At 37.1% G+C, this 922746-nt stretch carries 820 protein-coding genes, 8 tRNA genes and 1 pseudogene (2 of these 829 running past the window's edge); 379 read left to right on the top strand and 450 right to left on the bottom strand.

Annotated features, from left to right (window positions below; translation table 11 throughout):
* On the top strand, positions 1 to 41 hold the 3' end of the coding sequence (locus P176_RS0113315) for a M15 family metallopeptidase (RefSeq protein WP_026755165.1). Its footprint begins 694 nt before the window's first position; 41 of the gene's 735 nt are visible here — the last part of the coding sequence; its start codon lies off the left edge, out of view; the stop codon is at positions 39 to 41.
* An 82-nt stretch (positions 42 to 123) separates the two neighbouring features.
* Here P176_RS0113315 and P176_RS0113310 read toward each other — a convergent pair whose 3' ends face one another.
* Positions 124 to 507, bottom strand: a complete 384-nt coding sequence (locus P176_RS0113310) for an ankyrin repeat domain-containing protein (protein ID WP_026755164.1) — start codon at positions 505 to 507, stop codon at positions 124 to 126.
* Between the two features lie 260 nt (positions 508 to 767).
* Between P176_RS0113310 and gpmI the strand changes: the two genes are divergently transcribed.
* The gene (gpmI, locus tag P176_RS0113305) at positions 768 to 2285 is read left to right on the top strand and encodes a 2,3-bisphosphoglycerate-independent phosphoglycerate mutase (protein ID WP_026755163.1); all 1518 of its coding nucleotides are present in this window, start codon (positions 768 to 770) and stop codon (positions 2283 to 2285) included.
* Positions 2286 to 2335: 50 nt separating this feature from the next.
* Entirely contained in the window at positions 2336 to 2749 is a 414-nt protein-coding gene (locus P176_RS19490) for a BT0820 family HAD-type phosphatase (protein WP_026755162.1), read from the top strand.
* A 2-nt stretch (positions 2750 to 2751) separates the two neighbouring features.
* Here P176_RS19490 and P176_RS0113295 read toward each other — a convergent pair whose 3' ends face one another.
* Positions 2752 to 4023, bottom strand: a complete 1272-nt coding sequence (locus P176_RS0113295; RefSeq protein WP_156033239.1) for an acetyl-CoA hydrolase/transferase family protein — start codon at positions 4021 to 4023, stop codon at positions 2752 to 2754.
* A gap of 117 nt (positions 4024 to 4140) precedes the next feature.
* On the opposite strand from P176_RS0113295, the gene map reads away from it, so the two are divergent.
* The 3 genes from map to P176_RS0113280 all read left to right on the top strand — a co-directional run bounded on the left by map (position 4141) and on the right by P176_RS0113280 (position 6258).
* Positions 4141 to 4959, top strand: coding sequence for a type I methionyl aminopeptidase (gene map / locus P176_RS0113290; protein ID WP_026755160.1), 819 nt, complete (start codon positions 4141 to 4143; stop codon positions 4957 to 4959).
* A gap of 137 nt (positions 4960 to 5096) precedes the next feature.
* Complete coding sequence (locus P176_RS0113285; RefSeq protein ID WP_026755159.1) at positions 5097 to 5879, top strand: class I SAM-dependent methyltransferase; 783 nt, start codon at positions 5097 to 5099, stop codon at positions 5877 to 5879.
* Between the two features lie 7 nt (positions 5880 to 5886).
* Complete coding sequence (locus tag P176_RS0113280) at positions 5887 to 6258, top strand: DUF423 domain-containing protein (RefSeq protein WP_026755158.1); 372 nt, start codon at positions 5887 to 5889, stop codon at positions 6256 to 6258.
* A gap of 161 nt (positions 6259 to 6419) precedes the next feature.
* Here the strand turns inward: P176_RS0113280 and P176_RS0113275 are convergent, their stop codons facing one another.
* The 3 genes from P176_RS0113275 to P176_RS0113265 all read right to left on the bottom strand — a co-directional run bounded on the left by P176_RS0113275 (position 6420) and on the right by P176_RS0113265 (position 8790).
* A complete protein-coding gene (locus P176_RS0113275; RefSeq protein ID WP_081820765.1) occupies positions 6420 to 7439 on the bottom strand; it encodes an FAD:protein FMN transferase in 1020 nt (339 codons plus the stop codon).
* 7 nt (positions 7440 to 7446) lie between these two features.
* Positions 7447 to 7824, bottom strand: a complete 378-nt coding sequence (locus P176_RS0113270; RefSeq protein WP_026755156.1) for a hypothetical protein — start codon at positions 7822 to 7824, stop codon at positions 7447 to 7449.
* Positions 7825 to 7920: 96 nt separating this feature from the next.
* A complete protein-coding gene (locus P176_RS0113265; RefSeq protein WP_026755155.1) occupies positions 7921 to 8790 on the bottom strand; it encodes a DUF4846 domain-containing protein in 870 nt (289 codons plus the stop codon).
* Between the two features lie 281 nt (positions 8791 to 9071).
* On the opposite strand from P176_RS0113265, the gene P176_RS0113260 reads away from it, so the two are divergent.
* Positions 9072 to 9515, top strand: a complete 444-nt coding sequence (locus P176_RS0113260) for a hypothetical protein (RefSeq protein ID WP_026755154.1) — start codon at positions 9072 to 9074, stop codon at positions 9513 to 9515.
* A gap of 106 nt (positions 9516 to 9621) precedes the next feature.
* On the opposite strand, the gene nqrF is transcribed toward P176_RS0113260, so the two are convergent.
* The 6 genes from nqrF to P176_RS0113225 all read right to left on the bottom strand — a co-directional run bounded on the left by nqrF (position 9622) and on the right by P176_RS0113225 (position 15849).
* Positions 9622 to 10932 carry an NADH:ubiquinone reductase (Na(+)-transporting) subunit F gene (gene nqrF, locus P176_RS0113250; protein ID WP_026755153.1) on the bottom strand — a complete coding sequence of 437 codons (1311 nt, stop codon included), beginning with the start codon at positions 10930 to 10932 and terminating at the stop codon, positions 9622 to 9624.
* A 2-nt stretch (positions 10933 to 10934) separates the two neighbouring features.
* Entirely contained in the window at positions 10935 to 11669 is a 735-nt protein-coding gene (nqrE, locus tag P176_RS0113245) for an NADH:ubiquinone reductase (Na(+)-transporting) subunit E (protein WP_026755152.1), read from the bottom strand.
* A 66-nt stretch (positions 11670 to 11735) separates the two neighbouring features.
* Complete coding sequence (locus P176_RS0113240; protein ID WP_026755151.1) at positions 11736 to 12380, bottom strand: NADH:ubiquinone reductase (Na(+)-transporting) subunit D; 645 nt, start codon at positions 12378 to 12380, stop codon at positions 11736 to 11738.
* Between the two features lies 1 nt (position 12381).
* Positions 12382 to 13179: a Na(+)-translocating NADH-quinone reductase subunit C gene (locus P176_RS0113235; protein ID WP_026755150.1), complete on the bottom strand. Its 798-nt coding sequence runs from the start codon at positions 13177 to 13179 to the stop codon at positions 12382 to 12384.
* 39 nt (positions 13180 to 13218) lie between these two features.
* A complete protein-coding gene (locus tag P176_RS0113230) occupies positions 13219 to 14442 on the bottom strand; it encodes an NADH:ubiquinone reductase (Na(+)-transporting) subunit B (RefSeq protein WP_026755149.1) in 1224 nt (407 codons plus the stop codon).
* 57 nt (positions 14443 to 14499) lie between these two features.
* On the bottom strand, positions 14500 to 15849 hold the full coding sequence (locus P176_RS0113225; RefSeq protein ID WP_026755148.1) for a Na(+)-translocating NADH-quinone reductase subunit A: 1350 nt from the start codon (positions 15847 to 15849) through the stop codon (positions 14500 to 14502).
* A gap of 283 nt (positions 15850 to 16132) precedes the next feature.
* On the opposite strand from P176_RS0113225, the gene P176_RS0113220 reads away from it, so the two are divergent.
* From P176_RS0113220 to P176_RS0113195, 5 genes are all read left to right on the top strand, one after another.
* Positions 16133 to 17386, top strand: a complete 1254-nt coding sequence (locus P176_RS0113220) for a DUF5103 domain-containing protein (protein WP_026755147.1) — start codon at positions 16133 to 16135, stop codon at positions 17384 to 17386.
* Between the two features lie 231 nt (positions 17387 to 17617).
* Positions 17618 to 18979 (top strand): aminotransferase class V-fold PLP-dependent enzyme, encoded by a 1362-nt coding sequence (locus tag P176_RS0113210; protein ID WP_026755145.1) that lies wholly within the window; start codon positions 17618 to 17620, stop codon positions 18977 to 18979.
* 123 nt (positions 18980 to 19102) lie between these two features.
* Positions 19103 to 19489, top strand: a complete 387-nt coding sequence (apaG, locus tag P176_RS0113205; protein WP_026755144.1) for a Co2+/Mg2+ efflux protein ApaG — start codon at positions 19103 to 19105, stop codon at positions 19487 to 19489.
* Positions 19490 to 19748: 259 nt separating this feature from the next.
* Positions 19749 to 21377, top strand: coding sequence for an L-glutamate gamma-semialdehyde dehydrogenase (pruA, locus tag P176_RS0113200; protein WP_026755143.1), 1629 nt, complete (start codon positions 19749 to 19751; stop codon positions 21375 to 21377).
* A gap of 117 nt (positions 21378 to 21494) precedes the next feature.
* Complete coding sequence (locus tag P176_RS0113195) at positions 21495 to 23282, top strand: T9SS type A sorting domain-containing protein (protein ID WP_026755142.1); 1788 nt, start codon at positions 21495 to 21497, stop codon at positions 23280 to 23282.
* Positions 23283 to 23341: 59 nt separating this feature from the next.
* Here the strand turns inward: P176_RS0113195 and rsmG are convergent, their stop codons facing one another.
* Positions 23342 to 23971 carry a 16S rRNA (guanine(527)-N(7))-methyltransferase RsmG gene (gene rsmG / locus P176_RS0113190; protein WP_026755141.1) on the bottom strand — a complete coding sequence of 210 codons (630 nt, stop codon included), beginning with the start codon at positions 23969 to 23971 and terminating at the stop codon, positions 23342 to 23344.
* Positions 23972 to 24113: 142 nt separating this feature from the next.
* On the opposite strand from rsmG, the gene P176_RS0113185 reads away from it, so the two are divergent.
* Positions 24114 to 25217, top strand: coding sequence for an acyl-CoA desaturase (locus tag P176_RS0113185; RefSeq protein ID WP_026755140.1), 1104 nt, complete (start codon positions 24114 to 24116; stop codon positions 25215 to 25217).
* Between the two features lie 22 nt (positions 25218 to 25239).
* Positions 25240 to 26424: a pyridoxal phosphate-dependent aminotransferase gene (locus P176_RS0113180; protein ID WP_026755139.1), complete on the top strand. Its 1185-nt coding sequence runs from the start codon at positions 25240 to 25242 to the stop codon at positions 26422 to 26424.
* A gap of 496 nt (positions 26425 to 26920) precedes the next feature.
* Here the strand turns inward: P176_RS0113180 and P176_RS0113175 are convergent, their stop codons facing one another.
* Complete coding sequence (locus P176_RS0113175) at positions 26921 to 27187, bottom strand: hypothetical protein (protein ID WP_156033082.1); 267 nt, start codon at positions 27185 to 27187, stop codon at positions 26921 to 26923.
* 480 nt (positions 27188 to 27667) lie between these two features.
* Between P176_RS0113175 and P176_RS0113170 the strand changes: the two genes are divergently transcribed.
* The 10 genes from P176_RS0113170 (at position 27668) to P176_RS0113120 (ending at position 35853) form a co-directional block, all read left to right on the top strand.
* On the top strand, positions 27668 to 30385 hold the full coding sequence (locus P176_RS0113170) for a T9SS type B sorting domain-containing protein (RefSeq protein ID WP_026755137.1): 2718 nt from the start codon (positions 27668 to 27670) through the stop codon (positions 30383 to 30385).
* A gap of 260 nt (positions 30386 to 30645) precedes the next feature.
* Positions 30646 to 31005 carry a hypothetical protein gene (locus P176_RS20435; RefSeq protein WP_156033080.1) on the top strand — a complete coding sequence of 120 codons (360 nt, stop codon included), beginning with the start codon at positions 30646 to 30648 and terminating at the stop codon, positions 31003 to 31005.
* A gap of 423 nt (positions 31006 to 31428) precedes the next feature.
* A complete protein-coding gene (locus tag P176_RS0113155) occupies positions 31429 to 32280 on the top strand; it encodes a hypothetical protein (RefSeq protein ID WP_156033078.1) in 852 nt (283 codons plus the stop codon).
* Between the two features lie 6 nt (positions 32281 to 32286).
* The gene (locus tag P176_RS0113150) at positions 32287 to 32889 is read left to right on the top strand and encodes a DUF6705 family protein (RefSeq protein ID WP_156033076.1); all 603 of its coding nucleotides are present in this window, start codon (positions 32287 to 32289) and stop codon (positions 32887 to 32889) included.
* 162 nt (positions 32890 to 33051) lie between these two features.
* On the top strand, positions 33052 to 33630 hold the full coding sequence (locus P176_RS0113140; RefSeq protein ID WP_156033075.1) for a hypothetical protein: 579 nt from the start codon (positions 33052 to 33054) through the stop codon (positions 33628 to 33630).
* 33 nt (positions 33631 to 33663) lie between these two features.
* Entirely contained in the window at positions 33664 to 33789 is a 126-nt protein-coding gene (locus P176_RS20775; RefSeq protein ID WP_255327192.1) for a hypothetical protein, read from the top strand.
* A gap of 10 nt (positions 33790 to 33799) precedes the next feature.
* Positions 33800 to 34369, top strand: coding sequence for a DUF6705 family protein (locus tag P176_RS0113135; RefSeq protein ID WP_156033073.1), 570 nt, complete (start codon positions 33800 to 33802; stop codon positions 34367 to 34369).
* Between the two features lie 146 nt (positions 34370 to 34515).
* The gene (locus P176_RS0113130) at positions 34516 to 34854 is read left to right on the top strand and encodes a hypothetical protein (protein WP_156033071.1); all 339 of its coding nucleotides are present in this window, start codon (positions 34516 to 34518) and stop codon (positions 34852 to 34854) included.
* Between the two features lie 57 nt (positions 34855 to 34911).
* Entirely contained in the window at positions 34912 to 35250 is a 339-nt protein-coding gene (locus P176_RS0113125; RefSeq protein WP_156033069.1) for a hypothetical protein, read from the top strand.
* Between the two features lie 6 nt (positions 35251 to 35256).
* Positions 35257 to 35853, top strand: a complete 597-nt coding sequence (locus P176_RS0113120; RefSeq protein WP_369793772.1) for a DUF6705 family protein — start codon at positions 35257 to 35259, stop codon at positions 35851 to 35853.
* A 572-nt stretch (positions 35854 to 36425) separates the two neighbouring features.
* Here P176_RS0113120 and P176_RS0113115 read toward each other — a convergent pair.
* Together P176_RS0113115 and trkA are read right to left on the bottom strand one after the other, a co-directional pair.
* Positions 36426 to 37919: a TrkH family potassium uptake protein gene (locus P176_RS0113115; protein WP_026755128.1), complete on the bottom strand. Its 1494-nt coding sequence runs from the start codon at positions 37917 to 37919 to the stop codon at positions 36426 to 36428.
* Positions 37920 to 37927: 8 nt separating this feature from the next.
* Positions 37928 to 39277: a Trk system potassium transporter TrkA gene (gene trkA / locus P176_RS0113110; protein ID WP_026755127.1), complete on the bottom strand. Its 1350-nt coding sequence runs from the start codon at positions 39275 to 39277 to the stop codon at positions 37928 to 37930.
* Positions 39278 to 39400: 123 nt separating this feature from the next.
* Here trkA and ubiE point away from each other — a divergent pair, with 123 nt between their 5' ends.
* Together ubiE and P176_RS0113100 are read left to right on the top strand one after the other, a co-directional pair.
* On the top strand, positions 39401 to 40129 hold the full coding sequence (gene ubiE / locus P176_RS0113105; protein WP_026755126.1) for a bifunctional demethylmenaquinone methyltransferase/2-methoxy-6-polyprenyl-1,4-benzoquinol methylase UbiE: 729 nt from the start codon (positions 39401 to 39403) through the stop codon (positions 40127 to 40129).
* A gap of 33 nt (positions 40130 to 40162) precedes the next feature.
* Positions 40163 to 40876, top strand: a complete 714-nt coding sequence (locus P176_RS0113100; RefSeq protein WP_026755125.1) for a porin family protein — start codon at positions 40163 to 40165, stop codon at positions 40874 to 40876.
* A 20-nt stretch (positions 40877 to 40896) separates the two neighbouring features.
* On the opposite strand, the gene P176_RS0113095 is transcribed toward P176_RS0113100, so the two are convergent.
* On the bottom strand, positions 40897 to 41616 hold the full coding sequence (locus P176_RS0113095) for an RNA methyltransferase (RefSeq protein ID WP_026755124.1): 720 nt from the start codon (positions 41614 to 41616) through the stop codon (positions 40897 to 40899).
* 99 nt (positions 41617 to 41715) lie between these two features.
* On the opposite strand from P176_RS0113095, the gene P176_RS0113090 reads away from it, so the two are divergent.
* From P176_RS0113090 to P176_RS0113075, 4 genes are all read left to right on the top strand, one after another.
* The gene (locus P176_RS0113090; protein WP_081820719.1) at positions 41716 to 44283 is read left to right on the top strand and encodes a BamA/TamA family outer membrane protein; all 2568 of its coding nucleotides are present in this window, start codon (positions 41716 to 41718) and stop codon (positions 44281 to 44283) included.
* A gap of 124 nt (positions 44284 to 44407) precedes the next feature.
* On the top strand, positions 44408 to 45475 hold the full coding sequence (gene fbaA / locus P176_RS0113085) for a class II fructose-bisphosphate aldolase (protein WP_026755122.1): 1068 nt from the start codon (positions 44408 to 44410) through the stop codon (positions 45473 to 45475).
* Between the two features lie 74 nt (positions 45476 to 45549).
* Positions 45550 to 46407, top strand: coding sequence for an acetyl-CoA carboxylase, carboxyltransferase subunit beta (gene accD / locus P176_RS0113080; protein ID WP_026755121.1), 858 nt, complete (start codon positions 45550 to 45552; stop codon positions 46405 to 46407).
* Between the two features lie 89 nt (positions 46408 to 46496).
* Entirely contained in the window at positions 46497 to 47036 is a 540-nt protein-coding gene (locus P176_RS0113075) for a hypothetical protein (RefSeq protein ID WP_156033065.1), read from the top strand.
* A gap of 70 nt (positions 47037 to 47106) precedes the next feature.
* Here P176_RS0113075 and P176_RS0113070 read toward each other — a convergent pair whose 3' ends face one another.
* The gene (locus P176_RS0113070) at positions 47107 to 48204 is read right to left on the bottom strand and encodes a PAS domain S-box protein (RefSeq protein WP_026755119.1); all 1098 of its coding nucleotides are present in this window, start codon (positions 48202 to 48204) and stop codon (positions 47107 to 47109) included.
* Between the two features lie 176 nt (positions 48205 to 48380).
* Here P176_RS0113070 and rpsO point away from each other — a divergent pair, with 176 nt between their 5' ends.
* The 9 genes from rpsO to rpe all read left to right on the top strand — a co-directional run bounded on the left by rpsO (position 48381) and on the right by rpe (position 58791).
* Positions 48381 to 48650: a 30S ribosomal protein S15 gene (gene rpsO / locus P176_RS0113065; protein ID WP_026755118.1), complete on the top strand. Its 270-nt coding sequence runs from the start codon at positions 48381 to 48383 to the stop codon at positions 48648 to 48650.
* A 251-nt stretch (positions 48651 to 48901) separates the two neighbouring features.
* Positions 48902 to 51166 (top strand): polyribonucleotide nucleotidyltransferase, encoded by a 2265-nt coding sequence (locus P176_RS0113060; RefSeq protein WP_026755117.1) that lies wholly within the window; start codon positions 48902 to 48904, stop codon positions 51164 to 51166.
* Between the two features lie 235 nt (positions 51167 to 51401).
* On the top strand, positions 51402 to 52853 hold the full coding sequence (locus tag P176_RS0113055) for a glycosyltransferase family 2 protein (RefSeq protein ID WP_037348939.1): 1452 nt from the start codon (positions 51402 to 51404) through the stop codon (positions 52851 to 52853).
* Positions 52854 to 53157: 304 nt separating this feature from the next.
* Positions 53158 to 53961, top strand: coding sequence for a pyrroline-5-carboxylate reductase (gene proC, locus P176_RS0113050; protein ID WP_026755115.1), 804 nt, complete (start codon positions 53158 to 53160; stop codon positions 53959 to 53961).
* A 2-nt stretch (positions 53962 to 53963) separates the two neighbouring features.
* Positions 53964 to 54734 carry a glutamate 5-kinase gene (proB, locus tag P176_RS0113045; protein WP_026755114.1) on the top strand — a complete coding sequence of 257 codons (771 nt, stop codon included), beginning with the start codon at positions 53964 to 53966 and terminating at the stop codon, positions 54732 to 54734.
* Between the two features lie 11 nt (positions 54735 to 54745).
* On the top strand, positions 54746 to 55945 hold the full coding sequence (locus tag P176_RS0113040) for a glutamate-5-semialdehyde dehydrogenase (RefSeq protein ID WP_026755113.1): 1200 nt from the start codon (positions 54746 to 54748) through the stop codon (positions 55943 to 55945).
* 99 nt (positions 55946 to 56044) lie between these two features.
* Positions 56045 to 56419, top strand: a complete 375-nt coding sequence (locus P176_RS0113035; protein ID WP_026755112.1) for a hypothetical protein — start codon at positions 56045 to 56047, stop codon at positions 56417 to 56419.
* Positions 56420 to 56503: 84 nt separating this feature from the next.
* Complete coding sequence (locus tag P176_RS0113030; RefSeq protein WP_026755111.1) at positions 56504 to 57367, top strand: RNA polymerase sigma factor RpoD/SigA; 864 nt, start codon at positions 56504 to 56506, stop codon at positions 57365 to 57367.
* Positions 57368 to 58128: 761 nt separating this feature from the next.
* Positions 58129 to 58791 (top strand): ribulose-phosphate 3-epimerase, encoded by a 663-nt coding sequence (rpe, locus tag P176_RS0113025; RefSeq protein ID WP_026755110.1) that lies wholly within the window; start codon positions 58129 to 58131, stop codon positions 58789 to 58791.
* Positions 58792 to 58836: 45 nt separating this feature from the next.
* On the opposite strand, the gene P176_RS19485 is transcribed toward rpe, so the two are convergent.
* The 30 genes from P176_RS19485 to P176_RS20055 all read right to left on the bottom strand — a co-directional run bounded on the left by P176_RS19485 (position 58837) and on the right by P176_RS20055 (position 90314).
* Entirely contained in the window at positions 58837 to 61173 is a 2337-nt protein-coding gene (locus P176_RS19485) for a tyrosine-protein kinase family protein (RefSeq protein WP_051605495.1), read from the bottom strand.
* Positions 61174 to 61187: 14 nt separating this feature from the next.
* Complete coding sequence (locus P176_RS0113015; protein WP_026755109.1) at positions 61188 to 61952, bottom strand: polysaccharide biosynthesis/export family protein; 765 nt, start codon at positions 61950 to 61952, stop codon at positions 61188 to 61190.
* Positions 61953 to 62021: 69 nt separating this feature from the next.
* Positions 62022 to 63158 carry an MraY family glycosyltransferase gene (locus P176_RS19480; protein WP_051605494.1) on the bottom strand — a complete coding sequence of 379 codons (1137 nt, stop codon included), beginning with the start codon at positions 63156 to 63158 and terminating at the stop codon, positions 62022 to 62024.
* A gap of 194 nt (positions 63159 to 63352) precedes the next feature.
* Complete coding sequence (locus P176_RS0113005; protein ID WP_026755108.1) at positions 63353 to 64108, bottom strand: glycosyltransferase family 2 protein; 756 nt, start codon at positions 64106 to 64108, stop codon at positions 63353 to 63355.
* Positions 64109 to 64111: 3 nt separating this feature from the next.
* On the bottom strand, positions 64112 to 64660 hold the full coding sequence (locus P176_RS0113000; RefSeq protein WP_026755107.1) for a WcaF family extracellular polysaccharide biosynthesis acetyltransferase: 549 nt from the start codon (positions 64658 to 64660) through the stop codon (positions 64112 to 64114).
* A gap of 126 nt (positions 64661 to 64786) precedes the next feature.
* Complete coding sequence (locus P176_RS0112995; RefSeq protein WP_026755106.1) at positions 64787 to 65734, bottom strand: UDP-glucuronic acid decarboxylase family protein; 948 nt, start codon at positions 65732 to 65734, stop codon at positions 64787 to 64789.
* Positions 65735 to 65744: 10 nt separating this feature from the next.
* Positions 65745 to 66896 (bottom strand): glycosyltransferase family 4 protein, encoded by a 1152-nt coding sequence (locus P176_RS0112990; protein ID WP_026755105.1) that lies wholly within the window; start codon positions 66894 to 66896, stop codon positions 65745 to 65747.
* A 35-nt stretch (positions 66897 to 66931) separates the two neighbouring features.
* On the bottom strand, positions 66932 to 67939 hold the full coding sequence (locus P176_RS0112985) for a glycosyltransferase family 1 protein (protein WP_051605493.1): 1008 nt from the start codon (positions 67937 to 67939) through the stop codon (positions 66932 to 66934).
* Positions 67936 to 69114 (bottom strand): hypothetical protein, encoded by a 1179-nt coding sequence (locus P176_RS0112980; RefSeq protein ID WP_156033063.1) that lies wholly within the window; start codon positions 69112 to 69114, stop codon positions 67936 to 67938. The genes P176_RS0112985 and P176_RS0112980 overlap by 4 nt, the downstream gene beginning before the upstream one ends.
* Positions 69115 to 69213: 99 nt before the next feature.
* Positions 69214 to 70416 (bottom strand): glycosyltransferase family 4 protein, encoded by a 1203-nt coding sequence (locus P176_RS0112975; protein ID WP_026755102.1) that lies wholly within the window; start codon positions 70414 to 70416, stop codon positions 69214 to 69216.
* A complete protein-coding gene (locus P176_RS0112970; RefSeq protein WP_026755101.1) occupies positions 70397 to 71461 on the bottom strand; it encodes a DUF6625 family protein in 1065 nt (354 codons plus the stop codon). Before P176_RS0112970 ends, P176_RS0112975 begins: the two co-directional genes overlap by 20 nt.
* Positions 71462 to 71491: 30 nt before the next feature.
* The gene (locus P176_RS0112965) at positions 71492 to 72784 is read right to left on the bottom strand and encodes a hypothetical protein (protein WP_026755100.1); all 1293 of its coding nucleotides are present in this window, start codon (positions 72782 to 72784) and stop codon (positions 71492 to 71494) included.
* Positions 72781 to 73920, bottom strand: coding sequence for a hypothetical protein (locus P176_RS0112960; RefSeq protein ID WP_156033061.1), 1140 nt, complete (start codon positions 73918 to 73920; stop codon positions 72781 to 72783). The genes P176_RS0112965 and P176_RS0112960 overlap by 4 nt, the downstream gene beginning before the upstream one ends.
* Before the next feature lie 47 nt (positions 73921 to 73967).
* Positions 73968 to 74936 carry a glycosyltransferase family A protein gene (locus tag P176_RS0112955; RefSeq protein ID WP_026755098.1) on the bottom strand — a complete coding sequence of 323 codons (969 nt, stop codon included), beginning with the start codon at positions 74934 to 74936 and terminating at the stop codon, positions 73968 to 73970.
* On the bottom strand, positions 74927 to 76159 hold the full coding sequence (locus tag P176_RS0112950; protein WP_026755097.1) for a glycosyltransferase: 1233 nt from the start codon (positions 76157 to 76159) through the stop codon (positions 74927 to 74929). Before P176_RS0112950 ends, P176_RS0112955 begins: the two co-directional genes overlap by 10 nt.
* Positions 76160 to 77059, bottom strand: coding sequence for a polysaccharide deacetylase family protein (locus P176_RS0112945; RefSeq protein ID WP_026755096.1), 900 nt, complete (start codon positions 77057 to 77059; stop codon positions 76160 to 76162).
* Positions 77059 to 77964 carry a hypothetical protein gene (locus P176_RS0112940; RefSeq protein ID WP_026755095.1) on the bottom strand — a complete coding sequence of 302 codons (906 nt, stop codon included), beginning with the start codon at positions 77962 to 77964 and terminating at the stop codon, positions 77059 to 77061. Before P176_RS0112940 ends, P176_RS0112945 begins: the two co-directional genes overlap by 1 nt.
* Positions 77964 to 78203, bottom strand: coding sequence for an acyl carrier protein (locus tag P176_RS0112935; protein ID WP_037348938.1), 240 nt, complete (start codon positions 78201 to 78203; stop codon positions 77964 to 77966). The genes P176_RS0112940 and P176_RS0112935 overlap by 1 nt, the downstream gene beginning before the upstream one ends.
* On the bottom strand, positions 78196 to 79926 hold the full coding sequence (locus P176_RS20060) for an HAD family hydrolase (RefSeq protein ID WP_051605492.1): 1731 nt from the start codon (positions 79924 to 79926) through the stop codon (positions 78196 to 78198). Before P176_RS20060 ends, P176_RS0112935 begins: the two co-directional genes overlap by 8 nt.
* Positions 79927 to 79962: 36 nt before the next feature.
* Positions 79963 to 81150 carry an SDR family oxidoreductase gene (locus P176_RS0112925; protein WP_026755093.1) on the bottom strand — a complete coding sequence of 396 codons (1188 nt, stop codon included), beginning with the start codon at positions 81148 to 81150 and terminating at the stop codon, positions 79963 to 79965.
* On the bottom strand, positions 81147 to 82040 hold the full coding sequence (locus P176_RS19470; protein ID WP_051605491.1) for a glycosyltransferase: 894 nt from the start codon (positions 82038 to 82040) through the stop codon (positions 81147 to 81149). The genes P176_RS0112925 and P176_RS19470 overlap by 4 nt, the downstream gene beginning before the upstream one ends.
* Positions 82040 to 82711 (bottom strand): hypothetical protein, encoded by a 672-nt coding sequence (locus tag P176_RS19465; protein ID WP_051605490.1) that lies wholly within the window; start codon positions 82709 to 82711, stop codon positions 82040 to 82042. Before P176_RS19465 ends, P176_RS19470 begins: the two co-directional genes overlap by 1 nt.
* Positions 82708 to 83778 (bottom strand): DegT/DnrJ/EryC1/StrS aminotransferase family protein, encoded by a 1071-nt coding sequence (locus P176_RS0112910; RefSeq protein ID WP_026755092.1) that lies wholly within the window; start codon positions 83776 to 83778, stop codon positions 82708 to 82710. The genes P176_RS19465 and P176_RS0112910 overlap by 4 nt, the downstream gene beginning before the upstream one ends.
* Positions 83775 to 84578 (bottom strand): hypothetical protein, encoded by an 804-nt coding sequence (locus P176_RS0112905; protein WP_037348937.1) that lies wholly within the window; start codon positions 84576 to 84578, stop codon positions 83775 to 83777. Before P176_RS0112905 ends, P176_RS0112910 begins: the two co-directional genes overlap by 4 nt.
* Positions 84579 to 84617: 39 nt before the next feature.
* The gene (locus P176_RS0112900; RefSeq protein WP_026755090.1) at positions 84618 to 86087 is read right to left on the bottom strand and encodes a lipopolysaccharide biosynthesis protein; all 1470 of its coding nucleotides are present in this window, start codon (positions 86085 to 86087) and stop codon (positions 84618 to 84620) included.
* Positions 86088 to 86149: 62 nt separating this feature from the next.
* Positions 86150 to 86860, bottom strand: coding sequence for a sulfotransferase (locus P176_RS0112895; RefSeq protein WP_026755089.1), 711 nt, complete (start codon positions 86858 to 86860; stop codon positions 86150 to 86152).
* 63 nt (positions 86861 to 86923) lie between these two features.
* Positions 86924 to 88327, bottom strand: coding sequence for a UDP-glucose 6-dehydrogenase (locus P176_RS0112890; protein WP_026755088.1), 1404 nt, complete (start codon positions 88325 to 88327; stop codon positions 86924 to 86926).
* Between the two features lie 112 nt (positions 88328 to 88439).
* The gene (locus P176_RS0112885; RefSeq protein ID WP_026755087.1) at positions 88440 to 88910 is read right to left on the bottom strand and encodes a UpxY family transcription antiterminator; all 471 of its coding nucleotides are present in this window, start codon (positions 88908 to 88910) and stop codon (positions 88440 to 88442) included.
* A gap of 306 nt (positions 88911 to 89216) precedes the next feature.
* Positions 89217 to 90095 (bottom strand): non-hydrolyzing UDP-N-acetylglucosamine 2-epimerase, encoded by an 879-nt coding sequence (wecB, locus tag P176_RS19460; protein WP_051605489.1) that lies wholly within the window; start codon positions 90093 to 90095, stop codon positions 89217 to 89219.
* An 18-nt stretch (positions 90096 to 90113) separates the two neighbouring features.
* Complete coding sequence (locus P176_RS20055; RefSeq protein ID WP_051605488.1) at positions 90114 to 90314, bottom strand: hypothetical protein; 201 nt, start codon at positions 90312 to 90314, stop codon at positions 90114 to 90116.
* Positions 90315 to 90946: 632 nt separating this feature from the next.
* Between P176_RS20055 and P176_RS0112870 the strand changes: the two genes are divergently transcribed.
* From P176_RS0112870 to P176_RS0112845, 6 genes are all read left to right on the top strand, one after another.
* On the top strand, positions 90947 to 94738 hold the full coding sequence (locus P176_RS0112870; RefSeq protein ID WP_026755086.1) for a T9SS type A sorting domain-containing protein: 3792 nt from the start codon (positions 90947 to 90949) through the stop codon (positions 94736 to 94738).
* 371 nt (positions 94739 to 95109) lie between these two features.
* Positions 95110 to 99363: a GEVED domain-containing protein gene (locus P176_RS0112865; RefSeq protein WP_026755085.1), complete on the top strand. Its 4254-nt coding sequence runs from the start codon at positions 95110 to 95112 to the stop codon at positions 99361 to 99363.
* Between the two features lie 239 nt (positions 99364 to 99602).
* Positions 99603 to 99779 carry a hypothetical protein gene (locus P176_RS20590; protein ID WP_197022169.1) on the top strand — a complete coding sequence of 59 codons (177 nt, stop codon included), beginning with the start codon at positions 99603 to 99605 and terminating at the stop codon, positions 99777 to 99779.
* Positions 99780 to 99795: 16 nt separating this feature from the next.
* A complete protein-coding gene (locus P176_RS0112855; RefSeq protein WP_026755084.1) occupies positions 99796 to 100944 on the top strand; it encodes a hypothetical protein in 1149 nt (382 codons plus the stop codon).
* Positions 100945 to 100978: 34 nt separating this feature from the next.
* On the top strand, positions 100979 to 102043 hold the full coding sequence (locus tag P176_RS0112850; RefSeq protein ID WP_026755083.1) for a nucleotidyltransferase family protein: 1065 nt from the start codon (positions 100979 to 100981) through the stop codon (positions 102041 to 102043).
* Between the two features lie 37 nt (positions 102044 to 102080).
* Positions 102081 to 102665, top strand: coding sequence for a hypothetical protein (locus tag P176_RS0112845; RefSeq protein WP_026755082.1), 585 nt, complete (start codon positions 102081 to 102083; stop codon positions 102663 to 102665).
* A 380-nt stretch (positions 102666 to 103045) separates the two neighbouring features.
* Here the strand turns inward: P176_RS0112845 and P176_RS0112840 are convergent, their stop codons facing one another.
* The 5 genes from P176_RS0112840 to P176_RS0112820 form a co-directional block, all read right to left on the bottom strand.
* Entirely contained in the window at positions 103046 to 104251 is a 1206-nt protein-coding gene (locus P176_RS0112840) for a glycoside hydrolase family 27 protein (protein WP_026755081.1), read from the bottom strand.
* 77 nt (positions 104252 to 104328) lie between these two features.
* Positions 104329 to 105360 (bottom strand): IPT/TIG domain-containing protein, encoded by a 1032-nt coding sequence (locus tag P176_RS0112835; RefSeq protein WP_197022168.1) that lies wholly within the window; start codon positions 105358 to 105360, stop codon positions 104329 to 104331.
* Between the two features lie 16 nt (positions 105361 to 105376).
* A complete protein-coding gene (locus P176_RS0112830; protein ID WP_081820764.1) occupies positions 105377 to 106927 on the bottom strand; it encodes a RagB/SusD family nutrient uptake outer membrane protein in 1551 nt (516 codons plus the stop codon).
* An 11-nt stretch (positions 106928 to 106938) separates the two neighbouring features.
* Positions 106939 to 110124, bottom strand: coding sequence for a TonB-dependent receptor (locus P176_RS0112825; protein ID WP_231481254.1), 3186 nt, complete (start codon positions 110122 to 110124; stop codon positions 106939 to 106941).
* A 297-nt stretch (positions 110125 to 110421) separates the two neighbouring features.
* Positions 110422 to 111300, bottom strand: a complete 879-nt coding sequence (locus P176_RS0112820; RefSeq protein ID WP_026755077.1) for an AraC family transcriptional regulator — start codon at positions 111298 to 111300, stop codon at positions 110422 to 110424.
* A 187-nt stretch (positions 111301 to 111487) separates the two neighbouring features.
* On the opposite strand from P176_RS0112820, the gene P176_RS19455 reads away from it, so the two are divergent.
* From P176_RS19455 to P176_RS19445, 6 genes are read left to right on the top strand one after another with little or no spacing between them, the layout of a single operon-like run.
* Positions 111488 to 112603, top strand: coding sequence for a glycoside hydrolase family 26 protein (locus P176_RS19455; RefSeq protein ID WP_037348934.1), 1116 nt, complete (start codon positions 111488 to 111490; stop codon positions 112601 to 112603).
* A gap of 6 nt (positions 112604 to 112609) precedes the next feature.
* Positions 112610 to 114442, top strand: a complete 1833-nt coding sequence (locus tag P176_RS0112810) for a sodium:solute symporter family protein (RefSeq protein WP_081820717.1) — start codon at positions 112610 to 112612, stop codon at positions 114440 to 114442.
* A gap of 18 nt (positions 114443 to 114460) precedes the next feature.
* Positions 114461 to 115627: a glycosidase gene (locus tag P176_RS0112805; protein ID WP_026755075.1), complete on the top strand. Its 1167-nt coding sequence runs from the start codon at positions 114461 to 114463 to the stop codon at positions 115625 to 115627.
* Positions 115627 to 116808: an AGE family epimerase/isomerase gene (locus P176_RS0112800; protein WP_026755074.1), complete on the top strand. Its 1182-nt coding sequence runs from the start codon at positions 115627 to 115629 to the stop codon at positions 116806 to 116808. Before P176_RS0112805 ends, P176_RS0112800 begins: the two co-directional genes overlap by 1 nt.
* Positions 116809 to 116810: 2 nt before the next feature.
* Positions 116811 to 118352, top strand: coding sequence for a glycosyl hydrolase (locus tag P176_RS19450; RefSeq protein ID WP_051605486.1), 1542 nt, complete (start codon positions 116811 to 116813; stop codon positions 118350 to 118352).
* 14 nt (positions 118353 to 118366) lie between these two features.
* Entirely contained in the window at positions 118367 to 119689 is a 1323-nt protein-coding gene (locus P176_RS19445) for a cellulase family glycosylhydrolase (RefSeq protein WP_037348932.1), read from the top strand.
* A gap of 301 nt (positions 119690 to 119990) precedes the next feature.
* On the opposite strand, the gene bglX is transcribed toward P176_RS19445, so the two are convergent.
* The 5 genes from bglX to P176_RS0112765 form a co-directional block, all read right to left on the bottom strand.
* Entirely contained in the window at positions 119991 to 122240 is a 2250-nt protein-coding gene (gene bglX / locus P176_RS0112785) for a beta-glucosidase BglX (RefSeq protein ID WP_255327195.1), read from the bottom strand.
* Between the two features lie 46 nt (positions 122241 to 122286).
* The gene (locus tag P176_RS0112780) at positions 122287 to 123672 is read right to left on the bottom strand and encodes a sialate O-acetylesterase (RefSeq protein ID WP_026755072.1); all 1386 of its coding nucleotides are present in this window, start codon (positions 123670 to 123672) and stop codon (positions 122287 to 122289) included.
* 47 nt (positions 123673 to 123719) lie between these two features.
* Positions 123720 to 124811 carry an SGNH/GDSL hydrolase family protein gene (locus tag P176_RS0112775; protein ID WP_051605485.1) on the bottom strand — a complete coding sequence of 364 codons (1092 nt, stop codon included), beginning with the start codon at positions 124809 to 124811 and terminating at the stop codon, positions 123720 to 123722.
* Between the two features lie 33 nt (positions 124812 to 124844).
* Positions 124845 to 125861: a glycoside hydrolase family 5 protein gene (locus tag P176_RS0112770; RefSeq protein WP_037349303.1), complete on the bottom strand. Its 1017-nt coding sequence runs from the start codon at positions 125859 to 125861 to the stop codon at positions 124845 to 124847.
* Between the two features lie 522 nt (positions 125862 to 126383).
* On the bottom strand, positions 126384 to 126698 hold the full coding sequence (locus P176_RS0112765) for a helix-turn-helix domain-containing protein (RefSeq protein WP_026755069.1): 315 nt from the start codon (positions 126696 to 126698) through the stop codon (positions 126384 to 126386).
* A 127-nt stretch (positions 126699 to 126825) separates the two neighbouring features.
* Here P176_RS0112765 and P176_RS0112760 point away from each other — a divergent pair, with 127 nt between their 5' ends.
* The 29 genes from P176_RS0112760 (at position 126826) to P176_RS0112625 (ending at position 144829) form a co-directional block, all read left to right on the top strand.
* Complete coding sequence (locus P176_RS0112760) at positions 126826 to 127065, top strand: hypothetical protein (RefSeq protein WP_156033059.1); 240 nt, start codon at positions 126826 to 126828, stop codon at positions 127063 to 127065.
* Between the two features lie 10 nt (positions 127066 to 127075).
* On the top strand, positions 127076 to 127648 hold the full coding sequence (locus P176_RS0112755; protein ID WP_026755067.1) for a hypothetical protein: 573 nt from the start codon (positions 127076 to 127078) through the stop codon (positions 127646 to 127648).
* A 109-nt stretch (positions 127649 to 127757) separates the two neighbouring features.
* On the top strand, positions 127758 to 127991 hold the full coding sequence (locus P176_RS0112750) for a hypothetical protein (RefSeq protein WP_026755066.1): 234 nt from the start codon (positions 127758 to 127760) through the stop codon (positions 127989 to 127991).
* 29 nt (positions 127992 to 128020) lie between these two features.
* A complete protein-coding gene (locus tag P176_RS20050) occupies positions 128021 to 128815 on the top strand; it encodes an HNH endonuclease signature motif containing protein (protein WP_051605484.1) in 795 nt (264 codons plus the stop codon).
* A complete protein-coding gene (locus P176_RS0112740) occupies positions 128805 to 129158 on the top strand; it encodes a hypothetical protein (RefSeq protein WP_026755065.1) in 354 nt (117 codons plus the stop codon). The genes P176_RS20050 and P176_RS0112740 overlap by 11 nt, the downstream gene beginning before the upstream one ends.
* Before the next feature lie 32 nt (positions 129159 to 129190).
* Entirely contained in the window at positions 129191 to 132478 is a 3288-nt protein-coding gene (gene dnaG, locus P176_RS0112735; RefSeq protein WP_026755064.1) for a DNA primase, read from the top strand.
* Positions 132479 to 132490: 12 nt separating this feature from the next.
* Positions 132491 to 132805 carry a hypothetical protein gene (locus P176_RS0112730; protein ID WP_026755063.1) on the top strand — a complete coding sequence of 105 codons (315 nt, stop codon included), beginning with the start codon at positions 132491 to 132493 and terminating at the stop codon, positions 132803 to 132805.
* 528 nt (positions 132806 to 133333) lie between these two features.
* Entirely contained in the window at positions 133334 to 133558 is a 225-nt protein-coding gene (locus P176_RS0112725) for a hypothetical protein (protein ID WP_026755062.1), read from the top strand.
* Positions 133555 to 133770 carry a hypothetical protein gene (locus tag P176_RS0112720; protein WP_026755061.1) on the top strand — a complete coding sequence of 72 codons (216 nt, stop codon included), beginning with the start codon at positions 133555 to 133557 and terminating at the stop codon, positions 133768 to 133770. Before P176_RS0112725 ends, P176_RS0112720 begins: the two co-directional genes overlap by 4 nt.
* 170 nt (positions 133771 to 133940) lie before the next feature.
* Positions 133941 to 134183: a hypothetical protein gene (locus tag P176_RS0112715; protein ID WP_026755060.1), complete on the top strand. Its 243-nt coding sequence runs from the start codon at positions 133941 to 133943 to the stop codon at positions 134181 to 134183.
* On the top strand, positions 134180 to 134506 hold the full coding sequence (locus tag P176_RS0112710) for a hypothetical protein (RefSeq protein ID WP_156033057.1): 327 nt from the start codon (positions 134180 to 134182) through the stop codon (positions 134504 to 134506). The genes P176_RS0112715 and P176_RS0112710 overlap by 4 nt, the downstream gene beginning before the upstream one ends.
* 162 nt (positions 134507 to 134668) lie before the next feature.
* On the top strand, positions 134669 to 135292 hold the full coding sequence (locus P176_RS0112705) for a hypothetical protein (protein ID WP_026755058.1): 624 nt from the start codon (positions 134669 to 134671) through the stop codon (positions 135290 to 135292).
* 2 nt (positions 135293 to 135294) lie between these two features.
* A complete protein-coding gene (locus tag P176_RS0112700) occupies positions 135295 to 135576 on the top strand; it encodes a hypothetical protein (protein ID WP_156033055.1) in 282 nt (93 codons plus the stop codon).
* Positions 135566 to 136051, top strand: a complete 486-nt coding sequence (locus P176_RS0112695; protein WP_026755056.1) for a dATP/dGTP pyrophosphohydrolase domain-containing protein — start codon at positions 135566 to 135568, stop codon at positions 136049 to 136051. Before P176_RS0112700 ends, P176_RS0112695 begins: the two co-directional genes overlap by 11 nt.
* Positions 136052 to 136053: 2 nt before the next feature.
* Positions 136054 to 136551, top strand: coding sequence for a hypothetical protein (locus tag P176_RS0112690; protein WP_156033053.1), 498 nt, complete (start codon positions 136054 to 136056; stop codon positions 136549 to 136551).
* A gap of 52 nt (positions 136552 to 136603) precedes the next feature.
* Positions 136604 to 136822 carry a hypothetical protein gene (locus P176_RS0112685; RefSeq protein ID WP_037348930.1) on the top strand — a complete coding sequence of 73 codons (219 nt, stop codon included), beginning with the start codon at positions 136604 to 136606 and terminating at the stop codon, positions 136820 to 136822.
* Between the two features lie 127 nt (positions 136823 to 136949).
* Positions 136950 to 137156, top strand: coding sequence for a hypothetical protein (locus tag P176_RS0112680; RefSeq protein WP_156033051.1), 207 nt, complete (start codon positions 136950 to 136952; stop codon positions 137154 to 137156).
* Positions 137157 to 137322: 166 nt separating this feature from the next.
* Entirely contained in the window at positions 137323 to 137493 is a 171-nt protein-coding gene (locus P176_RS20430) for a hypothetical protein (protein ID WP_156033049.1), read from the top strand.
* Positions 137494 to 137505: 12 nt separating this feature from the next.
* Positions 137506 to 137793 (top strand): hypothetical protein, encoded by a 288-nt coding sequence (locus P176_RS0112675; RefSeq protein ID WP_026755052.1) that lies wholly within the window; start codon positions 137506 to 137508, stop codon positions 137791 to 137793.
* Positions 137794 to 137797: 4 nt separating this feature from the next.
* Positions 137798 to 137947 (top strand): hypothetical protein, encoded by a 150-nt coding sequence (locus tag P176_RS20425; RefSeq protein ID WP_156033047.1) that lies wholly within the window; start codon positions 137798 to 137800, stop codon positions 137945 to 137947.
* A gap of 686 nt (positions 137948 to 138633) precedes the next feature.
* Entirely contained in the window at positions 138634 to 139134 is a 501-nt protein-coding gene (locus P176_RS0112665; RefSeq protein ID WP_026755051.1) for a hypothetical protein, read from the top strand.
* A gap of 2 nt (positions 139135 to 139136) precedes the next feature.
* Positions 139137 to 140222: a hypothetical protein gene (locus tag P176_RS0112660; RefSeq protein ID WP_026755050.1), complete on the top strand. Its 1086-nt coding sequence runs from the start codon at positions 139137 to 139139 to the stop codon at positions 140220 to 140222.
* Positions 140219 to 141727: a LamG-like jellyroll fold domain-containing protein gene (locus P176_RS0112655; protein ID WP_026755049.1), complete on the top strand. Its 1509-nt coding sequence runs from the start codon at positions 140219 to 140221 to the stop codon at positions 141725 to 141727. The genes P176_RS0112660 and P176_RS0112655 overlap by 4 nt, the downstream gene beginning before the upstream one ends.
* A 29-nt stretch (positions 141728 to 141756) precedes the next feature.
* Positions 141757 to 142326, top strand: a complete 570-nt coding sequence (locus tag P176_RS0112650; protein ID WP_026755048.1) for a hypothetical protein — start codon at positions 141757 to 141759, stop codon at positions 142324 to 142326.
* Between the two features lie 67 nt (positions 142327 to 142393).
* Positions 142394 to 142636, top strand: a complete 243-nt coding sequence (locus tag P176_RS0112645) for a hypothetical protein (protein ID WP_026755047.1) — start codon at positions 142394 to 142396, stop codon at positions 142634 to 142636.
* A gap of 147 nt (positions 142637 to 142783) precedes the next feature.
* Positions 142784 to 143521, top strand: coding sequence for a hypothetical protein (locus P176_RS0112640; RefSeq protein ID WP_026755046.1), 738 nt, complete (start codon positions 142784 to 142786; stop codon positions 143519 to 143521).
* 15 nt (positions 143522 to 143536) lie between these two features.
* A complete protein-coding gene (locus P176_RS0112635) occupies positions 143537 to 143824 on the top strand; it encodes a hypothetical protein (RefSeq protein WP_026755045.1) in 288 nt (95 codons plus the stop codon).
* Complete coding sequence (locus tag P176_RS0112630; protein ID WP_037348929.1) at positions 143821 to 144285, top strand: M15 family metallopeptidase; 465 nt, start codon at positions 143821 to 143823, stop codon at positions 144283 to 144285. Before P176_RS0112635 ends, P176_RS0112630 begins: the two co-directional genes overlap by 4 nt.
* Before the next feature lie 10 nt (positions 144286 to 144295).
* On the top strand, positions 144296 to 144829 hold the full coding sequence (locus P176_RS0112625; protein WP_037348928.1) for a hypothetical protein: 534 nt from the start codon (positions 144296 to 144298) through the stop codon (positions 144827 to 144829).
* Here P176_RS0112625 and P176_RS0112620 read toward each other — a convergent pair.
* Together P176_RS0112620 and P176_RS0112615 are read right to left on the bottom strand one after the other, a co-directional pair.
* Entirely contained in the window at positions 144826 to 145140 is a 315-nt protein-coding gene (locus tag P176_RS0112620; RefSeq protein ID WP_026755042.1) for a helix-turn-helix transcriptional regulator, read from the bottom strand. The two genes, P176_RS0112625 and P176_RS0112620, sit on opposite strands and share 4 nt — an antisense overlap.
* Positions 145140 to 145502: a hypothetical protein gene (locus tag P176_RS0112615; protein WP_026755041.1), complete on the bottom strand. Its 363-nt coding sequence runs from the start codon at positions 145500 to 145502 to the stop codon at positions 145140 to 145142. Before P176_RS0112615 ends, P176_RS0112620 begins: the two co-directional genes overlap by 1 nt.
* A gap of 200 nt (positions 145503 to 145702) precedes the next feature.
* Here P176_RS0112615 and P176_RS0112610 point away from each other — a divergent pair, with 200 nt between their 5' ends.
* The 11 genes from P176_RS0112610 to P176_RS20420 all read left to right on the top strand — a co-directional run bounded on the left by P176_RS0112610 (position 145703) and on the right by P176_RS20420 (position 155202).
* Positions 145703 to 146617, top strand: a complete 915-nt coding sequence (locus P176_RS0112610) for a S49 family peptidase (RefSeq protein WP_026755040.1) — start codon at positions 145703 to 145705, stop codon at positions 146615 to 146617.
* An 11-nt stretch (positions 146618 to 146628) separates the two neighbouring features.
* Positions 146629 to 148791, top strand: a complete 2163-nt coding sequence (locus P176_RS0112605) for a hypothetical protein (protein ID WP_026755039.1) — start codon at positions 146629 to 146631, stop codon at positions 148789 to 148791.
* A 55-nt stretch (positions 148792 to 148846) separates the two neighbouring features.
* On the top strand, positions 148847 to 149665 hold the full coding sequence (locus tag P176_RS0112600; RefSeq protein ID WP_026755038.1) for a hypothetical protein: 819 nt from the start codon (positions 148847 to 148849) through the stop codon (positions 149663 to 149665).
* Positions 149666 to 149801: 136 nt separating this feature from the next.
* Positions 149802 to 150770 carry a hypothetical protein gene (locus P176_RS0112595; RefSeq protein ID WP_026755037.1) on the top strand — a complete coding sequence of 323 codons (969 nt, stop codon included), beginning with the start codon at positions 149802 to 149804 and terminating at the stop codon, positions 150768 to 150770.
* Positions 150771 to 150773: 3 nt separating this feature from the next.
* Entirely contained in the window at positions 150774 to 151400 is a 627-nt protein-coding gene (locus P176_RS19435; protein WP_051605483.1) for a hypothetical protein, read from the top strand.
* A 1-nt stretch (position 151401) separates the two neighbouring features.
* The gene (locus P176_RS0112585; protein ID WP_026755036.1) at positions 151402 to 151737 is read left to right on the top strand and encodes a hypothetical protein; all 336 of its coding nucleotides are present in this window, start codon (positions 151402 to 151404) and stop codon (positions 151735 to 151737) included.
* A complete protein-coding gene (locus tag P176_RS0112580; RefSeq protein ID WP_051605482.1) occupies positions 151721 to 152374 on the top strand; it encodes a hypothetical protein in 654 nt (217 codons plus the stop codon). The genes P176_RS0112585 and P176_RS0112580 overlap by 17 nt, the downstream gene beginning before the upstream one ends.
* The gene (locus P176_RS0112575; RefSeq protein WP_051605481.1) at positions 152364 to 154052 is read left to right on the top strand and encodes a hypothetical protein; all 1689 of its coding nucleotides are present in this window, start codon (positions 152364 to 152366) and stop codon (positions 154050 to 154052) included. Before P176_RS0112580 ends, P176_RS0112575 begins: the two co-directional genes overlap by 11 nt.
* Positions 154053 to 154068: 16 nt before the next feature.
* On the top strand, positions 154069 to 154653 hold the full coding sequence (locus tag P176_RS0112570) for a hypothetical protein (protein WP_026755033.1): 585 nt from the start codon (positions 154069 to 154071) through the stop codon (positions 154651 to 154653).
* Positions 154640 to 155041, top strand: coding sequence for a hypothetical protein (locus P176_RS0112565; RefSeq protein WP_026755032.1), 402 nt, complete (start codon positions 154640 to 154642; stop codon positions 155039 to 155041). The genes P176_RS0112570 and P176_RS0112565 overlap by 14 nt, the downstream gene beginning before the upstream one ends.
* On the top strand, positions 155038 to 155202 hold the full coding sequence (locus P176_RS20420) for a hypothetical protein (RefSeq protein ID WP_156033046.1): 165 nt from the start codon (positions 155038 to 155040) through the stop codon (positions 155200 to 155202). Before P176_RS0112565 ends, P176_RS20420 begins: the two co-directional genes overlap by 4 nt.
* A gap of 181 nt (positions 155203 to 155383) precedes the next feature.
* Here P176_RS20420 and P176_RS0112555 read toward each other — a convergent pair whose 3' ends face one another.
* The gene (locus P176_RS0112555) at positions 155384 to 155608 is read right to left on the bottom strand and encodes a hypothetical protein (RefSeq protein WP_197022167.1); all 225 of its coding nucleotides are present in this window, start codon (positions 155606 to 155608) and stop codon (positions 155384 to 155386) included.
* 59 nt (positions 155609 to 155667) lie between these two features.
* Entirely contained in the window at positions 155668 to 156123 is a 456-nt protein-coding gene (locus P176_RS0112550) for a hypothetical protein (protein ID WP_026755030.1), read from the bottom strand.
* Between the two features lie 692 nt (positions 156124 to 156815).
* Between P176_RS0112550 and P176_RS0112540 the strand changes: the two genes are divergently transcribed.
* From P176_RS0112540 to P176_RS0112460, 17 genes are all read left to right on the top strand, one after another.
* Positions 156816 to 158177, top strand: coding sequence for a hypothetical protein (locus P176_RS0112540; RefSeq protein WP_026755028.1), 1362 nt, complete (start codon positions 156816 to 156818; stop codon positions 158175 to 158177).
* A complete protein-coding gene (locus P176_RS0112535) occupies positions 158178 to 159182 on the top strand; it encodes a DUF6712 family protein (protein WP_026755027.1) in 1005 nt (334 codons plus the stop codon).
* 81 nt (positions 159183 to 159263) lie between these two features.
* The gene (locus P176_RS0112530) at positions 159264 to 159476 is read left to right on the top strand and encodes a hypothetical protein (RefSeq protein WP_197022166.1); all 213 of its coding nucleotides are present in this window, start codon (positions 159264 to 159266) and stop codon (positions 159474 to 159476) included.
* The gene (locus P176_RS0112525; RefSeq protein WP_026755025.1) at positions 159476 to 160369 is read left to right on the top strand and encodes a hypothetical protein; all 894 of its coding nucleotides are present in this window, start codon (positions 159476 to 159478) and stop codon (positions 160367 to 160369) included. The genes P176_RS0112530 and P176_RS0112525 overlap by 1 nt, the downstream gene beginning before the upstream one ends.
* Positions 160366 to 160818, top strand: coding sequence for a hypothetical protein (locus P176_RS0112520; RefSeq protein WP_026755024.1), 453 nt, complete (start codon positions 160366 to 160368; stop codon positions 160816 to 160818). Before P176_RS0112525 ends, P176_RS0112520 begins: the two co-directional genes overlap by 4 nt.
* A gap of 32 nt (positions 160819 to 160850) precedes the next feature.
* Positions 160851 to 161033, top strand: a complete 183-nt coding sequence (locus P176_RS0112515; RefSeq protein WP_026755023.1) for a hypothetical protein — start codon at positions 160851 to 160853, stop codon at positions 161031 to 161033.
* Entirely contained in the window at positions 161020 to 161400 is a 381-nt protein-coding gene (locus tag P176_RS0112510; RefSeq protein ID WP_026755022.1) for a hypothetical protein, read from the top strand. The genes P176_RS0112515 and P176_RS0112510 overlap by 14 nt, the downstream gene beginning before the upstream one ends.
* 34 nt (positions 161401 to 161434) lie before the next feature.
* Positions 161435 to 161596 (top strand): hypothetical protein, encoded by a 162-nt coding sequence (locus tag P176_RS20585; protein ID WP_197022165.1) that lies wholly within the window; start codon positions 161435 to 161437, stop codon positions 161594 to 161596.
* A gap of 61 nt (positions 161597 to 161657) precedes the next feature.
* Positions 161658 to 162122 (top strand): HIRAN domain-containing protein, encoded by a 465-nt coding sequence (locus P176_RS0112500; RefSeq protein ID WP_026755021.1) that lies wholly within the window; start codon positions 161658 to 161660, stop codon positions 162120 to 162122.
* A 297-nt stretch (positions 162123 to 162419) separates the two neighbouring features.
* Positions 162420 to 162719 carry a hypothetical protein gene (locus P176_RS0112495; protein ID WP_026755020.1) on the top strand — a complete coding sequence of 100 codons (300 nt, stop codon included), beginning with the start codon at positions 162420 to 162422 and terminating at the stop codon, positions 162717 to 162719.
* A complete protein-coding gene (locus tag P176_RS20415) occupies positions 162701 to 162853 on the top strand; it encodes a hypothetical protein (RefSeq protein WP_156033044.1) in 153 nt (50 codons plus the stop codon). Before P176_RS0112495 ends, P176_RS20415 begins: the two co-directional genes overlap by 19 nt.
* Positions 162854 to 163048: 195 nt before the next feature.
* Complete coding sequence (locus tag P176_RS0112485; protein ID WP_026755019.1) at positions 163049 to 163252, top strand: hypothetical protein; 204 nt, start codon at positions 163049 to 163051, stop codon at positions 163250 to 163252.
* A gap of 65 nt (positions 163253 to 163317) precedes the next feature.
* Positions 163318 to 164244 (top strand): hypothetical protein, encoded by a 927-nt coding sequence (locus P176_RS0112480; protein WP_156033042.1) that lies wholly within the window; start codon positions 163318 to 163320, stop codon positions 164242 to 164244.
* Between the two features lie 254 nt (positions 164245 to 164498).
* A complete protein-coding gene (locus tag P176_RS0112475; protein ID WP_026755017.1) occupies positions 164499 to 168695 on the top strand; it encodes a phage tail tape measure protein in 4197 nt (1398 codons plus the stop codon).
* Positions 168696 to 168698: 3 nt separating this feature from the next.
* On the top strand, positions 168699 to 169100 hold the full coding sequence (locus tag P176_RS0112470) for a hypothetical protein (protein WP_026755016.1): 402 nt from the start codon (positions 168699 to 168701) through the stop codon (positions 169098 to 169100).
* A 2-nt stretch (positions 169101 to 169102) separates the two neighbouring features.
* Positions 169103 to 171331 carry a hypothetical protein gene (locus P176_RS0112465; RefSeq protein ID WP_026755015.1) on the top strand — a complete coding sequence of 743 codons (2229 nt, stop codon included), beginning with the start codon at positions 169103 to 169105 and terminating at the stop codon, positions 171329 to 171331.
* Complete coding sequence (locus P176_RS0112460; RefSeq protein ID WP_026755014.1) at positions 171309 to 173156, top strand: hypothetical protein; 1848 nt, start codon at positions 171309 to 171311, stop codon at positions 173154 to 173156. Before P176_RS0112465 ends, P176_RS0112460 begins: the two co-directional genes overlap by 23 nt.
* Here the strand turns inward: P176_RS0112460 and P176_RS0112455 are convergent.
* The 16 genes from P176_RS0112455 to mraZ all read right to left on the bottom strand — a co-directional run bounded on the left by P176_RS0112455 (position 173153) and on the right by mraZ (position 191035).
* Positions 173153 to 174343 (bottom strand): tyrosine-type recombinase/integrase, encoded by a 1191-nt coding sequence (locus P176_RS0112455; protein WP_026755013.1) that lies wholly within the window; start codon positions 174341 to 174343, stop codon positions 173153 to 173155. The two genes, P176_RS0112460 and P176_RS0112455, sit on opposite strands and share 4 nt — an antisense overlap.
* Positions 174344 to 174448: 105 nt before the next feature.
* Positions 174449 to 174522 (bottom strand) — tRNA-Arg (locus P176_RS0112450).
* A 163-nt stretch (positions 174523 to 174685) separates the two neighbouring features.
* A complete protein-coding gene (locus P176_RS0112445; protein WP_026755012.1) occupies positions 174686 to 175138 on the bottom strand; it encodes a GatB/YqeY domain-containing protein in 453 nt (150 codons plus the stop codon).
* Between the two features lie 147 nt (positions 175139 to 175285).
* The gene (gene ftsZ, locus P176_RS0112440; protein WP_037348926.1) at positions 175286 to 177232 is read right to left on the bottom strand and encodes a cell division protein FtsZ; all 1947 of its coding nucleotides are present in this window, start codon (positions 177230 to 177232) and stop codon (positions 175286 to 175288) included.
* A 77-nt stretch (positions 177233 to 177309) separates the two neighbouring features.
* Positions 177310 to 178650, bottom strand: a complete 1341-nt coding sequence (ftsA, locus tag P176_RS0112435) for a cell division protein FtsA (RefSeq protein ID WP_026755010.1) — start codon at positions 178648 to 178650, stop codon at positions 177310 to 177312.
* Between the two features lie 3 nt (positions 178651 to 178653).
* Positions 178654 to 179373: a cell division protein FtsQ/DivIB gene (locus tag P176_RS0112430; protein WP_026755009.1), complete on the bottom strand. Its 720-nt coding sequence runs from the start codon at positions 179371 to 179373 to the stop codon at positions 178654 to 178656.
* Positions 179363 to 180760 (bottom strand): UDP-N-acetylmuramate--L-alanine ligase, encoded by a 1398-nt coding sequence (murC, locus tag P176_RS0112425; protein ID WP_051605480.1) that lies wholly within the window; start codon positions 180758 to 180760, stop codon positions 179363 to 179365. Before murC ends, P176_RS0112430 begins: the two co-directional genes overlap by 11 nt.
* A gap of 9 nt (positions 180761 to 180769) precedes the next feature.
* A complete protein-coding gene (gene murG / locus P176_RS0112420; RefSeq protein WP_051605479.1) occupies positions 180770 to 181900 on the bottom strand; it encodes an undecaprenyldiphospho-muramoylpentapeptide beta-N-acetylglucosaminyltransferase in 1131 nt (376 codons plus the stop codon).
* Between the two features lie 46 nt (positions 181901 to 181946).
* Positions 181947 to 183137 (bottom strand): FtsW/RodA/SpoVE family cell cycle protein, encoded by a 1191-nt coding sequence (locus P176_RS0112415; protein ID WP_026755006.1) that lies wholly within the window; start codon positions 183135 to 183137, stop codon positions 181947 to 181949.
* 31 nt (positions 183138 to 183168) lie between these two features.
* Positions 183169 to 184500, bottom strand: coding sequence for a UDP-N-acetylmuramoyl-L-alanine--D-glutamate ligase (gene murD, locus P176_RS0112410; protein ID WP_026755005.1), 1332 nt, complete (start codon positions 184498 to 184500; stop codon positions 183169 to 183171).
* A complete protein-coding gene (gene mraY, locus P176_RS0112405; RefSeq protein ID WP_026755004.1) occupies positions 184501 to 185736 on the bottom strand; it encodes a phospho-N-acetylmuramoyl-pentapeptide-transferase in 1236 nt (411 codons plus the stop codon).
* Between the two features lie 60 nt (positions 185737 to 185796).
* The gene (locus tag P176_RS0112400; RefSeq protein ID WP_026755003.1) at positions 185797 to 187260 is read right to left on the bottom strand and encodes a UDP-N-acetylmuramoyl-L-alanyl-D-glutamate--2,6-diaminopimelate ligase; all 1464 of its coding nucleotides are present in this window, start codon (positions 187258 to 187260) and stop codon (positions 185797 to 185799) included.
* Positions 187260 to 189209: a penicillin-binding protein gene (locus tag P176_RS0112395; protein WP_051605478.1), complete on the bottom strand. Its 1950-nt coding sequence runs from the start codon at positions 189207 to 189209 to the stop codon at positions 187260 to 187262. The genes P176_RS0112400 and P176_RS0112395 overlap by 1 nt, the downstream gene beginning before the upstream one ends.
* A 58-nt stretch (positions 189210 to 189267) precedes the next feature.
* Complete coding sequence (locus P176_RS0112390) at positions 189268 to 189585, bottom strand: FtsL-like putative cell division protein (RefSeq protein ID WP_026755001.1); 318 nt, start codon at positions 189583 to 189585, stop codon at positions 189268 to 189270.
* A gap of 99 nt (positions 189586 to 189684) precedes the next feature.
* Complete coding sequence (gene rsmH, locus P176_RS0112385) at positions 189685 to 190581, bottom strand: 16S rRNA (cytosine(1402)-N(4))-methyltransferase RsmH (RefSeq protein WP_026755000.1); 897 nt, start codon at positions 190579 to 190581, stop codon at positions 189685 to 189687.
* A complete protein-coding gene (gene mraZ, locus P176_RS0112380) occupies positions 190568 to 191035 on the bottom strand; it encodes a division/cell wall cluster transcriptional repressor MraZ (RefSeq protein WP_026754999.1) in 468 nt (155 codons plus the stop codon). Before mraZ ends, rsmH begins: the two co-directional genes overlap by 14 nt.
* A 295-nt stretch (positions 191036 to 191330) precedes the next feature.
* Here mraZ and P176_RS0112375 point away from each other — a divergent pair, with 295 nt between their 5' ends.
* Both P176_RS0112375 and yihA read left to right on the top strand, forming a co-directional pair.
* A complete protein-coding gene (locus tag P176_RS0112375) occupies positions 191331 to 192095 on the top strand; it encodes an alpha/beta fold hydrolase (protein WP_026754998.1) in 765 nt (254 codons plus the stop codon).
* A 142-nt stretch (positions 192096 to 192237) separates the two neighbouring features.
* Complete coding sequence (gene yihA, locus P176_RS0112370) at positions 192238 to 192846, top strand: ribosome biogenesis GTP-binding protein YihA/YsxC (RefSeq protein ID WP_026754997.1); 609 nt, start codon at positions 192238 to 192240, stop codon at positions 192844 to 192846.
* A 68-nt stretch (positions 192847 to 192914) separates the two neighbouring features.
* Here the strand turns inward: yihA and P176_RS0112365 are convergent, their stop codons facing one another.
* Positions 192915 to 194012 (bottom strand): ABC transporter permease, encoded by a 1098-nt coding sequence (locus tag P176_RS0112365; RefSeq protein WP_026754996.1) that lies wholly within the window; start codon positions 194010 to 194012, stop codon positions 192915 to 192917.
* Position 194013: 1 nt separating this feature from the next.
* Positions 194014 to 196215 carry a carboxy terminal-processing peptidase gene (locus P176_RS0112360; protein WP_026754995.1) on the bottom strand — a complete coding sequence of 734 codons (2202 nt, stop codon included), beginning with the start codon at positions 196213 to 196215 and terminating at the stop codon, positions 194014 to 194016.
* A gap of 211 nt (positions 196216 to 196426) precedes the next feature.
* Here P176_RS0112360 and surE point away from each other — a divergent pair, with 211 nt between their 5' ends.
* The 4 genes from surE to P176_RS0112340 all read left to right on the top strand — a co-directional run bounded on the left by surE (position 196427) and on the right by P176_RS0112340 (position 201117).
* Positions 196427 to 197203: a 5'/3'-nucleotidase SurE gene (gene surE, locus P176_RS0112355; protein WP_026754994.1), complete on the top strand. Its 777-nt coding sequence runs from the start codon at positions 196427 to 196429 to the stop codon at positions 197201 to 197203.
* A 107-nt stretch (positions 197204 to 197310) separates the two neighbouring features.
* Positions 197311 to 198432 (top strand): lipid-A-disaccharide synthase, encoded by a 1122-nt coding sequence (gene lpxB, locus P176_RS0112350; protein ID WP_026754993.1) that lies wholly within the window; start codon positions 197311 to 197313, stop codon positions 198430 to 198432.
* Between the two features lie 86 nt (positions 198433 to 198518).
* Positions 198519 to 199037, top strand: a complete 519-nt coding sequence (locus P176_RS0112345) for a C40 family peptidase (RefSeq protein ID WP_026754992.1) — start codon at positions 198519 to 198521, stop codon at positions 199035 to 199037.
* Between the two features lie 43 nt (positions 199038 to 199080).
* Entirely contained in the window at positions 199081 to 201117 is a 2037-nt protein-coding gene (locus tag P176_RS0112340; protein ID WP_026754991.1) for a ComEC/Rec2 family competence protein, read from the top strand.
* An 80-nt stretch (positions 201118 to 201197) separates the two neighbouring features.
* Here P176_RS0112340 and P176_RS0112335 read toward each other — a convergent pair whose 3' ends face one another.
* From P176_RS0112335 to P176_RS0112325, 3 genes are all read right to left on the bottom strand, one after another.
* Positions 201198 to 201746: a thioredoxin fold domain-containing protein gene (locus tag P176_RS0112335; protein WP_026754990.1), complete on the bottom strand. Its 549-nt coding sequence runs from the start codon at positions 201744 to 201746 to the stop codon at positions 201198 to 201200.
* 83 nt (positions 201747 to 201829) lie between these two features.
* On the bottom strand, positions 201830 to 203419 hold the full coding sequence (locus P176_RS0112330; protein ID WP_026754989.1) for a peptide MFS transporter: 1590 nt from the start codon (positions 203417 to 203419) through the stop codon (positions 201830 to 201832).
* A gap of 40 nt (positions 203420 to 203459) precedes the next feature.
* Positions 203460 to 205661 carry a S9 family peptidase gene (locus tag P176_RS0112325; RefSeq protein WP_026754988.1) on the bottom strand — a complete coding sequence of 734 codons (2202 nt, stop codon included), beginning with the start codon at positions 205659 to 205661 and terminating at the stop codon, positions 203460 to 203462.
* Positions 205662 to 205810: 149 nt separating this feature from the next.
* Between P176_RS0112325 and P176_RS0112320 the strand changes: the two genes are divergently transcribed.
* On the top strand, positions 205811 to 207115 hold the full coding sequence (locus P176_RS0112320; RefSeq protein ID WP_026754987.1) for a hydroxymethylglutaryl-CoA reductase, degradative: 1305 nt from the start codon (positions 205811 to 205813) through the stop codon (positions 207113 to 207115).
* Between the two features lie 39 nt (positions 207116 to 207154).
* Positions 207155 to 208096, top strand: coding sequence for a GYDIA family GHMP kinase (locus P176_RS0112315; RefSeq protein WP_369793771.1), 942 nt, complete (start codon positions 207155 to 207157; stop codon positions 208094 to 208096).
* A gap of 54 nt (positions 208097 to 208150) precedes the next feature.
* On the opposite strand, the gene P176_RS0112310 is transcribed toward P176_RS0112315, so the two are convergent.
* The 6 genes from P176_RS0112310 to P176_RS0112280 all read right to left on the bottom strand — a co-directional run bounded on the left by P176_RS0112310 (position 208151) and on the right by P176_RS0112280 (position 216136).
* Positions 208151 to 210310, bottom strand: coding sequence for a peptidylprolyl isomerase (locus P176_RS0112310; protein ID WP_026754985.1), 2160 nt, complete (start codon positions 210308 to 210310; stop codon positions 208151 to 208153).
* Positions 210311 to 210561: 251 nt separating this feature from the next.
* Positions 210562 to 211851: a hemolysin family protein gene (locus tag P176_RS0112305; RefSeq protein WP_026754984.1), complete on the bottom strand. Its 1290-nt coding sequence runs from the start codon at positions 211849 to 211851 to the stop codon at positions 210562 to 210564.
* 250 nt (positions 211852 to 212101) lie between these two features.
* Positions 212102 to 212671, bottom strand: a complete 570-nt coding sequence (lptC, locus tag P176_RS0112295) for an LPS export ABC transporter periplasmic protein LptC (protein WP_026754982.1) — start codon at positions 212669 to 212671, stop codon at positions 212102 to 212104.
* Positions 212672 to 212689: 18 nt separating this feature from the next.
* Positions 212690 to 214072, bottom strand: a complete 1383-nt coding sequence (locus P176_RS0112290) for a M48 family metallopeptidase (protein ID WP_231481250.1) — start codon at positions 214070 to 214072, stop codon at positions 212690 to 212692.
* Positions 214073 to 214094: 22 nt separating this feature from the next.
* Complete coding sequence (locus tag P176_RS0112285; protein ID WP_026754980.1) at positions 214095 to 215408, bottom strand: membrane protein; 1314 nt, start codon at positions 215406 to 215408, stop codon at positions 214095 to 214097.
* Positions 215409 to 215410: 2 nt separating this feature from the next.
* Entirely contained in the window at positions 215411 to 216136 is a 726-nt protein-coding gene (locus tag P176_RS0112280) for a type III pantothenate kinase (RefSeq protein ID WP_026754979.1), read from the bottom strand.
* Positions 216137 to 216320: 184 nt separating this feature from the next.
* Here P176_RS0112280 and P176_RS0112275 point away from each other — a divergent pair.
* A tRNA-Phe gene (locus P176_RS0112275) sits at positions 216321 to 216396 on the top strand.
* 186 nt (positions 216397 to 216582) lie between these two features.
* Here the strand turns inward: P176_RS0112275 and P176_RS0112270 are convergent.
* Genes P176_RS0112270 through P176_RS0112260 form a run of 3 tightly spaced genes read right to left on the bottom strand, consistent with a single transcriptional unit; the run spans position 216583 to position 220538 of the window.
* Positions 216583 to 219087, bottom strand: a complete 2505-nt coding sequence (locus tag P176_RS0112270; RefSeq protein WP_037348925.1) for a TonB-dependent receptor — start codon at positions 219085 to 219087, stop codon at positions 216583 to 216585.
* Positions 219074 to 219976, bottom strand: coding sequence for a FecR family protein (locus P176_RS0112265; protein WP_026754977.1), 903 nt, complete (start codon positions 219974 to 219976; stop codon positions 219074 to 219076). The genes P176_RS0112270 and P176_RS0112265 overlap by 14 nt, the downstream gene beginning before the upstream one ends.
* A gap of 55 nt (positions 219977 to 220031) precedes the next feature.
* Positions 220032 to 220538, bottom strand: a complete 507-nt coding sequence (locus P176_RS0112260) for an RNA polymerase sigma factor (RefSeq protein ID WP_369793783.1) — start codon at positions 220536 to 220538, stop codon at positions 220032 to 220034.
* Positions 220539 to 220706: 168 nt separating this feature from the next.
* Between P176_RS0112260 and P176_RS20580 the strand changes: the two genes are divergently transcribed.
* Both P176_RS20580 and P176_RS0112250 read left to right on the top strand, forming a co-directional pair.
* The gene (locus tag P176_RS20580) at positions 220707 to 222509 is read left to right on the top strand and encodes a hypothetical protein (protein ID WP_197022164.1); all 1803 of its coding nucleotides are present in this window, start codon (positions 220707 to 220709) and stop codon (positions 222507 to 222509) included.
* A gap of 29 nt (positions 222510 to 222538) precedes the next feature.
* A complete protein-coding gene (locus P176_RS0112250; RefSeq protein WP_026754975.1) occupies positions 222539 to 223024 on the top strand; it encodes a hypothetical protein in 486 nt (161 codons plus the stop codon).
* A gap of 302 nt (positions 223025 to 223326) precedes the next feature.
* Here P176_RS0112250 and P176_RS0112240 read toward each other — a convergent pair whose 3' ends face one another.
* Positions 223327 to 223968, bottom strand: coding sequence for a fasciclin domain-containing protein (locus P176_RS0112240; RefSeq protein ID WP_051605477.1), 642 nt, complete (start codon positions 223966 to 223968; stop codon positions 223327 to 223329).
* Between the two features lie 243 nt (positions 223969 to 224211).
* Between P176_RS0112240 and P176_RS0112235 the strand changes: the two genes are divergently transcribed.
* The 12 genes from P176_RS0112235 to P176_RS0112180 all read left to right on the top strand — a co-directional run bounded on the left by P176_RS0112235 (position 224212) and on the right by P176_RS0112180 (position 239394).
* Positions 224212 to 229320: a translocation/assembly module TamB domain-containing protein gene (locus tag P176_RS0112235; protein ID WP_026754973.1), complete on the top strand. Its 5109-nt coding sequence runs from the start codon at positions 224212 to 224214 to the stop codon at positions 229318 to 229320.
* A 51-nt stretch (positions 229321 to 229371) separates the two neighbouring features.
* Positions 229372 to 231612, top strand: coding sequence for a BamA/TamA family outer membrane protein (locus tag P176_RS0112230; RefSeq protein ID WP_051605476.1), 2241 nt, complete (start codon positions 229372 to 229374; stop codon positions 231610 to 231612).
* A 10-nt stretch (positions 231613 to 231622) separates the two neighbouring features.
* The gene (locus P176_RS0112225) at positions 231623 to 232093 is read left to right on the top strand and encodes a nucleoside deaminase (protein ID WP_026754971.1); all 471 of its coding nucleotides are present in this window, start codon (positions 231623 to 231625) and stop codon (positions 232091 to 232093) included.
* A gap of 130 nt (positions 232094 to 232223) precedes the next feature.
* Complete coding sequence (locus P176_RS0112220; protein ID WP_026754970.1) at positions 232224 to 232559, top strand: arsenosugar biosynthesis-associated peroxidase-like protein; 336 nt, start codon at positions 232224 to 232226, stop codon at positions 232557 to 232559.
* 80 nt (positions 232560 to 232639) lie between these two features.
* A complete protein-coding gene (arsS, locus tag P176_RS0112215) occupies positions 232640 to 233704 on the top strand; it encodes an arsenosugar biosynthesis radical SAM (seleno)protein ArsS (RefSeq protein WP_026754969.1) in 1065 nt (354 codons plus the stop codon).
* A 50-nt stretch (positions 233705 to 233754) separates the two neighbouring features.
* The gene (arsM, locus tag P176_RS0112210) at positions 233755 to 234723 is read left to right on the top strand and encodes an arsenosugar biosynthesis arsenite methyltransferase ArsM (protein WP_026754968.1); all 969 of its coding nucleotides are present in this window, start codon (positions 233755 to 233757) and stop codon (positions 234721 to 234723) included.
* 57 nt (positions 234724 to 234780) lie between these two features.
* Positions 234781 to 235257: a rhodanese-like domain-containing protein gene (locus P176_RS0112205; RefSeq protein WP_231481248.1), complete on the top strand. Its 477-nt coding sequence runs from the start codon at positions 234781 to 234783 to the stop codon at positions 235255 to 235257.
* 37 nt (positions 235258 to 235294) lie between these two features.
* Positions 235295 to 235969, top strand: coding sequence for a TIGR04282 family arsenosugar biosynthesis glycosyltransferase (locus tag P176_RS0112200; protein ID WP_026754966.1), 675 nt, complete (start codon positions 235295 to 235297; stop codon positions 235967 to 235969).
* On the top strand, positions 235966 to 236778 hold the full coding sequence (locus P176_RS0112195; protein ID WP_026754965.1) for a purine-nucleoside phosphorylase: 813 nt from the start codon (positions 235966 to 235968) through the stop codon (positions 236776 to 236778). The genes P176_RS0112200 and P176_RS0112195 overlap by 4 nt, the downstream gene beginning before the upstream one ends.
* A gap of 112 nt (positions 236779 to 236890) precedes the next feature.
* A complete protein-coding gene (locus P176_RS0112190; RefSeq protein WP_026754964.1) occupies positions 236891 to 237790 on the top strand; it encodes a sterol desaturase family protein in 900 nt (299 codons plus the stop codon).
* 21 nt (positions 237791 to 237811) lie between these two features.
* A complete protein-coding gene (locus P176_RS0112185) occupies positions 237812 to 238615 on the top strand; it encodes a DUF547 domain-containing protein (protein WP_026754963.1) in 804 nt (267 codons plus the stop codon).
* Positions 238616 to 238689: 74 nt separating this feature from the next.
* Positions 238690 to 239394 carry a TIGR04283 family arsenosugar biosynthesis glycosyltransferase gene (locus P176_RS0112180; RefSeq protein ID WP_231481246.1) on the top strand — a complete coding sequence of 235 codons (705 nt, stop codon included), beginning with the start codon at positions 238690 to 238692 and terminating at the stop codon, positions 239392 to 239394.
* Here the strand turns inward: P176_RS0112180 and P176_RS0112175 are convergent, their stop codons facing one another.
* The 3 genes from P176_RS0112175 to P176_RS20045 all read right to left on the bottom strand — a co-directional run bounded on the left by P176_RS0112175 (position 239395) and on the right by P176_RS20045 (position 241808).
* Positions 239395 to 240126 carry a metallophosphoesterase family protein gene (locus P176_RS0112175; protein WP_026754961.1) on the bottom strand — a complete coding sequence of 244 codons (732 nt, stop codon included), beginning with the start codon at positions 240124 to 240126 and terminating at the stop codon, positions 239395 to 239397.
* Between the two features lie 148 nt (positions 240127 to 240274).
* Entirely contained in the window at positions 240275 to 241282 is a 1008-nt protein-coding gene (locus P176_RS0112170; RefSeq protein ID WP_026754960.1) for a glycoside hydrolase TIM-barrel-like domain-containing protein, read from the bottom strand.
* Between the two features lie 316 nt (positions 241283 to 241598).
* Positions 241599 to 241808, bottom strand: a complete 210-nt coding sequence (locus tag P176_RS20045) for a DUF547 domain-containing protein (protein WP_026754959.1) — start codon at positions 241806 to 241808, stop codon at positions 241599 to 241601.
* Between the two features lie 202 nt (positions 241809 to 242010).
* Between P176_RS20045 and P176_RS0112150 the strand changes: the two genes are divergently transcribed.
* From P176_RS0112150 to P176_RS0112125, 5 genes are all read left to right on the top strand, one after another.
* Positions 242011 to 243315, top strand: a complete 1305-nt coding sequence (locus P176_RS0112150; protein ID WP_026754958.1) for an NAD(P)/FAD-dependent oxidoreductase — start codon at positions 242011 to 242013, stop codon at positions 243313 to 243315.
* 79 nt (positions 243316 to 243394) lie between these two features.
* The gene (locus P176_RS0112145; RefSeq protein ID WP_026754957.1) at positions 243395 to 244987 is read left to right on the top strand and encodes a 4Fe-4S dicluster domain-containing protein; all 1593 of its coding nucleotides are present in this window, start codon (positions 243395 to 243397) and stop codon (positions 244985 to 244987) included.
* A gap of 146 nt (positions 244988 to 245133) precedes the next feature.
* Positions 245134 to 245832 (top strand): glycosyltransferase family 2 protein, encoded by a 699-nt coding sequence (locus P176_RS0112135; protein ID WP_026754956.1) that lies wholly within the window; start codon positions 245134 to 245136, stop codon positions 245830 to 245832.
* Positions 245829 to 247319 carry a cellulose synthase family protein gene (locus P176_RS0112130; RefSeq protein ID WP_026754955.1) on the top strand — a complete coding sequence of 497 codons (1491 nt, stop codon included), beginning with the start codon at positions 245829 to 245831 and terminating at the stop codon, positions 247317 to 247319. Before P176_RS0112135 ends, P176_RS0112130 begins: the two co-directional genes overlap by 4 nt.
* Positions 247319 to 248716 carry a glycosyltransferase 87 family protein gene (locus tag P176_RS0112125; protein WP_026754954.1) on the top strand — a complete coding sequence of 466 codons (1398 nt, stop codon included), beginning with the start codon at positions 247319 to 247321 and terminating at the stop codon, positions 248714 to 248716. The genes P176_RS0112130 and P176_RS0112125 overlap by 1 nt, the downstream gene beginning before the upstream one ends.
* A 135-nt stretch (positions 248717 to 248851) precedes the next feature.
* On the opposite strand, the gene P176_RS0112120 is transcribed toward P176_RS0112125, so the two are convergent.
* The 7 genes from P176_RS0112120 to P176_RS0112090 form a co-directional block, all read right to left on the bottom strand.
* Entirely contained in the window at positions 248852 to 249190 is a 339-nt protein-coding gene (locus P176_RS0112120; protein ID WP_026754953.1) for a hypothetical protein, read from the bottom strand.
* Between the two features lie 186 nt (positions 249191 to 249376).
* The gene (locus tag P176_RS0112115; protein ID WP_026754952.1) at positions 249377 to 249709 is read right to left on the bottom strand and encodes a hypothetical protein; all 333 of its coding nucleotides are present in this window, start codon (positions 249707 to 249709) and stop codon (positions 249377 to 249379) included.
* A gap of 32 nt (positions 249710 to 249741) precedes the next feature.
* Positions 249742 to 251274 (bottom strand): bifunctional GNAT family N-acetyltransferase/carbon-nitrogen hydrolase family protein, encoded by a 1533-nt coding sequence (locus tag P176_RS0112110; RefSeq protein ID WP_026754951.1) that lies wholly within the window; start codon positions 251272 to 251274, stop codon positions 249742 to 249744.
* A gap of 249 nt (positions 251275 to 251523) precedes the next feature.
* Positions 251524 to 252495 carry a deoxyhypusine synthase family protein gene (locus tag P176_RS0112105; protein WP_026754950.1) on the bottom strand — a complete coding sequence of 324 codons (972 nt, stop codon included), beginning with the start codon at positions 252493 to 252495 and terminating at the stop codon, positions 251524 to 251526.
* On the bottom strand, positions 252488 to 253432 hold the full coding sequence (speB, locus tag P176_RS0112100) for an agmatinase (protein WP_026754949.1): 945 nt from the start codon (positions 253430 to 253432) through the stop codon (positions 252488 to 252490). The genes P176_RS0112105 and speB overlap by 8 nt, the downstream gene beginning before the upstream one ends.
* On the bottom strand, positions 253425 to 254822 hold the full coding sequence (locus tag P176_RS0112095) for a decarboxylase (protein WP_026754948.1): 1398 nt from the start codon (positions 254820 to 254822) through the stop codon (positions 253425 to 253427). Before P176_RS0112095 ends, speB begins: the two co-directional genes overlap by 8 nt.
* A 353-nt stretch (positions 254823 to 255175) precedes the next feature.
* Complete coding sequence (locus P176_RS0112090) at positions 255176 to 255865, bottom strand: S24 family peptidase (RefSeq protein ID WP_026754947.1); 690 nt, start codon at positions 255863 to 255865, stop codon at positions 255176 to 255178.
* A 117-nt stretch (positions 255866 to 255982) separates the two neighbouring features.
* On the opposite strand from P176_RS0112090, the gene xerA reads away from it, so the two are divergent.
* Positions 255983 to 257164 (top strand): site-specific tyrosine recombinase/integron integrase, encoded by a 1182-nt coding sequence (xerA, locus tag P176_RS0112085; protein ID WP_026754946.1) that lies wholly within the window; start codon positions 255983 to 255985, stop codon positions 257162 to 257164.
* A 40-nt stretch (positions 257165 to 257204) separates the two neighbouring features.
* Positions 257205 to 257603, top strand: coding sequence for a hypothetical protein (locus P176_RS0112080; protein ID WP_026754945.1), 399 nt, complete (start codon positions 257205 to 257207; stop codon positions 257601 to 257603).
* A gap of 45 nt (positions 257604 to 257648) precedes the next feature.
* On the opposite strand, the gene P176_RS0112075 is transcribed toward P176_RS0112080, so the two are convergent.
* A complete protein-coding gene (locus P176_RS0112075) occupies positions 257649 to 258620 on the bottom strand; it encodes an IS110 family transposase (protein WP_026752976.1) in 972 nt (323 codons plus the stop codon).
* Positions 258621 to 259002: 382 nt separating this feature from the next.
* Here P176_RS0112075 and P176_RS19420 point away from each other — a divergent pair, with 382 nt between their 5' ends.
* From P176_RS19420 to P176_RS0112005, 13 genes are all read left to right on the top strand, one after another.
* Positions 259003 to 259188: a hypothetical protein gene (locus P176_RS19420; protein ID WP_037348923.1), complete on the top strand. Its 186-nt coding sequence runs from the start codon at positions 259003 to 259005 to the stop codon at positions 259186 to 259188.
* A gap of 58 nt (positions 259189 to 259246) precedes the next feature.
* Positions 259247 to 259459 (top strand): hypothetical protein, encoded by a 213-nt coding sequence (locus P176_RS0112065; protein WP_037348922.1) that lies wholly within the window; start codon positions 259247 to 259249, stop codon positions 259457 to 259459.
* Positions 259460 to 259633: 174 nt separating this feature from the next.
* The gene (locus P176_RS0112060) at positions 259634 to 261067 is read left to right on the top strand and encodes a hypothetical protein (RefSeq protein ID WP_156033038.1); all 1434 of its coding nucleotides are present in this window, start codon (positions 259634 to 259636) and stop codon (positions 261065 to 261067) included.
* A 205-nt stretch (positions 261068 to 261272) separates the two neighbouring features.
* Positions 261273 to 261656, top strand: coding sequence for a helix-turn-helix domain-containing protein (locus P176_RS0112055; RefSeq protein ID WP_026754942.1), 384 nt, complete (start codon positions 261273 to 261275; stop codon positions 261654 to 261656).
* The gene (locus P176_RS0112050; protein WP_156033036.1) at positions 261611 to 262507 is read left to right on the top strand and encodes an IS3 family transposase; all 897 of its coding nucleotides are present in this window, start codon (positions 261611 to 261613) and stop codon (positions 262505 to 262507) included. Before P176_RS0112055 ends, P176_RS0112050 begins: the two co-directional genes overlap by 46 nt.
* 103 nt (positions 262508 to 262610) lie before the next feature.
* Positions 262611 to 263258 (top strand): hypothetical protein, encoded by a 648-nt coding sequence (locus P176_RS0112045; protein ID WP_051605475.1) that lies wholly within the window; start codon positions 262611 to 262613, stop codon positions 263256 to 263258.
* A gap of 358 nt (positions 263259 to 263616) precedes the next feature.
* Complete coding sequence (locus P176_RS0112035) at positions 263617 to 264117, top strand: helix-turn-helix domain-containing protein (protein WP_231481244.1); 501 nt, start codon at positions 263617 to 263619, stop codon at positions 264115 to 264117.
* A gap of 573 nt (positions 264118 to 264690) precedes the next feature.
* Positions 264691 to 266703 (top strand): helix-turn-helix domain-containing protein, encoded by a 2013-nt coding sequence (locus P176_RS0112025; protein WP_026754938.1) that lies wholly within the window; start codon positions 264691 to 264693, stop codon positions 266701 to 266703.
* Positions 266704 to 266862: 159 nt separating this feature from the next.
* Positions 266863 to 267384 (top strand): nuclear transport factor 2 family protein, encoded by a 522-nt coding sequence (locus tag P176_RS0112020; protein ID WP_026754937.1) that lies wholly within the window; start codon positions 266863 to 266865, stop codon positions 267382 to 267384.
* A 45-nt stretch (positions 267385 to 267429) separates the two neighbouring features.
* Positions 267430 to 267588 carry a hypothetical protein gene (locus P176_RS20710; RefSeq protein WP_231481243.1) on the top strand — a complete coding sequence of 53 codons (159 nt, stop codon included), beginning with the start codon at positions 267430 to 267432 and terminating at the stop codon, positions 267586 to 267588.
* Between the two features lie 35 nt (positions 267589 to 267623).
* The gene (locus P176_RS19415; protein WP_231481241.1) at positions 267624 to 268166 is read left to right on the top strand and encodes an isoprenylcysteine carboxylmethyltransferase family protein; all 543 of its coding nucleotides are present in this window, start codon (positions 267624 to 267626) and stop codon (positions 268164 to 268166) included.
* A 212-nt stretch (positions 268167 to 268378) separates the two neighbouring features.
* Complete coding sequence (locus tag P176_RS0112010; RefSeq protein ID WP_026754936.1) at positions 268379 to 268627, top strand: hypothetical protein; 249 nt, start codon at positions 268379 to 268381, stop codon at positions 268625 to 268627.
* A 203-nt stretch (positions 268628 to 268830) separates the two neighbouring features.
* Positions 268831 to 269796 carry a tRNA-dihydrouridine synthase gene (locus P176_RS0112005; protein WP_026754935.1) on the top strand — a complete coding sequence of 322 codons (966 nt, stop codon included), beginning with the start codon at positions 268831 to 268833 and terminating at the stop codon, positions 269794 to 269796.
* A 73-nt stretch (positions 269797 to 269869) separates the two neighbouring features.
* Here the strand turns inward: P176_RS0112005 and P176_RS19410 are convergent, their stop codons facing one another.
* From P176_RS19410 to P176_RS0111970, 7 genes are all read right to left on the bottom strand, one after another.
* Positions 269870 to 271762, bottom strand: a complete 1893-nt coding sequence (locus tag P176_RS19410; RefSeq protein WP_037349290.1) for a radical SAM protein — start codon at positions 271760 to 271762, stop codon at positions 269870 to 269872.
* Between the two features lie 263 nt (positions 271763 to 272025).
* A complete protein-coding gene (locus P176_RS0111995; protein WP_051605474.1) occupies positions 272026 to 275613 on the bottom strand; it encodes a ShlB/FhaC/HecB family hemolysin secretion/activation protein in 3588 nt (1195 codons plus the stop codon).
* Between the two features lie 228 nt (positions 275614 to 275841).
* The gene (locus P176_RS0111990) at positions 275842 to 276720 is read right to left on the bottom strand and encodes a pseudouridine synthase (RefSeq protein ID WP_026754933.1); all 879 of its coding nucleotides are present in this window, start codon (positions 276718 to 276720) and stop codon (positions 275842 to 275844) included.
* Positions 276721 to 276963: 243 nt separating this feature from the next.
* Positions 276964 to 277866, bottom strand: a complete 903-nt coding sequence (locus tag P176_RS0111985) for a geranylgeranylglycerol-phosphate geranylgeranyltransferase (protein ID WP_026754932.1) — start codon at positions 277864 to 277866, stop codon at positions 276964 to 276966.
* 78 nt (positions 277867 to 277944) lie between these two features.
* The gene (locus tag P176_RS0111980; RefSeq protein ID WP_026754931.1) at positions 277945 to 278874 is read right to left on the bottom strand and encodes a mevalonate kinase; all 930 of its coding nucleotides are present in this window, start codon (positions 278872 to 278874) and stop codon (positions 277945 to 277947) included.
* A gap of 132 nt (positions 278875 to 279006) precedes the next feature.
* Positions 279007 to 280095 carry a diphosphomevalonate decarboxylase gene (gene mvaD / locus P176_RS0111975; RefSeq protein ID WP_026754930.1) on the bottom strand — a complete coding sequence of 363 codons (1089 nt, stop codon included), beginning with the start codon at positions 280093 to 280095 and terminating at the stop codon, positions 279007 to 279009.
* Positions 280088 to 280651: a DUF1697 domain-containing protein gene (locus P176_RS0111970; protein WP_026754929.1), complete on the bottom strand. Its 564-nt coding sequence runs from the start codon at positions 280649 to 280651 to the stop codon at positions 280088 to 280090. Before P176_RS0111970 ends, mvaD begins: the two co-directional genes overlap by 8 nt.
* 128 nt (positions 280652 to 280779) lie before the next feature.
* Here P176_RS0111970 and P176_RS0111965 point away from each other — a divergent pair, with 128 nt between their 5' ends.
* Entirely contained in the window at positions 280780 to 283038 is a 2259-nt protein-coding gene (locus P176_RS0111965) for a response regulator (RefSeq protein ID WP_081820714.1), read from the top strand.
* Here the strand turns inward: P176_RS0111965 and P176_RS0111960 are convergent.
* Both P176_RS0111960 and P176_RS20770 read right to left on the bottom strand, forming a co-directional pair.
* Positions 282995 to 284239 carry an NAD(P)/FAD-dependent oxidoreductase gene (locus P176_RS0111960; protein ID WP_026754927.1) on the bottom strand — a complete coding sequence of 415 codons (1245 nt, stop codon included), beginning with the start codon at positions 284237 to 284239 and terminating at the stop codon, positions 282995 to 282997. The two genes, P176_RS0111965 and P176_RS0111960, sit on opposite strands and share 44 nt — an antisense overlap.
* Entirely contained in the window at positions 284236 to 284358 is a 123-nt protein-coding gene (locus tag P176_RS20770) for a hypothetical protein (protein ID WP_255327191.1), read from the bottom strand. The genes P176_RS0111960 and P176_RS20770 overlap by 4 nt, the downstream gene beginning before the upstream one ends.
* A gap of 272 nt (positions 284359 to 284630) precedes the next feature.
* On the opposite strand from P176_RS20770, the gene P176_RS0111950 reads away from it, so the two are divergent.
* Positions 284631 to 285437: a hypothetical protein gene (locus P176_RS0111950; protein ID WP_037348920.1), complete on the top strand. Its 807-nt coding sequence runs from the start codon at positions 284631 to 284633 to the stop codon at positions 285435 to 285437.
* Here P176_RS0111950 and P176_RS0111945 read toward each other — a convergent pair.
* The 4 genes from P176_RS0111945 to egtB form a co-directional block, all read right to left on the bottom strand.
* Positions 285432 to 286754, bottom strand: a complete 1323-nt coding sequence (locus P176_RS0111945) for a DUF2254 domain-containing protein (protein WP_026754925.1) — start codon at positions 286752 to 286754, stop codon at positions 285432 to 285434. The genes P176_RS0111950 and P176_RS0111945 overlap by 6 nt on opposite strands.
* Positions 286755 to 286765: 11 nt before the next feature.
* Positions 286766 to 290473 (bottom strand): metallophosphoesterase, encoded by a 3708-nt coding sequence (locus P176_RS0111940; protein ID WP_026754924.1) that lies wholly within the window; start codon positions 290471 to 290473, stop codon positions 286766 to 286768.
* A 73-nt stretch (positions 290474 to 290546) separates the two neighbouring features.
* Positions 290547 to 291488 carry an L-histidine N(alpha)-methyltransferase gene (locus P176_RS0111935; RefSeq protein ID WP_026754923.1) on the bottom strand — a complete coding sequence of 314 codons (942 nt, stop codon included), beginning with the start codon at positions 291486 to 291488 and terminating at the stop codon, positions 290547 to 290549.
* A gap of 3 nt (positions 291489 to 291491) precedes the next feature.
* The gene (gene egtB / locus P176_RS0111930; protein WP_369793770.1) at positions 291492 to 292679 is read right to left on the bottom strand and encodes an ergothioneine biosynthesis protein EgtB; all 1188 of its coding nucleotides are present in this window, start codon (positions 292677 to 292679) and stop codon (positions 291492 to 291494) included.
* A gap of 158 nt (positions 292680 to 292837) precedes the next feature.
* Between egtB and P176_RS19405 the strand changes: the two genes are divergently transcribed.
* Positions 292838 to 294112: a Pycsar system effector family protein gene (locus tag P176_RS19405; protein WP_081820713.1), complete on the top strand. Its 1275-nt coding sequence runs from the start codon at positions 292838 to 292840 to the stop codon at positions 294110 to 294112.
* Here P176_RS19405 and P176_RS0111915 read toward each other — a convergent pair.
* From P176_RS0111915 to P176_RS0111865, 11 genes are all read right to left on the bottom strand, one after another.
* On the bottom strand, positions 294109 to 296502 hold the full coding sequence (locus P176_RS0111915; protein WP_026754921.1) for a cell surface protein: 2394 nt from the start codon (positions 296500 to 296502) through the stop codon (positions 294109 to 294111). The two genes, P176_RS19405 and P176_RS0111915, sit on opposite strands and share 4 nt — an antisense overlap.
* Positions 296503 to 296656: 154 nt before the next feature.
* Positions 296657 to 298783 (bottom strand): glycoside hydrolase family 97 catalytic domain-containing protein, encoded by a 2127-nt coding sequence (locus P176_RS0111910; protein ID WP_026754920.1) that lies wholly within the window; start codon positions 298781 to 298783, stop codon positions 296657 to 296659.
* 55 nt (positions 298784 to 298838) lie between these two features.
* The gene (locus P176_RS0111905; RefSeq protein WP_026754919.1) at positions 298839 to 300497 is read right to left on the bottom strand and encodes an alpha-amylase family glycosyl hydrolase; all 1659 of its coding nucleotides are present in this window, start codon (positions 300495 to 300497) and stop codon (positions 298839 to 298841) included.
* A gap of 20 nt (positions 300498 to 300517) precedes the next feature.
* Positions 300518 to 301921, bottom strand: coding sequence for an alpha-amylase family glycosyl hydrolase (locus tag P176_RS0111900; protein WP_026754918.1), 1404 nt, complete (start codon positions 301919 to 301921; stop codon positions 300518 to 300520).
* On the bottom strand, positions 301921 to 303738 hold the full coding sequence (locus P176_RS0111895; protein ID WP_231481240.1) for an alpha-amylase family protein: 1818 nt from the start codon (positions 303736 to 303738) through the stop codon (positions 301921 to 301923). The genes P176_RS0111900 and P176_RS0111895 overlap by 1 nt, the downstream gene beginning before the upstream one ends.
* Positions 303739 to 303826: 88 nt before the next feature.
* Positions 303827 to 306217 (bottom strand): TIM-barrel domain-containing protein, encoded by a 2391-nt coding sequence (locus P176_RS0111890; protein WP_026754916.1) that lies wholly within the window; start codon positions 306215 to 306217, stop codon positions 303827 to 303829.
* 88 nt (positions 306218 to 306305) lie between these two features.
* Positions 306306 to 308294, bottom strand: coding sequence for a glycoside hydrolase family 13 protein (locus P176_RS0111885; RefSeq protein WP_026754915.1), 1989 nt, complete (start codon positions 308292 to 308294; stop codon positions 306306 to 306308).
* Positions 308295 to 308355: 61 nt separating this feature from the next.
* Positions 308356 to 310662: a glycoside hydrolase family 65 protein gene (locus P176_RS0111880; protein WP_026754914.1), complete on the bottom strand. Its 2307-nt coding sequence runs from the start codon at positions 310660 to 310662 to the stop codon at positions 308356 to 308358.
* Between the two features lie 30 nt (positions 310663 to 310692).
* The gene (gene pgmB, locus P176_RS0111875; RefSeq protein ID WP_037348917.1) at positions 310693 to 311364 is read right to left on the bottom strand and encodes a beta-phosphoglucomutase; all 672 of its coding nucleotides are present in this window, start codon (positions 311362 to 311364) and stop codon (positions 310693 to 310695) included.
* 5 nt (positions 311365 to 311369) lie between these two features.
* On the bottom strand, positions 311370 to 312740 hold the full coding sequence (locus P176_RS0111870) for an MFS transporter (RefSeq protein ID WP_026754912.1): 1371 nt from the start codon (positions 312738 to 312740) through the stop codon (positions 311370 to 311372).
* A gap of 138 nt (positions 312741 to 312878) precedes the next feature.
* A complete protein-coding gene (locus P176_RS0111865; protein WP_026754911.1) occupies positions 312879 to 313937 on the bottom strand; it encodes a LacI family DNA-binding transcriptional regulator in 1059 nt (352 codons plus the stop codon).
* A 368-nt stretch (positions 313938 to 314305) separates the two neighbouring features.
* Between P176_RS0111865 and P176_RS0111860 the strand changes: the two genes are divergently transcribed.
* The 8 genes from P176_RS0111860 (at position 314306) to P176_RS0111825 (ending at position 329461) form a co-directional block, all read left to right on the top strand.
* Positions 314306 to 317212 carry a TonB-dependent receptor gene (locus P176_RS0111860; protein ID WP_026754910.1) on the top strand — a complete coding sequence of 969 codons (2907 nt, stop codon included), beginning with the start codon at positions 314306 to 314308 and terminating at the stop codon, positions 317210 to 317212.
* A 22-nt stretch (positions 317213 to 317234) separates the two neighbouring features.
* Positions 317235 to 318824: a RagB/SusD family nutrient uptake outer membrane protein gene (locus tag P176_RS0111855; protein ID WP_026754909.1), complete on the top strand. Its 1590-nt coding sequence runs from the start codon at positions 317235 to 317237 to the stop codon at positions 318822 to 318824.
* A gap of 26 nt (positions 318825 to 318850) precedes the next feature.
* Entirely contained in the window at positions 318851 to 319975 is a 1125-nt protein-coding gene (locus P176_RS0111850; RefSeq protein WP_156033034.1) for a SusE domain-containing protein, read from the top strand.
* Between the two features lie 11 nt (positions 319976 to 319986).
* Positions 319987 to 321786: a SusE domain-containing protein gene (locus P176_RS0111845; RefSeq protein WP_081820712.1), complete on the top strand. Its 1800-nt coding sequence runs from the start codon at positions 319987 to 319989 to the stop codon at positions 321784 to 321786.
* A 70-nt stretch (positions 321787 to 321856) separates the two neighbouring features.
* Positions 321857 to 324733 (top strand): alpha-amylase family glycosyl hydrolase, encoded by a 2877-nt coding sequence (locus P176_RS0111840; protein ID WP_026754906.1) that lies wholly within the window; start codon positions 321857 to 321859, stop codon positions 324731 to 324733.
* 190 nt (positions 324734 to 324923) lie between these two features.
* Positions 324924 to 326117: a glycosyl hydrolase 53 family protein gene (locus tag P176_RS19400; RefSeq protein ID WP_037348916.1), complete on the top strand. Its 1194-nt coding sequence runs from the start codon at positions 324924 to 324926 to the stop codon at positions 326115 to 326117.
* A 9-nt stretch (positions 326118 to 326126) separates the two neighbouring features.
* Entirely contained in the window at positions 326127 to 328574 is a 2448-nt protein-coding gene (locus tag P176_RS0111830; RefSeq protein WP_026754905.1) for a DUF4982 domain-containing protein, read from the top strand.
* A gap of 104 nt (positions 328575 to 328678) precedes the next feature.
* The gene (locus tag P176_RS0111825) at positions 328679 to 329461 is read left to right on the top strand and encodes an Fpg/Nei family DNA glycosylase (RefSeq protein ID WP_026754904.1); all 783 of its coding nucleotides are present in this window, start codon (positions 328679 to 328681) and stop codon (positions 329459 to 329461) included.
* 142 nt (positions 329462 to 329603) lie between these two features.
* On the opposite strand, the gene P176_RS19395 is transcribed toward P176_RS0111825, so the two are convergent.
* The 4 genes from P176_RS19395 to P176_RS0111805 are packed head-to-tail and all read right to left on the bottom strand — an operon-like array spanning position 329604 to position 334027.
* Positions 329604 to 331973, bottom strand: a complete 2370-nt coding sequence (locus tag P176_RS19395) for a DUF2309 domain-containing protein (protein ID WP_037348915.1) — start codon at positions 331971 to 331973, stop codon at positions 329604 to 329606.
* A 2-nt stretch (positions 331974 to 331975) separates the two neighbouring features.
* The gene (locus P176_RS0111815; protein ID WP_026754903.1) at positions 331976 to 333448 is read right to left on the bottom strand and encodes a proton-conducting transporter membrane subunit; all 1473 of its coding nucleotides are present in this window, start codon (positions 333446 to 333448) and stop codon (positions 331976 to 331978) included.
* 36 nt (positions 333449 to 333484) lie between these two features.
* The gene (locus P176_RS0111810; protein WP_156033032.1) at positions 333485 to 333691 is read right to left on the bottom strand and encodes a hypothetical protein; all 207 of its coding nucleotides are present in this window, start codon (positions 333689 to 333691) and stop codon (positions 333485 to 333487) included.
* 27 nt (positions 333692 to 333718) lie between these two features.
* On the bottom strand, positions 333719 to 334027 hold the full coding sequence (locus P176_RS0111805; RefSeq protein ID WP_026754901.1) for a hypothetical protein: 309 nt from the start codon (positions 334025 to 334027) through the stop codon (positions 333719 to 333721).
* A 112-nt stretch (positions 334028 to 334139) separates the two neighbouring features.
* Here P176_RS0111805 and P176_RS0111800 point away from each other — a divergent pair, with 112 nt between their 5' ends.
* Both P176_RS0111800 and P176_RS0111790 read left to right on the top strand, forming a co-directional pair.
* Positions 334140 to 335069 carry a LysR family transcriptional regulator gene (locus tag P176_RS0111800; protein WP_026754900.1) on the top strand — a complete coding sequence of 310 codons (930 nt, stop codon included), beginning with the start codon at positions 334140 to 334142 and terminating at the stop codon, positions 335067 to 335069.
* Positions 335070 to 335463: 394 nt separating this feature from the next.
* A complete protein-coding gene (locus tag P176_RS0111790) occupies positions 335464 to 336678 on the top strand; it encodes a site-specific integrase (RefSeq protein WP_026754899.1) in 1215 nt (404 codons plus the stop codon).
* Between the two features lie 112 nt (positions 336679 to 336790).
* Here P176_RS0111790 and P176_RS0111785 read toward each other — a convergent pair whose 3' ends face one another.
* The 20 genes from P176_RS0111785 to P176_RS0111690 form a co-directional block, all read right to left on the bottom strand.
* Complete coding sequence (locus P176_RS0111785) at positions 336791 to 337576, bottom strand: zinc-dependent peptidase (protein ID WP_026754898.1); 786 nt, start codon at positions 337574 to 337576, stop codon at positions 336791 to 336793.
* A 15-nt stretch (positions 337577 to 337591) separates the two neighbouring features.
* Positions 337592 to 337804, bottom strand: coding sequence for a heavy-metal-associated domain-containing protein (locus P176_RS0111780; RefSeq protein ID WP_026754897.1), 213 nt, complete (start codon positions 337802 to 337804; stop codon positions 337592 to 337594).
* 23 nt (positions 337805 to 337827) lie between these two features.
* Positions 337828 to 340086, bottom strand: a complete 2259-nt coding sequence (locus tag P176_RS0111775; protein ID WP_026754896.1) for a cation-translocating P-type ATPase — start codon at positions 340084 to 340086, stop codon at positions 337828 to 337830.
* A gap of 245 nt (positions 340087 to 340331) precedes the next feature.
* On the bottom strand, positions 340332 to 340652 hold the full coding sequence (locus P176_RS0111770; RefSeq protein WP_026754895.1) for a four-helix bundle copper-binding protein: 321 nt from the start codon (positions 340650 to 340652) through the stop codon (positions 340332 to 340334).
* Positions 340653 to 340795: 143 nt separating this feature from the next.
* Positions 340796 to 341362, bottom strand: a complete 567-nt coding sequence (locus P176_RS0111765; protein WP_026754894.1) for an AraC family transcriptional regulator — start codon at positions 341360 to 341362, stop codon at positions 340796 to 340798.
* A 12-nt stretch (positions 341363 to 341374) separates the two neighbouring features.
* Positions 341375 to 341551: a hypothetical protein gene (locus P176_RS20575; protein ID WP_169833977.1), complete on the bottom strand. Its 177-nt coding sequence runs from the start codon at positions 341549 to 341551 to the stop codon at positions 341375 to 341377.
* A gap of 73 nt (positions 341552 to 341624) precedes the next feature.
* Positions 341625 to 343427 (bottom strand): efflux RND transporter periplasmic adaptor subunit, encoded by a 1803-nt coding sequence (locus tag P176_RS0111755; RefSeq protein ID WP_026754893.1) that lies wholly within the window; start codon positions 343425 to 343427, stop codon positions 341625 to 341627.
* A gap of 11 nt (positions 343428 to 343438) precedes the next feature.
* A complete protein-coding gene (locus tag P176_RS0111750; protein WP_026754892.1) occupies positions 343439 to 343921 on the bottom strand; it encodes a DUF305 domain-containing protein in 483 nt (160 codons plus the stop codon).
* A gap of 22 nt (positions 343922 to 343943) precedes the next feature.
* Positions 343944 to 344654, bottom strand: a complete 711-nt coding sequence (locus tag P176_RS0111745; RefSeq protein ID WP_026754891.1) for a PepSY domain-containing protein — start codon at positions 344652 to 344654, stop codon at positions 343944 to 343946.
* 31 nt (positions 344655 to 344685) lie between these two features.
* Positions 344686 to 345912, bottom strand: coding sequence for a permease (locus P176_RS0111740; protein WP_026754890.1), 1227 nt, complete (start codon positions 345910 to 345912; stop codon positions 344686 to 344688).
* A gap of 10 nt (positions 345913 to 345922) precedes the next feature.
* The gene (locus P176_RS0111735; protein WP_026754889.1) at positions 345923 to 346405 is read right to left on the bottom strand and encodes a nuclear transport factor 2 family protein; all 483 of its coding nucleotides are present in this window, start codon (positions 346403 to 346405) and stop codon (positions 345923 to 345925) included.
* Positions 346406 to 346424: 19 nt separating this feature from the next.
* Positions 346425 to 346982, bottom strand: coding sequence for a potassium channel family protein (locus P176_RS0111730; RefSeq protein ID WP_070237427.1), 558 nt, complete (start codon positions 346980 to 346982; stop codon positions 346425 to 346427).
* A gap of 556 nt (positions 346983 to 347538) precedes the next feature.
* Positions 347539 to 348099 carry a DUF3347 domain-containing protein gene (locus P176_RS0111725; RefSeq protein WP_026754887.1) on the bottom strand — a complete coding sequence of 187 codons (561 nt, stop codon included), beginning with the start codon at positions 348097 to 348099 and terminating at the stop codon, positions 347539 to 347541.
* 23 nt (positions 348100 to 348122) lie between these two features.
* Positions 348123 to 348575 carry a heme-binding domain-containing protein gene (locus tag P176_RS0111720; protein ID WP_026754886.1) on the bottom strand — a complete coding sequence of 151 codons (453 nt, stop codon included), beginning with the start codon at positions 348573 to 348575 and terminating at the stop codon, positions 348123 to 348125.
* Positions 348576 to 349178, bottom strand: a complete 603-nt coding sequence (locus tag P176_RS0111715) for a DUF3347 domain-containing protein (protein ID WP_026754885.1) — start codon at positions 349176 to 349178, stop codon at positions 348576 to 348578.
* Positions 349179 to 349235: 57 nt separating this feature from the next.
* Positions 349236 to 349622 carry a DUF302 domain-containing protein gene (locus tag P176_RS0111710; protein ID WP_026754884.1) on the bottom strand — a complete coding sequence of 129 codons (387 nt, stop codon included), beginning with the start codon at positions 349620 to 349622 and terminating at the stop codon, positions 349236 to 349238.
* A gap of 19 nt (positions 349623 to 349641) precedes the next feature.
* Positions 349642 to 352014, bottom strand: coding sequence for a multicopper oxidase domain-containing protein (locus P176_RS0111705; protein WP_026754883.1), 2373 nt, complete (start codon positions 352012 to 352014; stop codon positions 349642 to 349644).
* A 70-nt stretch (positions 352015 to 352084) separates the two neighbouring features.
* Positions 352085 to 353302: a TolC family protein gene (locus tag P176_RS0111700; protein ID WP_026754882.1), complete on the bottom strand. Its 1218-nt coding sequence runs from the start codon at positions 353300 to 353302 to the stop codon at positions 352085 to 352087.
* Complete coding sequence (locus P176_RS0111695) at positions 353299 to 357051, bottom strand: efflux RND transporter permease subunit (protein ID WP_026754881.1); 3753 nt, start codon at positions 357049 to 357051, stop codon at positions 353299 to 353301. Before P176_RS0111695 ends, P176_RS0111700 begins: the two co-directional genes overlap by 4 nt.
* 104 nt (positions 357052 to 357155) lie before the next feature.
* Positions 357156 to 357572, bottom strand: a complete 417-nt coding sequence (locus tag P176_RS0111690; RefSeq protein ID WP_026754880.1) for a hypothetical protein — start codon at positions 357570 to 357572, stop codon at positions 357156 to 357158.
* Positions 357573 to 357864: 292 nt separating this feature from the next.
* Here P176_RS0111690 and P176_RS0111685 point away from each other — a divergent pair, with 292 nt between their 5' ends.
* From P176_RS0111685 to P176_RS0111500, 36 genes are all read left to right on the top strand, one after another.
* A complete protein-coding gene (locus P176_RS0111685) occupies positions 357865 to 358287 on the top strand; it encodes a hypothetical protein (protein WP_026754879.1) in 423 nt (140 codons plus the stop codon).
* Between the two features lie 172 nt (positions 358288 to 358459).
* Positions 358460 to 359041, top strand: a complete 582-nt coding sequence (locus P176_RS0111680; protein WP_026754878.1) for an AraC family transcriptional regulator — start codon at positions 358460 to 358462, stop codon at positions 359039 to 359041.
* 72 nt (positions 359042 to 359113) lie between these two features.
* Positions 359114 to 359716 carry a WG repeat-containing protein gene (locus P176_RS0111675; RefSeq protein WP_026754877.1) on the top strand — a complete coding sequence of 201 codons (603 nt, stop codon included), beginning with the start codon at positions 359114 to 359116 and terminating at the stop codon, positions 359714 to 359716.
* 29 nt (positions 359717 to 359745) lie between these two features.
* Entirely contained in the window at positions 359746 to 360210 is a 465-nt protein-coding gene (locus P176_RS0111670) for a hypothetical protein (protein WP_026754876.1), read from the top strand.
* A 307-nt stretch (positions 360211 to 360517) separates the two neighbouring features.
* The gene (locus P176_RS0111660) at positions 360518 to 360733 is read left to right on the top strand and encodes a heavy-metal-associated domain-containing protein (RefSeq protein ID WP_026754874.1); all 216 of its coding nucleotides are present in this window, start codon (positions 360518 to 360520) and stop codon (positions 360731 to 360733) included.
* A 21-nt stretch (positions 360734 to 360754) separates the two neighbouring features.
* Entirely contained in the window at positions 360755 to 360991 is a 237-nt protein-coding gene (locus tag P176_RS0111655; protein ID WP_026754873.1) for an SHOCT domain-containing protein, read from the top strand.
* A gap of 10 nt (positions 360992 to 361001) precedes the next feature.
* Entirely contained in the window at positions 361002 to 361208 is a 207-nt protein-coding gene (locus tag P176_RS0111650; RefSeq protein ID WP_037348912.1) for an SHOCT domain-containing protein, read from the top strand.
* A 17-nt stretch (positions 361209 to 361225) separates the two neighbouring features.
* A complete protein-coding gene (locus P176_RS0111645) occupies positions 361226 to 361504 on the top strand; it encodes a DUF5676 family membrane protein (protein ID WP_026754871.1) in 279 nt (92 codons plus the stop codon).
* A 112-nt stretch (positions 361505 to 361616) separates the two neighbouring features.
* The gene (locus tag P176_RS0111640; protein WP_231481239.1) at positions 361617 to 362243 is read left to right on the top strand and encodes a lycopene cyclase domain-containing protein; all 627 of its coding nucleotides are present in this window, start codon (positions 361617 to 361619) and stop codon (positions 362241 to 362243) included.
* Positions 362244 to 362288: 45 nt separating this feature from the next.
* Positions 362289 to 362750: a universal stress protein gene (locus P176_RS0111635; RefSeq protein ID WP_026754869.1), complete on the top strand. Its 462-nt coding sequence runs from the start codon at positions 362289 to 362291 to the stop codon at positions 362748 to 362750.
* A 50-nt stretch (positions 362751 to 362800) separates the two neighbouring features.
* The gene (locus P176_RS0111630; RefSeq protein ID WP_026754868.1) at positions 362801 to 363262 is read left to right on the top strand and encodes a universal stress protein; all 462 of its coding nucleotides are present in this window, start codon (positions 362801 to 362803) and stop codon (positions 363260 to 363262) included.
* Between the two features lie 33 nt (positions 363263 to 363295).
* A complete protein-coding gene (locus tag P176_RS0111625) occupies positions 363296 to 364651 on the top strand; it encodes an NAD(P)/FAD-dependent oxidoreductase (RefSeq protein ID WP_026754867.1) in 1356 nt (451 codons plus the stop codon).
* Positions 364652 to 364658: 7 nt separating this feature from the next.
* Positions 364659 to 366023 carry an APC family permease gene (locus P176_RS0111620; RefSeq protein ID WP_026754866.1) on the top strand — a complete coding sequence of 455 codons (1365 nt, stop codon included), beginning with the start codon at positions 364659 to 364661 and terminating at the stop codon, positions 366021 to 366023.
* A 15-nt stretch (positions 366024 to 366038) separates the two neighbouring features.
* Positions 366039 to 366293, top strand: coding sequence for a heavy-metal-associated domain-containing protein (locus P176_RS19390; protein WP_051605472.1), 255 nt, complete (start codon positions 366039 to 366041; stop codon positions 366291 to 366293).
* A 70-nt stretch (positions 366294 to 366363) separates the two neighbouring features.
* Positions 366364 to 367377, top strand: a complete 1014-nt coding sequence (locus tag P176_RS0111610) for a type II glyceraldehyde-3-phosphate dehydrogenase (protein ID WP_026754865.1) — start codon at positions 366364 to 366366, stop codon at positions 367375 to 367377.
* Positions 367378 to 367388: 11 nt separating this feature from the next.
* The gene (locus P176_RS0111605) at positions 367389 to 368450 is read left to right on the top strand and encodes a class I fructose-bisphosphate aldolase (protein WP_026754864.1); all 1062 of its coding nucleotides are present in this window, start codon (positions 367389 to 367391) and stop codon (positions 368448 to 368450) included.
* Positions 368451 to 368461: 11 nt separating this feature from the next.
* Positions 368462 to 369820 (top strand): dicarboxylate/amino acid:cation symporter, encoded by a 1359-nt coding sequence (locus P176_RS0111600; RefSeq protein ID WP_026754863.1) that lies wholly within the window; start codon positions 368462 to 368464, stop codon positions 369818 to 369820.
* The gene (locus P176_RS0111595) at positions 369817 to 370734 is read left to right on the top strand and encodes an alpha/beta fold hydrolase (RefSeq protein WP_026754862.1); all 918 of its coding nucleotides are present in this window, start codon (positions 369817 to 369819) and stop codon (positions 370732 to 370734) included. Before P176_RS0111600 ends, P176_RS0111595 begins: the two co-directional genes overlap by 4 nt.
* Positions 370724 to 371698, top strand: a complete 975-nt coding sequence (locus P176_RS0111590) for an ATP-dependent 6-phosphofructokinase (RefSeq protein ID WP_026754861.1) — start codon at positions 370724 to 370726, stop codon at positions 371696 to 371698. The genes P176_RS0111595 and P176_RS0111590 overlap by 11 nt, the downstream gene beginning before the upstream one ends.
* Positions 371699 to 371700: 2 nt before the next feature.
* A complete protein-coding gene (locus P176_RS0111585) occupies positions 371701 to 372969 on the top strand; it encodes an MgtC/SapB family protein (RefSeq protein WP_026754860.1) in 1269 nt (422 codons plus the stop codon).
* 10 nt (positions 372970 to 372979) lie between these two features.
* Positions 372980 to 373969 (top strand): 2-hydroxyacid dehydrogenase, encoded by a 990-nt coding sequence (locus P176_RS0111580; RefSeq protein ID WP_026754859.1) that lies wholly within the window; start codon positions 372980 to 372982, stop codon positions 373967 to 373969.
* Between the two features lie 42 nt (positions 373970 to 374011).
* Positions 374012 to 374785, top strand: a complete 774-nt coding sequence (locus tag P176_RS0111575) for an SDR family oxidoreductase (protein ID WP_026754858.1) — start codon at positions 374012 to 374014, stop codon at positions 374783 to 374785.
* Positions 374786 to 374810: 25 nt separating this feature from the next.
* The gene (locus tag P176_RS0111570; RefSeq protein ID WP_026754857.1) at positions 374811 to 375647 is read left to right on the top strand and encodes a universal stress protein; all 837 of its coding nucleotides are present in this window, start codon (positions 374811 to 374813) and stop codon (positions 375645 to 375647) included.
* On the top strand, positions 375644 to 376486 hold the full coding sequence (locus tag P176_RS0111565) for an ATP cone domain-containing protein (RefSeq protein ID WP_026754856.1): 843 nt from the start codon (positions 375644 to 375646) through the stop codon (positions 376484 to 376486). The genes P176_RS0111570 and P176_RS0111565 overlap by 4 nt, the downstream gene beginning before the upstream one ends.
* A gap of 43 nt (positions 376487 to 376529) precedes the next feature.
* The gene (locus P176_RS0111560) at positions 376530 to 376784 is read left to right on the top strand and encodes a hypothetical protein (protein ID WP_026754855.1); all 255 of its coding nucleotides are present in this window, start codon (positions 376530 to 376532) and stop codon (positions 376782 to 376784) included.
* Positions 376785 to 376799: 15 nt separating this feature from the next.
* Complete coding sequence (locus tag P176_RS0111555) at positions 376800 to 378176, top strand: MBL fold metallo-hydrolase RNA specificity domain-containing protein (protein ID WP_026754854.1); 1377 nt, start codon at positions 376800 to 376802, stop codon at positions 378174 to 378176.
* Positions 378177 to 378205: 29 nt separating this feature from the next.
* Positions 378206 to 379708 carry a thymidine phosphorylase family protein gene (locus tag P176_RS0111550; RefSeq protein WP_026754853.1) on the top strand — a complete coding sequence of 501 codons (1503 nt, stop codon included), beginning with the start codon at positions 378206 to 378208 and terminating at the stop codon, positions 379706 to 379708.
* Between the two features lie 6 nt (positions 379709 to 379714).
* Entirely contained in the window at positions 379715 to 380608 is an 894-nt protein-coding gene (locus P176_RS0111545) for a ribose-phosphate pyrophosphokinase (RefSeq protein ID WP_026754852.1), read from the top strand.
* The gene (locus P176_RS0111540; protein WP_026754851.1) at positions 380605 to 381249 is read left to right on the top strand and encodes a hypothetical protein; all 645 of its coding nucleotides are present in this window, start codon (positions 380605 to 380607) and stop codon (positions 381247 to 381249) included. The genes P176_RS0111545 and P176_RS0111540 overlap by 4 nt, the downstream gene beginning before the upstream one ends.
* Before the next feature lie 6 nt (positions 381250 to 381255).
* Positions 381256 to 381549, top strand: coding sequence for a hypothetical protein (locus tag P176_RS0111535; protein WP_008616393.1), 294 nt, complete (start codon positions 381256 to 381258; stop codon positions 381547 to 381549).
* 18 nt (positions 381550 to 381567) lie between these two features.
* Entirely contained in the window at positions 381568 to 383670 is a 2103-nt protein-coding gene (locus tag P176_RS0111530) for a copper-translocating P-type ATPase (protein ID WP_026754850.1), read from the top strand.
* The gene (locus P176_RS0111525) at positions 383671 to 384885 is read left to right on the top strand and encodes an MFS transporter (protein WP_026754849.1); all 1215 of its coding nucleotides are present in this window, start codon (positions 383671 to 383673) and stop codon (positions 384883 to 384885) included.
* Between the two features lie 64 nt (positions 384886 to 384949).
* A complete protein-coding gene (locus P176_RS0111520; protein ID WP_026754848.1) occupies positions 384950 to 385801 on the top strand; it encodes an RteC domain-containing protein in 852 nt (283 codons plus the stop codon).
* 293 nt (positions 385802 to 386094) lie between these two features.
* A complete protein-coding gene (locus tag P176_RS0111510) occupies positions 386095 to 386379 on the top strand; it encodes a helix-turn-helix domain-containing protein (protein WP_026754847.1) in 285 nt (94 codons plus the stop codon).
* A gap of 3 nt (positions 386380 to 386382) precedes the next feature.
* A complete protein-coding gene (locus tag P176_RS0111505) occupies positions 386383 to 387135 on the top strand; it encodes a hypothetical protein (RefSeq protein WP_026754846.1) in 753 nt (250 codons plus the stop codon).
* Positions 387119 to 387781 (top strand): ATPase, encoded by a 663-nt coding sequence (locus tag P176_RS0111500; protein ID WP_026754845.1) that lies wholly within the window; start codon positions 387119 to 387121, stop codon positions 387779 to 387781. Before P176_RS0111505 ends, P176_RS0111500 begins: the two co-directional genes overlap by 17 nt.
* Before the next feature lie 17 nt (positions 387782 to 387798).
* Here P176_RS0111500 and P176_RS20705 read toward each other — a convergent pair whose 3' ends face one another.
* From P176_RS20705 to P176_RS0111485, 4 genes are all read right to left on the bottom strand, one after another.
* A complete protein-coding gene (locus tag P176_RS20705; RefSeq protein WP_008610941.1) occupies positions 387799 to 388005 on the bottom strand; it encodes a GDCCVxC domain-containing (seleno)protein in 207 nt (68 codons plus the stop codon).
* A complete protein-coding gene (gene merTP, locus P176_RS0111495; RefSeq protein ID WP_026754844.1) occupies positions 388005 to 388607 on the bottom strand; it encodes a mercuric transport protein MerTP in 603 nt (200 codons plus the stop codon). Before merTP ends, P176_RS20705 begins: the two co-directional genes overlap by 1 nt.
* A gap of 12 nt (positions 388608 to 388619) precedes the next feature.
* Positions 388620 to 388991 (bottom strand): metalloregulator ArsR/SmtB family transcription factor, encoded by a 372-nt coding sequence (locus P176_RS0111490; RefSeq protein WP_008610939.1) that lies wholly within the window; start codon positions 388989 to 388991, stop codon positions 388620 to 388622.
* A gap of 211 nt (positions 388992 to 389202) precedes the next feature.
* Positions 389203 to 389844 (bottom strand): N-acetylmuramoyl-L-alanine amidase, encoded by a 642-nt coding sequence (locus tag P176_RS0111485; protein ID WP_026754843.1) that lies wholly within the window; start codon positions 389842 to 389844, stop codon positions 389203 to 389205.
* Positions 389845 to 390033: 189 nt separating this feature from the next.
* On the opposite strand from P176_RS0111485, the gene P176_RS0111480 reads away from it, so the two are divergent.
* The 9 genes from P176_RS0111480 to P176_RS0111440 are packed head-to-tail and all read left to right on the top strand — an operon-like array spanning position 390034 to position 397241.
* On the top strand, positions 390034 to 390321 hold the full coding sequence (locus P176_RS0111480; RefSeq protein WP_008610937.1) for a hypothetical protein: 288 nt from the start codon (positions 390034 to 390036) through the stop codon (positions 390319 to 390321).
* Positions 390322 to 390606 carry a hypothetical protein gene (locus tag P176_RS20280; protein WP_026754842.1) on the top strand — a complete coding sequence of 95 codons (285 nt, stop codon included), beginning with the start codon at positions 390322 to 390324 and terminating at the stop codon, positions 390604 to 390606.
* A complete protein-coding gene (locus P176_RS0111470) occupies positions 390593 to 392995 on the top strand; it encodes a TraG family conjugative transposon ATPase (RefSeq protein ID WP_026754841.1) in 2403 nt (800 codons plus the stop codon). Before P176_RS20280 ends, P176_RS0111470 begins: the two co-directional genes overlap by 14 nt.
* Positions 392996 to 392999: 4 nt before the next feature.
* Positions 393000 to 393581, top strand: a complete 582-nt coding sequence (locus P176_RS0111465; protein ID WP_026754840.1) for a conjugal transfer protein — start codon at positions 393000 to 393002, stop codon at positions 393579 to 393581.
* 2 nt (positions 393582 to 393583) lie between these two features.
* Positions 393584 to 394426 carry a hypothetical protein gene (locus P176_RS0111460; RefSeq protein WP_026754839.1) on the top strand — a complete coding sequence of 281 codons (843 nt, stop codon included), beginning with the start codon at positions 393584 to 393586 and terminating at the stop codon, positions 394424 to 394426.
* Between the two features lie 11 nt (positions 394427 to 394437).
* Positions 394438 to 395052 carry a conjugal transfer protein TraK gene (locus P176_RS0111455; RefSeq protein ID WP_026754838.1) on the top strand — a complete coding sequence of 205 codons (615 nt, stop codon included), beginning with the start codon at positions 394438 to 394440 and terminating at the stop codon, positions 395050 to 395052.
* A 59-nt stretch (positions 395053 to 395111) separates the two neighbouring features.
* The gene (traM, locus tag P176_RS0111450; RefSeq protein ID WP_026754837.1) at positions 395112 to 396041 is read left to right on the top strand and encodes a conjugative transposon protein TraM; all 930 of its coding nucleotides are present in this window, start codon (positions 395112 to 395114) and stop codon (positions 396039 to 396041) included.
* Positions 396038 to 396868 carry a DUF4138 domain-containing protein gene (locus tag P176_RS0111445; RefSeq protein ID WP_037348910.1) on the top strand — a complete coding sequence of 277 codons (831 nt, stop codon included), beginning with the start codon at positions 396038 to 396040 and terminating at the stop codon, positions 396866 to 396868. Before traM ends, P176_RS0111445 begins: the two co-directional genes overlap by 4 nt.
* Positions 396869 to 396875: 7 nt before the next feature.
* A complete protein-coding gene (locus P176_RS0111440) occupies positions 396876 to 397241 on the top strand; it encodes a DUF4878 domain-containing protein (RefSeq protein ID WP_026754835.1) in 366 nt (121 codons plus the stop codon).
* Positions 397242 to 397267: 26 nt separating this feature from the next.
* On the opposite strand, the gene P176_RS20700 is transcribed toward P176_RS0111440, so the two are convergent.
* Together P176_RS20700 and P176_RS20835 are read right to left on the bottom strand one after the other, a co-directional pair.
* Positions 397268 to 397570 carry a winged helix-turn-helix transcriptional regulator gene (locus tag P176_RS20700; protein ID WP_225626176.1) on the bottom strand — a complete coding sequence of 101 codons (303 nt, stop codon included), beginning with the start codon at positions 397568 to 397570 and terminating at the stop codon, positions 397268 to 397270.
* On the bottom strand, positions 397567 to 397746 hold the full coding sequence (locus P176_RS20835) for an ATP-binding protein (RefSeq protein WP_317193702.1): 180 nt from the start codon (positions 397744 to 397746) through the stop codon (positions 397567 to 397569). The genes P176_RS20700 and P176_RS20835 overlap by 4 nt, the downstream gene beginning before the upstream one ends.
* Before the next feature lie 167 nt (positions 397747 to 397913).
* Here P176_RS20835 and P176_RS0111420 point away from each other — a divergent pair, with 167 nt between their 5' ends.
* On the top strand, positions 397914 to 400370 hold the full coding sequence (locus tag P176_RS0111420) for a S8 family serine peptidase (protein ID WP_026754834.1): 2457 nt from the start codon (positions 397914 to 397916) through the stop codon (positions 400368 to 400370).
* On the opposite strand, the gene P176_RS0111415 is transcribed toward P176_RS0111420, so the two are convergent.
* The 22 genes from P176_RS0111415 to P176_RS0111295 all read right to left on the bottom strand — a co-directional run bounded on the left by P176_RS0111415 (position 400367) and on the right by P176_RS0111295 (position 423737).
* Positions 400367 to 401398, bottom strand: a complete 1032-nt coding sequence (locus P176_RS0111415) for an AAA family ATPase (protein WP_026754833.1) — start codon at positions 401396 to 401398, stop codon at positions 400367 to 400369. The two genes, P176_RS0111420 and P176_RS0111415, sit on opposite strands and share 4 nt — an antisense overlap.
* Before the next feature lie 177 nt (positions 401399 to 401575).
* A complete protein-coding gene (locus tag P176_RS0111410) occupies positions 401576 to 403156 on the bottom strand; it encodes a type IV secretory system conjugative DNA transfer family protein (RefSeq protein WP_026754832.1) in 1581 nt (526 codons plus the stop codon).
* Positions 403157 to 403170: 14 nt separating this feature from the next.
* Complete coding sequence (gene mobB, locus P176_RS0111405; protein WP_026754831.1) at positions 403171 to 404202, bottom strand: MobB family relaxase; 1032 nt, start codon at positions 404200 to 404202, stop codon at positions 403171 to 403173.
* Between the two features lie 11 nt (positions 404203 to 404213).
* A complete protein-coding gene (locus tag P176_RS0111400) occupies positions 404214 to 404594 on the bottom strand; it encodes a BfmA/BtgA family mobilization protein (protein WP_008610923.1) in 381 nt (126 codons plus the stop codon).
* A 440-nt stretch (positions 404595 to 405034) separates the two neighbouring features.
* Positions 405035 to 405232, bottom strand: coding sequence for a hypothetical protein (locus P176_RS0111395; RefSeq protein ID WP_026754830.1), 198 nt, complete (start codon positions 405230 to 405232; stop codon positions 405035 to 405037).
* A gap of 11 nt (positions 405233 to 405243) precedes the next feature.
* Entirely contained in the window at positions 405244 to 405624 is a 381-nt protein-coding gene (locus P176_RS0111390) for a DUF6876 family protein (RefSeq protein ID WP_026754829.1), read from the bottom strand.
* 83 nt (positions 405625 to 405707) lie between these two features.
* Positions 405708 to 406052 carry a single-stranded DNA-binding protein gene (locus P176_RS19375; RefSeq protein WP_037348909.1) on the bottom strand — a complete coding sequence of 115 codons (345 nt, stop codon included), beginning with the start codon at positions 406050 to 406052 and terminating at the stop codon, positions 405708 to 405710.
* Between the two features lie 75 nt (positions 406053 to 406127).
* A complete protein-coding gene (locus tag P176_RS0111380) occupies positions 406128 to 406472 on the bottom strand; it encodes a single-stranded DNA-binding protein (protein WP_026754828.1) in 345 nt (114 codons plus the stop codon).
* A 637-nt stretch (positions 406473 to 407109) separates the two neighbouring features.
* Complete coding sequence (locus tag P176_RS0111370) at positions 407110 to 407394, bottom strand: hypothetical protein (RefSeq protein WP_026754827.1); 285 nt, start codon at positions 407392 to 407394, stop codon at positions 407110 to 407112.
* A gap of 278 nt (positions 407395 to 407672) precedes the next feature.
* Positions 407673 to 407840, bottom strand: a complete 168-nt coding sequence (locus tag P176_RS20410; protein WP_154192220.1) for a hypothetical protein — start codon at positions 407838 to 407840, stop codon at positions 407673 to 407675.
* Between the two features lie 595 nt (positions 407841 to 408435).
* Entirely contained in the window at positions 408436 to 409227 is a 792-nt protein-coding gene (locus P176_RS0111350; protein ID WP_026754824.1) for a UPF0489 family protein, read from the bottom strand.
* Positions 409220 to 411499, bottom strand: coding sequence for a hypothetical protein (locus P176_RS0111345; RefSeq protein WP_026754823.1), 2280 nt, complete (start codon positions 411497 to 411499; stop codon positions 409220 to 409222). The genes P176_RS0111350 and P176_RS0111345 overlap by 8 nt, the downstream gene beginning before the upstream one ends.
* A gap of 10 nt (positions 411500 to 411509) precedes the next feature.
* Complete coding sequence (locus P176_RS0111340) at positions 411510 to 412613, bottom strand: nucleotidyl transferase AbiEii/AbiGii toxin family protein (RefSeq protein WP_026754822.1); 1104 nt, start codon at positions 412611 to 412613, stop codon at positions 411510 to 411512.
* Entirely contained in the window at positions 412606 to 413373 is a 768-nt protein-coding gene (locus P176_RS0111335; RefSeq protein ID WP_026754821.1) for a DUF6577 family protein, read from the bottom strand. The genes P176_RS0111340 and P176_RS0111335 overlap by 8 nt, the downstream gene beginning before the upstream one ends.
* Before the next feature lie 274 nt (positions 413374 to 413647).
* A complete protein-coding gene (locus P176_RS0111330; RefSeq protein WP_026754820.1) occupies positions 413648 to 416731 on the bottom strand; it encodes an efflux RND transporter permease subunit in 3084 nt (1027 codons plus the stop codon).
* 12 nt (positions 416732 to 416743) lie between these two features.
* On the bottom strand, positions 416744 to 418243 hold the full coding sequence (locus P176_RS0111325) for an efflux RND transporter periplasmic adaptor subunit (RefSeq protein WP_026754819.1): 1500 nt from the start codon (positions 418241 to 418243) through the stop codon (positions 416744 to 416746).
* Positions 418244 to 418263: 20 nt separating this feature from the next.
* Entirely contained in the window at positions 418264 to 418551 is a 288-nt protein-coding gene (locus P176_RS20570; protein ID WP_026754818.1) for a hypothetical protein, read from the bottom strand.
* Positions 418552 to 418569: 18 nt separating this feature from the next.
* A complete protein-coding gene (locus P176_RS0111315; RefSeq protein ID WP_026754817.1) occupies positions 418570 to 419754 on the bottom strand; it encodes a TolC family protein in 1185 nt (394 codons plus the stop codon).
* A gap of 73 nt (positions 419755 to 419827) precedes the next feature.
* Positions 419828 to 420184 carry a hypothetical protein gene (locus P176_RS0111310; protein WP_231481238.1) on the bottom strand — a complete coding sequence of 119 codons (357 nt, stop codon included), beginning with the start codon at positions 420182 to 420184 and terminating at the stop codon, positions 419828 to 419830.
* A 203-nt stretch (positions 420185 to 420387) separates the two neighbouring features.
* Complete coding sequence (locus P176_RS0111305) at positions 420388 to 421224, bottom strand: DUF932 domain-containing protein (protein WP_026754815.1); 837 nt, start codon at positions 421222 to 421224, stop codon at positions 420388 to 420390.
* Between the two features lie 262 nt (positions 421225 to 421486).
* Complete coding sequence (locus P176_RS0111300) at positions 421487 to 423274, bottom strand: ParB/RepB/Spo0J family partition protein (RefSeq protein ID WP_026754814.1); 1788 nt, start codon at positions 423272 to 423274, stop codon at positions 421487 to 421489.
* A gap of 381 nt (positions 423275 to 423655) precedes the next feature.
* Positions 423656 to 423737: transfer RNA gene (locus P176_RS0111295), tRNA-Leu, on the bottom strand.
* A 193-nt stretch (positions 423738 to 423930) separates the two neighbouring features.
* Here P176_RS0111295 and P176_RS0111290 point away from each other — a divergent pair.
* Positions 423931 to 425319 carry a dipeptidase gene (locus tag P176_RS0111290; RefSeq protein ID WP_026754813.1) on the top strand — a complete coding sequence of 463 codons (1389 nt, stop codon included), beginning with the start codon at positions 423931 to 423933 and terminating at the stop codon, positions 425317 to 425319.
* A gap of 38 nt (positions 425320 to 425357) precedes the next feature.
* Here P176_RS0111290 and P176_RS20040 read toward each other — a convergent pair whose 3' ends face one another.
* Positions 425358 to 426731: a M28 family peptidase gene (locus P176_RS20040; protein ID WP_026754812.1), complete on the bottom strand. Its 1374-nt coding sequence runs from the start codon at positions 426729 to 426731 to the stop codon at positions 425358 to 425360.
* Between the two features lie 122 nt (positions 426732 to 426853).
* On the opposite strand from P176_RS20040, the gene P176_RS0111280 reads away from it, so the two are divergent.
* From P176_RS0111280 to P176_RS0111265, 4 genes are all read left to right on the top strand, one after another.
* A complete protein-coding gene (locus P176_RS0111280) occupies positions 426854 to 427219 on the top strand; it encodes a BlaI/MecI/CopY family transcriptional regulator (RefSeq protein WP_026754811.1) in 366 nt (121 codons plus the stop codon).
* Between the two features lie 2 nt (positions 427220 to 427221).
* Positions 427222 to 429552, top strand: a complete 2331-nt coding sequence (locus P176_RS20035; protein ID WP_197022163.1) for a M56 family metallopeptidase — start codon at positions 427222 to 427224, stop codon at positions 429550 to 429552.
* A 191-nt stretch (positions 429553 to 429743) separates the two neighbouring features.
* Positions 429744 to 430844: a DUF4407 domain-containing protein gene (locus P176_RS0111270; RefSeq protein ID WP_026754810.1), complete on the top strand. Its 1101-nt coding sequence runs from the start codon at positions 429744 to 429746 to the stop codon at positions 430842 to 430844.
* Between the two features lie 126 nt (positions 430845 to 430970).
* A complete protein-coding gene (locus P176_RS0111265) occupies positions 430971 to 431444 on the top strand; it encodes a DUF4440 domain-containing protein (protein WP_026754809.1) in 474 nt (157 codons plus the stop codon).
* A 94-nt stretch (positions 431445 to 431538) separates the two neighbouring features.
* Here P176_RS0111265 and P176_RS0111260 read toward each other — a convergent pair whose 3' ends face one another.
* Positions 431539 to 431820, bottom strand: a complete 282-nt coding sequence (locus P176_RS0111260) for a hypothetical protein (protein ID WP_026754808.1) — start codon at positions 431818 to 431820, stop codon at positions 431539 to 431541.
* Between the two features lie 263 nt (positions 431821 to 432083).
* Between P176_RS0111260 and P176_RS20565 the strand changes: the two genes are divergently transcribed.
* A complete protein-coding gene (locus P176_RS20565) occupies positions 432084 to 432227 on the top strand; it encodes a hypothetical protein (RefSeq protein WP_026754807.1) in 144 nt (47 codons plus the stop codon).
* Here the strand turns inward: P176_RS20565 and P176_RS0111250 are convergent.
* The 4 genes from P176_RS0111250 to P176_RS0111235 all read right to left on the bottom strand — a co-directional run bounded on the left by P176_RS0111250 (position 432224) and on the right by P176_RS0111235 (position 435596).
* Entirely contained in the window at positions 432224 to 432802 is a 579-nt protein-coding gene (locus P176_RS0111250) for an alkylphosphonate utilization protein (protein ID WP_026754806.1), read from the bottom strand. The two genes, P176_RS20565 and P176_RS0111250, sit on opposite strands and share 4 nt — an antisense overlap.
* Before the next feature lie 79 nt (positions 432803 to 432881).
* Positions 432882 to 433886: a type I phosphomannose isomerase catalytic subunit gene (locus tag P176_RS0111245; RefSeq protein ID WP_369793768.1), complete on the bottom strand. Its 1005-nt coding sequence runs from the start codon at positions 433884 to 433886 to the stop codon at positions 432882 to 432884.
* Positions 433887 to 433888: 2 nt separating this feature from the next.
* Entirely contained in the window at positions 433889 to 434383 is a 495-nt protein-coding gene (locus P176_RS19350; protein ID WP_051605470.1) for a glycosyltransferase, read from the bottom strand.
* A gap of 19 nt (positions 434384 to 434402) precedes the next feature.
* Positions 434403 to 435596 carry a response regulator gene (locus P176_RS0111235; protein WP_026754804.1) on the bottom strand — a complete coding sequence of 398 codons (1194 nt, stop codon included), beginning with the start codon at positions 435594 to 435596 and terminating at the stop codon, positions 434403 to 434405.
* A 179-nt stretch (positions 435597 to 435775) separates the two neighbouring features.
* Between P176_RS0111235 and P176_RS0111230 the strand changes: the two genes are divergently transcribed.
* From P176_RS0111230 to P176_RS0111220, 3 genes are read left to right on the top strand one after another with little or no spacing between them, the layout of a single operon-like run.
* On the top strand, positions 435776 to 438865 hold the full coding sequence (locus P176_RS0111230; RefSeq protein ID WP_026754803.1) for a membrane protein: 3090 nt from the start codon (positions 435776 to 435778) through the stop codon (positions 438863 to 438865).
* Positions 438862 to 440082: a hypothetical protein gene (locus P176_RS0111225; RefSeq protein WP_037348906.1), complete on the top strand. Its 1221-nt coding sequence runs from the start codon at positions 438862 to 438864 to the stop codon at positions 440080 to 440082. Before P176_RS0111230 ends, P176_RS0111225 begins: the two co-directional genes overlap by 4 nt.
* Positions 440076 to 441593: a glycoside hydrolase family 2 TIM barrel-domain containing protein gene (locus P176_RS0111220; RefSeq protein WP_026754801.1), complete on the top strand. Its 1518-nt coding sequence runs from the start codon at positions 440076 to 440078 to the stop codon at positions 441591 to 441593. Before P176_RS0111225 ends, P176_RS0111220 begins: the two co-directional genes overlap by 7 nt.
* Here P176_RS0111220 and P176_RS0111215 read toward each other — a convergent pair.
* The 3 genes from P176_RS0111215 to P176_RS0111205 form a co-directional block, all read right to left on the bottom strand.
* Positions 441571 to 442803 (bottom strand): glycosyltransferase, encoded by a 1233-nt coding sequence (locus P176_RS0111215; protein WP_026754800.1) that lies wholly within the window; start codon positions 442801 to 442803, stop codon positions 441571 to 441573. The two genes, P176_RS0111220 and P176_RS0111215, sit on opposite strands and share 23 nt — an antisense overlap.
* 119 nt (positions 442804 to 442922) lie before the next feature.
* On the bottom strand, positions 442923 to 444170 hold the full coding sequence (locus P176_RS0111210) for an oligosaccharide flippase family protein (RefSeq protein WP_026754799.1): 1248 nt from the start codon (positions 444168 to 444170) through the stop codon (positions 442923 to 442925).
* A gap of 26 nt (positions 444171 to 444196) precedes the next feature.
* The gene (locus P176_RS0111205) at positions 444197 to 444475 is read right to left on the bottom strand and encodes an STAS domain-containing protein (protein ID WP_026754798.1); all 279 of its coding nucleotides are present in this window, start codon (positions 444473 to 444475) and stop codon (positions 444197 to 444199) included.
* A gap of 153 nt (positions 444476 to 444628) precedes the next feature.
* On the opposite strand from P176_RS0111205, the gene P176_RS0111200 reads away from it, so the two are divergent.
* On the top strand, positions 444629 to 446692 hold the full coding sequence (locus P176_RS0111200) for a tetratricopeptide repeat protein (RefSeq protein WP_026754797.1): 2064 nt from the start codon (positions 444629 to 444631) through the stop codon (positions 446690 to 446692).
* Positions 446693 to 446842: 150 nt separating this feature from the next.
* Here P176_RS0111200 and P176_RS0111195 read toward each other — a convergent pair whose 3' ends face one another.
* The 15 genes from P176_RS0111195 to P176_RS0111125 all read right to left on the bottom strand — a co-directional run bounded on the left by P176_RS0111195 (position 446843) and on the right by P176_RS0111125 (position 461190).
* Positions 446843 to 447592, bottom strand: coding sequence for an SDR family NAD(P)-dependent oxidoreductase (locus tag P176_RS0111195; protein WP_026754796.1), 750 nt, complete (start codon positions 447590 to 447592; stop codon positions 446843 to 446845).
* A 413-nt stretch (positions 447593 to 448005) separates the two neighbouring features.
* Positions 448006 to 450468 carry a DUF4114 domain-containing protein gene (locus P176_RS0111190; RefSeq protein ID WP_026754795.1) on the bottom strand — a complete coding sequence of 821 codons (2463 nt, stop codon included), beginning with the start codon at positions 450466 to 450468 and terminating at the stop codon, positions 448006 to 448008.
* Positions 450469 to 450559: 91 nt separating this feature from the next.
* The gene (locus tag P176_RS0111185) at positions 450560 to 451270 is read right to left on the bottom strand and encodes a LytTR family DNA-binding domain-containing protein (RefSeq protein ID WP_026754794.1); all 711 of its coding nucleotides are present in this window, start codon (positions 451268 to 451270) and stop codon (positions 450560 to 450562) included.
* A gap of 5 nt (positions 451271 to 451275) precedes the next feature.
* Positions 451276 to 451596: a histidine kinase gene (locus P176_RS0111180; RefSeq protein WP_026754793.1), complete on the bottom strand. Its 321-nt coding sequence runs from the start codon at positions 451594 to 451596 to the stop codon at positions 451276 to 451278.
* On the bottom strand, positions 451583 to 452647 hold the full coding sequence (locus P176_RS0111175) for an ATP-binding protein (protein WP_026754792.1): 1065 nt from the start codon (positions 452645 to 452647) through the stop codon (positions 451583 to 451585). The genes P176_RS0111180 and P176_RS0111175 overlap by 14 nt, the downstream gene beginning before the upstream one ends.
* Positions 452647 to 453780, bottom strand: coding sequence for an FIST signal transduction protein (locus P176_RS0111170; protein ID WP_026754791.1), 1134 nt, complete (start codon positions 453778 to 453780; stop codon positions 452647 to 452649). Before P176_RS0111170 ends, P176_RS0111175 begins: the two co-directional genes overlap by 1 nt.
* Before the next feature lie 2 nt (positions 453781 to 453782).
* Positions 453783 to 455759, bottom strand: a complete 1977-nt coding sequence (locus tag P176_RS0111165; protein ID WP_026754790.1) for a PAS domain-containing sensor histidine kinase — start codon at positions 455757 to 455759, stop codon at positions 453783 to 453785.
* Complete coding sequence (locus P176_RS0111160) at positions 455740 to 456297, bottom strand: heme NO-binding domain-containing protein (protein ID WP_026754789.1); 558 nt, start codon at positions 456295 to 456297, stop codon at positions 455740 to 455742. Before P176_RS0111160 ends, P176_RS0111165 begins: the two co-directional genes overlap by 20 nt.
* Positions 456297 to 456710, bottom strand: a complete 414-nt coding sequence (locus tag P176_RS0111155; protein ID WP_026754788.1) for a response regulator — start codon at positions 456708 to 456710, stop codon at positions 456297 to 456299. The genes P176_RS0111160 and P176_RS0111155 overlap by 1 nt, the downstream gene beginning before the upstream one ends.
* Before the next feature lie 323 nt (positions 456711 to 457033).
* Positions 457034 to 457399, bottom strand: coding sequence for an MmcQ/YjbR family DNA-binding protein (locus P176_RS0111150; RefSeq protein ID WP_026754787.1), 366 nt, complete (start codon positions 457397 to 457399; stop codon positions 457034 to 457036).
* Positions 457400 to 457425: 26 nt separating this feature from the next.
* On the bottom strand, positions 457426 to 458034 hold the full coding sequence (locus P176_RS0111145) for a DUF4230 domain-containing protein (RefSeq protein ID WP_026754786.1): 609 nt from the start codon (positions 458032 to 458034) through the stop codon (positions 457426 to 457428).
* Positions 458035 to 458079: 45 nt separating this feature from the next.
* Positions 458080 to 458829 carry a cyclase family protein gene (locus P176_RS0111140; RefSeq protein ID WP_026754785.1) on the bottom strand — a complete coding sequence of 250 codons (750 nt, stop codon included), beginning with the start codon at positions 458827 to 458829 and terminating at the stop codon, positions 458080 to 458082.
* Positions 458826 to 460004, bottom strand: a complete 1179-nt coding sequence (gene hemW, locus P176_RS0111135) for a radical SAM family heme chaperone HemW (RefSeq protein ID WP_026754784.1) — start codon at positions 460002 to 460004, stop codon at positions 458826 to 458828. Before hemW ends, P176_RS0111140 begins: the two co-directional genes overlap by 4 nt.
* Positions 460001 to 460555, bottom strand: coding sequence for a crossover junction endodeoxyribonuclease RuvC (ruvC, locus tag P176_RS0111130; RefSeq protein ID WP_026754783.1), 555 nt, complete (start codon positions 460553 to 460555; stop codon positions 460001 to 460003). Before ruvC ends, hemW begins: the two co-directional genes overlap by 4 nt.
* On the bottom strand, positions 460555 to 461190 hold the full coding sequence (locus P176_RS0111125; protein ID WP_026754782.1) for an outer membrane beta-barrel protein: 636 nt from the start codon (positions 461188 to 461190) through the stop codon (positions 460555 to 460557). The genes ruvC and P176_RS0111125 overlap by 1 nt, the downstream gene beginning before the upstream one ends.
* A gap of 26 nt (positions 461191 to 461216) precedes the next feature.
* Between P176_RS0111125 and P176_RS0111120 the strand changes: the two genes are divergently transcribed.
* The 3 genes from P176_RS0111120 to P176_RS0111110 are packed head-to-tail and all read left to right on the top strand — an operon-like array spanning position 461217 to position 464232.
* The gene (locus P176_RS0111120) at positions 461217 to 462188 is read left to right on the top strand and encodes a lysylphosphatidylglycerol synthase domain-containing protein (RefSeq protein ID WP_369793767.1); all 972 of its coding nucleotides are present in this window, start codon (positions 461217 to 461219) and stop codon (positions 462186 to 462188) included.
* 2 nt (positions 462189 to 462190) lie between these two features.
* Entirely contained in the window at positions 462191 to 463327 is a 1137-nt protein-coding gene (locus P176_RS0111115) for a glycosyltransferase (protein ID WP_026754780.1), read from the top strand.
* Positions 463328 to 463380: 53 nt separating this feature from the next.
* Positions 463381 to 464232, top strand: a complete 852-nt coding sequence (locus P176_RS0111110) for a hypothetical protein (protein WP_026754779.1) — start codon at positions 463381 to 463383, stop codon at positions 464230 to 464232.
* Between the two features lie 39 nt (positions 464233 to 464271).
* On the opposite strand, the gene P176_RS0111105 is transcribed toward P176_RS0111110, so the two are convergent.
* The 9 genes from P176_RS0111105 to P176_RS0111065 all read right to left on the bottom strand — a co-directional run bounded on the left by P176_RS0111105 (position 464272) and on the right by P176_RS0111065 (position 475249).
* Entirely contained in the window at positions 464272 to 464748 is a 477-nt protein-coding gene (locus P176_RS0111105; RefSeq protein WP_026754778.1) for a hypothetical protein, read from the bottom strand.
* 118 nt (positions 464749 to 464866) lie between these two features.
* Positions 464867 to 466027, bottom strand: coding sequence for a tetratricopeptide repeat protein (locus tag P176_RS0111100; protein WP_231481237.1), 1161 nt, complete (start codon positions 466025 to 466027; stop codon positions 464867 to 464869).
* A gap of 11 nt (positions 466028 to 466038) precedes the next feature.
* Entirely contained in the window at positions 466039 to 468042 is a 2004-nt protein-coding gene (locus tag P176_RS19345; protein ID WP_051605467.1) for a M56 family metallopeptidase, read from the bottom strand.
* Between the two features lie 5 nt (positions 468043 to 468047).
* Positions 468048 to 468407, bottom strand: coding sequence for a BlaI/MecI/CopY family transcriptional regulator (locus tag P176_RS0111090; protein ID WP_026754776.1), 360 nt, complete (start codon positions 468405 to 468407; stop codon positions 468048 to 468050).
* Between the two features lie 484 nt (positions 468408 to 468891).
* On the bottom strand, positions 468892 to 469560 hold the full coding sequence (locus tag P176_RS0111085) for a response regulator (protein WP_026754775.1): 669 nt from the start codon (positions 469558 to 469560) through the stop codon (positions 468892 to 468894).
* A 7-nt stretch (positions 469561 to 469567) separates the two neighbouring features.
* Positions 469568 to 471565 (bottom strand): tetratricopeptide repeat-containing sensor histidine kinase, encoded by a 1998-nt coding sequence (locus P176_RS0111080; RefSeq protein ID WP_051605466.1) that lies wholly within the window; start codon positions 471563 to 471565, stop codon positions 469568 to 469570.
* A 138-nt stretch (positions 471566 to 471703) separates the two neighbouring features.
* The gene (locus tag P176_RS20405; protein ID WP_156033029.1) at positions 471704 to 471874 is read right to left on the bottom strand and encodes a hypothetical protein; all 171 of its coding nucleotides are present in this window, start codon (positions 471872 to 471874) and stop codon (positions 471704 to 471706) included.
* 640 nt (positions 471875 to 472514) lie between these two features.
* Entirely contained in the window at positions 472515 to 473153 is a 639-nt protein-coding gene (locus tag P176_RS0111070) for an HmuY family protein (protein ID WP_026754773.1), read from the bottom strand.
* 11 nt (positions 473154 to 473164) lie between these two features.
* Positions 473165 to 475249: a TonB-dependent siderophore receptor gene (locus tag P176_RS0111065; protein WP_026754772.1), complete on the bottom strand. Its 2085-nt coding sequence runs from the start codon at positions 475247 to 475249 to the stop codon at positions 473165 to 473167.
* Positions 475250 to 475350: 101 nt separating this feature from the next.
* Here P176_RS0111065 and P176_RS0111060 point away from each other — a divergent pair, with 101 nt between their 5' ends.
* From P176_RS0111060 to P176_RS0111025, 8 genes are all read left to right on the top strand, one after another.
* Complete coding sequence (locus tag P176_RS0111060) at positions 475351 to 476259, top strand: DUF6607 family protein (protein ID WP_026754771.1); 909 nt, start codon at positions 475351 to 475353, stop codon at positions 476257 to 476259.
* A gap of 715 nt (positions 476260 to 476974) precedes the next feature.
* Positions 476975 to 477520, top strand: coding sequence for a hypothetical protein (locus P176_RS0111055; RefSeq protein ID WP_026754770.1), 546 nt, complete (start codon positions 476975 to 476977; stop codon positions 477518 to 477520).
* A gap of 6 nt (positions 477521 to 477526) precedes the next feature.
* Positions 477527 to 478729, top strand: a complete 1203-nt coding sequence (locus tag P176_RS20030; RefSeq protein WP_051605465.1) for an ImmA/IrrE family metallo-endopeptidase — start codon at positions 477527 to 477529, stop codon at positions 478727 to 478729.
* Positions 478726 to 479322: a DUF4186 family protein gene (locus tag P176_RS20400; protein WP_051605464.1), complete on the top strand. Its 597-nt coding sequence runs from the start codon at positions 478726 to 478728 to the stop codon at positions 479320 to 479322. The genes P176_RS20030 and P176_RS20400 overlap by 4 nt, the downstream gene beginning before the upstream one ends.
* A gap of 7 nt (positions 479323 to 479329) precedes the next feature.
* Positions 479330 to 480319, top strand: a complete 990-nt coding sequence (locus P176_RS0111040; RefSeq protein WP_197022162.1) for a radical SAM protein — start codon at positions 479330 to 479332, stop codon at positions 480317 to 480319.
* Complete coding sequence (locus P176_RS0111035; RefSeq protein WP_026754767.1) at positions 480316 to 481557, top strand: class I SAM-dependent methyltransferase; 1242 nt, start codon at positions 480316 to 480318, stop codon at positions 481555 to 481557. Before P176_RS0111040 ends, P176_RS0111035 begins: the two co-directional genes overlap by 4 nt.
* The gene (locus tag P176_RS0111030) at positions 481532 to 482056 is read left to right on the top strand and encodes a hypothetical protein (protein ID WP_026754766.1); all 525 of its coding nucleotides are present in this window, start codon (positions 481532 to 481534) and stop codon (positions 482054 to 482056) included. The genes P176_RS0111035 and P176_RS0111030 overlap by 26 nt, the downstream gene beginning before the upstream one ends.
* Positions 482056 to 482607 (top strand): AAA family ATPase, encoded by a 552-nt coding sequence (locus P176_RS0111025; protein WP_026754765.1) that lies wholly within the window; start codon positions 482056 to 482058, stop codon positions 482605 to 482607. The genes P176_RS0111030 and P176_RS0111025 overlap by 1 nt, the downstream gene beginning before the upstream one ends.
* Positions 482608 to 482794: 187 nt before the next feature.
* Here P176_RS0111025 and P176_RS19330 read toward each other — a convergent pair whose 3' ends face one another.
* The 7 genes from P176_RS19330 to P176_RS0110985 all read right to left on the bottom strand — a co-directional run bounded on the left by P176_RS19330 (position 482795) and on the right by P176_RS0110985 (position 489663).
* The gene (locus tag P176_RS19330) at positions 482795 to 483451 is read right to left on the bottom strand and encodes a GIY-YIG nuclease family protein (protein WP_197022161.1); all 657 of its coding nucleotides are present in this window, start codon (positions 483449 to 483451) and stop codon (positions 482795 to 482797) included.
* A gap of 141 nt (positions 483452 to 483592) precedes the next feature.
* Entirely contained in the window at positions 483593 to 485053 is a 1461-nt protein-coding gene (locus tag P176_RS0111015) for a hypothetical protein (protein WP_156033027.1), read from the bottom strand.
* A gap of 771 nt (positions 485054 to 485824) precedes the next feature.
* Entirely contained in the window at positions 485825 to 486808 is a 984-nt protein-coding gene (locus P176_RS0111005; RefSeq protein WP_026754762.1) for a DUF3871 family protein, read from the bottom strand.
* Positions 486789 to 487682, bottom strand: a complete 894-nt coding sequence (locus tag P176_RS0111000) for an AAA family ATPase (RefSeq protein ID WP_026754761.1) — start codon at positions 487680 to 487682, stop codon at positions 486789 to 486791. Before P176_RS0111000 ends, P176_RS0111005 begins: the two co-directional genes overlap by 20 nt.
* A gap of 121 nt (positions 487683 to 487803) precedes the next feature.
* Positions 487804 to 488148, bottom strand: a complete 345-nt coding sequence (locus P176_RS0110995) for a hypothetical protein (protein ID WP_026754760.1) — start codon at positions 488146 to 488148, stop codon at positions 487804 to 487806.
* Positions 488149 to 488511: 363 nt separating this feature from the next.
* The gene (locus P176_RS20395; protein WP_156033026.1) at positions 488512 to 488685 is read right to left on the bottom strand and encodes a hypothetical protein; all 174 of its coding nucleotides are present in this window, start codon (positions 488683 to 488685) and stop codon (positions 488512 to 488514) included.
* Between the two features lie 12 nt (positions 488686 to 488697).
* The gene (locus P176_RS0110985) at positions 488698 to 489663 is read right to left on the bottom strand and encodes a hypothetical protein (RefSeq protein ID WP_026754759.1); all 966 of its coding nucleotides are present in this window, start codon (positions 489661 to 489663) and stop codon (positions 488698 to 488700) included.
* A 73-nt stretch (positions 489664 to 489736) separates the two neighbouring features.
* Between P176_RS0110985 and P176_RS19320 the strand changes: the two genes are divergently transcribed.
* The gene (locus P176_RS19320) at positions 489737 to 489970 is read left to right on the top strand and encodes a helix-turn-helix domain-containing protein (RefSeq protein WP_051605462.1); all 234 of its coding nucleotides are present in this window, start codon (positions 489737 to 489739) and stop codon (positions 489968 to 489970) included.
* Positions 489971 to 490000: 30 nt separating this feature from the next.
* Entirely contained in the window at positions 490001 to 490249 is a 249-nt protein-coding gene (locus P176_RS0110975) for a hypothetical protein (protein WP_026754758.1), read from the top strand.
* A gap of 249 nt (positions 490250 to 490498) precedes the next feature.
* On the opposite strand, the gene P176_RS0110970 is transcribed toward P176_RS0110975, so the two are convergent.
* From P176_RS0110970 to P176_RS0110955, 4 genes are all read right to left on the bottom strand, one after another.
* A complete protein-coding gene (locus P176_RS0110970; protein ID WP_026754757.1) occupies positions 490499 to 491053 on the bottom strand; it encodes a hypothetical protein in 555 nt (184 codons plus the stop codon).
* A gap of 145 nt (positions 491054 to 491198) precedes the next feature.
* Complete coding sequence (locus P176_RS0110965; RefSeq protein WP_026754756.1) at positions 491199 to 493010, bottom strand: AAA family ATPase; 1812 nt, start codon at positions 493008 to 493010, stop codon at positions 491199 to 491201.
* A complete protein-coding gene (locus tag P176_RS0110960; RefSeq protein ID WP_026754755.1) occupies positions 493010 to 493492 on the bottom strand; it encodes an ABC-three component system middle component 2 in 483 nt (160 codons plus the stop codon). Before P176_RS0110960 ends, P176_RS0110965 begins: the two co-directional genes overlap by 1 nt.
* Positions 493492 to 494541, bottom strand: a complete 1050-nt coding sequence (locus P176_RS0110955; protein ID WP_026754754.1) for an ABC-three component system protein — start codon at positions 494539 to 494541, stop codon at positions 493492 to 493494. Before P176_RS0110955 ends, P176_RS0110960 begins: the two co-directional genes overlap by 1 nt.
* 153 nt (positions 494542 to 494694) lie before the next feature.
* Here P176_RS0110955 and P176_RS0110950 point away from each other — a divergent pair, with 153 nt between their 5' ends.
* Together P176_RS0110950 and P176_RS0110945 are read left to right on the top strand one after the other, a co-directional pair.
* Complete coding sequence (locus P176_RS0110950) at positions 494695 to 494970, top strand: hypothetical protein (protein ID WP_026754753.1); 276 nt, start codon at positions 494695 to 494697, stop codon at positions 494968 to 494970.
* Between the two features lie 62 nt (positions 494971 to 495032).
* Positions 495033 to 495764, top strand: a complete 732-nt coding sequence (locus tag P176_RS0110945; RefSeq protein WP_026754752.1) for an SOS response-associated peptidase — start codon at positions 495033 to 495035, stop codon at positions 495762 to 495764.
* A gap of 515 nt (positions 495765 to 496279) precedes the next feature.
* On the opposite strand, the gene P176_RS0110935 is transcribed toward P176_RS0110945, so the two are convergent.
* On the bottom strand, positions 496280 to 497473 hold the full coding sequence (locus tag P176_RS0110935) for a site-specific integrase (RefSeq protein ID WP_026754751.1): 1194 nt from the start codon (positions 497471 to 497473) through the stop codon (positions 496280 to 496282).
* A gap of 47 nt (positions 497474 to 497520) precedes the next feature.
* Here P176_RS0110935 and P176_RS0110930 point away from each other — a divergent pair, with 47 nt between their 5' ends.
* A complete protein-coding gene (locus P176_RS0110930; protein ID WP_231481236.1) occupies positions 497521 to 498546 on the top strand; it encodes an HNH endonuclease domain-containing protein in 1026 nt (341 codons plus the stop codon).
* 2 nt (positions 498547 to 498548) lie between these two features.
* The gene (locus P176_RS0110925; RefSeq protein ID WP_037348902.1) at positions 498549 to 498914 is read left to right on the top strand and encodes an HIT family protein; all 366 of its coding nucleotides are present in this window, start codon (positions 498549 to 498551) and stop codon (positions 498912 to 498914) included.
* Between the two features lie 273 nt (positions 498915 to 499187).
* Here the strand turns inward: P176_RS0110925 and P176_RS0110920 are convergent.
* From P176_RS0110920 to P176_RS20025, 7 genes are all read right to left on the bottom strand, one after another.
* Positions 499188 to 499261, bottom strand: a tRNA-Asp gene (locus tag P176_RS0110920).
* A gap of 77 nt (positions 499262 to 499338) precedes the next feature.
* Positions 499339 to 500268, bottom strand: coding sequence for a DUF58 domain-containing protein (locus P176_RS0110915; RefSeq protein WP_026754748.1), 930 nt, complete (start codon positions 500266 to 500268; stop codon positions 499339 to 499341).
* A 153-nt stretch (positions 500269 to 500421) separates the two neighbouring features.
* Positions 500422 to 500964: a ClpP family protease gene (locus P176_RS0110910; RefSeq protein WP_197022160.1), complete on the bottom strand. Its 543-nt coding sequence runs from the start codon at positions 500962 to 500964 to the stop codon at positions 500422 to 500424.
* Between the two features lie 76 nt (positions 500965 to 501040).
* The gene (gene trxA / locus P176_RS0110905) at positions 501041 to 501358 is read right to left on the bottom strand and encodes a thioredoxin (protein ID WP_026754746.1); all 318 of its coding nucleotides are present in this window, start codon (positions 501356 to 501358) and stop codon (positions 501041 to 501043) included.
* Between the two features lie 284 nt (positions 501359 to 501642).
* On the bottom strand, positions 501643 to 506031 hold the full coding sequence (gene dnaE, locus P176_RS0110900; protein ID WP_026754745.1) for a DNA polymerase III subunit alpha: 4389 nt from the start codon (positions 506029 to 506031) through the stop codon (positions 501643 to 501645).
* Between the two features lie 205 nt (positions 506032 to 506236).
* Entirely contained in the window at positions 506237 to 506686 is a 450-nt protein-coding gene (locus P176_RS0110890) for a PA2169 family four-helix-bundle protein (protein ID WP_026754744.1), read from the bottom strand.
* A 186-nt stretch (positions 506687 to 506872) separates the two neighbouring features.
* A complete protein-coding gene (locus P176_RS20025) occupies positions 506873 to 508081 on the bottom strand; it encodes a DUF6252 family protein (protein ID WP_026754743.1) in 1209 nt (402 codons plus the stop codon).
* 192 nt (positions 508082 to 508273) lie between these two features.
* Between P176_RS20025 and P176_RS0110875 the strand changes: the two genes are divergently transcribed.
* The 5 genes from P176_RS0110875 to P176_RS0110855 all read left to right on the top strand — a co-directional run bounded on the left by P176_RS0110875 (position 508274) and on the right by P176_RS0110855 (position 512320).
* Positions 508274 to 508804 (top strand): 30S ribosomal protein S16, encoded by a 531-nt coding sequence (locus P176_RS0110875; protein WP_026754742.1) that lies wholly within the window; start codon positions 508274 to 508276, stop codon positions 508802 to 508804.
* Between the two features lie 118 nt (positions 508805 to 508922).
* Positions 508923 to 509447, top strand: coding sequence for a ribosome maturation factor RimM (gene rimM, locus P176_RS0110870; RefSeq protein ID WP_026754741.1), 525 nt, complete (start codon positions 508923 to 508925; stop codon positions 509445 to 509447).
* 31 nt (positions 509448 to 509478) lie between these two features.
* Positions 509479 to 510192, top strand: coding sequence for a tRNA1(Val) (adenine(37)-N6)-methyltransferase (locus P176_RS0110865; RefSeq protein ID WP_026754740.1), 714 nt, complete (start codon positions 509479 to 509481; stop codon positions 510190 to 510192).
* 63 nt (positions 510193 to 510255) lie between these two features.
* Complete coding sequence (locus tag P176_RS0110860; protein ID WP_026754739.1) at positions 510256 to 511434, top strand: acyl-CoA dehydrogenase family protein; 1179 nt, start codon at positions 510256 to 510258, stop codon at positions 511432 to 511434.
* 100 nt (positions 511435 to 511534) lie between these two features.
* Positions 511535 to 512320, top strand: coding sequence for a DUF3050 domain-containing protein (locus P176_RS0110855; protein ID WP_026754738.1), 786 nt, complete (start codon positions 511535 to 511537; stop codon positions 512318 to 512320).
* Between the two features lie 142 nt (positions 512321 to 512462).
* Here the strand turns inward: P176_RS0110855 and P176_RS0110850 are convergent, their stop codons facing one another.
* The 7 genes from P176_RS0110850 to trmB form a co-directional block, all read right to left on the bottom strand.
* Entirely contained in the window at positions 512463 to 512795 is a 333-nt protein-coding gene (locus tag P176_RS0110850; protein WP_026754737.1) for a 2Fe-2S iron-sulfur cluster-binding protein, read from the bottom strand.
* A gap of 29 nt (positions 512796 to 512824) precedes the next feature.
* Entirely contained in the window at positions 512825 to 513886 is a 1062-nt protein-coding gene (locus tag P176_RS0110845; protein ID WP_026754736.1) for an NAD(P)/FAD-dependent oxidoreductase, read from the bottom strand.
* A gap of 100 nt (positions 513887 to 513986) precedes the next feature.
* Entirely contained in the window at positions 513987 to 514229 is a 243-nt protein-coding gene (locus tag P176_RS0110840) for a NifU family protein (protein WP_026754735.1), read from the bottom strand.
* Between the two features lie 3 nt (positions 514230 to 514232).
* The gene (locus P176_RS0110835; RefSeq protein ID WP_026754734.1) at positions 514233 to 515369 is read right to left on the bottom strand and encodes an Mrp/NBP35 family ATP-binding protein; all 1137 of its coding nucleotides are present in this window, start codon (positions 515367 to 515369) and stop codon (positions 514233 to 514235) included.
* 249 nt (positions 515370 to 515618) lie between these two features.
* A complete protein-coding gene (locus P176_RS0110830) occupies positions 515619 to 515945 on the bottom strand; it encodes an MGMT family protein (RefSeq protein WP_026754733.1) in 327 nt (108 codons plus the stop codon).
* 1 nt (position 515946) lies between these two features.
* Positions 515947 to 516576 carry a LysE family transporter gene (locus tag P176_RS0110825; protein WP_026754732.1) on the bottom strand — a complete coding sequence of 210 codons (630 nt, stop codon included), beginning with the start codon at positions 516574 to 516576 and terminating at the stop codon, positions 515947 to 515949.
* Positions 516577 to 516579: 3 nt separating this feature from the next.
* A complete protein-coding gene (gene trmB, locus P176_RS0110820) occupies positions 516580 to 517254 on the bottom strand; it encodes a tRNA (guanosine(46)-N7)-methyltransferase TrmB (RefSeq protein ID WP_026754731.1) in 675 nt (224 codons plus the stop codon).
* 108 nt (positions 517255 to 517362) lie between these two features.
* Here trmB and P176_RS0110815 point away from each other — a divergent pair, with 108 nt between their 5' ends.
* Complete coding sequence (locus P176_RS0110815; protein WP_231481235.1) at positions 517363 to 518433, top strand: glycosyltransferase; 1071 nt, start codon at positions 517363 to 517365, stop codon at positions 518431 to 518433.
* Here the strand turns inward: P176_RS0110815 and P176_RS0110810 are convergent.
* Positions 518407 to 519450: a cell wall metabolism sensor histidine kinase WalK gene (locus tag P176_RS0110810; RefSeq protein WP_026754729.1), complete on the bottom strand. Its 1044-nt coding sequence runs from the start codon at positions 519448 to 519450 to the stop codon at positions 518407 to 518409. The genes P176_RS0110815 and P176_RS0110810 overlap by 27 nt on opposite strands.
* Positions 519450 to 520133, bottom strand: coding sequence for a response regulator transcription factor (locus P176_RS0110805; RefSeq protein WP_026754728.1), 684 nt, complete (start codon positions 520131 to 520133; stop codon positions 519450 to 519452). The genes P176_RS0110810 and P176_RS0110805 overlap by 1 nt, the downstream gene beginning before the upstream one ends.
* 519 nt (positions 520134 to 520652) lie before the next feature.
* Here P176_RS0110805 and P176_RS20020 point away from each other — a divergent pair.
* The gene (locus P176_RS20020) at positions 520653 to 522317 is read left to right on the top strand and encodes a T9SS type A sorting domain-containing protein (protein WP_026754727.1); all 1665 of its coding nucleotides are present in this window, start codon (positions 520653 to 520655) and stop codon (positions 522315 to 522317) included.
* A 73-nt stretch (positions 522318 to 522390) separates the two neighbouring features.
* Positions 522391 to 523371, top strand: a complete 981-nt coding sequence (locus tag P176_RS0110795) for an acyltransferase (protein WP_026754726.1) — start codon at positions 522391 to 522393, stop codon at positions 523369 to 523371.
* Positions 523372 to 523787: 416 nt separating this feature from the next.
* Here the strand turns inward: P176_RS0110795 and tyrS are convergent, their stop codons facing one another.
* A complete protein-coding gene (tyrS, locus tag P176_RS0110785) occupies positions 523788 to 525083 on the bottom strand; it encodes a tyrosine--tRNA ligase (RefSeq protein ID WP_026754724.1) in 1296 nt (431 codons plus the stop codon).
* Between the two features lie 84 nt (positions 525084 to 525167).
* Between tyrS and P176_RS0110780 the strand changes: the two genes are divergently transcribed.
* On the top strand, positions 525168 to 526196 hold the full coding sequence (locus tag P176_RS0110780) for an NAD-dependent epimerase/dehydratase family protein (protein ID WP_026754723.1): 1029 nt from the start codon (positions 525168 to 525170) through the stop codon (positions 526194 to 526196).
* Here the strand turns inward: P176_RS0110780 and P176_RS0110775 are convergent.
* The 3 genes from P176_RS0110775 to P176_RS0110765 are packed head-to-tail and all read right to left on the bottom strand — an operon-like array spanning position 526189 to position 528699.
* Entirely contained in the window at positions 526189 to 526632 is a 444-nt protein-coding gene (locus tag P176_RS0110775) for a DUF4296 domain-containing protein (protein ID WP_026754722.1), read from the bottom strand. The two genes, P176_RS0110780 and P176_RS0110775, sit on opposite strands and share 8 nt — an antisense overlap.
* A complete protein-coding gene (locus tag P176_RS0110770; RefSeq protein WP_026754721.1) occupies positions 526629 to 527975 on the bottom strand; it encodes a dihydroorotase in 1347 nt (448 codons plus the stop codon). Before P176_RS0110770 ends, P176_RS0110775 begins: the two co-directional genes overlap by 4 nt.
* 1 nt (position 527976) lies before the next feature.
* Complete coding sequence (locus P176_RS0110765) at positions 527977 to 528699, bottom strand: polyprenol monophosphomannose synthase (RefSeq protein WP_026754720.1); 723 nt, start codon at positions 528697 to 528699, stop codon at positions 527977 to 527979.
* Positions 528700 to 528822: 123 nt separating this feature from the next.
* On the opposite strand from P176_RS0110765, the gene P176_RS0110760 reads away from it, so the two are divergent.
* Positions 528823 to 529476, top strand: a complete 654-nt coding sequence (locus P176_RS0110760) for a DUF4271 domain-containing protein (RefSeq protein ID WP_026754719.1) — start codon at positions 528823 to 528825, stop codon at positions 529474 to 529476.
* A gap of 16 nt (positions 529477 to 529492) precedes the next feature.
* On the top strand, positions 529493 to 530245 hold the full coding sequence (locus P176_RS0110755) for a uroporphyrinogen-III synthase (protein WP_026754718.1): 753 nt from the start codon (positions 529493 to 529495) through the stop codon (positions 530243 to 530245).
* 93 nt (positions 530246 to 530338) lie between these two features.
* Here P176_RS0110755 and pckA read toward each other — a convergent pair whose 3' ends face one another.
* Together pckA and P176_RS0110745 are read right to left on the bottom strand one after the other, a co-directional pair.
* Positions 530339 to 531955, bottom strand: a complete 1617-nt coding sequence (gene pckA, locus P176_RS0110750) for a phosphoenolpyruvate carboxykinase (ATP) (RefSeq protein ID WP_026754717.1) — start codon at positions 531953 to 531955, stop codon at positions 530339 to 530341.
* A gap of 81 nt (positions 531956 to 532036) precedes the next feature.
* Positions 532037 to 532432, bottom strand: a complete 396-nt coding sequence (locus P176_RS0110745; protein WP_026754716.1) for a DUF423 domain-containing protein — start codon at positions 532430 to 532432, stop codon at positions 532037 to 532039.
* 79 nt (positions 532433 to 532511) lie between these two features.
* Here P176_RS0110745 and P176_RS0110740 point away from each other — a divergent pair, with 79 nt between their 5' ends.
* The 3 genes from P176_RS0110740 (at position 532512) to P176_RS0110730 (ending at position 534965) form a co-directional block, all read left to right on the top strand.
* Positions 532512 to 533876: a saccharopine dehydrogenase family protein gene (locus P176_RS0110740; protein ID WP_026754715.1), complete on the top strand. Its 1365-nt coding sequence runs from the start codon at positions 532512 to 532514 to the stop codon at positions 533874 to 533876.
* 53 nt (positions 533877 to 533929) lie between these two features.
* Positions 533930 to 534400: an Lrp/AsnC ligand binding domain-containing protein gene (locus P176_RS0110735; RefSeq protein WP_026754714.1), complete on the top strand. Its 471-nt coding sequence runs from the start codon at positions 533930 to 533932 to the stop codon at positions 534398 to 534400.
* Between the two features lie 205 nt (positions 534401 to 534605).
* Entirely contained in the window at positions 534606 to 534965 is a 360-nt protein-coding gene (locus P176_RS0110730; RefSeq protein ID WP_026754713.1) for a nuclear transport factor 2 family protein, read from the top strand.
* Positions 534966 to 535041: 76 nt separating this feature from the next.
* Here the strand turns inward: P176_RS0110730 and P176_RS0110725 are convergent, their stop codons facing one another.
* Positions 535042 to 535767 (bottom strand): Bax inhibitor-1 family protein, encoded by a 726-nt coding sequence (locus P176_RS0110725; protein WP_026754712.1) that lies wholly within the window; start codon positions 535765 to 535767, stop codon positions 535042 to 535044.
* Between the two features lie 287 nt (positions 535768 to 536054).
* On the opposite strand from P176_RS0110725, the gene P176_RS0110720 reads away from it, so the two are divergent.
* Complete coding sequence (locus P176_RS0110720) at positions 536055 to 536585, top strand: hypothetical protein (RefSeq protein WP_156033024.1); 531 nt, start codon at positions 536055 to 536057, stop codon at positions 536583 to 536585.
* 107 nt (positions 536586 to 536692) lie between these two features.
* On the opposite strand, the gene P176_RS0110715 is transcribed toward P176_RS0110720, so the two are convergent.
* The 4 genes from P176_RS0110715 to P176_RS0110700 all read right to left on the bottom strand — a co-directional run bounded on the left by P176_RS0110715 (position 536693) and on the right by P176_RS0110700 (position 542502).
* A complete protein-coding gene (locus P176_RS0110715) occupies positions 536693 to 537391 on the bottom strand; it encodes a zinc metallopeptidase (RefSeq protein ID WP_037348901.1) in 699 nt (232 codons plus the stop codon).
* 101 nt (positions 537392 to 537492) lie between these two features.
* The gene (ald, locus tag P176_RS0110710; RefSeq protein WP_026754709.1) at positions 537493 to 538575 is read right to left on the bottom strand and encodes an alanine dehydrogenase; all 1083 of its coding nucleotides are present in this window, start codon (positions 538573 to 538575) and stop codon (positions 537493 to 537495) included.
* Positions 538576 to 538715: 140 nt separating this feature from the next.
* On the bottom strand, positions 538716 to 539093 hold the full coding sequence (locus P176_RS0110705) for a hypothetical protein (RefSeq protein ID WP_026754708.1): 378 nt from the start codon (positions 539091 to 539093) through the stop codon (positions 538716 to 538718).
* Positions 539083 to 542502 (bottom strand): DUF559 domain-containing protein, encoded by a 3420-nt coding sequence (locus tag P176_RS0110700; RefSeq protein ID WP_026754707.1) that lies wholly within the window; start codon positions 542500 to 542502, stop codon positions 539083 to 539085. The genes P176_RS0110705 and P176_RS0110700 overlap by 11 nt, the downstream gene beginning before the upstream one ends.
* Positions 542503 to 542667: 165 nt before the next feature.
* Here P176_RS0110700 and P176_RS0110695 point away from each other — a divergent pair, with 165 nt between their 5' ends.
* The 6 genes from P176_RS0110695 to P176_RS0110670 all read left to right on the top strand — a co-directional run bounded on the left by P176_RS0110695 (position 542668) and on the right by P176_RS0110670 (position 547079).
* The gene (locus tag P176_RS0110695) at positions 542668 to 543546 is read left to right on the top strand and encodes an ABC transporter permease (RefSeq protein WP_026754706.1); all 879 of its coding nucleotides are present in this window, start codon (positions 542668 to 542670) and stop codon (positions 543544 to 543546) included.
* A 12-nt stretch (positions 543547 to 543558) separates the two neighbouring features.
* Entirely contained in the window at positions 543559 to 544215 is a 657-nt protein-coding gene (locus tag P176_RS0110690) for a hypothetical protein (RefSeq protein WP_026754705.1), read from the top strand.
* An 88-nt stretch (positions 544216 to 544303) separates the two neighbouring features.
* Entirely contained in the window at positions 544304 to 544588 is a 285-nt protein-coding gene (locus P176_RS0110685; RefSeq protein WP_026754704.1) for a DUF3098 domain-containing protein, read from the top strand.
* A gap of 72 nt (positions 544589 to 544660) precedes the next feature.
* Positions 544661 to 545464 carry an undecaprenyl-diphosphate phosphatase gene (locus tag P176_RS0110680; RefSeq protein WP_026754703.1) on the top strand — a complete coding sequence of 268 codons (804 nt, stop codon included), beginning with the start codon at positions 544661 to 544663 and terminating at the stop codon, positions 545462 to 545464.
* Complete coding sequence (truB, locus tag P176_RS0110675; protein WP_026754702.1) at positions 545464 to 546153, top strand: tRNA pseudouridine(55) synthase TruB; 690 nt, start codon at positions 545464 to 545466, stop codon at positions 546151 to 546153. The genes P176_RS0110680 and truB overlap by 1 nt, the downstream gene beginning before the upstream one ends.
* Before the next feature lie 170 nt (positions 546154 to 546323).
* Positions 546324 to 547079, top strand: a complete 756-nt coding sequence (locus P176_RS0110670) for an energy transducer TonB (protein WP_026754701.1) — start codon at positions 546324 to 546326, stop codon at positions 547077 to 547079.
* Here P176_RS0110670 and P176_RS0110665 read toward each other — a convergent pair.
* Entirely contained in the window at positions 547076 to 547696 is a 621-nt protein-coding gene (locus P176_RS0110665; RefSeq protein WP_026754700.1) for a thioredoxin family protein, read from the bottom strand. The two genes, P176_RS0110670 and P176_RS0110665, sit on opposite strands and share 4 nt — an antisense overlap.
* Positions 547697 to 547827: 131 nt before the next feature.
* Here P176_RS0110665 and P176_RS0110660 point away from each other — a divergent pair, with 131 nt between their 5' ends.
* Genes P176_RS0110660 through P176_RS0110650 form a run of 3 tightly spaced genes read left to right on the top strand, consistent with a single transcriptional unit; the run spans position 547828 to position 549629 of the window.
* Positions 547828 to 548391, top strand: coding sequence for a DNA-3-methyladenine glycosylase I (locus P176_RS0110660; protein ID WP_026754699.1), 564 nt, complete (start codon positions 547828 to 547830; stop codon positions 548389 to 548391).
* Positions 548378 to 548965: a hypothetical protein gene (locus tag P176_RS0110655; protein ID WP_026754698.1), complete on the top strand. Its 588-nt coding sequence runs from the start codon at positions 548378 to 548380 to the stop codon at positions 548963 to 548965. The genes P176_RS0110660 and P176_RS0110655 overlap by 14 nt, the downstream gene beginning before the upstream one ends.
* Positions 548946 to 549629 (top strand): DUF2490 domain-containing protein, encoded by a 684-nt coding sequence (locus P176_RS0110650; protein ID WP_037348900.1) that lies wholly within the window; start codon positions 548946 to 548948, stop codon positions 549627 to 549629. Before P176_RS0110655 ends, P176_RS0110650 begins: the two co-directional genes overlap by 20 nt.
* On the opposite strand, the gene aat is transcribed toward P176_RS0110650, so the two are convergent.
* Positions 549626 to 550252, bottom strand: a complete 627-nt coding sequence (gene aat / locus P176_RS0110645) for a leucyl/phenylalanyl-tRNA--protein transferase (protein ID WP_026754696.1) — start codon at positions 550250 to 550252, stop codon at positions 549626 to 549628. The genes P176_RS0110650 and aat overlap by 4 nt on opposite strands.
* Before the next feature lie 101 nt (positions 550253 to 550353).
* Between aat and rsmA the strand changes: the two genes are divergently transcribed.
* The 6 genes from rsmA (at position 550354) to P176_RS0110615 (ending at position 555084) form a co-directional block, all read left to right on the top strand.
* On the top strand, positions 550354 to 551145 hold the full coding sequence (rsmA, locus tag P176_RS0110640) for a 16S rRNA (adenine(1518)-N(6)/adenine(1519)-N(6))-dimethyltransferase RsmA (RefSeq protein WP_026754695.1): 792 nt from the start codon (positions 550354 to 550356) through the stop codon (positions 551143 to 551145).
* Between the two features lie 13 nt (positions 551146 to 551158).
* The gene (gene mgtE / locus P176_RS0110635; RefSeq protein WP_369793766.1) at positions 551159 to 552529 is read left to right on the top strand and encodes a magnesium transporter; all 1371 of its coding nucleotides are present in this window, start codon (positions 551159 to 551161) and stop codon (positions 552527 to 552529) included.
* 49 nt (positions 552530 to 552578) lie between these two features.
* Positions 552579 to 553136, top strand: coding sequence for a DUF1572 family protein (locus tag P176_RS0110630; protein WP_026754693.1), 558 nt, complete (start codon positions 552579 to 552581; stop codon positions 553134 to 553136).
* A gap of 30 nt (positions 553137 to 553166) precedes the next feature.
* Positions 553167 to 554102 carry a 2-hydroxyacid dehydrogenase gene (locus P176_RS0110625; RefSeq protein WP_026754692.1) on the top strand — a complete coding sequence of 312 codons (936 nt, stop codon included), beginning with the start codon at positions 553167 to 553169 and terminating at the stop codon, positions 554100 to 554102.
* Positions 554103 to 554137: 35 nt separating this feature from the next.
* Positions 554138 to 554512 carry a VOC family protein gene (locus tag P176_RS0110620; protein ID WP_026754691.1) on the top strand — a complete coding sequence of 125 codons (375 nt, stop codon included), beginning with the start codon at positions 554138 to 554140 and terminating at the stop codon, positions 554510 to 554512.
* Positions 554513 to 554574: 62 nt separating this feature from the next.
* A complete protein-coding gene (locus tag P176_RS0110615; RefSeq protein ID WP_026754690.1) occupies positions 554575 to 555084 on the top strand; it encodes a hypothetical protein in 510 nt (169 codons plus the stop codon).
* 35 nt (positions 555085 to 555119) lie between these two features.
* On the opposite strand, the gene P176_RS0110610 is transcribed toward P176_RS0110615, so the two are convergent.
* The 4 genes from P176_RS0110610 to P176_RS0110595 are packed head-to-tail and all read right to left on the bottom strand — an operon-like array spanning position 555120 to position 559751.
* Positions 555120 to 556163, bottom strand: coding sequence for a carboxypeptidase-like regulatory domain-containing protein (locus P176_RS0110610; protein WP_026754689.1), 1044 nt, complete (start codon positions 556161 to 556163; stop codon positions 555120 to 555122).
* Positions 556147 to 557991: a lysophospholipid acyltransferase family protein gene (locus P176_RS0110605; RefSeq protein WP_026754688.1), complete on the bottom strand. Its 1845-nt coding sequence runs from the start codon at positions 557989 to 557991 to the stop codon at positions 556147 to 556149. Before P176_RS0110605 ends, P176_RS0110610 begins: the two co-directional genes overlap by 17 nt.
* Positions 557992 to 558021: 30 nt before the next feature.
* Positions 558022 to 559272 carry an aspartate kinase gene (locus P176_RS0110600; RefSeq protein ID WP_026754687.1) on the bottom strand — a complete coding sequence of 417 codons (1251 nt, stop codon included), beginning with the start codon at positions 559270 to 559272 and terminating at the stop codon, positions 558022 to 558024.
* Positions 559272 to 559751: a GNAT family N-acetyltransferase gene (locus P176_RS0110595; RefSeq protein WP_026754686.1), complete on the bottom strand. Its 480-nt coding sequence runs from the start codon at positions 559749 to 559751 to the stop codon at positions 559272 to 559274. The genes P176_RS0110600 and P176_RS0110595 overlap by 1 nt, the downstream gene beginning before the upstream one ends.
* Before the next feature lie 114 nt (positions 559752 to 559865).
* Between P176_RS0110595 and fbp the strand changes: the two genes are divergently transcribed.
* Positions 559866 to 560885, top strand: a complete 1020-nt coding sequence (fbp, locus tag P176_RS0110590) for a class 1 fructose-bisphosphatase (protein WP_026754685.1) — start codon at positions 559866 to 559868, stop codon at positions 560883 to 560885.
* A 95-nt stretch (positions 560886 to 560980) separates the two neighbouring features.
* Here fbp and P176_RS0110585 read toward each other — a convergent pair whose 3' ends face one another.
* Complete coding sequence (locus tag P176_RS0110585) at positions 560981 to 561412, bottom strand: TerB family tellurite resistance protein (protein ID WP_026754684.1); 432 nt, start codon at positions 561410 to 561412, stop codon at positions 560981 to 560983.
* A gap of 133 nt (positions 561413 to 561545) precedes the next feature.
* On the opposite strand from P176_RS0110585, the gene mfd reads away from it, so the two are divergent.
* From mfd to P176_RS0110565, 4 genes are read left to right on the top strand one after another with little or no spacing between them, the layout of a single operon-like run.
* Entirely contained in the window at positions 561546 to 564920 is a 3375-nt protein-coding gene (gene mfd / locus P176_RS0110580) for a transcription-repair coupling factor (protein ID WP_026754683.1), read from the top strand.
* A complete protein-coding gene (locus P176_RS0110575) occupies positions 564917 to 565786 on the top strand; it encodes a DMT family transporter (RefSeq protein ID WP_026754682.1) in 870 nt (289 codons plus the stop codon). The genes mfd and P176_RS0110575 overlap by 4 nt, the downstream gene beginning before the upstream one ends.
* 49 nt (positions 565787 to 565835) lie before the next feature.
* Positions 565836 to 567146, top strand: coding sequence for a TlpA disulfide reductase family protein (locus P176_RS0110570; RefSeq protein WP_026754681.1), 1311 nt, complete (start codon positions 565836 to 565838; stop codon positions 567144 to 567146).
* Positions 567147 to 567164: 18 nt separating this feature from the next.
* Positions 567165 to 567770: a GNAT family N-acetyltransferase gene (locus P176_RS0110565; protein WP_026754680.1), complete on the top strand. Its 606-nt coding sequence runs from the start codon at positions 567165 to 567167 to the stop codon at positions 567768 to 567770.
* A gap of 141 nt (positions 567771 to 567911) precedes the next feature.
* Here the strand turns inward: P176_RS0110565 and P176_RS0110560 are convergent, their stop codons facing one another.
* The 12 genes from P176_RS0110560 to P176_RS0110505 all read right to left on the bottom strand — a co-directional run bounded on the left by P176_RS0110560 (position 567912) and on the right by P176_RS0110505 (position 582079).
* Entirely contained in the window at positions 567912 to 568874 is a 963-nt protein-coding gene (locus P176_RS0110560; protein ID WP_026754679.1) for a hypothetical protein, read from the bottom strand.
* 153 nt (positions 568875 to 569027) lie between these two features.
* Positions 569028 to 569957 carry an alpha/beta hydrolase gene (locus P176_RS0110555; protein WP_081820708.1) on the bottom strand — a complete coding sequence of 310 codons (930 nt, stop codon included), beginning with the start codon at positions 569955 to 569957 and terminating at the stop codon, positions 569028 to 569030.
* Between the two features lie 198 nt (positions 569958 to 570155).
* Positions 570156 to 570935: a rhamnogalacturonan acetylesterase gene (locus P176_RS0110550; RefSeq protein ID WP_026754677.1), complete on the bottom strand. Its 780-nt coding sequence runs from the start codon at positions 570933 to 570935 to the stop codon at positions 570156 to 570158.
* Positions 570922 to 572940 carry a pectate lyase gene (gene pelA, locus P176_RS0110545; protein ID WP_037348899.1) on the bottom strand — a complete coding sequence of 673 codons (2019 nt, stop codon included), beginning with the start codon at positions 572938 to 572940 and terminating at the stop codon, positions 570922 to 570924. The genes P176_RS0110550 and pelA overlap by 14 nt, the downstream gene beginning before the upstream one ends.
* A gap of 34 nt (positions 572941 to 572974) precedes the next feature.
* Positions 572975 to 574150: a sialidase family protein gene (locus P176_RS0110540; protein WP_026754675.1), complete on the bottom strand. Its 1176-nt coding sequence runs from the start codon at positions 574148 to 574150 to the stop codon at positions 572975 to 572977.
* Positions 574147 to 575757: a glycoside hydrolase 43 family protein gene (locus P176_RS0110535; protein ID WP_026754674.1), complete on the bottom strand. Its 1611-nt coding sequence runs from the start codon at positions 575755 to 575757 to the stop codon at positions 574147 to 574149. The genes P176_RS0110540 and P176_RS0110535 overlap by 4 nt, the downstream gene beginning before the upstream one ends.
* Complete coding sequence (locus tag P176_RS0110530; RefSeq protein WP_026754673.1) at positions 575754 to 576803, bottom strand: Gfo/Idh/MocA family oxidoreductase; 1050 nt, start codon at positions 576801 to 576803, stop codon at positions 575754 to 575756. Before P176_RS0110530 ends, P176_RS0110535 begins: the two co-directional genes overlap by 4 nt.
* Position 576804: 1 nt before the next feature.
* Complete coding sequence (locus P176_RS0110525; RefSeq protein ID WP_026754672.1) at positions 576805 to 578034, bottom strand: glycoside hydrolase family 105 protein; 1230 nt, start codon at positions 578032 to 578034, stop codon at positions 576805 to 576807.
* 9 nt (positions 578035 to 578043) lie between these two features.
* Positions 578044 to 578478, bottom strand: a complete 435-nt coding sequence (locus tag P176_RS0110520; protein WP_026754671.1) for a cupin domain-containing protein — start codon at positions 578476 to 578478, stop codon at positions 578044 to 578046.
* A gap of 3 nt (positions 578479 to 578481) precedes the next feature.
* Positions 578482 to 579498 carry a DUF4861 family protein gene (locus P176_RS0110515; RefSeq protein ID WP_026754670.1) on the bottom strand — a complete coding sequence of 339 codons (1017 nt, stop codon included), beginning with the start codon at positions 579496 to 579498 and terminating at the stop codon, positions 578482 to 578484.
* A gap of 2 nt (positions 579499 to 579500) precedes the next feature.
* Complete coding sequence (locus P176_RS0110510; RefSeq protein ID WP_026754669.1) at positions 579501 to 580448, bottom strand: alpha/beta hydrolase; 948 nt, start codon at positions 580446 to 580448, stop codon at positions 579501 to 579503.
* Between the two features lie 122 nt (positions 580449 to 580570).
* On the bottom strand, positions 580571 to 582079 hold the full coding sequence (locus tag P176_RS0110505) for a glycoside hydrolase family 28 protein (RefSeq protein ID WP_051605459.1): 1509 nt from the start codon (positions 582077 to 582079) through the stop codon (positions 580571 to 580573).
* A 144-nt stretch (positions 582080 to 582223) separates the two neighbouring features.
* Here P176_RS0110505 and P176_RS0110500 point away from each other — a divergent pair, with 144 nt between their 5' ends.
* Positions 582224 to 584713, top strand: a complete 2490-nt coding sequence (locus tag P176_RS0110500; protein WP_026754667.1) for a T9SS type A sorting domain-containing protein — start codon at positions 582224 to 582226, stop codon at positions 584711 to 584713.
* 132 nt (positions 584714 to 584845) lie between these two features.
* On the opposite strand, the gene P176_RS0110495 is transcribed toward P176_RS0110500, so the two are convergent.
* The 3 genes from P176_RS0110495 to P176_RS0110485 form a co-directional block, all read right to left on the bottom strand.
* Positions 584846 to 585673 (bottom strand): T9SS type A sorting domain-containing protein, encoded by an 828-nt coding sequence (locus P176_RS0110495; protein WP_026754666.1) that lies wholly within the window; start codon positions 585671 to 585673, stop codon positions 584846 to 584848.
* A gap of 68 nt (positions 585674 to 585741) precedes the next feature.
* The gene (locus tag P176_RS19300; RefSeq protein WP_051605458.1) at positions 585742 to 589794 is read right to left on the bottom strand and encodes a pectinesterase family protein; all 4053 of its coding nucleotides are present in this window, start codon (positions 589792 to 589794) and stop codon (positions 585742 to 585744) included.
* Positions 589795 to 589968: 174 nt separating this feature from the next.
* Positions 589969 to 591276, bottom strand: coding sequence for a T9SS type A sorting domain-containing protein (locus P176_RS0110485; protein ID WP_037348898.1), 1308 nt, complete (start codon positions 591274 to 591276; stop codon positions 589969 to 589971).
* Between the two features lie 453 nt (positions 591277 to 591729).
* Between P176_RS0110485 and P176_RS0110480 the strand changes: the two genes are divergently transcribed.
* From P176_RS0110480 to P176_RS19295, 4 genes are all read left to right on the top strand, one after another.
* Positions 591730 to 594903: a TonB-dependent receptor gene (locus P176_RS0110480; RefSeq protein ID WP_051605457.1), complete on the top strand. Its 3174-nt coding sequence runs from the start codon at positions 591730 to 591732 to the stop codon at positions 594901 to 594903.
* 11 nt (positions 594904 to 594914) lie between these two features.
* The gene (locus P176_RS0110475; RefSeq protein WP_026754663.1) at positions 594915 to 596723 is read left to right on the top strand and encodes a RagB/SusD family nutrient uptake outer membrane protein; all 1809 of its coding nucleotides are present in this window, start codon (positions 594915 to 594917) and stop codon (positions 596721 to 596723) included.
* A gap of 24 nt (positions 596724 to 596747) precedes the next feature.
* Positions 596748 to 598295 (top strand): DUF5123 domain-containing protein, encoded by a 1548-nt coding sequence (locus tag P176_RS0110470; protein ID WP_037348897.1) that lies wholly within the window; start codon positions 596748 to 596750, stop codon positions 598293 to 598295.
* A gap of 93 nt (positions 598296 to 598388) precedes the next feature.
* Positions 598389 to 599708: a polysaccharide lyase family 1 protein gene (locus P176_RS19295; protein ID WP_197022159.1), complete on the top strand. Its 1320-nt coding sequence runs from the start codon at positions 598389 to 598391 to the stop codon at positions 599706 to 599708.
* Positions 599709 to 599728: 20 nt separating this feature from the next.
* Here P176_RS19295 and P176_RS19290 read toward each other — a convergent pair whose 3' ends face one another.
* Positions 599729 to 601222 carry an Ig-like domain-containing protein gene (locus P176_RS19290; RefSeq protein WP_051605456.1) on the bottom strand — a complete coding sequence of 498 codons (1494 nt, stop codon included), beginning with the start codon at positions 601220 to 601222 and terminating at the stop codon, positions 599729 to 599731.
* Positions 601223 to 601333: 111 nt separating this feature from the next.
* Between P176_RS19290 and P176_RS0110455 the strand changes: the two genes are divergently transcribed.
* Positions 601334 to 602350 carry a LacI family DNA-binding transcriptional regulator gene (locus tag P176_RS0110455; RefSeq protein ID WP_026754661.1) on the top strand — a complete coding sequence of 339 codons (1017 nt, stop codon included), beginning with the start codon at positions 601334 to 601336 and terminating at the stop codon, positions 602348 to 602350.
* Between the two features lie 18 nt (positions 602351 to 602368).
* Here P176_RS0110455 and P176_RS0110450 read toward each other — a convergent pair whose 3' ends face one another.
* The 17 genes from P176_RS0110450 to mutS form a co-directional block, all read right to left on the bottom strand.
* Positions 602369 to 603982 carry a UxaA family hydrolase gene (locus P176_RS0110450; RefSeq protein WP_026754660.1) on the bottom strand — a complete coding sequence of 538 codons (1614 nt, stop codon included), beginning with the start codon at positions 603980 to 603982 and terminating at the stop codon, positions 602369 to 602371.
* A gap of 22 nt (positions 603983 to 604004) precedes the next feature.
* A complete protein-coding gene (locus tag P176_RS0110445) occupies positions 604005 to 605465 on the bottom strand; it encodes a tagaturonate reductase (RefSeq protein ID WP_026754659.1) in 1461 nt (486 codons plus the stop codon).
* Between the two features lie 15 nt (positions 605466 to 605480).
* Positions 605481 to 606776 carry a TRAP transporter large permease gene (locus P176_RS0110440; RefSeq protein WP_026754658.1) on the bottom strand — a complete coding sequence of 432 codons (1296 nt, stop codon included), beginning with the start codon at positions 606774 to 606776 and terminating at the stop codon, positions 605481 to 605483.
* Between the two features lie 2 nt (positions 606777 to 606778).
* The gene (locus P176_RS0110435) at positions 606779 to 607240 is read right to left on the bottom strand and encodes a TRAP transporter small permease (RefSeq protein ID WP_026754657.1); all 462 of its coding nucleotides are present in this window, start codon (positions 607238 to 607240) and stop codon (positions 606779 to 606781) included.
* Position 607241: 1 nt separating this feature from the next.
* A complete protein-coding gene (locus tag P176_RS0110430; protein WP_037348896.1) occupies positions 607242 to 608225 on the bottom strand; it encodes a TRAP transporter substrate-binding protein in 984 nt (327 codons plus the stop codon).
* An 84-nt stretch (positions 608226 to 608309) separates the two neighbouring features.
* On the bottom strand, positions 608310 to 608654 hold the full coding sequence (locus P176_RS0110425; protein ID WP_026754655.1) for a cupin domain-containing protein: 345 nt from the start codon (positions 608652 to 608654) through the stop codon (positions 608310 to 608312).
* A gap of 11 nt (positions 608655 to 608665) precedes the next feature.
* Positions 608666 to 610069 carry a glucuronate isomerase gene (gene uxaC, locus P176_RS0110420; RefSeq protein WP_026754654.1) on the bottom strand — a complete coding sequence of 468 codons (1404 nt, stop codon included), beginning with the start codon at positions 610067 to 610069 and terminating at the stop codon, positions 608666 to 608668.
* 16 nt (positions 610070 to 610085) lie between these two features.
* Positions 610086 to 610871, bottom strand: coding sequence for a gluconate 5-dehydrogenase (locus tag P176_RS0110415; protein WP_026754653.1), 786 nt, complete (start codon positions 610869 to 610871; stop codon positions 610086 to 610088).
* 7 nt (positions 610872 to 610878) lie between these two features.
* On the bottom strand, positions 610879 to 611718 hold the full coding sequence (kduI, locus tag P176_RS0110410) for a 5-dehydro-4-deoxy-D-glucuronate isomerase (protein ID WP_026754652.1): 840 nt from the start codon (positions 611716 to 611718) through the stop codon (positions 610879 to 610881).
* Positions 611719 to 612101: 383 nt separating this feature from the next.
* Entirely contained in the window at positions 612102 to 613556 is a 1455-nt protein-coding gene (locus P176_RS0110405; protein ID WP_026754651.1) for a hypothetical protein, read from the bottom strand.
* A gap of 107 nt (positions 613557 to 613663) precedes the next feature.
* Positions 613664 to 614104 (bottom strand): response regulator, encoded by a 441-nt coding sequence (locus P176_RS19285; protein ID WP_037348895.1) that lies wholly within the window; start codon positions 614102 to 614104, stop codon positions 613664 to 613666.
* On the bottom strand, positions 614101 to 615966 hold the full coding sequence (locus P176_RS0110395) for a PAS domain S-box protein (protein ID WP_197022158.1): 1866 nt from the start codon (positions 615964 to 615966) through the stop codon (positions 614101 to 614103). The genes P176_RS19285 and P176_RS0110395 overlap by 4 nt, the downstream gene beginning before the upstream one ends.
* Positions 615932 to 616393, bottom strand: a complete 462-nt coding sequence (locus tag P176_RS0110390; protein WP_037348894.1) for a hypothetical protein — start codon at positions 616391 to 616393, stop codon at positions 615932 to 615934. Before P176_RS0110390 ends, P176_RS0110395 begins: the two co-directional genes overlap by 35 nt.
* Before the next feature lie 164 nt (positions 616394 to 616557).
* Complete coding sequence (locus P176_RS20015) at positions 616558 to 619839, bottom strand: sigma 54-interacting transcriptional regulator (RefSeq protein WP_051605453.1); 3282 nt, start codon at positions 619837 to 619839, stop codon at positions 616558 to 616560.
* Between the two features lie 309 nt (positions 619840 to 620148).
* A tRNA-Leu gene (locus P176_RS0110380) sits at positions 620149 to 620233 on the bottom strand.
* Between the two features lie 43 nt (positions 620234 to 620276).
* Positions 620277 to 620348 (bottom strand) — tRNA-Gly (locus tag P176_RS0110375).
* A 94-nt stretch (positions 620349 to 620442) separates the two neighbouring features.
* Positions 620443 to 623055, bottom strand: coding sequence for a DNA mismatch repair protein MutS (gene mutS, locus P176_RS0110370; protein WP_026754648.1), 2613 nt, complete (start codon positions 623053 to 623055; stop codon positions 620443 to 620445).
* A 167-nt stretch (positions 623056 to 623222) separates the two neighbouring features.
* Between mutS and P176_RS0110365 the strand changes: the two genes are divergently transcribed.
* From P176_RS0110365 to P176_RS0110355, 3 genes are all read left to right on the top strand, one after another.
* Positions 623223 to 623789 carry an RNA methyltransferase gene (locus P176_RS0110365; protein ID WP_231481233.1) on the top strand — a complete coding sequence of 189 codons (567 nt, stop codon included), beginning with the start codon at positions 623223 to 623225 and terminating at the stop codon, positions 623787 to 623789.
* 67 nt (positions 623790 to 623856) lie between these two features.
* Positions 623857 to 624591 carry a LytTR family DNA-binding domain-containing protein gene (locus P176_RS0110360; protein ID WP_026754646.1) on the top strand — a complete coding sequence of 245 codons (735 nt, stop codon included), beginning with the start codon at positions 623857 to 623859 and terminating at the stop codon, positions 624589 to 624591.
* 109 nt (positions 624592 to 624700) lie between these two features.
* Positions 624701 to 625213 (top strand): gamma carbonic anhydrase family protein, encoded by a 513-nt coding sequence (locus P176_RS0110355; protein ID WP_026754645.1) that lies wholly within the window; start codon positions 624701 to 624703, stop codon positions 625211 to 625213.
* Positions 625214 to 625645: 432 nt separating this feature from the next.
* Here P176_RS0110355 and murI read toward each other — a convergent pair whose 3' ends face one another.
* The 8 genes from murI to P176_RS0110315 all read right to left on the bottom strand — a co-directional run bounded on the left by murI (position 625646) and on the right by P176_RS0110315 (position 633882).
* A complete protein-coding gene (gene murI, locus P176_RS0110350) occupies positions 625646 to 626425 on the bottom strand; it encodes a glutamate racemase (RefSeq protein ID WP_026754644.1) in 780 nt (259 codons plus the stop codon).
* A gap of 82 nt (positions 626426 to 626507) precedes the next feature.
* Positions 626508 to 627017, bottom strand: coding sequence for an OmpH family outer membrane protein (locus P176_RS0110345; protein ID WP_026754643.1), 510 nt, complete (start codon positions 627015 to 627017; stop codon positions 626508 to 626510).
* 33 nt (positions 627018 to 627050) lie between these two features.
* Entirely contained in the window at positions 627051 to 628082 is a 1032-nt protein-coding gene (locus P176_RS0110340; protein ID WP_026754642.1) for an OmpH family outer membrane protein, read from the bottom strand.
* Positions 628083 to 628258: 176 nt separating this feature from the next.
* On the bottom strand, positions 628259 to 630805 hold the full coding sequence (gene bamA, locus P176_RS0110335; RefSeq protein WP_037348893.1) for an outer membrane protein assembly factor BamA: 2547 nt from the start codon (positions 630803 to 630805) through the stop codon (positions 628259 to 628261).
* A 10-nt stretch (positions 630806 to 630815) separates the two neighbouring features.
* Positions 630816 to 631556 carry an isoprenyl transferase gene (locus P176_RS0110330; protein ID WP_026754640.1) on the bottom strand — a complete coding sequence of 247 codons (741 nt, stop codon included), beginning with the start codon at positions 631554 to 631556 and terminating at the stop codon, positions 630816 to 630818.
* Positions 631556 to 632245 (bottom strand): DUF6089 family protein, encoded by a 690-nt coding sequence (locus tag P176_RS0110325; RefSeq protein ID WP_026754639.1) that lies wholly within the window; start codon positions 632243 to 632245, stop codon positions 631556 to 631558. The genes P176_RS0110330 and P176_RS0110325 overlap by 1 nt, the downstream gene beginning before the upstream one ends.
* 99 nt (positions 632246 to 632344) lie before the next feature.
* Entirely contained in the window at positions 632345 to 633220 is an 876-nt protein-coding gene (locus tag P176_RS0110320) for an NAD kinase (RefSeq protein ID WP_026754638.1), read from the bottom strand.
* A 5-nt stretch (positions 633221 to 633225) separates the two neighbouring features.
* The gene (locus P176_RS0110315) at positions 633226 to 633882 is read right to left on the bottom strand and encodes a CBS domain-containing protein (RefSeq protein WP_026754637.1); all 657 of its coding nucleotides are present in this window, start codon (positions 633880 to 633882) and stop codon (positions 633226 to 633228) included.
* 90 nt (positions 633883 to 633972) lie between these two features.
* Here P176_RS0110315 and P176_RS0110310 point away from each other — a divergent pair, with 90 nt between their 5' ends.
* The 6 genes from P176_RS0110310 (at position 633973) to clpX (ending at position 639531) form a co-directional block, all read left to right on the top strand.
* Positions 633973 to 634686: a pyridoxine 5'-phosphate synthase gene (locus tag P176_RS0110310; protein ID WP_026754636.1), complete on the top strand. Its 714-nt coding sequence runs from the start codon at positions 633973 to 633975 to the stop codon at positions 634684 to 634686.
* Positions 634687 to 634772: 86 nt separating this feature from the next.
* Positions 634773 to 635540 (top strand): alpha/beta fold hydrolase, encoded by a 768-nt coding sequence (locus P176_RS0110305; protein WP_026754635.1) that lies wholly within the window; start codon positions 634773 to 634775, stop codon positions 635538 to 635540.
* 91 nt (positions 635541 to 635631) lie between these two features.
* Positions 635632 to 635979: a phage holin family protein gene (locus tag P176_RS0110300; RefSeq protein WP_026754634.1), complete on the top strand. Its 348-nt coding sequence runs from the start codon at positions 635632 to 635634 to the stop codon at positions 635977 to 635979.
* 80 nt (positions 635980 to 636059) lie between these two features.
* On the top strand, positions 636060 to 637382 hold the full coding sequence (tig, locus tag P176_RS0110295) for a trigger factor (RefSeq protein WP_026754633.1): 1323 nt from the start codon (positions 636060 to 636062) through the stop codon (positions 637380 to 637382).
* An 88-nt stretch (positions 637383 to 637470) separates the two neighbouring features.
* Entirely contained in the window at positions 637471 to 638148 is a 678-nt protein-coding gene (clpP, locus tag P176_RS0110290; protein WP_026754632.1) for an ATP-dependent Clp endopeptidase proteolytic subunit ClpP, read from the top strand.
* Positions 638149 to 638298: 150 nt separating this feature from the next.
* Positions 638299 to 639531, top strand: coding sequence for an ATP-dependent Clp protease ATP-binding subunit ClpX (clpX, locus tag P176_RS0110285; protein ID WP_026754631.1), 1233 nt, complete (start codon positions 638299 to 638301; stop codon positions 639529 to 639531).
* A 279-nt stretch (positions 639532 to 639810) separates the two neighbouring features.
* On the opposite strand, the gene P176_RS0110280 is transcribed toward clpX, so the two are convergent.
* Positions 639811 to 641337: a GH3 auxin-responsive promoter family protein gene (locus P176_RS0110280; protein WP_026754630.1), complete on the bottom strand. Its 1527-nt coding sequence runs from the start codon at positions 641335 to 641337 to the stop codon at positions 639811 to 639813.
* 52 nt (positions 641338 to 641389) lie between these two features.
* On the opposite strand from P176_RS0110280, the gene P176_RS0110275 reads away from it, so the two are divergent.
* Positions 641390 to 642184 (top strand): DUF2797 domain-containing protein, encoded by a 795-nt coding sequence (locus P176_RS0110275; RefSeq protein ID WP_026754629.1) that lies wholly within the window; start codon positions 641390 to 641392, stop codon positions 642182 to 642184.
* 72 nt (positions 642185 to 642256) lie between these two features.
* On the opposite strand, the gene rpsU is transcribed toward P176_RS0110275, so the two are convergent.
* The 5 genes and pseudogenes from rpsU to P176_RS0110250 form a co-directional block, all read right to left on the bottom strand.
* Entirely contained in the window at positions 642257 to 642451 is a 195-nt protein-coding gene (gene rpsU / locus P176_RS0110270) for a 30S ribosomal protein S21 (RefSeq protein ID WP_026754628.1), read from the bottom strand.
* A 28-nt stretch (positions 642452 to 642479) separates the two neighbouring features.
* A complete protein-coding gene (locus P176_RS0110265; RefSeq protein WP_026754627.1) occupies positions 642480 to 643343 on the bottom strand; it encodes an RNA polymerase sigma factor RpoD/SigA in 864 nt (287 codons plus the stop codon).
* Between the two features lie 140 nt (positions 643344 to 643483).
* Positions 643484 to 645391 (bottom strand): AsmA-like C-terminal region-containing protein, encoded by a 1908-nt coding sequence (locus P176_RS0110260; RefSeq protein WP_369793782.1) that lies wholly within the window; start codon positions 645389 to 645391, stop codon positions 643484 to 643486.
* 291 nt (positions 645392 to 645682) lie between these two features.
* Positions 645683 to 646177 (bottom strand): annotated as a pseudogene (locus P176_RS20830) (AsmA family protein); the annotation flags it as partial.
* A gap of 166 nt (positions 646178 to 646343) precedes the next feature.
* Entirely contained in the window at positions 646344 to 647048 is a 705-nt protein-coding gene (locus P176_RS0110250; RefSeq protein WP_026754625.1) for a queuosine precursor transporter, read from the bottom strand.
* A gap of 69 nt (positions 647049 to 647117) precedes the next feature.
* Between P176_RS0110250 and folK the strand changes: the two genes are divergently transcribed.
* Positions 647118 to 648266 carry a 2-amino-4-hydroxy-6-hydroxymethyldihydropteridine diphosphokinase gene (gene folK, locus P176_RS0110245; protein WP_026754624.1) on the top strand — a complete coding sequence of 383 codons (1149 nt, stop codon included), beginning with the start codon at positions 647118 to 647120 and terminating at the stop codon, positions 648264 to 648266.
* Between the two features lie 2 nt (positions 648267 to 648268).
* Here the strand turns inward: folK and P176_RS0110240 are convergent, their stop codons facing one another.
* The gene (locus P176_RS0110240) at positions 648269 to 650428 is read right to left on the bottom strand and encodes a histidine kinase (protein ID WP_026754623.1); all 2160 of its coding nucleotides are present in this window, start codon (positions 650426 to 650428) and stop codon (positions 648269 to 648271) included.
* 209 nt (positions 650429 to 650637) lie between these two features.
* Between P176_RS0110240 and P176_RS0110235 the strand changes: the two genes are divergently transcribed.
* On the top strand, positions 650638 to 651657 hold the full coding sequence (locus tag P176_RS0110235) for an SIMPL domain-containing protein (RefSeq protein WP_026754622.1): 1020 nt from the start codon (positions 650638 to 650640) through the stop codon (positions 651655 to 651657).
* Positions 651658 to 651779: 122 nt separating this feature from the next.
* On the opposite strand, the gene P176_RS0110230 is transcribed toward P176_RS0110235, so the two are convergent.
* Together P176_RS0110230 and P176_RS0110225 are read right to left on the bottom strand one after the other, a co-directional pair.
* Complete coding sequence (locus tag P176_RS0110230) at positions 651780 to 652787, bottom strand: type IX secretion system membrane protein PorP/SprF (protein WP_026754621.1); 1008 nt, start codon at positions 652785 to 652787, stop codon at positions 651780 to 651782.
* 9 nt (positions 652788 to 652796) lie between these two features.
* Positions 652797 to 659372: a T9SS C-terminal target domain-containing protein gene (locus P176_RS0110225; RefSeq protein ID WP_026754620.1), complete on the bottom strand. Its 6576-nt coding sequence runs from the start codon at positions 659370 to 659372 to the stop codon at positions 652797 to 652799.
* Between the two features lie 322 nt (positions 659373 to 659694).
* On the opposite strand from P176_RS0110225, the gene P176_RS0110220 reads away from it, so the two are divergent.
* Together P176_RS0110220 and P176_RS0110215 are read left to right on the top strand one after the other, a co-directional pair.
* Entirely contained in the window at positions 659695 to 660606 is a 912-nt protein-coding gene (locus tag P176_RS0110220) for a NifU family protein (protein WP_026754619.1), read from the top strand.
* A gap of 308 nt (positions 660607 to 660914) precedes the next feature.
* Positions 660915 to 661742, top strand: a complete 828-nt coding sequence (locus P176_RS0110215) for a mechanosensitive ion channel family protein (RefSeq protein ID WP_026754618.1) — start codon at positions 660915 to 660917, stop codon at positions 661740 to 661742.
* 1 nt (position 661743) lies between these two features.
* Here P176_RS0110215 and tsaB read toward each other — a convergent pair whose 3' ends face one another.
* The 17 genes from tsaB to P176_RS0110130 form a co-directional block, all read right to left on the bottom strand.
* Entirely contained in the window at positions 661744 to 662406 is a 663-nt protein-coding gene (tsaB, locus tag P176_RS0110210; RefSeq protein ID WP_026754617.1) for a tRNA (adenosine(37)-N6)-threonylcarbamoyltransferase complex dimerization subunit type 1 TsaB, read from the bottom strand.
* Positions 662407 to 662408: 2 nt separating this feature from the next.
* Positions 662409 to 662879, bottom strand: a complete 471-nt coding sequence (locus P176_RS0110205; protein WP_037348892.1) for a TlpA disulfide reductase family protein — start codon at positions 662877 to 662879, stop codon at positions 662409 to 662411.
* A 41-nt stretch (positions 662880 to 662920) separates the two neighbouring features.
* Complete coding sequence (locus P176_RS0110200; RefSeq protein WP_026754615.1) at positions 662921 to 664204, bottom strand: efflux RND transporter periplasmic adaptor subunit; 1284 nt, start codon at positions 664202 to 664204, stop codon at positions 662921 to 662923.
* 3 nt (positions 664205 to 664207) lie between these two features.
* Entirely contained in the window at positions 664208 to 665650 is a 1443-nt protein-coding gene (locus P176_RS0110195; protein WP_026754614.1) for a TolC family protein, read from the bottom strand.
* A gap of 55 nt (positions 665651 to 665705) precedes the next feature.
* The gene (locus tag P176_RS0110190; protein WP_026754613.1) at positions 665706 to 666866 is read right to left on the bottom strand and encodes an efflux RND transporter periplasmic adaptor subunit; all 1161 of its coding nucleotides are present in this window, start codon (positions 666864 to 666866) and stop codon (positions 665706 to 665708) included.
* 23 nt (positions 666867 to 666889) lie between these two features.
* Positions 666890 to 668149, bottom strand: coding sequence for an ABC transporter permease (locus P176_RS0110185; RefSeq protein ID WP_026754612.1), 1260 nt, complete (start codon positions 668147 to 668149; stop codon positions 666890 to 666892).
* Between the two features lies 1 nt (position 668150).
* Positions 668151 to 669395, bottom strand: a complete 1245-nt coding sequence (locus P176_RS0110180) for an ABC transporter permease (protein ID WP_026754611.1) — start codon at positions 669393 to 669395, stop codon at positions 668151 to 668153.
* Complete coding sequence (locus P176_RS0110175) at positions 669388 to 670089, bottom strand: ABC transporter ATP-binding protein (RefSeq protein WP_026754610.1); 702 nt, start codon at positions 670087 to 670089, stop codon at positions 669388 to 669390. The genes P176_RS0110180 and P176_RS0110175 overlap by 8 nt, the downstream gene beginning before the upstream one ends.
* Positions 670090 to 670204: 115 nt before the next feature.
* Entirely contained in the window at positions 670205 to 670447 is a 243-nt protein-coding gene (locus P176_RS0110170; RefSeq protein WP_026754609.1) for a hypothetical protein, read from the bottom strand.
* A 112-nt stretch (positions 670448 to 670559) separates the two neighbouring features.
* Positions 670560 to 671099, bottom strand: coding sequence for a DUF420 domain-containing protein (locus P176_RS0110165; protein ID WP_026754608.1), 540 nt, complete (start codon positions 671097 to 671099; stop codon positions 670560 to 670562).
* Positions 671099 to 671851: an SCO family protein gene (locus P176_RS0110160; protein WP_037348891.1), complete on the bottom strand. Its 753-nt coding sequence runs from the start codon at positions 671849 to 671851 to the stop codon at positions 671099 to 671101. Before P176_RS0110160 ends, P176_RS0110165 begins: the two co-directional genes overlap by 1 nt.
* Positions 671852 to 671859: 8 nt before the next feature.
* A complete protein-coding gene (locus tag P176_RS0110155) occupies positions 671860 to 672567 on the bottom strand; it encodes a hypothetical protein (protein WP_231481231.1) in 708 nt (235 codons plus the stop codon).
* A 107-nt stretch (positions 672568 to 672674) separates the two neighbouring features.
* Positions 672675 to 673055 (bottom strand): cytochrome C oxidase subunit IV family protein, encoded by a 381-nt coding sequence (locus tag P176_RS0110150; protein ID WP_026754605.1) that lies wholly within the window; start codon positions 673053 to 673055, stop codon positions 672675 to 672677.
* Between the two features lie 22 nt (positions 673056 to 673077).
* The gene (locus P176_RS0110145; protein WP_026754604.1) at positions 673078 to 674076 is read right to left on the bottom strand and encodes a cytochrome c oxidase subunit 3; all 999 of its coding nucleotides are present in this window, start codon (positions 674074 to 674076) and stop codon (positions 673078 to 673080) included.
* Positions 674077 to 674213: 137 nt separating this feature from the next.
* Positions 674214 to 674795, bottom strand: coding sequence for a cytochrome c oxidase subunit 3 (locus tag P176_RS0110140; protein ID WP_026754603.1), 582 nt, complete (start codon positions 674793 to 674795; stop codon positions 674214 to 674216).
* A 1-nt stretch (position 674796) separates the two neighbouring features.
* Positions 674797 to 675795: a heme o synthase gene (gene cyoE, locus P176_RS0110135; protein WP_081820704.1), complete on the bottom strand. Its 999-nt coding sequence runs from the start codon at positions 675793 to 675795 to the stop codon at positions 674797 to 674799.
* A gap of 72 nt (positions 675796 to 675867) precedes the next feature.
* Positions 675868 to 677982 carry a hypothetical protein gene (locus P176_RS0110130; RefSeq protein WP_026754601.1) on the bottom strand — a complete coding sequence of 705 codons (2115 nt, stop codon included), beginning with the start codon at positions 677980 to 677982 and terminating at the stop codon, positions 675868 to 675870.
* A 146-nt stretch (positions 677983 to 678128) separates the two neighbouring features.
* On the opposite strand from P176_RS0110130, the gene P176_RS0110125 reads away from it, so the two are divergent.
* Positions 678129 to 679130 (top strand): NAD(P)H-dependent glycerol-3-phosphate dehydrogenase, encoded by a 1002-nt coding sequence (locus tag P176_RS0110125; protein WP_026754600.1) that lies wholly within the window; start codon positions 678129 to 678131, stop codon positions 679128 to 679130.
* Positions 679131 to 679150: 20 nt separating this feature from the next.
* Here the strand turns inward: P176_RS0110125 and P176_RS0110120 are convergent, their stop codons facing one another.
* From P176_RS0110120 to P176_RS0110090, 7 genes are all read right to left on the bottom strand, one after another.
* Positions 679151 to 679546 (bottom strand): hypothetical protein, encoded by a 396-nt coding sequence (locus P176_RS0110120; RefSeq protein WP_026754599.1) that lies wholly within the window; start codon positions 679544 to 679546, stop codon positions 679151 to 679153.
* 129 nt (positions 679547 to 679675) lie between these two features.
* Positions 679676 to 681082 carry an efflux transporter outer membrane subunit gene (locus tag P176_RS0110115; RefSeq protein ID WP_026754598.1) on the bottom strand — a complete coding sequence of 469 codons (1407 nt, stop codon included), beginning with the start codon at positions 681080 to 681082 and terminating at the stop codon, positions 679676 to 679678.
* Positions 681083 to 681092: 10 nt separating this feature from the next.
* Positions 681093 to 684239, bottom strand: a complete 3147-nt coding sequence (locus P176_RS0110110; RefSeq protein WP_026754597.1) for an efflux RND transporter permease subunit — start codon at positions 684237 to 684239, stop codon at positions 681093 to 681095.
* Between the two features lie 21 nt (positions 684240 to 684260).
* Positions 684261 to 685388: an efflux RND transporter periplasmic adaptor subunit gene (locus tag P176_RS0110105; RefSeq protein ID WP_026754596.1), complete on the bottom strand. Its 1128-nt coding sequence runs from the start codon at positions 685386 to 685388 to the stop codon at positions 684261 to 684263.
* A 12-nt stretch (positions 685389 to 685400) separates the two neighbouring features.
* Positions 685401 to 685838: a GbsR/MarR family transcriptional regulator gene (locus P176_RS0110100; protein ID WP_051605593.1), complete on the bottom strand. Its 438-nt coding sequence runs from the start codon at positions 685836 to 685838 to the stop codon at positions 685401 to 685403.
* A gap of 177 nt (positions 685839 to 686015) precedes the next feature.
* Positions 686016 to 687035 carry a phenylalanine--tRNA ligase subunit alpha gene (gene pheS, locus P176_RS0110095; protein WP_026754594.1) on the bottom strand — a complete coding sequence of 340 codons (1020 nt, stop codon included), beginning with the start codon at positions 687033 to 687035 and terminating at the stop codon, positions 686016 to 686018.
* A 169-nt stretch (positions 687036 to 687204) separates the two neighbouring features.
* Positions 687205 to 687561 (bottom strand): hypothetical protein, encoded by a 357-nt coding sequence (locus P176_RS0110090; RefSeq protein ID WP_026754593.1) that lies wholly within the window; start codon positions 687559 to 687561, stop codon positions 687205 to 687207.
* A 165-nt stretch (positions 687562 to 687726) separates the two neighbouring features.
* On the opposite strand from P176_RS0110090, the gene P176_RS0110085 reads away from it, so the two are divergent.
* The gene (locus P176_RS0110085; protein WP_026754592.1) at positions 687727 to 688263 is read left to right on the top strand and encodes a CvpA family protein; all 537 of its coding nucleotides are present in this window, start codon (positions 687727 to 687729) and stop codon (positions 688261 to 688263) included.
* Positions 688264 to 688303: 40 nt separating this feature from the next.
* Here P176_RS0110085 and P176_RS0110080 read toward each other — a convergent pair whose 3' ends face one another.
* From P176_RS0110080 to P176_RS0110025, 12 genes are all read right to left on the bottom strand, one after another.
* On the bottom strand, positions 688304 to 688930 hold the full coding sequence (locus tag P176_RS0110080) for a carbonic anhydrase (RefSeq protein WP_026754591.1): 627 nt from the start codon (positions 688928 to 688930) through the stop codon (positions 688304 to 688306).
* Between the two features lie 89 nt (positions 688931 to 689019).
* Positions 689020 to 690582: a SulP family inorganic anion transporter gene (locus P176_RS0110075; protein ID WP_026754590.1), complete on the bottom strand. Its 1563-nt coding sequence runs from the start codon at positions 690580 to 690582 to the stop codon at positions 689020 to 689022.
* Positions 690583 to 690665: 83 nt separating this feature from the next.
* Positions 690666 to 690968 carry a hypothetical protein gene (locus P176_RS0110070; RefSeq protein ID WP_026754589.1) on the bottom strand — a complete coding sequence of 101 codons (303 nt, stop codon included), beginning with the start codon at positions 690966 to 690968 and terminating at the stop codon, positions 690666 to 690668.
* Between the two features lie 76 nt (positions 690969 to 691044).
* On the bottom strand, positions 691045 to 691803 hold the full coding sequence (locus P176_RS0110065) for an SH3 domain-containing protein (RefSeq protein ID WP_026754588.1): 759 nt from the start codon (positions 691801 to 691803) through the stop codon (positions 691045 to 691047).
* Positions 691804 to 691805: 2 nt separating this feature from the next.
* A complete protein-coding gene (locus tag P176_RS0110060) occupies positions 691806 to 693581 on the bottom strand; it encodes a BatD family protein (protein WP_026754587.1) in 1776 nt (591 codons plus the stop codon).
* Positions 693582 to 693638: 57 nt separating this feature from the next.
* A complete protein-coding gene (locus tag P176_RS0110055; protein ID WP_026754586.1) occupies positions 693639 to 694472 on the bottom strand; it encodes a tetratricopeptide repeat protein in 834 nt (277 codons plus the stop codon).
* A gap of 197 nt (positions 694473 to 694669) precedes the next feature.
* Entirely contained in the window at positions 694670 to 695713 is a 1044-nt protein-coding gene (locus P176_RS0110050; RefSeq protein ID WP_026754585.1) for a VWA domain-containing protein, read from the bottom strand.
* Between the two features lie 86 nt (positions 695714 to 695799).
* Positions 695800 to 696804 carry a VWA domain-containing protein gene (locus P176_RS0110045; protein WP_026754584.1) on the bottom strand — a complete coding sequence of 335 codons (1005 nt, stop codon included), beginning with the start codon at positions 696802 to 696804 and terminating at the stop codon, positions 695800 to 695802.
* Positions 696804 to 698471 carry a hypothetical protein gene (locus P176_RS0110040; protein WP_026754583.1) on the bottom strand — a complete coding sequence of 556 codons (1668 nt, stop codon included), beginning with the start codon at positions 698469 to 698471 and terminating at the stop codon, positions 696804 to 696806. The genes P176_RS0110045 and P176_RS0110040 overlap by 1 nt, the downstream gene beginning before the upstream one ends.
* 65 nt (positions 698472 to 698536) lie before the next feature.
* Positions 698537 to 699403: a DUF58 domain-containing protein gene (locus P176_RS0110035; protein ID WP_026754582.1), complete on the bottom strand. Its 867-nt coding sequence runs from the start codon at positions 699401 to 699403 to the stop codon at positions 698537 to 698539.
* Positions 699404 to 699513: 110 nt separating this feature from the next.
* A complete protein-coding gene (locus tag P176_RS0110030; RefSeq protein ID WP_026754581.1) occupies positions 699514 to 700515 on the bottom strand; it encodes a MoxR family ATPase in 1002 nt (333 codons plus the stop codon).
* A 252-nt stretch (positions 700516 to 700767) separates the two neighbouring features.
* Positions 700768 to 701328 (bottom strand): DUF4382 domain-containing protein, encoded by a 561-nt coding sequence (locus tag P176_RS0110025; RefSeq protein ID WP_156033020.1) that lies wholly within the window; start codon positions 701326 to 701328, stop codon positions 700768 to 700770.
* 96 nt (positions 701329 to 701424) lie between these two features.
* On the opposite strand from P176_RS0110025, the gene P176_RS0110020 reads away from it, so the two are divergent.
* The 3 genes from P176_RS0110020 to P176_RS0110010 all read left to right on the top strand — a co-directional run bounded on the left by P176_RS0110020 (position 701425) and on the right by P176_RS0110010 (position 704361).
* Complete coding sequence (locus P176_RS0110020; protein WP_026754579.1) at positions 701425 to 702297, top strand: aldo/keto reductase family oxidoreductase; 873 nt, start codon at positions 701425 to 701427, stop codon at positions 702295 to 702297.
* 49 nt (positions 702298 to 702346) lie between these two features.
* On the top strand, positions 702347 to 703129 hold the full coding sequence (locus tag P176_RS0110015; RefSeq protein ID WP_051605451.1) for an SDR family NAD(P)-dependent oxidoreductase: 783 nt from the start codon (positions 702347 to 702349) through the stop codon (positions 703127 to 703129).
* Positions 703130 to 703227: 98 nt separating this feature from the next.
* Positions 703228 to 704361 carry an ATP-binding protein gene (locus P176_RS0110010; protein WP_026754577.1) on the top strand — a complete coding sequence of 378 codons (1134 nt, stop codon included), beginning with the start codon at positions 703228 to 703230 and terminating at the stop codon, positions 704359 to 704361.
* A 315-nt stretch (positions 704362 to 704676) separates the two neighbouring features.
* Here P176_RS0110010 and P176_RS0110005 read toward each other — a convergent pair whose 3' ends face one another.
* The 3 genes from P176_RS0110005 to P176_RS0109995 form a co-directional block, all read right to left on the bottom strand.
* On the bottom strand, positions 704677 to 705345 hold the full coding sequence (locus P176_RS0110005; RefSeq protein WP_156033018.1) for a hypothetical protein: 669 nt from the start codon (positions 705343 to 705345) through the stop codon (positions 704677 to 704679).
* Positions 705335 to 706036 (bottom strand): hypothetical protein, encoded by a 702-nt coding sequence (locus P176_RS0110000; RefSeq protein WP_156033016.1) that lies wholly within the window; start codon positions 706034 to 706036, stop codon positions 705335 to 705337. The genes P176_RS0110005 and P176_RS0110000 overlap by 11 nt, the downstream gene beginning before the upstream one ends.
* Before the next feature lie 110 nt (positions 706037 to 706146).
* Positions 706147 to 707700 carry an aldehyde dehydrogenase family protein gene (locus P176_RS0109995; protein WP_026754574.1) on the bottom strand — a complete coding sequence of 518 codons (1554 nt, stop codon included), beginning with the start codon at positions 707698 to 707700 and terminating at the stop codon, positions 706147 to 706149.
* Between the two features lie 294 nt (positions 707701 to 707994).
* On the opposite strand from P176_RS0109995, the gene P176_RS19275 reads away from it, so the two are divergent.
* Positions 707995 to 710079: an MG2 domain-containing protein gene (locus P176_RS19275; protein WP_081820703.1), complete on the top strand. Its 2085-nt coding sequence runs from the start codon at positions 707995 to 707997 to the stop codon at positions 710077 to 710079.
* Between the two features lie 18 nt (positions 710080 to 710097).
* Here the strand turns inward: P176_RS19275 and P176_RS19270 are convergent, their stop codons facing one another.
* Positions 710098 to 711069 (bottom strand): IS110 family transposase, encoded by a 972-nt coding sequence (locus P176_RS19270; protein ID WP_026752976.1) that lies wholly within the window; start codon positions 711067 to 711069, stop codon positions 710098 to 710100.
* A 213-nt stretch (positions 711070 to 711282) separates the two neighbouring features.
* Between P176_RS19270 and P176_RS19265 the strand changes: the two genes are divergently transcribed.
* The 3 genes from P176_RS19265 (at position 711283) to P176_RS0109980 (ending at position 717767) form a co-directional block, all read left to right on the top strand.
* Complete coding sequence (locus tag P176_RS19265; protein ID WP_081820702.1) at positions 711283 to 714795, top strand: alpha-2-macroglobulin; 3513 nt, start codon at positions 711283 to 711285, stop codon at positions 714793 to 714795.
* Positions 714796 to 714831: 36 nt separating this feature from the next.
* Positions 714832 to 717180 carry a penicillin-binding protein 1C gene (pbpC, locus tag P176_RS0109985; protein ID WP_026754573.1) on the top strand — a complete coding sequence of 783 codons (2349 nt, stop codon included), beginning with the start codon at positions 714832 to 714834 and terminating at the stop codon, positions 717178 to 717180.
* 149 nt (positions 717181 to 717329) lie between these two features.
* Positions 717330 to 717767, top strand: a complete 438-nt coding sequence (locus tag P176_RS0109980) for a hypothetical protein (RefSeq protein WP_026754572.1) — start codon at positions 717330 to 717332, stop codon at positions 717765 to 717767.
* Positions 717768 to 717830: 63 nt separating this feature from the next.
* Here the strand turns inward: P176_RS0109980 and P176_RS0109975 are convergent, their stop codons facing one another.
* On the bottom strand, positions 717831 to 718904 hold the full coding sequence (locus P176_RS0109975) for an endonuclease (RefSeq protein WP_026754571.1): 1074 nt from the start codon (positions 718902 to 718904) through the stop codon (positions 717831 to 717833).
* A 180-nt stretch (positions 718905 to 719084) separates the two neighbouring features.
* Between P176_RS0109975 and P176_RS0109970 the strand changes: the two genes are divergently transcribed.
* The 3 genes from P176_RS0109970 to P176_RS0109960 all read left to right on the top strand — a co-directional run bounded on the left by P176_RS0109970 (position 719085) and on the right by P176_RS0109960 (position 723865).
* Positions 719085 to 721922 (top strand): carboxypeptidase regulatory-like domain-containing protein, encoded by a 2838-nt coding sequence (locus P176_RS0109970; protein WP_369793765.1) that lies wholly within the window; start codon positions 719085 to 719087, stop codon positions 721920 to 721922.
* A 54-nt stretch (positions 721923 to 721976) separates the two neighbouring features.
* Entirely contained in the window at positions 721977 to 723404 is a 1428-nt protein-coding gene (locus P176_RS0109965; RefSeq protein ID WP_026754569.1) for a DUF5689 domain-containing protein, read from the top strand.
* A gap of 83 nt (positions 723405 to 723487) precedes the next feature.
* Positions 723488 to 723865, top strand: a complete 378-nt coding sequence (locus P176_RS0109960; protein WP_026754568.1) for a hypothetical protein — start codon at positions 723488 to 723490, stop codon at positions 723863 to 723865.
* Between the two features lie 319 nt (positions 723866 to 724184).
* Here P176_RS0109960 and P176_RS20010 read toward each other — a convergent pair whose 3' ends face one another.
* From P176_RS20010 to P176_RS0109935, 5 genes are all read right to left on the bottom strand, one after another.
* On the bottom strand, positions 724185 to 729692 hold the full coding sequence (locus P176_RS20010) for a choice-of-anchor L domain-containing protein (protein WP_051605449.1): 5508 nt from the start codon (positions 729690 to 729692) through the stop codon (positions 724185 to 724187).
* 129 nt (positions 729693 to 729821) lie between these two features.
* Positions 729822 to 731726, bottom strand: coding sequence for an OmpA family protein (locus tag P176_RS0109950; RefSeq protein WP_026754567.1), 1905 nt, complete (start codon positions 731724 to 731726; stop codon positions 729822 to 729824).
* Positions 731727 to 731744: 18 nt separating this feature from the next.
* Positions 731745 to 732644 carry a type IX secretion system membrane protein PorP/SprF gene (locus P176_RS0109945; RefSeq protein WP_026754566.1) on the bottom strand — a complete coding sequence of 300 codons (900 nt, stop codon included), beginning with the start codon at positions 732642 to 732644 and terminating at the stop codon, positions 731745 to 731747.
* An 81-nt stretch (positions 732645 to 732725) separates the two neighbouring features.
* A complete protein-coding gene (locus P176_RS0109940) occupies positions 732726 to 737489 on the bottom strand; it encodes a gliding motility-associated C-terminal domain-containing protein (protein WP_197022157.1) in 4764 nt (1587 codons plus the stop codon).
* 201 nt (positions 737490 to 737690) lie between these two features.
* Complete coding sequence (locus P176_RS0109935) at positions 737691 to 738644, bottom strand: endonuclease/exonuclease/phosphatase family protein (RefSeq protein ID WP_026754564.1); 954 nt, start codon at positions 738642 to 738644, stop codon at positions 737691 to 737693.
* A gap of 95 nt (positions 738645 to 738739) precedes the next feature.
* Between P176_RS0109935 and hflX the strand changes: the two genes are divergently transcribed.
* A complete protein-coding gene (hflX, locus tag P176_RS0109930) occupies positions 738740 to 739954 on the top strand; it encodes a GTPase HflX (protein ID WP_026754563.1) in 1215 nt (404 codons plus the stop codon).
* Positions 739955 to 740006: 52 nt separating this feature from the next.
* On the opposite strand, the gene P176_RS0109925 is transcribed toward hflX, so the two are convergent.
* The 7 genes from P176_RS0109925 to P176_RS0109890 all read right to left on the bottom strand — a co-directional run bounded on the left by P176_RS0109925 (position 740007) and on the right by P176_RS0109890 (position 746436).
* Positions 740007 to 740948 carry a DUF3078 domain-containing protein gene (locus P176_RS0109925; protein ID WP_026754562.1) on the bottom strand — a complete coding sequence of 314 codons (942 nt, stop codon included), beginning with the start codon at positions 740946 to 740948 and terminating at the stop codon, positions 740007 to 740009.
* Between the two features lie 82 nt (positions 740949 to 741030).
* Entirely contained in the window at positions 741031 to 741537 is a 507-nt protein-coding gene (locus P176_RS0109920; protein ID WP_026754561.1) for a DUF2480 family protein, read from the bottom strand.
* Positions 741538 to 741556: 19 nt separating this feature from the next.
* Entirely contained in the window at positions 741557 to 743392 is a 1836-nt protein-coding gene (locus P176_RS0109915; protein WP_026754560.1) for an ABC transporter ATP-binding protein, read from the bottom strand.
* Between the two features lie 37 nt (positions 743393 to 743429).
* Positions 743430 to 743756 (bottom strand): DUF59 domain-containing protein, encoded by a 327-nt coding sequence (locus P176_RS0109910; protein ID WP_026754559.1) that lies wholly within the window; start codon positions 743754 to 743756, stop codon positions 743430 to 743432.
* Between the two features lie 99 nt (positions 743757 to 743855).
* Positions 743856 to 744278, bottom strand: a complete 423-nt coding sequence (locus P176_RS0109905) for a SufE family protein (protein WP_026754558.1) — start codon at positions 744276 to 744278, stop codon at positions 743856 to 743858.
* 61 nt (positions 744279 to 744339) lie between these two features.
* On the bottom strand, positions 744340 to 745137 hold the full coding sequence (locus P176_RS20005) for an META domain-containing protein (RefSeq protein WP_051605448.1): 798 nt from the start codon (positions 745135 to 745137) through the stop codon (positions 744340 to 744342).
* A 54-nt stretch (positions 745138 to 745191) separates the two neighbouring features.
* Positions 745192 to 746436, bottom strand: a complete 1245-nt coding sequence (locus P176_RS0109890; protein WP_026754557.1) for an aminotransferase class V-fold PLP-dependent enzyme — start codon at positions 746434 to 746436, stop codon at positions 745192 to 745194.
* Positions 746437 to 746543: 107 nt separating this feature from the next.
* On the opposite strand from P176_RS0109890, the gene P176_RS0109885 reads away from it, so the two are divergent.
* From P176_RS0109885 to P176_RS0109870, 3 genes are all read left to right on the top strand, one after another.
* Positions 746544 to 746882 (top strand): PadR family transcriptional regulator, encoded by a 339-nt coding sequence (locus P176_RS0109885; protein ID WP_026754556.1) that lies wholly within the window; start codon positions 746544 to 746546, stop codon positions 746880 to 746882.
* On the top strand, positions 746879 to 747307 hold the full coding sequence (locus P176_RS0109880) for a hypothetical protein (RefSeq protein WP_026754555.1): 429 nt from the start codon (positions 746879 to 746881) through the stop codon (positions 747305 to 747307). Before P176_RS0109885 ends, P176_RS0109880 begins: the two co-directional genes overlap by 4 nt.
* A gap of 179 nt (positions 747308 to 747486) precedes the next feature.
* Entirely contained in the window at positions 747487 to 749133 is a 1647-nt protein-coding gene (locus P176_RS0109870; protein WP_026754553.1) for a serine hydrolase, read from the top strand.
* Here the strand turns inward: P176_RS0109870 and sufD are convergent.
* The 6 genes from sufD to P176_RS0109835 form a co-directional block, all read right to left on the bottom strand.
* Complete coding sequence (gene sufD, locus P176_RS0109865; RefSeq protein ID WP_026754552.1) at positions 749111 to 750424, bottom strand: Fe-S cluster assembly protein SufD; 1314 nt, start codon at positions 750422 to 750424, stop codon at positions 749111 to 749113. The two genes, P176_RS0109870 and sufD, sit on opposite strands and share 23 nt — an antisense overlap.
* Before the next feature lie 124 nt (positions 750425 to 750548).
* The gene (sufC, locus tag P176_RS0109860) at positions 750549 to 751301 is read right to left on the bottom strand and encodes a Fe-S cluster assembly ATPase SufC (RefSeq protein ID WP_026754551.1); all 753 of its coding nucleotides are present in this window, start codon (positions 751299 to 751301) and stop codon (positions 750549 to 750551) included.
* A 60-nt stretch (positions 751302 to 751361) separates the two neighbouring features.
* Complete coding sequence (locus P176_RS20000) at positions 751362 to 751796, bottom strand: hypothetical protein (RefSeq protein WP_026754550.1); 435 nt, start codon at positions 751794 to 751796, stop codon at positions 751362 to 751364.
* A 17-nt stretch (positions 751797 to 751813) separates the two neighbouring features.
* Positions 751814 to 753262, bottom strand: a complete 1449-nt coding sequence (gene sufB, locus P176_RS0109850; RefSeq protein ID WP_026754549.1) for a Fe-S cluster assembly protein SufB — start codon at positions 753260 to 753262, stop codon at positions 751814 to 751816.
* 56 nt (positions 753263 to 753318) lie between these two features.
* Positions 753319 to 753648 carry an iron-sulfur cluster assembly accessory protein gene (locus P176_RS0109845; RefSeq protein WP_026754548.1) on the bottom strand — a complete coding sequence of 110 codons (330 nt, stop codon included), beginning with the start codon at positions 753646 to 753648 and terminating at the stop codon, positions 753319 to 753321.
* 308 nt (positions 753649 to 753956) lie between these two features.
* Positions 753957 to 754205 (bottom strand): hypothetical protein, encoded by a 249-nt coding sequence (locus P176_RS0109835; protein WP_026754547.1) that lies wholly within the window; start codon positions 754203 to 754205, stop codon positions 753957 to 753959.
* 161 nt (positions 754206 to 754366) lie between these two features.
* On the opposite strand from P176_RS0109835, the gene thiL reads away from it, so the two are divergent.
* Positions 754367 to 755422 carry a thiamine-phosphate kinase gene (gene thiL, locus P176_RS0109830; RefSeq protein WP_026754546.1) on the top strand — a complete coding sequence of 352 codons (1056 nt, stop codon included), beginning with the start codon at positions 754367 to 754369 and terminating at the stop codon, positions 755420 to 755422.
* Between the two features lie 544 nt (positions 755423 to 755966).
* Here thiL and P176_RS0109825 read toward each other — a convergent pair.
* Together P176_RS0109825 and P176_RS0109820 are read right to left on the bottom strand one after the other, a co-directional pair.
* Positions 755967 to 756236 (bottom strand): DUF1660 family phage protein, encoded by a 270-nt coding sequence (locus tag P176_RS0109825; RefSeq protein WP_026754545.1) that lies wholly within the window; start codon positions 756234 to 756236, stop codon positions 755967 to 755969.
* 61 nt (positions 756237 to 756297) lie between these two features.
* Positions 756298 to 757074, bottom strand: a complete 777-nt coding sequence (locus tag P176_RS0109820; RefSeq protein ID WP_026754544.1) for an alpha/beta fold hydrolase — start codon at positions 757072 to 757074, stop codon at positions 756298 to 756300.
* A 110-nt stretch (positions 757075 to 757184) separates the two neighbouring features.
* Between P176_RS0109820 and brnQ the strand changes: the two genes are divergently transcribed.
* Entirely contained in the window at positions 757185 to 758492 is a 1308-nt protein-coding gene (gene brnQ / locus P176_RS0109815) for a branched-chain amino acid transport system II carrier protein (protein ID WP_026754543.1), read from the top strand.
* 90 nt (positions 758493 to 758582) lie between these two features.
* Here the strand turns inward: brnQ and P176_RS0109810 are convergent, their stop codons facing one another.
* Positions 758583 to 759875, bottom strand: a complete 1293-nt coding sequence (locus P176_RS0109810) for an aminopeptidase P family protein (RefSeq protein ID WP_026754542.1) — start codon at positions 759873 to 759875, stop codon at positions 758583 to 758585.
* Positions 759876 to 760091: 216 nt separating this feature from the next.
* Between P176_RS0109810 and P176_RS0109805 the strand changes: the two genes are divergently transcribed.
* The 7 genes from P176_RS0109805 to P176_RS0109775 all read left to right on the top strand — a co-directional run bounded on the left by P176_RS0109805 (position 760092) and on the right by P176_RS0109775 (position 770703).
* A complete protein-coding gene (locus tag P176_RS0109805; RefSeq protein ID WP_026754541.1) occupies positions 760092 to 762932 on the top strand; it encodes an exo-alpha-sialidase in 2841 nt (946 codons plus the stop codon).
* 98 nt (positions 762933 to 763030) lie between these two features.
* Positions 763031 to 763873, top strand: a complete 843-nt coding sequence (locus tag P176_RS19995) for an AraC family transcriptional regulator (RefSeq protein ID WP_026754540.1) — start codon at positions 763031 to 763033, stop codon at positions 763871 to 763873.
* Positions 763874 to 764007: 134 nt separating this feature from the next.
* Positions 764008 to 765240, top strand: coding sequence for an alpha/beta hydrolase-fold protein (locus P176_RS0109795; RefSeq protein ID WP_026754539.1), 1233 nt, complete (start codon positions 764008 to 764010; stop codon positions 765238 to 765240).
* Between the two features lie 134 nt (positions 765241 to 765374).
* Complete coding sequence (locus P176_RS0109790) at positions 765375 to 766061, top strand: succinate dehydrogenase cytochrome b subunit (protein WP_026754538.1); 687 nt, start codon at positions 765375 to 765377, stop codon at positions 766059 to 766061.
* Positions 766062 to 766073: 12 nt separating this feature from the next.
* Positions 766074 to 768071, top strand: coding sequence for a fumarate reductase/succinate dehydrogenase flavoprotein subunit (locus P176_RS0109785; RefSeq protein ID WP_026754537.1), 1998 nt, complete (start codon positions 766074 to 766076; stop codon positions 768069 to 768071).
* 9 nt (positions 768072 to 768080) lie between these two features.
* On the top strand, positions 768081 to 768827 hold the full coding sequence (locus tag P176_RS0109780; protein WP_026754536.1) for a succinate dehydrogenase/fumarate reductase iron-sulfur subunit: 747 nt from the start codon (positions 768081 to 768083) through the stop codon (positions 768825 to 768827).
* Positions 768828 to 768933: 106 nt separating this feature from the next.
* Positions 768934 to 770703, top strand: coding sequence for a DNA mismatch repair protein MutS (locus P176_RS0109775; protein ID WP_026754535.1), 1770 nt, complete (start codon positions 768934 to 768936; stop codon positions 770701 to 770703).
* An 80-nt stretch (positions 770704 to 770783) separates the two neighbouring features.
* On the opposite strand, the gene rpmA is transcribed toward P176_RS0109775, so the two are convergent.
* The 3 genes from rpmA to P176_RS0109760 form a co-directional block, all read right to left on the bottom strand.
* Entirely contained in the window at positions 770784 to 771044 is a 261-nt protein-coding gene (gene rpmA / locus P176_RS0109770; RefSeq protein ID WP_026754534.1) for a 50S ribosomal protein L27, read from the bottom strand.
* Positions 771045 to 771086: 42 nt separating this feature from the next.
* Positions 771087 to 771752, bottom strand: a complete 666-nt coding sequence (gene rplU / locus P176_RS0109765; RefSeq protein ID WP_026754533.1) for a 50S ribosomal protein L21 — start codon at positions 771750 to 771752, stop codon at positions 771087 to 771089.
* A gap of 98 nt (positions 771753 to 771850) precedes the next feature.
* Entirely contained in the window at positions 771851 to 772306 is a 456-nt protein-coding gene (locus P176_RS0109760; protein ID WP_026754532.1) for a membrane protein, read from the bottom strand.
* A gap of 214 nt (positions 772307 to 772520) precedes the next feature.
* Between P176_RS0109760 and P176_RS0109755 the strand changes: the two genes are divergently transcribed.
* On the top strand, positions 772521 to 773858 hold the full coding sequence (locus P176_RS0109755; RefSeq protein WP_026754531.1) for a pitrilysin family protein: 1338 nt from the start codon (positions 772521 to 772523) through the stop codon (positions 773856 to 773858).
* A 13-nt stretch (positions 773859 to 773871) separates the two neighbouring features.
* Positions 773872 to 775920 (top strand): pitrilysin family protein, encoded by a 2049-nt coding sequence (locus P176_RS0109750; RefSeq protein ID WP_026754530.1) that lies wholly within the window; start codon positions 773872 to 773874, stop codon positions 775918 to 775920.
* Between the two features lie 56 nt (positions 775921 to 775976).
* Here P176_RS0109750 and P176_RS0109745 read toward each other — a convergent pair whose 3' ends face one another.
* Complete coding sequence (locus P176_RS0109745; RefSeq protein ID WP_026754529.1) at positions 775977 to 776855, bottom strand: DMT family transporter; 879 nt, start codon at positions 776853 to 776855, stop codon at positions 775977 to 775979.
* Between the two features lie 91 nt (positions 776856 to 776946).
* Here P176_RS0109745 and P176_RS19235 point away from each other — a divergent pair, with 91 nt between their 5' ends.
* Entirely contained in the window at positions 776947 to 777357 is a 411-nt protein-coding gene (locus P176_RS19235; protein WP_037348889.1) for a heavy-metal-associated domain-containing protein, read from the top strand.
* Between the two features lie 48 nt (positions 777358 to 777405).
* Here the strand turns inward: P176_RS19235 and P176_RS0109735 are convergent, their stop codons facing one another.
* Positions 777406 to 777879: a CYTH domain-containing protein gene (locus P176_RS0109735; RefSeq protein ID WP_026754528.1), complete on the bottom strand. Its 474-nt coding sequence runs from the start codon at positions 777877 to 777879 to the stop codon at positions 777406 to 777408.
* Positions 777880 to 777997: 118 nt separating this feature from the next.
* Between P176_RS0109735 and dinB the strand changes: the two genes are divergently transcribed.
* A complete protein-coding gene (gene dinB / locus P176_RS0109730) occupies positions 777998 to 779104 on the top strand; it encodes a DNA polymerase IV (protein ID WP_026754527.1) in 1107 nt (368 codons plus the stop codon).
* Between the two features lie 18 nt (positions 779105 to 779122).
* On the opposite strand, the gene P176_RS0109725 is transcribed toward dinB, so the two are convergent.
* Positions 779123 to 779542 carry an OsmC family protein gene (locus tag P176_RS0109725; RefSeq protein ID WP_026754526.1) on the bottom strand — a complete coding sequence of 140 codons (420 nt, stop codon included), beginning with the start codon at positions 779540 to 779542 and terminating at the stop codon, positions 779123 to 779125.
* 56 nt (positions 779543 to 779598) lie between these two features.
* Here P176_RS0109725 and P176_RS0109720 point away from each other — a divergent pair, with 56 nt between their 5' ends.
* Both P176_RS0109720 and P176_RS0109705 read left to right on the top strand, forming a co-directional pair.
* Positions 779599 to 780201, top strand: coding sequence for a carboxymuconolactone decarboxylase family protein (locus tag P176_RS0109720; protein ID WP_026754525.1), 603 nt, complete (start codon positions 779599 to 779601; stop codon positions 780199 to 780201).
* Between the two features lie 562 nt (positions 780202 to 780763).
* A complete protein-coding gene (locus tag P176_RS0109705; RefSeq protein ID WP_081820700.1) occupies positions 780764 to 781531 on the top strand; it encodes a toxin-antitoxin system YwqK family antitoxin in 768 nt (255 codons plus the stop codon).
* Between the two features lie 22 nt (positions 781532 to 781553).
* Here P176_RS0109705 and P176_RS0109700 read toward each other — a convergent pair whose 3' ends face one another.
* From P176_RS0109700 to P176_RS0109685, 4 genes are all read right to left on the bottom strand, one after another.
* Positions 781554 to 782132 carry a uracil-DNA glycosylase family protein gene (locus P176_RS0109700; protein WP_026754522.1) on the bottom strand — a complete coding sequence of 193 codons (579 nt, stop codon included), beginning with the start codon at positions 782130 to 782132 and terminating at the stop codon, positions 781554 to 781556.
* Positions 782132 to 783493 carry an NAD(P)/FAD-dependent oxidoreductase gene (locus P176_RS0109695; protein WP_026754521.1) on the bottom strand — a complete coding sequence of 454 codons (1362 nt, stop codon included), beginning with the start codon at positions 783491 to 783493 and terminating at the stop codon, positions 782132 to 782134. The genes P176_RS0109700 and P176_RS0109695 overlap by 1 nt, the downstream gene beginning before the upstream one ends.
* 72 nt (positions 783494 to 783565) lie before the next feature.
* Positions 783566 to 784240: a 16S rRNA (cytidine(1402)-2'-O)-methyltransferase gene (gene rsmI, locus P176_RS0109690; protein ID WP_026754520.1), complete on the bottom strand. Its 675-nt coding sequence runs from the start codon at positions 784238 to 784240 to the stop codon at positions 783566 to 783568.
* Positions 784240 to 784980 (bottom strand): hypothetical protein, encoded by a 741-nt coding sequence (locus P176_RS0109685; RefSeq protein WP_026754519.1) that lies wholly within the window; start codon positions 784978 to 784980, stop codon positions 784240 to 784242. Before P176_RS0109685 ends, rsmI begins: the two co-directional genes overlap by 1 nt.
* Positions 784981 to 785085: 105 nt before the next feature.
* Between P176_RS0109685 and P176_RS0109680 the strand changes: the two genes are divergently transcribed.
* The 8 genes from P176_RS0109680 (at position 785086) to P176_RS0109640 (ending at position 795810) form a co-directional block, all read left to right on the top strand.
* Entirely contained in the window at positions 785086 to 785733 is a 648-nt protein-coding gene (locus P176_RS0109680; RefSeq protein ID WP_026754518.1) for a thymidine kinase, read from the top strand.
* On the top strand, positions 785726 to 786832 hold the full coding sequence (gene alr / locus P176_RS0109675) for an alanine racemase (RefSeq protein WP_026754517.1): 1107 nt from the start codon (positions 785726 to 785728) through the stop codon (positions 786830 to 786832). Before P176_RS0109680 ends, alr begins: the two co-directional genes overlap by 8 nt.
* Before the next feature lie 82 nt (positions 786833 to 786914).
* The gene (gene mscL, locus P176_RS0109670; protein WP_026754516.1) at positions 786915 to 787322 is read left to right on the top strand and encodes a large-conductance mechanosensitive channel protein MscL; all 408 of its coding nucleotides are present in this window, start codon (positions 786915 to 786917) and stop codon (positions 787320 to 787322) included.
* A 117-nt stretch (positions 787323 to 787439) separates the two neighbouring features.
* The gene (locus tag P176_RS0109665; protein ID WP_026754515.1) at positions 787440 to 788429 is read left to right on the top strand and encodes an aspartate-semialdehyde dehydrogenase; all 990 of its coding nucleotides are present in this window, start codon (positions 787440 to 787442) and stop codon (positions 788427 to 788429) included.
* Positions 788430 to 788538: 109 nt separating this feature from the next.
* Complete coding sequence (locus P176_RS0109660; protein WP_026754514.1) at positions 788539 to 790707, top strand: prolyl oligopeptidase family protein; 2169 nt, start codon at positions 788539 to 788541, stop codon at positions 790705 to 790707.
* A 271-nt stretch (positions 790708 to 790978) separates the two neighbouring features.
* Positions 790979 to 792340: a hypothetical protein gene (locus P176_RS19230; RefSeq protein WP_037348884.1), complete on the top strand. Its 1362-nt coding sequence runs from the start codon at positions 790979 to 790981 to the stop codon at positions 792338 to 792340.
* A 10-nt stretch (positions 792341 to 792350) separates the two neighbouring features.
* A complete protein-coding gene (locus P176_RS0109645) occupies positions 792351 to 794828 on the top strand; it encodes an FG-GAP-like repeat-containing protein (RefSeq protein ID WP_026754512.1) in 2478 nt (825 codons plus the stop codon).
* Between the two features lie 67 nt (positions 794829 to 794895).
* Positions 794896 to 795810, top strand: a complete 915-nt coding sequence (locus tag P176_RS0109640; protein ID WP_026754511.1) for an ABC transporter ATP-binding protein — start codon at positions 794896 to 794898, stop codon at positions 795808 to 795810.
* Here P176_RS0109640 and P176_RS0109635 read toward each other — a convergent pair.
* From P176_RS0109635 to P176_RS20825, 9 genes are all read right to left on the bottom strand, one after another.
* Complete coding sequence (locus P176_RS0109635; RefSeq protein ID WP_026754510.1) at positions 795800 to 796375, bottom strand: 4'-phosphopantetheinyl transferase superfamily protein; 576 nt, start codon at positions 796373 to 796375, stop codon at positions 795800 to 795802. The two genes, P176_RS0109640 and P176_RS0109635, sit on opposite strands and share 11 nt — an antisense overlap.
* Entirely contained in the window at positions 796372 to 796626 is a 255-nt protein-coding gene (locus tag P176_RS0109630; protein ID WP_026754509.1) for an acyl carrier protein, read from the bottom strand. The genes P176_RS0109635 and P176_RS0109630 overlap by 4 nt, the downstream gene beginning before the upstream one ends.
* 57 nt (positions 796627 to 796683) lie before the next feature.
* Positions 796684 to 797955, bottom strand: a complete 1272-nt coding sequence (locus P176_RS0109625; protein ID WP_037349226.1) for a beta-ketoacyl synthase — start codon at positions 797953 to 797955, stop codon at positions 796684 to 796686.
* 8 nt (positions 797956 to 797963) lie between these two features.
* On the bottom strand, positions 797964 to 798425 hold the full coding sequence (locus tag P176_RS0109620; protein WP_026754507.1) for a 3-hydroxyacyl-ACP dehydratase FabZ family protein: 462 nt from the start codon (positions 798423 to 798425) through the stop codon (positions 797964 to 797966).
* Between the two features lie 20 nt (positions 798426 to 798445).
* Entirely contained in the window at positions 798446 to 799243 is a 798-nt protein-coding gene (locus P176_RS0109615) for an enoyl-ACP reductase (RefSeq protein ID WP_026754506.1), read from the bottom strand.
* Between the two features lie 4 nt (positions 799244 to 799247).
* Positions 799248 to 800300, bottom strand: coding sequence for a type III polyketide synthase (locus P176_RS0109610; protein ID WP_026754505.1), 1053 nt, complete (start codon positions 800298 to 800300; stop codon positions 799248 to 799250).
* Positions 800301 to 800393: 93 nt separating this feature from the next.
* A complete protein-coding gene (locus P176_RS0109605) occupies positions 800394 to 801107 on the bottom strand; it encodes a methyltransferase domain-containing protein (protein ID WP_026754504.1) in 714 nt (237 codons plus the stop codon).
* On the bottom strand, positions 801104 to 802237 hold the full coding sequence (locus P176_RS0109600; RefSeq protein ID WP_026754503.1) for an NAD(P)/FAD-dependent oxidoreductase: 1134 nt from the start codon (positions 802235 to 802237) through the stop codon (positions 801104 to 801106). Before P176_RS0109600 ends, P176_RS0109605 begins: the two co-directional genes overlap by 4 nt.
* Before the next feature lie 58 nt (positions 802238 to 802295).
* Positions 802296 to 804020, bottom strand: coding sequence for a WYL domain-containing protein (locus tag P176_RS20825; RefSeq protein ID WP_026754502.1), 1725 nt, complete (start codon positions 804018 to 804020; stop codon positions 802296 to 802298).
* Between the two features lie 527 nt (positions 804021 to 804547).
* Between P176_RS20825 and P176_RS0109590 the strand changes: the two genes are divergently transcribed.
* From P176_RS0109590 to P176_RS0109575, 3 genes are all read left to right on the top strand, one after another.
* The gene (locus P176_RS0109590; RefSeq protein WP_026754501.1) at positions 804548 to 805078 is read left to right on the top strand and encodes a tetratricopeptide repeat protein; all 531 of its coding nucleotides are present in this window, start codon (positions 804548 to 804550) and stop codon (positions 805076 to 805078) included.
* 992 nt (positions 805079 to 806070) lie between these two features.
* Positions 806071 to 807171, top strand: coding sequence for a slipin family protein (locus tag P176_RS0109580; protein WP_026754500.1), 1101 nt, complete (start codon positions 806071 to 806073; stop codon positions 807169 to 807171).
* Positions 807172 to 807388: 217 nt separating this feature from the next.
* Positions 807389 to 808786, top strand: coding sequence for an RtcB family protein (locus tag P176_RS0109575; protein WP_026754499.1), 1398 nt, complete (start codon positions 807389 to 807391; stop codon positions 808784 to 808786).
* A gap of 55 nt (positions 808787 to 808841) precedes the next feature.
* Here P176_RS0109575 and P176_RS0109570 read toward each other — a convergent pair whose 3' ends face one another.
* From P176_RS0109570 to P176_RS20680, 4 genes are all read right to left on the bottom strand, one after another.
* Positions 808842 to 809303: a 3-oxoacyl-ACP synthase gene (locus P176_RS0109570; RefSeq protein WP_369793764.1), complete on the bottom strand. Its 462-nt coding sequence runs from the start codon at positions 809301 to 809303 to the stop codon at positions 808842 to 808844.
* Positions 809287 to 809997, bottom strand: coding sequence for a monofunctional biosynthetic peptidoglycan transglycosylase (gene mtgA / locus P176_RS0109565; RefSeq protein ID WP_037348881.1), 711 nt, complete (start codon positions 809995 to 809997; stop codon positions 809287 to 809289). Before mtgA ends, P176_RS0109570 begins: the two co-directional genes overlap by 17 nt.
* Positions 809998 to 810051: 54 nt before the next feature.
* On the bottom strand, positions 810052 to 811167 hold the full coding sequence (locus P176_RS0109560) for an FAD-binding oxidoreductase (protein ID WP_026754496.1): 1116 nt from the start codon (positions 811165 to 811167) through the stop codon (positions 810052 to 810054).
* A gap of 156 nt (positions 811168 to 811323) precedes the next feature.
* On the bottom strand, positions 811324 to 814065 hold the full coding sequence (locus P176_RS20680) for a reprolysin-like metallopeptidase (protein WP_051605447.1): 2742 nt from the start codon (positions 814063 to 814065) through the stop codon (positions 811324 to 811326).
* A gap of 95 nt (positions 814066 to 814160) precedes the next feature.
* Here P176_RS20680 and P176_RS0109550 point away from each other — a divergent pair, with 95 nt between their 5' ends.
* Positions 814161 to 814586, top strand: coding sequence for a hypothetical protein (locus P176_RS0109550; RefSeq protein WP_026754495.1), 426 nt, complete (start codon positions 814161 to 814163; stop codon positions 814584 to 814586).
* A 117-nt stretch (positions 814587 to 814703) separates the two neighbouring features.
* On the opposite strand, the gene accC is transcribed toward P176_RS0109550, so the two are convergent.
* The 6 genes from accC to pdxA all read right to left on the bottom strand — a co-directional run bounded on the left by accC (position 814704) and on the right by pdxA (position 819722).
* Complete coding sequence (accC, locus tag P176_RS0109545; RefSeq protein WP_026754494.1) at positions 814704 to 816053, bottom strand: acetyl-CoA carboxylase biotin carboxylase subunit; 1350 nt, start codon at positions 816051 to 816053, stop codon at positions 814704 to 814706.
* An 85-nt stretch (positions 816054 to 816138) separates the two neighbouring features.
* Complete coding sequence (gene accB / locus P176_RS0109540) at positions 816139 to 816624, bottom strand: acetyl-CoA carboxylase biotin carboxyl carrier protein (protein ID WP_026754493.1); 486 nt, start codon at positions 816622 to 816624, stop codon at positions 816139 to 816141.
* Positions 816625 to 816674: 50 nt separating this feature from the next.
* A complete protein-coding gene (locus P176_RS0109535; RefSeq protein WP_026754492.1) occupies positions 816675 to 817670 on the bottom strand; it encodes a beta-ketoacyl-ACP synthase III in 996 nt (331 codons plus the stop codon).
* Positions 817671 to 817849: 179 nt separating this feature from the next.
* Entirely contained in the window at positions 817850 to 818053 is a 204-nt protein-coding gene (gene rpmF, locus P176_RS0109530; protein WP_026754491.1) for a 50S ribosomal protein L32, read from the bottom strand.
* 8 nt (positions 818054 to 818061) lie between these two features.
* A complete protein-coding gene (locus tag P176_RS0109525) occupies positions 818062 to 818604 on the bottom strand; it encodes a DUF177 domain-containing protein (protein ID WP_026754490.1) in 543 nt (180 codons plus the stop codon).
* Between the two features lie 71 nt (positions 818605 to 818675).
* The gene (pdxA, locus tag P176_RS0109520) at positions 818676 to 819722 is read right to left on the bottom strand and encodes a 4-hydroxythreonine-4-phosphate dehydrogenase PdxA (RefSeq protein WP_026754489.1); all 1047 of its coding nucleotides are present in this window, start codon (positions 819720 to 819722) and stop codon (positions 818676 to 818678) included.
* Between the two features lie 53 nt (positions 819723 to 819775).
* Between pdxA and P176_RS0109515 the strand changes: the two genes are divergently transcribed.
* Positions 819776 to 820366, top strand: a complete 591-nt coding sequence (locus P176_RS0109515; RefSeq protein WP_026754488.1) for a riboflavin synthase — start codon at positions 819776 to 819778, stop codon at positions 820364 to 820366.
* A 1-nt stretch (position 820367) separates the two neighbouring features.
* Here P176_RS0109515 and P176_RS20555 read toward each other — a convergent pair whose 3' ends face one another.
* From P176_RS20555 to P176_RS0109490, 4 genes are all read right to left on the bottom strand, one after another.
* A complete protein-coding gene (locus P176_RS20555) occupies positions 820368 to 820550 on the bottom strand; it encodes a PID-CTERM protein-sorting domain-containing protein (protein WP_231481229.1) in 183 nt (60 codons plus the stop codon).
* Positions 820551 to 820832: 282 nt separating this feature from the next.
* Positions 820833 to 821588, bottom strand: a complete 756-nt coding sequence (locus P176_RS0109505; RefSeq protein WP_026754486.1) for a LytTR family DNA-binding domain-containing protein — start codon at positions 821586 to 821588, stop codon at positions 820833 to 820835.
* Between the two features lie 95 nt (positions 821589 to 821683).
* Entirely contained in the window at positions 821684 to 824707 is a 3024-nt protein-coding gene (locus P176_RS0109500) for a two-component regulator propeller domain-containing protein (protein ID WP_156033012.1), read from the bottom strand.
* Between the two features lie 197 nt (positions 824708 to 824904).
* Positions 824905 to 825645: a hypothetical protein gene (locus tag P176_RS0109490; RefSeq protein ID WP_026754484.1), complete on the bottom strand. Its 741-nt coding sequence runs from the start codon at positions 825643 to 825645 to the stop codon at positions 824905 to 824907.
* Between the two features lie 407 nt (positions 825646 to 826052).
* Here P176_RS0109490 and hemF point away from each other — a divergent pair, with 407 nt between their 5' ends.
* From hemF to P176_RS0109445, 9 genes are all read left to right on the top strand, one after another.
* Positions 826053 to 827024 (top strand): oxygen-dependent coproporphyrinogen oxidase, encoded by a 972-nt coding sequence (gene hemF / locus P176_RS0109485; protein WP_081820758.1) that lies wholly within the window; start codon positions 826053 to 826055, stop codon positions 827022 to 827024.
* Positions 827015 to 827965 (top strand): DUF4421 family protein, encoded by a 951-nt coding sequence (locus P176_RS0109480; RefSeq protein ID WP_081820699.1) that lies wholly within the window; start codon positions 827015 to 827017, stop codon positions 827963 to 827965. The genes hemF and P176_RS0109480 overlap by 10 nt, the downstream gene beginning before the upstream one ends.
* Before the next feature lie 123 nt (positions 827966 to 828088).
* Entirely contained in the window at positions 828089 to 829081 is a 993-nt protein-coding gene (gene hemB / locus P176_RS0109475; RefSeq protein ID WP_026754481.1) for a porphobilinogen synthase, read from the top strand.
* A gap of 115 nt (positions 829082 to 829196) precedes the next feature.
* Entirely contained in the window at positions 829197 to 829604 is a 408-nt protein-coding gene (locus P176_RS19220) for an Lrp/AsnC family transcriptional regulator (protein ID WP_037348878.1), read from the top strand.
* 77 nt (positions 829605 to 829681) lie between these two features.
* Positions 829682 to 830848, top strand: coding sequence for a CNNM domain-containing protein (locus tag P176_RS19215; RefSeq protein ID WP_051605446.1), 1167 nt, complete (start codon positions 829682 to 829684; stop codon positions 830846 to 830848).
* Complete coding sequence (locus P176_RS0109460; protein ID WP_026754480.1) at positions 830848 to 831342, top strand: methylated-DNA--[protein]-cysteine S-methyltransferase; 495 nt, start codon at positions 830848 to 830850, stop codon at positions 831340 to 831342. The genes P176_RS19215 and P176_RS0109460 overlap by 1 nt, the downstream gene beginning before the upstream one ends.
* Before the next feature lie 178 nt (positions 831343 to 831520).
* Positions 831521 to 834388, top strand: coding sequence for a T9SS type B sorting domain-containing protein (locus P176_RS0109455; RefSeq protein WP_026754479.1), 2868 nt, complete (start codon positions 831521 to 831523; stop codon positions 834386 to 834388).
* A 372-nt stretch (positions 834389 to 834760) separates the two neighbouring features.
* Entirely contained in the window at positions 834761 to 835915 is a 1155-nt protein-coding gene (locus P176_RS0109450) for a serine hydrolase (protein WP_026754478.1), read from the top strand.
* Positions 835916 to 836036: 121 nt separating this feature from the next.
* Entirely contained in the window at positions 836037 to 836750 is a 714-nt protein-coding gene (locus tag P176_RS0109445; protein ID WP_026754477.1) for a 3'-5' exonuclease, read from the top strand.
* Between the two features lie 132 nt (positions 836751 to 836882).
* Here the strand turns inward: P176_RS0109445 and P176_RS19210 are convergent, their stop codons facing one another.
* Positions 836883 to 839285 carry a GEVED domain-containing protein gene (locus P176_RS19210; protein WP_037348875.1) on the bottom strand — a complete coding sequence of 801 codons (2403 nt, stop codon included), beginning with the start codon at positions 839283 to 839285 and terminating at the stop codon, positions 836883 to 836885.
* Positions 839286 to 839441: 156 nt separating this feature from the next.
* Here P176_RS19210 and P176_RS0109435 point away from each other — a divergent pair, with 156 nt between their 5' ends.
* The gene (locus P176_RS0109435) at positions 839442 to 841133 is read left to right on the top strand and encodes an ABC transporter ATP-binding protein (protein WP_026754476.1); all 1692 of its coding nucleotides are present in this window, start codon (positions 839442 to 839444) and stop codon (positions 841131 to 841133) included.
* Between the two features lie 546 nt (positions 841134 to 841679).
* Here P176_RS0109435 and P176_RS0109425 read toward each other — a convergent pair.
* Positions 841680 to 842210, bottom strand: a complete 531-nt coding sequence (locus tag P176_RS0109425; RefSeq protein WP_156033010.1) for a hypothetical protein — start codon at positions 842208 to 842210, stop codon at positions 841680 to 841682.
* Positions 842211 to 842342: 132 nt separating this feature from the next.
* Between P176_RS0109425 and P176_RS0109420 the strand changes: the two genes are divergently transcribed.
* From P176_RS0109420 to P176_RS19205, 5 genes are all read left to right on the top strand, one after another.
* Positions 842343 to 843305, top strand: coding sequence for an NAD-dependent epimerase/dehydratase family protein (locus P176_RS0109420; RefSeq protein ID WP_026754474.1), 963 nt, complete (start codon positions 842343 to 842345; stop codon positions 843303 to 843305).
* Positions 843306 to 843369: 64 nt separating this feature from the next.
* Positions 843370 to 844542 (top strand): hypothetical protein, encoded by a 1173-nt coding sequence (locus tag P176_RS0109415; protein ID WP_026754473.1) that lies wholly within the window; start codon positions 843370 to 843372, stop codon positions 844540 to 844542.
* A 111-nt stretch (positions 844543 to 844653) separates the two neighbouring features.
* Positions 844654 to 845238, top strand: a complete 585-nt coding sequence (locus P176_RS0109410) for an RNA polymerase sigma factor (RefSeq protein ID WP_026754472.1) — start codon at positions 844654 to 844656, stop codon at positions 845236 to 845238.
* The gene (locus P176_RS0109405) at positions 845235 to 845975 is read left to right on the top strand and encodes a tol-pal system YbgF family protein (RefSeq protein WP_026754471.1); all 741 of its coding nucleotides are present in this window, start codon (positions 845235 to 845237) and stop codon (positions 845973 to 845975) included. Before P176_RS0109410 ends, P176_RS0109405 begins: the two co-directional genes overlap by 4 nt.
* A gap of 20 nt (positions 845976 to 845995) precedes the next feature.
* Positions 845996 to 849265, top strand: a complete 3270-nt coding sequence (locus P176_RS19205; protein WP_081820698.1) for a CHAT domain-containing protein — start codon at positions 845996 to 845998, stop codon at positions 849263 to 849265.
* 173 nt (positions 849266 to 849438) lie between these two features.
* Here the strand turns inward: P176_RS19205 and P176_RS0109395 are convergent, their stop codons facing one another.
* The gene (locus P176_RS0109395; protein ID WP_051605444.1) at positions 849439 to 850014 is read right to left on the bottom strand and encodes a hypothetical protein; all 576 of its coding nucleotides are present in this window, start codon (positions 850012 to 850014) and stop codon (positions 849439 to 849441) included.
* A 200-nt stretch (positions 850015 to 850214) separates the two neighbouring features.
* Here P176_RS0109395 and P176_RS0109390 point away from each other — a divergent pair, with 200 nt between their 5' ends.
* From P176_RS0109390 to P176_RS0109375, 4 genes are all read left to right on the top strand, one after another.
* A complete protein-coding gene (locus P176_RS0109390; RefSeq protein ID WP_026754469.1) occupies positions 850215 to 851090 on the top strand; it encodes an AraC family transcriptional regulator in 876 nt (291 codons plus the stop codon).
* Positions 851091 to 851195: 105 nt separating this feature from the next.
* Entirely contained in the window at positions 851196 to 852923 is a 1728-nt protein-coding gene (locus tag P176_RS0109385) for a helix-turn-helix domain-containing protein (protein WP_026754468.1), read from the top strand.
* A gap of 217 nt (positions 852924 to 853140) precedes the next feature.
* A complete protein-coding gene (locus tag P176_RS0109380; protein WP_156033008.1) occupies positions 853141 to 853548 on the top strand; it encodes a hypothetical protein in 408 nt (135 codons plus the stop codon).
* Between the two features lie 125 nt (positions 853549 to 853673).
* Entirely contained in the window at positions 853674 to 854540 is an 867-nt protein-coding gene (locus P176_RS0109375) for a TraB/GumN family protein (RefSeq protein WP_037348872.1), read from the top strand.
* A 40-nt stretch (positions 854541 to 854580) separates the two neighbouring features.
* Here the strand turns inward: P176_RS0109375 and P176_RS0109370 are convergent, their stop codons facing one another.
* From P176_RS0109370 to P176_RS0109355, 4 genes are all read right to left on the bottom strand, one after another.
* The gene (locus P176_RS0109370; RefSeq protein ID WP_026754465.1) at positions 854581 to 855243 is read right to left on the bottom strand and encodes an HD domain-containing protein; all 663 of its coding nucleotides are present in this window, start codon (positions 855241 to 855243) and stop codon (positions 854581 to 854583) included.
* Between the two features lie 44 nt (positions 855244 to 855287).
* The gene (locus tag P176_RS0109365; RefSeq protein WP_026754464.1) at positions 855288 to 856277 is read right to left on the bottom strand and encodes an acyl-ACP desaturase; all 990 of its coding nucleotides are present in this window, start codon (positions 856275 to 856277) and stop codon (positions 855288 to 855290) included.
* Positions 856278 to 856307: 30 nt separating this feature from the next.
* On the bottom strand, positions 856308 to 857045 hold the full coding sequence (locus P176_RS0109360; protein ID WP_026754463.1) for a 1-acyl-sn-glycerol-3-phosphate acyltransferase: 738 nt from the start codon (positions 857043 to 857045) through the stop codon (positions 856308 to 856310).
* Positions 857046 to 857152: 107 nt separating this feature from the next.
* Complete coding sequence (locus P176_RS0109355; RefSeq protein ID WP_026754462.1) at positions 857153 to 857563, bottom strand: BrxA/BrxB family bacilliredoxin; 411 nt, start codon at positions 857561 to 857563, stop codon at positions 857153 to 857155.
* Between the two features lie 241 nt (positions 857564 to 857804).
* On the opposite strand from P176_RS0109355, the gene P176_RS0109350 reads away from it, so the two are divergent.
* Positions 857805 to 858584 carry a TerB family tellurite resistance protein gene (locus tag P176_RS0109350; RefSeq protein ID WP_026754461.1) on the top strand — a complete coding sequence of 260 codons (780 nt, stop codon included), beginning with the start codon at positions 857805 to 857807 and terminating at the stop codon, positions 858582 to 858584.
* A gap of 243 nt (positions 858585 to 858827) precedes the next feature.
* Here P176_RS0109350 and P176_RS0109345 read toward each other — a convergent pair whose 3' ends face one another.
* From P176_RS0109345 to P176_RS0109305, 8 genes are all read right to left on the bottom strand, one after another.
* Positions 858828 to 859040, bottom strand: coding sequence for a hypothetical protein (locus tag P176_RS0109345; protein WP_026754460.1), 213 nt, complete (start codon positions 859038 to 859040; stop codon positions 858828 to 858830).
* Between the two features lie 43 nt (positions 859041 to 859083).
* Positions 859084 to 859605: a YgcG family protein gene (locus P176_RS0109340; protein ID WP_026754459.1), complete on the bottom strand. Its 522-nt coding sequence runs from the start codon at positions 859603 to 859605 to the stop codon at positions 859084 to 859086.
* Positions 859606 to 859716: 111 nt separating this feature from the next.
* Entirely contained in the window at positions 859717 to 860592 is an 876-nt protein-coding gene (locus P176_RS19200; protein ID WP_051605443.1) for an aldose 1-epimerase family protein, read from the bottom strand.
* 47 nt (positions 860593 to 860639) lie between these two features.
* Positions 860640 to 861107, bottom strand: a complete 468-nt coding sequence (locus P176_RS0109325; protein WP_026754458.1) for a type II secretion system protein GspG — start codon at positions 861105 to 861107, stop codon at positions 860640 to 860642.
* 21 nt (positions 861108 to 861128) lie between these two features.
* Positions 861129 to 861821: a hypothetical protein gene (locus tag P176_RS0109320; RefSeq protein WP_026754457.1), complete on the bottom strand. Its 693-nt coding sequence runs from the start codon at positions 861819 to 861821 to the stop codon at positions 861129 to 861131.
* 69 nt (positions 861822 to 861890) lie between these two features.
* Positions 861891 to 862151 (bottom strand): hypothetical protein, encoded by a 261-nt coding sequence (locus P176_RS0109315; protein ID WP_026754456.1) that lies wholly within the window; start codon positions 862149 to 862151, stop codon positions 861891 to 861893.
* Between the two features lie 152 nt (positions 862152 to 862303).
* On the bottom strand, positions 862304 to 863869 hold the full coding sequence (locus P176_RS0109310) for a TlpA disulfide reductase family protein (RefSeq protein ID WP_026754455.1): 1566 nt from the start codon (positions 863867 to 863869) through the stop codon (positions 862304 to 862306).
* 153 nt (positions 863870 to 864022) lie between these two features.
* Positions 864023 to 864604 (bottom strand): hypothetical protein, encoded by a 582-nt coding sequence (locus tag P176_RS0109305; protein ID WP_026754454.1) that lies wholly within the window; start codon positions 864602 to 864604, stop codon positions 864023 to 864025.
* A gap of 343 nt (positions 864605 to 864947) precedes the next feature.
* Here P176_RS0109305 and P176_RS0109300 point away from each other — a divergent pair, with 343 nt between their 5' ends.
* Positions 864948 to 865919, top strand: coding sequence for an IS110 family transposase (locus tag P176_RS0109300; RefSeq protein ID WP_026754453.1), 972 nt, complete (start codon positions 864948 to 864950; stop codon positions 865917 to 865919).
* 38 nt (positions 865920 to 865957) lie between these two features.
* Here the strand turns inward: P176_RS0109300 and P176_RS0109295 are convergent, their stop codons facing one another.
* The 8 genes from P176_RS0109295 to P176_RS0109260 all read right to left on the bottom strand — a co-directional run bounded on the left by P176_RS0109295 (position 865958) and on the right by P176_RS0109260 (position 874434).
* Positions 865958 to 866881 carry a restriction endonuclease gene (locus P176_RS0109295; protein WP_026754452.1) on the bottom strand — a complete coding sequence of 308 codons (924 nt, stop codon included), beginning with the start codon at positions 866879 to 866881 and terminating at the stop codon, positions 865958 to 865960.
* Between the two features lie 201 nt (positions 866882 to 867082).
* Positions 867083 to 868243 carry a metal ABC transporter permease gene (locus P176_RS0109290; protein ID WP_026754451.1) on the bottom strand — a complete coding sequence of 387 codons (1161 nt, stop codon included), beginning with the start codon at positions 868241 to 868243 and terminating at the stop codon, positions 867083 to 867085.
* Complete coding sequence (locus tag P176_RS0109285) at positions 868236 to 869363, bottom strand: metal ABC transporter permease (protein WP_026754450.1); 1128 nt, start codon at positions 869361 to 869363, stop codon at positions 868236 to 868238. Before P176_RS0109285 ends, P176_RS0109290 begins: the two co-directional genes overlap by 8 nt.
* A gap of 101 nt (positions 869364 to 869464) precedes the next feature.
* Positions 869465 to 871078, bottom strand: coding sequence for a DUF3843 family protein (locus P176_RS0109280; RefSeq protein WP_026754449.1), 1614 nt, complete (start codon positions 871076 to 871078; stop codon positions 869465 to 869467).
* A gap of 81 nt (positions 871079 to 871159) precedes the next feature.
* Positions 871160 to 871894 (bottom strand): metal ABC transporter ATP-binding protein, encoded by a 735-nt coding sequence (locus P176_RS0109275; RefSeq protein ID WP_026754448.1) that lies wholly within the window; start codon positions 871892 to 871894, stop codon positions 871160 to 871162.
* Positions 871895 to 871929: 35 nt separating this feature from the next.
* Positions 871930 to 872838 carry a metal ABC transporter solute-binding protein, Zn/Mn family gene (locus P176_RS0109270; protein ID WP_026754447.1) on the bottom strand — a complete coding sequence of 303 codons (909 nt, stop codon included), beginning with the start codon at positions 872836 to 872838 and terminating at the stop codon, positions 871930 to 871932.
* A 71-nt stretch (positions 872839 to 872909) separates the two neighbouring features.
* Positions 872910 to 873788 (bottom strand): transporter, encoded by an 879-nt coding sequence (locus P176_RS0109265; RefSeq protein ID WP_081820697.1) that lies wholly within the window; start codon positions 873786 to 873788, stop codon positions 872910 to 872912.
* Positions 873778 to 874434 (bottom strand): metal-dependent transcriptional regulator, encoded by a 657-nt coding sequence (locus tag P176_RS0109260; protein ID WP_026754445.1) that lies wholly within the window; start codon positions 874432 to 874434, stop codon positions 873778 to 873780. Before P176_RS0109260 ends, P176_RS0109265 begins: the two co-directional genes overlap by 11 nt.
* A gap of 176 nt (positions 874435 to 874610) precedes the next feature.
* Between P176_RS0109260 and P176_RS19195 the strand changes: the two genes are divergently transcribed.
* Complete coding sequence (locus P176_RS19195) at positions 874611 to 875435, top strand: DUF6503 family protein (RefSeq protein WP_051605442.1); 825 nt, start codon at positions 874611 to 874613, stop codon at positions 875433 to 875435.
* Between the two features lie 11 nt (positions 875436 to 875446).
* Here the strand turns inward: P176_RS19195 and P176_RS20385 are convergent, their stop codons facing one another.
* The 4 genes from P176_RS20385 to P176_RS0109240 form a co-directional block, all read right to left on the bottom strand.
* Positions 875447 to 875587, bottom strand: coding sequence for a FeoB-associated Cys-rich membrane protein (locus P176_RS20385; protein WP_156033006.1), 141 nt, complete (start codon positions 875585 to 875587; stop codon positions 875447 to 875449).
* A 22-nt stretch (positions 875588 to 875609) separates the two neighbouring features.
* Positions 875610 to 877709: a ferrous iron transport protein B gene (gene feoB / locus P176_RS0109250; protein WP_026754444.1), complete on the bottom strand. Its 2100-nt coding sequence runs from the start codon at positions 877707 to 877709 to the stop codon at positions 875610 to 875612.
* Positions 877702 to 877935, bottom strand: a complete 234-nt coding sequence (locus P176_RS0109245) for a FeoA family protein (RefSeq protein WP_026754443.1) — start codon at positions 877933 to 877935, stop codon at positions 877702 to 877704. The genes feoB and P176_RS0109245 overlap by 8 nt, the downstream gene beginning before the upstream one ends.
* A 73-nt stretch (positions 877936 to 878008) precedes the next feature.
* Entirely contained in the window at positions 878009 to 878677 is a 669-nt protein-coding gene (locus P176_RS0109240) for an SCO family protein (RefSeq protein WP_026754442.1), read from the bottom strand.
* A 102-nt stretch (positions 878678 to 878779) separates the two neighbouring features.
* Here P176_RS0109240 and P176_RS0109235 point away from each other — a divergent pair, with 102 nt between their 5' ends.
* The 5 genes from P176_RS0109235 to P176_RS0109215 all read left to right on the top strand — a co-directional run bounded on the left by P176_RS0109235 (position 878780) and on the right by P176_RS0109215 (position 885029).
* Positions 878780 to 880717 carry a M1 family aminopeptidase gene (locus tag P176_RS0109235; RefSeq protein WP_026754441.1) on the top strand — a complete coding sequence of 646 codons (1938 nt, stop codon included), beginning with the start codon at positions 878780 to 878782 and terminating at the stop codon, positions 880715 to 880717.
* Between the two features lie 78 nt (positions 880718 to 880795).
* Positions 880796 to 882121 carry an RIP metalloprotease RseP gene (gene rseP / locus P176_RS0109230; protein ID WP_026754440.1) on the top strand — a complete coding sequence of 442 codons (1326 nt, stop codon included), beginning with the start codon at positions 880796 to 880798 and terminating at the stop codon, positions 882119 to 882121.
* 96 nt (positions 882122 to 882217) lie between these two features.
* Positions 882218 to 882291: transfer RNA gene (locus P176_RS0109225), tRNA-Asn, on the top strand.
* 571 nt (positions 882292 to 882862) lie between these two features.
* On the top strand, positions 882863 to 884635 hold the full coding sequence (locus tag P176_RS0109220) for a sensor histidine kinase (protein WP_026754439.1): 1773 nt from the start codon (positions 882863 to 882865) through the stop codon (positions 884633 to 884635).
* Positions 884619 to 885029: a response regulator gene (locus tag P176_RS0109215; RefSeq protein ID WP_026754438.1), complete on the top strand. Its 411-nt coding sequence runs from the start codon at positions 884619 to 884621 to the stop codon at positions 885027 to 885029. Before P176_RS0109220 ends, P176_RS0109215 begins: the two co-directional genes overlap by 17 nt.
* 30 nt (positions 885030 to 885059) lie before the next feature.
* On the opposite strand, the gene P176_RS0109210 is transcribed toward P176_RS0109215, so the two are convergent.
* A complete protein-coding gene (locus tag P176_RS0109210) occupies positions 885060 to 886151 on the bottom strand; it encodes a PA0069 family radical SAM protein (protein ID WP_026754437.1) in 1092 nt (363 codons plus the stop codon).
* Positions 886152 to 886373: 222 nt separating this feature from the next.
* Here P176_RS0109210 and P176_RS20765 point away from each other — a divergent pair, with 222 nt between their 5' ends.
* Complete coding sequence (locus tag P176_RS20765; protein WP_255327188.1) at positions 886374 to 886505, top strand: hypothetical protein; 132 nt, start codon at positions 886374 to 886376, stop codon at positions 886503 to 886505.
* Between the two features lie 60 nt (positions 886506 to 886565).
* On the opposite strand, the gene P176_RS0109205 is transcribed toward P176_RS20765, so the two are convergent.
* The 7 genes from P176_RS0109205 to P176_RS0109175 form a co-directional block, all read right to left on the bottom strand.
* On the bottom strand, positions 886566 to 887348 hold the full coding sequence (locus tag P176_RS0109205; protein ID WP_026754436.1) for an enoyl-CoA hydratase/isomerase family protein: 783 nt from the start codon (positions 887346 to 887348) through the stop codon (positions 886566 to 886568).
* A gap of 13 nt (positions 887349 to 887361) precedes the next feature.
* On the bottom strand, positions 887362 to 888816 hold the full coding sequence (locus tag P176_RS0109200) for an ATP-binding protein (RefSeq protein WP_026754435.1): 1455 nt from the start codon (positions 888814 to 888816) through the stop codon (positions 887362 to 887364).
* A gap of 118 nt (positions 888817 to 888934) precedes the next feature.
* On the bottom strand, positions 888935 to 889483 hold the full coding sequence (locus P176_RS0109195; RefSeq protein ID WP_026754434.1) for a CopD family protein: 549 nt from the start codon (positions 889481 to 889483) through the stop codon (positions 888935 to 888937).
* A gap of 9 nt (positions 889484 to 889492) precedes the next feature.
* A complete protein-coding gene (locus P176_RS0109190) occupies positions 889493 to 890842 on the bottom strand; it encodes an MATE family efflux transporter (protein ID WP_026754433.1) in 1350 nt (449 codons plus the stop codon).
* Positions 890842 to 891891: a ferrochelatase gene (gene hemH, locus P176_RS0109185; protein WP_037348865.1), complete on the bottom strand. Its 1050-nt coding sequence runs from the start codon at positions 891889 to 891891 to the stop codon at positions 890842 to 890844. Before hemH ends, P176_RS0109190 begins: the two co-directional genes overlap by 1 nt.
* A gap of 4 nt (positions 891892 to 891895) precedes the next feature.
* Complete coding sequence (locus P176_RS0109180; protein WP_026754431.1) at positions 891896 to 892498, bottom strand: hypothetical protein; 603 nt, start codon at positions 892496 to 892498, stop codon at positions 891896 to 891898.
* A gap of 87 nt (positions 892499 to 892585) precedes the next feature.
* Entirely contained in the window at positions 892586 to 893506 is a 921-nt protein-coding gene (locus tag P176_RS0109175) for a helix-turn-helix transcriptional regulator (protein ID WP_037348863.1), read from the bottom strand.
* A 169-nt stretch (positions 893507 to 893675) separates the two neighbouring features.
* Between P176_RS0109175 and hemA the strand changes: the two genes are divergently transcribed.
* The 7 genes from hemA to P176_RS0109135 all read left to right on the top strand — a co-directional run bounded on the left by hemA (position 893676) and on the right by P176_RS0109135 (position 901841).
* A complete protein-coding gene (gene hemA / locus P176_RS0109170) occupies positions 893676 to 894938 on the top strand; it encodes a glutamyl-tRNA reductase (protein ID WP_026754429.1) in 1263 nt (420 codons plus the stop codon).
* Positions 894931 to 896514, top strand: a complete 1584-nt coding sequence (gene hemC, locus P176_RS0109165; protein WP_026754428.1) for a hydroxymethylbilane synthase — start codon at positions 894931 to 894933, stop codon at positions 896512 to 896514. The genes hemA and hemC overlap by 8 nt, the downstream gene beginning before the upstream one ends.
* 100 nt (positions 896515 to 896614) lie before the next feature.
* Positions 896615 to 897640 carry a uroporphyrinogen decarboxylase gene (hemE, locus tag P176_RS0109160; protein WP_026754427.1) on the top strand — a complete coding sequence of 342 codons (1026 nt, stop codon included), beginning with the start codon at positions 896615 to 896617 and terminating at the stop codon, positions 897638 to 897640.
* Positions 897641 to 897721: 81 nt separating this feature from the next.
* Complete coding sequence (locus P176_RS0109155; RefSeq protein WP_037348860.1) at positions 897722 to 899077, top strand: TrkH family potassium uptake protein; 1356 nt, start codon at positions 897722 to 897724, stop codon at positions 899075 to 899077.
* A gap of 231 nt (positions 899078 to 899308) precedes the next feature.
* The gene (locus P176_RS0109145; RefSeq protein ID WP_026754425.1) at positions 899309 to 900088 is read left to right on the top strand and encodes an EI24 domain-containing protein; all 780 of its coding nucleotides are present in this window, start codon (positions 899309 to 899311) and stop codon (positions 900086 to 900088) included.
* Complete coding sequence (locus P176_RS0109140; protein ID WP_026754424.1) at positions 900085 to 900633, top strand: GNAT family N-acetyltransferase; 549 nt, start codon at positions 900085 to 900087, stop codon at positions 900631 to 900633. Before P176_RS0109145 ends, P176_RS0109140 begins: the two co-directional genes overlap by 4 nt.
* 83 nt (positions 900634 to 900716) lie before the next feature.
* The gene (locus P176_RS0109135) at positions 900717 to 901841 is read left to right on the top strand and encodes a formylglycine-generating enzyme family protein (protein WP_026754423.1); all 1125 of its coding nucleotides are present in this window, start codon (positions 900717 to 900719) and stop codon (positions 901839 to 901841) included.
* A 31-nt stretch (positions 901842 to 901872) separates the two neighbouring features.
* On the opposite strand, the gene P176_RS0109130 is transcribed toward P176_RS0109135, so the two are convergent.
* The 3 genes from P176_RS0109130 to mce form a co-directional block, all read right to left on the bottom strand.
* The gene (locus P176_RS0109130; protein WP_026754422.1) at positions 901873 to 903276 is read right to left on the bottom strand and encodes a DASH family cryptochrome; all 1404 of its coding nucleotides are present in this window, start codon (positions 903274 to 903276) and stop codon (positions 901873 to 901875) included.
* A gap of 437 nt (positions 903277 to 903713) precedes the next feature.
* Positions 903714 to 903787: transfer RNA gene (locus P176_RS0109120), tRNA-Ile, on the bottom strand.
* A gap of 98 nt (positions 903788 to 903885) precedes the next feature.
* Entirely contained in the window at positions 903886 to 904290 is a 405-nt protein-coding gene (gene mce, locus P176_RS0109115) for a methylmalonyl-CoA epimerase (RefSeq protein ID WP_026754421.1), read from the bottom strand.
* Between the two features lie 202 nt (positions 904291 to 904492).
* On the opposite strand from mce, the gene rbfA reads away from it, so the two are divergent.
* Both rbfA and P176_RS0109105 read left to right on the top strand, forming a co-directional pair.
* Positions 904493 to 904888 carry a 30S ribosome-binding factor RbfA gene (gene rbfA / locus P176_RS0109110; RefSeq protein ID WP_026754420.1) on the top strand — a complete coding sequence of 132 codons (396 nt, stop codon included), beginning with the start codon at positions 904493 to 904495 and terminating at the stop codon, positions 904886 to 904888.
* A 66-nt stretch (positions 904889 to 904954) separates the two neighbouring features.
* On the top strand, positions 904955 to 906157 hold the full coding sequence (locus P176_RS0109105; protein ID WP_026754419.1) for an FtsX-like permease family protein: 1203 nt from the start codon (positions 904955 to 904957) through the stop codon (positions 906155 to 906157).
* Between the two features lie 42 nt (positions 906158 to 906199).
* Here the strand turns inward: P176_RS0109105 and dusB are convergent, their stop codons facing one another.
* From dusB to P176_RS0109090, 3 genes are all read right to left on the bottom strand, one after another.
* The gene (gene dusB, locus P176_RS0109100; RefSeq protein WP_026754418.1) at positions 906200 to 907192 is read right to left on the bottom strand and encodes a tRNA dihydrouridine synthase DusB; all 993 of its coding nucleotides are present in this window, start codon (positions 907190 to 907192) and stop codon (positions 906200 to 906202) included.
* Between the two features lie 79 nt (positions 907193 to 907271).
* Positions 907272 to 907658 (bottom strand): DUF4345 domain-containing protein, encoded by a 387-nt coding sequence (locus P176_RS0109095; RefSeq protein WP_026754417.1) that lies wholly within the window; start codon positions 907656 to 907658, stop codon positions 907272 to 907274.
* Positions 907659 to 907667: 9 nt separating this feature from the next.
* A complete protein-coding gene (locus tag P176_RS0109090; RefSeq protein WP_026754416.1) occupies positions 907668 to 908903 on the bottom strand; it encodes a M28 family peptidase in 1236 nt (411 codons plus the stop codon).
* 39 nt (positions 908904 to 908942) lie between these two features.
* Here P176_RS0109090 and P176_RS0109085 point away from each other — a divergent pair, with 39 nt between their 5' ends.
* Positions 908943 to 910064, top strand: coding sequence for a PD40 domain-containing protein (locus P176_RS0109085; RefSeq protein WP_026754415.1), 1122 nt, complete (start codon positions 908943 to 908945; stop codon positions 910062 to 910064).
* A 303-nt stretch (positions 910065 to 910367) separates the two neighbouring features.
* On the opposite strand, the gene pyk is transcribed toward P176_RS0109085, so the two are convergent.
* From pyk to P176_RS0109060, 5 genes are all read right to left on the bottom strand, one after another.
* A complete protein-coding gene (gene pyk / locus P176_RS0109080) occupies positions 910368 to 911810 on the bottom strand; it encodes a pyruvate kinase (RefSeq protein WP_026754414.1) in 1443 nt (480 codons plus the stop codon).
* Positions 911810 to 912292, bottom strand: a complete 483-nt coding sequence (locus P176_RS0109075) for an IPExxxVDY family protein (RefSeq protein ID WP_026754413.1) — start codon at positions 912290 to 912292, stop codon at positions 911810 to 911812. Before P176_RS0109075 ends, pyk begins: the two co-directional genes overlap by 1 nt.
* 132 nt (positions 912293 to 912424) lie before the next feature.
* Positions 912425 to 913168 (bottom strand): ribonuclease III, encoded by a 744-nt coding sequence (gene rnc / locus P176_RS0109070; RefSeq protein ID WP_026754412.1) that lies wholly within the window; start codon positions 913166 to 913168, stop codon positions 912425 to 912427.
* A gap of 6 nt (positions 913169 to 913174) precedes the next feature.
* Positions 913175 to 914425: a beta-ketoacyl-ACP synthase II gene (gene fabF / locus P176_RS0109065; RefSeq protein ID WP_026754411.1), complete on the bottom strand. Its 1251-nt coding sequence runs from the start codon at positions 914423 to 914425 to the stop codon at positions 913175 to 913177.
* Between the two features lie 15 nt (positions 914426 to 914440).
* Entirely contained in the window at positions 914441 to 914674 is a 234-nt protein-coding gene (locus P176_RS0109060; protein ID WP_008269813.1) for an acyl carrier protein, read from the bottom strand.
* A gap of 187 nt (positions 914675 to 914861) precedes the next feature.
* Between P176_RS0109060 and purN the strand changes: the two genes are divergently transcribed.
* From purN to P176_RS0109040, 4 genes are all read left to right on the top strand, one after another.
* A complete protein-coding gene (gene purN / locus P176_RS0109055) occupies positions 914862 to 915434 on the top strand; it encodes a phosphoribosylglycinamide formyltransferase (RefSeq protein ID WP_026754410.1) in 573 nt (190 codons plus the stop codon).
* 45 nt (positions 915435 to 915479) lie between these two features.
* Positions 915480 to 916121, top strand: coding sequence for a viroplasmin family protein (locus tag P176_RS0109050; RefSeq protein WP_026754409.1), 642 nt, complete (start codon positions 915480 to 915482; stop codon positions 916119 to 916121).
* A gap of 92 nt (positions 916122 to 916213) precedes the next feature.
* Positions 916214 to 917140, top strand: coding sequence for a PfkB family carbohydrate kinase (locus tag P176_RS0109045; RefSeq protein WP_026754408.1), 927 nt, complete (start codon positions 916214 to 916216; stop codon positions 917138 to 917140).
* 124 nt (positions 917141 to 917264) lie between these two features.
* The gene (locus P176_RS0109040; RefSeq protein WP_026754407.1) at positions 917265 to 919163 is read left to right on the top strand and encodes an amidophosphoribosyltransferase; all 1899 of its coding nucleotides are present in this window, start codon (positions 917265 to 917267) and stop codon (positions 919161 to 919163) included.
* A gap of 620 nt (positions 919164 to 919783) precedes the next feature.
* Here P176_RS0109040 and P176_RS0109035 read toward each other — a convergent pair.
* Complete coding sequence (locus tag P176_RS0109035) at positions 919784 to 920392, bottom strand: superoxide dismutase (RefSeq protein WP_026754406.1); 609 nt, start codon at positions 920390 to 920392, stop codon at positions 919784 to 919786.
* 214 nt (positions 920393 to 920606) lie between these two features.
* Here P176_RS0109035 and P176_RS0109030 point away from each other — a divergent pair, with 214 nt between their 5' ends.
* Positions 920607 to 922746 carry the 5' portion of an exodeoxyribonuclease V subunit beta gene (locus P176_RS0109030; RefSeq protein WP_026754405.1) on the top strand. It continues 1016 nt past the right edge of the window, so the window shows 2140 of its 3156 coding nt (coding positions 1–2140); its start codon is at positions 920607 to 920609; its stop codon lies beyond the right edge, outside the window.

The following is a 922746-nucleotide window of genomic DNA, read 5'->3' as shown; positions in this document are numbered from 1 at the left end:
TTCAAGAACATATCTTAGATATTAACCCTGCGTTATTATAGCCTCCACAATAAAAAACACCTTAATTAATTAAGGTGTTTCTGGACTAATTCAAATAATTGCCTTCTCCAAGGCATTTATAACTTATGATTCTAAGCCTTCCATATAGGTTAGAACATCTGTGGCGTTAGAAAGTTTCGCGTATTTCTCAGCGGTCATCCCTTTGTCGCTTTTTTTATTCAACTTGGCGCCTTGTTCTACCAGTACTTTCAATACGTCTAAACGGTTAAATTTAGCAGCATACATGGCTGGGGTGAGTCCGTTTGATTTTTCATTGACATCTTGGCCAAGTTCAATTAATTTTTTAACGGTCTCAAAGTCACCTTTTACGATGGCCATGCAAAATGGATTGACGCTTTTCTTGTTTACAACTTCAATTTTAGAGGTTGTAGAAATGTCATTTGAAGCATTTAAGGAGTTGATTGAGAATCCTAATGCGATTGCGATAATGATTGCTGTTTTTTTCATGATGAAAGATTTTAAAATGATTATTGTTTTTTGATTACACTAAATAGACGACTCGTTTATAAAATTGTTACAGAAATAAATTTTGATAACATTTTTTTAACTATTTGTAAGCAAAAAAGTTACGTAAGCTTCAATTTCAGAAATTCTTATGATGTGTTTTAATCGATATGGGCCTACAGTAATAATTTGTAGTATTTGTTTTATGAAAAATTTAGATATACCCTTGTAATCTTTTACCTTTGAGTTAAAACCAAGATAGCATGAACAAAAAAGTAATTTTGATGATATTAGATGGCTGGGGCTTATCTCCAGACCCTAAAGTTTCGGCTATAGACAATGCCAAAACCCCGTTTATAGATTCACTTTACCACAACTACTCTCACGCCACTTTGAGAACCGACGGTCTAAATGTTGGTTTACCAGAAGGACAAATGGGCAATAGTGAAGTTGGTCATACCAACCTGGGAGCAGGACGTATTGTTTATCAAGATTTGGTTAAAATTAATTTAGCCATAAAAGACAATACCCTAAAGGATGAAAAAACGTTGGCAGATGCCTTTGCATATGCTAAAAACAATCAGAAATCTGTTCACTTTTTAGGTTTATTAAGTGATGGTGGCGTTCACTCTCACATAGATCACTTATTTGGTTTGATTGATGCCGCAAATAATGCTGGGGTACAACAGTCATACGTTCATGCATTTACAGATGGCCGTGATGTAGATCCTAAATCTGGTTTTGGCTATGTGACCTCTCTTGAAGACCACATGAAAAACACCAATACCAAATTGGCTACCGTCACTGGTCGTTATTACGCCATGGATAGAGACAATCGTTGGGAACGCATAAAATTAGCTTACGATGCCATGGTGAATGGCGAAGGGCTACACAGCAAAAATGCTACTGAATCTATCGAGGATTATTATGATAAGGATGTTACTGATGAGTTTATCAAGCCTATTGTTATGGTTGACGATGCAGATAAGCCTGTAACAAAAATAGCCGATGGTGACGTCATTATCTTTTTCAATTTTAGAACAGATCGTGGAAGAGAATTGACAGAAGCACTTTCTCAGAGCGATTTTCATGAGCAAAACATGCACAAACTAGATCTTTACTACGTTACAATGACCAATTACGACGAGTCATTTAAAGACGTGAAAGTCATTTACAGTAAAGATAACCTCACCGAAACATTAGGTGAAGTTTTAGAAAAACACAATAAAAAGCAAATTCGTATTGCCGAAACGGAAAAATATCCACACGTCACCTTTTTCTTTTCTGGCGGTCAAGAAACACCTTTTAAAGGAGAAACTAGAATTATGAAAAATTCTCCAAAGGTGGCTACTTATGATTTACAGCCAGAAATGAGCGCTTTTGAACTCACTGATGCATTGGTCCCTGAACTTAAAAAAGGAGATGTTGACTTTGTTTGTCTCAACTTTGCTAACGGTGATATGGTTGGTCATACAGGAGTCATGGAAGCAGCCATAAAAGCCTGTGAAGCGGTTGACACCTGTGTAAAGAAAGTTGTTGAGACTGGATTAGACAATGATTATACGACCATCTTAATTGCAGATCATGGCAATTGTGAAACCATGATTAATCCTGATGGCAGCCCCAATACCGCCCACACCACCAATCCCGTACCTATCATACTTATAGATAATGACAAAACCTCTATAAGCGATGGAATTTTAGGAGACATTGCACCTACCATTTTAAAACTTATGGGAATTGAGCAGCCAGAAATCATGACACAAAAATCCTTAGTATAGCGAAATGGAATTGGATGTTATTGTAGTTTTACAACCCATAAAATGAGATTATGAACTTTTTAGAAAAACTGGTCATTGCAATCGATTTTGACGGCACTATTGTAGAGGACGCTTATCCTAAAATAGGAAAGCCGCGCATCTTTGCCTTTGAAACTATGAAACGCCTCCAAAAAGATGGGCATCGCCTTATTCTTTGGACCTATCGTTGTGGCTCTAAATTAGATGAAGCTGTAGCGTTCTGTAAAGAGAATGGCATTACGTTTTATGCGGTAAACCATAGTTTTCCAGAAGAACAGTTTGAAAACAGCATAAGTCGTAAGATCCATGCCGATTTATTTATTGACGATCGCAACATTGGCGGCGTTTTAGGCTGGGGAGAAATCTACCAGATGATCACCAAGGAAACGCCAGAAATGCCCGCAAAGAAACCTAAAAAAGGATTGTTTTCATTTTTCAAAAAGTAGTGTTAGTATTGCGTTAAGGTATGATAGGCTTTGTCGATAGCTTCACGGTGATCTGGATGTGCAATTTCGACTAGAGATTTCACACGCTGAGTAATGGTTTTTCCATAGAGATTAGCAACCCCATATTCTGTAACAACATAATGTACGTGAGCCCTGGTCGTTACAACTCCCGCACCAGAATTTAAAGAAGGTACAATTCTACTTATGCCATTTTTTGTAGTTGATGGTAACGCAATAATTGCTTTACCTCCTTCGCTTAATGCAGCCCCGCGTATAAAATCCATTTGACCACCAACACCAGAATACATATTTGCTCCAATAGAATCTGCGCAAACCTGACCAGTGACGTCTACTTCAATCGCTGAGTTAATAGCCACCATCCTGGGATTTTGTTTAATCACCGATACATCATTGGTGTAGTTGGAGGCACGCATTTCTACAAAAGGATTATCGTCAACATAATCATACAAACGCTGAGAACCAATTAAAAATGTAGACAGCGCGCGACCGCGATTCACAGCTTTAAAATTTCCGTTGATCACGTTATTGAGGATCAAATCAATCACCCCATCAGAAAACATCTCTGTGTGCAAACCCAAATCCTTATGATTCGTCAATCGGGTCAACACGGCATTGGGAATGCTTCCTATGCCCATTTGTAAGGTGCTTCGATCCTCAATTAAATGAGCTACATAATCACCAATCTTGTTTTCTATAGCAGAAGGCTCGGCCATAACATGGGTTGGTAAGGGTTCATTACTTTCTACAAAGGCATCAATCTCTGATACGTGGATGATTCCCGCACCATGCGTTCTTGGCATAAAGGTATTGACTTGGGCAATTACATAAGCCGCATTATCAATAGCCGCCAATGTTGCCTCTACAGAAACACCTAGTGAGCAATAGCCATGGCGATCTGGCACTGAGACATGAATAAGTACAACATCTAATTTTAGAATATTTCTTTTGAAAATTGTAGGTAGCTCGCTTAAAAAAACAGGCGTGTAAGAACCGTTTCCTGATTTTAGGGTATGTCTAACATTTTTACCAATAAAAAATGAATTGACATGAAAACTTCTTTTAAAATCAGGATTGGCATAAGGCGCCTCTCCTTCGGTATGCAATTGGCATATTTCTACATTTCGTAATTCCTCATGTCTTGCAGACATTGCTTTTATAAGCGCTTGAGGTGCTGCCGCCGCGGCTTGAATATAGACACGTTGGTTAGAACTGATCTTTTTTACAGCTTCTTCAGCAGATATTGGTGAGTACATCATCTTTTTTTTACAAAAATAAGGGCTTTGTTTTTTATTGAAAATGACTTAAATCAGCATTTATAAAAGTTTAATGCCCCTCTTAAAATTCCTATCTTTGCCAATATTTTACTCAAGATGATTATAGCAAAAACACCAGAAGAAATAGAATTGATGCGTCAAAGTGCGCTCATCGTCTCTAAAACATTAGGGATGTTAGCTAAAGAAGTTAAAGAGGGTGTCACTACAAAAACACTGGACACTATAGCAGAGACTTTTATTAGAGATCATGGCGCTTTGCCCGGTTTTAAAGGGCTTTATGACTGTCCATCAACGCTTCTTTGTAGTGTTAATGATGCCGTAGTTCATGGATTACCAACCGACATCCCCTTAAAAGATGGAGATATTGTATCTATAGATTGTGGCGCTTTAATGAATGATTTTTACGGTGACCATGCCTACACGTTCGAAATAGGTAATGTCAACGCCGAGACAAAAAAACTCATAGAAGTCACCAAAGCCTCTTTATATATGGGAATTAGCGAGTTTAAAATCAATAATCGCGTAGGCGACGTTGGTTTTGCTATACAAGACTATTGCGAAAATCATGGTTATGGTGTTGTAAGAGAATTGGTAGGTCACGGCTTAGGACGCAAAATGCATGAAGATCCTGAGATGCCAAACTACGGAAGACGCGGCCGTGGCAAAAAGTTTATTGAAGGCATGGTTGTAGCCATAGAACCTATGATTAACGGTGGCACTCATAAAGTAAAACAACTTAAGGACGGTTGGACTATTGTGACTCAAGATGGTCAGCCTAGTGTACATTTTGAACACGATGTGGCTATTGTAGATGGTAAACCTGAGATTTTGTCTACGTTTGCCTACGTTCATGAAGCCTTAGGCATTACATCTAATGAAGAGGATGCGTTTAGACGTGAAGCCATTATTTTATAATTACGCTTAAGATTGCATTATTAAAAGCGTTTAAAGTGTTTACTCTGAAAAGCTAGATCCTGTCATGCTGTTCTATAAAACTTTCTTAATCACGTAACACTTTTACGTCTATATACTGTTTTTTATCATCTAAGAATTTGAAAAAGCTTTTCAAAATAATTCTAAACACCATCCCTAGGCCTATTCTTATTAGGCTCAGTTATGTGGCAAGACCTGTGTTAGCTTTGGCGCTTAGAGGAGACAACTATACAGACCCTATAGATGGTAAGCATTTTAAAAGCTTTTTGCCTTATGGCTACGGAAATCAGCGTAACAACGTACTCTCGCCTTCCACATTAAGTTTAGAACGCCATCGGTTATTATGGCTGTATCTTAAAAACGACACCAATTTTTTTTCTTCGGAAATCAACAATGGAAAGAAACAAAACGTCTTACATTTTGCGCCTGAGCAATGTTTTTTGAACCGTTTCAAGAAACTGGAGCATATAAATTATACAACGACCGATTTAGAATCGCCCATTGCAGATGTTAAGGCTGATATTTGCGATCTTCCCTTTGAAAATAACAGCTATGACGTAATCTTTTGCAACCACGTCTTAGAGCACATCCCTGATGACGCCAAGGCGATGAAAGAATTGTATCGGGTGATGAAGCCTGGAGGATACGGGATTCTTCAAATTCCGCAGGATCTATCGCGAGCCAAGACTTTTGAGGACAACAGCATTACAGACAGGGCAGAACGGGCTAAAATCTTTGGGCAGTATGACCACGTGCGTGTTTACGGTCTTGATTACTTTGATAAACTACGCCAAGTGGGGTTTAAAGTAGACGAGGTAGACTATACGGCTCAACTTTCCGAAGAAGAGATTAGAAAATACTGTCTAGCTCCTGGTGAGATTATTCCAGTAGTTTATAAATAAATATATCATGTTACAATCTATAATCATTGCCACAGCCACTTTATTTGGGATGCTCTCTGTTATTTTTGGAGCTTTTGGAGCCCATGCTTTGAAAAACACCTTATCAAGTGATCAATTGAGCAGTTTTGAAGTTGGTGTAAAATACCAGATGTACCATGCGCTACTGTTATTGGTCTTAGGATGTAATCCCAACTACGTAACAGCTTCTATTTACTGGTGCCTAACCTTAGGAATCGTCCTGTTTTCGTTTAGTATTTATGGTTTGGTTTTATCTGATGCGAAAGGCAAAAAACTTCGGTTTCTAGGACCAATTACTCCCGTCGGGGGCTTACTATTAATTGCAGGATGGCTGCAATTACTCTTAAATGCCATTATATAGTAGCATTGATAAGTAAGCCTTTGAAATTTATGGTTTAGTGCAAAAACTGCAAACTCTAAATTGGCTTTGATTTGCTGAATCATTATGAGCTATACGTTTTCACGGGCAGATATAGACAGTGATTTCGAACCACAAGAGATTATTCCAGTGGTTTATAAGTCTTAGTTCTCAGGAAAATTATTCAAATTCAAGGTTTGCAATTCTTGCGCTTCATTCTCATAGATGATATAAATTTTTAATTCCGGGTGAATTTCCGAGAATTGCTCAACCGCTCCATTTCCCATGGCTTGAAAAGCGGTGGCGTATCCATCTGCAGTCATACAATCTTTTGCAATAACAGATACACTTAAAATATTGGTTTTTGTAGGATAACCTGTTTTGGTATTAATAATATGGGCATAACGATTACCACTGCTATCTACTTTAAATTTACGATACGTACCTGATGTTGCCATGGCTTCATTTTTTAATGAAATGGCCTTAAAAATAGATTGCTCTCCATCAAATCTCGGTTCATCTAGACCAACACGCCAAGCTTCTTGTTTTTCTACATTAAAGCCCTTGACACGAATTTCGCCGCCTATTTCTACCAAATAGTTTTGGATGGCATGCGCTTCTAGAAACTCAGAGATGACATCAACCCCATAGCCTTTAGCAATAGCATTAAACTCAAGATAGGTTTCCGTAGGCTTAACAATTTCTCCATTTTTTAAGCTGACCTTATCAAAGCCAACAAAACGCATTAAACTATCTATAGTGGTACTATCGGTTAAAAACTTTCCATTCTCGGCTCCAAACTTCCAAGCATTTACAACATCTCCTATAGTGGGATCAAATATGGCGTTGGTTTCTTTGTAAATCTCCTTAGATTTTAAGAAGACCTTTTCAAAATGCGTATCAATGGAGACCGGCTCATTTCGGTTTATTTTGGAAATGTCAGAATTTGGAATATAGGTGGACATTGATTGATTAATGACTGTAAACAGACTATCAAATTGCTTTGTAAAATCTGCCTCTGCATCATAAATAATGGAATAAGAAGTGCCAAACACAGGCCCAGCCAGCTGCGTATTCTTAGGTTCTTTACTGCATGAGCTGAAGAACACTAATAGTAAAAGCAAAACCGAAATCTTACTGATGGTATTGCAAAATGGTATGCATTGAAATTTAGAGGTCGCCATAATCATCTTAGTTTAAATTGGGCTCAATAACTTGAATGCCGTTATATTCGATAAGGTATTCTTCATTTAAAAAAACAGGAAGACTTTCGCCATTGGGATTTCCTAGGCCAACGCCGGCATAGAGTACTTTAGCATCTTTTTCAAAGGCGTGCTTTTTAAAAGTTTCCATCCACACCATATCATAGTTATTTGGGTTTTCTGGAAGAATCACTGCCCGCACAATCACAAAGAAATATTGATTGTTCTTATCGGTACACACAAATTGAGGATGTCTTTTAAGTTTACTGTTAATGGCAATAAATTCAAAACCTCGAGATTCTAGGTCCTTACCAACATGGTTCATGGCAAGGTTATGAAGTTCTTGTTTGGAAAGGGCTTTACTCATTTCATTTCCGCAGGAGCGGTAGACTTTTAATTTCAACAAAAGTACAAAATGTTTTATTCAGACCTTCTTGTCTACAGCATTCTGAATCCTCAAATCTTACTTAAATCTTACGAACTTAGAATCATAAAAGGTATAGTTGGAAACGGGAATCACGATATCTTGCTTAAGATGATACCAAGGTGATATAGATTGGTCTTCTAAATTTTTAACCAAATGTACACTCTGCGCCGGTGTATTGCCTTGAAACAACAGGTAGATAGCATCGCCTTTAGAATTAACAGCTTTATCTCCAATCATCACAATATGACCAGGTGAGCCGCCTTTAATGAGCATGTCTCCAATTTTTAAATCACTATCAGCAATAGGCTGTAATTCATTGTAGAGGGAGAGCGTCCCAGAGTACATGTATATTAAATTCAAATATTTATAAAAATTAGCTTCAGAATGATTTGCTTGAGCTACTTTATGAAAAGAGACCTGGTTTCCTTCTATTTTTGGTCGATATCCTTCCGCATAATGTTGCCAAGAACAGTAATGTCCCGAAGTAAAATTAAAACCAATCTCCGCCTTTCTGTTTTGCTTCCAAAGATATTCACTTCGGATTCTTATCAGCGCATCGGCACATTGTTGTAATCCGTTTTTGGGCACAGCGACTTCAAGAATGCCGATATGACCATCTTGCCAAAAATATTCAGACGTATCATAATTGATAATTTTACTGCCGAAAGGCTTCAATTTATAGTCGCGAAGATAGGCCTGAAAACTTCCCTGTTTAACGGCTACTCTATGATATCCTATAGGAAGATTGACCCTTGATCCAATTGTTAAACTATCCTCATCTATCAATCCAGGAGTCTCTACACTAACCGCACTGATCATGGAAATGGATTGCTGCATCGGTTTATAGATATAAGCAAGAATACCCATGGCGATAACAAAAACCATAAAAAACCAAAACTTCTTCATAATACACTAACGTGGTTTTTCTTTCTTTTGGTATCTCTTATTGAAATTTCAACCTTTTTTAAAAACTACTTTTACCTGATTTCTTCTGAAACATTACAGCATAAAACCGCATCATAACCCTTAAAAATATCCTATAAATAAAACCCCATCAAAAGAATCCATTTATAATCTAAGATAAACTTTGGTTTACAATGACATTATGATTGGATTGATCCTTTTGCTTTTTAAGAATAATTTAATAGAAAAAATCAGGCTTTTTATTATCTTAGAAAGAAAAAAGCATGACAACGCGCCTGAACAACGCCTTAACTAAACTGTATAAGGCCTTTCACAATAACGAATTACACCCTGAATGCTGTAAAAAATGTGCTGTTGGTAATATTTGTGATAATACCGATACATGGAAGCACCTTACAGATGTTCATGGCTCTGTTAAGCTCAATTACGTGGGTTTAGTTAATCAAAATTTTGGAAAACGCATTCACGGTTATACGCCACTTGAGTTGCTGCAGATTGAAGCTGAATTCTTGAAAGGTTGCGGCTATTCTGGACCTATTGATCGCTACTGTAAAAAGCCTAAAGATCCAACTCAAACAGACAATCTATTTAATGGGTTATGTGCCGTAGTAGCTTACTTATGTAAGTTAGATCACATCCCGAACGTTATGGATTACACCAAACTCTTTGAGGTAGAAAATAACCAGCCTAAATATGAGTTAGTCTAAACTTTAAGCCAGTACAAATGAAAAAACCAACTCTTTCGAGTTGGTTTTTTTTATTCTGTGATTTTAGAACTTCATCCATATAGCCTTGTAAAGCCATAGTAGAATCTTATCCACCAAAATCATCAAATCTGATATTCTCATCTGGGATTCCATAATCTTCACCCATTTTTTGAACCGCCTGGTTCATCAATGGTGGTCCACAGAAATACAATTCAATATCCTCAGGAGCGTCGTGTTTGCTCAAGTAATTATCAATAACACAGTTGTGAATAAACCCAACAAAACCGTCTCCAGGTGCATCGATGTCCTCTTTAACTTTCCAGTTATCTTCTTCCATAGGTTCAGATAGTGCTAAATAGAATTTAAAGTTTGGAAAATCTTTTTCCAAAGCTCTAAAATGCTCTAAATAGAACAACTCACGTTTAGAACGTCCACCATACCAATACGATACTTTACGACCCGTTTTAAGAGTTCTGAACAACTCATACAAGTGTGAGCGCATTGGCGCCATTCCTGCTCCACCACCAACATATAACATTTCAGCTTCAGACTCATTGATAAAAAATTCACCATAAGGACCTGAAATAGTCACTTTATCTCCTTTTTTCTGATTGAAAATATAAGAAGAGGCAATACCAGGATTAACAGACATCCAATCGCCTTTAGCTCTATCAAATGGAGGAGTTGCAATACGAACGTTCAACATAATCTCACGTCCTTCTGCTGGGTAAGAAGCCATAGAATAAGCTCTTTCTACAGTCTCTGAGTTTTTCATTACCAAAGGCCATAATTTAAATTTATCCCACTCTGCTTGAAATTTATCAGGTGTTTCATGCTCCTCTGGGTGCGCAGTGATATCCATATCTTCAAACTTCACTTCACATGGTGGAATTTCGATTTGAATATATCCACCAGCTCTGTAACCCATATCTTCAGGGATCTCAACAACAAACTCTTTAATGAAAGAAGCCACATTATAATTTCTTACAACGGTTGCTTCCCATTTTTTAATTCCGAATACTTCTTCAGGAATGGTGATTTCCATATCCTGCTTCACTTTTACCTGACAAGAAAGTCTAGCACCGTCTTTCAATTCTTTTCTGCTGAAATGCGGGGTTTCTGTTGGAAGTGCTTCACCTCCGCCAGAAAGAACGTGACATTCACATTGAATACAAGTACCACCACCACCACAAGCAGATGGTAAAAATATTTTGTTTCCTCCTAAAGTAGATAACAAGGTACCACCAGAGGCTACTTCAATTTCTTTCTCACCATTAATTTTGATGGTCACAGGACCAGATGGTGATAATTTTTGCTTTACGAACAATAGCAAACTAATCAATATCAACGTAATCAATAAAAACGCTGCTACGGTTGCTAATACGGTTCCTAATGTTCCTTCTATTGCTAACATCATGATCACTGGATTGTTTTAGTATTATCGGCTAATTCTTTATGCTCATCAGTTGATTGCTCCATTGGTTCTTGAATTTCAACTTGTTCTTGAGTTTCTTCTGCAGCTTCTTCATCTCCACCGGTTAACATACCACCAAAACTTAAGAAACCAATTCCCATTAAACCTGTAATGATAAACGTAATCCCTAGGCCTCTTAATGGTCCCGGAACATTACTATATCTAATTTTTTCACGAATGGCAGCAATGGCTAAAATTGCTAAAAACCAACCAATTCCTGAAGAGATACCATAATTTAAGGCTAAGCCAAATGTAGGAATCTCACGAGATTGCATAAATAATGATCCACCAAGAATTGCACAGTTTACAGCAATAAGGGGTAAAAAGATACCCAGAGAGTTGTAAAGTGATGGTGAAAATTTCTCAACTACAATTTCTACCAATTGTACCATGGTTGCAATAGTCGCAATAAACATGATGAAAGATAAAAAGCTTAAATCTAGTTCGGCCGTACCTTCAACACCTGTCCACTTTAAGGCTCCAGGTTGAAGAATATAAACATCTAATAACCAGTTTAACGGTACTGTAATCGCCAATACAAAAATAACGGCTGCTCCAAGTCCTACTGCTGTAGATACTTTTTTAGAAACAGCTAAGTACGAGCACATCCCCAAGAACACGGCGAAAACCATGTTATCGATAAAAATGGACTTGAAAAAAAGTTCAATGTGTTCTATCATTGTTTTATTATTTAAAGTTTCCGAAGTTATATGTTACCATCACCCCGAAAGTTTATTTTATTTTAATTAATCTTCAATTAAATCCTTATTTCTACTACGTTGTGCCCAAATAATAAGTCCAACAATAATCAATGCCATTGGTGGCATCAACATAAATCCATTATTCTCATAACCGATAGAATACACTCCCGTTTTTTCAATGGCATCTCCCAAAACAGGATACCCGAACAATGTTCCAGATCCTAAAAGTTCTCTAAAGAAGCCAACCGCAACCAAGATAAGTGCATAACCTGCAGCATTACCAATACCATCCAAAAACGATCTCCAAGGTCCGTTACCTAATGCAAAGGCTTCAAAACGCCCCATGATGATACAGTTGGTAATAATCAAACCTACAAATACTGAAAGTGTTTTACTCAATTCATAAGCATAAGCCTTCAACACCTGATCTACAATAATTACGAGCGCCGCCACAACAATAAGTTGTACGATAATTCTAATTTTTGAAGGTATGATGTTTCGCATAAGAGAGATCACTACGTTACCTACACCTAATACAAACATTACGGCAATACCCATTACTAAAGATGCTTTTAGCTCTGCTGTAATGGCCAATGCGGAACAAATTCCCAATACCTGGATGGTAATTGGATTATTATCTGCTAATGGATCTGTAATTAACTTACTATCCTTTTTTGAAAGTATTCCCATCTTAGTTAGTTTCGTTTTTTAAGTTCTTAAAATAAGGCACATATAATCCCATATCTGCTTTGATCATTGCCGATACACCATCACCAGTAATAGTAGCACCTGCAAGGGCATCAACTTTATAATCTGTTTTTCTTTCGTTTTTAGGATCATTATTACCCTTCGCAACATTAATACCTTTAAATACGCCATTTGAGGTCAATAAATGCTCTCCGTAGAAATCGTCCATAAAATAACGTTGCTTAATATTTGCACCAAGTCCTGGAGTTTCACCGGCATGATCAAAGAATGTACCTCTAACAATCATGTCTTCATCAACGGCTATAAATCCCCAAATAGCGTCCCACAGTCCTTTACCGTAAATAGGTGCCACATAATAAGTTTTTCCTTCGTTTTCACCTATAAACAAGGGCAGCTTTCTAGGATTTCCTTTTTTGGCCTCTGCTTGTTGTTTTTTAACATCAATCAAATATGGCTCTTGCCCGTCATTGGCATCCATATATTCTTGTCTGGTTTGCTTGCTTATGATCTTACCGTCTTGATATTCTAAAACCAGTTGATCTTTCACTTTAGTCTTGAACATTTCTGCTACTTTATCGGTAGAGATAAATTCAATTGTGGTCTCTTCATTTTGATTATAGCCCATTGCATAAAGAATGTTTTGCTGCTTCTCAATACGCTCATTCTCGCTAATTGCAGGCTTTAAAGAGGACGCTGTAAATGCTAATAGCGAACCAACCACCAATACCATAACAACGGCAAATATGACGGTATATAAATTTTTATCTGTTTTCTTTTCCATGATTTGAGTTTTATATAACTACTAATTCAAGCTAATAGATTAGGCGTTTACCATTTTTAAACGTTTTCTACGTTTCTTAACATTGGCTTGAACAACATAATGATCAATTGTTGGTGCAAAGACATTCATTAACAAAATGGCTAAGAATACACCTTCTGGATATGCAGGATTAAATACACGGATCATAATAGATAGGAAACCAATTAAGAACCCGTAGATGTATTTACCTTTATTGGTTTGAGAAGATGTTACAGGATCTGTTGCCATGTAAACTGCTCCAAATAGAATACTTCCTATAATTAGGTGTTGCCAAAATGGAACGCTCATTAATCCAAAGAATTTACTGCTTTCACCAATCCATCCGGCATCTACAACGCCATTAAAGATAAGTCCCATAACTAAAGCTCCCGCTAAAGCACTTACAATAATTCTCCAACTCGCAATTTTTGTAAAGATCAAGAATAACGCCCCAATAATGATCAATAATTTAGAGGTCTCACCCACCGATCCTGGTATCAAACCAAAAAACATATCGGCATAGCTGTAGGCTACTTCCTGACTTTGCGCATAGGTCCCTAAGATGGTTTCTCCTGAAATAGCATCTAAGTTTTGACCCGCTGCAATCATATTATCTCGTTCTACGGCACCGTGTACCCAAACTTTATCACCAGACATCCAAGTTGGATATGCAAAGAATAAGAAGGCACGAATAGTTAATGCTGGATTTAGAATATTCATTCCTGTACCACCAAAAACCTCTTTACCAATAACAACACCAAAAATAACAGCAACAGCTAACATCCAAAGTGGAATGTCAACAGGAACAATTAAAGGCACTAACATACCTGTAACCAAATATCCTTCTTCAACTTCATGGCCTTTGATAACTGCAAATACAAATTCTACAGCTAAACCTACACCATAAGATACAATGACCAATGGTAGAACCGTCCAAAGACCAACAACCAAGTTATCTAAGGTCCAGAAGCTAGATCCTAAAAAACCATTTGCCGACTCAATCTCACCAAGTGCTAAATAATGTTGGTAACCCGCATTGAACATACCAAAAATCAAACATGGCACCAAAGCAATGATCACCGTGTTCATGGTACGCTTTAAATCATCTACAGCCTTAATATGAGTCCCGTTATGGGTAGTCTCATTAGGCGTGTACAAAAAAGTATGCAAGGCATTAAACGCAGGTGCCATTTTCTTACCTTCGTACTTCTTCTTTATTTCGTGTAATTTACTTTTTAAGCTCATTTTTTATAACTGTTTGCAGTTAGGGATTGTTGAAAAACCGAGTATATGGGTTGTATGTTATCCTATTTCCTTTAACATGAGATCTAAGCCTTTTCTAATAATCTCTTGATGAGGCTGCTTAGATACACAGATAAATTCTGTTAAGGCAAAATCTTCTGGAGCTACCTCGTACATTCCCAAGGCTTCCATTTCATCTAAATCCTCATACATGCACGCTTTAAGAATCTGCATAGGAAAGATATCCAAAGGAAATACTTCCTCATAACTTCCCGTCACCACAAATGCGCGATGTTCTCCGTTTGTATTGGTATCTAGATCATATTTTTTATTAGGATTCATCCAAGAAAAGGTCAGAGCCCTTGTTGATGAAATCTTATCAAATACTGGTTTATTCCAACCAAAGAACTCATAATCGTCACCTTCTGGGATCACAGAGATCAATGTTGCATAGTAACCCAAACTTCCATCTGGCTTCACTTGTTTACCAGAAAGCACGTTTCCAGAAATGATACGGTCATTACCACCTTTTTCAACCCCATTATCATAAACCATGGTAGACACTTCACTTCCTATTCTGGTTTTGAAATATCTTGGCTTTTTAACTGAAGATCCTGCCAAGGCCACAACACGTTCTGCATTAAATTTCCCTGTTAACAGCAATTCACCAATAATCACTAAGTCAGCAGCACTTATGGTCCAAACTGTTTCTCCTTTGTTGATTGGGCTTATTTTGTTAATGTGCGTCCCCACATTTCCTGAAGGGTGTGGTCCTGAGACCTTATGCACAGTAACATCATTTAAACCAGACAATGGAGACGTATTGGCGTTGACACCAACATGCACCTTCCCTTTTGTTAATTTTGACAATGCAGAAACAGCCGCTTGTAATTGTGCTTCTTTCCCTTTAAGTACAAAGTCTAAATCTGCTGCTAATGGCGCAGAATCATAACCCGAAATAAAGATAGCTTTTGGTGTTCTTGCAGGATCTGCAATAACATCATAAGGTCTTTGGATGATGAATGGCCAGCAACCAGACGCTAAAAGATGTGCTTTTAAAGTATCGGCATCTGAGTTCATATCGAACTTACCAAAATCCTTAAATGTTTGCTCTTTGTCTGCTTGTATTTTTATAGCGTCAATACGACGTTTTGGTCCTCTTACAATTTCCACTACTGTACCCGAAACTGGTGAAACAAATTTCACCTCCTCATGGTTTTTATCGTAAAAAACTACATCACCTGCTTTAAGGCTTGTATTTTCTTTTGCAACGAGTTTAGGGGTAACGCTATGGAAATCTTCAGGTCTTATGGTGCAGAAGTTACTGACAATGGCTTCTTCAAGCGACTTTTCAGCTTCACCAACAAGATTTATATTCAGACCTTTTTTAATTTTAATGTCGTTTGACATACGCTTTAGATTGAAATTAGTTGTCTAAAAATCCGTGCAAATTTACGAATAAATTGAGTAAAATAATAAGATGGGTTTTTAAGTTTATTATTTTTATTGGTTCTAAATAAGATGAAGCTACTTATTCTCTTCTTTCGGATCCCTCTTTAATTTTTCAGGCAGAAACTCTAAATACCGGAATGAGAATCACAACCCATTGACCAGGCTTTTGTTAAAAAGCAGCAAATGTTCAAAATGTTTTAGGCATAGATTTTGACTATATTTACAATTCAAAAAAAAGAACATGACTAAATTCCTTTTCACCCTACTGCTTTTCTCAGGTTTTATAGGGCATAGCTACGCTCAGTTAGAAGAAATCAATCCGCCCGATTATATCAAATCGATCACCTTTAAAAGTCAAAGCACTGCTCAAGGTCAACTCCCCATCTTAAGATTAGGTGAAACTTTTTATTTAGAATTTGATGCTTTGGTTACTGATGAGCCCGACTTTTATTACACTATTGAGCATTATAATTTTGACTGGACCAAATCGTCACTAGCCAAATTAGAATATCTTGACGGTTTTGATAATTACCGGATTACAGATTATAAAAATTCCTTAAACGCGTTTCAACTCTACTCGCATTACAAACTATCTATTCCCAATAGACAGACTCGTGGATTAAAAAAATCTGGTAATTACCTCATGAAAATTTATAATGAAGATGATGAGCTCGTCTTTACTAGAAAGTTTATGATTTATACACAGGAATTGGGCGTTGGCGTAAATATCAAACGCAGTAGAGAAGTAAAATATGTAGACTCTAAACAAACCGTCGACATTGTTGTGAATTCTGGTAGCATCAACCTCAACAATCCAAACGAAACCGTAAAAACAGTCATTATTCAAAATAACAATCTCAACACCGCAATTAAAGACGTAAAACCGCAGTACACCTTAGGCGGAGAATTGATCTACCGTTACGTTGATAAAACCGCGTTTTGGGGAAGTAATGAATTTCGATTTTTTGAAACCAAAGAAGTTAGAGCGGCCAATGTGGCCATACAGTTTATAGATTTACAGGATATTTACCAAACCTATTTGTTTACAGAACTACCTAGATACAATCAGCCTTACACGTACAACCCCGACATTAATGGTAATTTCTTGATAACCGCCATTGATGCAGATAACGTTGCTATAGAAGCCGATTACACCATGGTTCATTTTTCATTAAAATACCCCGAATTTAAAGATGGCAGCAAAATCTACGTGTATGGAAATTACAATAATTACGCTTTAGCACCAGAAAACCAACTTAAATATAATAGCGAAAAAGGACTTTTTGAAACCGCTTTTAAATTGAAACAAGGATTTTATAATTACAAGTATGTTGTTGTAGATGCTAATGGTTATTTGGATGAGGGCAGAATAAGTGGTGATTTTTGGCAAACCGAGAACAATTACAAAGTCTTAGTGTATTACCGCGACCTTGGTGCACGTTACGATCGATTACTTGGTTTTGGAGAAGCCAATTCAGTCAACATTTCCAATTAAATGATGCATCAGGAAAAGGATTTCCGTTTCATCTAAAACCCGACATCCGTTACGTTTAATTTCGTTGGAAGAGATCGATCTTCATTTTTTTTAACTGAAATAAGACCCGTAAATAGAACCGCTATCAAGGTTAAATTTTTATGCATTGAAACCATCTCATTCCTAAATTCAGATTTCCAATTATTCGGGATAAATTTGCAATCATCAACAGGACTAGAATTACTTACTGTCATGAACGAAGATTTAAAATTATTTCAAGAGCTCGCAGAGCTTCTCATTTCCGAAGAAAAAAGAGCTCCGGTTGCCAAACCAATAGACACCACCGCTCTTTATAATACCATAGACCTCAGTCTTCCTGAAGCACCAACTCTGGATGAAGACTTTATTTCTGTTCTCAAATCACTTATAAAGCACACCCCAAAAACGGCTTCTACCTCTTTTTTTAATCAATTATACGGTGGAAGAATGACTAGAGCCACCTTAGGCGATCTGCTATCGGTCATGCTCAATAACAGCATGTACACCTATAAAGTTGCAGGTCCACAAGTAGGCGTTGAGAAAATAATTCTTAAAACCATTTGCAAAATGATTGGCTATCCCGAAACCGGCGATGGTACTTTTGCTCCTGGCGGCTCCATGAGTAATTATATGGCCGTGCTCATGGCAAGAGACAAATACAATCCCGCTTCCAAAACCGAGGGATTATCTCATAAAATGACACTCTATTCTTCTGACTGTGCACACTATTCCATTACAAAAAACGCCTCATTTATTGGTGTAGGTAGAAATCAAGTGCGGCCAATTAAAACCAACGACAAAGGTCAAATGTTGGTAGATGATTTAGAACTTCAAATTAAGAATGATCTCGCTAACGGGTTTCAACCGTTTTTTGTAAATGCTACCGCAGGCACAACGGTTTTAGGTGCTTTTGATGATGTTGAGGCCATTAGCAAAGTGTGTAAAACGTATGACCTCTGGCTACATCTAGATGGCGCCTATTGCGGGGCAGTGATTTTTAGCGACACCTACAAGCACTTGGTGAAAGGGATTGAACATACAGACTCCTTTAGCGTAAATGCCCATAAAATGCTGGGTACACCCTTAAGTTGCTCTATCATTGTTACAAAAGATAAGGAGCAACTCTACCAATCGTTTTCCAATGATGCCGATTATTTATACCAAACCCATGATGACGAATTTAATCTCGGCAAAACCTCTCTACAATGCGGAAGACGTAATGATGCCCTAAAACTTTGGACCTTATGGAAATCGATAGGCAGTAACGGACTCAAAAAAATCGTAAATCATCAATTTGATTTGGCAGATTTGGCAAGAACTTATATCGAAGATCATCCAGATTATACGCTTTACAGCTTCGAAGATTCAATTTCAGTATGTTTTAATTATAAAAATATCTCTGCAGAGAAACTATGCACCCAGCTTTATGAGCATTCTGAGCTTATGGTTGGCTTCGGAAATTTTAGAGACCAGAAATTTGTGCGCTTGGTAACTATCAATACGTTGATTTCTAAAAGCGCCCTCATTGCTTTTTTTAAGACGCTTGAAACATTTGCCTCGAAAATGGAAAATTAAAAACCAAATCTCAAAAAAAAGCGTATAAATTATATTGAAACGATAAAAATTAGTCTTACATCGGAAAAAATATAGAGTTTACATTTAATTCTTTATTTTTACATACTCAGTCTCAACTCTATTATGGTACAACAAGTTACAAGTGGCATTAAGATTTCTGTAGAAACTTCCTTTGAAGGGACCTTCTACAAAAATTACAAGGTGCATTTTGCTTTTGGTTACCAAATCACTATTGAGAACCAAAGCAAAGATTCTGTTCAATTACAATCGCGATACTGGTCTATCCTTGATGCACTAAATAATGTTGAAATTGTTGAAGGCGAAGGGGTCATCGGTAAAAAACCAGTTATTAAACCTGGCGAATCACATACGTACTCTTCAGGTTGTTTGCTTACATCTCCTTTTGGAGCGATGCAAGGCCATTACAATATGGTCAACTTTTCAACCACCAATAAATTTAAGGTCATCATCCCATCTTTCAAATTAAGCGCACCTTTTGCTTTAAACTAAGCAGTATTAAATTTACAAAGAAGAATTATTTAGAACTAGAAGAGAACGTGTGTCCTTGTTGTACTAATATTTTTTAATCCACTCCTCCAAACCAATTCCAAAAACGCAGATCAACATTTTCTTTTTTAAAAGTCACATCTTACAAAAACCTTATCAGTCTTTTAACGAGCTTTTAATACTGTTCATCCTAGGTACTCTCTAAAAAATTGTACCTTTAGCGCTAAGACAATTTATGAATTACAAAAACCGATAATTTAAAATGGGAAAAGGATTTTTCAACACACCAATAGCTGTCAATGAACCAGTTAAGACTTACGCACCAGGTAGTCCTGAGCGCGAATCTGTTTTAGCTGCTTATAAAGAAATGTTTAACAGTAAAATTGATGTACCACTTTATATAAATGGTAAAGATGTTACTACGGGTAACACTAAAACCTTATCTGCACCACACGATCATCAACATGTTGTTGGCACCTATCATTTAGCTGAAAAAACACATGTAGAAGAAGCAATCTCTACAGCTTTGGCAGCAAGAACCGAATGGGCCAATTTAGCATGGGAACAACGTGCAGGTATTTTCTTGAAAGCTGCAGAATTAATTGCCGGACCTTACCGTGCAAAAATTAATGCAGCAACAATGATTGCGCAATCTAAAACAGTACATCAGGCAGAGATTGACTCCGCTTGCGAGCTTATTGATTTTTTACGTTTCAACGTGCAGTACATGACCGATATCTATCATGATCAACCTGAAAGTACTTCAGATGCTTGGAACCGACTAGAATATCGCCCACTTGAAGGGTTTACTTATGCTGTGACACCTTTTAACTTTACGGCCATTGCTGGAAATTTACCATCTTGTATGGCACTTATGGGTAACGTTGTGGTTTGGAAACCTAGTGATAGTCAAATTTATTCTGCTAAAGTCATTATGGACGTTTTTGAAGAAGCAGGTGTACCACCAGGAGTCATCAACGTTGTTTTTGGCGATCCTGAAATGATTACCGAAACTGTTTTGGCCAGTCCAGATTTCTCTGGATTACACTTTACCGGCTCAACAACAGTGTTTAAAAACATATGGAAAGAAATTGGCAATAACATACATAATTACAAGAGTTATCCAAGAATCGTAGGAGAAACTGGTGGTAAAGACTTTATTGTTGCGCACAAAACAGCAGACGCTAAGCAAGTTGCAACAGCCATTGCGAGAGGTGCTTTTGAATTTCAAGGTCAGAAATGTAGTGCAGCATCTAGAGCATACGTTTCCTCTAATATTTGGGAAGAAGTCAAAAAACACGTTGTAAAAGATGTAAAATCTTTTAAAATGGGATCTCCTGAAGATTTAAGTAATTTCGTTACTGCAGTAATACACGAAGGATCTTTTGACAAATTGGCCAAGTATATTGACGCTGCCAAAAAAGACGCTGATGCAGAAATCATCGTTGGTGGTAATTATGATAAGAGTAAAGGCTATTTTATTGAGCCGACTATTATTGTAACTACAAATTCTAAGTACACCACAATGCATACTGAGCTCTTTGGACCAGTAATTACTATTTATGTTTACGACGAAAACAAATTTTCTGAAACTCTTAAGCTTGTTGATGAAACTAGCGATTATGCATTAACAGGTGCTATCTTAGCAAAAGACAGATATGCCATTCAAGAAGCTACAAAAGCACTTCAAAATTGTGCAGGAAACTTTTATATCAACGATAAGCCAACTGGTGCTGTTGTAGGTCAACAACCTTTTGGAGGTGCAAGAGCATCGGGCACCAATGACAAAGCTGGTAGTGTGTTGAACTTGCTACGTTGGATTTCTCCTCGTATGATCAAGGAAACATTTGTAACCCCTACAGATTATCGATACCCTTACATGGGCGAGTAATCGACAACTATTATCATAAAAAAATCCTTAAGAATCTTCTTAAGGATTTTTTTATGCATTCTTTTAAATAACAAGGTGTTATACTATCTTGTACTTTCAACCACTAAAGTTTCCCTCATGAGAAAAAATTACGTCTTACTTCTACTTTTGTGCCCTCTTATTCATTTTGGACAAACCATAACGTTCGAATCTTCAATTACAGCCGATCTATCCGCTTATACAGATGCAGAAAATTTTTCTGGTCTGGGAGAATATAAAATTTTCCTCGATACTAACGACGGCGTTTTAGACAAACCTATCATTCTACTAGATGGTTTTGACCCAGGCGATCTTCGAACTATTGACGGGCTTTATGATATCTTGAATTTTTCTGGTTCTGAAGGTGATCAAAATTTGGCAGACTTAGTAAGAGCGGAAGGCTACGACGTTGTTTTACTTAATTTCCCAAGGTATTTAAGACTTAGTGATGCATCCTTAATGCATATTGACGCTATAGAAGATACAAATGAAGACATGATTATTGATGAAGCAGACTTTCCTGAAGGCAGCACACTTATTGATGGTGGTGTTGATTTCATGGAACGTAATGCCATGCTGCTGGTAGATCTTATCAATCAATTAAACACTGATAAAGTGGGAAATGAAGAATTGGTTATTATAGGTCCAAGTATGGGCGGTATCGTTTCTAAATACGCTCTTAATTATATGGAAAGTGAAGATTTAGCGCATGAGACCCGTCTCTATATTTCGTTTGATGCTCCACATTTAGGAGCGAACATCCCTTTGGGATTTCAGCATCAATTTAATTATTTGGCTTACGGATTGAGTAACGGCTTAGAGGTACAAATGTTGCAACCCATAATAGACAACCTATTTAAATCACCTGCTGCAAGACAATTATTGACCGATCATTTTGAGTCTCATTTATTAGCCGGTAGCAGTGCCAATTTTGACCCGACCAAGCTACTTCCCGAAGCGCATCCTTTTAAAGCTATTTTTGATGCTGATATTAATAATTTAACCTCTACCGGTTTTCCTGAAAACACAAGAAACATAGCCATTATCAATGGTAGCGGAATAGGTAATCCTTATCTAGCTATAGATGACACTGCCGTTACGCCTGGATTCGCCGCCTTAACTATTGAAGATTTGAGCTTGCCAGATGTGCAGCCTGTAACCAATGTCACGGCGAACGTTAGCATCAATCTCACTCCAGCAACGTCAGAGGGAATATCTGTAATTAGCAGTATTAATGTTGATGGTTTTTTTATTTTACCCTTGTCTCTTATTGATGTTGAAGTAATGGCACAAGCACCAGCATACACAGACGGCATAGACGCAGCTCCAGGAGGTCTTTTTAGTATTTCGGCATTCACAGATGCAGCAGGTGCAGAAGGGGTTTTCGGTGCTTTTACCAATAACCTTAGTATAGATAAATTTAGCTATGTTCCTTCGGTAAGCGCCATGGCTATCGATTTTCCTAATGATGAAGTCAATTGGTACACCTCCATTGATTTTGAGGACACAAATACGTCAACCACATTTGTAAATTGGTATCTGCCCATTGAAAACGAAAACCATCTGCAACTTACTCAAGACAATGTGTTCTTTGCTTTAGAGGAAATATTTGAGGGCGCCTTGTCTTCCCCAAATTATGAAAATGCTTATGCTATTAAAATAGCACCTAATCCTATCGGGGACGATCTTATAATTTATAGCAAAAATGTGTTCAATTCGGTCTCTGTCATTATTACAGACATGACGGGCAAGATCATTTTTAAAACTAAATATGACACCCTTTTAAAGCAACAATCAATTCCTTTAAATTTACAATCAGGCGTCTATATTTTCAACATGAGGGACGGGAAATCCTTAAATTATCATCAAAAAATCTTGAAACGCTAATACTTTCCGAAAAAATAGGCGGGCAAATAAAATAGCTATTTCAATCTAAAACCCTGATATTATCCTCTATATTTTATAGGAAGATGTACTACCTTTTTGGTTTCGAAAAAGGGCTCTTCAAAAACAGTAGTGAGATCATAAATTGTGGCCGTTTGGTAGGTTGCCAACTCCTCTTTTAAGTCACCACCCTTTAAATAAAGAATGCCGTTTTTTAAATCATTATTCTGAGCTTTCGAGATCTTCCCTTTAACCCAATGCACAAAAGTAGGCATGGTCGCCACTGCTCTGCTCACTATGAAATCGAATTGCTCATTAATATCCTCAACTCTACTGTGGGTGGTTTTTACGTTTGTTAACCCTAGACCTGCCACAACCTCATCTACTACTTTTAGCTTTTTTGCAATACTATCTACAAGGTGAAATTGACATTCGGGAAATAAAATAGCCAATGGCACTCCCGGAAATCCTCCTCCAGTACCAACATCTAAAATTCGTGTACCAGGTCTAAAAGAAATAAACTTGGCTATACCCAAAGAATGCAACACATGACGTAGATACAACTCATCAATATCCTTTCTAGAAACCACATTAATTTTTAAATTCCAATCTTGATAAAGCGTTTCTAATTGTTCAAATTGGGTAACTTGAGTATCGGTCAATTCTGGAAAATAATGGAGAATACGTTGCATTGGCTCTAAATTTTGAGCAAAAATAGGCATTTCCCTTTGTTTATTTTTGCATTATAATTAACGCAGACCGAGTAATTATTAATTATCTTTGTTATTCGATATGATTTCTCGCGCTACAGCGTTAGTCTTAAAACATATTTTTATGTCAAAGCAAACCTTATCCTTTTCAAGAACAGATTCCGCAAAGTTTTTTAGAACGCTTAATAAACGCGTCAACGATTATTTTAAAGAAAATAACATTAAAAGAACGGGGAACTGGAAGCTATGGGTGAAGACCTTGATCATGTTCTCTATATTTCTCGCACCGTACTTTCTAATCATGACGCTTGAAATCCCAGGATGGGCACAATTGTTACTTACTATTGTTATGGGGATTGGTATGGCTGGTGTTGGCATGAACGTGATGCATGATGGCAACCACGGCTCATTCTCTAATAAAGAATGGGTAAATAGATTAATGGGAAGCAGCATCTATATTTTAGCAGGAAATGTTTACAACTGGAAGGTACAACACAATGTCTTGCACCATACCTACACCAATATTCATGGCCACGATGAAGATTTAGAAGCTGGTCGGGTTTTACGTTTTTCTAAGCACGCCGAATGGCATAAACATCATAAATTTCAACATTACTACTCTGTATTGCTTTACGGTTTATTAACCATTAATTGGGCAATTACGACTGATTGGAAGCAGATGACGAGGTATATGAAACGTAAATTATCTTACGGAAAAATGCCAAATCCAGTTGCAAATTGGAGCAAGTTGGTGATTTCTAAAGTGATTTATGTATCTCTTTGGATTGTATTACCGATGATTGTTTTAGATATTGCTTGGTGGAAAATACTCTTAGGCTTTTTTATTATGCATTATGTTGCTGGTTTAATTTTAAGTGTTGTATTCCAACTCGCTCACGTTATGGATGATGCTGAAATGCCATTACCTGAAAAAGACGGTACCATGAAAAATACTTGGGCCATTCACCAATTGAAAACAACGATTAATTTTGGAGCTAACAACAAAATTGTAAATTGGTATACTGGTGGTCTTAATCATCAAGTAGAACATCATATTTTCCCACACATTAGTCATATTCATTACGGTAAGATCTCTAAGATTGTGAGAGAAACAGCTAATGAGTTTAACTTACCTTACAAAGAATACGAAACGACTAGGAAAGCAATTGCAGCTCATTTCAGGTTTTTAAAAGAAATGGGAATGAAGCCTGCAGCTCTGCCAGCATAAACCATCAATCAATAGTTATTAAATGACACAACTTTCAGAACGCGTTTTAAATATGGCGACCTCTGCTACCCTAGCTATGGCCGCTAAAGCAAGAGAATTAAGAGAGGAAGGAAAAGACATCATAGGCTTAAGTTTAGGTGAGCCAGATTTCAACACACCCGATTTCATTAAAGATGCTGCAAAGCAGGCCATCGATGACAATTACAGTGCTTACACCCCAGTAGATGGGTATACCGAGTTGAAAGATGCCATCATCACAAAGTTTAAACGTGACAACAATCTTACCTATACAAGACCACAGATAGTGGTATCCACAGGCGCAAAACAATCTTTAGCAAATATTGCAGCAGTGCTCATTAATAAAGGGGATGAAGTCATTTTACCTTGTCCTTATTGGGTAAGTTACAGTGACATCGTAAAACTAAATGAAGGCGTACCCGTAGAAGTTCAAACGTCAATAGATAGTGATTTTAAATTGACACCTGCGCAATTAGAGGCCGCTATTACGCCAAAGACCAAAATGATTTGGTACAGTTCTCCATGCAATCCAAGTGGCTCCGTTTACAGTAAATCGGAATTAAGAGCCTTAGCAGATGTACTTAAAAAATATCCTGACGTAATTGTGGTTTCAGATGAAATCTATGAGCACATTAACTTTGTGGGTGGGCATGAAAGCATGGCTCAGTTTGATGACATGTATGATCGAACAGTAACTGTGAATGGTGTATCTAAAGCTTTCGCAATGACCGGCTGGCGTATTGGTTACATTGGTGCTCCTGAAAAAATTGCTAGAGCCTGTAATAAAATGCAAGGTCAAATTACTAGTGGCGCCAACTGTATCGCCCAACGCGCAGTCATTACCGCTTTAAATGAGCCACCATCTCGAGTACAGTATATGGTAGACCAATTTAAAGAACGTCGCCAATTGATTTTAGGATTGCTCAATGATATTGAAGGATTTAAAACCAACGAGCCAGAAGGTGCTTTTTACGTATTTCCAGATATTTCTTTTTACTTCGGAAAAACATTGAAAGGAGAAACTATTAATAACGCAACAGACTTTTCGTTATTCTTATTAGAACATGCTCTTGTTGCTACCGTTACAGGAGAAGCCTTTGGAAACCCTAATTGTATAAGACTGTCTTATGCTGCATCTAAGGAGCAAATCATTGAAGCCATGAAGCGCATTACAGAAGCATTACGATAAAAAACACTTCACTTTATTATATTAAAAAAAGACCTGTCTTGGCCTATAACCGACAGGTCTTTTTGTTTTTAGAAATGTAACTGATAAAGCAGATAAAAAGCAATTCCCAAAACGAAGGACGCTACACATAATTTTAATCTAAAGAGCCTTCTGTTTTGCCGTTTCATCTTTAACCGAATGCGTCTTAACACATGGGGAAAGATTTCTGGATGCACATATCTTCTATAAGTATATTCTCTAGAATAACCACCAAGAGCGCTACTGAAAGGTTTACGCTTACGAGAGTTTAGCAATAAAGCCCTATTATTTTTTAATGTGGTATTCATACTTCCTAAGGAGCTCATGACGAAGAAATTTATATCTGATCATTCAGAAATTATAAAGTCTAAGAACAGCAGTTATAGACAGAAGCATTATCTGTCAATAGACCAGAATACTAAAAGATAAACATTATGTTATCAGTTAAGGATCAAGGATAACCTATGGGATGACCTGTTTAAAGTGCGAACGCTAAAACAATAACAAACACAGATAGTTTAATTATAGTATCCATGCGTGTTGCAATTTGATATTGGCTACTTTTAATTTTTTGTCTAATCCCAAAGATGGATTTAGAAGACATCTTATCGTAATTGTCCTTTACGATAGCTTTGTAGTTAGAATTCAACAAGCCCTCAGGACGATTTATTTTAGGCGCAGCACTAAGGTTTGAAAAACTAGCTTTTGAAATAGTTTGAGACGGAGATGTTAGAACGATATTCATGATTAATTGATTTAGTTGATTACATCTATACGACGGATATCTCATTAATTTGTTACAAACGATTTTTTAAAACCGCTAACAACCAAGTTTAAAAGCAATGAAGCTATTGTAGATACTGGTGTCTTTTTCTTATTTAATTCTAAGCCCACTAGAATGACACTAATTTAATTAGGCGATTATGATAGTTAAATAGTTAGCTGAAAATAATAATGTATTAAAACAGCTTTATTTTATTACCTTTATAAATAAAATATCAAATTGAAATAATTATTGTTTCAAAGAATCAGGTCAAAATTATATTATTTTACAATTTTTCGTTAAGAACAGCAAGAGTTTAAAAACTTTGAAAATATCTGCAATTGTTCACAATTAAATATTTGATGGATTAGATTCTGTGAATAATTAAATGACAGAAAAACATATGTTATTTATGATTCTTAATTTACATATTCAATTTGGGATAATCACATCTGTTTATAAATGCTTAGAAACTTCTTAATTTTAATTCTATTATCAGTAAACAGCCTTTTTTCGCAAAACGAGACAGCTAACTGGTATTTTGGAAATGCCGCTGGTATCAGTTTTGACGAGGGCAATGTCAATGTGCGCTATGATGGCTCTTTGATTTCCGAGGCCGGCTGCGCGAGCATGTCAGATACTAACGGAAATCTTTTGTTTTACACCAATGGCGAAACCGTCTGGAACAGTGAGCATCAAATTATGATCAATGGCAACGATCTTCACGGTAAAACGGAAAGCATCCAGTCCTCGATCATAGTTCCAAACCCAGAAGACACGACTATTTATTACATATTTACCACAAGAGATGAAGTAGGCAATTTTTTCTCACCAGGAGTAAGTTATTCAGTTGTTGAGTTCACTACTGAAAATCCACTGGGCGAGATAACCGAAAAGAATGTTTCGCTAATCAATACCTCTACCGAGAAGATTACGGGCATTTACTTACCAGAAGAAGATATCTATAAAATCATAGCCTTCGGACAGGAACCTTATGAGAACGTATTTGGTCAGCCAGTAGATGTAAATGCACCTATAGACACACTTACATTCTTTAACGTTACTGGATCAGGAGTATCAGTTTCATCTTCTGTTGAAATTGATGAAGCTTATGTTAATCTTGCTAATTCTGGTGCAATGAAAGTATCGCCTGACGGTGAATTATTGGCAATAGCAGATGGAGGTCAAAGAAGAATTTATATTTTTTCTCTAAATGCAAGTACCGATAGTGTAAGCTATTTCAAACAGATTAACACTAGCCAATTTGGTGGAGGAGATATGTTTCCATACGCTCTTGAATTTTCTCCAAATTCTGAAATATTATATTTTACATCCTCTAACAACTCGATAAATTATAAACTATTTCAATTCGACCTCTACAATCCGGCCACCAATAATGATAAGATTACAATTGCCAACTCTGTCTTTTATTCCTATGGAGCGCTTCAACTCGGTTTAGATGGCAGGATATATCTAGCAAATTATTCAACCGACCCTGCTGCAGAAACGGCGAATTACTTAAGCGTTATCAATAAGCCCAATCAGGTAGGAGCAACAAATTGCGAATTTGAGGAATGGGTCTTCGATTTGAGCCCCGAGGCATCCTATAGAGGACTTCCCAATTTTGTGCAATCCTATTTTGAAAATCGAATTATAACAGAAAACAGATGTGTATCTCAAGCGGTTGATTTTGAAATCAATGCCTATGCTGAGGTAGAATCGGTCTTTTGGGAGTTTGGGGATAACAACACCTCCAATATTACGGCGCCTAGTCACCAATTTAGTAGCGCTGGTGAATATATTGTAAAAGCATCCGCAGAAATAAATGGCAAATTGACCACACTTTATAAAAAAATCAATGTTTATCCACTCCCAGAAGTTCCTAGTGATATCACAATAACCCAATGCGATTTGGATAATGATGGCATTTCCTTTTTTAATCTTTTCAGTTTTGAAAGCTATATTGAAGATAATGAGAGTACAGAATTTGAACTAAGTTTTTTTCAATCTTTGGAAGATGCTACGAATCAAGAAAATCAAATATCCAACGCCCAAGCATATCAAAACTCAACCAATTATGAAGAAATATTTGTCGTGGTTAAAGATCCAAAGGGATGTGAATCCATAAGTAGTTTTATTCTTGAATCTTCCTATCTACAGTTAGAGAACATACCTCGATTAGTGGTCTGTGAGGGTAGCGATGGTGTTCATGAAAACGCTATAGGCCGTTTTGATTTAAGACCCAAGCGCAATCAAATTAAAAATATTTTTAACATACCCGAAGACTCGATCGTTACATTTTTTGCCTCCTTACAGGATGCGCAAACTGAAACAAACCCAATAGAAGATGAGTACAATGCTCCTTCATCAACGATCTGGGTAAGGGTTGAGGCAAGTGATGGTTCCTGCGGTGGCATAGGAAGCTTTAACCTACAAGTGGGCTCAAATCTATACCTGGACATTGAAGATAATTATACCATTTGCGATTCTAATTTGCAAGAGGAAATCATACTCAATGGTGGCATTATCTATGATTCATGGGAATGGAAAAATAACCTCAATGAAGTTATTTCAACACAACAATATTTCACCGTTGACGAGATAGGTAACTTTTCAATTACTGGCTATAAATTAGAGAATGGCATTGAATGCTCAAGAACAAAGGAGTTTACTGTCGAGCAAAGCGGGCAACCTAACTTTGTGGAACTTATGGCAAATAACGCTCTTATCTCAGTCACCGTAACAGGTGAAAGCTCTTATGAGTTTTCACTGGATAATGTCACTTTTTTTGGTCAAGGTTTAAGCCATACTTTTTTTAATGTAGAGCCTGGCGTGTATGATGTGTATGTGAGGGATGTTGAAAATTGTGAGACACCCATAAAAAAATCAATATCCTTTATCGGGCTACCAAAATACATTACTCCCAACAACGATGGCATCAATGATGTTTGGCAAGTTGAAGGTATTTCCAGAGAATTATACAAGAGCGCCAATACTCAAATATTCAATAGATACGGCAAACTCCTTTACTCAATGGACATCAACACCAATCAAATCGGTTGGGATGGCACCTACAACAACCAAATGCTTCCAGCCTATGATTATTGGTACGTCGTAACATTGGTTGATGCCGACGGCAACCCTTTCAAACACACTGGGCATTTTAGCATAATTCGGTAAACTAACAGTAGATAGCTCTATAGCTACAATTTCAAATCACAAAATAATTACCGTCACAGCCCTTAACCATATTGGAAACTACGGAAAAACCGTAATTTTACGATGAAAATACACCTATTTTTAACAATCTTTTTAACATTGTTTTGGCAAATTTAAACTAATTTGAGAGTCATCACTGCGAAGCCGTTGCATGTTGAACAACATAGACCCTTCCAATGTCCAGATACAGTCAAACCAAAACATTCCTAAAACGATATCTCATGCCAATGCTCGTTATGTTGGTGCTTACCAGCTGCCAAAAGGACGAGACCGTACCCTTAGAAGATAGCACTGAGACGGCCAATAGTGAAATTAGCGTAAAGACACTTACACTGGAGCAGGCTGGTGCCGACTTCCAAGATTTGATGGAACAACTGGGGCTTTCCTCCAATTTGAGCCCCGACAATCCCAATGGGTTGCAGCAGGCCAGAGGCACTATGGACACCTTGGGGCTTACCGTATCCACCGATATCATTAAGCAATATACCGGGGGCAGTTACACCTCCTATACCATGGATCTGCCGGGCGGCCGCGACCCTGCGGTATTCTATAATCTTACTATCGAGTCCAACGGGCGCTGAAACGGGATGTTCGCCACAAAGTATAGCCCCACCACCCGTTGGATGGACACCAAGGCCGGCCTTTACGAGGGCGAGGTACAGTCCGCCCGTGTCAATACCCTCACCCAATATACCGTACACGATGATGCCTTTGAAGAGGGCGTCATCTATAGCGGCGTACCCGATTTCAGCCCCGGCAGCGGTGGCGGCACACCCTCCAACGCCTCGCCCTACTACCCCAGCGATTGCGGCGGTATCGTGGGCATATTCTACGAGACTATAACTGTTATGTGTGGATGTGCAGAACCTCCTCATTATCCAGGAGGTTGCAGAGATTGTTCCAGCCCTGGATATTATGCCGATATCCCCTATTACTACTGCCAGGAGTACAACCCCAACGAGGTAGACTGGCCCGGGGACAGCGGTGGAACGGGTGGGGTATCTATGCCCGACCCGGCCGACCTGCCCTCGGTAGCCGTGGCCATACGCCCAGAGGAGTGCGTGCAGCGCATCCCTGGCGACCTTGACGGCGACTGCCAGCTCGACGCCTATGAGGTTTGTATGCTCGGTGGGCATGGGCATGATGTTTGTGAGTGTGTCGAAAATGGTGGTAACATGGATGTATGCGTCACAGAACAGAACTGCGAAAAACTCAAGGATATGCTTGACCCCAACAAGGCCGATATCGTACCAGAGTTAGAGAACCTCAAAAATGCCGTAAACCCAAACGGCGAGGTAGGTGTGTTGTTCAAAAAGAATAACGGCACTTACACCAATGCAGATATCCCGCCCACCAACACGCCCAACGTGCCTATAACCTCCGGTGGCGACACCTACGGTGCAGCGCACACACACCCTACTTTTGGGGGCTTCCCAATGTTTACTTGGGCGGATGTCTATGTACTGGCCAACCTCTATAACAACGCCGCAACAGACGTTAAGAATGAGGTCACTTTTATGATGGTGGGCAAGGAGACCAACCTTAGTGCCGAGGCCAGCGTATATGCCCTGGTGATTGAAGATATAGAGGCACTCAATGCTGCCTTAAGCAGTGATTTGTTTAATATTGTTACCTTAGGTAAGACCCTAAACCAATCATCTTCATTAGAAAAGATAATTGAGGTCTTAGTAGATGCACAAAATCTAAGTTATGGTGGAGACAACGAAGCAGAATTTTTATCCGAATTTTCCGGCCATGGCATTAAGCTTTTTAAGGCAGAGAATGATTTGAGCAATTGGAAAGAACTGGAATATAACCCAGCATTGAACTCAGTATTTGAGAACCCCTGTAATTAGAAAAACATGATGAAATTTATATTTATTAACGCAGCTCTTTTAGTATTTATGCCTTTTATAAATGCACAATCTCCTATAATCGACCTTGAGGACAAGGATTTTAGGAATATCGTACAGGGTGCATACTACAAAGATATCAACAACTACTTGGATCCCTTTGTCGGGACATGGATTCATACCGATGGCAACACCTCCCTTAAGATCGTTATTACCAAACATGAAATGGGCGATGCGGGTATAATCTACGAGGATTACCTCAAGGGCGAGTACCAATACATTGAAAACGGCACTGAGTTAGTAAATACGCTTGCCAATACCGAGGTCACGACCTCAGGTTTCGGGGGCTCACATATTATAAGAAACAACAAAAAGCCCAATTGTAATGATTGTACAGAAAATGAAAGGCGGGTAAGCCTTATAATTTCAGATTATGAAAGGGAACTGGCCGCCACTTTTACTTTAAAGCAGATAACGGTCAACGGGGAAGAAGGGCTAAGAGGTTTTATTTTTGGTGGTAATCCAACAGTTTATCACGAAGATAATCCACCACCCTATTTTAGCATGAACGTCCCTGATGGCACCTATATTTTTATGAAACAGGAGGATTAAATCTTAAAAAATGCAACGCAATACCACCAGTGCCAGCGGGGACTCAATGCCCAACCCAGCCGACCTGCCCTCGGTGGCGGTGGCCATACGCCCAGAGGATTCGTACAACGCATCCCGGGCGACCTCAATGGCGATTGCCAGCTAGACCCCTACGAGACCTGTATGCTCACTGGGCATGGGCATGAGGTTTGTGAGTGTGTGGAGAGCGGGAGTAACCTGGAAGTCTGCATCGAAGATGATGAGCGCAATAGAAGATGTAACCAGTTAAACCAAATAGCTAATAATGGGAATTGGACAATCCGCATGCAGGAACTTAGAACCGCAACAACAGGAAACACTGAAATATTATACTACGGCAATATAGGTAATACTGGCAATATGAATTATTCCAGTGGAGATAGAATAGAAGGAGAACCAAATGAACACGGCATACCAAACCATACCATCCAAAATCCAGCCGATTCAGCAATACACAATCATTTTGCAGGTGCCTTGCCTGTTCTTTCTCCTGGAGATCTATACTCCCTTTGGACATGGTACCACAACAATCTCATCAACGACACTGGTACATTTATCATGTACGTTACCACAACGGGCAACAGCAATGCCACCACGAATGATGACACACTCTATGCTTTGACCATTTCCGATGTGCAAAAATTTCAAGAAAAAGGCGCACTCTTTCTATCCAATGAAGACGCATTATCTGGCTTATTCCTGCAGAAATACAACATAAATTAAAATATTTCAGTCATTTTAAATGAGCAAAGATTTTTGAACTTAATAGATAATCTCGATTTAGGTCTGGCATTATATAAAGGAAACACGAATGATTTTGATGATTGGGCGCAATTAAAATTGAGAAACGATGGTTCAGTTAATGAAAAGAATTGTAATTAAAATAATTTATATGAAGTCACAACGAATGTTCTTGAAAATTTTGATGATGATGGTATTTTTTGGTTGCAAAGCTCAAACCATTTATTCGCTTGAAACAGAACCAGAAAACAGAACGGCAGACAGTTACTATGTAAAAGACACTAATAACATTCACGACCAGATCGTGGGTGTTTGGCGTTGGGAAAGTGGAAACTCCTCTTTCGAGATAACCTTGCAGGAGTTCGAACAAAATCCATTATATTCTGGCTCTATTATTTACTGGGATGACATTTTCGGTAAGTATAAATTTATAGAAGATGGGTCAATAATGGCCGAGGTCACTACAATAGCAAATTCAATTCAGGATCAGCCCAAAATCTATGTTGGCTATAAATCAGCGAATACTTTCCATATCCAAATCACGGATGTGATAAGCGAAAAATACAAGGTGGGAGAATTTATACTCAACAGCAACGGTACCGCAACGATGACCTTACAAGATCCTATCGGGTCAAGCGGAGTAAGAACTCCCAACGACCCTCCAACGAACAATCTGGGATTTCAACTACCGACAAACATAACTTTAACTAAAATAAATTAGATTTAACATTATTTCGCTATTTGTTCTACCTGCCAGACCCGGCCGACCTGCCTTCAGTGGCCGTGGCCATACGCCCAGAGGAGTGCCTACAACGCATCCGCGGCGACCTTAATGGCGACTGCCAGTTAGACCCCTATGAGATTTGTATGCTCGGTGGGCATGGGCATGAGGTTTGTGAGTGTGTTGAAAACGGTGGTAACATGGATGTATGCGTCACAGAACAGAACTGCGAAAATCTCAAGGATATGCTTGACCCCAACAAGGCCGATATCGTACCAGAGTTAGAGAACCTCAAAAATGCCGTAAATCCAAACGGCGAGGTAGGTGTGTTGTTCAAAAAGAATAACGGCACTTACACCAATGCAGATATCCCGCCCACCAACACGCCCAACGTGCCTATAACCTCCGGTGGCGACACCTACGGTGCAGCGCACACCCACCCTACCTTTGGGGGCTTCCCAATGTTTACTTGGGCTGATGTCTAGGTACTGGCCAACCTCTATAACAACGCCGTACCAGACGTTAAGAATGAGGTCACTTTTATGATGGTGGGCAAGGAAAACAACATTAGTGCCGAGGCCAGCGTATATGCCCTGGTGATTGAAGATATAGAGGCACTCAATGCTGCCTTAAGCAGTGATTTGTTTAATATTGTTACCTTAGTTAAGACCCTAAACCAATCATCTTCATTAGAAAAGATAATTGAGGTCTTAGTAGATGCACAAAATCTAAGTTATGGTGGAGACAACGAAGCAGAATTTTTATCCGAATTTTCCGGCCATGGCATTAAGCTTTTTAAGGCAGAGAATGATTTGAGCAATTGGAAAGAACTGGAATATAACCCAGCATTGAACTCAGTATTTGAGAACCCCTGTAATTAGAAAAACATGATGAAATTTATATTTATTAACGCAGCTCTTTTAGTATTTATGCCTTTTATAAATGCACAATCTCCTATAATCGACCTTGAGGACAAGGATTTTAGGAATATCGTACAGGGTGCATACTACAAAGATATCAACAACTACTTGGATCCCTTTGTCGGGACATGGATTCATACCGATGGCAACACCTCCCTTAAGATCGTTATTACCAAACATGAAATGGGCGATGCGGGTATAATCTACGAGGATTACCTCAAGGGCGAGTACCAATACATTGAAAACGGCACTGAGTTAGTAAATACGCTTGCCAATACTGAGGTAACCACTTCTGGTATTGGAGGCTCACTTATTATAAAAAACAATAAAAAGCCAAACTGTGACGACTGCATGCCTAATGAGAGAAGGGTCAGTTTTACAATTTCAGATGATGAACGGGAATTAGCTGGTAGCTTGACACTGAAAAAAATCACGGTAAACGGCCAAGAGGCCCTTAGGGGATATATCATGGGAGGTGGACCTTACGTTTACCACGAAGATGACCCTCCCGCTTATTTTAGCATGAGGGTACCCGCTGGGACGTATATCTTTATCAAGCAGTAGGATTGTATTTTAAACGTATATTGTCGATACCTGAAATACTGGCGGGGTATATATGCCAGACACAGTCAAAGTTCAAGTATGGTAATACTTGGGTCGCTAGAACTATACTCATCCCAACGGGACCTATAAGATATTCTCATGTTAGACCTAAAGGCCATAGGTCAAATTTATAAGGCCTGCGCCCTGAGGTTATACGACTTGGCAAGTGAGCAGACCATACGCACATTCAAAATAATACTTACAAAAGAAAAGATTTTCTCAGGGATTTACTTAGTATACATAAAGAGAACGCTGATTCATTCACCCTTAATTAGGACACTAATATATTTTTTCAACAAAGGCTTTTAGTTAGGTTATGGTACTATTCATATAACTAAAACTAACCCAAAAAAGATATTATTAGCTCAAGCAGGATAGCGAATTTTACGAGGATCAAAAGCATTAAAAAGTAATTAGCCTTAAAGAATTTAAATAAAACCTAGCAATACTGTGATAAATGAATTTGCCGCGAAAATACGTTATAACTCTTCTCTAGACAAAACAAGAAAAAGAGGCTAAAAAAGAAATTTAATTTAACGATTTCTCCAAAAGAACGGCGATAACAATATTAAAACCGTAAACAATTCCAAACGGCCGATTAACATTAAAAAAGCAGCCCACCATTTACCCAAAGCGGGCAATGCGGCATAATTATTAACCGGACTAAAATTACCCAATGCTGGTCCTACATTACCTAAGCTAGAAGCAGAAAGACCTACAGCCGATTCAAAATCTATTTGAAACATCGAAAACACTAAGGCTCCAATGATAAAAGAGAGCATGTATAAAATAAAAAAGCCAAGAATATTAAACACAATATCTCCACTAATAGCACGGTCATTATAACGAACGGGCAAAATAGCGTTAGGATGCAAGGCGCGTCTAAACTCTAAAAACCCATTTTTGATCAAAATCATATGCCTTACGACCTTCACCCCTCCCGAAGTACTTCCTGCAGATCCACCCAAAAACATGAGCCCAAAGAAAAAGACCAATAAAAAAGGCGTCCATAGCGTAAAGTCGGCAGTTACAAAACCTGTCGTTGTGATTACAGAAATGACTTGAAACAGTGCATGTCTAAAAGCAGCTTCTGCCTTGCCGTAGATTTGGGGATGATCTATAGATGATATCGCAAAATCTGCGTTAAAGTAAATGATCGCAGCCGTAATAATGGTAAACATCACGATAAAGCGCAAGTACCATCTAAACTCTTCATCATTAATGGCTTTTTGAATTCGGCCTTTAAAGGCAAAGTAACTGAGGATGAAATTGGTTCCTGCCAAGAACATAAAAACAATAATGATATATTGAATAAGTGGTTGCCCGTTCCAATAAGCAACACTAGCATTTTTTGTAGAAAATCCACCAGTACTTAAGGTACATAGCGAATGGTTGATGGCATCAAAAAAGGACATTCCTGCAAACTGTAGTAAAATGGTCTCTGCTGCGGTATATGCAAAATAGATCAACCATAAGCGTTTTGCGGTGTCGGTAATTCTAGGATGTAACTTATCGGCATTAGGCCCAGGAGCTTCTGCAGCAAATAACTGCATCCCACCAATACCAAGCAATGGTAAAATGGCAATGGCCAAAACGATAATCCCCATCCCCCCAATCCAATGGGTTAAACTTCGCCAAAATAACACCCCTTCAGGCACAATTTCAATATCGTTCAAAATGGTAGCACCTGTAGTGGTATAACCAGACATGGTCTCAAAAAAGGCATCTGTAAAACTAGGAATGGCCTGAGTTATGATATAAGGTAGCGTTCCCGATAACGACATGACGATCCAGCCAAAGGCCACCACGATATAACCTTCACGTTTATTAAGTTCCTTTCTGTGATTTTTAGTCAAATACATGATCAACCCGCCCAATCCAGAGACTATAGATCCTGCCAATAAGAGCCTCATGGTGACACCATCTTGATAGATGAAGCTGATCAAGGTGGACAATAACATGAACCCTCCGTTAAAAAGAAACAGGAGTCCGAACAAATGAAAGACGATCTTGAAATTAATTTTCATCTGAATTTTTAAAAGAAATATTTCTCTACCTGAGAGATGGATCTTGGTAGACAACAAACAACTACTTTATCACCGACCTCTATCTGAAAGTCGCCTAAAGGAATAAGCCCCACATCATCCCTAATAACACCGCCAATAATGGCCGATCTCGGAAAATCAAGATCCTTTACTTTTTTCTGGGTAATTTTTGAACTGCTATTGACTCTAAACTCCAAGAGCTCGGCATTCATATTATTAAGTTTGGTCATGGCTACAACTTCTCCCCTTCTGATATATCGGAAAATGTTGTTTGCCGCCAATAATTTTTTATTGATTAAGGTATCGATACCTATCGATTGTGATAATTGATAATAATCCATGTTCTCAACCAATGCTATGGTTTTCTTTACCCCTTTAGATTTTGCCATGAGACAAGACATGATGTTGGTTTCAGAATTTCCTGTAACCGCAATAAATGCATCCATATCTCCAATGTTCTCTTCCTCTAAGAGCTCAACATTTCTTCCATCTCCATTGATGACTAAAGCTGAGGGCAACTCATCGGCACATTCAAAGGCAATCTCCTTATTATTTTCAATAAGCTTGACTTTAAATTTACTTGCGCAAAGCGATTTAGCCGTCTGTACTCCAATTTTACTACCACCAAGAATCATGACGTTCTTAACTTCGGTCTTGACTTTTCCTGAAAGTTCAAACAGTTCTTCGTCACCTCCTTTTGAAGTGATAAATACAGCTTTATCCCCTTCCTTAAATTCGGTATCTCCCCTAGGGATAATGGTATATTGCGTCCCAAAACGTTGTATAGCTATAGGTACAAAGTGCAATTCGGGAAACACCTGAGCCGCTTCTTTTACATTTTTACCTACAAAATTGGCAGTTCTAGACAAACGCAAACTCAACATGTTTAAAGCACCTTCCTCAAATTCGTAAGTGTCATTAAAACCATATTGATTTAGTAAGAGCTCTATTTCGGCAGCTGCTAAGTTTTCCGGAGAAATGAGCTCATCTATCCCAAATTTGGTAAAACCGACCTCATCCTTCTGCTCTATAAATTCATCGTTCGAAATTCGGGCTACGGTTCGTTTTGCCCCTAATTGCTTGGCAAGAACACATGCTGTAATATTTGTGGTTTCCGAAGAAGTTACTGCTATAAATAGCTCTGAAGTATCAATTCGTGCTTCCTTTAAAATACGTATTGATGTAACGTCACCTTTGATGGTGCGTATGTCTAAGTGATCACCGGCGTAAGCCAAACTATCCTTATTTGTATCAATAAGCGTAATTTCCTGCGATTCATAAGACAAAAGTTTTGCCAAATGAAACCCAACCTCTCCAGCACCTGCTATGATTATTTTCATTATTGAATATATTCAAAAAAACACGCAAATATACCATAATATAATGGGACGACCACATGATCGAAATCGAATGTTACATAGCAGGGAAGCTATTAGTTTTGAGTATATTTGCAAAAAAAATTGATGTCGTCAAAAGTTACACCATACAAAGATAGTGGCTTAAACAAAAAGCAGCAGGTCACTCAAATGTTTGATAACATATCCAAAGAATACGATGGACTTAATCGGGTTATCTCTTTTGGAGTTGATATTAAATGGCGAAATAAAGTGGTGGCTTTGGTCGCAGAGGAACATCCTGAATCTATCTTAGATATCGCTACAGGAACTGGAGATTTAGCCATTTCACTAGCAAAAACTGATGCCAAAACCATTGTTGGTTTAGACATTAGTGATGGGATGCTTGAAGTTGGGCGTCAAAAAATCAAGAAAAAAGAGTTGAACAATCGCATCGAAATGGTTATTGGTGACTCTGAAAATCTTCCTTTTGAAGACGATAGCTTTGATGCCATTACCGTAGCTTTTGGGGTAAGAAATTTTGAGACTTTGGAAATAGGCTTGGCTGAGATTATGAGAGTTCTAAAACCTAAAGGGCGTTTTGTAATCCTTGAAACCTCTGTCCCTGTAAAAACACCCTTTAAACAAGGCTATAAATTTTATACACGTTATATACTTCCAACTATTGGTAAAGTCTTTTCTAAAGACCGTTCTGCCTACTCTTATCTTTGTGAATCTGCTTCAATTTTTCCTTACGGAGAGGAATTAAACAATATTTTACGTAAAATTGGGTTTACTAACGTGGAAGACCACCCACAAACTTTTGGTGTTGCTACCATTTATACGGCGTCAAAATAAACAAGAAGACCGAAGTCCATTTTTGTGAAATTTATGAAGAAATTACTCTTAATCTTAACACTAGTTATTACCTCGCAGACTGCATTTGCTCAAATGTTTACCAAGGAGAAAATCAAAAACCTGGAGACTTTTGATAAGCAAAGACTCACTTGGGGTTTCTATTTAGGGCTCAACCAATATGATTACCAATTTAATTACGAAGAAGACCTAAAAGATATTTTAGTTGAAACCACAGCTGGCTTTAGTGTAGGCTTGGTGTCTGATTTACGCCTTACGGAACACCTCAACTTACGTTTTGAGCCTGGATTATTTATTACCCAACGTAACCTGCAATATGATGAAAGTTACTTTAATGGTATTGAGTTTAACGATTCTGATTTGCTTCGCGAAGTTAAATCCACTTATGTACACTTTCCTTTATTACTAAAAGTATCGACCAAACGCATCAACAATTTTAAGCCATTTATTGTTGGTGGTTTTTCTACTTCTCTCAATTTATCAAGTAATGAGAATAATCCTGATGATAATAGTGCAGGAGAGTTTAGAACTAAAAAAAACGTACTGTTTTACGAGCTTGGTTTTGGGATCGATTTCTACAACCAGTGGTTTAAATTTACGCCATCTATAAGGGGCATTTTTGCCATTAATGATGAAATTGTAAGAGATGAAGACCCTAATAGTCCTTGGACAGGAAACGTAGCCAGCATGAAAACGCGCGGTGTCTTCATTAACTTCACGTTTCAGTAAAAAAGATTTTTTTATAATATTTAAAGATCGGCTCTTTTAAATTCACTCAACACAATCGCGGTTGCGGTGGCAACATTTAAACTCTCTGTAGCTTGAAGACTTCCAAATCTTGGGATACTCAATTTTTTAGTAACTAAGGCTTCAATATCTTTTGAAATCCCGTTCGCCTCATTTCCCATTATTACAATCCCATTTTGCGGAAGTGTTTGGGTATAAATAGTATCACCATCCATAAAAGTGCCAAACACGGGCTCATTTGAGCCTTCTAAGTACGCTTTTAAATCTACGTAACTTACTCGCACTCTCGTCAAAGACCCCATAGTGGCTTGCACCACTTTTGGATTATAACAATCTACTGTGGTGGCACTACAAACAAGATCTTTGATACCGTACCAATCACAGAGCCTAATAATAGTCCCTAGATTGCCAGGATCTCTAATATCATCAAGCATTAGGATCAAACCTTCAGATGCAGATTGTTGATTTTTAGGAATTTTAAAAACCGCCAATGCCTTATTTGGTGACTTAAGACTGCTTATTTTCTGTAACTCTGTAGCTGTTATAATTTCATATTCCGAAGAAAATGCAGCATCTGTTGCATACAGTTGATGAAGCTCTAAATGAGAATTTAAAAACTCCTGAATGCTTTTTATACCCTCAACACAAAAGAGCCCGTGCTGTTGTCTAAACTTTTTTTGATTGAGACTTTTTATGAGTTTGATGTCTTGTTTTGATAGCATTGTTAAAACTTATATGGAATGCGCAGTAAAAAAGACAAAGTAATACTTTTTTGGTCTATCTTTTGTTATGTAGTGCGCAGAATAAAACTGTATTTTTGAATGATTTTATCCAAAAGCAGCATTTTTACATTGAACTTCAGAAGCATACATTCCCTCCTTATTTTTGGCATATTTGCCATGCTGTCGTCTTGTGATGTGATGAAACGCGTTAAAAAAGATGAGCATCTTTTGGTTGAAAACACGGTGCTGGTTGATGAGAAGAAAACCAATACCGAAACTATTAACAACCTCATTTATCAAAAACCCAACGGAAGTTTACCGCTATTTGGAGTCCCACTACGGCTTCATATTTACAATTTGGCCAGACCTAATATAGACTCCATTTTAAAGGCAAAAGTACTTGACGACGCAGAGAAAGTGGCCTGGAAGACCAAAGTGCTTTCTAAAAAACAGTTTATTCAAGATTTAAAATCAAGAAAAGCCTTTAATAATTGGCTTAAAACCACTGGCGAGGCTCCTGTAATCTATAACGAGAATCGTGCAGAAAAAACAGTCGCAGGAATGCGCAAGTATTTTTTTAGCAAAGGTTGGTTTAATGCCGAAACCTCCTTTGAGGTTGACAAAGATAGCAGCCAAAAAGCAGCGGTTACCTATAAGATCAAAAGAGGAAAAGCTTACTTTTTAGACTCTATTACTGCAATAATAGCAACACCAATTATTGATTCTATTTACCGATCCCGTTTAAAATCTGGATCTTTATTAGAACGAGGACAGCAATATGATGAAGTCAATTATAGTGCCGAACGCGATCGATTGACCGAGCGTCTTAGAAATTCAGGATTCTATCATTTTGCTCAAGATTATATCACATTTGATCTTGATACAATTGGCACCAAAAGAAAGGTAAATACCGAACTTATTATAGCCGATAGAGCCATCAGGCTTGAAGATACAATCAACCGTGTGCCTTTTAAAATATATAAAATTAAAGACGTCAATATCTTTACCGATTATAAGTATGAAAATAGAGCGCTTCCATTAAAAGATTCGGTGCAGTACAAAAACTACAACCTCTTTAGTTATGAGAAATTGAAGTTTAGACCTAAGGCCATCACCGATGCTGTTTTTATAAACAAGGGCGAAGTCTTTAGAGACCTAGACCGTTCAAGAACCTATCGTTATCTCAGTGAGTTAAGAGCTTTTAGATATCCCAATATTGCCTATGTTGAAAATGAAGAAGATTCTACGTTAACCGCGAATATTTATTTAGTGCCGAGGAAAAAATTTGAGCTCAACGCGAGTTTTGAAGTTTCTCAAAGCAACATACAGACCATCGGCTTCGGATTTAATGGAGGATTGACCATACGAAATATTTTTCGTGGTGCAGAAAATTTACAGATCTCGGCATTGGGCGCCGTGGGATCTTCAAAAGATGCCTCTAGCGGTAAGGATCAATTTTTTGATATCAATGAGCTCGGCGGAAATATTAGGTTAAACATCCCTCGTTTCTTCTTGCCATTTAACACGGAAAAAATCATTCCTAAATTCATGTCTCCCAGCACCAGCATTGGCTTAAGTGCTACTAGCCAAACCAACATTGGTTTGGATAAGCAAACCCTAACGGGAACGCTAAACTACAATTGGTATCCTTCCCCAAAAGTGACCAATAATCTTGATTTATTTAACGTTCAGTTTGTAAAAAACCTGAATACTGCCAATTATTTTGGTGTCTATCAAAATTCATTCGATCTTTTAAATTCTGTAGCTTCAGATATTGGTTACATCGGTCAAGATCAAACGCTCGAAATCCCAGCACAAGCAGACACATTTATTAATGATGTGATTAATCAAAACACAGCCTTATCTCCAACAGACGATCAATACGTTACCGTTAATAATATTAAACAGCGAAAGGACCGATTAACAGAAAACAACTTGATTTTCTCAACCAGTTTTAATTACACTAAAGACCGTAGAGATAATCTGTTTGATAAAGATTTTTCAATCATTCGTGCCAGATTAGAATTAGCAGGCAACCTGTTGTCTAACGTTTCAAATTTGATCAACTCTGGCAAAAATGAAGACGGCAGATATGAAGTATTTGGCGTACCCTTCTCGCAATACGTCAAAACTGAACTCGATTATGTGAAGCACTGGGATTTGGGCAATAAAAATGAACTGGCCGTTAGAAGTTTCTTCGGAATTGCAATTCCCTATGGCAACTCTAATAGTATCCCTTTTGCAAAAAGTTTCTTCGGCGGCGGACCAAATGACATCAGAGCTTGGACCGCTTATAATTTAGGCCCAGGTAGCTCCAATTCAACCGATGAATTTAATGAAGCGAACATGAAAATCACCTTAAGCGCCGAGCAACGATTCAACATTTTAGGAAGATTCAACGGTGCCTTTTTTGTGGATGCTGGAAACATTTGGAACGTTTTTGACAATGTAGAAAACGAAGCTAACACGTTTAATGGGTTCAAGTCTTTAAGGGATTTAGCCATAGGTTCTGGCTTTGGGGTACGCTACGACTTTAGTTTTTTTGTACTTCGTTTTGATGTTGGATTTAAAACCTATGACCCCTCTTATGACTTAGGAAACCGATGGTTTAAAGATTACAATTTTGGAAATGCTGTTTACAATATTGGTATCAACTACCCTTTTTAACCTAAGTAAAACGCAAATCACGACATCGATTGCGGTAAGACCCTCACTTTGAATCCGAGTAAATCCTTAAAATATTACTCAAATTTTACGTATTTTTGGAGTCTTAATTAATCTTAATCAAATTATGAGTCACAATATAAAAGCAGGTGTAGCCACAGGAAAAGAAGTTCAAGCTATTTTCAATTTAGCGAAAGAAAAAGGGTTTGCCTTACCAGCGGTAAATGTAATTGGATCTAATACCATCAACGGTGTTTTAGAAACGGCAAAGACGTTAAACGCTCCTGTTATCATACAGTTCTCAAATGGAGGCGCACAGTTTAATGCAGGAAAGAGCTTAAGTAATGACGACCAAAAGGCAGCTATTGTTGGTGCCATTGCAGGTGCTAAGCACGTTCATTTATTGGCCGAAGCTTACGGCGTACCTGTAATTTTACATACAGACCACTGCGCAAAAAAATTATTGCCTTGGATAGATGGATTGTTGGATGCTAGTGAAGCACATTTCAAAGAAACCGGCAAGCCGCTTTACAGTTCTCACATGATTGATCTTTCCGAAGAACCAATAGAAGAGAACATTGAAATTTGCAAGACGTATTTAGAGCGTATGAGCAAAATGGGAATGACTTTAGAGATTGAATTAGGAATCACTGGCGGTGAAGAAGATGGCGTTGACAATAGTGATGTTGATGATTCTAAATTATATACACAACCAGAAGAAGTTGCTTATGCTTATGAAGAATTAAGCAAAGTAAGTAATCAATTTACAATAGCTGCTGCCTTTGGAAATGTGCATGGAGTGTATAAGCCAGGAAATGTAAAATTGACTCCGAAAATTTTAAAGAACTCTCAAGAATATCTTTCTAAAAAACATAATCTTCCACACAATCATATTGATTTTGTATTTCACGGTGGATCTGGTTCAACTGTAGAAGAAATAAGAGAAGCTATAGGCTACGGTGTGATCAAAATGAACATTGATACCGATATGCAATATGCTTTTTTATCAGGTGTTAGAGATTATATTCAAGATAAAAAGGATTATTTGCAAGAGCAAATTGGTAATCCTGATGGATCTGATGTCCCTAACAAAAAGTATTATGACCCTAGAGTTTGGTTACGTAAAGGAGAAGATGCCTTTGTAGCGCGTTTGAAAAAAGCGTTTGAAGATCTTAATAATGTTGATACACTATAATCTCTAAAGACTTAAGTTCATTTTTATACCGATTTCACTCACCTGAAAATCGTAAATCTAAATCGTAAATCGATATGTCTTGGTTTAAAAGAAAAGAAAAAGGAATTACCACAACCACCGAAGAAAAAAAGGACACCCCTAAAGGTCTTTGGTATAAGAGTCCGACTGGAAAAGTAATAGATACAGAAGAACTCGAAAAAAACTTCTACGTGAGTCCAGAAGATGGTTATCACGTTAGAATTGGAAGTAATGAGTATTTTGAAATGTTGTTTGACGACAATAAATATAAAGAATTTGATAAAGGTCTTACTTCAAAGGATCCATTGAAGTTTGAGGACACCAAAAAATATCCAGACCGCTTAAAAGCGGCTCAGGATAAAACAAATTTAAAAGACGCTGTACGCACTGGTGTAGGCAAATCTAAAGGTAAAGATCTCGTGATTGCTTGTATGGACTTTAGTTTTATTGGAGGGTCTATGGGTAGTGTTGTTGGAGAGAAAATTGCTAGAGCAGCAGATTATTCTTTGAAGAACAACATTCCTTTTATGATCATTTCTAAGTCTGGAGGAGCCCGTATGATGGAGGCTGCGCTTTCGCTTATGCAATTAGCTAAAACTTCGGTAAAGCTTGCACAATTAGCAAATGCAGGAATCCCTTACATCTCCCTATGTACAGACCCAACAACAGGTGGTACTACCGCATCATTTGCCATGTTAGGAGATATCAATATTAGTGAGCCGGGTGCATTGATTGGTTTTGCTGGTCCACGTGTAGTAAAAGACACCACAGGTCAAGAACTTCCTGAAGGATTTCAAACTTCAGAATTTCTATTAGAACATGGTTTTTTAGATTTTATTACGCATAGAAAACATTTGAAAGACAAGATTAACTTATATATCGATTTGATAAGCAATCATCCTGTTAGAGCTTAACGTATTTGATATTATTTTAAAAATAATTGATATTTACGGTTAACCTTTTTGATTTTTTGACACTAACTATTAAAATAAACCAATTTATTGTGAAAATCCAAAAATCAATTGCCTTAGCCTTAACGTTAATTTTAGTTAGTTTTTATTCTTGTGATGAGCTCGATGAGCTTACAGATTTTGATATTAATGAAGATTTCAATACGACTATTAATGTATCTGTTTCAGAAGATTCAGAAGGAAATCCAGCAACATTAAACGAAACCGCAACACTTAGCATTACAACCAATCAAGATATTCAAGATAATTTAGACTTGATTCAGGATGTAACGATAAACAGTCTTACTTTTGAAATTGACAACTACGTTGGTGCCGAAGAGGTTACAGTAACTAGTGCCACTTTAAACTTTGGAGATACAATCATTGCAGTTGCTGATATTGAATTAAAAACATCTGATGACAACAATACCGTTTACAATATTGCTGAGGCCTCACAGCTTAATGCTATTGGAAATTATTTGGAGAGCAACCCTACATTAACTATTACCTTAATGGGAACAATAAGCAGTACTCCTGCTGAGTTTGATGTTATCGTTGATTTAGATACCACAGTTACGATAGACGCTATCTAACTAGATTTTTTTAGACTATAAAAAAAAGCGAACCAAGATTTGGTTCGCTTTTTATTGTTTTATTTTTAAACTATGCGCTATATTTCTTTAAATATACGGAGAAGCAGCTGCCCTTACCTAGTTTACTTTCTACTTCAATTTTCCCTCCAATACTTTCAATATGTTTTTTTGTAATAAAAAGACCAATCCCGCGAGAGTCTTCGTGATCACCAAAGTTACCATTCAACGTAAATAATTTATTTGAGTTCACGTTCAAATCAATTCCTTGACCATTATCTGAAATATCAAGAATCACAAAATCATCCTCCATTCTAGAATTTACTTCTATATAAGACATTCGGTCATCAGATCTATATTTAATAGCATTGGTCAAAAAATTAAGAATAATACTATCTAAATAAGCATCAATCGCAAGTACGTACAACCCACTTTCTACATTGCTAATAATGTTCACATCGTTTTTTCTCGCAATAGCGGTGACATTATAGATGGTTTGATTTACACATTCGTAAAGCGAAATGGCGCTTAAATTAATTTTATTAAAAGGGTGATTATATCGAATGGCATCTAAATGATTTAAGGTGTCTTTTAAGTTTTTGAGAGATTCGGTCCACATCTTAAAATTTTCACTGTCATTAATCCCATCAAATTCATCAGCCATAAATTCTGTAATGGAACCAAGGTTTCCAACGTGGGTTCTCAAATCATGAGTAGCGATATCAGCAAAATTATTAAGCTTATCATTTTTATCCCTTACGATATCCATGAGAAGCTGGTTTTTTAAAGCAGTCTCCTTCTCAGCAGTAATATCTATAATTTGTGCAATGAAGTAAAGAGGTTTGTTTAGATCATCCTTTACCATAGAAACCGACAAATGGCTCCATACTATAGAACCATTTTTATGAAAATAGCGCTTTTCAATTTTATAAGATTCAATCTCACCTCTTAGCATTTGATCAAAATGATTTAGATCTGTATCTAAATCATCACGGTGGGTAATATCTTGAAATGCCATTCCATAAAGCTCTTCCTTAGTGTAACCCAACAAATCAACAATGCTTTGATTCACCCTCAACCACTTACCAGATGGATTAACTATAGAAATACCGCCATTGGCATTGTCAAATATGTTTTCAAATAATTTATCCTTTAAAAGATGTTCAGACATATTTGTTTTAGTTTTAAAGATAAGATCTTCAACGAGTGAAGTCGTACCGTATAAGCAAAATTATTACCCCAAAAGAAACTGATTACGAGCAATTAAATTTACAAATAATTTAATATATTTGCAGCCTGAAAGAAAATCTTTCAACGTACATAACAATCATTTACAACAATATTAGCATGTATTTAGATCAAAAAGAAAAAGAGGCCATCTTTAAAAAACATGGTAAAGACGCAAAAGATACTGGCACTGCCGAAGGACAAATTGCTCTTTTCACTTACAGAATCAACCATTTAACAGGACACTTAAAAAACAATCGTAAAGATTACAATACAGAGCGTTCGTTAGTAAAATTAGTTGGTAAGCGTAGGTCTTTATTAGACTACCTCATCAAAAAAGATATCTTAAGATATCGTGCCATCGTTAAAGAATTAGGATTAAGAAAATAATCCAAATATAAAGACCACGCCTTTAAGCGTGGTTTTTATTTTATATAACTCAGGCGAAAGAGTTTAAAAGTCGTTTTAAAAATAAAGCAGATTATAATCCTACAGTTCTCAAAAACTTGGGATAGGATTAGCAGTTTTTCATTGGTCACACAACAACAACTACAACACAACATCATCCGACCTGTGCAAAGGCGGAGACCATTGTTTAACATTGTTCTTGCAAAATGTTGCAGAACTAGAATTACAAATTTATGATTCCAAAAACATTCAAAGAGGTTATTGACCTTGGTGACGGTAGGGAAATTTCTATCGAAACCGGAAAATTAGCAAAACAGGCACACGGTTCTGTTGTTGTTCAATCGGGAAAATGTATGTTATTATGTACAGTAGTTTCCAATTACAAACAAAGTGATGTGGACTTTCTTCCACTTACGGTAGATTACCGTGAAAAATTTGCGGCTGCTGGTCGTTACCCAGGAGGTTTCTTCAAAAGAGAAGCTAGACCTAGTGATGGTGAAGTATTGACCATGCGTTTAGTGGACAGAGTTTTACGTCCGCTTTTCCCAAAAGATTATCATGCTGAAACGCAGGTAATGATTCAGTTAATGTCTCATGATCCAGAGGTAATGCCAGATGCAATGGCAGGATTAGCTGCTTCTGCTGCTATTCAATTATCAGATTTCCCATTTGAATGTGCAATCTCTGAAGCAAGAGTTGGTCGTGTTAATGGAGAATTCATTATTAATCCAACGTTTGCTCAATTAGAAGAGTCAGATATTGATATGATGATTGGTGCTTCTGCAGATTCAGTAATGATGGTAGAGGGTGAAATGCATGAAATTTCTGAAGAAGAAATGGCAGAAGCCATCAAATTCGCTCACGAGCATATTAAAACGCAATGTGCTGCTCAAGTAAGATTAGCAGAAGCCTTCGGAAAGAAAGCTGTACGTGAATACGAAGGAGAAAGAGAAGACAAAGATTTAGAGCAGAAGGTACATGACATGGCTTACGATAAAGTGTATGCTATTGCAAAAGCTGGATCTGCTAAGCATGAAAGAAGTGATGCATTTCAAAAAATAAAAGAAGATATTAAAGCTACATTTTCTGAAGAGGAATTAGAGGATTATGGCGGATTAGTATCTGATTATTATAGAAAAGCCGAAAAAGCTGCTATTAGAGATTTAACATTAGAGGAAGGTTTACGTTTAGATGGTCGTAAGACTGATGAAATTAGACCAATTTGGTGTGAGGTTGATTACTTACCATCAACGCACGGTTCTGCCATATTTACACGTGGAGAAACGCAAGCGTTAGCAACTGTAACTTTAGGTACTTCAAGAGATGCCAATCAAATAGATATGCCATCTCAAGAAGGCGAAGAGCGTTTCTATTTACACTACAACTTCCCTCCTTTCTGTACAGGTGAAGCAAGACCAATTCGTGGCACATCACGTCGTGAAGTTGGGCATGGTAACTTAGCACAACGTGCTTTAAAAAATATGATTCCTGCAGATTGTCCTTACACAGTAAGAGTGGTTTCTGAAGTTTTAGAATCTAATGGTTCGTCTTCTATGGCAACGGTTTGTTCTGGTACAATGGCCCTTATGGATGCAGGTGTTCAAATGATAAAGCCAGTTTCTGGTATTGCTATGGGATTAATCTCTGACGCAGTATCTGGGAAATATGCTGTATTATCTGATATTTTAGGTGATGAAGATCATTTAGGAGATATGGATTTTAAAGTGACTGGTACTGCAGATGGTATCACGGCTTGCCAAATGGATATCAAAGTAAAAGGATTATCATACGAGATACTAGTAAATGCTTTACAACAGGCGAGAGCTGGTCGTTTACATATCTTAGAAAAATTGACAGATACAATTGCTACTCCTAATGCTGATGTTAAAGAACATGCGCCTACAATGGTAACAAGACGTGTTCCTAACGAATTTATCGGAGCCTTAATTGGGCCTGGTGGAAAAGTGATTCAGGAAATGCAAAAGGAAACTGAGACGACTATCGTTATTAACGAAGATCCAGTAACCGAAGAAGGTATTGTTGAAATTTTAGGTGTTGGCAAAAAAGGTATCGAAGCTGTAATGGCAAGAATTGATGCTATTTTGTTTAAGCCTGAAGTGGGTAGCGTTTACGAAGTAAAAGTGATCAAAATGTTAGATTTTGGTGCTGTAGTTGAATATTTGGATGCTCCTGGCAACGAAGTATTGCTTCACGTATCTGAATTGGCATGGGAACGCACTGAGAATGTATCGGACGTTGTAAATATGGGCGATGTATTTGATGTGAAATACTTTGGTGTGGATTCTAGAACCCGCAAAGAAAAGGTATCTCGTAAGGCTATCTTACCAAAACCAGAAGGTTTTAAAGAAAGACCTCCAAGAGATAACAGTAGAGATAGTCGCAGCGGTGGACGTGACAACAACAGAGGTAGAGATAATCGCGGGCGTGACAACCGTCGTGATGATCGCAAACCTAGAGAAGACAGAAACGACGACTAATTAGTTAAGTCTTAGTAATTAATACTAACCTCACAGATTTTTAAAATCTGTGAGGTTTTTTTATGCCTAATAATGATTTTCAATCCTCAATTTTTGATTACCTCAAAACCATAATTACTATTAAAAACACATAAAAAAGAAAGGTGTTTTCTTAAAAAAAATACAAAAAGCATCTAAACGCAAACTAAGCACGTACATCTAATATCAGATCAAGAAAAACTCAAAAAACAGATGTATGATTTCAAATGAAACTCCCTCAACCAAACCGAATCCAGATTCGGAAACCGCATTAAACACTAGATCTAACCAAGATCGTTCTTCATATTATCAAAACAAACATAATCTTTCAGATAAAATAACGACCCCATGGGGCATCACTGTTATATTAAGCTCTTTTGCACTCATGATTGGTGCCATCTATCTCGCGTTTACATTTCAAAATGACTTTGAGCAATTAAATTTAGAACGTATGAATTCTGTATGGGGATTAACGTTTATGGCCATTGCTGCAGGGTTATTTGCTTTTAAAGCCAGTTTTTTTGTCTATATGCTTTATCGCTATTTTAAATATAAAGCCATTCCATCTGTAACAGATAACGAGCTACCCACCTGTACTGTAATTGTACCAGCTTATAACGAGAGCAAACAAGTGTATGATACATTGATGAGTTTAGCAGATAGCGACTTCCCCGAACAAAAATTACAGTTGATCTCTATAGATGACGGCAGTAAAGATGATACATGGAAATGGATGCAGGCTGCTAAAAAGCGTTTAGGTGATCGTTTAGAGATTTATCAACAGCCTTCCAACCAAGGAAAAAGACATGCTTTATACCGTGGATTCAACTTGGGAACCGGAGATGTCTATGTAACTGTAGATAGTGACTCCATTGTAAAGACCGATACGCTTAGAAAATTGGTTAGCCCGTTTGTTATTGATGCACAATGTGGAGCAGTTGCCGGTAACATTAGAGTTTTAAACAATAAAAAGGCCATGTTGCCACGAATGCTGGATGTGAGTTTTGTTTTAAGTTTTGAGTTTGTTCGTTCTGCAGAAAGCACATTAAAATCGGTATTATGTACGCCAGGCGCATTAGCTGCTTATAGGAGCACTGCGGTACACAACTGTTTGCAAGATTGGATCAATCAAACGTTTATGGGGCAACCTTCTGACATTGGTGAAGATCGAGCAATGACCAACATGATCTTAAAACAAGGAAAACACGTATTGTTTCAAAGGAACGCCGTTGCCTATACTAATGTGCCAGAGCAATACCGAGGTTTATACAAAATGTTCATTAGATGGGGTCGTAGTAATGTTCGTGAAAATATTGAAATGTCAAAGTATGTCTTCACTAATTTTAGAGAAGGCGCAAAATCAGGAACGCGTTTATTGTTTTTAAGCCAGTCGTTTAAAATCATCATGAGTTACCCATTTGTATTGTTCATGCTGTTCTTTGTGATCACCCATCCTGTGCTATTTTTCAGTTCAACACTAGTAAGTATTTTAATTCTATCTTCGTTTTCAGTGGTATTTTATTCTAATCGCTATGAAATCAAAGAAGCTATTTGGGCATACTCATACAGCATACTTTACACTTTTGGATTATTTTGGATTACACCTTATGCTATTGCTACGGCCAGCAGAAGAGGCTGGTTGACTCGCGGATTAGCTGAAAAAAGGTAATTAGACAAACCGAAATACAAATTCCATAACTTCTTCCTTTTACTGAAACCCCACAAATCTTAATTTGTGGGGTTTTTATTTTTTAATACCGACAAACTTGCAAAAACACGACAAGCTGTCACTTCATCAAAAATGAGCAAAACACAAATACTTCAATTATTAAGCGGATTATTTGTATATTTTATACCTCTAAGATAAATTTTTGCACATAATTCAATTTTTCAAATTAATTTGAAAATTCAGCAGTTCCGTACAGTCCTTGCACAAGTAGAGTGAACTATTATAATAAAAACAACCAAAACATATGAAAGTATTAGTAATTGGAGCCGGAAACATGGGATTAACCTATTCTGAAGGCATGGCAAGCTCACCACTATTGAGCAAACAAAAGCTTAAAATTTTTGATACAGATCCTAAAAAAATCGAAACCCTCCGAAAAGATGGACGATTTGATGTGTATGAAAGTCTTGAGGATTGCCTTCCTAAAGCTGACATCGTATTTGTAGCCGTAAAACCTTATCATAGTGAAGACCTGTTTTCTAAAATGAAGCCGATGATCAACAATGGTCAAATTATAGTTTCTCTTATGGCAGGAGTAACATTAGGTACAATCCAAGATAAGTTAAGTATTGACAAGGTCATTAGAACAATGCCTAATTTACCAGCACAAGTTGGTAAAGGCGTCACATCATATACAGAGTCAGAAAGCGTCTCTAAAATAGAGCTTATTATGGTTCGTAACCTTTTGGATACAACTGGTACTTCCATTCATGTGATGACTGAAAAATTTATTGATGCCTCTACAGGAATCTCTGGTAGTGGTCCAGCATATGTGTTCTATTTCATGCAATCTATGCTTGAAGCTGCATTAAAAATGGGCTTTTCAGACTATGATTCTAAAGTGCTTGTGAGTAGTACTTTTGAGGGTGCTATAGAGTTGTTCAATCAGAACGATATTTCACCAAAATCATGGATTGATAAAGTAGCATCTAAAGGAGGCACAACCCAAGCAGCCATTGATTCGATGGATGATAATAACGTAAAAGAACTCATTAAAGATGCAGCATATGCCGCATTTGATAGAGCTGTAGAATTAGGAAAAAAATAAGGATGGAACCAAAAAGAGTAGTAGTAAAAGTAGGCACAAATGTTTTAACCAATAAAGACAACAGAATTTTAGGTCCAATACTAAGAGAATTAGTTCGGCAGATATCTGTATTGTATGAGCGTGACATCATGGTTATCTTGGTATCATCTGGTTCTGCAATAGCAGGAAAAGAAGTACTGGGAGATACAAGAATTAAAGATCCATCTGTAAGACGTCAAGTATATTCTTCCGTAGGTCAACCTCGTATGATGCGTCATTATTACAGTATTTTTCATGATTATGGGATGCGTTGCGGTCAAGTACTTGCCACAAAAAGAGATTTCGATCCAGGACCTCACCGAGAAAATATGATCAATTGTTATGAGGGTTTATTGGCTGAAGGCGTAATTCCCATAGCTAATGAAGATGATGCAACCTCCCTAACCATGTCCATGTTTTCAGATAATGATGAGTTGGCCAGTTTGGTTGCCGAATTATTAGATGCAGATAGTTTGATCATTCTTTCTGACACAGACGGATTATATACTGGTCATCCAGATGATGATGATTCAGTAAAATTATCTGAGGTAAAAGGAGATCAAGATGTTGAAAAATACGTTCAAGCTTCTGAGAAAAAAGAAGGCGAAGGTAGAGGCGGAATGGAGTCTAAATTGAAGATTGCAAAAGGCACAGCAAAGAAAAATATTCCAACCTACATTGCAGATGGTAAAAGACATAATGTAATTGTTGATATTCTTGATGGTAAGGATATTGGAACAAAATTTATTCACTAAAAAAAATAAAAATGAAGCTATTAAGTTCAGATATAAAAGATAAAGTCCTAAAATCAATGATTTCTATTATTGATAAAAGACGCGATGCTATTTTAGAAGCAAATAAAAAAGATTTAGATGCTTTTGACAAAGATGATCAAGCACTATATGATCGACTTGTCGTGAATGATGCCAAAATTGATGGTATGATTAGGGCTATAGAAGAAGTCAAGGCCCAAGAAGATCCTGTAGGCAATGAGATTTCAAACCTTACATTAGACAGCGGTTTAAAAATCACTAATAAAACCGCACCATTTGGGACCATAATGATTATTTATGAATCTCGCCCAGATGTGACTATAGAAGCTGCTGTTTTAGCTTTTAAAGCGAACAATAAGATTTTATTAAAAGGCGGTAAAGAAGCTCTAAATAGTAATATTGTGCTTGAAAAATGCTGGCATGATGCTTTAGAGAAAAATGGATTATCCAAAGACTGGATTAAGTTGTTACACCTCAAGCGTGAAGAAACCCAGGCATTTCTGAAGAATCCTACTGAGAAATTAGATTTAATTGTTCCTAGAGGAGGCGAAAGATTGATAAAATTTGTAAAAGATAATGCTACTTGCGCTGTATTAATTAGTGGTCGTGGTAATAACTTCCTATATGTTGCCAAAGATGCAGATTGGCTAAAAACAGTCAAGGTCATTATCAATGCCAAGACCGATAAAATTTCGGGTTGTAATGCTTTAGATAAAGTATTAATTGATAAAAACATTCCTGGATACCAAAGTAAAGTAAGGGAATTGGAATCTATCTTGAAAAAACTCAAAGTTGAGTTGGTTGTAGATAAGCATATAGGCGACATTCTTCCAGATGAAAATCAGATTTCTAATGAAGACATTTGGTACGAGGAATTTTTAGCAATGAAATTGCTAATTGCCGAAATTGATGGTGAAGATGCTGCTATTGAAGCCATCAACAAATTCTCAGGCGGACATTCAGCCTCCATCCTTACAGAAGATAAAGTATTGGCTCAAAAATTCATGGAGCAAGTTGACAGTGCTGCTGTATACCATAATGCCTCCACACGTTTCACAGATGGCGGACAAATGGGTGTTGGTGCCGAATTAGCAATAAGTACCGACAAACTGCACCATAGAGGGCCGTTAGGCTTAAAACAACTCGTTACTAATAAATACTATATATATGGTGACGGACATGTGAGAGTTTAACACGACATCACAACTATATTTAAGCAAATTTTTGAGAGTTATAAAGTTAAAAACTCACAAAAATTTGCTTTTTTCATTATTTTCATTAAATTAATAGCTATGATACATTCAGATAAGCAGAAATATTCCGACATTTTAAACGACTCCGTAACCTATTTAGAACAGCGTGGTTACGAAAACATTAAAGCCGATGTTGAAGGCTATGAAACACCAAAATCGTATAACAAGAAAGGTAGTGACGTTAGTATTACTCCAGATATTGTTGCTACGAAAGAAGGGAGAAAACATTATTTTGACATCAGTCTTAAAAGCGACAAGCCAAAATTACTGAAATCAAAATGGCTCTTTTTAAATGCATTGAGTTCTTTAAAATCCCATCGCTTTAGACTAATTACTACTCGTGGGCATTATAAATTTACCAATGAAATGCTCAATGACATTAATCTTAACGATAAGAAATTAATTAAAATTTAATTTTTTTCAGAATCCTTGTAACTTTTTTCTTGGTTGTTGCGTATAACTATATGCAACATATTTTGCCCTAATCCATTCAATGAAATGAGACAGTTAAAAATTACCAAGCAGGTCACTAACCGTGAAACAGCTTCATTAGACAAATACTTACAAGAAATCGGTAAGGTTGATTTAATTACGGCTGACGAAGAAGTGGAATTGGCACAGCGTATTAAAGCTGGAGACCAATTAGCATTAGAGAAATTGACAAAAGCGAATTTACGTTTTGTCGTATCTGTAGCTAAACAATACCAAAATCAAGGATTAACTTTACCTGATTTAATTAATGAAGGTAATTTAGGATTAATAAAAGCGGCACAACGTTTTGACGAAACGCGTGGATTTAAATTTATATCTTATGCTGTTTGGTGGATTCGACAATCCATATTACAAGCATTAGCTGAGCAATCCCGTATTGTACGCTTGCCGCTGAATAAGATTGGCTCTATAAATAAAATCAATAAAACATTTGCTTTTTTAGAACAAAGCCACGAGCGACCACCAAGTGCTGAAGAAATAGCTAAAGAATTAGACATGACCATTAATGATGTTAAGGAGTCGATGAAAAATTCTGGCCGTCACGTATCAATGGATGCGCCTTTAGTTGAGGGTGAAGATTCTAACTTATACGATGTATTACGTAGTGGTGAATCCCCAAACCCCGATCGCGACTTATTACATGAATCTTTAAGAACCGAAATAGAGCGCGCTCTTGAGACTTTGACGCCACGTGAGGCAGATGTTATTCGTTTGTATTTTGGTCTTGGAAATCAACACCCAATGACCTTGGAAGAGATTGGTGAAACGTTTGATTTAACCCGCGAGCGTGTAAGACAAATTAAAGAAAAAGCGATTAGAAGATTAAAACATACTTCACGAAGTAAAATACTAAAAACATATTTAGGATAAGTAATACTCTTTAAATGCTATTCATTTACATGAATGTAATTTTTAAAAGATAATTACGACTACTTTAAGGTAACAACAGTTTAAGTTCCATGAAAATGGAAAACTCATAACTGTTCGTTTTTTGATTGATGAAAGAACCCACGGCTGATTACCGTGGGTTCATTTTTTTCAGGCCCCTGCCCTCCTCTAGTATTCCTTAAATCTTTAATACATATTAAAATTTTAGCTTACATTAATCTTGAGAAACATCGGTGCATTTCTTCATGCATCTTGATCTGCTTAGTATGTTCTTGGTTGAGAACCTCTATTAAGCCCTACACTAGCATCTATTCATTATATATAGAAGTGCACTAGCTTTAATTAATCTAGAATTTTTATTGGTCTTAGTATTTCAGTAATTATCCCCAACTTATCATACAGGATACCCCTTTATCTCAGAGAAAATATTTCAGAAGCTTCTAGGAGTTATCTAGGGAGTATCCATGGCTTATCTACGGGTGAAACCTGAACTTATCCCTAACGATTCTATAAAATAAGGAGTGATTCTATGAGACCTATAAGGCGTTACTTATACAATTTTAACTGCAGTATAGCATTACCAAGGTCTCGCATTTCTATGAAATTAAAACAATAAGGCTTATTGCATGAACTTGCCACAAGCTTCAGATTTATACACAACATGTGACTGTTGATATCTAGAAACCATCTCTGCTTTTTAAGAAACTTCGTTATCTTTGGCCAGAACTAAAAACACTTGACAAATGTCTTCAAATTTAATTGCGCCTTCAATGCTTGCCTCAGATTTTGGCAATTTACAACGTGATGTAGAAATGGTTAATCAAAGTGATGCCGATTGGTTTCATATTGATGTTATGGATGGTCATTTTGTACCTAACATCTCTTATGGCATGCCTGTAATAGCAGCTATTAAAAAACACGCCACAAAGCCATTGGATGTTCATCTTATGATAGAACAGCCAGAACGTTATATAGAAGAATTCGCAAAAGTAGGGGCGGATATTATTACCGTGCATTACGAGTCTACCGTTCATTTGCACAGAACACTTACTCAAATAGAAGCTGTAGGATGTAAAGCAGGAGTCGTCCTTAATTTAACCACACCGGTCTCTGTTTTAGAAGATATTTTACCAAAGTGCTATATGGTATTAATCATGTCTATTAACCCTGGGTTTGGAGGTCAAAAATTTGAAGAAATGACCTATAAAAAGATTAAGGCCTTACGCCAAATGATTACAGATCAAAAGTTGGATACTCTGATAGAAATTGATGGTGGCGTTACAGACAAAAATGCCAAACAATTAATTGACGCGGGTGCCAATGTTTTGGTAGCCGGTAGTTACATTTTCAAAAGCGCTCACCAATTAGAAACTATCGCTGCACTTAAGGGTTTAGTTAATTCCTAATTCAATTAAAAAACAGTACTTACGGCAGCAGAGATAACACTAATATTATTCTTGACTGCCGTATCCATAGCCATAACCATAGTTATATGAGTAACCGTAAGCTCTACTTGCTCCTACACCGTTAAGAACGTAAGCCATGTTTTTAAGTTTTCCAGAATTATTAAGATTTTTAGAAAACTCTAATAGATTCTTCTCTGTATAATCTGCTCTTACCAAATAAATAGTGGCATCTGCAAGTTTAGAGATCAATAAGGTATCTGTGACTAGAATTGTAGGTGCTGTATCTACAATAACATAATCGTATAAATTCTTCGCTTCGTTGATCAATTGCTCAAAACGACCGTTGGTGAGCAGTTGAGTTGGATTTGGAGGAATACTTCCAGACAACAAGATATCGTGGTTAGGATGCTTATCAAACCCCTTAATCAAGGTTTTTTTCCAGTCTACAGTCTCGTCATGCAGAAAGTTTGAAAGTCCTGCTTGGTTTTTATCCTTGTCAACATAAGTATGTACTTGGGGATTTCTTAAATCTGCACCAATCAACAACACTTTCTTATTGATACTTGATAAGGCTAAGGACAAATTCATCCCAACATAGGTTTTACCTTCACCTTTTATGGTAGAAGTACAAAAGACCACTTTACCCTTACCATCATCACTAGGGGGCAAAATATAATTGACGTTTGCCGAAAGAATCCTAAAAGCTTCAGACTGTACGGATCGATCAGTGGGATTGTCAAAGACTAATTTTCCGCTCTTTATTTTTGGAAGTTCTGCAAGAATAGGAATGTTACCAACACTATTTACTACGTCATTCTTACCTCTTATCTTCGTATTTAGTAAATTTATTCCGTAAATAGCTCCGAAAGGTACTGCTAATCCCAAAATCAATGCCAACAAATATATATTTCTGGAATTTGGAGAAATTGGAGCGCCCCCTGAAAGCGCATATTCCACAACTTTTATTGATGGTTCAGTAATCGCCAAGTTGATTGCTGCTTCCTCTCTTTTTTGAAGTAAAAATAAATAAAGTGTCTGCTTTATTTCTTGCTGTCTTATTCGTGGTCTAAGTAACTTTTCCTTTAATGGAAGGCTCGAGACTTGATTAATATATTTCTGATTACGTTTTACAAGCTGTGTCTTAGTAGCTTCCAATTGAGCTTTATAAGAATTAATAGATTCTTCGATATTTCTTTCAACATTAAGGAGTTTATCATTTAGAATTTGAACGTTGGGATTATTTTCCAATCCACTTACAAGAAGTCTATTCCGCTCCAATACTAACTCATTATACTGATTGATCAGCGTATTAATATTTGAATCCGCTATTCCAATATTTGATGGAAGTAAGTCTGATTCAGAATTCTCTGCTAATAATGATTCTTTTAATAATTCGGAAATTACCAATTGATTTTCAACATCAAATACTTGACCTTCAGAAACTGTTCTTTGTGATAAACCCAATTCAGCATCAGATTCGACAGTGATAAAATTATTCGATTTCTTAAAATCCTTGATATCTACTTCTATAGAGTCGAGCTCAAACGCCAACGACTTAAAACGATCATCTATAAAATCAATAGTACGTTTTGAAATCTCTTGTCTATCATTAATACCATCATTATTAAAAACATCAATTACAACATTTAATGTTCTTTGAGACCGGTATTTACTTTGGCTGGAATGCGTTAATTTCAATAAATCACTACCTTTGCCAAGCATAGTTACATCAAGAGCCCCTTTAAGTTGCATTGTAGCTGATGACATTGGCACAAATTGAACCAAATAAGTTCTTCCTATATACGGTAAGGCATCATTCTTTCCTAAAAATTGTATTTCGAAAGGAAAAGGATGTTTAACCTGATAAGAATTAAAATCTGGAATTTCAATTACCGCTTCTGAATTCTTAGCGGAAACATAGAAAGCATCCTTTTTTACTTCGATTCTGTAAGTTGCAAAGTTTAAGATGCTATCGTTACTAATAGTCTTTGATAATTTGAAAGGAAAATCATCTATTTCAGTGGTTAGGACATTTCCTTCCTCGTAAAATCGCATGGTCAAGTTCAATTTATTGACTGCTTCTTCAATAATACGATATGACTTTAAAATTTCAATTTCATTTTCTAAATTGATATTAGATCGATTAAATACAAACGCAGATGATGGTAATTCTAGTCCTTTGGATTTATTTAATATTTTAATTTTTGCTGTAGAAGAATAAACCTTAGGAGTATATCTTAAATAGAAATAGGATGACAAAAGAGCAATAATAACACTTAAAACAAACCAATACCAGAATCTTAAATATTTGGTGATTTCATTTTTAATATTCTCTCCTTGGTCATTAGGCTTAGCAACTGACATACCTTGATTTTCAGACATAATTAAAAACTATCTTATCTTGTAATTAGAACAACTGTTGTGAAAAGTATGGAAACCACGGAGAGCAAAGTGCCTACATTTCCTATAAAACCAGCACTTTTTACCTTTGGATTATTTTGACCAACATAAATGACGTCATTAGGTTTTACTTGGTAAAACTCACTATTGATAAACTCGCTTGAGGTTAAATCTAGAGTAGCAATTTTACGATTCCCATCCACCTCTCTTATCACTTTCACATCCTCCCTTTTACCGCTAATTGTCAAATCCTTGGCGTAACCCAAAGCTTGTAATAAAGTGATATTTTGTTCAGTAAAATTATATGTTCCAGGGCTGTTAACTTCACCCAAAATAGTAACCTTTGCGTTAAGAATCCTAACATTAACCGAAGGATTTTTAAGATGGCCTCCTTCTCTTAGTTCTCTTTCAATATTAGCTTGTAACTCTAGTACTGTATTGTTTTTCGTTGAAATGGTTCCCAATACAGGAAAATCTATCGTGTTATCAGTTGAGACTAGATATCCTTCTAATTGTAGAAGCTCTAAACTAACTCCCCCTGATTGATTTGTGCTTCTGTTATATGGTATTGCAGATTCTTGAACGAGGGCACCAACAGAAATCTTTAAAATGTCATTAGGTTGTATTTTAGTGTTACCATAAACGATTTCATTACCATTTAGATTCTCAACATCTTGCAAATACAAAATTTCTTTCTTGGTCGCACAAGAATTTAGAATCAAAAAAATAATTGAAAGGTAGACTATAAGCTGGATTCTCATTAAAGAGGTTTTATAAAATTGTCTGTAAAGATAACCGCAAAATGCAGATTGACAAAAGTTAAGCTGAATTTAGAGTTTATAGTTCTTGATTGTCTTTAAAAATTGAGGAAACCATCCTTTCAACATGATCCAATTATATATGAATAATGTCGAATATAAAGATATCCCAACTACCATTAATAAAATAAACTGAAGAAAAATATCCAATTCTCTGGTACTGTAAGCAAAAGCAATTAGCATTAAGTTAAGAAGAACAATATAGGTAGTGGTTTGAATATGTGTGAAACCAAGGTCTAAGAATTTATGATGTAAATGATTTTTATCAGCTGAGAACGGACTTTTCTTCAAAATGACCAGTCTGATAAAAAAGATGCGTAAGGTGTCTAATAGAGGAAAAAACAGTATAGACAATATCATTATCGGTGCAGAATTAAAAAATATGGCACCTTGATTCAGTTGAGATTGATTTATAAATCGAACGGCAAAAAAAGCGAGCAAGAACCCAATGATCATTGATCCCGTATCACCCATGAATATTTTTTGATTTTTCGAAAAATTAAGTCTCAAAAACGGAATTAGAGAGCCTACCGTTGCTACAGCAATTGTTGCCATGGTGATATCTCCTGTTTTGATAGACATAAAAGCAAAAGCACCTGCCCCCAAAAGCGCTAAAGACCCGGCTAAACCATCAACCCCATCAATTAGGTTATAGGCATTTATGACTAAAAGGTATACAAATAAAGTAAATGCTACTGAAAGCCAATAAGGCATGATAGTGATACCCAATAGGCCTGAAAACCCTAATATTCTAGTATCAGTAAAAGCTATCAGTACCATGGCTGCTAAAAACTGACCAAACAGTTTTTTCGTTGGTGATAGAATCAGTAGATCATCTTTCAATCCCAAAAAAAACAGGATTGTTAGACTGCCTAAAATAAGTAAAAGCGTTTTTGTCTCTAATAGCCCGCCAATAGTCGTTATTACCACCACAAGACTAATAAAAATACCTACACCACCAAGCGTTGGTGTTTTAACGGAATGTATGCTACGCTCTCCAGGTTCATCCATTAAATGCTTAGCTTCAGAAACGTGGAAAATGGCCGGAAACGTACTAAATGAAACCACAAAGGCAATCACAAAAGAAACTAGCAACCAAATTCCTAAATGATCTGATGGATTAAAAAAATGCAATAACTCTTTTATCATTATGAGAATCTTAAACGCCAGCTTATAGAAATAAGTCTCTTATTTTGGGGCAAATATAGTAGTAAAGTCTGAGTATTATAAAAAAAAGATACTCTAAATAGATGTTTCTTTAATCATAAAACTATTAAAATTAACGATAAAAAACTATCAGATTAATAAACACAACCTTAATATAAGGTTAAATCCTTGCTGTTTTATTTTGTAATCCATTGAGGAATCTTAGATAGGTTCTTAATTAAAACTACTTTATAAGGTAGTTTGAGTCCATTTCTCCTACAAGCTTGGTAATCCTCTTTAGTCTTTTGTATAAGGTTTTTTAGACTTTTATTACTGGCACCACCAACTCGCATTTTAGTGATAGTCTCTGCCAAATAATAAAACGAATACTTTGTTTCTCTAAATACTCTTAAAACAAAATCATAATCTGCAGCTATCTTAAACTTCGTATCAAACTTTCCCTTTTCCAAATAAACCTCTCTTTTTAAAAATAATGTGGGATGCGCTGGCATCCAACCTTGCTTTAAAAGTTTCGGTATAAATGATTGGCTTTTCCAGTTTCTTATGACAGCGTCAGGTTTATCAAAGGACACATAATGAAGATCTCCATATACTCCATCAACATTGTACTTTGAAAAAGCGCTCATAATAGTCTCAACAATAGTGCTACTCGCCAAATAATCATCGGAGTGTACAAATCCTATAACATCTCCTGTTGCTAATTCTACACCCTTGTTTAGAGCATCATAGATGCCTTTGTCTTTCTCTGAAATGAAATGAATATTAGTGTTCTCTTTAGCTTCTTTCTTTATGACATCTAGCGTGCCATCATTTGAATCTCCATCTACAATGATGTACTCTACATTTGGGTATGTCTGATTTAGAACAGACTCCATACATGTATGAAGCGTTCTTTTGCTATTGTAAGTGGCGGTAATTATGGAAACTTTCATATTCTAGCTGGTAAAAACCCTGTCTTTTATTTTTTGAGCAGGATTGCCGCGATAAATGCCATAGGCTTCAAGTTTAGTGCTTGTTACTGACCCTAAAGCTAAAATTGCGTAATCGTTAACTACAACCCCTGGCCCAACAATACTCTTTGCCCCTATCCAACAGCCCTCTCTTAAAGTAATCGGCTTCGTAATTAAATCGAATGAGGGCAATTTATAATTATGATTTCCACAAAGCAAAAAGGCACCTTGGGAAATACATACATTATTTTCGATAATAACGCTGTCCAAATTATCTATCCAAACCTCTTCTCCTATCCAACAATAATCACCAATAATTAATTTCCAAGGATATTTTATATTGACAGACGGCTTTATGATGACGCCCTTCCCAATCTTGGCTCCAAAACGTCTCAACCAAAAAACCTTTATTGCTGAAGATGGATTAAAACTCGACTTTAAAAAAATCTCATTAATCAGATACCAAGCAAGACGCTTTGTTCTTGAACCAGGATTAAACCAACTGTTGTTATAAGATGAAAGATCTGTTCTCAAATTTCGGTTTTTTAATTAATTAACATCTAAGGTTTTAAGCAAAATCATAACTCTACTTTACTCCCCAACCATAATAATCTTTAATTACACTGAAATTCTATGTGGAACAATAAGTTAATACAAAAATCAATCCTTTATTTCCAAAAGTTTGTCAAAATACGTAATTGTTTTTATCAAACCCTCTTCTAGCTCTATTTTAGGCTCCCATCCATTTAGCTCCTTTTTTGCCAAATCAATAACTGGCTTCCTTTGTAAAGGATCATCTTGTGGTAGTGGTAAAAACACCAATTTTGAACTCGAGTTGGTAAGATCTATAACTTTTTCAGCTAATTCTAACATCGTGAATTCGGTAGGATTTCCGATATTAACAGGACCAACAAAACCATCTCTACTATTCATCATTCTAATAGTTCCCTCCACCAAATCATCCACATACTGGAAACTTCGGGTCTGCGTGCCATCTCCAAAAATAGTAATGTCCTTTCCTTCCAAAGCTTGAACTATAAAATTAGATACCACACGACCATCATTTGGATTCATATTTGGGCCATAGGTATTGAAAATTCTAATGATTTTTATTTTGACATCATTTTGAATATGATAATCCATAAATAAAGTTTCAGCACAGCGCTTTCCTTCATCATAACAAGAGCGTAACCCGATTGGATTTACATTACCCCAATAAGTTTCTGGCTGCGGGTGTACTGCAGGGTCTCCATAAACCTCACTAGTTGACGCCTGCAATATCTTAGCCTTTACACGTTTCGCCAGCCCCAACATATTGATAGCACCCATCACAGATGTTTTTATGGTCTTTATTGGGTTGTATTGATAATGAACAGGAGAAGCGGGACATGCCATATTATATATTTCATCAACCTCGACCATATAAGGATTTGTGACATCATGCCTAACCAACTCAAAATAGTGGTTATCCATCAAATGCTCTATGTTTTTTTTATTTCCTGTAAAGTAATTATCAAGGCAGATCACCTCATTACCTTCTTTTAAGAGGCGCTCACATAGGTGAGAACCTACAAAACCGGCACCACCCGTAATTAATATACGTTTCATTTATAATCTATTAAGAATTCAAAAATAAGGCTTTATTTTTTTCCAATACCTTGGGGTTTTCTATAAATCTTTTAGCAAAATTAAATGCCGAGTTTGACCATTGATCATACTCATCCTGTGACATGCTGATCATGTGTTCTAAAGCCTCAATAAATTCACTTTCGCTCTTAATCGCAATATCATACCCCAATTTATCCTTTTTCAGAGCGCGCCAAGGCGTTTGATCTGAAATGATTACTGGGCATCCATTTTGCCAAGACTCCATGATGACATGTCCAAAATTCTCTCCATATGTTGGCAAAAACAAAAGATGTTGTTTTTCTAAATGATCTGATAATTCATTATTAGGAATTGCGCCCAAATAATCCACTTTCACATGTATCGGCAAAGATGTGATTTTTGATTGGCATTTTTCCCAATAGGTCTTGTCATCTATAGGTCCAATGATAGTAAACTTGATTTGACTTGTCATTTGAGTTTTAGATAAAAGGTTCAAAGCTCCAATTAAATTCTTCTTAATTGCAATTCGAGATAAAAAAAAGATGTTTATTTGATGCTTTAGTTTTTCCTTTTTAAAATTTTCATTGCGACTGAGTGCAGACAAATTAGGCGCCAACGCTATTGTTGTATCCTTACCAAAATGCGTTTCAATTTCATCGGCTTCACTTTCGGCTGTTGCATGCCAAATTACTTTTTTATGAAGCTTCATCAATTTAAACCATTTGAGAAATACTCTTTTCTTTATTGGCTTTATGGCAAGTGCGCCCTTTCCGAGCATCCCCCTTGACGCTAATACTCTCCTCATCGGCCTATTTTTCAATATCAATAAAGGCATTATGGTGAATTTAGCCGAGAATAATGAATTAAAATAAACCACATCAATGGTGTTTTCTAAAAAAAGTTTTTTATAAAAGCCTTTATTTTGATGCTGTTGATTCAAATACATGACGCGATAGTCTTCCTTTTCTACCCAAACATTTAGCTCTTTAGCATTTAGATTGAGTGGTTCTCCTAAATCTAGATTTGATGTTATCACAGATATTTCAAATTCTGATTTCAATCTTCCAACCAAATTCGAAACTGATTGTATGGGACCACCGGCCTTATAAGCTGGTAAATACCAATCAATAAATATCCATAATTTTGTTTTTACCTTAGTCATTTATGCCGTTTGTAGTATTTCATTAAGTTGAGTTATCATAGCATTTTAACTTTACTTGTCTCTAGTTCTGTATAGATTTTCAAATAGTCGTTGACCACAGTCTCTGTACAAAAGCGCTGAACATTTATGGAGCCTTTTTTAATTAAACGTTCTCTCAAAGTTTCGTCATTGATCAATTGATTAATCCCTGCTCTAATTGATGTTATTTCGAAAGGATTCACTAATAATGCTGAATCTGCAGCTACCTCTTTCATGGCCCCCAAATTAGAAGTCAAAACAGGTCGTCCTGTGGCCTGAGCCTCAATAATCGGCATACCAAATCCTTCGTAAGTAGAAGCAAAACACAACATGTCACAATTTTGATAAGCTACAACCACCTGCTCTAAGGAGAGGTCAAACTTAGAAGTCAAATTTAAATTTAACTTTTTTGATAAAAGATCTTGATGTTTAGTAAGCTTCCCAATCAGCATGACTTCGCAGTTAATACCTTCTAGGGCTTTAAAAATTCGTTCTAAATTTTTATTGCTTTTTGTACCTAATAATAAAATTATTGGTTTATTCTTATTAAAAACAGACGGCTTAAATTGGAACACATCATTTACTGGGTTAGGAACAACTCTTATTTTGTGCTTTGCAAATGGAATTACATGCTCCAATTCTTTTTTGGTAAACTCTGAAATTACCGTAATGCGCTTCACAAATAATGCCGGTAGCCAAAACCAAAATAACTTCATATAAGTTCTTTTCAAAAATCTGCCTTTAACAATTGATTTTACATCATGAACGGTCAATACAGATTTTCTTCTAGTGACAATTCCCATATACTGCACGTCTCCAGTAATGTGATAAATGTGATTTATTTTTCTTTGGAAATTACTCATGTTTGACCACAGCGTACCCAAATTTCCACCAGAACATTGCAGTTCTAACTTTGAGGTCTCTCGCTCTAATCCGATTTTTTCTGAAATAGTATAAAAGATCCCTTCTATACTCTTATAATTAGGTTCTGGTTTTCTGTATATATAAGTAATCGTCTCTCTCATTTATTAAAATCCCATTTCAGATATTTTTTAGCAAACCAAATAAAAAGAAAAACGACTATCAGTGATTTGACCAAATGATTTAGAACTACCACAAGTTCTGTTTCCGCTTTTATCACCTGCAAAAATATGAGTGGAATAAAAGCAATAATGAGAATATTTTTTCGAATTTGATTGTATAAAAACAACCAAACCTTTCCTAAAAAAAACCCCCAAATCCCCATGAATAAGATACCTCCTACATGTGCAAAATTACCATAAGCCTCACCTACAATGCTTATACCCATCGATGTGCCTTGACTTAGTTCTAAACCTGTGAACTTTCTAAAGTTCTCTTGTCCTCCAGCTTTCGTTTTGTTAGGGTTTAAAAATCTAGGTAAAATAGAAGCGAAAATCGCATCCTTGATGGTAGCTCCATTAAAATAGTTTTGATTACTTGGAATATGATCCAAAGTCGCGCTAATAATCCAGCCTTGATTGAGTCTAACGTTGGAATCGACACCATCACCATCAATTTGGGACACATCTGTATCACTTGCCAAAACAGAATCTATCATTAAACCGATAAATAATTCTATTTTATTTCCTGAGTAGTCGTTCCATACTTCAGCTCTAAATGCTGATTTTACAGTCTGTAATGTCAAGGCTAGAAGGGCTCCAGCTATTATTGTGGTCAAAATTACAGGAATAGAGGGCTTGTTTTTTAAAGACCAAAACATATAAAAAAAGACCGACCACAATATAAAGTCGTGAAAAAGTGCTTTTGAAATAGAGGTTATTAATAGATAAAGAATAGCGACGTAAAATATTTTTTTTAATTTTTTACTTTGGGAATAGTAGAGAATAATCGCACCTACAAACTTAAAATTGGATAGAATAAATCCTACAAAACCTAGTGCTCCTGGTAAAAACCCGCCGAAAACATCGAAAAACACACCTATTATAAAGATAACCAATCCATAGTTCGAATAATTTTCTAAACGCCCGAGCTGAAAATTGAAAAGGGCAGTTTTCTTTATTAGCACTAATACAAACAAAACAAATATTCCGAACGCAGGTACCACGAAACCCATATATTGAGTTTGCTCTACATACATATAATATTTATAGTGCAATGAAGGGGAGGCATATTCAATCAAAGGACCAACAATCCATTGAAGACCAGCTATAAGTAGCATAAGTTCCAATACGGGTAACGCTTTACCTAATCGTATTAAGAACTTATAAGCACTAAAGATAACTAACAAAATCCCTATGTACGACCAAAATCCCAAAAGCTATGACTGTTTCGTTTTAATCATTTTTAGTTCTTTTTTAATTGCTTTTACAGTTTGTAACAGTGTAAAATTCTCAACATGTAACTTTGCATTTGCTCCCATAATTTTCAACTTATCGATAGATAAGTTTATAAGTATTGACTCTAATTCTTGCTGATTAGAATATTCAAATTCATAGCCGTTATAATCTTTTATTAGCATGTCTTCTGCTCCTCCCACCTTGTTGGTAACAATCACAGGTATAGCAGAAGCCATGGCTTCATTCACGGCTAAACCCCAAGTTTCACCAGGCCCCTTTGAGGGTAAACAAAATATAGATCCCAGACGGTAAACCAAAGGCATTTTAGACTGATTCTGAAATGGCAAGAATAGAATGCAATTTTGTCTCTCAGCTTGTTCCTTGAGACTTTCTTCTAAAGGACCATTACCTATCAATAAGAGTTTTATAGGTTTCTTGCGCTTTTTATTAGCTTCTATAACGGCATCTATAAGCAGATTTGGTTGCTTTTTAGCTTCAAACTTACCAGCAAAAACTACTGTGACTTGATCTTCAGAAATACCTAGATTTTTCTTCCAATCAGCTGCTTTCTTTTTATATGACTGTTGATCATTATCATAAAAATGACTATTATTTACAGCGTGTGGCGCATATACCAATTGCTTTTCAGTTAAACCGTGCTTCAAAAAATAGGCTTTATTGGCCTGACCTACATAAAAAGCCCTATCCACATGTCTGTAAACATAGGTGAGCCAAAATCTGCGCAAATATGTTTTCAACTCTTTTTGTTCATCCAATAAGGTGGAATCGCCTCTAAACCATACTGGGGTTTTTCCTTTGAAATGACGAAGTACCTTAAAGTGGCTTTTCATATTCCAGCCATAGACCAAAATAGCATCGGGTTCAAAAACTTCAATTTTTGATATTAGTTCAGGATTATCAATTCCCAACCAGCTATTGCTGCTAGGTCTCTTAGATATGTTCTCTACAAATTCAAAGTCATAACCTTCAAGTAACGGAACATCCCATTTGATATCTCTACCAAAGGTTTTGTCTTTAACTATCTCTTTAGCCTGCGACCAAGTATAGAATACTTTTACATCCACTTTACTTTCATCTGCCAAAAGCCGGAAAAGTGGAGCGTAATATTGAATGGGATGTGTGGTAATTATCGCTAATTTTTTATTAATACCCTTCAAGTTCATCTATTGTTCTTATTATTTTTCTTTTAATGACTTTGGAAGAAATTTTTACCGGGTATCCTTCTTTTAGGATATCGGGATATGCGTTATTGAACTTAACCAAGCTCTTTTGATAATCTCTTTTTCTCAGAAGAAAAGAAATATTCATTCTTTTTAAATAGTATTTCAAATAAAATTTTTGAAGACAATGTTCTTCGATAAATCCCTTCAAATCTGGAACATTAGTTTCAGCTAAGATTTTGTTTGGAACAACGAAAAACTTATCATCAAAATTAAATTGATGAATGTCTATAATCCTTTTAAGAAAATGAACATAAACAAATTCTTCTGCAATAACATCTTTATCTTCAACAAATAATCTAAAAAGTTTTCCTCTTGTCCAATAAAAAATCCCACCCGTAGAAAGTAGGCTTTCATCGAAATGCTGAACTTGAAAATTAAAAGACCGAATTTTGAGATCTGCAAATGGCAAATCCAAATAAATTGAATAATTAGAGTCGTCAAAAATCTTGTTTATCCCTCTCTCATCAAACATTACTGGAACTAGAAATTCATTACTAAAAGCAAGTTTATAAAGTTCTACACCCTGGAGATTTTTTGTATAAAGCTTTCGTATTTCTTGAGTGTTTCTAAATAGCGTAAGGTGACCTCTCCAAGATATTTTCTCGTTCGTACTTAAAACGTCATCTGTAATAAAATTTCTTAAGTTTCCCCATAATACGTCCATATCACAATACCCCCAAAAGTCATAGTCTTGAAGCAAATCAGAAAATATATCCCCATAAGCTACTCTAAATTCACAGAGATCGTAAGGAGTGGATAAGACAGTAGTAAAACTAAATTTATTTTTAATTTTATCCTGAAGAGACTCAAAAGTACAAGAGTGTATTAATACATTACTAGGAAGTGAAAATTGATCTAAAGATTGATCTGTAATTAAAATCCAATCTATTGTAGGGTTATACCTGCAAGAATGCATCCAAACTGGGAAGAATTTATCTAACTGACCAAAATAAGGAATAATGAAAGCTATTTTATTCGATGACATGATAATTGATCATTTTAAAAGTGAGTTTTATTATAATATTGTTTCAATTGCATCCACCAATCTCCTAGCAGATTCTTTAGCAGAGTAGTTATTTAAGATTTCTAAGGATGGGCTCCAATGTTGATCACCGCATCTGTTCAATATCATACGCTCGAAAGAAGTTATGAGTTCCTCTTTACTATTTGAAGGATTATATCTGACGACAAATTTATCTGCAGAAGTTTCTTTCATGATTTTTAATGCGCTACTTTCATAATGGAAAACACCAATAATGGGCCTATTAGACATAAGTGCTTGAAATGTCTTACTAGCTGTGTAATGCTTTTCTGTGCTACCAATAACCATAATCGTATTAGAAGAACCAAGGAAATTTAATACTTGCAAATATGGGTAACGATCTCTTCTTTCGAAAACTATATCTTCCAAACCAAAATCTTGAGCGTAAGATAGTATAGATTTCGCCGTATAAGAACCCGTTCCCACAAACCAAAGCCTTATATCATTGTCCCATTGTCCTCTTCGTCTTAAATTTGATATAGCTTCAAAGAAAGCAGACAACAGAGAATGGCTATTGGGGAGGAAGGCTCCAGCATAAATCCATATTTTTTCTTTTGAGGAACCTCCTGCCCATGGAAATGTTATGTTTTTAAGTACTATTTCATGATCTTTAGGATCAAAACCATAGGGCATACCTACGTGTGCCATTTCTTTTTTTGTATGTCTATTAATAGTTTTTGCTATAAGTTCTCCTTTATCGTTATAAAATTCAGGAAAATTTCTTCTTATCACAGGTTCATAATAGGGTGTAGACACTCCACTTATAACCGCTACTTTTTTAATTGCTATAGGCTCTAAAAATTTTGCAAGAGATTGGCTTATTTTAGCTCGTAAGCCTTTTTGATTGGTAATATCTCTAACCCAAGGATCGATATAATCAATACCATAGGGTATTTTAGTTTTTTCATAAAGTAGTCTTCCTAATAATGACGTATAAAAGGTTGGAATTGGAAACCAAATAAAATGAATTGACTCATTGGCAATAATTTCCTTTGCCTTATTGTATAATTGAAAAAAAGACCTAAGACCGATATCTCCAATAATTCTGTTATGCTTAAAAGCATTTACTCTAACTACATCAAAATCATCAGAAAACGTCTTTGAAAAATCATGGTCGGGTTTCACTGAATAGAAACTTTCTTCTACCGTGATAACTTTTGGTGCCCAATCAAACTCTTTTGTAAAGTTCCCTATTAATCTAGGTCTCTGAACACCTGCAACATTAGAAGGGTGCCAATCTGGATAAATTATTAATATAGTTTTCATGAGAGTAATTCCTTTAATTTAATTTTTTCAATTTCCCAGCAAAATGACTTTGCTTTTAGCCATCTGTCAGTCTTACGAGGTGCCTCTAAAAGAACCTGATTGAATTTAAAAAGCGTTTCTTTTAAGGATGATTCTATAATAACTCCTGCATCATAATCCAGAGATTTTAAAAATTGGGATTGACCTAAAGTATTACTTGCCACTATATACAAACCAGCTTGTGAATAGGCTAAAAATTTATTGGTTAAACAAATATTACGATTATAATCTGCTTCTGTATTTTCTAAGGCAAGACCAATGTCCATTTTGCTCAAAAATGAATGCAGGAGTTCTTGCTTCATAACTTTATAAAACCTAATATTATCACCTAAATCAAAACCATCCAAATAACCCTGGTTGCGATTTCCAACTATATGAAAAGTCACATGATCTAATGTTTTAGCTGCCTCAAAAACCTGTTCCAATCCACGATTAGGCCCTATATGTTGTGAAAACCAAACACAATGTATTTCATCTTTTAGTTTTGTATCTGGCTTAATAAAATCTTCTTCATTAAACGCATTAATGATTGTTATTTGTCTTGCATTTGTTTGTACTTTAAAATGTTTTTCACACTCTAATTGAATTCCCCTTGAGGCATAGGTAATAGCATCTGCTTTTGAAAAGCTATGTTTCATAATCTCCATTCGATTTTGAATCTCATATTTTTCATTAAAGTACAAGGCTTCACCCGGATAATAATCCTCGATATCTAACTGCAATTCAATATTTAGTTTTTCTGCAATGTTTACTGCTGAAAAAAAAGCTCCTAAATTATGTGCAATTATTCTAGAAAACTGTATTTTATTTTGCAGAACTTTGGCTTTAAACCATAATTGTAAAGCTTTATCACTACTAGCAAATGCACAAATTTTAAATTTTTCAGAAAAGATACCATTTAAACTAATAGCGATTTTATGAATGGCTTTACTGGCTATGGTTTGAAATACATCCTTCTTTCTATCAATCTCAAAAAATTCAACTTTTGGGTTTCTTTTTTTTATAGCTTCAGAAAGCTCCAAACTCCAATCATCATGTTTAAAAGACAAAACAACACAATTATTGTTTTCTTTAAGTGCTTCAAACTCCTTGACCAATCGCGGATTGGCCGCTAGGCTTGAAGTCGTTATAAATAGAATAGACTTCATTTATGACTTAAAAGTTTATGAATAAATACTGAAAAATATCTTGCAGCTTTCCATCCAAAAATAGATTTCATAACTTCAACAATCCTACCTCCTAAAACAGGCTCGTAAGTGCTTCCGCCAAACTTGTTAACTTTTTCGATAGCTGCTCTGTAAACCATCATAGACTCTGGGTACGCATCAATGGCTATAATCTTGTACTGCAAAGCCATAGCGTTGTTATATAATTCCGTACCCTTTTGGATTCGAAACTGTTTACTTTTTGAGTTTAAAGCTTTTAATTGACTCTGTAAATGTTTAAGCTGTTTTTGATTGGCAATATTAGCCCCTCTGATGTGTTTGCGATAATAGTTATAAACATCTGGAACGTAAACAACTTTATTGGCCTTAGTGACTACTCTACAAAAATATTCTCCGTCTTGATCTTTGCTCAAACTTTCGTCCCAAGGTTCTAACTTATCTAACAAATATTTTGGCGTTAACCAAGCGCTTGTTTGAACCATATTTTGCTTACCATTTCCCCCATAAAGATTCAATAAAAAAACCTCGGTGTCCTCTGTGGTATATAAAAATTCTCTATCTGTAACGACCCCACTGTCTATAGTATCATAAAAATGTTTCGTACTGCAAACGGCAATGGATTTGGTGTCATTTTTTAGTTCCGCAATCTGCAATTCTAATTTATTAGGACTGAGTATGTCATCAGCATCTAAAAATTGAATGAATTCACCCTTCGCTAAACGCAAACCGTGATTCCTGGCTGAGCAGGCTCCTTTTTTAGGGTTCTTTATGAGAGTCAACTTTTCATTTTCCAAATTGGATATGAATTCAAAAGAGCCATCGGTTGAACCATCATCAATAACAATTATTTCGATACTTTGATGGGTTTGCTTTAGCACCGAATTTATAGTCTCCTCTATAAAGGCAATACTATTGAATACCGGAATGATGATGGAGACTAATGACATTGTTGCGATAAAAAATTTATGAATTTTTTGGTGTTCTTTTGTAAATCAAAAGATTTAACATAAGATTGAAATGCTGCATCTCTGCGTTCTTGATGAGTTTCAAAATCTTCGCTCGCCATTGTATCGATAGAAATGGCAACCTCAGAGGGTTTTGGATTTGATGATAATAATATACCGTTCTCCGTTTTAACCAATTCTGAAACACCTCCAACATCTGTAGCAATAACCGGAATAGATGCTGAGAAGGCTTCCATTATAACAACTGGCAAACCTTCGGTCTCACTAACCAATATCAAACTATGTATCCCATTTTCGGCAAAATAATTTTTAATCTCTTCCGGAGTTAACCACCCCAAGAATTCCACCTCACAATTTGGATTGTACTTTTTAATTTCTGAAGCACATTTTTTAATATTGTCAAGTGCATAGCCGTCTCCAATATGAGTCCATTTTACAGGTATTTTTACTGATTTCAAAGCTTCAACAATAAGCTCTAAGCGTTTTAAAGGTACTGCTCTAGAAACGCTCACTAAATGAAATATTTGCCCAGACTCCACTTTATTTTGAAGCATTGCGTTTGCACCTAAATAATGGATTTCACTAGCATTCTCAATAAAAGGATAACGTTTCGTCGCGTAATCACGCCCATGTTCACTTATAAATGTGCAAATATGGGCATGTTTTAACACCCTTGATTTATATGGTAAATAGTCGTTATGTCGAAACTCATACAAATCAAAACCATGCATCCTGCATATAATATTTTGATAACCCCATTCATGAAGAACAGGAATCATGAGGGCGTTATTCATAGTCCATTGAAAAAACAGAACAGTCTGCGCTTGCTTACTACGATTGTTTTGGAGTTCTTTAAAAATGTTTTTTTTGATAATAATATCACTATAAACTGTGGCTAAATACCAATCAATAATGCCTTGTTTACCGCTTTTTACAGCTCTAAAAAATTCTGAAATCCACTTTTGTGGCTGACTTTTGCTAAAAAGATGTTTGAGATACTTAGGCTTAGCGAATAATGTTTTCCCTAATGTTGGTTCTATAATGCGAACATTATCAGCGAAATTAAAATCATTAGTTTTCTTATGAGTAAAAGGTACAATAATGACTTCATCAAACTTTAAGGATGCCTCTTTTATTTCGGCAGTTTTCCATGTGTAATCGACAGAAAATGGATAAGAGTCTGTAAAATAATAAAGTCTCTTCACTTATTTTGATAACATGTTTAGTTTATAATAACTCTTCTGAAAAGGGCTGAAATCCTTAAATATCGTTTTCAGGTTTTTTGTATCTACTGAAAATCTTAAAAATGGTTCTCTATAAGACGTATTATAACCATGATAGGCTAGAAAGGGAATAACATCTAACTCCTTACAAATTTCTAGAGTATCCGAATTCCAATCTTGTGGTTTACCAAAAGGAATGGCAAAGAGGGGCACATAATTGGGCCAATCTTTCATTTGTTCCATATTTTTTTGCAAATTTTCCTTCTGTGACTCCCGAGACAACATAGAAAAGCGCAAATGTTCATGGCCATGTAACCCAAAATGAAATAATGGGTTTTTACAATTTTCAAAATCTGAATACTTAGCATAAAATGGTGAATTTTCTGCGCCATTTTTTAGATTGCATTCATTCTCCAATTTTAAAAGCTCCCGATATTCGTTTTGATCTCTAGTATTTCTAATTTTTGGTGCTGCCTCAATTAATTCCTTATTCTCAAAATAAGGTCCTAGATTATACCAATACCCCATTTTTTCTTTGCCATATGCCGTATTGATGAAGAAGGTTGCTGGAATTTTAAGACTGTCAAGAATTGGCATAGCGAACTCCGTCATTGAAGCATCTCCATCATCAAAAGTAATACTCACCAGTGTTTGATTTATTGTCTTATTCTTTAAAGCCTCTAACCCTTCAGAAAGAGAAACAATTTTAAAATTTTGTTTTAAAAAAGACATGTGTTCTTGAAACAGATCGGTAGAATTCCAAATAAATTCATTATGAATTTTAGGATCAAATGTTTCTCCCAACTGATGGTAATTAAGTACCACCAATTTTGATTTAGGCACTAAGTTTTGCTTGATTTGATCTTTTAGCTTTTGTAACATTATTTATCTTGAATATTCAAATAAAATACTTCAGAATACAGATAATCGAGCTTTGGGACTGCACTTTGATTCTGTTTTAAGTAAATATCTTCTTCATATTGTGATCGTATACGATTCTGGGGTAAATTTTCAATAAGACTTTCTGGAAAAATCAAACCACCCACTTTTTCTTTTAAAAATAAATAATGACTCAACGTATCTAAATGTTCCATTAAAAAATTTGGTGCATTTGTATAATGTACTTTATAAAGAAAATAGGTTTGAGTTATGAATGGTCGTTTTGTTAATCTTTTAGAAATTCTATTAATACGTTGGACCCATTCTGGTTTTTTAGAAACAGGCTTCAATATCAATTCAATCGTCTTGTCTTGACTAGGAAATTTAAGATTAAGACTTAACCCTACGTATGGCTCATGCCATTTTGTAATATTATTTTCAAGACTTTCAGATTTAATTTTTCGTTGATCTATATAAGATTTTAAACTAAAAGAATGTCTGATAGTGAAATTGACTACAGCTTGTTTTGAAAATTTCAATTGTTCTAAAATTTGCGCCACTTTACCATTAGCGCTAAAATTAGTGACAATACCATCTTTTAGACGAATATATGGCATTAGTAGTTTTAAAGATTGCTTGCGATATGGCTCTCTTACAATCCAAGTATGCGAATTATAGAATTTATAATTTATACCATCAATAACTCTATGATAGGTAAAACAACCAAAATAACCTACCATGGGCTGTTTTTCAGCCAAATCATCTATCAAGCAATATCCTAATAATAATTTATGGTCAAAAAATGCTTTTTTAAATCCAAGTACAGGCTCTTTACCATACACCTCGATAAATAAATTATGAATTTGGTCAAAATCTGAATGCTGAACTTCTCTTAAAATAACTGACACTAGGCTTCTAGCTTTTCCTCTATATTGATTTTAATGAGTTGAAAATTCAAGAGTTCTAAAATCTCTTCATCTTCAAACTCAATATCAAATGCATCTTCCAATGCGGTGATTAGGTTTATAGTACCGATAGAATCCCAATTATCCAAATCATCTGGACTGGTATCCTCATTTATGTCTGTGGTAGGGACGTCAAATACCAACGCCATGATTTCTTTTAATTTATCTTCGATGTTAGGCATAATTTAATTTTATGTAATTATAAGAGTTTGAAACTGCAAAATTAGCCTTTTTCATCTCATAAGATATGGTTGCTTCTAACTCTTCCTTGAATTCAAAACCAGTCTTTATGTAAAAATCGGCAACTTGATGGTTCTTTTTTGTTACGATGTATTTAGCATTAACAACTTCTGCCTTTGCAAAAACTTGCGAAAGCACTTCTTCTAAAAACTGATACTCAATATTTCTACCCAATATTCTACAACTCATCAATAAAGTATCTATGGTAGCAACATTTTCTTCGGAATAATGCACAATGCATAGCCCCGTGACACCACTATCTCCAAACTTATCTTTTACTCCAAAAGCAAAACAATCGTAATTTTTATTATTGACAAATTGTTCTAATTGTGCTTCTGAATATCTGGGCGTTGTCAAATTAAATTGGTTGGTCTTTTGGGTCATTTGAGCCATTCTTGTAATGAGTTGCTCGTCATTCTTATATATGGTAAGTTCTAAACCCAAAGACTCTAAAAAGCCAGCAAAGTCCTCAAATTTATGTTCAGCATTTGCCCGCTCTACATTCTGTTTGTATTGGTCCAGTTTTTTGGCGTCTTCTGCACTTTCATTAAGTTGAACAAAATTATTTGCCCATTGTTGCTGCTCTAGATAGTATTGAATTGCATTTTTAGGCACCTGAATGGTCGTTACAGAAGGCACTTGGTCTCGCATCAACTGTACTTCAAAATCAGAATCATCAACAAATACAAAAGAATCAATGCCAATATTAAGTTCTTTGGCCAATTGTTTTAAATTTTCTCCCTTAGCATCCCAATTCACTTTTTTGGCGACTAAAGCATCTGCTTGTAGAGACAGATCTGGATGTTCTTTTAAAACTGCATCCACATCGGCGGCATTATTCTTACTTGCTAATGCCAAAAGCACCCCTTTTTTACCCAAGCCCATTGCTCTATATTGGGCTGCTGCAAAGGATTGGCCTTGATAAGTGTTTTCATCCATTGCAATGTGCTCTGGACCATCTTCGCCTAAAATGCCTTTCCACAAGGTATTGTCACAATCTAATGCTAATAATTTCTTGACCTGTCCTGTTAATGCATTGAAATACGGCTGGATCAATTGCACATAATTCCAATAGAAATCATGTTTATAGAGTAATTTATTCTTTAAATAGCCTTTATAATCCACTGTATTATCAATGCCCGATTTTACCAGACATTTATCAATATTGATCCATTTAATAGATTTTGGCGCCTGCTCCTCACAAAATTGATTGAGACGATTCGCTAATGTTTCCAATGCTCCATCCTGCGTTTGCAAGAAGCTAAAAGGCAAGGCTGTAAAACGATTCATGATCACCAACGATGCTTTTGATAAGGCTTTGAAAGTGAGTTTAAGCTCTTGTTGTATTTTTTGTTCTAGGGCATGCAAATGTTCCGAAGAAAAGGTATCGATTTTATATTCTAAACCATGTAAGCAGTTGGCCACTTCCCAAAAAATGAGGATGGTTTTATTTTCAACATCAAAGTTTTGGGCATTTTGGGCAATATTATCATAGTCACCAAAAGTCACTTCGGCGTTAATCTGGTTTAATGCGCAGTTATATTCCAAATACTCCTTGATGGGATTAGTGGTAATATTATTAAGCACGAGCAAATCAACAGTATGCTGTTGCTCTTTTTGCTTTAGTTTTGCGTTAGCTTTTAAGAGCTCTAAGAAATTGTTCATTTTAATCTTGACTTATGCTTTTTGCTTATTTAAAGGTTACCACATCACTTGGCCGCCGTTAATGCGGATGGTTTCTCCTGTTACAAATCCACTTTTAGATGAGTCTGCCAAAAACACAATCGCTTGGGCGATATCATTTGGTGCGGCTAAACGTTTAAGTGGTGTTTTTGCTGCGGTAAGCAGTTTTATTTTTTCTGGAATTTCACTCACTAAATTGGTGGGTGTAAGACTTGGCGACACCTGATTTACTCTGATTTTCTTAACTGCCAAATCCAACGCCATTGATTTTACAAATCCTTGCAAGGCCGATTTCGCAGTGATGTAGTGAGACCAGTTGTTACTAGGATGTTCCACAATTTGTGACGAAATCATCACGATAGAAGCGTTATTGTTAAAGAGTGATTTGCTAAGGCAATTTTGAATGATGGCTAAAGGAATCTTTATATTAATATCCAATTGGTTTAAAAAGTCAGTCCATTCCAGTTTTTCTACAGAGATTATTGGAATAGGTGCTGACAGGGAATTTACAAGCGCGTCTATTTTTAGTTCGTATCGTTCCAAAAAGTGAGAAAAGACCATACCAAAATCATCTTGATCCAAATTGGCTTTCAACAACAATAATTGATTATCAGATGCTTCTTTTTTTAATTTTAGCAAGTCTTGAGATGAAGAATTGTAGTGGGCAATAACTTTCCAGTTTTCCTTAAGCAAAACATGCACTGTTTCTAAGCCGATTCCGCCAGAAGCGCCCAAAATAAGAGCTACTTTTTGAGGTTTTTCAGTCATTTCATCAATCTCTGCTGGTGCGTTTTGCGAATGTTGAACAAGTTTTACCTTGGCAACCCCTTTGGTTACCTGTTGTTTATTTTGATTGAAAATATTTGTTGAAAGCTCAATGATTTCGTCACGATCGTATTTTTTTATGACCTCTGCAATCACAGTGATGGTATCCCCGATTCGCACAGGTAATAAAAATTCTAGATGTTGCGAATACCATAATGCACCATCTCCTGGCAATTTAGTCCCAATGACTGTTGAAATAAAGGATGCACCCAACATGCCATGCGCTACTTGCTTTTTAAAAGACGTGTTTTTTGCAAATTCTGCGTCGACGTGCAATCTATTGTCATCACCTGTTAATTCTACAAAATTATAAATGTCTTTTGCTGTTAAGGTATGGACAACTTCAGCTGTTTGGCCAACTTCGATTTCAGAGTATTTCATTTTATTAAATTGATTGCACCTCCAATAACAGAGCGATTCATTTTTAAAATTTTATGATTGAGAAGTATGGAAAATAATTCTTTCAATTCTTTTTTATCTTCTTTAGTTGATTCTTTTAAGGCTTGAAAAACTTGATATTGCAATGATTCTTTAACTAAATAAGAATTTTGTGAATCACATTCGTTCTTTAAAAAAATATTTAAAAGTCGTACTTTCTGATAAGATTTATAGAAATCTGATTTTTTTGAAAATATTCCTAAATCATGAATTCTATAAAGCGCAAAATAATCAGGTAAATAATAATAAGGTTTTTTCTTGGTCACTAATAAATGGAGATACCAATCTCCAACTGAAATTTCCATTATTGCATTTAAATCTTCTACATTTAAAAGATTGCTTCTGAATAGAATTGTGTTTGAATGAATTTTGTTTTTTACGATAATCTCCTCAAAAGTAATAATTCCTTCTTGCTTGAGTGGATGACTTTCCTCAATTTGATTGTCTACATCCCTGCTTATAATTTCTCCACAAACACCGCCATATTTTGGATGTTGCTCTAAAAAATCCACCTGTTTTTGAAGCTTATTCCTATCTATCCAATAATCATCACCTTCACAAAATGCAATGTATTTTCCTTTGCAAGCTTTTAAGGTTCTAATAAAATTAGGTATTGCACCTAAATTTTTTGAGTTGTCCAAAAAATTAATATGTTTATGTACTCTTGCATATTCTTTAATAATGGAAGCTGTAGTATCAGTAGAACAATCTTCACCAATTACAATGTCATAATCAAAATTAGTTTGCTGCTCGATAATACCATCTAGGCATTGATTTATAAAAGCCTGATGGTTATAAGTAATTACACAAACTGATACGATTGGTTGTTGCATTATTTCAAAAATCTTTCAAAAGGTTTTCTTTCTCTAATTCGTTTTGCTGGAGATCCATAATAAAGTCCATGGCTTTCTAAATCTTTAGTTACTAAAGAACTACTGCCCACAACGACATTCTCTCCAATCGAAACTCTATCCATTATTACAACACCTAAGGTAATTGCTGAATATCGTCCTAAATTAAAATAGCCACCAGTAGTAACACCTGCAGATAAAGAGGAGAAATCTTCCATGACACTATTATGTTCAAGAGAGCTATTTGTATTGATGACACAGTGATTAGCCATAAGTGCTTCCGAATTGATAACAACTCCTGGCATAATAACATTCCCCACACCTATTTTTGAAGTCGGACTTATATAAGAAAATTTAGATATGGCATTGATAAACTTAAAGTCTTTTAATTGTGCTACAATTTCCAAAACCACCTTTTCTCTCAAATAATTATCGCCCAAACCAACGATGCCAGAGTGAAAATTATAGGCATGAGATAGTCTCTCTAACTCATTTTGCCTGCCTATAACCTTATACCCATAAAATTCACTATCAATGGCTTGTACCGAATCAATAACACCCACAATGTTGTATTCTGGTTGGTCTTGCAAGATATCAATAATGACCCTCGTTTGAGGTCCTGCACAAAACACAACTATATTTACAACTTTCATTTGAGAAGAATTTTTATAATTAACAATTGGTCCTCCTTACTCAGCTTATCATAAAGAGGTAAAGTCAGTACCACTTTTGAACTTGTTTCAGAAACCTCAAAAGACTCCTTTTGGCTTGTATAATTTAAAGTATTTAAACTTGGATAAAAATAGCGTCTACAATAGATTTGATTAGCTTCTAGCACCCTTTTCTTCTCTAGCAACTCAGCTTCCGTTTTAAAAAACACTGGAAAATAAGCAAAATTGAAACCTGGCTCATCAATAAGCTCTAAAACTGTTAGTCTAGAACTTAAGCCATCCCTATACCTTAACCACTGCTCTTTTCTTTTTTCTAAAATTTTATTTGCATGCTTCAAATTAGCAATTCCCATGGCTGCATGAAACTCAGAGTTTTTACCATTAATCCCTACACCCCAAAATGCTTCTTGGCCATTATGGCCAAAGTTACGCATGTAACTTATTTTGTGTGCCAACTCATTGTTATTGGTAAAGATAGCTCCACCTTCTACCGTATGGAATAACTTGGTGGCATGAAAACTTGTGGTACTTATATCTCCATATTCAAATATGGATCTCCCTTTATAGATTGTTCCAAAACAATGGGCAGCATCATAAATCACTTTTAAATCATGCTTTTTGGCAATTCTATCTATCGCCTCAACATCGCAAGGGTTACCGTATACATGGGTTGCTAAAATAGCGGATGTTTTAGATGAAATAGCAGCTTCTATTAACTTAGGGTCGATGTTACAAGATGCTTTATCAATATCAACAAATACGGGCGTGCAGCCTTCCCAAACAATACTACTGGTAGTAGCTACATAAGAAAAAGGGGTTGTGATAACTTCCCCCGTAAGTTCTAAAGCTTTTATCGCAATTTGCAGCGCGATAGTACCATTGTTGACATAACTAAAATGTCCTTTATAATTTAAATATTTTGGGAGTTCTGCCTCCAAAAGATTTACTAATGGGCCATTATTTGTGAGCCAATTTCTATCGTACACCTCATCTAGTAGAGCGTACAATTCATTTTTTGGTGGTAAAAAGGGTTGAGTTACTGGTATCATAAGTTATATTCTGGAAAGAACTTGTACAAAATCCATTCTTTGTTTTTTATTTTATTTTTTAACAAATCTGAAATATATTCTGGTCTCTTTTTAGGATTAGATCCTGGAGGATAAATTCGCTCCTCTGTTTTAAAATAATGAGAATATTCAGAAAAAATTGTGGACTTAATGTATCTTTCGAATTGTGGACTTAGATCTTCCATCTCAAAAAATTCAACTTGAACAAAATAATTTTTTATAATTTCTAAATAATTCTCTTTGGAAATATTCTTATATACATACAATGGATCTGATGCATACATTCTAATAAATTGCCAAGACAAAACACCAATATCATCTCTGTAATCTTGTTTAAAAAAGTGTTTCATCTCGCAGTTATAAGACAATTCAAAATATTCTTCTATTGAAATTTCAGGAAACTGAGGAAAAAGTTTTTTTAATTGATTTAATGGCAAACTCGGAAATCGCTCCCACCACTTAAAATAATATGCAGAAACAAATTTGTTTATTGGGTTTCTTTTTACCGATATGACAGGCTTGTCTTTATAAGCTTTAGGAATAAAAGACACTCCAGCATGTTGCCCGATCGTATTGTCGTTTGGATATTCATCATAAGATACGTCATTTAACTTTTGATAAAACGGTGTTAAAAAATCCAATCTATATCCCATTCTATTGACATACCATTTAATTGGATGTTTTCTCTTAAAATCGGCTATAATCTTTTTAAATATTCCATGCACATAGGTTCCTCCAGTTTTTGGCATGTGTATAAAAACGAAATCTTTTGTGATAATCATATTGTATTCAGATATTTTGAATTATACCTCAAACTTATTTTAAAAAAGACGTGATAACTTAGCCTTTAGTTGTATAAATTTAGGGGTAATCATATTTTTAATTAAAAAATAAAGCTCCTTATCTATTAGAAAAACGATTACAAAATATAAGCTACTGAATATTGGGGCAATAAGAAGCGTATAAGTCAAGGATACTTCATTTGGCAAAATAAATAATTCTATGAGCGATACTAGTATAAGCGCTGGAATAAGTTTAGAAGTGAATGCCGTGATTTGAGGTTGTATTGGAAAATTCAGTTTTTTATAAACCACAAATATGTTTAAAAAAAAGAATATGTATGCGATGCACACCAAACTATACAAAAAATACGTCATCCCAAATTTAATTGCTACAAGCATAACAACTGTACCAAAAATATTTTTGCCCATTGTAAAACCCATAAGAAATCTCGATTTTCCCTTAACCATAAAAAGATTCAAGTTTATATTGCTGATTGGTAGTACCAAACCTGCAATAGCCAATATTTTAAGCATTGGAGCAGACCCCATCCATTGTTTTCCATACAAATAATATATCAAGGTATCAGAAAATAAAAACAGCATGGCCATAGCAAAAACGACTAACAATGATACCATTTGAATTGCTTTGAGGTAATAGGATTGTAATCGTACTTCATCATCCTGTATTTTGGAAAGTACTGGAAAAAACACCTTATTAAACAAAGGTCCAAAATTCTTTAATACTAAGCCTCTTGTATTGGCGGCTCTATTATAAATACCAACGGTAGATACTGAAAAAACCTTTCCTATTAATATGGTACTAAAATTATCAAATAAAGTTCCCACTATCTCCAAACCTAAAATGCCAGTACTATAATTTAAAGTTGGTTTAATGCTCTCATAGGAAAAAACCCATGAAGGTCTCCAGGAAGTTTGTCGCCACAAAAAACTAGCATTTAAAATACCGCTAATGATACTTCGAAAAATGAGACTATATACTCCAAAGCCGCCATATGCCAATAATATGGTAATTATTCCAGAGGACACATTTATACCGACATCTAGTTGAGATAAAAATCTAAAATTGATGTCACGTTTTAAAAAAATCATAGGCATCAATCCCAATGAACTAATAAAAAACTGAAGCGAACTCAGTTGCAATAAAGGCCTTAAAGATTCGCTTTCAAAAAGTAAAGCGATGTATGCACTGGTTACATATACCAAAAACATGAGCAAGAGCCCTACAAAAATATTAAGGAAAAAAAAACTGGATAATTCAGTATTATTAAGTTCCTTTTTCCTGATCAACCCTGATGAAATTCCAGCATCTATAAAAATCTGACCAAAAAGATTTACCACCATCACCAAACTAGCGAGACCAAACTCCTCTGGTGTGAGAAGTCTTGCCAGTACTAAAGTAATTACAAAACCAATGATCTGATTGGAAAATTGACCTCCCAGGGCCCAGCCAAAGGCAATAGTTGATCTAGCTCCTAAATTATCTGACATTATCTAAAATAATACACTCTACAAAATACACTTGTGATGATAAATTAATTTGACACAAAATTTCATTCATTTTGTGGGATGATCGGTGACTTTATATGAACTTTATAGCTGGGCTCTACCCTAAATCCAAAGTACGAGCCCATTTTCTTCCATTTCTCAGAATCTTCAAGATCTCCACAAAACAGTCTATCCTGATCAAAATATTTAAAAAAGTCCTTTACTTCCCGAATTCTCAACTTATAAATTTCAATATAGTGTGCTCTATGTTCTTCGGAAAGTTTGAGTAAATTATCTGTTTTTTTATTATACAGTTCTATATCAGTAGAAAGACTATAAAATTCCTTTTCTCTTCTATAAAGATGTGAATGTATGAATGTATTTCCTAAGGATTTTCCGTCAGAATGAGTCATCATTGAATTAAACCATTTATCTGGGTCACGTTCTAGCAAGATGAATTTTGAGCCAGGAAACCGATGAAATAAAAATTTATAAAAATCTAAACACCACCATGGGTCATCTTCAAATACTTGATTTGATTTAAAATCTAAAGAATTAAAAATACTCTTATAATCCCCTTTAAACCAATTTGAAGTCCAACCATTCTTTACGGATGTATGAGAAGTTGCTACACTAAAATTATGATCATGAAAAAAACGCCCAACAGAAGTAGTACCCGTTCTCTGAAAGGAAATGCAAAATATTAAAGGCTTTCTTTGAATATTAATCGCCTGAAATACTTTTTTACATGCCATTTTAACTTGTAAAAAATTCATAACCTCTAGTATTCCATATAATAAAAAAGTAATTTCAAAGAATATTTTAATCCCATAACACTTTTATTGGGTCATACCGATCCCGTGAGCTACAAATCCAATCCGTTTTAAGTCATTGATATCCAAAATATTTCTGCCGTCGAATACAAAAGCAGGTTTTAGCATGGCATCGTATATGTGTTGCCAATCATAAGCTTTAAATTCATCCCATTCTGTAAGTATCGCAACGGCATGAGCTTCTTTACAAGCCTTATAAGGTTCATTAACTACGGTTAAAAGCGCTCTATTTTCCTCTTCGGTACGCGTTCCTAAATAGTCTAAGTCTGCGTAAATTTGTTCTGGCTTTACTTTTGGGTCATAAACCACCACCTCAGCATGCTCATTAAGCAAATAATCTGCTACATAGATGGCTGCAGATTCTCGAGTATCGTTTGTGTCTTTCTTAAATGCCCATCCTAAAAGTGCAATTTTCTTTCCGGAAACGGTATTAAATAAGGATTCTACAATATTCATTGCGAAGCGTCTCTTTTGATGATCATTCATAATTATAACCTGCTCCCAATAATCTGCCACCTCTTGCAATCCAAAACGCTTGGCGATATATACCAAATTCAGGATATCTTTTTGAAAACAAGAGCCCCCAAAACCAACTGAAGATTTTAAGAACTTAGAACCTATACGGGAATCCATCCCAATGGCACGAGCTACCTCGTTAACATCTGCTCCTGTTTTTTCACAGAGTTCACTCATAGCGTTGATGCTTGATACCCGCTGGGCTAAAAAGGCATTAGCTGTGAGCTTTGAAAGCTCTGATGACCAGACATTAGTGGTTAAAATATTTTCTTTATTGACCCAATGCGCATACACATCTACCAACGTTTGGATTGCGGTTCTTCCCTCTTCGGTATCGATATCGCCACCAATAAGTACACGGTCTGGATCCATGAGGTCTTCCACTGCCGTACCTTCTGCTAAAAATTCAGGATTTGACAGTATTTGAAATTTAACCCCGTTACCGGTATTTTCTAAAATACTCTTTAAAGCCTCTGCAGTTCTTACGGGTAAGGTTGATTTTTCAACAACAATTTTATCGGTGATAGATACTCTTGCAATTTGCCTTGCACAAAGCTCAATCCATTTTAAATCTGCTGCCATACCTTTACCTACACCATAAGTTTTAGTTGGCGTATTTACAGATATAAAAATCATTTCAGCATTCTTTATAGCCGCATCAACGTCCGTTGAGAAAAATAAGTTTCTACCCCTAGACTCTTTAACCACATCTGACAAGCCTGGTTCATAAATAGGAATATTCTCTACATTTTCATCATTCCAAGCTGCTATCCTTTTTTCATTAATATCAACAACCGTCACATTAATCTCTGGGCACTTTTGCGCAATCACTGCCATTGTTGGGCCGCCAACATAACCAGCACCAATACAACAAATGTTTTTTATTTTTTGCATTATTTTTAAATTTATGAACTTAGATCTTAATTGAATACACCCAAAACACAGCTTCGCTTGGTCAGTCCCATAATTTGGTCTAACAAGCTCATCATAAACTGTATTTATAGTTTTACAACTTGGTTTCTTTGGTTAAGGTAATTAATACACCTAACTCCTTTAGCACAAGCTGTAATTTATTATTAGTTACGGTTTTGACTGTCCCTTCCTTATCCCTAAAGGGCCCTTCTGGAATAGGGACCACATCTCCAACGTTGAAATCTGAAACCTCTACTGAAGACAGACTTCCTTTTAATCCTTTTTTTAGAGCTATAATTTCCTCATCTCTTACTATAGCGGGGCGTCCCAACCAAAAGAGATAGCGCACTACTCCTGGGACAAGAAACACCTTATCCCTGTCTTTTTCTTCAATATTAACAAATACGTATGAACTAATCAATGGGACAGTGACCTTCTTCTTTCGATCAGACCATTGTTTCACCTGCTCAATCACTGGACAATACGCTTCCAACCCCGATTTCCCTAACAAATCTGCGACTTTTTTTTCGTTACGGGATTTGGTATATAGCACGTGCCAAGCCATCTACTGGTTTTTAAATTATCTATGATATTGTGAATAAAACGGATATATGTCCGGATATATGACTATACCCATCAAAATTCTAACATACTGATATGAAAGAGATGAAGGTTTTTTAGAGCACATGAAGAAACCTATTATCAAGCTGATTATAATTAAACGCAAAAGTACTCACTTTAAAGAAATGCACAAGTTTTTTTGATTGTTTAATGGTGATTTGTCAACAACGATAATTTCATCAAATTGAGTTTGCTACTATTTAAATCATCACAAAAACATGTCTATCTAAGAGTACTGTCATAACAAATACTACATGCTTGAGAGCACCTTTAAAATACGCTGTGTTGCTTGACCATCCCAAAATTTAGGCACTTGACCTTTTTTGTAACCCCCATTAAAGACAAGTTCTATTTCTTCTAAAATTTGCGCGATATTAAAATTTAGCAGTGTATTTGTTCCTATATCTATAGTACTTGGCCTCTCAGTATTTGGTCTTAAGGTGAGACATGGTTTCTGTTTAAACGTGGTTTCCTCTTGAATACCTCCACTGTCAGTTAACACTAAACAACAATTATGGATGAGACTTTGGAAGCTAAAATAATCTAAGGGGTCTAATATTAATAAATTATCGATTGCATCAAACGTTTGTTGAAGTCCAAACTTACTAATATTCTTACGGGTTCTTGGATGCATCGGAAAAACAATAGTTTTCCCAAATTGCAACTGAGTCAACAGATCTGCTAACTTGATCAAGCCCTCTTTATGGTCAACCGCAGCTGGCCTATGAATGGTTACCAAAATAAAGTTGTCATTTTCTAACGCATAGTCTTTAAGCACGGGCTGAGAAGCAATCTCATCTTCAAAAGCAACCAAGGTGTCAATCATAGTATTTCCTACAAAGTGAATGGTATCCTGGGGCTTGCCTTCTTTTACTAGATTTTCTAAGCCACTTTGCTCTGTCACAAAATACAAATCGGTGATTTCATCTACCAAAATACGGTTGATTTCTTCTGGCATGCTTCTATCTAAACTTCGTAAGCCGCTCTCTAAATGCCCTAATGGAATACCCAATTTATTCGCCGTTAAAGCCGCAGCTAAAGTAGAGTTGACATCTCCAGGGACTAAAATGACATCAGGGCGAAACTTTTTGGCAATGACCTCTTCTAAACGAATCATGATTTCACCCATTTGTATGTTTGCTGATGCTTAAGGTATTTTAAGGAAAAAATCTGGCCAAATATCCAATTGCTTAAAAAAAACATCTGCCATGGCTTCATCAAAATGCTGACCTGTATGAACAATTTTTACATCAAACTGACCAGGGAATTGCTCTGCAGCCACTTTCTTAAATTGTGTGACTTTAATATAATTTGGGCGGGTACCAACAACAAGAAGTAAGTTTTTCAAAATGATTTAAATTTAATAGAGAGAGGACTCAAGGCGCTTAGTTATACTGGACGGTTTCATTTTTTAAATTATGATAAACAAATATAGGATAGCATTTTGTAACATCCCAAATTCTAAAAATACTTATTATCAATTCATCATAAGTAAAGATTAGGTCTTCATAGAGATGTTTTATATTCTTGGTCGTTATATATTTAGATATAGAAACCATCTGGTCTTAAGCTTTTTGTTGCTCACTATTTTGCAATAGGATTGGGCGAAGCAATGGCATAATCACTAGAGTTTTGTAGTATGCTAACATACCGCTTAAAAATAAGCGAAGCATATGAACTTCTTAATTGGTTCTACCAAAACTTAATTATAGTTAATCATATGAGCAACAGTGATATTGGCGCCTCTTCTAAAAAAGGCACAAAGCAGCGTGCTTTATTGTTATAAATCAGTGCTTTATACGTTTTAGATTTAAAAATTTATAAAACACAATTTTAATTATGTATTTTCTTACATTTTCGAGGTTTTAGTCAAGAATTAAATACTAACAACTAGTATTTTAGGGTTTCTCTAAAAGTAAAGCTTTTGCCATATATCTTTGCTGGGAATAAGCCTTTAATCGAATAAGAATCTTTACTATCATGAAAAAAATTTACTTAATACTAATTTGTTTTAGTATTGGCATTATGTCTTTTGCGCAGTCTACTGTTTTAGTCGTAGATGCAACACTTACTACAAACATTACAAACACTGGGTCTCCAGCCAACACTCAAGGCGTAGGCTTTACAAGAGGTAGCGGAACTTTAGCTGGACCACAAACTGGTGATAGTTACACTTGGGGAGGTCTTGGTGCTACTAGCGAGGCGGCGGCGATTGCTAATGATGAATATTTATCCTGGTCTCTATCTGCCGACGCCGGTTATTCAATTAATGCAACTGAAGTGAGTATTGCCTTAGCCAGAAATGGCGCCAATGGCCCTACAGCGTTCCGAATTTTCTATAGTTTGGATAACTTTGCTACAGCGGGAATCCCTGTAAGTTCATCTAGCACTTCTTCACTAGGATACAACAGCAATTTTAACAATATGATTAAAACCTTTAACGGTTTTAATGTTATTACAGCAGATGCAGGTACAATCACTTTTAGAATGTATGCCTGGGGAGGTAGTAGTGAAAATGCTTCTGCGTATCTTCGAATTTTTCCAATATCTAGCTGGGACGCATTTGGTATCAATACGACTAATGGATCTGGTCCAGGAGTAAGAGTGCTTGGTGCTGTAAGTGACCCTCTTGACGATGTACTTATTACTGCCGAGTCTAATATCATAGCCTCCTCTTACAATCCATCAGCAATTACAGATTATTTAACAAAAACGGCCACCTCTGGATTAACTCAAGCTAACTCTATAAAAATAGGTGAGTTTACCATACAAGATGGTGGAGACGATTTAACTGACGATGATGATCTCAACACTAATCTTTCCAACATTAGCTTTAATGTCTCTAATTTTTCAAATTTAGCCGCTTTAGCTATTTTTGACGGTTCTACTAATGTTTCTGAGGTGACTTCAGTAAATGCTACCACAAGTTTTTCTGCAATTAATGGTGGTGCAGGCTTAACTGCTTTAGACAACGGATCAAAAACTTTTTCTGTTTACGCAACTTTTCAATCCACAGTAACTGACAATCAAAAAATTGCTTTAACAGTAAATACTGCCAGTACAGGAACTAACAGTTCTCAGTTTACTAATGCCAACGCAGGTGGCGCATCTACCCCACTTGTTGCAGATGACAATCAGATATTAGTAACTGCTACTGTTCTGGCTTTTAATAACCAACCAACATCAGTTTCTGTGAACACTGTAATGTCTCCTAGCCCTACTGTAAGAGCTCAAGACAGCAATGGAAACATTGACTTAGATTTTAACTCAGACATCACTTTGCTTCCATCTACTGCAGGTATATTTGCAGGTGCCGCAACAAAGACGGTTACCGCGGTTTCTGGTCAAGCTATCTTTAATAATCTCATATTTCAAACTGGCGGTTCAGGGTATACCCTATCTGCATCGGGAGGATCATTAGCTAATTCTTCTCAAAGTTCCAGCTTTAATGTTATTGCACCTACTGGTGCGGGTTGGCAAATTTCTCAAATCAACACAGAGTACCGTGTGAACTTTGACAATACTGTTGATGGCGTTAATAATGGTGCCTATGCAGGTGCTGGTAATGTAACTTCGCCAAGTCTTGGCCAATTAGATTCTAATAGCTGGTCATTATCAACAACAACGGCGACAGGCGCCTCAACTTTCAATCAATCCAATACTAATGCGGTTTTTACAAGAGGAATTAGTCAAGGAGACACAGATCTAGGTGGGTTCCATGCTTTTGATATTGATAATAATGATAATGCTGGGGCTCAAAATTATGCTTTTGGAATTCAGCCTAATAATACAGTATTTACTCCAGGAAATGCAACCTTAAGAGCGAGAAACGTCACAGGAAGTGAAGTGACTAGTGTACTGCTTCAATATACGGTTTATGTTAATAATGATAAAAACGCCAGCAATACTTTGAGATTCGCTTATAGTACATCTAATGCAGGCTCTTATACACCATTAACAAATCAAGCCGTCGTTTCGCCCTCAACTGCCGATACCGAAGGATGGGTTGCTTATGACCGTACTATAATTATAACTGGATTAAATATTCCAAATGACGATAATGGATTTTTCTATATGAGATGGAGAATTACAGATGGAGACAGCGCTTCTTATGATGAGTTCGCTATAGATGACATCAAGGTTACCTTCAATACGTCTGTCAATATTTTATACACTTACGATGGTACTAATTGGTCTCCAAATAGTCCAGAAGGATCAGATGCAAATGGAAATCTAATACAGATCAACACCGGTGATATCGTGTTTTCAGACTCTAGCACTATGGCTGATGTTGTAAACATAAGACCAGGTGCATCTCTAACACTTAGTAATGATGCGATACTTAATGTGTCTGATGAGCTTATCTTGGATTCCAATTCGCAAAATTATTCTAGCTTAGATATAAGAAATGGAAGTATTGAAGGTACAGGAACTCTTAAGTATAATAGACATGTAAATGATTTAGCGCCGCAAGGAAGTACCACTGGTGGCAATGACCTTATATCTGCTCCTTTAACAAGCTTATCGCAGACTTTTGGAAGTTTTAGAACTACAGACGGTAATAACATACCATCAGGAACCATTGGTACTGACCCTACAACATATTATTTGTTCGGACCATATAACAATACTGGTACACCCGGTTACATCAATTGGACTAGTGCCAATGACAATCAAGTTCTAACGCCAGGTGTAGGTTACCGGTCTGCTTCTAGCAGTACAACGAGCGACCTATTTACCTTTACCGGAAATGTTGCGACTGGAGATGTTTCCGTATCTATCTTAAACAGCACAAGTTCTTATAACTTAATTGGTAATCCTTATCCGAGTTTTATAGATCCCGCTGTATTTTTATCTTTACAAAGTAATCAAAACATCATGGATGAAGAAGGTATTGGTATCTATGGCTATGATGGGTCAGCTCAGGACGGATGGACTGTTATCAATTTAGCAAACATGAACTCAGCCAACAATATTGCACCGGGTCAAGGCTTTCTGATTTTTGCTGAAAGCAATGGAACCATTCTATTTACTCCAGATATGATAACTGTAGCATCTAACGATGATTTTATTTTAGGACGTAATGCGGTAGATTCACATTTGAAATTAAATGTGACTAGTAACTCCAAAACGTACCATACTGATTTTTACTTTAATGATAATTCAAGTTTAGGCTTAGATCCTGGTTATGATGCTGCCTTAATGACCATAGGCCTTCCTAATTTCTATTTGTATTCGCATTTAGTTGAGGAAAACAATGGTCGATCAATGATGATTCAATCTTTGTCTAATGAGGACTTAAACGATGCAATCATTCCTTTAGGACTAAAAGCATCTCAAGGACAACAAGTTACATTTAGTATAGGTGAATCAACCTTAGATGAAAATATAGACATCTATTTAGAAGACAACCTAACCAATACATTTACATTGCTTAATACTGGAGACTACACGTTCACAGCTAATAGCGCAATAAATGGAACAGGGCGTTTCTTCTTGAGAACATCAAATGAAGCGTTGTCTACAATTGATAATACCGTAAACAGCATTGAGGTATTTACAAACAATAGATCCCTTTTTGTTAATGGCCAACTTTTAGAAGATTCTAATGTCACTATTTATGATATCCAAGGTCGCACCGTGTTCAAAACACAATTAAATGGTGGTTCATCAAACAATCAAATAGATGTATCTAATCTAAGCACTGGTATTTATGTTGTTAAATTAAACAATTCAAAACAAGATAAAACACAAAAAGTGATTATCAAATAAAAGAGGCCTCCCTCAATTATTAAAAGCGCACCATAATCGGTGCGCTTTTTTTTATGCTATTCTTTTCAATAAAATTTTCACAAAACTCAAACCCATACTAAGAAACGGTCTAGCCCTACTTTAACACTTCTATTTAGAAACATATGCATTCCTCATAGTAAAATAGCATAAGATTGAAATTAAAAATAGATGTTTATGCATCAAATTAAAAGATCAGGTCCATTTATATACACTCAAAAAGACAGTTTTATAATATTCTCTTAATATTTAGTTTACGCCCAAGATCCTATTACAAGCTAAATTGCCACTCCCTATCTACCAAGTTTACTACGCTTATTTTAAATGACAACTATTAGTAAATCACATAGATAATGAGACACTTTTACCTTTTTACGCTTAGCTTTTTTATTGCTTTTTTTGCATTTGGGCAAACCACAGTAACCTATGAATTTTCAGCATCTGGAGCTACCTCTGGACTAAATCAAACTTCACCAGGCATTCCTTTGGATGCAAATATTGGATTTGGAGCATTCAAAAACAGTGGAACTTCCAATCCTGTAATAAATAGCAATCAGCTAAGATTATACCAAAATGCAACAAAGGGAGGCTCCATAAAAATATATGCCAACAATGGGGTTACTATCACTAACATCGTTGTTAACGCTTCGGGCACCACAGGTCCTGCTGGATATACTGTTGACGGCGGTTCTCAAACCAACCTTTCAACTACTAATACTTATGAGATAAGCGGAATTACAGGCTTGTCTGAAGTTGAGTTTTTTCAAAGAAACAGCTCTAGCGGAAAAAGAATTTATGTTGATAGTTTTGAGGTTACTTATGTATCATCTTCCCTTCCCTCATTAATGTCTTCTGAAACCTCTATTTCAGGACTGGACTATTTTGAGGGATTTGGACCTTCAACACCTTCAAAATCCTTTGAGCTCTCAGGATCAAATCTTGATGGAACCGCTGTAATGGTTGGCGCACCAGCAAATTTTGAGGTTTCTACTTCAGAATTTGATTCGTATAACGACACAGTTAACTTATCTTCCTTTGATGGTACAGCAATTACAATATGGGTGCGCTTGATAGAAAATCTTAGTACGGCAAATTACACTGGAAATCTTATTATTAGCGGTGGAGGTGCCAACCCGCAAGACCTTAGTTTAAATGGTGAGGTGACTGAGCCTAGCTATTGCGAGGTTACGGGAAATAACACTTATGAGACTTCAATTACAGAAGTTTCATTTGCTGATACCACCAATAGCAGTAGTTTGTTTGGAGCAGATGCCCCCTCTGGTTATATTGATTTTACAAGCTCTGTTTTTACCGTAGAATTGAATGGCACCTATGATTTAAGTGTTAATTTGAATACAGATGGTCTTTATACCATCCACGCTGTTGCTTGGATTGACTGGAATCAAGATTTTATTTTTGATGAGACCACAGAACAATATGACTTAGGTGATGCCAATGGAACAGAAAATGGCCCTACTAATTTGAGCCCGTTAAGCATTACAGTGCCATCAAATGCAACATTAGGTGATACGAGAATACGTATTGCTAGTAGATATGGTTCTGATCCTTCAGGACCCTGTGATGGAACTGATGACGGTGAGATTGAAGATTATACTATTCAAATCGTTGAGGCCAACACAAACGATGCTACTACAGAAGTTTTTCTGAATACCCAAATTGATGGAAGTATAGTCACGGCTATAGATGTTATTACCCCATCAACCTCTAAAGACGCTCTGGCTTTTGTTGTGGAAGATCAAGCATCTGGTGACAACCTTTCCACGAACATTACTACCATGCGATTTGTACCTGGAGAAAACAATACTGCTGACTGGACAGATCATCTTCAAGGAGTTACTCTATATGATGAAAATTCTGTAGACTATTCACCAACCGTCAGTATTGAAGACAACGAATTAATATTAGAGTTCTCAACTCCAATTTCGATACCTGACGGAAATTCTTTAGAATTCTTTCTAGGCTTTTATTTAAACCCCACAGCTATTGTAGATGGTAGTCGTATTCAATTTCAAATAAATAGAACTTCTAGTGGATTTGAAGCTGACGAAAATGGCTCTAGTTTTATCGATCCTTTTACTTCTGAGGACATTGTTGGTAATCTATATACCATTGACGTTGATGCTACCGAAATTATATTTTTGCAGCAACCTTCAACTGTTGCTCCCAACATTGCAATGTCTCCAGCCGTAACAGTTACAGCAACTGATGCCAATGGCAATACCGACATTGATTATGACGGGCTTGAAATCGTTCTATCATCTTCTGGAAGCCTATTTGAGTCTCCACATATTGAAACTAGTATCAATGGCGTAGCTACTTTTGATAATCTTGTTCATACAGAAACAGGAAGTGATTTCGTTTTAACCGCTAGCGAGGTTCTTTTTCCTGATATAACTAGTGAACCCTTTGACGTTGTTTCTGGGCCTATCACCATTGCCATACAAGATTTTGATGCTACAACTCCGGAGTGGACCTATACTACAAGCATCCCGTTTTTTACAAATCCTTTTAGTTTTGATGATTACTACGGCATCATACCTATAAATAACGCTAGCCCAATTGACAATTCTAATTTCTCCAACAATATACTAGGTGAGAATGATCTTGAAAACAACAATGGTGGCACTTCAGATTTTGCTACAATAACCTTTACTGAAATTGATATTACTGGATTTAACAATGCTGTATTATCTTTTGATTGGGATATTGTGGGATATAATGCTAATTCTGATGATGCTACATATGAATTGTTTTTTGACGGTGTTGCACAAGGAGCCATCTATTTAGTAGATGGAGGTGTAGACTTCGAGTCGGACGAAGGATCTGTAACAGTTAACATTCCAGATACCGTCACAACCGTTAGCCTTTCTGTTAGCATTAGAAATAATGGAGGTAGCGGCTATTCTGGTTTTGATAATTTTAAACTTATGGGCATTCAAGTTCCACAATCAATAAACTATACCTTTAATGATGGACTATGGCTGCCTAACGATCCCAATAATCAAAGCCCAGAACTCATCGATACTGTTGAAATTTTATCTGGAAACGCCGAAATTGATTCCGACTTAACAATCAATGACATCACAATACATCCTGGAGCAACATTGACAATTTCAGAAGACGTAATACTAACAACTACGAATACCATATTACAATCTACGGCCAATCTGTATTCTGGCTTAATTCTTAATGGTACAGCATCCATCTTAGGAAACATCACCTACAATCGCTATACAAATGTTATAGGAACCTCAGGTGTCCCTGGAGGCAATGATCTCGTTTCCGCGCCGCTCATATCAGCAGATCCTGGCTTTGACAATTTCCTAACTTTTGGAGAAGGATCTCCAAATTCAACTATATTGCCTACTAACGGAACAGTCTATGCCTGGGCACCATTTGACAATCTGATAAGCCAATACACCAACTTCTCAGTAAGCTCCACAAATACATTGATTAGTGGAAAAGGCTATAGGGCAGCCACCAATACAGGACAAACACTTACATTCAATGGAGCTATAGAGACCGGAAGTCCATCAATGACCATTACTTATCCTGAAGGAGGTACCAACTGGAACCTTATTGGAAATCCTTACCCAAGTTATATAAAATCAAACGGGACAGACTCCTTCTTAAACAGCAACAACATTGCCGCTCTAGATGATGAGGCCATTGCCATTTACGGTTACAACAGCGGCACGATGTCTGGCCCTGGAACAATTGGCAATTTCACGATTATTAACGCATTGACAAATAGCGAGGTGAACATAGCACCAGGACAAGGGTTCTTTGTTGCCCATGACCCCGATAACAACACCCCTACTACTGTTACATTCAACCCTGAGATGGCTACCGTAACCGGAACCGACGATTTTATAATAAATAACAGAAACTCCAATGAAACTTTTATGTTGCGTTTAAGGATCTCCAATAGCAATAGTGATTTTGCAACAGAGATCTATTTTACTGAAAATGCGAGCCAAGGTCTTGACCCAGGATATGATGCAGCGGTTATGAGTGCATTTGCTTCCCCGCTTATGGTATATTCCCATCTTGTAGATAGCAACCAAGGACGAAACATGGCGATACAGGCATTAGCCCTCACAGACCTAAACGACGTTACAATTCCAATAGGCGTTGAAGCTGTACAGGGTCAACAATTGACCTTTAGCATTGACAGCTCTACTCTGCCATTGGGCACACAAGTATTCTTTGATGACAATCATGAGAATACATCAACACTTTTAAATACAAATGAGTACTCTATCGTTACAACGACTGTTTTGGATGGAACAGGACGCTTCTTCCTAAGGTTTTCTAATGATGTGCTTTCAAGTATGGAAACCTATTTTCAATCTTTGAACATTATTGTTTCTCAACAAAACTCAGAACTAATTATCAATGGAAATCTTCCTAAGAACACAAAATCTAAGTTATTAGACCTTCAGGGGAGGAATGTATATACTTTTGAAATAAATCCAGACAAAAACCAACAGCACATTGATGTATCCCATCTAAGTGCGGGTGTCTATATCTTCAAAATAAGTAACACAAATTCAAATCTTAGTAAAAAGATTATTTTAAAATAAATTTTCACAGGTATTTATATCAAGTTAGATTGAGACAAATAAGATTATAGTAAACCACAGATACACGTCAAATCACTTATAAAAATGGAGTTTTAATTTTCTGGGGAGACTAAATTTATAGATTAAAAACACAAATAGACGTTAAAAGTTTTAATTAAATAATTGAGCCTAATTAAAATAGGGTTTATCTGTTATATTATATTTTTTTAATTATTTTTGACTCGCTATTATTTTAAGAAATGAAAAAAAACACAACTAAAGATCAAATCACTAGAAAAGAAGCCATGAAAAAGATGGGCAAATACGCCGCATTGACTGCAGTGGGTACTTTTCTTATACTTAATCCAAAACAGGCTCATGCTGGTTCACCTCCCGATGGCATAGATCCAGGAGGCAACCCTTTAAATGGGGGATGATAATATCAATTAGGTTTTGAATACGGACTTATCTCCGAAATATATAAAGAGCATCGATCAAAATACAATACTTTGGTTTGAATGCTCTAACCAGTATGTAATCATCTCAACTCATACTCATGAGATTATCAAGATATATTTGGATGCTATTTCCGAAGAAGAATTTATAACGCATCTTATTAACCATGAGCATCTAAATTTCAAAGAAGCTGCTCTGGTTTCTAAAGAATTTAAACAACTCTTAATTAGATTAAACACACTAAATGAGAAGGCCGTAGTGTCTGGCTTAAAGACGGTTCAAACAAAAACCGTTAGGCAAAACATCGAATCCTATAGGTATTCCTTTGGAAATATAATTGTTAAAGTGCTTTACGGCTCAGAGAGCATAAACCATATATTTCACCCTCAGCTTGCACATAACGCTCTAGACTCAAACAAAGAAATTACATGTGAGTTTAAGATTCTAAAAGTTGATGACAACCTTTGCCTCTATAAAGACGGCGATTTTATTTTTAGTAGCAGTACCAAAACCTATCATTTTGTTCAGGGTCACTTTGCGATGGAACTCACTAATGCGATTCATCAAAAACAACAAGACCAATGGCTAGCCACATTCCACGCCTCTACCATTGGCAACGATCAAGAGGCTATAATGCTCATTGGAGATTCCGGTAATGGCAAAAGCACACTTTCAGCTTTATTGATGAACGACGGATTTGACTTATTAGCGGATGATTTCACGCCGATGTACGCCGAAGATCTTAATATCTACAGATATCCAAACGCCATCTCTATAAAAAAAGGTGCTTTTAATAGTTTGAACGAGGAAATTTTTCAATTTGAAAAACTAAAAACTCATCAAAACGGCTCCAAAGGTATTGAAATAAGGTACCTCCCTCCTTCTAAGTGCCTAAATGATGAACCAAAGAAACTCCCTTGTAAAAAAATTGTACACGTTACCTATTCAAAAAACACTCCCCAGCGCTTTAACCAATCAAACGCTAAATATATTTTAGAGACCTTAATTCCCGATTCATGGCTATCTCCAAAAGCTAGCCATGCTAAATTGTTTTTAGACTGGTTGAGTGATGTAGAATTTTACGAGCTTCGTTACAACGATAACCAGTTTGCCTTATCAAATTTTGCTTCTTTATTTAAAGCTTAATTAAGCCTATATTTGATTTTAATTCTAAGCAGGTTTGAATATAAGCTCTTCATCATACCAATCTACATTTCAACTTATTGTTGATATTTTAAGTTTTAAACATTCTCATCAAAAATTAGATCAGTTTCTAAGCGCTTCATCAATTGATTGGGAGAACTTGGTAAAAATCGCTAGTAGTCATTTAGTGCTAACAGCAGTTTATTGTAGGCTCGAGCAAAAGCAACTATTGCATCATCTCCCTGAAGATTTAAAATCATACCTCTTTGAATTATCAAGCATCAATCGCAATAGAAATTTAGGCTTGATAAAGGAAATCGATTTCATCGGAAATATTTTGAATCAGAATGATATCGAACACGTTTTTATCAAGGGAGCAACCATGTTAGTGAGTAATTGTTATCAGGATCCTGCCGAAAGAATGGTTGGTGATATCGATGTTTTGATTAAGTCTGTAGACTTGCAGCGTGCATTTGATCTCATTCAAAACAATGGCTATTCTGAAAGCAAGGGTTTTAATTATAAAGTGAAAGAATTTAGACATCTAGACCGTCAAATTGATGAAAATCGCTTGGCAGCTATTGAACTTCATGATCAGATATTAATTAAACGACATAAAGATTTGATAAACCTTGACAATCTTTTTGAGACCAAGATTTCTGTAAATGGAATTAATATTCCAAGAATTGATTTTCTTCAACACATCAATATTCTGACGACCGAGATCAATAATTACAATTACTATTACAATCAGGTAAATCTTAAGAATATTTATGACCATATGATTCTTGAGCAGAAAAAAGATTATTTCTCATTAAACCAATCCTACAGAAATAAATACATCAACCATTTTTTAAGTTTATATCAAATTTGGACAAACTCAAGAATCATTACTGGAAAATCATATTATCTCAAAAATCAAACAAGACTTTATCAATTAAAAATTAAGCATAAACGCTTGGCGTCCTTTGTTTTTAAGGCTAAATTTTATATTTTGAATATTAGCCAACGTCTTATTCTGGTATTTAGAAACACCAGTTACTTGAAACACTTACTAAAAAATAAAATCTTTGTTAAAAGTTCGGCCAATTTTATTTTATAATTAATTCTAAATAGCTATTTTTGACCAAATTTAAGATATGAAAAATGTATTGCTTATTGTAATGATGCTTTTAGGCACGTTATCTTATAGCCAATCACCGACTAAACAAGCTTACCGAAGTTTTCAAAGTGATTGGATTTTGAGTGTAGGTGTGAATGCGCTTGGTAATTTAGGAACAAGAAATCCTGTTGAACGTATTGATGACTTTGCACTTAAAAATCCTTTAATGGTTTCTATAGAGCATAAATGGGCGAAATTTTTGTCTATTGAACAAGACTTTATATTTAATGGATACGAAAAGAATGAGTTTATAGATAATGGCGTTTTAAGTGATGATGTCCTTTATTTTTCTACAAATACAAATTTGAAATTCTATTTTTCTGATTATTTGTATGATGCCACCTGGGTGGATCTATATGTTTCTGGTGGTGTTGGTATTTTCACTATAGATGAACTGAACACTTCAGCAAACGTTTCTGGTGGTGTAAATTTCTGGATCAATAGTAATAGAACTATAGGTTTAAAGCTTCAAAGTACTGGTAAATTTGCGTTTAACCATCCTGATAGACAGTTTGATAACAACCATTGGATCCATTCCGTACAAGCTACGTTTAAATTATAATTTTAATATAGGCTAAGATTTTTTTTAAGAGGCGATGAGCCCTACTAAGATGAAACAAAAAAGCGCTCTAAATTATTTAGATCGCTTTTTTGTTTCATAGGTTTACTGTGTTCATTCAACCATTTTTGTCGGTAAGATATTATGCCTATATTTTAATCCCAAGCTTTTAAGCTTTACCAAATTTATTTTTGCTCAACATCCCCCCTCCATTAAATTTTGAGATAAGCCATTTTAAAGCAGTAAAAATAAGCTTACCTAGAAATTTTCTCAAAGCCTTGAGGATATTAATCTCAAATGTACCTTAAAATGATTTACAAAACTCTCATTTGATAAATAGCATGTTATAAATCAATTGTAATAGAGCGATCATAATTCGAAAATCATTTTTTATTCAATTGTATCATTAATACGTCATGACTATTAATAGTGGACTTAAGATTCCTTTTGGTATTGCCCATTTCGGAATGTTTCAATAGATCTCGAATGGTATAGGTATTCGAATCTAAATCCATTCTTAAGCCTTTAAGATCATCGCCTATATCATGTTTTGTAAAATCAAAATCCAGTATGACATCATGATCCTTCATGTTTACAAACACCATTGCCCAACTCCCATGCTCTAAAGGTTTTATCCATACCTCCATATCGTTTTCATTTGTAAATCTAAACCCTTGAATACCCAATGGATCTTGATTAACTGCAATCACCTCTTTATTCGTAAGTATTTCAATGGTGGCATTTGACATGCTCCTTAAGTCATTACCCATTATTAGAGGAGATGCTAACATGCTCCACATTGCAAAATGACTTCGGTCTTCAGCATTGGTCATACCATTACCAACCTCCATCATGTCATAATCATTAAAATGCCCTGGTCCAGAAAATTTCCTGATCTTGTCACGTAAATTGATGATTTTCCATATTCCTCTTGAAGACCAAGAACCATGTCCCACTTCACAGTCCCAGCAATTTATAATATCACCTGTTGCTCTCCACATGTGTCCAACATCTTCTGCCCACTTCCATGGCTCATTATCTCCCCACTCACAAATACTGAAAACCATTGGTCTACCCGCTTTTTTTAAAGCATCCCTCATGGTGATGTAAGCTCCTTCTGCATTCAGTTTTTCGGTATTGCACCAATCGTATTTAAGAAAATCTACATCCCAAGACGCGTAAGCTCTAGCGTCTTGATATTCGTAGCCTCTGCTTCCTGGGTAGCCTGCGCAGGTCTTAGAACCAGCGCAGTTATAAAGTCCGAATTTTAGTCCTTTGGAATGAATATAATCTGCAAGCGCCTTCATCCCGCTTGGAAATTTCTCAGGATCTGCAATAAGATTTCCATTGTCATCTCTCTCTTTTGCCATCCAACCGTCATCCAATACGATATATTCATAGCCCGCTTCTTTAAATCCGTGCTCTTCAAACTTATCTGCTATATCCTTTACGAGTTGTTCATTAATATTTGTTTCAAACGTATTCCAGCTATTCCAACCCATAGGAGGTGTTTGTGCCAATCCCTCAAATTTTTGAGAATGTATTAACTGTATAAACAATAAACTAATAAGAAGTAGGTCTGTTTTCATTGTAATGTTATTAAAAAAGCACCTTGGTGTCATACCAAGATGCTCTTATAGTTATTAGACTAACTCAAGTAAAAATCCTAATCTAAGGTATATACAAAATTATCAAAGGAGTAATTTATAGTATTCCCGGTAAATTCTTGAAAAGAAATATTTTGTAGAAAAGTTGGATTTGAAAGTTCGGCCCAAGTAAACTCAATCTCTTGCCAATCTGAAGACGTTTCAAATGAAAAATTTGCATCTCCCCAATTTGCACCGTTAAAAATCAAAACGAGCTTTCCTGGAACATCCGATTTTATGGCAAATTTGATACCTGTATATTCGGTGAATATCGCTGGGTCATCTACCCAAGTCCAATCTGACTGAATGTTATCATAACCTGCAATTTCTTTCGTAAAAAAAGTAGTGCCCTGAAACGCTTCTTCCTCATTTGTTATAAATTCATGGTTGTTCCATGAAGGAATAGTCCATGACCCGATAAAATCATCGTCATACATAAATGCAGTACCTACTGCCGTTGACCATTGTGATGAACCTGAAATGGTTGAAACTGTGATGTATTTATTGTTAGAGTCGGCTGGTAAAATTGCTACAATTTCATCAATTGAAAAGGAGATAATCGTAGCCTCTACGCCGTCCACTTCTACCACAGGATCTAAAAAGTAATTACCGTAAATAGTGATTTCTTCTCCTGGCTCAGGATTGATCGGGTTAAAGCTTTTAAAAACTGGCGCAGGAGGAGCAATGACAAACTCATAAGTTGCAGAGCCATTAACTGTTTCAACTAATAATTCATTAGAAACATTGGCATATGGTGTATCCTGATCTACTTGGATTATAAGCACTGTATCTGTAACCAACGTAGGATTAAAATACGTGTCTAAACCATTAAAATATACCTTTTGTGTAGATGATAGACCAGAGCCTCTCACTATATATACATTTCCTGCAAAGCCAACCGTCACAGGGACGTCCTCAACAGCCTCACTTACCTGATTTATTATAGGCGGTTCTGACGAACTCTCTGCGTAATCATTTGTGTCACAACTCACAAATAAAAAAATGGATACTGCAAATGCGAGACACGCATTTTTAATCATTAGACTTTTCATAGTTATTTTTTTCAAATTAATAATACGGCACTGGCTCATCCAATAACAACGGGTTTTTTATGACCTCTGTATCTGGATAAGGCAATATAAAATCACTTTCAGTAGGCGTAAAATAGGCCTCTACATTTTGATCTCCTCTGTTCTGATTACTCATAATAGCAATTGCTTCAGACCTAGGGATTCTCCCTAAATCGAACCAATAATCACCTTCAAAGGCCAATTCTTTTCTTCGTTCTGCAAACACCTCTTCAAAGGTCAAAACGTTATCACTATCATCAGCCAACCCTGCTCTATTTCTAACAAGGTTATATGCATCTAAAGCTGCTTGATCACTAGTACTGCCACCTCCGTTTATAGAGGCTTCTGCATAAATCAATAGCAATTCTGCATAACGCATAATGTAGGTATTGTTTTCCATCATAGCCCACGCATCGGCAGGACCGGCTATCTCACTTATTTTACCTACTACATATTTTTTAATACCAGCTCCAGAACCCTGGGCATCAATATTATCTGGGACGACCAATCCGGGGCCGTCTGCAGTAGTGATGAGTGGGTACTCATCCCCTGGCAACATGATGGTTTGTTTTCGCCTTAAATCTGAATCTTCGTATAGAGATAGAATATCTTGAGAAGGACCAAATACACCGCCGTAGTTTGCATTTGTAATATATGAGGAATATCCAAACTGAGTGTTGCAGTTACTTGCAAAACCGTAATTGCCAGTCACCTTCCACTGCAGTGCAAAAATGGACTCCTCGTTATTATTATTGTTAGTAAGAAATAAATCGCCAAAGGTTTTCTCCGGCAGAGCGCTCCCTCCATAAAGTTTAAATTCTCCTGAATTAATTACTTCTTGCGCATACTGTTTTGCATTAGGGTAATCTTGAATTGTTAAATATACTTTTGACAACATGGCTTTGGCAGATCCTTTAGAAACACGACCATTTTCTCCATAATTAGTCCCTCTTATTTTTTCATCCAACTTGTTGATTGCCATTAAATAATCTGACTCTATAAACGTGTAGACATCTTCAACCAAATTGGTATTTATCTGCGGCGCATCTACATAATCAAGATTGTTCTCAATAATTGGGACGGGGCCCCAGAGACGTACTAAATAAAAATAAGCGGTGGCTCTCAAAAAATGAGCTTCGCCTAAAGTATTATCTATTACCTCTTGACTAACATCTGGACCAACTCTCACTTCTAAAAAGTTAATTAGAGCATTGGTTTGAGCAATGACAGACCATAATGATTTCCATGCGTTCTCCAATTCTCCGTCTGTAGAGGAGATCGAAAAATTACGCATGCTTGTGACATCACTAGAATAAGAGTGCATGTTCCCAGACCCCACTTCCATAATGGCAAAAAATGCTTTATTATGAAAGTTAAACCACGTTTTATTATAAATGGCATTGGTTGCTGTTTCTACTTGTGCATTTGTGGAGTAGAAGTTATCTAAACTGATAGAATCTTCTGAAGGTCTATCTAAAAATTCAGGTTCACAGGAGCCCAACATCAAAGTAAACAATGTTAGGGCTGATAATTTGTATAGTTTTTTCATTTTCATTTTTTCTAAAATTCTAAATTGATTCCTAATGACACCGATCTGGCGGAGGGATACCTTCCGTTATCAATACCATTTAAAAACGGGTTTTGATTTACAGATCCCACTTCTGGATCATAGCCTTTATAGTTTGTAAACGTATATAGATTTTGAACGGTTCCATAAACTCTCAATCTGCTCAGCGACAAACGTGATATCACTTTTGTAGGTAAGCTGTAACCAAGAGTCAAGTTTTGAATCCTCAAATAAGAGCCATCCTCCAAATATCTATCAGACATGTTAATGTTAGGGTTACTAGAGCTTGCTATAGGTCTTGGCAGACTAGCATCGACATTTTCTGGGGTCCAGAAATCAATTGCTTCAGAAAGTTGATTTTGATATAAGGTTGAATTGGTAGTACCACTTCGTCTAGTTAAATTAAGCAAATCATTACCGTAGGATCCTTGAAGCGAAAGCGATAAATCTAAGCCCTTATATCTAAAATTATTAGTAAAACCAAATGTGAAATCTGGGTGTGGACTACCTATAAAAGTACGGTCATTTTCATCAATTACGCCGTCTGGGACACCTTCAGGACCACTAATATCCCTGTATCTAACATCTCCTAAATAGGTTTCCCCAGGAGCCTCACCTACTGCCTGTCCAAATTGTGTGGGTGCAGAATTTAATTCGTCTAAATTCCTAAATAATCCGTCTGTTATATAACCGAAAAACATGCCTATGGGCTGGCCTTCAACAGTATTTGTGGCTGTCAAGTTTATAAAGCCATTTGTGTTGATATCTCCTGTAAGACTCAAGCCATTAGGTATAGAGGTTACTTCATTTTTATAATGTGAAATGTTAAATGAGGAATTCCAACTAAAATTCGCTTCTGTGATCATTTTATAATTCAGCTCCAAGTCAAACCCTCTGTTTCGCATACTACCAAGATTCTTGATAGGTGATGATATTCCTCCTTCGTAAGACTCTCCTCCAGTAAGATACAATGGAAGCGGAAGCCTGAACAAGAAATCTTTTGATTTCTTTTCATACACATCGAAATCAACAGTTAAGTTTGAATTAAAGAGGCTAAAACCAACTCCTATATTCGTTTGTTGTTGAGACTCCCAAGTTAGATCAGGGTTTGGAATATTATCTAGCAAGAATCCAGTACCTAAACCCGACCCAAAAGCTGATAACGTCGAAGAATATTGGTTATTCGGGATCTGTGAATTACCAGTTTCACCATAACCTACATTAAACTTAATATTCTCTATAAACTCAACATCTTTCATGAAAGCTTCATTAGACAGTTTCCATCCAAACGCTAAAGAAGGAAAATATCCCCATTGCTTACCTTCACCATTAGGATCAAACTTAGAAGAACCATCTGCTCTATAAGACGCTGTTAAACTGTATCTGTTATCAAAATCATAAATGGCACGGCCAAAAAATGACAGGATACCTTGACTCCCTTTATAATCTGTAACTGTAGACCTCTCTGCATCTGCAACACTAATGGTTTGGATATCGTTAGACACGAATCCCGTAGCTGTAGCAACAAGCCCCTCCCATCGCGTGTCATTTATTTCATTACCAGCCAGCACGGTCACTCTATGTTTACCAAACGCCTTATCATACGTTAGTAAGTTTTTGAAATTTGTGGAATACCAATTTTGTCTTCTCGTATTCAAATCTGCCTCGTCGTTAACAGTTGTTCCCCATTGATAAGCAGGGAAAAACTCATTATTTTCTGAAAATTCTGTATTTGCAGCAATTTCTACACGATATTTTAAACCATTGAAGATATTAGCCTCGGCATATATATTTCCAAAGAAGTTTTTTCTAATCAATTTATTGTCGTTGCTCAATGCTACTGCTACAGGATTAAAATAGGACACAGCTTGACCCGCAGGTGGGCCCGCAAAACTACCATCTAAATTTCTTACCGGAATATCAGGAGCGATATTTAAAGTGTTAGACAATACGCCATTATAATTCGAATTCACCAAAATATCTTGATTGGTAATGGTTCCACTTAAATTAGCCCCAACCTTTAACCAAGGTTTCACCTCAGCATTCAAATTCAGTTTTACACTATATCTTTTAAACCCTGAGCCTATAAGAGTTCCTTGTTGATCAAGAAATCCTCCAGATAAATAATAAGTAATATCTTCACCACCTCCAGAAAAAGATAACTGATGGCTCTTTACAAGTGCAGGAGATCTCGATATTTCCTCTTGCCAATCAGTACCTTCTCCTAATAATTGGGGTTGAGCGAATTCTGATCTCGGGGTCTGACCGTAAATTTCTGCCAAAGCATTTTGTAATACGGCATATTCTCTCAAATTCATGGCATCCAACAATTTCGGTATTGTATGAAAGCTTGTAAAGGTTTCATAACTCACTTTACCGGCACCCTTTTTACCTGATTTGGTTGTTATTATAATAACACCATTTGCTCCACGAGAGCCATAAATTGCCGTTGCAGAGGCGTCCTTCAACACATCAATAGACTCAATGTCATTTGGATTTATCATAGACATTGGGCTCTGTGCTATATTTCCTTGGGATGTAAAATCTGTTCCAGCAATCGTCCTTCCTGTGGTAGCACCATTAGTGGCGTCTCCTGAAATAGGAACACCATCTATGATATATAAGGGTTCACTAGATCCAGATATAGAGGTAATCCCTCTAATATTTACTGAAGCATTTGCTCCTGGGGCCCCTGAACTATTTTTAATAGTAACTCCAGAAACTTTGCCTTGAAGCATTTGATCGACATTGACTTGTTGTAAGTCTTCCAAATCTTCAGCATTTACACTAGAAATTGCAGAGTTTACGTCTTCTCGTTTTTGCGTACCGTACCCTATAACCACCACTTCTCCCAAAGCCTCCACATTTTCTTCAAGTGTCACATTTATGACGTTTTGTTCTTTAACGACAACCTCTTGTGTTATAAACCCTAAGTAATAAAAAAGCAATGTTGCACCATCGTTTACCGTAATAACATATGTACCATTGAAGTCTGATTGCGCCCCATTGGTCGTGCCTTTTTCTAGAACACTAACCCCAGGGATGACCATGCCGTTGGCATCTGTTATGGTACCGGTAATTTCATTTTGAGCAAAGGTCATTTGTCCCAGCAAAAATGAAATCAGGAATAAAAGACAAAACTTATTACCATACATGTTTTTCAAACTATGTTTTTGCATATTATCTGATGTTAATTAAAGGTTGATTGTTAATTTTTGATTTAAGCACCTTCATAATTGATGAATTTATAATTAAATAGGGTGTTAATTATTGAATTCAAAAGTAAAGCAAATGTTAAGCCTATGTTAATAGTATTTTGTCATTTACCAATAAAATATGTTCTATCTAATCAAAATTTATCATCTTATTCCTTAAAATTAGGCATGTAGGAGCACCATTAAATGAAGAGATGGTTCCTTAAAAAAAATCATTTGACCTAATTACGCATCTCCTTTCGAAGTACAAAGAGAAGTGATTTAGAGTATTCTTTTTATTCCAGAAAACTCATTTTTATATTGACTGGGTGTTGCATTTTTTAACTTTTTGAACACGCGATTAAAATTCGCCATATTATTGAAGCCCGATTTAAAAGCAATTTCAGAAATGCTAGTATCCTTTTCTAAAAGCCACATAGCAGCATAACCAATTCTTACATCATTCACGTAATCTACAAACGTTTTCCCAGTTCGCTTTTTCATAAATCGGTTAAACGATACGTTGCTCATATTAACTATCTCAGAAACTTCAGATAATGTGATTTTTCTATTAAAATTTTCTTGTACAAATTCATAGACTGCTTTTATCTTATCACTATTCTCAAAGCTCTCTCTGTTTACAGTATAGGTAGATAAAAGACGTTGATTTCTTGAAATCGCTAAATCATGAAGAATGGAAACCAACTCCAAATAGTAGTCCATACCATCTAAGCGCGGTACTTGAGCTAATCTCTCGCGCAAGTTAGTAGCTGTATTATTTGAGAACAAAATGCCGTGTATAGATCTATCGAACATATCTTTGATGGGTTTCATGATGCGCCTCTTTAAAAAACCTTGATCAAATAAATTTTCATCAAACTGAATGGTAATTTCGTGAATAGCATCACTTTCACAATTGTGAGTAACCCAGCCATGATGTAAATTTGGTCCAACCAACACCAATTCAATATCATCAATTTCCTCCATACTATCCCCAATAACTCGTTTTACGCCTTTGCCATTATGAATAAAATTGAGCTCATATTCTGGGTGGAAATGCACAGGAAAATCAAAGTCCTGCTTTATTCTATCAAAAACCAAGAAACTATCCTCTGGTGATAATGGTGTAATTTCCCTATGTATGTTTTTAAGTATATCCATGATCGAAATTTATAATAGTGTAATACTTTGATAAAATAATACCAACTATATAACAACAGGTTGCCTAAATTTGAAATTTATAAAATACAGCAGCCAAAATTCTAATTTATATAATTTACAAGGTAAAAATATCAATAAATTCAGCAAACATAGTCTCTTTTTTAAGAATAGTGTATGTACTAAGCGTATGATTAAAAAAACAATAGCCCTATTAACCGTTTTAATTTTAGTTTCTTGCCAGTCTTTGTATACAGGTGGATATAAAAAACCATCTCTTGTTGATAAAAAAATATCAAAAAGCTCAAAACTATTAAGAAAACGCTTGTTTTCAATTTCAAAAAAAGGTTTTGCAATTGGCCATCAAGATTGCACCTCTTACGGTATTGGCTGGAAAAATTCTGAATATCAAAACATAACAAAATGCGATGTCTATGACATGGTAGAAAAATACCCTGCGGTTTATGGTTTTGATATTGGTAAAATTGAAAATGGACAAGACAACAACATTGACGGCGTCCCTTTTAGTGAGATGAAAGATCTCATCATAGATGCGCATCAAAATGGCGGTATCGTTACTGTGAGTTGGCATCCTGACAACCCTACCACAGGCGGAAACTCTTGGGACCAAACCCCTACTGTTGCCAATATTTTAAAAGGTGGCACACATAGAGAAAAATATGAAAAGTGGATAGAGAGAGTGGCCTCATTCTTCAAGTCTCTACGCAATGATAATAAAGAAATCCCAATTATATTTAGACCCTTTCATGAAATGAATGGTTCCTGGTTTTGGTGGGGGAAAGGCAATTGTAGCTCAACGGAATATAAACTCCTCTGGCACCAAACCATCCAGCTTTTAAGAGACAAACACAAAGTTCACAATGTTCTATATACTTACTCACCAAACAAACTCAATCCCGAAGACGATTATATGGAGTACTATCCAGGGGATCTTTATGTGGATATATTAGGTTCTGATATTTATGATTTTGAAAATACTCGAGAATACATAAGTGCGGTTAAAAATGATCTCAATCTAGTCAAAACTATCGCCAATAAAAGAGAGAAGCTCTTCGCATTTACAGAAACTGGTCTTGAAAAAGTGACTACTGAAAACTGGTTTACAGAAGTACTTTACCCAAGTATAAAAGACTCCGGCATCAGTTGGGTGCTCCTTTGGAGAAACCATGATACTACACATCATTACATGCCCTATCAGGGACATAAAAGCGAATCGGATTTTAAAAAATTTGAATCCCTACCCCAAACATTGTTTTTAGAAGACATCAACAATTTAAACCCTTAACATCTGATGCTACAAACACTTGATATCTCTATCATTTTAATCTATCTAATCTCTACAATTGTCATTGGGCTTATTGTTAGAAAAAAAGCCCAGACAAGCACAGATGATTATCTTTTGGGCGGCAAATCCATTCCCTGGTACCTTCTAGGCCTCTCCAATGCTTCGGGGATGTTCGATATTTCTGGGACTATTTGGCTGGTGACCTTAATGTTTGTGTACGGTATAAAAAGCGCTTGGATTCCTTGGCTTTGGCCAGTATTTAATCAGGTGTTTTTAATGGTTTATCTCTCTAAATGGTTGAGAAGATCTAATGTTACAACTGGAGCAGAATGGATCAAAACCAGATTTGGATCAGGTAGAGGTGGCAGTTTGTCCCATACCGTAGTAGTTGTTTTCGCTTTACTGAGCTGTTTAGGATTCTTGGCTTACGGTTTCATCGGACTCGGAAAATTTGTCGAGATCTTTATTCCATGGGAAATCGTGAGCGACTATATTCCATTTTATGTGGCGCCCCATTATGTTGCACACTTCTATGGTATTATTTTTACACTTTTCGCTGTTTTTTATTCACTTTTAGGAGGTATGTCTGGAATTGTTTGGGCAGATGTCATTCAATTTACCATCATGACGGTTTCTGCTTTTGTAATTGCATATATCGGCTTTAACGCCGTAGGAACAAATGATCTCAACGTTCCTGATGGTTGGATGAGTCCGTTTTTTGGATGGGAACTTGATATGGATTGGAGCAAAATCATACCGAAGGTCAATGATAAAATAGCATCAGATGGCTACGGTCTATTCTCCATCTTCTTTATGATGATGGTTTTTAAAGGGGTTTTAGTTAGTGTAGCAGGCCCTGCACCTAACTACGATATGCAAAAAATACTGTCTACAAAATCTCCAGAAGAAGCTTCTAAAATGAGTGGTTTTGTATCTGTAGTATTAATGCCTATTCGCTATTTAATGATCGCAGGATTTGCTGCTCTAGCCCTAATTTTTTACGACAAACTAGATCTTTATACTCCAGCGGGAACTATTGATTTTGAATTGATTCTACCTGCTGCAATCAAAGAGTTTGTTCCGGTAGGGCTCATGGGCTTACTTTTGGCAGGCCTCTTGGCAGCTTTCATGTCTACTTTTGCGGGCACGCTCAATGCCGCTCAAGCTTACCTTATTAATGACATCTATTTAAAAAATAAAAAAACCGAAGCCAGTCAAACTCAAATTAAATTTATGAATTACGGTTCTGGGATATTGGTTGTAGTTGTAAGCATTATCTTGGGATTTTTTGTAGAAGACGTCAACTCTATACTGCAATGGTTGGTATCTGCCCTGTTTGGAAGTTACGTGGTAGCAAACATATTAAAATGGCACTGGTGGCGCTTTAACGGTCATGGGTTCTTCTGGGGAATGGTCGCCGGCATGATCCCTGCATTGATACTTCCTTCTGTTTTTAATGAAACTTTAGATTTGTATTATTTCCCAATATTACTACTTACCTCAATTATTGGTTGTTGGATAGGCACCTATTCTGCACCACCAACAGATGAGGTAACCTTAAAAAACTTCTATTCAACGGTAAGACCATGGGGTTTTTGGAAACCAATCCATGATAAACTATTAGAAGAAAATCCTGACTTTAAAAGAAATCCGAATTTCCGAAGAGATATGTTTAATGTGGCAGTAGGAATTATCGCCCAAACAGTCCTCGTCATATTGCCAATGTACATTATCTTTAGAAAACAAACACCTGTATATATTTCTGTAGCCATCTTAATAGCATGTATTTTTCTGCTGAAAAAATTCTGGTGGAACAATTTAAACGAAAAACTTAACTAAAAATACTTTACCGTGTATATGACCAGCAACAACCTTGACAAGGCAAAAAAGCAATACGCTAAGATTATCAAAAGAAAAAACAGCCCTGTTGCGCTTACCAATGGTATTTACAAAAGATATAAATACCCTGTAGTTACCGCACGCCACATACCCATTCATTGGAGATATGACTTAAACCATGATACCAACCCAAACGGGATTGAACGTATTGGGTTTAATGCCACCTTTAATGCGGGAGCCATCAAATGGAAGGATAAATACATCTTATGTGTGCGCGTTGAAGGAAATGACAGAAAATCATTTTTTGCGATTGCAGAAAGCGAGAATGGTATTGATGGCTTTGAATTTTGGGACAAACCTTGTGTGATCCCTCAAAATGAAGTGCCAGACACCAATGTGTATGACATGCGCCTAACCCAGCACGAGGACGGCTGGATTTACGGTATTTTCTGTACAGAACGAAAAAACCCTGAAGCTCCATCAGGAGACACTAGCTCGGCCATAGCCAATGCAGGTATTGTGAGAACTAAAGATTTGGTACAATGGGAGAGGCTTCCTGACTTGATCTCAAACTCTGGCCAGCAACGTAATGTTGTTTTGCACCCAGAATTCGTAAACGGAAAATATGCGCTCTACACGAGACCGCAAGATGGCTTTATTGAAGTAGGAAAAGGCGGAGGCATTGGCCTTGGCTACGTTGAGGACATGACGAATCCCGTGGTTCAAAATGAAAAGATCATTAGTAACAAAGTGTATCACACTATTTTCGAACTTAAGAATGGTCTTGGCCCTGCTCCTATAAAAACAGAAAAGGGTTGGCTACATATTGCTCACGGTGTACGAAATACAGCGGCGGGATTGAGGTATACGCTATATATGTTTATGACAGACCTTAATGATATCTCTAAAATAATCCACCAACCCGCAGGTCATTTTATGAGTCCGTTAAATAAGGAACGTGTAGGAGATGTGTCTAACGTACTGTTTAATAATGGCTGGATTAGAGATGAAGATGGCACCGTGTATATCTATTACGCCTCTTCAGACACGAGAATGCATGTAGCCGTTTCTACTGTAGACAAATTAATTGATTACGTTATGAACTCTCCTAAAGATGGGTATACCTCATCAAGTTCTGTTCAAACAATTATCGACCTCATCAACAAAAATAAGGGGCTTTATTAATGGCTAAGAATGATATAGATCTTAAAGCGGAGTTCAAAAATGAACTCGATCGCATTTTAAAATATTGGTCAAAGCACACCCTAGATCATAAACACGGTGGGTTTTATGGTCAAATTGACCATTACAATACAGTTGTACCGAAAGCCTCTAAAGGCATCATTTTAAATTCTCGAATTCTTTGGAGCTTTTCAGCAGCCTCTAATCATTACAAAACGGATGTCTATAAGGCTATTTGCGATAGAGCTTATGACTATATCAAGACATACTTTAATGATGGCGTTCATCAGGGTGTTTTTTGGGAAGTGGACCATCAAGGCAAGCCCATCAATAAGCGAAAGCAAATTTACGCGCAAGCGTTTACTATCTACGCTTTATCAGAATACTATGTATTTACAAAAAACGAAGCCGCAAAAGATTGGGCCATTGAAATATTTAACCTCATAGAACACCACGCCAAGCATCCAGAAGAAGGCTATCTAGAGGCTTTTGAAAGTAATTGGCAGTCCATAGACGACATGAGGCTTAGTAACAAAGACATGAACGCTGCAAAAACAATGAACACGCACCTTCACGTTTTAGAAGCCTATACTTCATTACTGAAAATATACGATGATGACCATCTTAGAAAATCACTGCACATGCTTGTGGTTTTATTTCAGGAGAAATTTCTAAACAAAAAGCATCATTTTGACCTGTTTTTTGACGAGCAGTGGAAACTACTTAGCAACACCGTTTCCTATGGTCACGATATTGAAACGGTCTGGCTTATGATTGAAGCAGCAAAAACGCTTAACGAAGCCTCACTATTAAAACAATGCGAAACGATAGCCATTGATGTTGCAAACACTTTTATAGATGAAGCCATAGATAAGGAGGGTGCCATAACCAATGAAAAAAATGAGGATACCAACCATTTAGATGATGACAGGCATTGGTGGCCACAAGTGGAAGCTTTAGTTGGCTTAAACTATGCCTATCAAATTAATAAGAATGAAGATTTTTTAAAACATGCTTCTAATATTTGGGATTTTACAAAAAAACATCTCATTGATCACATCAACGGAGAGTGGTATTTTAGAGTTGACAAAAACGGAAAACCTTACACCTCTGAAGATAAAGTGAGCATGTGGAAAGCGCCGTACCATACCTCTAGAGCCTTAATGATTTTAAGCAAATTTTGATTATGAAAAAAATAATCCTATGGAGTGTTCTTGCGTCCTTTTTCATTTTGAGTTGTTCTAAAGATGACACAGATCTAGAGGAAACCCTAGTAGAAATAAGTGTTAGCGCAACCATAAACACGGCGACAGAAGGCAGCGATAACGGCCAATTTACATTCACATTATCAAGTACCTTAAACGCGGCAACGCTCATAAACTATGAGATTAGTGGTTCTGCCACAAATGGCACCGATTACCAAAACCTACCCAACACCATAACCATTCCTCCAAATACTTCCAGCCAATCTATAAATATAATTACTCTAGAGGATGGTATTACAGAGGGCAATGAAACTGTAACAGTTATATTGATATCACCTAACAATACAACTGCTATTTTAGGCGCATCAAACTCGGCAACGGTGACTATATCTGAATCACCAGAAGATTTCGTATTACTACCACAAGAAGCCTCGGCATATATGGTTAATCCCAATGCCACCTCAGAGACCATAGCTCTGTTTTACAATTTAAAAGAGCTCTCAAAAACAAAATTCATTGTTGGGCAACAAGATGCATTTAACAGCTTTTATAATGACAACGACGGTATTTCTGATATCAAGAAAACCACAGGAAGTGACCCCGGCTTACTAGGGTCTGATTTTATGTTTATTACAGATGATAGTAATGACGGGGCTTCATCTAATTGGTTTTATCAGCAAGAACAAATTATTATGTCAGATGCTGTAGAAGCTTACAACAAGGGTATGGTAAATATGTTTACTTGGCACATGAGAGAACCCTTTGCAGGTGAGCATTTTTATACCAGCCAAATGACGCAATTTCAAAAAGACAATGCGTTGATGAGCATCTTACCAGGTGGTGAAAATCATGACTATTATAAGCTGAAACTTCAAAAAGTAGCAGAAGTAGCACAAAACATGTTTGGCGATGATGGCACTTTAACCCCGTTTATATTTAGACCTTTTCATGAATTTGATGGCGATTGGTTTTGGTGGGGTGCTGCTTATTGTACACCGCAAAAATACCGAACGCTTTGGCAATTTACCGTAGATTATTTAAAAGGAACTTTGGGTGTAAACAATATGCTCTTTGCCTATTCTCCAGATAATAACTTTTTAAATGATGCTGATTATCTAAGCAGATATCCAGGTGATGCTTATGTAGATATTCTAGGGATGGACAATTATGGCGATTTCAATAACCAAGGTCAAATGGCTCTTGAAAATGCCAATGAAAAGTTGCAAATACTCTCTCATCTTTCCAAAGAGAAGGTTAAAATTGCAGCTTTAACAGAGTCTTGCTTTTTTGTAACTCCAGGTCAAAATATGCCAATTGAAGGATTTTACGCCAACAACCTTTACGATGCCTTATCTAACAATGAGGTTGAAATAGGGTTTATGATGTTCTGGTCAAACAAGGTAGATACTTATTGTACACCCACTCCAGAGCTTGAAAGTACCCCTGATTTTTTAGAGTTTATCAATAAACCAAGAACGGTTTTAGAAAATGATTTACCAGATATGTACAGCTTACCTTTATAACACATTATCCTACCATGAAATATTTTAAATTAATAGTTACTAGCCTCACGGTATTGATGCTCTCCTCTTGTAAGAGCAAGACTTCCGTTATAAAAAACCAGGAACTGAAATCAGGTTTTATTACCGTCAAAGACCATCAGTTTTTTAAGGGAGATCGTCCCTACTATTTTGTAGGTGCCAATTATTGGTATGGACCGTTAATTGGCGCACGTCAAAGCGGTGATAGAGAACGGTTAATCAAGGAATTGGACGACATGAAGTCTGTAGGGATTGATAATCTCAGAATTTTAGTTGGTGCAGAGGGCGATGGTGGAGACTCTAGAGTACACCCTGCATTACAACCAAAGCAAGGACTTTACAATGCCGATTTGTTAGATGGCCTAGACTTTTTAATAGCAGAAATGGAAAAACGGAATATGTACGCCGTGCTCTATTTAAATAACAATTGGATTTGGTCTGGAGGCATGTCTGAATATTTAAAATGGAACGGCTACGGAGAAGTTCCAAATCCATTTTTAGAAGCGTATTCTTGGGATGAGTATATGACCTACACAAAACAATTCCACAGTTGTGATCCTTGCAAAGAAGCCTATTACAATCACATCAAATTTATTTTAAATCGTACCAATACTTACTCCGGAAAGAAGTATACTGAAGACCCAACTGTGATGTCTTGGCAAGTCGCTAACGAGCCTAGAGTACTCATGAATAAGAATCACGAAGCTGATTTTGCGATTTGGTTAGACGAAACCGTGAGTCTTTTAAAACGTTTAGCTCCAAAACAATTAGTATCTACAGGAACCGAAGGAAAGCACGGATTTTTGGAAGATATCGATATGTTTAAAAGATTACACGACAATGACAATATTGATTACCTCGCCATGCACATGTGGCCTAAAAATTGGGGCTGGTATGATATTGAAAATGAAAAAGAATCAACACAAGTGTCTATTAAAAAAGCTTACGACTACATGAATGAACATATAGAAGTCGCTAAAGCGCTCAATAAACCCATCGTGATGTCTGAATTTGGTTTTCCTCGCGAAAAGGAAAGCTTGGCACTAGAGTCTTCCGTAATAAACAGAGATGTGTTTTTTACCAGTATTTTTAAAATGATTATTGACAGCAAGAAAGAGAACAATGCTTTGGCAGGTCTAAATTTTTGGGGTTATGCTGGTTTTGCTAAAACCAATCCTAAAAACGGCAAGTGGTTACACGGTGATGATTTTACGGCAGATCCTCCTCAAGAACCGCAGGGACTCAACTCTGTATTTGCCTCAGATACCTCAACATTGGCGCTTATTAAAAAATATAATTTTCTCTTATTGGAAGACTGATTTATATGTTAAGCTGTTTTATTTACAAAGTAAAACTCTACAACACTCCACCATAAAATCAACTATTAATCTCCAGTACTCTTATAATAGCTTCGGAAAATTTACTTAAAATTCAATGTCTTTCATTTCAGCAATAAGGGAATCATTCGCTAAATACATTGAGCTTGCGAGGTGTTCAGAATGATTTCTTTAAAGACCATTTCCGAAGCATTATTTTTATGTACGAAATAAAATCAAAAAAAGTATCCTTCGCCTACAATTCGGAATGCTTTTAGAATCATCACTGCTAAAAATAGCGCTTTTACTCCAATGTGAAATCTGACTTTAAAGTGGTCACAGAACTTCCTCCAACAAAAACTTCGAAGTCGCCCATTTCCACAATATATTCTCCTTGATTATTATAGTAACCCAAGGTTTCCTTATTCAAGACAAAATTTATCGTTTTGGTTTCCCCTGCTTTTAATTCAATTAATTCAAAGCCTTTGAGCTCCTTAACCGGACGAGTAATACTCCCTACCAAATCCCTGATGTACAATTGCACGACCTCCTTACCTGTAACTTTACCGGTATTGGTCACTTTTACAGACACCTTAACATCCTCTTTCTGAGCATAATTTGCCTTATTAAGTTTTAAATCTGAATACTCAAATGTGGTATAACTTAACCCATGACCAAAAGGATACAACGGCGTGTTTTCTACATCCACATAATGGGACCAAAAGACGTTGTTGTCTTTGTTGCTTGGTCTTCCCGTATTCTTATAATTATAATAAATTGGCACTTGCCCAACAGTTCTTGGGAAAGTCATTGGGAGTTTCCCGCTCGGGTTGTAATCACCATAGAGTACTTGTGCTACTGCATGTCCTGTTTGAGTGCCCAATTGCCATGCCTCGACAATTGCAGGAATGTGCGCGTCTGCCCAAGAAATGGCTAAAGGACGTCCATTATTTAACACTAAGACAATATTTGGGTTGACGTCATAAATGGTTTCTAAGAGTTCTTGCTGTAAGCCGGGTAATTCTAAATTGGTACGACTTCTACCCTCTCCCGTTTGAAATCCGTATTCCCCTAACACCATCACTACCACATCGGCAGTTTTAGCAGCCTTTATAGCGTCTTCAAAACCTTTATTATCACTGGTATTTATCTTAACCTCTTGCAAAAATGAGGTTTGCTCCATAGCAACTTTAGGGCCTTGAGCGTACACCAGTTCATTATCTTGGTAAGCTTTCATACCTTCAAGAACTGATACCGCAGTCTCATCATCTGATGCAATTCTCCAACTGCCTAATGGGCTAGATTTGTCTGAAGCCAAAGCACCAATCAATGCAATTTTTTGTCCGGTCTTTTTTAAAGGCAACAGGTTATTATCATTTTTTAAGAGCACGATGGATTTTTTAGCCATATCTAAAACCGCCTCGTGATGCTTCGCATTTCCTATAACGTCTTTCTCTCTAGCCTCGTCACAGTATTTATAAGGGTCATCAAAAAGACCTAATTCAAATTTTACTCTCAAAATTCTTCCAACAGCATCATCCAAAAGTGATTCTCTAACGGTACCATCTTTAACCAATTTGGCTAAGGCTTCAATGTAAACGTAGCCTTCCATATCCATATCAGAACCTGCTGTAACGGCCTTTTGAGCGGCTTCTTTTTTATCTTTTGCATGTCCCCAAAGAATCATTTCGTTAATAGAAGCCCAATCAGACACAACAAAACCATCAAAACCCCAATCGCCTTTTAGTATATCTCTTTGTAAATAGGAGTTACCTGTAACGGGCACCCCATTTAACTCGTTAAACGAATTCATAAAGGTGCGAATGCCTGCCTTTGCAGCTGCTTTAAAAGGTGGTAAAACCACATTGTGCAAAGTAGAAGTCCCGATATCTACCGTATTATATTCTTTTCCTGCTTCAGAAAAACCATAAGCCGCAAAATGTTTTGCACAGGCTGCAATAGTATTTACCGCAGATAAATCTTCTCCCTGAAATCCTTTGACACGCGCCTCGGCAATGCGACTCCCCAAAAACGGGTCTTCTCCCGCTCCTTCCATAACACGCCCCCACCTTGCATCCCTAGTGACATCAACCATTGGTGCAAAGGTCCAATTAATCCCTGCAGCTGAAGCCTCGGCCGCCGCTACTTGAGCAGATCTCTCTATAGCTTGCAAATCCCAACTAGCCGATTCTGCCAAAGGAATTGGGCTCAAGGTTTTATAACCGTGAATGACATCAAAACCAATGATGAGCGGAATGCCCAAACGCGTATCTTCTACCGCTATTTTTTGAACAGCTCTTACATCTTTCGCGCCTCTAACATTTAGCATAGACCCTACCCACCCTTTTCTCAAGTGTTCATACTTTAAAGCACTATTGCCGTCTGCTGGTGCCGGACCAGTAACATCCCAAAAGCCATTATATTGATTCATTTGTCCAACTTTTTCTTCTACAGTCATGATGGATAACAATGAGTCGATTTTCTTTTCTATGGATGGATTTTTAGTCATTGTATTATAATTTTGAGCTTGAATTTTTATTGAAGCTAACGTCATTATGACGATGGAAAATTGAAAAAATAGTGGTCTTGATTGCATGGTATTAATTTTTTGATGAATCGAAAAAAAAACTAGACAAAGGTAGGTCAACCGCATTAAAAACATTGGACTTCGACGCATTTCCCCAAGCAAATCTTACTTTAACGGGATGTTTCACTTTAGATGAAGATAAGGTGATCACTTCATTTTTCAATTTTGAAGTCGCTGGGTAAAACTTATTCTCCTCACCAGCAATCTCAAATAAGGAGAGCTCATTATTAGTATATAAGCCCTCAGCATTTTCAAAATGAATTACTGCCTTTCTTTTATTGAAAAGCACGGTATCTATTTCTGGAGATTCTACCACACCGGTAATTTGCTTATAATGTTGTTTTAATGCCAAATTGGCCAATCTTACACCAACTGGCTTTTTATCCTTAGGATGGATATCGTCTACAGTTGACACGTCGGAAATCACAACCAATCCAGAATTCTTCACCTTACTAGCAACCTTACGTTGCGCCTCTCTAATTTGCACACCACCGTCATGGTCATTGCCATCATCATAAGGCGCAATTTGAACGATGTAAAATGGAAACTGCTTTTGCCAAAGTTGACGCCAAGATTTAATCAAGGCCGTTAGTGTAAGATCATAAACTTTGGATCCCACGTTAGACTCACCTTGATACCAAAGTACTCCTGCAATTTGATAACTGTAGATAGGATAAATCATGGCGTTAAATGCCCTTCCAGGTTGATGCGGACCCCATTCTTGAGGTGTTAAGTTGTTAGCCGCTTGAGATAGTTCCTTATCTGTTTCAATTACAGACTCTGGCATCCATATTTCTGCAGGGGTTCCGCCCCAAGCTGAAATTATCAATCCCACGGGTATCTGTATTAAATGTTGCTGAAGTTGACGTGAGAAATAATAAGCTACGGCGCTATTATTTCTCATTGTTTCTGGAGAACACACTTCCCATTTGCCAATGATATGATCTTGAGGGTATTTTACTGAAGATTTTTCAACCCTAAAAAAACGAATGGTGGGATAATCTGCCTTTTGCACTGCGTCTTCTCCGTTCTTAATGCCCCAAGCAGCAGACATCTCCATATTAGATTGCCCTGAACACAACCAAACTTCTCCCACCAACACATCTTGAATGGTAATTTTATTGTATCCTGAAACAGTAATGGAATGACTGTCGGGCGACGCTAACGGCGTCTGTATGATGATTTCCCACTTTGCGCTGCTAAGGCCTCCTGTTTTATATATCTCATCCGTCCATGAAGGTTTGATTTGAATTACCTCGTTAGGACTTGCCCATCCCCAGATTTTAATTTTTTCATTTTGCTGTAGCACCATATGGTCTGAAAATACAGAAGGTAGCGTAACATTTCCGAAGCTTAACTGTGAGACAAAAAGTGTGATAACTAATAAGAAATTTCTCATGGCCTTTTTACAATGTCTAATGGATTTAATTTTGAAGCTAATGGAGTTTATTGTTGAAGTAAACTCTTAAAATCTGGAAGCAATGCCTCTGCCATAGCCTTATGATCGCTTACGCTGGGATGTGCACTGCATCCATTTGCATAGATCTTATCAAACTCAACTATTGTAATGGTCTTGTTATGATGGTTTTTAAAATAAGTGTGTACCTTTTTCAAACACGCCATAAGAGTTTTCTTTTGCTGGGCCTCTACCATAGGACTATTAAGTAGAATCACTTTGGTTTTAGGATGTTGCGCATATATGTGTTCAACAAATGCAATGTAATTTTCCGTAAATTTTTCAGAATTGAAAACCAATCTTTCTTTCGTTCCATCTCCAGAAGACATGTCATTTGTGCCCAAACAAATGCTCGTAATATCAGGTTGATATGAGGCATTAAAAGGTTTAGAAGCATCTGTATTTAAATATAGATTGTCATAGACTTGAGGCATTATTGGTTCATCAATATGCTCATCATTCCAATTGCGATACATTCCTATTCCAGATACACAACTTAGCAGGACATCAGCATTGAGCTCACGTGCCATGACGGGTCCATAAGCCATGTAGGCATTGTGATGATCTTGATACGCCCCTTCAATGCAAGGCATCTCAGAAGCATCGGATAAAGCCCCACAAGTTATAGAGTCGCCAATAAATTCAATTGTAAACGGTTTTTTTTCCGAAGCCATCAAAGATTTGGCCTCAATACCATGAAAAATAATTTTGTCATTAAAGGCTTCTGTTGCTTTATAAATACCAATAGTATGCTTTCCCTTATGCGGCAATTTGACCGCTATAGTTTGAACAGTGTCTCCCTTTATAACGCTACGTTTGTGAATAGCATCGTTAATACGCAGCACATAATAATTACGTGCTGCAGATTCTGATTGGAGGCGTATGTTTAGAACATCGCCTTCGACGATAAATTCAACATAAGCAGCCGAACCAATGAGACCCACGCCGCCTTCCTGTAGATATTCAAATCTCCCAGAGTAATTAAAATGCTCGTCAGTTGACTCAAATGTTTTCAAGTCTTGCGCGTTACACCCATACATTAATAATAAGCTAAATACTGTTGCTAATTTTATGATTTTCATGTGCCTTTAATAAATTAAAACTGAATTATTTTACTACTCATAGGTATAACTCTGGAGTTTTTTCTTAAAGTACTTACCATGTCTAGAGGGTTTATAATTTTCCCAATCTTGAAATAACCTTGGCGCCCATTCAGCATCAAACACCCAAACAATATAGGAGATCTCATTAGCGTCACAATAGTTGGTAATGGCATCTCCATATGATTCATCACCAATAACCGGGGAATGCGCGCCAACATCATCTGGACCACAAAATCCAATCTCAGTAAGAATGATAGGATAGTTCTCTTTTACAAACCCCCAATCTGCAGTCCATTTTTCTTTCCAAGGTTTTTCCTTTTTCTCAGGATAGGGATGACTTACATAGCCTATACCCTCTACCTCCAAGGGCTGGTCACGTACCGGGGTTAAATCGTAAGCCCAATTAAAGCCCGCCACTAACGGAACGCCCTCTCCTCCATTGGCTCGAATGATAGTGATAAATTCTTCGTTAATTGATTTCCACCAGTCCCAACTTATGGTTCCTAAGGTATTATGATACGTCGTGGGCTCATTATACAATTCGTAAAAAGCAACCGTATTATGCTTACCGTAATGTACTGCTATGGTTCTCCAAAAATCATAGGTTTGTTTTAAGCTCGTATCGTAAATGCCATCCTGAAACATTTCGGTTTTTAAATTCCCGATGCTATGCCAATCAATAATAAGATATAAATCGAGTTCTGTAGCCCATTCCACGGCTTGATCTAAGAGTCTTAAATAATCTTCTTTTCCTCGACGGGACCAGGCTGTTGGATGCACTGGCAGTCGCACTATATTTGCACCCCAATTTTTCATCTCTTGAAAATAAGATTTTGTCCAATGCCCTTGGGTTTCTAGCTTATCGGGGTCACTGGCATTTAGACCCCTAAACACCATAGTTTCCTGTTTCTCATTAACAAAATTATTACCCACAACACTGATGCGCGGTAATTGTGTTTGAGCACTAAGATTAAAGCAAATAATTTGAACTAGAAAAAGAAAAGAGATACTTAAAATTCTATAATTCATTTTGACAATGGTGTTAGACGCATTAATGATTTGACAACTAATGTATCTGTTTATTGGCAATTTCTAAAATTAAAGGCAAGAATTGACTAAATAGTAAATGTAAGTGACAAATTTGTATAGATCACGGAAATGGAAAGGAGATTATAAAGTAATACAGACCCTCTCAAAGACCCGCTTAAAAACAACAATCCGCCTTAAAAATACTTGAGTAAGCTCAACCCAGCTGAACTTAAAATTGGTGCCGTCTGAAGGGATTGTAGATCCCTCAAAGCTCCGCTTTGAAAACAACAATGCACCTTAAAAATACTTGAGCAAGCTCAACCCAGCTGAACTTAAAGCTAGTGTCGTTTAAAGGGATTACAGATCCCTCAAAGCTCCGCTTTGAAAACAACAATGCACCTTAAAAATACTTGAGCAAGCTCAGATATTTTTAAGGTGCATTGTTGTTTATTCGTGACCGCGAAGGAATTACGACATTCGAACTAACACGCTGTTAATCAGTTGTAGTTTTTTGGTTTTGTGTCATTTTTGTGTCAATACACGTTTTAAATTCTTGATTTTATTCTCGATATCTACAATAAGGTCCATTGGATCTAGAGTTTTTTCATAGGTAGAATGACTTTCATTTAATACTCCTTGAACATCCTCTTTAAGGAGATAATTCATATCTACTTCCGGCAAATATTCTACCGTTTTATAAATGAATTGAGAGCTTGGCTTTTCTCCATTAAGTACTCTACTTACAAGACCTGAGTTCAATTCAGCTCCTTTAGAAAAATCAATCTGAGAGATGTTTTTTTCTTCCAAAATTTCCTTTAAACGACTTCCAAATTTCATTTACGTAAATGTTAAAGTTTACAATTTGTAAACATTTTACTTGTTTTGTTTACGTATTGTAAATATATTTGATGACAATTAGTGTTATTCCATGACAAATATAGACATTTTAACAAAGCGGTACGGTATGCAAACGCATAAGGCCGTTAAAGTTCTCGAGCTTTTAAACACTTATCTCCCATGGGGTTACTCTCAAATAGTTGTTGACCGGGCAAAAAGTGCAGGTATAATTACTACAAACGGTGTGGTTAGAAATGTAAAGTGCTTTTTCCGAATCAACATTCAGATACTGAACATCATCATTGAAGTGGCCAAAGAGCATCAGTCTGTTGCAGAGACTGAAGCTGAAAAACTAAGTAAAATTTAAACTAAAATTTATGAACACAACACCAGCACCAACAACGCGAATTTATGCCGGACTCCTAGATGCAGATACGGAGTTTTTTAAAACAGGAAACGATTTAAAGGTTATTAGCAAGGGATCCATTTTCGATTTCAAAGATTTACCTCCTGTAACTTTTAATATTCTCAACGAAAGCATGAAGGCCGATGCTCCTGCCCTAGCCATTTTAAAACAATGGTACCCAAATTCTGAAATGAACCAACTCCAGAAGTTTACAGAGTGTCGTTTCGGTGGGTTGGATTACACTCCAGATATCTCTAACAATCAATTACAACATGGTGAATATTGGGAATGTCCCAAGCGTGGCAAATGCATAGGTGAAGGTATTGTTTGTAGAAATGCAACATACAAAGGTGTAGAACTAGAGACTTCAGATATACAGTTAATGAAGCTTCTGGCAACCAATTATACCAATGAGGTCATAGCAGAAATACATGAAGTCTCTTTTGGCCAACTCCACAAACTTAAAAAAATACTCTACGGTAAGCTAAATGCTTCAACACGTCAATGTGTTGTAAATGTATTGGCCGTCCTCAATATTATTTAAAGCATTTGCGCAGTGCGCAAATATACGTTCTTTCAATTGCTTCACTTGAAGCGTAACAATGGTAACCGCCATTTAGGTGGCGGTTTTTTTAACCTTTAATCCATAACTAATGAAACTTTTCAATATCCCTCTACTCGCAATACTACTCATAGCAATAAGCTCTTGCGCTTCTATCAAAATAAATCCTGAAGATGTTGTCTCCGTGACTAAAAGTGTTTTTACAGCTCGTGGTAAGATTTACTATCAAATAGTAACCATAAAGGGTGATACTATTTGGTCTCAAGACAACTACAGAAAACAACCCGCTAAAAATGATCTGGCAATAAATGACAGTGAAGATTAGATTTTAGAAAACGTAAAACTTGTAAATAAATGATAACTAAGGAAGTGTCAAATTTTATAAAAGAAAATTATCTAAAAATGCCAGGATCAAAAATCGCTGAGAAATTTGATTTGGATAAGGGTGTTGTTTACAGATATCTAAAACGAAACAAACTACAAGTCCCGAGAGACTTGATTGTTAAATGGAGGTCCGAAGCGACTAAAAGGCCTATTACTTCTGCAGAAAAAAAATACATAACCGAAAACATTCAAGAAAAATCAATTAAGCAAATATCTAAAGAACTGCATCGTACTTCTGCTCATATAAGTCGAGCAGCACATGAGCTTGGTTTTACAGATTTGATTGAAAAGAAAAGAATCGAATCTACTTTCAATAAAGGTCATGTTCCTAGCAACAAAGGAAAGACATGGGATGAAATGGGTATTGACATAGAAACTCGGGAAAGGATGTTATCCACTGCTTTTAAAGTAGGTAATGAGCCTCATAATACCTTATATGATGGCGCCATAACTCTTAGGCATGATCATCCTCATCGAAATGGCGGTAGGAAGTACTACTATATAAGATTAAGTAAAGGAGAGTCAATGCCTTTGCATCGATATATCTGGATTCAAGAACATGGAAGTATACCAAAAGGTATGAATGTGGTATTTAAGGATGGGAATTCTTTGAATTGCAAATTAGATAACCTTGAGATAATATCAAAATCCAAAAACATGAAGCGCAACACGATTCATAATTATCCTGAAGAGCTTAAGAAAAATATAAGGCTCGTTAAAAAAATTGAAAAAACAATTAATTCTAAAATCAAAGATGATGAGTAATATAATAGAACTGAATAATAAGCTATTTAAAGTCCTTGACGGACTCGAAGATGGTACTATGGACATCAGGAAAGCACAAGCCGTGGTTAACGTAAGTAATGCTATTTCTAACAATGCAAAATTAATGCTTCAGGCCGCTAAAATCTCTAAGAATCCAAATATTGGAAATTTTATGATGGGCGAAGAAACTTTTCTTAAAATCAATCCTAAGGACACATATCAACTTAAGCTTGAATTTGCGCAATTAAATGGTTTTAGGGATGTAGCGGCAGCAATTAGCAAATTAGGGAAGAGTGAATTTGAGAAACAATTTGAGGACGAACAAAGTAGCGATACACAGTAAAGGACAATAATATATCAGTTAACCCATATTTAATGATCAAAAAAGAATCCATAGACCGAGTGCTAGATGTCGAAGTTTCAGATGTTATTCCAAAATTTGTCGCGCTTAAAAAAGCGGGAACCAATTTAAAAGGGACGTCTCCTTTTAATCCTGATGATCAAACACCTTCATTTGTAGTTGCTCCAGTCAAAAATATTTGGAAATGTTTTTCTACAGGTAAGGGTGGTTATGGTCCGGTGTCCTTCATTATGGAGCATAAAGGCGAGACATGGATAGAAGCTATTAAAATCGTCGCCAAAACTGCAAACATTATTCTGGAGCAGGAGGTGCTTACTCCAGAAGAGCAGGCAGAGGAAAATAAGTTTGATAGTTATAAAGCTATTGTAGATTGGGCAAACAAACGTTTTCAGAAAAACTTTGACGCCTTAGAACCGACGCATTGGGCAAAGAAAAACTTAAAGGATCGTAAATTTTCCGAAGATATTTTAACCAGGTTTGAAATTGGTTACGCCAGTGATAAATTTCATGATGTTCATAAAGAATTACATGAGCAGGCCAAAGTCGAAGATGGTGTGACTCTAGGTTTGATCACTCATAAATCCCCTAAGTATTACGATTTTTTTATAGACCGTCTCATTTTCCCCATACACAATTCCCTGGGCAGGGTCATTGGTTTTGGCGGCCGACGCAGCAATAAAAAAGCTGTTGCTGAATTCCCTAAATACCTAAACTCCCCAGATACGCCATTGTATAAAAAAGAAATGACGCTCTATGGGTTGTTTCAGGCTAAAAAATCGATTAGAGAATATAACGCGGTTTATCTTTTTGAGGGGTATACCGATGTGATTGCATTTTCAAATCGAGACATCAACAACGTGATAGCAACCTGCGGTACAGCGCTCGGTTTAGAGCAGTGCCGTATGATCAAAAAGCTATGCCATCACGTTATTTTAGTACGTGATGGTGATAAGGCAGGCACAGCTGCAGCATATCGTGATCTTGATATGTTACTGCAGTGTGGCTTTAAAGTTTCCATTGTACCGTTGGAAGATGGTGAAGATCCAGACACTCTAGCTCAGCAGCATGAAGATCTTAAAACCTTTTTACGCAACAATACTGTTGATGCCTTAGGTTGGAAAACCTTAAACTTTAGAAAAGAATGTGAGACTCCAGATGAAATAGCCAATGCTGCAGACAGTATTGTAAAGACATTGGATTTAATCACAGATCCTATCAAGCAAAAAGAATTCATTAAGGATTGCGCTCGAAAATTAAAAATCAAAGCTGCAGATCTTACCTATAAACTCAAGGTGTTTTCTCAAATGAAATTGGCAGGGCTCAAAAAAGAGCGCTTAGATGAAGATACAGAGCTCATGCAAATGCAAAGCCGTGGGTTTCCAACCGATGGGGATCTCATGAGCTACAAAAGGGATGGCTTTGTCTCTTCAGAAAAGGAAAAAGCAATCTACTTCCAGACCTCCAGCAACATCTTTTACAAGGGTACCAATTTTACGGTCAATCCATTGTTTCATATCATTTCAAGTAAAAATGATGGAAAGCGAATATTAGAAATGAAAAACGATATCGGCGAAGTTGGTGTCGTAGATTTTACCAATAAGGAAATATCATCTTTTAACCTCTTTCAAGAAAAAATTGTAGACAGTCACAACTTTGCATTTGAGCCTGCAGTAAGTGCCTATAATTTTAAGCAATTTCGAAATCGTTTGCTATATAGCTTTGATAAGGCATACGAGTTTACAACACTTGGCCAACAGCCAGAAGGATTCTACGCCTTTGCAAATGGTGTTGTCCTGGGCGATGAGTTTAGAGAGGTTGATGAATATGGTATTGTAGAAGTCAAGGACCAGAATTTTCAAAAGGATAAATCAAAAATTGATTTGTTCTATTCTCCGGCATTTTCAAAAGTCAATTTAGGTAATCGTGAAGATGATGACAGCTATGAAGGCGTGAGAAGCTTCACCTACATAAATAGCAGTATTACTTTTTCTAAATGGATGGACCTCATGTATAAGGTCTACGGGAAAAAAGCATTGACAGGTATTGGTTTTACCATTGCCGCCATCTTCAGGGATATTATTGTTGATCAGTTTGGGGCATTTCCGCACCTATTTTTAACGGGTCAAAAACAATCGGGTAAAACAAAATTTTCAGAATCCTTGACCAATGTATTCACCCCAAATCAAAAGGGATTCGACTTGAACTCTGGATCTGTAGTTGGTTTTTTCCGTCGTGTGTCAAGGATCTCAAACATTGTTTTAGCTCTGGAGGAATATCACGACACCAACATTCACGAAATTAAATTTCAGGTTTTAAAAGCTGCTTTTGATAATAGATCGCGTGAAACCGGTGTGGCTTCTACAGATAAAAAAACCAACCTAGACCGTATTAAATGCGCGTGCATCATTCTATCTCAGTACAGATCTGTGCGTGACGATAACTCATTGTCTTCTAGATCTCTTACTGAGCACTTTTTGGAAAGAAATTATACGGTTGAACAAAAACTTTTGTTTGCTGAGCTAAAAAATGAAGAGAAAAAAGGGATGACCTCAATACTGCTGGAGCTCCTAAAATATCGAGAGGAGATCGAGAAAGAACTAACCCTTACCATTAATGAACTTAACAAAGATTTGATCAAACGTTTTGAAAAAGACGAGTACATGGAGCGTATGCTTGAGAACTTTACAGTGATCATGGCGCCAGTCAAAATTCTATGGAAAAAGTTTGCCTTTCCATTTACTTGGAATGAGTTCTACACCCATTGTGTTGACGCTATTCAAGAAAGTAGCGATATGATATCAGAAACTGAAGGAACGGCTAAATTTTGGCAGACACTTAGTTATTTGGTGGACCGTAGGATCATTAAAGAAGGCTACGACTTTAAGATTGAAAAGAAACTCAGCTTCAAAATTTACGAAGGCAAAAAAGAAGGTGTGGCACAATATCGAGAGGTCACAAACTCAGCCATGGAAGATATTTTATTCATACGCCTAGGCAAAGTGCATCAAGATTATATGGAGGCGGTGAGTAAGCGTAAAGGAGAAGAACCTATTGGCGAGAGTACGCTTAAAGGATATTTTAAAAGCAAACCTTATTTCTATGGCAGCGTAAAAGCAGAACAGTTTAAAAACGGTAGCACCAGTGCATACGTGTTTAATTATACGCAGATGGCCAATCTAAACGTGGTGAACCTAGAACGTGATTACTCAACTGAAGACGAACCTTCGGTTCCTGTGGCCACGAGCTCTGCAGATGGTGATCAGGTACCACAATCAAAACAGCAAGATTTTCCTTTTCAATAAAACCATAAAATCATGACAAAATCATTATTAAGCATTGAAGTTACCCTAGCAGAAAATAGGGATCTATTAATAGCGCCAGGCGTTCTCAACATTGGTCAAGTCATTTTTTTAAGAAGTTTTATAACCGGGAAGATCTCAGGGCCATACGTGATAGACAGATTTACAAATGCCAAAGAGCTGCAGGCGTTTTTTACAGCAAAACGAATTTACAAAGCTGTTGCGGGCATTGACTCTGATATAGAAATGGTATTTCAAACGCAGTTTAGCCGTGAGAGGCGACAATTAGAAGTTGTTGAAGATGCTAAGACTAGCAAGAAAATCGCATAGAAGTGAATTTAAAATCAAGGCAGAACCAAATTAGGTACAACCTTCATTTTAAGGTGAAACGCGAAGGGTACACCTTGAATATCAAAACAAGAACGATATACGTGTATTTCAATAAAACACAAGTATCTGAACATGTTTTAAGGTTGCAAAAAGAGTTTGGGTATGCTTTGCAAACAGAACTTTATGATTGCCGAAACAATAAACAAAAGTGATGTATTTACCATCACCAATAACAATAAAGAGGAGATCTGCAGACCAGCGTATAAAAGCACGCCCTGCGTCCCTCAAGATGAATTTTTAACCCTAGAGCGTTGTAGGCTCTGCAGAACCCTTTTTTAAAATTATGACACCACCAACACCCACCTTTAGCAATATCGAATTGCTGTTCCTGGCATTCTTATGCCATAGTTACGAGGAAATCGAGAACGTCTCTCTCCGGATAAAGCATTTATCAGACTTAGGAGCCACCATTGACCTTGTGTATTTCAAGGAGTGCGCTCATAACCGTTTAAATCAAATCTTCACGACATGAAAAAGCAACTTAGAATTTTTAAAATCTTAAGAGTAATAGGCTATCTGGCATTACTCTCCTGTTTTGGCTACATGGTCTATACCCAATATTATAACCGGGCTATAGGACTAAATATAAAGATCGTGGCCATCATCATCTTTTTAGGCCTTTTCTTTTTAAATGGCCAGATCCTGGAACTGAAACATGAATTACGTGAAAACGGCAATAACTACAGATCATGAGCATTTTAACCGATAAAGAAAAAACTAAGGAAGCTGTAGAAAAGCATCTTTTAGAAGCAATGAACCAACTTGATTTAGCAGGTGCCAAAATGTTGAGCCTTAAATCTCAAGTACATGAACTTAATTTCGATAAGCTCATGCAAGCAAAAGCGATCATCAAAAAACCACTTCAACGTAACTATGATGCTATAGCTAGACGAAGACGCAAATAATAACCAAATAACTTAAAAGAGATGGATATAGAAATAGGAACAAATCTAAAAGAATTGATCATTGGTGTGGTCGCGGTATTAGCGATTGTTTTCATGGTCCTGTACTACATCAACAGAACTTACGAGGATTAAAAATTCATTATAAACAATAACCAAATAATTCGATAATCATGACAGACAAACACTACCAACAATTCAAAAAAGACCTGGAGACATTTTTAAATGAAAATTTCTCGGTCGCTTTAAAAACCGATGTTTCAGAAACAAATATTACTGAAGCTAAGGTAAACACCAATGAAGTACTTGATGAAAAAGCCATTGATGGTTTTCTCTACCTGCAGGATAAGTACAATTTCAAAAACGTGAGTCTCCAGAGATCAGGGCCAGGACTCAAAATCTTATATACGATATGAAGTATTTTTTCAAGATAAGCATGAGTTACACCGATAAAAATAAACTCTACAAAGAATTCAGGGAGTTTATTGAAAGCGTCGATGGCACATTGATGCACGGTAAGGATCGTTTAAAGCGATTTAAAAAAATGCTCAAGGCAAAGCTTCAGGAACTGAACGAAACGCATAACAGATGCAAGCCAATTAGATTAGAGTTTGGTTTGATGGACTCTAAAGATAAATACGAAACGGTATACGTGCCAGGATCATGGCACGGTTGCATTTATCAAATACAGCACGAATCTAAATACACAAGCGACGATGACAGCACAGACGAAACCTAAAAAATTGGTACCAATTAACAGCCGTGTCTGCAGAAAGTGCGGCTGTACCAATGACGACTGCAGACAATGTATTAAAAAACTCGGCAGGCCATGCTACTGGGTAGAACCAGATCTCTGCAGTGCTTGTGAAACAAAAAACAATAATTTACTAAACAAATAATAATGGAAAGAGTATTGAAAGTAGTAACCGAGGTTAACAATATAAAAGTAACATTTTACGGAAAAATGTTCTTAGAATATCCTGAAGAAGAAAATCATAATCTTTTGCAAGAACAAGCTGAAAATATTGTTGAGCGACTTACTGGAATAAATTCATTAAAAGTAAAGGAAGGTCATAACTATATATGGGGACACGAACCTTTTGACGAAGCAAAGCATGGAGATCTAGAGATTACAGATCTCGATGATGTTTATGCTCCGGTATTTAAACATAGTATTTTTATTAAAAATCATCAATTTGTAAAAACAAAAAATGTGATATTCAGAGGTCCTCACGCTTCCGGTAAGTCATATACCTCAGAAATTATTGCCAATTTTTTTCATCCTGAAAAAGTATTAAGAATTGATGCTTTTTCCAAGACCATAACAGCCATTAAAAGGGAAATAGCTTTAGGCGATTATGATTTAATAATATTTGACGAGTGCTTGGATGCTAAACGTATAATTAACATAAACAGGGATGTAATTGAACCCTTGAATAAGGTTAAAAACGTCATATACTTAACTAATGACAAAGACTTTAAGAGTATTGATGGGTTTAACATTATTGAAACCAAATGGTATTGATTATGTATACTGAAGAATCAAAGCAAAAAACCAGTAAACCTTGTACGCTCTGGAAGTTTGATCAAGACGGTAACGAGCGACCATTAGAAGAGCAGCTGTTGAGACGTCAAGGAGATCTCGATGTAATTTTAAGGGCCATTAGTTTTTATAATAGAAGTCCGCTACATAGAGACCCCTTAAAAAGAGCAGCTGCAGAAAAACACCGGACAGACCACTTACAGAATATCCAAAGTGATATTTCAAAAATTGAACGACAACTTAAATCAAAAAATCATGAAAATTGAAACCATAGACCAATTGTGCGACGTTTACGAGAGCACTAAAGACAAGCTTATAGCCGAAGCTTCAAACCCCGCAAGTATAGGCGTGGCGGAAATTCAAAACGCATTAAGAGACATGAGGGATCTTGCTGTAGAAGAGATAAAAAGAAATACTTATCCAGATCATACCGATATCATTGCACTTGAAAAGGTAAGATTTAATTGGTCTTTAGAGACCTTTCCAGAGGCTACACCTCAAGGATCTCTCGCTAAAGCAAAAGAAGAGCTCCAAGAAATTTTAGCCGAGATTTCAAAAGGAAGAAGAGACCCTGAAGAGTATGCAGATGCCATCATGTGCATTTTTGACATTGCAGGAAGGATGGGTATTAATGCAAGTGTAGTAATGTTGTACTATGCTAATAAGATCCAAAAAAATAAGCAGCGTACCTGGATTAAAAACCCTGATAATAGTTATTCTCACATAAAAGACAACTCATGATTATGACTTCAACAGAAATCAAGCTTTCCAGAGCAACACAACTTTGGGAAAGCATCAACAAAAAGGCTGAATTTTATAATAAAAAATGGAACAAAGCCCGAACATCAGATAGTATAGACAAACACTATGACACTTACAAGATGTACAGAGCTTTCGAGATGAGGGCATATAATTTGGCATTCAGGATTAAAATAGGCGGTAAATTTGGTGAAGGCAGGGAGTGGTTTGAGCAAACTGCAGAACAATATAAAGCGAGACGAGCTGAGCGCAAAAAAGAGCGCCGTTTAGCTTTTGAGTCCAACTACCGCATTCATTTACATTTCATGCAGCACAGTTTCCACGCAGATTACGGGACGTTTAGTTGTGATTGTTGCCAAGGTAAATTTTATCACAGCCCATGTGATGTGTATTACGGGTCCAAAAAAATACACTCCAGCTGTTGTGGCCGTTGCGCCAACCATTTATTGACTTCCAATCGCCAGGAGCCCGTATATTCTTAATTATTAAAATAATTGAAAAAAAAGACGAAATATCAAAATTAGCCCAAGCCTTATGACAAATGACACATTTATAAACGAGAACCAAACTAAAACCTTAACTAAAGGCGACAAAGTAGTAATGTTTGATTGTATTGAAGCTGATAATCCTAAAAACGCAGGTGTGATACGGACTTGTAAAACCGATAGCTATAAAGACCGAAGCAAACAAGATGTTGTATTTCTAGAAGGTTTTAGCGGCTGCTTTGCTACTAAGTTTCTTAAAAAGCAATAAAGTTGTATTGCGCACAACGGTTTGTGTATGTGCCGTGCAAACCACTAACGACTGAATTACGGCACTAGCTTTCGCTGCATGGCATATACACTTTGTTGTGCGTATGTGGCGGTTTAAAACAAAGAAAATGGATTTAAAATTAGGACAAAAAGTTTACCACAAAGATATTTATTGGGGTAAAGAACAAATGAAAGTGGTTGGTATTCGAGAAAAAGAGGTTGAACTTCAGGGTGATTACTCTGGTGGAACGCATAATGTTTGTCAGAAAGATTGGCAACCACTTGAAGGTGTGTTATTAGAAAAGAACGAAACTCCGTATAGTGAACTTCGGTAGCCATTACGCACAACGAATAGTTGTAAGATTTCGTGCGAGGTACGAGGATGAATTTTACAACGTGTTATTTACAGTATGCTAGCGTTGGCAATTATAAAGTGTAGCAAAGTGTTTGACCTTTTTCGGGAAAACTGTTTGCGGTAATAAACAAACTAAAACTTAAAGAATGAAAACAAGATTTGAATTAGAAGATGAAATATTACAGGAATTAGATTACCCAATATTTCCACCTAAAGGAACATTGATGTGGATAAATAAAACGCTATACGAAGTAAGCCACAGTTGTATCTTTTTTGACAGCAATTACATATCAGTTGAAATATTTGAAATTAACTAAAAACTAAATAAGATGAAAGAACAATTATTAATGAAATTTAAATTACCAATGATTGAAGACTTGCATATAGTACAGGCTATTTGCTCGATTGGTTATAGGGAAACAGGAAACAAGTTTAGTGTGAATTTTAATGGCTCTAAAGGCTATTTATCTAATATTGAAATTTCTTGCGAAGGTTACCAACCAGAAAGAACTAATGTTATTTGGGTTGAGAACTTAAAAACTAAAAAAGGAAAACTCCAAAGTAAAATGGTACATATTTATCATAGTGGTAAAAATGGAATTAGAATTGATATTTAAACTTATGGAAATTACTGTAAATATAAATATGGTTGGGCTTGAGCAGGGAAACGTAAAAACAATGAGCGATTTTTTAACTGCTATAGAAAGCTTTAATGCAAAAGTGATTGTAAATATAGACTCAAATTCGATGAGTATTGGTCGGGTAAAATAGTAATGTGTGGCTTTTTCTGCCACTCTTTACTGTGCGCGTGGGCAAAAAGCGTTGGCAGGCATATTGTATATAACACCTGTGTAAAATTTCGTTTTAATGAATTTTACACGCTGTTGTAATCAAGTCCATCTCCAACCCCAAACCACGATCTCTCCAGGTCGTGGTTTTTACGTTTATGGCTACGTGGCCATCCGTTGTTGGTCGCTAATTAAATGCGTCCAGATTAGGCCGCCGGTCGGTGATCTCATCTTTGGAGTGGCCGTCCTGGTCCGCGAGCTTCAGATCTGTCAACCCTCTTTGATCTTTGATTGAAATTTTTTAAAAAATCCCGCGCCCTTTTTGTAATAAAAAAATTAAGAAAATATATTTTGTACCGTTAAACAGTTCCATAGTTCAAGATTTATAGTAGTATAGTATATATAGTATTAGTAATCAATACATTATATATCTTGAACTCTAACTTAAAAATCTTGAACTTCTTGAACCGCAAAAAGGGAGTTCAAGAAAAAAGGGGATAGTTCAAGAAGTTCAAGTATTATATATTTGATAATCAGTTTTTTAACTCGCTTGAACTTTTTTTATCCAAAAACGTCATATATCATATTTGGACGCTGTTTTTTTACATTATGTAAACTTTAGTTTACTTATTGTAATTTTCCTATATTTGGTTAAAATCTTGAACTGCTGTGGATTTAGAGCCTAAAGTATTAGTATTACCAAATATTTGCGGAGTAGAAATTGATCTTTCTGCAGTGGCCACACCTTCAATACAACCGAGTTTGCAATCCTTTTATAATACGATTGTTCAGGATTCTGCGCCTTCAAAAGCCTATACTACGCCTTCAAAAATTAGTATTTCAGAGTCCAGTAAAGATTCCAGAGCGGGCCAGATCTACACCCATAAGCTCCAGCTTCAGTTTCCTAGTAATGATCCTTTACGGGCCAAACGCATTACCGAGTATCTCAAAGTGCGCTATCTCTACGTAAAACTGAGTACTGGTATGGTGTTTTTTTTTGGCAGAAATGATTATTATCAAAACAGCGCACCAAAAGTATCGCACTCCAGCAATGAGAAAATTACTCAAGTAACTTACGCTTATGAGGCCATGTTGCCTTTAGGGTTTACAAATGGGAGTTTTGACGCGCAGATCTCTGAAGATATCCCAATTAACTTTTACAACTTATAGTTATGCCAGTAAATGATCCGTTTCCATTAGATATATCTGTTAAACAGGACTCTTGGGAGAAGCTTCAGCTTTTAGCAAATGTAGATCCTAGTTTTAAAGTCATTGCTGAAGAATTCAATACCATGCTCCAGGCCTTAAATTGGCTTAGAGAAAATATTGGTGGTGAAGCGGCGACGCCTTCCACCACTCCCGCAGAAGAACTTATTTACTTTGGAGCTGGAGCCATTGCTTTAACTTCTGGAGCGAACACTCAAGGTACCGAATTGGCCGCGCACATAAATACTATAGGCTTTACCATTACTGCAGGGAGGTCTGTTATGATCAGTGCCTATGTAAAACGGACCATCAATGGTCAGGTAAAATCTGTAGAAAAACGCTATCGTTTCAGAAAAAACAATTTAGAGGGTACCCATGGTACCGGATCTACGCACGGCGCCATCATTTATACCGATCTTATTGAAAACGGGTATGAGCGCATCATTGGCACGCTTAACGAAAATGACCAATATATTGATCTAGACGATATTGGTAGTGCAACCATCCAAGCTTACATCAATGCCTTAGATCCTGAAACTGTAAGTTGGGAGAATCTCGCAGATGATGGTACAGAATACTATTTTACCTGCGTTAGAAACGGAGACTCTCAAACCTATAAATACACAGGAAATCTGCCTATAATTCTTGGATCTGGAAATACTGCTGTAGATGGTACCGATTTTGATTTGGTGGCCAGCTCGTCTGAGCCAGTTAATAATACTGTCCCAGAAGAAAAGTTATCCTTTACAAACAACAATGCCTCTGGAGCAGTAACTATTGACTTTAACACTTATGGCCATGCAGACGTAAATTTCACAGCTAACGGATCTCTAACATTTACACCTCCAACTTTAGGAGATAACCGTTACGATGACGTTGGCCTTTACGTTACCGGAAACTTTACGATTACTGAAGATGGAACGCTAAACGTCACTAATACCGTTGGTGAGCGGGACCAAACACAGCGTGCATTTTATGCCATACGCTATTGGAAAGCTGGCAGTACCTTAAAATTTAGATGTAACATTTCTAATACACCATTGACTGTATGAGTAATGTAATGCACCATATAGCTTCTCAGGTTAATGACATTGAACCCAATACATTTATTGGTGGTACTGGTATTTCTGCCGCTTCCTTAGCTTCATCTACAAGTCTATCTATTGACGACATTAAAAATTTAACGATAGATGCTAATAATAATATGAGTTGTTATATAGGTGTAAATTACACTATAAACACAGTTGGATTTGGTAGCAACCCACTAACTTATTATTTAGATCTTCAAGGAAAGGTGACTTCTTTAGGTTCTCAGGCTTTTTCTATTACAAATAATCTCAAATTGGCATTGTTTCCAAGCATTACCTCTATTGCGAATCAAGTTTTTTTACAAAATGCAGGAAATGTGAGAACCATAGATGTTGTTTCTTTTCCTATACTTACGCCAATTGGATTAAGTTCTGCAAATGATAATTGTTTTACAAATACCAGATTAAAATATCTATACACTAATTTAAACAACCAAACAAACAATGCGGGGTCTCCAGATCAAGATATAATTACAGCTTTATCGGTAAGGAACATTAGATATTCAAATGAATTTACTTCTCCTTCTGTAGTTAATAATCTTGCCATAGAGGAAGCTTTTGCAACTGCATTGAAAATAAATTGGGATGCTAATTTACATATAAATGACATAGATATTTATGTCGTATTTGTAAACGGAAATTATTACAATATTACTGAAACTAATAGTGTTTTTATAAATAATTTAACCCCATCAACCAGTTATACAGTAAAGGTTATTGCTGTTGATGTTATGGGTAATGTTTCAGAAAGTTTTTCAATTCCATTAACAGCAATAACTAATGCGAATGAAAACTATGAAGCTGGAGCAATTTACAATTATTGGAATTTTAACGGAAATTCTAAGGATATAGTTAATGGTAATAACGGTGCAGATACTGCAATTTCTTATACTGCTGGATTAATAGGTAATTGCGCTAATTTTACAGCTGGAAATACAAGTGTAATCAGTGTTCCAGATGCTAATAGTTTAACTTTTGGAAATGCAACCGTAGATCAGCCTTTCTCTTTTGTAGTACTAGTGAAATTTACGCAAGTAAGCAATAGTATTCTTTTTTCTAAATCATTATCAGATAGGGAGTACGAGGGTTTTTATACTAACAACACATTGTTATTTAGAGTTGTTTCTGGAGGTAATTTTTCAAACAGAATTGATTATACTGTTTCATTTACGCCTATAGTTGACACATGGTATGTTTTGGCGTTTACTTATGATGGCTCAGGATCTATTACGGGCTTAAAAGTTTACTCTAATGCTTCTGAAATTTTAGGAACTGGTTTAGAAACAGGAAATTATGTGGCTATGAGTAATACAGGGGCAGCATTAAATTTCGGAAAATTTGCAACATTGACAAATTTTAGTTTAAACGGGTTTATAAACTTAGAAGCTATTTTTAGAAAAAAACTTTCTTCTTCAGAAATTATAGCAATAACAACAAGACTATTAACTGAAAATGAACATTTGGTATGATAAAAGCAATAAAATAAAATATTTAACCCATGCCCCAAGAACTCATAACCTGCAACATTCGTCCGCATTTAGTATCGTTTCTGTACAAGGAGCTATACGCAGATGATCACGCAGTTTATGAAGACAAAAAGGTAAAGTTGGCCAAGGTGGTAAAATCTTCAGTTCTTGGACAGCTCATTACGGTCTTTAAGACAAAAGCGAAGCTGGCCAATATTGAAAAAGTAACTGGCTACAGTTTGTTTTTAAAAATCATTGAGAACCAGGAAGCCTCTGGGGAATTTCATGAAAAATACCAAACCTCAATATCGGTGCTGCAGCTCTTGCCGGAAGATGTGATCGTCATCAATAATTATTTAGACAGTATCTACGATACGGCCTTGGTTGAGTTTGTAAAAGGCTATTCTAAAAATAGTAATCCTTCAAAAAGTTTGGTGCATGAAGGCGTAGACAAATTTATGGTAGAACATGATCTTTACGAAACCGAAACCGATCCTATGGCATTAATACGCCGCTACTACAGGGCGATACAAAAGAATCACTCACTTCATAAGATTCAAAACCAAACTGGCAATCGCGCCAAATATTTCAATTCTCTTTAAAACCATGTCACGGTAAAAAAATGGTCTAAGGGTTAAGTTTGAATTCCCTTATTGTATGCCATAGATCATGACCCAAGACGAAAAAGCCACAGCCGAATATGCTGACCATCTCAATAATACTAAAAAAGTATGGCGCAGTGATTGGCTTCAGCGGTTTATGGCGTTTCATCTCTGCATAGTTGATGCTGCTGCAGCACATGAGGTAAGTGAAAAATATGACGATTTGGAGATGACCAAATATCACGCGGTGATGCTGGAGATATTTAAAAGCCGTTTAGTGAAATGGTTGCGTAACAATAAACATAAATAAAAGGAGCGGTGTTGGCTTTTTCTTTAAGCGGTTAAGTGCCAACTGGGACCCGCTCCTTTTTTAATTCATAAACAGTAGATATTGATTAGTTAATCCATTCAAATCCCTCGACTTGAAACCCAAATTAACCTAATACCTACTCATTACATGGACTTCGGAAAAGTAACAGAAAGCTTTCTCGGCTTTTTTAAAGACATCTCTACAAGAGATAAAGCCAATGCCTTCTATATTATATTAATAGCAGTAATTGTTTTCATTTTTCTTAAGCAGTTCAATTTTCTTAGTCAAGAACTTCATGAAATTAGAGATCAAAAAATAGACATCCCTGCAGTGCAAAAATTAAACAGGGAGCAGGGTGAAATTGTTTTAGAAAATGAAGATTTCCTCCAAAAAATGCGAGATTCATCCGCTCAGGCAAGAGCTGCCGAAATTAAAGAGGAGTGCCTAAGGCTCAAGTATCAAATCCCAAACTGCAACCACGTTACATATTGGAAGCTTCATAACCAAGGCGAAATCATTAGAGAGGGAGATACCGATCGTCCCTATTTTTTGGTAATGATCTCTAGTAGTCGTGATATTGAATTTGATTACCAGGAATCTACCAAGCTACATGGCGGCTATTTTTATCTGGCAAAAATGGTAAAGAACAATGAGTATGCCGCAATTGATGATGTTACGAAGTGGCCAATGATCAACTACGGCGATTCTAAAGAGCGCATGAGGATGTTGGGTACCAAATCCTTAGCATGGTCCTGTGTTAAATACAGCAGTAAGGAGTGGTATTTTGTCAGTTTCAGCTTTGATAAGCCACTAACCAATGATGAGTCATTTAATGCCCTAAAGCTCGTTCAGGACTTTAAAAGATTTGTAAAACGACGCGAATAAAAAACCTACGATAACATGAATTTTTTAAACCAAATCATAAATGATACGCTCAAGAACCATCACGGTAAATGGAGCAGGAAGTCCTTAACCATGTTTTTCTCTTTTGTAATGGCTGTAATTGTTGGTCTTTGGATAGTAATGATTCACTACTTCACAGAAAGGCCAGTTAATCAATATGCTATACAAGTATTTTATGGCTTTTTAATGCTCTCCGGGGGTACAAGTGCACTGACAGTATGGGATAAAATAAGAGATAATAATCAAGCAGCAGATTCTAACACAAATAAAGATATATTAGGATGACAACAAACCAAATTATTGCAAAATACGGAAGGCCAAATGAGACAGGAAAAGGCTATTTAACGGTGATACAATTACCTTACCCTATGCGTTTAGCTTGGGATTTGGAAGTAACTGTGACCAGGATGAGTTGTCATAAATTATTAGCAGATAAATTTACTGCAGTATTTGAAGATCTGCTCCAATATTATGGTCTCGCAGAAATAAAAAGATTAGGTATTGATCTTTTTGGTGGATGTTTTAATTATCGCAGAATGAGAGGTGGTTCCTCTTGGTCTACTCACGCTTGGGGTATTGCTATAGATTTAGATCCTGCACGTAATGAATTAAGAGAATCTAAGAGAACAGCAAGATTTGCGAGGCCAGAATACAAGCCCATGATCGATATTTTTTATAAACATGGCTTTATCAGTCTTGGAGTTGAGAAAGATTACGATTGGATGCATTTTCAAATCAAGAATTAATTATATAGATATGAAAACTCAACTTTTAGTATTAGTAATATTAGCCTTAATGAGCAGCTGCTCTGTCAAAAAGAAAACGGTCGAGCGCCAGTCGATCGTAAGCACTTTAAAATCGGAGGCTTTTAAAACCAGGGTTTCTTCTGAAGAAATTAATTTCAAAAAAAAGAGCGCAAAAAAGGTAAAAAGCATTGAGCTCCTTGAGAATGAAATCGTAGAAATTGAGGCAGACAGCACGAGCAATGTTACCGTTTTAACCGAAAAAACTGAAAACGGCTATAAAAAAACGTTTACAGGCGTTAAGAATTTAAAGATTTCAAACTCTAAGTCTAGTAAAGTTTCTGAAGAAAATGAGATAGAAGCTGTTGATCAGAATATTAAAAAAGCGGATAGCTTGAGTACTGGAGAACAATTAAAAATTGATCAAGAATTAAATTCTAGGGAAACCAATACCTGGATAAGCAGGATCCCGACGTGGTTTTGGATACTGCTTTTGATAATTGCCACTTACATGGTCCTCCGGAAGCGGGTTGGTTTTTTGCCTTAGTTTTTGGGCAATTTATCGGGCCTTCTCCCCAGCGCTTCCATGGCGCGTTCAAAACATTGGTTTAGATCTGTGTCGCTATCTTTAGACTCAAAGAAAAAATTGACATCTAAAGCCTTGGCTATAATGAGGTAATTTTTTAGAGAGGGCGTGTATTTTAGCCCGAACATTCTACTAATATTGCTTTGTGCAAATTTAGTTTTGTCTGCTAAATGAGTTTGCCAGCCTGTGCCGTGTTTATCAATTGCTATTTCTTTTAAAAGAAGAACGAGCAGCTTCCATTGCTGCTCGTTTGTGTTTTCTTGGTTGTTCATTATTTTGTTATTGAAAAATTAGAGGTAGAGTAACCGGTTTTTCCATTTTTGCATTTAAGAAAAATAGTGTTTGATGACGGGAAAATAAGGTGATGTATAGTAGCCTCCTTTAACTGATGTTCATCAAATATTTGTGGAACTTCTGCGGTAATGTGAAAAGCTTCAATATTGGTAGCAATAGGCTTAATGTTCTCTTGATTTTTTCTTCTAAAGTTAGAACGAGCTCTTTTTGACATTTCTTTCCAATTTAAGCCCATTTCCTCTGCAAGATCAGAGTAATTTTGATATCTCACCGTATTTTCAGAAGCGTAGATGTCGAATTGGCCGTTGATTTTAAATACTGTAGTTGATAAAGTTGTCATAATGATTTTGCCGATTTTAATGTCCTGCGCGAGACTTTTAGTTTTCCAGCTTTATTGCTTTCGATATTCAAATATACATCTTTTATTTTAAATTATATCATAAATGATATAATTTTTTTAAATAATTTAAGAAAATACTTAAAAACCATGTCACGGTAAGAAATGCCTACAAGTTGTTTTTTTGTTCAAAAGCAACCCAAATGAATAAGTTTTCCGTAAAACTACTGGATAACCGCACTGTTTTAAATGAGATTTTGACTGGCCATTGGCTTATTAGCCATAGTGGTCTCCTACAATTAGGTCATTTTTTCAAAACAGTGACCCAAAATAACGCTTCAGAAAGCAAAGAAACTGACCGCTCTGAAAGCCTTCTCTCTTTTTATGACGATAATTACAATCGCATTGCTCCAAGATCTGTATCTGAAATTCCTGAAGGATCTATTGCACAGATTAACTGTGTTGGCCCTATGATGAAATATGGCAATTGGTGGATGCTTGGGGCTAATGAAGTTATTGCACAACTTGATTTTGTAAACAATTTACAGAACGTAGCAGCTATTGTTATTTATATAGATGGTCCTGGAGGCGCTGTTTCTGCTATTTCGCCTTTTATAGATTTTGCTAAACGTAAGAAAAAGCCAGTTGTGGCTATTTGTGATGCCTCTTTGTCTTTACACAGATGGATACCAGATGCTATTGCAGATGTTCAAATGGCCGATAATGATATATCAGCACGCTTTGGAAGTATTGGCGTTGTAAGCTCATGGATGGACGCTACAAAATACTACGAGGAAATGGGCGTAAAAGTTCATGAGGTCTATCCGGAAGAGTCTTCACATAAAAATGAAATATGGCGTGCCATTCAGGAAGATGAAGAAAAGGGAAAACAAATGCTTAGAGATATGCATTTAAGCCCTATGGCTCAAAAATTTCAGGCAGCCGTTAAAACAGCACATCCTAATCTATTAGAAGAGGAAGGCGTATTAACGGGCAGAACCTTCGGCGCAGAGGAAGCTGTGCGATTAAACATGATCAATAGAGTTGGCTCTATGAAAGAGGCAATGCAAGTAGCCAAAGCTCTTGCAGAAGCATACAATTTAACCCGTAATAATTAAACCCAAAGAAAATGAAAAACCCATTTAAAGGAGCTTTCGCGCTTTTTCAAATTATGTCCGCTATGTTTAAATCGGACTCTTTGATCGAAGATGGAAAGATTAACCTGACCGAACAGCAACAGCAGCAGTTACAGGATGCATTAGGCGAAAAAGTAAAGCTTAGTGATGTTGTAGATGCAATGAACAAAGAGCTAGAAGATTTAGCTAAAGGACAAAACGATGATGTTGAAGATCAACAGCTCGTGGACCTTAAAAAAGAGGCTATGGATTTGCTAAAAGCACACGGCTTATCTCAAGAAGATGCCGAGGAAGCTTTGGAAGATCCTAAAAAAGCCAAAACCCCAGAGATGAAAGAAATTTTAACCGGATTGACCGAGCATATCAAAAAGTCTGACAAGATGATTGAGAAGCTGCTTAAAGAGCCAGAGGGCGACTCGCCTTTAGTTACAGGCGATCGAAAAAACCTTAAGGATATGCACAGTAAAACGCATTTTTTAGGCTCAGGTAAAGCCTGGGATAAGTTTGAGGATAGACGTTGGAACCAAGCGGCTGCAGGGCTAATCAAGAACTTTGATATCAGTGGCTTATCTAAAGTTGAAGTTCAAAAACTGAATGATGATGCAGATTTGTATGTTCGTGAAACGAATGCAGATCTTAACTCTTTGGAGAGAGATAATTTTGGTTTACCTTCTCATTGGAACGTTAGAACCAATATAGACGATAAAGTTGCAGATGGCAATATTGTTTCTGGTGAGATTTCCCAAGCTAGAAAAAAGGGATGGTTAGCTAAAAACAAGCAACTAATTCAGCCAGAAGAGTCGCAGATATATCCTGCTCAAATTGATATTGAATTTCAAGGCTATTATTTACAGGAAATGTTGACTAGCTGGTTAAGCCAGTATAATAAAGAAGGTTCGCAAGCTTATAAAATGAGTTTTGTAAGATTCTTGATTTCTGAGTTAATGAAGAAAGCGAGACAAGAAGACCGTAGAGTCGCAATTAATGGTGTTTATGTCAAAACTCCAGAAAACGCAACTATTCCTGGTAGGGCAATAAACAGAGCTGAAGGAATACTTGTTAAGCTTTGGAGAGCATATTTTATTGATAAAAAATTCAAGATTGCAAATATTGGCAATCCTACAGTTACCAATATTGTAGATTATATTCCTGCTTTTATTGAATCTAACCTTAAGGAAGAGGATAAGAACCAAGAAGGATTATACTTGTATTTGTCTCCTAGCTGGATGAGAAAATATAAATCTAGAAAGCGTCAGCTTTTTGGTATGGACAACAATTTTGCTCAAGACGATGTGATGGAGATTGAAAATTATCCTAACATTCGTTTCTATCCGTTAAGAGATTTTGAAGGGTCTGACTTCATGTTAATTACCGATGAAAACAATATTGAGCTTATGGAAAATGTACCTGGAGAAAAATCTTTGCTACATTTTGAAATGCTTATTAGACTACTCTACATTTTTGGAGATTATAAGTTTGGTGTAAGATTCAAACATATTGGTACTAAGGTCAAAGATGGTGATCCTGCTGAGTTTAAGGTACAGACAGTTTGGTGTAATATGCCTCCTTATCTTCATGACACTTCTGTAAGCCTTTATGACGATACTACCGGAGAAATTACTTTACCATACAGCAACATTTCAGTAAACAGTGCATGGGCTACAGATATTGAAAACATCAAAGGCACCTATCCTGGACAAATCGTTAAGATTACTGGCAATACTGCAGCATCAGGAAAAGTTACTGATGATGGAAACATCACGTTAGCCGGAAACGCTGATTTTAATTTAAATTCTGGCGGTACATTGACCTTAAGGGTTAATGGTGATACTTCATTGACTGAAATCAAGAGAACAAATGCTCCTCAAGTAAGTACTCCAGAAGACGCAACCTATGTTGATAGCATTGATGCTTCTGAAGGCGCTACATTCGATTTTGAAGGAAGTGCAAATGATACTCTAGACAGTATTACAGAAGGATTTGAAGGTCAGGAAATCACTGTTAACGGTGGCGCTGGTGGAACAGTGACCATTAATGACGTTACCGGAAACATAGAGGTTACGGCTCAAGCTGTACTTGCAGATGCCGCCGATAATATCACGTTTGTGAAGATTGACGGTGTTTGGACAGAAGTTGCCAGAACCATAGCCCCTTAAGTATAACCCAAAATCCTATCCCGATTATTTCGGGGTAGGTTTAATCTTTTTTATTATGTATATTTTTGATGATGTAAATATATCGGGACCAGGCGTAGGCGCCGCGGTACCAAAAGATCCAAATGTCCATATCGTAAGATCTAGTGATATTTCCGTATCGCCAATAAGAAACAGCAAAGGTGTTTTAATGGTTGGTAATTATGTTTTGAAGCCGGGCGCTAAAATAGCTAACGTGTACATGACAGGCGTTAACCAAGACGCAACGTATGAAACTTCAGGAGAAGTAGATGCTGAGCAGTATATGCAAAAATTTATTGCTACTCACCCTGGCGATGATTTAGAATTTGCAGAGTTTACGCAAAACAATCTCGGCGTAGACCTTATTGTTATTTATGGTACCTGCACAAGCAACGAGCTTCGTGTCTATGGCACTAAGTGTGCTCCAATGCGTTTGAAAAATAACTTTCAAGCCAATAAGGACAAAACTGGCCACACCTTAACCTTTGAGCAAATACAAGGCACACGCTTTGTTCCTGGTCATTATAGAGGTGTTTTACCAACATTAGCGCCTGCAGCAACTGATGTTTCAATAGATTTATTGAAAGCTTCAGGGTACCAATTTAAAGTAGAAGCTTTAGATGTAACGGATGAGATCTCTCTTACAGATTTTGATTTTGAAAACGGCGATACCATTACCTTAATTGGTTCTGGAGGTGCAGCACCTGCAACATTAACTGCAGGAGATAAAACAGTGGCTACCGTTATCTTGAGCTCGGGTACCACATGGACCGCTCTAGATGGTGCAACCATTTCTTTTGAAGTTGTTGACGGTGGCGCTACTATATACTTGGTGGAGCGTCAAAGAACCGCTTAGTATGATTTGAATTATTTAATTGGTCTAAAAAGGCTCTGCGTATTGCAGGGCCTTTTTTAGTATCAAACCATGTCACGGTAAGCGTATGCAATTGCTCTTAAATTGTGACTTCTTAAGAACTTAATAATACATACGTATGAAAACTACATTAAAACAAAAGGTGTTGACCATCTTTTTAATTGCTGCTTTAAAAGTCCGTTTTAACGATCTGCTGCAGGTCCTTTTAGATCATAAGGATGCTACCCCCTTTCAAAAAAGATTTTACAATGCCGGAGGTTATAGTCCCAAAAATTTAGACAGTCTGGAGTATGATGTAAAAAAGCTATTTCACATTACAGAGGCAGACATCAGATCTGCCAAAAAAGAAGAGCGTAAAGCTGAAGATTTAGAAATTGTTCTAGATATTTCTCAAGAACTTCAAGAAACGATAAACGCTATAGATCTTGAGACTGCCAATTATCACAAAGAAATTGTGCCACTGGCCAATGATATTTCTGAAGCTGTAAAAGTAGAGCTGGAGTCTCGCAAAAAAGAGGACCTTATTAAATTTATTCAAGATTATAAAAAAGTAGAGGAAACTTTTGTAAATCCGTTTTTAGACGCGCCTGAAGACGTAAAGCAAAACGTAAAGTTACGTGATGAATTTCCGTTTTTATCTGCAGACGATTGTCCGGACGAACTTAAGGTTTTAGTGGCAGATAAAATGACGGCTTACGGTAAGTTTAAAGATTCACGTGAGGAAATCAAAAAACTTTTAGAAGCTGGAGCTTCAGAAGATGAGATTTTTGAATTGGCTAAGGTTTCCGTAGAAAACTTTGAATTGAACCTAGATATCTACGACGAGCTGAACTACTATAAAAATGAAGGTGAGATACTTGGAAAGCACCCCATTTTTGAAATGACCATGCTACAAAAAAAGGTAGATGAATTACCAGGCATTAAATTATCGCAACGTCAAAAAACACTGCGCGCCAATATAAGCCGTGACAACGGAAAATTAGAGAAGATGGATGATGGAGATGCAAAAACCAAATTTGCAGACAAGCTTAACCTCGCAAAAAAAGAACTGGAGCTCGTAGATACAAGGATTGCTAAGATCAGCTAGTATATGAAGCGTAATAAGTTCTTTTCACTTCCAGATGCTAAGCCTACTCCTATAGAGCAGGCGTCGGTTTCTGGAAGTTTTGTTTCTAAATATTTGTTGGCCCATTACCAAAAGGTTTCTAGCATAAAAAAGGAACTTACTCGATTGCCAGAGGCCGAGGAGTTCTTTTTTCTGCAAAGTGAGAAGTCCTTCAATGCATTTACGTTTATACCTGTGGTTTTAGAGAACCAGAGCGCCAAACATTTGTTGGCCACAACGTACAGTATTAATAAGCGCGTTATAAATGCATTGGTAGAACTTCATCAAACTGGAAAGGTGGATGAGATAACGCTTTTGGTTAGCGATACGATGTTAAGCCGGAATATGATGATCTGTGACCTACTGAGCACAGTGAATAGACAGTACGCTAATATAAATGTGTTGTTTGGATGGAATCACTCTAAAGTTTGCCTTATAGAAACAAAAGAAGCGAATTATATTATTGAGGGCTCGGGGAACTGGAGTGAAAACGCAAGTTTAGAACAATACATTTTTGCCAATAGCAAAGGTTTGTTTGATTTTAGAATGAAGCTCTTTACAGAGAGCGAGATCCGCTACAGAGCTATTAATGGTGAAATTGTAAAAAGTTGACATGAAAAAGGAAGCCCCAAAACTACCTAAAGAATTATCAGACTGCTCCTATTTAGAAACTATTGAGCGTTTATCTTCTGTAAACTACAGTTACGATGAAATGGCGATATACCTCTCTCAATCTAAAAGCAAATTTAGAATTAAAGCCACTACTGAAGATAGTGATGAATGGTTGGCCATACAGCGAGGGCGTTTGGAGTCTCAATTTGAAATTGATGATAAATTGAGCCAAAACGCCAGGACAGGAAATATTACAGCGGCACAAACTATAGAGAAGCGACGTAAGATCAAAGATTTTGAAAACTATAAATCCCAGGTCTATGGTGGAACTATATAAAAATATTAAAGTACCTGCTCATATTACCGTGGATGATATCCATGATTTTGTAGAGACAGGCAATTTTGAAAACGCTCCTGCAGATATCGTTGATTATTTAGATGCTCTTGAAAAGGTTAGAGCAATGAAACTGCGCTATCGTCAATTTGCCACTAAAAACCATATCATAAACCATTTGGTTAAGGTCAATAATCTAGATCCGCATATAGCAAACAAAATTTATTGTGATACCATTGAGTATTTCTACATGGAGAGCTCCATTTCAAAGCAAGCCTATAGAAATATGTATGCCGATGAGCAGGACCAGGATATTGCAATTGCACGATTAGCATCTGAAGGCATTGACGATTTGGAAAAAATAAGCAAGATGCGCGAGAAGGCCTTTAAGTTTCGCCAGCTTGATCAACCAGATATCGAAGATTTCCCTGAAGGATTATTTGATAGGCCATTTAAACTTTATACGCAAAATCCTGAAGATGTTGGAATGGTTAAATACGATCGTAGAGAAATTGCTGCAGCAATTGACGGTTATAAAGAGCTTACCGAAATGGAAAAAGATGTTCTTAAACGTGAGGCCGGACGTTTGCCTTTCAAATTATTTATAGAACCTGGAGAAGATCCGAGACATGAAGAATGATCACAATGTAGAATATCGATATGGTAACCCTGTGAAGCAGGCCATAGATCTTATATCCCCTAAACATTTGCGTTTTATAGCCGGGCGTGGTACCACAAAAACCACAGATGTTCAGGCAGATCGCTCAATGGATGTTGTTTATGATATGCCCAGGAGTGTATTAGGATTTGTTGCAGATACTTTTGTAAATGCAAAAGATAAGGTGATACCAAAGCTCATTGAAGGTTGGAGAGAGTACAAAGGATGGATTGAGGGTAAGCATTATGTTTATGACGAAAGGCCTCCATCTCATTTCAAGCATCCCTATACGCCTATTATCAGGTACAAAAACACAATTTCCATACATAACGGCGCTATATTTAAGTTAGGAAGCTTAGATCAGCCTTCAGGACTTGCAGGGGATAGTTTTCAGCATCTCTTTGGGGACGAAGTGAAGTATCATGACAAAAAGGTGGTAGACATCATCTACCCTGCTCTACGTGGATTTTCGCAAGTATCTTATTCGCCTTTTTACAGAGGAACAACCTTTACAACAGATTTACCAAACATTTCTAAAAAGAACCACGACTGGATCATGGAGACCCGTGATCAAATGGACGTGGAGAAAGTAAAACGTGCTTACCAGGCAGGCAGTATCTTGAATGACATTAACCATAAGATTAAAAGGGCTTATGACAAAAAAGATCGTATTGCATTAAAAAAATTGGTAAAGCAAAGAGAGCGTTGGATGATCAGGTGGTACACCGCCAGATATGACACTACGTTTTTTCTCGTAGTAAGTAGTTTGGTCAATTTGGATATCCTAACACCAGGATATATTATTGACCAGCTGGATGCGCTTGGATGGGAAGAGTTTAAGCAAAGTGTGTTGAGTTTTAAATCTTCTCTTGAGGAAGGAGATAAGTTTTATACCGGACTCGGCCAAGAGCATTTTTATAGCGATGGTATTTTGAATGAGATTGCCATGCGCACCGGCATTAAGGATAAGGAAGATTTTACAAGTTTGATGCTTCGGTATGTAGACCCACACGCGCCATTAGAGTGCGGCGTAGATTTTGGCAAGATGATTAGTATGGTTGTGGCACAAACTTTCGGTAACAAAATCTATTGCCTAAAGAACTTTTATACCTTAATCCCAGAAAGCAGTAAGGAGATTGGTAAGAAATTTAGGGATTTCTTTGCGCCACATCAAAATAAGCGACTCTATATGTATTACGACCGTTCGGGTAACCAATACGCAAGTAGTGGCCGTGATTGGGCTACAGAAGTAAAAAACAACATTGAGTTTGACGAAAACGGAAACAGTACAAATTGGAAAGTCACCTTAATGTCAAAAGGCCAGGCTACTATTTACCAGAGCGAGGAATATTTCTTTATGAAGCAAGTACTTCAGCAAACGGTACCAGGATTACCACAGCTCTTAATTGACGAATATCAATGTAGAGAATTAAAGAGCAGTATGGAACTCTCAAAGATCTTGGTAAAGAAAAACAGACGAACAGGAAGCCCAGAAATTCATAAAGACAAAAGTTCTGAAGCTTTAGCCTTAAAAAAACTCCCTCTGCAGAGCACCAATTTTAGCGATGCCGGAAAATATCTTTTGTTTAGAGACGAATGGGCGAAGCTCGTTAAGTACAAGCGTATTAATCTACCTGCAGGTCTGGAGGGTGTTGTTTGATTTCTTATATTTGGGTATGGATGAGTATAAAAAAAATATTGAATTGCTAAATTCATTAGGTTTAGACTTTCAAAGAAAACCGGCTAATAAAGGTAATTATTGGTTTTATGTTAAAACCTTAAACGGCGATAAGCTTCTGGATGGACATGGATCTTCTAGCGTTGATTGGCTGAATAGAAATATATCTAATGTTAAAAAGCTAATAAGTTATAAGCTTAATCCACTAGGAAAAGATACTGATAAAAAATTCAAAAAGTATTGGAAAGAATGGAATGAAGAAATTGAAAAAAATAGGGAAAATCCTTTTGAACCTTTTTCCTTTCAAAAATATCTTATAAAAGAACTATCAATTAAAGCAGATGGAAAATCTTTCGGAGATGTTACTATTACGGAAGAGTGTTTACCTTACACTGCAACATTTTCATTGAGTTGTATTACCCCTTATACAGAAGAATCGATTTTAGATTTCATGAAACTTTCTGGTCTCAAAATTGAAAAGACTAGAATAATTTTAAAGGATTATTCTAGAATTGGGATAAGAAATTTAAAACAAGTCAATTTATTATTAAAATTAGGTCATATTTCTTATGACAAAAAATAAAGGAACGATTAAGTTTGTAAATGGATCTTCTATTGAATTAGCAGACGCTAATTCTGGGCTAAAAGGAAATTCTTTTCATTTATTTGAGAGTTATAATCCTGGGATTAAAATCAAATGCACTAATAATCTCACAAAAGAAACTAAAGACTTTTATGACAGAATTTATTTTTCTAGTAAAAAAGCTTTAACACCTCTCGATAGAATTTTCAATTTAAAATCTAGACATCAATCTTTACATTTACCAAAACTTAAAATTGAGCACTTCCAAAAAAGTGAGTTAGTTCAAGATGAATTAATTGAAGACGGTTTCCTTTACAGATGTATAGCTTTTGAAAGAAACGGAATTTTTATTATCTTAAAACAAGAAGTAATTACCTTGGAAAAATGAAGAAACCAATATTGACACAAAAACGAAGACAAGAGTTTTTATTCCCTGAGATAGCAATATGGAAATTATCAGTTTTAAGAGATTTTGAAAGAAGTTTTTTATATGATTTTTTAGAGAAAATTGTTGATTGGCTTTCAAGAAAAATAGAAAAGAAACAATGACCGCCCGTAAGGGCGATTTTTTTTTAGAAATCGCCACTTAGGATAGTGATGTATTAAGCATCCGCGTTTGCTTTCGGCTCACAAAACCATATTACACGGCGGGCGTTTTCAGGTTTTTTTTAGCGTGGTCGTCTCAAAAGCCCTACAGAGCAAAATTCATCCACGGTTACAATACTGTTTTTTAAAATTGATAATCCTTTAGATTACTTTCCTCCCTATATTCCTCAATGAATAGATTTGCAATAGCTTGCGCCTTGTTAAAAGCGTTACGGCATTTGATTTTGAAGTACTCATAATCCGCATAGTTAAAAGCCTGGGAAAGTCCTTTTTTGTGAAGTATGGCTTTAACTTGGTAACTAACCGTAAAAGGGTTAATTTTGTCGTTGTTGGTGGCTGTGTTTTTCATGGTCATAAATTTAAAATAGGCGACATCTGCAACGTGTCGCCTATTTGTTTAACATCCTCTTAAATCTCGAATTCTAAAACTTCATTTTCTGCCTTTTCTACGATTTGCGAAAATTCAGCTTCAACAAACCCTAAAATTTTGTCTATCAATACAGGATTGCGAAGGGTAAAACCGTAATTCGATGCGCTTGCAAATTTCATGTTTGCATTTGTGCTATCGTTACCCGCCATAAAATTGGTTAACTCGTCGTATTTTTCGCTTACCGCTTTGAATTTGTCTACCTTAATTTGAAAGGTTTCAAGCCTATTAATACGAGTGTTGACGTTAGGCGTTAAGATTTTAGAAATCTTCGCTTTTGCTTCATCCAAGTTTTTAGGCTTTTCTGCATCAACTTCTTTTTTAACTTCCTTAGATGCAATCGCATCTTTTTGAGTTTTTGAATTTTTAGCGTCTTTTACTTTTGGCGCTGTTTTCTCGTTGTTTGCCTTTTTGGCTGTTGGTGTCTGTGTACTCATAATAAATTGATTTTTAATTATTTAACTTACTTAAAGATACAAAAAAGTCGTAAATTTTACAACCTTTTTGAGGTGTATTTGCTTTAATTCGTTACTAATTTTTCAGTTTAAAACCTTTCTAAATAATTACAAGTTTTTATATAAAACCATTAAAAAAATGGTCCTTAGAAACATTAAAAAAATCTAATCGTCTGACTAACAGCAAACAAACGCCTATAAAAAAATTATAGGCGTTTGGTTGTTCGTTAGTTGACCCCGACCCGCTGAGAGTTGTATTTGCAATTGCACCCCTCAAAAAACCTCAGATATATGATTGAGCGACCCAAAACCCAACAGTATTAGTGCTCACCATCCAACAGGGTTGGTGGTGTGTCCAACAGTATCAAACCATGTCACGGTAAAGACTTTCCATCTGTTTTAATATTGCGTATGACTGTTTACCAAGCATTACAACAAATGAGGTTAAGATCTGAACAGAATGTTCCTTTTGAATTGTCATTTATAAAATGCAACCTAACTATTGATGAAGGTGGAGGCTTAAAAGTTGTTAAGCGAGCCATACTGCGAACAGGTTATTCAAGTACACATTCAAAGAAACATAACTCATTGGTAGCTTATACAGACTTGGATACTCAAAAGCCCGGTATGTTCTATATACCATTATTAATAAGCATTAATCAAACGACTTTAGAATGACTGTAGAATATCATGGTAGAAACGCCCTAGTTCAAACTGAAGACGTAGCGTTTACGTTTGAATCTGCTGAGAATCCAAGAGATTTCGATAAGTATCGAAGTGCTCAAGAAACATTGGACTGGACAGATCAAGAGTACTTGATTGGCAACTACAGAGTGTTTCCTTATGGAACTAACAACGATCTCCCAAAGGTGATAAAGGATGTTGTTCAAAACAATTCAATAGCTCCTGGCATTCTTAAAAAGAAGAGCCAATTGATATGGGGTAAAGGACCACAGTTGTATACTGAGGTTATTGAAGATAATGCGCTCAAACGCAATTGGGTACAGGATAAAGAGATACAGGACTGGCTAGATAGTTGGGAGTATTTAGACTACCTGAACAAAGCAGTTGTAGACTTTTCAAATATAGAGGGTGTCTTCACCAAGTTCAATATGGCTAAAGGCATGCGCGTTGGTAGACCTTCTGTGGCTTCTTTAGAGCATAGTTCTCCAGAAGATTCAAGACTTGCGACCGATCTTCAGTTATTAAACCCAAAACCTAAATATTGTATCGTTACAGATTGGACCTTTAAGCGTGTAGTATCTGTGACAGATTATAAGGTTTACGCATTGTTTGATATGCGCAATCCATTTCAATATCGCAATGCAATTCTTTACAGTAACATGTACAGTTTCTGTTCAGATTATTACACGGTTCCGGACATCTACGGCTCCTTAGAATGGGTTAGGCGTTCTTCGGCGATACCAATGATACTTAAAGCGCTCTCTAAAAACAGTATTAATTTAAAGTATCATGTGATATCTCCTGCCCGTTTCTGGGAAGAAAAGAAGGGTGAATTAGAAAAGAAAGCTGAACAAAATGGAGAAAAGTACCAGGACTCAGATTTAATCAAATATAAAACCGAGTATTTGCGTCAGGTTTCAAAAGTATTATCGGGGGCAGAAAACACTGGTAAATTCTGGCACTCCATTAAGTATGCAACTGTAGAGGGGCATAAGATATTTGAGGAAGGCTGGGAGATTAAAGAGATCAAGCAAAATATAAAAGACTTTGTTGCGTCTCAAATATCCATAAGTGATCAAGCTAATAGAATGGTAGCTGCAGGTGTAGGTATGCATCCTGCTCTTGGAGGAGCTGGAGAGTCTGGAAGATCAGATTCCGGAAGCGAACAGCTCTATGCTTTAAAGAACTATCTACTCACGGGTATCGACATCCCAGAGCAAATCATAATGAAGGCCATTAACTATGCACTTAAGCTCAACTTCCCAGGCAAGGACTTTAAACTAGGCTTCTATCATATGGCTCCAGAGAAAGAAGAGGACGTTTCAGAAAAAAAACGTATTAAAAACAATTAGATGGAACTACCATTCGACATATCATCAAACACGGCATTTGCTTCAGACCTTAAGGACACACTTGGTTTTGTCGATTCTGATATTGCCTTGCGTAAAATCAAACCAGATCTTGACGCGGCCGCGTATGACCTCGTTAAAACAATTGGGCAATCTACATACGATGCACTTATAGTCAATAAAAATCTAAACAAAGAAGGAGAAGAAGGTGCTGCAGAGCCTTATCAAGACGAAATGCTAACAGGGTATTTTAAATACGCTATCGGTTCAATGGCATGGGTAGATCACGCCTCTGCTTCAGATCTAGCGCATACCCCAAATGGGCGTCGTATGCGTTCATCAGACGATGAGAAAACACCGTTTGAGTGGATGCTTGCGCGTGATGACGATAACCTGCAAAAGCGCTCTTACAAGGCTATTGACGTTCTCATTAATTATATGGACAATAATTTTGATGTTTGGAAGGCATCAACCTCGTTTACAAAATCACATGAGTTATTTGTGCGTACCACAGAGGATTTCAGCCAATTCTACACCCTTGAGTCAAGATTGTTGTTAATTAAGCTTCGCCCAGGGTTAAGTATGTGCGAATCACATGAAATTATACCAAGAATTGGCCAAGAGCTTTACGAAAGTCTCAAGACCAAGAAAGCGCAACCGGAAACATTGTCTGCAGACGAAAAGAAAATGATTTTTCTTATTCAAAAATCTTCGTCTTATTCCTCGCTGTCCTATGGATTGCCAAGACTGCAGGTAAACTTATTTCCTGAAGGCATTTTGCAATCTATACGTAGTGACAGTTCTACGGTTAAAGCGCGTCAAGTGCCTCAATTTTTAGAGATCAAACAAGTGGCAGACTTATTTAAAAAAGATGCTGACAACTCCTTACTGGAGGTGGAGAGCCATTATAAAAAAATGTTCCCTCCTGCTGTTATACCCGCCACAGATACAACAACAATATCCAATCCATATGGATTTGATGAAAACGACACCTTTGTAAACACCTAAAAAATGATTCTGATCAACTCAATAATTAAATGGTTCAAAAAGCTAAAGCGCAGATATATTCTAGCTAAAGCTTATGTAAAAATGCAAGCGGCTTTTAATAGGCAGTTAGTTGCTCGTAAGGCTCTAAAGAGTGATATCCATGCTTTTTTACGAGGCTATTTTGGCATAAATGCCAATTCTAAGTACATCCCAAAAGATTTTAAAAATAAGGAAGAAGTAAGGGTTTCTGTCACCGAGAAATTCAATGGGAGGATGACAGCCTTAAACCTTCAATATGAAGATCTCTTTAAATAATGGCAAACAAGACGCATCATGAAATAGAGTTGTTAAGAGCTGGAGTTACAAAGTATATGCCCAGGGAACTGGCATTTTGTAATGAAGAAGAGTTTCTCGTAATGAGCGGTCTTCTTTTGAGATGGCAACTTGGGGAGATAGAGTATGAAGATCTAAGGGTTCAAGCGGTTTATTCGTTTTTAGATTTCAAATTTGGCAAACGTCGTATCAATGATCTAGAGCAAATGGCAATGCACTCCAACATATACGAGATCTCAAGATGTATCGATACATTTTTTACTAAGACTCCAGAAAATGACCTTCAGATCAAATTGAACTTGATCAACAATCCTATCCTTAACATTAAGCCATTTATAAAGGAATGGATGGGTCCTGAAGCTCGTTTCGTAAATACAACCTTTGGGCAATATATAGATGCGCTTAATATTTTCCATTTATACCATAGAACATCAGATGTAAAGTATCTCTACTTGCTAATGGCTACCTATTATCTTCCAAAAAACAGACCTTACAATCCAGACAAGACAGAAAAACGCGCATCACTTATTAAGGCATTGATATCTAAAGAGCACGTACACGGATTCTTTTTGTATTTCTCGTCGTTTCACAACGACATCACCACATCAAGAATGTCTTGGGAAGGCAATCTCATAGACTTCTCCATGTTGTTTTCTGGCAGCAATGACGATTTCAAAAGTGAAATACCTGGTCTTGGGATGAAAAGCATTGCCTATACCCTGGCCGAAAGCAACATCATAGGCAACTTAAATGATGTAAGAAAAGAAAAGCTTTGGGAAGTACTGCTCCTGCTCTATGACCTACGTAAAAAGGATATGGACAATCTGGCGCGCCAAAAAGAGGCTGAAAATAAATCAAACTCAACTAACTCATGAACATCATAACCTGGTTAAAGAGCTATCTAGATGAAGTTGTAACAGACATTGAAGGCATCAATCGTCAAAAAATGGTAATTGATAGTTCTCAACTGTCTAAGTACCTTGAGTCGCACTCATCAGATTTTAATAACCTACTCATAGGTGTATTGCCAGATCTTAACAGTAAAGGAGATTCTGCAGAAACTTTTGAGCAGGTTGCCGTATGTCAATTCATGATCCTTGAGAAAACAGGATATTCAGATATTAATTACGATGAGTTTTTCGCAATATTCGAAAAGTCTTATAGCCAGGCACAGCTCGTAATCAAGAAAATGCTAGATCAACAAATGCGCGGTTGTACTGTGCTTAGAAAGCTGGATGTAAGTTCAATTAAGATTGTTCCGGTCTGGAACTTATCGTCATGCAACGGTTGCAACATCTTATTTAGTTTTGATACCTCGTTATAAAGTCGTAAATTATACGACTAAAACATAACAAGATGACCGAAGCTGATATTGATAACGCCTTAAAACCGTTATTAAAAAGTAAAGAATTTAAGAGCAAACATGATCTAGACAAACATGCCGTTTATTATTTGAGAAATAAGGCGAATACAACACAAAAGCTACAGCTGCTCTTTGAAGCTGGTAAACTTAAAATCATAGAAGATGGACCTGATTAGGCAGAGGCAACTACCAAATAAAAACGCTGTACTAGAGCAGCGTTTTATAGCGAAGATCCTTAGTGAAGAATCAAAAGATTTTGATCAAGCACAGGTCAAGTTGATGCGCTCACGTGGTTTTGAGACTCAAAAATTTTATACTGGCCGTACATTTAACGTTACAGATAACGTTCTTAAATACACGCACCCAACAGAATTGCGTTTTATTGATATGAAGACTAGGCAAAGCAAAGCAGGTGTTCAGAAAAAAGCCTTTTACAAAATTCATAATGCGCCGCTTTACGGCATGGCTAACATCATCTTACAAAGGCTTTCGTTTGAATATACCGACAGAATCAAAAAAGAGCTTTCAGATACTCCCAATTGATTAATAGCATTTTTTTTAACTAAAACCCTCTATTATGCTATTATTAGACGTTAGTGACAAGAGCCCGCAATCCATTAAAAATTTAAAATTATTTTCAAAGGTCTTCGAGGCCTATCTCACTAGCGATTACGCTAGCGATGCAGATGAGCGATCAGAGGCGCTCGTGCTCTTTAAAGATCTTGCTCAAGCACTATAAATTGAAAAGCAGCCGTATTGGCTGTTTTTTTTTATCTTCGGAAATATTAAATATTTTACAAATGATTTATATAGTCATTATTATTGGGGTGATTTTATTGGGATCAATACTTATGGCTATAAATCACAAGCCATTTCCAGATCATTTTGCCCCAGGACAAGATGTAAAAACCATTCATGAAGACCTTACGCCATTCACGCATTATGAGGAGTTGGAGCTTACTGGGGTGCACGTCCATGAAAACAAATATTACATCATCAACTACGTTGGAGAAAGAAACCCATTGACCTTTGAGCATGAACCGAATAACGAATATGATCCAAACGCCATAAAAGTTTTGGCAGAGAGCGCTCATATAGGTTACGTTGCTTCTTGTGACACAGATTATGTGAGTAAAATAATAAAGAAAAAACACTTTGCGCTTACAGGTGTGGTAGATAGAAATCCAGATTGGTTACATGTAACCTACAAAATCTATTTTAATGAGAACGACCATCCAGAAGATGTTCTTAATTATTACGATTAATGTTTTTAATTATCCGCCTTGTAATGGATAAAAAAGCTAATTATTTACAATATGTAAATTAATGACAGTTATTGGTTTACACCACGTAAACATCACTATATTTAAAGTATGCAACCACACATTGCATACTTTTTTTTATTATGTTTGCTTTGTCTACACAAGTTTAGGAGAAATCCGAAACTATTTTTTATAACGATAGAAGCCTATCCAAGATGACCCTCAGGAAACGAAGGGATATCCGGTCCTAGACTGTGTAGACACATCTAAAGGTAGGCTTCGCTTATAAAATATTTTCTTATGTCTACAGAAAATGAAAAAGCTCAAACAAACAAGGCGCAAGAGCTGGCGCACAAATTAATTGAATGGTCTAGAGGCTTTAGATCCTGGAGAGAAACCGAGATCATAGAGTCCTTACAAGATCTTGAATTTGGTTATTTAAATTCCCCAATGGCTGATGAGCCAGATGAGCGTAAGCAAATCATCTTTCATCGCAACCTAATCCACCGCTTTTTAAAAGATCTGCTAAAGTTCTCAAACGATGACTTTGATCAATTGTCTAACCTTAACATCTCTGCGCCATGTATAGAAACAAAATAGACGTTACCAGCAATGAGGGCATCCCTGTAGATGCTGGCAGTTTATGGTTTATGGTAGATGGTGTCCTGGTATTGGATGATGAAGATCAACATCTTACCCATGATTTTACAACCGAGTTTGTAAAGGCCAACTGATCAACCTATTGGTTGATATGCAACTCACCGAATAAATTTACCTTTTGTAAACTTTTTTGTTTACTTATTGTAAAGTTTGATAGGTTTGTAGTATAGAGTCACGGCTATATCAAGACATTCTCTCATTTTTAGAAACCCCCTCTTTAGTATCGTGACTACTATCGAGGGGGATTTCTGTTTTAATACCTTATAGATATGAGTACATTAAGTTCATTTAAGAAAAAGCAAGTTCTAATTTCTAAGTACTATGACAAAATTAAAAAGCTCAAGCAAGAAAGAAATCAAATTAATGCTGAGTTAAAAATTGTTCAAGAAAGGTTTGAAGAATTAATTAACGCAAAAGCCGATTTCGATCAATTGGCTTTATTTGAAAATTTAGACGAATTTTTAACCGATTAAAGTTTTCTTAATGCGCATTTTTATTAAAAATAAGTGCGCATTAACAACTAAAAATGAACAATAAAATGATTGAAATCATCAAAAAAAAGATGTTGGACACGAAACTGGAACACCCTTTTTCCTCTTCAGATTTTTTTAAGTTTTTTAATTATTCTCATCATAGGGATTTTAAGAGATATCTGGACAATCCTAAATTTTATAAAAAAATTGTTTTTAATGATTATGGATTAGTTGTATCAAGAAGTGCTGAAACAGTTTTATTAAATCGTGAAATGTTTTTAATCGTCTGCGAGCATAGAAAAATTCATGATGATAAAATTATGTCATGGTATTACCAATACTGTAAGGATAAGATTAAAAAGTCAACTGAGCATTTTCCAAACCTAAAAAAAGGTGAGCCACATACGTTACGAATGTATAACAGGCCAGCTGGCATATATTATTCTCACAGTTTAAACACAATTAATCTTAGCGAAGCTATCCGTGTTGATCCTTATGACCTATATAAATTTTGCGCTGTTGAATTACAATGGCGGCATTGTGCGGTTAGGGCTGAAGTAGTCAACTCTGGCATGTATAAGGGCGGCCAAAACATACCTTACTTATCTTATGACAGTACTGATAGTGAGTATAGGCTTAGTTACATCAATCTATTACGTTTAATTTCAGAAGAGTATCCTTTAAACCATAGACAAAAGAAATTGCTTAAACATTACAAAAAATGTATTATAAGCCTTGTAGAAAAAGTAATTGCAATTGAGCATAAAAAGCGTTTTTATAAAGAAAAAGCGTCACACCTAAATAAGAAGGCAATACAACATTATGTAGATATCAAGGCTTTAAAAGCAACTTTGCGTGAAGGAGCTAAATTATTCCATCCAGATAAAAACCCTGAAGGTCTAGAGCTGTTTAAAGAATTCAACAAGCACTATATAAATAGGGACCTAGGCAGCATGAGGGCTATGGTTGTTCAATTTAAAAGGAGCGCTTAACTAAAACAAATAATATATCGTGGCAGATGTGTCCCGATATATTGAAAAAGTAGCTGAACGGACGCTAATTGGCGTCCATTCATGTAAAAAATTTACAATACGTAAACAATTTTTACTATATTTAGTCTCTGCCAAGATTAGTTATAGCAAGTATTTCTCATCAAACCAACCTCAAGGGGTTGGTTTTTTGTTGATTACAACCATGTCACGGTAACAGCCACCATCATACTATAAATTGCCATAAAATTACCACAATGGCAAAACGTGTTGTAGATGAAGAAATGAGATTTACCGTCGTCATTAATGGCGATGCGGGTAAAAAAGAACTCTACGATCTCGAAAAAAGAAACCGATCTCTTACTGCTTCAAATAAAGATTTACGTGCCGAACAAGCAAAACTTGTTGCTCAAGGCAAAAAAAACACTGTAGAGTATAAAAATCTTACTGCAGAAATCAAACAAAACAATACCGAGTTAAAGACCAATAAGTCTAGAATGAAGGTGCTCCAAGATCAAATTGGAGTTACGGGATTGACCATGCGTCAACTGCAACAAAGAGCATCGCAATTGAGATTGCAACTCAATAACATGGTACCAGGTTCTGCCCCATATAAACGTCTTGAAAATGATTTGAAGCAAGTTAATACCCAATTAACTAAGCTCCGCTTAAATGCTAGAGCTTCAGAGTCGGCAATGACTAAAGTGGCTAATGGCTTTAATAAATATGCTGCACTTGGTGCTTCTGTTATTGCTACCGGTACTGGTATTGTTTTGACGTTTCAGGAAATGATAGATTTTAACGGCAAATTATCAGATGCACAATCAGCCGTTCAAAAAACTACTGAACTCACTAAGGAAGAGACCCGGGAACTTACCAAAGAATTCGGACTCCTAAAAACTCGTACAGCACGTATTGAGCTTTTAAAATTAGCTGAAGAAGCTGGGCGTCTTGGCCAACGCGGTAAAAAGAATATACAAGAGTTCGTCGCTTCTGCCAACATGATTAAACTCGCTCTTGGTGATGATTTGAGCGATGAGCAAATTAGGGAAGTCGGTAAGATTGCAAAAATCTATAAGGTTGGTGAGCAGAACAACCTTAATTACGCTAAGAGTTTTGAAAGTGTTGGTTCTGCCATTAACGAGGTGTCAGCTTCTGGCGAGAACATGGCGCCATTTTTAGTGGATTTCTTAAAACGTACCGGTGGTATTAGTGATATTGCAAACATTACGGCTCAAGATATGATTGGGCTTGCGGCCGCTTTTGATGAAGTTGGGCAGAGTCAAGAAATTTCAGCCACTGCCATTAATAAGACCTTTGGTTCTATGGGCGAAAATGCCGAAAAGTTTGCAAATATTGCTGGCATCGGCGTTAAAGAATTTTCTCAGCTGCTCCGGGAAGATGCAAATGAAGCTCTGATTCTCTTTCTTGAAGGGCTAAATAAAGGAAATCCGTCTCTTGAGGAAATGGAAGAACGCCTTAAAGGCATAGAACTTGGCGGTACTCGTGGTAAACAAGCTTTAGCTGCTTTGGCTGCCGATATTGATAACGTACGTAAAAAACAGGAAATCGCCAATGATGCGCTTCTTAAAAACGAATCGCTCACCAAAGAAGCCATGCTTCGGGAAACAAACTTCGCCGCAATTCTTGAAAAAGTCAGCCGTAGGATTCGTGGTATTTTTGCTGATGAATCTGTCGTAAACGGTCTAACAGCATTTGTTACTTGGTTTGGTAAATTTATAGGCGCTGTTGAAGATGGTGATGGTACCGTTACTGTTTTCCGTAATAGGTTGGTGGCGCTCTTAAAGACCTTTCTTATTATTACTGCCGCCATTGTATCTTATAGAGTCGCGGTGCAATTGGCAGCGCTTTGGACGGGCAGACTAGACAAAACCTCTAAACTTTATATCGTTACTCAGCGCATCCAGATAGCTTCTACAAAAGTTCTTAGAACATTGTCGTTATTGATGTCTGCGGCCTACGCTTTAATGACTGGTAATATAGTTAGGGCCAGGGCAGCTTTAGCATTATTAAATGCGACGATGCTACTATCCCCTATTGGATTAATAGCAGCTGCAATAGCAGCTATCGGGGTGGCTTATTTGGTGTTCTCAGATTCGGCCGAAGAGGCAGCTTCAAGCCAGTCACTTCTTAATAAAGCCATTGCCGAATCTACCAAAAACACTGCTGCCGAAATTTCCCAAAAGAAAATCTGGTTAAAGATTGCCCAAGATGAAAATTCCACCCGTGCCGAAAAACAGTATGCTGTAGAGAAGTTAAATGAAACTGTTGCAGAATATAACAATCAATTAACCATTGAAACGGCCAATACTGCAGAAGCTACTAAAAAACTAAACGAGCATATTGAAGCTATTAAGCGCGCTTCTATGGCAACGGCACTTAAGGCGATGTTGGATAAGAAAAGTCAAGAACTGGTTGAAGCTCAAAACCAAACACTTGATGACAGCATAAAATGGTACGAAGCTGCCTGGGTTGCCATTAAAAATGGTGGTAATGCCGCTGGCTATGTTGCAGACGTTACAAAACAGGCTGTAAAAAATAAATATGAGTTAGTTGATGCTACTCAAGCTGAAATCGACAAACTCGCAGAGCTCTACGAACAACAATTAAGAACCAACGCCAATGCAGGTGGTGGCAATACTCCTGCAGGAACTCAAGAAGGTGATACTAAATATATAGATGGCGTAAAATACGTGTTTCAAAATGGCACTTGGAAAAAAGTAGCAGCTTTTAAACCGGTTGGGGATAAAGATGATAAAACAGAGTCTAAACGTTTGGAACAGCAAAAACGTGAAGCTGCAGCACTCCTAAAATTACAACGTGAAACCGAAGATGCCCGTATAGCATTAATTGAAGATAGCTTTGCTAGAGAGATGGCTCAAGCAGACGCTAATTTCAAGCGTAAAATGCAGGACTTGCAGACCCAGAGTGATGAAGTTTTGAACGCATACGATAAGGCTATTGATGCCGGAGATACAGATTTAGCTTCAGTATTGCTTAAGCAATACAATGAGCTTTACGACCAGATTGAAATGTTGGGTGATGAGCACCAATCTAATCAAAATAAAATCCTAGAAGCCGGAATACAAGACCGTATTGATTCACTTAAAAGTGAATTTGAGCGTGAGGAACAGGAGCGTCAAACTGCTCATAACAATGCCATAGCTGCCCTTGGTAATAATGAAGAAGCCAAAAAACGATTACAAGAGCAATTTGACAAAGAGACGTTAGAGCGTCAAAAGGCAAATCAGCAAGCGCTTATTGACGAGCTCAAAAATATTGTCGATATAGATAAGTTTGAAGGTTTCAGTCTAGATTTATTATCTGAAGAGCAGCTGCAAGCACTTAAGGACCGTCTAGCGACACTGGGCTTATCGCTTTCTGAAATAAACAAGTTGTTGAGCGCCATGCAAAAAGGCGACCAATCAGGTATCGATGAGCTTGCCGGATTAGGTATTGACGGTGGTAGTAAGGTCGATATTCTTGGAATGAACGACGAGCAATGGAATCAGCTCTTCTCGCGCACCGAAACCCTTGCCGGACTCATCGGTAAGGTTGGTAAGATCGCTCAAGCTACAGCTCAGGCCTATTCTATTTATGATCAGTTTGTAACCCAAGGCGAAAACAAAAAACTACAAGCTTTTGAGAACGCTTCTAGAACTGAGATTCAAAAGCAGGGTAGGTTACTGGATAGTAAATTGATTTCAAGAAAACAGCATAATGATGCTGTTGAAAATGCGGAAAAGAAACTCGCAAAACAAAAGGCCGAAATTGAATACAAGCAAGCCAAAAGAGAAAAAGCAATGAATATTGCTACTATTTTAGGTAATCAAGCTGTTGCCATTTCTAAAGCTCTAGCTCAAGGTGGTTTTGTTTTGGGTATTCCATGGGCAGGTATTGTTGCGGCATTTGCCGGACTTCAATTAGCTGCAGCTATAGCCGCTCCCCTACCCGCCAAAGGTTTTGAAAAAGGCTATTACGGTAACACTATGCAAGTGCGCCGTGAACAAGACGGTAAATTGTTTAACGCAGGTTTTGGCGGCCAGTCTAGATCTGGAGTGGTAGATAAGCCAACCGTGTTTTTAGCTGGAGAGGGTGGTAAAAATTTCCCAGAGCTTATTATTAATGGTCCAGATCTTAAGCAGCTTAATCCAGATCTTAAAAACTCATTGTATAGAGAGCTTGGCCGTGTCCCAGGTTTTGAAAAGGGGTATTACCCAAAACCATCAAATGAAGATGTGACCGACTCTTACAGTTCTGAAGAACGTAAAATGCTGATCATAGCTTTAAACAGAAATTCTGAAGTACTTGAAAGAATTGAGTCTAACGGCTTAACTGCAGTGATGAGCAAAGACATGACCAACATCAAAAAATTTAGAGACGAGATGCAAAGGCTCGAAAAAATAGAACGCAAATCAACAATAATTTCTTAAAATATGGCTTTCGATAATTTTACCAAACAACAGCTCTTTGTTAACCAGGATTATAATGTCATCCTGAATCAAATTTATGACATCCTTATCAATGAGTTTACTGCAGCAACACTTAATGCCGCCTTTTGTATTTCGGGATCTTTAGCAAAAGAAATCCAAGGATCTACAGCCAAAGAAATTACGGTAATACCATTTGTAACCATTAATGCTGCAATCTTTAAATATTTTGGCAGGCCATTGGCCAAAGCTTTGGGTACCACAGCAATTTTATATAAAGATCGAGTGCAAATGACTTATAGAAATGTGGCGCTTGAGTGTTGGTTAGAGACAGCAATAGGCACCATTAATAACGAATCAGGAATATATGTGCAGGATCCTGCAGATGTGCCTGCAAAAATCAATTAAATATGCCGTTTGAAATTATACTAAGTGATGATCAGGGATTTTCTGCAGATGATAATGCTTTGGCAAATTCTCAAGGCTGGCTTTTTGAGAATACCCCAGGTAACATTTACCATTTAAATGGTGATGCTGTTCCTGCAAATATTGATGTAAATGTAAAGATCAAAGACATGTTCCAAGAGTTGGGAGATGCTTATGATCAATATTTTGTAAAGGCTGAATTAGAATCGTTTTTTAATCCTACTATTGCTGCTTCAGGACCTGTATTCGATGCTGTTGGAGATGGTTATGAGCTCACTCAAGATGTTAACGGGATTTCAGACAATTTAGATATCGTAACCACTATTGAGTTTATTAATTTTTCAGTCAATGTAGACACTACGAGATACACTCTGGTTAAATATTCTGTTTACGGCAAAAATGGTGCAGCACCTGCAGAATTTATAGAGAGCAAAAGCTTCGGAGTATTTATTGAATTTATTGCAAGCGCTTCAATTAAGGCAGTCCCTTCAGCTTTATTTTTTGAGCACGTTTTGGGTGGTGATATTGCTCCAGCTAAAAATGTGCAAGTTTTGGTCAATGGTCTTTTTGTTATAGTAGTGCCTAATGATGACTTTGTGATCACCAATATGGGTACGGGCACGCTTAATGAAGCGGGCAACAGGGTCTATACAGCTATTGGATCTCGCACTATTACCATTGCTCCTGCTGCAAGCATTAACGATTTAGATCCTGGTGTGCACATATCGAATTTATCCTTTAATTCAAGTGATGACAATGATAGCTTTACGATTAGAAGAGTTGTATATGCAGATGACAGCATTACCATACTTCCTGAGGTCCTGGAATTCTCGGCAGTAAAAAACGTTATTGAGGCAGATGCACAGACCTTAAGCATTCAGGGCCCGGGTACGGGAACAATAACATTACCTGCGTGGCTCACAACAGCGCCTATAATAGATTTTATAGACGAAACCTCTCTGGCTAGTATTTTACCCATCCCCTCTTCTAACTTTACGCCTGGCATCTATTATGGAGTTATAGTTGTTGACGTTGACGGGGTTGAGTACAGTGTTAATGTCATCCATACGGTAATTGAGAATTTAAGCACTGGCTTCGATACGGATTCTTTAAATTTCACCGATGATTATGATAAGATATCAGATTTCTACGCGAATCAAGATTTCCGTTTAAAGCTTGATCTTGCTTTGGCGGTGTACAGATATGGCAATAATAATCCAACAGTTACAACACTTAATATTAAGCTGGGATTTTTCAATCTGCAGTCCTCTTATTTTGTGGGCAAAACTTGCCGAAATGTAATGCCGGAACTCAAGGATCTAACCGCAATCAATTTATCCAACTTTACAAATGGTGGTTTTCCTAATGATGGTTTTTTCTTCCGTAGTTATTATCTCCCTGCAGAGATTGAATTGAATGCCCTTTTTGAGCATAAATTCAATATTGAAGACAATATTGAGATCGCGTTCACCAACGTAAGATTCATTAAGGGCCGTAAGCCTAAAAAAGTATTTCCAAACACGGCTATTTTAAATTACTATGGCGAGCCATTGCGGGTAACTGCTCAAAGTGTGGTGCTATTCAACTATTACAAAGAAGTTGGGCATGAGATCCGGATCTATAAAAATGGCATTTTAGAAACGTCGATTACCAGGGGAGTGTCTCAAGAAAGAATTTTTGCTTTAAAGTACAGCATGATCAACCATGCCCCTGGAGATATTATTGATATCAGGCTTTATAAAAATATAACGACAATTGTTGATGACGTTTGGTATGAAAATACAGAAAACTATCTCTCTCAGCGTTACATAGTATTACCTGAAGGAAAAGAATCTTATCATATAGCCTGGGAGAATGAGTACGGTGTATTAGAGTGCTTGGAGTTTACGGGTAGCTTGACTTTTGGTCTAGAATTTGAAAATAATACGGTGCTTAATTATTCGCGTTTTTTAGAAAAACTCCGGAAGATTGACTCACGAAAAAATCAAAGCTTTAAGGCGAATACAGGATTCATTTTATCGGTCAATACAAAGCGTATAGAAAGCCTAATTGAAGCCAAGCGTGCTTGGATCATGAGTAAAGAGAACAAAGCGCCAATTGAATTGATACCCATGAGCAAGTCACTTTCCGGAAAGGATAGTGATCGTGATCTCTATGAATATGAAATTGAATTTGAAGTAAACCCAAACAATGATTACGAAAGTTATACATAGCACCTTTGAGCTTGAATTGTCTAACGACGAAATCACGCATGTAGAAGAAAACAATTGGCTCAACGATAAGGTACAGGCAAAATACACCTACCCTATTGAGAAAGATTTGACCCCTGAACAGATCGTCGCCTTTAAAAACATCACCGATTACAATTTAGAATCTTACGACTCTTTATTTGAGGTCGATTTCTACACTATGGGAGAGCGTCACGATGCCGTTCTGGAGATCGAGCGCATGATTGGTAAGCGTGCCTATTTTCAAATCAGTTATGGCCTTGAGGAGTTTCCGAATTTTTCAAAGAAGTTGTCAGAGCTCCCTTTGGAGATCGTTAATTTAGGATTGTCGATTTTTGAATATGCTGAATCAATTATTACTCAAACATGGCCAGCTGTTAATTTTAATTTTCCTCAGGTTATAACGGATAAGTTCGATACAGAAACCGATCAATGGGCGTATTTTGAAGGACTGGTAAACAAATACGTCGGCTCAAGCTTTCTTATAAACGAATATGATGCTGAAAACGATATACAGATCAACAGAAATATTATTCAACCACTCCCCTATCTTCTGCATGTCTTAACCAAGGGGTTTGAAGACGCTGGATATACACTTGAAGGGGAAATATTGAATGATCCCGAGCTTAAAATGGCTACAATTTATACGTTATCAGAATTCTATACGAATTTTAGTGAGGTCTCAGAAATTTACAATATCAATACCGATGATTATTATGAGTTGGTAGGTAGTCGCGGTAGTTATTCATTAGATATAGTTTTACCTTCTCCAGGTCGTTATAAGATTGCAGGAAACGTAATTGTGAGGGCTAACTCTAATGCTCAAGTGTATTCTGGCTCAGTGAACATGTCTTATAATGGAAATCCATTTTGGTGGGCAAATATTAATTCTGCTAATAATGGATATCAGGAAAGTTTCCACTCATTAGATGTTAATTTTGATTATACGGGAGTTGAGGGCCCGTTGAATATTTTTAGCGTTCAGCTCAATTATGGCATTACAAATGGAGATATTATAGACGATGCGATGATTTGTGATTTAACATTGACGAGATTGACACAATTAGATAGTGAAGGCAATACTTTACCTTCTTTGGTTATACCGGATGTCATTGATCTCACCAAATGTGTTCCTGACATTAATTTTGGCGATTTGGTTAACGCCATAGCTAAAATGAAAAATTACGGGATCAACATCGATGGTCTCGTGGTCACTATGAGCAAAAAAAGAGCTCTTATAGATAGTAATGATGAAGCTTTTTATTTGGTTCCTTTTGAGGTGCAATATCCTGAGCGCAATTTTAACCAGGGAAAAAGTTTTACGTTTGGTTTTTTTGAGATAGACTCAGATGAATATGAGTTCCCTTCTCTATTGATCAACAATGATGGCTTTACATCATCTCCTTACACGAAACCTGAAGACGCCGAGGAAATTATAATAAATGCATTACCGTTACCCAGAAAGCAGAAAGGATCAGTGCTTACGGCTCATGGTTTTCTTGATGATAATTCAAAAACTCAATTAGTTTTGTATTCAGGATTATTAGGCGGTGTAAATCTCGCGCGTAACCCAGAGCCCTTATCTATATTGAACCTTTACCTAAACCATCATCAAGATTGGTTTGATTTTCTTCTCAAGAGTATTCGGTTTGTATGGAGCTTCAGCGCGTTTCACGAAGAAATGCTGAAGCTAAAGATCAAATCTATTGTGTATGCTTATGGCCAGTTTCATATCATCCGAAGACTTACCAGAAAACAGATAAGTGACGAAACAATATCTGCAGAGATTGAAACCGAAAGTTTGATTTAATCATCAAACATTTGGTCCATGAGATCTGCTTCAGAATTTCGTTCCAATTCTGCAAGGTGAACGTAACCCATTGTTTCCTTAATGTCTCCATGGTTTAGTAGTCCTTTCAATTTCATCACGTTCCCTCCTAGTAAAATGTAATTGGTACCAAAACTATGTCGACTCGTATGAAAATCCACAGGTTTAAAAATCGATATCTTTTTGCAAATGGCCTTCACCAATCTTCTGGTATGTTCTGGGGTGTATCGGTCAATGAACAGCTGCTTGTTATGATCTATGATGCGCATGGCCTTTTTATTGAGTTTGACCGACTGTGCCTTTTTGGTCTTAATGTGCGTAAACGTAAAAGCTCCAGTTAATAGAGACTCACGTTTTTGTTGCATCAAATCAGAGAATCGAAGTCCGGTGAAGCATCCCATTAAAAAATAACCAAGCGCTAGTTTTTCATTAGCGTTAATGAAATCACTGAAATAAAATTTATAGAGTTTTTCAATTTCATTGATGTTCAGGTATTTTTTATCTCCCGCCGTAGATCCGGTCTTAATGTCCTTTAAATTGACTTTTAACTTCACTCCTGCAGACACAGCGAAACCGATATAAAGCTTGATCACTTTCATATTGGCGTTCCTGGTGGTTCTTTTGTTGCCCAATCTCCCTAAGTAGTTTCTGAATTTGGTAAACCACATTTGATCAATTTGGTAAAACAATACTTCCGATTGAAAGTTCTTGAGCTTGTTTAGAACCGCCAACTCCTTACGGTGTGTTGAGTCTTCAATCGTATTTCTACGATCCTCCAACATGTGCTCAAAGAAGCTCACAAAATTAGCCCTGGGCAAGTTATTAGTGAATTCCTCGATAAAGGCATGCATCGTAAGATCTTGATAAGAGAGCTTATAAAAGGTTTTGATTTTGGTAATCTTAGACTTGACATTGGCCACGAGTAGATTTTGAAGTTCTGTATGTTCTTCAGGACCTTTTAAAATTTCTCGTTCCTTAATCCAGTATTTTGGGTCAACGTAGATATCCAACGGTATGCGTTGGCGCTCTCCTGCAGATGATACGTGAAGATAAAGGAGGCTTTCGCCGTCCTTATTAACGTAGTTTCTCCTTTTGATTTTGATAGTCATTGGCACAAAGAATTTCTTTGTGTCAATTCTTGTGTCAAATTCCAGAATTTTCAGTCTCATGTCGTTAAAGTGTTAAAATAGTTAAAGAACCCTTTGCTTTAAAGGGCTCTTAAACTTCACTTTAAACGTAACTAATGGTTTGAATAGATAAAATCTATTCGATTGTGACCGCGAAGGGATTCAAACCCCCAACCCTCAGAGCCGAAATCTGATGCGCTATTCAGTTGCGCCACGCGGCCAATATATTATTAAATTCTTTCTTTTAACTTCTAAGTATGTCCTTTGTATAATCTTCAGTCTTTCATACTTTTCAATACATAAACATAAAAATCACACCTAGTCTTTTGCGCCCAGCATACTGGCATACTGGCATTCAGTTGCGCGACGGGGCGATTACACTGTTTATTTTGCCAATTTTGCTCTAACAATGTTAGAAATGGTCTTGCCATCAGCCTTTCCTGCTAACTCTTGACTCACTAACCCCATAACTTTACCCATGTCTTTCATGCCCTCTGCTCCAACCTTAGAAATGGTTGCTTCAACCACCTCCTCAATTTCAGATTCGGTCAACTGTACTGGTAAAAACTGACTAATAACTTCTGCTTGTGCTAATTCTGGCTCAGCCAAATCACTTCGGTTTTGCTCATTATAAATTGCAGCACTATCCTTACGTTGCTTTACTAACTTAGATAAAATCTTGATCTCTTCTTCCTCACTCATTTCATCTGAAGCACCACCGCCTGTTTGAGCCAGTAGCAATTCAGACTTAATTGCTCGTAAAGCAGCCAAAGCTGTTTGGTCTTTCTCCTTCATAGCTGCTTTCATAGCAGTCATCACATCTTGTTGTAAAGCCATTTGTGTTTTCAATTTTGAACTGCGAAGATAGTAAAATTTGTAAGTTCTATGAGCGGTGTTGCCTTCCTATTTCAATAAAAAAACCCAGAATATTGAGGGAAACATTCTGGGTTATTGGATTAATATATTAACTAATTACAACTGAACCTAATCTACATTATCGTGTAAAAACGAATTATTGCTTCGTAATTGAATATCATCATTATCATCAGTACCTACAGAGGTTCTTGATGCTGTTGTTTCTGAAGATGGCTGAGAATCCTCAAGATTCACCCCTTGTCTTCTATAAGCCGGCTCCTTTTCAATTTCGTCAATTTTTGCCTGATTAAACTTATAATTAAAATCTTTCATCTTACGGCGTCTTTCATCGGCTCTAGATTTCAATAATTCTGAAATCGGACTTGTCATCGGATCAATCTCATCAGAATTTTGATCATTTTCCTTTTCAGGTTGAAGTGTTTTCTTCTCAAACACAATATCTTCTTCTACCTTTGGTTTTGCTTTAGACTTTGTCTCATTAGATGCAGATTCATTAGACATAAAGTCGTCAAGAGCATATCGCTTTTCGCCTTGATCATTAGCTTCAACTACAGGAACAATCTCAATGTGATCATTCACTTCAATACTATTTACATCCTCTTCTAGATCGAAAAAAGTCTTTAAATTCGATTGTGACGAAGTTTCTTCTTCATCTTCTGATATCTTAGATTTTGGTAAAGGTAAATCAAAGGTTAAGGTGGTTTGCTCTTCTTCAAAATCGTCAATCCTGATATCAAGCTCTTCTTTTTTAACGGAAGTAATCACAAAATCTTCTTCTATGTATTTATGATCTAGAACTTCGTCGTATACCACATTCAAATTTCTGATCAAATCATTAGTAGTGATCAAGTCGGTCTCATTTCTAGGACTTCTAGAAGGCACCTCTTCTTGATCCTCCTCTTCCATGAGCGTATGCACGACAACTTCCGGAGCTTTTGGCGCTTCCACTTTAGGTTGAGCTACTTGATGGTCTGATTCAGACTCCTTCTTTTTTCTATCAAAATTATTTTGCTGTTCATCTCCCAACGCATGAATCACGCGTTTGGCCTCAGTGTTTGAAATTTCGTTTTGTTGATCGATATCAAAACCCGTAGCAATAATGGTTACAGAAATAGATTCTTGTAAAGATTCATCTTCGCCAACACCCATAATGATATTAGCCCCATGCCCAGCTTCATTTTGAATGTGATCGTTAATCTCTCCTATTTCATCAATGGTAATCTCTTGAGATCCAGAAACAATAAGTAACAGTACATTTTTAGCACCGGTAATTTTATTATCATTGAGCAACGGAGAATCCAAAGCTTTCATAATGGCTTCTTGTGCTCTGGCTTTTCCAGATGCTGTTGAAGATCCCATGATAGCTGTACCACTATTACTTAAGACTGTTTTTGCATCACGTAAATCGATGTTTTGAGTGTAGTGATGTGTAATGACTTCTGCTATACCGCGAGAAGCTGTTGCTAAAACTTCATCTGCTTTAGAGAAACCAGCCTTGAAGCCAAGATTTCCATACACTTCTCGAAGTTTATTGTTGTTAATCACCACAAGAGAGTCTACATGACTTCTTAAGGTTTCTATACCTTTTTGAGCTTGTTCATTTCTAGTTTTACCTTCAAACTGAAATGGCATGGTGACGATACCCACAGTCAAGATATTCAACTCTTTAGAAAGTTTTGCAATTACAGGAGCTGCTCCAGTACCAGTACCACCACCCATACCAGCGGTTATAAATACCATTTTGGTATTGGTATCTAGCATACGTCTTAGGTCTTCTATACTTTCAACAGCAGCTTGTTCACCGACTTCAGGATTAGCTCCTGCCCCAAGCCCTTCGGTGAGGTTCACCCCCAATTGAATCTTGTTGGGTACACCGCTATTTTGAAGCGCTTGTGAATCTGTATTACAAATTACAAAATCAACACCCTTAATGCCTTGTAAAAACATGTGGTTGATGGCGTTGCTACCGCCTCCGCCAACACCAATGACTTTAATGACGTTGCTCTGATTTTTCGGTAGGTCGAATGCAATGTTTCCTATTTCATTGTTACTCATAATATCGTATTTGCTGGGTTCTCTATTCTTAAATTCTTTATATCTAATTTTTGTGTTTCGATAGTTTGACTTCGAAACTATTCCGCATTATCCAAAAAATCCTTGACGCGCTCCGTGAGCTTATCTAAAAAGGACTTTCGTTCTTTTTTCTGCGGTTCAATAACATCCTCTTCTATTTCTAAAGGGACTTCCTCTTCTATTGCTTCTGGCGTTTCTTCCGCTTCTGCTTCAATTTCTTTCTCAATGCGCTTGCGCTCTTGACGTTTTAAACCGTCCATCACCAAACCAACGGCCGTAGCATATAATGGGCTAGCAATTTCATCATCACTATCTCCAGCTAAATGCTCGTTAGGATAACCAATTCTGGTATCCATACCAGTGATATATTCTACCAACTGCTTGAGATGTTTTAGTTGGCTACCTCCTCCCGTAAGCACAATACCTGCTATGAGTTTCTTTTTTTGCTCCTCATGCCCGTAGTTCTTGATTTCTACATAAACTTGTTCTATAATCTCCACGACTCTAGCATGAATAATCTTAGAAAGGTTTTTTAGGGTAATCTCCTTAGGTTCTCGCCCACGCAGTCCTGGAATAGATACAATCTCATTATCCTTATTTTCACCAGGCCATGCCGAACCAAACTTAATTTTCAACAACTCCGCTTGTTTCTCTATAATAGAGCAACCTTCCTTGATATCTTCTGTAACCACATTACCTCCAAATGGAATCACCGCCGTGTGGCGAATGATACCATCTTTAAATACGGCTAAATCTGTAGTACCACCACCAATATCGATCAATGCGACACCGGCTTCTTTTTCTTCCTGGCTCAATACCGAATTTGCCGAAGCCAACGGCTCTAGAGTAATGCCCTCAAGCTCTAAACCAGAACTTTTAACGCAACGTCCAATATTTCTAATAGAGGACACTTGACCTACTACCACGTGAAAATTAGCTTCCAATCGTCCGCCGTACATTCCAATAGGCTCTTTAATTTCAGCCTGACCATCAATCTTATATTCCTGCGGAAGCACGTGAATGATTTCCTCTCCAGGCAACATCACTAGTTTATGAACTTGATTGATCAATCGGTCAATATCATCTTCATCTATAACGACTTCGGAATTGGCACGGGTAATGTAATCGCTATGTTGTAGGCTGCGAATGTGCTGCCCTGCGATACCAACGGTAACATCCTCAATCTTTAATCCCGCTTCGGCTTCAGCTTCTTGAACCGCTTGCTGAATGGATTGAATGGTTTGTGTGATATTATTTACCACGCCGCGATGTACACCTAGGCTTTTGGATTTTCCGATACCTAAAATTTCGGCCTTACCATAGTCGTTCTTTCTACCTATCATAGCCACAATCTTTGTGGTCCCGATATCTAATCCAACTGAAATTTTATTATTCTCCATTGTTTACTTTTTGCTGCAAATCACTTGCTGATCAAATTTGAGGTTCACCAGCTGATAATCGTCCAACAGATTATCTTTTTTAGCTTTTACGTAAAACGCTTTCAAATTATTTATCTTTTTATCTAACAGTTCTAAATTTCCCAAATGAATGGTGAACTCTTGGTTTCTAAACTTAAGGTCAATTGTTTTATCATTGTTTTGATGAATTTCGACAACATGAACCAACAGAAAATCATCTTCTTGAACTTTTTTAGCTACTTGATAGATATTTTGTAAATTATTTTTATCTACCGCGCCGGTGACCAAAGGGACACGAGCGGTATAGTTGTGCGACAAAGGCATAAAATGACCTTCATCATCAATGTAGTAGGAAGCACTAGTACGAACACGAGCAATTGGCTTTCGCTGCTCTATTTCAGCAGTAATCAAACCATTAACGCTCATGAACACTTGTGCGTTTTTTATCATTTGGTTGGACTTTAGGGCAGTTTCCAACTCGTTCAAATCTATAATTTCTTTAGGCTTATTCGTAACAGTGCCTTCATTTACTATTAACAATTTACTAACAGTCTCATGGGTAACGAAGAGGTTATCATCCCCAATAAATTTGATTTCTGGCGTAGGTAGTTTGCGCTTGGCGTTTCTTTCCGAAGAAAAAGCACACAAGAACACCACCAATGCTAGTAACCCAAAGATCTTTATGTAGTTATAATTAACTCGCAACGCTTAATGCTTTTTTTATATGTTTAACTTCTTCTCCAATATCTCCAGCTCCTAAGGTTAAAATTACAGTGGCCTGAGACTCTTGTATGGTTTTGATGATTTGCTCTTTACTTATTAATCGTTTATTCTCGTTTTCTATTTTATCCCATAGCCATTTTGAGTTGATGCCTTCTATAGGCAACTCACGAGCTGGATAAATTTCTAGAAGGGCTACTTCATCAAACTTGGACAAGCTTTTTGCAAAATCTTCTCCAAAATCTTTTGTTCGGCTAAAAAGATGTGGCTGAAATACAACCAATACTTTTTGTCCTGGATACATCTCACGCACCGCTTGATGCACGGCGTTAATTTCTTCTGGATGATGCGCATAATCATCGATATAGACCAAATTTGATGTTCTAATTTGGTAGGTAAATCTGCGTTTAACCCCTTTGTAAGACGCTAATGCTTTGGCGAGCTGCTGGTGAGGGATACCATATTCTACAGACATCGCCAAGGCTATTAATGCATTCGACAAGTTATGTCTACCAGGTAGGTTAAATCTGAATCTTTCGAGGAGTCCTTTAGGTGTTTGTACGTCAAACTCATAACTCCCGTTTATTATTTTTATATGTTTTACTGAATAATCTGAATCGTCTTCAATGCCATAGGTAATGCCTTCAATAGGCAATCCGTTCTTTACAAAAAGCTTGCCATTGGGCTTGACTCTCTCTGAAAATTCTTTAAATGATTTTATCAACTCTGAGGCGTCACCATAAATATCTAAATGATCAGCATCCATAGACGTAATACAGGCAAAATCTGGCGAGAGCGTCAAAAATGACCGATCAAACTCATCTGCCTCCACCACCGTTACTTTTGTTCCGTTTAGAATAAGGTTAGAGTTGTAGTTTTCACTAATGCCACCCAAAAAAGCAGTGACCTCAACACCACACTCATTGAGTAGATGCCCTAAAATGCTGGTCGTTGTTGTTTTTCCGTGGGTTCCTGCTACAGCGAGACAAAAGGTTTGTTTTGTGATTTCGCCTAAAACAGCAGAGCGTTTCATGAGCTGAAACCCATTTGCTTTAAAATAATTAAACTCGCTGTGATCTTTAGGTATTGCAGGAGTATAAATTACCAGGGTTTGCTCTTTATTTAAAAACTTGGCTTCAATTTTTGAAATATCATCTTCAAAGTGTGTGTCAATCCCAAGGTCTTTTAATGCTTCGGTAATTTCGGTCTTGGTTTTATCATAACCCGCTACCTGCATTCCCTTTGCTGCAAAATACCGCGCCAAGGCCGACATACCAATCCCTCCAATACCAATAAAATAAAGGTTTTGAATGTTTTTTCCGAAGAAAAAATCAGCTGAATCTAAGTCTATATGTCGGTTGTCTTTACTCATTTAACGCTTCTATTCTTTTTCCGCTTTATTCGTTTTTAGCAGTTTTTCAACTTCGTTCGCAATATCTGTTGTTGCATTTACTAATGCTAACGCTTTTATATTAATTGATAACTCTTCTCGTTTTTTAGGAGAAGATATCAGTTCTGAAAAATGCTTTTCAAATTCAGAATTCAAATCACTTTCCTTTATAAGAACCGCTGCCTTTTTATTGGCAATGGCCATAGCATTTTTTGTTTGATGGTCTTCTGCCACATTTGGCGATGGGATAAAAATAACCGGCTTGCCCACAACACACAACTCTGAAACAGAACTTGCTCCCGCTCTTGAGATGATGATATCTGCTGCAGAATAAGCCATATCCATAGTGTTCAAAAACGGATGTACCTGCACATGACCCAAATCACTATACTGCTTGTAATCTTGATAATACAGCTTCCCACATTGCCAAATGAGTTGCACATTCTGGTTTTCAAAAAACTCAAGCTTTGAGGCAATAAGCTCATTGATACGTCTCGCACCTAAACTACCACCAAGCACCAATACCACTAATTTGCTGTGTTTTAAAGTAAAGGCATCTTTAGCTTCAATAGATTTATGGTCTAAATCCAACAAGTCTTTACGAATAGGATTTCCTGTGAGTACAATTTTGTGCTTCGGAAAAAAGCGCTCTAGGCCTTCATAGGCCACACAAATGGTATTTACCCTTTTACCCAGCAGTTTATTAGTAATGCCCGGCAACGAATTTTGTTCTTGTATTAGTGTTGGTACTTTTTTAGAGGCCGCCATATTTAATAGAGGACCGCTAGCAAATCCACCTGTGCCGATAGCAATATCGGGCTTAAAGGTCTTAACGATATTTCTGGAGCGCATTAAACTGAGCATAAGTTTTAAAGGAAACGCTAAATTCTTTAACGTTAATTTTCTTTGAATACCAGAGATCCAAAGCCCTTCAATCTTATAGCCAGCTTGTGGCACTTTTTCCATTTCCATACGGTCTTTCGCTCCCACAAACAAAAATTCGGCATTTGGGAACCTCGATTTCAACTCATCTGCAATAGCTATCGCAGGATAGATATGACCTCCTGTCCCGCCTCCTGAGAGGATGATTTTATATGCTTTAGATGGGTTCTTTGTTTTCAATAATTTTTTATTTTAATCGTAAATACTATATCGTACATCGCCAACACTATATCGCTTCACTCAAAATGGATAGCGGATTATCTTCAGCATCTTCCTGTTCTTTAATTTCTTCTCGTTTTGCACTTACGCTCAACACAATACCTATGGCTAAGCAAGTCATCCAAATAGAGGTTCCCCCACTACTTATGAGCGGAAGCGTTTGGCCAGTTACGGGAAACAACTCAACCGCAACCGCCATATTGATCAGTGCCTGAAATACAATTGGTAAACCAACGCCTAAAACCAATAACTTACCAAAAACCGTATCCGACTTTTGAGACACAATTACAATCCTGAATAGCAACCAAGAGTACATGGTCAATAAGACCAATCCTCCCACCAAACCATATTCTTCAATAATAATGGCGAAAATAAAATCTGATGAAGATTGTGGTAAAAAATTCTTTTGTCTGCTTTTGCCAGGTCCTTTTCCGAACACCTCTCCTGTTGCAATGGCAATCTTTGCTTTTTCTATTTGATAATCTGCTTCTGTATCTTCTCCGTTTGAAAAATTTTCAATCCGGCTCATCCAGGTATCAATTCTATTGGGCATGGCTTCTGGAAAAGCTTTAGCTACCAAAACAAATAACGCCAGAGACAAAATGCCCGTACCAATAATTACCGATAAGAACTTTAAAGGATAACCTCCAATAAACGACAACATCATGATCATAACAAACATGATTGCTGCGGTAGAAAAGTTGGCAGGTAAAATCAAAATCAACGTAAAAAACACAGGGATCCAGAGCGGCAAAATAGTCTCCTTAAATGTCACTTCCCGATCCTGAATTTTAGACAGGTAACGCGCCACGTACACCATAAGCACAACTGCTGCAAGGGTAGAGGTTTGAAAAGACATCCCGACAAAAGGAATTTGAATCCATCTGCTCGCGTTTGCCCCATCAATAGTAGTGCCCTGTAACATGGTAACCACTAGCAGCACCAAAACCACAGGAATCATGATCATAGACAACCCCCTGAAATAACGGTATGGCACTTTATGTACGCCGTAAATAATTGCAAAGCCCAAAAACAAGTGCATAAAGTGCTTTACAAAAAACGTGAACGTACTACCAGATCCACCCACATAAGCCAAATTGCTTGCCGCGCTATATACTGGTAGAAATGAAAAGAGTGCCAGCAAGGCCACAATAGCCCAGATGAGTCGATCTCCTTTTATGTTCTTTAGTAGTTGCATGTGTCCTCTAGCGATTTAGTTGCTAAGCGATTTATAAATTTCTTACGGCGTCTTTAAACTGGCGACCGCGATCTTCGTAATTTTCAAACAAATCAAAACTGGCGCAGGCTGGAGACAATAATACACTATCGCCTGATTCTGCAATTTTATAAGCAATTTTCACTGCCTCGCTCATATATTGCGTTTCTACAATAACATCTACCATGTTTCCGAAGTTTTCAAACAACTTAGCATTATCTACGCCCAAACAGATGATGGCCTTTACTTTTTCGTTCACAAACTGAAACAACTCTCTATAGTTATTCCCTTTATCTTGACCTCCCACAATCCAAACGGTAGGGGTTTCCATACTTTCTAAAGCATAATACGTTGCGTTAACGTTTGTGGCTTTAGAATCGTTGATGTATTGTACTTTATTGATTTTTAGCACATGCTCTAGACGATGCTCGACACCTTGAAAATTCTCAAGACTCTCACGAATGGTCTGCTTTCTAATCTTTAGTAAATGCGCCACCGTTGATGCCGCCATGGCGTTCTTGATGTTGTGTTTTCCCTCTAGTGCTAAATTTGGTGTTGGCATAATAATTTCGTTGTTATCTATAGTTATTTTTATAATCTCTTTTTCTAAGTATGCGCCATTTTCAACCTTTTTTGTTAAGGAAAATGGCAGTAATCTTGATTTTACGGGATGTGTTTCCATCCAGGATGCAATAACCTCATCATCTGTATCATAGATGAAATAATCATCTTCGGTTTGATTCTCAGCAATTCTAAATTTAGAAGCGATATAATTCTCAAATTGATAATCGTACCGATCTAAATGGTCTGGTGTAATATTGAGCAACACAGCAATATGTGGTTTGAAATCTACAATATCATCCAACTGAAAACTGCTGATCTCCAACACATAGTTGGGGTAATCTTTTTCCAGTATTTGTTTTGCAAAACTGTCACCAATATTTCCTGCCAATCCCACTTCTAGCTCTTGCTTTAAAATGTGATGGGTTAATGCTGAAGTCGTTGTTTTACCATTACTCCCAGTGATTCCCACCAAAACGGCATTTGTATATCTTGAGGCCAATTCTATTTCAGAAATGATCTCAACACCTTGAGCTTTTAATTTTTGAATCAATGCTGCCTTATCTGGTATACCTGGACTCTTCATGACCAGATCTGCATTTAAAATCTTTTCTTCGGAATGCATTTCACTTTCAAATGCAATTCCATGATGTTTAAGAACGTTGCTGTACTTTTCTTTTATAATCCCTTTATCTGAGACAAAAACCTCAAAGCCTTTAGCTACTGCTAGCAATGCTGCTCCCACACCACTTTCGCCACCTCCTAATACCACTAACCGTTTCATCTATCTTAATTTTAAGGTGACGATAGAGAGTATTGCCAGAAAAATTCCAACAATCCAAAATCGGGTTACAATTTTGCTTTCGTGATATCCAGATTTCTGGTAATGGTGGTGCAACGGCGACATCTTAAAAATGCGACGTCCTTCACCAAATTTATTTCGTGTGTATTTAAACCAACTTACCTGCATAATGACCGATAGGGATTCTGCAAAGAAGATTCCGCAAAGCACAGGAATAAGCAACTCTTTTCTAACCGCAATGGCTATAACGGCAATGATCCCTCCAATGGTCAAACTTCCCGTATCTCCCATAAACACTTGGGCGGGATAGGTGTTATACCACAGAAAACCGATGAGCGCTCCTACAAATGCCGCAATAAAGACCACGAGCTCCCCTAACCTGGGGATAAACATGACATTCAAATAATCTGAAAAGAAAATATTACCCGAAACAAAGGCAAAAATCGCCAATGCAAATACAATAATGGCCGAGCTTCCTGCAGCCAAACCATCAATACCATCCGTAAGATTAGCTCCATTAGAGACTGCCGTGATGATAAAGATCACAATAGGAATAAAAATCAACCAGGCGTATTTTTTATAATCGTCACCCAACCAACTTACCAACGTGGCATAGTCAAACTCATTATCCTTAACAAAAGGAATGGTTGTTTTAAGCGAGCGACTTTCTTCCGCAGAAAACTCTGCAGGCGCATTTTGAGAAACCACCTGATTTGAAAATTCTGGATTTACAATCTCTTGCTTTACTGTAACACCGGGATGAAAATACATTACTGCACCAACAAAAATCCCGAGGCCTACTTGGCCAAGCACTTTAAACTTACCACTAAGACCTTCTTTATCTTTTTTAAATACCTTGATGTAATCATCTACAAAACCAATAAGCCCCATCCAAATCGTGGTGACAATGAGCATGATTACATAAATATTATCTAATCTAGAAAGCAAGAGCACTGGTAAAAGCGTAGAAATGATGATGATGATACCACCCATAGTTGGCGTACCTGCTTTTTCAACTTGACCAGCAAGACCTAAATCCCTAACCGTTTCCCCTACCTGTTGTTTCTGTAAATACCTAATGATTTTTCTTCCGAAAATAGTTGAAAACAACAGCGAAAAGATGATAGCCAAAGCTGCCCTGAAGGTGATGTACTGAAACACACTTGCCCCAGGCAATTGGAATTGTTGTTCTAGATATTCGAATAAATAATACAGCATTGGTTACTTAGAGTTTGTTATTTCGTTTTAGCTACCTACTAGTTTCAAACGTGTGCATCTTCACTTATTTAGTTGTTTTAAATAGTCACTTACAATCTTATAATCATCAAAATCAAAGCGCTCTCCCTTAATTTCCTGATAGGTTTCATGTCCCTTTCCTGCAATCAAAATGATGTCTTTAGGTCCAGCCATTTGACATGCGGTTTTAATGGCCTGTCTTCTATCTGTAATCGACAGTGTTTTCTTAAAGTTTTGAGGCTCTACACCTTTCTCCATCTCCTCAATAATGGTTTCGGGCACTTCATTTCGAGGGTTATCACTTGTAAAAATCGTTTTGGTACTCAATGCAGAGGCGATATGTGCCATTTTTGGACGTTTGGTCTTATCACGATTGCCACCGCAACCTACCACCGTGATTAGTTCTTCATTTTTAGTACGAATACTGTTAATGGTCTCTAATACATTTTTGAGCGCATCGGGCGTATGTGCATAATCCACGATTGCGGTTATTTTTTCTTCGGAAATGAGATATTGAAAGCGTCCGCTTACAGACTCCAGTTCACTTATCAATCTTAAGATTTCAACCGTTTCTAAACCCAATAATTCTGCCGCACCGTAAATAGCGGCCACATTATAGGCGTTAAAGCTCCCGATGAGTTTAGACCATAATTCATTATTATTCAATTTCAGAAGGAGTCCGCTAAACTCATTCTCCAACACCTTCGTCTTATAATCTGCATAAGTTTTTAAGGCGTAGGTATAGGTCTTCGCCTTGGTATTTTGCAACATGACCAAGCCGTTTTTATCGTCAATATTGACCAATGCAAAGGCGGTCTTTGGTAACTTATCAAAGAAGGATTTTTTCACATCCCGATACTCTGCAAAAGAGTTGTGATAATCTAAATGGTCATGAGACAGGTTTGTGAAAATCCCACCTTCAAAATGAAGCCCTTCTGTTCTATTTTGATGAATGCCATGCGAACTCACTTCCATAAAGCAAAACTCAACACCGGTATCATTCATTAATTTTAAGTACTTATTTATAGTCAGAGAATCTGGCGTGGTATGCGTTGCTTTATGCTCTTGATCGTCTACCATGATCTTTACGGTAGACAATAACCCGACTTTATACCCAGCCTTTTTAAACAACTGATAAAGCAAGGTCGTAACCGTTGTTTTTCCATTGGTTCCCGTGACCCCGACCAATCGTAAGTTCTCTGAAGGATTACCATAATAATTAGCAGCCATAAACGCCAATGCTTGGCTAGAATGCGCAACCTCTACATAGGTAATACCATCTTGTAATTTTTCAGGAAGCGTTTCACAGACCACTGCCGTAGCTCCATTTGTAATGGCTGTTTCTATAAAATCATGCCCATCCACAGCAGTGCCCGTAATGGCAACAAACACGTCATTTTGCTTAATGTTGCGAGAGTCAAAATCCACTGCATTTACCTCAACCCCTGTACTTCCCGTAACGGCGTTGATGGTAACCTTATACAATATGTCTTTAAGCTGTGCCATTAACTATTTATGAGAACCGTTTGATTACGTTTAACTTTGATGCCCTTTTCTACAGACTGGTATTTTACGGTACCAACCCCTTTGGTTGTGACCTTAAGCCCCATGTTTTCTAATAATGCCAAAGCGTCCATTGTAGGTAAGCCCACAACGTTTGGCATAATGGTTTTATAAGTTTGAGCTGTTTTAAAAAAATCTTGAAACTCTTGATCTGCTTTAGTACTCACAACACCCAACTGCTCTACCTCATCCACCAAAGGGGTTTCTGTAAATATTTTTTGGGCAATTCTTTTAAATACGGGACCCGATACATCTGCGCCATAATACCCTTTATTGGTACTCGGTTTATGAATGACCACAATACAGGAGTATTTAGGGTTTTCCGCAGGAAAATACCCTGCAAACGAAGAGATATAACGCTTGTTCTCTTTCCAGCCATCCATCCAATATTCGGTTTGGGCTGTACCAGTCTTGCCCGCCATAGAGAAGTTTTCGGAATACAAACTAGAACCAGTACCTCGCACGACAATATTTTTAAGAATCTCTCGTATTTCTTTTAAAGTCTTTTCAGAACAGATTTGCTCATTAATAACCTCTTTTTCGAAAACCTCAATATCCTTATCAAACTCCTTAACCGATTTTATAAATCGTGGTTTCACCATTTCTCCGTTATTTGCTATGGCATTGTAGAAGGCCAAAACCTGCAACGGCGTCATTTTAAGATTATAACCATAAGCCATAGATGGCAACGCATTTTTACTCCAAAGCTTATCACCTGGCTCTGGAATCACTGGAGCACCTTCCCCTATAATTGAGACACCAAGCATTTTATTTAAATGCCAAGACTTGATATGATCAATAAATTTATTTGGTTGATCAGAATAATGCTCATCAATAATTGTGGCCAAACCAATGTTGGAAGACACTTCTAGTGCTCGTGCAGCAGATATTTTTCCGTAGCCACCGTGATGTGAGTCGTATATATTTCTTCCGTAGAAACGCTTGACACCTTTTTGAGTATCGACCACAGATGACGTATCAATAACCTTGTCTTCCAAAGCCGCCATTAAGGCCATGACTTTAAAGGTAGATCCCGGCTCATGACTCTCACCAACAGCGTAATTAAGACGCTCATAATACTCGCCATTGGTATTTCGACCCAAATTAGAGATGGCGCGAATTTCTCCAGTTTTAACATCCATTACCACAGCACAGCCATGTTCTGCTTCATAATATTCCAATTGTCCTAAAAGCGAATGGTGCGCGATATCCTGAATATTGACATCTATAGTGGTGTACACATCATAACCATCTTTTGGCTCTACTTGGTTGTAATCTACAATTGGTTTCCATTTCCCGTTTCCAATTTTTTGACTCAGTCGCTTGCCGTTTGTACCTGTTAAGTATCTTGCTCCAAAAGCACCATCAATCCCTGGTCTTGTAACATTACCTTGATCGTCCTTACGCTCGTAACCAATAGTACGCTCTGCAATACCACCCATAGGATGCTCTCTCCTTGTAGTTTGCTCAACAATAAGACCGCCCTTGATCGCACCTAGATTAAGCATTGGAAAATTGCGTAGCCGTATGTAATCTGAATAACTAATATTTCTGGCTAAAAGAAAATAGCGGTTCTTGTTATTTCGAGCTTTTTTAATGCTGTTTTGATGATAACTAGAGCTTTTACCAGTGTATTTTGAAAGCGAATCTCCTAAAGGTTTGATCAACGCGTTAAAGGTTTCTTGTTTTGGCTGAATGGCATCAATTCTAATATCATATTTAGGAATCGATGTTGCCAATAAACTTCCATCTGCAGAATACACGTTACCCCGATTGGCCTGAATTTCGATGTTTTTCACAATACGATCTTCAGATAGACTGCGGTATTCATCTCCCTGAACATATTGAATCACACACAACTTGAACACCACAGCAAGCGCGAACACAAACATGCAGCCAGCCACAAAGTACAATCGGTTTAATATGTTTTTTTCGGTTATTGCCACGGTTTTAATCCTGTGATTTTACTTTTATTTTTCTTGGCGGGATCTCTGAGATTACAATCCCTTTTTCTCTCATTACACTTTCTATATGTGACTCTTTTTTCATTCTCATCAGCTTTCCTCTTCCGTCAACAAATGCCGATCTTAATTCTTTAACCTCATTTTTCATTCTTGCAATTTTGTAGACTTTTTGATCTGCGCTATGCGAACTTGCAATCATGATAATGGCCAAGAATGAGATAAAAATGATTATTCTCCAGTTTTTAAAAGAGTCATCACTCACTAAAAACTTACCTCTCAATATGCCGCTAACATTGTTCTTCATAGATCCTCTTTAATTGCACGACGTTACTGTATTGAAAATTATTTGATTATTTATGTTAAGTGCTGCTTACTTCATATAAACCAACCAAACTCACGGAGCTTATAGCTTTTTAGCAATTCTTAATTTTGCACTCCGCGCTCTATTGTTTGCCGAAATTTCTGCTGCTGTTGGTACGATTAAATTTCCTACCTTTTTTAAAGGCACCTCGTAACGCCCAAATACGTCACGCTCTGGCTCCCCCTCAAACAATCCATTTCTGATAAAGCGTTTCACTAGACGATCTTCTAATGAATGGTATGAGATGACACTTAATCTCCCACCCTTTTTCAAGACCTCGGGTGTTTGTTGCAAAAACTCCTTAAGCACCTCAATTTCTTGATTGACCTCAATACGAATGGCCTGGTAAATTTGAGCCAAGACCTTATTTTCTCTTTTATGATTCAAAAACCGATTTAAGGTTTTCTTTAAATGTTCACTTGTTTTGATTACCGCGTTTTTACGCTCATCTACAATAGCTTTAGCCATCGCTGGAGCCTGTCTCAACTCTCCATATTGAAGCAACACGCGCTTTATTTGCTCCTCATCATATTCATTGACCACGTGATAAGCTGATATTTTATCATCTTGATTCATGCGCATATCTAAATCTGCCTCAAAACGTGTAGAAAATCCGCGCTCAGCAACATCAAATTGATGGGATGACACACCAAAATCCGCCAACACACCGTCTACTTCCTTGGCACCATAAAATCTTAGAAATCGTTTGACATGTCTAAAATTCTCATTGATCAACGTAAAACGAGAATCGTCAATGGTGTTTAAAAGCGCATCCTTGTCTTGATCAAAAGCAAACAACTTCCCTTCTGGCCCCAACCTTTTAAGAATTTCCTTACTGTGGCCACCACCACCAAAGGTGACATCCACATAGATACCGCTTGGTTTAATAGCCAAGCCATCCACTGTTTCTTTTAACAATACCGGGTTATGATAGTCCATCGTCGTCATCTTGTCCCATTACTTCTTCGGCTAAATCTGCAAAATCTCCCGTAGCATCATCAATAGCCTGTTCATATTTATCCTTGTCCCAAATCTCAATGATGTTGATGGCAGAAGACACTACAATATCTTTGCTAATACCAGAAAATGCCACCAAATCTTTTGGAATAAGCAATCTTCCGGTAGCATCTACCTCAACCATTTTAAGACCTGCCGTAAAGCGTCTGATAAAATCATTATTCTTTTTCTTGAATCTGTTGAGCTTATTTATTTTTTGCATTAAGCTGTCCCATTCACTCATTGGGTACAATTCTAAGCAAGGTTGAAATACCGCTCGCTTCAAGACAAAACCATTTTGCAACACAGGGAGCAGCTGCTTTTTTATGGCAGCAGGGAGCATCAGCCTTCCTTTGGCATCAACTTTACACTCGTATGTTCCTATTAAAGGGTTCAAAATGATGGGTTTGATCTTATAAACGTTTACAATTCAAATATATTGAAAATTATACCACTATTTACCACTATATTCCACATTGTTGATAAAAAGGGTGGTTTGGTTGCCAATTTCAAAGTCCTATTTCCGAATAAAACCCCTTAATCTCTTTGATGACAAGGTGCTGAAATCTTAGAAGTCCGTCCCATTTTTGTTGTTAACATCTACCCGCAATTGATTTATAGCATCAGAAATAATATGGTTTACTTTTAATGGAAATACCTATATTTGTTTTTGACCAAAGCACCAACTATTAATGGCACACCGTTTAAAAAGAGAGAGAGATTACAGCTATATCGAAGTAGGCGAAGGCAAGCCACTCATTGTGCTTCACGGGCTTATGGGAGGCTTAAGTAATTTTGATGCGGTTACAGAATACTTTAGCAAAAGAGGCTATAGAGTCATTATTCCCGAGCTACCCATTTATAGCATGTCTCTTTTAAAGACCAACGTGAAGAGTTTTGCCAAATACCTTCATGACTTTATTGCTTTTAAAGAACTTGACGATGTTATTTTACTCGGAAATTCGCTAGGTGGGCATATTGGTCTCTACCATACTAAAATGTTTCCTAAAAAGGTAAAAGCCTTGATCATTACTGGAAGTTCTGGTCTTTACGAAAGTGCTATGGGCGGTGGTTATACAAAACGTGGCGATTATGAGGTGATCAAGAAGAAAGCACAAGATGTGTTTTATGATCCCGCTGTTGCCACCAAAGACATTGTAGATGAAGTTTACGAAACTGTAAATGACCGAAATAAGCTAATCAAAACATTAGCGATTGCCAAAAGTGCCATTCGCCACAATATGTCTAAGGATTTGCCTAACATGACACTTCCCGTTTGCATTATTTGGGGTAAAAATGATACGGTAACACCTCCTGAAGTTGCTACGGAATTTCAAGAATTACTCCCAAATTCTGATTTGTACTGGATTGACAAATGTGGTCATGCGGCCATGATGGAACATCCTGAAGAGTTCAACGAGCTACTTAACGCTTGGTTTGAAAAGCGCAAGCTTTAAGAAATACCTTTAAACGCATCTCAATTCTCAATATGAGATGAAACATAGCTATTGTATTTGCTAAGACGATTGGTTTGTTCGTATTTTTGGCAATATAATTTTTTGATTAAAAAGCACATCCTTTTGTGCAGAAGCAAACGATATGGTTATAAAAACGGCTGAATTTACGATGAGCAATTCTGATGTGGCAAAATGCCCCAAAAATCAGATTCCCGAATACGCCTTTATTGGCCGCAGTAATGTGGGGAAATCTTCGCTCATCAATATGCTTACCAATCATAAAAACTTAGCTAAAACCTCAAGACGACCAGGCAAAACCCAATTGATCAATCATTTTTTGATTAATAAAGAATGGTTTCTAGTCGATTTACCTGGCTACGGTTATGCTAGAGTTTCTAAAACGGCAAAGAAAAAGTTTCAGCGTTTTATTACCGATTATTTTGAACAACGCCAGCAATTGGTTTCGGCATTTGTTCTTGTAGATATTAGGCATGAGCCTCAAAAAATTGATTTGGAGTTTATGGAATATCTTGGCATTAGTCAAATTCCGTTTTCAATCATTTTTACAAAATCTGATAAGCTCAAACCTCAAGTCATTGAAAGGAATGTCTCTGCTTATTGCGAAGAACTGCTAAAGACTTGGGAAGAACTGCCCAACTATTTCATTACCTCTTCCTCAAAAACCATAGGCCGCGATGAAGTATTGGAATTTATAGATGCCACTAATGCCGAAATAGAAAAATTGAGGTAAGTGTCAACTCTTAAAGCGACCGTAAGTATTAAGATCAGAAGCTGATCTGTTTTCTAATGATCACCAAATCATGAGGCTTTCACATCCAAAGCATCCCTAAGCGCATTCCCAATCAACATAAATGCCATCACCAAAATCATGATACAAAGTCCGGGAATTAAAGCCAAATAAGGTTTGCCCAAGATGATGTAGTTGTAATGGTCCTTAATCATAGCGCCCCAACTTGCCATTGGCGGCTGTGCACCAATCCCTAAAAAGCTCAACCCACTTTCTATTAAAATGGCTGCGGCAAAGTTTGCTGCGGAAATGACAATAATAGGTGCCATGATATTGGGAAGAATGTGTTTTGAGATGATTCTATAATCGTTATAACCTAAAGCTCTTGCAGCAGTAACATATTGCATTTCTTTGGCACTAATGATTTGCCCTCGCACCACACGTGCTACTTCTACCCACATGGTAAGACCAACAGCAATAAACACTTGCCAGAAGCCTTTACCCAAAGCCAAAGTAATGGCAATTACCAATAATAAGGTAGGTATGGACCAGGTCACGTTTATGATCCACATAATGGCGGCATCAATCTTACCCCCAAAGTAGCCTGCAATACTGCCCATAACAAGACCAATAGCCAAAGAGATAAATACCGCTACAAACCCTATAAAGAACGAAATTCTAGAACCTATCAGAATCCTGCTTAACAAGTCTCGCCCATATTTATCTGTACCAAATAAGAAGGTGCGTTCTACTATAAATTCTTGATACTCCCTTTCTGGAAAAAGATCTAAACTCACTTCTTTTTCCGCACCAATAAGACCATCGGAAGCATATTCCGTATATACTAAATGGTTACCTTCAATATGATATTCTGAAATAGGAATCTCTGTATTTGCATGAGCATCACCAAGCATCAGTTTTGAGAACCAATTTTGAGACGTTCCTATTTCCGAAGGAATAATAAGCATCTCAACCTGAAATCCGGGACGGTTGGAATGAATGGACAAATGCATTTGATTGGCATTCTGAGAATCGTCTGGAGCTACTACATAAGCAAAGATGGATATCAGCCCGGTTGCTATAATCAACCAGAAACTAAAAACGCCCCAAAAGTTCTTTTTAAACTTTTGGAGCGCTAATTGTGTTAATGAGCTACTGGATTTAGCCATATTAGTTTTTTACGGAACTGGCTACTTTTGTTTTCACCTCGTAAGTCATTTTTAAATCGTTTAAAACATTAAGCGCCTCTTCCATATACACATCTTTGCTAAGGCTTGTGTGCCAGCGTTGACGTTTTTCTTGTAATACAGAGTCTTTAGCCATCATTTCTTGCTCGTAAGGTAAAGATTCAAATGTCAAATTTGTAGTGTAGCCTGAGATCTCGTCAAAGCGTTTGGACTCCTCTTCATTTTCTGACATATCCTTCTTGTAATCCTCGTAGTTTAAAGAATAGCTCTCTTTATCTCTAATTTTCTTAACCCATTGGGCGTTGGCATCAATTAGCTTTAATTGATTGTTGTTAGCCATTCTTTCTTTACTTTTTGAAACAGTAGAATCATAATCATAATACCCTTTCCACAGATCATAATCCACAGAATCTATTTTATCCCAAGGCAATGGATTGTCTTGATCTTTCTCTCCAATGTTTATGTAACTGTAACGGTCTGGAACGACGACATCACTTTTAACACCTTCTAATTGGGTAGAACCACCATTGATTCGGTAGAATTTTTGGGTTGTAAATTTTAAAGCGCCCATATCACCATTATCATTTGATCTTACCATGCGGTTAAGGTCCAATACGTTTTGCACAGTTCCCTTACCATAGGTTTGCTTACTCCCGATAACGATTGCTCTTTTGTAATCTTGCATCGCCGCTGCTAAAATTTCAGAAGCAGAAGCAGAGAGTTCGTTGACCAAAATGACCAATGGACCATCCCAAACAATAGATTTGTCTTTATCATTCAAAATTTCCTTTGGCTCTCCTGCTGTTTTGACTTGTACGATAGGACCTTCTTCTATAAACAATCCGCCCATATCCACTACTGTTTGCAAAGAACCGCCGCCATTATTTCTTAAATCGAGCACAATACCTTCAACACCTGCTTCTTTTAAGCGCTCTAATTCTAATTTGATATCTGAAGCTGCATTTCTTTTAGCATAGTCTTCAAAATCTACGTAAAACTTAGGAAGGTTGATCACTCCAAAAGTCTTACCATCTTTTTTAACCGTTGATGACTTAGCATAGGTCTCTTCAATCTCAACAATATCACGTCTAATCGTGATGTCTTCAATGGCTCCGTCTACACGCTTTAAGGTCAAGGTTACATCAGTGCCTTTAGGACCTTTAATAAACTTAATAGCATCATCTAGACGCATACCGACGACATTTACCGCTTCCACCTCATCTTCTTGCTTCACTTTCATGATTTGATCACCAACTTCAAGTTCATTCTGTCTCCAGGCAGGACCACCGCTTATAATTTCGGTAACCGTGATATTATCCATTTTCTTTTGTAATCTAGCGCCAATCCCTTCAAAATTACCGGACATGGCCACATCAAATCGTTCTTTTTCTTCTGGTGCGAAATAAAAGGTATGTGGATCAAATTCTTCTACTATGGCATTGATGTAAACAGCAAACCAATCTTTACGTTGTCTATCATCAATAAAGTCATATAGCTCATCTAAAGATTTTAGAGTAATTTCTCTGGCTTCTTTTTCTAAATCGTCATTAGATTTGCGCGTTTCGGATTTTGATTCTTTAGAAGCAACGTTCTCAACCGTACCTTCACCTAAATCATTTGCAGTCTGTAGCTTTTGCTTATCTGAACTGCTATATTCTTCTTCTGAAATAAGATCATCGTAATTAGCAATCGTAGAAAACTTAAGTTGCTGTCTCCAACGTTCCTTCATTTCCTTTCTAGAATCTACGTAATCCAATTGATCATAATCTGTAGAAAATTCTTCTTTTTTTGAAAAGTCAAATGGCTCAGAAAGTACTTCCTTATACATTTCCTTAGACTCTGCAATACGCTTCAATAAACGCTCATGCGTGATATTGAAAAATGAGATGTCATACGCATTGATTTGATCATCTATTTCTGTAGCATATTTATCAAACTCCTTGATATCCGAAGCATAGAAATAACGCTTAAAAGGATCTAGCTGTTCCAAATAGTCTTGATAGACATTTTCGGAAAACGTATCATTAATATCCTGCGGACTAAAATGCCCTTCTTCCAGAACATATTTAATCAATTGAATTAGTAATTTATCCTTATCGGGATCATTAAATTTATTTGTGGTAAAGCTGCAAGAAGCAAAAGCAAGAAGCAGCACAAAAAGCACGAGTTTATAATTCCTCTTCATCATATGTTTCATTATTTCCATGTCAGACGTAAAAATCAGCAATTTTAATCTTGCCTCAAACTACGTTACCGTTTATTTATATAATTTCTACTAAAGTAACAGAAAAAACCATGCCAATAAAGTGGAGCGCTACTAATTTTATGTTAAACGCCTATTTATAGGAAATCCAAGACGGTTTGTCTATTTTTGTTAGCCTAAATCCCAATAGCACATGTCTAAAAAACCCCTTATTTTAGTAATTAATGATGACGGAATTACAGCGCCAGGAATAAGAACCTTGATTTCGGTAATGAAGACCATAGGTGATGTCGTAGTGGTAGCTCCCGATGGCCCACAAAGCGGTATGGGTCATGCCATTACCATCAACTCCACCCTTCATCTTGAAAAAGTTACTATTGATGATGGTGATCAATTGGAATACAGTTGTTCTGGCACACCAGCAGATTGCGTGAAATTAGGAATAAGACAAGTATTAGATAGACGTCCAGATATTTGCGTATCTGGCATTAATCATGGCTCTAACGCCTCTATAAATGTTATTTATTCTGGCACCATGAGCGCTGCTTTAGAAGCTGGAATCGAAGGCATTCCTGCCATAGGATTTTCTTTGTGTGATTATAATTGGAATGCAGACTTTGAAGCCTGTAAAGCTCCCATTAAAACCATTACTGAAAACGTCTTAAAACATGGATTAAATGATGGTGTCGTGCTTAATGTCAACATCCCTAACGTAAAAAAAGAAGATTTAAAAGGCATTAAAATATGCCGCCAAGCTCGGGCTAATTGGGAAGAAGAGTTTGACAAAAGACAAACGCCTTTTGGTAAAGATTACTATTGGCTTACCGGTAAATTTGTAAATCTTGATAAAGGTGAAGATACAGACCAGTGGGCATTAGATCACGGCTATGTATCTGTAGTGCCGGTTCAATTTGACCTCACCGCGCATCAAAGCATTCAACAATTAAATACTTGGGAACTCAATAATTAACTTCAAGAAAGAAATTAAAGCAAAATCAGATTACAAATTGAAGTCAAAACCTGCCAACTTTAACACGTATGACATACGATCTTTAAACTAAGGCTGAACACTAAATTATGAAGTACTACATCATCGCTGGCGAGGCCTCTGGAGATTTACATGGCGCGAACCTCATGAAAGCTTTGCAAGATCAAGACGCTCACGCTAATTTTAGGTTTTGGGGCGGTGATTTGATGCAAGCTGTTGGTGGTACTTTAGTAAAGCACTACAAGGAGCGTCAGTTCATGGGTTTTGCTGAAGTGATATTAAATCTTAGAAAGCTCTTAGGCCTCATAAAATTTTGCAAAAAAGACATTGCAATCTTTCAGCCCGATGTGATTATTTTTATAGACAACTCTGGATTTAATCTACGTATTGCTAAATGGGCAAAAGAAGAAAACTATAACACACAGTACTATATTTCACCTCAAGTTTGGGCGTCTCGAGCCAGTCGTGTTGAAAAAATAAAAAGAGACGTAGATGCCATGTATGTTATTTTACCGTTTGAAAAATCATTTTACGATGGTTATGATTATCCAGTGCATTTTGTTGGCCACCCCTTAATAGATGCTATTGCAGATCGCACTCAAATTAGTGAGCATGAGTTTTGTGCAAAGCACGACTTATCTAACAAACCCATTATTGCTTTGCTTCCGGGAAGCCGAAAGCAGGAAATCACAAAAATGCTAGGTGTAATGCTTAGCGTGGTTGAAGATTTCAAGGATTACCAGTTCGTTATTGCTGGTGCTCCAAGTCAAGAACGCAGTTTCTATAATACCTTTATAAAGCAGGCCAATGTGAGCTTTGTTGAAAATCAAACGTATGATTTGTTGAGTGTCTCTACTGCTGCTTTGGTCACCTCTGGCACAGCAACCTTAGAAACAGCCTTATTTAAAGTACCTCAAGTGGTTTGTTATAAAGCCAATGCTATTTCTTACCAAATTGCAAAGCGCATTATCACATTAAAATATATTTCTTTAGTCAATTTAATTATGGACAAAGAAGTGGTTACTGAACTTATTCAACATGAACTCAACACCAAACGTTTAAAACACGAATTAAGCAAGATTCTAGATGATCAAGAGCGTATTAAATTTTTTCTAAATTACTACGAGCTTGAAAAGAAACTCGGTGGAAAAGGAGCCAGTAAAAAAACTGCAGAACTCATATTTGAAAGCTGTAAATCCAATCGCTTCTAATTTATTGTTGAAAACAGTGTTAACTAAAATCAGAGGGTCTTTCTTTTGAAACCATGAAACTAGTATTTTTAGAAAAAATTCCCCAAATGAGATATATTACACTTGCACTTTTACTGTGCCTAAGCTTGAGCAGTTGTAAGTCGAAACGTGGTGTTGTTACCAAAAAAACGAACTCATCAACCACTGTAACAAGACCTGCTCCAATCTCTAAAAACACCTCTAAAACCATCTCTGAGATTATTGAGCATGCCAAATCATTTGAAGGGACGCGTTACAAATATGGCGGTACCACCAAAAAAGGCATGGATTGCTCAGGTTTGATTTACACCTCCTTTTTAAAGGAAGACATCCAAATGCCACGCACTACGGGAGCACTTTCGTCTCAAGGAAATTGGATAGATGTTAATGATGTTCAAGAAGGTGATCTTTTATTTTTTGCTACTAATAAAAATAGCAGAAGTGTTAACCACGTAGGCATCGTCACCTCCAGCAGACCAGGCCATGTAGAATTTATACACTCTACCACGAGTAGAGGCGTAATTACGTCAAATCTTTCAGAACGGTATTGGTACTTGGCTTACGTGCAAGCGCGCAGGGTACTCTAGAAAATTTTACTCATTACATCTTATTTTTCAGTAACTTAGAGTTATGAAGTTACTGAATTTCACAATTATAAAACTCACCATTTGCTTAATCATAGGCATTTTAATTGCTGAATTTTCAAGTTGCTCTCTTACGCTTTTACTTTGGCTATTGTCCCTGTGCTTAGCTGGCACACTCATAAGCTTTGTTATTGCCAAATATCAACTTGAAAAGACGGTTTGGTTTGGAGCCTTTAGCTTCAGCTCGATGATTTGCTTAGGCATGACATTGCACCAACTTCAGGACCCACGATTATTCAAAACCCATTATAGCCATCACATTTCCGAAGAAAAAGAGAGCGATTACTCCATTACCTTTAAAGTTAGAGAACGTTTAAAACCTACGGCCTACCATGATAAATATGTTATTACCGTTCTAGAGATTGAAGGTAAACAGGTCAAAGGACAAACGTTGCTTAACATTTCAAAAGACAGCCTAAACATCCCGCTAAAAGTTGATGATGTATTTCTCACGATTTCAAACCTTACAGCGCTAAAAGCTCCATTAAATCCGAATCAATTTGATTATAAACACTATTTGGAACACCGCCAAATGTATCATCAAATTTATACTGATCAAACGCTATTATTACCTATCAACTCTGAGAGCGTAACCCTTTTTGGATATGCCGATAAATTAAGAACCCATATCAATAAAAAACTGAAATCTTATGCGTTTCAAAAGGACGAACTTGCTATTATCAATGCTTTAATTTTGGGTCAAAGGCAAGACATGAGTAAAGTGGTCTATGATACCTTTGTTAACGCCGGCGTCATTCACATTTTGGCAGTCTCTGGACTACATGTTGGGATTGTACTATGGCTGTTTTCGATACTCTTAAAACCTTTAGAGCGCTTTAAATATGGCAAAACTTTCAATTTTGCATTACTGATAATTCTACTGTGGAGTTTTGCTTTGATCGCTGGGTTATCGGCCTCTATCACAAGAGCAGTCACCATGTTCACAATTATTACGTTTGCAACGTATCTAAAGAAACCAACCAACATCTATAACACATTGGCCATTTCAATGCTGTTGCTACTTCTCTTCAAGCCCATGTTCTTGTTTGATGTGGGGTTTCAATTAAGCTATGTGGCTGTATTTGCCATTGTCTCTATTCAACCCCTTCTTTACCGATTGTGGCAGCCTAAATGGAAGCTCACCAATTATTTTTGGAACATACTTACGGTCACCATGGCCGCACAATTGGGTGTGGCGCCTTTAGCACTCTATTATTTTCATCAATTCCCAGCTTTATTTTTTATTTCGAATATGGCCATCGTTCCTTTTTTAGGTGGGATTCTGGCTTTGGGAATTCTCGTGATTGTGTTGGCTGTGCTCAACGTACTTCCTAATGTCATTGCAGACCTATACTCAACTATCATTAGCCTTATGAATACCATCGTGACCTGGGTGGCTGAACAAGAGTCCTTTCTTTTTAAGAATATTTCGTTTGAAACACCGCAATTACTCACATGCTATGTGTTGCTTATTGCCTTTGTGTTATGGTTTAAGAAACCGAAATTCAATAGGTTGGTAGTTGTTCTAATAAGTATGCTTTTAGTACAAGGTGCTTATGTGTTTCAGAAATTTCAAAATAGTGATGATACGCTGATTATCTTTCACAAGAGCAAAGCATCGATAATCGCTTACAAAAATGCACAGCATTTAGCAATATCACACAATTTAGACCAGGACGCATTGCGCAAAAACCGAGTTTTGAATGATTTTTACGTCGGAAATTTTATAGAAACAACAGCCTCTGACAGCTTAAGATCACTTTATTATTTTAAGAGGAAATCCCTATTCGTGGTGGATAGTTTTGCCATATATCAAATCAACGCATTTCAACCCGAGGTGGTTCTTTTCAGAAATTCGCCGAAATTGAACTTAAACCGACTTATTGATTCCCTTCAACCAAAGCTGATTGTGGCAGATGGCAGTAATTACAGATCCTACGTAAACCGATGGAGAGCGACTTGCCTAAAACGGAAGATTCCTTTTCATCACACAGCTCAAGAAGGCGCCTACGTCATGAAGTAGAGATCCTGCTTGAACAACGATTCTTATGGTCTAATGCACTTTGTCGCTATGATAGAGCTCTGCATAATTCACCATCTGGACTACATTTCAAATTCAGGTGTAAAGGCTTTATAGTAGTCATTAAATGCTTCTTGCGTGGTGAGTTCTTTATGAGCATCACTATTAAACATCTTTAGATAAAGTTCAATCTGTTGCGGTTTTTGATAGCCTTTAATAGGCGCAATCACTTCTCCTTTTTCATCTAAATAGACAATGGTTGGATAAGCCGAAACCTGAAAGAAACGAGAAAGTTCATGCGCGCTGTTGCGTCGGTTTTTCATCTCCTCCTTGTAATTGGGATTACTAAAGGTCTGCCCTTTGTAGGTAATAACATCATTACCTTCGGCATTAAACTTTACGGCGTAAAAGTGTTTATTCACGTAAGCCACAACATCTTTATTATGAAAGGTGTTTTTATCTAGCATTTTACAAGGGCCACACCAACTGGTATAGACATCCATCATAATTTTTTTCGGATTTTTTTTCTGAGCTGCTAGTGCTTCCTCAAAAGTCATCCATTTAATTTCTTGAGCTGTTACGGTTGCAAACATCGTTAGCAATACCGATATAAATAATAGGGTTGTTCTCATATCATTTTCTTTTCAAAAGTCATTCCGAACTTACAAAAAATGCACCTAAAATGGTGCATTTTGAATTATTTTAACGCATTGGCTTATCTAATCCCATGCATCTTTTTGATCAACGTTTTGTTTAATATCAGCATGACAATTCCTGCTCCAACTGGAATTAAAGTAAATATCATAAAGAAATACGTTAATCCTTTTTCTTCTAAAATTGGATCCATATAACTTCCTGTTATACCCGCAGCTAAATTCGCAATAAAGTTAGCTACAAACCAAACACCGAACATTAGACCCACCAATTTAACTGGAGCCAATTTACTTACATATGAAAGTCCTACTGGAGAAACACAAAGCTCTCCCAACGTATGGAACAAATAAGCAAATACTAAGAACATCATACTTACAGATGCTGTTTTTGCTCCTAAAGGAATACCCATAGAGCCGTATGCTAAAATACCAAAACCAAAACCTAGTAAAATAAGTCCGATTGCAAATTTCACAGGTCCAGTCGGATTGTATTTACTTTGCCATATCTTAGAAAATAATGGCGCGAATGCAATGATAAAGAATGAGTTTAAAATACCAAACCAAGAGGCCTTCACTTCGGCAACATCTGCGTTAAACTCTCTGATCAACATCCAAATGACAATGGCCCAAATAATGACAAAACTTGTTCCCAATAGCACATTTGATAATGCATATTTTGAAAAGGTTTGTCTAAATAACATCGCCAAAACCCAAGTAATAATTAACATGGGGACTACTGTAAGAATGGTATTGAAGATCTTAAAGGTAAGTGCACCATTTCCTTCCAAAACTCTATCGGTATAATCTGCTGCAAAAATAGTCATCGACCCACCAGCCTGCTCAAAAGCCCACCAAAAGAAAATGGTAAAAAAGGCCAATACACCAATCACTATTAAACGATCTGCTGTAACACCAGATTTTTTAGCATCTTCCACAGTATCTTCAATAGCATCTTTTGTGTTTTCTACCGTATTTTCAACGGCATCATCAAAATCTTGAGTTCCTTTTGGTGAAAGACCTATTCTTCCAAAAATCTTTTGGGCAAAGTAGAATTGTAACATTCCGAAGAACATAAACACTCCAGCTAATCCAAATCCAAAATGCCATCCAACAGATTCACCAATATAACCACATAACAGAATACCAAGAAAAGCCCCAGCATTAATCCCCATATAGAAAATGGTATAACCTGCATCTTTTTCCTTTCCTTGGTTTTTGTACAACTGCCCAACCATAGAAGAAATATTAGGCTTAAATAAACCATTACCAATAATTAGAAGCCCCAATCCTAAATAGAAAAACGGGTCAGAGAATACCTCTAAAGCCATCGCCGCATGTCCCAAAGTCATCAGAAATGCGCCTATAATCACCGCATTGCGATATCCCGTAAGCTTATCTGCAATTAACCCCCCTAAAATAGGGGTTACGTAAACAAGACCTGTATACCAACCATATAGAACTAAAGCTTCAGCTCTTTCCCAACCCCAGCCTTCTTCCATTAAAGAAGCCACTAAAAAAAGCACCAACAGGGCACGCATACCATAGTATGAAAAACGCTCCCACATCTCTGTAAAGAAAAGGACAAACAGACCTGAGGGATGACCTAAAACTGTTTTTTGATTAGTTGCTGAACCTCCAAACTTAAATTCCATATCAATATATTAGTTAGTTAATTGTAAAAAAAATCAATGTTTATTTAGATAAATATGTTTCTGGTCTTCCATCACCAAGTGTTCTATTGATGAAATCAGTCATTTTTTTATAAAGGTGCAAACGGGTGTTCCCCCCGTAAATACCATGGTTTTTATCTGGATAGAGCGCCCATTCAAATTGCTTATCTGCCTGAATTAAAGCTTCTACCATACGCATGGTATTTTGAACGTGAACATTATCATCTCCGGTTCCATGTACCAAAAGAAAATCTCCTTTTAGCTTATCCACGTGATTAATAGGAGAGTTTTCGTCATAACCACTAGGGTTCTCTTGTGGCGTAGTCATGTACCGTTCTGTATAAATGGTATCATAAAACCTCCAGCTGGTTACAGGTGCTACTGCTATAGCCATGGTAAACACATCATTACCCTTAAATAAGGCATTGCTACTCAAATAACCACCAAAACTCCAGCCCCAAATACCAATATGATCTGCATCTATATAGGCACGTTGTCCTAATTGCTTGGCAGCCGTGATTTGGTCTTCCAACTCATATTTACCCAGTTCATTTTGGGTGACTTTTTTAAAATCTGCCCCTTTAAAACCAGTTCCTCTTCCATCTACACAAGCCACTATATAACCTTGCTGCGCTAAATCCTGATACCAATAATCATTGATGCCGTTCCAAGTATTTGCTACTTGCTGAGACCCAGGACCAGAATATTGAAACATAAACAACGGATATTGTTTGCTCTCATCAAAATCCAACGGCTTAAGCATCCACATGTTTAATTCATTGCCGTTGACAGAAATGGTACTAAATTCTTTCTTTGATACTTTATAGTCCTTAAGCTTATCAGCTAAATCTTGATTGGTTTTTATTGTTTTTAACACCTTTCCAGAATCGGCATAATTAAGGGTATATATTGGAGGCGTATCTGCACTGGAATACGTGTTGATAAAGTAAGAGAAATCAGCACTAAAGTCTGCTGAGTTGGTGCCCGTATTTTGAGTTAACCGTTGTTTCTTTTTACCGTTCAACCCAATAGCAAACACACTTCTATTGATAGAGCCATCTTCTGTAGATTGATAAAAGATGCGTTTGGAGTCACTATCGTAACCATAATAATCAGTCACTTCCCAGTTTCCTGATGTCACTTGTTGAATGAGTTTTCCGTTCTTATCGTAATGGTAAATGTGATTATAGCCATCTTTCTCGCTGGTCCAAATAAAACTATGATCCTTTAAAAACGTTAGATTAAACGTGACGTCTATATAAGCTTTATCCTTTTCTGCTAAAACCAAATCTCCTTTCATGCTTTCAGCATCAATAAACCAAACATCCAATTCACTTTGGTGACGATTCATGTATTGTGCACTCAGTTTATTAGGCTCATTGGTCCATTTGATTCTAGGAATGTAAAAATCTTTATAATCTTTATCTAGCTTTACTTCATTTGCTTTCTCAGATTTTAAATCATAAATATGAAGTGACACCACAGAGTTGGTTTCTCCTGCCTTTGGATACTTAAAAACTTGTTGTTTTGGGTAAAGTTCAGTCCCATAGACATCCATAGAAAATTCTGGAACCTTAGACTCATCAAAACGAATAAATGCTAATTTATCACCATTTGCATTCCATTCAAAAGCTCTTACAAAACTAAATTCTTCCTCATATACCCAATCTGTAATACCGTTGATGATGTTGTTATACTCACCATCGTTGGTGATTTGTTTGGTTTCATTGGAATCTAGATCCTTGATGTACAAATTATTATTTAATCCGTAGGCAATTTTAGATCCATTTGGCGAAAATGTTGGCTCTTGAATCTTTTCTTCGGAAACTAGAGTCGTTTGTCCCGTTTTAGTATCATGAACATAATACTTTCCGAGAGATGAACGTCTATAAATAGCCTCTACATCTGTTGCTAAAAGTATTTTAGACTCATCATCACTAAAGGTGTAATCTGTAAAATAGGCAATGGATGGAATGTTTGAAGAACTGAGTAGCGTCTTAACTTTTTCGAGCGTCTGGTAATTGTAAATGTCAATTTGGGAGTTTCTGTTTTCAAAGTTCAATACAGAATATTGCTGACCATTATCCATGGAATGCAAAGCGTCAAGCCCCGAAGTTCTGAAGCCGCCGCTCCAAATTTCTTCTAAGGTAATATCCTTATTTTGTGCTGTTAAGACAGCCGTTGATACAAATAAAAATAAAGAGAGACTTTTTAATATGTTCATAAAGTTATTTTTTCGCTAAGAATGTGTCAAGTTTACTAAAAATAATGCAAAAAGCAGTAACTAAAAGTGGTTAAAATACGTATTATAATAAAGCGTTATCAATAATAATACCAAGAACACTATCTTTGCGACTCACAAAAGTAAAGCACATGACCCAACCGATTGCTGGATTCTCGAAATTATCAAAAGAAGGAAAGATTGACTGGCTCGTTTCGACATTTTTTAAGGATAGTGACCAAGCAAAATCTGTACTCCAACAGTATATAAACAGTGACCAAAAGCTGCAACAGCTTCACGATGAGTTTATTGAAAATACCATTTCAAACTATTACCTGCCTTTAGGCGTAGCTCCAAACTTCTTAATCAACGGAAAACTTTATGCCATTCCCATGGCCATAGAAGAAAGCTCTGTAGTAGCTGCGGCAAGTAAAGCGGCTAAATTTTGGTACGACCGTGGGGGCTTTAAAACCAAGGTGATCTCCACCGAAAAAATTGGACAAGTTCATTTTATTTGTCGCAAAAACACAGAGACGATCAAAGCCTTTTTTGCAGACATCAAACCCAAGCTTATTCTTGAAGCCAAATCCATCACTAAAAACATGGAAAAGCGCGGTGGTGGTATTTTAGATATTAAGCTTCGGGATAAGACCAAAGAGATGCCTGGCTATTTTCAATTACATGCCAGCTTTGAGACTTTGGATGCCATGGGTGCCAATTTCATTAATTCGTGTTTAGAACAATTTGCCAAAACTTTAAAACAAGAAGCAGATCGCGTCTTGGACGGTCAGTTAGATGTCGTCATGTCTATTCTCTCTAATTATGTGCCTAACTGCCTAGTAAGAGCTGAAGTGAGCTGTAATGTTTCAGAATTGACTGAAAACACTAATATTTCCGCAGAAGAGTTTGCTAAAAAAATGGTACAGGCGGTGTCTATTGCTGAAATTGAACCTTATCGTGCAGTCACCCATAACAAAGGCATTATGAACGGCATTGATGCCGTTGTATTGGCCACTGGCAACGATTTTAGAGCAGTTGAGGCTGGGATTCATGCCTATGCTGCTAAAGACGGACAGTACCGCAGTTTAACCCATGCTAAGGTTGAAAACGGTGTTTTCACTTTTTGGATGGAAATCCCTTTGGCACTTGGTACCGTTGGTGGACTCACGAAACTACACCCGCTTGTGAAATGGGCATTGGAACTTTTGGGACAGCCCTCTGCTAAAGAATTAATGCAAATTGTAGCTGTGGCAGGTCTTGCGCAAAATTTTGCTGCCCTGCGTTCCCTCACTACAACGGGAATACAAGAAGGACACATGAAAATGCACCTGATGAATATCATGAACCAATTTAGAGCCTCATCGGACGAAAAAGCGAGCTTAGTCGCCCATTTCAAAAATCATATTGTTTCTCATAGCGCCGTAGAGGATGCTTTAATTGATTTGAGAAAAAACTAAACCCTTTATTGTTAGAAAAACGCAACCCTCATTAAGATCTTGAACATTAAAGAACCCACATATAAAAGTAACGGTAAACTCTTAATAACTGGAGAATATGTAGTTCTAGACGGCGCTCTTGCCCTAGCACTACCAACTCAATTAGGCCAATCCTTAAGCATTACGCGAAATAGCAATCGCGATTTAGTTTGGAACAGCTATGATTACAAACACCAGCTATGGTTTAAGATGGCATTTGAATTAGGTACTTCTGGCAGTTTAAGACTTCTTGGAGATGAAAACGATATTTCAAAACGACTTCTTCAAATTTTAAACGCCGCAAAGCAACTCAACCCTAATTTCTTACAAGGCAATACTAAAGGCTATCTTGTGGAGACCCATTTGGAGTTTCCTAGAGACTGGGGTCTTGGCGCCTCCTCTACCGTGATTAACAATATTGCCAATTGGGCCAATATAGATGCTTATCAATTGTTGGATTTAACGTTTGGCGGAAGCGGTTATGACCTTGCCTGTGCAGAGGCAAATGGTGCTATAACCTATCAACTCAACAAGAACGATCCTAAGGTCTCAAGAGCAGTTTCATCGGTTACATTTAACCCATCCTTCAAGGAGCACCTATACTTTGTGCACCTTAACCAAAAACAAAATAGCAGAGACGGCATTGCCCGCTACAGACGTACAACTTCAGATACCTCAAATGTTATCAATGAGATTACGCGCATTACCCAAGATATGATTCTTTGTAAATCACTTTTAGAGTTTCAGTCTTTGATAGACAGACATGAAGCGCTTATTTCCGAAGTGATTAAGCAAGATCCCGTAAAGCAGACCTTATTTTCAGACTTAAATGGCAGCATCAAAAGCCTTGGCGCCTGGGGAGGTGACTTTGTGATGGTCGCTAGTCATAAAGACCCTAAACCCTATTTTAAATCTAAAGGTTTTAATACCATTATTAAATATCAAGACCTGATTAAAAACTAAAAAAGCGCCACAAGATGTGGCGCTTTTTTTATAGTTTAAACTGTCAACGTCATATTAATAGAACGTCGCTCTGTTATCTTCAATATCTGCAGTTTCCTTCAACGCATTATAAACTTTGGTTTGTGCAGCACTCACGCGAGTTGTACTTAATCTATTGGCTACAGATTGATAATTATCTAGACCTGCAGCTTCATCAATTTTGTTGACTTTTACCATAAACACACCACTCTTACCTTCAATTAAGCTAGAAGTTTCCCCTTCATTTAATCCAAAAGCAACACCAACAACTTTAGGTTCTTGACCTGCTCCAGATAAGGTAGGGTTCTTCATGTTTACAGCTGCTGCAGTATTGATACGTGCACCTTCTGCTTTCCCAACTTCTTCAATGGTAGATCCAGAAATTTTCTCACGAATCATTTCGGCTTTCTTTTCTTTTCTGATTTCAGCAAGTGCAGATGCTGAAGCATTTTCTGGCTCCATCAATCCTTTCTTGGTAATTTTTGTGACTTGTACAACAGCATAACCGCCGCCAGGAACAGAGAAACGCTTGTAATCTCCAACTTTAGTTCCTTCTTCAAAAGCCCATCTTACAATAGGACGTTGACTGCCAAGTCCTGGAATGTTTTCATCTAATACCTTAATGCTATTTACAGGTCTCACTTTAAAATCTTTAGCATTTGCAGCTTCTTGAAATTCACCATCCTGTAATGCCATTTCAAACTTAGAAGCTTCAGTAAAAACGTTATCAATAGTTTCGGCAGAAGGCTCAATTTTTCTTGCAATAGTTGCCACTTTTACCGCTCTTGATGATCCTTTTTGATCTAAAATTTCAATGATATGAAAACCAAATTGGGTTTGAACCACATCGATATCACCTACATTATTTTGAAACTCAAAATCACTAAACGGCTTCACCATTTGTGTGCTTGGGTGAAAATCATATTCTCCTCCATTATCAACACTTCCTTGATCTGAAGACAAAGCTGTCACCAATTCAGGAAATTTAGAAGGAGTCGCTTTTACAATAGCTAAAACGCTATCTGCCGTTTTTCTAGCTTGCGCTTCGGTTTGAGTAACATCTGGACCAGCACTGCTAGCTCCCATATAAGGAATCAAGATGTGTCTTACTTTAGCTGAATCTGGCATTTGACGTTCTGCAACAAGTTTTGTCAACTTCATCATCCCGTTATCTCTGTAAGGGCCGTAAACTTGACCAACATTCATAGTATAAATAGAATCTGCAACTGCAGTTGGCAAAGCCGATTTCTTCACGTAAGTATCTACATAATCTACATCTGAATCAGCAGTGAAGTTGATATAATCTTCCATGTTTTCCGCTTTCACTCTTGAAAACGCTTGGATAGTATCATTCTTACCGTCTTCAAAAACCACTTTACCATTAGTAAATTGGTCAAACTCTGCTTTTAGATTATTCTCATCATCTAAACTTGGTTCTTCTTTAAACTGAACAAATCTAATATCTCTTGAAGCCTCAACTTCATATTTCTTTTTGTTCTTATTCATAAAGGCCTTAATATCTCCCTTAGATACTTCAACCAAACTATCGCTTATAGTGCTATATGGCACTTGAACATATTGTAAATCTCTAGTATAGTTTTCTAACTTATAATCTACTTCAGCTTCGTTTAAAGTTGCATTAACTCCAGCCTTCACCATATTGTAATAGGTGCGTTCTTGAGCCGAAACAGCGATATTGCTTTCGTTATTGACCCAGTCACTATATCTAATTTGAAAATTACCTAACACGGCAGGCTCTGGAGAAATCTCTTTAAGATTGGCTACAAACTCAGTTAGTTTATTTTCATCAAATAATCCAGCTTCATTTTGAAACTCTGGATAGCTTGCGAAATTTTGCTGTAATAAGTCACGCATTTGGTCTTCCTCAACGCTCAATCCCAATTCTTCAAATTGAGTAGTCATCACCGCACGTCTCACCTCTTGGTCGTAAACACGATTCATCGCCGTTGTAGACGTTGCATTAGGGCCTAACTGGCGTTGCACGTTTTCAACCTTGGCCATAAACTCATTTCTGTTGATGTTTTGACCATTAACCGTCGCCACAACATCTTGGGACGCACCAAAAAGGGCATCACTGTTTCTAAACAAATCGGTTAATACAAAGGAGAACAACGCTAGAGCGATAATCAATATCAAGAACAAAGAACGTTGTCTAATCTTATTTAAAACTGCCATTTTTATGTATAATTTATCTAATAATAAGTGGGCGAAAATACCATTTTCCATGAAATAATGAAAGCGGAATCTCTTTTTTATTGTGTTGCCTGCAATGTTATTAGCAGGTCTCTAAGTCCTACATCAAGCGGAATTGAGAAATAACAGTCTTTAAGCTATATCTAAAGGAAAAAAGCGATAGTCCATGTTAAGAAACAAAACGTGATGCACATTCAAAATAGACAGCTGAACATTGCTAACAGTCTAGAGATTTAATCTTCTTCTATAATTTCTAACTCGACAACATCAATTTTGGTTGTGGAGACCTCTATTATTTTGAATCTAAAGATATCAATAATCACCGTATCATTTACTTGCGGAATTCCTTCAGTTTCATGAACGATAAGCCCTCCCAAAGTTTCATAGTTTTCACTATCGGGCAATTCAAGCTTATAAGTCTCGTTGATGTAATCTACCTCTAAACGTGCCGAAAATCTAAAGTGATTATCACCAATCTTCTCTTCGGTAAGTGCTACGCTATCATGCTCATCTTCAATTTCTCCAAAAAGTTCTTCTACAATATCTTCTATAGTCATTATCCCAGCGGTACCTCCGTACTCATCAATAACCACGGCCATACTCTTTCGCTTTTTAGTAAGGGCATTAAGCACATCTTTTACCAGCATTGTTGCCGGAACAAAAATGACGGGCATGGTCACGCTTTTAATGGTTTTAGGCTTCTTAAAGAGCTCAAAAGAATGCACATACCCAAGAATATCGTCAATAGAATCTTTATATACTAAAATTTTGGAGAGTCCAGAATCTATAAATAAGGTACTGATGCTCTTAATAGACTCATTAATCTCTACAGCAATGATCTCGGTACGTGGCACCATGACTTCTCGTGCTTTTACTTCGGAAAATTCTAGCGCGTTCTGAAAAATCTGTATTTCACTATCCACCTCATCATGCTCCTCTACAGATTCCATTTGCTCACTAATGTAGTTTCCTAATTCCACCTTGGTCATCGCTAACTGGACGTTATCACCTTCTGTCTTAAAAAACTTCCTCAAAATATTATCTGAAACCCAAATGATAAAGGAGGATATGAACCAAAATAACAGATAAAACAGATAGGCTGGAAATGCAAAAATCTTTAGAAATGAATTGGCATAAATTTGAAAAAACACCTTTGGCAAAAATTCCGCAGTAATTAAGATGATAATCGTAGATACAATAGTTTGGGTCAATAGACTCAAATCATTAAGCAAATAAGTGACCAACTGATAGTCTGAAGGCAGCATAGATCGAAACCAATCTACCAAAACATCGCCCATAATAAAACCATAAACCACCAAGGCAATATTATTGCCAATAAGCATGGTCGCTATAAATTTTGAAGGTTTAGCGGTAAGCTTGGTTAGAATTGATGCCAAAAAATCGCCTTGCTTCTTTTCAATTTCAATATGAATTTTATTAGAAGATACATAGGCAATTTCCATCCCAGAGAAGAAAGCTGAGAGCAATAGCGTGACAACGATAATAATGATACTAAAGTCCATTAAGAATCTTTACGGTTGTCAAATTTTTTCCTAAACTTTTTACGGAAGAAAAACATAAAAATGGCTAGTCCAGCAAACACAAAAGAGATAATCACTCTACTAGAATCTGAACCTATGTAAGAGATCCCATCATAGATGAAGAGCGCTGCAAAAAACAAATATACGTATTGAAAAAACTGAAGTATTTTCATTAAAATAGTTATAATTAGCTACAAAGATAAAGATGTTTTGTCAACTTTTAGTCCAAGAACTAATCTTTCAAAATCATATCACCACGTCCCTCGAGGATGGTGTAGTTTTTAAATTTGGTATCTGAGTCAAATATATCTCCCTTTCCACTATTGGCGGTGGCCGATTTTAATGCCACAGGTAAATTACTAAATAACCATTCTTGCTTTTGGTCATAATACATTTGCTCAGCAAAAAGACTGTCTTTTTGGGGTGTAATTAAAATAACATTGCCTTGAAGATCAATAAGATCAGTCTCACTGTAAACGATACCATAATCTGCCAACACGATATTACGTTGGTTTTTATCGTCGTATAAAGATAGTTTTACACCATCGGGAAATTCTGTAAATGCAAATTCTCGGTTAGAAAAATCTAACATTTTCGGACTTTCGAGATTGGCTACCAATCTGCCAATTGAGTCTTCTGCTTCAGTATATTTCAGATTGATGTTTTCAGCGATACCTATCGGCTCATTTTGTAGTACACCAATCTTCTGCACTTCCTTGAAGTTATTCTCGCATGAAAACAACATAGTCACAGCAACAGCTGTGACTATGAGATGTAATTGAAAAAGTATTCTACTATTCATTTATGTTATTTACAAAATTTAATCAACATTTGGCACAGTAACACTACCGCCAATCCAGCAACCAATTGAAATCGATTTGCCACCATTGCCTTCTGTAAATATCTCACTTCGAGTAGGTGCATTAGCCTCATAAGATGCAGCAGCTTGAGCCGCATTAGATTTCAAGTTAGGATCAACCTGACCTGCTTTTCTAGCCTCTTGTGCTGCATACCAGAATACCGCTCTTTTATTAAAGTTAGTATCGCCACAACTGTTTGCACTTTTCGCATACATAGCTGCGATGTATAAGTGAGGCGTACCGTCAGAAGGATTCATTTTCAAAGCCTCTCTGTAATAATTTCTAGCCGTACCATAGCTACCTTTGCTCTTAAAGGTATTTGCAATACGCTTGGCCAATCTTGCCTTTTTAAGCTTATCTGTCTCAAGGTCATAAGACTCTTTTAAGTATTGCTCTCCCTCTTTATCTTTACCTTGCTTGAACAACGTGGTTGCCAAGAAATATTTGGTATCTGCAGAAGGTGATGCCGCATCATAAGCTTTAACTAACTTAATATATAATGGATCGTCAATACACTCCTTATTATACATTCTACTTACGGCTCTTTTTAGCCAAACAGGATCTGTACCTTTTTCTTCAAACTGCTTTTCGTAAAGCGGAATAAGATTTTCGCAATTTGCCAATTGCCCTAAATAACTATCTAAACTTCCTGAAATTTTATCATTGGCTTCAATTTTGGCAAAGTAATATGTTTTGTACTTATCTTCTTTACTAGTTAAAGTCTGACCTGCCTCTTCTTTTTCAACAAATTTATTTACAGAAACAGTAAATTGCTCGTTCAATTTTATCAACTGCTCAGAAATATCATCATATTTATCAAACACTTGTTGCAATTCAAATTGGTTTGCCTTGAATAAATCCACTGTTTTTGTGAAATACACATAAAGCCCTTTAGTACTCGTAAAATTATCTGGATCTTGAGTGTAGGCCTTATCAAATGTATTATAGATATCCATATCGGTTTTACCCAAAATCTCCTGGTTATCATACATCATGACGCCCTTCTTTTCAAAAACCTCTCCAAGAGGATAGTCTTTTTGAAAGTTGACATTACCATCATCCAACAGGGCCATATATTCATTTATATATCCCTTCTTCTCTTCTCCTGAAGAATTATCAATTTTATGCTCTAGAACCTTTTCCCCATATTTATACGGAGCAAGATTAAATTTTGGTGGACACTCTGTTCTTAATTTTTTCCAAGGCGTGTATGCCTCATCATATTTCTTGCTCTTATAATAATCACTGAACAAGGTCAAGTTTAGCATACAATCTTCATTTTGTTGTGCAAAACTAAAGTTAGTTGCTACAAGCAAGGCTGCTATGACTACTGGTACTCTCATTTTCATCTTGTTTTAATTTACGTTAGTTATATTTTAATTTTTCAAACCATCTGTCATTTAAAGACAAACTTATTCGGAAATTGAAAAAATTCTCAAGTATTAGATTTTGTTCTCTAGTTCCTCGTCTTCCAATCTCAGCTCCTAGGTTAGCATTAGAGAACATCCCTCCTACTGGCAATCCTACTCCAAAAGACATGCCAAACTCATTAATGACTTCATTTTTGATCTCTAAACCTGTGTTCTCATAATACATCCCGGCCCTGTAAGTCACACGCTTCCAATAGCTAGAAAAAGAATTATAATCAGGAGTATAAAAACCACCTAACGACAGTCCAGAGGCATTTACAAAATTAGTACTATTTGTTGAAATTATGGGGTTTGAGAATTTGCTGGTATTTTGTAACGTATACTCTAAACCTGCAAACCATTTTCTAGGTTGTCCTATCCCTCCACCAATGGCTAGTCTCGAAGGTAAAGTTAAATCTGTTTCTTGAAGTTCATCCAATTCCACGTCAAAAGTATTTACAACAAATTCTTGTCCAGAATTACCGTTTATCACTATCGTAGAGAAGGAGCGTTGATTTTTTGAAGCAATTGTACTTTGTGGGGTATACGTAAGCCCTGCCTGTAGCTCTAATTTTTCAGTAATCATACTGTGATACGTCAGACCTATATTTACATTTAACCCGCTTAAATCTGATCGATTATTCTCTCTAGATTGATATTGCACGAGTTGGTTATCTTCGCCTTCAATTTCATCATAAACAAATTCTATGGCACTATTTTGAATATTTCCGAAGTTATAACTGACATCAACACCTAAGCTCAGCTTATCTGTTAATCGGTATCCTAAACCTAAATATGCCCGATTAACACCACCTTCACCACGATATCTATTAACAATATCGTCTCCCTCAAAATCCTCTATTTTATAGCCCACTGCTGTGTAAGGCAATAATCCAAAACCAAAACCAAAGTCTTTTCCCAAGGGCATGGATAAGGCCAAATAATCAAAAGTAGTCGCGCTAACCTCTGCCTCTCCAGAGTCTGCTTTTAATGTAGAGCTATTGTAACTTCCGCCTACAGTAAATTTCACAGGTCTGTTTTTCTCATTATAGAGTTTAAGATTTGGAGACGCATAAGATGCGGGATTTCTAAGATTTACATGTATACTATCTGTATAAATGCTCAAGCCACCCATACTTCGATTTTCTACCGTCCCTTTAGCTTTCAAACTACCAATACCGTAAAAGGAGTATGGTGAAGCTGTTCCTTCCTGAGCGTAAGATTGTAACGCAAAACAGGCAATTAAAACTAATACAAGTTTTTTTATCATTATTATGAATTATATTCTAGTAAAAAATTCAAACCTTCTAGAAGAAAATTTGAGTTGGCAAATATGCCATTTTTTAATTGGTTAGACAAGAGTTCAGAATCACCGCCTGTTAAAATAACTGTTAAATCAGGATATTTTTGCCGATACTGACTGACCAAGCCTTTCAACTCGTTAACCACCCCAAACACTACTCCTGAATGAATGGACTCTTGGGTAGAATTGCCTATAAGGCCTTTTGGATAAGCTATAGACAACAACGGAAGCTTTTCTGTATAATCGTGTAAAGCCTTATAACGTAAACTCAAGCCCGGTGAGATCGCGCCTCCTTGATATACCGATTGAGCATCTACAAAGTCGTAGGTAATGCAAGTGCCCGCATCTATAACAAGCACATTTGTTTGTGGATATTGATAAACGGCCGCTGCAACCAATGCAATGCGGTCTACACCTAAAGTCTTGGGAGTAGCGTAATTATTTTTAAAAGGAAACTTTAAATTGTGGGTCAATTCTAAAATATGAACATTCTTTTGTAATGATAACAGCTGCTGATTCTCAAAACGCCCCACAGCAGATACAATGCCTGCTTCTATAGTAGGATATTTCGAATATAATGCGTCAAGGGTCTCAAGGAGCTCTCTTTCAGAAGAAATGATGCGATCTAGCATTTTGGCGTTTTCAAAAACGGCCAACTTTACATTTGTATTACCAACGTCAATTACTAGGTTCATATCCTTTAGGAAAGGGTTAAAACTACAAAACCACAATTTATAATGGCTAGTGCGTTAACCAAATTATAACATATTGAAGATGAAAGCCTCAAAAGAGCAGCAAAAAAACCTATTGATAATTTTTTAGATTTCTTTTGTGAATAATAAAAATGCATATATATTTGCACTCTCGTTTTAAACGACTGGTGCCTTAGCTCAGTTGGTAGAGCAAAGGACTGAAAATCCTTGTGTCCCTGGTTCGATTCCTGGAGGCACCACCAGAAAAAACCCAATCTGTAAAAGATTGGGTTTTTTGGTTTTTAAAATGTGAACATGCAAGTAATTTTTTTTTTAATATCGCTTTTTGTTATAAAACCCTACTCTAAATTGGAAGAAATGCGCTCTAGATAGTTGACCGAAACGATTTAAGAAGGTGATATATTATAAGACCTATCTTTAGATTATGATTAAAAATACAATCTTATGACAACATTAGTTGTCAAGCCTAGAGAAAATCTTGAAAACCTATTTACCGACCCACCCTCATTGACCCTATAATAATTGTTAATGGCATTTTCTTTATTTGATATGTTCCAAACGGAAGCTCCAATTTCTGATCTGAAGGCTTTACTAATTTTGAATTTATAAATAGCAGATGCATCTACTCTCAAGTAATCCTGTAGCCTTTCATTATTAGCTTTGTCAAAATTTACGCCATTATCTACAATTTCATTACCATCTAAAGCAACTGAAGTAGGCTTTCCTGTTCTATAGTTTAATCCTGCTGAAATATTCCAAAATTCATTACTAAAGGTTGTGCCTAGAGTAACTGAATGCGTAATATCAAAATTGCTAGGAAACTTTATCTCTTCAAGTGTTTCAAAAGTATAATTATTGTTTATATAAGAATAACTTAACCAACTGTTAAAATCACCAAACCTCTTTCTACACAAAAACTCAAAACCACTAGCATCATAATCCCCTTCTTCTTTCGCAAATTCATATTTTGTTGTAAAACTTTGACTTTGGGTTGTTATACCAGCCACGGTTTTAAAATAAGCTTTGGCATCTAGCAACCAACCCCTATTTTTATACATAACTCCAAGTGAAGCTTGTTTACTTTGAATCACGGGAATGTCATCATTATCCGTTAATTGCCAACGTCTTTTCTCAATACCTAAAAAATCATTTTGAAAATTAACGATTTGCGACGTACTCTGATGCTTAAATTCACCTTGTGCTTCAATATCAATATCGTCTCCAATTGATTTTCTTATACTTAATCTAGGTTCAATAATTAATTTATCAAACCGTGTTAAGTAATTTGTTCTCACTCCGCCTCTAATGGAGAGATCAATAGTTGAGTTGTTGTACCAAGCCTGACCAAAAGCACTATGTTCTCTTAATATTTCTTCGTCTCTTCTTACAAATCGAGGTAAATCAATATCATTTAGGTTAATAACTTCTGTTTCTGTAAACTGATAACCGAGGTTAAAACGCCATTGGTTTTGTTCATAAAGATTATTTAATTTAATACTTGTTTCTGAAACAACATTTTCTTGTAATTGTAATTGATTACTTAATACATCTGCGTTTAATGCTTCAAGTTTATATTCGCTATTGTAAATATTGATCGTTGAAGAAAGCCTCTCGTTCCAATGCTTTTTGTAATTAAGTCCAAAACCAAGGCTTTTTTGAGAGATATTGCTACGTCTGGTTCTTGATGCTCCGTTAACATCAGCAGTTTCATTAAAACCCAAATCGTTATTAATTAGAATAACGTTTAATCTAATAAGATCTTTTTCATTTGGTTGATACAACCATCTTAAGGAGGCATCATGAAAATTGAATTCTTGGTTAGAATTGGTAACATTAGACACATTATTTTCAGCCTCTGTATCTTGAGTCACTCTATCAAAATAAACATCATAAGTTGGCGTTCTGACCAAATCATCTAAAGACTTCCTTGATGCAACCTGAAGAGACATTTTGTTGCCTATTGGGATATTTGAAAATAATTCGGCATTTAAAAAATTAAGTCCAAAAACACCATTAAATTTTGAATCAATCTGTTTATCAGTCTGCATGTGAATTGTTCCAGAAATACCATCGGATAAAGAAACATCTGAACCATTGTTGATGACATTAGCTGTTTGTGTCATTAGAGGATTAAAACTGGAGATAAGACCAAAAAAGTGACCTGTTTGATACATTTTGATATCATCCCAAAGCATCAAATTCTGATCGTGAGAACCACCTCTTATGTTGATGTTCGACACCGTTTCATCAACACTTAAAATACCTGGCAAGGCTTGAACAGTTTGTAGCACATCAGATTCAATAAGGCCGGGTAAAAGTGTAAATCGTTTGTAGTCGATTGAAGTTGACCAATCCTGCCTTTTATCAATACCACGAACAAGATAAGCTTCAATGAGTACTGGCGCTATGAGCTCTTGTTGAACTTGCATTGTTATTGTTTCGCAATCGTCTAAACCGAAATATTTTACTTGTCGCACAATAGTCTTAAATCCGATATGACTAATACTTATTAAATCGTTTAAAGATTTCAACTCAATTTCAAAAAAACCTGTTTCACTAGTTATCGCATAAGCATTCTTAGTAGCAATAGCGGCGCCAACAAGAGGTTGTTGTGATTCCGAATCTTTAATGTAGCCACACAATCTCATTGTTTTAGAAATGGTATACACCAAATCGCTAACTTTCTCAAAAACGAAACCTGTTTGTTCTTCTAGTATCTCAATTTTTGAATGCAATTCTAAATTTTGTGATATAGGTACTACGGAAATATCTTTTAAGAGGCTACTCTCATAATTAAAGGTAATAGAATGCCTCTTTGTAATTTGCTCGAGCACCTCAGAAAGTGGCACTTTTTGATCTGAATTTTGTGCTTGTGACTTAGATAATTGAAAAAAGCACAAGACTAAAAATATATAAAATTTAGTCTTGTCCATTGCTAATAATAACCTCTTTCGTGTTCTGAATTGTATAGGTCAAATTAAGAGGCTTTGAGATAGATTCTAGAGCATTTTTAAGATTGTCGTGTTCAAAAGCACCTGTAAATTTTATATTCAAATTAGATGGATACTGCACCTTAATCTTGTATTGCATTTCTAATTCTTCAATAACCTTTTCGAAAGATGCATTTTCAAAAACACTCATATTCTTAAGCCAGTTGGGTTCTGTGATTGTGATATTTGATTTTAAACTTTTTCCAGAAGACAAGACAAACTCTGTGCCAGCAGGCAATTTAACGTCTCGATCGTTATATGTTACTTGCACCAACCCCTCATAACACGATACTCTAAAAACGCTGTCTCTAGATAAGACATTAAACTCTGTACCGAGAACACTGACTTTTCCGAATTTTGTATTAACATCAAATCGTTTTCCTTTTTCTACATCAAAAAAAGCTTCCCCTTTTAAATCTAAAGACCTGTTTTTATCCCAATTAGAACTAACATATTCTAACTCTGATAACTCATTGAGATTAACGGTTGAATTATCAGGCAGTGTTATGGTTTCGTTTTGAGCTATAGTGGTCTTAAACGAGCTAATCTCGTCTTTATTTGTTAAAGTAAATAAGGCAAAACCAATAACCAAAATAGCAGCTAAACTAGAAACAATTTTTAGCCAATTTGTAGAAGTATCTTTTTGAGAAAACAATTTCTTTTCTAACGCATCAAAGGACTCAACTTTAGCATTATAATTACCATTAAACCGTTGAGCTTCCTCAATAATTTCTTTATATAGGTCAGCATCTTCTAACGTATCAAAAGCCTTTGACTCTGTTTCTGACAGATCATTATTTAACCACTTTTTTACTAAATCCTCTTTGTTCATTAGATACTTCTATATATTTAAAACAACTTAGATTGTAAATGTCCCAAAATTATTTTCAATTAAGTTCCTCAAGCTGATCTTTGAGTTTATTAAAAGCCGCATAGATTCGATGCTCTGCGATCTTTTTTGTGATACCTAAAATTTCAGCAACTTCCTTATGGGTCTTACCATCTACTTTGTTAAGCAGAAATGCCACCCTCTCTTCTTCTTTTAATTGCGACAGAACACGCTCAAATTTGTAAAGAAATTCTTTTTTGCGTAAAATAAATTCAGGGGACTCATTAGTATAATCCTTTGGTTTTACCTGTTGATACTTCAATACTACTTTTTGATGTTTAACCTCGTTAAGCATCATATTATTTGCCGTGGTGTATAAATAAGATTTAGCCGCCTCTGGTTTTATTTTAGAACAGTTTTCCCATAGCTTTATAAAGGCTTCTTGCACCTTATCAGAAGGGCTTAAAAGCTCGCCATACTTATAAAAAAAAATATTGCTCAATGATTGCGCGTACTTCTCATAAAATTTTGAAAAGCGAACTTTATCGCATATATCTTGGTGCAATGATTTTGGCAAGGGCTTTTAGTTTTTTGATTTCAGAAAAGAAAGATAAATAAAAAAAAATCTATTTTTTCTCGGGACATTTAGTTAATGAGTTGTTTCAATATAAAGAGGCTATTTTAAAGCCAACTAACAAACGTACTTAAATATTGAAATAAAATCCATTTAATTATGAAAACATTGAAACCAATCTTACTATTAATAATAGGAGTTTTACTCACTATGACTTCCTGTAGAACTGAAGACGATTTAGCAATTGATCCACCTGTTGAAGAAACTGTTGAAGCCAATTCAACTGTGGCTAATCTTATGAGCAGAATAGCCTCTAACGATGGCTCTAGTGATAATATTATAGATAATGCAAGTTGTTTAAGCGTACAACTACCTATTACAGTTACAGTTAATGGAATTGAGCTCGAAATAAATGACGATTCTAACTATGAAGACATTGAAGACATTATTGATTTGTTTGAAGATGATGATGATTCCGTAGTCATTTCATACCCTATTACTGTAGTTCTTACGGATTTCTCAACAGTTTCAATCAATTCCGATGAAGAGCTTGAAGCGCTTGCGGTTGACTGCGTTGGCGAAAATGAAGATGACGACGATATAGAATGTATTGACTTTCAATATCCAATAACTGCTTCCGTTTTCGATATAAATAATGATTTAATAAACGCTATAACTATCAATAACGATAATGATATGTATGATTTTATTGATGATTTAAATGACTTTGCAGCGGTAACAATTAATTTTCCTATTACCGTAATATTTGCTGATGAGACAACACAAATCGTTAATACTATTCAAGAGCTGGAAAATGTTATTGAGCTGGCAGATGATAGCTGTGATGAAGATGATGATAATGATTTTGATGATGATGATTGTGATGACTGCTCAACCGACGCCCTTGAGAATATTTTCACTAATTGCGCTGAATGGACCGTTGATAAGCTTGAACGTAATGATGATGATCTTGAAGACAGCTATGTGGGATATACATTTGAGTTCAATAGTGATGGAACACTAGTAGTTACTCAAGGAACAAGCACCTTTAATGGGTCATGGGAGACCTTTGGAACAGCTAATAATATTTCAGTAGTTATAAACGTAACAGGATTACCAGATTTTAACGACACTTGGAACTTACATGAAATAGAACAAGAAGATGAGGATGAAGATGAAGATGAAAATGAAGCAAAAGTAGATCTGAGATTAGGAGATGATAGATTACGTTTTGAAAGTGATTGCACATCAGGAGGAAACGTTGATGATACTGCTCTGGCTAATGCATTAACAAATGGAGATTGGTATGTTACGCATTTCTTTGATGATACAGATGAAACCGCAGACTTTGCTAACTATGTTTTCAATTTTGCATCAAACCTTACAGCCACTGCAACTAATATGAACGGTTTAACTAATGGATCATGGTCAATCTCTTCTGGGGAAGATACAGATTTAGGCCTTAATTTAAACTTCGGAACAGCCACCCCACTTAACGAGTTAGCTGATGATTGGGACGTAATCGAAGTAACAAATGACATTATCAGATTAAAAGATATTAGCGGAGGTGATAGCTCGGAAAACTTTTTAACGTTTGAAAGAAATCCTTTTGATGGGGGCAACGGAAACGATGATTTAGAGACTATACTAACAGACGGCTTATGGATAGTTGCATCTTATACCGAAGATGCTATTGACCAAACCGCTGATTACGTAGGTTATAAATTAGTGTTTAATATGGATAGTACTGTGTCTGCTTCAAACGGTTCTGATACCAATAACGGTACTTGGGCTGTACTAAATGGAGGCAATCAAATGGCATTAGATTTTGGCACAGATATGCCCTTCGAAGAATTTAACGATGATGATTGGGATGTCATTTCTGTTTCAGCCACCCAAGTGGTTATCCAAGACATCAGCGGAGATGATGGAACAGACACTCTAACACTTCAAAAACTTTAATATTACATTTTAAATTAAAAACAACAATTATGAAAAAAGCATTTTATTTCGGTCTATTAACAATGTTAAGTTTTTCTCTAATGTCATCTACTTGCTCAAGTGATGACGATGGTGGGAGTCCGAATGATAACAGTCAACAAATCTCACAAATTGAAAATACTGTTGAATCCGGAACATGGCAAATCACGAATTTTAATGATTCTGGTCAAAACGAAACCTCTAACTTTAATGGTTATGACTTTAGTTTCAATTCTGACGGCTCTCTTGTAGCAACAAATGGTTCAAACACAATGACTGGAACCTGGTCTGTCACAAACGATAGTAACAGTGACGATGACAGCAGTAGTGATGATGATATTGATTTTAATATTTTATTCCCTGTACCAGACAGTAACGATTTTGAGGACCTAAATGATGACTGGGATATTGTTTCTTCATCATCTACTAGAATTGATCTTATTGATATAAGCGGAGGGAATGGTGAAACTGATATGCTCACATTTGAGAAAAATTAAAGAAGAAAAGCATCCTAATTAATTAAATATTCCACTCTATAAAATTCATCATATTTGATTAAAAGCAAGCCAACCATAAATTTTATGGTTGGTTTTTCTTTTTAATGAAACTTCAAAGCAGTGTTGATTTTGCCATTTTAAAAAAAAACTGCTCATTTTTTGCGAAATTAGAACCTTTCACATTTTTAATGACGATGGCTTTCTCTTCATAACGTATTTTAAAGTCAACAACATCTAAAATAAAACAAAAAAAAGCCCGATCTTTTCAGATTGGGCTTTCTCAAATTAATTTAGACGTCGTCTTATGCTTTTGGCATTACAACAGTGTCTATGATGTGAACTACACCATTAGATGCTTGTACATCTGTAGCAATCACAGTAGACGTTTTTCCAGAAGCATCAGTTAAAATCACTGAATCTCCTTTCATAGATGCAGTTAACTCACCACCGTTGGCAGTTTTAACAACATACTTCCCGTTAGCATCTTTGATAGCAGCTACCAAAGTAGCAGCATCAACTTTACCTGAAACAACGTGGTACGTTAAGATACCTTTTAATTTCTCTTTGTTCTCAGGCTTCAATAAAGTCTCTACAGTTCCTGCAGGTAACTTTTCGAAAGCAGCATTATTAGGAGCAAATACAGTATATTCACCTGGCTCAGATAACATTTGAGCTAAATCTGCAGCTTTAACGGCTGCTACTAATGTAGATAAGCTTTCTGTTGCCATAGCTTTAGATGCAATACTGCTCTCCATCGCTTCTTGCTTCATTTTTTCTTCTTCGGCTTCCATAGCCATTCTTTCATTATCCGCAGCTTCTTGCTCCATTTTCTCAGCTTCCATCTTCGCCGCTTCTTCTTCTTTTTTTCCATCGTTACAAGATGTCATCACCACTAAAGTCATGCACATCAATGCTCCGAAGATACTGTTCATTCTTAATTTCATAATTTTTTGTTGTTTATTGGTTTATCCTAACAAGATACGCATAGAATAGCTATTAGGATTTCCGAATAATTGATTTAATAAAATTTTAACTAAAATGAACACAACAAACTCAGATTGGGAAAAATTAAGACAATTTGCTCGACTGCTCTTAACAAAAAATTAGTATGCCCTTTTCTAGTAATTACGTTAATAATCGCATCAATAGTAACATTTATAATACCTTTACTGCTTTATCTTTACGCCTTGGATACTACTGAAAACAAACCTAAAGAAGCTAGCAAAAAAACAAGTTACCGCTGGTTAAGACGCACCCTGCGCGTGGCTTTGGGTGTCCTAATCTTTCTCTTGTTAATCTTGCTGTTTGTGAGAAGTCCGTGGGGGCAAAATATCATTGTCAACCAAGTGGTAGATTACGTCTCTAATAAAACCCAAACGAAGGTAGCCATAGAAAAGTTGTTCATCACCTTTGATGGCGATGTGCAATTGGATGGTCTTTACTTAGAAGACAAGCAAGGAGATACCTTGGTTTATTCAAAATCACTGGAAGCCAACATTCCTCTTTGGGCCATGATTAATGGCGGAGCTGTTGGTGTTGACGGATTAGATTGGGAAGGCCTAAGAGCCAATATCACTAGAAAAGATTCTATTTCTGGATACAACTTTCAATTTTTAATAGATGCCTTTGCGCCAGCCGACTCTACTAGCGTTGCCACAGATACTACAGCAACTCAGCCTTTAAATATTGTGTTGGGAGACCTCAACTTTAGCAACTTCGATGTTGTTTTTGATGATGATGTGTTGGGTATCAATTCCCGATTTAAAATAGGTGTACTCAATGCCAATATGGAAACGACCGATCTTGAGCACATGAATTTTGAAGCTTCAGATATAGAATTAGCGAACAGTAATATTAAATTTATTCAAAATAAGGTCGCCATAGATACCACTTCAGAATCTGATGTCCCTCTTCCTAAATTTTCAGTTGAATCCATCAACATCAAAAATGTTGTAGCGTATTATGAGTCTCAACCTTCCGAAATTATAGCCGATTTAGATATTGCAGACTTCCATACAGAAATACCAAAAATCGACCTCTCATCTAATGATATTGACATTGCCATTTTGGAATTGCGACATTCAAAAGTGGCGATACAGACCGAAATCAATAAGAAAAACGTCTCTCAAGCTTCCCCAGAAATCGCTCCAAATCAAAACACATCAAATACAAATACTTTTGAATGGCCAGAATTTAAAGTGAACGTTGCCGATTTACAGCTTGAAAACAACAATATTAACTTTAGGGCAGGTAATGCCACACTAACAACAGAAACTTTTAATCCTGAAGCCTTTTCTATTGAAGGTTTAGTATTAGATGCTAAAAACATCTTTCTAAAAGACCAAAAAGCGGGGATTGACATCCATACTCTAAAACTTAATGAGACCTCAGCCTTTAATCTAGAGCAACTGTCTGTAAATCTTAGAGTTTCTGAGCAGGAACTTTCTATTGAAGATTTAAACCTTAAATTAAATAACAATGCCATTACAGGTTACGCACAATTGAACTATAATGGCCTAAACCAGTTAACCACAACACCAGAGAACACCAAGGTCGACCTTAATTTCCCTTCGTTTCGCCTATCTTTAAAAGAGCTCTTTAAATTTCAGCCAGCACTTAAACAGAACCCTTATCTCAAAACCTTGAGTGAAAAAACACTTAGCGGAAATGTGAACGCTTCGGGCACTTTAGCAAGCATGAATATCCCTAATCTTAATGTCAAATGGGGTGCATCTACGCAAATTTCAACTAGAGCAACGCTAAAATATCCAACCGACCCTGAGAAACTACAGTTCAACATTCCGCAATTTGTAGCCAAGACCACTCGTGAAGATGCCATGAAATTTATTGACGAAAAAGAAATGGGCATCACGTTTCCGAAGGACGTAAAACTCGCCGGAAGCGCAAATGGCCAACTCGATGATGTTTCAGCAAAAGCAAAACTAACGACCACACAAGGTATTGCCAGCATAGAGGGGACTTTTAAAAACAAACAAACTTTAGCTTATAATGTAGATCTATCGATAGAGGACTATAAAATTGATGAGCTGATGAACAATCCGCAATTTGGCACCTTAACGTTATCTCTAAAATCACAAGGAAGCGGAACAACCATCAATACGATGGACGCAAGCGTTGATGCAACCATTAAGAAATTTCAGCTTAACAGATATGCTATTAATGACCTCAACATCAACGGTGACCTTAAAAACGGCAGAGGTCACGTGCGCTCAAAATACAAGGATGATAATCTCAATATGAATTTGGATGCCGTGGTAGTACTAGATTCTGTAGCTCCAGAAGCAACCTTAGAACTAGATATTATTGGTGCTAATTTACAAGCGCTAGGTCTCATGCAGCGTCAAGTAAAAACAGGGATGACCGTTTATGCAGACTTTAAAGGCAATGCTACCAATTATGATGTATCAGCCATAGTTGACGACGGGGTTATTGTATATGAGAACCAAACCTATTTATTGGGGTCTCTAAACGCATTGGCCCACGTTACGCAAGATACCACTTCGGTTTCTGTACGAAATAAAATGCTAGACCTCACCTTGAGATCAAACTCCGATCCACAAACCTTTAGTAAAGCACTTCAAAAACATGTGCGCAGTTATTTTTATCGGGATTCTATTAAAACAGACACCATTTCAAAACCTGTAAACCTAAAGTTAGAAGGTAAAATTGCACAATCGCCTTTGTTAAAAGAAGTCTTTTTAGTTAATGTCAAAGATTTAGACACCGTCTCAATTGCTGTAGATTTCAAGGAAAAACAACGTAAGCTTAAAGCAAATATCACCGCACCGCACATTAATTACAGCGGTAATGAATTGGATAGTCTGGTCTTTGCGATGGACACCAATAAAGATAATTTCAACTTTAATCTAGGGTTTAAAAATATTATTGCTGGACCTTTAGATATCCCTCGAACAAAAATTACGGGAAACCAAAACAACAATGAACTCACCGTTAATTTTTTGAGCTTTCATGAAGACTCTCTTTTAATGAATGTGAATACTAAAATTACAGGAAATAGCGAACGCTTGGTCTTAAAGGTAAATCCTGACAGTCTTATTTTAAATAAGCGCGAATGGTCAATTCCCAAAGACAATGAAATGATTCTCACCAGTACAGCCCTAGAGTTCAATGATTTTAAAATTTCCAAAGGGGATCAATCCATAAACATCACAGACAAGCTACGCAACCTTACAAAAAAACATGCGGCTCTAGAATTTAATAATTTTAAGATTAGTGAAGTCTTTAATTATCTTAACCCAAAATCAAAATTGGCCACTGGTCAACTCAACGGCAACTTCATTCTTCAAGAACCCTTTACTGAAACGGGTATTGTTGCAGACCTTAGCGTCAACGACCTGAAGGTATTAAAAACCAATTTCGGGACATTAAGTATCGATGCAGAATCTTTAGGTGGCAATAACTATGATTTTAATGCTAACCTACAAGGAGGCGATGTCAATCTTGACCTTACAGGAGAATACACGTCTACAACCAATGATGCCAAGCTCAATCTCGATCTTAATATCACAGAGTTTAAGATGAAAGCCCTCAACAATCTGGCATTGGGTGAAATTAAAAATGCCGAAGGTATTTTTACTGGGCAATTTAAAGTGACAGGTAGCACAACAGCACCTCAATACAAAGGCAGTCTTAATTTTAAAAATGCCACCTTTAATATTGTAAAACTAAACACACCTTTCACTCTAAAAGATGAAACTTTAAATGTGGATAATGAAGGTTTTTCCATGTCTGATTTCACAGTTCTAGATGCCAATAAAAATGCCTTGGTACTTTCTGGTGAGATTGGAACCGAAAGCTTCTTAAACCCAACCTTTGATCTAGACCTTACGGCAAAAAACTTTCAGGTGCTTAATGCTACTCCAGATGATAATGATTTTATCTACGGAAAGGCCTCTTTTGATGCTGACGCAAAACTAACTGGCGATTTACAAATCCCAAAACTAGACGCCAAGCTCACCTTAAATTCTGATACAGACATCACTTACATCCTACCCGCTACAGTTGCCAATATTGAAGAGCGAGACGGTGTTGTTAGATTTGTAAATAGGGAAAATCCAAATGCAATTCTCACACAAACCGAAGAGGAGACCGCAACGATTAAAGGCTTTGATATTTCCACTTTAATCAACATTGGAGAAAGCGCTACAGCAACCATCATTATTGATGAACAAACAGGGGATAATTTTAAGGTATCTGGTGAAGGAGAACTCGATTTAAGAATGGCTCCCAACGGAAGAATCAATCTTTCTGGCACTTACGAGATTTCAGATGGCCATTATGAGCTCACGCTTTACAACCTTGTCAATAGAAAGTTCAACATAGCTAAAGGAAGTCGCATCACTTGGTCTGGAGATCCTTTTGACGCCAAACTAGACGTGAGGGCCATCTATAAAGTAGAAACTTCTGCCTCGTCATTAATGTCATCACAAATTTCTGGTCTAGATGCTTCCGTAAGAAGTAAATACCGCCAAGTACTACCATTTAATGTGTACCTTAATATTAATGGTGAATTAATGCAACCTAAAATCTCCTTTCAATTGGATATGCCAGAAGAAGAACAAGGCGCCGTAGGTGGACAAGTTTATGGTCGTGTGCAGCAGGTAAACCAACAAGAGAGTGAACTCAATCGTCAAGTATTCTCTTTGCTAGTGTTGAATAGATTTTATCCAGACTCCGGAAGTGATGGGAGTTCGGGAGGTTTTGCTACTATTGCTAGAGACAATCTTAACGATGCGGTTGCTGGACAGCTCAATGCCTTTTCAGATAAAGTTTTAGGTAAATCTGGTATTGAAATCGATTTCGGTTTAGACAGTTATACCGACTACCAAGGCAACTCTCCAACCGAGCGCACCCAATTGGATGTGGCCGCACAGAAAAAACTCTTTGACGATCGTTTAATTGTGAGGGTCGGTAGTGAGGTAGACATACAAGGAAGTAGTCCAACTGGGGAAACCACACCATTAATAGGCAACGTTAGTTTAGAATATATGCTTTCTGAAGATGGCCGTTATCGTCTCAAAGGTTTTAGAAAGAGTGCTTTTGAAAATGTTATTGACGGGCAAACTATTATTAGCGGAATTGCCTTAATCTTTACTCAAGAATTTAATGATTTTAGAGATTTATGGGATGCAATGCTCAAAGCACAAGATGAGGAGGAGGACACAAATCAGAAGGCCGAAGACTCTAAAGTAGACAAGGAAACTTCTGAGACTGAAACAAAGGAAAAGAATACTAATCAAGAAGCATCTAAGTAACCTAATTTGAAAACAACCTTAAGATACGGCGTTTGCATTACACTACTCACCATGATTTTTTATTCGTGTAGTGTCAAAAAGTTTATTCCCGAAGATAAACGTCTCTATACCGGTGCTGTTATTGAAATTGACGCAGATACCTCAGTTAAAAATGTAGATCAACTTAAAGCTGAACTACAAACCGTACTTAGACCAGAACCCAATAGTTCTGTTTTAGGGATGCGACCTGGATTATACTTTTATTATAAAACCCAAAAAGAAAAACCTGGCTTTCTTAATCGATGGTTATATAAACAAATTGGTGAAGAGCCGGTTTACCAATCTGATGTTGAAAACCTCGAAGTTGAAGAGATTCTAATCAATAGGTTAGAAAACAATGGTTTTTTCTACAGTCAAGCAACCTCAGCGTTCACAGAAAAAAAACAATTTGCCTCCATCAATTATAAGCTAACGGTTCCCAAACCCTACAAGATGGAAACGCTTACCTTAGACACGCTCCCTAATCCCATTTATACAGATATCAAACCCGCTTTTCAAGAATCTCCGTTAACCAATGAGAGTCGTTTTGATCTTTCTAATATGAAATTGGAGCGTACGCGATTAGATACCGAATTAAAAAAGAAAGGCTATTATAATTTCAATTCCGACTTTTTAGTTTTTGAGGCCGATACCAATCAGTACAATAACAAACGATTTGATTTGTTTCTAAAATTGAAGGCAGAGGTTCCCAAAAAATCCCTCGTGCCGTATCAAGTGAAACGCATTAATGTTTACGCAGATCATGACTTAAACGATTCCATCAACTTAAATACAGAACGTTACGATAACAAAACCTACATTCAGGATACCCTATTTTTCAAACCGAAGCATCTTAACAAATTCATTACCATTGAGGAGCAGGATTATTATAGCCCATCAGAGTCCAAGAATACCGCAAGACGTCTATCAACCATAGGCGCTTATAAATATGTAAACATTAGATATAGAGAAATTGATTCGCTGTTAACAGATAGCTTGGGAGCCTTGGAGGCAGATATCTTTCTATCTCCATTGACCAAACGTGCCGTTCGTGTCGAGCTACAGGCGGTAACAAAATCAAATAGTTTTACAGGGCCTAATCTTGCCTTGACTTATAGTAACCGTAACCTCTTTAGAGGCGGTGAAACCTTGAACATAAGCACAAGCATAGGTTATGAAACACAGATTGCCAGTGGTAGTAACGCAGGACTGAGTAGTACAGAACTTGGTTTAAAGGGTGAACTTATTTTCCCTAGAGTGATTTCTCCATTTAATATTAACGACGATTTCTTTGAGTATTCCATCCCAAAGACCAAAACGAGTTTGGCCGCAAATTATTTACGTCGTAGCAAACTGTACACCCTACTTTCAGGGAGTGCGCTTTTTGGATATGTATGGGATGCCAACCGTTATGTCACTTATGAAGTGAATCCCATCTCTATAAATTACACCAAACTAGGAAACGTCACTCCAGAATTCCAGGATATTCTAGACCAAAACCCATTTCTTAAACGCAGTTTTGATCAGCAGTTTATTTCTGGGTTAACCTTCTCGTTTACTTACAACGGTATGGTAGACAGTAATGATCCAAATCAGTTTTTCTTAAATTCAACTTTAGATGTTGCCGGTAATTCCATTAGTCTTCTGGGGTCTCAAAACGAAGAGACTGGGGCCGATGAGTTTTTGGGTCTAGAATACGCACAATATGCTAAAGCAGATGTAGATTTTAGATTTCATCTTAACTTCGGAAAAAACCGATCGCATACTTTAGCAACCCGTTTATTTGCGGGTTACGGATTAGCCTACGGAAATTCTGATGTCGTCCCTTTTGTAAAACAATATTTTTCTGGTGGTCCCTACAGTGTAAGAGCCTTCAGGATACGTTCATTAGGCCCCGGAACCTATAATGAAACTAACGATGAGAATAGCGACGGGACATTTTTTGACCAGACGGGTAACATTAGATTAGAAGCCAACGTGGAGTACCGTTTCCCTATTTTCTCATTCTTTAAAGGCGCCGTTTTTGCAGATGCCGGTAATGTTTGGAATTCCAAAGGCAACCCTGCATTTGACGGCAAAGATAAATTCTCATCAAACTTTATCAATGAGCTGGGGATGGGTACTGGTTTTGGCTTACGTATAGATGTTCAAGGGTTTGTAATAAGGTTTGATCTTGCAGCACCCTTTCATGACCCGTCTTTGGATGAAGGTGAGCGTTTCGATTTTCAATGGGATGAGCCAGTGCTTAATTTTGCCATTGGGTATCCTTTTTAAAAAAATAGATATGGAAAAAAAAGAGTTTATGCAACAAGCCGTTGAAGCGGCCCTAACAGGAATGAACAACAATGATGGTGGTCCTTTTGGATGTGTTATCGTAAAAGATGGCAAAATTGTAGGTAAGGGACATAATAAAGTCACCTCTACTAATGATCCTACCGCTCATGGCGAGGTCATGGCCATTAGAGATGCTTGTATGAATTTGAACACCTTTAATTTAGAAGGTTGTGAATTATACACCTCTTGCGAACCTTGCCCCATGTGTTTGGGTGCCATCTATTGGGCGCGTTTAGAAAAAGTTTATTACGGCAGTACACAAGTAGATGCCGCTAACATAGGGTTTGACGATCAATTTATTTATGATGAAATCCCTCTGCCTTATGCAGAGCGACGCATTCCTTTTATCCAAATAGCGCGTGATATTGCTATAGAACCTTTTCAGAAATGGAGTAAAAAAGAAGATAGAACCGATTACTGATTATGGACACAAATGCAACGTTCTTTCTTTTAGATCCACTAAATTTATATCAGACTGTTATCTTTTATTATTAATTTCGACAGAAATCCATACCTGCTTTTTTTTCGTAGGTATTTTAAAACATTAGATCATGTCCAAAACCTATTATGACCCTTCAGATTTAAGAAAATTCGGTAAGATTACAGAATGGAGTGAAGCATTAGGCACTAAATTTTTTGAATATTATGAAAAAGTATTTGAAGAGGGTGCTCTAACTGCTCGTGAAAAATCCTTAATCGCACTTGCCGTTGCTCATACTGAACAGTGTCCGTATTGTATTGATGCTTATACCAAAGACGGCTTACAACGCGGGGTCACTAAAGAAGAAATGATGGAAGCCATTCATGTGGGCGCAGCCATAAAGAGCGGCGCTACCCTAGTGCATGGTGTTCAAATGATGAATAAGGTCAATCAACTTGACGGTTAAACTCAACTTTTATGATTTCATCCAGGTGAGATCTTAGAACCGTAAAGGCATGACCTATGATGATAGAATGATACTATATTATGAAAAAATTAAAGACCGAATCTTTACATAAAAAAGGTAGCGATCTCGCTCAAAGCAATAAACAGCTTGATATCTTATCTAACGGTATTTTCAAGAGCGGTGAGTTGCCAACATTCAAAGATAAAATTTCAGAAAGTAATCAGTTTCCGCTTAAAGCAAAAAAGTTGGAAATCCTACAAATTAATGTAGGCTACATGTGCAATCAAGTTTGTGAACATTGCCACGTAGATGCGGGTCCTGACCGAAAAGAAATCATGACGCGAGACACGATGAAACAATGTCTTGACGTCATTAAAAACTCAGGTGCTCATACCTTAGATCTTACAGGTGGTGCTCCAGAAATGAACCCCGATTTTAGGTGGTTTGTTGAAGAGGCTGCTAAGGTAGGCATCAAAGATTTTATTGTTCGCTCTAATCTCACCATCATTCGGGCTAATAAAAAATATCATGATCTACCTCAATTTTTCAAGAAACATAATGTACATGTGGTAAGCTCAATGCCGCATTGGACCAGAGGCAAAACCGATAAGCAGCGAGGTAGCGGCGTATTTGATAAGTCTATTAAGGCATTGCAGGAATTAAATGCTATTGGATATGGCATGCCAGATAGCAATTTGAGATTGGATTTGGTATACAATCCCTCGGGTGCCTTTTTACCAAGTGATCAAAATGCTATGGAAAAAGATTTTAAAAGGGCGTTAAAAGAAGATTTTGACATACACTTTCACAGTCTTTTTGCCATAACCAATTTACCCATTGCTCGCTTTTTAGATTATCTTATTGCCTCAGAAAACTACGAGGATTACATGTATCAACTTGTAGATGCCTACAATCCTACTGCTGTTTCTAACGTTATGTGTACCAATACGCTGTCTGTGAGTTGGGATGGCTATTTATTTGACTGTGATTTTAATCAAATGTTAGAATTACCTGTAAATAGTAAGGCACAACACATTTCAGAATTTAACGAAGATCTTCTTGAAGGTCGAAATATAGTAATTTCACAGCATTGCTATGGCTGTACTGCAGGAGCTGGAAGTAGCTGTCAAGGCAGCGTTGCATAAAAGCCAAAAATAAAAGTTGCATTATACTTATAAAATAAAATACTAAATATATGAGCTATCTAGAAACCACCCATAATGTTTATAAAGAGGCAGCATTAACTCCAGATGTTGGTTTATGCTGTACCACCAATCCTATTTGGGAATTACCTGGTTTAAAAATACCAAAGATCATGCAAGACATGAATTACGGTTGCGGCAGTACAGTTCATGCGAGAGACCTATCCAATAACCCAAAAATGCTTTACGTAGGTGTTGGTGGTGGTATGGAACTTCTTCAATTTTCTTATTTTAATCGTCAAAAAGGAGGCGTTGTTGGCGTTGATGTGGTTGATGAAATGCTGAATGCATCTAAGGAGAACTTTAAAATTGCTGAACAAGAAAACAGCTGGTTCAAGAGTGATTTCGTTGAACTCAAAAAAGGAGACGCATTTAACTTACCTGTAGATGATAATACGATTGATGTAGCGGCTCAAAATTGTCTTTTTAATATTTTTAAGGCGGAAGAATTAAAGCGAGCTATTGAAGAAATGTATAGGGTCTTAAAGCCAAATGGAAAACTTGTGATGAGCGATCCAACTTGTGAGCAACCCATGAATGATCAATTGCGTAACGATGATCGTTTGAGAGCTTTATGTTTGAGCGGAAGTATTCCTATAGCCCAATATGTGAAAGCTTTAACCGATGTTGGATTTGGTACTATTGAAATTAGAGCGCGAAAGCCCTATAGAATTTTAGATCCTAAACACTACCCTACCGATGAGTTAATTTATATAGAATCTATAGAGGTTGCTGCAATCAAAGATCCAATGCCAGAGGATGGACCATGCATTTTTACTGGAAAAGCTGCTATTTATTATGGGGAGGACACTTTTTTTGATGATAAAAAGGGACACGTTCTTGTAAAAAATCAGCCGTTAGCAGTTTGTGATAAAACAGCTGGTGCCTTAAAATCACTAGGCAGAAATGATATTTTTATAAGTGAGTCTACCTACCACTATGATGGTGGTGGCTGCTGCTAGATGATTTTCAAAACGTGTTAAATTTTGTTGAGGCGTATGTTCAAATCTGTTGTAATAATGGCAATGCTTTTAGGGACTTTGGCAACCTACTCTCAAAAACCATTAGACCACCTGCTTAAAGCTCACAACACCAATGCTGTGCCTTATATTACTGTGCAAGAATTAGCCATGCCCAAGACCAAGGCCATTGTTTTAGATGCTCGTGAATTGGCAGAATACAAGGTGAGCCATTTAAAAGATGCTATTCATGTAGGCTTTAACACCTTCAATCTAGATACGGTTTCCAAAACATTAACCGATAAAAACCAAGCTATTGTTGTCTATTGCTCCTTAGGCATCAGATCTGAAGATGTAGCGAGTCAACTTAAAAAGGCGGGATATACCAATGTTCAGAATCTATATGGTGGTATTTTTGAATGGAAAAATAAAAACTTCGAAGTTTACAATGCCGAAGAAAAAGTTACCGATAGTGTTCATGCTTTTTCGAAAGCTTGGGGCAAATGGCTTTTAAATGGCATCAAAGTTTATCAATGATTCTTTCAAAATATACATCATGAACAACTCCTTTTAAATGGGCATACTTTCCAATAACAATACCAATAGTGATCAAGATATGGTGGCCAATTTTCATTTTCCCACCTCCAAAAAAGCCGTGATCATTTTTACCCGTAATCCAGAACTTGGCAAGTGTAAGACCAGATTGGCTAAAACCATTGGCGATGACGCTGCATTAAAAGTTTACAAACACCTTTTGGCGCATACTGCAGAAGTTTCAAAACAGGTAAAAGCAGATCGGTTTGTGTTTTATTCCGAAGCCATCAATGTTAACGACATTTGGGATCCTGCCTATTTCAACAAAAAACGCCAAGAAGGTCAAGATCTGGGAGCTCGCATGCAGCATGCCTTTTCAGAATTATTTCAATCGGGTTACGAAAAGGTGTGCATTATTGGCAGTGATTTGTTAGACATTGATGCTGATATCATAAATAGCGCCTTTGAACATCTTAACACTCATGACGTGGTTATTGGTCCTGCTCAAGATGGCGGCTATTATTTACTGGCCATGAAAACGCTTTATCAAGAGGTATTTCAAAATAAAGAATGGGGTACCGAAACCGTGAGAGCAGAAACGCTCAAGGATTTACAGAATAGTAATGTGTTTCTCTTGAAAGAACTCAACGATATTGATACTTTTGAGGATATGAAGCATTATCAGCAACTTAAAACATACTACAAACAGCCATGAAAAAATTTATAAAAGAAACAGCTAATTATTTAAAAGACAAAGGTTTTGATCATCCTGAAATAGGAATTATTTTAGGTACAGGTCTCGGTCAATTAATTGATGAGCTAAAGATCATCAAAGAGGTAAGCTATAATCATATCCCTAACTTTCCTACAGCAACAGTAGAGTTTCACAAAGGCAAACTTATTTATGGTGTTTTAGAAGGCAAAAAGGTGGTTGTGATGCAAGGCCGTTTTCATATTTATGAAGGCTACACGTTACAAGACGTCACTTACCCAGTGCGCGTTATGGAAAAATTAGGGATCCATACCTTATTGGTTTCCAATGCATCAGGAGCAATTAATCTTAACTTTAAAAAAGGAGAGTTGATGTTGATAGACGATCACATCAACCTTCAAGGCAGTTCTCCACTTGCTTTTAAAGGCGTTGGCAAATTGGGAGAACGTTTTGTTGACATGAGCGCTCCGTATGATGTAGACATTAATGCTAAATTCAAGGCCATCGCAAAAGCGCATAACATCACTTTACACGAAGGTGTTTATGCTAGTGTTGTTGGTCCGCAATTAGAAACAAGAGCAGAATACCGTATGCTCAAGATCATTGGTGCAGACGCGGTAGGCATGAGCACCGTTCCTGAAATTATTGTGGCCAATCACCTCAACCTAAAGGCCGCTGCCGTTTCTGTATTGACAGATGAGTGTGATCCTGAGCATTTAAAGCCGGTAGACATCTCTGAGATTATTGCCATGGCAGAAAAAGCAGAGCCAAATATGATCATACTTTTCAAGGAATTGATAAGAAATCTATAAGAACAAAGCCCTTTTGAAGATGCAACGTTTTGATAACTGAAATTCATATTAAGTTTCAGGGATTAATTACGACCAACCCATCATTAAGAGATTACTCGCTTTTTTAAAGCATATGGAGAAGTATCTAGACATCATACAAAAGGCCTATTCTGGTTATTGGAACTACCTCAAGCAAGAGCTCATTTCCATCAACCATTGGGATAATTATTTTTATGGTCTCGTGATTCTGTCTTTACTCGTTTGGACTTTGGAAATCCTATTTCCGTGGAGAAAAAACCAATCCTTATTTCGAAAGGATTTTTGGTTGGATACCTTTTATATGTTCTTCAACTTTTTTCTTTTGAACCTTTTGGTGCTTATTGCACTCTCCAACACCGTTGCCGAACTTTTTAATGATGCACTAAGTATCATCGGACTGAAAATTTCGAGCTTTCAGCTCTTTGATGTTGATGATATGCCGCGTTGGCTTGGACTCTTTATCTTTTTTATCATCAGTGATTTTGTGCAATGGAACACTCATAGATTACTGCATCGGGTGCCTTTTCTATGGAATTTTCACAAAGTGCACCACTCAGTCAAAGAAATGGGGTTTGCCGCACATTTACGGTACCATTGGATGGAACCTATTGTTTACAAGTCGTTACTTTACATTCCTATTGCCATTATTGGCGGTTTTGATGCTCAAGATGTCGCCTTTGTGCATTTCTTTGCCATTGCTATTGGGCACCTCAACCATGCCAATCTCGGTTGGGATTATGGGATTTTGAAATACGTGTTCAACAATCCGAAGATGCATATTTGGCATCATGCCAAAGCCTTACCCAAACACACCGCTTACGGTGTTAATTATGGCATTACTTTAAGTCTTTGGGACTATCTCTTTAAAACCGACCATGTGCCCGCTAATGGACGTGATATTGAATTAGGCTTTGAAGATGATGACCATTTTCCGAAGACTTTTTTACAGCAAAGCATCTATCCATTAAAAACTAAAAAGACCGAACTATCGTAAATAGTTAAAATGAACATACTTATGACATCTATTTATAAATTAAGTACCGTCTTCATGATAGGGTTAGCTTTGACGAGCTGTAGCCTTTTGACCGCGGCAGGTATTACAAGCCAAGGACAGCCCACCAAAGAAGTTGATGGAGCATTGAGTGAAACTCTTACAGAAAGTGCCGTAACTATAGACCATAGCGATTGGGATAAATTACTAAAAGCACATGTGAATACCGAGGGTTTTGTAGATTACAAAAGCTTTCAAAACGATAGAAAGCAGTTGGATGCTTATTTACAGAAGCTCGGTGAATTAGAACCAGATACAAATTGGAGTGTTCAAGAGTTATTGGCCTATTACATCAATCTTTATAATGCGGCAACCGTTCAGCTTATTTTAGACAACTACCCAACAAAAAGCATAAAAGATATTGATAAGGCTTTTACTAAGGCATTTATTACCATAGGCAACAGAACCCTTTCTCTTGGAGGTATTGAAAATGGCGTGCTTCGGAAAATGGAAGAACCCAGAATACATTTTGCCATCAATTGCGCCTCGTATTCTTGTCCGAAGTTGCTAGCAGAGGCCTATACCGCTTCAAAAATTGATGCACAATTAGAGAAAGCGACGCTTGGTTTTATCAACGGAGACAAAAATGAGATTACAAAGACCAGCCCGAAGTTATCCAAGATTTTCGACTGGTACAGTTCTGATTTTAAGGTTGACGGCAAAAAAGATCTCATTGCTTTTATTAATCAGTACAGCAATGTTGAAATAAATCCTGAAACAAATTATACCTTTAAATCTTACGATTGGAGCTTGAACGACCAACATTAAAAAACGCTTTGAGTATTGCCCATTACTGCTTTTAGAGATGAATCGTGGATTTAACTGACGTTATGAATCATCGCATGTCTATCATAATCCCCATTTTGAATGAGGCCGAGCATATCGGTAAGCTTATTAATGAGCTGTTACTGCATTCTAAAGCGGAACATGTGCTTGAAATTATAGTTGTAGATGGCGGAAGTCAAGATGGCTCCCAAGCTATTGTGCAACAGCTTTCTTTGGAAAAAAGCAACACTCAAATTAAACTGATCACCTCAGAAAAAGGAAGAGCCAAACAATTGAACAACGGTGCTTCAGAAGCTTCTGGCAGTATCCTTTATTTTCTGCACGCCGACTCATCATTTCCGCCTCAAAATTTTGATGCCCTTATCATTTCCGAAGTAAAAAAAGGAAATCTTGCAGGCTGTTTTAGAATGCGATTTGATAGTGACCATTGGTGGTTGCGTTTGGTCAGTTGGCTTACTCAATTTTCTTGCCGTGCTTGCCGTGGTGGTGACCAAAGTCAATTTATAACTCGAGAACTTTTTGAGGATATTGGTGGTTATGATGAAAGTTACCTCATCTACGAAGACAACATCTTGATCAACGCACTTTATGCCAGAAAGCAATATACCGTCATCAACAAAACACTAACCACCTCAGCACGGCTATACCATGAGCACGGTGTTTGGAACGTACAATATCGTTTTTTAAGAATTTACATTAAAAGATGGTTTGGTGCCTCGGCTGATGAGCTCTGCTCTTATTACAAAAAGCACCTTTGTTGATCAACTCTTATTTCGTCCCATTTCATCTGGATACAAATCGGTAACCGGATCGCTTTGAAATACCATTTTATCATCAATGTCTATAGCAGACAACCGGCCCGTAAATGCGGCACCGGTATCTATATTCCACACGTTTAGAGCATTCATCGGGATGGTCTCTTTGAAATTGAGCGTGGGTGTATGGCCAATATAAATTTCATCATAATGCCTTACCCTATTTGGATAATTCACATCAGTAGACTGTATCATTCTATCGGCTGCCAACGCCATCTCCCATAGGGTTCTATCAAAGTAAAAGGTTTCGGGATGGGTCTCGTTTGTGACACCGTGCATAGAGGTAAATCCGGCATGAAGAAACAAGCGGTTTTGGTCATCAATATGGTATAACGGCATGGTCTCAAAAAACTCCAAATGTTGCATTTTTTCAATCGCTGTAATGGCGCTATAACTTTCTATAGTTCCTTCGCCACCGTGTGCCAACCAAACCCCATCTGCACGCCCTGTTTTTAGCCAATTCTCACACCAAACATCATGATTTCCCTTAATGAAGATACAGTCTTGATTTTTGGACAACTCCAATAAAAATTGCACCACTTGAGCAGATTGGCTCCAGCCATCTACATAATCGCCTAAAAATAGCAAAGTATCGTTTTTGGTCAATTTGGTTCTACCCAATAGTTGCACCAAAGCTTTTAGCCCGCCATGAATATCTCCTATTACTAATGTTCTCATAAATATTGCGTTTATCAAATCTATAATTATAAAATACAAAAATCATTTTGGCAATGTTATGATTATTTTAAAATTTAGGTGTCCATTTAGAGTAACTGGGAAAAATTAAAGTGGACGACGCCTATTTTATCAAAACCTCTTTCTCTAATTAACGGGGTTCTGTTTTACTATATAAGGACCTGATCACACTTTCAACAGGCTTATTTTGAGGTGTAAACTGATTGTCTTTTGTGCCGCCACTTTTATCATGGGCATGAAACCATTTCCAAACAAATCCGCCAGCAAACCAATCCTCCTTCCAAAATACATTAAACATCGCTTGGGTGGCATGAGACTGACCTTCGAGGTTTAAAGTAGAAATGTTATGGTCGCTTTCCCATGGTCTTTGACCAGTATAGTCCATACTGCGGTAACCATACTCTGTAAAAAGAATAGGCTTTTTATAATCTTCGGAAATGGTCTTCAACAGGATTTTATGGGGCTGCCAGCCTTTCTCACAATCTTCAACCGTAGGTGTTTTCATCTCACTTACAGGAAAATAGGCATCTACTCCAATATAATCTAGATCTTGCCAAAATGGAGTTCGTTTATATTCGTCCCAATTGGCAGCATAGGTTAATTTTCCGGAGTACACCTTTTTAATTTCTAAAATGAGCTGATGCCAGTATTCTGGTCGTGCTTGTGTAAAATTCTCCAACTCGGTACCAATACAAAAGATTTCGGCCTTGGTCTCTTGCGCCAGTTGCGCATATTCCATAATAAAATTAGAGTATGACGCTTCCAAGGTGGCCCAATCTGCTTCATTATCCATCTTAATACGCCCTGTAAACTCGCCACGCCAGACCCATATTTGTGGCTTGATCATAATCTTGATGTTTGCGCGTTTCAATTGCTCAATATATTGTTTGGCTCCAACCCTAGTTTCGCCAAACCATTGCCTTTCGGTATTGTAAACAATTTCGGGATGCTTCAATTCCTTAATAAATCCAAACGGCATGATGGCGGCATAATTGGCCCCTAAATTGACCACGGGATCAATATGCACACTGTCAATTTGATCTCTCGACGCTACAAAACTAACGCCATTGATTTTATCAGGTTGAGATTGGCAACACTGCAAGATGCCGCAAAGGATAATGTATTTTAAAAGTTTCATCGAACGAGAGCCATTGTTTTCCCGAAAATAAGACATAAAGCGAAACGAGCGTATGCAAAGCTCTAATAAATCACAGTCCCAACTATGGTTTACGTTTGTTCAAACTCCAATCATAGGGATAGTATGTGATTGTAGATGTTGAAGCAATTTTTTCTGTTCTAAAACGGTTGATGAAATCTAGCTCATTTCCGTCTTGCAAAAAAATCGGACTAGTACCATTTAAAAATTTCAGAAAGTTGCACCTGCCCTTTTCCTGTTCTCACAAACTCTGGATGACTTAGAGCCGCTACGATTTGTTTTTGCAATTGGGCATCTATCATACTTGGGAAAAAGCGCTATTGATTAATGGCGGACAACCAACAACTCCACATACCAATACAAAATGAATTCGCTCATCATCCACTTTTCCTTCGGAAACATTAGCCTTCAAGAAGCTATCGGCTTTGTCAAAAAAGGCTTGGGTACTTTGACCAAAACTAAAATTTAGACCAAAAGCAAAGAATAGAAGGGTGAAATAACGTGTCATGCTAGAGTTGTATTACTATGTAACCACAATACACGGTAAGTCGAAAATCAATACTTTTCTTATAGCTACCACGAAAACTACCGTTCACATTTCCGAAGTGAAACCCAAAAACGCAATTCAATTTATAACCAATATAAATTAACTGCTCCAGTAAAGTTATTACCTTTAGTTGCGACATAATTGAAAGACGCAGATATTATAAATGGAACATATAGTTATCATAGGTAACGGCATCTCAGGAGTGACGCTTGCCAGACACATTAGAAAAGGCTCTGACAAAAAAATCACGATCATTTCTTCTGAAACCGATCATTTTTTCTCCCGAACCGCCCTGATGTACATTTACATGGGCCATATGACTTACGAACATACAAAACCTTATGAAGATTGGTTTTGGAAAAAAAACCGTATTGAACTGCTTAAGGCGCACGTCACTAAAATAGATACGAGCAACAACTCCCTCAAATTAGACCATGGCGGCAATTTAAGTTATGACAAATTAGTGATTGCTACAGGCAGTAGCCCTAATCATTATGGTTGGCCAGGTCAAGATTTAGACGGCGTGCAGGGGCTTTACAGTAAACAAGATCTAGATACTCTAGAAGCAAACGCTCCCAATAATACAGTTTGCAAACGCGCTGTGATTGTTGGCGGCGGACTCATTGGCATTGAACTGGCCGAAATGCTGAACTCTCGAAATATTCCCGTGACCTTCTTAGTTAGGGAATCTAGTTTTTGGAACGGCGTATTGCCCGAAGGAGAGAGCCAAATGATCAATAGACATATCAAGAGCCATCACATTGACCTTAGGCTTTCCAGCAGTCTCAAAGAAATTAAATCAGACGAAAATGGTAAGGTCAAATCCATCATTATCGAAGAGACTGGCGAGGAAATAGCCTGTGATTTGGTAGGATTAACAGCCGGCGTATCGCCAAATATAAATTTTATAAAAGACTCTAACATTTCCACAAAAAAAGGCGTTTTGGTCAACCGCTATCTTGAAACCAATGTCCCAAACGTTTATGCCATTGGCGACTGCGCCGAGCAACATGAGGCCATTGGCCAACGCCGCCCAGTTGAGGCCGTTTGGTACACAGGGAGAATGATGGGAGAAACCTTGGCACAGACCATTTGCGGCAACAGAATGGCCTATAATCCCGGGCACTGGTTTAATAGCGCTAAATTTTTAGATATCGAATACCAAACCTACGGCTGGGTGTTTGGCAAAAAAGGAAGACCTGATTACGAAGCTCATTTTCATTGGAAACACGAAGATGACACCAGATGCATCACCGTGGCTTACCACAAAGACAGCCATGAGTTTTTAGGCATCAACACCTTTGGGATACGCATGCGCCATGAGGTGTTTGACCAATGGCTTACAGAGAAAAGGGAAGTAGATTATGTAATGCAACATTTAAAAACGGCCAATTTTGATCCTGAATTTTATAGCCGCTACGAGCATACCATCCTCTCGGCTTACACGAAACAATTACAAAACGTTTAAATTTTACAAGATTTCATCGGTTTATGATGCAGCACAATAAAAACACCAAACCCTTGAGATCTCAATCAAATAATAAAAAATGAATCCACCTAATCCAAGCATGTCGCTTACCAAGCCAGAGGCTTTTGATCTTTCTAATAAACAAAAGATAGCAACCGCTATTGGCGTTATTGGACTCCTGATTTTAGTCTTAGCGGCTTTTAATATTAATTTTCCCAATAGAGCCGTGGTCTTGACCGTCTCTTTGGTGATGATTTCTGGTGGTATCATATTATTCGCAAATGATCTGTATCTGGGCAAGCATGCCGGCATCAAAAATGACGGCGTGATGTTCAAATCCATTTCCTCTCGGGGTTTGTGGGCTTGGGTCACAGGCATTGCCTTAACCAGTTTCTATCTCATTCTCTATTTTAAAGCAGCATGGTTAGGGCTTGGTACCGATGGTGCTGCAAATACTGGAGTAATAGCACTCTTTGACCCCTTGAGCTATCTATTAAATGGCGGACAGGCGAGCCAATGGTTTGTTTACGGCACATTATACACCATTGCCATACTCTTTTTAGGGTATAAATTTTTACTCAAATACCGTCACAATAGATATGAGCGCTTACGCACCTTTTCTGTGATGTTCTTTCAGTTGGCATTTGCATTTTTAATTCCGGAGTTTATGGCACGATTAAATTCTGAATCGTTTAGTTTACCCTATTACGATTTAAAGAACATCTGGCCACTTAACTACTACAACTTTGAGCAATATAGGGTCAATTCTATGATAGAGGCTGGAGATATTGGTCTGGCCTTACTGCTTTTTGGCGTCGCTTCAATTTTTATCATCACCCCAATTTTAACCTACAAATACGGAAAGCGTTGGTACTGCTCCTGGGTTTGTGGCTGCGGTGGCTTAGCAGAGACTGCCGGTGATTCGTTTAGACACTTGAGCAACAAAAAACAGTACGCATGGAACATAGAACGATGGGTGGTACATAGCGTCGTTGTTTTTGTAACCTTAATGACCACAGCTGTCATTTATTCTTATTTAGGTGAAGACAGCAGTAAATATTGGCTTACAAAATCGACGTTTTTAATTGGTGTGGCCTCATTACTCACTCTGGTATTTGCGCTTGTAATGATTTTTAAGAGACAGCAATTGGCCAAGGATGCCAAATATGGCGCGATAGGTTATTTTGTGATTGTTATGGCACTCATTGGATTGCATTATACTAACGGGGCTAACTTATTTTTAATTAAAGCCGAAACCTTACGTACATCCTACGGCTTCTTGATTGGTTCCATCTTCTCAGGCGTTATAGGCACTGGATTTTATCCTATTTTCGGCAATAGGGTTTGGTGTCGTTTTGGTTGCCCAATGGCCGCCATATTAGGATTTCAACAACGCTTATTTTCAAAATTTAGAATTACTACAAACGGCGGACAATGTATCTCCTGTGGAAATTGCTCCACCTACTGCGAAATGGGGATTGATGTGCGTGCTTATGCACAAAAAGGAGAAAATATTGTACGCTCGAGCTGTGTGGGCTGTGGGATTTGTTCTGCAGTTTGCCCTAGAGGTGTTTTAAAATTAGAGAATGATCATATGAAAGGTCGCATCAATAGCAACGACATCTTGTTAGGTAATGATGTAGACTTGATGGCCTTAATCAACGAAAAATAAAATCTTCTTTTTTCAAAATGGAATATGCAACAAGTTGCTAAATAGCATCTATACTCAAAAAGAAAAAACCAATCTTTGCACCATCATATTTTGAAAAGATTATAGATGGCAAGCTTGAGAGCTCTCCATCTAGTAAAAGACCTGTAATGAGCAACATTAAAGTCATTATTCCCGCTTATAATGAGGCCGATTCTATTGGCCTTGTTATTAGAGACATTCCCAAACTGGTTAGTGAGGTTATTGTGGTAAGCAATAATTCTACAGATGCTACTGAAATTAACGCAAAAACTGCTGGCGCCACTGTTTTAAAAGAACCCCGTCCTGGTTATGGGCATGCCTGCTTAAAAGGCATGAGTTACATTGCTACTTTACCAAAACAACAACAGCCCGATATTATCGTGTTTTTAGATGGCGATTATTCTGATTATTCTGAAGAGCTCACCAAAATCATAGATCCTATTTTAAATGAGAATCTCGATTTTGTTGTTGGAGCGAGAGTGAAGGAGTTAAGAGAAAAAGGCGCAATGACGATTCCTCAAATTTTTGGAAATTGGTTAGCTACCTCATTAATGTCCCTGTTTTTTAATGCGAAATTTTCAGATTTAGGTCCGTTTCGAGCCATAAAATACAGCAAACTACTGAGCCTCAACATGGAAGACAAAACCTATGGCTGGACGGTAGAAATGCAACTTAAAGTCTTACGGCAAAGAATGACCTATACTGAAATCCCTGTAAATTATAGAAATAGAATAGGCATCTCAAAAGTTTCAGGAACCGTAAAAGGTGCTATATTTGCAGGCGTAAAAATCCTGCTTTGGATTTTTAAATATAGTTTTAAAAAATGATTATCGAAACGACAATTATTGTCATTTACACCATTGCTATTGTGCTGATTTTCATGTACTCTCTAGCACAGCTCAACTTACTCTCAAATTACCTGTCTTCAAAAAAAACCAATAAACCCTGCGTCACTTTTGATTTTTCTAAACCAGAAGAAGTGCCTTATGTGACCATCCAATTACCCGTTTTTAACGAAATGTATGTGATGGAGCGTTTGCTAGACAACATTGCACTTTTAGACTATCCTCAAAACCGGCTAGAAATTCAAGTGCTGGATGACAGTACAGATGAGACCGTAGCTACCACAAGAGCACACGTTGCCCAGCTTCAAAAAACGGGGCTTGACATTACGCATATTACTAGAACAGATAGAAGCGGCTATAAAGCTGGCGCTCTCAAAGAAGGCCTTAAAATTGCCAAAGGTGAATATATTGCTATTTTTGATGCCGATTTTCTTCCGAAGAAAAACTGGTTAAAACGTACCATTCCCTACTTTAAGGACGAAAAAATTGGTGTGGTTCAAACCCGTTGGGGACATATCAATAGAAATTATTCTTTACTTACAAAAATTCAAGCCTTTGCTCTTGATGCCCATTTTACCTTAGAGCAGGTTGGCCGAAATAGCAAGGGACACTTTATCAACTTTAATGGCACCGCTGGGGTATGGCGTAAAACCTGTATTCTTGATGCCGGAAACTGGGAAGGCGATACTTTAACCGAAGATCTTGATCTTAGCTACAGAGCACAACTTAAAAACTGGAAATTTAAATATCTTGAAGATGTAGAGACTCCAGCAGAATTACCAGTTGTGATTAGTGCTGCGCGATCTCAACAATTTAGATGGAACAAAGGAGGTGCTGAGAATTTTAGAAAAATGCTTTGGCGCGTCGTCAAATCTGATAACATTTCCTTTAAAACCAAAGTGCATGGCTTATTGCACTTGTTGAACAGTACCATGTTTTTAAACGTATTTATTGTTGCCGTATTGAGCATCCCAATGCTTTATATCAAAAACGAATATGAGCATTTACGCTTTTACTTTTACTTCATGAGTTTCTTTGTGTTGAGTACCATGATTTTCTTTGTATGCTATTGGTTTATGTACAAGCAAATCTATGGGAGCGGATTTAAAAAATTCTTTAGCTATATCGGGATGTTCTTTACCTTTTTCTCGATCGCTATGGGGTTTTCGTTACACAATTCTATAGCCGTTCTTGAGGGCCATGCTGGTAAACGCAGTGAGTTTGTGCGTACGCCTAAGTTTAACATTAGCAGTATTAAAGACACCTGGAAAGGCAATAAATACCTTAGAAAAACCCTGTCGCTCAACGTGATTGTAGAAGGCTTTTTAATGCTGTATTTTGCTTTTGGTTTGTACAGTGCTTTTGTTGTAGGTGATCAAGGTGGTGATTTTGGATTGTTCCCATTTCACCTGATGCTCTTTTTAGGTTTTGGTTATGTATTCTTCAAATCGATAAGCTCTAAAATGTAATGCCGTTTTGGAAACTTCATAAGGTTCCACTGCTATTCACATTAATTAGTATTGCCTTTTATTGGAGTTTCGCTTATGATTTAGAACGAACTGACTCCCCTAAATTGATCTCTCTTTACGTTGGTCTGTGGGTGTTTTTTTTAGCACTCCTTAAATACGCCAAAGCACATACCAAGCTCTTGGCTGTAATTGCCTTTGTATTTAGAGCCGTTTTTATTTTGGCCATTCCCAATCTTTCTCAAGATTTTTATCGTTTTATATGGGATGGACGTATGATTTTAGAGGGTCTTAATCCCTATCTCTACACTCCGGAATCCTTTTTCTCTGCTGCCGAATATCCAGTGCGTCAAGCTCAAGAACTCTATTCTGGAATGGGAGCACTTAACGCTAGCCATTATACCAACTATCCTCCTATTAAGCAGTTATGCTTTAGCATTGCCGCGCTCTTCTCTAGTCAAAGTATTTTAGGATCTGTCATGGTTTTTAGAGTGCTTATTATTGCTGCCGATTTTGGTGTGTTTTTCTTTGGAACAAAACTCTTGAAAGCCCTAAAGCTTCCAATCTATAACATCTTTTGGTATCTTCTAAACCCATTTATTATCATTGAATTAACGGGCAATCTGCATTTTGAAGGGATCATGATTTTCTTTTTAATATGGAGTCTTTACCTTTTGCACCTTGGCAAATGGCAATGGGCTGCGGTTATTTTCGGAGTATCGGTTTCTGTTAAGTTGGTTCCCTTATTGTTTTTACCATTGTTATTCAATTACTTTTCTTCTAAGTTTTCTAATGAAGAAAAAGACTGGTCCCTAAAACGTATTGATTTTAAAACACTCCTATCATTTTACGCCATTGTAGGGATTACTATCGTAATGCTATTTATGCCATTTTTTTCTTCGGAATTTTTTACAAATTATGCTGAAACCGTTGGGCTTTGGTTCAATACTTTTGAGTTTAATGCCAGTATGTACTATCTGGCTAGAGCCATTGGCTATCAATTTAGAGGATGGAATGAAATTGCCATTATTGGAAAGGTATTGCCTGTATGTATTTTAGCCGTGGTTTTAGGATTCTCTCTATTTCGAAAACATATAGACACAAAGCGCTTGATCATCTCCATGCTTTTTGCTTTTACAGCCTATCTGTTTTTAAGCACTACCGTGCATCCTTGGTATTTGGCAACCCTCGTGTTATTAGGCATCTTTACAGAGTATAAATTTGCACTGGTCTGGAGCTTTGTAATCATTTTGAGCTATCTGTCTTACCTTAATTTAAACAGTGCCGATAAGTCTGAAAACCTTTGGATCACCGCTCTAGAATATAGTGTGGTTTACGGTGTATTGCTCTGGGAGTTGATTTCCAAAGGTAAAAGAAACCCAACTACAGCTGCGCTATAGAATGCTTTTGAAACGCAACAGCAGGATCTAAGAGCATTATCAACAACTGCAAAATTTACTTCAACATCACATTTCCGCATAAAAAAAAGCCAACTTCAACAAGTTGGCTTTATGATATATCTAAACGTTATGAGCCTATAGGCTTTTAACAGCGAGAATGGTTATAATTTCTTTCTCATCATCAAAGCCATCTTCATCTTTGAAGGTTTTGATCTCTGTTTTATAAGTCACCTCAAAGTCTTTTCCTAAAAGAGCATCAGAATCAAAATCAAAACTATCGGCCACTTTAGGATCGATCTTATGGAAAGTCATGGTATATTCAGAACCATCATCATACTCCCCAATAAAGTTGTAACCGTAGTCTTCATGACCGTCATAAAACCCAGTAAACGTGTTTGTTTCCTGTAAGTTCTGTAATGCAGTTAAACTGAAGAAACTCACTAATAATAACCCTTTAAATACAATTGATTTCATAGTAATAGAACTTAATTAAATGTTGTTTTTATTTAATTTTCTGTCTTAAGACAGTTCTATCGGAAGTTTACCACATCAAGTCCGAAAGTTCTTTTAGTCACATCATTTTGAATGATGAACAAGTGGTAGGTTCTGCTTTCCTCTTTCTGAAGTTTCTACTGTAAGTTAATTAGTGATTTTATGTATTTAATCTTCGTCTTCCTCGATGTCTTCAGCTTCAGGATCTAATTCTGGATCTTGTACTGCTTCTGGATCATCGTTATCAAACTCTTCATAATCATCTTCGTCATAATTCTCCATGGTGACCTCTAACTTGGTACTCACCTTTACAAGGTATTTTGTATCTGCAGTTGTCACTTCTACGGCCTCAACAGTTTCGTTATTAGCGTTCTTGAAGGTGATGATATTATCGTCATCATATCCATCTGGGTAGCGTTCTACCAATAAGGATAGGATTTCTGGTGTCAATTTTTTAAAATCAACAATAACTCGTTTTAGATGGTTGTCTTTTGGTTTCATAATCGATACTATTTGCGATTCAAATATATTATTTATTCTCTAACACGAATCACGTTATACACATCTTTTCTACGATCTTTTAAATTTTTAACGGCGCCAAAAGAATGCAATTCTCTTAATAAGCTCAAATCAACATCAGCCACTAAGATCATCTCGGTATTTGTTGTGGCTTCGGCCTTAATGCCATTACTTGGAAATGAGAAATCACAAGGTGTAAACACCGCCGATTGCGCGTATTGAATATCCATGTTATTCACGTTTGGAAGATTCCCTACACTCCCAGCAATGGCCACGTAACATTCGTTTTCTACCGCTCTAGCTTGTGCACACAAACGCACTCTTGAATAGCCGTTTTGAGTATCGGTTAAAAATGGAACAAACAAGATATCCATGCCCTCATCACTTAACAATCTCGATAACTCTGGAAATTCAGAATCATAGCAAATTAAAATTCCAATTTTACCACAGTCGGTTTCAAAAGTTTTCAATTCGCTACCGCGTTGCATCCCCCAAACCTTAGCTTCATCTGGCGTAACGTGTATTTTCTCATAACGCTCCAAACTTCCGTCACGTCTGCATAAATACCCCACATTATAAAGCTTATCGCCTACGAGCTCAGGCATACTTCCCGAAATGATATTGATATTGTAAGAAATAGACAGTTGCTGAAGTCGCTCTACAATCACCGAGGTGTATTTAGCTAACTCACGTATAGCATCTGGCTCATGCATGTGATTGTACTTGGCCATCAATGGCGCATTGAAAAACTCCGGAAACAGGGCAAAATCTGATCGGTATGCAGAGACACTATCTACAAAATACTCCACTTGCTCCATAAGGTCTTCTAAACCATTGTAGGTACGCATTTGCCATTGGATCAACCCGAGTCTTACTACCGTTTTAATAGAGCTGGCCTTGATGCTTTTTTTAGTGTAATAAATATTATCCCACTCCATCAACACCGCATATTCATTTGATGCGGTATCACCTTCTAGGTAACCTTTGATAATTCGTAACGGGTGAAAATCGTTGGAAATCTGGAAATTTAATACTGGATCATAAATTTCTTTATGCTTTACTTTCTCGATGTATTGTTTTGGCGTAAAATCACTTTGATATTTATGGTAATTCGGCATTCGACCACCAAAGACAATCCCTTTTAAATTGAGATTTTCACACAGTTCTTTACGATAATCATACAAACGTCTGCCCAATCGCAATCCACGATATTCTGGTTTGATAAACACATCAATACCATAAAGAATATCGCCTTTGGGATCGTGATTTTTAAACTTATCCCCTTCTATAATATCGGCATAGGTATGGTTATCGTCAATTTTTTTATAATCTACTATTAACGACAGCGCGCAGCCTGCAATGTTTCCATCAATCTTTATGACCACTTGACCTTCTGGGAAAATCGTAGTTAATCTTTCGATATGCTGTTTTGTCCAAAAGGAATTCATAATGCCACCATAAGACTCTAATGTGGCCGATTTTAAACCCTCAAAATCATCGATCGTGAGGTATTTTAATTCTATATTTTCTATTTTCTGTTCTTCCATGCTATAATATAAACAATTTACACAAAGTTAGCTAGCACTGTGCTTCGCTAAGATGGTACTCACACTAATTTAATAAATAAGGGGTTTAACTGAAAAGGGATGAGAGATTTCGGCTATCTCATAACCGAAACTTCTCATCTCCTAATATTATCAATCCTACTGAACGTTTGATCTTGATCAGATAGATCTTGTAGTTGTTACTTTTCCGAAGCATCTCTTAACGTATCGCAGCTTCGTTTGCAACATGAATTACATATCTAACAGATAAGCAAAAATAAGCGGCGCTACAATGGTAGCATCACTTTCAATAATAAATTTTGGCGTATCGATATCTAACTTGCCCCAAGTAATTTTTTCATTAGGCACAGCACCCGAATACGACCCATAAGAGGTTGTAGAATCACTGATTTGGCAGAAATAGCTCCAAAATGGTGTATCTGTACGCTCCATATCTTGATAGAGCATTGGTACCACGCAAATTGGGAAATCTCCTGCAATACCACCTCCTATTTGAAAAAAGCCAATACCCTTTTCTGAATTATCGGTGTACCAGTCTGCTAAAAAGGTCATGTATTCAATACCAGATTTCATGGTGCTTGCCTTTAACTCGCCCTTAAGCACATAACTTGCAAAAATATTACCCATGGTGCTATCTTCCCAACCTGGGCAAACGATAGGCAGATTTTTTTCTGCAGCGGCATACATCCAAGAATCTTTGATATCAATTTCATAATGCTCTTCTAAAACACCCGAAAGCAACAATTTATACATGTATTCATGCGGTAAATAACGCTCTCCTTTAGCCTCTGCATCTTTCCAAATTTTGACAATGTGCTCTTGTATTCTTCTAAATGCTTCTTCCTCTGGAATGCAGGTATCTGTGACACGATTTAGTCCTTTTTCGAGTAAATCCCATTCATCTTTTGGGGTTAGATCCCGGTAATTTGGGACACGCTTATAATGGGAGTGTGCCACAAGGTTCATGATATCTTCTTCTAGATTGGCACCTGTACAAGAAACGATCTGTACTTTATCTTGACGGATCATTTCGGCAAAAATCTTACCAAGTTCTGCAGTACTCATGGCGCCTGCCAGAGACACCAACATTTTGTTGCCTGCTTCTAGCTGCGCTTCGTAACCCTTTGCTGCATCGACCAAAGCCGCTGCATTAAAATGTAAATAATATTTTTCTATAAATTGTGAAATCTGTCCTTTACTCATTGTCTTCTTCGTCATTAAATTTTGAAATACGGTTGGTACCGTTTTTAGAATCGTTAAAATTACTTTGGAAATCGTCGCCCGCGTCGTCATTCATAAACTTATAGGTCAACATCTTGTAATACAATTTTGCAGCAAGAAAATCTGATGACTTATCATTTTCATTTGGGCAAAGCTCCATAATGTCAAAACCAACGACGTTTTTCTCTTCAAAAACCGTACGTAAGAAATCTAAAAGTTCATACCATAACAATCCGCCCGGTTCTGGTGTTCCAGTTGATGGCATAATAGAAGGATCTAGCGCATCTAAATCAAGAGTGATATACACATTCTCTGTCATTTGATCTACTGCCGCATCCATCCAAACATCATCTAACGCCATTTCATGGGCAAAAAAGGTTTTTTCCTCATCCATCACGGTCGTTTCCATAACATCCATGCTGCGAATCCCTACTTGAATCAAGTTGGTAGTTTGACTCGCTTCATAAAGCGCACAAGCATGATTGCAAGAACTGCCTTGGTAAGACTTTCTTAAATCGGCATGGGCATCAATTTGCAATACGGTCAAGTTATCAAAACATTCATTAAAAGCTCTGATAGATCCTATAGATACCGAATGTTCTCCACCAATTGCGGTTACAAATTTATTACGCATGATGTATTTTTTGGTGATTTTATGCACCGCTTCTACCATACGCTCTGGTGAGCTGTTCTCTGTAATTGGATCTGCCAAAAAGACGCCTTGTTTATACACCTCGGTTTTGGTCTCAATATCGTATTGCTCCATATTCTCAGAAGCTGCTAAAAAAGCAGCTGGGCCTTTATCTGCGCCCTTTTGCCAAGTACTTGTACCGTCATAAGGTACGGGGATTAATACAATTTTAGAGGTGTCTAATTTTGAAAATTGCTCCTCAATGCCTGCGTACGTTTTACTATTCATGATAACCTAAAATTTTGAGTAAGTCTTCACTTTTTTGTTGTTCGGAAAATAATTCTGTGGTGATGTTGCCATCCTCATCTTTATTAATTAAAATATGCTTTGGAGACGGTATCAAACAATGTTGTAATCCGCCAAAACCGCCAATGGTTTCTTGATAAGCTCCAGTGTTGAAAAACCCAATATACAAAGGTTTTTCCTTATTATATTTTGGTAAATAAATAGCGTTCATGTGCTGTTCACTATTGTAATAATCATCACTATCGCAGGTTAGTCCGCCAAGAAGTACCCGCTCATAACTATCATACCATCTATTAATGGGTAACATGATAAAACGTTTGTTAATGGCCCAGGTATCTGGTAAGGTGGTAATGAACGATGAGTTGATCATGTTCCACTTCTCACGGTCATTTTGTTGTTTTTGATATAGGATCTCATAAATGGCACCGCCACTCTCTCCGACTGTAAAACTACCAAATTCTGTAAATATATGGGGTACAGCCACTTCCTCTTGCTCACAAACCGTCTTGATTTGGTGTACGATTTCATCTACCATATAAGCGTAGTCAAACTCGTAAGCCAAAGAGTTTTTAATTGGAAAGCCACCACCAATATTAAGACTGTCTAGTGACGGACAAATTTTCTTAAGGCCTGTATATACCTTAAGACATTTCGCCAACTCGTTCCAGTAATATGCATTATCCCTAATACCAGTATTGATAAAAAAGTGGAGCATTTTCAGTTTCACTTTCTTATTATTCTGAATTTGATTTTTGTAGAAAGGAACGATATTCTTATAACCAATTCCTAATCTCGAGGTATAAAACTCAAATTTCGGTTCTTCTTCGGAAGCGATCCTGATCCCAATATTAAATTTTCCTTTGATAGCTTCTGAAAGCAATTCGATTTCCTCGTAATTATCAATTATCGGAATGGCATTTTTATGTCCATTATTGATAAGTCTGGCTATATTGGTAACGTACTGCGCACGCTTAAAGCCATTACTAATCACATAAGTATCGTCGGTAATTTTACCATCGGCCTTTAGTTTTTCTACAATATCAATATCAAAAGCAGACGAGGTTTCTATATGAATGTCATTGGTAAGCGCCTCATCCAACACGTGTTTAAAATGTGAGCTCTTTGTACAATAACAGTAGTTGTATTTACCCTTATACTTATTATTCTTTATGGCATCTGCAAACCATTTTTTGGCGCGTTTGATATTGCTGGATATCTGCGGAATATAGGTAAACTTAAGAGGTGTCCCGTAAGTTTCGACAAGGTTCATGAGGTCAATATCATGAAACTCTAAGGTCTTATTCTTTATTGTGAATTCATCCTGAGGAAAGTCAAAGGTTTGACTGATCAGATCTATGTATTTTGTGTTCATTAAGTTGTTTTAAAATTTAAAGATACGAACCGAAAAAAGTTTTCGGCATTAAGTTAACATTAAATCCTAAAATCAAACCTGTATTTGGGGATAAGTTGTTGGCCTAAACCCAAACAAATGTTGGCTCTTGGCAATTAAGCAGATGGAAGATAGTTTTAAAATGCGGTTGCTTAGCCTGTAAGCCACCCTTGAATATAACTTCCTATTATCCAAAGGCCCGAAGTTGGAAAAAACGTTCAATTATAAACCTAAATATGAAACAAATGAACTATAAAAAATTGAAAACGACGTGTTTTTTTTTTATTTTTTTTGAACGTTATGACCATATTTATTGTTGAAGCACATTTATTGTTTCAAAATCGAATACTAAACACCACCTGTGCCATGGCCTTGACGGTATCAAGATCGATTTCTTTATCTTCATATTGAGGATTATAAGACACTAATTTGATGGACTTTGCATTGTTTTTAGATATTTGAACTTGATGCAGGACAACTTGCTCTGATCCTGAAATATCCACACTTATCAAGTAGGTTTCTCCCCAGAAAATTTCAGAAGGCCATTGACTAATTTTTTTATACGTCACAATATCTCCTGCTTTTAACATAGGATACATGGTATTGGTGGTGAGATACACAGCTGCATCGCACTTAGAGCTACTGGGTATGGAAAGCATGGTTTCTGGCAAAACCTTTTCAGGACTAGCCAAAAGCTCTTCCAAAGTATGGTCTTGATTAAGCCGAAACAATGGAATCTCAGTCCCTTTATAGCCCTTAACGTTATAATGTGAAGACGGTTCGTTAAGTTCTATAACCTCTGATGCCATGATACCATTTCCGGTAATTAACCATTGGGCGTCTACGTTTGGGAATTTAGTCAATATATTTTCTATTGCTGAAGAATTTAGGGGGCGCTCTTTAGCCTTACCCTTAAAACTACCGTAAGACATCCCAATAATAGTACAAAAGTCTTCGTAAGATATGCCATTGGACTTCGCTACGAATAAAGCCCGCTCTTTAATATTTTTTAATTTTTCGGTCATAATAACCACTTATTAGTCATTTTATTTGCTATATTGACAAACAATTGCTTTTTAAATGTACATAAAATATTTAGTGAACCACTTGTTTTATTAACAGTCCTTTTTAATCCAAACCTTATGTCTAAGATCACACTAACGAGGCTACACCACAACAATTCATATTGTATTGCCATAGGTTTTGCATACCATCATCATTTTATTTCGATCTTGAAAAAGATGTCTATTGCCAGATGGAGCAATAGCAAAAAGACCTGGTACATGAACAACACGGTGAGCAATATTGATCTCCTACTCAAAACTTTTAAAGACATCGCTCAAATAGACACCAATTTATTGGTTAATACATTACCAATATCCATAAAACCTCCCACCGTTAAACGAACTCGCCAATTAACGACAACCCAACGCACTTTACTCAACACGTTTTACAAATACCTCAAAGGCAAGCGCTATAGTGACAGTACGATTACTACATATACCACTTATGTAGCCGATTTTCTAGAGTTTCATTCTGAAAAGTCAATTGAAACCTTAAGCAATCGTGATGTTGAACTTTTTATAGAGTCGGTTTTTATGGAGCGTAACTACAGCATAAGCACACAGCGTCAATTTGTAAGTGCCCTAAAATTATTCACGGTTTTTGAACCCGCTACACAAATTGAAAGTTTAGAATTGGTTAGGCCAAAAAAATCAAGATTGTTGCCTAGTGTTCTTTCGCAAGGTGAAATTTTAAGATTATTACAGCGCACTACAAATTTAAAGCATCGCGCGATTATAGCTTTAATCTACTCTTGCGGACTTAGGATTAGTGAACTGCTGCACTTAAAGCTAGAGGACTTAGACATTGAACGAAGACAGGTTCTTATCAAGAACAGTAAAGGCAGGAAGGATCGATATGTTGGCTTGGCCGAGAGTTTTCTTCCGCTTTTGAACAATTATATTATGAGTTACAGGCCTACTCAGCTTTTTGCAGAAGGTACCAACAATGGTCCTTATAGCCCTGAAAGCATCAGGTCTTTTTTAAAGCGCAACTGTAAATTAGCGGGAATCAACAAGCGGGTAACCCCGCACACCTTACGTCACAGCTATGCGACGCATTTATTGGAAAACGGGGTTGACATAAGATATATACAAACCCTATTGGGACACTCGCGACCAGAAACCACAATGATCTACACGCATGTTCAGCGTCAAGACTTGATGAACATAAGTAATCCGTTGGATGTTGCGGTACAGCAATATAAGGCTGTTGCTAAACCAAGACCAAATGTTGGTTTATCCCGTAATTTTAGCGTATAAACTGTTATATTTGATGAGATATAACTAGTTGTAAACAATTATGAGAAAACTAATACTACTAATATTTTTGTTCGCTTTTACTAATGTTTTCTGTCAAACAGAAAATTTAAATATTCACGAAATTTCTGAAAAATTATGTGGAGATTGGATTTTAAAGGAAATGAAGTCAGAAGGAGAAATTATGGGAATCGATTTAAGACTTGAAGTACATTTTTTTAAAGACCAAAGTTTGGAAATGGTTACTAATGGTAACAAAGAAAAAGTAACATGGAAAGTTATTAATGACGGAACTGATTTTATAATTGTTACTAAAAATAACGAAAAATCTAAATTAATCTCAATCGATAATAAAGCATTTGTAATATCTAAAGATTATCAATTAGAACTAAATAGCGAAGAACAAGAAAGTATTATTTATTATTTTGAGAGGAAAGAATAAACTGTTTACAACAAAGTACTGTGGTAAAAAACAAGTAAAATTCCATTAATTTCTCACTAGCTTACTCTTATATTCTTGATCAAATATCAAACCTGATTTAGCTATAGCAAATGCTTGTTTCAACAGCTTATTGCATACCGCTATTAGCGCAAGTTTTTTGCTCTTTCCCTTAGCGACGATTCGCTCATATAAATCACGACAAGCTTTATTGTATTGACAAGCGTTAAAACTGCACATAAATAATAAATTTCTAAGTTTCTGGTTTCCTATTTTACTTATTCGTGGCCTCCCTTTTACACTGCTTCCACTTTGCCGTATCACTGGCGTTAAACCTGCGTAACTGCATAACTCACCTGCACTTGTAAAACGATCAAATCCACCTGTTAAAACCACTAGCGTAATGGCTGTTTTAGGACCTATACCAGGTATGGTTTTTAATCGCGTTAACAAATCTTGATGAACCTCTTTTACCAAAACTAATAACTTGTCCTCTAATAGTTTTATCTCTCTCTGGAGCTGTCTTAAACTACGTTTTAAAGACGTCAACACGACCTTACTAGGATTGCCCAATACAGACTCACCATGTAATTTGTTTTTAAGCATAGTGCTCTGTTTTGTATAAACAGAAAGAGCTCTAGTGATTTGAAGACATTCTATTTCATTCTTAGAGTTGCCTTTCCAAAGCTTTAAGTCCACCTGCTCTGCATAAGAACAAATAAGTTTTGAATCGCTCTTGTCGGTCTTAATTTTTGATAAGCCCATCTGAATAAAACGTTTAACAGATAATGGATTCTCTACAGATACTTTTATACCTGATTCTAATAAATGGTACGCTAACTGATAATGATAATAACCCGTAGCTTCCATTACACAATGACTAGTGTTATTTAAGAGTTTTGTAAACTTCTCAAAGCCCAATCCATTGTTTCTAAACTGATAATAATTACCATCAGAATCTGTAACATCGAATACTAACGCACTAATGTCAATACCAAAATATTTAATATCTTTATTCATAAGAAAATGTTTTTTGAAAGGACAATCTACGCGAGTTTCAACGACTTGAAAGCGAGGTCTAAAAGCCTCATAGAACTGTACGAAATCTGTGTAGAAAAGAGAGGGGGTTTTCAATGTTGACGAGATCTAGGTCTCTGCGTGTATATTAACCTTATTCCTCTCTTTTGTCTTTTCTGTTTTATACTTAAATTTAGTGAATTGTAAACTTAAGTCGTGTAAACTTAATTGCTAGTTATAGTCTACTTACGAAAGTCCTTTAGGACTTTCTATTTGTGATATATTTGCTAGTCTCAGTGCTTAAACCACGCAACTAAGCTTACACAATTACGTTGCCATTCATTGGCGGAACGCACTCAAAACTGAAACAAAAATTGAACGAAAAATGAAAAAATTTTATTTTATATATTTCATAATCATTGCCAGTATTGCACTTATGATTTATAATATTTCTGAACTTGATTTTAATAATTTAAAAAAAGGCCCTTTTGCGGGAATTGTTTCAAATGTGCTTTTGATTTTAGCAATGTTAATTACAATTAGAGATATAAAGAAAAAAGAAAATAAATAATCGGAATTTGAGCAAGTTTGAAAACAGAAATGAATACAAAACGAAAAATAAGTTTAAAATGAAAGAAAGCATATTTATTAAAAATGTCAAAAAACTAAATACTGTTGGCGAATTGAAAAAGTTACTTGAAAAATATTCTGATGAAACAGAATTAGTAGCAGAAACAGAAAATGCAACGACTGAATTATATATTGGAATAACGAATCCTATTGGAGATAGAGATACTGAGGAAATAGAAATTTTAATATTTGGAGGAAACAGAACTGAATAAAAATAAATAGAACTGAGAAAAACAACGAAATGGCAACACCGTATATAATTTATTGCTAGTTTCTTGCCTATTTACGAAAGTCCTCGCGGACTTTCTTGGTCAGTAATTATTTACTAAATTGGTGCTTAAAACACGCAACAAACCATATACAATCACGTTGTGCACAATAAGACTATGACAAGAAACATCAAATTAATTTTGGGAATTTTGATAACTTCAATGTTATTTAATAATTGCTCATCCGATAAAAAAAAGGATAGAAATATCCCTGTTGACTCTATTGCCGAAATTAAGTCTGTTCTTTCACCAAAAACAGAAAATTTTAAAATTAAAGCAAACGAAGAAAGTATATTAAAAGGTAAAAAAGGAACATCTATTTACATACCTGCTAATGCTTTTCAATTCGAAGATGGAACTGAACCAAAAGAACCTATCACAATTAAACTTAAAGAGTGTTTTAGTCTTACTGATATGATTTTTGAAAATCTACAAACCATTTCTGGAGATAGAATCCTAGAAACAAATGGAATGATATATGTCAATGCAGATGTGGATGGTAAAAAACTTTCTTTAAAAAAAGGTAAAGCTTTTGTTGTTGGATTTCCAAAGAATGGATTAGACAAAGAAATGGACTTGTTCTATGAATTTAAGCTTAATGATAGTTTGAAAACTTGGATTCCTGATTATAAATTCTTTGAAACAAAATCAACACAAGAAGCCATTGTTGAAATTGATAGTTTAGATTTACTCGAAGGTGATATTGCATATGAAATTGAATATCCAATTGAAATGACAGAGGACTTATATGATTATGGTTTTTGGTCTTCAGGAAGTACAGCAACTTTTTTTGAATTAAGGCTGAAAGGTAGTGACGAAACAATTATAGATTATATAGAGAATCCATCAAACGTAGATAGTATAGTCGCCCTTAAATTCAACATAAACAACTGGACTGCTAGTTTCGATTTTAATATCAATAAGGAAGGACTAATGTATAATTTCCGCCCTGAAAGCCATTCTGAAAGAAAACAAAATGATGAAGCTTTAAAACTTGCGAAGGAATTTTTAAAATCTGCGCCAGCTTTTGATATTGAATCTTACGACAGAAAAGTGAAAAATGATTGGGATTATTATTTAAGTATTTCTGGAGGTCGTTCCATAAATTGGAATCGATTTAAACAAAAATTTAGAAATCAATATTCTAATCTTACAAATACAGCTATTCAACAAATTGACCCGAATGCATTAGAATATTATATGTTTTCAGCTACAGAAATGGGATGGATAAACTGTGATAGATTTTGGGAGATTGAGGACAGCGATAAAACAGATTTTATCGTAAAAACAAAGAATCCAAACAACACCAAAATTCAAATAATATTTAAAGAGATTAAGAGTATAATGACTGGAGCTTATGAAAATGGAGTTTTAGTCTTTAAGAACATTCCAAAAGGAAAAGAAGTAAAGGTTATTGGAATTAGTTATATAAACGGAAAACCAACGCTTGCAGTTGGAGAATCATTTACAGATTCTAATAATTTTGAACTTACTAATTTCCAAGAATTCACGCTTGACCAATTGGAAATCGAATTGAATAAATTAAATTAAAAATTACTGTGCACAACAATGGCTATAAGTAATTGCTTGTTCTTGACTACTTTGGAAATTCCTGCGGAATTTCCAACTTGGTGTGTACTTGCAAAATTAAGTGCTAACCCACGCAACTACTCATAGCCGAGACCGTTGTAAGTAATTATGAGAAAACTCTCGTCCTAAAATAGGTTGACTAAAAATTAAACACTTTTAGCATCCTATGGAAACACAAAAGAATGGCTCCTGCCGAAAAAAACAGTACCAGAAAGTAAGTTTCGACCTGAAATTTTCAATAATCGACCAAATTGCCAACGGACAGATCTCTGTCAATCACGCAGCAAACAAGTACAATATTTCTCGAAGCTCCATCGATTATTGGATCAAGAAATTGAGTAACTTCGAGAACAAATCCAATACCATGAGCAAGAACGACCAGATCAAAAAACTCAAGGAGCGCATCGAGGAACTTGAGTTCGTCAAGGACTTCCAGCAAGATGTGATAGCTGACTTTGAGAATATTACGGGAGAGCACCTCTCAAAAAAGTACTTGCCCGAAGCATTAGCAAAAGAGATAGAGAAAAAGAGAAAAAGCCTTTCAAAATAAAATGGCTCTATCAATGCCTCGGGATCAGTAAACAGGCCTATTACAAAAGAATACATGCTAACAACACTAAAGAAATAAGAGATGGAATAGTCTTAGATCTTGTGCGAAAAACAAGGAAAACACATCATGAATCTGGTACAAGAAAACTAATCAAATACATTAAAAACGGACTTGTAGAGAACAACATCAAAATGGGAAGAGATGCTCTGTTCGACCTGCTCAGGTGCTATGGAATGCTGGTTAAAAAAAATAAACGCTACCACATTACAACGGACTCCAGACACCTTTTTTACAAGTCTCCAAACCTTATAAAGGATATAGAGATATCACACAGCGAACAGGTATTTGTCAGCGATATAACCTATATTAAAACAGATGACGGTCACGCTTATTTGGCACTGGTAACAGATGCCTACTCTAAAAAACTAATGGGCTGGGCATTGGACGACAATATGAGGGCCACATTGGTCGTAAAGGCTCTGGACATGGCCATCAAGAACATGGAATTCAAGCATAAGAACATCATTCACCACTCGGACAGGGGCATACAGTACTGTTGTCCAGAGTTCACTGATTTTGCAGAGAAAAACAACTTTATACTTAGCACAACCCAGCAGTATGACCCTTATGAGAACGCAGTGGCAGAAAGAATTAACGGCATACTCAAGTATGAGTTCGGACTCAAGAAAACAATCAAGAGCGTAGATATCGCAAGGCTAATCATGAAACAGGCAACACGGATATACAACCAGCAAAGAATCCATTGGAGCCTGGGGCTCGAAACACCTGAATATATCCACAAGAAATACAACCCAATAAAGTACAGGTCATACAGAAAGAAAACGGCCTAGGAATGTTGGCAACTTTTTTAAAACCCGAAGGGAATTATTTGAAAAAAGTTGTCAATGTTCCGTGTAAATTTTAGACATTTATAATGAATTTTTTAACCCAAAAATGGTCAACCTATTTCAGGACAAGACAAAAGTCCTACTAACATTTATAATCGGAATTTTAATTTACTCTTGTTCAGCTACTAAAACTGGAAACAAGACAAAATATTTCAGTGAAAATAATGTAGAAATAAGTAAATCTAAATTCAACCGAATTCGCTCTACGAATAAATTGTTGGATATTCCCGGAGATTCAATCAATCATAAAAAATTGACTTTAAGAGAAAAACGAGGAAAAATAAATGATAGAAAAAGTCTTGAATTATTACTTGAAAAAGCCACAAACCGTGAATTAGATTCTGACAAACCTATTGTAATAATCTACTATCCAGGTAAAGATCGTTGCAATAGTAGTGGAACAACTAACACCGAATGGATTAAAAGTTGGTACGGACGATTAGAACATGGATTAAATCAAGTCGCTAAAGTAAAGCCTTTATACATATTTAAAGATAACGATGGACTTGAAAAATACAATGGAATTTTAAGTTGGAAAAAAGACCCTGAAAAAACCATTGAAAGACTATTTTTTGAATATCATTATCCTTGTAGCAGTTTTGTAGTTATTTCTAAAGATGGTGATTACATAAGTTACTTTGGAGAATTTGGAAAAGAATATGTTTGGGAAGCAACTCAAATTATGAATAAATAAATACGTTTTACAACAATGGCTATAAGTAATTGCTGGTTCTCGCCTACTTCTGAAAATCCTCGCGGATTTTCAGTTTGGTGTGTACTTGCAAAGTTAAGAGCAAACCCACGCAACTACTCATAGCCGAGACCGTTAGCCACAATTTGAAAAAAAATGCTCTATTCAATAACTTAACGCAACAAATCTAAATTAATAGATTTGTTATAATGGAAGAAAAAAAATGTCGCAAACAAACCGTTATCAAAATAATAGATTCATAAGTAGTTTTGTAAAAACAATAAACCAAAATTAAATATGAACGAAATCGGAAAAAAAAATCAGAAAAATAAGAAATAAAAAAGGACTGTCTCAAGAGGAGTTGGCTGAATCTGCAAAAGTAAATTTAAGAACAATTCAACGGATTGAAAACAACGAAAGTGAACCTCGTGGAAAAACCTTGAATTTAATCTGTGTAGTTCTTGAAATCAACGCAGAAGATATTTTAGATTATGGAAAACAAGCGAACAAAAGTTATCTAATCATTTTTCATCTTTCAGTAATTACATTTTTGGCTATCCCAGTTGGTAACATAATTCTTCCTCTGATTTTATGGATGAATAAAAAAGATAACATAGTTGGATTAAAAGAGATTGGAGCGAATCTTTTGAATTTTCAAATTATATGGTCTGTTTTGACATTTATATCTATTACTGCATTCGCATTATTTAAAATTATGCATTATGGATATTACCCGATACTTTTTTACATATTTATTGGTCTTTACGCATTAAATATAATACTACCTATAACTTTTGCTATTCGAACAAATAAAGGAAAATTGGAAAATTTATATCCCAATTTAATTAAACTGATAAAATAACTAGGGGCAACATGTTACCTGATAAATTCCTTGGTCTATCGGCGCTCGGAAAATCTGGATGAATTTTATATTTACCAAAGAGGTGATTTAAAACCGACCAAGTAAAATTGCTTTGTTAATCATATCGAATACGAGTAGTATATCTTACAATTAACAAAAAAAAATACAGCTTTAAATAAAAGCTTAAAATCTAGGATGAATTGGATTTACTTCGGACAAGATATCTCATGTAGGACCTCCTTTCTTTTTATCAGTTGAAAAAATCTAAGCAGTCACAGATGAGTATCTCATTGATAAAATCTAAAAAAAGTACTTGAACACATAATTTACCTTTTTCCGAATGTCTATTGCTAACCTTCCTGTTAGGCATAAACCAATTTTTATATCAAAAATCGAGTAACCTTTTAAACAGCATAAAAGTCTTTATCACTCTAATTTTAAGACAAAATCGTATAGATTGGTCTTGACAATCCGTTTAGTCGTATTCATTTTCAAATACTGCTTAATCGCACAATTCATTGTTCCCTTATTTTGTTTAACTTGTGCTATCATCTCACGAAATCAGTAGGTTAAATGAATTTTGACAAAAATTCACACAATCATTTCAATGAAGAACCATCGAGAAACTCCTTGATCGATAAGCTCATCCAAGAAGTTGAGATCAATCTCAATAATGAGCAGTTTAGTGTAGACAGTCTTGCCAAATCCGTTGGGATGAGTCGATCCAACTTGCATCGAAAACTGCAAAAGACTATAGGTTGCTCAACAAGCCAGTTTATCAGGGAATATCGTTTGAAAAGGGCCTTGGAGATTCTAAACCAAGAGGAAATTACGGCCTCCGAAGTGGCATATCGTGTCGGATTTAATAGTGCCACTTATTTTAACACCTGCTTCCATAAATTTTATGGCTTTACTCCTGGCGAAGTGAAATCAAAAGTCAATCCTGAAATGGATGAGGAGAGCAATTTAGCTATTGACAAAACTCAAAACGTCCTACCCATCAATCTAAAAAGTCCAACATCCCACAATAGCAGAACGAAAACAAAAGTTTTATGGATCGGTCTATTATTAATAATTAGTGCATCGTCAGTATTTTTCTATCAAGCATATTTCCATAAAAATGAAGGTCCTTTGGCTATTGACAGTACAGTTAACGAGAAGTCTATTGCCGTACTACCCTTTAAAAACTGGTCAGGAAATTCGGATTTGGAATACATTAGCGACGGCATGACCGATGCCATCATCTCTCGCTTGACAAAAATAGGCGCTATTGATAAGGTCATCCCATTTACGTCTACCCTAAAATTCAAAGAGACTAATAAGACCATTGGTGAAATTGGGAGCGAGCTAGGAGTAGCAACGCTTTTACAAGGCAATTTCCAGATTTCGGGCAATCAAATTAGTATCAATTTACAAATGTTGGATAGTCGCACCAATGAGCATCTATGGTCCGAAAACTACATTCGAGAATGGAAAAGCAAAGAGATTTTTGACATGCAGACGGAGGTGGTAGAGGACATTGCAGATAAAATGAATGCCTTTATCGCAAAGGATGAGTTGGCCAGTATCAAAAAAACCCCTACCAAAAGCAAGCAGGCCTATTCGTATTATCTTCAAGGCGATTTTCAAAGAAATAAAGCCAACGAGCTATCCTATGCCAATGCCATCAATCTTTATAAAAAAGCGATTGCTTTAGATTCTAATTTTGTAGAGCCCTATTTGGATATGGCCAATATCTATAACTTGGGCGGCGGCGTATGGGCATTTTATGATGAACAAGAGGCATGGAACAATGGCAAGATACTTCTAGAAAAAGTACTGAAAATAGAGCCTGAAAACAGACAAGCTGAAGAAGAGTTGTATACCGGAGAATTTTTTTATGGCTGGAACTTTAAGCGCGTGGAAACCTACTATCAAACAATTTTAACGAATTCCTTTTACGACAAGTCACCAGTTATTTCTCTTGATTATGCCATCAAAACAGGAAGATCCGAGAACGCTTTAAAGGCCAGTGAACATTTAATCTTGACTGACCCGTCAAACGTATTTTTTCCATTCTTTAAGGCAGAATCCTTGCTGTTTTTAGGCAAAAAGCAAGAGGCCATAAATGTGTTGAATGATGCTGATCCTTTATATAGCGATAACTATTTCTATTTGAGAGAATCCACAAAGTTGTATTTTTATCTGGGAGCTCATAAAAAATCGAAAATTCAACTTGAAAATATTTTAAATAAATTTTCCGATTATCCACCAATATTCATGTGGTTTAAGGCTATTTATGCTCAGATGGAGGGTGCATCCAATGATGCCACTATCTATTTGGTCGAATTACAAAATGCTTACACCAATGGTTCTTCAGGTAGTCCTGCTTGGTTTTTGGCGCTTTACTACAGCCACACAAAGGATTATGACAAAGCGTTTGATTGGCTTCAAAAGTCTTACGATAGGCATGAGGTTGAAATGACCTGGTTACGAGAAGAGCCTTTATTAGCACCTTTGAGAACGGACATTCGCTACAAAATACTTTATGACAATGTGGGTTTTTCCGATATCGGATTACCAATTAAAACAACTTCTGAAGAGTAATCCTTCCACTACCTATTTCAACATAAGTTAAAGATTTTGCACCATAATTTAAAAGGCTGAACAAAACTTTAATACACTTTCAACATGTCTGTTATGTCACAGATATCAGTTCTTTCCATATTTGTATCAGTTAGTTATAAATCAACTAAATCTGATATTATGAATATAAAATTGAATTTTGCATTACTTATGACTTTAGGAATGCTCATGGTTGGATGTAAACAAGAAGATGAAAAAAAAGAGGAAATTGAAGAAGTGAAGATTGATCTGATCAATGATGAATTCCCTGAAGCAGAACAGGAGGTAATGGCAACTTACAATACCATTGCTCAAATTCTTAAAGAAGGCGATATGGATAAGCTCATTGCTTTACATGCCTATAGCCCGAAGTTTACCGAATTTAAAAATGGCGAACTACGTAATGATGGTGAAGCAAATGAAGCCTACGAACGGAAGGTTTTTAGCACTGTAACCGAGGTGGTTAAATTCGACTCAAAGGACATGAAAATTGCAGTGTATGGAGATGTTGCCAATGTGACCTTTCACTCTGATTTTCATCTTAAATTCGGAGACGATCTTATCATCGTTAATGACCAAATCACACTGCTATTTGTAAAGACGGCTGATGGATGGAAAATAGTTCACGAACATCATTCGCCATTGAAAAGTCAAGACATCTAAATACAGTTCGCAAAACTTGAATTCTTAAATCAAAAAACAAACATCATGAAAAAAATACTTGTCATTATTTACGGACTCATTGCTTACCTAGTTTTTCTCGTTGCCTTTTTATATGCCATAGGTTTTGTAGGCAACCTTTTTGTACCAAAATCAATAGACTCTGGAGAAGAAATAGACCTTTTTAATGCCCTATTAATAAATTAGGTCTGTTAAGTCTTTTTGCCATTCAGCATAGTGTCATGGCAAGACCTGCATTTAAAAAGTGGTTGACTCAATTTATAAATCCTGCTGTTGAACGCAGTACTTATATACTTCTAGCAAGTGTTATATTATTATTCATATATTGGAAATGGCAACCCATGACCACAATAGTGTGGGAGACAGAAAATTTAGCTTCCCATGTTCTATTGGCGGTGTTCTTTTCGGGTTGGTTAATTGTTTTTCTATCCACTTTTATGATTAATCATTTTGAACTTTTTGGTCTAACGCAAATTTATCAAAACTTTAAAGACCAGTCCTTTACACACCCAGAGTTTCAGGTCAATTGGTTTTATAAATTGGTACGACATCCTTTAATGCTAGGCTTTATTATCGCATTTTGGGCTGCACCCGTCATGACCTATGGCCGACTTTTATTTGCCGTAGTTACCACTTCTTACATGCTAATCGCCGTGAAATATCTAGAAGAAAAAGATTTGAGAAAACTTCTGGGAAAAGATTACGAAAATTATCAAAAAAGAGTCCCTATGATTTTTCCATTTACCAAATTTAAAAAAGGATAGATATGGTTATCCCTATTGAAATCGACAAGTTATTTTACCAGACGTTTCCTTATGTCTAATAACGCCGCTGGTATAACTAATGAATGTTATCTTTTTCTATTTTTATAAGACTTTAGCTTTTTAATGTTTTCTAACAAAACCCGAAGCTTTTCACAACTGCTTAAATTGTGCTACCTTTAAACGCACCTTGCAAATAAAAATTAAGACATAAGATGAAAAACATCTACGTATACTATTTGACAATTACAACGCCTCTAGTAGCAATCGTATGGCTCTCTGCTTTTGAGATTATTGAGGCAACATCTTTTCTTGCACTGTTTTGTCTTTATCTTTTCGTTTTCCGTACGTACGTCGATGGAAAAAGATTGGCAGAAAAAAACATAATAGACCATAGAGATATTTGGAAAATGATAATTCCAGGAAAACACATCACCTATTTTAGAGCATTATATTTAAAATAATATCCTTTTAAAAAGGCTAGCTAAAAACCATTATCATATGGCGCAATTCTGCCCCATATCTGATACAGCATCAGTGTTATCATAAATTTTATTTGCTTTATTAAAATCGTATCTAAGTTAAATTTGCATTCTTTTCCTTTTCCATAATATCGTCTTAAAAACTAGCATCCAATTACCCTATCTTTACGCAATTAAATATTTGGATGACTCCTACTCTACTTTCATCACCTTTACAAGGCTTCACAGATTTCAGGTTTCGGAATGCCTTTCAGCATTATTTTGGTGGTATTGATACCTTCTATGCGCCCTATATTCGCCTTAACGGAAAACTAAAAATTAAGCAATCTTATCAAAATGATCTATTGCCAGAAAACAATACCACTCTAGAGGTAATTCCGCAGGTAATGACCAATGACCCTGACGAGTTTCTATTTGTTATTAAATATGTACAAAGTTTAGGCTATAAAGAATTAAACTGGAATTTAGGTTGCCCTTACCCCATGGTAACTAAGTCTGGCATGGGCTCTGGTCTTATCTGCAACCCTAACCGTATCAACGACGTACTTCATAAAGCACATAACGAAACGGATATTGTAGTATCTATGAAAATGAGAATGGGCTATGAGCATGCCGAAGAAATTTTGGATGCGTTTCCTGTTCTAGATAAGTATCCACTTAAAAATATTGCCATTCACGCCAGAATAGGCAAGCAACTTTACAAAGGCCCTGTAGATTTAGAGGCATTTGAAAAATGCATTGGTAGCACTAAGCATAAGCTTTATTATAACGGCGATATCACAAGTGTTTCTGCTTTTAAAGAGATACAAAAGCGCTTTCCCAGTATCGATCACTTTATGATTGGTCGTGGCCTTATTGCCGACCCATTTTTACCAAGCATGATCAAAAATAATACTTCGGAATATCCTAAAGACCGCTGGGCTATTTTTTCAGAATTTCATGACACCATTTACCAACAATACGATGCGTATTTATCTGGGCCAACCCCTATTAAAATGAAAATGTTAGGGTTTTGGGAATTCTTTTCGCAGTCCACTTCTAATCCGCAAAAAACGTTTAAAGCCATAAAAAAAGCTTCTAATCCCATAAAATATAAGCAGGCAGTACAACAAATTTTAAGCACAGAACAAAAGCTTGCTAGCGCTGTCTAAGTCCTAATGTATATAAATGTGTTCGTTCTGAAGGACCTGCGCAAGCCTTAAATCAGAGAACATGAACAACACATTATACCTTTGAAATCATTTTTTTAGCTAATGTTTCAGAAAGAAAACTTTTAATCAAATCTTTAGGGTGACTAACGTTGCATACGGAAAAATCAAACCAATACTGTAAACCCTTTTCAAAACCTGCATCATTTAGATAATTATGCAAGGCCAAATTTAATCCCTTAGTGTACTTAGAATGATCGGCTCCCTGTGGATCTTTATGGTATAAATCATTTTGAGCAAAGCCTTCAAAAGCAGGCCCTGTGACCTCTATACCAAAGTCTTTGGGGTTCTGTCCTATGGGGCTGTGAATTGTAGTTGTAAAGAGGTGCCAAAATGCAGATTGGATACAATTGCTTTCAAACAATTGTCGCACAATCTCTAAAGAATCAATAGTCTCTTGTTCGGTCTGTGTAGGAAATCCGTACATGAGATAGGCATGTACCATGATTTGGTGTTCAGAAAAATTATGGGTCACTCGTGTGACCTGAGCAATATCAACCCCCTTTTTCATCTTGAGCAATAGTCGATCTGAAGCCACTTCCAGCCCACCAGTCACCGCAATGCAACCCGATTTTGCCATCAATTCGCACAATTCAAAGTCAAATGTTTTCTCAAATCGAATGTTTGTCCACCAAGTGATTTTTACCGCTCTCTTTATCAATTCATTGGATAAAGCCCGTAACATTTTAGGGGGAGCGGCTTCATCCACAAAATGAAACCCAGTAATCCCTGTATCCTTGATTATTTTTTCAATCTTATCCACCAAAGCGCTTGCTGTGGTGTTTTGATAATTGCCAATATAATCTAGACTTACATCGCAAAAAGAACATTGTTTCCAATAACAGCCGTGAGAAATAGTCAATTTATTCCATCTAAAATCAGTCCACATTCTATGCATGGGATTTACGACATCTAGAAAAGAAACGTATTTATCAAAGGGCAATCCAGAATAATCGGGAGCGGGTAAATTTTTGTGATGGTATATGGTATTAGGGATTTTGTTTTTATAAACCACCTCATTATTTTCCAGAACAAACGTTCTTTCTAGTTCATTACCATCTATGGATCCCTCTAGATATCCTATCATTTTTAAAAGTGGCCCTTCGCCATCATCTAAGGAGATAAAGTCAACAAATTCAAATATTCTAGGATCTTTAAGAGATCGCAACTCAGTATTGCAATAGCCGCCGCCAAAAGCCACATGGATCTCAGGAAAGAGTTGTTTGATAAACTGTGAGCATCGTAAAGCAGAAAACAAATTTCCTGGAAATGGAATTGTAAAGCAGACCAATTTTGGTTCGTGCTTTTCAATTTGGGCTACCAAAATATCCAACATCTGTTCTTCAATTAGTGTTGGTTGATAGCTTAAAAATTCATCAATTTGATCAAAACTACTGGCCGAAGTCGCAATTTGTTCAGCATATTTGGTAAAGGCAAAAAACTCGTCGATGTTGGCTTGTATAAAATCTCCTATTTCCTCAATAAAAAGTGTCCCGTAATGCTTTGCTTTGTCTAGCACACCTTGCGCTCCAGCTGCCCAATTAATTTGGTTATTCACCTTAGATAAGCGATGCCCTTTTGGTAAAAAACCAGAAGCTAATATGGTGTTGGCAGTTTCAAGATCCTGCTTTTGAAGAAACTTGATTACCAGATCAACGCTCGACATATAACGTTCTTTGAGTTTACTAACTTCAGGGTAATGCGTATTCCCCAACTCCTCAGCCTCTTGAAAAACTGCTCGCAAAAAATCGCTAGTAAAAATTGACGTAAACAACTCAATACTTAAGTCACAATGAGACACAGAGATATCATGCTCCTCTAAAAAACCTTTGAGGTAAGCTGTTGCCGGATACGCTGTGTTTAGCTGGGTAAACGGCGGAGTAATAAAAAGAATCTTAGGTCGCATCATGCAAAGATAGAATTCTCTAAAATGAAATGAATTGAATTACAGGTATTTTATCTAAGGCCCTTAATAATATCTATTTCCGAAGCTACTCGTTATCATTAACACCTATATCAGGTCACTTCCTGAAATTGAACAAGATTTCCGCAAGAGCATCTATATAATATAGCCAATAATAATTCATCTTCTATTGAAATGTACTTAAACAAAACATCCTGCTCACCAAAAATGGAGCAGGATGCTTTTAATATGAAATGTTCCGACTTCGCTTAAAAAGCAAACCCTAGTGTAAATACAACACGATTACTTTCATCACTCATATAATAGCCAACGTTTGCAGTAAGGGCTTTAAATCCGTTGATGAAAATAGAACCGCCGTAACTGTTATGCCATTGCTGTGAGTTATCGTTATCTAACCAAACACGACCATAATCAAAACCAGCAGAAACCCCTAAGCGCAATGGGATAAAATTAGTTCTAAATTGGGTCACACCTACACGCAAATCTGTGCTTTGATAAAATGCAGTCTGTCCGTTAAATCGTTCATTTCTAAAACCGCGTAGACTTTGATTACCACCTAAAGTAGCGCCATGATAGAACTCATAGTTATCACCAAAATTCATTTGCGCTCCTATTTTTGTAGCCAATACAGCCATTCCACTAGGATGCAACGGATAGTCAATGGAAAGCGTAGGTTTTAAATAGGTGAATTCATTATTATATTCATCAATATTAGTCTTATAACCTGCTACCAAGTCAAATTGAAAACCTCTACGGATAAAGGCAATCTCACCACTCTTATTTTTATACTGAAAAGCGGCTTCAGCTCCTGCATACATTTGTTTTTCGAAGACATCATTTGAAGATTCTATATCACCAGTAACGCCATTGGTATCTAATTCTACATCCAAAGATTCTAACATGGGCCCAAAACTCAACATCACTCTATCCTTTCTATATTTTAAGGATGGCGCCACACTCCACTGACGGATTCTCACACGGTTAAAATCACGGCTCACGGCATCATCATCATAAAAGGTTTCGTTCCCAACACCAAAAAAGTTAATTGCATAATTAGGACTGGTGTATCTCGCATCTAAACCAAAGTTCCAATTATAAAATATGTGTGCAAACTCTCCGGAATACTTCAACTCAAAACCACTTGTTGCAGCATAATAATTAGCCACAAGGGTTTGCTTAGAAGAAAACGGATTGTTAGCAAGACCATAGGTTGTGTAAGTACCACTTAAACCCGCTTTAAAACCAGCATCAGGATCAAAACCTACGGAAGGTAACGCTGTAAATGCTGACAGTTTTCTGGAGGCATCATTATAGGTATTGATCTCATAGCTATCGGTCAACCATTTATGTGTGCCCGAATTGGTAAACGTATTTTTCTTACTCTTATAATCGTATACCTTTACACGACGAGTATTTTCAAAATCATAAACGTCATTGTTCTCGCCTCCTAAAATCTTCATCGGGATGTAATTGTCACCTTCTCCAACAACCTTAAAAGTATCTTCATCATCTAGTCCGTAAATCCAGATTTCTTTAGTCACTTCTTTACTGTAAGTTCTTTCAAAAATTTGATCGTCTTCTGTAGTTAGTTTTACAGTGGTCTCGCCATTAGGCTTGCGCGTAATTAAGAAATCATCTTTCTCTTTGGTCCCTAAAATAATTTGATGACTCATCAAATACTCATAATAACGTCTGGCAATAGACTCCAAATTATCTCTTCTGGCCTTCAACGCTTTTTTGATATCAGTTATACTCGCATCTTGAGCAGCTTCTGGAAGTGTTTCAAACGCCTTTTCAATGGTATCATCGGTTAAGTTTTGCTGAATAAACTGCACTTGCTTTTGCCAATCTTCCCAAGTAATCTCCTTAAGGAATGCTTGATCTAGTGGGTAGGCATAACGACTCATCCATTTTACATTATCCACATCATCATCATAACGCTCCATAGATCTAAAGTCAATCAAGCCCATTTTCAATATGCTTAATATCACCCCATCATATCTTGGAAATGCTTGATCACGATCACGACGGATTGTTTTATATAAGGTTGTACCATCTTCTTTTTCGTAAGCAGACCAACGCCATTGATCGTAGTGACGGTCATAATCACCAACCACAAAATCCATCAATCGTACTTTTAAGAAATTAGGCTCATCAACTTGATTTTTTTTCGACGCTCTAATTTCTGCTAATAGATCTTTGGTGCTTATGATATCATCTGGGTTTCCGAAGCGGGCAAAAGACTTATTCTCATCTCCCGCATGCGCCTCAAGCATGTAAAGCTTATCACCGTAATCTTCGTTATAAATGCCTAATTGTTTTTGCTTAGGCAGATAATAGATCTTTGGTTCTGCATTGTAAATATCAAGACTATCAAAAATAGGATTAAGTGCAAAGGGCGCGTAAGGCTGGGCCGTCGTATAAAAATCTTGAACAATATCTTCTGCAACGGTATTTTGCATAAAATCTTGAACATAATGATCTTTTATTTTAGACTGAATAAATCGTGTAGCACTTTTGCGGAGTTCGCGAGCAGTATACTCATTCTCATTATCATCTATCAATCTTAACGAACGGGATTGATTACCACCACCTTCAGAAATCGCGTGAACATTTCCAGGAAGTTCTGCCAGATTTAAAACTGGAGCTTCAATCTCTTTACTGTAAACATCACGGTAATGCTTACCCCATAAAAAACGGTGTAATCCGCTCTTTTTTGTTTCCTCTTCTGTATAAATAGAAGCTCTGTAAGTATCTCCAAACGTACTTATATCAGGATAAGAGACTTCGTCTGGAGTGGTTTGCTGACGTTTAATTTCCTTTTCGAATAATTTCTTCGGAAGGTCATCTCCCGTTGCAAAAAATTCTACTTTAGAACTGCGATCTTTATAAACTGTAAGTCTCGCAAAACCATTGGTTTTTGACGTAAACTGACCGTCTTTAGCTTTTCTAACATTATCTAATTTTGAAGACGAAGCGCCACTAATAATTTGACGTACACCATCATCGGCTATGTATTGTAGGTTTTTGTCACTAGCCGAAACAAAAATAACATCAGGAAACAGGCCTGCTAACGTTTCTAATGTGCCTGCCAATTTTTGACGTTGTGTGCTATAATAATCCTCGACGCTAAGCCCTCCAATATTTTCAAAGAAATCTTGACGCGAATAGGTAAGAATAGAATGATGAATGGCAACGATTACGGTCTTGTTTTGCTCGTCTTTGAGATCATCTTTAAACTTTGCAATAAAGTCATCTCGGGATTTAATGTCACATTTATTATTAAGATATAAATGGTCATCCCAGTCCTCTAAGAACCACTGCGAATCAATCATGAGCAACTCTACGTTATCCATGTCTAGATCTTCTATCTCTCTAGGGCAACCATCATTGGGCCAAAACTTGACTTCGCTATTATCTTGAATAAAAGACTCCATATCGTCAATATTCTCGTGGCCGTTTTTATTCCATTCATTTTTACCTGGAATAAATATCACATTTCCATTGAATTTGCTCAACGGCTGCATCAAACTCGCTTGCAGTAATTCTTCGGTTTCTTTACGATCCTTTTTCTTCGGAGCATAGCCGTTTTTAGTAATATTTCCAAGTGCTACAAACGTAGCCTTGTCGTCTTTTTGGGACATTTCAGTTATCGCCTTTAAGACTGCTTGAGTGGGATTACCGGTTTCAAGCTCAGTGTTTCCTGTAAAATAAAAGGTTTGCTCCACCTCTTTATCTTGAGCGAAAGCTCCAGTAATCATTGCCAAAGCAAAACATATAAACAAGCTTATTTTTTTGACAAAAGGGAAAATTTGTGCAGAAGTATAATACACCATTTAGGATTGTTTTTTAAAAATTCAAAATTAATATTTCTTACGGTAAGTTCCACCGTTTTAACCCTTAAGAAACCTCATTTTAAAGGCAAATATGTGTCTTATTGCTAAATAAGTGTACGCTAAAGCGATTTAGGGAATTATAGTAGCCTTAACTGAAAGTAAAGCACAGTAATTTAAGCAATTTCAGGCTCAAATAAAACTACCATAAATAGAAATAACAAAATACTATTACAGCATTTTTAGGGTATTGATCTCTTGTTGGGTAAGGTGTTTCCAATGACCTCTAGGAAGATCCTTTTTGGTAAGATGACCAATGGCAACACAATCTACCTTAATAATTTCATGACCAAATTCATCAAAAATAGTGTGCAGAATAGAGTTACCGGTATTCTTGATTTTGAGTCCGATCATAGATTTTGGCGCTCCATCAATATAGCTAATCTCTTCAATCTCTACTTTTTTTCCTGCTACTTTAAATCCTTCTTGAATCTTTTTAAAGTCTTCGTACTTTAAATTTTTGTCCAATTCAACTTCGAAAATTCTGATCACTCCATTTTTAGAGTTTACAAATTTATTGGCAATGGCATCGTCATTTGTAAATAGTAAAAGACCCGTAGAATTTCGGCCTAAACGTCCAATAGGCTTAATACGCGCAGTAGTGGCATTAGCAACCAAATCCATCACTGTACGGCCTTTAGTCTCGCTGGTTGTAGTTGCAAATCCTTTTGGTTTATTGAGTAGCACATAGGTTTTTTTCTCAGGGTTGATGCGCGCACCATCAAAACGAACCTCATCATCTAATTTTACCTTATAGCCCATTTCTGTAATGACTTTACCATTAACAGTAACGCTTCCTACTGCAATATGCATATCTGCATCCCTACGTGAACACACACCAGAGTTAGCAATATACTTATTCAATCGTATTTCATCAGGATTGGATTTGGTAGGCTTAGAAGTCTGGGTTTTCTTAATAGGTGCATTACCTCGAGCAACACTTTTATCTTTAGTATTATCTTTCCCTCTAGCCGATTTCTTATTCAAAGGCTTGCTTTGTCTTGTCCCTGAAGATTTACCTTTTCCGCCTGTTCCTTGATGTCTACTCATGATTACTCAATTTTTGCAAAGGTAGAATAATTGCAGCTATTAATCGATATATTATACGGTGTATTGGTAACCCTCGGTTTTGCTGTGTTTTATTCGTATTTAACTGATATTTATAGCTTCGCAAACCCATATTTCAAGTACTAAAAACTAAAAACACCTGAGGTTATGACCTAAAAAAAATAAAAAACCAAGGTTTACCATCAATTATGGCACAAAAACCAAAATCATCCAATTATTTTAAAATTAAATTCTATTAAGAACAACGCTTACATTGATCAAAACAATAGAAAAGACGCCAGCTACAATGATAAATTTTAAAATATTATGAAGTATTAAATAGTGAATTTTACGCTTCGATTTCCATAAAATGACCAGAAACAAAAGCAACAAAACCGTGGAGAAATAGAAGAACAAATTCATGTGCCCCACATTATAGCGATACAAAAGCAGGTAGGTTGGAAGCAAGGTCAATAGTGCTAAAATAGTGAGCATGATTTTAGAAGATTTCTCACCGTATGCAATAGGAATCGTTTTATAGTTAAGCAATAAATCGCCTTTTATATTTTCTAGATCCTTGGTCAACTCCCTCATAGAAATTATAAAAAACAAGAAAATGGCGTGCACAAAAATGACCGTATCGAAATTTAAGTAATACAGAAAGATTGCAAAAAAGGGCGTTATTGTTAATATAGCAGACGTGATATTACCAATAAATGGCAATTTCTTTAACTTATGAGAATAGAACCAAATCCCAAAAATATAAACAGAGAAAAACAGCACTGCATTAAAAGCTACGTAGCTAGCCATTACCACTGCGGAAAAGTTAAGAACGAAGTAAAAGGATAGTTTGGTGTTTTGACTGATTAACCGGTCTAGTCTCGACTTATTTGGGCGGTTGATACTGTCTTTTTCAGAATCATAAAAATTATTGATAATGTAGCCACCGGCAATGGTCGCCGAGGAAGCCAGTACCAGCATCAGTAAATTAATATCAAAAAGAACGGACCTAAGAGTTTTTTCTGGAGCCAAGATGTATATTGACGTTAAATACTGTGCAATGACTACAATAAGAATGTTGTAGCCTCGAACCACAGAGAACATACTAAAAAACTTAAGGACAATGTGTTTTTGTTGTCGTGAGAGCATGACGTCTGCGTTGAAAATATGAGATACCAGCAAACTTAGGATTTACTGAGCAATCACGGATAAAAATGGAGTGACAATTTAGAAATTATAAACCACTTCTAAGTTATGACCTTTGAGAGACTGCTTTGCTTTTTCAATATCTTCGGTAAATCCTAAAATATAGCCTCCACCGCCAGAACCACATAATTTCAAATAGTAATCATTGGTGTCCAGTCCATTTTTCCAAAGCTCATGGAATTGTTGTGGAATCATTGGTTTAAAGTGATTTAAAACCACTTTAGACAACTGTTTGGTGTTTTTGAACAAAGACTTGACGTCTCCTTTCAAAAAGTCATCGACACAGGCATCGGTATGTTTTATGAACTGATCTTTAAGCATTTTTCTGAAGCCTTCCTGCTTCATACTTTCCATAAAGAGGCTCACCATTGGAGCAGTTTCTCCAACACTTCCAGAATCAATTAAAAACACAGCACCCTTGCCATCAGTTTGTTGGGCAGGAATTCCTGTAGCTTCAATATTATCTTTCGAATTAATTAAGATCGGAATGCTCAAATAACTGTTCAGAGGGTCTAAACCAGACGACTTTCCGTGGAAAAAAGATTCCATTTCAGCAAAGATTCTTTTAAGTGATAATAGTTTATCCCTTGTCAAATTCTCTAAGACCGTAATTTTATTATTGGCATACTTATCATAAATAGCTGCCACTAAAGCACCACTGCTTCCTACGCCATAACCTTGAGGAATGGAGGAATCAAAATACATCCCGCCTTCAATATCCTTTAAAAAAGATGCCATATCAAAAGTGACGATTTCACTATCAATATTTGACAAATACAAGGCAAATTTCTTTAAACCAGTGTTTGAAGCTTGTGCAACTTCCGAAGTATTTCCGTCTGTTTTTAATGCACCGTTATAAAAATTATAAGGTATAGAGAGTCCTTTAGAATCTTTAATAATACCATACTCTCCAAAGAGTAGAATTTTTGAGTAGAAAAGCGGTCCTTTCATATGGGGTCTTCAGTTAACAGTCTGTAAGTGACAATTAATCACTATGCAAATATACGTAATATTTGATGATACGTATTTTTATGAAAAAGTTTGGGACCTTTTATTGCATCACCACACTACTCTCATTTGTAATCAAATATCGTTTTTATTGGCACCAAAACCAACATGATCAATAATATAATTTTCATCTTGACAAAAACTCGCCAATTCCTTTTTGATAAACACCAATACAGAGTCGCTTTCCTTCTTCGGAAACAGCACATGCACATTGGCTCCGGCATCTAAAGTAAAGCACACTTTAGAACCCGTATCTTGTCGATACTTCCAAATCGCATTGATGATGTTGAGTGTATTTGGTTTCATTAAAATAAAATAAGGCATGCTCGTCATCATCATGGCGTGCAACGTCAAAGCCTCACTTTCTACAATCCCAATAAACGCATCTAAATCGCCCGATTCGAAAACCTTGATAAGCTCTGATAAATTGGAATGAGCCTGCTCAAAACGTTGTTGCGAATACGGATGATTGTGCATCAAATTATGCCCCACGGTACTACTTACTTGTTTTTCACCTTTGTCTACCAAAAGGATGACATCTTGATAAGCCTTAAAATTATCATGCACCGTGAACGGATATCTCACGCCATAATGATCTGAACTTCCCGTAACCTCTTTGTGATCACCCCAAACCACGAGATCTCCTTCAATACTTCTACAGGCACTACCAGATCCTAGTCTTGCTAAAAAAGAAGCTTTTTTATTAAAGTCTGCTTCTGCCATCTCAGACTCGAGATGTAAATTTTCAATACTCATTAAGCATAAGGCCAAAGCACTCATTCCTGATGCTGACGAAGCAATGCCTGAGCTATGCGGAAAAGTATTTGACGTTTCAATCTTGAAATGGTAAGTTTTTAAAAATGGCAAGTACTGGGCGATGCGCTTAAAAAAGGTGTGAATTTTTGGTTTAAAATCTACCTTTTTCTCACCATCAAGATAGAGATCAAATGAAAATTCATGCTCACTTTCTTTTTTTGAAAAACTAACCGTGGTAATTGTTTTACATTCATTTAAGGTAAAACTTATCGATGGGTTCTGCGGGATTTGATCTGCCTTCTTACCCCAATATTTCACTAAAGCAATATTACTTGGAGCAGACCAAGACACACGTCCTGAACTTACGGTTTTAGAATATGCGGCGGCGCGGAATCGGTTTTCAGTCATTTGTTTGAGTTATCGACACCAAAGATACTAACTTTCTCATTGTTTTGTAATTTCTTGAAGTGGCCTTGACACCCAATTTCTTTTCCATCTCATTCATATTAAACTTCATTTTACCAATCCCTTTTTCAGCATACAAGTACAGACAATCTCTAACAATTGCCAATTCTTCAGTTGCGTTGGATTGCGCTTCCATAAAATGCTTCACCTTTTCAGCATCTGGTTCCTTTGAACAAACCACAAACAAACACTTTTCTTTTTTTTCTTCGGAAAAAGGACAAGCCTTAAAAATACTTTCGAATTCAAATTTTGTTTTAAGGATCACTGGCACATCAAACCCAAAATGCTGACGAATGCTATCCTCAATTAGCCGATCAAGATTAGGCATAAGATCATCTTCTACTTGAAATAGAACATTTCCACTTTGAATATAAGTGACTACACCGCTCAAACCTATGCCTGACAATAACACTTTAAGAGCTGCCATTGGCATCTTTTTATGACCACCCACATTAATACCCCTAAGCAATGCGATCATTATTTGTTCTTTTTTATTCATAATCCCGATTAACCATTTTAAAAAGTGTTAAATTTTATTTTTAAGTAATACCTTTCCTACATATATTTGCTTCTGACCAATTAATTTGTATGTTTGCCTAAGGTTAATACTGTTTATCAATCCCAAATATGAAGCTCCCTAAGCTACTACCTACTCTGGCCTTGTTTTTTTGCCTTAGCATACAATTACTATTGGCTCAAGATCTCTTCATACTTAACGAAGATTCAAAGTGCACTTTTGATAGCCAACGGGTAGATCAGCTTATCAAAAATGATAGCCTCTACGAAGCTACTATTTTACTTGACCAAGCGCTTAAGTTCACTAAAAAGTATGGCTTCACAAAATATGAAGCTAAATCTTATAATCATTTAGGGATGGTATTCTCAGAAATGGGAAACAACAAAACCGCTGAATTTTATTATGGGAAGGCATTAAACATCTATGACTCTATCAATGATCTGAGAGGTAGAGATTACGTGCTGCACAACTTAACCTGTCTTTACCTAAACAAACGTAACTATACCAAATTTGATAGTATTTATAGTATTGCGCAACAGTCTTCAAGGTCTTTAAATAGTGAGTTGTTCTTTCTAAATCTTGAAGATAAAATCAAAAATTTCTACTATACCAATGAAAATGACAGTTTATTGCTCTTGGCAAAATTTGGTTTGAACAAATTGGAAAATACTGATTTTTCAAAGCTTAATTATTCTAAAGACTTTGTTCAAGATCATTTAAAACGAAGGCTTCAATATGTTTATCAATATCACGAAGCTATTGCTCTAATTAAATTAAACCAATTTGAAAAAGGAAACGCCTTGCTTTTTGCTATTGATCCCGATGACTTTAAGGCAAAAATCGAATCTGACAAAAACTCGCATCGTCAACTCGCGACCTTTAATTTCTATAAATACAGATATTTTAATGAAATAGCAAAACAGCCCGATTCTGCAGTTAAATATCTACTCAAGTCTGATACTTACAAATATTTAGCCCTACGGGATTTTGAAGAAAGGAGCGCAAAAAACGGGGAGCTTATTTACAAAATCATCCAAACAGAAGATCAATTAAACTCTGCAAATAAGTTAAGAGAGAAAGACAATAAAATCTCACAATCTTTTGCAGCCTCTACCATAATATCCAGCATACTACTCTTAACCGTTATTATTTTCTGCTTCTACTATTACAAGACGAGAAAAAACATTGAAAATATCAATCTCGACCTTCAAGACAGTAATGAGAAATTGAGAAAACAAGATATAGAGCGCTTAGAATTCTTTTCTATTCTAAGTCATGAACTTAGGACTCCAATCTATGGCATAAATGGTCTTGCTACCTTGATAGAGCAAGAGCAGGATGAAGAAAAAAGACAATCTTACTTAAGTTCCCTTATTTCTTCCAGTAACTATATGTCAATACTTATTGACAACGTACTTCAGGCGACACGTTTGAAATTTGAGACAAAAAAATTGAGAAAAAAACCGAGTCGCATTGATCACATTGTACAAAGCGTTGTAAGCACAGTTAAAATTGCTGCTGAAAATAAGGGATTGGAACTAAGATATGACATTCAAGCCTCTGACGACAATGAATATATATTGGTGGACAAAGTGGCGTTTAGCCAAATATTAATCAACCTAGCCTATAATGCCATTAGATATACTAAAAAAGGATTTGTATCGATTAATATCAGTGAGCAGAAGCGCACTAATGCGCATGTAGAATTGCTGTTTGAGGTGAAAGATTCAGGAATAGGCATTAAAGAAGAGCATAGACAAACCGTATTTAATGCGTTTGAAAACAAAATGTTTTTACAAAAAAACAGCAGCGGCTCAGGACTTGGTCTTTACATTGTGAAAACACTTTTAAAGAGCCATAATACCGATATCGATTTTATTTCCAAACCAAACAAAGGCAGTAATTTCTTCTTCTCTGTCAATTTTGAACTTTGCGAAAAACCAGACAGAACGATAAAAGTTGAGGAGAATTTAAACTACCCAATAGAGAATCATGTACTCATTGTTGATGACAATAAAATCAACCTCTTAATCACAAAGAAAAATGTAGAGCGAATACCCGGCTTTACCTGTGAAACAGCATCTAACGGTAAAGAGGCACTAACGTTAGTTAAGAAAAAAGACTATGACATGGTGCTTATGGACATCAATATGCCAGAAATGGATGGGTTTGAAGTGACTAGACATATTAGATTGTTCAATCCAAACATTCCTATTTTGGCATTAACGGCATTAAACTCTGCGGAAATTGGCAAGAAAGCCAACATGAGCGGTATGAACCACATCATTACCAAGCCTTATAATTTTGAGGATTTTAGAAGCATTGTCAAAGGGCATCTTCGCCCTCGTATTCAAACTGGGACGCACTAATATGTTGTGCCGCAATGTATGCGCTTGACCAAGCATTTTGAAAATTGAATCCACCGGTAATGGCATCAATGTTTAAAATTTCGCCTGCAAAAAAGAGATTTTCACAAACCTTACTTTCAAAGGTTTTGAAGTTGATTTCCTTTAGATCTACACCACCAGCGGTCACAAATTCTTCTTTAAACGTACTTTTACCTGTCACGCTAAATACCGCTTGGGTCAATTGCTCTGCAAGTTGAATAATTTGGCTTTTATCAATATCTGCCCATCTAAAGTCTTGAGGTATTCCTGAGGCTAACACCAGCTTTCTCCAAATACGTTTAGGTAGTTCAAACTGTGCGAATTTATAAACGGTACGTTTTGAAAGTGATTGTTTAAAGCGTTTTAGTTGTGCAACACAATCCTCTAGACCCATTTTTATAAAGTTGATCTTAATTTCAAATTTATAGTCACTACGCGCCAGCTCCAACGCTCCAAATGCAGACAATTTCAAAATTGCAGGGGCGCTCATACCCACATGCGTAATCAACAAAGGGCCTTCGCTACTAAGGTTAGAGTTGAGCACCTCAACCTCAACATTGTTAACCACCACCCCAGGAATACCATTAATACGCTCATCTGCAATATCAAATGTAAATAACGATGGCACAGGTTCAATAATGTGATGACCCAAGGCTTCTAAAAGCGACCAAATTTTAGGACTACTTCCCGTGGCCATGATTATTTTTTCTGCGGAAAAATTTGCGTTAGACGTCTCAATTTTCCAAAAACCACGCTCTTTTTGCAGCGATTTTAGCGCATGCCCATAAAGCATTTGCACACCACTTTTTTCTGCTTCATTCAAAAAGCAATCAATAATGGTTTGAGACGAGTTGCTTTCTGGAAACATTCTGCCATCTTCTTCAATTTTAAGAGGCACGCCACGGTTTTCAAACCAGGCAATGGTATCTCCCGTCATAAAATGATGGAAGGGACCTAGCAATTCTTTCTCACCTCTAGGATAGTTGAGCACCAATTCCCAAGGCACAAATTCTGCGTGGGTTACATTGCAGCGTCCTCCGCCAGACACTTTTACTTTCTGCAAGCCCTGCTTCCCTTTTTCTAGAAGTGCAACCTTGAGTCTTACGTTCTGTTGCGCGATATTGATTGCTGCAAAAAAACCAGCGGCTCCACCTCCAACAATAATGACGTCAAAATGTTTCATATATGATCTCGATCTTCAAAAATAATATGGTCTACACCAATTTTATACATATGTTTAATGGCTTTTGATGTATTTACGGCCCACGCTATAATCTTAAATTCTTGTTGTTTTATAGCCATGACAATGCTTTAGTCAATATTTTAAAATACGGAAACAACTCATAAGCACCTTTTCTCATGACAAAGATAAGACGTATTACAAACCTATCGGGGCATCCCACATCAAATCCTCTGAAATATACAATTTGACCTAAAGCGTGATAGCCCTTTTTATTAAAAACTAAGCAAATCACTGAGAATCAAAAGATATAAATATTTTATCATTTTTTTAAGAGCACGAATTTCTAAGTCTAAACGAAAGCCATTACTTTTCGAGAGAATACATTTTACTTATGAAAGCACTACAGATCATCATTATACTGCACTTTGTACTTATTAGCTCCTGCCAAACTGGTAAACTAGACAACATCACAGATTTACCTTTTGGAATGAAGGAAGCCTCTGCCCTAGAATATACGGCCAATGATCGTTTATTATGGGTTATTGAAGATGCCGGCAATCCCAATACCCTTTTTGCTCTTGACGGTAAAGGACAATTGAGCAAGACGCTTGAGGTGGAAGGCGCAATTAATACCGATTGGGAAGATCTTGCCTCCGATTCTGAAGGCAACGTCTACATTGGCGATTTTGGCAATAACGGAAAAGATCGAGAAGATTTTCAAATCTATAAAGTTGAGCGTCCCGGGAAAGAAGACAAAACCTGCAAGGCTGAAACCATAGCTTTCAAACTTCCTGAGGATATGGAGTCCATGGATTTTGAAGCATTCTTCTTATTTAAGAACCGGTTTTATATTTTCAGCAAAGATGACAAACACGGGGTGATGATTTCCGTAGAAAACAACATTGGGAACCAAGTTGCCAAAGAGGTGATTAAATTTAACCTCGATGGTAAGCACGATAAAGTGACCTCTGCCGACATTAGTGCCAATGGCAAAACAGTTGTGTTATTGAACCACGAGAAAGTTTGGAAACTTACCAATTTTAAATCTGATGCTTTTTTTGAAGGTACGGTTGAAGTCATAGGATTTGATCACGACTCACAAAAAGAGGGCATTGTCTTTATAAGGGAAAACGAAGTTCTAATTACTGATGAACAAAAAGGTCATGAAGGTGGAAATTTATATCGTTTTGAGTTATGATTCAAACTCATATTCTGAAGGATTTCTTCGCTCCAAATTGTTTATGTAATTATGAATCACCTCAAGATCGGCTTCATTGTCATGGTTTTTAAGGGCATCGGTCTTTAGGTTCTGAATTTCGGCAATAATAGATTCCTTGTAAGACTCTTTAAGCACCTCTCGACTCTGCAATAAATACTGAAGCATAATAAAAAGCTTTTGCACAATGATAATGTCATGTTTGCAATAGGTACGAAGTGACGCCATAACATTGTACAACAGTTGCTTAAAACTAACGGTTTTTATAAAAATGAGCGCCTCATCGTCTTCATTAAAATAGTAGCTCACATCTTTCTTTTTCATGCGTAATGCAAAAAGCTCGGTCAAATAATCAATAGCATTAATACATGTTCCTGGATCATTAATTCCTGGTGACATTGCTTTTAAAGCAATCTCGGTAATTTGCTTAAAAGCGAGCACATAATTATCTTCAATAAGTTCATCTTTAGAGAAGGTGATGGTATCTAACATCTCTTTTTCTAGCTCATCATCATTGATTTCTCCTTTGTACCGTATTACAGGAATGCCTCGAAGTACGTAGGCGCCTTTTATAGGTACAATTTCTACTCTTAAATTATGCTCTTTGACAATTTCGGCCAAAGATTTTAAGCTTACATCCTGCAAATAACCGGTATCATCGGCCATAATTTCTTTCCAATCTGATGTGTCGCCAAAATCAATATCGAGTTCTTTCTCTGCCTCTATTAATTTATCCAATCGTCCTTTTGAGGTTTTAAAGATTTTATCCATGATTGTATTCACCTGAATCTCTTGAGAGATCGAATGAATAAAGTAAATGAATGCGCCTAGACTCAAGGTCATAAAAATAATACTCAATAACACAGAAAAGCCTGGTAATTGGTATTTGTCACCAGTAGGGACAATGGAGACTAAGGTGAAAATGGAATACAGCAATGTGCCGTTATAAATACCAAGAATAATTTGATGTCTTCTATTTGAAATAAGTCCTGGTAGTAATCTAGGAGAAAAATTACTAGAGGCTTGATTAAGCAATATCATCACAAGTGAAAAGCTAAACACCATTATAGAAATAAGTCCGGCAATAAAAGTAGTTAGCAGACTTCTGGCTGTTTCTACATTATTTACCACTAAAACAGGTGCATGCTCCACAAGATATCTTGAAGCCCCAAGACTTTCCATCACAATCATAAAGAAGGCAAAAACCAACCCGAACAAACTGATCAGTGAGGGGTAGAAAGCGATATTACTTTCTAGATTGGTAAAATATTTAAGAACAATATATAAATAACGTTTCAAAGATTCTGCTTTTAGAAATTAAGTCCAAAACCAAAGGTAAACCAAAGGCCTTCATCTCCGTGAAATAAATTGAAAGTTCCTGACAAACTATCTGCTGCGGTAATCCATAAGCCTCCTCCATAATCGTTATGCCATTTGTCTGAAAAATCATTTTCAATCCAAACTCGACCTACGTCAAAACCTCCAAACACTCCCAGTTGCAGTGGTAAAGTATTGGTTTTAATGGCATTAAAACTGTATCTTAGATCGGTACTCCCAACAAAAGAATTTCTCCCTGTAAAACGTTGCGCGCGATATCCTCTTAGCCCACTTTTTCCGCCAATTCTTGACGCTTGGTAAAACTGAAATCCGTCTCCAATTCTTAATTGGGTTCTTACATCGGTTTTTAATACCAATTTTCTATTTCTTGAAATCGAATTGTAAAACCCAAGGCTAGAGTTTACATATCCATATAAATTTTCAATAGTATTAAATTCAGTTTTCGCACCAACGTTCAGTAAAAATGTCATCCCTCGTGAAGGACTATTTTTCTTATCAAAACTCTCGTAATTATATTCTGCTTCTAATGCGCCAAAGAGACGTCTTTCATAGAAATCAGTATTTTCACTTGATACAAAATCAGTAGTAATAAACCTATTGGCCGTATCTCCAATCTCAATGGCTTCAAAAACGGCCCTAAACCCATAATCACTACCAAAACTCCCTTTTTTAATAATCCCTGCTCTGGCACCATAGATGCTTGTCTTGACGCGATTATAATCAAAGTCTAACTCGTCATCACGATTGACTGTTTCATTTCCGAAGCCAAAAAAATTGTTCGTAAAGTTTTCGGAGGTAAATTGTCCGCCTATTTGCAAGTTCCAATCGTTCATGATATTAGCAAACTCACCTTCGTACTTCAAAGAAAAACCACTTGTCGCAAAGTAATATCCGCCCTTAAAACGGTGCTGTTGAGAAAATGGATTACGCTGAAAGCCATTGGTAGTTGAGGAAAACGCCAACCCAAGGGAAATCCCGTCATCTGGATTAAATCCTAATACCGGTGTAAACACTTTATTCTTGGAGATGTTTTTTTGATAATCAAAAAGATTGAGTGTGTACACATCTGTAAATCGCTCTGTACCTCCTTTATTTTTCTTAACCGTATTCTCTTTACTTTCGTGATCATAGAACTTCACCCTTCTTCCATTTTCTATGATGTACGTGTCATTTTCCTGACCACCGATAAGCCTTATAAAAATAGGGTTATTGGCTTTTCCTGTCACTTCAAACACATCGGTATCATCAAGACCATAAACCCATATTTCTTTGGTGATGTTCTTGTCAAACACTTTATCTACAACCACTTCGCCTTTTTCACCATCCTTAATTCGAGAAATTTTCACACGCGTCTTATTATTTCCCACTCGGGTGATCTCTATATAATCATCTTTATCTGTACCCGATAATATGGCCAATTTATTAAGGTGCTCATAGTATCTATTGGCAATATCTACCAGATTACCACGTCTGCCTTTCAACTTGACTTTGATTTCTTGCAAGGTACTATCCTGTGCGGCCTCTGGCACTTTTGTAAATGCCCTATCGATGACCTCATCAGTGATGTGTTCTTCGAGAAATTTTGCATGCTTAATCCATGTTTCACGCTCTGAAGCTTGAACCAGTACACGATCTAATTTGATCCCAGCAGCATTCATCCAATCAATATTCTTAAGCTCTTCATCATACACTTGCAATTGCTTGGCTGGTCCAGCAATAATACGCATCACATCTAACAAAGAACCATCAAAATTAGAAAACACTTGATCTCTATCTCTTGGAATAGGTCTAAACAGTTTATCTCCATTTTCTTGGTCAAATTGAGCCCAACGCCATTGATCTTGATGACGATCCCAATCGCCAATAAGCATATCAAATAAACGCGCTCTTATATAAGCATTCTCATCAATTTTGTACTTCTCGTCCTCTCTAACTTTTTCAATAATGTCGTGAGTACTTTCAATATCATCGGCATATCCAAAATTACGCTCCTTGGTGTAGTTATCTTCTGGCCGCTCTTCTATCATGTAAAGTTCCCCTCCATAATCTACATTGTATCGCCCTAAGTATTTGTGCTTCGGAATAAAGTACAATTTTGGATTGGTATGGTATATTTCGGCTGCATCAGATAAATCTGGCACCACAGTAAATGCATAAGGATGAGCTGCGGTATAAAAATCGAAGATGAGCTCCTCAACAGCCGTTTTCTCAAATTCATCCTGAATATAAGTGTCTTTAAACAGGACTGTTTGTAAATACTGTGTTGCACTTTTCTTGAGTGCTCTCATGTTGAGCTCACGACCATCCTTAGTTTTTAAACGCAAAGATCTCGTTTGGTGACCTCCTCCAGCGCGTACAATTTCCAATCCACCGTACAGGGTATCCAATGTGGCCACTTTCGCTTTAATCTTTGTACTGTAAATGTGGCGGTAGTGCTCGCCCCACACCGACTTAAAAAAGTCTGATTTTTTAGTTTGCTCAGCGGTATAGACCGATGTTTCCACTTCTTGCGGAAAACTATCGGGTAAATTTGACACATCAAACGCTTCGGTAGGTGTCATGATCTCTTTAACAAAAAGCTTTTTGGGTTTGCCATTTTCCTCACCGTAAAAAGAGACCCAACTGCTGCCATCCTTATAAATTGTGAGTTCTGCAAAACCTTGTTTTCCGTAAGAGAACAAACCAGTATCTGCTAGCGTCGCATAAGATTCTTTAGCACCTGATCCTGAAACGATTTGCTTAATATTTCCCTTTTCATTGTATTGCAACGTATGCTCATGACCAGAAACAAACACCAACTTATCAGCGTCAAGAGCTAAGGTCTCAATTCTATTCATCAAGTTATTGTAGCTTTCGTTGTAACGATCTTGAATGGATACACCGCCTTGGGTTCTAATTTGGGTCGCTAAAGAACTCAAAATAGGTATCGGAATCTTTTTTTGAGTGGGAAACAGATGCTTTGAAATAGCATAATTACCCCCATGAACTCCGTTTGTATACATGGGATGGTGCATGGCAAATACAATCGTTTTGTTTTGCGCCTTTTTAAGCTCCCCATCAAGCTCTAAGAAAAAACGCTCTCGGGTTTTGATCTCGCAATTATCATTCATGGTAGGATGACGGTTCCAATTCTCGAGATACCATTGCGTATCAATGACGATGAGCTGTACCGTCTCACTGACGTCTATACTTACCAGCGGACATCCTTTTTCTGGCTGAAACGTATTTTTACCCAAAGCATCGTCAACGTATTTTTCTTCTAAACGCAAGCCTTTTGGTCCATCGGCATACCAATCGTGATTACCAGGGATAAAAACAACCTCACCCTCAAAATTATCTACAGATTTAATTTGCCCATTAAGGGCATTTTCAGCAGTTGCTCTTCCTTTTTGGCCTTCTTTTGGAAGACCTGCAGGATAAATATTATCACCTAAAAATATCGTGTAATCACCTTGTGTTTCGCGCTCTGCGATATGTTTATTGAAAACAGTAAGCGCTGTGCTCATGCCACCTTGCGGAGAGGTTCCTGCGTCGCCAACAAGATAAAATGTCTTTTCGATCTCTTTGTCTGGCAACTCAATGATTTTATCTTCCTCATTGCGGTATTGAGCCTTGTAAGTGGCACAAGCATTGAGAATTGCTAAAGAAATGATGATAAATGCTATTCTATATAACTTCATTCGTTTTGTCTTAATCTTTTAAACGTTTCAAGATAATCCTTACTGTATTTATAAAAAACCTATCGTAAACCATCTATTTTTTTTCCCACAAGCTATCTGTAAAATAATGCTTACAATCCAAAAAGTGATGATTGACTTTAAAGTTGGTTAGCTCTGCTAAGGTCTCTATTTCTTCAACATCATATTTTTTTGAAAGTTCCGTCCAAATCAATTCGTTCTGATTAAAATGAATGGTTGTATCCAAAGCTTTTAAATACACAGATTGCTGTTTAAGACTCACTATAAAACTTTTTACCTTACCATTATCTGGGTCATAATGGCAATAGAAATCAAAATCGTCTATTTTAAAATCGGCATCAAATTCTCTATTTATCCGTATCAACAGGTTTAAGTTGAACCGCTTTGTAATACCACCTTGATCATAATAAGCATTGTGAATGGTAATGGGATTTTTCTTCAAGTCTAGCCCTATCAGTAATTTATCACCAACGTTCATACTGCTGTTAAACAAGTTGAGCAGGTCTAGAGCTTCCTCTTTTGGATAATTACCAATATTACCCCCTAAAAACAAGAGCAAATTGGGCGTGCTTTGTTTACCAATCTTTTCAATAACCTCAAAATAATCTCCCGTCTTGGGCGTGATGGATAAATCAGGTAAGCGCTCCTTTAGCTTTTCTTGCAAAATATCATTGGCCTCTTGAGATATATCAATAGGCATGTACGTAAAATCAATTTCGGCATTAACTAGATATTCCAGCAGCTTAAAAGTTTTAAATCCGTCACCTGCTCCCAGTTCAATAATATTGAAGGGCTCAGAAAATTTTAGTTTTTCTACAATTTGTTTGGCCTGTAAGGACAGTATTTCAAATTCAGAATCTGTTAGATAGTATTCTGGCATTTGCATGATTTCTTGAAAAATGCGGCTGCCGTTATCGTCATAAAAGTATTTAGAAGATAACTTTTTTTGTTCTAGTGATAATCCCTTGATAACATCTTGGGCAAATGGATGGTTCATATCTTATTTTGCTAATCGTATTCCTGAGAATTGCCATCTCATATTAGGGTGAAAAAAATTGCGGTATGTTGAACGGCTGTGATTTGGACAAGTCGCTATAGAAGCGCCTCTCAACACCATCTGGTTAATCATAAATTTTCCGTTATATTCACCTAAAGCGCCTGGTGCTTTAGAGAAACCTGGATAAGGGAGATAAGCGCTATTGGTCCACTCCCAGAGTTGTCCAAATTCAAAAAGACTCGAAGCTGCTTCCCATTCAAATTCTGTTGGCAATCGTAAATTTCGCCATTCGGCATAAGCAAAAGCCTCATACATGCTCACATGCATGACCGGTTGATCTGGATGTACTTTCATAAAACCATCTAAGGTATATTGGTGCCATTCGCCCTCAACCTCATGCCAATATTCTGGTGCTTTGATATTATTTTGCTGAATGAATTCCCATCCTTCGGCATGCCATAAATTAAAGTCTTGATAACCGCCAGCCTTCATGAATTCTAAATATTCTCTATTGGTCACCAATTGGTCACTTATCTCATAGGCATTCAAAAACACTTTGTTATGGCCTAACTCGTTATCATAGCAGAATGTTTCTTCTGTATGACCTATATCGTAAAGTCCTTTATTTACTTTTAACCATGTTGAAGGTTTTGAAATTTCAGCTAAAGTCAAATCATTCTTCAATAGAGGGAAGGTAGGTTGGTTTCCTAAAATGTATTTGATATCATAACAAAACAACTCTTGGTGTTGTTGTTCATGCTGAATGCCCAATTGAACCACAGTCATGGCTTTTTCAGAAGGATGACCTTCTAAAAATGAAATCATAGCGGCGTCAACATAATCGCGATAAGCGTAAACGTCCTCTACTGGAGGCCTGGTCATCAATCCCCGATTAGGTCTTAATACGCGCTTGCCAGCATTATTATAATAACTGTTGAACAAATAAGCAAAATCCTCGTCGTAGATTTTATAACCCTCACTAAATTCTGAGAGTACAAATTGCTCAAAAAACCAAGTGCTATGGGCTAAGTGCCACTTTGGAGGTGACACAAAAATAGCGGGTTGTACAGAGTAGTCCTCTATCTTTAAATCTTCACAGATTTTGAGAAATCGGGCTCTTGTTTCAATAAATTGCTTTTTAAGCATGTGATATTTTATAATGGATTGGCTGTATTCAAAGTTACGATTCAAATCAAATGCTTTCTACGCAAAAAACTTGATGCTAATGGGTTTTATTTTGTCTGAAAAAAATGATAATTTACAAATATTAAACGCATTTGTGTTAAAAATATATCAAAAACGTTACCATGTTATTTCGTAGTTTTACATTCTGAATTTAATATTATTCTATGGCATCTGAACTCATTACCAAAACCGAACAATTTGTTTTTGACCTTTTCAAAAAGGAACTTGATCCCTCATTCTTATATCATAATTATAAGCATACTGAGCGTGTTTTAAAAAGCACACGAGAACTTATTGAGCATAGTGAGCTATCTAGCCAAGAAGAAGAAATTCTCGAACTAGCAGCCCTTTTACACGATACCGGATACACCAAAGGTACCGAAGATCATGAAGAGCGCAGTGTAGAAATTGCCACAGAATTTTTAAACAAACACAATGTTGACAAAGCGATTATTGATGGCGTTAACAAGTGCATCATGGCCACTAAGTTTAAAGATTCTCCCAAGACAGAACTTGACAAAATCATTAGGGATGCAGATGCCTCTCATTTTGGCAAGGAGTATTTTGAAGAAGCAAGTGAGTTTTTGAGAAAGGAATTAGATCTAAGAAACATCAAAAGTTATACTGCTCCAGAATGGCGCGAAGAGAACATTAAGGTACTTGCCAAACAGCACCAATTTTACACCGATTATGCTTTAAAAAATTGGGAAGAGACCAAAAGTGATAATTTAGGAAAGCTCTTAAAAGCTAAGAAAAAGATTAAAAAGAAATACAAGAAAGAGGAAATGAAGGCCAAATACAAGGCCCAATATAAAAATGAAAGTCCAGAACGTGGCATTCAAACCTTTTACCGTGTAGCACTAAGAAACCATATCAAATTGAGTGATATTGCCGATACTAAAGCTAACATTTTACTTTCGGTAAATGCCATTATCATTTCTTTGGTTCTAGCAAATTTAATTGCCACTTTAGATAATAATGCCTACCTCATCTATCCAACGGCTATTTTTACCTTGTTTTGTGTAGTCTCTATGATTCTATCCATTATCGCAACAAGGCCTAATATTACAAGTGGAGAATTCACAAAGGAAGATGTGGAGAATAAGGAAGTCAATTTAACCTTCTTCGGAAATTTTCATAAAATGAAACTGAATGACTTTGAATGGGCCATCTCCGAACTTTTAAAAGACAAAGAATACGTGTACAAGTCACTTACCAAGGATTTGTATTTTCTAGGAGTGGTATTAGAGCGAAAATATAGAATCTTAAGAATTACTTATACCGTGTTTATGACGGGGATTATTGTTTCGGTAATCGCTTTTGCTGTAGCCCTAAAAACAAACGGAAGGGATTTTGAAGATGTATTACCTAAAACCCCAGGAATTCCTGTGGAAACGTCTGATATCAACACTAACCCAATAGATACTTATTGGGTTTAAGCGCTAATCTCTTTCATAAGGTCATCATAGGTAAATAAGGCCTTCTTCGTCTTATCATCAATACTACTCTGGTAAAGAATACTTACCCTAATAGCTTTAAGCCCTGTGACCCCTTGCAGATTTTCAAGTTCTAAAATTTCAACATCATCGTTTAGAATGTCTTTAGACTGCAAGAAATTCACATATTGAAGGTACTCTTCTTCATCCTCTTTTTGAGAATAAACGATGGTGATTTTTCCATTTTGGGTGGCGCGTTCTTCTGTACCTTTTATAAATGCTTTGTCAACACGCTTTTTAACCACTTCATATCTGGCATTGTAAGTACCATCTACATCAAACTGTTTTTCATCCATTCTAAATCTTATGGATAAAGGCTGGTTAAATACCAATATCATCGAGGCCACATTTAGCGCAATAGGATATTCATGTCTATTTTGATAGTAGGCATTTTCCATTTCACACATGACCTGTAGCTGCCATAAACGAAGATTATAAAGATACACTTTGCTAAAACTATCTGCTCTAGTAATGGCTTCTCCAATGTACATGTTATGTTCAACGCCATCCGTTTTGTAACGCTCAAAATAGTGCGGATACATGTCTTGCGCTTCTTCTTGTTTTTGGTCAATCAATAAAGCCATGTTTTTATTGATGAGTGCCACCGTTTCATCGTAATTCTTTCGGTAGTAATAGATCAATTCCATCTCTTCATCAATCTTATCAAAATACTTTTCGATATCTGCTCTAAACTCTCCCGAATCATCGTTTTCACACTTAAATTTCAAAATGGGCTCGATCTCTTTTTTAAGAAAAGTCACAATGCGCTGTTCACTATCGACCTTAAAGTCGGAGTTAAGTTCATCTGAAAAAGTATTCAACTGAAACAAGATTTGATCATAGACCGGTAAAGATTCACTATCCATTATTTTTTTCATAATCTTGGATACGTAACTCAATTGTAGCGACAAGTCTTTTTTGGTGGCCTGATTTCTAGCATCAGAAGATCCTTGAACATCAATTTGCCCAAATAACGGGTAAATGTTATTGAAAACAATCTCTCGAAACATAGCCTTGTCTCCAAATCGCTGCTTGTCCTTTAAAAATTGATATGCAGCATCCCTAAATTTCCAATAGACACTGGGATGAATCGAAGTACACTCTTGCTGGATCACAGCCTCTATTAAATTCTCTTCTTCAGCTTTTGAACGCAACACCGAAGACACAATAAAAGGCATGACATCTTTAAGTTTATTGGCATTAACGCTATTTAAAGCTTTAGGTGTTTTTGAGACCAACTCCAGAACACCCATAAGGTCTCCGGCATACGAGATTGGTGCAAAAATGGCGCTTTTAATTCCTTGTTCATGTAATGTTTGATACTGAGCTTCTCCTTTAGATTGCTCAAAGTATTTATCCACATCAGAAATGGTAAAGAAGCTTTTTTCGGTTAAGAGCTTTTTATAAGATCCCTCACAAAGTGCAGATACACAGTCCTTACTATCTTCATTTAATAAGAGAAAGCTATTGATCCCCTTATCCATAACATGTTCAAAAGTGTCTTCAGATTTATTATAAATCACAAATCCCACTCCAATATCTTGAATATCGAACAAAGAGCGAAACGTCTTCTCAAAGTTTTTTATAAAATAATCACTTTGACTTTTTACAGAAATCAACAAATTAGATTTAATTTCTGAAATGGCATGATCAATAGTGATATCGAACATATTGTTAATGACGAATCCTTTAAAGAGATAACTATTTGGTGGAAATTTTTTGTGCCAAAGCGAAATATCATCAAAATTATCTAAAAGCTCGTTGTAATCTTCTTCGGAAATATTAGGGGCTGATTCTTTTTTTATGACCTCAGTAAAATCTGCATTATACAATATTTTATACTGTCTTAAATGGCCTTTTTTATCTGGAATTTCATAATAAAATGGACGCTTAAAATTTAAATCGTATCCATATACTGCATGTAGTATAATGGTGCAGGCCATAACATACCTGTCATTCTCAGGAAGATTGATGACCTTGAGATTGAAATCTTCTCCAGCATCTTCTATAATGCTTTTAAACCGCTTAGAAGAGCTAAAAATCAAACTATGGAATGGTACTGAGGCATTTTTAATCTCATTTCTCGTCAAGATCTCATTAAAAGAATCTTGAAGAATAAAATTGATTTCCTCTTTGTATTCTTTAAGATATTTAACCTCGCTAAAACCGTCTCTTAAAATTGGAGCTGTGCTTTGCTTGTTGAGAATACGTTGCGCTTTTTTTGCAAGAAACTCATCGTCACTTTCAGCTAATTCTTCATAATACTCCAACAATTTGTTAAAGCTAATGTTTAGCTCAAAAGGCAATTCTATATTTTCATTAATATCTGTCATGACAAAAAAATCCTCAATTAAAGGTACAAAATTATGCGTTTAGTCGATGACAAGAACTTGTTCTTACGCTTAATTTTATAAGTATCCACAATATTTTTGAATCAAAAAATTAAGGAACACTATAATTCAATCATGATACGTACGCTATACAATCCTATAGTTTCATAATGCTAATGGCTGTACCGCCACCAGGAGCAAGTTTCAGGGTTATTTTAGAAGCTTTGTTGATGGTCATGCTTTCAATAGCAATGTCTGTAGGATTTTTGTCCCAATGGGCATCTTTCCCATCTTTGTATATGGTTGCAGAATAATCCTGACCATCTTCCAAGAAATCAAAACTCACTTCAAGTTCGCGTGCATTTTCATCTGTAATACTGCCCAAGAACCAGTTGCCCGTTTCTCTTTCTTCTCTTGCTATGGTCACATAATCTCCAACTTCACCATTTAACACTTTCGTTTGTTGCCAATCTACACCTACATCTTTTATAAATTGTAATGGCTCAGGATTGGCTTCATAGTGCTCTACCAAGTCGGCTGCCATTTGCACTGGACTGTAAATCACAACGTACAGCGCCAGTTGCTGGGCTATGGTAGTATTGACCTGGTTGTCTTTTTTATACTCATCAAACTTAATGTTAAAAATACCTGGTGTAAAATCTATTGGACCAGATAACATTCTTGTAAATGCCACAATTGGTAAGTGTTCTGGAGGATTTCCACCATCGCTCGCCCAGGCATTAAACTCTTGGCCACGAAGACCTTCTCTAGAAATTGTATTAGGGTACGTACGGCGAAGACCAGTTGCTTTTATTGGCTCATGAGCATTGATAGCCACCTCGTAAGTTGCTGCCTTTTCTACGGTATTGTTGTAATGGTTCACCATATACTGCCCATGATGGTACTCTCCTTTTGGTAGGATCTTACCAACATATCCCGTTTTAACCACGTGCATATTGTATTTCTTCATTAATGCAAATGCCGTATCCTGTTGCTTGGTATAGGTCTCAGTTGCGGCCGAAGTCTCATGATGCATAATGATATCAACGCCCTTCTCTTTTCCGTAGCGCACCACTTCAGCGATGTCGTAATCTGGGTAAGGTGTTACAAAATCAAAAACACCCTCACGATCTTCAAAACCAATCCAATGTTCCCAGCCTGTATTCCAACCTTCAACCAAAACACCTCCAATATTATTTTTTGCTGAAAAGTCAATAAAACGCTTAACGTTTTCCGTATTTGCACCATGATTACCATGTGCTTCTCCAGCATCGGTCCAAGTGCTCATGTTTTGAGTCATGCCGTAATCCCAAGAGGACTTTCCTAAATGCATTTCCCACCAAACGCCCGTATATTTCATAGGTTTAAACCACGAGATATCGCCAAGTTTATTGGGCTCATTAAGATTTACAATAAGTTTGGACTCAATTAATTCCGGAGCATTCTCTGCGATTTGAATGGTACGCCAAGGCGTTGTCATAGGGAGCGTTCGTTTTACTTTGTAATCCCTATTTTCCGAACCTACTATATTACTTTCAAGATTTAGATTTTTGGTATCTACTTTTAAGGTCATTCCAGAGTAATCTACCAAGGCTGCTTCGTGAAAACTCAAGTGCGTACCATCTGCCCCAACCATGGTCACTGGTGTATTTACGGCATTCTCAGGAATGTAAGTTTGAGCTAGGTTTTTATGATTGGCAAACTGCATGGCATCTATCTCAGACAGTTTAGTGGTATTGTACAAATGTTCATAAATGTCCCAGTCTCCAGGAATCCAAAAGGTTTTATAATCTTCGGTAAGATTAAATTGGGTGTGCTCATCTGTAATGTAAATCTCATCCTTAAACCCCTCTTGTTTTGGGATTTCGTATCTAAAACCAATACCATCGTCATACACCTTAAACACAAGATTGAGTTGTCTTTTAGTTTCGGTGTTTTCTTCTAAACTTATGGCCAATTCGTTATAATGGTTGACAACATCTACCTGCTCTCCCCATGGCATTTGCCAAGTCTCGTTAAAACTGGACGTTTCAGAATTGGTAATTTTAAAGTTTTTGTCAAATGCTGGAGCATCCTTAAACTCAAAGCCTAAAAATGAGGTATCCACAATGGTCTTGTTTTTTAGCGCAACCATGTAGTAGGGTTGTCCTTCTTCGGAAACATTAAACATCACCTTAATGTTTCCTTTTGGAGAAGTTGCTTCAATACTATTTTGATCTTCCGAAGGATTACAAGCCATCATTAAAAGGGTTAAAACTGCGAATAGGTTTGTTATTTTCATCATATTAAAATTAGAATACGTTTTTTAGCTGGCGCAACGGAGCACATATCGCTTAGGGTTAGTTTTGCTCTAAAAGCAAGATTTCAAAATTTGAATCGATCGTTAATTGACCGTCTTTTACAGTAGCTTCTTGATTGGAATATGCATCTCTTATGACGCTTCCATCTTCAAAAACTTGAGATACATTTACCGTTTTAGGACCGCTTTTTAAATCTAATGCTACAACCACCTTATCATTAAAATTTTCCGAAGAAAACGTACGACTAAATACATAAGGTGCTTTTGAGATCATGTGATGCACACCTGCCCCTACAGCGGGATGATTAGCCCTAAATTGACCTAATTTCTGCCAGTGTTGAAGTACTGCTTTTGTCTTCTCATCACTTTGTATGTCCTCCCAATTCATCGGGGATCTTAAGTTGGCATCACCTTCTGTACCCTCAACAACCAAACGTCTGGCAGATTCATCACCATAATAAAGTTGTGACGTTCCTGGGGTTAACATCAATAAAGTTGCCGTCTCATACGAGTTGTCTCGGTTGGGATCAAATGGCTGACCATCATCATGAGAACTTAAATAATTAAGAACACCATAGCCCTTTAAATTTCCATTTAAAATATCTGAGTAACGTTTAAAAACCTGTTGTTTCGTTTTTTGTTTAGCGTTCCATTTCAGCTCAAAATTAATGAGGCTATTAAACGATGCATCAAAATAATTTACTTTTTTATCACCAAAATCAAAGGCTTTTCCTGCTGAAATGCCATAATTATATACTTCGCCAACTAAGTAGAAACCATTGTCGTCCAATACTTTTTCTGGGTTGTTCTTTTTGAATTCGGCAAAGGCCACATCACAAATGGTTCTAAATTCTTGCCAAACGTATGCTTCGGTATGTTTTACCGTATCTACTCTATAGCCGTCTATCCCAAACTCGGTGATATAGTCTGAAAGCCATTTCATGATGTAAAATCGAGGGGCTCTTGGATGTCCTGTTATTTCAAAAAAGGCATCAAGTTCTTCCATTTCTTGATCATAGCGTCCTTCAGCCTTCCATTTCTCAACCAATTGTGGCGGTAAGGCTACGGTATCATCGCTTTCTGTCAAAATATCTGGAAGATTATCGACCAAGGTGCAGCTTACGGTGTTCTCGTAATTGTCATAAGTGCATGTTGGCTCTGTTCTTACCCAATCATTTGGCCAAACGGGATCTTTCTTGGTAACTGGCCCAGTATGGTTGACCACGGCATCCAAAAGTATACGAATTCCCTTTTTGTGAGCAGCCTCTATTAGATTTTTTAAGTCGGCTTTTGTCCCAAAGTTAGGGTCTAGAGACGTCCAGTCTTTTGCCCAATAACCATGATACCCGTAAGTTACACCAGTGCCCTCATTAGTACCGCCATGAATTTGCTCAACAACAGGCGTCATCCAAATGGCATTAACACCTAGATCTGTAAAATAACCTTCCTCTATTTTTTGGGTAACGCCTTTAAGGTCACCTCCTTCAAAACCTCTAAGTTTTGCGGTTTCTTCGGTACGGTCAAAATTGACATCATTGGAGGGGTCTGCATTATGAAACCGATCCGTCAATAAAAAATACAGGTTGGCACCTTCCCATATAAAAGGGGCCTGTTTCTTTTGATCCTCAACGTCTTTGGTGTTTGTTTTACAACTTAACATGGTTGCTAATACTATAATTAAGATTCCGATTGTTCTCATGCTCTAACTCTTGCTTATTATTATTTGATAAAAACTCTATAGCTCCATGGTTTCAATTCTATTTGAGAATTGGCATCAAATGCGGTGATGCTGTCTGCTCTAAGGTCTCTATAGTTGCCGTGGTAAAGAGTTTCTTTGAAGGTTACCGTTTTTGTCTTTTCAGAAAAATTAAAAACGGCAAAGATCTTATCTTTTTCGTTTTGACGAACAAAACTCAGCACCTCGCTTTCATCACTATTAGGCACTTTAATCATCGTTGCTCCCCATTTCCCATGCCACAACGCAGTGTTTGATTTCATAAGAGCAAATAGATTTTGATATAATACTCCAATGGTATCCGTTTTCCATTGAATAAGATCTTTTTCGAAAAATTCCAATCGTTTGTTGTTTCCTGCTTCCTGTCCATTATAAATTAATGGCATGCCATCGCCTACCACAGATAAGACAATAGCTGCTTCAAGACCATCTCCAAATTGCTCATACATGGTACCTTCCCATGAATTCATATCGTGGTTACTAACAAAGGTCATGCGCATACTGTTTTTGGGAAATGCGCTTTCGTTCCAGGAATAATACACGTACAATCCGTTGACATCTTTTTCACCCTTACAGATTTTATGCATGGTTTCATTCCAACTCCAAGCATAGGTCATATCAAAAGCTTGAGCATGTAAATCTCTACTTTCCCATTCCGCCAACATGAACACAGGTTTTATGGCATCTAATTCTTGCCTTACATTATTCCAGAAATCTATGGGTACAAAACCCGCAACATCACAACGGTATCCGTCAATATCGGTTTCTACAACCCAATACTTTAAAGCTTCTGTCATGTATTTTCTAAGCTCTGGTTTGCTATAATCCAAATCTATAATATCGCTCCAGTCCCACCAAGGTGTCGGTCGAAAATCGCCTTTATAATCTTTAGCGTACCAATCTGGGTTCTGTTCTACCAAAATGTTATCCCAAGCAGTATGGTTGGCAACCCAATCTAAAATAACATACATGCCTTGATCATGAGCTGCCTTTACAAAATTCTTCAGGTCTTGCAACGTACCAAATTCAGGATTCACGCTATAATAATCTTTTACGGAGTAAGGACTGCCCAAACTCCCTTTTCTATTTTTTGCGCCTATAGCATGTATTGGCATTAACCAAATAATATCAATCCCTAGGTCTTTGAGACGTGGTAATTGGGATTGCGCTGCTTTAAAGGTACCTTCTTCTGAAAACTGTCTGGTGTTTAACTGATATATTGCGGCATTCTTACTCCACTCGGGATGCGTTAACTTAACGTAGTCTTTAGGTTGAAAAACACCTAAGGTGTCCTCAATATTTTGTTGTTCACTATCATTCATTTCTTTTGTATTGTTGCAAGACAAAATTAAAGATAGCAACAACACACTTAAAACTGTTTTTATCATTACGACTTCATTTTAAGAATAAAGGACTCCAATGGCTTGATGTCTACTCTAATTGTGGCGTGATCTTCATTAACTTTGAGTATAGGCTTATACGCATTGTAGAGCTGGTCTTCAAATTGATATTCGCCAGAACCGAGTTGCCATGCGTTTAAAATTTCCGAAGGGATTTGAAGTTCAAAACCAAAGGCATTATTGGCATCAAAATTTGAAATGACAATTAATTTTTCATCTTCGCTCCAGCGCACAAAAGATAAGACCTTGTCGTTATACCATTCTGTATGTTGCTGATTATACAAGTGGATATCTGCATAGTGTCCTGCCAAAGCCGGGCTGTTGATGGTAAAGTTTAGGAGTCGTTTATAGAAATCTCTTAATTCTTTTTCTTTTGGTGTAGATTGACCGCCATCAAATTGCTTATCATTTACCCAACGCACGTAACTTGGAACGCTTCCATAGTCAAAAATGGAAGTTCTCGTGGGGTCACCAAAACCCAAATCTTCTTGAGCGGGCTCTCCAAATTCTTGTCCGAAATAAATCATGGTAGGAGATGTGCTTATGGCAGTAGATACCACCATGGCAGGTTTTCCTTTTTTGGCACTACCAGCAAAATCCGGGCTGGCAATACGTTGCTCGTCATGGTTTTCTAAAAAGTGAAGCATATGGTGCTCAATATCTTTTAGATCTTCTTGAATTGGCGGGATGTGATCTGTCTTTCCGTGACCTTGCATCACGTGTTTTAAGGTATCGTAAAGCTGTACTTTATCGTACAAATAATCCATTTTCCCTTTTTTGATATACGCTCGATAAAGGCTAGGATTATAAACTTCTGCCAATAGAAATGCATCTGGATTTTCCATTTTGATCGCTGAGTTCATATAGCTCCAAAACTCTACTGGCACCATTTCGGCCATATCAAATCGGAAACCATCAATGCCCTTATTTGTCCAGTATAAGGCAATATCCTTAAACTTGACCCAAGAACTGGGAACGGTTTTGTCTTTCCAAAATTCAAAATGCGCTTTATAGTTTTCATTCTCGAAGCCCTCTGGTAATTCGTCAAAATCCTTAACACCATCGGGAGAAATTCCGTAGTTGACTTTAACTGTTTCATACCAATCATTCATATCAGGCTGGGAGGCACGTGAACCATTTCCCGTCCATTTTGCTGGGATTTCCTTAAATTTTCCATCGGCCATTTGGTGGGTTTCACCTCCCAAAGGCTGGTAACCATTTTTCCAATTTGGAACTTGAAACGGCTCTCCAGGATTGTAATAAAAATTATTATCTACGTTATAGGTCACTGTCTTATCATCATCTGCTCCAAAATCTGAAATTCCCTCAGGATTTGTTAAACTCTGATAGTTTCGAGCCACGTGATTTGGAACGATATCGATAATAACCTTTAAGCCTGCTTTATGTGATCGTTCAATCAAGGCTTCAAATTCTTCCAAACGATTGTCGACATTAACAGCCAAATCGGGATTGACGTTATAGTAATCTTTTACGGCATAGGGAGAACCTGCTCGTCCTTTTACAATATCTGGATCGTCATTTGAAATCCCAAATTGTGTATAATCGGTAATCACATCATGATGCGGAACCCCAGTGTACCAAATGTGGGTAATGCCTAAATCTTTAATCTCGCCAAGTGCTTTGTCTGTAAAATCATTAAACTTTCCAACCCCATTTTCTTCTAAAGTTCCCCAGGGTTTGTTGGTGGTGTTTGTATTTCCGAAGAGTCTGGTAAAGACTTGGTAAACAACTTCTTTTTTCTTCATAGGTTTCTGTATCGAATCGACATTTTGGTTAGGCTCCATGTCTGATGGTTTTGTTTCGTTTTTACAGCCAAAAAAGCATAGCATAATTAGCGTAAGGATATAGAGATTGTTGTGTTTCATTATAAACTTATTTGGCTAGTTTTATTTTAATCTTGATATTTTGCGAACTCGTATCCCAAGAAATCGGAACAGTTACTGTTTTTGCTTGCGCATCCCATTTACTTTCTACACTTTTAGAATTTAACTTGATTGTTTTAGGCTGCTGGGATATATTGTGGATTACGAATTGAATTAACTTTTTAGAGAGGCTTAGGTTGACCCCTTTTTCTAATTCGAATGCAAATTCTAGCCTGTTATCCTCGTAATTTGCTTGATACTCCAAAATCTCATAAATCCCCTTTTCATGGGCAGCAACTTCGCCATTGTCGTTATAAAATTCACGTTCAGATGTTGAGATTGAGTCATCAAAATAGTAATGCAGTTGGTAATCTTGGAGTTGATGATCTTTAGTGGAATTTAGGTTTTCTACCATAGGAATAAAACTGCCACCTCTAACAAATGTTGGTATGGATTGTTCTTTAGTTTGAATGGTTTTTGTTTGTCCGCCCTCCATCTTTTCATCGGTATAGAAATCATACCAATTGGAGTTCTTCGGAAAATAGACATCTTTAGTTATTTGTCCGGACTTTAAAACTGGAGCGACTAGAATATCGGGGCCCCACAAATAGGCTTCAGAATAATCAAACAACTTAGGGTTATCTGCTTCCTCAAAAAATAATGGTCGCATTAAGGGGGTTCCTGTTTGATTGTTTTCAAACATTAGGTTATAGTTATAAGGTAATAATTTATAGCGCAACTCGATCGCCTGTTTTGCTAATGCTTTGGCTTTTTTACTTCTAAAAATGGGTTCACTAGGTACTTCTTCTTGCGCATGTGGTCTAAATATGGGATTGAAAACGCCGTACTGTAACCATCGTACATATAATTCATCATCGAGATTTGCTCCTGCAAAACCACCGAGATCACTGTGCATATAAGCCAAACCCTGCATACCCATTTGAAGTGCAATTTCTGGCTGACTTTGCAAGCCTCCCCAAGTTCTATTGACATCTCCAGACCAAGGCACTAAACCGTAGCGTTGTGACCCAGAATACCCTGCACGCATTAATACAAAAGGTCTTTTGTTTGGGTTAGTTTCTAAACTTGCTTCTTGAACTAATTTTGCCCAATCGTGGCCGTAAATATTATGAACTTCATCTGCTGTACCTGTAGCATGAATTAAGGCTGAGGGATGGACTTCTGGCTCGCCCAAATCTCCCCAAAAACCATTGACGCCCATAGCGGCCAAATCTTTGTAAATGTTTTTAAACCATTGTTCCCCTTTTGGAGCATAGATATCAATCAAGCCCGTGTTTCCGAAGTAAAAATCAAATTTATAGGGATGACCTAAGCTGTCCTTAGCAAGCACATCTTGATCTACCGCCTCTTGCCAACGATTAGAAGTGGTCAACACAAAAGGCTCTGTTATTAATACCGTCTCTACATTTCTATCGTGCAAATCCTTGATCATTTGCTCAGGATTTGGGAAAGAATCTCGATCAAAAGCCAGATTTCCCATGGTGCCCTTCAGTTCTTTTCCAAACCAATATAGATCTAGAATAATGGCGTCTACAGGAATGTCTTCTGCTCTAAATTGATCAATCGTTTCTATCACTTCCTTTTGGGTGTGATAGCCAAACCTGCTCGAGAAATTCCCTAAAGCCCAACGGGGCAACATGGGCTGTTTCCCTGTTAAATCGGTATATTGATCTATGAGATCATACCAAGACTCGCCAACAATGACTTGATAGGTCTTACGTCCCGAAATGGTTTCATAAGTTAACGTATCATCATCGTTACTATCTAGGTCTAAAAACCCAATTGGTGCATTATCAAAATGTACTAGGTACTGCTTTGAAGAGATGACAATGGGCATGGTGAAATTCATAAGTTCAGAACGGGTTTCATACCCATAATGCGCCTTGTTGTAGAGTTCTAATCGGTTGCCCCTGCGATTCATTCCCAAAGCTCTCGCACCGCCGCCATAGAGCACTTCTTCTTTGTCTAGGTTGAATTGTATGGTTTCTAAACTATCATTTTTAACGTATCCCAATTTTTCTGAAATGATGGGTTCTCCATCGTGCTTATAGGTGATTTTAAATGGCTGTTTTGTGATGGTAACGGAGATATACTTACCGCTATACAAAATGAACTCTTCAAAAACACCTAAAGCGACTGGGCCAGGTTTAGGCTGTAAAACCACTGCATGAGAAGGTGTTTTTTGAGCTTCACCATTTGGAATAAAGGTTGTTTCAATAATATTTTCAGTATAAATTTGAAACACATAAACACCATCATTGGTCTTTACCGTTAACTTATCTTTATCCTGTTTATGAGACTCATAACTACGGTCTGGGTTTTGAGCAAACGATAGTTGTATGCCAACTAGAAATAGAATAAATAATTTTAGCGTTCTCATTGACCTTTTAAATCTTTTTAATCATCGTTGAATTTTTTCTTGGGAAACATCGTTTCACTGAAACTTATTTCAATTCAAACATTATAAATTATTGTTTCGTAGTTAACAACACAAGTCCTTTGTTGGACAACTGGATACTGTCTTGCCATTTTACAGTTTCTTCAGAAATTACATTTTTTAGTGTTTGTCCATCCAATCCCATTTCAGCAAAACGTTTGAGATCTAAAGCTGTTGCCTTTTGATTTTTATTCAAAATCAAGACCACAGTTTCATCATTAAGACTTCTGCTCAATACATAAATGCCGTTTTCGGGTGCAAAATGCAATGTCTTTCCATCGTGAATGGCATCACTGGTTTTACGGTAATTGAGCAATTTTTTAACGAAAGATTGCATGTCCTTTTCTTCCGAAGAAAGTCCTGCTCCTGTAAAGGCATTTTTGGTGTCGCCTTCCCATCCACCAGGATAGTCTGTCCTGATTAACCCATGATCGCCAGGATTCTCAAAATCATTCATCAAGATCTCTGTGCCATAATACATTTGAAGTATTCTAGGCATCATGGCATAGGTTGCCAACGCCATTTTTGTGTTAGCGATATCTCCTTTAAGTTGCGTAAAAACGCGACTCATATCATGGTTATCTGGAAAGACCATAATGTCTTTTGGGCTGGCATAATGAAAATCATTAGCAAGTCCCTCATATATTTTTACTAGGCCTTTATCCCAACTTTCTTCTTCATTGAGGGCCGCTATGACATTAGCTTGCATGGCAAAATCCATAGTAGATCTTAAATTGGAGTCGTACCCATCTTTATTATTAGCCCCATCTTGCCAATAGCCAATGAGCAAGGGATTGTAACTCCACTCCTCACCTACAATACTAAAATTTGGATATTCGGTCATGATAGCACCTGCCCAGTGACTCATAAAGGTTTTATCAGGATAAGGATAGGTGTCTTGACGAATGCCATCCAATTGTGCGGTTTCTATCCACCAAATACTATTTTGGATGAGATAGGTTGCCATAAATGGGTTACGCTGATTCAAATCTGGCATAGTAGATACAAACCAACCTTGGGAAAGTGCATCATGGTCTGCCTTTGAAGCATAAGTATCTTGATTGGTGGTACGCCTATGGTTTGAGTTCATAGTAACATCGTTGTTCCAATGCTCTATATGATCCTCATAGTTTTTTTGAAGATTCACCCAATCCTTAAATGGAAGATCTTTCATCCACCAGTGCTCTATTCCGCAATGGTTGGCCACTTGATCCATAATGAGTTTCATCTCCTTTTGCTTTAAGGCTTGAGAAAGCTCTTGATAAGCGCTCAAGGTTCCAAAACGAGGATCTAACCTATACAGATCGGTTATGGCATACCCATGGTAAGACGCATGTTTCATGTCATTGATTAACAACGGCTGTGGCCAAACGGCTGTAAAACCGAGATTGGAAATATAGTCCAAATGTTGGGTAATGCCCTCAATATCGCCGCCATGTCTGGCATAATCATTACTGCGATCAACGGTTTGCTCTAAAAGTTCAGGTTGGCCTTCCATAGAAAGCGGGGTGTCATTAAGCGCGTTGGCGTTTGCAAATCGATCTGGTGTGATTAAGTAAATGGCATCACTACTATCAAAACCAATAAAATCTTGAGCCGATTTTTCGCGGGCTTTTAGCTCATAAGTAGCTATTAAGGTATCGTCTTGATCATTTTTGAACTGAATATTGAATGTTCCTGCGGAAGTCCCTTCAGCAATAATAATATCAATAAAAAGATAGTTGTTGCTGTTATCACCTTTGGTCACCTTTTGAATTGAAATGCCATCGGCATTAATTTGAGGCGAATAACTCGCAATATGATCATGTTTTACCAATAACTGTAACGTATCATTTTCAAACCCTACCCACCAATTTGGGGGCTCAATCCGTTCAATATCATTTTGATCAATGAAGGCTGTTTCTGCTGATGATTTAGCTTCCGTAGCAGCTTTGGTGTTTTCATTTTTGCATCCAAATACCAAAAGCATTAGAGCTATAGCACTGTATCTCAACATGTCTTTTAGTTTGAATGTCTTCATATTATAATCATTAATAAAAGACCTGCTAACTTTGGAAAGTCAGCAGGTCAATTCTTTTTAATTAAACAGTTACTAAAGTATTGGGTCCAACGGCTACCACTTTACCATTGACCAAGATATCAATCTCGGTATCCCCTTCTAGTTCAAAAGTTGTTTCTGCTTTGCTGACGTTAATTTTTAAGATTTGATTCCTGAAATTGATTTTAAAGGAATAGGCTTCCCATTCATTAGGAATTTTAGGATCAAAAGACAGTGCGTCTTCTTTAACGCGCATACCACCAAAACCTTCTACAATACTCATCCAAGTCCCAGCCATAGAGGTAATGTGCAATCCTTCTTCTACCTCTTTATTATAATCGTCTAAATCTAATCTTGAGGTTCTCAAATAGAACATATAGGCTTGATCCATACGGTCTAGTTTGGCAGCCTGTATACTATGTACACAAGGCGAAAGTGAACTTTCATGAACGGTGAATGGCTCATAAAAATCAAAATGGCGTTCTAGTTCCTCCGTAGAAAAATGATCTTCAAAGAAGTAAAACCCTTGCAAGGTATCGGCTTGTTTGATATATGGTGAACGCAAAATACGATCCCATGACCATTTTTGATTAATTGGGCGTTGCGACTTATGCAAATTGGCTACAGTGATGAGCTCTTTATCCAAGAAGCCATCCTGTTGTAAATAAATATTTCGCTCTTTGTCAAAAGGAAAGTACATTTCACTCGCTACTTTTTCCCATTGATCTAGCTCATTGTCTGTAATTTTTGTCTTGCCCTTAATCCTTGCATAATCATCAGCATAACCATCTTTAACCTTACCAATGACCTCTAGGGTATATTCAATACACCACTTGGCCATGTAATTCGTATAGAAGTTATTGTTGATATTATTTTCATACTCATTAGGACCCGTAACCCCTAATATGACATATTTATTTTTTGCTTCGGAAAAGGTAGCGCGCTGTTGCCAAAATCTAGAAATGCCAATAAGCACCTCTAATCCTTTCTCTGGAATATAACTGAAGTCTCCTGTAAATCTAAAATAGTTGTAGATAGCAAAAGCAATTGCACCGTTACGGTGAATTTCCTCAAAGGTAATTTCCCACTCATTATGACATTCTTCACCGTTCATGGTCACCATAGGATAGAGTGCTGCTCCATGTGAAAACCCAAGTTTTTCGGCATTTTCAATGGCCTTTTCTAAATGGTTATAGCGGTAAGCCAATAAGTTTCTAGCCACTTCTTGATCTTTAGTAGCCATGTAAAATGGTATGCAATACGCTTCAGTGTCCCAATACGTGCTTCCCCCGTACTTTTCACCTGTAAAACCTTTAGGCCCTATGTTAAGTCTTGCATCCTTACCAAGATAGGTTTGATTAAGCTGAAAGATATTGAAACGAATACCCTGTTGTGCAGCAACGTCTCCCTCAATGGTAATATCAGACATGTGCCAAATTTTTGCCCATGCCTCTTTTTGTTGTGCCAATAAAGCGTCAAAGCCAATATTCATAGCTTCTTGAAGTGTCTTTTTTGCAACCGAAACCAATTCGTTTTGATCATGATTACGATCTACCGTATACCCACCAAACTTGGTCATTGTGATCACATCACCTTTTTTGACATCGTTTTGATAAGAAAACATGATTTTATCTGCACCAGCATCCACGTCTTTCTCTTGGTTTGTGGGCTCACCATTTATAGATACCTGAGTATGCATGGCTGTGCATACATAAAAATGGGTCTTCATGGTACGTGATGTAATAAATGCCTGATCACCATCATGATCAACGGCGAGTACATCCCAAAATTTATCATCCCAATTGGTATCTTCATTGGTAATACCATTATCTAAATAAGGCGAGAACTGAACGTGAGCATCTTTATTTATTGGTGTAATTTGGTATTGAATAGCCCCAACCTCATCCATATCCAAACTCAAAAAACGCTTGACCTCAACTTTGATCTCTGTAAAGTTTTGAAGAGTGGCCGTAAAACTTCGAGACAACCAACCTTCTTTCATATTGAGTTCTCTACGGAAATGGTCTACCTTATTACATTTGGCCAAATCTAGTACCTCGCCATTAACGGCTACATCAATCCCTATCCAATTTGGTGCGTTTAATACTTTGGCAAAATATTCTGGGTAACCATTTTTCCACCAGCCTACTCGTGTTTTATCTGGGTAGTAAACGCCAGCAATATAGCTTCCTTGAAAGGTCTTACCGGAATAATGCTCTTCAAAATTGGCACGTTGGCCCATGGCCCCGTTACCAATGCTAAATAAACTTTCGGATGATTTAACATGCTCTTGATTAAATCCTTCTTCTATGATGGACCAAGCATCTGGTTTTATATAATTATGATTCATGATATTCTAATTATAATGTGAACTAAAGTTTTATTTTTTGTGTACTCTATTAGATATGATATCTAATAAGAAACTTTCGGAAATTTCAGTAAAGTCATTAAAGATGTAATCGGCTTCGTGCAAAACAGACTTTTGGCCAATGCCAATAGATAACATATGAGCGGTATTGGCGGCTTGAATTCCGGCTACAGAATCTTCAAAAACAATACAATCTTTTGGTGCAACACCCAATAATTTAGCGGCATTTAAAAAGACCTCGGGGTCTGGTTTTGCCTTTGACACATCGTTACCATCAACAATGGCATCAAACTTATGAAGCAGAGCGACCTTCTTTAATATGGGTTTTGCATTTTTACTTGCCGATCCCAAGGCTAGTCCCTGTTCTTTATCTATCAAAAAATCTAGAGTTTTCTCAATATCTGGTAAGATTTCAGAAGCATCCATTTGATTGATATGGCTTAGATAATCTTCGTTTTTTAAGCCCATGAGTCTATTAAATTCCTCTTCTGACAAGGTCTTATTGCCCCAATCCAGAATTTTCTCTAGCGAGCGTTTTCGGCTAACACCTTTTAGATGTTCGTTTTGTTCTTCTGAAAAATCTACGCCAATACTATTAGCAAGATTTTTCCATGCAAGAAAATGGTATTTTGCAGTGTCTACGATGACACCGTCTAGATCGAATATGAATCCTTTTTTAGTCATTAATATTATTCTGTGGGTTGATATGAAATTGCGGCTTTGTCTGTAATTAAAAAATTACTCAAACCGGCTATTAAAAGACTTATTCCTGCAATACTCATGGCATTGATTGCTTCTTCACCTAAGAGGCCTGACACGAAATTGATACCGCCTAAGGCAGCAATAATTTGAGGAATGACTATAAACATGTTAAAAATGCCCATAAACATGCCCATCTTTTTAGGGTCAACAGAGCTGGATAGCATGGCATATGGCATAGAAAGTATACTTCCCCATGCAATCCCTATGAGGATAAAACAGTATTTGAGTTGTTCTGGAGACACAACATTCATCAACAGAAAACCTGCGCCACCTAAAGATAGCGATAACATATGTACATATTTTCTATTGATGTTCTTTTTTGAGGTATAGAGCACTAATAATAGTGCGAAAGCCATTGATGAGAGTCCGTAAACACCCATGGCCGAACCAACTGAATTTGAAGCCTTTTGAAAAGCGGTATTCTCTGTATCAAAAGCTTCTTTGTCCAAAATATTGGTCATGTCAAAATTAGACTCGATAGGAGCCGGTGTTTTGTAAACGTGTTCTGTTAAAGCAGGATTTGCCAAACTCCACATGGTAAAGAAGGCGAACCAACTAAAAAATTGGATGACGCCTAATTTTTTCATTGTCTTTGGCATGTTACCAATATTATTGACAATGTCTGACACAAAGCTGTTTTTTTGCTTTTTCTCTCTTTCAAACTCCTCCATATCCTCTGGAGGATATTCTGAAGTTGTAAATACGGTATAAAGGATACTAATTAGAAAAACAAATGCTCCAATAGCAAAAGCTATTTTTACAGAATCGGGTACAACTCCAGACGCCGCAGAGTCGCTTACACCCATCTCTGAAACTAACCAAGGCAAATTACTGGCCACCCAGGTTCCAATTCCAATAATGAGTGTTTGCATGACGAAACCATAGGTTCGTTGTGACTCGGTCAACTTATCTGCTACTAAAGCCCTAAATGGCTCCATAGACACATTTATAGAGGCATCGAGTATCCAAAGAAAACCGGCTGCTATCCACAATTCTGGAGAAAAAGGCACAAAGAATAAGGCTATGGAACTTAAAATTGCTCCAATCAAAAAATAAGGACGACGCCTACCCCATCTCGTACTCCAAGTCCTATCGCTCATATAACCAATAATAGGTTGAACCAGCAGACCCGTCAGCGGAGCAGCAATCCACAACAATGGAATTTCTTCTTTACCAGCACCTAAGGTCTGGAAGATTCGAGACATAAAGCCTCCCTGTAAAGCAAAACCGAATTGAATTCCCAGAAAACCGAAACTCATGTTCCAAATTTCCCAAAAACCAAGAATGCGCTTTTTCATCATAGTATATGTTTTTGATACTATTGATAAGCGTTAAACTTACCAAAACTTATAAAGGAGAGAGTGAAAATATAAGTTTTGAATATGGCGTAAATATACTAAAAGTTTTGATTTGGCAATAGAAATACCTCAAGTGGTTTATTTAGTAGACTCCCTCTCAATGAGGTCTGTCTCAATAACAATAGTTTCATAATGTTCTTCGTAAGACTCATCTTCCTCCTCTTCCTCTTGTTCTAGTCTATTAATCAATAACTCTGCTGCAGATTCTCCTATTTTTTGGCCATGCTGACTAATGGTTGTAAGACTTGGCGTGCAGTGTTTGGAAAGTACTCCATCACTAAAACTTACTACTTGTAGAGATCCTGGAATATCCAGACCCATCTTTCGAGCCACCTTTATCGCTGTAACTGCATAGAGTTCATTTACCGCAAAAACACCATCTATATGTTTATTGGCTTTAAACATTTCTTGAATTTCAGCTTCCAATTCGTCTAAATGATCATCTGAAAGTAATTTATCTTCAACCTTTAAAATCAAAGATGATTTTGGCTCCATTTTATGATCTTCTAAAGCTTTCAAATAGCCTTGAGTTCTTAGCTTACCAACACTAACATAATCTTTTGTAGTGATGATTGCTATCTGTTTACAACCATTGCTAATTAGTTTCTCTACAGCCTTATGAGCGCCTTTGGCATCATCTACAATTACTTTATCACAAGCAATATCATTTACAACACGGTCAAACATCACAATGGGCATGCCTTGATTAATGGTTTCGGTAAAATGATGGTAGTCCTGCTGCTGTAATGTTTCCTTCGAAATAGATAGTATAAATCCATCAATGCTCCCATTGGCCAACATTTGCATATTGAGCACTTCTTTATCAAAACTCTCATTTGAAAGTCCTACAATAACATTATAACCACGTTTATTGGCTACCAGCTCAATCCCAGTAATAACCTTAGAGAAAAAATGATGAACAATTTCAGGAATGATAATACCGATGGTCTTGGTCTTCCTGTTTTTTAGACTTAAGGCGATGTTATTAGGTCTATAATTATAAAGTTTTGCGAAAGCCTGAACTTTTTGACGCGTATCTTCACTAATCTCTATACTATCACGTAATGCCTTAGACACTGTAGAGATAGAAACGTCTAACTCTTTAGCTATTTGTTTTAGGGTAACTTTTCTTTTCATCTTAAAAAATGCTGGCTTTTAATTTTTTTGACACCTATATCAAAAAGTGAAATTACTAAAATTTAAACTGACAAAGAAAGCTACTCGATGTTCCGTTTTAACGAAAAATTAGTATCTTAGAATAAAAAAGTGAATTGCTTAATTCTCAAAACTTCTCAACAAAGGCAGTGTAATATTGCAATATTGTTAAAATCAGCTTGTTTTTTATTGTTTTCAGTCAATATTAAAAAAGTTTTTAACACGAAAACGTTTTCGTAACCTAATTAGATTCTGTTAAAGTTTTTAATACATAGATTTTACATAGATTTAACCCTGAGAAGTGAAAATATAACAAAATATTAAGCAACTAACTTTTTTAAAAATCTTCTATGAAAACATTTTTTAATGGCTTTTTACTGATGACATTTTTGATACCTGCACTATTTTTTGGGCAGACGAAAGTATCTGGAACTGTAACAGACGAGGCTAACGCAATGCCTTTACCAGGGGTTAATATTCTTGTAAAGGATACAACCACTGGAGCATCAACTGACTTCGATGGTAATTTCTCAATTACTGTTGCTGAGGGACAAGTTTTAGTCTTTTCATACTTAGGGTATGTCACTAAGGAAGTCACCTATGCTGGTCAACCCGAATTAAACGTTGTTTTAACCCAAGATTCTGGTCAATTGGATGAAGTGGTTATCGTTGGTTATGGTACAACCACTGTAAAGGACGCTACAGGATCATTAGAAAAAATTGATTCTGAAGAGTTCAATAAAGGTGCTATTGTCTCTCCCGAAAACCTTTTAGCTGGTAAATCTGCCGGTGTAAGAGTAACCTCTTCTTCTGGTTCTCCTGGAGCTGGAGCTGAAATTAGAATTAGAAATGGTGGTTCTTTAAGCGGAAACAATAGTCCTCTTATTGTTGTAGATGGTATCCCTTTAAGTGGGCAAAGTCTTAACGCCATTAACCCTAATGAAATTGAAAGCTATACTGTATTAAAAGATGCCTCTGCAACTGCAATATATGGATCACGTGCTACCGCGGGTGTCGTAATCATTACCACAAAAAAAGGAACACGAAATGCCCCACTTAAAGTAGAATATGATTTACAGGTTTCTACTGGAAAGTTAATTGATAAGGTAGATGTTTTAAGTGCTGACCAATTTAGACAGTTCATAATCGATAATGGAGGTAACGAAGATTTATTGGGAAATGCAAATACAGATTGGCAAGATCAAATTTACGAAGCGGCAGAGGGAGGAATTCATAACTTAACAGTTTCTAAAGGATTTGAGAATAGTTCTATTAGAGTGAACTATAACCTTGCCAATCAAAACGGTATTTTATTGACATCACAATACCGAAGAAACGCTCTTAATTTAAATTATGAACACCGCTTATTTGACGATCATTTAAAGGTTAATGTGTCTTCTAAAGGAAGTTTAGTTGACAACAGATTTGCTGATGAAGGTGCCATTGGAAGTGCGCTTTTCTTTGACCCCACTCAACCTGTAGCAGGAAACTATGGTGGCTATTTTGAATTTGAAGATGCTGATGGGGTAAGAAATTTAGCTCCGAGAAACCCTGTATCTCTTTTAGAATTGAGAGACAATAGACAACGTGCAAAAAGAAACATCTCAAACATTCAGTTAGATTACAAATTTCACTTCTTACCAGAGTTGAGATTAAATGTTAATGCTGGTATTGATTATGAGGAATATGATGGCCGTTATTTCACAAATGCTGCCGCAGGATTCAACAACTTAAATGCTAATCAGTTTGCAAGTAGAGGCTCTTATTTTGGCATAAATAAAAACAGGCTTTTAGATTTCTACCTTAATTACAAAAAAAGTTTAAATTCAGTGATAACTTCTGTAGATCTTACTGCAGGACATACTTACCAAAGATTTTATAATATTTCAGAATCTAGAGACTTAAATACAGGAACCGGAGAATTTAATGCCGTGATTCCACCTGTACCTTTTCAATTGATTTTAGAATCTTATTTTGCTAGAGCTAATTTCACTATAGCAGATAAATATATTTTCACTGGAACCTATAGAAGAGATATTACCTCTCGATTTTCACCAGATAATAGAAATGGTAATTTCCCTTCGGCCGCATTCTCTTGGTTAGCCTCTGATGAGGATTTTATAAAAGACTCTGAAACCATTAGTAATTTAAAATTAAGATTGAGTTGGGGTGTTACTGGCCAGCAAGCTGTTGGTGGTGCATTTCCATATCTAGGCGTATATAGTTTGGGAGATTTTCAATCGCAATATCAATTTGGAAATCAATTTGTTCCTACCATTAGACCAGAAGGATACAATCAAAACCTTAAATGGGAGGAAGCCACCATGTATAATGTTGGTATAGATTACGGTTTTTTCAAAAATAAAATTACAGGTACAATTGATGCTTATTATAGAAAAAACAAAGATTTATTGCAATTTGCTCCAGTTCCAGCGGGCAGTAACCTAGAGAACTTTTTAGATCAGAACGTCGGAGAAACAGAGAGTAAAGGTATAGAGCTAGGTATTAATTTCTCTCCTGTTAAAACTGAAAACTTTAATTGGAATGTGAATGCCAACTTTACCGTAAGTGACGTTGAAATCACAAAATTGACACTTTCTGATAATCCAAACTCAATTGGAACACCAACAGGCCCGACACTCTCTGGAGGCGTTGGTAACCTCATCCAAATTAATACTGTAGGAAATCAACCAAATGCATTCTATGTATTTAAACAATTGTATGATAATAATGGACAGCCTATTGAGGGTGCTTATGCAGACCTTAACGGTGATAATATTATCAATGATAATGACAAGTACAGATACAAATCTCCTACACCTAATTCTTTTTTCGGATTTACGTCGAACATGAGTTATAAAAATTTGGATTTAAGCTTTACTCTAAGAGGAAGTTTAGGCAATTACCTTTATAATAACTTTAATTCGGCCAACGGATATCAAGAGGCCCTTTTAAATCAGGTAGGAAACATGCACTACGGAAATGGTAGCACAGATGTTTTAAATACCGGCTTCATTAATAATCAACAGTTTTCAGATTTATATGTTGAAAATGCATCCTTCATGAAATTGGATAACATTTCTTTAGGATACAACATTCCATTTGAAAAAATAAATTTTAGAGCTTCTCTAACCGCGACTAATGTATTTACAATCACTGAGTATTCTGGGTTAGATCCTGAAATTGCGAGTGGAGTTGACAACAATGTTTATCCAAGACCAAGAACTTTTGTTTTGGGATTAAACTTTACATTTTAAAAACTATAAAAAGAAAAATATCATGTTAAACAAAATTCAAAAAATAGCACTGCTTGCTTTCGGTATTTTAGCCATGATTTCATGTACTAATGAAATTGATGACCTTAAACCGATAAACCAAGACACGGCAGACGAAGTTTTTCAAGATCCTGCCTCCTACCGTTCTTTTCTTGCTAAAATTTATGCGGGTATTGCGGTAAGTGGCCAACAGGGACCCGCTGGAAATCCTGATATCAACGGATTAGATGAGGGATTCTCCAATTACTTACGACTGTATTGGATGTTACAACAGTTAACGACAGACGAAGCTGTTATCGGTTGGAATGATGGTACCATTAAAGATCTTCATTACCAAAACTGGACGGCAGGTAATGAATTTATTAGCACCATGTATTCAAGAATCTTCTACCAAATTAGTTTGTGTAATGAGTTTATTCGTCAAACAGAATCTGATAAGTTAGATGCTAGGGGCGTTGATAGCGATTTGAGAGCTCAAATTCAAACCTATAGAGCTGAAACACGCTTTATGAGAGCGCTAAGTTATTACCATGCTTTAGACATGTATAGAAACGTTCCATTTACTACAGAGGCTAGTGAGATTGGTGCTTTTTTACCAGCTCAAACAAATGCTCAAGACTTATTTGATTATATTGAAGATGAGCTGATTGCCATAGATTCAGAATTAGTAAATGCAGGAGAAAATGAATATGCCAGAGCCGATAAAGCTGCTGCGTGGATGTTGTTGTCTAAATTGTACCTTAATGCTGAAGTATACGTTAATACTCCAAGATACACAGATGCTAGACTAACAGTAGAAAAAGTAATTAATTCGCAACAATACACCTTAGAGCCTAATTATGAATACCTGTTTTTAGCAGATAATCACCAGTCTAATGAAATTATCTTTCCTATCGCATTTGATGGATTAAACACCCAGTCTTTTGGAGGAATGACATTCTTGTGCCATGCCCCAATTGGAGGCGATATGTCTCCTGCGGAATTCGGAGTCAATGGCGGTTGGGCCGGAGTAAGAACCACAAGTGCCTTTGTAGAGAAGTTCCCAGGAATGGCAAACTCTTCAGACACTAGAGAATTGTTTTTTACTGAAGGGCAATCTTTAGAAATCAATGATATTTCAAATTTTCAAGATGGCTATGCTATTGCTAAATACAGAAATGTTGATCGCAACGGCAACCCTGGATCTGATCCATCTGGAGATTTCCCAGATACAGATTTCCCAATGTTTAGATTAGCAGATGCTTACTTAATGTACGCTGAAGCTCACCTTAGAGGCGGCGGCGGAGATATGAGTATTGCTGTTGGTTACATGAATGAATTAAGAGAGCGTGCTTATGAAAACAACTCTGCAAACATTACCGCTAGCAGTCTCGATTTAAACTTTATCATCAATGAAAGAGCTAAAGAACTTCAATGGGAATGCCATAGAAGAACAGATTTAGTGCGTTTCAATTTATTCACTGAAAACGGAATTTGGCCATATAAAGGAAATGTACCTAATGGTACAACTACGGCTTCTTTTAGAGACGTATTTCCAATACCAACTTCAGATATCAGTGCTAATCCTAACTTGACACAAAATCCAGGATACTAAAAATTGCTTTAATTATGAAAAATAATATGAAATTTAAAATTTTACTGTTAGCAGTGCTGTCTCTAGGTTTTTTTCTTAACTCCTGCGAAGATGATAATGCTATAATAACAGTTTCTGAAACAAATCCTATAAGTCTATCAGAGCTTTCGGTGTCGATGATAGAATTAGACCCTAACAACCCAGCTAATCCTGCGGTAACTTTTAATTGGGAAGAGGCAGACTACGGATTCCCTGCATCAGAAAATTATGATGTGATCATGGCTTCAGATGCTTCTTTTACTAACCCTGTTGTAGCAACCTCTGCAGCAGGCGCTACATCTGCCACATTATCTATGAATGAATTGAATACCATAGCTGGTACCGTAGGAATACCTCCTTTTGAGTTTAACACGCTTTATGCTAAGGTTGAGAGCTCTATTGGTACACAAAACGGTCTCCCTGTGTCATCGAATGCTATTATGTTTTCTGTTCAACCTTATTTCAACTATGATTTTAAAGATTACTTTTTAGTTGGAAATGGTACCGCGGCAGATTGGAACAATAATAATAACAACCCTCCATTATTTAGAGATGCCGAAAACATTGACCTATACACTTACACCGGGTTGTTTACCAAAGGAGGGGGCGGTTTTACAGATGGAAGATTTAAGCTTTTGGAAGCAAGAGGAATGTGGCAACCACAGTGGGGAACTACCCTATCTGAACCAGACGACCTTATAGAGACCTCAGGAGAAATTGCCGGTAACCCAACAACACAAGATAGTGATCCAGGACGTTTTGGAGTTACTGCAGATGGTTATTATAAGTTTACAGTGAACTTCTCCTCTTTTACTTATTCGATTGAACCCTATGACGCTTCAGGGGCTACAGAATTTTCGAGTATGACCCTCCAAGGTTCAGCTTTAACTGAAGATGCCGTTATGATGCAATTACCGTTTGATTCACATATTTGGTATGTAAATAGCATAAATCTAGCGCCTGGTGATGTTTCCTTCACTACTAATACCGGTGCATCTTGGGGAAGTGACTCTTCATTCTCAGGCTCTGCTACCGAAGGTGGAAATGCAATTCCTGTAATTGTTCAAGATGATTATGAAGTTTGGTTTAACGACCTAACAGGCGATTACATCATGATCCCATTAAATTTATAAAAAATAAGACTATGAAATTTACAAAATTTAGTGCTCTAATACTTAGTTTGTTCTTTGTATTTATGGCATGCGAAAAAGATGAGACTCTAGAGACTTCCTCTCCTGAGGCGCAGTTTAAATTGTTAGAACCAACAATTTCAAATATCAATCTTAATTACAATTTACCAGACAATCCTGCAATGACTATTGTATGGGATAATCCACTATCTTCTGGCACTGACGGGTATGTTATAGAGCTTTCATCTGACAATTCTTTTGAGAGCCCTATGGTTGTTGGCACCTCAACTACTGATCGTTTTACAATGACAGTATCTGAGTTTAACAATACAGTTCTAGGTGCGGGTGCAGACGCTTTTGAACCTTTTACGGTTTACTTGCGTGTTACCTCGGGATCTCTCGTCTCAAACAGTGTAAGCTTTAGTGTATCTTCTTATTCTGAAGCATTACCAATTATCACTTCTCCTGACAATAGTTTCAATTTGGTGTTACTTGAAACCACACCAAACGATACCGCAATTTCTATGTCTTGGGAGGATCCTGATTTTGGAGAAAACAGCTCTGTAGTTGTAAGTTATGATGTGCAATTTGCTCAAGGTGGCACAAATTTCGAAACTATTATTACTGAAACTGCAGGAAATGATACAAGCTTAGAGTTTACTCATGAAGCCTTTAATGACATTGTTCTTAATGCGGGTTTAGCTGCAGAAGAAGCTGGAAGTTTAGACTTTAGAGTGAGAGCAAGCATTATGATGGATGGCGGTAATATGGAACGTATTTCTGAACCTGTTACCATTACTGTTACTCCTTACAGCGTAGAACTTTCGCCAATACTGTATGTCGTTGGTGCCGGTGCCGCAGATGCTGGCTGGTCTTGGGACAATCCGGTTGAACTTCCATTACAAGGAACTGTTTATTCTGGAAATATCAATTTAATTAATGATGCCTTTAGATTCTTTACTGAAGCGACCAACTGGGATACCGGACTAAACTACCCTTATTACGAAGCTGTTGGTTATACAATAGATTCTAATCTGGTCAATGCAATGGATGGGGATAATAACTTCCAATTTACAGGAACTCCAGGAGAATATTTTATTCAAATTGATACCGTTGCTAAAACCATAACTTTAAGTCCTCCAGTAGTAGGCCCAAACTGTAACTTTGATCAATTATACTTAGTTGGAGCAGGAACAGATGCAGGATGGTCTTGGGATAACCCAGTTTCATTACCCTGCACTGGTAATGGTACATATTCAGGCAACGTTACCTTTTCAAATGATGCCTTTAGATTTTTCACCGTTAACAACAATTGGGATTCAGGAACCAACTACCCAGGTTATGAAGGTTCAGGGTATACTATTGATAGTAATTTCACGAATGCTATGGATGGAGATTCAAACTTCTTTTTTAACGGTACCCCAGGAACCTACTTCCTTACTGTAGACGATATCAACAAAACCATAACCTTAGAAGCCGAACAATTAACGTGCGAATTTGAGCAATTATGGCTAGTAGGCGCAGGAATTGTAGATGCCGGTTGGTCTTGGGATACACCTGTAGCCTTACCATGCACAGGTGCAGGAATTTATTCTGGACAAGTCGCTTTACAGAATGATGCGTTCAGATTCTTTACCATAAATAGCAATTGGGATACAGGTATTAATTATCCAACCTATGAAGGTAATGGATACACTATAGACCCAGATCTAATCAATGCCCTGGATGGAGATTCAAACTTCCTATTTGACGGAACTCCAGGAACCTATACCATCACAGTAGACACGGTTAATCTTACGATATCAGTAGATTAAGTATTTAGTAAATCATAAAAAAGGCTATGTTATAATTACATAGCCTTTTTTTTAAACACCTCATTTTGAAATGAAATCTTATTTATACACCTTTTTTCTTTTATTATCTTTTGCTTCTTATGCTCAAGTATCCTTGAGCGTTGGCGCAATTGAGATTGATGAACCTGTTACCATTACTTTAGATATTAATAGTTCAGATAGCAATTGCAATGGATTAAGTAACCCAGCAAAAGTGTATATGCACTCTGGCATTGGAGACAATAGTAACGCCTTTGGTTTTAACGTTATTGGAAACTATGGCCAAGATGACGGTGTTGGTGAAATGACCTCTAACGGTGATGGCACCTACAGCATTACCATTACACCAGAAATCTATTATAATCTTACCGAAAGTCAAGCAGCAACTGCCACGCAAATAGGAATGGTCTTTAGAAATGAAGATGGATCCCAAGAACTAAAAGATGACGGCTGTAATGATTTTATTTTCTCCGTAGGTAGCGTCAATATCAACATCACCTTGCCATCAAGCTCCTTGGCAATAGTGAATTCTGGAGGTAACATATCTGTTAGCGCTACTATTAATTTTCAAGGTTCAGCCACAGTGCAAGGGAGTTTTGAAATTTTCTATAATGATGTCTCCGTAGCTACTGGCACTTGTGGATTTCCTTCATGTAACACAACAATTTCCAACATTACAGAAAGTGGAACAGTTAGATTTGTAGGAACTCCTCCTGGCTCTACAGAAACTGGAGAAGCCATTTTTGAAGTGTTAGTGGCTCCAACTGTTGTTGAAGAAGCCTTACCTACTGGACTTGAAGATGGTATCAATTACGGGACAGATCAAACTACTGCAACCTTAGTGTTAACCGCGCCAGAAAAAGATTTTGTTCAAGTAGCAGGCAGTTTTAACAACTATGCCCCTTCTGATAGTGATTTCATGAAGCAAGACCCAAGCACAGGGAAGTATTGGCTTCAAATCAACGGCTTAACACCTGGTCAAATAGAAACATTTCAATATTGGGTCTACGATCAAACACCCATAGCAAACTCTCAAGTATTGGTTAAAGTTGCAGATCCTTTCTCTACTTTGGTGCTATCTCCTTATGATGACCAATATATTCCAACTAATAGCTATCCTGACTTACCTGCTTATCCAGCAAACCAAAATTATGAAGTAACTGTTCTTCAAACCGGTCAAACACCGTACAACTGGCAAGTCGCTAATTTCAATCCTCCTAAAAAAGAAGATCTTATCGTATATGAGGTTTTGGTAAGAGATTTTGATGCAGATAGAAACTATCAAGATCTTATAGATAAAATCGATTACTTTAAAAATTTAAATATAAATGCCATAGAGCTCATGCCTGTGATGGAATTTGAAGGCAATGAAAGCTGGGGATACAATACATCGTTTCATATGGCATTAGACAAATTTTATGGTACCGAAGATAAATTTAGAGAGCTCGTTGATGTTTATCACCAAAACGGAATTGCCGTAATTTTAGATGTAGCACTTAACCATGCCTTTGGAAGAAATCCAATGGTGCGCATGTGGGTCAATGATCCTGATGGTGATGGCTTCGGAAATCCGAGTAGCGAAAACCCGTACTTTAATGAAACTGCACGTCACAGTTACAGTGTAGGATCAGATTTCAATCACCAAAGTGACTTGACACAAGCTTACACAGAACGTGTGATTAAGCATTGGATAGAAGATTTTAAGATTGACGGTTTCCGCTGGGATTTAACCAAAGGATTTACACAAAACTGCACAGGAAGTGATGAAGGCTGTACCAACGGATACCAACAAGATCGTGTAGATATTCTTAAAGCCTATGCTGATTATTCTTGGTCATTAGATCCTGACCATTATGTGATTTTTGAACACCTAGGTACTGATAATGAAGAACAGGAATGGGCTAATTATCGTTTAGATGAAGACAAAGGGATAATGATGTGGGGAATCATGAATAATGCATACAATGAACTAACCATGGGGTACAACGCCAACATCAATAGAATGGGGCATGAAAGCCACGGATTTGAAGGAAAACGTGTTATGGGTTATGCCGAAAGTCATGATGAAGAGCGCTTGATGTACAGAAATCTGCAGTTTGGAAATAATTCAAATTTTAGCCATAACGTAAGAGACCTAGAAACAGCATTGTCTAGAATGTCTGCTTTAGGAGCTGTTACCATTACCGTTCCTGGTCCAAAAATGGTATGGCACTTTGGAGATTTAGGGATGGACAATTCTATATTTACCTGCTTTAACGGTACTGTGAATGAACCTGGAGGCACAGATGGTGATTGCAAATTAGACACCAAGCCACAACCACAATGGACGGAAAACTGGCTGAACGATGCCAGTCGAAATCAAATTTACAATGATTGGGCAAGGTTGAATGCGCTTAAAATAAACGAGCCTGTTTTTGAAGGTGATTATACGATTACTTCTGGCGCTTTAACCCCAAGAATTGACGTCTTTGACACCGCTTTACCTACTACTCAACTGAGAAACGTGATTGTATTGGCAAATTTTGATGTGACTACAAGAACTATCAATACCAATTTCCCTACGGAAGGCACATGGTATGATCTTATGGACGCGTCTGGAAATACAACTTATAGCGGGGCAACCATCAACATTCCTGCTGGACAGTTTAGAATTTTCGGTAATCAACCAGCAACCTTAACTGTAGATCAGGTTGCTACTGAAACCACATTCGGTATTTTTCCAAATCCGGCAAACAGTGCTTTCAAAATCAATAAAGCCATCAGCCAATTAGAAATTTTTGATATTACAGGAAAATTAATCAAATCATTTCAAGGCGACTTTTCTCAAAATGATGCTTTCAACATTTCTAATCTTAACCAAGGCCTATACCTTGTTAAAATCAAGAACAATAACGGCGCATTTCTAACCTCGAAATTGATCAAACAATAAACCAATTACCAATACTAGTCTTTAAAGCCTCTTGTGATATTACAAGAGGCTTTTTTTAATGAATTACCTCTGGTTGTGATAAAATACAGCGCTCATTTAAAGCAGTTCTATTAGTATAAAAACCGGTAGGTACTTGTCTTCTATACTAAGGAAGTTGTTTAACTTTAGTTCATAAAAAACGCACGTTACAATGACACTTTACAATTTTAAATTTATCTGGATAGCCTCTATTTTTTGTATCATAAATCAGGGCTGTTCAAGCTCCGACAAAAATGACGATTCCAGTATTGATGATGATGTGGTTGTTGACCCAACAGACGACGGCGTTGCAGAACCACCACAATCCATAGATTTTTATTATGGTGCCGACTTATCGTATGTTAATGAAATGGAAGATTGTAATGCCTCCTATAAAGATGCTAATGGCACCAGCATGGATGTCTATGATATTTTCAAAAATGCGGGCACAAATTTGGTAAGGGTACGTTTATGGCACAACCCTACTTGGACGAACTATTCCAATTACAATGATGTTAAAGAAACGATAGCGCGTGCAAAGGCCAAAGGCATGGCCGTGTTATTGGATTTTCATTATAGCGACACATGGACAGACCCATCACAACAACAAATTCCTGCTGCTTGGGCTAGTGAGATCAATAATACTTCGGCTTTAGGAGCGCTGCTTTATAATTACACCTATACTACCTTAAATGATCTGGCGGCTTTAAACTTATTGCCTGAAATTGTTCAAGTGGGCAATGAAATTAACGCCATGATCCTACAGGATGGTGAGCTCGTCTGGCCTATTGATTGGGCGCGTAATGCATCACTTATTAATCAAGGGATTGATGCCGTAAGGGATATTTCCGCAGAAAACAATGCCGATATTGAAGTCATGCTCCATATTGCTCAGCCTGAAAATGCACTATGGTGGTTTGAAGAAGCTACTGCAAATGGTATTACAGATTTTGATTGGATTGGCCTCTCCTACTATCCTATTTGGTCAGAATACACCCTCGAAAATGTAAACCAACCCCTTACCTCTTTAAAGAATACCTACGGAAAAAAATTAATGATTGTAGAAACCGCCTATCCTTTTACACTAGACAATGCCGATGCAGCCAATAATATTTTAGGTGCAGATGCATTAGTTAGTGGACATCCTGCAAGCCAGCAAGGACAACTGGATTACCTCAATCAACTTAAAACAATTATGGAGAATGTTGGCGGAGCAGGCATTATATATTGGGAGCCTGCTTGGGTATCTACATCCTGTAGCACGCTTTGGGCACAAGGATCGCATTGGGATAACGCCACGCTTTTTGATCATGACAATAAGGCAACCTTAGGCCTACAATTTTATAATGGCTCTTTAGAGGACTAAATCCAACCTATGAAAATCACCACATATTTCATAAATACCGTTTTAGCTTTATTTCTTTTTAGTTTAAGCGTCAACGCACAGATACGACAGGAAATCACACTTACAAATGGGTGGAAATTCAATAAAGGCCAACACCATAATGCAAAATCTCCAGAATTTGACGATGCCAATTGGGAGTCTGTTACCGTGCCTCATGATTGGGCCATTTACGGTCCTTTTGACAAAGAGGTTGACAAGCAAATTGTAGCCATAGAACAAAATGGCGAACAAATTGCTTCTGAAAAAACAGGCAGAACTGGTGCATTACCTTACATTGGAGAAGCTTGGTACAGACATCCATTTTCGCTACCAAATTTTGATGATACCAAAAAAGTATTGATTGTTTTTGAAGGTGCCATGAGCGAGCCAGAAGTTTTTTTAAATGGCAACAAGATTGGAGAATGGAAATATGGTTATAGCTATTTCTATTTTGATATCACAGAACACATAAACGGCAATAACACTAATCTGCTCGCTGTAAAATTAAACAATCTTGGTCTATCGTCACGTTGGTACCCTGGGGCTGGACTCTATCGCAATGTGAGCATTGTTGTTAAAGATAAATCGAGTATTAACCAATGGGGTACGTTTATCACCACACCCTTTATAGCGTCTAATTTGGCAAAAGTGAACGTCAAAACTGAGGTGTCTGGAGCAAACTTGCGCTTGCTCACCGAGGTCTATGATGCCCAAGACCATAAAGTAAGCACCAATGAAACAGAACAAATTTTCGGAAATACCTTTGAGCAAAATTTAGCGGTTGAAAATCCAAACCTATGGAGCCCAGAAAACCCGTATTTATATACCGCCGTAATAAAATTATTTGATGGTAATGAGTTAAAGGATGAAGTCACAAAACGATTTGGCATACGCGACATTAAGTACGAGCCCAATAAGGGCTTTAGTTTAAACGGAGAAGTCAGAAAATTTAAAGGCGTTTGTCTTCACCACGATTTAGGTCCGTTGGGAACTGCAATCAATACCGCTGCCTTAAGACGACAATTGCGCATTTTAAAAGACATGGGCTGTGATGCCATAAGAAGCGCTCACAACATGCCTTCTCTTGAGCAATTAGAGCTCTGTGATGAAATGGGGTTTATGTTTTTAGCGGAGAGTTTTGATGAATGGGCAAAACCTAAAGTAGAAAATGGCTATAATCGGTTTTTTGAAGACTACGCCGAAAAAGATGTGGTAAACCTAGTACGTGCAACTCGAAACCACCCAAGTATCATCATGTGGAGCGCTGGTAACGAAGTGCCAGACCAATGGGGAAGTGAAGGTGTAAAACGAGCCAAATGGTTACAAGATATTTTTCATAGAGAAGACCCCACACGTCCAGTAACGGTGGGAATGGATCAAGTTAAGGCCACTATGGCATCAGGATTTGGGGCATTATTAGATGTCCCTGGATTGAATTATCGGGTTCACTTATATGAAGATGCTTATGAGGCTTTTCCACAAGGATTTATTTTAGGATCAGAAACGGCATCAACCGTAAGCTCGAGAGGAATTTACAAATTTCCTGTAGAAAAAGCTGCTATGAAAACGTATGACGATCTCCAATCTTCATCTTACGATTTAGAGTATTGCAGCTGGTCCAACCTTCCTGATGATGACTTTGTGCTGCAAGATGATAAGCCTTGGGTAATTGGCGAGTTTGTTTGGACGGGGTTTGACTATTTGGGAGAACCTACGCCTTATGATGAAGCGTGGCCGGCACGAAGCTCTTATTTTGGCATCTGTGATTTGGCTGGCATTCCTAAAGATCGATTTTACCTCTATAGAAGTCGTTGGAATACAACAGATGAAACATTACACATTCTTCCGCATTGGAATTGGCCAGAACGCCAAGGTAAAACAACTCCAGTTTTTGTTTATACCAATTACGATAGTGCCGAATTATTTTTAAACGGCGAAAGCTTGGGCGTTCAGTATAAAAATAAAAGTACGCCACAAAATCGATACCGCTTAATGTGGATGGATGTCAAATACCAACCCGGCACATTAAAAGTGGTCGCTCTCGACAAAGATGGAAAACCGGTTGCAGAAGAACAAGTTACCACCGCAGGAACACCAGATCAGATTATTCTTGATCCAGACGTTAAAACACTTACCGCCAATGGTAAAGATCTTGCATTTATAACGGTTTCCGTAGTTGATAAAAATGGCATTCCCTGCCCTACCGCAAGCACGCCACTTTCTTTTAAAGTTAATGGTGCCGGAAACTTCAAAGCGGTTTGCAATGGCGATCCGACATCTTTGGAACCGTTTCACTTACCCACAATGCAACTTTTTAGCGGAAAATTAGTGGTAATTATTGAATCTATTGAAAAGGCTGGCTCTATAGCAGTCAAAGTAACTGGGAAGGGATTAAAAACTGGACAATTGGAATTACAGAGCAAATCTCTTAATCCGTAACATTTCAGAAGAAGTCATCATAATAGAAATGCTCATGAGTATTTGCCTTAACACCAAATCACTTTGTGAACCTGTGCTTTTTCCTTAAATTTATTAAAAAAAGAATGCCAGAATTACCAGAAGTACAAGGTTACAAAGTATATATAGACAGTACCTCATTGCATCAACCCATAAAAGCCTTTGAGTGTCGTGATAATAGACTGCTAAAGGTCGCGAAGTCCGAATTTGAAAAAGCGCTTTTAGGAGCAGAACTTACCGCGACAAAACGCATTGGAAAATACTTATTTCTCGAAACCACAGGTCAAAAGATTTTGGTGATGCATTTTGGCATGACGGGAAGACCCAATTACTATAAAGATGTAGAAGACAGACCTAAGTTTGGCCATATTGTACTCACCTTCGAAAATGGTTTTCATTTTGCTTTTGAAAACAAACGTAAATTCGGTTGGTGGAACCTTATCGATTCTATAGAAGATTATAAAAAAGAACACGACTTGAGCGATGATGCGAGAGACCTCAGCTTTGAGTTATTTGCAGCATCTTTAAGCACACGAAAAACCCATATCAAAAAGATCATCATGGATCAAAGTGTGGCTGCGGGCGTTGGTAATTGGATGGCAGACGAAATTCTCTACCAAGCCCAAATTCACCCTAAAACAAAAGTGGAAGACATGGATGAAAGCGCTCTAAGGAAAGTTTTTGATGCCATGAAAGAAGTGATTGAAGTGGCTATAAAACATGACGCCCATTATGACGATTTTCCCAAAAACTATCTCATGCATTTTAGAGAAAAAGGCGGCACTTGCTATCATACAGGTGGACCCATAGAAAAGATAAAGTTGGGAGGACGGGCTACCTATTTTTCCCCAGAATGGCAAAAACTTTAGTTAACAACTCAAGCGCAGTTAAGCTACATAAAAAATCTTTATGACGCTTTCAGGTGAATCTAAATGCAAAGACTCCACATCATTTGAGTGGAGCCTTTAACGCCCTTTATTTAGAATTGGCCAATTATAAGCTCGTTTTTATTTAGGCTGAAATCAGTTCGTCTACCTCACTCTTACTTTTGGCGGCTTTAGTTGAATTGGAAATATTGTCCCATTGTAAGGATTTGCGATAACGAAATGTTTTATTATGATCAGTAGGATCCATAACCACTAAATACAACCATTCATTATTAAGCAATTCCATAAGATGACTATTCTTCACTAAAATCTCAGACACCCGATTTACCGGAGCTTGAATGATGACCGATAATCTCAAAGGTTGGTGATACATATCATCGTCTGAAGCATACAAAGACTGCAGGGGTAAACCCATTTTAAGATCGCCACCATTGCCTTGAACTACTCCAAACTTACCCGTAATATTATGGGTTATTTTAGAGCCTCCGCCATAGGTATTGTTATCTACTGTTGAAAAATAATAATGACTATTGATCCATTGCGTTACCACCATTGGGCCTTGCATAATCCCTTCCAAGGCCTTTCCTTCAAGGTCTAGTTTCCAATCGTAAGAATGAAGAAAACAACGCCCATCAAGATTGCTGTCTTTGGTTAAGCTTCTTGGACCGATTATAAAACCTGCATTTTTGGCAAGCCCCCATTCTGGTCGTGTTTCACTCCAATTACTAGCTTTGTAGTGTGCCAAGGAAATACTTTTCTTGTTCGTACTAAATCGATCTTCAGTCGCTGATTTTTGGGCTTTTAGCAGATTCACTCTTAAATCATCAACCCATTGCTTATGAGAGATTGGTACTTCAGAATCAAAAATTTCAATAGCATCGGTTGTGGTATTGTGCTCTGCACCAATAAAGATCGTGTTATCAGTAATGTTAATGTCATATAAATCACGTAATGCATATCTTACTTCCCAATCGTTAGCGAGTTTTGCGAGCATTCGGGCATTGTGTCTTCCTGGACTTGCCGCACAAGCACCACAATCTAAACTTGAACTAAACGGATTATTTTGAGAATGACTGCCATGGCCAACAAACAGCACTAAAGGCGCAAATTGTTCCCAACCCATGAGATCAAAAGCCGATTTCACAATGGCTACTTTTTCTTCAATTGGAATGCTTGTTTCAACAAGATCATGGTTTACCGATTTTTTAATACTGGGCTCATAAATGGCTTCCATTTTAGACCCCTGTTTTTGTCTATTTTGATAGTGCTTTCCAGAGAACAAGGTTCTTAGCAACAAAGAGATACCGTAAAAAAAGCCAGAACCTTCTACATAACCAAAAGCAGATGGCAGCATGTTTTTCATTCGCTTCTTAAAATAAGCGCTAAACTTTAGCACTTCTGTGCGCTTATTGTAGGTTGAAACTTGCGCCCTCGTTTCTGATCGCGCTGTTTCTGAAACCTTATATGCTGAAGACACAATGGGCGGACACGATTTTCTAGTGATGCCATCAATTTTGTTTTCATAATCCATGGCAATCCCAAAAAAACCAGCATAACCAAATGTCTCATAGTTACCTTGCGATTCCGCATGCCTTCTAATGAGTTCTGATCGAGTATCAATACAAAATACCATTTGTGCATCGGGCAGTCGATCATCAGTAGCGCTCAAGGTAGATGGTACTTCCAAAGTATTGACCAGTTCCTGTTGCCAGCTCTGCTCCCATGCTTTAAGCCAAATATGTTTGAGTTCAAATACAGTATCATCCTGAGCATCCTCAATTTTAATTGGCAGTACAGACCCATTTAATTTTTTAGTGGTCCAAAGGCGAACTGCCAAATAATCCATCAAATTTATGGGGTAGGCTTTTTGCCAATCAGTATGAGATTGTTGGCGGTGTTTTATGTATCCCGTCCAACCAGGAAGCGCAGCCAAGTGATATTTAAAAATAGCATCATAATCAGTTTCTGAATGATTTTTGAGAATGCTCTTTAGTGCGGCTTCGCTTGTTTTGGGAATCTCTTTTAAGGATGTACTGCCCAAATCGGAATCGTAGATTGCCAATAGTCGCCATGCGGCATAAAAGCCATCAGTTTTAAAAGGCATCTCCCACTCTGCCAAACCTTCATCTAAAAAAGCTGCTAACCATTTGGCCATAATGCGATCCACGTCTTGATTGACATTATGCGTTTCGATTGGTTTTTGCGATTCTAGTAGCTCTAGATAATGCGCTGCTGATTTTTCAAAGCCATTATCCTGAAGAATTGTATTTAGAATATTTGCATCAATATGACCATTTTCCCAAGCTTGGCGGTATAATTTTGCATCAGGAAAAACATGCGCGCCAAACTCTTTTTCTGCAACATTAATAGCATCATGAAAAGGGAATGTTTCATATCCCGCCAAAGGATTAGAGGCTACAAACGTATACAGTGGCCAAGTGTTTCCAATTGTTTTTGAAACGTTGTCAATACGTTTTAAAAGATACTGGCTCATCGTTATTTTGATTTATAAGTTAAAACTGTTTTTTTATAGGGCTGAGAAACATTCATTAACTTGACGTAGAGCCAAGGAAGTTTTCGGTAGACCCCTAATTTCATGATAAAAAATCCTATCAAGAATATGATACCAAATGTGATTTGAACTCCAGATAACGGCAAAGGTTCTGCTATCATGGGCATATGCGACATTAATGCCGAAACACCGTTATAAAAGAGCGCATAAACTCCAATTCCTGCCATAAACAGTAACGGTGGCACACTAATCTTCTGAAGAACTGATAAACTCTTTTCTTTTACAATATTATAGGTCGCTTGACCAACGGTAATAGCAACAATCAATGTGAGGAACACACCGCTATCTGTCATTCCCTTACCTGTCCAAAACGCAAAGAGAAAAGCTCCTAAGCCTCCAAATAGCAACACGACAAAAGCTTGAGCTGGTCTGATATGCAGTTTCAGTTGATCTTGAGGTCGGGTTTGCGCAATTTCTTCTCCGGAAGAAAGAAATAAATACGCTTTATAAAACCCATGAAGAATTAAATGTACAACCGCTGCATTGAAAAAGCCAAGGCCGCACTGCATGATCATGAAACCCATTTGCGCTATTGTAGAGCAAGCCAATTTCTGTTTGACATTGACTTGAAGTAACTTGGTGAATTGGGCAATAATGGCGGTAAGCCCTCCAATAATAAAAAGGATATTAAGTGTATTGGAGACAAACAAGAGCGTTGAAAACAAGGCTAGCAAAATACCTGCACCATTAACAAAACCAGCATGCATGAGTGCAGAAGCAGGGGTTGGAGATGTCATTGCCGATAGCAACCAACGGTGAAAAGGATAGATTGCCGATTGTATGAGCGCCGCTATAATCACACAAAGGGCCGATATCAAAACGATATAAAATGGTAGTTGAGACACCGCCAATGACAACCCAATGACAGTAAACTCTCCGCTAACAATCGCTATCAAAAGTAATCCTGCACTTAAAAAACCTGTTCCAAGCAGAAAGTACTTTAATGCAAATTTAGAAGCTTCTCTTGCCTCTCCCCACGTGATATCTATACCTATCAATTTGGACATCAAAACGCCCATTAATGACCAACTTAGCAGCAATAAGAATACGTTATTAGCCATAACCAATAACATTACAGATAGCGTAAAAGCCAAGCATAACCACATAAATTTTGACTGGTATCGAGATCCGTGCAAATAATTACGAGCGTAAGTGGTCACGATGCCACTAAAAAATGTGACAACCGTCCATATCAAAACCGTGAAGCCATCTATTTTAAAGAGGTTCTCGAAGGTCCATTGCGGTACTTGCTTAAAATTTAAAAGTAGGTATAAAAGGTTAGCAGAAAAAAGTAGCCACATCACTAGCGCTATAACATTGGCAGTAAGTAAAGGCTTGACAGTACTTTTTTCTGCGGTCATTTGACCTGTTAAATTAGGATTATCTTTGAGTTTCATTTTGTTCTGTTTCATCATGTCTTCGCTTCATCTCATTTATAGCGGATCATTAACCGACTCGCTGTTGTCTTTATTTTGAGTTCCCCCTGCCCGTAGTTTCACAAAAAGCACCATCAAAAGGATAAACCCACAGACAAGAAGCTTATCTAAGAATACATTATGGCTTACATAGGCTAGGATGATAAAAAGTGCGACCACGGTCATTCCCAATAAAGGGACCAGTGTTGATTTTGAAAAGTTCATCGTTAATTTTTGTTTTAAGGTGTTCATCTATTCTGAAAGACTAATTTTTAGAACCCCGTCAATCTTTAGATCTTTCCCTTCTGACCTGGCATAATCGATAAAATCTCGCGCTACCTCCTTTTCTTTTTCAAGTTCAGCAATACGAAGATCAATTGGGTTGGTATCACATTGGTGATCTCTCTCCCAGTTTTGAAACCTTAAAAACTTATGAAAGTTGATTTTTCCATCAATTAAGCTCATAATAACGTGAGAGGCTTCAGATGTGGTAAAATCACCTTTTACCAATTGAAGATGTTGTGTTGCTTGTTCTTTTTTTACCCGTTCTTTTGTTTCCATTGTTCTGAATTTTAGAATGTGTTACGTTTTAATTTTAATAACGGCACAAAGATTATAGATAATAGTCATTAATTTTTATTTATATTTATTATGCAATACATAAAATAATTTTATGAACTATACGCTTCACCAGCTCACCATCTTTCTAAAAGTTGCCGAATTAAAGAGCATCACCAAGGCATCCGAGAGTTTACATTTAACCCAACCAGCGGTATCAATTCAGCTTAAAAATTTTCAAGATCAATTTCCCATTCCACTAACAGAAGTTGTAGGACGGCAACTTTTTATCACAGATTTTGGATTGGAGATTGCCGCTGCGGCCGAAAAAATAATTAATGAGGTTTATGCCATAAATTATAAAACACTAGCCTATAAAGGACAACTGTCGGGACGTCTCAAACTCTCTGTGGTGTCTACAGGCAAATATGTGATGCCCTATTTTTTAGCAGATTTCATGAAGCAAAACCCTGGCGTCGATTTGAATATGGACGTGACCAATAAAACCACCGTGGTTGAAAGTTTAGAATTAAATGAAGTAGATTTCGCACTTGTATCGGTACTTCCAAAAAAATTGAAGATTGAAAAAATAGAATTGATGCAGAATCAACTTTATTTTGTGGGCTCTAGCCATTCAACATTTAAAAAGGGCACGTCTAAAAAGAAACTATTTGAAAATGCACCGCTTATATACAGAGAGCAAGGTTCTGCTACTAGAAATGCCATGGAACTATTTATATCTAAAAATAAATTTTCAGTTAGAAAAAAAATAGAACTCACCTCTAACGAAGCTGTAAAACAAGCGGTACTTTCTGGATTAGGATGTTCTATCATGCCACTCATTGGTATTAGAAACGAACTCAAAAATGAAGATTTAAAAATCATTCCCGTTAAAGGCCTGCCCATTAGCACGTCCTGGAACTTAATTTGGTTAACCTCAAAAAAATTATCACCAGCGGCTTTGGCCTATCTTGAATTTCTAAACGTAGAGAAAGAGCGCATCATCGCTCAACAATTTGACTGGGTTCAAAATTTTAAGAGCTAGAGAGGGAAAGAAATAAGATTGAAAAATAATTCTCCTTATAATTGGACAGTAAAAATCACAAACAAAAAAAAGACCCTCCTTACATTAAGAAGAGTCTTTTGTGCGGGCGGGGAGACTCGAACTCCCACACCTTGCGGCACTAGATCCTAAGTCTAGCGTACATTTGCCCAAACAGCACCAAAGCCACTCATTTTCAATTGATTATATAATATGTCATTTTCTTTGATATCATCTAATATCAATTGATTTCAACATTTGTTGTACCTATGTTGTACCCAGAGAAACTAATAAATTTGTATCTTTAGGGAAACTTCTTGGTAAACTAAACATTCAAAATTGAATGTTGTACCTATGTTGTACCTGATTTGGCTTTCGTACGCAAAACAGGTCAATTATGTCATCAAACGCTAAAATAGTTCTTCGCAAAAAGCCTAATAAAGAAGGCTTGTATCCTCTTGCCATACGTATTACAAAAAATCGTCGCTCAACATACCAATATATAGGTCACTACATTGAATTGGAAGATTGGGATGAAAAGAATATTCGGGTTAAGAAATCACACATAAATTTCAAAACCTTGAACAATTTGTTATCCTTGAAACTTTCTGAATTAAACAATGCTCTTATTACGCTTCAATCCGAACAAAAAGATGCTTCTGCCAATCAAATTAAGAAGGAAATATATTCCTCCGGTATCAATGCTACATTCTTTGAATTAGCACAAGAACATCTTGACGATTTAGAAAGTACAGAAAAGCTAAATCGTTTATCTACTGATAAAGCGTGGTTGAGCTTTATTATAAAATATCACAATTCGAAACAATTGTCTTTTCAAGAAATTGATGAACGTTTTCTTAAAAAACTGATGTTAACTTTAAAAGTTAAGTACTCCCTGTCTGAAACCTCAATAATGAACATTTTGGTATTTGTAAGGCTATTATTTAACAGAGCAATTAAATACAAAATTGTAAGCAGAGAATTATATCCCTTCGGTGGCGATAAAATAAAAATCAAATTTCCTGAAACTACCAAAGTCGGACTAAATATTTTAGAGATTCAACAAATTGAAAATTTGATAAATCTCAAACCTTCTGAAATGCATACTAGAAATGTTTGGCTTTTTAGTTTCAATTTTGCTGGTATGAGGGTTTCTGATGTTCTACGAACCAAATGGTCAGATATTTATGATAACAGGCTGCATTATAGAATGCATAAAAACGCAAAACTTCTATCATTAAAAATTCCTGAAAAAGTACTAAAGATTTTAGACCAATATAAAGATGATAAAAGAAGTGATGATGATTTTGTTTTCCCTGAATTGAAAAAGGCAGACCCTGAAAATGCGAAAGATTTATATAACAAGAGAAAAACTGCTACAAAGAGGTTTAATGACAATCTAAAATCAATCTCTAAAAAGGCTAAAATAAATAAGAAAATAACGATGCACATAGCACGGCATAGTTTTGGAAATATTGCTGGGGATGCCATTCATCCGTTGATGCTACAGAAATTATATCGCCATAGTGATTTGAAAACCACCTTGAACTATCAAGCCAATTTCATCCATAAAGAGGCAGATGATGCATTGGATAGTGTTATAAACTTTTGAGGAAATAAATAATTGAAGAGCGGATATTTTATTGCTATAAGTAGTTTAGCATATTCAAAATATCCGCTCTTTACGATTTTCAATTACAGATTTAATCTCTCCTAAATAGAAACTAATTTTTAATTGGATTTGCTAATTTTTGATTGAAGCATTTAACTAACATTTTATAAAGTTCTGGATGTTTCTTTTTGAGCAAATCTGGGCGCTCGAAGAAATATTCTGAAGCTACTGCAAAGAATTCTGCTTGGTTTGTACCACCATATTTTCTGATATCAGAATGGTTGTCGTTTATGGCTTCTATTTCCTTATGAATTAAATTCAGCCAAGGTATTGCATATTGATGTTCTAATAATCGCTCTGGAACGCCATCTGTTCTATCATCCAGCTTATCAATAAGGTGTACAAATTCGTGTATGCCTGTATTGCTTTTATCTGTTGTGTTTTGAAAACCGTGGTACAATGCTTTTTTAGATAAAATCATTTGCTTCTCAAAACGTCCGTTTCCAACTATGCCTCCAATGTTTCTTGAGTTATCCTTGCTACTAAATTGCATATCCTCATTAAAATAATCTGGATATAAAAGGACGCCACTTAAATTGGTGTAATGCCATTCTTTAAAACCAAAAACAGGGATTACTGCACTTGCCGTAATTAAAATTTTGTCTAATTCTTCTAATTCAAACTGCACACCATCTATATAAACCTCACTTAAAAATTGCATCATTTTTTGTTGAAAAATAAGCTGCTTATTTTTAGAGAGATTTCTATAAAACAGAACATTATCCATTAATAATTTTTGCCAATGCTCTGGAAATGGCTTTACGGTTTGTCTTTTTGCTTTTCTGTAAAAATGAATAGCAAACAAAAGAATCACCACAAAAATTAACGTATAGACCATATTATAACAAAAGTATTAATCTACAGGTTCAGCCTTGAACCCTACTTTTTGCAATGTAGCCTTTACATCTTCTTCTGTAGCACCATCACTTTCAATAGTTAGGATTTTATCAGGATTAGTGGTATCCACTTCCCAACTTTCTACACCTTCTTGCTTGTTTAAAAACGGGGTTACTTTTGATACACAACCACCACAATTGATATTTGTTTTAAATTTTAAAGTTTTCATCGTATTTGAATTTTTAATTAATATTAAAGTTTTACTCGTTTAAGCCTTAAGCTATTTAGAACCACAGATACGCTACTGAAAGCCATTGCTGCTCCTGCAATCATTGGGTCCAATAAAAATCCATTTACTGGATACAAAACGCCTGCTGCAATAGGAATACCAATGAGATTATAAATGAATGCCCAAAATAAATTCTGACGTATGCCCAACACCGTTCTTTTCGATAGTTCCAAAGCTTTGGGAATAGATTGCAAATCTGATGTTATCAATGTCATTTTTGCAACGTCCATTGCAATGTCCGAGCCTTTACCCATTGCGATACTTACATTGGCCTGCGCCAAAGCGTGGGAATCGTTTATGCCATCACCAACCATCGCTACTATCTTTCCTTCTGCTTGTAATTTTTCAACAAAAACAGCTTTGTCCGAAGGCATCACTTCTCCTTGGTAATTTATTATTCCTACTTGTTTTGCGACAGCAGATGCGGTTTTATTGTTATCTCCAGTAAGCATATAGACCTCAATGCCTCTTTCTTGAAGCGTTGCTATGGCTTTTTTTGAAGTTTCCTTAATCTTGTCAGCAATGGCGAGTATCGCCAGCACTTGCTTTTCATTGCCAAAAAAAATGACCGTTTTAGCCTGCTCTTCGAGACTTTCTGCCGTTTGCATTAAGGAAGCGTCGATTTGAATATTCTTTTCAACCATTAGCTTATGGTTTCCAACATAGTATTTTGAACCATTTTCTGTTTGAGCTTTTACCCCCTTTCCAGTGATACTTTCGAAGGAAGCCATTTCAGTTTGTTCAACATTTTCATCTTTTAAGTGGTTGACTACAGCCCCTGCCAAGGGATGTTCTGATTGTGCTTCGATAGCCAAAAGAATTTTTTTGTATTCATTGCTATTTTCAAGTTTATCCTTCCAAAGCATATCAGTTACTAATGGTTTTCCTTCGGTAATAGTACCAGTTTTATCAAGGATAATAGCATTCACTTTATAACCGAGTTCTAAACTTTCGGCATCCTTTATAAGGATATTATTTTCTGCGCCTTTACCAATTCCCACCATAATTGCGGTAGGTGTTGCCAAGCCCAATGCACAAGGACAAGCGATAACCAACACGGCTACAGAGGTCAACAAGGCTTGTGAAAATGCGTTATCGCCTCCAACTGACATCCAGACAATGAATGTAATGATAGAAATAACTAATACGACAGGAACAAATATTCCGGCAATCTTATCGACCAGTTTTTGAACTGGCGCCTTACTTCCTTGAGCTTCCTGAACCATTTTAATAATTTGCGACAGCAAGGTTTCTCCACCAACTTTTTCAGCGGTAAATTGAAAGCTTCCTTTTTGATTAACCGTACCAGCGAAGACCTTTTCCCCTTGGGATTTCTGAACAGGAAGAGGTTCTCCCGTAATCATACTTTCATCTACATACGAGCTTCCCTTGGAAACTTCGCCATCCACTGGAATCTTTTCTCCGGGACGTACCAAAATGGTCTGACCAACCTGTACTGATGAAATAGGGATTTCCTTCTCTTCCCCATTCTCAATAATTTTTAGGGTTTTGGGCTGAAGACCCATTAGTTTTTTGATGGCTGAAGACGTATTTGATTTTGCCTTTTCCTCCAATAATTTTCCCAAGGAAATAAAAGTTATAATTACCGTAGCCGCTTCATAATAAACGTGAGGTTCAATACCACGACTCAACCAAAATTCTGGAAAAAAGGTATTGAATACACTAAAGATAAAAGCGATTCCTGTGCTCAAAGCTACCAAGGTATCCATATTTGCTTTACCGTGTTTGGCTTGCTTGAAAGCATTGATGAAAAAGCTACGCCCAAACCAAAAAAGAATTGGAAAAGTTAACACCAAAGAAATCCACTTACCTGGTTCCCATTTCATAAAAAACATTCCTAATACAAAAATGGGAAGGGTAAGTATGGCCGACCAGATAGTACGGTTTTTTATGTCTTGATAATGTTTTTGCTGTAGTTCTTGTTGTACTTCTGAAGGATTCTCCGCATCAATGATAATGTCATAACCCACTTCGCGAAGTGCATTTTGAAGTTGATTAGGACTCAACTCTTTGTCGTACTCTACAAGAACAGAACTGCTCGCAAAGTTTACGCTTGCATCAAATACGCCATCTGTGTGTTTTAATACAGATTCAACACTTGATGCACACGATGCGCAGGTCATTCCTGTAACAGGGAATGATTCTTTTATTCCTTGCTTGTTTTTTTTAACTTTGGTTTCAAATATGTTAATTGTCTCCATAATCCTATTCTTATTGATACATTACAAATTTCAGGATTTAGGGACTTTAATGTATTACGTAATATGCTGAATAAATTGTAGAATTAGCTTGGTAGCGGTCGCCAGTTTGAAAACTTTTCAAGTTTCCGATACGAAGAAGATAACTCATACCTGATTTTAATAAAACAAAAGACCACAATGTTAGTTGTAGCCTTTCGGAATTTGAGGTTGTAGCACCTCACTATACTCAATAAAAGTAAGTTGTATTATTTTAAATATTCGTTACAAGCTTCCTCACATTTTCTACAAGCATCTGCACATTGTTGACAATGTTTGTGGTCGTGCTTGGCACATACATCAGCACATTTTTTACAGATATCACGGCATTGCTCTACCATACCTCTTACATCTTTATAATTTGATGCAAGCAAATTTGCTGTTGCACTACAGATTTCAGCGCAGGCCCTATCAGTTCTTATACAATCTACCATCATCTTGATGTCGCCTTCGTCAAGACAAGCATCAGCGCAATGATTACAATGTGCTACACAATTGTTTAAAGCTTCGATTAATTTTGAATTTTTCATAAATATTTTAGAATTTAAATTGTTAAAATTAGTCCACCACTATAGCAGACATTAGTAAGAACAATTTAACATCTGAAGTAGTGTTTTATGTTATAAAATATGCCGAATAATTTGTAGAATTTTCGGATTAACAGAGTTTAACATCAAATCTCATCCAAAGATTTGCGATTCTGATTTGTGCTTTTTTTAAACTGTGTAGGTGTCATTCCTGTAACCTTTTTAAACTGATTGCTTAAATACGCAACACTACTATAATGAAGTTTAAAAGCTATCTCACTCAAGGTTAATTCGTCATAAACTATAAGTTCTTTAACACGTTCAATTTTCTGGTTTATGATGTACTGCTCGAACGTAATACTTTCTACCGACGAAAAAAGTGAACTTAAATATTTATAATCCAAGTGAAGTTCGCCTGTAACAATATCTGCCCATTTGAAATCGGTCTCTTGATTGGAATGATGGATTTTATCTACAACCAATGTTTTCATTTGTTCAATAAGTTGACTTTTACGGTCGTCAATCAAACTAAAACCTGAATTTTGAAGCGCTTTGGAAAGACCATTTTTGGTCTGGACACTTAATGAAGAAACTAATTTAACCTCCCCCAATTTTATAGAAACATACAGTATCTCAAGTTGTTCCAAAATATTCGATACCGCCGAGATACATCTTGGGCAGACCATATTTTTAATATGGATAGTCTCATTCATATAGTACTTGTTTCAAAATAATTTTAATCCAGATTTGTATAGAGAATAATAAACAGCAGCTATTGCAGCAACTACAAAAATCAATACTATCACAACTAAAGCTATAATTTTATCTTTTCTTGAAATATCACTTTTAGGCTGATGTTTCTTTCTGTCATTTTTTCTTCTATTTCTTCTACTTTCACTCATTATCGTTCGCCGTGATAAAACCAAAATTAATTTATGGTCTTATTCAGATTACTTGATTAATCCATAATTCGCTTTATTGTAAAGTTGCATTTACTTCGCCACAGGTTAACATAGCCTCTCCATAATATGGGTTTCGCACCTCTTTTTCCAAACTTATCCAATAAGCTCCCTTATTGTTATCGGCCATTGGACAAAACTGGATATATACATTTTCGTTAACCCCAAAAAGTTGCACACTACTTATCATATGCGCAGAAAGATGTTTAAAATGTGCTCTTTGTGTTGCTATATCTGAATCGTTCTCAATAGAATTAGCCGAGGTCTTTAGTTCTTTTTGAATGGTCATCCAATGGTTATGTGCTTTTTCATCAGATAATAATTTCATATCCACTTTTTTCAAAGATTGGTTTATTTGTTTTCCTGCCTGTTGAGCACCCTTGGCATCATCATTTACCAATGCATCTTTTAAAAGGATATAATCATCAAAAACCTGTTTTAACTGATTCTGAAATTTGTTTGAAACTTCAATCCTTTCTTTCATTTGAGAATGGTTGGCTTCATTTGTATTTTCTCCAGAATTATCTTCTTGCATTCCCAAATGCCCTTCGTGGCCTGTCATTGTTTTACCACCAGATGCATTCATCATACTTTTTTTGCCTTGTAACTGTGCAGCGGCATCTACGGTAAACGTTCCGTTAGTTACGACTTCATCTCCATTCTTTAAACCTTCAAGAATGGTATAACTATCGCCATTGGCATTGCCCAATAAAACTTTCCTCATTTCAAAAATAGCTTCATTAGGGTTTGTTTTGACATAGACTACAGAGCGTTCTCCCGTCCACATAACAGCGGTTGACGGTACGGAAACAGTATTCTCGGTGCTTGTTTGCGTACCCTCAATTATACCTTCCACAAACATTCCCGGTTTAAAGAGGTCTTTCTTATTTTGCAAGACCGCTCTTACAACCACCGTTCTAGTTGCAGAATTTAATAAGGGGTCGATGAATGAGACTTTTGCATCAAAAACCTCATTGCGATAAGCATTTGTGGTCACTTTAATAGTTTGCCCTTCTTTTAGGGATGCAATTTGATTTTCATAAGCATCAAATTCTGCCCATACTGTATTGAGATTCGCAATTTTATATAAGGGTTGTCCTTGCTTTAAATAATCCCCTTCTTCTACCATTTTCATTGTTACCGTTCCTGAAACGGTTGCAAAAACCGGAAAGTTTTCTTGCACTTTCCCGGCAGTTTCTATGGCGTTGTTTTGCTTTTCTGAAAGTTTCCAAAGTTTAAGTTTGTTCCTAACAGCCTTATACAATTCTGGTTGCGATTCTTTTAATGATGAAGCGGTAAGCAGTTCTTGCTGTGCAGCAACCAATTCTGGCGAATAAATAGTTGCCAAGCGTTGTCCTGCTCCAACACGTTCTCCTGTAGAATTAACGTACAGTTTTTCTATTCTTCCTCCAAAATAGGTAACCTGTACGGCATTTGACTCTTCATTAGCTTTTATCTTACCAGATAATTTAAGGGAATTATTTCCCATTTGTCCTTTTCCTACAAGTGATGTTTGGATATTGGCCAGAGCCATTGCGTTATCGGTCATTTTTATTTCATTGGCATTGAGACCATCTGCACCAGATTCGGCTGGAATTAAATCCATTCCACAAATGGGACAATCCCCAGGTTCTGGTTGCATAATCTGTGGATGCATAGAACACGTCCACATTTGATTAGAAGCAATTTCTTCTGAATGGTCGTGGGTGTCTTTCACATTAATTGTTGCCTTGTCCGCAGAACCTCCACCGAATAGTAGAAAGCCGCCTAACAGGCCAACAATCAAGGCAACACTTATATAAATGATGTTTTTATTCATTTTAATTTTATTTATTTGTTATTTTCCAATCGTTTTATCATTGCTTTCATTTCTGCAATTTCCTTTTCTTGTGCCTTGATAATATCTTCAGCTAACTTTTTAACTTCTGGATCTTGGATATCAGCACGCTCACTTGTTAAAATCGCAATAGAGTGGTGAGGTATCATTGCTTTCATCCACAATATGTCTCCTACCGTTGACTTCTGGTCGCGTACCAATCCTAATGCACCAACAAATAGCACAATGCTACCCAAAACAATGGCGATATTCTTCTTTTTGTTTTGGTACATATTACGCATCGCCACAAACATTATAATGGCCATAGCAGCAATACCCAAGCAACTCATATAAAAACGAGTAAGGCTAAAATAGACGTGATCTAATTGATAAGAGTTTAGGTACATTGTAATGTACATTGCCACAAATGATGCCGCCAGCATACCTACAAATTTTGTGTAATTGTTTTTTTTTGAATTTTGATTTGAATTTTCCATTATATATTGATTTTAGTGTTACTTATTTTCGTTTCTTTTTAATTATTTTTCTAATGGTTGGGGATGAAGTGTACCAAAGTAAAAAACCACTTAATACAGTAATCAACCCTAATAGTGAAAACCCTCGCAATACTAATGTGTTAAAATTGTCTCTACCTTGATAATCCATAGTGTGTGTCATCCAAAGGAAATCGAACCAACGCCAATCCCTGTGTCTTACCGTTTGAAATGCGCCATTTTCAATGGCCACGTAGGCCTTTAAATTTTGAGGTGTTTCATACGAAATTTCATACGCCGGAAGTGGACGACCACGATATTCGTGATGCTGCCCTACCGTATCGACCCGTTGAATTTCAGCTATTTTTAAATCGGTTAGCATATACCTATTTGCAACTTCTTGCGCCTCTTCTTCAGAAACCCCATTTTTCTTATGTCCTGTTCTGGCATTAATAAGTTGTGTTTCATTAATCCAATAGTAAGGTTCGTTTGCAATTTCCAATAGTTCTAAAGTTTGGATTGGTTGCTCTGTATCGAGTTGAGATGTACCGAGTAAATCGTTAAAAGACTTCTGTTTAGGTGCTACTTTTTTAAACTGGTCGCCGTGAATTTCATCTATATCTGTCCAACTGAAATACATCCCGCTAATCGTCCACATCAAAAACTGGATACCTAAGAAGATACCCAAGTAACGGTGTGCTTTTCTAATCCATTTTGCTGTTTTTCTGTTGACCATTATTGTTTTTACTTTATTCTTTATCTATATTTTAATTCACGAAAAATTTTACAATCAGTCCACCTGCCAACCATATATAACAGATATAGGCCGCATATTTTAAAACACTTTCAAGCAATGGACTTTTCGGTGCCATTTCGCTCATTGAGTGCTCTACATCCTTTCTCTTGAAAAACCCTAAGTATATGAGATATCCTGAAATTGCGAGAAAAGCCATATTCAAATAGAAGGTATAGTCAATTTTGAAATGCTCTTTGTCCTGTATTTTAACTTGTGATGTGTCAGGCAACATACCCAACAAATCGAAAGAGTAATGCAGAGCCAAAGCTGTTCCTATTAATGCCGTAAACAGTAAGAATAAAATGAACAGCGACATTTTCCACCCATAATACTTGGCGTTAATACGAAGTACAGGAAAGACTACCAAATCACTAAAAATAAAAGCCATAACCCCTGCAAAACTCACGCCCTTTCCAAAAAGCAATGCCGCCAACGGAATATTACCCATTGAGCCAATAAAAGTCAAAAATGCGGCAATAGGTCCTACAACGATATGTTCCAATATTTCAAGAAAGGTAAAGTCTGTATTGCCCTGACCACTATTGATAAATAGTGTCTGGAAGAAAGAATCGGGAACGAAGGCTGCGACGATACCTGCAATGGTAAAGCCAACGGTAACGTCCTTCCATACCATCTGCCATTCCATCTTATATTTTTTGGCAACCCTTGCCCAACTATCTTCTTTCTTGATTTGTTTTTTCCAATCTTTGGAATCATCCATTGAATCGTCATCTTCGTTCTCTAAATTCTTGCGCGCTTTTTCTATGAGCTTTTTAGGATTGATTATTCGTATCAAAATCCACGAAATAAGAATTAAAAGGATTCCACCTACATATTCGCCGACTACAAACTGCCATCCCAAAAATATGGAAATGATGATTCCAAGCTCAATTACGAGATTGGTCGATGCAAGAAGAAAAGCAATGGAAGACACAAAGCTTGCACCTTTTTTAAAGATAGATTTTGTGCCCGCTAAAGCCGAAAAACTACACGAGCTGCTTATAAAACCGAAAAACGTGCCTAAGAGTACACTTTTACCTTCACTCTCGTTCATTGTTTTTTGCATCCTTTTTTCAGTCACAAAAATCTGTATCATACTACTGATGATATAGCCCAAAATGAAAGCCCAAAGTGCCATCCAGAAAAATCCAGTGGTCGTATAGGCCGCTTCGCCCCATTGTTTTAAGAATTCGCTCACAGTTTAAATTTTATTTTACATTTCTTGACGAAGAATGTGTTTTAATAATCTTCCATTTACCATCCATCTTTTTTAAGATAGACGTCGCTACTCCTTTTTTCTTTATCGTTCTACTTTCGCCTTTTTCATCTGGATTGAGCACGATAGTGTAGATGTAGGTTTCAGTAGTAAATGCATAAGGCAAATCTACTTCCGCATCAATTTCATAATCTGAAAATTCAAATTTTTTGAAATGCCCCAACTCAGGCCCCAAATGGTGTTCTATATAGTGCGCATACGAGCCTTCTACACCACCAGATTCAAATACTTTTGAATCTTCTGTAAATAGTTCAAATGTCCCCTCGGTCGTTAAGTTTTGTAGTGCATCTTTGTAAGCTTTCATTACTGCGATAACATCTTCTTTATCTTTAGAATCTTTATCATTCTGTGCATTGGTAATGCTGACTGTTGAAATGAGAACAGTTACGAGTGTAATAATTTTAAGTACTTTCATATTTATATTTTTAAAGGGGTTATTTGTTAACGTGAATTCTATTAATGTTTGCAATACCAAATACCAATACCAAAAAGCTCAAGAAAACTTCCATCATTACCAATAGTTTACCTGCAATATTCAATGGTACAATATCTCCGAAGCCAACCGATGAAAAAGTAATTAAGCTGAAATATAAAAACTCAAAAAACTGTAATGAAAATGAGCCATTGAGCGCTGTACTCGATTTAAAATTTTCAGGGTTCAAAGTATATAAAGCGTGATAATCTGCTGAAAACGAAAGGACAATCAAAATAATCAATACCCCAAATAAAGTAAGAACGTGGGTTAGCTGATGACTTTCGCCTATTATTTTACTTAACTGTATAAAAGTGAGCCTTACGATAAAAATGGTTTTGACCAAAGCCAAACCAACAATTATAAAGGGTAAAAATTGGCTGGCGGAATCTACACCTACCCATAGTATATAACTTAACGATAGAGCAATCACTATACTTGCAGTAAGCAATACCTTTTTAAACAGTTGCTTGTAAAAGCCAATTCTTTCAGATTTTTCTATTGTGTTCACTTTAGTCATTTTCAATTTATTTCCTTAACTAAATAATTGAAGCGCCAAAGCACCACCAACTATTAAGATTAGTATGGTATATATTATGTAATTGAACCATTTTCTAACTACAGACTTTTCAGTTGTATTTTGACACCCGTCTTTGCAACACTCTTTCATTGTTATATCATCCTTTTTTATATGCAAAATCCTTTAAATAATACTTGAAAATGAGAGGCAACCTTTATTAACCAATAAACCAACCAAAATGTTTACCCCTCACAATCAAGTACTCTTCACTAAACTTCTCTTCATCATAAATTTTTAATTGCCTGACATAGGAAGAGAGATGTTATTATTTTAAGGGTTTAATCCCTCTCCCTTGTGCAGGCTGCTATTAACCAAATCAACTTTTCTTTTTCAAAATTCGTTGTGCCTGACTAGGGAAGGAACTAACACTAACCATCAACATTGTTTTCCTTCCCAGGACAGGACTTAAAAACTATTCAGATATCTTTATCATTTTACAACCTTCTGTTAACTAATAAACCAGAACATTGAAAATATTTTTTAAACAAAGGATTATCTATTGAATAGTCTTTTGAACTTTTCCGCATTTAAGCATTCTACTGCCGTAATATGGATTTTTCACTTCTTTACTTGTACTTAACCAAGCACTACCTTTATCATACATTGGGCAAAATTGCTCGTATAACGTGCTTTTTGTACCTGTAATAGCTACCATATCAGTAATATCCTTACTTAACGTTTTAAAGTGCTCGCGTTGGTGGTCTATGGCACTTTCAGAAATATGTTCTGCGTGCTCGGCAGCATCTTCTATGATATCAGCAAGCTCTTTTTGTTGTTCTTTTGTATAACTATCCATATCAAATGCTCTAAGAGAGACTACCAGTTTAGTGCCTGATTGTGCCGCTTTTTTGGTGTCATCAGCTACCAAAGCATCTTTCAAATTAAAGTAATCACTTAATATAGCTTCTGCTTTTGCGTCACTATTTTTATTCATCATTTTGCTATGGTCCATTTTCATATCTCCGTGATCGTGGTTCATTTTTTCTTTTTCCTGTGCATTGGTAAAAGAAACTGCTAACAATAGCATTGCTGCAATACTCATTTGTAAATTTTTCATTTTAATTACTTTTAAATTATTATTTATAAACTATCTTTTAATTGTGTGATAAAATTGATTAACTCTTCTGCTTCAGCTTCTGTAAATGTTGCTTCACTATGTATCAAAGTGTAAGAATCCAAAGGCATTTCGCCATTTTCAATCTGCTTGATAATAGACCTTAACTTACTTGCTTTTCTTCGGCTGGATAATGAATCCCATTCGTTGAAATTAAGTTCAGCTTTTCCTTCTTTAATATGGTCTTCCAAAAACCAAGCAACAGGTTGAATCTTATTATACCAAGGGTATTGAGTATTATTGCTGTGGCAATCATAGCAGGATACCTGTAACTTTTTTTGAATAGTTTCTGGTACATTATTGACCAGCATAAAATCAGTTGACGGTACAGTATCACTTTGATTGCGTGTAGTCGGAATAAATTGAATTCCCACGAACGCTACCAGTAGTACTATTGCTATAATCTTTACAATTTTCATTTAGTTAATTTCACGTTGTACTTTGCCGCATTTTAACATTTGACTACCATAGTATGGATTGCGCACTTCCTCTTTAGTACTTAGCCAAGCTGTACCGCCATCATACATAGGGCAAAACTGCTCGTAAAGCTTCATCTCTGCTCCTGTTATAGCAACCATATCTATAACATCTTTACTTAAAACTTTAAAATGTTCGCGCTGGTGTGCTATATCACTTTCTGAAATGTGTTCTGCGTGTTCAACTGCATCCTCAACAATATCCTTTAATTCCGATTGCTGGGTATCGGTATATTGTGCGGCGTCAAAATTTCTTAAGGATGTTGCGAGGGTTGCCCCAAGTTCTTTGGCTTTGCCATTATCATCTCCCACCAAGGCATTCTTTAAGTTGAAATAATCATTTAATACCGCTTGTGCATTACTATCTCCGTTCATTGCCATTTCCTTCTTTTCGCCATCGTGATGACCATCACTGTTATCGTGGTTCATTTCTGAATGGTCTCCATCAGTGCTATTTTGTTCTTTGTTGTTGTCTTTACAAGACATTACTGTTAAGGTTATAAATGCTATCGCAACTATACCTAATGTTGATTTTAATTTGCTCATTTTGTTTTAATTTAAGTTTGTATTTATTAATTATTATTACTGCCTTTTTATAGTGTATTATAACTTTTCAATGACGTTTTCCAACATTGCAGTTATTTCGCTGGCTACCTCATTCAATTTTTTATTTTTTACAGCTTGCATTGATGCCATTGGGTTTACGGCCGCAACTTCAATGATACCTGCTTCGATTTCCTGTACTATGACATTGCAGGGCAACATCGTTCCAATTTTATCTTCTGCTTGCAAAGCTTTATGTGCATAGGGCGGATTACAAGCTCCGAGTATCCAATACTTTTTAAAGTCTATATCCAGTTTTTTCTTTAGTGTTTCTGTTACATCAATTTCTGTAAGGATTCCAAAACCTTCGTCCTTTAATCCTTGTGTCACTTTCTCGATGACCTCTTCGAAGGTTCCATTGATTGTTTTATTAAAATAATAGTTCATCTTTTTAATTTTTAGTTGTTTAAAATCTTGCTAATAGTCCACCACCCAATCCATATCGGTTATTGTAGTTAGCTTGGATTGAAAAATTGCGCGAAAGAATGTATGCAACCCCTACCAACCATTGTGTTTCGCTTTCAAATGATTTATTATTCTCTAAATCATTGACCCATCCAAAATCTGCTCTGTATTCGTATTCGCCTTCCAGAAAAATTCTTGGAAAAATCAATAATTCTCTGTCCAAACGTATTCTTGGGCGTAGCTGATGGTCCATACTCACATCTACATTAAATCTATAAGGCGTAAAATATTTTACACCAACCAATCCTACGGTATTAAATGTATCGTAAGAATCTGGTGTTGACGTTTCGGTATTAACTCCTGCATAAACACGTACCCAATCGTTCAGATACCTATTATAACTTATTTCGGCTTCAAGATTTTGGTCGTAATCGAACTCTGCTCTCAAACCAAATTCATTTCGGATATTGCTCGACGTTAAAAAGAGTTCATTAAAATTTGAACCTGCACGAGCCAATCCCCACGAATAATAATGGTCTGTCTCATCGATAAGTTTCTGTACTGGATAATCTTTCATTCTATCATCCCTTGGGGTATCGTAACTAAACACTCTTGCCATACCACCCATCATATGGTACAATACGTGACAATGAAAGAACCAATCGCCATACTCTTCGTTATAAAATTCAATAATAACTTTCTGCATTGGTGGTACGTTCACTGTATGCTTTAATGGTGAGCGTTCTCCTTTTTCATTGATGACCCTGAAGTAATGACCGTGCAAGTGCATTGGATGGTGCATCATAGTCAGGTTATTTAATGTAATTCTGGTTACCTCGCCTCCTTTTATATTTATCTTATCGGTTTCTGATAATGGCACCCCATTCATACTCCATACATAGCGATTCATATTACCAGTTAGGTTAAGCAACACTTCATTTACTGGTAAATCTGCTTTAAATTCAGTTTTTTCTTTTGCCTCTAAAAAATCATAGTTGAAGTATGTCTTTCGCTCCTCATAATCAAAAGAAGTAGAATCCTTCTGCATCATTGGCATATTGTGCATATGACCTTCCATTTTATTTGATGCTCCATTATGGCTCATTGACATCGAGTCTTTTTTCATTCCCATTGTATCATCCATCTTCATATCCATTTGGTCATTCATTTTGCCATCTTTCATCGACATCTTATCGTTCATCCCCATTTTCATCTCGCCGTCCTTCATATTCATCTTCATTCCGTACTTCTGCATTAAAACTTCGGGTGTATTCTTCTTCTTGTTTCCCACCATTGCAGGTGCTCCCATTTTCATATCCATTTTTGCCATTTGCTTCATCATCGCTACCTTATCAGGTCTATCAATTCTTTTGGCTGGGTAAAGAGTGCCATTACCTAACTGTATAGAGGTATGACCTGAACCATCTTGAGCGGTTGCGGTAATTTCAATAGTTCCTTCTGGAATAGTTACAATTACATCATACGTTTCGGCTATGCCAAAGAGAAATCTGCTTTTGGAAACGGGTTGCACATCAACACCATCACTGGAAACCAACATTGGGTTACCTCCGCCAAAGTCCATCCAATAATAGGTAGAAGCCGATGCGTTGATAAAGCGAAGCCTTACTTTTTCGCCAGCCGTAAATTCTGGATACTCTGCCAGTTTTTTACCGTTGGACAAAAATGCGGGATAATAAATGTCTGCAATATCAGCTCCTTCCATACGGTCTCTCCAAAATTTAAGTTGAGCACCAAAGGCACCTTCTGAAATGACTCTACTTAATGGCACTGCTGTGCCTTTTTTAACTTGATACCACTCGTTACCTCTTTTAAGGTTTCGTAATACATTCATTGGTTTTTCATTGGTCCAATCTGATAATACCACGACTAAATCTTTATCATATTCCAAGGTTTTCTCTTTTGGATGAATGATAATAGACCCATAAACACCTTTTTGTTCTTGTAGCATTGTGTGGGAATGGTACCAATATGTTCCCGATTGGTTGATTGGAATCCTGTATTGGAAGGTTGTTCCTGGCTCAATCGGTGGGGTAGTTAAATATGGAACCCCGTCGTAAAAATTGGGAAGTATCAATCCGTGCCAATGCACTGAAGTTTCTTCATCCATTTTATTGGTTACGTTGATTATAGCAAGGTCTCCTTCATTAAATTCCAAAACAGGCCCAGGGATACCTCCATTGATGGTCATTGCATTGGCAGTAACACCTCCAAGTGTCATTTCGTTTTCTTCAATGGTAAGGTTATACTCCTTAACAGGTCGCCCATCTTCCTTTCTATCATTTCCGTTTGTGCCTACTTGGGCAAAAATTGAAGTTGTAAAAAGTAATAGCGTAATAATTTTTATTGTTTTCATTTTAAGAGTTTTGTCAAGATTATAAATTTGTGTTCTTTTTAATTTTGATTTATTGAATGATGCCCTGGAATTAATTCGTTAAATAATTTATGAGAGCGGTTTGAACATAATAAAGTTTTGTTGTTTCAATCTGTCCCATTTGAAACTTCAATTGCAATTCCTGAATGTCCAGCACATCATTAAAATCAATAGTTCCCGTTTCATAATTTTTAATGAGGATTTCTTCCGCATCTTCAGCTTGTTTCAGGTTTTTCTCTTGTGTGTTGAATTTAATTCGCGACTGATTGCGTTGAGAAATTGCCTTTGATAATTCAGCCACTAACACGTTCAACCTTTCATCTTTTTGGGATTGTATTTCCTGTTTACGCAATTCATTTTGTTTTGAAATTGACTTATATCGATTATTAAAAATGGGAATGGTAATTGAAACCATTGGCATCACGATGTCTTTCCCATTATCGGAAAAATTCATATCAGGACGTTCTGATACAGGCACATAATCCAATCCAAAACCTATCATTGGCAAGGCCTCTCGTTGATTCAAAAGTTCCGATTGAGCGACTGATTCGTAAAGCTTATCATATTTGAGCAATTCTGGGTTTACAGACAAGGCCTCGTAGCTATAAAAATTGTCCTCTTTTGGAAATTCCAAATAAGAAACCACTAACGCATCTTTATCATATTCCCTGTTTAGCAAACCGTTTATCGCTGCTTGAATACCCTTGTCTTGCTGAATCAAAACATCTTTCTCTTGTTGCAGTTCGTTTTGTCGAATCTGCAATCGCAGTACATCAACAGCAGATGCTTTTCCAACTTCTACGGAAGTTAGTGCAAGTCGTTCATAGGTCTGCAAGAGTGCTATATTTTCATCAAGTACTTCCTGCTTTGCCCTAATTTCATACAACTGGTAATAGAATTGGGAAACGGAAAGCGCAAGCTTTCGTTTTGCGATGGTCACTTCCACAAATTGGGCTTCAGCCATTGATGAAGCATAATTTTCCCTTGCTGATATGGTTCCAAACCACGGCAGCATTTGTTTTACTGAAAAACGTGCACGTTGTGCTCCTGTTCGGGTTTCTGGTTCACTTATAAAGTAGCCTACGCCAATCTCTGTATTTGGTAACCAGTCAACTTCATTTACCTTTTCTTCAGCTATATTATAGCGCAGTTCAAAAGCCTGAATTTCAGGATTGTTCTTTTCAGCTTCCTGAATATAGGAAGCTAAATCTTGTGCATTTACTTCCGCGAAAGCGAAAAAAACAAGTCCTATTAAAATTATATATCTCATTTTGTAGCTCGTTTTAATTGATATTCTTTCTTCCAGCTAAATAGCACTGGTAATAAGAAATAAGAGGTAATATCGATAATCATTCCACCAAAAATTGGGATTGCCATAGGTATCATTATATCACTTCCTTTTCCTGTGGATGTGAGGATGGGTAATAGTGCCAGAATGGTAGTTACCGTTGTCATTAAACAAGGGCGTATTCTCTTGCCGGCAGCTTCAAGCGTTGCCTGTCGAATTCCCTTTTTGTCCGTTGGATTTTCTCTATCGAAGGACTGTGTGAGATAGGTTGCCATTACCACGCCATCATCTGTAGCAATGCCGAAAAGTGCAATAAAGCCTACCCAAACCGCCACACTTAAATTAATGGTTTTCATATTGAACAGGTCTCGCATATTTTCCCCGAAAAGATTAAAATTGAAGAACCAATCTTGGCCGTATAACCAAATCATAATGAAACCACCAGCAAAGGCTATAGTAATTCCTGAAAATACCATAAGCGATGTGCTGACTGATTTGAACTGGAAATATAGAATCAAGAAAATGATTACAAGTGCGAGCGGCACTACAACAGAAAGTGTTTTCTCTGCCCGTAATTGATTTTCGTAGGTACCTGTAAATTTGTAACTGATTCCTTTAGGAACGATCAACTCGCCAGCCTCAATTTTCTTTTTAAACAAAGCCTGCGCATTTTCAACCACATCTACCTCGGCAAAACCATCTAGCTTATCAAAAAGTACATACCCCACAAGGAAGGTGTCTTCACTTTTAATTACTTGCGGTCCTTGTTCATAGCGAATATCCACCAACTCGCCTAAAGGAACAGGACTTCCTTTTTCCACAGGTACATAAATCTTTTTAAGGTCTTCTGGGTTGCCACGCAACTCTCTTGGGTAGCGAACACGAACCCCATAACGCTCGCGACCTTCTACTGTTTGGGTAAGTGGCATACCACCAACGGCGACTTGAAGTACTTCTTGAACATCCATAATTGAAATTCCGTACCGCGCCAATTGCTCTCTTTTAATATCAATTAACAAATAGGGTTTACCTACAATACGGTCTGCAAAAACAGCTTGTTCTTTTACACCTTCGGCTTGTTTCAAAAGACCTTCCAATTGCAAACCAAAAGCTTCAATGGTTTTTAAATCAGGCCCTTTCACTTTGATGCCCATCGGTGCTCGCATTCCAGTTTGAAGCATTACCAATCTTGTCTCGATAGGTTGTAGTTTCGGTGCAGAGGTAACTCCAGGGAATTTAGTGACCTTAACTATTTCATTCCAAATATCATCAGGACTGACTATTTCTGGTCTCCAGTTACGGTAGTATTCCCCATCATCATCTGGAATTAAATCTTCATTAGTTGCGTTTGTTTTAAGCTGAGATGCTTCGTAGTTTGCATCGTCACTGATTTCGTTATTTGGGTTGATGATGAATTTTTCATTTTTCAATACAAACAATCCGTCATCATTCATTTTATAACGTTGGCGCTCTCCAGATTCATTCCGCATATATTCAGATTTATACTGAATCATATTTTCATACATCGATAGTGGTGCAGGGTCGAGCGCGGATTCTGTTCGACCTGATTTTCCTACTACTGTTTCTATTTCTGGAATCGTGGCAACCGCCATATCGAGTTGTTGCAGTACACGCTTATTTTCTTCTACACCAGAATGTGGTAAAGAAGTAGGCATTAAAAGAAATGAACCTTCGTTGAGCGATGGCATAAATTCTTTACCAGTATTTCGCATTATAACCACTCCTAAAATAAACACCGTTGTTGGAATGATTAAAAACAGTAGTCGGTTTTGAAGTGCCCAGCGTAATATATTGTCATAATACCTTTGGAAAATTGAAAACACACCCAGTAACCCAAAACAGATAATCGCTACAAAAATCAAGTTCATTAAGATGCTCCGATCAAAACCGAGCGGTCGCCAATATTCAGCAAGCAAGAACACAATAGCAATGCAGGAAATAATTATGTGAAATAAATTAGCTCTTTTAGTTGTTATAATATCTCTTACGCTCAAGAGCGCAACAACGCCATAAGCTATTAAGATAAGCCCTAACCAATAGCCGTAAACAATGGCAGTGATGCCAAGAATAATAAGCAAACCGTTGAGAATATATTTAGAACGTTCTCTAATATTCGTTTTCCTAAACAAGAATGCGGCAAATGGTGGTATCAAGAAAAGAGCAATAACCAAGGCCGCAGAAAGTGCCATTGTTTTAGTAAATGCCAGTGGTCTAAATAGTTTGCCTTCAGCACCTATCAATGTAAATACTGGTATGAAGCTTATAATAGTTGTGAGTACAGCTGTTAAAATAGCTCCTGAAACCTCAGCAGTAGCATTATAGACAATTTCATTTGTTGTGTATTCTATTCCACTTTCTTTAAAGCGTAATTTTTCATCTTCCAAATGCCGAATCATATTTTCGGCAAGTATGACGCCTACATCCACCATTGTACCAATGGCTATAGCAATACCTGATAAGGCAACAATATTTGCATCTACATTGAATAGTTTCATCGCAATAAATACCATTAATACGGCAACAGGTAATAATCCTGAAATAAGAATAGATGCGCGCAGGTTGAACACCATCACGATGATGACCAAAATGGTAATTAAGATTTCAAGTGTAAGAGCTTCATTAAGCGTATGAAGTGTTTCTTGAATGAGTTCTGTTCGGTCATAAAATGGGACAATAGTTACCTGTGAAGTGCGACCGTCAGCTAAAACTTTGCTTGGTAGTCCTGTTGAAAGTTCAGCTATTTGATCTTTGACGTTATTAATGACTTCCATTGGGTTTGCACCGTAACGAGCCACAACGACACCACCCACAACTTCGGCACCTTCCTTATCCAGAATACCGCGTCTGGTCTGTGGTCCTAAATTTACTTTTGCGATATCCTTGATTCGTATAGAAGTAAAATTTTCTGAAGTAACTACTGCATTTTCAATATCAGCCACAGATTTTACATAACCCAAACCACGAACTAAATATTCTGCTTGATTTATTTCCAGTGTCTGCGCGCCAATATCTTGGTTGCTTTCCTTTACTGCTTTTACAACATCGCTTAAACTAATACTGTATTGGCGCATTTTTTCAGGGTCAACATCAACTTGGTATTCCTGAACATAACCGCCAATAGAGGCAACTTCTGAAACACCACTTGCCGAGGACAATCCGTATTTTACATAGTAATCTTGAATACTACGCAGCTCCTGCAAATCCCAGCCTCCAGTTACATTTCCTTTTTCATCACGCCCTTCTAACGTGTACCAATATATTTGACCTAAACCTGTGGCATCGGGTCCTAAAGATGGATTTACGCCATCTGGTAATAGGTTGGCTGGCAGTGAATTTAGTTTCTCTAAAATCCGACTACGTGACCAATAGAATTCAATATCTTCTTCAAAGATGATATAGATACTGGAAAACCCAAACATAGAGGAACTACGAATGGTCTTTACACCAGGAATACCCAGAAGCGAAGTAGTAAGTGGATAGGTAATTTGGTCTTCAATATCTTGTGGTGAGCGACCTTGCCACTTGGTAAAAACAATTTGTTGATTTTCCCCAATATCTGGAATAGCATCTACAGCAACAGGATTAGATGGTAAAAAGCCGGTGTCCCAACCAAAAGGTGCGTTTACAACGCCCCAACCTATAAATAGGGTGAGCATTAAAACTGCGACGAGTTTATTCTCTATTAGAAATTTGATGCTTTTATTCAGCATAGAAATGATTATTAAGTAATTATAAATCTTGTTTAAAAAGTGACAAACAAGCACAAAGGTCCAAAACAAATTAATGTAGGACTACAGTTCTAATTACTTAAAAATCAAATAAGGAAGGTTTGGTCTAAAACTTGAATATCCCTGACCAAGGGAGGAGGTGTATAATCTCTATATGAATTTAAATCTTCTTGAAATTCGAAAAACAAATTTATATAGGTGTGGATAAAAGCAGCAACAAACAGTTGTTGGTCTTTATCCAATTTGTCGAACGACGTTTTTAAAGTATCTTGACCTTCAACAATCACTTGTTCATCACTACAACAACCTTTTTTGGAGATATCACACTCTGATGAATTCGATTGCTGTTGAACTTCCATACCGCAGGTTTCAGCGTGACCGAATAAAGAAGTATCCACTAAAGTATCGCCACAGTAATGACTATCAACAGTAAAAGATACTGTTGATAATAACACAATAAGTGCTAAAGAAAATGACGCTATTTTATGAAATATTTCTTTCATTATTGTTGCAAAGTTATGAAAAAATAATTCTAATTCCTGTATTTAACTTTTTTACAGCATAAAAATACAATGGATTTATCTATCAAACTGTCTTAAGAATTATGTACAAATAGACACCTTTTATATTAAATTTTATATTACGAAAGTCATATTCTTGTTGAAGTTTGTTAATTATCTTCGTAAAATATATCTCTATACTCTATACATAAAATTCTGATAATGAATTTATTAAATAAAATATCATATAGTTACTAAAAATCAAATGTTAAACAAAATTTAACTATCTTTAAGCGTGAAGTCTACTTTTGCCAAAATATTGTCCTTCTTTTTAGCAGTATCAATACTGTTTTCTACCTCTTCCTTTACGGTAGATATGCATTTTTGTTGCAATAAATTAGTAGATATGGCTTTTTTTAGTAAAGCGAAATCTTGTATGGAGATTGTGAAAAAAAAAGATGATAATACCAAAAAATGTACTTCCATACAAGAGAAAGACTGTTGCGATAATCAGACCATTGTAAAAGAAGGAGATGATACTTTTAAAAAGTCTAATACAATACTCACAACCGAGACTATCGTTTTCTTAAACACATTCGTCTATTCCTATATAAATCTTTTTGAAGGATTAGATGAAAACGTAATTTCCTATAGAGCCTACAGGCCACCATTGCTCTCTACAGATATAATAATTCTCAACGAGACCTTCTTAATTTAAATTTCTACTGCGCAGGTTAAATTTAATCTGCATTGCATCTATAGCCACAGTTTCACTTCTGGCTAAAAATTGTTGTACCCCATTTTCAACAACACTATAACACCATTAACCCTGTTAGGTCTTATCCTTTCAAACCATTGAGTTAAAACTCAATGACAATACATTCTATACTATGAGCGAACCAAAGGAATTTTGGATTAAGAATATGGTCTGTAACCGCTGTTTAAAAGTAATTATGCAGGAATTACAAGAACTTGGAGTAACTGTACTTTCATTGGAACTGGGAAGACTATTGGTAGAAGCACCAAAAAAAACCAACAATGAAATTGTTAATGCAGTAACAACGGTACTTCACGCCAATGATTTTGAAATTGTCCAGAGCGAAGAAGAAATGCTTGTCGAAAGAATCAAACTGATTTTAATCGAACAATTGCAAGAACCACCATTATATATTAAGGTAAAAATATCTGAACTATTAGCATCCAGTCTTCACAGGGATTATAAGACATTGAGCAAATTATTTTCTGCCAATGAACAGACAACCATTGAAAAGTACTTTATCAAATTGAAGATTGAGAAAGTTAAAGAACTCATTCAGCTTAAACAACATTCCTTTTCAGAAATAGGATACTTATTGGACTATAGCAGTATCAACCATCTGTCCAGACAGTTTAAAGAAGTGGTTGGAATGAGTATGACAGATTATAAAAATACAGAAAATTGGAAACGAAATTTTTACGATGAAATTATATAAATAACAACGAAAGTTATGCAGATGCAAAACGAGAATCGTCACTAAATTTAACAAAACCAAAATCAATTTAAAATGAAAAAACTACTTATCATATTATTATTAATTCCCTTTTTTGGAATTGCACAAACTTTAGAAGATTTAGAGTATATCTCGCCTTTTGTCGATGATGTAGCAGCAATTAAGAAAGGAAATGAATGGGCCTTTATAAATAAGAATGGCGACATAGTTATCGATTTTAGAAGTGACCTCGTATCGTCAAATATAGATGGAGAAAACTATCCGTTATTCTATAACGATAGATGTTTGATTGCACATCATAAGGAAGGGGTGCTGTATTACGGTTATATAAATAAAAAAGGGGAAACCACCATCATACCTCAATTCCTCAACGCTACTAATTTCAAAAATGAGAAGGCATTAGCACTAACAGTTCATAAAGAAACCATTGGTTACAATGACATTTTCAACAAAGACGTGGTTAGCTACCATTATTTTGAAGTAGTTATAGATAAACAAGGAAAAACCAGTGACCATCTTACTCAATTGGCCATTCACATATCGCCTAAAGATAAGAACAATAAAAATCCACCTGTAATTACATCCAAGCTAATCTCTGGAAGTTTAGTTCTGGTTAGTGGCGAAAACAAGAAATGGTCATTAAAGAGAATAGAGTAAACTTTATTAATAACTTAAAATAAATCAAAATGAAAACACTACTAATTATTTTATTAACAATTGGGCTTTTAAGCTTAAACAGTTGCAACCAAGAAAAAAATACTCAAGAATTATTGGAAAATCCAGAGACACGCACAGAGGTTTTTAGTGTTATCACTCAAAATCACGATTATATGGCTGAGTTTATGGCAGAGATGTACAATAGTGACCACGCAATGCAAATGATGCAAGGAGAAGGAATGCAAATGATGATGAAAGACAGTATGATGATGACCAATATGATGGGCAATAAACCTATGATGCATTCAATGATGAACCAAATGATGAAAAGCCCAGAAACGATGGGTTCAATGATGAAAATGATGCACGAAAAAGGAATGATGAGCGAGGACTGTATGGAATCCTGTAAAAATATGATGGGCGAAAAAGGAATGGATATGCAAGGAATGAATATGGATAGCTCAACCAAAGAGGACCATAACGAGCATCATTAATTTTTAACCTTTAAAATCAAAAACAATGAAAAATAATCACTGGATATGGATGGTCATAGGCTGTGGACTACCACTACTGTTCATCTTTTTAGCGCCCTCATTTGGTATAGGAGGTGGTTCATCACTATTTATTTTCATCATTTTTATGTTTGCTTGCCACCTATTTATGCCCCACGGTTCGCACGGACACGGTGGTCATAACCATTCACAGCATAAACAAAGTGAATCCCAAAGTAGAGAAGAAAACTCTACGGTTGAATCCAAAGATGAACACAAAGGCCATCAACATCACTAAAAGCTAAATATTATGAAACAAAAGTATCAAATAAACGGAATCAGTTGTGGTGGATGTGTTGCGAGAGTCAAGAAGACGTTGGAAGAACACCCTAACATTGAAAAAGCAGAGATTTTTCTCGCACCAAAAGGAGCTACATTAATCACTATGAATGAAACTCTTTCAGTTGCCGAACTACAAAAGCAAATCGATGAGCTCAATGGATACACAATCACAGAAACAAATTAATAACAACTAAAAACAAACATTATGCATTTTTACGACGGACATTTTGGAGGTATGCACCTAATATGGTGGATAATATGGGTCATCTTACTTGCTTGGATATTCTTTATCCCGGCAGATATCCCTTATCAAAAAACAAAGAAGGACAGTCCACTGGATATTCTTAAAAAACGCTTTGCACAGGGCGAAATATCCAAAGAAGACTATGAAGAATCTAAAAAGATTTTAAACGCGGACTTTACTAAAAACCTTAATTCCTAAAAATAATATTATGAATCACTACGGCGGTATGCATTACATATGGTGGATTATCTGGTTCTTTTTCTTGGCCTGGATATTTTTCGTTCCTACAGACATACCTTATCAAAAAACAAAGAAGGACAGCCCATTGGATATTCTTAAAAAACGCTTTGCAAAAGGCGAAATATCCAAGGAAGAATATGAAGAATCTAAAAAGATTCTAAAATCAGAAAACTAACTCAAAATTATAAAACTATGTATCGATTAAACATAAAAAAACTCGGTTTTGCTTTCGGTCTAACAGGAACCTTAATTTATTTGGGTTGTATGATTGTAATGTTAACAGCAGGACAAGAAGGGTCAATTACCTTTTTCAATAGCCTTTTGCACGGCTTGGATACTACCAGTATCATCAGAATGGATGTACCACCTTTAGAAGTGTTAATGGGAATAGTACAAACTTTTATTCTTTGGTGGTTAATAGGGGCTTGTATTGGAGCATTTTATAACGCACAAATAAAAGTAAAAAAATAAACACCACTAAAGGATTATGCAATACGTCTGGTTCATATGGTCTCTAATTATTCTTGCACTTTGGGCAATAATCTATTTGTCAAAAGAGGGGTATAGGAAAGAAATGCTCAAAATGAGTCTCATCACGATGCCCTTTGGTTTAACAGAACCGCTGTTTGTTCCAGAATATTGGATGCCACCTTCCCTATTTGATTTGGCAGAAAAAATAGGCTTTGACATTGAGAGCTTAATCTTTTCTTTCGCCATAGGCGGAATTGGCACCGTACTCTACAACATTATTTTTAAAAGAGGCCTTGCCGAGATACCACATAGCGAACGAAGTCATAACAAACATCGCCTGCATATTTATATTCTTTTTACACCAGTTATCCTATTCATTCTTCTGTCGCTATTTACGTCACTCAACCACATTTATTGCGGCATTATAGGGTTGTTCATAGGTGGATTAGCGACACTTTATTGTCGTCCAGATTTGAAAGTAAAAATTTGGGTTGGGGGAATTCTGTTTACGGTATTGTACTTCATTTATTTCGGGAGCATCCTTCCGTTTTATCCTCAATATGTGGAGTTGTACTGGAATCTTGACAACCTGACCCATATTCTTGTCTTGGGCATTCCTATTGAAGAATTATTATTCGCCTTCACTTTTGGGATGTTCTGGTCTGGATTATATGAACACATCTATTGGCGGAAACTCATAAAATCAAATAAAACAAGTAATCAATTTAAACCTATATAAAAAAGAATAAAGCATAGGATATTTAATCAATAAAACATTCAAATTATGAAAATAGTATTAGCAGTAGATGGCTCGGATTTTAGCAAGGTTGCCATTAAGAAACTTGCAAAATTTCCATTACCACAGGGCAGTGAAATTAGTATAATAAACGTTTATGAACATCCTGCGATGTCAACCCCAGAACTCATATCCACAACAGTAACTCTTGACGTGTATTATCAAGAATTTATAGCCAATGCTGAAAAAATAGGGAAAAAGATTGTTTCCGAAGCTGGTAAAGTATTGAAAGAAAAAAATCGCTCACTTCTTATAACAACAAATGTAATCAGCGGTCTTCCAAAAAGAGAAATTTTGGAAAAAGCGGAATCTTTTGATGCCGATTTAATTGTAGTCGGTTCGCAAGGGCAAGGAGCATTTTCACGTCTTTTATTAGGTTCTGTTTCACAATATCTAGCAACACACGCCAAATGCTCGGTATTAATTGTAAAAGAAAAAGAAAATGCTTAAGCATTTGTAAATGAGCTTCAAGCAATCTAATCTTTAAAAACATTCAAATTATGAAAATAGTGTTAGCCATAGATAGTTCTGATTTTAGCAAGGTTGCCATTAAGGAACTTGGAAAATTTCCATTACCAAAGGAAAGTGAAGTTTGCATCATAAATGTTTATGAGTATCGTGCGTTGCCAACATCAGGGTTACATTCAACAACAGCAACACTTTATAAATACCCTGATGAAGCTATAAAAAATGCACAAATAATAGGGGATAAAATTATTTCCGAAGCCATCAAGATATTAAAAGAAGAAAATGAATCGCTTAATATCACAACAAGTGTTATCAGCGGTCTTCCAAAAAAAGAAATTTTAGAAAAAGCAGAATCGTTCGGAGCAGATTTAATCGTGGTCTGGTCACAAGGTCAAGGGGCATTTTCACGTCTTTTATTGGGTTCTGTTTCACAATATTTAGCAACCCAAGCCAAATGTTCAGTAATGATTTTGAAAGACAAGGATGCAAAATAATCTATGGCTAATAACAATGTATAAAAACTAAATATGAACGTCAACCATTCAAATACTGCTATTACAGAATCTGCTTGCAAGATAACAGATGAAATCTGCCTTCCAGATACTAATTTACCTCGTGTTGTTATTATAGGTGGTGGGTTTGCAGGTTTGGCATTGGTTGAAAAATTAAAACATAAAGAGGTGCAGGTAGTATTGTTCGATAAAAATAACTTCCACCAGTTTCAGCCATTATTTTATCAGGTGGCAACGAGTGCTTTGGAGCCTGACAGTATTGTTTTTCCATTTAGAAAACAAATCAATGGCTATAAAAACGTATTGTTTCGTTTGGCTGAAGTGGAAGAAATCCAACCTTCTACAAACACCATTATAACCAATAAGGGAAGCGTTCATTTCGACTATCTCGTATTGGCAACGGGAACAACTACTAATTTTTTTGGTATGGACAATGTCGAGTCCCATAGTCTTGGGATGAAGGACATTCGCGATTCTCTAAATATTCGTCATATGATGCTGCAAAATTTAGAACAAGCTGCAATCACTTGTGATGACAAAGAACGTGATGCCTTAACAAATTTCGTCATCGTTGGAGGTGGTCCAGCTGGCGTGGAAATGGCAGGAGCTTTGGCTGAATTCTGTAAATACATTCTTCCTAAGGATTATCCCGAGTACCCTTCTTCCATTATGAACATTTATTTGATAGAGGCCATTGATGAATTGTTAAGTACGATGTCTGAAAAAGCATCTACGAAAACCCTGAAATATTTGAAGGACTTGGATGTAAAGGTACTATTCAATGAATCGGTAAGCGATTATGACGGCTCAATAGTAACAACCAAAAGTGGAAAAACCATTTTAGCCAAAAACCTAATCTGGACGGCGGGTGTTAAAGGACAGTTCCCAAAAGGTATTGATGAAAAACACGTGGTTAGGGGCAATCGCTTAAAAACCGACTCATTTTTAATGGTAGAAGGCTATGACAACATTTTTGCCATAGGCGACATAGCGGCTGTAATTACAGAAGAAACGCCAAAGGGGCATCCGCAAGTAGCACAAACAGCTATTCAGCAAGGTAAGTATTTGGGTAATATATTATTGAAAATTATTAAGAATGAGGGCGTAAACCCTTTTGAATATAAAGACAAAGGCTCATTAGCAACAGTAGGAAAACGCAGAGCGGTTGCCGATTTAGGCAAATTTAAATTTGCAGGCTATTTCGCTTGGTTGCTGTGGTCAATTGTACACTTATTATCCATAAGCGGATTTAGAAATAGATTGATGGTTGGTTTTAATTGGGCGGTAAGCTATTTCACTTATGAAAAGAGCAATCGCCTAATTATTAGAAATTTTAAACCAAAATCTTCAATTAATAACACAAAGAAATAATTTACAAATGAAAAACACCACAAATGAAAACGATAAGCTTTCCCTAATAGGTTCCATCTCTCTTGGTACAGGTGTAATGATAGGTGCTGGCATATTTGTACTTATGGGACAAATAGCTGAATTGGTAGGCGATTTATTTCCGATTGCTTTTATTGCAGGTGCTATCGTGGTAGGTTTTAGTTCATATTCTTATGTGAAGTTCTCAAATGCCTTTCCGTCATCTGGGGGGGTGGTTAAGTTTTTCAATAAATCCTATGGACCTGGAACGACCACAGGTGTCTATTCTTTACTAATGTATGTTTCAATGGTCGTTGCACAAAGTTTGGTCGCGGGAACCTTTGGCGCATATACCCTTCGATTATTCCCAGAAAGTTATGCTGGTTATGCATCCATTCTTGGTATTCTACTTTTGGTAACAGCGTATGTCATAAATATTCTAGGAAATAAAGTGATTGGAGCAACGGCCACATTTACAGCAATTATTAAAGTAGGTGGTATTGCATTGCTCGCCATTGCAGGTTTAGTAGCTTCTGGATTTGCAGATATTACAGGAGACTATATCCCACAAAATACCGAAACGCTACCACAAGGGCTAAGCTTTGTAGCGGCATTGGCATTATCAATCCTTGCCTATAAAGGGTTCACAACAATCACGAATCAAGGTGGAGACATCAAAAATCCACACAAAAACCTTGGAAGATCCATTGTGATTTCTATTCTTATCTGCACACTTATCTATGTGGCCTTGGCACTTGCTGTTGCAGGCGGTTTGAGTATCCCTGAAATAATAAAGGCAAAAGATTATGCTTTGGCAGCAGCAGCCGAACCTGTTTTTGGGGAATGGGGTTTATGGTTTACTATAGCAATCGCTATTGTAGCAACCTTTTCAGGGGTTATCGCCAGTGTCTTTTCGGCATCGCGCTTATTGGGGATGTTGAGTAATATGAAACAAATACCCTCTTTAAAAAAAATGGGTAATTTTAAAAATCCAGCACTCATATTTACGGTTGCCCTTGCCGTTTTACTCACTTCCCTTTTCGATTTAACAAGAATCGCTTCTATAGGCACTATTTTCTATCTCATTATGGATATCGCTATCCATTGGGGGCTTTTTCGCCACTTAAAGAACGAGGTAAAATTTAAACCCATCATTCCTTTAATAGCCATTGTAATGGATATAGCAGTACTATCAGCTTTTCTATATATAAAATATCTGAATGATCCAATGGTGCTCATCGTAGCAGCAATTGGAATTATCCTGATTCTTGTTGCGGAACGTTTTTTTATGATTTCGCATACAGATGATGATGGCAATATGCCAATGGGAATGGGCGAGGATAAATCAAAAATAATAGAAAATCAAGTTAATTAATTTAAAATCAAAAAAATGAAACAACAAATTGAAATTACAGGAATGACCTGCGGAGGTTGTGTTAAAAATGTTAAAGAAGCATTAAAACAAATTGAGGGAGTACAAACGGTAGAAGTAAGTCTGAATCCACCCCAAGCAGTTATTGAAGCAAATGAATCTATAAGCAAAACGCAACTCAGTCAAGCCTTGGTAAAAGCAGGTGGTTATAGTATCGCGGGCGCAGAAGGGGATAAAAATCAAAAAAAATCAGGAGGATCCTGTTGCAGTTAAAAACCTGATTAAAACTCGGAGTAAAAGAAAAAGTTAAGATTTATTCAACAACATATTTATAAACTAGAAAATGAAAAATATAGCAGTTATAGGATACGGAGTCATTGGAAAAAGAGTGGCCGATGCCATCAATCTACAGGACGATATGAAGCTTTCGGGCGTGTGCGATATCATTAGCGATTGGCGCATTCAAAATGCCGTGAGAAAAGAGTACGATATCTATGCAGCCACCCCAGAAGCAACTGATAAAATGAAATCCGAAGGTATTTCAGTAAAAGGCGATATGCACGACCTGTTGAAAAAATCAGATCTCGTCGTGGACTGTACCCCTAAAAAGATTGCGGCTCAAAATGTCGCAATTTATAAAGAACAAAACATCAAATTTATTTTGCACGGAGGCGAAAAACACGAAACAACAGGCCATTCCTTTAGTGCTGAAAACAATTATCAATCAGCTCTAAATCTAGATGCTACAAGAGTTGTTTCTTGCAACACCACTTCTATTTTAAGGACGTTGACCGCTTTAAAAAGAGCCGATTTATTGGATTATGCCAGAGGAACACTTTTAAGAAGAGCAACAGATCCTTGGGAAAGTCATTTGGGCGGAATTATGAACACAATGCTTCCAGAAAGAGATATTCCAAGCCATCAAGGTCCTGACGCTAAAAGCGTAGATCCTGATTTGGACGTCATCACTTCCGCAGTAAAAGTTCCAGAAACATTAAGCCATATGCACTATTGGAACGTGAAGTTAAAAAAGCAAGTCTCGAAAGAAGAAGTCTTAAATGCTTTTAAAACGTCTAGTCGTATCAAACTAATTCAATATGACCAAGGCCTGGTTTCAAACAACACCATTAAAGAAATGTTCTTGGATATGGGAAGACCTTGGGGCGATATGTACGAAGTAGCCCTTTGGGAAGATATGCTGAAGGTAGTGGGAGATGAACTTTTTTATGCCTACGTGGTCGATAACCAAGCCATTGTAATCCCAGAAACGATTGATGCCATCAGAGCACTTACTGGAATTGAAACAGATGGTGCCAAATCCATCGCCAAAACAAATGAAAGTTTAGGAATTCATTAAATCTTATTCCAATGAAAACAAATATAAATATTACAGAACTATTAGGTGAAAAAGCGTCCTTCTATTTGAATCACGTTTGTGAAAAAATAACCAAGGACGAATTGCAAACACCTAGTAAGACAAGCCTAGACAGGGTATTTACTCAAAGTAATAGAAATCCGCAGGTACTACGAAGTCTTTCACAATTGTATAACCACGGAAATCTTGGTGGTACAGGCTACTTGAGCATCCTGCCTGTAGACCAAGGTATCGAGCATAGTGCAGCTTTTTCTTTCTATAAAAATCCGGATTATTTTGACCCAGAGAATATTATAAAATTAGCGATGGAAGCAGGTTGTAATGGCGTGGCTTCCACCTTTGGTGTATTGGGATTGAACGCTAGAAAATATGCCCATAAAATTCCCTTTATCGTAAAGATTAACCACAACGAACTACTTACCTATCCCAATAAATATGACCAAACCTTATTTGGCAAAGTAAAAGCTGCGTGGGATATGGGAGCAGTTGCCGTCGGTGCAACTATCTATTTTGGTTCCGAAGAAAGTAACAGACAGCTTAAAGAAATAGCTGAAGCTTTTGAAGAAGCCCATAATTTAGGTATGGCTACCATTTTATGGTGCTATACCCGAAACGAAGCTTTTAAAACCGAAAAAGAAGATTATCACGCCGCTGCCGATGTAACTGGACAGGCCAATCATTTGGGTGTTACTATTCAAGCTGATATCATCAAACAAAAATTGCCAACAAACAATTTTGGTTTTAGGGAGATAGGATTTGGAAAATATGATGATGAAATGTATGAAACGCTGACAACAAAACATCCCATTGACCTATGCAGGTTGCAAGTGGCTAATTGCTATATGGGGAAGATCGGATTAATTAATTCCGGTGGTGGCTCTAAAGGAGAGTCTGATTTAGTGGAAGCGATTACTACAGCAGTAATTAATAAAAGAGCTGGCGGTTCTGGGCTGATTATGGGAAGAAAGGCGTTTCAAAAGCCCTTCGGTGAAGGTGTGGAAGTATTACAATCCGTTCAAAAAGTTTATTTAGACCATAAAATTAGTATTGCATAACAAAATAAAGAATGTTCGAAACAGAAGTAAAATCACTTAAGTCACTAAATCACTATCTGGTAAAACTGGTAGAAAGCCGCTTATGGCTTAAGGTTATTATTGCCTTGTTTTTAGGTGTTGGATTTGGGTTGTTGTTAAGTCCTCATAATGGTTGGATTACCAAAGAAACAGCTGATGGTTTAGGAAATTGGCTGGCATTGCCAGGCGTACTCTTTCTAAAGCTGGTTCAAATGATTATGATTCCATTGATTGTGGCTTCAATCATCACAGGAATCGCCAGTAATGACAAGGATAGTTTGAAAAAATTAGGTGGTGGCGTATTATTATATTTTCTGGGCACTACCATAGTTTCGGTAAGTCTCGGTGTTATACTATCACAACTTTTTAGACCTGGTCGTTTTTTGCATCAACAATCGCTATCCGAACATAACGAAATAATGACCACCTCTACGGAGGATACCGAACTTTCTTTTGGGCTTGAAAATATTCCAGATGCCATTTCAAACCTGCTTCCCGAAAACCCTTTGGCGTCTATGGTAAATGCCGATATGTTAAGTATCGTGATTTTTACAATTATTATTGGTGTGGCTGTGCTCTCACTTAATGCAGCATTATTGCGCCCAGTAAAGATACTCTTAAGTGCCATTCAAGAAGTCTGTATGACGGTAGTGAAATGGTCTATGTTGTTAGTACCTGTTGCTGTTTTTGGGCTTATGGCACAGCTTACCTCTAGTGTTGGCTTGAGCTCTCTGTCAGGTCTAGCCTACTATGTTGTGGTGGTGTTACTCGGTCTATTGTTACTGGTGTTTTTCTATTTAGGACTGGTTGTCCTTCTTGGAAAAACAAACCCATTGCATTTCCTAAAAAAAATAAGGGATGTTCAACTATTGGCCTTTTCAACCACGAGCTCTGCGGCTGTAATGCCCTTGTCACTAAAAACAGCGGAAGAAGAACTGAAAGTGGATAAGAGCATTAGCAATTTTATTATACCTATTGGCGCAACCGTCAATATGGATGGAACGGCGCTCTATCAAACTATAACGACTCTTTTTATAGCCCAAGCCTTTGGACTGGAAATGAGCTTACTCAATATTATAGTGGTCATCGTAACCATAGTAGCTGCTTCCATTGGCACACCAGCCATTCCTGGAGGCGGTGTGGTTATACTCGCTTCTGTTTTGGGAAGTGTCGGCATACCCGCTGAAGGCATCATTATTATTATTGGTGTAGAGAGACTCTTGGGGATGTTTAGGACTGCGGTAAATGTAACTGGTGATTTGACTGCCTGTATGGTTTTCAATAGATACTATGGTAAAACCCCAATCTTGGTTAGTGAGAAAACGGATAATAAATCAATTTCAAAACAATGACATTACTACTCATATCCATAGTGTTCATTCTTCCTGTTGTAGCTATAGCAAGCTATCAGCATTACAAAATTGGTAAGCAACCAGCTTATGATGCCAAAGAAACACTGTTGAATTATGAAATAATAGGCTCTGGAGAAAACAAACTTGTTTTGTTGCACGGTTTAACAGGCTCATTGCATTATTGGAAACGCAATTTAGAAAGTATTACAACTACACATAAGCTACTTTTAGTCGACCTGCTAGGTTTTGGTGATTCGCCAAAACCACAAAGTGATTATTCCCTTTCAATACAATTGCAAGCCCTTGAATTAATTTTAAGCAAAGAAGAATTCAATGATGGCAAAACAATTATTGCGGGACATTCTATGGGAGCTATGATTTCATTGGCACTATTGGAAAAGCAACCAACTTGGTTCAAGGCAGGAATTTTTATAAGCATACCTGTTTATAAGAACGCTGATGAGTTTAAAGAAATTATGTCATCCCATTCCTTTGTGGATAGGATTTCAACAAGCAAATTCTCGAAATACATTTGTATGATTCATCCCATTTTTATGTCGAGTGCATTCAAACCTGACAACCTCACAGATGATGTTTATGAAGATGCAAAAAAGCATCATTGGCAGAGTTATTATTATTCACTTACAAAGGTCATCTTGAAAACAGATTTATATGCGATTGCAAAGAAAATTAAGGATAAAGACGTGCTTTTTATTCACGGAGAAAAAGACACCACTGCACCTTTAGAAAATGCCTTAAAATTATCAAAGGAATTTAAAAACGCACAACTAATTACTTCATCTGAAGGAGACCATCAGTTCTTTCTGAAAGAAGCAGAATTTGTTTGGAACACAATTCAAGATTTTACTATTTCAGATAAAAAATTACAAAAAACCATATCTAATGAGCACTAATAAAATTAAACATATAGGCGTATTTACTTCAGGAGGCGACAGTCCTGGAATGAACGCTGCATTGTACGCCATTGCAAAATCCGCTGAAGTAAAGGGTATAAAAGTAAGTGGTTTTCGAAAAGGGTATGAAGGGTTGATAGACGGTGATTTGGTTCCATTAGCATCACACGAACTAAAAAAAATAACCCAAAAAGGCGGTACCATTCTAAAAACAGCAAGAAGCAAACGATTTCTGGAATTAGAGGGCCGTAAAAAAGCATTGCAAACTCTAAAAGCAAACAACATAGATGCTTTAATTGCTATTGGTGGCGATGGCACTTTTAAAGGTTTATTGGCTTTTTCAGAAATATGCGACATCCCATTCATTGGTATTCCCGGGACTATTGACAACGATATATCTGGTACTGATTATACCCTTGGTTTTGATTCCGCAGTAAACACGGCTATTGAAAATATTGATAAAATAAAGGACACTGCCGAATCTCATAACCGCGTATTTATTGTTGAAGTAATGGGAAGGGATTCAGGCTACATCGCTATTCATTCGGGATTAATGGTAGGTGCAGATGCCATACTAATTCCTGAAAGTGCAAAAGATTTTATTTACCTATTGGACAAGATTAAAAATTACGATAGCGAAGATGCTTTTCTTGTCGTGGTTTCTGAAGGTGATGAAATAGGCGCTGAACTGGTTTCCTCAAAAATAAAGGAAGTCAATCCCAATGTCGATATACGAATTACGAGGCTTGGGCACGTTCAGCGAGGTGGAAATCCGTCAGCTTTAGATAGAATGTTGGGCATTAAACTTGGAGTGGCAGCTGTAAAAACACTTTTACGAGGCAAAAAAAATGTAATGGTAGGAATCTTAAATAATCAATTGCATCTAACCTCTTTTAAAGAGGTGGTCAAGCAACATCAAGTAAATAATGAATTATACGAACTTTTAGAACTATTTGGAAAGTAAAAATGATAGAAGCCTTTAAAAATATCAACCCTTTTATCCTCGGACTACTCATCAGTCTGGGCATTGGCCTTATTCTGGGTTTGGAACGTGAATACGATAAACTGAAGGAAGAACAAGGTTTTGCAGGAATAAGAACCTTCCCTATTGTCGCTATTATTGGTTTTATCTTGGGCAATCTTTCCACAGTCTATACGCCTTGGTTGGTCATTATAATTGCAGCGGCATTTCTTTTGTTTCTGTCTTTGAGTCATCTTTCCATAGTGCAAAAGCACATAATGACTGGTATTACCACCAATATGGCATTGTTCGCTACGTTGATTTTGGGTGTTATGGTCGCCAATCATTTGCATAAGGAAGCAGTTGCTACTGCGGTAATTATAGTTACGTTGTTATCATTGAAAACAACCTTTAATACCTTCATTAAAAATATTACTTCAGAAGAGCTTTTTGCTTTTATTAAGTTTTCAATTATTGCGCTTTTGATTTTACCTTTCTTACCGAATCAAGACTATGGTCCAGAAGGATTGCTTAACCCTTTTGAGATTGGAGCAATTATAGTAATTGTCTCTTTTCTGAACTTCATCGGCTACTTTCTTGTTAAATATGTAGGTTCTAAACGTGGTATTCTGCTCACTGCCATTTTAGGCGGATTAATTTCAAGTACCGCTGTAGCTTGGATATATGCTTCCCGAAGTAAGGAATCGCCAGAACTTTCAAAAGAATATGCTGCGGGTATCATTATAGCGTCCGCCATAATGTTCCCAAGACTTGCCATCTTAGCCTATATTTTTAATAGTGCCATACTTTCTTATTTGGCCGTTCCCTTTATTATCCTGACACTTATCTGTTTGATAAGTGCCATTCTATTTATTAGAAAGAATACTGAAGTCTCAAAGACAGCAATTGACCTTGGCAACCCACTTAATATATTGAACGCTCTTGGCTTTGGTGGTATTTATGTGGTTATCCTATTTGCAGTTTTTTATGGAAACCAGTTTTTTGGCGAAAGCGGTTTATACTATTCAGCCCTAATTGCAGGATTGGCAGATACCGATGCGATAACTATTAGTATGGCAAAATTCGGGTCTTTGGAAGACAAACTCGCCCTCGCAACCAATGTGATTATTACCGCAACCATAAGTAATATGATTGTGAAGCTGGGTATTACCTATTTCAAAGGTTCCAAAAAAACGGGGAAACTGGTAATGCTCATTTTTGGAAGTGTCGTTGTCGTTGGCATAGCCTATATATTAATACAATTAGGAAATTAAAAAAAGTAAGATGAAAACAACCATATTCAGTACACATAAGTTTGAAGAATCTCATTTGTTAGCTGCAAATAAAGGTAAGCACGAGTTAAACCTACTTGAGCTACGGTTGACGGAAAAAACTGCTTCTTTGGCGCAGGGCACCGAGGCCATCAGTTTATTTACAAGTGATGATGCCTCTACTCAAGTGCTTGAAAAATTAAAGGAATCGGGAGTACAATATATTGCGCTTCGTACCGCTGGGTATAACAATGTATCTATCGAAAAAGCTACCGAACTGGGTATAAAAGTGGCTCGTGTTCCTGCCTATTCCCCTTACGCTATTGCAGAACATACAATGGCGCTAATACTCGCCCTAAACCGAAAATTGATTAAAGCTCACAACAGGGTACGTGACCAGAATTTTTCATTGAACGGTCTTACAGGTTTTGACCTTAACGGGAAAACCGTCGGTGTCATAGGTACTGGAAAAATTGGATCTGTATTGGTAAAAATACTACACGGTTTTGGTTGTAAAATACTTGTTCAAGATGTCATTGAAGATGAAAATCTAATCAATTCTTATAACGTAAGCTATACCGACTGTGAAACCATCTGCAAACAGTCTGATATTATAAGCTTGCACGTACCATTAACGACTTCAACAAAACATTTGATTGATGCCAAGCATATTTCATTGATGAAACAAGGCGTAATGCTTATCAATACAAGTCGTGGAGGATTGGTAGATACTAAAGCAGTCATCGAAGGATTGAAAACTAAAAAAATTGGGTATTTCGGAATAGATGTGTATGAGGAAGAAGAAGGATTGTTCTTTGAAGACCATTCCGACGACATTTTGCAAGACGATGTGATTGCCCGATTAATGACCTTCAACAATGTTTTGATAACCAGTCATCAGGCCTTCTTGACCGAAACAGCATTGACAAATATTGCTGAAACCACGATATATAATCTAGACTGTTTTGAAAAAGGCAAAGTTTCAGGAAACGAAGTTTCTTGATTAAGAAACAAAAATTAGTAGTAACACTTAAATCTTAAAATTATGGATCGAGTAAAAAATAAAGTAGCCATTGTCACAGGAGGTGCCTCTGGATTAGGAAAATCAAGTGCTATTTTATTGGCACGCGAAGGAGCAAAAATAGTAATAACAGATTTGGATGAAGAAAACGGAAATAAAGTAGTCCAACAAATCAAGAACGATGGCGGTGAAGCCATATTTATAAAACAAGATGTATCCAAAGAAGATCAATGGAAAAAGGTAATCGAGACTACGCTCAAAACCTTTGGCAAGCTAAATATCCTAGCTAATGCTGCTGGTATAGCAATCGGTAAAAACGTGGAAGATATCACGCTTGCAGACTGGAAAAAACTTTTAAGCATCAATTTAGATGGCAGTTTCCTAGGTACCCAATACGGTATTAAGGCTATAAAAGAAAGCGGAGAAGGTGGCTCAATCATTAACTTTTCTTCAATTGAAGGCCTTATTGGCGATCCCAATTTTGCTGCATATAACGCAAGTAAGGGTGGTATAACTTTATTTACCAAGTCTGCTGCACTTCATTGCGCGAAACAGGGTTATGGCATCCGTGTCAATTCCATTCATCCAGCCTATATATGGACACCAATGGTAGAAAATTTCCTAAAAGCCCAAGGTGATGTGGAGGAGGGCAAAAAGCAGTTAGAAAGTCTACATCCAGTTGGACACCTTGGAGAACCAGATGACATAGGTTATGGTGTCGTTTATCTAGCTTCGGATGAATCAAAATTTATGACCGGTTCTGAATTGGTAATAGATGGTGGTTACACAGCACAATAACAGAAGAATATAAAATTCAAAAATTATGAAAAATATACTCGTACCCACCGATTTCTCTGAAAACTGCACTAAAGCTGCACATCTAGGGATTAAAATGGCAAAAACATACAATGCAGAAATACACTTTTTGCATCAGATGACCACACCTGTAGATTGGGTAAAATTAGATAAACTCAAAGAAAAGCGTTATCCAGAAACCTTAAAGCAGATAGGTACTGCAAAGGCTAATTTACGTGAACTCGAAAAAATAGCAGAACACGAAGGTCTTAAATGCCGAACTTTTCTACAATTCGATTCAGGACAAAAAGATATTTTGGAACATTCTGGTCATTTCCACCACGATTTCATCATTACAGGAAGTAGCGGTACCAAAGGCCGTGTAAGGGAGATAACGGGCAGTAATGTTGAAAAAATTGTAAGAAAGGCAAATGCGCCAATTATTGTGGTAAAAGAGGATGAAGTAACGTTTCCTTTTAAGAATATTCTATTTGTCTCTTCTTTTGAAGAAGATGTGAGTCATCCGTTTCAAGCTGTGCTTTCCATAGCTGAAAAATGTGATGCTAAAATTCATTTGTTACGCATTAATACAGAAACAGACTTTAATAGTATCAACGCTGGATTAAACCCTGTCAAGCTATTTCTTGAAAAGTTTCCCACCTTAAAAAACTTTTCTATGAACGTTCACAACGAATCGTCAGTAGAAGAAGGTATCAATACATTTCTAAAACATCAGCCCGCAGATTTAATTGCAATGAGTACCCACGGAAAGACAGGATTTTTGAGTTTATTTTCAAAAAGCATTGCAGAAGGCGTAACTAATCATTCAGAACTACCTGTGATGACCATACATATTAAAAAATGAAAGATTCAATCAACATAGTGAAATATTCTGGCGACGTGGTTCCTTTTGATGTGGATAAACTTATCAATTCCTTAAGACGTGCACAAGCTAGTGAAGAATTGATTCAGCAAATTGTTGACCAAGTTGAAAACAAAATATATGAAGGCATTACCACTAAAAAAATCTACCAGATGGCATTTAAAATACTTAAAGGCAAATCACGTGTAAGTGCCTCAAAGTATAAGCTCAAAAAAGCATTGATGGAATTAGGTCCTTCTGGTTTTCCTTTTGAAAAGTTAGTAGGCAAACTATTGGCACACGAAGGATTTTCAACACAGGTTGGTGTGATTGTACAGGGTAATTGCGTTCAGCACGAAATAGATGTGATAGCGCAAAAAGACAATAATCATTATATGATTGAATGCAAATACCACAGTGACCAAGGTAGGGTTTGTAATGTGAAAATCCCCTTATACATCCATTCAAGATTTTTGGATGTGGAAAAACAATGGGAACGCCAAAAAGGTCACGAGGATAAACTTCATAAGGGAGGTGTATATACCAATACACGATTTACCACCGATGCTGTGCAATATGGTAAATGCGTGGGATTATTATTAACAAGTTGGGATTACCCGATGGGAAACGGTTTAAAAGACAGAATAGACAAGTTGGGACTGCACCCTTTAACGGCATTGACTACCCTGACCAAAGCCGAAAAAACAAAGTTATTGGATACAGGCATCGTGCTCTGCAAAGAGCTTCACGAAAAACCTGCGTTATTGGAACAGATAGGAATTGATAAAAAAAGACACAAAAAGATTTTAGAAGATTCAGAAGCACTATGTAAAAGCACTTGAGAATTAATAATATAAAAGTTCAACAATCTTAAAAACAAAAATTATGAAAACAGATGAACTGCAAAAACGGAACAGCATAGATTTAGAGCCATTTTACCAAGCATTGGAAGATGATTCAAAACTACTTGAAGAAGCCCTTGAAATATTATTGGGGATGGTAAACTTTGAACCTAAATCCGTAAAGAAATTGGCGCTTCTTATCAAAGAGGATTCCCGCAATCTATATAATGAAATAGCGGAATTGAGCAAATCAAACCAAGATAAAGGAAACACGCCTTCCTGCTGTGGTGGAAACTAAATAAATACTATAAAGATGAAAAACAATAAAATAAACATCCACTTTTTAGGAGCGGCAGGTACAGTAACTGGCTCAAAATATTTAGTGGATACAGGAGATAAAAAAATACTGATAGACTGCGGACTTTTTCAAGGGTTAAAAGAATTACGACTCAAAAACTGGGAATATCCACCCGTGGAAGTTTCAGAAATTGATATGGTATTGCTTACTCACGGCCATTTAGACCATACTGGCTATCTACCGCGATTAGTCAAGCAAGGGTTCAAAGGACCTATTTATGGCACCAATCCCACGTTAGATATTGCTAAAATCATTTTGAATGATAGTGCAAAAATTCAAGAACAGGAGGCCGAACGTGCCAACAAAGAAGGTTATTCCAAACATAGTCCTGCTGAACCATTGTACGATTTAAAAGATGCTGAAAAAACCTTTCCACATTTTAAGAACGTTCCACAATCCCAATGGATATCATTATTTGATGGTATCAAGGCGCGGTTTCAGTATAACGGACATATCCTTGGTGCAACTTTTATCGAGTTGGATGTACACGGAAAACGTTTTGTTTTTTCAGGAGATATTGGAAGAACCAATGATTTATTGCTTTATCCACCTCTGAAACCCAAAAAAGCAGATGTGCTTTTCATTGAATCCACTTATGGAGGAAGATTTCATCCTGACGAAGCGGAAGCACTTCCGCAGATTGAAAAATTGGTCAACGACACTAATAATAGAGGCGGAAGCCTATTTGTCCCAAGCTTTTCAGTAGAACGTGCCCAACTGATGATGCTTATTTTTTGGAAGTTACTGAAGGAAAAGAAAATCCCAAAAGTACAAATGATAATGGACAGCCCAATGGGAGCTAGTGTATTGGAATTGTTTCATCGTACAAGAGATTGGCACAGATTGGAAGACAATGAATGTGATGAAATGTGTTCACATTTTACAGTCGTAAGCAGTTATCGGGAAACTATGGAATTGCGAACAGACAACAAACCAAAAATCGTAATTGCTGGAAGTGGAATGCTTACCGGTGGCAGGATGCTCAACTACCTTGAAACTCAAGCACAAAACCCAAATAACACCCTGCTTTTTGTAGGCTATCAAGCTGAAGGCACTCGTGGAAGAAAGCTATTGGAAGGCCAAAAAGAATTAAAAGTGTATGGGAAAACGGTATCCCTTCAAATGGAAGTAGCCGAAATTCAAGGCCTCTCTGCACACGCAGACCACGCTGAATTAATTGATTGGATGAGCAAAATAAAAAATAAGCCAGCGCGAATTTTTATTGTGCACGGAGAAAAAGAAGGTGCGGAAGCACTTCAAAAAGGAATAAAGGAAACTTATGGATGGGATGCGGAAATCCCACAACTCTATAATATTGAAGAAATAGAATAGGCTTTTGAAATTTTGAAAATTTAAACACTATGGAACAACACTCAAACATTCTAAAATACAAACATCTGGGTATTTATACCCAGAACGAAAATGTGGTGTATATGCGTGAAGATTGCCACGTCTGTATTTCCGAAGGTTTTGAAGCACTTACAAGAATAAGGATTTCAAAGGCAACCCATTCAATTGTAGCAAGCCTCAACATTATAAATTCAGATATGCTGTTGCCCAACGAAATTGGACTATCAGATGCAGCTGCAAAAAAGCTAAATGTTTCAGACAATGACACTTTGTATGTTTCACATTTAGAACCTATTGAATCTTTAAGTCACGTTAGGGCAAAAATCTATAACAAAAAACTGGATTATAAGGCCTATAACAACATCATAACCGATATCGTGGAAGGCGATTATTCCAACATCCACCTTTCGGCATTTATTACTGCCTGTGCTGGCGACCGAATGGATATTGATGAAATAAGTGACCTTACTAAAGCAATGATTGCTTCCGGAAAGCAACTGAACTGGAACAAGGATATCGTGGTCGACAAGCATTGCATTGGTGGATTGCCTGGCAATAGAACAACACCATTGGTCGTTGCCATTGTTGCCGCGTATGGTCTTACTATGCCAAAAACATCCTCACGGGCAATCACTTCGCCAGCAGGCACAGCAGATACAATGGAAGTATTGACCAATGTTACGCTCTCTTCCGAGGAAATAAAGACTGTAGTAGAAAAAGAAGGCGGATGTTTTGTTTGGGGAGGCACGGCGCAGTTAAGTCCTGCCGATGATGTGCTCATCAAAATTGAAAAAGCCTTGGATATTGATAGTGAAGGGCAGCTCATTGCTTCGGTACTCTCTAAAAAAGCAGCAGCTGGTTCCACTCACGTGGTCATTGATATTCCCGTGGGTGAAACCGCCAAGGTTCGCAGTACCGAAATGGCTCAAAAACTAAAAAATCATATGGAAACCGTTGGGACATCTGTTGACTTGAATGTAAAAGTTGTAGTTACGGATGGCACGCAGCCTGTTGGAAGGGGTATCGGTCCAACATTAGAAGCCATAGATATATTAAAAGTTTTGAAAAATGAGGAAGATGCACCTAAAGACTTAACAGAAAGAGCATTGCTTTTAGCTACTGAACTATTAGAACTTTCTGGAAAAGTAGAAAAAGGAAAGGGACTGGAAACCGCACGTGAAATTCTCAAATCTGGTCAGGCTTATAAAAAATTCCTTGCTATTTGTAATGCGCAAGGTCGCTTTTCAAAACCTGTTTTAGCACCCTATAAAACCGAAATTAGAGCAGAAAACTCTGGGGTTTTAAAGCGCATAGATAATAGAAAGATAGCAAAACTCGCCAAGCTTTCCGGCGCACCGCAGTCTAAATCGGCAGGGATTCTTTTGAATGTCCATTTAAATGAAAAAATTGAAATAGACCAATTATTATATACCATATATGCTGAATCCAAAGGCGAACTCAACTATGCTCTGGAATATAAAAACAACCATAACGACATCCTAACTATAATTTAAAAAACTATGAAAACAATATTATTCAGTCTTCCCGGAAATGAAGAACTCACAGAACTTATGGCTACAAAAATGGATGCTGAAGTGGGCAAAGCCACTTTGCGTAAATTCCCTGACGGGGAATCGTACACACGTATATTATCTGATGTTAAAGATAAATGTGTGGTACTGGTATGCACCTTACACGAACCAGATGAAAAACTGTTGCCGCTTTATTTTCTAAGTCACACAGCCAAATCATTAGGCGCTATGTGTACCTGTTTGGTAGCACCCTATTTGGCGTATATGCGGCAGGACAAAGTATTTAATGAAGGTGAAGGAGTGACTTCTGGTTTCTTCGGAAAATTGATTTCTGGTTTTGCCGATAGCATTACCACGGTTGACCCTCACTTGCACAGAATTAGTTCGTTAGGGGAAGTGTATCAAATTCCAAATAAAGTGATTCACGCTGCCGACGCAATTTCAGAATGGATTAAAGAAAATATCGAAAACCCGGTACTTATCGGACCTGATTCTGAAAGTGAACAATGGGTATCAGAAGTCGCCAAAAATGCAGGAGCACCATTTACGGTATTACAAAAGGTGCGTCACGGTGACCGTGATGTAGAAGTCTCTGTTCCCGATGTGGATATATATAAAGATGCTACACCCATTTTGGTAGATGATATTATTTCCACAGCCCGAACAATGATTGAAACCGTACAACATCTTAAAAAAGCAGGAATGAAACCACCTATTTGTGTAGGCATTCACGCCGTTTTTTCAGGAAACGCCTATCAAGATTTATTGGATTCCGGAGTAGAAAAAATAGTGACTTGTAATACCATCCCACACTCTTCAAATGGAATAGATTTAAGTGATATTATGGCAAAAGAGGTAAAAAAATTAATGCACCATATATGAGAAAACAAGGCTTTATAGTACTAATCACTTTATTAAGCATCACAATGACTGGACAAACTGAAATGCTCATTGGGCAGATTTCAGGCAGAGTTGTTATTCGGGAAAACTTTGATAAAGAAGGTGATTTTCTCAATAAACAAACTTTTGAAGCTGGAGAAACAATAAAGGAAAATGGATATTATGAAATAAAGGTAGTTACAGAATTGTTTGACAAAAACAAACAATCAACCGATAAATACACTACTACCTACCGTTGTGAGCCAGATGACGCCAATGTAATGATAATGGCTTTTCCGTTTTCCAAGCCAAAATCAAAAGAAACCGAAATTAATACCATTTCTGAAAATTTTAAAAAGCTCTACGATTTACAAAACTTGAAAGATATTAAATTGGAAATGAGTTTTGACTCGGGCTTGTTAAACTTTTTTGGTTCCAAAAGCATCATAAAAATTTATGACCGAAAATTAGAGGATGGGAAAAACACTATAAAATCAAAAATTAATATTAAAGCCTATGCCTGGGGAATTCGCATTAAGCAACTCAATTATACCGTTATCGAAAAATTAAATGAAAAAGGTTTATTGACTTTTCAGAAATTTTCAGAAGCAGATAACAGCTATTTTACAATAAACTATAAATAAAGACAGATGAAAAATTACGATACACTTTCTGAAGCCATAAACGATTTACAGGGAAATGGCTATACATATGATTTTAACCTAAAACCAGAATGTTTGGAGTGTGCCTCACTAAAAATTGAAATACACCCAGAAGATTTTAATGTTGACGAGATGCATCGTTTTGAGGGTATGAGCAGTACCGACGATAATAGTGTGCTTTATGCTATTTCATCAAAAAATGGGATTAAAGGACTTTTGGTAGATGCCTATGGCGTCTATGCCGAAAACATTTCGGAAGCTATGAGAAAAAAATTACGATAACACTTAAACAAGACAATAATGGAAAATCACGAACACCACAATCACGATGAAATGGACCATTCTAAAATGGACCATTCGAAGATGAAACACAAAAAAGAAGACCATTCTAAAATGAACCACAAAGGTGGAGACCATTCTGGCCACAATCCAGGGCACGGAGAACACGGGCACGACCATCATAAAATGATGATTGCCGATTTTAGAAAACGGTTTTGGGTAACCCTTGTACTTACTATTCCCATACTGTTCTTCTCGCCGATGATTCAGGACTTTTTTGGATATGAGTTTTTGCTTCCCGGAAATCCATATATCCTTTTTGCACTTTCCACAATCGTATATTTCTATGGTGGTTGGCCATTTTTAAAAGGATTCTGGTCTGAAATCAAAAAAGGTGCGCCAGGGATGATGACCTTGATTTCTATGGCCATTACCGTGGCTTACGTTTATAGTTCGGCAACCGTGTTCGGCTTAGAAGGAGTTGATTTTTTCTGGGAACTGGCTACCCTTATCGCTATTATGTTGGTAGGACATTGGATAGAGATGAAAAGCGTCTTGGGAGCATCAAAGGCCTTACAGCTTTTGGTAAGTATGATGCCCGCAGAAGCCCATAGGGTAAAGGATGATACCATAGAAGATATTCCGTTGGAAGATTTGTTAAAAGATGATGTGATTTTGGTTAAACCAGGTGAAAAAGTTCCTGCTGATGGGATTATAGTAGACGGTTCAAGTTACCTGAACGAATCTATGCTTACAGGCGAATCCAAACCTGTAAAAAAAGATGAAAACGATAAGGTTATTGGTGGTTCGGTAAATGGTAACAGTATCTTAAAAGTAAAGGTTGAGCATACTGGAAAAGATAGCTATCTCAACAAGGTCATCAAAATGGTCGAAGAAGCGCAAAAAACCAAATCAAAAATGCAAAACCTCTCGGATAGAGCTGCAAAATGGCTTACCTATATCGCATTAGGTATTGGTTTTGGAACATTAGCGGTATGGCTGATTTTAGGCTTTCCATTTGTCTATGCTTTAGAAAGAATGGTTACCGTTATGGTCATTGCTTGTCCACACGCATTAGGTCTTGCCATACCACTTGTGGTTGCTATTTCTACTGCTGTTTCAGCTCAAAACGGGTTATTAATTCGAAATAGGACAGCTTTTGAAGAATCCCGAAAAATATCAGCTTTATTGTTTGATAAAACGGGAACATTGACCAAAGGCGATTTTGGCGTTACTCGAATTGAGTCTGTTAGCGAAACTTATTCATCTGAAGAAATTTTAAGGCTTTCGAGTGCATTGGAACAAAGTTCGGAACATCCTATCGCCGTAGGTATTATTAAAAAAGTTAAAGAAGACAATATTACAATCCCAAAGCCTGAAAACTTTAATGCGATCACTGGTAAAGGTGTAGAGGCAAATGTAGAAGGAAAGCAAGTAAAAGTGGTTAGCCCTGGTTATTTAAGGGATGAAAAAATAACTATTCCTGAAGATGCTTATAGTGACGCTGCTGAAACTGTTGTATTTGTATTAATTGAAGGACAACTAGCAGGATACATTGCGCTTGCTGATGAAATAAGACCTGAATCTGCGGAAGCTATAAAAATATTTAAAAAGAATAATATCAAAGTTTTGATGGCAACTGGGGATAACGAAAAAACAGCCAAAGCTGTGAGTGAAAAATTAGGGTTGGATGGCTATTATGCCGAAGTGCTACCACACCAAAAAGTAGAAATTGTAGAAGAGTTGCAAAACAAAGGAGAGTTTGTGGCTATGACTGGAGATGGCGTAAACGATGCGCCCGCACTTGCCAAAGCTGATGTAGGAATCGCTGTTGGTTCTGGTACTGATGTAGCCGCCGAAACAGCCGATATTATATTGGTAAATAGCAATCCACAAGATATTGCAAACCTAATTTTGTTCGGAAAGGCTACGTACAATAAAATGATTCAGAACCTAATATGGGCAACTGGGTATAATGTGGTGGCCATTCCATTAGCTGCAGGTGTTCTATACTCTTCTGGCTTTGTTTTAGGGCCAGCTGTAGGAGCGGTATTTATGAGTTTGAGTACAATTATAGTGGCTATTAATGCGCAATTATTGAAGCGAAAAATCGGTAAAAAATAAATGGATAGAAAAGAAAAACTCAACAGGATATTTTTAATTCTATTGAGTTTGTTTGTAGTGATGTTGGGCTATGGTATATTATTGCCAACCCTTCCTTACTATACCGAAAGATTAGCTTTAAAAGACAATCTTGACACCGACCTTATCAATTTCCATATTGGATTGCTCACAAGCATTTATCCATTTTTTCAGTTACTATTCGTAGTGGTTTGGGGAAAACTATCGGACAGATACGGCAGGAAACCTATTATCATTTGTGGACTAATCGGTTTTGTAATTATGCAATTACTTACTGGCCTAGCCACATCCTTGACAATGCTATATATTGCTCGAATTTTTGGTGGAATTTTTACGTCATCAGTTATTCCAGTTAGCAATGCATATTTAAGTGATATTACATCTGAAAAACGTAGAACAAAAATAATGGCCTGGTCTGGTGTTGCCATTAGCTCTGGTGTTATTTTTGGCCCTGTCATTGGCGGCTTTCTGTCCCAAACTGATATTCATATAAAATATACATTAGGCCTGCTACATTTAGACCGATTTTCAGTGCCCTTTTTATTCGCTGCACTACTAGGATTGATTGTCCTTTTGGTTGTGATGAAATGGTTAAAAAACACCGCTCGCGTACATAAGTTCACAACACGAAAAGTGAGTTTGCGGTTCACATTTACTAAATATTTTATCGTATTACTAGTGCTTTCGTTTGTCTTCCAATTTGTGGTGACGCTATTTGAAACTGTCTTTTCAATCTACGGAAAAGATGAATTAGGATTTAATAGTAATCAAGTTGGTTTTGGTTTTATGCTATGTGGTTCAATAATGGCTGTTTTACAACCAGTGTTCGCTACTTATGGAGAGAAGTTTTTATCAACAAAGAAACAAATTGCTTTAGGGTCACTAATATCTGGTTTATCCTTGATTGCCTTTCCATTTTTTAACAATGAATTTTTAGTCTATGGATTAATCGTTGTTTTTGCTGCTGGAGGCGCTATGGTAACACCAAATTTGCTCTCTGCGGTTTCATTGATATCAAAGAAAAATACTGGTAGGAATATTTCTATTCAGAGTTCGACCAATAGTATTGGTCAGATTTTAGGCCCCGTTTTAGGAACTTGGCTGATTGCAGGCGGTTTTTACTATCCTTTCATAATTGCTGGTAGCATTGTTTTGCTCGCTATTGGTTGTCTGTTCTTTTTTAAAAATCCCCCATAAAAAGATATAACATACAAACATTACTTATTAATAATTAACCCAAATCTAAAGCCCCAAAAATATTTTGCATAAGTTAATTCATAAAATACTAGACAATTACAAAGAGGAAATAAAAGTAGTTGAGGAATCTAATCTAAACGATTTCAACAATGTTGAACAAGGTATTTCTATTTCAAGACAATACTTGCAGAAATTACGCATCTGTGTAAGGGAAAATGAATTCGTAGATAAACAGAATGAAATAATATTCTTTAAAAAGCATAAACCCCACATCTATAGCAGACTGAAATTTTATGCCAAACTCTACAATTTCTTGATAAATAGACCTGCGGGAACAATAAAATCTCAACAGGAATTTATTGATTCAGAAATAAATAGGCTACAAGAAAGTAATCGACGAAATATAGATTTCATTAAATATTATAGAGAGGATTCTGAACTTCTGGATGAATTCTATTTTCTGCGAGGAAATGATAAAATTAGCTTGGTATCAAACACTTCTCATTTTTATACAGATGCTGAATTTTCCACAAGCCACGATAATGCAATTGCCAAAATTATGGCCTATGACCTATTAATAAGCCATTACGTTGAAGAGTTAAGTAATTTAAGGGATTTGTCATACGGCATACCGAATAAGCTGAATACTCTATCAAACGGTGAGCGACTTGGTTGGACTGCTTCAAAAACAGACCTGATTGAGTTAATTTATGCATTACAGGCATCTGGCGCAATAAAAAGTGGTACAGCTGGTATTAAAGAAATGGCATCAGCTTGTGAAGATATTTTTGAACTTAATCTTGGTAACGTTTATAGAACTTTTCTCGAAATAAGAGAACGGAAAATCGACCAAACCAAGTTTATTGATAGACTAAAAGCAACACTTTTAAGGCGAATGGAAGAAACGGACGGTTGATATTTTCATTTTTAAAAATGTTAAATTTCTTCCCAAGTTGGGTCTTACTTGGGAAAAAATAAAATTAATTTTATCTATTATCATTTGGCAAAGATGATTTTAAGTGACACCTCTAAATCAAACCAATTTAAACCATTGAAAATGAGTAAATAAAAACACCCTACTTGGGTACAACTTGGGATTAAAATCCAATAAACCATCCCAAATTTGTAGAACGAAAGTCAAATCAGGTCAGGGACTATCAAATTAGTTGAAATCGATACGATAGTCCCTTTCTTTAAAACCGTTCTATTATGCCAGCAAATATTATTACCACCGACGACCTTCGAGAATTTAAAATGGAATTGCTCGATGACATCAAGAATCTTCTATCTAAACAAGCAACTGGAAAACTCAAGAAATATTTAAAATCTTCCGAGGTAATGGACTTGCTTCAAGTCAGTCCAGGTACATTACAGAATCTTCGCATCAATGGAACGTTGCCATACACAAAAGTTGGGGGCATTATCTACTATGATGCAGAGGAAATTCAAGGTGTAATGAACTCAAATCGAGTGCAGCACAAGCAAAATTCTTAAAAGATGAACTATATAAAGCTACTTAATGCGGCTTTTGAAAAGTTCTATTTTGATGACCGCCTTAACCCATCCCATATCAGTTTGTATATGGCGCTATTCCAAGAATGGAACAGTTGCCGCTTTATGGATGAATTTTATGTAAACCGTCGCGATTTGATGCGATGTGCTAAAATAGGTTCTAAGTCTACATATCACAGATGCATCGTCGAGTTAGATTCTTGGCAATACTTAACCTATTTCCCTTCCAACAATCCCTACAAAGGCAGCAAAATAAAGATGGCCATTATTGGGACAAGTGATGAACCGGTTGTGGGACAGTACAATCCCATATTAGAACAACTTGCGGAACAGTACCATCCCAGAGGTGTACCGCTTGAGGGACACCACCATCCCAAAAATGGACAGGTTGTGAACCAACACCGTCCCATAGATGGACAAGCATTGGTATCTAATACAAACAATATCAAACAAGAAAACTATATAAAACAACCAAAGGGCTGGCAGGCCGTTTTTATTTTTTTTGAAGAAAAAGGTTTTGATGCTGATGAAGCTAAAAAATTCTATGAGCATTACCAGACCAGAAATTGGCAAACTGGCGATGGCAAGGAAATCAGAGATTGGCGAGCCGTAGCCATCAACTGGATGGACAGAACCGAAATATTCGACGAGGAAAACAAACCAAACAAAAAACAAGCGTCCCAAATCAAGGACAACTTGCGAACCACTAAAAACAAAGATTATGGACAACCCCTCTAAAATAACCGAAGGTGGCGTGGAATATTCGCTCGGAAAATTTGATGGTAAAAGTGTGATCTATGATTTTTCAAAAATCTTGATTTACCTAAATGCCAAAGGCAAACTTTTGTTTGGCGAAAAGTTTAGGATATATGATGAAGACAAGGATATTTTGCTGAAGCTCTGTTCCTACTTCATCAAGGATAAAGACAACTGTGAGACTTATGGTATTGACATTGACAAAGGCATTCTACTTTCCGGACCCGTTGGCTGCGGCAAAACCAGTTTGATGAAATTGTTGCGCCATTTGGTTCCACTACAAAGACCTTACGAAATGATTCCCTGCCGGAATGTAACCTTCAGTTTCAACCATCTTGGGTTTAAAACGGTTGAAGAGTATGGTAATACCAAATTTTACTGTTTTGATGATTTAGGTGTGGAACCATCTGGTAGATTCTACGGAAAGGATTTGAACGTAATGGGCGAAGTGCTCTTATCCCGATACGAGCTTTACTTACAAACCAAACACAAAATCAAGACGCACGCCACAACCAATCTCAATGCTGAAGAACTGGAAGAACGCTATGGTAATCGTGTGCGTAGCCGAATGCGAGAACTTTTTAATTTGATTGCTTTTGATACTAAAGCTGGGGATAAACGGAAGTGAATTTAAGGTATGGCTTTTTAACAACAATTTTTATTTTCTTGAATCGGCGGACAAGCCACAGTACCATAAGAACAGAATACACAACAATCCCCTTCTTTTGGTTTCAGAACCGTTTTGCAATTCTCACATTCATAAAAGAATTGACAGGCGGTGGTTGGCATTTCTTCAGCCTTTTTGTGGCCGCATTCTGGACAGGTAATCGTAGATTTTAATTGAATCTTCATTATTCTATTATTTTGTACCCCGTGCTTTCTATAGCTTTTCGGATTGTGGGCAAATCGGTTTTGGTCTTGTCAAATTCCACTATGGTATTAGCATTTTCGTAGCTGGCTTTGATAGAAATAATTCCGTCCAATTTATTGACTTCGCTTTCTACGTGTGCCTCACAACCTGCACAGGTCATTCCAGCGACTTCAAAAGTCTGTTTTTTGATATTGGATTGAGAGACATAGACGATATCCTTGGCGGGCTGTGCATAAAATAGATTGGAATAGTACGGGAAGGCCAGCATCAATGCGGCGAATAGTGTTACTATCAATAAGAACCGTTTGGATTGCCAAAACGATGGTTTCGCATCATCTTCACAGGCGCAATCTATTTCTTCCTGTGTTTTCGGTCGTAGTTTCTGGTACCAGGCAAAGACCAAAACAATAATGGTCAAGCCGATAAGATAGGGTCTAAATGGCTCGACCCAAGAGAATGTAGATGCAATTCCGCTTGTTCCAGCAATTAATGCCAAGACAGGGGATATACAACATATTGATGCTGCAACTGCGGTAAAAATGCCGGTATAGGCCGCGGTATTTGAAGTTTTATTCGGTGCCATAATGTAAACTTTCTAAGCTGTTTTCTTTCTTGCTGAAATTGAATTGAAAATTCCATTCAAAACATTGTCCTCACTCTTTACCAGCGAATAATACAATGTTTGCCCTTCACGTCTCGATGTAATAATTCCCGCATCCTTCATTTTACGGATATGTTGGGATACGGCAGGAACACTCATTTCAAGAATGTCAGCAATATCGCAAGGACACAGTTCATTCTCTATGTTCAATAGAAATAGAATTTTCAGTCGTACCTCGCTTCCCGCAAGAGACAAAATTTTGCTTATTGCTTCTAAGCTACCTGAAGAATTCTCTATGGTTTCCTTACATCTCGATATTTGCTTCTTGTCTGCTTCGTTCCGTGTACAGGTTATTTCCAAGCTCATCTTTTTTGATTTAAAGTGGCCACAAATATATCATTATTATATTATTTAAGCAAATACTTAAATACACTATTGAATAAATTGTTTTTTATAATGTGTAGATAATAAACTTAGGTAATCTAACTTCTAAAGGATTTGTACAGTAAAATAACTTCTGAAACACATTGTAAAACAATGTCCTTCAAGCTCTTCGTTAACTCTAAAAAAATATCTTTCATAATTCTATTGATTTTTGAATGGATAATAATATCGATAGTGCGATACGCTCAATATTGTGGTTGTCTGAGATATAGCTTTCTTCATCCCAATTGGATAAAAAGCCCAATTCTATTAATATGGCAGTACAATAATCTGCTGTTTCCCTTAGCACCTGAAAGTTCGCAAACTTCACACCTCTGCTATCATAGCCTATTGCTTCACAAAGTGCACTTTCAATTTGATAGCCCATAAAAACCGATGCTTTTGAGAATTTTTCTTGTTTTCTTGAAGCGTAAACTTCAATACCTCTTGCATCCGGATTATCGGAATGATTGCAATGCAAAGACACAAACAAATCAGCATTTAAGGCTTTGGTCAGTTTAGTCCTGTCCGATAATGATATTAAAGTGTCTTTGTACCTGGTCAAATAAATATCGAGTGGTTTTTCTAAGTCGTTATTTAACCTTAAAATCTCATTTGCAATGGACAAAACCACATCCTTTTCTTGGATGTTATTTATGCCAATTGCACCTGTATCTTTTCCACCGTGTCCAACGTCAATTATTATTCGTTTTTGAGCACTCGTTTCCTGTCCAAGAATGAAGCACATTTTCAGAACCAAAATCACAAAACTGACGTTTTTGAGCAGATTTTTCATTTTCAATTTTCGGGTTATCAACATTTTTCCTTTAAAAATTCATAGAATTTGATGTCAAATAACAGCAACGGAATTCAAACAATATCAAATAATATTTTATTCACAATTATTTGATTTTCAATTATTTATGTTCAAATATATGTAAATTTCCAATAACGAAAATGAACCAAAAATTTAAACTGTTCCGTTATGAAAAAATCACACTATTTAGCATCCATTCTTTCGCTCTTATCCACTTCGCTTTTTGCTCAAATTGGTGGCATTGAAGATTCAGTTAACGATGTAGGCGATACCATCAGAACTATTTTTCCAATACTACTCGGTGTAATCTTCCTTGTAGGTTTCCTGTTCAACGCAGGACATTTTTTTGGGGAAAATGCAGATTTAAAAAAGGGGATTACCCGAGTTTTAGTATTTGTATTGATTGCAGGTGCAGTAGTCGGAATCTTTACTTACCTAATAGGAATCGTTGTATAAATGAAACGGTTCGAGGTCTATAAAAACATCAGGAAAAGGGCGGTCATTTTTGGGTTGCCCATTTCCCTGTTTGCCTTGATGATGGTTTCTATTTTGGCTTCGTTGCTCATCATCATCTTCTCTTTCAGCTTTGGGATAATAATAGGTGTGTTGGTATTCAATGCTTCCCTATATGTGGCTTTGACACGGATAGCACACAATCCACAGCTTTTCCAAATGGCAAAGGCATTTCCGCAAATCATTAGTAACAAAAGAAACTCTGGCTTCGATTATGAACAAAATTAACCTTTCGGCATATCAACCTATTGTAGATATTCAAGATAATATCGTATTTGCCAATAATGGCAACGTAGTCTTGTGCTATAAAGGTAATCTACCAGAAATCTATTCGCTTTCTGAAAAGGATTTTGAGGATATGCACGGTGCTTGGTTTCAGGCTTTGAAGTCGCTGCCAGTTGGTACTGTGGTTCATAAGCAGGATATCTATTTAAAGAAATCCTATTCTTCAGAACAACTTCCGAATACAACCTTTTTGGAAAAAGCAACTCACGAGCATTTTAAAGGTCGTGGGCATATCGAGCACAGCTGTTATTTATTCTTCATCTTGACCAAGAACAAAGCGCTCAACAATCCGAAATATGTCAATCCCTTCAGAAAAGTTTCAAAAAGCATAGTTCAGGAATTGGACGACAACATTAAGAGTTTCGCCAACTCGGTAAGTGATTCCATTTCCTTTATCAACAACAGTCGAAAGATGGATTTTGTTTGGCTTAAAGCGGAAGAAATACAGCAACTGACAAGTGCCTATTTCAATGGCTTCAATGAAGGTTACGATACCGATATTCTACTGGACAAAAAAAGCGTCAATATTGGCGAAAACCATTTTGATGCCCTTGCCATCAACAGCGAACTGTGCTTTGGCGAAAGTGTACAGAGTAGCAAAACCAATGAGAAATTCACTTCTGATGATTTTGTGTTTCATCAAGGGTTTATTGATGGCTTAGGGCTTACGCTTAATGAGAACCATATCGTCAACCAAATCCTATATCTCGATGACAAACAGAAGTGGCGCAAGCTACTGGATAAAAAGATTGAGGAACTCAACAAAAGTTCCAACTTCGGTTCGCAGAATAAAGTGGTTCTTGGCAAAATCCAGCACATTCTTGACCAAATCAATGCCGATGATAATGCACGAATCATCCGTGGTCATCTCAATATTGTCTATTGGGCGAAAGAAGCTAAAGAGCTCGACAAAATAACTTCAAAAATAAAGACCGAATTTAAGGAATTGGATATCATACCATACTATCCAAGAGGCGAAGAACGTAAGAATTATATCCTAAACAGTTACTGCTGTTTTTCGTCCAATTTCTCGAACAACGATTTGTATGTAACGGATTTAAAACACGCGCTTTGCCTGTTCATCAATAACACCAATTACAAAAGCGATCCTACCGGAATCATCTTCAACGACCGTGAGCATAACATTCCTGTTTTAAAGGATGTTTGGGATGAAAAAAAGAAACGAATTAAAGCAAGGAACTTTGCCATTTTTGCACCAACGGGCGAAGGCAAATCGTTTTTGGCCAATAACATATTACGTCAGTATTTTGAAAGTGGCGTTCGCTTGGTCATCATAGACCTCGGTGGATCCTACACCAAGTTTGCCAAACTCTACCCTGAAAAATATACGGTGCTTCGCTATGAAAGCGGAAAGAACTTGGGCATCAATCCTTTTTATATAAGTGATACAAATGACCTCACACCTGAGCGACTGGAAGACCTATCCGTCTTTCTGTTTGAATTGTTTGCTTCAGACTTAAAGGTTACCAAAGCACAATCGGTATCGGTCAAAAAGATACTGCGCCACTATTATGATAGTACTTCAGAAAATCACTCTTTAGATGGATTTTACAGTTTTATAGAAAGGAATCAGAAGGATCTTCTGGACACCTTAAAAATCCATCCCGACTACTTCAATGTCACGAGCTTCTTGCACGTAATGTCAGAATATGTCGGCGATGGTCTATATAGCTTTCTTTTTGAAGTAAGCGAAGACCAGACTTATAAAATCGAAGACAAACGCTTGATTGTCTTTGAACTCGATGAAGTTAAGGACAATAAGGAAATCCTGTCTGTGATGCTCAAGCTCATCAAGTCTGCCATTCAAAGAACTATTTGGAAGAACAGAGCTGAAAAGGGAATCATCCTTTTTGATGAGTTTGCCAAGCAATTGAAGTTTGAAAACGTGTTGGAAAGTGTAGAATTCTACTATCAAGCCATACGTAAACAAAACGGTGCTATTGGGATTATTCTTCAGTCGATAAATCAGCTTCCTAACAATTCAACATCGGCAAGCATACTGGAAAACACACAGGTCATTTATAGTCTGAACAATGAAAAAGGATATGACGAAGTGGTCAAAAGACTCAACCTATCCAGCCACGACCTTAACCAACTGAAATCCATCAAGAACAATCTTTCCGGTCCACGCAAGTACACCGAAATGTTTATCAAAATTGGTAGGGAAAGTAATATTTTCCGCTTAGAAGTTCCGAAGGAAGTGTATGCAGCTTACTTGACCGATGGACAAGAAAATGAAGAAATAATGAAGCTCTACAATGAGCATCACGATATGGAAAAAGCAATAATTCAATTCACATCTAAAACATAATATTATGAAGACAAAAATCAAAATTTTAGTAATGACCGTAGCCTTGACCTTATTTATGTCTGGCAATGCAACCGCCCAGGGAATGCCAACTTATGACAATACCAATTTTATCAGCTTGGTAAAACAGTTGATAGAATCAGGAAAGCAGACCTCAAATATTATCAAGACAGTTCAATTTATGAAAAAAGCCAAAGAAAATATTGAGAAGGTCAACGATGTGGTTAGACAATTGGATGCCGTTCGCGAGATTGGACGTAACAATCAACGTTTAATCAATATGATGCAAGATGATTTAGGAGACATTCTTGACAGCCCTTACATCAAACCCGATGAAGTGGCAAGGGTATCAGAATCGTTTTCTGCCATCGTAGAAAACTCTTTGGACACAATGGATTTTATAGATGAAATTCTATCGAGTGACTATTTGAAAATGACCGATGCCGAACGTGCTGAAATTCTTAAACAAAAAGAACTGGAATCAAAGGAAATGGTTTCTAACGTCAAAGCCAAAACGAAACGATACAAGGATATTATTTCCTTCAGAAAAATGCAAGATAAAATCAATAACCGCGAAACCGAATATTAGAGATGACCGCAACCATCATTTTAGGGATTGGACTGGAATATATAGACACGGTTTTCCAGACGATACAAAACAGCAGTTTCTCGCAGTACACTATTGCGGGAATGAAAACGCTTGCTGTTCTGTTTTTTCTGGTAAATATCCTTAAAAAGTACAATGAAGGTGTTGCAGATAAGGAAGGTTACACTTGGGGGTTAAGTCCTGGGGATTTGATGAAAAATTTCGCCATTGTCATTCTAGTCATTTTTTCAACACAAATATTAGGTTTTTTTGACAGTATCTTGGTTTCAATAGAAGGTCAATACCGTGGCACCGCACCTGCCTTATTGCCTTTGCAGATGCAAGATATACCTATTGAGGAAGATGTCAGTATAATTGAGGTAGCAAAAGCGGCAATGACGCTCTTATACGAAGCATTGGTAACACCACTATACGGGTTCAAGATATTTGCTTTTATCGTAAGTATCATTCTGTGGATTTTGGATTTGTTCATCTATCCACTATTTCTTGCTGAACGTTTTTTCCTTTTGGGGATTATGCAGGCATTTTTTCCTTTAGTAATCAGTCTCGCGGTTTTTGAAAAATTCCGTTCACTCGCCTACACGTTTTTCAAATTGTATGCAGCGGTCTATATGTTGGTACCAGCTTTCTTTTTGGTCAACGTATTCGTTAATGCGCTATATACCGAAATCAATACTAATTTCTGGGTTAATCTTTTTGGAACAGACGTTGGCGAAGGCTTTTTTGCACCTGTAGTTCAGCTCGGTTCGGTAGGCTTTATAGTATTCCTTAAATTCAAACTGTATAAGCGTGCCACATCTTTTACCCTTAGATTATTTAATACTTAATTCAACCCAAAATGAAAACACCTTATAAAAATATTTATGCAGTCTTAAAATTGAACAGGTTTATCGTGTTAGCAGTTGTCATTTTCGCAATGCTATCCAGCACATTTTCTTTATGGATGGCATTCAGCACAAATCAAAAAGCGCTCAATAGTGCTTTTGCCATTAATACCGACGGAAGCATAATCCCCTTAAAAATAGTAACCCAAAAAGAAAATTTCAAGGTCGAAGCTCTTGCGCATTTGGACCTGTTCCATAACTATTTCTATAACATCGATGCTAGTAACTACGAACGCAATTTAGAAAAGGCACTTTGGTTGGGCAATAGTTCTGTAGATAATCTATACCGACAGAAAAAAGCCGATGGTGTTTATAACAGATTATTACAATATTCGCTCGTCCAAAAAGTATTGAGTATCGATTCTCAAATCGAGGAACAAAACGGAATGTATGTTTTTAGAACCGTCACGGTATTTGAAATCAATCGAGGTTCAATAATAGATACCTACGAGCTTGTTTCTAATGGAAACCTCATTATGGTCAATCGAAACTTTCCGAACAATCCACACGGATTATTGATAACCGATTATTTTGAAAACACCTTAAAAAAACTGAACAATGAAAATTGAGCCGACCCGCCTGCCGTCGTGCAGGTAATCGGCATTTAAAAACAAATAAATATCAACAGATGAGAGTAGAAAAGAACAAAATAGTATTTGCAGCGGTTTTGGCAGTAATCTTCATTTTCCTGATATCATACTCTATAATGGTTATGGGCGATGATGAAAGTGAAAATGAAAACCTAAAACAAACTTTAGTTCCAGATTTGGACGAAAACCAAAAAGAATACGATTCGAAATTGGATGCTATTAACGACCTAAAGGAAGTGCGCGAGAATAATGCACCAAGTATCTATGACGAAAAATTGATTGATTCCCTAGGCTTCTATGACCCAGATTTACCAGAACTAGAAAAAAAACGTATCGTAGATAGTATTTACGACTCGGGCAGAATTCAATATTCAGAAGAGCGCTATCAAAACTTCGGACAAAAGAAACCTGCTAGAGAAATCACAAAGCAAATCGACACAGCTGATGTAAAGCGAGAACAAAAGATTGAGGCAAAAGAATTAAGTCTTGAGCATCAACTGTTCTTTGCAGCTTCGCCCAAACCCAATGACCTTTCCATCATAGAAAACACAGATGAAACCATTTATGTAATCGTAGATGGTGATCAGGTAGTAAAGGCTAATTCACGTTTACGAATGCGTCTTTCCAAAACTGCCAAAATCAATAATAGAACCATTGAAAAGAACACGCCTATTTATGGTTTGATAAGTTTTCAACCTAATCGAACCATCGTAAAAATCGAAAATATTAATCACAACCCTACCAGTTTAAAGGCTTTTGATCTGCAAGATGGAAGTGAGGGTATTTACGTTGAGAATAACCTTAGGCAAGAGGTCACTACTGAAGTTTTAGATGATGTTATTAGCGATATAAATATCCCAACAGTACCGCAAGTTGGTGGGATAACCAAAGTATTTAGACGTAGTAACCGAAACATAAAAGTAACTGTATTGAACAATTACAAACTAATTCTAAAACCAAAATTATGAGAACAATTATAGTAATATTCACGATGTTTTTTTTCGCTTCAGCGAAATCACAAACACATAAGATCCTCGACACTATTTACGCAAACGATACCAAGAACGTTGCGCTCTTCTTTCCAGAACCCATAAGACAAGGCGTTACTGGTGCAGACAATTTTGTGTTTACTTACAATCGAGAAAAAGAACAGTACTTTGGACTGCTTCAAGCAAAGCCCGGAAAGGAAAGTAATCTATTGGTAATCAACAGAAATGGTTCAATTTTTTCGTATATTGTAAGATATAAAAAACAGCTATCTAAGCTCAATTATTTCATTCCGCTATCAAATAGTATAGGGAATGAGAAACCTATTAAAGTCGATTCGATTCTTGCTGAATCCTCTGAAGAACGTGTAGATAATAGAACGTATTACTACCAACAATTCTGCTCGTATCTTCTTAATAGAAATCAGCATATAGGTCAAATTAAAAAGCGAAATGAAGGTATCGTTTTGAGTGTTGAGAATATTGTTTTTGATAAGGAAGAACTTTACTTCGTCATCGAGATTAAGAATAATTCTACTTTGGATTATGATTTGAATTTCTTAAAACTCTCGGTTGAAACAAGACAAAAGGGAAAAAAGAAATCGTTACAACGTTTGTATCAAGAACCATTATTTAAATACAATCAGCCTTCCAAAATAAAGGAAAATGAAACAGTTCGGTTTGTATATGTAATACCAAAGTTTTCATTATCCAATGACCGCAGAGCAATTTTGGAATTGCACGAAAAAGATGGTGAACGCAATATTAAACTGAAAATATCACATAGTCATATCAATAACCCAAATTAGTAACGTTATGAAAAATTTAGTCATTTGCTCGTTCTTATTGTTGTTCTTCTCCTGTTCAGAAAACAAGAATCTTTCCCCTTCTGAAACTGCCAAAGTTGTTGCCGAAAGTTTTTATCACGGCGATGAAGCTACCTTAAAAAAGCATACAACTGCGGAAGGCTATGCAAACCTTTCAAGCATTCAAGCAATGTTTACTGAAGATAAAGATTCAGAAGCTAATTTTAAAGTGGTGGATGAAGCTATGGATGGCAAGGTGGCTTGGGTAAAATATTCAACTTCTTACGACCAAAAACCGGGTGTTTTTAAACTGATTCAAGAAGATGGCGAATGGAAGGTAACGCATAATGGGCCGAGGGATAAAGGGCCGTTTTAAAAAAAGAAATTCTATTTTAAATTTAATTAATTCATTTCGAGTTTAATTTCCCAATAGCCCCCTGTCTCGCAGTGACGCACTAAAAAATCTTTATTTTTAATAGCTGTAATGTGTTTGCCAACAGCAGATTCATTGATACCTAAAGCTTCAGCTATTTCAGTATAGGTAATAGTAGTATTGTTTGCTATAAGTTTAATAACTTCTTTTTGTCTTTTAGTTAGTGCTTTAGTTGCATCAATTGCACCACCTGTTACACCACCTGTTACACCACCTTCTTCTTTAGCCTTTTCATTAGCTTCTGTAACAGCTTCTTTAGCAATAAGAGTCATTCTAGAAAATTATCTGAAAAACTAAAGCTATCTTTTCCATAGTATTCTAAGATTCGAGGAATGCCGGAACCTAGTTGCTCTACCAGTTCTAAATCTTTAAAAATTCGCATTAGTTCCTTGTTCCTTGGAACTGAAAAGCCTTCGAAAAATTCTTGTTTGCTTAATCCTTCTGGCAGACCACCGGCCGATGTGATTTCAATTCTATCTGCAAAAATTTCAAACTTTGGGGCGATTTCATTGGTGTAGTCATTATGAACAATTGCATTAATGATTTTGCCATAATAACTTACAAACTAAAGAGAAATATAGATTTTTATAATAAAGGCAAACAATATTACTATTTTTGACAATTACCAACATAGAAGCCTTTATGCCAAACAGAAATCACTTAAGAATTATAGCAGATAGACAGCTAGAAGAATCTGGACAAGTAAAGTTCAATTACGGTTTCGGAAACAATGATGATGAAGCAAACCCAGAGCCGAATTACATATTTATGGCAAGAGCTTTTCGGGAAGATTTACAATCGTACCGAAGTGACCTCGAAGTGAAAGCAATTGCAAAAAACAAGGCCATTAATGTACCTTATGACGTAGACTATATAGAAGTTGATTTTATGGGGCAATTTCATTTGGAGAAATATTATAGCATTTGGTACGATACATTTGGCCTTGAAGGAGTAAGCTTCACAAACTATAATAGAACGGCATTATTCTCTATTTCAGATCGTGACAAATTTCAAGTCTTTATAACAAGTGTTGAAGGATTAATTAATAGAGGTTTAGAAAATAACGCGCAAGCAGTTTATAATAAAAATATACTTTTTGTAAAAAACTTTAAGCTTCTCACATTAAGTGATGTGCTGCAAGTAGATGCTGATAATATTGGTAATGTTGTCATACTTAAAACCATAGAACTACCTGCGAGTCCTGCCGTTGAAAATGGGATTATTGAAGCACTGGAATTTTACTTAAAAGATCATCTCATTGTTTATGAAATTGATAGAGAGTCAAATAGATTAGAGCTTTACGACACTACCTTAAATGAACTTATTGCTATTGCTCAAAACTTCGATGTTATTGAGAGCATTACGTCTTCCCTTTCGGGAGTAGTGCGGCCAGGGGTATACAACATACCAAGTAGGGCTTTTGGTTTTGAAATTGCAAATGCAAATGAGGATCTTCCATTAATTGGAATTTTGGATACTGGTATAAGTATGCAAACACCACTTTCAAGTATTACATTACAGGATGACACCTTTACATTAGACGGCAATCCATTAATAGACAACTGTGGAAACGATGGACACGGTACAATGGTTGGAGCATTGGCAGCACTAGGAAGACATAATCATAGTAATAATTTTGAAGGTGAAATAAATGCAGATGCCAAGTTGCTTTCTATAAAATTAATTGGTAGTGGTGATGGCTATCTTTCTGAAAAAAAGGTAATTGAACTACTGTATAAAGCGAAAAATAAATATCCTCATTTAGGTATTTTCGTCTTAACAATTTGTTATAAAACTCATAAGAAAACGAATGAAACATTTTCTAACTACACCTACGAACTTGACAAGTTTGCGTATGAAACCGATAGTTTAATTTTTATAAGCGTTGGAAACAATGTTCAAGCAATGAATGAAAATGTTGATTATGACTTAAATTACTTTGACAATGAGCACACAAATTTAAATACGCCAGCAGATTCTATGAATAATGTAACTGTAGGAGCAGCTGCAGATGGCTTATATAACGGTGTATTTAACGGTATTTCATCAGGAAAAGAGTTTCCTGCTATTTATACTCGTAAAGACCACATTGATCTTGCTGCCATCTATTCTGTTAAAAAACGAAATAAAAATCTTTTTAAACCTGACGTTATTGAAAGTGGTGGTGATTATGGATTCTACAATCCTACCACAATAGATTTTATGGATAATGCTGCAATGTCTGTATTATCATCTAACCCTGCTTTAGGATACACAAAAGAAGTTGGGACAAGTCTAGCTGCCCCGTTAACTGCTAATCTTGCTGCAAAGCTTAAAATTGCATATCCGGATTTAAAGTCACAAACATTAAAAGCATTGATAATTAATGGGGCTACATTAAAAAACACTGTGTATCCCGATGCAAACAAACCTTTGCTAAACAGAACTTCGGGTTATGGACTCATTGATGCAGATAATACTATTTTTTCAGATGAGAATAGCGCTACAATGATTCTTGAGGACTATATCCAAAGTGGTGAACAGAAAATTTACCCTGTTAACTTTCCAGACTATTTAATTTCAACGAATCTTGGTAAAATTAATGGCATTCTTAAAGTGACCGCTACGTTGTGTTTCAGCTTTTTGCCATTACAGCATAATCAATTAACCTATTGTCCAGTGCATATGGCATTTAGTGTTTTTAAAAATCATTCATCTGATGATATTAACCGAGTACAGCGAGAGTTAAATTCGAAATTACGTACCACTTTAAGTTGGTCACAATCCGCTAGAGATAAATCAACGCCCGCTCCTTACAGTAATGTTCAGAAAATTGAATTCAATATTGACGTTGCACAATTGCGTAGTGAGGGTAAAACCTTTAAACTGGCTGTACAAGCATTATTATCTAATCAGATTATGGCGTCCCAGGTTGAGAATTATCCAACAGAATTTAATTTCTCACTTGTTCTTAAAATTGAAGAAACATTAAGAGCTAATACTGGTAGACTCTACGACGAGTTAAGAGCAATTAATAATGTGGAAGTAATAAATATAGCCGAAGCCGAAGCTGATTTAGAGGGAGAAGTTTAAGCGTTTATGTCAAGTGATTTCTTTTCTGCAATAACAAGAGATTTCCAAATATGGCTATCAATTTTAGTAATTGACTTTATATCTCTATCACTATGCTTAAACAGACTTCTCTTCAATGCAGTGAGCAGTGTTTTCTGAATACTGTAATAGGACAAGCCTTCGCACATCTTCATAATTTTAGTTGCCTCACTCTTGTTACTGAATAAAAACCCACTCTTACTTAATGTTAGTTCAACCAGGTTTTTAATTTGTTGTGTGTTGGGTAAAGAAAATCCTATTATATTATCAAATCTTCTCGTCAGAGCTGAATCTAACATTTCTTTTTGATTCGTGGCAGCAATAACAATACTGCTTTGAGGTAAATAATCAAATAACTGAAGGATAGTATTGACCACACGCTTCATTTCGCCGTGGTCTTGACTATAATCACGGACTTTTCCTAAACTATCAAATTCATCAATAAAAATAATACAGTCTTCAAGAGCTGCCTTTTTAAATATTTTAGAAAGATTTTTACTTGTTTCGCCTAATTTAGAAGAGACGATTGCTCCCAAATTAACAACTACCATCATTTTATTGAGTTCGCCGGCAATCACGTAAGAGGCTAGTGTTTTACCACAACCAGAAGGTCCGTGCAAAAGTAATTTATTTGAAACGGGAAGATTGAATCTTTGAAGCAATTCAATTTTATCGTGTTCTTCAATAAAGTGTTTTAGTTCTCCCATTACGACATCATCTGCAACAATGTTTTCTAAAGAATAATCTGAAGTGATTTTTTCAAGAATTAAATCTTGAATGTCACGATCATCAAGACGCTGATAATAAGAATCAGAACCAACTTTAGTCAAATTATTAGTGCTCTGTTGTCGCATAGACTCTTTAAGGATAGATTGCAATTGAATTGCAAAATTCACTTTTTTAGTCTTTTTAGAATGCTCAACGAGCTCGTTGATTACAGTCAATAAGCGTTCCTGGTCGTTTTCCAAACCATACTTCGCTATTTCTTTTATGTAATCAAATTGGCTCAAATCGTTCTGGTAAATTTTATACAAATATAACGAATTATGCTGATAGTTTAGTATTATACTACTCTTTAAAGAATCTTCATCTTATTGTATTTCAGTTAAATAAAAGTGTATTAAGGAATTAAAACAAAAATCCTCAATGAAATGCCCCAACAATAAATTAATATTCAATATAACCCATTACCCAAATATCGACTGCGCCTCCTCATAAACCCGTTCAAAATTAGCTTCCAAATCAAACTGAGAATACTGCTTCGATTCTTGCGGAAACTCTCTTTTAATATTGGCTAACTTGAACTGTATCTTTTTATCCTTTCCATCTGCATAGGTTATAAATTCGCCTTGTTTCAATCTGAAAAAGACATCTGCCCTAATTTTTGGTATTTCTTTTTCTCCAGTTGTAATTCGAGTATCAAAATCGAGATTATGCCCACGACTTATACTTTTGGTAGGATCCTTAATAATTTCAAAAAACCGTTCGTAATATTTTGCGGTGTCTGGGTCATTGACTTTACCGAAAAATTGATAGGATAGATTGCTTAAAATCGCTTTGCTTGCCTTGTCCCCATACATCATATCATTTTGTATTTTGTCCTGCATCACATAAATCGTAGAAATATTATAGCTTCGAAGTGTCGCAGGAATACGATGCATATTCAATAAACGAATGGTTGGTGCTTCTTCCATCAATAGAAAAGATGGTTTAGAATTCCGAATGCTCATTTGCTTTGTAATCGTATGAATGATGGTCGCTATTACAGGCGAATAAGATGTTTCAAATTTTGGATTGTTCACTATTGAAATCACACAGGGGTTTTCTGGACTATTTATATTTAAAGGAACTTCGTCCGCAGACAACGCCATAAAAATGCGCTGTGTACTAATTCGTTTCAAAGCATTGGCCAAGGTGCTTTTTACTCCTGCGGTCTGTCTTTCAGAATCCTTTCCACTAATAAAAGCATCTGCCATTGCCCTCGATGTCGTATTGGTTTCCAAAAATCGGATAAGGCTTTCCGTGTCCAAATATTGATAAACCGCAATTAAGTGTGGAAGGGTACAGAATTGTGGATAGGTCGTTTTCAATTTCCAAATCAATCCACCAATCAAGCCTTCCGCAGCATCATTGAAAAATTTAGTTGTTCCGGTTGTTCCTGATTCCCTTTGTTCTAAAAGGTTTTCAATTAATACCCTTGAAACCTCATTTACGCTTTCCTCGTTCTCTAAATAGCGTGGCGCAATAGGATTTACCCTATGGATGATTTTATCGAAGGAAATGACCTTAAAAGGGATATCGCCATCCTTAAAGAGTGGATAAGCTATTTCGGTCAGTTCAAAATCTTTGTAATCGTGAATAATACCGCAAAACCCTTCTTTTTCGAAGTGTTTCAAAAAACCATAGACTACACTTTCGGTCTTTCCACTTCCCGCAGAACCGATTATGGATGCACCTCGTTTGATGTTATCCAGTTTGAAGTTTCCTTTTGTAGTGGCAAAGTTGACCTGATATTTGGCATTTCCACTTTTAGGCTCGTCCGTTTTATGCAAGAATACATACATTCCTATATTAATTAATATCAGAGGACAAACAAAATAAAGTGCTATTTGCACCAATGGTAATTGTTCATTTAAATAATACACAAGAGCACCAATCAGTAGAAAATTGACGACAAATGCAAATCTGCTTATCCGAAATATTCCATAGAAAACACTACTGGCCAAACCAATAATAAAAAGTACCATTACGAGATTGTCCATTTGCATAGTTTTAGATTAGATTAGATTCCGATGGAACTTGATTTAATGGCCACCTCTGCACCACGTCGTAGCCTATTAAAAATTTTCATCGCCAATTGTGCCTGTGTGACTGGAATACTGGGCATCATTGGGATGCCACTTTTCCCCATTATTTTGAACGCCAATGCTTTTTCGTTGGTGGGCAGTTTCATTAGTGAAGCAAAATAGATTTTCGGATTCTTGATAAAATCCTTTCTTGCTTTATAGGTTTCGGCGAAGTTCCTTTGATAGCCAAAAGTCTTATCAAAAGTCTTTTCTGCTTTTGTAAAAAATCCATCTCTGTCAAATCCCCGTTTTACCGTTTTACCATTTAATTCAACATCGGAAGCTTTGTACTTACTTCCTGGGGACAAGCTGAATTTATTGGAAGCATCCTTACGGCTCACAATTATATGGATATGACTTTGGTTTCCTGCTTTTGGCATTCCTTGTACGATTCGTTTTCCGTTCTGTTGGTGTGGGGCTTCTCTTTCGAGTTTCCCTATTTCTTTTTCCAATTTTTTCACATTCCCTTCTGCTCGTCCATCTTGCACATTTCGGATTTCAGTTTTTAGTTGAAGTATTTTTGTGGCATACGGTTGGTTTTCTTTTATCTGAAAGTCCGTTCCTTTAAAGGCTCTTTGGTGTTCAATTTTAGCATAGTATTTTATATCATCGATTGTAATGGGTCGCCCATTGATTTCGCGATTAAATGAAGCCACATAATCCTTCATAATCTCACGGGTGTATTTTTGCAAATCCTCACTATGGTTCTGCAACCGTTTCAGTTCGTATTTAGATGGGCTTACGGTAATGGAATAAAACCGTGGTTCGTGCTTTTCGAGTTTTGCCGTATTGCCATCAATTTCCTTGACCACTTCCTCTGCTGAAATCTCGTCGCCATATTGGTTAAAAAAATGCTCCATATCCTGTTGTTCCAATCCTTGGTTTTCCTTCTCCAGATAGCCAACAAAATCAGCCGAACTTTTAGAATAATTACCTCCTATTTTTTGAGGTGAGATTGTAATATACATAGCTCAAAAATTTACAGTTGGTTACTTGGATTTTGTTTTTCACGGAAGCGTACTTCCTTTTTTTCTTCGGCATATTTCTTTTCCAAAATCAGCGGTTTTTTGTTTGGCTGTTCTGTCTCAAAAAGGGATTGAATCATTGCGACCGTGGGCTTGGTTTGGGTCTTTTCAACATCCCTCATTATAGCGATGACTGCATTGATTCTTTTTAATAGTTTGGCTTCGATGGTTCGCCCTGTCGGACCCAATTTTTCCTTTGGGGATATCTCGTTATAGAAGAAAAAATCAAGAATATTTTCCATTGCTTCGGTATGGGTCTTGAAGTGTGTCTTTGAAAATTCCTGAAAACGTTTGGCAGTTTTCCTTTTGAACCTGATGGTGATGAATGAATCCATTTTCTTTCGCTTTTTTTTGTGTTTGACGTAAATCCATCCCTGTTTACAGACTGTGTGGGGGCATTTGACGCAAATCGAAGAAATTTATATAATCCATTAATTTTCAAGTATTTGAAAATCAATGGATTATACGCTAAAAGAAATATGTAACGTGGCTCTGCCCGTTACCCTCTTGCTATTCCTTTTCGTTCGCCACAGGCGAACAAAAATTTCATACAATCTGGCTAAAAAGCCAATTGCCTTTTAGGAATTCGAAAATTCCTCAATGTAAAATATAGATGGATACAGCTATCAGCGAAAGTTAAAAATGGGATAACTATATGAATTTATGTGAGCTGAATTTCAGCGAAATAAAGATACGCTTTTTTCTCGACTTGAAATTAATTGCATACAAAAACACCTCCAAAATTTAGAGGTGCTTGATTATTAAGTTTAGAAAATTAGATGTTGAATATGAACTTATAGGAATATAAATTTCGTAATGCTTCTTCCTCTATCATCGTTTCAAAACAGGTATAATTTTCCCTTACGTATTTGCGAATATCATCGCCAAATTTTCGTTCCACATCTTTTTTAGAATTTTCTAAAAGACGGTTTTGAGCCTCCTCGCTCAAGTCTGTAAAATTTAGATAAACCATAGCTTTAAATTTTAGTATTCGCTTGGTAACATCAGCGTATCATTTACAAAAAATAAACGCAATTCATCGAGCGGAAAATGGGTTGCCCGATAGCCGTGTTTTTCCAGAACATTATCGTTGCCATCGGTATAAATAATTTCAGCTTCGTAGCCTGTAACGACTTGTTCATCTTCGGGTAATCTTTTAAAGTCGATGGTAACAAATTCGCTTCGGTTCATCAGACTTTTTGCAATTACGGAAGTGTCCGTAATGAGCCAAAAACAATCTGCTACATTAGCAAGATATTTTAGTCCGTCTGTAAAACGTGTTCTTAATAATGGGATTTGATAGAACATTTCCGTACCGTGAAAATGTTGCAATCCTTCTTTTATTTCGTTAACTTGTGCTTTCATTGTTCATTTATTTTAAGTGAATAATTAAAAGAGGGCACGAACTAATTGAAAACTGGTATCTGTGCCCTCTTGGATTTTTATGGTTACTTACCATTTTTAGACCCGACCAAAAGAATTTCCCTTGCTACAACTTCGGTATAGTATCGTTTTTCGCCTTCCTTGGTTTCATAAGAGCGTTGCGCCAATTTGCCCGCAATGGCAATTTGTTTTCCTACTACTGCATATTTCTCAATGATTGAAGCAAGTTTTCCCCAAGCCACAATACTATGCCAATGGGTTTCCGATTGCTTCTGCCCTTTTGAGTCTTCGTAATTTTCATTTGTAGCCATTGAGAACTGCGCCACAATTTTTCCGTTTTCAAGATTTGTAACCTGTGGGTCTTGCCCAAAGTTCCCGATTAACTGAACGTGATTTTTAATAGTTTTCATAATAAAAATTTTAAAGATTTTTAATGAAAAAAGGGCGCAACTTTCGAGAGGAACGCCCTCTTTAATTTTTAAGAATTACTTGTCATTTTTACTTCCAAGTAAAAGGATTTCATTTGCTTCGATTTCGGTAACAAATCGCTTGATACCCTCTTTGTCCTCGTAGCTTCGGGATTTCAATTTTCCCGTAACACCTACTTCCTTGCCTTTACCTACAAATTTTTCGATAATTTCGGCAGTCTTGCCCCAAGCCACAACGGTATGCCAATTGGTTTCTGTTTGTTTTTCGCCTTTGGCATCCTTGTAATACTCATTAGTAGCGAGTGAAAAACGGGCTACTTTTTTACCGCTTTCAAGGTTTGTAATGGTTGGCTCTTGTCCAACGTTTCCGATTAACTGTACGTGATTTTTTAAAGTACTCATAATAAAATATTTAAAGATTAATTAAAATGCTATCTGAACCATTCAGACAGTTTATTGTTATATTTTTTTGAAGTGATTTACTTATTATATCTTGAGCGTTTTCCTTTTTTGTTTTTTTTGGTGTCGCTTCCTTTTTGATGTTTTTGTAAGATTTCATAAGATTCATTTTAGATTTACTTCCCATAGCGCCCTCGCTGTTACCTTTTTTTGTTGCTGATACATTTTCAAGATTTTGAATTGATAAGGACTTATAAAAAGTGAAGCGCAGCGAGAACGGTTTATGCAGTCTGTTCAAGTTCAAAATGTTGGTATTTTGCTGGCAAAAAAAGGGTATAACAGCGAGGGTGCGGATGTAGGTCTAAAAGCTTTTGTGAAGTATAAAAACGTAGGAAGCGACACCAAATCATTAAATGGAATTCCGATTTGGCGGACGCTATTCACGATTTTGGCTTGGAAATGTAGTGTTCCTTCCCAGAGAATCGGGAAGGGTTAACGGAATGGAAAGTCGAAATTGGGGATTGTGTCCAAGATATTTGTAGTGAAGCTCTTTTCCCGAAATGTAGCTTTTCGCGAAATGCAGGGGAATGTGCTGAATGGCTTATGAAACTCGTATTAAATAAAAGGGTGAATAGTTAGCTCACTCTTCAAAAAGTATTTTTTGATTTTCAGATAATATTTTTGTTTCTGATTTTTCAGCTATTTTTAATCTATCTTTTAAAGCCTTTCTTCTTTTATCATAAATCCAACTTCTCAAACTATTCAAACGTCCCATTTCATATTCTGAAAGTTTGCTTGGTGCGATTTCAGTCATTGCATTCAATTGGCCACTATTCTTAAACTGAATTGCATACTGAAGACCTAGCCAAGTATAAATATTTACCCATTCGGTAGGCATTGGTGCTTCATAAGTTCTGGGCATCATATATGCTAAAGTTTATGTAAGCGATGCCATTTCTTCTTGTTGCATTGAACATAATAGTCGTGATAATTTTATGTTTTTAAGTATGTCTCTTGGTATTGTATCTTTCCAAGCAGATTTAAAGACAATGATGGGACTGGTGAGACAATCCATAAAATTAAAAACGAAATCGTTACTTCGCTTTTTGTTTGATTTCGATGATTTTTTCTGTGTAGATTCGGGTTCACACTCGAATCCAAAATCAAGTTGTACAAAATTAAAATTTTCCATAATGTGAGGTTTTAGTTTGAATAATGATTTAAAAGTGTTCGGTAGTACAGCTGATGCTTATCTCTGTAATAAGCTAAATGAGTCTCTGCACTATCAATTGTGTAATTTTCACTACTCAATTGATAATGTTCTTCCGCTTCTTTTAATGAAATGCTGGGTTTTACAGATAATTGTTTCATAATTTTATATATTTTAGTTAAACAATATTTGAGCATTACCCAAACGGAAGCTAAAATCACAGCTCAAAAGGAAACGGAATAAATAAGCGTAGGATGGTGCGATGGCTTTATGCCGTAGTCTTTTGATGGGTGTATTTTACGAGTTTACCTTTGCGCCGATATTGATTGATTATTTATGTTATTTTTAGCGGACTTAATTCACGATTTTGGCTTGGAAATGAAGTGTTCCGTTCCAGCGCAGCGGATCGAGTTAACGGAATGGAAAGTCAAAATTGGGGATTGTGTCCAAGACCTTTTTAGGTAAGCTCTTTTCTCGGAATGCAGCTTTTCGCGAAATGCAGGGGAATGTGCTTACTGGATTATGAAAACAAATTATCCTTATTTAGTAGGGCTTAAAGCGGACTTGACTTTAAAGATGTAGATTGGGAATGAAGCGATTCTGCCATTTTTATGGCAGGTTCAGCGCAATGGAAATCGGAAGATTTGAAGTTGTGTCCAAGACCTTTATAATGAAGCGTATTTACCGAAATGAAGCTTTTTGCGGAATGCAGGGGAATGGGCTGAATGGCAATATTAATGTCGATTCAATTCATCATCAATATTTAGGTTTCCATTTCCAATTACATTTAGGTGCAAACAATTCTGGACTGAAATAGATTTCGCTAATTAAATCAAGAAACTTATTACTTCTTAAAAGTCCACCGCAATGTTCTGGTTCAGTGGCAATTGTGAAACCTTTTATACGTTTAAAAATCCAGTTAATTAATGGATTATCCTTGTTTAGCATTTTTCGTATTTCTTCTTCCTGTAAGTAGGTAAATTCAAATGAACCATCACTTAAGCCATTCTTTACTGAAAAGAAGTCCAAATCAATATCAAAAAACACGGACGTCTCTGACGACTTCAACAGTGCTTCTTGTAATGCTTCATAAGTTTTGAATTTTTTGATGGTGTGCTTGTTGCCATAGGTATCTGTCAATTCTTCATCTTGCCAAGTATCTTGACCTAGTCCTTGTCTACAATGCACGTATATATTTCCAATCAAATTGAGATAAGCCGCACATAATATATGGCCATCATTATTGCCCGCAAGTTTTGCCCAAGAAAATAAAGACACTTCTGCATCACTCGTTAAATCTAATTTATCTAACCATTCTTTTTCTGTTTCACAAGGGTAGCATAAATCCTGGTGCCAGTCTAACGAAACTAAACAAGGTTGCTTAATACTTTCATTTTTACGCATCCATTTGTTCCAATAGAAAAATGCGTATCGATGTTCTTGAAATACTGCAAGTTCTATTGCTTCAGTTTCATTTGTTGGATGCGATAATATTTGTCGTGAAACACCTGGTGGTTCTATGTGATATGGGTTTCTGAATTCAATCATTATCAATGGTCTTGAAAGGAACAATATCGCTTAAATCATTTTTGATACCTTGTTCACGTAGTGGCGAAGTGATATTCAACTGAACGACATCTCTATTTTGTCTCCAAATAATCTCTGCGATAAATGCAATTGTTAATTGTACAGATTCCGCTGGATTTTGATTTTCATTTGTGTTCCAGCGTTGTCTCAACTCACTATTCTCATCAAGATTCAAGTCGATTACAGAGGCATATACGTTTCTGTCTGGTATAATTGGTTCAAGACGCAGTTCTTTAATCTCATCAGCTTTGAGGTCTGGATGATTAATTCTCGGAAGGTCAGTCTTTGGCAGAACGAATAGTACATTTGTAAAAACTGGCGAAGTCAACCTAATCATATCCTCAAGGAAATCAGGTATTTCGACTAAACCATTGTCGAAAAAACCAAAGCCTACAATAAGATGTTTCTCTTTATCGTACTTTAATCTTTTAAACGCATCTTCAAAGTTTTCTCTGTCTATTAAGTATCTACGTGTTCTCGCTCCGAGGAAAGAGTTTGGAATATATCGATTGATTTGGTCATAAATGATTTGTTGTGCAAATATCGAATCATAATTTAGATGTGGTATGTCTCCTTCTGTAAAACCTTCTTTTCGGAAAAGTATGGAACCTCCATTTAGACCGAATCGCATCACAGGTTCATCATTTGCAAAATCATCTTTATTTATTATGAGGCTGTACTGATTAAATGCATCGTCTATCATCGTTGCACTGCTGGCCAAAAATTGATTAATTTTATTATCAGATAATGGTGCATTTGTTCTATTCTGTTGAATTTGCTCTTCAATTCTAATTCGTAATTCAGGCTCAAAACCTTCTATATCCTCCAAAATAGCATCTGACAAATTATAGCCCAGTAAATCCAATAAGTCTTTATTCTCTAATATTTTGTTTAAACAAAACTTGAAATAGTCCAAAGCATCTTTCCATTTAAGTAATTCAAGTACTTTATTTGGCAATCTTGGTTGTTCGGTAAATTGATGAAACGTATAATAGGGTTGCAAGAAAAATTGTCTTATAAAAAGCAAACATACATATTGACAAATCCAAAAGGTTATTTGTCGTGAGAGGCCTAAATTATCAATGTCTGGAAATGGGTATTTAAAATCTGTAGGCGTAACTCTGTTTACATACCCTTCTTTAAAATAGGCAAACCAGTAGAATATGTCATACATAGAGTTAGGCAATAGGTAATAATCTGGCGGCTGACTTTGTGTGAAATTTAGAATTCGTTTTAGTCCATTATTGTTTTGACGATACAATAGCAAGCCACCCAATGCATAGTGAAACTCTAAAAATCTTATCTGTTCACTTTCTCTTATTTCAATTTCCTCCTTGTTCTCATAATCTCTAATATCGATGTTGTATTTGCCAGTTTTCCTCCCTAATTGAAATCTATAATATTGGTGTGCAGTGCTCCAATGCTCCTTTATAAACTTTGCATTGTCGGAAATCTGATAGATATTGCCCCACATACTATCATACGTTTTTTCTGATATTGGAATCTCCTGAAAATCCTGTCCCAACAACCACCAATTTGATACTGCGGGAGAAGTCAATCTATCCAATTCAGAAACTTCTTTCCGAAGCAATTTTTTAATTAGCTTACGGGTTACGTCATAAAAATAAAATGGATATTCTAAAGCTTCGCTTGAATTATGATTATGACGAATTTTAATAAACTCTTCAGTATAAAACTTACTCAATTCCTCTTGTAAATGGATATCCTCCTTTTCTACAGCGAAATAGGCTATCTCGTTAAGTGAATTGATAAGGTTTTCTTTATATCTACTTTCTTTTGAAATTGATTGATATTTCGCAATCAGATATTTCAATAGGCGAGCTGGTTTTCCGTTGTATAAAGCTATTTTGTCAAGCCAGATTATAAAGGATATTACAAGAAAAAAGGTAAGAGTTAATGTCAATAATTTTGCGGAATTTTGCATCCATATTGAGTTTTTCCAAAATAATGGTTCGGCACCTGCAATCAAAAAGGCAAATGATGCGATAGTGAAGAACAACAGCCATTCGAAAGTGGTAACTTTCCTGCTCCGAAATGGCAAAATGCGACCATATGCCCGTTGTGGAAATTCTTGTTCAAAAACTTCGGAAAGATAATTTGAGTCATACCTATTCCCAATATTCGATATTTTATCAATTATTATAGGATAAGCGATACCAATAATGGCAATATCAATCCCAATGCATATTTCTATTATATATTTTAGATTCATTTCTTCATATTTATAGTAATTCCACAGCCTTATACCAATAATAAAAAATGCTTTTATCTGGTTGTCTTTTCAGTTTATTTAAAAATGCCCAATCTGCTTTTTCAATGTTAAGTTCACTTATGTCTTGTCCTTTGTAATATTCAATTTCTGTTATCTCATCTTGCAACAATATAGCATTCAAATAAGCTACCCTGGCCGAAGCTGCAAGGGCTTCCTCTATTCTGAAATTTCCCGTCATCAAAAACGCACTTCCAAAACTGCGTATGCCACGGTTTAATTCGTCAAACTTCTTTTTTGTTTCCTCGGTTGGGTTACGTTCCCTTTTGGCGATGATGGCACAGGTGTCTATGGCATCCCAAAGCACATCTGTTTCTTTGAGGTTTCTGCCGCTGAAATCTTTTTCCGAACTGCGATATGATAGTTCCGCTTTCGCAAAAGCTGAAAAGCTTTTTTTAACCATTGCCATAGCCGTAATGTTTTCAAATAGCTTTCCTAAATCGAACAATTGCTTACAGATTTCCATTGCAAATAACTGGTCGCCCTTATAATATGGAATACCGATGGTCTCTGGCGCAAAAGCAGTAAGCTTGTCGCCACAGATGGAATTTACCGAAGGTGTTGTAATTGATATTATAGGCTCATTAACCAATAGCCAAGGAATTTCAATGGAAGATTCTATGAGCTCTGGATAATGCGGGCTGTCAAAAAGAATATCCAACAGAATGGTTCCCGGAACGTTCGGGTTATAAACCGAATCAAATTCAAAAGTATAATGTGCCTTTGGCACGCCTTCTTTGTAGCTTCTGCGTTCATTCAAAGTGTGGCTTTTAAAATGTGAGTTGGCAACAACTGTATCAAGGATTTTTTCCAATGCGTCACGTTTTATACTTGAAATGATGTCGATATCAATTGAAAACCGATTGCCTTCTTCAAGTAAAAGCACGAGTGAAGTGCCGCCTTTAAAGACAAAATCAAGTCCTTCTTTTTTTAGATTTTCCAACAATGAAAATGCGTGAACCATTTTTTCCAAAATGGTCACATTAATGCCTTTATGTTCTTTTTTTGACCGAAAAATATCCAGCCACTCTTTTGTGAAGCTTTTGTTTTCAATCATTGATTATGTCCTCTAAAATATTTGGTATGTGGTTATTCATAAATTGCTTGATTTCCTGTTCTTTTTTTCGTCTTTTCGCATAGCTAAAGAGCTTTGTGAAATTAATACTGTATCGCTCAAGTATCTTTTCATAAATATTTATTAGTTCAGAGCCTTGGTAAAAATGGAACAGGTTTTCATCGGCAAACAAGTCCACCATTATTTTTTCAAGCGTGGCAATTGGAACTACATTTTTTTTATCTTTCAATTTACTTATCGGAGCTCTTGTAACGAGACGTTTTATGACCACGGGTACAGCACTCTCGGAAATGTAGAATTCAATTTCCTTGTCATCGGGATTCAAGAAAAAATCCATTTTCAAGGAATCGTTTAGATAATAGTATAGTGATTCTGTAAATTCCTTTTCCACTTCTACTATAATCATTTGATTGGATACTTGATGCTGCGTAAATTCATTGAGCCATTGGTTTTCCCATATAGCATATTGGATTTCCTTAAACCGTTCATTGGTCTTACTTGCTATTTTTAGAACACTATCAGACAGTACTGGTCTATACTTGGGTTTATAGGATATAACATACAATCCACGCCCAATAGTTTTGATGATGTCTTTTTTCTTCAGGTCGTAAATGCGCCAACTAAATGTACTTTCCTTCAAATCCGGTTCAAGGTTCAAATAGAACTGAAATAGCTGGTCCCTATCAAAAGAACTTTGCTCTTTAAATGCTTCTATAAGCTTATTTTCTACAATCTTTGGCATAATATCTATATCAAAACTTTACCAAAAGTACAAAAAAGTGGCGAATATTTGAAAACTAATTATTGCCACTATGTAAATAAAGTGGTAAATATTTGAAATTATCGTTAGAAATGGTATTCAAACTGACTTAACTCTAAAGATTTATATTGCCAATGAAGTATTTACCTCTTTTATTTCGAAATGTAGGGGAATGTGCTGAATGGGATTTGGCAAATGATTACATAAAAAAACCTCCCTACCAAAGTAAGAAGGTTTTGCAGTAATAATCAATCTGCTAATTTTCTTTTTTCATAACTAATTGATAAACACAAGGAATAACTACCAAATTCAAAATAGTAGCAGATAACAAACCACCTAATATAACTACCGCCATTGGGCTTTGTATTTCACTACCCGGTTCGCCACCTTTTAAAGCTAATGGAATTAATGCCAAGCCTGTTGTAAAAGCTGTCATTAAAATTGGATTCAATCTATCTAATGCTCCTGTTTTTATCAACTGAAACCCTTGCATTCCTTCTTTTCTTAAATCTTCATATCGTGATACCAATAAAATACCATTACGAGTAGCAATCCCAAAGAGACTTATAAATCCTATGGTTGCGGCAATACTGATAATTCCCGATGTGAAATACACAATCAAAATTCCACCAATTAGTGCCAAAGGCAGGTTTATCAATACGACAAATGCCAATTTTATATCCTTGAACTCATAATACAGCAAAAGGAAAATGATTGCTATGGCAATAATTGCAGTTATCATAAGCAATTGTGAAGCTTTGGATTCACTTTCAAACTGTCCGCCATATTGCACACGATAGCCTTCTGGCATATTCACGTTACTTGAAACCACGTCTTTGATTTCTTCTACAGCACCACGTAAGTCTCTGCCTTGCACATTGGCAGCGACCACAATTTTACGTTGCACATCTTCACGATTAATGGTGTTTGGACTACTCACGGATTGCACGGTTGCCAATTCGCCCAAAGTGCTCTGACCACCATTTGGCAAACTGATTAAAGTATTTGTGATGTTTTCAATATTATCCCGAAACGGTTTTTCATAACGAACCACCAAATCAAAATACTGTTGTCCTTCATAAATCTCGCCTGCTTCTTCGCCTGCAAAAGCAATGTCCACCTGTTCCATTAAATTACCAACGGTCATTCCATAAGCCGAAAGAATCTGGCGTTTGGGTTTGATGCGTATTTGCGGTACTTCAATTTGTTGGTCAACCGCAACATCTGCCAATCCTTCAATATTCTTGATGTTCTGCTCAACACTTTTTCCAACTTCAAAAAGACGCTGTAAATCTGACCCAAAAATCTTGATGGCAATATTGGCACGCGTACCCGAAAGCATATGGTCAATACGGTGTGCGATTGGTTGTCCCAAGGTAATATTGACACCAGGTGCGATGCTCAATTTATTTCGGACTTCTTCAAAAAATTCTTCTTTGGTTTTGTTTTCGAGGACAAAAGGAACATCAATTTCAGAAGCATTAACGCCTTGTGCGTGTTCGTCCAGTTCGGCACGACCTTGTCTTCGGGTTACGACTTCCACTTCGGGCATATCCAGTAATAGGGTCTCTATCAACTTTCCAGTCTTATTGCTTTCTTGCAAAGACATTCCGGGCGGACCAACCACACTAATGACCAAAGAGCCTTCATTAAATTCTGGCAGGAAACTTCTTCCCAATTGCGTTACAACCAAGAGACTTAATACAAATGCAATGACCGTTACGCCTATAATGGTTTTGGGTATTTTAGTCGCACGCACCAAGAGGTTGCCATAATGTTTCTGTAGCCAACGTTCCACACGAGTACCTTCTGCTTGTTTATTGAGTAGTTTTTCATTATCCAATAAATAAGAACACAAAATTGGTGTTACCGTTACAGCGACAATTAATGAGGTTAAAACAGATGTTACAAATGCTATTCCCAGCGGTTGCAACAAACGTCCTTCCATTCCGCTTAAAAAGAATAACGGTACAAAAGACACAATAATAATCAAGGTTGCGATGATGATTGAGCTTCGTATTTCTACGGAAGCATCTCGCACGACCGTAATCGTAGATTGACGTTCTGCCTTTGGTTTTCTAATATTTTCGCGTAAGCGTTTATAGACGTTTTCCACATCAATAATGGCATCATCCACCAATGCACCAATGGCAATGGCCATACCGCCCAAACTCATTGTGTTTATCGTATAGCCCAACCATTTTAAAATGATGATGGACACCAACAATGAAATAGGAATCGCCAACAAGGAAATTAAGGTTGTTCTCCAATTCATTAAAAAGATGAACAGGATAATCATTACAAAAAATGCACCTTCTAACAAAGTTTGATTCAAATTACTGATGGAAGCATCAATAAAATCGGACTGTCTAAAGATTTGACTTTTGATGTTGACACCTTTTGGCAAGGTTGTTTCCAAGTCCGCAATCGCTTCATCCAATCGGTCAGTCAACTCCAATGTGTTCACATCGGGTTGTTTTGAAATGGTTAAAATAACCGCAGGTTTTGCATTTAATGAACCATCGCCAATTTTATCGGCAGCGCCTATTTGAACCGTTGCCACATCTTTTATTTTAATAGTTTGACCATTCACTTGTTTTAGGACAGCTTCTTGTAAATCTTCCAATGCATAGGCTCTACCGCTTCCCTTTATGATGTATTGATTTCCATATTGGTTTATCACACCACCAGGGGCATTTTTGTTTGCCTCCTTTACGTGTTCTACCAATTCAGAAAGGCTCACATCGTAATACTTCATCTTTTCAGGATTGGCAAATACTTGGTATTGCTTATAATCGCCACCGATAACCACCACATTTGCGATACCACCAATCGCTTTAATGCGTGGTCTGATTGTCCAATCTGATAAGGTTCGTAATTCCATAGGGGATAAACTATCGGACGTTACGCCCAATAACATTATTTCGCCCATAATGGATGAAATAGGTGCCATTGTTGGTGCACCGATGCCTTCGGGTAAATTTTCCCGTACCATCGGGATGCGTTCACTTACAATTTGTCGTGCCCGATAAATATCGGTTCCCCACTCAAATTCTACCCAAACAATGGAAACACCTGCTGCCGATGACGAACGGATTCGTCTCACATTGGGCGAACCGTTCATTGCAGTTTCCAGTTGATAGGTTACTAATTTTTCTACTTCTTCAGATTCCATTCCGTGTGCTTCGGTAAGAATGGTTACCGTTGGTGCCGTAAGGTCTGGGAATACATCGACGTTCATTGTACGTGCATAATACACGCCCAACACACTAAATGCAACCGCTCCCAATAGTATGAGCAATCTGTTTTGAAGTGAAATTGATAATATTTTGTTTAACATTTCTCTTCGTTTTTAATGTTCGTGACCGTGTGCACGTGTTGAACCCGACACTGAAGCCATTTTAACTTGATATGCTCCTGTAGTTACCACCACTTCGCCAACTTGCAGACCTTCCAGTATCTCTACATTTTCGCCATTGCGCTTTCCAATCTTAACAGGTCGTCTTTCAAAACTTTCGCCTGATAGTTGAACGATAACGGAATAGCTTCCATAGTCTTCCAATAAGGCATTTACAGGTATCATTGTATTTTGGGTGGCATTTCCCATCGCTATCTGAACAGGTGTTAGACTTCCTATTGGCATACCGACGGTGGCATTGACTTCTGCAAAAACAGAAATCAAAGGGTTTTCACGTTCCACGTCCTTTCCAATCGAAAGGATTTTGCCCTCGGCATCAGTTGCGTCTTTCCAAAGGTTATCATTATCCTGATACCATATACCTTGTACATTACCCATCGTAAGTCCGTAGTTGGGTGCTAACTGCGCTTTTAAAACTCTGGATTGATGCGTTCCAACGGTCACAAGCGCAACGCCTTGTTCTACGTAATCGCCATTTGAAACTGTTATGGATTTGATAAAGCCATCAAAAGGGGCGCGGATTTGTTTGCTTCCGCCCGAAACACCAGATACCAATGATTGATAGTTGGCTTTGGCTATCTCAAAACTGCTTTCTACTTTTTCAAATTCAGATTTCGGGACTATTTTGGATTCGTATAGCTCTTTCTTTCGGTCATATTCAGATTTGGTCTGTTGGTATTTCGCTTTCGCGGAAGCGATATCCGTACTCAAATTATTGGATGCCAAACCTTGGCTATTCAAACTCATTAAGAGCTGACCTTTTTTTACTGCTGTGCCTTCCGTGAGATTACTTACTTTAAAATCTACCACCCCATTGGATTTTGCTGCCAAGGACTTTACAGAACCGGGCGAGGGCATCCAAACACCAGAGGTGTTGATGACATCGTAAATTTTACCTGAAACCACAGGTGCGGTTTGAAAATCGATTTTCCAAGCTTGTTCTTTCAAAAACGAAATGCTCCCATCATCTTCGGCTGCACCCAAAGCTTTTATGGCTTCATCTGCATTAGCATAAACCGTAACATCATCAATCGTTATTTTATCTGAATAGTCTGGCGTTTTCAATTCAAAAACAAGTTGGTAACTACCCGCTTCTTTCGGTTGAATGGTAGGCGAAAATATGCCTGGTGATGAAGGTGCTTCGGCAGTATTGCGAATACCATTATCGCCTTTAATCAAACTAACCGTAACCGAACCTTCACGAACAGGCTGATGCTTGTCCAACACAGTAAAGTGGGCTGCAAATCTGCTTGGATTTCCAACGATTAAGGCTGGAAATTCTACGAATAATTCTGTGTTGTCTGTCCAAATGGTGTGGTCCAAGCGTGGAATTTCTTCTCCTTCGTGGCTACCATCGGGATTGTGTGCGTGTGCGTCTTCTGCCTTGTTACAAGACATTGCCAAAAAGGCAAGCACTATGAGTATATATTTCATATCGTTATATCTATTTGCTTTTAGTGGTCGTGGTGTTCAGCGCCATCATCGTGTTTGTGAGTTTTTGAATCATCATCTGTATGATTCCCTTCTGAATCGTGGTCGTGTCCGTGTTCCTCTGTCTTTGTTTCCATAGAATCTTTTCCTACTTTAAACTCTTCTTGCTCTATGGTTTCTTCCGTATGACTACCATCCTCATTATGTTCGTGACCGTGGTCGTCAGTACTTTCGGTTTTTGTTTCTCGACAAGAGGTTACTAAAAATGTTGATGCGATTGCTATTGCGAATATTGATTTTGAAAATTTCATAATTGTATGTTTGAAAATTTATAACTGATGTTTTAATAATTGTGCTTGAAGCAGTTGCAGTTCCTTTTCCATTTGCAGCATTTTATCTGATGCATTCCGATAAAACTGAAGCTCCACGTAATAATCCATAAACGAATACTCGCCCAACATATAAGCCTTAAATAGCAGTTGCTCGCTATTTAAATTGCTCATAGTGGTTTGATACTCATTAAATTTTTCGAGCATCAATTCGTATCGATTATAGGTTTCTTGAAATTGTGTATAAAGCGAAGTGGTAACTACCTGCGTGTTGGACTGTTGATACTCATAATTTGCTTCGGCAGCTTTTACTTTGTTCTTGCTACTCCAAAGTGGAATTGAAACACCGCCATAAAAACCAGAATAATTACTACCGCTAACGCCTTGATAATTATAACCAAGTGCGAGATTTGGTAGCACTTTGTTCTTTTCTAAAGTCACTTTTTGAAGTGAAGATGTCTCATTGGCCTTTAACTCTTGTAGCAAAGGGTCTTTTGCTAATTTTCCCAGCCAGAGGCTTTCTACCGTACCGACTGCGATAGGTAATGCAATTCCTGATGTAACACCATCAATTACATTGCCTCCATTCAACGTTTTAAGTTTGGATAGCAAAATTTGGATTTCGCTTTCAATCTGTTCCACGACAAACTGCTCTTGAATCCAAGCAATTTTTGCTTTATTCAAATCTAAAATCCCAACTTGTTCTGCATCAAAAAGTTTTTGGATTTGGTCAAAAACCTGTTTGCTCTGGGTTTTTCTTTCCGTTTCAATAGCTTTTCGCTTTTGCAAGAAAGCAAGTTCTAAAAGCGTGTTCTTTGCTTTTAATAAGACTTCCAGCCTCTTGTTAGCGTAGGCTGCCGCTAACTGTTGCGATTTAGATTCGTTCCATTTGCCACGTGCAGCATATACCGTTGGGAATTCAAAAGATTGGGATAGTTGATATTCGGTATAATCTCCAGTTGCATTATCGCCAAATGGCAAATAAAAACCAGAAAGCTGTGGGTCGGGCAAATTGTTGTTGCTCCTGTTTTCGAGTTGTTGGCTTTCAATAAATGATTGATAGCTTTTTAACTCTGTGTTGTTCTGTTCTATTTCGTTAAGCAGTTCCCCAATGTTTTTATCCTGCGAGAAACCATTAACAAAGAACAGGCATCCGCAAATTACGGACACGATGTATTTATTCATTGTTTGAAATTTTAGGTTTAATCTGAATTTATATAAGGAAACAGTACCGTAGCGATACCATAGTCCTAAACGATTAACCTAAAGATGGTGGGCCTCGTGAGTCGAGGGAAGAGAGGTAGGGATTAAAATATGTATTGGGTGGATGATAGACAGGCGGTTTACTATTTTGCCTGTAGTCAATCAAAAAGGTTTTTTGAGTTTCAAAAGAACTTTTTACTATATCCTTATCAACATTGGTCTGCTGCTCTACCGTATTCCTATTAAGTAATACTATATCGCTGGATACAGTAGAATGGATATGCATATCCATAACGAATCCAAAAAATCCGTAAGGAGATTCTTCTTCGTGGGAATCATCATCGTGATGATGATGTTCGCCATTATGGGCAATATCTGAATGGGAATGAGCGTCCTCGTGCTGATGGTGCAAATGTGGAAAAACCTGATGCAGCATCATTAGGCTAAACAAGCCTAAACAGAAAAATGCCGCTATTTTATTTGGTTTTTGCATTAATTACAAAGATAGCAATATTTCTTGTCTGGGAAAATTGGAACTCAACTAACTCTAATTAAGTGTCTTTTTGTAACAAGAAAAAATCCAGTTTGAGGTACTAGACAAACCTTTGTTTATGTTTATGCCATTGCATAGACTTCATCGAACAATTTCTTATCCAACCGTTCTTGTTGGCCAAAGCTTTTCTTTAAGACATTATGAAGTACTGAATTAAACGCATTGTAACCTAACCACAGATTTGGTTTTTCATTGAGCAACAAGGCTTCATAGTTCAAGATTTCTATGACCTCACGAGATTTTTTCGACGGGTCGCTGTTTTTGTCGCTACATTCATACCGGAACAGTTTCGTTTTGTCAAGAATCGCCTTTACAAATTCCTGTGTATCGATGATTTTAAATTCCTTCATCTTGTCGAATTTCTTGATAATGGTATAGAATTCATTGTCCAAAAATTTATCGAAGAGATTGTTCAACCTTGGCATAATCAAGTGTGTATTGTTCTTACTGTGCTTGATGGAAAACTCTATTTCTGCCTGAGAAACGTGCAGACCATTAGAACACACTTCTCTATAGAACCCGAAGTGCCCAGAAGTTTTTTCGCTACCGTCATACGAGTTTTTAAACCGAAGCATTGGTAGTATCAAATCTTTAACGTTCTTCACGGTAAACTGGCTTTTGTCGTCGATGATAAAGTCAGTAATAAACGACCTGTCATTCTTGTTGATAGTTCGCTTATGAAAGTTCAGTTGTGCATCGGTCAACATTTCCTCGGCTTTTTTGAAAAACAGTTGATTTGGAATATGGCCATAGCTGTTCGAGACTACGTTGACAATTTTACCATTGGAAATTATGGCGTTTTCAAGCCCTCTTCTGGATTCCATTTGAGTTATACTTCTCAAAGACTTCATTTCATTGGAAACGAAGATTTCATCTTGTTGTAAATTTTGTAAATACATAATATTTGAATTTAGATTAAACAATATTTAAGCTAAACCCAAACGGAAGATAAAATCTCGGCTCAAAAGGAAACGGAATAAATAGTGAGTGGGCGAACGGCTTTATGCCGTTTCCTTTTGATGGGTGTATTTTACGAGTTTACCTTTGCGCTACTATTGATTGATTATTTTTTCTATTTGGCTCCTCATTTTCAAATAAAAATTATCTAAATAAAAAAGAAGAGCCAGCACGAATGCTGACCCTTCCTTCCGACAACAAAAGCTACGCTGTCAATTCCTGAATTTCTTTTTCAAGAATTGCTATTCGCTCTTTCAAACGTTCTTCACGGGTATCTCTTTTTTCGACATATTCCCTTTCGATATCGGTAATCTTGGTTTTATGATATCCTTGTATGGCATTGTAGAATGATACATTCGTTAAGTTGTTGATATGATTACTTTCTCCAAAATGTACTTGTTTTGTGAGCATATACCGTATAAGCTTATGAAAGATTTCTTTCTTGAACTTTTTCTTGAAATTTTCGACGATTTCAACTTTGGACATCTTTGACGTATTGCCCAATAATCCTGTAAAGTGCTTTTGTTGACTACAGTAGTCCACATTGTTTTCGTAGAGCGAAATTGAAAAGGCGACCATTTCGTCCACCGAAAGCGTTTTTTTGGTCTCGATGTACTTTGTCTCTCGAATCATTCCGACAACTTCTTCAAACAGTCTGTTGTTCTCGATTTGCTTCTTCCGGATTTCCCTTTCGTTAATTTTGATGATTTGTTCATCTGGTGTACAATCATCCATTTTTCTGTTCGATAATGGTACGGAACACACTTCGCTTTCATCTTCAGATTTTTCGAGTACTTTCAAATACACTTCTTTGTGTATGTATGATTCAGGATGAAAAACGATGCCATTTCTAAATCCATTCGCTGTAGCCGAATTGTACTTTTCCAATTCCTCGTTATAGGTCTTGGTAGCCTCGTCAAATTCTTCTTTTAGCTCGTCTTCATTGTAGTCGTAATTCTGATATTCTTCTTTTACGGCTTCCAATGTGGGCTGAATCGGTTTTTCAATGATTTCAACATCGTCTAGCAAATAGACCTTCAAACCATTTTTCTCTAGCTGTGAAATGACCAGCTGATTACGTTCATCATCTGCCCAATACTTTCGTATTTCAGGAATCAACAGTACATTTTCTTTCTTTGATTTTTCAATCAGGTTTAAGAACGATTTGTTTTTCTTGGATTCGTAACAAGATGATTTTGTACAGACCATCTTTCCATCCCCAAATAGATTCCCTTGATTGGCTGCGTTGAACGGACATTCGACACAAGACCCTGCTTTCGGCACTAATTTTTTGTCGGTTACATCAAAGGATACTTTTTCCAAATCATAGGTCTGGTCTTTAATCATCCTGTTTATCTGGTGCGCATTGAAATCCTTGCCCATCGTTTCCAACATCATCTGCTGTTCTTCAGGTACAAAGAGCGCGACACCTACACCCAAGGAAATGGTCATTTCGCCATTGCGGACAAAGTGTTTAAAGCCTTCTATCAAACCTGCGAGCTTTAAGCGTTGTCTGATAAAGTTATCCGTTCTGCCCAATCGTTTGGCAATTTCAGTAGGCGCATATTTTTCTCTTAGATAGGCAATCGCCTCGGCTTCTTCGGTAGGCTCAACATCCTGTCTTTGCAGATTTTCGATGATTTGTACCTCCAGAACATCAATGTTCTTATAAGTCCTCACAATACAGGGTATGGTATTTTTCCCTGCCAGCATACTTGCACGATACCGACGTTCGCCCATCACGATGACATAATGTTCATTTAGTTGCCTTACCGTAATCGGTTGTAATACACCGTGCTTATCGATACTCTCTGCAAGCTGCTGTAATGCATCCTCGCTAAAAGTTTTTCTTGGTTGTTCTGGGTCGGGCTTTATTTTGCCTATAGCCAGGTTCTGAATTTGAAGTGCGGATGCTTCCATTCCATTCACTTCTTTTTTGACAATAGATTTCGCTCTACTGCGCTTCTTTGTGGTACTCGCTTTTGTTGTCATAATACTCAAATTTTAGATTAAACAATATTTGAGCAGGAACCAAACGGAAGATAAAATCTTGGCTCAAAAGGAAACGGAATAAATAAGCGCTGGCTGAAGAAATGGCTTTATGCCGTAGTCTTTTGATGGAAGTATTTTACGAGTTTAAATTGCGGTCATATTGTATGATAATAAACTCCCCTTACGAAGGAATAAGGTTGCTAATTAGCAGAATTTATTATTTTACTAGAAAATTAATAGGGTTTAATAACAAATTGAAACATTTGACATTAATACAAATGTTGCCCTGAAATTAGCAAAATGTTGTACCTATGTTGTACCCGACCTTTTTTTCGAGAGTTTATTAAATGGAAAAAGCCGAAGATTTCTCTTCGGCTTTTGTACGGGCGGGGAGACTCGAACTCCCACACCTCGCGGCATCAGATCCTAAGTCTGACGTGTCTACCAATTCCACCACGCCCGCATTTTAATATTTTAACACTTTATATTTCGCTATGTCCTAAGTCTAGCGTGTCTACCAATTCCACCACGCCCGCTTAGTCGCCCGAATAATCGGGATGCAAATATAAACATTAGTTTGAATATTCAAATAACTTTGTTTGCAAAAAAATCATTCTTCTTTTTGTAATTTTGAAAGCATACAATAATAAGCAATTATGAAGAATATAGAATTTTACATTAACGAACATAAAGACCGCTTTTTAAGCGAACTCATAGAACTTCTCAAAATACCATCTGTAAGTGCAGATCCCGCGTTTAAGGATAACGTCATTAAAACTGCTGATGTCATTAAAGAGAGCCTCATAAAAGCGGGCTGTGACCATGTTGAAATTTGCCAAACCAAAGGTTTTCCCGTGGTATATGGCGAGAAAATTATTGATGACAACCTACCTACAGTGTTGGTCTATGGCCACTATGATGTGCAACCTGCAGACCCTATATCCTTATGGCATTCTCCTCCGTTTGAACCCGTGATTAAAAAAACATCCATCCATCCAGAGGGCGCTATTTTTGCACGAGGTGCCTGCGATGATAAGGGGCAAATGTACATGCACGTTAAGGCCATGGAGCTGATGACCAAAACCAATCAATTGCCTTGTAATGTCAAATTTATGATTGAGGGCGAAGAAGAAGTTGGTAGTGTTAACCTTTCTACCTTTGTTAAAGAGAATCGAGAGAAACTTAAAAATGACGTGATCCTTATTTCAGATACAGGTATGATTGCCAAAGATATCCCTTCTATAACTACGGGACTTCGTGGCTTAAGTTATGTAGAAGTTGAAGTTACCGGTCCAAACCGCGATTTACATTCTGGATTATATGGTGGTGCTGTAGCAAATCCCATCAACATACTAACCAAAATGATTGCCTCTTTACACGATGAGAACAACCATATTACCATTCCAGGTTTTTATGATAACGTAGAGGAATTGTCTTTAGATGACCGCGCAGAAATGGCAAAAGCACCTTTTAATCTCCAAGCTTACACTAAGGCGCTAGATATAGATGCTGTTTATGGAGAACAAGGCTATACTACTAATGAGCGTAATTCTATTAGACCTACCTTAGATGTTAATGGTATTTGGGGCGGATACATTGGTGAAGGTGCCAAAACCGTTATTGCAAGCAAAGCCTATGCTAAAATATCGATGCGTTTAGTGCCAAACCAAGACTGGAGAGACATTACCGAGCTTTTTAAAACGCATTTTGAAAGTATTGCTCCTGCCGGAGTTACGGTAAAGGTAAACCCGCATCACGGTGGTCAAGGCTACGTGACACCAACCGATAGTATTGGTTATAAAGCGGCCTCGGCTGCATACGAAGAGAGCTTTGGAAAAACACCCATCCCACAACGAAGTGGTGGCAGCATTCCTATTGTGTCTCTATTTGAAGACGAGTTAAAAAGTAAAACTATTTTGATGGGCTTTGGCTTAGACAGTGATGCCATACACTCTCCAAATGAACATTTCGGACTCTGGAATTATTTCAAAGGCATTGAAACCATTCCGTTGTTCTATAAGCATTTTACAGCGCTAAGTAAATAGAAAATACTTTTAAAGAGATTCAAGAGCAGGTACTTTATTTAAGACTTAACAATCTTAAAAATACCTGCTTTTTCTTTGGAACGCAGACTCAGAAAATATACACCTGTCGGTAATTTTTCAATATTTAATGTTGTTGAGCCTGCAATGTGATGCTCTTTTTGAAGCTTTCCGGAAACATCGTATATTTTTACGTCCATCTCCATTTCCGAAGGGATTGCAATGCTAATGAAGTTATGAGCAGGATTTGGGTATACACTCAATTCTTCCGAAGAAAATTGTTCTAGGTTTAAGTCATCTACGACTTTAGGCTGACTTGTTTCGGTACAACCATTTAAAGTAATTTCAACAGTGTAGGTTCCGTTTTCAGTTGGCATCAAGGTTTGATTGGTCGCTCCTGAAATTGGCAGATTAAGTTCAGCATTGATCCATTGATAGGAGGCAGAACCTTGATTGGCCGTCAACGTTGTTTCGGTTTGTGTAACGGTATTGTCTATAGGAAGTAAAGTAGCTTTTGTTGTGATATAGCCCGTTACCAATTTTACCAATTCATGATAATAGGGCAAGTCTAAAGTTGCGACTCGATCATTAGAACTGTGATAAAAGGGGGTTTCATCATCTGTTTCCCAGGACTCGCCCAACAAAACAGCAGAATAACCTTGGGCCCAAAAACTAGAATGATCACTCGCAAAAGTTCCAGGGTTAACTTCTATCACACTTAAATTAAAATCATAAGTGTCCAAAACCGAGATAATATCATCTTTCATTGCCGGTGAACCAGCAATATTTCTGTAATCAATATCAAACTCATTATCGCCAAAATCGCCAGGATTATCACCATCGTAACCCATCATATCCATATTTAAGACCCCTAAGATATTGTCACCATTTGCAGCAGCTTGGTTGGCATAAAACTGAGAGCCCAATAATCCTATTTCCTCTTCATCCCAAAGCGCATAAACGATAGTATTCTCTAAGCATTGAGTAGACAGGATTCTCGCCATTTCTAAAACGGCAGCAGTACCAGTGGCATTATCATCGGCACAAAAATTTGCGACACTGTCATAATGCGCGCATACCATGTAAATATTATCAGGATTGGTTTTTCCCTCTTGAATGGCTACAATATTTCGGCCATTAGTGTTAAATGATTGATCTATAATCGTTAAATTATCTAGGCTTTCAAAACGTTCTACAAGATAATCTGCAGCTATATCATTGTTAGCCTGTTGCCTGTTAATGATGGTCACCGTATTGCCGTTAACTGTGGTGGGAATCTCACCAGAAAATTCATTTAAAGTAAGCGTTAACTCCTCTAAACTAACGGCGTTGATGAGCTCTTGGATATTTTGAGCGGTTGATGTAGACACGACAAATACAGCGCAAAGACCCGCTATTAAAACCTTTAATTTCATAAATAAAATGCACTAATTAAAAAGCAAAGATACGGCATTTGAAACACAAATATTTTTGAACAAATTTGCAAATCCGGAATTTTATTCTACATTTGTAGAGTTAATTCTAAACATGTAGAGCAATGCAATTATCAAAAACCGAAGAACAATTGATGCAATATCTATGGAAACGTGATAAGGCTTTTATGAAAGATCTTCTTGAAGCTTATCCAGATCCTAAACCCGCTACTACCACAGTTGCCACCTTACTAAAGCGCATGATTGACAAAGGTTTTGTTGATTATAAACTCTTCGGAAAGTCTCGGGAATATTATCCCTTAGTTAGAAAGAAAGATTACTTCTCAAAACACGTAAATGGGCTCATTAAAAACTTCTTTAACGATAGTGCTTCTCAATTTGCCTCCTTTTTTACTACGGAAACAGACCTAAGCAAGGAAGAACTTGAAGATTTAAAAACCCTGATCGATACCGAAATTAAAAAGAAATGATCATGCTCATCTATATCCTAAAATCATCAGCTTGTTTGGCCCTATTGATGCTCTTCTATAAAGCTGCGCTAGAGAAGACCAGTGCACATACGTTTAAACGTTTTTATTTACTAGCGTCCATTGCCATAGCTTTCATCATCCCTTCCATCACCTTTGTAACCTATGTTGCACCAGTAACTACAGGGTATATGCCTCTTACTCCAGAGCTCATATTCGATAGTGTTGCCGAGATTCCAGAAGAAACACCTATAGATTATACACCATTTGTGTTATGGACTATTTACGGGCTTGGTGCTCTCGTGTTCCTTTTAAAATTTGTGTTTAATCTCTACACGATTACCTCTCGGGCAAAAAGCAATCCCCATCATAAAACAGATGGCTTTATACATGTGTTGGTGCATAAATTAAAGAGTCCGCATACTTTTTTTAATTACATTTTTCTCAACAAGACCAAATATCAGGCTCACAAGATCCCTAAAGAAGTCTTCTGGCACGAACAGGCACATGCCAAGCAAAAGCACAGCATCGATGTGCTTATTTTAGAAGTACTGCATATAGTACTTTGGTTTCATCCGCTTATCTATCTACTGAAACGTGACATCAAACTCAATCACGAGTTTTTGGCAGATCGTTCGGTTTTAAGTCAGGGCATACCTCCTTCGGAATATCAAACTATTTTATTGGCCTTCTCATCAAAGGCATCACATCAAGAATTGGCAAATGCCATTAATTATTCATCAATCAAAAAACGATTTACAGTTATGAACACAAAAACCTCCACACAAAAATTCTGGTACAGAAGCCTCTGGCTTTTGCCACTATGCGCCATGCTTTTATATGGTTTTAGCGAGAAAAAAGAAGAGTTTAAAGCAGACGATAGTGCGTCAACGGAGATTTCTAAGCAAATCGTCATTATGGCGCAAATCAATGCTGTTACCATTAACGGAAAAACCTCTCACATTGAGAATTTTACGCATGACTTAAACGCGGTGACTAAAGACTGGGATGATTTAGATTTTGATTCGGTTGTTCCTTCAGTACGCATTGCAAGTTGTTCTGCAGAATTTTTAGAACGTCTAAATGCTGAGTTCCGTCAAACGGATTATTACTTAAAATCCAATCAAGTTCTCAATATTGTACAAGAAAAAGCCACAGCAGAGCAAGTTGCAGAATACAACAAACTAGCTAAGCATTATAATAATCAACCCGATGATAAGCGCATCATTAAATTAAAAGATATGAAGCGCATAAAAATGCTTTATGACCTTATGTCTGATCAGCAAAAGGCAAATGCAGAACCTTTACCCAATTTTCCATCGCCACCGCCACCGCCATCTAGCATCCCACAATACAACCAAGGTAAAAAGAAGACTCTAAATGAAATTATAGAAGAAACACCAGATGGTGTTGAATCTGGATACGAACTACTAGAAAACGGAGAAACGCATTATTTCATCATTTACAATGGAAAGAAAACCTACTACAATAGCAATGGCTATATCACCGATGAAAAAGGAACTATTATTCCACCCCCACCACCGCCACCAAGTACTCCTAAAAAAGAAAAAGGAGGACCAAATGGTTTTTCCAACGTTATTAATAATAACACCACCAGTATTGCGGAAGTAGCGCCGACCTATCAAAAAGGGGACTTTAAAACTGGGTTTATAAAAATAAAAGGCATCCCACATTATTTTGTAACCATTATCGATAATACCTCATATTACAACCGTAAAGGTTATAAAGTCAATTTGAATGGGGTTGCTGTAAGCAAAACTCAGGTAAATGCTTCCGATGTTGTACCTGATCACTACATCACTAAAGTGTATCAAAACGGAACAATTGTCGCTGAATTTAAAGATCATAGGCCCGAAATGGAAAAAACGATAGTTGATATTCCTTTCCCTCCTCAGCCTTTAATGCCGCCCAAACCAATTAGGCCATTAGACCATATCGTCAATATGGCGAAAAAAAATGCAAAATTCTTTTATGAAGGTAAATCCGTCTCATCGGATAAAGCCATAAGCCTATTAAAATCGAATGAAGACCTCAATATCTTTACAAAAACACCTGAAGGAGATGTCCCACGTGTTTTTATAACGCGATTAACAAACCCAAGTAAAAATGAATTATCAGACGAGCTCCCTAAGCCTACGGCAGATAACATCATCAACCATTTTAAAGTCATGAATCGTCATGGGGCTAAATTCTATTTAGGAGATCAAAACATCTCGTTTAAAGATGCACTAAAATACGTAAAGCAGCATCGCGATGCTGATGTGGAGACTTCTTCAAAAAGCAATTCTGTTATTATAAAATTGCCGAAAAAATAATTTGGCATAGTTCAAATGCTAATACTAATTATTCAATAATTAAAATTGGCACTCCTGTATTAAACCTTTCAGCTCAAATTACTGAAAGGTTTTTTTATGTTAAATATTGTAACAAAAGCCCCTATTTAGCGTTCTAATCCTCTAGTCATCAATCAAACGCGTCTTACGGCGCATCAAAAAATCAAATCATCATGCTTAAACGGTTTTTTATCATCTGCTCTGGGGCAGATATCCATATTTTAGACAGTTGCTCCAACGGCGAGCAAAATAAATTTGCAGGCATTGGCGCTACCGTTTTTTTTACGGCAGTCATGGCTTTTATCGCTTGTAGCTATGCGCTCTTTACGGTCTTTGACAATGTATTTATAGCCATAGGCTTTGGACTCATTTGGGGGCTTTTAATTTTTAATCTGGATCGATTTATTGTCTCGACCATCAAAAAACGAAACCATAGCATCGACGAAATCATTCAGGCCTCACCTCGCTTGATTCTAGCTATAATTATTGCCATAGTCATTTCAAAACCTTTAGAACTTAAACTGTTTGAGAAGGAAATCAACCAAGTTCTTCTTGAACAAAAGAACGAAATGACCCTTAGCAATCAAACTCAAATTGCAGCTCAGTTTACTCCCAATATTAACGCCTTAGAACAAGATATCGAAACATTACAAGCACAAATTACTACTAAAGAAGCTGAAGTGAATGCCCTGTATCAAATCTATATTTCTGAGGCAGAAGGCACCTCTGGCACAGAACGTTTGGGCAAAGGCCCTGTGTATAAAGAAAAGCGAGAGAAACACGATGCGGCTTTAGCAGATTTTCAACAACTTAAAGCTGAGAACAAAGAAAAAATTGGCGGTATTGAAACGCAGATAGCCGAGTTGCAAACCAACTATGACGCACAAGTAAGTGGGACCCAACCTATCATTGATGGCTTTGACGGACTCATGGCCCGAATCGATGCTCTGGGCACATTGCCGTGGTTGCCTTCTTTTTTTATCTTCTTACTGTTTCTTGCCATTGAGACCTCTCCTATTTTCGCGAAGTTAATGTCTCCAAAAGGAGCCTATGATTACAAGCTTGAAGATGCCGAAACTGCCATTAAAACCTGGGTTGAGCAAAAAGTCAACGAGCGCCATGTGCTTCTTAAAACCGATCAACAACTCAATAATCGTATCTATTCTGATATTGCCGAAGAAGATGAACTCTACCAATACAAAAGAAAAAAAGCTCGCGAATTAATGCAACTTCAAGCCGATGCTTTTTTTAAACACCAAAAGAATGCACTATAAGAAGAGCATCTCACTATTCTTGAATGAAAGGCTACGTTCTAATTTTTAGAAATTAAACCTCAACGTTATTTGGTGATACTCAAGTTTCTTACCTTCGTTTTTATACTTTTAATTAAAACGAAGGTCATGAGATACACCATACTTATTTTAGTCTGTTTAACCCTGTCTTTTCAAAGTTTAGCACAGAGTCAAGCAAAACCATTGACTGTTGAAGAACAAAATGTTCAAGAGATGAAAGACGTAAGAGCTAAAATTCTCGAGGTGATGAAAGCTCAAGAAATTGCTTGGAATCGCCATGATCTAGAAGGCTTTATGGAAGGTTATTGGAAAAATGATTCTCTAAAGTTCTACGGCAGCAGCGGCTTGACCTATGGATGGGACAATACGTTGGCCAATTATAAAAAAGGCTACCCAACAACGGCAGAAAGCGGAACCTTAAAATTTGTAATCAATGACATCTCTGCTATTGAGAATAACGCCTATTGGGTTATGGGAGAATATCATCTCAACAGAACCGCTGGCGATGCCAATGGCGTGTTCATGATTATCTTCAAAAAAATTAATGGGCAATGGAAAATTATAGCAGACCTATCTTGCTAGCTTTGAGCATTTCTTGTTATATCACGCCATGCAAATATCACTAATGCTTTTCAGCAACTAATAACAAAGCCAACAGTTAAAACCAAGCCTTTATTTAAGCCGCAGTTTCTGCAGCTTTAAAATGACTGTAAAGATTAGAGTTACCTGCTCCAATAATAGACAAACGCTTGTTTTTTGATAAGGCTTCATTTTGAAGTCTTGAAATCGCTTTTATGCCATGACGATCAATATTGACCAAGTCTTCTAAACTCACTGTAATGGCATTAAACATTTCAAGTACAGACTTGAATTCATTTTCAAAAAGATGTACATTTTTCTTGTTGAGCGTACCTTTTACCTTGAAAAAGTTGTTCGCATTTTTAATTTCGAGATACATAAGTAATGATTTAGGGGTGAACGTCCTTCAATAGACTTGCTATCAAAGTACTAACAGTACAAATATCTTAAATAATTTCATGCAAATTACATTTTTTCGACCAGATGTGGTTTTGTCAGATTTCAGATAAAAACAAGCAGATTTAACCGATAAACAACAGTCTTTTAGTATTTTATACTGGAGATTGATCGTCTGTTCAACGCTTAATATTTCCGAAGAAACGTAATGTTGATGTTGTATAAACGATTTCTTAATTTTACGCAATGAAGCGACAGTACCAAATCCTATTGTATCTCCTTTTAGCAGGAATTACCATCTATGGATTGATCACAGGAAAGTTTCTATTCTTAGTATTTATGATCCCGCTAAGTTTAGGGATATTTAAGAAAGACAAGGATAAAGATTAACCCTTTTTGACGTATTGCGTAATGATAACGATTTGCTGACCATCTACTTTGCCTTCAATATATTCGGCATTTTCATGATCTAATCTAATGTTTCTTACCGCCGTACCTTGTTTGGCCACCATACTAGATCCTTTGACTTTTAAATCTTTAATAAGCACAACATTATCTCCATGTTCTAAGATAACTCCGTTAGAATCACGATGAATGATTTTATCGGCAACATCTTCGTGTTCTCCTGTAGCTCTTGCCAATGCCAATGCTTCATCATCAAGATACATCATGTCTACTAAATCTTTTGGCCATCCCTCTCCTCTTAATCGTTGTAACATGCGCCATGCCATAATTTGTACAGCAATGTGCTCACTCCACATGCTATCGTTAAGACAACGCCAATGGTTAGAATCCATGTCCTCAGTACCTTCAATTTGGTCTTTACATGTTTTACAGACCAGCACGTCATTGGCCACGTTTTCATTTAAAGATGGTGGGATGGTGTATTGTGACAACTCAACTCCTGAAGCACAAAGCTCACAGGTGTTATTACTTCTATCTTGAAGGGTTTGAAGAACGCTCATATCCTATTGTTTTTAATCTATTGAGCGCAAATATAGGTATTGTAAAAGGTTGTAAACCTCAAAAATCAAATTTAAAATCTCAATTTAAATGCGTGGGTTTGGACTTGGGGTCTATATAAACTTCCAATAATTTTGCTGAGGATGATTCAACCATCACAGCTGTTGTTACTGCTGGCACCAAAATGGTCTCTCCAGTCTTTAAATGTTCTTTATAACTGCCAACCGTAATATCTGCAGTTCCCTCTACACACATAAAAATAACAAAGGAATCTAAGTTTGTATAATCCTTTCGCATCTGCTTTTTGACCTCTAAAATGTTGGTCGTAAAATAGTCACAAGATACAAGATTAGCATAACTGACTTGCTCCAAATTGTAAGCGGCCTTTCCGTTGGAAGGGAATGATTTGGTAGCTTTTTCTGCAAGTTGGGTGTGCAGTTCACGTTTTTGTCCGGCATCATCAGTTCTATCCCAATCGTATACGCGGTAAGTAATGTCTGAGGTTTGTTGAATTTCTGCCGCCAATACGCCTGCGCCTATGGCATGTATTTTTCCTGCGGGAATAAAATAACTATCTCCTTTTTTAACTTGCTCTCTATTAAAAACAGACGCTACATTATCCTCATTGATGTGGTTTAGGATGTCAGGATTGGCATTCTCATCTTTGAGACCTATCACAATGCTAGCACTTTCATCACTATCCATAATGTACCACATTTCCGTTTTTCCGAAGGAATTGTGATACTTTTCTGCCATGGCATCGTCTGGATGCACCTGTACAGACAAGTCTGATTGTGCATCTAAAAACTTGATCAAAAGCGGAAAGTTATATCCAAACGTTTTGAAGTTGTTCTTGCCTACAAAATCGGCTTTGTAATTTGCAATTAGCGCTTTTAGCGAAGCCCCTTTATAATCGCCGTTGCTCACTACGGAAACATTACCGCCTACATCAGAAATTTCCCAGCTCTCACCTACGGCATTAGAGTTGGTTTGTTTTCCTAAAATGGCATTCAGTTTTTGTCCGCCCCAAATCTTTTCTTTTAAAATGGGATCAAATTTTATAGGATATGGTCTCATCGTGTTCATTGTTATAGGTTATCGTTATATACTAGTCCCCCTATTGCCATCTCCGGATCAAGTTCATTAATGCGATCTGTAATGGCGTATAGTTTGTGCATCAGTGCGTGTTTTTTCTCGTAAGGTTTCAGAATATAGGTTTGATCTTCTTTAAGCAGATCTTGATGGTCTCTTAACGCTCTCAACAATACATCTAGCGTAAGAAAATTTCCACCAATAGCGTTGGCATTAATATAGCCTATGCTGTTAATATCAAATTCGTTGATCATAAATCTGGCACCTGCTTTTACGGCATTGGCCTCAGATTTCTTTCGTTTGATATTGATTACCGATACATTTTTGCAATCTTCTTTAATGTCTTTAAGCAGGTAATACGTATGATCTGTACTGTTATTGTTAACTAAGCAAAGCTCTGTGTTGCGGAGTTCTTTGGCAATCTCTAGAAACAGTGGTTTGTTAATATGATCTTCAAGGTCATAAAATATAATGACGAGTGCGGTTTTCATAGGGTTTGCCTTAGACTAATTAAGCAATAGTGATTTTTGAAGATACCTCCATATTGTTTACACCTGGTTTTTTCTTACCCCTGTATACCCAAGCAATTTGAGCTAATTGGCCTACAATTTTTACGGAGTCTTTCATCGACAACTTAGAACCATCAGCATGAATCCATCGCTTTAAAGGTTGCTCACAAAGCATGGCTTTTGCAGATTTCAATCCGAAATGCTGGGTCATTCTCTTAAAAATCTCAACATCAAAGATCCATTGGGTTACAAATTTTTTGCTAAAAGCGACGTCTATCACATCTTTGTGAAAAATCTTGGCACCACATTGTGTGTCTTTAAAATCCATAGATAAGATCTTTCTAATGATGAAATTAATGGTCATACTAATAATTTTTCTCGCCGACTCTTTTGTGATATCTGCACCCATTCTTGCGATACGAGATCCGCTCACAATTTTAAATTCCGAATTCTCTATAGTCTTTACCAAATCATCAAAATCGGCAAGGTCTGTAGACAAATCGGCATCCAAGAAACCGATGTAATCTAAATCTTCTTTTTCCGTCATGTGCAACATCCCCAAACGTACAGCCTCTGCTTTACCGCCATTTTTTTCACAATCATACACTGTAATAAAGTCTTCCCTTCCTTTTTGAAGCTCATGTAACACCTCTAAGGTTTTATCTTTACTCCCATCATTAACAAAACACAAATGATACCCAGAGTGCTTATCGATATAGGTGATAAATTCTTCACTTAGCAAACGTTCTTCTTCGTTATAACAAGGAATCACTACCCCAACGCAACGTTGCTGAATCATTACATTACTAGAACTTGATGCTGCATTTGACAACTCTGGCAAACCGATTAAACGTTTTACACGAGCACAAATCTCATTAAGACTTAGAGGTTTTTTCATATAGTCGTCAATTCGCATTTCGAATGCCTCGGTGATAATAGCATCTTGCGTATTTCCTGACAAGACCATTATGGAGGTTTCAGAATGCTCTACAGATCTTATGTGTTTTACAATCTCTAAACCAGAAAGACCAGGCATATTGATATCTACAATCACTAAATCTGGATTAAAAGACTTATACGTCTCTAGTGCGCGATTCGCATTTGTTTCAATTTCTACATCGTAGCCTATTTCGATTAAACGCTTTTGTAAGGGTAACAATACGAGTTGCTGATCATCAATTGCTAAAACTTTCATAATTGGGGTGTTTTAATGTTTTCGTTGGGTCAAAATTAGCGGGATTGATGCTTCAAAATTGGATATTTAGGCAATCAAACCATTAGTGTAGATGAATGGTAGATTACTGTAGATGATTAATGAATGTGTACCTGTCTCAATTATTTACCTTTACTTTATTAAATTGGTCTTACCAAAGCATGAAAGAAACCACAAATAAATATTTAATTGGCGCTCTCCTTTTAGGATTGGCATTTCATGGAACTTCCATTTTTTTTACTTTGGAAACCACCTATGATGCGTTGATTCATTTATTTTTTGCAGACCATTATGCGCATAGTTGGTTTGAGCCTTGGAACTATGAGTGGTACACCGGCTTTACCGTGATGAGCTATCCGCCGCTAGTGCATCAGTCCATCGGATTGTTTTCCCTTATTGGTGGTTTAAAATTCGGGATGTTTACGGTGGCACTTATTAGTATTGTTTTATTTATAACAGGGGTCTACAGGTTCTCCTTATTAATAACCAGTAATAAAACAGCTGCAGGCTATGCGGCTTTGCTAGCCGTATTTTCATCGTCTTTTGTAGAAACATTACATGTATTTGGCCAATTGCCAAGCATTATAGGGATTTCTGTATTAATGCACTCTTTACCAGAAATATACCTGTGGCTAAAAACCGGTAGGTATTGGTATTTGGCGACCTCGCTCTCCTTAATCTCTGTTACGGTAACCTCCCACCATGTGACACCCATATTTGGGATGGTCTTTTTTATCTTTCCATTGATTGGCACGGTGATCATGGATGTTTCTCGTGAAAAAGTAGACACAATGAAAGCCGTGACGTTTAGGGTTTTTATCGATAGCTTCCTCAAGCTATTTAAGCGTATTTTAAGTTTTGGACTATTGTCTTTAATGATTATTGTGGGTTGTATTCTTCCCTACTGGATCAACTCTAAGGCTAACCCCATTACCCAAGTTCCTATTCCGCACGGCTCAAGAGATAATTTTCTAGAGATCACGTCGTCGGGATTAGTGTTCTTTCTTATCCCTTGGGGTGTGTTACTCATTTTACTCCCTTATATATTTTATAGATATTACAGCAAACGCTATTTGTTTTTTGGTTTGTCCATGACCATCTTAACCGTTTTAGGAACTGGTGGAACAACGCCAATCCCATTAAAGATTTTGGGCGAAACAGCTTTTAATATTCTCACCTTAGACCGTTTTACACTTTGGGCCTCCATCATGTCCTTACCGCTGTTGGGTGAATTTACTTATCGCTTTGTACAAGGCGACTTAAAAACGTTGATTCAAACTCGATTTGGAGCCATCTACCATAGAATTTCTGGAGGCATTCTCGCAGGCCTTTTTGTCTTTATGACCATTTTCACGATGAGTCTGGGATATTTTAGACCATCTCAGCCACAAAAAATAAAGATGTTGCCCATTGTTAATTTTCTCAATCAAGATGATCATGATAAATGGCGATTCTTAACCTTAGGTTTTGGAGACCAAATGGCATGGCTAAGCGCACAGACCAATGCCATGACCGTTGATGGCAATTATCATTCTGCCAGACGCCTTCCCGAATTAACCACAAGGCCTATTGAGCGCTTAGAAAATTCTAAATTTAAGGGCGTTGCAGGTATTGGCTCCTTGCAGCAGTTTCTAACCACCCCAGAAAAGTATAATCTCAAGTACATCTTTTCTAACGATAAATTTTATGATCCCATTCTCTATTTCTGCGGATGGCAACGCTTAAGACAATTAGAAAATGGCATTATGGTTTGGGAGCGTTTAAACGTGCCACCAGTCTCTTCGATTCTACCCAAAGACGATGTGTCTAAATGGCAAAAAATACTTTGGGGCATAATGCCGTTTTTAACCGTGCTGATTGCTTTTGTTTTAAACATTCAAATGCTGTGGGTCAATGCCTTAAAAACAAAAATCAAAAAAGCTCCAGACTTTCTAAAATTTCAAAATAACTATACCAAGTTTTCAAGAACAATACTTAGAATCACACACATCTGGTTCTTGATCTTAGCCGTTGTTTTTAGTTATGGATTTTATTTGTTTTACCTTAAAAATGATTCGCAACGCAGTCCAGAAAACGCCATCATAGCCTATTATGACGCGTTGGATTTTAAAGAATTTGAAACCGCTTTCAGCTTAGTGAATCCCGAAAGTGACTTGACCATTGCACAATACATGCTGGAGGTTTCTGTAACCGATGGTCTTTTAAGCAGCTATGCCAAACTAGATGCCATTGAAACTACCATACTGCACCAAAACGATAGCCTAGCTACAATAAGAGTAGATACCAAGTGGATTACACCTTTGGAGAAAATTAGTAAAGCCGAATATAAATCACTCACCAAAAAACGTGGAAAATGGTATATAGAACCAGAAGATTTTGACAACGACTTGCCGCCAGATCAACTCTATTCAGATAATGTGACCGCTTATTTTAATCAAGGTAGACGACGCATTACCACAGAACAAACTCATCATGAAGACGTTTTAAAGCAACCTGTTCTTGAGGTACTTTCTGCCAAGCTTGTTAAATATGATGGTCACTATGCCATTATTGGCAACATCCAAAATATAGACAACGTTCCTGCAGATGTGGTACTCAAAGGGACTTTATATAATGATGATAATAAAGAATTGGCCACCTACAACGCCAAATATCATGTAAAGCATAAATTAATGCCTAAAGAAACTACCGCCTTTAAAATCAATTTTGAAGGGATTGCTTGGTCAAAAACCAAAGACTCTATTCCCGACACCTTTAATCCAGATGAGTTTACACCAATAGAATTTGAAGAGCAACCCACTAAATTTAACCTTCAAGCTGCGGGAAATGTTTCGGGATCAGATTTATATAAGAATATCGTGATCAGCGATTTAAACGTCAGTGAAACGGTTGTTGAGGGACATTTATTTAATAGCGGGCTTCAGGAGATCACCATTCCCCAACTTCTGATTACGTATTTTGATGAAAACAAAAACATGATTTGGGTAGATCATATGTTCGTGAAGGAAGGTGTGAGGCAACAACGTAAACAAGATTTTGAATATCAAATTCCGTATCATAGCGCTGTTGAGACCATCAATAACAGCATGGAAAACATTTTTGTCAACGGGCTTCCAAACACTCCTATTTCAGATAAAATAGTGCCCAACCGGATTATGAATCATAGCAACTCTGTCTTGCAACCCATCAAACATCCAGATTTTAGCTATATTAAAATAGAAACTAACGTGTACATCGGCAGCCCAAATTGAAATTACTAAAACAAACATACCGCTACCTCCTCATTTTGTTGATGGTATCCTCATTTGCTACTATTCAAGAACTGGATACTGTTGATGCTATACAACTCATAACCACACAAACTCAGTTTGAGGCCAGCCACCGTATTGTATTAAAATTTTCAACCTCGGGGAATTCGCAACCCGATTTATATTGTGCCAACAGTTATGGTTCTACCTTAATACCTCCTACACTCAATAACAACACCTTGTCTTACGAAATCCCTAAACACATTAGCAAAAAACTGGGCAAGGTACAGTGGACGCTTTTAAACGGGGGCTCTCCCCTTTCAGGACAATTTGAAATACAACCATTACGGCAAGTGAGCTCTTTAGAAACCTACATTGGCCCACCGAGTATTGAAGCTGGGGGAACCGATTATACCATGCTCGTCGTCATCCCAACCGATTCTTTAGATAATCCCCTACCCGAGAACACAGCAGTTACCGCTAAACATCAATTTTTAAAATCCGAGACCTCTGAGGTGATCTTTACGGAACATCTCATCGCTTATAAAAATATGTTTTCAAAACGAGAAAGCGGCCGGATGTTGGTTTCTTCGGAAAGTTTAAAACACAACTCCAAAGAGTTCGTTATTAACGTATTTCCAGCCATACCAACCGATTTTAAAATTTCCGCAACACGCCCACATGATTATGCAGATGGCAATCAAATGACCACCTTCACAACGACCATCATTAAGGATAAACAGAACAATATTATAAGTGATGGAACTTTTGTTGACTTTTTTATAACCACGCCCAATGGTAATGTTTTGAAGACCTCTGGAACTACTGTAGATGGTATTGCCACCTCTAAAATTATCCATCCAGATCACGACACCCAATGGTCTATAAAATCTTTCGTAGAAGGTATGGCAGAAAGCAACACCCTATCTATTAGTTACAAACAAGTCATTACAGAATTTAATGTGGCATTTTCAAAAGACAATAGAACCATAAATGTTGGACCTCTACAAAGTTTTATGCAACAAATGATCCCCGACGGGCTGCAGGTGAAACTTCTTGTGTATAAAGACGGAACGCTTTTAGAAACTTGGTCCAACACCTCAATTAATGGTTTTGCTAATTTCTATCTCAAACCCGATGTTCTAAAGAAAGACAGGTATGACATCATAGTAAAAACAGCAGGACTCACAAAAACTTTCAATAACAGAACGCTATGGTAGGTCTTAACAAAAACATACTGCGTACCATTTTAATTGCCTCATATATTATGATCATAGCCTTAATTATTTCTGGTGTTAGCGCGCTGTTTGGATATTTAAATACTGGAGCAGACCGAAGCGCCATGCTACATACCGAAATTAAAAAAGTAGAGCAATACCTGCCTGATATGATTTGGAGCCCACTAACCAACGAGGGCAGACCGATTGACGAAGAAAACCTCAACGCCATAGAAAATGACTACCTAGACGCTTGGTATGTTAAACATGTAGCTTATAAAACCAATACCACAAAAGGCATCAAGGATTATTACACCGATAATGCCAGAACTAATTTATACAATTTTATTGAAGATAATACTGCCAAAAATGTCACGGTAGAGTCTACTACTTTAGCACACCATCCTACATTGGAGTTTTTTAGTGAAGACGGACAGTTAGTGGTAATCACAGACCGTGATGTTGTGGAGTACAAGCGCGTGTTTAAGGACAAGCAATTGGTTTTAGAAACTACGGAAATGAGCACTTATAAGATCATCATGTTGCTTGAAGATGGGTTTTGGCGGATCAGGCATTTTGTAAAAATGGCAACAGAGGCTTATCAAGCAGAAAATAATGCCGTTGCTACAAATGGTCTTAACATTAAGGGAATCAATTACTATCCGCAAGCCTCGCCTTGGGACATGTATGGCGATAACTTTTCAAAAGATACTATTGCTCGAGATTTCAAGATCATTAAAGAAGCGGGTCTAACTTCGGTGCGTTTATTTGTGCCTTATGAAGACTTCGGAAAAGCCGAGGTACGCCCAGATAAACTTGAAAAATTAAAGCAAACCTTAGATGCTGCAGAAGCGAATAATCTCGACGCCGTTATTACACTCTTTGATTTTTATGGGGATTATTCGGTTTTAGATTGGACCTTGAATATGCGCCATGCCGAAATCGTGATCAATGCCGTTAAAGACCACAAAGCGCTTATAGCTTGGGACATTAAAAACGAACCCAATTTAGATTTTGACTCTCGCGGAAAATCAAATGTAGTGTCTTGGCTTGAAAATATGATTCATCATGTAAAATCCATAGACGCTGCGCATCCAATAACCATAGGATGGTCTAACACCCAAAGTGCAACCATTTTAAAAGACCAATTAGACCTGATCTCGTTTCACTATTATGAAGACCTCCAAGGTTTGGATGCCGCTGTAAAAGCCATGCGAAAAGACATCCCCAATAAACCTTTAGTACTTCAGGAATTTGGAATGTCCTCCTACAGTGGTTTTTGGAAACCGTTTGGATCTTCAACCGAAGATCAGGCCAATTACCACAAAAAAGTCCAAGAAATCATTGCAAATAACGATTTGCAATTTATGTCTTGGACTTTATACGATTTTACTGAAATACCAAAGGAAGTCGTTGGGAGACTTCCTTGGCGAAAAAATGCTCAAAAGCATTTTGGCTTTATCAATGCTGAAGGCGAAAAAAAGGAGTCCTTTAAATATATTTCTGGACAGTAGACGACTCTAAAACCACGTCTTTTTGAGGCGATTTACTAGAGATAATCGCCTTAAAATGTTCTAGATACATACCTGTAATTTTTTCCATAGGATACGCTGTTGCAGCTTCGTAATTTGCTTTTCCCAGAGCAATACGGTGTGCATCGTTAGTAACAATAGCCTCAATGGCACTCGCCAAACTAGTTACAGAGGTTGGGTCAAAAAACTCTCCTTTATATCCTTCATCTTGTACTAACAGCGCTAAATCGCCCAAATCTGGCATGACTACAGCTTTACCGTAACTCCCCGCCTGGTGCAATACGCCAGAACTGCCTGTTGTAGAGGTATACGGAAATACCACCACAGCACTTTCATTAAATAAAATTGGCACTTCAAATTCTTCAACGTAGCCCGTAAAAAGCACTTGTGGTACATGCTTATAATCTTCTTGTACTTTGGCCAAATACCCAGGTACGTTGGGATTATCGGTACCCGCAATAACAACCTCTAGGTCAAGACCTGTAGATGCTCTTACTTTTTCTACCGCTTCTATCATGGACTCTACTTTTTTGTAGGTTCCAAATTTTCCGAAGGTCATTACCTGTAAAGGCCCTTCTGGGATACTATAGTTGGGAGTAACTTCAGAAATTTCAAAAGTACCGTGCGGAATTAAAGTGACATTCTTAGCATTGTACTTTTGCTCTAAAATGTTCACATACTTTTGCATGGTCACCGCCACAGTATCGGCCTGTAAAATCAATTTGGTTAAGGTGGTGCCTATAAAACCATATAGTTTTTGCATTAATTTATTTGAGGTAAAACCAGCCGACTCTAGATCGACTTCCTCTAAGATATTATGTAATAACACGATGTTAGGGATGCGCTTTAATTTACACACCAATGGCAACATCAATCCTAGCGCTGCTGCAATTTTCTTATCGCCAAACTTCATAAACTGTAAATTAAACAATACGGCATCTGGCGCAACGGTATTAATAGCCTTAGTTACATTTACAATATTAGCGTAACTATTGAAGGCCCAACATTCCTTAACCGTAATCTTACAACCGTCTTCGGTAAAGGTGATGTCTTTTGCACCTTCGGTTTTATCGGTTAACAACACCACTTCGGTTACGGCATCTTGTTGTCTAAAATGTTTTACTAAATGATATGCATATTCGTTTAAGGTTACTTTACTTGGCGGATATGCTGTTACAATTGCTAGTTTCATTTTCTTTAAGTTTAATATGGGGTTCGGTACAAATTTGGGCAATAAGTTGCATTAAAATTGGCCAATGTAGACGGAATGCTTTTTACTGTAGACCAATGGAATAAAGGTTTCGATTTTGCTTAAATGACTTTCAATTTAGAATCGTAAATAAAGTATATCATTTGAAAAACAAGTAAGGCAAACATAGCTGCAATTTGCATGTGTACGACTTGCGCTAGACTCTCGTGGAAAAAGATGACCAGTCCCATTTGTAGCAATCCAAAAAGACCAGAAAACACAACAGGTACATAATGATCAAGAGATAAGTAGTAATAAGCAAAAATGTTTGAGATGGCAAAGAGCCCTGTAGCTAAGGCATATTTCCAAAGTAATGGTGCCATGGCTAGATAGCGCTCTCCAAATAACAGGGTGATTCCTGTTTCAGGGAACAAGGCACATCCCAACACAATAACAGCAGCTATCGCAGCAATGTAACCTACATATTTAAACAAGATTGGCGCTGTAGCCTTTCCTTCTTTTTTAAGCTGAACGACCGTTGGCAATAACAACATAACGAACATCCAGGCTATAAAGTAAACGATCCTTCCTATTAAAGCTAATGAAGCATACAATCCGGCATCATAAGATTCAAAATAGTGCTTTACCAAAAGGATGTCACTATTGTTAATGATAATTTGGGTAAGTTCATAAAACGCAGTGATCACAAAGAAGCTGCGCACTTGTTTAGACTTGGTAACTTCTATAAGTCCAACAGTTTTAAATTTAAAATAGTTGAGCTTAAAAGGAATCAAACCAAAACCAAAAGAGACCAAAATACCTATAGCAATCACTACGGAAGATTGAATGTCAAATAAAAAAATCAATCCTAAAGTGATTACCAATCTACTTAGCATTTCGGCTTGATAGGTAATCGATAAATTTTTAAAGGATTTTTGCCCTTGATAAATACCACGATTCACGCTCATTAAAAAATAAAGTGGCACGCCTATTCCAAAAATCACAAACATGCTTGATGAAGAGGTATGAAAAAGCTGCTGCAATTGATTTGAAAATGCTATAATCAGCACACCTAATCCAATACCTACAATGGTGGCATTTTTATAGATTTTAGAGATGAAACTAAGGAAAGTGTGATCTTCAAATTCAACTGAAAACTTTGCAGTAACCAATTGAAAAGTCATGGCCACAAAAGACAAGACCAATAAAAATGTGATGAGCACTGCAGCATCTGCAAAATGCTCTGGCCCTAGAATTCTGCCAAGTATAAGGTTATACAAGTAATTTCCACCGTTAACTGCTAAAACGCTTAGCATAAACATTTGCTCTGGAGATATTCGTTTTGGTATTTTAACTGAAATTGCTTGCATGGGGATTTGTTTTAGTAGGTTATAAATTAAGCAGCGTAGTTTGGTCTGATATCTTGAAAAATTTCCTTACAGCCATTTCCAATAATATAGAAGGGCTTATGCCATGACGTTGCATTGTTATAGACGCTCTTAATAGCATGCATACCGTTGCTATCAATTTCAGTCACCTTACTAATATCTATAGTAATGTCTCTCATAGAATTTAGCATTAACATAAAGTGTGTTTTAAAGTTACTCGCGGTACATGCGTTAATTTGTCCCTCTAATGTAAATGTGTTTTCGTTACGTGTAATTTTAAGTGCCATAATGATTAATTTTAAGTGATTATTTGTTTGTATCTGACGCAAATATCTAGACAAACTCCATGTAAACCCGATTGATTTCGACGGATGACAGTTTGCTGTAGATGAATGAAGCGGAATTCGTGCCTAACTTGCAATCAAGCAAATCAAACAGATATGAAGACTTTAAAATCACTTATTCATTGTTTCTTTTTATTACTTGTATGTATAAGTAATGCACAAGACATGCAAGAAGGATTTACCTACTTAGAGACTGGTAACTACGCAAAAGCCGAAACCTTTTTTGATACCATACTAAAAGACTACCCAGAAAATAAGACCGCTCGATTGTGCTACGGAAGAGCCGTTGGGCTTCACGGCGATGCCGAAAAAGCAAATGCCCTTTTTACCGATTTGCTAAAAGACTACCCTAACGATTTTGAAGTAAAGCTTAATTATGGTGAGTCCTTATTATGGAACAAAAACTTTACCGCCGCAAAAGCCTACTACCAAGATCTTGTGACAGAAGCCCCAGAAAGTTTCCCGGCACTATTGGGCTACGCCAATACGCTTTCTAATTTGAAGGAATATGAAAGTGCTTTGACCTATGTTAATAAAGCTTTGGATGTGTCTATAGGAAACCCAAACGCCATGGTTTCTAAAAAATACATCTATTTAGGGTATGCATACCAAAACCAACAGTCTCAAAATTACACCGAGTCTGAACGCTTATTGACCAAGAACATCGAATTATTTGGAGAAGATAAAGAAACTCTAATGAACCTTGCCAATCTCTATCTTATCACCAACGAACTGGATTTTGCAAAAGGCACCTATGACAGACTTGCCGAAGATTCCTCCAACCAATTAGAAGCTTTAAACGGTTTAGCACTGGTATCACACTTAGGCGGAAAAGAAAAAAATGCCTTAAAATTAAGTGAAGAAGCCTTCAGCAAAATAACAGATAGCACCAGCACAGCATTAACCCAACAAACGACAGAGCGCTACATTCAAGCCTTGATTTGGAATAAGAAATTTAAACAAGCCAAAACAGAAATAGCAACCCTAGTGGAGCAGCAACCCAACGAAAATTGGATCTTGGCCTTAAGAGCGACATTAAACATTTACAAAAGTAATTTTAAGCAAAGTTTAGAAGATTATGATCGTATTTTAGTAAATGACAGCACCTCTTTTGATGGTAACCTTGGAAAGGCAAATGCTTTAAAAGCCATGGGATATTATGATGAAGCCTATACCTCTGCCGAGAATACGCTTAAATTTTATGATAATCAGAAAGATGCCAAAAACTTCATAAACATTTTAGACACTTATTTCTCACCAGCATCAGATTCTAGAGCCTCTTATACCTTTGATAATGGAGACAATAAAGCTTACTCCTTTAACACCAATGTGTCATTCCCGTTATCAACGCGATTTAGCCTTTTAGGAAGTTATAACTATAGAACCACCAATAATACGGTGACCAAGAACAAAGCTAACTCTAATGACGTTTCTGTGGGCCTATCTTACCAACTGTTACATAACGTAACTTTTACAGGAACCACAGGCTTAACCTCAGCAAATGCTCAAAGTACGGACTATACCCAATTGCTCACCAATGTATTCTTTAATATCAAGCCTTTTAAACTGCAAACTTTAGATATTGGTTACAAACGTGAGATCCAAAGTTTTAATGCCGACTTATTAGACCGTGAGATTGTTCAAAACAACATTTACACCAACTACAATCTTGGTACTAACTTTAACTTGGGTTGGTTTACGCAATACATTTACACCACTCAAAATGATGGCAACGCAAGAAACCTATTATTCACTTCCTTATATTATAACCTACTTGCTAAGCCCTCTCTAAAAGTTGGGTTTAATTACCAGTACATCACATTTAAGGATCAAGTGCCTACTATTTACTTTAGTCCAGAGAAATTTAATGCCGGTGAGGTCTTTTTAAACATTATAAAAGATGAGAATGCCTCTAAACCAAATCAGTTATTTTATGAGTTGACGGCTGCTACAGGTCTCCAATATATTGAAGATGGGGCCAAACAGAGCACCTACCGTATTCAGGCCAAATTGGGTTATAAGTTTTCAGAGCGTTGTATGGCCAATGCTTTTGGCACGAGAAGTAATATTGCTTCGGCAACTGCTGCTGGTTTTACCTTTACCGAAATTGGCTTACGTTTAAAATGGATCTTAACAAACAAACCTGTTTATAAGCGGTAAAAGCTAAGCATGTTTAGGCAATATGATATCTGATTTTAAATCAGGTCATCTATATTTCATTTATTGATTAACTGAAAAAACACAAGCTAATCAAACACAATGTCTCATAACAAGAAGCATCGGCAACTCTCATTCTATTTAATTTCTCAATCAAACCGCAGTATATCCGCCATCGATTAAGTAGTAACCACCAGTCATAAATGAAGATTTTTCAGAACTTAAAAACAGTACCAATTCTGCGACCTCCTCTGGTTTCCCTAATCTGTTCATCGGGTGCTTAGACTTCAGGTCTTCCAACATCTCAGAGTCTAAATTTTCTAATAATGGGGTTTTAATATATGCTGGTCCAACAGCATTGCAACGAATGTTTTTTTGTCCATACTCTGCCCCAATGTTTTTGGTCAATCCTACAACGGCGTGTTTTGTAGCCGTATACGGTGAAGACATTGGTGCAGCTACTGTACCATGAATAGATGCCATATTCACAATAACGCCACCTCCATTTTTTTCCATCTGTTCCAGTTCATACTTACAACCATAGAACACCCCGTTTAAATTGATATCAACCACGTTGTTCCAGCTCTCTATAGAGTAGTCTCCCGTGAGGTTTTGTTCTCCTCCAATACCAGCATTATTGCAGGCAATATCCAATCTACCATATTTTTCTACTGTTTTTTGAATCAAGGTTTTAACCTCTTTCTCTTTAGAAGCGTCTGCCTTAATAAAAAATGCCGTTCCACCTTCTGAAGTGATGAGGTCCACAACAGAATTTCCGTGTTCTTCGTTGATGTCATTCACGATGACTTTGGCACCTTCCTTAGCATATAGTATCGCTATTGCTTTACCTATTCCTGATCCTGCACCCGTTACCAAGGCAATTTTATTTTCTAGTACTGTCATATGTAATGTTTTATAAAGTAATGGTCGTTATGTACAACCAATAGTTCTGTTTGTAAGCCGTGACATAAGCGTCAAAGTTCTTTAAAATTACATATTTCTGTAAAAAGAGAATTGCCAAAAGAGATTATGTTTTGCTCTAAAGGCATTTATTTTAGCAGAAATGCGCCAACCTCAATAAAATGAAATATCCTGAAGCTACAAAAAATTACGGATATGAATATTTTCCTATACTTACGATGATTTAATAAGCTATATATAGGTTCTGTTTTCAAATTATATCTAATTCAAGACATACATTTATATGCATTTTTTGCAATAAAAAAGGCAAAAGCTTTCGCTTTTGCCTTCACTTGAACCCATTTTCATGTTCAAATCTCTCATTAAGAAAATGGGTCAAGAATCAACCATAGGATTTAATTTGCTATTAATTTCAAAGGATGATAACTTTGATGTTGGCTGATCACTTTTAAGATATAAATGCCAGAGTTTAGGCTCTCCTTTTCCCACTTAATCTTATTATTTCCTGGGGTAACCTGAACTTCGGTTTTGTAAATAGTTTTTCCTAATTGGTCATAGACCATAACTATAAGTGTGTCGCTTTGGTCCGAAGTTAGTTGTATCGTGGTCTCCGCAGTCAATGGATTAGGATAGGCCGATAGCCTGAGATTGGTTTCGACTTCAGCAGTTTCAATGTGTAATGTTTCCGAAGCATTAAAAGCCACTTGATTTACTTGTAATGCAAAAGGTGCATAGGTACTATAATTACCGTGTAATGAAAACACGATGGTCTTTACATTAGTGAGTATTGCTGGGTTACCGCTACCGTCCATAAAGTCTGTAAAGGGGATACTGTAAAAGGTCGCTTCTGTATGAGCTGGAATTATGTAACGTAAACGGTCGTTCCAATCTTCTAAGTCCTCTTGCTCCAAAATGACTTCTACTGGATGTGTATTTTGGATCTCAAATTGAAAACCTTGATACGCTTCTACAGAGAGCGCTTGGTCTCCTGCCAACAGATGTCTAAACAGATTGATGGTGCCTTTTGCCTCACCCGTAACACTTGGCTCACGTTCTACATGATATAGATTAGCATCACTTTCTAGTGCTGTATTGGCAATTTCGAATTGATTTACATCTACCGCTTCTTCTTGATAATCTAATCCCCAAGGGCCATCTGCTAGATACAAAGCATCTTGTTGGGCAGCGCTGTCTGTGCTTAATGAAAAGCCAATATCGAACAACTGACCTGTGGCAATGGTTACACTGTCAAACCAATCTCCAGTTAAGCTTATAATTTGTGTGTTTGTACTTCTTTCAGACACTTCGGTAGTGGCAATACTCCCTTCAAAAGTGACCGTAGTTGCATTTATTTTATTGATAACGTTTAAATGTAAGTTTCCCTTAGTGTAATATCCAGAGCTTACAAATACTGGGGGCGCCACGTTACTTAAGGTTTGGCTGGTCAATGGTTTCTCTTCGGTTAAGGTATCTATAATATGATTACCAATGGAAAACACTTGTGAAAATGAGCTTCCCCAAATTTGAAAGTTGTAATAGTCCCCTTCTGGGTATTGGGCAATGTTCCAAAAGCTGAACAACTCGTTCGACGCTTCTCCTAATTTTACTGAAAAACTCAACGAAAACTCTGTTTCTCCAGAAGCACGCACTAATTTAGAACTGATGACCTGATGGCCTCTTACCATAACGGTTCTTACATCTTCTAGACTTGAGCTGTTCAAGCGATCGCAAATTACCTTAGAATGATCATAAACTGCGCCTTGAGTTGCTGTTGCCAGTACTGCCGACACGCGCTTGTCTGCTTCATAAAAGTCTACAGAGAAAATTTCCGAAGCGTTAGTAATACCCAACAAATCAGTAGGGCTTGAGATATAAGCACTCTCTGTACCGTACATACCAGTTTCTGGCAAGTAAGTATCTAAAGTTACCTCATCTGAAGCATCACTGCCGTTACGCATGGCAAGTACAGCTTGTTCATTATATTGGGTTTGTAACTGTTTTTTATTAAGCACATTGCCATTTTGCTGACGTTTCAGATTTCTTTTGGCAATAGCCTGTGCCAAATTACCGTTGCTTTCTAAACCACCATCATTGGCAGAACTCACGTCTCTTGCACTAGCCACATCGGCGTAATTTACTGTTTTGATCGCCTCATAAGGATTGGCGGTAACATAGAAAATAGCGTCGTTAAAATCATTATCACAACTTGCCCAATCTCTTCTAATATCTTCGAAACCTAAAATTACTCGTTCATTTTCAGGGTCATTCAAAAGAACGTTGTGATATCTCAAATTTTCTTCTGCCTCTGGGTTATAATCTGTATTAGAATATAATTGCCAAAGACCACTGCCAACAGCACTCGTACTCGGGTCCCAAGCATTGGCTAGTAATACCCAACCTATGCCGGTACCGGGCGAAAAATTACCGATGCTCACTTTATCTCCTGTTAATAATCCGCCACCACTACCATATGCGGAGGCATTTGGAAAAACAATGGTAATGTCTTCTGGCTCTGGTGCCGTTGGAGATGGATTATTGACGTCATAGGTATAAAAACCCAATACGTTTCTATAACCTGCTCCTTCACTCACAAAGGTGACCCAAACGTCTGCGGTTTGATTGATGATGACATCGGTATCATACCCTGAGGAAATGTAATGCGGATTAAAATCTGGAACGGGATAGCCTTCTGGCAACGACCCATTGATCATGTCCATGGTTTCTTGAGAAACGATATCTCTGGGGCTTTCTAAATACAGCGGCGTACCGTCTGCAGTAAAGTCTCCAAGGTACTGGTAGTTTTGTGCGTAAGTAACTGTCGAAAAAATTGTAAATATTAATAGTAGGATTTGTTTCATGATATTGAAATTTATATCACAAAGGTATCCTCAGCATCGCTTATTTTTTCTAATTTTCGATGGTTGCAGTTTTACTGTAGGTGAATGGAAATTACAATAAGTTAAGACGTTTCATCAGCTCTGGTCGATTAGAACGACTCACAGGAATGACATCTTTTTTGATGAGCACACTGTTATCTTCAATATCTATAATTTTCTTAATGTTGATGATGAAGGAGCGATGTACTTTTAAGAACAACTCGTCTGGGAGTTTATCTTCAATCTTTTTTAAGGTAGAATGTACGGTGTAATTTTGCGTTTCGGTCTTGACATTAATGTAATCGCCCTTGGCCTCAATGAGATAAATACTGGGAATGTCTATTTTGATGAGTCGTCTATCGATATTAACATAGAGATCATTACCAGAGCTTACTTCTACCTTTTCGTTGGCTTCGAAAGACGGCGCTGCAATGCTTTTTGAATTGGCCTTTACAATAGCCTTTTCAAAACGTTCTGGAGTGATGGGCTTGACCAAATAGTCTACAATACAATCATACTCAAAAGCTTGAATTGCAAAATTGGGATCTGAAGTGGTGAGTATGATCTTTGGTGGACTCTTGAGTGTTTCAATAAAATCAAAGCCCGTAAAATCTGGCATGTGAATGTCTAAAAGAATGAGATCTACAGTATTTTGATTTAAAAATTTCATGGCCTGGATGGCATTTGGAAACTCTTCAACCACATTAAGACTACCTTCCTGCGCGCACAATTGATGGATAATGGCGCGGGCCGTTGCCTCATCATCAATAATAATACAATTCATATAAGTTAGTTAAGCCGTTCTATAAATTGAGTCATGTTGCTTAAGATGGCTTCAAATTCATCTTGACGGGCTGTGCTCCCTTCCAAAAGATTCATTTCAAAGGCTACTGCAACTTCATAACTCTTCTCTAGGCCTAAAATACTAATTTTATGTTTAAGTTTATGTACGCTTTCTGACGCAGGTTTAAATTGACCTGCAGACATTTGATCTACATAGACTTGTTTTTCTTCGGGAAATTCACTTTTAATGATCCCGATAATTTTTGCTTCAAAGGCTTTATCTCCTCCAGACATACTGTGTATGTAAGACATGTTAGGCGTTTCCATTGGGTTGTTTTTTTAGTGTGAAATAAAAAGTAGTCCCCTCTCCCACTACAGAATTAAGCCAAATCTTGCCGCCGTATACATCTACAATTTTTTTGACAATGGACAGACCTATACCTGTTGAGTTACCTGTAGTTTCGAGCTTTTCAAAGGTTTTAAATATTTTGTTGAAATAAGCTTCATCGATACCCTTGCCGTTATCTTTAACATAAAATTCCCAACAGAATTCTGTTTCACTAACGCCAACCTCTATGAGACCTTGGTCTTTATCATTATAGGCAATGGCATTGGTAATGAGATTTTGAAAGAGCTGTTGTAATCGAAATTTATCGCCTCTAATGACAGGAAGCTCCATATAGTTTACAGTAACATGATCTGGAACTTGAATGATTTTTACTATCTCATCGACCAATTTATTTACGTCTACATCATAAACTTCCAACTGTGCTTTTCCTATAGTAGAATATTCGAGGATGCCGTTGATGAGCTTATCCATCTTTTCAACATTGTTTCTAATGAGTTTGAGACTCTCATTTCCGTGGGCATCAAATTTATCAGCATAATCGTCTTTTAACCAAGTGGTCAAGGTATCGATACTTCTTAAAGGCGATTTTAAATCATGGGATACCATGTGGGCATAATCACTAAGCTCTTGGTTTTGATGAGCAAGTTCACTCATCAATTTCTCGCTCTGTTTATTGATTTCGATAATTTCTCTCGTTTGATTGTCGATAAACTCCACCAATTTGAGTCCGTCAAGTTCTACCTGTCCCGATGTCTTTTGTTCTGGAAGGTTATAGAATTTTAAAGTGTTAATGACCCGTTTTAATTTATCAATAACTTCTTGTTGGGCTCTTGCTTCTTGTCGTAGTTGTTGGTTAGCCGTATATAATTCATCAGAACTGATCCCCATGGCCCTTTGGATCATGGCAGATTGCTCATCATAATTATCATAAGAGCGATCTACGGCATTGATAAACGCAGAGAGCTCTTCTTTGTTTTTTAGATCTTCACTTAAGTATTTACGTATTTGACGTTTTAGCAAAGAATTCATTATTCGCTCATTAGGGTTATGGTCATGGTCTGATTGTGCAATTGACACGCTACCTCACCATGAAACGGAGCAATTTCACCGTAGGAATAGAAGCCGCAAGTTACCGCCTTATTACCGATGACTGCTATAACCTCTTCAATTTCTTCTTCAACCCTTTGGTCCAAGACTAATTTTCTGCCAATACAACTCACCAAGATGGCTATTTCAGGATCGTTTTTTCTAAATTCTAGCGCCTGTGATGCAGCTCTTTCTGATGCGTTTGCAATGTTATCTACATTGGTCATCATGAGTTGTACTTTAGAATGTTCTGGAATATCTCCAGCTAAAATAACGGCATTATCAACTTCATCAATATTGAGAATGGATCTCACAATAGACTGTGTTTCATCTACAGAAGTGACATTTAAAGGATATAGCAACGCAGCTCCAGGCAGGTCTTTTGCTTTATCTCCCAAATAGGTTTTGTACAAATCTAATGCTGGTTGACCATCTAATTCATAAAGCGTATTGCCTTTTGATTTTGTAACGATGCGTTCTGGACCAAAGGGTGTCCATCCACCATGAATGGAAAAGGTGATTTCTAAAGACTCACCGTAAAAACCAATGGCCACTAACTCTCCTTCTTTCGGGTTTTCATTGTAAGAGGCGAGTGTTTTTTCAAAGCGAGTATCATCTCCACACAAACCACCGGTGATCAATAAATTATCTTCGGTTACACTACTCATACCTTTGGTAAGCTGACTTCCATTAATAAAACTCCCTTCGGAAACCACAAACACATATCTCAATCCCTCTTCTGGAAATTGCTTGATCAAGTCACTGCCCGTTTTAAAACTGTCTAGATCTGCATTGAGAACATTACTGGTTTTAATTTGAAATTGGCTTTTTTCAAATTCAATTGCGGTTACTGTAATACTTTCCTCATTGACCGTATTTGAAGAAATCCCAGCGCAAGCCGAAGCAAATATGATATGACCCTCAGGAAAAAACGCCCTAACCTCGTTATAAATGTTTGCATCTTCCAACATCAATCTATTGCCAAAAACCAATACTAATGGTGCTTTTAAGTCCTGTTGTTCTCCAACGTAATGCCAATCTTGATCTTTATGTTTTACAACTTGTACTGCTTTCATAATTATTTTTTTAAAGTGAAATAAAAGGTAGTGCCCACATTGGGTTCACTCTCCAACCAAATATCACCATCGTGCAAGTCGACGATTTTCTTAACAATCGATAATCCTATACCCGTAGAATCCTTACTTTTATTTAAAGCATGAAAAATCTTAAAGATCTTATCATGAAATTTCTTTTCAATTCCCATCCCATTATCCTTGACTGAAAACTGATAAAAATTCTTTTTTTCTAAAACATCAATTTCAATTAACCCCTCTTCTTTATCACAAAACTTGACCGCGTTACTAATCAAGTTTTGAAATAATTGCTGCAATTTTGCCTTGTTACCTTGAATTTCTGGAAGCGTTTTGATTAACGTGATTTCTATATGCTCTGGAACGTATAGTATTTTAATCAAATCCTGAAGCAAGTCATTGATATTTACCATTTCGGCCTCCCGAGCATCTGCTCCAACGCTTGAATAATCTAGAATGTCTGTGATCAACTGTTCCATTTTTTCTAAGGTTGTTTCTACAAGATCAATATTTCGTAAGCTGGTCTCATCTAGTTTTCCAACATTATCTTCTTTTAACCAACTGATCAAAGCATGGATACTCCTCAAGGGAGACTTTAAATCATGGGATACAACGTGAGCATATTCTTGAAGTTCGTCATTATTTTTCTTGAGTTCTTTTACAAGTTTTTCTTTTTGATTTTGAAGTTCTATAATTTCGGTAATATCATAGTTGATGCCTATATACCCAACAATATTGCCATTAAGATCATAATTTGGCGCTCCACTAACCGACCAATATCTTATCTGCCCTGCTTTGTTTCTAATACGCACTTCGTAAGAATCCGATTTTCCTTTTCGGTGTTTTTCAAGTTTGCCTTCAATAACCTCTTTATCTCCTTCGTATGGTAAAAAATCTTTTCCCCTAAAACCAATAAGTTCTGCCTTAGAATAGCCAGTCATGCTCACCATACTCTGGTTAACCATTATGATACGATCATCCATATCCACTTCAACCAAGCCTAAGTTCATGTTAGAGATGATATTGTAATATTTGTGCTTTTGAGCTTCTATACTTTCTCGGTATTTACGCTTAAGCGTAATATCTCTATAGCTCCACAGGTGCCCCTTATAAACATCCTTTTTAAAAATGGGAATATAGTCCCGTTCCAGGATTTTACCACAAACCATTTTTACCTCATCTCCTAAAACAAGCGTTTTGTTTTTTATAAGCATATTGACATCTTTTACAAACCCCTCAGGATCTTGAAAAAGCGATTTGGTTTGCTCGGCAGACTCAGAGCAATCTTGACCTATTAACAACTCTGGAGATACGGGAATATTAAAAAGTTCGCAGAATTTTTTATTTGTTAAAACAATCTTTCGGTCTTCATCTTCCAAGAGCGTACCACTATCTAAATTAAGTATTACTGTAGATAGTCTGTTTTCAGACTCAATAAGCTTCTCTTCAGCCTCCTTATCTTTTGTAATATCTCTTACAATACCTTGAGCAGCTACGGCAATACCCTCATCATAAATGACGCTGGCATTAATATGTACCAGTTTACGCGCTTTGCGCTTGGTAATAATTTGAATTTCTAGGTCTGTTGCTGCACCCTTGGTCAACAAGTCCTTAAAAGCCTGTTGGACAGTGGCTTCTTCACCCGGGCTTACCATCTTCATAAGATTAAAATCTTCTTTAGGGTCATCAAAACCTAATAAAGACACTGCCGCATCGTTCATCTTTAGGATGTTTCCTTGTAAATCGATGATAACATATGCGTCTACAATATTCTCAAAAACACCTTGGAGTTGAGAATTTGTTTGAGCGAGAAGAATAGCAAGATCTTCATTAGACTTAACAAGCTTCTGGTTAAGCTCATATAATTGGGTAGATTTTTGCTCTAATATTTTTTCTGCTTCTTTTCTAGCAGCTTTCTCTCTATTTAAAGCGCGTTGTAATATCTCAATTTGATTTTGACTCATCGATCCTATTGATTAAAAACTTGACTTCAGTGCCGTCTGCTTTAATTTTCTCTAAAACGATAGAGGCTTTTGCATTAAAGTGATCAAACGTTTTATTCATTAAACCCAACCCAAAATGGTGCATTGCTCTGCTGGATTGGTAAATCATCACTAATGAATTCTCTGTTTTCTCCAAGGTTTTAAATGTAGGTAATTCCGCATCTGGGTAAATTTTTCTTACCTCGACATGAATATGATTTTCTATAGAGGCTAACATCTCTATAGGATCCTGATAGGTTGCTAAAAGACTTGGATAACTTTTTTCTATAACTGAGAAAAAATGTTCTCCATAGACCAATAATAGATCATCGGCCGAAATAGCGGTATTGTCACTTAGATTTTGGAGCAGTTGTAACATTTCTGAAAACTGATAGGTTCCTACTGAAGTATAAGCCCCATTAGATTCTAAATTAGATTGTTCTATAATGGTATCAACCATCTCTAAACCAAACTTATCTTCTACGAGCTCTAAAAATTCAGTAAAAACTATGCCTTTCATTAAATTTTCTTTAATTCATTAATACTCCAATATGCTAATAATTTTTCAATTTTAGATACATAATCTTCGTATTTTAACGGTTTTAACACGTAACCCGCAACGCCAATTTTATAACATTCCTCTAAATCCTTCTGATTATTGGAGGTCGTTAAGATGATGGTGGGGATATATCTTAAAAGCTCATCCTTTTTAAGAATCGATAAAAATTCAATGCCATTGATCTTAGGCATGTTCAAATCCAACAGAATAATATCTGGAAGATTGTCCTTTTGCTCTAGGTGCTTTAAGGCTTCTTCTCCATTATTTACTTCAATGGTTTGATGTTTGATTTCAAGGGAGGAAACAACTCGATTTAGTTTCATCACTTCTATCATGTCATCTTCGATTAAAAGGATCTTTAATGCTTTAGTCATTTCTGAGGGTTTTTTTGGATCTTTTGAAATATAATCTATCATATTCCTCTGTATTTAATATTACGTCCAAAATTGTTTTTGTATAGACCACTAACGGTTAACTGTCGACCAATGGTAACGCAAATTTGCTATTATTTTGGCTAAAACATAAGCGTGTTATGACCTCCTTTTTGATAATTTTGAAATTCACACGTACCTTTTGAAATACATTTGAAGTTCTAATTATTATTCGAAGTTAGTCCAGTAGTTTCGTTTGAAAACGATAAATCGACGTACTCCGCTTAAGTATAGATTAATTAACAAGAAGTATCGACGAATAGTTTTTAATCCTCTAGGTTCTTTTTAAGCTTCTTAGGCAATCCCGCTACCACCAAGTCGTAGGAGTGATCAATCAACTCCAACGTTAGCTTTGCCGAAAGCTCATTTTTAAAGAGGTACAACGTGTTCCAATGGGTCTTACTCATGTGCCAACCCGCCGTAATACTTTCATACGCGTCGCGTAGCTCTTGAGCATAAGCAGGATCACATTTTAAATTGACGCTGCCTTCACCTGCTTCCCATTTATCTAAAGGAAATAGCGCGAACATCTTACCCACAACCTTAAAAACAAGCGTATCGGCGTTAAACGGAAAGGTTTCAGTAACCCCGTTTTTACGAAGACAATAGTCTCTTAACTGATCGATATGCATAGCTTGTTGCGGTTATGAATTATTGATTATTTGAGTTGCTTGGGATTTTCTGTGGACATTTCTAGAGCAGAATAATCAAGTTTCCAGCCAATAGTTTCTACCATGCCCTCAATTAACTTCACCGACTCTAAAGCTTCTTGCTTGGCGATGTTGTAAAGGCCACTTTCTGGGACTTTGTTCATAATGTGCAATTTGGCGTCATTATGCAAACTGGTTAAATCTGAAGCTTCAAACCTATTGAACATCCCATCCCGTTTATCATAATAATTGAGATCGGTCTCAATACTTAAAATTTCAGGTTCAGGAAAATGAAACAGCTTGACCGTTTTTGATTTTGTATCGGCATCCAACTTAATCTTTGATAAATCAAAACCAACATGCGCCTTCGCCTTAATGACCACTAACGCTTTTTTTCGGCTAGAGACCAGTTTTAAAAAACGCGTTTTAATATCCTCATAATGATAGATTTCTGCAAAATCACCCTCTACCGTAATGAACTTGCACACTTTCTTAATCTTATCTAATAAAATAATCGATTGAGAATTGATGCGTTGTTTCTCTAAGATTTGTTTGACAAGCGTTACTGCACCCAAAGTGATGAGAACACTGATGATAATGATAAAAAAAGTTTCCATTTTATGCGTTTGAGCGATTAAGCATCTCTCTTTTACAGAGGGTTCTTAATCTATAATTTTATACAAAATAGGCTTACTGGGTGAGGCATCGTTTTCAAATGGAGCAATCTGTAAGTTCAAAAAATAAGACCCATCCTTAACTTTATTTGGCACATAAATCAATTCTGTAATGGTACAATCTTTTCTTAATTCGCCTTCAAAGTTCCAAAAGGCCTTATGACTTCGCAATTGACCTCCATCTTCTTCGCGATCAACACTTGGCAAATCGATTAACAAATGTTTGATTCCTTTTTTTACCAAAAAAGCAACAGCCTCCTCTTTTAAATAGGTCCAGTTGGTATTGGAGTAATGTCGTTTCTTTTTATCTGAAAAATTAGGCAAAGTTCTAATCACCAAAGCATCTACTTTTTTATCTCCTAAAGCAAATTTAAGTTGCGCCTCAGATACCATGGTATCTCGCATGTATTTTTCTGGAGCTACTGAAATGACCTCGGCCAAAAAGAAAAACTGTTTGAGATGTTTGTTGACACTGTAGACCTTTTCGGTAATATGCCCCACACATTCTGTATGCGTACCATGTGCGTGAGGGTTGAAATGAATGCTGTTGAAATTGACCGAAGCGCCATTGGCAACGCTAATTTCTTTCTCTTCTAGTACCTCAGGAAAAATCTTAGGCTTATCAATATACCAAGCGCTTACATTATCTTTAGTGGCACGCATGGGGATGGAAATATCCAATGGTTTGGACAGATCAATCTTCAGTTTTTTTGAGTGGTGTTCTATAGTAGCAATCAAGATAAATTGAGTTTAAATAGGTTTGAAGCGATGCCGTCACTCAAAAATTTTGAAGTTTTAGTAACGTGTAATGTCGCGTCATCAATATACAATAAATGTTCTTTTATTAAAGGCTCCGCTTGATCCAAAAGGTAGTTTTTGTAGTGCATTCCATATTCCTGTTCTACTTTGGTTAAAGACACGCCCCAAATGGTTCTCAATCCCGTCATTACATATTCGTTATATTTATCGGTCGTTGAGAGTACCTCGGTTTCCTTCGGAAGATGCCCCTCTTCTATAGCCTTGATGTATTTTATGTTATTTCTAATGTTCCAACTGCGCTCATTTCCGCTAAAAGAATGCGCCGAAGGGCCAATGCCCAAATAGGGCTTACCCTGCCAATATGCCGAATTATTTCTACTGAAATAGTCGCTTTTACCAAAATTAGACAGTTCATAATGTACAAAATCATGGGCTTCTAGAGCAGCAATCAGCATCATAAATTGGGCTTGCGCCTGCTCGTCATCCACATCATCTACAATGCCTTTTTCTATAAAAGCTTTTAATGCGGTCTTGGGCTCTATGGTGAGTGCGTAGCTTGATATGTGTGAGACACCAAAACTTAGCGCCGTATCAATATTGTGTTGCCAACGCTCGTGAGTTAGTCCTGGGATGCCATAAATTAAGTCTAATGAAATGTTATCAAAATACACAGTGGCCTCTTCTAAACATTGCTTGGCCTCTCTGGCATTATGGGCGCGGTTCATTAATTTAAGATCTTGCTCATAAAAGGATTGGATGCCTATAGAAAGCCGATTGATTCCAATGTGTTTGTAAGCCTCAAATATTGATGTAGAATTCAAGACTTCAGATTGATGTTTTGAAAGGGATTGTGCCTTGATCAAATCGTCTGGGTTGGCCTCTAAGGTGATTTCTGGTGCTTCGGAAACCTTATAATTCTTGTAGACTTCTTGAATCAGAAAGTCCAATTCGTCAACACGCAACAGTGAAGGTGTGCCGCCACCGAAATAAATGGTCTCTACCTTTTGTTCTGGGAGTTCTTCTTTTCTAAGTCTCATCTCCTTGGCCAGAGCGAGAACCATGGCATCTCTTGATTTTAGGGACGTTGAAAAATGAAAATCACAATAATGGCAAGCTTGTTTACAAAAAGGAATATGGATGTAGATGCCGCTCATTTTTTTACTCTATCTTCATTCTGCTTCACAAAAGCTCCCCAACCCGAGTAACTTTTACCTATCTCAACACGGCCTTCATTATAGAAATGACACACTGCAGCAGCAAGACCATCAGTCGCATCCAAATTTTTTGGCAAGGTCTTTAAGCCCAACAAACTCTGTAGCATTTTGGCAACTTGCTCTTTACTGGCGTTTCCATTACCTGTAATGGCCATCTTGATTTTTTTGGGAGAATATTCCGTTATGGGAACTTCACGAGATAAGCCTGCTGCCATAGCCACCCCTTGGGCACGACCTAATTTGAGCATGCTTTGTACATTTTTTCCGAAGAAAGGCGCTTCAATCGCAATTTCATCTGGGTGATGGGTATCAATAAGTTCTATAGTGCGCTCAAAAATAAGTTTGAGCTTAAGGTAATGATCCGAATATTTTTTAAGGTCCAACTCATTCAATTGGAGAAATTCCATTTTTTTGCCTACCACCTTAATAAGGCCAAAGCCCATGATCGTAGTTCCTGGATCAATACCCAATATGATTTTTTCTTGTGCCATTAATTGCAATATTCGCAGCCAGTTAATGAAAAGGTAATGCCAAAGGTAATGGTCAACAAGTTTCCGTTAAAGGCACCAAACCCTTCTATTTCTGGATCAAAATCCTTTGCAAACCCCATAATATAGGATACATCAGTATAAATTGAGGCACGCTCAGACAAGCCGTAATGAAACTCGGCGCCACCCATGACGTTTAAAAAACTTAAATTATTATCCCGAAACTCGCCTAAAGGCTTTATTATAGAATAGCCTGGTCCGGCATGGGCAACAACGCCCAATCGCACTGGTAAAAACGAAAGTGATGTTGTGGGATCATACACCAACTGGGCATTGATCCTGCTATAGTTGGTTTTAAATTCTACGGAATTATCTGTGCTTGAAAACCTATTAAAACCAAAGTCTAATTTACCGCCCAACTGCCGTTTGAACATGTACTGAATGCCAAGATTTACGGTAGGAAAATTGACAGATTTGGCCTCAAATCCTTCTACAAATCCAGATTGCGACGGACTATTAACACCAAGTGCCACCTGTGCTTTCCATTGATTGGCAATGCGTTGTGCAAATCCAAATTCTGAACATAAACAAATTAGCACAACGAGTACCCATTTTTGAAATCGTTGATTAGAGGTCATATCATTATAAAGGTTTAATTTGCGACGTGGTTATAGGGCGCCTTTCATACAAAACTAAGCAATTCTTTTTTGTACTTATCAAAATAGGCATCGTGGTCTTGGCTTTTTATTTTATCTATAAAAAGCTGGTTTACAATTCTAATTTAGACCTTGATAGCTTCCATCAAATTTTGAGAGCAAATAATTTGATCTCTATAAAAAACCTTAGTTTCTTAGTCATTCTTAGTGCGTGTAACTGGTATCTTGAAATTGTAAAATGGCGTGTTCTGGTCAAATCTATCGTCGACATTTCCATCAAAAAAGCAGCAGAACAAAGTTTAGCTGCACTCACCGCGTCTTTGTTTACCCCTAATCGTATTGGGGAATATGGCGCCAAAGCCATTTACTTTAAAAAACAGCACCGCAAACCAGTAGTAGTACTTAATTTTTTAGGAAACATGATGCAAATGAGCGTCACAACATTATTTGGCGTCATTGGTTTGATGCTCTTTCAAACAAGCTACAAGACCAACCTGTTGCAGATTGATCCATACCTTATGGTTTTTCTCCTAGTCGTTGCGATCGTGATGATGACCCTTTATCTTAAGAGGAAATCAATAAAAATAAAAGGATTTTCTCTAGAAAAACTAAGACATTTTTATCAAACGCTGCCAAAACGAAGCTACGTGATCGGGTTCTCCTTATCCTTATGCCGCTATCTTATTTTCTCATTTCAGTTTTATATATTGCTGCGCCTTTTAAATTCTCCTTTAGGTTATCTGGATGCAATGACCATTATTTCTGCAATGTATCTTTTGACCTCTGTTATTCCATCGCTATTTTTATTTGATGTCGTGGTTAAAGGAAGCGTTGCCTTGTACTTATTTAGTTTTGCAGGACTAAACAGTTTGATCATTTTAAGTGTGGTGACTCTCATGTGGCTTTTCAACTTTGTGCTTCCAGCCCTATTTGGGAGTTATTTTGTTCTTAATTTTAGCATTCCTCAAAACAACAACTAGACATGCTTGTAATTCTTCTTGTAATTACCATTTTATATCTTGGCATCATCGGTAGTTTTATCTACGGGTTTGATAAAGTCAACACCTTTCAGTTGACCGATGTCACGCCAAAACATTGCTTCTCCGTAATCATTCCGTTTCGTGATGAAGCCGAAAACCTACCTGCTTTATTGGCCTCAATGGCTAATTTAGAATATCCCATGTCTAAATTTGAGCTCCTCTTTATAAATGATGCTTCAACAGATGAATCTGAGACCATCATCAGCGATTTTTTCAGAACTCACAAATCTCAACAGCAATTTGATTTTAAAATCCTTCAAAATGAACAGCTGACCAACGCACCAAAAAAAGATGCCATTGCCCTTGCCGTAAAACAGGCCAAATACGATTGGATGGTAACCACCGATGCCGATTGCAAGCTGCCTCAATTTTGGTTGGATACCCTAGATGCTTTTTTACAGAATACCACGGCAAATTGCGTAGCACTTCCTGTAAGTTATACCAACCTCGGCAGTTTTTTAAGCCGTTTTCAGGCTTTAGATCTCTTAAGCCTTCAAGGTGCCACCATTGGTGGTTTTGGAGTCAACAAACCTTTTTTGTGCAATGGTGCCAATTTTGCTTATCGTAAATCGGCTTTTATAAGCGTTAAAGGCTTTGAAGGCAATAGCTCTATTTCTAGCGGAGACGATATTTTTCTTTTAGAGAAATTTTTAAAGCATCAAAAGGAAAGCGTAATGTACCTAAAAAGTCCAAAGGCCATCGTAACCACTAACCCTCAGCCTAACCTAAAAACACTGATTTCCCAACGGCTTAGATGGGCAGCAAAAACCACAAATTATAAAAACAACTTCGGAAAATTGACCGGCTTGTTAGTGTTTGCAATGAATGGCACTTTGGTCTGTTTACCGCTGCTTTGCTTAGCAACCATTATTTCACTGAAGACATTGATTTACATCTGGCTCATTAAACTGGCCATCGATTTTTTACTCCTCTTTAAAACAGCACGTTTTTTCGAACAAGAAACAGTCTTACCCTCCTATATTTTTTCAAGTTTTTTATATCCTTTCTTTAGCGTTTACATCGCTTGTCTCTCTTTATTTTCAAGCTATAAATGGAAAGGCCGATCCTATAAAAAATAATGGGTCTTTAATTTATTTTTGTTAGATTTACTCGAATTAAAATCACGTTTCCGATGAAAATATTAGCCTGTTTATTATGCTGTCTAGTTTCTATTTCTACCATGAATGCGCAAGAGCAATATACTGTTAATGACGAAACCTTGGAGCTTAAAATGGAAGCCGACGGCAAACTGGATTTTTTGTGGATGATCAATGATCGTGATTTTCGCTACTTTGTAAGAACCGAAGACAATACCATCATTGAGCTAAAAGGTGAAGATTATAAAGCCGTACTCGATAATTTGACCAGCGACACCAACCTATCTACCGATAAAGTAAAATTTACCCGAGTTGGACTTAAAAAATACATTGACGCCTATAACAGAAGAGCCAATGCCGATTATGTAGCGACAGACACTAGCCAAATCGAATTTTTCTTGATGCCTTTTGCCGGAATTACCAATAACCCATTTATCACCAACGACGATAATCTTCTCTTCGGACAGTTTGGTGCCGAACTTGAATTTCGAGAAAATAAGACTTCTCCCCGTTCTGCTCTGTTTGTAAAAGTACGTCACGTGTTATCTAATGAAGATTTAGATTACTCTACCACCGAAATTGCTTTGGGATACCGCTACAGAGTGATTAAAAAAGAGAACATCAACGTGTTTGCCGATGTAAAATTCACCACACTTAATTTTACAAGTGCCACTCTCAACGTTGCCGACGAAGACGGCGTTATCAGCGAAAAAACATTTAATGATACTGCTTTTGATGTGCCTTTTATCTTTGGTATTGGAGCAGATTATAAGATATGCTCAAATGGCTATCTCACCTTAAATTACAACGAGCTTTTTGCGGGTAATTTAGAGAACCAGGGTAATTTTTCAACAAATATCACTTTAGGATATCGGTTTCAGTTCTAGATAAAAAGCAAAGCTTATTGGAGCACTGGGATAGAGCGCTTACTCAATCTTGACTAAAACGGGCAAGGTAAACTGAGTAGCCACTTCTTGACTTCGTTTGATGGCGGGGTAAATTTTGGGCAAAGAATCGAGACTGGTTCTCAACAAACTATCCAGTTCTGGAATAACCTCTAACGTACGATGTGATTTTTTGATATCATCAATGCTAAACCGCCCTTTATTATCTATAGTAATCTTAAGATACACCGTATCTTGAACCGCTTCGGAAGCCACAATAAGATGCGCTGCTAAATTTGCATTAAGAATAGACCTTAGTGTATTTTCAAAGCACAGTTTTCTGTTTTCCTTTGCTGAAGTAGTGTCACAAGTTGCGAATGACGGATATTGATCGACGTCTTTCCAATTAAAGGTTTTAAGCTCTTCTTCCAATAAATCTTCGGTATGTACTTTTTTCTTGTCGAAATATTCGCAAGAGAAAAAACACATCAGTACCATAAAAATCAGAAACCGCTTCATGTCATTGGTTATGAAAGCGAAATGTACAATTTTTTAAAAAATAAAACAGAAATAGACGCTCTGGCTTTAAGAGTTGAACCAAGTTTTTAATGTGATCATCTTAATGACGTTTCTTACTTTATTGCTTTTTGTCTAAAAACTTCTCTTCTTTTAATTCCTTTAAACGTTTTTTGGCAATAGTTCCATAACCGGCAAACATTTTTTCATCCTTATAAGTGTCTATAAAATTCTCATAGAGTGCAATTTTTGAATCGACATCGGCGTAATAAACATCCTTAGTACTAAGCAAGAAAAATGCAGAGTTAAAATTATCAGGGTTTTCTTTAAGAGATCTTTGAAATGCGGCAATAGCCTCTCCATACTTTTTCTGTCGATTATAAACATACCCTAATTTTTGATATTCAAAGTCTAGGGGCTTATCCTTAAGATTTAAAGCCGTGAGATAATAGTTTTCCGCTTGTTCATAATCTTCAAGTTGTTCATAATACGTGCCAATTACAAATACTGAAGTGGCATCAAAAGGGCTATAGCTTAGCACCAATTTTCTTTGGGCAATGGCGTCTTCAAATTCATATAACTCGGCATGAATAAGACTTAATTTCTCATGAATAAATTCAGAAGATTCTCCTAAAGCAATCAGTTTTAAAAACCAAGGTTTTGCCTTTTTATAATACTTTTGATGGTAATAATTTTGAGCTTTTAAACTTATAAGCTCTACATTATTGGCGTAAGTCTCTAGGCCTTTATCAATATAAAAATGAGAGGCCTCAAACCTTCCCTCTTGAAGGTGATTTTTAGCTATCTTAAATATTGCTTTTTGGTGACTGCTATCGAGGTCATAAGCAATTTGAAAGCGATTTATTGCAGTAGAATCTTTAAGTTGCTCTAAGGCCAGGCCCATTTCATAGTGATAATTTGGGTTGCGATAATCAATATTCATGAGATCGTTAAATTGGGAAACCGCTTCATCAAAATGCTTTGTTTTTGAAAGTAGTCTGGCATATTCGTACTTGCTCAATGCATCATCAGGATGAGCTTCTACATTTAATCGATAATACTTTAAGGCGGCATCATAATTGCCAATGGCCATATATGCCCGAGCAATATTATCATATACTTCGGTTGCGCTTTCAAGATCTTCATAAATGGAAATGGCACGACTGTAATTTCCGTTAACAAAAAGACTATCTGCCTCTCTCACTGAAGGCGATTGTGCTGAGCAGAGTGCATTTCCGAATAAAAAAATCATGGGGATCAACCCGCAAGTTTTTATAAGCATAAAATAATTGATTAGTCTACGTTAAACAATATTGGTAAAGAATAAAGTACAGTTACAGGTTGCCCATTGTGTTCACCCGCTTGAAAATTAGGCAGACTATTGACCACGCGTAAGGCTTCTTTTTCTAAAGCAGGATGAGGCGCTCTTGCTCTTGCACCGGTAATATTTCCTTGCTTGTCAATCTTAAAGATAACTTGGATACGTTGACGACCTGTCAGCCCATTTTGTTTGGCAATCTGTCTATTAAAATTCTTGCTCACATAGTTTGAAACCATCTCTGTGGTACATTTTTGTACGTCGTTGTTGTTTGTAAAAGACTCACAGCCTTGAAATCTTGGAGCTTGGTCTACCACCGAGAATGGGATTTCATCTAAATCTTGAGGTTGTGAAGATGAATTTGCGGTATTGGCATTTTCATTCACTTGAAATAAAATTGGCAAAGAATAGGGAACCACTACGGCTTTACCTTTTTGCTTGCCTGGTATAAATTGAGGTAAGGTATTGATCACTCTTATGGCCTCTTCTTCTAAAATTGATTTTTTTTCGGGGCCTGCGTCAGGAGCTCTTGATCTCACATCTACAACATGACCTTGGGTATCAATTTTAAAGATGACATTAATTCTCTGTCGACCAGTTAAACCTAGCTGAGAAGCTAAATCTGTATTTAAGTTATTGCTAACGTGACTAGTTATAAAATCAGAGGTACATTGCTTAAGAGCTGTCCTGCTTACAAATTGCTCTGTGCATTCCAAAAGCGTAGGCACTTCATCAATCACAGAGAAAGGAACTTCTATAGCACCATCATAATCTTTGACATCAATTTCATCCATCTGAACAATGGTGTCATTAGATGATCCTAAATTCATGAATATCACATAAGATCCTTTTTCTTTTGAATGAAATTCCATTCTTGAGAAACCTTCGGGCACTGCTTCATCCACAGGGTGAACCGAATAGAATACTCGATTGAATTCCTTATCAATAACAGCCCAACTCACATAATTGGGGTGTGATATTAAAAAATTCTCATAGGCTTCATGAATGACCTTGGTTTCCTTGGTCATTTCTGTAGTTCCTTTTTCCATAGAATAAGAATATTGACTCAAGTCAAAAGTCGCAGGATCATCTTCTGCCAAGGACTCTTTATGGCAAGACACGTAAAACAACATACCCAAGACTAAAGGCACCAATAGCGCGTACTTAAAGATATTTTTTTGTTTTGATTTGGCTTGATTTAACATAACGATTCGTTTTTTAATTAATGATTGTTTGAAGAAGGGATTGACAAAAGAAAATTGGCGGGTTTCAAAAACCTGCGACAGTAGTTGATTATAATACTGTGTTTTATTCTGAAATTTTACAGCTTTATGATCTGCAATGTATTCATGAAGTATGGTCATTCGGGACTGATACATATACACCAACGGATTGAACCAAAAAGCAATGCGCATCAATTCAAAAAACAACAAGTCAAAAGTGTGTTTTTGTTTAACATGCACCAATTCATGTTCTAAAATGGCGTCTTTTTCTTGATCTTGAATTTTTTCTCCCAGGAACACGTAATGAAAAAATGAAAATGCCGCAGAACTATTCATCAGTTTAATAATAAGTAAAGGTCCTCTCCAGTGCTGTTGGTTTTTTATATAAATCAAAGCCAATTTCGAAATCTTGATTAAAAAGACAAGTGCGGCAACACCCATCCCTATCCATAATAAAATTTGCCATGTGGGTGTGGTTGGTTCGCTCAAAGTGATTCCTGCATAATCCGCTATGGCAGGATCTATCGAGGTCGTTGTTTTACCGATAACTACCTCTGGTAATCTTACTATAAATTCTTCTGAAGACAAGGTAGACAAACGGTCTATTTTAATAAAAGGCAATACCACAGACAACAGCGCGGTTACGAGTAAATACGCACGATTCCAATTAAAAAACGTTTCCTTTTTAAGAAAGAGATCGTAGATGATTAGAAAAAACAACTGAAACGCGACAACCTGTAAATAATAATGTACCATGGCTCTTAATTTGTTTTGTTGATGTCTTTTAAAATGGCCTCCATCTCCTTTAAGTCCATATCATTCTTTTTAACAAAAAACGATACCATACTCTTAAACGAGCCCTGAAAATAGTTATCTACCAAATTGGTAATAGAAGCGTTACTATAATCTTGCTTGAGCACTAAGGGAAAATACAAATGTCCTTTTCCTTGTTTTTCATAATCCACGAAGCCTTTATTTTCGAGAATCCGTACAATGGTAGAGACGGTATTGTACGCTGGTTTTGGCTCGGGAAGCTCTTCTAAAATGTCCTTGACGGCTGCTTTTTGCAATTGCCATAACACTTGCATGATTTCTTCTTCGGCCTTTGTAAGTTGTTTCATTGGTGTAGTTGTGTATCCGTTACCTCTTGCTAAAACGCGATATCATTCAGCACTTGAAGTTATCAAATATAACTAAAATTTTAGTTCAAACTAATTATTTAGTTCAATAATTGGTAAAAACGATACATGATACGCACCTGACGCTCTATGGAAGACGTCATACAAACGTCCATTGCTTTTATTGGAAAAGCGAATGGATAGTCATTTTAGGAATTTTGTCTTATGGTGAAAGTTGACAGCACGGCATTTGCTTATTTAAGGCCTAAACAAAAAAAACCCGACATAATGAGAGAATGTCGGGTCTGCCTTGCTATTAAATCAACAAATCATTTAGAGGGACTAAACTGTGTTGAAAGTTCAAATATACGAAATTCAATCTAATCTCGTTTACGGAAAAACCGTAGTTCCGTTACGTAAAAACCGTAGTTCTCAATAAGGACGGCATCTTCCGAAGCAAAAAATAAATCTAAAATTCGAAAAAAAATTAGACTAAGCCTTTTTCTTTTGCTTTCATAATTAAAGTTTCGTCCCTTCCATCTTCAACTTTAAATAAACTCTTCAGTTGTTTTTTTCGTTTTTCAATAGCACTCATTGAAAGATCGATATGATCGGTAAGGCTTCGGGTTTTAATCCCTTGTGAGAGGAGATACAAAATTTTTCTATTAATCTCATCGACGTACTCATCATTTGAGATGGCTTTTTTTAGAAAACTGCTTACTGTACTACTATAATATGGTGGGTCAAATAAAATGTGTTGAAAGGCCTCAGAGAGTTCCAAAGAGGTCAAGTCACTTTTAATTAAAAACCCATCTGGGTTAATTTCTTTAACAATACCATGGATTCTAAAAGACTCATTAAACATGGTTAAAATCACAACTTTGGTAGTCGGCATGAGCGCTCTACAAATCTTCGCCAAATCTTCACCTGAAGTAATGGTACCATCTGAAGAAGCGGGCAGACTAATATCAAAAAAACAAACGTCATAGGGACGTTCATCTGCCGCCTTTCGCAATAAGATATTTGCAGTATCGCAATTATTTGCAGTGTCAATGATGAGGGTTTGATGCTCTTTTTTTGTGGCCATGAGCGTATTTTGATACCCCTCTATGATAATAGGGTGATCATCTACCATTAAGATGTGAATGTGCTCCATGTTTCGGTTAGTTTTTATAGGGGATTAGAATACGAACTGTGGTACCCTTCTTTTTTTGGGAGTCGAAAGTGACTTGACCGTCAAGTTCAGAAACCCGATTATTGATGTTTTTTAAGCCGATACCTTTTTTGCTTTTATGCACATCAAAACCTTTACCATCATCTGAAATGGTTAAACAAATATGCCCATTTTTTTCTTTAAAACCAATCTCAACTTCATTTGCCTCGGCATGTTTGTAAATGTTCTGCAATCCCTCTTGAATTATTCTATAGAGATTGATCTTTGTTTTATTGGACACCTCTTCCCAGCTCAAATCATCTGCATAATCAAAATGGTACTTTAATTGGTAAGCTTTTGTTTGCTTATTAATAAGTTCAGAAACAATCGCCATAAAGTTAGATCCAGAAACAAAATCTGTATTAAGATCATGAGAAATCTTTCTAATATCTTCCTCAATGGTCTTGAGCTCACTAATATAATTGGCACGAGACATCATGGCATCTTTCCCTTCGGAAAAATTCAAACTATCTAAGCTTAGTCTCGTACCGAACAAACGCCCCAAAACACCATCATGCATTTCTTGGGAAATTCTTTTTTTCTCGTAAGCTCTAGCTTCATCCACCTTATCTTGTTGGGTCAACATCAAGTTATAAATCTCTTCATTTACTTTTTGTTGATCTTTCTCAAATTGGAGTTCCCTATTTTTATTTCTTTGGGTAATGATAATGTAGAGTAAAAATAGCGTTAACAGCAATACAACGGAAACGATGAGTAGCCATTTGCGTTGCACGGTCATTCGTTCATTTTCTTCCTCAATTTTATCAGTTTCAAACTCGATGCGGGCAAACTTATTTCTCACATTTCGCTCTACATTAAGCAAACTGTCACTCAGGGCAATATGCTCCTCGAGATATGCTTTCCCTTCTTCACCTGATTTTAATTTCGACAATACTTTAATCGCATCTAATAAGATTTCGTTTGAAGAGGTTTCTTTGGCTAGATCATAGGTTATGTTGGCATATTTAAGAGAAGAATCAGGTTGGTGACGTTGAAAATAATATTTAGAGAGATCGATACTTACTGCTATTTTGGTAATGGGATCATCGAGGCTATCGCTAATGCGGTAGGCCTCTTTAAAGTTACGCTCCATAGCCTCATAATCGGTGTGCCCCGCAATGAGCTTAGTGTAGGCCATATTCTCAAGAACTAGCGGATAAAAAGTAGGATCATAATCATCATAATCCTCCCGAATATCCACCAAGCTCTGATAGAGTTCTAATGATTTATCGTAATCTTTTTGTTTACGATACACAAAGGCAATGTTGTTGATAGAAAAAACCTTGTTGTAGAATCCCTCTTGCCTCATGTCTTCAGCAACGTTCTGCGCCTCAGTATGGTACTCTAGTGACTTTTCATTAAACCCCAATTTCATGGAAACAATACCAAGCAAGTTATTCAACATCCAGGTTCGGTCAAGATTCACCTCTGTTTTGGGTAGAATTTCATAGAGTTTAAGCGCTTTTATGGCATTGGTCTCGCTTCCAATATAGTCTTGTTCAGTGTCCTGAATGTCTGCGAGATTTAGTAATATTTTTGCTTTACGATTTTGATCTTGCAGATAATCATATAATTCAAAAGACTTTGAAAAGTGATAGTAAGCACTATCATTACGAAATTCTATATAATGGGATTGACCAACATTGAAGTGAGCAGACGCCATGGCCAAAGTATCTTTTATCTTTTTTCCCAGAGACAGGCCCTTATGCGCGTATTTACGATAGTTTTCATAGCGACCATCATAAAGATAGAGTAAAGAAATATTTTTATAATCTGATATGATTGATGAGTCTACACCTATTTTTGTAGATAATTCTAATGCCTGCTTAGCAAAGTTTAATTTTTCCTGAAATTTATTAGAACTCTTATTGGACTGCGCTCTTAAATCTTGAATTTTATCAAAATCAGTTCTTCTTGAAGTCTCTTGCCCGTAACTTTTAAATGACACTATTATTAAAAATATAAAACACCTTAACTTCATCATATCACAATTTATGAATGCTAAATTTACTTTAAAAAAAAGTAATTTAAGGAAACAAAAAAGCACCATGAATTCATGGTGCTTGAGTATTAAGTCATAAGAATTTTAGCCTTGGCCGGTTACTTCAACTTTCTTTTTAGCGTGTGCCATCAAATCGTATTGTTTATGAGTTTTGTAAGTAGGTTGATTATTTTCAACAACAACGTCGCTGCTCTGTCCTGAAACAGTTAGAAATAATACGACTAACACTAATAAAGTAATTTTTAAAGATCTCATTTTGTTGGTTTTTTAGGGATTATTATCAAAGTTTAATTATGTTCTTATCACATTGGCAACAATAATTGTAGCCAAAAGGGAAAACGGATCATTAATTATTGGGCATAAAAAAACCCAAACTTTTGAGGGAATACTTCCGACGTTGAACAACGTCTAAACAAAATGGATTAATAATATCTTGAAAGTAAATTAGGGAATCTCAAGACAGGTGCAAAGTATAAGTAATTTCAGAAACTACCAAACGATTATCCATAAAACATACTATTTTATCGATGAAATGCATTTTTTAAGTAAATTTATGTTGATTAATTGTTGATAACTTAGATTTTAGGATGCCGATATTTCTAAAAAGAGTATTATCAGCACCATAAATAAACTGCCCTTACCTCTAAAATTTCATATTTTTTACAAAAAATGATTTGAAGATTTGTAATTCTGGAAGGACGTTTTCGGCATAGACCCTAAGTCATAAATCCATCAACAACTTCCATGCGCCTTTTGATAGGTGCATAAATGTTCGCAAAATCTTCCTATCAAAGAAAAACCCTCACAATAAGGTGAGGGTTTCAATTAAATGAATTCTATTTAAAGTCAATGAAAATTAACAATAAGTATTGGCACTGCTCAGTAATTCAATGCCCTAAAACGTTGTAAGACCCGCGTTAGGTTGGTATACATAGTTGAATGTATAATATGGCGTTGCATCTTCAAAAGCGCTTGGACTTTCTGGAGCATTTTCATAATAACTCAATATTTCAACTTTTGCAAATTGCCCGTCTCTTGTTTTAAACACCAAGATCTTTCCTGGTATCGGGTTGATTAAATGGGTTGGTTCTCCAGCATAACTGTACCAGCCATTATTACTACCTGATGGAATGGCGTATCCAGTCTCATCATCCTGTTCAAACAAAGCAAGGTCTACTTGCGAAACAGAGGCCAATGTACCTCCAATAATATAGGCAGCTGCTTCTCCAGTGCGTTCTGGCTCATCTGCAGTACCTAAAGACGTACCGCCATTTACAATAATTGCAGTCCCCCTAAAGGCAATATCCCAATCGGTATTGCTTGTTGTGGTTTGCCCGGTAGCAAAATCAAATTTTGTAAAGTCACCGCCTACGGGTTGTCCCTGTCCGCCAGACTGCGGCGCATAAAGGTTTGAAACGTTTTCAGATTCTACCTCAAGTAAAGCTGCTGCGTTGTCATCATCATTACTACAAGAACTAAATCCTATAAATAGTACTGCTAATGCGAGTGATTGAATGGTTTTAATAGTTTTCATGTGTTAAGTATTTAAAATTTAATATTAAGTTTTCCGTAGATAATTCGACCTGGCACATTGGTTATGTTTTGTGGATCTTTGAAGTCGAAGATGTTTTCAAAACCAAAGCCAAGCTTATAGTTTTGAAATATATTTTTGTTGAGAGCCACATCAACAATCGAATAGCCCGAAACAAAACTATCGTAGCTATCAAGATATCCGTTTCCATTGCTATCGATAAGACCATATTTACTTCTGTAAGTCGCTCTAATATTTGCGTCTAGTTTAAATTTGGGAATGGCATAAAACAGTTTTAAATTGGCCATGTGCCGAGACCTATTGTAAAGACCGAAGTAATCTTTTTTGTTAAGCTGAAAGGATGATGATGACGGACTCGCTCTGGCAAAAACCTCCCCATTATCAAATGCTTTTTCAGCTCCCTTGTCTTTAGCATATAGCAGTTGATAACCTCCTGTAATTTTTAGACGGTTATTGGGTTTCCAGGCTGTATTAAATTCTAGACCTTGGGTATACACTTGATCTACATTAAAATAACTAAAGACGTTTTGTCCATTGGTCTTATTGGCTATCACCCGAGTATCAATGAGATGATCAATAGCATTTCTAAATAGATTTAGGCCCAACGTTAGGGAAGCGCTTAATTTATAATCTGCGCCTAAGTTGATCCCTATGGAACTTTCCGTTTTTAATTGGTCTTCAAATTCTGAAATTGGAACAATGATATTGGCAATTTGTCCCTGCTCTTGTAACAGAGGAATGGTTGTACTTACCGCATTATAACCTAAGACGGTATAACCCACAGTAGCGTTGCTAAAATTAAAATAGAGCTGTCTAAAATCTGGGGCTTTAAAACCATAACCTACAGATCCTTTCACCGCTAGTCTATCGTTAAACTCATACCTTAAGGCTGCTTTGGGACTAAATTGTGAGGCATAGGCATTATGGCTATCAAAACGAGCACCTAAAATAATATTCAGCTTATTCGTGGGGTTGGTGTCATATTGCAAATAGGCATAAGGCGAGTTAAAGATGGGCTTATCTGTAAAGTCGGTACGGTCAAGAGTTTCATGATTAAACCCAACTCCGCCAATAAAAGTCCTATTGGCTTTAGGTTTATAGGTGGCCCTAATTTCTGGCCTTATCAATAATTGATTAAAAAAAGAGGAACTTAGCCTGGAGCCATCCGTTTGATTTAAAAATTCGTCCGCTTTATATCTCGTGGCATAAAATTCAAAATAACTGCTCCATTTCTCACTGTACTTATGATTGAGTTGTAGATGTGTATTCCATTCCCTAAGATCACTCTCTCCCGCGGATGTTTCCGAAGCAATTAAATCCTGATTTTGGGAGTAGTATCTGGCAGACATAAAAATATCTGTAGATTCTGTAAGATCATAGGTGAGTTTTGTGTTTAAGGTATAATTACTAAAGGGCTCAACCGTGTTGAGCGCATCAGTATCGAAAAGGTCATAACCATCACTACTGAACCGATTAATAAATATACTGGCTCCCAACTTATCTTTTTTGTAGTTGATGGCACTACTGATGTCATGGGTGTTAAAAGTTCCTAAACGATAATTTAGGTGACCGCCAAATCCTTTTTTTGGTTTATCTGTAATAATATTTATAACGCCACCCAAGGCCTCACTGCCATACAGACTAGAAGAAGCGCCTTTCACAATTTCTATTTGCTGAACGTTTCCAACGGTCACTCTACTCAAGTCTAATGTTCCTGCGGAGCGGCCAATAAGTGGGACGCCGTCCACCAGAATCAGGGTATATTGCGAATCAAGGCCTTGAAGTTGAATGCCCTCTCCACCTCCAAAATCGGGAACAGTAATTAATCCGGTTTGCTCTCCTAAAATATCGCTTAAGCGCAAGTTATTGGAACCCTGTATCTCCTTTTTTGAAATAATTTGAACGGGCAATGGCAATGATGATAGTTGTCTAACAGTTCGTGTAGCGGTAATCAATACTTCCTCTAAATGTTCTGCAGGAATAGTATCTGAATCGATCTTCTTCTGTTCTTGCGAGAAAGCGAGTGTGACGAAAAAAAATACAAAATAAAGAGTAATATTATTTTTATTTAGACTCATTCTTGATTAGATTTGCTGCAAATATATAAGTTATTTTAATTCAATCTAAATAAGAATAGTAAATTTTTAATTATTTAATCACTATGAATCACCTATCAAAAATGAAACAAATCACATTATCAGCTGTATGCCTTTTTGCGTTCATCTTAACTGGACATGCACAAGACAAAAAAGAGAAAGATCAAGAGGCCATAAAAAAGATGTGCGGTTGTTTTGAAGTCAACTTTGATTTTGCCGAAACATTCGAATATTCTAATGATTCCCTCTACAAAGGTTCAGAAGTAAAGCACGACAAAGCCTTAGAATGGGTGGAACTGGTAGAGGACAGTAACGATAAAATTGTAATGCAGCATTTACTTGTTGTTGGAAATCCTAGTGCCCCTAGCGTTGTTAAACATTGGCGACAGGATTGGCTGTATGAAAATACTCAATTGTATACCTATGACGCCAATAACCAATGGGTCTATACCCAATTGCCTAAGCAAGACGTTAAAGGACAGTGGAGTCAAAAAGTCTTTCAAGTAGATGATAGCCCGAGATATGAAGGTTCGGCTACTTGGGTGCATGTAGACGGCAAAAGTTTTTGGGAAAACACCACTTCTGCCCCACTGCCAAGACGTGAGTATACCCAAAGAAACGACTACAATCTCACCGTGAGAAGAAATAGACATGCCATTACTAAAGAAGGATGGATTCATGATCAAGACAATGATAAAGTCATCCGTACCGAAGGTAAAGAGGATGTGTTACTGGCGCAGGAGAAAGGCCTCAACACTTACAAAAAAGTTGCAGACAGCAAATGTAAAGTGGCGCAAGACTATTGGGCGAACAACCAAAAAAATTGGGCTATTGTTAGAGCCAAATGGGATAATGTATTTGAAAGGGCGTCAGATTTAAAATTAGAGCATAAGGTTGATCATAAGCCTTTATACGCGCATTTCTTTTCAGAAGACTTTACATTTAACACCAAGACTGTAAACGACGTGATAGACTCTTATGTGATAGAATAAAAACCGTACGTCGTTTTTAGAAAAACCATCTTCATTTTAATGGAGGTGGTTTTCTTTTTTAGGCATAGTCCCAAAACAAAAAAGCATCCCAATTCCGAAGATTCGGAAAAGGAAAGCCTTTCATTGGTAAGCACCCAATCGCATTGGGTATTTACAACTCCCATATCTCTATGGGAACAACACAACGTCATTATATTGCTAAAAAAAAGCCCCAATTTACATTGAAGCTTTTTAGCAATTGAGCGGTCTGGACGGGACTCGAACCCGCGATAATATTTCACAATTTATTTTTGTTAGAACACCTTATTTAATTACGCAAAATTATCGTATTCAAATATTTGACTAAGTGTTCTTGAGTTCATTTAATGAATTAAACAAATTAGCTCAATTTTATTTTAAAAATCAAACACCAAATAAATTCCTATATTCCATTATAACTCCATGAAAAAAATTTATTATTCATAATAATTTCTACAACTTCTAATAAGCCTTATTTAAGCGATTTAGAATAAATGAAATTCCTTACAGTATCCAAATTTTTATTATTTTTAAACATTCCTTACAAGACAACATACCCTAAATATGTAGTAAGTAATATCCTTAATTCCCTTTTTGTTGCGTTTACCTTATTTTGTTTTTTTTGAAGTTATGGCAAATTGTGTATTCTCCAGAGCAATTAATATTAGAGGAAAGATAATATTATAAATTATTTAGAATGGACGAGCAATTCAAGCAACAATTAATAGAACACGATTGGGTTTGTATAATGAAAAAACTATATGCCCATTCTGTGTATAGATTAAACTGGTTCAGGTTGAATTCTGAATCTAGGATGCAGGGAAAACAGTATAAAGATTTTGCCCATGAAGCTGTTACATTACTTTTTGAAGGTAAAAGAAAATGGGATGCCAGCAAAGAACCAGATCTATTGAATTTTCTAAAGAATGTTGTTAACAGTCTCATATGGAATCTAATGAAATCTAAGGAGAGAGAGAAACTTTCGGATTCCATTATGCTAAATTTTAATGATTCAATATTTTTTGATGAAATATTAGAAGATATTATAATAACGAATGATTTAATTGATAGAATTGAAGAAACTTTATTTCAGGATGAACCTATGTGGCTGGTATTCAAATCCCTAATTGAAGGAATGAAGCCATCAGATATACCAGATAAGTATGATATAGATATAAAAGAAGTAAGAAATATTCAAAAAAGATTAAGAAGGCAGATTAAAGTAATCACTAACTTAAATTAAGATGTCATGAAAAAAAATAAAAACCAAAAAATAAAAACAGCTGATTTAAAGAAATATTTTATCTCGGAATCTTCTTTAATAAGTTCCGATTTAAATACAGCTCAATCAATTTTGATTGAAAATGGCTACGATATTGAAGAATTAGAGAATGAAGCCTTAGAATTTATTTCAAATATTGATTTAACTCAAAGTTCAAAAATCGAAATAAAATTTACTTGGAAAGAATTATTTAAAAAGTTATCAAAAAATGGTCTCCCTAGTCAATTGATTAAAAACAAAATTATCCCAAATTATCCTTCGTCAAATACAGGAAGCACAGAGGATTTAGAATTGACTATTGATTGTTTATCTCAAATATTTGGTTTTAGTAGAGAATCTCTGATTAACGATGAAGTTTTAAGCATATCAACAGCACCAATGCGTCAAGCATTTTTCAAAAAACCTATTAATACCAATATACATCAAATAAATGCATATTCACATTATGCACAGTTTATTGCAAAAACTGTATCTGTTGGATGTAAAGACATCATCATAAAGGAATATCCAAAAGACATTAAAGAATTTAAGGCTATAATCACAAATAAAGAAGGGGATTTTGATATTGAATCTATACTTAAAGCAGTTTGGGATTTAGGCATTTGTGTAGTACCATTAAATGACTCTGGAGTATTTCATGGAGCTAGTTGGAATATAGAAGAAAGACATATCATTGTTCTTAAACAGAAAACAGATTCTCATGCTAAATGGATATTTGATCTACTGCATGAGTTATATCATGTCTTTGTTCACTTAGAAGATTCTAATTCATCAGTTATTGAAGAACAGGAAATTTCACCATTACAAGCTAATGATTCTATTGAGGAGAGAGAGGCTAATGCCTTTGCTAATGGAATAATATTTGGAAATAAAGCAGAGGAATTAGCACAAAAATGTGTAGATAACGCTAATGGAAGGATTCAAGGATTAAAACAGTCAGTTCTTCGTGTTGCTGAAGAAGAGAATATTAGACCAGATTTCCTGGCTAATTATATTGCCTACAGGTTAAATATCGAAGGGGATAATTGGTGGGGGACTGCTAATTCATTACAGATAACAAAGCCTCTACCATATAAAATAGTAAAAGATCAGTTAATAGATAAAATTAATTATAATCATTTAAATAAATTAGAAAGACATATGCTTTCTAAAGCAATTAATACAATATGAGAAATAAAAGAGGAAAGTTCACAAGGGTTCCAGCTGAAGTGCCAGTCCAAAGTTTAACACCTTTAGATATTACGTGTGGAAGCACAAAATGTGAATCTAAACTACATTGTTTTAGTTTAAAGAAATCGTCAATAAAAAAGTTTGGCAAAAAAGGAGTCTGCAGAGAATGCGGAACAGATCTGATAGATTGGAATAGACTTCATAAAAGAGATCTAAAGGATGTGAAATTTATATTTTCCCAAATGAAGACTGAATTAATTCGACATGTCTTTTGGCATACTGACATTGATGATCAAGCTAGAGATGAAGCCGTAAAAGAGGGAATGGAAAAGCTAGAAATTAGAGTAAGAAAAGTTCTTAAGTCAAAAGTTGGTAAACATAATTCATTCTGGGATGGAAGACAAACTCCCATGGGAAATGGTGATATCATAAATTATGCTCAACATGCCACAGCCACTTGTTGTAGAAAATGCATAGAAATTTGGCATAATATTCCACCTGAAGATGAATTAACTGAAGAACAGTTGGAATTTTTCAAAGAGCTTGTTCTATTATATGCCAAAGATCGAATTCCTAACCTTCTAGAAAACTAATATGAAATTGATAGACACAGATTTACTTTCAAAAAATTTACGAATTAAAGGTATAGATATAGAGAGAAAATCCGTGTCTATAACTAACTTTTACAATTCTGAACAAGAAAAGGACATTAAAGACAAACCTAATTGTGAGGGCTTCGGTCGAGTAAGACACTTTAAATATTATAGAAATGAACATTGGCCAGATAACCCCCTACCCATTCTCCCTGCCTCCAGAGCTTTAGGCATAAATGCAAACAAAGAAATTAGAGCACAAGTTTTCCAAAACTCCGTTTGCAATTGGAGGTGTTGGTATTGTTTTGTAGACTTTAAGTTGCTTTCTGGAAGTCCTAAATATTCTAATTTTAAGACTTGTGATGAATTATTGGACCTATATTTAAAGGAAGAAAATCCGTCAAAGGTTATCGATTTAACAGGAGGTCAGCCTGACTTAACACCAGAGTGGATTCCTTGGATGATGAATTCACTAATCGAAAGAGGTTTAGATAATGATATTTATTTATGGTCTGATGATAATTTAAGTAATGATTATTTCTGGAGGTTTTTAACCAATAAGAACATTGATCTTATCAAAAATTATAAAATGTACGGTAGAGTTTGCTGTTTTAAGGGAATAGACGACAACTCTTTTAGCTTAAATACGCAAGCCTCCCCTGCATTATTTAACAACCAACTTGAACTAGCTAAAAGGCTAATCGAACTTAAAATTGACTTGTATTTTTACATTACTTTGACCGCCTCTTCAAAAACAAATTTTAATAAAGTAATTCCATATTTTATGGATAAACTTCAATCTATTCATGAAAATTTACCTCTAAAAATAGTCCCGTTAGAAGTATTTGAGTTTACACCAGTCATATCTAGGATGAATGATCAAAATAGAGATTTAATCAAAGGCCAGTATGATGCAATTAAAGTTTGGACTAAGGAGCTGAACAAACGATATGATATTAATCTTCTAGAAAAACCTATTACAGAGATTAGTTTATGAAAAAGGATCATTTAAAAAATACACTCATAAGGATTTGTTCTCAGCCGAGAACATTAGAGTTTATATCAAAAAAAATGGGAGGACTTGATCCAATTAAGATTTCCCATTTACTTAAAGAGCTTGAAAAGGAAAATAAAATTTTTAAAAAAGACGGGTATTGGTCTATCAAAATAAAAAATGAAGAATTATTCTTAGATTTAATTGATCAAGATTCAGAATTGTACTTAAAAAAACATATGGGGTATTTTAATTTCTTGAAAAATCCTCATCCTTTAGATTTTGAATGGAGAAATACAGCGAAAAGTTTAAATTTTTTAACAGATCTAATTGAGAATCTAAACGGAAAAACGGATAAAGTCCTTTTGCTTGGTATGCCTACATTATATGCCAACTGTAATCAACGTAATATTCCTCAGAATGTAACCTTGGTAGAAAGAAACAAACCAATTGTTGAAGCATTAGAAAAATTTAGTAAGAAAAATTCTAAAATAATACTAGAAGATATTTTTTCTGCAAAACCAGATAAAATAGGCAAATTTTATAGTGTTATTATGGATCCTCCATGGTATAGTAATTTTTTATATCAGTTTGTATGGTTAGCATCCAAATGTTTGTTACCAGGTGGAGTATTAGTTATAAGCATACCTCCAATTAATACTAGAGAAAGAATCGATAAAGAGAGAATCGATTGGTTTTCATATTGTCAAAAACAAGGCTTATGTATAGAGAAATTAGAACCAGAAAAACTGGAATATGCAATGCCTTTTTTTGAATTCAATGCCTTCAGACAAGCAGGTGTTAGCAACACTTTACCTTTTTGGAGAAAAGGAGACTTAGCGTTTTTTAGAAAAGTTGAGCAAACAAATTCGAAAAGACCTAAATTGGAAGTAGAAAAAAATAATTGGGAAGAACTGCAAATCGAATCTATGAGATTAAGAGTTAAAATTAACTCAAATCAAATTGAAAAAGATGAGGAAATTAAAATTACTAGTCTGGTAGAAGGAGATATATTACCAAGCGTAAGTAGAAGTACAAAAATAAGAGACGAAGCTAATGTTTGGACTACCGGAAATAGGATTTTTAAGGTAAATAACCCTAAAAAATTCTGGAATATTCTAATTAAAGAAGAGAACCATTTTGTTTGTGATTGGTTTGAAATGATAATAAATTTAGAAGATAAAGAATATAAAGATTACTTAGCTCATATATATTATGAAATGGAAAGAGACGCTAATTAATAAGTTAATTGTATTATTTAATGAAAATGACGATTGGAAATTAATAAAAGAAGATGTTTTAAAAAACAGCGGAATAGGCGTACATCTTGCAATATTTAATGAACCTTTTTTAAGTGCTATTCTTGAAGAAAGGAAAACAATAGAATCAAGATTTTCTGTTAATCGAATAGATCCGTTTAGAAAAGTTTATGAGAAAGATATAATTTTAATCAAAGAGTCTGGAGGTTTGATAATGGGTTTTTTTGTTGCTGGTAGAACAGAATATTGGATAAACAACAAGCTACGTCTAGAGCAGATAAAAGAAAAATATAATGATAAGATTTGTGCTAGCCTAGATGAAAATTTTTGGCAAAAAAGAGCTACTTCAAAATATATAACATTAATTGAAGTTAAAAAAGTGTTTACTTTTAATAGCTTCAATATTATGAAAAAAGACAGAACATCTTGGTCTGTTATTAAACAGGCTAATAAGCCTACATTCTTTAATCTAATGCAATAATGAAGAATATTGTTATAGCAATAATAGGAGAAATTTGCTCTGGCAAATCTACTATAGCAGAAAAAATAAAAGAATTAGATCCAAATTGCCTTACTATTTCTTTTGGGGATTACCTAAAGGAATATTGTAAAAATAATAATATTTCTTACGAGAAAAACCGTAAAATCCTTCAGGATATTGGGCAATCTTTTATTCAAAAGGATGCGGATATGTTTTTAAAAGACGTTATTGAGCACTATAATCCTCACCCACGTCAAATTTTATTGTTTGAAGGAATAAGGCATACCGATATTTTTTTTTCACTAAAAAAAAACTTTGAGAATTTTAAGTCTATTTTTATTGATGAGCCTATTGATATTAGATATAAACGTTATATTTTGAGAGAAAAAGATATTGATAGAAATGTTGTTTTTGAAGATTTTATAAAAATCAATGAGCATATTGTTGAAATTGAAATTAAATCTCTGAAGCAATATTGTGAATTGATTTTAGTACCTAGTGCAAAACCAGATATTCAGAAACAAATATCTAATCTTTTATCAAGGTATTAATATTCTTTTTGATTTTGGAAAGATTTGGATTTCCAAAATTCCAAAGATTCTATTAAAACCCCCATAACTAGTCTTTATTAGACCGCAACTAAATCTTCAGTACCCAGCAATCACAAGAATATTCTAGATATAATAACAAAGGACACCTATTAGATGCCCTTTTTTTAAATTATACTCTATTTTACACTTATTTATAACTCCAATCAAATCCTCCCGCATGATTACGTTCTCCTCGGCATACTTTGGCTATACTTGATCTATTTACACCAGTAACTTCTGATGCTTCCATAATTGACATATAATCCCTTAATTCTTCCCCATCTGAATTAGATTGTACTACGCGTTTTTTTCTGCTATCTAAATTTGGCTCAAAAGGTTCAATAAAATTATAACTCCAATAGTAGCCACCAAAAATATTATTAACACTCAGACAAGCTCTTGATATTTGCTGTTTGGTTGCACCGATAACTTTGCCAGCTTCTTCAAGGGAATTATAAGACCCAAATAGATGTCCTTCCTCCAAATCATATCTATAAACTGATTTTTTGAAACCACCACCAGAGTCAGAATTATAGCCATCTTCTTTAGCTTTAAATTCTAGAATATATTTCTTTTCTTTTTCAGCTAATTCATTTACAGTTTGCGCTGTGTCTATCTGCTCCCATACAAAAGCTTCATCACCATAAGTCCGGATAGCATTTTGAAATTTATTTTGATGATCTCTTTCAGCCCTACTTAAATGATCTAACCGCCGTTGATCGATCGATATTTTTGTTGCACCGACATAAATTGATTCATTTACAGTATTGCATACTTTATAAATAATATAATTTTCTTTCATCATCTCCATCTTCATTTTTATCATTACTATTTTTTGTTAAATAATGCCCTAACAAACGTTTAAAATCTATTAGCGCTAATATATTTCATTCTATTAATCAAATTTCTTGATAATTTAAACTTGCCTACAATATCTGCTTTCATTTTATCCAATTGTAGTATGTATTAAATGGCTCTCTATGCTTCTCTTCATAATTTCAGATACTTGTACCTTATCGGAAACTTTACAGTATAAGGCATCGTAAACATATAGAACATATATATTATGCCTATTTATTGCTTCAACACAAGTGGTCATAATTTCTACTTCCTTCTTGAATAATTTTTGAGATGTAATTTTATAACCATTTGACTTTTTATCAATAATTATTTTTTGTAAAATATTTTTTTCTCTTTTAAAATAATATTCAAATAATGGACTTCTCTTCATATCCTCCACTCGTTTATTAAAAAATGACAGATGTTCCAATTTCACCTCATTTTTTTCTCTATTCAGATCATTTGCAATTTCCTCATGTGTGATTTGATATTTCACACCGCCGTATAATGACATTGCTATGTTTGGATGCAAAGCCATAAAATCTAATTCAACGATTGGCTCAGAATCGATTTTAACCATCGATCTTATCCAAGAGGGCATTAAGTTAAAACTATCCACAACTCTACCGCCAGACTTGTAATCTCCAATTTTAGGAATTAGGTAGTTACTCCCAACTAAATATTCAAATTGCTTCAAGTTTTCCTCCACAAAGGTTCTACTTTCAACATCTTTATAATAATTTTTTGATTTCTTATTGAGAAATGTGAGAAGCTTACCTTTTTTGCTTTTATATCCCGATTTTATTAATTCTTTTGCTCTTTCTTGAATTTCATTAGTTGTTGGTAACGTGATTTTTGAATATACATTAATCAAATTTTTTCCAATTGAATTTTGAATAGCTTGACTACATTGAGCAACATGATATTTTCTTCGTTTTTTTAAATTATCATCATAAACAAGATTAATACTCTCTAAATTTTGATTTTTGAAAGAATAATGAAGTCTATATTGTTTTGAATACTTACCCTCCTGATAGGTATCGTTATTAGAAGAGTTTTTTCTACATTCTATAATCGGAAAAGTAGTATTAGTACAATAGGATAGAGCTTCTATTACTCTTTTATATGTATAGGTATTATCTGAACCTGTTTTTAATTGGTCATGTAATATTTTTGAAGAAAGATTTTTCCAAAATTCATCTTCTCTAAAAACACTATAAGTAAGGTTTGAAATAAATATAAAACATTTCTCAATGGCTAAATCTTTATCTGAATTTATTTTTCTTAATACCTTCTTTGGTAATCTATTAAGAGCTCTTCTAATACCCCTCGGGATTTGAATACATTTATAATCTGATAAATATATCGGGAAAGTGACATCATTTTCAACCTGGTTATTAGTTTCAAAATCTCTTGAATTACCTGTTATATCTGATCTACTTTCAAATTCACATTGATAGTTTTGGTCAGTAACATAATTGATAGGATTATTAGAACTTATATTAGTTTGAAAATTGTAATTAATTAATAGATCCTCATCATCTTCTTTTTCATTTTCTTTATTCACTTTAATAATAATTTTTAATACTACCCTACCTATGGCACACAAAATAAATGTGCTATATAGGGTAATTAAAATCACAAACTATCAACTTGATTTTTTTTATTAAGTTCTTTAATGGGATAGTTATTTAGAAAAACATGAGTAGAGTTCATGTCCAAATAACTTAATTGTGCAGTCTTTTCGGCTTTTCATCATCTCTCTTCATCATTCTAACCATTAATAAAATCTTGCAATGATACGAAATATTATTGATTTTTCCTAATTTTTTGACTATTATTTATAAAAAACGTATTTTACTGATGATTCTGTGTTAAAAACTGTACCGATAACAACATATCAGCACAGTTAGTTTGATTACTTTTCAGTGTTTTTTATTTAATGACCAAAAAAAGTCTCAAAAGAATCGAGTAAAGAAAATACATCATAAAGGTCAAATCAAATTTGATAGATTATATCAAAAGAAACATCCCTAAATTATTATATCGAAATGATAATAGTAATAGGGTATATCTCTAATTATATAAACGGTTTGCAGTTGGCGTGTCACCTTAACCTCATAAACCAATACTTTTTCACCCTTTCTAAGCTCTCCTACTCCTTCAATTGTGATTACTTCAAAAGGACAAAACAATACTTTTAGTAAATGATTCCAAGACACTATGTATAACTCCTTAGGGGAGCTATATTTAAGTAATTCTGTTAATTGTTTATCGTCCATTATCAATATATATTTTATCATTACTAATGCTCCAAAATTCATGCATTAGCTATATATTAATTATGAAGGTACCAACTTATTGAGTCGTTTTTGATGGTTTCTACTAGGTGATTTACGTATTCAAAACAATTAACGTTTCTCTCAAAATTTGAATCTATGTAAGAATTTTTATTGGCTTCTGTGAATAGATTGTACAAATTCCACAAGTCAATGCTACCATCATCACTTCTTCCAAAGTTTTGACAATTATAGTAGTCTTTAACAACGTTGTTGATCTGTGAATCATTCAAAGTGATTGGATATTTATCTTGACGGTTCAATTTGTCCAGATGTTGAAACATTCTGAGCTTACCGATTAAATGAGCAAATTGATTTTCAGATAGGTTGTATTTTGACATGGACTCCAAAGATTTCAGGTGAGAACTTCTATCATAGTTATCCATTAGACTTATTATATTCTGATTTAAATCCAGTATAGAACCTATTTTTATTTCGTTACTAAAACCATCAGTACTTATGCATAAATTTGTACATATCCGATTTTGATAACCTATAAACATTTTAAATTTTTCTAAGCTTTTTTTGCTGTATAGATTTTCTTGATTATATGCTCTTACACCACCAACACATAATGCTAGTTCATTTCCATTGATTAACTGTTTAAACTGAGGTAGTTCAACAACAAATGCACAACGCTCATAATATATTGTCTTTTCACTCTCTAATAGCTCTTTTACAGGCTTCCCAATAGCGCTTGGAACTCTACCCTTCACCACATGACTTACGCGTATCTCAGGTTCTTTTGCAACCACATCTGGAAACTGGCGCTTTATAACATCCAATGTTTCATCTATGAATTGAAAATGGCTTATGGTAGTCTCATTATCCTTAGCAAAAACTGGGATTGTGCATTTCTCTTTTAAATGTTTTAAAGTGACTTTTTCCGTATTTGCTTCTATAAAATTAGAAGTGTTTGAATTCATTACTTCTGAATTGTTTAGAACCATCTGTTCTATATTGTTATTTGCTATCAGTTCCATTGATTTCTGTGTTTTGTGATTCTACAATATCTTTTGTTTCAACAAGCTGATTGCTTAGAGCCTCCAGTTCTTGCTTGCGTTTAATAATTAAAGGCTTTATCTCATTCTTAACAGATGAATATTTAGCGTATAAGTGCTTTAAACCTTCTATTTTGATGCAGTTTTCTATTTCTTGCCTTATGTCATCGATTGAAATACCTTCATTGCACCATGCAATTAATTTTCTCCCTGTAGCCGCATTTATAATAAACTCAGGTTTATCCATGAAAAGTCCGGTTCTATCCTTAGAAGCCTTACATAGATGACTATCGTTTATAAGTTCAAAATTCACTGTCAACTCATACTCAAAACCTTCACGAGTAATTTCTTTGGTGCCATGTTTGACAACTTTTGCTGGTCCATTTTGGGTGCTATCTATTGAGTAGTCAACTTTACGTCTTGTAGTGGTAATTACATGACATTTAGATTTTAGAATAGCATCTATAAAAGATTGGTGCCTAGGACTTACTTTACCCCAGTCCTGAAAGCGTCCTCCCAATTGCTCATGAATTTGAAGACATCCTCCTTTTCCGTTCCATTCATGTGTTATGCTATCGATAATTATGACCGCTATATCTGATTCTTCACAAGCTTTAATTGCTTGAATATATCTTTCTGGACTGTATGGGTCATTTAGAGATAATACGTTATAACCTCCTAAATGGGCATACAAACTTGCACTTCCATTCTCTGTGTCAATAACTGCAATCTTATTCCAATCATTGGTAATTCCATAAGCTAAAAGTAAAGCACTGTAGCTCTTACCAAAACCACTTGCACCACTTAGACCCAATCTTAATTTTACTTGATGCCTCTTGGCTTGTTCTAGTATCATATTTTTAATTTTTATATTTTATAATTATTGAATTTGATAGACTGTATAAATAAATAGTACAGTCAATAAAAAAGCCCTGGAATAAACCAAGGCTTTAATTTTTTCATTTAAATTCCGTTTTCTAGAATACTTCTTCTTCCTCTAGAACGTTGTTTTCTAATACACTGTTTTCTTCTTCAACAAATTCATAGCGATGCTCAAGTGTTATGATCTCACTAGTCTCTGGAATGGTGTAGTCGTAAGGTTCAACCTTAACTTTTTTAATACTTCCTGCGATATCAGTGCCAATGATCTTCTTGCACATTTCTTCATTGAAAGTACAAGGAACTTTAGCGGTTCTTGCAGTAAAATAAATTCTGTCCGTTTCTTGACTCTTTACAGCTTCAAGACTTCCCTGTACGATTAAAACACAAAAGTCTTTGCCTTCTGCTGATTGATAGTTTTTGTAATCCACAATTGTTACCATAGTTTTTTAATTTTTAGATTATACATTTAGTAAGGGCTATTTGCCCAATGCTAACAAAGCGTGGGGGTGTTGGTAGGCTCCTTATATCTCTGTAACTCTTGTGTAAAAAAAGGTAGGGGGTGTCTTTTTGATATATTATATCTCAAATAACAATTAACTCGACTAGAAAAAAATTTAAAAAAAATTAAAGGGGATCACCATTTTTAAAATCTCGTAAGATGATGTTATTACATTTTGCAACTACATATTTTTTCTTAGCAAATTTTGTAAATTATTCGACTCATTATAAACTCTTTATTTACAATATCATAAAAGCCAAATGTGTTTGAGTTAAGACAGTATTTGTATTTTGATCTAGTATCTTTAGATAAATAAACCTTCACTTTTTAATTTTTTAAATACATAATCAAAACTTTCAATTAGGAATTCTCTGTCATCAAATTGGTAGTCAGCATCTTCTTCGAAATAATTTAAAATCCCTATATCAAAATTACATATTGATATTAACAATTTGTTTTGAAATTGAATCTGATTCATTCATAATTATATTTAAAACCTTAATTTCATAAAATCAGGTGTAACATCATTTAAAAATAGATAATCATCATCTGCTGATTTTAAAGTCAGAATATTTTCTCTTAGAGAATTCATTAAGCTATTAAATCTAAGTCTATGTACTTCATGAGCCACATAGCTAAAGGATTCAAAATTTTCTAAAATTTTTATTTTGTCTTTAGACAAATCAATTAAATCCATGGCAAGGCCAGTCAAAGCTAGTCCCTCTTTATTGATTCTAGTATTAATTTTTGAATTAATAATTAGAAAATCATTAATCAGAATTTTAAGCTCTTTAGTTAAATTTTTATAGTCCTCTCTATAAGATTTAGTTTCCATTTTACGATGACTGTTATAGTCTAAAGATTCTCTCTTGGAATTTGGTATGTATTTTTCATGGTCTTTGGGTATGCTCAAACCATTTGATTGCTGTTTTTGAGTCTCTTGTTTAATGACGTTGGTAATTGCTCTTTCCTGAAGTTTGTATTTCACTTGTTTTACAAAATCACTTGCAAATTCCGTTTGGTCGGTGAATACTTGATTTTCATTATAGTTTTTTGTCCAACTAAAATCATTATTCTGAGATTTATCAAACATCGTGAGGGTCAATTCCTGCATGGCATATCTAAATACAAAACTGCAATTAGCATAATTACTATAAAGCTTAAAACTCCTACCATCTAATATTTTTATGATTCCTTTTGAATCTAATAAATTCTTATTAAGTACTTCAACAATTTTTGAGTATCTCTTGGGCCCAGGGTAGTTACTCTGTGATACACTTGGAAATTTAGAATACGATGATTTAACACCCAAACTAGAATTTTCAACTTTTGATGCCTCTAAAGGGTTAGAGCTTTTGAACTCGCTCCATCTCTTCTCAGTATTACTGGTCAGATAGGAATCATAAATAAACTTACTAATTATTATTAGTACTATAATTATTATAACTGTGATCATTTTCTTGAATTTAATTTATAAATATAGGCATATTTGCCTATGATTTGATTGTTTTACTATCCGATTTTTAGCCGTGAATCAGATAGAAAATCAAGAGTTTTTAATAAGTTTCGGTCAAAACCTTAGAAGACTTAGAAAATCAAAGGGATTTACCCAAGCGGATTTAGCTAATGATATTGGAATTGAGATTTCCCAAATTAGCAGAATAGAACGCGGTGTAATTAACACATCTATTTTAACAATAAAACAAATTTCTTCAGTTCTTGATGTCGACATAAATATGTTTTTTAATCTAAATCAAAAATAAACTAATGGACTATTATTCATATATTTACATATGAATAGATTTAGTGAAACTACCATCTTAATAACAATACTATTTTACAGCTGTGATTCTAATCAAAAATCTCAAACTGTGATTCAAAATGATTTATTAGACATTGAACAAACTTCAGAATACAGAGATTTAGAAAAAAGGCTTTCAAATTTAGAAGACCAAATCGAATATCTTGATGCTGAGAATATGGCTTTAAATGAACAATTAATTATATGTGATAGCATTGCATCAATGCTAATAAATAAATAGGTTTAAAAGCATCTATTTAGGGGGAATCACATAATTATAAAGCCGTCTATCTATTTAAAACATCTGAGATTCATAATTTTCAATTCAAACAGCATCAGTTTTTGTAAAATATGGTTGGTTTGTTAGGACTAATTTGGCAAATACACACCAAAAAGAAAATCCTTAAGAATTTTATCAAGCTGTTTAGAACGAATATTAAATCATCTACGGTACCGCTAATGATTATTATCTGCTTTTCAACATATAACTTTAATTTTTTAGTTGTAATAAACTCCATCTTACTGCATAAATCAAATATCTCAAAACAAAAAAAGCAGAAAAAATTATAAAAGCTAATCTGTATACGTCGTTACTATTGATTGTTTTATTAAAAAAAGAACTTTGGATATTTTCCAAATGATCCAGTTTTTCAAAATATAAAATTTCGTCTACTTTCTTTGGCAGTCCTTTTTCATTAAATCCAAATTCTGGAAATTTAGAATATAAATCAGTTAATTTCTTGTATTTTCCACTATTCAATGTGACTACAAAATCCATTAAAGATTGCCTTTTGTATTTTTTCAATTTAGGATTTATATCTTCCCACCTGAACTCTTCTTTATTTAGATTCTTGACAAAGTCATTTAACAAATTCAAAGGTTCAACATTAATTATTTCAGTTATTTGTCGTTCAAGTTTTTGCTCTTTTTGAGCATTGGTTTCATGAAGTTTAAGCCATGTAACCAGCAAGACAAAAAAGAAAATAATCCCAACAATTAAAATTAAAAACTCTCTTGCAATTATTTTTTTAGTCGTCTTTTTCATAAAATAAAAGTATCGGTTAATAACTGAAAAACAAGAAGTTTAGAGGAACTCAATTATCGGTTAAACCCTAACTTTCTCAAGAGCCAAAATCCTAGATATCATTACTATTTCTCACGTTTTTTATAAATTATAATAGCGTTTGGCTTTATTTCTGGGGAATAAATCCATTCTTTTTGCTATACTTTATGTGATTTATTTTATCTATTATATCTATTGGTGGTTCCTCGTTCTCAATTATTATTATCTGATCTAATTCGTTTTTAGAGGTTACATATCTATAAAAATCCATTGCTAAATCATCACTTATTGTAATCTCTCCTTCATTTTCAGGTTTACGATATGTGACTAACGGAGAGTCCAAAATGGGTACACCTATTGAGTAGTCTTTTTGAGATATTAACTCTTGTAGAGCTACAATAAATGCGGAATAAATAATTGCTCGATAACCTTTACCAGATAGATTTCTATTCTCTCCAGATATAATAAAATCATTTTGTTCCTCACTATAACTAACATCCGTTAAGTTCGGATAATTATAGCCCTCAAGTACTGATTTTAAGGCTTTTGAAAGTGTTGTTAATGATGCAGTTGTGATATGTTCAAAAGATTCTTTAGAACTAGGACTAGGTAGTGAATTTTCTAATTTTTCTTTTTCTTTTTTAAATTTCTCTAATTGTTCAAATTTATACAATGCCCCAAGAACTATACTTTTCTTTTCGTTTTCTAGATTAATTTGTTCAATGATAAAACCCATTTCTAACCCAACACCTTTATCAAGTTCTAAAGTATAGTCGGCTATGTTTTTTTCTAAACTTAAAACAGCCTTGGAGATATCATTAAACTCTTCCTTAAGAACTTTTTCTGATTCAATTAGTTCTTGAAGTAATGTTTCAATTTTCTGTATTTCTGTGCTACAAGAATCGATTATTTTCTTGATATCAGCAATTGAACATTCTTGTTTAATTTCTCCATTACAAAGTGGACAATTACCGTTAGCAGAGTGGTTCTCTTCGTTTAATAAAACACTTGTTTCTATGGTTGATTTTAAACGGGCAACATCTGAATGATAATGTGACTTTAAAAGGTCTGTTCTTTTATACAATTCCTCAATTACTCTCCTTCTTGATTGCCTTATGTACAGTATTTCTAAGGCTTCCATTCTTTTGCTCTCTATTTCGTTATATTTATTTTGAAGGCTAGAGTGTTTTTCGCTTAATTTTTCTATTACGGAATTAGTTTCTGCGAGAATTAAAGAAGGTTCAACTTTATAAGTTTTAAGTTCTTTTTCATTTTCAATTATAAATTCTTTAAGTATTTCTAATTTCCCTTTTCTATTTGCTAGTTGATTTTGAGATAGAGATTCAATAACGGTACTATCGTCTCTGCCTGTTGCAATTAATTTCAAAACATTAGACTCTTCCGTTACTTTGGTATAATGACTAACTATTAAAGAATCCTCCGTAGTTATTTGAGTTTCATTAACCATAGAGAATTTGACAATATCTCGATATGAAATTTGTCTAGTTTTACCTTTTTGATTCGTTCTGATTTTTTTACCAGTTAAATTATTTAATTTTAGTAAAAAAGCAGAAACAGTTTTCTCGCTAGATGGATTGTGTTTTCTATCAAGTATTTCAAATTCTTCAGATTCTTTAATGTTATCAATACTTGAATTGTAGAGTTTAAAATTCCCACCTTTTAAATCACTTAATAAAGTAAAATGGTCATTTTGGGAATCTATAATTTCCAGATATATAAAATCATAGGTTCTTGCTTGTTTAATAGGCTTTGGAGGTTTTGAACCGCCAAACATATAGTTTAAGCATTGAAATATAAAAGTCTTGCCTACATTGGAAGGACCGGTAATGATGTTAACACCTTTTTCAAAAACTATACTTGCTTTTTCAACAGAATCCCCTGCCAGTCTTAACTCTTTTAAAATAAACCCTGTTTTCATTATTGTAAAATTTCAATATTAAACTCATTGTCTATCTCTGATAATTTTGGAGTCATAATGTTTTTTAGTTCTTGTTTAGTGTGCTTTGAAAATTTATCAATAGCCCATTTTGCTCTATTTTGAAGTTCAATTGAATATGTTTCTTCAAGTGACTCGAGAAATGGCATTGCATTCTCTGTTGCCTTATACTCTATGCCATTGATATTATATTGTTTTTCGATTAAATTCTTTGCGACAAAAAGGCTGAGTCCTTTCTCAATAATTGAACCTCTAACCATTATTTCACCTGAACGATAAGGTACCGCAGGATGAAGGCTTTTTGCTGATTTATCAATATCTGCGGAATGAATTGTTAGATAATCTAGATAAACAAGGTTTTGTAAATCAAATGATTTAGGAAATGCTTCATTCAAAATAGTTAACATTCTAAGACCAGATTCAACACTGTTATTGAATGGATTTATATTTTTACTATTTTCCATTATATCCATTTAATTTTTTTATCATTAACTAATTGATGACATACTCCGCTTCGGTCATTGATAATACTTACATCCTTTAAAGGATTTGAAGAGATTACAATTTTACGAGCCTCCTTTTCCGCTTCTTTTACTTTTATAAAACTATTAGAGTGTTCGTCTTCAACAATATCAATAATACCACCTAATATTTCTTTTTGAAAGTCTTCAAAAGTGTCAATAGGTAAACTATCTCTAGAGAAATTTCTTAATTGTTCTGCGTGATGAAAGCTGATTCTTGCCCTATTAAAATGATTTTTATAAAGCTTTTTTGTATCTAGTTCTTCTACCTTTTTATAATTTTCATTGCTTTCAGAAGCATAAGCAGATAGTAATTGATTTACATATATCGTTTCAGAATTTTGAATCGAGCTAGGAATTGTGCTCGTATCTAATTTTTCACGTTCTGGTAACCCTCCACCAAACCTTATCAGATGATTTGGATGATTAATGTGTTCTTTTAAAATGTTTTTGGTGTGAATTTTTTTAAATATTGAAAAATCAAAATTATTTACCCATTTCAGTAGTTCCCCTTCTAATATAACTTGTTTGCTAGATATATCATTTTCACAATACCTAACCCAATTTTTTTTGATAGCTTCCTTTAATTCCGTGGGATTCTGCAATAATTTGGAGAGGGAAGTTCCGCAACCTTTAGGCGAAACGAAATAAAATTTTCTAGGTTTAGGATATTCTTTTTGAAAAGTGTGATATAAAATTTTACCAAATTCTTTATATACTTGAGTTGGAGTTAATGCACTATCGTAATGTTTACATTGATAACAATCCCAAATATAGTTGGCTTTGTGCTTGTCAGAAACATATCCAACCACGTCTCTTCCCTTATCACCAGCACCTCCAAACCTTTCAGCTTCATTATACTCGGATTTTTTTATTTCAATCCATTCTTCAATAAATTCTTCCCAATCATCAAACGACATATGTTCAATCATCTTAAGAGGTATTATTCTTTTGCCATAGTTGACTTGATGTGATGTTTTATAGTATGTCATTTATTTTCAGCCATCCGCTAAATTACATGTTTATAATAAGTTGTATCGATATTCAACTAAAGTAATAAATAAATTAGTACATATAATTACAAATATGACAGTTCGCTAAATTTCATAGCAATACTCACCTGCAAATAATAGTAATTTAGTGCTATGAAGTTCACTAGATATTTTTCAGCTACAATTAAAAACAACGGAATTCCTCAAATAAACACAAATGAGTATTCAAAACTCTTCAATATTATTACTCTTGAGTCAAGAATTGATGAATTATATAGGCTAAAGGATAAAGAAACCAATAATGGCCGTAAATACAAATTAAAAATTAGAATATTTGAACTAAAAGAAACGCTTCATTGGTTAACTATGGAAAATAGCCCAAAAAATATAATGAAGTATATGTTGAATCAATCAAAATTTGAAAATTAATAGCTTTTATCTAAATTTTACTTTGACGTTTTATTTATATCTTAGAAACTAAATTTAAATCTATGTGCTATTCTATATCACTTCGGAAAGAAAAAGAGGAGATAGAACAATCAATGCTTAAACACTTTAATGCAACTTTTGATATCTCAGGAGAATACTCCCCTTACTACCATCTCAATGGATTTTCAAACGGAAACTTGCAAATAATAAAAATGGATGATACTGAAAAAATTTTTCCAGCATCATGGGGCTTAGTTCCTGATTGGGCCAAAACAAATCCAGAGGGTTTCAGAAAAAAAAGTAATACTTTGAATGCGAGATCTGAAACAATATTTGAGAAATCATCCTTTAAAAAAAGCGCAATCAATAAAAGGTGTCTGATTTTAGCCGATGGCTTTTTTGAGCCTCATCATGAAAACGCAGTATCGATACCATATTTTTGCTACCAACCATCTTCCAAATATCCCAAGGGAGATTTATTTCTCTTTGCAGGGCTTTATAATGATCTAGATTCAGAACTTTTTACTGCCACAATTCTAACAACTGAAGCAAATGATTTTTTTGCAGGAGTACACAACAAAAAAAAACGTATGCCTCTTGTGCTAGATGAGAATTATCTTCAGGACTGGCTAGATACTGGTCGTTCAGAACAGAGCGTTAATGAACTGATGGCAACTGGATTTACAAATAATGAGTTTAAGGCTTACCCTGTAAGTAGGGATTTGTATAAAAAAGGGATTGATTCAAATCAGCCGTATATTATAGATGAAGTTCAAAAGGAAACATTATTTTAAGATAACCCATATCAATTAAAAAACGCAGTTGAGAAGATAACTATGAATAATTCCGTTGGATTCCCTTTATTAATCCTTATCATAATTGCAGTTATTTGGTTAATTCCATTAATCTCTATTATTTTTTCAAGTAAGACGAAAGGAAGTGAGAAGCTTGCTTGGGTATTAGCTGTACTCTTCATCTCTTGGTTTGCTTGGATTTTCTATTTATTGATTGCTCCATTAAAACAGAAAAACAATAGAAACTAGAAATTTAAATCCTAGAATATTAACGATCAACAAAAGCCTTTCTTATTAGTAATATAATAAATATATCATTTAAAATTATGGTTTACTTGATCTGTATTCTTACGGTAACTGGTGGGATATATATGTTATTACATCCTGTCAATTATAGTAATCCTTTTTATAGAGCAAAAACAACCCTCTGCTGGCATAGGGATTATAGTTATTGGTTTAATCTACCCAATTACTGATATACTAATTCAAATAAAAAGATTAAAGGGAAAGTAATGTTACCTCCCCTTTAATTTTTTCATCTCTAGACTAATCTGTTTCTCTACTATTTTTCCATAACTATCCTGTGTTGTTTGTATTTTAGAATGCCCAAGTAACTTACTTACAATCTCAATTGGCACATTATTATAAAGCAACACGGTACTTGCAAAAGTCTTTCTGGCTATATGATGGGTTAAATTAAATTCAATCCCTACAATATCAGCGATCTCTTTTAGATAAGCGTTGAATTTAGCATTGGATATGCTTTGAAATACATAATCCGAAGCCTCATCATAATATTTATCTTTTATCTCTCTAGCTTTAGGCAATAATGGTACATTATATCTCCTATTTGTCTTGGATCTTCTGACATTTAACCAAACTTCACCATCAAATCCAATTGACACATCTCTTTTCTTCAATTCTTTCATTTCACTAAAACCAAGACCTGTATAACAACAAAAAACAAACATATCCTTAATCTGCTCTATCCTTTTAATTTCAAACTTTGTTTCTTCCAGATTTTTTAATTGTTCAGGAGAAAGAAATATAACTTCCTTTTTAATACGTTTAGCCCTATAAAGTATAAATGGATCTTTGTCTAAGTAATCTTCAGAAACAGCATATTTAATCACCTTCCTAAACCTTTGTATAGCCTTGTTTAGTGTGCTTTGCTGGAACTTCTTTTCAGTTTTAAGGAAGTATTCATAATGTTTTAGAAAACTACTCTTAAGAGCCTTTAATTGGATATCATTAGATTTAAAATTGAATTTAATAAATGATTTTAGATGTCTACCAGATTCTATGTATTTTGAATAGGTTACTTCCTTGATATCTATGCCTACAAGCTTCTTAATTCTATCACTGTGCAAGTTATAGACTTCCATAACACCAAAATCTTTTTTAGGTGTCTCTCCTTTATATTTTTTATAAATGTCATCTGCTGTAAATTGAGTTCCTTTAACCTGTAAAAATAAAAAAGCCTGACTAAGATTTGTTCTTATCAGGCTCAATTGAGTGTTTTTTAATTCAGCGTCGGGTTCTTGGGTATCTATTAGTTGTTGCTTACTTTTCCAAAATTTAGCATTTATAAATACTCCAGTGGAAAACTCTTTTCTCATTTTTTGAAAGGTTAGCCTGCATCTAACTGGAGCGTTGCCTGTTGAATTGATTTTTGACTTAGATAGTAAAAATAATATATTCAGTTTCATATTTGTTTTAGTTTTAGTGTTTTAATTTTAGATTAAAATTCAGTTTTATGATGCACTTAATTAATTATGACGAGTCTTTTTCAAAAATCTCATCGGTTTTTAAAAATACAAGTGCTACCTATAAATTCTATTGGTTCTGGTCTATTTTAGAATCAGTTGAAAATGGCAATAAAGCAATCAACAAAAGAGAGTTATTTGCCAGGATGCTGACCCTTTCTTGGCACACTGTAAATTACTTTCAACTTTCCTTTGGTAAGCAAGACTTAATTCAGAATGCAATATTTAATGTGAAAGAATTAGAAAATTTAGATATTGACGCTAAACACAGTTTAATATTACGATCATTGATGGAAACCAAAAATCCCAAAACCATAGCATTACTCAATCATTTCAATAACAATGTTCCTCACAAATTTTTAAGCCCTTGGGTCGGCACTGGTTCTAAGTCTAAAGTCTACGCATCATCCTTAGACAAGGATAATAACGCTCCTTATAAACTATACAGTGACCAAATCAAGATTGACGATAGGTGGTTTGTTTTTCTTAGAAACAATCTTGGAGTCTTAAAGTCGTTTTGTTTTTGGAATCTTTCTTTATTTCTACAAAACAGAAATCCCAATGTTCCAGAAATACCAAATAAAATACACAGACCTATCATCAGGGGCAGCTTAATTAAACATAAACGTGAATTTTGGGATCTAGTGTTAGATGAACTTGGTTATGTAAATTGCATTTACACTGGCGAAAAATTGGTTGTTGGAAATTATATAATTGAGCATTTTCTACCACACCAATTTGTAGCTCATGATTTAATGTGGAATTTAATTCCGGCAGAAACTCTATTTAATTCAGCTAAGAGAGATAAGCTTCCATCATTTGAAAAATATTTTCATGATTTTTGTGCTTTACAAAATGAAGGTTTTAAGATCATTAAAAGGAGTAAACCAAAAAATAAATTTCTTCAAGATTACCTTAATATCTTCCCGCAACTAAATTTTGATAAATCCAAATTCCAAGATCATATTCAACCTATGTTAACCATAGCACATAATAACGGTTTCCAATATCTATAATTATGAAGGATTTTTTAGAAATTCCGAGAAATAAGAAATTATATCAGGGATCATTTTTCTTCATCATAGAAGATGCTTACCCTGTTTCTCCTGGTCATTTATTAATTGTTTCCAATGATCTAAATGAGGATTTTTTTGAATTATCAAATGACGCTAAATTACAATTACCAAATATTATAGACAAAGCTAAGACGATCATAGAGAAAAATCATTCTCCTAATGGCTACAACATCGGAATGAATTGTGGTTTGGCAGCTGGTCAAACTATTTTTCACTTTCATTGTCATATAATTCCAAGATATAAAGATGATATAGAACATCCTGAAGGTGGTGTAAGAGGTGTTATTCCAAGTAAAATGATGTATTGACCTACTCATGTAAAATGGTACACCTTTAGTATTTTTAGGACACCCTATGGCACACCATTTCTGGTAAAAAACTTGGTAAGTTGACATTTTAGTAACTGCCCTAAAACAAAAAAGCATCCCAATTCCGAAGATTCGGAAAAGGAAAGCCTTTCATTGGTAAGCACCCAATCGCATTGGGTATTTACAACTCCCATATCTCTATGGGAACAACACAACGTCATTATATTGCTAAAAAAAAGCCCCAATTTACATTGAAGCTTTTTAGCAATTGAGCGGTCTGGACGGGACTCGAACCCGCGACCTTCGCCGTGACAGGGCGACATTCTAACCAACTGAACTACCAGACCGTTGCTTTATTGCGAGGGCAAATATACATTCGATTTTTAATAACACAAATATTTATAGGAATTTTTTTAATAAAATTTTAAACGAACTTTTGACGCTCTACCATATAAGTCGTTAAGATTTTATCGAAGCTCTTATTGATGTCTGCCTCAACATATTTAATTTGATACTGACCGCATTTCAATCTAATATTGTTAAAATACTCTGCAACAGAAGCTTCATAGTCATCTTTTATAGCGTCAGGATACAAATTAATGTATTCATTGGTCTCCACATCAATAAAGCGCTTAGGTGTATTATCAAAATTAAATTGCAATTCCTTCTCTTTATCCATAACATGAAATAAAACCACTTCGTGCTTGTTATGCTTTAAATGCCGAATTGCCTCAAAAAGCTTGACCTCATCTGAGCTAGTTTGAAACATATCTGTAAAAAAGAAGATGAGAGAGCGTCTATGGATGTTTTCTGCTATTTGATGCAAATAGGTATAGGTTTCGGTCGTTTTGCCCTCAGGCGCCGAGAGAACCATCTGGTTGAGCTCATTTAACAGCATCTGGTGGTGGCGCTCACTTCCTTTCTCTGGGGCATAGTAATCATAAGCATCACTGTAAATACTCATCCCTACAGCATCGCGCTGCTTTTTCAAAATATGCATTAGTGCTGCAGACGCTAAAGCTGAAAATGCAATTTTATTTAAATTTCCAACAGTAAACTCCTTCAATTTAGGATAATGCATGGAGCTGCTATTGTCTAAAATGAGATGACAACGTAAATTGGTCTCATCATCATAGCGCTTGGTATATAATTTATCTGTTTTAGCAAAGAGCTTCCAATCGATATGCCGGGTGCTTTCGCCTTGATTGTAGATTTTATGTTCTGCAAATTCTGCGGAAAACCCATGAAACGGACTCTTATGCATACCAGCTATAAATCCTTCTACTACTTGTTTAGCAAGAAGTTCTAGATTTTTAAATCCACCGGTTTTATTAAGTTCTGTCTGTAGATTCATGTGGCAAGGTATTGAGCTGCTACGCTTTTTTAATAGATAACATAGAGACTGAACCCTCAAACACCCATAATTATGGCGATAGAAAGTTCAATCTCTATGTAATTTATTTATGGCAGGAGCCTAAATTAATTATACTTGATAAGCAAGTATGACTTATATCACTTTGTCAACAATACCGTAAGTCAAAGATTCTTCTGCGTCCATCCAATGGTCTCTGTTAAAGTCTTTCAAGACTTTTTCTAGATCTTGTCCGCAATTATCAGCTAAAATTTTAGCACTGAGTTCTTTAGTTTTCAGTATCTCTTGAGCAGTAATTTCAATATCACTTGCAGGCCCTCTTGCGCCGCCACTTGGCTGGTGAATCATTACCTTAGCATGTGGCTGAATAAAACGTTTCCCTTTAGTTCCTACAGATAACAAAATGGATCCCATAGAGGCTGCCAATCCTGTGCAAATTGTAGAAACATCACTATTTAGAGACTGGATGCAATCATAGATTGCAAATCCAGAAGTAACATAACCTCCAGGACTGTTAATGTATAAATGAATATCCTTAGTCTCTAAGGCATCTAAATACAACAAACGGTCTATAACGTGTTTCGCCGACTTGTCATCTACTTGTCCCCAAAGAAAGACTTTGCGATCTTCTAATAACTTACTATCTATTATATCTTGTGCTTTTGCTTGCTTGCTCATAATAATTTGTTTGGTTAAAAATAAAAAAAGGTTTGCCATTAAGACAAACCTTTTATCATTTCTTTTGGATTATATACTATAACAAAGCATCGATAGCTTCAGTATATGCATTTTTAGGTGCAACACCTACTTGGCGACCAACAACCTCTCCATTGTGGAATACCAAAACAGTTGGAATGTTACGCACGCCATATTTAGCTGCAAATTCTTGATTTGCATCTACATCTACTTTGCCTACAATGGCTTTACCATCATATTCTGTACTAATTTCATCAATAATTGGTCCTACCATTCTACATGGTCCACACCAAGCCGCCCAAAAGTCTACCATTACTGGTTTGTCACTTTTTAATACGGTTTCGTCAAAATTTGCATCTGTTATTTCTAATGCCATAATTATATTATCTAAATGTGTTGAACTTCGTTTAAAACGTAAAATTAGTCAAAAAACATCCAAACCTTACATCACCTGCATTTGTTTTGGTTATGTGGCTATTGAGTGGCGGTATACTCGGTATCGCTAAGTATTTTACGCCCCTTAATTTCTCTTTTATTCCCTTAATCTTAAATTCAAAATCGCTTTAAAATTTAAACCACTACTGAAATTTTAAAACTTGCCGATTGGTTAGGTATATTAAAATGAAACTCCTTTCTAATTCCAATACCATCCTCGTCAATTTAGTTCAGCTTGTACATCACATCATTGGTTTCTAATTGATCTAAAAGCTCTTGGGATATTTTTACCTTCTGTTTTCGGCTAGGCATATTGAGCTTTATCTTTTCATCATTATCATAAATGATAAAACTCAACGCATGGTCCCCGCGATGCATACGGAACATGTCTTCTAATACTGAAATTCTCTGCTCTTGTAAATCGCTTATATTTAACTGTATGGAAAGTTTTTTTGCATAAGCATCCATGACATCATGCAATAACTGAAAGCTATTGAACTGAATTCTTGGATCGCTCTTTTTCCCAGTATCTCGATTGACCCAGCCTTCACGCACAAAGGCCTTAACGAATACAAAACTGTTTTTTACGAGAAAATGACGAAATTTCAAATACTCTTCACCAAAGATTCTGAACTCAAAACTATCGGTATAATCCTCTACTAAAAATATGGCCCAGCCTTTTCCTTGCTTACTCACCCGATGCTGTATATCGGTCACTACACCACCAAAAATCAACTCCCTATTGACATAAGCTGGCAAATCGTTGAACATGGCCAAATTCCCGTTACAAAAAACACGCATCTCGGTTTTAAAGTCATCTAGTGGATGACCAGAAATATATACTCCAACCACTTCCTTCTCTTGGGCTAGCTTTTCCATCGTGCCCCATTCTTCACAGGGTGGCACTACAGGCTCTGCAATTTGCACATCACTTGCCGCACCAAATAAGCTTACCTGAGCAGAATTTTCATTCTCTTGGTGCTTGGCGCCATATTTTATCGCTTTTTCTAAAAAGGTAATGCCATCACCATCATCATGAAAATATTGTGCGCGATGTGTATCTCCAAATCCGTCAAAACCACCAGCCAATGCTAAGTTTTCAAAGGCTTTTTTATTCGCTGCCCGCAATTCAATACGTTTTGCCAAATCAAATATGGACTTGTAATGTCCATCTTTTTTTCGATTCTCGACAATGGTTTTTACCGCACCATGACCAACACCTTTTATGGCGCCCATTCCAAAACGAACGGCGCCAGCTTGATTCACCGAGAATTTATAGTACGACTCATTCACATCTGGCCCCAAAACATCTAAACGCATGCGTTTACATTCTTCCATAAAGAAGGTGACCTGTTTAATGTCATTCATGTTGTTTGAGAGTACCGCTGCCATATATTCTGCGGGATAATGCGCTTTTAAATAGGCAGTTTGATAAGCAATCCATGCATAACACGTAGAGTGTGATTTGTTAAAGGCATAACTCGCAAAGGCTTCCCAGTCTTTCCAAATCTTTTCAAGCTTATCAGCATCATGTCCGTTGGCTGCCGATTGCTCAATAAATTTCGGTTTCATTTTATCCAAAACCGCAATTTGCTTTTTACCCATGGCCTTACGGAGAACATCGGCCTCACCTTTGGTAAAGTTTGCTAGTTTTTGTGAGAGCAACATTACTTGCTCTTGATAAACCGTAATACCATAGGTTTCCTTTAAATACTCCTCCATTGCAGGAAGGTCGTAATCAATCTCTTCCTCGCCATGTTTTCTTCTTACAAAACTCGGGATGTACTCCATTGGTCCCGGTCTATAGAGCGCATTCATGGCAATGAGATCTTCAAAGACAGTCGGTTTTAAGTCCTTGAGGTGTTTTTGCATCCCAGGAGATTCATATTGAAATACCCCAACCGTCTCTCCTCTTTGAAACAACTCATAGGTTTTTTCATCATCCAAAGGAAAACTATCGGGATCTAATAAAATATCATGTTTGGCCTTAACAATCTTAACGGTATCCTTAATTAAGGTCAAGGTCTTTAATCCAAGAAAATCCATTTTTAGCAGACCCGCATCTTCAACAACAGAGTTGTCAAACTGCGTGACGTAGAGATCAGAATCTTTAGCCAAAGACACTGGGACGAACTTGGTAATATCATCGGGAGTGATAATAACACCGCAGGCATGAATTCCCGTATTTCTTACAGAACCTTCAAGCGTTCTTGCCAAGTTTACGGTTTCGGCATCTAAGCCATCTCCTTCTGCTATATTTAAAAGCTCATTGACTTTTTCTAAATCTTCTGCACGAAATTTGCTCCCCAATTCCTTTTCCGATAGGCCAAAGATCTTGTTCAGCTTAGACATGGTAGGGATCAACTTCGCTATCCTATCGGCTTCAAAAAGCGGCAAATCCAATACGCGGGCAGTGTCACGGATAGATGATTTTGCTGCCATCGTACCATAGGTGATAATTTGGGCAACCTGATTTGCGCCGTACTTTTTAATCACGTAATCCATAACCCGACTTCGACCTTCGTCATCAAAATCAATATCAATATCGGGCATACTAATACGATCGGGGTTTAAGAAACGCTCAAAAAGCAAGTCGTACTTTAGGGGGTCAATATTGGTAATCCACAAACAGTAGGCCACTACAGAACCTGCTGCCGAACCACGTCCTGGTCCCACCGAAACATCCATGTTTCTAGCCTCCCGAATAAAATCTTCTACAATCAAAAAGTACCCTGGATAACCGGTGTTTTCAATAACACTTAGCTCAAAATCAAGACGTTCCTTAATGGTATCGGTCAGTTCTTCACCGTAGCGTTTTTTAGCTCCCACATAGGTTAAATGCCTGAGATACGCATTTTCTCCACGTTTTCCTTTGTCCTCTAAATCGGCATCATCCTTAAATTCCTCTGGAATACTAAAAGCAGGTAACAGTACATCTCTTGCCAACTCAAAGCCTTCAATTTTATCTACAACTTCTTGAATATTACTGATAGCTTCAGGAACATCCTTAAACAAGGCTTTCATTTCTTCCGAAGACTTAAAATAATACTCTTGGTTAGGCAATCCGTAGCGGTAGCCGCGACCTCTACCTATAGGTGTTGCTTGCTTTTCACCATCTTTTACACATAACAAAATATCGTGTGCATTGGCATCTTTTTTATTGCAATAATAAGTATTATTAGTAGCCACTAGTTTGACCTGATGTTTTTTCGCAAACTCAATTAACACAGGGTTCACACGATTTTCATCTTCTTGATTGTGGCGCATGATTTCAAGATAAAGATCATCACCAAAGGTTTCTTTCCACCACAACAGCGCTTCTTCAGCTTGATTTTCACCTACATTCAACACCTTGCTAGGCACTTCGCCATAAAGGTTTCCTGTTAATACAATAAGATCTTCTTTGTATTTTTCTATGAGTTTTCTGTCGATTCTCGGCAAATAATAAAAGCCATCCACAAAAGCGTGAGAAGACAGTTTTGCCAAATTGTGGTATCCCTTTTTATTTTTAGCAATAAGAACAATTTGGTACCCATTATCCTTTCTGGATTTATCGGTATGGTCCTCACAAACAAAAAATTCACAACCCAAGATGGGCTTTATTTCTTTATGCTCAAAAATTTCGCCACGAGCTTCGGCCTCGGCTTGTTTTGCCTGAACCGTTTTATTATGCATATTGACCGCTTTCACAAAATGGAAAGCGCCCATCATGTTCGCATGATCTGTCAAAGCCACCGCTGGCATTTTATGCTCAGCAGCCGAAGCCACTAAATCTGAGATACTAATCGTAGATTGTAATACCGAAAATTGCGAATGATTGTGGAGATGTACAAAGTCTACTTCTTTTAACTCAGAAATATTCTCTTTTATCTCTGCTTCGGAAATATCATCTGCCTGGGATTTTTGGAGTCTGGCATTAATCTTTGCACTTTCTCGCTTGAGATTAATATGCTCTAACCCAATGAGCTGAATCGTTTGAGGATTTTCACGATTAAATCGCTCAAAGTAATCGGGCTGAACGTCAAGTTGCTCTTTGGTAAACTCCTTTAAACGCACCAATTCCAAAAAACAGCGCGTCGTAGCTTCTACATCGGCAGTAGCATTGTGTGCTTCTGCAAAAGGCTCGTTAAATAAATGCTCATGTAACTCTGTTAGGGTAGGAAGCTTGAATTTTCCGCCCCGCCCACCAGGAATTTGACAAAGCTCAGCCGTACGCTCGGTACAGGTATCTAATACCGGCAATTCTTGGAGCGAATTGGCCATGTCTTCCCTAACAAATTCTGCACCCATGATATTGAGGTCAAACTTTACATTTTGACCCACAACAAAGGTGGTTTGCTCTAAAGCGGCATTGAATTTCTCTAAAACCTCTTGAAGCGGAACACCTTGTTCAAGCGCCAACTCTGTAGAGATACCGTGTATTTTTTCAGCGTCATAAGGAATGTTGAAACCTTCTGGGCGCACTAAGTAATCTTGATGATCTAGACAGTTGCCCATCTCATCGTGCAATTGCCAAGCAATTTGAATGCATCTTGGCCAATTATCGGTATCGGTAATTGGAGCATCCCAACGTTTAGGCAAACCTGTAGTTTCGGTATCAAAAATTAAGTACATAGGCGATGTGTAAGGATTCTGCTGACAGAAATCAAAAAAATGAAAACAATAAGTATGGGCTCTATTTTGAAAGACGCATCAAAAAAAAGCAGGGCATAAAATTACGAAGAACATCCACTTTTGAGAAATGAAATTTTAAAGAGTTTTGAACAAAAAAAAAAGCCAACTTAAAAAGTTGGCTTTAGCAATTTTATTTAAAAGCAAATTATGAAATAAGCTCTAATTTCGCTTTTTCTGTATTAATTGCAGATTGAATAGCATTTTTCTGTCTTAATAATAGACTGTCAATACTTGGTGGCATATTACGCTCTTTTAAAAGATCATTATAATCCTCTAAACTTGCTTCTTCACCACGGATGGCTTCCTCTAAAACAGATTCTTCATTGTTTGAACTGAAAGTTGATTTCAAGCTCATCCAATTACGGTGCACCGCAGCTTTGATACTTCCAGAATCTTTAGGCTCTTCTCCATATTGTAAGATTTCCTTTTTTAATTCGTCCGCAAATACTTCTCGCTCCGAAGATCTTCTTTTAAAATACATCTTCAACATATCGCTCTCTACATTATCTATAGCATTAGCGTACCCTCTTTGAGCGTCGTAGTTTTTAGTGAGTAGTGTGTTTAATTTATTTGAAATTTCTTCTGAATACTTCATAATCTTTTACATTTAAATTTCAATATCTTTTTTTAGGATGCGTACTGTTTACATCGTTATTCTTAATATAACCGTTAATGAGGTCGTAGAAGAAAAAATTAACATCCTTAACAAAAATTTAAAGCTATTTAACATAAAAGCAGCCCATAGAGCTGCTTTCAGAAGTATTTATATCAAAAAAGAGGATTACATAGGATCTAAATAATCTGGGATACCATTGTCATCAGTGTCTACCGCATCAGATGGATCGCCATCCATATTAGGATCTGCACCTTCATCTTGGGTAAGAATCCCATCACCATCGTCGTCGTCGTCTAAGTAATCTACATCGGTATCACCATCGGTATCAATGGGGTTTCCATCTTCATCTGTCGCTTCAAAAATAGTAAGCACGCCGTCACCATCGTCGTCGTCGTCTAAATAATTGGCCAATCCGTCGTTATCTGTATCATCATTATCCAATATCCCATCACCGTCAAAATCTTCATAAACATCAGGAATACCGTCTGCATCACTATCCGTACAATTGAGCTCATCAAGCGCCAATTGAATAGTCCCTTCGTCATCATCACCACAAATTTCCAGTTGTTGCTCTAAATAAAGCTGATAGGTACCGCAAGCTTCCATAAAGTTACCAATAGTGGCTTGGCTATAGGCTATTTGAGCCGTCGTTGTATTTTGAAGCGCATATTCACAAGGAAACTCACAGGCATTAAGACTTTCTATAATATCTCTAATGGCGTTATCTTCATCACCACAATACAAAAATTGTGTTTCTAAAGCAGTAGTGTAAGCAGCGCAAGCCGATGCATAGACATCGCTATCAATATATTCTAAATCTGAAGCAAATGAATTTTCATAGGCCAATTGTGTAGCTGAAACTCCAGCACCTGTATCTTCACAAGTGATAATATCAGTAGGTATGGTTCCCGCAACTAGTGGCACTCTGTAAAAAAGTCCTTCGTTATAGCCTATAGAATTCAATCCAGATTCATCAAAAGCCAAAAACTCGAAAGTTCCTGTAAATGTATTTAGACCAATCTCTTCAATTTTAACCTCTCCTAGTTCTGGATAAACCGAAACACTTTCATCGGGTCGATTGTTTGTAGAATACACCGTTCCGTCAGCGGTAATGACTTTAGCTTCTCTTCCTGCGATTTCTCCAATAGTATAGGTTCCAACAGCAACACTTGGTATGGTTAACTGTACCTCATCAGTACTATTTCTTCCTGTTAAGGTTAGATATCCATTCTCATCAATAGTTGCGTTAAACGAATCTGCTCTCCATAAATTATAATTTTTATTTCCTTGGAATGCAGGAGTATTGAACTCCACTTCATCACCACAACTACATATAGTTAACGCGGTTATTAATAAAATCGCAAGTTTTTTCATCGGCCTAGAGGGATTAGATTTGAATTTCAGAAGAACCAAATTTAGGTTATCATAACGTTTTTGAAGCCTTAAAAGTATAATAAAAATTCCTATTTGCTTAAAAAGAAATAAAATGTTGAAAATTAAATTATTGTATTATCTTTGCGCACTTATTAATAATAGAGGTCGAGAACCTCGCAATTTAATCACAATATGCCAGTAAAAATTAGATTACAGAGACACGGTAAAAAAGGAAAACCTTATTACTGGATCGTTGCAGCAGATGCAAGAGCAACAAGAGATGGTAAATACCTAGAAAAAATTGGTGCTTACAATCCTAACACAAACCCAGCAACAATTGAGTTGGATGTTGATGTTGCCGTAACTTGGTTACAAAACGGTGCACAACCAACTGACACAGCAAAAGCTATTTTATCTTATAAAGGTGCTTTGCTTAAAAATCATTTGGCTGGCGGTGTTGCCAAAGGCGCATTAACCGAAGAACAAGCTGAAGAAAAATTCAACGCTTGGTTAGAGGAAAAAACAGCTAAGATTCAAGCCAAAGCAGACGGTCTTTCTGAAGCAGAAGCTAAAGAAAGAGCAGAAGCACTTGCTGCTGAGAAAGCAGTAAACGAAGCAAGAATTGCTGCCGCTACTCCTGAAGTTGTTGAAGAAACTCCTGCTGAAGGGGATACTGAAGCAGAAGCTACAGAAGAAACTAAAGCGACAAACGAAGAAGAATAAAAATCTTATTTTTTATTCTTTTAAACTCCGATTCCCGATATTTATCTGGATTATCGGAGTTTTTTTTTGACATAAAAAGAACTTCACACCAATTTAGAAATCAAAACTCAAATTCCCGATGCAAAAAGAAGACTGTTTTTATCTCGGTAAAATTGTAAAAAAATATAGCTTTAAAGGTGAATTACTAGCAAAATTAGATACTGATGAGCCCGAACTTTACGAGGCATTAGATTCTATTTTTGTAGACCTTAGAGGCAATCTCGTTCCTTTTTTCTTAGAATCGTCACAACTTCACAAATCAGAACTGCTACGCATTAAATTTGAGGATGTAGAAACCGAGCAAGATGCAGATGCACTTTTAAAATGCGGACTCTACCTCCCCATAGAATTTTTGCCCAAACTTGAGGATGATAAATTCTACTTTCACGAGATCATTGGCTTTAAAGTTGAAGACAAGCATTTTGGTCACGTGGGAACCATTGTATCAGTTAATGACTCTACCGCACAATCTCTTTTTGAAATTGACAGGGATGGTATTGAAATTTTAATTCCTATGAATGACGAATTCATCTCTAAAGTCGACAAAAAGAACAAAACCATATTTGTTGAAACTCCAGAGGGATTGATTGATCTCTACCTCTAACAATCTCAAACATTCCAGACCACAACCGCTCATGCTGCAGCCCTTTAAATTCAAACAGTTTGAGGTCAACCAAGACCAATGCGCCATGAAAATTGGTACAGATGGTGTCTTACTTGGTGCTTGGACGCCACTTACAGGACACCCTCAAAACATTTTAGACATTGGTGCCGGCACTGGTATTTTGTCTCTTATGATGGCCCAACGCAGCAATGCGCCTTCTATTGATGCTTTAGAAATAGATGACAAGGCTTACGAACAATGTGTAGACAATTTTGAATCCTCCCCATGGGGCGACCGCTTATTTTGTTACCATGCCTCTTTAGAAGAGTTTGCAGATGAAATAGAAGATACTTACGATCTCATTATTTGTAACCCGCCTTTTTATGCAGAAGACTTTAAAACCAATGATCCGCTTCGGGATCTCGCACGGTTTCAAGATGCTATGCCTTTTGAGCATGTATTAGAAAGTGTTTCGGTACTTCTTTCTGCGGAAGGACTTTTTTCTTTAGTGATTCCGTTTTCAGAAGAAGATCGATTTATAAAACTTGCAGATTACTTTGGGCTTTTTCCAAAACAGATTTGTCATGTTCGCGGCGTTGCATCTGCAGCAATAAAACGAAGTTTGATGACCTTTACCTTCTCAGAAACCGAAGTTACGACTCATGATTTGATTATTGAAAATAGCAGACACAATTATACAGAAGCGTATACCTCACTGACTAAGGACTTTTATCTGAAAATGTAGCGCTTTAATTGTCAACTGCAAACGTTTTCGTTATTTTTGCAAAGACTTAAATTGACATAAAACATGCGACCAGATTTATTTGAAGCACCCGATTATTATAACATTGATGATTTACTTACCGAAGAGCACAAACTCATAAGAGACGCTGCTAGAGAATGGGTAAAACGTGATGTATCTCCTATTATTGAAGACTACGCCCAACGTGCAGAATTTCCTAAACAAATTATTGGAGGTTTAGCTGAAATTGGAGCGTTTGGCCCGTATATTCCTGAAGAATACGGTGGTGCTGGTCTTGACCAGATATCATACGGATTGATCATGCAAGAAATCGAGCGTGGAGATTCTGGAGTAAGAAGTACAGCCTCTGTACAATCCTCTTTAGTGATGTATCCTATCTGGAAGTATGGAAACGAAGCCCAACGTCAAAAATACCTTCCAAAACTTGCCTCTGGTGAGTGGATGGGTTCTTTTGGACTTACAGAGCCAGATCACGGTTCAAACCCTGGCGGTATGACCACAAACTTTAAAGACATGGGTGACCATTATCTATTGAACGGCGCAAAACTATGGATCTCAAATTCTCCGTTTTGTAACGTGGCCGTAGTTTGGGCCAAAAACGAAGAAGGACGTATTCACGGCCTTATCGTTGAGCGCGGCATGGAAGGATTCTCTACACCAGAGACCCATAATAAATGGTCGCTTCGTGCCAGTGCCACAGGAGAGCTTATTTTTCAAGACGTCAAAGTACCAAAAGAAAACCTGCTTCCTAACAAGTCTGGTTTAGGTGCACCATTGGGTTGCTTAGACTCCGCTCGTTTTGGAATTGCTTGGGGCGCTATTGGTGCTGCAATGGATTGCTACGATACTGCTTTGCGTTACAGCAAACAGCGCATGCAATTTGGCAAACCTATAGGACAGTTTCAATTGCAGCAGAAAAAATTGGCCGAGATGATTACTGAAATCACAAAAGCACAATTATTGGCATTACGCTTAGGCCAGCTCAAGAATGAAAATAAAGCAACAACAGCACAAATTTCTATGGCCAAACGTAATAATGTAGATATGGCCCTAAAGGTTGCGAGAGAAGCGAGACAAATGTTGGGCGGTATGGGAATTACCGGAGAATATAGTATTATGAGACATATGATGAATTTAGAAAGCGTAGTCACCTATGAAGGTACGCATGACATTCATTTATTAATTACCGGCTTAGACATTACAGGTCTCAATGCATTTAAATAATGCCCTTGTTTTGTGATGAAATCTAAGTTAATATATCAGATAATTTTAAAAATGCTTCCACTATCTAGGAAGCATTTTTTATTTTTGTATGAAAAGCGCTATGACCATTAAAACCATTGAAAGCACCATTGCTCCCTTTCAAAAACAACTCTTAGAGCATCCGCTCTATGCAAAAATTGGGACACCATCAGAGCTGCACCTCTTTTTAGAGAATCATGTATTTGCGGTTTGGGACTTTATGTCTTTACTAAAGGCCCTACAAAATCAATTAACTTGTACCACCACACCTTGGGTTCCCGTTGGAAATCCAAATACACGATATTTGATTAACGAAATTGTACTTGCAGAAGAAACAGATATCAATAGTAATGGTGAACGCCAAAGTCACTTTGAGATGTATTTGGACGCCATGCAAGAGACTGGTGCAAATACCGAAAACATGACTGGTTTTTTAGCCGATCTCGAATCGTCTAAAAACATTTTTATCACCATCAAGAAAAGCAATTTGCCAAAGGATTTAAAAGCGTTCTTAACCTTTACCTTTGAGGTCGCTTTTTATGGAAAACCGCATGAGATTGCGGCGGCTTTTACTTTTGGTCGTGAGGATTTGATTCCGAATATGTTTACGGAAATCTTAAAAAACTTTGAGGCTAATTTCCCTGAGCAAAATCTATCAAAACTATTGTATTATTTCGAGCGCCATATTGAGCTTGATGAAGACGAACATGGGCCAATGGCCTTGAAAATGATAGAAGAGCTTTGTGGTGATGACGATCAAAAATGGAAAGAGGTTGAAGCCGTATCTATCACCGCTTTAGAAAAACGAATTCAATTATGGAACGCCATTGAAACGCTCCTTTTTGAGAAGGCTTCTGTTTTAAATTAATAAACAGAATTCTTAATAAACATGAAGCGCCTTCAAGCAAAAACTTCTTTTTTGAGTTGCTGTTTGAAGGCGCTTTTGTAGTTTGTAAATTTATAACGTCTCCCCACGTCCTTTTGACCAAAAAGGACGTTTTACGACTTTACTATTCTTCTGGGGCCAATTCAATTTCTAGGCCTTCCAATGCGGGAGTCATTTGTATTTGGCAACCTAAACGCGAATTGTCCTTTACATTAAAGGCCTCGCTCAGCATGGCTTCCTCCTCATCTTGCATTTCTGGTAACTCATGGTTGGATAGTACGTAACATTGACATGAAGCACACATGGCCATACCGCCACAAATCCCAATAGTTCCCTCTGGAGCAAGCTCATAAGAGCGCACCACTTCCATAAGGTTCATGGCCATATCTGTGGGAGCCTGAACGTCATGAGTAGTGCCGTCTCGATCGGTAATTTTTATATTGATGTCTTGATCCATTAGAATAGGTCGTTATTTTGAAAAGGGCATTAGTCTATAGATTTTACTACGGCCTTAGGGGCTTCTTTTCTAGAGCCATCAAACCCATCAACACCACTCACCGTGGTATATTTTAAAACGTAACGTTTTCCGGGATTAATGATTTGATATGCCGCTTGACACATGAGTGTGGCCTCATGAAACCCACAAAGAATCAATTTGAGTTTTCCTGGATAGGTATTGACATCTCCTATGGCAAAAATACCAGGGATGTTGGTTTGGTAATCTAAAGAATTGTTGACCTTAATGGCATTCTTTTCAATTTCTAGACCCCAGTTTGCAATAGGACCTAACTTAGGAGAGAGTCCGAAAAGTGGAATAAAATGATCACACTCCAATTCAAACTCATTTTTATCCTCTTTTGATGGCGAAACGACGACCGCTTCTACCTTATTTTTACCTACAACATTGGTCACTTCAGCTGGGGTAACCAAATTGATCTTACCTTGATTTTTAAGCTCTTGTACATTTTCTACGGAATCTAAAGCGCCACGAAACTCGTTACGTCTGTGGATTAGGGTAACCTCTTTGGCAATGTTGCTTAAAAAGATGCTCCAATCTAATGCCGAATCTCCACCACCAGCAATCACCACACGTTTATCGCGATAAACTTCTGGATCTTTGATAAAATATTCAACGCCTTTATCTTCAAAAGAGGCAATGTTTGGGATGAGTGGTTTTCTAGGTTCAAAACTACCCAATCCGCCTGCAATGGCCACTACTGGAGCGTGATGTTTTGTCCCTTTATTGGTGGTTACAATAAAACTGCCGTCTTCTTGCTTTTCAATGGTTTCAGCTCGTTCGCCCATGGTAAACCCGGGTTCAAACTGCTTACATTGTTCCATAAGTTTATGGGTAAGATCTCCTGCTAGAATTTCGGGATAGGCAGGAATATCATAAATGGGTTTTTTAGGGTAAATCTCTGAACATTGTCCGCCAGGTTGCGGCAATGCGTCAATTAAATGACATTTCAACTTGAGTAATCCCGCTTCAAATACGGCAAAAAGCCCTGTTGGGCCAGCACCGATGATAAGTATATCTGTTTTAATCATGTTTTTTGTTCTTGGAGCGCTTGCGTGAGGGATGGAGGCATTGTTGGAGCTCCTCGAAGAGAGCGACTGCCGAGAGCCCGACCCTTGTGGTCACGCCCTATTAAGCCTCAATATTAATCACCTGCTCTATTTGTGGAGCGTATTTTTTTATGGTCATCTCTACTCCAGATTTCAAGGTCATTTGATTGACACTACAACCCACACAGGCGCCTTGAAGTTGAACTTTCACTAATTTATCGTCTTCAATAGCGAGCAACGAGATGTCTCCACCGTCACTTTGCAAAAAAGGTCTGATTTCATCAAGCGCTTTTTCGATATTCAATCTCAATTCTTCTGTGGTCATTTATTATTTCTTTACTGCTGAACATCCAGCCATGGTTGTGATTTTGATAGCTTCGGTTGGAGGAAGATTGTCATTTCTTCTTACGACTTCTTGCACAACATTTCTTGTTAATTCCTCAAAGGCATTTTCTAAAGGTGTTGCCGTTTGCATTGCTGCCGGGCGACCAATGTCTCCAGCTTCTCTAATGCTTTGCACCAATGGCAAATCTCCTAAGAATGGTACTTTTAAGTCTTCTGCCAAATGTTTAGCTCCTTCTTTACCAAAGATGTAATATTTGTTATCTGGCAATTCTTCTGGAGTAAAGTAAGCCATATTCTCGATGATTCCTAAAACAGGAACATTGATGCTTTCTTGTTGAAACATGGCCACGCCCTTTTTAGCATCGGCTAACGCTACATTTTGAGGTGTACTTACCACTACAGCACCTGTAATAGGCAAAGATTGCATAATACTTAAGTGAATATCTCCTGTACCAGGAGGCAAATCAATTAATAAAAAATCCAATTCTCCCCAAGCCGCATCAAAAATCATTTGATTTAGTGCTTTTGCAGCCATAGGACCACGCCAAACGACGGCCTGATCTGGTTTTGTAAAGAACCCTATGGACAGTAATTTCACCCCGTAGTTTTCTACTGGTTTCATTTTAGACTTGCCATCAATGTTTACAGCAACTGGTCTTTCTAACTCCACATCAAACATGATGGGCATTGAAGGACCATAAATATCAGCATCTAAAACGCCAACCTTGAAGCCCATTTTTGAAAGCGTGACCGCTAGGTTTGCAGTAACGGTTGATTTACCTACACCGCCTTTACCTGAAGCTACAGCGATGATATTTTGAATACCAGGAATTTCTTTTCCCTTAATCGTGTTAGAAGTCTGCTTTGCAGGTGCATCTACCTTAACATTAACCGTGATCTTTGCCTTTTCATACACCGCTTTGTGAATGACCTGCATGATCTCTACCTCTGTCTTTTTCTTAGCCTGTAGGCTCGGGTTTTTTATGGTAATATCCACGATAACCTCATCTGCAAATGTCACAACGTTGGTTACGGCACCACTCTCTACCATATTCTGTCCTTCGCCCGGAGCTGAAATGGTTTCAAGTGCTTTTAGTATGTCTTGTTTTTTTAATTTCATGGCAATTTTTTATGATTTAGAGTGCTTTCTATATAGAATGATTCTAAAATGCAAATATACTCATTAAAGCTTGAAGATTAAAGCGGGAGAATTGCAATTTCTTATGCTGTGATTTGTCTTTGTTATGAACCCGCAGGCTATAAAAAAGATGTGGTAAGTGATTTGTCTACAACGACACGTCAACTCAATGTACATGTTGAATTTAAATATAAAAAAAGCGCTGCTCTAAGTCGTTATTTAGAGCGCTATTCACAACTCTGCTGGGTCCCAAAAGACCTGTTTGAAATTTTGAATTTGGTGATCTATAACCTCAACCCCTTCACTTTCTAGTAATTGCTGCATCAAATTTGTACCCTCAAAATGGTGCTTGCCAGTAAGCAACCCATTTCTATTGACAACGCGATGTGCTGGTATGTCTTTACCATGAGAAACATTCATTGCATAACCCACCAACCTCGCACTTCGTTTTGCCCCTAAGTAATTTGCAATAGCACCATAACTGGTCACTTTTCCCTCAGGGATTTGCCTTACCACTTCATAAACCTTATCAAAAAAATTAAGAGTCTCTGGTCTCATCTTAAAGGTCCATCAAGATATTTATCAGGGTAAATACTGTCACGATTCCCGTAACAATACCAATACTAAAGTTCATGTTTTTTTGAGACGTGAGTTTCTTGTTGTCTATTTTATCAAAAAAGAAAATATAGACATAGAGCATCACAAAAGTTCCTGTAGAGGCACCGGCACAATAGGCCACAATGCTAGTTGTATCAAAAACAAACCACCCGAAGGTGGCAATAGTAATGGTCATATACGATTGGTACGGAATAGGAAACACATTGATTGCCGAAAGAAAAACACCTTGAAAAAACCGACTGTGTTTACTAGTTGCATTAGGGTCTACCTCTGGCTTCTCTTTCCCTTTTGCCAAAACCAAAAAGTAAAATGTAATGAGTATAAAGATCACAAAAGCGACCCGCTGTAAAATTTCTACAACATTTTGATGGCTGCTTAGATAACGCGCAAACATTGCAGCAATATAAGTTTGCAAAAACACCACCATACAAACTCCAATTGAGAAGACAATGCCGGCTGGGTGACCATCTTTTAAACTGATTTTGGCTGCCGACATGTTTAACAAGCCTGGAGGAATTACACCGATAAGCGCAATTACCAGACCCAATAGAAAGATGACGGTAATATTCAAAATCTAACGTATTTTAAATTTTATGTAGGTAATGGGCTTATCCTTTTCCAAATATAGGGATTCATAATAAGTTTGAATCTCTGTTACTTCTTTAGGGCTTCCTTCTTGTCGGTATACATTATGGTTGGCATATAAAACCTCATGACCAGCGCCATGGAGTAAACCTAGCGTATAACCATGCATAAACTCGCTATCTGTCTTTAAGTTGACAACGCCCTCAGGCTTCAAAATATGTTTGTATTTTTCTAGAAAATCACTATTGGTCATTCTATGCTTAGTGCGCTTATATTTAATTTGTGGGTCTGGAAACGTGATCCAAATCTCATCGACTTCATTTTCACCAAAAGCTTTATCTACCAATTCAATTTGAGTTCTTAAAAAGGCCACATTTGACATCTCATTTTCTACAGCCGTTTTTGCGCCTCTCCAAAATCTTGCACCTTTAATATCAATCCCAATAAAATTCTTCTTCGGAAATCGTTCGGCCAAGGCTGTAGTGTACTCTCCTTTACCACAACCTAATTCCAGAATCAACGGATGATCGTTTTTGAAAAATTTTTCTCTCCAAGAACCTTTCATTTCGTAATCAGCATCTACCAATTCTGGTCGTTTTGGCTGAAATACATTGCTAAACGTTTCGTTCTCCTTAAATCTCTTAAGTTTGTTTTTACTACCCACCTTATTAATTAACGATTTCTTATTCTTAAATTTACGTGCGTAAAATTAAGGAAACATTTTAAGGTTATATTTGTTTTTGTTAAAGACTCGACAAAAAACAAAGCGCCATTGAAATCTGAATCTCATAAAAAACGCATTCTGGTGGCTCCGCTCAATTGGGGTTTAGGTCACGCCACACGTTGTATCCCTTTGATAAATGCCTTAATCTTACACGGGTTTGAACCGGTTTTAGCCAGCGATGGAATTGCCCTAGATTTACTCAAAAAAGAATTTCCCTATTTAGAAAGCACTACTTTACCCTCTTACCAAATTGTCTACCCAAAAAACGGATCCTATTTTAAACTGAAACTTCTTCAAAGCACTCCAAAAATCGTAAAGGCCATTAATGCCGAAAAGAAAGCGGTTGCTAAGATTGTTGAAGATTTTGATATTGACGGGATCATTTCAGACAATAGACTAGGCGCACATAACAAACAGTTGCCTTGCGTATTTATCACACACCAATTGCAAGTGTTAAGTGGTAATACAACTTGGTTGAGCACCAAATTACACCAAAAAATCATCAAACGTTTTCGCGAATGTTGGGTCCCGGATAATGTAGGCGAAGACAACTTGAGTGGAAAATTGGGACATTTAAGAATCACAGAGCTGCCCATAAAATATATTGGACCGCTTAGCCGATTTGAGAAAAAAGAACTGGATAAGGTAAACGATATTTTGATACTGCTCTCTGGACCCGAACCTCAACGTTCACTTTTAGAAACTAAGCTCCTTGCTGAAATGAAACCGTATAAAGGCCAGGTATTATTTGTAAAGGGCAAAATTGAAGCATCGCAGCACATTTCCGAAGAAAACAATATAAAGATCTACAATTATATGACCAGCGCTCAATTAGAACGTGCCATCAATGAGAGTAATTTGGTGATTTCGCGCTCTGGATATACTACGATTATGGATTTGGCAAAATTGAGCAAAACGGCATTCTTTATACCCACTCCCGGACAGTTTGAACAGGAATACTTAGCGCAGCGTTTGGATGACAATGGATGTGTGCCTACCTGCAGTCAAAAAGACTTCAAACTAGAGCAATTGGAGCGGGTAACATCTTATACTGGTTTAAGCGCGATGAACTATGAGCTTAATTACAAAAAACTATTCGGTCTTTTCGAGGGTAAATGAGAATTCGCTACCAACACCAAGTTCACTTTCTACATAGATTTTCTCATCGTGCGCCTCAATGATATGTTTTACAATACTCAGGCCAAGACCAGAACCGCCCTCTTTACGAGAGCCACTTTTGTCTACTCTGTAAAAACGCTCAAATAGTCGCGGTATATTTAGGTCTGAAATGCCCTCTCCATTATCGGTTACCCGAACAATGACTTTGTTTTTTATAAGATTTTCGATACTGATTTCTGTGGTGCCTTTTTCGCTGCCGTATTTGATGGAGTTAACGATAAGGTTGGTCAATACTTGTTGAATGCGTTCTCGATCGGCCGTAACGATAATAGGCTTATCATAATCCATATCAAAAACCAAGGATATTTTTTTCTTGGCAGCTTTCATTTCGAGAAGATCGAACACACTCTGTACCAATTCTACAATATCAAATCTCTCAATTTTCAGGCTAAGGTCTCCAACTTCTAACTTGGTGATCATGTCCAAGTCCTTTACAATATAAATCAATCGCTCGACCCCTTTGTTGGCACGATTCAGGTATTTTTCGCTCACCTTAGGGTCATTTTTTGCACCATCTAACAAGGTAAGAAGATAGCCTTGAACAGTAAATAATGGTGTTTTTAATTCGTGCGAAACATTACCTAAAAACTCCTTTCGATATTCTTCACGAACCTTGAGTGTTTCTATTTCGTATTTTTTGTCTTTGGCATATTTGTCTATTTCCCTAGTTAGAGTAGCCATATCTGTGGTAATGGGCTGCTTGCGAAGGGAGGTAGATTCTAGCAGTGTTAAATCATCATATATTTTTTTTACCCTTCTATAGATGAAACGTTCTACCCGATATTGAATGATAAAAAAGCAGCTAATATAAGTGACTACAGCAAAGGTAGACTGGTAAAGCAAATCTATGGTGTGCATCACGTATAAAAAAACACTCGATAAGAGCGTTAAAAATATAGTGATGTACAAAGAAGTCTTTACGGCAAACTTGTATGTCTTTTTTAATTTTACTTGCATTAATCAACGAACTTATACCCCACCCCTTTGATGGTCTTAAAGCGTTTGTCTCCAATTTTTTCTCGAAGTTTTCTAATGTGCACATCAATAGTACGGCCACCTACAACAACCTCATTGCCCCATACCTTGTCGAGGATTTCTTCACGCTTAAAGACCTTGTTTGGTTTTGTTGCCAATAAAGATAACAATTCAAATTCTTTTCTAGGTAATATGAGCTCTTCTCCTTTTAATGAAATCTTATATTCTTCTCTATTGATGATAAGATTACCAATTTTCATGATGTCTTCCTTACCTTCTTTCTCCTTTAAGCGTCTCAAAAGTGCCTTAACCTTGCTCACAAGAACTTTTGGCTTGATAGGTTTTGTTATGTAGTCATCTGCACCGGCATCAAACCCAGCCATTTGAGAATAATCTTCGCCACGGGCAGTTAAAAATGTAATGATGGTTTCAGAGAGTTCTGGTATCTTTCTAATTTGCTCACAGGCTTCTATCCCATCCATTTCTGGCATCATCACATCTAAAATGATCAATTGTGGCTTATCTTTTTTAGCCATTTTTACTGCTTCAAGTCCGTTTTCGGCAGTAATTACATGATAGCCTTCTGTTGATAAATTGTAACCAACTATTTCTAAAATGTCTGGCTCGTCGTCAACCAACAATATGGTAATGTCTTTCTTTTTCATAGGTTCTGTCACACAAAAATTAAGCAGTAAATATAGGGTTAATAACAAAAGCTTATACTTCGGTAAAAATTAATAACGTTAAGTTAACTTTAGCAAGACCACTGCTCACCTACTGTCTTCTCTAGAGTATTAATTTAAACTTTTGGTTCAATACAACATCATAATCTCGTTCACCTAGACATCGGAGCTAATTTACAACTCGCTCTTTATTACTTAAGTTCTAACGGTGATAAAATTACAAGCTTTACTTTGACAGCTTTTTACCTTAAAACACAATTAAAATTAAAATGATTATCTGTTCCACAGAATCTCTGAGCTATTTAAACCTCAGCTTCATAACTCAAAAGAAATACAATCGTATCTTTTCTACTACAATTTACAAAAGAAAACTATCAACATCTAACACTCTAAAAACAAAACGATTAAACTGTCGTGTTATCATATTGTAAACTCCCGCTAATAGCTTAAATTTCTAATTATATTTGTGACCTCATTAATTATTTACTTAATCACACAATTATGAAAAAACTTTACTTTTTAACTTTTTTACTAGTGGCATCGATGAGCTACGGACAAAATTTAGTGTCAAATGGTGGCTTTGAAAACTGGACAGATGGCGTACCAGATGGCTATACTACTATTGACTTTAGCACTGATGATTTAACAGAAAACACCAATACAAATTTTATTACTGAAGGCAGCAGCTCTGCTTCAGTAAATGTTTTGACCCAATCTCAAGGAAACACTGATATTAGACAAACTGTATCTCTTACTGGCGGTAGCACTTACACGATGAGCTTAGATGTATATGCAACAAATAATGAGGCTAGAGCTAGAATATTTAATGGTAATGATTTTAATCTTAGTGTATATTCAGACGAAACATTATTAAATCAATGGCAAACCATATCATTTGAATATACCGCTTCTAGTGATGAAGATTTTGATTACGGTATGCGCTTCTATGATATTTCTGCCAATTGGGTATCTGGTTCTTTATTTTATGTAGATAATTTTCAAATTATTGAAACTTCATCATCTCCAGCAATTAGTGTCGTATCTCCAGTAGATGGCGCAACCTTAACTACTACAGCTGTTGACATTGAATTAAGTGTTCAAAATTTTGCGGTTGCTGCTGAAGGAAATGGCGATGGCTACATTGAATATTCCGTTGATGGAGGCACAACTATTGATAAATTTGACCTTGATAACATCAGTTTAAGTGATCTTTCAGAAGGAGCTCACACAGTAAACTTAGAATTAGTTGATGATAATGGTAATGCTTTAGATCCAGCAGCTACCACTTCCGTTTCATTTACAATAGCTACAGTTAATCAAGTAGCTACAGTTTCAGATTTAAGAGCTGGCACTATAGGAGAAGTTTATGAATTATCTGGTGAAGCAATTATTACTTATATCGTGACTGATAATGGCAGAAATCAAAAATACATCCAAGATGCTACAGCTGGGATCTTGATTGATGACCAGTCTGGAGTTTTATCTACCACCTTTAATATTGGAGACGGTATTTCTGGACTACAAGGTCAGTTAAATGAATTTAACGGCATTCTACAATTCACTCCTGTAGCAAACGTGGCTTCTGCATCTTCTACAGGAACTACAATTACTCCAGAAGTTATTTCTTTAGCAGACTTTTTAGCAAACGGAGAAACTTATGAAAGTGAGCTAATCAAAATCGATAACGTTATTTTTGATGTTACTGGTCAGTTTGAAGATAACACCAACTATAATCTTTCTGCTACAGGTCTTCCTGGAGACCCTACAACCATTGCAAGAGTAACGTTTGGAGATGAAGATTTAGTTGGAGCTAGTATCCCAACTACAGCGTCCTCAGTAATTGGTTTAGGTGGAGAGTTTAATGGAGAATATCAAATTTTACCAAGATATGCGTCTGATGTAGAAGGTGCCACTTTAGCAATCAACGACCTCAACGCAGCTAACTTTGAAATATATCCAAACCCAGTATCTAACGGTTTTGTAAACATTACAAGCAGCTCTAATGATGCCATTACTGTATCTGTTTTTGATATTCTTGGCAAAAACGTAATCACAAAAACATTAAACGCTAATCGTTTAAATGTATCTGCATTGCAGACCGGTGTTTACATCTTGAAAATCTCACAGAATGATGCCATAACTACTAAAAAACTAGTGGTTAAATAAATCCTTCTTTTTTTAATATTGAAAAGCGCTGTCAATAGACAGCGCTTTTTTGTTTTTAGTTAATTTTGCAATAATGATTGCAACAGACTCTATTTTTTCAATTACCTCAGAAAACGATTTTCAAAAGGTGGCCTTAGCGGTTTTCAAATTTCAGTTTGAAAACAATCCCGTGTATCGGTCCTTTTGCGACTTGCTCTATAAACATCCCAGTGATGTCAAAACCATAGCAGACATCCCATTTTTACCCATTCAATTTTTCAAGAGTCATAGGGTATTAAGTTCTAAAGCAGATCTTCAAGATACCTTTACCAGTAGTGGCACTACAGGTAGCACTACAAGCAAACACTTGGTGACAGATTTAGGACTATACGAAACCAGTTTTAGACAAGGTTTCAAACATTTCTACGGAAATATTAACGACTATGTCATCCTTGCCCTATTGCCAAATTATTTAGAACGGGAAGGCTCTTCATTAATCTATATGGTCAACGATATGATTACCGCTTCCAATCATAAAGAGAGCGGATTTTATCTGGACAACCTTTCAGAATTGAAAGAACGCTTGATCGCTTTAGATTCCGAAGGAAAAAAAACAGTGCTTATTGGTGTATCCTTCTCGCTTTTAGATTTAGTAGAGCTTCATCAATTTCAGCTTAAAAATACAATTGTGATGGAAACTGGAGGGATGAAAGGCAGACGAAAAGAACTCATTAGAGAAGAGTTGCACCACATTTTAAAACGGGGCTTTGGAGTTGATAACATCCATAGCGAATATGGAATGACCGAACTTTTAAGTCAGGCCTATTCCAAAGGAAATGGTGTTTTTGAATGTCCAAACTGGATGCGGATACTTACTCGAGATCCCGAAGACGCACTCTCTCTTCAACCTTTAAATAAAACCGGCGGACTTAATGTTATTGACCTTGCCAACCTCAACTCCTGCGCTTTTATAGCCACACAAGATCTTGGCCGTGTGAATGAAGATCACAGCTTTGAGATTATAGGTAGGTTTGATAATAGTGATATTAGAGGCTGCAACCTCATGGTGCTCTAAGGCGTTTCTATCTCAAACAAAGTTTTACAACTAAGAAAAGACATCGTCAATACTTAGGGTGTCAGGTTCCATGGTTGATCTTGGAGCGAAAGAATGACAGTGGCATTTTACATCTAAGGCCATGCCTTTGGTCTTAAAAACAACTAGAAATCCCAAAATCTTTGAAATTGGTATTAAAAACGTTGTCGCTGCGAGAATGTTAAAAAAATGCTATAATAATAGTAATCCTGAAAGGTTTGCAACAAACAATCGACTTAACGAGGGAAGCTATGATTTTAGAATAAATAGTTTTAGAGTTCTATGAAAAAGAAGGATTAGCTTCACTAATAGTTGATTGGTTAATGTTGAACGCCCCGCTCAATGAGCGGGGCGTTTTTTTGCTTTATTTAGGCATTAAGAATAATGAAAAGACAGGTTTACGAATTCACTTTAATGATATAGGTGTTTTTCTTTCCTTTATTCAAAATGATATATTTACCACCTATAAGATCATCTGCTGTAAACTGATAGTCTTCGGCTACTTTTTCCTTATTTACAGAAACAGCATTCTCCTTTAGAGCGCGTCTTGCCTCACTATTTGATTTTAAGAAATTAGTCTTATCGGCCAAAGCACCAATCATGTCTAGGTCTCTAAGCTCCGATGTTGTGATCTCAACCAATGGCACGCCCTCAAACACATCTAGAAACGTCTTCTCATCGAGGCTCTTGATATCTGTTTTAAAGCTTTTACTAAACAAAATATTAGAGGCTTTTTCAGCATTCTCAAAATCAGATTTTGAGTGTACCATGGTCGTGATTTCTTCAGCTAAGCGTTTTTGCAAGCCTCTTTGATGTGGTGCTTCTTGATGTGCTTTTACAATTTCGGTAATGTCCTCTTTTGAAATAAAGGTAAAGATCTTGATATACTTTTCTGCATCTTCATCAGAGGTGTTTAACCAATATTGGTAGAATTTATAAGGCGAAGTTCTTTCGGCATCCAACCAGATATTACCACCTTCTGTTTTGCCAAACTTAGTTCCGTCGGCCTTAGTGATTAAAGGACAAGTGAGTGCGTAGCCTTTTCCATTTCCTATTCTCCTAATCATTTCGGTCCCCGTGGTGATGTTTCCCCATTGATCACTACCGCCCATTTGAAGCGTACAGTTATGTGCCTTGTACAAATGCAAAAAGTCATAACCTTGCACGAGCTGATATGTAAATTCTGTAAAAGACATGCCCTCTTGAGCTTCAGATGACAGACGCTTTTTAACAGAATCCTTTGCCATCATATAATTTACGGTAATATGTTTACCCACGTCTCTAATAAACTCCAAGAATGAAAATTCTTTCATCCAATCATAATTATTGACAAGAACAGCGGTATTCGCATCGCCTTTGGAAAAATCCAAAAAGCGAGATAACTGCTCCTTAATAGCATTCTGGTTATGGCGCAACGTTTTTTCATCAAGCAGATTACGTTCCGCAGATTTGCCAGAGGGATCGCCAATCATTCCCGTAGCACCTCCAACGAGCGCATAAGGCTTATGGCCAGCCAATTGAAAATGGCGCAACATCATGATGCTTACCAAATGACCGATGTGCAAGGAGTCTGCTGTTGGGTCTATACCCACATAGGCAGATTGCATGCTCTCCATTAAATGCTCCTCCGTTCCTGGCATGACATCATGTATCATCCCTCTCCATTGTAACTCTTCTACAAAATTCGTTATCATCTCTTATGATTTAAAACTAGGGCAAAGATATATTTATGACGGTAACCAAAAAAGACTATCGTATAAAAAACGTACATTTATCTTATGATTTTAGTTACAGGTGGTACAGGATTAGTAGGCTCACATTTATTATTCCAGTTGGTAAGTGAAAAAACCAAAGTAAGAGCCATTTACCGACGAGAAAAAACGTTGGCTCGCGTCAAAACTGTATTTGCATACTATTCTGATGATGCTGAGCGTCTTTTTGACAGTATCGATTGGGTAGCCGCAGACATTAACGATATCCCAGCTTTAGAGCAGGCTTTTAAGGGTGTGACACAGGTGTACCATTGTGCGGCATTTGTGAGTTTTGAACCAGACAAATACAATCAACTGCGTAAAATTAACATTAAGGGTACCGCCAATATTGTGAACCTTAGCATCTCTCATGAGATTAAGAAACTATGCTACGTCAGCTCTATTGCTGCTATTGGTCAAGCAATGGATGCCAATGCCTTTATTACCGAAAAAACAGATTGGAATCCCGAAAAAGACAATAGTGTATATGCCATTACAAAATACGGAGCAGAACTAGAGGTTTGGCGGGGCACACAAGAAGGTATAAATGCCGTTATTGTAAATCCCGGAATTATCTTAGGCCCTGGCTTTTGGAATGGTGGAGGAAGCAGTAGCTTGATAAAAAACATACACAAAGGCCTTAAACACTACCCAACAGGCAGTTCTGCCTACGTTGACGTTTGGGACACTGTAAAGGTCATGCAACTATTGATGGAGAGCACTATTAAAAACGAACGTTTTATAGTAATTTCTGAAAATCGCAGTTTTAAATCATTTCAAGAGCAAGCCGCAAAAGCGCTACATATAGCACCGGCTCAAAAAAAAGCTGGGAAACTATTATTGGGAATTGCTTGGCGTTTGGATTGGCTCAACCATAAACTCTTTGGAAGGCGACGAAAGCTTTCAAAACAAATGGCAAAATCTATAAGCGGTAAAACGCTTTACGACCATTCTAAAATCAGAAAAGCATTGAACTATAGTTTCAGAGACTTAGATGATTCCATAGAGAAAGTATGTAAAATCTACCTGAAAGACACTGAAAATAAACCTAGTTAATACTTTCGATTAATTTTGATTTTTTAAACGTACTTAGGCTATCGCTTAGTTGCTTAATAGAATCTTTCTTTTGCTTCTTAAGGTCCATCTCAAGGTCTATTTGCGCTTGATATTTGTCTTTATTTATTTTTATGATAGTATCTACTTGTGACATAATCTCGTCATAAGTCTTAATATCATAACTGTAGTACGCATTGCTTTTAGCAAATTGCAGGCTATCAATATCATATTTTTCAAAGACATATTGCTCTGGAAATATCCCATTATCTTCTAAAATGCCTTTAGCTGTGCCCTTAGCCGCATTTATAATGAAGACTTCATATAAAATGTCGGCCATTTTATCTTCGGAAATCAAATCGTCTGGTTTTTTGGGACGCGAAGCATTATCGCAGCCTAAAAACAAACCTATCAGCATGAGGTATAGTATCACTTTCATCTATCAAACGTTAATCGTTTAGCAGCTTTAACGTCTAAAACTTTAAAATTGTTGTATACCAAGGTGCCATTAACAAAAGTATGGGTAACTCTAGATTTAAAAGTGGTGCCTTCAAAAGGTGACCAACCACATTTATAAAGAATGTTTTGTTTATTTACAGACCATGGGCTTTGAGCATTTACAATAACCAAATCTGCAAAATAGCCCTTCCTAATATATCCTCGTTTTTCTACCTGAAAGAGGATTGCTGGGTTATGGCACATTTTTTCTGCTATTTTTTCTACGGAAATTTTACCTTTATGAAACATCTCCATCATAGCAACCAAAGCATGTTGTACTAATGGTCCGCCAGAAGGGGCGTTCATGTAATTTCCATTTTTCTCTTCTAAGGTATGCGGCGCATGATCTGTAGCAATCACATCTATACGGTCATCTAAGAGCGCTTTCCAAAGTTGTTCTCTGTCTTTTTTGGTTTTTACAGCAGGGTTCCATTTGATATGCGTGCCCTTTTTCTTATAATCTTCATCTGAAAACCACAAGTGATGAATGCATACTTCCGAAGTAATCTTTTTATCTTTTAAAGGCAGTTTATTAGAAAACAGTTGGGTTTCTTTACCCGTAGACAAATGAAATACGTGCAGTCTAGCACCTGTCTTTTTAGCGAGTTCTATAGCCTTTGATGACGAAATGTAACATGCTTCTTCACTTCTGATAATTGGATGTTTTTCAATAGGAATGTCTTCACCGTATATATCCAATTGTTCCTTTAAATTCTTTTTAATGGTCGCTTCATCTTCACAATGTACCGAAATGACCATGTCTGTGCTTTTAAAGATCTTTTCTAAAACCGCATGATCGTCTACCAGCATATTTCCTGTTGAAGATCCCAAAAACAACTTGAGTCCCGCAACGGATTTTTTATCAACCTTTAAGATTTCGTCTAGATTATCATTGGTGCCGCCAAACATAAAAGAATAATTAGCGTGCGATGTTTTCGCAGCTATATCAAACTTTTCCTCAAGTTTTTCTATGGTGGTGGTTTGAGGGTTGGTGTTGGGCATTTCTATAAACGAGGTAATGCCGCCAGCAACAGCCGCTCTAGACTCTGAGCCAATATCTGCTTTATGGGTTAACCCTGGTTCTCTAAAGTGAACCTGATCATCTATGATCCCAGGAAACACGTAATTTCCTTCAACGTCTATAATTACAACATCTGCAGATTTTGCACTTATAGAATCTGCAACGTCTTTAATATAGTCTCCTTGGATAAGAATATCTCCTTCGGTGACATGCCCTTCGTTAACGATTTTGGCATTTTTGATAAGTATGGTCTTTTCTTCCATGTTATGATGAAAACAAACTTTTTAACTTCAGTTTTAATACTCCAAAAATAGCTTCAGAAATAATCCCGCTGCTCATTTTTGATTTCCCCCGCGTACGATCTGTAAAAATTACTGGCACTTCTATAATCTTAAACTTTTTGCGATGTGCCTTAAATTTCATTTCAATTTGAAAGGCGTAGCCCACAAATTCAATACCATCTAAATTAATAGTCTCTAAAACTTCTCTTTTATAACATACAAAGCCCGCCGTTGTGTCACATATTTTCATTCGTGTAATAAAACGCACGTACTTTGAGGCTCCATAAGATAGTAAAACTCTGCTCATTGGCCAATTGACCACATTAACGCCTTTAACATAGCGAGAGCCTACAGAGACATCTGCTCCTCCAACCGCACAGGCATCATAAAGCTTGACAAGGTCATCGGGATTGTGAGAGAAATCGGCATCCATCTCAAAAATGTATTGATAAGAATGCTCCAAAGACCATTTAAATCCAGCGATATACGCAGTGCCGAGTCCTGTTTTTTTTGTGCGAACTAAAAGATGCAACTGTTCATGAAATTCGTTTTGAAGAAACTTCACCTTATCTGCCGTTTGATCTGGAGAGTTATCATCAACCACCAAAACATGAAACGCCTTTTTTTGAGAGAATACAGCCCTAATTATAGACTCAATGTTTTCAATCTCGTTATACGTTGGTATGATGACGATGGCATCTTTCATTAAAACCAATTTCAGTTCTACTATTTGCAGGCAAAAGTAAAGGTTTATGCCTTATTTTTGATGTAAATTCCATAAACAATGTTAACAACCCTCTGGCTCAATTTTTCTTCATAATTTTACAGCATGCTACGAGAAGTCATTTCGAATGATTGGTTTACGATCTCCTTAATGTTAGGTTTGGCCGCTGTGGCTTTATCTAAGTTTTTGTATGCCCACCGATTTAGCGACTTTATCACCGTAATTGGCAACTCAAAATATCTAAAAATCTACGCCAGGGATCAAAAATTTATTGACGGTTTTGACGCCTTATTTTTTACCAACTTCATCATTTCGGTATCTGTATTCTTTTATGTGTGCTACGTATCGCTCATGGAACCCGTAGATTTTGATCAGAATCAATTTTCTAAACTGCTCTTTGGAGTGGGCATCTTATTTCTAGCAAAAGTACTTTTGGAACGTCTTATTGGTAGTTTGTTCGAAATTGACGCTATGATTGACACCTATTTGTTTCAAAAGACAACTTACAAGAATTTTACCGGGATTGTGCTCTTACCAATCAATTGTGTCCTCATATACGCTCTCCCCCCTTCACAGCCTATAATCTATGGCGTTATAACACTTATAGTTATCATAAATTTAATGGGATTTATCTCATCATTTAAGAATCATCAAAAATTACTTCTAAACAACATATTCTATTTTATTTTGTATCTTTGCGCACTTGAAATCGGACCTTATCTGATTTTAGCTAAGTTAATTATAGATTTCAACGCTTAAACCCACTTATTAAGCTATGACGAGAGTGAAAACAATTTTAGTATCCCAACCAGAACCTAAAATAGAAAATTCGCCTTATTTCGATTTACAGGAAAAGCAAAAAGTAAAAATAGATTTCAGACCTTTTATTCATGTAGAAGGTGTGGACGCTAAAGACATTAGACATCAAAAGGTAGATTTAAGCCAATATACTGCAATCATCTTGACCAGTAGAAATTCTGTAGATCATTTTTTTAGAGTGGCTGATGAAATGCGCTTCAAGGTGCCAGACACCTTGAAATATTTTTGTCAATCTGAGGCAGTTGCCTATTACTTACAGAAATACGTTGTGTATAGAAAACGTAAAATTTATGTAGGAAAACGTGCGTTTGCAGATTTAACAACACTTATCAAAAAGTATAAGGATGAGAATTTCCTTTTACCTACAACAGATAAGCTGAAACCAGAAGTACCTGAAACCTTAAACGGTCTAGGTGTTAAATGGAAACAAGCCGTGTTTTACAAGACTGTGATTAGTGATTTATCTGACCTTGCCGATGTGTATTATGACATTTTGGTGTTTTTTAGTCCATCAGGTATTGAATCTTTATTTCACAATTTTCCTGAATTTAAGCAAAACGAAACGAGAATTGCTGTTTTTGGAAATACAACCATTAAAGCTGTAGAGGCTCACGGATTAAGGGTAGATATTGCTGCGCCAACTCCTGAAACGCCATCTATGACCATGGCTTTAGAAAAGTATATCGAAAAGATCAACAAGAAAAAATAAGTTGTGAAATGCTTTTGAGCAGTTTCTTCTTATAAAATAAAAAATGCGACCTATTTCTAGGTCGCATTTTTTTATGCAATATATATTACACTTTTAAAACGCATAGCGTTGTGGACCTCCTCGTCGAATTTCCTCACTTGCATCTGCCTCAAACTTTTTGAAGTTTTCTCTAAAAGCATTGGTCAATTTAAAAGCCGTTTTATAATAAGCTTCATCGTCATTCCAAGTTGATCTTGGGCTCAGCACTTCTGCAGGAACACCAGGACAAGAGCGTGGTTGCGCGACTCCAAAAACGGAGTGAATGTGATAGTCATCATAAGTGTACAATCCAAGCTCGCCATCTAACACGGCGTTAATCATTGCTCTGGTATATTTCAATTTCATTCGGGTACCTACACCGTAAGGACCACCTGTCCAACCTGTATTTACAAGCCAAACATTAACGCCAGATGCTTTCATTTTCTTACTGAGCATTTCAGCATATTTTGCTGGATGCAACGGCATAAATGGTGCTCCAAAACATGCCGAAAAACTTGGTACAGGCTCTACAACTCCGGCCTCGGTACCTGCAACTTTAGCAGTATAGCCAGAGATAAAGTGATACGCCGCTTGACTTGGTGTTAATTTTGAAATTGGAGGCAGCACACCAAAAGCATCTGCGGTAAGAAAAAATATGTTTTTTGGATTCTTTCCAATGGAAGGCTTTCTAATATTATCAATATGAAAGATAGGATAACTTACCCTTGTGTTTTGAGTAATCGACGTATCTGAGAAGTCAACATCGCCTTGATCATCCAAAACCACATTTTCTAAAATGGCTCCTTTTTTAATAGCATCGTAAATCTCAGGTTCTTGTTCTTGAGAAAGATTGATCACCTTGGCGTAACAACCACCTTCAAAATTAAAAATGGTGTTTTCCTTAGTCCAACCGTGCTCATCATCACCAATTAAACTTCTTTTCGGATCGGTAGACAAGGTGGTTTTTCCTGTTCCAGACAAGCCAAAGAAAATAGCAGTATCACCGTCTTTTCCAACATTAGCACTGCAGTGCATTGGAAGTGTTTCTTTAAACACGGGTAAGATGAAATTTAAAGCAGAGAAGATGCCTTTTTTAATTTCTCCTGTATACCCCGTCCCACCTATTAAAGCGATTTTACGTGTAAAATCCAATATGGCAAAATTATGTTGTCTTGTACAATCTTCTTCAGGATTGGCCATAAAGCCAGGCGCATTAACGATGGTCCATTCTGGCTCAAAATCTTGAAGCTCGTCTTCAGTAGGTCTTAAGAACATGTTGTAAGCAAACATATTGCTCCAAGGATACTCATTAATGACCCTAATGTTTAAACGGTAATTATCATCTGCGCAAGCATAACTATCTCTTACAAAAACTTCTTTTTCAGAGAGATAATCTACGACCTTATCATACAGTTTTTGAAATTTATCAGATTCAAAAGGAATATTAATATTGCCCCACCAAACGCGATCTTTAGTGATATCATCTTTTACTATAAATCGATCTTGAGGAGACCGCCCGGTAAATTCACCGGTATTAACGGCTAAAGCTCCAGAAGAGGTGTTGACCCCTTGATCTTTTTCTACAGTAATGTCTTGAAGTTCATTTGGTGACAGCTGATAGTTTACTTTGGCATTCTTGATGCCATATTTATCTAACGAAATCGATTTCGTAGTGGATGTATGGTTTACCATAATTTTCTGTTTTGTTTAGGCCACAAAGTTAAACATTCTTTGAGATACCAATAACATATTCTTAAAGAGTCCAAAATAAAATTACGAATTATTGAATTTTACCTTGTATAAATTGAAGCCTAAAAGCAACCAAGCGCTAATTAAGAGCAACCCTCCTATGGGCGTTACAAAGCCAATTACTTTAAAATCAAAACTCCACAGGCTATTTGTCGCCAAAGCATAGATAGATACAGAAAAAAAGAGGACACCAAAAATCACCAACCTACAAACACGTTTTTTAGTTTTTTGGCTTACCATTGTAAGGTTTCCCAATAACAATAGAAATAGGCCGTGGTACATTTGGTAACGCACGCCAGTTTCAAAAGTGTCTTGAGCATCTTTGGTAATTAAGTTCTCTAGTCCGTGTGCCGCAAAAGCACCCAGCATGATTGCAATCACTCCAAAGATGACACCAGTAATAAGGCAGGTTTTATTCATAGATATTTACGGTTTTGGTTTTTATAACCTTTACTATTTAGTAAATTCGTTTCTACAAAACTACTCAACTAATCCAATTATGCGAAAGATTTTAATCATAGGAGCAGGAAAATCAACTTCATATCTGCTTAAATATTTGTTAGGCAAATCTGAAGCCGAAGAACTCCATATCATAGTAGGCGACATCAATATTCAAAATGCCAGAAAACTCATTAATAATCACGAAAATGCGCAGGCAATCACCCTAGATGTATTTGATAAAGCGTCCCGACAACGGGCCATAGAAAATGCAGATATTGTAGTTTCTATGCTTCCTGCACGCTATCATATAGAAGTGGCTAAAGACTGTATCACACTAGGTAAAAATATGGTTACGGCCTCTTATGTAAGTAACGAAATGGCCGATTTAGATAAGGCCGCTAAAAATAAAGGTTTGGTTTTTATGAACGAGATTGGCGTAGATCCAGGCATTGACCACATGAGCGCCATGAAAGTTATTGATGACATTAGAGATAAAGGCGGAAACGTGATTTTATTCGAATCCTTTGCTGGTGGACTGGTAGCTCCAGAAAGCGACAACAATCTTTGGAACTATAAATTTACCTGGAATCCAAGAAACGTCGTTGTTGCCGGACAAGGAAGTGCCGCTAAATTTCTTCAAGAAAACACCTATAAATACATTCCGTATCACCGTTTATTCCGAAGAACAGAATTTCTGGATGTAGAAGGTTACGGTCGTTTTGAGGGTTATGCCAACAGAGACTCTTTAAAATACCAATCGGTTTACCGACTAGATGACGTCAAAACCCTTTACAGAGGGACCATGCGACGAGTTGGTTTTAGTAGAGCTTGGAACATGTTTGTGCAATTAGGACTAACCGATGATAGCTACGAGATTGAAGATAGCGAGAACATGACCTATCGAGATTTTGTAAACGCATTTCTAGCCTATAGCCCAACAGATTCCGTAGAATTAAAATTTAGACACGCGCTTAAAATTGACCAAGACGATATTGTTTGGGACAAGCTAGAAGAGTTAGACATTTTTAGTGACACCAAAAGAGTAGAGCTCAAAAATGCAACACCTGCCAAAATTCTTCAAAAAATATTAGAAGATAGCTGGACTTTGGCCGAAGATGATAAAGACATGCTGGTTATGTATCACAAATTTGGCTATGAGCTCAATGGTAAAAGACATCAAATAGACTCTACCATGGTGACCATTGGTGAAGATCAAACCTATACTGCCATGGCTAAAACCGTGGGACTGCCTGTAGGCATTGCCACCTTGATGATATTGAATGAAAAAATAACGACAACCGGCGTTCAAATCCCTATCAATAAAGAAGTATACAAGCCAATATTAGAAGAATTAGAAACCTTTGGCATCAAATTTAAGGAAACTGAAGTCCCATATTTGGGATACAACCCCTTGAATGTGTAATGCTCAGGTCCTAAAACAAACTAAAGGATGCCCACCTATCTTGGGAGCTGCAGATGAAAATTATAAATCAAAATATTCAAATTGACGGCATTGACAAAAAAATCTTAAGGGCTTTGATGGAAGATGCCCGAACGCCAATTCTAGAGATTGCGCGTTCGGTTGGTATCTCTGGCGCAGCGATACACCAACGTCTTCGGAAATTGGAAAAATCGAAACTTTTATCTGGATCAAAATTTGTCATCAATCCTAAGGTTTTGGGCTATACCACAATGGCTTTTATTGGGATTTATCTTGATAAAGCGGTAAGCAATCCGGAAGCGGTAAGACAATTGAAAAAAATTCCTGAGGTTTTAGAATGTCATTACACCACGGGAAACTGGAGCATCTTTATAAAAGTGCTTTGTAAAGATAATGAGCATTTAATGGATGTACTAAATAAGGATATCCAGTCCATTACGGGCGTATCAAGAACAGAAACGTTTATCTCACTGAATCAACAGATTGACAGGCAGATTAAGATTTGATATTTCTTTAATACATATCAAAGCACGACATCAACGCACTATATAAGCAACATCTTTTATAAAAACTTGAACCATTCTATAATATATTGTTAAGCTCGAACAAAGGCTTATAAAATTAGTTAATCCGAGGTTAAAGTAGCCTATTAAGTTTGAAAACGTATTGATATAAGGTAACTTTAAATGAATCATATAAAAATATATAACAATGACCTATAAAGAAAAAGCACAAGACATTTACAATCAATTAGGACAAGGAAAATTATTAGATGCCTTTGACCAATATTACGCTGAGGAAGTTGTGATGACAGAGCCTCGAGGTACAAGATCTGGAAAAGCAGAATGTAGAAAATACGAGGAGGAGTTTCTTGACAGTGTCAAAGAGTTTCATGATTTAAAAGTGTCCAATATTGGCTCTAATGAAAAAGATGCCACATCATTTGTTGAAAGCACAATGGATGTTACGTTTACTAATGGACAACGAGCTAAAATGGAGCAAGTTGCTGTTCAACAATGGAAAGGTGATCATATTATTCATGAGCGTTTTTATTACAACAATGAAAACTAAACGCGCGTAGAACATCGTATTATTTTATAAAAAAAGCATCCTTATTGGGATGCTTTTTTTGTTTCCGAAGTTATTATTAATCCCGACTCATAAAAATCTGTAAGACATACCAGAACAACAACATCAACGAGGCAAATAGTCCTAAAGATGCCGGAATGTATTGATCTTCTGAATATTTATGTATCAAGTTAGAGGTTTGATATAAAATAGAGCCACCAGCCAATAAACACATAGCCGCTGAAAACCATAGCCCGAGATTAAAGCCAAATAAGGAGCCTGCTATTATTAAGCCAAGGGCTATAAAAAAGCCAATGGTCAACCCTGTTTTTAAGAATGAAAAATCTTTTTTAGTCACAAATACCACCGCTGTTAATCCCGTAAACAAGGCCAAAGTTACAATTGCGGCTTGATTGAGAATCTCTGTGCCAGAATCCATGTAGAAAGCTGCAATATAGATAAGGGGCACAAATATAAATGCCTCTGCTAGAATATAGAGTCCATAGGCTAAATACTGTTTGTTTTTATCTTGGGTCTTTAAAGCCATCCCTTCGGCATAGTTGGTAATGAACATAAAGCCACCCAACATGATCAACCAACGCCAACCTTGAGTCATAGATAATGCAAATTCTATAATGGCATCACTTTGCAGTAATAACCATTCAAAAAGAATAAATACCAATACACCACCAGCAACGTGTGCATATGTTTTTTTGTAAAAAGCAACACGCTCTTCAGTCGCTAAGCTGCTTACCATAAGTTGCCCATCAAACTGTTCGAAGTGGCTTTCATTAGATTGTTCCATAAGGGTTAAGTTTTGTTTAGTGATGCCAAAATACTAAATTGTCTCGAATTAAAGCTATCTAAAAAACCGTTTCATTTAATTTTTCTTGAAATTCATATGCCCCAAGATGGCTTGAAACGATCCTATTAAATGAATTAAATTTCAAATTTGTAAGTGCTGATTTAAAAAAAAATCCTATTTTGGCCTAGAATTCTAGGCATCAAAGCTTTAGAAAACCCCAAATAATAACATAGAAGTTGTGATTACAAACCCAAACGCCGCTTCTATATAACTTAACCTAAAATACCATGAAAATCCTACAATGCCTTTTAATCGTGTCATTTCTATTTGTGTCTTGTGATAAAGATGATGACAGCAATGACAACCAAGACAACAACATTCCTAACTTAGAGGGAACAGACTTTAAGGCCACCATTGATGGCGGCGATTTTTCCGATTACGACTTCAATCTTGGAGCATATACCATCACTACAGTGAGTTCCAATTCCACAATGAGCATAGATGTTGGTGATCTTAACGGTGAACAAATTACATTATTCTTAAATGCAACTGGTGGTTTTGATAGTGGCACCGTAAAACAAATGAACAACGTTGATGCCGACAACTATAGAACTTACGGATTATTTAGACAGAGTTCGCCGCAGATGTCTTACTATTCTTCTGAAGGTAGCGTTACTATAACAGAAAACAAAGTACATCCTACCGAATCTGGAGTGCGTTTGATTTCAGGAAATTTTGACATTAGTGCTGCTACCATAGATGATACGAGCAACATTGAAATGACAGGTGCATTTTCAGAATTAGAATACACCGAATAGCACCTAAAGCTTAAAAAGGAAAGGCGCCAAAGTTAGCGTCTCCCATAAAAAAACCTCATAGCCATGAAAATCACGCTATGAGGTTTTTCATTAGGTTTAAGAATGAATTAATCTCTTCCACCAAACACTTGAAGCGCCCAAAATAACAAGGAGGCCAAAGCGCCGATGGCTGCTACCAAGTAGGTTCTTGCGGCCCATTTTAATGCATCTTCTGAACCTTTATATTCTTCTGGTGTGAGCATATTCTTGTTTTTTAACCAAGCCAAAGCTCGGTTACTGGCATCGTACTCTACTGGTAAGGTGATAAAGCTAAACAAGGTAGCAAAGCCCATAAACACAAGACCCGCAACAGCAACCCAATAACCAATTCCCATTCCTGCAGCTGCACCTAAAATCAAACCACCAATAACGAGCCATTGCGACATTCCCGAAGTCACAGAAACTACAGGCACTAAAGCCGATCTCATTTTTAAGGCACTATACGCTTGTGCATGTTGCAACGCATGGCCACACTCATGAGCCGCAACAGCTGCTGCCGCCGCATTATGCTGGTGATACACCGCTTCACTTAAATTGACTGTTTTGTTTTTGGGATTGTAATGATCTGTTAACTGACCTTTTACAGAAATGACCTCAACGTCACTAATACCATTATCCAGTAACATTTTCTCAGCAATCTCTTGACCGCTCATTCCGTTTCGCAATTGCACTTTAGAGTACTTGGCGAATTTCTTTTTCAATTGGTTGCTTACCAACCAGCTCACCAAAGCAATCGCTCCAATGAGTATATAATATCCTATAAGCATGTTTTTCTTTTTAGTAATTTCTATTACTTATATCAAAAAACAAGCCATATTGAGTAGCAAAATAAAAACGGAAGAAGTGTCAGTTCTATCGATTGGTCACTTTAGGCAAAAGCCTCAGCAATACCATCGTACACAATATCGCCGTGTACAATATTCAAGCCTTTGGCCAATGTAGCATCTGCCTCACAAGCAGCTTCCCATCCCTTATTGGCCAATTTCAAAACATAAGGCAAGGTGACATTGGTTAACGCTAAAGTCGACGTATAAGGTACAGCGCCTGGCATATTAGCCACACAGTAATGTACAATATCATCAATAATGTAAATAGGATCTTCATGAGTTGTGGCCTTCGTGGTCTCAAAACAACCTCCTTGATCTACAGCGACATCTACAACCACAGTACCTGGCCGCATGAGTTTGAGCATATCCCGAGTGATCAATTTGGGTGCTTTTCCTCCCTTTACCAAAACGCCTCCAACCACTAAATCATGGGTCTGGATGTGTTTTCTTATATTGTATTCACTAGAGAACTCTGTAGTGACATGACTTGGCATCACATCATTAACATATCTCAAGCGTTTCATATTAATATCCATGATGGTGACATGAGCCCCTAAACCCGCAGCCATTTTTGCAGCTTGCACGCCCACCACACCAGCACCAAGAATCAACACTTTACCAGGTGCAACTCCCGGTACGCCTCCTAAAAGAACACCACGACCTTTGATTGGTTTTTCTAGGTACTTAGCCCCCTGTTGTATGGCCATACGACCTGCAACTTCAGACATTGGCGTTAACAAGGGCAAGGTGCCATCTTCATCTTCTACCGTTTCATAAGCAATACATACCGCATTGCTCTTGATCATGGCATTAGTTAGGGTTTGGCTCGATGCAAAGTGAAAATAAGTAAAGAGTAACTGGTTTGATTTAATTAAAGGATACTCATAAGCTATCGGCTCTTTTACCTTAACAATCATATCGCTTTTGGCATACACATCTTCAATGGTGTCAACAATTACGGCACCAACTTCAGTATATAATTTATCAGGAAACCCGCTGCCATCGCCCGCTGTACTCTGCACGTAAACGGTGTGGTTTTTCTTAGTGAGTTCAAATACGCCTCCAGGGGTCATCCCCACGCGGCTTTCGTTGTTTTTGATTTCTTTTGGGATGCCAATAATCATAAGTGTCGCTTTTTATGAGAAGAAAAGTACAATGAAAAATATGGCCAAGCAACTAAAACTATAGAGGCTATACATTTTTATCAAATCCTTAGAATTCAAAGCCTTGATTATGAAATTTTCAAAATCAAACCCTAATACAATCATTCCTTTACCACGCTGAGGCGCTCTACTTTGTTGTTCTCAAAATAGATAAGCAATTGCTCTGCTTTTGGTTCAGAAAAGGTATGAGGCACGCCAAGTTCGTAAATAAACAGCTCTTGGTTACTAGAGATGCTTTCACTTGGCTCGCCTAAAATGGTCAAGACCTCTTCTTTAGTTTTTTTTAATAGAATTTTAGAGTCCAAGAGATCATCAACAATTTCGTGACGTTTCCCTACACCTGCCTTCCAATCTTCTTCAGTAAACCGCCATTCATTAAAATAAAATAATGTTGTTGCAATCACAAAAGCAGCAAATAAAATCACACCGACCTCATCAACCTGCCGCCATCTCGGGATTCTTACAAGTTTATCCCACAATATTGACAATTTTCCCGGGGACGACGATGACCTTTTTTGGTACACGTCCATCGAGTTGTGCTTGGGTTTTTTCATTGGCCATAACTGTTTTTTCGATCTCCTCTTTACTTAAATCTAATGGAAGCTCTAGGGTAAAACGTGTTTTACCATTAAACGAAATAGGATATGCTTTACTGCTCTCTACCAAATGTTGGGCTTCAAACTTTGGAAAAGGCGCTGTTGAAATACTCTCTGTATGCCCAAATTTACTCCATAACTCTTCGGAAATGTGCGGTGCGTAAGGCGATAGCAAAACTAATAAGGGTTCTAATATAGCTTTGCTTTCACATTTTTGCGCCGTCAATTCATTAACCGCAATCATAAATGTAGATACCGTTGTATTAAATGAAAAGTTCTCAATATCTTCTTCTACCTTTTTAATGGTTTTATGCAAGGTCTTGAGTGCGTCTTTAGAAGGCTCGGCATCTGTAGCTTTTAACCCATTATCATCGATATAGAGTTTCCATAGTTTTTTTAGAAAACCATGCACACCTGTAATACCAGCCGTATTCCAAGGTTTGGCTTGCTCTAATGGCCCAAGAAACATTTCGTAGAGTCGTAAACTGTCTGCACCATACTGCTCGCAAATAGCATCTGGGTTGACGACGTTGTATTTGGATTTGGACATTTTTTCGACTTCGCGGCCTACTTTATAAACATCATTATCTTTTTTAATTATTTCTCCACTCTCACCTATGAAAACTGAATTCTTATAGTCTTTTCCGAATTCATGATCATTTCTTAGACTTTCAATATCTAATTCATCAGAAGAATTGACATATTCAACTTTCACATGAGTATCCTCAGAAACACCAATAGCAAATAATTTAGGAAATTTATCTTTTTGAATTTGAGATTTATAATGGTCTGTAATTAATTCACGAATATTTAATGATGATTCTGAATCAGAAAGAATTAAATCAGAAACTCCTTTCGAGACTACGAAATCTGTATGAATTAAAGGGAAATCACCAAATAATACAACTCGATAAACAAAAGCACTCGTCCCCAAAATCATCCCCTGATTGATCAACTTTTTAAAGGGTTCTTCAACGTTTACAAAGCCACGATCTTTTAAGAACTTGGTCCAAAAACGAGCGTACAATAAGTGACCTGTAGCATGTTCGCTTCCGCCAATATATAAGTCTACGTTTTCCCAATAATTCAATGCCGGTTCTGTCGAAAAATCCTCTCCACGATTGGCCTGCTCTTCCATATATCTAAAGAAATACCAAGAACTCCCCGCCCAACCCGGCATGGTGTTCAATTCCAAAGGAAACACGGTGGTATCATTAATCTTATCATTAGAGACTACAGCATTTGTCTCGGTACACCAAGCCCAAACATCTGCGCGACCTAAAGGTGGCTCGCCTGTTTCGGTTGGAAGGTATTTTTCAACTTCTGGCAAACGAATGGGCAAATGTGCCTTATCAATCATTTGCGGTTTATCGTTAACGTAATACACAGGAAATGGTTCTCCCCAATAGCGTTGGCGCGAAAACACCGCATCTCTCAATCGGTAGTTGGTTTTTCCTTCGCCCTGACCTAATTTTTCAAGTTCGAAAATAGCGCGCTTTACGGCTTTTTTATAAGTCAAACCATTAAGAAAATCACTACCGGTAATCACCACATTATCTTTAGAGCCATAAGCCTCTTCGGAAATGTCTACACCTTCAAAGATGTTAGGAATAGGAATTTCGAAATGTTTGGCAAAATCATAATCACGTTGGTCGCCACAAGGCACAGACATTACTGCTCCCGTGCCGTAACCAGCAAGTACGTAATCACCAATCCAAACAGGAATTGGTTCTTTGGTAAACGGATGTTCAGCGTACGCACCGGTAAATGCGCCTGAAATTGTTTTTACATCGGCCATACGTTCGCGTTCGCTGCGTTTTGCAGTGGCTTCAATATAGGCTTCGACACTTGCTTTTTGTTCAGGGGTTGTTATTTTAGATACCAAATCATGCTCTGGCGCCAAGGTCATAAAACTAACACCAAAGATGGTATCGGGGCGGGTGGTAAATACCTCTATATCCCATCCTAAATCCTTCCCTAAGGGAAGGACTTGCTCACTCTTTACTGATATTCTTTGCGATAGTTCGGTTGTGATTTTATTTAAAACACCATCTATATTCCCTATGACCTCCTCATTAGTAAATCTGATCACTTTATAGTTGTCAAGTTCTAGGCGCTCAGTTCTTTTAGCATCTGCATCTATTTGGCTATCGTGAATCTTTCCATCAACCTCAACGATGAGTTTTTTATCAAGACAAACAAAATCAACAATAAAATCATCAATAAGGTGTTGTTGTCTGAATTTCGCATTTACTTTCTTACCTCTCAAATTTTCCCATAAAATAGCCTCTGCCTCAGTTGGATTGGCTCGCATTGCTTTTGCTCTTTCCAGCAAGAGGTGTGAGTTATTTCCTCCAGTCATATATCCGGCTAACTTTTTAGAACCTGCTTTCGCTTCCACATTGGGGAAGGATAGGATGGGGAATCTGACACTAGCTCCCACCGATTTCCCGATCCAGTTGCGCTGACTTTCCTTTAAGGCATCGGTCCAGTCAATAACTTCCAAGCCTTGGAGTAAACGTTCTGCATAGGCAGAAATGCGCATGCTCCATTGGGTCATTTTTTTTCGAATCACGGGATGTCCACCACGTTCTGACACGCCGTTTACAATTTCATCATTCGCCAATACGGTTCCTAATGCTGGGCACCAATTGACTTCAGTCTCGGCGAGATAGGTCAATCGATACTTTAGAAGGATGTCTTGTTGTTCTTCCGAAGAAAAACCGTTCCAATCTTCCGCAGAAAACATAGCAATACCATCATCACAAGCGGCATTGACAGTAGCGTTTCCTTCCGCAGAAAACTTAAAGACCAAGCTGTCTATAGATTCTGCCTTGTCGGTATCATGATTGTACCAAGACTCGAATAATTGAATGAAAATCCATTGTGTCCACTTATAATAATTAGGATCACTGGTGCGCACTTCCCTACTCCAATCGAATGAAAATCCTATTTTATCCAATTGACGGCGATAGGTCTTGATATTGGTTTCGGTAGTGATTGCGGGGTGCTGCCCTGTTTGAATGGCATACTGCTCGGCAGGCAACCCAAAGCTATCATACCCTTGCGGATGCAATACATTAAAACCTTTATGACGTTTGTATCTGGCATAAATATCACTAGCGATATAACCTAAAGGGTGGCCAACGTGCAAGCCCGCACCACTAGGATAAGGAAACATGTCTAGTACATAATATTTAGGTTTATCACTAGAGTTAGAGGCCTTGAAGGTTTGGTTTTTAGCCCAATACGCTTGCCAGTTTTTTTCAATGGTATTGAAATCGTAGTTCATTGCTATGCCGTTATAATGGTGAGCGACCTGTACTTACAGATTGCTTTTTAGATTCTTATTTGAACGGCAAATTTAAGTCTAATACAACACAATAAAAAGTTTAGGCGTTGTAAGTGTTATGCAAGCGTTTAGTTTTATATTTTTACCCTTTAATTCATCACTTCTATGGCTTCTTCCTTTGACCAATATCAAAAACGAAAGTTGATTTCCTCCTATTTTTCTGTGGTTATCAGTATTGCTTTGGTACTCTTTCTCTTGGGATGTTTGGGTTTATTGGTTTTAAATGCCAAAAAAGTAGCCGATCATTTTAAGGAACAAGTGGTGGTTACCATTTATTTAAATGAATCTGCCAAGGATGTTGAGATCAAGCAACTTGAAAAAAGCTTGACCATGGCAGCATACACAAAAGCTACAGAATACGTTTCTAAAGAAGAAGCTGCCGAACTCATGAAAGCAGAAACCGGTGAGGATTTTATGGATTTTGTGGGTTATAATCCTTTACAGAATTCTATTGACGTGTACCTTAAGGCAGATTACGTGACCAATGAAACCTTAGATGGTATTACCGAAGAATTAGCAAACAAAAAATTTATTGAAGAAATACGCTATGACAATGATCTGGTAGAACTCATGAATGATAATGTGAAGAAAATCACCTTTTGGGTATTGATTTTAAGCGCATTATTTACGCTTATAGCAGTGCTTCTTATCAATAGCTCCATACGTCTTGCGGTCTATTCTAAACGATTTATCATCAAGACCATGCAGATGGTTGGGGCTACCAAATCTTTTATTAGACGTCCTTTTATTAGTAAAAGTGTACAATTGGGCATAATTGGCGCAGTGGTTGCGCTTATTGGTATGGGCATTGTGCTGTATTATCTTAATGAAACCTTCCCAGAACTACAATTGCTACAAAATCCAGTGCTTATTGGAGGATTGTTTTTAGGGATCTTTTTAGTTGGAATATTGATTACCTGGATTAGTACCTTTATTGCAACCCAACGTTTCTTAAACCTAAAAACCGACCAACTTTACTATTAAAGCATCCCTAAGATGAAAAAACTCCTGCTTGTTCTTGTGCTTGTTTTTAGTGTTGCCTGTCAAGAATCAAACAAGATTCCCGACACATTTGATTACGGCACCATAGAAAACGGCGTGTATATTAATGATTTTTTTAATTTACGCATGCCCTTTAAAACGAGTTGGAATGTACAAACGCGCCAAGAACTTGACGCCTTAGGAGAAAACGCCGAAGAGTTTGTAAAGAGTGAAGTGGTTAAAGATATCATTAGAACTGCAGACGTCACCAGTGCTAATTTATTTTGCGCCTATAAGTTTGAACCAGAAACGGTAGAGATTTACAATCCGTCAATTATTCTCGTAGCAGAAAACATTAAATCGTCTCCGCAACTTAAAAGAGGGAGCGATTATTTAAAAGAAGCCCGTAAACTCTTAGAAGATTCAACTTTGAATTATGAGTTTGACACCAGTTCTGAACCCATTGATTTAGGAGGAAAACAATTTGACGTTTTAAAGGTTACAGGACATTATTTAGATAATACCTTTTACCAACAATACATAAGCACCATAGATCAAGGCTTTAGTTTATCTGTAATTATTTCTTACGCCAATGACTCACAACGACAAGAGCTTGAAACTCTAATGAAGGGAATTAGCTTTACTGGCGGAAAATCTAAGAAAAAGGGCTGATATTTAGAAACTCTTAACTCTACAGTTCTAAATAAAACCTTTAATTTGCAGTTCATTAAATGCACAACACCACAGAACATTAGTACCCATGGGAGAACAAAAACGTAGACAAAGCTCAAATAACGATTTTATCTTCGGAAAAAAGAACTACAAGTTTATGCTCATTGGTCTTGGCTGCATCTTACTTGGCTTCGCTTTAATGGCTGGCGGTGGCAGTGATGACCCTAACGTTTTTGATCCTTCTATCTTTAGTTGGAGACGCATTAGATTAGCGCCAACATTGGTGCTGTTGGGATTTGGCATACAAGTGTACGCCATTTTACTAAGCCCAGATAAAGGCTCAAAGACCAAAGCTGACGGCACTGAAAGCTAAACTTTAAAGCCTCAAGCCCAATAACCAATCAATTTCAACCAATACATCACCCAATTTTGATACTTTTACCCAATGGACGTTATTGACTCAATCGTACTGGGAATCATTCAAGGCTTAACTGAGTTTTTGCCTGTATCCTCTAGCGGACATTTAGAATTAGGCAAAGCCATTCTTGGTGACACGTCTATTCCCGAAGAAAGCCTTTTATTTACCGTAGTCTTACACTTTGCTACTGCTTTAAGCACCATTGTTATCTTTAGAAAAGATATTTTAGACCTTATCAAAGGTGCCTTAAAATTACAATGGAACGACGATTTAAAATTCATTTCAAAAATTGCGCTGTCTATGGTGCCAGCCGTTATTGTAGGGTTGTTTTTTGAAAAGCAGCTCGAACAATTATTTGGCGGTAATATTTTGCTGGTAGGCTGTATGTTGCTCGTCACGGCCTTATTGTTATTTATGGCAGATCGCGCCAAAGACACCAACAAGAATGTCACGTTTAAGGATGCTATTATTATCGGCATTTCGCAAGCCATTGCCATGCTGCCAGGGATCTCACGATCTGGAGCTACGATATCTACTTCGGTATTACTAGGCAATGATAAAACCAAAGCCGCTCGGTTTTCCTTTTTAATGGTGGTACCACTCATCTTTGGTAAAATTGCCAAAGACGTTTTAAGTGGTGATATTTCTTATGAAAGTTCCAACTTCACCAATTTGGGCGCTGGTTTTGTAGCTGCATTTATTGCAGGATTGTTTGCCTGTACCTGGATGATTGCTTTGGTCAAAAAAAGCAAGTTGTCTTATTTTGCAATCTATTGCGTTATCGTTGGCCTAATCGCCATAGGTTTTGCCTTGTCAAACACCGCTGGCTAATGACTGCAGAAGACTTTCAAAACGGCAAAATACTGCTCATCGATAAACCGCTGCAATGGACCTCGTTTCAAGCGGTCAATAAATTACGTTGGGAAATACGCCAAGCCTTCAATATCAAAAAAATAAAAGTTGGTCACGCGGGAACTTTAGATCCATTGGCTACAGGTTTACTTATCATCTGTACCGGTAAAATGACCAAGCAAATCAATACATTTCAAGGACAAGACAAAGAGTACACTGGCACCTTTGTTTTGGGTAGCACCACAGCATCTTATGATTTGGAAACGGAGATTGATCAAAGTTTTCCAACCCATCACATTTCCGAAGCCATGATCCACGAGGCTACAAAAGCCTTTATTGGAGACATTGAACAAATTCCACCCGTATTTTCAGCTTTAAAGAAAGACGGCAAACGGCTTTATGAATATGCTCGCGCTGGGGAAGCGGTAGAAGTAAAATCACGACAGGTAAGCATTTCAGAATTTGAAATTACCAGTATAGACGCTACAAACGTCAATTTTAGAGTGGTTTGCAGCAAGGGCACCTACATTAGATCTTTAGCGCATGATTTTGGGAAAGCACTACAATCTGGCGCGCATCTCTCTGCATTAAGACGTACTAAAATTGGAGAATTTAACGTAGACGATGCCATACTCCCCGAAGATTTTATCGCAAAATTATCTGAGTAAAAGTTCCAATTCCTAATCGCGTTCAGCTCTTAAAACATACTTCAATATATTCTTATCATAAGCTACGCGTTCTTTATTTAAAACCCTAAATCGTTGTACTGAATAGGATTTTAATCTTTTTTGCTTAATTTAACGTATCTATGTTACCCAAGACACAAAAAACTTAACGCTTGAATTTCATTGAAAAACATAAAGCCCTACTCATTACAGTGCTCATTTCTGGCACGGTACTCATGACCTTGTTCTCTATGCGTCTCACCAAGGAAGCTGAGTTTCTTGCAGAAAGTTTTTATGAAATTGAACCACAAACGGCTGAAGAACTTGAAGCATTAGAAGCCGAGAAAGCTTTGGAAAATGCCAAATCGGCAACCAATCAAGCCTTTAACGAAGACGAGGAGTTTAAGGAAATGATGCGTAATTTTAAAACGGTAAATACCAATCAGGTCAACGAAACAAAAGCGAAAGAAGCACCTGCTCAAGAAGAAGCCTCAGAAACGCCAGATAATGTTTTAACAGCAAATGCGTCTTCAGCTAATGCCTCAAAAAATTATGCGGTAAAAGAAAAAGAACGCCAGTCTTTCAATAAGGCCAAGGATATTTTGGCAATGCATTCTCCCGAAAAAAACAAAGATAATAGTGACTCCAACAAAAGTAGTACGGTATCTTTTTCCTTGAAAAATAGAACTAAAGTGAAATTACCGCCTCCAGTATATCTCTGTGAAACTACAGGTAAAATTGTTGTAAATATTACGGTTAATGCAGACGGTCAAGTGACCGACACTTACATCAACTCTTCCTCATCCTCAGATAATAAATGCCTTATTGAAAATGCGCTTGATTATGCCAAAAACGCGCTGTTCTCACAAGACCCCAATACCAAAAGCCAAATTGGGTCTATCACTTATTACTTTATAGGTAAAAATTAGAGGCTTAACAACTGCAACACATCCTTAACAACATTTTGGCCCTTATCGTGGTTGTACCAAGCTTGAAGCGTTTCTTTAAATTCTGGTGCTAGCTTGCCATGTTCCGCCTTATAAGCCTCAACTAAAGCTGTGGCTTCAGAGGGTCTAGGCCCAAAGGTACCTAGGACGTCACCGGTAGCATTGTCTATCATAATCAACTTGGCGATAGACTTGCCGCCATTGGTCAAAAAATGATTCATAAGCGCTTCATTCTCATCACGAAATACCAACTTTAATGCAATACCGTTAGATAGTTCTGCCATCTTATTCAATACTGGGATAACGTGCGCAGCATCGCCACACCAACTTTCGGTAATGACCAACCAAGTAACGTTTCCGTCAAAATTGGAAATTGTTTCTTGATCAACTTCGGAAATTTTAAGCGTCTTGTCCCAGCGTTTCATGCGCCTATCGCTCAATAAGGTATAGTTGGCCAAATCTTCCGTTTTTTCAGCACCTGATGTTGAACCCTCTAATGCCAATTGGTGCACCAACGCACGATAATCTTGATAATTGATGGCTTGACTTAAGCTTTGTTCTATAATTTGGTTGACCGAAGGTGTTTTTGCGACATCCATGATTTTAAGTTTTTGAATAAGACGTTTCAATGCTAAAAATCTTACTATTTTTAAGTTTTATATCTCAGTAGACCCAAAATTAAGACTTCTAACCAGTAATTTTGAAATCTCTGGCTTTATAAACCAAAATTATGAACACACACAAATGTGGCTGGTGCCTTGGCGATCAGCTTTATGAAGACTATCACGATCAAGAATGGGGTGTTCCCGTTAAGGACGATGCAACGCTTTTTGAGTTTTTAATATTAGAGACCTTTCAGGCAGGACTTAGCTGGATTACGATACTTCGGAAAAGGGACAACTTTAGAAAGGCTTTTGACCAATTTGATTATCAAAAAATAGCTACTTACGATCAAAACAAGATTGATCAATTGTTACAAAATGAAGGTATTGTTAGAAATCGATTGAAGATCAAGGCAACCATTAGCAATGCACAAGCGTTTATGGCCATCCAAAAGGAGTTTAGAACCTTCTCAACCTACATTTGGAACTTTGTAAACGGCCAACCCATTAAAAATAAAATTACTAATTATAAAAATACGCCAGCAAATACAGCCCTAAGTGACGCTATAAGTAAGGACCTTAAGAAGCGTGGTTTTAAATTTGTGGGCTCTACTGTAATTTACGCTCACATGCAAGCTACCGGTATGGTCAATGATCATGAAATGCATTGTTTTAGATATGACGAAGTTTAAACTTTTACCGCTCTATATCTTCTTTTTGATATCTGTATCCCTTTGGGGACAAACCAAGAATGAAAAAGAATCAAGAGTGGAGCTTACCCAATTCCCTGAACCCGCACAATTGGTCTTGGAACAAACTCCAGACGCGGCAAAACGCACACGCTATTACCGTGAAACTGACGGTGAAAAACTGAGCTTTGAAAGTAAGTTCAAATTCAATAGCCATTGGTACAGTGTAGAATTTAGTGCCAAAGGTGTTTTGGAAGACATTGAGGTTTTAATCAAAGCGCACGACCTCCCCGAAAGACAAAGAGGCGCCATTGAAAGCTATCTAGAAACCAACTCCAACAAGTTTGAGATTATTAAAATCCAAGAACAATATCGCTTTGAGACGCCATTTTCCGAAGTTGAATTTCTGAATCATATTTTAGAACAGCGCACCAATACGGCTTCTTATTATGAACTGATTATAGCTTTAAAAGTTAAAAAAGAATGGTTTTTGAAAGAGATGACCTTTGACCCCGACGGACGGTTTATAAACGCTAGAACATTGCAACCAGACAGTTATGAATACATTATGTACTAAATTTTTGGTGCTTTGTATGCTAGTGATCAGTATCTCTGGTAGCGCACAAGATCAATTTGAGGTATTTAACGAAAATGCATTTGCCGTTAGACATGGGTTCTCTAAAGCGTACAGTGTCAACTTTGAGCTGAGCTCAAGAGCTTATGTTTATACGCAAGATGCTGTTTCTTTTGTAACAAGACAGGTTCAAATTGGTCACTTTTCTACCTTAAAACTCAACCTCAAGAACAGTGTGGCTCTTGGGATCATGTATCGAAATCGGGAGCTTTTTGAAGACTCCAGTAATGAGGTTAGACTCACACAGCAATTCAACCGTCGCTCTATTTTTAAGACGCTCCGGTTTGGGCATCGCTTACGGAGCGAACAACGGTTTTATGATGACTTCACCACCTTTAGATTTAGGTATCGATTGGCATTGGATCTCCCACTACAAGGGCTAAAATTAGATGTTGGCGAAACCTATATTGTGGTGTCTAATGAAGCATTATTGACGAATTCAAAAGTCTTTAAGCCCGAGTTAGAATACCGTGTAACGCCATCTTTGGGTATTTTATTGTCTAAAGATTTGATCTTTGAATTTGGGTTTGAACTTCGTTTAGACAAGCTCAATATTGAGATGGAAGAGTCGCTCTTTGTGAGCACCTCCCTACAACTTCGTATTTAATCAAGGTAACTTAAAAAATGGGAGCGGGAGATCTCCTCTGCGCCAAGACTTTCGAGATGGTTGGTATAGACTTGACAGTCTATTAATGCATAATCAGAATTCTCAATAAACGTTATAAATCCTGCCTTGCTGGCGTTGCTCACTTTGGCAAACATGCTCTCTCCACAAAATACACCATTTCCCAAATCAACACCGTACAAACCGCCAACCAACTCGCCTTGTAGCCATACCTCAACCGATTTTGCCTTACCCATTTGATGCAGTTTTAAATAAGCTGCTTTCATCGTATTGGTAATCCAAGTGCCTTGCTGCCCGTTTCGCTTCATCTTTGAACAGTTGGAAATGACCGCTTCAAAATCGGCATTTACCGTCACTTCAAAATCGGTATTACGCATCACCTGCCTCATGCTCTTTGAAACTCTTAATTTCTGCGGAAATAGGACAAATCGAGGATCTGGAGACCACCAGATAATTGGCTCATCAGCATCAAACCATGGAAAAATACCGAGTTTGTAAGCCAAGATCAAGCGCTCTGGAGACAGATCTCCACCAATGGCCAAGATCCCTTCTTTTGAAGCTTTAGAAACCTCTGGAAACGCTATTTTTTGATCTAAAAAAACCATGAGTTATGATTAAGTTTAACTATATTGACCGAATCTGAGCGGCTTGTATATAAAATAAAAACAACCATTCAGATTTCAAATTTAGAACAAAACAAACAGACGTGGCAGAACACCATCAAGTCAAAGCAAAAAAACATTTAGGACAGCACTTTCTAACCGATGAGACCATTGCCGAAAAGATAGCCAATACGCTCTCTTTTAAAGGTTATGACGATATTTTAGAAATAGGTCCTGGCACAGGAGTATTGACCAAATACCTTCTTAAAAAGGACACCAAAACCCATGTGATAGAGATTGACACCGAATCGGTAGAGTTTCTAAAGGCCAATTACCTTAACCTCTCTGATAAAATCATCGAGCAAGATTTCTTAAAATACGATCTTAGTCTTGTCTTTAAAGACAGGCCTTTTGCCATCATAGGCAACTTTCCATATAACATTTCAACACAAATTGTTTTTAAGACCTTAGAGTTGCGAGACCAAATTCCTGAATTTGCAGGCATGTTCCAAAAAGAAGTGGCCATGCGTATCTGCTCAAAAGAAGGTAGTAAGGTGTACGGTATTTTATCGGTATTAACCCAAGCTTTTTATGATGCCGACTATCTTTTTACGGTTCCGCCAACAGTTTTTAATCCGCCACCCAAAGTAGAATCTGGCGTTTTACTTTTAAAACGAAAAGAAAATTTCTCTCTAGACTGCGATGAGAAACTATTTTTTAGAGTTGTAAAAACGGCTTTTCAACAGCGTAGAAAAACACTTCGTAACAGTTTAAAAACATTTAATCTTTCAGATAATTTAAAAGCAAATAGTATCTTTGACCAGCGTCCTGAGCAATTGAGCGTAGCCTCGTTTTTAGAACTCACCTCGCTCATAGAACACGACGAAACGTCATAAATATTTCCAGAATTTGCAAGAAGAAAAAGAGAACATACAATTTGAGTTAACCGATGAACTCATTGAGCAAGTAGAGCTATTTGTCGAAGAAAAAAACGACACATCACTCAAACTGCTTCTCAATGATTTTCACTACGCTGATATTGCCGAAATTCTCGATGAGCTTAATTTAGATGATTCTGTTTACGTCATCAAGCTATTAGATTCTGAGACCACCTCAGATATTCTGATGGAGATGGATGAGGACAATCGTGAGAAAGTACTTCGAAACCTTTCTGCCAAGGAAATTGCTGAAGAAATTGAAGAACTGGACACTGATGATGCTGCCGATATTATTTCAGAACTACCAGAAGAACGTCAAGCAGAAGTCATTTCTAATATTGAAGATCAAGGTCACCGTGATGAAATCACAGAACTGCTGGCCTATGACGAAGATATTGCAGGTGGACTCATGGCTAAAGAATTGGTAAAAGTCTATGAAACATGGACCGTTGCCGGATGTTTAAAAAAAATACGAGGGCAGGCTCAGGAAGTCACCAGAGTGCACTCTATTTACGTAGTAGATAAAAAAAATAAACTTATAGGCCGCTTATCGCTCAAAGATTTGATTGTGGCTAAAAGTGATCAAAAAATATCAGACATTTATATCTCTAGTGTAGACTATGTGCACGTAGAAGAAGATGTTGAAGAGGTAGCGAAAGTCATGGCCAAGTATGACTTAGAAGCCATACCTGTTGTTGACGGCAACATGACGCTGTTGGGACGCATTACCATTGATGATATTATCGATGTAATTAGAGAAGAAGCTGATAAAGATTATCAATTAGCTGCTGGTATCTCACAAGATGTAGAGGCCGATGATAGCATTTTAGAACTTACAAAAGCACGTTTACCTTGGTTGGTTTTAGGCCTTTTTGGTGGACTTGGAAGTGTCTTTATCATGAAAAGCTTTGAAGATGTGATGAGCACGGTGCCCTCGTTGTTTTTTTACACGCCGCTCATTGCCGCTATGGCAGGAAATGTTGGGGTTCAATCTAGCGCAATTATCGTGCAGGGTTTAGCCAATAATAATGTAAAGGGCAGTATTTTAAGTCGATTGTTGAAAGAAATCAGCCTCAGTTTAATCAACGGTTTTGCCTTGGCACTGCTGGTGGTCGCTTTTGGCTTTTTAATAGGTCAAGACGGTATCGAAAGTTTGGCAATTGCCTTATCGATGATGAGCGTAATTGTAGTGGCCGCGCTTGTGGGCACTTTTGTACCTATTATCCTCGATAAACGCGGTATTGACCCAGCCATTGCTACAGGTCCCTTTATAACAACCAGCAATGATATTCTCGGAATTTTCTTGTTTTTCATGTTATCTGGTGAGATTATTGGGTTTTAAACCTAACTGAGCTTTGGGACCTTTTTAGAACGGTAAACGTCTTTCTTCTATGGAATTAGAATATTTAAATAGCGTCAAAAAACAGTTTACTTATTATAAAGCTCTTGGAGAAAAAACCTTTGTCCAGCTCGAGGACAACGATTTTTTTTGGCAATACAATGCGCAATCCAATTCCATAGCCATCATCGTCAACCACCTTTGGGGAAACATGACCTCTCGATGGACTGATTTTTTAATCTCTGATGGCGAAAAAGAATGGCGAGAACGAGATCTAGAGTTTGACGATATCATAAAAACAAAAGCAGAACTTCTAGAGAAATGGCAAATAGGTTGGGACTGCCTCTTTGAAGCCTTAGCTTCAGTCAAACAAGAGAATTTCAATACCGAAATCTTGATCAGGAACCAATCCCACTCCATTAGTGAAGCCTTAAATAGACAACTAGCACATTATGCTTATCACATAGGCCAAATTGTATATTTGGGCAGAATGCTTAAGTCAGACTCTTGGCAAAGCCTATCCATCCCAAAGGGAGACTCTAAGCTCTTTAATAAAGAAAAGTTCTCCAAAGGAAAACATGGTGGTCATTTTACCGATGACATCCTGTAGCCAAAGGTGACGCTTTCAACACCAACTTATATGAAGATACTACATTTAGATACCAACCATCCCTTACTTATTGACCAACTTGACGCACTGGGATTCACTAATGACGAAGACTATACCTCTTCTAAACCCGAAATTGAGCGCATCATTCACAATTATGATGGCATCGTGCTTAGAAGCCGGTTCAAAATTGACCAATCATTTTTAGATGCTGCCAAACACTTAAAATTTATTGGTAGAGTTGGCGCTGGTTTAGAAAATATAGATTGTGATTATGCCGAGCAAAAAGGCATCAAGCTTATTGCTGCTCCAGAAGGCAACCGTAATGCCGTTGGAGAGCACAGTCTCGCCATGTTACTTTCTCTGTTCAATAAGCTCAATAAGGCTGACAAAGAAGTCAGAACCGGAAAATGGCTTCGTGAAGAAAACAGAGGTATAGAACTCGACGGTAAAACTGTTGGTCTTATTGGTTATGGTAATATGGGAAAGGCCTTTGCTAAAAAACTGAGAGGTTTTGACGTCACGGTGTTGTGCTATGATTTAAAACCAAATGTAGGTGATGAGAATGCCAAGCAAGTTACACTTCAAGAACTAAAAGAGCAAGCAGACGTGTTGAGTTTGCACACGCCCGAGACCCCTTTAACCCTAAATATGGTAGATTCTAAATGTATCAATGCCTTTAAAAAACCATTTTGGCTCATCAATACCGCACGAGGCAAAAGCGTGAACACAGACGCTTTGGTTTCTGCTCTAAAATCTGGAAAAATATTAGGTGCAGGGTTAGACGTTTTAGAGTATGAAAAAGGCTCTTTCGAAACCTTGTTTTCCTCTCAATTACCAGAGGCCTTTCAATATCTCATTTCTTCTGAACAGGTGCTTCTGACCCCTCATGTTGCTGGTTGGACCATAGAAAGCAAAGAAAAACTAGCGCAAACCATAGTTGATAAAATTAAAGCTGAATTTTGTTAACTTCGGGTTTCTAATCACAACTAAAAACGACATCTATGAAGAAACGCGTTACAGGCATTGGCGGACTCTTTTTTAAAACCGCAGACCCAGAAGCCACGAAAGACTGGTACAAAAAGCATCTCGGCTTCAATACAGACGATTATGGCTGCACATTCTGGTGGAAAGACAAAGACGGCAACAAATGTTCGACACAATGGAGTCCGTTTAAACAGGATACTGACTATTTTAATCCTTCAAAAAAAGAGTGCATGTTCAATTATAGAGTAGAGAATTTAGCTGAGCTTTTAGAAGTTCTCAAAGCAGAAGGCGTTACTATTGTTGGAGACATGGAAGTATATGACTACGGAAAGTTTGGCTGGATCATGGATAACGACGGCCATAAAATTGAACTTTGGGAACCTGTGGACTAAGCCTTTTTGTAAAAGCCACGCTATTTTTTACTAAATTTAAGTGATAACTAAATTAAAAAACCATGGCTGAAAATTCAAAAAACCTTAGTGACGATCTTAATGAAATGCTTGATGACGCTAAAGAGAGCGCCCACAGAGCTGGAGAAAAAATAAGTAGTTCTACTAAAGAATTTAATGAAGAAGCCAAGGAGTTTGGCAGAGAGGCCAGAGAAAAAGCCAGAGCATTTTCTGATGAGGCCCATAACTCTGCAAAAGCATTTTCTCAGGATGCCGAACAAGCCTTTAGTGACGGTAAAAACGTAGCCATCATAGCTCATCTTACCATTATAGGCTGGATTATTGCCATGGTGATGAACAGCAATAACAAAACAGAGTTTGGTTCGTTTTACATTCGTCAAACCTTAGGGCTCATTCTATGCAGCTTAGTGGCCATTATCCCACTCATAGGATGGCTTTTATGGATTGTTGTTTTTGTAGCTTGGATCATGAGCTTGGTAAGCTCCCTCAACGGAAAAATGAAACCAACGTTTTTATTGGGAGAACAATTTCAAGAGTGGTTTAAAAATCTGTAGTCACATCTCGGCAAACTAGGAGATGCTAAATTGAATTATTGATCGGTATTGTAATTTAACGGTAGCATTTTCGCAATACGCTCCCTTCCAAAAGCGCCACTAAAAAACAATTGATCTGGCGGCGTATGGATGCCATAAGCATCAATATAAAAGGTGTTGAAGCCTTCATTTGGTATTAAGGCCGACTGTACATCTTGATTATACATAATGACGAGCTTATCTGTCTTAATTTTAACTTGGCACATACCACTGTCTAAAGTATTCACGTCTAAATACTCGTAAGCATTTACCGGAATAAAAAAATCAGAATGTTCATTATCACTCTTTTTAAAGGTCGTGTAGAAATGTTCGGCTAATTGCTTTTGAGATAGAGCTCTCATAAACTCCAATACTGAACCATGATAAACTTCTTGTCTGGCCTTACTATATTTTCTTTTTACTCTTTTCTCATTAAGCTCTCTAAAATTAGTAGTTCCTGCTAAATACACACTTTTAACCCAAGGAAATTCACTCAAACTATTAGTAAACTTAACTTCAAATTCAACAATATTATAATTGACGATGTATCCCAAATATTTATTTTGAACTTTTATAGGCACGTCGGCATAAGCAAACAAGGTGTTTGTTGATTTTCTATAAACCAACTCGATATCATCTTCATTCAAGATCTTACAGGATTGCGCCTCTCCACCTCTTCCAAGAAATTCACGTTTAAAAATCTTTAACTTTTTGGCTCTGCTCCAATCGTCGGCCTCTATAACAACCTCATCAAGACTTTCAGCATTTTCGTTTAAAAAAATAGTTTCAGTTTGCGCTAATTCAGCTTGAGACAAATATCTGGTTTCATAGCCTAAATAACTAATCACCACTACGGCATTGGTGGTGACTTCCGAAGAAATTTCAAAAAATCCATTTTGATTTGAAACGGCTCCAATAGTTGTACCGTCATAGTATATAGAAACACTTTCTAGGGGAGCGTTGGTGTTTTGATCTTTGATATATCCCGTAATGGTCTGGCCAACCACACTGTTAACCAACAGCAGGAACATAAAAATGACACCCTTACTTCTCTTCTTCATGACCACTTGAAAACTTTCGCTCTAACTCTGCTTGAAACTCCTCCATCACTGGTTTTACAGTACTCTCGGGAAGGTCTGCTATTCTAATATACATCAACCCATCTACCGCGTTATTAAATAAGGGGTCTACATTAAAGGCCACCACCTTGGCATTTTGCTTGATGTATTTTTTAATCAACACAGGCAAACGAAGCGGTCCAGGTTCTAGCTCATCAATAATTTTATCAAACTTGATTAAATCGGCCTCTGTTTCATCAAAAACAAAATCTTTATCAGCATCTTTTAGTTTGACCTTAAACTCTTTTTTAGGCCTCACATATTGCGCAACATAAGGATCGTAGTAGTTGGACTTCATAAACTCAATCATCAAGGATTTTGAAAAATTGGTAAATTGATCGCTAATGGTCACGCCACCTATAAGGTATTTATGTTCAGGATATCTTAAGGTGGTGTGTACAATGCCTTTCCAAAGTAAAAATAATGGCATTGGTTTTTGTTGGTATTCTCCAGTAATGAAAGCACGCCCCATCTCTATGGATTCGCTCATCATTTTATATAACTCTGGCTCAAACCTAAATAAATCTTGTAAGTAGAATCCATTGATTCCGCGAGAAGCAAAAATTTGGGAACCTAGGCCCATACGGTAAGCCCCTGCCAATTTTTTAGCCTCATTATCCCACAAGAACATGTGGTGATAGTACTCATCAAACACATCGAGATCTATAGACTCATTGGTGCCTTCTCCTACTGCTCTAAACGTAATTTCGCGTAAACGGCCAATCTCCCTCATAATGTTGGGAATGGATTGGGCATCGGTTAAAAATACCTCGTAATTTTTACTCTCCAAAAGTCGTTTGTCATTCGCTCTCAGCATGTCCACCTCTTTATTCATGAGGTCACTTTCTACTGGAGTTATGATAGATTTTGGTGGTTTTACAGATTTTGGAACTTTTAAGTTAGAGGCTAGATTTCCTAAGAACTTGCCTTTTTCATCAAAAGAATTAGACAGCATATAGGTTTTTTTCCGAATAAATTCTGAGAAATCCTGGAGTGACTCGTGCTCCTTTTGGTCGCTAACATTAATTGGTCGGCCTATTCGTACTTTTATTGTTCTGTGTTTTTGGGTGAGCAGTTCCGAAGGAAGTTTTGCCGTTCTTAAGGTGTCACTCAATTTGGAGAGTTTATAAAACAACTTACTGTTCTTGGCATGAAAATAAATAGGCACTACAGGAACCTCAGCTTTCTGGATCAGTTTCATCGCAGAGTCTTCCCAGGGTCTATCGACTACCAATTTGCCGTCGCGATAGGTAGACACCTCTCCCGCAGGAAATATGCCTAATGGATGACCGTCTCGAAGGTGTTTTATAGAATTTTTAAACCCAGTGACACTAGATTTCACATCCTTACGATCCTCAAAAGGATTAACCGGCATGATGTAGGGCTTTAAGGGCTCTATCCTGTGTAATAGAAAATTGGCAATGATCTTAAAATCCTTGCGCTGCTCTACCATTAATTTTAACAACAGTATGCCATCAATACCCCCTAAAGGATGATTGGATACGGTAATATAAGCGCCATCTTTGGGAAGGCGTTTTAAATCTTCTGCGGGGATTTCAAATTTAATCTGGAAATCTTCTAGAATACCATCCAAAAACTCGCCATCACTTAAATGCTTGTTTCTGTTGTAGACTTTATTTAGTGATGAGATCTTTAAAACTTTCATCAATATCCAACCCAAAAAGGTACCGATAAATCCATATTTATCGATGTGTATTGCCGTTGCAACTTCTTTGGCAGTTACTAAGCCTGTATCTTTTGGTTTGGTCATGATGGTAAATGTACTAAATCCTTTTGTCTTCTATTTAGTTACGATCTGCATGGTTTCTTGGGTCAATTGCTTTAACAGCAATTCTTTGCCTTCTTCTATGGCAGTTACTGCCGCTTCGTTGTAATGTCTAACAGTATACAAACTTACATTTTCATGAGAAGACACCTTAAATTTTGCCTTAAGATGTTGCAATAATTTCTCTAGGTTGCCATAACTGTTTTCAAAACATACCGAAAAACTAATGGCCGAATTTTGAATCACATCGACCTTCATTTTATAATGGTGCAACAATCTAAAGATCTCACTAATATTCTCCTCAACAATATATGAAAAGTCAAGCGAGGAGAGTTTTACAAGGACTTGATTTTTCTTAACGATAAAGCAAGGCACGTTTGGCTCAATTCCGGCAGCTTTCCCCACCATAGTACCTGCCTCTTTAGGATTTAAAAATGATTTTACAAATAAGGGAATTTCCTTTTGCTGAAGTGGTTGCAATGTTTTTGGGTGAATTACCGATGCCCCATAAAAAGCCAACTCAATCGCCTCTCGATAAGAAATGACGTGAAGCAACTCGGCATTCTCAAAATAGCGCGGATCTGCATTTAACACACCTGGTACATCCTTCCAAATGGTAACGCTTTCGGCATTTAAACAATACGCAAAAATTGCAGCGGTATAATCACTCCCCTCTCGTCCCAAAGTGGTTGTAAAGTTATTGGCATCACTGCCCAAAAACCCTTGACTTATATTAAGTATCGAAGTATCTACCTTAGATTTTATATGGGCTTGCGTCTGCTCCCAATCTACATTGGCTCTTCTGTAATAATCGTCTGTTTTAATGAATTCGCGTACGTCTAACCACGTGTTGGTCATTCCCGTTTCATTTAAAAAAGCACTAACGATCGTAGTTGATATCAACTCTCCAAAACCAATGACCTGATCATAGACAAAATTATAATCTGGAGATTTATTTCGGTCTAAAAACCCATCTAACTCTTCAAAAAGGGCTTTTACTTTACTGAAGGCTGCATGTTGCTTATTCTCAAAAAGATCCCAAAGAATCTCGTTGTGATAGTGCTTTACCTCTTCAATGGCAGTTCTTAACGCTGGCTTGTTTTCAAAGTAGTTTTTAATCACTACTTCCAAAGCGTTTGTTGTTTTACCCATGGCCGAAATGATCACCAAGGTTTCTTTATGCCCAACTTGCTTCAAAACCGAAGCCAAGTTTTTTACACCTTCTGCATTTTTTACAGAAGCTCCTCCAAATTTAAATACGCGCATTATAGTTTAGATAAATAATTTTGTATTGCTTTTTCATTGAGATGCACCACATCCCAATCTCGTTTGACGTCGGCTCCCTTGTTTTCGTAAAACGTAATGGCGGGTTCATTCCAGTCTAAAACTTCCCAACTAATCCGTTTAACGCCCTGCTCATTACCATATTTGACTACCGCATCCAAAAGAGCCGTGCCTAAACCAGAACCTCGCATCTTCTGTCTTACAATAAGGTCTTCTAAATGTAGAACCCTGCCTTTCCATGTTGAAAAACGATAGTAGACCAATGCCAACCCTACAATAACACTATTAACTTCTGCTACAAAGCATGTAAATTGAGGTGATGCTCCAAACCCCGCTTGTTCTAAGTCTGAAATATTAAGTTCCACTTCTTGCGGTTCTTTCTCAAATTCTGCAAGTTCTTCTATTAGATTTAGAACGGATGCCATATCTTCACGACTGGCTTTTCGAATGGTAAATGTCATGAGCTGTCTTTGAATCAAAGATAGTTTAAACTTAAAAATTGAATTATCAATATTCAGACGAAATCGTTGTAGTTGATCGAAAAAATAAGATATTTGTAAAAATTTTAACATTAGATGTCTAGAAAAAACCAAACACTCGGTGAATTTATCATTGAAAATCAACAAGCCTTTAAGTACTCCTCAGGAGAATTGTCTAGGCTCATCAACTCCATAAGATTAGCTGCAAAGGTGGTTAATCATGAAGTTAATAAAGCAGGTTTGGTAGATATTCTCGGCGCTGCTGGAGATACCAACATTCAAGGCGAAGACCAGCAAAAACTAGATGTTTACGCCAATAAAAAATTCATACAGACCTTAACCAAGCGTAATATTGTTTGTGGTATTGCGAGTGAAGAAGAGGACGATTTCATCGCGATAAACAGTCAAGATGAAAACCATGGGAACAAATATATCGTTTTGATCGACCCTTTAGATGGCTCTTCAAACATTGACGTTAATGTTTCTGTAGGCACCATTTTCTCCATCTACAGAAGGGTGACTCCAGTAGGAACTGCGGTAACCATTGAAGATTTTCTTCAAAAAGGAAGTCAGCAGGTAGCAGCAGGATATATTGTTTACGGCACCTCAACCATGATTGTGTACACCACAGGCCATGGTGTTAATGGCTTTACTTTGAACCCTGCCATTGGTACTTTCTACCTCTCTCATCCCAATATGGAATTTCCTGCGGATGGTAAGATTTATAGTGTGAATGAAGGAAATTACATCCATTTTCCGCAAGGCATCAAAAGCTATATCAAGTATTGCCAAATGGAAGAGGGCGACCGACCTTACACCAGCAGATATATAGGTTCATTGGTTTCAGATTTCCATAGAAACATGATTAAGGGTGGTATTTACATCTATCCAAAAAGCTCAAAAAACTACGAAGGTAAATTACGTTTGCTTTATGAATGCAACCCCATGGCCTTTATAGCCGAACAGGCCAAAGGTAAGGCCAGCGATGGATTTAACCGAATTATGGACATTGAGCCAACCGAATTGCACCAACGTGTGCCATTTATCTGCGGCAGTAGAAATATGGTGGATAAAGCTGAAGAATTTATGCGAAATGCGAGGACTTTGAACTCTTAGTTCAGGACCTGAAAAACAGAATATATATCACAAGAAAAAGCCACGAGATCGTGGCTTTTTTATTTATATAAATTATAAGGAATAGTGTTCTAATACTATCTATTCATGGTTTTCATTTCTTCTGAAAAGGTATCTAAATCTACCCCATTATTTACTAAAGTTAAGGCTTTATCTACCACGTACTTCACGTTATCTGTAGAAAAACCTAAGCCTATAGCAATTTTTTGCAGTACAATTTCCTCGTGATCCCCTTTGATATGATCTACATAGACCATACGTGCCAAATCATATAAACGCTCCAATCTCTGGTCGTAAGAGGTTGGCGGGTTGATAGGATGCGATTGATAATCTTTTAAAATTTCTTTATAATCAGTCTCGCTAATGTCTAATTTTCTAGCCAAACGATCTAAAAATGCTTTTTCCTCTTCGCTAATAATACCATCATCCATGGCAACACGAACGATAGCCGCAAAATGATCTTGGTTCCTTGTTTTAAATCCGCTATCAAATAAATCTGAAAATGACATGTGCTTTTGTTTTAAAGTCGTGCAAAGATAGTTTTATTTCATATTTTAACAAGAAGCACTATTACAAAAATTTTATATTTGCACCCTAGTGCGTTTGACCTTTAAACGTACCCATTTTGTAAACACATCTGTCTTGAGTAAAACCACTCTCTCGCAAACATATCAACAGTCTTTGCAAACGCAAAATCTGCAGACAACTATTGCCCAAACTTTCGATTCTTCAGCCGAAATTCAACAAAAAATACAGCTTAAAGGGCTCATTGGCTCTTCGCTTTCGCTTGTAATTTCCGAAGCATTTCGAACATCAGAAAAACCATTCTTGCTGATTTTTAATGATAAAGAAGAAGCAGCCTTTCATTTAAACGATATTGAGGCCTTACTCAATGATAGGGATGTTCTTTTTTATCCTGGCAGCTATCGCCGGCCTTATCAAATTGAAGAAACAGACAATGCCAATGTATTGCTGCGCTCTGAGGTATTAAACCGTATCAATTCACGCAAAAAGCCAGCGGTTGTGGTGACCTATCCAGACGCTTTGTTTGAAAAGGTAGTGACACGTCGTGAACTTGAAAAAAACACACTCAAAATTGCCATAGGAGATCAACTTTCTATTGATTTTGTAAACGAGGTCTTATTTGAGTATCAGTTTAAAAGAGTTGATTTTGTGACTGAGCCTGGAGAGTTTTCGGTACGGGGCGGGATTGTTGATGTCTTTTCTTTTTCTCATGACGAACCCTATCGTATTGAGTTTTTTGGAGATGAAGTGGATAGCATCCGTACCTTTGATGTAGAAACCCAACTGTCTACCGAACAAATTAAAAAAATTGGAATCATCCCTAATGTTGCCAATAAATTTTTAGAAGAGACCCGACAGAGCTTTTTAAAATATATGGCGCAAAAAACGGTGGTATTTGTAAAGAATCCGCCCCTATTATTTGATAGAATTGATGAGTTCTACGAAAAAGCTGTTGATGCCTTTAAAAAATTATCTTCGGAAATAAAACACGCTGAGCCTAATGAACTTTTCTGTAATTCGGAAAGCTTGAAACGTCAGTTATTGGAGTTCACCTTGGTAGAATTTGGTGCTTCTAAAATGCTTGATAAAGCCGAGCATACACAGCGGATAGAATTTAATACCTCGCCTCAACCAGCTTTTAACAAACAATTCAATCTATTGATTGAAGACCTAAAGCTGCACCATTCTAAAGGCTATACCAATTACATTGCTTGCGCTAGTGAACAACAAGCCAAACGGTTTCATGATATTTTTGATGATGCCGATTTCAATATTGAACAGCACGTACACTACCAAACCATTGTGCTTTCTTTATACCAAGGATTTGTAGATCACGATCAAAAAGTAGCTTGCTACACCGATCATCAAATATTTGAGCGCTACCATAAATTTCATCTTAAAAATGGTTACGCCAAAAAACAGGCCATAACCCTTAAAGAGTTGACCAATCTAGATATTGGAGACTATGTGACGCATATAGATCACGGAATAGGCAAGTTTGGCGGACTCCAAAAAATTGATGTTGAAGGTAAAAAACAGGAAGCCATTAAATTGATTTATGGGGAACGCGATGTGCTGTACCTTAGCATCCACTCCCTTCATAAAATCACCAAGTTTAATGGTAAAGACGGTAAACCACCCAAGGTTTACAAGTTGGGCAGTAAAGCTTGGAAAACGCTCAAGCAAAAAACCAAAACACGGGTTAAAGAGATTGCCTTTAATCTTATTCAAGTGTATGCCAAGCGTAAATTAGAGAGGGGTTACCAATACAAACCCGACAGCTATTTGCAGCACGAGTTGGAAGCATCTTTTATCTATGAGGATACTCCAGATCAAATTTCGTCTACCGCCGATGTGAAAGCCGATATGGAAAGTGAGCGCCCAATGGACCGTCTTATTTGTGGCGATGTGGGCTTTGGCAAGACCGAAGTAGCCATTCGCGCCGCCTTTAAAGCGGTTGATAACGGCAAACAAGTGGCTATTCTAGTACCAACCACCATTTTGGCCTATCAGCACCACCGTACCATTAGTGAACGACTAAAAGATTTTCCTGTAACCGTAGATTACCTCAATCGTTTTAGAACCGCCAAGGAAAAAAGAGAAACCCTTGAAAAGTTAGAAAAAGGGCACGTGGATATCATTATTGGGACCCACCAATTGGTCAATAAAAATGTGAAGTTTAAGGATTTGGGACTGCTCATCGTAGATGAAGAGCAAAAATTTGGAGTTGCCGTTAAAGAAAAACTCAAGACCTTAAAAGACAACGTTGATGTACTCACCTTAACCGCGACACCAATCCCAAGAACTTTACAGTTTAGTTTAATGGCAGCGAGAGATCTTTCTGTAATTACCACACCTCCGCCAAACCGCTACCCCATTGAGAGTCATGTGATTCGTTTTAGTGAAGAAACCATAAGAGATGCCGTAAGTTATGAGATTGAAAGAGGCGGACAAATTTTCTTTATTCATAATAGAATTGAAAACATAAAGGAAGTTGCCGGAATGATACAACGTTTGGTACCAGATGCTAAGATTGCTGTAGGTCACGGGCAAATGGAAGGCAAAAAACTAGAACAGCTCATGCTTGCCTTTATGAATGGTGAATTTGATGTCTTGATAAGTACCACAATTGTAGAAAGTGGTCTAGATGTGCCAAATGCCAATACTATTTTTATAAATAATGCCAATAATTTCGGGTTGAGCGATTTGCATCAAATGCGAGGTCGTGTGGGACGAAGTAATAAAAAGGCGTTTTGCTATTTTATTACACCAGAATATTCTGCCATGACTTCAGATGCCCGAAAGCGTATTACCGCACTAGAGCAATTTACAGAACTTGGTAGCGGATTCAATATTGCTATGAAGGACCTCGAAATTCGTGGTGCAGGTGATCTTTTAGGAGGAGAACAAAGCGGATTTATAAACGACATTGGCTTTGACACCTACCAGAAAATATTGAATGAGGCCATTGAAGAGCTCAAAGAAAACGAGTTTAAAGATCTATACCAAGACGACGGAAAAGAAAAAGAATACGTCAAGGATATTACCATAGATACCGATTTTGAATTGTTGTTTCCAGATGATTATGTCAACAATATTACAGAGCGTCTCAATTTGTATACCAAATTAAATACACTAAAGACCGAAGAAGAATTACAGACCTTTACATCTGAAATCATAGATCGCTTTGGTGAAATGCCCGTTCAAGTGGTTGATTTATTTAACAGCGTGCGCATTAAATGGATTGCCACAAAACTAGGTTTAGAGAAAATCATCATGAAGAAAGGTCGCTTTATTGGCTATTTTATCAATGATCAGAAAAGTGCTTTTTATCAAAGTGATCACTTTACCAAAGTCTTAAAATTTGTACAAACACATCCTCAGGATTGTAAGATGAAAGAGAAGCAAACCAGAAATGGATTACGCTTGCTCTTAACCTTTGAACACATTAAATCTGTGAAACAAGCCCTTACCAGACTCGAGCAAATATGAGCGCCACGCACTCAAAACATGTGTTTTGGCTAACCCTTTCCACCATTTTCATAAGTACTTCTGGAGCTTTGGGCAAATATATAGACATGCCCACGCCCGTGATCATTTGGTGGCGCTGTACGTTAGCAGGTCTGTTTTTGTTTTTGTACTGCCGCTATAAAAAGGTAACGCTCAAAGTAGACTACAAAAAAGACGGATTTACTTTTGTTATTGCTGCTCTTTTAATGGGCGCCCATTGGATCACCTATTTTTATGCGCTTAAAGTGGCCAATGTAGCAATTGGCATGCTCTCTCTATTTACATTTCCCGTAATAACCGCCTTATTAGAACCACTGTTTTTTAAGCTGAAATTTGATCCTATGCACATCGTTCTAGGGATCTTGGTACTGTTGGGCATCTCTATTCTTGCCCCAGATTTTGACTTAAACAACACCAAACTACAAGGCGTCATCTTAGGATTACTATCCTCAATCTTCTACGCACTCAGAAATCTCATTCTTAAGGAAAAGACCACGCGCTACGATGGCAGCCTACTGATGTTTTATCAAGTTGCTATTTTAGCTGTAATACTGTTCCCAATGCTGTTTATTATGGATACTTCAAAAATTGAAACAGAGTACCCATTTGTCATCCTATTGGCCTTATTAACTACAGCCATTGGTCATACCATGTTTATCAATAGCTTTAAATATTTTAAAGTGAGCACGGCCAGTATTATAGGAAGTTCTCAACCTATTTTCGGAATTATTATTGCCTTTTTGTTTCTAAATGAAGTCCCATCTTGGAACATCTTTTTAGGTGGAACATTAATTATTCTAACAGTAATGATTGAAAGTATCCGTTCAAAACAAAAAATTGCGCGCTAATTATAAATCTTTGGCTTTATATTTGAACTGACCTGTTAAACCTTAAGAAATGAAACGAGTTCTGTTATTCCTGTTTTTTTTACCAGCGTTAATGATCGCTCAAAATTCCATTAGCGGTGTCTTTTCTCCCGTAGAAGATTACACCTACGCCTTGTTGTACAAAGCGACGCCTACTGGTACAGAGTTTATGGAGCAAGCAAAATTGGCGGGAGACGGAAGTTTTAGTATCGCACTGGACAGTTCAATCACCGCTGGAATTTATAAGATCGTTTATGCAACACCGCCAGAACGATTTAATTTTGATTTGATTTATAACGGAAAAGAGTCCATTGCTTTTACATTTAACGAAACCCAAGGCCTGGAAATTTCAGAAAGTAAGGAAAATAAGTTGTGGCAATCTTATTTGCACAGTATTGACATGGTGAACCGTACCATTAGTAATTTTTACACCCAAGAAAGTACGGATAAGGCTGCACTAAAATCAATCTTCAAAACTGCTAAAGACACTCAAACTGCGTTTGAAGAAGCTGCAAAAGACATGATGGTTGCGCCTTTTATCAAATCTAACGCACCCTACATTCCCCCTGCGTATGAAGATTTAGCAACCTATACCAAAAACCTAAAACGTGCTTACTTAGAACAGGTTGATTTCGGAAATGCCTTGTTACAAAGTTCTGATTTTCTATCAGATAAGGTGATGGCTTTTATCTTCGGAATGACTTCAGAAAACAATGCCGACTATAAAAAACATGTTGATATTTTGGTCAATAGCATTGGCGAAGGCCAAAAAGTGATTAAAATTATTCTTTTGGAGCAAGTATGGCGAAATTTCAAAACTCTAGACAACCAAGAGTTAGCCAATTATGTGAGTGACAATTATCTGCTACAACTCTCTCAGCAATTTAATTACGATGCACTTACTGAAGATTTAATAGCTTCTAAAAACAATGCTATTGGCGCCAAAGCTCAAGATTTTAAAATAGACGCTCTTATAGAAGGAAAGCCAACCAAAACCACTTTGCATGAGCTTAATATGGCAAACCAGTATTTATTGATATTTTGGAGCAGTACCTGCGGCCATTGCTTAGAAGAACTTCCAAAAGTAAAAGCACTCTTGGCTGACAATAAAGACATCACAGTTATTGCCATTGGTTTAGAAGATGATGCTAAAAACTGGAAAAAAGCCATAACCAACTATCCCGATTTTATCCATGTTTTGGGGCTGGAGAAATGGGATAATCCAATTTCTGATGCTTATGGCGTAGAGGCAACCCCTTCTTATTTTCTTTTAGATTCCGATAAAACAATTTTAGCGAAGCCTCATGATCATGCAGCTTTAGAAAAATTAATTAAGCGATAACCAATCCAGCTATCTTAAATGAAAAATTGTATACCTCACGCGCTGACCTTAAAGGGTGACATCGTAACACTGATCCCTTTAGAGCAGGCCCATAAAGACGCTTTAGGCTCAGCAGCAGAAGACGGAAAACTTTGGGAGTTATGGTTTACATCCGTGCCCTGTAAAAACACCATGGATGATTACATTGATCATGCTCTAGCAGACAAGTTAAGCGGTGAGGCTTTTCCGTTTTCAGTAATAGATAATGCTAGTGGTCGTATTATTGGTTGTACTCGATTTTACAATTTACAGCAATCCCACAGACGTTTAGAAATAGGATATACTTGGTATGCAAAGTCTCATCAGCGTTCTGGAGTAAATACGGAGTGTAAATTACTATTGTTGACCTATGCCTTTGAAACCTTACATTGTATTGCCGTTCAATTCATGACCGATTGGTTCAATACCACTTCTAAAAACGCTATAGCAAGACTTGGTGCCAAGAAGGATGGTATTTTAAGAAATCATCGCATCAACGAAGATGGGAGTTTTAGAGAGTCGGTTGTGTTTTCCATCATTTCCCAAGAATGGATTGGTGTTAAAAAAACGCTTCAGATGATGCTTTCCAGAAAACAGCTTCCTTAAGGCGCTATGCGATGTCTCCAAAAATTTTGAAGCTATTTTTAGGCAACCATTTCCGAAGAAAAAAAAGATATTTAAAAGAAGACGCCCATCTCAAATAAATGAGATGGACGTCTTTACGGAGACTAAATAACCAACCAAAATCTAGCTCCTAGTATGTTCTCGAGGGTTGTCTCTTTTTTCTGTTTTTTGCTTACGCTTCTTCATCTGTGGCTCTAAACTTGGAGAGCCTTTATCATTCTTGGCAGAGACTTCTTCAGTTCTTAAGAACTCAATATAACCTCTACCTGTAAATTCATAAACCGTGCCAGATGATGCATGGTATAACTCTATGCGTTGATCATTTATAACGCTCAACTCAAAAAATTCATTGTCGAAGAAATCATAATCTAATGTTAAGGTTTTTAAGTATTGGTTATTGTTCACATTTCCAACACCATACACACCGGTGTAATCCCAAAAAATAGTACTCGGGTTATTGCTATATGTGTCTTGCGAGCTTCTAAAGGTGCTATCATTTCCGACAGACAAAAACTGAAGGTAATTTTCATTATCAAACTCATTTATAGCGCCCAATTGGCTTGTATAGGTTTTCTCCCAAGCTTGATATTCTTGTAAGAAATAATGGATATTATCATAGAATACGAAGTCATAATCAAAATTGCTGCGCTGGTAACCATTTAGAAAATATGAGGTATCATTAAATGGGTTATAAAGCTCAATGGTATTGTTATCAATTTGGTAAACATCAAAAGATTGGTAGCCATCGATGTCATGGGTCACATCCAAAATCATGTCATAGGTATCATACACACCCACATCAATTCCAAACCCATTGCCTTGATTGCCAAATCCCACCAGATTATTGTTGGCATACAAGACGCCATTTCTAAATGAGAGCGTAAATGCAATCTGTAAAAAAGGGGTTTCACCATTTCCTAAAGTCTGATTCACATCCACATACCAAAGCTCGTAGGTATTCAATAATTGATTTAATGAGATGGAGGGCGCATTGTTATAATCGTTAACAATTACCTCATCTGTATAACAGGATGTCAATAATGTAGCCGCTAGGGCAAATCCGAAAAGTAGTTTAGTGGCTCTCATAATCGTGTGTTTTTGTGTTATGAAACCAAGGATTCAAAAGCTATGCCAAAAATTATAATATTCTGAATTTCAGATTATTGTTATTTTGAGCATCTCCATTAAGCGCCAAAATATCCTTGAAGCTTAATGCCTATTGTAGTAGCTAATATGATCTTAAAATGTTTTATTGATCAAATGATGAGCATCTAACCATTGCTCGCAGGCCAAAGGCCAGTACTGATTTGTATCGCCCCTACCCAAACCAAAGCCGTGACCTCCTTTTTCGTAAAGATGTAACTCAACAGGGACGTTGTGACTTTTTAATGCCATATAATACCGAATACTATTCTCTACTGGTACCGAGGAATCATCGGTAGCATGCACCAAAAAAGTTTTAGGCGTAGCATCTGTAACTTGCTTCTCATTGGAGTAGGCCATTACCTGTTCTTCGGAAGGATGGTCTCCTAATAAGTTAGTTTTAGATCCTTGATGCGTAATATCATCTTGCATGGAAATGACGGGATAAACTAAAATTGAAAAATTTGGTTGAGCACTCACCTCATCCTCGAGCTCGTAAACGATTGTATCGTATTGCGTAGAAAGTGTTGCCGCCAAATGGCCACCAGCAGAAAAACCCATTACTCCTATTTTAGCTGGATCTAATTTCATTTTCTCGGCATTGCGTCTCACGTAACGTACTGCTCTTTGCGCATCTTGTAATGGCCCTATGGTTTTGTCTTCCATAATGACATCACTTGGCAAGCAATACTTTAGCACAAAGGCTGTAATCCCAAGTTGATTTAACCACTGCGCTACTTTTGTACCTTCTTTATCTATTGCTAAATGATGATAACCGCCCCCAGGGAAAATGATCACTGTGGTGCCATTTGGTTTTTTTGGTTTATAAACGGTTAAGGTGGGCACTATAACTTTTTCGGCACGCAGTATTTGCCCGTTCTCAACGTTTAATTCTTCTTGATAACCGTCTGAGGTCACTTCTCCTGGAATTTCATTATCCCATATTTCTATGATGTTCTGCTGTGCTTGAAGATTCATAAATAACATGCCCATAAAGACATATATAAGTTTATTTTTATAGCTCATAATTTTAATTTGCAGCACTTGGCACTTTTTTTTCGTTCTCTAATAAATTTACAGATTTTATTATAATATTTTTGAACGCAAACAACTATTTCTAGCAGGATCTTTTCGTCCAGCTTTTATAGCAATAGTATCATCTGCATTATCAAAGACTATATACTTAATTAGCACAGTCACTGGACTATGACATCTACCCCATAATTATTTTTTAAGGTATCGATCAAAGCCTTCAACCTTATCTTTTAAAGCTGTTACTGCTAGTTTGGCAACTTCTGTAGCTCCTAAAACAGACAAGTGCGTGTCATCTTCTTTACCTTCGGGATAATAGGAAATTTCATTGGGTGTATAATGCAAATGCAGCTTTCTTGAGGCTTCTACGCCGTAAGATTCTTCTAACAATTCGGTTAAATATTGTAAATCAATTAAAGGCACCTCATAGTCTTGAGCTACCAATCTCACCTCTAACGGATAAGCGCCGTGTGTATCTACCAAAGTTGAATCTGTATTAAAAGTACGTCTTACTATTGATGTGAATAATACCGGGTTTGCACCTTTTTCTCTGGTTTGCTCAACAAACTTGATCAAGTTGTTTCGGTAGGCGGTATGCGCATTGGTATAGCGTTTGGGAGAGTTCTCTTTTTGATCGTTATGCCCAAACTGAATAAACACATAATCACCTTTATTTAATTTATGATATACCGCTTCCCATTTTTTCTCATCAATAAAGCTTCGTGTACTCCTGCCGTTGACCGCATGGTTTTCTAAAGCTATATTGTCATTTAAAAATTGAGGTAATAGCTGGCACCAACCACGTTCTGGGTTCTCATTAGGATCGGGCTTATCGGCCATTGTAGAGTCTCCAATTGTATAAAGCATCACGTTTTGATTGGACTCTTCCTCTGTCTCCGACTGTTTTTCTTGTTCTTGACACGATTGAAAAACAAGCACTAGCATTAAAAAAATAAGTTTATAATAGTTCATACCATTCTTTTTTTGAAGACTTCTTCGGGTTTCCTAAAATAGTTTTTATTGTATAGGATTTAGCTTCACTTTTTGTGAGTTGATGTGACCAATTCACACGCTCATTTGGTCGATAGCCTTCACCCGAATTATTAAACTCGGCGTAAAAGGTTGTTTTTTCAGCTTCAGGTTTAGACCAATTGTCCCAACCAACTGGCAGAATATGGTCTCCCAAATTACAATTTATAAACACCGTTTTTGCATAAATACGCCATGGCCTTCCTAAGTACATTTTAGTCACCTCGTCATTGGCGGTGAGATCACAATCTTTAAAAACATATCCAAAATCAGCCTCTTTTGGAGTTGAAGCGGCTGTAATAAAAGAATCCCTTTTGCTATGAATTTGACAATTTTCAAACAATGCGGTTGCATTTCCGAAGATAAAATCTGTAGTCCCTTCAATGTAACAGGCCTTGTAATATTGTTGTCCCTTTCCTGAGGCGTACAAGGTATCTTGATGACCCAGAAGGTTGCAATTAATCACAGCCACCTCAGTTGCATTTACAGCTAGAGCCACAGCTTGACCAACGTCTCCTGCCGAATTCTCTATGGTGAGATTCTTTAAAATTGTACGATCTGCATCTATTAAAACTGTTTGCGAATAAAACGTACTGTTTCTTCCTAAATCAATTTTATCAAAATAATCATCGTAGGTAATAATAGTATGTTCTTTACTCTCGCCTATTAAGGTGATGTTAGGATTCCATTCATGTACCTTTACTTTCTCGTAATAGATGCCATTTTTAATGGTGATGGTGATTCTATCATAAGGAAAGGCCTTTGAGTTATTTATGGCTTCTTGAATACTTACGTAATCTCCGCTTCCATCTTTTGCGACAACCACTTCAAACAAATTACCAAGTTGTTTCAAGTTCTTTGAGCTGTGCTTTTCTTTCCATTCAGGATACTTGTCTAATACTTTCTGCGGAAATGTTTTGTACCAAGCATATCCATTTCTTCGCTCTTCCCCTATTTCGGCAAGTGTTGCTTTTTTAATCCCGTCTCGATCACTAAAAAAAGGCGTATTGTCTTCCAAATCCATAAAACGGGCCCAAATGGCTGGCGCATTTTCATCTGCAACCATGATTTTACTTATGGTTTTGCCTTCGTCATTATAAACTCGGTCTTCTCGTAATCCTGTAATTTTAGTGTTCTCAAACCAAGCAACAGCCTTATGAACTGAGTTGATCACTGCAGTGGATGGATTCTCAATAGACATCAACAACAACACAATATTTGCAGATTCTGCTCCACTTAAGGATGGCAATTCATAGGCGCGTGCTTTTGCTGGCAATAAGGTGTTTTTGTCGTGCTGTGCGCACCAAGCGGTAAGCACACCATTTTGAACATATTGAGTGTTCAATATGCACTCAATGCCCTTTTGAAATGCAACATCTACTTTTTTTCTAACTGCTTCGGAAGGTTGAATTGAAAAATAACCGGTCTCGTCCTTAATATTTTTTAACACCTTGAGGATATTGACCATGGAATCATCGTTGTAGGTAATATGGGTATAATAGCCTTCTTTCAACGGATAAAATTGAGGCCAACCGCCATTGTCATATTGGGCTTCTAACAAATAATTCAATCCGTTTAAGAACGCCTCTTTGTAGCGTGGCTCGGGCTGTGCTCTGTATACTTTAGACAAAAAAATCATTTCGTGATAGGTGGCGCCATTATCGGTAGTCACGTCTTTTGAACTCGATTTTAAGGCCTTCAGTTTTTGCTTTTCTGCTTCGGAAAGCGGCTTTTGCATTTGAATGTTTTTAGGCCAACCACCAATATCTCGCTGGTATAGCAAAACGTTATCAGCAATCGTTTTGGCTTCTGCAGACGCAAACCAATCGTCTTCTTTTTTACTTGTAATCTCGTGCCAAGATTTATCGAGAATTTGCGCATCAAGCACAGAACCTGAAAGCAACAGCATCGTAATCAAAACTAATTTTATCTGTTTTATGTATCTCATTTTTGTTTTTTAATATACTTATACTTCCTATGCTTTATTCAATATTTAAGCTAGACAAAGGTATTTTTGTGTATTGTACATCTTCTTTATTAGTGGTGTAAGACACGTAAAGGTGCTGTTTCCAAACAAAGGATTTTGGATAGTGGTAGCCTGGCCTTTTATATTTTCCTTCATATTGCAGGGGTTGAATGTCATCGGTTTTCCGAAGCACAAAAGCCTCATCAAACCTACTTCCATTTAGACTAAGCGTAATCGCTAAAGGAGTGCGTTTTTTATCTTGAACTGGATTATTCACCAAAAACGCAACTCCGTTTGGTAGATTACCAGCGCTTTGTTTAGAGCGTGAGTCTGGCATATCGGTAATGACTGGGGTTGACCAGTTTTCACCATCATCTTCACTAACTGAAGCTAGACTATGATGGGAGCTTTTTTGATCTCTAAAAACCATAACCGCATTACCGTTCTCTTTTAAAAACCAACTTGGTTCAATCTCTCGTGATACGTCTTTTTTAATGGAGATATTTGAAAAATTGGCGCGTTTCCAGCCGCTCAATCCTTTTGGATCATCGGTATATATTGGAGCTACTACTAAACCAGGCTGAAAATGAGCTGCGCTTATAATACGCCCGTTAGGTAAGGTGTGCGGATCTTGCTCAAATACGCCTTGCATGGCCGATCCGTCAGACATGAGTACTGGTTTTTTTTCTGACCAATGTATGCCATCGGTGCTTGTTTTATAATAAGCAAACCCTCCTTCTGGCAAAACTTTTGATGGCCACGTATTGATGTACGCCACAAGGCTATCTCCAGAGACCCACCAACCGCCTGAGGTTGAAATGCCATCTTCTAAACTGCTCGATAAAATCATTGGTGACGACCAGTGTTTACCGTCAGTACTGCTGCTGTAAGCGACCCAAGTATCTTCTGAATCTTCATCTTTCGCCGAGCTTTGCCATTGACAGTACAATTGATCTTTAAAAGCTATCATTACAGCACCGTTACTAAATTGATCTGTACTGTCAGTTGGTTTAAATATTGTAAACGTTTCTAAACCCTTAGGAGTTTTCATCCCCAAATCATTCTTTTGGTTCTGATCAAACATACTTGTTTTCACTTCAAAAGGAATCCTAGACGCTTTTTCTTCTTTACAAGAGGTAAACAGTAACGCAGTGATTCCTAAAATGGTTATAAAAATGTTGCTGTTTCTCATTTTGTAAACCTTATCCAATCAATATCTAAACTTCCAGAATCGTTTGTGACGCCTTCACGAAGTGCTAAAAACCCAATTTTGGATCCAATCCATTTACCTTCTCTTGCTGTGAATGGGTCTCCTATAGGTTTAAAATTGGTATTGTCGAGACTATATAAAAAGTTGCACATACCGCCCTTACCAACATTAACTCTTAAATACACGGTATTGGTTGCTATTTGGGTTTTACCAATAACTGTTTCTTCTCCATTCTTATCTGCATTTTTACAGACCACTTGAGAAAGATAGAGTTGGCCATTCTCTTGCTGAAACTTGAGATAGCTATAGTCTAATCCCATAATTAAAAAGCCTACTTGTTCTTTATCAAAACGCGCATTAAAGGTCATTTTTGTAGTAGCTGTAAATGTTTCCGAAGGAAATTTTTGAAGCAGTAGGTTTGAGACAGGATATAAGTTTTTAGCCGCTTCTGGAATTGGCCTGCAATACATGGTAAAGTGCCCCATAGTTGTTGGAAATCCATAATAAACTTCAGGATTTGCCTGCCATTGCCATTGTAGCCCTAATTTGGGTTGATTAAATTCATCAGAATCTGGCGGTGTTTTTAAAGGATAACGCTTACCGACATTTGGCTTTTTATAGGTAGCAACGGGCTCTCCAATACCATCTTTATTTTGATCGACACCGATTACTGGCCAGTTAGCCTCCCAGGTCATGGGTTGCATGTGCACAATGCGCCCATAAGCACCTTTATCTTGAAAATGTAAAAACCAGTCTTCTCCCGTTTGCGTGGTTACCCAAGCCCCTTGATGCGGCCCATTAATGGCGGTGTTCCCTTGGTGAAGTACTTTCTTAGTTTCGTATGGTCCGTAAACAGACTTTGATCTTAAAATGGTTTGCCATCCTGTGGCGACACCTCCTGCTGGGGCAAAAATATAATAGTAGCCGTTGCGCTTGTAAAACTTTGGTCCTTCTATAGTAGATTCGTTTTGATGACCGTCAATAATCATGACCTCATCATTGTTGGTTGCTGTAGCCTCTGCATTCATGGTGCAAATGACCAATAGACTTTTTATGCCTGCGCGGCTTCCTGCATATGCGTAAGCCAAATAGGTTACACCGTCCTCATCCCAAAGTGGAGTTGGATCTATTAAACCTTTGCCGCTTTTAATTAAAACTGGGTGAGACCAAGTGCCCATAGGATCTTTGGTTTTGGTCATATAAATCCCGAAGTCTGGATCTGGATAAAAAATATAGAACTCCTTATTATGATACCTTATGCAAGGTGCCCAAACCCCCTTACCATGCTGCGGTAAGTTAAACACATCTAAAGGCACTTGCTCTGGTAATGCGTAATTGACCAATTCCCAATTTACCAAATCCTTAGAATGAAGGATGGGTAAACCTGGCGCCGTGTTAAATGAGGATGCGGTCATGTAATAATCATCTCCTACTCTTATGACGTCTGGGTCTGAAAAATCAGAATGCAAAATGGGGTTGGTATAAGTGCCGTCTCCATTATCTGAAACCCAAACTTCTGAAATGGGCTTGTCTTGAGCCCATAGCCCTACTGCGTAAAATGCTATTAAAACAAAAAATGCTTTTCTCATAAATCAACTATTCTTTTTTCTTTGTGGCTTTGGCCTGCAGCTTCAATAATCTTTATAACATTTGTTGCTTCTTTTGCTGAAACAGGTACTTCTTTATCACATCTTATGGCATCATAAACCCCGTTATAGAAGAACATATAATCTCCTTTTTCTGAAGCAATTAATTCTTTATATGCATGGCCATCTTTCATAAAATGTAACAAACCGCGCTCGGTTTCCGGTTCTATGCCCCAGTTTTTGCTATTAGGCTTTAATTCTTTTTGGAGTTCAACTTCTTGGATATCAGATTTCGATTTGATGAAAGACCCATTTGTTCCGTGAAGTGTATAAGCCGGTAAAGCCTCGCGAACAAAATAGCTTGATTTTAAAATGACGTAATGCGATTTGTAAAAGAGTTTGACATCAAAATAATCAGTCACCTTAGACTGGTCTCTAAAGTGATTTAGACTCGCAAAAACGCTTTTGGGCATTCCGAATAATTGTAGCGCTTGGTCAATGATATGCGATCCTAAATCGTATAAACTTCCTACGCCTTCGGTAGGAGTTTCTTTATGGTTTTTATAGCTGAGTTGGGTGTCATATCTATCATAGTGAAACTCTGCCTCAACAAGGTCTCCCAACCTACCATCTTCAAGTATTTTTTTAACTGTTTTAAAGTCACTATCCCAACGCCTGTTGTGGTAAACGGCAAGTTTTACCTTGTGTTTTTTGGCTAGAGCTGATAGCTCTTCAGCCTCAGCAATCGTTACTGTAAATGGTTTTTCTACAACCACATGTTTTCCAGCCGTGATGCACTTTTTTGTAATTTCAAAATGGGTGGCGTTTGGCGTATTGACAATCACTAATTCTATGCGATTATCATTAAGCAAGTCTTCTAAAGACCTGAATGTTTTAATGTTTGGGTACTTGCCTTCGGCTATAGTTTTGCTGCGTTCCAACACTGCGTATAAATTGAAGTTCGGGTTGACGTCAATAAATGGCGCGTGGAACAAATGTCCGCTCATTCCAAAAGAGCACAAGGCTGTTTGTATTGGAGTGCTTTTCATATTATTTATCAAGTTCTAAAGCTGCCATGATAAATGGGCCCGTTCCTTTAGGGTCGTTTGATCTCACGATCTCACCAATATAGTATTCAAAAGTACCATCCCGGTAGGGATCGCCTCCCAAGCCTGCGACACCACAGCATTTATTGAGGTTGACAACGCCATTATCTTCAACAGTAATAAAGTTCTTAAGTATGCCTTCAAAAGCTTTATTAGCATGATCCAGATAGGTTTCTGATAAATATCCCTTATTGACCCCTTTAGCTAGAGTATAGGTGAACATACTCGTTCCCGTTGCTTCTAGATAATTTCCTTCTTTCTCAGGCATGTTCAACACTTGATACCAAGTTCCGGTCGCTTCATCTTGATACTTCACAATGGCTTCTGCATATTGCTTTAAATAATTAAGAATACGTTCTCTTCCAGGGTGGCTCTCTGGTAAATCATCAAGCACATCTACTAAGGCCATACCGTACCAACCCATGCCGCGAGACCAAAAATTTTGGGATAGTCCTGTTGTTTTATCTGCCCATTTTTGCGCCTTACTCTCATCCCATCCATGAAAATACAGCCCTGTCTTTGGGTCGCGACTGTATTTTTCTATCAAGTCAAACTGTAGCACGATCTTATCATACATTTTGGTAGTCTCTTCATCTTGCATGTAGGTCTTTGCATATTTAGCATGGAAAGGTTCTGCCATGTAAACCCCATCGAGCCACATTTGGGACGGATATACTTTTTTGTGCCAATACCCACCTTCTGAAGTTGTTGGTTGCCCCATTAATTGGGCATGAAGTGTATCCATTGCTTTTCTAAATCTCGGCTCTTGTTTCTTTTCATTCAAATAGAAAATGGCATCACCAGATTTAATCATATCTAAATTATAGTTTGAAAACTTATAGGTTTCTATAGAGCCATCTTCATTGATCATTCTATTTGCATAATCATAGATATAATCAAATAAGGTATCGTTTTTTGTTTGCTCGTAGACCTTTGACATGGCCTGCAATACCAAACCGTTTGTATAACTCCATCTCGGTTTATCTCTAAAATCTAATAAGGTTGGGTCTGGAAAGCGTTTAATTTCTGACAAAGCCATGCGCTCAGACCATTTTAAATCTTCTGAAATTTCCAATTCCTGTACTGGAGCCTCCGTTTCTGCTGGCGTCTTCTCTTCTTTACAACTTGTAAGAAAACCCAATGCTATTATGGCTAATACCGCTATATTTTTCATCTTAATTCTTTATTTTTTCTCGTATGTTTTTAACACTAAATATTTCAGTTCGGTATCCCCGGCATTACTTATGCCATGCATGCTATTTGAAGGGCAGTACAAACTGGTGTTCTTTTCGACAATAACCTTTTCTCCATTTAAATAAAATTCCGCCGTACCCTCCAAAATGTAGAAAAATTCATCTTCGGGATGTTGGTGTGGTGCATGGGTAGACTTTCCTGGCGCAACAGCACTCATTTTGATAGTTCTTCCGTCTAAAAAATCTTTATCTGCAAACCAATACTGATAGCCTACTTTTGTTGGTACTATTTTTTCTTCGGAAAAGGAATTGACGCAACTTTCTATGGTGTAATCTTTTTCTTGAGCAGATAGATGATCTCCTACAGAAAAAGCGACACCAACACATAGGGCTAGTGACCACATGCTGTTTGGAAAGCCTCTCATTAATTAAAGTGCATTATTATCATTGAGTTCCTTTAATTTTTCATCTAAGTAAGATAAAAAATCTGCTTCGTTTGTAATACCATTAAGCTCTTGTTCCCAAGCTCCTAAAAAGTAGAAGTCAATGGGCTCTGTAGTAGGCTTGAATTCCACTAAATAATCAAACTCTCCTTTTTTAACCTCTGCAGCGGTTTCAACTTCATAAAATACGGCCATTCCCAATTTATCTGGCACTAATGTTTGCACGCCATAAGTTGCAATGTATCCCCATTTCTTGTTGTCGCTCTCTTTTTTTGTATAAGAAACGTCATGGTTTATAATACCAGTGACAATACCATCAATTGCTTTTGAAGCCTGAATGGTATGCTTGGTTACTCTTTGATCTGGTTTTATACTTAAGGTAGATTCTAAATCAATAGTCTCATTACCCGTTTTCCAGCCGTTATAATTCACGACCACTTTTGATGCTTCTTCTGTATTTTCAACAGAAGCGAACGTAGAATCCACCTCTTTGAAATGCACTAAAGAGTTATCTACCAAACGTCCAATCGACCCAATGCCGAGGCCTTTACCAACCTTAAGAATGTCTTGACCCCAGGATTCAGACTCATGGTAAGAATCGAAGCCGTCTTGACCAACTCCTGCGAGCACTAGAGAATCTGTCTTTTTTCCGAAGATATCAATCGCATTTCTCCAGTCTAAGTAAAGCCGATAGCCTACTTTGTTACTTTCCCAACCGGGACCCTCGTAACGAATGTACCACGAATGATCGGTATGATTATCTGGAACTTTTAAGTGGTCTACGTTTTCAAATGACGTCCCGCCATCATATTCTTCATGCCCTCTACTGCCATCTACCCATTGACCTCCCTTGGCAATTGAGAGTTCTGCATAGGTTTTTGGAGTTGAAACAACCTCCTCTTCAATGATAACGTCTTCCTTAGGCGCCTCTTTTTTATCGTTTTTACAAGCGATTAAACTTATTAAGCAAAGCGCTGTTACTATAGGTGTTATAGTTTTCATAGTTATTGATTTTTAAGCGTTTTATCTAAAAATTGTGTAATGTATTCTAATGTGGTATTGAAATAAGGGTGAAATAACCAAAAGGTATGTGGACTATTTGGAAAGGTTTCAACCCGAGAATAAATGGAATAGGCATCCATAATTTTAATCATATCGTCTCTACCAGCATGAAATCTATTGTACTGACTATTGATGAATAAAATTGGAGGTGTATGCTTATTCGTATGCGTTAATGCTGAAGCTTGCTGCCAATTTTCAGGGTTTTCATCATAGGTTCCTCCCAACCACCAACTTGCCATTTTACCTTCACTGGATTCTGGATGCTTAAAAGCTAAAACACCATCTAAATTAATAATGGCTTGTACTGAAGATGATATACCATCGCCCGAACGTTCCTCAAATTTTGAATTGTTGTTGGTTGCGCCGACCAATGTTGCCATTTGTGCTCCAGATGAAGCTCCCAAAACAGCGACCTTAGAGGTATCTACATGAAATTGTTTGGCATTAGCCTTAATGTATTTGATGGCTTGTTTGACATCATAGATCCCATTGGGATAAATGGCTTCATCAGATAATCTATATTCTACCGTAAAACAAGAATACCCCTTATTGGCAATGTATTGCGCCAAAGGCTTCATGTGGGATTTATCACCAGACTTCCATCCGCCACCATGTACCATGATTACAGCTGGATTAGCTGCTGTAGAATTTATAAAAGCGTCGAGACAGAGGCTTCTGCTTTTTAATGTTTTATAAGCAAGATTCTCAATCTCCGTTACATTTTCAAATTGTTTTGATTTGACGATTTCAATTTGAGGAAATTCCTTTTTATACTTTTTATAAGAACTATTTACAGTATAAGAGGTGTCCTTTTTAATGTTTTGCATAGCATAAGTTGCCATTACAAACAGCAAAAAGAACCCCAAACATATGCTATTTTTTAATCTCATTATTATTACAATTTATCTAACAAATAAGCCTGACGGCTACATCAGGCTTATTTAAGAATTAAGCTATATAAACCAATTTAAACAAAATTCCACATGACATGTTTTCTTTTAAAGCTTCTGGATTATTGCTCGTTTTTTAGCGGGCTCTCTACAAGAGAACCGTTAATGTATGTATCAATGAGATTTAGGTTAGACACATTTTCTAGAGAGAAAGCTGTTTCTACTTTTTCTATAGTTACATTTTTTAAGGTGACATCAGTAATTGGAGATTGCTCATAGCCTTTTGCCAAAATTCCAAACTTTCCACCATTTTTAACCGTTATGTTTTCTAACCAAATATTTTTGATCTCAGGGATGAACTCACCTGTTTGATCGGTATAAGTAGCATAAAACATATTCAATTTTAGAACCGCTTCCTTAACTTGACCAACCTCAACATTTCTTACATATACGCCATCAATCACACCACCACGTCTTGAATTTGTTTTCAAACGGATGGCTCTATCTAAGTTCGGACTATCCATTTTACAATCTTCTACATACACATTGTTGACACCCGCAGACATTTCGCTGCCAATAACGACACCTCCATGACCATCAATCATTTTGCAGTTTTTAACCACAACATTTTCTGTTTTGATGCCTACTCTTCTTCCCTCGGCATCTCTTCCTGCTTTAATGGCGATACAATCATCACCAGTATTGAATGTACAATTCTTAATAATCACATTCTTAGAATATTCTGGATCACAACCATCGTTATTTGGTCCATGACTTTCAACCGTAACACCATCTACGGTAACATTATTGGATTTAAATGGATGAATGATCCAAAATGGGGAGTTGGTGATTTTAACCCCCTCTAACAATACATTCTCACATTCATAAAACTCAATAAAATTAGGACGAAGATAGAATCCATCGCCAAAAACACGTTCATCTAAAGGGGTTCCGTTTTGTCCCATGTCCATCAATCTAGGCAAATTCAAACTATCCTTTTGTTGTGGCATTCCTTTTTCCCATCCGTATTCTTCCTTTCCACACCATTTCCACCAGTTCTCAATTCCGGCTTGACCATTTAAGGTGCCTTTACCTGTAACGGCCACATTATTCTTATTGCTAGCATAAATTAACGGAGAGTAGTTCATCAATTCAACGCCTTCATAAGATGTTGGAACTAACGGATAATAATCTTGAGGATTGGTGCTAAATAAAATTTCTGCACCTTCTTCTAAATGAAGATTGATATTATCATCTAAATGAATAGCGCCTGTAAGGTATTTGCCCTTAGGCACCAACACTACTCCGCCACCATTTTCGACACAAGCCGCTATTGCTTCTTTAAAAGCCATGGTATTATTAGCAGCACCATTTGGATTTGCTCCAAAATCCATAATATTGAAGGTTGCATCTGGAAACGTTGGCGCAACGACACTTTCCACCACTTTATCCATAGCAGACCAAGGATCATTTTCTACAATGCCCTCTATTTGAACCTCGGTATCTTTTTTGGATTTTTCATCCTTACACCCTATAAAAGCGAGTAAAGCACAGAAAAGAAATATTTGAGAAATACTCAAAATTTGAGTTATATATTTTTTGATATTACAATAAGAGATCTCTAGTTTCATGTTATGTAAGTATAAATGCAAAATGTAATCGATTACCAAATCTAAAAAATTATACAACAGTACACAAACTTTATTCTCTTTTAAATGAATTTAATCTTGTAAAAAACTATCTTTATGTAATCGATTACAAAAACAATTAATTAAATGAAAAATGTTATCATAGTAGCCTGTGTATTTTTGGGATCTCTAAAATTAGCTTTTTCCCAAACGGTTTCAATCACTGAAGTGGTTGGATGGACGGAGACCGCTTACATCAAATGGCAACCTCTCCCTGAAGCAGACAGTTATAATGTGTATTACACTGGCGCTGGCATTACCGACCAAATTATAGATACGCAACTTATAAGAAGTTACGGTGATTATTACCGTGCCGATATTTTGGGTCTGGCAGCAGGTGACTACACCTTTAAGATTGTTCCCATAATTACAGCTTCTGAAGGAGATGAAACGGTTTCCAATGCCGTGACTGTATTGTCTCATGACAGAAATGGATTTGCACATCATGATGGTCATATTCCAGGGGCATATAATCTGGATGGCACACTTAAAACTGATGCCGTAGTCTTATACATTACGGAAAATTCAAAAAACACCATATCTCTTGATGTATTAGGAGCTACAACAAATCCATGTGTTGGGTTGCAAACTATTTTAGATGGTTTCAAAAAAGGAGATGATGACAGGCCTTTATCGGTAAGACTTATTGGCAACATCACCGATCTGGATTATATGCTCAATGGTGATCTTGTTATTGAAAATGAAAACAATGTAAATGGCTCTATAACTTTTGAGGGCGTAGGTGATGATGCTCTTGCAAATGGTTGGGGACTTCGCATTAAAAAAGGGACCAATATAGAAGTGCGTAATCTGGGCTTTATGCTCACCAACGCTAACGAAGGTGACAACTTAGGCTTACAACAGGACAATGCTCACGTTTGGATTCATAATTGCGACATGTTTTATGGCGCAGCTGGTGGTGATGCAGATCAAGCAAAAGGGGATGGTGCCTTAGATTGTAAAAAATCAACTTACGTAACTATGTCTTACAACCATTTTTGGGATACTGGAAAAAGCAATCTCTTGGGTTTAAGTGAAAACACTACTACCGATCTGTATGTTACATATCATCACAATTGGTATGATCATTCAGATTCAAGACATCCGCGTGTACGATTCTATTCTGCCCATATCTACAATAATTACTTTGATGGTAATGCAAAATACGGATCTGGATCTACAAATGGCTCTTCTCTATTTGTTGAAGGTAACTATTTTAGAAATTGCAAATATCCCATGCTCATCTCTCAACAAGGTACAGATGTTTACAATGGCTCTCAAGGCACATTCTCTGGAGAAGACGGTGGTATTATAAAAGCCTTTGATAATTATATCACAGGCGAAACCCTTTTCATCCCCTATAATTCAACTTCAGCTGCAGAACAATTTGATGCTTATTTGGCTTCTACTCGATCTGAAAATTTAGATGCTTCTATTAACTCATATCAAGGCGGAAACGTTTACAATAATTTTGACACTGACGACAATTTATACATTAACACCCTAATCATTGATAGCCCTACTGAGGCTAAAGACAATGTAATGACCTACTCTGGGAGAGTATCAGGCGGAGATATTGATTGGACTTTTGACAATAGTATAGACGATACAGATTATGGCGTTAACGTTGGATTATTAGAAGTTTTATCCTCATATACATCAAGCTTAGTGTTTGTACAGGGAGAATCAAATGGTTCTGGAACAACACAAACACTCGACATACCAGACAATAACGAACAGTATGTTAATGAAGGAGACGCGATTTCTGAAATGACATTTACATGGGGTGGAGACGCTACAACTGCAACCGTCTCCGGATTGCCATCATCAGGAATTTCTTATATTACAGATACTAATGCAAAAACCGTCGTGGTTTCAGGAATACCAACCTCTAACGTGACGTTTACTGTTACTACCGTTGGTGATACTGGAACTTCGGTCTCTGGCTCGGGAAGTATTTTTATTAATGGCTTAGCAACAGGCGATGAAATTCACAATTTTACCACGTCGGCATTAGAAAGTAATTTCTATACATTTACCAATGCAAATATCAACTCTAACCCTGGATCTACGACCTATAACGGTCTCACGTTGACAGAACGTTTAAAAATTGAGTCTACAACAAATATTGCATATACATCAACAGCCCCATCAACGCTAACGCTAGTGTTCGACCCAACATTTAATGGAACTATAAAATTAGATAATGTGCCCTATGATGCAACCGCTGGTGTACTAACCATAGACAATGTCTCTATTGGCACTCATAATATCACGAAAGGAAATGTAGCCAACGTTTATTATATGGAAACGGCATATGCGTCATTGGGGATTAATGGAAATTCTACTGTTCAAAAAATCATTATGCATCCCAATCCTGTGAAGGATATTCTATACCTATCACTACCCAATCAGCAGATTGAAAACATCTACATTTATACTATAAAAGGTGAACTCATTAAATCTTTTAAAGGCTATTCAACACCGCTGGATTTAAGCAGTCTAGGTAGCGGGAGTTATTTGATAGAAGTTAAAACAGATTTAGGTAGTATATCGCGAAAGCTATTGAAATTGTAGTTCGGTTGATTATTGTAGTGAGTTGTTCTCTATCAAAATAATCACAAAAAAAAGCAGTGTAAACACACTGCTTTTTTTGTTTTCGTCGCCTCCTTATTCTTTTGTTCAGTAAGAATTAAAGACTACGGTACTCTATTGCACTAACAATTTTACTGAATTTTCTCCTTCAGAAGTGGTGATAGTAGCAAAATACAATCCTGAATTGAAACTAAAATCAAGGTCATTATTGGTATGAACTGTTTTTACCAAGGCACCTGTTATACTATAGATGCTAACCTTAGTCTTTGAAGTTACGTTAGAAATGTATATTCTATCATTAATTGCTTTCACACTAGTTTCAAAAGCTAATATAGAATCACTAACACCTAGTGTTGCAGCTCCTGCGCCTGTGACTTCTATTTTATAAAGATTGAAAGAATTAGAATCATAGATGTAAATATTTCCACCAGTACCAGTATAACTAGCGGTTATGGTTTCTGGATCGCTATTACCAACAGCTTGAAAAGAATTCAATAAAGTAGTACCATCTGAGATATAAAGAATACGTTCGGTATCATCCCCACTACCAGATCGGAACCAAACCTTTACCTCAACTGGTCCAGACACAGGGAAATACGCATAGCTATAACTTGGTAGGAAATCAACCGGATTTGACCCTCCGTTAAATTTAAAACGGTTAATGGCGGCATATTCATCAGCAGTTCCAGCATCCCAAGTAGCTCCACCAGAATTTTCAATTTGACCAAATTTATCGCCGCTACTATCTCCAACCATAAATAGATTGTCTTTTTCCGTGGTGACCCCTTCAGCTGCGTTAAAAGCAACTACTGGCCAAAGTGCAATTTGTTCTGGACTTGTATAAGTCGCATCACCACCAAAATCCCAAACTTTAGTTTGAGCCTGTACAGTTGCTACAAAAAGCAACATTGGTAAAATCAATAAAAGTAATTTTGTTTTCATAATTAACGTTTTTAAAATTAGACAATAAGAAGAGGCCACCTCTTCTGGTGACCTCTTGTTTTTTTTAATTAATGAACCAATAGTTTAACCACTTTGATTCCATCTTTAGAATTTAGTTTAATAATCCAAATACCATCAGCGATATCAAAAGAAGCGTCAGCACTCAAATCAAGTTCTTTCACTAAAGCACCGGTTATACTATAGACTTTAATTGATGTATTTGAAAGCACGTTGGATACATGAACTTGTTGATCATATGCTTTCACAACCACTGAAGATTCAAAATCTGAAGGATAATTTACGGATAGTACGGCTTGAAACGGATCCCAATCATCATTACCCTTCGTGAAATTAAACGTATTTATTTCAGTACCATCTGTAAGCGTTGGCGAAGTCAATACGGTGGACCATGGCGCACGAACAGCAGCATTATCAACACCTATAGCATTTTCGATCGTCCCATACTCGTACATCATCGTTGATTCTCCACCCAACGAACTTGTCCAACCTACTGGAGATATCAATGATAATCCTTCTGATCCTGGATAAGTGCTTTCATCTATTGTGGTATTATAGAATACCACTTCACTTGTGTTAGGCTCCCACGGACGGCCAAAATAGCCAGGTTTAGATCCAAATGTCGAAGCTGTTTCTAAACCTACAATAGGTGATTTTACATGACACTCAAACATCAAATAGCCTCTTCCGCTTGATTGTTTTGCAGCAGTAATATAAGCCGCATCACTACTGAAATCACTGGTGTTTAATACTAAATCCGACTCATAAAACACAGCGGTCATTTCTCCGAAAATATAGTCTACTGCACCCATCATGACGCCTTTATAAGCAGCAAACCTTACACCTTGCCCACCATAGAACGAATCTTGACGACCAATAACTCTACATTCATCTAAAAACACACGATCTGCTCCACTGGCCAAACCTAAAGCTGCAGCTTGCGTGACATAGCCTTGAGATCTATCCTGCACAGAAGTATTGCCATAATCACTTGGCCTAACTGGCTCACTAAGTGCTTTTGCTTGAACAACATCCTGAGATTCTTTAGAAGAAATATATTGATTGAATGAATTTTCTATAATAATATCTTCCATGGTAAAATCAATAGCTTTTACCACTATAGTTGCATTCCAATATGATGAACCACCACCTGTGCCCTCTTGGTTGATATACTCTGTATAACCATTAGCTGTATTAACTGCTAATGCTTCTGCACTCCATTTGTTATTGGTGCCTTGACTATAGAAATTATACTTCTGCCCATAATACGATGTAATTCTTACGGCATTAGGATCTATATCCACACCTTGATTGAGTAGAGCGATACTTGGTGTTGAAGACGCATTTTTTAAAGTAATATTGTTACTTTCTATCACCAACATTTCTTCATAATTCCCTGGATCTATAACCACTGACACAGGCTCATCATTAGGGCGGTCCATTCTCGAAATCGCATCTAAAGCCTCATTAATGGTTTGATAATCTTTGTCAACACCAACAGTGATAATTGGGCTGTACGGAACGATACTTACAACTTTGAACGACACAAAATAAGATGTGGATATCACAGAAATAGTAACCATACCCTCTGAGGTTCCTGTATAGACATATTCTGAAACCACATTTGTACCTGTACTGTTAGAGGTATTGGAAACAGTTGCTTCGCCTTCTACAGAATATTCCGAAGCATAGTAATCTGTAATGATGACCTTATCTCCAACTTGCACAGGAATAGCAACAGTTGATCCTGAACCACAATTTAAATCTCCATTTGCTCCTCTTACATTTACGCTTCCGGTAAATATCAGACCTTCATAAGCAGTGGCTGCGTTAATAATCCTGTCATTAAACAACCATTCGGTAATAGGATTATAAGCGATATCCTTAGAAGTATTGGCCCCATTGACCGTAAGATTAGAGGTTAATTCTTGTTTTAAAGGATACAAATCTAGACCACTACTTTCAACCGTATAAGTACCATCTCTAAGTGCCACATTGGAAATATCTGAAAAGGTATAAGTATATCCTTCTTCATTCAAATTGATAAATCTAAGTGCCAATGCATCCTGTTGTGCCTCATTCAACCCTGTGGTATTTATAACCACATCATATAATGGTTTTGGAATAAAAACTAAATCCTGAGTTTCTAACGCTACACCAATAGTTACGGTGTTTGTTGGAATTTCATAATCGTTAACTCCTGTAGCCGTAATGGTATATGCAACACCTGGCTCTAAGTCTACGCTATAGGTCGAATTGTCAAAATCAATTGAGACAATTGGCACATAAACACTACTGACTGAAGGGTCTGGCGTATACGCCAGACCAAGACCGGATAAATTATCTAAACCAGTGATATTACCGCTTAGGTTATAAATTTCTACTGCGGATATAACAATGTTATAATTTGATGTAGTCTCCTCTACTGTGAGTGTTGTGCCATTGTTTATAATAAACCCATTAGCATCAATTAAACTAAGATTATACAGATATCCAGCAGGCACTTCAATACTATAAGCACCGTTCTCTACTGCAGCTGTAAAAACCTTTCCTGCTTCATTCGTAAATCCAATAGCATAACCATTTGAAATACCAGTGGCACTAGTTTCATCTACAAGTCCTGAAAGCGATACATATGTGGCATCTTTTCTTTCTATTCTATAGTAACTAGGCTTATCAATTTCATCATAAATATGATAAACACCTGCCTGTTGTGCTACAAAATTGAGTTCTTGCAGCGTACTACCTACAGCTATTTGGTTTTCTTGTGTTTCTACCTCACTACTATTTTCAAAATGAATATTTCCTGTACCAGATTGCGTTAGCATGTAAACTTTGACTTCGTCATCTGCGTTTAATGTGAGGCTCATATACCTACTCGTTGCTCCACCTGCATTGACATAAAGCCTGCCTGAATAGTCAGAAACGCCACTTAGATTTTCATCATAACGCGTTAAATTTGTATTGGCTGTTCTCAAACGATCATTAGATCCTCCAACCCAAGTTAATAGACCCGCTGTCCATGTAGCAGGCATAATGTTTCCTGAAGTACCCGGAGCAATTGCTTCATCATACCATCCATTAATCTCGGTTTCAGTCAACCTATTATTATAAGTATCTGCATCTAATTGTTCAGCACCAAAATCCCAGACATCGACCAGACCGTTAGATACCGTCTCTTCATCATTAGTAATGCTCATTCCATGAATATAATTAGAACCAGTAGTTGCCAAAGTTGCCGTAATTGTGCTGGCTGGCCCGATATAGTCAAAACTAAAAACGGTGCCATCTGTACCGCCATTAATTTCAGAATCAATAACACCTATAACGTTTTCGTTACTATCTTTAAAAGTTAGAGTACCGCCGTCTGCACTATATTGACAGGTCGTAAATGATATCGTTGCATTTCCTGCAACTGCAATTTCAAAAAAGTTGCCATTTTTAAAGTCGACTCCATGGCTACCGTCATTAAAATAAAATTGAGAACCTTCTCCCTTATCCATATATACAACTCCATCAGCAGTAGAGAAACTGTCGTAAGTCGTTTCATCTTGAGGAAACACTGTACCATCAGCAAAATCATAAGCATAGGTTTCTCCAGGATTTACTTCTGGGTCGTTGGCAATGTTAACGCCATGAATATAATTGGAACCCGAAGTAGTTAGAGTCGCAGTTATGATAGCCGAATCACCTACATAGTTAAAACTAAAAGGTGTACCATCAACGCCGCCATTGACCTCCGCATCTATTACTCCCAAAACGGAGTTATTAGCATCTGTAAATGTCAACACGCCTCCATCTGCACTATATTGGCAGGTAGTAAAAGTAATAGTTGCGTTTCCTGCAACCATAATTTCAAAATAATTACCATCTTTAAAATCAACACCATGTGTAGCATCGTTAAAGTAAAATTGAGAGCCTTCTCCCTTATTCATACTTAAAAACCCGTCAGGTGTTTCAAAATCATCGTATGTTGTTGAGTTTTGCGGAAAAACAGATCCATCAGCGAAATCATAGGAATAGGTTACGCCCGATGTTTGAGCTTTTATGCTAAAACAAGAGAGCAGCATAAAAATGAATGTGAAATAATAATTTTTTTTCATAATTAACAATTGATTTTGGTTATTGGTACTTGACTTTACCTGGCAAAAGACTAAACATGAATCAAAATGAATTCAACCTATAATCTCATCATAATGCGAGAAACTATGCAATCGATTACGTAATGGTTCCACATTATTTTAAGCTGTAATAGTTAAATTAACCAATCCTAAGGCTTACTTCTTTATTACCCGAATAGTTCTATATGTATTCTCAAAAAGAAGCTTTACAAAATAGACCCCTTGAGAAAAATGCTCCAAATTTATGGATACCTCTTCATTAGCTTCATACTCTATAACATTAGAGAATATCTTCTGACCACTAATTGAATAAATAGATATTGAAAGGTCACTAACATTTCCTGATGGAAATTTAAAACTCATGCTATTTTCAATTAGCGTTGGGTAAATGTCTATAGCCGAAAGCTCAAATGAATTAGAATTAAGGTTATCGCAACTAGACGATACTGCTCCTGTACTTGAAACCTGCAATGTTGCACCCGCTCCACATTCTGTATCCCCAATAATGGAGGCGACTTCCGCGACTGGCAAAACACTATAATCATATGTTGGCGCATCTACTGAACCCAAGTTAGAGACTCCGTTAATACAATTCTCAAATTCTAAGGACACCGTACCTCCATAACTTTGATAAACGGTACCAATATTTGCGAAATCTGAATTCTCGACATAACTGGAAAGGGAATTGATTCCTCCACTAAAGCCTAATGCTCGAGAGCTGGAGACATTCGTGTTATAATAACAGTTCAGAATATGAAGTTCGGCATTTCTTGCACGTGGCATTCTTTCTTTACAACCATCTGCCCAATAACAGTTTTGAAAAGTCACGCTGTAATGTCCATCTGGTGGGGATTGAGAATCACTTGAACCAACCAAATTAGAGTATCGATGATCATTAGAGCCGCCAGGACCTCCAGCAACTGGTGGTTTTAAGTAAGTGAATTTGCACCAAGAAACGGTAACGTTATCTGAATTCCCCTTGATATCAAAATTTCCATCTACGCCATCTTGAAACTCACAATGGTCTACCCATAGATTAGTGCACCCGTCGGCTGTTAAATTATCTCGCCCATCAGTATCATAAGCACCAGGACCCTCAAATATTAGATTTCGTATGATAATGTTATTCGAGCCGTTTTGAAGATTTAAAATCCCTGATCCAGATTGGGTCTGTGTGTTATTTACTAATCTTGCTCCAGGCAACCCAATTATGGTTTTATCAGTAATCACTTCGCTGATATGCTGTCCGGCAGAAATATTAATGACTCCTGAAACCAAAATGACCTTTGGCGTTTCTAAAATCAATTGTGTTTTTAATTCATTATACGTAGTGACCGTAACTTGTGGACCGTCTCCTCCACCTGTGGTCGCCATGCCAAAACCCTCAGGAGTTGCTGTAAAATAAGTCTGACCAAAGGCACTTAAAGAATAAAACACCAAAATGATTGAGTAGAGTTTTGCCATATAAATTTCAAGTTTTAAATAGAAGAAAAAGAACTACATACTCAAGTTAGATTATGCAATCGATTACAATATTATAATATTTTTGCTATATTAGCATCAATATTCTTAATTATTTATCGACCTAATTAGAAAAAAGCAAAAAATCGGTCGCTATTTTGAATAGAAAAAAGAGTGGTATTCCTTATAGATAAAGACTTATTCGCATAATTTGCACCTGACTTTTTTTTAAAAACTAATAATTTCGTTATTAAATGCAATTATTTTGAGTATTCTAAAAAAATAACGTCAAATATTTGCACATTTCAAAATATATAATACATTTGTGCAATCGATTACATTTTAATTAACTTTAAACTAACTAATTTCATGTGTAACAATCTAATTGAATATGTGTTTTTCTGCTCTCAAAAAAGAAAAACCAGAAGTACCTCTTCAATAAGATCATTTTCATTAATGGTCCTAACAATATTTACACTGTCCTCAGCTACTAGTTTTGCTCAAAGTAAAACAGTTACCGGTACAGTGGTGACCGCTGATCCAGAAGGTCCTTTGCCAGGCGCCTCTGTTGTTGTAAAAGGAACCTCTATAGGTGCACAAACAGATTTTGACGGTAATTTTTCTATAACCGTTGAAGATCCTAATGCTACATTAGTAATTTCTTATGTAGGTTACATTTCCCAAGAAATTAATCTTGCTGGTAAATCATTTGTAAACGTTACCCTTAAGCCTGACTTAGCAACTCTCGATGAAGTTATTGTAATTGGTTATGGATCAGCGAGAAAATCTGATCTTACAGGTGCTGTAGTAACCATAGGTGGCGATAATTTAAAAGAACAAGGTATTCAAAATGTTGCTGAAACCTTAACAGGGCGTTTGGCAGGTGTCCAGGTCCTTTCTACTGAGGGGTCTCCTGATGCGGAAATGAACATTCAAATTCGTGGTGCCGGTTCTCTAACACAAGACAGTTCTCCATTAATTATTGTTGATGGTTTTCCTGTAGCTGACCTCAGTTCTATTTCACCTACAGAAATCGAAAATATTAGTGTTTTAAAAGACGCCTCTTCAACCGCGATTTACGGATCTAGAGGTGCAAATGGAGTTATTATCGTTACTACAAAAAGCGGTAAAACTGGCAAAATTGCTGTTAGTTATAATATGTTCTATGGTGTAAATAAACTTGCAAATAAAATTGATGTTTTAAACCCAGAGGATTATGTGAAGTGGCAGTATGAATATGCACTTTTAAGAGATAGACCCGAAACCTATGAAGATATTTTTGGACTTTACCAAGATTACGACCAATACGTTGGTATGGAAGGAAATAATTGGCAAGAGCAGATCTATGGTAGAACAGGGGAAGTACAGAGCCGCGATTTATCCATAAGAGGAGGTAGTGAGAAAATCAACTTCAACTTTAATTATGCGCTGTTTGATCAAAAAGCCATACAAATTGGTTCAGATTTTAAGAGAAATAATTTATCCCTTGCGCTTCAAAGTGATGTTAATGATAAAATAGATTTATCGTTCACAGTAAGATATTCTGACCAAGAAGTTAATGGCGGAGGTGCTAACGAACAGAACGAAGTGTCTTCGGCAGACTCAAGACTGAAATACAGTGTGGCTTATTCTCCTATTGCGATACCACAATTAGTCACCACAAATACAGATGAAGCTCTAAACGGATATTTAATAAATCCCTTTGTTGCTACAGATGATAACCAAAGAAAGCAAATAAGAACTAACTTAAATATGTTGGGGAGTTTTGGATGGAAGATTTTAGATAATCTAAAATTTAAATCTGATTTTGGATATAATACAAGATACGATTTAGACTATCGCTTTTTTGGTAGATCTACGTATTTTGCAAACAACGTCCCTCCCGGAGACTTACAGGGACAACCAGCGTTAAGAATTAGAGACAGAAAAAATGAATCTTTCAGAAATGCCAATACTTTGAATTTTGATTTTAATAAGTATTTAGGAGACGATCATTCTTTAAATTTATTAGTTGGAGAAGAGATGATCGTCACTAAAAATAATACTGTTACTAGTCAGGTGCAAGGTTTGCCTAGGGGTTTTGGTTTTAGCTCCGCTTTAAACTTAACCACTCAAGGTCAAAACTTCTTTGTTGATAATTTCTATAGCCCAGATGACAAGCTATTATCCTTCTTTGGACGAGCAAATTATGATTATAAGAATCGTTATCTATTCACTGGAACATATCGCGTTGATGGCTCGAGTAGATTTTTAGGCAGTAATGTATGGGGTTATTTTCCCTCTGGTGCTATTGCATGGAAACTTTCTGAGGAAGAATTTTTGGAAAATGCAGATTGGATAAACACATTAAAACTTAGAGTAAGTTATGGTGAATCTGGAAACAACAACATTCCAACGGGACAAACCGTACAAAGTTTTTTCTCAAGTAATACCAATTACTTGAATGACATCACCAGCGTGATATCTCCCTCTGATATTTTAGCAAATCCAAACTTAAAATGGGAGACTACCATTTCTCAGAATCTTGGTTTAGATTATAACTTGTTTGGTGGGCGATTAAGTGGAGCTTTTGAAGTTTATAAAAATGTGACCACCGATCTATTATTACTATTTAATACCCAAGGCACGGGTTATGAAGCTCAATATAGAAATGTTGGAGAACTTCAAAACACAGGCGTAGAAGCTACTCTTGATGTTGCTGTATTAGAAAAAGAAAATTATGGTCTCAACTTTTCTTTCAATATATCGGCAAATAAAAATCAAGTTAATTCTTTAGGTGAGTTAAATGAAATCCGTCAAAACACCAATTGGGCATCATCTCAAATAGGCGCAGATTATATCGTAAAAGCGGGTGACCCCATCGGATTAATGTACGGTTATCAAAACGATGGACGCTATGAAGTTGACGATTTCAACTATAATGCAACTACTGGGGAATATACCTTAAAAGAAGGCATTGCTAGTACTGAGGGCGTTTTCAATCAGCTTCCTGTTCCAGGAGGTATGAAATTAAAAGATACTAATGGTGATGGCGTAGTTGATCAAGATGATAATACGGTTATTGGAGATGCTAATCCAGATTTTATCGGTGGTGTGATTTTAAGCGGTTACGCTTATGGATTTGATTTTTCTGCTGCCTTTAACTTTAGTGTAGGGTTTGATGTTTACAATGCCAATAAAATAGACTTTACCACGTCCACAGAAAACGGTCAGTATAGAAATTTAAGTACGATTATGTCTGATGGAAACAGATGGACCAATCTTGACCCTAATACTGGGCAACTAGTAACAGATCCTACCCAGCTCGCTGCATTAAATGAAAATACCACCTTATGGTCACCATTTATGCAAAGAAATGCATTTACTGACTGGGCTGTAGAAGATGGTTCTTATATAAGACTAAATACATTAACTTTAGGATATACCGTTCCGAATAAATTTGTCTCTCAAATGGGAATAGATAAATTAAGATTTTATGCTACAGCAAACAATGTGTTTGTATTGACTAATTATTCTGGTTTAGATCCAGAAGTTTCCACTAGAAGAAACACTCCGTTAACACCAAGAGTCGACTATTCTCCATACCCAAGAAGTAGACAACTGGTATTTGGTTTTAACCTCAACTTTTAAAAAAAATTAAAATGAAAAAACTAATAATTATAACAGGAATTATGTGTGTTGCATTTTTCAACTCTTGCCAAGAGTTTGAAGAGGATTTTTTAGAAGGTCCAGCAAAATCCGCACTTGAACCTAATGTCATCTTTTCGTCAGAAGATTTAACCAAAGGAGCAATTGATGGTATTATAGAACCTATGGGACAGACCAATTCTTATCGTGGTCGGTACATCCCATTGTATGGTTTCAATACAGATACCGAGTATCATTTTAGCTCAGATCAGCCAGGTAGCTCTCAAGGCGCTTTAATGATTTATGACGCCACGCCCACGAACCCTCAGATGAATACAAACAATAATGTTTTTGGGCAGATGTACTCAGGCATTGAGCGCGCCAATTTGTGTATAGAAGGATTAAGGCTTTATGGCAATCCAGAACCAGGAACGGTATTAGGTCAATATTTGGGTGAGGCCCTAACGCTTCGAGCTATTTATTATGCCGATTTATTGAAAACTTGGGGCGATGTTCAAGCACGCTTTGAGCCTATTTCTGAGGAAACTGTATTTCTTGAAAAAACTAATAGAGATATCATTTATAAACAAATTATAGCCGATTTAGGGGAAGCCGCTACATTAGTAGCGTGGCCAAATGACACGCCCCAAACTGCAACCTCAGAGCGTATCAATAAAGCGTTTGTAAAGAGTTTTAGAGCTCGATTAGCTTTAGCAGCTAGCGGATTTCAACAGTATCCTGACGGTGTAAGAAGAAGTAATGACCCTGAGCTTTCTGTTGAAAACATGTACACACTTGCTTTAAATGAAGCTACTGACGTCATCGAAAGCGGCAAAGCAAGTTTAAATCCATCTTTTGAACAATTTTGGAGAAACTATAATGCCGAACAAATTTTTGCAGGTAGAGAGTCGCTTTGGGAAATTCCTTTTGCCGATGGCCGTGGTAGAGTTGCATTTTCATTCGCAGTAAGACATAGAGGCATAGATCAACATACTGAACAACCTAGAGGTGGTACTGCAGGCCCTCAACCTAATGTGTTTTACGATTTTGACGAAACTGACTTACGTAGGGATGTTACCTGTGTACCTTATCAATACGGAAACCCAGACGAAGACGAATTTGCTCAGCAAGAATTGACCAATTTAGGCACATGGTACTTTGGTAAATATCGCTATGAGTGGATGGATAGACGTGTTACTTCTACAAACGATGACGGCCTTAATAAAATCTATATGCGTTATGCAGAGGTGCTTTTAATTGCAGCTGAAGCAGCGAACCAATTACAGGGACCAGCAGCAGCCAAGCCCTATCTCAAAGACGTGAGACGTAGAGCTTTTCCATCTTCAGTACATCCTGAAAAAGTAGATGCTTATGTTGATGGTATTGGAAGCTCTGAAGCTATGCTAGATGCCATTATCGAAGAATACAAATATGAGTTTACCGGTGAGATGATTCGTAAACAAAATTTAATACGTTGGAATCGATTGGCCTCGAGCTTAGACGAGACTAAAGAGAAATTGTTTAATTTAAAAAACAGGACTGGTGAATATAGCGATGTGCCAACAACCTTATATTTTAAGTATGAAGAAACCGATATAGAAGGTGAAGAATCAGAATTTTTAATCATCTATGGTTTGAATAGAAATGAGAATGAATCACCAGGTCCAGATTACTCGGCTTACGATTGGATTACCTTAGAAGATGATCAAATAAACTCTGTTTATCAAGTTGGGGTAAATCCAGATAATAGACAGTTTTGGCCAATCTGGCAAGTATTTTTAGATGCCAGTAATGGTCAATTACAAAATGATTACGGATACTAAAAAAGTGAATTAAATATTATAATTATGAAAACAAAATATATCTTTAAATCGCTCATATTCCTCTTTACATTGGCTACGTTCACTAATTGCGATAGTCCTGAAGAATTGATTAATGAACTTCAAATTGATAGAGAATTTGCTCCTGTAGATTTGTCTGTGCAAATTAGAACACAAACAACTTTAGAGTTTGATTGGCAAACTGAAGATGAGATTGATCTTTACTTACTCGAGATTAGCGAAGATCCAGAATTTAATACTCTCACAACATCTCTAAGTGTTAACGCTAGTGATCTCCCTATTCAAGTTGAATTGGAAGGAGAAACAATTTATTATGCTAGAGTAAAAACTGTTAGCACGAGAGGTCTAAATGATTCAACTTACGCGTACATCTCAGCTGAAACGCTTACCGAGCAAATATTCTTCCCTATTCAACCTGAAGATTTACTTGCCACGCAAGTAACGCTGACTTGGCTTCCTAATAGTAATGTCACTCAAATTGTTATAAGCCCGGGGGATATTGTACGTGATCTCACCCAAGAGGAAATTGCCGCCGGTTCTGCAACAATAACGGGTCTTACAGGAGAGACAGATTATACTGCTCAAATATTAAATAACGCAAATATTAGAGGCGTATTATTTTTTACCACTGGAATCGATATAGGCACTGGTACTCTAGTGACACCATCTGATGATTTATTTCAAATGGTAGCCGATGCTGCTCCTGGTGATGTTCTTGTATTAGAGTCAGGTGACTACACGTCTCAAACTGGTACTTTGGTTATAGATAAATCCTTAACTTTAAGAGGCTTACTTAGTTTCGAAAAACCTTTGTTAAAATTAAGTATTTCTATAGTAGCTGGTGCTACTGATGTTAGTCTAATAGATTTGGACTTAACTGGGGATGCCGATTTAGAACTTACCGATATGGTGCGTTATTCCGGCGCTGATAATTATAACTCTTTATTAGTGAGCGGGTGTAATGTTCATGATTATGGCAGATCATTTATTGCAGGTAATGAAACCGATGCGGTTGTTCAAACCATCACTGTTGAAAACAGCATAGTCACTAATGTTTTAACTAGTGGTGGTGATTTCTTCGATTTTAGAAATTCAGATGTTCTCAACGTGAATTTCACAACAAGTACTTTTAATAACTGTGCCCCTGGACGTGATTTTTTCAGAATTGATGCTTCAGGAACAACAAACGGTTTAGCTACTTGTAACATTTTATTAGAGAACTGTACGCTTTATGCTTGCTCAAATTCTAGTAGTAGAAGGTTATTTTATGTGAGATTTGACGCCAATGATATCACCTCAAGAAATAATTTAATTACCGATACTGAAATTGAGGGTTATTCTGATAACAGTGCAACAGATGAAAGCATTACGTTTCAAAATAACAACTATTTCAATGCACCAACCCTATACGATTCATCCGTGGCAAGATATGATGACTCTACATCCTTTACTACATTAGATCCAGGATATACTGACGTCGCTAATGGGGATTTTAGCGTTGCAAACCAATCTTTAATTGACGATAATGTTGGAGACCCTCGTTGGCTTCAGTAGATTTTTTGAGCATGAGTTAGTCTATAAAGAAAGGTATGTTCAATAGAACATGCCTTCTTTTTTTTTTAAATCACTTTTATTTAAACAACAATCATGGTAAAATTAAAATACATCTTAGTCATTTTCTTTATAGCAACCAGCACGATGCTTATGGCTCAGTCTTTGGCCTTTCCAACAGCAGAAGGTTTTGGAAAATATACTACTGGAGGTAGAGATGGCATTGTTTATAAAGTGACCAATCTAAGTGATGATGGCGAAGGAAGTTTAAGAAAAGGCATATTAAAAAAAGGCCCTAGAATTATTGTTTTTGAAGTATCTGGCACCATAGAACTCACGTCTAAGTTAGACATTAATCGAGGGGATTTAACCATTTTAGGACAAACTGCTCCAGAAGGCGGCATAACGCTCAAAGGATATCCCGTGACCATTAAATCAGATAACGTTATAATGAGATATCTGAGATTTAGAATGGGAGATATTCATGGTATTGAAGGTGATGCTTTAGGGTGTAGAGACACTAAAAATGTAATTATTGATCATTGCTCTATCAGTTGGGGAACCGATGAGAATGCATCGTTTTATAATAACGAGAACTTCACACTGCAATGGTGCATCATTTCCGAAGCTTTAAACAACTCTGTTCATGAAAAGGGCGCTCATGGTTACGGCGGGATTTGGGGCGGTGTCAACGCTTCGTTTCATCATAATTTGATAATGAGCAACAACAGTAGAAACCCTAGATTTAGTGGGTCTTCTACTACTGAGAATTCTAAACGTGAATTTTTAGACTTTAGAAACAACGTTATCTATAATTGGGGCGAAAACAGTATTTATGGAGGAGAGAGCGGCACTTATAATATGATCAACAACTATTTTAAATCGGGGCCAGCTACCACATCTTCTAAACTGGATAGAATTGTAAGCCCTTCAGAACCTTATGGTCAATTTTACATCGACGGAAATTTTGTGTATGGATATGAAGATATCAATGACAATAATTGGAACGGTGGAGTACAATGCGAAAATCCTGAATTAGCGAGATTAAAAGAACCCGTTGCTATTTCAAATAATGTTATTACTTCCAGTGCAAAAAAAGCTTACAAAAGCGTATTAAAATCTGTAGGTCTCAACCTATACCGAGATGATGTAGACGTTAGACTTATTAAATCAATCAAAACCAATAATCCTCTTTATAAAAATGGTATCATCGACTCACAAAACGACGTGGGCGGTTGGCCAGTAATCATCTCAAAAAAGAGACCTACAGACACCGACAATGATGGTATACCAGACAATTGGGAAAAGAAATTAGGCCTAGACGCAATCATAGAAGACTCTCAGTTAAAAACAATTGACGAGAATTATGCTAACATAGAAGTATATGCCAATGGATTGCTTAAGTCTTGTCTGTAAAAAAGTTTAGAAAATAACTTTTATTCAAACTCAAAAGCCCCTATATCTGGAGCAGAGCCATTGAACTCAAGCCCCACATCTATTCCTGCATCAATCAAATCGCTACCCGCTACTAAAAACAAGAAATCAATATTAGGCAGGCTACCATCTACTCCTCTTGGTGCAGCTAATAGTTCCATATCCAGAGACACGAAGTCAGATGCATTCGTGGTAAGACCATTTTGCCAACCGTTATTGGTAATATCTGTTGAAGTAGCCGAGTAGCTGTCATTATTAGTTCCTTCAAAAGAAAACGAATTTTTAATAACAAGAGCGTTAGCAATATTGGTGGAGCTAAAACTGAAATTTCGACCATTGCTGTAAGCCGAACAATTATAAATTTCTATATCACCACGATTGCTGTTATGATCAAAACCATCATAAATATTTCCTGCAGCTATACAGTTTTTATATACGGCATTATGTCTTAGATCTTTATCATCACTACCACCTGTTTTAAAACCATTACCATCTCCTGCTCCTTCAGTACCGTCCATGAGGTAGCCATTTTTAAATGCCCAACAATTTTCATAATAGGTGGTAATATTATCTTTATCTCTTAAATAACCATCCCAACCATCGTCTAAATTTTGCCAAGCTCTACAGCCAATAAATGAATTATCGGAACCTGCATCTAATTTACAAGCAAACCCATCAGCATTCTCCAATGAACTATCAGCGTTGAAAAACGAGTCACAATTTAAGATTGTGTTGTTACTACCGCCTCCTCCAATTTGGAGTCCCGTATCTTTGTTTTCACTAAATGTGCAGAATTCAATAAGATTATCGTTTCCTCTTATAAGCATGCCGTTATCTCCCGCTCCAAAAATGTCTATCCCTTTGATATGCCAGTAATCGCCAGATACAATCAATCCTCTGTTAGATGAATTTTCAGACATGGACGAAAAATCAAATTTTGGTCTTTCGGTGTCATTAGGATCTGCCATTAAATACACCAAATTGCCATTAAATCCACTGCCTGAAATAGTAATAGTAGATCCAAAAACATAATTGCCACCACTTACATATATGATGTCTCCGGGATTGGCATTAGCTATAGCTATCAATATATCTTGCGCCGTATTAACTGTAGTTGCTCCGCTATTAAAATCAACACCAGATATTGCAAACGTTTGTTCTGCAAAAACACCCGAATTATCCTCGGCCTCAGCCTTTACGGTAACCGAACCATTAGAAACAGCACTAAGTAAACCTGAACTTGATATGGTGGCTACTGTAGCATCTGACACAGACCATATAACAGAAGCATTAGTGGCATTAGAAGGAGTTACAACCGCTGTTAATTGCGACGAACCTCCATCTTCTATGGTTGATCCTGAAATGATAATAGAACTCACTTGAATAATGTCATCATTTTGACTGTCTGAGTCATCACTACTACAAGACATAAAAAAGAGACAAATAATTGTAATTCCGTAAGCAAACATACGGCTGGTATTTGATAATTTAAGCATTTTAAAGAGTTTAAGTAATCGATTGCACAATGTACAATTATTTCATTCTTCAAACAACTGCATTTATAAATAATTAACTAGATTTACAGACTTGATGCCAATCAAATTCAGATGAAGAAAAAGACTACGATTTATGACATAGCTGAAAAGCTTGGCTTAACCGCTGCTACTGTCTCTAGAGCCCTTAACAATAATGTTAAGATAAGCGAAAAAACTAGAGCGCTTGTTCAAAAGACGGCCATAGAAATGAACTACGAGCAAAATACCCTTGCGCGCGCACTTAAAAGCGGTAAAAGCTTTAATGTAGGTGTTGTCGTCCCTAGGATGGACAGTAATTTTTTTGCCTCAGTTATACGCGGTATTGAAGAAGAATTATACCCAAAAGGATATCATGTTATTGTTTGCCAAACACATGATCAAGAAAAACTGGAAACGGGCAATATCAACTCGCTATTGAACGCTCAAGTTGATGGTATTTTAATGTCCATCTCAAATTCAAAAACCAAAAATAAAATATTTAGTGCCTTATCTCAAAAGCGGGTGCCGCTCATATTTTTTGATAGAAAAAAGGATATTGCAGGAGTTAGCTCTGTAACTATAGATGATTTTAATGGATCTTACGCCGCTACAAAACATTTGATTGATCAAGGCTGCAGACGCATTGCCCATTTTTCTAATGATCGTTCCTTAGAAATTTTTCAAAATCGTTATTTAGGCTACAAACAAGCCATTATTGATCATCATATTGAGTTTGATGAAAGCTTGGTTATTGAGTTGTTTAGCAAAGTAGAAGAAGGCAAAAAAGCAACTAGAAAACTCTTAAGTTTAAAGAATCCGCCAGATGCTATATTTTCTTCAAGTGATTTTACAGCACTTGGTGCCATTCAAGAAATTAAGGAGCACGGCTTAAGAATTCCCGAAGACATTTGTGTTGTTGGCTTTAGTAATGAGCCTTTTACCAGATTTATGGAACTTTCTATTACTTCTGTAGACCAATCACCAATTGAAATGGGAAGGATAGCTGCCAACGTATTTTTAAGAGAGGTCGACAGTGATCCCAAAAATGAACAGATTGTTCTAAATCCGGAACTCATTATCCGTCAGTCCTCCCTTAAATCTACTTACTAACTATTAATACAAATTTTCTTATAGTGAAACGCCACGTTTCCATGGGATAAAGTCATTTTGATCTAATAAGCTCGCTTTAGATTTTATTCGTCCGCTAGCCACTTCAATAATATAATTAAGCATGGTTTGCGCCATTTCTTCAATAGACTTCTCTCCTTTTATAACATCGCCAGTATCTACATCAATAATATCACTCATTTTAGCCGCTAGCTCAGAGTTTGAAGACACTTTGATCACTGGCGTAATAGGGTTTCCTGTTGGCGTCCCCAATCCCGTTGTGAATAAGACAATATTAGCTCCAGAACCAACCATAGCCGTAGTGCTTTCTACATCATTACCTGGTGTGCACAATAGATTTAACCCTGGTTCTGTAACATATTCCCCATAATCCAAAACATCTACCACAGGAGAAGTCCCTCCTTTTTTAGCTGCACCGGCAGACTTCATTGCGTCTGTAATTAATCCGTCTTTAATATTTCCTGGGGAAGGATTCATATCAAAACCCGAACCGGCATCTACTACAGATTTTTCAAAGGCCTGCATTAGACTTAAAAATTTATCTGCTTTTTCTTCTTGAACACATCTATTGACCAGCTCTTGTTCTACGCCGCATAATTCTGGAAATTCTGCCAAGATTGCGGTACCGCCCAATGCCACTAACATATCCGAAGTATAGCCTAAGGTAGGATTAGCCGAAATTCCTGAAAACCCATCAGATCCACCGCACTCTAAACCTACTTTAAGTTTTGACAAGGGTGCTGGTTGACGCTCAATCTTGTTGGCTTCTTTTATGGCTTCAAACGAATTTTTGATGATGGCGCCAAGCATTTCATCAACAGTACCCATCTGTTGTTGCTCATACATGAGCACAGGTTTTTTGTTATCAGGACTAATAGCTTCAAGAGCTTTGTTAAATATATCTATTTGCAAGTTTTGGCATCCCAAGCTCAAAACCGTTGCGCCAGCCACATTTGGATTTTTAACGTAGCCCGCCAATAATCGTGCTAAACTTTCAGAGTCTTGACGAATACCACCGCATCCTCCAGGATGGGTTATAAATTTCACCTCAATGTTATCAAAAACATTGGTGGCTTGTTCTTTTTCAACTTGAACCTCATCTTGCCCTTCATTAACCAAAGAGCGAAGCAACATTCTATGGTTGCTGGATTTTTGTGTGAGAAGCTCTTTCTCAAAAATATCCTTGAGCAACTCAATGTTTCTGTTCTCGCAAAACACCAAAGGAAAAAACAACCATACATTAGCTGTTCCTACCTGTCCATCTTCTCTATGATACCCCATAAAGGTTTTATCTTCCCATTGAGAAACATCTGGCTTAGTCCATCCAATAGTATCTGTTTTTTGACTCACCTTTGCACTTTGATGCTTTACATTATCTATGGTAAGTACATCGCCTTTTTTAATGGTTTGATTTGCTTTACCAACCAACACCCCGTACATAAAAATTTTATCACCATCGTTAAACGTATCTAAAGCGATTTTATGTTTCGCCTTGACATCCGACATGACTTTGATGTCTTCATTTTCAAACGAAATCACCTCCCCTGCCTCTAAGTTGATTAAAGCAACTGCGACGTTATCTGATGGGTTGACTTTTATTAATTTGTTTTGCATAATGGTTGGTGTGTGCTTAGGTTTAATATGTTTTACTGAAATTGGCCAGACCCTGCTCAATACCGTTAGCTTCAATTTCATCTAAAGCCAATGTAATGGCTTCGGTCAAAGTGTTGATTTTGGTTAAATCCTCATCCCAAAATTCTGTATTTTGAAGTGCTGCTGTGGCGACTTCTTTCATCGTGTTTGCTTTCCAAATGGATTGAAATTCTGCAACAATGTCGTCACTATCTTTAATTGGTAATTGCTCGCCGTTCCATGTGCCTTTATAGAATCTAATTAAACAGGCTAAAGCAAAGGTTAAGTGTGTTGGTAACTTTCCGTTTTTAGATTGAAATTCCAATAAACTAGGCAATACACGCACCTTAAATTTCGAAATTGAATTTAAGGCAATATCTGCTAATTTATGCTTGATGAATGGGTTTCTAAAGCGATCTAAAACGGCTTCAGCAAAACTGTCTAATTCTGCTTTTTCCATCGGAAGTGTATCATTAATCTCTTCGAAAATGGCCCTATTTACGAAAGCTCCCGTAAATTCATTATCTACAGTTTCTTTAACCGTTTCATTTCCGTAGAGTAAAGAAAAAGGAACCATAGAGGTATGCGCGCCATTCAAGATTCGTACTTTTCTAGTACGATAGGGTTGCATATCATCTACAATTTTAACGTCTAAATCTGTTTTATGAAATGGTAATTTTTTCTTTAAATCATCTCCACCTTCAATCACCCAAAGTAAAAACACTTCGGCCGCTACAATTAAATTGTCTTTATAATCTAATTGTGCGTTATAAGCTTCAATATCATCTTTTGGATAACCAGGCACTATGCGGTCTACTAGAGTACTATGAAAAGAACAACTGCTAGACAACCAATCGGTAAATGCGCTATCCAATTTCCAAAGGGTCGCATATTTTAAGATGATCTCCTTTAGAGTTTCAGAATTATGATTGATCAATTCACAAGGAATGATGGTTAACCCTTTATCTTCTGCCCCATTAAAGTGCTTAAAGCGTTCGTGCAACAATAAGGTTAGTTTTGCGGGAAATGAGCTTGGTGGTTTCATATCCATAGTGTCACTTTCAACATAGGCAATACCAGCTTCTGTAGTGTTGGATATGACAAATTGAAGTGATTCTTCTTTTGCAAGATCTAAATAATCTTGAAAGTCTGAATACGGATTAACACCTTTTACAATGTTTGTAATCAATTCTGCTTCCTGAATTTCTTCACCTTTCTGAATACCTTTTAAAAACAAAGTATACAATCCGTCTTGATCATTGAGCATGTCAACCATACCGCGATCAATAGGCTGAACAACTGCCACACCAGCGTTAAAATCTGCTGACTTATTTAATTGTTGAAGCGCATAATCTACAAAGGCTCTTAAGAAATTACCTTCACCAAACTGTAGCACTTTTATTGGTAGTTTTTTTTCTAAGCCAAGATTGGCCCTATTTAATTTTTTATCTAACGTTGCAGACATAGGATTCTAATTTAATTAAAGGTTGAATAAACTTGGCAACCAAAGGGTTAACTCAGGTATGTAAGTCACTAAAAACAGAGCGATAACCATTGCCAAAAATAAGGGCAACAAGGGTTTCATAACTTTTTGAATAGTGGTTTGGGCAACACCCACACCCACAAAGAGAACTGAGCCCACGGGTGGTGTGCAGAGACCTATACATAAGTTAAGGACCATAATGATTCCGAAATGAACGGGATCCATACCTAAACCAACGACTACTGGTAAGAATATTGGTGTAAAAATTAATACTGCAGGCGTCATATCCATAAAAATACCGACGAACAATAAGATGAGATTAATGATGAGTAGAATCACAATTCTGTTATCACTTATCGCCAATAACGAGGAACTTATATCTTGTGGAATATTTTCATAAGACATCACCCAAGACATACTCATGGAGGCACCAATCAACAACATAACTACGGCAGTAGTGATCGAGGAGTCTAACAAAATTTCAGGGAGGGATTTTGTATTGATTTCCTTGTATATAAAGCCAAGAACAAGCGTGTATAGCACTGCAATAGCAGACGCCTCTGTAGCTGTAAAAACGCCAGTTACAATCCCTCCAATCACAATGATCAAAAGAAACAAACTCGGCACCGCGTCAATAAATGTTTTAAACACTTCTTTAAGAGAACTTCGTTCTCCAAGTTTATACTTTTTCTTTTTAGCCCAAAAAGATGCCACGATCATCAAAAACAATCCCGTCAAAATTCCTGGGATGTATCCTGCTAAAAAGAGTGCTGCAATGGAAACCCCACCACTTGCCAAAGAGTAAACGATTAATACATTACTCGGGGGAATGATTAATCCCGTAGTGGCAGAGGTAATGTTTACCGCTGCTCCAAACTCTTTTGAGTAGCCTTCTTTTTCCATTTCTGGTCCAAGAATACTGCCCATGGCAGATGCAGAAGCCATAGCAGAACCTGCAATTGCCCCCATCAACATCGCTCCAATAACGTTAATTAAGGCCAAACCTCCTGGAAGTGATCCCACCAAGGTTTTGGCAAATGCGATAAGTCTATGAGCGATGCCCCCTTTATTCATCAATTGTCCTGAGAGAATAAAAAATGGAATGGCTAACAATGCAAAACTATCTAAACCCGTACCCATACGTTGGGATACCGTTGTAAATGCTGGCAATGCAGGAATACTCACAAGCATCGTTAAGACAGATGAAATAGAAATACTCCAAGCAACTGGTGTTCCTATAGAAAGTAAACCAATAAAACTCACTACTAATACTAAAATTGGGATATAATCCATGGCTACTCGATATTTAAGATATCTGAAATTTTATAATAGGTAATCAGCAATCCGCTTAAGGGAATTGCTAAGTATACCACAGCTAAAGGAATTTGTAAAGCAGGTGATTGCTGATCTAGTACATATGTAATATAGACTAACCGACTACCTCCAATAACCATTGCCAGCACTGCAAATAAAATAATAAGCACGCTCACAATGAGTTTTAATTTCTTTTGGGTTTTAGCTGAAGCTTTTTGAGGTAATACGTCAATAGCCACGTGCATATTTTTACCAGACACATAAGCAGCTCCAAGTATACCTAACCAAATCATTAAATAACGAGCCAACTCGTCTGTAAATGAACTGGGAGTTCCTACAATAAACCTTGTAAACACCTGCCAAATCACGTTGATGACCATCACGCCCATAATCAGGACAAGAAGATTGCCTAAAATACCGTCTATCTTTTTTCTTAATGCCATATCAATTCGTCTTTTTTATGCGCTTAATCAAATCTAGCATATCCTTATCATCTTTATAAGCATCATAAACCCCTTCTACATTATCCGAAAATGCTTTTTTATCTGGTCTTAATACAGTTACTCCTGCCTTTTGCACCTCTTCTAAAGCTTCATTTTCTGCGTCTGCCCATAATGTACGTTGGTATATCACCGACTTATCTACAGCTTCTTGTAGCCACTCTTTTTCTTGAGCAGATAATTTTTCCCATATGTGCGTTCCAATAATTAAAACATCTGGCAAAACGGTATGCTCGTCTAAAGAGTAGTATTTGCAAACCTCATAATGCCGAGATAGATAAAAACTAGGCGCATTATTTTCGGCACCATCTACAACACCTTGTTGCAATGAGGTATATAGCTCTCCCCAAGAAATAGGTGTAGGTGAGCCACCTAAGCTCTTTACCATGTCCATTGCCGTAACACTCTCCATGACTCTAATCTTAAGGCCTTCCAAATCTTCAGGCGTATTGATGGGCTTGTCTTTAGTGTAAAAACTTCTACTACCCGCATCGTAATAGCCTAGACCCTTGATCCAATATTGCGTGCCTTCATCTAAAAGTTCTTGACCAATAGGGCCATCTAGCACATCAAATGCATGTTGCCGATCTTCAAACAAATATGGAAGACCAAACACTCTCATTCTTGGCGCAAAATTCTCCATCACGCCAACAGAAACTTTGGTCATGTCTAAACTTCCTATTTGGAGAAGCTCAATACATTCACGTTCTGTACCTAATTGCTGACTCGGATAAATTTCAAGTTTCAATTTTCCACCGGAAATTTCGACCAGATCCTCTCCCATCTTCATCATAGCTTTATGAACAGAATGATTGACATCTAAACTGTGAGCCAGTTTTAAGGTTCGCCCGTCCTCAATTTCACTGCATCCAAAAATCAATGCTGCAATAAAAACAGGTGCTATCTTATTAATAATTGATTTGAACATCTTTTTTGAATTACTTGTAATTAAAACTATATCGTAAAACCATCTTACTCGTTATGGTTAATTGTTAATCACATTTTATAGGGACTAGTTTTTGACTACAAAGTCTTTACGCATAGGCGTAAAAACGTCAACCAACATGCCTTCTTCAATACAAATAACGCCGTGAGGTGTGTTTGATGGAACAAAAAAAGAATCGCCCTTTTTTAAGATTTTTTTATCTACGCCAATAGTCACTTCAAACTTACCTTCGGAAATAAATGTACTTTGTGTATGAATGTGATGGTGTAATTGACCTATGCCGCCCTTCTCGAAGCGTACATTCACCATCATCATCGTATCATCATATCCTACAATTTGCCTTTTGATTTTATCTTCAACGGCCTCCCACTCCTGCTTATTTGTTTCAAAGAAAACAGCCCTTTCAATCATAAAAACTTAATTTAAAAATTAAAATAGTTCTTGGCGTTGCCGTAGCTAATATCTGCTACTATTTTACCAATCCATTCCATTTCTTCTTTTGGCAATTCACCTCTATTAACTTCTTCACCTACAAGGTTACACAAAATTCTTCTAAAATACTCATGTCTTGGAAATGACAAGAAACTACGAGAATCTGTAAGCATCCCAATAAAGCAACTAATCAAGCTCATATTTGACAAAGCATTTAACTGCTTGGTCATACCATCTTTTTGATCTAGAAACCACCATCCAGAACCAAACTGCACTTTTCCTTTGACGCTTCCATCATTGAAATTGCCAATCATGGTTGCCATAACTTCATTATCAGACGGATTCAAGTTATAAATAATGGTTTTGGTTAGTTTATTCTTGCTATCCAATGCATTCAAAAATGCAGATAATTTTTCAGCTTGCGGATAATCTCCTATAGAATCCCAGCCCGTATCTGGACCCAAAATACTATGCATACGCGCATTATTATTACGAAGTGCACCTAAATGAAACTGCTGCACCCATCCAAATTCGTGATAGCTTTCAGCTAAAAACAGAAGAATTGCCGTTTCAAATTTTAAAACATCCTCGTCGGAAAGGATCTCTTTGTTACGTTTCTTTTTGAAAATAGTTGCTACTTCGCTCTCGGTAAACTCAACAAATGAAATTTGATTTAGCCCATGATCACACAATCTACACCCGTTGGTATTAAAATATGCAATCCTGCTCCTTAGAGCATCTTTTAAATCTTGGTAGGATTCAATAGTGATGTCTGCTGCTTTACCTAAGCTTTCTATATAGTCATTGTAACTACTGTTAGCAATTAAAATGGCTTTATCTGGTCGAAACGCGGTACTCACCTTAACTTCAAAATCAGATGTTGCTAGTTTTTGATGATGTTCTAAGCTATCTATAGGATCTTCGGTGGTACAAACGAGTTCTGCATTGACTTTTCTCAATAAATTTCTACAGCTGTAATCGGCACTACTTAATTTTTCTGAAGTTTCTGCATAGATCTTTTCCGCAGATTTTTCATTTAATAAGTCATTAACGTCAAAATAGCGAGACAGTTCCAAATGCGTCCAATGATATAAAGGATTACGCATAGTATAAGGCACCGTTTTGGCCCAGTGCATAAACTTCTCTTTATCTGATGCATCTCCAGTAATAAACTTCTCGTTTACACCCAAAGTACGCATGGCGCGCCATTTATAATGATCTCCGTTGATCCAGACCTTTGTTAAATTATTGTAAACCTGATCATCTAAAATTTCTTTAGGTGAAAGATGATTGTGGTAATCTATAATAGGCTGATGCTTAGAATAATTATGATATAATTCTTCAGCGTATTTATTTTCTAATAAAAAATTATCGTGTATAAAATTTGAGCTCATTAAATAATGTATAAAATTAATCTTCGTTAGTAGGTTTCCCAATAGTAGCGAGGATGCCACCGTCTACATAAATCACTTGTCCGTTAACAAAATCACTTGCCTTAGAGGCCAAAAACACGGCTGCTCCCTGTAAATCTTCAGGGTTTCCCCAGCGTGCTGCAGGAGTTCTGTTTATTATAAAGTCGTTAAATGGGTGTCCATCTACTCGTATAGGCTCGGTTTGTGACGTCGCAAAATATCCTGGACCAATACCATTAACTTGAATATTATGTTTGGCCCATTCTGTTGCCAGATTCTGCGTCAACATTTTTAATCCGCCTTTAGCAGCCGCATATGCTGTTACTGTGTTTCTACCTAATTCACTCATCATTGAGCAAATATTGATGATCTTACCTTCTTTGCGCTCTACCATTTGTTTGCCAATTAATTGAGCCATGATAAATGGGCCAACTAAATCAACATCAATCACGCGTCTAAAATCTTCAACCGGCATGGTCAAAGCAGATTCACGCTTTATGATTCCAGCATTATTTACGAGAATGTGAATATCTCCAATTTCCTTAGAAATTAAAGCTACTTTTTCTTTTGCAACAGCCTCATCAGTTACATCAAAAATATAGCCTGAAGCCTTATAGCCTTTTCCTTTATAGTAATCTAAAGCTTCCTCTAATTTTGATGGTGTTGTACTGGTAATGATCAACTCGGCTCCTGCACTGGCAAGCCCCTCGGCCATAGCCATACCCAAACCGTGCGTACCACCTGTAACCAAAGCTCTTTTATGTTCTAAATTGAATAAGTTCATCGGCTGTTTATCTTAATTCGTTTATTTTACAGACATCCATGTCTCCATAGTCTAAATTTTCTCCAGCCATTCCCCAGATAAATGAATAATTTGAGGTTCCTGATCCTGCGTGAATGGACCATGGTGGTGAAATTACAGCTTCTTTATTTGCCATCCAAATGTGGCGGGTCTCTTGAGGTTGCCCCATAAAGTGACAAACCGCTTGATCTTCTGGGACTTCAAAATAGAAGTACACTTCCATTCTTCTATCATGAACGTGAGCTGGCATTGTATTCCAACTACTTCCTGTTTTTATAGAAGTCATCCCCATTTGTAATTGACAAACATCAACCACACTGTTCACAATGTACTTTCTTAAGGTTCTTGCATTTGCGGTTTCAGGTGCTCCTAATTCTATCACTTCAACATCATCTGTACCTATTTTTTTAGTAGGAAATGATTGGTGTGCAGGTGTAGAATTTAAATAGAACTGTGCTGGACTTTTAGCAAACTCGCTAGAAAATGCAACCTCTTTATTGCCTTGACCTACATAAAGTGCTTCTTTGTGCTGAAGCTCATAAGTTGTTCCGTCAACAGTAACGCTACCTGTTCCACCAATATTTATAATTCCTAATTCTCTTCTTTCTAAAAAATAACCAGCTTTAAGAGGGTCAATTGTAACTAATGACACTGACTTATCCACGGGCACCACACCAGCAACCATAAACCGATCATAATGAGTGTATACCCATTCTAGTGTGTCTTGTTTCATAACGTTTTGAATTAAAAACTCATCCCGTAATTTTTGAGTGTCAGCTGCTTTAACTGATTCTGGGTTAGACGCGTATCTTGTCTCGTAAATTGCCATAAGAATAATTTTATTGTAATCGATTACACAAATATAAAAATAAATAAATAGAAATCTAATATTTTGTTATTATGAATTTTAGGCTTTGTTTTTTGCTAGATTCATAAATCGTTTCATATCCGTAGAAATTTATATCTGTTTTTAAAAATTGGAAGAATATATTGAAACGACATTAGAAAATACTTAAAATTTTATTAAAATAAAACAATTCAAAAAGTGGTACTCTTACGTTACCAGATAATAGGATAGAACGTTGATAACAAACTAAAATAACAACAATTCATTATTTTAGTTTTTAAAAAATTATTTGAATTCTAGTGTTTAAAAAAGCCCTAGGAATTCCAGGGCTTTTTTAAATACTAGAATCACTCTTGTTCTATCCGCTATTTAATATTTAAATTTAATGAAAACACAGCAATAGAGGTGGTACCAGAACCAGTTAAGCGTTGTGCCCAAACCTCGATATAATCGTTTGGTGATAACTCTACGGTTCCAGTAATTGCGTTATTTATAATATCTGTGGTATTGTTTACTCGTAATAAGGAGTTTGTTTCTACCAAGGTTGTATTTCCGTTTTTCCGAATAAAGAAGGCATAAAAATCCCCAGTTCCAGAATTGCCTCGAACAGATAATGATGCATTGACCTGAAATGTTTTTGTCTTTTTACCATTATAAGTCAAACGGTTATTTTGAGGAGAAGAGGTTCTCAACAAATTCACCGCAGTGGTTGTGTTAGTGTTACTAGACCCTGATAAATTAACTGGACTATTACTAGTTATAGATTGAACGAAACCCGCTGTGATACTTCCGTTATAATAAATATTGCCCGTGCTGGCTTCATCAGATTCTACAGGAATACCAGGACAATTAACTGTCCATACATTTGTAAAGTTATAATTTGGAAACGTTCCCGAGGTATACTTATTGATATATTGTATGCTGCTTCCTGCAAAATTAGCACCCGTCAACACCGCTTTGGCTGGCGTTGGGTTTGCGCTAACATCAATACCAACAGCAGATCCATCAACCTCCATAAAGCCGCCCTGTTTCTGAATCAAATTAAATAATCCTGAAAACGTTTCATACGTCCCCGAATTACTAGATTGCCAAGCGGTATTACTAAGAAGCAAATTCCCAATATCGCTAAATGAAATTCCATCTGTATTATTGACGTATTGAACAACACTAAAATACACCAAATCAAAATCGGAAATACTTCCAACAGCATTAGAGTTTGCAATATAAGTGTCTTTAATAACTAGATTTCCTGAACCTGACAAATTGAATACAGTAGCTCCTGAGGCGGATATCGTTAAATTTTTAATAAGCCCACCCTTAGATCCTTCAAATAAGGTGCCTCCTGATTTTACTAGAATATCATCACTAGAATCAACCCCAGTCAGATAGGCCTCATTTAAATCTATGGGATGCGCTAAATTAATGACCCCGTTAATTTCATAAACTTTATTAGTGCTGAGTAAATATTTTGAACCTCCCCCAGCGGTAAGCTCCTCACTAAGGTCTGATACAGATTTTATCAATTTAAAATTCTCTCTTACCTCAGATTCCATCCTGATCCATGCACTGCTTTGATAAAAGTAAAATGCATTTTCAGTGATGTCATATACAAGAAGTCCATTTGCAGGAGTGTCTATCGCAACGCGCTGTATGGTAGTCATTCTTGGAGCTAGTAGACCCTTTGAGGTTGAGCTAATGTCTAAGGCAGAAGATTCTTCTGGTGTGGCAGTGCCTATTCCTACTTGTGAATAAGAATTATATCCTACATGAAAAAGGCATAAAACTAGTGCGACTGTAATAATTGATTTCTTTTTTTTCATAATTGTGTGTTAGGATTTTGATAGATTTGGTATTGCTATATGTTAGTATTAAAGCGTACAAAATGATTTGGATACTCATCAAATTTTAAGCAGATTTTAGACTATACTCAAAAAAATGTTCCAGAAATGTCATTGTCATGATTATGTGATTTTTTCTCAATAACATCTCTCAATTTATCTACAGTTATGGGCTTTGAGACATAACCTAAACAATGTTGCTCGTTTTTGACCTTGTCCAAGTCATCATGACAAAGCGATGATGAGAGCACCACAATTTTTATAGCCGCATCCATAAGCTTCATCTTTTTGAAGGCCTCCATAAATTCGAAACCATCCATTTGGGGCATGTTGATATCCAATAGAATTAAATCTGGCGGTGAAATGGTTTTTGAGCAGTTTTTTAGTGCTGATACTTTTAAAAAATTCAGTGCAGAAATAGCATTATTAAAACTCCTTACCTGGATCTCTGGATTGTACTTTTCAATAATTTTTTGACCTATAAATAAATCAATTTTATTATCGTCAATAATCATAATGTTTGAAATCATAGTGTCGCTGTTTTAGGGAGATGGGGTAATTCTATTTTAAACTCTGTGCCTTTGTGTAATTTACTGGATACGGTTATGGTTCCATTTAAATCCTCCACAATACATTTAACGATATACAAACCTAGACCGGAGCCCTGACCACCTTCATTACTAGCTCTATAATAAAGATTGAAAATTTTATCGATATGTTTTTTTCGAATGCCTAACCCGTTATCCGAAATTAGAATTTCAACTTTATCTGGATACTGTTCTATTTCAACAGAAATAAAGGGTTTGTGATTTTGAGCTAAGGGTTTACTATAGATAATCGCATTATTAATAATATTTTGAAATATGGCACGTATTAGGGTTACATTACAGCAAAAGGATATGGCTTGATCAATTTGAATACGAAATTCAATGTCCTCAAATTTTTCCAAGTTGCTTAAAACCTGAAGCGCCGTTTCTAATTCGCTTTTAAAATCTACGACAGACACCCGTTTTTTATGTTGCGAAATTCTAGAGGCAAAAGCAAGGTTATCCAACATCAGTTTTCCCTTTTCCAGACTTATATCCAACATATCAATCACAGAAGCCAATTGCTCATCTATGACATCATCCCTCAAAAGATTAAGCAAGCCTTCAACAGAAGTTAAAGGTGCTTTAAGATCATGAGCCGAGCGGTACAAAAATGTTTCTAGATCTATTGTTTTTTGTTTTAGTTTATTTTCTAAACTCTTACGTTTGGTTGTTTCTAACATCATCGCACAGTAATATCTATTTTTGCCGCAAAACCAGCTACTACCAGCAAATTCTAAAGGAAACTCAGTTCCATTTTTCTTTAGACCTAAAATTTCCAACGACCCCTCTTCGCTATTCATTTTAATACGTTCCTTGATTCGAAACAGTTCCTTTTTTCCCTTATCGATATGTTGGTTTGGGATTAGGATAGCCAGGGATTGACCTAAAACTTCAGCTTCTGTATACCCAAAGGTCAACTCGGCGCCCTTATTCCATTCAACAATAGTTCCTACATGATCTGTGATCACGATAGCGCCAGCGCTAATGGATTTAAAAATAGTTTTATACTTTGTTTCTACAGCTTTCAACTCACTAAACGTTTCGATATCACTGGTTTTTCTTTCGGTTGAAATATTAACGAAACTAACCTCTTCAAAGCTGTTGGCCACAGGGCTTATTGTTGAAATAAACAAAGCGCGCTCCACATCAGTTGGACTGGACATAAACTGAAACTCCTCAATATTGCCATCTTGAAAAACCTCTTTGATCTTATGTTTTGCTCCTTGATGATACTCAGAATCAATAAAATCATACACGTAAGAACCGATGAGATTATCATAATTCTTTTGATTCTCAACACCAATGGCCTTTATTATTTTTCCTCTTTGGTTTATAGATAATATAACATCTGTAATAGCTTTTAAAGAGGTGCTTTCTCCTACCACGACGGTATCGTCGGTAATTTCCTTTTGATAATAATCTGTGATATCATGATATATTGAAAGATACCCAGTAATAGTCCCAACGGCATCCCGTAGTGGTGTAATGGTTGTTTTTAACCAATAAAAATTGATTTCAGATTTCTTATAAAAGAGCACGCCTTCCCAATTTCCACCTTTTCGAATGGTAGACCATAAATTTCTGTAAATCCCATCAGTATGTAAATGCGACTTTAGCAGCTCATTGGTCTCACCAATTAAGAACTCTAGCTTAACTCCCAATAACCTGCAAAAATTAGTATTAGCGTAGGTTATTCTACCATACTTATCATTTACAGAAATGGTTAGCTGGTTGTCAAGGGAATTAAATAAGTCATGTTTCTGTTTTTTAAAATTCTCGTTTTGAAGCTTTGGGACTTGCATAAAAATCATTTTTTGATGCCATACAAAATTGCATGGCATCAATTAGGTTATTAAAAAAGTGAAATGGGGTTTTAGGCTCATAGAGCCGCTTATAAGAATTAACAATGAGCTTACCATTTATCTTCTTAATTAGATAGGCTTCACAAATTCTTACGTTTTTTAAAATAGGACTGGTAGCAAACAGTGTAGCAGCTTCTGAGGTAAAACTTCCCAAAGCACCATTTACAATTATTAAAAATGGCATTGGTACTTTTTCAGTAAGACTATCAATCGCTTTTATAAAAGCTTCTGCCCTTTCCTTAGTTAAAGTGCAGCCAACTGCTGAATCCTTAAACTCACAAAAAAGAATATCATTACTACACCAAAATTTAGCGTGATTAAATTCAATGATACGTTCATCTTCCATAAGCATAGCTTTTTGCGCCATGATTGGAAGAGCTATTTACATGCCAAATCTTTTAAAATCATCAAAAACTATTTTAAACAGCTATTGCCGAGAGGTTTAAAAACAGAAGAAATTCATACCGTAGAATTGATCCCACGGTTAACCGCGAGCTTATATTGCCTCATTTTTAATTACACGGTATACCGTTAGTTAGACGGTCTTACAATTTGAAGTTTTTTCATTTTATCTCTAAGTGTGCTGGGCTTTAAGTCTAAACTTTGCGCAGCGCCGTCGGTACCATCAATTTTCCACTTACACTTTTGAAGCGTTTTCAAAATATGCAAACGTTGTACCTCATCTAGAGTTAACGTCGTTGACGAGATGAGTTGTTCACTTGAAGAAGAACCGATATCGGGTAATTCTAGACGATCTTCTTTAGACAAAATAACGGCACGCTGTATGAGGTTTTCCAATTCGCGTACATTGCCTGGCCAAGCATAGGTTTGCAAATTTAGTTTTGCTTCCTCAGAGATGTATTTTAATTTCTTATTATAGTCTTTGCTATACTTATTTACAAAATGCTCTATTAAGATAGGAATGTCTTCTGCCCTTTCCCGTAGTGGCGGGATGTGTATAGGAAAAACATTAATTCTAAAGTAGAGGTCTTCCCTAAAATTTTTCTGTGCTACTTCTTTTTTAAGATCCTTATTGGTAGCTGCAATAATCCTGATATCTACCTTTTCTATTTTAGAACTCCCTATTTGTTCAATTTCAGATTCTTGAATAGCTCTTAGCAACTTGGGCTGCATCTCCAAGGGCAGTTCCCCAATTTCATCTAAAAACAATGTGCCTCCATCGGCAAGCATAAATTTACCTAGCTTATCAGTAAAAGCACCTGTAAACGACCCTTTTTTATGCCCAAACAGCTCGCTCTCTATAAGTTCTCTAGGGATTGCCGCACAATTGACTTTTATCAATGGCTTAGTATTTCTATCACTTATGTTGTGGATGGCTCTGGCCAACAATTCTTTTCCTGTACCAGATTCGCCTAAGAGTAAAACAGTAGCCTTTGTATGCGCCACCGTCTCCACATTTGTTAATACTTGGCTAAAGGCGTCACTACTGTAAACCATTTCCTCATAATTAAACGCCAAACCAATTTCTTCTCTGAGATAAACATTTTGTTGCTCTAACTCTTTTTTGAGCGTATTTAACTCGGCATTGACGCTGAGCAGTTTATCATTGGCTTTAATCAATCGGTCTTCGGCCTCCATACGATCTCGTGCCTCAACCATAAGCGAAATGATAGTGGCCACAGAGGCCGCAAAATTCTCTTCCTGATCGGTATACACCACTTCTGGGCCTGAGGCTTCAAAGCAAATCAAACCATAGGCTCTGTTTTTTCCATGAATTACAGCATCAAGACAAGAAGTGACTTCAGAAGGATGCTCTAACAATGCCCTTGCGGGATGATTTTTAATATTGCGAACATTTAAAAGCGACTTAGATTTAAAAATCTCAAAATACTCTGGGAAATCTTTTGTGTTTATTACCGCACCTCCCTTTTCAAAGCGTTGATCCTTTATATTATAACTAAGTTTTTTAAACAAATGACAATCATCACCTTCATATTTCCAAATGGTTACGCGATCTGCACTAAGCGCTTCAGAAGACAACTTAGCTATTCGTTTAATCACGGTATCATAATCCTGACCTATTAAGGTTACCAATTCTGAAATAACCCGCTTTCGTTCTTGGGACGTCTGTATACGTTCTTGGAGTTTCGCTTCATTTTTCACTCTTTGGCTCATGTCTGTAGCCGTCGTAAAATAAGCCACTGGCGCTCCTTTCTTTGATTTCACCGTTGAGAGCGCTAAGGATACAGGAAAACGCTTCCCCTTTTTAGTCATAAACGTCAACTCATTAATGACTTTTTTCTGCTGAAAAAGATCTTCAAAGGATTTTTTTATGGAAGTCTCGTGCTCTGGTGGCCAATATTTAAACGGCGGTTTTTCTCCTAGCAGTTCTTTCTCGGTAAAACCAGTCATTTTGCAAAAGGCATCGTTCACCCGTATGGTTTCTCCTTTAGGATTTACAATGGAAATGCCCTCTTGCATAGAACCAATTAATTCTTCGGAAAACTCTTTTTCAAGCAATAACTTTTTTTGAATTTTCTTTCGTTCATTATTTTCAACCACTAAAGACACAATGCTCGCAATCATGGTCACAAATTCAACCTCTTCATCGGTCCACTTTCTTGGTCCTCCAATATGTTCAAAACAGATTACACCAAAAACAGCATCTACCCCTTTAATAAAAATATCCAAAAGTGATGTGATACCATGAGGGTCTAAGTAATCCTTAATAAACGAAGCTGACAAATAACTATCCTTAACATCACTAACATTGATTAACTTATTGGCATAAAAAGACTCAAAGTAATTAGGGTATTTTTTAGTTTTCAATGTTGTGTGATTTTTAAACTGGTCAGGGTTTAAGTGATATGCATTTAGGCAATTGATTTGGGTATGATCATTATTAAACTGCCAGATACTTACCCTCGGGATATTTAAAACCTTAGCCGAAATCGCTGTGATTTTTTTTAGAACCTTTTCAAAATCCTGACCTACAAACTCTACTAATTGTAATATTGCTTCTTTTTTTTCAATCGCTTTCTCGGACGCCAGCTTTAATTTCTTCTGAAATTGAATCCTCTCTGAAATATCTACAGCGGTAGAAACGAAACCGATGGTTTTGCCTTCTATATTAGTTATTTTAGTAGAGGCCATAGCTGCTTCAAAGCGTTCGCCATTGGCTTTCTTGAAAACCAACTGATCTTTGACGATGCCATTTTTTACACCTTGAGATACATATCTCATGATAACATCAAAATGTTCTGGTGGCCAATGCGGGAACGGTTGCTTTTTTCCCACAATATCTGCCTCTTTAAATCCTGTGAGGTCGCAATAGGCTTTATTTACCCTTACGCATTTCAAATCTAAATCATAAACCACAAGGGACTCATGCATATTGTCTATGAGCTGATTTGAAAAATTTTGAGCAATAGAAAGTTCATTTTGAGATTTCTTAAGCTCACTAATATCTAATATTGACGATTGGATGTAAACATTATGATTAATGGTCACTAATTGAAATGTAGCTAAACCAAAAGCAGACCTTCCGTTTTTTCTTTTTACTCTAATTTCATAAGATTGAAGAATCTCTTTTTTTGAAAGCATGCTATGTATGGAATCTGCTTCGCTAAATGAGATCAATTTTAAGTCTTCTATTTTTTTTCCTAATACCTCTTCCCGCTTATAGCCCGTGAACCGCTCCCATGACTGGTTGACATCAACCAGTCTTCGATCTTGATCGTTGGAAATTGATTTAGGAATAGGACTATTATAAAAAACCTTAGCATAAATACCTTCCGAAGAAGAGAATAAACTTATATCTGGTGGTACCGAATTATTTTTAGAGGAACTCATTTGATGATATTTCTGCGAATTAAACTTCGAACTCAACTCAATCAAAAGAGCTAAAAAATTTATTTTGAAAATGCTTTTAGGGCTCTTTCAATACAACAAACTAATGGTGGAGAACAATATGTTAATATAATCAAATTTTAACATAAAAACCTCGTTTTTTACAGAAATTTACTAAAAAAACTTCGTGAAATGTATTTTATAGATAAATTCAAATCAGTAAAACTTAAAACATCTGTTTGAAATAGGAGATAAATAACTGGGATATAGACACAAAAAAACCGAAACAAATACATGTTTCGGTTTTTTAAGTACTGAAGACGGGACTTGAACCCGTACGTCCTAAACGGACATTGGATTTTAAGTCCAACGTGTCTACCAATTCCACCACTTCAGCGTCATCAAGCCTTTCGGCATGACATTGGAATTTATCTTTAAAGAGCGAAAGACGGGATTTGAACCCGCGACCCCCACCTTGGCAAGGTGATGCTCTACCCCTGAGCTACTTTCGCATAAAATGTATAAGAACATTCGCAATAATTGCGAGGGCAAATTTAAGATTTTTATCAGAAACGCAAAGCCTTTTTAAGAAAAATTGGAGTTTTTTTAAGCTTGCTTCTTTTTAAGCAACATGCGCTTGATCTCATTCAGTTTCATCAAGGCCTCAACAGGAGTTAAAGTATTGATATCAATATTTACAATATCCTCTCTAATGCGCTCTAACAAAGGATCATCCAAATTAAAAAAGCTCAACTGCATCTCATTATCCAAAGTTTTGACCTTATCTGTAAGCGCATCACTAGAATGTGATTTCTCCAGTTGCTTCAATATTTTATTGGCGCGATGAATCACTTGTTGCGGCATTCCTGCCATTTTAGCGACGTGAATTCCAAAACTGTGTTCGCTACCACCCTCTACCAATTTCCGAAGAAATAAGACATTATCTTTTAATTCTTTTACAGAGACGTTAAAATTCTTGATACGCTTAAACGTGGTCGACATCTCGTTGAGCTCATGATAATGGGTAGCAAAAAGCGTTTTGGCCTTACTTGGGTGTTCATGCAGATATTCACTAATAGCCCACGCAATTGAAATCCCGTCATAAGTACTGGTACCCCTACCAATCTCATCTAAGAGCACTAAACTTCGATCTGAAACATTATTTAAAATAGAGGCTGTCTCATTCATCTCTACCATAAAGGTAGATTCTCCCATCGAGATGTTATCACTGGCACCTACTCTGGTAAAAATCTTATCGGTCAATCCTATAGTCGCCGCTTCTGCGGGTACAAAACTCCCCATTTGAGCTAACAAAACGATAAGCGCTGTTTGTCTCAAGATGGCCGATTTACCAGACATATTTGGCCCCGTTATCATTATAATTTGTTGCTCTTCCCGGTCGAGATACACATCATTGGCAATATAGGGCTCGCCATGAGGTAACTGTTTTTCTATTACTGGATGCCTGCCGTTTTTGATATCTAAAACATGATCATCGTTAATCTGTGGCCTGCTATAATGATTTTCTGTAGCCAATTGTGCAAATCCACAGAGGCAATCCAACTCGGCCACTAAGGCTGCATTGTGCTGTACAGGTTTAATAAAACGCATCATATCATTCACCAACTCCGCGAACAACTGTTGTTCAATCAATAAGATGCGTTCCTCGGCTCCTAAGATCTTGGTTTCATATTCCTTCAGTTCTTCAGTGATATAGCGTTCAGCACTTACTAAAGTTTGTTTTCTAATCCAATCTGCAGGTACTTTATCTTTATGGGTATGTCGCACTTCAATGTAATACCCAAAGACATTATTAGAAGCAATTTTAAGAGATGTAATTCCAGTGCGCTTGCTCTCGCGCTCTAACATATTGTCTAAATAACTCTTTCCTGAGGCAGACAAATCTCGTAATTCTTTCAATTCCGAAGAAAAATCAGAACAAATCGTGTTTCCTTTAAGGATATTAACCGGAGCCTCCTCATTTATGGTCTTTTTGATGCGCGCTCTCAGTGCTTCACAGGTTTCTATAGCGTCTCCTATAAGGTTTAAAGAAGGATCCTTAGACTCTGAAGCCAAGCTTTTTATTGGGACTATCGCATCTAATGCATTTTTAAGCTGAACGACCTCTCGCGGACAGATTTTACCCGTTGCTACCTTAGAAATGAGCCGCTCAATATCTCCAATTTGTTTGAGTTGATGCTGAAATTTATGAAGTAATTGGGGTTCTTTATTTAAAAAGGATACCACGTCATGGCGCTGGTTGATCTGTTTTAAATTAATCAAAGGCAAGGCTAGCCACCGTTTCAACAAACGACCACCCATTGGAGAAATGGTTTTATCAATAACTTGAATGAGCGTGATGGCATTGGCATTGGTAGATTGGTAGAGCTCAAGATTCTTGATCGTAAAGCGATCCATCCAAACGTGCTCCCCCTTATTTAAACGTTTTACAGCGGTAATATGCTGTAATTTGTGATGTTGTGTTTCTCCAAGATAATGCAGTATGGCACCAGATGCTATTATCCCCTCATACAAATCTTCTACACCAAAACCCTTTAAGGTTTTGGTATTAAAATGTTTAAGCAAGGTCTCATTGGCATAATCATCTTGAAACACCCAATCTTCCAGAAAAAAAGCATGAAAGTCTTTACCAAAATGGGTGTTAAATTTTTGCTTATTTGGCTTAGAGACCAATACCTCACTGGGTCTAAAGTTTTGTAGCAGTTTATCTATGTAGTCTGCTTGACCTTGAGACATAAAAAACTCACCGGTAGAGACATCTAAAAAGGCGACGCCAATAAGCTGAGCCCCAAAATCAACAGCAGCTAAAAAGTTATTGGTCTTAGAATTTAAGATATCATCATTAAGCGCCACTCCTGGTGTTACCAACTCGGTAACGCCACGTTTCACTATGGTCTTGGTTTGCTTTGGATCTTCCAATTGATCACAAATGGCCACACGGCAACCGGCTTTTACCAATTTTGGCAAATAGTTATTTAAAGAATGGTGCGGAAACCCAGCAAGCGCGGTCTCTGTTTCACTACCAGCTCCTCGTTTGGTAAGAATGATATCTAAAATTTTTGAGGCCTTTACGGCATCTTCTCCAAAGGTCTCGTAAAAATCACCTACTCTAAATAGCAATAGGGCATCAGGATATTTCACCTTGATGGCATTGTATTGTTTCATTAAAGGGGTTTCCTTTTTTACTTTTTTAGCCAAGGGAATTGTGTATTTTTGTTAGGAAAACAGTCGTAATTTCAACCAGCACAAGGTACTTATAATTTGAAGTTTTTTAAAACCCAACCTTCATAAGTTATCTACAACTGTTAATAATTAATACGCATATTTAATCTTGATTAAGCCTATATAGGCGAAGACAGCATCAAGTGAATGCGCATATCGACAAAAACGGAACACCTGTGACCAGAAAACTTAAAAATAGCGAATTGGATCGTTTAGATCCCGAAACCTTTAAAGACGCTAAGAAGACCCCTATTATTATCATTCTTGACAACATTAGAAGTCTTAACAACATTGGCTCTGTCTTTAGAACGAGTGATGCTTTTCTTATTCAAAACATATACCTCTGCGGCATTACGGCAACACCTCCCCACAATGATATTAGAAAAACGGCCTTGGGAAGTACCGAGACCGTGGCTTGGGAATATGCTGAAAGCACGATGGACGTCATCAATCAATTGAAAGAAAAAGATATAAAAATTATAGCCATTGAACAAGCAGAACACGCCACTATGCTCAATGATTTTAAACCAGATCCCAACCACACCTATGCGCTCGTTTTTGGTAACGAAGTAAAAGGGGTGGCTCAAGATGTTGTGAACAACAGTGATCTGGTTCTGGAAATACCGCAGTATGGTACCAAACATTCTCTAAATATTTCAGTGAGTTGCGGTGTTGTGGTTTGGGATATTTTTACTAAGTTGAAGCACTAAAGGTCTATTTAAAATCGCATTTTATAAATAATCCCAACAACAGGCGAAACCCAAAATCGAAAGCTAAATGAAGTTAAAATCTATCATTGTTGAAGATGAAGAAACCAGCAGGGAAATCCTTAAGAATTATCTTCAAAAATACTGTCCTAATGTCGATATTTTAGGGGAAGCTGCTAATGTAGACGAAGCGCTCACGCTCATTAGAAACAATGAGCTCGATCTTGTGTTTCTTGATGTTGAAATGCCTTATGGTAACGCCTTTGACCTTTTAGATAAGGTAGGAGATATTAATTTTGAAACTGTTTTTGTAACCGCTTATAACCATTATGCCGTTGAAGCCTTGAATGCTCACGCTTCTTACTATTTAATGAAACCTATTTCTATAGATGAGCTTATAAAGGCGGTGGATTATGTGACTGAAACACGAATTAAAGAAGATGCGCTTCAAGACGAAGTGCTGGTTCCCAAAACGGCTGGTGTACATGGTAAAATCACCATCCCCCAACAGGATGGTTTTGATGTTTTAGAAACTGCTGATATTTTATATTGTAAAGCTGATGATAATTACACCGAGATCTACCTCAACAACCAAAAGAAGAAGCTTGTTAGCAAAACCTTAAAATATTTTGAAGATGCCCTGACCGAAAGGGGTTTTGCAAGAGTGCATAAAAGCTATTTGGTGAATGTTAATGAAATCACCAAATATGTTAAGGGCAAAGGTGGCAGCGTTATTTTAAGCAATGGTAAGGAAATCATGGTTTCTGCTTCAAAAAAATCAGGATTACTCTCTTATTTTAAATGATACATTTTCAAGTGGAAGGATTTTCATTTAAACAATACGATCGCTGTTGACATCCAATTCAACATAACTCATAATTTCAAATAAAAGTTTCAATTTTTAAAATCAAGCTATGCCCATAATAAAACCCGTCAACGGAAAACACCCACAAATTCCTGAAAATTGTTTTATCGCCGAAAATGCCACCATCATTGGTGAGGTTACTATGGGCAACCACTGCAGCGTTTGGTTTAATGCTGTGATTAGAGGCGATGTGCATTTTATCAAAATGGGCAATAAAGTCAACGTGCAAGACGGGGCTGTAATTCACGCAACCTATCAAAAATCACCAACCACTATTGGCAATAATGTCTCTATTGGCCACAATGCCATAGTTCATGGTTGTACGGTGCATGACAATGTGCTTATTGGTATGGGAAGTATTGTTATGGATGATTGTATTATTGAAAGCAACAGCATTATCGCTGCGGGTGCAGTAGTTACAAAAAATACCGTTGTGGCTTCTGGAAGTATTTATGCAGGCATTCCCGCAAAGAAAGTAAAAGACATTAGCCAAGAACTTTTAACAGATGAAATTCATCGTATTGCAGACAATTACGTCACCTACAGTAGCTGGCTCAAGTAAAATCTAGCCCTAATTCAATCTATAAATCGTTAATCTTTTCTTCGGAAAATTGAGTTTCTATGCTATCAATTAATGCTTCGAAATATTTTAAGTTGATTGATCTCTTTAGCACTGAGAAATGACTTTAATTGTCCGTTTTCCGAAGTTAATAGTATAGGATATTCGAAAGATTGTTTTGGAAATACCCGTTCAAATTCGTCAATATGATAAAATTGAAGATCAAGAGCTGTAAGTTGCCTGAACTTTTTCCAAGCTTCATTTTCAGTAAAAATGCCATAAGTCCTATCACAAAGATGGCATGCAGACTTACTTGAGGCTAAATAATTTGTACCCTAAATATCAAGAATGGTATTTCCCAAACCAGAATTTGCATTGTAGATGAATAAAAGTGACCTCATAAGGGCCTTAGTATAAACAAAAAAAACATCACAACTAAAAATTTAAATAATTTACGGCATAACGATGCTCTAAAATAGCATCCAAAACCTTTACATTTCCGTTGGAATAAAAGAGCTGTTTTGGTGTCTCGTTGTTTATGTTCAATAATTGGCGCTGTTCTAAAACAGCCTTGGTTTGTTTGGCCACTGCTTGGCCAGAATCAATAATCTTAACGTGGCTGGGCAGCATTTGAGACAGCATTGGGATCAAGTAGGGATAATGCGTACAGCCCAGCACCAAGTAATCAATATTTGCCGCTATCATAGGCTTTAAGTACTCTTTTAAAAGGGCTTCCATTGCCGAAGAATTGGTTTCACCAGCTTCTATCAACTCCACAATACCTTGACCCTCCTGCTCAATAACAGCGATATCTTTACTATACAAATCTGTAGTTTGATGAAATAATTCGCTTGACAGTGTGCCCTTGGTAGCAAGAATACCAACAGCTTTGGTGGCTGTGTTGAGTGCAGCAGGCTTAATGGCCGGTTCAATACCTATAAACGGCACATCATAGCGTTCTCTAAGGGTTTTTATGGCATTGGTTGTGGCAGTGTTACAAGCAACCACAATAAGCTTACAATCGCGCTCTAAAAGAAACTCTGTATTCTTAACGCTTAATGCAATAATGGCCTCCCTGCTTTTAATCCCGTAAGGAGCATTGGCGCTGTCTGCTAAATAGATCGAGTGCTCGTAAGGCAGCAGTGTTCTAATTTCTTTAAAAATAGACGTCCCTCCAATACCAGAGTCAAATATACCAATTGGACTTTCCTTCATAAATACGGTTTAGGCTTGACTAAAAATAAGAAAGCCACCTTATAAAAGTGGCTTCCTTGTGAAAATTATTTTTTAATTAGAATTAGAATCCTAATTCTTTTTTGACGTCTGCCATAAGGTCTTTACCGTCAGAAACCAATACACCTCCACCTTGAGTTGAGTCTAAAACGTATTGAAATCCTTGTGCTTTAGCAACCTTCTGGATAGCCATCTTTGCTTTTTCAAAAATAGGCTTTAACAACGCTTCTTCCTTTTTAGCAAGATCTTGTTGTGCTTGACCTTGGTACTGACGGATGCTTTGTTCCATTTGTTGTACCTCTTGAGCTCTACCTGTATTCTCTTCTTCGGTTTTAGTATCTACCTCAGATTGGTATTGCTTAATTTTTGTTTGAAGCTCAGTTGCCATTGTTTTGATGTCTGCTTCGTAAGTCTTGGTCAATTTCTCGATCTCAGCTTGTGCAGTTTTCATTTCTGGCATGGCTTGCACCAAATCTGTAGTATTGATATGCGCGATTTTACTTTGTGCTGTTGCAAGGCTAGTTGTACCAACAAAGAGTATGGCTGCAAATAATAGTGTCTTAAAATGTTTCATTTTTCAATTTGTTACGTGTTATAATTATTGTTTTTAGTTGTTCTCGGGAACTGAATCGTTTTCTTTCTTTTGGGCTTCCCGTTCTTCTTTCGCTTTTTTACGTGCTTCTAATATTTTTTGTTTGCGCTCTTCAAGCGCTTTTTTACGTTCTTCTCTGTCTTTTAATTTTGCCTGACGTTTTTCTTCAGCAATTTGCTCTGGTGTTTTCTCTGAGTCTGGCGTCTTATCTTTGGCATCATCTGTAGGCTCTTTTGAAACATCAGATTTTCTATCTTGAGTTCCTCCTTGGGCACTATCGCGATCAGTCTTAGCTGCTTCACGTTCGTCAAGAATTTTTTGACGTCTTGCCTCGGCCGCATCTTTTAATGAGTCACGACGTTTCTGTTGTGCTTCGCGACGTTCTTCAATTAATTTTTGACGCGCAGATTGCTTTTCTTCAATAGCCTTTTCACGAGCCTCTAACTCTTCATTGATTTCTGGTACCACGTCTTCTTCATTAGCTGCTTTACGCTCCTCTCTTGTATTCGCCTGAGTTCGTTTTGATGAACGTGTGATGCTTCTAATGATCAACTCACTGATATCATATCGTTCTGCAGAGTACAACATCACCACATCGGCCGACTTATCAAAAATGAAATCATATTTTTTATTACCGGCAATCTCTTGAACCGCTGCAAAGATTTGGTCTTGGATCGGTTGCATTAACTGCTGCTTTTGGATCATTAAATCACCACTAGGCCCAAAACGCTTTTGCTGATAATCTAAGATCTCTGCCTCTTCAAAAGAAATATCTTCTAGACGCTCTTCATAAAGCTCCTTAGTTAATAAGATACGCTCATTGTTGAGTTGTTTCTTTTTGGTGTCAATCACTCCTAAACGCTGTTCGATATCGGCTTTCCATTGTTGGACCTTTTGATCTAATTGATTGGAAGCTTCTTGATATTCAGGAACATTCTGTAAAATATATTCGGTATCGATATAACCAATTCTAACACCCCGTTGTGCATGGCTGGCAATGCTAGTTAAACCTAGCAAGAACATTATAAAAAGAACTTTAGATTTCATCTGTTTCGTTTTATGCTTTATTGATCTTATCCCTAATTTCAAAATGACATACGTAACTTACGATACTGCCATTGATTAGAGTTTTCAAATTAACGAAATATATTCTGAAAAATTTTAACACAACAATGTTAATCGTCTTATTGTTGATATATCAGTTAGAAAATATCGTGCCAAAGTTAAAATTGTTGTCCGATAATGAAGTGTGTTTCCAATCCGTTGCTGCCGGTTTGACCAGGAAGTGCATCAAATCCATAACCAAAATCAATCCCTAAAAGACCAAAGGCTGGCATAAAAATTCTAATACCTGCTCCTGCCGAACGATTTAAATTGAACGGATTAAAATCCCTGAAATTATCAAAAGAAGCTCCAGCTTCAGCAAATGTGAGTCCGTAGATTTTAGCTTGTGCACCAAGCGTTATAGGATAACGCAACTCTAATGAGAATTTATTATATATAGTACCACCATCTTGTGAAGACAAGGATTGATTTGGATAACCTCTCAATTGGATAACCTCACGTCCATCCAAAGAGAAATTACCAAGACCGTCACCCCCTAAAAAGAATCTTTCGAAAGGTATAATACCTCGATCTTGATTATAAGCCCCTAAGAAACCAAATTCTAAACCTGATTTTAATACCAATTTATCAATCGGGTTAGTATACCAGTCACCTTTAAATTTAATCTTATAGAATTCTAACCACTTATAGAACTCTTGGTCAATCTCCCCAACTCGAGCAGCTTCTTCAGGTATATTTCTATCTAAGTTGTTTCGCTCCTCTCTCAATCCTTCATAATCTACAGAATTAAAAAGAGAATATGGAAGCGACAACTTAGCACTTACGGAGAAGTTAGATCCTGCGGTTGGATAAATAGGATCCGTTCTCGTATCATTCCTAGTCAAACCAACTGTATAAGATAGGTTATTAGAATATCCATTTCCAAACGTAAACAAGCCCGTATTATAATTTTTCAAATCATAATGCTGTAAACCTATCGATTGGGACAATTGAAAATAATCATCTGGTACTTTCAATCGTTTTGCAATACCTACCGAGATCCCTGTGATGTTAAAACGTTTATCTTTATCAGCATCTCTAGTCTGCGCGTTGTAAAGAAACTGTTTGGTATGAGATATAGAGGTCGAAAATTGCACAGGGCGCTTGCCTCCCAACCAAGGTTCTGAAAATGAAAAGCTATAAGTCTGAAAGAAACGTGATGCTTGTAAACGTAAGGCTAAACTCTGTCCATCTCCCGCAGGAATTGGCTTGTAAGCTTCTTTATTAAAAATGTCTTTTATGGCAAAGTTGTTAAATGACAACCCAAGTGTACCAATAAAGCCACCGCCACCATAACCTCCTTGAAGTTCAATTTGGCTAGACCCACGCTCTACAACTTCATACTCGATATCAACCGTACCGTCTTGAGTGTTGAAATTTTTCATGTTAGGGGTAAGCTGTTGTGCGTCAAAAAATCCTAACTGACCAAGCTCTCTAATGGTTCTAATGACATTACTCTTTTTATAAAGCTGACCTGGTTTTGTTCTTAATTCACGATAAATGACGTGATCATTGGTTTTATCATTACCAGATACCGAAACTTGATTAAAATATGCCGGTTTACCTTCGGAAATTCTAATTTCAAGATCAATCACATTACCTTCTGCACTAACTTCCACGGGGTTAATAGTGGAGAACAAGTAACCGCTATCCTGATACAAATTTGTTAAATCTAAGGCATCAGGCTTGGTGTCATCAGCAATTCTTTTACGAAGTTCCACACCATTATAGGTCGTCCCTTCGTTAATTTTTAAAACAGATTTTAACTGTTGATCTGTGTACACACTATTTCCAACAAAGGTGATTTTCCCAAATTTATACTGCTCACCCTCCTCAACTTTAATATTAAGTGCAATGGTTTTATCATCAATATAGGAAATTGAATCTGAAATGACACGAGCATCTCGATAACCGTTTTCCTTATACTTATCAATAACGTTCACCAAATCTTCCTTATAATCTTGCTTGATGTACTTAGAGCGTTTTAAAATTCTGAAAATATTTTTCTGTTTCGTGTTTTTCATGGCTTTTCTCAATTTCTTGTCAGAAATCTTCTCATTACCATCAAAAACAATCTCTTTAATTTTTACCTTTTCGCCTCTATCAATATAGACGAGCATGTCTACACGACTCTTTTCAATAGAGTCATCTTTAACTTCTCTCGTATTAACGTTGACTTTAGCCTTTAGAAAACCGTCTTTCTTATATTTATTGGTCAAATAGTTTTTAGTGGTGGTTATCAAGTTCTCTGTAACCTTGGTCCCTTTTGTTAAACCATTATCTTTTATAATAGACTCGTGCTTTCCTTTCTTTATGCCCTCAATAGTGACATCGCGTAATTCTGGCAAATCAAAAAGATTGATTTCCAGATAGGCCTTATTCCCCTCTACCTTTGCCAAGTAAACGTCTATACTACTAAACAGATTAGAGTCCCATAATTTTTTGATGGCCTTACTGATATCTTCCCCAGGAATCACTATTTCCTCTCCTTTTTTAAGTCGTGAAAAAGAAATAATAGTAGCGGGACTAAAATTGGTATTACCTGTTACGGTAACGTCTTCTAAGATGTAGGTTTTACCTTTATTAAAATCAGATTGCTGAGCAAATGCAACACTAGAAAAAATAAGGGCAACTGCAATAAGTAAAGATTGGATGTATGTTTTCAAAAGTAAATTTTTAGCTAATCTGTTCGCTTGTTTTTCCGAAACGTCGCTCTCTATTTTGATAATTAATTAGAGCTTCATAGAGATCGTTCTTAGTAAAATCAGGCCAAAGAATATTTGTAAAATAAAGCTCGGCATAGGCTATTTGCCATAGCAGAAAGTTGCTTATTCTATGCTCTCCGCTAGTTCTAATCAACAAATCGACGTCTGGCAAATTTTGCGTGTAAAGATGCTTATTAATAATCGATTCGTCAATGCTTTCTACGGAAATTATATTATTTTTAACTTTATCTGTTAATTGTTTTACAACAGAAACGATCTCTTCCCTAGAGCCATAGCTCAAGGCTAAAGTAAGGGTCATTTGGCCGTTGCTTTTTGTTTTTTCGATGACTTCTAAGAGTTCGGTATGGGCTTTTTTGGGAAGATCCTGAAGGTTACCAATGGCCGCTAGTTTAATATTATTGTCCTGTAATGTGGCAATTTCCTTTTTCAAGCTTTTTACTAACAACTTCATTAGGGTTTGCACCTCTAATTTTGGTCGTTTCCAGTTTTCAGTAGAGAAGGCATAAAGTGTGAGATGTTTGATTCCTATTTCGGCGCAAGCCTCAACAACTTCACGCACAGATTTGGTGCCACTTTCATGACCAACAACTCTTAGTAAACCTTGCTGTTTTGCCCAACGTCCATTACCATCCATGATGATGGCGAGATGACGTGGCAATTTGTCGTTTTTTATTTGTGTTTTAAAATCCATCAGAAATTGCAATAACAAGGCCTTTGGCCAAATGTATAGGTTAAGGTAAAACCGGTAAACACATACCAGTCATTACTATTGGTATTACCAAAACTCAGACTCTCTATGTTGGGGTCATCTGGCACACTACCATCTAATTCATCTGAAAACGTATAACGCGCTCCAACCTCAAAACCCAATATAAAGTGATTTGATATGTTGGTCTTAGCCCCCAAAATCATAGGGATCCCAAAGGCCCAACTTTCAGTACCTTCATTAGTATAAGTGCCATCTGCCTCAAAATAATAATTATCATGTAATGCCGTACTAATCCCAGTATACATATAGGGCGTAAATTTAGTACCAGACTCATGCAAGTTGAAATCAAAAAAAGTAAATTCCATCCCTGCCGAGATTTCCAAAAGGTTGGTGTCAAAACTATAATCGCGTTCGTTTCGTCTTGGATCATCAGACTTTGAATCAACCCCTTCCAAATCTGCATAAATAACAGATAATCTCCATGAGTGTCTAGGACTTCTGTTCCATTTTAATATGGCACCCAGTGCCACATCATTTGGTGAGATATAGTTAGTAGCCCCAACATCACCAATAAAATTACTGCCTCCAGCAAAAATACCGACCTCATAGATTTGCGCCCTACTTAATGGCACAAAACATATACTTAATAAAAACAAGATTAAATACCTCATAGATTTTTAAAAGTTTGCAAATATAACAATTATGACGTGACCGTCGTAAGATGTGGCCATTAGTCATTGCAATAAACAGTTTTAGTGAGGATTTATTGTTTAATTTCTTCGGTCTTCGCCCCAAAGCATTTTTTTTCTGAGGGTGTCTAAAAAGCTTTCATCTAGTAGCTCGACCATCTTAATTTTGAAGTGAGCCTTTTTAATAATTACGGTAGTGTCATTATGCAAAGTGACAATTCTAGAATCTAAAGACATTAAATAATGGTCCTCCCTTCCATTTACCTTTAAGGTCACAACGGTATCGTCGGGTATCACCAAAGGTCTCGCATTAAGATTATGAGGCGCAATAGGCGTAAGCACCAAACTCTTGGCATTAGGTGTAATAACAGGTCCTCCACAACTCAAAGAATACCCTGTAGATCCTGTAGGTGTAGATACAATCAACCCATCTGCCCAATAAGAAGTGAGAAACTCATCATCTAAATGGGTGTCTACAGAAATCATTGACGTTGTATTTTTTCGGCTTAAGGTAATCTCGTTAAGTGCAAAATTACTTTCGTGAAGCAGTTTGTTTTCTGGGTGGGTTTCTACAGATAACACCGATCGTTCTGAAATTTTATAGTTTCCATTCAGTATATGTTTTAAGGCACTTTCCACATCTGTTGTTTGAATGGTAGCTAAAAAACCCAAACGCCCCGTATTGACCCCAACAATTGGTATAGAGAAATCATGTATAAAGGTTATTGCCCTTAGGATGGTACCATCGCCTCCAACACTTATCAATAAATCAAAACTTTTATCTAGCTCAGTAAACGTTTGCAGGTTTGCTAAAGCAGGATTATTTGTTTCAATCTTGGAATGAAAATTAGATTCAACAAAAACAGAAACGTTATTCTTTAAAAGAATTTCAATCAATTCTTCATAATACTCAGTAGATTTCTCTGGATAGTATTGACTATAAACCGCAACTTTCATAACTGCTATATGTCTAGGTATTTTTTAAGATATTCTGATCGTTCCTTCAAATTTTCAACGTAGGTATCTTCTTCATGTCCCGAAATAATATTATAACTGTACCTTCTAAAGGTCTGTATCACGTCATTGAGTCCAGAAACTCCAATTTTCAAGGTAATTTGAATAATATCTTTTTCTAGTTTTGAAACAAAAGCGCCCAAAATCTTGGCGTCATTTGATTCTACGATTTGACTAATTTCACTAAAGGAATAATCCTGAACTCCTGTTTCTAAAATTAAAACACCACCAGGCTCAGCAAAGAAAGGGGTTTGATTAAAAAGGCCAATAATATCGTTGAGCTCATAATAACCGCAATACACATTTTCCCGATCTAAAACAGGCATGATGTTACAGGAATTTTGAGCAAATGTTTCGAGCACATCCAACCAATTGGTATCTATCCGAACAAAAAAAGATTCGAGTGCATGACCGCAGTCAATAATCGTTTTATGGCTTTCAAAGCAATGGGCATCGGTCTCAGAAATACATCCCATATACACCCCATTATTTTCAATAGGAATATGTGAGTAAGTCAATTCATTAAACATCATTTTTAAGTCACTGATCTTATCATTGATGTTCAATGGCTTTATGTCATTAATCAAGTATTCTTGTAGTGGCATGCGTACTGTCATTTCTTTGCAAATTAATTAAAAATTACCAGTTCAAAGCATGTGCTACTTTGTATTTTTGTGAACAAAACCAAGAAGGTTATGACCAAATTAAGTGTAAATATTAATAAAATCGCCACGCTTAGAAATTCTCGAGGTGGCAATACCCCCAACGTTGTGCAGTTTGCTAAAGATGTTCAGCGTTTTGGTGCGCAAGGCGTTACCGTACATCCAAGACCAGATGAACGCCATATTAAATATCAAGACACTAGGGACCTAAAGCCAGAAGTCTACACAGAGTTCAATGTTGAGGGCAATCCCGTAACCTCATTTATGGATTTGGTACTAGAAGTAAAACCAACCCAGGTGACTTTAGTTCCAGATGCAGAAGATGCCATTACCTCTAACGCAGGTTGGGACACCGTTAAGCATAAAGCATTTTTAACCGAGGTCATTTCAGAGTTTAAAGCAAATGGCATCAGAACGTCTATTTTTGTAGATCCCAATGTGCACATGATAGAACATGCCAAAGCCACTGGAACTGATAGAATTGAATTGTACACTGAGAGTTTTGCTCATCAATATGGCTTAGGAAATCAAAAAGCTATAGAACCTTTTATCAAAGCCGCAGAAATAGCCAATGAGATTGGATTGGGCATCAATGCCGGACATGATCTCTCCTTAGATAATATTCAGTTTTTTAAAGCTAATATCCCGGGATTATTAGAAGTCTCCATAGGGCATGCTCTCGTTGCAGAAAGTTTATATCTTGGTATAGAAAACGTTATTCAAATGTATTTACACCGTTTGAAATAAGTAATAGTAACAGGCAGCAATCCAATCGGTTTTTAATAGCTTCACAACTGCTTCGGAAATCTAAATCGTTTAATACATATCAATACATGACACTTCACTCTCAAATATTAGGTAAAGGCAAACCATTTATCATTCTTCATGGCTTTCTTGGCATGAGCGATAACTGGAAAACACTAGGTAATAAGTTTAGTGAGGCTGGTTTTGAGATGCACTTGATAGACCAACGTAACCACGGCCGAAGTTTTCATGATGATCATTTTAACTACGAGGTCTTGGCCGAAGATCTAAAATCCTATTGCGACACACATCAACTCAAAGACGTCTTACTATTAGGACACTCTATGGGAGGAAAAACCGCCATGCTTTTTGCTTGTCTGTATCCAGAATTGGTTTCTAAATTAATGGTGGCAGATATCACGCCGCGGTATTACCCAGTGCACCATGATACCATCTTAGAGGGTTTAAGCAGTCTTGATTTCAAAACCCTAAAAAGTAGAGGCTCGGCAGATAAAAAACTAGCGCACTATATATCAGATACTGGAACCCGTCTCTTTTTACTTAAAAATCTATATTGGATCGAGAAAGGAACATTGGCCTTACGCTTAAACCTAGAAGCCTTAAAAGCTAATGTTTCCGAAGTTGGAGAAGCATTGCCCATTCATGCCAGGTTTGAGAAGGCTACCTTGTTCTTAAAAGGAGACAAAAGCGAATATGTGATGCCAAGTGATGAAACGCTCATTAAACAACATTTTCCATCAGCGTCTATTGAAACCATAAGTAATGCTGGCCATTGGCTACATGCTGAAAATCCTGATGATTTTTACGATGCCGTCATAAATTTTATTCAAAAATAAACGACATCCCGCTCAGGTTATGTCATAAGCTTTTTCTAAAAGACACTTATTTAAGTATATTAGACAACGTAATCCAATTAAATACAATATCATGAACCTCATCATTCGTCTTCTCATAACGGCAGTACTCGTTGTATTATTAGCCAATTTTTTACCTGGAGTTGCAGTGAGCGGATTTGGCGCCGCAATCATCGTAGCCATCGTTCTTGCCATACTCAACGCCATAGTAAAGCCCATCTTAGTGGTGTTGACCATCCCTATTACCATTGTGACCTTAGGCCTTTTCCTTTTGGTTATTAACGCCTTGATAATTTTATTGGCAGATGCCTTTATAGACGGTTTTGGAGTGAGCGGGTTTTGGATTGCGCTTTTGTTTAGCATCTTATTGTCCATTTGCCAATCTGTGGCCTATTCTCTTTTGAATGACGAGAAAAAATAGACTAACATTCAGTAAGTTAAATAATTGTTGGGTTGTAAAAAATATCTTATTTTTGCAGCCCAATTTTGATTTGAGAAACAATGAACATCACTAGAGAAAACATAGACGAGCTAAACGCTGTGGTAAAAGTAGATATCGCTAAAGAAGACTATAGCGATAAGGTAGAAAAAATATTAATCGATTACCGTAAATCGGCCAATATCCCTGGGTTTAGAAAAGGCCATGTACCAATGACCATGGTTAAAAAGCAGTACGGTAAAGCTGTTTTGGTAGATGAAGTTAACAAATTACTTCAAGATGCACTTAACAAGTATCTTACTGAAGAGAAATTGGACGTTCTCGGAAACCCACTCCCTAAGCCTCAAGATGATCTAGATTGGGATTCTGATGCGTTTTCTTTTGAGTTTGAACTAGGCTTAGCCCCAGAATTTGAGGTGACCTTAAAAGGCAAAAAAGCAATCACGCACTACAATATTGTGGCAGATGACAAGATGCTAGACAACCAAGTAGAGCAGATTAGAAAACAATACGGAAAAATAATCTCTCAAGATGCAGTAACCAAAGATTCTGAAATTACTGGAGTTTTTGAAAATGAAGAGAAAGAGATTAACAACTCTACAACCATTACCTTAGATAAATTCAAAGGGAAAACAACAGAAAAACAATTTATTGGCGCTAAAGTTGGTGATGTGATCACACTTAACACTAAGAAATTGTTTAACGATGATCATGATTTGATGACCTTTCTAAAGGTGTCTCATGATGATGTTCACGGTTTAGATATTGACGTCAACTTTACCATCAACGAAATCAACACACGTGAGTTGGCAGATTTAGACCAAGAGCTTTTTGATAAATTGTTTGGAAAAGGCGAAGTAACCTCTGTTACCGAACTCAAAGAAAAAATCAAGGAAGATTCTGAGAAGCAGTTCAAGCAACAAGGTGACCAAAAGTTACTGAATGATGTGACTGAATATTTAGTAGATAACACCAAATTTGACCTACCAGCATCTTTTCTACAAAAATGGATGCAGACTGCCGGTGAAGAGCAAATTGATGCAGATCAAGCTAAAGAAGAATACGAAAAGTCTGAAAAAAGCATGCGTTACCAACTTATAGAAGGTAAACTTATTGAGAAGCATGATTTACAGGTTAAGTTTGAAGATTTAAAAGCTCACGCTACAGAAATGATCAAAACGCAAATGGCACAGTTTGGTCAAATGAACCCTAGCGATGAGGAACTAGAAGGCATTGCCGCTAGAATTTTGTCTAATAAAGATGAAGTAAAACGTTTGTCTGAGCAATTAATGAGCACCAAACTGTTAAACCTTTACAAAGCAGAAGCTAATTTAAAGACAAAAGAAATAACTTACGATGATTTTGTAAAAGAGTTTTACAGCTAAGATTCGACTAAATAATTAGTATATTTGAGCGTAAAACAAACAGTTTTACGCTCTTTTGTTTTAGAAAAATAAACGATAATATCAATTTATGAATTACGGAAAAGAATTCGAAAAATTCGCAATAAAAGATCAAGGGATCAGCAGTACCTATTATGACAAGATCATGAGCAGCATGTACCCTACAAATTTGACTCCAAATATTATTGAGGAGCGTCAAATGAATGCGGTGGCTATGGATGTGTTTTCACGTCTTATGATGGATCGCATCATCTTTATGGGCACAGGCATTAACGATCAAGTCGCTAATATTATACAAGCACAACTTTTGTTTTTAGAAAGTACAGATGCTGCAAAAGATATTCAAATTTACATCAACTCACCAGGAGGTAGTGTTTATGCAGGATTGGGTATTTATGATACCATGCAACTGATCAAGCCAGACGTTGCTACCATTTGTACAGGTATGGCAGCATCTATGGGTGCCGTCTTATTATGTGCTGGCACAAAAGGAAAGCGCAGTGGCTTAACCCATAGTCGTGTTATGATTCACCAACCTTTAGGAGGTGCTCAAGGTCAAGCGAGTGATATAGAAATTACAGCACGCGAGATTGTCACCCTAAAAGAAGAGCTTTACAAAATAATTGCTAAGCATTCTGGACAAGATTACGATAAAGTCTACGATGATAGTGATCGTGATTATTGGATGAAAGCACAACAAGCTAAAGATTACGGTATGATAGACGAGGTATTATCTCGTGACGCCTAAAAATCAATTAACTACGGAAATGTGAGCCATCTGAAATTTACGTTAAGAGGCGTACAACCCGTGATTAAACAACAATGAGAACACGTTGCACTCAAGCCTTTGAATTTCAACTGAATTTTGAAGTTTGAAACGCAACATTGAAATTAAAATATGGCAAAGGAAGAATTAGAATGTTCATTTTGTGGTAGGAAAAAGCCAGAAACCAATTTATTGATTGCAGGCTTAGATGCGCATATTTGTGATCGTTGCATCGAGCAGGCACACGGTATTGTTTTAGAGGAATCTAAACAAAGTGATAATGCCGATCTGTCTTCAGAATTGGTGTTGAGAAAACCTCAGCAAATCAAAGGGTTTCTTGACGAATATATTATTGGTCAAGAATATACTAAAAAAGTGATGTCTGTAGCAGTATATAATCATTACAAACGTTTATTACAGCCAGCATCTGATGATGATATCGAAATACAAAAAAGTAATATCATCATGGTAGGGCAAACCGGTACCGGTAAAACCCTTATGGCTAAAACGGTCGCTAGAATGCTTAACGTTCCTTTAGCAATAGTGGATGCTACGGTATTGACCGAAGCGGGTTATGTTGGTGAAGATGTTGAAAGTATTTTGACCCGATTATTGCAAGCTGCCGATTATAATCTTGAAAAAGCTGAAAAAGGCATCGTATTTATAGATGAGATTGATAAAATTGCCCGTAAGAGTGACAATCCATCCATTACACGTGACGTTTCTGGAGAAGGCGTACAGCAAGCTTTATTAAAGCTGTTGGAAGGTACTACAGTAAACGTACCGCCAAAAGGAGGCCGTAAACATCCAGATCAAAAATTTATTGAAGTCAATACAGAACACATCTTGTTTATTGCAGGTGGTGCTTTTGATGGTATTGATAGAAAAATATCCAAACGCCTTAATCTTTCTGCTATAGGTTATAAGGCCGCTCACGATAATGATGCTGTAGACCTAGATAATTTATTGCAATACATTATTCCGAAGGATTTAAAAGATTTTGGATTAATACCAGAAATCATTGGTCGTCTCCCTGTACTAACTTACATGGATCCTTTAGACGCCAAAACCTTGAGAGCTATTTTAACAGAGCCTAAAAACGCCATTATCAAACAATACAGAAAACTGTTTGAAATGGATGATGTTGAATTCTCTATAACAGATGGAGCATTGGATTATATAGTTACCAAAGCTATTGAGTATAAATTAGGCGCAAGAGGATTACGATCGCTCTGTGAAGATATTTTGACCGATGCTATGTATGATCTCCCTAGTGGTGATGAGAAAAAACTTAATGTCACTAAATCTTATGCAGAAGATAAGTTGACCAAAACAACGTTGAAGAAGTTGAAGGCGGTCTCCTAACTAAGAGTACTAAGTATTTAAAAAAGCAAAACCACTCTTTTACAGAGTGGTTTTTTTTAGCTGGATTAAGAACTAATATTGCTATTAATTGGTCGCAGACCAAGTAAAAAATGAGGGAGGATTAGTCTGCTACTTGATATCTATACTGCTAATATAGATGCATTCTTTAATAAAAAAAACGCATTTTAACAGTTTTGGACAAAAGATCACAAATACTCGTTATCAGGTATGTGAATAATACATTCGTCGGGAAAAAGAGTAAAAAACTATTTCAGAAAATTATAGAACCTGCGCAGTATTTAACACCAATAGCTCATCAAGATATTCCCTGCTATTAGAAAGTCTAGGAATCTTATGTTGACCTCCAACTCTATCATGCTGTTTTAACCAATCGTAAAACAATCCTGATCTTGCAGCATGCACTTTCGGCAATACAAGCGTCATATCATTTAAGCGTTTCGCCTCATAATCAGAGTTGATGGATTGCAGTGTCTGATCCAAAAGCGCATTAAATGCTTCCAAGTCTTTAGGCTCGGTCTTAAACTCAATAAGCCATTCATGAGATCCTTTCGTTTTTCCTTTCATAAAAATGGGAGCAGCCGTGTAATCTACAATTTCGGCATTAGTAATGGCACACACTTTTCTAAGGGCATCCTCAGCATTTTCAATGATGAGTTCTTCGCCAAAGGCATTAATGTGATGTTTTGTGCGTCCAGAAACCTTAATACGATATGGGTTAATCGAGGTAAATCTTACGGTATCGCCAATTTTATAGCGCCAAAGCCCTGCATTGGTGGTAATGATGACAGCATAGTTAGTATCTAAAGCCACCTCACTCAGTGGGATTACTTTTTGATTTGAAGTCCCATAAGCATCCATACTAATAAATTCATAGAAAATCCCATAGTCCAACATAAGCAATAACTCACTGCTATTGTTTCGATCTTGAATAGCGAAAAATCCTTCCGAAGCGTTATAAATCTCGTAATACCTAAAATTATTCCGAGGTAAAATAGCTTCGTATTGATCTTGATAAGGCACAAAGCTCACACCACCATGAAAGTAAACTTCTAGATTTGGCCAAATATCAAACAAGCTGTCTTTACCCGTAGCATCTAAAACGTTATTCAAAAGCACGAGCATCCAAGAAGGAACGCCGGCAAGGCTTGTGACATTTTCATATCTCGTCTCCTCAACAATTGCCTGCATCTTTTCTTCCCAATTGTTCATTAAGGAAACACGACTGCTTGGCGTACTACTAAACTCTGCCCAAAAGGGCATATTATCAATAAGAATCGCAGATAAATCTCCAAATGCGGTGCCATTCTCCTTATACAGCTCCTTGCTACCACCTAAACGCAGACTCTTTCCTGTAAACAGTTGAGAATCTTCATTATTGCTTAAATACATGCACAGCAAATCTTTACTTGCCGCATAATGACAATCTTCTAGAGACTCTGAACTTACGGGTATAAACTTACTCTTGGCGTTGGTGGTGCCACTGGATTTGGCAAACCACTTGATAGGATGTGGCCAAAAGATATTGTTTTCGCCTCTCCTAGAACGCTCAATAACATTCTGGTAATCTTCATAACTGGAAACAGGAACACGTTGAGAAAACTCACGATAACTAGAAATGGAACTGAACTCGTATTGCTTGCCAATTTCAGTATCTTTTGCTTTTGATAGCAGGTGAAACAGCAACTCGTTTTGTACTTCATTCGGGTATTTTAAAAATAAATCGATTTGGTGAAACCGCTTTTTCAAAAACCATGAAGCAATTGAATTGACTAATGGAATCGGCATTATTTTGGTATCTTTAACTTTTAAGTTCAATAAAAATAACACTTTTTTCCCTATGTACTATCAAGGCGTTTTAAGAAAGATGCAAACGGAGTTCGCAGAGCCCATTCAATATTTTTTAATATTGGAAAATGACTTCCTGAACCTTAACCAAATATTGGGCAAAACGCTGTCTTTAGAGTTCATTAAACATCAATGTCTCAATTGTGGATTAAACAAACCCATCTACAGACAAGGCTTTTGCAAAAGCTGTTTTTTTGATATTCCTCAAGCTGCAGATTGGATTATGAGACCAGAATTAAGCACGGCACACCTGGATCAAGAAGATCGAGATTTGGAGTATGAAAAAAAGGTGCAGCTACAACCCCATGTGGTCTATTTAGCCAATTCCAGTAACGTTAAGGTTGGTGTGACGAGAAAGACACAAGTTCCTACCAGATGGATTGACCAAGGTGCACACGAAGCTATTGAAATTGTTGAAGTCCCAAACCGCTATCTTGCGGGGATTACTGAAGTTGCTCTTAAAGATCACGTTGCAGACAAAACCAATTGGCGCAAAATGCTCAAAAATGATATTGAGGATGAAAATTTAGTAGAGTGGCGGGAAAAATTAAAGCAGTTCATCCCTGATGAAGCACTTGATTATTTTATCGCTTCCAATACCGAAACCAATATTCTTTTTCCTGTGAATCATTATCCGGAAAAACCCAAAAGCTTAAATCTTGAAAAAGAAACATCTTTTAAAGGAAGGTTAGTTGGCATAAAGGGACAATACCTCATCTTTGAAGATGATACTGTATTTAACATTAGAGGCAATGAAGGCTTGGTTGTAAAAATTACAATAGACTAAACCCCAACATCAACACATAAAAAAAGCACATCCTTTAGATGTGCTTTTTACATATATTAAAACAAGAACTCGTTATATATCCTCTTGATCTCTCAAGTTTTGGATATATCCAGCTTTCTGAATTTCGCGTCTGCGTTTTACAGATGGCTTAGTGAAAAACTGGTTTTCACGAATGTTCTGCATCGTCTTTACATTTCTATGTTTTCTCTTATAGCGTTTTAAAGCACGTTCTATACTTTCGCCATCTTTTACTAAAATTTTAATCATGATACTTCTAATGGTTATAGATTTAGGTCTATCCTAAATAGGTTTTTAATATTTTACTTTTAGACTCTTGGCGTAAACGCTTGATGCCTTTTTCTCTAATTTGTCTTACTCGTTCCCGCGTTAAATCAAAGGTTAAACCAATTTCATCCAAGGTCATTGGTGGCTCATTACTTAAACCAAAATTTAAACGAATAACATCGCTTTCTTTTTGTGATAGCGTATCTAGCGCTCTATTGATTTCCACATTTAAGGACTCCAACATTAATTCTCTATCTGGGTTTGGTGATTCACCAGATTTTACAACATCATATAAACTTGACGTTTCTCCTTCCTTTAATGGTGCATCCATAGATAAATGGCGCCCAGAATTTTTTAAGGATTGTTTCACTTCGGAAACCGTCATATCCAACTCCTTTGCAATTTCTTGCGGACTTGGCGGGCGTTCATGAGCTTGTTCTAAATAAGAAAACGCTTTGTTAATCTTATTAATGCTACCAATTTTGTTCAAAGGTAATCTAACTATACGAGATTGCTCAGCTAAAGCTTGTAAAATTGCTTGTCTAATCCACCAAACGGCGTAAGATATAAATTTAAAACCACGTGTTTCATCAAAACGCTTGGCTGCTTTTACTAAACCTGCATTACCCTCATTAATTAAATCTGGAAGTGTTAATCCCTGATTTTGATATTGTTTGGCTACAGATACCACAAAACGTAAGTTGGCCGTAGTAAGCTTATCTAAAGCCTGCTGGTCTCCTTCTCTAATGCGCTGTGCTAACTCTACCTCCTCTTCGGCGGTAATCATTGGGAGTTTGCTAATGTCTTGTAGATACTTATCTAGTGATTTGGATTCACGGTTGGTAACTTGCTTTGTAATCTTTAACTGCCTCATATATTCTATCTTGTTTTAAAATGTTTGCAAGAGTATAATGTAACTTTTATTTTGACAAAAGCAAATAAAAGCCCATTCATTTACAAAAATCAGCTAAAAAGAACGAACTTTTAGGCTTTTATTAACGTTTACCCTTGTTTTTAGTTCTTTTTAGTGGTATCTGCTTGCTTCTTACGGTTCTTTAAAAGATTACCCAAAACATTCTTAACATCTTCTTTTACGGGATCTGTTTTAGTGGTAAGCGTATCGGTTTTTACGGTTGTAGAATCTGTTGTTGTTTTAGGATCTTGTGGAGAATTTGGGGTAGTGGTCTTACCGCCCAAAAACCCTCCTAACAGGTCTTTTATCTTATCGGTTCCTTGACCAATAAGTTTTTGCTTCTCTATTTCAATCAATTGTTTAGTCAAACTAGTGACACCACTAGTTAAATCTGTTTTTACTTGAGGACTTGTATATGTACCTGTGATATTTGCCGTTACAGGTATGGTGATATTATTCACCTCGCTATCATTTATCTTTCCTATTAATCGGTTGACCTCACCGCCTAAATACTTCGCTGGCACTTCAAAAACGGCATTGTAAGATAGTGTTTTATCAAAGCCATGTGAGCCAGAGACTACCATATCAATATCTTTATAGTTAATAGTAAACGGTTTCACGTTCACTTGTCCATTCGCGAATTCAAGGTTGGCCTTTAAATCGTCTAAATTTAATTGACTGAAATCAATGAAATTTAAGGCACCATCTAGTTTACTCAATAATGAGCCTTCCTCCTGATTTATGTTTGTTGTTAGTAATTCAGCCATAGCCGTTCCAGAGATAGAACTTAAGTTTGGTGACATTTCGTTATTAAGACTTCCTTGAAGACTTATAATGGTATTTAGTTTTCCTTGAAGCACTTTAGCAATTGGCGCCAAGTTTTGAAGCAAATCCATTTGCTGAAAAGATTGTGCGATATCAAACCCATCAGCACCCAAATCTAAATTAAATACAGGCGTATCTGTCTTTGTTGACACTTTACCCGTAAGCGCTAAGACACCGTTAAAAATATTAGAGGTCAAGTTCTGCAAATTTGCCTCTTGATCTTTTATGGCTAAGGTACCTGTAACATTCTTAAGGGTAAGATTATCATAGACCACCGTTTTTGCGTTGGCGTTGATCGTACAATCCAAAAAGTCTGGAATTTTAAACGCTTCTGCACTTTTGGCACTTGTGTTCTGCTCCTGCTCCGTTGTATTTGCTGCAGATGTAGAGGCTTCTGATGCTGCCATAAAATCGGCCAACACAAAATTGTTGGAGTCGACCTTAAAGTTTCCTTGAAGCTTTTTATCACTTAGCATAAAACCGAGCAAATTATTAATGGTACCCGTCGCTTTAAAATCACTACTACCCGTTTTGGCGTCAAAGCTATTTAGGGTGACGGTAGAGGGATTAAAATTCATATCTGCCTTACTAATTTGCAAGGGACTGGCTAAGGCTTCCGAAGAAAACAAAAAATCACTCAAGTTCATGGTCCCACTAGCCTTAATACGGTCATAAGCATTGGTGTCTATCGCATCCATATCAAATGCCATACTCAGTTTAGCTTTGAGTATGCCGCTTAGCTCTTTTTCCAAATCAATAGGATAAGCCTTAGAGAGATTGGCAAGATTAAGCGTCCCATCAACATCGGCGCTTACCAACATATTCTTAGTCAAATTTTTAATGGTTGCCGAAGATTTGAACACATCTTGATCAATCATAAAATCCAATGTTTTGATCTCAACAAAGGTATCATCAACATTGCCAGTTGTATTCTTTATAGCAGTATCAATCGTTATATTATTTACACTTTTAGGTAAATCGGGATATTTGAACGAGGCATTATTAGACTTGATACTAATATCCAATGTAGGTATGGTGGTCTCGGTAACCTTGCCTTTAATAATCCCATGGACTTTAAAATCACCAGAAGTTTCAACATTCTCAATGTTTTTTGAATAACTCTCAGGAATCACGGCCAAGAAATCCTTAAACGAAGATTCTGGATTCTCAAAGGTAATATCCATATCTTGACCTTCTTCTATAATCTGTACATAACCCTCAAATTGTAAGGGCAGCTTATTAATATAACCTCTATTATCCATAAAGGTATATTTTTGATTCTCTAAATCAAGACCAATCAAGGCATCTAAAGTTACCTTATTATTGTCTAAATACTGCGTGCTATCAATAGTCATACTCACGTTAGCCCTCGATTTCGTGTCCAATTGTGACGTTTCTGCAGAGAACGTTCCTTTCCCAGAATGGTTGAGCTCTGTAACGTACATTTGCATGTGAGACACCTCGTCTATATAGGTGAGCGCGCTATTATTAATAGCATATTTTTCAATATCAAAAGAGAAACTGCCACTGGCATCTGTAGAGGTTGAAGACGTTTGCGCTGTGGTTTCTTTGGTGATGTCCCAGTTACTGTTTCCAAAAGAATCGGTCATCAAGGTCAATAATGCTTCGTCAATTTCTATGGAGTTTACTATAATTGGCTCCTCATTTGCATTTTTAAAGAGTTCTTTAATAGACATAGTGAAAGCGATATTTTTAGCACTCATAAAAGTTTCTCCTTTAAAAGGCTCAAAATTGGTGATCACCAAATCATCAACATTAACATGTGCCTGCGGAAAACTGCGAATAAAACTCAAATTCACATCGCTAAACTCCACATTGGCATTCAAGTTTTGATTAATGACTTTTTTAACCAAGTCTTTAATTTGACCTTGAAACGCAAATGGTACAATCACTAAAAGTAAAAAGATAACGACAATGGTTATCCCTAATATTTTGAATACTTTTTTCATCTAAAATTAATTTACAATTTCTAAAAATTCCTGTTTTGGCTATAACACGTATCTCTTCGGAAATGTTCTGGTTTGTTAAATAGTTACGTAAAGGATATATTTTTAGCTGATTTAAAACAAAAGTTTAATAAAACTTTAACCGATGGTCAAGCCGTTGCATTTCAGACTATATAAGCTCTATTTCCTCATTGGTTCTTAAATGAAAACGCTTCTTGAAAATAAACACGCCCAAATACAAAAACGGCGTATCTAAAAGAGCAATAATCACTTTAAACAAAAAACCGCTTATCAAAAGTCCCTTGAAATTTTCCCAGGGAATAATCCCAAAAGAACACAACAACAAGAGAATGGTAAAGGTATCTACAAATTGTGAAAACCACGTTGAAAAATTGTTTCTGAGCCACAATTTTTTGCCATTGGTCACACGTTTCCAGAAGTGATAAATCTGAATGTCTACAAATTGAGCAAACAAATAGGTAATCATACTAGCAAAAACAGCAATTGCCGAGTTGCCAAATACCGTCGTAAACATGGCATCATCAACATAAGACCATGACGTTGCCGGGGCATGGTTGGCCACAAGTATGATCAACAGTGAAAACAATGAGGCAAATATCCCAGCAATAACCACTTGATTGGCTCGTTTCTTCCCGTAAATCTCACTAATTAAATCTGTAATGAGAAACGTAATGGGATAAGGCAAAACACCTACAGAAATCTCAAACAGTTTGGTTCCGAAAATTTCAATATCAAATGGATACCAATAAAAAAACTTCTGAAAAATCAAATTAGACACCACTAATGAAGTGATAAACAGCGCAGCCAGAAAAAGATAGATCTTTTGAGCGGCGAGTTTGTCTTTAAGGGTCATAAATGTGAATAAATAGTTATGCTAAAGATAAGGGAAAGTGGTATTCTTTTAGTTATTTTGATCCAAATTATGGAAGAAACCAACCTTGTTTATATTGCCCTTGGCAGCAATAAAGGCGACCGAATGAAATATCTTCAGGATGCCTTAAACCTAGTGTTTCAAAATGTAGGTCGTATAGCACAAATAGCAAGAGTCTATAGCACCCCAGCTATGGGATTTGCACCAGAGACCAATGCAGACGACTTTTTAAACACTTGTATTTCTGTTGAGACCACTCACTCTGCAAATGAAGTGCTAAGCAGCCTTCAAGATATTGAGATCAAATTAGACCGCCAACCAAAAATGACAACCGGTTATGAATCTCGAACCATTGACTTAGACATCCTCTTTTACAACAATGTCGTCATAAGCACTGACACGCTTGTGATTCCTCATCCTCAATTACAAGAGCGTAAGTTTGTATTACAACCTTTAGCAGATATTGCATCGCAATTAATCCATCCTCTACGCAAATCATCAATAGGAGACCTGCTTAAACATTGTAAAGATGAAAGTGCCATAGAGCCTATAAGTATTTGGCTAAAAAACCCTAATAAAACCTATAACTTTTCAAGTTATAATTACATCGCCATAGAAGGAAATATTGGTGCCGGCAAAACAAGTTTGGCTCATAAAATAGCAAATGACTTTAATGCCAAACTCATCTTAGAGCGTTTTGCTGATAATGCCTTCTTACCTAAATTTTACGAAGAGCCCAAACGGTATGCCTTTACCCTAGAAATGTCTTTTCTAGCCGATAGATATCAACAAATAAGTGATGATTTATCTCAATTGGACTTATTTAAGGACTTTATGGTTAGTGATTATGATATTTTTAAATCCCTTATTTTCTCAAAAATCACCCTGCCCGAGGATGAATTTAAGCTGTATCGAAAGCTGTTTTACCTCATGTATAAAGATATTGCCAAACCTGACCTTTATATCTATCTCTATCAAAACACCACGCGTTTGCAAGAAAACATCAAAAAACGAGGTCGCGATTATGAACAACATATCGAGGATACCTATTTAGAAAGCATCAACGCCGGGTACTTGAATTTTTTAAAGAATCAAACTGAACTCAACGTTAAAATCATAGACATCTCAAATCGGGATTTTGTGAGCAATCGAAAAGACTATCTGTGGATTTTAGGAGAGATCAACTCCACAATAGTTTAAGGTCAATCCTTCCTTAAAGTTACTGTAACATTAGTCCCACAGTCTTCATCGTCTTGAAAATTGGATATAGACACCTCTACTTTATCTTTATACATAGCGTTTAAAATAGCCACCCGCTTCTTGATGTTGCCCATCCCTTTTGAATTCTGTTTCTGTTGGTTTGCTGTTTTTAGGGCTTTTGAGCGTTCTCTACCTATCCCGTTATCTGTAACGCTAATCATGATTTCTGAATCATTTTTCTTTTCTATGGCGATACGTAAAAAGCCTTTCTCTTTTTTGTAGCGTAAACCATGCCATACCGCATTTTCAATGTAGGGCTGCAAAAGCATAGGCGGAATTTGATACGCTCCAATAGACACACGATCATCAATTACAATGTCATAATCAAATTTATCTTTAAAACGGAAATGTTCTAACTTGGTATAGAGTTCTAACAACTCAATCTCCTTCTCAAGCGGAATAAAATCCTCCTCACTATTTTCTAAAACCGATCGCATCAATTGTGAAAAATCTGATAAATATTTATTTGCCGTCCGTTCATCATTCATCGCAATAAAGCTATTGACCGAGTTGAGCGCATTAAAAATAAAATGCGGATTCATTTGGCTTCGCAACGATTTTAAAGACAACAAATTATTGGCCAGACGTTGTTGCTTGATGTATTTGTACATAAAAAAAGCAGTGAAACAGAGCAATACCGTTGCAATAATCAAAGAGTAAATAATCAATTGTTGGTTTTTACTGCGTTCGCTAGCCAAGCTTCTAGTAAGCGCACGATCACTTTCAAGACTGGTTATGCGGTTTTGCTGTTCTTGTAGATTTCGTCTAAACCGATCTGCTTGGGATAATTCTTGCTCTCTTTTAAAATAGAGCTCATCTACAGCGACCTTATAATCTTCAAAGGCCAATTTTGCCTTTTCAAAATCTCCAGCATCGGCATATACGTCAGACAATTTTCTAGACGCATCTTTTTTAACTACCAAATCCTCTCTCGCCTCAGCCTCTTCAATACTTTTCTCTAAATAGGGTATGGCCTTATCATAATTCTTCTGAAGAAAATACGCATACCCAATCTTATAATTTTGCTTTTGCAAGGTCAGCGCACTTTCATTTTCGATAATGGAATCCTTTTCGGCATCTTTCACACCTTCAACAATTTCATTTCTTAGTCTAATTTCCTCAGAATAATTTCGGTTTGTATTTTGAAAATCGGCCACCGTTACTTTTTCCTCCAGCGCTCTTTTCTTGGTCTGTTTAGTGGCCAGACTCATAGCATTTCCGAAGAATTTTTCGGCATTATTCACGCTACCACTAGCGTTATAAACCTGGGCAATTTTTGAATTTAAATCAACCTCCTTTGGCGAGATCAAATGATCTTGAGCCACTTCTAGCCCTTTTTTATAGGCTGTAATGGCTGCCTCAAAAGCTTTAATCGCAAAATGCGTATCTCCCAAACCTTCATACAACATGACCATTTGATAGTTGCTCAACTGCGCTTTTGAAATGGCATTATACGTTTCTAAACTCTCTTGATAATTTTTATTAAGCTGATATGCTTTACCTAAACCTAGTTTGGCCTCATTGGTCGCTCTATTTTGAAGACTCAATCTATAATTGGTGACGGCCAAATCGTATTGCTTCCAGAACATATAGACTTCCGCTAAAATGGTGTAGGCTTCTGCATTTTGATTCTGGGAATTACTTTCTGAAAGAGCTTTACCAACAAAAGCAATACTTTTCTCTACGTCTTTCTTTTTATAAGCCGCTACAGAATCCATAAGCGCATTAAAAGACTGGACCTCTCTTTTATACTTTGGTTGATTGTCTAATGGATCTTCTTCTGCAGGTTCAACTTCAACCGTGATCCGCTCATCAGATGTAATGGTATAATAAACCGTTTCAAAATCCTTATGCCTAATGATCAATTGATCCCCTTTTCTGGCTTGTATGATAAAGGTTCCATCCATATTGGTTCTAGCATAAGCGCCACCATTAACCTCAATATTCACTTTTGAAATGGGATCATAGCTGTCGCTTTCCCTAATAGAGCCGCGAATGGTCAATAACGGATTCTCCTCCCGGTCATTTTGTTGCTGAGCGCTCAAATTTCCGAAGATGAAACAACAGATGATAACCGTGCAGTATTTAAATAAGTGCCTCATTCATGGATTTTAAACGGACTAAACTTACACACTTTAATCTTATAAATAAAATGTCAAATTATGAAATACGAGCTTTTTAGATCTCAAAAGAGGCGTTTACTCAACAAGAAGTCGTCCTTACTCAATTGCAAATGGTAGTCGCTCATTCTGGCTTTATTCTTAAAAAAGTACAGACTAGCTTTACCATTCACCCATAAATCCAAACTTCAATGAGAACAGTATTAATGACTATCATTTTCGCAATCACTTCGTCTTACGGTACTTTTGCGCAGCACAAAGGCAATTATGAACATATTTCGAGACAAAATGTACTACATTCTGGAAACGCCAATTTGTACAATCCTACCGTACAGCAGCAAATCAATCAAACCCTAAACCCCAGCAATACCGTATTTATTGATGTAAAGGCGCTTCAAAATGTTGAAGCTACTACTTATACCGCCATCTTTAATATTTCACAAATAGGCCATACCGCAGATAGCACCAACCTCTTAGTGAGTCAACGTATAGACAAAGTCAAAGCGAGATTAAAGACCATTGGTATCATGGCAGAGGATATCGCTATAGACGTTATTTCTTTTGTTCCCAACTATGAAATAGAAGTTCAAAAAAAGCTTTTTAGTAAAACCTATACTGAAGTTCCTAATGGCTTTGAGCTTCAACAGAATCTGCATATTCAATTTACGAAGACCAATCAATTTGAAATGATTTTAACAGCATGTGCCCAAAGTGAAATCTATAACTTGGTAAAAGTGGACTACTTTATTGATAACATTGCTGAAGTCTATAAGAATCTTCAGACCAAACTCCTCAATGTTATCGAAGATAAAAAGGCCTATTATAAGCTATTGGGGTTTGATTTGGAGCTTTACAATGTAGCCGTTGCAGATGACCAATACTGCTATTTTCCAAAAGACTTTTACCAAAGCTATCAAGCATTTAATAGCATTTCATTTGAAGCCATCAATAAAAAGAAGGGTGTTACCTCTGCCAAAAAACAAACCTCCTACTACTACCAACCGCTCTCCTATGAAAATTATGATCTGGTGATCAATCCAAGTATTCTTGAGCCCGTGGTTCAAATAGGGATGAACATCCGTTTACAGTATACACCAAAACCAAAAGAGTCAAAACCTGAGTCAATTACCAAAACTGAGATCAAACATAAATATTATGTGGTGTCTCCAAACGGAACCTTAGATATCAAACAATTAGAAACAGACCACTAATAAACCTTCTTGTAAGTGTCTTTTATTTTCTTCGGAAATGAGAATTCAAGAACAATAGTGAGGTTACAAAGAAAAAAGTCTCGACGTGAATCGAGACTTTTTTTAAATTAGAGCATTAGTTTTTAGTTAATCGCTGGACAGTTACATTCAAATTTCTCTTTTCTACAGTTAAAGTTATAACCTAAAGTAATTTGATGGAACCCACCATTATTGAATACTACTGAATTTGCCTGATAAGAATACGTATAAGCAAATACGAAGTTATTGTAATCCACACCAACAAATGGTGTGAAGTATTGTAATTTTTGGCTGCTCACACCAGAGCCATCTTGAAACTCTGCGCCATCTAAACTTCTTCTATAAGATAAACCACCCCAAATTTTACCGAAGTCCATTTCTCTATAAACTTTCATATTAACATCAAATGACGCTTCCTCAGTGGCATCTCTATACATAAACATCACAGAAGGCTCAAAGCTATAATCACTGTTATATTTACTAAAGGTATTTCCTGCAGAAAAGATATAAGTTCTTAAGTTTTGATAGCTTAATCCTTGCTCATTAAAATTAACACCATCATTGTTCAATAGATTCTTAACCGTAGCATGTGCATAGAAATTGATCAAATGATAAGAAAACCCAACGTCTACATTGAAGTTTGTAGCACTCTGCTCAATCCCATCAATTATAGGATCAAACCCATCTGCTAAAAATTCTGTTTCGTCCAATTTGTATTGAATAAATCCAGCACTTAAACCGAAGGATAACATATTTAAATCAATTTCATTTCTAGAAAACATTAAATGATGCGCATAAGTCAAATAAGCTCCTGTTTGAGAATGGTACCCATTTTTATCATTGTAAACAATCGCTCCAACTGCTGAAGGCGAGTCTCCAATTCTACTATTCACACTCAACGTTTGCAAGTTTGGTGCTTCATCTTGACCAAACCATTGGGCTCTTGCTGTTAACCGAACCTTGGCACAATTCGCCACACCTGCCATTGAGGGATGTAATAAATAATAGTTGTCTGTTAAATAATCAGAATAAATTGGTAATCCCTCTTGGGCAACTCCAATTTGTGTGAATAATGCTAGGCTTGCTATTAACCAATACGTTTTTAATTTCATGTCTCTTTGTTATCTTTTCAAGGTAAAATGTGCTTTAAATTCTTTGCTTGTGCCAGTGTTCGGTTCCTGGTACTCGACAACGAACCAGTAGTCGCTGTTTGGCATGGCGCTACCGTTGTAGCTACCGTCCCAACCTGCACCTGTAGGGTCCAGCTGCTTGAGCAGTTTCCCAAAGCGGTCAAATATAAAGATTTTTGCGCTGCCCTGCGCACTTATCCCCGCAATGTTCCACGTGTCGTTGTAACCGTCACCGTTGGGCGTGAAGAACGCCGGGTAGTCCAGTACCGTCACCGTGGTGCTTGCAAGGCCACAGCCGTTCCTGTCCCTGGCCGTCAGCTCGTGGTCCCCAAGGGACACGTCACTGAACACGGGACTGTCCTGCCATGGGCCGCCGTCAAGGCTGTACTCGTAGCTGCCGTCACCGGCCACCGTGACCTCCACAACGTGGAGATCGGCAAAGCCATCGGTGAGCACCTCGGCGCTCACGGCCGGGGGACCGCTCTCGATCACCTCCGCCTGGTCATAGCCCACACAGCTGGTCACCAATGAGGTCGATACGTCCGTGACGCTCACCCCATAGATGCCCTCCGCTCCAGGCATATAGCTGCCCCCATCGGCACCGGCTATCACCGTGCCGTTGAAGGTCCACTCAAATTCGTAGTCAGGTGCCGTAAGCCCGGTATCCAGTACCGGCGCACCGATCACCTCCGTGCCGTCCGTGCCCACGCAGAGCACATAGCTGTCCTCCAGGTCGAACGATGGCATCGGGTTCACCTGCAGGGTCACCGGGGCGACCGCATAACAGATCGAGCTGTCCGTGCCATCGGCCGCCTCTGTATCGTTGTCGACACGTGCCCAGATCACCTGTGGGTTCACAAGGTTCTCATAGAGGAACGGCAGGGGATCCTGACCGAGCGCGGCATCCGCCTCGCTCGCATAGTAGCTCACCGTATAGCTCGCCGGGTCCTGCCCGTCGAGCACCTCTGCCTGCACACTGCCCGGGACAAGGTCCGCCACGTCAGTGACCGGCGTCAGGTCGAACTGTGCGCTGTCGTTACCTGGGTCCCCGTCAAACTCCATTTCATCATCACAGGTCTCATAGAGGATATCCGCCATGTCGGCGTTCGCCGCGGCGCCCTCCTGTACCTCGATGTTGAAGCTCAGCGTGCTGATCGAGCAGCCCGTATCGTTATTGGTCACCGCAACAAAGATCTGCTGTGGGTTGGTCACGTTCACATAGGGGCTCACAAGGCCGTCCTCAAGGTTATCGGCGTCCGCCTGGTCAATATGGTAGCTCACCGTGAACAGCGCAGGGTCCTGCCCGTCGAGCACGTCAAGGTCCCTATCGCTAAGGAAGAACGGCGCAAAGCCGTCCGTCGCAAGCTCACAGGCGATCAGGTCATCAACTCCGCCTGCTGGCAGTGCCGGGAGCGGGTCCACAGAGATGGTCTGCTCCACTACCGTGTAGCAGCCCGTAAGGTCATTGGTCACCCTGGCGTAGATCACCTGTGGCGTGGCCGTGTTCTCATAGGCCGTCGGGTCCACTATGGCATTCGTGCCCTGGTCGGCATCAAAGGCCGTGGTGTGGTAGCTCGCCGTCACGTTGTCCTCACCGTTGATCAGCAGCGACTCGTTGAGCGTCAAATCGAACGGTTCCTGGAGGTCACCGGGCGCGGTATCGTCACAGAGCACAAGCTCGGGAAGGTCCGTGGTCGGCGTCGGGTTCGGCAGCACGCGGATGGTCAGCGTGGTAATGTCCGTACAGCCCGTATCGGTGTCCGTAACCACTGCGTAGAGCGTCTGCGGATTGGCCGCGGCGCCGCCAACGGTCGTGTTCGTATAGGCCGTAGGGTCCGCTATCGCACCTGTCTGGCCATTTGCCTGGGCAAGGGTCTCATAGTAGGACACGCTCCAGCTGCCCTCACCGCCGGTGATCTGCGTGTCGCGCACCGTAAGGTCGAACACCGTGATCTCATCGGCAATATCGTCGTCGCAGAGCTGTAGCGGTGCGGGCAGTACCGCGACCGGTGGGAGCTCCACACGGATCTCGAACTGCCCCGTATCGGCGCAGCCATTGGCACTGCCAACAAGCCTTACGTAGATCGTCTGGGGGTTCGAGGTATTGGTATAGGCCAGCACGTTCGCTATAGGGGCACTGCCCGTCTGGGCCGCCGCAGCGCTCACGTGGTAGGTCAGTATATAGTCCGCGGCGGACTGTCCGCCAAGGATCTCGGCGTTCTTGGTCGTAAGGTCGAACTGTGCAAAGCCATTGGCATCGGTATCACAGATCACGTAGTCCTCTATCTCCAACGGTACCTCGGGCGAGCCGAGCACGCGAAGGGTGAGCGTACGTGAGGCGCTGTAACAGCCCGTCACCGTGTTCTCTGCCCTGACGTAGACCACCTGCTCGTCCATCACGATGTTCTCGTAGGGGCTGGTCAGTGGGTTCTCGCCGCTATCGGCGTCGCCCTGGGTCTCGTGGTAGGTCACCTCCACATCGGCCTCTCCGCCGATGATCGCGTCCGTGCGCTGTTCAAGGTCGAAGCTCGCAAAGCCGTCGTTGTCCCCGTCGCACACCTCGATGTCCATCGGCGCTACCGGCGATGGGATCGGGTTCACCCTGAGCAGGAGCGTCACCGTGCTGGTACAGCCCGTAACATCGTCCGTTGCCAGTACATAGACCGTCTGGGGGTTCTCTGTGTTCTGGTAGGGACTGGTGATCACATCGGTGCCGGTATCGGCGCCCGCCTGCGTCGCATGGAAGCTAAGGCTGATCCCGGTCTGGCCACCAAGTATCGTGTCCGTCGCGTCCTCAAGGGTGAAGCCCTCGACCTCGTCCCCGGAAGAAACGTAGTCGCAGAGCTCCAACGGAGCGGGCTGGGTAAGCTCGGGAAGGCCGTTGACCACAAGCTCTAGGGTCGTGAGCTTGTAACAGCCCGTGGCGTTGTCCTCTACCCGGACCACCAAGGTCTGGGAAAAGGGCTCTATATTGGTATAGTTAAAGGGGTTCAGTATGGCGTTCTGGGGAACGTTCGCATCGGTGGCGCTCAAATAATAGCTCACCGTGTAGAGCGTCTGGTCGTCAAGGTTCTGTAGGATCTCCTCCTCTTTCACCGTAAGGTCGAACTGCGCGATCCCGTCACCGGAGGCATCGTCACAGACACCCAGTGGGGTCGGTGGCGTGGCGCCGAGCTGTGGCGTTGGGCTCACCACCAACTGCAGCTGCGTAAAGCTCGCACAGTCCGTGGCGATCGTACCGCTCTCAACCCGTACATATAGGGTCTGGGTGTTGATCACGATGTTGCTGTAGGGGCTCGTCACCGCGTTCACACCGTTCTGCGCATCGACAGAGGTCTCGTGGTAGGTCACCTCAAGACCGGCGTCGCCGCCCGTGATCTCGCCATCGCTCATCGTAAGGTCAAAGGTCCCGAAGCCATCGCTGTCCGGGTCACAGAACTCAAGTGGTGATGGGGCATTGGCCACAGGGGCCTGCTCCACGGTGAGCACAAGCTCAGTCGTGTCAAAACAGCCCGTAACGGAATCCTCAACCCGAACGTAGACCGTCTGGCCGTTGGACTCGTTCTCGTAAGGGATATCCAAAGCGTCAACGCCGTTCTGCGCATCGGCGGCAGTGAAATGGTAGCTCACCGTATAGCCGGGATTGCCACCGGTGATCTCCGTGTTCTTAAGTGATAGGTCGATCAGAGTGATCCCGTCAGGGGTGCCGTCGTCACAGACCTCCAAGGGGGTAGGGACAGTCAGATCGGGTAATGTATTAACAATAATATTGAACGTTCCAACACTACTGCAACCCGTATTAATATTAGTGACTTTTACATAAATCGTTTGTGGATTACTCGTATTAGTATAAGGGCTAGTAAGCTGGTCATCTCCAAACTCTGCATCTTCCATAGAATCATGATAAGATACAATTAACGTAGGCTGACCATCAACATCTTCATTACTAGTGGCACTTAAATTGAAGGGCTCCTCATTAGCAGCTCCATTTTCATCACATAATACAATATCGGCAAATGCACCAAAAGCAGGTCGTGGATTAACGATTAATGTCAATTCAACTGTATCATAACACTCCGTAATGTCATCTTCTACTCTCGCATAAACAATCTGCAGGTCTTCATCAACATTATTGTATGATGTCGGTAACGGATTTAAACCCTCATTAGCATCTGCTTGCGATATGTGGTATGTAACGGTCATATTGGTCTGAGCACCTAAAATTTCCGCAGTTCTTAAGGATAGGTCAAACGTTGCGATTCCATTATCATCATCATCACAAACTTCAATCGAAGTGGGCGCAACTGCAATTGGCTTAGGATTAACCACTAAATCTAATTCAGTCGTATTGTAACATGCCTCATCACCAATAGTTGTAACTCTCACAAAAATAGTTTGAAGATCTGGATCTACATTAGTATATGGCGCCGTGATCTCAGAAACATTATCATCTGCATCGTCTTGAGATACATGATAAGACAACGAAACTGTTTCAGCATCTAGACCGTCTACCACCTCAGCATCTGCCTCATTTAGATTGAATACCGCAATGCCATCTTGATTATCATCACACACTTCTAAAGGTGTTAAATTTGAGTTGATGGATAGACCATTAAACCCAATTTCAAAAGTTGTTGTTGTATAGCACTCTTGCGTAATATCTGCAATTCTGGCATAAATAATTTGAGGGTTTTCTATGTTTGTATATGGACTGGTTAATGGGGCCACATTATCGATAGCATCTTGTTCTGTGAGGTGATATGAAATGATAAAATCCTCTGGGTTTTGATCCCCAAGTATGACTGCATCATTTTCAGTAAGATCAAACTCGCCTGCAGTTGCATTAATACAAACTGAAAGGTCTTGCGGCGTATTAGCTTCTGGACTAGGTTTAAATTCTACCAGCACTTCATCACTAAACTGACAATCTACAGATAAAAATACATCCACGGAGTATAGACCAGATTCCTCAGCTACTAATGTAGAACTTGTCTCTCCTTCAATAACTTCACCATCAAGGTACCACGTGTGTACCGCTGCAGAGACTTGAGTATCCAATATTTGTTGCGTACCACCACATGTTGCTGTTCCTGCCGCAATTGTAATATCTTCACCAATATCGCCACCGAGATTAAAACTTCCTGCCTTTAAGAAAACTCCCGAATCAAAAGCAGTATCTCTTGCGTCTGCAATAACCAACTTTATATTATAGGTTTCTCCTGGAACAACAGATGATTGCGCCGTAAAAACGGCTGTTCGCCCGTCATATATCATAGGCGGTTGATTAGCACCTACATAATCTCCAAAATATTCTTCATTAATTCCACCACATTCGGCCCCATTATCTGGATGAATGTTAGTTACTAAAATAGGAGTTGTTGTTCCTGGTAAGACTGCTAAGTTAGTGGTATTACCCATAGAATCCGTTAACAAAAAGGCAAATGCATCAGAATATTCACATTCGAAAGTTCCCTGATCGTACTCTTCAGAGGCCATTAAAAACTCAAAACTAATATTATCTGCTAAGGGCACAAAATCAAATTGAATTGAAGATGCGTTATTGGTATTAGCATCAGCAATCACATCTAAATATGGATCACCTGGCCAACCATCACCACCGTCACTGGAATTCCCATCATTTGGTCCTCCTGCATTTAAAGCACTCCCTGTGCTCAAAATTATACCATCAAGAAATGGAAACTGACTGCCATCATTTGCAAAATATCCGATACCATTCACGGTACTACCAGTTGTAGATGTGATATTACTAATTTCAGCACAGGCACTATTGATCAAGACATCAGTCACCAATTGCTCAATGGTAAATGCATTAGTGTCAACGACAATATTTGCTCCTACTACAAAAACTGAGATGGTAGTAGACGCTTCACAACCCAATGGATTATTATCAGTTACGGTAAGGGTTACTGTGTATTCCCCTTCTCCATTAAACACATGAGACACCTCATTTCCTGTAGCATCATCACCATCACCAAAAGACCATTCATATATGGCATCTGTACCATCATTTTCAAAGTTGGCATTTCCAACAAACTGCACTTCCTCTCCAGAGGTGATTTGTACAATTCCAGAAGCATTAGCCTCTGGCACAGTACTCTCAACAAAAGGTATTAGTTCTTGACAAGGTACAGCACAAATGATATCTGCCGCAAAACCTGTCGTGGTTCCTGAGTCATTTGTAATGAATTGAATGGTTATACAACCACTTGTATTTGTATCTGATGCGATAACCGTTCCCGGTGTATTGGCTCCATTGTAAACCCCAATCACTGGCGCAGACGTGTCATCCCCATCATAAATGGTCATCTCGTCTACATTAAGTTGCGTACTAAAGGCCGTAAATTGAAGAATAATAAACTCCTCTGCATTTGGAGCACAAATTGTGGTTACAATATTTTCATTGCTGCTATAAGGACCATTAGGGCCTCCAGAATCGTAGAATCTATCTGGGGCACATCTTGTAAATGTGCCGTTTTCCATAATGACATCTTGGGCTTGCGATTGGTATGCAACCAAAATGAATACTAAATAGTAGAAATATTTCATAGGCCTAAAAGCATTTTAGATATTAAACCATTCCGAAATACACCTTAATTAGCATAGATTCGGGGAGGGTTATGCGTTAAAGATTGAAACGTATTTCGTTTTTTTTATCAAAACGTGAAAATTAATAAAAATTCAGCAACGAATGCGTTTTATCATTAGTAAAAATAGCGCTTTAACACTTAAAGCACCTATTAAACTCTATATAAACCCAATATATTAGTTCTAATACAACTCATGAAAACTGTTAATAGTATGTTAGCTTCTTTAAAAAGCGAAGTTGCTCTGCTATCTGTTTGTTACTTTTGCAAAAAACTACCATCCTATGGTCAAACATGTCATCACTCCCAAACCAACTAATAATAACGCGATTTTGAAATTTGAATCTTCCCATTTTTTAACACGAAATGAGAGCTTTGAATTCAATAACATTGATGAAGCGAAGCCGTCTCCTTTGGCACAGCAGCTCTTTTATCTTCCCTTTGTAAAGAAAATTTATATCTCGGGCAACTTTATTGCTGTTGAGCGCTATGATATTGTTGAATGGTCAGATGTGCAACAAGAGGTGGCTGAGCAAATAGAGACGTATCTCAACACCGGCAGTGCAGTTGTTGAAACTACTTCTGCTGAAAATACTTCTAAAAAAGTTCCTATAACCGTGTATGCAGAAAGCACCCCGAACCCCTCTGTTTTGAAGTTTGTAGCCAATAAAAAACTGGTCACTTCTTCTCATGAGTTTACGTCTATTGATGACACCAGTTACTCGCCAATGGCTAAAGCCTTGTTTCATTTCCCATTTGTGAAAGGCGTTTTTCTAGATGAAAACTATGTGTCTATTACCAAATATGATATGGCAGAATGGAGCGACATCACATTAGAATTACGCGAGTTTATAAGAGCTTACATCGAAGATTCTAAAACCATTATCAATGAAAATGCTGAACAGGCTAAACTAAAAACAACGTCTGCGTTAGATAAAACCTATGAAGCGTTGGATGACACCTCTAAAGAAATCGTTAATATTTTAGAAGAATATGTCAAACCGGCTGTAGCTAGTGATGGTGGCAATATTGAGTTTCAATCTTACGATGCCGAAACCAAAACCGTAAGTGTATTATTGCAGGGCGCTTGCAGTGGATGCCCCTCCTCTACTTTTACGTTAAAAAGTGGTATTGAAAACATGTTACGCGAAATGATGAAAGGACGCGTGGAAACGGTTGAGGCTATTAATGGTTGATTTTCGAATTTGAGGTTTGAAATTATGCTCTATTTTTAGAGTTAATTCATTTGCTCAAAAGATAAAATCTCAATATAAAATCTCAATTCACATAATCCACATAACTGTATTTTAATCAGACCAAAACACTAAGCTGTTTTCTAAATGCGGTTTAACAAATACTAGGGAAAAATTAATATATAAGAACGCGCTCAGAAACTAGTGAATTAAGAGCGAAGCTCTCAACACAAATAAAAATACCCGATAAGAAGTTTTAATAAAGGAAATTTTTTATTTTATTTTTGACGTTAAATCTGAAAATACTAAGCATGGAATTACAAAAATGGATAGATAAAGCTTACGAAATCATAGTTGATTTTGGCCCTAAAATACTGGCTGCAATTGCCATTTGGATTGTTGGCTCCTGGATTATCAAATCTGTAATGAAAGGGATTAGAATCACTATGGAGAAAAGAGACTTAGATCTCAGTCTTCGAAAATTTCTATTAAATCTCATAAGTTGGATCTTTAAAATCGTTTTAGCAATTGTAGTTTTAGGTACTGTGGGCATCGAAACCACGTCGTTTGCCGCAGTAATTGCTGCAGCAGGTTTGGCCATTGGACTGGCTCTACAGGGCTCTTTAGCGAATTTTGCTGGAGGCGTTTTAATCTTAATCATCAAACCATTTAAAGTTGGAGACTTTATTAGTGCTCAAGGCGTAGATGGGACAGTGAAGGAAATTTCCATATTTAATACAACATTGAATACCTTTGGAAATCAACTTGCGGTTATCCCAAATGGGCAATTATCTAATGATAACATTATAAACTATAGTGCTGAGCCGATAAGAAAAGAAGCCTTGACCTGGGGAATAAGCTATGACAGTGACATTAAACTCACTAAAGATATTTTATTAGCCCTTGTTAACGAACAAGACACTGTTATTCAAGAAGAAGGTAAAGCTCCCATGATTGTGGTGACTGAATTAGCAGACAGCTCGGTTAACTTATCCTTACGTTATTGGGCTAAAAACGAAGATTTTTGGGCTTTACGTTGGTTGATTTTAGAGGAAGGCAAAATAAGATTAGAGGCTGCGGGAATTGTGATTCCTTTTCCTCAAAGAGATGTGCACTTGTTCAATGAGTCTGCTGAATAAACTAGGTCTTCATTAAGAAGTCTTTCAAATAAAAAGGTTCAAAATAAGCGACATCTTCAAAGTCGTTTATTTTGAATTTTTCGTATCCAATAATGCTCATTTGCTGTGCTGAAGGCAACTTGTCATCAATAAAAAAAGCATTGTCATGACTAATCAGCGTTTTTGTTTTTTCTACACCATTTCCTATAAAATAAACTGGGCCTTTGCTCAAAACCTCTTGAAACGAAGAGGCGTCAAGAATCTGAGCTTCTATATTCCGAAGTACCTTAAGATCTGCATCAAAAATTGCTGAATAGACTTCCATTCGTCTCGCATCTAACATAGGAATGATACATCCTTTCTCAATATTTAGTTGAGATGCCAGCGATTTTAACGTAGACACAGAAATCAACGGAATATCCAAAGCAAAGCATAAGCCTTTAGCTGCAGACACCCCAATTCTTAACCCTGTATAAGAGCCAGGACCCTTACTTATGCTAATGGCATCTAATTTTGATTTGTCTATGCCCGCTTCCTTTAGAACATCTGTAATAAATACATGAAGCGATTCCGCATGGCTATAGTTAGCACTATTATCTTCTTTTAAAATCAAAGTCTCGCCTTTATAAGACAAAGAGACCGAACAGTTTGTAGTTGCTGTTTCTAAATTAAGAATATAGGCCATTACTATGATTTATTTTTATAGGTCTCCATCGCATCTTTGATAACGGCCGATGTTAATTCATGACCCGCCAAAGTAGGAAAACCTTCCCATCGCACATAACCATCAGGATCTATCAATACCACATGAGGAATCCCTTTGATGTCGTAGATGCTATTTAAACGCTTATCTGTATCTAAAGCGCTAAAGTATTTCATTATAGGTTGCGTCATGCTTTTCACTTTAGCCTCTGTCTCATCGCTTATACCAATAACCACTAAGTTATCTTGAAATTCTTCGGAAAATCTATTCATAGTGGGTATCGCTCTTTTACAGGGACCGCACCAAGTTGCCCAAAAGTCTATTAATACAAATTTTCCTTTAAGTTCTGGTTCTTCGGAAAGCCATTTTTTGATGTGAAGTTCTGGAGCTTTCTTATTAAGAAATGATTTGGCCCAAAGTTGCTTGTCTTGTGCAATCCCTTCCGAGGAAAACATTAAGATGAAAGCTGTTATTATGAAAAAAACCGCTTTAGTTATCATCTTTTATTTTCACTATTTTGGTTCTTAATTTCCACTTGATCACCTGCATCTAACTCTTTAGACACCACATTGTAAGGACCTATAATTATTTGATCACCTTCTTTTAAGCCCGAAATGATCTGGATATTTGAATCGTCTTGAATACCGGTTTTCACTACTCTAAGTTTAGCAATACCCTTATTGTTTACAAATACACATTCAAAGCGTTCTTCAGTATCAGGATTTTGATCCTGAGACGCTACTTTCGTGATAGGCTTTTTAGCAGAAGACGTATCGGTTTTAATCACGATGGCACTAATAGGCACACCAATAGTTTTATTTTGTTGCGCGGTGATGATATCTACTGTAGCCGTCATTCCTGGTCGAAAAGGTGAGTAATTTTCAGGCTTACCATCAGTTAAATCGGTATATGAAGATTCTAAAATTCTCACTTTTACCTTAAAGTTGGTTACTTGATCTGCCGTCAATTCGGTTCCGGCTGAGTTGGCAATTTCAGTTACAATTCCCTTAAATTCCTTTTTAAGATAAGCATCTACTTCAACAATCGTAGAATCGCCAATCTGAACCTTTACAATATCGGTTTCATTGACGTCTACCTCAACTTCCATGTTTTTCAAATTCGCAACCCTCAAGATTTCGGTACCTGCCATTTGCTGTGTCCCCACAACACGTTCCCCCAATTCTACCTTTAAAGATGAGATTGTTCCACTTATTGGTGCATAAATGGTGGTTCTCCCTAAATTATCTTGAGCCTCATTTACCGATGCTGCTGCACTTTGAACGCTATAATATGCTGAATTTTTTGCCGCTTCTGCAGTTTCAAAATTAGCAATGGCCTGATCCCAATCTGATTTAGAAATCACGCCTTTTTCAAAAAGCGTTTTACTTCTATCGTAATTGGCTTTGGCTTGCTTTAATGTGGCTTCTGCCTGAGCTAGACCAGCTTTTACGTTTTGGAAAGAGGCTTGTGACCTGTTTACTGCAGATTGAATTAAATCTGGATTGATTTTTACAAGTAAGTCATCTTTCTTAACCTGTTGCCCTTCTTTAAAAGGCAACTCAATAATTTCTCCTGAGACTTCACTGGAAATTTTGACTTCAACTTCTGGCTGAATTTTTCCTGTAGCTGATACGGTTTCCGTAATGTCTATCAAGTCCACTTTTTTGACTTCGACTTCCTTGAAATCCCCTTTTTTACCGAACAGACCAAATTTTGCTCCCGCGACCAACAAAATGAGTACTGCAATAATACTCGTAATAATAATGGCCTTTTTACTCATGTCTTAAAATTTTAAATCTGTTGCTGGTATTCCGAAGTACAGTTCTAACACTTTTAATTTAAAGATATAATCATACTTGGCATTGTTCAAATCGATTTTAGTGTTGTCATAACGTAACTTTGATTGACTAAAATCAAAGGCGTTGGTTAACCCTACATCATAACGTTCTTTTGCATAATCATAAGCCAGTTCTTGAGACGCTAGCGCCGATTTAGCTGCCTCGTAAGATTTAAGCGCTCCTTTTGCATCTACATAAGCCTGATAAACATTCGATTCTAAATCAAGCTCAGCTTGCTCTAATTGAAATTTAGAACGCTCTAAATTGATTTTACCTCTATTGACATTGGCTCTGGTTGCAAATCCATTAAAAATAGGAATGTTTAATTGCAAACCGTATCCAATACCGTCATTTTGATAAAGCTGATCAATAAATGGATCTGCACCCGTAATTTGAGGTACAGTATTAGGAAACTCACCAACTACAGCTTGACCTGTTTCTTGAACAACGCCAATTTGCTCAATGCTTACTGGATTGTCAGGATCTTGAACCTGAGTAAAAGATGTGGCATCGGTATAACGTGTATCATAACCAAAAAATGCAGAAAGCGTTGGTAAATAAGACCCTCGTGCTATTTGCAGATCTTTTTCTGCCAATTCCACATCCTGCTCTGCAATTTTTATCTCAGATCTGTTATTTCTTGCGGAAGATATGATTTCTGAAATGTTCTTTTCTGAAATACCATCATCAACAATATCATAACCCTCATCCTCAACATCAAAATTCTCATAATCCTTAATCAGTAACAATTGTGCCAAGCTGATCAAAGAAATTTGGATTTGATTTTCAGCATTTACAATACCTTGTTGTTCTGTAGCATCTGTTGCTTGAATTTCTAAAAGATCTCCTCTAGGCAACGAACCTGCATCTACTAACTGTTGGGTTCTTTCAATTTGATCTTTCGTTACCAAATTTTGAGATGTCAAAACCTCTAAGTTTGCCTTGTTCAATATTACTTGTAAATAGGCGTTAGCTACAAATAGAGAAATATCATCCTTCATTTTATCTAAGCGATACTCACTAGCCAATTTAGAAATTTTGGCGCGCTGTACCTGTCTTAAATTTCGAAGACCGTCAAAAAGCGTGTACCCAACATTGATACGACCTGTAGCAGAAAGAAATGTTGTGGTTTGGGCGTTATTTGTTACCGGGTTAAAACTAAGACCTGTATTTTCAGAAACGCTACCACTAAGATTTAAACTTGGCAAAAAATTACCAACCGCTACCATGCGGTCTATATCGGTAGATTGCACATCTAATTCACTTTGCTTTACTGAAATGTTATTTTCAAGAGCATATTCAACGCATTCAATTAAGGTCCATTTTTTATCTTGAGCATGGAGGCCTAAAGTGATTAAAGCTACTATGAACGTTATTGTTTTTCTCATAATCAATATATATGTCTTTATAATTGCTTAAGTGTTACAACTATATTTATAAAAGTTACTGTTGGGCGTAATTAGGAACCCCTTGTACTTGGTTCCAAACCTTGATTTTATCGTCTTTGGTTAGGCCACTTTTTACTTCTACATTAATGCCATCGCTTATGCCTAATTCAACATCTCTTCTTTCAAACTCCTGATCTCCTATAACCAGTTCTACATAAGGCTTTTTGGTATCCTTATCGTATTGCACCAAAGCTTCTTTAATAGCGAGTACATTTTCGGCCTTTTCTAAAATAATAGAAGCATTTGCGCTTAGACCTGCTCTAATAAATGTAGAATCAATAGACTTTAGAGAACCTTTGATTGCAAACTGTACGGCGCCATTTTCTGCCACACCTTTTGGGGCGATATAATCTAAAACAGCATCAAATTTTTCATCCTCTATGGCACCAACCGTTATTTCCAAAGGCAAGCCTTCTTTAATTTTTCCTACTTCACTTTCATCAACCTTACCTTCAAAAATCATTTTTTGAACATCTGCTAAGGATGCAATAGAGGTGCCTTCATTAAAGTTATTGGCCTCAATCACTTGATTACCCGCCTTTACAGGAACATCTAGCACCATACCCGATACCGTTGCACGCACTTGCGTTTGGGCAATATTCCCAAGTCCGCTAGTGGTTCCTGTTTTGATAATATCGTAATTTTGAGAAGCCGAATTTAAGTTAATTCTTGCCTGAGCCACCGCTTGTTTTGTTTGAAGGTAGGTGTTCTTGACACCTTCAAAATCATTAGCAGAAATCACCCCTTTTTCAAAAAGTGCCTTTTGTCTATCATAATTAGACTGTTGGGTTTGCAGATTGATCTCGGCTGTTTGTAATGCAGTCTGACTTGAAGAAATACCATTCTTCGCACTAGTTAGTGAAGACACATTAGGGATAACACGAATTTGCGCTATCAAATCTCCTGATTTCACATATTCTCCTGCTTCGATAAAGACCTCTTCCACTACTCCAGAAATATTGGGTTTGATCAAGATTTCTTCTTTAGGCACAATACTTCCTGTGGCTACGGTCTTGACGACTATCGTCTCCATAGTAGGTGTTTGCGACGTGTACGTTACAGGATCTTCGGAGTTCTTTTGCCATAAGTAGTATAATGCTCCTCCAAATACTACAACGATAAATATCAGTATGACAGCGGTTTTTGTTCTTTTCATTTTATAAGATTGATGATTTTTATTTATTCTATTCTTAAAGCGTCAACAGGTTTCATTTTAGTGGCTCTACTCGCTGGAATTAGACCTGCTAAAAGTCCTGAAACCGTTAACATGATTATTGCTGAAAATACAACCTGCAAACTAACGCTTGGGTTTGCAAAATTATCTACAGGACCAGCGCTATCCAAAATGCTGTTCATCACCCAAATAATCATTGCTGAGAAAGACACACCTACCATACCTGAAAGTATTGTTAGTATGAGGCTTTCTTGTAAAATTTGTCCCTTGATCATCCATGGTGTTGCTCCTAAGGCTCTACGAACACCTATTTCTTTTGTGCGCTCCTGAACAACGATAAGCATGATGTTGTTAATTCCTATAATTCCAGATGCTAGAACTAAAAACCCAACAAAATATCCAACAAATGAGAGTATTGAAAACAAACCGTTAACTCTAGCAAATTGTTCAGATAAATCAAAATTACCAATGGCTCGATCATCATCAGGGTGTACCGTATGCCTTGATTTCATTAAATCGAAGATTTGCTGCTTCAAAGAAGTGATGGATGTTCCATCTTCTGCGGTAATCGCCATCCAACCGACTTGATCGCCTCTGTTAAATGCTTGTCCAAAGGTTGTAAATGGAATATAAATAGTACTGGCATCTTGTTCGCCGTCACCTTGACTATTACTCATTTTAAAAGTACCTACCACTAAAAAATTAACGCCATTAACCTTTATATATGATCCAAGTACATCTTCATCTTTATCGTACAACCCACGAACAACACCCGTACCTATAACACAAATTTTTCGTTTGGTTTGAATATCTGAATAACTTAAAAAACGTCCCTGTAAGATATCCATGGGCTGTTGGTTAATATACTCTGGATAATCACCCATGATTTCAAAAGCTCCGGTTTTGGTGCCTCTTGTCACATTATTAGCGCCATTATAACCTCCTAAAGAGTTTCTGGGAGACACATATCTAATATTAGGAACTTCTGCTTTGATAGCCGCAACATCGTCAATTTTGTAATTAAAATACCTGCCTTTAGGCAAGCCCTTGTAAGGCATAGAAGTCCCTTGGGTCCACATGAACATAGAGTTTGTGGCAAACCCTGAAAAATCTGCAGTCACGCCGTTTTTCAATCCATTGGTAAGCGCTAATAATAGCACCAAAATGGTAATGCCCCAGAACACACCAAATGCCGTTAGTAGTGTTCTAAACTTATTGGCATTAAGCGCTTCTAATATCTCGTCCCAACGGTCTTTACTAAACATATTATTCGTCTCTTAAGGCAATTATAGGTTTGATCTTTGCAGCTCTGTATGCCGGTATAAATCCTGCCCCAGCACCAGCTATGACCAATAATATTACTGTGGTCAAAGCAATATTAAAATCTACTTGTGGATACTTTATAAAATCGCTGTCAATCATTGGGCCTACAAGTTCGAGTAGTCCCAGCCCAAAGATAAGACCAAATAATCCCGAAAACATAGTTACAAAAACCGCTTCTTGTAAGACCATGCTAACGATAGACATTGGCATGGCACCAAGTGCCTTTCTAATACCAATTTCTTTAGTGCGTTCTTTTACAATAATAAGCATGATGTTACCGACGCCTACAATACCTGCTATAATAGTACCAATGCCAACAAACCAAAATACAGCTTGAATAGTGGCAATTAGGGAATAAATTTTTTGGGCTTCTTCTAAGGTGTTGTTCACACGAACTGCACTCATATCATCTGGAGCGACGGTATGAATTTCTTTAAGCTGTTGCTCAATCCCTAAAGAAATGGCATTTGATCGCGCCACTGCTTCGTCAAAATCATCAGCCATTTTAACCGTAAAAGACATGTTTCTAATATCTTCACCTGCATTAAAAACCATTTGAGCCGTAGTTAATGGAAGGTATACTTGACTTTCTTCGCGCTCACCTCCTGGATCAAAATAAACACCAACCACTTTAAAGGTGACACCAAAGATTTGAATATTTTTATCAATGGGATCTTCATCTTTAAAAAGATCTTGTTTCATTTTATTGCCTATTACAGCAACTTTTCTTCTCCCATTAAGATCATTTTGACTTATAAATCTGCCAGAACCAATGTCTGCATTTTCGATGAACTGGTTATCTGGCATCGTCCCACGAATGCGATAATCACCTGTTTCATTATTATAAGTAACCGTGCCTCCCCAAATCATGTAGTTTTTAGAACGATATTCTAAATAATCATCAAACTCTCGTTCTACAGCATCAAAGCTTGAGTTTTTAAGCTGAATATAGCGTCCCGGATTTAAGCCTTTATAGCCTTTGGTAGTTACACCGGTCCAAACAGAAACTTCATTAGTGGCATCTTGTTCAAATTGTGATTTTACGCCATTCTCTATGCCCTTGCTAAAACCTAGCAACACCACTAAAATAAAGATACCAGAAGCTACAGAAAGCCCAGTTAAAAACGTACGTAATTTGTTTTTACTTAGGGTTTCAAAAATTTCTTGCCAACGTTCTAAATCAAACATTTGCTGAAGCTCTTATCTGTTCTACAACACTATCGTCTATAATAACACCGTCCTTTAAATTGACAATTCGCTTTGTCATTTGTGCGATGTCATGCTCATGGGTTACCACTAAAATGGTCTTACCCTCATCATTTATGCCTTGTATCAAATCCATAACCTCATAAGAGGTTTTGGTATCCAATGCTCCTGTTGGCTCATCTGCCAATAGCACTTTAGGATCACTAGCTAAAGCTCTTGCGATAGCAACACGTTGCTTCTGCCCACCAGAAAGCTCACTAGGTAAATGATGCGACCATTGGGCTAAGCCCACTTTTTCAAGATAATGCATCGCACGGTCTGTGCGCTCTTTTCGCTTTACACCTTTATAGTACAGTGGCATAGAAACGTTATCTAAAGCACTTTTATAATTGATTAAATTAAAGGATTGAAAAATAAAGCCTAGAAACTCATTTCTGTATTTGGCGGCAATTTTTTCATTAAGATTTTTGATAGGTACATTGTCTAATGTATAACTCCCTTCATCAGCCTCATCGAGCATGCCCAAAATATTGAGAAGTGTAGATTTACCTGATCCTGAAGACCCCATGATAGACACTAATTCTCCTTCTTTTACTTCAAAATTAATTCCTTTTAGTACATGAAGAGAATTGTTTCCCATGTGATAGGATTTGTGGAGGTCTTTAATGCTGATCATAAGATAGGTAGTTAGTTCTTACAATATTACATAAAACACAAGGTGCATTATGCTAACTATTTGTTAAGAATTCTGTTTTGATTGACATCTAATAGACGCTTAAGGAACGTATATGTTACAGCGATACCTTATTTTTTTTAGATTTTTTTTCTCTAAAAAACTGCCAATATATCGCAAAGCCAATGCCTGCAACCAAAATATAGGGGATAGTCATTAAATACATGATCCCATCGTTTACCCCTTCGGCGGTAGATTGGCCTTCTTCACTTTCTAGAACCGCACGGCACATGGCGCATTGAGCGGTCGACTCAAGCGATATGAGTAATATAATAAGAATCAAAAATATTCTGTTTTTCATATGATATGTGCTTAGCATCTTGCTAAATTCTAAATCATCTTAAGATGTTTGTAAAATACTTATCTCTAATAAGGTTTCGAAATAACCTGAAGAGTAGCATCTACATCCTATTTCAGTAGGGATAATAAGGCGAAATCATAACATAAACCACAACTCCCGAAATCGCCACATACAACCAAATAGGAAAGGTAATACGCGCAATCTTTTTATGACGCTCAAAATTATTAGTAATCGCCCTTACATAAGTAATCAACACGAAAGGGATGACTATAATAGATAATAGAATATGAGTAATCAGAATAAAATAATAGATGTATTTAATCAGTCCCTCACCGCCAAATTTTGTAGAATCACTAGTCATATGATAGGCAATATACATGACCAAAAATGCAACAGATAAGCCTATTGCCGTTTTCATGAGATTCTCGTGCAACCGGCGTTTATTGTTTTTTATGGCTAACAAGGCCGACATTAAGACTATAGCGGTAACAGCATTAACACTTGCGTAAACCATTGGCAAAAAAGTTAATGGCTCAACATTGGGAATTTTTACGCTAAATAATACAGCGACTACAATAGGGATGACTACGGACAATAATACAATCCACTTGTTATATTTTTTTTCTTCGGAAGGATTTTCTCTTGTCTTCATTACTCTTTCAATAATTTTGCGATATCTTCCTTCAACATACTTATTTCTTCAGTTTCTCCATCTTCATCCTGTTGCTCTTCTTCACTTACGATGCCCTTGTAGAAAATTTTTGGGTTCCCAAAATTGTCTTTACGTGAACGCATAAAACCATTTTTATCAATAAGTGCGAAATTACCCGAATGCTCAAAGCCACCATCTACTTCAGGGTTTTGACCTGCATAAATATTAAAACCAACGTTGGCCAAGGCATAAATTTCCTCTTGATCTCCCGTCATTAAATTCCAATTTGGGTTTGTGATGCCGTACTTTTCAGCATAAGCTTTTAAAACCTCGGGAGAATCGTGTTCTGGGTTAATGGTAAAGGAAGCCACACCAAAATCTTCAAAATCACTAAAGGTGTTTTGTATTTGCACTAGGTTTCGATTCATTCTTGGGCATATGGTTGGACAGGTCGTAAAAAAGAACTCAACCACATACACTTTATTTTCGTAGTCTTTATTGGTTATGGTATCGCCCTCTTGGTTTACAAACTCAAAAGGCGGTACTTTTTTAGCCTCTCCATTGATTTCCAAAAAAAGCAAATCTGATAAATTGTCTGTACTGCCTTTGGTGACGTTCTTACTTCTACTCTCATCTCTCGTAATGTCTCCGCCTTTAATTCTATCTATGATTCTTGGGATAAAAATTATCCCGAACACTAAGAGAATAAATGCAATACCAACGTAAGAATAGTTTGTTTTTTTAGAGGCCATAGGTATGCTTAATTTTGTTCTGCTTTTAAATCTTCTGCACGTCTGGATGACGAGTCAAAATTTCCTTTTCGCTTTTGGCGATATTCGGTAAATAAAATACGAAGATCATCACTCATTTTATTCTTAATCTCTGCAACTTCAATGCAGTCATAAGAATATAAGGGATATACTTCAGAATTTTTCTCTACTTCGGTTTTATTACGATCATCGATTCGACCGCGTTGTTTCATGTCTTTATCAACAATAAAAATATGATCTGTTGAAAGGTCATCCGCAAGAGGTTCTTCTGTCTTTAAACTATTAAAAAGTGTTTTGATATCTCCAGGCTCACCAAAGACGTAATGCCAAAAGCGCATATCATCATAATTGTTGATTTCCTTTTGAAGCGCTTCAGCCTGTTCCTCGGTGCCTTTTGGCAACACGATAACCATTTGAAACTTCTTAAAGCCCTTAAACTTATCATACACCAACTCCTTTAAATTTGAAGCCGCAATATTATGCTTAATGGGATTGTCTCCCAGAAATCCTAAAATAGTGATGTGGTCTTCAAGCTTGACCTCTGTATCATCTGTAGTGCTAAAAAACTGAAGCTCAGAAACGTTTTGATCAACTACCTGGAGCGGATTGTAGTTATGGGTTGAAGGATACAGAAACAGCAAAAAGACGACGGGCAGAAAGAACAATATGACTAAAACTGCAACTGTTTTTTTTGGCATTTTTCCCATGTTTCTGCATCAAGTATTTGTTATGCAAAAATAGAAAAGACGGTTTAGAAAAACCGTCTTTTGTTATAGTTTATATTAATAATAACATTACGTTATTTTTAGAAATCTCGTTTTATGTGTCCATTTTCATAAACACTTTCAATATATCCACCTTCTTGCAATAAGATAAAGACGAGGTAGCAAATAAGAAATACAGCAGTCCAAACGACCATTCTCCTTAACGCTGGTGTTTCATCTCTCATGTGCATGAAATCCCAAGTAATATAATAGGCTTTAACTATAGTCAATAGGATAAAAATCCAATTTAAGGTTTTCATCCCTAAGATGTCTCCCATAAATACTTCTGGCTTGTAAATACCTAAAATTACCTCTATTGCTGTAATGATAGACAGAAGGATAAGAACACCCCAGATTTTCTGTTGGTTTGACTTAAATTTTAAGCGACCTCTAAATATTTCAAGCTTGTGTGCGTGTGCCATTTCAAATAATTATTTTTCTTGGTTAAACAAGGTAAAAGAAGGTAAATACAAATACCCATACCAAATCTACAAAGTGCCAGTACAATCCAACTTTCTCAACCATTTCATAACTTCCTCGTTTTTCATAAGTTCCTAAAATAACATTAAAGAAAATAATGATGTTAATCATCACCCCTGAGAATACGTGGAACCCGTGAAATCCTGTGATAAAGAAAAAGAAATCTGCAAATAATGAAGTTCCATATTCATTGACTTGGAGATTCGCCCCTTCAACTACTAAAGTACCATTGGCCTTAAGTTGCTTTAAAGATTCTTCTCTTGACAAGATGGTCTTCTCTCCTTCTTCGTTTATGGTTTGTGTTCTCACTAAAAGATTGCTGTTGGCTTCTAATCCGCTGTAAACCTCATCAACGGTAAATGGAGGTAAAGTGCCTTCACTCATAAACCAAACTCCTGTTTTGCTTTCTTGCTGAACACGTTCTCCTGGAATGTTTGCTGCAAAATCACGAACGGCTACCCTTTTAAAGACGGTCTCACCATCTTTTTGGACGTACTCCCCAAACTGGAGAATATTCCCTCCTTTGGTCTGTACTGCGCCATAATCTCCTTTAATAAAGGTACCCCATTCCCAAGCTTGACTTCCAACGAAGATCAAACCACCAATAATGGTTAAGAACATGTACCAAGTGACTTTGGTCTTATTCATATGATGTCCGGCATCAACAGCCAAAACCATTGTTACAGATGACATGATCAAGACAAAAGTCATAAAAGCCACGTAAATCATAGGATAATTGCCATGAAAAAACGGAACGTGTGTAAACACCTCATCAGCGATGGGCCAAGAGCCTATGAACTTGAATCGTGAAAAACCATAAGCTGCCAAAAAGCCAGAAAAGGTTAAGGCATCAGATACGATAAAAAACCACATCATCAATTTACCATAACTTGCCTTTAAAGGCTTATTACCGCCTCCCCAGGTTTTTCCCTCTGTTCCAGTATTTGCTACTGTAGTATCCATAGAACCCATTTAAATGTTAAAAGTTGCACAAAAATAATCATTTTATTTATCTATATAAAAACCCTTTTTCAAATTTTACAGTCTTTCTTGGTGTTTCTTGACCATCGCGTGCTTAATGCTTGACCAACAGACATCAATTAAACCACATAAGACAAGAATAAAAACAAGAACAACCACAGTATATCAATGAAATGCCAAAAAGTGGCCGAAAGTCGTAACCCTAACATGGACTCTGCATTATATTTCTGTTTAAAATGATTATAAATTACTACCAAAATCGAAATCAAGCCAGCAAACACATGTAAAATATGCACCGCAGCGATCACATAGATAAAACTCATGGTGACATTACTTGTAGGTCCAGTAAAATTGTACCCACCTGCAATAATTTCTTCAAACCCTTGAATCTGACTAAATATAAAAGCAATACCAAGGCCAAATGTTACTAATAACATGGCTGTTGTTAGGCTTCTATTATTTGATTTTAAGGCGCGTTTTGCGATTATAAATGTAATACTACTTATCACAATGAGCACACAACTTATCAAAAAGGCATTGGGCATTATAAAATCTTCAAGCCAATCCTCTCGTTTTCTACTTACTAAAACAGCACTGGTCAAGCCAGCAAAAGACATGACCAATGAAATGATACCAAACCAAAGCATCATCCGTTTTGCGCGTTCGTTTTTTTCTTCTAAAGTTCCTTGAGTTAAGTCCATTCTATCTTATAAATTTATCAGCAACATATATAATCTGTACCAAGGTAATATAACTAACACTAGCCAACATCAACTGTTTGGCAGCCTTTGCGGTTCGTTTTTTAAATAATTCAAAAGCGTAAAGCAACATCACTAAGCCCAATGCAAAGACTAAAATACCGGCAACGATAGATAATTTTAAATCTCCCGTGATCCCAAAAACAGGAACTACAGACACTAAAATCGTCCACACAGTATACATAATGGTTTGTACCGCCGTGCCTTTATCTCGTTTTCCTGTGGGTAACATAAAAAACCCTCCTTTTTTGTAATCATCAAATAAAAACCAGCCTATGGCCCAAAAATGAGGAAATTGCCAAAAAAACTGTAAAGCAAACAACGTACCTGGCTCAATACCAAATTCGTCTCTGGCGGCAACCCAACCTAACATAAAAGGGATAGCTCCAGGGATGGCCCCAACAAACACAGATAACGGTGTTCTTGTTTTTAAAGGCGTATAAACACAGGTGTATAAAAATATGGAAATGGCACCGTACATGGCCGTACGCTCATTGATAATGTAAAGCGTTACCAAGCCTAAGATCGTGAATACGGTAGCTATAATAAAAGCTGCAGGAACAGACATTCGTCCTGCAGGAATGGGTCGGTTTTTGGTGCGATCCATTAGGATGTCTAGATCCTTCTCAATAATTTGATTGAATGCATTAGAGGCGCCTACCATAAAGTAACCTCCTAAAGATAACATGACCAGTGTAAATCCATCTACAACGATGGCTCCTAAAAGATATCCTGCAACCGCAGAAAACACGACACTTAAAGACAATCTCATTTTTGTGATTTCCTTAAAGTCGGAAATCAATATAGGTAGGGAAAGAGAAGAATTTGCGGTACTCAACACCAGTCTTTTTAATGCGTTTGCAAAGATACTCTGAAAATTGGTTATGGGCAATTCAAAATCAAATAAATAATCTCCTTTTAACTTCGGAAATGCGAAGAACATTTAAATAGATAATATCAAAAAAGCCATGACACCTAAAGGTCTTAATTGCTTCAAATTTCCGAAGACATCGTTTTAAAAATCGTTATACCAGTTGAACAGTGATGTTCTTAAACCTATATTAAACCAAACAGTATTACTTTCTACAGTACTTTCGGTTATGGCCTCTGGATTAAAATTTCTAAAAGTTAAGTTGGTAAACAACCTCAAATTTGTAGCGGTATTGACAACGTATCCCGCTTGTAAGTCAAATTGGAACACATTGACTTGGTTACCCTGCCCAACAGTAATACCTGTATTTGCATTTCTATCGCGCTCATCACCATAAATATCTCCTCCGTAGAAAAAACTATCCTCTTCGGTATCAAAATCAAAACCTCTTTTGCCAAAAATAAGTTTAGCATCAGCATACCAACGTCTGTAGTTGTAGCGGCCAATAAGTATGGCCTCACTAAAATTAGCACCCCACAAATGCGCCATGGGCTGATTATTATGAGCATAATTCAACACGATGGTGTTGTGCGAATAGGTGTAAGGGCGCACGCGATTGTATTCAAACTGCAATAAAAGATTATCGACCTTAAACGCATCAAAATATTTCACTCCAAGCTGATAGCCAAATTTGTTTTTCCAACTTTTATTGCCGCCAGTAATATCTGTTAGAGAAAATTCATCTAAAATAAATTGTCCGTAAATATTGACTTTATTGTTCCATTTGTATTTACCAGATGCTCCTAAAATAGCATTTCCGGCATTTTGCCCCGTCTCAAACTCGATAGCTCGGTAAAATATCACAGGATTTAAATAGTTGAGATCAAATCCACGATTATTGGCATCGGTCCATAGTACCGATTCAAACAACCCAATATTAAGACGCTTAGACACGTTCCAACTCAAATAATGATTGGCCATATATTTAGTCAAAAACGCACCGTCTTCTAAAACTTCTGCTCTTACATCTCTAAGAGACATCCATGTATTGGTGTATTTTATTTTCCAGAATTTGGTATTTAGCTTAACAAAGGGATAGGGACTGCTCACATCACTTTGCAACAAAGAACGGTAGCCATCACCAATAAAGTTTTTACCGTGACCAAACTGAATATTTAAGAAATCAACCGGCGAGTAAGTCAAATAGCCCTCTGCCACTGGGTAATCATAAGCATCTTCTTTAAAACGTTTTGAAACGCCGCGTCCAGGTACAATAGGTTCTCCTACCGACGCTCTAATACTTTCTATGTAATTGTTATAGTAATCTGCAAACCGACCTTGACTTTCATAAATTGAGGTAGAGAAATTAAACTTTTTCCCTAACCCCGCTTGCACCCAAATACCACGGGTGTTATTAAAGGTACTTGTTCCGTTTTCACTGTCTTTACCAACTTGCAAATCCAGTATAGGGTCTACGGTAAACCAATAGTCTTTTCCTTGAACAGCAACTAAATGTTCGTCCCAAAGTTTCCTGTTCCACCAGGCATCAGAACCTTTTACCAAATCTTTCTTTTCGGCCTTAAAATCATAATATTGAGCGACCTCTTGGTATATAAATGGTTTTGCTGCGGTGTGACTATTAGTACCCAAACCATTCAACTCTTGGTCAAAACGGGCATAATAATTATGGGTAAACGGAATGTTTAGTTGACTACTGTATTCTAGTTTTTGATAAGGTACCGTTTTAATGTTTACACTATCAAACTCGGCACTTACATCTTCATTGAGATTAGCATTTGTAATATCGGTCGTGTTTGTTTTAAGTTGATCCATTTGACCTGAAGTCACTTCTGCAGGATCTACTAGCGGAATCTTGACGCCCAAAGCATATTGAAAATAAGTAGGTTTCCCGTTATAAGTGCCCGGCTGCACTTTTGGAAGACTATCAAAAACGCGCTGGGTTTCCAATTTCAGTTCTTCATAAACAGCGTCGGTATAAATCACGTTGATTTCACCTTCATCATCAACCTCAAACAGTATCTTAATCTCACCTGTATAACCATCTTTGGTCACCTTTTCAGGAACTTTAAAATTACCGTAAATAAATTGATTGATTTTATTGTTGAAGCAGGCCTTTAGGTCATCAACAGGTTGAGATTCGCACTCGGGAAACACAGGTGCTTTTTCAAAGTTTGTAGTCTCTTGAGCTAGACCTATATTAAAAGATAGTAATGAAAACAGTAAGAGCAGATTCTTCATGAAATGAGCGCAACTTAATTTTGGCGAAAGATACCATTTTTTTCAAAACAGAATTTTTGGAAATTACAGCACGTTTCTAATCTTAAAACACTAATCGCTTCTTAAGAATTTGTGTATTTTTGATCTCAATAATTAATAAAATAATTATGGATTCCTCATTAAAATATGTCGTTTTTGGTGCTGGTAGCTGGGCAACAGCTATCGTTAAAATGCTTTGCGAAAATCTAGATGAAGTTGGCTGGTATATGCGCAGTGTTTATACTAAAGAACACTTAATCAAGGAACAACACAACCCTAGTTATTTAAGTTCTGTTGAATTTAAAGTCGACCAATTAAAATTAAGTAATGACATCAACGAGATGGCAAATTATGCCGACGTGATGATTTTTGTCATTCCCTCTGCTTTTATACACGCTGAATTAGAAAAACTCACCACAGATATCTCGAAAAAAATCATCGTATCTGCCGTAAAAGGCATTATGCCCGAAACCGGAAAATTAGTGGGAGAGCATTTTCATGATGATTATCACATTCCTTTTGAAAACATTGCGGTAATTGCTGGTCCTTGCCATGCTGAGGAAGTAGCTCTAGAGCGTCTCTCATACCTCACCATTTCTTGCGCAGATGCTGAAAAAGCTCAACATATTGCTGATGCACTGTCTAGTGATTATATCAACACAAAAATAAGTGATGATGTTATTGGTACCGAATATGCCGTGATGCTTAAAAACATTTATGCTATTGCTGCCGGAATAGCACATGGATTGGGTTATGGTGATAATTTCCAAAGTGTGCTTATGAGCAATGCCATTAGAGAAATGAAACGTTTTATCAAAAAAATGCATAAAATGAAACGTAACATTAATGACTCCGCTTATTTGGGAGATTTATTGGTAACCGGCTATTCTACATTCTCAAGAAATCGCATGTTCGGGAACATGATTGGAAAAGGCTACACTGTAAAGTCTGCTCAAATGGAAATGAGCATGGTAGCAGAAGGATATTATGCAACCAAAAGTGCGCACGAATTGAATAAGAAAAACAAGAAAAAAACCCAATTACCTATTGTAAATGCGGTTTATGATATTTTGTACGAAAACAAAAATCCTAAAAAAGTATTTCAGAAATTAACTGAAAAACTAGATTAGAAGCGCACATCTTTTAAGCTCTATTCCGCCATAACTCCTTTTAATTGCATTAAGGGCAATGTTCTTAAGGCCTTATCATTAATGGTGTTTTTTCTGAATTTGTAGGTCTTATCAAACAGTTGATTGTCTAGAAAAAAGGTGACTTTAAACTCATTGTTCAATTTTAGAACCTCTTCTTGCATAAATTCAATTTTAGCGTAACTTCTAGCAGGTAAGAGTTTTATAGTATGACGCATTACGGGCGTTATCTTTTCTTCGGAATAGCCTTTGGAAGCAATAAGCACGGTATCTAAATTAACATCTTTATTGTTGATAATGTAAGCGTTCCAGTCATCAGTCTTATATTCGGGGTGCTGCTCTTGAACGACTGCAACAAATACGTCTTCTACTTTAGGAATGTGAATGTCTTTTTTCATATTTCAAAAATAGTAAACTATTGTAAATAGCTATTGCTATAGCCAGGTACTGTAATTCCTTTAAAAAAAAAGTGACGAAACAACTCTGCTTGGGTGTACAGCTAGAAAAATCCTTAGCCGTATTACTAGTTATTTCCAACCACCGCCAAGTGCTTCATAAAGGTTAACGATGCTCAATAATTGCTGCAAACGACTATCTATAACATTAAGTTCTGCATTAAGAGCACTTTGTCTTGCGGTCAAGAGGTCTAAATAGTTTGCAAAACCGTTTTTTAGGAGCTCGTTAGAGTTACTTTCAGCATTACGTAAGGCCTCTACTTCCAGTTGACGGAATTCATATTTACGAGTTTCGGCATTGTAATTATAGAGTGCATTCGATATTTCTTGACCTGCCACTAATAAAGAACGTTTAAACTCTAACAAGGCCTGTTCTTGGTCTGCATCGGCCACTTCTTTTTGAGTTCTAATACGACGTTGATTAAAAATAGGCTGCGCTAGATTACCAATAAGAGTTGCAAAGAGAGAGTTCGCATTAAATAGTTTATCGAGTTCTAGACTTTGAAGTCCGCCATTGGCAGTCAAGGTTAAAGACGGATAGAAATTACTTCTTGCAACATTTGTAAGCTCAAAACGATTTACCAAATTATATTCTGCAGCAATCACGTCTGGACGATTTCGTAATAAACTCGAAGGCACACCCAACTTGAGCTCGGTATCTATGGTTTGCACGTCTAGTGTGCTTCGCTCATAGGTTTGCGGTGCTTTACCCAATAGAAGACTCATGGCGTTTTCTGCCCGATTTATGGCCACTTCTAAATCTACCAATAACGCTCTTGCATTATTATATTGGGCAATATTTTGATCTACGGCAACTTGATTTACTTGTCCGGCATCTTTTAATGCTTTGATGGTAGACACACTACTATCCCTAACCGCAACACTTCTCTTAGTTATCGTGATCTGGGCATCTAAAGATAGTAACTGGTAATACGTTGATGCAATATCAGAAATCAAACGTGTTTTTACCGCTTGATGCGCGGCAATACTTTGTAAATAGGTAGCTTGAAATGCTCTTTTATTGCTTCTTATTTTACCCCAAACATCGGCTTCCCATGACAGGCTGCCCGAGAGCTCGTACTGATCAATAGCGCCGCTAAAAAAAGATCCAAACTGACTATTTCTAGACAGCTCTTGATGAGTATAGGTTGCTCCGGCATCTAAAGTAGGAAAGAACGAAGCCTTGCCTTGTTTTAAATAAGCTTCTGTTGCTAACATTTGTTGGATAGCAATACGAATGTCTATGTTGTTCTCAAGACCTTCTTCTATATACTGCCTTAAGTAAGGGTCATTGAACATATCTTTCCAAGACACATCTGCCATAGATAAACTATCTTGGGGCAACTGATCTGTTCTAAATAGATTTGTATCAATTTCTTCAACAGTAGGACGCTCATACTCTTTTGCTGCAAAACATCCTTGTAGCATGATGGCCATTAAGCCAAAGCCTATAAATTGGTATAGGTTATTGTTTTTCATCTTGATTGTTTTAGGACTTTGCATCATCAGTTATAGCATTCTTTTTGTTTCCACCTATTTTTTCTTGTAGCCATTGAAAGAATATAAACAGAATAGGAATTACAAATACCCCTGTTATTGTTCCTACCAAAAGGCCACCCACGGCTCCTGTACCGATAGATCTGTTACCAGCAGCACCAACACCACTAGCTAAAACCAAAGGCATTAACCCAAGAATAAAGGCAAATGATGTCATTAAAATAGGACGCAAACGTGCTTCGGCCCCATGAACAGCAGCGTCTAAAATAGATTCTCCTTGACGGCGCCGCTGCAGAGCAAACTCTACAATCAAAATCGCATTTTTAGCTAGAAGCCCTAATAACATGATCAAGGCAATTTGAAAGTAGATGTTGTTTTGTAATCCTGCGAATTGCGTAACAACGTAGGCACCAAAAACACCAAGAGGTAAGGATAAAATTACCGACAATGGGATAAGGTAACTCTCGTACTGAGCTGCTAATAAAAAGTAAACAAATACCAATGATAATAAGAAAATCGTGGTAGTTTGATTACCTGCGCTCACCTCTTCTCTAGTTAGTCCTGAATAAGCTGTGGTATAATTACTCGGCAAGCTTTGCGCAACTTCCTCTACTGCTGCAATAGCATCACCTGAACTAAAGCCAGGATTGGTTGCAGCTGTAATTTTTGTAGAGTTAAACAGATTAAATCGGGTGACAGATTGGGGGCCATACACCCGTTTAAGGGATACAAATGACGTGATAGGTGTCATCTCTCCATTTCCTGTACGTACGTACAATTGATTGAGATCGCTTTTTTCTGCACGATCTTCTGGTAACGCTTGTACATACACACGATACTGCTTTCCAAACCTTGAAAAATCGGCAGCAAATACACTTCCTATATATCCTTGTAAAGTTGAAAAAATACTGCTAATGGGAACTCCAAGTTCTTTGGCCAATGGCACATTAATCTCAAGTTCATATTGTGGATATTTTGTGTTAAAAGAAGATTGTGCATACTGTATTTCTGGACGTTGCGACAGTTTACCAATAAATTCTTGGTTTACTTTATCTAATTCCAAAAAGCTACCCCCGGAGCGATCCAATAAATTCACCTCTACTCCTGCCGAACTACCAAATCCTGGTATACTTGGAGGTGCAAAAAATACAATATTTGCCTCAGGAATTTGCGCTGCAACTCCAAACATTTTTGCAGTGATACTTTCTACGGAAAGTGAGTCTGCTCCACGATCTTCCCAATCATCCAATCTAATAAATCCAAGTCCATTATTACTCCCTTCACCTCCTAAAAAGCTTCGTCCTTCAATAATAGAACCCGCCTTTACTCCGGGTATTTGAACCAATTTATTATATAGCTCCTCATTAACTTGATGTGTTCTATCTACAGATGACCCTGGAGGGAGCTCTACGTTCAAAAAGATAATACCTCTATCTTCATCTGGTACAAAACCAGTTTTAACTACAGAAGAGGACCACCAAATTCCGGCTACAGCCAATAACAGAATGACCACCGTGATCCATTTATTGCGATATAAGAAATGAACTGATCGCCCATATTTTTTTGTGGTCGCATCAAAGCCTCTATTAAATGCCTTAAAGAATCTTTGAATATAAGATGACTTTGATTTTTCATGTTTCTCATCATGTCCCTTTAAAAATAAAGCACATAATGCTGGGCTCAAGGTTAGTGCATTCACTGCAGAAATTACAATAGCCACAATAAGCGTTATACCAAACTGTTCATAGAAAACTCCTGTTGGACCTTGTACAAAGGTCACCGGAATAAATACAGCTGCCATGACCAAGGTAATCGAGATAATTGCCCCAGAAATTTCGTGCATCGCATCTAAGGTTGCTTTCTTAACATCACTTTCACCCTCATCAATTTTGGCGTGCACCGCCTCTACCACTACAATGGCATCATCTACAACAATACCAATGGCGAGCACTAATGCAAACAAGGTGAGTAGATTGATAGAGTAGCCAAATAAATTGAGGAAGAAAAACGTCCCGATGATAGATACCGGCACAGCGATGGCAGGTATTAATGTCGATCTAAAATCCTGTAAGAATATAAATACCACTAAAAACACTAGTAAAAATGCTTCGGCCAGCGTGCTAACCACTTTTTCGATAGACGCGTTAAGAAAATTATTGGTATTGTAAGGCACAAATATTTCAACTCCAGCAGGTAATTCTGCTTTGATTTCCTCTAAACGCTGTTCAATCTCTAAAATAATATCTCTTGCGTTTGAGCCTTTGGTTTGAAAAATCCCTAAGTTAACCGCAGGATTTCCTTTGGTTGCACCACCACCAGTATAAGACTGTGCACCAAGTTCAATTTCTGCAACATCTTTTAGTCGAAGAAATTTTCCACCACCTAAAGCCTTAATAACAATATCACTGTATTGTGATTCGGTTTTAAATCGGCCACTATATTTGATAACATAACTGAAGGCTTTGCCATCATTTTCCCCCAAAGACCCTGCAGCTGCTTCCAAACTTTGCTCATTTAGAGCCGCCGTAACATCTGATGGAATGAGACCATAAGCCGCCAATTTTTCTGGTTTGATCCAGATTCGCATTGCATAATCCTTAGACCCAAATACATTAACATTTCCTACACCATTTACTCTTTGGAGTTCTGGAATGACATTAATTTTTAAATAATTTTGAATAAAAGTATCGTCGTAATCGGGATTGGAACTGTAAAATGACATATACATTAACGCACTGTTCTGCTGTTTTTGAGTAGTCACACCCGTTTGTAAAACAGCTTGCGGTAATAATGAGTTTGCTCGCGCCACTCGATTTTGAACATTTACCGCTGCAATATCTGGGTCTACTTCTTGATCAAAAAATACCGTAATTGAAGCAACACCTGTATTTGATGCACTAGAGGTTAAATAGGTCATTCCCTCTACACCATTAATTTGCTCTTCAAGAGGAATAACCACACTTTCTAGAATGGTTTCGGCGTTAGCTCCAGGATAAGTAGCACTCACGGTAACCGTTGGTGGCGCAATATCTGGATATTGAGTTATTGGTAAAGCCGTAAGTCCCAACACTCCTAAAATCACAATGATTATGGAGATTACTGTAGACAGTACTGGGCGTTCTATAAATAATTTCAGCATGGTTTCGTAAACTTCAGTTGGTTATCTAAATACCGTTTTAGTAGGTTTTGCAATACTATCAAAAGGTACTTTCTTAGGGATAATTTTAGTATCGCCTCTCAATTTTGAGATGCCGGTTGCAACAATGAGGTCTCCTTCTTTAATACCTTCGGAAATCACATATACAGCATCTACTTCATCTTTAATAGTAATACCTGCAGATACCGCGGTACTGTCTGGGTTTACTTGATACACATAGGTACTTCCTTGTTGCTCGTAAGTTGAGGTTTTGGGAACAATTATAGCGTTATCATAGGTTTTTGGAACTTTTATCTTTCCGCTATTACCATTTGTAAGGAGTCTGTTCTTATTTTCAAAAACAGCTCTAAAGGTAATCGCACCGGTATTCATATCTATTTGAGAATTAATGGTCTCAATCTTGCCTTCATTTTCGTAAGTCATTCCATTAGCTAATATCAAACTTACCTTTGGCATTTTCTCTATTTTCTCATCAAGTCCCTCGCCCTCTGCATTTTGAATAAAATCGAGATACTCTTTCTCATTCATAGAAAAATAGGCATAAACTTTACTAATGTCTGAAACTATAGTTAAAGGCTCTTGACTTGACGGACTTACCAAAGCTCCTTTTCGCAATCTTATACTTCCCACATAACCATCTACAGGACTCTTGATCGATCCATAATCTATATTTGCTGCAATGCCGCTATAGGCACTTTGCGCTTGCTGTAACTGCGCCTTAGCGGTTTCTAGTTGAACCTCACTGATAATATCTTTCTCTACCAAAGGTTTCAACTTATCTACTTCCACCTGAGCAGCATTGACATTAGCTTTTGCGGCTGCGGCATCTTGGTTAAGAGATTGTGTCTCTAACTTAAATAGCACTTGCCCCTTTCGTACTTTTTGACCTTCGTCTACCAATACCTCTGTAATGTATCCTGATATTTTAGCGCGTACCTCACTATTGACAATACCCTCTATACTGGTTGGAAACATGGTGTAACCAACAACAGTTTTTGTTGGAATCTCAGTGACTTCAAAAGATTTAGGACCTTGAGGCGCTTGAGACGGCTTTTCATCCTTACTTCCGCAGCTCACCGCTAGGGCAACCAAAACGAATAAAGATAAAATATGGAGGTTATTTTTTTTCATTGTATGAGTAATTTAGTGGGTTTTAGTGATTTTTGATCTTAACTTGGAAATCGATTCTGTGGCCTCTTCCAAAAATTTTATATAATTATCGTGAAATTCTAAATCAAACTTTGAACCTTGATCAGTAACACTTTTATTAGCTTTTTCTTTGTATATCTTTATTTCAGAATGCAATTCCTTTTGTGTCTCCCAAGACCGCATCATCTCATCAATACCTTGAACAATCATGTCGTTATTAATGGTAAAATACTTTTTACGATCACCCGCTTTAGTAAAATAGTTGATCCTTTTTAAATCTTGTAAATGATTTAAATGCGTTGAAATTGTACTCTTGCTGGCGCAGAGATTAGAGACTAAATCTTCGAAAGTTGTACCGATTTTGCCCGTTAAGATGATAAAGGATAAAATGCGTGCCGCAACTGGAGCCAATTGCTCTTTCTGCTCCAACATGACGCCCAATTTTTCTACTAATCTTTGTTTTTCTTTATCCAACACTATCCCATTTTCAATACTGTTTTGCAAAATTAAACTTAGTTCGGTTTTCCCCGAACCAATCGAAGTTAAATGAATGTTAAATAAAAAAAACCGATAGCTATCGGTTTTTACCTATTTATAAAGTCGCAAATTTTAGAGCACGCTCTTAAATTGCTCTAGAAAACGCACATCGTTTTCACTTAATAATCTAATGTCACTAATTTGGTGCAGTAGTAAGGCAATACGATCTATCCCCATACCAAAAGCAAAACCAGAATATTCTTTAGAGTCGATACCACAGTTTTCTAGCACGTTAGGATCTACCATACCGCATCCCATAATTTCAAGCCAACCCGTACCTTTGGTCATCTTGTAATCTGTTTCGGTCTCTAGGCCCCAATAGACATCTACCTCTGCACTTGGCTCTGTAAACGGAAAATATGAAGGTCTCAAACGTATTTTACTTTTACCGAACATTTCTGTGGTAAAATACTGTAGGGTTTGTTTAAGATCTGCAAAACTCACATCCTTATCGATATACAACCCTTCTACTTGATGGAAAAAGCAATGTGAACGGGCCGAAATGGCTTCATTTCTATAAACACGCCCTGGAGAAATTGTTCTAATGGGTGGTTTATTATTTTCCATATAACGCACTTGTACAGAACTTGTGTGGGTTCTCAATAGCACATCTGGATCGGTTTGGATAAAGAAGGTGTCTTGCATATCTCTCGCCGGATGGTATTCTGGCAAGTTCAAGGCGGTAAAATTATGCCAGTCATCTTCAATCTCTGGACCTTCACTAACATTGAACCCAATGCGAGAAAATATATCGACAATTTGATTTTTTACTATGGAAATAGGATGGCGAGCACCAATCTCAAGTGGTTCTCCCGGTCTGGATAAATCACCATAAATCCCTTTAACTTCTTCTTTTCTCTCAAATTCTTCTTTGAGGGTATTGACACGTTCTTCTGCAGTAGTTTTGAGCTTGTTTATGGTTTGCCCAAATTCTTTCTTTTGATCATTGGCCACATTCTTAAACTCAGCAAAATAGGCATTGAGTAACCCTTTCTTGCCCAAATATTTTATACGAAATGCCTCAACCTCTTCTTTGGATTGTGCCGAAAATGCTTCTGCTTCTGAAATGAGCTCCTTTAACTTATCTATCATGGTTTGTGCTGAATTTTTTCCAGTACCTAATAATGAGGGGCAAATTTATGAATTTTATCTAGATTTGCGTTAGCGATGGAGGCATTTGTTGAAGCTCTTAAAGTTGCACAAAGAGCAACTTTAAAGCGACTGCCGAGAGCGCGACCCTTGTGGTAACGCCCAGATACCTCTACTCGATATAACGGGTCTCTAAAAAATAATTAACGATGGCATCTTTCATCAAGACACTTTGCTCACCCGCTTTTAGTGGTGGCAGCTGTTCTTTCATAATATAATGCGGCCAACCTTCTTCATCTACATAATCAAATTCATAATATCCATAAGGCATGAGTAGCTTACAAATAGCAATGTGCATGAGGTCTAGCTTTTGATCTTTTTTAAATTTACGATCAAGCTGGCCCAACTCCTGCACTCCAATGAGGTAAATAATGCCATCTAAATCTAATGGATCTCCATCGGCAAATTGAGCTGAAAGTTTCTTTACTATCAAAGTCCATCTTTGTTTTAATTGTTCGTCTCTAGACATATCTTTTTACCGCAAAAGCGGTGTTTTTTTTCTATTATATTGAAGCCGTTTCGGGATTCGTTCTTAATTTGATTTCAAAGTTATTAAACTATTTCCGCTATTTTGTCGTTAGCTATTTTAAATCATAAAAATAATGTAGGTTTGCTTACACCAATGCTTTAACCCATGGCTATCATTGATATTGTTCTCGCATCACTTTTGCTTTTTGGTCTTATAAGAGGCTTTATGAAAGGCCTTTTTGTTGAAGTGGCGTCTTTAGTGGCATTGATTGCCGGAGTCTACGGCGCCATCCACTTTAGCGACTATGCGGCGGGGTTTTTAGCGAGCAAGGTAGATTGGGATGAGAAATATATTGATATTGTGGCCTTTGCCGTCACCTTTGTCATTATTGTTTTAATCATTGCACTGGCAGGGAAAGCTCTAACGAAACTTGCTAATTTTGCCGCACTGGGCATTCTCAACAAGTTACTTGGCGGTGTTTTTGGGGTGTTGAAAATTGGGTTGATTCTAAGTATCATTCTTATTGTGTTTGAAAACATGAATGATACCATACCATTTACCGACAAAGAGGATCTGGAGGATGCTGTGCTTTACAAGCCTGTAAAACAATTGGCACCAATGATCTTTCCTAGCATAATCAATAAGGGGAAAGATGATGACACTCTAAATTTGTTAGACGACACCGAAACTGAAGAGAACTAAAATGACTGCCATTTCTAGCAGTCTTTAGTATTGTGTGGGATTAATCTAAGTGATAAATTTCCATGATATCTTTAAGATATTTCTCAAAATCAATTTTGAGATCAATTAACTTACCAGTGTGAACATCGAACACCCAACCATGCACAACCAAACCTCTTTGTCTAGCTGCCTTTTGAACTACCGCAGTTTTAATGAGGTTAACGCACTGCTCTTGGACATTTAGTTCTACAAGTCGATCATATCGATTTTCTTGATCTTCAATAGCATTTAGCTCATCACGATGCATACGGTACACATCCCTAATATTACGCAACCAAGGGTTGAGAATACCCAAATCTGCAGATTGCATTGCAGCCTTAACCCCTCCACAGGCGTAATGACCACAAACCACTACATGTTTCACTTTTAGGTGTTCTACGGCATAATTCACTACAGACATCGCATTTAGGTCTATGCTAATTACCATATTAGCAATATTTCTATGTACAAAAGCTTCGCCTGGTCCTAGCCCCATGAGTTCTTCTGCAGTTACTCGACTGTCTGAACAGCCTACAAACAGTAACTCAGGATTTTGACCTTGCCCTAATTCTTCAAAATAATTAGTATCCTTAGCCAGTTTTTCTTTAATCCAAATTTCATTATTTTCAAAAACTTTATTTAAATTCATAATTGTGTTTTTTAAATTAATTTTCTGAGAGTATCCTATCTTTCAGCAGATACTTCAATTGATCTCAGTTGAGATTTACAATATGACAGCTAGTTGAAAAATTCAACAAAGCTTTTAGGGTTTTCAGCAGAACCTTTTTCTGAAATAATTTTGATATCAATATTACGTTCTTCAGCCTTGACGGCAAAGTCATCTAAAATTTCTATAATATCATAATCAAGATATCGGGTTTTTCTAACATCAAACTCTAAGTAAGTATCCTTCGGCAAACTATCCAGTTCTTTGAGAATCGCGCCCTTGTTGAAAAAGGTAACTTCTTCAGCAAGTGTCATTTTAACCTTGTTTTTTCCATCGCTCTTATCTTCGATGTGTAAGAAGTGTGAGTTTTGGTAGCTTTTTATCAAGATGACAACAATACCTACAGCCAAACCTAAGCTTATTCCTATAAGCAAATCGGTAAAGACAATACCCACTATAGTCACTATAAAAGGCACAAACTGTTTCCAGCCCAAGCCATACATTTTTTTGAAAAGTGCCGGTTTAGCAAGTTTATAGCCCACTATAAATAATACTGCTGCCAACACAGACAAGGGGATTTTGTTAAGTAAGGTCGGGATTAAAATTACAGAAATCAACAATAAAAAGCCGTGAAGAATAGCAGAAGCTTTTGTTTTTCCGCCCGATTGAATGTTTGCAGAACTTCGAACAATGACCTGAGTAATTGGCAATCCGCCTATAAGCCCGGAAATAATATTACCAGTTCCTTGAGCCAGTAGCTCTCTATTGGTAGGCGTGACATTTTTATCTGGATCAAGCTTATCGGTAGCTTCAACACATAACAGTGTTTCTAAACTAGCAACAAGTGCAATGGTAAACCCTGTGATCCAAACTTGCGGATTTGTAATTACTGAAAAATTAGGGAAACTAAATTGGCCTAAAAATGAATTGATATCATCTGGTACTGGAACACTAACTAAGTGCGACGGATCTATTCCTAAGGTCTCATTTGATTTTGTAAGCACGTAGAAAAGAATCCCTACAACAACGGCGACCAAAGGCCCCTGAATGATTTGAAAAACCTTTCCTTTTTTTGAAAGCACAATATCCCATAACAGCAGGATGGACAATGCCACAATACCCACAATCATTGAACCTAAAGTGATATTATCTGCAATATGCCCTATGGCAGAAAATGTGTTTTCCCCAGACATTTCAAAAAAACTGTCTGCTCCTTCTGGTTCAGCATCATAGCCAAAGAAATGGGGGATTTGTTTTAACACAATAATAATACCTATACCCGTAAGCATCCCTTTAATAACAGAGGATGGAAAGTAATACCCAATAATCCCTGCTTTAAGAAGACCAAAAATAATTTGAAGCGCCCCTCCAATCACTACGGCAACCAGAAAATTTTGATAGCCTCCTAGCGTTCCTATTGCTGTTAACACAATAGCGGCTAAACCTGCGGCCGGGCCGCTCACGCCGATTTTTGAACCACTTAAAGCACCAACTACAATACCTCCAATGATACCAGCTATAAGTCCAGAAAACAAAGGTGCACCACTCGCTAAAGCAATACCTAAGCATAAAGGCAATGCCACAAAAAATACGACTATACTCGCTGGTAAGTCACTTTTGATCGTTTTAATCATGTAAAAAATTCATTTGAGCCCATATTGGAATGTAAAGGCTAATTATTAATGTATTAGGACCAAAAGGGGTCCGCTAATCAAAACTACGAAATGAATTTTGGAGGTGGAGAAACAATGTTGAGTTGAGGCTTTGAATATTTTCTTGTTGCATAAGCCATTGTTAAAGGACGTTCTACGTCAAAATTAGAAAATGGGCCTAAAATAGGCTTGAAGATCAAAAGATCTAACGCCTTGTTTTTTTCGTTACCATTATTTTCCTCTTCTTCTGAAATGGAATAAAAGCAAGATACGTCCGCATCATCATCCAAAATCATGATTGCCACAGGAGCAATGATGATTACCGCAAAAAGTAATAGGAATACATATGCGACGATGGAATCTTTCATGGGACGACTAAAGCTTTATCACTCTAATGCAATATACATAAAGATTACTTTAGATATTAAATTTATAAAAAAACCTCTATAAAGTCTTTACCAATTTAATGTCATCACTCATGACCCAACCCGTCTTGCCATCTGCAATTTTTATTTTTTTCCAATTATTAACGGTGTCTAGCACTTGTACCTTAGTGCCCTCGTGAAGTTTAAAAGCCTCAGTACTTCTTAAATTTGGCTCACTTTTAATTTGCGACTCCTTTGCAAAAACAATAGCTGGTTGATTGCTCTCAACTAAACGTTCTCCATGAAACGCCAAGGCCAAAGACACAAATACCAATAACAGGCAGGAGACACTTGTAATAAATGCTAAGCGTTTTTTTAATGTTGCACTCGAAAAATAATACACTAAAAACAATATCACGAAAAGCACAGCGAGCCCCAGACTGATTTTTGCCCAAACTTCGTAGTGAAAATAACTCGCCCATCTGTTGAACAATCCTGAAAACCCGACTTCTGGCACAGTGTCAATAGCGTCTAAAGTCATGTTTTTGGCGAAAGCCAAATTATTCTTAATTTCTGTGTCATTAGGTTTCAATAAGAGCGCTTTCTCATAATAATAAATACTTGGCGCTATATTGTTGAGTTTATAATGGGCATTTCCCATGTTGAAATAAAGTGCTGCAGAATGCTCTCCACTGTCTAGAATGCTTTTGTATGTATCTAGCGCTTCATAATACTTAGCATCATTATATAAGGCATTTGCCTCTTCGAATAAAGCTTTATTTTGAGCAAAGCCTAATGAGGTGCATAAAATTGTGAGAATAAGAAGTAACTTTTTCATAACTATTTCATCTCTTTATCAATTACCGAAATGGTTCTTGCGGCTTTCTCATAATCCTGCTGCATCTCTACATTAGTGATAGGCGTATATCTTGCCAATTCACAATGCTCTAAAATACTGAGAAACTCATTAACAGTGCCTTCATTTACATCACGTTGCAACAGCGTTTCTTCAATTTTATCTTTAGTAAAATCACTGGTTTCGATATGCAATTTTGCCTTTAAATAATTGTGTAATGCTTTTTCTAGAGCAATATAAAATGCTTCTTTTTTACCCAATGCCTTTTTAGCTTCACTCAAATATCGTTTGGCAAGTCGATCTGCCTTTCTAATTTTATTTCCAAAGACATCTGCATTTCGTTCATCACGTTTTCTTCTATAAAACATCGCTAATGGAATGGCTAATAAAGGCAATAACATCGTGCTCCAAAAGCCCTTAGATTTAAAAAAAGGCTCTTGATTAACCGGTACCAAATTTGGGCTTGTTTTTAGGTATGCAAATTGATCACTATTCATCTCTACTTTTTGCTTGGTACCATCGGCCGATGCAATACTATTGTCACTGGATTTTGTGTTGACGGGACCTTCGATGACGTCGAGAATAATTTCACCCGAGGAGATGCGTTTGTAGGTTTCGGTCTCCAAATCAAAATAAGAAAACGAAATACTTGGTATAGGATATTTACCTTTGTATTGAGGCACTACGGTGTAATTATCTGATATGGAACCGCGCATTCCACCAAGATCTGTACGAACATTTTCAGTATGCTCAGGTTCATAAACTTCTAGAGAACTCGGTAAGTTTAACTTCGGAAGTTGAAACAATTTCAAATTACCAGAACCGGTTACCTCAACCCTAGCGTCTAAAGATTCTGAAGCATTCAGCTCAGATTTAGAAGTGATCACATTAAATTTAAAATCGCCTACTGCCCCAGAAAAGTCATCTGGTTTTCCTTCTTCAGGTAAAGGTTTAACATCAATGGTGCGGCTTCCAGCTGAAATTGTTCGGTTAATTTGGGCCATATGTCTACCACCAAAAATATCACGACGATTGGTTGGTACTTCTACAACCACATCTAAACTTAGCGCTTCTATCTCTAGTTTTCCAATTTTTTGAGGATACAATACTGTTTTCTTAAGAACCACATACCGATATTCCTCTCCTTTATAGATGACATTTTTTACAGGTAAGGATTTGATTTCAATGTTTTGACTCCAAAAATCATTATACTTTGGATTTTCAACTTCTCTCCAACTTTGAACACCTGTTTTTCTTGCAACATACAATTTATAAACCACAGTAATCGCTTCATTCAAATAGGGGTCTGATTTTGAGATCTCTGCCACCAGATGAATATCTTCGGTGGCCGTTTCCTCTACGTTATAAGGATCATTAGGTCTTTGAACTGGCGCGGTAATTAAGACACTAACAGGATCGGTCTTAAAAATCTCACCATCAATCTCAATACTTGCCTCGTCTATTTTTAAAGTGCCCTGCCGTTTGGGAGACAAAAAGTAACTGTAAGTCTTTGCGTAAGATCGTACCCCATTGAGCCAAGAATTGCTTACCGATGTATTTGGGCCGCCAATAACATCAAAATTGGCAAAGTCTGGCGGATTAAAATTGTCACCATCCTTATTCATCTTAAAATCAATACGTAGACGTTCGTTTTGACCCAACTTTGTCTTGCTTACCTTGGCCTCAAATGTGGTTTGGGCAAACGCGACGCTCGTAACAAACAGCGTTAAGATTAATGTGATGTGATTTATAACTTTCATTTATATATAGCTCCTTCTTTCGTGTTGATCTCAATCCATCTTTAAAACATCAGCATATTACCAATCTTTCTCAGTCTGGACTTTAACACCTTTTTGTTTCTCTGCATTCATTTTCTCCTGCACTTTTTGCTCATTATTGTTCATCGCTTCTAACAAGCTTTTTATTTGCTGAGGAGATAATTGACCAGGTTGTGGCTTAGGTTTTGCCTGATCTTCTTTTTTATCATCTGGATTGCCCTTTTTCTCATTGTCTTTTTCATCTTGGGGCTTTTGATCCTCATCTTTTTTATCGTCCCCTTCTTTCTTATCTTGGTCGCCTTGATCTTTTTTATCGTCTTTCTTTTCGTCGTCTTCTTTCTTATCCTTGTCTTTGTTTTCGTCGTCCTTGTTTTCGTCGTTTTTCTCTTCTTGATCGTCTTTGCCCTGTTGCTCTTGGGCACACTCTTTAGCAACCGCTAAATTATAACGGGTTTCATCATCAGAAGGATCATTTCGAAGTGCATTTTTAAAAGCTTCTACAGCTTCTTTACACATCTTATTTTTCATGAGGATATTGCCCATATTATGAAAGGCTTTATGTCTTTCACTCTTATCTGTTGCATTTTTTGATGCTTGCTCTAATCTATACAATGCCTCATCATAGTTGCCTTTTTCATAATAGGCATTGGCCAAATTATAGGTGCCTGCAACATTTGTAGGCTGCTCTGAAATGGCTTTACGATACTCTTTTTCTGCGGAAATATAATTGTCTGCATCTATGAGCTCATTGGCATCATAAACGTAACTATTGGCTTTTTTAAGCGATAATTGTTCTCGTTTCTCGGCCTCTTTATCTTGACCAAAAACAAAAACAGAAAGGAATAATAAGAGTAAGCTAATTGTACTTTTCATAGGTTTTTATTGATCTAATACGCTACTTGCAAAACGGATACCAAGATATAAAACAACTGTGCGTGATTGAGTTAAAGATTTTATAAAAAATGATGGGTCTCAATTTTGGGTGTTTAAAGACCTTAAAAACTGCTCACGACATCATTTCTTACCCTGTTTACTCTTGCAAATAATCAGTTCTATGTTTAATTAATGTCCTAAAAATCTTCGTTAAAAAGGTTGAGGCGTTTTAGCCAAGCGGTTTTTCGTTCTAAAAAGAAAATATCCAGGAAAAGAAAACATATCCCGAAACCTAAAAACCATTGAAACTGATCTTTAAAGTCAGCAAATTCCTTGGCCTCAAATTCGGTCTTATCCATACGGTTAAGTATGTCCTTAATGCCATCAACCACCTCAGCCGTATTGCTTCCGTTCAAATAAGCGCCATTGGCTTCCTCTGCAATTTGCTTTAACGTGTTTTCGTCTAATTTTGTGATGACGGTCTCTCCCTCGTTATTCTTTTTATAATTGAGCAGCACACCATTTCTTTTAATGGGAATTCTCCCGCCCTTCACATCTCCAACGCCAATAGTAAAAATTCGAATCCCCTCTTTACTCGCCTCTTCTGCAACTGTGTTAGCTTGCTGGTTATGATCTTCACCATCTGAAATAATAATCAATACCCTATTGGTATCTTGATCATCATCAAAATAGGTTTTTGCCAATTCAATGGCTTCGTTAATGGCTGTTCCTTGTGAAGACATCATATCGGTATTCATGTTTTGAAGAAACATTTTGGCCGAAGAATAATCTGTAGTAATTGGTAATTGCGGAAACGCTTTGCCAGCATAGGCAATGATCCCCACGCGGTCACTCCCTAAATTATTGATGATTTGGGTGACCAGTTGTTTTGATTTCTCTAAACGGTTAGGAGCAATATCCTCGGCCAGCATACTTTTAGAAACATCTACCGCAAATACAATATCTACACCTTCGCGTTTCACGGTTTCTAATCTTGTACCAATTTTTGGGTTTACCAATGCAATTGCAAAACAGGCAATGGCTAAACTCAATACAAAAATCTTTAAAATACCTTTAAAACGGGATTGGTTTGGGCTCAATCGTTTTAGCATGGCGCTATTAGCGAAACGTTTTTGCGCGCGATATTTCCAAAATTGTAGAAGGGCAAAAAGCAAAATGAGTATTGGGATCAATACTAAGACCCAAAACCATATTTTTTCTTCTAATTGATATTGAAACATGTTTATTAACTATCTAGTGTTCAGTAGGCACTACTGAACTATTTTTTCTAATTCCTTTTGATCAGTCAGGATGACGAAAGACCTATTTAAACAAAACTCTTGAATACTGTAAATTTCAGCAACACTTCCAGCAAAATTAAACCCAATGCAATGAGTACTAATGGCCTAAACTTCTCATCATAGGTAGTGAACTTTAATTCTTCGATCTCTGTTTTTTCGAGCTTATTGATTTCAGAATAAATTTCTTTAAGTTTTCTATTATCGGTCGCTCTAAAGTATTTTCCGTTAGTGACATCTGCAATCTCTTGAAGCAAGTCTTCATCAATTTCTACTTTGACACGTTGGTATTGAAAATTTCCGTTAGGTAAAAGCGCCGAAGGCGATAATGCCATCCCATTTGTTCCCAAGCCAATGGTATAGACTTTTATGCCATATTCTACAGCTAATTCACTTGCAATTTTAGGGTCTATAAATCCTGAGTTGTTTACCCCATCTGTTAACAGAATGATTACTTTACTTTTAGCCTTGCTATCTTTTAATCGGTTAACAGAAGTAGCCAAACCCATACCAATAGCAGTCCCTCCCTCAATTATAGTATTGTATTTGATGTCTCTCAATGAGCGTAGCACGATGGCTTTATCACTTGTAATGGGGGTTTTGGTGTAGCTTTCTCCAGCGTATTCTACAAGACCAATACGGTCGTTAGGGCGACCTTTAATAAATTCTGCTGCCACATTTTTCAAGGCTTCTAGACGATTGGGCTGAAGGTCTTTTGCCAACATACTTGCCGAAACATCAATAGCCATAACAATATCTATCCCCTTTGTGGTTTTGGTTTTTGTAGTCTCATCTGAGGTTCTTGGCCTTGCCAATGCTGTTATTAAAAATGCTAAAGCCAATAAACGTAGCACAAAAAGCAATGGTTTTAACTTAGGTAAAATCGATTGCTTTGGCTTAAACCCCTTGAGACTAGACATTTTTAAAGCAGCCGTTTGTTGGTTTCTTTTGACAACATACCATGCGATTGCTATTGGTAGCAGTAAAAACAACCAGAAAAACTCTTTATTAAAAAATTCGATGCCTTCAAACATTAATTTTCTACTTTTTTAAGTTCTACGGAATTTAACACGCGCTCCATAATTTCATTGGCATAGTCATTCTCATTATCCCAAACCAATATAATTTTTTGCAATACCGATTTATCATCGGCAACAAAAATGAGGATGACATATTCTCCTGTTCTAAACTCCCCTTCTTTTTCTCCCGGAAACTCACCAGTACCTGAGACCTTTATCCCTTCTGCAGCATTAGGGGTTTCAAACTTATCGCGTTTTACGATTAGATTTTTAGCGCCGTTATTCTCAAATGTCTTTATGGTTTGCTCTAATTCTGCACTAACATCAATCTCTTGATCCTTCTGTAAATTATATCTGGTGGTTCCTATGGCAATATTAAAAGCGCTATCTAAATCGCCATAATTAAAGGCAGTGACTTTAGTATTTCCTGTACTGTCAATCGCTTTCACTTCAATACGCTCAAGAACCTCTGGTGTAGAAATCATAACGGGCGGCACACCATAGGCACTATCTACCCACGTGCCTTCTAATAAGGCCTTGGTTTCATCTCCTGTTATGGTATCTATCACGTATTTGAAACCGTATTTCATACCAAATCCAGCAAAGGTTGCCAATATAATGGCAATACTTGCGGCAACGGTGAAGATGATCTTACGACGTTTTGCTTTGCGCTCGTATTCTTCCTTATATTTTTGATCTAATAATTTTTCCTCTTCAGTAGGTTCTGGTAAAGCCTGTTTTACTTGATCAATTTCTACATCAATGGTATTTCTATCTAATTTGGCAAGCTCAACATCTGGAGCAGATTTTGCAAATTTCACCAAATCGGCACGTTTCAAAATGCCCTCTATGTTTTTAATATCGTCGTAACTCAACTCAATTTTATTGGCATCTTTAAGTAATCTTAATCGGGCTACCAACTCATCGGTTGTACTTTCTAATGCGCGATCGTAGACTTTTTCATCCAAATATTTTCTGATGATAAAGGTCAGTTCAGAATAATATCCTTTTAATTCTGACCGTTGCAAATAATCGCTTTCATCTAATTTTTGCAATGCCAGTTTGGCGCGATCATAGGGTGGCAACAAGGCCATTTGTTCTTCTTCGGAAAGTGGTTTTTTACGCCAGATAAACCACCACAGCACAACACCAATAAGGGTAATGGCCAAGAGGGCAATAAGAAGGTATTTCCACCATTGACTTGGGTATTTCTCTACCTCAATCATGGGTTTGATGTCATACAACTGCTGCTTAGTAGTATCTACAGTAACAGTATTGACCTCTACCCTTAGCGAGTCTGTAAAAAATGCGTTGTCTCCAATAAGTATTTTTTGCTGCGGAATGGTGTAGGCACCAGAATCAAATTGCGTTAAACCATAACGCTTGATCAGTTTATATGTCGCGTTGTTTTTTGTGGTATCTGTTTCATAAGACTCAATCATTTCTAGAGGCATGAAGGTTTGTCCTTCAGGAAAAAGAACCAATTCTGTGGTGTCTGCCTCTACTTGAATTTGATACGTAATTTGCTCTCCAATTTTGATTTTTGTAGAATCAATAGACGAGGTCACCTGAGCTTGCACTGAATTTGATAGAAAAAAGAACAAGGCACCACAGGCCAAGATCAAGGCTTTAGAACCAAAATTGACCGATATCACATTCAAAAATCTAAAATCTCTGTTCATATATTGTAGTTCACTCTTTTGAAGATCTAACTTCACAATCTGTTCAACACCGTATATCTCACGTCTTAATTTCTACGCTTAAAATAGCCTAACAGTTTTTTGACATAACTTTCGTCAACACGACAGTCTATAACGCCTGCACCAGATTTGGTAAAGGATTCTTTATAATAGTTGACATTTTCTTTATAGTAATTACTATAATCTTCTCTTACTTTTTTAGAAGCGGTATTAATGAGCACCAGCTCTCCTGTTTCTTCGTCTTCCATTTGCACCATTCCTAGGTTAGGAATGTGCTCCTCATGTCTGTCGTAAACCCGAATACCCGTAATATCATGGCGTTTTGCTGCTATTTTAAGGGTTTGCTTATAGTCTTCTGCTATAAAATCTGAAAGCACAAAAACAATGGCCTTCTTCTTCATCACGTTTGAGAGAAATTTAAGCGCCATTGCAACATCTGTTTTTTTACTTTTCGGCTCAAATTCAATGAGCTCTCGAATAAGCCTTAATACATGTGAGCGTCCCTTTTTTGGAGGAATGTATAGTTCAATTTCATCTGAAAAGAGAATCAAACCAATTTTATCATTGTTTTGGGTTGCAGAAAAGGCTAATGTTGCGGCTATCTCTGTGATGATTTCGTCCTTAAACTGATCTTGGGTTCCAAACAATTTTGACCCAGAAATATCCACCACTAACATCATGGTGAGCTCTCGCTCTTCTTCAAACACTTTAACAAAGGGCTCATTGTATCTGGCGGTAACGTTCCAATCAATACTACGCACGTCATCTCCAAATTGATACGCTCTCACTTCAGAAAAGGTCATACCTCGCCCCTTAAAGGTCGAATGGTATTCGCCTCCAAAAATATGATCAGACAACCGACGGGTCTTGATCTCTATTTTTCGTACTTTTTTTAGAAGTTCTTTAGTATCCATGTCGTTTCAGTATACAATCTTGAGTATGCGCTTAGTGGTTCTACATAGTATTCAGCCAAGCCTCGATAGAGCTATATAACTACGAGTGCATACTAAATACCGCTAGCTTTTTAAGGCACCTCAATCTCGTTAACTATTTTACTGATGATATCTTCGGAAGTTACATTTTCTGCTTCGGCTTCGTAAGTGATGCCAATTCTATGACGCAGTACATCATAAACTACAGCACGAACATCTTCTGGAATTACATAGCCACGACGCTTAATAAATGCATAACATTTGGCAGCAGTTGCCAAGTTAATACTACCACGAGGTGATGCCCCAAAAGAGATCAATGGTTTTAAATCTCCTAATTTATATTGGTCTGGATAACGTGTTGCAAAAATGATATCTAGAATGTATTTTTCTATTTTCTCGTCCATATAGACTTCGCGAACCACATCTTGAGCTCTAAGAATCTGCTCAATAGAAACTACCGGATTTACTTTTTCCCAAGCGCCTTTAAGATTTGCTCTCATTATGAGTTGCTCGTCGGCTTGTTTTGGATAATCGATGACGGTTTTTAGCATAAAACGGTCAACTTGTGCTTCTGGCAATGGATAGGTTCCTTCTTGCTCTACTGGGTTTTGGGTGGCCATAACTAAAAATGGCTTATCTAAAATAAAAGTTTCATCACCAATAGTCACCTGTTTCTCTTGCATGGCCTCTAAAAGGGCAGATTGCACTTTGGCTGGCGCTCTGTTAATCTCATCGGCAAGTACAAAATTTGCGAAGATGGGACCCTTTTTAATAGAGAAATCATTGATCTTCATATTATAAATGAGGGTACCAACCACATCGGCAGGCAATAAATCTGGAGTAAACTGTATTCTACTAAAACTAGCATCTACAGCTTGTGACAAGGTGTTAATTGCTAAAGTCTTAGCTAGTCCAGGGACACCTTCAAGCAAAATATGGCCTCGTCCTAAAAGCCCTATGAGCAAACGCTCTACCATGTGCTTTTGACCAACGATGACTTTATTCATTTCCATCATCAACAAATCGACAAAGGCACTTTCTCTTTCTATCTTCTCATTAATAGACTTGATGTCTATTGTACCTGTTTCTTCCATTGAAATTATATTTAGTTCAGCATGTTTTGGAGGTCAATTGTGCTCTATTCACGTTTTCACAGCAAAAGCAGAATTTCATTCGTAATTAAATAAAAGCAGAATTGAATGCCCCTCTAATAGACGTGCAAATTGTTAATTTTTTTCATTTATTGCTGTTAATAATTGGTTAAAAAGCAAAGCGCAACACCTTAAGGGTATTGCGCTTTGCTTTATATTGTATGTTGACATTAGTCAATTCTAACATAATGTCACTTAATTATTCAAATGTCTCATTAAAGTATTCATTTCTGGTCTAAAGTTGATGTCGTCATTAGCTATAACAACAGAATTATCAGCCTCAAATTCTAAAATAAATTCATAGCTCTTATTTGCGGCCAAGGTTGTTGATACAATGTTAGAAGGAGCTATTTCACCATCTTGAGCCACTAATTTTTTTGTAACATTATCAATAACAATAACATTGTTGTCTCCTAAAATTAGTTTGATTTTTTTGATTTTACCTGCAGGCACCAAAGCGTTCTCCACTAATACCAACTCAGCACCTTCATTATATTGTGATAAATTCTGCACACCTCTATTTATTGTCGCTAGTGGTAACCAACTGTTGGCGTCAAATTCGTTATCGCCAATCATTAGTTTAACAGATTCTATATCTAACATAAGACGATTAGTATCTTCTGAAGCGCTCTTAAGTTTTACGCTTACGACTGACTGCGAATCGTTAAGACCTTCACTGTCATTAGAACAGCTTGAAAGCATAACCAAAATAAATAAAGAAAATAGTATAGATTTGTAGGTAGATAGATTTTTCACAACTTGGGGTTTTAAAGATTATCTTATACAAAGTTATTGCAGTCTTTTGCTTTTGACTATTTTTATACGTCAAACGCAAATAAATCAGTATAAACCGTGGAAAGATGCAGATATTCTCGATTAATTGCAGGCACTATGACCTGGGGATCATGGGGTAAGCAATTAAAAACAACCGACATGGTTGCTCTAATGCACCACTGTATTTCAAATGATATTACCACCTTTGACCATGCCGATATTTATGGTGGCTACACTACTGAAAAGGACTTCGGAATTGCATTTGCTGAAAGCGGCATAAAAAGAACCGATATTCAATTGATAAGTAAATGTGGGATTCAATTGATTGACGCCCATAGAAAAACCACGGTGAAACATTACAACTACCATAAAGACTATATTATTACATCTGCGGAAGCGTCTTTAAGAAATTTAAAAACAGACTATTTAGATGTACTGCTCTTACATAGACCCAGCCCTTTGATGCAACCTGACGCTATTTCAGAAGCCATTGACCAACTGCTTCAACAGGGTAAAATCAAATCGTTTGGAGTCTCTAATTTTACAGCTTCCCAAACCCAAATGTTATCAAATAAGATTCCCATAAGCGCCAATCAAATCGAATGTTCACTAACCGCACCATCAGCGATGGTAGATGGAAGCCTAGATCACATGATGGCCAACAACATTGATGCCATGGCTTGGTCACCTTTAAGCTCTATTTTTAAAGACGACACCAATCAAACAAAACGTTTGCACCAGCTTCTCGATGAACTTTGCGAGACCTATGATGCAAGTAAAGATCAATTAGTGTTGGCGTGGCTGCTTAAACATCCTGCAAACATTCGTCCCGTAATTGGCACAACAACAGCTCAACGTATAACCGATGCTTCAAAAGCCTTGACTATAGACCTTGACTTACAAGATTGGTTCAAACTACTAGAAGCAAGCCTGGGACACGAAGTTGCCTAAATAACTAGAATTAAATTCTCTTTACCGAGACCATTTTATAATACATACTATGACTAAAGACACTTCTCATTCTGAAGAAAAAAACATAAAAACAGCACTTATTACAGGCGCTACTAGCGGAATAGGAAGAGCCACCGCTTACGAGTTGGCAAAGCAAGGACTTCATTTAATTTTATGCGGAAGACGCCAAGAACGGTTAGACCAGATTCAAAAAGAACTCAGCGCTCAAACAAAAGTGCACACCTTAAATTTTGATGTGCGCGATAAAACAGCCGTTTTCGGAGCGATAGACTCAATACCAGAAGCCTTTAAAACTATTGATATTTTAATCAACAACGCCGGAAATGCACACGGACTTGACCCCATTGAAACCGGAAGCATGGAAGATTGGGATGCCATGATGGACATTAATGTAAAAGGATTACTGTATGTGAGTAAAGCTATTATTCCACAAATGTCCGAACGTAAATCTGGACACATCATCAATATTGGCTCATCGGCCGGAAAGGAAGTTTATCCAAAAGGAAACGTTTATTGCGCTAGCAAGCATGCGGTTTTAGCCATTACCGAAGGGATGCGTAAGGACTTAAACCCTTATGGGATTAAGGTTGGCGCTGTAAATCCAGGGCTTGTTGAAACTGAGTTTTCCGAAGTACGTTTTAAAGGCGATAAAAAGGCAGATGATGTTTACAAGGGCTATAAAGCGCTACAACCTGAAGATTTAGCAGAGGTTATTTATTTCGTTATCTCAAGGCCTTCTCATGTTAATATTGCAGATGTCCTTCTATTCTGTAAAGCACAAGCTAGCTCTACAATATTAAATAAATCGTAAGGCTTTCATTCAACTTAAGGCATAACACTTGACCAGTTTTTAAATCTAATTGCTTTTACATGAATTAAACAATAGTTCTGCTTTTTTAGAATCTTAAGATGATCAATAAACGTCTACTTATCAAAAACTTACTGGCTCATAATGATGAGAACAGTTTTTATGATAAAAAGCGAAAAATTGACATTAGCTTAAAGGAGGGTAAGGCGAAGTTTTTAAAGCACGTTTGTGCCTTGTCCAATAGCAACCCCAAGAACAACTCTTATATTGTTATTGGCGTAGAGGACGCCGATAATAAGATTTTAGGTGTTCACTTTTTTGACGATAGTAAAATTCAAAACCTCATCAACGCGTATTTGACCAATCCGCCGATTGTGCAGTATGAAAATATACCATTTCCGCATTTACCAGATAATAAAGTCGTAGGTCTGGTGACCATTAGACCAATGGATGAGCTTACCGCCTTGCGTAAAAATATCTGGAAATATTATGGTGGTTCGGTCTTTTTTAGAGATGGGAGCATTAGTATGCCCAAAGTCTTTGACCTTGTAATTAAAGACGTCAATTCTAAAATCGTAGGGGCGATAGAAGCGCATGCCCAGAACAATATTGAATACACCTTAGACGGCGTTTTTGATTTTTTGAACAAACGAAAAGATTACAACCCTCAATATAAAGTCTTTAAAGAGTATTTCGTGGTGTGTTGGTCTGGACAGCAAAAGGTGGTCAAAAATGCGGTGTATTTTTCAAGAGTAGACATTGAGCTCATTAATGAACAAGTGCGACTGTTCTTTTCAACATTTGACGAGGTCGCTATATCTTATAATGAGGGTCATTTCAAAATCGTAGAGTATGTGAGTTTAGGACTTCAAAACGCTTTCAAATACTACGAGCTTGAAGAAACCATCATCAAATTTCAAGATAATGCACAATATCATATCGAGACCAAACTCTTGTTTCAACCACCACAATACGACAAGAAAGTGTTGCATCATATCTATAATGCAAATAATGCCCTATTAGAAAAACTTAAAAAAGGGCTATCGCTCAACAGTAATGAAGCAAGGGACTTAAAAAACCTTCCGGCAACGTATCTCATTTGCTATTTAAATTTGTTTCATGAGGCCATCAACAAACTTCACGAGGCCAAGCCTTACCTAAGAGATTATGATATTGACAGTTACAACTCCTATCAGGATGCTGTTCGTATTTTAAGAAAAGTAAAATACAGTTAATCGGCAAAAACATCTTTAAAATGTAGTTTATGCTAATTTTTTTGTCATTAATCGTAAAATCAATTGCATTTCATTATTAAATGTGCAATTTTGAAATGCTATTAATCAGTTTTTGAAGGTCTTATTTCAAAGTCGTAACGTCGATCGAGGAATAAGACTTTTATTTTTTACATCGGAAATTTTATAAACTCAAAATTGCCCAGATAGAAACATCTGATCTTATCAAAAAAATTATACCTTAGAAATCGATGTTTTTTTGATTTGAAGTTCTCACTTATAATGCTTTAGATATAAATGTCATTTCTAGAGTTAATTTCAGAAAAGGGACTCTTTTCCAACGTAAATTTTTAGTCCTAAACCAAAATTGTGAAACTTGATATTATTGAAGTCCTCTGAAATTTCTGGAGCCGTCTGTATTCCTGTATTGTCATTTCTATAGGAATAGTCGATGTACACTGCTAAGGTTTGAGTAATATTATAAGCTAAGTATAATTCATATTGTATGAAATGCGCATCATCTTTCTGTTGTTTTATTCTATCACTATCAATGATGTTCTTATAAATAACATTACTAACAGGCGCAATACTAGCTCCAATTGAAAAATTATCGACGACCCTTAGCTCGTATCCAACTTGTAAATAAAACGCTGAAACAGTAGTTTTATAATATCTCCCCAATACATCTTGATTTGTGACGTCGAAATAAGATGAGCTATGAAAAACACCCAAGAATAATCCTTTATAAGCAAAAATCTGAACGCCTAATTTGAAACTCAATTTCTCTTCAGTAGCTCTTCCAAAATTACTGTTTTCCATTGTGGAGGGACGAAAACCACCAATAGTAAACACAGCCGATTTCTGATTTGTCTCAACCGCCAATGTGTCTGATGTTTGATCAAAAGCATTAACTCTATTTTGAGCCACTAAATTTTCGAATGTAGAAATCAGGACGATTCCTATCACAAGAGCTATTCTAATACTCAAAATTGAATGCATTTTCAAGTTGGTCTAAAGTGATTTGCTGGGTTATTTCGGGCTGCCCGTTTATGGAATAGGTAAAAAATACATCTGATCCTAAAGTCGTTTGGATAGTGCTTGTGCTTGTTGGATTTTCATCATTTAAAATATCACTTCTAATGTCGCTCAAAAAGCATCTTGATTCCTCTACAACTAATTCTTCTTCTATATAAACTTGCTTACATTCTGTTGATTCAAATTCAAATCTGTATTCAAATTCGGTTCCTTCAGGACTTGTTCTTTCTATGTTATAATTTAATGTCGCCCTACTTTTAATAGGCACTACCCCAAGGTCTATCAGATAATCTGTTGGCGTAAATTCTTCTAAATTTGTTCTATATTGATATGTTGTATAATCTTCATTTACGTTTACTTCAATTACAAAATTATCATCACGTCCTAAAAGCGTAATAATTTCAAAAGAACCTGATTCATCGCTTAAAGCTGTTCCCAAATTCACAGCATTACCACCTATTCCTCCCTCGCCTCTAACATAAACCTCAACCTCACCATCAGAAATAGGCAAATCATTTTCATCTAATAATTGTCCCTTTATGAGTAATCTTGCATTATTATCATAGGGCACTTCACAAGACACTAATAACATCAAGGTAATTATAGAGCATAACTTAAATAATAGAATGTATTTTATTCTCATGATATTTTAATTCTATTAAAAGATACAAAAGAGATCAAAAGGTTGCGTTGTATTGTAATAAAAAAGCCACATCAATTGATGTGGCTTTTCCTTTATGTTCAAAATACCGTTTATAGGTCAAACTTAATTCCTTGTGCTAAAGGCAACTCAGTCGTATAATTGATGGTATTGGTTTGGCGTCTCATGTAAACTTTCCAAGCATCAGATCCAGATTCACGACCGCCGCCGGTATCTTTCTCTCCACCAAAAGCACCGCCAATTTCAGCACCAGAAGTACCAATATTTACGTTTGCGATACCACAATCTGATCCTTGAACAGATAAAAAGGCTTCTGCCTCACGCAGGTTGTTTGTCATGATTGCAGAAGACAATCCTTGAGCTACGTTATTTTGAATATCTAACGCATTGTGAACATCTCCAGAATATTTGAGTAAGTATAACACAGGAGCAAAAGTCTCATGCTGTACGATTTCGAATTCTGGTTTTCCTTCGGCAATAGCAGGCTTCACATAGCAGCCACTTTCATAACCTTCACCTTCTAATACTCCACCTTCAACAACGATGTTGCCGCCTTCTTCAACCACTTTACTTAACGCGTGATTGTAATTTTTAACGGCATCTTTATCAATTAGCGGCCCTACGTGATTGTTTTCATCTAAAGGATTTCCAATACGTAATTGCTTATAAGCATCTACAACGGCGTTCTTCACTTGGTCATAAATACTTTCATGTATAATCAATCTACGAGTGGATGTACAACGTTGTCCACAAGTTCCTACCGCGCCAAAAACGGCACCAATAACGGTCATTTTTACATCGGCATCTGGAGTAACTATAATGGCATTATTCCCACCAAGTTCTAATAAAGATTTTCCTAAACGTCCTGCCACTTCTTGAGCTACAATTTTACCCATTCTGGTAGAACCGGTTGCAGACACTAAAGGTACGCGCTTATCTTTAGTCATAAACTCTCCAACCTTATGATCACCATTGATCAAACAAGAAATACCTTCTGGAAGATCATTTTTAGCGAATACTTCTGCAGCAATATTTTGACAAGCAATACCACATAAAGGTGTTTTTTCACTCGGTTTCCAAACACAAACATCACCACATACCCAAGCTAAAGCTGTATTCCAAGCCCAAACCGCTACTGGAAAATTGAATGCCGAAATGATGCCTACAACACCCATAGGATGGTATTGTTCATACATTCTATGTCCTGGTCGTTCTGAGTGCATGGTTAAACCGTGTAGCTGACGAGAAAGTCCTACTGCAAAATCACAGATATCAATCATTTCCTGAACCTCACCTAAACCTTCTTGATAAGATTTCCCCATCTCGTAAGAAACCAATTTCCCTAAAGGCTCTTTTTTCTCTCTTAGTTTATCACCAAATTGACGAACAATCTCACCCCTTTGAGGCGCCGGCATGGTTCTCCATGTCTTAAATGCAGAAGTAGCAGCACTCATTACTTTTTCGTAATCTTCTTTAGACGTTGATTTTACTTTAGCAATTAATGCCCCATCTACTGGAGAATGAGAAGAAATAACTTCTCCATTTGCAAAGTTATTGGCACCTGTAGAGGTACCTTCATTTATATCTTTAACACCCAACTGCTCTAGGGCTTCTTTTATTCCGAAATCGGTAGCTACTGCTTCCATATTTACTTGTTTTTTATGAATTATTAAATTTTAACGCGAAGTTACTAATAATTTACTGTTTTTCCTTGAAGCAAGCCCTCTAAAAATGGAACGTCACGCGAGCAAAACCCTAATCTTTTAGGATTTTATTAAAGTCTTTGTCCCTTTTAAATATGCAAATCAAAAAACGAATTCTACAGCATTGGCCACACATTCTATTTTAATAGTTACAAATCATAATTACAGCATTGTAACAGGAAAGGATTACCTAAATTTGAATAGGTAAAACCGCCAATTTTAAAACCAGTCCACACCATGAAACGCCATCACCTCTTCAGTCTTCTTATTTGTATCTCTCTTATGTTTTCTTGCGGAAACCAAGATTCTAAACTAGAAGATGCCGATAATCTCTTCAAATTTCGGGATTATATCAGCTACACCTCCACTGGTTTACAATCTATTGCAGATCCTATTATCGTCAATTTATCCACTGATGTAAAAGGCTGGGAAGCGGGGCAAATCATTTCTGAAGCACTGTTGAGCATTAAGCCACACGTGGAGGGCGAACTTAAGGCCGCTAATGCACATACCTTGGTTTTTACACCAGATGAGTATCTCGATCCTGCTACCGAATATTCTGTTTCTGTTAAGCTGAGTGACATTTACAAAGCCATTCCCAGCGCTTATAGCAGCTATACTTTTCAATTTAAAACCATTTCGCCAAATTTCAGTATTAGCACAACAGATTTGCAATCGTATTCTAAACAATGGCAATATTTAGGAGCGGTGATGAAATCGGCCGATGTGATGGCGTTAGAGGATGCCAAAACATTGGTGAGCGCTTCACAAGATGGTAAAAAACTAAAATTACAATGGAATGAAATCAATGGACATTCTAAATATTTTGAATTTAAAATTGACAGCATCCATAGAACAATAGAAAATACTGACGTTTTGATTTCATGGGACGGTAGCGCAATCGACTCTGACAACATCGGCCAAAATAAAGTGACTATTCCTGGCATCAACAACTTCACCATCGTTAATCTGGAGACCATTAAAAATCCTGAGCAGTCCCTTTCCATTAATTTTTCAGACCCTTTAAAGCCACAGCAAAACTTTGATGGATTGGTGACCATACAGGGCGTCAAAACGCCAAAATTTGTTGTAGATGGCAATATCTTAAAGGTTTACCCAGACGTTAAATTGGTAGGAAACATCCAGGTAGACGTGTTTACTGGAATTTCTAATACAGACGGCTATAAACTTAAAAAACCATTTTCCGAAGTCATCTCTTTTGAAGATGTAAAACCTATGGTACGGCTTATTAGCAATGGGACGATCTTACCAAATTCTGAACAGTTGAAATTCAATTTTGAAGCCGTCAATCTCAGCGCCGTAGATGTAAGGATCATTAAAATTTACGAAGACAATATCCTTCAATTTCTTCAGGATAATCCGCTCAATAGCAATAACGAGAATGATATTAAGCGCGTGGGACGAAGAATTGCAAAACAAACCATTCAGCTCCAAACCGCTGCTGAAAATTTTGGAAAGTGGAAAGCCTACAGCATTGATTTATCTAAATTTTTTAAGGCAGATGCTGGTGCCATTTATCGGGTAGAACTCAGTTTTAATAAAAATTATGCGCTTTATGATTGCGATGCGAATGCCGCCTCCACCGAAAACCAAGAGGATAATTATGAAGATTATTATGATGAGGAAGACTATTACAATGAAGAAGCGTACACCGAAAACCTTACCGAAGATGAAAATCTAAAAGAAGAAGCGTATTGGGACAATCGCATTTACAACTATAGAAATTACCACTATAATTGGAGAGAACAAGACAATCCTTGTCATGATGCGTATTATAATCAAAACCGAATTGTTGCTCAAAACCTCATCGCCTCAAACTTAGGAGTGATTGCTAAAAAAGGGGCTAATAACGATTATTACTTTGCAGTCACCAATATTTTAAGCACAAATCCAGAAACCGGTGTTAAAATCAAACTTTATAATTTCCAACAGCAAGAGATTGGATCTGTATCAACAGACACTGAAGGTTTAGCCACCTTTAAAGGCAAAAACTTTGCGTCATTTGCTGTAGTATCTAAAGGAAAAAATACAACTTATTTAAGGCTAACCGATGGAAATTCACTTTCACTGAGCAAGTTTGATGTTTCAGGAAACCAATTGCAACAGGGCCTTAAGGGCTACATCTATGGCGAACGCGGCGTCTGGAGACCAGGTGACACTTTGTTCTTAACCTTTATGCTTAATGATAAAGACAATCCACTACCCAAAGACCATCCCGTAAAAATGGAAGTGACCGATCCTAACGGCAAACTCATTTATAAAAACGTGACGAGCCATCAGCTCAACAAAGTACTGTGGTAAAAAACAAGTAAAATTCCATTAATTTCTCACTAGCTTACTCTTATATTCTTGATCAAATATCAAACCTGATTTAGCTATAGCAAATGCTTGTTTCAACAGCTTATTGCATACCGCTATTAGCGCAAGTTTTTTGCTCTTTCCCTTAGCGACGATTCGCTCATATAAATCACGACAAGCTTTATTGTATTGACAAGCGTTAAAACTGCACATAAATAATAAATTTCTAAGTTTCTGGTTTCCTATTTTACTTATTCGTGGCCTCCCTTTTACACTGCTTCCACTTTGCCGTATCACTGGCGTTAAACCTGCGTAACTGCATAACTCACCTGCACTTGTAAAACGATCAAATCCACCTGTTAAAACCACTAGCGTAATGGCTGTTTTAGGACCTATACCAGGTATGGTTTTTAATCGCGTTAACAAATCTTGATGAACCTCTTTTACCAAAACTAATAACTTGTCCTCTAATAGTTTTATCTCTCTCTGGAGCTGTCTTAAACTACGTTTTAAAGACGTCAACACGACCTTACTAGGATTGCCCAATACAGACTCACCATGTAATTTGTTTTTAAGCATAGTGCTCTGTTTTGTATAAACAGAAAGAGCTCTAGTGATTTGAAGACATTCTATTTCATTCTTAGAGTTGCCTTTCCAAAGCTTTAAGTCCACCTGCTCTGCATAAGAACAAATAAGTTTTGAATCGCTCTTGTCGGTCTTAATTTTTGATAAGCCCATCTGAATAAAACGTTTAACAGATAATGGATTCTCTACAGATACTTTTATACCTGATTCTAATAAATGGTACGCTAACTGATAATGATAATAACCCGTAGCTTCCATTACACAATGACTAGTGTTATTTAAGAGTTTTGTAAACTTCTCAAAGCCCAATCCATTGTTTCTAAACTGATAATAATTACCATCAGAATCTGTAACATCGAATACTAACGCACTAATGTCAATACCAAAATATTTAATATCTTTATTCATAAGAAAATGTTTTTTGAAAGGACAATCTACGCGAGTTTCAACGACTTGAAAGCGAGGTCTAAAAGCCTCATAGAACTGTACGAAATCTGTGTAGAAAAGAGAGGGGGTTTTCAATGTTGACGAGATCTAGGTCTCTGCGTGTATATTAACCTTATTCCTCTCTTTTGTCTTTTCTGTTTTATACTTAAATTTAGTGAATTGTAAACTTAAGACGTGTATTCTTTCCCCGTAACCACGTCTTCAGATGACAAAACAGGAAATTATAATGCTAAAATTTCTGTAGGTGGCGCCCAGTTTTACAAATCCCTAAAAGTAGAAACCGTCAAGCCCAATCGCCTTAAGATAAAAATCGATTTTCAAGATGAAGTCTTAACCAGTCAAGAACCGCTCAACGGGAACTTAGATGTAAAATGGTTGCACGGTGCACCAGCAAAACAGATCAAGGCCGAAATCAAAGCCAAATTCAGCACATCAAACACAGGTTTTAAAAATTATAAGGATTACGTGTTTACAGATCCTACCCGAAATTTTGATACAGAAGAGCTCACCATATTTGAAGGCAATGTCGATGCTGAAGGTCAAGCTAACATCAAGACCCAATTGGAAGTAGGCAAAAATGCACCAGGCATGCTCAACGTTCAGTTTTTGGTTAGAGCCTTTGAAAATGGCGGTGACTTTTCTTTGGATGCGTTTACAAAACCCTATTCGCCATATGCATCTTACGTTGGGCTTCGTTCTCCTGAGGGAAATAGCTACGGCTCCTTTTACACAGATACCAATCAAACTTTTGATTTAGCAGTAGTAGATAAAGATGGGAAACCCGTAAAACGAGACCGTTTAGAAGTTAAAGTGTATAAAGTGGAATGGCGTTGGTGGTGGAACTCCTCATATGATAATCTTTCGAGCTATGTGTCTAGCAATTACCACAGACCTGTTATAGAGAAAACCGTTGCCACCAATGCAAATGGAACTACTAGTTTTGACATTACCATCCCTGAAAATGATCGTGGTCGCTATTTGATTAGAGTGGTAGACCCTGTGAGTGGCCATGCCACGGGACGTACGGCTTACTTCTATAAAAATTGGTCTAATATCTCCGTAGGAAATGATAAGGAGGCCGCTAAAATGTTAGTTTTTGCGGCAGACAAAGACCACTACAAGGTAGGCGAGACCGCAACCATCACATTCCCGTCAGGTCAAGAAGGTCGCGCCCTTGTTAGTGTCGAAAATGGAGCAGATGTACTCAATTATAAGTGGGTAAAAACCACCCAAGGTGAAACCAAGGTCAAAGTTCCAATCACCTCAGAAATGGCGCCCAACGTTTTTGTCAACATTTCCTTACTGCAACCGCACGCCATTACCAGTAATGATCTTCCTATAAGACTTTATGGAGTCATTCCTGTTTTGGTAGAAGACCCAAACACCATTTTAGAACCTCAACTAAACATGCCAAAAACCTTAAAGCCTGAGCAAACATTTGATATTCAAATTTCAGAAAAAAACAATAAAGCCATGACCTATACCATTGCTATGGTCGAGGAAGGGTTACTAGATCTCACCCGCTTTAAAACCCCAAATGCTTGGGATGCCTTTTATGCTCGCGAAGCGCTTGGCGTAAAAACCTGGGATATTTTTGATGACGTGATAGGCGCGTATTCTGGCAGCGTTGATCAAGTGTTCGCTATTGGTGGAGACGGCAGTGCGGTTAAGGGCAAAAATAAAAAAGCCAATCGCTTTAAGCCTGTAGTCACCTATTTAGGTCCTTTTGAATTGAAAGCGGGAGCAAGCAAAACCCATCACATCAAAATGCCAAATTACATTGGTGCGGTAAGAACTATGGTGGTTGCTGGTGATGCTAAAACCGAAGCTTATGGCAGTACAGAGACTTCCGTTGAAGTCAAAAAACCGTTAATGGTATTGGCTACGCTCCCAAGAAAATTAAGCCCTGGTGAAAAAGTCACACTTCCTGTTACCGTCTTTGCTATGGAGCCTAAAGTTAAAGACGTGAGCATTCAATTAAAGTTAAGTGATGGCATTTCGGCCATTGGACCATCATCTACAAAACTGTCCTTTGATAAACCAGATGAGCAAATGGCTTATTTTGAACTTGAGGTCGGCAAAGGTAAGGGCATCCAAACGGTTACGGTTATTGCCACTGGCAATGGCGAAAAATCGACTTATAAGGTGGAGTTGGATGTGATGAATCCAAATCCTATAAGTTCTCGATATGAAAATGCAAAATTAGAGGCGAATGCTTCGGAAACTTTATCCTTTTCAACCTTTGGCGTTGTAGGGAGCAATAGTGCCACTGTAGAATTCTCTACCCTTCCGCCTATGGATTTTTCGCGCAGACTGCAATACCTCATTCGCTATCCACATGGTTGTGTAGAGCAAACCACATCTGGCGTATTTCCGCAGCTTTTTTTAGGAGATATCTTTGATTTAACCTACGATAAAAAACAGGAGATCCAGTCTCATATTGAAAACGGAATTAAGCGTCTTGGTAATTTTCAAGGTCCTAACGGCGGATTGAGCTATTGGATTGGGGAAAGCACGGCCAACGACTGGGGCACGAGCTACGCCGGCCACTTTATGCTAGAAGCCGAGGCAAAAGGCTTTGTATTACCGTTGACCTTTAAAAGCAATTGGTTGCGCTACCAAAAACAGGCTGCAAGAGATTGGCGCCCAAGCTATAAAAACTATAATTCAGATTTGGCACAAGCGTACAGACTCTACACCTTAGCCTTAGCGGGAAGCGCCGATTTGGCTAGCATGAACAGACTGCGGGAGTTTAGTGAAATCTCCAATGAAGCCAAATGGCGATTGGCCGCTGCTTATGCGCTTGCAGGTCAAACAGAAGCAAGTGAACAGCTATCAAAACGCGCCAATATTGACTTTCAACCACCGCGATATAACTATTATACTTATGGCTCTGTAGACAGAAATAGAGCTATGGCCTTGGAGACCATGATTATTACCAAAAACCCCAAAGCCCGAGAACTCTCAGAATATATTGCCAAAGAACTCTCTAGTGATGATTGGATGAGTACCCAAACTACAGCCTATAGCCTATTGGCAATGGCCAAAATGGTAAACGCCAATGGTGGTAAGAGCATGAATTTTACTTACAATTTTAACGGTAAGGAAGCATCGATCAACACCAAAAATGCGATTGCACAACGAGCGCTCAACGTTCAAGACGGTGCCAATACGCTCAAGGTGACCAACGCTATCGGCAACCTCGTGTATGTACGTGTTTTAAATTCTGGAAAACTGCCCTTAGGTCAAGAATTGGCAGAGCAACGTGGCTTGGGCGTTTCAGTAGATTATACCGATTTAAAAGGAAATGAAATTCCTATTTCAAAACTGAAACAAGGCGAAGATTTTGTCGCTACCATTACAGTGACAAATCTTAAGAATGAAAACGTCAATGATATAGCATTGACTCAAATATTTCCGTCGGGTTGGGAAATCGTCAATACAAGATTTACAGATTTTGGAGATACCACAGTAAGTCAAGCTAGATATACAGATATTCGTGATGATCGTGTGCATTTTTATTTTGACTTGCCTCATAGAGGAAAGCATGACACAAAAACCTTTACCGTGATGCTAAACGCATCTTACTTGGGCAAGTATTATTTGCCAGGAACCCAGGTTGAGGCAATGTATGAAAATGACTATTTTGTAAGAACCAAAGGGCGTTGGGTCGAGATTGAAAAATAAGTTTAAGATTGAAAATGAAATTCTATTAAAACACAAATGAAACTCATACGCTATATAAAAAAACATAAAATCAAATCGGTAATTCTTACCGTTGCTATGGTAGCGTATGCTTTTTGTTTGCCTACAAAATTATTCAATGACCCAACAGCAACCGTTATTACCAGTAAAAATAACACCTTATTGGGAGCACAAATTGCTCCTGATGGGCAATGGCGTTTTCCTCATAATGATAGAATTCCGCAAAAATTTAAAACCTGTATTGTACAATTTGAGGACGAATATTTTTATCAGCATCCCGGGTTTAATCCCATCTCCATCTTCAAAGCTTTAAAAGACAATTTAAGTTCTGGAACGGTGCAACGTGGGGGCAGTACCTTAACCCAGCAAGTTATTCGTTTGTCTAGAAAAGGACAATCCAGAACCTACTGGGAAAAATTAAAGGAAGTTATTTTAGCAACACGTCTTGAGTTACGTGACTCTAAGGAAGCCATACTAGCGCATTATGCCAGCAATGCGCCTTTTGGCGGCAATGTTGTAGGATTAGATGCCGCGGCTTGGCGTTATTTTAACAGAGACGCCCATCACTTGTCTTGGGCAGAGCATGCCACACTTGCGGTTTTACCCAATGCTCCCAGTTTAATTTACCCAGGAAAAAACCAAGAACAGCTTTTAAATAAGCGCAACAGATTACTTAAAAAATTACTTGACCATCAAATTTTAGATAGCTTGACCTATCAACTCTCAATTGCCGAAATCTTACCTCTGCAACCCTATGCCCTACCACAAACCGCACCACACCTCTTGCAAAAAATAGCTCATGAACATCAGGGTGAACGTGTTAAAACTACGGTTAACCTTCGCCTTCAAGAACGCGTTAACTTGATTGTAAAAAATCAATACCACATGCTCAAACAAAATGAAATCCATAATGCCGCGGTCTTGGTCATGGATGTTCATACCAGAGAAATTTTAGCTTACGTAGGCAACACCCCAACCGATAAAGAGCATCAAAAAGATGTGGATATTATTGACAAGCCCCGGAGCACCGGAAGTATTTTAAAGCCGTTTCTTTATGCCGCCATGTTAGACACTGGCGATTTGTTGCCCGACATGTTAGTGACCGATGTGCCCTCTCAATTTGGCAGTTACAATCCAGAAAATTTCAACAAAGAATTTGATGGTGTAGTCCCTGCGAGTCGTGCATTATCAAAATCGCTTAATGTCCCAGCGGTAAGAATGCTGCAAGCGTTTGGATTGGACCGGTTTCATCATTATTTAAAGGATTTGAAATTAAAAGATCTTAAATATAATGCCAATCACTATGGCCTATCGCTCATTCTTGGCGGTGCCGAGAGCAATCTATGGGATTTGTGCAAAAGTTACGGCGCCCTATCTTCTACATTAAATCATTTTTCTGAAACCTCAAGTGAATATTACTCAAATGAATTTGTAGAGCCTACTTTTTTGGCTTCGGAAACCATCGACTTTGGAACAACGTCCACAAACAAAACACTATTTGATGCTGCATCTATTTACTTAACGTTTGAAAGTCTCAAAAAAGTGAACCGTCCCGAAGGTAAAGAAAGCTGGGAGTTTTTTGACGATTCTAAAAAAATTGCATGGAAAACGGGAACGAGCTTCGGTTTTAGAGATGCTTGGGCCATTGGTACTACTACAGATTTTGTGGTAGGCGTTTGGGTAGGTAACGCAGATGGAGAAGGACGTCCTGGTTTGGTAGGCGTTCAAACCGCCGCGCCAATATTGTTTGATGTGTTTGATCTTCTACCCAATAGCGAATGGTTTGCAAAACCCTATGACGAAATGCAAGAGGTGTTGATCTGTAAAGAGAGTGGGCATCGCGCCTCTACAATCTGCAATCATACCGAACAAACTTTTGTGCAAAGAAGCGGATTGAAAACACAGGCCTGCCCCTATCATGTTGTTGCCAATGTTGATGCCTCACAAACCTATCAAGTGAACTCCTCTTGTGAAAACATAAGCGACATCGTACAGCAACCCTGGTTCGTGCTGCCTCCATTAGAGGCCTATTATTTTCAAAAGAAACATCCGTTCTATAAACCTTTGCCAAAATTAAGATTGGATTGCCAAGGTGAGCACTTAGCGACCATGGATTTCATCTATCCAAAGGCAAATAACACCATTTTCCTTCCGAAGGATTTCGATGGAAAAACTAACGATCTCGTGATTAAAATTGCACATTCAAAACCAGAAAGTCAAGTATTTTGGTACCTCGATGACACCTATTTAGGGGTAACAAAAGATCTACACGAGTTGGCGATACTTCCGCAGAAAGGGGAGCATGTCATCACTGTGGTTGATGACTTGGGCAATGAGGCTAAACGATGGATTTCGATTTCAGGATAACTTATTAAAGAAGACCATTTCAAATAAAATCGGAAAAAAGCACCTATCCCGCTCGTTTACTTTAAAACCTCAAAAGTAATGCGTGATTGTATTAGTTTTGAGTACTACAAATTATGTACTTTTGTAAGATCAACTAAACGAGACATCTTATGTACGAAACAGTAAAATTCATTCACTCTTATTGGGCTTATTTGGTATTGATCATGCTAGTGTTAGCTACTTTTAATGCCTTGATCAAATTCTTTGGAAAAAAGGAATTTCACGCCCAAGATTTCAGAATCGCTCTGTTTACGCTTATCGTGACCCACATTCAGTTATTGATTGGGATTGTTCTGTTTTTCTCAGCTAATTATATCTCCTTGATTGGTGAGATGGGAATGAAAGGGATCATGCAAAATGACACGTTGCGTTCTAATATTATTGAGCATCCCTTGACCATGATTATCGCTGTGGTATTTATTACCATTGGCTATTCAAAACATAAAAAGAAATTAACCTCGGTCCCTAAATTTAAAATGCTCGCCATTTTTTACACTTTGGCCTTAATATTGGTATTGGCCAAAATACCTTGGAGTGTTTGGTTTTAATCCACTCTAAAAACAAAACATGCGCCAGTTATTGGGCGCATTTTTTGTTTTCATAAAAAGCATTTATGGTTCTTCTACTTGGCGTATGATATAGACATACACGGGGAAGTGGTCGCTAAAACCATCTGTAAAACTCCCATTTGAAAAACTGCGTTTGGGGTAGCCTTTATAACGGCCACGCTTTTCAGACAAGTATAATTTATTGTAAATTCCTGCTCTATACAATCTGAAGGAGGTATAATCCTGAGTCTCTATAAGCGGTTTGGTCATTAAGATTTGATCAAACAAACTCCAAGAATCTCTATAAGCCGTGGTCCCAAAACCCTCTTTTACAAACATATCTTCATAGGGGTTGTAGATTCCCTTGAGTCCCACATCTTCCCGATCTGATTTGGCATTAAGCACTTCTTTAACACTATCATTAGTAGGATCATCGTTTAAATCTCCCATAATAAAAATTTTGGCGTAGGGATCAATCACTTGTAAAGAGTCTACAACATATTTACTCGTCTTAGCTGCTGCCACTCGATTAGGACGACTTTTTGCCTCGCCTCCACTTCGAGATGGCCAATGGTTGACCAAAACATGAATTAATTCTCCATCAAGCTCACCACTTACCAGCAATTGATCCCTAGTTTGCTTGCGTTTTCCAGTAGAGTTATCATAAATCTTGACCTCATGGCTATTATGACTTATTGGTCTAAATAATTTCTTTTGATATAATAGAGCGACATCGATACCTCTAGCGTCTGGCGACTCATAATGAATGATGCCGTAGTCTCTACTCAAGAGCAAAGGATCGTTAACCAGATCCACCAAGACTTCCCTGTTTTCAATCTCGCATACCCCAATAACAGCTGGAGAGTTCCCCACAATATCTGCACCAATATCTGAAATCACACGGGCCATGTTATGAACTTTTTTGAGATAAGCAGCTTCCCGATTTGCCTTCATCTCCATCAACGGACTTTTTTCATCAAATTTGGTCCTATCGTTAATGGTATCGAACAAATTTTCCAAATTATAAAAGGCAACCGTATGAATTTTAAAGCGCTTCTCATTGCTTTCTTTTTGAGCAAAAACCAGAGCCGTACTAAACAATATCCAAATTACGCCATAAAATTGCAAGTATCTCATTGTATATGCCTTAAGTTAATAATGCTCTATTAAAACTCTTTAATCAAAAGTAGATTATTATTTTAAAAAAATGTACATTTAAGTACTTAATTAACTACTAATCAATACATACTGACCCATAATTCATTGTAAAATATGAAAAAGAGGTATCATGTCCTTATGTTTTTAACCTTCGCTACTTTGCCTTCGTTTTCACAAGACACGGTTGTTATGGGAAGCGTTTTAGATGGCACTACTTTAGAACCCATTCCTGACGTCACTATCACTATTGAAGGATCTCATCATGTCACTAAAACAGATGCCAAAGGTGAGTTTCAATTCAAAACTATTGTCCCTTTAGGGGAACAGATTTTGAAGGTTGAAAAATTAAACTATAGTCCCAAACGTTATCCCATAATAATAAATGAGGGAAAGACACTTGATATTACTGGTATGACTTTGGATTATGACGTGAGCAACAAAAAAGATCTTTTCATTATTTCAATTTCTGATGATAATCTCAATAGCGAAGATGATGGTTTAACTGATAATATTTCTGGTTTATTACAGTCTTCACGAGATGTATTTTTAAACGCAGCAGCTTATGATTTTAGTGCCACGTTTTTTAGACCAAGAGGTTTAGACAATGCTAATGGCAAAGTTTTGATCAATGGTATTGAAATGAACAAACAATTTAATGGGCGGCCACTATGGGCCAACTGGGGAGGTCTTAATGATGTACAGCGAAATCAAGAATTTTCTATGGGTATTTCTGCTAACGATTATACGTTTGGAGATTTAGCCGGCACAAATAACATCATCATGCGAGCCTCACAATATCAGGCAGGTGGCCGCATATCCTATGCAAATGCGAATAGAAGTTATACCAATCGTGTTATGGCAAGCTACAGCTCTGGTCTTCTTGATGGCGGCTGGTCTTATTCTATTTTAGCCTCTAGACGTTCTGGAGAAGAAGGGTTTGTAGATGGCACGCTCTATGATGCCAACTCTTTTTTTTTTGCTGTTGAAAAACAAATTAGCGAAAAGCACAGCATTAACTTCACAGGAATTTATGCACAAAACAGAAGAGGTAGATCTACGGCGATCACGCAGGAAGTTTTTGACTTAAAGGACAATACCTATAATCCGTTTTGGGGCGCTCAAAATGGCGAAATTAGAAACTCTAGAATTAGAGAGACCAATGAGCCTATTCTAATGTTGAATCATTACTGGAACCTTTCCTCTAAAACAAAATTAAATACTAACGTTGCCTATCAATTTGGAAAAACCGGCAATACACGCATTGACAATAATGGTTCAAAGCTTGTGACATTTAATGGACAAGAAACCTATATTGGCGGTGCAAGAAACCCTGACCCCTCTTACTACCAAAACTTACCAAGCTATCATCTAAGAAACCCAAGCCCCTCAGCTTATGATTATGAACTGGCTTATTTGGCTGCCAGTGCGTTTAGAACTGATGGGCAATTAGATTGGAGAGAGCTATATCAAGCCAACGAAACTCTCAGAGCTCAAGGTGGTAATTCTATTTATGCCATTCAAGAAGATAGAAATGATGACAATCAATTTAGTGCCAACACTATTTTAGATACAGAATTGAGCGAACGTATAAGGTTAAATGGCAACTTAAGTTATAAACACCTTAAAAGTGAAAATTTCGCCAACTTACAAGATCTTTTAGGCGGGACAGGATATTTGGATATTGATAGCTTTGCAGATGATGCTCAAGGCCAAGAGTTAGAAAACCTTGCACAAAGCGATGTTCGACATCCAAATAGAATTGTTCAAGAAGGAGAGCGTTACAAATACAATTATAACATTAATGCCATTGTTATCAGTGCTTTTGCCCAAGCTCAATTTAGATACACTAAAATTGATTTCTATTTAGGCACTACCCTTTCTCAAACCAATTACCAAAGAAATGGCCTTTACGAAAACGGTTACTTTCAAGGCACCGGACCCGATGGTTCTTTTGGTAAAAGCGAAACATTAGATTTTTCAAATTATGGTGTAAAAGCTGGTGCTACGTATAAAGTGACAGGTCGACATCTCATAGATTTTAATGCAAGTTATGTTACAAAAGCACCAACCATTAGAAATTCATTTGGTAATGCCAGACAAAGCAATGAAACCGTGATTGGACTAGAAAGCGAAAAAGCAAAGGCTGTAGACCTTAGCTACATCTTTAGAAGTCCTATTTTAAAAACTAGATTAACCGCTTATGTTGCCGATTTTGAAGATGGTACCGATATTGGTTTTTTCTTCACCGAATTGTCTTCAGGTTTTTTTGTTCAAGAGATTCAAACCAATATAGACCGTCGTAACGTTGGAGCAGAATTAGGAGTTGAGGCTCAAATAACACCCACCATTAAGTTAAAAGGAGCCGCTGCAGTGGGGCAATATATGTACACCAACAATCCCAATTTATATTATACAAGTGCAGATATTGACCAACCTCTGACTTTTGGCGTCGGGACAACGCAACTAAAAGATTATCATGTTGCAGGAGGGCCAGAACGCGCATTCCAGATAGGTTTTGAATATCGCGATCCAAATTATTGGTGGTTTGGCGCCACCGCTAATCAATTCTCTCATTCTTATGTTGATGTAAGTGCTCTGAAGAGGTCTGACGCTTTTTTTATGGATACCGATCTGTTCCCAGAAGAAGGTCCAGGTTCTTTTCAACAAGGTGGAAATTTTTCTGGGGCAACTTTCAATGCGTATGACGAGACCACTGCAAAGCAACTATTAAGGCAAGAACAATTTAATGATTACATGCTTGTTAATATCATTGGCGGTAAATCCTGGAGAATCGACAATTATTTCGTGGGGTTCTTTGCAACGGTGAACAACGTATTTAATAAAACCTACAAAACGGGTGGTTTTGAACAATCAAGACGAGTCGATTATAGAAGTCAATTAGAGGAACAAACCAACGACAACGGACCGCTATTCGGGAACCGCTATTTCTTCGGAAATGGAACCACTTATTACCTCAATTTCTACATTAGATTCTAAACATGATTGTATTAAACGGCTCCTTTCCGAAGAGGAAAAATAAAAATTATAAGGATGAAAACAAATAAAACAAACAGTCTATTGCTCCTAATATGCATTGTTATATTTAGCTCCTGTGTTCAAGATGATGATTTCGAAACACCAACTATATCTGTAGAGCCAATAGTGTTTAAAACAGATGATCTCATCGTGGATATTGATGCTGTAATAGGCAATTATGCTCAACAAGAGGAGTTGGTCACTTATGAAAACAATCCTAATTTCAACACCTATATGTCTGGCTATGTGATTTCGAGTGATGAAGGCGGGAATTTTTTTGAGGAACTTGTTTTACAAGATCAACCCGAAAACCCAACCGCCGGAATTTTAGTTTTAGTCGATGTCAACCCTTTGTTTACAATGTATGAGTTTGGAAGAAAGGTCTATATTAAATTAGATGGATTGTCTGTTTCAGAAAATAATGGAGTGATTCAAATAGGAAAGGCAGATGGCAATAGCTTAGGTAAAATCTCAAGTACTAAGAGAGCAGAACATATTTTAAGAGATCCAGAAGTTGCCACCATTGTTCCATTAGAGGTTGCCATTAGCGATTTTTCTAACGATTTAGAAAACATTTACATTCGCTTAAATGATGTGCAATTTAATAGAGATGAAGTTTTAGGCAGCAATCCCAAGACATTTGCATCAGAAGATGACGACCAATTTGATGGTGAACGCTTATTAGAAAGCTGTGAAGAAACTGCTACCGTGATTTTTAGCACAAGTACATTTTCCGACTTTAAATCCCTTCATTTACCCTTAAATCGAGGAACATTAGACGGGATTTTAACTCGGGATTTCTTTGATGAGTTTTATACTATCTATGTAAACTCTCCTGAAGACATTCATTTCGATAATGACAGCCGCTGTGATCCTATTGAACTATCCTGTGGATTGGCTGCCACAACTGGTACAAATACTTTATTTGAAGATGATTTTGAAGGTCAATCTAACAACACTTTAATTTCTGGAAACGGTTGGACCAATTATATTGAATATGGTAGCGAGGGGTGGGAGGCATATACGCAAACTGGCACGAACGCTTCTCAAGGTATTTCTGCACGAGTGCGCTCTTCAAATTCTGGAGATGCTAGTACCATCGCTTGGTTAATCACGCCTCAAATTGATTTGGATGCATATAGCGGAGTTACTCTTAGTTTTGAGACGTCCAATAGTTTTGCTGATGGAAGTATGATGCAGGTCTTGTTTTCTAATGATTGGGATGGCACCGAAGATGGAATCACTACCGCCAATTGGGGGATTATTTCTGACGCATACATTACTCAAGATAATGACAACTTTGGCACTTGGTATAACTCTGGAAATGTAGACTTATCTTGCCAATCTGGTCAAATACACATTGCTTTTAAATATATTGGCAGTGGTTCAATAGACTATGACGGAACTTATGAGCTTGACTTTGTGAGCATAAATGCCCAATAACATTTTATTTGATATTAAGTATAGGTCACATCTCATTCGGTGTGGCTTTCTTTTTATATTTACTCCAACTCTCAAACAATCCTATGACCATATTTGACAATTTATTCCTATCCGTTCAAAAGCATTATAAGCCCAAATACAAACAGAAAGCTAATAGTTATGCGCTTTGGTATGTATCGCTCTTACAGAGTGGCCTACTCCTATTATCGGGCATCCTAATCGCCGTTTTTCTAAAAGGTATGCATACCTCTGGTATGAACTCTGAAAACGCTTGGCTGCTTTATGTATTGGTCGTACTCTTTTTATGTCTCAAAAATTGGCTACAGTACAGTGGCAAAAAAAGCAAAATCATGAGGGCCAACACGAAAAAATTCAATCCTATTAATTACAGTATGCGCACGCTGTGGTTAGTCTTAATAGGCATTTTTAGTCTTTGTATTCTATTATTACAAGCCTTTTAAACCAATTAATCTTAAGGCTGATCTATAAACTAGACTCGTGGTTTTGAATTGTAAAAAAGATATTGTTTCTCAAGACTTAGTAGAAGCTTTAGCCAACTCTAAACAGTACGCTTTTAAAATTTGACATCTAGTCTAATAACATTCAGTTGTTGTAAGTTTTTTTCACTTCATCTTTTTACAACTTCAACGATCCATAAAAAATAGGTTACTGTACTTTTTTCAGCGGGGAGAATAACATCCGTTTCAGTTAAAAAGTAAAAGCCTCCATTGTTTAGAACAATGGAGGCTTTTTGATTGTGATTAGTTAATTAAAATTTATTTATTTTTCTCGTTGAACGTATACCCAACCAGTGGTACGTTCTCCGTCTTCAAATAAAATAGAATAAAAGTAAGTACCTACTGGTAGCTCATTGCCATTCATATCCTGACCGTACCACTCATCTGTGTAATTATTCTTCTCAAAAACTTGAGTACCATATCTATTGAAAATCTCAATTTTAGCGACTCTAAAATTACTAAGATCGAATTCATCATTAAGACCATCATTATTCCCAGGCGAAATACCTTGTGGTATGACACAACTTTCTAAAGTAATGACATCAATATCTTGATAAGATAAACATCCCGTTTCATTAAAAGTAACCTCTATAGTATAGGTATCACCTTCTAGAACCGGTAACGTTAAGCTGGTTTCCCCATCAATAGGATCTGGTTGACCATCTCTAAACCATCTGATCGATACTTCTGATACATCGTAGTTTTCTGGAGTAGCTTCGATAAGTATAGGACTTGTTGCGTCTGGACACACTTCGTAGTCAAAATCTTCTGTAAAACTAGTTACAGGATCAATACCAAATACCAAGTTCATCGTATTTGTGACATAGCATTGCGCATAGTTTACCGATTCTACTCTTACAAAAATAGTCTCACCAGTGCTTTCATATGGAGATACCAAATCATTGGCTCCAGAGTCGGCATCTGCTTGCGTAGCATGATACGTCACAATATATTGAGCAGGATCTTGACCATTCAAAACATTAGCGTTTTGAGATTCTAAATTGAAATCTGCAAAGCCATCATCTTCATTGTCACATTCTGCATACTCAATACTTGCAGCAGTATGAGTAGGCGCTTCTGTAGCGATGTTAAACGTGCTCACAGAGTAACAGCCGGAGGATACTGCTGATTCTAATCTCACATAAATAACTTGAGGATTAGAAACATTTGTATAAGGTGAATTTAAAGCACCTGTATCATTATTGGCATCATCTTCAGAAGCGTGATACGTAATGATAAAATCTCCAGGAGCTTGCCCCCCTAACACGGCGTCATCATTTTGAGTTAAATCAAAAATCGCTGTATTGGTAGCTGAACATTCAAAAAGATCATCGGCTACACCAGGAGCAACAGGATCTGAGATTATCAAATTAAAATTACTTATAGAGAAGCAGCCCGTAATATTATTTTCAAGTCTCACATAAATCACTTGTGGATTTGAGATATTGGTGTAAGGCGACATTAATGGGTTTGTACCATTATTAGCATCTTCTTCAGTAGGATAATGCGTAATTGTAAAATCATTAGGACTCTGTTCTCCCAAAATAGAAGCATTGTTTTCATCTAAATCAAAAGTTGCTATGTCTCCTGCTGCGCATTCAAAAATGTCATCTGGTGCAGCTGGTATTTCAGGAGTTGGTAAAAATTCAACAATGATTTCATCTGAAACAATGCACTGAGAAGAAAAGATAATCTGAACCGTATAAGTTCCTGCTTCTGTAACCGTTAATACATTTGTAGTTTCTCCTTCAATAACAAAACCATCTTTAAACCATACATGAGCCACATTATCAGCTGTAGTCTGAATTGTATTTGGTTGATTATCACAAGTTGCAGTACCTGCTTCAACAGTTATATCTGCTCCTAAATCAATCTGACCAATATCAAAACTACCTGCTTTCAAAAACACTCCTGAATCGAATGCTGTATCACCTCCAAATTGGGAGGCATCACCAATAACCAATTTGATATGATAAGTGTCCCCTAGATTAACTTCGGAGAACGCAGTAAAAACTGTAGTTCTGCCATCAAAAGAAATTGGAGGTAAATTTTGAGGTGTATAACCCCCAAAATATTCCTCGTTTATTGCCGCACAACCAGGGTTCTCTGGGTGTATGTTAGTTACTAAAATTGGCGTTGTAGTTCCAGGTAACACCGCAAGGTTTGTGGTTACGCCATCTTCATCTGTTAATAAAAAGGCGAATGCATCTGAGAAATTACACTCAAAACTACCTCCAGTACTACCATTGTATTCTTCGGAAGCCATTAAGAAATCAAAACTAATTTCATTTGCATAAGCAACAAAATCGAATTCGATTATAGAAGCATTAGTTGTACTTGAACCGTCTAAAATACCATCCAAATCTGCATCTCCAGGCCAGTTAAACCCACCATCACTCAAGGTGTTGACATTTGGACCCCCAGCTCTGCTAGCATCACCAGTTGTCAATAAAAGCCCTTCTGTAAAAGGAAAGTCTCCCTCTCCAGCAGAAAAATATCCAATCCCATTGGTGCTACCAAAATTGGTACCAGTAGAGAATGTTATATTTGTGATTTCAGCACAATCCAAACCAATCAAAACATCTGTGACTAATTCTTCTACAGTATAGGTGTCTTGATCTACAGACACATTACCAGTACCTGGACGAATACAAAGATCAAAAGTATAATCTACAGGATCAGCGCCTGCAGAGAAGACTCTAATAAAATAGGTTTCTCCAACAACCAACTCTGGTGTTACGCTGGCATTTGCAGTTGAACAGTATACTTCTATAGGTGTATCACATGAACCACTATAAACAGCATGATCTAAATCTTCAAAAAAGCCACTACTATCGATATTATCAAAAGTAATTAAGTGAACCTCGCTTGTAGCTACGAATTGAAACCAAACATCATCATTTGCATTACCCGTACATGTGCCTGGAGCAATTCCAGATGGTGTAGCCTCTAATAAGGTTCCAGATGCTATAATATCACAGTCATTGCCTTCATTAACACCTACAACAGTAGCATTACAAGGGTTATCATTATCTGGAGGACATGCGGCAAGTTGAATTGCACTACTATTTATAACACAATTGACATCTTGATCGTTACTCACTGTAATAACAACATCAGTTAAAAAAGGAAACGGACCAACTTGATACACTCCTGTAGCAGTTACAGGGGTTGTATCGCCGTTTAGGTTATTTGAAATGGTCAATGATGTTGCGTCACCTAAGGTGGTAATATTAACATCTATTAAAAACTGCTCACCATTATCACAATCGTCTATGATTTGATAAGAGGCAGCAGGATTTATACAAGTGGCACATGAGACTGTGTAATTTAAGCCATTTGCCAAATCTCCAAAACCATTCTGACAAGCCACAGAACCGTCAGACGTTATTTGAAAAAAAATAGTATCACCTGTTGATTGAAATGTAAGGCCAGATAAATCTCCATCGTTGCCTTCATCATTATACAGTTCTGTAACTCCATCTGAATCTAAAACTACCAAGAAATCAAAAGGCGCACCTTCTATTTCTCCCGAATTGAAGGTAAGGTTGAGTGGGTTGCCATCTGAACTTGTATAAGAAAACAAGTTAGTATCATTGCTTTCGTAACAGTAAAAGGCACTAACTGGACCAGCCGTACAATCTACTAGATTCTCTAAACAAATTTCTTGCGTAAGTGTATTGCTTGAGATAACGCAATTAACATCATCATCATTAGCTATGGTGATTTGAACGTTAGTATTGTTTACATATGGTCCAAAAGTAACTATACCAGCAGCACTTACAACTTCTGCCGTACTTCCTTGATTATCTGTGACTGTTAATGATGTTGCAGATCCTATGTCTGTGATGTCCACATCTACAAAGAACTGTGGTGCAACAAGACAGTCTCCCACCACTTCAAAAGTAGCTTGAGGATTTACGCAAGTAGCGCAAGTGACCGTATATGCGATACCATTAGCTAAATCTCCAAAACCATTCTGACAACTTACTGAACCATCAGACGTTATTTGAAAAAATATAGTGTCGCCAGTAGATTGAAAAGTTAAACCTGAAATATCGCCATCATTCCCTTCACCGTTATAAAGTTCTGTAACTCCATCTGAGTCTAAAATGACAAGAAAATCAAAAGGAGCGCCTTCAACTTGACCAGAATCAATGGTCAATCTAATTGGTGATCCATCAGTACTTGTATATGAAAATTGATTGGTGTCATTAGCTGAATAACAATAAAAAGCACTAATTGGTCCTGCATTACAATCTACAACAGTATCTAAGCAAAATTCTTGGTTTTGCGCTGCACTCGTAATAAGGCAATTGGCATCATCATCATTTTCTAATGTGAAAATCACCGGCGTATTATTTGCATAGGGACCAAAAGTAACAACGCCCGTAGCGGTTACGGTTTCGGGAGTACTCCCTTGATCATCAGTAACTGTGACCGAACCAGCAGATCCTAAATTTGTAACATCTACGTCAACAAAAAATTGAGGTCCGTTGACGCAATCTGAAACCACTTCAAAATTAGCTTCTGGATCAATACAGGTATTTTCAGTAATTGTTAAGGTGTAACCCGTTGTTTGAGGCGCTGCCCAAGTTGAAATAACGATATAATATGTTTCTCCAGCTAAAACGGTAAAGTTATCAATAAGTAAATCATCTAGTGAAAAACTATTTGTTGCTCCTGTTTCACAAGCAGTACCAATATTAGCACAATCTGTATAAACAAAAACACCCGTATAATTATCTGTGATTTCAGATAATTCAATATCTACAGAAGTATCACTATCTGGTGAATACGCATATACAACATCATCCCCATTAAGGTATCCAAAGGTAGATCCACAATCTGCTCCAGGTGAACCTCCATAATCATTTATATAATTTGAGGTATTGTCTGTTGTGACATAAGGAAGCGGAGTTGTTACCATTATTGGGGCTTCACAGGTTTCACCTGGTCCAGAAACTCTGTAGGTAAATGGCCCTGCCCAAAGACTTGTTCCATCTGCTCCGCAATCGGCTCTTACATAGAACTCATAGTTGGTGCCTTCTACTAAATCTGAAACTTGATAAGGATTCTCGGTAGTTGCTGTCCCAGAATCAGCATCTGTAGGACTTGGCCCACCTTGTTCTTGATTGATAATTTCCCAAGAAGATTCAGATCCTCCTGGCGTCCAAGATAGGTCTGCCGTAGTCACATTAATATTACCAGCCACACCTTCTGAAGGAAAATTACAGGTTGAATTGTAAATTAAGACATTGTCAACCATCCACTGCCATGCCCAAGTATTTCCATCATTATAAACAAATCTCACCTGCATATTAGCATTTGCATAAGCCGTAAGGTTAATATGCTGCTGATTCGGATTATTCCATATACCTATTGTTGCCGTTTGATTTAGCACTTCAATCCACGTTGTCCCGTCAAAGACTTCTACAATTGCGCTATCTGCACCGATATTTTGATAATACTGATCAAAATCTAAAAAGAGATTAACCGCACTTGTAGCATCAAATACTGGAGAGGTTAACGTTTCTATAAGTTGGGTGCCATTTCCGTTGGCATCGCTATCTACAAGAGCACCGTTAGAACCATCAAGCGACTGTCCGTTTTTTTGTCCAGAAATCCAAGAATCGTCAGTAGCCGCTCCCTCATCAGTTACAGTCCAAGTCGCTGGGATTTCAGTATCGAAATCCTCATCAACATAGGTTTGTGCCTCAATCAGCATTACCGATAGTAAGAACACGATTAATAATGTAATTTTTTTCATTTTGAAATCGGTATTAGATTAAATAATTATTGTCTTCATATGATAAGATGTATCATTTATTTCAATTGAAGCCCTGCATTTTTTAAAAGGCAATCAAGGCTCAACGTTTTGAGTAACTTTTAATAAAGATTATTGATTATTCTCAACGATCAAAAACTCTGATCTTCTGTTCATTTGGAATTGCTCTTCAGTACAACCACCAGCGCAGTCTACTTTAGGTTCTTTTTCACCCATACCTACACCAGAAATTCTTGAAGCATCAATCCCTTCTGAAACCACATACTGTACAGTAGTTTTAGCTCTTCTATCAGATAAGGCTTCGTTATAAGAATCTGAACCTCTCATATCTGTATGTGACGTTACCTTGATCATCATTTCTGGATACTTATTCATGATCTGTACTAATTTATCCAATTCAAAAGCTGCTTTTGCAGTGATGTTAGACTTGTCAAAATCAAAATAAATAGGATCAAGTTCTATTCGGTCTGGAGCGATAATTTTTTCGATAGGTTCTAATTGAACGGCAACCTGAACTTCTTCCTCTTCGGAAGCTTCAACTTCTACTTTTTTACTATTGTAATCTTCCATCGTCACTTCAATCTCAGATTTCTTATCACATTCTACGATGAATTCAGCAATACCCTCATCGTTTGTAGTGTTAGTAGATAATTTATTTCCTTGATCGTCAGATATTGAAACGGTAGCTCCAACTATTGGATCTCCAGTAGTATCATCTGTAATAGTGGCTACCACTAATACATCACAAAGTGGTTGTAATTTTTTGATAGCATACACATCGTCGCTACCCATACCACCTTCTCTATTTGAAGATACAAAGCCTTTACCTGATTCTTCATCTAAATGAAATGCGAAATCATCGGCATTTCCATTTACAGGAATACCGACATTACGAACTGGTGCCAATTTACCATCAATAACTTTGGTGTAAAACACATCTAGTCCACCAAGACCTAAATGACCGTTAGAAGAAAAATATAAGGTCTCATTGCTACTGATGTAAGGAAACATTTCTTGAGCCGGAGTATTGACTTTTTGGCCCATGTTCACTGCTTCTCCTATAGAACCGTCTTCGTTAATAGTTGCTTTGTAAATGTCAAACATTCCAAAACCACCTGGCATATCAGAGGCGAAGTAAATTGTTTTTCCGTCTGGACTTACAGAAGGATTTTTTATAGAATAATTTTCACTATTAATTGCAAAACCTTCTACATTACCCCACTCATCACCAGATTTTTTTGCTTTAAATAAGTGTAGTAGACTGTAACGTGTGTTTGAAGTAGAATCTTTTACAAACTCTTTCTCAAAATAACTTTCACGAGAAAAATACATGGTATTTCCATCTGGAGAAAAAGACACCACACCTTCGTGGTATTTGGTGTTCACTTTGTCTTCTACTAAAATAGGATCTTGAAAACTTCCATCTGTATTTTTTGTTAATTCATAAATATCCAAAAATGGTTGCTCATTCCATCCGTAAGTTTTACGTGACGTGTTACGAGCGGAAGTTACATAGAGCTTATCGCCTTGTAGTGTTCCACCGAAATCTGAATATTCTGAATTGAATGGTAAATTTTGAACGTTAAACTTTTTCCCTTTCTCCAAAATTTTAGGAAGGTAATCTGGGTTTTCGTTAAAAGCAATGGCACGCTCATCACTTGGTCTCATTTTGGCAAACTTTGCCATTTGTACGTTAGAGGCTTCATACTTACCATTAGCTTTAAGCATTTGAGCATACTTAAATACCATTTCTGGCTCTTCTGTAGTCTCTAAGGCTTTAGCGTAGTAAAGTTCTGCTTCTTCAGTTTTAAATATATTGTAATAAGATTCTGCCAATTGGCCATATACATAGGCATCAGCATCTCCATCGTCCACAATTTCTTTATATTCTTCAGCAGCATCAACAAACTGCAGACGGTTAAAATACTTGTCTGCTTTTTTTGTATTAGCATTTTGTGCCGTTAAGCTAAAACTACTTATGGCTGCAATGGTAAAAAGTGTAATTATTTTTTTCATGATGTTTAGCTTAGGTGTTTAGAAGTATCTTGGTGAACGTGAAACTTTTCTTGGGAAATTCAAATCAAATAACAACAAGAATTCGTGTGATGCAGGAGCATATCTCTTAATATCTGATGATACGTGATCATATGCATATCCAACTCTAATATCTGGAGTAATAGCAAAATTAACTAAACCAGAAAAGGAATCGTCTAATCTGTAAGATGCTCCAATTTCAAATTTCTCAAAGAACAATGCGTTTAAGTTGACATCAAAAGAGGTCGGTGCTCCAAACGCTGATTTCACTAAAAAGGAAGGTTTTAGCTTTGTGTTTGTAAATTCAAATACATAACCACCAGTAATAAAATAATGTGCTTCCTCAGATCCTAATTTGTTTCCTTCGGCATCCAGATGGACCGAATTCAAAATATTAGGAACAGATGCTGCGAAATAATAGTTGTCTGTATAATAGAAAAATCCAGCACCTATATTTGGAGTAGTCGTGTTGATGTTTTGAAAAAACGCGTCTCCAGTATCAATTAAATCAATACCAGCAAGACCAATATCGTGGAAGGTTGCTCCTGCTTTTAAACCAAAGGCAATGCGATGCTCTCCGCCCAATTGTAGGGTATAAGAAAAATCTACGTATGCATTTGTTTCTTTTATTGGCCCAACTTCATCTGAAATAATGGAAGCTCCAAGACCTACCTTTTCACCAATTGGTGAATGACCAAAAAATGTGGCTGTCTTTGGTGCACCGTCTATTCCAGCCCATTGCGAACGGTATAATAGTCCGAAAGATAAGTTTTCCTTAGACCCTGCGTAGGCAGGATTGATCACGTTCATATTATACATGTACTGTGTATACTGAGGATCTTGTTGACCATACACTTGTGTTGCTGCTAGCAATACAATAATGATATAAAGTTTTTTCATCTGTTAATTGTTTGTTTTTAGTTTTTGGTAATTGCCTGTTCTTTCTAAATCAGAAAGCTATCGTTAGTATTTAATGGATTTTTAGTTTGGACGTTGGATATAAACCCAACCTGTTTGTCTTTCTCCGTTATCAAATAAAATGGAGTAAAAGTAAGTACCAACAGGAAGTTCTTCGCCATCATCGGTTTGACCTACCCATTCATCGATATAGTTATTTTTTGAGTATACTGATGTACCGTAGCGATTGAAAATTTCTAGTGTCTTCACGTTAAAGCTACTTAAGTCAAACTCATCATTACTCATATCGCCATTAGGAGAAATACCTTGAGGGATGACGCAGCTTGCAAGTTCTATAACTTCTTGTCCTACAGGTTCAGCAGCGCACATTGGTCCATTATTGAAGGTTACTTCAATTTCATATAGACCACCATCTAACACGGCAATGGTCAAGTTGTTTTCTCCCTCTATAACACCACCGTCCGCATACCAAACGATAGAAACATCTTCCGCAGAATAATTATTAGGAATCGCAGTAATTAAAAGTGGAACCGTTGTATCAGGACAAATCTCGTAATCCATATCTTCACTAAAGCTAGTGCTTGGTAGCGGTAAAACCACAAGATCAAAAGGCGTAGTTGAGTAACAGTCAAAAGACAAGTTGCTTTCTACTCTTGTATAAATAGTTTGTGATCCACTATTATAAAGTAACGTTGTATCAATGGCGTTTGTTCCTGCTATGGCATCATCCTCGGTTTCGTAATAGGTTACCGTGAATTCTGACGCACTTTGACCGTTTAAAATATTACCATCGTGAGCGGCTAAATCAAAGTCTGCCGTTCCTGTACCATCATCACAAGCCTCAATCGGCACGCTAGTTACCGTAGGCGTTGGCCCAGATATAACAAGCTCAAACGTGGAGGTTGCAAAACATGCGCTGAGATTAGCATCTTCAACCCGTACAAAAATTGTTTGCGGGTTAGAGATATTCGTATAAGGCGATACTAGCGGATCTTGATTAAGTTGAGCATTTTGCAATGAGGTATGATAAGAGACATTGAAATCTGCTGGGTCTTGACCACCTAATATGGCTGCTGTTTGTGCATCCAGATCAAAATCTTCAAAATTATCTGCAGAAGCATCATCACAGGTGATGATATCTTCCACCGTATTGGCAACGGGCTCAGCTCCCAGATTAACAATAACCTCTATGGACTGAGAAAAACCTTCACAAACGTCTCCACTAACTTGTACAAAATATTCTCCAGATTCTGTTACCGTCAAAGTTTCACTGGTAGCGCCATCTATGGGAATTCCATTTTGAGAATACCACTGGTAGGAGTCTGCATAAGGAGAACTCGCCTCTAGCTCAACAGAGTCCACCCCACAAAATTCTATAGGACTACTAAACCCAGGATTTTCAGGATCCTCTTCAACAATGCCGCCTTGAAACAAGACTTCTGCATCACATACTATTTCGCAATTGGTTCCATTATCAGGCCCCGTGGTTTGTTCAAAAGTAAAGAACCCTTCATCTTGAGAAAAATTAGTAATTAAAATCAAAAACACATCTCCTTCCTGAACATTATTTAAGGTAATTGTTTCGACACTAACGGCAGAAAAACTACAATCTGCTACAGTTTCTGGTAGCAACTCGTAACATGCACTTTGTTGATCGTTAAATGGTCCCCAAACAATGAAATCTATGTCATTACCTAAACCATCTAACCCAGTTTGAGCTAAAGTGAAGGTATAATCTCCGGGTAAGTCAAAATAAATAGCATTCCAAGTTGGATCTGGTTGAGAGCCTAAGCAACCATAATCTAGGTATGGAGGAGCTTCTAGATCACCAGTAACACTAGGATATTCTAAATCTAAAGCACAGATTGGCAAGGCATCTAAACAGAATGTTGGAGGACCTAATGTATTAATACATAAATCGAAATTAGAAGTAACAGAATCATTCCCTCCTGAAAAGACTCTGATATAATAGGTATTACCAATGGTTAATGTTGGCGTTACACTTGTAACATCATCAGAACAATAGAGTTGCGTTAAGTTGTCACATGCACCCTCATACACGGCGTGATCAATATTAAATGAACCACCAGTTATATTATTTATGGAAATGATTTGTTGTTCACCCAAGGCTGTAAATTCGAACCACACATCGTCATTTGGATTCCCCGTACAAGATCCATTTGGAACGCCAGAGTCTGTTGCTTCAATCAAAGTCCCTGGGGTTGTTAAGCTACAGGATTCATCCTCATTTACAGAGGCAATAGTGGCATTACATGGGTTGTCGTTTTCTGGCGGGCAGGCCAGCAATTGTATGGCGCTACTATTAATAACACAATTGACGTCTTGATCATTGCTCACTGATATGACAACATCTGTTAAAAATGGAAAAGGACCAACTTGATAAATTCCTGTACTCGTCACTGGAACCGTTGTGGCATCGATATTGTTTGAGATGGTCAGTGAAGTAGCATCTCCCAAAGATGTAATATTAACATCAATTAAAAATTGATCACCATTATCACAATCATCAACCACTTGATAAGTAGCTGCAGGATTAATACACGTCGCACATGATACTGTGTAATTAATTCCATCTGCGAATGTTGCACTAGACTCACAGCTCACCGAACCATCGGAGGTGATTTGAAAAAATATAGTATCACCGGTAGATTGGAACGTTAAACCTGAAAGATCTCCATCATTACCTTCACCATTGTAAAGTTCGGTTACTCCATCAGAATCATAAACAATTAAAAAGTCAAAAGGCGCTCCTTCTATTTCACCAGAATTAAATGTTAAATTAAGCGGAGTTCCATCTGAACTTACATAAGAAAACAAGTTCGGATCATTATTTAAATAGCAATAAGAAACACTTAAAGGACCTTCATTGCAATCTACTAAGTTCTCTAAGCAAATTTCTTGGGTTAATCCACCCGCTACAATTGTACAATTGGCATCATCATCGTTTACCACAGTAATTTCTACAACAGTATTATTAGCAAATGGTCCAAAAGTGAAGACACCAGGGATACTTGTAGTTTCTGGAGTACTACCTTGATCATCAGTTATAGTAACAGAAGTTGCAGAACCAAGATCTGTTAAATCAACATCCACAAAAAACTGAGGACCATTTAAACAGTCTCCATCAACTGTACTCGTTACTTCTGGGTTAACACAGGTTGCACAGCTCACCGTAAAGTCCCAAGGAGATGTACAACACGTACTCCCAGAATCACAGCTCACAGAGCCATCTGCATCAATCTCCATAAAGATGCTATCCCCTATAGAATCAAACTGAAGGCCAGTAAGATCTCCCCCATTGTTTCCAGAGTAAATTACAGCACCAGTGTTATCAGTACCCTCATATAATATAATGTCGTCACAGCAGCTCTCAATACCTCCCGCGTTGAAAGTGATTCTCAAAGGACTTCCATCTGTAGATTGAAATAGCCATGTGGTATCATCGTTGTTAGTATAACAGTAATTGATATTTACTGGACCGACCGCACAATCCACCTGATTGAGGACACATTGGTCTTGTGTAAGGTTTGCACTGGTCAACACACAGTTAGCATCATCATCATTTGTAGTGGTGATAACAACATCGGTTCCATTTGCGAAAGGTCCAAAAGAAAATACTCCCGTAGCATCTGTAGTTTGAGGCGTGCTCCCTTGATTGTCTGTTAATGTAATTGAAGTCGCAGATCCAAGATCGGTGAGATCAACATCCACAAAAAACTGTGGGCCATTTAGACAATCTTGTCTTACCGTATTTTCAACAACTGGATTCACGCAAGTTGCGCAGCTCACCGTAAAGTCCCAAGGAGATGTACAACACGCACTCCCAGAATCGCAGCTCACAGATCCATCTGCATCAATCTCCATAAAAATGCTATCACCTATAGAATCAAACTGAAGGCCAGTAAGATCACCACCATTGTTTCCAGAATAAATTACAGTACCAGTGTTATCGGTACCTTCATATAATATAATATCGTCACAGCAGCTCTCTATACCACCTGCGTTAAAGGTTATCCTTAGCGGACTGCCATCAGTAGATTGAAATAGCCAAGTGGTATCATCGTTATTAGTGTAACAGTAATTAATGTTTACTGGGCCAACCGCACAATCCACTTGGTTGAGAACACATTGGTCTTGAGTAAGATTTCCACTAGTCAATACACAGTTAGCATCATCATCATTTGTAGTGGTAATGACAACGTCAGTTCCATTTGCAAAAGGTCCAAAAGAAAATAATCCTGTAGCATCTGTTGTTTGAGGCGTACTGCCTTGATTGTCTGTTAATGTAATTGAAGTAGCAGAACCAAGATCGGTGAGATCAACATCCACAAAAAATTGAGGACCGTTTTCACAGTCTTGCCTCACCGTGTTTGCTACAACTGGATTCACACAGGTTGCACAGCTCACCGTAAAATCCCAAGGAGATGTACAACAAGCACTCCCAGAACTACAGCTTATAGAACCATCTGCATCAATTTCCATATAGATGCTATCACCTGTAGAGTCGAATTGAAGCCCTGCAAGATTGCCACCATTATTTCCAGAATAGATGACAGCACCAGTGTTATCGGTACCTTCATATAATATAATGTCATCACAGCAGCTTTCTATACCACCCGCGTTGAAAGTAATCCTCAATGGGCTGCCATCAGTAGATTGAAACACCCATGTTGTATCATCGTTATTAGTATAGCAGTAATTAATATTTTCAGGACCAACCGCGCAATCAATAGAAGTGATTTGCGCTCCAGCAAGAGTCACAAAAAACAGATTAACAAACACAAGAATCAATGTAATTTTTTTCATACTAGCATTTTTTTGTTGAGTTATCATATTGGCTATTAATATTTTATGCTAGTTCTTAGGGGCAGAAGAGAGATAGCTATAAAATCAATATTGATATTGTGAACTCGAATAAGTAACCGAAGATAAAAAAAATGCTAATTAACGTACTGTTAACACCGCTATAATAGATAAAGAGCAATTATAATCGTTAAAAGTTAAGTGCTAAGACGTAAGCATATTTTTTACTGACAAAGTGATAAAAACAGGAAAATGATCACTAAATCCACCCATATATTTTTGGCCTGCAAAAGTTCGTGAGGGTTGCCCTTTAAATCTGCCTTTATCCTGCTTTAGAAAAATGGCATCAAAGACTTCGGCTCCTTCAAACTTTAGTTCTCCATCATTAGCGCTTAGAAAATTAGGGGTAAAAAGAATCTGATCGAAAAGATTCCATGTAAAATTATGATTGAGGCTCCCTTTAGTATAGGAGCGCATTGTAGCCATGGGATTGTACAAATTGGCGTTTTTCGTTAAATATTGGATACTCTCATCACTTGGATTGTCATTAAAATCGCCCATAATGATAATTTTAGCATCAAGTTCATTCTGCTTGATCTTATGGATTGCCGTGATAATATTCTCAGCAGCGATGCGTCTTTTGGGGTTAGAAAGAGGAAGGCCTTCTCTTCTAGAAGGCCAATGATTCACAAAAACGTGAATATCTAAATTATGGAGCTTCCCCGAAACCATGAGAATATCTCTGGTATAATCTTGATTTCCATTATCCTTTAGAAAACTAAACGTCAAGGTTTTGGTCGTTTCAACTTTAAAATATAGGGGGTTATAGAGCAAAGCCACGTCAATACCACGCTCGTCTTTAGAATCAAAATGAACAAACTTATAATGATGGTTTCTCAGGCCTCTACTTTGAGTTAAGTCATGCAAGACACGTTTATTTTCAACTTCCGCAAGACCTATCAGTACTGGAGGCTCGTCTTCAGGAGTGTTTCCAATCTTAGAAATAACATGACCCAAATTTTCAATTTTTTTCTCATAACGCTTCTTGGTCCATCGCTTTTCAGAATTAGGTAAAAAATCATTATCACCGCCAATAGATCTATCATCACGAAAATCAAAAAGATTTTCTAAATTATAAAATGCAATATTTTGAACCATTCACCTCTTTTCAGTACTTTCAATATTACAAATTAAGTTTATAAAACCTCGACCTAAAACGACCAATTACTTAACTTTGTAAATTATAAGGACCTATGATAGAAAAAAAAGATATTGAACTGGAGAAGGCCGTCCTCATTGGCGTAGTAACCAGAGATCAAAATGAAGAGCGCTCCAAGGAATATTTGGACGAACTTGAGTTTTTAACATATACCGCAGGTGGTGAAGTCTTAAAACGCTACACACAAAAAATGGATATGCCCAATCCAAAAACCTTTATTGGTTCTGGGAAGATGAAAGAGGTGCAACAATTTATCGAAGATAATGATGTTGGCACTGCCATTTTTGACGATGAACTCTCTGCCGCTCAAGAAAGAAACATTAGTAAAATACTAAACTGCAAGGTACTGGATAGAACAAATCTTATCCTAGATATCTTTGCACAACGCGCCACAACAAGTTATGCCAGAACTCAGGTAGAACTTGCACAGTGTGAATATTTACTGCCAAGACTTAAGGGCATGTGGACGCACCTTGAACGCCAAAAAGGTGGGATTGGAATGCGTGGCCCTGGTGAAACTGAAATTGAAACAGACCGTAGAATTGTTAGGGATAAAATTGCCTTATTAAAGGACAAGATCAAAACTATCGATAAACAAATGTCTGTACAACGCGGCAACAGAGGCAAGATGGTGAGAGTCGCTTTGGTTGGTTATACCAATGTTGGCAAATCCACATTGATGAACGTCATTAGTAAAAGTGATGTGTTTGCCGAAGATAAACTCTTCGCCACCTTGGATACCACGGTAAGAAAAGTAGTGATACAAAACCTGCCTTTCCTAATGACCGATACTGTAGGGTTTATTAGAAAGTTACCCACCCAGCTCGTAGAATCATTTAAAAGTACGCTTGATGAAGTTAGAGAAGCAGACCTTTTACTGCATGTGGTTGATATTTCACATCCCAATTTTGAGGAGCACATTGCTTCTGTAAACAAAATCTTGGGTGAGATCGATAGCTCAGATAAACCCACTATTATGGTATTTAATAAAATAGATGCCTATAAAGCTGAAACAATAGACGACGATGATTTGATGACCGAAAAAACATCGCTTCATTATACCTTAGAGGATTGGAAGCGCAGTTGGATGAATCGTATTGGAAACAATGCGCTATTTATTTCGGCGTTGAATAAAAAGAATCTAGACACCTTTAAAAAACGGGTCTATGATGAAGTAAGGGAAATTCATGTTACGAGATTTCCTTATAACAATTTTCTTTATCCAGATTATTCTGATGAAGAGGAATAAAAAAAGGCACCTCAATTGAGGTGCCTTTTTTTTTATGATGTATGAATAAAGTTTAAAACTTATAACTCAAACCTACCGTATAATAGGTTTGTAAGTCATTATCTACATTGTCATAGGTTAAAGGCTCTCCAGCATAATCTGCGGATAATTGAGAAATGGCATAATCAAGCGCCTCTTGATGATTGCTTCTTAAGGCAAAATCAAATCCTACACCTAGATTTTTCCAAAGGGTATAGCTAAAAGAGTTTGTCCAAGTAAAATTAGAGAGGTCACTGCTCTTATAGCTTTGAAACGTAGAGAAATTGGTTTTGAAATTAATCTTCCCTATCTGTCTGGTGTAATCTGCAACAATCTTAGCACCAAGAGAAGACTCGTAAATGGCATCCTTATTAGAGAAAACAAAGTTGTAGTTTAATGGGTGTATCACCACAATTAAATTATTTATTGGTGTCCAGGTGCCTCCAATACCAACATCTAAATATCCGGGATCATTAAAGTTGTCTAAAAGTGTGGTTCTATATTCCATCAATCCAGAAGCCGCTAGATTTTCACTTAACTTTCTTCCGTATAGAGATGAAATATTAAATACATCTGTAGTGGGTTCAAAATTATCATTATCGGTAGGATCATCTTGATCATCCAATTTCACCCAACTCAAATTAGTGTTTAATGAGTTTCTCCAGAAAAACTTATCTTCAATTAAATTGGCGTAGGCATTAACCGTAATTCCAATATTTCCAGAGCTATTATTTGGCACACCTTGCGCATACCAGTTATTGAAATTTGATAAACTTCCACCAACAGTACCAAAGGCACCTACACGCCATCCTGGCATAGCATCAATAATGGCTTGAATAGAATCTGCTTTTTTTTGAGCCACATTAGCTTCGGCCTGTCTTGCTTTCTTTTGAGCTTGCAATTCTTCTTTGGTTTGCGAGAAACCAACAGAGGCCAACACCATTAAAGCTACTGTAAGGAGTAATTTTTTTGACATCGTCTTTTCTTTAGTTTTTAGTTATTAGATTTCTATATACGGTGGTTAAGCAGGTTTGGTTTATTAATGCTGTATAAAACCACTATTTCCGTTTGTACAGAGGAACAGAAGAACATGCCTCGCCGTACATTATTGATTTTGCTATAGGTCTTAATTTTGCAGAAAGCATGATGTAGGCATTAGGAGGCACAGGCTTGTGAGAACACCCTTTAACAATCAACGGCTTATCTTGATAAGGCGTAACATCTAAAGCATTAATGATGTCTTGATAAATTGCGGTTTCAAGCAACTGCAAATCTCCTACACTTACTTTTCTAGCAAAAGCAGAAATCTCCATTGTGATCAACATATAGGCCCAAGCGGGAATTATAGCATCTGCAGTACAAGTTAATGCTACAAATTGATCTTTATGCTGAGACCAATCATAAGCTGCAACTTGCGCTCTAAATTCTTTCTCACGCAACACGAAACCTTCATGCAGCCAATCTTTAATATCAAATTGAACGCGCTCACCTTCAGGATAATAATCCTCTAAATCTACGACCATCAACTTACTTAAAGCAACTCTGTTTACTATCTCTTCTTGCATGTTACAAATTTAATATTTTTTATTGATAGCCTTCCGCCTGCAAAGCAAAAAGCTGTGCGTAGAGCGACTTGTTTTCCATAAGTTCAACATGAGTGCCTATCTCGAGAACTTGCCCTGCTTCTAGAACCAAAATTCGGTTCGCTTGTCTTACTGTAGAAAAACGGTGGGAGATGATAATGCTCGTCTTGTTTTCTGTTAGGGCAATAAATCTTTGGAACACATCACTTTCTGCTTTTGCATCTAAAGCAGAGGTAGGTTCATCAAGAATCATCACCTCGGCATCTTTCATATAAGCTCTAGCTAAAGCTACCTTTTGCCATTGACCGCCAGAAAGATCCTGTCCTTTAGCAAAGCGTTTGCCCAACTGCTGGTCATAGCCTTTTTTTAATTCGGAAATCACCTCATTCGCCAAGCTTAGTTCCGAAGCATTTTCAATTTTTTCCTGATTATGCAACTCTTTGATGTCACCAATGGCGATATTCTCTCGGGCTGTAAATTCATACTTAAAAAAGTCCTGAAAGATGACTCCAAAAAATGCTTGATATTCTGATTTGTTAAAGCGATTGATGTTGACACCATCCAACAAGATCTCTCCAGAAGTGGGCTCGTAAAATCGCAACAACAATTTAGTAAGTGTGGTCTTGCCCGCACCGTTTTGCCCAACAAAGGCTAATTTTTCTCCTGCTTCTATCTTAAAAGTGATCCCTTTTAAGATTTCAATATCTGATCCTGGATAGGCAAAATGCACATTCTTAAACTCAAAACCTGTCTTAATTTTTACGGGCAACGGTTGATCTTCGGAATGTTTAGGCACTACCGAAATATCAATGAATTCAAAATAATCCTTAAGATAAAGTGCGCTCTCCGTGATTCTGGTAAATTTTGAGAAAAACTCTTGGAGATTTTTAGTCAATCTATTGAACGCTCCCGAAAGAAAGGTAAGCTCACCCAAAGTAATAAAGCCTGTAACAACCCGATAAATGATAAACACATAGGCACCATAATAGCTTAACGTCCCTAACACATTAAACAGAAAGCCCAATGCCGACCGTTTTACCGCCAATTTTTTATTGAGTTCAAAATACTCTTGAGACAACCGCTCAAAACGGCCTACAATAAAGTCGGTCAAACCAAAAAGTTTAATCTCTTTAGCTGTTTCATTATTGGCACCAATGTACCTAAGATAATCCAACTCACGTCGCTCTGCCGTCCAGCCTCTAGCCAAAGAATATTGTTGCTGACTAAACCAAATTTCATTAATAAAAGAAGGTATAATACTCAACACCAATAAAATAATAAGGTAGGGCTCAAAATAGATAAGTCCCGCAATAAGTGTCCCTATTGAAATTAGGCTTTGAAGTTCTCCCAAGGCGTTTGACATCAACCCTACTCTCCCGGTCGTTTGGGTTCTGGCGCGCTCAAGCTTATCATAAAACTCTGAATCTTCTAGCAAGCTCATATCGATCTTGCTGGTTTTTTTCATAATTCGCACAGAAGAATCAATAGAATAAGCATCTCCCAATAATCCATCGGTTAAAGAAATAGCTCTACTTACGAGATCTGAAAGAATAATCAATCCAAACTCAATACCAACATACCACCATAGCGTGGTGAGGTCTACAGATTCCGATTTGGTTTGAAGGACGATCTCATCTATGATAATTTTACCAATCCATAAAATCACAACGGGCAAAACGGCACCAATAAATCGGCAAAGTGCAGATGCCAAAAACAGACGCTTATTGGTGTTCCAAATTTCTTTAAAGAAACGAGGAATAAACACCAATGCACTAAATGACCCCTTGATATTGACCTTTTTTTGGTCTTGCAGGGATTTTGGGCCTTGTCTAGCCATTCAATTTATGATATGAAAATTGGGTAAGAGAAAGAAATTACAACATGCCCAATTCTAACTTCGCTTCTTCGCTCATTAGGTCTTGGCTCCATGGTGGATCAAAGGTGATTTCTACTTCGGCAGAATTGACATCGTTAAGGGATTTCACCTTTTCCTCAACTTCTAAAGGCAAAGTCTCTGCAACTGGGCAGTTTGGAGTGGTCAACGTCATTAAGATTTTGACATCATAATCCTCATTGACAAAAACGTCATAAATAAGCCCTAATTCATAAATATCTACCGGAATTTCTGGATCGAAAATGGTTTTTAAAATTCTTACAATTTTTTCTCCAAGGGCGTTGGTGTCTATTTTAGTCTCACTCATAATCTCTGCATTTATTAGTTTAAAGTACTTCTGTTTGTTTAAGTCGAGATGATGCGTCATCTGATGATGATTGTACAACTTCTGACTTGACAGCTACTTTTAGTTTAATTGTGTTTTGTAAGCAATGGCATACATCTTTAATTGCTTGATCATGCTTACCAAACCATTTGCTCTAGTTGGAGACAAATGTTCTTTAAGTCCAATTTTATCAATAAAATCGGTATTCGCCTCTATAATGGCATTAGGGTTTTGATTAGAAAACGCTCTTATTAAAATAGCAATGATGCCTTTTGTGATAATGGCGTCACTATCTGCTGTAAATTCTACTTTATCGTCATTCATTGCGGCATGAACCCAAACTCTACTTTGGCAGCCTTTGATGATATGGTCTTCAGTTTTATATTTTTCGTCAATTAAAGGCAAGGATTTACCGAGATCTATCATATATTGATAGCGTTCTTCCCAGTCTTCAAACATGGCGAATTCTTCAATGATTTCTTCTTGTATTTCTGAAATGCTCATCGTTTAAATGTTTTGGTCTTCACTATACTATTTCCGAAGTTGCAAAGATACAATATCTCTATTACTCGACCATTGCTTCTTTGATGGACAACAGTTTATTTACCAAATCTTTTATGGCCTGTGGCGGATTTCCGTGATCAAAAGAAGTGGTTTTGTAAGTTTCTCCATTAGTTTCAATTTGAAGGCTTGCAATTGCTGCACCGTCATATTGAAAGGCTTTTGATGGCGCTTCTAAATCGGCCAGAGCTTTAACATTGATGTTTTGCATTAAAAGATCTAACGCTTCCTTATCTTCTTTTGACAAGGTGTTGGTCACAACTGCCTTTGCGTAGCGGTCATTCGTAAAGTGTAATTGATCTCCTTCAACCCAAATTTTTTCGTAAAAACCACGCGTATTTGCTTCGTAGGTAAGTGTGCTGTTTTGTTGTTTTTTAGTAGTTTTTTGAGACATGAGCAGCGTTTGTTTATCCTTTTTCAAAAGAAGTTGCTTGTCTTTAATCTCATAAGTGTTTGTTTGAGAAAGGACGTTAAGCATTTTAGATTCTAATGCATTCTTTTTATCCTCACACATCATCTTGGTAGACGCTAATGGACCAAAAGTAAGGGTATTGCCAGAGACTTCATAAGACCCAAAAAAGCTATTGCAACCGGAGTGACCAGACACTTTTTTAGTTTCAGAATCAAATTCAAGTGTTAAGCCCTCAGCCACATCATTGGTTTCTAAGGACGTCACAGCGTATGCTCCAGAGAGCATTTGATGCGCGTCTTTCATAGAGGTTTCTGCGGAATTTGAAGCTCCATCTGAAGCTCCACACGATTTTAATAAAATGGCAAATATAAATACTGTGAAATGTTTCATGACGTTCTCGTTTTTTGAGTTGTACTAAAGGTAAAACAAAAAGAAAGCCAAAGTTTAAGACAGCATCATTTTTGCTTTCTTTACACCAGAAACTAGCGCATCGATTTCTTCCATAGTATTGTAAAACGCGAAAGAAGCCCTTACCGTTCCAGGAATTTTAAAGAAATCCATAATGGGTTGTGCACAATGATGTCCCGTACGAACAGCGATGCCCATTTTATCTAAAATAGTACCAATATCATAAGGGTGTATGCCTTCGATATTAAAAGAAACAACAGATGTTTTTGCTTCTAAATCTTTAGGCCCATAAATTTTAAGCCCTTCTATTTGAGATAATGCTTTGGTAGCGTATTCAAGCAAACTGTGCTCATATGTAGCAATAGCATCAAAACCAACGATATTCATATAATCTAAGGCTGCACCAAAAGCGATTCCGCCACAAATGTTTGGCGTTCCTGCTTCAAATTTATGAGGTAAACCTGCATAGGTCGTTTTCTCAAAAGACACCTGATCTATCATTTCGCCACCTCCTTGATACGGCGGCAACTTGGTTAACCATGCTTCTTTTCCATACAGCATGCCAACACCCGTAGGACCGCAAATTTTATGAGCAGAAGTTACGTAAAAATCAACATCTAATGCCTGTAGGTCTGGTTTAAGATGCGGACAGGATTGTGCACCATCTACTAAAACCGCGGCTCCAACAGCATGTGCTTTCTCAATCATCAGTTTTATAGGGTTGATGGTGCCTAGAGCATTCGAAATATGGTTGACAAATACGAGTTTCGTTTTTTCTGAAAGTAGTTGATCGTAGTCCTCTAAAAGTAGCTGGCCATTAACATCCATAGGCACGACTCTTAAAGTAGCACCTGTGCGCTCGCACAGCATTTGCCAAGGCACGATGTTGCTATGGTGTTCTAATGCAGATACTATAATCTCATCGCCTTTTTTTAATAAGGATGCAAAGCCACTTGCTACTAAATTAATACCATGAGTGGTGCCAGAAGTTAAAATAACCTCGTAACTCTTTTCAATATTAAAATGATTTTGGATTTTGATTCGGGCCTGCTCATACAAATCAGTCGCTTCTTGACTTAAGGTATGAACGCCTCTATGGATATTAGCATTGTAATTAGAATAATAGTCTACAATCACATCAATCACCTGCTTCGGTGTTTGCGACGTTGCGGCATTATCTAAATATACCAAGGGTTTCCCATTGACCTCGCGTTGCAGAATAGGAAAGTCTTGTCTTATATTTTCAACGTTAAAATCGATAGGTTTTACAGTGTCGTTCATCATAATACAAAGTTAAACGATGTACTCTTAAAATAACAATTAAAAATTAAATTATAAAAACTTTATAATTTAATTGTATGCATTTATATAAAATGTATATTTGCTCAATGTATAGCAAAGAACTCACAAAAGGCACATTACAACCCATAATTTTGAAACTTATAAGTACAAGGAGCAAAATGTATGGCTATGAGATTACCCAAGAGGTAAAAAGACTAACCTCAGGAAAAATAGATATTTCTGAAGGCGCACTGTATCCTATTTTGCACAAGCTTGAAGCCAAAGGCGTTTTAGAGACTGAAAAAGTTTACATCGGCAAGCGCGTGCGCAAATATTATAGCGTCACTAAAAATGGTATGGAAACTGTAAATGAGGTCACGAATGAGATACATGATTTTATTGAAACGTTATCTATTGTCTTTAACCCTAAACCTTCATCGTTATGAAATTACTGGATGATCATATTTCATTTATAGAAAAGAGTCTAGAACTTTATGGTGTAAAGTCTAAAGAACTAAGAGAAGATTTGGTAGACCATATCTGTACCTATATTGAAAATCAAGATTCTGAAGATTTTAATGCACTATACCAGCAAGCACTGCAAAAATTTGGAGGATATGCTAATTTCAAAAACCTCCAACTCGAAACTAATTATCAACTATTTGCCAAACAACTTATCGCTATTAATAAGTTGAAATTTTTTGCAGGCTTCATGGTTATTTTGCTTTTGGTAACGAGTCTAGTATTTCAAATCATGCAATGGCCTTATGCCAATGCTTGGTTGCTTGGCGCTATAGCACTTTCGGTTTTAGTGATCTTGCCTGTTCATTTTTATTCTCGATACAAAAAATCTATTATCAAATTTTCTTAAATATAACTTCACATGAAAAAATCATTTTACATGCTAGGCTTTGTAACGTTCTTCATTCTTGGAATAGGTGCTATGTTTGAATTTTTAACCTGGCCATACAGAGGTATCATTGTTTTTATTGGATTTCTATTTTTAAACTTTGCTTTTATTCCAACGTACTTCTATCAAAAATATAAGCAATGTCAACCCTAAAAATATATTACTCCGTACTACTTATTATTTGTGCTCTTAGCCTTAATGCTCAAACTGGCTTGAAGGCTAAAATAGATACCATTTTGAAAGCTTATGACACAAAAGATGATCCTAGTCTAGTAATTAGAGTTATAAAAGATAGTGATATCTTCTATTCAAAAGGTTTCGGAATTGCCAATTTAGATTACAATATAAAAAATACCGATTCTACCGTTTTTGGTATCGCCTCAATTAGTAAGCAATTTACCGCTGCTGCTGTTTGGTCCTTAATTAGAGCATCTAAATTAAGTTTAGAGGATAACCTTACTTCGTTTTTTCCAGATTTTCCTAATTACGCAAAATCAATAAAAATAAAACATCTTTTAAATCACTCCAGCGGAATTAGAAATTATCATACTACGATGTATTTATCGGGTTTTGATTATGATAAAGATTATTATGATAATGCCTATGTTCTAGATTTGGCTCAAAGACAGAAACATGGTAATCATATTCCTGGCGAAAAAATTATCTATTCGAATACAAATTATAATCTATTGGCTTTAATTGTAGAACAGATCTCAGGTCAAAATTTAGATGAGTATCTAAAAGCTCAAATTCTAATACCGTTAGGCATGACAGATACATTTGTAAGAATTGCTCACGGTAAACCAATAAAAAATAGAGCTGTAGGTTACCAAAAGCAAAAAGATGGCTATGTTTTTAACACATCTAACCAATTAAGTTACGGTGCAGGAAGTATGGGTAGTAACCTTAAAGATATGACGCTATGGGCGAAAATGCTTAATGAAGAAACTCCCGAATTTAGAGCGCTGGCTAAATTTCTTAAAACGACTGAAGTATTGCTTAATGGTGAAAAAGCAAGTTATGCAAGAGGTTTAATGGTTGACGATTACAAAGGTTTTGAAACCTTAAGTCATAGTGGTTTTAGTTTTGGAGGTCAAACGCAACTCATAACTGTTCCAGAGGAACATATTGGTATTATTATACTCACCAATTTACAATCTATAAACCCGACCCCTATTTCTTATGAGATTTTAAATTTATTTTTACAAGAAAAGGAAAAGAAAGTAGATACATGCGTTAGTTTTAAATCACAACAATTGAATCAATTTACGGGAGATTACAAAGAAATCAATAGCGATATGGCGATGCAAATTTCTATCGAAAATGATACATTAAAAACATTAGGCACTTTTGGGGAGACCAAGATACCACTTGTACAAAAAGGCTTTAATACGTTTGCAAGGCTTAATGCTCAAAATGTAAAATATGATTTTAATAGCACGTCAGAGTACGATATGATCATCTCATTTGGAGGTACGCCTTTTTATTTTAAGCGCGCGCAACTTATAAAAGAAAACCCTAGTAATTTAAAAGACTTTACTGGAAACTATTATTCTGAAGAGCTACAAACAACGTATCATTTTTTTGTTGAAGACAATACACTAAAGCTATCCTATACAAATCACGATAATATCACCCTATACCCCGTACAATTGAATCAATTTGGAAATAGAGATAGAACACTCTTTCATTTCACTACATCTAATAATAACGTAACAGGGATGTTATTGTCTTGCGACGGACAAGTGAGTGACATTGAATTTACTAAAGATCAAACCCAATTTTAACCCCTAACTTACCCGCAATAATTTTAGTAATGCGCTGTTTGATCTCTGGTATTTTAACCGAATCTAAAACGTTATTACTGAAGGCAAACATTAAAAGTGCTTTCGCTTCTTTTTCTGGAATACCGCGTGAACGCATATAAAACATAGCGCTTTCATCTAATTGACCAATGGTACAACCGTGAGAGCATTTGACATCATCTGCAAAAATCTCTAATTGTGGTTTTGTATTTATAGAGGCTTTATCGCTTAAGAGAATATTATTGTTAGACTGAAATGCATTGGTTTTTTGCGCTTCCTTATTAACAACCACCTTCCCATTAAAAACACCTGTAGATTTATCTCCAAAGATGCCTTTATAATCTTGATGACTCTCACAGTTAGGCTCTATATGATGCACTAAAGTATTATGATCTACATGCTGCTTATCGCCAATAATCGTCACACCTTTTAGGGTAGAATCGATGCGCTCGCCTTCCTGATAAAAATTTAGGTTATTTCTCGTCAATTTACCTCCAAAAGAAAAGGTATGTACAGAGGCATGGCTTTCGTCTTTCTGCTTGATAAACGTATTATCAATAAGCGATGCACTTTGCTTATCATTTTGAATTTTATAATAGTCAACAATAGCGCGCTTATTAGCAAAAATCTCTGTCACACTATTTGTCAATACTGGATGCTCTGTCAAGCTTTGGTGACGCTCAATAATTTGAACATGAGAATTTTCTTCAACCACAATTAAATTACGTGGTTGCAACATTAATGCGGCCTCATTTCCTGTTGAAAAATGTACAATTTGAATAGGCTTCTCCACCATTTTATTCTTAGGAACATGGATGTAGGCACCTTCACAAGAAAAGGCAGTATTCAATGAAGACAGACTGTCTTTAGTTGTCGCCTTGTCAAAATAGTTCTCTATAACAGGACGAAATTTTGGTTTAGATAGCGCAGAAGACATCAAGCAAATATCAACCCCTTCATGAGTGGTCTCTGATAAATGAGACGAATACTTACCATCTATAAAAACAATTTTATAGCTATCAATATCATGAATCAAATATTTCTTGATATCTCTATATTCGATAGCATTTTCTTGCTTAGGAAAGACGCTGTAATCGTGCTTTAAAATACTGCTTAAAGATGTGTATTTCCAAGCCTCATCTCTCTTTGATGGAAATCCTTGATCTTCAAACGTTTTTATGGCAGCACTACGAACATCATGAACTGGTGCATCAACATCCACCAAATTCTCAAATGCCATAAATGACGATACTAATTTATCTTTTAATTCCATTGTTTCAATCTTCAATTTGCAGTCACAGCGTTCATTACTTATGATCACTGATTTTTATTCTTAATCGGTAACACCCATCACAAGAGATCATCACGATCTATGATAGCATAATGTTTAGTATTAATTAAGCACCGACTTCTTCCTTAACCCAGTCATAACCTCTCTCCTCTAGCTCATGTGCCAGCTCTTTGGTTCCAGATTTAACGATGCGTCCTTCATGCAACACGTGCACAAAATCAGGAACGATATAATCTAATAAACGTTGGTAATGAGTAATCACGATCACCGCGTTATCTTTACTTTTTAATTTGTTTACACCGTTGGCAACAATACGAAGGGCATCAATATCAAGACCAGAATCCGTCTCATCCAAAATAGCCAATTTAGGCTCTAGCATTGCCATTTGAAAAATCTCGTTACGCTTTTTCTCTCCACCTGAAAACCCTTGGTTAAGAGATCTAGACAGAAATTTTCTATCGATTTCTAACATTTCAGACTTCTCACGAATCATCTTAAGCATATCCTTAGCAGGCATATCTTCTAAGCCCTTAGCTTTTCTTGTTTCGTTAATCGCGGTCTTTATAAAGTTAGTAACACTAACACCAGGAATTTCTACCGGATATTGAAACGATAGAAAAACACCTTTGTGCGCTCGTTCTTCCGCAGAAAGCTCATCGATATCTACACCATCGAGTAAAATTTGGCCTTTATCCACGTCATATTCCTCTTTACCTGCAATTACCGAAGCCAAAGTACTTTTACCAGAGCCGTTAGGTCCCATAATAGCGTGAACTTCACCTGCTTTTACTTCAAGGTTAATACCTCTTAAAATTTCTTTATCGTCTACACTTGCGTGAAGGTCTTTTATCTGTAACATAAATTTTAATTCAAAATTCGTAATTCTCCATTTTGATTTAATGCAGAATTTGGATTCGTTTTATATTGGATCGCTTAACTTAATAACATCGTTGTCTTCAGGTTTTGGTGGTGATACTTTTAAGATCTCTACAATCTCAAATCTATCTTCCCAACCTTCTTCGTTTTCTTCCTTTTTAAACATTCTACCTCTAACGGTTACTGGAACCATATCTGTAGATTCTTTTTTATAAGCCTTTGCTTGCTCATCTAATTCATGCATTTTATCATTGATAACCACCCCATAAATTGTTGATGGCGTTTGTAACACAGCTGCATCACCATAATAAATAAAATCCCCATGTACTGCAATGAATCCGTCATTGTGCTCGGAAGACCCTTCATCTGCAAGCTTAGAGGCTTCTGCCGAAATACTTTTATCAGACTCTGATTTAGAACCCTCTTTACAGCTCATAACTGCCGTAAATACCAAAAGTAAAACCACTAATTTTCTCATTTTTATCTAAATAAAATTTATCCCACTGAGCCCTCAAGGCTAATTTCCAATAATTTTTGAGCTTCTACGGCAAACTCCATAGGCAACTTATTAAGCACCTCTTTGCTAAAACCGTTTACAATTAATGCAATGGCTTTTTCTGTATCGATCCCACGCTGATTACAGTAAAAAATCTGGTCTTCACCAATTTTACTGGTGGTGGCCTCATGCTCAATTTGAGCCGATTTGTTTTTTACTTCAATGTAAGGAAAAGTATGTGCACCACATTCATTACCCATCAGCAGACTATCACATTGCGAAAAATTACGCGCGTTGTCTGCTCTAGAGCTAATATTTACCAAACCTCTGTAGGAGTTTTGGGACTTCCCTGCAGAAATTCCTTTGGAAATAATAGTCGACTTCGTGTTTTTACCCAAGTGCACCATTTTTGTACCTGTATCTGCTTGCTGATAGTTATTAGTTACAGCAATAGAGTAAAACTCACCTACAGAATTATCTCCTTTTAAAATACAACTTGGATATTTCCAAGTTACAGCACTACCTGTTTCTACTTGAGTCCAAGAAATTTTAGCGTTTTTTTCGCAGATACCTCTCTTTGTCACAAAATTGAATACACCACCTTTCCCTTCGGAGTTTCCAGGGTACCAATTTTGAACCGTCGAGTATTTGATCTCAGCATCATCAAGTGCAATCAGTTCTACAACTGCCGCGTGAAGCTGGTTCTCATCACGGCTTGGAGCCGTACATCCTTCTAAATAGCTAACGTAACTGCCTTTATCTGCAATAACCAAGGTTCTTTCAAACTGTCCTGTTCCGGCTTGATTAATTCTAAAATAGGTAGACAGTTCCATCGGGCAACGCACGCCTTTAGGAATGTAGCAAAAGCTACCATCACTAAATACCGCGCTGTTTAGAGAGGCGTAAAAATTATCTGTTTTAGGAACAACGGTTCCTAAGTATTTTTTAACGAGTTCTGGGTGCTCTTTTATAGCTTCGGAAATGGAACAAAAAATAATCCCCTTTTCAGCTAAAGTCTTTTTAAACGTTGTGGTAACCGATACAGAATCAATAACCACATCCATAGCAACGCCAGCAAGCTTTTTCTGCTCGTCTAATGAAATCCCCAGTTTTTTAAAGGTTTCCAACAATTCCGGATCTACCTCATCAATACTCTCGTATTTTGGTTTTTTATTAGGGGCGGAATAATAAGAAATAGCCTGAAAATCTGGCTTCTTGTAATGAACGTTAGCCCATTCTGGCTCCACCATTTTTTGCCAACCACGAAACGCTTCAAGACGCCACTCTGTCATCCATTCTGGCTCCTCTTTTTTCTGGGAGATGGCTCGTACAATATCTTCATTTAAACCTATAGGAAATGTATCAGACTCAATGTCTGTATAAAAACCATACTCATATTCTTTGGTTTTTAATTCTTCCCTTAAATCGTCTTCTGTGTATTTTGACATAATGCTTTAAACTCTTTTTTAAATAATTCCCAAATAGGATAGCTGAATTGGGATATTTACAAGGAAAATGATTCCCCACAACCACATGTTCTGTTGGCATTTGGGTTATTAAACACAAAGCCTGCGCCATTTAAGCCGCCAGAGTATTCTAAGGTTGTTCCAATAAGATAAAGAAAACTCTTTTTATCTACAATGATCTTTACGCCATTGTCTTCAAAAACTTTATCATCTTCTTTCTGGTCCTTGTCAAATTTCAAATCATAAGACAACCCAGAACAACCGCCACTTTTCACGCCAACGCGTACAAAGTCGGTAGTCGTGTTAAAGCCATCGTCGCTCATGAGCTCGACAACCTTCTTTTTAGCCGATTCTGACACCTTTATCATTTGTAATTTTTATTTAATCTAAATTGGTTGCAAATATACGATATAACTGCCTTTTTACCATGGCAACTAACATTATATTAGCAAATGAAGGGATAGGGTGAGGTTATGATCTGCACAAAAGATCATACAGACTTTTATTTAAAAACGGAGATAGCATTGAGAGCGCTTAACAGCGCAATTTTTGAAAAATTTAGAACGAGATGAAATTCTGAAAAAAACATCACAATATCTTGAGATTTCATCTAGAAAAATGATGCATCACTTTAATTCAGCTCAAAGTAAGGCTAATTTCTGTGCGCTTATAACATCTAAACTGAAAGCTGACTTGAAGCGGCACGTCTATTCAAAAGAAATAATTGTCGTAATGCCGTTTTGATTTGTACGTTTTTATACGGCAGTTCTTCAAAGTCTCCATAATCGTCTACCGTCATTTTGGCTTGACAAGAGGAGCACACAAAAACATTTGATGCGCTTCCGTTATAAAAACGTTTTGAAAGAGGCTCAAGGTTATGTCCAAATACAGCACAGGACAAGTGGTTGCTTGTAGTAAGTTTCATAATAAGTAGGTTAATTTGGGACAACTAAAGTAAGGGTTCTTTTCAATGATGACGCTAAAGCGCGTATTTTTTCGATGAAATACATAGTGTTTTTTAACTTCGCGTCTTAAAATTGATGTAAACAGCCATACTCTTACAAAAAACCATCTTATTTTTGCACTATGCTAGAAGACAAAAACCAACAACGTACTGCTTTAGAGAATTTAGGTGAATTTGGATTGATCAATCATTTGACCGAGAATTTTGAAATAAAAAAATCTTCAACAATAAAAGGCATTGGTGATGACGCCGCTGTTTTAGACTTTAAAAACAAACAGGTTGTTGTCACTACAGATTTATTGATTGAGAATGTTCATTTTGATTTAAGCTACGTGCCATTAAAGCATCTAGGTTACAAAGCCGTAATGGTGAACCTTTCTGATGTTTACGCAATGAATGCTGAGGCTACACAAATAACAGTTTCTATTGCCGTTTCTAATCGTTTTCCTTTAGAAGCTCTAGAAGAGTTATACGCGGGCATTGAAACCGCTGCCAAAGTTTACGACGTTGATGTTGTTGGTGGCGATACTACATCATCTACCACAGGTCTTTTGATATCGATTACTGCAATTGGTCAGGCAGAAGCCAAAGACATTGTCTATAGAAAAGGAGCAAAACCCAATGATCTTGTAGTTGTTACTGGTGATATTGGTGCTGCATACATGGGACTCCAAGTATTGGAGCGTGAAAAAGAGGTGTTTAAGGTAAATCCGCAAAATCAACCAGACCTAGAAGCTTACACGTATATCATTGAGCGCCAACTTAAGCCTGAAGCTCGAAAAGACATCATTAAACTACTCACCGATCTAGAAGTGAAGCCAACATCAATGATGGATATTAGTGACGGTCTTTCTTCGGAAATCATCCATATTTGTAAGCAAAGTGAGGTGGGTGTAGAATTGTACGAAAATAAAATTCCGTTAGATCCACAAGTCATTTCAACGTGTGAAGAATTTAATATTGACAGTACAACAATTGCCTTAAACGGCGGTGAAGACTATGAGCTGTTGATGACGATTGATCAAAAGGATTTTGATAAGATTAAGGGCAATCCCAATCTTACGGTTATAGGCTATATTACCGAAAAAGACAGAGGCATGCATTTGATCACAAGAGGAGAACAAGTCATTCCTATTATTGCGAAAGGCTGGAATGCTTTAGGCGACTCTCAAGAATAAGCGTTCCTTACTTTTTTTCTTCTTTTGTACAATGATTTCAGCGTCTTGTTGATTTCTTTGCGCTTACTTGTTAGAGGGATCATTTTTCCCTTGTCACTTGTTGTAAATTGTTTTTTACAATGGATGCATTCGTATTCCTTGACCGTTTTAGTAACGTCAGTTTTTACAATGATCTCATGATTGAAGATTTTACAGAATAGATTTTTCAAATTTCTGGCTTTTTATTTTTTTCTTTATAGAATAGGAAAAAAACCTGACTTACGAAAGTTGATCATGTTAAGTCTATTTTAAATAATGAGACTTAAACATTGCACATCACTTTATTGTGTGACTTTAAAAATCTAACTAATAAAATAATAAACCATCGAACAGACAGTTTCAATTCTCATTAATTGATTTTTGAAGATCCCAAATGTTGACATCAGTAACTCGTGTAACACGAGTTTGCAACATAGAGTTAATGCGTTTTTAAAAAGAAGTTGGTTTAGTTATTATCCTCTATTGAGCCGAAGATAACCAAATCGAGACAAAAATACAAGAGTCTTTATCCTAAAACTGGAGCCTGGGTCATGATGCCGCTATTTAAACGCGTTCTTCGACGCAAATAAATATCTGCCAAAATAGCATTGATTTCTTGATACTTAGGAGTAAGCTCTGTGAGCTCTCCATTGCTGTTGGTTGTTAACTGATGCTTACAGCAGGTACATGTATACTCTTTAACATGTGAAGTCACTTTCTTAGAAGTTTCGTACTTGTGACCGAAGATGTCGCAAAACAACTTGTGCGTAAATGATTTGTTAGTAGAATTTTTCATGGTCTTATGATTTGAACACCACTAACTTAAAAATTAATTATTAACAATACGCTGAATGGTTCTATTTTTCGATAAATTGATTTAATCTGTAAGTCAATTCTTTCCTATTTTCAATATGGCTCATATGTCCGCTCCGGATCTTCACGTAATTTAAAGAAGTCCCTTTAACCTCCTCAATAATAGATGGTGCATCCACAATGGCATCTTCTGTACCAATAATAAGCAACACCTTTCCTTTAAAAGATTTCAAAAAAGATAAGGCACCATGCCTTTTACACATCCCATCTTGAGCAGCAATGTAACCTTGTACTGGCGTTTTAAGAGCTTCTTCTAGCGCTAAACTCATCTCCTCTTCGTAAGCACCTTTGCTTTCCGCAGAAAACAAATTCACAAAAGACATCTGCACAAGAGCCTTGTAATTTGTTTTAGCCATTTTTATAGCTCGTTGTCTTATTTGCTTTCTTTCTTTTGAATCTTCTTGATAGGTCGAATTCATTAAGCAAATTCCCCAAATCGTCAAGGTTTTCATTTTTGCTAAAGCCAACGCAACATAACCACCCATGGAGTGCCCTATAAGCAAGCAGGATGTCACATTCAAAATATTTAAGACTGCATTAACCGCATCGGCCATCATCTCCATGGTATGTACATAACCTAAACATCCGGTTTTTCCATGACCCAGCAAATCTATGGTTACTACTTGATGACCACTAATAAGCTGTGGAAAAATAGCATTCCACATGCTAGAATTCTCTAAAAATCCGTGCAAGAATACCACAGTATCCCCTTCACCATATTTCTCGTAAAAAATGGATATTCCCTTGTAATCTAATCTCATTTAAAGTTTATCTTCGCGCCCTAAAATTAATAAATAAAGCTAGCGCTATAATAAAGCTTTTAGGCGTGTCGTTCACTTGAAAGCCCGACCTATTATAGCTGTTTGTAAAAATGAATAAATTCAAGGACATTCTTCTCATCGCATTTGCGTTATTTTCGCTGTTTTTTGGTGCGGGCAACCTGCTTTTGCCTCCTTTTTTAGGCTATAAAGCTGGAGACGATTGGTTTTTGGTTGCACTAGGGTTTGTAATTACCGCAGTACTCATTCCTATTATTGGGATTATTGCCCATGCGCGCTTACAAGGAACACTTTATGATTTTGGCAAAAAAGTATCCCCCAATTTCAGCTATGTATTTTGCATTCTTATTTATGTCATCGCTGTAGCAATCCCATCTCCAAGAACTGCAGCCGCAACCCACGAAATGGCTATAAGCCCTGCTTTTGGCACAGACCCGCTTTGGACCAGCACGGTTTACTTTTTACTCGTACTAATTTTTGTACTCAATCGCGCCACCATTGTAAATCTTATCGGTAAATTCTTGACGCCCGTTATTGTTGCCATGCTTTTACTTGTTATTGGAATTGGGTTATTTTCTTCGGAAATGTTAACGGCAACCCCACAATTTGAGACGCCTTTAGCAAGCGGTATTCTAGAAGGCTACCAAACGTTTGATGCCATTGGAGCCATAGTGGTTGGAGCCGTTATTATCATATCTATTAATGCGCTAAGTACGGCTAGCTATGCCGCAAAAAAAGATTTAATCATCAAATCTGGGGCATTGGCAGGACTGGGCTTATTTACAATTTACGCGGGACTCATTGCCGTTGGGGCTTATTATGGATCTGAAATTGATTTAAATGCTAATTTGAGCAACGACATGCAACGCGCCAATTTATTGAGAACCATTAGCACGGTATCTTTGGGAAGTTTTGGAAATTCCGTTTTGAGTATATTGATTTCCTTAGCTTGCTTTACCACAGCAGTAGGCATCGTTACAGGCTCGGCCGACTATTTTAAAGGATTGTGCAATAACTCAGAGTTTGCCTATGTGATCACGGCTATTTTAGGTTGTATTATGGGCATTGTCGTGGGGCAGTTAGATTTCAACTCTATCATTATTGTCGCTGTACCTGTGCTTCTTTTTATTTACCCTATTACCATTGTGCTTATTCTCTTAAATGTGCTACCCGAAAGACTAGCATCGCCATTAGTTTTTAGGGCAGTGGTATGCATCACCTTTTTGTTTAGCATTCCAGATGTTATTGGGTTTATAAGACCTTCAGAATCCTTAAAAAACATCATGACTCACGTACCTTTATCCGAATACAACTTAGGATGGGTATGGCCAGCAATAGCGACTTCTTTATGCATTTGGCTGTTTGAATTTTTCAAATCAAAACAAGATATCGCTTCTTAAACATAAGTCTTATATGAATACTAAAAACGGCCCTAACATGGGCCGTTTTTTTATTCTAATAAAATTCAATTTTGAGCGTAGTAAAATAATTTAAGAATTCATAATCTCCTCAATCTCGTCTGCTTCAATTGGTATATTTCTCATAAGATTAAATGGCTCGCCAGTCTCCTGGATCACAACGTCATCTTCTAAACGAATCCCGAAACCTTCCGCAGGAATATAAATACCCGGCTCCACAGTAAATACATTGTTAGCTTGCATTGGTTCTGTTAAAATTCCGTAGTCATGGGTATCTAATCCTATATGGTGGGAAGTTCCGTGCATAAAATACTTTTTGTATGCTGGCCAATCCTTATCCTCATTTTGAACATCGGCCTTGTCTAATAAACCTAGTCCCAATAATTCTGAGGTCATCAATTTACCAACCTCTACATGGTATTCCGCCCAATCTGCTCCTGGCACCAAAAGTTTTGTAGATTCGTTCTTGACACGATTTACGGCATTGTAGACCTCTTTTTGTCGCTTAGTAAATGTCCCTGAAACAGGAATTGTTCTTGATAAATCACTAGCGTAATTTGCATATTCTGCACCAGCATCAATCAAGATCAAATCGCCCGCCTTACATTGTCGATTGTTCTCTACATAATGTAAGACATTGGCATTATTTCCCGAGGCAACAATTGGTGTATAAGCAAATCCTTTAGACCTATTGTTTAAAAACTCGTGCATAAACTCAGCCTCGATATTAAACTCCCAAACTCCAGGTTTTACAAAATCTAAAACACGACGGAATCCTTTCTCCGTAATATTACATGCATTTTGCATCAACTCTAACTCCAAGGGATCTTTTACAGAACGTAAGCGCTGTAAAATAGGGTTGCTTTTAGCAACAGCATGCGCAGGATATTTCTCTTTTAGCCATTTGCTGAAACGGTCTTCACGCGTTTCTGTTTCAATATTGGCTCTATAATGTTCGTTCGTATTAATATATACGGTATCACATTGTGTCATCAATTCAAAAAGAACTTTCTCAAGATCCTTTAACCAATATACCGTTTTGATCCCGCTGGTTTCAAGAGCAGCTTCCTTGGTTAGTTTTTCACCTTCCCAAACGGCGATATGGGCATTGGTTTCCTTCAAAAACAGAATCTCTCGATGCTTTTCTTTAGGACTATCTGGAAATAGTACCAAGATACTTTCCTCTTGATCTACACCACTTAAATAAAAAATATCGCGGTGCTGCTGAAAAGGCATAGTACTATCGGCACTTATGGGATAAATATCGTTAGAATTGAAAATCGCCAAACTACTGTCTTTCATTTTGGACATGAAGTTTTTACGATTTTTTATAAATAAGTCGTTCTTGATTTTATGGTATTTCATTACTGAATTTTTTGTGTTTTTCAAAAATACGAATTTCACAAGTGCTTGTCAAAGTTTGATCCCGCTTATAATGAGAATCGACGAGGTACAAGGCTAAAGTGCCTACCAAAAATTGACAAACAATTTATTTTTACTTCGGAAATGGGAGGTGATAAAACCGATTGACGCTAATTATCGATTACTTTAGCTAAATTTGAGAATCTAAAATGCACACCAATGTTTAAACATGTTCTTCTCTTTGCGGTATTGACCGGTTTATATTCTCAAGCGCAACAGTTACCAACCGCTTCTAGTGTTACTTCTGAAGCTTTAAAACAAAAACAGGAGTTACAAGAAAACTCCTTGGTAAAAAATGTCCCTTTTGAAAACATAGGACCAACAGTTATGAGTGGTCGAGTAACCGATTTAGCGGTAAACCCAGAAAACCCAACTGAATTTTACGTTGGCTACGCCTCTGGCGGCGTTTGGCATACCACTAACAACGGCACAACATTTACACCAATACTAGACAATGCAAACACGCAGAATGTAGGTGATATTGCCGTTGATTGGAAAACCCGTACCATTTGGGTGGGAACAGGAGAAAATAACGCTTCAAGATCAAGTTATGCAGGCATTGGTGTGCTAAAGTCAACCGATAACGGTACAACTTGGCAAAACATGGGACTTAAAGATGCGCACCACATTGGTAGAATTTTAATCAATCCCGAGAACCCAGAAGAGGTCGTAGTAGGAGTCACCGGCCATTTATACTCAGCAAATCAAGAGCGAGGCATCTATAAAACAACCGACGGTGGCAAAACCTGGTCTCAAAAATTATTTGTAGATGACCATAGTGGCATTATAGATCTCCAGACCAATCCCAACAATTTTAACCTGATGTTTGCCTCTTCTTGGACCAAAGATAGAAAAGCGTGGAATTTTGATGGCAGTGGGAACAATTCCGCCATTTACAAAAGTACAGATGCAGGTGAGTCTTGGGCTAAGGTCTCTACAGAGCAAAGTGGCTTCCCCACAGGCGAAGGTGTGGGCCGAATAGGATTAGCCATCTACGATAATGATATTATTTATGCGGTACATGATAGCCAGTTCAGAAGACCTTCCGAAGATAAAAACGAAGACACGAAAAGATTGACTAAGGAAGATTTTAAAACCATGTCTACCGAAGACTTTTTAAAATTGGAAGACAAAAAACTCAACGCCTTTTTAAAAACAAACGGGTTTCAAGAAAAATACAGAGCAGAGAATGTAAAGCAAATGGTAAGGGTTGAACATGTAAAACCTATGGATCTTGCAAACTACCTAGAGGATGCCAATTCCATGCTCTTCGATTCTCCTGTTATTGGTACGGAGGTTTATAAAAGTACCGATGGTGGCGTCACCTGGAAAAAAACCCACGACCAATATTTAGATGATATCTATTACAGTTACGGATACTATTTTGGTCATATTTATGTGGCGCCAGACAATGTCGATCATATTTATATTTACGGTGTTCCCATTGTAAAATCCAAAGACGGCGGAGCCACCTTTACCTCTATTAGTGCCGAGAATGTTCATGCCGATCATCATGCCCTATGGATTAATCCAAAAAATCCAAATCATTTGATCAACGGAAACGATGGCGGGGTCAACATGACTTATGACGACGGCGAAAACTGGATCAAAAACAATGCACCCTCCGTAGGTCAATTTTATGCTATTAATATTGATCATGCAACACCCTATAATGTTTACGGTGGCTTGCAAGACAATGGGGTCTGGAAAGGTGTTCACAACGCTCCCGAAGATAAAAGCTGGCAACAAACTGGCCAGTACCCTTGGGAAGCCATTATGGGTGGTGACGGCATGCAAATTGAAATTGATAACCGTAACAATGCCATTGTCTATACGGGTTTCCAATTTGGAAATTATTACAGACTCAACCTAGAGACCAAAGCACAAACCTATATTCAACCAAAGCACGAATTAGGAGAAACGCCTTATCGCTTTAATTGGCAAACACCCATTTTATTGTCGTCACACAATCAAGATATCTTGTACTTAGGCGGCAATAAGCTCATGCGCTCCATGAATCAAGGTGATGCTTGGACGGCCATTAGTGACGACCTCACCAACGGTGGCAAAAAAGGTAATGTTGCTTACGGCACTATAAGTGCCATTAGTGAATCTCCCTTTCAATTCGGACTGTTATACACCGGAAGTGATGACGGCAAAATATCCCTTTCAAAAGATGCTGGTGCTAATTGGACCACTATTTCAAACAATTTACCAAAAGATCTTTGGGTTAGCAGCATAGTGGCATCTCAGCATAAAAAAGAACGCGTTTATGTGACTTTAAATGGGTATCGCTGGGACGATTTTAAAGTATACGCTTACAGTAGCGATGATTACGGTGCCACATGGAAGGCCATTAACAGCAATATCCCAACTTCTCCTGTAAATGTTGTTAGAGAAGATCCAGAAAACGAAAATATCTTGTACTTAGGTACCGATAATGGGGCCTATATCTCTTTTAATCGCGGAGAACATTGGGAGGCCTTTAGCAACGGTCTGCCTAATGTCGCCGTTCATGACATTGTCATTCAGCCAGAAGCAAAGCACCTGCTTTTAGGCACACATGGGCGCAGCATCTACAAAGCAGATCTTGCTGCACTTCAGCAAATGGAAGAAGGTATGCGCAATAAGCCCATCACTTTATTTAAATTAGAAGATGTGAATTACTCCTCCCGTTGGGGCAGTTCTTGGAGTGAGTGGTTTGATGCTTACGAGCCAGAAATAACCATTGCTTTTTTTACCAATGCTTCGGAAACGCAAACACTCCAGATCAAGTCTGAAAAAGGCACTGTGCTTAATGAACTAAAAATAGAAGCTGACAACGGCTATAATTTCACCGCTTACGATCTGAGTTTAACTGATAAGGGCCGAAAAGCATTGCTTAAAGAAAACACCAGCATAGAAGCTATTGAAAAGGCCAAAAACGGGACATACTATTTACCAAAAGGAATATATACCGTTGCAATTGGCAATGAGACCAGTTCATTTGAAGTCAAATAATTAAAACACATAAGTAAAATCTCTTAACCGATGTGGTGATAGACAGCACCACATCAGTTCTTAACGTAATACACAACCTGTTCAACTTATAATTGCCCTTGTCTCAAGAAACCTACATTACCCGAAGACCCAAAAGCGAGGTGCTTTCTAAGTACATCGCTTACTATTACTTTAATAAAAGCGATCTCGAAGGGTATGTAAAGACATTTATGTTCTACCCACATTACAGAAATGCACTAACCATTTATAACAACTCAGAAATCAGTTTTACAGATAAAGGATCAACAGTGCTTCCTAAAGCAGATAAGGATTTTGAAATCATTTATACTGGCATACATTTACAAAGCAGAACCGGAAAGATTTTGGCGCCTTTTGACAAAATAGGAGTTGTGTTTCAAGCATTGGGCATCAATCATTTTATAGATGAACCCTTGAGTAAGATTATGCCAAAGAGTCCGAAATCTGATTTTAATTACTTCGGAAACACATTTCATGAACATCTTGATAACGTTTATAACACTTCAGATCTTGATGAAAAAGTAACCTTATTAGATGCTTTTTTTGAATCTCAATGTCATCCTTTTGAAGAACAACGCTTATTACACGCAGTAACCTTCATGTTCAAGGAGGAAATGAGCATCTTTAAGATTTCCGAAGCTTTGAAAATAAGTAGAAAGACATTGCTGCGGTTATTTCAAAAACACTTAAACTGCAGTCCAAAAGACTTTTCAAACTTGGTGAAGTTTAGAAAAGCCATTGAGATTTATCAAGAGTCAAAACCATCACTCACTGATCTGGCCTATCTTAACGATTATTACGACCAATCTGATTTTATCAAACACTTTAAAAAAGTAACGGGTTTTAATCCGAAAAAATTCTTCTGCAACCTGTCTCATCTTGGTACCGAAGACACCTTCTGGACGCTTTTGAAGACCAAATAGGGTTGTCCCATTTCTCCTATTTTGTGAGACGTGCTCTTTCTATCTTTGAAAATACAGGATGGGCATATTCTTATATAAAGTAATACAAGCCACCCTCTCAAAAAACGGACATTTATTTAAAGACAACTCACATCATGCACAAAACATTCAAACTCCAATCCATCATTACCGTTCTTTTTATACTATTGAGCTATATAGGATTCACCCAACAGTATTCTGGGATCTCTAAAACCCATAAGATCACGTCTAAGTTTTTTGAAGAAGAACGAGAAATTAGAGTGTTTGTGCCTTTTTCTTACACCGAAAACACTACCGAGAAATACCCCACCATCTATTTATTTGACGGGCAATTTGATGCCTTGTTCGATATGACCAGCGGTACTATGGATTTCTTAGCTCAAATGGGTGAACTTAATGAATACATCATCATAGGGATAAAAACAGAACTGCGCTCACGCGAATTCACACCCATGTACACCAATAACACCACCAAGACAGATTGGGGCGACAATGAAGTTGGAAGAGCAGATCTATTAGAAGACTTTTTAGAACAGGAGGTGTTTCCGTTGGTAAAAGAAAATTACCGAGTTCAGCCGTTTCGTTTAGGTATAGGACATTCTCTTGGAGGCACCTTTGTATTAAACGCTTTATTATCAAAACCAGACATGTTTCAAGGTGTTATTGCCTTAAGTCCAAATCTCTCTTATGATTATGAGCAGATTGTTAACCGTTATGATCGCTATTTAAAACAAAACGATAGTTTCAATAAATTTATATTCATTTCAGCGGGTACGGTTGGCAACATGGAGAATCGATTTCGAGAGTCTTCAGAAAAATTGAACGCCATTATGAACTACCATCAACCTAAAGCACCCGATTATCATTTCAAAATCTATCCAAATGCCAATCATTCTACAACCCCTGCCCTTACAATGAGTGAGGCATTGATTGAGCTCTCAAAAATTTGGACGATTTCCGAAGCAAAAAAAGAACAGTTTTTGGCTGATGAAAACATTGACTTTATAGATCACATCAAAACATTTTACAGCAATCTTTCTAAGAAAGTCAATTACGATGCCACCCCATCGGCAACCCAAATAAATAGCTTGGGGTATGACGCTCTTAATAACAATCACAATAAAGAAGCCATAAAAGTATTTGATTGGGCCATAGAACTTTACCCAAAAGATGCCAATCTTTACGATAGCATGGCAGAGGCCCTTGAAAAAAGCGGTGATGTTGGTGCTGCGAAAACCTATTATAAAAAAGCTTTAGAAGTTTTAAGACTTAATAAAGACCTGTATGACTCTGAAAGTTATGATTATTACAAAAACATTTTTGAAACGCATTTAAAGGCACTTGATTAAATTTAAGGTGCTTTAATTCTCGCTTTTAGGACATCTACTTAAACCCATTCTAAATAATTAAAATTATTATTAATACTTGTGGCACACCGCCGTGAGCCTTATCTTTGTAGGACAAATAATTAACTTCAATTATAATGAGCGGAATTTTAAATTCTACGATAGGAAGAAAGTTTGCCATGGCTCTTTCGGCACTTTTCCTTATGATTTTTTTACTTCAACATTTTGCAATCAACATCCTTTCTGTGTTTAGCGAAGATCTTTTTAACGAGGCCTCACATTTTATGGGTACGTTTTGGGCGGTACAATTTCTTTTACAGCCTGTCTTGATCTTTGGGGTGATTTTTCATTTCGCAATGGGTTTTGTGTTAGAAATCAAAAACAACAGAGCGAGACACATTGGTTACGTCAAAAATAATGGTTCTGCAAACTCTACTTGGATGAGCAGAAACATGATTTGGAGCGGAGGCTTTATCCTAGTGTTCTTAATCATACACTTTATAGATTTTTGGGCACCAGAAATGAATATTAAATATTTTAAAGGGGACATGAGTGGTCTTGTGGATCCTGATAATGTCAATAGTGGCTTTCGATATTATGAGGAATTAGTCCACAAATTTGAGCCTATTTGGAGAGTAGCCTTATACTGTGTTGGTTTTGTGTTTTTAGCATTGCATTTATTGCATGGCTTTAATTCTGCATTCCAATCTGTCGGAGCCAACAATAAATACACCAAAGCGCTTAAAGGTTTTGGAAAGGTTTATGCGGTGGGGCTTCCTTTAGGATTTATATTCATTGCACTCTTCCACCATTTTAACCACTAAAACATTAGTACTATGATTTTAGATTCAAAAGTACCAAAAGGACCACTTAAGGATAAGTGGACAAACCATAAAAATGCCATTAATCTTGTTAATCCAGCGAACAAGCGTAACATCGATGTTATTGTTGTTGGTACGGGTTTAGCAGGCGGATCTGCCGCTGCGACCTTAGCCGAGTTGGGCTACAACGTTAAGGCCTTCTGTTTTCAAGATTCACCAAGACGCGCGCACTCTATTGCCGCTCAAGGTGGTATTAACGCCGCAAAAAATTATCAAGGTGATGGTGATTCTACCTACCGTTTGTTTTACGATACGGTTAAGGGTGGTGACTATCGCTCAAGAGAATCTAACGTATACCGTTTAGCTGAAGTTTCAGCAAATATTATTGACCAATGTGTGGCTCAAGGTGTTCCTTTTGCTCGTGAATACGGAGGTTTGCTAGACAACCGCTCCTTTGGTGGGGTTTTAGTTTCCAGAACGTTTTATGCTGCTGGGCAAACAGGGCAACAATTGCTTTTAGGTGCTTACTCTGCCATGAACCGACAAATTGGACGTGGTAAAATCACCATGTATAATCGCCACGAAATGCTGGATGTTGTTAAAGTTGATGGTAAAGCCAGAGGTATTATTGCTAGAGACCTTGTTTCGGGTAAAATTGAACGTCACTCAGCACATGCCGTGGTTCTTGGTTCTGGTGGTTACGGAAATGTATTTTTCCTTTCTACCAATGCGATGGGAAGTAACGTGACCGCTGCTTGGAAAGCTCATAAGCGTGGTGCTTATTTTGCAAATCCGTGTTATACACAAATTCACCCAACCTGCATTCCTGTTTCAGGAGATCACCAATCTAAATTGACATTGATGTCTGAGTCTTTGAGAAATGATGGACGAATTTGGGTGCCAAAACGAAAAGAAGATGTTGAGGCCATTAGATCTGGCAAATTAAAACCAACGGAAATTTCCGCAGAAAATAGAGATTACTACTTAGAGCGTCGTTATCCAGCCTTTGGAAACCTTGTGCCTCGCGATGTAGCCTCTCGTGCTGCTAAAGAACGTTGTGATGCTGGTTATGGCGTAAATGCCACTGGAGAAGCGGTATATCTCGATTTCGAAGCTGCGTTCATGCGCTACGGAAAAGAACAAGCACACGTTAAAGGCTTAGATGAAAACGATGACAAATTGGTTAAGAAACTAGGTCAGGAAGTCGTGAAAACCAAATATGGTAACCTCTTCCAGATGTATGAAAAAATCGTTGATGAAAATCCCTATGAAACACCAATGATGATTTACCCAGCAGTGCATTACACTATGGGTGGCCTTTGGGTAGATTACAACTTACAGACTACAGTTCCTGGATTATACGCTATTGGTGAGGCTAATTTCTCAGACCACGGCGCCAATAGACTTGGGGCTTCTGCATTAATGCAAGGTCTTGCCGATGGTTATTTTGTGTTGCCTTATACCATTGGCGATTATTTAGCCAATGATATTCGTACTGGCCCAATTTCTACAGATTCGAAAGAGTTTGCAGAAGCTGAGAAAACAGTAACAGATAACATTGAGCACCTTATTAATAATAACGGTAGTAAACCTGTTGATTATTTCCATAAACGTTTAGGAAAAATCATGTGGAACAAATGCGGAATGTCTAGAAACGCAACAGATCTAAAATCCGCCATAACCGAGATTTCAGACTTAAGAGCCGAATTTTGGAAAGATGTTCGTGTTCCAGGTACCGCAAACGAATTTAACGAAGAGCTTGCCAAAGCAGGACGTGTTGCCGACTTTTTGGAATTAGGTGAATTGTTTGCTAAAGATGCTTTAGATCGTGAGGAATCTGCTGGTGGGCACTTTAGAGAAGAATACCAAACCCCTGAAGGTGAAGCAACGAGACGTGAAGAATTTCAGTTTGTTTCGGCATGGGAATATAAAGGAGAACCAAAAGATGCCGTTCTCCACAAAGAAGACCTCCAATATGAAAATATTGAGGTTAAAACTAGAAGTTATAAATAAAAAAAAGCTATGAACTTAACGTTGAAAATATGGCGTCAAAAAAACGCCAAAGACAAAGGAAAAATGGTAGATTATCCTATTAGCGATATCTCACCAGATATGTCTTTCCTTGAAATGTTAGACGTATTAAATAGTGAATTAATAACCAACGGTGATGAGCCTGTTGCTTTTGACCATGATTGTCGTGAAGGTATTTGTGGCTCATGCTCATTATATATTAATGGAGAAGCCCACGGCCCAGATCGAGGTGTCACCACCTGCCAATTGCACATGAGAATGTTCAAGGACGGTGATACTATTTTTATAGAGCCATTTAGAGCAAAAGCTTTTCCTGTAATTAAAGATCTTATCGTAGATAGAAGTGCATTTGACCGTGTACAGCACGCTGGTGGTTTTATTTCTGTAAACACCTCTGGCAATACTATTGACGCTAACGCCATACCTGTTAACAAACACAATGCAGATGACGCCTTTAGTGCGGCCACTTGTATTGGCTGTGGGGCTTGCGTTGCCAGTTGTAAAAATGCATCGGCAATGCTTTTTGTTGGCGCAAAAGTGTCTCAGTTTGCACTGTTACCTCAAGGTGAAGTAGAAGCTACAGACCGCGTTTTGGCCATGGTAAAACAAATGGATGAAGAAGGCTTCGGAAATTGTACAAATACAGGGGCTTGTGAGGTAGAATGTCCTAAAGGGATTTCTTTAGAAAACATTGCCAGAATGAACCGTGAATATTTATCGGCTACATTTGAAGGCTAATATGCAATCACATACCCATAACTGATAAACAATCTATCAGTTTAGTTATAAAAAATCTCAAGGCTTAGTCTTGGGATTTTTGTTTCTTTACCTTTTGCTAAAAACAATGACAGATCCCACTTCATTTTACAACCAACAATTAGAACAGCATCAAACAGAAGTCTCAAAGCTTAAAAAGCAAATGGTACTTCTTAGCACACTTAGGCTTTTTGCATTTCTCATTACAGCGATTGCAATTTATCTTCTTTTACCAAATTGGCAACTCGCTGTTGGAGCTGGTGTAGTAGGCTGTATCCTTTTTGTAATACTTCTCACCAAATACACCAACACAAAGTCTAAAAGAGCACTTAAGGCCTCTTTAGTGTCTATAAACCACGACGAATTGGAAATCCGTTCTGGTAAATTCCATAACCGTGATAAAGGCGAGAACTTTCAAGATCCGCAACACTTTTATAGTTTAGATATTGATCTTTTTGGGAATGGCTCTTTCTTTCAATATCTTCATCGCACAAAAACGCCGGAAGGACATCATCTATTGGCAGATCTTCTTAAGGCTAACAATGTGTCGGACATCAAAAAACGTCAAAATGCCATTGCTGAACTGTCTAACAAAGTAGAATGGACACAACTTTACAGCGCCACTGCAGATCAAATCAAGACTGAATTTTCTGCACCTCCTATTATTAGTTGGCTTAAAAATCATAAACCTTTCATTCCCAATATAATGCTCTGGTTGCCGTGGGTGTTTACTGCCGTATCCGTAAGCTTACTCTTATTGGCCATTTTTAATATAATCGACATTTCCTATTTTGGATATTGGATTTTTGCTGGCTTTGCAGTTACCGCACGCTACGTCAAGCGCATCAACGTGTTAGCTGCTAACTCAGATAAAGCAAAAGATACTTTTAGACAATATGCTACACTCCTCTTGCAAATAGAAAACGAAAAGTTTACTTCTGAATGGCTTAAAGAGCAGCAAAACCGCATTCAATCTTATAACAAAAAAGCATCCAGTATTTTTTCAGAATTTTCAAAACGTTTAGACGCCTTAGATAATAGAAACAATCTTATTGGTGCTGTTTTTGGAAATGGCTATTTACTATCAGACCTTAAAAATGCTTATCGAGTTGAACAGTGGATCAGTAGCTATGCAAATAAAGTAGAAGATTGGTTTGAAGTGGTATCCTTTTTTGATGCTTACAACAGCTTGGGCACCTATGCGTTTAACCATCAAGAGCATTCGTTCCCAAAAATTGTATCCAATGGCACTACCATAGACGCCAAGCAATTGGGACATCCGCTTCTTGATCACTCTAAACGTATTACTAGTGATGTGGAAATTAAGAGACAGCAATTCTTTATTGTTACTGGCGCTAATATGGCCGGAAAAAGCACCTTTTTGAGAACCATTTCCCTTCATATTGTTATGGCCAATGTTGGACTCCCTGTTTGTGCAAGCTCTAGTAATTACAATCCCATAAAGCTTATTACCAGCATGCGCACTACAGATTCGCTTACTGATGACAGCAGTTATTTCTTTTCAGAATTGACCCGTTTAAAGTTTATTGTAGATGCCATAGAAAATGAATCTTATTTCATTATTCTAGACGAAATTTTAAAAGGAACCAATAGTACTGACAAAGCCATTGGCTCAAGAAAATTTGTAGAGAAATTGGTCTCAAGAAAAGCAACGGGCATTATTGCTACTCACGATTTAAGTCTTTGTGAAATTTCCGAAGTATTAGATGTTGTAGAGAACTATTATTTTGATGCTGAAATCACCAACGATGAGCTCTACTTTGATTACAAATTTAAAAAGGGGATTTGCCATAATATGAATGCTAGCTTTTTATTGAAAAAGATGGAAATTATATAGTCATAAATGAAGCAGAGCATAAAAACAAAAAACCCATTCTAAATTAGAATGGGTTTTTTAATTTCAATGTGATCTTGTAATTACGCTTGAAACGGATCTACAGAAACGAAAGATTTACCTCCTTGTTTCTTAGTAAATTTTACAACACCGTCAATTTTTGCGTGAAGCGTATGGTCTTTACCACCATATACATTATCACCTGGGTGATGTGTATTGCCTCTTTGTCTTACGATAATGTTTCCTGCAACAGCAGCTTGACCACCAAAAATCTTAACACCTAAGCGTTTTGATTCTGATTCTCTACCGTTTTTAGAACTACCTACTCCTTTTTTATGAGCCATTGTCTTAAGGTTTTATTTGTTAATATAAAGTGTTATTGAAAATTACTTCTCAATACCACCGTCTAAATTATCTTGTAATTCTTTAAGTTCGTCCCACTTGCCATCAGCAGCTAATTTAGCTTGTTTTGGCCAAGTATCGGTTACGATATGCGCTAATCTAGAGCTTGCTTCAGATAACACAGTACTTAATTCTTCTGGAGTAGCTTTTGCTATTTTGGCAAAAGTCTCAAATCCTGCACTTACTAGTGCTTCAGCGGCCTTTGGTCCAGCACCTTCGATTTTTTTCAAATCATCTGCTTTTCCTGCTGCTTTTTTTGGAGCTGCCTTTTTAGCTTCTGCTTTAGGCTCTTCCTTCTTAGGAGTTGCTTTTTCAGCTTTTTTAGCTGGCTTTGCTCCTGAAGCTACAATGCTTTCAATCACAATTTCAGATAAGGCTTGTCTGTGACCGTTTTTCACACGGTAACCTTTTCTTCTTTTCTTTTTGAAAACAATAACTTTGTCACCTTTAAGGTGTCTTAAGACTTTCGCACCTACAAGTGCTCCGCCTATAGCTGGGGCGCCTAAAGTTACATTGTCACCATCACCAATCAAAAGTACGTTGTCAAAATCGACAGTCTTACCTTCTTCTGTTGCTAAACGGTTAACAAAAACTTTTTGGTCTTTTTCAACTTTAAATTGATGCCCTGCTATCTCTACAATTGCGTACATAGCGTAACGTTTTTATTAATTAGGTTAATTTTTAATCGCGCCATCTCCTCAGAAAGCGGGTGCAAATATACATTCTAATTAATTAATCTACAAACGTTTTACGCCTTTTGAGAAATATTATTACTGTTCTTAAAAAACTGCATAAATCCAAGAGCGAGAACAACCGAAGACGCCATACCCTCTATAAAAATGATGAAAATTAAAATATTAGCGCCTACACCGTAATCTTCAAACCAATCTCCTAAGAGCTTTTGTGTAAACTCGACATCAAGATGAAACATATAGATTGCCATAAAGATGGTAAACAAAACCGTGGCAATCAATCCAGAAATCAATCCTGTTTTAATGCCATTGATATAAGTAAATGTTGTTTTTGAAGAAAGCTTGTAATATTTAATAGAGTAATAGACCCCTAAACTCATGATGACCCCGTTAAAAAGTCTCAGCCAAGGATTTTCATGAAGATCAAATAATCGTAATATTAAAAAATAGGCAATCAGGCACAATGTCATTGCCAACCCATACCTCAGGGATATTTTAAATGTAGAATTCATAATTGTTGGTTTTTTATTGGAATATAATTAAAATTCGTAAAAAAACACCCGTAAATACTCATTTTAAGAATTTTTTTACAATTCAAATTCCTTGAAACTACTGGCATTTAACTATTTTTGTGAAGATTGATGTAACATTTGTAAATCTTCACAGACTTACTCGTCCATATCTATCCAATGATAAAAACTAACATTTGAATTTAAAGAAACAAAAATGAAAAAATGTACTTGTATTTTGGCTGCTTTGGTGCTGTGTTTTGGCTTTGCTGCCAACGCCCAAAAAGTCGAATTTGAAGAATTTAATTTAGATAACGGGCTTCACGTTATTCTCCACCAAGACAAGACAGCACCTGTTGTTACTGTTGGTGTGATGTATGATGTAGGGGGCAAAGATTTAGGAGGAAGCCCAGAAGCACCTAGAACCGGGTTCGCTCACTTTTTTGAACACCTGTTATTTGAGGGTACCAAAAATATTGATAGAGGCGAATGGTTTACCATCGTATCTTCTAATGGAGGTAGCAATAATGCCAATACATCTTTAGATAGAACTTATTATTATGAAGTATTTCCTTCAAATAATTTAGAACTCGGTCTTTGGATGGAATCTGAGCGTATGCTTCACCCAGTGATTGATCAAGTTGGTGTAGATACACAAAACGAAGTGGTCAAAGAAGAAAAACGATTACGATATGACAATTCACCTTACGGACAATTTCTTTTTGCCGTGAGTGATAATGTCTTCCAAAAGCACCCGTACAAAAACAAAAATATTGGCGAGATGCAAGACTTGGATGACTCTACATTAGAGGAGTTCCAAAATTATTTCAAAAAATGGTATGGACCAAACAACGCCACTTTAGTCGTAGCAGGAGACATCAACACTAAAGATGCTAAGGCTCTAGTCAAAAAATATTTTAAGGACATCCCTAAAGGAAACGTGCCAACTAGAGATTTCGCTACTGAAGAGCCTATCACAGAAACTATCGATGCTACCTATTACGACCCAAACATTCAAATTCCTGCAATAATCGCAGCTTATAGAACTCCAGGGTTTAAGGAGCGTGATTCTTATGTTCTTAATATGGTATCTGCCTATTTGAGCGATGGGAAATCATCAAAATTATATAAGAAATTGGTTGATGAGCAAAAAATGGCACTTCAAGCAGGAGCTATTAATGTTGCTCAACAAGATTATAGTATTTATGCCTTACTTGGTCTTCCTTTAGGAGATACCAGTTTAGATACGTTACTTGCTGAAATGGATGAGGAAATTGTGAAAATGCAAAATGAGCTCATTTCAGAAAACGATTACCAAAAGCTTCAGAACAAATTTGAAAACAGATTTGTTAACTCCAACTCAAGTATTCAAGGCATCGCAAGTTCTCTTGCAACCTACTATACGCTCTATGATGATGTTAATTTGATTAATTCTGAAATTGAAATTTACAGATCAATCACAAGACAAGAGATTCAAGATGTAGTTAAAAAATATTTGAACCCTAACCAACGTGTTGAGCTTAAGTATTTGCCTAAAGAAACAACTGAAAACTAAAAAAAATTAAAAGATGAATTTAAAAATATCAATATATATCATCGCATTTTTAATGTCTGTTGGTGCTTTCGCACAAGTGGACCGTTCAAAAATGCCAGAACCAGGACCAGCTCCTAAAATCTCTTTAGAGAAACCAAAAGAATTTAAATTAAATAATGGTCTTACGGTATTGGTTGTAGAAAACCACAAATTACCGAGAGTATCATTTTCATTGGATATTGACAACAAACCTGTTTCTACAGGGAAAAAAGCCGGCGTTGAAAGCTTGTTAGGTGCCATGTTAGGTAACGGAACAGAGAGCATACCAAAAGATGAATTTAACGAGGAAGTAGACTTTTTGGGCGCAAGTATCAATTTTGGTTCTAGCGGTGCTTTTGCAAGTGCATTATCTAAATACTCCGAGCGCATTATGGAGCTTATGGCAGATGCCGCTAAAAACCCATTATTGATCGAGGAGGAATTTGAAAAAGAAAAAGCCAAATTAATTGACGGTTTAAAGTCTAATGAAAAAAGTGTTGATGCTGTTGCTAACAGAGTTGGAGGAGCTTTAGCTTATGGTAAAAATCACCCTTACGGCGAGTTTACAACAGAAGAAACCGTAAACAATGTCACTTTTGGTGATGCTGTATTGTTTTACGAGACCTATTTTAATCCTAATAACGCATATTTAGTTGTTGTTGGTGATGTAGATTACAAAACGATCAAACCTCAAATTGAAAAATATTTTGGAGATTGGGAAAAATCTGTTGGGGTAGATTACTCGGTACCTGAAGCCGCTCCTAATGCACAGTACACACAAATCAATTTCGTAGATATGCCCAATGCTGTTCAATCTGATATTTCTTTGACCAATAATGTTGATCTTGAAATGAAAGATCCAGATTATCATGCTGTATTAATTGCTAACAAGATTTTTGGCGGTGGTTTTAATAGTTATTTAAACATGAACCTTCGTGAAGAGCATGGTTATACTTACGGTGCAAGATCTAATGTTGGAACAGATGAGTATGCTTCTCGTTTTACGGCTGGTGCTTCTGTTAGAAACATGGTTACCGATAGTGCTGTTGTTGAAACCTTAAAGGAACTCAAACGTATCAAAACGGAGCCTGTAACTCAAGAAATGCTTAAAAATGCAAAAGCGAAGTATGTAGGAGATTTTGTTTTGGCTTTAGAAAGCCCACAAACCATTGCGAGATATGCGTTAAATATTAAGCAAAATGATCTTCCAAGTGATTTTTACACGACCTATTTACAGAAAATCAATGCTGTAACGGCAGATGATGTACAACGTGTTGCCAACACATACTTCAAAACTGAAAATGCACGTATTATTGTTGTTGGTAAAGGAAGTGAAGTTTTAGGAAATTTAGAAAAAACAGGAATTCCTATCAAATATTTTGATGCCTATGCTAATCCAATAGAAAAGCCTAGTTATGATATTGAAATGCCTGCAGATATGAACGCTACCAAAGTAATGGAAGCTTACATTAAAGCCGTTGGAGGAAAAGATGCTCTAGAGAATGTAAATTCAATTTATGTTACTGCAGAAGCTGAATTTCAACCAGGAATGATGCTTAATTTAGAGGTTAAAACTACAGATAAATCTCAATCTGCTACAGTAGTCACTGCTATGGGACAAACCTTTATGAAAACTGTTGTTAATGGAGGGTCTGGTTATATGATGATGCAAGGTCAAAGAAAAGACATGACAGCAGAAGAAATTGAAGCTCAAAAAGTAGATGCTACTCCGTTTCCAGAATTGAGTCTTGTAGAAAGCGGTGCAACTTTAGAAAAAATAGAGAATGTAGATGGTGAAAACGCCTACAAAGTAACTGTTGGAGAGAACAAATCTTTGTATTACAGCGTAGACACTGGTTTAAAAATCAAGCAGGTTGAAACATCACCTCAAGGATCATCTACCTTAATGTATTCTGATTATCAAACTGTAGGAGATATTAAATTTCCTTTTAGTATGGTTCAAATTGCAGGACCTCAAAAATTTGATTTCAAAGTCAAGGAAGTTAAAGTAAATGAAGGTGTTTCAGACGCTGACTTTAACTAAAGCGATTATTAAAGAAGAAATGAAAAATCCGAAGCCATGTGCTTCGGATTTTTTTATTATCGTTTTTTCCTATTTGCCAAATAGACTCCAAACAGAATAATGGCACTCGCCAATAATTGTAACCAACCCAAGTCTTCCCCATCCAACAAGCCCCAACTTAAAGCCACAATTGGCATCAAATAAGTCACCGAAGAGGCAAATACTGGTGTTGAAATTTGCACGAGCGTATTAAAAATCACTTTGGCCATAGCTGTCCCGAACAAAGATAAAATACCAACATATAGCATGGACATCTCAAAATCTGGATGATTAAAGGTTTCCGAAGAAAAAAAATCAGAATATAAAAGCACAAAAATTGCTGGCAATATAATACCTACATAATTTCCTGTTGCAATTGCCAAGGGCTTTACATCTTGCAAATACCGTTTAATGATGTTCACGTTTAAGGCATACATCACGGTAGAAACAATTATAAATCCTGCATAAAGATAATTTTGTTCAGGGTTCACTTCAGCACCCCTAAATACCAGTACACTCGTCCCTATAAAACCAATGATCACGCCTGCCATCTGTCTCTTGGTAAAACCAATTTTAAAAATAGCAAAGCCTAACAATATCGCATTTAATGGAACTAGAGAATTTAAAATAGAAGTTACCGCACTATCTATTTCAGTCTCTGCTATGGCAAATAAAAAGGCAGGGATAAAAGAGCCCAGAAAACCAGAAAGAATGACGTATTTCCATCGGGATCTTTCAATAGTCCTTAAACTTCTTGCTCCTACCGAAAATAGAATTAAACCTGTAATAATGGTGCGCAAAGCTCCTAATTGAAATGGGGACAAACCCATTAGTGATTTCTTAATTAAAATGAAGCTACTGCCCCAAATAAGCGCCAATATCACGAGATACAACCACTTCTTGCTTTGGTCTTGCATAAGGATTCTTAAGTAATTCACAAAGTTCGTTAATTTAGAAGCATGAGAGGGCAATAATTATTACTTTTGAAATCCAATCTATATACACATTATGAAAACTATAAAACATATACTCGCTGTCGCCGTAATACTGATTAGCGCAGTAGCTTGTAAAAATAATCCAGAGCCAGAAGTTAAGACGGTTGATACCAAAACGAGTAACGAAACCACCAAAAAACTAGATCCTAATGCAACCTATGCAAAGGCCGAATTCAAAATAGAAGGCATGACCTGTGCTATGGGCTGTGCAAAAACCATTGAAAAAAAGATGGCTAAAATGGACGGTGTTAAATCTGCTAAAGTAGATTTTGAAAGAGAACTAGCAATGGTAGAATATGATGAGGCCGTAGTAACGCCAAACTCTTTAGAAGAAGCCGTTGCTAAAGCTGGTGACACCTATAAAGTAAAAGACATGCATACTGTAGATACCTTTACAGAGAAAGTTGCTGAAGAAAAAGAATAAGTTTAGTCTAAAAACCAAACAGAAACCGTCTCTAAAAGACGGTTTTTTTTATACCCAATTTTTAAAAGGGTACTGACTCAGTTGGGAGTTATAATACCGCTTATCTCCGGTAACCTCATCACCTAGCCAAGATGGTTTTTCAAAAACCTCATCTTCGTGATTAAGTTCTACTTCAGCCACAATTAAGCCCTCATTCTCTCCAAAAAATGCATCTACCTCAAAAATATGCTTCCCTGCTGTAACCTCATATCTGATTTTATCTATGGTCCCCTTTTCACAAATGTTTAAAAGTGCTTCTGCCTCTGACTTAGAAATTTCAATTTCCCATTCAAATCGAGATAGCCCCGCCTCAGAAGACTTGCCCTTTACCGTGAGATAACCTTTTTCTCCTCGAAGTCTTACTCTTACCGTACGCTCTGGATTGGTATTTAAAAAACCTTGAACGATTCTTGTGTTTTGATGGGATTCAGATTTAAAAGCATCCGATTTCACTAAAAATTTACGTTCTATTTCTATAGCCATGAGTTTATAATTATTGAGAAAATGATGTATAGTACAATCCCTTTTTTTGATAATGCCGTCGTTATTTACTTCGGAAAGATTCGCTATTAAAAAAACATATAATGCCTAAATTTACATGATGTTAAACACTTTACCAATAAGAAAAATAATTCATGTCGATATGGATGCGTTCTACGCTTCTGTAGCGCAAATGGATAACCCCGAACTTATTGGTAAAGCCATTGCTGTGGGCGGCGGCGGCTCTCGTGGCGTCATAAGCGCGGCAAGTTATGAGGCGCGAAAATTTGGTGTTAAAAGCGCCATGTCTGGCAGATTGGCCATAAAATTATGCCCGCATCTTATTTTTGTTAAAAGTGATTTTGACCGTTATCGTGAGATTTCAAAACAAGTACGCGCCATTTTTCACGATTATACCGATTTGGTAGAGCCCCTTTCTCTAGATGAAGCCTATCTCGATGTTACCGAGAACAAAAAAGGCAACCCTAGCGCTTCACTCATTGCAAAAGAAATTCGACAGCGTATTTTAGATGATGTTGGTTTGACGGCTTCCGCGGGCATCTCAATCAATAAATTTATTGCAAAAGTGGCTAGCGATTACAACAAGCCTAACGGACAAAAAACAGTAAATCCAGAAGAGGTTCTTGAATTTCTGGAGCAATTGGATATTAGAAAGTTTTATGGTGTTGGTAAGGTAACTGCAGAAAAAATGTATCAAAAAGGGATTTTTACCGGCCAAGATCTTAAAAGCAAAACTCTTGAATACCTAGAAGATAACTTCGGAAAGTCTGGTCTCTTTTATTACAACGTAGTACGAGGCATTCACAATAGTGAGGTTAAGCCCAATAGAATCAGAAAATCCCTTGCTGCTGAACGTACCTTTAGCGAAAACCTCTCTTCGGAAATATTCATGCTCGAAAAGCTTGAACAAATTGCTGAAGAAGTTGCCAAAAGACTTCGGAAAAATGACGTGGCTGGAAAAACCATCACCCTTAAAATCAAGTACAGTGATTTCACCTTACAGACCCGAAGTAAGACACTTCCCTATTTTATTTCTGATAAGAGCGTGATCCTTGAGACCTCAAAAGATTTGTTGTATCAAGAAACACTGGACAATTCAGTGAGGCTTTTGGGCATCTCGCTTTCTAACTTAAATACCTCACAGGAAGCTAAAGTTTCCAAAGAGAAAGAGCAACCCGTGAGTGTACAGCTAAAATTTGGCTTCTAAATACAGCTACCTCCGCTACTAGCTATGATAGTGAATGGATGTGGTGACTTTAGCAAATTGCCGAAACATCTCCATAACACCACAGTATTTATCTACAGAAAGATTCACCGCTTTTTCAATTTTTTCTTGGTCTAGCTCAAAACCATAAAAATGATATTCTACAGAAACCGCATGGTAATATTTAGGGTGCTCATCGGTAAGTTCTCCGTAAGTATCAATTCTAAAGTCAGATACTTTCACCTTCATTTTCTTCAATATAGCGACCACATCTAACCCAGAGCAACCTGCTAATGACGATAACATCATCGCCTTTGGTCTTAAACCAGAATTGTATCCGCCACTTTCTGAAGAGGCATCCATCATGAGCATTTTCCCTGATGGGTTATCAGATTCAAATTGAAGGGCTCCCTTCCAATGTGTAACGACTTTATCAGACATGTTTATTTAATTTTTTGTTTCTTGTTGTGATAAAATTAGTAATAAAACCAATCATTATGGCATTAGTACCTCCTTTAAGTGCAGCACATGATCCAGAAACAAAAGAACTTGCAACGTTTTTCAATGAGACGCTTGGGTTTTGTCCAAATTCGGTATTGACCATGCAACGCCGACCAGCGATTTCTAAAGCATTTATCAATTTGAATAAAGCAGTTATGGCCAATGAAGGCCGGGTAACCTCTGCTTTAAAACGAATGATCGCTTGGGTAAGCAGTAATGCCATAGGTTGCCGCTATTGCCAAGCTCATGCCATACGTGCCGCAGAGCGCTATGGTGCAAACCAAGAACAGTTAGACCATATTTGGGACTATAGAACACATGCTGCATTTTCTCCGGCCGAGCGGGCTGCACTAGATTTTAGTTTAGCGGCTTCACAAGTTCCTAATGGCGTAAATGCCGAAATTAAAGACCGACTTTATGAGCATTGGGATGAAGGCGAAATTGTAGAGATGCTGGGAGTCATCTCATTATTTGGATATCTCAACCGTTGGAATGATTCTATGGGTACCGATATGGAACCAGGCGCTATTGAAAGTGGACACCACTATTTAGGCAAACATGGGTTTGAGGTTGGTAAACATGATGGTTCAAGCTATTGATTATGGAAAATCAAGTCTGCCCAAAAAAATCAAGTCTGCCCAAATTGTAAATCTGAAATTTCACAAATTAAGTTTAAATGCACCTACTGTGGGTTTCCTGTTTCTGGTACCGATAAGGAAAAAGCTATTTTTATAGGGAGACAAATTGCCAACAAATCTAAAATTGATGATGCAAAAGTCTCACAAGGGAAGGTCGCGATCATTTTATACATTATAGGCACTTTTCAAATACTTAATAGTTTTTTAGCATATAGAAACGGTTACGACGCAACATCCTATGCTTTTTACTTGGTTCTAGGAAGTGTTTTTATAGTCTTTGGATTTTTGTCAAAAACAAAACCGCTTATTTTTATAAGTCTAGCTTTAGCCCTTCTCTTGGTTTATTATGTAATACTCTATCCATTAAATCCTAACTATTTTTACAATGGTATTATTTGGAAATTTGTTGCTGTTGCCTTTTTAATATATGGACTCATCGCCTCTTTGGAAGAACAAAAACTAAAAAAAGAGAATAATTTTTTAAATTGAATCGTCAAACCAACACTAATAACCTACCTTATTTATGAGACTTTTACTTACAATGATGACGTTAGGATGTCTATTCCTTTCTTGTAACAAAACTCAAAAAAAAGAAGATTTGAGTTATACCTTTCTTGAACGAAATGGCTATTACATAGATTCTTATAACGGTATTTTTATTCATAGACTGAACGAATCTGACGCTATAATGGACGGCTACTACGTGATTAGTAATGAGTTTGGCAAAGCAGAGGAATTTAATGTTGACAAAGGCATTTTAAACGGAGAAAGCCTTGCCTTTCATAACAATAATGAGATCTATTCAAAAACCAACTACGTCAATGGTAAAAGACAGGGGGAATACCGCTCATACTATCCTTCTGGAAAACTTCAAAAAAAGACATTTTATAGTAATGATATCCTTGTAGGTCCCACAGAAGAATTTTTCGAAAGTGGCCAGTTACAAACTCTATCTAAAATAGAAGATGGCCATATCGTTGAGTCTACATCTTACGATATTATTGGAACCATAGTGTCTCAAAGCTTTGAACAAGACAATAGAACACACCAACAAAAAATTCAAAACGGAAAAATAGCTGTTGAAGAAATCACCTCTAACTACGATGATTATAATGCCATAAAATTCTTTGATCAAAATGGTGATTTAGAACTTTTTATACGAATGAAAACCGAAAATGACGACCGTTTTATTATTGAGCTTGATGATAAAGGCGACGAGATAAAACGAGTTAATATTAAAGAGAACCCAGAAGCGGCTTTAAAATATACCTCTTATTTTACAAGACAATAAGTACAGGCCATTAACTTAACCCCTAATTTGGCGCAATTAATTTGTGAACTTGCGTTTTCAAGTCATCTAAAACCTGAGCCTCAAACCATGGATTTTTACTCAACCAAAATCGATTTCTAGGGCTTGGATGCGGCAACGGAAAATATTTTGGCAAATAATCTTTGTAATGCGCCACGTTATCTGTCAAAGTGCGTTTAGCATCCTTCTTTAAATACTGCTTTTGCGCATACATGCCAATCAAGATAATGAGCTCTACCTGTTCTAGTTGCTTCCATAGTGGGTTGTGCCATTGGGGTGCGCATTCTGGCCTTGGTGGCAAATCACCACTTTTGCCTTTTCCCGGATAACAAAATCCCATGGGCATAATGGCGAAATTTGTTGGATTGTAAAACGTGTCCCAAGAAACACCAAGCCATTCTCGAAGACGCTTTCCTCCAGCATCATCCCATGCGATGCCCGATTGATGAGCCACGCGCCCAGGTGCCTGACTTAATAAAACAATTTTAGATTTTGAGTCTGCCTCAACAATAGGTTTTGGACCTAGTGGCAAATGACTTTCGCAAATACGGCATTGCCTAATGTCATGAAGTAAATCCTGCATTAATCTAAGTTCTTAAGCATACTCTTTAAATCATTTGTATAGGAAGGGTAAGTAAAAATCATTTTCTTAAACGCTGCTACTGTCATTTCATTTTGCATCGCTAATGCTAAACTATTGATGCTTTCGTTTGCACCGTCACTCAACAAGTGTGCGCCAACAATTTGGTCTGTACGCTCATTGACCAAAATTTTATAAGCATAGGTATCTGTATGATTCTTTTTGGCATTGTACCAAGAAGAGGCATCTCCCTTAAAGATTTTAATGCTTTTATATCTTGATGTTGCTTCGGCTTCAGAACAACCTACACTCGCTAAATTAGGATGCGTAAATACAATAGAAGGCACTAACGGATGTTCAAAACTTTTCTCATTTCCGTGGATCAAATTATGCCCAGCAATAAAGCCTTGTAAGCCTGAGAGTGGCGTTAAAGGGAGTGACTTATTTGACACATCACCACAAGCATAAACGTTTGGATTACTCTCACTTTGCATAAAATCGTTGACATGAATTCCGGTTTCATCTGCCTTAATGTTAGCCTTATCTAAATCCAATAAATCTATTGCGGGCACGCGTCCAGAGGTATTGTAGACTACGCGTGTTTTTAAAGTATGTTCTTTTCCACTTTGTCTATAGGTTACCCTATGGTTTTTATTCAAAAGTTCTACGGAAATCGTCTCTGCATTAAAAATAAAGTCTACACCAATAGCGGCTAAGCTCTTTTCTGCCATATGCACTAAATAGGCGTCAAAAGCTGATAAAGAACGATCGCCTCTCTCAATAATAGTCACCTTACAACCTAAGGAAGCCAGCATATAACCAAACTCCATCCCAACATATCCGGCACCAATAAATGTTGCCGACTCTGGAAGCTCCGCCAAGTTTAAAATATCATCACTGTTTTGCAAGAACTCCGCGCCTTCAAATCGTAACGTTCGTGGCACATAACCTGTAGCAATCACAAATTTTTCTGCGGAAATCGTCTTACCTTCAACCTCTATTTCTGAAGAACTAATAAATTTAGGCGATTGGTGATAGAGATCAATACCCAACTCTGAAAGATTTTTTTCTGTGGAAATAGGAACGGCATCCGTGAATTGGGACTTAAATTGTTGAACGGCTTTCCAATCAATTTTTGGGGTTTCGGCAACTCCCAAGTTCTTTAATTGTTTGGCATGTTGCATCAAGTCGGCAAATTGAAGCATGACCTTCTTTGGGTCACAACCTCGTATGGCGCATGTGCCTCCATACTCTCTTTTATCGGCTATAGCAACGCTCATCCCAGATTGGGCACAAGCTTTTGCTGCAGTTTGACCCGCAATTCCACTTCCAATTATAAAGACGTCATAGTGTTTTGGTTTCATAGCTGAAATTTAAAAGATATCTCGACTAGAAGATAACGCTTTTGGTAAAACTACTGACTATATAGAATTTTCCTATCCCTTTTTACCGCCAACTATAATGACAATTTCTCCTTTTGGTGGCTTATTGGTGTAATGCTCTAAGACTTCTTTTGCGGTCCCTCTGATGTTTTCTTCATAAAGTTTGGTGAGCTCTCGAGATACTGAAAGTGGCCGATCTTCTCCAAAATACTCGCAAAAGTGAGTTAGTGTTTTAATCAACTTGTGCGGACTCTCGTAAAAAATAATCGTTCTAGGCTCTTCGGCAAGTAATAATAATCGGGTTTGCCTTCCCTTTTTTACAGGTAAAAATCCTTCAAACACAAATTTATCGTTGGGCAATCCAGAATTGACCAAGGCTGGCACAAATGCGGTAGCTCCGGGTAAACATTCTACTTCTATGTTATGCTCAACACAAGCTCTCGTCAATAAATATCCAGGATCTGAAATGGCAGGAGTACCGGCATCACTTATCAAGGCAATAGTCATCCCGTTAGCTATTTTTTGCACAAGATTATCTACCATACGGTGTTCGTTATGCATGTGGTGACTGTGCATCTGCGTTCCAATTTCGTAATGTTTGAGAAGTTTTCCGCTAGTGCGCGTATCTTCAGCTAAAATCAAATCGACTTCCTTTAGAATTTCAACGGCACGAAAGGTCATGTCTTTTAAATTTCCGATAGGCGTCGGTACAATGTAGAGTTTGGCCATTACACAAATTTACCTTCCACAATGTTCATAAAACGATCTTCAAACTCTTCTTTTCCTTTCCAGTTATTATAATCTGGCTTTACGATATCTTGAATTAAATGAGATGCCTCTTCAAATGTACTCGTGGTATTTAACTGAGATAAAACACGCTCGTAATCCTCGATCTTACCATTAAATAAGTGTTTTATAAACGCTAATTTATCGTTGAGACCTATATTGAGTCCGCCATTTTTAAGCTTATCATTTAAGGATTTTCTAAAATTTTCATTCGCTTTAGCATCTGAAATGGGCTCAAAAACAGGCACTTCTTCAAAACCTGCCGTAATGTCCTCGAGCGTATGTGTAGTGGAAGGCGCTTTAGATGTTGCCTTTTGGATCATCTCATCAATTTCCTCACTTTCTTGGGGCATTTGAGCAAACATATCTTTTATTTTCTCCATCACTGGCTCATAGATGTTGTCATCCTCTTTCTCATCCATGTTCACATAAATCTTATCCTCGACTTCAATATTGTCGCTAACCTTATTATTAAAGGCCGTATCGAGCATGTCAAAAAATGAGGAGTCATTCCCGATGGTTGGCAAACTGCCTTCAAAATTTTCATTTGCGAACTTTAAGACACTCAAAGTCTCATATAATGCAGCTACTTCAGCGTGCATCTTAATAACATCTTCCTTGTTTTTGAGCTGCAAAATACGATGTGCGATGCTTATGAGTTCTGATTCCAACTTCTTCTTCATAACTTTTTATGTTTTTAAAACGAGCTAGGTTTTTGATTTTTGATAAATTTGCGCCACCTTTATGCGAAACGGATTTACGCCCTGTTTTAGTGTTAAAATTACAAAATGTTTCTCGAAAATACAGTAAATCACAAAGAACAATTTGGATGGATCGAAGTCATCTGCGGCTCTATGTTTTCTGGAAAAACTGAAGAGTTGATCCGAAGACTGAAGCGGGCTAAATTTGCGCGTCAAAAAGTGGAAATTTTTAAACCCACTATAGACGTGCGATATGACGAGGACTTAGTGGTCTCTCACGATGCCAACGAAATTAGATCGACACCAGTACCTGCAGCTGCCAATATCCCCATTTTAGCCGATGGTTGCGACGTTGTGGGTATAGATGAAGCTCAATTTTTTGATGATGAAATCGTTAGGGTTTGCAATGATCTTGCAAACAAAGGCGTTCGTGTTATTGTTGCTGGTCTAGATATGGACTTTAAAGGCAACCCTTTTGGACCAATGCCTAACCTTATGGCCACTGCAGAATATGTGACAAAGGTGCACGCCATTTGCACAAGAACAGGAAATTTAGCTCAGTATAGCTATAGAAAAGCAACCAGCGAAGCTTTAGTATTACTAGGTGAAGTAGATGAATACGAACCCTTGAGCAGAGCTGCATTTTATAAAGCGATGATACGGGATAAAACGCGAAACATGAAGGTCAACGAACCTGAAGAACTTTCTTCAAAAGATCCAAACCCAGATGCCTAAAGCGCAAGAAACTGTTCTTGAAATTGACTTAAAAGCACTTAAACATAATTTTGAGTACATCAAGTCTAAACTACATAAAGACACTAAAATTTTGGCGGTGGTCAAGGCATTTGCCTATGGAAGCGATGCTAGTGAAATAGCCAAATATCTTCAAGATTTACAAGTAGATTATTTTGCTGTGGCTTACGTCAATGAAGGCGTCACATTAAGAGATGCTGGTATTGAAACACCCATCTTAGTATTACACCCACAAGCGGTTAATTTTAAGACCCTCATTGAGCGTTGCTTAGAACCCAGTTTGTATAGCGCAAAAATTTTGGATGAGTTTTTAGCGATTGCTTCCAAAGAAAAACAAAACAATTACCCAGTACACATTAAGTTCAACACTGGTCTTAACCGTTTAGGGTTTTTAGAAAAAGACATTGATAGCATCGTTTCTAAATTAGAAAGCACCACAGCCATTAGAGCGAAATCCTTATTTTCACATTTGGCGGCGAGCGAAGATTTGAATGAGAATGGCTTTACAAAAGATCAAATTGCCAAATTCAAGTCCATCTACAAAACATTTACAACAGCTATTGGTTATCAACCTATGCTCCATATTTGCAACACCTCTGGAGTTTTAAACTACCCTGAAGCACATTTAGACATGGTGAGAAGCGGGATTGGGCTGTATGGTTTTGGCAACTCTGAATCTTGGAATAAAGATTTTAAACCAGTGGCAACATTAAAGTCTCTTATTTCTCAAATTCATCATATAGAAAAAGGAGAAACCGTAGGTTACAACAGAGCTTTTAAAAGTGATGGTTTAAAAAAAACAGCCACTATCCCTATTGGTCATGCTGATGGCATTAGCAGAATTTATGGTAATGGTAAAGGCAAAGTCACCATCAACGGTCAACAAGCGCCAATTATAGGCAATGTTTGTATGGATATGATTATGGTTAATATCACAGATATTGATTGTAAAGAAGGCGATGAAGTCATCATTTTTGGCAACGGGATGAGTGCTAGTGCATTTGCTCAAAGCGCCAACACCATCTCGTATGAGATATTAACCGCGATCTCTCAACGCGTGAAACGTGTTTTTTTAACATAAGAACGTTACACGGCCTTAAAATTTAAATCTTTTTAATATTTTTGAGGTTACAAAAACAATTAACTAACTAGACACCTGCATTATGCTAAAAGAATTTAAGGAATTTGCCATGAAGGGCAATTTGGTTGACATTGCCGTCGCCTTTGTAATGGGCGCAGCTTTTAACAAAGTGGTTTCCTCATTTACAGGAGGTATTGTCTCTCCATTAATAGGTTTGATATTTAGCACAGATTTCAAAGACCTTAAATATGTTCTTGAAGAAGGCACCTTAAATGAAGCTGGAGAACTGGTAGGAGAAGTTGCTGTACTTTACGGTGAGTTTCTAACCAATTTATTAGATTTCATCATTGTTGCTTTTGTGATGTTCATGATCATTAAGGGCATCAATAGCAGAAAGAAAAAAGAAGAACCTAAACCAGCAGCTCCAAAAGGACCAACTCAAGAGGAGTTGCTCATAGAAATTAGAGATGCTCTCAAAAAAAATAATTAACCGTTACATTACATATTCTAACCTTAAACCGTCTCAAAAAGAGGCGGTTTTTTTTATGTAATTATTAAGGCTAAAACGTGTATAAATAATTATTTTTGAGTCTTAAATTTTTTTGAGATGAAAGTAGCAGTTGTAGGTGCCACCGGTTTGGTTGGCGAGGTCATGTTAAAAGTTCTTAGTGAACGTAATTTTCCGGTATCAGAATTGATTCCAGTCGCCTCAGAGCGCTCTATTGGGAAAACGATTTCTTTTAACGGCAAAGACTATAAAGTGGTAGGGCTTCAACAAGCCATAAGCTTAAAACCTGACGTTGCGCTATTTTCAGCTGGCGGAAGTACTTCCTTAGAGTGGGCTCCAAAATTTGCTCAGGCGGGTATTACGGTTATCGATAATTCTTCAGCTTGGAGAATGGACCATTCTAAAAAATTGGTGGTTCCAGAAATAAATGCAGACAGTCTTACCAAAGACGATAAGATTATCGCAAATCCAAACTGCTCTACCATACAAATGGTAATGGCATTAGCACCGCTTCATAAAGCGTATAAAATTAAGCGCATTGTTGTGTCTACCTATCAATCTATTACTGGTACGGGCATAAAGGCGGTTAGACAATTAGAAAACGAGCTCGCCGGCATTAAGGGAGAAATGGCATACCCTTACCCAATCCATCAAAATGCCATACCACACTGTGACGTTTTTGAAGAGAACGGTTATACCAAGGAAGAAATGAAATTGGTAAGAGAGACTCAAAAAATATTAGATGACAATACCATTGCCGTAACAGCAACAGCCGTTAGAATCCCAACAGCTGGTGGTCATAGCGAATCTGTAAACGTGGAGTTTGAAAATGACTTTGATGTCACTCAGGTTCGTAAATTATTAAACGAAACTCCTGGAGTTGTGGTTCAAGATAATATCGACGTTAACACGTATCCTATGCCTATTTATGCCAATGGCAAGGACGATGTTTTTGTAGGCAGAATACGTCGTGATGGTTCTCAACCAAACACACTTAACCTTTGGATTGTAAGTGATAACTTGAGAAAAGGAGCCGCTACGAATACCATTCAAATTGCGGAGTATCTTTCTAAAAAAGGACTGATTTAAATTAGCCTCGATGTGTTGTGGCTTGATTTTAATCCCAAGCTTTTTACCTTTTTTTCAGGGACATTTCTTTTTCCGTATTTTTGGGAGAGAAGATTTAATTCAACAACCTATGAAAAATTTGTATGTTCTAAGCTTGGCCATCCTAACTATGGTGTCCTGCAAAGAGAATTCCACAGAATCTAAAAAAGACATTGTGCTCAATTATCCTGAAACCAAAACCGTTGATACGGTTACCACTTACTTCGGAACAGAAGTCAAAGACCCTTATCGCTGGTTAGAAGATGACCGCAGTGCAGATACTGAGGCTTGGGTAAAAGCCGAAAACGAAGTGACCTTTAACTATTTGGATCAAATTCCTTTTAGAAAAGAACTTAAAGAACGCCTCTCTAAATTATGGAATTACGAGAAAATAGGATCGCCCTTTAAAGAAGGAGATTATACGTACTTCTATAAAAACGACGGACTTCAAAATCAGTATGTGATCTATCGCTACAAAACGGGAGAAGATCCAAAAACCGCAACCATCTTTTTAGACCCAAATACCTTTAAAGAAGATGGCACCGTCTCTCTTGGTGGTACAAGCTTTTCTAAAGACGGCAAAATTTTAGCGTATTCCATTTCTGAAGGTGGAAGTGATTGGAGAAAAATTCTAATCATGAATACAGAAACCAAGGAAATTGTGGAAGACACTTTAAAAGACGTCAAGTTTAGCGGCATGTCTTGGTATAAAAATGAAGGGTTTTATTATTCTAGTTACGATAAACCAGAGGGTAGCGAGTTGTCTGCAAAAACGGACCAGCACAAAGTTTTTTATCATAAATTGGGAACCTCTCAAAAAGAGGATCAATTAATTTACGGCGGAACTGCAGATCAAAAACACCGCTATATCTACGGAAATGTAACCGAAGATGATAAGTATTTAATAATTTCACCAAGAGTTTCCACTTCCGGCAACAAACTATTGATCAAGGATTTAACAGAGACCAGTAGCACATTCAAAACCATTTTAGATCATACCGATAGTGATAGTTACGTTATTGAAAATGTAGGGTCTAAACTTTATATTGTCACCAACCTCAACGCACCAAATCAAAAAATCGTAACCGTTGATGCCTCTAACCCTACTCCAGACAATTGGGTAGATTTTATTCCAGAGACTAAAAATGTATTAAGCCCATCCACGGGAGGTGGCTATTTTTTTACCGAGTATATGGTAGATGCCGTTTCAAAAGTGATGCAGTATGATTACGACGGAAAACTCATTCGCGAAATAGAGCTACCTGGCATTGGTAGTGCAGGTGGTTTTGGAGCTAAGAAAGAGGCTGAAGACCTGTATTATTCATTCACCAACTATGTAACACCCGGAAGCATTTACAAATACAATATTAAAGACGGCACTTCAGAATTATATAACAAGCCGGCTATAGATTTCAATCCTGAAGACTATGAGAGTAAGCAGGTTTTTTACACGTCAAAAGATGGCACCAAAGTGCCTATGATCATTACTCATAAAAAAGGCTTAAAACTCAACGGGAAAAACCCAACGATTCTTTATGGTTACGGTGGTTTCAATATTAGCCTAACCCCTTCCTTTAGTATTACCAATGCAGTTTGGATGGAACAAGGCGGTATTTACGCAGTACCAAACCTTCGTGGTGGTGGCGAATATGGAAAAGCTTGGCACGATGCCGGTACCAAATTGAAAAAGCAAAATGTATTTGATGATTTTATTGCTGCGGCCGAATACCTTATAGACAACAAGTACACCTCATCAGATTATTTAGCCATTAGAGGCGGATCTAATGGCGGACTTCTAGTTGGTGCCACCATGACCCAACGTCCAGACTTAATGAAAGTAGCCTTACCAGCAGTTGGTGTTCTAGACATGCTACGTTACCATACATTTACCGCTGGAGCAGGTTGGGCCTATGATTATGGCACTGCTGAAGATGATAAAGCCATGTTTGAATACCTTAAAGGTTATTCCCCTGTTCATAATGTAAAAGATGGTGTAGAATACCCTGCCACAATGGTCACTACAGGAGATCATGATGACCGTGTGGTGCCCGCTCACAGTTTTAAATTTGCTGCAGAATTACAAGCACATCAAACAGGGAACAATCCTGTTTTAATTAGAATAGAAACCGATGCTGGCCATGGCGCCGGAACACCGGTAAGCAAAACCATTGAACAATATGCCGATATTTTTGGTTTCACACTTTATAATATGGGTTTTGAAGTATTACCAAGCAAGACCGAGGATAAGGTAAAGGGATAAGACTCAATTTTTATTGAGTTCATCTATAAATTTATAGGTCAACGTTATTTCGAATTTGATAATTTAAAAGGGCTAAACATAGTGTTTAGCCCTTTTTTTATACAATCAAAGTGGATACTGTTAAAAATCTCATTTCTAAGTGCTTGTTTAATGTTTTTACATACAAAATCGTTAAATTTCCAGAAACTAATTAACTTTATTCTTAATTTTTTAAGAACAGGTAGGGGTTTGAGGTTTTTATTTGTTCTATTCATAATTACATGTTCTGTATATGAAAAAAAAATACTTTCCATTTGTAGTTGCGCTTTCAATCTTATTTTCCTGTGGAACCGATGATGGTTTAGTGCCAGTAGATATTGAAACTCAACCCGATTCTATTTCAATCTCCCAAAACTCACAAATTGAAATTTTCGTTTTTTCAAACGATTCCAATATTCCTAATAGCGGACAAATGACCATAAGTAGTCCTCAAAAAGGAATTGCTTCTATATTAGACCCCAACAATACTCCAAATAACCCAAGCGACGACAGTATTCAATATACAGCAAATCCAAATGAGGTAGGCCTTGATAGTTTTGAATATATCATTTGTAATGCTTCTGGAAATTGCAAAACCGAAAGTGTAGATGTTACTATTTTAAGCGGATCGAATGTGGCCTTCAATCTAGACAACATGCCTTATCAGACACTTTCAGAATATCAATTATTCGACGGCGTTTTAAAAGATTTAGATCCAAGTTTTGGGGTAACACCTTATACATTAAATTCTACTTTGTTTACCGATTACGCCAAAAAAGAACGCTTTATTTGGTTACCGCCAAACACCAAAGCAACCTATGTAAACGACCATGTGCCTCTAGATTTCCCAGTTGGTGCCATTATCATTAAAAACTTTTATTATGATCATGTGTTACCTAACGACGATATCAAAAACATCGAAACGCGACTCATGATTATGAAAAGTGAAGGTTGGGTTTTTGCAGATTATGTTTGGAATGCCGACCAAACTGAAGCAGTTTTGGATTTGAACGGCAGTTTTGTCAATATCCAATGGCAAAATAATGATGAACTCACCTCTACTCAATACCGTATTCCTTCTGAAGCCGAATGTATCACCTGCCATAAGGTTATGGAAACCCCTATGCTTATTGGTCCCAAACCTAGAAATTTAAACCTAATCTATAATTACAGTTCTGGCTCTGCCAATCAGTTATCGAAGTTGATAGAACTAGGGTATTTAGAAAACACATTACCTAATACCGTTTCAGCAACTCCAGATTACAACGATGAAACTGTTGATCTTGAGTTAAGAGCTAGAGCTTACCTAGACATCAACTGCGCCCATTGCCATTCTGAAGAAACCCATTGTTCATATAGGCCCATGCGTTTCAGCTTTCAAGACACGGAAAGTTATACAAACATCGGAGTCTGTGTAGATCCGGATACTGATCTTGAATTAGAGCTTAATCACATTGTAGAGCCGGGAGATTCTCGCCATTCTGTTTTACATTTTAGGTTAAATTCGACTGAACCCTCATACAGAATGCCCCTTTTAGGCAGAACACTTGTTCATGCAGAAGGCGTTGAACTTATTGAAAATTGGATAGACTCACTAACAGAAACTTGCGAATAATTTGATGATTATGAAAAAAACATTACACTTTACTTTTATTTTAAGCTTAGCTACATTGTTCTTCCAAGCCCAAGAATTAAACCAAGCTGCAAATTGGCCCAACAATGAGTGGTCTTTGTCAGGTAGTTACGATGACGCTTTTCTCGAAGCAGACCCAACAATCACTGGAGGTGCTTCCTCTTTTTCTTTTAATGATGATGCTGCCGGAGGTCCCTCAATAAACAATGTTGCAGTTGAGTCACCTGTTATAGATCTTTCTAATGCTTTTGATGCTGGCGAAAATTATATTAATATTTCTTTTGATTATACCCTAAATGTTGCCGCTTCAGAAACGCTTAAAGTGGAGTATTGGGATTCTGATACAACAACTTGGTCAAACATTGGCAGTGCACTAGCCGAAAATACAGCAACTAATGACAATTTTTGTAGCATTGCCTCAACGGCTTTTACATCAGAGTCTTTAAATATCGAGTCCTTTACAGAGAGCCAGTTGCAAAACTTTAAATACCGCATTGCATATAATGATAATAATTCTTTTGGTTGGGGCTATTGTGTAGATTCGCCAACCATAGTATCTATAACTCCACCTGCCTGTCCTAGTATAAATACCTTATCTATAAGCGGAATCATGTCTACAAGTGCCAACGTAAGTTGGAATGCTGGAGATGATGAAACCTCTTGGGAAGTTGCTATAGCTTTAGCAACTGACGCCCTACCTACATCAGGTGAGCTTTCTTCAGACAACTCATACAGTCTTACCGACTTAACACCAGAAACTGATTATGTGGTTTACGTTAGAGCAAATTGCTTAACAGATGGATACAGCAGTTGGATAAGTATTGCCTTTACAACGGGCTTTGATGATCCAAGCTACCCCGTCTCATTTACGCCCAATTCAATTGCCACTTCTGGAGCTTACGATATCGCACTTGTAGACTTAAATGGTGATTTCTTAGATGATATTGTTTCCGTAAGCGAAACTGACATTAATATTCACTATCAAGTCGCAACAGGCGGTTTTAATAGTGCAACTATAACTACCAGTTCAGCAGAAAACCTACCGAATTGGAGTTTGGCAGTAGGTGACATTGATGCCAACGGATACAATGATTTATTATATGGTGGCGGCAATGGTGTTACGTTTATGAAAGCCAACAACTCTGGTACAGGTTACACACAAGTATCAAGCTCTGAATACGTGTTTTCACAGCGATCCAATTTTATTGATATCAATAATGATGGGCATTTAGATGCCTCTGTGTGTCATGATATTGAACCTAATGTATACTATATTAATGATGGATCTGGAAACTTAACGTTCTACCAAGGTCAAAGTACAGTATTACCTAATGGCATAGGCTTAGTGCCTGGTGGAGGAAATTACGCCACCGTATGGATTGATTATGATAATGATAGAGACATGGATATGTTTATTGCCAAGTGCAGGGGTGGTTCTACTACCATAAGCACCAATGAACTTTGGCGCAATGACGGCGACGGTGTTTTTACAAATGTTGCCGACAGTAATAATTGGTACAATACGAATTATCCTGAAGTTGGGCACAATAATTCTTCTAATTTAGGAGATAATGTCCAAACGTGGTCTAGTGCTTGGGCCGATTTCAATAATGACGGATATATGGATGTCTATGTTGGCGCCAGTAATACCAGCAATGGAGACTCAAAGTTAATGATGAACAATGGTGATGGCTCCTTTACAGATGTAACCGCAGGTTCTGGGGTTTTAGATGCTAGTTTAGGTATCGAAAATGCGCCTGCCGATTTTGATAATGACGGCTTCGTGGATATTTTATCAAATGGTGATATCCTTTTTAATAATGGAGATTTTACCTTTACAAATTATTCCGCAAATATGCCACCAAGTGGTGCAATTGGAGACGCTAATAATGACGGTTTCTTAGATGTTTTTAGAGCTGGAACCATTCACTTGAATAACACAAATTCTAATAACTGGATCAAAATAAACACTGTTGGAACGGCGAGCAACATCAATGGTATTGGTGCGAGAGTAGAAATAGAAACACCTGCGGGAACCCAAATTAGAGATGTTAGGAGTGGTGAAGGATTTGAATTTATGAGTAGTTTAAATACTCATTTTGGTATTGGAGCAGAGACCAGTATTATTAGCATCACAGTTTATTGGCCATCTGGAGTTATAGATTACATTTTAGATCCATCTATAAATACCACTCATAACATTGTTGAAGGCTCCACTTTAAGCATTATTGATGAAACCTTACTTGACCTGTCTATATATCCCAATCCTGTAGAAAACCAGCTCAATATTAAGACCTCTGGACATCTAATTCATAAAATTGCCACCGTTTTTGATATTAATGGTAGAAAAGTACTTAACCGTAAATTAGAATCCAATATTATAAATGTCTCACATTTAGAAGCTGGAATTTACTTTTTAAGATTAGAGTCTGAAGGAAAGGTAATGAAGCGAAAATTCATTAAAAAATAGAATAATCAAACTGAATAGAAAACCGCTCAAATGTATTTGAGCGGTTTTTTTATGGTAATTTTGCATCATGCTACAGGTAAAACAGCTCCGTTTTGGTTATGACAAATCCTCCTTAATTCTGGATGATATTTCGTTTGACGTTGCTCAAGGTGAACATGTTTCTATTATTGGCGAAAGCGGCTCTGGCAAAACCACATTGCTGAAGCTATTGCACGGAGAATTCGATTTAAATAAAGGTGATATTTATTGGAAAGACAACGCCATCCTTGGCCCAAAATTTAATTTGGTGGTTGGTTATGACTTTATGAAATATGTCGCTCAAGAATTCGATTTGATGCCCTTTATTTCTGTAGCTGAAAATGTAGGCAAGTATTTATCAAATTTTTATAAGAAAGAAAAAAAGGAGCGTGTTGCCGAGTTATTAGAGGTTGTTGAGCTTACTGAATTTGCAGACACCAAAGTAAGCAGATTGTCTGGCGGACAAAAACAGCGGGTTGCCCTTGCCAGAGCTATGGCCAAGCAACCGGAAATCATGCTCTTGGACGAGCCTTTTAGCCATATAGACAATGCCCAAAAACAAGGCTTAAGACGCCGTGTTTTTAAATACTTAAAAGCTCATAATATTACTTGTATTGTAGCCACGCATGATAGAGAGGATGTGTTAGGGTTTTCCGACCGTATGGTCGTGCTCAGCAATTCAAAAATTATCACCAACGACACACCAGAACATCTTTATAAACACCCTAAATCTACTTTAATCGCTGCCTTTTTTGGAGAGTTTAATGTAATAAATGACAAAATTGTTTATGCGCATCAACTTCGAGTTGTCGAGAAATCTAATTTAAAAGCGACAGTGATTGAGCGTTATTTTAAAGGACATTATTATTTGATTGCTGCCTCTAACGCAACACAAACCTTATTTTTTCACCATCCATCCGCATTGCCTCAAGGAGAATCCATTTTTCTGGAAATTAGCAAATAGCAAAACCACCGTATCGGCCGTGATGTGATATTGAGACGGACTGTTGTAAACGAGAACCGTCAACCGATAGATACGGAATTCCTAAGTTGCTCTTAAGCACTTTTAATTTTGAAACAGAGATGCACTTTTGCTCGCAAACAGCTTTCAGCAACTGCTCTCGTACATTCTGGCTTTGCGCATTGTGAGAGGCGCTTGAAATCAAAAACAGCTTGGCATACTTTCTAGTAGATACTTTTAAAGTTGCTATTGCATGTAGACCATCTTCCACAAATTCGGTTTGAATATGATAGGTGTTTCCAAAAACACAAACGGTGCCTTCACTCAAAGAAACAAGGCAACATTGTAGTTTTTTAGGATTGAAAAAAGGCTTTCCAAATTCTTGAAGATAGAGCTTATAAGCAGCTTCTTTCATGCTCCAGAGCAACCAAACCATTTGGTGCTGATCTAATGCATTTGCAATTAGTTGTTGTTCTTCCGCAGTAAATACTTTATCAAGAAAACGAGGACGCCGCCAATTCGAGTCGAGCGCCGCTTGTTTTAGATCGACAACATCGTTGCCTATCATTTTGCAGCTAACTTTTCATTGATAATAGTCATGGCGGCTTTAACAGATGTCATTTTCTCCATATCGTCATTTTCAATTCGGATATCAAATTCATCCTCTACATCTAAAATAACATCCACCAAATTGGCAGAGTTGATTTTTAGATCTTTAATAAAATCGGTGTCTTCTGATAACTGCTTGTAAGCCTCTTCGTCTTGAACATAAGGTTTAACGATGGCTTTTAGTTTGTCAATTAATTCGTCTTTATTCATAAAAATTATGCTGCGTCAATTCTAATCTCAATTAGCGATTTAAAATCTTCTATTTTGCTAATACCTTTTAAAGATAACACAACCATTGACATCGCCAAATCCAAAACTTGCTTTTGCAGCAATATTTAGCTCTGTTTTTAAAGCCGTTTTTACAATTTTTTCTTCGGAAATAAGCGCTGAAATCTCAGGATGCACATCCTCACAATTGATATTTGGAAAGACAAATTGCTCCTTTAACTGAAGAATTGTAGCGACACTTTCAATACTTCCAGCACCTGCTAAGCAATGCCCCACCATAGACTTTAAGGAGTTGATATAAGGAAAATCACTACCACTTCTATTTAAGGCTAAGGTCCAATTTTCAATCTCAAGACTATCTTTTGAAGTAGCTGTTAAATGGCCGTTGATGGTGTCTATATCCTCTGGCGAAATTTCCGCATTTTTCAGAGCATCTTTGATACATCGTTGCACGGCTTCGGCATTTGGCGCAGTTAGTGTGCCTCCGCCTCGCTGACCACCCGAATTCACATTTCCGCCTAAAACCTCAGCGTAAATAGGAACATTTCGTTCTAATGCACTTTCTAAAGACTCCAAGACCAGCGCACCGGCACCAGAACCAGGTACAAAGCCCGAAGCTGTTGCACTCATTGGCCTAGAGCCCTGTTCTGGCGTATCATCATGTTTATAGGTCATTACCCGCATGGCGTCAAAACCACCCCAAATATAAGGCCCATCATCACTGCAGCTCCCAACTAACATCCGTTTTGCTTGTCCGTTTTTTATGCGCTCATATCCCATCAAAATAGCTTCTGTTCCTGTGGTACAGGCGGAGGAATTGGTGGTCACTTGATTACCCAAACCAATGATGCCCCCTAAAAAAGCACTAACGCCACTGGCCATGGTTTGCACCACAACGGTGCTTCCCAAACGTTTGACATCATGAGCATCTATTTTGTAAATGGCTTCACGAAATTTTTCAACGCCAGATGTTCCTGCCCCAAAAACGGTACCGCTATCCGTATCTACATCGCTTTCTGGATCTATCTCTAATCCCGCATCTCTCCAAGCATCCATACCCGCCATACATCCGTATAAAATGCCCGAACTGTTAAATCCTCGCAACTGCAAAGGCGTCAAATAGTCTAGCTTTTTTGCTTCGGAAATTTGAGGAATTCCACCAATACAGCAAGAAAAATTAAGGTCTTTGAGGTTTTGATGAAAAGTAATGCCTGAAACACCTTTTTTTATGGACTCTGAGAACGCCTCAAGCCCAACGCCATTTGGAGCTACAACACCTAAGCCAGTAATGACCACTCTATTTGATTTCATATGTGTTTTCAAGTTTTAGGAACATTCAACATCCCCGAAATGGTACCGCGACATACCAATTCGTTTTTGTCGTTCAACATTTTGACTTTGCATTTTAATTTTTGAAAACGAAACAGCTCTTTTTCTGAAATAACCGTCACCTTCTCTCCTGGGTAAACCGGTAAAAAGAATTGAATCTCACTTGAAGTGAGCGCTATTTGTGGTGCTGATGAGGACGTATGTTCATCAGTTTCGAATTCCTCTCCCAATAAGAACAGTCCCAAACACACCAACCCAATTTGTGCCATACATTCTGTTAAGAGAACACCTGGAGTAATGGGATGGTTTTTAAAATGGCCTTGATAAAAATAGGAGTCTTCTTGAAAGGTGTAGTTGCCTGTAATCCCTTCTGAAGACATAGTGCTAATCTTGTCTACAAACAAGAAAGGATGTTGGTAAGGTAAGCGCGCTATGATGTCTTTACTGTTCATGTGTTGGTGAAGTTGAATGGCTATGAAATGTGCTCTCCACCGTCTACAGGTATCACGCAACCGTTGATCCAACTGGCTTCATCTTTACTTAACAGGTAGACCGCATTTGCAACATCTTCTGGAAGTGTTAAACGGCCAAAGGGATTTCTCAACAAGCTATGGGCTTTTATCTTATCGCTTCCAGGAATCATTCTTAAGGAGGCCGTATCGGTAACTCCTGCTTGAATACAATTGGCACGAATGCCGTGTGGCGCAAACTCTAAAGCCATATTTCTAGTAATGGCTTCTAAAGTGACTTTGGCCGCAGATACCGCAGCATAATTTTTCCAAGCCTTTGTATTGCCTTCACTGGTGAAACTGATAATTCTGGAGTCTTTTGCAAATAAATTTGCTTCAAAAACAGCCTTTGTCCAATCATACAAGCTAATGGCCATAGCATTGATGGTGAGACTAAAATCATCAGTTTTTAATGTTGGAGCATCCTCAGAAAGCATGGGTTTTAAATTTCCTTTTGCAACGCTGTGCACCAAAGTTCTTATGCATCCCGTTTCAGAAAAAAGAACTTTTAACTCCTCGATGACCTGCTCTCGCTTATGGGGATTAAATGCGTCTGTATTAAAGGCTTTAAATGAAACCCCCATCTTTTGGATCTCCTCGAAGTGCACGTTAATACCTTCTTCTTGCGATCTGGAATTTCTATGAACGATACAAATATTCATGCCGTGCGCTGCCAGTTTTTTGGCAGTTGCCAGACCTAAGCCACTAGAGCCGCCTAGAATGAGCGCCCAATACTTTTTATTTTTAAATTCTTTATCCATAGCACTACCATTTCAACAAGATACGTTGCGCAGAGAATCCGGGGCCAAAACTTAACATTAGTCCAATGTCTCCTTTGGGTAAATTTTTATCCATAAAGCGCTCTAAAACATAAAGCACGGTTGCGCTGCTCATGTTACCATAGAGCCGAAGCACTTCTTTGGTGTCGTCAATGTTTTTGCCGAGTGTTCCGAATAAGTCCTCAACGGTTTGAACAATTTTCTTTCCACCCGGATGAAAAATCAAATGGTCCACCGCTTCAATATCCATATCATTACGCTCTAAGAAGGGATGAATGATGTTAGGAAAGTGATTGGAAATGGTTTCTGGAACCGCTTTGTCTAGAATCATCTGCAACCCCGTATTTACTAATTTAAAGCCCATCATGGTTTCTGCATCATAAAAATGATACATCGCTTCATCTAAAATTTCTGGTCCCTGCTCATCCTCGTATGACGATAAAATTACACTAGCTGCACCGTCACCAAATATCGCAGCACTTACAATGTTAACCATGGAGTAATCGTCTAACTGAAATGTAGCGGTTGGTGCCTCTACGGCTATTACTACAGCGCGTTTGTTAGGGTTGGCTTTTAAAAAATTGTTGGCATAGATCATCCCAGAAACCCCAGCAGCGCAACCCATTTCGGTTACAGGCAGTCGCACAATATCCTGTTTCATCTTTAAACTATTGATAAGATAAGCATCCATAGACGGGATCATAATACCCGTGCAACTCACGGTAATAATATAGTCGATATCTGTAGGGTTTAAGGCTGCCTTTCCTAAGGCCTTGATTAGGGATTGTTCTGCCAACTTAACGACCTCTCTGTTGTAAATGTCATTTTTTTCTTCAAAAGATGTTTTGGTAAACACCTCATCTGGTGCCATTATGGAGTACCGCTTATCTACACCGGCACCTTCAAAAAGCTTAACTACTTTTCTTTGAAACCGGCTATCCTGTCCCTGCATCCATAAGTCTACAAACGGAATAATGTCTTTGGTTTCTTTATAATATTGAGGTAGCTGCTTGGCTACTGCTGTTATTTTTACGCTCATAGTATTTTAGGTGAAAACAGATTTCTTATCATTAAAAATTAGTTTTCTTTTAATCAGACGTACGGTTTTGAATGTCAAAAGGTCTGTTGGTTTTTATTTTCTTTTTAATAGCCACTGGTATCTAAAGGCCCACCTCCATTTGATGCTATACTCAGCTTCAAGTTGATTGGAAATAGACGTCAATTCCTTTCGTTTAAAACCTCTTAGAACAGAGGTCAATCCATCTTCAACAATCGTTTTATTCTTTATGGTTGTACACACGAGTTTAAATAAATAGTAAGCTAGCTTATGGCGGTGTAAGTCATTAATGACCACACCCAATCTGGCTTTTTTTATAACAGACTTAAGAAAGGACACTATCTCTTGATCCTTAAAATGGTGCAAGAATAATGTGGTAAGCACCAAGTCATAGTCTAAGGCATCAAAATCCTCAGAAAAAATATCCATCACCTTAAACTCAAGGTTATCGTACGCTTTAGATAATTGCTCGGCATATTTTACGGTATGTGCGTTGGCATCAATCCCGATCAACTGAAACTTATAACCCTTCTTTTTTCCAAATTGAGATACCTGGCGTAAAATGTCTCCACTACCACAGCCTAAATCAATAATGGTGAGCTCTTTTTCTTTAGGATGATCTTCAAGCAAACGTTTTAAGCCATTTAAAGTGACGATATTGCCACCTAACCAGCGGTTAATTTGCGCCAATTTATCTAAAGCATCATGTAGAATCGGACCTTGATAATCAAAATCGTCCATGATTTCCTCGGCATTGCTGCGATATGTTGTATTGACTAAAACGCTCATGATATTTGCATGGGCTCACCATGCGTTCTTTTAATGATTTTAACCAATAACCATGGGCACCATTTCACAATTTGCAAGGCCATACTTGCCAACCTATCATTTCTAAAAAGAGCAGCTATCAAGTGTCCTGCTCGTAATCTATTTTGAAATGTGGCGTTCCATTGAGAGGTATACGCTTTTTCTAACATGTCTCGAGATGCAATTTTTTCATGAAGGTAGTTAATAATAAGTTGAGATGCCAACTGCGCGCTTCTTATAGCCATACCCATTCCATTTCCGCATAAGGGATGAATCATTCCGGCGGCATCCCCGCACATCAACACATGATTTTCGACGGGGTTTTTCGTTTCAAAGGAAATTTGACTAATGGTCAACGGCTGATCAAAGCAGGGTGTAGTAGATTTAAAAACATGCTTTAACGCCTTGTTTTTAAATAGTACGTTTTGCTGAAAGTTCTCAATGTCCTTATGCTTTTTAAAAGCTTTAAAGCTGGTAATATAACAAAGGTTAATGGCATTGGTCTCTACTTTTGACAAGCCGCAATACCCTCCTTTAAAATTATGAAGTGCCACTAAATCTTCTGGAAAATCGCCTTTAACGTGAATCTTTACCCCTAAATATGGCGATTTTTCTTTTATAAAATCACGTTTTAAATTGACATCTAAGTTAGAGCGTTTTCCAAAAGCCCCAATCGCTATTTTGGATTCAAAAGTGGCCCCTTCTTTAGTTTCAATTTGAAATCTATCATTTTTGAATATAATATCAGATACCGTGTTTTGTAACATTTTGACACCATTGGCCATGGCTTTCTCTGCCAATAATGCATCTAACCGAAACCTGCTAATGCCAAAGCCTCCTAATGGTAATTGTTGTGAGATTTTTTTATTGTTGCTGGTGGTCAATTCCATTTTTGAAATGCGCTTGGCACCTTCGGCAAAAACATCAATGCCCAAATATTCTAAATAAGGCAATACTTCGTTACTCACATATTCTCCACAAACCTTATGCTTTGGATAACTATTCTTTTCAATGACCACAACCGCGAACCCAGCCTTAGAAAGATGTATGGCCGAGCAAAGTCCTGCTAGGCCGCCGCCAATGATCAAAATTTCGGAGTTAAATAACTGCATAAAGCGCTTGCGCTAATTAAAGAACTTTAAAGATAAGTAGATTTCTATCTTGAAAGCACTAAAACAGCGGCTCATATTCAGAATATGTTAAACCATTTGGCAGTGGCATGGATGCAAATTCTAAATGTATAACCCGTCGTCTTCGTTGTATTTTTGATTTTGAGGAAGCATGTAACACTAGTGGTTTTAAAAGTTGAACTCCACCCGAGGAAACCTCACTCACAAATGGTATAGAGCTAGATGTGATTAATGCAATATCATCATCGTTTAGCTGTTTTTTATGAGACCCAGGAATGATTTGTAAAGCACCATTTTTTTGAGAAGTATCATCTAAATGAATACGCATGGCAAATGTGTTTTTTGAAAATTCCTCTGGTGGTCTAACCCCAATATTATCGTTCTTGATCGTCCAAGCCTCAAACCCCTCAGTCTCTATTTTTTCTGAAACATGTATTGGAATATCTTGATGCCAGGTCACATACCAATTATCTTTAGGGGACTTATCGAAATAGATGGCTTTAGTTAAAAATGCTTTCTTGTCGATGGCCTTAACGAGTCTCCTTAAGTTTTTATTAAAGAGAATTTCTCTAATTTCTGGCATTTTTTTAAGCACTTCTCGCATTCCATAAGCCCGTTCATCATTTTCTTTTATATAGGTATCAAATTGTACTTTTAACTTCCTAATATCACGTTTAGAATACACGTGATTTAATATTCCGAAGCCTTTAAATTCAAGTCGTTTGGCAATAGTTCGTAAATTTTTATCATTGATTTCTGTTTCGTAACCATCTATCGCATCATACAAGCGCTCTTTTATATTTCGTTTTAAGCGTTCGGGAGCAAGCACCTTAATGCCTTCGCCAAAACCTAGAATTTCTTTTTCAAGTTCAAAATTGAGTTGTACCTCCAGGGAAATGGTCACGCCATGATGATCTCTAGAAATTTCTTTTTGAGAATGATGAAATGGCTTGGTCAATACGTATGGTGCCTGCTTATGGTTAACATAAAGCATAACCGTTTCTGCTTCCATTGACGGGCTTATGGAAACACCAATGGCTTGCTTATAATAATTTTCAGAGTTAAACGTATGATCCAAAACAAATGACCTTTCACTTTTATGCACCGAAATAATCCGATCTAGAGCTAAATTCATGATGCCTTCGGAAAGTTTTCGCTTTCCAATTACAAACCATCTATTTCTAAATTCTTTTAGCAAATAGGGGTGAAATGTAAATGTGCTTTCCTGCCTAGCGTTAAAGGACTGATAGGTCATTTCAATAGCCTCTCTTTTCAGAATAAATTGATATAATTGATCTAAAAACTCTAACCCTTTTAAGTGGTCATTTTTCTCAAAATCAATCAATGATTTTTCTTGTGTACGCTGGGTATAAACGTGATCTTCCAGCTTTTGTACCATGCTTCCTAATTCTGCAAAATGAGAAAAGCCCTGAAATTGTTTTAAAAATGAAACCGCTTCAGATAATTTGGTTAAATCTTGATTAGAAATAGGACTATTGGTAATGCTATAATCTTCTTGGCCATATTTATAATATTTACGATCATAAACCTCAATAGGCGCATTATAACCTAACTTGTCACTGCGCATCATTTGAAGATCTAATTGTACCGTTCTTTTACTCACATCTACATCTTTTCCTTCATACTCATAAAGGACATTAGAACATGCTTCAATCAAATCATCTAAAGTCCATTTTCTAAAATGGTTCTGGAGACATTTGTCTATTGTTTTATATCGAATTAAAGCATTTTTATTGACTGCCATTTTCTCAAAGTTTTAAGCTGAAATAAAAGTAAAAATTTACTGCGCAATAGTTATGCGTATGTGTAAAAAAACACTCAAATTTTATCGGTTAGTAAATATTTCTTGCTTTTTTGAAAAAAATATAATACTTCGTATTATGGGTCTAAATTTCGAGTTACAAAAAAAATAAATTTTGAAAAGTCAAAAATAAATCTAAATCTTTGTATTGCATTTCAACCAAAATCAAGTTGATTAAAAATTAAGAAACCATGAGTTTATTTATAACATATCAAATCCATCCAAAAGGAATTCTGCCTTTTGTGATGCTTCGTGATTATCTTTAGATAAACTTTTCAAAATTATAAATGAAAAATCCGAAGCCAATTAAAAACTGTTTCGGATTTTTTGTTTTCAGTGATTAGCAAGTCTGCTAAACCAATTTCCACAACAGTTTTTCAAAAAAACCAGATGTTATAACAGCGGCGCTTGTATTTGCGCAGTTGAAGCATACCATTTTGGTTCTATCAAAAATTTTAAAACATAAAACAATGGACACGAATTTGTTAAACAACTACGTGCTTAAAGCTATTGACGCTTATCCATACGAATTAGAGGAAACTGTAGAAAATCTAAACTACGCCTTGTCTTACGAAGCTCATAATGCATATGCTTTGTATTTAATGGGCTGTTTGCACGCCGAACACATTGGCGATTATGAAAAAGCTAAGCACTATTTCGCAGAAGCTTTGGCTAGCAAAATGGATTTTCAAAAGGTGTATTACCCCTACATTTTAGTATTGATATGGAACGATGATTATGAGGAAGCACAGAAGTTAATAGACTTTGCAATTACCGTAAAAGGTATTGATAGAGGTACAATCTGGTTTTTTCAAGGCGTACTTTATGAATATGAGCAACATCATAAAAAAGCGATCAAAGCTCACAAAAAAGCAAAGCGTTTTGGTTACAACGATGGGTTTATAAATCAGGTTAATTCAGAAATTTCAAGGATTAAAAAGAAAATAAATCCCAAAAAAAAGACGTCAAAACGTAAAAAGAAGAAGAAAAATAAAAAATAATTTAACTACGTAAAAACATTGCGCAGTAGCGTAACATATTTGCAGAGTCATTAATTAGAAGTCTTTTGGAATCAGACTTTAAAAGTAGCGCTCTGCCAGACGAGGAGTTGGCAGAGCTTCACAAAAGTTCTTTAAAATAACAACATTGGAAGCATTGAGCAATTGTTTGGCTCGTTAGACTGAAATGCCTCGCATTCACGAACACCAAAATAAAATATTAAAGCAGTGAGTAATCCCACTGCTTCCACATCAAGCAAGTCTTGTTAAGTGTTTCTGTATAGCACTATTGTATAAATCGTTGCGGTTTCGTATAAGGTTTTTATATCCAACTTGACTTGGAGGCCATGGTTATTTGCCAAAATAATAACCACCACATCTATGTGTCATGGGTTCGATTCCCATCTTCCCCGCAAAGAATAACTTTAAATAATGGGGAAGTAGCTCAGTTGGTTAGAGCAATAGATTCAATTGTAGGTTCGAATCCTACCCACGCCCTGGCGTGGTGGCGGAATGGTAGACGCGCAACACTTTAGATGTTGTTTAAAATGGATTCAAAATCCATCTTAGTAAAAGAAGGTCACTTTTAAAAATAGACCACCAAGTGGGTCACACTTTAAATGGCAAAAACAAAGTGAACTAAAACTTGCAAAAGCGATGTATTGCTTCAGCAATCTAGAAAACACCTTGAAATATAAACGTATTATAAGTTGCTTTGGGTTTTCTTTTAAAGATCCGTTATTTTAAAAATGATGCTGTAAATAGCAGTTTCAAAATTGAGTAACACTCTGCAAAACAATTCTCAAAAAATTTAAAATCAGTTGCATTTCCGTAGTTAGAAAGATGGTTTTCTTTCGCTTTGTTTTAATTGAATAGTCGTTCTCATAAACGAGAATTCTATTATAAATAAATTAGTAATCGTCCATTTTACCTTTCCTAAGGAAAGGTCAGAATTAAAATAAAAAAAAGTTCTGGGATAAAAAAAATTAGAAATCATGCAAAGAGTAAGAATTAATGCAGGTATGATCGCTTTAGTGTTTAAGAATGGTAATTACAACCGTGTGATTACCGCAGGAACACATTGGATAGGCTTTAGAGAACAGGTTGTAAAATACGACTTGTCTCAACCTTTTGAGGCACCAAAAGCATTAGAGCTCTTACTTAGAGATCAAGTTTTGGCAAGTATGTTAACCATTATTGAGGTAAAAGATAACGAGATTGTGTTGGTTTACGTCAACAAAAACTTTCAACGTGTCTTAACCCGTGGCCGTTATACCTTTTGGAACAGCTTGCTTGACTATAAATTTGTCTCCGCAGATTTGAGTAAAATCGAAATAACAGAAGTTATTAGCAAAGCCTTATTTAGCAACTTGCTAATGCGCCAATACATCAGAACTTTTGAAGTTGCACCTTATGAAAAAGCAATCATGACGGTTGATGATACGTTTCTCAAAACTCTTGAACATGGTACCTACCACTTCTGGAAGAACGAACAAACTATCAAAATTGCAAAAGCCGATATGAGACAACTGCAGATGGAAATCTCCGGTCAAGAATTATTAACTAAAGACAAAGCCACCGTTCGTATTAACTTTTATGCGCAATATAAAGTCACAAATGTCGAGACCGCATTAATGCATAGTAAAGATTACGAAAAGCAATTGTACGTGACATTACAGTTGGCATTGCGCGCATTTGTGGGTGCTTACACCTTAGATGAATTGTTAGAGCAAAAGGAAACTATTGCCGAAGCCGTTATCAAAGTCGTAAAAACACAAGCCAACAAGTTAGGTGTAGATGTGTTATATGCCGGTATAAGAGATGTCATCTTACCAGGTGATATGAAAGACATCATGAATCAAGTATTGATTGCCCACAAAAAAGCACAAGCAAATGTGGTCACAAGACGAGAGGAAACAGCGTCTACACGAAGCCTTTTAAATACCGCAAAATTAATGGAAGACAACACCATGTTGTTTAAATTAAAAGAGATGGAGTATGTTGAGAAAATTGCCGACAAAATCGGTGAAATCACCGTAGCTGGAAACGGAAACGTCATCGAACAATTAAAGGATATTTTCTCTGTGAATAAGTAGCATTGGGGCGTTACGCAAACCAGAAAAAGGTTTGGGTCGCGCTTTCCGCTATATCTTTTGCTAAAAAAGCAAAAGGATGCCGCTTTAATCACTAACGCATACATACTTGTAAGGTATTCACATCATTTAAGATTGTTTCAAAATAAAAAATTTAACTGCGCAAAAAGAGCGCGCAACACATTGCAATATTTGCAGTGTAATTGAAAACTTAGAAAACATGACAACAAAAATAACAGGCCACGATATCATCTCTCTTGGTTACAGACAAGGAAAATGGATGAAAGATGCTATTGATCATATCAATAAAAATAATTTAGAAGGAGAAGCGATGAAAACCTATTTAGAGCAATTTAAATTGCCAGAGCCCATCGCATTGCATAAAAAACCAATAGACTTTTCTATCAACATTAAAGCCGAAACTGAGTTGGAAGAAGATAATGTCAATAAAGTGATCAACTCTATGAAGACTTTAATGAAAACACCAACGCTGGTTGATGGTGCTATAATGCCAGATGCTTGCCCTGCTGGGCCAGACGGAACTATTCCTGTGGGTGGCATAGCAGTGGCAAAAAATGCCATTCACCCAGGAATGCATAGTGCAGACATTTGCTGTTCTGTAATGTTAACAGATTTTGGTAAAACAGATCCTAAAGACATTCTAGATGCAGCCCATGCCAACACTCATTTTGGTCCTGGCGGACGCGATAGAGATGCGCAATTTAGATTTCCAAAAGAACTGTTAGAGGCTTTTGAAGCTAACCATATGTTGAATGATGGCAACATGCTTCAAATTGCAAGATCTCATTTAGGCACACAAGGCGATGGTAATCATTTCTTGTTTGTAGGCACGTCTAAAACAACAGGAAATACCATGTTGGTGACACATCATGGATCTCGAGGTCCAGGAGCTAAATTGTATACCAAGGGCATGAAAATTGCCGAAAGGTTTAGAAAGGATTTATCTCCAGACACAAAAAAGGAAAATGCTTGGATTCCTTTTGAAACTGAAGAAGGACAAAGCTACTGGAATGCACTTCAGGTGATAAGACAATGGACCAAGACCAATCACGAGGTCATTCATGATTCGGTAGCTGAAAGCTTGGATATTTCCATCAAAAACAGATACTGGAACGAACATAACTTTGTATTTAAGGATGGTGATTTATTTTATCACGCTAAAGGGGCTACGCCTCTAGACGCTAAGTTTATGCCAGATATTACTGGCCCAAGGTTGATTCCCTTAAACATGAGCGAACCTATATTAATTGTTGAAGGCACAACAACTAAAACCAATTTGGGCTTTGCGCCACATGGTGCAGGCAGAAACTTGAGTAGAACCCAGCATAGAAGAACTAAAACAGGGACCACGATGCAAATCTTTAAAGAGGAAACTCGAGGATTGGATGTTCGGTTTTTCTCCAAAGAAATTGATATTACCGAGTTGCCTAGCGCCTATAAAAATGCACAAACGGTGAGAAATCAAATGGATGAATTTGGTTTAGGTAAAGTCATTGACGAGGTGATGCCCTATGGCTGTATCATGGCTGGCGACTGGCAAAAAAATGCGCCATGGAGAAAGAAACGTGATAAGCGCAACAACCGCCGTAAATCTTAATTAAACATTCAGTCTTAAGCCCTGCGACCTTACATCGTGGGGTTTATCTTTTTAACTATACCACTTTCAAAATCTTAAAACTACGCTCCCTAAAAACAATCTGATCTTCTTTTTGTTTTCCTTGCAACAATAAACCAATGGGCGTATTTGCAGAAATAGCAAAAAAGGTATCATCATTAAATTTTAATATACCCGCACTTACTGCTATAAAATAATTAGCGCCGCTGGTGTAGACGACACTTCCCAAACCGACAATTTCCGAAGTTTTAGAAGTATCTATTTTGTTTAGGGTGAGGTTGGTCTTTTCCAATTCTGCTAACTGCTGCCCTGCCTTCTCACGTTCTAACTGCAACATAGCACGTCCCGTTTCATGCTTATCACCAGCCGAACTCTTAGTTTCAGAAGTTAAGGACTCTTGGATATCATGAATCTGTCTTTCAACAGTTTTCAATCTAACATCAACAGCATCTCGGCATTGTTGTAAAAGGCGCTGTTTCAATTCAGTTTTTGGCATCATTTGGAGAGGTATATTGTAGTGGTCCAAAAAAATTCATCTGTCTCACTATCCAAGACTTTCTTTTTTCAATATAGGAAGTTGCAGGCCTGGCCCTAAAACGCAATGGACTTGGTAAAACGGCAGCAATGGCAGCCGCCTCAGACTTGCTTAAATTTGATGCCGACTTTTTAAACCAGTAATTAGAAGCCGCTTCTGCGCCATAAACCCCAGGTCCCATTTCAATACTGTTAAGATAAACCTCCATGATGCGTTCTTTGCTCCAAACCAACTCAATCAAAAATGTAAAATAGGTCTCTAAGCCTTTTCTAAACCAACTGCGTTCTGGCCATAGAAATACATTTTTTGCAGTTTGCTGGCTTATCGTGCTGCCTCCTTTTAACTTTTTGCCCTTTTTATTGCTCTCGTAAGCTTTTTCAATGGCCTCAATATCAAATCCGTTGTGATTTAGAAACAGCTGATCTTCACTACAAATTACTGCCAATTGTAAGTTTTTAGAGATCTCTGAGATGGGCACCCAATCATGCTGCCAACGGTCCTCTTGATCTGTTGGACCGTTCTCAATATTACGAATCACCATTAATGGCGTAATAGGCACTGGCACCCATTTAAATAGTACCACGATAGCTATAGAAAACACAAACAGCCAAAAGAGTGTTTTAAAAATAAACTTGAATAAACGTTTTATTAGGGTCATAGAATGGCAAAGTTACATAAAGAATTCACGAGATGGATTTTTGATTTTGCTGTTTTATTCAACTAAATTCGCCAAGTCTTTACCCACCAAACTACCAATAGCCACGCCCATACCTCCTAACCTTACACCGCAGTATACATTGTTAAATAGTTGCTTAACTATTGGCTTCTTTTGAGAACCGACGCCCATAACACCGCTCCACCTATAATCAATTTCCACATTCAACTTTGGTAAAATAGTGTCCTTCAATAACGCTTCTAATTTATTTTGAATTAATGCGGTCTGCTCCAAGACCGTGGTTTCTTCAGTTTTGAAATCTAAATTTCTACCTCCTCCTAGCAGAATTCGATTATCGATATTTCTAAAATAATAATAGCCTTGCTCTAAGTGATAGGTACCTTTTATGTGCAAATTCTTAATAGGTTTGGTGATGAGCACTTGTGCTCTTGCGGGTTTTACTTCGGAAATTTTAAGTTGAGATGCAAATCCGTTAGTGGCAATGCACAACTTAGAGGTGGAAAACTCGAAACCATCTGTTTTGATTTTTACGGAGTTCAAATCTTCAGAAAAAGATTTCACAATGACATTGTTTAGAATCTTGATGTTGGCTTTATACGCTTTATATAACAAAGCCTCCATCATCTTACCGGTATCAATTTGACCTTCAAATTTATTGAAGCCACAAGCATCCATAACAGTTTCAAATTGAAAATTATTTGGAACAACAGTGAACACATCCTCTTTAAAAATAGGCTTTAAAAGTGTGTTGATTGCATCTCTTTTCTCAAGGCACGCCTCATAGAGGGCTGTATCTTGCTGCTGAAACAGTTCGTAACCACCATATTGATAAAAATCCAGAGCTTTATCTCCTAAGGTCTTTCGTAATAATTGCAATCCGTCCCAACGTCGTTTCATCAAGTCAAAGACCTCCTCTTCAGAATGTGAATTTAAATCATCTAAAATCTCGCTCATACTGCCAAAACAGGCAAAGCCAGCATTCTTGGTACTTGCCCCTTGAGGTAAAATGCCTTTTTCAAGGACAACTATTTTTGCTTTAGGAAAGCGCTCCCGAAGCTGTAAGGCACAACTCAAGCCTACAATACCGCTCCCTACTATGGTATAATCTATGTTGGATAGCCAGGATTTTATTTCCCAATACGATAAGTTCATAATAATGATGTACCTCTAACTTTGCTTAAATATAAAACAAAAAAACTCCGAACGTTATGTTCGGAGTTTTGATCTCAATCTTATATGATCTTATAAATTCATCAAATTGATTTTTAAACAAGATCAAAATGTTGATTATTTCTGCATAGATCTAGCTTACTCGACAAGAATCTTTTTAGTGACTTTAGTAGTTCCAAAAGTAATATTTAATAAGTAGAGTCCTGATTGCACATTGCCAAGGTCAATATTTTTATTAAAGTCGCCATTGCTATTTACGAATGATTGGTTAAGAATAGAACGTCCTCGTACATCAAAGACCTCTAAAGCAACATTCTCATTTGTGTTTGATTTAAACTTCACTGTAAACTCTCCATTATTTGGATTAGGAAAAACACTAAATGATGAATCAAAATCAAAATTTGGAGCATCTAATACAGGTGTAAAACCACCAGCCTCGCAAATCGTCAAAGTAATACTGTTCCAAGTCGCTCTATTTCCATCAACAATAACATCTCCAACAAAGAACGCCCAATCACCTTGAGAGTCCTCTCCGTTATAAGTGCTCAAAGGATCTAATGGCTGAATTGTGAGATTAGTACTGGTACTTGTGCATGGATTTTCAATACCATCATCATCGTAGTTCAAAATTGCATCAGCTAATCCTGGACACCCATTATTAGCACCAGCTTGAAGATAGGTCAAGTCATTAATCGCGCTAAACGGAGCCCTAAGAGCCATTGACAATTCTGCATTATTTGTCGTTGTTATATCTACACTAACATTAACATCAGATATAGTTTTAGAATCATCAATAGATAATGTGAAACCACTAAAAGTTTCCGAGTTTTCGGCAAGAAGAAGACCAGCGTTAAAGAAATAATCTTCACAAATATCTCCAGGAACATAAGTATAGTTTCCTATAGCAAAATAGTTGTCGTTGACATTAAAGAAAATATTATTCGCCGCTTCAACCATAATTCTACAGTAAGGAGAAGTGACGTTTGGGACTGTTATGCTATAAGAACCATTATTAGGTACATTAGACGCTAAGACGGTATCAAAGTTTGCTCCAGGCTGATCAGAAGTTGACAAAAGAATATTTACGTTAGCAGCATTAATACCATTGCCTGTAGTTCCAGCAACATCCCATGTGATTGTTTCAGTTTCACCAGGAGTCCATACAATTTGACTAGTGCTTTGAGAAGTTACTACAAACGGTCCGGCTGTTCCTACGACTTCTGTATTCATAACATCAAAAGAATTTTGACCACCCTCAATTTCATTATCTCTAACCGTAAGTCTGAATGTCTGTGATCTAGCTACTGTCGGTAATTTTTCCCAAGTTGTTGAAACGCCACCATTCGCTAAAATATCTTCTATTCTTGGAATGATTCTCGTTGGATTTGACGTCCCTTCATAAGATCTCACCATAGGACCCGTTGTAGTAAAATCTGTTGGTAATCCAGAAGGACCAAGATCATATTGCTCCCATGTATAGGTGTGGGTATCGATACCATCAGGATCAGTAGAGCTTCCTGTTAATCTATACGGCGTTGATATAGGTATGATGTAATCTGGACCTGCATCAGCAACTGGAGCTATATTAGTAATATTCACTAGATCTGGGCAATTACTTCCTACACCTAAACTAATATTTGCCCAAATTAACGCTAAACTGTTTTGGTGAAAATAAGCATCAGAACTTCCCTGTACATTTTGAGGCGCACAAATTCCAGCATAGGCCATGATGGTTGTACCACTTCCTGGTTCGTAAGCTGTTGTAGCATTCCTATTTCCTCCTGCACAGTTACCTGTATTACCGTTAAACGTATGAGGTGCACCAAATTGGTGACCCATTTCATGCGCTACAAAATCAATATCAAAAGCATCTCCTACTGGGTTGGGTAAACCTGTAACTCCTCTTGCTTTCGTATTAGGATTACAGGGAGAATTAAGTGATGCTATTCCACCACCGCCAGTGCTAAAAACATGACCAATATCATAATTTGCACTTCCAATGTTATTTGTAATTGTTGTTTGATTTTGGCCAAGCATTGCAGAACCATTGTTATTAGAGTAGGGATCAGAATTAACGCCTGGACCTAAAAATATAATACTAGCATTATCTATCATTATCATCCTAAGAGAGAGTTCTCTTTCGTATAATCCATTAACGCGCGTCATTGTAATCATCATTGCTTCAGTAACAGAAGCTAAAGTCCCACCATGAAATTGAGCGTATTCTACTGTACAAGCTAATGCCAATTCGTACTCTCTGATAAATCCGTCATCAGCATTTCTTGAACTAGCACCATCTAGAGCAACGTTCAAATCGTGTTGAGTATCGTCAATAAATTCACAGGCCCAAGATTCAGCTGGACCTTTCAAGCCGTTTTTTGCAAAAATTGAATACTCATTGTTTTCAACATTTAGGGGATTGATTAATTGCATTCCTTGATTAGTACCCATAGACATGGCATGCAAGCCATTTGGAGTGACGCTAAACCGAATTGTCACAGAAGGATTTCTGAGACTCTGCCCTACATAAGATCGTAGTTCTGGAAATTTTGCTTGTAGACCATCTTCCATTACAGATGATTCTAAAACCTCGAACGATTCTAGCGCTCCACTTACCATAGGAAAATCGATAATAACTCCGGAATCTGGAAAATTTTTAATATTCGGAGCTTGTGCCAAAGCATTTTTTAATCCTTGGATATTAAGCTGATAAACAGAACCATCAGCGGGGCCTTTATTTGAAAAATCTACAGACTGTGTTAAAGTCCGGTCTTGTGTTACTTTAGTCCAAAAAGAACTTTTATTTTGAGCCATACTGCTTGTTGAAAACATAAGCATTACCAAAATAAAAGCGACTACGCTTACGTAATTTACTCTCATATTAAGTTAAAATTTTTATTTTACTAAAAATACTGTGACATTTCATATCTCACAAAAAAATTAACAGCTATTTTTAATAAGTCAAAATTAAGACCATGAGATATTTAAGTATTATCCTTTTAATAGTAACATCTTGTAGCACTCATCAAAAATCATTAGAAAACCAAAAGAGTCCTGCGCCATGTCCAGAAAATGGGATCTGCACTTTTGATGTTATTAAGGACAAAGCTTACGAGATAAAAAAAGACGAATTTGGAAACTCCTATCTTGATATTTTCGACGGAAAAAAGATTGTTTTAAAATTCAAATATAAAAGAAATGAGATATCAGAGACTGCTGATAGTAATTATGAAGAAGTTATTTACGCTCAGCTAGATCAGGAGGAAATTGAATTGGTATTGAATAATGAAGAACTAAAGAACGTTAACTTATCTTTTGGCAGGTTATGTTTTTGCAAGGGACAAACTGGATATTACAGTATCGATAGAGGATCTCTATCCGTAAAAAAAAGTAGATGTTAATGAGTATGTATTTGAATTAGATTTTCAAACTGACGAAGTCCCTCAAATCGTTTCTAAGGTAGTACAGCGGTTTTCATTATAAAAAAAACTCCGAACGTTATGTTCGGAGTTTAATGTTTATTCTTCTAATGGTTGGATCTTAAAATCCTCCATAAATTTCGTTGTATAATTACCAGCTAAATAGTCTGGATGATCCATCAACTGCCTATGAAAAGGGATGGTCGTTTTAATACCTTCAATAACAAACTCATCTAAGGCACGTTTCATCTTATTGATGGCTTCTTCACGAGTTTGCGCAGTAGTGATCAATTTCGCAATCATAGAGTCATAGTTTGGTGGAATAGAATATCCCGCATACACATGTGTATCCAATCTAACACCATGACCCCCTGGCGCGTGCAATGTTGTAATACGTCCTGGAGAAGGTCTAAAGTCATTAAAAGGATCCTCTGCGTTGATACGACATTCAATAGAATGTAGTTTAGGAATATAGTTTTTACCAGAAATAGGCACTCCAGCGGCTACTAAAATTTGCTCCCGAATAAGATCAAAGTCTATAACCTGCTCAGTAATGGGATGCTCCACCTGAATTCTAGTATTCATTTCCATGAAATAGAAATTACGGTGTTTATCCACTAAAAATTCTACAGTTCCTGCGCCTTCATATTTGATGTACTCCGCTGCTCTAACTGCAGCTTTACCCATTTTCTCACGAAGGGCCTTGGTCATAAAAGGAGAAGGTACTTCTTCTGTTAATTTTTGATGACGTCTTTGTATCGAGCAATCTCGTTCTGATAGATGACATGCTTTTCCGGTAGAATCTCCAACAACTTGTATTTCGATATGTCTAGGCTCTTCGATGAGCTTTTCCATATACATATCGTCATTTCCAAATGCCGCTTTTGATTCTTGTCGGGCAGATTCCCACGCAGCCTTAAGGTTTTCTTTTTTCCAAACAGCACGCATCCCTTTACCTCCACCACCTGCAGTAGCTTTTAGCATCACAGGATAACCAGTTTCATCAGCAACTTTTTGACAATCTTCAAAATCTACAATAATACCATCACTCCCAGGAACACATGGTACACCAGCTTCTTTCATGGTAGCTTTAGCAGTAGCCTTATCCCCCATTTTTGCAATCATTTCTGCGGAAGCACCGATGAATTTCACCCCATGCTCTTCACAAATTTTTGAAAACTTAGCGTTTTCAGAAAGAAAACCATAACCTGGGTGTATGGCGTCTGCATTGGTAATCTCAGCTGCCGCTATAATGTTGGCTATTTTGAGGTAAGATTCACTACTTGGAGCCGGTCCTATACACACGGCTTCATCAGCAAATTTGACATGAAGACTATCAGCATCTACCGTAGAATATACTGCCACAGTTCTGATGCCCATTTCTTTACAGGTTCTTATAACACGAAGTGCTATTTCCCCTCTATTGGCAATTAATATTTTTTTGAACATAACTTCTCTTATTAAAAATTACAATTTCCAAGCACCAAATTCCAACAATTGGGTTTTGGGTTTAGTGGATTGGAATTTTCAATGGTTATGATGGGTCAACCAAGAATAATGGTTGATCGAATTCTACAGGAGAGGAATCGTCTACTAAAACCTTAACGATTTTACCACTAACTTCAGATTCTATCTCGTTGAAGAGTTTCATGGCCTCAATAACGCAAAGTACGTCACCTTCAGCAATAGAGGTTCCAACTTCGACAAAAACGGGCTTATCTGGAGATGGTTTTCTATAAAACGTTCCAATAATAGGAGACTTAATAGTGACATATTTTGAACTCTCGTCTACAGGGACTTTCTCTACTGTAGTCTCTGCCGCTGTTGGCTGAGGAGCAGCAGGAGCCGCTTGAGCCATAGGAGCATTCATAGGAATCTGCTGCACGTAGGTAGTAGAATCACCTTTATCATCAGACCCTGTTCTTATAGTAATCTTAATATCGTCCATCTCTAATTTAACCTCACTCGCACCTGATTTTGCTACGAATTTGATTAAGTTCTGAATTTCCTTAATATCCATAATGATTAGATTTATTTTAAATAGTTAGTTTCTAGTAGTTAATTCTTAGCCTAAGAGTTATAGGCCCATTTTAAATAAATGGAACCCCAAGTGAAGCCACCACCAAAAGCGGCGAAAACAATCTTGTCCCCTTTTTTTAGTTTAGACTCGTAATCATGTAAAAGTAATGGTAAAGTTGCAGAGGTTGTATTTCCGTATTTTTGAATATTCATCATCACTTTTTCTGGAGCTAATGCCACTCTATTTGCTGTAGCCTCAATAATTCTTTTATTAGCTTGGTGTGCCGCCAGCCAAGAGATATCATCATTTGTGAGGTTATTTCTAGCAATGATGCGCTCTGTCACATCTGCCATATTGAAAACCGCATTTTTAAAAACGGTCTTCCCTTCTTGAAAGATATAATGCTTTCCTTCTGCCACAGCTTCTGGAGTAGACGGATAAGATGATCCACCGTAAGTGGCCTGTAAAAAGTCCCTTCCATTACCATCACTTCGCAGTAATTCATCTTGAAGTCCAAGACCATCAGTATTGGGTTCAAATAATGCCGCTCCAGCGCCATCTCCAAATATAATACAGGTAGCGCGATCTTTATAATTGATCATTGAGGAGTTCTTATCTGCGCCAATAAGCAATACCTTTTTATACTTTCCTGATTCTATATACCGCGCTGCTACTGACATTCCATAAAGAAAACTCGAGCATGCTGCTTCTAAATCAAAAGAAAAAGCATTGGTAGCTCCTATACTAGTAGCAGTAAAAGCTGCGGTTGAGGCAGCTTTCATGTCTGGTGTTGCAGTAGCAACAATTACTAATTCTATATCTTTTGGGTCGAGACCTTTTTTATCAATAAGATTTTGAGCGGCATTGATGGCCAAAAATGAAGTGCCTTTACCTTCGTCTTTTAAAATCCGACGTTCTTTAATGCCAGTTCTTGAAGTAATCCATTCGTCATTGGTTTCCACCATGGTCTCCAAGATTTTATTGGTCAAAATATAATCTGGTACGTAAGCTCCGATCGCAGTAATTGCAGCGGTTATATTATTCATATAATACTTTTAAAATAATCCTAAAAAAGGAAAAAATCGTCCAAAAAAGATGAAAGTTGTATGAAATTACTAAAACCTGAACGATTATGGTGCAAATTAAGTCGTTTTTAAGACTTTGAAAAATTAAACATAAAAAAAACGCTCACAGGTGAGCGTTTTTATATATGCATGCATAATACTTATGCTAAATTCTCTTCAGTTTCAGAGTTGTCGATCAAAACTTGACCTCTGTAATAAAGCTTACCTTCATGCCAATGCGCTCTGTGAAACAAATGTGCTTCTCCTGTAGTAGGACACGTTGCAATAGTTGGCGCAGTTGCTTTGTAGTGTGTTCTTCTTTTATCTCTTCTTGTTTTAGAAATCTTTCTTTTAGGATGTGCCATTTTATATGTTATTTATCCGTTAATAGTTTTTTTAATGTATTCCAACGAGGGTCAATTTCCTCTGATGTTGCTTCTTTTTCTTCTAAATCCTTAGGACTTAACTCTTCTAATTTCTTAAGTATATCTGAGTCTAAAGTGCCATCTTCCACTCCTGGATGAATGCGCTTTGCAGGTATGCACAAGATGATGGTTTCATATATATATTGCGCTACATTAATTTCATATTCACCGTGAGGCAAAATTACGATATCCTCAAACTCATCGTTATATTCATCTCCAAACTTGACCACCAATTTATAATCACCATCTATAGGCTGATCATAAGGCTCATTTGTGAGATCACAATTAATATTAACATATCCCGAAATCTGAAAAGTTAACTCCAGAAGTGTTGTTTTTTTCTCAAAAAGCAACTCGGTTTTGATGTCGACTGCATTGAAATCATCATACTCAAAATACTCAAAGAACGTCTTATCGATCTGAAAATCAAAATGGTGTTTCCCGACCTTGAGACCAACATAAGGTATTGTAAATTCCTTTAAAGGCTTCATCATCACATTCATTTTGAGCCCGCAAATATATAACTTTTAATTGATTACACCAGAGTTATCAACAAAAATATTTAGCGTTTTTTTGAGAGCTTTTTTAATGGGTTTTCTGAGTACTTTTTATAGCGTGCTCTATTTTTGAAAATTTGTATCGCCATAAAGACAGCTGCCTCAAAAGAACCGTGGTCTGCTTCGCCTTTACCCGCTATTTCAAAGGCGGTACCATGATCTGGTGAGGTTCTTACTTTACTGAGGCCTGCAGTATAATTTACCCCATGACCAAAAGACAACGTTTTAAAAGGGATGAGCCCTTGATCATGATAAGCGGCGATGATAGCATCAAAGTTTTTATAATTTTTTGAACCAAAAAAGCTATCTGCGGCATAAGGACCATATACCAATTGACCTTTGTCTCTTAATTTCTCTAAAGTTGGTTTTAAAACAAGATCATCTTCTTCCCCAATAACCCCATTGTCGCCCGCATGCGGATTAATTCCTAAAATAGCGATTTTGGGACGCTCAATCGTAAAATCTTGAATAAGGGATTGGTAAACTATTTTTATTTTTTCTGCAATGAGCCCAGGAGTAATTTGTTGAGGGGCATCCTTTACAGGAACATGGTCAGTAAGCAACCCTACCTTCAATGTATCTGTAACCATAAACATCAAACTTTGACCTCCTAGTTGTTCCGCCAAATAATTGGTGTGTCCTGGGAATTTAAAACGTTCAGATTGAATGTTATGTTTGTGTATGGGTGCTGTAACCAAAACATCAACATCTCCATTTTTTAAAGCATCGGTTGCTTTCTCTAAAGACAATACTGCATATTCGCCAATCTTAAGATCCTCTTCTCCAAAATTAATGGTAACGTTTTCTTTCCAAACATTCAAAACATTGATCTTACCATCAATCACTTGATTGATATGATTGATGCCGTGGTAGTTGATTGAACTATCAAAATGCTTCTTAAAAAAAGACATGGTTTTTATAGATGCAAAAATTACAGGGGTACAAAAATCGAGCATCCGGCTATCTTCAAAGGTCTTTATGATAATTTCTGCTCCTATGCCATTAAGATCTCCTATTGATATGCCTACTTTTATGTTTTTGTCCTTCTCCATTAGAATATTGTATGTAATTTTATACTTGCAAATTTAACCAATTATTCGACACTATGTTTACTGGGATTATTGAAGATTTAGGACAGGTCACTGAGCTCAAAAATGAAAAAGACAACCTTCATATAAGCATCAAAAGCGCCATCGCTTCTGAACTTAAAATTGATCAAAGTGTTGCTCATAACGGTGTTTGCCTTACGGTTGTTTCGCAGGTTGACGATTTGTATACCGTAACTGCCATAAAGGAAACACTAAACAAAACCAATCTAGGCCAACTCGAAACAGGTCATTTTGTAAACCTAGAACGTGCCATGAAACTAGGCGATCGACTGGACGGGCACATTGTGCAGGGCCACGTAGATCAAGTTGGCGTTTGTGAACATCTTTCCGAAGAAAACGGAAGTTGGAGCTACACCTTTAGTTACGACGATACTTTAGGAAACGTGACTATTGAAAAAGGCTCTGTAACCATAAATGGCGTGAGCTTAACAGTGGTTAATTCTGAAAAAAACAGATTTAGCGTGGCGATTATACCATATACCTATGAGCATACCAACTTCAAAAATCTAAAAAAGGGAACGATTGTGAACTTGGAATTTGATGTTTTAGGAAAGTACATCAAAAAACTTTACGAATCTCGATTATAATTTAAGAGTCAGATTTACCGAAACTTTTTTTGATACCATAACACAAACCTGCCACAATGCCAAGAAGGATCCCACCGTCAATAGGGGTTCCTGGTGGCGTTGGCGGACCTGGTGGTTCAGGAACTCCTTCACCTTGGGCAATGCATACAAAACTTATTAATACAAATAAGATTGAGGCAAACATTTTCTTGTTTTGTATTCTCATTATGGGGTAAATGTATAAAAAAAACGCAATCGGCAAAACAATTTCCCTCAAAATCCTCTTTAAAAAGCAAAAAAATCCGACAAATGGATAGTTTTTGCGTTATAAGACTTTAATTGTTTCGAAGTCAAATATATTGTTTTTTGTTTTAAAGAAATAAAATTATTCTAATTTTTCAGTTTAAATAATTGTTATCACGACGATTACAACATTATCTACGATAAAATGAATACTTAGGTTTTATTCATCTTATAAATAATCATTTCACCTATGCATGCTATCCAAAATTTCAATCACCTCAGCCTTTTTTCGAACAGAAACAGGTACGTTTTCACCGTTTTTAAGCATGAGATAGCCGCCATCTGTCTTTATAAACGCACTAATACACTTTATATTGACCAAATGGCTTTGGTGAACTCTCAAAAAGCCATAAGTTTTTAGCATATCGGCAAAATATTTTAAGGTCTTGGTCACAAAAACCATCTGTCCGTCATTAATATAGAACTTGGTATTATTACTGTCAGATTCACAACGTATGATATCTTCGAGACCCACAACAATGATTTTATCTAAGGTGTGCAAAGAAATCTTATCTGGCTTTTTTTCTGGTGCCACGAGTGTTTCCTTTAAAATCTCCAACCGCTCCTTAGACGGTTGCAACTGCTGAGTCGCGCGCTGTATGGCCTCTGATAATTCTTCATCTGAATACGGTTTCAATACATAATCAATGGCAGCAAATTTGAAGGCCTTTAATGCAAACTCATCGCTTGCGGTCACAAATATAATCTTAGAGTGAAGCTTCGGAAAAATCTCCAAGACGTCAAAGCCCGTCCCATCGCCGAGCATGACATCTAAAAACAGAATATCCGGCTCCTCTTTTCTAATCGCTTTTGCGGCTTCAACCACACTTTGAGCTGTATTTATAATCGTAAGATTTGGATGCTTGGACTCTAGCGTAGCTCTTAATAAATTGAGCGCATCTAAATTATCTTCGACTAATAGTGCTGTATGTTTCTTCATTTTATTATGGACTGCTTGTGTTTTGATAAGCTGGTTTTACGTGCTTATGATTTTCTTCTTTTTTAATACCTTAAAATCCCTCACCCTAAAGCGCTTCAATAATCTGTTTCTAAAGGAGTTTTAAAAAATACGCATGTTCCTTTCACTTTGCCGTCTGCTTTCAATTCTGCAATCTGTAAAGCATCTTTTCCAGAAATCGAGGCCAGACGCTCCTCGGTGACTTGCAAGGCCATGGATTGATGATCTGAAGCCGTTTTTGCTTTTTGTGATTCATAAATCCCTAATCCATTATCGGTAATGGTCACTTCAAGAAACGTTTCCGAAGTAGCAAAACAAATATCCAATTGCCCTTTTCTAGATCCTTTTAAAATACCATGCCGTATGGCATTTTCAACAAAAGGTTGAATAAGCATTGGCGGAATGTAAATCTCATCTGCTCCGTAATCACTCTCTAAAGACAGCTGAAACTCAAACGGCTTTTGAGACATCTGCTGTTCTAGTTCAATATAATGTTTAAGCGTGGCCATTTCTTCTTCTAAGCTAATTCTATCTTTTCTAGAATTGGCTAATGTGGCCCGTAGTAATGCCGCAAAACTATTTATTGTGGTATTCATGACCTCTGGTTTTGTAACGGCCATGGCCTTGATCCCATTAAGTACGTTAAACATAAAGTGCGGATTCATCTGCAACCGTAATGCTTTTTGTTCTAATTCCAACAAATGGTTCTCTATCTCGAGACGTTGCTGTGCGCTTTTGTTTCTTTGCTTTAGCCGTTTAATGTAAGTGGCTATTATTAAAAATACCACCAATAGAACTAAAGCAGCAGCTAACCATTGCACCCAAATCTTTTTGTAAAAAGGCCGTTCTATAAAAAATGAAAATTGCTTAACATCACTCTCTTGCCACCTAAAATTTCTAGACTGCACAGAGAACGTGTGTGCTCCATAGGCCAAGCCAGAAAAATCACTAGAACTCGAGGAGCTCCATGGGCTCCATTCTGTATTATTTAATGCCGTACGATATTCTATAATATCAGGGTGATCAAGATCTACAGATTTAAAACTAAAACTCACTTGATTTTGATTTGGCGAAAGCCGCAAAACCTTTTTACTATTGGTCCAAGCTTTTAAATCAATACTATCTACCGACTCATATGCTACTTTAACATCTTCAAAAAAGAGCTCGGGTTTTAAACTGTTACCAGTGTTTACTGAAGGTATAAACTCGGTAAGTCCATAAATAGTTCCAAACCAAAGATGTCCATTTTCATCTTTATCTACAGCGTTTAGCGTAGTTTCAATCCCAAGAAATCCGTCGTTTTTACCAAAGTGGAATACATCCAAAATCTCCTGATCAGGACTCAGTTCAATCTTGTCTACTCCTCGTTCTGTACCAGACCAAAGATAGCCCTCGTTGTCAAAAATAAGCTGAAAGCAATTCTCTGAAGTTAAGGGCTTAGACCCCTTAAGCTTTTTAAAATGAAGTTGATTCTCAAGCTTTGCCCACCAAATACCTTTGCCAGCAGTGCCCAAATAGATGGTGTTTTTATTGATGAGTAGAGTATTAATCGCAACCTCATCGTTCAAAACAAGGCCTAAGTCTGATACCGCATCGTCCTTAATACATCCCAAATGCCCATTTTGTGTGGCATACCATAATTGATTGTCATGAAAAAGGCTATGCGTTATCGCAAGGTCCTTGATCCCGTTTTCTTTTGAAAAAGTATTATAGATTTGAAGCCCTGATGTTGATGGCTGATATCCAAACTTTATAATCCCGCTAGAATAGGTTGTGGCCCAAACCGTATCTTGATCCGTTTGAAGACTTTTGATCCAGTCTTCTGGAAAGCCCGTTTTTTTGTTGATCTCATAATCAAAGCGGCTTGTGATGGGGATTTTAATTTTACTCAATTCATCAATTTTGCTCTTATCTATTAAAACGGTATCCTTAATTACAATTTCCCGCAGCCAAATACCATGACCCTCTGAACCAAACCACACACGACCTTGTGGACCACTTGTGATCGTTTTTATTTTTGCTGCGGAAAAAAATTCGGGTAGCTCTACCTTCTGGGCTCCTTTACCATCTAATTTTGACAGCCCGGTTCCACTTTGGGATACCCATTTTGTGTTGTCGTTTGAATGTATGGCATACACACGACTTCCGCTCAAACCCGATGAGGTGTCATAATGTTTGAAATTATTCTGAAAATATTTATAAAAACCTCCACCAGAAGTCGCTATCCAAATATTGGATTGCCGGTCTAAAAGTACTTTTTGCACATTTGAAACAGAGAGTCCTTGCACTGCGTTCACAACAAGTTCTGTTGTGTAAGACACCATATTTAAACGATGAATGCCATCATCGGCTGTCGCAATCCAAACGTCCTTATCATTTAGAGACAGCGCGTTAATTTTTAAGGATTCGAGAACAAGAATGGACTCTTCAAAATGATTCGGTTCAAAAATAAAAACACCCTCGCTCGCAGTAGCAGCTATTATTTTATCTTTATAATTGAGAAGCGCTACAAAATCATCCTCTACCAGTTCTTCAACTTCTGCAGCTTTAGCATTTAAATGTTTTGTTTTAAACAAGCCCTGACTAGAAGCAATCCAATAATAGGTGCCATCATAAATAAGATCCTTTATTTGAGAAGTATCTAAGCGATGATTCAATGATAACTTAACCGGTTTAACACCTTCGGAAATGTGATAAATCCCCTTTGCCGTTAAAATGAAAGTGATCTGCCTTATTTTTTTAATGGTATTAATTTGAGGCATTTCCGAAGAAAAAAATTGCTGTTTTACTTTTATGGAAAGACCGCGATTTGTACCTATAAATAAAGTGTCTTTAGATGCAAACAGCGCATTGACATAATTATTTTGAAGACCATTGGAGGTATTATAAATCTTAAAATTACTCCCATCAAAACGTGCCACACCACCACCTTGAGTTGCTACCCACAAATACCCGTTCTCATCTTGAACCATATCATAGACTTGGGATTGTGGCAATCCGTCTTCTATAGTAAATGCACGTAACTGCTGATTTTGGGTATGGCCTAAAAACACCGGCCCCAAAAAGAGCATGCATGACAGATATGTGATAATTGATTTCAAATTGAGTGGTGACTTGTATTTAAATTTTGATCTTGAGCCTACACTTGTTCACTTTACAATGCTATCATTTATAGGCTATGCAACTTACAATTTTGAACGGGATTTTTATGTGCAGAAGTATTCAGAATTTTAGCAAACCATGAAAAAGCGCCGCATTTCAAAAGAAACGCAGCGCTTCAACCAATAATCAACAACAATTAATCTTGGTCATCAAAACCACAATTGTAGGCATAGTTTGCTTTTTCAAATTCTGGTGTAGTCGCGGTCAATAAGCTGGAGATCTGTTCTAACTTATTGTTTTTGAACATGACATATTTGGCATTTGTAGTCACATCGCAGCTTTCGTCTTCACCAATACCCAGGCTAATGACCTCAACCCCATCTTGACCACTTTCGGCTTCTAATAAAGATACTCTTGAGTGGTTCAAACTGTCACATTTCACAAAAATCTTATCAATTTCTTCGCCATTCTTTACTGCTCTAATTTGGAAACGCTTGTAACCTTTATAGTCCATCCCTGCTTCACCAAATACAAATTTAACTTCTGGGTTTACTTGGCTCACCATCGTTTTCTGTGAGATGAGTCCGCCCCAGATCCAGCCAACCTGTGGTCCCATTTTAATTTTATACCATCTGCTTTTAACGCCGTTGATGGTTTGTGCGCTCTCACTTTTTGCTAAGAGCCTAACGTTGGTGCCAATACCTATGGTAGCTAATTGTTCACATTGTACCGAGGCGCAATCTCGCATGGCCACATCATCGGCCAATAAATACTGAGATGCTTTTGTGGCTGAATTGGTGTATACATCAAATTCAACTTCTTGTGCAAATACATTTGAAGCCATTAAGAGTATGGCAATGGCCAGGCAGCTTTTTACGATTTTTGACATCGTGATTGGGTTTTCGTTTTTTACTTGAGTGTGATTTAAAGTCGTCATGATATTTTGTTTTAAGAGTTACTATTATACTTTGTTTACTCAAAGATATAGCGCGCATGACCCTAAATTTAGACGGTTTTAGAATTCGTAGAGGATGGTTTAGAATTCGTGAATTGAAAAAGAAAACACCATCACATTCAGGTATATTTTAAAACAAAAACTATCCTTTGCTCAAAATGTCGGTCAAGGAAAAAGTCAGCTTTAGGCTTCAAACTGCTTTTAGATGCTTGGATTGCATTCCAATCTTATCGCGTGTTGATGACAAACTAATTTTGCCTCGATGTAACATCATTCCACCTAAAGATGATAGTTTGGCTTTTCTTCTTATTTTTATGTTTTTACAATCTGTCACAGAAACTAATAAAAGTTACTGTTCTCAAGGTGATTACGTATTCAATAATTTAAGCATGTCGAGACCATCCTATAAGCATTCAGAAGAAAATCAAACAACATCTAATTTTAAAGCAGATGTTTTAGTCAAAGATCAGTTCTTCGATTACATCCAAAAGCTGCAACAAACCATTACTTCAAAACTAGAGCAGGTTGACGGCAAGGCAAATTTCAAAGAAGATGTTTGGGAAAGACCAGAAGGTGGTGGAGGCAAATCTCGTGTTATAGAAAATGGTACCGTTTTTGAAAAGGGAGGCGTCAATATTTCTGCTGTTCACGGCGCTTTACCAGAAAGTATGCAAGCCTATTTTGGTGTTACCGATGCGCAGTTTTTTGCCTGCGGATTGAGCTTGGTGCTTCATCCAACAAACCCAATGGTGCCCACTGTACATGCCAATTGGCGCTATTTTGAAATGTATGATCAAGATGGGAAGATTGTAGACCAATGGTTTGGTGGCGGACAGGATTTAACACCTTATTACCTCTTTGAAGCAGATGCCAAACATTTTCATCAAGTATGTAAAACAGCCTGTGATCTCCATGATGGTGATTTTTACAAACACTACAAGGAAAAATGTGATCACTATTTCTACAATGCCCATCGTAATGAAGGACGAGGCATAGGAGGGTTGTTTTTTGATTACTGCAAGACCACCCCAAAAATGGGAATGCAAGATTGGTATAACTTCGTTACCGAAGTTGGAGACAGTTTCCTAGATGCCTACGTACCAATTGTAGAAAAACGCAAAGATTTATCTTATACTAAAGCACAAAGAGATTGGCAAGAAATACGCCGTGGCCGCTATGTAGAGTTCAACCTTGTACATGACAAAGGCACCCTTTTTGGCCTAAAGACAAATGGCCGCATCGAAAGTATTTTAATGAGCCTTCCTCCTCACGTGCAATGGGTTTATGATCACCGCCCAGAACCTGGCAGTGAAGAGGAAAAATTATTACAAGTACTAAAACATCCTGTAGCATGGGTCTGAGAAGCTCCATAGTTTTAATATTGCTTTCTGTTAACACCGTTTGGTCTCAAGAAAATCAGCCAAACACAAATACTTACATTCGTCAATTTGAAAATAAAATAACTACACGTCTCTTTTTAATAAATACTTCAAACGATTTCTATTTTGAGGATGATCAAGGTTTAGAAACTGTTTTTATCCCAAATAGTCGGGATTATCTTGGTGCTTCGATTGGTTATCGAAGTCTAGAAATTGCCTACAGTTTTTCTCCGAATTTTTTAGCGGAGAATAAAGATAATGCCGATTCCAAATTCTTCAATTTAAACTTTAGAATGTTTTTTGGGCGTTGGATGCAAAATCTTGATTACTATAAACAAAAGGGATTTACCGTGTCAATCGGTGATCAATCGAATTATTTAAAAGGCTTAGAAACCTTAAAGATTGGAGGCAGAACCTCTTTTATTTTTAACAGAAATTTTTCTTTTAGGGCTATTGGTGCACAAAATGAATGGCAGACCCGAAGCGCAGGAAGTTTTATCCCAAGATTGGCCTATTATTATACAAAATACAGGTTACAAGAATTGAATGAATCTGACAAAGCTTACACCATTAACGTCGCGCTGTCCCCTGGTTATTATTACAATTGGGCAATTACTGAGACTGTTTTAATCTCAGGAGGTCTTACTGCTGGAGCGGGTATAAATATAACTAAAGGGCTTGGTGAAGTAGATATCACATCGTTGCTTATCGAAAGTACCGCTAGGTTGGTCTTTAGCTACAACTCCAATACCTTTTTTGGGGGATTGACTGCCAATGCATCCATATTCGAACATGATATTGATTCTTCTACCATGTTGAGTGATGAGCTATTATTTGCAGAATTGTATATCGGTTACCGCTTTAAGGCTCCTAAATCTTTAGAAAGATTGGCCGATGCTATCAATAACAAGCTCGGGCTATAAAAATTCAATAGTTCTCATAAAGCCCTCAACTTTCCTACTCATTAGCCTTTATATTTAAGCTATTCTTATCAAGAAATGCAACATAACCCTTAACTTTGTGATTACAACAAAAACGATAGATTTATGTTTCCATTGAGAAGAAACCGTAGGTTAAGAACTAACGATGCCTTAAGACATTTAGTAAGAGAGACCCTAATTTCTCCAAATGATTTTTTGGTGCCTCTGTTTGTTGTTGAGGGCAAAAACGTCAAAGAGGAAATTGCCTCCATGCCCAACTACTTTCGCTTAAGTTTAGATTTACTAGAAGCCGAAGTCAAAACACTTTGGAAGCTAGGTTTAAAATCTGTACTTCTATTTGTTAAAGTGCCAGATGAGCTCAAGGATAACCAAGGAAAAGAGGCTTTAAACCCTAACGGACTTATGCAACGAGCCATAAAGACCGTTAAGAATGCTTGCCCTGACATGCTGGTGATGACAGATGTTGCACTAGACCCCTACTCCATGTATGGTCATGACGGCGTTATTGAAAACGGAAAAATCATAAATGATACTACCGCAACTGTTTTAGCTGAAATGAGCTTATCTCATGCACAGTCTGGAGCCGATTTTGTTGCACCAAGCGATATGATGGATGGGCGTGTTTTAACCATTAGAGAAATTTTGGAAAGTAACGGATTTACAGATACTGGTATTATGAGCTACTCTGCCAAATACGCTTCTTCATTTTATGGACCGTTTAGGGATGCCCTAGATTCTGCTCCAGCCGACGTTCAAAATATTCCTAAAAATAAAAACACTTATCAAATGGATTATGCCAACCGACTTGAGGCCATAAAGGAAACTCAAATGGACATTGATGAGGGCGCAGATATCGTCATGGTAAAACCAGGTTTATGCTATTTGGATATTGTTCGTGATATTAAAGAGGTGGTTGATGTTCCTGTAGCTGTTTACCAAGTATCCGGAGAGTATGCCATGTTAAAAGCTGCCGCAGAACGTGGATGGCTTAACCATGACGCCGTCATGCTAGAACAGGTTACAGCAATCAAACGTGCCGGTGCAAATATTATAGCATCCTACTTTGCTAAAGACGTGGCAATGTTACTCAATTCCTAATTATTTGAACTATTATAGTATTCTTTCTTAGCAATATTCTGATTACGATTCAAAATAAAATAACTATATTTAATTTCGTTTAATTAGATATAGTTATACTTTATTTTTGATTCAAATGGATGACATTGATTTTAAAATTATAGAACTGCTGCGTAAAAACGCACGAGAGTCGTTTGCTGCTATAGGAAAATCGGTTGATTTATCGGCCCCAGCCATAGGAAAACGCGTAAAAAACCTAGAGGACAAAGGCATCATTAAAGGCTATTCTTTAAAACTGAATCACGATAAGCTCGGCATTAATACGAGAGCCTATATCAATTTGAAGATTCACCAATCAAGCACCGTCAAAACAGCCTATAATCAAATTGTACATTTAAAGGAAGTGCAGCGCTGCGATCGTATTACGGGTTATGACAGCTTGTGTATTCTTGCTTTTTTTAAAAATAATAAAGAATTGATCACCTTTATAGAGCGCGTGTCACAATACGGCGTTCCAAATACCAGTATTATTCTAGAGAGCTAAAACTTTATCTTATTGTTGCAACACTGCTCAAGGGAGAACCTAATAATATTATTAACTTAGCCATCAAACACAAATCCATGGGCTTACTTATACTATACGCTTGCGTTTCAATCTTTTTCTCGTTTCTATGCTCTATTTTAGAAGCGGTATTATTAAGCGTAACACCTACCTTCATCAAGGTAAAGAAACAAGAAGGCAAACACTACGCGCTAGAATTGGAAGTGCTTAAAAAGGACGTTGATCGGCCGTTAATAGCTATCCTAACCCTCAACACTATTGCGCATACCGTTGGTGCCATTTTGGTTGGTGTACAAGCTAAAGTGGCCTATGCTGAAATCTATGGAACTGAGCAAACCACTGTTCTCGGTTTTGACTTTACAGTAGATATCATGGTTGGTGTGGTCTCAACAATAATGACTATTTTAATTCTAGTTGCTTCGGAAATCATCCCAAAAACCATTGGTGCCACCTACTGGAAACAACTCGCTAACTTTACCACCAAAGCGTTAAGAATTTTAATTTTTCCTTTAAGAATTACCGGCCTCCTTTGGCTTTTGCAGCTCACCACAAAACTAATTGGCGGTAGTGCTCACGGTAGTATTTTAAGTAGAGAAGGGTTTTTGGTCATGGCAGACATGGCCGAAGAGGAAGGTGTGTTTCAAGAAAATGAAAGCAAAATCATAAGAAACCTCCTTAACTTTAAGGAAGTATTTGCAAAAGACGTTATGACACCAAGAACGGTGATGAAGGCCGAAGATGAGAACACTACCGTACAAGATTTTTTTAATAAGAATATGAATCTTCGATTTTCAAGAATTCCTATTTATGCTGGCGATGCCGATGAAATTAAAGGACTTGTTTTAAAAGACGAAGTCTTTAAGGAAATGGCTTTGGATAACGGCGACAAAAAGCTCTCAGAAATTAAGAGACATATCATTGTTGTTGATCGCGAAATGCCCATCCCTTCGCTGTTTGATCAACTTGTAGAAACCAGAAATCATATGGCCTTAGTGGTTGACGAGTATGGATCTGTTAGTGGCTTGGTCACCATGGAAGATGTTATAGAAACGCTTCTGGGAATGGAAATTATGGATGAAAGCGATAACGTTTCAGATCTTCAACACATGGCAAGAAAAAGCTGGGAGTCTAGAGCTAGAAAGCTGGGGATCATTGATGCAATTCCTTCGGAAAAAGGAAAAGTTGAAAAATCGCCTGATGATAAAGATCCTAAGAATCAAAAGTAATGGAAACCTGTATCATCAAAACACCATTAGGCTATTCCAAAATTAGTGGTAACGATGATGGCATTACTGAAGTCACCTTATTAAATTTAGACCTTTCAGAAGATAAAAAATTAGAAAAAGAAACAGATGTTATTCCAGCCGTATTAGAAGATACCGTAATACAACTTCAGGAATATTTTGAAGGTGTTCGTAACACTTTTGATTTAAAATTAAACCCTCAAGGCACCGATTTTCAAAAATCTGTATGGCTTGAACTCGCACAAATTCCATTTGGAAAAACCTGTTCCTACCTTGAACTTTCCAAACGACTAGGAGATCCAAAGGCCATTAGAGCTGTAGCTAATGCCAACGCTAAAAATCCGATATGGATTATTACGCCCTGTCATCGGGTGATAGGCAGTGACGGAAGTTTAACCGGCTATGCTGGTGGTCTCCATCGAAAAAAATGGTTATTGGAGCATGAAAACCCTTACAAACAGCAGTCTCTATTTTGATGTAAAGTTTGACTTACAATTAAAGTGAGCACACATTGAGAATTCATCAATTTATAACATATTTTGATGATGTAAAAACATTGATTTTCAATTGGAAGCCTAAAAATAATATCTTAATTTTCTGGATTTATCCAATAATTGAATATTAAGTTATACGCTGCCAATCAAATCAATTAAAATGTCCCAAAACAAAAATAAAGACCTTTTTAATAAATCTAAATTTTACTACTCAGGCAAAATTAGAACGCTTTTAAATTTTAGTCTTATCCAGCAAAAATTTAAATTAACTATTCCAAAATACAGCAAAAAGAAACGCAATGCTAAAATCTATATCTTAGCCTTTGTATTTTATGGTAGCATGTTTTCGCAAAACCCATTATACACCAATATTTCGGTAAGTGATGTTGGCATTAACAACAATATAGGTAAAGCTAATACTAGCAGAAATATTGCAATTGATAACTCTGGAAATATTTATGTGGTTTTTACAGGTAGCGAAGGCACACGGGTTGCAAAAAGCACCAACAGAGGCGCAAGTTTTCTCCCAAGTATTTCAGTAACACCGTATAGCAGCGAACCTGAAATCGCAGTTAGTTCCCAAGGATATATTTTTGTTTCTTGGGTTGAAAACAATAATATAAAGCTTAGTAAAAGTGAAGATCAAGGCGTTACTTTCTCGCCAGAAATAACAGTTGGTACTGCAGATCCTTCAGAAGTCGCAATTGAGTTAATAGAAACGGTGCACATCGCTACTTACGGGTCTAATATTTATATTTCGGATAGATCAGGAGAAAATATTTATGTTAATACGGATAATGGTATTGGTTCTTTTTCTAATATAAACTTACCAAATTTTGCGTATTCAGATATTCTTACCGACCTAAATGGAACTATTTATGCTCCAAGAGATAATCCATCATTAGATTTATTTAAAAGTATAGATAATGGTGATAATTTTACACAAATAGATTTGAGTTCTTTAAATAATGTGTACTATTCAAGCTATACTTTAAGCGATGGACCCTGTGGCACATTCATATTTGTCGCAGGAAGTGGTTCTGATGGATATAAAATTGATGTCGCGGACGGTTCGGTCTCTCAGATAACATTTGGCAGTAACGATCTTACGTTTAATGCACGCACTCTTTTTGCTGATAGTCAAGGAACGATAATTGATGGGTATCAGAATCTTAATGGTGAATTGGTTATGAGCGTAAGCTTTAATCAAGGAGATACGTTTAACGCTCCGATTGTTATTGCCAATGGGGATAGCCATAATATTGACAGAAACACGGCATATAATGATGTTGTAACTGCTTATGCATCTAACGGTCAGATCTTTGTATCTGTATATGATGATGTATTAAAAAGCATAAATATCACCGCCCCAAACCCATCTATAGAACTTTGTAGTACTGAAGATTTCACTTTAAGCTTTGAACTTACTGGCATCTTCGATCCTAATACGAATTTTGCGGTAATACTTAGTGATTCAAGTGGTAGTTTTGAAAATAGTATAACTTTGGAAAATGTAGTTACAAATAGTGATACCACTATCACCTTATCCTTGCCGCTAGGATTACCTGCAAGCGACGATTATCGGCTTCTCGTTGAGTCCTTGGCCGATTGTACGCAGAGCCAACCCATATCAATTATTCTAGGAAATTTTGAATATACCGAGCCAATAGATTTATTTGGCTGTGCAGATAGTGTTGGTGTCGATTCATTTGATTTAAGTCAAAATACGTCCGTTGTACTCCAAAATCAGGCTGGCTACGACATTAGCTATCACATTTCTGAAAATGATGCTAATAATTTTTTAAATCCTATACCAAATATTGCAAATTATGAGAGCGGAACTTCCACAATTTGGATGCGAATACAAAATTCTGGAGCCGATTCTTGTTATATCGTTACTGATTTTGAGATTACGGTTTATGAATTACCTAACAATATTAACACGATTGCTCTTCAAGAATGTGATATAGATCAAAATCAAGATGGATTTACCATATTTAATCTTACAGAAGCAAATAGTTTAATTTCTGAACTCACCGATTATGACTATTCATACTTCACTTCATTATCTGATGCTGAAGAAGGATTACAAACTAACGAAATTACAGATCCTAATTCATACACTAACACAATCAGTGGTTCTGAAACCATATATATTAGAGTAGTTCCTTTAGATGCTACTACAACCGATTGTTTCCATGTGATTCCTTTAATTATTAGTGTGAATTCTTTATCAGATATATACATTGCAGATGAGTATGTTATTTGCTTGTCTAATAACGATATGGTAGTACCTGCAACAACTAATACGTTTTTACCAAAACCTCCAATAGATACTCAGCTAAGTAGTTCTGAATACGATTTTCAATGGTATAATGGCACAGAACAAGAGGTGCTAAACAATCCTAATTCCTTCTTAATTTCTGGAGAGATGAGTGCCTCGTACTATCCAATGGAGGCTGGTAACTATACCGTTTTAATAACAGATAAAGATACAAATTGCGTCTTTTCCAAAAGTACAATGGTTGTTGATTCTTATCCTCCCGAAAGTATTATGGTTGAACAAACTAGTGGTCTTTTTTTAGATAATACTATTTTAGAAGTATCAGTCATAGGAAACGGAGATTATGAATATCGCCTAGAAAATGGAGTATGGCAATCAAGTTCCATTTTTGAAAACGTATCTGGTGGGGAGCAAATCATTTATGTTAGGGATTTGTATAATTGTAACCTATTAATGGTCGCAAAAAGTATTATAGATTACCCCTTGTTTTTTACACCAAACGATGACGATAAAAACGACAGATGGAATATTCGAAATATAGCAGATTTACCAAACGCTAAAATATACATATTTGATCGTTACGGTAAATTATTAAAGGAATTGAGTGCCTTTGAAAACGGTTGGGATGGCATGTATAATGGAAATAAAATGCCTGTAAGTGATTACTGGTTTTCCGTCGAATATAACAAACCATCGGACGGCACAATGCGAATTTTTCGTTCCCATTTTACTTTAAAACGGTAATTTTTAGGAACCAAAAAATTCAAAATTGGCTAGTGGGTTTTTATTGAATTTTACTGTTTAACTGAAAACGAATAAATGAACACATTCCATCTTAAAATAATCAAGTTTTATTTCTTGTTTATTTATGCCTTGGTAGTTGAGTCCCGATATCGCAAATCATCGAAAACAACTTGCTATGAAAAGTTTATATTTACAGGATCTGAAATTTTGGACATCAAAAAGAACATTTAAATAAAAATAAATGTCCTGAAAACCGTATTTCTAGTTGACAAAGAAAAGAATATAACCGGCTACATTTAATGAAACTATTATGTTGCCGTTAAACAGTTTTGTAAAAACAAGTTCAAATTTTTAAAATCAAATAAATAAAGTATGAAATTCTTGAAAAGCCTTATAAAGTTTTTAATTGTTTTCTTTGCATTAACCATTGCCATATTATACATCACAGACACCGATTACCTTATCAAAGCTGTAAGAACTATTTATCTCAAAGGCCACTCTACAGCCTATTTAGAAGATTATAAAGAATTTGACAACCAACCCATTGAAGCCGGCTCAGCACAACCTTGGCCAAATCACACAAATTACAACAGCGTCGAGGCCACAGAAAAACTTCAAAAAGTCAATAAAGATTGGGGTACCATTGCGTATGTCATCATCAAGAATGATAGCATTTGGTTTGAAAGCTATTATGACGGTTTTGATGAAAACTCCAGATCCAACTCCTTTTCAATGGCAAAAAGCTATGTCTCTGCCTTATTGGGCAAGGCCATCATGCAAGGTCATATCAAAAATTTAGACCAACCCGTTTGTGATTTTTTGCCTGAGTTTTGCGAAGATAAAGCCTCAAAAATGACCGTAGGAGATCTGTCTTCCATGGCATCTGGCACCAATTGGGATGAAGCTTATTATTCGCCATTATCTATAACTACAAGAGCTTATTTTGACGATGATTTAGCCAAGGTGATCAATGGGCTTGAAGTTGTTGATGAACCCGGGCAACGTTTTAAATATGCTAGCGGAGATACACAAATGCTAGCCATGGTTATAGAAAAAGCTACTGGCAAAAAAATGTACGATTATCTAGAAGAGAGCTTTTGGAAGCCTCTAGGCAGTGAAAATGCAACACTTTGGCAAGTTGATAGCGAATCTCACGACCTGGTCAAGGCCTACTGTTGTATTGCTAGTAATGCTAAAGATTTTGCACGGATGGGTAAACTCTATAAAGATTATGGCCAATGGGATGGTGAGCAACTTCTAGACTCTACCTTTATTGCCACCTCTATTAAGCCTCGCTTTCCTGATAGTCCAGAATACGGCTATGGCTGGTGGTTAGACAGACAAGGAGATAAAGATTTTTTTATGATGCGCGGTCATCTCGGTCAATACGTTATTGTTGAGCCCAATGACAACATCATCATTGTGAGATTAGGACATCACAAATCACCAGATGAGGGAGTTGGCGCTTTTACCAAGGACATTTCGGTATATATTGAAGAAGCTTATAAGATGTTAGAAAACAATTAAATTTTCTAATCTTTAGTTTCGCAAGAGCTAAAAATAATAGCTTCGGAACTAAATTTTTTTTTGTAATTTGTTCTTATGTAATTACTTATACCCAAGTGTACTTGTCAATTAAAAATTGCGCATGATCTCAAAACTCAACTTAGAAAACATTCTTTTTCTCGATATTGAGACGGTTCCTGAAACGGAACACTTCTCTGAGTTGGATACGACCAAGCAAGAACTTTGGTCTCACAAATCACAATACCAAAGACGAGATGAATATACTGCTGAAGAATTTTACGATAGGGCTGGGATTTGGGCCGAATTTGGCAAAATTGTATGCATTTCAGTAGGCTACTTTAAAATGGAAGGTGACGTTCGTAAATTTAGGGTGACCTCCTTCTTTGGTGATGAAGTTAAAATCCTGAAAGATTTCAAGAATTTGATTACAACCCATTTTAGCGAGAACAGGCATTTGCTTTGCGCGCACAATGGCAAGGAGTTTGATTTTCCATACATTGCAAGGCGAATGATCATTCACCATATCGAACTACCATACAAACTAAATCTCTTTGGCAAGAAACCTTGGGAAGTTCCTCATCTAGATACCTTAGAGCTTTGGAAGTTTGGCGATTATAAAACCTACACCTCGTTAAAGTTATTGACTAATGTTTTAGGTATTCCGTCCCCAAAAGATGATATTGATGGTAGTGAGGTTTATCGTGTGTATTATCAAGAAAAGGAAGTAGACCGTATTATTGTCTATTGCGAAAAAGATACCATTGCTGTGGCACAGATTTTCTTAAGATTACGAGGCGATGCGCTTTTACATGATAATGAAATCATACACGTATAGTTCAAATCCTATCCTTTTATCCAAAATTCTTTAAATCGTAACTTCTCTAACACCGCTTCACATTTCAGATAAAACCATAAAAAAGACCCAAACATAACGCTTGGGTCTTTTCAGTTTTAAAATGAATGGGGTTTACTCTTTGATAAACTTCTTCGATACTTTTTCGTTACCGTTGAAAACTTCAATAAAATACATTCCCGTTTCTAATTGAGACACATCTACGCCATAAGCGCTTGATACTCCTTTTGACACTTGCTGACCTAGCATATTTATAATAGTGTAAGAAAGATTCTCACTGTTAGAAGTCACAAATAATCTTGAATTCACGGGGTTTGGATAAATGCTAACCTCTAAGCCTAAAGCGCTTACCACAGCACCTGCTTCTAATCTCGCAGTACCACAAGCACCCAAATTAACCCATCCAGTGCTGGTGCGCTCGTAAAGTGATCCTTGAAAAGTGACTTGCTGACCAACACTATACGCTTGGTTGCTATTATATGCAGGAACTCCAGCACATTTATCGGCAGATCCATTAGTCAAACTTATGGCATCAACCGCCATATCACCTTGCCATGTCGTTCCTGTCGTTCCGTCAAAACGCAATTGAATAGAGCCATTGGCATAGGCTGATAAATCTACACTAGCGTCTAACCAAGCATTACCTTGATTTCCTGTTCTCGTCCAAACGGTCGTCCAAGACGAACCATTATTGGTGCTCACTGCCAATTTCAAATTGCCCATAGTATTTGCACCATACATATGATATTTAAAATTGAAGGTCGCTTGACTCTGGCCTGTTAAATTAAAACATGGCGAATTTAGAATCGCACGCTTTGTAGAATAGTTGGGCGCTGAAGATTCCATAAAAATATATTGAGATCCTGCAGCAGCACTAGTTGGCCCTGTACTTCCAGAAGGTGTTGCTCCTGATTGTCTCGTCCAGTTAAAATCGTCACCAGTGCTTTGCGTCCAAGCTCCAAAGTTACTTTCAAAATCTTCTGAATAAGGAAAGGATGAAATTGCTCCTGTACATCCTGATGGCGGTGTAGTTGAACCTTTTGTAATAGTTACGGTATAATCTTCTACCTCTCCATAGCCAAAGGTTTCACAAGACGTTGGTACGCCATTATATTTCATAGAAACTCGCAAACGTTTATCCCCATTTGCTACACTTGAAGGCACTGTAAAAGTACCGCTCGCGGGCGTTGCTGTAGAAGATGCTTTAGAGAAAATCTGTTCTCCGGCATCATTAAAGTCACCATCATCGTTATAATCTATCCATGCAGCATAACCTTCAGAATAAGTAGAACCAGTCCAGGTTGGAGTTATGGTCAATGTATAGCTTGAACCTTTGCTCAAATCTGTAGAAACACTTGTAAAATTAGAATACAATTGCGCGCCAGAAGCATTATTAATGCTACCTACCTGCACTCTTGAAATGTATTCATCATTCACACTATCACCTTGTGAACTGCAATATTGGTTTCCTGTTTGGCAAGGTGAACAAGAACCTCCACAATCTACACCAGTTTCATTTCCATTTTGAATACCATCGTTACAGGTTGGTTGTGCTACTGCACCACATTTGTCTGACAATGCCAAACTACGTCTTACACCTCCTGCTGCTAAAACGGCACGCATTCTATTTTTTTGACCAGTGGTAAATAAGTTCATACAAGAGTCATTGGTATAATCCATATAATTTTGAACCATATCTGTAGACCCACAAGAGACTTGACCTATTGGGCAACCTCCATTAGAAGTTTGATGAGTTGGGGTATCACTTACAAAATCATTACCACAATTGGCATCACCCCAAATATGACGAAGGTTGAAAAAGTGACCCACTTCATGCGTGGTTGTTCTCCCACCATCAAATGGCGCAGATACATTGCCCACGCGACCAAAGTAATTGTAAGCCATCACCACTCCATCTGTAGCGGCGCTCCCTCCTGGAAATTGCGCATAGCCCAAAATGGTATTGCCTTGCGGGTTTAACATTTGTGGTACAATCCACATATTAAGATACTGGCTCGTATCCCATGGATTAACGCCTCCGGTCGACGTGCGTTTCATATCATCTGAAGTACCCCAATTTTGCCTGGTAGTTGATTTTCTGGTAACTCCTGTAGTGGCATTTCCGTTAGGATCAACAGTAACCAAGCAGAATTCAATTTCAGAATCTGCGGCTTGAGACCAAACGTTATCTGCATCTGGATTGGTACGTCTAAAATCTTCATTTAAAACATCTAATTGAGACTGAATTTGAGCCAAACTGATGTTTTCGGTACTGTTTCTATACAACACATGTACCACGACAGGGATGGTAATAATACTGCCATCAATCCTGCTGGATTGCATCTCTTGAATTTTGTTCTGTGTAAAGATTTCAATCTCCTGCATTCGCTGCTCTAAATTAGGATCATTTTGTGCTCTTTGCTCAAGGTTTTCCATAGTTGCACAATGACGTTCTTGGGAGAAACCAAAAGACATCACTAGCAAAAATAGGATTGATAATGTAAAGGTGTTTTTCATGATAAAAAGTTGTTTTGCTATTAATAATTTTGCTGAAAGTATTAAAATTATGTTAATATATACGATTAACTATAACGTTTTAGTTGTCCTGCATTCAATATTTTTTTGGTTACGGTTTTACCACATCCCTTTTGAAGAAATTGACTACATTTAGCTATGCAAAGACCAAAATTGTTAGACGTAAAAAACCTCTCGATCGCTTTTTCTTCGGAAGGTGCTGAAAAGGAAATCATACATCATATGTCTTATGATCTCTTCGGAAATGAGATTCTGGGTATTGTTGGAGAATCTGGTTCGGGCAAATCGGTATCTTCCTTAGCCGTTTTAGGATTATTGCCAAAAGGCATCTCAAAAATTACATCTGGGGAAATTTTATTTCAAGCTCAGGACCTTACCCAACTAAACAACAAACAGTTTCAAGACATAAGAGGCAAAGAAATTGCAATGATTTTTCAAGAACCCATGAGCTCTCTCAACCCGTCAATGACCTGTGGCGCTCAAGTTCTGGAAATCTTATTGCAACACACTAAGATGTCAAAAGCAGACGCCAAAACCGAAGTGCTTTCCCTGTTTGAAAAGGTGAAATTGCCATTACCAAATCGCGTCTACAAGGTATATCCTCATGAAATTTCTGGCGGACAAAAGCAACGTGTCATGATTGCTATGGCAATTGCCTGTAAACCTAAAATATTAATCGCCGATGAGCCCACAACAGCATTGGACGTTACTGTTCAAAAAGAGATCATCCTGTTACTAAAACAGCTGCAAGCAGAAGAAGGGATGAGTATCATGTTCATTTCCCATGACTTGTCTTTAGTTTCAGAAATTGCAGACCGTATTTTGGTGATGTATAAAGGAGAAATAGTAGAGCAAGGACCAGTTGCTCAAATTTTTAAGTCGCCCAAAAATCTATATACAAAAGCACTTATCAATTCAAAGCCTTCTATGGAAACGCGATTGCAACAGTTGCCTACCATAGATGACTTTATGAAAGACAACATCAACTTAAGTACGGTTTCTTCAGAAGAACGCAAAGCACATCACGATAAACTCTACCAACAAGCGCCGCTTCTCGAGGTAGTTCATCTCGAAAAAGAATATAGCTCAAGATCAGGTTGGTTCTCAAAGCCTGAACGGTTTAAAGCCGTCAACGACGTATCATTTAAATTATATAAAGGAGAGACCTTAGGTTTGGTAGGCGAATCAGGCTGTGGAAAATCAACGCTTTCTAACGCCATTTTACAACTAGACAAAGCTACCGCAGGTCAAATTTTTTACAAAGGAGCAGATATTACCACATTCTCAAAATCTAAAATACGCTATCTCAGAAAAGACATTCAAGTGATCTTTCAAGATCCTTATGCCTCTTTAAATCCGCGTCTTTCTGTAGGCCCTGCTATTTTAGAGCCAATGAAAGTACATGGTATTGGAGATAATAATAGTGATAGAAAGGAAAAAGTGTTGTCTTTATTAGAAAAAGTAGGGCTGGACCAAAGCGTTTATGACCGTTACCCGCATGAGTTTTCTGGCGGACAAAGACAGCGTATAGGCATTGCTAGGGCTATTGCTCTAGAGCCAGAATTAATTATATGCGATGAGTCTGTATCTGCTTTAGACATTTCGGTGCAAGCACAAGTACTCAATCTACTTAATGATCTAAAGACTAATTTTGGATTTACTTACATATTTATTTCACACGATTTAGCTGTGGTGAAATACATGTCTGATCAATTGATTGTAATGAATCAAGGCAAAATCGAAGAAATGGATGATGCCGATGCTATATATGACCATCCTAAAGAAGCATATACCAAAAAATTGATTCATGCTATCCCAAAAGGGTTATAGCATGAATACTTTTTTTGTTAACGCCAATATACTTTTAAGTAAACTTAGCGTGTTATGAAAACCAGAAAGCATCTTGTTTTCAAAATAAGTAGGTTCTTTGGCAGAGTTTGGGACAAAAAAGTTCATAAGCTTGGGGTTTATGAGAGTTAATAAAAAAGTAGGTTAAGCTTTTTAATAGATTTGGGGCAAAAAAGTTCATTGTTTTAATGTCTAATTTAGATTCGGGGCAAAATCATTTTGTTAAACATTCTATTCTTTCAATTTGGTTTAACAAATATATAACATCATTTCGGTATTTCGGTTGAAATACACTAAAAATCGATAAAATGCATTATTTTTTAACACTCAGAGATATTTCTTACAATTTTGAGAAAAGTATGTTTACAAGATAACCTCCTAAATAACAAATGTTTAAAACCTCTTATGCGCTTTAAAAGGATACTGACCACAATCACCATTTATACAGCGTGTTATCGCTAACGACTAAACTTGAAGAAGGAGAAGAAGGAAAGAAATAAAAACTATGGAATATCTGTTACCGCTAATTTATTCTGGCCGCAACACGTTATTTTTCTCAAATTCAAATTTCTTATTAATTTGAAGTTTGAGGTTTCTAAAGGCGATAAGAAGTTCTTCGATACCGTTTAGTTTCTCTTGTTTTGTACTAGTACTCAAATGCATGAGACTATTTAACTTGCGCAATTTGGTATCTAACGCGGTAATTCTGGCAGAAATCTCTTTAGTGTTTAACCGTACTGGCATCTCTGATCTAAACTCTGAGGTAAAGGTTCTCATCAGCTCTCGTTCTTTTTCAAAAAAACTGAGATCGGCGCGCTTTAAGAAGTCAATTTGCGTATTTAGATCTTTATATTTTTGCCAATCATTCACCGCTTTTTGCGAATCGGCACTTAACTCATAATCGATGTATTTAATAGCTTCTACGTCTTTTTGACTAATAGTTCTGGCATCAATTTCTTCTTGGGTTTCTACCTCTATTTGATGTGATCCCTCATCTTTACACCCTGTCAATACAAGAAAACCAATTAAAATTACAAACGTTTTTAAGCCCGACATCATGATTATAATATTTACGGTAAATATAGACAATGCCAATAAATACCTTAAGCCCTTAACAAAAAAATAGGGCGCACTCCTTTTCAAAGCGCGCATATTCTCACTACTTTTGGGGCAGTATTTAAAACACATAATATGGCCAAAATTCTTATCATAGGTGCCGGCGGTCAAATAGGCTCAGAGCTCACTATAAAATTAAGAGACCTTTATGGTAAAGACAATGTTATTGCAAGCGATATCAACTACCAAAATTCAGAAGTTGTTAATTCTGGACTATTTGAAATTGTAGATGCACAAGATTATGCATCTGTAAAAATCTGTGTAGATAAGCATAAAATAGATACCATTTATTTATTAGCGGCCATGCTAAGCGCCACTGGAGAGAAGTATCCTATGAAAGCCTGGGACTTAAACATGAATTCCTTATTTCATGTTCTTAATCTTGCCAAAGATGGAATTATAAAACACGTGTTTTGGCCATCAAGTATAGCGGTTTTTGGAGACACAACACCAAGAACAGACACCCCTCAACATACCTCCATGGAGCCTTCTACGGTGTACGGCATTACCAAACAAGTTGGGGAGCGCTGGTGCGAATACTATCATGATAAATACGGTGTAGACGTCAGAAGTTTACGCTATCCAGGGATTATTAGTTGGAAAACGATGCCTGGTGGAGGCACTACAGATTATGCTGTGGAGATCTTTCATCAAGCCATACTTGATCAAAGCTATGAGAGCTTCTTGTCTAAAGATACAGAACTCCCTATGATTTTTATGGATGATGCTATAGATGCCACCGTAAAAATCATGCAAGCACCAGCAGACACCGTAAAAATAAGATCCTCTTATAATTTAGCGGCCATTAGTTTTACTCCAGAGATGCTTTCCGAAATTATAAAAAGACACATTCCTGAATTTAAGATGTTTTACCGTCCAGATTTTAGACAGGATATTGCAGACAGCTGGCCAAAGTCAATAGACGACTCTGCCGCTAGAAACGATTGGGGTTGGAGCCACTCATTCGATTTAGAAGCCATCGCAAAAGAAATGCTTACGCAATTGGGCGAAAAATATAAAGACACAAAAAAAAGATAAATAAAGTGATGACATTTTAGAATTGTTTTCGATAAACCAATAGAACATATAAACTATTGGTCAAATGAAAACAGTCTACACCCTCTTGATACTTATCAACCTGTTCATTTTCTCTTGTGGAGAAGATTCAAAACAAACACCTTACGCAGCCCATAAGATTGTAGATTCTTTAAAGATCAATACGCCAATTGATCTCAAGGGAGCTTCCATAGCACCCATTTCAGAACTGCAAAACTCAAAAAATCCTATTTCAGAAACGGGACTTAAGACATATACCATCATGAACAGTCAATTCAAGATGGTCTACGGAATTATGCCGATTCCAAAGAGTTGGAAAGAAGTAAATAACAGAAAGAAGAATGTTCTTTTTGAAGGGCCAAATGGCGTTAAGGTCTATGGCGAACTTTTTAAATCTTTTTATTATTCCAACAACTCTCAAATGAACGCTTATGCCCAACAGAGAGGTAGCGAAGTCAAGCCTCCGAAATCTGTAGAACGGATCATAAATGAAGAATTTAAGCCTTTTTTAGCACCAAAAAACATTAAACTTACTAATCAATTCGAATTACCTCAAATTGCGAACGACGATAAGCAGCGAAACGATGCTATGTTTAAGTCTACTCCAGAAAACAAACAGTTTCAATGTATAGCGACAGAATGGGAAGATCACGAAGGTAATAAGTCCATCATCATCATACGTTATTTCACAAACCAGTATACCGCTATTGGTGGAATGGATTGGGGCTATACGGTTAATGTTTTGGACGCGCCTGAGCCGTATTATGAGCAGGCTAAAAAAGACTATATCCGTGCGATATCAGAAATTCAGGTAAATCCTAACTGGCTACAAACCAACAATCAATATTGGGCCCAAAAAACACAGCAAGGTAACATTGAACATAATAACCGCATGGCAGCTATTGAAAATCAAGGTCGCATTATGAGAGATAACGCCAAGGTCAATAGTTCTATATTAGATGACAGTTACAATAGCTGGAAGCGTCGAAATGCCATGACCGATGCTGGACAATCCAAAACCATTAATGGTATTTGGGAACGCAACACCATGGTAGACCAAGGAGGAAATCAATACCAAGTCGATGGCTACTATGATCAAGTATACAAAGGCACTAATGACCAATACATAGGCGCTAATAACGGCAATTGGAATCCAAATGTTGATTCATCCACTAACGAGGTGAATTGGGAACAATTAGAATATGAAGATCAGTATTAAACTATAAAATTATAAAGATAACATGTCATATCGGTTCAATACTGTGATTTAAAGCCGAACTATTTGAAGTAAATTGAAAAAACAGTATCTTTCTCATGCTAAGCTATTAACATGACGGAAGCATACAAAATTCAGCATCAATTTCATCTTATTAAAGCCATTAAGGCCAACGACTCTATTGCACTAAGAGAATTTTATACCGCAAATTATCCTAAGGTAGAACTCATGGTCTTAAAAAACAGTGGCTCTAAAGCCCATGCCAAAGACATTTATCAAGACGCCTTTATTGCGGTTTGGAACAATGTAAAAACAGATAAATTTGAACCTGAAAATGATTCTGCATTAGAGGGATATTTATACCGTATAGCAAAAAATAAGTGGTTAGATGTATTACGTTCAAAACGTTTTAAAAGCACGCAGACCTTAACGAATGAGCGCACACAATTTTTGAAACAAGAGGAGGATGAGATTGACGAATCTGAACAAACTAAAAAATTAGATCTTACTATGGAAGCCTTTAAAAATCTAGGAGAGCCTTGCAAGCATCTGTTAAGGGTTTTTTATTTTGAAAAAAAATCCTTGCGCGAAATTTCTTCAGAATTAGATATTGAGGAAACTTCGGTTCGAAATAAAAAATACAGATGTATGGAAAAATTACGCGCCTCTATTTTAGCCCCTAAATCTAAAGAATTTTGAAAGAAGAACACCATATATCACAAGAGTTACTTGAGCGTACAGAACGTTATTTAGAAAACAGCATGTCTCAACATGAGCGTCTGGATTTTGAACTGCAGCTACAAGAAAACGCACAACTAAGGAGTGATGTCGAAGACATTAAGATCCTCCTTCTGGGTATTGAAAACCAATCTCTCAAAGAGCGCTTAGATGTATTTCATGAGGACCTGGCCCATACTCCAGAAGTTACAAAAGGGAAGTCTCAGCGTTTTGCACACTGGCGCAAATTTGCCGCCGCCGCTATAATCCTATTGGCCGTAACTAGCTTCTGGTGGTTTAATAATCCATCAAACGAGCGTTTATATGCAGACTACTTTGAACCAGATCCTGGTCTTCCTACAGTGATGAGCAATACAGATGCTGAAACCTTCAGTTTTTATGATGCGATGGTGAACTACAAACAAGGAGACTATAGAACAGCCATAGACAAATGGGAAACGCTTAAACTCCAAAAGCCAGACAGTGATACATTAAACTATTTTTTGGGTGTGGCGCATCTTGCCAATAATGACGAAAAGGCGGCAATTAGTTTTTTAGAAAAGGCAGCGAATCACTCTGATTTTGCTTTAAATAAAGATGCTTATTATTATTTGGGGTTGGCTTATTTGAAAGCAGACAATACACAAAAAGCAATTGCTTATTTAGAAAAATCAGACATGGAAAGCAGCAAAGAACTTCTTTTAAAGCTAAAGGATTAAGGCTCTAATATATACCGTTTATGAAAGGATCAAGAATTCACATTAGACTAACTCTTTCATTCCTTTTAATGTTTTGCTGTATTCAATATACTGGTTCTCAAAATAGTGCCATCTCTAAACTACAAATTCTTGATCGGTTAATTTTAGAAAAAAAATTAGATAGCGCCCAACTCGTACTAAATAAAGATCTTCAATTTTTGATTGATCAAAAATCTTATTTAAACGCTACAGATTACGTCTATTACATTGGTAAGATCCAGTTTAATCAAAAGGGTAAAACTACCGCAGAAAACGCGGTCCTAGATTTTGAGAAACGTTTACATTCCCTCACGGCAACACCTGAAATATTAAGACAATTAAAACTTGAAGTTGGCTCATTTTATGAGTTTCTGGGAGACTCTAAAACCGCTAGTCAATACAATCTACAAGCACTAAATTACACCAAACAGATGTCAAACAAAAACGGACAACTATTTGGACTTATCTATAATAATTTAGGTGTGTTTCACATGAGAATGGGTAATCTTACCGAAGCTACAGCTTACCATAAAAAAGCATTAGCATCTTATCAAAGCTACCCTAAAACCGATAAAGAACAGCTTTACATTGTCAATAATTCCCTCGGCGGGATGATGTGGTATGCTTCTAAAATTGATAGCGCACTTTTTTATTATAACAAGGCAGAAAAATTTTTAAAAAGTCTAGAACCCACTCCCTATAACCAATATTATAGACTCGCCAGTTTAAATAACAATAGGGCGGGTATTTATAGTATTAAAGGAGACATGAACACCGCCATCAATATGATGCAAAAAACAGTGACGTTGATGGACCGCTATTTAAAATCTGATATCCCAGAAGTCAAAAGAGATAATACGCAAGAATTTCTTTTTCAGGCCATAGAAAACTATGGTGGTCTTTACAAAGATTTAGGAGATTTCAACAAGGCTAAGGAATTAATGGTCTACGCCTATAACCTTAAAAGGAAACATTTAAATCCCGATAGCCCAGAAATTTCAAAAGGAAAGATCTTAGTAGGACAGATTAATTTGAGCTTAAAAGAATATGAAGCGGCCGAAGGCTATATAGATCAGGGCATTTCAGAATTAAAAGCAAATCCCAGCAACTACTTTAATTGGCTAGCAGATGCTTATTACAGCAAGGCCATTATCAAAAAAGACACACATCACATTGCAGAAGCTTTTGATTGTTATCAAAAAGCAGACACCTATTTTAGATTAGCCCAAGGAGAACATTATGATGAAGTTTATCTAGATTTCATTAACTCATCTTCAAATTTTTATGCAGACAATGGCTATCCAGAAAAAGCAATCGATATGGCCAATAAGGCCTACGAGTATGTCGCGAAAAACCAAGGCCAAAAAACACTCTTAGAGTTTGATCAGGTTTTAAATCTTGCTCATATTGAATACACCATAGGAAACTATCAGAACGCATTGAACCGAAGCAAAGCAGCATTAGCTTTATTAGATGATATCGCTTTTGCCAAAAACACCCATTTAAGTCAACTCGCTATAGATTGTCAGAAACCATTAGCCATACTCACCAAAGTAAAATCTGAAAATCAACTCGAAAGCGAAAAGGATAGCGTATTCTTAGCCTCTCAGTTAAAAGATCTCCAAACTGCCATTGCCATTATTGAAAAACAAAAATCGATTATTGTAGATGATCAAACGGTTTCTGTTTTGCTATCAGATAATAGCGAACTTTTTGAATACGCCAAGCATTTAGCTTTAGAACTTTACAAAATCACAAAATCAGAGCAATACTTAAAGAAGGTACTGGGGCTTCATGAAGCTTTACTTTACAATCGCCTTAGAAATAGGCTCAACTCAAAATCCTCAATAAGCTATGCCAATATTCCCAAGGAAGTCTTGGAGACCGAAAATCGCTTAAAAAACGCCCTATCCTCTTCCTTATTGGAAAATGATGCGCTAGACTCCTTTTTCAAAGCAAGTCAAGCATGGGATGACTTTACTAAAACCTTAAAAAAAGACCACCAAAAATATTACAACTTAAAATATGCCTCCATCTCTAACTCGGTTCATGAGCAACTTCATACACTCAATCTTAAAAATAGAACTCTAATACGCTACACATTCATTGATCACTTACTTTACGCATTTATAATCAGTGATCAAAAGATAGAGCTCATCCCATTAAACAGCGACAACTTAGCTGATAAAATAAATAGCACTCAGAATATGGACGGTATGTCTCCATTAAATTTTGAAGCCTTAAATGACCTGTATCTCCGTATTTGGAAACCCTTAGAAGGCAAAGTGAAATCAACAAAAGTGACCATCATCCCAGACCAAGTACTTTTTAATCTCAATTTTGAAATGTTGACGACTAAAAAAGTTAACTCTTATGAAACTCTTGGAGATAATTGCTTGCTCAACACCTATACGATCTCTTATAATTACAGTCTTTTTCTCACAGACAGAACTAGTAAGACCGTTGGATTTGAAAATAATTTTATTGCGTTTGCTCCAGAATTTAGTTCTAAGATGAAATCAGATTATGAACTCGCCATCACGGATTCTATCACTTTAGATCGAACCTATCTCACTCTTTTACCACAACCATTTAGTAAGTCTTTGGCCCAAAATTCTTCTGCGGTTTTCAATGGAACATCCTTTACCAATGAAGATGCATCAAAGCAGATCTTTACAAGATATGCGAAAGAACATAAAATCATACATATTGGTACCCATGCAGAAACTAATAATATTTCGCCAGAATTATCACGACTCATTTTCGCCAAAAACGTGAAAGACTCTATTTCTACTGAAGATAACTCTCTGTTTACCTATGAAATCTACAATCAAAATCTATCTTCTAACTTAGCCATTCTAACAGCGTGCGAAACAGGCAAACCTACCTACCAAGCCGGTGAAGGAATGATTTCTTTGGCCCATGCGTTTAATTATGCAGGAAGCGAAAGTATTTTAACAAGCTTATGGAAAATCGACGAAAAATCAAGTACTAAAATAATAGCGCTTTTTTACACCTATTTAAAAAAGGGCTTACCTAAAGACGAAGCTCTAAGAAAGGCAAAACTAGATTATTTAAATACTGCCAAAGGGCGAACACGAGCTCCTCAATATTGGGCAGGATTAGTACTCATTGGTGATGCCTCACCAATAGCACTAAATAATACGTATCAGCCCATTTGGATTTGGGCCTTAGCGTCTCTTATTGCCATATTCATTATATATGTTACAATAAGAACTACTAGAAAGAAAACACTTAAAGTATTTTCATAAATGTAAAAACAAAAGGGCTTCCAGAAACGAAAGCCCTTTCTTTAATTAGAATTAACACTCTTAAAATTAATCCTTAAATTAATGTATCTATTCAACGTGAAACTCGTAAAATGTGAGCAAAAAAAAACGTCCTCAATGAGGACGTTTTCAACTTTAATCTTTCTTTTTCAAACTTAGATCGTAAATCTTTCTACAAATACGCGGTCTCCAGAGGTCATTCTAATAGAATACGTTCCTTTTCTCTTATTTGAAAGTGCATAAACGCGTTTTAAGATGATACCATCTTTTAATGTGTCTTTATGAATAAGCTCATCATTATAATAAAGTTCAATCTTAAGAGGCTTATCGTTTAAGGCTAATTGAGAAATCATCACTTTGGTTTTCTCTGCTCTAACTACCGGTTTAAAAACGGTTGTTTGCTCTGCATTCAAAAAGATAACTTCTTTAGAAGCAATTTTAAATGGCTTTACAATGATTTCGAAATCCTTGTTGAGCTCAATGGTATAAAAACCGTCACTTAAGTTGGTAAGATCAAATTTTTGCGAGTAACTACCGTTTCTCTCAACCGTCTCTTTGTGAATTACGGAACCTTCCTCATTTTTAATTAGGATTTGATGTCCTTTCTTAGCGTTTACGAACCTAACTGTTGTAATATCTTTTGTAGACTCGTTTTTAATTTCATTGGAGTAGCCTGTTACTAACGTTAACATACTTACTACGACTAACATGTGTTTTAGTGCTTTCATCATTTTTGGGTTTTAATGATTAATACGTCAAAGATAAAGTACTATGCAGGCATAGAAAACAACAGATTTGCCACATTTGTTTGCTAAATTATCCATTAAATCAATGTTAAATAATTGTAAAAGGTAAACCAGCATAGTTTTAAGTGAATTTTGTGTATATTTACAAATCGTAATACAGTAAATTTGACCTCTACAAAGCCATTATGAATCAAAGAAAACCCACATTAGAGAAAATCAATCCTGAGTTTGGGAACTCTGTGTTTGTAAAAAAGAGTACTTCTGAAAACACAGACACCAGACCTTTTTGGCATTTTCACCCAGAGATTGAACTAGTCTATGTAGATAAGGGCGCAGGGAAACGCCATATCGGTAATCATCTGTCCTATTTTAACAATAGCCAATTATTACTTTTAGGATCCAACTTACCGCATAATGGATTTACAGATCGGCTTACCCAACATGGCTCTGAAGTACTAGTACAGTTTAAGCCTGATTTTTTAGGCGCTTACTTTTTTGATGTTCCTGAAATGGCAGGGATTAGCCAACTATTTGAGCGCGCAAAAAATGGCATTCTATTTAAACCAGATACGAAACGTAAAATAGGTAAGAAAATTCAAAAGCTAAATGACGTTAAAGGGTTTGAACGCGTCATGCTCTTGATCAAAATATTGCATAAATTAGCTGAGGCTGAAGATTATGAGATCTTAAATGCGGATGAATTTGTCTTTGAGACCGAAACACAGGACAGCAATAAAATTGATATTGTCTACAAACATATCAACGAGAATTTTAAAAATCATATTTCCTTAGATGAAATTGCAGACAAAGTAAGCATGACGGTTCCTGCATTTTGCCGATATTTTAAAAAATCTACTGGGAAGACCTTTACCAAATTAGTAAATCAATATCGGGTGGTTCACGCTACAAAACTACTCTCTGAAAGTCAAATGAGTATTACCGATGTGGCTTTTGAATGTGGATTCAACAACTTTTCACATTTCAATAAATTGTTCAAAGAGTTTACTGGTAAAAGCGCCTCAAAGTACCGAGGAGAAATGATAACGATGTATGCGACCTAATTTAGGGGCTTTACAATTTAGAGTCATAAAGTAGCTCCCCCTAAAAACAGATTTGGTAGTTGCATTAATTACTATATTTGAAACACACCCATCTACCTGTTTTTTATGAGGATTTTTATTTTCTTTTTTATCATAGTCATATGTAGTCTCCAATTATCGGCTCAATCAAGCATCGACTCTTTAAAGGAGAAATCTTATAAGGAACTTTCTGAATCCATTTTTTCTCAAATAAAGACAAATCAGGAGGTGGCAGAAAAGCTCTCAACCTATTACATAGAGAAAGCTCGGAAAGAGAAGAATCAAAAAGAAGAATTCAACGGACTTGACAATTATGTTCAAGTCGCTATTTGGTCTCGACGATTTGATAGCTTTGATGATAAATATCAAAAACTCTTAGATTTAGCAGACAAGAATAATCTAGATAAAGAATTGATGCAATCTTTCTATCTTCAAGGCAATGCTTATTTTTATCAGGGCGTTTGGAGCAAGTCAACAGATTTATATTACAGTGCTTATGATCTCGCAAAAAATCGAGATGACATCCAATTTCAGCATGCTATTTTGACTCAGTTAGGCTATTTAAAAGCAGTGACGGGTAATGTTCAATCTGCTCTTAAATTTCAAAAGGAAGCTCTAAAATTATTGAAAGACACCAATATCGATGACACAGATTTATCTAAAGAAACCTTAGAGTCTTTAGAATTACAATCTCTTTATTTTATTGGAGTTTCCTATATAAACTCAGAAAAAGCAGATTCTGCAAAAATTTACAATGCACGTGCAAAACACTTAACTGAAAAAATCAGAGATAGCTGCATGATGCGTTATATCTATCAACAAAAAGCTGAGATCAACATCTTAAAACAAAAATACTCGGAGGCATTAAAAGATTTAAATGAAGCAAAAAGCTACTGTGCTCCTCTAAAAAAAGGAGATAGCTTGGTCATATCTGGTTTGTACGGAAAAGCATTCTTAGGCTTAAAACAATACGATAAAGCGGTTAATATACTTCAAAAAGGTTCAGATGATTACAAGGTAACGGTAACTGAAGAAGGCTTTATGGACGACCATTACAAACTATTGGCTAAAGCATATAAGCACACTGGGAATATAGAGAAATCTAATTTCTATTTTGAAAAGTACATCTATAGCATCGATGAATTCAATAAGATACAAGATACAGTCGTAACAGCTTTTAAACAAAAAGAAGTTGACGATTTTAAAAAAGAACTGAGCACTATAAAATCTGAAAAGAATAAGCAGCAAAGCTATGTGATATTCATTGCTTTAGGCGCATCTATAACCATTTTGATTTTACTCTTTTTACTCCTTAAATTTTATCAAAATAAGAAGAAAGACGAACTGAAATTTCAAGAATTATTGCAGAAAATTAAAGTTGCTAAAGCAGATGCGGCAGTCAAGGTAATAGATACCAAAAGTGATTCTAAACAGCCAATTACAATTAATGATGTTAGCAATGAGGTGACACAGCAAATTCTTGAGGGATTACAAAAATTAGAGTCCCAACGTTATTTTTTAAAACAAGAATGTAATGCCTATAACGTTGCCAAAAAAATCAAAACCAATACTTCCTATTTATCCAAAGTAGTCAACTCCCATTTTGAGAAAAACTTCAACACCTATATTAATGATCTTCGTATCAATTACGCTATTGTACGTTTAGAAAATGACACCCGTTTCCGCTCATTTTCTATTCAATCCATTGCTGAAGAGTTAGGTTATAAAAGTGCCGATTCCTTTACTAAATATTTCAAACAAAATACTGGCTTAAACCCATCTTTCTATATTAAGCAGTTGAACCAATTAGCCTAAAAAAACTCTGTTTTAGCCCTAAATTTATAAAAATAGGTTTGCCTAAGCGTTCTGAACAAAGGTAGATTTATTCTATATTCAACAAACTGTATATCAATTTAATACACTACACAAAAACCTCCCTGTTTTTCTAAAGATGGGGATACTAACCTTGTTTATCGACTTTTTATGATGGTAATTTGATTTCAGAAACATGAATCATTTAAACCATATAATTATGAAAACAAAAAAAATCTCATTAGTATTCGTTATCGGTATCGTACTCGGTATCTTAATTTTCAAAGGGGGAGAAGTTGTTGGAAGAACAGCAGTTCAAACTATACAGTCCAATAAAGATGATACTGTCAAAATTCAAACGATTCTAGAAAACAACTGCAACTGCGATACGATAGAAAAAGGCATACATGCTACTGGTATTCAGTTTAGCAAATCAGAAGGGTTTTCTACCGAAAAAGTAGATTTCACACTTACTAACTGTGAGTATAACAATTTAAAAGAAGAAGGGAATCGCATAGCCCAATTACTTCAAAAAGAGGGCGTGTCTGACTACAATTTGATTACGCTAGATTTTATTTCAAATGACAAGCAAGAAACCCTAAATATTAGAGACGGAAAAATTCAATAATTATGAAAAAAAGACATGAATTAAGCCAAAAAATAAGAGCCATCCAATTTGCCATAGGTCTCGTAACGGGAGCTGCAATTTATCTCATTCAAGAAATTATATTTTAATCTTAAAACACAATCACAATGAACACAATTACAAAATATGTCACAGCTCTAGCTATGAGCTTGATCATGACAGCGGTCTGCGCACAAGAACAAAGCCATTCAAATCTTTGGAAAATTGAAGGCAATGGTATTAAAACCTCTTATGTTTTCGGTACCATGCACATTATACCTCAAAATAAATTCAATTTAAAAGACAAGGTCAAAGACGCCTTTGAAGCGTCTGAACAAATTGTTTTAGAAATTGATGTGGCCGATCCACAATTCACTCAAGACGTCATGGCCAATTCGTATTTAAAAAATGGAAAGCAATTAAAGTCTTTTATGGACGATAGTGAATATGAATTACTTGACAAGTACTTAAAAGAGAAAACAGGGACTGGTATGACCGCGTACAATAACGCAAAGCCGCTCTTATTAATGTCTGTAATATTAATGGTCTCCTCAGACGAACCAATGGCTAGTTTTGAAATGACTCTGATGAAAATGGCAAAAGCTTCAAAAAAAGAAATCGAAGGTTTAGAAACCTATGCATCACAAGTTGCAGTTTTTGATTCTGAATCTTATGAAACGCAAATAGACGACCTTATAGAAATGATTGCAAATCCTGAAGAGACTAAGAACATCTATTCTAAAATGGCAGAACTTTACACTGCTGAGGATATTGACACCCTATACGATTATATGGACGTGTTTATGGATCATGATGTTGCAATGATGAAAAAAATACTCGATGACAGAAACCATGAATGGATTCCTAAAATCACAAAATTCTCAAAAGCACATTCCGTTTTTTATGGGGTTGGCGCAGGACATTTAGGTGGTGATCAAGGAGTCATAAATCTATTAAAAAAAGCAGGATACACGGTAACTCCTGTATTTGACTAACTACACTGTTTTACAAAGCTCCAATAATATTGGGGCTTTTTTATTTCCTTCCATCCCACTCTGCATAAAACTGATCCAGAAACTCGAGCATAAACTGATGGCGCTGTTCTGCAATCTTACGTCCCGTTTTAGTATGCATGCGTTCTTTCAACAACAAAAGCTTTTCGTAGAAGTGATTGATTGTGGGTGCTGTAGATGCTTTGTAAGCTGCTTTATCCATATCTAAAACAGGTTTTATAGCGGGATCAAATAACTTTCGGTTTTTAAAGCCTCCATAATTAAAGGTCCGTGCAATCCCAATGGCGCCAATAGCATCTAGCCGATCGGCATCTTGAACCACCTTTAATTCTTCCGAAGAAAATACCTCATTCTCATTTCCTCCTTTAAAAGACACGTGTTCTATGATTTTAACGACATCCTCAATAATGGCCGAATCGACATTTTGTTCAAACAAAAACGTTCTTGCTTTTGCTGGTCCCACGGTTTCATCTCCATCATGAAATTTACTATCGGCAATATCATGCAATAAAGCACCAAGAGCAACAACCGTTAGGTTTACAGACTCTTTCTCTGCGATATGCATTGCGTTTTTGTACACCCGCTCTACATGAAACCAATCATGACCACCTTCGGCCTGGTAAAGTTCTTTCTTTACAAAACTTATCGTTTTTGCAATATGATCTTCAAGAACAGATGTGCTCATAAGGTTTTAATCTTGGAGTCTGATTAATATCAAAAAAGTGATCTTTATTTTAAAGCAGCAGGTTGTACCCATTTGAACTCATACGAGTTTTCTGGAACCTTCATGCGCTCAGCCAAACGCGTCATTCTTGACGGCAACTTCATAAGATAATCCCGTGCTTTTTCAGCTTCATCAGATAGTTGAGTCATGTTACCAATCTCCCAACGATCAATCAGTTTTTGAAGAATATCAACATAATCTGCAGAAGTATATACGCCAATGCGCTGTGCTGTATTTGAAAACTCTTCAAAAGCAGTGCTAATCTTTCCTCCAGATTCTCTTAGGAAATGGGCTGGCATTGCTATTTTTTGCTTCATCATGTACTGAAATGCCAACATCATCTGGTTGGGATCTACAGCGAAGATGCGCTCCACAAATTCAGAATAAGCATGATGGTGACGCATTTCATCTCCTGAAATTATTTTACACATTTTTGACAATTGTCGGTTGCCTTTTTCCTTAGCTATTTTTGCTACTCGGTTGTGTGAAATATAGGTGGCCAACTCCTGAAAGCTGGTATAAACAAAGTTTTTATAAGGATCGCGATCGGTCCCAATATCAAAGCCATCTGAAATGAGATGCTGTGTTGTTTTTTCAATCTCACGCATATTGACACGGCCAGATAAATACAAATACTTATTAAGCACATCGCCGTGACGATTTTCTTCTGCCGTCCAATGACGCACCCATTTTGACCAGCTGTTGCGTTCTGTTTGTCCTACACCTTCAACATCCATCAACCAAGATTCATAGGTTGGTAAGGCTTCTTCGGTAATCATATCTCCTACTAAAACAACCCAAAAATCATAAGGCAGCTCTTTTGATAGTTCCCGTATTTCTCGTACCTCATCGTAAAAGCTTTCTTTTTCAGAATTGGGTAAAAAATCGGTAGGCTGCCAAATGCTGTCTGCTGGAATCAAGTATTTTTCGATAAGTTGATCGACATCCTTTTCAAGATGTTGCATCACTTCTAGTCGTATATTTTTTAAAGACATGATTTTAAGATTTTATAAAATGTAGCGCTTTTAATGTTCAATCGCTTCAATAATGGTCTGTTCTACTTGCTGAATAAGCGCCTGCTTATCTGTAAAGGTAGCAATTTCTAAGGGCTTATGTACCGTAAAAGTCATGTGATTGCCGATCCCCATTGGGAATTTACCATACTTTAACATTTTCCAAGAGTTATTCACCGTTACGGGAACAATCAATGCCGAAGGTGTTTTTTTCATCATGATTTCGAGTCCGCGCGTTCTAAATGGCTTTGGTACGCCGTCTTTGCTGCGGGTTCCTTCAGGAAAAATAACCGCAGCCCGTTTTGTGTTTTCAATATACTCTGCAAATGCCATCATGGCCGGAAAAGCTTGTCTCGGCTTATCCCGATCAATCAACACAGAGCCGCCATGTCGCAGGTTATAAGACACACTCGGGATGCCCTTACCCAATTCTTTTTTAGCCACAAATTTTACGTGATGCTTGCGCATGTACCACATAATGGGCGAAATATCATACATGCTTTGGTGGTTAGAAACAATAAGTAAAGGCTTATCGGTAGTGATATCGTAGGGGTTATTCCAAGAGAATCGGGTCCCCAAAACGTTTAAACAACGCATTAAACTAAACTGTAAGGCATCTACACTTTTTTTATGGGCCTGATAGCCCAACACATTAAAACAAAACCACTGTAGCGGATGAAAAACGATTAAGGTCAAACCAAATACAATGAAGTATAAAACGGTTAAGGGATATGCCAAGAGTTTTTCCATACTGTAAAATTAATTTTTTGAGAACATCCCACAAAAAAACCACGATAAAATCGTGGTTCTTATGAGTTATAAAATTTAGAAGGCCTTTTAAAGCGCGTCTAAAAATCTTAGCAATGGTCGTTATAAGCGTCCATTAAGTTCTCTGCAATAAGCTCTGCTGGGCGACCTTCAATGTGGTGACGCTCTAACATGTGCACCAATTCTCCGTCTTTAAATAAGGCCATACTTGGTGAGCTTGGAGGAAAAGGCACCATATGCCCTCTAGCCTCGTCTACTGCTTCTTTATCAACTCCCGCAAATACGGTTACCAAATGATCTGGACGTTTGGTGTTTTGTAAGCTCATTCTAGCACCTGGGCGCGCATTGGCTGCAGCACAACCACAAACTGAATTTACAACCACTAAAGTTGTTCCTTCTTTTGCTAACGCAGATTTTACGTCTTCAGGCGTGTGCAATTCATTAAAACCGACATTGGTCAAATCCTCGCGCATTGGTTTTACTAATTCTGCTGGGTACATATCTTGTTCTATTTTTAGATTATTATTTGAATGCCAAAGATAAGGAAAATTAGTCGACGAGCGTAAATTTGCCGTTGGTACTCACAATACTACCATTCAAGTTTTGAATACTTAAAATTTCCGAAGAAAACCAAATACAGCTACCAAATACAATAAAAAATGAAACAGGGGTTGCGTAACAAAACCGCATCATGTTCGACCAACAAATAGTATCTTTGAATTTAAATAAGACATAGAATATATGAGTTTTGCAAAATGGGTAGGTGGAGCGCTCGGTTGGTCCTTTGGTGGCCCAATAGGCGCTATTATTGGTTTAGCCTTAGGGAGTTTAATTGATAATGCCACAGATAATGGGGGTTTTTTATTAGGAGATGGGCGACCAAAACAGCCTTATAGCAGGCCAGGTACATCAAGAAGCCAAGCTCAACGGAGACCCCAAACCCAATCTGGAGATTTTGAAGTTAGCCTTTTGATCTTAGCCTCTGTCGTGATCAAGGCCGATGGGAAACAAGACCAGCGCGAACTGGATTTTGTACGCCAACAGTTTTTAAGCATGTACGGAAAAGAGCGGGCCAATCACGCTTTTAAATTGTTTAAAAACATCAATAAACAACAGATCCCAACCCGTCAAGTTTGTTTGCAAATCAAACAGATGATGGATCATGCCTCAAGATTACAATTGCTTCATTTTCTCTTCGGAATTGCAAAAGCAGACGGCATGGTGACCGACAGCGAGGTCTCCCAGATTTTTATGATCTCTGGCTATTTAGGCATTAGCTCTAGAGACTATGACAGCATCAAAGCCATGTTTTATAACAGTAGCGAAAATGCTTATAAAATTTTGGAAATCACAAAAGACGCAGATGTTAGTGAAATTAAGGCCGCGTACCGTAAAATGGCGAAAAAATACCATCCAGACCGTGTGATGCATCTGGGCAAAGAACACCAAGAGGGTGCTGAAGAAAAGTTTAAACAAGTGCAATTGGCATACGAGCAACTGCAAAAGGAGCGTGGGTTTTGATTTTTTATATAATGGTAGGAGCTAAATAAATCCTGAAAATATTTTGATGTTCGACGCTACTGTTCCCTTGTTTTTATAATTAATGCTCGTTTCACCATGAATATATCTCTAGGAGATAAATCGGATAGAAATATACCAACCTCCATTCGGTTTTATAAGTCTGACATATCTTGGATGGAAGGAATCAACATGCTGAAACAAAATCTATAATAAATTTTATAAATTTTCATTTCATCATTGCACTCAAAGTACGCTTTTCTTAGAAAATTCTTTCCGTAAAAGCAGGTATACTATAGACGTAGAGGTCAGCAATAAGGCTAAATAACCATAGCCAATTGTCGCAGTCTCTGGATCTTTACTTCCTATTAAAAACGGAAACATTAAAATAGAAAAACAACCCAAAGTCAAAAAAAATGTAGCTGTCAAGATCCTGATGGTAAAAATTAGTGTTTTCATGATTTAAAAATATAATAATTAGTGCTTTGCTTAAGATATGAAATTACTCCCACTTCTTTATTAAAGCTTCTAATCCGTTTAAAATACCGAGATAATAGTTTCCGGTCTTAAACTCGGGAAAGATGGTATTATCAATAATTGCTTTACAAATCTCATAGGTTAATATCTTTTCGGCACCCTCGCCTGTTGAAATTCGAAATTCTCGCAACGACCTACTGAGTATAATGGTAAGCCCATTATCTTGATTGGCTTTACCCACACCCCAAGCATTAGATAAATTGGTGGCAAATTCTGCCATGGTATCATATGGGGCAATTGAATTTACCGTGATGATTGCAATCTCATTGCTAGTTCGCTTCTCGAAATCGGCAATAATGGTCTCCAACTGTTTTATTTGACTAGGTGCAAAAACGTGCTCAAAATCATTTACAGTACCAATGGGTTTTGGGAATTTTGGTGCTGTGGGAACCGAAGTCTCTGCCTGTATGGTTTGAGCGGTAATGTCTTGACTTGCCAAAACACTAAAGGCAAGAAAAAGAGAAACGATAATCGTTTTGAATGTCATAGTGTATAATTTACTTGAGGCTGAACTAAAGCGCCCATTTCTAAAATACCAAAGTGCTTGAGCACGGTAGCATCCCCTCTAAAAACGGACTTGTAAGATATGACTTTTATATCATTCAATTTCGGTTTCTATAGCGATTGAAAATGAGCTATGGGGAGCAATCGTTTTTAAAGTTGTCTTTTGAGTCATTTCTATAGACTCGTCCTCTTTATCTGGAAGCCCCAACCAAGGTTCGATACATACATAATCGGCAGCAGGTTTAGACCATAAGGCCAAATGCGGATAGTCTTTAAACCGAACCACCACGCCCTTTTTATCTTCCTTTTTGCGGAGTCTCACCCAATTGTAATCGATGTTTGAAAAAATCAATGCATCGTCGTTAAACAAGGTGTTAGATAAAGGAAGTACGCCATTTTTACTTTCAATATCACTTTTATGATGTGATAGTAAGCCCGAGGCGCCAAGAGTGTCGGCCTTGAGGTCTATGCTTTTAGGAAATTCAATCACATAATCTGATAGCGCGGTATGTTGATCAAGTGGGCAAGCGTAAGCCGTGTGTCCTCCACAAGCAAAAGGCATCGGTTCGCTGTCTTTGTTCTCTATATGATAGGTCATTAGAAGTCGCTGTTCTGTGAGCTCAAACGCTACCGTAAACAAAAATGTATAGGGATATTGTGCCAAGGTCTCCTCAGAACTTACCAGTGTAAAGGTACATTGAGATGCGCTTTGTTGTTCAAAATGCAGCGCATCATTATATCTAATAATACCATGTTTGGGCATGAGATACGCTTTACCTTTATGGAGGACTTTATCGTCTTTTATTTTTCCAATGGCCGGGAATAAAACGGGAGCGCTGCTACCCCACACTTCGTTGTCTATTTGCCAAATGTATTCTGTTCCTGTGCTCTTGTGTTTTAAAGAGCGAATCTCTGCACCATTAGAGCTAATGCTACAAATGAGATGATCGTTTTCTATAGTGTGTAACATGTGTTGGAGGTTGAATTAGTACGACAAACTAACGAAAAAAGGAGTTTCTATTTTGATTTAATATCATCTTTTGTTCCAAATGTACCGTCAGCACCAGAAGACGTAATTTCAAACCCTTGTCCGTTATGGTTTATGATATACTTATAAGGTCGTTTCCAAGCGTCTTTACGCCATTCTTGTCTCACAGGGCTATTTCCTATAAGTTCATTTAAATTACTGGGATAATGACCTGTGTTTTCATGCCAATTTTCAAGTCTTGCACTCATTTCTATCATTTCTGCACGGGTCTTTTCAGGAAATATATAACGGCTTTGGTAAACGTAAAATAGGAATACAACCAAACTTACGAGCACAAAAACAACAATTAATATAATGACGCTCGGTTGTAATAAAATCAACTGCAACGGTCTTTTTCTACCATCTTCCTTCTCCTTTTGCTGGATGCGCTTGCGATGTTTCACATCTTCATAAATCAAACCAAATTCTGCTAAAAGCGATGCTAAAAATTCTGTCATTTGCGATTTAAGTATCTTAATTTAGCATGAAGAACAACTCCCAACTTTATGTTTTACAAATAATGCTTTGTCGGTTTTGTCAGACAAATAGAGGATTAACTCAATTCCAGCATAATGCGTTGAAGTCCCAACCAACATATCAAGTCGATTATCTCCATTTAAATCTCCAACCCAATACAGATAAATCCCACCCTCAAAACCTCCAGATGGAAAGGAAGAAACGTTCATTTTTATAATACTTTCATTAGTCTTTCCAGAAGCAACTCTTAATTCATAATCTTTTATTTTCTTAAAGTAAGGGAACTCACTATTTTCAGTTTCTATTAATTTTCCTTTTACGTAAATCGAATAACTTCTGCTATTTTCTTCATTCTCTGAATGTATAACAGAAAAAATGATAGTTTCTCCAGGATACAGTTTCCGGTCAACCCATCTTCCATTGGTAGAGTCCTTTATTGAATTCAATCCTTTAATTAGAAACTTTGGTTGAACGATACTATCAGAATTGTATTTTTCAATATAAAAATTTGTCGTTAAAAATCTTTTTCTTTCATAAACAGCAAAGTAATCAGAAAAGTCAATTTTAGTTTCATCCATTTCACTTCCTTCATAGCAATTCATCAGCATGACCTTTATTTGGTTCGCTTCTTCTGAATTTTGAGAATAGATCGTGTAACTAATTAAAAATAAAACAATAAAAAATATTTTGTTCATGCTTTAGTTCTGTTTTTATTAAGTAAACTAGAATTAGTAGTCAATTATATTTAGCATTGACTCTTGGCTTTACTCGTTCAATAGTCTGTTTTTCAAAAAGTCATTTTCAAACTTCACGATTAAATTTTCTGGTAATATTGTTTTAATAAATTTTTTGACTTCTTCTATGGTCTTATTTTTGTAATTAAATGATATGAGCTCAAGATAATTAATTTCTCCAATTAGCTTTTCAAATGCAATTGAGTCTTGTTCATATAACCATCTTTCAAACTCGATTAAATTATCTCCATCCCAAATAAAATTAATTAAAAACTCTTTTAGTTCTTGCATTTTGCAATTGGATTCAATCTTAAAGCTCATGTTTTAAACTTTGAATTAAGCTTAGAATTCGCCATACCTGCCGTTCGTTAGGTATAAACCTAAAAAATATCAACTAGAATTTTCGTAAGTAGTGGAGAACTAGCAATAAATTGAATAAGGTGTTAGCCACTGGCTTTATTTTCCGTGATTAATTTTCTCAATTGGTCATATGCTCCTTTTCCTGGTCGATTTGCAAAGCCATTTATTAATTCTCCATTTGGATTATAAATTAAAAAATGAGGTATTGTTTTAATTCCTAAATCTTCAACAACTTTAGAAACATTTCCGTTTTCTATAAAATAGTTTTGACTTTTTGTAAGACTATCGGTTTTTATTGCCTTTTCCCAATTTTCTTTTCTATCATTTAGAGCCAAGTATATAAACTCAATATTTTCATTTTTTAATTCCTTTTTGAGCTTGTTAGATTCTGGCATTGTCTCTCGACAAGGTTTGCACCAACTCGCCCAAAAATCAACATAAAGCCATTTTCCTTTGTTGTTTTTCAAAACATTAGAAAAAGTAATTGTATCATTTTTCAAGTTGGTTAAAATCAGTTTGTCAGACTTGCTGAAATCTAATTTATAGTCTTTCTGCAATTTGTCGAGTTGCTCTCTGTCTGTCGTGTTCTCCTGTAGTTTTTTAAAATATTTTTCTTTGTCTCTGATTCTGAAATTTTCACCAATTCCGTCATAGGCATTGAAAAGTAGATAATTTTTAGCAACTTGATTAAATCGTTTATCTTTCAAAATAGAGTCAAAACGAATTCTTGAATCTATGTAAAATCCCCCTGAACTTCCATTGTTTTCCTCTATAAATTCCAAACCGTATTCTGAAATATTGTTTAAATAATCTCTAAAAAATGAAAATTTCATTAAAGAGTCTGTTTTATCTAAATCAAAACTGAAAAGTTGTTCAATGGTTTCTTTATCTCTTAAAGATTTGTTTTGTTCTAACCACTTTTTAATAGTCTTGAGTTTTTTATGCTTTTCCATTAACATAATCAAAGCATCTTTTCGGTAGTTGTAATTTGTCTCTGTAATGCTGTTTGATCTTAATAAAGAATCTAATAATTGTGTTTCTCGAACAAAATCACTCTTTGCTTTATTATAGTAAATAATTGAATTTTGTTCGTGATTTTTAAAGTCGTCGTTTAGAAAAAGATTTCCAAAAACTAAATAATGACTTGTGTACTTGTTGTTGAATAATTTTTTAAGTCTGTAATTATTATAATTTAGTTCTATATCATTTACAGTTCTATTTGTTATCTCTGCTTTGGGAATATCATGGTTATATTTAAAAACAACAGTGTCGCCGTTTTTTACTAAAAATGTTTCTTTTATAGAGGTGAAAAAGTTGTTTGTAGATAATTCTAAATATTCTGAATAACATTCAATTACAATAGTGTCATGAACATTTGGCTTGGGCAACCAAGTTTGTTCATTTTTCATATAATCCAAATATGTAAAACCATTATTATTCCAAAATGCTTTAGGCCCTAAACTATCCTTAATTTTTTTTCCTACGCTGTCCTGTTTTATGAAATGAGTATATTTTGCTGGTGCATTTATTGAAATCAGAACAATTTTATCTGGCTTTTCAACTTTGGATTCTATAGTGTTGTGTTCTTCCTTACAGGAAAATAATAATGTTATGAATAGAAAAAAGTAGATTGTTAGTTCGAATTTCATTTATTTAGCTTGTTGCCAACGGTCTCGGCTATTAGTAGTTGCGTGGTTTAGCACTTAACTTTGCAAGTACGCGCTAAACTGAAAATCCGATAGGATTTTCAGAAGTAGGCGAGAACAAGCAATTACTTATAGCCATTGTTGTAGTACGTTATTTTATTTTCTTATCAATTCTCCAATTATTGAAGAATCTGTATTTTCTGTTTTCTTAAGACTATACTCGAATATTCGTTCGTTTCTTATCTTTTTGAATTCATTAATTGAATAAGTAAACGCTTGATTTTTAAACTTACAAGGCAATTTGTCCAGCCGTTTTTTTATTTCTTTTCGCTTAAAGTTTTTCGGAATTTTCCATTCAGTTCCATTTTCAATTTCTATTTCAACATAGTCAAGTCCGATTTTTTCCAAGATTTCTAAAGTTGTTATATAATCGATTACTTTTTCAATTATCAGGTCATATCGTCCGCCTCTGATTCCAATTTCGAATCCATATATCCATTCCTCAAGACTCAATGCGCTTCCAGGTTGAAGAAAGTCGGACGATTCTTTGTCCACTAATATTCCATTATAGGCTCCAACTAATAAATTATTTGGATCTGGAATAATTTTTTTAAATGGAATATACCAAAGAGATTCTCGTTCCAAAATATTGGAAAAATCAACTACGTATTTTTCGTAAATTTCATCCTTTTTAAGAAAGAATTCTGTGATTTGTATGGCTTCTGTTTTATTCGTCATCTTAAAGGCACACAACGTAATTGTGTATGATTAGTGGCGTGTTTAAGCACCTAATTTAGCAAATAAAAACTGAATAGAAAATCCGCGAGGATTTTCGTAAGTAGGCGAGAACTAGCCATTAATTATACACGGCTTAAGTTTACAATTCACTAAATTTAAGTATAAAACAGAAAAGACAAAAGAGAGGAATAAGGTTAATATACACGCAGAGACCTAGATCTCGTCAACATTGAAAACCCCCTCTCTTTTCTACACAGATTTCGTACAGTTCTATGAGGCTTTTAGACCTCGCTTTCAAGTCGTTGAAACTCGCGTAGATTGTCCTTTCAAAAAACATTTTCTTATGAATAAAGATATTAAATATTTTGGTATTGACATTAGTGCGTTAGTATTCGATGTTACAGATTCTGATGGTAATTATTATCAGTTTAGAAACAATGGATTGGGCTTTGAGAAGTTTACAAAACTCTTAAATAACACTAGTCATTGTGTAATGGAAGCTACGGGTTATTATCATTATCAGTTAGCGTACCATTTATTAGAATCAGGTATAAAAGTATCTGTAGAGAATCCATTATCTGTTAAACGTTTTATTCAGATGGGCTTATCAAAAATTAAGACCGACAAGAGCGATTCAAAACTTATTTGTTCTTATGCAGAGCAGGTGGACTTAAAGCTTTGGAAAGGCAACTCTAAGAATGAAATAGAATGTCTTCAAATCAATAGAGCTCTTTCTGTTTATACAAAACAGAGCACTATGCTTAAAAACAAATTACATGGTGAGTCTGTATTGGGCAATCCTAGTAAGGTCGTGTTGACGTCTTTAAAACGTAGTTTAAGACAGCTCCAGAGAGAGATAAAACTATTAGAGGACAAGTTATTAGTTTTGGTAAAAGAGGTTCATCAAGATTTGTTAACGCGATTAAAAACCATACCTGGTATAGGTCCTAAAACAGCCATTACGCTAGTGGTTTTAACAGGTGGATTTGATCGTTTTACAAGTGCAGGTGAGTTATGCAGTTACGCAGGTTTAACGCCAGTGATACGGCAAAGTGGAAGCAGTGTAAAAGGGAGGCCACGAATAAGTAAAATAGGAAACCAGAAACTTAGAAATTTATTATTTATGTGCAGTTTTAACGCTTGTCAATACAATAAAGCTTGTCGTGATTTATATGAGCGAATCGTCGCTAAGGGAAAGAGCAAAAAACTTGCGCTAATAGCGGTATGCAATAAGCTGTTGAAACAAGCATTTGCTATAGCTAAATCAGGTTTGATATTTGATCAAGAATATAAGAGTAAGCTAGTGAGAAATTAATGGAATTTTACTTGTTTTTTACCACAGTACTTTGTTAGCTAACGTTGTTCTGTCTCAATATTATGGAAATGAATTTCATTAGTTAATTCATTTTTTGTTACTTCCATAGTAGAATATTGATTTTTAAAAAGTCCACGTATTCTTATTTTAGCATAATGACCTTTTTCTTTTATATTATATTCAAATATTATTTGAGGAATTTCAAAAACATAATCTACATTAACTTTGAATCTAATTTCAATATATTCTATTTTGTTTAAAACAGGTCTGTTCACCGTTATCATAAATTGCCAATTTTCACTATCTCTATGAAGCGTTTCAACTTTCTCAAATTCTGTATTTATTTCGATTTGATTTCGTAAATCTTCTAATGTTCTATATTTGGTAGCTCTTACCTCACCTAATTGAAGCTTTTCCAAAACTAAATCGTGTACAGAAAGAGATTTTCTGTCAGGTATTTCAATAGGTAGAAATTCAAATTCTTTTTCAAATGGAATTGCTGGAAATACTTCAATATTAATATTACAGTTTTCAATGTAGGCGCTTTGGATTTGAATGAAATAATCCTTGTCAAAAATTCTACTATTCTCATTATCTAATTCTAATAGTTTAATCTTCTCATTTTGGGATGCTCTATTAACAGAATCTTTTGTGTATTTTTTTGCTACGAAATAACCTTTTTGAGCGTTAAATAATTTTATTTTTTCTTCAAAGATTATTATGTCATTTTTGTCTACTTTTTTTGATGAATAATTTTTACATTCAAATATATAAATGAGAGTTGTTCCTATTTTTAAATCAATTGTTATATGAACATCAATTTCATTTCGTACTCCATCGAAAAAAATAATTTTATTGTTCTCAACTTTGATTTCACCAATTTCACTTTTTTGTATATGGTTTAAAATATGTGTTTCTATTAATTCGGTCGCTCTTTCGAGTGATTTTCCATCTAACTTCATATTTTCATTGAAATGTTTGCTAACTAGTTATATACCAACAAATATATATTTTTAAGTCATTAGCTTTCAGATCAAAACCATGAAGTTTTCGAATGTTTTGAACAGTTACTTTTGAATTTTATATAATCTCACCCCTTTACAACAAGTCTCTATATATAAGAACTGTTATTTACTAGAATTCAAGAACGGCAGATTATAACCTTAACCCCGAAACAGAAAGAAGTCATCTTTCATATCTTCAATTTGAGCATCTTCATTGGTCATGATATAATCAATGGCCTGAGTCGTAAATTCATCTCCCTTTGGGGTCAATGACACAATATTTTGGTCAATGACAATCATGTTGTTTTTAAGCGCCAAATTTAAGACGGTCTTGGCGCGTACCTTTTGCCAATTGATGTGCTCTCGTAGGTGGTTGACATGACGTTCGTTCTCGTCTTCATGATTTTTAAGATGCAGTAAAAAGGTCAATAAGGAGACTTCGGTACGTTGTTGTTTTTCGCGATACAGTACCGCAATCACGCCTTTACTAGGCGCAAACAGATAGACCATTAAAAAGAGTAAGCCCAGCATGGTGCTAATAGAACCCGCAATTGAGGCATCTAACACATGGGCTACCCAATAGCCAGAGATGGCACTAAACACTCCAAAAACAACAGAGAGCAGGAGCATTTTACGTAAGTCGGTAGTCAATAGGTAAGCCGCGGCGGCAGGTGCAATCATTAAAGCAACCACCAAAATGGCACCTACGGCATCAAAAGCCCCAACGGTGGTAACAGAGGCTACCGTCATTAATCCGTAATGAATGATTACTGGAGAAAAACCCAATGAGGCCGCCAAGCCTTTATCAAAGGTGCTCAACTTCAATTCCTTAAAAAAGGCGAACAATAAAGCCAGGGTAATCAACAGAATGCTGCCAATGATCCATAAGGATTTTGGTCCCACATCTGTACCAGAAATCAACAAACGGTCAAAAGGGGCAAAGGCCAATTCGCCCAACAACACGGCATCAATGTCTAAATGCACATCATTGGCATTTTTAGCAATAAGAATAACCCCAATGCTAAAGAGCACAGGAAAGACCAATCCAATGGCCGTATCTTCTTTAACCAAGCCTGTTTTTTGAATATACTCCACCAACACCACGGTAATCACACCAGTGAATGCCGCTAGTAAAATAAGCCATGGCGAATTTAAATCTTGGGTGATAAAAAATCCAATCACAATACCTGGTAAAATGGAATGACTAATGGCATCACTGATCATGGCCATTTTACGCAGCACTAAAAAGGTTCCAGGAATGGCACAAGCGATGGCCACCAAACTCGCAATCAACTGTATTTCAATTTGTGCGCTATTCATCGGCCTTAGATTGTTGGTTGTATAAGTTGGCTGCTTTTTGGAAGCCTTTTTCCGTAAGACTCCAGGTCGATCCCTGTAGATTGATATAAGCCTTCTCCTCTAATTGTTTGAGAGATCTTCGGGCAAATCCCTGAAAGTTATTTAAGATCCTAATTTCGTGCGGATGGCCTACATCATCGTGAGTTTCGGCAATGTGGTACATAAAGGCCAGGGTTTTATGCAGTTCTAAATCACGTCTGTTCTTTAAAAACCGTATTTGCTTAAAGAGCAATCCGCGACTGGGTGAAAAAATAAATGACACCAACACAAATACCGCTGCCACCAGCACAATCACCGGTCCTGTAGACAGGTTGTTTTGACTAGCGCTAATAGCTGTGCCAAAAACCCCTGAGAATGCCCCAAAAATGGCAGCCAAAAGCACCATGGTTGACAAGCTGTTGGTCCATTGCCTTGCTGCTGCTGCTGGTGCCAAAAGCATGGCACTCATCAATACCACGCCAACAGTCTGTAAACCCAAAACAATGGCTAGAACAATAAAAGTGGTAATCAACACATCAATCGCTTTGGTATTAAAGCCCAAGGTTTTGGCATAATCTTTATCAAAGAGTAAAATCTTGAATTCCTTCCAAAATAAAAGCAATACTACCAAGCACAACCCAGTGACAGTGGCCATTAACCAAACGTCACTTTCTACCAAAGTGGCAGCTTGTCCAAACAAATACTTGTCCAGTCCTGCTTGATTGGCATTAGGCTGTTTTTGTATGAATGTGAGCAGGAGCATTCCGAAGCCAAAAAACAAAGACAGAATCAACCCCAAGGCCGTATCTGACTTTAAATGGGTCTTGGTGATAATGCCACGAATCCAAAACGTCCCAATCAACCCACTCACCAACGCGCCGAGCAACAAGGTATTGCTATCTTTTGCCCCCGTGATTAAAAAGGCAATGGCAATGCCTGGTAATGCGGCATGTGAAATGGCATCTCCCAATAAACTCTGTTTTCGCAATACGGCGAAACTCCCCAACATGCCCGTGACTGCGCCAAGAATGGCGGTACCAAGGGTAATGGTGCGTAGAGTGTAATCACTAAAAACGAGTTGTATGTAGTCTTTTATATCCATGCACTTCCTTGAAGGAGGGAACATCCCTCACGACTTCGTTTCATTTTATTTTGTTTTACAATTTAGTCTCGTCATTTTACTTTCTATTAAATACTGCCTACTCAATAACCTCCAGTCATCACGACATTACTCTCAGTATGGTAATTACCATGTTTCCAGAACCTTAAAAGAAAATCTAAATCGTTTAGATAACTTTTGTAAGGCTCAGTCTCAAAGTACTCGAGTCTATCCTTGTAATTATCTACCAAATAATTGGCAAACTCCGTTGAGCAATTATCGCTCATTAAAATGTGCTGCACATCTTCTTTTATTTCTTTTTCGAAAAAGGGATTATTCTTACCTGGAAATGCGCCAATAACATCTACGTAAAACTCTATACCTTGATTTTCATTAAAGAAGACAATCATAGCTTCTTTGTCTTTGTCAAACTTCTCAAAAACACTTTTGTTGCCAAAATAACCATCTGCTCTTGTTCTTTTATTTGCTTCGGAAATTTCAACATCAGATAATTGTAAGGAGTCGTTATAAAATGACATATAATTATTTACGAAATTTTCTACTTCTGTGCTGGTAATAAACGCAATCAATTCATTGTCATTAAATTTTATAAACGCCTGTTTTTGAAGCTCTAAGACATTCTTAACCTCTTTTTTATCAGATAAAAAATTGACCTCAGCTCTTGATGTTGTAGAATTCCTTTCATCTAATATTAAATCAGCATCAAATCCTTTCTTGATATAATTTCCTGAAAACCACCACTCATTTTTATAATTCACCAAACCAATATAAATAATATCATCCTTCGACAACTCATTGGCATGATCAAAGGATTTTTTGGTCATTTCAAATGGTAATCCTGATGCAATATGTTCTAAATAGACCGATGCTTCGTCTTGTTTCTTAAACAGGAACAAACCTTGAATTTTTTTCGATAAAGTAGAAACACCCTTCGATTCCTCAGTCGAATTTCCTAAAATGGCGCATGACCATTCTTTAGCCGTTAAAGCCAATAGTTTACTATGTTGATTAAAAGCATAATCTTCAGTAATCGATCTCATAAATCCCATAACCATCTCTGGATCTCCCCCTTTGTTGTCTTCTATCAGTTTAAACACAGAGTTATCCAAGCGTTTTTTAATATCAGGCTGAAACAAATAAGCTTCAAAAAAAGCGTGTTGTATAAAGGTACGGGTCTCATAAAACGTATTGTCATCATTGCTAACTTCAAAATGATAGCATTTTTTAAGTTGTCCATTTTCTGGGGCAAATTCATATTCTTCATCAAACTCCAGCATAACTGACGCCGCAATGTCAAATAAAATGGTATTAAATGGACTGATAAACATATGATCCTGTAGCGCATTGATATAATACCACATGAGAAAAACCACATCTAATAAATTGATTTCTTCATCAATATAATCATCATCTATCTCAAAAAATGGAAGCTTTTTATCATATAGTTTGGCGTATTCAGATTTAAATGCTCCCCAAATATTTACTTCGGAAACGACATCTTCAAAGTAGCATGTCAAAAAGCAACATAAGTCATTGATCTTATCATCGTCTAATAATCTTGATAACATCATTACTTCCGTTTCGGCCAATGACGATTTAATTTTGTTGGCGATCTTGAGATAGTAAAGGTCTGTACTGCCACTATAATTCTGTGGTTTTAATGCCAACCATTGTTTTATATAAATTTTATTTTTCACTGAGCTTTATACTTTTTCAATCGTAATTGTCTATATCTCGGTAAATAGTTAAGACTGTCCAACAATGATTAATCACTGGTTTTATTCCTGAATACTCACCTTATAATTTATTCCGTAGGTCTTAGTTAAATTATCATCATTAAAAATATCCCGCACTGGACCGGTTGCTATTTTTTTTACGTTCAAAAAGGTCACCCAATCAAAATATTCGGGAACGGTTTGAAGGTCATGATGTACCACGATTACCGTTTTTCCAGCTTTTCTTAAGGCTTTTAAAATATTGATAATGGCAATTTCGGTAGAAGCATCCACGCCTTGAAAAGGTTCATCCATAAAATAGATGGAAGCATCTTGTACGAGCGCTCTTGCCAAGAAAATACGTTGCTGTTGCCCGCCAGAGAGCTGACTAATTTGTCGCCCTTTAAAAGACAACATGCCTACTTTTTCCAGAGCCTCTAAAGCGGCCTTTTTTTCCTTTTGGCGCGGACGCTTGATCCAGCCTAAAGCGCCGTAAGTTCCCATCATCACCACATCTAATGCGGTGGTGGGGAAATCCCAATCTACACTACCCTTTTGTGGGACATAGGCTACGAGAGAACGCTGCTTTTCGTAGGGCTTTCCGTAAATAGACACGCTCCCAGCAATGGGTTTTAAAATTCCTAAAATAGATTTGATTAATGTTGATTTTCCGGCGCCATTAGGTCCAACGATGGCCATAAGCACGCCTTCTGGTATCTCCAAATCGATATCCCAAAGCACTGGCTTATAATTATAAGCTACCGTGAGGTCATCTACTTGTACTGCTATCTTGCTCATTTGATCAGGTCTTTCATCTTAATGGTTATCATGAGTTATTTAAGGGCATTCACAATGGTGTTGACATTATAGCGAAACATCCCAATATAAGTCCCCTCAACCGTACCCGCATTTCCAAGTGCATCAGAATATAAGGTGCCTCCAATTTCAACATCATGTCCTTTAGAATTTACGGCAGCCTGCAAGGCTTCGATGGTGCGTTTTGGCACAGAGCTTTCTACAAAGATGGCCTTGATTTGCTTTTCTATAATAAATGCCGAAATGTTCTGCACATCCTGCACACCCGCTTCAGTTGCCGTAGATAACCCTTGTAATCCAACAACTTCAAAGTCGTAAGCTTTTCCGAAGTAATTAAAAGCATCATGCGCCGTCACTAAAATGCGTTTCTCCTTCGGAAGTGTTGCAATAATGGCTTTAACATCGGTTTCAAGTCCATCTAGCTTTTCGAGATAACTCGCGGCGTTGCTTCGGTAAGCGTCGGCATGCTCTGGATCTTTGTCTACCAGTACGGCGGTGACCTTTTGTGCAAATTGTTTGAAATAGGCAATATTGAACCACACGTGCGGATCGTAATTAGATGCAAAATAATCTGATCCAATCAGTGTGCTTTTATCTAACGACTCGCCCAATGAAATAGGCGTTTTAGCACTAGTGCCCATTTTATCAAAAACCTCAACGAGCTTGCCTTCCAGATGAAGCCCATTATAAAATATAATGTCTGCATTGACCAATTTGGTGACGTCGCCCTCGCTGGCCTTATACAAATGCGGATCTACACCGCTACCCATCAAGCCCTGTACATTAATGTGCTCACCACCAATGTTCTCCACCAAATCGGTTATCATGGTCGTAGTGGTCACAATATTGAGCTTACCATTGGAAGCTTTATTATCCTTACAACTAACAACCACTGCCAAACACAGTATTAAGAAAATGTGCTTCATGATTTTAAAATTTTTATACTGTTTTTTCATAATCTACTAAAATTTCTCTTTTGATCTCATATAAAACAAGCTTACCATACAGGCAACCGGAAGCTTACCCCTGCGCTCAATAGCATATCCTGACCTTCTGTAATGCTAGATCCCACAGTTGCATCCACTTGTACATCTTTTGAAATTAAATATGTCATACCAACATCCCACAAATGATTTGCTTTATTATTTTCTGGCAGATTTCCATAAACTTCCGCATACATTCCAAGGTCTCCCAATAAAGCATAACCATAAGACAAACTATAGGTGTAAGCAGCTTCTGGCGAATCATTTTGCCATTGCGCACCTAGATTATAGGAAAGATTGGATTTTTTGTTGAGGGTATGGGCAAAAGAAAATATAAAATCAACACCTGTAGTCTCTGGTTTATAATCTCGACTTGCAGTAAAAGGCAAATGCAAGTGAACCAAGGCTCCTATTTCTGGAAGTAATCCTTTTTCTTTTACAATATTAATCTTGGCCCCTACTAATAATGGATTGAATCCACTGCTCACATCATCTAGTTTATTTCCGTTAATGCGAGATTGACCTTCCACAAAATCCCATCCCAAGCGAAGCTCTAGATTTTCTGAGATTCCTAAACGCAATAGCGTAGTGTTAAAAGTAAAGGCCTCCTGTTTTACAACATCTTGTTTATAACTTTCGTAAAGTGCGCCTGTCTCAACTTGTAAAATTCCCGCAGCAACTGTAGATGGAGATTCTGTGACATCTGGTCTGTCTGTAATAAGTGGGGATGTTAAATTATCGTCTGCATTGACATCTTGGGCAAATGCAAAATAACCAGGCAATATCAATAACAAAGAACCAAGCACTTTTTTAGAAAGCGGTTTCTTGAAAACAGTAAATAATGATACTGGATAGAAATAATCTTTGCAGGCTCTAGCTCTATTATTTTTCATCTACATAAATAATTTTTGTAAAATCCCCATTTAACACAATCGTATGAGAACCTGTATTGATTTGGGTCATTTTACTACCGCTAAATTGCTTGGTAATCGAAATGCTATTGCGGTACTTGATGCCATTTTGAGAACAGAAGTCAAAAAACTCTTTATCATCACTCATCAATCTTGAAATGATATAGGTTTTTCCTTCGGTTGCTTCGGAAAGCGAGATCGAGGTATCTATCGTCGTGATATCGCCTTTAGCATTGGGAATGGGATCACCGTGCGGATCAAATTTGGGATGGCCCAAATAGGTGCTTATTTTTTCGGCCAATAAATCAGATGTCTGATGCTCCAACAACTCGGCTTCATGGTGTATCTCATGAAGAGACATATCAAACATCTTAAACAAAAAGGCTTCCCAAAGGCGATGCTTACGCACCACATTTAGAGCCATTTTTGTACCTTTTTCAGTAAGTTGCAGCGCTCGATACTTTTGATAGTGGAGCAAATCTTTTGTTGCCAATTTCTTGGCCATATCGGTAGCAGCTGCATTAGAAATGCCTAGTTTCTTGGCGATATTACCAGGCTTAGTATCATCAACATCATGCTTGTCATTTTTATAAATGGCCTTTACAAAATTTTCAATAGCTACAGACATTTCTTTAGGCTTGAATTAATTTTTAAGTATGCTTAAATATTTTTCAAATGTAACTAAAATAATTGAGGATTTTCATATCTCACAGGAAGTTAACTCTTGGTGTGAGATATTTTGTAAGTTTACCTGAGAATGCCGTCTTAATGTACAGAATTAATCCAACCCATTAGACCTTAGGTATGAACACACAGCCACTCAAACATCTTTTTTTAAGCCTTAGCGTATTTGTTTTAGTTTTAGTTTTAGTTTTAGGTTGCAAAGACAACAATAAAACCAATACTCCAGAGCCAACAAAAGATGCACCAACAGCATCGGTAACATTATCACCGGTGGAACAGATGGAAAAGACGCATCACAAAACGGAATTTTTATCCAAAGATGCCATTCTATTTGATCTTAAGATCCAGTTTGGAGGAAAGGAACGTTTAGACGGGACAATGACCTTATTAACCAATTCTACCAAAGGAAAATTAGAACTTACCGATGGAACGGCTATCTATTTTGATGGTGATACCGTGTATCATTCTCCAGATTTAAAAAATCCCAACGGCGCTAGATTTGATGCCTATACGTGGATGTATTTTTTATTATTTCCTACCAAAATGAGCGATCCGGGGACGGTTTGGTCTCAACCAGAAACCACCCAAATGAATGGAAACACCTACCTACAGCAAAAACTAAGCTTTAAACCAGAGACTGGCGATGCGCCAGATGATTGGTACGAGGTCTATTCTAATCCTGAAACCCATGAGATTGCCTATTTGGGCTATATTGTTACCGCCAATAAAACGATTGAAGAAGCAGAAGCGAGTCCGCACGCCATAGGCTATACCAACTATGTTGCAATAGATAACGTACCCATCCCAATGGCATGGACTTTCTATGAATGGACAAAAAACTCTGGATTAGGCGATACGATTGGTCATGCCAAACTCGCCAACGTTAAATTTGTAGAGACTACTGAACATACTTTTTCAGCACCTGATGGTTTTATAGAGAAATAGATTGAAGTGATTTAGTGACAGCCGCAATCATCACCACTACCACAGCCTTTAGCATCTGCTTTTTTAGGTTTCCAGATGAACTTGCGTACTAAAAAAGTAAGTGCAAATGCCAATGCTATAAAAACAAATATGTTCTGCAGTAAAGTGTTCATTTTGAATTTTTTTTTATGAAAATTATTTCAATACCTGAAATGCCACTAAAGCAACAATATAAGCAAAACCACTCATAATCACAAGCTGTAAGGCTGGCCATTTCCAAGTATTGGTTTCTCGTTTTACAATGGCCAAGGTACTCATGCATTGCATGGCAAAGGCATAAAACAGAAGCAGAGAGATTCCGGATGCAAAAGTAAATAACGGGCCGCCCAATATAGGGTTTACTTCACCGGCCATTCGTTTTTTAATGGTCTCTTCCTCATCGCTTCCCACGCTATAAATGGTGGCCAAAGTCCCTACGAACACTTCACGCGCCGCGAAAGAACTTACAATGGCAATGCCTATTTTCCAATCATAGCCCAAAGGTCTTATCGCAGGCTCAATGGCTCGTCCTGTAATTCCAATAAAAGAATGCTCTAATTTATACGATGCGATTTGCTGCTGTAAATCTTCAGTAGACAAATTCTGCCCGCTCGTTTGGGCTTTTACAATGTTCTCAGCATTACTAAAATCATCTCCAGGGCCGTAAGACGCCAAAAACCATAAAACAATAGATATGGCCAAGATAATTTTACCTGCTCCAAACACAAAGGATTTTGTTTTCTCTAAAACCGTGATCGCTACATTTTTAAATAAGGGCAATTTGTAGTTTGGCATTTCAACCACAAAAAAGGTCTTGCTCTTTATTTTCAGAATTTTATTAAGAATCCAGGCCGATACAATTGCCGCGCCAAACCCTATAAGATAAAGCAACATTAAGGTTAAGGCTTGATAGCCTAAGCCAAAAATACGTCCGTCGGGGATAACAAGGGAAATAATGATTAAATACACTGGTAATCGTGCAGAACAAGTGGTAAATGGCGTTACCAAGATGGTAATTAAACGCTCTTTCCAACTTTCAATATTTCTTGTGGCCATAATGGCTGGGATGGCGCAGGCGGTTCCAGAGATCAATGGCACCACACTTTTACCACTTAATCCAAATCTTCGCATGATCCGGTCCATTAAAAACACCACTCTACTCATGTAGCCAGACTCTTCTAAAATGGCAATGAATAAAAACAGGAAAGCAATCTGTGGAATGAAGATCACGATTCCTCCCAATCCCGGGATAATACCTTCGGAAATTAAATTGGTAAAGGCCCCTGGAGGCATCACATTTTTAACCCACTCGCTTAAAAATGCGAAAGAGCTGTCTATAAAATCCATAGGCACTTCGGCCCAATCATAAATGGCTTGAAAAATGGTCAATAATATAAAGAAGAAGATCAAATAGCCCCAAACCTTGTGAGTTAAAATTCTATCGAGCTTCAATCGTAAATCTTTCGCGGTTTTCAAGTCTATCGTTTGCCCTTCTTTTAAGGCATTATTGATAAACTGGTAACGCTTGATGGTTTCTTTTTGCTGTAATCGTTTGAGGTCTGGTTTGCTCTTGGTTTTAAACCCTACAATGTCCTCAATTTCCTTACGGTCTGTTTTTCCGAAGTTGACATCTTGAGTGATCACCAACCACAACTTATACAGTAATTGGTTGGGGAAGGCTTTTCTTAAATTATCGAAGTAATCTTTATCAATTTCCGAAGCATTCAAACAAGGGGTTAACGGCAATTCTTTGTAATTGGTAATCAACTCCTTTAAATCATCAACGCCCAATTTTTTACGGGTACTTACCAACGCAATTCTGGTCTGTAACTCTTTTTCGAGATACGGAATATCTAAATGAATGCCTTTGTAAGCCATTCTATCAGACATATTGACCACCAAAATTGTTGGGATCTGTAAATCCTTAATTTGCGTAAATAGGAGGAGGTTTCGCTTTAGATTTTCCACATCGCTCACCACTACGGCAACATCTGGAAAATCCTTATCGTTTTTATTGAGCAACAACTCTATAACTACATTCTCATCTAAGGAGGAAGCATTTAAACTATAGGTTCCTGGTAAATCGATGATATGGGCTTTAACGCCTCTTGGTAGTTTACAAATGCCTTCCTTTTTCTCTACGGTGATCCCAGGATAATTACCCACTTTTTGATTGAGACCTGTAAGTGCGTTAAACACAGAAGTCTTACCGGTATTGGGGTTTCCTATGAGCGCAACATTGATTTGTTTAGGCATCGGGAAGGTCAATTAAAATGTGCAAAGCTGTTTCTTTTCTTATCGCCAAATGGGTCCCATTGATATTTAAATACATGGGGTCTGCAAACGGTGCCACTTGAACCAACTCTACCAAATTACCAGGTAAGCACCCCATCTCAAGCAGTTTGAGCGGTACATGTTTAGACGAAACGTCAGCAATGACGCCTTGTTGCCCTCTTTTTAATTGTGCTAAGGTAATTTGCAAAGCTTATTTAGATTGATTTTAAAGAAGCAAAAGTAAAGGAAATATTCTATGTAAAGAAATGGTTAAGCCAAAACTATTGGTAAGACCGTTTCAGTTTTTCAATATCCATCAACAAAGAATCTACCGAGGTTTCACTTGTACCATCATACATGCCTCTAATTTGACGGTCTTTATCAATAAGTGCGAAATTTTCGGTATGTATCATGCCATAATCTTGTGTATTGTCATCCTTTACTACTAAGTAAGATTTTCTGGCAAGATCATAAATTTGTTTACGGTCTCCCGTAACTAAGTTCCATTTCGAGTCGTCCACCTTCTTTTCTAAAGCATATGCTTTTAACTGCGCTACAGAATCTATTTCTGGCGTTACGCTATGGGATAATAACATCACATCATCATCTGATGCAATAGCCTCTTGCACGCGATACATTTGACCGGTCATGATGGGGCAGATACTCTGGCAAGTGGTAAAGAAAAAATCAGCGACGTATATTTTATCTTTATAGTCGGCTTGGGTAATGGTGTCGCCATTTTGATTGATGAGCTTAAAATCGGCGACGGTATGATATTTTCTCTTGTTTTGAAGTGTACTATCTACCAAAGCCGCATCAATACGGTTTGGTTGCCAAATGGGCAGCGGTTGTTCTACATTTAAGATATTATAAATAATGGCAATGATTGCAATAGAGAGCACACCAAAGGCTATAAAAAAATACTTGAACTGTTTAATGTAAGACCACATCCACTGAGTATTATACTGTTAATGTAAGTTTGGGCTGCAAAAGTACGACAGAACAGGCATAATTTTAGTACTTTTAACACGCTATAAAGAAAAATACATCTTATGAAATCCGTTTTACTTTCTATATGTTCACTACTGTGTTTATCGGTCTTTTCTCAAGATTTTGATGACACGCTAAACAGTATAAGAGAGGCAGAAGCAAAATCTGCACTCAACCACATGTTACAGCGCGCCAATCTTAATACAGGAGATTATGATTTAAAATACCACCGCCTAGAACTTGATGTCAATCCTGAAGCCGCTTTTATTGCTGGGAACATTACCTCTTATTTTGAGGCGAAAAGTGATATGGATGATATTACCTTCGACTTATCTTCTAACATGGTGGTTACAGAGGTGACACAAAATGGTATTGCTTTAGCGTTTACACAAAATACAGATGACGAGTTAATCATTACTTTGCCTGCAACCCAAGCTGCAGGTGTTTTAGATTCTTTAACCGTCACCTACTCCGGAAACCCCATAAGCTCAGGTTTTGGATCTTTTGAGCAGACCACTCATGATGGCGACCCTATTATTTGGACGCTCTCTGAACCTTACGGCGCCAAAGGTTGGTGGCCTTGTAAACAAGATTTAAATGACAAGATCGATTCTATTGATGTGTTTATGACCACCCCAGTTTTTAATCCTTCTAATGAAGAATACATCTCGGTATCCAATGGCTTAGAGCAATCTCAAATTATTGATGGTGCCAACAAGACCACCCATTTTAAACACCGCTACCCTATCCCTGCTTATCTTATTGCTATTGCCGCTACCAATTATGAAGTCTATTCGCACACGGTAGATAATGATGGGAGTCCGTTTGACATTGTCAATTATGTGTTTCCGGAAGATGCGGCTAATGCTCAAGAAGACACGCCAGTAACGGTAGATATCATGAACCTTTTTACTAACCTCTTTGAAGAATATCCTTTTGCCGATGAAAAATATGGTCATGCCCAATTTGGTTGGGGTGGCGGCATGGAGCACACCACAGTATCTTTTATGGGAAACTTTAGTAGAAACTTAATTGCACATGAACTTGGTCACCAGTGGTTTGGAGACAAGGTAACCTGCGGCAGCTGGAAAGACATCTGGCTTAACGAAGGCTTTGCTACATACCTTTCGGGCTTGGTATACGAGAACCTTGATGGCAACGATACGTTTACCATTTGGAAAACACAACGCAATAACAGCATTACGTCACAGCCAGGCGGTGCCGTGTACCTATCTGATACAGATACCACGAGCGTGAGTCGTATTTTCAATAGCCGTTTGAGTTATAATAAAGGCGCCATGGTGTTGCATATGCTTCGGAAAAAACTCGGAGACACCGATTTCTTTTCAGCACTACAAGCGTATTTAACTACTGAAGCGCATGCTTATGATTATGCAAAAACAGAAGATTTTATTGCTATTGTTGAGACAGAAACCAATACCGACCTTAGCGAATTTTTTAGTGACTGGCTATACAACGAAGGCTATCCCAGTTACATCGTGAGCTGGAACCAAAGTGATAACAACGATATTAACGTCACACTTTCACAAACACAGAGTGACCCTTCAGTGTCCTTTTTTGAATCACCAGTAACCTTAAGATTACTAGGAACCTTAGGAGAATCTCAAGACATTAACCTTGACAACATCTCAAACAATCAAAGCTTCTCGCAAAATGTAGCCTTTACAGTTCAAGATGTCATTTTTGATCCTGAATCTGATATCATTTCGGCTAATAATCAAGTGGCATTAAGTGATGATTCTTTTGTAACCAATAGTGATTTAGTGGTGTATCCCAGCCCGGCAGACCAGATCCTACAAATCAAAAAACCGCAAGGCCTTGACATTTCAGAAACTATTATTTACAACACTTTAGGACAAGAACTTTTTAGAGCAGCCTATAACAATAGTATTGACGTTTCTAATTTACAAACTGGGTTATTATTTGTGCAATTTCAAACAAACCATGGTGTGATCTCTAAATCGGTGTTAAAAAAATAGCCGAAAAATTCGATAAGTTTTCTAACTGCCGTCAAAACACTACTTTTGCACCTTATAATTTTTTATCATTAGCGATACATGGAGTTTGTAATAAAGATCTCTCAATTTTTACTAAGCCTTTCTTTGCTCATCGTGCTTCACGAACTAGGGCATTTTATACCAGCAAAATTATTTAAAACTCGAGTTGAAAAATTCTATCTGTTTTTTGACGTTAAATTTTCATTGTTTAAAAAGAAAATTGGCGATACAGAATACGGTATTGGCTGGCTACCGCTAGGGGGTTACGTTAAAATCTCGGGCATGATTGACGAGAGCATGGATAAGGAGCAAATGGCTCAACCACCAAAGCCTTGGGAGTTTCGTTCTAAACCAGCTTGGCAGCGCTTAATTATTATGCTGGGCGGTGTAACCGTTAACTTTATCTTGGCTTATTTTATCTATGTGTTTTTAGCCTTTGGCTATGGCGATACCACAACTAAAGTGAGCAGTTTAAAAGATGGCTACTGGATAGAAAACCAATTGCTAAAAGACATTGGCTTTCAAACTGGAGACAAAATTTTAAAGGTAAATGATCTTAAGGTAATCAATGATTCTGATATTCGCTCAAACATTATTGGCGCTGAAACCATCACAATACAACGAAATGGTGTTGAAAAAGTAATTACCCTACCTGAAGACTTTTTAGGTCAATTCTCTTCTGCCGAAAGCAGACAACTGTTTGAGAGACGTATTCCGTTTATGATTGGTGCGGTTGCAGATTCTTCATTAAATAAGACCGCTGATGTAAAACCCGAAGATATCATTATTGCTATTGAAGGTCAAAAACTGCGCTATTTTGATCAGGCAGATGCCATCATGGACAATTATAAAAATGAGACCTTGTCTGTAGATCTCTTAAGAGATAATGATACCATTACTAGAGAACTAAAAGTTGACGAAAAAGGTAATTTTGGATTTTATCCTGGTTTAGATTACAAACGTTTTGCCGAAATGGGCTACTATGACATTGCCACGCAAACCTATACCTTTGGCGAGAGCTGGGCAGAAGGAGGACGTGATTTTGTAGAAACCGTTACCAAATACGGTGTGCAATTAAAAGCAATTTTCACACCAAGTACAGGAGCTTACAAAGGCGTAGGGGGCTTTAAGGCCATCTTTGATATTTTCCCTCCTGTTTGGAGTTGGCAAGCCTTTTGGGTACTAACTGCATTTTTATCAATTATGTTAGGCGTGTTAAACCTATTGCCTATTCCGGCGCTCGATGGTGGACATGTGATGTTTTTATTATATGAAATGATTTCGGGAAGAGCGCCTAGCGAGAAATTTTTGGAGCGTGCACAATTAGCTGGTTTCATCATTTTAATCATCATGGTGCTGTCCGCAAACATCAATGACTGGATCTAAATTTAAAAGTATTTTAAAAATCTCATTAAAATATTAATGTGGTTTTGCAGAAACTAAAAAATAATATATATTTGCGCTCGCTAACGCGATAAACCTTCCTCCTTAGCTCAGTTGGTTAGAGCATCTGACTGTTAATCAGAGGGTCCTTGGTTCGAGCCCAAGAGGAGGAGCAAACAAAGCCATTACGAAAGTAGTGGCTTTTTTGTTTCATAACCTCATATGGAACATGTTTGCAATTATATACACGCTGAAAACACAATCTCGTTTTTATAGTGGATATGCCTCGAAACTAAAAACAAGCCTTAATTTCAAAGCACTCATTTCAGGTTTTAGTTTTCTTAATATAAGGTAATCAAACGCTTATGATTTGATAAGCACCTACATATCCTAAAGCGTTTGATCATACCCTCTTATTTGCTAATTGAGCATTAAAAGATTATCAAATTCTAGTAAAACGACGCCAACCGTTGAGGTTTTTTCAATATAAAACCACTAAAAACACTAATTGTTAAACTCAAAGCATTTCGAAAACTCAAAAAAATATAGAATTTCATTAAATATTTAACTATTTTTACTTTCTGCATTTTAAGCTATATTCTTTACGCTTGAATGTGAGACATCAACCAAATCAACCAAATAACTACAATCTCCACATTGTAGTTTTATAGTCTTATTAAAGATTGTGATCTAATAATTGAATGTATGTGGGCAAAAATTCTACGAATTTTTCTTCTTTTTTACATGCCTATCCTCATTATCACGCTAATTTTCGGCAATATTGAGAGAAGCAAGCGCATTCAGCATCTTCAAGATCTTGAAAATAGAGCTGCTACATATAGAAAAAACATACTGTCTGATTTATTTCAAAGGCTAGTCTATAATGTAGAATATTGGTCAGATATCAATTACCCTGAAAACTTCAATCCTAAAGCAACCGATAGCTCCTTCATGAAGCCCTATTATGATATCATGGATGGAATAAGTAATTACTATCAATTTCGATTTATAGATTTAAAAGGCAATGAGATTTTAAGATATGAACGGGATCCTGCAACTAATAAGCTGAAAGAGGGTCCCCTACAAAATAAAAGTCAAAGAAATTATTTTAAAGAAGGACTTCTTTTAAACAAAGAAGAAGTGTTTTTATCAAAAATAAGTCTCAACCGAGAATACGGCCAAATACAACACCCCTACGTACCAGTAATTAGAGGTATCGCTCCAATTTATAGCGCTTCTGGGAATCAATTGGGAATAGTCATTATCAACTTTAATTTGACCGCTATACTCGATAAACTTGAAGATAGAGTAACCGAGAGCGATTTTTATTTAATAGATCATAATCACAATATTATAACTTCAAATACAAACCAATTAAAGTTAGCTTATGAACTTATTGAAGAATTAGATATTAACAATAATGTTCGATTAATAAATAAGGGATTTACACAGTTTAAGGACACAACCTTTACAGATTCTAGAGGCCTTTGGTCATTCAACCGAATTGATCTAACCGAAGGCTACGGCAAATCAAGGTCAAATTTTATTTCTCAAAAAGAGGTCAAAACCGCCTCCTCATGGGCAATCGTGCACCAAATACCCAAAACTCTTTTAAAACAAAAGTTACTGCCGTTATACCGGGACTTTTTAATTTTCAATAGTTTTGCCATTATTACGATTCTGCTCTGTTCTTATTTCTTAATAAAGAAACGAACACAAAAACAAGAGTTTTACAAAACGCTCGAAATAAAAAACACTAAATTATTATTGAGTGAAGAGGCTCTTCAAAAAAATAATTCAAAAATTTTAGAGATCAACCGTATTCTTGAAAGGCGTAACCAACAACTGGAAGAGTTCAATTATTTAGTCTCACACAATTTAAGAGCGCCAATTACTAGTATGTCAATGATTGTAGGGCTTATTGAAGAAACAAAAGATCCAGAACAACTTCTAATTTTAATGCCTAAACTTTCACAGATTACAAATACTATTTCAGAAATTTCAGAAGATATCCGTGAGTATGTCACAATCTTAAATAAAAGTCAAATAGATATCGAAACCTTTGATATTAAAACAGTTGTTGAACATGTAAAAAATGAATTTTCTGAAATATTATTGAATCCGAACGACTTTCAAATAAAATACGATTTTCAGGCTTGGCAACAGCTGAGTTTTTCAAAATTCTATTTTAAAAGCATCATTCAAAATCTAATCTCTAATGCTATAAAATACAGACGGGATAATGTAAATTCTTCCTTATTGTTCAAAACAGCATGGGAGAATGGTGATAAAGTTTTGTATATTGAAGATAACGGGAGAGGGATCGATACCAACCGCCATGGTAAGGACATGTTTAAACTATACAAACGCTTTCATCGTGATGTTTCAGGAAAAGGAATGGGTTTATTTTTAGTTAAATCCCAATTGGAAAGCTTAGATTCAGAAATTGTTGTAGAAAGTAAAGTCAATCAAGGATCAACCTTTAAAATCACCTTTAAAAATGAAAGGCAAATATGACATTCTGCTCGTAGATGACGATGACGTTTATCTATTTGTAGCCAAACACATTTTTAAAAAATTGTCAGAGAACCTGAACGTAGAATCCTTCACCGATGGGGAGCAAGCTCTTAATTATTTTAAAGACTGCGTGAAATACAACCATAACACCCCAGATGTACTACTATTGGACATCAATATGCCCTATCTTGATGGTTGGGGATTTTTGGAGGAATATGAAAAATTGAGACCAAATCTAAATGAAAAAATCAACGTCTATCTGGTCACTTCTTCCGATCAGGAATGTGATCGGGAGCGTGCAAAAAAGTACGATCATTTAAAAAACTATATTTTGAAGCCAGTCTCAAAAGATAAGCTCAAGCATGTACTGCTCGAAGTTTATGATGATCTTTAAATTATGAGGCCAGACCTTAATTATAGATGCTTAAAACAATCGCAACTGTCCATCCTTAAATCCCTCATGAAGTGAGGTGTTTAAAATTGGCATTTTTCTATTCTTAAAATATTTCAGTTTTGCCAGCTTTACCAAGTCATTGATTTGTTTGGCAATTTCTCCCTCACCTCGCATTCTGGTCCCAAAACGTGAATCATTTAAAGTGCCCCCATGGCAACTTTCAATTTGGTGCAATACTTTTTCTGCGCGATCTGGCATAGTTTTATGAATCCAATCGGTAAAAATTTCACCTATGGCCCCGTTTAAGCGCACAATGGTATGCGAAATTTTTAAAGCGCCGTGATCTGAAGCCGCTTTTGCAAGTCCTAAAATTTCATGACTGTTTATGGAGGGAATGATTGGAGCTAACATCACGTTTACTGGGATGCCGTGCAAACTTAAGGTACTTACAGCGTCCAGCCTTTTTTTGATGCTTGCGGTGCGTGGCTCTAAGACACGACGTGTGTCTTCAGATAAAGTCGTGACAGACATATTTACACTTATTAAATTGTCTTTGGCCAAAGCGCTTAAAAGATCCAAATCCCTCAAAATCGCTGCATTCTTTGTGATAATAGAGACTGGATGTTTATACTTCAAGAACACGTTAAGACAGGCGCGTGTGATCTTGAATTGTTGCTCTGTAGGTTGGTAACAATCGGTATTGCCGGACATTACAATCGTTTCTGCCTGCCAATTTTTTCGTTTGATAAAAGCTTCCAAAAGTTCTGGCGCATTCTGTTTTACCATAATCTTGCGCTCAAAATCCAACCCTGCACTATAGCCCCAAAACTCATGCGTATTTCTAGCAAAACAATAGACGCAACCGTGCTCACAACCTTGATACATGTTCATGGAGTAGGCCATCCCTGCATCTGGACTGGTCACCTTATTGACAATGGTTTTTGGAAATACAGAAAGATACTGCGTCTTATTCTGGTCTGGGCTTTCTCCTTCCTTAGCACAAAATTCTAAAAAATCATCGCGTTGCTCATGGCTCAGTTCAAAAAACCGATTGGCAACATTTTTTTGCGCACCTCTTCCTTTGACCTTTGCAGCTGGTCTATTATTAACTGTTGACCTCATTTGACAGACTTCTAGAAAAACAAAGTTAAGCGTCCAAGAATAGAATGATGGCTACAGCGTGTAGTAATTGTTAAAATGTGTTAATAATTATCTATAGTCGTGTTCAAGACAATAAAATGAAATTAATATAGCATACAAAAACACTAAAATACTTGTTTTATAGGATTCTAAAATAGACCAACTTTGCATCAAAAATTACGAACACGTATAGCTCTAAATAGTATGAAAACATCCTACATCATATTAGCATTGGCAAGCCCTTTATTATTAACTGCATTGGTCTTGGCTTATCCGTTTTATCTCGTTTATAAGCTCATAGACGAGACGCCGAAAGGCACAAAACTCACCACCTAGACGTCACAATGTTGAAAGAGTAAAATTAAACGACTTTGGTAACTAAAACTGAAGCCCTATTTATTTTCCAGGAAAATCGGCTTTTCGTTTTTGTAAAAAGGCGGTTGTCCCTTCCTTAAAATCTTCGGTGCCAAAACATTTTCCGAATTGCTTGATTTCAGTTTTATAACCGTCAACGCCATCCTGATAGTTGGCATTAATCGCTTTAATAGCACCTTTAATCGCTACAGAAGAATTTCTCATAATCTTACTTGCAATTTTTTCGGCTAGAGGCATTAATCCTTCTTCGTCTGTAACGTGATTAACGAGACCGTATTCCAGCGCTTGATTGGCATCAATCATTCCGGCGGTCATTACCATTTCCATAGCACGACCTTTACCAACCAATTGTGGTAAACGCTGGGTACCTCCATAACCAGGAATCACTCCCAAAGAGACTTCTGGCAGCCCCATTTTTGCATTAAGACTTGCTAATCTAAAATGGCAAGCCATCGCCAATTCTAAGCCTCCGCCTAAAGCAAAACCATTAATTGCAGCAATAACAGGCGTTGATAAATTCTCGACAAAATCAAAGAGAAGCTCTTGACCTTTTGCCGCCAATTTACCGCCATTTTTTTCATCAAAATCTGCAAATTCGCTAATATCTGCACCTGCAACAAAGGCCTTTTTTCCACTACCAGTTATAATAATCACTTTGACGTCTTTATCGATATCTGCCGCATCAAAAGCCCCGTGCAGTTCCTTAATTGTTTCTTTGTTTAAGGCATTGAGCTTATTGGGCCTGTTAATCGTGATGGTGGTAATTCCGTTATTGGTTGTTGAAAGAATGTTAGTGTATGACATGTGTGTTTGTTTTTTATTTCTTCGGAAACGTGACGCTAAAAATAGTGCCTTTTCCTTGTTCTGATGTAAAGGTAATGTTTCCTTTATAAGTTTCTACAATGTTCTTGACCATGGCGAGACCGAGACCCATCCCGCTGGATTTTGTGGTAAACTTAGGTTCAAATACTTTGGCTTTATTCACTTCGGAAATGCCAATACCATTATCCTGTACTCTAATTTGAACCTGATCGTCAAGAGAGGTCACGCTCACATCAATACGTCCGTTCTCCTGATCGTCGGGAATGGCCTGAATGCCATTTTTTACTAAATTGGTCAGTACCCGGATCAATTGGGTACGATCAAAATTAGCTCGAATCTCTTCAGCATCAGAAGAAAATACAATATTATCTTCACTAAAAATATCCAATGCGAGTTTTACTGTAGAGACCACATTAAGGGTCTCATTTTGCTGCGCTGGCATTTTAGCGAAATTTGAAAATGCCGATGCTATAGAACTCATGGTATCAATTTGCTGTATGAGGGTTTGACTGTACTCATCTACCTTTTGGTGAATGTTGGCATCATTAGGATCAAATTTCCGCTGAAAACTCTGTACACTCAACCGCATAGGCGTCAAAGGATTTTTAATCTCATGCGCCACTTGCTTCGCCATTTCGCGCCAAGCTTGCTCTCGCTCACTTGTAGCCAATTTTACGGCACTTTCCTCTAACTCATCAATCATGCTATTGTAAGAGTTGACCAAGGTGGCTATTTCTTCACTAGAGGATGAGATGTCAATTTTTTTATTCTGTTTCTCAAGACGCGTTTCCTTGATTTTATCACTAATCGTTTTTAAGGTTCTCGTGATGTATTTAGATAGAAGAAAAGCTAAAACAATAGCAATGAGCAGCATCAATATATACGCATAACTCAAGCGTTTTAAGAACTCCATAAGTTCTCTATTTAGAAAATCATCATTCTCAAGATAAGGTAAATTTAAAATGGCCAAAGGTTTGAATTTGGCATCAGTAATGTAGGCATAAGACGATTGAAAGGTCTCACCATTTTTAGTGTTTTTTTGTACGTAATGGTGGTAGGCCGAATTTGAAATGGAATTTAAAATTTCCGTAGGAATGCATTTATGAATAGTGTCATTACTGATACTTGGCTTAGAAGAAATGAGCAGCGTGCCATCAAGGTCATAGAGGTTGATTTGTAAACTATGAATATCTGCAATGTTATAAATCTCGTCCTTAAAGATCAAGGGCACTTTTTCTGTAATAACAGGCCAAGTGGTCTTTTCTATAACATTGTCTATATGGCTAATAATGGCCGTCTCCTTACGCGCCAATCGGTCAATATGATAATCGCGTGCTTCCTCGTTATATTGGTATACCGTAACCCCAGCAATCAAAATAGAGGCAATGAGCACCAACAAAATCATGGCAAAGAAAATACGGACCCGAAGTGAAAGTTTTTTTAATTTCATGGATGTAACTCTACAATCAGCAAGGTAGCGCTGATAAAGATTTAAATATAGCAATAATCACTCCAAAAAAGAGTGTGCGCTGTTTAAACCGTGAACGTAATGATTATCTTTTAATGATCTAAGCTTCGGGATTTTTATCCCTAATACGCTTGTACATTTTAAACCCAAGCATGAGCAAGACGCCCAAGACTACAATACCAACAACACCAAACACCCAATTGATGGCGCTTTTTAAAATCACTAAAAACACTACGGCAAATAAAATAAACGTGGCACCTTCATTCCAAAGTCGCATAAAATTAGAGGTCTTTTTTACCTCGTCACGCTGCAGTTGCTTATAAAATTGATGGGTTTTCAACTGGTAAATGATCAGCAACACCACGAAGGTGAGCTTGACGTGCATCCAAGATTGTTGGAGCCAAAAAGGCTGTAATATCAATAACCAAATTGCAAAAATAGTGGCCAACACGGCAGACGGCCAAGTGATGATAAACCAGAGCCGTTTTGCCATTAGCTTTAATTGCTTTCCTAAAATTTCTTTATCTGGAGAAGGCTTGTGAAAAGCTTCTATTTGGTACACAAATAATCGGGGAATGTAGAACAAGCCGGCAAACCAGGTTACCACAAAAATGAGATGTAAGGATTTTATGTAGTTATAATAGTCCATCAAAAGTATTTAGGCATCGCGTTTTAATGTTCGGGTCATTTCCCAATATAAAAAGAAAGCCGTCACAATTGTTGAGAGCACATCTGCAATAGGAAATGAAATCCAAACGCCCATTTCGCCATAAAAATGTGGCAGTATAAAAATGAGCGGAATAAAGAAAAAGCCCTGCCTTGTCAAAGTTAATAATAATGCGGGTACTGCCTTACCAACCGCTTGAAAATAGGCAGCACCAATAAGTTGTATCGCTATAATGGGTGTTGCAGCAAATACCCAACGCATTGCAGGTGGGGTTTCTTTTATCACTTCGGCATCTTGGGTAAAGAGTCTTGTGATAGACTCTGGGAAAATCATAAGCATTACAAACACTAAGGTCGCCAAGCCAATCGCATATTTTAACGCGGTGTATACTGTTTCTCTAACCCGGTCATATTTGTAGGCTCCATAATTATAGCCCGCAATGGGGAGAAAACCCTGTGTAATCCCGTAAATAGGAAACAAGGCAAACATGAGCATTCTACCTACAATCGCATAAGAGGTCACTGAGGTTTCACCGCCCAGATCAAATAAAATATTGTTCATAAACAGATAAGTCACACTCACCACGGCCTGTCTGGCCAAAGTCACAAAACCAAGGGAACCTATTTCTGAAACAATAGGCAGGTTTAAACCAAAATGTGAAATGTCTATTTTTAATTCGGAATTTTTTGAAATAAAGAACCACAGAATAAATACAAAACACACCAAATAAGAACCCGTAGTTGCCCAGGCAGCGCCTTCCATCCCAAGGTCAAGAAAATTGATAAAAATATAGTCTAAAATCAAGTTCCCTACCGATGGAAACATCATGGCGTACATGGCAAATTTTGGTTTGCCTTCTGCCCTAATCACTGTATTTCCCATCATACAAAGCGCCAAAAAAGGCACGCCGTACAATACGATTTTATAGTAAATCTTTGCGGGCTCAAAAATAGCGCCCTTTCCACCAAAGGCTGGGATGATGTCATCTATAAACCATAAACCAAAAAAGACCATGGTTACGGTAAGCAAGAGGGTTAGGGTAATCTGGTTTCCGAAGGTTTTAAGGGCCTTTGCATCATTATCTGCACCCAACGCTCTGGATATGATAGAGGATCCACCAATACCAATACTCATCCCAAGTGCCGCAATAAAAAAGGATACCGGCAATACCACGTTAATGGCTGCAATCGCTGTGGCGCCAATCCAATTTCCGACGAAAATGGTATCTACCAAGATATTCAGGGACATGACCAAAATACCAATAGAGGCCGGTACAGCTTGCTTGATCAATAACTGACCAATAGACTTTGTTCCTAAATCCTTAGATGCATTGTTTGCCATTAAGTGTTTACGGTTTCAGCTGCCGCCCATTCATTAATCCATTTGCCAAGTAGTGCCACCCAGTCATCATTATCATTTAAACAAGGGATGGTGGTAAAGCCTTTTCCGCCCATTTCATGAAAGATCTCTTCACCTTCCATAGCAATTTCCTCTAAGGTTTCTAAACAGTCGCTTACAAATGCAGGAGTCACAATGGCCATGTTTTTAACGCCTTCTTTCCCTAAACGTTCGATAGTACGGTCGGTATAAGGCTGTAACCATGGGTCAAAGCCCAATCGGGATTGAAAGGATGTCGAAAAGGATCCTTCTTCCAGATTTAATTTTTCTCCTACCAATCGGGTCACCTCTTTGCATTGGTGCTTATAACAAAACTCGTGAGCTGGTGAAGGTGTTTTACAACAAAAACAGTCTACTTTATCACTGGGAGTACAGTGGGAATTTGTGATATCGCTCTTTCTAATATGCCGTTCGGGTACGCCGTGATATGAGAATAATAAGTGCTCATAATTTTTGCCTTCTAAATGTGTTTTTATGGAGTTGGCAAGTACATCAATATATTCTGGAACATTATAAAACGGAGGCAAGTTCGAAATGTTCATCTTTGGAAAATGCGCTTGTCTAACCTCTTCTGCCAGTACCAAAATGGTCTCGGTAGTGGCCATGGCAAACTGCGGATACAATGGAATCAAAAACACCTCATCAACGCCTTGGTCTGCCAATTCCTGAAGTCCTTTTTTAATGGTCATGCTGCCATAACGCATGGCTAAAGCTACGGGGAAATCGACCTCAGTTTTAAGTTTATCTTGTAAGCGTTCTGAAAGCACAATTAATGGAGAGCCTTCTTCCCACCAAATTTTTTGATAGGCCTTGGCCGACGCTTTTGGTCTTGTGTTAAGAACAATCCCTTTTACGAGCAAGGTTCTTGCCCATAACGGCACGTCAATAACACGCTCATCCATTAAAAACTCACCCAAATATTTTTTTACGTCTTTAGGGTTTGGGCTGTCTGGCGATCCTAAATTGACGAGTAAGACTCCTTTTTTTGTCAAAATGCTATAGTTTTTCTTTCAATAGATTGGTTCTTACGCTTAGGGGAATGATAGAATCCACCAATTTTTTCATGGCATCATCATTTCCTATAAATTTCCAGCCATCGTACTGTGGATCTTTTATGGCAAACATGTTTGCGTCCATATTGATGGTGAGCGACATGTTTTCTAAATCTGAAGTGACATTACCGGCTCCAAACTGACTGTCCATAGTGGTTTTCATAAAATCTAAAAATCCTTTTTGATCGGCTTCTGGCTTATTTTGCTCAGACACAAAAGTCATCTTCATTTTACTGTTGTAAAACACGATGGCATAGGTAAGTCCATCCACCTGTACACTATCGGTCACCCGATTGACGGTATTGGACAAAAACTCGATTTGCATGTCTGGAGAATTGAACATTTGTTGCATTCCCGCTTTCATGTCTTGGCGCGGCGCCAATTCAAACACTCTAGGATACATGTAATCTAAAATCCCGTCAAAATTTTGATCGGTGAGGTACTGGTAATAGGTTTGGGCGTTTTTGGTAATATCGGTTTTATAGGTTTGCGCTTGAGTGGTGATTGAAATGAAAAGGATAATCACCAATAGGGTAAGACGTTTCATAGCTTGATTTGTTTTTGCAAAAATACGATAGTAATCACAGATTATTTTTTAATTGATGATTTGATGGCTTATTTAAAGATTATTTAACTATCCCAACCCCATCAAATACTTTTTAGGCGTGGTACCATACTGTTTTTTAAAAGCGGCAATAAAATGGCTAGAGGTACTATAGCCAACTTTGAGGCCCACTTCATTAACATTGTGGTTGCCTGCTTCTAGTAATTTACGAGCGACTTCCATTTTGTAATCAAACAAAAAACTATAAACCGTATCGCCATAAATTTGTTTAAAGCCTTCTTTGAGCTTTTTTAAACTAAGCCCTATCATTTCAGAGAGTTCTTGTAAAGTTGGCGGTTCTGCCATTTTAGAGATGATGATGTCCTTGGCTTTTCTAATTTTAATCACGTTGGTCTCATCGGCCAAAAAAGGGCATTGCTCAATATCGGCATCTTCACTTCTATTAAAATAAAGACTCAATAACTCTAAGGCCTTGGCCTTAAAATAGAGCGATTTTATAGAAGCATTCATGGTGTAATGCATCATTTGATTAAGCACAATTGCCATAGAGGGCTGTACTTTCCCGTCCTTATAATATTTTTTGTCTTTATTATCCCCGCTTAAAAACGAAATGTAATCGGCCTCTTGAGAGAAAAGTCCGTGAAATTTCTTGATAGAAATTAAAACAGACACCAGTTGGGTTTCTGGCGCTGCTTCGAGGTAAATGGGTAAATCGCGCTGCGGATTATATAAGAGCAATGACTGGTCTGAGGTAATGGTCAATCGGTAATTGCCATTGTTAAAAATAAAGTCACTTGAGCCTTTCATACAGAAATGAAACTGGATGTAACTGCTGTCTATATCGCGCTCAACAATCTGATTACCATCTTGTTGGTTGTGGTAAGTCAATACATGAAAACCGTCATCAACATCGGTTTCAGCAAAAGAACTTCTAGCGTTATTTTCTACTTCGGAAAGCGGAAGAATATTTTCTTTCTTATTTAGATTCATTCTAAACTATAGTCTTATTAAGTCCTGTTATTACTGCAAAAATACGGATTTTATAAAAATACCCTTTAAAAAACCACTAACGATATTTAAAGTTCGTCTAGCGTTGTTTTTTATCGTTCATGCTATGTATTTTTGTGCCAATAAATTCTGGAGTAGATCCAAATCTATTATGCAACACTACAATATGTCGAGAGGCACTTCTTTTTACGCCATTGGTTTAAGCTATAAAAAAGCAGACGCCGAGATTCGTGGGCACTTCAGCCTTAACGAGTCGGCAAAATTAGGAGTGTTGGAGCAAGCTAAGTCCAGTGGGATTGAAAGTTTGATCATTACGTCTACCTGTAATAGAACAGAGATCTACGGTTTTGCAGAACATCCGTTTCAATTGATCCAATTACTTTGCGATAATACCAAGGGCACGGTTGAAGAATTTCAAAAAGTAGCCTATGTGTTTAAAAATACAGATGCCATTTCTCATATGTTTAGAGTGGGCTCTGGTTTAGACAGTCAAATTCTTGGCGACTTTGAAATCATTAGTCAGTTAAAAGTAAGTGCACGGCTTTCAAAAAAGCACGGCATGTTCAATCCGTTCTTAGAGCGGTTGGTCAACGCGGTCATTCAAGCTTCAAAACGCATTAAAACAGAAACCGATATTTCTACAGGAGCCACCTCGGTCTCCTTTGCTTCTGTTCAGTACATTTTAAACCATGTGCAGAACGTTTCAGAAAAAAATATTTTACTCTTTGGTACCGGAAAGATAGGGCGCAACACTTGTGAAAATTTAGTGAAGCATACTAAAAATGAGCACATCACACTCATTAACCGCACCAAGGACAAAGCAGATGCCGCAGCGGGCAAATTTAATGTTAGAGCCAAAGACTACGCGCATTTTCAAGACGAAGTGAATGCCTCTGATATTTTAGTAGTGGCCACGGGAGCGCAACAGCCAACCGTTTACAAGTCTTTGATACAAACCGAAAAACCCTTGCTCATCCTTGATCTTTCTATCCCTAAAAATGTGGATGAAAATGTTCAGGAATTATCAAATGTTACCTTAGTGCATTTAGATGATCTTGCTAAAATTACAGACGACACCTTAGAACGTAGAAAAGCGCACATTCCTTTTGCCGAAGCCATTATTGAAGATATTAAATTAGACTTTAATGCTTGGCTTGCTACCAGAAAATTTGCACCTACCATTAAGGCGTTAAAACATAAATTAACCGATTTTGCCATTGCAGAATTGGACACCCAACGTAAAAAGATGACTGATTTTAATGAGGCTCAAGCCGAATTGATTAGTAACAACATCATCCAAAAAATCACCAACCACTTTGCACACCACCTTAAAAGCGATGATGTGTCTACCGACGATAGCCTAGAGCTCATCAAAAAGGTATTTCAACTAGAAGCCACTACAAATAATGCATAATCCCATAAGAATTGGTACGCGAGACAGCGAACTTGCGCTGTATCAAGCAAAAACCGTACAACGTCTCATAGAAGATCTTGGTCATAAAACCGTTCTTGTTCCTTTAAAATCAACCGGAGACCTTGTGCTAGATAAGCCTATTTACGAATTGGGCATTACCGGCGTTTTTACAAAAACCTTAGATGTTGCCATGCTCAAAGGCGCTATTGACATTGCGGTTCATTCTTTAAAAGATGTCCCAACGTTACTGCCAAAAGGCATTGTACAAGCTGCGGTTATCAAGCGCGGTAATGTGCGCGACTGCATGGTTTTTAATGATAATGAGGAGTTTTTATCACAACGTGAGGCCACGATTGCTACTGGAAGTTTAAGACGACGAGCACAATGGCTCAACCGTTACCCAACCCATACCGTTGTTGATTTACGCGGAAATGTCAACACAAGATTACAAAAGCTGGAAGAGGGCGATTGGAACGGTGCCATTTTTGCTGCGGCTGGATTGGGACGTTTAGAAAAAAGACCTGAAAACAGCTTTAATATGGAGTGGATGGTTCCGGCTCCTGGACAAGGTGCTATTATGGTGACTGCTCCCGAAGAAGATACCGAGCTGAGAGCGATTTGTGCCGAGATCAACCACGAAGAGACTGAAATCTGTACTGGTATAGAACGTAAATTCCTCAATTTGTTAGAAGGCGGTTGTTCTGCTCCTATTGGGGCTTTGGCTTTTATTAAGGATGAGGAAATTCATTTTGAAGGCGTCCTGCTCAGTCTTGATGGCAGTAAGAAAATAGAAGTACAACGTACTTGGGTGCTTACCGCAAAAGATGATATTGCAGAGTTTTGTGCCAATTATATTATAGAACGTGGTGGCAATAGGTTAATGGATACGATGAAGGCCTCAACCAAGGCCGTTAATGTGTATTCTACCAAAACCTTAACAGATGCCCAAAAGCAACTGTTTCATGAGGATGTGGTTTCAGAAAGTTCAGATTTTATAAAAATAAGTCTTAATAGGATGACGCCAAAAGTACTGAAGCCAATGCCAAAAAACGTCATTATCACCAGCCAAAATGCTGTAGAGGCCTTGCTTACCAATTTTTCACCAGAAGAATTTCAGTTTGAAAACATTTACTGTGTAGGCCGCCGCACCAAGCGTATGGTCGAACGAAAAATAGGCAGCGTCAAGCATACCGAAAACAGTGCAAAAGCACTCGCCGATCACTTGGTAGAATATATTGAGGGCGTTGATGTCACTTATTTTTGTAGTGACATTCGATTAGATGAGTTGCCTGATATTTTAGCCGAAAACCAAATCAACGTGAACGAGGTGATTGCTTACGAAACCAAGTATGATGCCCATAAAATTTCCGACGATGTTAAAGGCGTAATGTTCTATAGCCCATCCACGGTTCAAAGTTTTAAGCAAGAAAACGTGGTCAATGATGATATGGTGGCCTTTTGTATTGGCGAAACCACTGCAAAAGAAGCTAGAAAACATTTTGAAGATGTACGAGTGGCCAAGATGCCATCTGTTGAAAGTGTCGTCAACTTAGTAAATGCCTATTTTAGCGCTTAGCCTAACATAGCTTTAGAATTTGCTCCCTTTCAATAGAAATATATAAGATTAATTTATTGCGCCAAGGACCTAAAACCAATGGCCAAAAGCGATAGCGTTCATGATTAAAAACGATCTTTTTTTAAGAGCCCTTAAGGGCGAAACCGTAGAACGGCCACCTGTTTGGATGATGCGTCAAGCTGGACGTTACTTGCCAGAATTTATGGAAATTAAGGCGAAATACGATTTCTTTACACGATGTCAAACTCCAGAATTGGCCAGCGAAATTACAGTACAGCCCATTAGACGCTTTGGTATGGATGCCGCCATTTTGTTTTGCGATATCTTGGTGATTCCACAAGCCATGAACATTGAGGTAGAAATGAAGCCTAACTTTGGGCCCTATCTTCCGCATCCTGTAAGAACACAAAAAGACGTTGATAATGTTATTGTGCCTGACGTTAAAGCGGAATTGAGCTATGTTTACGAGGCCATAAAAGCTACCAAAGAAAAACTCAATAATGAGATTCCACTCATTGGTTTTGCTGGATCACCATGGACCATTTTATGCTATTGCGTACAGGGACAAGGCAGTAAAAACTTTGATAAGGCCAAGCAGTTTTGCTTTACCAACCCAATTGCTGCGCACCAACTTCTTCAAAAAATAACAGATACCACGATTGCCTATTTAAAGGAAAAAGTAAAAGCAGGATGTGATGCTGTGCAAGTTTTCGATTCTTGGGGCGGTATGTTATCTCCTGTAGACTATCAAGAATTTTCTTGGCAGTACATCCATCAAATTATTGATGCCTTAAAAGATGAGACGTCCGTAATTGCGTTTGGAAAAGGCTGTTGGTTTGCTCTTGGCGAGATGGCAAAATCTGGAGCTTCGGCTTTGGGTGTAGACTGGACCTGTTCTGCCAGAAATGCACGTTACCTTACCGGTGGCAATATCACGCTACAAGGTAATTTTGACCCTACACGACTGTTCTCTCCGCCTTCAGAAATCAAGAAAATGGTGCATCAAATGATTACTGATTTTGGGAAAGATAAATACATTGTCAATCTTGGTCATGGCATATTGCCAAACATTCCTGTAGATCATGCAAAAGCCTTTATTGATGCGGTTAAATCTTACGAGAGTTAACAGTTCCGAAGTAAAGCATTAAGAAGAACTATAGTCGCGTAAAAAAAGTCTGCGTTTCGTAAAATAATTAATCAAACGTATATGAAAACTGCGTTTCAAGAACTGGCTAAAAAATATGCATTGCTCAAAAGAGGTTGGACACCACAACAAAATCTCTTTTACGGGTTTTTAACTTATATTTTTTTAGGAACGGTATTACTCTGTCTGCCTATTTTTCAAAAGGAAAGCGCTCCTATTTTAGATCATTTTTTTATTGCAACCTCAGCGGTTTCGACTACTGGTTTGGTTACAATTTCCATTTTTGATACCTATAATTTTTTTGGTCAGTTCATTATCATGATATTGATTCAGTTGGGCGGAATTGGTTATTTAACCTTTACCACCTTTATGATTCTATCGACAACGAGAAAACTAACCTCTTGGCACAAAAAAATTCTTTCTACAGAATTCACCCTTCCCAACACCATTAAAATTACCGACTTTCTAAGGTCTGTTATCCTTTTTACTCTATTTATGGAGTTGATTGGCGCCATTTTGTTTTTCATTGCTTTTAAAACAGAAGGTATGCCAACACTAGAGGGTGTTTGGTCCTCTGTGTTTCATAGTGTGAGTTCCTTTTGCACGGCTGGCTTTAGCTTGTTCAACAACAGTTTTATGGATTATGTCGATGATCATTTCATCAACTTTATCATATCAATGCTGGCCATTTGCGGCTCCTTGGGCTTTATTGTGATTACCGATTTTGGGCTATGGATCAAAAACAGGGCGCACAAACTTAGTTTTACAACAAAGATTATATTTTATGGGTTTCTAATGCTTTTAACATTTGGAACTGTGTTTTTCTATTTTCTAGAACCGTCGATTGCTGTGGCTCATGAAGATTCTCGTTTTTTATCAGCCTTTTTTCAAAGCATGACCGCCATGACAACAGTTGGGTTTAATACGGTTGATTTTGGACTTTTCAATCAAGCCATGATGCTGGTATGCATTTTCTTAATGTATGTTGGCGCATCTCCTTCTGGTACAGCTGGAGGTATTAAAATTACGACACTTACTGCCGTCTTTGCTATCATTAAAAGTAGGCTCAAAGGCAGCACGACCATTACTTTTTTAGGGAGACGCATTCCGTATGAACGTTTATACATTGCCACATCTGCCTTTATTTTTTACACCGTAATCATTGTTTTAGGAACATTTCTTATCACCCTTACCAACGATTTTAAGTTTGAGGATATACTTTTTGAAGTGGCCTCTGCATTGGGTACGGTGGGAGTTAGCACGGGCATTACAGGCAGTCTCAACGTCTGGGGTAAATTGGTTGTGATTCTCCTTATGTTTATTGGGCGTCTGGGCGTTTTAACTTTTGGGCTGGCTATCTGGTCTAAAACAATTAGGGAAGAAGATCGAGAAGTGCTACAAGCCGATATTGCAGTTTAATGTGCTGCTCCTAATCCCTATTTAGCGCTAACTTTTTCTTCTGAAATATGAAGCATAAGGTCCATTCGGCTTTCAGAAGGAAAATACCATAAACTGCTTTTTGTATCGAAATTTATTTCTAAATTGAAAATCAGTTTTTCAGTTTTAAAACTGAAGAAGATTTTTTTCATCGTTTCTACCGGCAGGTAATAGCGCTAAAGTCCGATATTTCAATTTCGATAGCATGCACCTATGATAAAAAACATCTTAAAAGGCATACAATCCTATTCTGGGGTGTTTCAACTCATGTCAAAACTAAGGTTATGGACCTACTTTTTAGTTCCTATGATCATCAGCTTTGTAACAGCTATAATTATTGGGGTCTCAGCTTACGGATGGTCTGATAATGTAGGACGGTTTATTGCTAAAGTCTGGATTTGGGATTGGGGCAAAACTACATTTACTTCGTTTTCTACAATCATAGGCGCGATCTTTATTTTGGCTATTGGTCTTATTTTATACAAGCACATTATCATGGCGCTGTCTGCTCCTTTTATGAGTCCGGTTTCAGAAAAAATAGAGGCGCATCTCTTGGGCAAGACTAGCACGTCCCATAGAAACACCTCATCGGCAGAACAGCTTTGGCGAGGCATCAGGTTGAACCTTAGAAATCTGGTGAAAGAGCTCTTGATCACCATCCCTATTTTACTGCTTAAGTTCATTCCTTTTGTCAATATCCTTTCAACAATTCTATTATTTCTAGTTCAAGCCTATTACGCTGGATTTGGTAATATGGACTATACCTTAGAGCGTCATTTTAAATATCGTGAAAGCTTGACATTTGTTCGCAAACACCGTGGCATTGCCATTGGTAACGGTGTGGTTTTTATGTTGTTTTTATTGATTCCCGTTATCGGTATCCTCATTGTACTTCCTTTAAGTGTTACTGCAGCGTCAATACAAACCGTCAATTTGCTGAAGGAAGAGCAACGTATGAATACTAGCGTCAACACTGTAAGCAAGACATTATGATTGCGCGTCTTGACGATTTTGAAATAAGTGCGCTACATGAAGGAGACGCCTGGAAGACTTGCGATTTTATGATTGCCAACGCCGACAGGTTTCAGCGTTATTTCCCAAAGACATTAGAACAGAACTTAAACCCAACGCTATCACAGCAATTTGTAGAGCGCAAAATGAAGGCTTATAAGGAGCAACGTGAATTTCTTTTTACCTTAAAACAGACCGAAACCCGACAACTTGCAGGACTCATCTATCTAAAGAATTTAGACTGGAACAAGAAACAAGGGGAGTTTGCCTATGGCATTGGGTATACGTTTACGGGACAAGGCCTAGCCTCTAGAACTATTAAAGCATTGAGTCAATTTGCTTTTGAAGATCTTGGCCTATACACCTTACACATCATAGTACATCACAGCAATTTAAGCAGTGTTAAAGTGGCCACTTCTAACGGTTTTAAATGGACAGCTACCTTGAAAGATGAGTTTCAACCAACTCACGGAGAGGCCTTGGATATGGAGTTGTATCTCAAGCATCATGGATCATCCTGTTGTTAATGTCATGTTCACCGTTTTATGCGGTAAGCAGGATCAAATTTTTATTTAGCTTTGAAATGAACGTGTATGCCGATTTCTTTATAATGAAACAGATCTATTGCAAACCTATCACTCTTGGAATCCTCTCTACACTCGTTTTGTTTAGCTGTAAACCCGAAACAAAAACAACAAATGAGGTCAAAAAATACTCTGAGACGACCTCATCTTATCAAATTTTAAAAGATCAGCCTAAAGACATCAGCACTCCAGAACACATGGTTTGGGTAAAAGGCAAAACTTTTGTTCAAGGTGCCAAATCAAGAGACCAAATGGCTATGTCTAGAGAAAAGCCTAGTCATAAGGTTTCCGTAGATGGTTTTTTTATAGACATTACCGAGGTTACCAATGCTCAGTTTCAAACCTTTGTTGATGCTACTCAATACATCACTGTGGCAGAACGACCAATTGATTGGGACGTTATGAAACTTGAACTGCCTGAGGGCACTGCAAAACCAGCAGATTCGCTGTTGCTACCTGGAAGTTTGATTTTTAATAAATATATCGACAAAGTAGCCACCATGAATAATTATGCCCAATGGTGGATTTGGAAAGTGGGTGCCAATTGGAAACACCCACACGGGCCAGACAGCTCTATAGCGGGCAAAGCAGACTACCCCGTGGTGCACATTGCTTATGAAGATGCGCTTGCGTACTGCAAATGGGCCAACAGACGTTTACCCACCGAGGCAGAATGGGAAGCCGCCGCTCAAGGCACATCAAGCGATGCTATTTTTACTTGGGGCAATGATGCAAAACGTTTAGATGAACATGCCAATACGTGGCAAGGTGAGTTTCCTGTAAAAAATATACCCGCCGATGGGTTTCAGTTTATCGCTCCTGTAAAATCATATCCCCCAAATACCATTGGTGTTTATAATATGTTAGGTAATGTTTGGGAAATAACATCAGATTTATTTAACGTCAATTATTATAAGGATCTTGACAATGTAACGCCTATTATCAATCCTAAAGGTCCCAATAAAGGCTACAATCCTGAGAATCCCTATCAGCAAGAACACGTTATTAAAGGAGGTTCTTTTTTATGCCATGCCTCTTATTGCGCCAGTTTTAGAATTTCTGCACGTATGGGTATGAGCCCTGACTCGGCTTCTGACCATACCGGTTTTAGAACGGTGGCGACTGTACAGATGTTGGAAACTAAATTGTAATACCGAATCCACTCAAAAAGCCTCTTAAGATTTAAGACTGTTTATTATCTTTTTTGATTTTATGGATTGCCCTTGTCCATTTGCTCGCAATGGCATCTGGTTTTGGGTAACCTGAGACTAAGGTTTCCCAAGGAATTAAAATTTCGAGATCATCAAGATGTTGTAGTTCTGGCACCCATTTTCTAATAAAATTCTGCGCCTTATACTTATTTGCTTGGTTTACTGGATTGGTGTACCAGATTTGATAAGCTTGCATATGCCAATTCATCCAATTTGAGGCCACATCATAGTCAATGAGCTTTGATTCAAAATAAGCGGCGCCCCAAGTCCAATCTATTTGATAATCATAAACCAAAAAACTGGAGCAATTGACGCGTCCGCGATTGCTCATATAGCCTGTTTCATTAAGTTGGCGCATGTGGGCATCAATAAAAGGGATTCCTGTGTTGCCCTCACACCATCTCTCAAAAAGTTTTGGATTATTAGTAAATTCCTTCTTTTTATTGGTATACCCATCAGTATGGTATACTTTATTTTGAAAACGCATGAGTTTAAATGTGAAGTAATCTCTCCAAACGATTTCAAAAATCATCCACCAAGTACTTTGATTTTTTTTGATGTGCTTTTCATAACGTTGAACCGCCTCATAGATGGTTCTCGGCGAAAGACAACCCAAGGCCATATAGGGTGAAAATTTGGAACTGTATTCCATTCCTAAAGATCGATTTCTAGTCCAACGATAATTAGTAAGTTGTTCCGTTTCAAACAAATAAAATTCCAGACGTTCTAGTGCTTTGGTCTCTCCTCCTTCAACGTAGGTTAATGCAAAATTTTTGTCATTCTTAAAACCTAATGTCTTTAACGTTGGGCACATGTTCCATACCTCAGCTTTAAGGTCTAGACAATTAATTTTTTTTGGTTTTGCAAATGTGGCTCTTACCGTCGTGTTTTTGGTAGTATTAATACGATAAGCTTTTGAAGTTAGCGGTATCTCCGAAATTGCGTATGGAATATCATCCATATGATAAAGCGTTCTGCCCCAAATTAAATGGAGATCACAAGTATGAGCTAAGGCAAGCCTTAAACCTGCGATGACAGCAAGTTCTTCTGTTGCAAATTCTTGTTCACAATAGATAGCGTCACAATGATATGTTTTTACTAATTGAGGCAGAATCTCTTCTGGAGCACCGGTAAGAATCATGAGATTTCCACCAATCTCAATTAAGTTCTTCTTTAAATCTAATATAGATTGCATCAAAAACTCCAGGCGAACTTGATCTGATTTTGGAAATCCTAAATTCAAATTTTTATAGGCCCTAGGATCGAAGATAAATACTGGCAAAATGGATTTATTAGAAGAAATGGCCTTTACCAGAGACTCGTTGTCGTGAAGCCTAAGATCATTTTTAAACCATAATATGACATTCGCTTCCATACATTAACTGCTTAATCCGTATTTGAAAAACATCTTTCGACCTTAAATTTTCTGAAACCATTAAAGAATTCAAATAAAAAATGGTTGTCAGATAGTGGCTTTATAAAGGTAGAGCATATTTAAGCATATTTGCCCTATTATAGGAATTGAGCACTCATTTCTAGGAAATGAAGCCGTCAAAATTTTAAGATAGAGACAAAAAGCTTGAATGGGAAAAAGGCTGTTATAGGCTTTATTGAACGCAAACCAAGGATTATATTATTCCAAGAAAAAGTGAAAACAAATAAAAGCCTATACGTTTATTATACTGGGATGCGTGATAAAGTTATCGCAAAAAAACGAGATTGGTGATGCTTAACAGCTATACAGCGAAGATGATTTGTTTTATAGATAAACAAAAAAAGCCCTACATCTCTGTAAGGCTTAATAGTTATTAGTGGTCCCACCTGGGCTCGAACCAGGGACCACCTGATTATGAGTCAGGTGCTCTAACCAACTGAGCTATAGGACCAATGTCTTTAATGCTTTAACTTTAAAAAAGTTTGCGGATTAAAAAACGGTGTGCAAATCTACTATTTATTTTAAAAGCGTACAACCCTTTTAAAATTTTTAAATGTCTTGACACAATTCAATCAAAACACCATTAGTGCTTTTAGGGTGCAAAAAGGCAACTAATTTTTGATCTGCTCCCTTTTTGGGAACTTTATGAATCAGCTCAAACCCCTCATTAGATAAACGTTTGAGCTCTGCCTCTATATCTTCAACGGCAAAAGCAATGTGATGTATGCCCTCACCTTTCTTTTCAATAAACTTCGCAATAGGGCTATCTGGATGGGTGGCTTGTAATAATTCAATCTTATTGGGGCCAGACTCAAAAAAAGCGGTCATGACGCTCTCACTTGCAACCTCTTCAATTTTATACTGTGGCTTTCCGAAGAGCTTTGTAAACAATGCATTTGATGCCTCCAAATCTTTAACGGCTATGCCAATATGCTCAATTTTATGTAAACTCATTACTGATGCTTTTAATTGCTTTCTAGCTGAAATATAGACAGCTCATTTCCGAAGTAAAATCCTTTTACGCCCTTAAAAATAAGATATTACTCAAATATCCGCTACTTTTGTATCTTAAATAATAAGAATGCTGTTTTTGCATTCTCATTGTGTGGTTTCAAGAACTGATCATGATTGCTGAAGCCACTAAAAGATTTTAACTATGGAAGAAACTCAAAGACAAAAAAAAATAGCTGGCATCCTGCAAAAGGATTTGGCAGACGTACTGCAAAAGGCTGCGACTGATGGCGGACTAAGAGGCGTCATCATATCGGTAAGCAAAGTCACAGTAACCACAGATCTTTCTGACGCTAAGGTTTATCTCAGCGTGTTTCCTAATAAGGAAGCTGCAGAACTCATCAAAGGGATTCGTTCTAACACCCCGTTAATTCGTCATGAATTGGCACAACGTACAAGACACCAATTGCGAAGAATGCCAAACTTAGAATTCTTTATAGATGATTCTCTCGAATATATTGAGCGTATTGAAAAATCTCTTAAGCGTGAAGACAATCCTATAAAAGACGCTGAGTTGTTAGAAAAAAGAAAGAAATCTTAATGCAGTTAAGAGGTCTCTATAGTATCAATCACGATTACAAAGGATCTTTAGCGATCTAGTTTAGGCATGAATGTATCGCTTTACATAGCCAAACGGTATCTTTTTTCAAAGAGCAGCAATAACGCCATCAACATCATGACGGTAATTGCAGCTTCGGGAACGGTGGTGGCCGCGGCAGCACTTTTTATTGTGCTTTCTGGTTTTGCCGGACTCAAATCATACAGTCTCGAATTTTCATCTTTTGTCGATCCCGATTTAAAGATCTTTCCTTCAGAAGGCAAATCCTTTATGATATCCCCACAGGATTCTGTCGCCTTAAGTAAATTAGGTGCCATTGAGGCCTACTCTAAAACCATAGAGGAGCGCGTGATTTTAGAATTTGATAACAAAAAACAAATTGTAAGCCTCAAAGGTGTTGACGCTAACTTTCTCAAAGTAACGGCCATCGATACCATGGTTTACTACGGCAGTTGGCTTGAGCAAAATGCCAGTCAAGTAGTTGCTGGAGGCGGCATCTCTAACAAGCTATCTTTTGGGGTACTTGATTTTACAAAAAGCTTAAACATCTATGTCCCCAAGCCCGGCAAAGGACAAATTACATCTGTACGCGGCGCTTTTAATACAATGACCGCTTATAATGTGGGCGTATTTGATATTAATGAGGATCTCAACAATGAGTATATTTTCTCTGATATTGATATGGCTAAATATTTGCTTAATTATGAAGATCATCAAGTTTCTGCCATAGAATTTAAACTGAAACCAGAAGCTGATGAAGCTGCGGTGAGCGAGCAATTACGCTCTGTTTTTGGAGATAAAATCACCATTAAAAATAGAAACCAATTGAATGATGCGCTATTTAAAATGCTCAATACCGAAAATTTAGCCGTCTATCTTATTTTTACGCTCGTCATTATCATCGCACTATTTAATGTTATTGGAGCCCTCATCATGATGATTTTAGACAAGAAAGCATCCCTAAATACGCTTTTCAACTTAGGAACTACCACAAAAGACATCAAACGCATCTTTTTTTTACAAGGCAGTTTGATGACCATGTTGGCTGGTGTGCTAGGACTTGTTTTAGGCTTTATAATCGTGTATGTACAGCAGCAATTTGCTCTGGTTATGATCACACCAGCATTGCCTTATCCTGTAGAGATTCAGGCCGTTAATTTCTTGATCGTAATTGCTACCATTTTTTCCTTCGGAATTTTAGCCTCAAAACTGGCTTCAACTCGTATTTCAAAACGTTTGGTGCAAAGTTAAACAGAAAAGATTGTAGCTGTTGGTATACTTGCTAAGATGCGATTAAGTAAATTGATACTCTGAAAACTTATCCAAAACCTCGTCAAAGGCTGCAAAAACATCTACAGAGTCATCGCTAGTTACCATCTTCATGCGGTATTCCTTAAAGTCTGGAATGCCCTTAAAATAATTGGTATAATGGCGTCGGGTTTCAAAAACACCTAGTTTTTCTCCTTTCCAATCAATTGCCATTTGCAGGTGTCTACGGGCGGCATCTACGCGTTCTGCCATAGAAACTGGTGCTAAGTGCTCTCCAGTTTGAAAAAAGTGTTTGACTTGCTTAAAAAACCAAGGGTTCCCAATAGTTGCCCTTCCTATCATGGCGCCATCCAATCCATAACTATCCCGCATGAGTGCCGCTTTTTCTGGGGTATCTACATCGCCATTTCCAAAAACAGGAATATGCATGCGCGGGTTGTTTTTTACTTCGGCAATCGGTCGCCAATCGGCTTCTCCTTTATACATCTGCGCTCTTGTACGACCATGAATTGAAATGGCCTTGCACCCTACATCTTGTAAACGTTCGGCAACCTCAACGATCTTAATGGAATCATGATCCCAACCCAGACGGGTTTTTACGGTAACGGGCAAATTGGTGCGTTTAACCATTTCCGCAGTTAAACTTTCCATAAGACAAATGTCTTTTAATATCCCAGCACCGGCGCCTTTACTTACCACTTTTTTTACAGGACAGCCAAAATTGATGTCTATGATATCTGGATTTGATTTCTCAACAATATCAATGGTTTGTAGCATGCTTTCCATATTGGCTCCAAAAATTTGAATGCCTACAGGCCGCTCTTTTTCGTAGATATCTAGTTTCATGACGCTTTTTGCCGCGTCACGAATAAGCCCCTCACTAGAAATAAATTCGGTATAGACCACATCTGCACCTTGCTCTTTGCATAAAGCGCGAAAAGGGGGATCGCTCACATCTTCCATAGGCGCTAAAAGCAGTGGAAAATCAGGAAGTTCTATGTTGTCTATTTTTACCAAAAGAAATTGTTTTTGGCAAAATTAGGGTTTTTTCAGTAAAGTTCGTTTTAGAAGTACGAAAGCTAAACACTAATTCATGTCATTTAGAAAACTTTCGAATTACCCAAATCCCATAACATCCTAAAAACAATTCTGCAAATGTTCCGAACACATAACCAAAAGTTGGTACCCCGTCCAACAACATGCTTAACATTCTGCCCAAAGCTAAACCTAACATAAAAATGATATTGGTGAGCAGTGCTGTTTTAAGATAGCTTGGTTTGAATATGCCTGAAATCCATAAAGCGGAGAAGCCTAAATACAGCCCCATAATGGCCTTGTAAAAATTTTGCTCATCAGTGGTTTCCAAAAACATATCAAAGCTTAATTGAGGCTGAAAACCGTAAACAAAAGCAACAGGAATAACAATCATCACAGAAATTACTAAATGAATCTTGGTAATGACCTCCTGTTTTGTTTTAAACATCTGCTATTTTTAAAACTTGATTTCGGCTTCCACCTCTTCACTGTTGCGCATCACGGTAACCTTGGTTTCATCTCCTTCTTCAAAAGTGGCTAAGGCGCACATATAGCTCATCATATCAATCACCAAACTGTCACCCAATTTGATCACCACATCTCCTTTTTGAAGTCCTGCCCTTTGCGCTGGCTTATCTTCACTTACACCATCAATACGCATCCCTTTACCATCATAAAGGTAATCTGGAATCACACCAAGACCCACTTTAAACCTTGGGACATCCTCGCTTTCATTTTTTGTTTTTCTAAAAGGCAATTTGCCATTATTGTCTAAATCTGTAATGATCTCAAAAATATAGTCAGATACCATCGCCATGCCCTCATAGTTCAACTTTTCAACATCATCACCTGGCTTATGGTAATCTTCATGCTGCCCCGTAAAAAAATGAAGTACAGGAATATCACTATTATAAAAAGACGTATGATCACTAGGACCAATACCAGACTCATTCTCTATAATCTGAAATTGAGAATTATTTGCCTTAACCACTTGTTTTAAAATTGGAGAAGTTCCTACGCCATAAACGGCTAAGGTATTGTTGTTTTTCAAGCGGCCCACCATGTCCATATTCAACATGTAATTGGCTTGAGATAAATCGATACTGGCATTTTTAGTAAAAAAATTAGAACCTAATAAGCCCATTTCCTCTCCTGAAAATGCCATAAAGAGATAATTGTTTCCTGTGTTTTTGGATTTTAATTTTTCAGCTAAATTCAAAAGCACGGCTACGCCACTGGCATTATCATCGGCACCGTTGTGAATTTCTTTTGTATCGCCTCTGTACAAAGAGCCTTCGGCACCATAACCTAAATGGTCATAATGCGCCCCGATGATGATGGTATGAGCAGCATTATTGTCTAAAAAACCGATAACGTTGGTCCCTGTAATGGTACTGTCGCCATTCTTTATGTTGTAATTGACTTCCTGATGTGGATCTGTTTTTGGTGTGAATGAAAACGATTGAAAATAACCATCAGTTCCTTTAGCGGTCAAACCCAAATCTTTAAAACGTTTGGCGATGTACTTTGCAGCAGCTATTTCGCCATCGGTACCGGTTTGTCGCCCCTCTAATTTATCATCTGCCAAGAAGGCCACGTCTTCGTTAATTGTTACAGATTTGTTCTCATCTTTAAAATTGTTTTGACAACCCATTAAAACCATCAAAAAAAGGCAAACTATGGTGTATTTCATCTTCTTATCTCTTAATTTTACACAAATTTAGTCAATAATATGCACAAATATTTATACTTCGTACTTATCGCTTCGGTTTTGTTCAACTGTAAAAATGAAGCCAAGCCCACGCCAGAAAAAGAAAGTAATGACACAACTAAAGACGACGTAGTATCCCAAAAAGACACGCTTATTTATCCCGAGGAATCCCATTTTAAATCGATTAGACAAATCACATTTGGCGGAGATAATGCAGAAGCCTATTGGAGCTTTGACGACAAACAACTTGTATTTCAATCCAACAACAAAAAATGGGGCGTTGGCTGTGATCAAATGTTTTTAATGAACGCCAATCAATCTTTTACAGATAGCATTGCGCCGCCCATGATCAGCACAGGGAAAGGACGTACAACTTGCGCTTATTTTTTACCAGATAACAAACATATTATTTACGCCTCCACACATTTAAAGCAAGAGGCCTGCCCTGATACACCGCTACGGAAAAACGGAAAATACATTTGGCCTATTTACGATAGCTACGATATTTTTATGGCCGATCTAGAAGGAAATATTGTGAAGCAGCTCACCAATGAGATAGGATATGATGCTGAGCCAACCGTATCTCCAAAAGGGGATAAAATTGTGTTTACCTCAACAAGAAGTGGCGACCTAGAGCTGTATACCATGAATATTGATGGAAGTGATGTGAAACAGATTACCAATGAGCTTGGGTATGATGGTGGCGCCTTCTTTTCACCTGACGGGTCCAAATTGATTTTTCGCTCTTCTCGTCCAAAGACAGCAACCGAAATCAAAGAATACAAGGCGTTATTAGCTGAAGGTTTGGTAGAACCCACAGAAATGGAACTTTACATTTGTAATGCTGATGGCAGCGATCTACGACAACTCACCGATCTAGGTAACGCCAATTGGAGTCCGTTTTTTCACCCTTCAGGAGACCAAATTTTGTTTTCTTCTAATTTTGAGGCAGAGCGCGGATTCCCATTTAATCTTTATCTTATTGATACCGATGGCAGAAATTTGGAACGTGTGACCCATGGCGAAACCTTTGATGCATTTCCTGTGTTTTCTAACGATGGCAAGTACTTGGCTTTTTCTTCAAACAGAAATAATGGTGGAGGAAGAGATACGAATTTGTTTATTGCAGAATGGGAAGATTAAGTCGTTTTAAGTTTGTTTTTTGTCTTCAATCACTTCAATATCATGTTGATTTGGCATTTACAACAAACTCTAAAACCTCATTTTCCACCAATTGCTAGGTAACTAACCTCTATTCTATCGGTTTCAACTGAAACGGCCCTTGAGTCTAACAATTACTAATAAAAGATACTAGCACTTCTCATCGACTACCCGCTACTTTATTTTGATAAATAGAAATGATATTTAAACAAAAAGGTCTAAGCAAATAGTGTTTATCTATCTAGCTTAGACCTTTGGTCTTTGTATAATTGAAATTATATGGTGTTAAAAGCTACAACTTGTAATTTCAGAAACACGTAATGTATTGACCATTCCTTTGTCTTGTATAGGCATTGCCGCAAGACTAATCAACATGTCTCCAACTTCCAAATAGCCTTTCTTGCAGGCCATAGCATTTACATCTTCGATAGTTTCGTCAGTAGTGACAAACTTGTCGTAATAAAATGCCTCAACACCCCAGAGTAAACTCAGCTGTGTTAAAATACGTTTGTTCGATGTAAAGACAAGAATATGTGCGCTTGGTCTCCATGCTGAAATTTGAAACGCTGTATACCCGCTATTAGTTAAGGTAGAAATTGCCTTTGCGTTGATCTCATTGGCCATATTAGCCGCATGAAAACAAATGGATTTTGTAATGTATCTTTTGGTACGGATATGCGGAGGTGATTGCGGAACATGAATTAAGTCAGAATCCTCAACACTTCTAATAATATTTGCCATTTGACGAATAACCTCAACTGGGTAGTTACCCACAGAGGTCTCTCCAGATAACATTACGGCATCAGCACCATCCATTACAGAGTTAGCAACATCATTTACCTCGGCCCGTGTTGGCGTTAAACTGGTAATCATGGTCTCCATCATTTGGGTAGCAATGATTACCGGTATTCTTGCACGTTTGGCGCGTAAGACCAATTGTTTTTGTACCAAAGGCACTTCTTCCGCAGGAATTTCAACACCCAAATCGCCACGAGCTACCATTAAGCCGTCGCAATACGCTACAATTTTATCTATATTCTCTACTGCTTCTGGCTTTTCAATTTTAGCAATGATCGGAATTTTATAAGCACTGTGCTGCTTGATCAATTCCTCCAACTGCATCAAATCTTCTGCATGGCGCACAAAAGATAATGCCATCCAATCTACTTGAAGGCTACATGCAAAAATGGCATCTTCTATATCTTTCTCGGTCAAGGCTGGCTGCGAAATATTTGTATTAGGTAAATTCACACCCTTTTTAGAACGCAAGGGGCCACCTTGGATTACTTTTGTCAATACTTCAGATTCTCCATCTGTAGAAACCACTTCAAAAATCAATTTTCCGTCGTCTAATAAAACACGTTCTCCTGCCTTAGCATCTTGAGGAAATTTATCGTACGTCATGTAAACACGCTCTTTGGTACCCTCAAAGCGCTTACCTGTAGCAAAAATAATTTCGTCTCCAGGTTTTACAACCACTTCTCCCTTCATGACACCCACTCTTAGTTTTGGTCCTTGTAGGTCGGCAAGAATAGAGGCATTAAATCCAAACTCTTCGTTTAGCTCTCTAATCATTTTGACTCTGGCCTCGACATCCTTGTAATCGGCATGCGAAAAATTAACCCTAAATACATTTACGCCCTCTTCTAGCATTCCTTTAAGCACTTCTCTGGTGCTGGTTGCCGGTCCTAGGGTTGCGACGATTTTCGTTTTTTTCTTTCTTAACATCAATTAAAAATTAGGTGGTCTTTTGATTTTATTTTATCTAAATCTACGGTGTAAGTGGTAATCACTTGCGGTATAGACTGTATTTTGTTTAGAATCACTTTTTCATTAAAGCTGCGATGTTCATCACTAATCTTTACTAAGTAATCCACATTTTTTAGTTCTGGTATCAAATGCATTGTCTTAGTTGAAATCTTTTGGTTTTCAAATAAGGACCCAGAGCTTTGAAGCGTATTCTCTTCTCTTTTGCAAATATTGGACACCAAATTCCATGTGGCATCCAATTTACAATCTTCCCACTCATAGATTGCGTAGGAAGCGGCAAAATAGTTGTAATCTAAATCTTGGGGTTTTCTCGCTAATCTAATCTGCAAATGTTGATTAAGTAGATATGCCAAGCGGTAATCTTCTAATCGACAATGAATAGCAAAAAGTGAGAACGAAGCATCATAAAAATCATCAACAACTATTCTGTGCATTGCCATAATTTACACGCTTTGAATTGTAAATATAGCATTTAAAAGCTATAATAATATGAAGTTATCATTAATCTTAAGGGGTGAAGTCGCCGAAAACGTTATAGTTAACAACTCTTTTTACCATTTGCGAAGTTTTAATTAAGATCCTTTACCAATTTCATTTTGAAATGCAAAAAAGGCACGTTTTGATGCTTTTTCCTCTGCTTTTTTCTTAGAGGTAGCTCTGGCTTTGGCAATGACCTTTTCGTTAATAGAAAGTTTTACAGAGAAATGTTTGATATTATCGTTGCCTGTATCTTCATAGACGTTGTAATCAAAGGTTTTTTTCTCTTTTTGGCACCATTCTATCAAAAGGCTTTTGTAACTAATCACTCGGCCTTCTAACGTCTCTATATCAACGTGGGGCTCTATGATACGCATTTCTATAAACTTTTGAACCTGACGGTAGCCTTTGTCTAAAAAGATAGCTCCTACCAGCGCTTCAAAAAGATTGCCATGTATATTGCTGCCAAAGTTAGATTTTGGTATTTTACTCTCTACCAAATCAATGAGGTTGAGTTCTTTTCCTAACTCGTTAAGGTGCTCGCGGCTCACTACTTTTGAACGCATTTTGGTCAAGTAGCCTTCGTCTCCGTGTGGCACTTCTTCATAGAGATATGAAGCAATAACGGCGCTTAACATGGCGTCACCTACAAACTCTAAACGTTCATAATTGATGGCATTGCCCTTTAGATCCTTAATGTTCATGGATCGATGGGTAAATGCTTTGACGTACAAGTCTTTATTCTTGACCTTGTACCCAACAATTTTGTTCAGTATTAAAAAAAAATTCCCGTCTGTTTCAGAACGGGAATTTTTAAATATGTTATGAATGAAGCTCATTCAAATTTAATCGATTTTCTTAAACAAAACGCAAGCATTGTGTCCTCCAAAACCAAATGTATTGCTCATTGCAACTTTTACATCTCGTTTTTGTGCCTTGTTTAATGTTAGGTTTAATTTTGAATCAATGGCATCGTCAACAACTTCATGATTAATGGTTGGCGGTACAATACCGTGTTCCATTGCCAAGATAGAAGCGATAGATTCTATAGCCCCAGCCGCTCCAAGTAAGTGGCCAGTCATCGACTTTGTTGAATTGATATTAATATTTTTGGCATGGTCTCCAAACACTTCAGAAATGGCCTTTAACTCGGCAACATCTCCTAGTGGTGTTGATGTCCCATGTGTATTGATATGATCAACTTCTTCTGGCTTAACACCTGCATTCTCTAAACAATTACGCATTACAGCAATTACCCCAATACCATCAGGATGAGGAGCCGTCATGTGATAAGCATCAGACGATAAACCACCCCCTAAAACCTCAGCATATATTTTTGCGCCTCTAGCTTTAGCATGTTCGTAATCTTCAAGAATAATTGCACCTGCGCCTTCACCTAAAACAAACCCATCTCGGGTTGCATCAAAAGGTCTAGAAGCTGTTTCTGGACTTTCATTTCTTGTAGATAACGCATGCATAGCATTAAAACCACCCATTCCTGCAATAGTTACCGCTGCCTCACTACCACCAGTCACCACGACATCACAATGCCCCAAACGTATATAGTTGAGTGCATCAATCATGGCGTTAGCAGAGGATGCGCAGGCAGAAACCGTAGTGTAATTAGGACCCATAAACCCGTTCTTAATGGATATGTTCCCTGGCGCTATATCTGCAATCATTTTAGGAATAAAAAAAGGGTTGAACCTTGGTGTACCGTCTCCGGCAGCAAAGTTCAACACCTCATCTTGAAATGTTTCCAGCCCTCCAATACCTGCGCCCCAAATAACACCGACGCGCATTTTATTGATTTTATCTAGATCTAATTTTGAATCTGCGATTGCTTCATCTGAAGCAACCATTGCATACTGCGTAAAACGGTCCATTTTACGAGCTTCTTTTCGGTCCAGAAAATCAATAGCATTAAAGTTTTTTAATTCGCAAGCGAATTTTGTTTTGAACTTTTCAGTATCAAAATAGGTTATTGGTGCCGCACCACTTTTCCCATTAATAAGAGCATCCCAATATTCATCTTTGGTATTGCCTATGGGTGTTAATGCGCCTAAACCAGTAACTACAACTCGCCTTAATTCCATAAAGAGTTTATTGAATTATTTAGCTTCTTCTATATAAGAGATCGCTTGACCTACGGTTGCGATATTTTCAGCTTGATCGTCTGGGATTTGAATATCAAATTCTTTTTCAAATTCCATGATTAGCTCGACAGTATCCAATGAATCTGCACCTAAATCGTTGGTGAAACTTGCTTCTGTTACTACCTCGTTTTCATCAACGCCTAATTTATCAACGATAATCGCCTTTACTCTTGATGCAATGTCTGACATAATTTTTTTGTTTTTAAGTTTTAATTAGGTGGCAAAAATAAAAAACTTTCTTCTTAAAACGCCCCTTTGCTTTAAAAATGTGTTTGTAATTTACTAAAATTCCATATAAGATTTCTTGTTTTATCTTCTAATTGTTAATAATTATTCCGTTTTTTGTTTTGAAGAATAACCCCAGCAATATTCGCACATGAAACGCATTGTCATCTTCGCCTCTGGCAGCGGCAGCAACGCCGAGAACATCATTACATACTTTCAAAATAGAGAAGACGCCTCTGTAGAGATGGTCTTGGCCAATACCCCAAAAGCCATGGTACTTGAGCGGGCAAAACGTCTAAAGGTGAGCGCATTCGCATTTAATCGCATTGCGTTTACAGAGACCCAAGATGTATTACATTTATTGTTAAGTAAAACGCCAGATCTTATCGTTTTAGCCGGTTTTTTATGGAAGTTTCCAGAGCATCTTATCCAAGCATTTCCAAATAAAATCATCAACATACACCCTGCATTATTACCAAATTATGGCGGAAAAGGCATGTATGGGATGCATGTTCATGAAGCCGTTGTCGCCAATAAAGAAGTTGAAACCGGCATTAGTATTCATTATGTTAATGAGAATTATGACGAGGGCGCTATAATTTTTCAAGCGAAATGTGATGTGTTGGACACCGATTCAGCACAAGATGTAGCCCAAAAAATTCATGCTCTAGAAATGGAGCATTTTCCTAAAATTGTAGCACAGGTTTTGGAGTCTCAATATTAAAACCGCTATTTCGACCTAGAAAAGCATCCTAATTTTAATTGCATCGTGTCTAAAAAGAAAAAGAAATATTACACTATTTGGAAGGGCCATAAGACCGGGGTTTTTGAATCTTGGAACGATTGCAAGGCCCAGATCAAAAATTATGAAGGTGCACAGTATAAATCATTCCCCACTTTTGATGCTGCAAAAAAAGCCTTAAACGGTAATTATTTTGATTTCGTTGGAAAAAACAAAAGCTTTTCTAGCAATCTTTCTGCCACAGATTTAAAAAAAATAGGCCTTCCCAATTACAATTCAATTTCGGTAGACGCTGCATCTTCTGGTAATCCCGGCAAAATGGAATATAGAGGTGTGGATACCAAAAGTAAAAAGCAGCTCTTTATCCAAGGGCCTTTTGAACAAGGCACCAACAATATTGGAGAATTTCTCGCCATTGTACACGGCTTGGCTTTTTTAAAGAAGAAAGATAGCAATCGCATGATCTATACAGATTCTCGCACAGCCATGAGCTGGGTAAAAAAAAAGACCTGCAATACAAAACTAGAACGCAATGCCAAAAACAAAGCCCTTTTCGAGTTGGTAGATAGAGCTGTAATATGGCTTAAAACAAATGATTTCCAAACCACAATCGTAAAATGGGAAACTAAGGCTTGGGGGGAAATCCCTGCCGATTTTGGAAGAAAATAAACTGATAAAAAAGGATAAAAAAATCCGTATATTTGCAGCTTCATTCGCTATGCCATTTGATATGGATTGCGGGCAAATATTAAAATCATTTTATGAGTAAATTAGTGATCGTTGGTACTGTAGCATTTGACGCTATTGAAACGCCTTTTGGAAAGACCGATAAAATTCTTGGAGGTGCTGCCACATTTATTGGTTTGGCTGCTTCACAATTTAATGTAGATGCTGCAGCAGTTTCTGTAGTTGGTGGTGATTTTCCTCAAGAGTATCTTGATTTAATGATCAACAAAAATATCAACATTGATGGTATTGAAGTTATTAAAGAAGGCAAGACGTTTTTTTGGAGCGGCAAATATCATAATGACATGAATACTCGAGACACTTTGGCTACTGAGCTTAATGTGTTGGCCGATTTTAATCCTGTTGTTCCCAATCATTATAAAAATGCAGAAGTGGTAATGCTCGGTAATTTACACCCTATGGTGCAAATGAGTGTTCTGGAACAAATGGACACCAAGCCAAAATTAGCCATATTAGATACCATGAATTTTTGGATGGACTGCGCTCTAGAAGACCTTCATGCTGTAATCAAGAAGATTGATGTAATCACTATAAATGACGAAGAGGCCAGACAGCTTACTGGGGAATATTCTTTAGTTGTTGCTGCAAGAAAAATACATGAGATGGGGCCAAAATATGTGGTCATCAAAAAAGGAGAGCACGGTGCGCTTTTATTTCATAAAGAGGATATGTTCTATGCTCCTGCCTTACCAGTAGAAGAGGTTTTTGATCCTACAGGTGCTGGAGATACATTTGCCGGAGGTTTTGCAGGATATTTGGCAAAAACCGCAGATTATTCGTTCGAAAACATGAAAAATGCCGTGATTTATGGTTCTACCCTAGCATCTTTCTGTGTTGAAAAATTTGGAACAGAGCGAATGCAGAACTTGACAACTGACGAGATTGATCATCGTTTAGAACAATTTAAAAAATTAACTCAATTTAATATTGACGTATCATAAAAAAACGCACTCCTAATCGAGTGCGTTTTTTTAGTTCTGAAATTTAATTTTTAATACAAAAAAGCTATTTCAGAAATTTTAAGATGATATACCTTTAATATAATAAACAACTCACATCACAACAATGAGCGATGCTTTAAAACATGAATGCGGAATTGCACTCATAAGGCTTAAAAAACCATTAGAATTTTATAAGGAAAAATACGGCAGTGCATTTTATGGCGTAAATAAAATGTATCTCATGATGGAAAAGCAACACAACCGTGGCCAAGATGGCGCTGGTTTTGCCAGCATCAAGCTAGACACTAAACCGGGAGAACGATATATCAGTAGAGTTCGTTCTGTTGCCCAACAACCTATTCAAGATATTTTTGCTCAAATCAACCAACGTATTAATGACGACTTGATGCAAAATCCCGAGTACCAAGATGACGTGGCCTTGCAAAAAAGACACATCCCTTACGTTGGAGAAGTACTTTTAGGACATGTGCGTTATGGTACCTTTGGCAAAAATAGTGTAGAGAGTGTGCATCCGTTTTTGAGACAAAACAACTGGATGCATAGAAACCTGATTGTTGCCGGTAATTTTAACATGACCAATGTCAATCAACTTTTTGACGGTCTGGTAGAACTAGGTCAGCACCCGAAAGAAAAAGCAGACACCATTACAGTAATGGAGAAAATTGGCCATTTTCTGGATGATGCTGTTTCAAAAGTTTACAAAAAATTAAAAAAAGAGGGCTACAGCAAAAGCCAATGCTCTCCATTGATTGCAGATCGCCTAAATGTTTCTAAAATATTGAGAAAAGCCTCTAAAAATTGGGATGGTGGTTTTGCAATGGCGGGTCTATTAGGCCACGGTGATTCTTTTGTATTACGAGATCCAGCAGGAATTAGACCTGTATATTATCATGAGGATGATGAAGTGGTCGTGGTTGCTTCAGAGCGTCCAGTAATACAAACCGTCTTTAACGTGAAGTTTGAAGACGTACATGAGCTAGCACCTGGTCATGCCATTATTACAAAGAAATCTGGCGTAACATCCATAGAAGAAATTATGGAGCCGCTAGAACGCAAGGCCTGCTCTTTTGAACGTATCTATTTTTCTCGTGGTAGTGATGCCGAGATTTATCAAGAACGTAAAATGCTCGGAAAACTATTGATGCCCAAAGTGCTTGAGGCCATCGATTACGATACTAAAAACACCGTCTTCTCATACATACCCAATACTGCGGAAACGTCTTTCTACGGAATGATTGAAACTGTTGAGAAACATTTGAACGAAAAGAAGACCAAGGCAATCTTAGGAGGAAACGGACAGTTGAGTGCAGAAAGAGTCACCGATATTCTTTCTGAAAGACCCCGCATTGAAAAAATTGCAATTAAGGATGTAAAGCTAAGAACCTTTATTACCGAAGATAGTAGTCGTGATGATTTGGTGGCACATGTTTATGATGTGACTTACGGTGTTATTAAGCCAACCGATAATCTAGTGATTATTGATGATAGTATTGTGCGTGGTACCACGCTTAAGAAAAGTATCATCAAAATGATGGATCGACTAAATCCTAAACAAATTGTTGTCGTATCCTCTGCCCCTCAAATACGCTATCCAGATTGCTACGGTATTGACATGGCAAACCTAGAGAGTTTAATTGCTTTTAGGGCGATGCTAGAACTATTAAAAGAAAACGACAAGTACCATTTAATTGACGAGGTGTACGAAAAGTGCAAATTACAACTTAAGCTTAAAGACAAAGAAGTTAGAAATTACGTTAAGGACCTTTATGCTCAGTTCTCTGCTGAAGCTATATCAGATAAAATTGCGGTACTTATTTCTGATGAGTCGGTAAAAGCCGAGGTAAAAGCCATCTTTCAACCTATTGAAAACCTCCATAAAGCTTGTCCTAAAAATCTAGGAGATTGGTATTTTACGGGGAATTATCCTACTGCTGGAGGTAATCGTGTGGTTAACAGAGCTTTTATAAATTTCTATGAGGGAAATAAAGAAAGAGCTTATTAGATAAATAATTGACGACATACTCATTAAACGACAAAACTACCGTTTGTCGGATAATATTACTTTTAAACTAAAAATTAATTGGTTTTTATAAATAACATATAACTTGGCCTCACCATAACATAAGTAGGTTAAGTTCATGGTAGATTTGGGGCAAAAAAAGGCGAACTAACGTTCGCCTTTTTTTATTGCCCTTTTTTAGGGTTTTTCAGTCAACAAAATGATTTTTTAAACACTTATATTGGTGTTTATAGTTTTGAAATTCATTTTTTTTAAGCAAAAACTCTGTTTTTAATCTCATATTTCAATTTAAATTCAGCTTTATGTAGCAATAAAAGCAAGATTACTTCGTTATGACTAAAATATATGTAGTTAGTCTAAAAAATTAACTCGTAACCCAGATCGGGTTTATATTTGTATCACCATAACATAAGTAGGTTAAGTTTATGGTAGATTTGGGGCAAAAAAGGTGAACTCTCGTTCACCTTTTTTCATTTTCAGTCGCTTCTGTAAAGTTGTATTTCCGACTTATCCTTAAAAAAATTCTCCTATTTCCGAAGCAAAAAAAAAAAAAAAGCAAACCCAAAATGAGTTTGCTCTATTTATTAAATGCGTTAAACTAATTACTTAGCTTCTACATAACGTCTTTCAACTTCGTTCCAGTTGATCAATTCAAAAAATGCATTGATATAATCTGGTCTTCTGTTTTGGTAGTTTAAATAATACGCATGTTCCCATACATCCAATCCTAAAATTGGGTGACCACCACAACCAACGCCTGGCATTAATGGATTATCTTGATTTGGAGTAGAGCAAATTTCTACTTTTCCACCTTCGTGAACGCACAACCAAGCCCAACCAGAACCAAATTGTGTAGCTGCCGCTTTACTAAACTCATCTTTAAATGCATCAAAAGACTTGTATTTGTCCATGATTGCATCTTTTAAATCTCCAGATAATCGGCCTTTATCTTGAGGGTTTATTACTTCCCAGAATAAAGAGTGATTGTAAAAACCACCACCGTTATTTCTAACTGCTGTGTTATCCATATCTAAATTAGTAAGGATATTTTCAATTGTTTTTCCTTCATCATCTGAACCTTCTAAAGCAGTATTTAATTTTGTAGTGTATCCTTGATGGTGTTTTGTATGATGGATTTCCATCGTTTTTGCATCAATATGTGGTTCTAAAGCGTCGTATGCGTATTTTAATTTTGGTAATTCAAAAGCCATAATATATTTGGTTTTTATAGTTAATATTGTAGTTCTCTCAAATTTAAACATAATAGCGGGCTTATTAAAATTCTAACCCCCACGTCACGTAACACTTATGAAAATTTTAACGTTAAACAGCCTCAAATAATCCAAATATGGGACACGTTTAAAATGTGAAGTCCATTTTGTTCTAAAAAACGGCGATGTTTTATATCTTGTAAAAAAAAGATTCGTGCCAAATCTATCCTCTTTTTCCGTTTATAATGCCTCTGCGGGTAGCGGAAAAACCTTCACGCTCGTTAAAAATTACCTTACCCTTCTTTTTTCTTCAAGCAGTCTTCTGGCTTTTAGAAATATCCTTGCCCTAACTTTTACTAATAAGGCGGTGGGAGAAATGAAAACCAGAATCATTGAGACCCTACAAGAGTTTTCGCAAAAAGATATTTTGAATTCCAACAATACCATGTTCGAGTCCATTTCCGAAGAACTTGAGATCTCTTTAGAGGATCTTCATGAAAAATCTAAACAACTTTTAGAGATCATAGTTCATAACTACGCTGCATTTGACATTTCTACTATAGACAAATTTAACCATAAGCTCATAAGGGTTTTTGCGCACGATTTAAAGCTCCCTGTTAATTTTGAAGTTGAACTAGATACTGAGAGTGTTTTAAACCGTGCGGTCGATAAACTTATAGATAGAGCCGGTACAGATTCCGAGCTCACAAAGATTTTAGTGGATTTTGCCATAGAAAAGGCCGATGATGACAAAAGTTGGGACATTAGTTTGGATTTTTACAACATTGCCAAACTCTTGACCAACGAGAACGACATGCCTTTTATAGAGCTTTTAAAAGACAAAACGCTTCAGGATTTTAAAATACTTAAAAGTGAACTGGTCAAAAAAGAAACTTCGGCAAAACAAAGTATTGTTGAAGTGGCCGAAACGGTTTTATCGACTTTAGCGCAAAATGGTCTAGAATTCTCCGATTTTAGCCGTGGCACCTTACCCAACCATTTTAAAAAAGCGGCAGAGTTAAAGCTCTCGGGGCTTTACAGCAATAAACTTCAAGGGGATCTAGAAGAACGAAAAGGAATTTACACCAAATCTTTAGATGCCGATAAAGCCGCCACTATAGACACACTGCTTCCAGAATTAGAAAAAGCTTACTTAACCGTAAAACGATTGGTGTTTACCAGTAAGTTTTTAGAAAATGCGCTCAAAAACATCACACCGCTTTCTGTACTTAATGCCATAAGGCAGTCGCTATTGGAAATTAAGGAAGAGGAAGACATTTTACTCATTTCAGAATTTAATTCAATTATCAACTCTGAAATTAAAACCCAACCGGCTCCTTTTATTTACGAGCGCATTGGTGAAAAATTCAAGCATTACTTCATTGATGAATTTCAAGATACCTCTTTGTTGCAATGGGAAAATCTAGTGCCACTCATTAGCAATATCATTTCTTCGGAAAACACAAAAGGCAATACAGGAACGGCCATGATTGTTGGTGATGCCAAACAGGCTATTTATAGATGGCGTGGTGGTAGGGCCGAACAATTTATTGACCTTTATTCTGGTAACAATCCTTTTTTTGTAGATACCCAACTTCATAACCTCCCTGCAAACTATAGAAGTTATAAAGCCATTGTTGATTTCAATAATCGGTTTTTTAAGCACGTCTCTACATTTGCCTTTACAAATCCAGATCATAAAGCGCTTTATGAAAAGAGTTTTCAAGAAGATCAACTCAAGCACGAAGGTTATGTAGACATCCGTTTTCTTGATATGGAAGAAGAAGATAACAATAAGGATGCCTGTTACTCAGAAGCTGTCTTTGAAACCATAAAGACAGCGCAGTCCCAGGGATTTTCTCTAAATGATATTTGCATTATTGTTAGAAAGAAAAAAGAAGGGGTTGCTATTGCCGAGTTTCTAACCGAAAAAGGGATGTCGATCATCTCTTCGGAAACTTTAATGATTCAAAATTCTCCAGAAGTACAGTTCATGAACACTGTACTCAGTCTTAGCATACAGCCCAATAACGCCGAAGCAAAAGTTAGTTTTTTAAATTATTTAGCAAAAAACCTGTCTCAAATTGAAGACAAACACGCATTTTTAGCCAGTATGATGCCCTTAAAAAACGACTTGTTTTTTGAAGCTTTACAAGATTACGGCTATGATTTTAATAGCAATGACTTTTCTCAATTACCGCTTTATGAGGCGACAGAAAGTATCATACGTACCTTTCGCTTAACAGATAGCTCAGATGCTTATATTCAATTTTATTTGGATGAAATTTTAAACTACTCCCAAAAGCCTCACGCCAGCTTTCAAGGTTTTCTAGACTATTGGGAGTTGAAGAAAG

This window comes from Sediminibacter sp. Hel_I_10 (assembly GCF_000688335.1).
Lineage (GTDB): Bacteria > Bacteroidota > Bacteroidia > Flavobacteriales > Flavobacteriaceae > Psychroserpens.
This window is presented reverse-complemented; position numbering and strand designations above follow the sequence as displayed.

Excerpts from the sequence above, each read along its gene's own strand:
- P176_RS0113310 (WP_026755164.1), bottom strand. The coding sequence starts at position 507 with ATGAAAAAAACAGCAATCATTATCGCAATCGCATTAGGATTCTCAATC.
- gpmI (WP_026755163.1), top strand. The coding sequence starts at position 768 with ATGAACAAAAAAGTAATTTTGATGATATTAGATGGCTGGGGCTTATCT.
- P176_RS19490 (WP_026755162.1), top strand. The coding sequence starts at position 2,336 with ATGAACTTTTTAGAAAAACTGGTCATTGCAATCGATTTTGACGGCACT.
- P176_RS0113295 (WP_156033239.1), bottom strand. The coding sequence starts at position 4,023 with ATGTACTCACCAATATCTGCTGAAGAAGCTGTAAAAAAGATCAGTTCT.
- map (WP_026755160.1), top strand. The coding sequence starts at position 4,141 with ATGATTATAGCAAAAACACCAGAAGAAATAGAATTGATGCGTCAAAGT.
- P176_RS0113280 (WP_026755158.1), top strand. The coding sequence starts at position 5,887 with ATGTTACAATCTATAATCATTGCCACAGCCACTTTATTTGGGATGCTC.
- P176_RS0113275 (WP_081820765.1), bottom strand. The coding sequence starts at position 7,439 with ATGGCGACCTCTAAATTTCAATGCATACCATTTTGCAATACCATCAGT.
- P176_RS0113270 (WP_026755156.1), bottom strand. The coding sequence starts at position 7,824 with ATGAGTAAAGCCCTTTCCAAACAAGAACTTCATAACCTTGCCATGAAC.
- P176_RS0113265 (WP_026755155.1), bottom strand. The coding sequence starts at position 8,790 with ATGAAGAAGTTTTGGTTTTTTATGGTTTTTGTTATCGCCATGGGTATT.
- P176_RS0113260 (WP_026755154.1), top strand. The coding sequence starts at position 9,072 with ATGACAACGCGCCTGAACAACGCCTTAACTAAACTGTATAAGGCCTTT.
- nqrF (WP_026755153.1), bottom strand. The coding sequence starts at position 10,932 with ATGATGTTAGCAATAGAAGGAACATTAGGAACCGTATTAGCAACCGTA.
- nqrE (WP_026755152.1), bottom strand. The coding sequence starts at position 11,669 with ATGATAGAACACATTGAACTTTTTTTCAAGTCCATTTTTATCGATAAC.
- P176_RS0113240 (WP_026755151.1), bottom strand. The coding sequence starts at position 12,380 with ATGGGAATACTTTCAAAAAAGGATAGTAAGTTAATTACAGATCCATTA.
- P176_RS0113235 (WP_026755150.1), bottom strand. The coding sequence starts at position 13,179 with ATGGAAAAGAAAACAGATAAAAATTTATATACCGTCATATTTGCCGTT.
- P176_RS0113230 (WP_026755149.1), bottom strand. The coding sequence starts at position 14,442 with ATGAGCTTAAAAAGTAAATTACACGAAATAAAGAAGAAGTACGAAGGT.
- P176_RS0113225 (WP_026755148.1), bottom strand. The coding sequence starts at position 15,849 with ATGTCAAACGACATTAAAATTAAAAAAGGTCTGAATATAAATCTTGTT.
- P176_RS0113220 (WP_026755147.1), top strand. The coding sequence starts at position 16,133 with ATGACTAAATTCCTTTTCACCCTACTGCTTTTCTCAGGTTTTATAGGG.
- P176_RS0113210 (WP_026755145.1), top strand. The coding sequence starts at position 17,618 with ATGAACGAAGATTTAAAATTATTTCAAGAGCTCGCAGAGCTTCTCATT.
- apaG (WP_026755144.1), top strand. The coding sequence starts at position 19,103 with ATGGTACAACAAGTTACAAGTGGCATTAAGATTTCTGTAGAAACTTCC.
- pruA (WP_026755143.1), top strand. The coding sequence starts at position 19,749 with ATGGGAAAAGGATTTTTCAACACACCAATAGCTGTCAATGAACCAGTT.
- P176_RS0113195 (WP_026755142.1), top strand. The coding sequence starts at position 21,495 with ATGAGAAAAAATTACGTCTTACTTCTACTTTTGTGCCCTCTTATTCAT.
- rsmG (WP_026755141.1), bottom strand. The coding sequence starts at position 23,971 with ATGCAACGTATTCTCCATTATTTTCCAGAATTGACCGATACTCAAGTT.
- P176_RS0113185 (WP_026755140.1), top strand. The coding sequence starts at position 24,114 with ATGTCAAAGCAAACCTTATCCTTTTCAAGAACAGATTCCGCAAAGTTT.
- P176_RS0113180 (WP_026755139.1), top strand. The coding sequence starts at position 25,240 with ATGACACAACTTTCAGAACGCGTTTTAAATATGGCGACCTCTGCTACC.
- P176_RS0113175 (WP_156033082.1), bottom strand. The coding sequence starts at position 27,187 with ATGAATATCGTTCTAACATCTCCGTCTCAAACTATTTCAAAAGCTAGT.
- P176_RS0113170 (WP_026755137.1), top strand. The coding sequence starts at position 27,668 with ATGCTTAGAAACTTCTTAATTTTAATTCTATTATCAGTAAACAGCCTT.
- P176_RS20435 (WP_156033080.1), top strand. The coding sequence starts at position 30,646 with ATGCCAATGCTCGTTATGTTGGTGCTTACCAGCTGCCAAAAGGACGAG.
- P176_RS0113155 (WP_156033078.1), top strand. The coding sequence starts at position 31,429 with ATGCCCGACCCGGCCGACCTGCCCTCGGTAGCCGTGGCCATACGCCCA.
- P176_RS0113150 (WP_156033076.1), top strand. The coding sequence starts at position 32,287 with ATGATGAAATTTATATTTATTAACGCAGCTCTTTTAGTATTTATGCCT.
- P176_RS0113140 (WP_156033075.1), top strand. The coding sequence starts at position 33,052 with ATGCTCACTGGGCATGGGCATGAGGTTTGTGAGTGTGTGGAGAGCGGG.
- P176_RS0113135 (WP_156033073.1), top strand. The coding sequence starts at position 33,800 with ATGAAGTCACAACGAATGTTCTTGAAAATTTTGATGATGATGGTATTT.
- P176_RS0113130 (WP_156033071.1), top strand. The coding sequence starts at position 34,516 with ATGCTCGGTGGGCATGGGCATGAGGTTTGTGAGTGTGTTGAAAACGGT.
- P176_RS0113125 (WP_156033069.1), top strand. The coding sequence starts at position 34,912 with ATGATGGTGGGCAAGGAAAACAACATTAGTGCCGAGGCCAGCGTATAT.
- P176_RS0113120 (WP_369793772.1), top strand. The coding sequence starts at position 35,257 with ATGATGAAATTTATATTTATTAACGCAGCTCTTTTAGTATTTATGCCT.
- P176_RS0113115 (WP_026755128.1), bottom strand. The coding sequence starts at position 37,919 with ATGAAAATTAATTTCAAGATCGTCTTTCATTTGTTCGGACTCCTGTTT.
- trkA (WP_026755127.1), bottom strand. The coding sequence starts at position 39,277 with ATGAAAATAATCATAGCAGGTGCTGGAGAGGTTGGGTTTCATTTGGCA.
- ubiE (WP_026755126.1), top strand. The coding sequence starts at position 39,401 with ATGTCGTCAAAAGTTACACCATACAAAGATAGTGGCTTAAACAAAAAG.
- P176_RS0113100 (WP_026755125.1), top strand. The coding sequence starts at position 40,163 with ATGAAGAAATTACTCTTAATCTTAACACTAGTTATTACCTCGCAGACT.
- P176_RS0113095 (WP_026755124.1), bottom strand. The coding sequence starts at position 41,616 with ATGCTATCAAAACAAGACATCAAACTCATAAAAAGTCTCAATCAAAAA.
- P176_RS0113090 (WP_081820719.1), top strand. The coding sequence starts at position 41,716 with ATGATTTTATCCAAAAGCAGCATTTTTACATTGAACTTCAGAAGCATA.
- fbaA (WP_026755122.1), top strand. The coding sequence starts at position 44,408 with ATGAGTCACAATATAAAAGCAGGTGTAGCCACAGGAAAAGAAGTTCAA.
- accD (WP_026755121.1), top strand. The coding sequence starts at position 45,550 with ATGTCTTGGTTTAAAAGAAAAGAAAAAGGAATTACCACAACCACCGAA.
- P176_RS0113070 (WP_026755119.1), bottom strand. The coding sequence starts at position 48,204 with ATGTCTGAACATCTTTTAAAGGATAAATTATTTGAAAACATATTTGAC.
- rpsO (WP_026755118.1), top strand. The coding sequence starts at position 48,381 with ATGTATTTAGATCAAAAAGAAAAAGAGGCCATCTTTAAAAAACATGGT.
- P176_RS0113060 (WP_026755117.1), top strand. The coding sequence starts at position 48,902 with ATGATTCCAAAAACATTCAAAGAGGTTATTGACCTTGGTGACGGTAGG.
- P176_RS0113055 (WP_037348939.1), top strand. The coding sequence starts at position 51,402 with ATGATTTCAAATGAAACTCCCTCAACCAAACCGAATCCAGATTCGGAA.
- proC (WP_026755115.1), top strand. The coding sequence starts at position 53,158 with ATGAAAGTATTAGTAATTGGAGCCGGAAACATGGGATTAACCTATTCT.
- proB (WP_026755114.1), top strand. The coding sequence starts at position 53,964 with ATGGAACCAAAAAGAGTAGTAGTAAAAGTAGGCACAAATGTTTTAACC.
- P176_RS0113040 (WP_026755113.1), top strand. The coding sequence starts at position 54,746 with ATGAAGCTATTAAGTTCAGATATAAAAGATAAAGTCCTAAAATCAATG.
- P176_RS0113035 (WP_026755112.1), top strand. The coding sequence starts at position 56,045 with ATGATACATTCAGATAAGCAGAAATATTCCGACATTTTAAACGACTCC.
- P176_RS0113030 (WP_026755111.1), top strand. The coding sequence starts at position 56,504 with ATGAGACAGTTAAAAATTACCAAGCAGGTCACTAACCGTGAAACAGCT.
- rpe (WP_026755110.1), top strand. The coding sequence starts at position 58,129 with ATGTCTTCAAATTTAATTGCGCCTTCAATGCTTGCCTCAGATTTTGGC.
- P176_RS19485 (WP_051605495.1), bottom strand. The coding sequence starts at position 61,173 with ATGTCTGAAAATCAAGGTATGTCAGTTGCTAAGCCTAATGACCAAGGA.
- P176_RS0113015 (WP_026755109.1), bottom strand. The coding sequence starts at position 61,952 with ATGAGAATCCAGCTTATAGTCTACCTTTCAATTATTTTTTTGATTCTA.
- P176_RS19480 (WP_051605494.1), bottom strand. The coding sequence starts at position 63,158 with ATGATAAAAGAGTTATTGCATTTTTTTAATCCATCAGATCATTTAGGA.
- P176_RS0113005 (WP_026755108.1), bottom strand. The coding sequence starts at position 64,108 with ATGAAAGTTTCCATAATTACCGCCACTTACAATAGCAAAAGAACGCTT.
- P176_RS0112995 (WP_026755106.1), bottom strand. The coding sequence starts at position 65,734 with ATGAAACGTATATTAATTACGGGTGGTGCCGGTTTTGTAGGTTCTCAC.
- P176_RS0112990 (WP_026755105.1), bottom strand. The coding sequence starts at position 66,896 with ATGACTAAGGTAAAAACAAAATTATGGATATTTATTGATTGGTATTTA.
- P176_RS0112985 (WP_051605493.1), bottom strand. The coding sequence starts at position 67,939 with ATGAGAGAGACGATTACTTATATATACAGAAAACCAGAACCTAATTAT.
- P176_RS0112980 (WP_156033063.1), bottom strand. The coding sequence starts at position 69,114 with ATGCTACTTATAGCTGGTCTTCAATGGATTGTTGGTCCTTTGATTGAA.
- P176_RS0112975 (WP_026755102.1), bottom strand. The coding sequence starts at position 70,416 with ATGAACTTGAAGGGTATTAATAAAAAATTAGCGATAATTACCACACAT.
- P176_RS0112970 (WP_026755101.1), bottom strand. The coding sequence starts at position 71,461 with ATGTCATCGAATAAAATAGCTTTCATTATTCCTTATTTTGGTCAGTTA.
- P176_RS0112965 (WP_026755100.1), bottom strand. The coding sequence starts at position 72,784 with ATGAAAACTATATTAATAATTTATCCAGATTGGCACCCTTCTAATGTT.
- P176_RS0112955 (WP_026755098.1), bottom strand. The coding sequence starts at position 74,936 with ATGTCATTAGTCTCCATCATCATTCCGGTATTCAATAGTATTGCCTTT.
- P176_RS0112945 (WP_026755096.1), bottom strand. The coding sequence starts at position 77,059 with ATGTTACAAAAGCTAAAAGATCAAATCAAGCAAAACTTAGTGCCTAAA.
- P176_RS0112935 (WP_037348938.1), bottom strand. The coding sequence starts at position 78,203 with ATGCCTAACATCGAAGATAAATTAAAAGAAATCATGGCGTTGGTATTT.
- P176_RS20060 (WP_051605492.1), bottom strand. The coding sequence starts at position 79,926 with ATGAACAATTTCTTAGAGCTCTTAAAAGCTAACGCAAAACTAAAGCAA.
- P176_RS0112925 (WP_026755093.1), bottom strand. The coding sequence starts at position 81,150 with ATGAAATACTCTGAAATCGAAGTTGGCCAAACAGCTGAAGTTGTCCAT.
- P176_RS19470 (WP_051605491.1), bottom strand. The coding sequence starts at position 82,040 with ATGCAACAACCAATCGTATCAGTTTGTGTAATTACTTATAACCATCAG.
- P176_RS19465 (WP_051605490.1), bottom strand. The coding sequence starts at position 82,711 with ATGAAAGTTGTAAATATAGTTGTGTTTTGTGCAGGACCTCAAACGAGG.
- P176_RS0112910 (WP_026755092.1), bottom strand. The coding sequence starts at position 83,778 with ATGATACCAGTAACTCAACCCTTTTTACCACCAAAAAATGAATTGTAC.
- P176_RS0112905 (WP_037348937.1), bottom strand. The coding sequence starts at position 84,578 with ATGATTATCACAAAAGATTTCGTTTTTATACACATGCCAAAAACTGGA.
- P176_RS0112900 (WP_026755090.1), bottom strand. The coding sequence starts at position 86,087 with ATGTCAGATAATTTAGGAGCTAGATCAACTATTGCCTTTGGCTGGGCC.
- P176_RS0112895 (WP_026755089.1), bottom strand. The coding sequence starts at position 86,860 with ATGAATTTTTTACAAGTTAAAATGGCATGTAAAAAAGTATTTCAGGCG.
- P176_RS0112890 (WP_026755088.1), bottom strand. The coding sequence starts at position 88,327 with ATGCAAAAAATAAAAAACATTTGTTGTATTGGTGCTGGTTATGTTGGC.
- P176_RS0112885 (WP_026755087.1), bottom strand. The coding sequence starts at position 88,910 with ATGGCTTGGCACGTGCTATATACCAAATCCCGTAACGAAAAAAAAGTC.
- wecB (WP_051605489.1), bottom strand. The coding sequence starts at position 90,095 with ATGGGTGAAATCATGATTCGTTTAGAAGAGGTCATTGCCAAAAAGTTT.
- P176_RS0112870 (WP_026755086.1), top strand. The coding sequence starts at position 90,947 with ATGAAAAAAATTTACTTAATACTAATTTGTTTTAGTATTGGCATTATG.
- P176_RS0112865 (WP_026755085.1), top strand. The coding sequence starts at position 95,110 with ATGAGACACTTTTACCTTTTTACGCTTAGCTTTTTTATTGCTTTTTTT.
- P176_RS20590 (WP_197022169.1), top strand. The coding sequence starts at position 99,603 with ATGAAAAAAAACACAACTAAAGATCAAATCACTAGAAAAGAAGCCATG.
- P176_RS0112845 (WP_026755082.1), top strand. The coding sequence starts at position 102,081 with ATGAAAAATGTATTGCTTATTGTAATGATGCTTTTAGGCACGTTATCT.
- P176_RS0112840 (WP_026755081.1), bottom strand. The coding sequence starts at position 104,251 with ATGAAAACAGACCTACTTCTTATTAGTTTATTGTTTATACAGTTAATA.
- P176_RS0112835 (WP_197022168.1), bottom strand. The coding sequence starts at position 105,360 with ATGAAAAGTCTAATGATTAAAAATGCGTGTCTCGCATTTGCAGTATCC.
- P176_RS0112830 (WP_081820764.1), bottom strand. The coding sequence starts at position 106,927 with ATGAAAAAACTATACAAATTATCAGCCCTAACATTGTTTACTTTGATG.
- P176_RS0112825 (WP_231481254.1), bottom strand. The coding sequence starts at position 110,124 with ATGCAAAAACATAGTTTGAAAAACATGTATGGTAATAAGTTTTGTCTT.
- P176_RS0112820 (WP_026755077.1), bottom strand. The coding sequence starts at position 111,300 with ATGGATATACTTAAAAACATACATAGGGAAATTACACCATTATCACCA.
- P176_RS19455 (WP_037348934.1), top strand. The coding sequence starts at position 111,488 with ATGATTAAAAAAACAATAGCCCTATTAACCGTTTTAATTTTAGTTTCT.
- P176_RS0112810 (WP_081820717.1), top strand. The coding sequence starts at position 112,610 with ATGCTACAAACACTTGATATCTCTATCATTTTAATCTATCTAATCTCT.
- P176_RS0112805 (WP_026755075.1), top strand. The coding sequence starts at position 114,461 with ATGACCAGCAACAACCTTGACAAGGCAAAAAAGCAATACGCTAAGATT.
- P176_RS0112800 (WP_026755074.1), top strand. The coding sequence starts at position 115,627 with ATGGCTAAGAATGATATAGATCTTAAAGCGGAGTTCAAAAATGAACTC.
- P176_RS19450 (WP_051605486.1), top strand. The coding sequence starts at position 116,811 with ATGAAAAAAATAATCCTATGGAGTGTTCTTGCGTCCTTTTTCATTTTG.
- P176_RS19445 (WP_037348932.1), top strand. The coding sequence starts at position 118,367 with ATGAAATATTTTAAATTAATAGTTACTAGCCTCACGGTATTGATGCTC.
- bglX (WP_255327195.1), bottom strand. The coding sequence starts at position 122,240 with ATGACGTTAGCTTCAATAAAAATTCAAGCTCAAAATTATAATACAATG.
- P176_RS0112780 (WP_026755072.1), bottom strand. The coding sequence starts at position 123,672 with ATGAGAAATTTCTTATTAGTTATCACACTTTTTGTCTCACAGTTAAGC.
- P176_RS0112775 (WP_051605485.1), bottom strand. The coding sequence starts at position 124,811 with ATGAAAATCATAAAATTAGCAACAGTATTTAGCTTATTATTAATGTAT.
- P176_RS0112770 (WP_037349303.1), bottom strand. The coding sequence starts at position 125,861 with ATGAATTATAGAATTTTAAGTATCTCTTTTCTTTTTCTAGTTCAAATT.
- P176_RS0112765 (WP_026755069.1), bottom strand. The coding sequence starts at position 126,698 with ATGAAATTTGGAAGTCGTTTAAAGGAAATTTTGGAAGAAAAAAACATC.
- P176_RS0112760 (WP_156033059.1), top strand. The coding sequence starts at position 126,826 with ATGCAAACGCATAAGGCCGTTAAAGTTCTCGAGCTTTTAAACACTTAT.
- P176_RS0112755 (WP_026755067.1), top strand. The coding sequence starts at position 127,076 with ATGAACACAACACCAGCACCAACAACGCGAATTTATGCCGGACTCCTA.
- P176_RS0112750 (WP_026755066.1), top strand. The coding sequence starts at position 127,758 with ATGAAACTTTTCAATATCCCTCTACTCGCAATACTACTCATAGCAATA.
- P176_RS20050 (WP_051605484.1), top strand. The coding sequence starts at position 128,021 with ATGATAACTAAGGAAGTGTCAAATTTTATAAAAGAAAATTATCTAAAA.
- P176_RS0112740 (WP_026755065.1), top strand. The coding sequence starts at position 128,805 with ATGATGAGTAATATAATAGAACTGAATAATAAGCTATTTAAAGTCCTT.
- dnaG (WP_026755064.1), top strand. The coding sequence starts at position 129,191 with ATGATCAAAAAAGAATCCATAGACCGAGTGCTAGATGTCGAAGTTTCA.
- P176_RS0112730 (WP_026755063.1), top strand. The coding sequence starts at position 132,491 with ATGACAAAATCATTATTAAGCATTGAAGTTACCCTAGCAGAAAATAGG.
- P176_RS0112725 (WP_026755062.1), top strand. The coding sequence starts at position 133,334 with ATGAAAAAGCAACTTAGAATTTTTAAAATCTTAAGAGTAATAGGCTAT.
- P176_RS0112720 (WP_026755061.1), top strand. The coding sequence starts at position 133,555 with ATGAGCATTTTAACCGATAAAGAAAAAACTAAGGAAGCTGTAGAAAAG.
- P176_RS0112715 (WP_026755060.1), top strand. The coding sequence starts at position 133,941 with ATGACAGACAAACACTACCAACAATTCAAAAAAGACCTGGAGACATTT.
- P176_RS0112710 (WP_156033057.1), top strand. The coding sequence starts at position 134,180 with ATGAAGTATTTTTTCAAGATAAGCATGAGTTACACCGATAAAAATAAA.
- P176_RS0112705 (WP_026755058.1), top strand. The coding sequence starts at position 134,669 with ATGGAAAGAGTATTGAAAGTAGTAACCGAGGTTAACAATATAAAAGTA.
- P176_RS0112700 (WP_156033055.1), top strand. The coding sequence starts at position 135,295 with ATGTATACTGAAGAATCAAAGCAAAAAACCAGTAAACCTTGTACGCTC.
- P176_RS0112695 (WP_026755056.1), top strand. The coding sequence starts at position 135,566 with ATGAAAATTGAAACCATAGACCAATTGTGCGACGTTTACGAGAGCACT.
- P176_RS0112690 (WP_156033053.1), top strand. The coding sequence starts at position 136,054 with ATGACTTCAACAGAAATCAAGCTTTCCAGAGCAACACAACTTTGGGAA.
- P176_RS0112685 (WP_037348930.1), top strand. The coding sequence starts at position 136,604 with ATGACAAATGACACATTTATAAACGAGAACCAAACTAAAACCTTAACT.
- P176_RS0112680 (WP_156033051.1), top strand. The coding sequence starts at position 136,950 with ATGGATTTAAAATTAGGACAAAAAGTTTACCACAAAGATATTTATTGG.
- P176_RS20430 (WP_156033049.1), top strand. The coding sequence starts at position 137,323 with ATGAAAACAAGATTTGAATTAGAAGATGAAATATTACAGGAATTAGAT.
- P176_RS0112675 (WP_026755052.1), top strand. The coding sequence starts at position 137,506 with ATGAAAGAACAATTATTAATGAAATTTAAATTACCAATGATTGAAGAC.
- P176_RS20425 (WP_156033047.1), top strand. The coding sequence starts at position 137,798 with ATGGAAATTACTGTAAATATAAATATGGTTGGGCTTGAGCAGGGAAAC.
- P176_RS0112660 (WP_026755050.1), top strand. The coding sequence starts at position 139,137 with ATGCCAGTAAATGATCCGTTTCCATTAGATATATCTGTTAAACAGGAC.
- P176_RS0112655 (WP_026755049.1), top strand. The coding sequence starts at position 140,219 with ATGAGTAATGTAATGCACCATATAGCTTCTCAGGTTAATGACATTGAA.
- P176_RS0112650 (WP_026755048.1), top strand. The coding sequence starts at position 141,757 with ATGCCCCAAGAACTCATAACCTGCAACATTCGTCCGCATTTAGTATCG.
- P176_RS0112645 (WP_026755047.1), top strand. The coding sequence starts at position 142,394 with ATGACCCAAGACGAAAAAGCCACAGCCGAATATGCTGACCATCTCAAT.
- P176_RS0112640 (WP_026755046.1), top strand. The coding sequence starts at position 142,784 with ATGGACTTCGGAAAAGTAACAGAAAGCTTTCTCGGCTTTTTTAAAGAC.
- P176_RS0112635 (WP_026755045.1), top strand. The coding sequence starts at position 143,537 with ATGAATTTTTTAAACCAAATCATAAATGATACGCTCAAGAACCATCAC.
- P176_RS0112630 (WP_037348929.1), top strand. The coding sequence starts at position 143,821 with ATGACAACAAACCAAATTATTGCAAAATACGGAAGGCCAAATGAGACA.
- P176_RS0112625 (WP_037348928.1), top strand. The coding sequence starts at position 144,296 with ATGAAAACTCAACTTTTAGTATTAGTAATATTAGCCTTAATGAGCAGC.
- P176_RS0112620 (WP_026755042.1), bottom strand. The coding sequence starts at position 145,140 with ATGAACAACCAAGAAAACACAAACGAGCAGCAATGGAAGCTGCTCGTT.
- P176_RS0112615 (WP_026755041.1), bottom strand. The coding sequence starts at position 145,502 with ATGACAACTTTATCAACTACAGTATTTAAAATCAACGGCCAATTCGAC.
- P176_RS0112610 (WP_026755040.1), top strand. The coding sequence starts at position 145,703 with ATGAATAAGTTTTCCGTAAAACTACTGGATAACCGCACTGTTTTAAAT.
- P176_RS0112605 (WP_026755039.1), top strand. The coding sequence starts at position 146,629 with ATGAAAAACCCATTTAAAGGAGCTTTCGCGCTTTTTCAAATTATGTCC.
- P176_RS0112600 (WP_026755038.1), top strand. The coding sequence starts at position 148,847 with ATGTATATTTTTGATGATGTAAATATATCGGGACCAGGCGTAGGCGCC.
- P176_RS0112595 (WP_026755037.1), top strand. The coding sequence starts at position 149,802 with ATGAAAACTACATTAAAACAAAAGGTGTTGACCATCTTTTTAATTGCT.
- P176_RS19435 (WP_051605483.1), top strand. The coding sequence starts at position 150,774 with ATGAAGCGTAATAAGTTCTTTTCACTTCCAGATGCTAAGCCTACTCCT.
- P176_RS0112585 (WP_026755036.1), top strand. The coding sequence starts at position 151,402 with ATGAAAAAGGAAGCCCCAAAACTACCTAAAGAATTATCAGACTGCTCC.
- P176_RS0112580 (WP_051605482.1), top strand. The coding sequence starts at position 151,721 with ATGGTGGAACTATATAAAAATATTAAAGTACCTGCTCATATTACCGTG.
- P176_RS0112575 (WP_051605481.1), top strand. The coding sequence starts at position 152,364 with ATGAAGAATGATCACAATGTAGAATATCGATATGGTAACCCTGTGAAG.
- P176_RS0112570 (WP_026755033.1), top strand. The coding sequence starts at position 154,069 with ATGGATGAGTATAAAAAAAATATTGAATTGCTAAATTCATTAGGTTTA.
- P176_RS0112565 (WP_026755032.1), top strand. The coding sequence starts at position 154,640 with ATGACAAAAAATAAAGGAACGATTAAGTTTGTAAATGGATCTTCTATT.
- P176_RS20420 (WP_156033046.1), top strand. The coding sequence starts at position 155,038 with ATGAAGAAACCAATATTGACACAAAAACGAAGACAAGAGTTTTTATTC.
- P176_RS0112555 (WP_197022167.1), bottom strand. The coding sequence starts at position 155,608 with ATGAAAAACACAGCCACCAACAACGACAAAATTAACCCTTTTACGGTT.
- P176_RS0112550 (WP_026755030.1), bottom strand. The coding sequence starts at position 156,123 with ATGAGTACACAGACACCAACAGCCAAAAAGGCAAACAACGAGAAAACA.
- P176_RS0112540 (WP_026755028.1), top strand. The coding sequence starts at position 156,816 with ATGACTGTAGAATATCATGGTAGAAACGCCCTAGTTCAAACTGAAGAC.
- P176_RS0112535 (WP_026755027.1), top strand. The coding sequence starts at position 158,178 with ATGGAACTACCATTCGACATATCATCAAACACGGCATTTGCTTCAGAC.
- P176_RS0112530 (WP_197022166.1), top strand. The coding sequence starts at position 159,264 with ATGCAAGCGGCTTTTAATAGGCAGTTAGTTGCTCGTAAGGCTCTAAAG.
- P176_RS0112525 (WP_026755025.1), top strand. The coding sequence starts at position 159,476 with ATGGCAAACAAGACGCATCATGAAATAGAGTTGTTAAGAGCTGGAGTT.
- P176_RS0112520 (WP_026755024.1), top strand. The coding sequence starts at position 160,366 with ATGAACATCATAACCTGGTTAAAGAGCTATCTAGATGAAGTTGTAACA.
- P176_RS0112515 (WP_026755023.1), top strand. The coding sequence starts at position 160,851 with ATGACCGAAGCTGATATTGATAACGCCTTAAAACCGTTATTAAAAAGT.
- P176_RS0112510 (WP_026755022.1), top strand. The coding sequence starts at position 161,020 with ATGGACCTGATTAGGCAGAGGCAACTACCAAATAAAAACGCTGTACTA.
- P176_RS20585 (WP_197022165.1), top strand. The coding sequence starts at position 161,435 with ATGCTATTATTAGACGTTAGTGACAAGAGCCCGCAATCCATTAAAAAT.
- P176_RS0112500 (WP_026755021.1), top strand. The coding sequence starts at position 161,658 with ATGATTTATATAGTCATTATTATTGGGGTGATTTTATTGGGATCAATA.
- P176_RS0112495 (WP_026755020.1), top strand. The coding sequence starts at position 162,420 with ATGTCTACAGAAAATGAAAAAGCTCAAACAAACAAGGCGCAAGAGCTG.
- P176_RS20415 (WP_156033044.1), top strand. The coding sequence starts at position 162,701 with ATGTATAGAAACAAAATAGACGTTACCAGCAATGAGGGCATCCCTGTA.
- P176_RS0112485 (WP_026755019.1), top strand. The coding sequence starts at position 163,049 with ATGAGTACATTAAGTTCATTTAAGAAAAAGCAAGTTCTAATTTCTAAG.
- P176_RS0112480 (WP_156033042.1), top strand. The coding sequence starts at position 163,318 with ATGATTGAAATCATCAAAAAAAAGATGTTGGACACGAAACTGGAACAC.
- P176_RS0112475 (WP_026755017.1), top strand. The coding sequence starts at position 164,499 with ATGGCAAAACGTGTTGTAGATGAAGAAATGAGATTTACCGTCGTCATT.
- P176_RS0112470 (WP_026755016.1), top strand. The coding sequence starts at position 168,699 with ATGGCTTTCGATAATTTTACCAAACAACAGCTCTTTGTTAACCAGGAT.
- P176_RS0112465 (WP_026755015.1), top strand. The coding sequence starts at position 169,103 with ATGCCGTTTGAAATTATACTAAGTGATGATCAGGGATTTTCTGCAGAT.
- P176_RS0112460 (WP_026755014.1), top strand. The coding sequence starts at position 171,309 with ATGATTACGAAAGTTATACATAGCACCTTTGAGCTTGAATTGTCTAAC.
- P176_RS0112455 (WP_026755013.1), bottom strand. The coding sequence starts at position 174,343 with ATGAGACTGAAAATTCTGGAATTTGACACAAGAATTGACACAAAGAAA.
- P176_RS0112445 (WP_026755012.1), bottom strand. The coding sequence starts at position 175,138 with ATGGCTTTACAACAAGATGTGATGACTGCTATGAAAGCAGCTATGAAG.
- ftsZ (WP_037348926.1), bottom strand. The coding sequence starts at position 177,232 with ATGAGTAACAATGAAATAGGAAACATTGCATTCGACCTACCGAAAAAT.
- ftsA (WP_026755010.1), bottom strand. The coding sequence starts at position 178,650 with ATGGAGAATAATAAAATTTCAGTTGGATTAGATATCGGGACCACAAAG.
- murC (WP_051605480.1), bottom strand. The coding sequence starts at position 180,760 with ATGAGTAAAGACAACCGACATATAGACTTAGATTCAGCTGATTTTTTC.
- P176_RS0112415 (WP_026755006.1), bottom strand. The coding sequence starts at position 183,137 with ATGCAACTACTAAAGAACATAAAAGGAGATCGACTCATCTGGGCTATT.
- murD (WP_026755005.1), bottom strand. The coding sequence starts at position 184,500 with ATGAAACGGTTAGTGGTATTAGGAGGTGGCGAAAGTGGTGTGGGAGCA.
- mraY (WP_026755004.1), bottom strand. The coding sequence starts at position 185,736 with ATGCTGTATTATTTATTCGAATATCTAGAACAACAATTCCAATTGCCT.
- P176_RS0112400 (WP_026755003.1), bottom strand. The coding sequence starts at position 187,260 with ATGGCACAGCTTAAAGACATATTGTATAAGGTTACCATCAACGCCGTT.
- P176_RS0112395 (WP_051605478.1), bottom strand. The coding sequence starts at position 189,209 with ATGTTTGTGTTCGCGCTTGCTGTGGTGTTCAAGTTGTGTGTGATTCAA.
- P176_RS0112390 (WP_026755001.1), bottom strand. The coding sequence starts at position 189,585 with ATGAAGAACAATGTTAGCGGCATATTGAGAGGTAAGTTTTTAGTGAGT.
- rsmH (WP_026755000.1), bottom strand. The coding sequence starts at position 190,581 with ATGGACTATCATAACCCGGTATTGTTAAAAGAAACAGTGGATGGCTTG.
- P176_RS0112375 (WP_026754998.1), top strand. The coding sequence starts at position 191,331 with ATGGCACACCGTTTAAAAAGAGAGAGAGATTACAGCTATATCGAAGTA.
- yihA (WP_026754997.1), top strand. The coding sequence starts at position 192,238 with ATGGTTATAAAAACGGCTGAATTTACGATGAGCAATTCTGATGTGGCA.
- P176_RS0112365 (WP_026754996.1), bottom strand. The coding sequence starts at position 194,012 with ATGGCTAAATCCAGTAGCTCATTAACACAATTAGCGCTCCAAAAGTTT.
- P176_RS0112360 (WP_026754995.1), bottom strand. The coding sequence starts at position 196,215 with ATGAAGAGGAATTATAAACTCGTGCTTTTTGTGCTGCTTCTTGCTTTT.
- surE (WP_026754994.1), top strand. The coding sequence starts at position 196,427 with ATGTCTAAAAAACCCCTTATTTTAGTAATTAATGATGACGGAATTACA.
- lpxB (WP_026754993.1), top strand. The coding sequence starts at position 197,311 with ATGAAGTACTACATCATCGCTGGCGAGGCCTCTGGAGATTTACATGGC.
- P176_RS0112345 (WP_026754992.1), top strand. The coding sequence starts at position 198,519 with ATGAGATATATTACACTTGCACTTTTACTGTGCCTAAGCTTGAGCAGT.
- P176_RS0112340 (WP_026754991.1), top strand. The coding sequence starts at position 199,081 with ATGAAGTTACTGAATTTCACAATTATAAAACTCACCATTTGCTTAATC.
- P176_RS0112335 (WP_026754990.1), bottom strand. The coding sequence starts at position 201,746 with ATGAGAACAACCCTATTATTTATATCGGTATTGCTAACGATGTTTGCA.
- P176_RS0112330 (WP_026754989.1), bottom strand. The coding sequence starts at position 203,419 with ATGGAATTTAAGTTTGGAGGTTCAGCAACTAATCAAAAAACAGTTTTA.
- P176_RS0112325 (WP_026754988.1), bottom strand. The coding sequence starts at position 205,661 with ATGAACATATTAAAAAGTCTCTCTTTATTTTTATTTGTATCAACGGCT.
- P176_RS0112320 (WP_026754987.1), top strand. The coding sequence starts at position 205,811 with ATGACCCAACCGATTGCTGGATTCTCGAAATTATCAAAAGAAGGAAAG.
- P176_RS0112310 (WP_026754985.1), bottom strand. The coding sequence starts at position 210,310 with ATGGCAGTTTTAAATAAGATTAGACAACGTTCTTTGTTCTTGATATTG.
- P176_RS0112305 (WP_026754984.1), bottom strand. The coding sequence starts at position 211,851 with ATGGACTTTAGTATCATTATTATCGTTGTCACGCTATTGCTCTCAGCT.
- lptC (WP_026754982.1), bottom strand. The coding sequence starts at position 212,671 with ATGAATAGTAGAATACTTTTTCAATTACATCTCATAGTCACAGCTGTT.
- P176_RS0112290 (WP_231481250.1), bottom strand. The coding sequence starts at position 214,072 with ATGAGAGTACCAGTAGTCATAGCAGCCTTGCTTGTAGCAACTAACTTT.
- P176_RS0112285 (WP_026754980.1), bottom strand. The coding sequence starts at position 215,408 with ATGATAAAAAAACTTGTATTAGTTTTAATTGCCTGTTTTGCGTTACAA.
- P176_RS0112280 (WP_026754979.1), bottom strand. The coding sequence starts at position 216,136 with ATGAACCTAGTAATTGACGTTGGTAATACAAATGTAAAGTTGGCCGTT.
- P176_RS0112270 (WP_037348925.1), bottom strand. The coding sequence starts at position 219,087 with ATGGACAAGACTAAATTTTATATATTTTTAGTCTTGTGCTTTTTTCAA.
- P176_RS0112265 (WP_026754977.1), bottom strand. The coding sequence starts at position 219,976 with ATGAACAAAGAGGATTTAGTAAAAAAGTGGTTAAATAATGATCTGTCA.
- P176_RS20580 (WP_197022164.1), top strand. The coding sequence starts at position 220,707 with ATGAAAACATTGAAACCAATCTTACTATTAATAATAGGAGTTTTACTC.
- P176_RS0112250 (WP_026754975.1), top strand. The coding sequence starts at position 222,539 with ATGAAAAAAGCATTTTATTTCGGTCTATTAACAATGTTAAGTTTTTCT.
- P176_RS0112240 (WP_051605477.1), bottom strand. The coding sequence starts at position 223,968 with ATGAAATTAAGAATGAACAGTATCTTCGGAGCATTGATGTGCATGACT.
- P176_RS0112230 (WP_051605476.1), top strand. The coding sequence starts at position 229,372 with ATGATTTTTTATTCGTGTAGTGTCAAAAAGTTTATTCCCGAAGATAAA.
- P176_RS0112225 (WP_026754971.1), top strand. The coding sequence starts at position 231,623 with ATGGAAAAAAAAGAGTTTATGCAACAAGCCGTTGAAGCGGCCCTAACA.
- P176_RS0112220 (WP_026754970.1), top strand. The coding sequence starts at position 232,224 with ATGTCCAAAACCTATTATGACCCTTCAGATTTAAGAAAATTCGGTAAG.
- arsS (WP_026754969.1), top strand. The coding sequence starts at position 232,640 with ATGAAAAAATTAAAGACCGAATCTTTACATAAAAAAGGTAGCGATCTC.
- arsM (WP_026754968.1), top strand. The coding sequence starts at position 233,755 with ATGAGCTATCTAGAAACCACCCATAATGTTTATAAAGAGGCAGCATTA.
- P176_RS0112205 (WP_231481248.1), top strand. The coding sequence starts at position 234,781 with ATGGCAATGCTTTTAGGGACTTTGGCAACCTACTCTCAAAAACCATTA.
- P176_RS0112200 (WP_026754966.1), top strand. The coding sequence starts at position 235,295 with ATGGGCATACTTTCCAATAACAATACCAATAGTGATCAAGATATGGTG.
- P176_RS0112195 (WP_026754965.1), top strand. The coding sequence starts at position 235,966 with ATGAAAAAATTTATAAAAGAAACAGCTAATTATTTAAAAGACAAAGGT.
- P176_RS0112190 (WP_026754964.1), top strand. The coding sequence starts at position 236,891 with ATGGAGAAGTATCTAGACATCATACAAAAGGCCTATTCTGGTTATTGG.
- P176_RS0112185 (WP_026754963.1), top strand. The coding sequence starts at position 237,812 with ATGACATCTATTTATAAATTAAGTACCGTCTTCATGATAGGGTTAGCT.
- P176_RS0112180 (WP_231481246.1), top strand. The coding sequence starts at position 238,690 with ATGTCTATCATAATCCCCATTTTGAATGAGGCCGAGCATATCGGTAAG.
- P176_RS0112175 (WP_026754961.1), bottom strand. The coding sequence starts at position 240,126 with ATGAGAACATTAGTAATAGGAGATATTCATGGCGGGCTAAAAGCTTTG.
- P176_RS0112170 (WP_026754960.1), bottom strand. The coding sequence starts at position 241,282 with ATGAAACTTTTAAAATACATTATCCTTTGCGGCATCTTGCAGTGTTGC.
- P176_RS20045 (WP_026754959.1), bottom strand. The coding sequence starts at position 241,808 with ATGACACGTTATTTCACCCTTCTATTCTTTGCTTTTGGTCTAAATTTT.
- P176_RS0112150 (WP_026754958.1), top strand. The coding sequence starts at position 242,011 with ATGGAACATATAGTTATCATAGGTAACGGCATCTCAGGAGTGACGCTT.
- P176_RS0112145 (WP_026754957.1), top strand. The coding sequence starts at position 243,395 with ATGAATCCACCTAATCCAAGCATGTCGCTTACCAAGCCAGAGGCTTTT.
- P176_RS0112135 (WP_026754956.1), top strand. The coding sequence starts at position 245,134 with ATGAGCAACATTAAAGTCATTATTCCCGCTTATAATGAGGCCGATTCT.
- P176_RS0112130 (WP_026754955.1), top strand. The coding sequence starts at position 245,829 with ATGATTATCGAAACGACAATTATTGTCATTTACACCATTGCTATTGTG.
- P176_RS0112125 (WP_026754954.1), top strand. The coding sequence starts at position 247,319 with ATGCCGTTTTGGAAACTTCATAAGGTTCCACTGCTATTCACATTAATT.
- P176_RS0112120 (WP_026754953.1), bottom strand. The coding sequence starts at position 249,190 with ATGAAATCAATTGTATTTAAAGGGTTATTATTAGTGAGTTTCTTCAGT.
- P176_RS0112115 (WP_026754952.1), bottom strand. The coding sequence starts at position 249,709 with ATGAAACCAAAAGACAACCATCTAAAACGAGTTATTGTTGATTTTAAA.
- P176_RS0112110 (WP_026754951.1), bottom strand. The coding sequence starts at position 251,274 with ATGGAAGAACAGAAAATAGAAAATATAGAATTAAAATACCTCACGATC.
- P176_RS0112105 (WP_026754950.1), bottom strand. The coding sequence starts at position 252,495 with ATGAGTAAAGGACAGATTTCACAATTTATAGAAAAATATTATTTACAT.
- speB (WP_026754949.1), bottom strand. The coding sequence starts at position 253,432 with ATGAATAGTAAAACGTACGCAGGCATTGAGGAGCAATTTTCAAAATTA.
- P176_RS0112095 (WP_026754948.1), bottom strand. The coding sequence starts at position 254,822 with ATGAACACAAAATACATAGATCTGATCAGTCAAACCTTTGACTTTCCT.
- P176_RS0112090 (WP_026754947.1), bottom strand. The coding sequence starts at position 255,865 with ATGACCGAAAAATTAAAAAATATTAAAGAGCGGGCTTTATTCGTAGCG.
- xerA (WP_026754946.1), top strand. The coding sequence starts at position 255,983 with ATGTCTAAGATCACACTAACGAGGCTACACCACAACAATTCATATTGT.
- P176_RS0112080 (WP_026754945.1), top strand. The coding sequence starts at position 257,205 with ATGAGAAAACTAATACTACTAATATTTTTGTTCGCTTTTACTAATGTT.
- P176_RS0112075 (WP_026752976.1), bottom strand. The coding sequence starts at position 258,620 with ATGAATAAAGATATTAAATATTTTGGTATTGACATTAGTGCGTTAGTA.
- P176_RS19420 (WP_037348923.1), top strand. The coding sequence starts at position 259,003 with ATGAAAAAATTTTATTTTATATATTTCATAATCATTGCCAGTATTGCA.
- P176_RS0112065 (WP_037348922.1), top strand. The coding sequence starts at position 259,247 with ATGAAAGAAAGCATATTTATTAAAAATGTCAAAAAACTAAATACTGTT.
- P176_RS0112060 (WP_156033038.1), top strand. The coding sequence starts at position 259,634 with ATGACAAGAAACATCAAATTAATTTTGGGAATTTTGATAACTTCAATG.
- P176_RS0112055 (WP_026754942.1), top strand. The coding sequence starts at position 261,273 with ATGGAAACACAAAAGAATGGCTCCTGCCGAAAAAAACAGTACCAGAAA.
- P176_RS0112045 (WP_051605475.1), top strand. The coding sequence starts at position 262,611 with ATGGTCAACCTATTTCAGGACAAGACAAAAGTCCTACTAACATTTATA.
- P176_RS0112025 (WP_026754938.1), top strand. The coding sequence starts at position 264,691 with ATGAATTTTGACAAAAATTCACACAATCATTTCAATGAAGAACCATCG.
- P176_RS0112020 (WP_026754937.1), top strand. The coding sequence starts at position 266,863 with ATGAATATAAAATTGAATTTTGCATTACTTATGACTTTAGGAATGCTC.
- P176_RS20710 (WP_231481243.1), top strand. The coding sequence starts at position 267,430 with ATGAAAAAAATACTTGTCATTATTTACGGACTCATTGCTTACCTAGTT.
- P176_RS19415 (WP_231481241.1), top strand. The coding sequence starts at position 267,624 with ATGGCAAGACCTGCATTTAAAAAGTGGTTGACTCAATTTATAAATCCT.
- P176_RS0112010 (WP_026754936.1), top strand. The coding sequence starts at position 268,379 with ATGAAAAACATCTACGTATACTATTTGACAATTACAACGCCTCTAGTA.
- P176_RS0112005 (WP_026754935.1), top strand. The coding sequence starts at position 268,831 with ATGACTCCTACTCTACTTTCATCACCTTTACAAGGCTTCACAGATTTC.
- P176_RS19410 (WP_037349290.1), bottom strand. The coding sequence starts at position 271,762 with ATGATGCGACCTAAGATTCTTTTTATTACTCCGCCGTTTACCCAGCTA.
- P176_RS0111995 (WP_051605474.1), bottom strand. The coding sequence starts at position 275,613 with ATGGTGTATTATACTTCTGCACAAATTTTCCCTTTTGTCAAAAAAATA.
- P176_RS0111990 (WP_026754933.1), bottom strand. The coding sequence starts at position 276,720 with ATGAGTAGACATCAAGGAACAGGCGGAAAAGGTAAATCTTCAGGGACA.
- P176_RS0111985 (WP_026754932.1), bottom strand. The coding sequence starts at position 277,866 with ATGCTCTCACGACAACAAAAACACATTGTCCTTAAGTTTTTTAGTATG.
- P176_RS0111980 (WP_026754931.1), bottom strand. The coding sequence starts at position 278,874 with ATGAAAGGACCGCTTTTCTACTCAAAAATTCTACTCTTTGGAGAGTAT.
- mvaD (WP_026754930.1), bottom strand. The coding sequence starts at position 280,095 with ATGACTGAAAACCGATTCCGCGCCGCCGCATATTCTAAAACCGTAAGT.
- P176_RS0111970 (WP_026754929.1), bottom strand. The coding sequence starts at position 280,651 with ATGAATAAAAAAGAACAAATAATGATCGCATTGCTTAGGGGTATTAAT.
- P176_RS0111965 (WP_081820714.1), top strand. The coding sequence starts at position 280,780 with ATGAAGCTCCCTAAGCTACTACCTACTCTGGCCTTGTTTTTTTGCCTT.
- P176_RS0111960 (WP_026754927.1), bottom strand. The coding sequence starts at position 284,239 with ATGAAACATTTTGACGTCATTATTGTTGGAGGTGGAGCCGCTGGTTTT.
- P176_RS20770 (WP_255327191.1), bottom strand. The coding sequence starts at position 284,358 with ATGGCTATAAAACAACAAGAATTTAAGATTATAGCGTGGGCCGTAAAT.
- P176_RS0111950 (WP_037348920.1), top strand. The coding sequence starts at position 284,631 with ATGAAAGCACTACAGATCATCATTATACTGCACTTTGTACTTATTAGC.
- P176_RS0111940 (WP_026754924.1), bottom strand. The coding sequence starts at position 290,473 with ATGAAGTTATATAGAATAGCATTTATCATCATTTCTTTAGCAATTCTC.
- P176_RS0111935 (WP_026754923.1), bottom strand. The coding sequence starts at position 291,488 with ATGAACCATCCATTTGCCCAAGATGTTATCAAGGGATTATCACTAGAA.
- P176_RS19405 (WP_081820713.1), top strand. The coding sequence starts at position 292,838 with ATGGCATCTGAACTCATTACCAAAACCGAACAATTTGTTTTTGACCTT.
- P176_RS0111915 (WP_026754921.1), bottom strand. The coding sequence starts at position 296,502 with ATGACAGATATTAATGAAAATATAGAATTGCCTTTTGAGCTAAACATT.
- P176_RS0111910 (WP_026754920.1), bottom strand. The coding sequence starts at position 298,783 with ATGATGAAAATAACAAACCTATTCGCAGTTTTAACCCTTTTAATGATG.
- P176_RS0111905 (WP_026754919.1), bottom strand. The coding sequence starts at position 300,497 with ATGAGAACAATCGGAATCTTAATTATAGTATTAGCAACCATGTTAAGT.
- P176_RS0111900 (WP_026754918.1), bottom strand. The coding sequence starts at position 301,921 with ATGATAAAAACAGTTTTAAGTGTGTTGTTGCTATCTTTAATTTTGTCT.
- P176_RS0111895 (WP_231481240.1), bottom strand. The coding sequence starts at position 303,738 with ATGGAGCCTAACCAAAATGTCGATTCGATACAGAAACCTATGAAGAAA.
- P176_RS0111890 (WP_026754916.1), bottom strand. The coding sequence starts at position 306,217 with ATGAGAACGCTAAAATTATTTATTCTATTTCTAGTTGGCATACAACTA.
- P176_RS0111885 (WP_026754915.1), bottom strand. The coding sequence starts at position 308,294 with ATGAAGACATTCAAACTAAAAGACATGTTGAGATACAGTGCTATAGCT.
- P176_RS0111880 (WP_026754914.1), bottom strand. The coding sequence starts at position 310,662 with ATGAATCATAATTATATAAAACCAGATGCTTGGTCCATCATAGAAGAA.
- pgmB (WP_037348917.1), bottom strand. The coding sequence starts at position 311,364 with ATGACTAAAAAAGGATTCATATTCGATCTAGACGGTGTCATCGTAGAC.
- P176_RS0111870 (WP_026754912.1), bottom strand. The coding sequence starts at position 312,740 with ATGAAAAAGCGCATTCTTGGTTTTTGGGAAATTTGGAACATGAGTTTC.
- P176_RS0111865 (WP_026754911.1), bottom strand. The coding sequence starts at position 313,937 with ATGAAAAGAAAAGTTACCCTAAAACAAATAGCTAAAGAGTTAGACGTT.
- P176_RS0111860 (WP_026754910.1), top strand. The coding sequence starts at position 314,306 with ATGAAAACATTTTTTAATGGCTTTTTACTGATGACATTTTTGATACCT.
- P176_RS0111855 (WP_026754909.1), top strand. The coding sequence starts at position 317,235 with ATGTTAAACAAAATTCAAAAAATAGCACTGCTTGCTTTCGGTATTTTA.
- P176_RS0111850 (WP_156033034.1), top strand. The coding sequence starts at position 318,851 with ATGAAATTTAAAATTTTACTGTTAGCAGTGCTGTCTCTAGGTTTTTTT.
- P176_RS0111845 (WP_081820712.1), top strand. The coding sequence starts at position 319,987 with ATGAAATTTACAAAATTTAGTGCTCTAATACTTAGTTTGTTCTTTGTA.
- P176_RS0111840 (WP_026754906.1), top strand. The coding sequence starts at position 321,857 with ATGAAATCTTATTTATACACCTTTTTTCTTTTATTATCTTTTGCTTCT.
- P176_RS19400 (WP_037348916.1), top strand. The coding sequence starts at position 324,924 with ATGACACTTTACAATTTTAAATTTATCTGGATAGCCTCTATTTTTTGT.
- P176_RS0111830 (WP_026754905.1), top strand. The coding sequence starts at position 326,127 with ATGAAAATCACCACATATTTCATAAATACCGTTTTAGCTTTATTTCTT.
- P176_RS0111825 (WP_026754904.1), top strand. The coding sequence starts at position 328,679 with ATGCCAGAATTACCAGAAGTACAAGGTTACAAAGTATATATAGACAGT.
- P176_RS19395 (WP_037348915.1), bottom strand. The coding sequence starts at position 331,973 with ATGAGCCAGTATCTTTTAAAACGTATTGACAACGTTTCAAAAACAATT.
- P176_RS0111815 (WP_026754903.1), bottom strand. The coding sequence starts at position 333,448 with ATGAAACTCAAAGATAATCCTAATTTAACAGGTCAAATGACCGCAGAA.
- P176_RS0111810 (WP_156033032.1), bottom strand. The coding sequence starts at position 333,691 with ATGAACTTTTCAAAATCAACACTGGTCCCTTTATTGGGAATGACCGTG.
- P176_RS0111805 (WP_026754901.1), bottom strand. The coding sequence starts at position 334,027 with ATGGAAACAAAAGAACGGGTAAAAAAAGAACAAGCAACACAACATCTT.
- P176_RS0111800 (WP_026754900.1), top strand. The coding sequence starts at position 334,140 with ATGAACTATACGCTTCACCAGCTCACCATCTTTCTAAAAGTTGCCGAA.
- P176_RS0111790 (WP_026754899.1), top strand. The coding sequence starts at position 335,464 with ATGTCATCAAACGCTAAAATAGTTCTTCGCAAAAAGCCTAATAAAGAA.
- P176_RS0111785 (WP_026754898.1), bottom strand. The coding sequence starts at position 337,576 with ATGGTCTATACGTTAATTTTTGTGGTGATTCTTTTGTTTGCTATTCAT.
- P176_RS0111780 (WP_026754897.1), bottom strand. The coding sequence starts at position 337,804 with ATGAAAACTTTAAAATTTAAAACAAATATCAATTGTGGTGGTTGTGTA.
- P176_RS0111775 (WP_026754896.1), bottom strand. The coding sequence starts at position 340,086 with ATGGAGACAATTAACATATTTGAAACCAAAGTTAAAAAAAACAAGCAA.
- P176_RS0111770 (WP_026754895.1), bottom strand. The coding sequence starts at position 340,652 with ATGAAAAATTCAAAATTAATCGAAGCTTTAAACAATTGTGTAGCACAT.
- P176_RS0111765 (WP_026754894.1), bottom strand. The coding sequence starts at position 341,362 with ATGAATGAGACTATCCATATTAAAAATATGGTCTGCCCAAGATGTATC.
- P176_RS20575 (WP_169833977.1), bottom strand. The coding sequence starts at position 341,551 with ATGAGTGAAAGTAGAAGAAATAGAAGAAAAAATGACAGAAAGAAACAT.
- P176_RS0111755 (WP_026754893.1), bottom strand. The coding sequence starts at position 343,427 with ATGAATAAAAACATCATTTATATAAGTGTTGCCTTGATTGTTGGCCTG.
- P176_RS0111750 (WP_026754892.1), bottom strand. The coding sequence starts at position 343,921 with ATGGAAAATTCAAATCAAAATTCAAAAAAAAACAATTACACAAAATTT.
- P176_RS0111745 (WP_026754891.1), bottom strand. The coding sequence starts at position 344,654 with ATGGTCAACAGAAAAACAGCAAAATGGATTAGAAAAGCACACCGTTAC.
- P176_RS0111735 (WP_026754889.1), bottom strand. The coding sequence starts at position 346,405 with ATGAAAGTACTTAAAATTATTACACTCGTAACTGTTCTCATTTCAACA.
- P176_RS0111730 (WP_070237427.1), bottom strand. The coding sequence starts at position 346,982 with ATGACTAAAGTGAACACAATAGAAAAATCTGAAAGAATTGGCTTTTAC.
- P176_RS0111725 (WP_026754887.1), bottom strand. The coding sequence starts at position 348,099 with ATGAAAAATTTACAAATGAGTATTGCAGCAATGCTATTGTTAGCAGTT.
- P176_RS0111720 (WP_026754886.1), bottom strand. The coding sequence starts at position 348,575 with ATGAAAATTGTAAAGATTATAGCAATAGTACTACTGGTAGCGTTCGTG.
- P176_RS0111715 (WP_026754885.1), bottom strand. The coding sequence starts at position 349,178 with ATGAGCAAATTAAAATCAACATTAGGTATAGTTGCGATAGCATTTATA.
- P176_RS0111710 (WP_026754884.1), bottom strand. The coding sequence starts at position 349,622 with ATGAACTATTATTTTAATAAAACAATCAATGGAACCTTCGAAGAGGTC.
- P176_RS0111705 (WP_026754883.1), bottom strand. The coding sequence starts at position 352,014 with ATGAAAACAATAAAAATTATTACGCTATTACTTTTTACAACTTCAATT.
- P176_RS0111700 (WP_026754882.1), bottom strand. The coding sequence starts at position 353,302 with ATGAGATATATAATTTTAATAGGACTTGTTTTTTTCGCTTTCGCGGAA.
- P176_RS0111695 (WP_026754881.1), bottom strand. The coding sequence starts at position 357,051 with ATGCTGAATAAAAGCATCAAATTTCTAATAGAGAATAAACTCGTCGCA.
- P176_RS0111690 (WP_026754880.1), bottom strand. The coding sequence starts at position 357,572 with ATGAAAGAAATATTTCATAAAATAGCGTCATTTTCTTTAGCACTTATT.
- P176_RS0111680 (WP_026754878.1), top strand. The coding sequence starts at position 358,460 with ATGAGCGAACCAAAGGAATTTTGGATTAAGAATATGGTCTGTAACCGC.
- P176_RS0111675 (WP_026754877.1), top strand. The coding sequence starts at position 359,114 with ATGAAAAAACTACTTATCATATTATTATTAATTCCCTTTTTTGGAATT.
- P176_RS0111670 (WP_026754876.1), top strand. The coding sequence starts at position 359,746 with ATGAAAACACTACTAATTATTTTATTAACAATTGGGCTTTTAAGCTTA.
- P176_RS0111660 (WP_026754874.1), top strand. The coding sequence starts at position 360,518 with ATGAAACAAAAGTATCAAATAAACGGAATCAGTTGTGGTGGATGTGTT.
- P176_RS0111655 (WP_026754873.1), top strand. The coding sequence starts at position 360,755 with ATGCATTTTTACGACGGACATTTTGGAGGTATGCACCTAATATGGTGG.
- P176_RS0111650 (WP_037348912.1), top strand. The coding sequence starts at position 361,002 with ATGAATCACTACGGCGGTATGCATTACATATGGTGGATTATCTGGTTC.
- P176_RS0111645 (WP_026754871.1), top strand. The coding sequence starts at position 361,226 with ATGTATCGATTAAACATAAAAAAACTCGGTTTTGCTTTCGGTCTAACA.
- P176_RS0111640 (WP_231481239.1), top strand. The coding sequence starts at position 361,617 with ATGAGTCTCATCACGATGCCCTTTGGTTTAACAGAACCGCTGTTTGTT.
- P176_RS0111635 (WP_026754869.1), top strand. The coding sequence starts at position 362,289 with ATGAAAATAGTATTAGCAGTAGATGGCTCGGATTTTAGCAAGGTTGCC.
- P176_RS0111630 (WP_026754868.1), top strand. The coding sequence starts at position 362,801 with ATGAAAATAGTGTTAGCCATAGATAGTTCTGATTTTAGCAAGGTTGCC.
- P176_RS0111625 (WP_026754867.1), top strand. The coding sequence starts at position 363,296 with ATGAACGTCAACCATTCAAATACTGCTATTACAGAATCTGCTTGCAAG.
- P176_RS0111620 (WP_026754866.1), top strand. The coding sequence starts at position 364,659 with ATGAAAAACACCACAAATGAAAACGATAAGCTTTCCCTAATAGGTTCC.
- P176_RS19390 (WP_051605472.1), top strand. The coding sequence starts at position 366,039 with ATGAAACAACAAATTGAAATTACAGGAATGACCTGCGGAGGTTGTGTT.
- P176_RS0111610 (WP_026754865.1), top strand. The coding sequence starts at position 366,364 with ATGAAAAATATAGCAGTTATAGGATACGGAGTCATTGGAAAAAGAGTG.
- P176_RS0111605 (WP_026754864.1), top strand. The coding sequence starts at position 367,389 with ATGAAAACAAATATAAATATTACAGAACTATTAGGTGAAAAAGCGTCC.
- P176_RS0111600 (WP_026754863.1), top strand. The coding sequence starts at position 368,462 with ATGTTCGAAACAGAAGTAAAATCACTTAAGTCACTAAATCACTATCTG.
- P176_RS0111595 (WP_026754862.1), top strand. The coding sequence starts at position 369,817 with ATGACATTACTACTCATATCCATAGTGTTCATTCTTCCTGTTGTAGCT.
- P176_RS0111590 (WP_026754861.1), top strand. The coding sequence starts at position 370,724 with ATGAGCACTAATAAAATTAAACATATAGGCGTATTTACTTCAGGAGGC.
- P176_RS0111585 (WP_026754860.1), top strand. The coding sequence starts at position 371,701 with ATGATAGAAGCCTTTAAAAATATCAACCCTTTTATCCTCGGACTACTC.
- P176_RS0111580 (WP_026754859.1), top strand. The coding sequence starts at position 372,980 with ATGAAAACAACCATATTCAGTACACATAAGTTTGAAGAATCTCATTTG.
- P176_RS0111575 (WP_026754858.1), top strand. The coding sequence starts at position 374,012 with ATGGATCGAGTAAAAAATAAAGTAGCCATTGTCACAGGAGGTGCCTCT.
- P176_RS0111570 (WP_026754857.1), top strand. The coding sequence starts at position 374,811 with ATGAAAAATATACTCGTACCCACCGATTTCTCTGAAAACTGCACTAAA.
- P176_RS0111565 (WP_026754856.1), top strand. The coding sequence starts at position 375,644 with ATGAAAGATTCAATCAACATAGTGAAATATTCTGGCGACGTGGTTCCT.
- P176_RS0111560 (WP_026754855.1), top strand. The coding sequence starts at position 376,530 with ATGAAAACAGATGAACTGCAAAAACGGAACAGCATAGATTTAGAGCCA.
- P176_RS0111555 (WP_026754854.1), top strand. The coding sequence starts at position 376,800 with ATGAAAAACAATAAAATAAACATCCACTTTTTAGGAGCGGCAGGTACA.
- P176_RS0111550 (WP_026754853.1), top strand. The coding sequence starts at position 378,206 with ATGGAACAACACTCAAACATTCTAAAATACAAACATCTGGGTATTTAT.
- P176_RS0111545 (WP_026754852.1), top strand. The coding sequence starts at position 379,715 with ATGAAAACAATATTATTCAGTCTTCCCGGAAATGAAGAACTCACAGAA.
- P176_RS0111540 (WP_026754851.1), top strand. The coding sequence starts at position 380,605 with ATGAGAAAACAAGGCTTTATAGTACTAATCACTTTATTAAGCATCACA.
- P176_RS0111535 (WP_008616393.1), top strand. The coding sequence starts at position 381,256 with ATGAAAAATTACGATACACTTTCTGAAGCCATAAACGATTTACAGGGA.
- P176_RS0111530 (WP_026754850.1), top strand. The coding sequence starts at position 381,568 with ATGGAAAATCACGAACACCACAATCACGATGAAATGGACCATTCTAAA.
- P176_RS0111525 (WP_026754849.1), top strand. The coding sequence starts at position 383,671 with ATGGATAGAAAAGAAAAACTCAACAGGATATTTTTAATTCTATTGAGT.
- P176_RS0111510 (WP_026754847.1), top strand. The coding sequence starts at position 386,095 with ATGCCAGCAAATATTATTACCACCGACGACCTTCGAGAATTTAAAATG.
- P176_RS0111505 (WP_026754846.1), top strand. The coding sequence starts at position 386,383 with ATGAACTATATAAAGCTACTTAATGCGGCTTTTGAAAAGTTCTATTTT.
- P176_RS0111500 (WP_026754845.1), top strand. The coding sequence starts at position 387,119 with ATGGACAACCCCTCTAAAATAACCGAAGGTGGCGTGGAATATTCGCTC.
- P176_RS20705 (WP_008610941.1), bottom strand. The coding sequence starts at position 388,005 with ATGAAGATTCAATTAAAATCTACGATTACCTGTCCAGAATGCGGCCAC.
- merTP (WP_026754844.1), bottom strand. The coding sequence starts at position 388,607 with ATGGCACCGAATAAAACTTCAAATACCGCGGCCTATACCGGCATTTTT.
- P176_RS0111490 (WP_008610939.1), bottom strand. The coding sequence starts at position 388,991 with ATGAGCTTGGAAATAACCTGTACACGGAACGAAGCAGACAAGAAGCAA.
- P176_RS0111485 (WP_026754843.1), bottom strand. The coding sequence starts at position 389,844 with ATGAAAAATCTGCTCAAAAACGTCAGTTTTGTGATTTTGGTTCTGAAA.
- P176_RS0111480 (WP_008610937.1), top strand. The coding sequence starts at position 390,034 with ATGAAAAAATCACACTATTTAGCATCCATTCTTTCGCTCTTATCCACT.
- P176_RS20280 (WP_026754842.1), top strand. The coding sequence starts at position 390,322 with ATGAAACGGTTCGAGGTCTATAAAAACATCAGGAAAAGGGCGGTCATT.
- P176_RS0111470 (WP_026754841.1), top strand. The coding sequence starts at position 390,593 with ATGAACAAAATTAACCTTTCGGCATATCAACCTATTGTAGATATTCAA.
- P176_RS0111465 (WP_026754840.1), top strand. The coding sequence starts at position 393,000 with ATGAAGACAAAAATCAAAATTTTAGTAATGACCGTAGCCTTGACCTTA.
- P176_RS0111460 (WP_026754839.1), top strand. The coding sequence starts at position 393,584 with ATGACCGCAACCATCATTTTAGGGATTGGACTGGAATATATAGACACG.
- P176_RS0111455 (WP_026754838.1), top strand. The coding sequence starts at position 394,438 with ATGAAAACACCTTATAAAAATATTTATGCAGTCTTAAAATTGAACAGG.
- traM (WP_026754837.1), top strand. The coding sequence starts at position 395,112 with ATGAGAGTAGAAAAGAACAAAATAGTATTTGCAGCGGTTTTGGCAGTA.
- P176_RS0111445 (WP_037348910.1), top strand. The coding sequence starts at position 396,038 with ATGAGAACAATTATAGTAATATTCACGATGTTTTTTTTCGCTTCAGCG.
- P176_RS0111440 (WP_026754835.1), top strand. The coding sequence starts at position 396,876 with ATGAAAAATTTAGTCATTTGCTCGTTCTTATTGTTGTTCTTCTCCTGT.
- P176_RS20700 (WP_225626176.1), bottom strand. The coding sequence starts at position 397,570 with ATGACTCTTATTGCTAAAGAAGCTGTTACAGAAGCTAATGAAAAGGCT.
- P176_RS0111410 (WP_026754832.1), bottom strand. The coding sequence starts at position 403,156 with ATGCAAATGGACAATCTCGTAATGGTACTTTTTATTATTGGTTTGGCC.
- mobB (WP_026754831.1), bottom strand. The coding sequence starts at position 404,202 with ATGTATATTACAATCTCACCTCAAAAAATAGGAGGTAATTATTCTAAA.
- P176_RS0111400 (WP_008610923.1), bottom strand. The coding sequence starts at position 404,594 with ATGGATTCATTCATCACCATCAGGTTCAAAAGGAAAACTGCCAAACGT.
- P176_RS0111395 (WP_026754830.1), bottom strand. The coding sequence starts at position 405,232 with ATGGTTTATCTAAATTTTACAGACTTGAGCGAGGAGGCTCAAAACCGT.
- P176_RS0111390 (WP_026754829.1), bottom strand. The coding sequence starts at position 405,624 with ATGAAAGCACAAGTTAACGAAATAAAAGAAGGATTGCAACATTTTCAC.
- P176_RS19375 (WP_037348909.1), bottom strand. The coding sequence starts at position 406,052 with ATGAAAACTATTAAAAATCACGTTCAGTTAATCGGGAACTTTGGGCAA.
- P176_RS0111380 (WP_026754828.1), bottom strand. The coding sequence starts at position 406,472 with ATGAGTACTTTAAAAAATCACGTACAGTTAATCGGAAACGTTGGACAA.
- P176_RS0111370 (WP_026754827.1), bottom strand. The coding sequence starts at position 407,394 with ATGATGCCCAGAACTTATGAAGCACCAATGCCTACCGAATGGGTAAAT.
- P176_RS20410 (WP_154192220.1), bottom strand. The coding sequence starts at position 407,840 with ATGAAACAATTATCTGTAAAACCCAGCATTTCATTAAAAGAAGCGGAA.
- P176_RS0111350 (WP_026754824.1), bottom strand. The coding sequence starts at position 409,227 with ATGATTGAATTCAGAAACCCATATCACATAGAACCACCAGGTGTTTCA.
- P176_RS0111345 (WP_026754823.1), bottom strand. The coding sequence starts at position 411,499 with ATGAATCTAAAATATATAATAGAAATATGCATTGGGATTGATATTGCC.
- P176_RS0111340 (WP_026754822.1), bottom strand. The coding sequence starts at position 412,613 with ATGATTGAAAACAAAAGCTTCACAAAAGAGTGGCTGGATATTTTTCGG.
- P176_RS0111335 (WP_026754821.1), bottom strand. The coding sequence starts at position 413,373 with ATGCCAAAGATTGTAGAAAATAAGCTTATAGAAGCATTTAAAGAGCAA.
- P176_RS0111330 (WP_026754820.1), bottom strand. The coding sequence starts at position 416,731 with ATGTTAAACAAAATATTATCAATTTCACTTCAAAACAGATTGCTCATA.
- P176_RS0111325 (WP_026754819.1), bottom strand. The coding sequence starts at position 418,243 with ATGAAATATATACTCATAGTGCTTGCCTTTTTGGCAATGTCTTGTAAC.
- P176_RS20570 (WP_026754818.1), bottom strand. The coding sequence starts at position 418,551 with ATGAAATTTTCAAAATCAATATTCGCAATAGCAATCGCATCAACATTT.
- P176_RS0111315 (WP_026754817.1), bottom strand. The coding sequence starts at position 419,754 with ATGAATAAATACATCGTGTCCGTAATTTGCGGATGCCTGTTCTTTGTT.
- P176_RS0111305 (WP_026754815.1), bottom strand. The coding sequence starts at position 421,224 with ATGTATTTACAAAATTTACAACAAGATGAAATCTTCGTTTCCAATGAA.
- P176_RS0111300 (WP_026754814.1), bottom strand. The coding sequence starts at position 423,274 with ATGACAACAAAAGCGAGTACCACAAAGAAGCGCAGTAGAGCGAAATCT.
- P176_RS0111290 (WP_026754813.1), top strand. The coding sequence starts at position 423,931 with ATGAAGAATATAGAATTTTACATTAACGAACATAAAGACCGCTTTTTA.
- P176_RS20040 (WP_026754812.1), bottom strand. The coding sequence starts at position 426,731 with ATGAAATTAAAGGTTTTAATAGCGGGTCTTTGCGCTGTATTTGTCGTG.
- P176_RS0111280 (WP_026754811.1), top strand. The coding sequence starts at position 426,854 with ATGCAATTATCAAAAACCGAAGAACAATTGATGCAATATCTATGGAAA.
- P176_RS20035 (WP_197022163.1), top strand. The coding sequence starts at position 427,222 with ATGCTCATCTATATCCTAAAATCATCAGCTTGTTTGGCCCTATTGATG.
- P176_RS0111270 (WP_026754810.1), top strand. The coding sequence starts at position 429,744 with ATGCTTAAACGGTTTTTTATCATCTGCTCTGGGGCAGATATCCATATT.
- P176_RS0111265 (WP_026754809.1), top strand. The coding sequence starts at position 430,971 with ATGAGATACACCATACTTATTTTAGTCTGTTTAACCCTGTCTTTTCAA.
- P176_RS0111260 (WP_026754808.1), bottom strand. The coding sequence starts at position 431,820 with ATGTATCTCGAAATTAAAAATGCGAACAACTTTTTCAAGGTAAAAGGT.
- P176_RS20565 (WP_026754807.1), top strand. The coding sequence starts at position 432,084 with ATGAAGCGACAGTACCAAATCCTATTGTATCTCCTTTTAGCAGGAATT.
- P176_RS0111250 (WP_026754806.1), bottom strand. The coding sequence starts at position 432,802 with ATGAGCGTTCTTCAAACCCTTCAAGATAGAAGTAATAACACCTGTGAG.
- P176_RS0111245 (WP_369793768.1), bottom strand. The coding sequence starts at position 433,886 with ATGAACACGATGAGACCATATCCTATAAAATTTGATCCCATTTTAAAA.
- P176_RS19350 (WP_051605470.1), bottom strand. The coding sequence starts at position 434,383 with ATGAAAACCGCACTCGTCATTATATTTTATGACCTTGAAGATCATATT.
- P176_RS0111235 (WP_026754804.1), bottom strand. The coding sequence starts at position 435,596 with ATGAAAGTTTTAGCAATTGATGATCAGCAACTCGTATTGTTACCCTTA.
- P176_RS0111230 (WP_026754803.1), top strand. The coding sequence starts at position 435,776 with ATGAAAGAAACCACAAATAAATATTTAATTGGCGCTCTCCTTTTAGGA.
- P176_RS0111220 (WP_026754801.1), top strand. The coding sequence starts at position 440,076 with ATGGTAGGTCTTAACAAAAACATACTGCGTACCATTTTAATTGCCTCA.
- P176_RS0111215 (WP_026754800.1), bottom strand. The coding sequence starts at position 442,803 with ATGAAACTAGCAATTGTAACAGCATATCCGCCAAGTAAAGTAACCTTA.
- P176_RS0111210 (WP_026754799.1), bottom strand. The coding sequence starts at position 444,170 with ATGCAAGCAATTTCAGTTAAAATACCAAAACGAATATCTCCAGAGCAA.
- P176_RS0111205 (WP_026754798.1), bottom strand. The coding sequence starts at position 444,475 with ATGGCACTTAAAATTACACGTAACGAAAACACATTTACATTAGAGGGA.
- P176_RS0111200 (WP_026754797.1), top strand. The coding sequence starts at position 444,629 with ATGAAGACTTTAAAATCACTTATTCATTGTTTCTTTTTATTACTTGTA.
- P176_RS0111195 (WP_026754796.1), bottom strand. The coding sequence starts at position 447,592 with ATGACAGTACTAGAAAATAAAATTGCCTTGGTAACGGGTGCAGGATCA.
- P176_RS0111190 (WP_026754795.1), bottom strand. The coding sequence starts at position 450,468 with ATGAAACAAATCCTACTATTAATATTTACAATTTTTTCGACAGTTACT.
- P176_RS0111185 (WP_026754794.1), bottom strand. The coding sequence starts at position 451,270 with ATGAATTGTATTATTATTGATGATGAGGCAACGGCCCGCGCCATTATC.
- P176_RS0111180 (WP_026754793.1), bottom strand. The coding sequence starts at position 451,596 with ATGGAAACGCCTAACATGTCTTACATACACAGTATGTCTGGAGGAGAT.
- P176_RS0111175 (WP_026754792.1), bottom strand. The coding sequence starts at position 452,647 with ATGAATTCTTTGCTAAAACGTCAAATACGTAAATACTTAAGTGAAGAT.
- P176_RS0111170 (WP_026754791.1), bottom strand. The coding sequence starts at position 453,780 with ATGAAAGCAGTACAAGTTGTAAAACATAAAGATCAAGATTGGCATTAC.
- P176_RS0111165 (WP_026754790.1), bottom strand. The coding sequence starts at position 455,759 with ATGAGTCAAAATCAAATTGAGATATTACAACGCGCTTTAAATAGAGAG.
- P176_RS0111160 (WP_026754789.1), bottom strand. The coding sequence starts at position 456,297 with ATGAAAGGCATAGTTTTTACTGAATTTTTAGAGCTCGTAGAAGATAAG.
- P176_RS0111155 (WP_026754788.1), bottom strand. The coding sequence starts at position 456,710 with ATGACTAAAGCATTAAAGATCCTTTTAATCGAAGATGACATGATAGAA.
- P176_RS0111150 (WP_026754787.1), bottom strand. The coding sequence starts at position 457,399 with ATGCATATCGATCAGTTAAGAGACTATTGTCTTCGTAAAAACGGGGTT.
- P176_RS0111145 (WP_026754786.1), bottom strand. The coding sequence starts at position 458,034 with ATGGAAACTTTTTTTATCATTATCATCAGTGTTCTCATCACTTTGGGT.
- hemW (WP_026754784.1), bottom strand. The coding sequence starts at position 460,004 with ATGAGCGGCATCTACATCCATATTCCTTTTTGTAAACAAGCTTGCCAT.
- ruvC (WP_026754783.1), bottom strand. The coding sequence starts at position 460,555 with ATGGCACAAGAAAAAATCATATTGGGTATTGATCCAGGAACTACGATC.
- P176_RS0111125 (WP_026754782.1), bottom strand. The coding sequence starts at position 461,190 with ATGACCTCTAATCAACGATTTCAAAAATGGGTACTCGTTGTGCTAATT.
- P176_RS0111115 (WP_026754780.1), top strand. The coding sequence starts at position 462,191 with ATGCTTGTAATTCTTCTTGTAATTACCATTTTATATCTTGGCATCATC.
- P176_RS0111110 (WP_026754779.1), top strand. The coding sequence starts at position 463,381 with ATGAAAATATTAGCCTGTTTATTATGCTGTCTAGTTTCTATTTCTACC.
- P176_RS0111105 (WP_026754778.1), bottom strand. The coding sequence starts at position 464,748 with ATGAAGCGGTTTCTGATTTTTATGGTACTGATGTGTTTTTTCTCTTGC.
- P176_RS0111100 (WP_231481237.1), bottom strand. The coding sequence starts at position 466,027 with ATGCTTATAAAAACTTGCGGGTTGATCCCCATGATTTTTTTATTCGGA.
- P176_RS19345 (WP_051605467.1), bottom strand. The coding sequence starts at position 468,042 with ATGGTACATTATTATTTACAGGTTGTCGCGTTTCAGTTGTTTTTTCTA.
- P176_RS0111090 (WP_026754776.1), bottom strand. The coding sequence starts at position 468,407 with ATGAAACAACTTACAAAGGCCGAAGAAGAAATCATGCAAGTGTTATGG.
- P176_RS0111085 (WP_026754775.1), bottom strand. The coding sequence starts at position 469,560 with ATGGAGCACATTCACATCTTAATGGTAGATGATCACCCTATTATCATA.
- P176_RS20405 (WP_156033029.1), bottom strand. The coding sequence starts at position 471,874 with ATGAGATCTTTAAAAATTACTTTATTAGTGTTAGTCGTATTATTTCTA.
- P176_RS0111070 (WP_026754773.1), bottom strand. The coding sequence starts at position 473,153 with ATGAAAACTATTAAAACCATTCAATCACTCGCATTAGCAGTACTATTT.
- P176_RS0111065 (WP_026754772.1), bottom strand. The coding sequence starts at position 475,249 with ATGAGTCTAAATAAAAATAATATTACTCTTTATTTTGTATTTTTTTTC.
- P176_RS0111060 (WP_026754771.1), top strand. The coding sequence starts at position 475,351 with ATGAAACAAATCACATTATCAGCTGTATGCCTTTTTGCGTTCATCTTA.
- P176_RS0111055 (WP_026754770.1), top strand. The coding sequence starts at position 476,975 with ATGGACGAGCAATTCAAGCAACAATTAATAGAACACGATTGGGTTTGT.
- P176_RS20030 (WP_051605465.1), top strand. The coding sequence starts at position 477,527 with ATGAAAAAAAATAAAAACCAAAAAATAAAAACAGCTGATTTAAAGAAA.
- P176_RS20400 (WP_051605464.1), top strand. The coding sequence starts at position 478,726 with ATGAGAAATAAAAGAGGAAAGTTCACAAGGGTTCCAGCTGAAGTGCCA.
- P176_RS0111035 (WP_026754767.1), top strand. The coding sequence starts at position 480,316 with ATGAAAAAGGATCATTTAAAAAATACACTCATAAGGATTTGTTCTCAG.
- P176_RS0111030 (WP_026754766.1), top strand. The coding sequence starts at position 481,532 with ATGAAATGGAAAGAGACGCTAATTAATAAGTTAATTGTATTATTTAAT.
- P176_RS0111025 (WP_026754765.1), top strand. The coding sequence starts at position 482,056 with ATGAAGAATATTGTTATAGCAATAATAGGAGAAATTTGCTCTGGCAAA.
- P176_RS19330 (WP_197022161.1), bottom strand. The coding sequence starts at position 483,451 with ATGATGAAAGAAAATTATATTATTTATAAAGTATGCAATACTGTAAAT.
- P176_RS0111005 (WP_026754762.1), bottom strand. The coding sequence starts at position 486,808 with ATGGAACTGATAGCAAATAACAATATAGAACAGATGGTTCTAAACAAT.
- P176_RS0111000 (WP_026754761.1), bottom strand. The coding sequence starts at position 487,682 with ATGATACTAGAACAAGCCAAGAGGCATCAAGTAAAATTAAGATTGGGT.
- P176_RS0110995 (WP_026754760.1), bottom strand. The coding sequence starts at position 488,148 with ATGGTAACAATTGTGGATTACAAAAACTATCAATCAGCAGAAGGCAAA.
- P176_RS20395 (WP_156033026.1), bottom strand. The coding sequence starts at position 488,685 with ATGAATCAGATTCAATTTCAAAACAAATTGTTAATATCAATATGTAAT.
- P176_RS0110985 (WP_026754759.1), bottom strand. The coding sequence starts at position 489,663 with ATGATCACAGTTATAATAATTATAGTACTAATAATAATTAGTAAGTTT.
- P176_RS0110975 (WP_026754758.1), top strand. The coding sequence starts at position 490,001 with ATGAATAGATTTAGTGAAACTACCATCTTAATAACAATACTATTTTAC.
- P176_RS0110970 (WP_026754757.1), bottom strand. The coding sequence starts at position 491,053 with ATGAAAAAGACGACTAAAAAAATAATTGCAAGAGAGTTTTTAATTTTA.
- P176_RS0110965 (WP_026754756.1), bottom strand. The coding sequence starts at position 493,010 with ATGAAAACAGGGTTTATTTTAAAAGAGTTAAGACTGGCAGGGGATTCT.
- P176_RS0110960 (WP_026754755.1), bottom strand. The coding sequence starts at position 493,492 with ATGGAAAATAGTAAAAATATAAATCCATTCAATAACAGTGTTGAATCT.
- P176_RS0110955 (WP_026754754.1), bottom strand. The coding sequence starts at position 494,541 with ATGACATACTATAAAACATCACATCAAGTCAACTATGGCAAAAGAATA.
- P176_RS0110950 (WP_026754753.1), top strand. The coding sequence starts at position 494,695 with ATGAAGTTCACTAGATATTTTTCAGCTACAATTAAAAACAACGGAATT.
- P176_RS0110945 (WP_026754752.1), top strand. The coding sequence starts at position 495,033 with ATGTGCTATTCTATATCACTTCGGAAAGAAAAAGAGGAGATAGAACAA.
- P176_RS0110935 (WP_026754751.1), bottom strand. The coding sequence starts at position 497,473 with ATGAAACTGAATATATTATTTTTACTATCTAAGTCAAAAATCAATTCA.
- P176_RS0110930 (WP_231481236.1), top strand. The coding sequence starts at position 497,521 with ATGATGCACTTAATTAATTATGACGAGTCTTTTTCAAAAATCTCATCG.
- P176_RS0110925 (WP_037348902.1), top strand. The coding sequence starts at position 498,549 with ATGAAGGATTTTTTAGAAATTCCGAGAAATAAGAAATTATATCAGGGA.
- P176_RS0110915 (WP_026754748.1), bottom strand. The coding sequence starts at position 500,268 with ATGAATCTACAGACAGAACTTAATAAAACCGGTGGATTTAAAAATCTA.
- P176_RS0110910 (WP_197022160.1), bottom strand. The coding sequence starts at position 500,964 with ATGAGCAAGCAAGCAAAAGCACAAGATATAATAGATAGTAAGTTATTA.
- trxA (WP_026754746.1), bottom strand. The coding sequence starts at position 501,358 with ATGGCATTAGAAATAACAGATGCAAATTTTGACGAAACCGTATTAAAA.
- dnaE (WP_026754745.1), bottom strand. The coding sequence starts at position 506,031 with ATGTACTTAATTTTTGATACCGAAACTACAGGTTTGCCTAAACGTTGG.
- P176_RS0110890 (WP_026754744.1), bottom strand. The coding sequence starts at position 506,686 with ATGAAGTATTCAGAAGAAATTTCAAATAAATTAAACACACTACTCACT.
- P176_RS20025 (WP_026754743.1), bottom strand. The coding sequence starts at position 508,081 with ATGAAAAAACTTGCGATTTTATTAATAACCGCGTTAACTATATGTAGT.
- P176_RS0110875 (WP_026754742.1), top strand. The coding sequence starts at position 508,274 with ATGCCAGTAAAAATTAGATTACAGAGACACGGTAAAAAAGGAAAACCT.
- rimM (WP_026754741.1), top strand. The coding sequence starts at position 508,923 with ATGCAAAAAGAAGACTGTTTTTATCTCGGTAAAATTGTAAAAAAATAT.
- P176_RS0110865 (WP_026754740.1), top strand. The coding sequence starts at position 509,479 with ATGCTGCAGCCCTTTAAATTCAAACAGTTTGAGGTCAACCAAGACCAA.
- P176_RS0110860 (WP_026754739.1), top strand. The coding sequence starts at position 510,256 with ATGCGACCAGATTTATTTGAAGCACCCGATTATTATAACATTGATGAT.
- P176_RS0110855 (WP_026754738.1), top strand. The coding sequence starts at position 511,535 with ATGACCATTAAAACCATTGAAAGCACCATTGCTCCCTTTCAAAAACAA.
- P176_RS0110850 (WP_026754737.1), bottom strand. The coding sequence starts at position 512,795 with ATGGATCAAGACATCAATATAAAAATTACCGATCGAGACGGCACTACT.
- P176_RS0110845 (WP_026754736.1), bottom strand. The coding sequence starts at position 513,886 with ATGATTAAAACAGATATACTTATCATCGGTGCTGGCCCAACAGGGCTT.
- P176_RS0110840 (WP_026754735.1), bottom strand. The coding sequence starts at position 514,229 with ATGACCACAGAAGAATTGAGATTGAATATCGAAAAAGCGCTTGATGAA.
- P176_RS0110835 (WP_026754734.1), bottom strand. The coding sequence starts at position 515,369 with ATGAAATTAAAAAAACAAGACATACTAAAAGCACTTGAAACCATTTCA.
- P176_RS0110830 (WP_026754733.1), bottom strand. The coding sequence starts at position 515,945 with ATGAGACCAGAGACTCTTAATTTTTTTGATAAGGTTTATGAAGTGGTA.
- P176_RS0110810 (WP_026754729.1), bottom strand. The coding sequence starts at position 519,450 with ATGCAAGTAAAATTAAAAAAGACATACAAGTTTGCCGTAAAGACTTCT.
- P176_RS0110805 (WP_026754728.1), bottom strand. The coding sequence starts at position 520,133 with ATGAAAAAGAAAGACATTACCATATTGTTGGTTGACGACGAGCCAGAC.
- P176_RS20020 (WP_026754727.1), top strand. The coding sequence starts at position 520,653 with ATGAAAAAACTTTACTTTTTAACTTTTTTACTAGTGGCATCGATGAGC.
- P176_RS0110795 (WP_026754726.1), top strand. The coding sequence starts at position 522,391 with ATGATTGCAACAGACTCTATTTTTTCAATTACCTCAGAAAACGATTTT.
- tyrS (WP_026754724.1), bottom strand. The coding sequence starts at position 525,083 with ATGATAACGAATTTTGTAGAAGAGTTACAATGGAGAGGGATGATACAT.
- P176_RS0110780 (WP_026754723.1), top strand. The coding sequence starts at position 525,168 with ATGATTTTAGTTACAGGTGGTACAGGATTAGTAGGCTCACATTTATTA.
- P176_RS0110775 (WP_026754722.1), bottom strand. The coding sequence starts at position 526,632 with ATGAAAGTGATACTATACCTCATGCTGATAGGTTTGTTTTTAGGCTGC.
- P176_RS0110770 (WP_026754721.1), bottom strand. The coding sequence starts at position 527,975 with ATGGAAGAAAAGACCATACTTATCAAAAATGCCAAAATCGTTAACGAA.
- P176_RS0110765 (WP_026754720.1), bottom strand. The coding sequence starts at position 528,699 with ATGAAAGATGCCATCGTCATCATACCAACGTATAACGAGATTGAAAAC.
- P176_RS0110760 (WP_026754719.1), top strand. The coding sequence starts at position 528,823 with ATGCTACGAGAAGTCATTTCGAATGATTGGTTTACGATCTCCTTAATG.
- P176_RS0110755 (WP_026754718.1), top strand. The coding sequence starts at position 529,493 with ATGACGAGAGTGAAAACAATTTTAGTATCCCAACCAGAACCTAAAATA.
- pckA (WP_026754717.1), bottom strand. The coding sequence starts at position 531,955 with ATGGTAAACCATACATCCACTACGAAATCGATTTCGTTAGATAAATAT.
- P176_RS0110745 (WP_026754716.1), bottom strand. The coding sequence starts at position 532,432 with ATGAATAAAACCTGCCTTATTACTGGTGTCATCTTTGGAGTGATTGCA.
- P176_RS0110740 (WP_026754715.1), top strand. The coding sequence starts at position 532,512 with ATGCGAAAGATTTTAATCATAGGAGCAGGAAAATCAACTTCATATCTG.
- P176_RS0110735 (WP_026754714.1), top strand. The coding sequence starts at position 533,930 with ATGAAAATTATAAATCAAAATATTCAAATTGACGGCATTGACAAAAAA.
- P176_RS0110730 (WP_026754713.1), top strand. The coding sequence starts at position 534,606 with ATGACCTATAAAGAAAAAGCACAAGACATTTACAATCAATTAGGACAA.
- P176_RS0110725 (WP_026754712.1), bottom strand. The coding sequence starts at position 535,767 with ATGGAACAATCTAATGAAAGCCACTTCGAACAGTTTGATGGGCAACTT.
- P176_RS0110720 (WP_156033024.1), top strand. The coding sequence starts at position 536,055 with ATGAAAATCCTACAATGCCTTTTAATCGTGTCATTTCTATTTGTGTCT.
- P176_RS0110715 (WP_037348901.1), bottom strand. The coding sequence starts at position 537,391 with ATGCTTATAGGATATTATATACTCATTGGAGCGATTGCTTTGGTGAGC.
- ald (WP_026754709.1), bottom strand. The coding sequence starts at position 538,575 with ATGATTATTGGCATCCCAAAAGAAATCAAAAACAACGAAAGCCGCGTG.
- P176_RS0110700 (WP_026754707.1), bottom strand. The coding sequence starts at position 542,502 with ATGAACTACGATTTCAATACCATTGAAAAAAACTGGCAAGCGTATTGG.
- P176_RS0110695 (WP_026754706.1), top strand. The coding sequence starts at position 542,668 with ATGGCTTCTTCCTTTGACCAATATCAAAAACGAAAGTTGATTTCCTCC.
- P176_RS0110690 (WP_026754705.1), top strand. The coding sequence starts at position 543,559 with ATGAAAAAACTCCTGCTTGTTCTTGTGCTTGTTTTTAGTGTTGCCTGT.
- P176_RS0110685 (WP_026754704.1), top strand. The coding sequence starts at position 544,304 with ATGGGAGAACAAAAACGTAGACAAAGCTCAAATAACGATTTTATCTTC.
- P176_RS0110680 (WP_026754703.1), top strand. The coding sequence starts at position 544,661 with ATGGACGTTATTGACTCAATCGTACTGGGAATCATTCAAGGCTTAACT.
- truB (WP_026754702.1), top strand. The coding sequence starts at position 545,464 with ATGACTGCAGAAGACTTTCAAAACGGCAAAATACTGCTCATCGATAAA.
- P176_RS0110665 (WP_026754700.1), bottom strand. The coding sequence starts at position 547,696 with ATGGATGTCGCAAAAACACCTTCGGTCAACCAAATTATAGAACAAAGC.
- P176_RS0110660 (WP_026754699.1), top strand. The coding sequence starts at position 547,828 with ATGAACACACACAAATGTGGCTGGTGCCTTGGCGATCAGCTTTATGAA.
- P176_RS0110655 (WP_026754698.1), top strand. The coding sequence starts at position 548,378 with ATGACGAAGTTTAAACTTTTACCGCTCTATATCTTCTTTTTGATATCT.
- P176_RS0110650 (WP_037348900.1), top strand. The coding sequence starts at position 548,946 with ATGAATACATTATGTACTAAATTTTTGGTGCTTTGTATGCTAGTGATC.
- aat (WP_026754696.1), bottom strand. The coding sequence starts at position 550,252 with ATGGTTTTTTTAGATCAAAAAATAGCGTTTCCAGAGGTTTCTAAAGCT.
- P176_RS0110630 (WP_026754693.1), top strand. The coding sequence starts at position 552,579 with ATGGAATTAGAATATTTAAATAGCGTCAAAAAACAGTTTACTTATTAT.
- P176_RS0110625 (WP_026754692.1), top strand. The coding sequence starts at position 553,167 with ATGAAGATACTACATTTAGATACCAACCATCCCTTACTTATTGACCAA.
- P176_RS0110620 (WP_026754691.1), top strand. The coding sequence starts at position 554,138 with ATGAAGAAACGCGTTACAGGCATTGGCGGACTCTTTTTTAAAACCGCA.
- P176_RS0110615 (WP_026754690.1), top strand. The coding sequence starts at position 554,575 with ATGGCTGAAAATTCAAAAAACCTTAGTGACGATCTTAATGAAATGCTT.
- P176_RS0110610 (WP_026754689.1), bottom strand. The coding sequence starts at position 556,163 with ATGAAGAAGAGAAGTAAGGGTGTCATTTTTATGTTCCTGCTGTTGGTT.
- P176_RS0110605 (WP_026754688.1), bottom strand. The coding sequence starts at position 557,991 with ATGACCAAACCAAAAGATACAGGCTTAGTAACTGCCAAAGAAGTTGCA.
- P176_RS0110600 (WP_026754687.1), bottom strand. The coding sequence starts at position 559,272 with ATGCGCGTATTTAAATTTGGAGGAGCTTCTGTAAAAAATGCAGAAGGT.
- P176_RS0110595 (WP_026754686.1), bottom strand. The coding sequence starts at position 559,751 with ATGACATTTACCATTCGAAAAGCCAGTCGTGAAGATATGGCATCCGTT.
- fbp (WP_026754685.1), top strand. The coding sequence starts at position 559,866 with ATGTCTAGAAAAAACCAAACACTCGGTGAATTTATCATTGAAAATCAA.
- P176_RS0110585 (WP_026754684.1), bottom strand. The coding sequence starts at position 561,412 with ATGTCATTTTCAGATTTATTTGATAGCGGATTTAAAACAAGGAACCAA.
- P176_RS0110575 (WP_026754682.1), top strand. The coding sequence starts at position 564,917 with ATGAGCGCCACGCACTCAAAACATGTGTTTTGGCTAACCCTTTCCACC.
- P176_RS0110570 (WP_026754681.1), top strand. The coding sequence starts at position 565,836 with ATGAAACGAGTTCTGTTATTCCTGTTTTTTTTACCAGCGTTAATGATC.
- P176_RS0110565 (WP_026754680.1), top strand. The coding sequence starts at position 567,165 with ATGAAAAATTGTATACCTCACGCGCTGACCTTAAAGGGTGACATCGTA.
- P176_RS0110560 (WP_026754679.1), bottom strand. The coding sequence starts at position 568,874 with ATGAGAGCCACTAAACTACTTTTCGGATTTGCCCTAGCGGCTACATTA.
- P176_RS0110555 (WP_081820708.1), bottom strand. The coding sequence starts at position 569,957 with ATGAGCTATAAAAATAAACTTATATATGTCTTTATGGGCATGTTATTT.
- P176_RS0110550 (WP_026754677.1), bottom strand. The coding sequence starts at position 570,935 with ATGAACTATTATAAACTTATTTTTTTAATGCTAGTGCTTGTTTTTCAA.
- pelA (WP_037348899.1), bottom strand. The coding sequence starts at position 572,940 with ATGAGATACATAAAACAGATAAAATTAGTTTTGATTACGATGCTGTTG.
- P176_RS0110540 (WP_026754675.1), bottom strand. The coding sequence starts at position 574,150 with ATGAGAAACAGCAACATTTTTATAACCATTTTAGGAATCACTGCGTTA.
- P176_RS0110535 (WP_026754674.1), bottom strand. The coding sequence starts at position 575,757 with ATGAGAAAAGCATTTTTTGTTTTAATAGCATTTTACGCAGTAGGGCTA.
- P176_RS0110530 (WP_026754673.1), bottom strand. The coding sequence starts at position 576,803 with ATGAAAAGCACTCCAATACAAACAGCCTTGTGCTCTTTTGGAATGAGC.
- P176_RS0110525 (WP_026754672.1), bottom strand. The coding sequence starts at position 578,034 with ATGAAAAATATAGCGGTATTAGCCATAATAGCATTGGGTTTTCTTACA.
- P176_RS0110520 (WP_026754671.1), bottom strand. The coding sequence starts at position 578,478 with ATGAGAGGCTTTCCAAACAGCATGTGGTCACTAGCCCTATGTGTTGGT.
- P176_RS0110515 (WP_026754670.1), bottom strand. The coding sequence starts at position 579,498 with ATGAAAACTATAACACCTATAGTAACAGCGCTTTGCTTAATAAGTTTA.
- P176_RS0110510 (WP_026754669.1), bottom strand. The coding sequence starts at position 580,448 with ATGAGATTAAAAAATAGCATATGTTTGGGGTTCTTTTTGCTGTTTGTA.
- P176_RS0110505 (WP_051605459.1), bottom strand. The coding sequence starts at position 582,079 with ATGAAACTAGAGATCTCTTATTGTAATATCAAAAAATATATAACTCAA.
- P176_RS0110500 (WP_026754667.1), top strand. The coding sequence starts at position 582,224 with ATGAAAAATGTTATCATAGTAGCCTGTGTATTTTTGGGATCTCTAAAA.
- P176_RS0110495 (WP_026754666.1), bottom strand. The coding sequence starts at position 585,673 with ATGAAAACAAAATTACTTTTATTGATTTTACCAATGTTGCTTTTTGTA.
- P176_RS19300 (WP_051605458.1), bottom strand. The coding sequence starts at position 589,794 with ATGAAAAAAAATTATTATTTCACATTCATTTTTATGCTGCTCTCTTGT.
- P176_RS0110485 (WP_037348898.1), bottom strand. The coding sequence starts at position 591,276 with ATGGCAAAACTCTACTCAATCATTTTGGTGTTTTATTCTTTAAGTGCC.
- P176_RS0110480 (WP_051605457.1), top strand. The coding sequence starts at position 591,730 with ATGGTCCTAACAATATTTACACTGTCCTCAGCTACTAGTTTTGCTCAA.
- P176_RS0110475 (WP_026754663.1), top strand. The coding sequence starts at position 594,915 with ATGAAAAAACTAATAATTATAACAGGAATTATGTGTGTTGCATTTTTC.
- P176_RS0110470 (WP_037348897.1), top strand. The coding sequence starts at position 596,748 with ATGAAAACAAAATATATCTTTAAATCGCTCATATTCCTCTTTACATTG.
- P176_RS19295 (WP_197022159.1), top strand. The coding sequence starts at position 598,389 with ATGGTAAAATTAAAATACATCTTAGTCATTTTCTTTATAGCAACCAGC.
- P176_RS19290 (WP_051605456.1), bottom strand. The coding sequence starts at position 601,222 with ATGCTTAAATTATCAAATACCAGCCGTATGTTTGCTTACGGAATTACA.
- P176_RS0110455 (WP_026754661.1), top strand. The coding sequence starts at position 601,334 with ATGAAGAAAAAGACTACGATTTATGACATAGCTGAAAAGCTTGGCTTA.
- P176_RS0110450 (WP_026754660.1), bottom strand. The coding sequence starts at position 603,982 with ATGCAAAACAAATTAATAAAAGTCAACCCATCAGATAACGTCGCAGTT.
- P176_RS0110445 (WP_026754659.1), bottom strand. The coding sequence starts at position 605,465 with ATGTCTGCAACGTTAGATAAAAAATTAAATAGGGCCAATCTTGGCTTA.
- P176_RS0110440 (WP_026754658.1), bottom strand. The coding sequence starts at position 606,776 with ATGGATTATATCCCAATTTTAGTATTAGTAGTGAGTTTTATTGGTTTA.
- P176_RS0110435 (WP_026754657.1), bottom strand. The coding sequence starts at position 607,240 with ATGGCATTAAGAAAAAAGATAGACGGTATTTTAGGCAATCTTCTTGTC.
- P176_RS0110430 (WP_037348896.1), bottom strand. The coding sequence starts at position 608,225 with ATGTTCAAATCAATTATTAATAAGATAGCACCTGTTTTTATTGCAGCA.
- P176_RS0110425 (WP_026754655.1), bottom strand. The coding sequence starts at position 608,654 with ATGATTGAAAGGGCTGTTTTCTTTGAAACAAATAAGCAGGAGTGGGAG.
- uxaC (WP_026754654.1), bottom strand. The coding sequence starts at position 610,069 with ATGAGCTCAAATTTTATACACGATAATTTTTTATTAGAAAATAAATAC.
- P176_RS0110415 (WP_026754653.1), bottom strand. The coding sequence starts at position 610,871 with ATGAACTTATTCAATTTAGAACATAAAAGAGCTTTGGTTACAGGTGGT.
- kduI (WP_026754652.1), bottom strand. The coding sequence starts at position 611,718 with ATGGCAATTTACGAGACAAGATACGCGTCTAACCCAGAATCAGTTAAA.
- P176_RS0110405 (WP_026754651.1), bottom strand. The coding sequence starts at position 613,556 with ATGAAAAAAAAGAAATCAATTATTACAGTCGCACTAGTTTTATGCCTT.
- P176_RS19285 (WP_037348895.1), bottom strand. The coding sequence starts at position 614,104 with ATGATTTCAAACATTATGATTATTGACGATAATAAAATTGATTTATTT.
- P176_RS0110395 (WP_197022158.1), bottom strand. The coding sequence starts at position 615,966 with ATGCAAGTCCCAAAGCTTCAAAACGAGAATTTTAAAAAACAGAAACAT.
- P176_RS0110390 (WP_037348894.1), bottom strand. The coding sequence starts at position 616,393 with ATGGCGCAAAAAGCTATGCTTATGGAAGATGAACGTATCATTGAATTT.
- P176_RS20015 (WP_051605453.1), bottom strand. The coding sequence starts at position 619,839 with ATGAGTTCCTCTAAAAATAATTCGGTACCACCAGATATAAGTTTATTC.
- P176_RS0110360 (WP_026754646.1), top strand. The coding sequence starts at position 623,857 with ATGAAGTTAAAATCTATCATTGTTGAAGATGAAGAAACCAGCAGGGAA.
- P176_RS0110355 (WP_026754645.1), top strand. The coding sequence starts at position 624,701 with ATGCCCATAATAAAACCCGTCAACGGAAAACACCCACAAATTCCTGAA.
- murI (WP_026754644.1), bottom strand. The coding sequence starts at position 626,425 with ATGAAGGAAAGTCCAATTGGTATATTTGACTCTGGTATTGGAGGGACG.
- P176_RS0110345 (WP_026754643.1), bottom strand. The coding sequence starts at position 627,017 with ATGAAACATTTTAAGACACTATTATTTGCAGCCATACTCTTTGTTGGT.
- P176_RS0110340 (WP_026754642.1), bottom strand. The coding sequence starts at position 628,082 with ATGAAATCTAAAGTTCTTTTTATAATGTTCTTGCTAGGTTTAACTAGC.
- P176_RS0110330 (WP_026754640.1), bottom strand. The coding sequence starts at position 631,556 with ATGGATTTTAAAACACAAATAAAAAACGACAAATTGCCACGTCATCTC.
- P176_RS0110325 (WP_026754639.1), bottom strand. The coding sequence starts at position 632,245 with ATGAGGTATTTAATCTTGTTTTTATTAAGTATATGTTTTGTGCCATTA.
- P176_RS0110320 (WP_026754638.1), bottom strand. The coding sequence starts at position 633,220 with ATGAAAGTTGCGGTTTATAGTCAATACTATCCAGAGAAATCTACTGAG.
- P176_RS0110315 (WP_026754637.1), bottom strand. The coding sequence starts at position 633,882 with ATGCCACTACAAGAATACTTGATTAATGACATAAAGCCATTGAACATC.
- P176_RS0110310 (WP_026754636.1), top strand. The coding sequence starts at position 633,973 with ATGACCAAATTAAGTGTAAATATTAATAAAATCGCCACGCTTAGAAAT.
- P176_RS0110305 (WP_026754635.1), top strand. The coding sequence starts at position 634,773 with ATGACACTTCACTCTCAAATATTAGGTAAAGGCAAACCATTTATCATT.
- P176_RS0110300 (WP_026754634.1), top strand. The coding sequence starts at position 635,632 with ATGAACCTCATCATTCGTCTTCTCATAACGGCAGTACTCGTTGTATTA.
- tig (WP_026754633.1), top strand. The coding sequence starts at position 636,060 with ATGAACATCACTAGAGAAAACATAGACGAGCTAAACGCTGTGGTAAAA.
- clpP (WP_026754632.1), top strand. The coding sequence starts at position 637,471 with ATGAATTACGGAAAAGAATTCGAAAAATTCGCAATAAAAGATCAAGGG.
- clpX (WP_026754631.1), top strand. The coding sequence starts at position 638,299 with ATGGCAAAGGAAGAATTAGAATGTTCATTTTGTGGTAGGAAAAAGCCA.
- P176_RS0110280 (WP_026754630.1), bottom strand. The coding sequence starts at position 641,337 with ATGCCGATTCCATTAGTCAATTCAATTGCTTCATGGTTTTTGAAAAAG.
- P176_RS0110275 (WP_026754629.1), top strand. The coding sequence starts at position 641,390 with ATGTACTATCAAGGCGTTTTAAGAAAGATGCAAACGGAGTTCGCAGAG.
- rpsU (WP_026754628.1), bottom strand. The coding sequence starts at position 642,451 with ATGATTAAAATTTTAGTAAAAGATGGCGAAAGTATAGAACGTGCTTTA.
- P176_RS0110265 (WP_026754627.1), bottom strand. The coding sequence starts at position 643,343 with ATGAGGCAGTTAAAGATTACAAAGCAAGTTACCAACCGTGAATCCAAA.
- P176_RS0110260 (WP_369793782.1), bottom strand. The coding sequence starts at position 645,391 with ATGGATATTACCTTTGAGAATCCAGAATCTTCGTTTAAGGATTTCTTG.
- P176_RS0110250 (WP_026754625.1), bottom strand. The coding sequence starts at position 647,048 with ATGACCCTTAAAGACAAACTCGCCGCTCAAAAGATCTATCTTTTTCTG.
- folK (WP_026754624.1), top strand. The coding sequence starts at position 647,118 with ATGGAAGAAACCAACCTTGTTTATATTGCCCTTGGCAGCAATAAAGGC.
- P176_RS0110240 (WP_026754623.1), bottom strand. The coding sequence starts at position 650,428 with ATGAGGCACTTATTTAAATACTGCACGGTTATCATCTGTTGTTTCATC.
- P176_RS0110235 (WP_026754622.1), top strand. The coding sequence starts at position 650,638 with ATGAGAACAGTATTAATGACTATCATTTTCGCAATCACTTCGTCTTAC.
- P176_RS0110230 (WP_026754621.1), bottom strand. The coding sequence starts at position 652,787 with ATGAAATTAAAAACGTATTGGTTAATAGCAAGCCTAGCATTATTCACA.
- P176_RS0110225 (WP_026754620.1), bottom strand. The coding sequence starts at position 659,372 with ATGAAATATTTCTACTATTTAGTATTCATTTTGGTTGCATACCAATCG.
- P176_RS0110220 (WP_026754619.1), top strand. The coding sequence starts at position 659,695 with ATGGTCAAACATGTCATCACTCCCAAACCAACTAATAATAACGCGATT.
- P176_RS0110215 (WP_026754618.1), top strand. The coding sequence starts at position 660,915 with ATGGAATTACAAAAATGGATAGATAAAGCTTACGAAATCATAGTTGAT.
- tsaB (WP_026754617.1), bottom strand. The coding sequence starts at position 662,406 with ATGGCCTATATTCTTAATTTAGAAACAGCAACTACAAACTGTTCGGTC.
- P176_RS0110205 (WP_037348892.1), bottom strand. The coding sequence starts at position 662,879 with ATGTTTTCCTCGGAAGGGATTGCACAAGACAAGCAACTTTGGGCCAAA.
- P176_RS0110200 (WP_026754615.1), bottom strand. The coding sequence starts at position 664,204 with ATGAGTAAAAAGGCCATTATTATTACGAGTATTATTGCAGTACTCATT.
- P176_RS0110195 (WP_026754614.1), bottom strand. The coding sequence starts at position 665,650 with ATGAGAAAAACAATAACGTTCATAGTAGCTTTAATCACTTTAGGCCTC.
- P176_RS0110190 (WP_026754613.1), bottom strand. The coding sequence starts at position 666,866 with ATGAAAAGAACAAAAACCGCTGTCATACTGATATTTATCGTTGTAGTA.
- P176_RS0110185 (WP_026754612.1), bottom strand. The coding sequence starts at position 668,149 with ATGTTTAGTAAAGACCGTTGGGACGAGATATTAGAAGCGCTTAATGCC.
- P176_RS0110180 (WP_026754611.1), bottom strand. The coding sequence starts at position 669,395 with ATGTTTGATTTAGAACGTTGGCAAGAAATTTTTGAAACCCTAAGTAAA.
- P176_RS0110175 (WP_026754610.1), bottom strand. The coding sequence starts at position 670,089 with ATGATCAGCATTAAAGACCTCCACAAATCCTATCACATGGGAAACAAT.
- P176_RS0110170 (WP_026754609.1), bottom strand. The coding sequence starts at position 670,447 with ATGAAAAACAGAATATTTTTGATTCTTATTATATTACTCATATCGCTT.
- P176_RS0110165 (WP_026754608.1), bottom strand. The coding sequence starts at position 671,099 with ATGAAGACAAGAGAAAATCCTTCCGAAGAAAAAAAATATAACAAGTGG.
- P176_RS0110160 (WP_037348891.1), bottom strand. The coding sequence starts at position 671,851 with ATGGCCTCTAAAAAAACAAACTATTCTTACGTTGGTATTGCATTTATT.
- P176_RS0110155 (WP_231481231.1), bottom strand. The coding sequence starts at position 672,567 with ATGCCAAAAAAAACAGTTGCAGTTTTAGTCATATTGTTCTTTCTGCCC.
- P176_RS0110150 (WP_026754605.1), bottom strand. The coding sequence starts at position 673,055 with ATGGCACACGCACACAAGCTTGAAATATTTAGAGGTCGCTTAAAATTT.
- P176_RS0110145 (WP_026754604.1), bottom strand. The coding sequence starts at position 674,076 with ATGGATACTACAGTAGCAAATACTGGAACAGAGGGAAAAACCTGGGGA.
- P176_RS0110140 (WP_026754603.1), bottom strand. The coding sequence starts at position 674,795 with ATGGACTTAACTCAAGGAACTTTAGAAGAAAAAAACGAACGCGCAAAA.
- cyoE (WP_081820704.1), bottom strand. The coding sequence starts at position 675,795 with ATGTTCTTCGCATTTCCGAAGTTAAAAGGAGATTATTTATTTGATTTT.
- P176_RS0110130 (WP_026754601.1), bottom strand. The coding sequence starts at position 677,982 with ATGAAGAATCTGCTCTTACTGTTTTCATTACTATCTTTTAATATAGGT.
- P176_RS0110125 (WP_026754600.1), top strand. The coding sequence starts at position 678,129 with ATGGATTCCTCATTAAAATATGTCGTTTTTGGTGCTGGTAGCTGGGCA.
- P176_RS0110120 (WP_026754599.1), bottom strand. The coding sequence starts at position 679,546 with ATGAAAAAAGACATTCACATTCCTAAAGTAGAAGACGTATTTGTTGCA.
- P176_RS0110115 (WP_026754598.1), bottom strand. The coding sequence starts at position 681,082 with ATGAAAAACAATAACCTATACCAATTTATAGGCTTTGGCTTAATGGCC.
- P176_RS0110110 (WP_026754597.1), bottom strand. The coding sequence starts at position 684,239 with ATGCTGAAATTATTTATAGAACGCCCAGTACTGTCTACAGTAATCTCC.
- P176_RS0110105 (WP_026754596.1), bottom strand. The coding sequence starts at position 685,388 with ATGAAAAAAAATAACCTCCATATTTTATCTTTATTCGTTTTGGTTGCC.
- P176_RS0110100 (WP_051605593.1), bottom strand. The coding sequence starts at position 685,838 with ATGTTGGAGCAGAAAGAGCAATTGGCTCCAGTTGCGGCACGCATTTTA.
- pheS (WP_026754594.1), bottom strand. The coding sequence starts at position 687,035 with ATGATAGATAAGTTAAAGGAGCTCATTTCAGAAGCAGAAGCATTTTCG.
- P176_RS0110090 (WP_026754593.1), bottom strand. The coding sequence starts at position 687,561 with ATGTCTAGAGACGAACAATTAAAACAAAGATGGACTTTGATAGTAAAG.
- P176_RS0110085 (WP_026754592.1), top strand. The coding sequence starts at position 687,727 with ATGGCTATCATTGATATTGTTCTCGCATCACTTTTGCTTTTTGGTCTT.
- P176_RS0110080 (WP_026754591.1), bottom strand. The coding sequence starts at position 688,930 with ATGAATTTAAATAAAGTTTTTGAAAATAATGAAATTTGGATTAAAGAA.
- P176_RS0110075 (WP_026754590.1), bottom strand. The coding sequence starts at position 690,582 with ATGATTAAAACGATCAAAAGTGACTTACCAGCGAGTATAGTCGTATTT.
- P176_RS0110070 (WP_026754589.1), bottom strand. The coding sequence starts at position 690,968 with ATGAAAGATTCCATCGTCGCATATGTATTCCTATTACTTTTTGCGGTA.
- P176_RS0110065 (WP_026754588.1), bottom strand. The coding sequence starts at position 691,803 with ATGAAAAAGTTACTTCTTATTCTCACAATTTTATGCACCTCATTAGGC.
- P176_RS0110060 (WP_026754587.1), bottom strand. The coding sequence starts at position 693,581 with ATGAAAGTTATAAATCACATCACATTAATCTTAACGCTGTTTGTTACG.
- P176_RS0110055 (WP_026754586.1), bottom strand. The coding sequence starts at position 694,472 with ATGAAAAGTACAATTAGCTTACTCTTATTATTCCTTTCTGTTTTTGTT.
- P176_RS0110050 (WP_026754585.1), bottom strand. The coding sequence starts at position 695,713 with ATGTTTCAATATCAATTAGAAGAAAAAATATGGTTTTGGGTCTTAGTA.
- P176_RS0110045 (WP_026754584.1), bottom strand. The coding sequence starts at position 696,804 with ATGTTTGAAGGCATCGAATTTTTTAATAAAGAGTTTTTCTGGTTGTTT.
- P176_RS0110040 (WP_026754583.1), bottom strand. The coding sequence starts at position 698,471 with ATGAACAGAGATTTTAGATTTTTGAATGTGATATCGGTCAATTTTGGT.
- P176_RS0110035 (WP_026754582.1), bottom strand. The coding sequence starts at position 699,403 with ATGGATACTAAAGAACTTCTAAAAAAAGTACGAAAAATAGAGATCAAG.
- P176_RS0110030 (WP_026754581.1), bottom strand. The coding sequence starts at position 700,515 with ATGGAAGAAACAGGTACAATAGACATCAAGTCTATTAATGAGAAGATA.
- P176_RS0110015 (WP_051605451.1), top strand. The coding sequence starts at position 702,347 with ATGACTAAAGACACTTCTCATTCTGAAGAAAAAAACATAAAAACAGCA.
- P176_RS0110010 (WP_026754577.1), top strand. The coding sequence starts at position 703,228 with ATGATCAATAAACGTCTACTTATCAAAAACTTACTGGCTCATAATGAT.
- P176_RS0110000 (WP_156033016.1), bottom strand. The coding sequence starts at position 706,036 with ATGAGAATAAAATACATTCTATTATTTAAGTTATGCTCTATAATTACC.
- P176_RS0109995 (WP_026754574.1), bottom strand. The coding sequence starts at position 707,700 with ATGGAAGCAGTAGCTACCGATTTCGGAATAAAAGAAGCCCTAGAGCAG.
- P176_RS19275 (WP_081820703.1), top strand. The coding sequence starts at position 707,995 with ATGAAACGCCATCACCTCTTCAGTCTTCTTATTTGTATCTCTCTTATG.
- P176_RS19270 (WP_026752976.1), bottom strand. The coding sequence starts at position 711,069 with ATGAATAAAGATATTAAATATTTTGGTATTGACATTAGTGCGTTAGTA.
- pbpC (WP_026754573.1), top strand. The coding sequence starts at position 714,832 with ATGAAACTCATACGCTATATAAAAAAACATAAAATCAAATCGGTAATT.
- P176_RS0109980 (WP_026754572.1), top strand. The coding sequence starts at position 717,330 with ATGTACGAAACAGTAAAATTCATTCACTCTTATTGGGCTTATTTGGTA.
- P176_RS0109975 (WP_026754571.1), bottom strand. The coding sequence starts at position 718,904 with ATGAGATACTTGCAATTTTATGGCGTAATTTGGATATTGTTTAGTACG.
- P176_RS0109965 (WP_026754569.1), top strand. The coding sequence starts at position 721,977 with ATGAAAACAAATAAAACAAACAGTCTATTGCTCCTAATATGCATTGTT.
- P176_RS0109960 (WP_026754568.1), top strand. The coding sequence starts at position 723,488 with ATGACCATATTTGACAATTTATTCCTATCCGTTCAAAAGCATTATAAG.
- P176_RS20010 (WP_051605449.1), bottom strand. The coding sequence starts at position 729,692 with ATGAAAAAAATTACATTATTAATCGTGTTCTTACTATCGGTAATGCTG.
- P176_RS0109950 (WP_026754567.1), bottom strand. The coding sequence starts at position 731,726 with ATGAAAAAAATAATTACACTTTTTACCATTGCAGCCATAAGTAGTTTT.
- P176_RS0109945 (WP_026754566.1), bottom strand. The coding sequence starts at position 732,644 with ATGAAAAAACTTTATATCATTATTGTATTGCTAGCAGCAACACAAGTG.
- P176_RS0109940 (WP_197022157.1), bottom strand. The coding sequence starts at position 737,489 with ATGAAAAAAATTACATTGATTCTTGTGTTTGTTAATCTGTTTTTTGTG.
- P176_RS0109935 (WP_026754564.1), bottom strand. The coding sequence starts at position 738,644 with ATGGTTCAAAATATTGCATTTTATAATTTAGAAAATCTTTTTGATTTT.
- hflX (WP_026754563.1), top strand. The coding sequence starts at position 738,740 with ATGATAGAAAAAAAAGATATTGAACTGGAGAAGGCCGTCCTCATTGGC.
- P176_RS0109925 (WP_026754562.1), bottom strand. The coding sequence starts at position 740,948 with ATGTCAAAAAAATTACTCCTTACAGTAGCTTTAATGGTGTTGGCCTCT.
- P176_RS0109920 (WP_026754561.1), bottom strand. The coding sequence starts at position 741,537 with ATGCAAGAAGAGATAGTAAACAGAGTTGCTTTAAGTAAGTTGATGGTC.
- P176_RS0109915 (WP_026754560.1), bottom strand. The coding sequence starts at position 743,392 with ATGGCTAGACAAGGCCCAAAATCCCTGCAAGACCAAAAAAAGGTCAAT.
- P176_RS0109910 (WP_026754559.1), bottom strand. The coding sequence starts at position 743,756 with ATGAGTGAGACTAAAATAGACACCAACGCCCTTGGAGAAAAAATTGTA.
- P176_RS0109905 (WP_026754558.1), bottom strand. The coding sequence starts at position 744,278 with ATGAGCATTTCAGAAATACAAGAAGAAATCATTGAAGAATTCGCCATG.
- P176_RS20005 (WP_051605448.1), bottom strand. The coding sequence starts at position 745,137 with ATGAAACATTTCACAGTATTTATATTTGCCATTTTATTAAAATCGTGT.
- P176_RS0109890 (WP_026754557.1), bottom strand. The coding sequence starts at position 746,436 with ATGAACGACACTGTAAAACCTATCGATTTTAACGTTGAAAATATAAGA.
- P176_RS0109885 (WP_026754556.1), top strand. The coding sequence starts at position 746,544 with ATGTATAGCAAAGAACTCACAAAAGGCACATTACAACCCATAATTTTG.
- P176_RS0109880 (WP_026754555.1), top strand. The coding sequence starts at position 746,879 with ATGAAATTACTGGATGATCATATTTCATTTATAGAAAAGAGTCTAGAA.
- P176_RS0109870 (WP_026754553.1), top strand. The coding sequence starts at position 747,487 with ATGTCAACCCTAAAAATATATTACTCCGTACTACTTATTATTTGTGCT.
- sufD (WP_026754552.1), bottom strand. The coding sequence starts at position 750,424 with ATGGAATTAAAAGATAAATTAGTATCGTCATTTATGGCATTTGAGAAT.
- sufC (WP_026754551.1), bottom strand. The coding sequence starts at position 751,301 with ATGTTACAGATAAAAGACCTTCACGCAAGTGTAGACGATAAAGAAATT.
- P176_RS20000 (WP_026754550.1), bottom strand. The coding sequence starts at position 751,796 with ATGAGAAAATTAGTGGTTTTACTTTTGGTATTTACGGCAGTTATGAGC.
- sufB (WP_026754549.1), bottom strand. The coding sequence starts at position 753,262 with ATGTCAAAATACACAGAAGACGATTTAAGGGAAGAATTAAAAACCAAA.
- P176_RS0109845 (WP_026754548.1), bottom strand. The coding sequence starts at position 753,648 with ATGATAAAGGTGTCAGAATCGGCTAAAAAGAAGGTTGTCGAGCTCATG.
- P176_RS0109835 (WP_026754547.1), bottom strand. The coding sequence starts at position 754,205 with ATGAAACTTACTACAAGCAACCACTTGTCCTGTGCTGTATTTGGACAT.
- thiL (WP_026754546.1), top strand. The coding sequence starts at position 754,367 with ATGCTAGAAGACAAAAACCAACAACGTACTGCTTTAGAGAATTTAGGT.
- P176_RS0109825 (WP_026754545.1), bottom strand. The coding sequence starts at position 756,236 with ATGAAAAATTCTACTAACAAATCATTTACGCACAAGTTGTTTTGCGAC.
- P176_RS0109820 (WP_026754544.1), bottom strand. The coding sequence starts at position 757,074 with ATGAGATTAGATTACAAGGGAATATCCATTTTTTACGAGAAATATGGT.
- brnQ (WP_026754543.1), top strand. The coding sequence starts at position 757,185 with ATGAATAAATTCAAGGACATTCTTCTCATCGCATTTGCGTTATTTTCG.
- P176_RS0109810 (WP_026754542.1), bottom strand. The coding sequence starts at position 759,875 with ATGAAATACCATAAAATCAAGAACGACTTATTTATAAAAAATCGTAAA.
- P176_RS0109805 (WP_026754541.1), top strand. The coding sequence starts at position 760,092 with ATGTTTAAACATGTTCTTCTCTTTGCGGTATTGACCGGTTTATATTCT.
- P176_RS0109795 (WP_026754539.1), top strand. The coding sequence starts at position 764,008 with ATGCACAAAACATTCAAACTCCAATCCATCATTACCGTTCTTTTTATA.
- P176_RS0109790 (WP_026754538.1), top strand. The coding sequence starts at position 765,375 with ATGAGCGGAATTTTAAATTCTACGATAGGAAGAAAGTTTGCCATGGCT.
- P176_RS0109785 (WP_026754537.1), top strand. The coding sequence starts at position 766,074 with ATGATTTTAGATTCAAAAGTACCAAAAGGACCACTTAAGGATAAGTGG.
- P176_RS0109780 (WP_026754536.1), top strand. The coding sequence starts at position 768,081 with ATGAACTTAACGTTGAAAATATGGCGTCAAAAAAACGCCAAAGACAAA.
- P176_RS0109775 (WP_026754535.1), top strand. The coding sequence starts at position 768,934 with ATGACAGATCCCACTTCATTTTACAACCAACAATTAGAACAGCATCAA.
- rpmA (WP_026754534.1), bottom strand. The coding sequence starts at position 771,044 with ATGGCTCATAAAAAAGGAGTAGGTAGTTCTAAAAACGGTAGAGAATCA.
- rplU (WP_026754533.1), bottom strand. The coding sequence starts at position 771,752 with ATGTACGCAATTGTAGAGATAGCAGGGCATCAATTTAAAGTTGAAAAA.
- P176_RS0109760 (WP_026754532.1), bottom strand. The coding sequence starts at position 772,306 with ATGAATTCTACATTTAAAATATCCCTGAGGTATGGGTTGGCAATGACA.
- P176_RS0109755 (WP_026754531.1), top strand. The coding sequence starts at position 772,521 with ATGAAAAAATGTACTTGTATTTTGGCTGCTTTGGTGCTGTGTTTTGGC.
- P176_RS0109750 (WP_026754530.1), top strand. The coding sequence starts at position 773,872 with ATGAATTTAAAAATATCAATATATATCATCGCATTTTTAATGTCTGTT.
- P176_RS0109745 (WP_026754529.1), bottom strand. The coding sequence starts at position 776,855 with ATGCAAGACCAAAGCAAGAAGTGGTTGTATCTCGTGATATTGGCGCTT.
- P176_RS19235 (WP_037348889.1), top strand. The coding sequence starts at position 776,947 with ATGAAAACTATAAAACATATACTCGCTGTCGCCGTAATACTGATTAGC.
- P176_RS0109735 (WP_026754528.1), bottom strand. The coding sequence starts at position 777,879 with ATGGCTATAGAAATAGAACGTAAATTTTTAGTGAAATCGGATGCTTTT.
- dinB (WP_026754527.1), top strand. The coding sequence starts at position 777,998 with ATGTTAAACACTTTACCAATAAGAAAAATAATTCATGTCGATATGGAT.
- P176_RS0109725 (WP_026754526.1), bottom strand. The coding sequence starts at position 779,542 with ATGTCTGATAAAGTCGTTACACATTGGAAGGGAGCCCTTCAATTTGAA.
- P176_RS0109720 (WP_026754525.1), top strand. The coding sequence starts at position 779,599 with ATGGCATTAGTACCTCCTTTAAGTGCAGCACATGATCCAGAAACAAAA.
- P176_RS0109705 (WP_081820700.1), top strand. The coding sequence starts at position 780,764 with ATGAGACTTTTACTTACAATGATGACGTTAGGATGTCTATTCCTTTCT.
- P176_RS0109700 (WP_026754522.1), bottom strand. The coding sequence starts at position 782,132 with ATGCAGGATTTACTTCATGACATTAGGCAATGCCGTATTTGCGAAAGT.
- P176_RS0109695 (WP_026754521.1), bottom strand. The coding sequence starts at position 783,493 with ATGAAACCAAAACACTATGACGTCTTTATAATTGGAAGTGGAATTGCG.
- rsmI (WP_026754520.1), bottom strand. The coding sequence starts at position 784,240 with ATGGCCAAACTCTACATTGTACCGACGCCTATCGGAAATTTAAAAGAC.
- P176_RS0109685 (WP_026754519.1), bottom strand. The coding sequence starts at position 784,980 with ATGAAGAAGAAGTTGGAATCAGAACTCATAAGCATCGCACATCGTATT.
- P176_RS0109680 (WP_026754518.1), top strand. The coding sequence starts at position 785,086 with ATGTTTCTCGAAAATACAGTAAATCACAAAGAACAATTTGGATGGATC.
- alr (WP_026754517.1), top strand. The coding sequence starts at position 785,726 with ATGCCTAAAGCGCAAGAAACTGTTCTTGAAATTGACTTAAAAGCACTT.
- mscL (WP_026754516.1), top strand. The coding sequence starts at position 786,915 with ATGCTAAAAGAATTTAAGGAATTTGCCATGAAGGGCAATTTGGTTGAC.
- P176_RS0109665 (WP_026754515.1), top strand. The coding sequence starts at position 787,440 with ATGAAAGTAGCAGTTGTAGGTGCCACCGGTTTGGTTGGCGAGGTCATG.
- P176_RS0109660 (WP_026754514.1), top strand. The coding sequence starts at position 788,539 with ATGAAAAATTTGTATGTTCTAAGCTTGGCCATCCTAACTATGGTGTCC.
- P176_RS19230 (WP_037348884.1), top strand. The coding sequence starts at position 790,979 with ATGAAAAAAAAATACTTTCCATTTGTAGTTGCGCTTTCAATCTTATTT.
- P176_RS0109645 (WP_026754512.1), top strand. The coding sequence starts at position 792,351 with ATGAAAAAAACATTACACTTTACTTTTATTTTAAGCTTAGCTACATTG.
- P176_RS0109640 (WP_026754511.1), top strand. The coding sequence starts at position 794,896 with ATGCTACAGGTAAAACAGCTCCGTTTTGGTTATGACAAATCCTCCTTA.
- P176_RS0109635 (WP_026754510.1), bottom strand. The coding sequence starts at position 796,375 with ATGATAGGCAACGATGTTGTCGATCTAAAACAAGCGGCGCTCGACTCG.
- P176_RS0109630 (WP_026754509.1), bottom strand. The coding sequence starts at position 796,626 with ATGAATAAAGACGAATTAATTGACAAACTAAAAGCCATCGTTAAACCT.
- P176_RS0109625 (WP_037349226.1), bottom strand. The coding sequence starts at position 797,955 with ATGAAATCAAATAGAGTGGTCATTACTGGCTTAGGTGTTGTAGCTCCA.
- P176_RS0109620 (WP_026754507.1), bottom strand. The coding sequence starts at position 798,425 with ATGAACAGTAAAGACATCATAGCGCGCTTACCTTACCAACATCCTTTC.
- P176_RS0109615 (WP_026754506.1), bottom strand. The coding sequence starts at position 799,243 with ATGGATAAAGAATTTAAAAATAAAAAGTATTGGGCGCTCATTCTAGGC.
- P176_RS0109610 (WP_026754505.1), bottom strand. The coding sequence starts at position 800,300 with ATGAGCGTAAAAATAACAGCAGTAGCCAAGCAGCTACCTCAATATTAT.
- P176_RS0109605 (WP_026754504.1), bottom strand. The coding sequence starts at position 801,107 with ATGAGCGTTTTAGTCAATACAACATATCGCAGCAATGCCGAGGAAATC.
- P176_RS0109600 (WP_026754503.1), bottom strand. The coding sequence starts at position 802,237 with ATGCAGTTATTTAACTCCGAAATTTTGATCATTGGCGGCGGCCTAGCA.
- P176_RS20825 (WP_026754502.1), bottom strand. The coding sequence starts at position 804,020 with ATGGCAGTCAATAAAAATGCTTTAATTCGATATAAAACAATAGACAAA.
- P176_RS0109590 (WP_026754501.1), top strand. The coding sequence starts at position 804,548 with ATGGACACGAATTTGTTAAACAACTACGTGCTTAAAGCTATTGACGCT.
- P176_RS0109580 (WP_026754500.1), top strand. The coding sequence starts at position 806,071 with ATGCAAAGAGTAAGAATTAATGCAGGTATGATCGCTTTAGTGTTTAAG.
- P176_RS0109575 (WP_026754499.1), top strand. The coding sequence starts at position 807,389 with ATGACAACAAAAATAACAGGCCACGATATCATCTCTCTTGGTTACAGA.
- P176_RS0109570 (WP_369793764.1), bottom strand. The coding sequence starts at position 809,303 with ATGATGCCAAAAACTGAATTGAAACAGCGCCTTTTACAACAATGCCGA.
- mtgA (WP_037348881.1), bottom strand. The coding sequence starts at position 809,997 with ATGACCCTAATAAAACGTTTATTCAAGTTTATTTTTAAAACACTCTTT.
- P176_RS0109560 (WP_026754496.1), bottom strand. The coding sequence starts at position 811,167 with ATGAACTTATCGTATTGGGAAATAAAATCCTGGCTATCCAACATAGAT.
- P176_RS20680 (WP_051605447.1), bottom strand. The coding sequence starts at position 814,065 with ATGAGAGTAAATTACGTAAGCGTAGTCGCTTTTATTTTGGTAATGCTT.
- P176_RS0109550 (WP_026754495.1), top strand. The coding sequence starts at position 814,161 with ATGAGATATTTAAGTATTATCCTTTTAATAGTAACATCTTGTAGCACT.
- accC (WP_026754494.1), bottom strand. The coding sequence starts at position 816,053 with ATGTTCAAAAAAATATTAATTGCCAATAGAGGGGAAATAGCACTTCGT.
- accB (WP_026754493.1), bottom strand. The coding sequence starts at position 816,624 with ATGGATATTAAGGAAATTCAGAACTTAATCAAATTCGTAGCAAAATCA.
- P176_RS0109535 (WP_026754492.1), bottom strand. The coding sequence starts at position 817,670 with ATGAATAATATAACCGCTGCAATTACTGCGATCGGAGCTTACGTACCA.
- rpmF (WP_026754491.1), bottom strand. The coding sequence starts at position 818,053 with ATGGCACATCCTAAAAGAAAGATTTCTAAAACAAGAAGAGATAAAAGA.
- P176_RS0109525 (WP_026754490.1), bottom strand. The coding sequence starts at position 818,604 with ATGAAGCCTTTAAAGGAATTTACAATACCTTATGTTGGTCTCAAGGTC.
- pdxA (WP_026754489.1), bottom strand. The coding sequence starts at position 819,722 with ATGGAGAAGGACAAAAACATAAAAGTAGGCATATCAATAGGAGATCTT.
- P176_RS0109515 (WP_026754488.1), top strand. The coding sequence starts at position 819,776 with ATGTTTACTGGGATTATTGAAGATTTAGGACAGGTCACTGAGCTCAAA.
- P176_RS20555 (WP_231481229.1), bottom strand. The coding sequence starts at position 820,550 with ATGTTTGCCTCAATCTTATTTGTATTAATAAGTTTTGTATGCATTGCC.
- P176_RS0109505 (WP_026754486.1), bottom strand. The coding sequence starts at position 821,588 with ATGAAGAAACATACAGCACTATTAGTCGAAGATAATTTAGATGCGCTC.
- P176_RS0109490 (WP_026754484.1), bottom strand. The coding sequence starts at position 825,645 with ATGACGACTTTAAATCACACTCAAGTAAAAAACGAAAACCCAATCACG.
- hemF (WP_081820758.1), top strand. The coding sequence starts at position 826,053 with ATGTCGAGACCATCCTATAAGCATTCAGAAGAAAATCAAACAACATCT.
- P176_RS0109480 (WP_081820699.1), top strand. The coding sequence starts at position 827,015 with ATGGGTCTGAGAAGCTCCATAGTTTTAATATTGCTTTCTGTTAACACC.
- hemB (WP_026754481.1), top strand. The coding sequence starts at position 828,089 with ATGTTTCCATTGAGAAGAAACCGTAGGTTAAGAACTAACGATGCCTTA.
- P176_RS19220 (WP_037348878.1), top strand. The coding sequence starts at position 829,197 with ATGGATGACATTGATTTTAAAATTATAGAACTGCTGCGTAAAAACGCA.
- P176_RS19215 (WP_051605446.1), top strand. The coding sequence starts at position 829,682 with ATGGGCTTACTTATACTATACGCTTGCGTTTCAATCTTTTTCTCGTTT.
- P176_RS0109460 (WP_026754480.1), top strand. The coding sequence starts at position 830,848 with ATGGAAACCTGTATCATCAAAACACCATTAGGCTATTCCAAAATTAGT.
- P176_RS0109455 (WP_026754479.1), top strand. The coding sequence starts at position 831,521 with ATGTCCCAAAACAAAAATAAAGACCTTTTTAATAAATCTAAATTTTAC.
- P176_RS0109450 (WP_026754478.1), top strand. The coding sequence starts at position 834,761 with ATGAAATTCTTGAAAAGCCTTATAAAGTTTTTAATTGTTTTCTTTGCA.
- P176_RS0109445 (WP_026754477.1), top strand. The coding sequence starts at position 836,037 with ATGATCTCAAAACTCAACTTAGAAAACATTCTTTTTCTCGATATTGAG.
- P176_RS19210 (WP_037348875.1), bottom strand. The coding sequence starts at position 839,285 with ATGAAAAACACCTTTACATTATCAATCCTATTTTTGCTAGTGATGTCT.
- P176_RS0109435 (WP_026754476.1), top strand. The coding sequence starts at position 839,442 with ATGCAAAGACCAAAATTGTTAGACGTAAAAAACCTCTCGATCGCTTTT.
- P176_RS0109425 (WP_156033010.1), bottom strand. The coding sequence starts at position 842,210 with ATGATGTCGGGCTTAAAAACGTTTGTAATTTTAATTGGTTTTCTTGTA.
- P176_RS0109420 (WP_026754474.1), top strand. The coding sequence starts at position 842,343 with ATGGCCAAAATTCTTATCATAGGTGCCGGCGGTCAAATAGGCTCAGAG.
- P176_RS0109415 (WP_026754473.1), top strand. The coding sequence starts at position 843,370 with ATGAAAACAGTCTACACCCTCTTGATACTTATCAACCTGTTCATTTTC.
- P176_RS0109410 (WP_026754472.1), top strand. The coding sequence starts at position 844,654 with ATGACGGAAGCATACAAAATTCAGCATCAATTTCATCTTATTAAAGCC.
- P176_RS19205 (WP_081820698.1), top strand. The coding sequence starts at position 845,996 with ATGAAAGGATCAAGAATTCACATTAGACTAACTCTTTCATTCCTTTTA.
- P176_RS0109395 (WP_051605444.1), bottom strand. The coding sequence starts at position 850,014 with ATGATGAAAGCACTAAAACACATGTTAGTCGTAGTAAGTATGTTAACG.
- P176_RS0109390 (WP_026754469.1), top strand. The coding sequence starts at position 850,215 with ATGAATCAAAGAAAACCCACATTAGAGAAAATCAATCCTGAGTTTGGG.
- P176_RS0109385 (WP_026754468.1), top strand. The coding sequence starts at position 851,196 with ATGAGGATTTTTATTTTCTTTTTTATCATAGTCATATGTAGTCTCCAA.
- P176_RS0109380 (WP_156033008.1), top strand. The coding sequence starts at position 853,141 with ATGAAAACAAAAAAAATCTCATTAGTATTCGTTATCGGTATCGTACTC.
- P176_RS0109375 (WP_037348872.1), top strand. The coding sequence starts at position 853,674 with ATGAACACAATTACAAAATATGTCACAGCTCTAGCTATGAGCTTGATC.
- P176_RS0109370 (WP_026754465.1), bottom strand. The coding sequence starts at position 855,243 with ATGAGCACATCTGTTCTTGAAGATCATATTGCAAAAACGATAAGTTTT.
- P176_RS0109365 (WP_026754464.1), bottom strand. The coding sequence starts at position 856,277 with ATGTCTTTAAAAAATATACGACTAGAAGTGATGCAACATCTTGAAAAG.
- P176_RS0109360 (WP_026754463.1), bottom strand. The coding sequence starts at position 857,045 with ATGGAAAAACTCTTGGCATATCCCTTAACCGTTTTATACTTCATTGTA.
- P176_RS0109355 (WP_026754462.1), bottom strand. The coding sequence starts at position 857,563 with ATGTACCCAGCAGAATTAGTAAAACCAATGCGCGAGGATTTGACCAAT.
- P176_RS0109350 (WP_026754461.1), top strand. The coding sequence starts at position 857,805 with ATGAGTTTTGCAAAATGGGTAGGTGGAGCGCTCGGTTGGTCCTTTGGT.
- P176_RS0109345 (WP_026754460.1), bottom strand. The coding sequence starts at position 859,040 with ATGAAAACACTAATTTTTACCATCAGGATCTTGACAGCTACATTTTTT.
- P176_RS0109340 (WP_026754459.1), bottom strand. The coding sequence starts at position 859,605 with ATGACATTCAAAACGATTATCGTTTCTCTTTTTCTTGCCTTTAGTGTT.
- P176_RS19200 (WP_051605443.1), bottom strand. The coding sequence starts at position 860,592 with ATGTTACACACTATAGAAAACGATCATCTCATTTGTAGCATTAGCTCT.
- P176_RS0109325 (WP_026754458.1), bottom strand. The coding sequence starts at position 861,107 with ATGACAGAATTTTTAGCATCGCTTTTAGCAGAATTTGGTTTGATTTAT.
- P176_RS0109320 (WP_026754457.1), bottom strand. The coding sequence starts at position 861,821 with ATGAACAAAATATTTTTTATTGTTTTATTTTTAATTAGTTACACGATC.
- P176_RS0109315 (WP_026754456.1), bottom strand. The coding sequence starts at position 862,151 with ATGCAAGAACTAAAAGAGTTTTTAATTAATTTTATTTGGGATGGAGAT.
- P176_RS0109310 (WP_026754455.1), bottom strand. The coding sequence starts at position 863,869 with ATGAAATTCGAACTAACAATCTACTTTTTTCTATTCATAACATTATTA.
- P176_RS0109305 (WP_026754454.1), bottom strand. The coding sequence starts at position 864,604 with ATGACGAATAAAACAGAAGCCATACAAATCACAGAATTCTTTCTTAAA.
- P176_RS0109300 (WP_026754453.1), top strand. The coding sequence starts at position 864,948 with ATGAATAAAGATATTAAATATTTTGGTATTGACATTAGTGCGTTAGTA.
- P176_RS0109295 (WP_026754452.1), bottom strand. The coding sequence starts at position 866,881 with ATGAAGTTAGATGGAAAATCACTCGAAAGAGCGACCGAATTAATAGAA.
- P176_RS0109290 (WP_026754451.1), bottom strand. The coding sequence starts at position 868,243 with ATGAATAGCGCACAAATTGAAATACAGTTGATTGCGAGTTTGGTGGCC.
- P176_RS0109285 (WP_026754450.1), bottom strand. The coding sequence starts at position 869,363 with ATGGATATAAAAGACTACATACAACTCGTTTTTAGTGATTACACTCTA.
- P176_RS0109275 (WP_026754448.1), bottom strand. The coding sequence starts at position 871,894 with ATGAGCAAGATAGCAGTACAAGTAGATGACCTCACGGTAGCTTATAAT.
- P176_RS0109270 (WP_026754447.1), bottom strand. The coding sequence starts at position 872,838 with ATGAAGCACATTTTCTTAATACTGTGTTTGGCAGTGGTTGTTAGTTGT.
- P176_RS0109265 (WP_081820697.1), bottom strand. The coding sequence starts at position 873,788 with ATGAAAAATAATAGAGCTAGAGCCTGCAAAGATTATTTCTATCCAGTA.
- P176_RS0109260 (WP_026754445.1), bottom strand. The coding sequence starts at position 874,434 with ATGTCTGTAGCTATTGAAAATTTTGTAAAGGCCATTTATAAAAATGAC.
- P176_RS19195 (WP_051605442.1), top strand. The coding sequence starts at position 874,611 with ATGAACACACAGCCACTCAAACATCTTTTTTTAAGCCTTAGCGTATTT.
- P176_RS20385 (WP_156033006.1), bottom strand. The coding sequence starts at position 875,587 with ATGAACACTTTACTGCAGAACATATTTGTTTTTATAGCATTGGCATTT.
- feoB (WP_026754444.1), bottom strand. The coding sequence starts at position 877,709 with ATGCCTAAACAAATCAATGTTGCGCTCATAGGAAACCCCAATACCGGT.
- P176_RS0109240 (WP_026754442.1), bottom strand. The coding sequence starts at position 878,677 with ATGTGGTCTTACATTAAACAGTTCAAGTATTTTTTTATAGCCTTTGGT.
- P176_RS0109235 (WP_026754441.1), top strand. The coding sequence starts at position 878,780 with ATGAAATCCGTTTTACTTTCTATATGTTCACTACTGTGTTTATCGGTC.
- rseP (WP_026754440.1), top strand. The coding sequence starts at position 880,796 with ATGGAGTTTGTAATAAAGATCTCTCAATTTTTACTAAGCCTTTCTTTG.
- P176_RS0109220 (WP_026754439.1), top strand. The coding sequence starts at position 882,863 with ATGCCTATCCTCATTATCACGCTAATTTTCGGCAATATTGAGAGAAGC.
- P176_RS0109215 (WP_026754438.1), top strand. The coding sequence starts at position 884,619 with ATGAAAGGCAAATATGACATTCTGCTCGTAGATGACGATGACGTTTAT.
- P176_RS0109210 (WP_026754437.1), bottom strand. The coding sequence starts at position 886,151 with ATGAGGTCAACAGTTAATAATAGACCAGCTGCAAAGGTCAAAGGAAGA.
- P176_RS20765 (WP_255327188.1), top strand. The coding sequence starts at position 886,374 with ATGAAAACATCCTACATCATATTAGCATTGGCAAGCCCTTTATTATTA.
- P176_RS0109205 (WP_026754436.1), bottom strand. The coding sequence starts at position 887,348 with ATGTCATACACTAACATTCTTTCAACAACCAATAACGGAATTACCACC.
- P176_RS0109200 (WP_026754435.1), bottom strand. The coding sequence starts at position 888,816 with ATGAAATTAAAAAAACTTTCACTTCGGGTCCGTATTTTCTTTGCCATG.
- P176_RS0109195 (WP_026754434.1), bottom strand. The coding sequence starts at position 889,483 with ATGGACTATTATAACTACATAAAATCCTTACATCTCATTTTTGTGGTA.
- P176_RS0109190 (WP_026754433.1), bottom strand. The coding sequence starts at position 890,842 with ATGGCAAACAATGCATCTAAGGATTTAGGAACAAAGTCTATTGGTCAG.
- P176_RS0109180 (WP_026754431.1), bottom strand. The coding sequence starts at position 892,498 with ATGAAACGTCTTACCCTATTGGTGATTATCCTTTTCATTTCAATCACC.
- P176_RS0109175 (WP_037348863.1), bottom strand. The coding sequence starts at position 893,506 with ATGAATCTAAATAAGAAAGAAAATATTCTTCCGCTTTCCGAAGTAGAA.
- hemA (WP_026754429.1), top strand. The coding sequence starts at position 893,676 with ATGCAACACTACAATATGTCGAGAGGCACTTCTTTTTACGCCATTGGT.
- hemC (WP_026754428.1), top strand. The coding sequence starts at position 894,931 with ATGCATAATCCCATAAGAATTGGTACGCGAGACAGCGAACTTGCGCTG.
- hemE (WP_026754427.1), top strand. The coding sequence starts at position 896,615 with ATGATTAAAAACGATCTTTTTTTAAGAGCCCTTAAGGGCGAAACCGTA.
- P176_RS0109155 (WP_037348860.1), top strand. The coding sequence starts at position 897,722 with ATGAAAACTGCGTTTCAAGAACTGGCTAAAAAATATGCATTGCTCAAA.
- P176_RS0109145 (WP_026754425.1), top strand. The coding sequence starts at position 899,309 with ATGATAAAAAACATCTTAAAAGGCATACAATCCTATTCTGGGGTGTTT.
- P176_RS0109140 (WP_026754424.1), top strand. The coding sequence starts at position 900,085 with ATGATTGCGCGTCTTGACGATTTTGAAATAAGTGCGCTACATGAAGGA.
- P176_RS0109135 (WP_026754423.1), top strand. The coding sequence starts at position 900,717 with ATGAAACAGATCTATTGCAAACCTATCACTCTTGGAATCCTCTCTACA.
- P176_RS0109130 (WP_026754422.1), bottom strand. The coding sequence starts at position 903,276 with ATGGAAGCGAATGTCATATTATGGTTTAAAAATGATCTTAGGCTTCAC.
- mce (WP_026754421.1), bottom strand. The coding sequence starts at position 904,290 with ATGAGTTTACATAAAATTGAGCATATTGGCATAGCCGTTAAAGATTTG.
- rbfA (WP_026754420.1), top strand. The coding sequence starts at position 904,493 with ATGGAAGAAACTCAAAGACAAAAAAAAATAGCTGGCATCCTGCAAAAG.
- P176_RS0109105 (WP_026754419.1), top strand. The coding sequence starts at position 904,955 with ATGAATGTATCGCTTTACATAGCCAAACGGTATCTTTTTTCAAAGAGC.
- P176_RS0109095 (WP_026754417.1), bottom strand. The coding sequence starts at position 907,658 with ATGTTTAAAACAAAACAGGAGGTCATTACCAAGATTCATTTAGTAATT.
- P176_RS0109090 (WP_026754416.1), bottom strand. The coding sequence starts at position 908,903 with ATGAAATACACCATAGTTTGCCTTTTTTTGATGGTTTTAATGGGTTGT.
- P176_RS0109085 (WP_026754415.1), top strand. The coding sequence starts at position 908,943 with ATGCACAAATATTTATACTTCGTACTTATCGCTTCGGTTTTGTTCAAC.
- pyk (WP_026754414.1), bottom strand. The coding sequence starts at position 911,810 with ATGTTAAGAAAGAAAAAAACGAAAATCGTCGCAACCCTAGGACCGGCA.
- P176_RS0109075 (WP_026754413.1), bottom strand. The coding sequence starts at position 912,292 with ATGGCAATGCACAGAATAGTTGTTGATGATTTTTATGATGCTTCGTTC.
- rnc (WP_026754412.1), bottom strand. The coding sequence starts at position 913,168 with ATGAGCTTCATTCATAACATATTTAAAAATTCCCGTTCTGAAACAGAC.
- fabF (WP_026754411.1), bottom strand. The coding sequence starts at position 914,425 with ATGGAATTAAGGCGAGTTGTAGTTACTGGTTTAGGCGCATTAACACCC.
- P176_RS0109060 (WP_008269813.1), bottom strand. The coding sequence starts at position 914,674 with ATGTCAGACATTGCATCAAGAGTAAAGGCGATTATCGTTGATAAATTA.
- purN (WP_026754410.1), top strand. The coding sequence starts at position 914,862 with ATGAAACGCATTGTCATCTTCGCCTCTGGCAGCGGCAGCAACGCCGAG.
- P176_RS0109045 (WP_026754408.1), top strand. The coding sequence starts at position 916,214 with ATGAGTAAATTAGTGATCGTTGGTACTGTAGCATTTGACGCTATTGAA.
- P176_RS0109040 (WP_026754407.1), top strand. The coding sequence starts at position 917,265 with ATGAGCGATGCTTTAAAACATGAATGCGGAATTGCACTCATAAGGCTT.
- P176_RS0109035 (WP_026754406.1), bottom strand. The coding sequence starts at position 920,392 with ATGGCTTTTGAATTACCAAAATTAAAATACGCATACGACGCTTTAGAA.